The following is a 922,746-nucleotide window of genomic DNA, read 5'->3' as shown; positions in this document are numbered from 1 at the left end:
CAAGTTTGGGTGAGCTGGATGAACTGCAAGATGATATTCCAGAAGACTCTGGCGTTCCGGTTAAAGCAGAGCCAAAAGCACAAGCACTTGCCTCTGAAGATCTGGATGAGCCGGCACCCGCTGAACCGGACGAAGTTATTGTGTTCAATATCATGGCTAAGTCAGGAACTCGCTTTTCCGGGGCTGACTTACTCAACACGTTAATGACCGAGAATATGAAGTTCGGCTCGATGGATATCTTTCATCGCCATGCTCAGCCAAATGGTGATGGTCCGGTGTTGTTTAGTTTGGTCAATATGGTCGTGCCAGGAACCTTTAACCTGGCAGCCATGAAAGACTTTGAAACGCCTGGTGTCAGCCTGTTTATGAGCTTGCCAATAGAAGGTGCCAAAGACGGCGACAGTATCGATGCCTACGAGCTATTGGTGGATACCGCCCGTAATCTGGCGCGTTCGCTCGGGGGCGAGCTAAAAGATGAAAGTCGCTCGGTGATGACACAGCAGACAATGGAACACGGACGTCAACGTGTAATGGAGTACGAACGCAAGCGTCGCCTTGCTGCTGCCCATTAAGTTTCCTTTCCTACCTGATTTCACATATAGAGTTTTTGAATGGCGGATATTTCTCAGCAGATTATTGATCGCGTTGAACAATTAAAAACAGAACTGACAGAGCACAACTACCGTTACTACGTGCTTGATGACCCGGATATCCCGGATGCTGAATATGACCGCCTTTTTCACGAACTCAAAAAGATTGAAACCGATTATCCTGAGCTTTTAACCTCCGATTCGCCAACCCAAAGAGTGGGAGCTACGCCGCTTACGCAATTTGATTCTGTTGCCCATGAGCTGCCGATGTTATCCCTCGATAACGCCTTTAGCACAGAAGATATGGTGGCGTTTGATAAGCGAGTGCGGGACAGGTTAAAGAATATCGATACCATCGAGTATGTTTGTGAGCCCAAATACGATGGCATTGCTGTGAGTCTATTGTACGAGAACGGTGTACTGGTTCGCGGTGCGACTCGGGGTGATGGTACGACAGGGGAAGATATCACCCAGAATGTGAAAACCATTGGCTCTATTCCCTTGCGCTTGCGACAGTCCGGACATCCTGAGCGCCTGGAGGTTCGCGGCGAGATCTACATCACCAAGCAAGGTTTTGAAAAACTGAATCAAAATGCTACAGCAAAAGGTGAGAAGACATTTGCTAACCCGCGTAATGCCGCTGCAGGCAGTCTGCGGCAGCTGGATTCCTCGATCACCGCCTCTCGTCCGTTAACCATGTGTGCCTACAGTGTTGGATTGGTGGAAGGCGGAAGCATGCCGGATAACCATTGGGATATGCTTCGCCAGTTGTCTGATTGGGGGTTTTTGACCAGCCCTGAAACCGCTCTGGCCTCTGGTGCAGCGCAGTGCGATGCGTTTTATGATCAGCTCGAACAAAAACGTGCAGGGCTACCCTATGACATCGATGGCATCGTCTACAAGGTCAATAGCCTCACCTTACAAGAACGCCTGGGATTTGTTTCCAGAGCACCTCGCTGGGCGATTGCGCGCAAGTTTCCCGCTCAGGAAGAAATGACCCTGTTAAAAGCGGTCGAGTTCCAGGTTGGTAGAACTGGGGCTGTAACACCTGTGGCAAGGCTAGAGCCAGTATTTGTGGGTGGCGTGACCGTTTCCAATGCCACGTTACATAATCGAGACGAAATCGAACGGTTAGGGGTAAAAATCGGTGATACGGTCATCATTCGCCGTGCCGGTGATGTGATCCCACAAGTGGCATCTGTGGTGTTATCAAAGCGCCCTAATGATGTGCAAGACATTGTGTTCCCCTGTGAGTGCCCTGTTTGTGGTTCTCCAGTTGAAACCATCGAAGGGGAGGCGGTTGCCCGCTGTACAGGTGGTTTGGTGTGCGAAGCGCAACGAAAAGAAGCGATCAAACACTATGCCAGTCGCAAGGCAATGGATATTGACGGCTTAGGGGACAAACTGGTTGAACAGCTGGTCGATGCCAAGCTTATCGCATCGGTTGCCGACCTGTATAACCTGGTACAAGGCGATGTGGCCAAGCTTGAGCGAATGGGGAGCAAGTCAGCAGAAAACCTGATTAATGGGATTAACGCCAGCAAAGCCACCACCTTGGCCAGATTTATCTACAGCCTGGGTATCCGTGAAGTGGGTGAGGCGACCGCGCGTAATTTGGCTCTTCATTTTGGCTCGCTGGATGCGCTTAAACAGGCATCAGCCGAGCAGTTGCAAGAAGTTGACGATATTGGGCCTGTGGTCGCACATTTTGTGGAAGAATTTTTCCAGCAGGAGATAAACCTGCAGATTATCGATCAGATCCTCGCTGCCGGTGTGAAATGGGAGCAGGAACAGGCGAAATCGGTCAGTGAACTGCCATTAAACGGTAAAACCTATGTCTTGACGGGTACACTAGAATCCATGAGCCGGAGTGAGGGCAAAGAGAGGCTGCAAGCGTTGGGTGCCAAGGTGTCTGGCAGCGTGTCAGCCAAAACGGATTGTGTGGTTGCTGGGCCTGGAGCTGGGTCAAAACTGAAAAAAGCCCAGGAGCTGGGAATCGAAGTACTTGATGAAGACCAGTTTGTTGATTTGTTAAAGCGTTACACAACTTAGCCGCCGTTGGAGGTCGGATGTTAACCTGGACTAAACACCCGAAATGCCTAATTGCCTGGAGCAGTTTTTTGATTCTCGTTGGCTGCGCCAGTACTCCACCTAAACACCTGGATAACATATGCAGTATCTTTGATGAAAAGGACGGTTGGTACAAAGATGCCAAAGCCGCATCGGACCGCTGGAACATCCCCATCGCCACCAATATGGCGTTTATCTACCAGGAATCCCGCTTTGTACCAAAGGCAAAACCGCCGAGGACGAAAATTCTATGGGTGTTTCCTGGTCCGCGTAAAAGCAGCTCCTATGGCTATTCCCAAGCTAAAGACGAAACCTGGGATACTTACCGAAAAGCGACCGGTCACTGGGGAGCTGACCGCGATGATTTCGACGATGCAATCGACTTTATTGCCTGGTATAACCGAACCAGTGTTGAACGAGCACGCGTTTCTGCATCTAGCCCGTACCATCTGTATCTGGCCTATCATGAAGGTCAGGGTGGTTACAAAAGAGGCACCTATAAGAGCAAAAAATGGCTAATGGGTGTCGCTAGAAAGGTTGAGCAGCGTGCCAATCGATACTCGACACAACTCGCAAAATGTGAAAAGCGTTTAAATTCTTCTTGGTGGTGGCCATTTTAAATCGGTATTATTCTTGATTATTCACCGCCAAATACGAGATTAAGCAAACAACAATGGATCAAGAATCAATCGTCTATGGTTGTATCAAAGACGTTGCCCAGTTCGGCAACGAATCTCAACGCAAGCAAGCTAACCGACGTGCTATGCTGAGCTTGCCAACGGCAGATGAATGGCCTTATCTCTGTCAGGAAATGTTCGCCTTGCCGCGAGTTGAATCTGCCACTGACACCTATCAGACAGAAGTAATGCATTTCGGTGCTTCATATAAAGCCATTGAGTATGAATGGGAGCACTGGATGAAAAAATTTGAAAACTTGTTGGATAGTATGTATTGGGTGTCAGCCGTTGTACACTTGGAAACGGAGCTTTCGGGTACCCACACGTTTGTTTGGGAAAGCTACAATAACGGTCACGAACCGGGCGCAGGAATACAGCAAGTTCGTTGTGAATGGACCCATGAAAATAGTTTTACCGGGTAAGTTGTATTGAAATTAAAATTTAAAATAAAAAAACGCACAAGTGTATTTATAACGATCCTTGCGTGTGCTGCGTCCATATGGATGATGATAGATGTTTTTGCGTTTCCCGTAGAAGAGGTTGTAAGATTTTTCTGGATATGCATCGCTTTTCTCATCATTATATTGCTGATTACGGCACCTCTAGGATTGATTTTACGATGGATAATTTCACGTAAAAACAAATGAATAGTTAAGCGATAACGTGGTGAATAACGCATGAAAAAATTTGGTCAATTAATCTTTGTCTTGTTGTCGGTTCTATTCATTGCTTCCTGTGCGTCTCAAAAAACCACAACGGATTATCAGCCTGGCTATGAATTTAGTTCGTTAAAAAAATATTATCTCCTGCCTAACCCTGAAAATACTAAGGATAATCCAAAAGTCTCTCAGCTTGATTTAAAACGTATTGAGTATGCACTGGAAAATACGCTTAATACTCGTTTCGAGAAAGTGGAAAAAGAACAGGCTGATTTCTGGGTGCGCTATCATTTACTGGTTGAGGAAAAGTCAGACGTGCGCAGTGTCGATGTCGGCTTTTCTCGTAGAAATAGCTGGTATTACTGGGGAATCCGCGATGAAGATGTGTATACCGTGCATTATCAGGAAGGCAGTATCATTGTAGATTTCCTTGATGCAAAAACTGAGGACGTAGTGTGGCGAGGGGTTACCAAAGGTAAAATCAAACCCAAACTTAATCCATCAGAACGACAATCTAAAGTTGTTGAGGAAATTAATAACTTATTGCAATTATTTCCGCCAACTCCATAACTGTTGCTAAACAGGGAGGTTAAATCAAATGTGTCTACTGCTACCAAGCAATCCATTTCAAGATCTATTAACGTATTCTTGTTAGAAGACGTGACTTGCCCTGCTAAACTTAATAAAAACCGTACCTTGATATTGCCGACGACTTAATTGCTAAATTCTGAGCACATGCTAGATCTTCATCGGAGGAGTGACACATGGCGGACTACAAAGCCCCTATCAGAGATATCGAATTTACACTGTTTGAATTGCTTGGTTACGCCGAGCACTGCCAGCAGTTGCCCAATGGTGAAGACACAGCACCGGATGTCATCAGCGCCATCTTGGAAGAGAGCGCCAAGTTTTGCGAAAACGTTATTGCTCCACTAAACAGTGTTGGTGACACAGAAGGGTGCCAGTGGGTTGATGGCGAAGTGACCACACCCAGCGGCTTTAAAGAGGCATATCAACAATACGTTGACGCCGGCTGGCCAACCATGAGCCACAGTGTCGAATATGGTGGACAGGGGTTGCCAGATTCTCTTGGTCATGTGCTCAGCGAACTCAATGGTTCTGCAAACTGGTCCTGGTCTATGTACCCCGGTTTATCGCATGGGGCGATGAAAACCATAGAAAGCCACGGAACCGAAGAGCAAAAATCCATTTATTTAACCAAGTTAGTTGAAGGTGCATGGACTGGAACCATGTGTCTCACCGAGTCCCACTGTGGTTCCGACCTTGGAATGCTGAGAAGTAAAGCGATTCCCAATGACGATGGCAGTTACAGTATTACGGGAACCAAAATTTTTATTTCGTCCGGTGAGCATGATTTAGCGGAAAACATTGTTCATATTGTTTTGGCGCGCTTACCAGATGCACCTGAAGGCACTAAAGGCATATCCCTTTTCATTGTTCCCAAGTTTTTGCCTGATCAAGCAGGTAATGTTGGCGACCGAAACGCAGTCAAGTGCGGCTCGCTCGAACATAAAATGGGGATTCATGGTAACGCTACCTGCGTTCTGAATTTTGACGGCGCTAAAGGCTTTTTAATTGGCCCGCCTAATCGCGGCTTAAATTGCATGTTCACCTTTATGAATATCGCGCGAATCGGCACTGCGATACAGGGGCTATCCCATGCTGAAGTGGGGTATCAAAAATCTCTTGCGTATGCCAAGGATCGATTGCAAATGCGATCATTGAGTGGGGCGAAAAATCCTGATGGTCCTGCGGATCCCATTATTGTCCACCCTGATGTTCGCAGAATGCTCCTAACGCAAAGAGCCTTTGCTGAAGGTGGCCGTATGCTTATTTATTACGCAGCGATCCTGGTGGATGTGGAAAAACATGGGCAAGAGGACAAACAACAAGAAGCCAACCAATTACTGGCACTGTTAACCCCTATTGCAAAAGCTTTTTTGACTGAAGTGGGTTTCGAATCTTCCAACCTGGGAATGCAGTGTTTTGGTGGGCACGGTTATATTCGTGAATGGGGCATGGAACAAAATGTACGTGATGCCCGCATTGCGATGTTGTATGAAGGGACCACCGGTATTCAAGCTTTGGATTTATTGGGGCGCAAGGTGTTAATGAGCCAGGGAGAAAATCTTAAGGTTTTCACCAAGCAAGTTCATTTATTCTGCAAAGCAAATCAGGAAAATGAAAACGTAAAACACCTTATTGAACCACTCGCCAACGCCAACAAAGCCTGGGGTGATTTAACTATGCACGTTGGTTTGAGCGCATTGGAAAATCAGGAAGAGGTAGGTGGTGCAGCCGTTGATTATTTGATGTTTTCCGGTTATGTGTGTCTCGCCTATTTTTGGGCGCGCGCTGCAGTACTGGCAAGCCAGAAACTTGAAGTTGAAGCGTCGGACTTTTACGCTGGAAAACTAAAAACAGCAAATTTTTATTTTGCCAGGATTCTCCCTCGTGCCTATGCGCATGATGCGGTTATTCGCTCTGGTGTTAGTTCATTGCTCGATATGACAGAAGATCAATTTTAAATAAATAACAATAATGACTGGGAACAGGAACCCAATGATTAAACACGTGCAACGTTTTTCTAATGCTGTTGAACTGTTAGAGCACTCTTTTAAGGCTTACAAAAAGAAACCCGCATTCACATGCATGGGGCGAACGCTCACTTATGGTGAATTGGATAAACTCAGTTACCGATTTGCCTGTTTTTTACAGCATAGGTTGGGGTTTAAACCCGGTGATCGAATAGCTGTGCAGTTGCCCAATATACTGCAGTATCCTATTGTTTTTTATGGTGCAGTAAGAGCGGGTGTGATTGTGGTGAATACCAACCCTTTGTACACACCGAGAGAAATTCGACATCAGCTGAGAGACAGTGGGGCCAGGGCAATCGTGGTGTTATCCAATATCGCCCACAATGCAGCCAATATTGTAAAACAAACCGATGTTGAAAATGTGATCGTCACAGACATTGCAGATGTGCACACTTTTCCCAAAAGGCAACTGATAAATTATGTGGTAAAGCACGTAAAAAAAATGGTGCCTGATTTTAATTTCGATAATCAAATACCTTTTCGTGCAGCCTTGAAGAAACCAAAGAAGCCGCTGGTTAAACCGGATATTTTGCCGGATAGTACAATGTTCTTTCAATATACTGGCGGTACAACCGGAGTGTCTAAAGGCGCTATGCTGACTCATCACAATATGATGAGTAACGTGTGGCAAATGATTAACCATATGCCTAGTGCATTTGATGAAGCAAGTGAAACATTTGTTTGTTGTTTACCGCTTTATCATATATATGCCCTGAATTTACATGGTTTATCGGCAATTTGTTGTGGCGAACATAATGTACTGATTCCAAACCCTCGGGACCTGGATTCGTTTGTAAAGCTGTTAAAACCACATCAAATGACTATTTTCGTGGGAATCAATACTCTCTATAACGCGTTGTGCCGTCATAAAGGTTTCCGTGAAGAAGTTGATTTTTCCAAACTGAAAATCGCCTGTGCAGGTGGTATGGCGCTTACCAATGATGCGGCTGCCGCCTGGAAAGAATTGACTGGCCTGGACATTATTGAGGGGTATGGTTTAACAGAGACATCTCCTGTGGTGTGTGGTAACTACGCGCATAATATTCGTCAGGGGACGATTGGCCCGGCATTACCAGAAACAGAGATAAAAGTTGTAGACGATGACGGTGTCACTTTGCCCTCTGGGCAGGCGGGAGAGCTATGTGTGCGTGGTCCTCAGGTGATGAAAGGCTATTGGAACAAGCCGGAGGAAACCGCCAAAGTATTTGACGCTGAGGGCTGGTTTAAAACCGGTGATATTGCTGTTATTGAAGAAGATGGTTATGCTCGAATTGTTGATCGAAAAAAAGACATGATCATTGTTTCGGGTTTCAACGTTTATCCGAACGAAATAGAAGAAGTTATCGCACAAATGGATAATGTGTTGGAAGTGGCGGTGATTGGTGTTCCTGATGCAAATACGGGAGAAGCGGTGAAGTTATTTGTTGTGCCGGCTAATGAAGATCTTACCGAAGACGATATATACGATCATTGCTGTGAAAAACTGACACGTTATAAACTTCCTAAAATTATAGAATTTAGAGACAGTCTGCCTAAAACTAACGTGGGTAAAATATTACGACGCGAGTTGCGGGAGAGCTAATCGGGGATTCGGAATAATTTGTTTATATTATTTTTAGTATGTGCAGTAATGGCCTCAATTCTATTACCAGAATGGTGGGTCAGTCATATATTAAAAAAACATCATAAAACATTGCCTAATATGCCGGGCGACGGAGAATCGCTCGCTCGACATCTTATTGAACGTTTGCAGTTGGACTGTGATGGTATTGATTCTGCGGATTCTGGATATGGAAGCTATCTGGCATCTGAAAAACGCTTCATTTTTAATCGCATTTATCTAAAAGGTAAATCACTTAGTTCAATTGCGATTATTACCCACGAAATATGTACTGCCCTTCAGCACCAGAAAAATGAGTTGATATATCAGACTAAGATAAAGCATTTTAATCTGGCCCGGCAATGCCAAAAGCTGGGAGCAACGACATTGCTGTTTGTGCCTATTGTGGCGGGGTTAATAAAGGTGCCTCAGATCCTGTTAATTTATATTTTAGTCGGCGTGGGCTTTATGCTCCTTTCAGTGGCGGTTTATTCCTACATGTTGCCCCAAAAACTGGATGCGAGTATGAACAAAGCGCTTCCTATTTTGGATAAGGGAGGGTATCTTCCTAAGGCTTATGTGGAGAATATTCGTTACATACTTATGGCTTACGCCATATTGGATGTTGTAGAAGCTCTGGCCGATATTCTTCGGTTCTGGCGGTGGTTAGGCCTGATTAATCAGCCGAAATAATGCCATGCTTCTCTTGGGAATTTTTGTTTAACAAATTGGGGGTATTTTGGGATGTTTGAATATAATTTTGCAGCGATTGCTGTTTTGGTTCTTGCCGTTGTCACGGTATATTCCGGCTGGAAGAGTGTACCGCAAGGGCAGGAGTGGACTGTCGAGCGTTGGGGCAAATTCACTCGCGTTCTGAAGCCGGGTTTCAATTTGATCATTCCTTACATGGATAAAATTGGTAAAAAACAAATCGTGATGGAACAGGTTCTGGATGTTGAACCGCAGGAAGTCATCAGTGCGGATAACGCCATGGTGACAACGGATGCAGTGTGCTTTTTCCAGGTAATTAACAGTATTAAAGCCTCCTATGAAGTGAACGATCTTGAGCGCGCTATGCAGAATTTGGTCATGACCAATATTCGTGCTGTATTAGGTTCTATGGAACTGGATGCAATGCTTTCCAATCGTGACCAAATTAACACCGAGTTGCTGGTGAAAGTGGATGAGGCAACTAATCCCTGGGGTATCAAGGTCACGCGTATTGAAATTAAAGATATTACGCCTCCCCGCGATCTGGTCGAGGCGATGGCGAACCAAATGAAAGCAGAGCGTGAAAAACGTGCACAAATTCTTCGTGCAGAAGGCGAGCGGGAAGCATCGATTAAGGTCGCTGAAGGTGCCAAGCAAGCTGAGGTATTAAGAGCAGAAGGTGCGCGACAAGCGGCATTCCTGCAGTCTGAAGCGCGTGAACGGGAAGCCCAAGCTGAAGCCAAAGCAACTTATATGGTAAGTGAGGCAATCAGTAAAGGTGACCCTCGTGCAATTAATTACTTCGTTGCCCAAAAATACGTTGATGCTCTCGGGAATGTTGCTTCGGCAGATAACAGCAAGGTGATTATGATGCCGCTTGAAGCCAGCGATGTTATTGGTTCTATTGCTGGAATTAAAGAGCTGGTAGCCGGCGCTAAAGGGTAAATATGTACATATGCGCACTTAGCGTTTTGAGGGTAACAATGTGAACTATTTTTTTAGTTTGGGTGCCTGGGCCTGGGTTATTCTAGGTGTGGCATTATTAGTCATAGAAGTTTTGGGAGCGGGAGGCTTTTTGCTTTGCGTGGGATTGTCCGCGTTGGTGATTGCTTTGATTACCTCCTTTGTTGATATTTCATGGCAGGTGCAGTTAATTGTTTTTGCATTTTTGTCTGTTATCTCAACATTCTTTTATTGGAAATATTACAAACCAGCTGATATTAAGTCCGAAGATCCAATGCTTAACAATCGAATGGAAAGATTGGTTGGAACCAAGACTGTACTTATTCAGCCCATCATAGCCGGAGTAGGTAGAGTTCAAATATCTGATGCACTTTGGACTGTTCACTGTGATGAAGAATTGGAAAAAGGAAATATGGTTGAAATTATCGGTTATGACGAAAGCACTTTGATTGTTAAACCGATTTAAATATTGAATTATCACAAATATACAAAGCCACTTTCTAGTGGCTTTTTTTTCGATCTGAAATCACGCCTCTAAGGGAGGTGCCAGTAGTCAGAATAGGAAATATGTGAACGCCAACTGGCACACAGCTGGATTTTTATATGGTGGAATTCAACAGAATTCGCGTCCATACTGAAAATGACGAGAGTTTTTTACGGAGATTCGGCCCCGATACATGTCAACGAATGCATTAATACTTTCCGGTGGGGGTGCTCGTGCAGCGTATCAAGTGGGAGTTCTACGTGCTGTAGCGGATATATTGCCCAAACTCCACAACCCATTTCCCATTATATGTGGTACCTCCGCTGGTGCGATTAACGCAACGGCTATGGCCGCCCACCCAGGGGAGTTTCGTACTGCAGCGATCGATTTGGCTGACACGTGGCGGTCATTGGAGATCGACAATGTGTTTAAAACCGGTTGGGTCCCATTATTAAAAGGAACAACGAGTATTGCCGCTTCGTTGTTTAATCAAGGGGTCGGACAAAAAAAACCTTTATCATTACTCGACAACTCTCCACTTCGAGAGTTACTGAATAGTATTTTGCCACTGGATAATATTGATCGTCGGATAGAAAAAAGAGAGCTGGAGGCCCTATGTATTACTGCTATGGGCTACTCCACAGGTGAGAGTGTCAGTTTCTTTCAGGGCAACCCTTCTCTAAGAGGGTGGCGTCGATTTCGCCGAGTGGGAACACCGGCTAAGATATCGGTTGAGCATTTGCTGGCTTCGTCTGCAATTCCCGCTATCTTTCCTGCGGTTCCATTGAACAAAGAATATTTTGGTGATGGTGCCATGCGTCAAATGGCACCGATTAGTCCTGCTCTTCATTTGGGAGCCGATCGTATTTTTGTTATCGGAGTGAGTGGAAATAGAAACCCGCTTCACTGGAGTAACAGAAAAAAAATCCCAATCAAACACTCCCCGTCAATGGCACAAATAATTGGCCAGATGTTTAGTAGTGCTTTTATTGACTCGTTGGAAGGGGATATTGAGCACTTGGGACGAACCAATCAATTGTTAAATATGTTGAATGATGAACAGCAGCAGGAGGCTGCTCACCTTCGCCCTGTTGAAACCCTGATTATTTCCCCCACGAAACAACTGGATCAGATTGCCGGGAGGAAGGTTCGAAATTTATCACCCAGCTTACGTTTTATGATGCGTTGTACGGGTGCCACTCGACGTGGAGGTGGTGCTACCACTGCGAGTTATCTTATGTTTAACCATGAGTACTGTCATGAGCTGATTGAGTTGGGGTATCAGGACGCAATGTGGGAACGGGATGCCATCGAAAAGTTTTTTCTAATGGATTAACACCTATCCGTTTTTTCCTCGAATAAAAAAATGTTAATGTGGCGAACCCAGAGTACTGCCGTAGATTCATAATTGACCGTTGTTATTCAAAAATAGTTTTTCGGGGCGGAGTGGTTTTCCTTCAAGCTTTATGAAGCAAGTACTCTGAAATAGGGCTATATATCTTCTATCAAGAAGTGCGGGTCAGCACTTAGAGTCAAGTAATACAATAAGAACCAGATATCAGGAGAGTGAGTCATGAAAGTGATTAAAGTCCTTTTATTCGTTGTTGCAGCGCTTGTAGCAACTTTCTTTTTGGTGGGGTTCCTGTTACCACCATCTACCTATGTGGAGCGTAGTATTGAGATTAATGCGCCAAAGTCAGTGGTATTTAAGCTGGTTAGTGAACACAAGCAATTTGTACGTTGGTCTCCCTGGCAAAAAATATCGTCAGATATTGAGATGACATACGAAGGACCTGAAGTGGGAGTGGGTTCCACTGTACGCTGGTCAAGTGAACATCCTGAGGTGGGTAATGGCAGTTCAACATTCACCGTGTATGAACCCAATGCGCGCGTGGCTACGGAACTTATGTTTGATCAGGGTGGTGGTTTGGCGACTTACGAGTTAAGTGATACAAATAATCCGGATTCCGTCAAAGTAACCTGGGGTTTTAATACAGAACATGACAGTGTTGTTTCAAGGTATTTCGGTTTGATTCTTGATTCGTTACTTGGGCCAATGTACGAAGAAGGGTTGGCTGATTTGAAAACATTGGCGGAATCTGAACCTGCAATTATAACCAAAGAAGTTAAATATACCGTAGATGGGGTTGAGCTGACGGGTTATCTCGCTGCACCAGCAAAAGAGGGCGTATATCCAGGGATTGTGATCGTCCATGAATGGTGGGGGCACAACGATTACGCAAGAAAACGCACAGAAATGTTGGCCGAACTAGGTTACAGCGCGCTGGCTTTAGATATGTATGGGGATGGCAAACTAGCCAATCATCCAGAGCAGGCTACTGAATTCATGATGGCGGTGGTCAGTAACCAGGAGGTGGCTCAGGCTCGCTTTCAAGCCGCTGTGGATTTACTGAAAGAACAGAGTAAAACACAGGAGGGCAAGCTGGCCGCAATTGGATATTGTTTTGGTGGTGCTGTTGTATTGAGTATGGCACGCAGTGGTTTTGAAGACTTGGCTGGTGTTGTTAGCTTTCACGGTGCGTTAGGTGGTGTGGCTCCTGTAGCGGATAATGTTCAAGCCAAGTTCCTGATATTAAACGGTCAAGATGATCCATTTGTTACCGACGAGCAAAAAGACGCATTTAAACAGAGTATGGATGCCGTAAATGTCGACTATGAGTTTATCGATTATCCCGGAGTGAAGCACAGTTTTACCGTTAAAGATGCCGATGAAAAAGGAGCAAAATTCAATTTGCCTTTAGCATACAATGAAAAAGCAGATAAAGATTCCTGGTTGAGAATGCAACATTTTCTGCAGGGGATTTTTGCGGACTAAATAATGGCAACTGCACGAAATCGCCCGTAAACTGTAAACACTTGTTTAAGTATTTGCCGTATTGAGTGAATGGCCACCTGTTAGTAAGGTGGCCTTGCCGATAAATAATAAATTTATCGGTTTTGGTTTTTCATAAAGCTGTTTGTATTTCGATTTTTCTGATGCATATTTGACCTCTGGTTTGACTGTGTACAAATACCGCCAATACAAATTCGAATAGTATTTAGTTCTGGTGACAGTTCCGTTTTTGAGTGATTTTATTTTGCCTAAGTCCCAGTTAGTTCCCGCATGTATTCTCATTTTCGCCTCGATTCTTTGGGGGTTAACCTGGCTCCCGTTACATTTTCTGAAGGCGTTGGGATTAGATGGCATTCCTCTTATTTTTACTTCTCAGGCTATATTGGCAGTTCTATTTTCCGTAACCGGTTGGCGAATTCCTATAAATAAGCGCAACCTGTTGTTAATACTTGGTATTGCTCTGTGTGGTGGCGGCGCGATCCTGTGTTTTACCTACGCCTTAACTTATGGTGAAGTGATTCGGGTTATGGTCTTATTTTATCTATTACCGGTCTGGGGAGTGTTAGGGGGGAAGGTTTTTCTTGGTGAAGAAATAGATCTGTGGCGTTGGCTTGGGGTTGCTATGGCGGTTCTGGGGGCATTTATTATTCTGGGAGGCTGGTCTGTCTTTCAAACACCACCGAGTTGGATTGATGCCATGGCACTGGCATCAGGGATGTTGTTTGCCGGCAATAACATGTTTTTTCGGGGCGCTACGAATATCTCTCTCAGTTCAAAGCTAATGGCGATGTGTCTGGGGTGCTCCCTCCTGTGTGCCTTGGTTCTTCTTGCCCCTAGCATTAACTGGTCTCAACAGGCGTCCACCACGGCTTGGTGGTGGCTGATTGCCTACACTCTGGTGTGGTTGTTTATTGCCAACATTGCTTCACAGTGGGCGGTAATTCATATGGAGTCAGGGAAGTCGTCCATTATTTTGATTATGGAGTTACTTGCCGCCGTTGTTTCGGCCATGCTGATTGCTGGAGAGCGTTTTACAGCCATTGAGTGGCTAGGTTGCGTGCTCATTGTTGCTGCGGCCATCATTGAGTCCTGTCGTATACCTGAAGTCTTACCCGTTGAAGAGAAAAAGACGGCAATCAAGTAAGAGATATCTCACACTCAATTCGGTTAAGAATGGCATTCAAACCCAATTCCCTCGCGTAAAGTTCGCATCATAGAGCTGTAGTTCATTAATACACAAAAAACAAACAACTGTTCTGGGAGTCAACCATGGGAACTATTGAGGGAAGAGTGATTGCGTTGGATAAACAGTCTCTTCTGGCCGCTGTCGATATAGGTTGGGGGCAAGCGATTGTTATGGAGTTCAATCAATTTCATGCCTTATCAGAAGGTGACTGGCTGGAAAATTTACAAAACGGGTATGGTTCTATTCAGTGTTATAACAGCTCCCAGCAGAACTTCCTGGAAGTGACTGTACTCTCAGGAAGCGTACCAAGTGATACTGCATTGTTTGTAATTAATTCGAGACAAAATGTCGCAGATGCTGCATAAAAAACAGCAAATATTTATTTTTTATGACATTTTTGTTAAGGGAAAGAAAGGGTTATTCCTTTAGTTTATTTCTTGCGAAGGTTTTCATTTTCTGCCGCTTTAGTAATGATCTTGGTGTATAAGGTCATCAAGCGGGCGGCGAGATCCTGATATTCAGGGTGTTTGTCTATAATAGGCTTTATTTTTTGTCCGTCTCTTACAACAGACTCTAGAAATTCAAGATCAAATTCATTTAATACCTCGCCGGCATCCACTTTTTTTTCTAGACTAAGTGCATGGGGAAGGCGTTGTTTAACAATTCTTTCCAGAACCACTTCGATTACGCCTAATTCTTTTTCAGCAGGTGTCATATTTTTCTCTTTAATTCTTTAGCTGTTAAGGCAGTATGCATTGCTTCATTATGCAAGTTAGACAAAAAGCTCGCAAAAAAAAAGCCCCATTTAGGGGCTTTTTGATCTGTATAAAGAATTAAAGGCCAACTTCCTTATTTTTTACCGAAGTCATAAGCTTTTGTGACGATGGTTGACAATTATCATTTTGTTTTCGTTAAAAACAGCTCCGTAGAGTAGCTAAGGTAAAAGTAGTGTTTCCCAATTTCTCTTTTGAATAAATGCCTTTAGTGTTGTGCCTAATATGATGGGGTCTCCGATAGGGTAGTGTTTACGTTTTTTACCCTTAAACTTATATCGTGAGTCGTTTCGTAATATCTGCTTTATGCCATAGTGATAATTTATGAAGACTCTCAATTGAGTAGCGAAAATTGGATAAAAAAAAGCCTGACTCATACTGAGTCAGGCTTTTGCGATGTTTTATTGCGTGAGAATTAAACTTTTACTTCTTCAATTTCCACAGCAGCGATACGCTTACCTTCTTCTGCACCTTTCTTGAATGAATCAAGCTGATCGAAGCTCATATAACGGAATATCTCATCCGACATGGAGTCGATCTTTTGAGCGTATTCCTGATACTCCTCAGGAGTGGGGAGTTTGCCCAATATACCGCCAACTGCAGCAAGTTCTGCTGAGGTGAGGTATACGTTAGCGCCAGCGCCTAAGCGGTTAGGGAAGTTACGCGTAGAAGTTGAAAGTACCGTTGCGTTATCCGCTACACGGGCTTGGTTACCCATACACAGAGAACAGCCTGGCATTTCCATGCGAACACCAGCACGACCATAGATGTTGTAGTAGCCTTCTTCCATCAAGGTGTGGGCATCCATCTTGGTCGGTGGCGACATCCAGAAACGCGTTTTCAGGGCTGTGTTATTGGCTTCGAAAAGCTTACCAGCAGCTCGGAAGTGGCCGATGTTGGTCATACAGGAACCGATAAATACTTCATCAACACTGTCCCCAGCGACTTCAGAAAGCAGCTTCGCATCGTCCGGGTCATTTGGACAACACACGATAGGCTCGTTGATTTCGTTCAGGTCGATTTCGATTACGGCTGCGTATTCCGCGTCCGCGTCACCTTCCATCAGGCTTGGGTTGGCCAGCCATTCTTCCATTTTCTGAGCACGACGCTCAAGGGTGCGCTTGTCGCCGTAACCTTCGCTGACCATCCAGCGTAGTAGGGTGATATTGGAGCGCAAGTACTCTGCTACAGAATCTTCTGGAAGCTTAATGGTACAGCCTGCTGCAGAACGCTCTGCAGATGCGTCAGAAAGCTCGAATGCCTGTTCTACGGTCAGGTTGTCTAAGCCTTCAATCTCAAGAATACGGCCAGAGAAAATATTCTTCTTACCTTTCTTCTCGACTGTGAGTAAACCTTTCTGAATGGCGTAGTATGGGATCGCGTGAACAAGGTCGCGCAACGTGATACCGGGTTGCATTTCACCCTTAAAGCGGACCAATACGGACTCAGGCATATCCAGCGGCATCACACCGGTTGCTGCGGCAAACGCCACCAAGCCAGAACCCGCAGGGAAGGAGATACCCATAGGGAAACGTGTGTGGGAGTCGCCGCCTGTACCTACTGTGTCGGGTAGCAACATACGGTTCAACCAGGAGTGGATAATACCGTCACCCGGGCGCAGGGAAACACCACCACGGTTCATAATGAAGTCTGGTAGTGTGTGCTGAGTATCAATGTCTACGGGTTTTGGATAAGCCGCTGTGTGGCAGAACGACTGCATAGTCAAATCTGCAGAGAAGCCTAAACATGCCAGATCTTTCAGTTCGTCACGGGTCATTGGACCGGTGGTGTCCTGAGAGCCTACAGTGGTCATTTTTGGCTCACAGTAGGTGCCTGGGCGAATACCTTGACCGTCTGGTAATCCACATGCTTTACCGACCATTTTTTGCGCCAGGGTAAAGCCTTTGCCTGTGTCTTCAGGAGCCGCTGGTATACGGAACAGGTCAGATGCTGGCAAGCCTAAAGATTCACGAGCCTTGGCGGTTAGACCGCGGCCAATAATCAAATTGATTCGGCCACCGGCTTGCACTTCATCCAGTAAAACCTCAGATTTCAAGGCAAACTCAGAGATGACTGCACCGGCTTCGTTCAGGATTTTGCCATCATATGGACGGATTTCGATAACGTCACCCATGCCTAAATCATCGACCGGTGCTTCGAATACTAATGCGCCAGCATCTTCCATTGTGTTGTAGAAGATCGGTGCAACTTTACCGCCGATACAGATACCACCACCACGCTTGTTGGGTACACCGGAAATGTCTTCGCCGAAGTACCAAAGTACGGAGTTAGTTGCCGATTTACGGGAAGAACCTGTACCTACTACGTCGCCAACAAAAGCAACTTGATAGCCTTTGGCTTGTACTTCTTCAATTTGTGTTAGAGGGCCTTTTACGCCGGGCTCTGCCGGGGTAATGCCGTCACGCTCCATTTTGTACATGGCCAGGGCGTGAAGGGGAATGTCAGGGCGAGACCAGGCGTCTTGCGCTGGGGACAAATCATCGGTGTTTGTTTCGCCTGTTACCTTAAATACAGCAACTTTGATGGACTCGGCGACTGCGTCACGGCTGGTAAACCATTCTGCATCGGCCCAAGACTGCATCACCGCTTTAGCGTTGTCGTTGCCGGCTTTGGCTTTTTCTTCCACGTCGTGGAAGGCATCAAACATAAGCAGGGTGTGTTTTAGCTCTTCAGCAGCCAAAGCACCTAACTTGTCGCTGGTGAGTAAATCAACCAGAGTTTCGATATTGTAACCACCATGCATATTGCCCAGTAGCTTTACTGCAGCTTCTTGGCTAATTAATGGAGATTCTGCTTCTCCCTTAACGATGGCGGATAAGAAGCCGGCTTTTACATAGGCTGCTTCGTCCACACCGGGGGGCACGCGGTTACTGATAAGGTCAAGCAAGGTTTCTTCTTCACCTGCCGGTGGGTTTTTTAGCAACTCTACTAGCGCTGACACTTGCTCTGGTGATAGGGGCTTCGGGGGAATCCCTTGAGCTTGGCGTTCAGCTACATGTTGACGATAGGCTTCAAGCACGTTGATTTTCCTCTATTTTTTTGGTTTTAGTGCGGCAGCGCTGGGATCTCGCATACGGTGCCATTTCGGTGCCCTGAGAGCTCGTAGCCGCAGGGCATGAATTCGGGGCGCAAATTCTACACGATTGCCTTTTGCGTGTTAAGGAACCTCTGATTAATTCCCGTTCATACTGATTTTCGGCATCTTTAGCCGCCTAATTGGACGGTTTTGGAGTCAGTTTAGCCAATAATTAGAAGTTCTTATGAAGAATTTGGGGCATTCCGGTATGATGGCCACCTTTGAGGGTATTGTTCATTGTGGTGTTAAAACACAATATCCCGTCTGAAAAGGCCCAGATTTCTCCTGTATATAGTACCTAAGCAATTTTTGAGCGTTTCTGTGGTAAAAAGTGTCGTAAAAACTCCCTGTATTGGTGTGTGTTCCACCGGAATCGGTGATGATGTTTGCCGAGGTTGCAAACGGTTTACCCATGAGGTAATTCACTGGAACAGTTATTCTGATCGTGAGCGTCGCATCATCTGGCAGCGTCTGGATCAGTTATTGGCTCAAGTAGTGAAAGCCAAGGTACTGATATGGGATGCAGAGAAATTGCTGGGGCAGATGAGCGCACAACAAATAGACTTTGATGAGTCTCGCAACCCTTATTGCCTGTTTCAGGAACTGCTCAAAGCTGGGGCGAGCCAAATAAAAAATCTGAGTGAGTATGGGTGTCAACTCACTTCCGAATATGCAGCAACGCCGTTAGTCAAGCTACGCATATTAATCGATGCAGACTTTTACACATTATCGCAAGTTCATTACCAGCGATATTTTATTATGCCGGAACACATGAACTCTTAAACCTTGTGCAAGTAGAATAATTAAGCATGTCAGTTGATATTTCAGAAATTCAATCTTTTCTTCTTTGCGAAACACCAGCAGCCTGGATTGATGTAGCAAAACATCCAGATAATTTACCTATGTTACTGATCGATCATGCCAATTGCGAGAAAAAAGCGGCGAGTACCGCGATGCATTTAATGTATCGATACACCGATGATTTTGACTTGTTAAATAAAATGTCCAGATTGGCTCGGGAAGAGTTGCGCCATTTTGAACAGGTGATCGCCATTATGGAAAAACGGGGTATCGAATATGACCCTGCTAATGCTTCGCGCTATGCCTCCGAATTGAGAAAACCCGTTCGTACCTATGAACCGGCCAGAGCCATAGATACATTAATTGTTGGTGCAATTATCGAGGGGCGATCATGTGAGCGATTTGCCAAGTTGGCACCGTACCTGGATGAAGAGCTACAAAAATTTTACCTGTCTTTATTAAAGTCAGAAGCCCGTCATTTTAAAGATTATTTAACCCTGGCAAAGAAGTTTGCCGGCGGTGAATCTATTGATGACCGTATTCAAGTGTTTCTTGAGCGGGACAAAAAACTGGTTGAAAGCGCTGATTCGGAATTTCGGTTTCATTCAGGGGTTGTTAAATAGCCTTCTATATACATGGCAAAATTATGAGTGTATAAATGTAAATGAGGTAATGTCGTACTTTATGTGTCTTTTAAGATAAGGAATTAGTGTTTTTTATGTCCTTATATGGGGTGGCTTTCTCGACGGGAAGATAGTCGTGATGGGGTATGAGTAACTGGTTTTATTTGATTTTTTCTACTTCAATTTGTAAAGGGAATAATTATGTATAGAAATGTATATTTGATGAGGTTTTTAAGTCTTGTTTTTACCTCGCTTCTTGTTTTTACGACGTCAGCTGCTTATGCTGGTTGGATAAAATTTTCTCTTCCTGATCCGAGGGATGTTATTCCTGAGCTGGATGGCCTTCTAGATGGTGATATATGTGCTGCAACACCTGGGTGCAGTGCTGTTGATTACAACGTTCGTTCGTGCATTATTAGCTTTGATGAGAATGCTTGTGCAACCTCTATTCTTCTTCCTAATTTTATTGATGATTGTAAAAAGACAGGAGGGTTGGTTTCCACGATCTATGAGAATCTGGTGGAGCAAAAACTAACGGATGTGGTAGAGCTTCATGGCTTATATGGCGATGTTGTGGAGATTTTTGAGGTTAGATTGAAATCTCCAGGTTTTGCCCAGTTTGTGCGTGATAATGTTGATCATTATGTCGTGTCTCGCGGTTTCTTAAGCGGAGAAGGTAAAACTTCAAGAACAACTATTTACTACGATAATTATAACCCTCCAGCTGAATTGGTTATGCATGAGTTGGTACATGTTTGGCAGTACTATAAATATGGAATGACTACTTTATCCGAGAGTTATTGTGAAGAAACTGCGGAAAATGGGGCTTTACCTACATACAGGTTTACTTTGGACTCAAATAAATCATTTTATGAATATGGTCGAGAGCAGCAAGGTGAGATAATTGAAGAGTTCTATCGAATTGTATTAGCTGGAGAGTTACTGTTTTGTGATTCGGAAGATAATTTTCTTAATTGCGCATCCTATTCAAATGTAAATGATATGAAAGATGATTTTGTGGCTGTAATAGGTAATACTCCTGTTGAAATGGTTTCTTGGCTTATTCCGGTATTAAGCTTATTAAACTAATATTGTGTTAATGCTGGCTATAGAAGGGCTCTAGTCAGCATTGTTTTTTCTATGCTCAGCAGTCGCAACGTTTTTTGTTCTGTGCGGGCTGGTTAATAAATGCTTTTCTGTATCCGTTTCTTTATTTTTCTAGTTAGAAACACATTTTATATAAATGTTTATATGCCTATACGTATCTGGAGGCTGCAATTTTTGTTTGTTGTTATCGTTAAATTTAACTTATCGTTTTTGAGAGGGGTTTTCTTTGTTGGTGTAAATTACGTTGTTCGTTTTTTATGGGAACCCGGTCAAGTGTTTTTATTAAAAAAGTACTAATTCAAATCATAGGTCAAATCGATTTTAATGCTTATGATGACAATCGGATGAGTTTGATGTGAATGGTAAAAGTTTTTTATAGCAAACTCGCTATTGAAAACTACGCTTTCATTTACATCAATCAAAAAGGGTTTCTAATGAAAAACTCGTCTGCTAACGTATTATTACGTCTTACTCATCTGTTCATCTTCTCTATCTTATTTTTATCGTATCAGACTCAGGCTTATCAACCATGTCCTGGTAATCAGCGAACTATGACCGTTGCCAATTCCAGCAGTCAGGATATTTGGTTGGGGGTTGCTGGCGGTACCATTTCCTGTTTATCCGATTCAGATTGCCCAACCGGTGCAGCCGGGTCTTGCCAGGGAGCAAATCCTCCCACCGCGGGCACCTGTTCCTGCGCGACGGATTCCAACGCGTGTGGCAGTGTCTCCCAATGTAATACCAACAATAATTACTGTTACTGGAATTTGCCAACCAATGCGGGCGTAAAAATTGATGCAAAAGGTGGTTTGCAAACGCTATGTTTTCAGGAGCCTGATGGAAGTAAACCGTTTCAATGGAGCGGCAATATGTTTGCGCGAACAGGCTGTGATGCTAACGGACAAAACTGCCAAACAGGGGAGTGTGGGAATGCCGCGAACAAGCCTTGTCCAACGGGTACCGGAGGTAATCCGCCGGTTTCGTTAGTGGAGTTTACGCTAAGTAATCAGACCTCAGCAGCAAGCTCACCTGGACCGGATTTCTATGATGTGAGTATTATTAATGGCGTGAATCTGGCTGTGCAAATGGGGCCTGCAAGTGAAACCTATGCATCCGCCAAGAATGACCCGTATTCATGCGAAACTGCTGGCGCAGCTAACGGGACAAAAGGCGGTTTAAGCGGCTGTAATTGGAAGATCAATCCAACCATTGCCGGTAAGGACTACAGTTCAACCATGCAGAATGTTCATCCCAGTCTTTTCTCTGGAAAAACCTGCCCAAGTGGCAAGGCACCTAACTCTCTGGGTTACTGCGAGTGCAGCACGGCAAGCGACTGTAGTGGTATTTCTGGATCAGTATGTGGCTTAGCGCAGAATGCCGTAAAAGGAGAAATACTGGGCAATGTCTGCGGTGAAGCGACCGGATGGTGGTCGGCGGATCAAATTTGTGGCATGGACGGCAGTTTTGGTGCGCCAATACACTGCGGAAAAACAACCAAAGGTGGTCAGAGCTATACCGCTTTATTAGGTTGTACGGGAGTGGCTTCGTGTTATAACAGTGCGGCAAAAGCTGATTGTTGTGGTTGTGGTACGAGCAAAAAAGCCGATGGGAACTGGCCTAAAGTTCTTGGTCCGGGTTATGGAGGCAGTGACAACGGTTGTTACTCCAATAATCCCGACTGGGTGTCGGATATTCAGCCCTGGTTATCCTATTTAAAAACCGCCTGCCCAACGGCCTACGTTTACCCCTATGACGATGCGACCAGTACCTTTACTTGTGCGGGCTCCAGGATAAATGATCCAAAAGGGAAGAAAGTTGGGCCACCTGACTACAATGTTATTTTTTCTGATTTGAATTAGGCGTTAAAAGCAGGGCAGGGGTAACACCTTGTTCTGCTATTTGATATCGAAACTCACGAGTTCTAATTCGCCATTTTCCGCTTTGATGTACCAACCTTTATCACCCCAGTCGCCCAGTACATAACGTTTTGCCTTCATACCTGGCATTTCTATGGTGTGTACATCGGGTCGGTGGGTATGGCCGTGAACAAGGGTAAAAACATTTTTTGCGGCAAGTAAGTTAATAACAGTATTGTTATTTACGTCCATGATGTCTTCCGCTTTATTGCTGTTCATGGTCTTACTTTGATTACGCATCTGTGCAGCGATAGCTCGGCGTTGTTCCAGAGGCATGGCCAATGCTTGCTGTTGCCAAAGTGGATTGCGAACCTGCGCACGGAATTGCATATACTCGAAATCATCGATGCAAAGGCTGTCTCCGTGCATAAGCATCAGGGTTTGGCCTTCAATTTCAACGATGCTTGGGTCTTCCAGCAAGGTAACACCTGTTTGCTGGGCAAAGGTTTCGCCCAGCAAAAAGTCCCGATTGCCGACCATAAAATAGATAGTTAATCCGGCATCGGTATACTGTTTCAATTGCTTCTTAACCGTTTGGCATATTTCAGAATCATCGTCATCGCCGACCCACGCATCAAAGAAATCACCGAGTATGTAGAGTGCATCCGCGTCCTTGGCGATGGAATCGACAAATGAACAGAATGCCTCGTACAGCTTGGGGGTGGCTTCGGAGAGATGTAGGTCGGAGATGAAGTATGTGGTCATAGTGTTTCTACTAACGATCCTGATTCTAGACAAGCCTTAGGCTACGGAGACTTTTTCAATAAGTACGGCTTCCACAGGAACGTCTTGGTGTCCTGCGCGGCTGCCTGTCGCAACTTCTTTGATTTTGTTAATTACGTCCATGCCGTCAGTGACCTTACCGAAAACACAATATCCCCAGCCATTCATATCCTTGGATTTGAAATTGAGGAAGTCATTGTCTTTTACGTTGATAAAAAATTGAGCTGAAGCGCTGTGAGGGTCCATTGTTCGCGCCATAGCGATAGTGCCAACGTCATTGCTAAGGCCATTGTCCGCTTCGTTTTCGATTGGATCGCGAGTGGATTTTTGGCTCATGTCCGCGTCGAAACCACCACCCTGGATCATGAAGTTATTGATCACTCGGTGGAATATGGTTCCATCGTAAAAGCCGTCTTCTGCGTATTGTTTGAAGTTTGCCGCAGTTTTCGGGGCTTTGTCGAAATCAAGTTCAAGCGTGATATCACCAAAATTTGTATGCAATGTAATCATTTAACAGCCTTATAGTGCGTTATCGGTCTAAGAATGTGTAATTCCACTGTGCAGACACAAGGAGGTCGCTATAATACGCCCTTTGCTTTGCGGACGAAACCGCTCAAATAACCATCGTATAAGTTAAGCACTTTCTATGAGTAATGATTCTACTGCGGCAGCGACCTCAGAAAGGCCGCTAAATTTTCTTGAACAAATTATCAAGAAAGACCTTGAGGACGGCGTGCACACAAATGTGGTCACTCGATTTCCACCTGAACCTAACGGCTATTTGCATATCGGCCATGCTAAGTCCATCTGCTTGAATTTTGGTCTTGCCGAAACTTTTGGCGGTCAATGCAACTTACGTTTTGATGACACCAATCCCGAGAAAGAAAGCCAGGAATACATTGATGCCATCCAGAGCGATGTGGAATGGCTTGGCTTTAAATGGGCTGGTGATATCCGTTATGGGTCGGATTACTTTGACACCTTCTATGAATGGGCTCAGCACCTGGTTCGCGAAGGTAAAGCGTATGTTTGTGATTTATCACCTGAGGAAGCACGTGAATATCGTGGAACCTTAACCGAGCCGGGGAAAAATTCGCCTTATCGTGATCGCAGCGCAGATGAAAATCTGGATTTGTTAGAGCGAATGAAAAACGGTGAGTTCGAGGAAGGGGCGAAAGTATTGCGTGCAAAAATTGATATGGCCCACGGCAATATCAATATGCGTGACCCGATTCTTTATCGAATCCGTAAAAAGCATCACCACCAAACCGGTGATAAATGGTGTATTTACCCAAGTTACGATTTTGCTCACGGTCAGGAAGACGCCCTTGAAGGGGTGACACATTCTATTTGTACTCTTGAGTTTGCCGACCATCGACCGCTGTATGAGTGGTTTATCGAAAATCTGCCTGTGCCCAGCAAACCAAAACAGTATGAGTTTGGTCGATTAAACCTGAACTACACCGTTACATCTAAACGAAAACTGAAGAATCTGGTCGATGAAGGCGTGGTGGAATCCTGGGACGATCCGAGAATGCCTACTATCGCGGGTTATCGCCGCAGAGGGTATACCCCGGCATCGATTCGGAAGTTCTGCGACATGATCGGCGTGACCAAATCTGATGGCGTGGTGGATATTGCCATGTTGGAGCACGCTATTCGTGATGACCTGGATAAAAACGCACCACGAGCAATGTGTGTGCTTAAGCCATTGAAAGTGGTGTTGACCAACTATCCGAAAGACAAAACCGAATTGCTCTCTGCGCCTGGTCACCCCAACCGGGAAGATTTGCCTGAACGTGAATTGGCATTTGGTCATGAAGTGTATATTGATCAGGAGGATTTTCGGGAAGAAGCCAATAAAAAATATAAGCGCTTGGTGTTAGGTAAACGGGTTCGATTACGTAACGCCTATGTAATTGAAGCGGATGAAGCGATTAAAGATGACGCGGGCAATATTGTGGAAGTGCGTGCACGCATTATCGAAGGAACCTTGGGTAAAAACCCGGAAGATGGTGTAAAGCCAAAAGGTGTTATTCAATGGGTTGCCGCCCACGATTGTGCAGAATTTACCGTTCGGTTGTATGACCGTTTATTTACTGATCCAGCTCCAGACGCGGGTGGTAAAGATTATATGGCCTGTATTAATCCCGAAAGTTTGGTGACCTTGCAAAACTGTAAAGGAGAAAAGGGATTATTAGCGGCAGAGCCAGAGCAAGGTTATCAATTTGAGCGCGAAGGGTATTTCTGTCGTGATGCCAAAGCCGAAGGTTTGGTTTTTAACCGAACCATTGGGTTAAAAGACAGCTGGACCAAGGAAGAGAATAAATAGAGGCCAAATACATACAAGCAAACCCTTGGCTTGTGTAAATTGTGTTAAGAAATATAAAAGTATAGAGCTAGGTTTAATCAATGAGTAAGTCAAACGCAGTAGATTTTTCGTTATACAACACCTTGTCCGGTAAAAAAGAAGTGTTTAAACCTTTGGTGCCAGGCAAAATTAATATGTATGTGTGTGGCATAACGGTGTACGACTACTGTCACATTGGTCATGCACGTGTTCTGATTGCGTTTGACTTTATTACTCGCTACCTGCGCAAGCAAGGCTGGGATGTAAACTATATTCGTAACGTCACGGATATTGATGACAAAATATTAAAACGTGCAAATGAAAACGGCGAAGAGTTTTCCGCGTTGGCTCAGCGTTTTACTGAGGCGATGGTGGAGGATGAAACTCGTTTGGGAATTATTCGTCCCAACAGTGAACCTCGTGCCACCGCACATATGGACGATATTCTTGCTCTTATCCAGGCATTGGAAGACAAAGGCTATGCCTATCAGGCTAAAAATGGTGATGTGTATTATCGTGTCGCCAAATTTGAAGGTTACGGCAAGTTAACCAACAAAAACTCTGAAGAATTATTGGCAGGCGCGCGTATTTCCGTTGAAGATGCAAAAGAAGACCCGCGAGATTTCGTGCTTTGGAAATCCGCGAAAGAAGGTGAGGCTTATTGGGAGTCTCCATGGGGCAAAGGGCGTCCCGGTTGGCATATTGAATGTTCCGCAATGAGTAAAGCCTGCCTGGGCGAAACTCTGGATATCCACGGTGGCGGGCCGGATTTGCCTTTCCCTCATCACGAAAATGAAATTGCCCAGAGCGAAGCGGCAAATGGTTGTCAGTATGCCAACTATTGGATGCATGCTGGCGCGTTGCGCGTGGATGGCGAGAAAATGTCTAAATCGTTAGGCAACTTTTTTACCATTCGTGATGTGTTGCAAAACTATCATCCAGAAGTTGTACGCTTCCTGTTAATTAACAGCCACTATCGCAGTCCGATTAATTATTCGGAAGAAAATCTGATTGAAGCCAAAAATGGTTTGGAGCGTTTTTATAATGCGCTACGTGGTTACGATTCGGTACACGCTTTGGATTGGGCTGCAGCCAGCCAAACCACAGAAGGTAAAAAATACATTGAAGCCATGAACGATGACTTCAATACCAGTATCGCTATTGCCACCATGTACGAATTGGTTCGAGAAATCAATTCAGCTAAAGACAGTGCAGAAGCCGAACCTAAAGTGGCTTTGTTAAAAGCGCTTGCTGAACCTTTGGGAATTTTGCAGCAAGCTGCGGATGACGTGTTACAGGCCGCCACTGGTGACGAGATCAGTGCGGAAGATGTGGAAGCACTTATTCAGGCGCGCCAACAAGCCAAACTGGATAAAGATTGGGGCAAAGCGGATGAAATTCGTGAGCAACTCACTGCTGCCAATATTATTTTGGAAGATTCAAAAGAGGGAACCACATGGCGACGCGCATAGTCTATATTGCCTTCGCTTCAGTCTGTTTGTTCGGTTGTTCGGAAAAGCGAATGTCGGAAGAGTGGTGTGACAGCATGATCGACAAGCCAAATTCCGAATGGACCGAGCAGGATTTCACCTCATTTAGTCAAGACTGTTTGTATAACGAAAAGAAGTCATAATTCTATGCAAGCCAGCCAAATCGTCCGAACCTTTGCCGAGGTTCGTTCTAACCGCCTGTTCGAAACATTTGTTGTTTCTGTCATTATTTTTTCTGCCATTGTTGTTGGTGTAAAGACCTACGATATCCCGGAAATTGTGGCACAAATCGTTCATATTCTGGATTGGTTAATTACCGTGATTTTCCTTGTGGAGATCACCATTCGTTTTATCGGTGAAGAACGAAAACGGGATTTCTTTAAGAATGGCTGGAATATTTTTGATACCACCATTGTTATTGTTAGCTTAATTCCTATCGATAACAGCGAGTTGGCGGTAATTGGTCGTTTAATACGTATTTTCCGTGTGTTGCGGATGGTTTCTATTATTCCCGAATTGAGGACGCTTCTGGTTTCCCTGATCAAGGCCTTACCTCAATTGTTTTATGTTGTGCTGCTCATGTTTATTATTTTTTATATCTATGCGGCAGTGGGCAGCACCTTCTTTAGTGAAATCAACCCCGAATTATGGGGGGATATTGCGGTTAGTCTTCTTACTTTATTCCGTGTTATGACTTTTGAAGATTGGACGGATGTTATGTATGAGACAATGACTGTTCACGGATGGAGCTGGGCATACTATATTACGTTTATCTTTTTTACCGCGTTCGCATTTTTGAATATGATTATTGGTATTGTGGTGAACGTTATGGAGCAGGAGCACCGGGAGCATATGCAGGAAGGGTTTGAGAACGAGCATAAAGAACTGGATACTATCAAAAACGAACTCGCGGAAATTAAACTACTCTTACAACAACAGGCTAATCGTCAGGCCTAGCGAAATACGTGCCTGACGCCAAAACGACAGGTGCGTGCTATCACTGCTTTTACCCAGACACACATTCTCCAGACGTTTTCCCGCATATATGAGATGCTCAAGGAAGTTTCTGAGCTAAAGGAATACGACTTAATCCAGACATTGTGCGATGACGATCTGTACCCGTGGTCGAAGGATGTTCTACTTAACCTGTTTCAAAAACACTTCTATATCCGCCATTGTCTCTATGGTTTGCAAACTGAGCTTTTTGAGAAGGGCGAACGTTTAGATATTACGCCATCAACTATTCGTTTGTCTGTTGTGCCGGAGGGCGTAGGGTCTGACTTAAGCGAGTTGTCAGCAGAAAAAGCGTTAGCGGAGTATTACCTGGATTGGCAGAACTTCCACTGTGCAACCCCGGAAAATGTCAGCCAGCTTATGGCGAATTTCTGGACACGCTACCATGCGTTGGATGAACGTGCAGAATCTCTATCGATTTTAGGTGTTGAACAGGATGCAAGTTGGCAGGACATTCAACAAGCTTACCGAAAAAAAATTGCTCAGGCTCACCCGGATAAAGGGGGAGAAAGTGAAGACTTTCATGCTGTACGTCGAGCCTATGAGTCATTGTTAATCTCTACGAAAACAAAGTGACAATATATTTTTTGCTAATACAAGGAGTTTTCTACTATGGCGTATGATGCAGGTTTAGAGGAAAGAATGAATGAGTATTTTTTCGGTCGTAAAGATGTGCAAGTAAAAAAGATGTTTGGTGGACTCTGCTACATGGTAAACAACCATATGTGCTGCGGTATTCTTGGCGATACATTGATGGCTCGTGTAGGGAATGAGCGTTATTCCGAGTGTTTGGCTCAAAAACATGTACGAGAAATGGACTTTATCGGTAAAGTGATGAAAGGGATGGTTTATGTATTGCCGGAAGGTATTGCAAAAGAGGCGGATTTAACGCGTTGGATTACAGTATGTGAATCGTTTGTTCAAACACTGCCGCCAAGAAGGAAATAAATCAACACTTCACGTGACTAGGCAGTCTAGAATGCATAGTCAATTCCATATTCTATGTCGTTGATAAGTTTAGGAGAGCTGGTTATGAACGAACATGAAAAATTAAACTATGTAGAGTACCCTTCGCGAGATTTAACCGCTACAAAGACATTTTTTCAATCCGCGTTTAATTGGCAGTTCGTTAATTACGGCCCTGAATACACGGCGTTTTCCAACCAGGGTTTGGATGGCGGCTTTTACTTGGCAGACATGAAATCCAGAACTGAAAATGGTGCGGCACTATTGGTCTTCTATAGTCAGGATCTGGAAGCAACGCTTGAAAAAGTGAAAGCATCCGGAGGGGAAATTGTAAAATCGATATTTTCCTTTCCGGGAGGAAGACGTTTTCATTTCTCTGAGCCTAGTGGTAACGAGTTTGCTGTTTGGTCCGACCAGTGAGACAACGCATATTATTTGCTTCAGTAATATTACTATGAGAGCCTGGCACACTCACTCTATAGCGCCTCTCCTTATGAGGCGTTATAAAATCTTTTCTGTATCTTTGTTTTGTACTTCTGTCATTGAAATAGCACTCTTTCTCATTTGTTTTAAAAAGCAATATATCAACACCTTCACAATGTATAAAAATTTGTTTTAGTGCATAGATGCTCGACAGATTTTGATGAATACTTTTACGTGTAAATGGTATTTCAGACAATGGAGTAGGTGAGCGTAACTATAATGATTGAACGAGTTTCACCGGATAATCTTTCCGAATTGCTGCCCTTAATTCGACAGTATCAAGAGTTTTATCAAGTACAAAACATTTCTGATGGACGAAACCTGACGTTCTTTTCTCAGCTTGGCAGTGGCAGTCCGTTAGGTTGCCAATTTCTCTATCGCCACCACGGAAAACCTGTCGCCTTTGCAACGGTCTATTTTACTTATGTTTCCTCGATCACCTCGAAGGTAGCGGTATTAAATGATTTATATACTTGCGAGGCTCACCGGGGAAAAGGTTTTGCTCGTCAATTAATTGAATGTGCAGGGGAGTATGCCAAGTCTCAGGGGGCTGCCAGGTTACAGTGGTTAACGGCACAAGATAATATTGCCGCTCAAAATCTATACGATAAATTACAGGCTAGAAAAAGTGCCTGGTATCTATATTGTCTGGATTAGTTGTAAAGAGTTTTAATTTTTTGATTTTCCTTTAATGCCTGTGTTATTGGCGCTGTAATATTCTTTTCACGCAAAAACAACAAAATCACTGCTATCTTTCGTTTTGTTTCATTATTTAAATGCATTTAGCAATTCAATTAATGGGAGATAAGAATGATCAGTGCTTACGCAGCGAAAGATATGGGCGGCGAACTCCAGCCTTTTGAGTACGACCCAGGTGAATTAGGCGAGAATGAAGTTGAAATAGATGTCAAATACTGCGGTATCTGCCACAGTGATTTGAGCATGTTGGATAATGATTGGGGAATGACTTCTTACCCATTGGTGCCGGGCCATGAAGTCGTTGGTACTGTTGCAAAGGTTGGTAAAAAGGTTACCAACTTGACCATCGGGCAAAATGTCGGACTGGGTTGGCATGCCGGCTACTGTAACCATTGTGCTTGTTGTCAATCCGGTGATCACAATTTATGTGCGACAGCAGCAGGGACCATCGTCCACCATCACGGTGGTTTTGCCGATAAAGTTCGTGCTCAGGCAAACAGCGTTATTGCTATTCCTGAAGGAATGGACCTGGAGTCCGCCGGCCCATTGTTTTGCGGTGGTATTACTGTGTTCAATCCGTTGGTGCAGTTTGATATCCCCCCAACCGCTAAAGTTGGGGTGATCGGTATTGGAGGCTTGGGACATATGGCTGTCCAGTTTCTCAATGCATGGGGATGTGAGGTCACAGCGTTTACCTCGTCTGAAGCCAAAATAAAAGAGGCCTTTGAACTCGGTGCTCATCACACACTGAACTCTCGTGATGAAAACGCCCTTGAAGCGGCTGCTGGCCAATTCGACTTAATTATTTCCACGGTCAATGTGAAGTTGGATTGGAACCTCTACATCAATACGCTTGCCCCGAAAGGGCGTTTGCATTTCGTGGGGGCAACATTGGAGCCTCTTGATATTGGGGTATTTGGGTTAATTGGGGCGCAAAGACAGGTTTCCGGCTCACCCGTTGGTAGCCCGGCAACGATTGTCAAAATGCTGGATTTCGCCAAACGACATAATATTCAACCGGTCGTGGAAACCTTTCCTATGGCAAAAGTCAACGACGCGTTGAAACGTTTACGAAGTGGTGAAGCAAAGTATCGAATCGTATTAACAAATTAAGTGTGAGATTTTACCGGGCAGGGAATACTTGCCCGGTAAACCCTTTTTTATGCTCCGTATTTAGCATGAATGGTCGAAAAGTGAGGGTCGTATTCGTTCGCGCTGTTTACTTCCAGATTATCTACATTTTCATGATGCATTGAAGTGAAATGGGGTTTGTTTTCGTAGAGTGAAACAAGTTGGCGACTGATTGCATTTATGGCTTCCACTACATCCGGGTCAAATTGAGTCCCCATATTACGATTAATTTCTGAAAGCGCGCGAACAATCGATTTGTTGTAGTTTCTATCCGGGCGTGAATGGGTCAGTGAATAAAATGTGTCGGCAATGGAAAGAATTTGTGCTCCAGCGGCAATACCTGAATACTTAAGACCCGCAGGGTATCCATCACCGTTAAACCATTCATGGTGCTGCAATACCATTTGTGCCGCGTCCTCAAAATCCGGAATACAACTAAGTATGTCATAGGCGTAATTCGGATGATTTTGCATTAGCATGGTTTCTTCCGAGCTGTATTTTCCTTTTTTATAGACGATGGAGTCGGGAAGTAACGCCATGCCAATATCGTGTAGATACACGGCAGCAGTTAGTTGGCGGTGATCTATAATTTCACCCAGGCTGGCATTAATCAGCAAACAGGTTTCCAATATTGTTTCTGTTCGGCCTCGCCAATGAGGAAAACGCATTTCCAGAGCGTCTGCCAGATTACAAAAGCGCGTCAGTTCCGCACTTTCCAGTGAGCAACTTGTTTCAATATTGGCTGATTGGATTGGCTGGCTGAGCTTTTTTTTGTTTGCGTCTTCGAACGCATTATAGACTACGTCTTTTTTAACCCGAACGGAATACTGTAGTAAGGTTTCGTTGAGTAACTCGTTTTTTTGTTCCTGGTCTGCAATATGAATTTCATCCATTCGACGACTGAAGGCATTAAGCAGGTGAGAATCCAGTACACGGATTTTAACCATGTCCTCTGCAGTCGTTCTTAAAATATCTATCATCAACAGAAAGACTTCTATGGCTAATTCATTCATTTGTAGATGTCCGGAGCGAAATCCGGAAATTACCATTTCTGCTTTGTTCATAAAAAGAATTAGCGGATCCCAGCAGCCTATGCGGCAGGCCACACCTATTTCCTGAATGGAAACAAAAACTGCATCCAGACGTTGCTGTTTGTCTGTCGCAGTATGGATTAGCATTAGATTGGATTCGATATTGGCAATTTCTTCGTGAATTTGCTCAATAAAGCTGTTCAGGAAATCTTCGTCGTAATCATTGAGTATTTTTGAGAAGGTATCCATCTATAATTCTTTCTACTAAATAATGAGTTTATATTCAGAAGGATTCTATGGCCTGGTTAGGCATACCCCGATTTCTTCTGTCGCTAGAACAAGCAGCCTCAAATAACAATAGCAGCTTTTGGATGTCTCGGGATTATTTTCTAATGCTTTTTTACTAATTGTGCATGCAGTCTAAAAAGTTAAACAAAAATATCCAAAAAGCGAATAGCAAAGTCTGAAATAGATATGGTGGGGCCGTCGAGGCGTGCAATAAAAATATTTATATCATTATCTGGCGTAGTAAATGAGGTTTGTTTTTTGTGATGGACGATGAGTGTGATTCCGGGTTTATTTTTGAATGGGCCTTCAAATAAAGACAGTTATTTAGTTGTATTAGCGATTTGATTTTTAATTGATAAGGCTGAGAAGGGCTCAAATCTATCGACCCGTTTTTTTGATAGAGAGTTTTTTGTAAAGGCTTTATTGCCAAGAAACGGGCGAGTAGCCAGAAGCTTCCCTGCTTAAAATAGAGCATGTGGTAAATAAACTAATCTGATTTTGGCTTTGAACGAATTAGCTATTCAGTTCTTCCCATTGTTGTTTTAGGTAAGCGACTTCATCCTTAAGTTCGGCTACTTCTTTTTCCAGCGATTCTATTCGTTCCAGATATTGATTTTTACTCATTACTGAGGTGCCTACGGCTTGCTTTTCCTGTTGCGAGGATACGTATTGATTAAAGCTTTCTTCATCTCCCAATAGATGCATGTAGCGAAAATCCCGTTTTCCTGATTCTTTTTCTAAGCGAACAATCAGTGGGTCTCCGTCTCGTTGCATTAGTTGCTCCAACGTGTTTTCCACCTGAGATACATCTACAAACCCGTATAGTCGGGTTGTTCGCGTCCGCAGTTCTCCTGTGCTTTGCGGGCCGCGCAATAACATGATGCATATGCAGGCAAGTTCTTTTTTGTTTAGTTGTAGTTGGCTGAATTCGGTATTGCAGAAACGATGTTTATATTTTGGTACCCGACTGCCAAAAACCACTTCGCTAATTAAGCCTTTTTTATTTAGTTCATCCAGAACTTCCTGTACGTCGGTTTCAGTCAAACTCATTACCGGTTCCCGGCTGGTCTTCTGGTTGCAGGCAGTGGTAAGTGAATTGAGGGTGAGGGGGTACTGGTCTGGAGTGGTAATTTCTTTTTCAAGTAGTGAGCCAATTACGCGAGCCTGAGTAAGCGTCAGTTCCATGTGTATTACCTTGTAGAGTTTGTCTTGAATTATGTATGCCCACGAATATAACGGAATTTTGGTGACGTCGTCTAGATGTATATCAGTCGAAGTTAGTGGAGTTAGTCATATGGAGCAGGAGGATATTTTTTTTAGTTTTTCGATCGCTTGTCATCGTTGTGATTGCCGTAGAGTCAACCCCAAAAACAACTGGTTGAAGTTAATTTTTTATCAAGAGGGGGCTTTTTTTAAATAGATCTTAAACGCTGCTAATTAGGCTCTATACTTTTTTGACTGCTGAAGAAAAAGGAAAGCTCTGGCTTGAGGTGTTAAATGAAGGAGAATATGATGTTTCTGCATGATGTACAGAGATATGTCGTTGTTTTTTTCTATTTCTTGTATGAGCATATCAAATGTGTGTGCATAGATGGTTATATTTTTGATAGGGGGTATCTAAGTGATAAATCGCAGAGTGTGTGTATGCAAAGTGCTTTAGTTGCTGCAGCTATTATTGCTGCTTTTGTCGGGTGTGTGCATTCAATTCTCGGAGAGATGCTTGTTTTCAGTAAACTGCGTAACTTCGGTGTTATTTCTGGTGAGGGTGTTTTTCCTCTGAAGCCAGGTAGTGTAAGAATTCTTTGGGCTACATGGCATTTGGTTAGTGTATTTGGGTGGACTTTTTCTGCGATCCTTTTAACTATTGCATTGGATATTGGTTCAGTTCGTTTGGTTGTGCTAAATGCAATAGGAGTGGCATTTTTAGTCGGTTGTGTTTTGGTGCTTGTTGCGACAAAAGGGCGACATCCCGGATGGTTTGGATTGCTAATCGTGGGAGCATTAATTTTTATTTCTCAAACGTTTTAGTTGTATATAGAAAAATAAAAGTGATTTATTGAGAAGAAAAATTATGAGAAAGGAACCCCACACCGCTAAATAGGGTGTGGGCATGGGCAGAGGGGTTACTGACGTGCTTTGCCTGAAGCTCGTAAGGCTATTTCACATTTTGCATCATCACGGCTTTCGCCTGTACAAACTGCTTTAGCGTACTCTTCGAGAGACTTGTCTTGATATTCTGCGAGGAGAGTTTTTTCTTCTGCCTCGTATCGTTCGTTGATTAAGCTTCTTACTACCGCGCAGCGAGGTGTTTTTCTCTCGATCATAGAAGTTAAGCATTTTTTTGAAAGCTGGTAGTAATCGCGAAATTCCATAGCTCGGAACTCCTTTTCCCACTCTTCATTTTGTTTGGCTTTTGCTGCTTCGATTTCAACAGGGCTGATCTGTGTACCGTGGTTCGAATCTGTCGCGGGTTGCCTCGGATCATTCGATGGGGGAATAGCCGGAGAAATTTTTGATTGGTTAACGTGCCGAGCATGGGCTTTGTTCGCTAGCATGCATTGTTCGTCGTTAGTGAGCCGGTTCATTTCTGCTTCATTGCGAGCGGAGATGGCTGCATGTAGTTCATCCAGGCATTGCTGGGTTTTCTCTTTGGCGGCCTGAATGTCATCCATATACGGATTGTTGTTCTCTGAACAGCCGGTTGCGATTACAACTATCGCTAAACCTAATAATATCCTGCGCATATCAAGGTTCCTATTGATTATCGTTATAGTGAGGTAGATTGTAAGTATGCTTGTACCAATGTAACAATCAAGCACTGTCGCAGACAAGATTAAAAGATGAAAGAAAATGTCATCTTACTTAGTTTTGGGGTGGTTTTTTCTGGTTAGGTTTATTGATGACAATCCATCGGTCTGTTGTGCTTTGTATGGTCCCTGACTCTCTGTAGGCCTTGATCACTGTCCCTTGGGAATGAAGTATATCCAGGCCCTTATTCAAGTAGGATAACGTCATGCTTCCATAGGGATGCTTGCCACTGGTTACCCAATGCCGTTTTCCCAGTAAGGCAATTTTAATTCCCGGCACCGGAAATAGGGTAACTTCATCTGTTACAAATCGCATATCGGGCGTGTTTTGGAATGGTGCCATGGTAAATTGCGAGCGCCCTTTTTTCAGCATTCTCAATATCAATTCCCAGCGGTCGGCAGAATGTAGGCAGGGGAGTTCCATTGCCTGGAGGGTCTTCCAGTCTGCTACCCATAGATTACTTGAGACTACGCAGTATTCGCGGAGTTTGCTCAGAGTTCTAGGAGAAAGCAATTGAAGGTTTTCTCGGGTCGTGTATAAGCCAACATAGTAGTTGCTGTCATATACCAAAGGTTCGGATTTTAAGAGGTTTTGTTCCTCCTCAATGAGGGAGTCTGGCAGAGTGGTTGCCCAGGCTGCGTATTTACCCTGTGAGAGCTTTCTCAGTGCGCGCCTTATGTCCGCTTGTGTAGAGAATTGGATCGTTCCTTCAAAGCCCCCCAGGCGCAGAGCCTGGTGAAATAAAATGACTTCCACAACGTCCCGTCGTGAGTATTTACCACCAAAGTCTGTGATACCAGTTGCCGGAAGTTTTTTCTCTGCCAGAAAACGTTGGACATCACTAGCGACATCTTCGGCGATAATCACCGTAAGTACTTTCGATGAGGCACTATCAGGTGTTTGCCCGTATGTTGCAGGGCAATGTACAAATAGGGCGACAAACAGTGGCATAAAAATACAACGCATACCAGCTTGTTCTGTTTAGAGGTGAGGGGAAGCCATAAAAGACAGTCTTTAAAGTTTGATAATAGACATAAAGTTGGGGATAGGAGATGAGTTTTATCAAACTATTGGTTGGAATGCTTTTACTTGTCGCTGTTGGTGTGGCTGGGCGGCTATAGGTGCGCGCCTACATTGCGGAAAAGAATATGAATGTCGAGCACATAAAAGAAAAGGGCTTATCTATTTCTAGATAAGCCCTTTGATATATGGCGGTGGGGCAGAGATTCGAACTCTGGGAGCTGTTACACTCAACGGTTTTCAAGACCGCCGCTTTCGACCACTCAGCCACCCCACCGGAGGCAGCAGATTATACATAGGATTACGCGAGGAACAAGTCATAAGCCTATGTTTTTTCGATTTTTTTTGATTTATTCCTGATTCCCAACCTCTGCTGGCATTTCACTTGTATCCGCTGCTGTTTGTGCGCGCGTTCTTGGATCATTTGCTGCGCGGGTAAACGGACGGGGACTACGTGTAATCTCGGCCGGCTTGGATGTATCCAGTGGTCGAGTCATCGAAATTGGGTACTCGATACTGGTCACTAGGGTAGTTGATACAGGCTTAGGGGCTAAGCGAGGATCGTTTGCTGCTCGAGTATAAGTCTTCGGTTCCTTTGCGACTGGCTGGGCTTCTGTTGGTGTTTTCTCTACTTGTACTGCTTCGGAAGTGGAAGAAGGCTCATTTTCTGAAACCTGAGGAGCTTCTTCTTGTACCTGAGGTTCATCTTTCAGTTCTTCTGCAGCAGCAGTAATAGGGGCTTTAGCATCTTTAGTGGATACCTCAACTACAGGGGCGTCGGCAACCTGTTTTTCTCCCAACCTCTGACTTTCATCAGTAGTCTCTATTGCGGATTCAGTGCCTGCTTGGTTGGTTACGGCGTCTGTGATTTGCGGATTAACCGATGTGTCACTTACCGCCATGCTTTGCTCACTATGCTGGTTAGCTTGTGGCTTTTCTTCGGCATGGTTGGAAGCGGTGTTGCCGGCAGTATTTTCTCGTTTCTCGCTCTCAGCTTTGTGAGAATCCGCAGTATCAATCGCCTGATTTACCTGTTGGTTCAAATCCTGTTCAACTTCCGTTGGCAAAGGCTTGCGCTTGCGCTCTTGAGGACGTCCCTTGCGACCGGCAGGACGCCTATTTGGACGGCCTTCCTGTTGAGGTGATTGTGAATCATTTTGTTGTTGAGGTTGTTCCTGGTTACGGTTGTCCTGTTGATTCTTGCGGCGTGATCGATTGTCACGCTTGTCATTCGGTTTTTGCTCGCGCGCGTTAGTTCTGGCTGTCTGAGGCTTGTTGGTCAGATTATCCGTTACCTCATCATCCTTTCTGCGACGGTTATTTTTTCTATTACGCGTCTGTTGATTTTTGTTACGTGGATCGACGCGTCGTTTCTGATGGCCGCGTTTTCTTCCTTTGCGCGACTGTCTGTTTTTCTTGTCACCACTGGATTTAAAGAATGAAGCAATAGCTTTGAAAAGCTTGCTGATAATTCCAGGCTCATCCGGTGCGCTTGGCGCCGGTTGAGATGGCGCAAGTTGTTGAACAGCTGGTTTCGGTAACTCAGCAGGAGATTTGAATTCCTGGGTGTTTTCTTCTTTTGTCTCTTCGTGCTGAATATCGATTTTGTAGCTGGTGGCAACGCCGTCGATATCGCCTTCACGTAAACGTTGGACTTCGAAGTGTGGTGTTACCAGCTCTGCATTAGGTAAGATGACCACTCGAGTCTGATGACAAGATTCAATCTTTGAGATCGCTTTACGTTTTTCATTGAGCAGGTAGGTAGCAACGGGTACTGGCACAATTGCACGAATTTCCGCGCTGCTTTCTTTGTTTGCTTCTTCTTGAACCAGGCGAAGAATAGATAGCGCCAAAGATTTGGTTCCACGAATAACGCCTTGACCGCTACAGCGAGGACACACCTTGGATGTTGTTTCACCAAGAGAGGGGCGAAGTCTCTGACGGGACATTTCCAACAGGCCAAATTTAGAGATACGACCCAGCTGTACTCGGGCTCTATCCATCGCCAGGGCTTCTTTCATGCAGTTTTCTACTGCTCGTTGGTTGCGTACAGGCTGCATATCAATGAAGTCAATGACCACCAAACCACCGATATCACGCAGACGTAATTGGCGAGCAATTTCCTGCGCGGCTTCCAGGTTGGTCTGTAGTGCCGTTTCTTCGATATCACCACCTTTGGTTGCCCTGGATGAGTTGATATCAATACTGATAAGTGCTTCAGTTACGTCAATAACAATCGAGCCGCCTGATGGCAGTTTTACTTCTCGCTCAAACGCGGTTTCGATTTGACCCTCAATTTGGAAGCGGTTGAAAAGAGGGACGGTTTCCTCGTAATACTTCACTTTACTGCGGTAGTTCGGCATCACTTTCTCAATGAAGTGTGCAGCAAGGTCGTATGCTTCTCGGGTGTCCACGATCACTTCGCCAATGTCGGGGCGGAGGTAGTCTCGAATCGCTCGGATAATGACGTTACTTTCCTGGAATAGGAAATGAGGTGCATCTAACTCGGAAGACGCCTTTTGGATTGACTCCCAAAGTTGTAATAAGTAGTTCAAGTCCCATTGGAGCTCTTCCGCACTGCGGCCAACGCCGGCTGTTCGGACAATAATGCCCATGCCCTGAGGGACTTCAGTCTTGCTTAACGCATCTTTTAGGTCGGCGCGATCATCCCCATCGATGCGGCGGGATATACCGCCCGCTCTGGGGTTGTTAGGCATGAGCACTAGGTAGCGACCGGCGAGGCTGATAAAAGTGGTCAAAGCAGCCCCTTTATTACCACGTTCTTCTTTATCAACTTGAATAATGACTTCCTGGCCTTCCTTTACGACATCCTTGATACGAATGCGTCCATCGATATCTTTCGGTTGCTTGAGGAAGTATTCTCTGGATATTTCTTTGAGGGGAAGGAAGCCGTGGCGTTCTGCACCGTAGTCTACAAACGCAGCTTCTAAGCTGGGCTCGATTCGGGTGATTTTGCCCTTGTAGATGTTTGCTTTCTTTTGTTCTCTTAGTCGGTTTTCGATGTCCAGATCATACAACCATTGTCCATCAACCAGTGCTACACGCATCTCTTCAGGTTGAGTTGCGTTAATAAGCATTCTCTTCATATTGTAGTGTTCTCATTGTCGACACAACTAATACGACAACGCCAGAGCAAGCCTCTGGGGAAACAAAAGACAGGTTCAGAAAATTAAAACGCATTCCACTGAATTGGGTCTCAATCAGCGGAATATGCGACGCAACCAGAAGTTACCTGCATAACCCATTTATTTGGAAGAGCAGAGTTCTGTGTGTAGTTGAGTTTTTGTTCTTTTCCTATGCCCACAATTAGTGCGGCATTTAACCTTATCCAATGTACTAGGTTGTTAACGGAAGGTATGTACATGGAAAACCATGTTTGTGCGAATGCAGGTGAGCTAATAACAGAACCCAAGCTAAATACTTGGTATATGTGTTTTTCAGCGCACCAATTCAGGCCTTCTGGGCTGCTCTGTATTTGAGCTTTTGGTGCTATTTTCTGTCTTTATACTTCTTTCTACCAGCGCAGACTAAATTGCGCTAAAACCTGACATTATTCGTCGCAGTTAGGCTTACTAGTGTGTTCAGCCTTTTTCATAGAGCACGATATACATTGTTACTCTTAGCCCAAAGCTTAGTATTGGCTTTGGGTAAAAATCCTTCCGGTAGCTACCTGCCACCCTTGGTCTTACCTCTTGCACAGTCATGTTAGTGTGCTGTGATTGTCAATATACGCCCAGCTGTATAATTACTGAGCACCATAAAAAACTGTACCTTAACGGGACTTGGGCGTGACCTTTGTGTGCCTTTGTCCTGGTTTAGGTCGTCAAAATGCTAAACAACTGTTTAAAAACCACCGGTCTCGGGGTAAGCATTGACTAAGGTGGAATATAGCACCCCAGTAATTGCCTTTCAATTCAGCGGCTTAGATAATTTTGCTGAAAGGGGCTTTAAATGCTGAGAAATGGGTTTATCGCCGTCAATCCCTGTTATCATGCCGGTTTTTAGTCGAAACAGACAAAATCAGTAAAAATGAGTTCAGAAGTCGTATTTCACACCATTTCGGACGAAGAGGGTGGGCAGAGAATAGATAATTATTTGATTGCCCGGCTAAAAGGTGTGCCCAAATCTCTTATCTACCGGATTATTCGAAAAGGTGAAGTCAGAATCAATAAGGGACGAGTCAAGCCAGAGCGAAAACTTGTTCCCGGTGATGTTGTACGTATCCCACCTGTTCGGGTCTCAAGCAAGCCGGTCGTAGTGGCTGGTGAGGATTTATTACAAGTCCTTACTGACAGAATTGTGTATGAGTCACCCAGTTTATTAGTGATCAATAAGCCAAGTGGTCTTGCGGTTCATGGCGGTAGTGGTGTGAATCTTGGTTTGATCGAGGCGTTGCGGCAACTGCCAGGTCAACATAAATCACTGGAACTGGTCCATCGCTTGGATCGTGATACTTCCGGGTTGGTGATGGTGGCAAAAAAACGGTCGATGCTGAAGTATTTACAGGATCTGCTTCGCCAGGAAGGTGGGATTGATAAAACCTACTTGGCGTTAGTAAAAGGGCATTGGTCAAAACGTAAGACCTTGGTGGATGCGCCGTTGAGAAAGAATGAGCTTATCAGCGGTGAACGGGTGGTTAAAGTTGCCTTTGACGGTAAGCCCTCGAAAACGGTCTTTAGTGTTGTTCAGCAATATCAGCAGGCAACGCTAGTGAAAGCCAAGCCCATTACTGGTCGAACCCACCAGATCCGTGTTCACGCCTTACATGTAGGTAATCCCTTGATTGGGGATGAGAAGTACGGTGATCGGGAGCTTAACAAGGCGATGAAATCTCTGGGCATAAAACGTCTTTTTCTTCATGCGACCTCGCTTAATATACCGTTACCGGATGGTACAGCTTTGTTTTTGGAGGCGCCTTTGCCAGAAGATCTAGCCCCCGGTTTAGAAAAATTAACGGTAGTTTAGAGGTATAGAGTGTTATTTATATTTGATTGGGATGGCACGATTAGTGATTCTGCAGCCAAAATTGTGCGCTGTATGCAGAGCTCCGCTGAGGATGCCAAAGTTGAAGTGTTGGACGATGAAACCATAAAAAATATTATTGGTTTGTCGCTTCCTAAGGCGGTTAGAACCTTGTATCCGAATGCGGATCAGTCTAAGTGTGATGAGATTAAGGAAGGCTATTCTTCACATTTTTTGTCTGCAGATACTATTCCTTCACCATTCTTCCCCGGTGTGATGGATACTCTGGAAGAGTTAAAGGCTCGCGGTCATAAACTGGCTATTGCAACGGGTAAAAGCCGAAAAGGGCTGAATCGGGTGTTGAATAACCTGGATATGTCTGAATTCTTTGATAGTACTCGTTGTGCGGATGAAACTGCATCTAAGCCACACCCTCAGATGCTGAACGAACTTTTGACCGAGTTTGAAGTCAGTGCTGCAGAGGCTGTGATGATTGGTGACACCGAATACGATATGGAAATGGCGATGTCGATAGACATGCACCGTATTGCTGTAAGTTACGGAGCGCACCATGTCGACCGGTTGAAACCCTATTATCCTAATATGTGTATTGATCGCTTTGATCAGCTTTTATCCTGGGATCTCAGTGCATAAAAATCAAAAGGGGAGTTTATGCTTGGTTTTAACGGTGACAAGAATTCAATAGACCCAAACGATAGCCAAAGAGATTTTAAGTTAATCGAGAAAATTGTCTCAGATGCTTTTTCGGAACAGAAAAAGGCGCGTCTTTGGGGGAATGTCTTCAAAGGTCTGACATTTCTATATTTGTTTTTGGTTTTAATTCTGTTTTACCCCGGGATGCAAAAAGCAATTTCTTCTGGTGGAGGCAATAAGCCCCATACCGCGGTGGTGCTTTTACGTGGGCCGATTATGGATGATAAGCCAGCTGTCGCCTGGCGGGTAAACGCTGCGTTGCGCAATGCATTTGAAAACAAGCATTCTAAAGCTGTGATTTTGGCAATTAACAGCCCCGGCGGAAGTCCGGTTCAATCAGCGTATATATACGATGAGATCCGTCGTTTGCGAACCAAATACCCCGATAAAAAGCTCTACGCTGTGATTTCAGATATGTGTGCGTCTGGAGGGTATTACGTTGCATCCGCAGCAGACGAAATATATGCCAATAGATCCAGCCTGGTTGGTTCGATTGGGGTAACAGCGTCCGGATTTGGGTTCGTTAATTTACTGGAGAAACTGGGTGTAGAGCGTCGTCACTATACGGCGGGTGAGCACAAAGCTTTTCTTGATCCTTTTTCACCAAAGAATGAAGAAGAGACCGCATTTTGGCAGGAAGTACTCAATCAAACCCACGCCCAGTTTATCGATGCGGTCAAACAGGGAAGAGGCGAACGTTTAAAAATAACTGACGACATTACCAGTGGTTTGATATGGAATGGGGAGCAGGCAAAGTCATTGGGGTTAATTGATGGTCTTGGTAGTGCTTCCTATGTGGCTCGAGAAGTCATCGGTGAGGAAGAAATGGTTTCCTACAATATTCCTGAATCGCCGTTGGAGAAAGTGCTCAAGTCGTTTGGGGTTTCTGTTGGCGAAGGTTTTGCTGGTTACTTCATGAAGCAAAATAGCGTTGCACCATATTCAAATCTGTAAATATTATTGCACTGATATCTTTAGCTTCGCATAGAAGTATCGACCACGAATATCGTAGGTTCGTGCGTCGAAGTTATCGTTAAAGGCCGTGATGGAAAAGGGCGGCTCGGTGTCCAGAATGTTGTCGACGCCGAGAAATAATTTGACCTGATCGGAAAACATCGATTGTTGAAATTGGATATTGTGTATTAGCCAAGAGTCGATTTCTCTTTTTGGGGTAAATGCTGTTGGGGTTTCTGTCATACTGTCTACGTATAAATTTGAATAGGCAATTTGGCTGCCTTTGTAGCTCAGTACCAAACTTGTATTATGTTTCCATTTGGGCAATGCTCCATGCCCTCCTGAAAAAACATCAACATATTTACCCGATAAATCCGTGTCGAAGGTATCCACTTTGGAGCCAACAGTGTATTTGTCTATATAGGTTGTGTTAAAGCTGAAGCGGGTTGTAAAGTCACGATTTGAGTATTCAAAACCCAAAGCTGCATCATAGCTTGTTAGTTCCCGGAAACCAAAATTAAAGTAGGTTGTGTTTACTTTTATCAGTTCACCAATTTGATTCCTTTCCACTAGAGGCACATCTGCACCAATTGCGTTTTGGTAAACAAGATATTGTGGATTGATGGGGTGGATCACGTTGTTCTGATCAATATAGTGATAATCCAGTTGAATGAAGAAAGAATTCAGCCCTCCGTTACGCCACATTATTCCTACGTTTGTACTGTTGGCGTCTTCAGGTTCCAGATCAAGATTACCGTTGGATTCAACCAGAACCTGATTAGAGTTTGAAAACGACTGAACTCGACACCCAGGTAAACGACCTACATTCTCAGCAATAGCGCAAGGATCCGAAATTTTAAAATAGGAGTTTCTTCCTTCGGTATAAAGCTCCCGCAATGATGGCGCATCAAAGCTTTCTGAATAACTGCTGCGAAGAGTAAGGTTTTCTGTAGGGTTAATACGAAGACCAATTCTTGGGGCAATGTTTTCTCCAAAGTCGTCGTAGTGTGAATAACGGAAAGCAAATTCAATGGCTGTACCAATCTCGTATGGCAGTATTGACGGTGAGTACTCCATTTCACCATAAAGTTCGCGAATATCCCGTTCTCCTTTCTGGTTTGGAATGACATTTTCACCAATAATAAAACTGGTCTTTGCATTGTGTTGGGCTTCAATAATTGATTTTTCTTCCCTGAACTCAAAACCTGTGGCGAGTAATAGAGGAATATCATGATCTTGATTTAGATCCCAGCCATAATCAAAATTTAAGCTTTGTAATATGCTTTCGCCGGTGACGGTAGATGTGGTTCCTATATAGCTGGCTTGTTCAGGCGTGATTGAGCCTGGTCCGCCAATAAAATTAATTGGTACACAGCCGTCGATATCTATTCCCTGGCACCCACTCGAAGGGCCAATGCCACGTTGTAGTTTGAAACCGTCAACCAGATTTGTTGAATATTTTTTGCTGTCCGTCTCGCTGTAATGATAAGCAAGACTCCATTGTTGATTATCCAGTGTTTGCGACAGCGATACTTTTACAAAATCACTCAATGTTGAATTGAACTGTTCTCTATTGGATAGTTCATTTATTCGTCGGGTGACTTTCCCTAGGTTGGCCTGAAATATATTGTGAATATTTTCAGCTGAAACAGTTAAAGGATACTGTTCTTTCGAGGTGTTTACCGGGACGGGCGAGAATTCAATGGTGCTTTTAGAACTCATATGAAAATAACTCAAATCTGCAGAGAGTTCTGGCGAGATTTGAAGTGAGTTGTAAGTATAAAAACCATACCGGTCTGACGGTGATGTTGACGTTGTGTCCTTATGGAAATTATATAAATCGTCTGCTGTGGTATAGCGAACATTAGGAGGGTCGTATTGGTCTTCAACCAGAATAGACGAGCCATCCACTAGATAAATAAAGCTGTAAGGCGTAAAAACGGAACGGTTGTCTCTTCCGCCTATATCGGTTGTGTCGGCGCTGGATGACAGTTCTCTATCCTTGCTGTATATCGCTTCCTGATCAAAAGTAAACGCCGATGCGTAGAGACTGATAATGTCGTTATTAAATCCGGCCTTAATGGTGGTCGAATTGGTTTTCATATCTTCACGGCTTGTTTCTCCGTAATATTGTTCGATATCGAAGCCGTGTAGTCTTTTTTGCAAGATGACATTGACTGTTCCTGCAATGGCATCTGAACCGTATATGGCCGAAGTTCCGTCTTTAAATATTTCGACGCTTTCAACGGAGAAATAGGGAATGGAATAAAGGTCAACCAGTTCGGACTGTAATGCTCTCGGTGCAATCCGCTGTCCATCAACCAGAACCAAGGTCGTATCAGCAGGTAAACCACGTAATGTTACTGAGGCGCTGCCGTCGCCACCGTTACTTACAGATGTACTCGTTGTTGCGCCTGTAACAACCGGGTTGTATTTCAATAGATCATGTAATGATGATGAACTGGTTGTTTCAATATCGTTGTGATTGAGCTCAATTAACGAGCTGTTGTTGTATGTACCTTGTCGAAAAAGGTGTGACCCGGTTTGTTTTACGCCAGTAATTACAATCTCTTCTATAACCGCGTCGTCTTTGTTAGAGGTGTCGTTTTGTTTAATGGTGACAACGAAAGCATTTTTGCCGGTTTTTTTTATTTCGCAATCGCAATATTGCACCGCAATATCTAGTGCTTCACTCACTGAGTAGCTGCCATTTATTTCGCCTGATTCAATGTTTTCAATTTCCTTGTGGGCAAAAGCGATAGTGCTTTCCGTTATCTTTCCTATCGCAAGAAGCATATCTGGTAGGCGCGTGGTTTTGAGTGTAAACGAATATTTTTGTGCTTCGCCTGATTCTGCATAACTCGTAGTACCGGATAAGAGCAGGACGAGGGACGCTGTGGGAAGTACACAGACTTTAGCGTATTCAGTAAGGGATTTTCTTAAGTGAGAGCTGATTGCTACTGCAAGGGTGTACACTGTCCGTTTGCCTTCATTTGATTGTTATTATTGTTCGAATGCAAGTGTCTTAATAGATAGACATATTTTGTTGGTCTAATTTAAGGGCGTTACTGAGTAGGAGTGCATTGAGTGCATCTTCAGGGGCACTTAAATCAAATGTCCCCGATATTTTTACTTGTTTCATCGCGTAGGCGACATCCCGAACCGGGTCGTTCAGGTAGCGATTGAGTTCTTTAATTACATCTTCAAGTGGTTGTTGGTCAAAAGCCAGATATTTTTCTTTCCAGGATAATAAGTACGGTTTTTCAACTTTACTAATATCGGTTAAGCCGTTTCCATCAAATTCTATCTGCTCGTTGACGGTCACTTTTTCTTCAGCCGGTTCAAGGTTGGTTCGGGTTTTGGCTTCCTCAACTTTTACCGTTCCTTCCGTAACCACAATACTGGCTAGGTGTTTTGATTTCCGAATGTTAAAAGCAGTACCAACAGCCGTTACTGTTCCTCGGTCAATATCGACAGAAAAAGGGCGGTCTGGGTCTTTCGCTACTTCGAAGTAAGCCTCGCCTTGCTTTAAGTGCAGTGCTCGCTCGCTCTGTTGGAAATTCACCTGGAGCTTAGTTGCTGTGTTTAGGGTGACGATGCTGCCGTCAGATAGAGTGACAGACTTTTGTTCACCAACCGATGTCGCATATTCTTCGATTTGGGGTTTTCGGGTGTGCTCCCATGCGAAACCGACAATGGCACAGATAAAAATAAAAGCTGTGGCAAGGCCATAGCGAAAGAACGCGTTATACATTCGGGGAGCGGGTTTGGCCGGCGGCGGGGCAAATTGGTTTGGATCAATCTCTTTTGATAGCTGACCGAGGGCTTTCCAATCCTGCTCGACATTGTGAAATTCAATTTTATGGGAGTCGTCCAAGTGATACCAACGCTGGAATTCTTCCATTTGGTGTTTATTCAGGGCTCCAGACTGAAGGCGCACAAACCACTCTTCAGCCTCAATTTTAGCCTTGTTTAACGGGGCCTTGGTCATAGACGATCTTTCATGAAAACAATTACTTTCTTACAGCTTCGCGGCATGATCTAAGCGCATGCAACATGTACTTCTCTACAGAAGAGACGGATACGTCCATCTTAACCGCAATATCATTGTAAGATAAGCCATGAATTCTATGATAGATAAAGGCTGTTCGGCAATTTTCGGGCAAGCGCTCCAGGGATTCCTGCAACTTGCCTAGTTGGCGCTGGGCTTCCACGGCTTCCTCCGGAGCATTCGACTCAATATGCTGCTTATGATGCTTTTGACTCTCTAAATACCTCTCCTTAACTTTTTCATGGCGAATATGGTCGACGACCAGATTTTCAGCCATTCGGTAGAGGTAGCCGCGAAGGTTCTTAATGTTGCTGAGGGTTTTTTCATTGGACAGGCGAGCAAAGGCCGTTTGGGTAACATCCTCTGCCAGATCATAATTCTGGTACTTTCGAGTGAGAAAGTTCAAAAGCCCAGGGGCATGGTCCGAAAATAGCTCCTGAAGCAGGCTTTTACTATTAGATTGACTCATGTGACCTAATCTTTATTTTTTTATTTTGTTGTTATTTTTAGCCTTGTCCTGGCTATTTTGTGAGCCGCTAAGCTAACAAATCTGACTAATACTATCAACTGATCATAATGTCTAATACTAGGCACTTAGTATAGCTATTTGGAATGCATGTCTCTTAGGCGTAGCACACAAATTTGTCATCTCGTTGATCTTATGTGCAGCTGGATTAACTTGATTAGAGTCTGCAGAAAAACATGCAGACTCCTGATTTAATAGAGTTTAGTTGGGGTAGAGGGGGGCAAGTTCGTCTGTATTACTTTCTTTATTTTGTTGTTGACCCCAGGCTTTTAGCGCTTCCATTAAAAGATTTCCGTTCCAGCCTTCGTTCCCTTGCTTGCCATACAGGCTGGCATCGAGTGCCAGAATCTGATTGGTCAACACAGGATCTTGCGTTTTCTGGTTAATATCTCGGAGTGTTTTCGGTGGATTTGAAGGCCATATGTAGGAAGCCCATATTAATAAACTATCGCGGGCAGCTTTGGCATCATTGGTTGTGCAGGCGTGTTTAAGGTTTTGTAACGCGCGCTTTTTGTTGTTAACGGACTGCCCAGCAGATATGCGTTTTTGTTCTGCTACACCTTGACTGAATTTCCACACAAAATAGAGGCTGATAACCCAAAGAATAACAAGCACTGCTGTGATAATTTGCCACAGGCGTAATTGGGCTTTAAGTGCTTGATATTCATCATTTTCCATTCCGCCATTACTTGTTTGTATATCGGCGCTTGATGAATCGATTTGTGGATCTGTTGTATCCGTTTGCGCAGTACTTCCCTGCAAGAAAACTGTATGTTCGGGTACTTCAATGTAACGTAAGGTATTTTGCGTTGTGTCCCACCAGGGAATGCGTATTCCAGGGATAGTAATATCACCAGGTTTGGTTGCCACTACAGCAGCAGCTTCTGTTTTTTCTGACAAAATACCTTGCGCAGTTTTTTCGTCGTTAAGTTTGGGTTGCTCAGCATAGACTTTCAATTTATCTGAATTTATTGCTGAATGGGCTTTATTCAATACTTGTGGTAACTGCGAAGACATAAGGTTCTTCGCAGTTAAGGTAATGGTTCGGGTAATTGGCTCACCAATGGTTAATTGGTCAGGTGCTTTGCTCCAGTTTTCCGTGACTTGTAAATCTGAGGCCGGTAACCATGTTTGGTCGGTAGGGAACTCCTGAGGTACAGGTCTAACTGTAATGCTTTTCTGTTCTGTTTTAAGACGTTTTAACTTAAAACGGCCTAGGCGATCAAAAATACTGCGGCTACCACCTTGTGTAATACGCAGCTTCCATTGTCTCTCTGGAATGTCAAAGTTGTCGCTGGATTGTGGGAAAAGTGCGTAATTAAATTCTGCCACCAAATACTGGCGACCATTAATGTTTTTTCGATAGCGGCCATCGGGGAGTTCTTGAATAACCACATCGGGAATATCCAAGGGTTCAACATCTTCCAGTTCAATATTGACGGAGTAATAGAGGCGGTAAGTGACTTTAAGCTGCTCTTGTACATATATGCTGGATTTGTCGACGATGGTTTCGATGAAAACATCCTGAGCGACGCCTGGCGGCGGGGCGGTAGGTTCAGAAACTTTGACCTCAATGGCATCACTGTAATTATTGTCTACATTAAATGAGGGGATTAACAAACGTCCGGTGTTTCGAGGCATGAGCACATAGGTCCACTCCGAATATGCAGAAAGATTACCGTTTGTATAACGATATTGATTGCTCTTGTTCTGGGTAATAATATCGAATTGAGCTTCAATCTGGGTTAAATCCGGTTCCCACTTCTTATTTGTACCAGTGTATCGAATTGCCAGGGTCAGGGTTTCTTCAATAGTGATTGAATTTCTGTCGACATTAACAGAAAGCTCATTGGCATTTGCTTGAGAGGCAAATAAAACCAATAACAGTAACCAGGCATGTGAAATAAATCGATTCATTGTCATTGCTTTCTACTCTAATGCGTTACCAGCGTTCGTTCGCTTTATTTTCTGGCGCTTGCCAAGTGCCCTGACGTAACTCTCTACGACGTTTTAGGTATTCGTATTCAAATTTTTTCTTTAATAAGCCGCTAGGGTCGTCAGGAATTTTACGTAACCATTGTTCTCTCGCTTGCTCCGATTCCAGTTGACTGCGGTCTATCTGCTGCGAGAGTTGGGCGCTGTCAGACTCTTCATTTTCACCTTGCTGGTCATCTTCAGAAGGTTGCTGCTGAAGCTGCTTTGTTTGTTGGTTTTGCTCTTGATTCTGTTCCTGCTGCTCTTTTTCCTGTTCCTGATCTAGCGCAGCATCTTGTTTATTTTGTTCGTCAGCAGGTTTTTCCTGAGCGTTCTGATCAGCTTGTTTACCGTACGTATCTTCCAGTGCTTGTTTCTGCTCGTCAGAGAGCTGCTGTTCCTGGGGTTGTTGTTCGCTGTTTGCGTTTTGCTCTTCGGAGCTTGAATTTTGTTGATTTTGCTGCTCAGAAGACGATTGACTATTTTGTTGATTGTTATTTTGCTGCTCAGAATCTCCACTTTGATTTTGTTGTGACTGGTTTTGCTGAGCATTCTGGTTTTGTTGATTCTCCGCATTTTGCTGATCTTGATTCTGCTCTTGCGAATTGTTTTGTTGCTGCTGTTGCTGTTCCTGAAGTGCTTTCAAGGCTTTGGCAATGCGCAGATTATCTTTAGCGGCAGTATAATCCGGGTTTTCTTTTAATGCTTTTTCGTAGTTTTCAATTGCTGCGTCGTAATTTCCCATTTGAGTTTGCGCATTGCCAAGGTTTAATAAATCTTTTGTTTGTTCCCCTTTGGCAAACCCTTCGGCAGCACCCTTAAAGTCTCCAGCGCGATATTTGGCAACCGATTGCCAGGTTTCATCTTTAAACCTATTTGCTGCTGTTTCTGCATCCCCTTGTTTCAGGGCTTTCATTGCTTGTTGATCTTGGGTCTGCCAAATGTCTTTCCATTCCAGGGCATCGGCTTTTGGCGGTAAGCAAAATAGTAAAGGAAGGCATATCAACCAGCCTTTACGGAATGAAAAGGCAACTAGGGGGAGTAAAAGAAACAGTAGCCAAGGGCCTTGTTCATGCCATTGATCGAACTCTTTGAGCGTTTCCTGCATATTATTTTTGGGGTTGACCAAGCCGTAGTTTAATACTGTGCGGATATCCTGTTCAGTATTGGTAAAGGGTACATAAAAACCACCGATATCTGCTGACAGCTCGTCCAGATACCCCTCGTCAAGTTTAGCCAGAATAATTTCCTGGTTGGCCTCGCGGGCAAAACGCCCGTTGCCGAGTGGAATTGGCGCACCTTGTTCTGTACCAATACCCCAAAACGTAATTTTGTGATTATTGTGATCTGCGATGGATTGGATTTTGCTTTGTGCACCGGGATCGATGCCGTCAGTCAGTACCACTATGCTACCGCGGTTGATACCAGAGTTCTTTAATAGGTCGCTGGCTTGTTCCAGAGCCATTTCAATATTGCTGCCTTTCACCGGCATAATTCCGGGGTTTAAACCAGACAAGAAGTTGATAATGGTTTTTTTGTCTTCTGTTAACGGAGAAACGACATGCGCATCCCCCGAATAGGCGATTAATCCTGTTAAGCCTTCATTGCGAGCATTGAGCAGGTCAACAATTTTTAAGCGTGAGCGAACCAAGCGCGAAGGAGTGATATCTTCTGCATTCATGGAAGGGGATAGATCCCAAACAATCACCATGCCGGAAATATCCTGAACTACCGGCTGACTGATTTTTTGCCATGTCGGGCCAGCCAGTGAGATGCTGGTGATTGTCCATATGAACGCAAGTAAATAAAAGGGCCAACGTGATGTTTTCTGATAGGCACCTTCAATCAAGTAGGGTAATAACTTTTCGTTGATGACATTGGACCATTGTCCCGCGCGGGTACTGTTGGTTGCTGAAAAAAAACATATCGCTAATGCGGGTGGAATAGCCAGAAGCCACCACGGGCGCAGAAAATGAAAGTTCAGTAGAAACTCGGTCATATTTTATTGCCTCCCGCCAATCAGTTTTTGTACGGGCAAGAGGTAGTAAAGTGAGAGAGCATAACTCAATAGCAGTGCCAATCCTAACGGCCAGTAATAGAGAGCCGAAATAGGGCGGAATGTTTCAGCTTCCTGTTCGATAGGTTCAAGTTCATCCAACAGTGCGTAGATTTCCTGCAGTTCTTTTGGGTTGTGTGCCCGGAAATAGCGGCCACCCGTTTTTTCGGCAATAAATTGCAAGGTGGTCTCATCAATCTCAGATTCCTGGCGACCAAATATACTCATCTGATAGCCGCCCAAGCCGATGGTATAGATTTTTATGCCTTCTTCTGCAGCCAGTTCTGCGGCCTGCCTGGGGGAGACTTCCCCTGCCGTGTTAGCACCATCGGTTAACAGAATCATGATTCTCTGTGATTCAGGGCGTTTACGAAGCCGTTTTATGCCTAAACCAATTGCATCGCCAATCGCGGTTTTTTGTTCTGCGAAGCCTATTTGTGCTTCCTGTAGCAGTTGGTTTACGGTGTCTCGGTCAAAGGTGAGGGGAGCTTGCAAATAGGCGTGTGAGCCAAAAAGAATTAAGCCCAGTCGGTCGCTGGTTCTGCGTTCAACGAACTCACCGACGATGTATTTCACCACCAGTATTCGGGGTATCTGCCGGTTTTGAATCACCATATCGTCGGTTTCCATACTGCCTGAGATATCAACCGCCAATAAGAGATCCCTGCCACTCGGTGGCAAAGAAACCGCTTCGCCCACCCATTGAGGGCGTGCGCCAGCAGATACCAACAGCAACCAAATAAGCAACAACACAACCATGTTAATTAATGAACTTGTATTAGTTCCCTGATTTGTCTGGCCAGTCATGGATTCAAGCTGTGAGAAAAAAGGTACCTTTAATGAGGCCAGCTGTTGCTTGGCAGCAGGTACCAGAAAATACACCAGCGCAGGTAGCGGAGCGGCGAGAAACACCCAGGGCCAGTCAAACTCAAGCATGCTGTTCTCCTTGCTGTTTGAATGCTGGGCCACGTTGTTCCTTTGGCAGTGTTTTATGGTTTTTCAGCCAGGTGTGGCAAAAGTCGATAACCTGTTTTTTGTCGACTTGTGGATCTTTTTCATACAGGGCTTGATGCCAATGCTCAATGCTTTGTTCCGACAGCTGATGGCCCGATGATAGTTTGTTCAACAGTTGATACCAGCTTCGACCGTAGAGGTTGGCAATGTATTGCCGATGTGACGGATAAGAAGAAAGCAAAACCTGTTTCAATAGCTTGGTGGTTTCCTGTAATACGTCCTGGCCAGATAAGTGGTTATTGGTCGCAATCGCATTTAGCTGTTTTAAAGCTAAAGTACGTTGAATACGCTGTGATTGATTGCGTTTATATAGCGTATAAAGGCCCGCGCAGGCTGCTATGAGCAGCGCGCATAGCACCCACCAACCAATAGCGGGTGGCCAAATGCCAACCGGATTTGGGGTCTCTATGTCATGTAGCTGTGCAAGTAGAGCCTGTTTTGGGTCGGGCTGCTGCGGGGCCAGTGATGTGGCATTGGTATTCGCGGGAGACATTAGTTTCTCCTCCCGGACTTCTTATTGTGGTTGTTTGATGTGAATACATCAAAAATAAAATCGGATATCGGTGTTCCACATTCCACGCTGGCCAAGGGAGCGCCATATTTAGCGCATGCCTGGGTGAGATACTGAATGTGGCTTTGGTGGGCTTGCATAAATTCGCTGTTGAGTTTACTGGATTGACCCGAGACGATTAGGCGTTTTTCGTTGTTAGTAATGCTCAAGTTCGGCAGCTTGGGCAATTGGGTTTCCAGTTGATCATAAATATTAATCAATGTGATATCGGTGTGCCGTGAGAGCAGGGCGAGGGATTCTTCACATTGACGATTAAAGTCGTGAAAGTCACTAATCACAAAAACCGAACTGCCGGGTTTGGCTATGCGATATGTATCCAGCAACATGTTTTGCAGCGGCTGCATGTTCTTGCCAGGTACGGGGGAGTTCAGGCTTTGATTGTATTTTTGCATCTGGTGAATTAATGCCAGTACTGCATGCTTGCCGCGTTTAGCGCGTATATCGTGTTGTTCTGTGTCGGAGAAAACCAAACCACCTATTCGATCATTATTGCTGGCAGCTATCCAACTGATTGCGGCTGCGGCCTGTACTGCAAACACCGATTTAAACACGCGGGTGCTGCCAAAAAACATCGGTGACCTCTGGTCGATCACCAGGTAAACAGGCCTTTCTTTTTCTTCCTGGAATAGTTTGGTATAGGGCTTTTGGGTTCTGGCCGTTACACGCCAATCAATGGAGCGAATATCATCGCCGGCTTGATAGGGCCGAACTTCGGCAAACTCCATTCCGCGTCCGCGGAAGTTGGATCGGACACTTCCTTCCATTATCGCAGCGGATTTCTTCCGCTGTTCCAGAGTCAGGTTCTTAGCCAGGAACCTGAGTTGGAGGAGAGCCTCAACAGAAATGTATGCGCCAGTGGCTGAATTAACCATACGAGGTGCTGCCGGATTAAACTACAGGGACTCGAACAAGTAACTCGTCAATAATCTTGTCCGGTGTAACGCCATTGGCTTCGGCTTCAAAGCTCAGCAGAATTCTGTGGCGGAACACATCGTGGACTACAGCTCGAACATCATCCGGGCTGACAAAATCTTTGCCTTCTAACCAGGCATGGGCTCGTGCGCAACGGTCAAGGCCAATGGTAGCCCGCGGACTCACGCCATACTCTATCCAGCGTTTGAGGTCGTCGCCGTAGTTTTCCGGCTTACGTGTTGCCGCTGTAAGTTGCACAATGTATTCCTCTACCGCTTCGGCCATATGTATCGCTAGAGCAGATTCTCTGGCGGCAAATAGGTCTATCTGGCTGATCTCTTTTTCCGGTTTGGGGACTTGTGTTTCGCGACTGGCTTCAGAACGGTTGAGTCGAAGAATCTTCCGTTCCGCTTCTGCATCGGGAAAGTCAACTGTCACGTGCATGAGAAAACGGTCGAGTTGAGCTTCCGGTAATGGGTATGTGCCTTCCTGTTCAATCGGGTTTTGGGTGGCCATGACCAAGAAGAGTTCGGGCAGTTTGTATGTGGCTTTACCGACACTAATCTGCCTCTCGGCCATGGCTTCAAGTAAAGCGGATTGGACTTTGGCGGGTGCCCGGTTTATTTCATCCGCCAATACCATGTTATGGAAGATTGGCCCTGCCTGAAATTGGAATTCTCCGGTTTCAGGGCGGTAGATATCTGTTCCGGTTACATCGGATGGCAGGAGGTCCGGAGTAAACTGAATACGGTGAAAGTTGGCTTCTATACCGTCTGCCAGAGTTTTGATCGCTTTGGTTTTGGCTAACCCGGGGGCGCCTTCAACAAGGAGGTGGCCATCGGCAATCAGGGCAATTAACAGTCGGTCAATGAGTTTTGGCTGACCCACAATCTGACTCTCTAACCAAGTTTTAAGATCCTGTATTGCTGTCAAACTCATAGGTCTACTCTCGTTTTTGTTTCTATTGTGATCAGGTTGTCGTATTCATCAACACTTGGGTGGTTGTTTAATATACAGGCTAAGAATGTTTCCCAAGTTTTTGAATTATAAGTCTTTATTGGTTGTCCTAGACAAGCGCATTACGCGCAAGTTCCCATAGTGCCTTGCTGGCTTGGTCTATCCTTAAGTAAGGCCGCATATAGCGAAATCAATAGGGGCAAGGCCGAAAAATACCTGGAGAGGAATATCTTGTGTCGAATACCGATAGCAACCGCATGGCATTAATTTCTGAAGTCAAAGATCTCGCCGCGACGAAATTTAAAGGGGCTGAGTTGATTGCATTTCAGGATTTCCTGGATGTGTATCTCTATCAGTTTCCCTTGGAGGAGTGGGAGGGAAGGCAGTCATCGGATTTGCTTGGGATGTGTTTTGGCTTGTGGTACTTCATGAAAGAACCCCCCAATGGGGAGCCCAGAGTTTCAATTTTTAATCCGAATCTGGATGTTCATGGCTGGGTGTGTGGTCGGACGGTGATCACGGTCTTACAGAAGGATATGCCTTTCCTGGTGGATTCGACCCGAATTGAATTAAACGCCCGCGATATTCCTTTACATGTCATTAAGAGCACCGTGTTGCCTGTAAATCGTCAAGGCGAATATTTGGATGTAAAGCAATCAAGCAAAGAGAATATCGAAAAAGAAGCGCTTATATATATTGAAATCAGCTTGCAGACTCAGGCTTCAGAGTTGGCCTCTTTGGTGAGTTCGCTCAAAGCGGCTTTGAAAGATGTGAAAACGGTGGTGTCCGATTATCAGGCGATTCGGGAAAAGCTCAGTCAAGCGAGGGAAAATATTGCTGAACAAAACCTGGAGCATTCCGAAGAACTGGCTTTTCTTGCCTGGTTGCCTGAAAGCCATTTTACTTTTTTTGGTTATCGGGACTTCTCGTTTATTGAAGAAAAGGGAGAACGCTTTTTAAAAGAGCATATTGACGAACGTTTGGGTATCTTCAAAAAAATTAGTCGGGAAGATGTTTTGGTGGCGGAATCCACTTTCAGCCAGGGCATGCAACAGTTTTATTCTGGCGATGAATTAATCTGCTTTTCTAAATCCTCGACACGCTCCAATGTTCACCGTGCTGTATATCCAGACTATGTCGTGGTTAAGAAATACAACGACGCAGGGGAAGTCTGCGGTGAAGTACGCTTTTTGGGCTTGTTTACCTATTCCGTATATATGTTGACCCCAACCTATATTCCACTGTTACGGAAAAAATTCTCCCGCGTTGTTCAGCATTCCGGTATAGACCCGGAAAGTCACGATGGAAAAAGCTTATGTCGCGTGATGGAAAATTTCCCCCGCGATGAACTCTTTCAATCGGATATTCAAACTCTCTATGACAACGTACATACCGTGACCAGCATTAACGAGCGGCATGTTGTTCGGTTGATTATGCGGCGTGACCCCTTTGGTAATTTTGTGTACTGCATGGTCTTTATTCCCAAGGATGTTTACAACACGCGCATTCGACTTAGAGTGCAGGAGCTATTAAGTGAAGCTTTGGGGTCTGACGATCTGGATGTAACTACCGACTTTTCTGAGTCGATTTTGGCTAGGGCACGTTTTGTCTTTCGGGTTGACCCAGGGAAAAATGTTGATGTTGATACGAAAGAGCTGGAAAGAGAAATTATTGAGATAACCCGTAACTGGGACGATCATTTACGTATTTCGTTAATTGAACATCTGGGTGAAGCCAAAGGTTTAAAACACTACTACGAATATAAAAATGCTTTTTCCGAAAGCTACCGAGAACATTTTGATGCGCGTACCGCGGTGAATGATATTCGCATGATCGAAGATATCTCCGGTGAGCCGGGTATTGCGATGCACTTTTACCAGCCAGTGGGCTCTGCGGCAGACAGTATGCGTTTTAAAGTCATGCACAGGGATACACCACTGGAACTCTCCGATGTGATTCCTATTCTGGAAAACCTGGGCTTACGGGTATTAGGTGAGCATCCCTACCAGATTGTTGCCAAAAATGGTGATTGTGTTTGGTTACACGATTTTCAGCTTAAATTTGGTTTACATACCCAGGTAGACGTTAACTCAGTGCGCAATTTGTTTGAGTCTGCCTTTTCTGCGGTGTGGTCCAAGGAATCAGAGAGCGATCAATTTAATCGGCTTGTTTTAGGGGCAAGATTAAGTTGGCGGGAAGTGTCTATGTTAAGAGCTTATGCGGCGTACATGAAACAAACCGCATTTGTCTCCACTCAGCAGTTTATTGCCGATACTTTATCCACGCACCTGGAAATTACACGCAATCTGGTGGCACTTTTTAAAGCCTGTTTTTCGCCCCGTATTAATAAAGGGGCAACCAAAGACGAAGAGCGTATTGCGCGCTTATCGGTGAATGTGCTTGAAGGTTTGGATAACGTAGAAAACCTGAATGAAGACAAAGTCCTAAGGCGGTATCTGGAATTAATTAAGGGAACGTTGCGCACTAACTTTTTCCAGAAACAAAGTGACGGAGAGGGGGAATCATTCAAGCCCTATATATCGCTTAAACTAAGCCCCAGGAAAATCCCGGAGATTCCAGAACCTCGGCCGATGTTTGAAATATTTATGTATTCACCGCGAGTTGAGGGCGTCCATTTGCGGGGCGGAAAAGTTGCCCGCGGTGGCCTGCGTTGGTCTGACCGGTTGCAAGACTACAGAACAGAAGTGCTGGGCTTGGTTAAAGCGCAGCAAGTTAAGAATGCGGTGATTGTACCCAGTGGCGCAAAGGGTGGTTTTGTTGCCAAGCAAATTCCGGCAAACGCCACCAGGGAAGAGATTTTTAAAGAGGGCGTTGAATGCTACAAATTATTTATTCAGGGCTTGTTGGATATTACCGACAACTTGGTCGAGGGTAGTGTTCAACCTCCTGTTGACGTTGTGCGAAGAGATGACGATGACCCATATTTAGTTGTCGCAGCAGACAAGGGAACCGCGACTTTTTCTGATATCGCCAATGCGATTTCATTGGAGTATGGCCATTGGTTAGGTGATGCCTTTGCTTCAGGTGGCAGTCATGGTTACGACCACAAAAAAATGGGGATTACCGCCAGAGGTGCCTGGGTTTCGGTGCAACGGCATTTTCGGGAAAAAGGTATCGATATTCAAAACGAAGATTTTACGGTTTTGGGTATTGGTGATATGGCGGGCGATGTATTTGGTAATGGCATGCTGTTGTCTAAACATATTCGATTACTGGCCGCGTTTAACCATATGCATATTTTTATTGATCCTAATCCAGACGCAGAAAAAAGTTTCGTTGAGCGCAAACGGCTTTTTGAAACAGCTGGCACCAGCTGGCAAGATTATGACAGCAAGTTAATTTCTGCAGGGGGCGGTGTGTTCTCCCGTTCAGCGAAATACATTACGATTTCTGCCGAGATGAAACAGCTTTTGGGAATTAACGCGGAACGGCTGTCGCCCACTGAATTAATACATGCCTTGCTTAAAACCGAAGTGGATTTAATCTGGAATGGAGGCATTGGAACCTACGTTAAATCGTCGAAAGAATCCAATGCGGATGTCGGTGACAAAGCAAATGATAGCCTGCGGGTGAATGGACGAGAGCTACGTTGCAAAGTGTTTGGCGAAGGCGGAAATTTGGGGATGACCCAATTAGGTCGGGTGGAGTTTTCGCTTAATGGCGGTGCCTGTAATACTGACTTTATTGACAATGCGGGCGGAGTAGATTGCTCTGACCATGAAGTGAATATAAAAATTCTGTTGGATGAGTTAGTTGTTAACGGTGACTTAACCGAGAAGCAAAGGAATAAATTACTGTCGGATATGACCGATGCCGTAGCGGATTTGGTGTTGGAAAATAACTATCGCCAAACCCAGGCACTGAGTGTGGCGGAGTTTCAGGTAAAAGCCCGGATTAATGAGTATCGTCGATTTATTACCTTTCTGGAAAACACCGGACGCTTGGATCGGGCCATCGAATACCTTCCCTCTGACGAAGAAATAGCGGAACGATCCGCTCAGGGGATGGGATTAACCCGTCCGGAATTGTCGGTGCTTATCTCTTATGCCAAGGTTATGCTGAAAGAGGAGCTGCTGGATTCAACGCTAGCTGACGATTCCTATGTTGGCAGGGCGGTAGAAACCGCATTTCCTGAAAAAATTCGTAAGAAAAATAAGAAAGAAGTTCATCAGCATCGTTTGAAAAAAGAAATTGTGGCAACGCAGATTGCCAACAATTTAATTAATTTCATTGGTATTACCTCATGCCACAGGCTACTTGAATCCACTGGCGCGACTTTAGGGGATATTGCTAAAGCCTATGTGGTATCACGGGATGCGTTTCGTCTGGAGTCATTTCAATCCGTTGTCGAAGGGTTGGATAATCGTGCACCGGCGGCTTTTCAATCGGAAATCATTGCCAATATGATCCGTCGTGTACGACGTGGTACGCGTTGGTTTTTACGTAATCGACGTTCTGGTATTGAGCCGCAAAACGAGATTAATGTGTTTGCTCCTGCACTGGACGAAGCACTCAAATGTATTCAGCTGGTTATGGAAGAGGCTGAAAATGAAGAGTGGAGAATGCGTAAGCAGCGCTATGAAGAAAGGGGCTTGCCAGAAGAGTGGGCCTCCAGATTGGCGATGCCGGACAACATGTTTTCCGGTTTGGGCGTGGTGGAGGCTTCATTGATTTCAGGTGAATCAATTGAGGCGGTCACCAAGATTCACTACATTTTGTTGGATCGGTTGAATTTGAGTTGGTTTGCCACTCAGATTTCGGAAGTCACCGTAGAAAGCTATTGGCAGGCTATGGCCAGGGAATCCTATATTGATGACCTGGAAGCGCAGATACGTAAGTTGTGCGTGAATATACTGCGTCTGGCGGGGCAGAGACCAATCGAAGACGCGGTGGAGATGTGGCACAAACAGCATCAGTACTTGATTGATCGATGGCGAACTATGGTCAACGAAGTGCAGGGGACACAGGTTACGGATTATGCAATGTTCTCAGTGGCGATGCGCGAACTGATTGATTTGGCGCAGGCAACCGCCCACTGTAGTGATCTGACCCACTGCGAGATTTAAAGTGCTATGCATAGCAATACCGTGATCGTGGATATCCAGATTTCTGCTGAGGAGTATCAGAAGATGTATGCAGGCACAGCAAAGAATGTTCTCTGTGTTGCTCGCGATGGGCGTCGGATTCGTTTTCCGGCGCCGATCTTACGTCCTTTTGTTACACGCCAGGGAATTTCCGGTGCTTTCCAGATTTATTTCGATCAGAACAATAAGTTTGTGGGAATCGATCGACTTGCCTAATCTTTCTCTGTATCCTCCGCCACGTGAATTTCAGCCGTATTACTTGTTAAACCTGATAAAACCACTATGTACTCAATTGCCCAAAAAATTCTCTTCGCATTAAACCCTGAAACTGCTCATGAACTCTCCCTGGACTTTATGGGTGCCGCAGAACGTCTCCATCTACTTAAGCCTTTTGTTAAAACCGTACCGGCACAACCGGTTGAGGTTATGGGCCTGACTTTTCCCAACCCGGTGGGTTTGGCAGCAGGGTTGGATAAAAATGGGGACTATTTTAATGCCCTGGGTCAGCTAGGGTTTGGCTTTATTGAAATTGGCACTATTACGCCGGTTTCGCAGCCGGGCAACCCAGAGCCTCGCTTGTTTCGCTTGGTTGATGAGCAGGCCATTATTAATCGTATGGGGTTTAACAACAAAGGTGTGGCGCACTTGGTCGAACAAGTGAAGCGCAGACGCTATAACGGCGTTCTTGGTATCAATATCGGTAAGAACAAGGTTACACCTGAAGAGAATGCGCTGAGCGACTACGAAAAGTGTATGGATGCTGTATACGACTGCGCAGATTATATTGCCGTTAATATTTCCTCACCCAATACACCAGGCTTACGTAACCTGCAATTTGGTGAGTTGTTTGACCAGCTATTAAAAGGCATCAAAAACAAACAGGCAGCCTTAGCTGAACAGTATGGCAAATATGTGCCTGTCGCGGTCAAAATAGCACCAGATATGACCGATGAAGAGTTAGAGAGTGTGGTTGAAACACTTGTGGCCAATAACATTGACGCGGTCATTGCGACTAACACGACGGTTGGACGGGAAGGTGTGGAGAACTCCACCCACGTTGACGAAGCCGGCGGTTTAAGTGGTGCCCCCTTAACGGAAAAGTCGACGCTAGTTATTAAAAAGCTTGCCAAATTATTGGATGGCAAAATGCCCATTATCGGTGTAGGCGGCATTATGGACGGCGAAGATGCGGCGGCTAAAATTGCGGCTGGTGCCAGTTTGGTTCAGCTTTACAGCGGTTTTATATACCGTGGTCCAGAATTGATATCGGAGTCAGTGAAAGCCATTAAGGTGGCAAAGTCAGTCGTAAGTGACTAATTGGGTAAAACGGCGCCGTTTAATACGGTAATGCATAAAAGACAAACCCGGAGCAATTCTCTCCGGGTTTGCTTTGTCAGTAATAAACTGACAAGGAATACTCCTTAAATAGGAGTATAGGGAAACTACATGTTGGCTATTTTTTGCACCTGTGCCAAGGTGTTATAACCGTTCCAGTGGTCCTCCCGCGCTTCTCGCCATCCCATAAGCCAAGTTTGCCTGGCGTCACCTGTTTCATAAGGGCATATGCTCCGTGATTTTCCGGCCATAGCTGCAGAGTAACCGCGAGCAAATGCACGTTCTGATAGGGTTCTTTTTTGGCTTTTCATAAGGTAGGAACCTCGCTTCTTTCAGTTTATAGAATGGCAAGGTCACAACTCTGATTCTTGATTGTGAAAGGAATGTTTTCGAAAGAGTATGAATTGTGACCACTGGCCTCTCATTGGCGTTTTTTCAAAAGCGGAGATCCAGTCTCCCAAAGCGAGGGGCAAATGTGAACGAATTATTTCTTCTAGCCAGCGCTGCCTATATGGCAACATCGAATAAAATACAGAGAATTTTGTGCTAAGCACCATAAGAAAATGAAAGATCAAATATCCTTTTTTGCTAGTTGCCCCAAGGGGTTAGAACAACTTCTTTTCACCGAGATCGAGTCTCTTGGCGGGCTGCAGTGCAGGCAGACCGCTGCTGGCGTCTATTTTCAGGCGGATCTAAAAGGCTTATATAAAGTGTGCCTTTGGTCACGTTTGGCAAACAAAGTGCTTATGCCACTGACAGAAGCTGACAGTAGGAATACGGATACTATCTACCGGGATGTGAAGCAGGTCGCCTGGGAGAAGCATTTTTCACCGGACTGCACGATGGCAGTGGACTTTATTGGCTCCAACCGGTTAATTCGCAACACCCAGTTTGGTGCGCAACTGGTGAAAGATGCGATTGTTGACCGTATTCGCGAACAATGTGGAGCGCGGCCGGAAATTGATCGTAAGACCCCGGATGTGCGTATTAACGCAAGACTGACCAAAGGCAAGGTTATCGTTAGCCTGGATATGAGTGGCGACAGCCTGCACAAACGAGGCTATCGCAAACAGCCGGGTGGCGCGCCTTTGAAGGAAAATCTGGCAGCGGCCATTTTAATTAGAGCTGGCTGGCTGGAAATCGCGCAGGAAGGTGGGTCGTTGCTTGATCCTATGTGTGGTTCGGGAACCCTGTTAATCGAAGGTGCCTTGATGGCGCTGAATATTGCCCCGGGGCTGGCCAGGGCAACTCGACATGGTGTTGGCTTCGGATTTGAGTACTGGAACCAGCATGATGACAAAACCTGGCGAGAAGTGATTGAGGAAGCAAAGCTTGCAAAACGAGATGACTTCGTTGATGAAGGGTGTGAAATTCGAGGCTATGACATTTCCAATAAAGCGATTGGGGTCAGTGAAGCGAATATCGAGCGTGCAGGTTTGGACAAGTTGGTGCGGGTGAGTAAGAAGCCGATGCAGGAGTTTGTGAAGCCGACGCATAAAGAAATCAACCCTGGCTTAATCATCTGTAACCCGCCATACGGTGAGCGTTTGGGTGAAGTTGAAGCTTTGCGGGCAGATTACTTAAGCCTGGCTCAGGTTATGAAGAAAGAATTACCAGGCTGGACTTTAGGCGTGTTTACCGGTAACCCAGAACTGGGCAAAGAAATGCGCTTGCGGCCCAAGAAAAGCTACAAGCTGTTTAATGGCACCATTGCCTCCGAATTATTACTGTTTGATTTGCTTTCCGGTGATGAAGCGCAACTGCGGGAAGGCCCTTCCAACCGGGAAGTGATTCCAGAAGTGAATGAGCAAGAGCGGATTTATACCGAAGAGGTGCTCACCGAAGGCGCAAAAATGCTGGCCAATCGTTTGCAGAAAAATTTACGTAAATTAAGAAAATGGCAAAAACAGCAAGGTATGGATTGTTTCCGTGTATATGATGCGGATATGCCTGAGTATGCAGCAGCAATTGATTTTTATCAGGGCGATATTCACATACAAGAATATCAGGCACCGAAATCCATCGATGCGGATAAAGCCGAAAAACGTTTTGAGGAGATTCTTCAAGCGTGTTCTTATGTGTTTAACACGGCTTACGGTCAATTGTTTGTAAAAACCCGCAAGCGCAATCGAGGCAAAGAACAATACGAAAAGTTGGAGACAAGAAGAAGCGAAACCCGTGAAGTGCGCGAGGGGAGTGCTGTTTTTAAAATTAATCTCACGGATTATTTGGATACCGGGTTATTTCTGGATCATCGGCCATTGCGTTTACGCATTTATCAGGAAGCCAAAGGCAAGCAGTTTTTAAATCTATTTTGCTATACCTCAACGGCGACAGTACATGCGGCACTGGGTGGAGCAACATCGTCGGTCAGTGTTGATATGTCGAACACCTATTTAGATTGGGCAAGAGATAACTATCGGTTAAACAATATTCATGAAAGCCGCCATAAATTAATACGTGGTAATTGTTTGGATTGGTTAAAGCAGTGTCGACAGGGCTTTGATTTGATTATGCTCGATCCACCGTCTTTTTCTAATTCGAAGAAAATGGAAGGTGTGCTGGATATTCAAAAAGATCACGCGAAATTGATTCAGCGGTGTATGGATATTTTAAACCCTGGGGGTACGCTGTATTTCTCCAATAATTTACGCAGTTTTAAACTGGATGAGGCAATTAGCGAGAAATATACGGTAAACAATATTTCCGCCGAAACCATTGATATGGATTTTAAACAAAACCCGAAAATCCATTATTGTTGGCAAATTCAGCACTAGAAGAGACGCTATGTCTAAACCCTTTGTTGTTAGAAGTAAATTTGAACCAGCAGGCGACCAACCTAAAGCCATAAGTGGTTTGGTTAATGGGCTACAGTCTGGCTTAGCTCATCAAACTTTGCTTGGCGTCACCGGGTCTGGTAAAACCTACACCATTGCCAAAGTTATTGAACAAATGCAGCGGCCAACTTTGGTGATGGCACATAACAAAACGCTTGCCGCTCAGTTGTATGGCGAGTTTAAGGAGTTCTTTCCCAACAACTCTGTTGAATACTTCGTATCTTATTACGACTATTACCAACCGGAGGCCTATGTGCCTTCGTCAGACACGTTTATTGATAAAGATGCATCGGTAAACGACCATATCGAACAAATGCGTTTGTCCGCTACTAAAGCATTAATGGAACGGAAAGATGCCATTATTGTGGCCACCGTCTCGGCCATTTATGGTTTGGGTGACCCTGACTCCTACATGAAAATGATGTTGCATTTGGTGCGCGGTGATCAGATTGATCAACGGCAAATACTCCGTCGTTTGGCCGAATTGCAGTACACACGAAATGATATTGACTTCCATCGTGGCACATATCGGGTGCGTGGTGATGTGATTGATATTTTTCCTGCGGATTCCGAAGCAGAAGCTTTGCGAATCGAGTTGTTTGATGAAGAGGTCGATAACTTATCCATTTTTGACCCATTAACTGGCGAAGTGCTGGGTAAGGTTGCACGTTACACTGTTTATCCGAAAACCCACTACGTGACCCCGAGAGAAAAAATTCTGGAATCAGTGGACTTTATTGAGCAAGAACTCAAAGTTCGCCTGGAGCAATTGCGTGATAACAATAAGTTGGTTGAAGCGCAACGTTTAGAACAGCGAACCAAGTACGACATGGAAATGATGCGGGAATTAGGTTACTGCACCGGGATTGAAAACTACTCTCGTTATTTATCCTCACGCGAAGAAGGGCAACCGCCGCCCACATTATTTGATTACTTACCCAAAGATGCCCTGTTAGTGATTGATGAATCCCACGTAACGGTGCCGCAGATTGGAGCCATGTATAAAGGTGACCGATCGCGAAAAGAAACGCTCGTGGAATACGGTTTCCGTTTACCTTCAGCATTGGATAACCGGCCAATGCGCTTTGATGAATGGGAAACCATTGCGCCGCAAATGATTTTTGTGTCTGCTACACCGGGCAAATATGAAGAAGAACATCAGGGTCAAGTTGTGGAGCAGGTGGTCAGGCCCACAGGCTTGGTCGACCCCGAAATTGAAGTTCGGCCTGCGGGTACACAAGTGGATGATTGTCTGTCGGAAATTAACCGGCGTGTGGGCAATGACGAACGGATATTGATTACCGTATTAACCAAACGCATGGCAGAAGATTTAACGGAATATCTGATGGAGCATGGTGTGCGCGTTCGCTATCTGCATTCCGATATCGATACTGTTGAACGGGTAGAAATTATTCGCGACCTACGTACAGGTGAATTTGATGTATTGGTCGGGATTAACCTGTTACGTGAAGGCCTGGATATGCCGGAAGTATCCTTGGTTGCTATCTTTGATGCCGATAAAGAAGGCTTTTTGCGTTCAGACCGTTCTTTAATTCAGACCATTGGCCGCGCGGCACGAAATGTAAATGGTAAAGCCATTCTCTATGCCGACAGAATTACCGGTTCAATGCAGCGTGCACTGGATGAAACTGAACGACGACGCACGAAACAAATAGAGCACAATAAAAAACACGGAATTACACCAAAAGGCATTCGTAAGAGTGTGGCGGATATTCTCGAAGGTGCCACAGTGCCGGGTGCAGGACCAAACCGGAAAAAAGTTGCTGAAGGCCGTTCCAAGTACACTCTGGATATCCCGGACGGCAAAGATACCTGGCAGCATATTCAGGATCTGGAAAAAATGATGTACGAAGCTGCGAAAGATCTGGAATTTGAAAAAGCGGCAAATTTACGCGATAAAATTCAACAGCTAAAAGCGTTAGGTTAACTTAAGAATAATCCATGGAAAGAAATTCCAGGGACGGTATAGGTATGAGTCATATTCAATTACTGGCTTTGTCCGGCAGTTTACGTAAAACATCGTATAACACCTATGCATTGGAAGCGTTAAAAGAGATTGCAGAGCCCTACGGTGTTGACATAACCCTTGGTCGTATCGATCAATTACCACTATTTAACCCGGACCGGGAAGGCGACAATATCCCGCCTTTAAACACATTAAAAGCACAATTAGCTTCAGCAGCCGGTTTAATTATCGCCAGTCCGGAATACGCACACGGCATCAGCGGACCGTTAAAAAATGCGCTTGATTGGTTGGTGAGCGGTGATGAATTTCCCTACAAACCCGTAATGCTAATTAATACCTCCCCCAGAGCACACCATGCGTTGGATGCCTTGAAAGAGGTGTTGACCACTATGTCTGGGCGTATTATTGACGATGCCACGGTTTCCATTCCTTTGTTAGGCAGTGATTTGGATAAGGCTGGAATTTTGCAGCACAGAGATTTGTCCAATGCATTAGCCGCTGGCTTGAAGGTGTTTTGCTCAGAACTTCAATAGGTATTCCTTATTCCTATGAGCGCTGTTGCATAACAACAGGGTTTATTGAGGCAGGAAAAATACATGCCATGGAAATAGTTGTTTTCATACAGCGTAAGAATTTATTTATCTGATTACCTTAATCCTATATTCCTTTCCAGATTAATCGTTAACGGATTATCACTAAACGCCCCCACCAGACTGATCGTCTATTCTTAATACGTTGCCAACAACTATTTCTGTCGATTCAGCGCAAAAATTCCATAGGGGGCGACCATGCCTAGCATTCAGGAGTTGTATACGGCGTCAGGCGATGCTTTCAGCCTTGATGACATTAAGGCGAGTATTCGAGCTTCTTACCTATTATCTGAACCGAGTCTTGTTCATGAATTGAAGGGCATGCTTATTGATGGTGCGGCTAAGCTTGAGAGCATTCAAGATGATGCTCGTCACTTTGTAAATACGGTTCGGTCTGACTCCTCGGTCAATTCATCGTTTAATCAAGTACTACAGCATTTTTCTCTGTCAAATGAGGAAGGACTGGCGCTGATGTGTCTTTCTGAAGCATTACTGCGCATCCCGGATAATCAAACTCGAATAGAACTAATTAAGGATCAGCTGAGCAAAGGCGATTGGCAAAAGTTTATTCTTGATAATGATCATTACGCATTTCGAGTTGGTGTTTGGGGGTTGATCCTAACGGGGAAATATATCAAGTTGGGATCGTCAACAGCCAGGGGCCTTAAAGAAAACATTGTACAACTATTACATAAGTACGGTGACCCTGTAATGGCTAAAGCGGTATCTATGACGATGGCGGTAATGAGCAAACATTTCGTTATGGGGGAAAGCCTTGAAGAGGCATTAAAAAATGCGCAATTAAAAGATGGCAGTCAGTACTTATATAGCTTTGATATGCTGGGGGAGGCAGCGCTATCAAAAAAAATGGGCGAGCGATATAAAAATACCTATATTTCTTCGATAAAAACAATCGGTAAAGAAAAGTCGGTTAATCACCGGGGTGTGATGCCCAGTGTATCGATCAAACTTTCTGCGCTTCATCCACGATATGAATACCAGAAGGGAAATAGGGTACTACAGGAACTGTCAGACAGTGTTTTGGAGATAGCCATTTGTGCAAAACAGTATGATGTTTCGCTAACTATTGACGCCGAAGAAGCCGATAGACTGGAAATATCTCTGGATATTTTTCAACGTGTTTATGCTTCAGACGTAATGTGTGGTTGGGGAAAATTGGGCTTGGCAGTGCAAGCCTACAGCAAGCGGGCGTTGCCGGTGTTGGCCTGGATAAATGCTCTGGCACACCAACAAGGGGATGAAATTCCGGTTCGTTTGGTCAAGGGGGCATACTGGGATTATGAAATCAAACGATGTCAGCAACAGGGTTTATCTGACTACTCCGTATTTACCGAAAAGGCAGCAACCGATATTTGTTATCAGGTTTGTGCGCAATATTTATTGTCCCCCTTAACCAGAGGAAATATTTATCCGCAATTTGCCACACACAATGCGTATACCATCGCCTATATTCAGCACATAAGCGAAGGAAGGGAGTATGAGTTTCAACGTCTACATGGGATGGGGGAGAGTTTATACGATGAAGTTTTGAAGCGTTACTCTGCTCCCGTTCGTATCTATGCTCCAATCGGGCCGGTTAATGAGCTGCTTCCGTATTTGGTCAGACGTTTACTGGAAAATGGTGCAAACAACAGTTTTGTCAATCAATTGCTTGATCAGAAAGTCACGGTAGATGAATTGGTTTCTGTACCGGAAATTTCTGAACGTGATGGTGATAGTGAGTTAAATATTCCTCTTCCGGAAGATATTTTTCAGCCCATAAGAAAAAATTCGTCGGGCTTAAATCTATCGATATCCGAGCAGTCTGAAAAACTATTAAATAGCGTGGCGGAATTCGAGAATAAAATTTGGCATGCGGGTTCGATTGTAAATGGGGTCATGCAAAATAACGGTGAGGTAATCGTTATCCATCCCCCTTTTGATCCTGCAAAAAAAATCGGTGAGGTTCATTGGGCTAACCAAAGTGATATTGAAGACGCGGTACAGACGGCTTATGAGTATTACCCCATATGGCGGGATACCGATGTCGAAAAGCGCGCGCAATATATTGATACGCTGGCGGACTTAATGGGACAGCATAGGGATGAGTTTATTGCCCTCTGTGCTTATGAGGCGGGAAAAACCTTGCAGGATGGAATTGATGAAGTCAGAGAAGCGATCGATTTTTGTCGATATTATGCCGGGCAAGCCAGGGAAAAATTTTCTCGGTCGCTGTCATTAAAGAGCCCTGTGGGCGAATCCAATGAGCTATTGCTGCAGGGTAAAGGTTTATTTCTGTGTATTAGTCCCTGGAATTTTCCGCTAGCAATATTTACCGGGCAAATTGTGGCTGCGTTACTCTCGGGAAATACGGTTGTGGCCAAACCTGCAGAACAAACTAATCTCATCGCAGCAAAATGGGTGACTTTGGCACATTTATCTGGTGTTCCAAAGCAGGCTCTCCAGTTATTACTCGGGGATGGGGAATCGCTAGGCGGTGCTCTGGTTCAGGATGCTCGTTTTGCTGGAGTGTGTTTTACCGGTTCAACCGATACGGCCAAGTTAATACAAAAAACATTGGCTAACCGACCTGGCTCTATTGCAACGTTTGTTGCTGAAACTGGCGGTCAAAACGCGATGATTGCAGACAGCACCTGTTTACCCGAGCAGTTAGTCAAAGATATTATTTCCAGTGCTTTTTACAGTGCCGGGCAAAGATGCTCTGCATGCCGCGTGCTATATGTGCAGGAAGATATAGCTGATCAAGTGTTTATGCTTCTTTCGGGAGCGATGCAGGAGCTAACTCTCGGCGATCCGTCACAGTTGGAAACGGATATTGGGCCGGTTATTGATGACGAAGCAAAAAACGCATTGCAAGATCATATTCTTCACATGCAAAGTACAGCGAAAATCATTTCACAATCTCCACTACCAGATTATTTAAACGGCTTTTTTATACCGCCACTAGTTGTGGAAATCCAGAGTATTCAGCAGTTGGATAAAGAACACTTTGGTCCGATATTACATGTGATTCGCTTCCATCGTAGCGAATTGGAAAATGTCATCAGGGACATAAATCAAACCGGTTATGGTTTAACGTTAGGTATTCATACTCGTAACCAGCATCTGGCGGAGTATATTTCGGCTAAGGTGAATGTTGGTAATGTGTATATCAATCGTAATCAGGTCGGTGCTGTGGTGGGTGTTCAGCCTTTTGGTGGGCGAGGGTTATCCGGTACAGGGCCGAAGGCTGGAGGCCCGAATTACCTTATGCGCTTTGTTACCGAGAAGGTGATAACCCGAAATACTTCGGCTATTGGGGGTAGTGTTGAGCTTTATCAGAATAATAAATAGATAAGTTTTGGGGTTGATATGAGATGGGTACTTTTTTTCCGTAAATAAATTTGTTAATGCTTAAGTTTTATTAGGTGGCGATTTTGGTATGAATACATCTTTATTCAATAACAATTGGTTGATGATGGCAGTTTACTTTTGGAATGAATTTATGTTGCGGATTTTGTCTGATTTTTTTGCGCTTATTGGATGTTGTGTTGAGTAAAAATTAATTTCGGATATTGTATATTTGTTTGTTGAATGTTTTTCGACGTTCAATTCTTTTTACTGTAGAGCAATTCTTTAACGACTTTTTGTCTTTTCTTGCGGTTTATGTACAGCATTGAAAATGTTGCGTGTACATGGTGTTCTAAACTTGTTGAAACTACATATGATGTTCGGAGAATTGTGTATGCGTAAAATGTTCGTGTTTTTTCTGGCTTTTCTATTTGTTTTTTCTTATAGCGCAGTGGCGTCAGAATATGATGAAAACGCTCTAGCAGCAGACCAGCTGAAAGTGGCTGAAAGAAAAGCGAGTATGTTTGCTGCCAAAGTTAAATTGGCTAAGGATTTTTTTGATAAGAATAATCTGTCGATGACTCAGAAGCGTTTAAATGAGGCAAGTGGCAGCTATGAGCAAATCGCTGAACCATATCGTCTTCATCCTCAAGTGGTGGCTGATAAATCTTCTTTCGACACTCTCACTGAGGCTCTCGCCAAAGCCAATGCGATTGAAGATGCAGATAAAAACAAAGACCAGTATATAAAGAAAGTAGATGATGCGGAGAAATATCTGAAAAGAAGGGATGTAAAGACGGCTAAGGCAAGGCTTTCCAGCGCGTTAGATGTTTATGGCGAATTGCCGGAGAGCTATAAGGTAAAGGAAGAAGTTGTTGCGGCAAAAAGTAAGTACGAAACACTTATAAATGAGGTGGGTGCGCCAGAAGAAAAGAAAACCACGGAATCGGGTTCGACAACTGCTGACTCTTCTACTGAAACATACGGATTGGATCGTGCGGAACTAACTAAGGCAAAAAATAGTGCCAGCAGGTTTAAGAAAAATTTAAATAGTATGGTTTTCTATCATGAAAAGAAAAACTATAAAACGGCATACCCACTTGTTGCAAAAGGAAATAAAGAATATAACAAAATTCCCGAGGCTTATCGAGTAGAGCCCGGTTTGGTTGCGGATAAAAAACTGTTTGATGAGATTTCTGAGTTGGCCACAAACTTCTATATTGCGGATGGTAAGGCCAGAGAGAAAAGTCAAATGGAGTTTGAGCTTAGAAGCGGGTTTGATTCAAGTATACGCAAGCTTGGGAGCTTTCTTCCTTATTTGAAAGATGGGAAAGAACAAACCTTTGATGGTTATCTGTATGAGTTGGAGAGGTTTCTGCTGAATTACGAGGCAGGTTCTGAGCATGCTGTGAAATTGCTTGAAAAATATGAAGAGCATCTTGGTGATGAGGGGATTATTAAGGCCGAGGGCTATAGTAATGCAGAAATCATTGATTTAATTAAAAACCGAGATGTATATCGAAATGCTGCTGTCAAAAAGGCAATCGAAAAAGATTTGGCTAGTGTAATTAAATCTCAAGAGAAAATACTAAAAGACTTGGATGAGAGACGGATAGCCTTTAATGTTGATTTGGTTAAGCTTGAAGAAAAAGATTATAAGATGAGTTTAAATGGAGTAAAAGACATAATCGAGGTAAGCGAAACTCTAGGGATTCCTCTACCGGAAGAGACGTTTAAAGAGCTTAATGCATATAAAGGCAAAATTATAGCGCATTTGGAAGAGGCTGCTGATAAGGGCGAATTCGATGAGTCGGAGTATTCTGAAACCTCCAAGGATATGAAGCTCAGTGCAGAGAAGATTGGTAAAGAGCGAGGCTATGCGCTGATTTATGCCGGCGTTAACGAGGATGAAAAATGGACAATTGTTAAAAATGCACTCGGAATACCAACCCATAAATTTATTAGAGGTAAGGCTTTATATCATAAGGAAGGCGAGGATTTTTATCGTGCTATGGATGCCACGTTCAATGCTCAGTTTAATGGCACCGGATATGAACCTGTGAGTTGGGTACGTCTTGAGTCAAGAATAACAATTTATGAGCGATAAGCTGAGAAACATTTAGGCTCAATAGCAAAACATTACCCCAAGTACACCGGGGTAATGTTTTTAATTATGTATGTCCAGGGTAAGGAAGATAAGCGAGAGGTATTCTTTGTAATAGATCGATTGGAAACGGACCGATCTATATCTTGATTTTTTAGCCAGAGTGTTGATATGTCTGCTCGTGCGAGCTGCCGCTCTTCGAGAGTGTATGTGAGAGTAGTATCTGAGTTCCAAAAGCATCTTTCACTGCTTTACGTTTACTTCGTGAAACCGGGATTTTACTTCCGGTTGATGTAAGGCAATAGGCCTTGTCACCATTTATATGTAGTTTACTGACATGTTTATACGCCACCCAGTGAGATCTATGTACCTGAATGCCTTCATTTTGAAATACTTCTGCAACGGCTTTTATGCTGCCTAATATTAATGCTTTTCCTTTCGCAGTTTCGATGTTGATATAGTGTAAATCGGAACTCACGGAAACAATATCGCGACCAATTACTGATGGTAGTTTGTCCAATAGCACTTTTTTGTTTTCATTTTCTTTTTGTGAGTTGTATGATTTTTGTTCGGTTTTTTCCACCTTCTCGTTGGAATATGGCGTATTTTTTCTGGTGAATAGCGGTATGTTCATAATAAACCAGGATGCCAGGAATATCGGGCCCATTTGGGTAAATTCTTCTAGTAGTGCCCAAGCTGTGCTTTCTTGTCCTTTATTACTTAACCAGCTCATGGATGCTTTATCGACACTTGGAAAGATGACGTCAAACCAGGTGTATATCGGGGCACATATTACAGCGCCTATTAATCCGCTGATGCTCACTAATGTGAGAGGAGAGAGTTTACTGGTCACTTTGTTTCTGATCCAGTAACTGGCTAGATACAGTATTACCAATCCCGTGCCGATGTGGCATGTCCAAAAGAGTAGGCTCATGGCAATGCCATAGCGTGCAGTTTCATCGGGCTCTACAAGTGTAAAAAGTACAATTAGCGAAAGGGCTGATACCAAAAACGTCTTTTCTCGAGTCATATCATAATCTTTAAATTTCGAGATGGTTTTCGTCATCATTTTACTTGTACCTCAGTAGTGAAAAACGCCGTAAATCAACCAAATTGCACGAGTGGTGGGTTTTATGTATTAACGGTTGGTGCAGAATTTTAACACTTGATTGGTGGCACGCTCCATTTATACATGTTTTCCATCACTTGGTTCATTTTTACTCGTGGGTTGTTAGAAACTGCGTAGAGTTCGGGTCAATGAAAGATGTTTTCTTGCAACGCATTGATTGTCTGTTGCAAAAAAACAGTTGGATGAATTATCAATACTGGAGCTTTCGGTTATGACCGTAAAACTTATTAAATGGGTCTCAGGTGGTGTTATGGCCCTCAATCTGTCCTTGGTTCCTCAACTCAGCTGGGCGGATGTTTCCAATAACACAGGCCTTAGGGTGACAACCGTTTCTGAAGAAACACTGAAGAAATTGGGCCAGGTGACGATCACATTGCAATCACGCGAAGGGGATGAGCGTGTGGAGTTAACCCCTGGTGAAGGTAGTCTGTTGCTGACAGAGCTCTCTCCGGGATTATACGAGGTGGTCGCAAGTAAGGATGGTTATCTTGCTATTCGTCTGCCAACTGTTCGCGTGATTGACAGTAAGATTACCCCATTGGTTATTAAGCTGCCGCTATCGCAAGGAGCGATTGAAGAAGTGCTTGTGCTTGGCAATGCATCCGCCAGGGGAATGAACTCGGTGGGTGCTTCATTACTGGATAGGGAAAGCCTTCGCAGCGCTGCGGGTAGCGGAAGTGATGTTCTAAGGGCTCTGGATGGTTTACCAGGGTTATTTTCCGGCGGTGAGTTTTCCAGTTTTACTGTTCGCGGTGCTGGGCCTCGAGACAACTTGATATTAGTGGATGGTGTGCCTTTCGATAATGTCATTCACTTTAGCGACAGTTTTGGCGAGAAAGAAGAGTTAGAGGGGGGAGGTCGTTATTCGATTTTTGCCCCCAACATCATCGGTGAAGCGGAGTTTCAACCTGGAGGCTGGACACCTGCATATGGGGGTAAATCGGGTTCGTTACTCAAGCTTGATGTGGCAGAAGGTAACCGTGATACCGCTTCGTATACTGCACGCCTGGATTTGGCTGGCGTGGAGCTGGGCTATGATGGACCAAGTCGAATTCATAGTGGAACCTCCGTCTTGTTCTCCGCCCGTGATTATAATTTTGGTCAAATGTTTGAATTTATTGGCCTTGATGATGAAGGGGAGCCGAAGCTCACTGACGTCGTTCTTAAAACCAGTACAGATCTTCCCGCTGATGGGAAATTAAATATTCTGGCCATTTATGCTCCAGAATCCTTTGTTAGGGATATTGACCATGTTCTGGCTTCTGATGAGGATGAGCCTGGTAACTACACGGACGTTGAACTATCAGACGTCGAAAAAGATAACCAGTTATTCAGTGCGCATCTTCAATCATGGCTTCCCAGAGACTGGCTGTTGGCTAATCGAGTTTATCATCGGTTGTATGAAGAGCGCTCGATTAGTGGTGAAGGCTATCCGGATTTGGTGCCCATAGGAACGCCTGCCGCGGCTGTTCCTCAGCGACCAGATATACTCCGATCTTTCCATAACGAAACTGAATCTGGCTACATGTTGGATCTGACAAAAGAGCTGTCATTCGGAGAATTTAGTACAGGGTTACATGTATCACAAATCGATTTGGAAATGGATTTAAAACTTAAAGATAATTGGATTCAGTACACATTTGATGACGGAGACTCAAGGCCGAGTGAGGCGCAAAAATACATTGAATTTACTCCTGAATTGATGAACAGCCATTATGAGCGTTCCGAGTCAAATATCGCAGCTTACATTAATCAACAACTTAATCTGGGCGATTTTGACATTCGCTTCGGTGCGCGTTGGGAGCAAGATAATTTTGCAGACCAAAGTTTGTTTTCACCCCGAGTCGGTGCCGCATGGACTGCTTTCGATGATATGAGATTGACGCTAACGGCAGGGCGGTATTACCAAGCACCTAATTTTGATGAGAGAGCCTCTGATCCATCCAATGAAAATTTGGAAAATGAAAGAATTGACCAATTTAGTTTTGGTATGAACTATCAGTTTCATCGGAATTTGGCCTTTTTCTTTGAACCTTATTATCAGAAACTCAATAATTTGATTGTTGAAACAGATGGTGTGGATCGTACTTTTGCCAACACCGGTAGCGGTAAATCCTGGGGTGTCGATAGCGCACTCACTCGAAGTTTTGACAATGGCTGGTCTGCGGATATGAAATATTCATACAATAATGCGGAAATCAGAGATTTCGATCATTCACCATTGTATAAGGCTGACTTTAATCGCGAGCATTCTTTCAGTATCGGGAGTGTTTGGGAAATTAATGATCGCTGGAAAATATCCTCACGTTGGAAGTGGGCGTCAGGTCAGCCAAAAGATTCCGCAATCATTCATGCAAACGTATTGGGGGATGGCCAACCTCTACGCTATTCCAAAGAATACATCACAAATAATACGGAACGTTATGATGATTATGCATCAATAAACTTACGGGTGGATTACCGAAGAAGTATTGGCGCGACGGATATTATTGCCTTTATTGATATCATCAACCTAACCGGCTCCGAAAATCCAAGTTCAGACGAATTTAATGAGCGTAGTGGAAAAGATGACGTTAACGATGGGGAGATGCTTCCTATTTTTGGCTTGAGGCTTGAGTGGTAAGAGCAGTATTTTCTTCTAACGAAACGCTTCTTTCTACGTAGTTTGAGATTACTGGATTTTAGGAGGCGTTCGACAAAAAAATGCCGCTTGGATAAGCGGCATTTTTCGGCATATTCTATTTACTGTATGTGACTGACTTTTCCTTTGGAGTCAAAAGTCACGACACGCTGACCAAATTTGTTCCTCCAATATGTCCAAGTGTTGGAATCCAGAGTTGGGTTGGCGTGCTTTGGGGGACGCCCCATTGCCATTAGTACGCCTTTTTTACTCATCCCCATAACCGGTGTACCTTGTTTGATGCCTTCCTGATCGGCTTTGCTCATTTTTTTTATGTCATTCGGGTTGCATTTGCTACCGAAAAAATCCTGCAGGTGAATTTGAACTGAGTCGATGCTGTGCTTTGGAACATATTTATAGATGTATTCTCTTCCTCTATCTGGGACAAAAAACACCAAGCCTTTCTTGCTGATTTTCTTCAGTTCAACTTTAGTGCATCTGGGAAGAAGGGACGGAAGTTGGTAGTTTGTGGAGTAGAGAAGTCCTCGTGCTTCGTCTGGATGTAAATTCACCAAAGTGTAGACCTTGTCGCTTTTGAAAAGCTCCACCCCATCCTTATCCAGCAAGCTCTTTTTCCCTGCCATAGTGAGTTGAGATAGGAGGAGTAAGCAGATGAGTGTAAGTGTGGTTCTCATGGTCGGTATCCTTTTCTTGTGTTAGACGATAGTGGCGCTTGAGTTGTGAGTTAATCTGTTAACGCTGGTGCCAGGGTATGGTGTATGTTTCTTACTATGATGCTGTCCTGTCAATGCTGTGAACCCAATGTTGCTGCTCCCTAGTGTAGTTTACTCCATGCTTATTACCAGCGTAGTTTGGAGGCTCTATATAGCACAATAGTATGGCTAGTTGGTTTAACTAGTGCATATTATTGTACTAAGCTGTGTTTTTTCTCGTTCTGTGGTTGTGCTCATGTTGCAAATTAAGCTGTTTTCGTACTTGGTTGTTGTTCTTATCGCTGTAGGTTGTTCGAAAGACGAACAAATCTATAAAAAAGAGGTGTTTGTTCGGACTGATACAGATGCCAATACTCTGCAATCCCCGATGATTCAGATGGCTCAAAAATACCCTAAGGATGTGTTTATTGAAGGTCGTGGTTCGTCGAAAAGGGTTGCATTGACATTCGATGATGGCCCATCGCTTAATTCGCTCATTGTTAGTGATATTTTAAAAGAACAAAATGCTAAGGCGACCTTCTTTTTAATTGGTAGTCAACTCTTGAAGTATCCCGATATAGCTCGTTATTTACAGGAAGAGGGTCATGAGTTAGGTAATCATTCTTTAAACCATGACCATGCGGGCGGTTGGAGTGTGGATGACTTTTGGTCTCGGAGTACTGGAGAAACGCAGAATATTTTTAATAAAACGTTCAATCAAATTCCTGTTTTGTTTCGTCCTCCATTCGGTGAGATAAGTGAAGAGCAAATAGTTTTTTTAAAGGCTAAAGGTATTAAAACAATTTTTTGGTCGATTGATACTAAAGACTGGAACACATCTGTTATGGATGAAAAAAAGTTGGGGGAAATTGTTGAAGAGCATTTACACAATGAAGCCATTATTTTAATGCACGATAGTGGGGTGAATCGACAATATATGGTGGCAGCATTACCTGAAATTATTAACTACATCAAAAGTAAGGGATTTGAGTTGGTAACGGTGAGTGAGTTGTTGAACTAATTCCGGATTTTTATTAAAAAAAAAGTATCCTTCGATAGGCGGTGTCAATTAGGTGAAATATTCTGTACGACTTTATACGAAATAACATTAGATAATCGAAATAGAATTAATGGAAATATTGCATTTTAAGTAATGGAATGTTTCTGAATATCGGGCTGAAAGTAATCGGCCCACTATTGATTATTCAAGGGATTAATTTATCTTTGCGGTTTGGCAGATTGTATGTTTAGTTTTAGCCGTATAAACATATAGAAAACGAGATATATTGAACCAACTCAAAAAAATGCCGGTATAACAATGATAAGTCGGCGATGACCAATGAAATATCCGCAGACGTATTACTTGCTGCATGATTAGTTTCCTAGTGTAAGAGCTATGCTCTTGCACAGATAGAATGTTGGAAACAAGCGTTGCTTGTTTTCGCATGTTTGCTCTGGGAAAAAGATGTTTCTTTTAAGGTAGAAAGAAGTACGTCGTTTTGGCGTATGCGGAAGTACTATTCTCAAGAGCTCATATAGGCAGTTTATTCTGTTTATTGTGGAGTAGGCTGGCTAAATAATTACAATAATCAGTTGGAGATTTATCTCAATGGCTATTTCTAAGACAGCAAAGTACTCTGTAGCTTTGTCTGCGCTGGCCGGTTCATTATTTGCTATTCAGGCAAACGCTTACGATTGTTCGGGCGTTCCTGCATACGCTGATGGATCTGCATACGCGACAGGCGATATTGTGCAAAACGTTAATGAAGCATTTCAATGTACAGTCGGTGGATGGTGTTCCGTTGGTGGACCATACGCTCCTGGTGAAGGTTGGGCTTCTCAATATGCTTGGAGCAGTTTGGGGGCGTGTACTACGTCAAGTTCATCTTCTTCAAGCTCTTCAAGTAGTTCATCTTCTTCAAGTTCTTCAAGCAGTTCGTCTTCTTCAAGTTCTTCAAGCAGTTCGTCTTCTTCAAGTTCTTCAAGCAGTTCGTCTTCTTCAAGCTCTTCAAGCAGTTCGTCTTCTTCAAGTTCTTCAAGCAGTTCGTCTTCTTCAAGTTCTTCAAGTAGTTCGTCTTCTTCATCAAGCTCTGGTGGCACCACTCACGAAGCTTGTCGTCCAGACGGTCTATATAAAACACCAAATGTAGACACTCCGTACTGTACTGTATACGACACTGAAGGCCGTGAAACTATGGCTATCAACCGTCGTATCATCGGTTACTTCCCATCTTGGAGAACCGGTAAAGATGGTCGTCCTCCATACTTGGTGAAAGATATTCCTTGGGACAAGATTACCCACATCAACTTCGCGTTTGGACACATTGAGAATAATCAGTTGTCCATCGGTAATCCCAGCGATCCAAATAACGCTGCTACCGGTATGGATTGGCCAGAATATGCTGACGTAACAATGGATCCAGAATTTGCTTATAAAGGTCACTTTAACCAGTTCAGCAAATTCAAGAAGCAATATCCAAATGTTAAGACCATGATCTCTATCGGTGGTTGGGCAGAAACAGGTGGACACTTTGCTGATGGTACTCGTGTTGGTGATGGTGGTTTTTACACCCTAACCGACAGCTTGGGCAATATGGAGATGTTTGCAAACTCTGTAGTGGATTTCTTGCGCACATATGGTTTTGATGGTGCGGATATCGACTATGAATATGCGACTTCCATGAAAGATGCGGGTAACCCTCTTGATTGGCCGATTGCTAACGCACGTCGCGCTCAATTGATGTCTGGTTATGTTACTTTGATGAAAACCCTACGTAACAAGCTTGACGAAGCCGGTGCACAAGACGGTAAGCATTATCTGTTGACTGTTGCCGCACCTTCTTCAGGTTATCTGTTGCGCGGTATGGATATGTATCAAGTTACTCAATTCCTTGATTACGTAAATATCATGTCTTACGACCTACACGGTGCATGGAACCAATACGTTGGTCCTAACGCTGCGTTGTATGACGATGGTAAAGACAACGAGCTTATTCGTTGGAGTTTCTACAGTGCTTACGGTATTGGTTACTTGAATACGGACTGGTCATATCACTACTTCCGTGGTTCATTGCCACCAGGGCGTATCAACATCGGTGTTCCTTACTATACTCGCGGATGGCGTGAAGTGGTTGGTGGTACCAATGGTCTATGGGGTACTGCGCCTACAACGACTGGTTGTGCTACCGGTCTAACTGAATGTGGTAAGGGTGCAATCGGTATCGATAACCTATGGCATGATGTTGAAAACCAAGCTGAAGTTCCTGCTGGTGCAAACCCAATGTGGCACGCTAAGAACCTAGAGCGTGGCATCATGGGTAGCTATTCTGAAGCCTATGGACTTGATCCAACAAATAACCCTGAAGATCAATTAGTCGGTCAATACGTTCGTCACTATGATTCAACCATGGTCGCTCCATGGCTATGGAATGATCAGAAGAAAGTCTTTATCTCGACTGAAGATGAGCAATCTTTGGCTGTGAAAGCGGACTATGTTGTCGATAAAGGTATCGGCGGTATCATGTTCTGGGAGCTTTCTGGTGACTACGCATGTCCTACTGATGTAACCAAAGAGTGTACTGTGGGTGAAACTCTCACAACTGTGTTGCATAGCAAATTTGCTAACGCGCCGGCTTATAAAGCGGTTCGTGCAGAGCGTCCTATGCCTTCAGAGCACCTGGATGTTTCATTCGAGCTTGGTGGATATCCAGTGGGTGATAGCAACTTCCCAATTACTGGTAAGCTGACTTTCACTAACAATTCGCCAATCACTATTCCTGGTGGAGCAGTGTTTGAGTTCAACTATGCAACATCTGATACCGGTACCATCGGTGATCAAAGCAGCTTAAGAGTAACCACTGTCACTGATGGTCATACTGGTAATAATACTGGTGCGCCTGGATTGGATAGTGATTACCACTTGGCGAGCTTTACTTTGCCAACGTATCAGTCACTAGCTACTGGTCAAAGCATTACCTTTACCTTTACTCAACAGTTGCCAACGTCTATGTACTCTAACTGGACTGTGACATTTGGTGGTAGAACTTACGGTCTAGGTTTTGATTACACCCGTGGTTCTGTACCTGCAACTGGTTCTTCCAGTTCGTCTTCTTCTAGCTCCTCTTCATCAAGCTCTACCAGCTCGTCTTCTGGTGGTACTGGTGACTGCGCAGCAGCAGGCGTTAACACTGCAACTGTTCCAGCATATCCAAACTGGCCACAAACTGACTGGGCAGGTAACCCAAGTTATGCAACAGGTGGTGACTTGATGTCTAATAGTGGTTCTGTATACCGCGCTAACTGGTGGACTCAGTCAGTTCCAGGCAGTGACGGTTCTTGGACTTTCGTGTGTAACTTATAATTAACCTAGGTTAATTATTAAAAGAAGGCGGCCAATAGGCCGCTTTTTTTGTGTCTGATGGTTTTGTTGTATGTCGAGAGGATGGTTTATTCGCGGGTATAAAAATATGGTGGAGTAGAAAACATGGGAAATTAAAAGCTAATTTTTGTTCCAATCAAAAACCTTCGTCCGTGTTCGTATATGCTTCTGGTAAGCCCCGAATTTGTAAATGTTACAACTTTTTCATTTGTAAGGTTTGTTGCGTCAATGTATAAGCTGATTTTTTCAGACTGGTTGTAATTGATTCGAAAATCGATTTGAGTGTAGGGATTTGTTTGATCTTGGTGGTCTGATTCCGGTTCCAGATATGACTTAGATCTATAGTTGCATGAAATTCTAGTGGAGATTTTTTTGTTTTCGTAGAAAAAAGAAAGGTTTGCCTGTTCCCTTGAGTTCCCCGGTAGTTCAAATGTTTGGCCTGAAGGTAGTGAGATTGTTTCGGCGTTGGTATAGGTATAGTTTGCGGTATAGCCGTAGTTATAGAAAAATCGCTTTGATAAGCTAAGTTCAACCCCTTTTAAGTTAAGTCCTGGACCATTGAGAGCTTGAGAATAGGTTATGTACTCATTGTCGACAAGCCTTGTTGATCTTTGAGTATAAATAAATGTCGAGATATCCTTATAAAATAAGTTTAAGTTAAAACTTGATGCGTTTTCTCCGTACCATTCAATGGCAAGTTCTGCCTGGTTAGCTCGATACGGGTCTAGATTCGGATTGCTCTCGTGTATGGTGCTGGCCTCTATGTTTACTTCCTTGTGTGGAGAGAGTAGATGATATGCTGGTCGTGCAATTGCTTTTGATAAAGATGTTCGAAATAACCATTCATTGTTAATGTTAAATTTAGATGAGATAGACGGTAAAAGGTCTAAATAACTTCTGTTATGTGTTGTTATATCGTTCACGTTGTAGGCTTTGGATTCCTGATTGGTATAGGCAGCCCTTATTCCCATTTCTGACTCCACTCTGTTCTGTTGAAGAGAGGCTGTGATATAAAAATTTGTAATGTCTTCTGTTAAATCAAAATAAGCATTTTTGTTATACTGATATTCAAACTGGTTAGCTTGTTCTTGGCGTCTTATCTCAGTTAGAAGTAGGTCTTTATCTACCTCTGCATATCTGGCGATAGTGTATTTGGCAGGAATACTTGGGTGTAATCTTGGGCTTGTAGAATTGGATATGTTTTGCATTTCAAAAACATCTCCCTGTCCAACATACACGCCTCGCTGAGATTCTTTGCTAAGACTATGATTTCTATGCTTTATTCCAAATGAAATTTGGTTGAAAAGGAATAAGTCGTTATTGTATGTGGCGTCAAACTGTATGTGAGCCGCAGAATCCTGGTTTTTGTGAACCTGATTTCTCAGCGCAGAAAAGTTGTTAATACTGTATGGGTCAGTGGGGTCGATATCAATTACTGATGTATAAAGGTGTTGATCCCGTAAATCAAAATTGAATAATGCTCTTCCACTTTGTAACAAATAATACTCATGATTGTTTCCTCCTTTAGAATGGGAATATCCTAGTTGTGATGTGAGAAGCCAATCTGAGCTAAAGTGTTTTAGTTTTAAATGATAAAAATTGGTTTCGGTATAAGCGTCACGAAGTATCACATCATTATATATGTTGTCGTACTGTAATGAATCTATCTCTAGATTGTTGTCTAGTTCCCCTCCAGCCAGAATGACTTGATCATTATTTTTAATGAATTCTGGATTATATATCACATGTTTTTTTTCTGGTGGATATAGATAAGCCCACATATGAGTTTGAAGTGTTTGGTTTTTATTGTCCGCCTCAATGGAAGACATCAATGTATTAAATTCTATTAAAATGTCATCTCTGGGGTACCATTGAGTCACGATGTTTCCTGACAATCGTTTTCTTTTGTGAATGTAAAAGGCTGATCCAATAACAGATGTTGGAATTTTTACATCTGTATACGAATTGCCATATTGATCGTTAACGCTATACAAGTCCTCTGAGAAAAAGAAAGCCTCCATGCCATCTCTTCTGGTTTCTCTTTCTTCAAAAGACAGTGCGATAAAAATACCAAACTCGTGTTCTTTATTAAGCCAGTTCCCCAAAATGGAATATTGGGGAAGCCCTTTATCTGCAAGTTCTACATGTTCATATTCCAGATAGGCTGTTACCTGGTTTTTGCCTATTTCAAATGGCTTATAGGTCTTCATGTTTATGGTACCACCCAGACTTCCTTCTTCTTGTTGAGCTAGGGGGCTCTTATTCACTTCAATGGATTGGATTAGACGGGAAGGGATTAGGGAATAGTTAAATCCACGACTAAGGTTGTCGCTGATCCACCAATATGTTGAGGCTATATACTGGTCTTCAAGCAGAGTTCGGTTGACGTCTTTAGAGGTTCCTCTAACACTGATATCACGACCTTCGCCCCACAGTCGGTCGACTGAGATTCCTGGAATTCTCTGCAACGAATCGCCGATATTTCGATCTGGAAAGCGTCCGATATCTTCGCTACTAACATGTTCCTGTATTGAAAACCCCATGCGTTTTTTGTCGATACTTGCTTGGAGGCTGTTACGTAAACCTGTTACATATGTTTCTTCCAGTTTTCCTGCGGGTTGTTCAATGCTATCGACCTTAACAAAAGGAGGGTCACTTTTTCTCTTTTTTTGGAAAATTGCTATGGAGTGGTTTTTCCCTAGTGAATAGTCCAGATTTGTATCGGCTATTAGTTTTAAGAAAACTTCAGATGCGAGTAAATTTCCTATGAATGGGCCGACCTCTCGTTTAGGAATTTCATCTTCTTTATATAGGATCTGGTATCCGCACTGTTCCGCAAAATCTTTTAACGCTTGGTGAAGTAGCTTGCTAGGAATGTCGAAACTACATGTCTCTTCGTTGGCCAGGGATAAGGGTGAGATTCCTAGAACTGCTATTCCGGTTAGTAGCGTGACAAGTTTTCGCGAAAAAATCATATTTGTTGCTCGGTTTTCACGATATTCCAAGAAGGTTTCCTACCGCATGTATGGATATTTCTATCTATTTTGGCGTTGATTGGCACAATAATACACTATTAGGTCAGTTTGTGTCGGGATGAGTGTTCGGAGTGCGTATTTGGGAATACTAGGGAGATTTATGACCTGGGTGTTGATGGAACCCAAAACTTTTGTATAGTGTGGTAGAGACATAAAATGCTGGGAATTCAACGAATTATGGCTGATGAGCACTGTGAGAACGATGAAAAAACGCTCGTTTCTCTCTATAAGGCCAAGGATGAGAAATCCATTCAGGCAAGAAATAACTTTATCCAGGAACTCTATCATACTCATCGTGCTAGTTTGCAGAGCTATATTGCCGGGCTATTACCAAATGGCTACCAGGATTCTGGAGAGGTTTTAAATGAAACCTATATCCGCCTCCTAAGGATGGACTCTCCAGAGCGCCTGGACAGCAACCCCAAAGCGTATATTTATACCATTGCCACCAATATTATTCGTGATGAGATACGGCGCAAAGTAAGCCGCAAACACGATGCTCATGTCGAGTTCAATGAAGAAGAGTGTTCTCCAGATGAATCTCTCAATCCCGTCAATAACGTGAGTTTTAGTCAATCAATGAATCGAATGAAAGAGGTGTTATTTCAGTTACCGAAGCTCACCAGGGATATATTCTTGCTAAGTCGGTTTGAGGAGATGACTTATCCTGAGATTGCGGAATCTCTTGGTGTCAGCACAAGAACGGTTGAACGTCATATGAGTAAGGCCTGTGGCGCGCTGCAAGCGTCTGTAGGAGGCAGTCATGAGTAAAGTCGTATCTATTAGTGATCAAGCAAACGTCAAAGTGGCTTCTGACTGGTTTGCAAAAATTGTGCAAGACTCGGCTATTGAGTCTTCGAAGGAGTTCAAGTTGTGGCTTGAAAGCTCTGAAAGTAACCGGCTGGCCTATGAGCAATGTAAGCTCAGTTGGGAGATGATGTCATTGATGGCAGAGGATGCCGACGTATTGGATGCACTGAATGACTTAAGAGGCTCCCGGCAATCAATCGCACGACCGTTTTATCGGCGCTTTCGTTATTCATTGGCGGCTGCGGCTTGCGTGTTAGTTGCGGTTACTGCTTTCATGCTTAATACAGTGGCTCCAGATAAAACGGATGTTTATATTACTACTGTGGGAGAGCAGCGAAGCGTGGAACTGATGGATGGCTCCAGTATACAGATAAATACAGACACCCGTTTAGAGGTTTCTTATACACCAGAGCTTAGGAAAATTCGTCTGGTTTATGGCGAAGCCTATTTTGATGTGGCAAAAGACAAGCAGCGTCCATTTGAAGTTTATGCAGCTGCTGGCGTGGTCAAGGCAGTTGGTACGGCGTTTAATGTTTCTTATTTAAAAAAACGGATAAAAGTTGATGTTGCCGAGGGAATAGTAGAGGTTTCTAAACCGTCCTATACCATGGAAGGTGAGAGAGCATCATCTGGTGTGTTGGCCGAACTAGGTGTTGGCCAGGCCGCGGGTTTCAATGAGCAAGTATCAGATTTGACGAAAGGAGAGGCTCGCCTAGATAAAATTGAGGCTTGGAGGCAAAATAAAATCTATTTTGACGACGATCCGTTAGATGAAGTGGTCGATGAGTTCGAACGATATTCAACATATCGAATCGAAATTAGAAGTCAGTCATTGAAGAAGGCCAGGGTGAGCGGGATCTTTAATGTTGGCGATCACGATACTTTTTTGTTTACTCTCGAGAAGGCTTTAGGCGCCAAAATCCGCCGGATGGATAAGACAGTTTATCTCTATAGTCGAAATGAGGATGGATAAAACCGGTTTTATTCCTATATAATGCTGGAGTTGAATTAAAAACGATAAGTTTTTTTGGCCGATTGGGTAATGCAACTGCCAGCGTCCCGTCGGCCTTTTTTATATTTCAATCAAAATAAGATGAATTTTGCGCCAAGCGATATTCTTCTTCCGTTCTCATAAAATCCAATTGGTATTCCTTCTGATGTGTTGTAGTTCACAATTTCATTTGTGAAGTTAATCACATTTAAGTAAATATCCAGATTGCTTGTCAGACTCCACTGTAGGGATGCATCCCATTGGTAGTATTCATCGGTGACATCCTGACTGCCTCCTGTAAAACCACCATACGATTGTGATCGATAATTGTAGGAAACCCGTGCACTCAGATCGTTGTTTTCGTAAAAGAGTGAAGCATTAAGTTGGTCTTTTGAATTTCCGGGAAGGTTGATTGAGTCGATACCTGGGTAGGTTTGTGTTTGTGGTTCGGTATAGGTGTAGTTGCTGGTAATGCCCAGTCCTTTCCATAGAGGTTGGTGCCACTGAAGTTCCAGGCCAAAAATATCCAGCGCTGGCGCATTTTGGGGGCGTCCAACATTCACCAGCGTCCCATCAATGTCTTCAACTGAGCTTTTAATAAATAAAAATGTTGAAAGTTTTTTATAAAAAATATTTGCTGCTAATAGTGCAGAATCAGAAAAATACCATTCAAGCCCCAAGTCAGACTGGTTGGCAGAGTATGGTTTTAGATATGGATTGCCTGCTGTTGCGTTGTTACTTTCACCGTCAATTATGACATTGCTTGTGAGGTTGGTAAAAGAAGGTCTCGCCATCACTTTTGCTGCAGAAAAACGTGCAAGAAGCATATCTGTCAATGTCCATTTTAAATTAAAATTTGGCAAAATATTTTGATAGTCACGTTCAACAATTGTGGTTTGACCTTTTAGATTTATTCCTTCCGATGTTTGATCTGTGTGAGACCAGCGAACCCCAAAATCCATATCCAGTTGCTTATAGGAAATGTCAGCCATTAGATATGCAGTGCTAATCAGCTCGGAAATAGTGTAGTTAGATGACGGATCATCTTGATAGAAAAATAGGGGCGTATTCTGATACTGTAATAAACCTTGATTGAGTAGATCAAAATCAGCCATAGCATATTGCGTCAAAGAGTTTTCTGTAGCTGTTTCTTGATGTAATTTCGGTGTGGTTGTGCTTGTGTAATGGATTAAAGATAACCGTTCGGGTGTTTCCCATGCTGAATGGTTGTCCGGAATAATTCCTATGGCTCTTCTATTTTTTGTTGTTCTGTCTCGAACTTTTACCCCTGCTTTTAAATAATTCAACAAGCCTGCGTCAGTGAAGTAAGTTGCGTCGAATTGCGCGAAATTTTCTTTATCTTGCATTGATCTAACCCAATCACGGGATCCGTTGGAAAGATAAAGTTTGTCGCTATCATCGACGGGGTCTATATCTAGAAATTTAAACTCAATGGCTTTTGGTGCCAAATTGAATTTAACCCCTGAGTTACCAGTAAAGCGAAAGAGGTAATCGTGGTCACTGCCGCCTTTGGCTTTAGTCATACCAAGCTGGGAATGAAAAACAAAAGAATCATATTCGTAAGTGATATCAATATCGTAAAATTCGGTTTCTATTTTTGCTTCCCTGAAAATGGCGTCAAGGGCGGTTAATTCAGATTGGTTTGTTCCTAAGGTGCCTGAAACAAGGTGTTTTTTGCCATTACTCGCGGAGGTTATTTGTGGTCTGAATACTTCTACGGGGGTGTTTTTATCAAGTAGTGATAAATCAAATAACGCCAAATAGTTTTGGTTTGAGTTGTCCATATCCATATTTGATCGAACAGCATCAATCTTGATATCCAGATTGCTAAGAGGTTGCCATTGAATAGCTGTGTGACCGGTAAAGCGTTTTCTTTCTTGCTGAAATATCGCAGAACCTATTCCCCAGGGAATGTGGATTTCTTCATATGTATTGTTATTTTCATCGGTAATGCTGTAGCTTTGATCCCGGGGAAAAGTCTCAAGGCCATCTCGTCGTACACTTCGTTCCTGATAATTAAGGGATGTGATAAACCCAAAGTTTTGCGGTTGGTTGGTCCAGTTTATGAGTAAGCTGGTTTGCGGATTCCATTTGTCGGGTAAGCTACTATATTGGGTTTCCAGTGAAGTTCGTATGTTGTTTTGTTCGTAAGCTAAAGGATAGCGGGTTTTTAAATATACACTTCCGCCAATACTGCCTTCATCCAGATCTGCACGTGGGCTTTTGATAATTTCAACCGTATCAACCAATTCCGAAGCCAATATTGAATAATTAAATCCTCGGCCCAAGCTGTCATTTGCCCACCAGTATGCAGACGCGACATTTTGACCGTTTAGCAGTGTTCGATTGACATCTTTATCCGTGCCGCGAATATTAATATCTCGACCTTCTCCCCAAACTCGATCAACCGATACGCCTGGAACGCGTTGCAAGGCATCAGCAATATTTTTATCCGGGAATTTACCAATGTCTTCAACAGAAATACTGTCAGAAAAGTTGGAATGAAATTTTTTTATGGCAATAGAGCGGGCGATGCTTGAGCGAAAACCGGTAATCAGTATTTCTTCGATCTCACGTTTATCCGCAGAAGGCGGAGTGGTTTGCGGTGTAATTACTACCGATTCCTTCTGGTTGTTTTTTAGTGTTTGTATATAAATAACAACAACATTTGAAGCTCCAAACCGGTATTTAAGAGACGTGTTTTCGATAAGCTGATGTAGTGCCTTGGCTGCAGAATACTTTCCTTTTAGTGAATTGGATTGAGTTTGAGGAATCTCATTCTCTTGAAAAAGAATCTGAATATCTGCTTGCTCTGCAAAGAGTGTTAATGCTGCATGCAATGGTTGTGGAGGGATGTCAAATTCGATCAAATCACTTTGCGAATGACTGTTGGCGTGTGAATAGCATGCTGTATTAAGCGTAATTGTGGCGCCAAGTAGCAGTAGTATTTTGTGTAGTGACCGTAAGGTTCGAAATAGACCCATATTAGATCTTGGCTAGCTTGTTATTCTATTCTGTGCATAATGTGTACAGAATACACTTAATAATGCACAATTAAACCATTGTTTTTGCATGGTTATGTTGGGGCAATCCCGGGCCTACCTTAATTAAGCCGGGGACAGTTTGCAAATTTTCGTGTCGGGGATTAGACAGCCTCGGCGTTTTATGGGGGAGTTTAGAGTTAATGATGTCTGGAAATAAAAAAATAGAATAAGTGAGTTTTTCTTACAGCATATGTCGATGATGAACCCAAAGGTAGTGTCTCTAGACTACCAAAGACAAAAATCAGAGGAAATCTCTGAAGAAACTTATAACAGAAAGTATGTCGAACAGTTGTATAACCGACATCGAGGCTGTTTGTACCGCTATATATTAGGAATATTGCCAGGTGCCCAACACGAGGCGTCTGAAATCCTGCAAGAAACCTATGTTCGCTTACTGAGACAGGACAATCTAAAAAAAATTGAAGAAAATGCTCGAGCCTATCTTTTTACCATTGCCACTAATCTGGTAAGGGATACTATTCGAAGTCGAGTTAACCGATACCATTCTTATCATGTCGAATTTAATGAAGAGTTGTTTGAATCCGAAGACAATAATCCATTAAGTGCTTTAAATTGGGATAAATCTATAGATAAATTAAAGGCAGTATTGGTTGAGCTTCCCCCGTTAACCCAAAAAATATTTGTGCTAAGTCGTTTTGAAGAGATGTCTTATTCCGAAATAGCATCGGCACTCGATATCAGTACCAGAACGGTTGAACGGCATATGAGTAAGGCTTGTAAAAAACTGCAGGCTCAATTGAGAGGTATAGTTTAATACTCATGAATGATACTAGTCGTATCGACATAATCGAGACTGAAGCAGCCGCTTGGTTTGCTAAACATAGAGGTAGTCGCACATCTGAGCAGGATGAGGCGTTCCAGCAGTGGCTTGCGACGAGTGCAGAACACGTATCTGCATATGAACGTTGTATGGCAGCGTGGTTGATGACCGATGCTTTAAGCCAGGATCTGGATATTATGAACATTCGCCAGTCGGTGCAGGCGAGCCTTACTACTAATACGGCTGAGCATACTGTTAAATACGGCTTTTTAAAACATCTCTATACGCCGCGGGCAATTGCTGCGGTGTCATTACTGTTTTTGTGCCTCTTTATTGCAAAAATAGCTTTATACCCCTCTGCGATAACCTACACCACAAAAGTCGGCGAACAAAGGTTGATAAAGCTCGATGATGGCTCGCAAGTTACTTTAAATACAAATAGTGAACTAAAGGTAAAGTACTCATCCGATATGCGTGAACTTACCCTTGTCAAAGGCGAAGTGTATTTTGATGTGGCAAAAGATAGGCAACGTCCTTTCGTTGTGTCAATCGACGAGAGTAAGGTAACCGCAGTGGGGACGGCGTTTAATATTAGTTTTGACCCGTTTGTTAATTCTGTGGCCGTTGATGTAACAGAAGGTGTGGTGGAACTAACGCCAAGTATTGATTCCGTTTCCCTGCCTGCCACTCAGTTAAAGGTGGGGGAGGCTGCGAGCATTTTGGATAGCGGCAATACTGTTAAACCTAAAGCTGTTGAATTCGAGAGAATTAATGCTTGGAGGGAGAGGAAAATCTACTTTAAAAATACTTCCCTCTCAGAAGCCGTTGCCGACTATAACAGATACCTTGATTATGAAATCGAAATTCGTGATGACACTTTAAAACAAGAAAAGGTTACCGGTATTTTTCATGCTGGGGATACGTCTTCGTTTCTGTTTACTCTGAAATTGGCGCTACAGGTAAAAACTCGCCATGAAGATGGCAAGCTTATCCTGTACAAAGAAACAATTTAAACGTGGATGTTTAAGTACGACGAATTCGGGCGAGTGTATCTTTGGGGTATTCGCCAAATAATCTGTTGTAGTCGCTACTAAATCGCCCTTGATTAATCACACCAAATTTTTTTAACACGCTGTTTATACTTCTGCCGCCAGTATGTACTAGGTGCGATCGAATTTGGTGTGTTTTGCGGATATTTAAGTAGCGTTTTGGTGTAATGCCCAGAATGTCTTTAAAAGCATATTCTAGGGATCTTACGCTGCAGCAGGCTTGTTTGCTCAACTCCAACACCGATACGGAGTTGCGTTTTGAAGAGGCAAGATACTCGCGTGAACGTCTTACAATTGCAAGGCGGGTTGCCAAGTTGGGCTCTTTCCAATAGTAAACCTTGGGACGCAACATGTATTCCAGTACCAAAAGAATACTGTCCTCAATATCAGTAATCGCTTCTCTTGGTATCGAGCTGATTTGGGAAAATAGCGCGTGGGTATATTGTACAAGGTACTCTTTCGCCCGGTGGATATTACCTAAAATGTTGTGCGACCTTAGTTTGCTTGAGTTTGTGTAGAGTTTTTCTAACTCTCCTTCCTGGAAATATTTGGCAAACTGATCGGTTTTTACACCAAAAGAAATGGTGTGGAAGTTGTCAGGAAGTACGGCAAAAATTTCTTCTTCTGGCGCAATTAATAAAACCTTATTATCCGTAATCTCATCACCATTAATTAAAGGAGCTTGACAGTTATAGGGGATAACTATGCGGCAAAGAGAGTCGCTTAGCTGTAATGTCTGAATCGAGGCAATTGAAACATTGCGGTCAATTAGTGACGTTGAGCCAACAATTGCCGCACGCATTTTGGTGTCGAAACAGCCTTTTGCTGTTTGCAATACCTCCAGGTTTCGGTAATTGGCCCGCTTGACTTCCTGTTCATATTCTTCAATGGTTTTGTAGCTTTCGGAAACTAGTTGCATCGATTAAAAGTATCTCTCTATATAGCCATTATTTATATAATAGCGCTAATTAATGTATACAAAAGGTATAAAATGTACACATTCCGCATATATTGTCAGGTAATTGTGAGGATTGGCTTCCTGGTCATTTCCCCGTAATTTTTGTTGCGGTTAATGGACTTTTCTTCCAATGTATACGCTAGATAATACTACCTACAGAGAGGTATTGGGTGTACTCAATTTCTATCTTTCTTTAACTAAAACAAGAATTTAACCGACTTTCTTTTATCAGTAATTTCTAAAATGTCGGTATTAAAAGAGAACCATTTGGAATAGTTATTACGAAAAGTACAAAAGGCGCATACTTACATTGATAATGTACAAAACACGAAAAAGTGAATCAGTTAATAATGGTTATCACTTCGCAATGGTCTGTACTCAATTTGCTTTGTATGTTTTTGGGATTGGAGGCCGAATTAGTGAATAGCTATTCAAATACTGCAGAGAAAAAGTATTATCAAGGCAGTTCTATTCATGCTTTTCAATGTGGTGTGATTGTTCGAGCAGTGCGAAGTATTTTGTCCGCATCAACGTTAGGTTCACTGGAGAGCAGTTGCCTCATCTTTTTAACCGATTTGAATTTGTCTGGTTTCTTTCGTATTGAGGTCGAAGGTGAATCGGTAAAAAGGATGTTTGGTCATGGAGTAAAGAGGGAGTTAATGCTGAAAATGCGTTCATGTGCAAATTGCTATGACCTTTGCCAAAAAGTGTTGCGTGAAGATGGTTTTTTATCTATTAAAACTGGTAATACATATTTTCTGGTTGATACGCATAGTGTTCATGGAGATTTTGTAGATATTTTGCAGGATAACCTTTTACTATTTGTCGACTCGGTTCAGTCTTGGTGTAATAAACATATCACGCATATAAATGTACATCAGCAACATCAAACTGCAAAAGATCAGTTGTCGAATAAACTAAGGGAATCAATACGCGGCATTGTTACGGCAAATAAACAACTTATACAAAATTATCATACTATTTCTGAAGATTTGTTAAGTAATCTAATTGCTCGCTTTCCTTCATTAGCATTGGAGGCGGATCAAGAGGAGATGGTGTTAGATATTATCAATCAGTCTATTTCTAAGCAGGTTGATATTATTCAAGGGCAAATTGAATCCAACCAGGATTTGTGCAACCTTTTGACTGAAGCCATAGAGTCTCTTTCAAAAGATGAAGTGAAAGAAATTCAAATGGCTTCAAACGATGTCGAGAGCTTTGGTGGCCCTGCAATAGAACTGTTTTAAGCTTTATTAAAAACAATAGTCTGTGTGCCTTGCCATTCTTCGTTGGGTTTTAATGCAGTTGGTTTGTCAAAGTTGGCTGGCTCGATACAAACAAAACTTTTGTAACCATCGCTTTCCATATCCGGTATTTCTGGTGTGTGTTTGCTTCCTGGGTTCCAGATTACAGTATTACCAAACCCCGTTTGTTCAATTTTGAATGTTCCACTTTCTTTGTGAAGGGTCAAGCTTCGCTGACTATCTTTGTAAACTCTATCCAAATTAGATTCAAACGTAATTTTTCCTTCTTGGGTTTTCCAATCTCCAGCACCTAGATCGCGATATTGAACGCTTTCAAATCCTTCGAGCTGAGCTGATTCATTATTTTCTATTGCAAAGTAGCTGTGTAAACCGTTGGTGAACTCTATATCTTTGTCGTCAATATTTTTTATCTGCAGTGTCATGCGTAAGCAGTTGGCTGTTATTTCGACCTGATACAGAGCTGAGAATTTAAAGGGCCATAGCTTTTTGGTTTCTGAGTCACTCTGTAACGTAAATTCCGCTACAGCTGATCGAGTGTCACTGATCTCTGAAACGAGAGACCAATGAATGTTGCGCGCAAACCCGTGCTTTTGATAGTTCCCCGCGTTACCAAATTGAGGGAACAGAATAGGAACACCGCCACGTATGGCGGTGCCTTCCTTGAAGTGGGATTTTGTGCTCAGGTACAGTTGATTTATTTCGCTGTCTTTGGGTATCCAGGAAATAATATGCGCGCCGTGAGTTAAAATAGTGGCTTGGTCGCCATTCTCTGTTTTAAGTAGTGTTTTAGAATTTCGGATATCCATCTAGTTTGTTTCCAGATCTCTTCTAATGGCTTCTTCTATTTGCGAATCTTGAGGCTTAGTGCTGCTGCCGAACTTCAGTAGCTTATTTTGCTTCGGTAAGATTAGGTACTTGTTGAAGTTCCATGACGGTTTGGACGTCTTGTCTGCCAGGTACTGAAAAACCGGGTTCGCCTTTTTGCCTCGAACTTTTGTTTGGGCGAGCATGGTAAAGCTAACTCCGTAGTTTTTGTAGCAGATTTCTGCCGCTTTCTCTTCGGTTTTAGCCGCTTGTTTAAAATCGTTGGAAGAAAAGCCAATGATGTGGAAGCCTTGATCTTGATATTTTTTGTAAAGGGCTTCCAGACCTTTAAACTGTGGCGTGAAGCCGCAGTGACTGGCTGTATTAACAATTAATAAAGGTTTTCCCTGATACAACTGACAAAGATTGATCTCATCTGAGCTGTGGAGTTTACGAAATGTTTGATTCAGAAAGCTTGGGCAGCTTCCGTCTGCGGGGAGTTCCAGGTTGGCTGATTCAGCACTAGCGGTGCTTATGCCCGCAATTTGAGCAATAGCCAGAATGGGGGCGAGCAGGATCTTGAGTAGTTTTTTCATTGTTATCTCCCAAAAAATGATATCCGGTGTACGTTTTTGCTGGGTGGCCAGATGACACAGGAACCCTAATTCGACGCAGCCCCAGTCACGGAGGGCTTGGCGAAAAACATATGCTAAAGCAAAATCAACGGTTTACGTGTCAATGCTCAGGTTAAATCAGTATAATCGAGATCACGACATAATAAGGTGGACGAGATGATAACCACCAAGAAGAACCGAAACCAAAGAGGGTGGTAGTTAATGGCAATCGAAAGAACTCTATCAATTGTTAAGCCAAATGCTGTGGCAAGAAACGTAATTGGCCGTATTTATGCGCGTTTTGAAGAATCAGGCCTGACAATTGTGGCGTCCAAGATGATTCATATGGATGAGGCGCAAGCTAAAGGCTTCTACGCCGAGCATGAGGGAAAGCCATTTTTTGAAAACTTACTTGAGTTCATGACTTCCGGGCCAATTATGGTTCAGGTTTTAGAGGCAGAGAATGCGATCGACCGCAATAGAGAATTGATGGGATCTACCAACCCGGAAAACGCTGCAGAGGGCACTCTGCGTAAGCTGTACGCCGATTCATTAACTCGTAATGCGGTACATGGGTCTGATTCTCCCGCATCAGCGGAGAGAGAGATCGCTTATTTCTTCAAGCCGGAAGAGATCTTCTCCCGTTCATGATCTTTATTCAGCACATTCAAGAGGTATAACAGTAGTGAGTAGTGAAACTACTGGCGTCGAATCCGCTGCAGACAGCGATGATCCGATGGCTAACAAAATTAACCTAATGGGAATGACTCAATCGAGGTTGGAGTCGTTTTTTGAGGTGATTGGTGAAAAGCGCTTTCGTGCGACTCAGGTTTTGAAATGGATACACCAGCTTGGAGTAACCGATTTTCAGGAAATGACCAATCTGAGTAAAGACCTACGCAACAAGCTTGAGTTTGTCGCCGAGGTGCGTGCACCTGAGGTGATTCAGCAATGGGACTCTGCCGATGGAACTCGGAAATTTTTGATCCAGGTCGGCGGTGGAAATGCCATTGAAACTGTTTACATACCTGATGGGGAAAGGGGAACACTCTGTGTATCATCTCAGGTCGGTTGTTCGTTGGACTGTAGCTTCTGCTCAACAGGTAAGCAGGGCTTTAACCGGGATTTAACCGCATCCGAGATTATTGGCCAGGTGTGGCTGGCGGCCAAGTCGTTTGGCCAACTAGCAGAAAAAGGGCCCAGAAAGGTCACAAATGTGGTGTTTATGGGGATGGGAGAGCCTCTACTGAACTTTCGAAATGTGGTGGATTCCATGCATCTAATGATGCATGACAATTGCTATGGCTTATCCAAGCGCAGAGTAACCTTGAGTACTTCCGGGCTGGTTCCGGCTTTGGACAAACTGGGGCAGTATACTGACGCTTGCCTGGCTATTTCGCTGCACGCACCGAATGATGAACTGAGAAATCAGTTAGTGCCGTTGAACAAGAAATACCCGATAGCGGAATTGTTGGCATCGGCAAAACGTTATATTGAAGGGCTGCCCGATACACATCGGAAAATTACAATCGAATACACATTGATCGATCAGATTAATGATCGACCTGAACATGCGCATCAACTGGCTGATCTATTGAGAGATATTCCAGTAAAAATTAACCTGATTCCGTTTAATCCTTTTGGTTTATCGAACTATAAAAGGGTGAGCAACAATGCTTTGAGACGTTTTCAGACCATATTGATTGAAGCGGGTTACACCACCACTGTGCGGACCACTCGTGGAGATGATATCGACGCTGCATGTGGTCAACTGGCTGGACAGGTCAATGACAGAACTAAGCGCAGTGCTCGCTACAAAATGGACGCAGAGCGACTGTTGAAGGCTGAAGGCGATTACATACCGGTAAAAATGGTGAACTAAAAGTCTACCGGAACTGTTTGGGGGTCCGATGAAGAAAAAGAGTATTGTTTTTGCTGCAGTACTGGTTGCATTTTGTGCAGCCGGCTGTGTTACAACAATGGACAAACCAAAAACCAAAGTTAATAAGCAGCAGGTGGTTGAGGCAAACGTTAAGTTAGGCATGGCCTATCTTGAGCGGGACAATAGAGAAGGGGCAATCAGGGCGTTTGGTAAAGCGCTGGAGGCGGATCATCGATCAGCAGAAGCAAACCAGGGTATGGCTCTGGTGTATCAACTCAATGGCGAATATGAGCGTGCGGAACACAGCTTCCAGAAAGCGCTCAAATCGCGATCGGATTTCTCCAAAAGCAGTATTTATTTTTCCTACGGTCGTTTTCTTTTTGAACGGGAAGATTACACAAAAGCGTTCAAATATTTTGAAATGTCTGGGGATGATATTCAGTATATAAGGCGATCTGAAGCACTCTTTTACCTTGGGTTAACGTCTCTGGAATTGAATAATAAGGTGAGGGCAGTGGGGGCCTTTGAGCGAGCGTTAGGTTTGAATCGACGCTATGGAGACCCTGCTTTGGAATTGGCAGTCTTGTCTTTTGAGGAGCGGGATTATTCACAGGCCAAAAAGTATCTTGATCGGTTTGCCAAAAACTCGCGGCATACGCCTCGAAGTTTGTGGCTGGGGATACGTATCGAACGTATTTTTGGTAATAAGGACAAAGAAGCAAGCTACGCGTTGGCGTTGAAGAACCTCCATCCATACTCGCAAGAGTACTTGGATTACAAAACGTACATCGAAAATCAAAAAAAATAAGAGCCAGGTTGTGTAAATGACTGAATCTGATTTATCTGCGACTCAAGAGAACTACCTTATTCACGGACGTCCTGGGGCCTATTTGAAACAAATGCGTGAGGAAAAGGGGATCAGTCTCCAATCGATCGCTGATGACACGCTGATTCCCTTGAAAAAACTGAAAGACCTTGAAGACGATAAGTATGACGATCTTGGGTCCAGCACATACATTGTTGCCTATATTCGAAAATATGGCCGCTTAGTCGGTATTGATACAGATGAAATTGTGCATGCGTTTGAAGCAGGCGCGGCAGTGTCTCATGAGTATTCGTTAGACAGTTCGGGCGCTGGTCTTTCACAAAAAGACAAAGACGAGTTCAATCGCTCACCCAGTGCTATTCTTCCGGCCTTGGGAGTCGTTAAAAAAATCCCTGCATTGGGATTTGTTGGCTTGGCTGTCGTTGCCTGGATCTTGATTGCGGTATTTCTGTCCGAAGAGCAGCCAGATACTGGAACTATTGAAAGCGAGAGCCTTCGTTCCGAAGTATCGATGGAGCAAAAAACGGAGGAGACTTCCGCGGTGGCTGAACCTGAGGCTGCAGTGACGGAAGAGGAGGCTTTCGTTGTTGTACCTGAGTCTGAGCCGGACGTGGAAGAAAACTTCGCTTCACCCGAAGAGGAATCGCAAAGCACGGGTTTTGTTGAAACTGACGTTGAATCAGTAAGTGACGAGCAACAGGATACTTCCCCTATAGAAAGTATGGAGTCCGGTAAAGACAGCCTGGTATTAACCTTCTCTGAAGATAGCTGGGTTGAGATAAAAGACGCCAATGGCGAGCAACTAATTGCGCAACTTAAGCGCAAAGGGGATAATCTGCAGCTTTTTGGCGACGCACCCTTCGATGTGATGATGGGCAATGCCAACGGTGTTTATATGACACTTAACGGTGAAGTGGTCGATACGGCACCTTCCGGGAGTCGTCGGACTCTGCGTCTCAAAGTCGGACAGCCCTGATTGTCCCCTGTATTGGGGCTTATAGGCTGGGAATAGATTGCTGTAGGTAGAAGTATGCATGTTGAATCCCCTATAAAACGTCGAGTGTCCCGTCAAATTATGGTGGGCGATGTTCCGGTTGGCGGTGATGCACCGATAAGTGTGCAGAGTATGACCAATACTGAAACAACCGATGTCGCGGCTACCGTAGCCCAAATCCAAAGAATTCAGGATGCCGGTGCAGATATCGTGCGAGTTTCCGTTCCTTCCATGGAGGCCGCTGAGGCATTCGGCGAGATTCGTAAGCAGGTTTCTGTACCGCTGGTGGCGGATATTCATTTTGACTACCGAATAGCACTGCGGGTTGCCGATCTTGGGGTAGATTGTCTCAGAATAAATCCAGGTAATATTGGTCGGGAAAAGCGTATCCTGGCGGTGATTGATAAGGCTAAAGACTTGAACATCCCAATCCGTATTGGGGTCAATGCCGGTTCTTTGGAGAAAGATCTACAGAAAAAATACGGCGAGCCTACACCGGAAGCTTTGGTCGAATCGGCTTTACGTCATGTCGAGATATTGGATCGATATGACTTTCAGAATTTCAAAGTCAGCGTGAAAGCTTCGGATGTGTTTATGGCGGTTGCTGCCTACCGTAAGCTGGCCACTCAGATCGAACAACCTCTACATTTGGGGATCACCGAAGCGGGTGGTTTACGCTCCGGTACAGTGAAGTCTTCCGTTGGGTTGGGAATGCTATTAATGGATGGTATCGGCGATACCATCCGCGTATCTCTTGCTGCCGACCCGGTAGAAGAAGTTAAAGTGGGTTGGGATATTCTAAAAAGCCTGAAACTTCGCAGTAAAGGCATTAACTTCATTGCTTGCCCAAGCTGTTCCCGCCAGAATTTCGATGTCATTAAAACCATGAACGAGCTTGAAACCCGCTTGGAAGACATTCGTACTCCTATGGATGTTGCGGTGATTGGCTGTGTGGTGAACGGTCCTGGTGAAGCAAAAGAAGTGGATGTTGGACTGGCAGGTGGCACGCCTAAGAACTTGGTGTACGTCGATGGTCAACCCGCCGATAAGTTTGAGAAAGACAATTTGGTCGACAGTCTGGAGTCCCTTATTCGGGAAAAGGCAAAAGCCAAAGAAGAGCAACTGGAAAATTTAATTGCAAAGGCTTAATAAGCGCCTTTTGCTTAGCAGAAATACAGAGAATTTCATTGAAACAGATACAAGCAATCAAAGGGATGAACGACTTACTGCCGGCGGAGTCACCGTTGTGGCAGTACTTGGAAACTACCGTAGCAGATTTACTTCATAGCTATGGCTATCAGGAAATACGTTTTCCGATCGTTGAGCAAACGGATTTATTTAAACGTTCGATCGGTGAAGTTACCGATATTGTCGAAAAAGAAATGTACACCTTTGAGGATCGTAATGGTGAGAGTATCACTATGCGTCCTGAAGGCACTGCCAGCTGTGTAAGAGCCTGCGAGCAAGGCCAGTTACTTTATAACCGCGGCACCCTTGTACAAAAACTGTGGTATAGCGGCCCAATGTTTCGCTATGAAAAACCACAGAAAGGGCGGTTGCGTCAGTTCCACCAAATCGGGGTGGAAACCTATGGCATCGATAGTGCCGACATTGATGCAGAGTTATTGCTGATAACCTCAAAATTGTGGCAAACCCTTGGTGTGAGCGAGCATGTAACGCTACAGATCAATTCTTTAGGGTCGAACGAATCTCGGGCCAAGTACCGTAACGCTTTAGTCGCTTATTTGGAAGCGCGAAAAGACCAGCTTGATGAGGACAGTCAGAAACGACTTTCTTCCAACCCTCTGCGAATTCTCGATAGTAAAGATCAAAATACCCAGCAGTTACTGGATGGCGCACCGTCCTTATTTGACTACCTGGACGAAGAATCAAAAGCACATTTTGCTCAGCTTCAGTCCTATTTGGATGCAGTTGGTGTTACTTACCAGGTGAATCCTCGATTGGTTCGTGGGTTGGATTACTACAACCGAACAGTGTTTGAATGGGTAACGGATAAATTAGGGGCGCAGGGCACGGTATGTGCCGGTGGTCGCTACGATAGTTTGGTCGAGCAACTAGGTGGCAAACCGACTCCGGCTGTTGGTTTTGCTATGGGGATTGAACGCCTGATTTTATTGCTGCAGGAATTAAATGCCGTTCCTGAGGATATCTTCCAGACAACTGATGTCTATTTGGTGGTTGCTGGAAATGTGATCCCTCAAGCGTTTAAGCTTGCGGAAACTATCCGTAAAGAGTGCCCTTATGTTAGATTGCAGATGCACTGCGGGGGTGGCAGCTTTAAGAGTCAAATGAAAAAAGCTGACAAAAGTGGTGCTGAAATAGCTCTCATTCTTGGTGAGAATGAGTTGGAAAATAACGAGATCGTTGTGAAGCATTTGCGTAGCGATGAACCTCAAAAAACGATAAAACAAAGCGAAATTACGCAAATAATGAATTAGGAGTTAATTGTGGCAGAGCATTTAGCAGAAGAAGAACAAATTGAAGCCATTAAGCGCTGGTGGAAAGAAAGCTGGAAATCCATCGTGTTTCCAGTTGGGGCTGCCATTGTTATCTATGCCGGTTGGTCTTTCAGAGAGGCCCATATCGAGAAACAGGCTATTCTTGGTTCGGAAAAATACGATCAACTGGTTCAGGCAATCGAAGTTCAGCCTGGCCAGGAGTTAAGTGACGAACAAAAATCCAAGGCTGTTAGCCTGGCCAACGAAATCGCCGAAGACTTCTCCGGTACTGCCTATGACAATTTGGCAACCTTGATTCTTGCTCGTTTAAAAGTCGATGAGAATAAGTTGGAAGAAGCTGAAAAACTCATCAGTTCTGTTGTGAGTAGCGCGGCGAATGAATCGACAGCCACATTGGCAAAGGCCAGACTGGCAAAAGTCTATTATGCACAGGGTAAGTTGGATGCTGCTCTTGGTTTGGTGTCATCCCCTGTATCACCAGCATACGATTCATTGTATGCAGAGTTACGTGGTGACGTATTTGCTGCGAAAGGTGAAAAAGCAAAAGCCAATGTAGCCTATCAATTGGCACTCAATACCTTGCCACCACAACAGTTTTCTCGCCGTAGCATTATTCAGCTCAAGCTGGATGCTACCCGCGTACCCGAAGCGGCTGATGCCGTTGCTGAAGTTGATGTCAATTCCGAAGCGGAGGCCGCCGAGTGAGGATTCTTCTCGTTGTACTATTAGCCAGCGTTGTTTTTGCTGGCTGTGCTTCAAAGGACAAGAAAGACGACCCAATGAAGCCAGCCAAGCTGGTTAAATTTGAAGCCTCGGCAAAACTGAAGAAAGTTTGGAGTAGAAGTGCGGGCGATGGTCAGGATAAACGATACTCACGTTTTGTGCCTGCAGTCACCCGATCTGCTGTTTATGTTGCTGATGTAGACGGCAATGTATATGCCTTTGATGCCCTCAAGGGTAAGAGAATCTGGAAGTCCTCTCTGAAAAAAGACATCTCGGCTGCAATTTCCGAAGCCGATGGTCAGTTGTATCTCGGTACCTATGACGGTGAAATTATTGCGTTAAACGCCGAAAACGGCGAAGTCCTCTGGGAAAAACAAGCCAGTAGTGAAATCTCATCCATTCCTGCATCCAATGGTCGTATTGTGGTTGCCCAATCCATTGATGGTGGGGTGATGGGGCTGAATGCTAAAGATGGGGAAAAAGTCTGGACGTTTGACCATCCCGTACCCATTTTGACTTTACGTGGTGCGGCCTCCCCAGTATTTGCCGGGCAGAAAGTACTGTTGCCCTTTGAGAGTGGCCAAATTGTTGCGCTCAGCGCTTCAGAAGGCGTATCACTCTGGGAAGCTCGCGTGGGTCAACCGAAAGGAAGCACAGAGCTGGATAAAATTGTGGACGTCGATAGCTCGCCATTGGTGATAGGGCAGACAATATATGCGGCAACTTTTCAGGGCAGTATTGGTGCTTTTGAAGAGGGGCAAGGTCGTCCAATGTGGAAGAAGCCGTTATCGACTTATACCGACTTAGCTTATGATTCCGGAAAGGTTTTTGCTAGTGCGGAAGACTCTACCGTTTATGCCTTCAATTCCATTAATGGCAATGAAGAGTGGAGAAATGAGTTTCTACACCGCCGTGATATTAAAGCACCAGCAGTAATAGGCGATTATGTGGCGGTAATCGATGAGAAAGGTTACTTGCACTTACTGAAGCAGGAAGACGGTAGCTTTGCTTATCGCTTCAAGCCTAGTGGTGATGATTTCAGGTCGCCAATGGTCAGCGCAAATTCGATGCTTTACATTCTCGCTGATGACGGCCGAATTACTGCGTACAAGCTGAAGTAAACTCAATACACTGCGATCTGAGTGACGTGCGAAATGGCTGTTCTGGGAACGGCCATTTTTGTTGTTATTTCGGGTAATACTTGGCTTAAACACTTTGCTATTGTGTTTATGTGCGCTAGAAGTACATAAGCACGCTGAAAATGACACTGTTCTGTGCTTTTCAGAAAACACACTTCTGCTTGATACGCAGTTTTGCAGTTAAACATTTATATATTTTGAGTTAATCAATGATCCCTACAGTTGCACTAGTTGGACGCCCGAACGTGGGTAAATCAACACTGTTTAATCGACTTACCAAAACCCGCGATGCCTTAGTAGCAAATTATGCCGGGCTTACTCGTGATCGTAAGTATGGTGATGCTGTCCATAATGGCAAACGCTACATGGTGGTCGATACTGGCGGGATTAGTGGTGACGAAGAAGGTATTGATAGCGCAATGGCCGGGCAGTCTCTGTTGGCTGCAGAAGAGGCGGATATCATCATTTTTATTGTCGACGCAAGAGACGGTGTTACCTCAGCCGATACGCAAATTGCGGAACATCTTAGAAGTCTGAACAAGCCGGTTTTTATCGCGGCCAACAAAATAGACGGCGTGAATGAAGATATCGCAATCGCCAGCTTTTACGAGCTTGGCTTGGGGGAGATCTCAGGTATAGCAGCCGCTCATGGACGTGGTGTTGCGCAGCTGATGGGGCAGGTTTTAGAGCATATTGAACTGGAAGAGGAAGATGAACCGGAAGAAGCGAAAGGCACCAAAATCGCTATTGTCGGTCGTCCAAACGTTGGCAAGTCGACGTTGGTAAACCGTATGCTCGGGGAAGAGCGGGTAGTGGTTTTTGATTTGCCAGGTACAACCCGGGACAGTATCTACATTAATTACGAGCGAGATGGTGAAAACTACACCATTATCGATACTGCAGGTGTTCGTCGGCGGAAAAACATCAAACTGTCAGTGGAAAAGTTCTCCATTATTAAAACGTTACAGGCGATTGAAGATGCCAACGTGGTGATTTTGGTCATGGATGCCAGCGAAGGCATTGTTGATCAGGATATGCATTTACTAGGGCATGTGATTGAATCCGGTAGAGCAGTTGTTATTGCATTAAATAAATGGGATGGACTGGAAGACGATCATAAAGACAGAGTGAAATTTGAACTTGAACGTCGTCTGCAGTTTGCGGATTTTGCTGATATGCACTTTATTTCTGCATTACATGGTTCTGGAGTAGGGAATCTATATAAATCGGTAAAACGTGCGTATCAGGCTGCGACCGAGAAACACTCAACCAATTTCCTTACTCGTGTATTGGAAGCGGCAACATCGAAACATCAACCACCATTAGTACGTGGCCGACGGATTAAATTACGTTACGCACACTCCGGGGGCCATAATCCACCCATTGTGGTTATTCACGGTAATCAAACTGAAGAAGTTCCAGTGCACTATGTGCGTTACTTGGAAAAGTTTTATCGCAAAGAGCTCGGGTTACACGGTACTCCCGTGAGAATCGAATTTAAAACCGGAGACAATCCGTTTGCCGGGCGTAAGAATAAGTTGAGTAAACGTCAAGTAGAAAAAAAACGACGTATGATGAAACACGTAAAGAAAAAATAAAATCTGGCAATAAATGGATACACTCTACTTTTATGCGTCCAAATCCATCTGGGTATTGGTCTCACCGGAAAGTTTATACTTTCTGCTTTGCATAGCGACGGTATGCAGTGTATTGCTTCAATGGAAGAAGCTTAGCCGCAATCTGGCTTGGCTTCTCCTCACTGTAACCCTCATCAATGGCGTGTTGCCTGTAGGTGAGTGGTTGTTGCTTCCATTAGAGCAACAATATTCAACTCAACCTTCAATAGATCCAGATCCAGATATCGACGGCATTATTGTTTTAGGTGGTTCGTTTAGTCTGGCCACGAGCTATCACTGGCAGCAGGTTGAAACAAAATCGTCGTCTGAACGTCTTTTTTCATTTATCGAATATGCTCATCGGTACCCAAATGCTCAACTGGTGTTTTCTGGTGGTTCCTCCCTTGTTCGGCGAAGTGAAATTGATTACACCGAATCACAATTGGCTAAACAGCTTTTTGATTCACTGGGAATGGATACATCGCGCATTCTTTTTGAAGATCAGTCGCGGAATACACGAGAAAATGCTCGAAATACCAAGGCTTTGATCAAACCGAATGCTGGTGAAAAATGGGTGCTGATTACTTCCGCCTACCATATGCCCAGAGCAATGGGAGTGTTTTGTCGTGAGGGTTGGAACCCAATACCCGTAGCCATCGATCATCAGACACTGAAAAAAGATGTTTTTAGACTGAATTGGGATTTTTTCGGTAACTCCCGAAAGCTCGAATGGGCTGTACGAGAATGGTTGGGGTTAATTTCTCATCGTCTTTTTGGCTACACTGACCAGCTTATTCCATCGGGGTGTACGCAGCCTAATGACTAATGAACTGATTTCTCTGTTGAGCTTATTATTGCCGACTGGTGTTGTTGCTGGTTTTATCGCTGGTCTTTTTGGCTTGGGCGGTGGTGTGATCATGGTGCCCGCGCTACTGTTTCTTTTTACCCGTTATGGTTTGGTTTATGAGCATGCGATGGCCATGGCGGTGTCAACATCTTTGTCAGTCATTTTACCGAATGCACTCTCATCATCTTTCTCCCATTACCGTCTCGGTAATATGGATTTATCGGTAGCGTTAAAGCTAGTAATACCGGTTGTGTTGGGCGTTATTTTGGCGAGCCAGTTTGTGGTGAACACTCATGGTGTAGCACTGTCTTTGGTTTTCGCTTGTATGCTTTGGTTCGTGGCGTTTCTTCTTGTTTTTCCAAATTTTGCCAAGTTTCAGGTTCCAGATATATTTATACTTCGCGTACCGTTTGGATTCGTATTGGGGTTATTGTCGGGTATGGCCGGTGTGGGTGGTGGCGCATTGGGCGTACCTATTTTGATGTCGTTTGGTTTGACCGCGATTCGAGCTGTTGGTACAGCGGCAAGCTTTGGCTTAATGGTTTCCATGCCTTCTGTTGTGGCTATTTTGATTACGGGCGAACAATTTTCTGAAGCACCATTTGGAAGCATTGGCTTAATCAATGTTCCCGCTTTTTTGGTTTTAACTTTCTCCAGTGTCTTTTTTGCACCCATTGGTGCCAAGGTTGCGAGCAAGCTTCCGGAAAAAGTATTGAAAATAATGTTTTGCATTCTGCTGGTTGTGATGGGTGCGCGAATATTTTTGTCTGCTTGGTCCTGATCAAATTTTTTTATTGGCTGTTATCGAACGGTCATATCCTTGTCATGTGTTCATCATCTAATTGACTTTTGTGTGAATCAATACGCCAATTAGAATGAATACAGGCAAGTCTTATGTCTTTAGTTGAAATCTATATGGTTGTGGGCTTTATGCTTGCGGCTTACTCCATTGTTGCCAATGATTCAATCCAAACCTTAGGAACCTTTATTGCCTCCAACTGCCGCCGACCTTGGTGGGTACTCTGGTGTTTTTCGTCAATAGTACTGGTTATTGTTGTCGTCTATGGCTGGTACACCCATGGTGGTGATCCTGCGTATGGTCGGCTAGAAAAATTTCCTGTGCCGGAACTGGGGTTGCAATGGTTTCATGTTATACCTCCTTTGGTCATCCTGTTGTTGACCCGCTATGGTGTTCCGGTAAGCACAACCTTTCTTATTCTTGCGGTGTTTAATCCGAAAAATATTAATGTCATGTTGTTGAAATCGGGTATCGGATATTTAGTGGCTTTTGTCATAGCCATTGTTATTTATCGTTTTGTGATTAATAAAACAACGGAATATTTCGAGAAAACCAAGGGTCAGCCAATAGAAACCTATTGGGTGGTTTTACAGTGGGGCGCTACTGCTTTTTTATGGAGCCAATGGCTGATTCAGGATTTGGCAAATATTTTTGTTTATGCTCCGAGGATAATGTCCATTGAAGTGCTTGTACTGGCGTTGCTGTTACTGGTTGCTTTACAGGGTGCAATATTTTTTCAGATGGGCGGCGCAATTCAGAAAATTGTGTCGGAGAAAACCGGTACTGCAGATATTCGTTCGGCAACCATTATTGATTTTATTTACGCCATTATTCTTCTTGTGTTTAAAGAGTGGAGCAATATGCCGATGAGCACCACATGGGTTTTTCTGGGTTTGTTGGCAGGAAGGCAGTTCGCCATAAGTTGGCACATGTTTATCCCGCCGATAAAAGACACAACTCATCTGGTTGTGAAAGATATTTTTAAAGCGCTAACTGGGTTAATCGTCAGTATTGTGTTAGCGCTTGGTTTACCTATGCTGGCTTAGAGTTTCGGATGAATGATTTCCTGATAATTATGCGCTCGAATTAATTGGACGCACTGCTCAACTTCGTGTTTTTGCATTCCGGTATATTCTAAAACATGGCCTGAAAGCTGTAGGCTGGCTTCGAGTGGCTCCGGGACCACTGCATTTGCTCCAGCTGCAATCAGTTCGAGTTTAAAATCCGTGTCCCGTGCCCGCACAACAATTGGCAGTTCTGGCCAATGCTCTCTTGCGCTGGAAACAGCATTTTCCGCGGAAATCGGATCATCCATTGTTATTAGAAGCACAGAAGCCTGATTTGCACCTGCATTTTCCAGTAGTTCCGGGCGTGCAGCATCACCGTAATAAACAGGCTCGTCGGACTCACGAAACTTTTTAACATTATCGATGTTCATATCCAGTGCGATGTAGGGAACAGACTGACTTTTTAGTACTGCAGCTACGGATTTACCAACCCGACCAAAGCCGCCGATGATCACATGCTTGTGTATTTCTTCATTCTCAGGCAAAAGCATTTGCTCGTACTTTTCCACCAGAGGTTTTCTTTTGGCAATGGTATTACCAAGCGCAGCAAGTGCTGGAGTCAGGATCATCGAAAGACCTGCGACAACAATCATAAACTGTCCGGTCTCTTGATCTATTAAGTTGTAGGCGGCAGACGCTTGTCCGATTACGACAAATGCAAATTCCCCTGCCTCAGATAGCAGAAGACCTGTTCTCATGGAGTCAGTCCAGGTTAATTTAAAGCACCGTGATAATAGTGTGCCGATAATTGCTTTAACTAAGATAAGACCAAATACCGAAGCCAATACCCAAAAGCCATTCTCAACGGCGACGATAAAATCGAGGTTCATACCCACGCCCATAAAAAACAGGCCGAGTAGTAGCCCTTTGAAGGGTTCGATTTCCACCTCGATTTGGTGCCTGAATTCAGTTTCTGCCAACAGTAAGCCAGCAAGAAAAGCGCCGAGTGCCATGGATAAACCCGCTAGTCCGGTAGCAAGGGATATTGCCAAAATAGTCAGCAGCATGGTTGCGGTAAATACGTCAACGCTATTGGTTTTTGACGCGACACGAAACAGATAACGTAGAACATAGCGACCGAGAATAATAATTAAGCCAACAGCCGAAAAGGCATGTATTAAAGAAATCGCAATGCTGTGCCAGATATTCTGCTCGCTCTGGCTGCCAAACACCGATAGCAAAATAAGTATGGGAACAACGGCCAGGTCTTGTAAGAGCAGCACCGCAAAACTGGTGCGTCCGTGGGTGGCTGACATTTGCCCGCTTTCTTTTAAAAGTTGAACCACCATGGCCGTTGATGATAACGCCAGACACAAGCCAATAATAATCGAGGCTTTAACCGGGTTACCCCATAAAACTGCGACAGCGCCGATAGCGAGTGCGGAAAAGAGCACCTGCATGGTGCCAAGCCCAAAGATAAGTTTTGAATAGGATCTGAGGCGATCAAAAGACAGTTCAAGACCAATGGTGAACAATAAGAATATAACCCCCAGCTCAGCGAGGTGCTGCACTTCCTGTGCATCTTTAACCAAAGCAATACTATGTGGGCCAATAATTGCCCCAACAGCGAGATAGCCGAGAATTGGACTGATTTTCAGCTTTTTAAATAATGGAACAATAACGACCACCGTCAGCAAAAAAGCAACTGTCTCAATGAGGTAGGGCACGGCAATATGTGGGTTTGAGTGTTCCATATCGTTTTGGGCTCTGGCGTGAGTGGGTAACCGGGCTGCAAATTGCAACAGCCCCTCTACATGGTTAACGAATTTCTATTTACTGTCTAGCCGGTTTCAGGTGGGATCAATTTCCAGAACGCTTGCCTTGGCTTTGCCTTGGCCAAACTGAATCTCAATTTCTTGTTGCTTGGTCAGTTGACTTGCTGATTTTACAACGGTGTTTTTTTCGGTTTTTACAATGGAATAGCCTCTTTTTAGGGTTGAAAGAGGGCTGACGATATCCAGTGATTCTGCGGCTTTGGTTAGGCCATATTTTTTTTGCTTGAGCGTTTGGTTAATCAGATAAAAAAGTTTTTCGCTGATTTGACTAAGCTTTTGCTTATCAAGCTGAATTCTATTAGCCGGGGAGCAACGTTGTAATCTTGCGTCCAGCTGCATAACGTTGTTTTTGCGTTGAGCAATGGTATTGCTCACGGCATTTAATTGTTTCAGTTCCAGGTGATCAAGCTTTTGCATCCATTGCTGAATTTGATTTCCAGGATGCTTAATTTTCGCACTGAGCAAATTAAGCGACTGTCGGTGCCGGGAAATGATATCTGTGATTTGCTGACGAAGGGTTTGCTCTTGATTATAAATATGGATCAATAGCTGATCGCTATCCGGGCTCAGCAGCTCCGCAGCAGCAGAAGGGGTAGGTGCGCGATGGTCTGCGACAAAATCTGCGATGGTAAAATCGATCTCATGACCAACAGCGGATACAACCGGTGTATGCGCATCAAATATCGATCTTGCCAGATCTTCCGAATTAAATGCCCATAAATCTTCAATAGAGCCACCGCCCCTACACAGCAATATAACGTCAAACTGACTACTTTCATCTGCGTACTTTAGTGCCGAGATGAGTTTTTCGTGGGCACCATCACCTTGGACGGGGGCAGGCAGAATTGTGACTGGACAAAGTGGGAAGCGACGTTTTAGAACGCTTAATACATCCCGGATGGCTGCGCCTGTGGGGGAAGTGATTACCCCGATATGATTAGGGATCTGAGGTAGAGGCTTTTTATGTGATTGGTCGAACAGACCTTCTGTGGCAAGCTTGGCTTTTAGCTCTTCATAACGCTTTTGCAGTATGCCAAAACCGGCATCTTCCATGTGTTCGACGATAAGCTGGTAATCTCCGCGTCCTTCGTAAATGCTTACCCTGGCACGTACTAATACTTTGTCACCATTATTGGGTGGGTTTTTTACCAAGCTATTGCGACCACGAAACATGGCGGCGCGTACCTGGGCATTCTCGTCTTTTAAGGTGAAGTACCAATGGCCGGAACCAGGCTTGCTGAGATTGGATATCTCACCCTCTAGCCAAATCATGGGTAGGTGCATTTCAAGCAGCTGTTTGGCTTTTCGATTTAATTGAGAAACGCTGAGCACTTTTCGCTCAGGGTTGTTTTGGGGGAATGCAGGAGAAAATAAATCAGTCATGAGGGCCATTTTAACGTTGATTTCGCCTAGACACCATCCTCACTCTGTTTACCCATCATCCCGGAGCATCTATAATGTCGGGTTTTCTTCATGCGACCTCACCCAACCTAAGGCGGTAGTTTTATGTTAAGGATTGCTCAAGAAGCGCTTACCTTTGACGATGTTTTATTGGTTCCTGGCTACTCATCCGTAACCGCGAAAGATGTGTCATTAAAAACCAAGTTGACACGTAATTTGTCTCTCAATATCCCGTTGGTCTCGGCGGCGATGGATACGGTAACTGAATCGGGTTTAGCCATTGCGTTAGCGCAAGAGGGCGGTATTGGTATTATCCACAAGAGTATGTCGATTGAAGACCAGGCTCGAGAAGTTCGGGCAGTTAAAAAGTTTGAAGCGGGTGTAGTAAAAGATCCGATCACTATTGAATCCAGTGCCACCATCAGCGAGTTGATTGCTCTTACCCAGAAAAACAAAATTTCTGGCGTACCTGTATTAGATGGCAAAGATTTGGTGGGGATAGTGACTGGGCGGGATGTTCGTTTTGAAACGAACCTGAGTGCAAGTGTCGCCAGTATCATGACACCCAAAGAAAAACTGGTAACCGTGAAAGAAGGAACCGAGGCTGAAACCGTTAGAGCTTTGCTCCATCAACACAGAATCGAGAAGGTTCTGGTGGTGAACGATAATTTCGACCTGTGTGGTTTGATAACTGTTAAAGACATTAACAAAGCCGAAACCTTCCCGAATGCATCAAAAGACGTAAATGGTAGTTTGATCGTTGGTGCTTCCGTAGGAACCAGCCCAGATACTGATGACCGTGTTGCAGCCTTGATAGAAGCGGGTGTAGACGTATTGGTCGTTGATACTGCTCACGGACACTCGCAAAACGTGATTGAACGTGTGCGAAAAATCAAGAAGGACTACCCAGACATTCAGGTTATTGGCGGTAATATTGCCACGGGCGAGGCGGCCAAAGCCTTGGTTGAAGCTGGTGCGGATGGCGTAAAAGTGGGTATTGGCCCTGGTTCTATTTGTACAACTCGAATCGTTACGGGTGTAGGGGTGCCGCAGGTTTCGGCAATTGCGAATGTAGTTGATGCGTTGAAAGGCACTGATGTACCTGTCATTGCCGATGGTGGAATTCGTTTCTCTGGTGATATCTCTAAAGCTATTGTTGCCGGTGCTCACGCGGTTATGATGGGTTCCATGTTTGCCGGTACCGAAGAGGCTCCAGGTGAAGTAGAGCTATATCAGGGGCGTACATATAAATCATACCGGGGCATGGGGTCTTTGGGGGCAATGGGTAAAACCCAGGGGTCTTCTGACCGTTATTTCCAGGATTCAAGCCAAGGTTTAGAAAAGCTTGTACCAGAGGGTATTGAAGGACGTGTTCCTTACAAAGGGCCGTTGTCAGCAATCGTTCATCAATTAATGGGTGGATTGCGGGCGTCTATGGGGTATACCGGTTCCACGGATATGGAAATGATGAGAACTAAACCAGAATTTGTTCGTGTGACTGCTGCTGGCATGGGTGAAAGTCATGTTCACGATGTCACTATTACCAAAGAAGCGCCAAACTATCCCGTGTCTGGACGCTAAACTAACTGTACTGTTGCGCCGCATCCGCGGCGTAACACTTACCACCACCTCTTTAAATTAGACAGAAGCGCTTATGTCCATTGATATCCACGCTCAGCGTATCCTTATTCTTGATTTTGGCTCTCAGTACACTCAACTCATCGCTCGTCGTGTACGGGAAATTGGTGTTTATTCTGAGATTCGTGCTTTTGATATGACGGATGAAGAAATTCGTGAATTTAACCCTAAAGGTATTATTCTCGCCGGTGGCCCGGAATCTGTGACAGAAGGGCAGTCGCCCAGAGCCCCTGAAGTGGTCTTTACCCTTGGCGTACCTGTATTGGGAATCTGCTATGGCATGCAGACTATGGCCGAACAGCTTGGTGGTAAGGTTGAAGGGTCGAATATCCGTGAGTTTGGCTATGCTCAGGTAAAAGTAGAGGGTGAAAGTCGCCTTTTTCAGGATATCAAAGACCATGTAAGTCATGACGGTGAAGCGTTGCTGGATGTGTGGATGAGCCACGGCGATAAAGTGGTACAAATGCCAGAAAGCTTTCAATTAATGGCTTCCACCGATTCTTGTGCTATTGCTGGTATGTACAACGAAGAAAAGCGTTTCTACGGGGTACAGTTCCACCCTGAAGTGACACACACTCTTCAAGGGAAACGTATTTTTGAGCATTTTGTACTGCAACTTTGTGAGTGTGAAGCGCTTTGGACTCCGGCCAATATTGTTGAAGATGCGATAGAACGTGTTCGCGATCAAGTTGGAAAAGACAAAGTTTTACTTGGTTTGTCTGGCGGCGTGGATTCCTCTGTTGTCGCAGCACTTTTACACCGAGCTATTGGTGATCAGCTGACATGCGTTTTTGTGGATAACGGACTTCTGCGCAAGAATGAAGGCGACCAGGTGATGGACATGTTTGCTAAAAACATGGGCGTCAAAGTTATTCGTGCAGATAAAGAAGCCATGTTCCTTGATAACTTGAAAGGTGTTCAGGACCCGGAACAAAAACGAAAAATTATTGGTAATAAGTTTATCGACGTATTTGAAGAAGAAGGGAAAAAGCTTCAAGGCGTTAACTGGTTGGCGCAAGGTACAATCTACCCAGACGTTATTGAGTCTGCGGCGGCCAAAACCGGGAAAGCGCATGTGATTAAATCCCACCATAATGTGGGTGGTTTGCCTGACAAAATGGAAATGGAACTGGTTGAACCGTTACGTGAGTTATTTAAAGACGAAGTGAGAAAGATTGGTTTAGAACTTGGCCTACCATACGATATGGTTTACCGTCATCCATTCCCTGGGCCAGGTTTAGGTGTTCGCATTCTCGGTGAAGTGAAAAAAGAATATGCCGACATTCTTCGCGAGGCAGACGCAATTTTTATTCAGGAATTACATGAGTCAGGTTGGTACCACAAAACCAGTCAGGCATTTGCCGTATTCCTGCCTGTTAAATCCGTTGGTGTTGTTGGTGATGCGCGTCGCTACGAGTGGGTAATTGCCTTACGTGCGGTAGAAACCATAGATTTCATGACGGCTCGTTGGGCACATCTGCCATATGAGTTATTGGAGAAAGTATCCAATAGAATTATTAACGAAATCTCTGGTGTTTCTCGCGTGACTTACGATGTGTCCAGTAAACCACCTGCTACTATTGAGTGGGAATAGGGCATTATTAAATAATTTTATCCGCTGAGAAATTACAATATTGTTTTATTTCTCAGCGGAATATTTCTTTTTTAAGCAAAACATAGTGTCCAGTTGTCGGCAGTCATGCCTGATTTTGTTTTATTTTCTAGCCTATAAAGTTTTTCTACCTCTCTTGATTCGTAATTAAATCTAACGCCTCTTAATAATTATATAAATGCTTTCCGTTTAGGCCTTTGGTAATAATTCGTATTTACGAATGCATTGAATTTTAAGTCATAACAGTTGTTCTTGGCTTGTCAGTTTTTTTTACAGGAATAATTATTCATTTCATCCAAGTTAAATATAACCTGTTGATCTGAATCGTTTTTTTTTCACTGGTACAGTAATTGCTGAATGGTGAAATACCATTAACGACAAGCAATAATTAAGGGATACATAATATGACAATAAGAAAAGTGGTTGCGTTGTTTACTTTATCAATCATGTCTTCGGTCGCATTAGCATTACCTGTTTCTGTGAGTAATGTAGTGTCATCAGATCCACTGATGGAAGATTTCTCTACTTTGCCTTCCGGTGCGAGCGCCTATTTTGATGGAAATGGTGTTTCGGTTGGTGAGCACTTTGTTGGTCAAACTGTAATTGATCCAGGTGGTAGCGGGTTTGAAACAGTTTCCGGTACTCCGACTGGTTCTTTGACTCTGGGCACAACTTCTGCGAACGATGGTATCTGGGCGATACAAGGTGCAGCTGGCCTTGCTGGTGGGATAGCCGGTAGTGATATCGGTGAAGGTGTTGTTTCTATGTTGTTCGACTACGATATTTTTAGTCTAGGCATGCTTATTGGTGGTGCTGAAGCAAATGGTGCTGCAACATTTGATTTTTTTGCTAGAGATGGTTCTTTAGTGGATAGCTTGTCTATGGCTGTCTTCAACGAAAACTACACATTCAGCTCCACAGTTGCTTTCGCTGGTGTGACAATCAGTAACACAGACCCAGCAGGTATTGCATACGATAACTTACGTTTTGCCTCTGAACCTGTTTCTGTGCCAGAACCAAGTTCTATTGCTCTGATGCTATTGGGGTTGTTGGGCTTAGGTATACGCCGAATTAAGGGCTAAGTTCTAGAGCATTAAATTCTAGGGGAATAAGTTCTGTATGTTGTAGGGCTTACTCCTCTTGGATTTTTTATAAATATACTTTGTAATTGTTTGAAGTTATTTTTTGTTGTCTATGCTTTATCTTCTATTAACTCTACCTATACATAGTCTTTTAGATAAATAAAAACGCTGCTTTAAAAAGTTTCTATTTTATTTATTCTGATACGTCTGCTAGTTCGAGTGGATGTTCATTTGTATAAGTGTTTTCTATTCTTTTTTCTTCATTAACGAAAAATGTTTTCGGTATTCTGCTGGTGTCACGCCCACAAGAGAAACGAAAGCTCGCCTTAGCGTATCTGAATTGGCAAAGCCACAAAGCGCGGCTATTTGTTTTGGAGCGAAATTTCCTTGTTCAAGTAATCGACGAGCCGCTTCTATCCGTGCCTCTTTGATCCAGTTTGCCGGAGTGATACCCACTTCATCGCGAAACATTCGTGAAAAGTGGCGTCGACTTAAGTTTAGGCGTTGCGCGAGGCTGGAAATTGTATGGTCAAGGTTCGGGTTAGCCGCAATCCATCGCTGTAACTCCTGAAGTGCTGAGCGACCTGCCGGAACAGCTTCCCGATTCCGGCTAAACTGTATTTGGCCTCCAGGCCGTTTAAAAAACATGACGAGCTGACTTGCAACCCGCTTGGCTATTTCGTTACCAAGGTCTTCTTCTACAAGAGAAAGAGCAAGATCAAGCCCAGCGGTAACTCCCGCAGCGGTGCGTGACGGTCCGTCACTAATATAAATTGCATCTTTTTCAACAATAAGCTCAGGGTATTGTTCAGCGAGCTGTTCGGCATGAGCCCAGTGAGTCGTAACTCTTCGTCCGTTAAGTAAACCGGTAGCAGCCAGAAAGAATGCGCCAGTACAGACTGAACCATAACGTTTGGTCTTGGGGATTTGCTCCGAGAGCCAGTCGGTTAGTGCATTATTTTCATTGATTTTCTCGGCGTTTGGGCAACCCGCAACGAGTAAAGTATCGATAGATTCCTCGTCCTTAGATGAGAAGGTTAAGTCAGGGATCAAACGAACACCCGATGAACTGCGAACAGGTTCAGGTCCGTGAGATGCGATTAAAAGTCGATATGCTTGATATTTTGCTTGAATATTAGCTTCTGCGAAGACATCCAGCGGACCTGATACATCGAGTAGTTGGACTCCTTGTACCGCGGCGATAACGATGCTTTTGGTTTTCATTGGTAATGATGGCTCTCACGATCTGAAATTGTCCTTTTAAGACGTATTAAGTCGATTGAGGACATGTTAACCCCAATTTATTCTATCTGCACATAGAAATTTAATTGGAGGTACATAATATGGCTCGTATCAGTAAAGAGATTTCCATTCCTGACTCTAACCTGGCCAGGGCTGTCACTGAGTATATTCGTGATACTGAGACGGAATTATTGTTCAACCATTCCAGCCGGGTTTACTGTTTTGGTGTTTTGTCTGGTTTGAAAAGAGAGTTGAAGTTTGATCGCGAGTTGCTTTACACCGGTGCTATGTTCCACGATATTGGATTGATGCCAAGCCATAGTAGTGAGAATGAGCGGTTTGAAGTGGATGGCGCTCACGCCGCTCGTGATTTTTTACGCAGTTATGGTATTCCTGAAGATGACGTCTACACCGTTTGGACTGCGATTGCCTTACATACTACTCCAGGGGTACCTGTCCATATGCATCCGGTCGTTGCACTTGTTACCGCCGGGGTTGAAATGGACGTGCTTGGTTTAACATATCAGGAGTTCAGTGAGGAAGACAGAAATGCGATTGTTAAAGCATTTCCTCGAACGCCAGATTTTAAAGAAAATATCATTCAGTCTTTTTACGAAGGAATTAAGCATAAGCCTGACACGACTTTTGGGAATGTGAAAGCGGATGTTATTGCTGATAAAGAAGAACACTATCATCGTGGGAATTTTTGCAGTGTAATTCGTTGCTCTGCATGGAAAGATTAAGTACGGTTGCTGCTATAGCTTTCTCGATTTTTTCGGCAAGGCTATAGCGCTACAATTGAGTAGGATAAATAACGATACTAAAATTATTTAGGCCAATAATAGCTGTCAGGTAAACTCCGTGCGCCGAATATTGCCTGGCCAATTCGTAATACCGTTGCTCCTTCTTTAATTGCGATTTTGTAGTCTCCAGACATCCCCATAGAGAGTTCGTTCAGTTCAATACCTGCCGGCGTTTTTTGTCGTAATTGATTGCGTAAGTTTCGTAATGTAGAAAAACACATTCGAATTTGTTCTGCATTTCTGTTATTTATCGCGAGGGTCATTAATCCTTTTACTTGTAGGGAAGAAAACACGGGGAGTTGTTTGATGAATGCTTCCACGTGATCCGGCTCTAAACCGTATTTGCTTTTCTCTCCAGATGTATTGACCTGAATGTACACATTCAGAGAGCGCCCCTCCATTTGTAGTCTACGATCAAGTTCTTTTGCAAGGTGAAGACTATCCAGAGCATGAAATTCACTGGCAAAACGAGCAACGTACTTCGCTTTATTGGTTTGCAGATGCCCAATAATCGCCCAGTGTAGATCTGGTATGTCACAGGTTTCTTGATATTTTTTCTGGGCTTCCTGAACTTTATTTTCGCCAAATGTTGTACAGCCTATGGCATAGGCTAAACGAATATATTCAGAGCTAAATGTTTTGCTGACGGGTAAAAGTCGAACGCTCTTGCTGCTCCGATTTGATGTTTTACATGTGCTTTCAATTTGATGTTGTACTGCTAACAGATTTTTCTGGATATTCTGAAGAGAGTGTTCTTTATCAAAAATCGACTCTGTGTTTTCTGTATCTGTGTCTTTCTGCATGATGGTCATAAAAAATAAATAGGCATAGATGTTGAGATGGTCAGAATATCAGACTTCTACGCCGATACTCTGACCATAAGGTTTAACCTTCGATACTAACGAGCATCTGTTGAAGCTTTTTCCGTTCAGTCGCGTCAGCACTATGCAAGGGTTTACGTGGTTGACCAGCGTCTATTCCTTTTACAGATAAGCCTGCCTTGATGGTTTTGGGTAACCCACCGGCAACAATGTAACGCAGGAGTGGAAGTTGCTGATAAAAAACTTCTTGGGCGTCTGCTAATTTACCTTCCTTCACTTTCTCGTAAAGCGTCTTCGGCAGCTTGCCGAGCAAATTTGGTGCGGCTGTGCACCAGCCACTTGCTCCGGCACATAGCGCAGCAAAAGCGAGAGGGTTGCTACCATTAAAGAATGGCAGTTTACCGGAAGATAGCTTATAGATTCGGTGCATCCGTTGAATATCGCCGGTACTTTCCTTCACCATTTTTATATTAGGTATTTCAAAAAACATGCTCACTATCAGTTCCGGGGACATGTCGACACCACTGGTCGCCGGGTTGTTATAAACCATTATTGGCAGAGAAGTTGAGTCAGAGATTGCCTGATAGTAATCGTAAATTTCCTGATCGGTTAGTTTCCAATACGAGACGGGAATAACCATAATGCCATCGGCACCAATCATTTCCGCATATTTTGCTTTTACAATCGCCTGCTCGGTGGTCAGTTCGGAAATCCCAATAATAACGGGAACGCGTTGAGCCGCTTGTTTGACCGAAAACTCGGCCACCTGTTTCCATTCGTTCAGAGAAAGATAGGAACTCTCTCCTGTGCTACCAAGAGGTGCGATAGCATCACTGCCATTGCGGATTAAAAGCTCAATCGTTTCCGCGAGAATAGGGTAGTTAATACCTTGCTCGTCTTCTGTAAAAGGGGTGATAGGGTAAGCGATAATACCGGATAAGTTCATCAGAGGGTTCCTTATATGCAATTAGGGTGGTTTTTAAGTGCTTGTCTGGCGTAGTAAGAAAAGTTCACTTGATTACGTTTTGGCGTTGAAACCCAATCGTGAGCTTCGGCTGCGAGTTCCATTGGTAATGGTTGGATTTGACCGGCAGACATTGCCAGCAGCTGTAAACGCGCAGCGCGCTCGATTAATATTGCGAGATTGCAAGCTTCCTCGATTGTTTTCCCGACGACTAACTGACCGTGGTGAGCCAATAGAACTGCACGTTTAGATCCGAGGGCTTTAGAAATAATCATGCCTTCTTCATTCCCGACAGGAACGCCAGGCCATTCATTTAAAAAGGCGCAATCCTGAAATAAAGCGCAAGTGTCCATCTGGGCAATCGTTAGTGGCACACGCAGCATCGAAAGCGCCGCGACATGAGTGGGGTGGGTGTGGATGATGCAATTCACATCCGGGTGTTCGTTGTAAATCCAGGTATGAAAGCGATTTGCTGGATTGGCCATGCATTGCCCATCAAGCGGTTTCAAGTCTTGGTCCACGGTTAACAGGTTTTCTGCTGTGATTTCATCAAAACCTAAACCAAAGCGTTGGGTGATAAACGTTTGGGGAGTGTCTGCGCGGCAGGTAATTTGCCCGGCCAAACCAGCGTCGTGGCCTTTATCAAAAAGGATACGACAGGTTAATGCGAGCTTTTGATTATCACTCAGCTCCAGGTCTTGGGTGAGGTTCATACTGTTTTGAGCTTGCTGCATCAGTTGCTCTTTTGCCAGAGAGGCTGTTTTCATGGGGGACTCCGCGAGTGGTTGTGTTTCTTAACAAGAAGCGGCAGACTATCGATTTGCTGGACCACTAATAACATCCAGTTTTTAAATGTATTCTGGTCCAGAGGAGGGGAGATGCTTAGACCTTGGCAAACTAAACTGTGGCTGAAGGACTGTGATGGTGAGTCCATACATGCCAAGCTGGTTAATCGGTTAACTGCAGATATTCAAAAAGGTCGGTTGACACCGGGAATGATGATTCCCGGGTCTCGTTCGATGGCTCAACAGCTTGGGATAAATCGAAAAACCGTGCAGTCCGCCTACGAGGAGTTAGAGGCACAAGGCTGGCTTGTTTCTCAGGCAAGAAGGGGAACGTTTGTTTCGGATGTTCTTCCTGAGCAAGAGATCTCTATTGAAAACCTCAGGCTTTTGGATATTGCGCGAGAAACACGAAGCGCTGGGGGATTACTTTCTGAGCTCTATCAAGATGTGTTGTCCGGTGTGGAAGCCGTGTTTGGTGCAAATGATGGTATTCCCGATGTGAGATTGATTCCCTATGAGGTACTGTCGCGAGCTTATCGCCGAGCGTTAATTCAATCTGTGCGGCAAAGAAGTTTAGGTTATGGCGACCCACGGGGAACGAAAGAGTTGCGGTTGGCAATTCAAAGAATGCTCAAAATGGAACGTTTTGTTCATGTCGAACTTGAACAAATATGTACTGTTCGCGGCAGCCAAATGGGGATATTTATTGCTTCCAGAGTACTGGACCCGAAGAAAGGGGTAATTGTTCTGGAAGAGTTAAGTTATCCGCCAGCGCAGGCGTCCTTTGAATCTTGTGGCTTTGAGGTCGTGCGTTGCAGAATTGATGAGCATGGGTTGGATATTGAAGATTTGCAGCGTATTTTGGCAGAGCACCAAGTCGCTGGCTTATATACTACCCCTCACCATCAATACCCGACAACCGTGTGTATGTCGATGGAGCGGCGTTTGAAGTTATTATCGCTGTCTCGATCGCACAGGTTCTCTATCGTTGAAGACGATTACGATCATGAATTTCATTATGAAAGTCGACCCATTCCCCCATTAGCGAGTCTTCCTGAATCTGAAAATGTTATTCATATCGGATCGTTATCGAAGGTCTTTGCACCTGGGTTGCGTTTGGGGTATATGGTGGCGGACCAACATTTTATAGATCGTGCAGCACAGGAGATTTTGTTAATCGATCGGCAGGGAAATTCAGTCACTGAGCTGGCTCTGGCCGAGTTAATGGATTCAGGAGAAGTCAAAAAGCATATTCGCAAAACTCGAAAGCTGTATCAGTCTCGAAGAGATTTTTCTATCCAGGAATTTCTACGGGTATTTGGAGAAGATGTTTCGTTTTCTGTGCCAGCGGGAGGAATGGCAATATGGGTAAACATCGAAAACTTGATAGACGAACGCAATATAGAAAAACTCAAACATAGTGATTTTCATACGGAAACTCTTTTTGGCAAAGAGGGTGAGAAAAGTAACCATATTCGATTTGGTTTTGGCGCTTTGACGGAGCAAGAAATATCATCTTCAATCAAACAGTTGTCTATTCTTTTGCATAGAAATTAAAAATAAGAAATGAGTGATTTTATTTATCAGGTTTTTCTTATAAATAAGATGTTCGTTTTTTGGAAATGGTGAAAGGCTAAATTAATAATTATTTGCTGTTGAAGTGGCTATTGATGAGAATAAACACTATCTTTGGTGATGTAATACGGTTGTTTTTTTCCATTTTCTACTAGAAATTCACTATGCTCAAGAGTAAAGTGCGCCCAGTAATTTCGGTGCTGTCACCCGATCAAATCAGAGTAACTCGATGGAGAGGCTAAGATGGACTTTGACGCTTGGAATGTGGATCTAGCATCCGCATCTGCTTATCATAATTCTGGCTTTCGCCTTGCTGTTGAGGGAAGTCCCTCACAACCCGAAGGTGTTATACCTAGCCATTTTCCTGAAGATTCTTCTGCTGTTGAACAGGTTCGACTAATTCGAGCAGGTTTAAAAGCGATCATGGATGCTGCACAAAAAGCTCAAAGAAAAGAGCTGGAATGCTAATTTTTGGATTATTTTAGTCGAGAATACGGCAAGTTATCTTATATGCAGGATCAGCTATAAATCGATTGTGATTGATATGATCTTAAGGGTTGGCTTCAAAAGAACAGAAACACATAAAAAATAAACAGGTGAGTAGTGCTGTTCGTCGAGTTTACATTTAACTATTAAGGTTTGTTCTTTAGCTAATCACAGGGCAGAGGGCTACATATTCCCGCAAGTTCCACTCAATAGTAACCACTTATAGTTTTTACTTCCGAATACTGCAATTGAATCGTGTTGAAATTGAAAACAAAAAAAACGACAGTGTGAACTGTCGTTTTTTTTGTGAGAGACATGAGTTACAGAATATTATCGTGAAACATATTTCCCTTTAAGGTGCATAAGTGTTTTGTGATCGTCCACCAGTTTGAGCAAACTATCAAATCGACTTCTGACCTGAGCCGCAGAATCATCGCCATATTCATTTGAATATGTCGCCCCAGCAATCAAGGCATCCAGCTCCTTGGTGACGGAATCCATCGCGGCGAAAATTTGTCCGGTGGTTTTACTGTCATCAAAGATGCGGCCCTTACCGGTAAGCTTCATATACTCATCGCATTCTGCTAACCAGTCTTTGCGTTGATTGACGAAGCTTTTGATATTTTTTAGCGGACCTTTGTAACGAGTGTCAATTTCGCCATCTCGGTATTTTTCAAGGCTCGGTATGGCTGAAGCCATGAACTGTGTACGAGTGTCTTCGCAGAAATTCCAGGACAGGTAACCTGGAAAATTTACATTATGTGTTGCCTGGGCTTCTTCTTTTTTGCACTTTTCGTCGCATCCAAACGCCGCTGAAGACCCAACTAACAAGCCAAGAATTGATAATATGAAAGCTAGATATTTCATAGCAGCCACCCTGCCGTGTTTAATATTGTTTACAAAAAGTACGACCTCTGTATTAATTAAAAGTCGCACCAAAATAATTGTCAAGAAAATTGTGACACAGTTCCTTGTTGCTTATTCTTATTTGAAATTTAAAAGATGATATGGGTGACTGTAAGTTTTAAAAGGCGCTTTTTTCGCATTAATGCGTAATGTATGCATCCCAGCTTAACTTATTGAAAAGTATAGTAATTCTCATTTTTAATAGGTTAAACGGAATTACGTGGATTGTTTTTATATTATTTTATTCTGAATAAAATTTTTTACATCAGGTTGCTGAAAGAGTTTATAAAATAGTCAAAAAGCTATAAAAATGTTGCCTTAAGCGTCAATTCTGTTATTAAAGAAAGGTAGGGTGAATAATAAAATGGACTGGGAGCATTGGAAATAGGAGAGAAGCGGCTACTACTAAAGGCTGAGTTTGTTTTTTACCGGAAAACTGGCCATCGCTTCACACACGGTGGCCACTTTAATATTTCGTAGATTTTATCTTATATGGACGGGATCGAGGCCGTACTCTTTAGTTCATCCATATCTTTGATAACAACGTGTTTCTTGTCTAGCTCAATCATTCCCTGTTTGTGGAGACGGCTTAATACCCGACTAACGGTTTCAATGGTTAGTCCAAGGTAGTTCCCAATATCTGAGCGTGACATAGGCAAGTAGAACTCGTTAGCAGATAAGCCTCGATTACTATTTCGAGTCGAGATGCTAAGGAGCAGGGAAGCCACACGTTCATCTGCACTATTTTTGCTTAATAGAGTAATAAGTTGCTGATCGTGGGTAATCTCTTTACTCATTAACTGGAAAAAACGTCTTTGTAGATTAGGTAAGCGCGTGCTTAATTCTTCTAGACGGGTGAATGGAATTTCACATACCGCGGAAGTTTCCAGAGCAATGGCTGAATTACTGTGATTGTTTGTGGCTAAACCATCCATACCGATGAGTTCGCCTGGGAGATAAAAGCCGGTGACTTGTTCCTGCCCGTCTTGAGTAACCTTTATGGTCTTCACTGCACCTGAGCGCAATGCGTAAACGGATTTGAATTCGTTGCCTGCATGATATATGTGGTCGCCTTTTTGTACTGGTCGGCCACGCTGAATAATATCATCCAGCTTGTTTATATCTTCTATTTCTAAACTGATTGGTAAGCAAATCGAGGCAAGACGGCAGTCTGCACAATTTACTTGGGGGTTACTGTGACATCGGTGAGCGCTCAAAACATTTGTCGCCATAGGTAAATTAATCCCAAAAGCTTTTGCAAGCCTACTAGAGGTCTCGACAAAGAGACGAACATGTCATTTGTTTTAGTATAGACGCCTAAATAAACAGACGATAAAACAAATGTTTTGCGCGGCGAAGAATAAGCGAATTTGAGCAAAAAATAAAGGTCAAGCATAGCAACTTGCTGTTTTCCTTTATTTTTTAACGGTTTGCTTTAGAAAGTCGACCTTTTATACCCGAATTGACTGGAAGCTTGTCCGCTTGAATTGCATTTGAGTAACGTTCATGGTCGCAATAGTTCTGTAACAACTCATCATTTAAGTAACTGGTTCCTTCCGGGCCAATACTTAAACAGTTGTTTTGTACAGAAATATCCTGATCGTAGAGCACTGCTGTATTCCTAGGTTGGTCAGCTTTGTACTGATAGATTTCCGGTTTCCAGCAGTCTGTCAAGTCCAGTAATCCGGTCTGACTACCGAGGAAAATAAAATCAGGATGGCATTTTGCAGTTATGCCGGTGATAAGTTCTCGCATTTCTCCTAGACAATCTGCGTCAGTAATTTGGATTCCGACACAGGGGAAGTCGTATTTGCGGATGAGCTCTATTGCTGCAATGCAGTCTTCGAGGTCGTTTCCGCGTTGTGTTGCGCATATTTGGAATTGGTTAAAACCAAGACCTTTGAGCAGAGCTAATCCATCTTCGGACAAGTCTTCGATCTTGGAAACCGCACGATGCTGGCGCGCATCAGACTCTGACAGGTGGAATCTGGAAGCCAGGATGTGGCGAAACTCGGTCAGGTCGCTTGGAGCCAGATACAGGAAGGGATGTCTGATTTGCAAGACATCGACATCGCGCTTGCCCAGCAATCTGGACCATATCTCCAGTTCCTTAACCACCAAAGCGATGGCTGAGTGCTCTTCTTTAGAAACACTTTCCAAGCGTTTGGTGTTCAAGCAGACATTAACTAGCGCCCGCTTATCTTTCAGGTAACTGCTAATTCGAGTCAAAAGGCCCTCGTCAGCCCCGTTAATGTTGCGGGAGCCTACGGGCTTTAATTCGGTAACGTTTGATTTTGAGTTTTGTGTCTGCATGCGTGAAAGTCTAGAGAATTGCATCCATTTGCCCTTGATGGAAATCAACGGTTGCGAAATTCAGATCGAGGATCAGTAGAAAATAGGAGGTAGATTAAATAGAAAAGTAGCTGGGTACGATTTCTGTCGCAGGACCGTAGTGAGCAAATGCAAATGCGCTTTGAGTAAGGCTGGGTTCGAGGTTTAATTCCAGCGTGGTTGCACCCATGGCATTCGCCAATTGAACAAAGCCTGCAGCGGGATAAACGTTGCCCGAGGTTCCAATCGAAACAAATAAATCACAATGGCTTAATGCTTCTTCTATTTCATGCATGTGCATTGGAATTTCACCGAACCAGACGATGTTTGGTCGTAGACTTCCGGCGATCTTGCAGCAAGGGCAGTGAGTTTGGGTGGTTAGGTCTTCAGTCCATTGAAATACGATACCGGTGTTAATACAGCGAACCTGTAACAGTTCACCATGCATATGAATAACATTTTGGCTTCCGGCTTGCTCATGCAGGTTATCGACGTTCTGTGTGATTAAAGTAAATCCGCCGTTAAATTCGGCTTCAAATCTTGATAATGATTTATGCGCCAGATTGGGTTTGGCTTCTTCGAGAAGTTGATTTCTTCGCGCGTTGTAAAAGCTGTGGACTAATGCGGGGTTGATTTCAAAGGCTTCGGGAGTCGCCACTTCACTGACGTCGTGTCCTTCCCATAGTCCATTGTTGTCACGAAATGTTTTTAGGCCAGATTCTGCAGAAACCCCGGCACCGGTAAGAACAACGATTGAGTTATATTCTGAAAGAGGTTTCTGCATAGTTTTTATATATGGCGCATGACCATGGCATAGTCGAGTATAGAGCGGTCAAGCTCAGGGAGCTGAATTCGAACCTGATGGCCGGAGCCAGGAGCGATTTCAATTTTTTGTCCTTTGAGTGTTTCCAAAGTATCTAAACTAAAAGGCATATTACCAGTAGGGGTAATAAGTTCCAGGTCGTCACCGATTTCGAAACGGTTTTTCACTTCCAGTGATAGCCAACCGCTTTGTTCATCATAATCAATTACTTCACCAACAAATTGTTGCGCTTTATTGCTGGACACGCCGTTGTCATAATTCTGGTATTCGCTAGGAACATGCCGTCGATAAAAACCTTCGGTATAACCTCGATTGGCTAGATGCTCAAGTTCTCGCATTAGCTTCATATCAAATGGAATACCCGCTTCTGCGGCATCGATTGCTCGTCGGTAAACCTGAGCGGTACGTGCAACGTAGTAGTGAGATTTGGTTCTTCCTTCAATCTTTAAGGATTGCACTCCCATTTTTACCAAGCGTTCCACGTGTTGCACTGCTCTCAAATCTTTTGAGTTCATGATGTAAGTGCCGTGCTCATCTTCATATGCCGGCATGTATTCACCAGGGCGATTTCTTTCCTGCAATAAAACTGGCTGGACTTCGTTTTCCGGATCCCAGTTTTGCGCCGGTGAGCTATCAACTGCAATCAGATCACCAAAATCATTTTCTTTTGCTTCATGCGAGTTGTATTCCCAGCGGCATGAGTTAGTGCAAGCGCCCTGATTAGAATCGCGGTGCGTCATATAGCCTGATAACAGGCAACGGCCTGAGTAGGCAATACATAGCGCACCATGGACAAAAACCTCCAACTCAGTATCGGGGCATTGTTGACGAATCTCTTCAATTTCATCGAGCGATAGTTCTCGAGAAAGGATAACCCTTTCTATACCTTGGTTCGCCCAAAATTTTACCGTGGCATAGTTCACTGCATTAGCCTGGACACTCAGATGAACAGGTTGCTCTGGCCACTTTTCTCTCACCATCATAATCAGACCTGGATCGGACATGATTAATGCGTCGGGTTTCATTTCGATGACGGGTTCAAGGTCACGAAGATAACTTCTAACCTTGTCGTTGTGTGGTGATATGTTGCTTGCCAGATAGAACAGCTTGTCCTGCTGATGGGCTTCCTCTATTGCCGCTGCGAGGTTTTCTATCTTGTTAAATTCGTTGTTGCGAACACGCAGGCTATAGCGTGGTTGTCCAGCGTAAACGGCGTTAGCTCCGTAGGCGAAGGCGTAACGCATGCTCTTTAGGGTTCCCGCAGGAGAAAGTAATTCAGTAGCCATAGTAAAAATCAGAAAGAGTGAATTGCGCGCATTTTAGGCGTTTTAATAAAAAATGCCAGGGTATCTTAAGGGTTTTTGGTGGTTCCAGAGTCGAATTGAATCAAATAGCGTTTGGGCCAGAATTTGCCCGTTACCCAAAACGCGTCTGTGTCCAGGTCGTAAGCAATGCCGTTCAGGACATCTGCCTTAGGGTAAAGGTGAAATTTTGGCAACAATGCTTTCAAGTTGGCAACACCTTCAACAATGCCCGTATCGGGATGTATTTTTAGTATAAGTGGTTTCTGCCAGACATTAGCCCATATATAGCCCTTGGCATACTCAAGCTCATTGAGCCGTTGAACCGGGGTTCCCTGAAGCGAAACTGTGAGTGTATTTTCGACAGCAAAGTCTGAGAAACGACGGAAGAACAATGTGCTTGAGCCATCGCTCATGGCAAAGTGTTTCTCTGTATGTGTCAGGCCCCAGCCTTCTCCTGTGTATGAATATGTCTTTCCTGGTGAGAAAGTTTTTTTGTCGTAGGTAAGTAGCGTGCCATTTTTCCAACTCAGTACATAGACTGTATCCCCTCGAACGGTCAGTCCCTCGGCAAAAATATTTTTCGGCAAGTGGTACTTAAGTGATATCTGGTTTGTTTGCTTATCGTACACGGTGATATAGGACTCACCGAATAAACCGGATGACTCATACAGCATTTTTTGCTGAACGATAAAACCCTGAGTAAAGGCTTTCTCGTCATGGAGTTTTTCATCGAGAACCTTATAGGCCATAAGTGATGAGGCTGAGCAAAGGGGCGCGACAACAGCCATAAGGCCTAACAGGAATGTTGCATAGAAATTGTTCATTACACGGATTTTTTTTCCTTGGCTTCAATCGCGCCGTAAGAGGAGGCGCTGGGTGTAATGATTTTAACCTGTTGGTCGGGCTTTTGTTGAGGACTACTTAGAAAGTCGGAAATATACTGCAGCATTTTGATCAAACCACATTCTTTAGGGAGTATCAGTAGCGAAACTCTAAGGTCAGGGCGTGCGTGGTTACCTGAAAGTACCTGACGAAGTTTTCTTTGCAGTTGCTCAGTAAACTCCATTGCTGAACCTTCTGAGTCGAAGCGTTTGAATACGATAATGTCCCGGCTACTCCATCGAGTGCAGTACTCTATTGAGTTAAGGCTGTTTTTCACTACTTTTGAGATGTTTACCAGAAGTTTATCGCCACGTAAAAAACCATGTTGGTCGTTGATGGTTTTAAGATTGTTCAGGCTGACTGTTATAGCAAAAAAGGGAAGATCACCACTATCTTTTTTTGACTGTTCACTGATCTGATGAATAAATTCCTGCCGGTGAGGGAGGTCGGTCAGAGGGTCAACTTTAGATAGACGATTGGCTTCTGCATAAAGTATCGCCATATCTTTCTGGCGTCGATAGCTGTATATCGCCAGACATATGGTTAACGAGAAAAAAATAGGGACAATTTCATCCAACTCCCAGGTTTCATGGACTCGAGAGAATTGGTAAATTGATTCTAGAAGGTCTGCTTCTGAAAAAAGTGAAAAGAGAAAAACATTAACTGAAATAATTAATGCCAGTTCAATTTTGGCCTTTTGCTTTAACTGTTGTCTAATAGCTGCATCCATTTGAACCTTGCAACACTCCTGACTTTAACGACCCTGCGCGATCTTAGTCCAAACATTAGTTTAAAGTATGGTCTATAAAGGCGTGATGTGCGACAAATTAGCCGAAAAAACGACACTGGTCTATTGGCTTGGGAGTTTTACATTTTACTGATGCAGTTTGTCAGGGCCGGGTGTATTTTAGGGTAGGCAAAATTGAAACCGGAGTTGGATAGCTTAACCGGAATAACCTTTTGTCCTGTGAGCAATATTTCGCTCAATTCACCAAAAATTATTTTTAATACAAAAGGGGGTTGGTGGAGGTGTGCTGGTCTTTTTAACGATGAAGCAAGTGTCTTCGTAAACTCTGCGTTGGTGACCGGGTAGGGGGCTGTGAAATTGAATGCACCAAAGATCTGTGGGTGCTTTATCAGGTGAATAATACCATTGACCATATCTTCAATATGGATCCAGCTCATGTACTGTTCTCCCGAGCCCAGGTTCCCACCGAGCCCAAGCTTAAAAGGAAAATAGAGTTTCTGTAATAAGCCGCCTTCGTGACTTAATACTAAACCTGTACGAAGTATACAAACTCGAGTGTCTGGAGATAGTTGGAGTGCAGCCTGCTCCCATTGGTGGCATAAGTGATATGTATATTCATGGTGGGGTTTGGCTTGCTCATCAAGTGCTTCGCAGCCGTGTCGACCATAATAACCCACAGCTGAACCAGAGATAAAAGCGGTCAAGTTCATATTGTGCTTTTTAATCCATTCAACAAGATGGTTGGTGAAGTCAACCCTTGAGCTATACAGATGTTGTTTGCGTTGGGCAGACCAGCGTTTATCTGCAATGGGTTCGCCTGCAAGGTTGATAATTATGTCTATCTTGCTGTTGGGTGTTTGGTCAAAAGAGCTGATAAGCTCAATAGTATTTGGGAGTAGTTTTTCGGCCCGCAGGGGTGACCGACTGAGCCCTGAAACAGTATAACCTTCTGTTATTAGTGCTTTGCTTAACGCTCTGCCGATTAAACCGGAGATGCCGGTAATAAAAATATGCATGGCGGATACTACTCCAAATTTAGCTTTTAGTAATATACGCGGATTGCGTCGTTCAAGATGAGTTGATCATAAGTAAGTATAACGATTTCTATCGCTTTATCTGAGTAAATTGAGAGGTATCCTTATCGCATATTTGGACTTGTCTATTTGCCATAAATTTTTCATTGAATAATCATCCATTGTTAAAACAGTTTTCATACGCTCATACCATTCTGCCGGAACATATAAATGTTACGGAGAAAAATACATGTTCAATTGGCAAAAAATGTGTGCAGTCTGTGTGTTGCATGTTGTGCTGTGTGCGATGCCTGCGGTGGCAGATACATTGGTTTGTATGCCAACAGATGTGGATGGGGCGCTGAACAAGGCATCGGAAAGGTCTGTTCGGTTTGCTACATTCAATGCCTACCTAAACCGTTTTCAAGAAGGTGATTTGATTTCAGATCTGCAATCACAGGATAACAGTCAAATTCGGGCTGTAGCAGAAATTATTCAGCGAACTCACCCTGATGTTTTGTTACTGAATGAGTTTGATTACGACGAGTCCGGCACGGCAATAGCGTTGTTCCAAACCAATTACTTGTCGGTGCCACAAAACGGTCAGGCCGCGATTGAGTATCCTTATATTTACTTAGCTGAATCAAATACCGGGTTGGCGTCTGGTTATGATCTTGACAATGATGGTGTTGTGAATGGGGCTGGAGATGCTTTTGGTTTTGGTAGCTTCCCAGGACAGTACGGTATGGTGCTGCTATCCAAATTTCCGATAATTGATCGCCAGGTTCGTACTTTTCAGAAATTCTTATGGAAAGATATGCCGGGTGCGTTACTTCCGGATGACGCTCAAACGTCAGAGGTTCAAGATTATTACAATGACGAAGAGCTCAAGGTATTTCGTTTGTCCAGTAAAAGCCATTGGGATATCCCTTTGTGGATAAACGGTGCAGTTGTACACGTGTTAGCTGCGCATCCCACGCCTCCCGTATTTGATGGAATTGAAGATAGAAATGGACGACGTAATCACGATGAGATACGTTTTTGGGCGGATTATGTTAGTGGTAGCTGGCAATCAAAATATATCTATGATGACCAGGGGCGTCGAGGCGGTATTAAGGGCAGCAAAGCCTTTGTTATTCTCGGGGATTACAATGCCGACCCGATTGATGGAGACAGTACCAATAATGCAATTATGCAGTTGTTGTCTCATCCACGAATAGACACGCAAATGACGCCGGCCAGTCTCGGTGCGGATGAAGATGCCGAGTTGGAAGGGCAATATAATGATCTTCATATTGCTTCGCCGTTAATGGATACGGGTGATTTTAACCCTGCTAACCCCGGTAATTTGAGAGTGGATTATGTTTTGCCTTCCAAGCGAGGTTTAAAACCTGTTTGCGGCGGTGTTTTCTGGCCGAGAGAAAAAGATCAAACCCGCTATCTAGTGGGAAGTGGGTATCCCGTGGTGTCTTCTGACCATCATCTTGTCTGGTTTGATATTGAACCGAAAGGTTATTGGTACCAATAAAATAAAGTGCCAGGGATGGCGCGATATCTTACCGGGATTGGATGGAGTGGATTAGATATGCCGAATGATATGTTACTGAATATACACGTTTGATAAAAAAGTGTTGCAACTAGAAATCGGCAAACCAATGCTCTAGTTGTTATGACTTAATACGCTGCCTTGTACTGTTTTCAATACAGTAAATTAGCGGTTATGTTAAGTGCAAAGGTTTAAAAATCGAGATCGTCAAAGCCTCCAAAACTTTCGGGTTCAATAAATTCCAACGGGTTGCCTGAGAAAGAATCAACCTCGGCTTGCCAGCCATCATCAAAAGAGGGAAGACCGTATCCTGCGTTGGCATCTTCAGGCGCGGCGGCAGAAACTAAGGTTAATTGCCCCCATGATTCCATGTCGTATTCATCAATTGCGCCGTCAGCAAATTGGACTTCCACAGTCCCACCTTTTTCATCAACTGCGACCACTTCGAATACCTGATTACTCACAGCGTCTTGATACCACTCGCCGATAGTGGGAAACAAAGATGCCATAACAGCCTCCAAATATTTATTGGTTTGCTTAATTATTAAGCTAACACTAGTTCAGCAAAGTTGCAGCTTGTCTGGAACATATGTTTGACTGCGAACAAACATTGATTTGATTTATTATTCACAGTCTATCCCTTTGAATATCAACGTTTTTTTTAACAGATTTTAAATTGGTAAAATATGCTTTAGGTCGCTATTTTTATAAAAGGTGATAGCGAAAGTGCAAAACAGTCTAACAGCTACCATTTTTTTTAGAAATTTTACATGTTTTCTCGAGGAATATATCGGCTAGGTTCCTTGACAAGCCTAAGGTCGGCAATTATGTTGCACGCCGTTCTATGGATCGTGCATATTAAAAAAATAAATTGAAATATTGGGAGATAAAATGGCGCAAAGTGACACTGTAGATAGAATTCTTAATGCCGCGACTGTGTTGTTCGCTGAAAGAGGATTTGCGGAAACCTCCTTAAGAACAATCACTGGAATGGCCGGCGTAAACCTGGCGTCGGTTAACTACCATTTCGGTTCCAAGAAAGAGCTTATTCAAGCTGTTTTTAAACGGTTCCTTGAGCCTTATTGCCGCGAGCTTGATCGCTGCGCTGAGCAATTGGTTAGCCAGGTTCCTGAAGGAGAGACTCCATCTATTGACGCAATTCTAAAGTGCTTGCTGCATACATTACTTTCCTCAATGAAAAAAATGGACGAAGACCCTCAGAGATTTATGCGTCTGTTAAGCTTGGCATATACACAGTCTCAAGAGCACTTGCGCCACTATCTAGCGCAAAACTTTGGCTCCACATATCAGAAATTCTCCCACCTTGTCAGAGCATCCAACCCTCATCTGGACACAGTTGAGCTCTATTGGCGTACATATTTCATGCTTGGAGCAGCGATTTTTACTTTGTCGAGCTACGATTCAATCAGAGCAATTCTAAACTCCGATTACAGTGAAGACACATCGTTGGAAGATACCGTAGAATTATTGATTCCCTCCCTTGCAGGCATGTTAAAATCGCCGAATGTCTGATATTCAATTAGGGCCGGTAGTAACCGATGTTTCCGGCCCGTACTTAACATCTGAAGACCGAGATCTATTACTGCACCCCATGCTGGGGGGCATTATTTTGTTTGCGCGAAATTATCAGTCCCCTGAGCAGCTTATTGAGTTGGTGGAATCGATCCGGGCGATCAATCCTCGTATCGTGATTTCCGTTGATCAGGAAGGCGGGCGAGTTCAGCGCTTTAAAGAAGGCTTTACCCGGTTACCGTCGATGCAAAAAGCGGTTGATGTCTTCGTTGATGACGAGGAGCGCCTGGATTTTTTGAGTGATTTGGGATGGTTGATGGCCTCTGAAGTGATTGCTCATGGTGTAGATCACAGTTACGCGCCTGTACTTGATGCTGATGATTGCCAGTGTAAAGCGATAGGTGATCGTTCCTTCTCCAAGAATCCCGAAAAAGTTACTGATTACGCGACTGCTTTTATTCGCGGTATGAATCAAGCCGGCATGTCCGTAACGGGAAAGCATTTTCCCGGTCATGGTAAAGTCACAGCCGACAGTCATCATGAGCTTCCAGTAGACGATAGGAGTATTGATCAACTATATCGGGATGATTTAATACCTTTCGTAAAACTTCTTCCTCAACTAAATGCAATTATGCCGGCGCATATTTTGTTTCCTCAAATTGATCCGGTGAGGCCTGTGGGCTTCTCAAAAAAATGGGTCACGGAAATTTTAAAAGAAAAAATGGGGTTCAAAGGTATCGTTTTTAGTGACGATTTAACCATGCAAGGTGCAGCGAGTGTTGGAAGGTATTCAGTTCGTGCTGAAATGGCGTTCGAAGCTGGATGTGATATTGCAGTTGTTTGCAATAACCCTGAGGGGGGGATGGAAGTGTTAAACGCAGCAGAAAAAGTGAATTTAACATCCAAACAGTCGCTTCAGTGTATGCGCGCGCGTCAACAAATATCCGTGAATGATTTAAAACAAACTGAACGCTGGCTTGCTGTTCAAGACAAACTCAAGAAATATAATCTGACGAACTAATCTGATAAAAAGTTTCCTTTGTGAATGTGACAGGCTGTGAAAAAGCTTAAACGTTTATATAAATTCAACGAATAATAACAATTAAAGCATTAGTTTTGACCATTAAAACGAGGTAGGTTATGGGAGAGATTTTACAGAACCTTTCTGCTTGGTATAGTAAAAATGCAGGGAGTGAAACACTTTGGATTGTTGAAGTATTCTTGCTGGTACTTGTTACTTTAATTGCCGCCTTTGTTTTGGGTCGATTTCTCAATCGAATGGATATTCGTGCTCAGCAGAGCAAAACTCTGTGGGATGACGCGTTATTTCAAGCTTTGCAGTCGCCGGCGCGTTGGTTTGTCTGGTTGGTGGGGTTAAGTTCTGCTGCTGACATTGCTGCCACTCAATCTGATTCGATTATCTTTCAATCCGTTTCGACTATTCGATACATTGGTTCCATTGTGATAGTGACATGGTTTATCACAGGGTTTATTCGTCGGGCGGAAGAGAATCTATGCGACCCGGAGTATGCCCACAAGCCGATGGATAAAACCACCGCATTTGCTTTGGGTAAACTGTTAAGAATCTCGGTCATTATCACTTCCGGTTTGGTGATATTGCAGTCTATGGGGTACAGCATATCTGGAGTCTTGGCATTTGGTGGAATTGGCGGTATTGCTGTGGGCTTTGCTGCCAAGGACTTACTCGCTAACTTTTTCGGTGGATTAATGATTTATCTGGATCGTCCATTCTCTGTGGGAGACTGGATTCGCTCTCCTGATCAAAATATAGAGGGGACAGTTGAAGATATTGGTTGGCGGTTAACGCGAATTCGGACCTTCGATAAGCGACCGTTGTATGTTCCCAACTCAACGTTTACTCATATCTCTGTGGAAAACCCTTCGCGAATGGAGAACCGCAGAATTTATGAAACTGTGGGAATTCGTTATGACGATGGCAATAAAATGAAAGTCATTGTCGACCAAGTAAGAGAAATGCTACGTACCCACGAGGCCATTGATACAAATAAAACGTTGATTGTTAACTTTGATGCATTTGCATCCTCGTCGCTAGATTTCTTTATTTACTGCTTTACCAAGACAACGGATTGGATTGAGTATCACGGAATAAAACAAGATGTGTTGTTAAAGGTATTGGAAATTGTTGAGGCCAATGGTGCTGAATGTGCTTTCCCAACATCTACCTTGCATGTGCCCGAGGGCATTGATGTCAGACATTTAAGTGAGCAATAAATCCTATGAATTCAACTTATCATGAAGCAAAAAATGCGCAGCAGATTTTTTCATTTGATGAGGTAAATAGGGCGATCCAATCGCTTGCCGAAGAAATTAACTTTTTAGCTCAGGGCGAAGAGTACTTGGTTATTTCTCTATTAAATGGGGCGACGATTTTTAGTGGTTTGATTCTGCCTCATTTAACATTTCCATTAAAAATGGATTATATCCACTTGTCGCGTTATCAAAATAATCAGCATGGTGGCGAGATCAAAATTGTGGCGGAACCGAAAGAGGCATTACGCGATTGTCGTGTATTACTTCTAGATGATATATGCGATGAGGGGCGAACGTTGGAGTTTGCCAATAATTATTGTATGCAAGCAGGAGCTAAGTCGGTATTAAATGCTGTGCTGGCTAGAAAAGTGTTGAATGATCCGCACAAATTCGCTGTTCAAAATAAACTAATTGATTCACTAAAAATTTCTTTTGCACTTGAGGTGCCAGATGTTTTTGTCTTTGGGATGGGCATGGATGTTGGGGGTTACCTGAGAAATATGCCAGGAATTTTTCAATTTAATCGCGATTAAAATAACGCCTAAATCTAAATACTGATTTATCAATTAAATACGCGCCTTTCTCGTATAAAAGTGTGATGCTTTACTAGACTATGATAAAAAATTGTCATATCTTGCCTTCTTTCGCATACTTGTGAAAATAAATGGGTTAAACAATTGTTTGAGTCGTAAAGTATTCATTCAGCAAATTGTTTGAGAAAAGCAATAAAGTAGTAAGGGGTTGGTCAGATGTCAGATCGCGAAATTGGCACCGTAAAATGGTTTAATAACGCACGGGGCTACGGCTTCATTACTCGCGGCGAAAATAGCGATGATATTTTTGTACATTACAGAAATATTCGGGGAGAGGGATACCGCTCTTTGGCAGAAGGTCAGAAAGTGGAGTTTATGCTTAACGAGGGAGATAAAGGTCTTCAGGCTGATGATGTTGCCTGTGTTTAGAAACCTTTAAAGCAAGGCTATTCTGAAGTGCTAGGGAGTGAGTTAAACCTCGGTCTTTAAGCTGTTGCGAGGCAACTCACTATTTCCCGTTCCTGTTTTTATTCTCCTGTCAGGTTAGAGTTTAGTTGCTCTAACTCAGCTGTTTTAGCTTCAAGCAGTAATGTTTTTAATCTGTCGTTTTCAACAGGGGTAATGAGAACCAAAATTCCTAGCTTTGGATGGTCAATGTAGTGAAGTTCGCCACTTCGCATCCGTCTTTTTTGTTTCATTAAAACAATGTTTTTCGTAAGAAAAGGTGCTTCCTCGACATTGGATGTCACCTTAAAGTAAGAATTGTCGCTAGTTACATTTGTTGTAAGGCCGAGATTATTAAAACTAAGTGATAGCGGGTTCTCGTTTTCTTCCATTAGTGTTGAGAAAGATGCGAGTGATTCTTTTTCCTGCGTGATCTCTATTTCATTGGGTGACAATGGTAGCGGAGGCCAATGTTCTTTTTCCTGGCCGTAGTTGGTTTCAAATTCCGCGAACCATATGTTGGTTTTAAGGTGTAAATAGCGGCTAATGCTAAATTGAACTGTTCCAGCTAATTCATTGTTTCTGCCGTATTTCTCCCCACCTTGAATAATAATTGAAGGGGCGAGTGCTTCTTCCTGCATGGGCTGGCGCCAAGCTTTGTTAAACAAAATACGGTATTTTCTGTCTATTGCTCTGGCTTCACCCTGAAGCTCATTGTCTTTGGCTTCTAGAATATGGTACGCCATTTCGGAAAGATGCTGGCGGTAGCTTTTTTCTTTGTTTTGTTGCTCAGCTTCTTCAGTATTTGGCATGCGTAACTGAAGCGTATCCTGTTCCTGGCTTTCCGCATCGGGCTCTGCTTCAGTGGGTTCTTCGTCAGTTTTTAACTCCTGAACATTTGGCGGATAGGCAAGGGCAATATTTTTAGGCCAAGTTTCTTCGCCATTTCCTGTGGGAAGAAACTTCCCGCGCTCAAATATTATTATATTAACCTGATACCAAGGCGGTTGATTTTCGAGCTCCATATCAATAAGAGCTTCTTCATAGTTACTGTCTTCAGCCGTTTGTCCTAATGCCACAGGCCCGTAGCTGGACAACAAAAGAGCAAGAGAGGAATAGGTAATAATTTTTCTTAGTTTCATGTATGTCTTCCAGTTAACTGGCAAGTTTCTCAAAAACAGAATGGATTGTTTTTAGTTTTTCATCTGGGCTGTTCATATCAAAAATAAACTTTAATTGGTTTGCTCCCTCAAGTTTGTAATTTTGTGGCTGAGTTTGTACCAATTTTACAATTGTTAATGGTTCGACCGCTGTTTCCTTGGCAAATTCTATTTTTCCTCCTTGAACGTTAGTTTCCACTTTGCTGATACCCAGTTTTTCTGCGGTAAATCGCAGTCTTGTTTGTCGAATAAGGTTCTTGGTTTGCTCGGGAAGCAGGCCAAACCGATCGATCATCTCTACCTGCAGCTCGTTTAATTGCTGCTCGTTTTTGGTTGAAGCGAGACGCTTATATAGCGTTAGGCGAGTATGCACATCCGGTATGTAGTCGTCCGGAATTAACGCCGGTATACGTAAGTTTATGTCGACGTTGGTTTCGTTTGCTTCTTCCAGTTTAATCTCTTTGCCTTCTTTCAAGGCTTTAACGGCTCTGTCCAGCATATCCATGTACAGTGAAAAGCCAATGGTTTGCATTTGTCCGCTTTGATCTTCGCCTAATAATTCGCCAGCTCCCCGAATTTCAAGGTCGTGTGAGGCAAGGGTAAAGCCTGCCCCCAGATCCTGAGCTTCGGCAATAGCGTCGAGACGTTTTTGTGCATCAGTTGTCATTTCTCGTTTATTTGGTGTGAGCAAATAAGCGTATGCCTGGTGATGTGACCGGCCAACCCGGCCCCGAAGTTGATGAAGTTGAGCAAGGCCAAATTTATCGGCACGATCGATAATAATCGTGTTTGCGGTTGGAACATCAATTCCGGTTTCGATAATCGTTGTACAGACCAGAATGTTGAAGCGTTTGTGGTAGAAGTCTGACATGACTGCTTCTAGTTCACGTTCGCGCATTTGGCCGTGGCCAATTTGGATTTTGGCTTCCGGGATTAATTCTTGTAGGTCTGCGGCGCATTTTTCGATGGTTTTTACTTCGTTGTGAAGGTAGTAAACCTGACCGCCGCGCATAATTTCCCGCAAAATAGCTTCTTTGGTTACGGCATTATCTGAAGTGCGCACAAATGTCTTGACGGATAGACGCTTTGCCGGTGGTGTTGCAATGATGGATAAGTCCCGAATTCCCTGCATCGACATATTAAGTGTACGGGGAATGGGGGTTGCGGTCATTGTCAGAATATCTACTTCTGAGCGGAGTGCCTTCAACGCTTCTTTTTGGCGAACACCAAAACGGTGTTCTTCGTCGATAATCAGTAAGCCGAGGTCAGGAAACTTCAAATCCCCTTGGATGAGTTTGTGCGTCCCTATCAGGATGTCGACTTTACCCGCCTCCAGGCGTTTTTGAATTTCTGTCGTTTCTTTTGTGCTCTTAAAGCGGGATATCACTTCGACATTGACGGGCCAGTCGGCAAAGCGGTCTCTGAAGTTTTCGTAATGCTGTTGTGCCAAAAGTGTAGTCGGTACGAGCACCGCAACTTGTTTACTGTTTTCTACCGCGATGAATGCTGCGCGCATGGCGACTTCTGTTTTACCAAAACCGACGTCACCACAAACGAGGCGATCCATCGGTTGTGGTGATTGCATATCATCGCGAACGGCGTAAATAGCGGCTTCCTGGTCTGGTGTTTCTTCAAACGGAAAGCCGGCAGCAAATAGTTGATAGGCATCTTTGGGGTAGGTGTATGCATAGCCTTTGCGGGCTTGCCGTTGAGCGTATATGTTGAGTAGTTCTGCGGCAACATCTCGAACCTGTTCTGCTGCTTTCTTTTTCGCTCTTTGCCATTGCTCGCTACCTAGGCGGTGTAGCGGTGCAAGGCTTTCTTCTGCGCCGGTATAACGGCTTATGAGATGCAGGTTGGCGACAGGGACAAACAGTTTGGCGTTATCAGCGTAAATCAGCTCCAGAAACTCGTCTTTTAAGCCGTCATATTCAATGGTTGTTAACCCCTGATAACGCCCCACGCCGTGATCAATATGCACAACCGGTGCGCCTATTTTGAGTTCTGTCAGGTTCTTAATGACTTCATCGGCATTGGTGACATCCGATTTTCTACGTCGTCTTTGTCCGACTCGTCGCCCATAGAGTTGAGATTCGGCAATAACGATGAGCTTGGGGTCGTAGAGATTGAATCCGCCTTCAATGTCTGCGATGGTAATGCCTAGCGAGGAATTAGACTGAGTAAATGCGTTAATTGACGGGGCGCTTTCTGGTTTTATACCAATGGTCAGGAGTTGCTCGAGGAGTGTTTCTTTCCTTCCGTTCGATTCAGCACAAAATAGTACGCGCTTGTCTGTCGAGCACAGAAAATTCTCAATTAAATAAAGCGGGTTCTTGGCTTTGCTATCAATGAGTAATGCTGGTGTCGGGGTTAGCTTGGCGTTGCTCGCACCTTGTTTCTCGACCACTTGTTGTTCGTGGATAAGAACTTGAGGAAAGCCTTTCAGGCAAGCATAAAAGCCATCAACAGTATGGAAAGCTTTATGTGGCGGTAGGATGGGTCTTTCCGGGTCCACGCATCGTATGTCATAGCGGGACTGGGTGTCCTTAACAAAGCTCTCTATCGATTTTTCGAAGCCGTTCATGGCAAAAACGTGAGTTTCTTCGGGAAGGTAGTCAAACAGGCTCGCCGTTTCTTTGAAGAAAAGGGGGAGATAGTATTCAACTCCGCCTGGAGATATTCCCGAGCAGACGTCTTGGTATACCGGGCTGCGTTTGGGGTCGCCATCGAATTCTGCATGCCATTGATCTTTGAAAAGGCTGATTCCTTCAGCATCCAGCGGGCATTCTTTCCCTGGGAGCAGTTCCACGCGGTCTACCTGGCTGATAGTGCGCTGGGTTTCAGGGTCAAAGGTTCGCAAGGATTCAATACTGTCATCGAACAGTTCGATTCGGTAGGCATTGCGGCTACCCATGGGATACACATCAATCAGCGAGCCACGCACGGCAAACTCGCCATGTTGAAAAACCGTATCCACGCTGTTGTATCCAGCAAGGGTCAACTGTTGGCGAAAGCTGTCAAGATTCAGTGTTTGCTCAAGTTTGAGGAAAAGGCTTTTACCGATGATGTGACTTTTTGGTGGTAGTCGCTGTAACAGGGTTGGTGCGGATACCACCACAATCGAGTTGGTATTCTGGCCAAGCTGGTATAGGCATCGCATTCTCTCTGATACGATATCCTGATGTGGCGAGAAGCTGTCATAGGGGAGTGTCTCCCAGTCGGCAAAGCGCATGACTTTGGGGGGATTTGTTAGTCCTTCTGTAGCGAGGAGCAGGTCGCGCTCAATTCGGTCGGCGCTGCTCATATTCTGTGCAATCACCATGGAGGTTCCGCTAAATGATTCGATGGACTCGACAATAGCAAATGCCGCCGAACAGGCTGGCAGGTTACCCCAGGTATTTTTATTTCCCCGTTTGGTGGGGAGTTGCAAACCAAATAATTTAGACATAGACGATTCAAGGATACCGGCAAATTATATAGCGGCGGTATTCTAGCGGTGTTTTATTTCTCTATACAGCAGGGGTTAGATCTTTTATGTGGAGGCCAAAAAATAACCTTTTGTGGGTAGTTATTGAAAAATCAAAACAAAAACAACGGCTTATTTGATGAAACGCATCATTGCCACTGGCCATTTGTCGACCTCGTCCTTATAATTACGGCGGTTTTTTTCAGGGTCGACTAATTAATATTCAAGTACTAGTCTTAAACTCAAAATCACCTGTGTGGTGTGGGTTTGTAGAAACTATTTCAAATACAGTTAGCGACACCACAATGGGAAACAAAAATCTTCGCTCGTGTTGAGTGAGCTGCCCAGTTAAAGCCATAAGAATTGTGAGTCTTTGACTTGAGAGCATCCAGAACAGGAAGATTGGTGTTCAAGCTTTCTGACACTGCACAAGATGTTGGAACGTTTGATTTTTAAGTTTCCGTGCAACCAGTTTTTTCACATTGAAAGTTAGGCTAAGACGTATGATAAAGATCCGTCGCGGGTTGGATTTACCTATTTCGGGGGCTCCCCGACAATCCATAGAAGATGGCCCTACTATCCGCTCAGTAGCTGTTGTTGGTTTTGATTACCACGGTATGAAACCAACGATGGAAGTGCAGGTGGGTGATAAGGTCAAACTCGGTCAACTCCTATTCACAGACAAAAAAACTGAAGGCGTGCGTTATACCGCACCAGCCAGTGGTACTGTGTCAGCCATTAACCGTGGCTATCAACGAGTACTTCAGTCTGTTGTGATTGACGTAGAAGGCGAGGAAGAAGAAAGCTTTGCCAGCTATAGTCAGGATCAGCTATCAGGTTTGTCGGACGAGCAGGTTGCCGAAAACTTAATTAACTCTGGTTTATGGACTGCAATTCGCACGCGTCCATACAGTCGCGTTCCAGCGACAAATACTCGCCCTGCGGCGATATTTGTTAGCGCAATGGATACCAATCCGTTGGCCGCTGATCCAGCGATCGTGATTGCTGAAAAGCCAGAAGCTTTCCAAAATGGTTTGCAAGTATTGTCCAAGCTTACTCAAGGTAAGCTGTATGTGTGTCATGCTGATCAAGCCGAGATTCCAGCTGCTCCAGCGTCAAATGTTCAATACGAAGTGTTTGGCGGTGTGCATCCAGCCGGGAATGTTGGAACCCATATTCATTTCCTTGATCCGGTTAACGCTGAAAAAGTGGTTTGGACTCTTGGTTATCAGGATGTGATTGCTGTTGGTGAGTTGTTCTCTACCGGTAAGCTGAGCACCAGCCGTGTTGTTGCTTTAGCAGGTCCACAGGTTGAAGACCCTCGCTTGGTTCGCACTCGTTTAGGTGCCAGCCTGGAAGAGTTGACTGCTGGTAGCTTGAAAACGGGTGAGAATCGCTTGATCTCTGGCTCTGTATTCGGTGGTTCCACTGCTGCGGGCCCAACCGCATTCCTTGGCCGTTATGCCAACCAGGTGAGCGTGTTAACAGAAGGGCGTGAGCGTCCCATGTTGCATTTCTGTGTACCTGGATTTGATCGTTTCTCCGCCATGCCGATTTATGTATCGAAACTCTTTGGTAAAAAGAAATTCGATTTCACAACATCTGCCAATGGTTCCGAGAGAGCAATGGTTCCAATCGGTGCCTACGAAAAGGTTATGCCGTTAGATATTCTGCCGACCCAATTACTACGTGCGTTGATTGTTGGTGATACAGATATGGCACAAAAATTAGGTTGCCTAGAGTTAGATGAAGAGGATCTCGCCTTGTGTTCGTTTGTTTGTAATGGCAAGTACGAATTTGGCCCAATTCTTCGCGATAATCTAACGCGAATCGAGAAGGAGGGTTAATCGTGAAAGTATTACGTAATTTCCTCGATGATATTGCCCCGCATTTTCATAAGGGTGGCAAGTTCGAATATTTTTATGCGCTTTACGAAGCTGCAGATACATTAATGTATCAACCCAATGACATCACCAAGACAACCTCTCACGTTCGAGACGGTATAGACTTGAAGCGTGTGATGATCATGGTTTGGTTTGCTGCGTTTCCGGCCATGTTTTACGGTATGTATAACCTGGGTTGGCAGGCAAACACTGTACTTGCTGAAATGGGTGCTACTGGTATCGAAGGTTGGCGCGGTGTGATTATTGCCATGTTGGCTGGTCACGATCCAACCAGTATCTGGGATAACTTTATATACGGTGCAGTATTTTTCTTACCTATCTACCTTACAGTTTTTGCTGTGGGTGGATTCTGGGAAGTGTTATTTGCTCTTAAGCGTGGTCATGAAGTGAACGAAGGTTTCTTTGTTACTTCTATCCTGTTTGCGTTGACCTGTCCTCCTTCATTACCGCTTTGGCAAGCTGCACTGGGTATTAGCTTCGGTGTTGTTATTGGTAAAGAAGTATTTGGTGGAACCGGTAAAAACTTCCTTAACCCCGCACTGACTGGTCGTGCATTCCTATTCTTTGCATACCCAGCGTCGATCTCTGGTGATGCGGTGTGGGTAGCGGTTGATGGGCATACTGGTGCAACAGCACTTTCTGTTGCTTCTCAGCAAGGCCTTGAAGCGCTTCAAAGCCAGCTAACCTGGATGGATGCGTTCCTAGGTCATATGGCGGGCTCAATTGGTGAGACATCAACACTGGCTCTGCTTATTGGTGGTGTGTTCTTGTTAGTCACAGGCATTGCTTCCAGACAAATCGTGCTTGGTACCATTATCGGAACCATTCTCACAGCGTTGATCTTTAATGCTGTAGGCAGTGATTCAAACCCAATGTTTGCTGTGCCTTTCTGGTGGCACTTTGTGTTGGGTGGCTTTGCCTTTGGTTTGTTCTTTATGACAACCGACCCGGTATCGGCCTCCATGACCAACGCTGGTAAGTGGTGGTACGGTGGCTTGATAGGCGTGATGGTAGTGTTGGTACGAGTGGTTAACCCGGCTTATCCAGAAGGTATGATGCTGGCCATCTTGTTCGCCAACTTATTTGCTCCACTTATCGACCACTTCGTTGTTCAGTCTAATATTAAGCGGAGGTTGGCACGTGTCTAATAACGATACTATTAAGAAAACCGTAACGGTTGCGTTTTTGCTCTGTATCGTCTGCTCAGTGGTTGTGTCCACCGCAGCAGTGATGTTAAAGCCCGCTCAAGAAGCGAACAAAGCGCGCGACTTTAAAAAGAACATTCTGCAGGCCGCTGGTTTGTACGACAAAACTCAAAAGATCGAAGATCTTTTCGGGCCAATCGAAACCAAGATTGTTGATCTTGATACTGGCGAATTTAGTGATGCCGTTGACCCTGAAAGTTATGAGCAAGTAGCTGCTGCCAAAGACCCAAAATTTTCTGAAGTTCTTTCTGCTGAAGAAGACATTGCTGGTCTGGCTCGTCGTGAAAAATACGCCGAAGTTTACTTGGTAAAAGGCGATTCAGGTCTTGAAACGATCATTCTCCCAATTCGAGGTTATGGTCTTTGGGGAACGTTATACGGTTTCATTGCTTTGGAGTCTGATTTAAATACGGTGGTCGGGCTTGGCTACTACGAGCACATTGAAACACCAGGGTTGGGTGCTGAGGTGGATAATCCGCTTTGGAAGCAAATATGGAAGGGCAAAAAAGTGTTCGACGAAAACGGTCAGCCTGCTCTTACGGTTATTAAAGGGGCCGTTACTGAGCAAACCAAGGATGCCGAACACAAAGTTGATGGCTTGTCTGGTGCAACACTTACTGCGCGTGGTGTTGCTAACATGATGGCGTTCTGGTTTAGCGACCGAGGCTATGGCAAGTTTTTGCAAAACCTGAAAAATGGGGAGGCCTAAACCGTGAAAGTGAAAGATTTATTATTTAAGCCTGTCTTTGACAACAACCCGATCGGGCTTCAGGTTCTTGGAATCTGTTCGGCGTTGGCGGTAACCAGTAGTTTAAAAGTCAGCATGGTTATGTGTGTTGCATTGACTTTGGTAGCTGCGTTTTCAAACTTCTTTGTTGCGGTTATTCGTAACCACATTCCAAGCAGTATTCGTATCATTGTGCAAATGACTGTTATTGCTTCGCTGGTAATCCTTGTTGATCAGGTGCTTAAAGCTGTGGCGTTTGATATCAGCAAGCAATTGTCGGTGTTTGTTGGTTTGATTATCACCAACTGTATCGTAATGGGTCGAGCTGAAGCTTTTGCGATGAAAAATCCACCGATTCCAAGCTTTCTGGATGGTATCGGGAACGGCCTTGGCTATTCCTTTATGCTTATCACCTTGGCGTTCCTTCGTGAGTTGTTTGGTGCAGGAAAGTTATTCGGTATTGAAATTATGCAAACCGTAAACAACGGTGGTTGGTACGAGCCAAATGGCATGATGCTGCTTCCTCCTAGTGCGTTTTTCCTTATCGGTCTGATCATTTGGGCAATTCGAAGCGTTAAAACTGAACAAGTTGAGACTGCTGAGTTCAAAATTGCGCCAAACACTAAAGTTCAGGAGGCGGTGTAATGGAAGATCTCATTAGTTTGTTTGTAAAAGCCATCTTCGTTGAGAATATGGCGCTGTCCTTCTTCCTTGGAATGTGTACATTCCTGGCCGTGTCCAAGAAAGTTGAAGCGGCGATTGGTCTGGGTATCGCGGTTGTGGTTGTTCAAACCCTAACGATTCCGGTTAACAATTTGATCTTCAACTACTTGCTGCAAGATGGTGCTTTGGCTTGGGCTGGTCTACCCAACGTAGATTTGAGTTTCCTTGGCCTGATTTGTTACATCGGTGTAATTGCGGCAATGGTACAAATCCTTGAGATGTTCTTGGATAAGTATGTACCGTCGCTTTATAACGCATTGGGTGTGTTCCTTCCGCTAATTACAGTTAACTGTGCCATCCTCGGTGGTTCACTGTTAATGGTAGAGCGAGGCCTGGACTTCACTGAAAGTGTTGTTTTCGGTGCTGGCTCTGGTGTTGGTTGGGCATTGGCAATTGCTGCGCTTGCGGGCATCAATGAGAAGCTTAAGTACAGTGATATTCCTGCGGGTCTTCGTGGCTTGGGGATTATCTTTATCACTGTTGGTTTGATGTCATTGGGCTTTATGTCTTTCAGCGGCATTTCCCTGTAACTGGCGAGGAATATTCAGCACATGAATTTAGAAATTATATTAGGCGTTGTCTTATTCACCGTGATTGTGCTTTTGCTCGTCGCAGTGATTTTGGCAGCACGCTCGAAACTTGTTAACTCCGGTGATGTAACAATCATCGTTAACAATGAAAAAGAAATAACCGTTCCTGCTGGTGGCAAGCTGTTGAACACACTTGCAGACGCACAGCTGTTTCTACCTTCCGCTTGTGGTGGTGGTGGTACATGCGCCCAGTGTAAGTGTATTGTTGAAGAAGGCGGTGGTTCGATTCTGCCTACTGAAGAATCGCACTTCACCAAGCGCGAACAGCGCGAAGGTTGGCGCTTAAGCTGTCAGGTTCCGGTTAAGCAGAACATGAAGGTTGAAGTTGAAGAGGAAGTCTTCGGTGTTAAGCAGTGGGAGTGCGAGGTTGTTTCTAACCCCAATGTTGCGACCTTCATTAAAGAGCTTACTCTTAAATTGCCAGAAGGCGAGAACGTGGACTTCCGTGCTGGTGGTTATGTTCAGTTGGAAGCACCTGCATATCACGTTAAATTCTCTGATTTCGTGATTGAGGAAGAGTATCGTGGCGATTGGGAGCATTTCGGCTTCTTCAATTTAGAGTGTAAAACCACTGAGCCGGTTATTCGTGCTTACTCAATGGCGAACTACCCAGAAGAAAAAGGTTTGGTTAAGTTCAATATCCGTATTGCGACGCCACCTCCTGGTAGTAAGGGTATCCAGCCAGGCTTGATGTCTTCATATGTATTTAATTTGAAGCCAGGCGACAAGATTACGGTATACGGTCCATTCGGTGAGTTCTTCGCTAAAGATACTGATGCAGAAATGGTATTCATTGGTGGTGGTGCAGGTATGGCACCAATGCGTTCGCACATCTTTGATCAGCTTAAGCGATTGAAGTCTAAGCGTAAGATGTCTTTCTGGTACGGTGCTCGTTCTCTGCGTGAAATGTTCTACGCCGAAGAATACGATGAGTTGGCCTCAGAAAATGACAACTTCAAATGGCATGTTGCTTTATCTGACCCTCAACCAGAAGACAACTGGGATGGCTTAACCGGATTTATTCACAATGTTCTATATGAAGAATATTTGAAAAATCACCCAGCACCAGAAGATTGTGAGTTCTACATGTGTGGGCCTCCCATGATGAACGCGGCTGTTATCAAGATGCTAAAAGATCTTGGTGTCGAAGACGAAAACATCATGCTGGATGATTTTGGCGGCTAACCGAAAAGCTTTAATAAGCTCTGTGGTAGCATAGTCTGCTATCACAGTGTTACTGGTTAACGTTTTTCTAAAAGGTTACAGGCTTGTCAAACTATTCTTTAAATATTCACGTTAAAGCGAGACAGGGAAAACTTGTCTCGCTTTCTTTTTTTCTTGTCGCATGTTTATTTCTTATATCCTGTCAGAAGCAAGAAGGCCCTAAAAGCTACAAATTGGAAGGGGCTACGATGGGGACGGTGTACCATATAACGATGGTGGTAAACCCCAATGTCACTCAAGCCGAACAAACTATGCAAATGCACATTGATAAGGCGCTTGAGGGAATTAACCAGATCATGTCTACCTACATTCCTGATTCGGAGTTGTCCTTGCTAAACCAGGCACCGCTCAGCGAGTGGGTTGTTGTATCTGAACCACTGTTTGACGTACTAAAAGAAGCGCAAACTGTCAGTGAAAAAACTCAGGGTGCATTTGATGTCACAGTGGGTCCAATGGTAAACCTCTGGGGTTTTGGTCCTGAAACGCCAAAAGGAAAGCTTCCTTCGGAGCAGGAAATTGAAGAGCGACGTGCTCGGGTTGGATACCACAATATTGAGTTAAACCTCGAAACCCGGCAGGTGAAAAAGCTTAAAGATGTTTATATCGATTTATCCGCAATTGCCAAAGGCTATGCTACGGATGTTATAGCCGAGTTGATTGAGCAAAACGGTTTTACTGACTACATGGTAGAGATTGGTGGTGAGTTAAAACTTAAGGGCAATAGCCCTCGCGGGCAACCTTGGCGTATTGGGGTTGAAAAGCCCAGCTTTTCCCATTCGGGCTCGATGCAGACAATCGAAATTTCCCAGGGAGGAATGGCGACATCCGGCGACTATCGCAACTATTATGAAGAAGCGGGTGTCAGAGTATCACACACGATTAACCCGGCCACAGGCAGGCCCATCACCCATAAATTGGCATCCGTAACGGTGATTGCTGATTCTGGTAGTAAAGCTGACGCTTATGCTACAGCCTTGAACGTTATGGGGCCCGAGAAGGCGATGGCATTTGCTGAGATGGAAAACATGGCAGTGTATTTAATTATTCGTTCGGATGCAGAAGGACAGACCGGTGAGCTTGATTTTAAAGTTAAGTATACCGACGAATTTAAAAGGTACATGAACTAATGAGTATATATATTTTTGCTTTTATTATTATGGTATTGGTTATCGCTGGAATGGCTATAGGCGTGATCATGGGACGTGAGCCATTAAAAGGCTCCTGTGGCGGCATTCAGAAATTAGGTTTGAAAGGGAAGTGCGAAATATGTGGCGGCGATATGGAAATATGCGAGAGTGAGAAGCAAAAGAATTTAGAGAAAAAACTCGCTGCACGAAAGGCCGTTCAGGACTTGGCATACGACGCAAGTAAACCACGAAAAAATTAATTTGCTTTAAGTTAGTCGCTATTGTGTAGGGTGATACATATTTATTATGGCTGATTATAAATACGATTTTCTGATTATTGGTGCTGGACCAGCCGGTGAAGCTGCGGCAATGGCGTCCGCTAAAAGTGATTTGAAAGTGGGCGTGATCGATAATCGCGGATCTTTGGGTGGCAATTGTACTCACAAAGGAACCATTCCGTCCAAGGCACTGCGTCAAGCGGTGAAACAGGTTATTCAGTTACGTAAACAGCCTTTTTTCCGAGCGCTTGGTTACACCAAGATGATTACTTATCCGGATATATTGCGTGCAGCTTCAAAGGTGATTCCCAAACAAGTGGAAATGCACACAGCGTACTTCACCAAAAACCGTATTGAAGTTCACAATGGTATGGCGAAGTTTTTAGCTAAGGATAAGTTGGAAGTAACCGATCCTCATGGGGTGAGAGATATTATTTCGGCCGATAATATTCTTATTGCTACCGGGTCTCGTCCATACCACCCAAACAATGTGGACTTTAATCATCCCCGTATTTACGACAGTGATTCCATTCTGGATATGCAGCATACGCCTCGAACGCTCATTATTTATGGGGCGGGAGTGATCGGTTGCGAATATGCCTCTATATTTGCTGGTTTAGGTGTAAAGGTTGACTTAATAAATGGTCGGGAGAGGTTGCTGTCTTTTCTTGATGACGAAATATCGGATGCACTTAGCTATCATTTGCGTGACGGCGGTGTGATGGTTCGTCACAGTGAAGATTATGAGCGTGTTGAGACCACCGACACCGGTGTTCAGATTTACTTAAAATCTGGCAAACGTATCAAAGCGGATGCGCTACTGTGGTGTAACGGTCGCACCGGCAATACCGACATGCTGGATTTGGAAAAGTCCGGGCTGAAAGCCAATCATCGTGGTCAGATATCGGTAAATAAAAAATATCAAACGGAAGTAGAGCACATCTATGCTGCCGGAGACGTTATAGGTTGGCCAAGTCTGGCCAGTGCTTCATATGATCAGGGGCGAGCGGTTGTCGACACGATTTTGAGCCGTGAACCTCGTTTTATCGAGGATGCGCCAACGGGTATCTATACCTTGCCAGAAATTAGTTCGGTGGGGAAAACTGAAGCAGAACTGACTGCTGCAAAAATTCCCTATGAAGTGGGACGAGCATTCTTCAAAGATACTGCACGCGGACAAATCAGTGGAGAAGATGTCGGTGTGTTAAAAATTCTTTTCCATATCGATACCTTTGAAATTCTGGGTATACATTGCTTTGGCGCGGAAGCTTCGGAAATTGTTCATATCGGCCAAGCCATTATGAACCAGCCGGGTGAGGCCAATAATATTCACTACTTTGTGAATACCACTTTCAATTACCCGACGATGGCAGAGGCTTATAGGGTTGCTGCGTTAAATGGATTGAATCGGGTCAATCGGCATAATTAATTCTCAAACGACTACTTCTAGGGGAAGTAGTCGGCCTTTATCTATCCAGTTTGTATTTGATAGTCGTTTTTCTTTTTTGTGTCTTGGTACAGATTACTATCATTTGATGGGTCTGCTTTAGTTGTTCAGTTTGTGATTAAAGTAGTTGATGTATTTAAGAATATATCCAGTTCTTCTGGCGTTCCCAATACATGTACATCATCGACAGGTAGATCAACTATGGAAATTTTCTTTCCTGTTTCTATGTAATGCTTGTACATTGGGGCAATATATCTTTCCCCTTTAACAAGGTTCTTGGGATCAGCAAAAAAATGTTCATAGGTCGACACGTATTCGCTGGCTTTGGCAAACCAGTATAAACCAATAGATGCGTAGTCTGAGATACGTGTTTTTTCTGCACAATCTACTGCCCATCCGTCCGGTCCAAGTTTGACAAAGCTCCAGTGATCTCCCGGTACTTGAAAGCAGGGTACCCAGGCATCTGACCCTGGTTTTATATCTGTGGGTATTAATGCTTTGGGGTTAACATAGGTGTCGATGTTGTAGATGAGTAGTGGTGCATCAAGCGCCCACAAATTCCGGGAGATATAAGCGCTGGTTGCTTGTCCATCGGTGAGCTCATCAAGCTCGAATACACTAACATTGTTAATGCCAAGCTCTTTGCATTGCTGTTTTACATAATCAGTGGAGTTGTTTTCTTTTAAGCAAACAAAGATATAGTTATTTTCCGGGTGGTGAAAGTTTTCAAGAGATTTCATTGACCAGTGAAATAGGCTGTGGCCGTGCGCCTGTATAGCATATTTAGGTTCTTTGTAGCCCGCTTTGTAAAAACGAGACCCTCGACCGGCCATGGTAATAAGGATGTTTTGCTTCCCCATACTTAACTCCTGAAATTATTTTTCGCCAAGCATTTGATGAATTTCTTCTTCTGAGTATTTAAGAAACTCATCGGGTCGTATTGATCGGTCATCAATATAGAACCCTTTTTTCTGAGGCCAAGGTTTGCCAAACATGATCTCATCACATGGGATATCCCACTTTTCGATCCATTTTAATAGCAATGGAGCTGTGTGCATGTTTATTTTGCCAAGATTTCCGCCATGTGTTTTCATGTTTCTGGCGGTGTATAGCATAATGGTATAGCCGCGGTTTTGATATTCCCTGAGTTTCTCCACCATTTCGGGATAGGGTACGAGGTCTGCGTAGTGCTCATCTTTGCCTTTAACCGGGCATAGTGTGCCATCAATATCGACGACAAGCATTCCTTCTCCTGGTTCGAGTTTGGGTAAATCTGGATTAAGCACGTTCAACCTCATCTAATATTTGTTTTGCAATTAATATGAATGCCATCACTTTGTTTGGGTGATCGATATGTAGTGGTAGCATCGATAAGAATAGGGACGCTTCTCCTAGGCGGATGATTTTCCAGTCGTAACCCAATTCTTTAAGTTTATCTAAAAACAGTTCCTTTTTTGCAAGATGTTGATTGGCTTTAATTTTTAGAATTAAACCGTTTTCATCATCTAGTGTGACTTCGTATAGCCCGTTATTAATAAAGTCATAATTACCCATGACACTGTGTGATATCTTGCACAGATCGTAGTATGGATGTGTCCATACGTCTTCTTCCGTTAAGGCGCCTTTAGGGTCAATGGCTTTTAATATGTACCGCTGTTGGTCATAGAGAATATTGGAGAAACAAGGGTCTCCGTGGCCAGCAGACAGATAGTTGAGATGAAATTCCTTTTCGTATTTTTTATATAAGGCTTTATAGCGTTCGATCTGGATGTTCAATTCGAGATTGGGGTCTGCAATGGATACCAGTTCATTGACCTTTTTTCCATCTGGTAAATCAAACAACTGCTTTGCTCTCGATTCTACTTTATCAAGATAAAGTGATTTTGCTACTGTGGCAACGTCACTCTTATTCGTTTCTTTTCTGGGGCGTTGGTGAATAAAAAACAGCAAACGGTCGATAAAGGCTTCAAACGAAGCGTTGGAAAACGCTCCATGCACCCACTGGAGAGCTGTATCGGCGAGGTAATAACGCATCATTTTGTATGAGGCGGTATCACCGTCACGTTTGTAGTCAAAGGGCTGAATTAACCAAGGGCGCATCGGCTCGGGAACCAAATCGTAAAACCGATATTCCGCTTCCATTTTTCTTACGTCTGAAGACTTTTTAGTGTAATAGAATGAATCAATTTCGACTTGGTTAAAATGTCGTGTTTCTGTCGAGCCTGTCATAAAGGATAGGAAATCCCGGCTTTTACCAAGGTCAAGTGGTTGAACGGAAAGTAGTCGTTCCATTCCGGTTTGTGGTTCTTCCCAAGAGTGCAGTGGTTTGCTTTGGAATTTTTCCCAATGTTCAATCAGTTCGTGGCTATCCTTGAAAAAGGATATCATTGGTTTGAAGGCTCTGTCGCAAAAGCTGTCTTCCGCAAAAGGTAAGCGGGCAAGAAGTTGTTCAAAATTGCCATTGGAAATAATGCCTGCCTTTGATGAAACAATCAAAATTCCACAAGGGTCGCCAACATCTTCAATTTGTTTACGTAATTCGCCAACTTCATGGCGGTTGTGTATGTGGAAAACATGGTCCTTTTTTATGTCGGAAAGATAGTCATAGAAGTAGGCTTTTAACTTCTTTCGCTTGAATATGATATCGCTATATCTGCGATCACCAACAAAAGGCTTAACTTCTTCGCTGGTGAATTCGCGATCATCGTATACTACAAAAATTGGGGAGGATTCATTATTCATTGTTTGTTATCTACTTAATCGCTTTCCTACAAATACAATCAAACCAAAAATAATCGCCAGGAGTATGAGTACGACATCCTGATAAATGTCGTAACTGACTTTTGCGGTGCTTTCATAAAATACGCCAGACAACCCTGCTAAGAAATAGTGTGATATTGCCTTAAAGTCTGTGTTTAAGCTTTTAAGGAATAGTGCCATGCCGGCGATTTCGGCCAGCCAAATAAAAACGGATAGTAAAAAAACACTGGCAAAACGACCTTCGAAAGAGCGAAATATCGCGTCTTCTAGTTGTCTCAGGTGATGGCTTATTTTAAGTAGTTGTAAACCGTGCTTTGATGAGCTGGCTAAAACAAGGTAGCGGTTTAAATATATAAATACTTTGGAAACGGCAAAGAAGGCCATGAGTGCTAATAAAGAAAAAACGAAGAACAATATAAAAATGGTTCGTAATTGCTTTGGTACATCAATGTTAAAAAAATACAGAATGAGGATGAATAAGGAGATGACTGAAATATCCACAAACCGTTCTGCCAACCATATTGCCAGGGCTTTTCGGGTTTTTAGTACATAAAAAAAGGATCCAAGACGTATTATTTCCCCAATTTTAAATGGCAACATAGAGCTTGGAAGGGCTGTCACTGCATGACAGGAAACCAAAGGTAATATTTGATTTCTTTGGTCCAGCGAAAGCATGGCTAAACGCATCATACGGAAGACGTGCGATAAGGTGTAAGCACCAATTACGCTAAGAATGTAAAACAAATCAATGTTCTGAAATACTTGGGGCAAGTCACCGCCCCAGCGGACGAACCAAAACAGTATTACGCCTGCCAAAAGCAGCAGGTATATTTCTAACAGTAATTCATTCTTTTTTTGTGCGATCATTAGTTTTGTTTTTAGCTAGTTTAGTTTTTGCTATCAAATTGAATTTCGCCTCGATATTCATCGAATGCTTTCTTTCGCATTTCTGTCTTAAGAAAGCGGCTGCGCCCAAAGAAATAGCCTGCCAGGAGAGAGAGAACTCTTGTCGCCTGACTGAAAAGTTTAACGTTTGAAACCTGATCCTCTTCTCGCCAAGTTATAGGAAAAAATTTGACGGATTGTTTTTGGTTATAACTTCCTAAAAGCATCATGTAATTGAATGTTAAGTCATCAGGAAAGTTCTTGTAGTAAAACTCACGAAAAGGTGAAAGTTTGTACATGTTTAATCCCGAGCCAAGGTCATATACACGTTTTAATACAGGTATGCTAAACAGCAGGTTATATACGTGGTTGCCAAAAGTGCGAAACCAGGAATAGCCTTTCAATTTACTGCCGGGCATAAACCGGGCACCCATAAAACAATCATAATTGGCGTACTCACCTGATTCCAAATGGGGTTTCAGATCGCGAATATCTGCCTGGTCATCGCCGTGCAATACGATTAAATAGTCGTAGTCATGCTCTATAGCATAACGAAATGCCGCTTTGTGGGAGCCACCTAATCCATAATTGTCGATGTTTTTCCAGGCAATGAAACGACATTGCTTCAGTTGTTCTTGCCCAGATGCAATTGCTGTAGGGAGTGTGTCATCAGGAGATTGGTTGTCCACGACAACAACGGTATCGATGAGTTTTTGTATACCTTCGTCGAACTGGCTTAACACGCGTTGAACTTGTGGCGCGCATCGATAGCAAGGAATAAATACAAGAATTTTAGACATTGTGGCTCACCTTATCCGTCATAAATTCAGTAAGAATTTTCATAAAAATAAAGTTAGTGAAAAGGTTTATTGGCGTAATTATGATCTTGCCTAAAATACCGCTATTGCTGCCGTACGCGGAAAGATAACTGAGTCCTTCAACCCAATTGACGACATAACTTAATGCGCCTGAATACAGGGAGATGGATACAAACTGGTAACCCCAATATAAGCTTAAGAACAGGGTGTGGTTATTGGTGACTTTATTAAATACCAGCCTTAACGATGTGGCATAGACGAATGTGACCCCAACGTATGAGGATATGAAGTTGGCGAGAGCGGGGGATTGATCTAACCGTTCCACCAAAAAGGCATATGTGGCGAAATCACATATCCAGCCCATTCCTGAGAGAAACGCAAAGCCCAGAAACGTCTTAATATGAGTACTGCTAACCATGAGTTATAGCTCTATACGAGGTTATTATTATCTTTATCTCGAGGTGCAGCCTTATGAATCGCTGACTTTGCCTTATATGCGACTACTTAGGCTGCCAATTCGCTATCCTAGCATGTTATTGCGTTGATGAGACAGTCGCAACGATCACATTATGCCATATGGTGGAGATTAAGCCGTAAATTTGCTCACAAATCCTGGGTGCGCGGCTAGCGGTTGATCGCTGACTTTTGTTATATTGCCTTTCTCTAGTTGCCTGGTTCAGGCCTTATCGGCAAAACTTAGCACTATCCGACTAATAACAAATATAAAATGCGGAGAATAAGTATGAGCTCCTATGATTCTGCGGCAGCTCCCGTTTCTAATACTCAAGCTGGCACCTCCAAATGGAAGACGATTCTGACAGAGTATTTCAGGCTCGTTATTCAGCATCAATACTTTCCGATAGTTGCGGTGATCGTTGTATCAACCGTTTTGAACTTCTTACTTGTCTTTGAGTGGTCTCAATATCAACATTATTTGACTAGTGATATGCACGGTTATTGGGAGCGGGCAGTTCAGATTTTTTCTGGTGATGAAAAAACACCCAATACTTGGGTTTCGAATGCGCCTTTCTACTCCAGAGTCATTGCCTCTGTTTTTACCTGGCTGGAGTTCTTCCATATCCGCCACTACGGTTTACAAGTGATGTTGTCGCTAAACGTGTTGCTTTCCTGTTTTGCTACTTTATCGCTGTATTTAATTGGCTTGCGTGTTTTGAATAGTCGGCACTGGGCTTTAGCGTTAGCTGCAACCTATGCTTTCGCGTATCCAAACCTATATTTCAATGTCTTTTTACTCGGTGAGCCTTTTGCTATTCCGATCATTATTTCAGCCCTCTATCTGGTTATGCGCTGGCAAAATAGCTATATGGTTTACATGGCCGGATTAGTGCTTGCCTTCGGTGTTGGTGTGCGCCCGTCTAATGGACTGTTGGGGTTGCCGTGTGCTTTGTATATTGTCTTTTTTGGTTTTTCATTTTCAGGAAAAACTTTGGCAGAGTTAATCAAGGAGTTGTTTCCCCGAGCCCTAAAGGCAGGTGTTTTTTCAATTGCCTTCTTTGCGGTTATTTTTTCTATTGTTGCAGAAAACAATCGTGTGTCGGATGGCAAGTTAAGAGGTATTACGGCGCACTCTGGCTACAATTTCTTCCTGGGGCAAACACAGGTTCATAAAATAGTCAGCAGTTGGGATGGCTTAACTTATGGCTTTGTTCCTTCGTCTGTAGCGGGCAACCCTGAATATGGCACGATAGTGACCAATATCCCTATCTATGATTCAAAAAGGTTCTATGAAGAGGGCTGGAAAATTCTAAAGGCAAATCCGCGTCTTTGGGTTGAGCATGTCAAAAAATACAATCAATTGTTCTTTAATAATTTGTTCCCGGCTGTGCCTAGTGTTAAAGGGTTTAACTGGTTTTTTGACCCGTTCAGGTATATTACCTTTTACATGCTGGTATTCTGCGGGCTGTTATATATTACGTTTAAAGAGCGTGATGCAAAAAATGCCCATGTCATTCTTTTTACATCTATTTTCGGTTTGTGTGCGGCAGCACTCTTCTTCTATACCGTTACCCATCAGTATTTCACTAACTTTTCCTATGCGCTGTATATTTTGTTCTTTATTTATTTGAGGAGTGCGGTACAGCATTTTGAGAAGTACAAGCGGTTTATATATGCCTATATTGGTGTTGTTCTAATTTCCACAGCAGCGTATTACACATATAAAGAATTTCGTTATCTTTTGGTGGAACCTAAAGTGAAGGTGTTTGTGGAAAATAATCGCGGTTCTATACACAATTTGGATGCGAAGAGAAATATCATCAATAGTAAAGAAATTAAGGTAAACAACCTTGAATTTCTTGCTTCGCTTACGTTAAAGCACCGTACGATTGGAGAGTTTCCAGAATTCCGGGAAAATTTCTTTTTGAATGCAAAAACTGATTTTGAAGTGCTTGAAGATGGATTTTACATGTTCACTATTTATGCAGATGACGGCTATCGCATGAAAATAGATGGTAGAACAATTCTGGAATCTAACCGTCTGAAGAAAATGGATGAGTTCAAGCTCAGAGAGTATATTCCGCTAATCAAAGGTAAGCATACTTTAGAGGTGGAACTATTCCAAAATGGTGTTCTTTCTGGTTTGGTTGGCTACTATCGACGAGTTGATCCGACTAAGCCACCTGAAAGTGAGTACGAATATTCCACTCGCTTTGGACAAGGGTATTTTATCGGTGATGATGATAAATATACCAAGTTTTACTATCCAGCTTCAGAAAATTAGGCATATGTACAACCATGTCAGGCGTTCTAAGTCTGACATGGTTTATTTTCCCTATAAGTGTTTTTGAAACCAGTTCAAATGAGCTTCCGCGACTTTATTAAATAACATCCCTTCATAAACTTCGTAATGCGTTGCATCTTCAAGCATTAGAAGCTCCTTCGTGCTTGATATTCGGTCATAGAGTATTTGAGATTCTTCGGGTGGATTTACGGCGTCTTTGCCCGCACATGTAATATGTACAGGTACTCGTATGTCTTGCGTATATTTTTCGGGTTTATGATTAATTGTTTCTGCAATAGTGAGGAAAGGGATTTTTTCTTTTAGTGCAGGGTAGTCGTCGGCGTATTGCGTGTAAAACGCCTTGGATTGTTCGTCCGAGAGGACTTTGGCTATAGGAACCATCATTTCTTTTCCTGTCGCCGCTTTTTTGTCTTGCATTTTTTTTATGGTGGCAAGAAATTTTTGTTTTTCTTCCTCTGTCATATTTCCCGTAATAACACGCTCTCCGTCGGCGAAGGTGAGCTGCACAGTCAGGCATTTAACTGCCGAATTGTTAGATGCGGCGACAATGGCGTTGGCACCGCCAAAAGATGTGCCCCATAAGGCAATTTTGTTTTCGTCGATTTCGTCAAGACTGGAAACGTATGCAATCGCTTGTTGAATATCTTCAATTTGTAACTCAGGCACTAATCTGCCTTTTTCTCCTTCACTTTGTCCGAAACCTCGATAATCGAAAGTTAGGGCGGCATAACCATTATTGGCAAAATAATCGGCAAAAGCGGGCAGTAATAATTCTTTAACACCACAAAATCCGTGGCACAAAATAACACATGGGTATGCTTTGTTTTTAGCGCTATCTTTGGGTATATAAAGGTGGCCAGATACTTTGCTGCCATCAACGACAAAGTGAATATCGCGCATGAATTTCTCCTTGGGAGGGGGGTAAATGCATCGCAGAGTAGTGGCTTTGAAGATGGTTGTCTATTTCAATTGTGGAGAAAGTAAATGCAAACGTTTGTTTGTGATGCATCGTTTTTGATAGCGGTACACGGCCAATCCCTGGCGAATGGAGAGTTTATTCTCCGTGGGTATAAATAATATCGAGTGGATAGCTTTCGCCGTCCAGAAAGCGTTGAATATCATTCAGCACGATTGGGCTGCGTAATTGATCCTTTCTTTCTAGAATTTCGTCATAGGTTAACCAAACAGGTTTAATGATGTCTTTATCGAGAGGGTAGTCGGTTATTTCCTTTATTGGGTTGGCAATAAAACTATTACGCATGTAGGTGACACCATTTGCAGGAGAGGTGTAATGGCTAATACCGAGATACGCTCTGGGTTCAACTTGCCAGCGGGTTTCTTCCAGGGTTTCTCGAATAGCTGCGTCGATTAAGGTCTCTTCTGGTTCAAGATGGCCGGCGGGTTGGTTATACACTTTTTCGCCATCAGCATCTTCGTACACCAAAAGAAACTTGTTTTCTTTATACACAATTGTGGCAACGGTAACGTGAGCATACCAAGTCATAGGAATCCTTATGATTTGTGTTTTTTTCTGAAATTGGTTTTGGGGGACTTTTGTTTTGATGCGGGTAAATGGACGGTGTCCGTTTTAAAATCTCCCGCAGAGATTTGCCCCAGTTTCCAGTGCCCAATCTGGACACGGATAAGTCTTAATGTCGGAAACCCCGCGGCTGCGGTCATTCTTCGCACCTGCCGATTTTTCCCTTCGGAAATCGTGAGTTCCAACCATGAGGTAGGGATTGTTTTCCTGCTTCTGATGGGTGGATCTCTTTCGTCGATTTGGGGTGGGGATGGCAAAAGTCGGGCTTTGGCGGGTTTGGTCACTCCGTCTTTCAGTGATACACCGGATTGAAGCTGGTTGATTGCTTGTGTATCGGGAACGCCTTCCACTTGCACCCAGTATGTTTTATTTAATTTCATCGATGGATGGGCGATTCGGTGTTGTACTTGCCCATCATTGGTCAGGATAAGCAGTCCTTCGGAGTCCCGATCCAATCTTCCTGCCGGGTAGAACCCTCGATAACGGGGTTCCTTGATAAAGTCCGCAAGCGTTTTGCGTCCGTCAGAATCAGTGAACTGACAGAGTACGTCATAAGGCTTGTGAAATAGGAGGATTTCTGTCATTGGGTTCTCGTTTGGAGAGGTGTTTTACCTGCTAGGTGATAACTGTATAATGTCGCGCGCTTATTTCGGGGGTTCAGGTAATGTCCCAAAAGGATGTTTCCGGAGTGTTGAGAACCCACAAACCTGTACATATCTAGGAATAGACATGACCACATCTAAGATAATTTATACCATAACAGATGAGGCTCCAGCCTTAGCAACATACTCATTTTTGCCAATCGTGCAAGCATATAGTAAAGCGGCTGGCATAGAAGTAGAAACCCGTGATATTTCTCTTGCGGGACGAATCATTGCCAATTTCCCTGAGAACCTGACTGAAGAACAGAAGCAGGGTGATGCCTTGGCAGAGCTTGGTGAGCTGGCGAAAACGCCGGAAGCGAACATTATCAAGCTACCTAATATCAGTGCGTCTATTCCACAATTGAAAGCAGCAATTAAAGAGCTTCAAGACCACGGCTACAACCTACCTAACTACCCAGAAGAGCCTTCAACTGACGAAGAGAAAGATATTAAGGCGCGCTATGCCAAAGTCTTGGGGTCGGCTGTTAACCCTGTGTTACGTGAAGGTAATTCTGACCGTCGTGCGCCAGCAGCGGTTAAAAACTATGCGAAAAAGAACCCTCACTCAATGGGTGCGTGGTCGAAAGATTCCAAATCTCACGTTGCCAGTATGGACGATGCTGACTTTTTTGGCAGTGAAGTGTCAGCCACTATTGAAAAAGCCGGTAGTTTGAAAATCAGTCTTGAATCTGAAAACGGCACTCAAGTATTAAAAGAGTCTGTTCCTGTCTTGGATGGTGAAATCGTAGACGCATCGGTTATGAATGTTGCGGCATTGCGAACGTTCATCGAAAAAGAAATTCAGGATGCAAAAGAGCAGGGTGTGCTTTTCTCTTTGCATATGAAAGCGACCATGATGAAAGTGTCGGATCCGATTATTTTTGGTCATGCGGTTTCTGTTTACTATAAAGATGTTTTTGCTAAGTATGGTGAGCTTTTTGAGCAGTTGGGTGTTGATGTCAATAATGGCCTTGGTGATGTTTATGCGAAAATTCAGCAGTTGGACGATGCTAAACGTGCTGAGGTAGAAGCCGATATTCAGGCTGTATACGCTGACCGTCCTGCGTTGGCCATGGTGGATTCAGACCGTGGTATTACTAATTTGCATGTACCTTCTGACGTGATTATCGATGCATCCATGCCGGCTATGATCCGTTCTTCCGGTCAAATGTGGAATGCGGAAGGTAAACAACAAGATACAAAAGCGGTGATACCTGATCGCTGCTACGCGGGTGTTTACGAAGAGACAATCAATTTCTGTAAAGAACATGGTGCTTTCGATCCAACAACAATGGGTTCGGTACCAAACGTCGGTTTGATGGCTCAAAAGGCTGAAGAATACGGCTCTCATGATAAAACCTTCGAAATCACTGCTGCAGGTACGGTAAAAGTAACGGATGAATCCGGTGCTGTAGTGCTTGAGCAGAAAGTGGAACAAGGCGATATTTTCCGCATGTGTCAGGTGAAAGACGCTCCTATTCAGGACTGGGTTAAACTCGCGGTTAACCGTGCGCGTGCAACCGATACTCCAGCCGTTTTCTGGTTGGATAAAGAACGAGCACATGATGCGCAATTGATTGAAAAAGTTGAGAAATATCTGCCTGAGCATGATACCGCCGGTTTGGAGATCCTTATCAAATCACCTGTTGATGCGACTCGCTATTCGCTTGAGCGGATAAAGGCCGGTAAAGATGCGATTTCTGTAACCGGTAATGTTTTACGCGATTACTTGACTGACTTGTTCCCGATTCTTGAGCTTGGTACCAGTGCAAAAATGCTCTCTATTGTTCCTTTGATGAACGGTGGTGGGTTGTTTGAAACTGGCGCGGGTGGTTCTGCACCTAAGCACGTCCAGCAGTTCCAGAAGGAGAACCATCTACGATGGGATTCCCTGGGTGAGTTCTTGGCTCTAGCGGCTTCGTACGAGCATTTGAGTGGTGTTGCATCAAATGCTAAGGCACATATCTTAGCGGATACTCTTGATCGCGCTACGGGTCGTTTCCTGGATGAAAACAAGTCGCCATCACGCAAGGTGGGTGAATTGGATAACCGTGGAAGTCATTTCTATCTGGCTATGTTTTGGGCGCAAGAGCTTGCTGCGCAGAACGATGACGAGGCGCTAAAAGCTCAGTTTGCTTCGCTCGCTGATGCTCTTGTGTCAAACGAAGCCAAGATTGTTGAAGAATTGAATGGTGCGCAAGGTTCTGCTCAGGACATCGGTGGTTATTATCAGCCGAATAATGAGTTGGCTTTTGCTGCTATGCGCCCAAGTCAGATATTTAATAGCGCTTTATCTGCACTTTAACAGTTTGGTGCGCTAAAAAGAAAAACCCCTGTAGTTTCAAATAACTACAGGGGTTTTTTTATGCACTACTAGAGTCGGTTTAAAGGGTTTTCTTGAAAAACTGGCACGAGCAGGCAAAGCCATTTGGCGTCTAGCGAAATGGGGTGGCGTTAGAATTTAGTTTAGCGGACTATTAAGTTAAGTCTCTTCCGCTAACTCGTCCTCTGGCTTAGTTTCATCTGAAGTTGAACTCGCGACCTTGATGATTTGAATGCTTTTGGCGTGCAGGCCTTTGTCACTCTTTTCGATCTCAAATTCTACTGGTTGACCCGCCTTGAGCGTTCGATAACCTTCCATCTCGATAGAAGAGTAGTGAGCGAATAAATCCTCACCACCATCGTCAGGCAGAATAAATCCAAACCCTTTTGCGTTGTTAAACCATTTAACGGTTCCGGTAGGCATAATACGGCCCCCTATAAAAAAGCTACCGTTTTTCGCATCCCTTTCAATTAATTATTCTTATATACTGCATTTCCCTGAACGGTCGATTTGTAACCAAGTGTAATCAATTTGTCAAGTTTTTCAGAGGCTTAGGCTTTTTTCTGTGAAATTGTGTTTGTTGCCTTTTGTTCGGGTAAAATCGATATCTATAACGTTTTGTCAGTTTGGGCCTATCGCATGGGTAATATTGAATTTCTTCAACTAACATTATCAAAAGAGGGTGATGCAGACAGTGACATTGATGATGGTGGCGTTGCAGTACAGGAAGAAAAGCCAAAATTAAAACGTCCACCACTCTATAAAGTGCTACTTCTGAACGATGACTACACCCCGATGGAGTTTGTTGTTGAGATACTGGAACGTTTTTTCAGTATGAATCGAGAAAAAGCGACTCGGGTAATGTTGGCAGTACACCATGAAGGGAGAGCGGTGTGTGGGGTTTATTCACGTGATATTGCCGAAACAAAATGTGCTCAAGTTAACCAGTATGCTCGAGAAAACCAACATCCTCTATTGAGCGTAATTGAAGTATCAGAAGAAAATTCTGAGTAAAAGTTAATTTGCAATCAGGTGATGTAGATGCTTAGTAAAGAACTGGAAGCAACATTAAACGATGCGTTCAAGGTCGCCCGTGGTAAGCGCCACGAGTTTATGACTGTTGAACACTTGTTGCTCGCACTTGTTGATAATGAGTCAGCGGCCAGTGTACTCAGGGCATGCGGAGCGGATTTAACCGTCTTGAGGCACGAACTGTCAGAGTTTGTCGATTCCACTACGCCTCTTATCCCTGAGGATGATGAAGAGCGCGAAACTCAACCAACCCTGGGTTTTCAGCGGGTGTTACAAAGAGCTGTCTTTCATGTTCAGTCTTCCGGTAAAAGTGAGGTTACCGGTGCGAATGTGCTTGTTGCGATATTCAGTGAGCAAGAAAGTCAGGCAGTTTATTACCTTAAACAACAAAGCATTGCTCGAATCGATGTGGTGAATTTTATTAGCCACGGAATTTCAAAAGTGTCTGGTTCTTCTTCGAGCCATAACGAGCATAGTTCTGAACACAGTGATGAGGATGTCGGTATTGCGAGTGAACCCTCATCGCAACAAAACCCACTGGATTCCTACGCAACCAATCTAAATGAAAAGGCTGTCTTGGGGGGCGTAGATCCGCTTGTTGGACGGGATTATGAAGTTGAAAGAGTTGTACAGATTCTTGCCCGACGACGAAAAAACAACCCATTGTTGGTGGGTGAAAGCGGAGTAGGTAAAACGGCTATCGCTGAAGGTTTAGCCAAAAAAATTGTCGATCACGATGTTCCTGAAATTCTTGAGAAGAGTGTGGTCTACAGTCTGGATTTGGGCTCCTTGTTGGCAGGTACCAAGTATCGTGGGGATTTTGAAAAACGCTTCAAAGCCTTGTTGGCGGAGCTGAAGAAACGCGATAAAGCTATTCTCTTTATTGATGAAATTCACACCATTATTGGTGCAGGTGCTGCATCTGGTGGCGTGATGGATGCATCTAATTTGCTCAAGCCGTTGCTAACCGGTGGTGAGCTTCGTTGCATTGGTTCCACTACTTTCCAGGAATACCGGGGTATTTTTGATAAAGACCGGGCACTTTCTCGTCGTTTCCAAAAGATCGATGTGAATGAGCCTTCGATTGATGATACTTACAAAATATTGAAGGGGTTAAAAACTCGTTTTGAGGATCATCACAATCTGAAATATTCAGATAAAGCACTACGGGCCGCCTCAGAGTTGGCCAGTAAATACATTTCTGACCGCTTTATGCCGGATAAAGCCATTGATGTGATTGATGAAGCGGGGGCTGCGCAGCAGTTACTGCCGGAGTCAAAGCGTCGCAAGCTGATTGGTGTGAAAGAGATTCAGGAGATCGTCGCCAAGATCGCTCGTGTACCGTCACAAACTGTGTCTTCTTCTGACAAGTCGTTACTGTCCAAGCTTGAAGATACCTTGAAAATGACTGTATTTGGTCAAAATGAGGCGATTGAGAATATTTCCTCAGTCATCAAGTTGAATCGAGCTGGGTTGACTACGGAAGACAAGCCTATAGGCTCTTTCTTATTTGCCGGTCCGACTGGCGTCGGTAAAACGGAGCTTTGTAAGCAGTTAGCCAAGGCTATGGGCGTTGAATTGATTCGCTTTGATATGTCTGAGTATATGGAGCGACACACAGTTTCACGTTTAATAGGTGCACCTCCCGGGTATGTGGGCTATGACCAGGGCGGTTTACTTACAGAAGCGGTCACTAAACACCCTCATTCGGTGGTGTTACTGGACGAGCTGGAGAAAGCACACCCAGATGTCTTTAATCTGTTGTTACAAGTGATGGATCACGGGACTTTGACCGATAACAACGGGCGAAGCGCTGACTTCCGCAATGTGATTGTGATTATGACCACTAATGCCGGCGCGGAATCCATGAGTCGGGCATCCATTGGTTTTACCAAGCAGGATCACTCGTCGGATGGAATGGAAGTGTTGAAGAGAACCTTTACTCCAGAGTTCAGGAATCGCCTGGATGGCATAGTGCAATTCGGTAGTTTGCCATTTGAAGTCATCAAAACGGTGGTGGACAAGTTCCTTACTGAATTGCAAACCCAGTTGGATGCTAAAAAAGTCAGCTTGCATATCTCTGAAGCTGCACGTAACTGGTTAGCCAAAAATGGATATGATGAGCGTATGGGCGCGCGTCCGATGGCTCGTATTATTCAGGAGAAGGTGAAAAAACCTCTGGCGGAGATGGTGCTATTTGGTGAGATTGGTGATCGTGGTGGAGTGGTCAATATTGATGTCCAAAACGATCAAATTATCATCGAGGCTGAAAAAACGCCGGAGCTTGTTTAGCTTAGCCTATCTATTTGCATGTATTAAAAAAGGCAGCTTTGAGCTGCCTTTTTTGTAATGCCGGTTTGTTATCTGGCTCGGTATGTAATACGGCCTTTGCTTAGGTCGTAGGGAGTCATTTCGACTTTAACCTTGTCACCGGTAAGAATGCGGATGTAGTTTTTGCGCATTTTGCCAGAGATATGAGCGGTGACGACATGGCCGTTTTCAAGCTTGACTCGGAATGTCGTATTCGGAAGAGTGTCGATCACTTCGCCTTCCATTTCAAAATTGTCTTCTTTTGCCATTCGGGCAGAAACCTCAAGTGTTTGCTGAATTCGGAAAGCCGGCAATTTTGCCTGAATTGTAATCCAATGCCAAGGGGCGCTTGCGACTTTTCGTAAAATCGGGGGGAGTTTAGTTAAATGTGACCCACTGGTTGTTGATATAGAGCTGAAAAGGTCGGTAATTTACTTTGTAGCTCATTTTTTGACACTCTTTGATCCAATAACCGAGGTATAAATAGGGTAATCCGAGCTCTTTCGCGTGCTGAATCTGAAACAATACGCCGTAAACCCCCAAACTGCGCTTGGTCTGGCTGCCATCAAAGAAGGTGTAAACCGCCGATAGGCCACTATCAAGCAGGTCCGAAACCGCAACAGCTAGCAGTTTGCCTTTTTCCCTGAACTCCAGGTAGCGGGTTGCATTGAACTGGATACTGAGGAAGTCGTGATATTGCTCTCTTGATGGTGGATACATATCACCGTCTTTATGTCTCAGTTCGATGTAGCGTCGGTAAAGCTCATAATGCTCGTCGGTGTCAATTGACGGGATGACTTCGTGGCTGAGGTCGCTGTTCTTTTGCATGCATCGGCGTTGGCTTTTATTGGGCTTAAAGCTTGTGATGGGGACTCGAATAGCTATGCAGGCATTGCAGTTTGAACAGTGAGGGCGATAGACATGTTTACCGCTTCTGCGGAAGCCAATTTCTGAGAGTTGGCTAAAGGTTTGGTTTTCCAGATCTGTATAAGGGTCAACGAATATGCTTGCCGCTTGCTCAGACGGGAGGTAGCTACAGTCATGTTCGCTGGTTACGAAGAGTTTTAGATCGGCTAAATCAGTCATACTCTTAGTGTAACCTTAACGCTTCAGACTACAAAACCGGTCCGTGCTCAGGCATTGTCCAGTTCTCTTTCCAATGCAAAAAATTGCTGAAGTCATCGGGTTGGATTGATTGGTGGATAGTGCTCTCAAATTGACTCCGGTCTATTTCCTTTGCGCCGAATGAAGCGAGATGATCTGTTTCGACCTGGCAGTCAATCATCGAGTATTTCCACTTTTCAAGTTGCCGAACCAGAGTGGCAAAGGCCACTTTGGATGCGTCGGCTTCCAGGCTGAACATGGATTCGCCGAAGAAGACTTTTCCCAGTGAAACACCATACAGGCCGCCGACTAGCTTGCCATCCTCGTTCCAGGCTTCGGCTGAATGGGCCACCCCCATTGAATGCAGCTCACAGTATGCATCTTGCATCTCTCTCGTGATCCAGGTGCCATCCTCCTCTTTCCTGGGTGTTTTGGCGCATAGACGGATGACTTGCTCAAATTGCGTGTCGACAGTGACCTTGTAGGTCTTTTTTCGAATGCGTTTTTTCAGACTGCGGTTGATGTAGATTTCTGATGGAATCAATACCATTCTGGGGTTTGGGCTCCACCAGAGGATAGGTTGATTGTCTGAATACCAGGGAAAGATGCCCCGTGCATATGCTGAAATGAGCCTGGCGGGGCGGAGATCTCCCCCAGCGGCAAGTAGGCCGTTGGGGGAGGTGAGTGCTTTTTTTGTGGGGGGAAACGATAAGGTTTCCGGATCTAACCAGCTAATCTGGCTCATAGGTTCCTGGGTCTTTAACTACTCTTTTGCATCCAGGTAACGCTCAGCGTCCAGAGCTGCCATACATCCCGCGCCAGCGGAAGTCACTGCTTGGCGGTAGATATGATCGGCTACGTCACCAGCGGCAAATACGCCTTCCACACTGGTTGCAGTGGCGTTGCCTTCCAGGCCGCTCTTGATTTTGATGTAGCCGCTATTCATGTCCAGCTGGCCTTCAAAAATATCTGTATTAGGCTTATGGCCGATGGCGATAAAGACGCCCGCTAATTCCAGATCCTGAGTGTTACCATCCGTTGTGGATTTTATACGGACGCCAGTCACGCCTGTGTCATCACCCAGTACTTCATCGAGGGTGTTGTTCCACATGATGGTGACGTTACCATTCTTTTCTTTTTCCAATAAGCGATCTTGCAGAATTTTCTCTGATCTTAAGGAATCGCGACGGTGAATAAGAACGACTTCACTGGCGATGTTGGAAAGGTATAGTGCTTCTTCAACGGCTGTATTGCCGCCGCCGACAACAGCGACTTTTTTATCGCGGTAGAAAAAACCATCACAGGTTGCACAGGCGCTGACACCTTGGCCCATAAACTTCTGTTCTGATGGTAAGCCTAGATATTGAGCAGATGCACCCGTTGCAATAATCAACGCATCGCACGTATAGGTTTCATTACCGACCAACTTGATGGGTTTGCTGGATAAGTCGGTCTCATGAATGTGGTCGAAAATAATTTGTGTATCAAACCGTTCGGCATGCTGTTGCATTTGTACCATAAGGTCAGGGCCTTGCAGCTCTGCCACACCACCTGGCCAGTTTTCAACTTCTGTGGTGGTGGTAAGTTGTCCACCTTGTTGCATGCCTGTAATGACCACGGGGTTTAAGTTTGCTCTTGCGGCGTATATCGCTGCTGTGTATCCAGCAGGTCCAGAACCAAGAATAATCAATTTGTGGTGTTTGGCTTCGCTCATAATGATCCTCGTCGTCCGGCGTCTTCATTTTCCGCAAAGGAAGAAAGTATCAACGCGGTTTGAATTGTTTGAGCCGCATGATAAGTGATAATGCAATCCTTCGCCATTGAGTGTCTTAATTCGGCTCATAGTTTTTCTTTGGCTTTTTTGAGGGGAAAGTGCGGGGGATATAAATTCTTGGTGAATACATAAATTTTTTGCCCGATTTGATCATAATTTATCCTCTGTTATAAGTTTACATTTTGCTGGTAACTCACTGAAAATTAAGGTGTTAGCGGCGGTTGACTTTCCTTGTCGCTAGGGCTTTGCCTGTAAAGAATGTACAATGGGCGGCTAGTGCATAAAATTCATAAATAGATCCATTTTGAGTGACCCCATTGAGCGAAACCAAAAAAGCAAATTTCAAGAAAGACGCTGCTGAACAAGGCGAAGTAACCTTCAAAGGAAAAATATTCCGGGAGGGAGTGTTTATCGGTTTGATACTGCTCTGCGCCTATTTTGCATTGGCATTGGTTACCTACAGCACCAAAGACCCTGGTTGGTCGAGTACTGGTGATGGCGGCCCGCTTCGAAATGCGGGTGGTCCAACAGGTGCCTGGTTGGCAGACGTGTTCTTCTCGTTATTTGGGCATCTTGCTTATTTACTGCCGATTATGATCGGCTATCAGGTTTGGTTGCAGCTGCGGGATTCCCGAAACTGGGTGTTCGATCCGCTTATTTTTGCCTTGCGATCTGTTGGCTTTATTCTGGTGATGGTGGCAGGCACGGGCCTGACTGTCATGCAATATGGTATCGAAAGTGTCAGCCTGCCGTTTTCTGCCGGAGGCTACCTTGGGTTGAGTACCGCAACGTCCATTGATGCATCCTTTGGCTACATGGGCGGCAGCATGTTGTTGCTGGCAATGCTCCTTTTTGGGCTAACGATCTTTGTTGATATTTCCTGGTTTGCGGTCATGGATTTTATTGGCGGTGCTGTATTGGCGCTTCTGGCGTGGTTTCAGCGTAAGTTCATTCTCTGGCATGGAAGATGGCTGGAACGACGACAAGCCCGCAAAGCGGTGAAGGAGCGGCGAGAATCCATGAAAGCTCAGGTGAAAAAAGCTGAGGAACGCATTCCCCCAAAAATTGAGCCGCCCAAACAGCCGGCAAAAACCAGTGCCAGGGTAATTAAAGAACAACAGCGTCAACAGAAACAAAAAGTTCAGCAGTCGTTATTTGATGATATTGATGATTCTCCCGTGGAAGGAGATCTACCACCTATTCATCTGCTTGATCCGGCAGATAAGAACAGTTCTAAAGGCTATTCGGAAGAGTCTTTGGAAGCCATGTCCCGATTACTTGAGTTGAAGTTGCAGGACTTTGGTGTATCCGCCGAGGTGGTTGCTGTACTACCTGGGCCGGTGGTTACCCGCTTTGAGATTCAGCCTGCAGCGGGTGTGAAGGTCAGTCGAATTACCAATCTGGCAAAAGATTTAGCACGGTCACTGGCGGTAAACAGTGTGCGTGTGGTGGAGGTGATTCAAGGCAAATCTGTGGTTGGGATCGAGATACCAAACGAGCATCGTGAAATGGTGCGTTTGAGTGAGGTGCTGTCATCCGAGGCGTATGAGAAGAGTAAATCTCCTTTGACCCTGGGCTTGGGACACGATATTTCTGGTCAGCCAGTGATTGCCGACCTGGCGAAAATGCCCCACCTGTTGGTCGCTGGTACAACCGGTTCGGGTAAGTCGGTTGGTGTGAACTCCATGCTGGTAAGTATGCTGTATAAATCTTCTCCTGAAGAAGTGAGATTAATTCTGGTCGACCCGAAAATGCTGGAGCTTTCGGTCTACGATGGGATTCCCCATTTGCTCACCCCCGTTATCACCGATATGAAAGACGCAGCTACTGGCCTGCGCTGGTGTGTGGGTGAGATGGAGCGCCGTTATAAATTGATGGCAGCACTTGGTGTGCGCAATGTGGCCGGGTATAACAAGAAAGTTAAAGATGCTAAGAAAGCGGGCAGTCCAATTCCTGACCCTTTGTGGACGCCAGAGCAAGATGGTGTGATCGAAATGGAAAATGCAACAGCGCCAGACTTGGAAACCATGCCCTTTATCGTAGTGGTAATTGACGAGTTCGCCGACATGATGATGATTGTCGGTAAAAAAGTTGAACAACTGATTGCTCGAATTGCTCAAAAGGCCAGAGCGGCAGGTATTCACATGATTCTTGCAACTCAGAGGCCGTCGGTGGATGTGATTACCGGTTTGATCAAAGCCAACGTTCCTACACGCATGGCCTTCCAGGTTTCGTCCAAAGTGGATTCCAGGACCATCCTTGATCAGGGCGGAGCTGAACAACTTCTTGGTCATGGTGATATGTTGTATCTGCCTCCCGGCCGGGCGGTAACAGAACGAGTTCATGGCGCGTTTATTGATGATCATGAAGTGCATAAAGTGGTTGCGGATTGGAAGAAGCGGGGTGATGCAAATTACTTAGAAGAAATCTTTAGTGAAAGCGTGGCCAGCATCCCTGTGCCGGGCTTTAGTGATGGCGAGGAAGGCGGTAGCGATGACCCGGAATCGGACCCGTTATATGATCAGGCCGTCGCATTTGTGACCGAAACACGAAAAGCCAGTATCTCGTCGGTGCAACGAAAACTCAGAATTGGGTATAACCGCGCTGCCCGTCTGGTAGAGCAGATGGAAACCTCGGGTGTAGTCTCGGAAATGGGCCACAACGGTAACCGTGAAGTGTTAGCCCCGCCGCCACCTCGCGGATAATATTGATAACAGGATAAGGTATTTTAATGAATCGTAATTGTTTGTTAGGCGCTGTTCTTTGGTTGTGTTCCGGTGTTGCTTTCGCAGCAGACCAGGGCGCTAGTGCCAGTCTGGTGGAAAAGCTGGAACGTATTCAAACCTATTCAAGCCATTTTCAACAAACTATCCTGGATGCCAATGGCAATGAAGTGCAAGTAACGGAAGGTGAATTCAATGCGCAGCGGCCGGGGAAGTTTTATTGGCAAACCGAGCCACCCTACGAACAGCTCGTTGTTGGTAACGAGGAAACCGTTTGGGTGTACGACCCCGATTTGGAGCAGGTGACGATTCATCAACAGCAGTTGGCAAATACGCCCGCAGCCATTCTTAGTGGTGACCTATCTGAAATCAGCCAAAAGTATCGGGTTGAACAGCAAAAACAGGGTAAGAAAACGGTGTTTAACTTGCAACCTGTGGCAACCTCCGGCGCCGACTTTTCTTCTCTTCTTATTGCCTTTAAAGGTAAATCGCTGGTGGGGTTAACCTTGATTGATCAGCTTGGTCAAAAAACCGAGATTGCATTTTCCAAGATCAAAACCAACAAGAAAATGGATTCGACCCTGTTTGAATTTGTCGCACCCGAAGGTTCGGATGTTATTACCCAGTAAATGATGCCTCGTGTCCGACTTATTTGATTCCAATACTGCCTCTCCCAAAGAACGTAAAAATGTAGGGGAGCCCCTGGCCGCGAGAATGCGTCCTAAATGCTTGGCTGATTATGTTGGGCAGGAGCATTTATTTGGTTTGGATAAGCCCCTGAGAAATGCGGTAGAAAAAGACCAGATCCACTCCATGATTTTGTGGGGACCGCCGGGGGTGGGGAAAACTTCTTTGGCAAAGCTGTTTGCGGAAGAAATCAATGCCCACTTTCTCACTATCTCAGCGGTGTTAGCCGGAGTAAAAGATATCCGCGCGGCTGTGGATCAAGCTAAGCAGTATCGTGAAGCCTATGGTCGGCGAACCATACTCTTTGTTGACGAAGTGCATCGTTTTAATAAAGCACAGCAAGATGCGTTTTTGCCTTTCGTTGAAGATGGCACCATTGTGTTTATCGGGGCCACGACAGAAAATCCATCGTTTGAAGTTAACAATGCGTTACTGTCCCGGTGCCGTGTTTATATATTAAAGAAACTTGAAGCCGAACACTTACGCAGTTTGGCATTCAAGGCATTGAACGAAGAACGGGGCCTAAAAGAGAAACAGCTCAGTATCGAGGATGACGAGCTCAAGCTCTTGGTCAATTCGGCTGATGGCGACGCTCGACGGTTGCTTAATTTGTTGGAGTTGGCGAGTGATCTGGTAGAAACCGGCGATACCATCGGTGCTGATACGCTCACACAGATTTTAATGGGGGATGTGCGCAGCTTTGATAAGGGCGGCGACCTCTTTTACGAACAAATTTCCGCACTGCATAAATCCGTTAGAGGGTCTGACCCGGATGCGGCACTGTACTGGCTGCTTCGCATGCTGGATGGTGGCTGTGATCCTCTTTATGTGGCCCGCAGGTTAGTGCGAATGGCCAGCGAGGATATCGGTAACGCTGACCCTCGTGGTATACAGTTGGCTTTAAATGCCTGGGACGCCCAGGAACGTTTGGGAAGCCCGGAAGGGGAGCTGAGTCTTGCCCAAGCTGTGGTATACCTTGCAGCAGCACCAAAAAGTAATGCCGTGTATAATGCGTTCAAAGCAGCACGTGCTGATATTAAAAGCCTGCCTAGTTACGATGTCCCGATGCATCTTCGCAATGCACCCACTCAGTTGATGAAACAACTGGATTATGGTGCTGAGTATCGCTATGCGCATGACGAGGCGGATGCGTTTGCAGCCGGGGAAAACTATTTCCCGGATGACATGGAACCCAGGCAGTACTATCAGCCAGTGGAAAGAGGTTTGGAAATAAAAATCGCGGAGAAATTACGTTCGCTGCGAGCAATGAATGAAAAGGCTCGGTTGAGTAAGTAATTATGTGGTTATGGCTATCTGTAGCATTAGGTGGGGCGGTAGGTGCGGTTATGCGTTATGGCGTTTCAGTGGCCTTTTCCCCTGTACACCCAAAGTTTCCTGTTGCAACCTTGACGGCAAATTTACTTGGCTCCCTGTTAATGGGCGTTTTTTATGTTCTTATCGTTGAGAAAACCGCTTTGGCTCCCGCGTGGCGGCATGTGTTGATGATTGGCTTCTTAGGTGCTTTTACAACATTTTCGACTTTCTCAATTGAAGGGTTGCACCTTATTCAATCCGGACAGTTTTTGGTTGCGGCGAGTTATTTAATTGGCAGTGTGTTACTCGGCGTACTGTGCGTTTACATCGGTATTTCTGTTACCGAAAACATAATTTGATTTTAAATTTAATAAAAAAGGGCAGTCATGTTAGATCCCAAACTTATTCGTGGTCAGCTTCAAGAAGTCGCAGAGGGCTTAAAAAAACGCGGCTATCAATTGGATGTAGAAACCATTCAGGCGTTAGAGGAAAAGCGTCGGGAGGTTCAAATGCAGTGCGAATCATTGCAGCAAGAACGAAATTCGCGATCAAAAAATATTGGTAAAGCGAAAGCAGCAGGTGAGGATATAGCGCCGCTGTTAGCGGAAGTGGATAAGTTAAAATCCGAATTGGCCGAAGCAGAGAAACAGTTAAACGGCGTGCAATCAGAGCTGGATGACATTATCACCGGTATTCCTAATTTATTGGCCGACGAGGTACCGGAGGGTGCGTCTGAAGATGATAATGTTGAGGTCTTTAAATGGGGAGAACCTCGTCACTTTCACTTTGAAGTGAAAGACCACGTTGACGTCGGTGCCGCTGTCGGTGGGTTGGATTTTGAAACTGCAGGCAAAATTACGGGTTCTCGTTTTTCCGTTATGCGAGGCCAGATTGCACAGATGCACCGCGCATTAATTCAGTTCATGTTGAATACGCACACAAATGAGCACGGTTATGAAGAAGTGTATGTGCCGTATATCGTGAATAAAGATTCTCTATTTGGGACGGGTCAGTTGCCAAAGTTCGAAGAGGACTTGTTTAAATTAACAGACGACCGCGAATTTTATTTGATTCCTACCGCGGAAGTGCCGGTCACCAACATCTATCGCGGTGAGATTGTTGAAGAGAAACAATTGCCAATTAAGTTTGCATGTCATACGCCTTGCTTCCGTTCAGAGGCGGGGAGTTATGGTCGCGATACCCGAGGCATGATTCGTCAGCATCAGTTTGAAAAAGTTGAGTTGGTTCAGTTTGTTAAACCTGAAGATTCCGCTCAGGCATTAGAAGACCTGACGCAATGTGCGGAAAATATTTTACAAAAACTGAATCTGCCTTACCGCAAAGTGATTTTGTGTGGTGGTGATATTGGTTTCTCGTCAACCAAAACCTACGACTTGGAAGTTTGGTTGCCATCACAGGATAAATATCGAGAGATTTCGTCGTGCAGTAGTTTCGGCGACTTCCAGGCTCGTCGTATGAAAGCCCGTTACCGAAATACAGAAACGGGTAAACCTGAACTTCTCCATACATTAAATGGTTCTGGTTTAGCAATTGGACGAACTTTGGTTGCGATTCTTGAGAATTACCAGCAGGCAGATGGTAGTATTGCCATCCCTGAAGTGCTTCAACCATATATGGGTGGAAAAACTTCAATTAACGCATAAATATGATCGTTCTGGCGCAACATAATGGATTACCTTCCCCTATTTTTCGATATAGAGAATAAACCCTGTTTAATTGTCGGGGGGGGGAGTGTTGCCACAAGAAAAGCGCGGTTATTATTGAAGGCGAAAGCCTGTATTTCCGTTGTCGCCCCGGAAATTGATGACGAGCTATTACAAATGGTTTATGCCTCGGATGGCATGTACAAAAAATCACGTTATCAAACAAAATTTATTGATTGTTCTGTTCTGGTTATTGCGGCGACTAATGACTCCGATGTGAATCAGCATATTTCTAACGATTGCCATCGGCATCGTATCCCTGTCAATGTTGTCGACCAACCGGAGTTGTGCTCTGTAATAGTTCCTGCAATTGTTGATCGAAACCCGTTACTTGTTGCTGTAACCAGCGGGGGCTATGCTCCGGTTCTGGCGCGGCGGGTTCGGTCAAAAATCGAATCCCTTTTTCCTGGTAGCTATGGTCATCTGGCCAAGCTGGTAGGGCGTTACCGTGATTTAGTCAAAACCAAGCTTCCGGCTGGTGACGCGCGGAGACGTTTCTGGGAAAAAATTATTGATGGCCCAGTGGGTGAACACGCTATTTCCGGCAACCGGGAAGAAGCGGAGTTACTCCTCAAGAAAGCCATAGAAACAGACGATTTTGATTCTCGTGGTGAAGTGTATTTAGTGGGAGCCGGGCCGGGGGATCCAGATTTGCTCACTTTTAAAGCCCTGCGACTAATGCAGCGGGCGGAAATCGTGCTCTACGATCGGCTTGTCTCCAAACAGATTCTGGAAATGGTGCGTCGTGATGCAGAGCTGGTTTACGTGGGGAAACGCCGCGAGCAGCATGCTGTGCAGCAGTCTGAGATTAATCAACTGTTAGTGAAGTATGCAAAAGAGGGTAAGCGTGTTCTTCGGTTAAAAGGTGGCGACCCGTTTATTTTTGGCCGCGGTGGAGAAGAGATTGATCTACTTGCTGAGGAGAACATTCCTTTTCAGGTTGTTCCTGGCATCACGGCTGCTTCAGGGTGCTCGGCTTATTCGGGTATCCCACTCACTCACCGGGACTACTCTCAGTCTGTCCGCTTTATTACCGGTCATTTGAAAGAGGGAGTGACTAACCTTCGTTGGAAAGAGTTTGTTGAACCACACCAAACTCTTGTGTTTTACATGGGCTTGGCCGGTTTACGTCAAATCTGTGAGCAAATGATTCAGCATGGAAAAAGCGCGGAAACCCCCGCCGCATTGGTCGAGAAGGGAACACTGGAGGATCAGAAGGTACACATATCAAACCTGGCTGAGTTACCGGACCTGGTTGAACAACATGACGTTCATGCGCCAACTTTGTTGATTATTGGGGAAGTGGTACAGCTTCACAAAAAACTCAATTGGTATAAAAAATAATCGAAACCTGCCGATATAATGATTAACAGCAGCGTGTAAGGGCGCATGTTGGCACTATTAATCATGTTATTGGTCAGGCAATGGTAGATAGCATCAAACCCACATACAGAACCATACCCAGCGGTTCTTCTGTCAATAGACAAGCTCAGGCTCAGGGGGTGGAATCCCACACCGATGAGCGCAGGGCTCATAGCAAGACTCGTCCGCCTTTCGAGCGTAGAAAAAAGCAAGATCGTAGAAGAGAATCGGAATACCGACCTGTATACGACATGCGTCAGGGACGAGGTCGGCGGAAAGAAGATCGAGATTACCATCCCACCATTGAAACCGACGCCTGAGTTTTTCTGCTCCAAGCCTGCTTACAACCAGCATGGCTATCCTAATCCGTTTTGATTAAGCATAGTCATTTCAGTTTTTCCCAAGCTCTCCCCTAGCGATTTTTTTTCAATTGCGCCAGACTCCTCACTATTATTACCAAGTCACAGGCCTTAAGAGGGGAAACAACAATGGGTTTTGATTACGATTATTTGGTTATTGGCGCGGGTTCCGGTGGTGTTCGGTCGGCGAGGATTGCTGCGTCACTGGGTGCAAAAGTCGCCATAATCGAAGACCTGTATTTGGGAGGAACCTGTGTCAATGTTGGTTGTGTGCCCAAAAAATTATTTGTTTATGCTTCGGAATTTTCGGAAGAATTTGCTGCTGCGCAGGGCTTTGGTTGGTCCCAATTTGAGTCTCAACCAAAACTCGATTGGGCAAAGCTGAGGGATAACAAATCGAACGAAATTCAACGTTTAAATGGTGTGTATGAGAAAATTCTGGCTTCTGCCGGCGTGGAAATTATTTCGGGAACGGGTGTTATTCAGGGCGCGCATGACGTGAAGGTTGGTGATCGGTGTATTTCCTCTGAACGAATATTAATCGCGACGGGTGGTTGGCCCAAAAAACCTTCTTATCCCGGTGCTGAATATGTACTGAATTCGAATGACTTTTTTTATATGCAAGAACTGCCCAAAAAAGTCATCGTGGAAGGGGGTGGTTATATTGCGGTCGAATTTGCTGGCATATTAAATGGTTTAGGTTGTGACACAGAGCTGGTATATCGTGGTCCATTATTTTTGCGCGGGTTTGATCAGGAAATTAGGCAATTTGTTGCAGAAGAAATTCAGAAAAAAGGTGTAAAAGTTTCTTTTGAGGATCAGGTAATTGGTCTGAAAAAAAATAGCGATACTTCATTCGAAGTAAGTTTAAAAAGTGGCAGAACCACTGACGTGAATGCGGTGGTTTCTGCTATTGGTCGTGAACCCAAAATAGCTGGGCTTGGATTAGAAAATACAAATGTTAAAACAACCAGCCAAGGCTTTATTCAAGTCAACGATTCCTTTCAAACTGATGAGCCAAGTATCTATGCGGTCGGGGATGTGATTGGGCGGGCGGCGTTAACGCCAGTTGCTTTGGCTGAAGGCATGGCGTTGGCAAAATTTCTTTTTGCAAAAACGCCCATCAATATCCACTATGACAATATTGCGACGGCTGTTTTTTGTCAGCCAAATATCGGTACGGTTGGTTTAACTGAGGAAGATGCGGAGGAAAGAGGAATTAAATGCGAGATATTTACCAGTAATTTTAAACCGTTAAAAAATACGCTGAGTGGTATTGATGAGCGAACGTTTATGAAATTAATTGTTGAAAAATCTACGCAAAAAGTACTAGGTGCGCATATGGTTGGTCCTCACGCTGGAGAAATTATTCAAGGAATATCCATTGCAATAAATGCCGGTGCAACAAAAGAAATTTTTGATCAAACTATTGGTATACACCCTACAGCCGCGGAAGAATTTGTGACTATGAGAACACCGACAAGGTAAACATCTAGGACTGCCTGAAACATTGCAGTACACTAACTACTTAAAATAATAATATTAGACAACTCTGGTTAATATGCTGTACTTGAGATTGATATGGGTAGGTGTGATTTTAAGCCTGCTCAGTAGCTTGTGTTATTCTGGAGCCGACAAAGCCATTGTCGGCTACTTCCCGTTCTGGGCTTATTATCGAGATGGTCAAACTCTCGCCGATGTGAATATCCGGCCTTTAACCCACCTTATCTATGCGTCGGCAATATTAAACGATACCGGTGAAGTAGTTCCCGCAGACCAATACACTGATCTGACTAACGTCATTATCTTTGATTCTGGAGAGCGAGTAGAGGGTAACTATCGCGCCGTTGACATTCTTAAGAAGCAGAAACCTGATCTGGCAATCTTGCTTACCATCGGTGGTTGGGGGCAGTCGCAAAACTATTCGACAGTGCTTAGGGATAAGAACAAACGAGATTTGTTTATCGCAACGGCAGTGCAATTAAAAAACCAATACGGATTTGATGGCTTTGAATTTGACTGGCGATATCCGATTACAGGTGGTTACGAAAAAAACAGTAAAAGTCCGGACGACTTAAAAAACCTGGAAATCTTTTTTCAAGAATTAAAGTTGGAATGTCCGGATTGTCACATTTCTGTCACGTTATCTGAACAGGCTCATAATCGGCATGGATGGGACTACCCACTCTTATCCCAATACATTGATTACTACCATATATTAACTGCAACTTTTCATGGCGCGTGGAGTTTGCGGACTGGTCACCGATCTCCGCTGTATGTTGATCCCGCACATCCATTACCCGCGATTGCTACCGTTGTGGATGAGGTTGTCGAGCAGGGTTTAAAACCAGAAAAAATAATTTTACGCGTTGCTGCCGTAGCTGCAGGTTGGGAGAACGTTGGTTCAAACCGTGGAGGGTTGTTTCAATCGTTCGATGGCGTATCGCTTGGAACATGGGACGAAGAAAATTCTGGTAGAACGGGGCTGATTGCACATAAGGAATTAAGTAAATTATTGAAGAACCCCGATTATGAGCAGCATTGGGACGAAGCCGTAAAAGCCAGCACACTGTATAACCCAAAAACAAAGCAGTTTATTTCTTACGAGAGTAAAGAGTCGCTACACCATAAGCTGACATTTATTCAAGACAAAGATTTGGGTGGAGTTGCTGTATGGGAAGTCGCAAGTGATGTGGACGGTGCCGATGGTTTAATCGCAGTGACCTTTGGTTATTTTCGTTCCTTTGATGCTTTTTTATACCGGGTTCAGAAGTTTATCGTGTTAATTGCTCCGTGGATGACCATGGCGCTTGTTATTTGGGCATTGACGACCCTGTTGTACAAGTGGTCTGCAATTAGAAAGAAAAACAATAAAGAACTGGATACCCATAAGCGAGTGCGTTATGCCTTGCGAGCATTGCCGCAGCATTTAGATCAAATTATTTATCTGTCTATTTCTCCTCCGCCAAGCTTGGCTGAAAAGTTGAGCGCGGAGCAGTTAAAGGCGCTTAACTTACTGGCAGAGAAAAGTGTCATCGCCAGAAATTCTTTTTCTCCGCTGACGCGAATTCCGCAGATCGGAAGAACTTCCTTTGAGCAGCAGGCTACGGAGAGTGTGACTGTCGAAGCATTTAAAGAAAACCTAAGTGACTCTACCATTGCAAAGGCTGATGAAGCCTTACTTTCACTGGAGCGTTTTACCCATTTGATCAGTGAAACTAACAACCTCGAGAAAATGATGGAAACAATGTTTACCTTTTTATCCGGGGATTTTCGGGTAAAAGGGGTGTCTCTATGGAATGAGGAGGAGTTGATGGGGCAGTCTGGTGAAATGGATGAGCATCCGGATTATGACGGTCAAGGAGAGGTGCTGAATGTATCTGATGACAGGGTTAAGGCGATGATTTCCAACCCGGAAATGGGAGGGTATCAGATCTCCCTGGAGTTTCAGTCTCCATTGAGCCCAAGTGAGGAAGCGTATTTTAGAGGGCTGGGCAACCAGGTGATATTTGCCCGGCAGCAGTTCAGAGAGCTGGCAAAGCAACCTCAGTTACTACTCGAGCTATACGAAATTGCTCGGAGAAAAGACAAGCTATTATTTATTAAAGGGGAAAAGGGGTATAGCGGTATCCATTCTGAAGATCTGAAAGAGCCGATCTTTGTTTTTTCCCGTTTGCGGGCGTTGAGGATGTATTTCCCTGAGTTGCTGGTACAAGTTCATCGTTCATACCTGATTAACCCTGCGTGCGTGGAAGGGGTGGTTAAGAAAGATACAAGTTATCAGTTGAAGATGCGTGGACACTTTGTTCCAATTGCAAGGTCTTTTTTAAGCCGGCTTAGAGCGGAATACCCACACTGGTTTTCTGTTTAATATACTTGAGTGTGGTTTTATTTTGCGTATATTGAATGTTTTGTAAGCCATTTTGCTCTGCAATTGATGAAATATTACCTACCTATATAGTTTGTAACTATTTGATTTATATATGAAAATATTAATACTTCAAACCGTTGGTGATAATGAGCTTTTTAGACCTAGCATTTTTCAACGCGCCGTCTTACAGTCAGTTTCACAGAAGCCGAAAAGAGCTTTTCTGATTTACTGAAAAATGGGACGCTGGCATTTTAGGGAAGTGCAAGGCAAGGAGGCCACCCAATCATTGCACCTCCAGTAACCGTTCTACCTTCATTTAAGCATAGAGTGTCGAAGCCCAAAGCCCTTCCATTGCAATTCGTCTGGCATAGATTCCTGAAGTTTTATCCTCCAGCATAATTTTTACATATCGGGGAACTGCTCGTTCAGCTGCTACGCGATTCTTATATGGGCCAATATCCTTACCCTCCCTTGTGGCGAAATACCAGTCGTTACCAACTCGAAAACATCTGTCGGTGCGGTACCGAACTTTTTTTTCCTCATTCTTCCTACAGATCACAGCTACAACTCCAATAAAAATCGTCGTGGGGATTAAAAAACTTATCGGCCATAAGCATTTTTTATGCCAAAACAAAAAACACAATAAAATCAGCGTCTTATGTAGAATTTGACGCTTGCCTGTGGAAGTGATGTAAAAAAAATTGACAAATCTCTACCAAACTTTGACTTGGGTGAATATTAGTCAAAAAAATGCCGCTCGAATCTTGAAAAAGAGTTCACAGAGTTGCCGAGTTTTTATATCTCAATTCGTGAAATTGTGGTGTTAGTATCTAAAAAGGAATCAAAGTTGGGGTTGGAGTATATATTGTGAGTGAAGCCATAGAAACTATTGGAAGGGTATTGGAAATTGCAGTACTTTGTTTGAGTCGACAAGGCTGGAGTGTCGTAAAGCTATGTTACCGGTTGAAACTCGGGTTTGTTACTATGGTACAGATGTTAATGCGGGTGGCTGTTAGATTGGACGGGCGACGGAGATGAAAAAACAAGGCTGGATAAAGCTGTTCTATAAACTTTTTGTGTTTATTACATGTTTTGTTTGGTTTACTCATTTTGTTTTATATAGTCCTGAGTTGACTACAATATTTACCTCATTGATACTCGTTTTATACCCGCTTTTCGTTTTTTATTCTTATCTTTTTGATGAGAATATGACGTTGGGTGGGTGCAGTATAAAAAAGGAGTATAAAGAGCTAAGAAATATAGTGTTATTTTTTGTTTTATTATTGTATTTTTCTGGTTTTCATGTTTTCTATGTGTAATCTTTTTTGCGTCTAGTGGCAAAACAACTCAATGGGGTCAGACTTAATTGCCCCAAGAGTGAGAGAAACTTATACGACTATACAAGATGTGCATCAGCAAGCAACTGATCGTTTAATGAAGAAGATTGACCTTATTGAGAAAAGTTACGAGCCACGGATTCGGAATTTAAATTCTAAAATTGATGGGCTTAGGGAAAACTGATGGTCAGGTGTTGCAAAATATATTTTTTATTCTTTGCTTTGGTTCTGATCGGATGCTCTCCTGGAAAGGATATTATTCGGATTGAACGAATACCTAATATGACCGAACTAAATCACGGGCGTAGTTTCGGTTCTCCTGAGTATTCTCCAGTAATGACATACCCGGAAGTTATGATAGAACAAAATCTTGAAGGGTGGGTTTTGCTGCTAGCAGATATTGATGGCTCAGGAAGTGTTATCAACGTTAGATTGGTAAAATACTACCCGTTAGAGGATTATGTTGATCATGCTGTGTCATATTTGTATGCTACTAGGTATAGCGTTAAAGGCAATGTTCAGGATGGCCTGTTAGTAAAAGATTATTATTTTCTGATCCTGTTTTTATTTGAAGAGTAGTGTGTTTTATATGTGTAAAAAGTAGAGCACGCACTATCTATTAGATTAGAGTTGAATGTTTTAGGTGCCTCAGAATAGGGTGATTAATGCGTTTCTTTATTTTGATGTGTGCTATCTGGTTTGTTCCAGATTGTCACGCCCAACAAATCGCCCTCACATTCGATGACGCTCCCATGCCGGGCACATCCGTGATGACCGGCGAGGAGCGAACCAAGCGTATTATTTCTGCTTTAAAGGAATCAAATGTGCCCGATGCGCTCTTTTTTGTTACGGCTCAGTATTTATCTGATACTTCAGCTAAGCGTTTAACTCAGTATGCTGATGCCGGATTTCATTTGGCAAACCATTCCTTTTCTCATACCTCGGCTAATAAAATTTCGGCAGAAGGTTTCTTGTCAGATGCCCGCAAAGCCCATTCTATGATTAAGCTTTTTTCCAATCAGGTAAATTATTTTCGTTTTCCTTATTTGCACCATGGCGACTCGAAAACCAAGAGGAAGGTAATTCTGGATGGTTTGGATGAGCTGGGTTATAGGGTTGGGTATGTCACCGTCGACAACTTTGACTGGTATGTTAATTCGCTGTATGTAACGGCTATGGGAGACGGTAAAAAGCTTAACATCGAAAATCTGAAACGTTTGTATGTGGATGTGTTGTGGGCTTGTATACAGTTTTATGATGCAGTTGCTGTTAAAGCGTTGGGGAAATCCCCCAAGCATGTTTTATTGCTGCACGAAAATGATTTGGCCGCGCTTTTTCTGCCTGATTTGATTGCCAAAATTCGTCAGGAAGGATGGCAAATTATTTCTCCCCTTGAAGCCTACAATGAACCGCTGTTGTCTCAATATGGCCGGGAGTTTGATTTTAATAAACAGGGGCGAGTCGCTGCTATTGCGTATATGAAAGGGGTGCCTGAAGAATTACTTCGCCATCCTTCTGAAAACACCGAGTACTTGGACCGACTCCTTAAAGAGTATGCTGTGATTCAATAGTTAAAAACTATTTCCTCTTTTTGTTCTCCAAAATTCTTTGCTTGTTCTTTTGTTGCCTGTATTGCGTCCGACAAAGCTTTTTCTCTATTTTTCTTCCTATACTCTAATGTACTCAATGAATCTGTAAGCCATATTCTGCTTGGTTTTACACCATAGAACAGGAGTGACTAATGAATAAGGACAGAGGCTTGTTTTTGCTCTTCTGGTTATCCTTCTTCTGGTTTTCTCAAGTTTCCATCGCTGAGCCGAGTCGTGGGTTAACGCTGATATGTGATGACTGGCCGCCTTATCAAATTGTGAATGACGGAAAGGTGGGAGGGTTTAGTGTCGCCGTAGTGGATGTGGTTTTTAAGCGGATGGAGGTGAATGTTCAAGGGTATCGGCATTATCCTTGGAAGAGGGCGATTACGATGTTAGAGAAAGGGATGGTAGACGGGCTTTTTTCTGCCAACAAAACACCGGAAAGAGAAGTTTTTGCCTATTATCCATCGGAACCCTTGGTGGATTCGCCCTGGGTTGTATGGGCAAAGCAGGAGGATGAGTTAGAGTACAAAAGGTTTGATGATTTACTGGGCAGGCAAATTGGATTGGTTCGAGGTTACAGTTATACCCATGATTTCTGGCAGTTTGTGGAGGTGAACAAGTTATACATGCTTACTACGAGTGATGAACAGAACTTTAAAATGTTAAATGCGGGGCGTATTGATTTTACTGTGGCAGAGTTGGGTAATGCGTTACATGTTTTAAAGAAAAATCATATATACAACATGCATGCGTTTTCCAATGCACCCATTAAAGTGGATGGTTTGTATGTGGCTTTTAGCAAAGAAAGAGTTGCCAAAGAGATGGTAGAGCGTTTTTCTGAAGAGCTGAAGAAGCTCAAAGCCGAGCCGCTTTATCAGAAACTATATGAAGAGTTCTTTTCAATTTAGGCTGGGTTATATTTCAGTTGTACGAGGCTTGAGTCATAAAACTGTCATTTTTCTAAGCTGTTAAGTTCTGTTGGCTTTGTATGCGTTGGCCTACTAATACCTAGCATTAATCTCTCTGGTGAGTTTCTTTCATTCTTCGGTATGAAATGGTCACTTGATGCACGGAGCCTATGAAGGATAGGGCGTCAAATCCTACAATCTACGCAAAAGTCATGCTAGTATTGCCCGCTGTCGTAAGCGCTTGGGTTTTTACTCAAGTATCAGTTATCTATTCATCCTTCTTATTAACCTTTAAAACGGATTAAAAACCCTTTAATCAAGTGCGGTTAATGTGTCATTAGGTGGAGTGTGTATGTCCGAATCTAACAATCAAGTACGTGAAAATATCAGTATGCTCGGTGGGATACTGGGGGATACCTTGTTACGCCATGAAGGGCAAAAGTTGTTAGATAGAGTTGAGAAAATCCGGAAGCTGGCGAAAAAAGCCCACAAACATAAAGATGAAACTGCACGCCAGGAACTAATAGAGGCGCTGCATGAAATTCCCGATTCAGAGTTGCTTCCGGTTACCCGTGCCTTTAGTAAGTTCCTTAACTTGGTGAACATCGCCGAGCAACACCATGATATCTCACGCTTTTGTGCCGATGGTGTATGCCGTCAGGATAGTGTTCAGGCGTTAATCCAGAAACTGCGAACAGCCGATATTCCCCGTGAAGAGATTATTGCCGCAGTAGACAACCTGTCTATGGAGTTGGTGTTAACCGCTCACCCGACAGAGGTGACACGTCGAACTCTCATCAATAAGCAGGCAAAAATTGTTGATAGTCTCCTTAAGTTGGAGTTAAAGGACTTAACTGAGGCGGAGAAAAATGAGGCAAAGCAGACCATTGAACGTTTGATTTGCCAGGGTTGGAATACCAACGAATTTCGTGCCGCACGGCCAACCCCGGTTGACGAAGCCAAGTGGGGTTTTAACGTGGTTGAGCATTCCCTTTGGCAGGCTATTCCAGAGTTCGTTCGAGAACTTGATGAAACGCTGCATGATGAGTTGGATATCTACTTGCCGGTTAATGCTGCCCCAGTTCGCATCGGCAGCTGGATGGGCGGAGACCGAGACGGCAACCCATTTGTAACACACAACGTCACTCGAGAAGTGTTATTGATTGCGCGTAGTATTGCTGCGAGGCTGTATGTACGTGATTTAACGGCTTTAATGGATGAGCTTTCTGTTTCGTGTTGCACCAAAGAAGTGCGAGAGTTGGTTGATGATGCAGCCGAACCATACTGGGCAATAATGCGTAAGTTGATTGCCGATCTAAAAGCCACGCAAAAATGGATTGACGGTCAGCTAGAAGGCAAAAAAGATCAGGGTAAGAATATTATTACTCGCTCAGAGCAAATCATGCAGCCGTTGTTGCTCATCTACAATTCTCTGGTTGCTTGCGATTTGCAACTCATTGCCGATGGTGAGTTGCGCAATGTTATTCGCAGAGTCGCGGCATTTGGCGTGCACTTGGTTAAGCTGGATATCCGACAAGATGGTGAGCGCCACATGCTTGCGATAAGTGAGCTCACAAATTACTTGGAGATTGGAGATTACGCCAGCTGGAGCGAGGATGATAAGCAGGCATTCCTGATTCGAGAATTAAAGTCCAAACGTCCATTGGTTCCGCTTGATTGGCAGCCTTCTGCAGATACTCAGGAAGTGTTGGATACTTGTAAAGTTGTTGCAGAAACAGACCCCAATTCTTTGGGTATCTACATTATATCTATGGCCAAACAGGCTTCTGATGTATTGGCTGTATTGTTATTGCTTAAGGAAGCCGGTTGTAAGTTTAAAATCCCTGTTGCTCCTCTTTTTGAGACTTTGGATGATTTGGAAAGAGCTGGAGATGTCATCGAAAGATTATTGGGAATAGAGTGGTACCGTGAACACATTCAGGATTCTCAGCATGTGATGATTGGTTATTCCGACTCAGCCAAAGATGCGGGCATGTTCGCCGCAACCTGGGCACAGTACCGTGCGCAGGAAACCCTGGTTGAAATTGGCGATCGCCATAATTTAAAAATGGTTCTGTTCCACGGTCGAGGTGGTACTGTTGGTCGAGGTGGTGCTCCGGCGCATACCGCCTTGTTATCACAGCCTCCTGGCTCCTTAAAAGGTGGTCTGAGGGTGACAGAACAGGGTGAGATGATTCGCTTTAAGTTTGGTTTACCACAAGCCGCGCAAAATAACCTGCGTCTGTATGCTTCAGCAATTTTGGAAGGAAACCTTCTGCCACCGCCAAGTCCAAAAGAAGAGTGGCGGGAGTTGATCGCAGAAATCGCCAAGGACTCCTGTGAAGAATATCGTGGAATTGTTCGTGGCCACAAAGATTTCGTACCTTATTTCCGCGCAGCAACACCCGAGCTGGAACTTGGCAAGTTGCCATTGGGTTCTCGTCCGTCAAAAAGGAAGCCGGACGGTGGTGTTGAGAGTTTGAGGGCCATTCCCTGGATCTTCTCGTGGATGCAGAATCGCCTGATGTTGCCCGTTTGGCTGGGAGCGGGTGATGGCTTGGGTAATGCCATTAAGAATGGTAAGCAACCCTTGTTGGAAGAAATGTGTCAGCAGTGGCCGTTTTTCCGCGCTCGAATTGGATTGTTGGAAATGGTGTTCTTGAAGTCGGATATCTGGTTGGCTGAATACTATGACCGAACCTTGGTTCCTGAGTCACTCTGGGGGCTGGGTCAATCACTTCGGGATCGATTGCAGGAAGCCATTGACCTTGTGGTTAAGATCAATCCAGAACATGGTCTATTGTTGGATGAGCCGGGAATATTGGGGTCCATTCAAACCCGGGCAGCTTACACAAACCCATTAAATTTGTTACAGGCAGAGTTGTTAAAACGCTCACGCATGGCTAAAGACGAGCCAGGTGAAATTGTTGAAAAATCATTGATGATCACCATCGCTGGTGTTGCAGCCGGAATGCGTAACACGGGCTGATACCTTCCTCTAAATAAGTCACCCCGAAATGGGGTGGCTTAACTTCCTCCGTTTCTTTGCTTTTCTCGTCGTGAAAAACGACTAAACAGCGTCAATAATCCGTTTTTTATTCTTTTCTGTATATAGAGCTGGTCTTTTTATAACGACTATATAACCTTTTGCTGTTTCCATATTTTTATCCTGATCTATGCTTTAACAATAAGCACATGAGCAAAGCGTTTTTTTAACAGGATTAGTGGTAGAAATGATGAATCTATTTCGAAAAGTATCGATAAACATGCGGTTGTGGCTAGTACTTGTTTTAGTCATGTTTGGTTTCATCTTAATTACAGTGATCTCTTTGGCGCAAATAAAAAGTGAGATCATGATGGAGAAGGAGTCACAGGTTAAAAAACTCGTGGAGACAGCCTATAGCGCGGTGCTCGATTGGAATGAACGATATCAGGCAGGAGAAATAAGTCGTGAACAAGCAATGCAAGGGGCTAAAACAGCGATAAAAAATCTAAGGTACGACGGTAATAACTACTTTTTTATTATCGATATGGTTCCAAAAATGGTGATGCACCCATTTAAACCGGAGCTCGATGGAAGCGACCTTAGTCGGTTCGCAGACCCCCATGGTGTGCTGCTATTTAGTGACATGGTCAGCGTTGCCCGCAAAAGTGGCCAGGGCATGGTGCCATATAGTTGGCCTAAAGGCGGAAATGAAAAGCCTGTGCCTAAAGTTTCTTTTGTCAAAAGCTTTGATGAATGGGGATGGATTATTGGTTCCGGTATTTACATCGATGATGTTGATGCAATTTTCTGGAAAAATGTCATGACCTTGGCATCAACTAATCTGATATTGCTGTTGGCATTTGTTTCTGGTCTATTCATGATGACCAAAAGTGTTCTATCTCCACTGAATGACACCACTGAGGCGTTGACCGATATCGCTGAAGGGGAGGGAGACTTAACCGTTCGCTTATCGGAACTAGGTTCTGATGAAATCACCAAGCTTTCTCAGGCTTTCAATGTTTTCACTTCAAAAATTCAAAAAATCATTTCCGAAGTAGGGGATGTAGCAAAAACACTCAGTAACGAATCTGATTTATTAGCCAGTGCGGCTGCACGGAACAGTGATCACATTCAAGAGCAGGAAATGCAGACACATCAGGTTGCAACAGCAATGAATGAAATGGCTGCAACCGTGAATGAAATTGCTCAAGGTGCGGAAAAAGCAGCGCAAGCAGCAAAAGAAACGGATCATGAAACTGCTGCGGGGCAAGAAGTTGTTAATGAAACGGTCAAGGCAATTAATACTCTTGCGGAAGAGGTCTCCCATGCTGCAAATGTTATTGACACTTTAAATAGCAACACAGAAAAAATTGGCTCCGTACTGGATGTTATTCGTGGTATTGCGGAACAAACGAATCTACTGGCCCTGAATGCTGCGATTGAAGCTGCGCGCGCTGGTGAACAAGGGCGAGGGTTTGCTGTTGTGGCCGATGAAGTACGAACTCTGGCTGCACGTACTCAAGAGTCTACGCAAGAAATCAATCAAATGATCGAAGATTTACAACAGGGGGCAGCGGAAGCGGTAAAAGTTATGCAAACGGGCCGAGACTCTGCCCAGCAAACTGTTGAGCTGGCGAGTAAAGCCAGGGTGTCTTTAGAAAATATTGCCAGCTCTGTGGCGACAATCTCAGATATGAATATGCAAATCGCGAGTGCTGCAGAAGAGCAAACTGCGACTGCCAGGGAAATTGATATGAATGTGGTTCAAATATCGCAGTTGTCGCAACAGTCCGCACAGGATACAGAAAAAACAGCTAAGTCTGCGCATGACTTGGTTGCTGTAAGTGATTCACTGAACAATATGGTTAAACAGTTTAAATACTAAATCCGGACGAAAGCAATTTGCATTTTATGGCGTGTGTTTACTTGACAGAGTGTGCAAATTACTTATTTGTCAGTAAATGTGTTGTATCTAACAAGGTGTCTTTGAATTGTGTGAATACATCATCATTCTCTGGAAACTACAGCTTTCGTAGACCAAACTTACGTCATGCGGTCGCTTTGATAATGACAGGATGTATTCAGAGTGTTAATGACAAATCCACCATACAGGCACATTTCGATCCCGTCGACGGTGTTTAATCAATATCGGAGTATGGTTTTATGCGCTATTTAGACAGCCATACACTGGTTGGTGTGCTGCTAACATGCTGTTTATTCCTACTGACAAATAGCCATCGTTTTTTTGAGTACGTGAATGATACGTCTAGGAAAAAACTACCTTTCATTTTCTTTGCGTCTATTACCGTATATTGGCAGTTGTTAATCATTGTTCATTATTATTTGGACGAGCGTTATCTAGCTCTATTAATCTCCACCACAACCATTCTTGTCATTGGTCTACCAATATTCTATTGGCTATCTCGTTTTTCCCCCATGCCCAGTGTGTCGCTGATCTCTTTGGGGGCATCGCCTCTTTGTATATATAACACCAGCCATAGTGGCATGAATATGGGCTCAAAGTCTGAATCCATTTTCCGCTTTTCTTTGGAACTTCTGCCTACAGGATTATTGGTTATAGATTGTGATAGGAAGATTCGGATTGCCAACCGAGCTTTGGAAAAAATGTTTGGTTATGACGAAGGAGAGTTGAACGGTCAACTGTTAGATGTATTGCTACCGGAAGGTTTTGTTGGTCATCATATACAACTAGTCGATGAGTACATGCAAAACCCCACTCAGGATTACGCGATGGCGGCCGGCCGTATGGTTAGAGCCGTCTCCAAAAATGGCGATCTGGTGTGGGTTGATATTCGTCTTTCCGTTCACGACTTTGAAGGTGAAAAACATGCATTCGCATCTGTTGTCGACCTAAAAAGTAATGAAGAAAACCGGGCAAAAATTAATGAATCATCCAACCGTATTCGACGTGCAATTGATGCTGTACAAGATGGGGTGTGGGAATGGAATCTGACCTCTGGCGTTGTTTGGTTCAGTTCAAAAATGTTGAAAATGCTGGGGGTTAACACCGATACCGAATATTCCAACATTGATATTTGGTTAGACCATGTTCACTCTGATTATGTTAAAGAAATGCATACGGCCATTGAGAAGCATTTACTGGGTGATGCCCCCTTTGATATGGAGTATTTAGGCAAGACTGAATATGGTGACTACCAATGGATGCATGCCCGAGGAAATGCAATTTTTAATGAGCTCGGTAGTGCAATTCTTTTCTCTGGCACACTATCAAACATTAATGCACGTAGGAATCTTGAATTTCAGTTAGAAGAACAGTCTAATTTTCTGAATGCGGTTTTGGAAAAATCGCTCAGTGGGATGTACTTATTCAACTTGAAGGGACAGGTTAATACCTTTATTAACCAGCAATACACGGAAATTACAGGTTATACCCTGGAAGATCTGACGGAACTTCAAGACAAAGGGCAATTAATGAGCCTGTATCATGATGAAGATCTCGGCAAACTCTCTCGTCATTTGGATGATGTTCTGTTGGATAAGGGGAAAACCGGAGTTCCACTTGAATATCGGTTTAAACATAAAAACGGCCAGTGGATCTGGTGCTATTCCCGAGATTCAATCTATTCGTACTATGAATCGGGTGAGCCTAAAGAAATGTTGGGCACATTCTTTGATATTACCGAACTAAAAAGCCGCGAAGCCCAAATTGCGATTCTGGCAAAAGACTATTTTGTCACCTTTGAACAGGCTCCTGTTGGTATTGCTCACGTTGATACAGAAGGGCATTGGAAAAAATCAAATAAAACACTGCGGGATATTCTCGGCTATAGCGCCGATGAACTGCGGGGAATGCTGTTTCAGAAAGTGCAATATTCTGATACCCAGTACGCTGATTTCGAAATGATGAAGCGTTATCTGGCGGACGGTGCGCATCAATATTCATCGGAAAAGCAATTTATTAAGGTGAATGGCGAAGTTATTTGGGTAAATCTGACAGCTTCAGTGGCACAGGACGAAACAGAGGAAGTTACACACTATATATGTATTATTGAAGATATTTCTGAACGAAAACGTATTGAAGAATCTTTGGCGGAGTCCAATAAAGCATTAGAGCGTTTTGCTTATTCTGCTTCTCACGATTTGCAGGAACCTCTTAGGAAGATAAGCACTTTTTCTGACTGTTTGAAAGATCGATTGCAGGGTGTCTTAGATGATCCTGATGCAAAGTATGAACTGAATAAAGTGATTGAATCCTCAAAGCGTATGCGCGAAATGATTGATAGCTTACTTTTGCTCTCACGTTATTCAAGACAAAAAGTTAATCGGGAGAGAACAAAACTATCGGAAGTAATTCAATGTGTCGAAGAGGACCTGTCAGAGCCCATTGAGTCTAACTCAGCTGAGATAAAGCTTTCTAAAGACTTGGTTTTGAACGTCGATTTCAATTGCTTTCAAGTGCTTTTTAGAAATCTGATTTCCAACAGTATTCGTTACAGGAAGAAAAGCGTGTCACCTCGGATTGTTATCGATCATGATGTAAACAATATGGGGGTAGTGATTACCTTTAAGGATAACGGTGTGGGGTTTGAGGAAGAGTTTAATGAACAGATATTTGAACCCTTTCGTAGGCTGGTTGGTAAATCCGTCAAAGGTCATGGAATGGGGTTGGCTTTGTGTAAACAAATTGTTGAAGCCCATGACGGAAAAATTTTTGCTAAAGGCAAGCCGATGGAAGGTGTTGTTTTTACAATATTACTTCCATATAAGAGTGGAGTGTTAGTCAATGATTAGCCCTGTACGATCAATACAAATGGTGGTGGCTGATGATGATTTAGATGATCAATACATGTTACGTAAAGCGGTTGAGCAGACCCAATATAATGTGAATTTAAAATGCTTGGATTCTGCAGAAGAGTTACTGGATTATTTAAATATCACCATAGCCAATGACCGGAAAGGTCTCCCGGATCTGGTTTTACTCGATTTGAATATGCCTGGGATGGGAGGCAAAGCTGCATTGAAAAAAATACGTGATTCTGAAAAATTAAATACCATCCCGATTGTTGTATATACCACATCTAACTCTCAGTTGGATATTGACGAAGCCTATAGCACAGGCGCAAACACAGTGATCGTTAAACCGGGAACATACTCTGAGATGATCGGGATGGCACAAAGCCTCTGCGATTACTGGATTGGTGTTGCCCGGACAAGCCATAAACTGATATAGCGGGTATGTCCCAATGAATAGCGGTAGAAAAATTTCTGTGTTGGTAATCGATGACGATTATGATGATTTTTACATCGTGAATCGGATGTTGTCGAGCATGCAGGATATTTCATTCAATTTACTTCACGTATACGATATTGAAAGTGCTGAAACGGCACTACAACAATCGAAAGTGGATGTTGCATTGCTGGATTTAAATCTAGATAAATACATGGGAATTAATACGCTTATTCATTTCAAGAAAAGTGCATCAGAAATTCCGGTTATCGTTTTTACCGGGAGTAATGACGAAGGTATGGGTGAGTTAGCTATTCGCGAAGGGGCAGAAGACTATATCCCCAAAAATGATGTTTCTGCGTCGGTTTTGTCTCGCTCTATTTGTTACGCAATAGAAAGGTACGAATTAAAAGTTCAGTTGGAAAAACAGCTAAAAACAGATGTGCTGACGAACTTGTATAATAGAGCTGCATTGTTTGATCGACTAGAAATACTGATTGATTATAGTCAGCGGGCTCATGACTCAAAGCTGGCTGTGGCTTTACTTGACTTGGATGAATTCAAAGGGATAAATGATCAATATGGTCATCGATCAGGTGATGAATTACTAAAACAGTTTGGTTTGCGACTAAAAAATCACCTTCGAGCTTCAGATATGGCGGCGCGCCTGGGTGGAGATGAGTTTGTTTTGGTTTTTACCAACTATCAGTCCATCGATAATTTACTTTTAGCGTTGAAGCAAAAACATGAAAATCTTGTGAAGCCCTACAAGATCCTGGTGAATAGTCATGTGAAGGAATTCGTTATTGGTATTAGTATCGGTATATGTGAGTGGATGCCCGGCATGACGCCTCAAAAGCTTTTGTCTTACGCCGATGAAGCAATGTATGAAAGTAAACGAAAGGGAAAAAACCAACTCTCTATTTATAGCTTGGAAGAGAAGTAGCTTATCCAGCATAGGGGATTAAAAATTTGCTGACATAGTGCTTTTTTATGCAGTTAAATATTAAAGTTGAGCACCCTCATTAGGGTGCTCAAGGTTGTCGCCTCCAGTGTTGGTCGATTTTACTTTCGTTAATAATCAACCTTATAAATAATTTTATAGGCGACTGGAACAAAGATCAGGGTGAGCACTGTTGCAAAGCCCAACCCAAACATGATTACTACGGCCATGCTGACAAAGAAAGCATCGAATAGTAAAGGAATCATACCCAATATGGTTGTGACAGCTGCCATGGATACCGGCCGGACACGACTTACACCCGCATCAAATAGAGCATCTTTTACCGACTTACCATCTTCCAGCTCAATCGCAATTTGTTCGACAAGAACAATACCATTTTTAATCATCATGCCCGATAAGCTCAGGAAGCCAAGAAGTGCCATAAACGTAAAGGGTTGATTAGTGATAAGTAAGCCAGATGTAACACCTATCATGGCGAGCGGAACCGTAACCCAAATTACACCTGCAGATCTGAATGAGTTAAACAGCAGGACGGTAATGATAAACATGATGATATAGCCGAGGGGGAGGGCGCTAAATACCGCGACCTGGGCATCTGTTGACGCTTCATATTCTCCACCCCATTCAAGTTTATAACCTTCAGGCAAGGGGATGGCTTCGATTTTTGGTCGAAGTTCGCTAAACAAATCCGCAGCGGTCTTTTCTCCCAGAATACTCGGGTCAGCAAGAACCGTGAGCGTGCGTTTTCGGTCGCGACGAACAATAATCGGGTTTTCGTATTGCAGTTTGAATTCACTCACCACTTGCGTAATTGGAATATACTGGTTAGCCGCTGCACTATATATTTGCAGGTCTTTCAAACTGTTTATCGTTGTTCTTTCCTCTTCGGGAGGGCGAATAACAATGGGTAGTAAGTCGGTACCATCTCGATAAAGACCGACAGGTATACCGTTAAAACTCATCAACAATAAACTATCGAGATCTTGTTTGCTGATACCAACCCGTCTTGCTGCTGGTTCATTAAACTCCGGGCGTAGCACTTTGGTTAACTGTCGCCAGTCGTGACGTATATTGCGTGCATCAGGATGGCTTTTGAAAATTGTCTGAGTCTGATCGGCTAATTCTCGCAATACTGCCGGATCGGGGCCGGTAAATCTTGCTTCGATTTTTGCATCCGTAGACGGGCCAACTTCCAGACGTTTGATTTTATAGGCCACCTCAGGATGCTGATTATTCATGTGCTCGATGAGTTTAGGCAGTTGTGCATCGATAGATTCCAAATCTGACATACGAATAATCAACTGCGAATAGCTTTCGTAATATTTTTCGGTCTCATAGGTCAACATAAACCGAGTGGCACCACGTCCAACTGTTGTGGAAATCTGCTCAACGCCGGGCTGACCAAGTAGATGATTTTCAATTTCCTCCGTTATTTTGCTGTTACTACGGATATCTGTGCCTTGTCGATACCACAGGTCAAGCATGAACATAGGCGTGGTGGATGGCGGGAAGAAGGATTGCTTGATCATGCCAAAACCCAAGACAGATGCCACAAGCAATGCAACCATTACGATACAGGTAAGTACAGCATGTTTAAGCGAGAAAGATAATAGCTTTTTATACCAGACGAATAGGGTACCACTATAGGGATCGATATCGATATTTTCGGCAAGGTTGTTTTGCTTGGCTTCAGCAAAAATAAAATCGGCAAAAAAAGGTGTCACTGTAATTGCTGTGACCCAGCTGAGTAACAGCGATATGAGTAACACCCAGAACAAACTACCGGCAAATTCGCCAGTAGCATCAGAGGACAAACCAATAGGAGCAAACGCGCAAACTGCAATGATGGTCGCACCCAGTAGGGGCCATTTTGTTTGTCGGACAATGAGGGATGCCGCGTCGATTTTGCTCATCTTTCTTTGAATACCAATGAGTATGCCTTCCGTAATGACAATGGCATTATCGACCAGCATTCCAAGAGCAATAATGAGTGCGCCGAGCGAAATTCGCTGTAATTCAATATCCATTTGTTTCATGAAGATGAATGAGCCGAATACTGTAACTAATAGGATGAAGCCGATTAATATGCCTGATCTCATGCCCATAAAAATAAACAGGACAACGATTACAATAGCAACAGCTTGAACCAGGTTAAGAATAAAATCAGAGACTGAACGGTCAACTTCATTGGGTTGATTGTATATGTACTCAAGATCCATACCTGCCGGGCGCGAGCTATCCAGTTCTTGAATACGTTCGTCAATGGCGTGACCAATATCGACTACGTTCACGCCGGGTGAAAAAGAAATACCGATCAATAATGTTGGCTTGCCGTTGTATCGGACAACATTGTCGGGGATTTCTATAAAATCGCGTGATATTTTTGCAACGTCCCCTAGGTAGATAAGTTCCGCTGCACCGGGGTTACTGATAATCAGTGATTCCAGTTCTTCAACAGATTGAAATTCACCCGTTGGATGAAAGCGAATAATCTCTGAACCGACAGAGACTCGCCCAGCATTTGATACCTGGTTTTGTGTATTGAGAATTTGACTTAAGCGGTCTGGAGATATGCCAAAAGACGACAGTTTGGCTCGTGATATCTCGACAATTACCTGCTCCTGTTGCTTGCCCTGTACATCAACTTTGCCAACACCTTCGACCAGAACAAGTTCTCTACGTAAATAATCTACGTAATTACTTAAGTCGTGTTGATTGTATCCTTCCCCTGTAACCGCAATCAGAATGCCAAACACATCGCCAAAGTCATCTTCCACCATTGGAGGATTTACGCCAGGGGGGAGGTTAGGCGTGAGGTCATTTATTTTCCGACGTAATTCATCCCATATTTGCTGTAAGTCGTTCTTACGGTAGTGGCTATGCATTTCCACCATAACCTGAGACAAACCTGCAGTTGAATAGGATTTAACATTGTCGACATAGGGGAGTTGTTGAATCGCATTTTCGATGGGATAGGTCACTTCCTCTTCAACCTGCATTGGAGAAGCACCGGGATACAGCGTTACCACCATTGCCTGCTTGATGGTAAATTGCGGATCTTCAAGGCGACCGAGGCCGAAAAATGCAATGGCCCCACCCAAGAGTAAAATGGCGGTAACAAGCCAGCTGGTGGTTTTATTGGTAATAAAATAACGGGCGATGTCCATCTGTTATAGCCCCCGTTCCTGATGCCAGAAGCTGACTAACTGGTTTTCGGTTAAGCGATGAACGCCGGCAACTACGACAGTGTCACCAAGTTTTAACCCGTCCAGAATATTGATACCGTCTCCGGTAAAATCACCGGTTTTTACAGCCGTTTTCTTTAAACGCATATCATTACCAACCAACCACACGTAACTTTGGGCGTCTGGTGTGTCTTTATCACTGAATATAGCGTGACTCGGTAAAATGATTGGGGTCATGGGCTTTTCCAAAACGATATTCATATCGACCAGAACTGTAGCCGTCATACCGGGAAGGACATTAAATTCATCAGGGTGCGGTAAGGAAAAAACAACCTTAAATGTGTTGGTTGCCGGGTCGCTTTGCGTATCAAACTCTTTTATATCCGCTTTATATTGTCGTTCTTTATGGGAATCAAAATAGACTTGCGGGTTGTATTGGAGGTTTTTCTTCGCCCGGGACATGATCTCTTCCGGTACCTGAATGGCAATGTCAATCGTGCCGAGTGAAACGAGGTGAAGGATGGGTTGTTTAGCAAGAATATTTTCGTAATTGTCGATAAAAAGCTTGGATACGTAGCCGGAAAAAGGGGCTTTTAGCTCGGTATAGTCCAGATTGAGTTTTGCCGAATCCAGAGCTGCTTTTGATACTTGCAGCTGCGCTTTCGATTGATCGTAGTCTGAGGCTGATATCAGTCCCTTTTCGTGCATTGATTCGATGCGGGAAAACTGGGACTCGGCTAAATCGTAGTTTGCTTTTGCCTGATCGTAGGCGATCCGGTAGTCCTTCTGATCCAGGCGGGCGAGTGTTTGTCCTTGCTCGACTTTATCTCCAGCTCTTACCAGAAGCTCGGTTAATTCGCCGGAAACCTTAAATGTCATCTCCGCGTCTTCTGTTGCCTCAACTACGGCGGGAAACTTCCGGATGGGCGACGCGTGTTCGCTGCCAATGATTTGCGTTTTCACCGGGCGGGCAACTTCTATGGTTTGAACGTCTTGTTTATTGTCACAACCTAAAACGATGAACGGAAGTATGCAAAATACTAGTAAACGTTTATTGAATTTGGTCATTCGGGGTCCTTAGTTGTATGTTGTAAAACTTGTTTATTCTCATTCGCAACTTTAACCACTCGTTTGACCATCTCGATGGTATCAAGAGCGGTTTGCTGAAATGCGGGTTGCCGTGCAAGAAGGGGAGTGATCAGATTGTGTTCTTCAATAAACTCATTCAAGAATGCAATTTCTTCATTATCGAGCATTTCATTTTGTTCCACTTTTTCGGCCAGAAGCTGGGCTCTGGGGATTTGGTGTTCAACAAAATGCTGTGTAACGGCTTTAATGATGTGTTCGCCATTGTTGCACATGTACTCTGCTCCTCACTCGCGGACGCGGGCACTGATAATGAGTCGCATAGTAGCTGTGGAGGGTGTAAAATAATATTTAATGTTATCTCACTAGATGTTAAGTGTTGTTTATATGAACCTGGAGCAGATTCGGTTTTTCATTACTGTAGTAGATACTGGAAGTCTGTCGAAAGCAGCAGAAGTTCTGCATAAAACCCAGCCGGCAATATCCATAGCACTCAAGAAGCTAGAAGAATCCCTCGGCGTTCCCTTGTTATCCCGGAGTAAATACCGCCTGGAGCTCACTCCAGAAGGGGAGAAGCTACTGCGGCATTTTCGTATCATGCATCGGCAGCAGTCGATTTTGCGTAGCTATGCTTCCCATCTCGCAGCGGGAATCGAGAAGGAGGTTAGCATTGCCTACGATGTGTCCACTGCCGCTGATGAGCTCTTTAATGTGATTAAGGAGGTAAAATCCGAGTTTCCTATGACCGAATTGCATGTCTCCGGTAAGGAGCGACTCGGGGCGCTCAATAGCCTGCTTAAAGGCGAAGTTGATATCGCAATATCACCTTGGTTACCGACCTTTCTCTCTTTTGGTGATTTCGAAACAACGGTATTTTCCGACATGCGTTTAATCGATGTTCTTCATCGGGATTTGGTCGATTTTGATACCAGCCAGGGAATAACCAAAACTCGGTTAAGCCACATCCCCCAAATTATGCCGAAGTCTTTTGAGTTGGATGTCGACTCAGATACAGTTTTCTTCTCCGATGGGATCTCCATTATCAAAACCGATGACTTGTTTAGCCAGAAAGCACTTTTGTGTGCAGGAGCAGGTTGGGGAGCGATCCCTGAACACTTGGTGGAGCAGGAGCTCAAAAGTGGCATTCTCAAAAAAATTGTCATTGAGGATCTTGGCGGCAATGCGTTTGTTGAAGTGCACGTTGTAAGAATGGCGACGAGTTCCGCCGGGCCGGTAGCTTCACGAATTTGGCAGTTATTACACAAGTAAGTCGTAAATATTTCGTTGAACAAAAGACTTTGTCTGTTGATTTGCCGGTATGGCGAACTTTTGTCATTTCATTCTTTATACAAAGCTATTTCCTTTTGTGCGACCCAAGATAGATTTTGTAAAAGTATGTAAAAATGCATCAGATATCTTTTGGCTTTTACATCTTTCTGTTAAAAGCAGACTTTTGATTTGGTACAATATGCGAGCTGTTTTTTAATAGATAATAAAATCGTACAGGCGTTTTCGTCTTATTTCTTTTAATGCAATACGTGCCATTCTTTCATGTATCATCGGCAGTGCATTGTAAGAAAAATAATAAAAATCATTGTTTATTCTTTGCAAACAAAAAACTAATAAGGGTCGGGTCGTGAATAATCTATATCGCTATGTGGTAGTGATTTATTTGGTTTTTGTTTCCAGTCTTGTGTCGGCGGAATCAGTAGACTGGATGCTAAACGTGTTAAAAAATGGAGATTATCAGGATAAAGTTGAAGTGTATCGGTCGGTTGCTGAGTTAGGTGGGGAAAGGGATGCTGCAGTACTCGACCAAATACAGGATAATGTCTTTGCCGCTTTTAACGGAAAAAGTCGTAGTAAAATAGTTCGTGATGAAATTGTTCTAGGGTCAAAAGCTTTAATCGCTAGCGGTCAATACAAATATTATAATTTTGTTGATCAAGTTCACAGAAACGCCCGGTCAAAAAAAATAAAGAACGAAATAGCTCCTGCTTTGGATTCCTATATGGAGTTCGTGGAGTTTAATCTTTTACAAAAAAGCAAAAAATATCGTAAGGCAACCAACTCTCCAACAGAAGCATTCATTATGCGTCTCGTTTCCCATGACAATATCAACTTCAAAACATACGGGGTTAAACATGCGGTGGAATCGGGAAGCTACTTCAATATTCTTGATAACTGGGTTGTCAATATGTTGCAAGGATACAATGAGTTGAATGTAGATGAAGTGCAGCTGGGTCTGGTTAAACAAGGTGCTGAATACTTAAGTTATCACCCTGAGAGAGGTGCATTCAAAGCCGTATTGGTTGAAATGAGTGAACATGCCAAGTCCGAAAGTGTTCGATTGATAGCGGGAGAAAAGCTGGAAAGCTTTGGTTATATGGCTGAGTTGGAGAAAGTAAAAAATAGCCGGGATTATATGAATCAAAGATTTACTGAGGATCAGGCTTATATCTTGCGTCTCATTGATCACTCTTCAGATCAACTGGCTATCTTGGCGCTTGAAAAAGCTGTAAAGGAAAATATTTATTTTGCCGAGTTTGAAGAGAAGGTTGTTACGCGGTTGAGATCGCCTTATTTGGCCAACGAATCTCGAACAGAAAATCTGGATTTTCAGATTTTAGCGTGTCGTTATCTGGGCTTGCATCCGGAGTCTGGAAAGTATTCTCACTTGCTAAATCAGATATCAAATATTACTGACAATAAAGAACTAAGAAAGATGGCCGCCAAACTGGCCGGATAGTGGGTATTAGGTTACAAAGTGGCTGAGAACAAGAGATGAACTGGTGCCAAGAGTGAGAGTAAACCGAAGCTTCTGATATTCCACGCTTGGCCCCTGTAAAATACTTGTAAATCGTTCCAGAGCAAATAGTAGTAAAAGAAGAATGCCACCAATGAGTAGCCAGTATTCATAAAAAAGAAGATAGCAGACTAAAGCTAATGCAAATAGGAGAGCAGAAACGACTATTGGCTTATAGTTTTCAGCAAGTCCTTGTCCCCACCAGGTTCCAGTCATAAAACAGATAATTGCCAAACCGTATGTGGTATAGTACTCATCTATCAGTGTAGAAACCGGGTTTAGAAGAAGCACATATAAAGGGTAGGCAATAAATGGCAATAACCCTAAAAACCCGAATAGGTCAGTCACTGTCTTTATATGGTTCATTACTTCATATCCTTCAAATCACAAATGCATCGGACTTGTTTGTATCTACGGAAAAAAGCGTCTGCTGGATTCTTTAAAGTGTAGCTGTTCGAAGCGGTTGCTCTTGGGCGGTAATACGCAAAGGTTCTACCTTCTGTCGACAATTTCATGACGTCATTATGATGGCGTTGTGTTTTCTATGCCTAGGATCGACTTTTGATGACCGCTGAAAATGATAAGAGTTCTCATCGAAAAGACTGTGTTGTTTGACCATTTATTTCCGCTTTCTTTTATCTCTGTCTCTTGTGTGTCCTCTGTCACAACTAGGGCTTTTTTGTGTGTCCATTAAGGCTTGAGTTTCTTGCCAGACATAAGACCCATCCCTAAATGGTATTGGTTGGCTGTCAAAAATATTCAACAAAATTTTTATAAAATTTAATTTGGTATGAAACTATATGTATCGAAGGAAAATATCTTTTGTTTGACGTTTTATTGCTTGGTGGTTTTGCTGCAGAAAAGGTGCTGAAACGCGCAATTTTTTGATTTTAATCCCGTTTTTTTGTTTTTGAATCTAGACAGATGTAATTTCCTGAACTTTACTCAAGGTAGAAAATATCCATGAGCTTTATGTTATTTTTAATGCGGTCTACTGGACAAAAACAATGCCATTGAAAATAACTTTTTGGCATTAATGTTAGAACAATTCGGAGCTAGAAATACCAATGGGCTATACCCTCGACTATGATCGTATCGAATTAGGTCATTATCTTGAACAACTTACCAAAGAAGAGCTTCTCCCCAGTCGAACGGCCCTGAAAAAACAAATCAATAAACGTTTTACTGCCATTAGTCGACAAGGTATCCGAAACCTCTCTGAATTGCGAAGTGCTCTGCGCTCAAAAGCTCATGTCAGCGAATTCTCATCTGAATGTGGTGTAGAACCGGAGTATCTTTGTTTACTGCTAAATCAAATAAACAGCATGGAAGCGACACCAATGCAATTGGGTGTTCTTCCGGATGTTGATTTTGATGCTGTATCAAAGCTGGCAAAAGAAGGCGTCGATACAACACGGGCTTTATTTGAAGCTGGGTTAACAAGGGAAAAACGGAAAAACCTAGTGCAACACTTGGGTATAAAACCAAAAAGTTTGCTGGAGCTGGTTAAACTATCGGACTTGTCACGTATTCCCTGGGCGGGTGCGGTTTGTTGTCGAGTGATTTATGAAACAGGCATAGATACGGTTGCGAAGGTAGCTTCTACCAACGAAGACTTACTGTATTTGAGAATGCAGTATGTGTTGAAACAGCTTGCTTATCCAATAAAACGACTTCGTCCTGTTGATGCGCAAAGGTGTGTAAAAGCGGCACGTCAATTGACTTTTGATATCCAATACTGATTTCCTGTCTTTTTTGTTGATTTACGACCACGGTCAAATCGAGGCTGTGGTCGTTTAGCCGGTTTTTTGTTCAACAATTGCCTTTGTCATCTTTCCAATGTAAGGCTGATGTCGTGCCCTGTTCATTTCCTTCTTCAATGCTGGCTAAGTTAGCCTGTTAATGGATGTCTACTGACAGTCCACTGTCTGTCCCTCATTCTGCTTCGCCCATTGGTGTGTCACATTTGTTTGCCCTGGCTCGTCTTGTGTAGGAGTGATTAATATAACTGGAGATTCTATCTATGACCTACGCTCAAAAACTGAAGGAACTTACCGAGTTTGGCGATCATTTTGACTACGATATCACCTATATTCGTGAGCTACTGGAGACCTCGCCAAACGGATACAGTAAATTTGAAGGCTTTAGACCCTTGGCATCTCATCGCGAGTTGCTGGGTAGAGAGGCCTATTGGGTGGTTAAGATTGCGGCAATGAAGTCGGAGGACTGTGGTGAATGCTTACAGCTCAATATTCGTATGGCTTTGGAAGACGGGTGTGACCGGATGGTTATTGAAGAGGCGGTTCGCACACCGGAGTTGTTATCCTCTCCCTATAAGGAGATCTTTGAGTATGCTACCAAAGTTTCGTTAAATGAAACGATTGGCCAGCCTCTTGAAGACTATATGATGCAGGTTTTCGATAAAGGACAGTTACTTGAGTTGGGAATTGCAGTGAGCACGGCTAAATTATTTCCAACACTGAAAAGATCTGTTGGGGTGGCAAAAAGCTGTCAGGTGATGGAATTCAGTTTTTAACATTTGAGGTATCTATGCAGGAAACGATCACGCAAACCTATCAGCAAAATAGAAGTCGACTTATCGGGCTAGCGTATCGTATGACCGGTTCCTCTGCTGAAGCAGAGGATATCGTCAACGAGGTGTTTATCAAATTGTCAGAGCAAGATATCTCGACCATAGATAATATTGATGCGTGGGTTTTTCGCGCGACAACAAATCTGTGTTTGGACCATTTAAAAAGTGCCAAGGTGACGAGAGAAACGTATATTGGTCCTTGGCTTCCTGAACCATTTCAGGAGGAAAAGCAAAACCCGGATAGAATTCATGAACTAGACCAAAGCCTGTCTATTGCATTCATGCTTGTTCTTGAGCGCTTATCACCCAAAGAGCGAGTGTCCTATATTTTGCATGATATTTTCCATTTCTCTTTTGATGACATTGCCAATATGGTGGATGAGTCGGCGTCAGCGTGTCGTAAGCAGGCAAGTAGGGCTCGATCCAAATTGGGCAAAAACGTGATACATCAAGAACTGGAAAAACATGAGCAAAAAAAATATGCTCAAGCATTCTTTGATGCTGTTAAACATGGCGATACGGAAGCTTTAACAGATTTACTTGTTGCTGATGCCGTTTTTTATTCTGATAGTGGTGGTAAAGCGGCCGCGTCGTTAAAAGTACTTACCGGTGCAGCGGATATTGCTAAATTTTTCAAATACTATGTTGCTAAAAGCTTCCTTCAGGCAGAAAGCAATCGAAACTATACTTTTACTGAATATAACGGAGCGGTTGGTTTAATTATCAAGGAAGAGGGTAAGGTAATTTCAGGACTGCAGTTTATTATCGAAGATGGGAAGATCAGTCAAATTTATGCGCATAGAAATCCAGATAAGCTTAAGTATATTTCACTCCATTAATAAAATGTTTCTCATTTATTTTGAATGGAGATAGGCGAAAGTGATGTGAACTCAATTTATGTGTGAATAGGTGATGTAGCTGAGAGTATTGTACCGCTTTGCGTCGGAGATGATTTCGCTATACTGACTAAAGATTTGTTAGATTATCTATCATATAAATATGAGTATTGTGAGGTGGTATGAAAGCTTTAGTCACTTTAGCGTTAGTTTTTTCCTTTATTTCCAATTCCGCATTTTCTGCCGAGGCTCATAAAGTGCAGTGTGGAAAAGACCCTTTGGCGTTAAAAAAATACCTTACCTCTGCTGCTAGGGAAGTGACGGCTGAACTATTGATTTTTGGGAAATGTGAGGGCTCTCTACTACTGAATGGATTTTCTAACCTTACATTAAAAGGCGGAGGAGATAACGCAACCATCTTGGGGGGGCTGAGTGATGCCTCTGCCGCTGTAATTGATATAAAATCGGCTTATATTGTGTTGGATAACCTTACTCTATTTCACGCTCAATCTCAGACTGCTGTTCGTGCATCGTTAAATAGTAATGTGTTTCTCAACCGCGTTGCATCGCATATTGATAAGCCTTCCGACGCTTTTTCTCCAAGTTACTCCGCCAATAGCAACAGTAATATAATTGTGACCGGTATGGACGGCGGAATGTTTCGGGCATCCACTAGTTCGCATATCGATTTTCAGGCCGGAAATAAAAATATTCAGGTTCTGGTAACGGATAACTCCGTAGTTAATGCGACTTCGAGCCATTTTAATGCTGTGCAGACTTGGGGGAATGGCTATTTTTATTCCGGAGAAAAATCAGCAGTTGATAAACTGCAAATATACAGCAAGGGTACGGTCGAGGTGTCCAATACTGAAGTGAAGCATCTGGAAATGACTGGTTCAAATCTCTTTGGTGCGTATTATGGGTCTAAAGTTAGCGGACCATTTTCCCTAACGGGGAAGGGAATTATTTTTGAGATTGATGGTTCCACTTTGGAGAACTGGCAGGGCATTGATAACCCGAACGCGCAAGTTGGCGGCCACGATGCGTCGATTAACGGTAAAGTGTTTAAAGGTTGGACTTGGACTGGCGAGGTGCCAAAATAATAACTGTTTGATGTGTATATATTGAAGGGGTTGTGGGAAGTGAACGTTTTTATTCCAGTTTTAATGCGGATTTAATTTTGCTTTCCAGAACTTCAACATCTATTGGTTTTACAATATAGTCGTCAATTCCTTGTTGAATTGCCTCTCGAATTCTGTTCCCTTCGGAAACTGCTGTTACCATCATAAAGTGCGCGTTTTTCAGGGTGTTGGATGCTTTACCTTTTTGGTGGACTTCAAGGCCGGAAAGCTCTGGCATATCCCAGTCACACAGAATGAGATCGTATCCAGATTGCATCAGTTTTATTTTATCAAAGGCTTCTTTACCATCTCTAGCTAGGTCGACATTCTTAAACCCCATATCTGATAAGACTTCCATTAATAGACTGGCGGAATCGCCATTGTCTTCTGCTACTAATACCTTGGCCGCTGCGACGCCCTCCATTTTTTGTTCTTTGCTTGTGGTGTCTTTGATAGGGGGAGCTTGAGCAAGAGGAATTTTGGATATTTTTTGCAGGGCGCTATCCAGAAGTTTTATGGCTTCGATATTTTCCTCTCTGAGTTTGGGGTCCAGTTTGCTGTCTTCGACTGCTTTTCTAAGCCAGGCACGACGCTGGGTCAAAGTTGCAAGAACGATTTTTTGTTCCATTTGAGTGAGCATTGTTTTTTGATCTCAAAACTGAAAGACAAAAGGAGGACAGACTTAAACAAGTATAGTTAGAATAGCGGGCTTCGCTAAGAGAAATAAGGTGGGGCGGTGAGAATGAGTGGTTTGGTTTATTCCCCCATTCTCACTTGACGGTCAGGCAGATAGAACGCGGTTTTGTGCGTGTGCTTTTTTTTGTTCTGAATGGATTTTGTCCATAACTTTCTGCATATATGCATAATAGTCGTCGGTGAGTGTTTTGGATGCGTCTCTCCTGTCACGGGATTTGCGTCGTTTCCGGTGGTAAAGGTCGAGAGACATTTCTTTACAAGGGTCGGCAATTTGCCTTCTATCGTTCCCCCTGCGGCGGTCGACAAATACAAAGCCATTTTTCATGATACATCTCGCAGTTAGTATAAATGATTATTATCTAATCAGTGGTTTTTAACGTCAAATAGATGCTTTAGCCCACTGTGCAAAATAAGCTTAGTCCCTAGGTTATATAATGCCAGTGGGATAGATCAAATAAACAATTAAAACCCCAGTGCAGGCTTATTGATCTTGCGTGGGATTCAGTTGCTGGATAGCCAATTTATGTCGAGAAAACAACGTATTACTGATTTATTAACCTCCGAATTCAAGTCTTCACACTTGGAAGTATTGGATGAAAGTCATGGTCATAGTGTCCCTAAAGGGGCGGAATCCCATTTCAAGGTGGTGATGGTTTGTGAGTCATTTCAGAATATGTCAAAAGTAAAGCGTCACCAGACGCTGTACAAGTTGATGGATAGCGAGTTTGCTGCTGGGTTGCACGCCTTGTCCTTGCACCTGTATACCGCTGAAGAATGGCAAGGCCAAGCTCCTGCTTCTCCTCCTTGTGCCGGTGGAAGTAAATAAGAATGGTTACGTTTTGGTTGAATTTTAAGCTTTTTTTCGGCTAGAATCCCGCCCCTTTTGTAAAGTCATCCCCAGTAAGGTGTTGTGTTTATATGTCTGATCAGATCGTCGTTGCGGCAATGTACAAGTTCGTTGGTTTACCCGAATATAAGGACGTGCGGGAACCGCTGCTTACTTTTTGTCGTGAACAGGGGATAAAAGGCACCTTGTTGCTCGCCCATGAGGGCATTAACGGAACCGTATCCGGTTCCAGGGCGGGCATAGATGCTTTGCTTGCCTACCTTGAGGCAACTCCGGCATTTAAGGGGATTGAGCACAAAGAATCCTATGTGGGTGAACAGCCTTTCTATCGCATGAAAGTGAAGCTGAAGAAGGAAATCGTGACTATGGGGGTTGAAGATATCGACCCCAATGCTGTGGTTGGAACCTATGTTGAACCGAAGGACTGGAACGCGCTGATTGCTGACCCTGATGTGACTGTTATTGATACTCGTAACTACTATGAGTATGAAATTGGGACGTTTTCTGGTGCTGTGAACCCTAATACAGATTCCTTTAGAGAGTTACCGGCTTACGTTGAAAAGCAGATGGACCCGGCGAAGAATAAGAAGGTTGCCATGTTCTGTACTGGCGGTATTCGTTGCGAAAAGTCCACGGCGTATATGAAGCAACAAGGATTTGAAGAGGTTTACCACTTAAAGGGGGGAATCCTGAAATACCTTGAAGAGGTGTCAGAGGAACAAAGCTTATGGCGGGGGGAATGTTTCGTTTTTGACAACCGGGTCGCAGTGAATCACAGCCTGGAGAAAGGCTCTTATGACCTTTGTCATGCATGCCGCCACCCCATAAGGGAGCAGGATAAACTGTCAGAAAAGTATTCCCCTGGAGTGACATGCCCGCGTTGCTACGATCATATCACTCCAGAGCAGAAGGCCCGCTTTGAAGAGCGGCAAAAGCAAATTGCCCTGGCAAAAGCACGAGGCGAAAGTCATATAGGTGAAGGCAAATAAACACCTGCACCTAGTGCTTTAAGTCGAGTTATTTACCAAGCATACGCAGCATGGTTCTATCCTTATCTATCCAGTGATGTTTTAAGGCTGCTACGGTGTGTATAACGATAAGCGCAATAACAAAATTCGCTCCTGCGCCATGAATTCTATGGGCGATTTTACCCAATAGCTCTGAGTCAGGGATCGCAGGCATCATAAAGATACCAAAGAAGCTTACGGATTTTCCTGCTGCTTCGGACATGATATAGCCTGAAAGCGGCATCATCAGAAGGGTAAAAAGCAACAATATGTGAGCCACTTTCGCTGCTGTCTTTTCCCAGTCTTTTCCTTGGGCAACGGATTCTGGAAAGCCACTTATGGCACGCCAGGCTATGCGCCAGACAGCGAGAATCAACACCAATACACCAAAGGATTTATGCAGACCTATTAGTTGGCCTCTATCCGGTGAGTCTGGTAATCCATCCAGATATAATCCAAATGCCAGCATGGAAATCATGAGTAGTGCAAGGACCCAGTGATTGATAATGGATATCTTGCCAAATCGAGAGGTGGTGTCGGAAATGGGCATAGTGAACCTCGTTATTATCGCATTACAAAAATATTACGTTAGCTTATTACTCTATATTATTTAACGCTACATGCATGCAGTTGGTAAAAAAAATGGCGTGTAACGTAGGATGCAGGCAATCAAAATGGTTGCCTACAGACCGGTTGGTCTGTAGTATTCCTTCCTTGTTAGCATTCGTGCTTGATTGTACCGAGATAGATAGTGTTCCCATTATGACTCCATCGCGTGATCCAGAAGCCACCCGTCGACATATATTAGAAGTTACCGCTCAGGCAATGTGCGAAAACGGCTACAAAGCAACAAGTTTGTCCGACATTATCGACAAAGCGGGTGTATCGAAAGGTGCTTTGTATCACCATTTTGCGAACAAACAGGAGCTTGGGCATGCGGTCTTTGAAGAGGTTTATGTTAAACAGTTTCTTGATAATTGGAGTTTTCCATGTTGTGAAGAAACACCTCTTGAAAGTCTTGCTGAGTGGATTAACCAGCTCTCTAGCTGCGTAACCGCTGAGGACCTGAAAAACGGTTGTCCGGTTTGCAACATGGCTAATGAAATGTCGGGAATAGATGAGGTGTTTCGTCTTAAATCAGCAGCGATGTTCAAGGTTCTTACTGATCGAGTGACAACAATTTTGGCGCTCGCCAAAGAGAAGGGTGTGTTAAAGACGGAGGTTGAGCCGGCTGCAGTTGCCAATTTTTTGGTTATTGCCATTCAGGGATACAGTATTCAAGGCAAGTACTCGCGAGATATTGAGTTGGGCAGATCAACCGTTAAATGTATGGCGGATTATGTTCTGTCTCTCAGAGTGGATGGCACCTAAAAAAATTTTGATTAAAAACAGACCGATTGGTCGGTCTGAAAGAAAAAACTGACGTCATCCCGGGGATATGGGCGGCGTTGTACTCTTCAACACAGTTTTTTGATATGACCCAGTTAATGGAGGAAGCAGCATGAAAGAGGATGATATAAGTCAGGTTTCACCCAGGCATTCCAAGCAAGACCGGTTAATCGATTACTATGCACAGTTCCTTATTCGTTATAGATGGCTGGTAATTCTGTTGTCATTGATAGCCTCCTTCGCCTTGATTTCGGGATTAAAACACTTTGGTTTTAATCAGGAGTACCGGGTCTTTTTTAGCGAGGACAATCCGCATTTACAGGCGTTTGATCAGCAGCAGAAGACTTACGCCAAAAATGACAATATTATTTTTATTATTACCCCCAAAGAGGGGGTTGATGTTTTCGATCCTCAGGTTCTGGCGGCCGTTGAAGACGCGACGGCTCAGGCCTGGTTGTTGCCTTATGCCCCAAGGGTGGACTCCGTTACCAAGTTTCAACACACCAGCGCCGAAGGCGATGATCTGGTTGTTGAGGATTTGGTTGAAAATGCTGCATCTCTTACTCCCGAAGAGCTGTCCGAGAAAAAGCAAATAGCGCTTAACGATCCATTCGTTGTCGGGCAGTTGGTCAACGAAGATGCTTCCGTTACCGCCCTTAATATTACTTTCCAAATGCCTGAAACAGACCCGCAGGTTGAGCTTCCTCATCTTGTTCAGGAAATCCGAACTCTCAAGGCTGATATAGAAGCGAAGTACCCGGTTGAAGTACGTTTATCCGGTGTGGTGATGCTATCTAATGCCTTTTTTGAGTCTTCTATGCAAGACCAGCAGACTCTGGTACCTCTGATGTATCTGGCAATAATCATTATTGCTTTTGTGCTTCTGCGATCGATTGGGGCAACGATTGCCACCTTGCTTGTTGTGTTCTTATCCATGCTGGCAGCCCTCGGTGGGTTCTTTTATGTTGGTGGATTAATGACGCCGCCTTCCGCTGCCGCGACAACAATTATTACCACCTTGGCAGTTGCTGATTCGATCCACATTCTGGTGACGATGTTTTCCGGGATGCGTAAGGGTATGAGCAGGCACGATGCAATTCGCTATTCCTTGCGGTTGAATTTTGGTCCTGTGTTGCTTACTTCTGTAACAACGGGTGTAGGTTTTTTGTCAATGAACTTGAGCGATACGCCGCCTTTTAACGATTTGGGTAATATCACAGCATTTGGCGTGACGGTGGCATTTGTTTTGTCAGTCACATTGTTACCATCTTTAATGGCCGTTATTCCGGTAAAAGCCAACACCAGTGAGGGCGCGTTCAGTGTGTGGATGCATCGTTTTGCGGAATATGTTATCGAGAAGCGTAAAGGCATTTTTCTTTTATCTGTTGTTATTGCCGTGAGTGCAGTATTTGGTATTTCTCACAACACATTTGAAGACGATTTTATTGGTTACTTTGATAAGTCAGTGGAATTTCGTCGAGACGCGGATTATCTCGATGAAAAGTTAACAGGTATTTATCAGGTTTCTTATTCATTGGAAACCGGTGAAGACTATGGTGTGAGTGATCCGCAGTTTTTACAGCAGGTTGAGTCTTTTGTTCAATGGTTTCGTCAACAACCAAAAGTTGCTCATGTGAATACCTACACGGATACTTTTAAGCGACTCAACAAAAATATGCACGGTGATAGCGAGCGATATTACGCCTTGCCAGACGATAAAGAACTGGCAGCGCAATATTTATTGCTTTACGAATTATCCTTGCCGGAAGGAATGGATTTAAACAACCAGATGGATATTGGTCGAAGTTCTACTCGGGTAAATGTCACTCTGCACAATATGACCTCTACAGAATTAACTGCAATATCTGAACTGGGGTCTAAATGGTTAGAAGAAAATACACAACTCAAAGCATATGGTGTTGGACCATCTGTTATGTTCGCTTACATTTCGGACACGAATATGAAAAGCATGTTCTTGAGTACTTTGGTTGCGATCTTGATCATTTCTTTGCTTATCACTCTTTCGCTACGTAATTTGCGGTTAGGTTTGATCAGTTTAATTCCGAATGTGTTACCCCTTGCGATTGCTTTTGGTGTATGGGGGTACACTGTTGGTGAAGTCAATGTTGGTGTCTCTATGGTAATGGGGATGGCATTGGGAATTATCGTTGATGATACCGTACATTTCTTGAGTAAATACCTGCGAGCGCGCCGGGAAGAAGGTTTGGACAGTCAGGACGCTGTACGATATGCCTTTTCATCGGTTGGTGTTGCGATAGTTGTAACTTCTATTATTTTGATCGCGGGGTTTAGTGTGTTAGCTCAGTCTTCTTTTGGAATGAACTCCGGCATGGCCAAGCTAACATCCATTTCGATTCTGGTTGCATTGATTGCTGATTTCTTGTTGCTGCCTGTATTGCTGTTAAAACTCGATGCAAAAGAATATGCAAATGTGAAAAAGCCTGCCGCCAGTGATGCAAAACCGGTAAATGAAATTAACGACGATGATGATGAATTCAATCCAGACACGACGGAGAATGTCTATGTTTAAAACAATAACCAAATCGGGATTTGTTGCTTTTTCTCTTTTTTTTAGCCTTCTCTCTGTACAAAGTTTTGCGTTAACTCCAGAGGAAAGGGGGTTGCAAATCGCACAGGAGTCAGATCGACGTGATCTGGGTTTTGAGGATGCAATAGCCGATATTACGATGATTCTTCGAGACAAATATGGCAACGAACGACCAAGGTACATGCGCACGCGAACCCTGGAGGTGAAAGGTGATGGCGATAAATCCATTATTATTTTTGATAATCCTGGGGATGTAAAAGGCACTTCATTTTTATCTTTTACTCATAAAGTAGGTTCAGATGATCAGTGGCTTTATCTTCCTCGATTAGGAAAGGTTAAGCGCATATCATCCAGTAATAAAGCCGGTGCCTTTATGAACAGTGAGTTTGCCTTCGAAGATATTGCTTCGCAAGAAATTGAGAAATATACCTATAAATACCTTGTTGATGAAAAGGTTGATGGTATCGATTGTTTTGTTTTGGAGTCCGATCCTGTTGATCCTAAATCCGGTTACTCCAAAATAAAAACCTGGATGGATAAAGAACGTTACGTCCCCATCAAAATCGAGTTTTTTGATCGTGGTGGGAACCATAAGAAAACATTGACCTATTCAGAGTACAACCAATATCTGGAGAAGTATTGGCGCGCCCATAAGTGGGAGATGGAAAATCATCAAACCGGAAAAAGCACGGAGTTGCAGATGGTGAACTGGCAATTTAAAACAGGCCTGACTGACAAAGATTTTAATAAGAACTCTTTGTCGCGGGTTAAATAAGAGGAGAGATGGGATACTTCTTTATGCGAAATTGTTTTAAAGCTCTCCAGTTTCTGGGAAGTATGAGTTTTTACTTTGTTGCACAAGTTGTTTATGCCAATGATTTTAGTGCATATCTTGGCCTGGAGGCACGTTATTTTTTTAACGAACCTCTTTGGCTCGAGCAGGATGAACACAGTGCCTCATTGTCGGGTTATTTTGAATACTATAAGGATCTCGGAGAAGGTGGCCAACGTGTTGTTGTATCTGGCTTTGGTCGAGTAGATAGTGCTGATGACAATAGAACGCATCTGGATGCACGGGAGGCTTACTGGTGGGCTGATTTATCCGGTGCTGAATTGTTCCTTGGTGTAAGGAAAATTTTTTGGGGAGTCACGGAGTCCATTCATTTAGTGGACGTAATTAATCAGGATGATCTGGTTGAAAATATAGATGGCGAAGATAAGCTTGGGCAACCAATGTTGGAAGCCCAATTTATTCGCGACTGGGGAACTATCGATGTCTTTGTGCTGCCATACTTTCGAGAAAAAACATTCCCTTCGGAATCTGCTCGGTTGCGAGCAGGAGTACCGATTCTGGATGACGCAGTCTATCAGTCGGATAAAGAGGAACATCATGTCGACCTTGCGTTACGTTGGAGTACCTATGTTGATATTTGGGATATCGGTATCAGCCATTTTTCTGGCACAAACCGTGACCCATTATTGCTACCCCATGTGGTTGATGGAGTTTTTGTTGGCTTAATGCCGCATTATCAACAAATTGAGCAAACCGGTTTGGATGTCCAGGCAACAATTAATGCCTGGCTACTAAAACTGGAAGCGATCTCTGTCCACGAAGAAGAGTATGGTCGTAATACCGCTTTGGTTGGTGGAATTGAATATACTTTTTTTACGCTTGGCGACACCAATATGGATTTGGGGGTAATTGCTGAGTATCAGTTTGACGATAGAATCGGTGTGAGAAAACGTAGTGGACAAAATGATATTGCTCTTGGTGCCAGGTTGGCTTTTAACGATGTTGATGCAACAGAGTTTCTTGCCATATTCTCGCAAGATCTAGACGATTCCAATCAATTTGTTTCTTTTGAAACCAGTAAACGTTTTACCGACAACTGGCGAGTTGAACTGGAAGCCCGTTTTTTTAATCACATTGAAAACGGGACAATGGAATATGATTTGCGCGAAGATGACTATCTTCAACTCGAAGTTCGACGTTATTTTTAGATGTGATTGTTTTTTACTCTGATGCGATTTCAAAGCTATTCTTGATACAGACGCAGGAAGTCACAAAAAACCTGTATTAGGATAGCCGCCTCATCCATTCGGCACCAAGCGAAGTTTAGCAGGGGTTATTTATGGAAGCGAAATCGCATACAAATCAGTTAACAGTCCTGGTTACAGGGGCCGCCAGCGGTATTGGCGCAGCTGTAGCAAAGTCTCTTGCCAAAGCAGGGCACCACGTCATTTTGGCGGATGTCAATATCATTGCTGCGGAGGATGCCACAGGTGATCTGGTTGATGCAGGCTACTCAGCCCAAGCTTATGAACTCGACGTCAGCTCCCAGCAGGCGATAGATCAAGTTTCCGGCAAATTTCCTAATATTGATGTGCTCATCAATAATGCCGGGATTCAGCATGTCGCCAAACTGGAAGATTTTCCTCCAAGAATGTGGCGCAGATTAAATGACATATTGTTAGTGGGGCCGGCCATGCTCACTAGATCAGTTCTTCCTAATATGAAGGCAAGAGGTTTTGGTCGAATTATTAATATTGGCTCCATCCACTCTATGGTTGCTTCGCCATACAAAAGCGCCTATGTAGCCGCCAAGCACGGTATTTTAGGTTTTTCCAAGGTAATTGCTTTGGAAACGGCGAATCAGGACATTACCATTAACACCATTTGCCCGTCCTACGTTAAAACACCTTTGGTGGATAACCAGATAGCGAGTCAGGCTCAGCAACACGGTATTTCAGAACGGGAAGTTATTGATACAATTATGTTAGAGCCAATGCCGAAAAAAGCGTTTATTGAAACGGAGGAATTGGCTGGATTAGTTGACTTTCTTATCTCTCCGGCAGCGAAAAATATGACAGGACAATCGCTGGTGGTCGATGGAGGGTGGACCATAAAATAAACCGTCGTCATTGGTGACCTTATGACACCTCAAGAACTTGCCGAAGTGGCTCGGTATTTAGATGATTTTTCTAAACAGTTTAACGATGTTCTTCAAGAGGTCACCAAAAGAATTCTCAAGCAGCAGTTGGGTTCCGACTTGCTTGATGAGAGTTTGTCTTCCTCAAACAACTCATCCTCCTCTATTCGTATCAATCCTGAACTTCTTGTGCAGCAGCAAATGCGATTTTTGGAGAAACAGCAGCGGTTATGGCAGAGTGCCAGCCGTGCATTTATGGGAGAAGAGTTTGAATCGGTCATTGACCCGGATAAATCGGATACTCGATTTCAAGACAAAGACTGGCAAGGTAACCCCGTTTTTAATTATGTTAAGCAGGCTTATTTAATTAATGCTGAGTACATGCAGGAGCTGGTTGCGTCCCTTGAGTTTGAGGATAAGCATGTTGAACAACAGGTAAAATTCTTTACGCGTCAATTTATCAATTCTGTTTCTCCATCTAACTATGCTTTCACCAACCCGGAAGTCTGTCGGGAAATATTGGCAACAGAAGGGGAGAATCTGGCGAAGGGAATGAATAACTTTTTGCGGGATTTGGAAAATAGTCCGAACGAAGCCTTTAAAATCAGTCAGGTTTCTGTTGATGCCTTTGAGTTGGGGAGAGATTTGGCTGCAACACCAGGCGATGTGATTTTCCAGAATCGCCTTATTCAACTGATTCGCTATCAAACCAAAGTCGATTCGGTATATCAAAGACCCTTACTTATCATTCCGCCGTTTATCAATAAGTTTTATATTCTGGATTTAAACCAAAAGAAATCTTTGGTGAGCTGGTTATTAGAGCAGGGATATTCGGTCTATATGATTTCATGGGTAAATCCAGACCAAACCTATGCCGATATGCCTTTTGATGAATATGTAAAACAGGGTGTGTTGGCGGCATTAGACAAAGTGTGTGAGGATACAGGGGAATCCTCAATTAACACTGCCGGGTACTGCGTTGGTGGTACTTTACTGGGTTTGGCTCAGGCGTATTTAGAAAAAATTAGTGATAAACGTATTCATTCGCTGACTTTTATTACGACACTTTTTGATTTTTGCGAACCAGGTGAAGTAGGTAACTTTCTGTCTCAAAGTATGTTGCCTGTGGTTGAGCAAAGCATTAAACAAAAAGGATATATGGATGGTCGCATACTGGCGTTAAGTTTTAGTCTGCTTAGGGAAAACAATCTGTTTTGGGCTTATTTTATCGATAACTATTTGAAAGGTGCAGACCCAGTGCCTTTCGATATTTTGTATTGGAATGGGGATTCGACCAATATCCCCGGTAAAGCATACCTGGAATATCTAAAGGATTTTTATATTGCTAATCGAATGGCTGGCGGAGATCGTGTCAATGTGTTGGGGCAGGCAGTGTCGGTAGCTGATATTACTTTACCAAGCTATCATCTGGCTGCGGTGTCAGATCATATCGTTTTATGGACAGCTGCGTACAAAAGTTGCCAACTATTGGGTGGGCGAAAACGTTTTGTGCTTACGGAATCGGGCCATGTTGCAGGGGTAGTTAACCCACCTGAGAAAGGCAAGTACGGTCATTGGTCGAATGCTCAAATAGAAGAGCAGGGCACCGTTTGGTTTGAGCATGCGAAGTATCACAAAGAATCCTGGTGGAAAGATTGGGGTAAATGGTTATCCAAAAAATCCGGTGAGAAAAAAGACCGGGCAGATGCTATGGTAAAAATAACGGATATAATCGAGCCGGCACCAGGGACTTATGTAAAAGTTCGCTTGGAAAGGTTTTAGCATACTTATATACTCGGGCTTGAGTTGCGTAATGGAATAGGCTGTTCATTGTTGTTCATTAAAGTAATAAATAACCAGAGAAAGCTTGTGATTACAATAAAAAAATACCCAAATCGACGACTTTACGATACCTCTAAGAGTCAGTACATAAATTTGGAATCCATAAAAGAAATGGTTATGGGGCATCAGGAATTTGTGGTTGTTGACTCTAAGTCGGGTGATGACTTAACCAAAAGTATTTTATTGCAGATCATTAGTGAGCAAGAGAGTAATGATCAGCAAGCATTGTTAACACAAACAGTGCTAAAACAGCTCATTCGTTTTTATGGTAGCGATATGCAGGTGTTTATGCGTCAGTATCTTGAGCAGAGCATCGCAGCTTTTATGGAACAGCAAAACTCGATTCAGGGAATGATGAGCGACTTGATGCAGTCCTCTCCTGTGGGGGTTTTTAATCAGTTCATCGAGCAAAATATGTCCATGTGGAAGAGCTTTGCGTCTGGCGGGCAAAACCCTTTTGCCAGTTCTTCTAATCCTTCATCCAATTCAAAAGAAGACCAAGATTCTGCGGAAAAGCACTAGTAACTCGTCTATTGTATTTAGGTAACTAAGTACTAAATGGATCGTTTGAGTGATTTTTCAGTGGTTTCGCTCTAAGTCTAAATCCCGCTTTGCGAACAACCCCAGATTTGTATGGTTTAGAGCCCTTTCATTATTCCTGGGGATCGTGGTTTGGTTGGTTGATCAGAACGAAATTGCGCTTATATTCGGGGTTGGGTTCTTTGTTTTCTTTTGGCTGTTGGAGTTTCTCTTTCCTGCTGGTGTGTCAGAGGAGGGCAAGATGGAGGAGAGGCGACTGCTTATTGCTCAGGCGCTAGAGTATTATCAGGAGGAGCACTATCAGTCGTCATATGAGTGCTTTAAGTTGGCTGATGCGATTAAACCTTTAGAGGTCAGTCATTTGAAGCTTAAGCTTAAGGCCTATAAGCGAGCGACCGGGATGGAAAAAGGCTAAGTTATTTTCGCTCCCGCTAATATATCTAATTAATCTATCGTTTCTTTTGCGTTGCAGCAATTTGTTGTTGACCGTAAGCATTTCAGGGCATACACTTTTATTAAGTTTTGCGGTGCAGCATTTTATTTTGGAGGTGGATTATGTTTGATAAGTTCATTGAGCAGTCACAGAATGCGTTTAAACCGGTAAATGAGCTCGTTGCCTTAAATACGAAAGTGTTTGAAGAGGTGGCGGAAAAACAGAAGAGCTTTTTCAATGATATGGTGAATGACGGTCTGTTGTTCGCAAAAGAGTTGAGTGCACAGAAAGATTTTACTGGTGTTTATCAAGCCCAAAAGAGTTATTGGGAAAAGGTACAAGATAAAGTGGTCACGGCATCAACTGACGCTTATGAGGTCATGGCTCGGACTCAGGAGAGCGTAGCTGACGTGATTAAAGGTGCTGCTGATGGGGCGGCTCCAGCTAAAAAGCCTACTAACAAAGCTAGCTAAATACCCTTTTACGGCCGTCCCTTTGTGGGGCGGCTGCTTATCTATTCTTTCTTATATTTTAGGGTGTCACCATACTCAATTGGGCCATCAAGAGTGGTGTCCTGCCTGTCCAAAGTGCCAACATCCAGTACCGGTGATGCGTCAATATGTTGCGCATCCATCATTTGCGCCACTCTCTGCAGGGCAGAGATAATCATTGTCTTTTCCCAGTCTTGCAGGTCGTTAAATTGCCTGGCGAAATGATCTTGTAAGGGGATCGGGGCTGTTTTCAGTATTTCGTATGCGCTATCTGTGAGGTAGACGTGAACTTTACGTTTGTCTTCTTTTGAGCGTTCACGATATACCAACTCTTTTTTCTCTAGGCGGTCAATGATGGTGGTTACAGTCGCTTGGCTTAAGCTGACCTCGTTGGCAACGAGTCCAATTGTTGTTCGGGAAAGGTCGCGCACAGCTTGTAGTACCAATATCTGGGGCGCGGTCAGTCCTGTCGTTTTGGCGAGATGCTTTGAGTGTAAGTCCGTCGCTCGTATCACTCTTCGAAGAGAGACTAAGACTTCGTCAATTCGTTCCAATGTGTAGGCTCCAAGCTCTGTGAAAATAGAGTCTACATTATATCCGGCCTGGGTACTCATAGTTAGCTCTGAGTGTGGGTAATAAGGTTGCTGCAATAATCGTTGAGGTCGAACAGAATCATCAGGTGATCGTTTAAATGGATAGTACCCTTAATCAGGTTCTGATCTGATGTATGGGTATTGGTTTCGATTTGAGATGGCTCGAACGTGACGATTTCGCCTATGGAGTCGACACAGAGGCCAATAATCCCCAGTGTGTTTTCAAGAATGATAATTTTGGCATTCTCGCTACTCTGTTGCTGTTTCAGGCCCATGATTCGCTGCCCTGACAAGATAGATACCACTTCTCCACGAATATTCAAAACACCCTCTATTGCTGTTGGTGCTCCGGGAACAGGGTTCGGCGGAGAGTAGGGCGTGACTTCTCTAACATCGTCGATGGGTAATAAATAGGTTTCGCCTCCCAATTGAAAGCTTATCCATTGTGTGTCAGTAATTTCATTACTCATCTAAATAATTTTTCCGTTAATGGAGGTAAGGCTAGATAAAAATTATAGAGTACAATATATAATTGTCTATGGGTTTGTTGCTTAATTCCGCGTTTTGCGTGAATTGACGCCAGTGTGCACATGCTCAAACTTGATTTTTGATAAAAAAATATATAGAGTAGTAAACAAATGACATGTAAATATATGGTATAGAATTTATGCCTGAGAGCATTGCTCTGAGAAAACCGACCCCAAGTGATGGAAAATCGGTTTACGACCTGGTCAAACAGTGTCCCCCGCTTGATATCAATTCAATGTATTGCAATCTTTTGCAAGCGACCCACTTTTCCGCAACTTCTGTAGCCGCCGAGCTGAAGGGCAAGATGGTCGGTTTTGTTTCCGGCTATATTGTTCCCGAAAAACCCAATGTTTTATTTGTATGGCAAGTTGCTGTTGCCGAAGAGGCGAGAGGTCGAGGGCTTGCCAAAAGCATGATTTTCCACATTTTGGATCGTGCCGAAACGCGGCAAGTCGATACGATCCAAACAACGATTACTGCCGATAATGGTCCATCGCGGTCTTTATTTAAGCGCTTATCAAAAGAGCTTGAAGCACCGTTAAATGAATATGAAATGTTTGATCGTGACAAGCACTTCGGTGGTACACACGATTCTGAATTTCTTATCGAAATAGCGTCTTTTCGACGAGTCTGATTTCCCCCACTTTTTTATTTTTAACTTCTCTCTCATGAGAAATAGGAGAATTGCATATGAAAATTTTTGATGAAATCGAATCCGAAGTTCAGTGTTATGCCCGCTCCTTTCCGAGAGTGTTTAACCGAGCCAAAGGTGAATTCCTATATGACGAAGAAGGTAATGAATACCTGGATTTTCTGGCAGGTGCCGGGACACTGAATTACGGCCACAATAACGATTTATTTAAAGAGAAACTGCTTGAATATGTTCAAAGCGATGGTATTACTCACGGCCTTGATTTGCATACCAAAGCGAAGGGTGAGTTTTTAGAAGCATTTAATGAAAAAATTCTTAAGCCCAGAAATCTTGAGTATGTTATGCAGTTTACCGGGCCGACGGGAACAAATGCTGTCGAGGCAGCATTAAAGTTAGCGCGTAATGTAACTGGTCGAGAGAATGTAGTTTCATTTACTAACGGTTTTCACGGTGTAAGCCTTGGTTCATTGGCTGCGACCGGTAATTCCCATCACCGAGGGGCAGCGGGGGTGAGTTTGAACGGAACCAGTCGCATGCCATACGACGGTTATCTGGGCGAAGGAATAAACACCACTGTCTATCTGGATAAAGTGCTATCTGACTCCAGTAGTGGTATTGATAAGCCTGCGGCTGTACTTGTTGAGACTGTTCAGGGGGAGGGTGGTATTAATGCTGCTTCCTTTGAGTGGCTACGGGATTTACAAGCAGTGTGTAAGAAGCACGAGGTATTATTAATCGTTGACGATATTCAGGCGGGTTGTGGTCGAACCGGAACCTATTTCAGTTTTGAAGATGCTGGGATTTCCCCTGATATTGTGACGCTGTCCAAGTCTTTGGGGGGGTATGGTTTACCGTTTGCCGTTGTGTTGTTTAAACCGGAACTGGATCAATGGAAGCCGGGTGAGCATAACGGTACTTTCCGCGGTAATAACTTTGCCTTTATCACGGCGAAAGCTGCGATAGATGAGTATTGGTCTGATGACTCCTTTGCCAAAGAGATTAAGCGTAAAGGGGATTACATTTCTGAGCGTCTTAATAAAATTGTTGATAGGTATGGCGAGGGCAACTTTACTACCCGTGGACGAGGCATGTTCCAGGGAATTAATTGCGTTAATGGTGAGTTGGCTGGGCAGATTACCAAGCGTGCATTCAAGAAAAACCTGATTATCGAAACCAGTGGTGCCGAAGATCATGTAGTGAAGTTCTTGTGTCCCCTAACCATTAATGACGCAAGCTTAAAGCGAGGCATTGATATCGTAGAGCAGGCCGTGAAAGAAGTTTGTGCTAAAGAGGATTCCATACCACAGGAAAAAGACTATTTTCCAACAGAGGAAAGCGTCAGTTACCTGAAGGTGTCAAACAGCTAATTCAATTAAATATTTGGACTAAATCAATGATAGTAAGAAATCTGGCAGAGGCAAAAGAGGGAAATCGTCGAATTGTTGATCCAGCTGGAAACTGGGAAAGTGTTCGTATGTTATTAAAAGGGGACCAGATGGGGTTTTCTTTCCACATTACGACCATCTATAAAGGTGCAGACTTTAGAATGCACTATCAGAACCATCTGGAATCCGTTTATTGCATGTCCGGGCGGGGTGAAGTTGAAACCATAGCTGATGGTAAAGTTCATCCGATTGAACCTGGGACCATTTATATCTTGGATAAACATGACCAGCATATTCTTCGAGCTTTTGAAGAAATGACAATGGCCTGCGTGTTTAATCCTCCGCTAAATGGAACTGAGGTTCACAATAAGGATGGTGCCTATGAACTGGATGCAGAAGTTATTGATGAATAGCACCCTTGGGTGTCGCAAACTGGTGTAAGTAGAGGACTAAATGAAAAAGCACAGTGTCGAAAAAATTGGTGGCACTTCTATGAGCAACTACTCGGCCGTGAGAGATAATATTATTCTCAAGCCGAGTCAATCTGATAGCTTGTATCAACGGGTTTTTGTTGTGTCGGCTTATGGTGGTATCACCAATCAGTTGTTGGAGCATAAAAAAAATGGCAGCCCTGGCATTTTTGCCCAGTTTGCCAGTGGTGTGAATGATGATAGCTGGATCGACTTATTGGAAAGTCTGAAAACCGAAGTGCTGCAAATTAACAGTCAGCTTTTTGGTAGTAGTAAGTCTCTCGAAAAGGCGAACACTTTCATTCTGGACCGGCTTGAAGATGCAAAACGTTGTTTGGCGGATCTGCAGCGCTTGTGCCAGCATGGTCACTTTTCTCTTGAGTCTCACATCTCGACCGTTCGGGAGATGTTAGCCAGTATTGGTGAGGCACATAGTGCTTGGAATATGGCTGAGTTGCTCCAGCGGGATGGGGTAAATGCCATTTATGTTGACCTTACTGGTTGGCAGTCTCCTCATCAAATGCCGTTGGATGAGCGAATTAAATTGGCGTTTGAAAATCTTGATTTGGAAAATTTATTACCGATTGTGACCGGTTATGCTCATTGTGAAAATGGGTTGATGACTACCTTTGATCGTGGTTATAGCGAAATGACCTTTAGTCGGATTGCAGTACTAACCGAAGCAAGAGAGGCTGTTATTCATAAAGAGTTTCACTTGAGTAGTGCTGACCCTCGTTTGGTGGGTGAAGGCAATGCTGTTCCCATTGGTCGAACAAACTATGACGTGGCTGATCAATTGGCGAATTTGGGTATGGAAGCCATCCACCCCAAAGCTGCAAAAGGTTTACGCCAGAACGACATTCCTTTGCGAGTCAAAAATACGTTTGAGCCTGATCACCCAGGTACGTTAATTACCGGCGCGTATGTCAGTGATCGTCCATGTGTGGAAATTATTGCAGGTCGTAAGGGGGTATTTGCCCTGGAGCTGTTTGACCAGGATATGGCAGGCAACATGCCTATCTACGATAAGTCTATTCTTGATGTATTAAAACGTTTTAATGCACATGTTGTGTCGAAAGATATTAATGCCAACACCATTACCCACTACCTCTCGACAAATTTGAAAACAATAAAACGAATTTGTGCGGTTCTGCAGGATAAATACCCGGAAGCTGAGTTTAATCAGAAGAAGGTGGCGATAGTCTCGGCGATAGGTAGTGACATGAAAGTCTCTGGTATCTTGGCCAAAACTGTTGGTGCGTTAGCCGATGCGCGAATCAGTGTGTTGGCAGTTCATCAATCTATGCGTCAAGTTGATATGCAGTTCATGGTTGAGGAGGGGGATTATGAACTTGCAGTGAAGAGCTTACACGCCTGTCTGGTCGAGGAGTACGAACACGGCCCGACAATATGCGCGGCCTAGTTTAAGCGTCTTAACAGAACCCCAGAATGCCAAGCCTTCTGGGGTTTTTAGTATTAAATGGTCGAGCATTATTACGAACAGTTAATATTAAATTACTTTCTCTTGTTTGGTTCGGCTCTAGTGTGTGGATGGAGTGAGTGCTTTGGATGGTGGTTTAATGTGTATTCAAAAAATATAAATTAAAAAACAATAGAGCTATGATTATTTCATTTATTTTATTTTTAGCTGTTTTTACAGCAATTGGCTTATTCTCCGCAAAAAAAAGTGTCGCTTCTCGACATGACTATTATCTTGCAAGCAGTTCTATTCGTCCCTGGTTGGTGGGGTTGTCCGCCGTAGCAACAAACAATAGCGGATACATGTTTATTGGTGTTATCGGTTATACCTATGTCACGGGGTTGGCTTCTATCTGGTTGATGGTGGGGTGGATTCTTGGTGACTACCTGGCCTCGACATTCGTTCACTCGCGATTAAGGCGCGCAACAGAAAAATGTGACGAAGTCAGTTATGCCGGTGTGCTTAGTCACTGGTATGGCGGAAAGAGTAAGGCGTTGCAACCTATTATTGGGTTGGTATCTTTGATTTTTTTACTTGCTTACGCCAGCGCTCAATTGGTCGCAGGTAGTAAAGCGTTGCATGTGTTGTTGGAGTGGCCGCTCTGGGCTGGTGCGGTATTGGGTGCGGTATTGGTTACCGCTTATTGTTTTGCTGGTGGCATTCGCGCTTCTATCTGGACTGACGCAGCTCAATCTTCCGTTATGATTTTTGCGATGGGTATATTGCTGGTTTTTGCATTGATCGGTTTGGGAGGGTTTGGGGGTGCCATTGAAAAAATGAGTGCGGTTGATGGCTTTCTTGATTTATTTCCCAAAGACTTAGCTCTTCCCGGTTTGGCGGGTGGAGCCTTATTTGCTGTCGCATGGATGTTTGCTGGTTTCTCCGTAATCGGTCAGCCTCACATAATGGTGAGGTTTATGACATTGGATGATAGCGATAATATTCGAATCGCCAGAATGTGGTACTACTCATGGTTCACTATTTTTTATGCCATGGCGACCGCTGTTGGCATGTTAGCCCGAGTGTATTTGACTGATGCTGCCAGCTTTGATGCGGAATTGGCTTTGCCAACAATGGCTCAGGAATTATTTTCACCATTTTTTGTTGGTGTCGTTTTGGCCGGTATCTTTGCGGCAACTATGTCGACAGCAGACTCTTTGATTTTAAGTTGTTCGGCGGCCATTACTCATGATCTTATGCCGCGTAATGTTGAAAAAACACTGCTGATAAAACTGGTTACATTATTCGTCACGCTAATGGCATTGCTATGGGCATTGTTGAATAAAGAAAGTGTATTTAGCTTGGTAATTCTTGCCTGGTCAGGCTTGGCGAGTGCGTTCTCGCCTTTGTTAATTGGCTTGTGTTTAAAATGGCAGCCTTCGAGTAAAGTGAGTATTTTCGCAATATTTTTAGGATTGTCTGTGGCGTTGTTTTGGCGATTGATGGGGTGGCATTCTGCCGTTTATGAAGGTTTGCCGGGTATTCTAAGTGGTTTATTGTTATTGTATTTGGGCAGGTATTCCGGAAAGGTGGAAGCCGTAAAATACGAATAAATAACGCAAAAAGTTTGGAGGCCCATTTGTTGTGTGACCTCCAAAAAGTATCAATACATATGTTGGCCACCATTGATTGACAGTGTGGAGCCAGTAATAAAACCTGCTTCATCTGCCACTAAAAATCCGACACCTCTAGCAATGTCTTCCGCATCTCCTAGTCGTCCTACGGGAATCTTGGCAATGATTTTTTCCAGTACTTTCTCTGGTACAGCTCTGACCATATCCGTCGCAATATAACCTGGGGCAATGGCGTTGACGGTAATGCCTTTGCCTGCACCTTCCTGAGCCAGGGCTTTAGTAAAACCATGAATACCGGATTTTGCTGCGGCGTAATTAACTTGGCCGTATTGCCCTGCCTGGCCGTTAATTGAGCCGATGTTTACTATTCTGCCAAACTCCCGTTCGCGCATCCCATCAATGACACAACGGCAAAGATTAAAACATGAGCTAAGGTTGGTATCCAGCACAGCATGCCAGTTTTCTTCCGTCATGTTGTGCAGTGTACTGTCTCGGGTTATACCAGCATTGTTGACCAAAATATCAATGTGGCCATAGTCGCTGGTAATTTGCTTAACCGCTTTTTGGCACGCAGAAAAATCGCTAACGTCAAATTGATAAACTGGAATGCCGTGCTTTTTATGAAATGCCACGGCTGCATCATTATTGCTGGAGTAATTGGCAATAACGGTGTAGCCATGTTCTTTTAAATGAAGTGATATTGCTTTGCCTATGCCTCTTGTACCACCTGTTACCAGAGCAACTCGACTCATGGGTATCTCCTTTTGGGATTCAGGTTAAAGCGAATGGAGTGTTAGACAAAGAATTGTAAGCAATTATTTATGGGCTATGGGTTTGTCCGTAAATAAAAAGTCGCGTAATTCCTTATTAAAGGTCGGATCTTTTCTTCTAATCCATTCCATAACCATAGCAGCGTGTTCTTTTTCTTCATCCCGATTGTGGATCAGGATTGCTTTCAGTTCCTCGTCCTTACAAGTGTCCACTCGTTGGTTGTACCAATCGACGGCTTCCAGTTCTTCCATTAAGGAAACAATGGCTTTGTGCATATCTTTGGTTTCGTCTGAAAGTAGTTCGACGGGTTCGTGATAACCTTCGTTTGACATATTTATTACCTGTTATTTATGTGTATTTGAAAGTGTTTCCACTAACAAATGAGTTTAGTACTAAGGTCGTCAATTGGCAGTCATGGAATTGAATTTTCCTTGTGTTTCTCTAGACTGATCTTTCGATTTTTCCCTGAGTTTGAGAACTTCATCAAACCGGGAGGGTCGGTTGTATTGATTTTGAACTTTTTGCCCCAATTTGGGGATTTGTTGAAATTTTATTCGCTCTCTAGAGGCCCATATGATCGAACAAGGCGCGTATATTCAGGACGTTTCCGAACAAAACGCAAAAGAATTATTGATTGATGAGTCGTTTAACCGACCTGTTGTGATCGACTTCTGGGCGGATTGGTGTGAACCCTGTAAAAACCTGATGCCGGTTTTGGAAAAATTGGCTAACGAATATGCTGGCCAATTTTTACTCGCCAAGGTTAACGCCGATGAGCAGCAGATGATTGCCGCGCAATTTGGCGTGCGGAGTTTGCCAACCGTTATGGTTATGAAGGATGGCCAACCTGTAGATGGTTTCGCTGGAGCACAGCCTGAGCAGCAAGTACGAGAACTGCTTGATAAATATCTTCCTAAATCCTACGACCTGCAACTGCAACAAGCTCAGGGATTAATCGCGTCCGCTTCTTTTTCCGAGGCGCTCCCGATATTGCAGCAGGCTTACGAGGATTCAGGCAAGCGTGCTGACATCGCCATGACATTGGCCATTGTGTATATCGAGCAAAAACGCCTCGCCGAAGCCGAGCAGGTGTTGGAAGGGGTGAAGTTGGTTGATCGAGATTCCGCCTATGAAAAAGTGATGGCGGAGCTGGAATTAGCCAAAGAGGCAAAAAACAGCCCGGAAATCGATGCCATTAAACAGCAGTTACAAGCGTCACCGGAGGATCGTGAGTTGCAACTCCAGCTCGCGGTTCAATACTCGCAAAACGACTTCTATGAAGAGGCCTTGGATATTCTATTTGGGATACTCAGTCGAGATCTTAACTTTAAAGATGGGGAAGCGAAGAAGGCCTTCACCGACATATTGGCAGTGCTAGGAAAGGGCGACAGTTTGGCGGTTAAATATCAGCGGAAGCTATATACCTTACTCTATTAGCCGATATTAGATTATTTGATTTGAGCAGCTAGGATGGCTATTCGAAAGGTGGCATAATAGCGCCCCTTTTTCAGGGTCCTGGAAGGATATGGCAGTCCAGGTGCCCGTTAACTTCCTGCTGTTCAACCCGGTCATCCTCTTAACCAGGTGACTGCTTGATTTTTGGGCAGGTCAATTGCATTTAGCTGTGCACTTAGTCGAGGACAAAAATGCGCCCTAATACTAAACCTCAAAATCCGAACTTCTCTTCTGGCCCATGTAGCAAACGCCCAGGTTACGATGTCAACAAGCTTGATGTCCGCACCCTTGGCCGTTCGCATCGCTCCTCGTTGGGTAAAGAAGTTTTAGGGAAAGCGTGCACCGAAACCGCAGAGCTTTTAGGTCTGCCCGAGGGGTACAGAGTGGGGATTGTTCCCGGTTCCGATACCGGTGCTGTAGAGATGGCCTTGTGGTCATTACTTGGCGCTCGTCCTATCGATGTCCTTGCATGGGAATCATTTGGTTCTGGTTGGGTTGCGGATATCACCAAACAATTGAAGTTGGATAACGTAAATATCATGGAAGCGGACTACGGTAAGCTTCCAGACCTGAGTCAGGTCAATATGGATAACGACGTTATCTTTACCTGGAACGGCACAACAGCTGGTGTAAAAGTGCCTAATGGCGATTGGATTGCGGATGACCGCAAAGGCTTAACCATCTGTGACGCCACTTCTGCAGTTTTTGCAATGGATCTTCCATGGGAAAAGCTGGATGTTGTTACCTATAGCTGGCAAAAAGTACTCGGCGGTGAAGGCGCTCACGGTGTTCTGATCCTTAGCCCTCGAGCAGTTGAACGTTTGGAGACTTACACACCTTCCTGGCCTATGCCGAAGTTATTCCGCATGACTAAAGGTGGAAAACTGATTGAAGGTATTTTCCGTGGTGAAACCATCAACACACCTTCCATGTTGTGCGTAGCAGATTATCTGGATGCGCTTGCCTGGGTTAAAGAATTGGGTGGTCTCGAAGCGGCAATCAAAAAATCTGAAGAAAACCTGGCAGTGGTAAAAAGCTTTGTTGACGCAAACGACTGGATCGATTTCCTTGCAGAAGATGAAGCCACACTGTCAAACACCAGTATCTGTTTGAAGCTGAAAGCTGACGCGGCACAAGTGAAAGCCATGATTAAGTTACTTGATAGCGAAGGCGTTGCCTATGATATTGGCGCTTATCGTGATGCACCTGCGGGGATGCGTATCTGGGGCGGCGCTACAGTGGAAAAATCTGATATGGAGCTGTTGATGCCTTGGTTGAGTTGGGCATACCAAGAAATCACTGCGGCTTAAATTAATAACGACATAATGGAAAACGAAACCATGTTTCAAATTCGTACATACAATAAAATTTCTGATAAGGGTCTTGGGCTTTTCGCTAAAGACACCTATCAAGTGGCTGAAGACATCAGCCAACCAGACGCACTTATTCTGCGTAGCCATAAATTACATGGCGAAGAAATTCCAGGTTCCGTACTTGCTGTTGCTCGCGCTGGGGCGGGCACAAACAATGTACCTGTTGACGAGTACACTGCAAAAGGGATTGTGGTATTTAATACTCCCGGTGCTAACGCTAACGCGGTTAAAGAATTGGTACTTGCGGGCATGTTATTGAGTTCGCGCGGTATTCTTCAGGGTAAAGACTTTGTTTCGACCCTGGGTGATATGACTGACGCGGGCGATATGTCCAAGCTGTTGGAAAAAGAAAAGAAACGTTTTGCTGGTAGTGAACTTGCGGGTAAAACGCTGGGTATCATCGGCCTTGGTGCAATCGGTTCCATGGTCGCGAATGCGGCTCTTGCATTGGATATGGACGTAGTGGGTTACGACCCTGCGTTATCCATTGAAGCTGCGTGGCGTTTGCCTAGTGCGGTACGTCGTATGGAAAGTGTGGAAGCTTTGCTTTCTCAAGTGGACTACTTGTCATTGCATGTACCAGCCTTGCCTGCAACCAAGCACATGATTAATGCTGATACATTAAAATTGATGAAACCATCTGCGGCGATTATGAATTTCGCGCGTGACGCTATCGTTGATGCGCAAGCTGTTGTCGAAGCTTTAAATGCAGGTCAACTTCGTCAATACGTATGTGACTTCCCAGAGCCTTGCTTAATTGGTCACGAAAAAGTCGTTGCGGTTCCTCATATCGGTGCCAGTACAGCTGAAGCAGAAGAAAACTGTGCGGTAATGGCAGTAAACCAACTGCGTGATTTTCTGGAAAACGGCAACATTAAGAACTCTGTAAATTTCCCTGCGACTGAAATGGCGCGTGGTGAGAGCATATGCCGTATTACATTTACCAATGAAAACGTATCCGGCGTGTTGGGCCACGTTTTATCGATCTTCGCCGACAACAATGTTAACGTTGCTGATATGGTGAATAAAAGCCGTAACAACGTTGCATACAATATTTTGGATTTTGCTGAAAAACCCAGTGATGAGGTAATCGAAGCAATTAAAAATGTTGAGCACGTTACTTCGGTACGTGTACTTTGCTGGTAAAGTAAAACTTGCATTTGCCGCGTAAATTGGCATAATGCCCAGCCCTTAGGAGTGGGGCAATACACTCCTCGCAGTGGTACCCAACTTGGTCCCCTCGCGACAATTCGCTGCGAACCCCGCCAGGCCCGGAAGGGAGCAACGGTAGTAGTATAATTGTGCGCCGGGGTGTGGCTGGGTTGGGTCCCTCCATCTTTCTTTCCCTATATCTTATCTCGCTCAAATTATTTTTGTTTTCGTTCGCTATTTAGCTGTGCGGTTTGCATTGCAAGCTAAAGTGTTATTTTTCGACAGCATTTTTATACGCTGCCGAAAGTTTATTTGAGCATACTGATAACTGACTAAGGCCGTAATTTATAGCCGGTTTTGAAAATCCACCAAACTGCAAGAAAACAGATTGCTAAAAAGAGCGCGATCATGGCGAGACTGATTTCAACATTCACATCCGATGAGCCATAAAAACTCCAACGGAAGCCGCTCACAAGATACACCACGGGGTTAAATAACGTCACCGTTTGCCAAAACTCGGGCAGCATTTTAATAGAATAAAAACTGCCGCCAAGAAAGGTCAGGGGAGTGATAATCATCATGGGAACAATTTGCAGCTTTTCGAATCCGTCCGCCCAAATACCGATGATGAAGCCAAGCATGCTGAAGGTCACTGAGGTTAACACGAGGAAGGCCAGCATCCAGAATGGGTGCTCAATGGAATAATCGACAAATATACGGGCAGTGAGCAGAATAATGCTGCCTAGAATAATCGACTTAGTGGCAGCCGCACCTACAAAACCAATGACCGTTTCCAGAGCGGAAATCGGTGCAGACAGTATTTCATAAATCGTTCCAGTAAATTTCGGCATATGAATGCCAAAAGCTGCGTTGGATACGCTTTCACTTAACAGAGACAGCATAACCAAACCCGGTACAATAAATGCACCGTAGTGAATGCCGTCAATCTCCACCATTCGTGATCCTATGGCAGAACCAAACACAATAAAGTACAGCGAAGTGGAAAGCACTGGCGAAGCAATGCTCTGCAAAATCGTGCGCCAGGTTCTCGCCAGTTCGTATACATAAATGGCTTTTATGGCATAGAAATTCATTGTGCTACTCCCTGTGGTGCTTGGTTTTTGTAGCCGACGAGGTCGACAAAAATATCTTCCAGCGAATTTTCTTTGGTATTTAAGTCTTTTATCTCCAGCTTTAATTCATCCAATTGTTTTAACAGTCGACTGATATTGGTGTGTTCCTGGTGCGTGTCGTAGATGTAAGTCAGGTTTTTTCCGCATTCACTCAGCTCAAGTTGAAATGCCGCTAATGATGGGGGAATAACATCAAGAGATTGAAGCAGTTCAACCGCCAATTGTTTTTTTCCCATTTTTTTCATTAACGCATTTTTTTCTTCAACCAGAATAATTTCCCCTTTATTGATAACACCAACACGATCTGCCATTTCTTCCGCTTCTTCGATGTAGTGTGTGGTGAGAATAATCGTGACATTTTTTTTCTTCAATCCGCGAACCAGATTCCACATATCTCGTCGCAATTCAACATCCACACCGGCGGTGGGTTCATCGAGAAACAGAATCTCCGGTTCATGAGCGAGCGCTTTGGCAATTAAGACTCGCCGTTTCATACCGCCGGAGAGGGCCATAATCTTGCTGTCTTTTTTATCCCACAAGGAAAGGTCTCGTAATACTTGCTCCAGCCAGGCATCGTCAGCGGGCTTACCAAACAACCCCCGGCTGAATTTAAGTGTTGTCCACACCGTTTCAAACATTTGCACCGACAACTCTTGTGGAACCAAACCGATTTTTTTTCTAGCAATACGATAGTCTTTATTAATATCGTAACCATCGGCAATTACCTGACCTTGGCTGGCATTGGTCATGCCGCAGATAATGCTTATTAGTGTGGTTTTTCCGGCACCATTTGGGCCGAGTAGTGCGAAAATTTCGCCCTTGCGAATATCCAGGTGAATGTCTTTTAGTGCTTGAAAACCTGAATCGTAGGTTTTCGATAATCCTTTGATGGAAATAATGGGGGGCACGAACAGATACTCCTTTTTCTCAATTGAAATGGTTATCGGTGTTTTTGCTTTATCTTACCGTGAGGCTACTGCCAGATTCTGTCAGCATCGTGTCAGCCACGGATTGTTTACCCATCGGCTTGATGAGTAAACCGTTAATTTCAGCCTTTGAGTATTTTGTCCATTACCCAATTGGTGTGTGCTGCACTTTTTGCCTCAGAAGGATGAGTGCTTTCATGCCGTAAATGCTTTCGCATATTCTCCACATGATAAAACTGGATATTTTCCGGGTTGTCGATAACCAATGACAGCACTCGCTTAGGGGTAATAAGCTTGATCGGGTTTTCAGCAAACACAGAAAATAAAATTTTTCCTTTGCTGCCCATAATTTCTACATTATCCAGGCGTTCAAAACTGGCAAAGTTCCAATAACCGGAACCGGTTACACCAGACGGATGCTGCCAGCAAGCACTAACGCTATCCTCCGCCTCATACAAACCCTGTTGGTTGGCGGTAATGCCTTGTGCATGGAGAATATCGCCTAGAAGATATTCAAATAAATTAATGCCGTGGCTGGCCAGATCAACAAAATACCCGCCGCCGGCAATGGCCGGGTTGGTTCGCCAATTCTCTTTTTGCTGCGTGTCCCAGTCGTTGGGTTGATCGGTTAATGTCCAGTGAACATGTCGAACCACGCCAATCTCACCATTATCCAACCATTCTTTTACCTGATTAAAGCGTGGCAGCGAGCGACGGTAATAGGCAACAAACAGGGGGAGGTTAGCCCGCTCGAAGGCATCGATCATTTCCTGGCATTGTTGATAGTCGAGGGCCATGGGCTTTTCCACGCAGCAGGGCTTACCGGCTTGGGCGACTTTTAGCGCGTAGTCTTTGTGGCTGTCAGGGGGCGTAGCAATGTATACCGCATCGATATCGGAATCGTTGATCAAAGCATCGGCATCGTCGTAGACTTTTTCTACCTGATGTCGCTGGGCATAGTCCTGAGCAAGCGCCAGAGAGCGACGCATCACGGCTTTTAGCTGAAACCCTTTGACCTTCTGATATGCCGGGCCGCTTTTTACTTCCGTTACTGCGCCACAACCGATAATTCCCCAGCGAATTTCCGATAGATTTGCTAAGTCTTGCATACAACCCCCAATCTTTTTGTGAAGTGGGTATAATCGCCCACTTACGATAAAGTTTATGTGATTAAGGCCTCTATGAGTTATCAAGTGTTGGCGCGCAAGTGGCGTCCTCAGCTGTTTCGAGAGATGGTGGGCCAGGAGCATGTGCTGAAAGCGCTAATCAATGCCCTGGATAACAACCGTCTGCACCACGCTTACCTGTTTACCGGGACACGGGGGGTCGGGAAAACCACCATCGCCAGAATTCTGGCCAAGTGTCTCAACTGCGAAACCGGCGTCAGTTCCGAGCCCTGCGGCCAGTGCAGTGCTTGTACCGAAATCGCTGAAGGGCGGTTTGTTGACCTGATCGAAGTGGATGCTGCGTCCCGAACCAAAGTGGAAGACACACGGGAACTGCTGGATAACGTGCAATATGCGCCGACTCGTGGTCGCTACAAAATCTACCTGATCGACGAAGTGCACATGCTCTCTAATCACAGTTTCAATGCCTTGCTGAAGACATTGGAAGAGCCACCCGAGCATGTGAAATTCCTTTTGGCTACTACCGATCCACAAAAACTCCCCGTTACGATTCTGTCCCGTTGTTTGCAATTTAACCTGAAAAACATGAGCCCCGAGCGCATTGTTGAACGGTTGAAGTTTATTCTCGACAAGGAGTTAGTACCATTTGAAGAATCAGGCCTGTGGGCGCTTGCGCGCTCAGCCGATGGCAGTATGCGGGATGCGTTGAGTCTGACCGATCAGGCAATTTCCTACGGCAGCGGCAAGTTGGTCGAGCAGGAAGTGGCAGCGATGTTGGGCACCATTGACCGGGTACTTGTTCAGCAGTTGATCGAAGCCTTAATTAATAGTGACGGTAAAAAAATGCTCAGTGCGGTGGCAGACTTTGCCGAGCACTCGCCAGACTTCCAGGCCGCCCTGGGTGACTTGCTCACCATGTTGCATCGCATCGCTATTGCTCAAGCTTTGCCCGAAGCCTTGGACAATTCATATGGAGACCGGGCTCAGATTCTGGAATTCGCCAGTCGTCTGGCACCGGAAGACGTACAGCTTTTCTATCAAACCGGTTTATTGGGGCGCCGCGACTTACCTTTGTCGCCAGACCCCCGTGGCGGATTTGAAATGACGCTCTTGCGTATGCTGGCATTTAAGCCTCAGGGCGTTGCGGATGTTCCAACTCAGTCATTACCACAAACGCAACCGATACAGGCTACAGAAAATCCTCAGCCACAGCAGAACGCACCTGCAGCGGTGAGTGACGTGCATCATGAGGATGTTGCCAGCGAAAAAAAGCCCTTAGCGGCTCAGAACTCTAGACCAGAACCTGTTCCACAACCTGCTGTTTCTGAGCCAGTACCAGAGCAACCTACGCCACACATTATTCCAGAGCCAGAGCAGAATGCGCCGCCATCGGCTGTGCCACCGGTTGATGAAGCACCGCAGCCCGTAGAAATACCACAGCCTGTGCCTGAGGTTGTTGAACCCCGTGTTGCGGTTCCACCTCCGAGCCCAAACAATACGCAAGATATTCGTGCGCAGCTTAAACAGCAGGTCAAAGACATAGTTGGGAAAGAGGGCATTACGGCTTCCGCGCCTAAACCGGTTCAGCAAACGGTTGCGCCCCCTGAGCCGGTTAAACAGTCCATTGAAAAGGTTAGCCTGGAGCAATTTGACGAAGGCTACTGGGTTCAAGTCTACGATCATCTGGATATCAAAGGCATTCTGCAAAGTTCCGTGGCCAACTGCGCGTTAGTGGGCAAACAGGACAACCAGCTTTACTTTATTCTGGATGATGCCAAGGGCAGTTTATTTGACGATTCCCATAGCAAACGGCTTGCGGATTTACTGACGGATTATTTTTCCCATCCGGTAAAAGTGCATATTGAATTGGGTGCTTTGCCAGAAGGTGTGGAGACACCGGCCAGTTATGCCGAGCGAATTCGCGCAGAAAAACGGGCGCAAGCCTTAACCGATTTAAAAAATGACCCAGTCGTTCAAGCGTTACAGCGGGAATTTGGGGCAAAGTTAAATGAAGAAACCATAACGTTTTAGTCGTGCTGGTTAGCTCCGATACTTTTCAAGTATGGTATTGAATTATTGTGAGTCAGCAGACTTCGGTTAGATTGAAGAGAGAGAAATAAGATGCAAGGCCTCGGCGATATTATGAAACAGGCACAGCAAGTGCAGGAAAAAATGGCAAAAATGCAGGAAGAGCTGGCCAACCTGGAAGTGGAAGGGCAAGCCGGTGCTGGCTTGGTGAGAGTAACCATGACCGGACGTCATGACGTAAAAGCCGTGAACATCGATAAAAGCCTGTTAGAAGAAGATAAAGAAATGCTCGAAGATCTTCTGGCTGCGGCGGTAAACGATGCTGTACGTCGCGTAGAAGAAAGCAATAAAGAAAAAATGGCAGCCTTAACGGGCGGCTTTCAAATGCCTCCCGGTTTTAAAATGCCGTTCTAAGAGAGAAGTTTTTTGTTTAGTCCCTTAATTGATCAATTAATTCTATCCCTCAAACGTCTGCCCGGTGTTGGCCCAAAATCAGCACAGAGAATGGCGTTGCATTTATTGGAAAGAGATCGTCCCGGTGCAGAGCAATTATCCAAAGCGTTGGCTGCGGCAGTGGAATCGGTGACGCGTTGCAAAAAATGTCGTACTTTGACGGAAGAAGAAATCTGCGGCTTGTGCCGCAACCCCAAACGAGACAATGGCTTACTTTGCGTAGTGGAAACTCCGGCCGATGTATTAGCTATTGAACAATCGGCGACTTTCTCCGGGCAGTATTTTGTCTTACTTGGGCATTTGTCTCCTATTGATGGTATTGGTCCAAAAGATATCGGCATTGATGTGCTTGAAGCGCGCATGGATTCTGAACACATAGAAGAAATTATTATTGCCACCAACCCCACAGTCGAGGGGGAGGCCACCAGTCACTATATTTCCGAGCGGGCAAAAACTCGCAATATCAAAGTAACCCGAATTGCCCACGGTGTACCTGTTGGCGGTGAGCTGGAATACATTGATGGTGGAACACTGGCCCACGCAATAAATAGTCGGCGAGAATTATAAGAGAAGTTAAATGACCAATTTGGTAAATCAGCCGATAGAGTGGGTTGATACAGACGATCAACTGGAAGAATGTTGTCTTTCCTGGCAAGGCAAAAAACTTCTGGCCATTGATACGGAATTTATGCGTAGCCAAACCTATTACCCCAAAGCCGGGTTAATACAGGTGAATGACGGTTATGTAAACGTATTAATCGACCCGCTAAAAATATCCAACTTTAAACCATTCGCCGACATATTAACGGATGCTGATACTGTTAAAGCACTGCATTCCTGCTCGGAAGATCTGGAAGTGATTTCCCATTTGATGGGGGTATACCCAGAGAGTCTATTCGATACTCAATTGGCGGCGGCGTTTTGTGGTTACGGTTTTTCTGTTGGTTACGGCAATTTGGTCAAACTGGTTTTGAATGAAGAGTTGCCAAAAGAAGAAACCCGCTCTGACTGGTTACAACGCCCCTTAAGCCAATCTCAAGTGCAATATGCCGCAATGGATGTAGAGCATTTATATTTATTGGCTCATTGTCTGGTTCAGGAGCTAACCAAATTAGAACGCCTATCGTGGGTTATTGAAGAGAGCAATGCCATTCCTCAATTGGTGCAGGCAAATTCAGAACCCGAAAACAGTTATCAACGTGTTAAAAGCGCCTGGAAGCTAAACCAGCGACAACTGTTTACATTAATGCACCTGTGTGCCTGGCGGGAAAATGTGGCCAAGCGTCGAAATATTCCCCGTAATCGTGTGGTAAAAGAACACACCTTGTTCGATATTGCGCAATCCTTGCCCAAGCATATCAGTCAGTTGAGAAAACTTAATGGACTGAACGAGCGAACGATTAAAATCGATGGACAGACATTGGTGGATATTGCCAACAAAGCCAGAGAGTTGGATGAAGCGTTACTACCGCCGTGTTTGCCCAGACCATTATCCGGTGACAATAAAGTGTTGCTGCATTCCATGAAAGAAGAAGTGGAAAACAGGGCGTTGGAACTTAATGTGGCACCCGAGCTTTTGGTGCGAAAAAAAGATTACGAATTCATCCTTAATAGCTCCAGTCCAGAAGAAAAAAAATATCGCCTTCCCGAAGGGTTTTCTGATTGGAGAAGGCAGGTGATTGCCGATCAATTGATTCATAAACTAAATACTATGACCAGCGAATCCGAATGAAATTAGTCGAAATATACCGCAGTAAGAAAAAAGAAGGGATGTACCTGTATATTGAAAAAGGGACCACTCTGGATAGTCTACCCGAAGCGTTAATGACTCAGTTTGGCACTGCAGAGTTCTCAATGGTGATAAAACTCACCGCAGAACGAAAACTTGCTCAGGTAAGTGCAGAGAAAGTATTACAGTCTCTCCAAGATCATGGCTACTATCTACAACTTCCGCCAGCGCCGGAATCCTACATGCAGCAGATTCCCAACAGTAAGATGTACTAGCGCCGTGTTAGAACCCGATTTCTGGCAGAAGAAAGCCTTAAGTGAAATGTCAAGAGAAGAGTGGGAAGCCCTTTGTGATGGCTGTGGTAAGTGTTGCCTGCACAAGTTGGAAGACGAAGACACAGGCGAAGTTTTTTATACGGATGTTGCCTGCAAGTTGTTAGATATTGATTCATGCCAATGTTCGAATTACGCAAACAGAAAACAATACGTTCCAGACTGTTTGGTATTAACCGTTGAAGACATTGCTGAATTTCACTGGTTGCCAGCAACCTGTGCATACCGGCTTCTGGCGGAAGAAAAACCGCTGTTTCCCTGGCACCCACTTATTGCCGGCAAGCAAGCCATACATGAACAGGGAATCTCTGTTTGCCATAAAGTGTTCTCTGAGGAAAATGTCCATGCCTCAGAAATGGAAGAGCATATTATTCATTGGGTTGAGTAGCGTGCTCCTTGCTGAGTATAAAAATACATAGCCTGGAATAAGACATATCTTATTGGGCTAAACGGAATTGAATTTACGCGTTGTGTCATGGAGGTGAAAATGGCCTGTGCAAATTGTGGTAGCACGATACTCTTTGGTGGAAAGAAATCCGGTAACAGAAAATACTGTAACGAAAAATGCTTTGAAGCTGATGAGATAGGGCGCATGTCCGATGCCATCCCCGATGGCGAAGTTGACCGTTTCTCGGCAGAAATTCGACAGGCAGACTGCCCACAATGTGGGAAAGATAGCGGGTTGGAAATCTTCAAGTCGTATTTTATCTATTCCATTGTTCTGCTTACGAGCTGGAAAGAAAAGCCGCAATTGTCTTGCAGGTCATGTGCAAGAAAACGTCAGCTAAAAGATTTCTTTGCTTCTTTCTTTTTGGGTTGGTGGGGCATCCCGTTTGGAATCCTTATTACACCCATTATCCTGGTTGCCAATGTCATAGCGATGATCATTAATCCGCTCAATAAAAAGCCCAGTAAAAAGCTTAAAGAATATGCTCGTCTGTTAATTGCGCAAGACATTCTGTCCAGACAGGGAAAGTAGAGCTGAGTTCCCTGAGCAAAACAAACTCAAGCATTAGGTAACATACTGGTAACAGTCGAGCAGGAACCGAGTACATTGAGCATTATCGTCAAAACAATCTGAGACAGAGCATCTAAATACTATTCTCTCTTAAATCCCTAGTCTTATCCTCATACCTATTTATGAGGAATTTTATATGAGCACAGGTTCGGGAATTGTCAGAATTGGGATGCCTGTCTTTCTTTTAGCGTTGGTGTTTGGACTTTCCGGGTGTGACGGAGACGAAAAAGTTGAGCCGCAAAGCTATGGTTTGTTTTCGGTAAATCATAGTCATCTATTCATTCAATCCGGTGATCAAACCCACGACTTTCAGTTTGGCCAGGGAGCAACAATGCCCCTGGCTGTAAACTTGCCTTTTGCGGGTGATTTTAACGGGGATGGTTGGGATTCACCTGCGTTATATGACCCGGTATCTCACCAAGTAGAAATAAAAGAATACGACGGTAGTGTTACGCGTTTTGAATTTGGTACAGAGTTAGCTTTACCAGTAGCAGGTGATTGGGATGGCGATGGTGTTGATTCCGTTGGCTTGTACTACCCGGAACAAGGGCGCTTTGTATTGCAGTCTGGGCATAACGAAAGTGAGCTACTGAGTGTTAGCTTTGGTCCAAAAGCCAATCTGGATGCGATGAACTCTGATCAGGATGTCAGTCTTTTCCCTGTTGCCGGTGACTTTAACATGGACGGCATAGACACCTTAGCGGTTTATGATTCGGAAAATGCCGTTTGGTATTTAGCAATGTCTAACCAAACAGAACCTGTAGTATCCAGTTTTTCGGTCGATTTTCCAGAGGCCAAAGGCGCAATGCCATTTGCGTCGGACTGGTTAGGTATGGGGGTCGATTTTTTTGGCCTATACAACCAAGATACACATACTGTGTACAGAAAACGCTTGTTCATTGACCAATGGATCGGTGCTGAACTCAGTCTTGGGGAAAAAAGCTGGGAATGGATACCGGTATTTGGTAAATGGCATCCTGATTATTTTTCAATAGATAACCCAACAGGCCATAAATGGAGCACCGCTGAAGCAAAAACGCAGGGGGTTGATGAAGCTAAGCTTGATCTTGCAATGGAGTATGCGGAGGATCTGCCACTTTTAAACAGTTTACTCATTGTGCGCAATGGAAAACTTGTTGAGGAAGAGTACTACCACGGCCATAAGGCGCATATACATCATAATTTGAAGTCCGCATCCAAAAGTATACTCTCTGCATTAATTGGTAATGCTTTGAGGGATGGTTATCTGGAGGATGTCGAACAGCCTGTTTCAAGTATCTTCCCTGAATTAATTGAAGAATCGTCGTTAAAAAATGACATCAATATCATGCATCTTTTAACTATGACTGCCGGTTTAGCCTGGGAAGAAAATGGTCCAATTGACAATGAGGTGAGTGCAACGGGCAATATGCTCAAAGCGGTACTGGAACAGCCTCTTATCTCCGCACCGGGCGAGGCATTTAATTACAGCTCAGGGTTAACCCATATTGCGTCATGCATACTGGAGCAGGTAAGTGGGGGCGATACACTCGCTTACGCGAATAACACCTTGTTCAATTTGTTGGATATCGATATTAAAATCTGGAACAGGGATGCAACTGGTTGTCGAGTAGGTGGTTGGGATATGTGGATGCTTCCCAGAGATATGGCGTTTTTTGGGCAGTTATATCTGAACAGTGGTCGCTATAACGGTAATCAGGTTATTGCCGAAGAATGGGTTCAAGCCACCACGCAAACTATTATCGATTTATCTACCATAACACCTGAAGGTCAAATCAAGCTTGGTTATGGCGCATGGTGGTGGACGACCGAAATAAACGGAATGCATGTATACTCGGCAAGAGGCGCAGGAGGGCAAGATATTCACGTGATTCCTGACCTGCAATTAGTTGTTGCTATGACATCAAATTATTGGACTGACGACGAATTATTATCGGATTTACATGCTGATGAAGCCATTATTCAATTGCTTACAAGCATTATCAATTCTGTTGCAATGTAAGCGGTGATATAGAATGTATTTTATTTAAGATTTTATATCAAGCTAGCATGATTACAGTAAATGCTGAAAGTAACCCCCTATAGCTATAAACAAACTCCCGGAAAAACCGGGAGTTTGTTTTAAAGGCTTACTGTTAATTACAAGGCATATCTGGTGGGCATTCTGCGCCGCCGCTGCTGCTACTTGAACTGCTACCGCCGCCGCTGTAGTACAAATATCCTTGAACAGACCCGTACATAATTACACCGGTTGATCCGTCACTTTTGCGATATTGAGCTCGATAGGTATAGCGGCCATATGGGTTGGGTAAACGCAGGTTCTGAATATTAGTACCGTAAGTGGTTTTACAGTAAAGATAGTAAGAGGAACCTTCATTGGCCACACACACTTCTTTCCAAGTGCCGCCTACGCTTGGACAGCTATCGCTATATACTTCGAAGTTTGCGCCAATACTGTTGACCCCGATAGGAATCGAATAACACAAAGCTAAAGCGTTACTGGCAAAAAAGCCAACGACTATTGCTATGGCTAAATTAATTGTAGATCTCATAACATGTCCTTAATTAAGGTAATTTTTGTAAGTTGTAAATTATTCATCGTGAATGCTTATGTGCGATGAGTGCTTGCTTTTCTAAAACATCCTGTTCGTACCTGTATTCCAGAGAAAGTAGAATTTGATTGATTTTTTCGTTGGTTTCGTTCGTTAATGTTGATGACTCATAAATGCGGATTTCATTCAGCCGAATCAATAGCTGATGTTGGATAGGCTGGCTCAGTTGTGGGAGCGTCTTTTCCATCAGAGTAAGCATTCTTGCTTGATCCTTTGGCCTGGAGAGAAAGGTCTCAAAAAACTCCATGGAAACCGTATTTGCGGTTAAGAAGTCTTTAGCATCTGAAAAATCCTTGGAGAGTATCTCTTCAGTTGTATCCATATCTGCCAGGAGTCGATGAGCTCTTTTTAATGCCTGTTGAGACTCCGCTGAGTCAGAGAAAGAAGAAAGAGCAGAGTTGATTTCAAAAAGTACAGACGCGGGCGAGTAGATGCGTTGATCCTGAGAGAATTCAGATAGCGAATGATCATTGATTTGCCAGTCTGAATAGGTGCTGATCAACATATTGGATGCAGATCTAAGCAGGATTTCATTTGAATAGGAGTCTAAAAAAGATAAGGCCAGTTCATTTAGCTCGGCAGGTTTGTAGGGTGTAAGAAGCTCCAAAATCGCTGCTATCTTTTCAGGGTTATGAAGTTGGTTGGTAATTATTTGTTCAAAATAAGAAAAAATTTCTTCACGAGAATAATGCTTTGAGGCAAATAATTCGTAGATACTGTTGTGAAGTCTTTCCTTGTTTGAGTCGGTTAGTTTTTCATTGCCTAGTAGCTTGCCAATGCTTTCAAGGCTAACTTCTTGTACATCTTCATTTAAATCATCTTTTTTGATGTTTGTTTTAATGGATGACAAACTTTCTTTGTTCTCTTGGCTTTTGGTCGTGTCCGGGGTGAATGCGCTGGATTGATCGGGGGGCGAAGGCTTAATAACATCTGCGGTTTTGTTGGTCTCATTGCTTCTTAAGTAAAATAATATAAAAGAGAACAATAAGAGTGTTCCGGCAAAGAAAATCAGGTTTCTTTTCATATCGTTTTCTGTTTTTTATCTTTCTTCTTGTTTGGTTGTTCGCGGTATTGAACAAATGTTTTAAAGTAGGGTAGAAGTCAAATTCTTGCTTTTCAAATTAACCTACTCTTATTTCAGCTATATTTTTTGAAACGAATGATTTTGTCGCGTTAAATGAAGTTTCTTATTCGGAATTGAAATTGAGTAATTAATAATTAAAACTTAAAGAAGTATGCCCCAAAAAAGGTTTTCGAATAATCTGAATGCAATTGCGCATTTATGTTGTGTATGCAGTAATCGTGGTCTCGTTTGGGATGCTTAAGTTTTGTCTAGGTAGAATGTAAATTATTCAGGGGGGTGCTATTTATGGATCACGCCAATATTAGAAAAAGAACCGTCGAAGAAGACGCCTTATTGAATACTCGAACAGGTACCTTTTTGGTGGGCAATGGTTTTATCCTCACCGCTTTAGGCACTCAGGGTGGGGCACCCTATACATGGATGATTGCCATATTTGGTTTGGCAATGTCGATTTTATGGTTGTTTACCACAGTGCAATGCTTCAACGTCATTCAGGCTTTACATCGATTGAGAGCCGATATCCCGGATTCAGACCCAATTAACGATGCAGTTACTCAAGCGACAGGGTGGAAAGAGGGCGGACGGATATATATTTGTCCAACAGCCCTTGTTGCATTGTGGTTGCCGGCAATGGTGATTGGTTTGTGGGTTGTGATTAACATTCTTTTGCATCGACTAGTTTAGTGCTTTTCTGAGGATTACTTCCAATTGTCTGTCAAGAAATAATGGTTACTTAAGTGTCTTGATGCAACAAGACTAATAAACATACTTGGCTTTAATATAGGCTTAGGTGTAACAGAGTAACGTGCTTAAAATTTGCACCTAGAAGTATTGCTCTGCATATGCGCGCAGTTGTATTGAAAATAGACATTTTCTCAATAATGGGGTCTAATGAAAAACTAAAATAAATTCTTTGTTTTTCAATTGTTAGAAAGTAAGCTATTGAAAAAAAAGAAAAAATGTCTCCTTATCGAGTGAATAGAAGCCCCTGAAAGTGCTGTTAAGTGCGCAGACAGCTTTTTCCCATTCAAGGATCGCTCACAAACAGACATTTTTGTTAATGCATTGAAATCAAATAAGAAACTATATTGGGTGAGAATTGTTCTTATCCGGGGGGGTAAGGAATTCCGTATAATATACTGCTATGTGTTAAAAAGGGGGAAGCTTTGAATCGAGAGAAAGTAGAACAATTGGTGGTTTTGGTTGTTATTGCCACCGTAGTAGAAATAAGTGTTGGAGCAGTATTATCCTTTTACATGAATAAACTGATGGCTTCAGGTTCATCAGTACTCATGGAATCTGAAAATTTTATATTCGCAATAGCTCCTGCAATAAAAATTATTGCTGTGCAGTTTGTAGGCTTATTTATTGGTTGGTGGTTATATACTGTCACTGAAGCAAGGCGAGAGTTATGGTTTCTACTTGGGCTAATTGCTACATGGTGGGGACTGGTGGTTTACGCCTTATACTTATATGCGGGTACTCTGGAAAAAACAAATAACAAGTAAAACCAAAAAGACTGTTTGCATCAGTGTCGACTTAGGGCGATAGACGAACAGAAGCATTTAGTTGAGAAAGCAATTGAAGATATTCAGCTATTAGGAAATAAGGAACAGCTTGATGCTTTGGATGATATGTTAAGTAGTGGTTCAAATGAATTTACAGGTATTTTAAAAGCGCTTCGTAGTGAATTAAGAAATGAACTGAATCTTCATGCTGTAACGGGGGATCTTAGGTTCTATCGTATGCAGCGCAGTTAATGATCGTAACTTGGCGACAATTTCCCCGTTTCGCCTCCAGTTCTATATAAAAAACATCGAAAATTACGGGGTTAGGTGAAAAGGAGATATTGTGGAAAAAAAAGTATTTGTGGGGATTCTGGCATTTTTTATGCCACCATTGGCTTTTTTATACTTATCTCGTGGAAGTATTGCCCTGGTTTATTTGGCTGCGTTAATTTTTTCGATGTTAGGTGATTATTTATTAAATCTATACTATGGGATTAGCGGCCTTGGTCTTACTCTTGCCGTTGTGGCCGTTTTTCATTCGTTAAAGCTAGTGAAAAATACAAATGATAATGAAAGAAAGCGATTCTTTAATTATTGGTGGGGAGCATTAACGATACCTATTGTTATAGTTATCGCCATATTTACAGTACGTTCCTTTTTGTGCGAACCGTTCCGCATTCCTTCTGAATCAATGTCGCCCAACTTAAATCCAGGTAATCATGTCCTAATTTCAAAGTTTGGTTATGGTACTTACGGCACTTGGGGTTTCAACTTTATAAATTTAAATAGACCTGGTTCGAAGCCAAATCCAGGAGAAATATTTGTGCTTTACCCTCCCCATGAAAGTCGTGTCTTCGTCGAACGAATCATTGGGGTGCCTGGTGATGAGGTTTTATTGTTCGAAAGCACACTTAGTATTAATGGAAAGGTGGTTTCTGAAATATTAGATTTTACTACATCTAAAGAAACCGTTGGGGAAAACACATTTATAGTGAAGTATCTTAATGAACCATTCAGATTCAAAAACCATAGAATTACTGTTCCTGACGGGCACTATTTCGTGATGGGTGATAATCGAAACAACTCACTAGATAGCCGTTTTTGGGGAGTGGTTCCAGAAGCAAATATTGTTGGTAAGGTAGTTCTTCAGTGGTAATTCATCCGACAAAAAATATAGAGAAGCGTTGTAAACGATATCCTTATTTAGGCCTTAAGTTTCCGAATCAGAGTGTAGTATGAGTGAAGTAATAAAATTTTATAGCGTAGTCGATGAATTTGGGGAGTTTTCAAATTTTGCCGCATTTCCTGTAAAGCTAAAGAAAAAAGTATGGCCTACAAGTGAGCACTATTTTCAAGCCATGAAGTTTGAGTCCGAATCGGATCAAAACGAGATTCTAAAAGCAAAAACTCCGATCGAAGCTGCTAGAAAGGGTCGGGATAGGAAGAGAAAACTTAAACGTAACTGGGAATCAATGAAAGACAATGTTATGCGTGAAGCTTTATTAGCTAAGTTTAGTCAACACGAAGATCTAAGGATCCTTTTGTTGTCAACAAATGACGCTAAGTTGGTTGAACATACGGAGAATGATAGCTACTGGGGAGATGGTGGTGACGGTAAAGGGCAGAACATGCTTGGAAAAATACTCATGGAGGTCCGAGAGAAGCTAAGATCCTAATTAAGCGGTTAATTTGATCGACATTACTTTGTTGCGTTTTATGTCATTGTGCCACTTTACATTAAAACTCCACTGACTCAATACGAGAGAGTTACCACGGTGTTACACATTAAATTAGTTATGAAGTACATAATTATATTGCTAATGTGCCTCGCATCATTGGCGAATGCTTGTTCTTGTTGGGAACGTTATTTGCCAGAGTCAGAACGGTTGAGGTTAGAGGAAAGTAGAGAGTACTTTGTTGGAACTCCAATCGACGGTGGTGCGCTTAATAAAAAGAATGAAAACGGAGAAACAATTACTCATTTAAAAGTGATTGATGTTTTATCAAGTACTTATAAAAAGAACCAAGTTGTTCAGATTATGCAGAAGCCTAATTTTTGTGTGGTTCGCTTAAGCAAGGAAATCAACTATAAAGTAGTTGTTAGGTTGGAAAATGGGATGTTGGTGGGATCTAGTTGTAGTATTGAGAGGGTTAGATAAAATGCTTAACTAAGAAGGCTTCGTATAGACTCAGGGCTTGCGACATCCCGTGTTGATTGGGGCAAGCTCACATGGCAATACGCGAGCCTCGCTTATAGCCAGGTTGTTGCGCATTTTGTTAGCAGATCACTGTCCGTGTTGTGATATATCGTAAATATTTAAATTAGCTTAATAAGTGGATGGAAGGTATGAACGTGCGCGGCCGCCTATCAAATTGCTCAAAAAATCACCCACTCCGGAGTGACATTGAGCGCCGACCATTTAAGCATCAGGATGTACTATGGGTGTTGAGTATGTGTTAGTAAATCAATCGAAAAAGGAGGTAATCTCCTTTTCTCATTTGAACGGTTCAAAAAAACGGGAGCTGGCAGGTAATCCTCCTCAGTCGGCCATTGTTACATGGTATTTGCTTGAGAATCAGGGAGATTTAATTCAGTTTGTATCCGATACCTTTGGAGAGTGGCCGTTTTTAAAAGGCTCTTCGAAAGATGTACAGACGTATAAGGATGTAACAAACAAATACATTTCAAATTTAGTGGAAGAGGGCATTTTGAAAAATGAGGGATTTTTATACCAAGATGAAGAAAATCCCGAAACTGATTATGTTTTAAATTTGAAAAATATATGGGTGGAGTAATGCTTAATAAAGCGGTTAGCCGGGCTTCGGTTAAACGTTGTTTGTTTTACTCTCTTTGCGAATCTCACCTCCGACGCGGTTAGCGTGGCGGATGTTAGGCATATAATGAGAAATATCCTATTTTTGCTTATTTTTGTTCCCGTGGTGGTTTACTCTAAACCAAGAGCATCAACTTTAGAAGAAATTCTGGAGTGTTCTCAAAGTGTATTTTACGGAAAGGTTTTAGAAGGAAGAGTCGAAGTCAAGCCAATTTTGTTCGATGGTGAAGAATTGGTTGATCAGCACGGTACATACAAGATACAGGTTATAAAGCATATAGCAGGAAAGAGACAAAAAGGAGTGGTAGAAGTCTCTTCGGAATATTCGGCGTTAATGATAGGCGGCATGGAATATCATTACCCGGCTCCGGGGCTTGAGTATATCTTTATAACCTGGAAAGATGGAGCCAAATTAGAGTTTTCCCCGTACCACATCCCAAGAGTTGAGAAACAACAAGGAAAATCATACGTTACAGGCGGTCAACATGCTTTTTTAACAAAAGTACGCTACCTATATCAAGACGGCTTGGAGCTAAAAGAAAATAGTCTTAAATCTAAATGGGATGGCGATGACATTCATGAACATGTGAACGGAATGCTAGGTTACAAGCTTTCAAGTTACATTAATAAAGTTAAAGCTAAGTACGGTAAATGTAGTCCTGATGAATGACTAGTTTAACAAGCCGAATAATAATGTCCTCGCTTTGTCTGCTCTGTGTGTCGGGTGTTTGTGAATTCAGGAAATAGAATATGAGCTTAAATTTCAGAGATGTCGATGGGGTAAAGATTCAGTCAAAGCATAAGGCGTCATGTTGTTGTGGTTCTGTCGAAGTAGAGCTGGATTTACCTGAAGGTTTTGTTGACCTTAGATGCTGTGGTTTATGGCAGAGTTATAGCCTGTAGAACGGAACAAGTAATCATGAATAAATTTCTACTTAGCGGTGGTGTTTTTAGTATTGTGGCGGCAATGCTGCATATTGCCATTATAATCGGTGGGCCAGATTGGTATCTGTTTTGGGGTGCGGGAGAGGAAATGGCTTCCCTTGCTGAAAACGGTTCCTGGATTCCGCCGATTACTACCTTCGGGATATTTATGGTACTTTTAGTTTGGGGGCTTTATGCATTATCGGGTGCCAGCTTGATAATCAAGCTACCTTTTCTGAAAACGGTTCTCGTGATTGTATCTTCTGCTTATACTATTAGAGGATTATGGTTGCCTTATGCTTTATTTTTTAATCCAGATGATATGACGAGTTTTATGGTTTGGACGTCACTTACGAGCTTAGCTGTTGGTATAGTGCATATTGTAGGAGCCAAGCAAGTCTGGTTATCTCTTTCTGGTATTCAAACAGGCAAAGTCTCTGTACAAAGGGCGTAACCTAGCATCTCAATTCGACTGATGGTGCCAGTTTTAAAAGTCTGTTTTATGACTACCCTGGTCATGAATAGGGTTGGAGTTTGTTTTTGCTGTAGGTCGTTGTCTTAGTGGTGCCATAACTTGATTAGAAGTTATAATTAAATTCATTACGTGGTGGTTGGAATGAATAACCTAATAATTGTTATTAGTCTTGCGCTGTGCTTGCTTATTTCACTTGTGGCAAGGATTACAAATATGGGCTGGGTAACATTTATGACATCTGTCGTTGTTGTTCCAATTTTTATAGTCCACAGCGCCTTCCAGGTTAGTATTTCTGTTCGTGTAAATGGAAATAATAAAAAAATAACTATAGTGTCTGTTGTGAGTAATTTCTTGTTTGTAGTCGCATCGGTGCTTATGCCAGATGGTGGTGATGCTGTTTCGGGGTACTCTGTGTTTAGCTTGATTAAAGATTCCCCGGATTATTTTGAATCCGTTGCGCTGGCCGCATTTTCTTTGGCTATTATTTTATCAATTCAAGCGTTCTTTATGAGTGTGCTGTTACATAAACGGTTAAAAGTATGTGAGTCTGTAGAAGGAACCTCTTCATAGTGCTTCATTTTCCCAGGTTGGAGGGTTTTTTAGTGCTAGCATCGAAGTTGACTGTTGATTTCAGGCGTAGAGAGGACTGTATTTCCTACTTATTTAATCAAAGTTTCGCATGCAGACACGAATTTATCCTTTTTGAGGAATGGGAAAACCAACCATACATGGATGCGCATATTACTGCTTTAGTTGAATCACTTGGAACTCCTGCGCCGGGTGAGGCGTTGCCGGAGAAGATTTTGAGTATATATGAAAGTGCGAAGCCTGAGTTCTATAGAACGATTGTATAGGAAAATGCGTATCTGGCATATCAAGAACGTTATCTGAGTAATACGATGGACACAGCTTTACAACTTAAAATAATTATCGATAGCGGCACGAAAGTTTCGCAAGGTGATGCATTGGCGTTGTTGGAACAATCGGATCTAGTTAAACGGCTCACAAGCGATTGGGTTGACGATTCTCTATTTTATATCTGGAAAGTCATTGCGATGAGTGAAATACCTTATGCTCAACATCTTGAGTACACTCACAAATTGATTGACCGGATATTCAATAGGCTTGCTGCTCCTTTTGGTTTCTCGTTAAGCGGAGATGAAAAGCATTTTCTACCTTGCTATAACGCGATGATAGTTACCGCACTGTGCAGGCTAGGGCTGGCCAGAACCGAGCCGGTTCTGAATGCGGTGGAATGGATTAATGACTATCAACCTATGGAACGTGGACAATCGGTATCTATCCCAAATTTAAAATTTGACCGGTACGGTGGTTGTTTTAAAAACACTCCTTGTTACATTGGTCTTGCTAAATCTGTATTTGCTTTGTTTTCTTACTGGAAGGCTACCGGCGATACAAGTGTTAGTCAAAAGTTGGAGCAGGGCAAAGAGTACCTGCTTGAACATCATCTAGTAAAAAGGCTTCGCGACGATAAGCCCATCACTCAACATATAATGGATATTTCATTTCCTGAATCCTATCACCTTAACATTGTCGAGCTGATTCGATTTGCTGCGAATGCGAATCTTTTAGATGACCCAAGAGCGCAATACGCTATACGTTATTTACAGGATAAAAAGAGAAGTAACGGCTGGAAGATGGATTTTCGCTACAGATCGAATGGATATACTACGTTTGATTCTGGTAGAAAAAATGGTGATTGGGTAACTCATATAATTAATTCTGCATTGAATGGAAAGAGTTGTTAGTATGTTGTTTTTCTCGCTGATCGATAAATAACGTGATAATTAGTATCCGTCATGCAAGGTGGTGTTTCGGAAGGGTGGTCTTTATTACGGATGTGTTGAATTTGAAAGGCTAATGCGCTTTTGGGGAAAGTAAGTTTATATTGGTCTAGATAAACGGAGCGATTGATCATATCAAAATGAACGAGATAGAAGAAGCAAGAAAGAAGGAGATTCGTGATCAGTGGAAAATGCTTCCTCTGGTCGTCGTTTTATTTGTTCTGTTTGTTGGTTTGTATGTAGTGCTTTTACAAGAGTCAGTTTACATTCGAGGTGAGCAGATATGGGGAGCTACCAAGGGAATATGGTTTATTGTTGTAATTGCTTTAGGTGGGCTGGCTATCGCTTTTATTTGCTTAAGTGCGTCGGTTATTTTTTATATCGGAATGATTGCGATAAATCTCAACACAAAGGCTCACCCCTGGAAGCCTTTAATGCTTTCGGTTGGGATTTTAGTGTTGGGTTATTCTATTCTATCAATGGCGCTTTACGCCGAGTCGTTTGTAAGAGAGCATGCTGATGTTATTAATAGTTGGTACGAGTACCGAATAGGCGAAGGATTTATACACTGGATTGTATCTGGTGTTTGGTTACATGGAGTGATTTTTCTGACCTTATTTCTGTTGGGGGTTATAGTAATTTGTATGAAGTTGCCGTTTTGGGCAAAAGATCATGCAAACTTTATTAAAGATCGTAAGAAAATTAGTTAGGAATTAACGTATAAATCCTGTCAGTTAGGTGTGCTAGTATCTTATTTTTTTTGGTGTTTCTATTTCTTATATCTTAATGAATCTATGATTTGTCCAAACTGTTTAAACAAAATTAGTTGGCTACAGTCCTTAAGACGTGCAAGGCGGCAAAGAGTGGTGGGCTACATTTGTTCAGAATGCTGCGCTCATATAAAGAGTAAGGAATGGCCTAAAGAGGCTAGTAGTAAATTGTATCTTTCTTATGGTGTGTTAGCTCTATTTAGCGCTCCGGTGTTAAAGTTCTTGTGGAAAATAAGCGATGAAGCTTCTTTTGTTGCGGGGATATTGATTTTTGCAATCTTTATAGTCATACCTTTTTGGGCTAAACCTAAAGGTCTGCCTTGGTTTAGCTATGAATTGCAAGAGGCAAAAATAGGTGATAAATAAACCGCTGCTTTAGGCGTTAAATACCTGTTATTACACTGTATCTATATGTTCTATTAAAGTAGTGAAAAACCTCTCAGATCAGCTTGTATCTTATCGAAAAATTTATCCACTCAAGCCCCAACAAACCACCTTTATGCCCCTGCAGACTAACAATGGTCTACAAAGGCATAAAAGGTTAGCTCAGTGTGTGAATGCCACACTGTCAAAGTTATTAAAGCAATTCCAATACACCTTGCCCGTTATTTAATTGTGCCGCGGTGATGGATATCGTTATGGTTCCAGTTCCTGGGCTAATGGGTAGATTAACCGCTTGTGCGCCAGGTGCTTTAAAGTTGGCGCTGGTAATATTGGTTAGCGGCAGGGTGAGTGTAAACCCAACATTTGCATCGATGTCATAGGTTCCTGTACCTGTGCGTTTTATCCCAACATGGGTAAGAATTTCCGCGGTATCCGTTGGCCCAAAATCATAAATCAGCAAGCTGGTATAACCGTCGCCATCGACATCGGTTAAATCAGCCATGCTGATGCTGCCTGCCGGTATTTGATCGTAATGAAGCATAACAGTTGATTTTGCATGATCCTCGGTTGCTGCGGTGAAGCCCCGATTTCTATTGCCGTAGTCAGCTAAAAGGTAAGTGCTGTCTCGCGTAAGCATCCCGTCACCGGCAATTGCACTGATATTTATTTTGCCAACTACCGGGCTGTTTTCCACGGTGATGGTGTTTGCTGCAGTATCGATTAATTTATAACTGGAGTGATGCCCTTCGTTATAAAAGTGCAGGTTCTCTCCCTGCAATAATTTTGCGGGGAAGGGCGTATTGAGTGTGACTTTTTTCGTTACATAATCCACAGCGGTTACTGTGGCTTGATACATGTCGCTATCGGGTTGTACGACAATATCACCTGCTTTAAATTGCTTGCCTCCCACAAGGTTAATAAATCGCAGGCCGCTATCATCTTTGGAAAACACTACCCGGTCTGCGTGAATGGTTGCGTTGCGGCTGGTGATAGTTCGTGCTTTATCGTACAGGTCGCTAAAGAACCAGTCGGTACGGTTGGTTCCATTACTTACTGCTGTTTCCAGAAGTACGGCTTTGCGTGCGTCGGTATCGTTGTTATCTATGGCAACAGAAGCTTTCGTGCCTAGCTTGGAGGTTCCTGCATAGGCTTCCAATACCATTGGGTAAACACTTTCCAAATCAGGAAGTTCTGCATAGGGTTTATCGTAAGGTGCATTTTGAGTGTTTTGCACATGCAACCTGGGGAAGTTCATTTGGTATTTACCGGAAATAAGATTTCCTTTAAGCAGTCGTTCCCCCTCGTGTTCAAACAGCGTAATTTTGGTGTACTTCCTGGCAGAGGTGGCGTTGTAGTCGCTGCCATGCATAGCCTGTTCGGCAGCAATGGTGGTGACATCCACACAGGTATTGTCGCCGTTACATTCGTTGGAGGTGCTTGCAGTGCGGCCAAGTCGCCAAGTGGCTTCAATCGGGCCGTTTGTTGGTGCCGTGCCTTCGAACTTGGAGCCGTTGGCATATTTACGCATGTACATGGCGCTGCTGCCAATTTCCGATCCGGTATCTGCCAGGCCGGAATTTGTCCAGGTGCCATTTACCGATAAACCGTCAGTCTCATTATTGGTGATACCACCGTGAAAACTCCAGGTGTGGAGTTTGCCGCCGCTGACTCGGAAACAATCCATGACGTAGGCGGATTCACCGTCGAGATCAATTAAGGCCAGGTCGCGACGAAACAGTCCGTAGTTTTTGTAACGACTACCGGTTTTTCCTTCGCCCCCCATTATCTGGCCGCCGGAAACCGGTTTAAATACATCAATCCAGGCGTCGGAGCTATCGAAATTTCCAGTGGGCCAAATAGCTTCTGGATTATTGGGGTCTTCTTTATTCTTCCAGGGGTGGAGTAAGCCATCTACCTCAACCACATTGTGCACAATAGAACGGGTTGATGGGGGTAGGGTAAAGTTCTCGCCTTCATCCCGTTGTGCGATGTCGGTGCCCATACGCAAACCCAGGGCAAAGAAATTTAAATCCAGTGCATCGGCGTGGGCGTGGCCAACACCGTTACCTGTTCTGAGTTGCACGGCAGTTTTTTTGCGGTAGTCATTCTGGCCCACACCTTCTTCCAGAATGCCCAAACCGAAGCCTGGCAGGACTCGTGATTCTGTCGATTGCCTTGGGTCGCGAAGTTGTGTGGCAGCCGCAGTTTGGACTTTACTCCATTCGCTGTCGCTTAAGCCTCGTCTGCCACCGTAGTCAGGTTCGTTCACCAACAACCACGCGGCTCTTGGGTCTTGGGTAATTTCCCAGACTTCAGGAAGATATTTAAGCAGTGTGCTACTTGTTAATCGTCGGCTTTTGTAGGGGGCACCTCCAACATCGCCCACGGCAATTTCATATCCACCGGCTAAGGATGTGTCGAGCAGAAACTTGGCTGCAGATTTTATTTTGGGGTATTTAACCGGGTCGGATAAATCATGAACCACTGTACCGCCGTTGCGAATAAAGCTTTTAAAACTCTTATAGAGTTCAAATAAATCGCTGGTGTCCCCTTGGGTATAACTGGTTGAACCAATAAAACTTGTACCATCTTGCGTGTAGGAATTGTGGTAGTGGTAATCGATAGTTTGCATTCGCGCGGGGTATACCGTCATGCTGGAGGTGAATGCATTCATCCAATCGCCACTGAAGGAGGTGGGCATTTGCACCATCCCGTAAATATAGGGGGCAGTGGAGGTAATACGATTGGTACCAATGCAGGCAACGGCATATTGCAAAATATTGGTGTCGAGTAGTTTGATGACGTCCTGCGAGGTTTTTATCCAGGGAACAAAATCGTGCAGCCGTTGGGCCAGGTCTTCATTGCCTTGAATATAATCGAACAGATAATCATAGGCGTAAGTTAATTGCTCCATACGGGTGGCTGCCCAACCGTGATATTGGTATTGACCTACACGTCGACCTTCCCATCGATAATCACTGGCAATTTGCAAATGTGGAATTGCACTGACTTGTGCTAAGTCCTGAGCTTCCAAGTGGTAGGAAGGATAATTCAACGCCAGTCGAACTAATAAAATGGCGGCATCACGCGCGGCATCGTCGTTACCCGCTTCATCATCAGGAGCGCCCACCGCATGGTAGCGTTTGGCTAAATTCAACCCTCCGCCATCGTGATTCCAGATGGTTTGAAACCCCTGATAATAAATACGCTTGAATATATGTGGCCCGATAATATTGTAATAGCTTCCTGGGCTACCTGTTCCTGCTGCGTTATCCTCGGCAAAATATAATCCTGTGCCGGCATCCCCCCAGGGGTAAGGGCTGGGTAAAGGTTTATGCTGCTTATAATCCTCCAGGGTATATTCCAACCCGAGTTTTTCGTTAATTAATTTCCAGGGAACATCAAAGGCATAATTGCTTGAACCGGCAGGAAGAGTGCCAATATCAATTTTCCATTCGCCATTTGTCACTCTATCGTCAATGACGGTTTGGCCGCTGGGAGCCATTTGATACGTCGTATCGTAACTTCCACCGAGGCCGCCACTTCCGCCAGTATGCATGGCGTTAATAGGCGGTTGCGAATTCCAGACACGTTCGTCTCGTGCAAGTCGTTCCGCTGCCGTATTGGTTTTACCGTGGTATTGATGGTTAACCCAACGCCATTCATTGGTGTCCGGGTAATAAATTTTTCCGTCATCACTCCAGGTGTATGGCGGTTGAGAGGCAATAAATGCAGCTTCTTCCCGGTATGCTGTGCGTTCTTCTGGTGTAAAAGTTGATGAAGCGGTTTTGCCTGCGACTTTATAGGTGCCGGCTAATGCATCAAAAAATTCAATTCGATGAATGTATAAATCTTCCTGGCTACCTTCCGCAACACTCAACTCAGCGGTTAAATTATTTGTATCGTTTAGCCCATGGAAAAAAATGCGGGCAACTTCTTTAACTGTATTGTCATAGGCGGCGCGCATACGGTAGTGGCTGATTTCACCATTCGGCCCGTCGTTGATTTTTAAGTCGAGTAACAAAGGCCGGCGTATTCTGGGAACCGTAGTTTGATTTACGCGGCCCATTACGCGAATAAAATACATACCCGGTTCAATATCAACAAAGGAAAGTGGAATTTTAATACCACCGGGTTTCGTTAATACCGCTTTGACTTGCAAATCATCAACGATATTTGATGCCGGAACACCATCAATATCTGCTGCACTTATATAGGTGCCGTAAGGAAGGGCGCTGCCGTCCAGCCAGGATGTATCCGTTCGTGTGTAATGATACAAACCCGGTATGGTGACAAAACTTGATTTTGATACTGGGTTATAGGCAGTGCCACCAGAACTGCTGGAGCTACTGTTAGAACTGCTGCCTGAACCGCCGCTAGAGCTACTGGAGCTTGTGTTGCCAGAGTTTCCGCCGGAGCTGCTGGTTGAAGAATCTATTGCTGATGAACCTGATCCGCCACCTCCGCATGATCCTAAAATAACTGATAGTGCAGCGACAACAACGAGAAGTATTTTATTTCTTCTCATTTGTATTCTCCTTTTATGGCGGATTAATATTAAACATACGTATGTACCTCGAAGAGTAGTATTTTTGTCCTGCAAAAAATAAAACCACCTCACACTTTATAAGGGGCTTGCTGTACGAAACACGCAAATGTGGGGTTGGCAATGAATGGAAAATAAAAGGTGTGATGGATTGAATGGCAGATGGTCACTAGGCTATAAAAAAGCTGGCGGTGTTTTTGCGCTTAATGAATAAAGGCCATGGTGTTTCGATTATGTTGAAAAGCAAAGAGTTCGTGGAGGCGACATGAGTAATAACCAGCAAACCATTGTTTATATCATGCGCCATATCGACAGTGGTGGATACATTGAGGAAATTCCCTATAAAAAAATTGGCATAACCGGAGCCGGGAACGCAACCCTCACTTCCAGGTTGCAACAAATAAGCAACACTAAATCTCCCATAAAAGCGCAATGTATTGCAGCATGGTCCCATACTAATGCGAGAGACATAGAAAATGCGTTGCATCTTCTATTGGATGATATTCGAATCGAAGGCGAATGGTTTCTGGATAAAGATGATACCCTGGTCGAGAGAATGCAGCCCGTTATGGATCTGTTGGGAGCAAAAGAAATTGAAATAGAAAGTGCTTCTGACTCTTATACGAAACAGATTTTGCAGAAAGAAGGGAATATAAAGCAGGAGCTGAACAGGGCATTGCTTGGCGAAATAACCGAGTTACTTACTGCCTCATTGAGAACAAGTATTCGAAAAGCCGGTGTCACTCTATTCAGTGATAAAACACACTTAACTTACTATATCGGGCGGCGTAAGTCCGGGAACCATAATTTATCCATCGGCCGGTCGGCGAATATATACGATGAAATAAGCACCTTTCTGGAAACCGCTGGCTATGATGTTGATCAGAGCGCTAAAGGCAGCGCCAGAATTATGGGTGTTACCACCGAGGTGATTGCAGAAATAGTCAATAAGTTAGAGTCTGATTTCTCTTCGAGTTAATCCAAATTTATTGTTAGCGGATATACAAAAATTGAAAAGGGATTTTTTATGGTAATAGAATTAAAACCGGTTGATTCATGTTTAATGGATGATGTCTTTAATGTGATGAAGACAGGTTTATATAATGTGACACTATCGTGTTTCAAGTCGAATACCCAAGCAGTAAGCTTTTATCAATCGCTGGGCTACCTTGTGGCCAGTGAAGAAGCACACTTCTTTAATTTTCAACGATCTGTTCAGTCGCAGTAAATGCGTTAACGTTTTGTCGGCCGGGTGGGTGAGTTGGTGTAGCTTTCCACCTTCAACTCAAACTCATGGGTTCCTCTATGGATGCGTTGCTTGGTTCCAGAGCGTACATCGCGGCGATCTTCGCTACCGCTGAAATTGCGTCGAGACAATAATTCCTGACTGTGATGGTCGAGTTCATGGAAGAGTATTCGCTGAGTGCGAGCTGGGAGTATACCGGCGGTTGACGGTGGTTCCGGGCGGCGAGGTGATTGACTGTGAATCCCCCAGTGATCCATTATGCGCCGACGCCGTTCTGTAATGTCCTCAGGCTCCATGCTATCGCTATAGGCATTGCCCAAACCGTAGGGGGTTCTGGGGTCATCCGTCCTGATCATTCGGAGCAGTTGCTTATTGTGCCTTAGACTTGTGTAAACCTTCATGTTCTGCTCACCTAAGCAACAAAATAATTATTGCTTTTTTTGCGCCGGTTTTTTTGCCACTGTGGCTCTGAGCGAAACCCATTGGTACGGTTCCGGGCTGGGGAAACTCATTAAACGCCACATTTCACGCTCAGCCAATTTGGGTGTTGAGAACTTACCATGTAAAACCAAAAACGACATAGTGCATTCGGTTCCACGTACCTGTGCGATCTCATACGGAATTTGACGGCTTTGCAATATCTTAACTGTAGTTGAATTATCCGGCGGGCTAAAGTAGCGGCCAAAATTAATGGTATACGTGCTATCGACGGAATCCGTAGGTGTGACATTAAACTCTGAGAGTAAAGGAATGGATTTGTCGCACTCGTCTTTTTTCGTCTCTGTTTTTGGCGCTTCCGCTGTGCTTGCTGTTGTGGCCGGGGCAGTGGTTTCTTGTTTACCGTAGCTGCTTGGGGAGAATGTGACGAAGAGTAATAGCACGAGCATTAGGCTCGCTTTGGGGTTGGAAGAATAAAATCGTGGACTAACAAAACAGTTCACGATTCACTCCGTATTTTTTTACCAGTCGTCCAAAAGCCCGCCTGTCCTTATTGGCAATTTTGGCTGCGCGACTAATATTGCCAGAGCATTGCGCAAGAATTTTATTCACATAGGATGATTCAAACTCTTCAATAGCCCGGTTTTTTTCATCTTTAAAAGAACCGATTTGAGCTGTGCATTTATCTTCTACACCCGATGATGATTGGTCTTCTTCTATTTGAAGGAAAACGCCTTCCGTTAAAAAGCACCGTCGCATTACCCAGTTTTCCAGCTCTCGCACATTTCCAGGCCACTCGTAGTGTATTAGCCATTCCTTCGTTGTCGGGGAAAGAGATTTCATCGGGAGTTTATGTTGTTGACACACCTGTTCCATAAAATGCTGGGTCAACAAAACCACGTCATCTTCTCTGTCTCTTAACGGTGGAACATCAATGGTTAACACTTCCAGGCGATAAAACAAGTCTTCTCTGAAGAGCCCTTCACTGACTAATTTTTTTATATCTCTGTTGCTTGCACTCAGTACCCGAACGTTTGCCTGTTTATTTTGTTCTCCACCAACAGATCGATATTCGTTTTCTTGTAGAAACCTTAGCAGTGCTACCTGAGATTTTAACGACAGGCTGTCTATCTCATCCAAAAAGAGCGTTCCTTCATTGGCTTGCTCCAGTAAGCCGCTTTTGGTTTTCTTTGCGTCGGTAAACGCACCTTTTTCATGGCCAAATATTTCACTTAAGAAAAGTTCATCGGATAGGGCACCACAGTTTACTGGAACGAATGCATTATCAGATCGATTGCTACAATAATGCAGGCTTCGTGCAACTAACTCTTTACCGGTTCCAGTTTCGCCATGAATTAACACTGGGGCATCGAAACGTGCAGTTTTGATTATACGTTGTTGAAGTTGATTAATAACTTCGGATTCGCCTAGTAATGTTAGTTTTAGTAGCTCTTCCGAGGGAATCATGTATTACTCCGTATTTTATTTTTAATTAGAAGGAAGTAAAAATGAAAGTGTAAAGGTTGTACTAATCGCTAACCCCAAGTGTGGCGGGAATTGTTTTCGTCTGCCCATACATCTAACCGCTTTCAACTCTGTACTAATTTGTCTTGTCCTAAGTGATGGTTATTCAAGCCTTAATTATGTTTTCGACAAAAAAATTATAGATAAGATTTAAGTGATGTCTAACGCAGAGATATTAAAAGCGCCATTATCTGAAAAATTGGCGCGCCATCTAATGTGTTTATTTTAAGACCGATGATTCTGGTTGGGATGAAAATATCCCTCTGGGTAATTTTTTTCGCAATAGCTATTTTCTTTATTTGCCTGGTTTGTAAAGAAATTTGCATTTGATTACTGCGACTTTTTTTACCCGGTAAGTCTGATTGAATTTTCAATAAAATTAAAAAATCTTTGTATCTCAGTTGCTTAGGAATTAATCCCATGGTTGGCATAGGGCTTGCTCAAACTGTTTTCGGCCGCCGGATACGCGCAGTGATCATGCTTCGTGACAGGCAGAATGAATACGAATGGGTAATTTATGGTGGGGAGTCTCCATGTGAATAAAGAAGATACCGAAAAAATAACGTCAATCGCCGATTCAATAAAACGCTATTTGATTACGCGACCCCAGGCCTCAGAGACAGTTGAAGGCGTTGCCAAATGGTGGTTGATCCAACAGCGCTTCAATGACTCGTTGGAACAAGTTCAGACTGCTCTAGAGTATCTGGAGAAAAATGGGGAGGTTGAGAGAGTGCAGCTTCCTGATGGTAGAGAAGTATTTAAAAACACAATCAAAGTGACACAACATTAATTAATGTTGGAATTTTAAAGATTCCTAATATAAGGAGCACAATACTATGGGCGAAAGTGCACAGACAAAGCTAAGCCGCGTGCGGCCCCCCAGAGTCCAAATCACATACGATGTAGAAATTGGTGATGCTATCGAAAAGAAGTCGTTACCATTTATTGTGGGAATACTTGCCGATTTGGGCGGTGATAAAGAACCTAAGCTGGATCCATTAAAAGAAAGAAAGTTCGTCACTATCGATAGAGACAACTTCGACGATATGATGAAATCCCTGGCACCAAAATTTGATTTGGGTGTAAACAGTAAAGGTGAAAAGAAACCAATTAAAAACATGATAAAAGATGGTTTAGTGTCATGTTTTCCTGCGTCTACCCCGGACAAAACACCGGATTCCATCGGTGGTGAAATGATTCTATTGAACATGGATGATCTTTCACCTCTCGCGGTTACTCAACATTTTCATCGTACTAATTGTGCGTTTCAAACGCAGTCAAAGTTGAGAGATTTTCTCGGCAAAATGGATGGCAACGATAAGCTGATCAATTTGCTTGAAGCGATTGTGTTAAATGAAAATAAAGAAGCCGATGAGTTGCTCAAAGCATTTAACGGTAAAAAGCTGGACGACCTTTTTTCTGATGAAGAAAAAACCAAGTTTAAGTTTGATAAATCAAGCTACAAAGGCAAGGAAACCATGCCGGCCATGCTGGTCCCATCGGAATATGTTGCAGAAGATGGCCGCGGCCCGTTTGTTGACGACAAAGAGGATGGGGTGCCGGTTAAGCTGGAAACCTACCTATGTGATCAGGCAATACAACAGGAAGCCTGGAAAAAGTTTGACCACGGTGATAACAAAATCATCGGTGATCTGTTAGCAAAAGATGGCGGTTCGATGATTTTGGAAGAACATCAAAAGCCCTATGTGTATCAGTTAATCTGTCAGTTTGCCGTAGAAATTCTAAATGGCATCAGTGACGACGATAAAAAACTCGATCCGGCAACCTTGATTACCAAGAAAATCGATTCAATTCGGGAAGCGATCCAAAATCAGCTAAATGAAATATTCCACAGTGAAAAGTTTCAACAGGTTGAAGCCGCCTGGCGAGGTTTGCATTACCTGGTATCAAAAACGGAAACCAGCGATAGCCTGAAGTTGAAATTGTTGGTGATCAGTAAGGAAGAGTTGGAAAAAGATTTTGAAAAGGCTGTGGAATTTGATCAAACCGCCTTGTTCAAAAAAGTCTATGAAGATGAGTACGGCACCTACGGTGGCGAGCCATACAGTATGCTGGTTGGTGATTATGCCTTTGGTCGAAGTGCACCGGAAATGGAATTACTGACCAAACTTTCCGAAGTGGCAGCACAGGCGCATACGCCCTTTATTGCACCGGCATCGTCAAAATTATTCGATATGAATGATTTTTCCGACCTCGCCAAACCACGTGATCTAAGCAAAATATTTGAAAGCGCAGAATTGATTAAGTGGCGTAGTTTCCGCGAAAGCGAAGATTCCCGTTACGTCACCTTAACCTTACCCAAGGTCATGCTGCGCTACCCCTATGGTGAAGAAACTCTGCCTGCAGATGGCATTGAATTTGAAGAGGATGTCACTGGTGCAGGTAATGGAAAATACCTGTGGGGGAACTCAGCCTATTTTCTCGCCGAACGAATTACCGGTGCCTTTGCCAAATACGGTTGGACAGCGGCGATTCGCGGAGTTGAAGGCGGTGGTTTGGTTGAAGGGCTTCCGGCACATATCGTCACCACCAAAGATGGCGATAAGGTTGTCACCTGTCCAACTCAGATTGCCATCACCGACCGTCGTGAAAAAGAATTGAACGATCTGGGATTCGTGACGTTATGCCATCGAAAGGGTTGGGATCAGGCGGCATTTTTCGGCGGCCAAACCACCAATAAACCCACTAAATACAATACCGATTCGGCCAATATGAATGCAAGTATCTCCGCCATGTTGCCGTACATGCTTAATGCATCGCGATTTGCGCATTATATAAAAGTCATCATGCGCGAAAAAGTGGGCTCATTTCTAACACGTTCGAATATTGAAGAGTATTTGAATACGTGGATCACACAATATGTCTTGCTGGATGAGAGTGCAGGGCAGGAATCCAAAGCGGCATTCCCGTTACAGCAAGGCAGAGTAGTGGTAACAGAAGTTGCCGGTCGACCAGGTGCATACAAAGCTGTTGTATTTTTACGGCCACATTTTCAATTGGAAGAACTGACGGCGTCAATACGGCTCGTTGCAGACATTCCTGCGTAACCATTTTCTAATTTTTTTATTTGGAGAAAACAATGGATCTAATATTAATGCAACCTGGCGATCCAGCAGCAGTAGGTTTAGGCGATAACGATTGGGATAAGGGCGGAAGTTTGATTGACGGTGCAGATGGCACCAGTGATCTTCCTTGGAATAAATTTTCTGAAGAATATCCCGGTGAGCCGCTGCCGTTTGATGGCAAAAACTGTATTGAACTGGTTTCGGTGAATCAGGGCATGAAACAACAGGTAACCACGGATGTGAGTAATTCGGCACGTACTTCTGGTCGGCCCATTATTACTGACTTTACCTGTGTGAAATACGTAGATAAATCATCGGTGAAATTTAACGAGTTGTGCTTAAGGGCAAAGCCCCTAGGTGTCGGTAAAGATCAGCCAACGAAGATATTTATTCTACGTAACTCTGGAGACCGTCTCTCCAACATTATGACCATTAGCTTACGCGATGCCATTATCAGTGAGAACCAGTTTCAGTCGCATCCGGATGATATGCCGACTGAACAATTCAAGCTGAATTTTACCGAAATACTCTGGACCTACAACGTGCAAAAAGCCAGTACCGGTAACGGTGGGCAATTCCATGCCGGCTGGAGTGTGGCGCGCAACCGTCCAATTGGTCAATTTACCTAAACACGTTAGAGCAGTAGGGAATCGCAATGGAGAGACCGTTTTTTTATCGTTTAAGTGACCCCAGGCCACGGGAATCAACCAGTGATATCGACACGATAAAGCTGACGATTCGAGATGAGATCCAACGGATACTCTCCACGCGTTCCAATGGATCCGTCAACGGGGAAAGAAACATATTTAATTTTGGTATTCCGAATTTGGTGGAAAAATCCAATTCATCAGCCAATTTGCAAATGTTGGTGCAGGATATTCGGCAGGCCATAGAAGCCTTCGAGCCAAGATTAAAAAATGTGAAAGTCCGTTATGACAAAACAGGTAGTTGGAAAAGTCAGCCGTTTCATATCAGTGCAGATTTATTCATGGATGGTGTGGAAGAAAAATTCACTGTAGATTTTTAATCGAGTCGAACTGCAACGATGCAAAAGATGCAAGATCAAGAATTGTACGACTATTTCCTGCGCGAGATGGATTACTTGCGTATGCGTGCAAAAAGCTTTGCTGATGACTACCCGGATGTAGCAAAAGAATTGCGTCTAAGTGAAGTGAAATCTTCAGACCCCCATGTTGAATTGCTATTGCAATCTTTTGCTTACCTCTCAGCGAATGTTCGACGGGACATGGCGACCCAGGCAAACCATTTGCCGAATCAAGTGTTGGGTGTGTTGTATCCTCACCTAATCAAGCCTATACCTTCCATGTTTGTGGTACAGGCGGATGTGGTGTCCAAAGAAGCCAAGTTCGACGGGGTGAAAGTTTTAGACAAAGGCAGGGAATTTTACGTCGATATTCATAGCAGCAAAAAAGGGTTGCTGCGTTGTAAAATGACCACTTCAACCAAAACCACATTGCGACCTTTTGATGTCAGCGATGTGTCGTTTTCCTCTATTCGTGATGTCGGTTACGACGCATCAAAAATGGACAACGATTCCGTTAGCAATGCCGTGCGTAAAGCGCATACGGCGCTTAAGCTGGAGGTCACCAATCTGGATGATAAGCCGACAGCGGAGTTCGGACCGGAATCCTTACGTTTTTACATAAATGGGGAAAAGAATCGGCCCCATTCTGCATATCACCTCTATGATTTAATCGCCAATGATTGTATTAATATCATTGTAAAAAACCGCAGCGATAGCGAAGCCAGTCAATATCAGTTACTCAATAAGAACGCAATTTCCTGGGTAGGGTTCGATGAGGAAGACGCGGTTTTACCGTTCAATAAAGGCTCACATTCGGCATATCGAATACTTCAGGAATACTTTCTGTTTCCCGAGAAATATCTCTTCTTTGACTTAACCGGTATAGACGGTAGCAAGCTGGGCAAAAAGTTTGATATTTACTTTTTACTGTCTACTTTGCCAAACCAAAATGTTCGGCCTAATGCCGACAGTTTTTCTTTGAATGCCATTCCCCTTATTAATCTTTACCCACAGCGGTTAAATAGCATCCGGCTGGATGAGGAAGATCACGAGTACCGTTTAATGGGGGATTTCAAACATCACGCCTATTGCGAAGTGCATTCACTGTCTGAAGTACAAGTGATTCCCAAAGAGGGGGAACCTAAAAGAGCGCAACCCTACGCCGGTATTGAAGGGGATTTATTGCACGAAAACGAATGCTTCTATAGTACAAGAACAGAAATTAGTGGGTTAAAAAGTGTGCCTGGTACGGAAATGTATATTTCCATTCACCAGAAAGCGCAGGAATACGAAAAAACTGCTGACGATGTTATCAGCATCAAAGCCAAGTGCACTAATCGTCGGTTACCAGAATCGCTAAGAGTTGGCGATAGCTTGGCACTGGTAGGGCCGGGGCCAATTAGTCGGGCAAAGGTATTGACCAAACCCACCATGCATATGTCACCGTCATTGAATAATGACAAGCCCTGGCGGCTTATGTCCAACCTGGTTCTGAATACTTCCAGCCTGGAAAAGGAGGGGATCGAGATTCTTAAATCGATACTGCTTACCTATTCAAACGAAAATGAAAAAAGCCATTTCTCCCAGGTCGACAGTATTACCGATGTGCAATGTCGCCGAATTGTTAAACACATTGGCAAAGATCAATGGCGCGGCTTGTGTAAAGGAATGGAAGTGGTGTTGGAAATCGATATTGAAAAATTCAATGGTACCAGTCTTCATCTTTTTGGCTCGGTACTCAATCGATTTTTTGGATTGTATGCCAATGTAAATAGCTTTACCCAATTTAAATTAATTCTCAAACAAAAAAAAGAGGTCTTTAGGTCATGGCCACCGCTAGCGGGCGAACAAATCTTACTTTAAGTGAAAAGATAAGATTAAACGCCAGCGCGTTTAATCTTGACCAGCTGATTAAATTACTGCTCATGCAAGAAGATAATGGGCAGGGTGAGATATGCGATAAAATTGACGATGGATTGTTCCGTGTGCAATCGCATGTTCGTTACGATATGCCGCCTACGGATATCACTGGTATTGCCAGTATCACCAAAAAAAGCGACCCTCATGGCTTGCCGATTAATCGTTTATTGTTGAATCATTTCGGTATTGTGTCATTTAACAGCCCATTACCTTTGCCCTATGTGGAATGGATTTTTCGCGAGCTGCATAACGGGTTTCGCAACGAAAAGCATTCTTCTGTACTGGATTTTATCGATATATTTAATCATCGGTTTTTATCGATTCGTCATCAGAATCGGGCCGAACAACGGCTTTCCTTAACTTCTGAACACCCTAATAACTCCGTTGTTGCACGAAGAATTGAATCCCTGGCGGGTTTTGATGATCGACGTTTGTTCGATCTGGTCAAAATAGGATTGTATAACCGCCAGGAACAGATAGACGTGGAAGGTGAGAAGGAGGTCGAGCATCATTTGATACAAACATTTTCCGGGCTGATTTATAACCCAAGGAAGTCCGCGAATTATATTAAGACGGTGATCAGTACCGTATTTAATGCCCCGGTCAAACTGGAGCAATTCCTTGGTCAATGGTTACCTGTGGAAAAAGAGGATCAGAACAGTCTGGGTAAAGCCAACCATGCCCTGGGTGAACAATTCATTTTAGGCCAGTCCTGCTGGGATCAACAAAGCCTTATCGGTATACGCATAGGCCCGGTTTCATATAAAGCTTTGGTTAGTATGATAAAGGGCGGTGTGCTGCATTCGTCTCTTATTAGTTTAATTCGCTTTCTTAGCGACGGTGATTGGGATTGTGAACTGGGTATTTTGATTCGTAACGAAGATATCCCCCAAAGCTTGCTTCACGGAAAAATTTCCCGCTTTTCCCTTAAACCTCCTATGGATATGCGAGCCTGGTTAGCACAACCAAAAATAAAAAAAGTGGCAGAGCGGCATATGCAATTGGGAAGGGAAAGCTGGTTAAAAACAGAAACTGCGGTGGACAAGTTAATACCGGTTTCACGCCCTGATGGCCTGACAGAGTTCAGAGTGGATATATAACATGAGTCTTGGTGCTGAAAGTAAATTAAACGAATTCTATGTGGATAAAGTAGAAACAGCCGATGTTCCGTTAGTTGTGGATATTCGAGACGCCAAGGGTAAACGCATAGATAACGACATTTTTCGTGTCCAGTCAATCCAGGGGCAGGAATCCTTATCCCAGCCATTTGAGTTTTCTGTTGAGCTTACCGCAAATGACGGTCTGCAGGATGGCAGTGGAGAAAAACTGAGTTTTGACTCGTTGCTGGGAAAATCAATCACACTTTCTTATGTGTTGCCGGTGGCTAAAAACCCCTCCGATGAATCAAACAATAGCGTTGTCAGCGAAAGCAGCGAGCAAGCGGTTCCAAAACGTTACTTTAATGGGATTATTGCCGATTTTTCGTTGAGTGCACCGGGTTCTTATCATTTAACAGTGAAGCCAAGATTGTGGCTAGCCTCATTAACCAATCGCTATCAACTTTATAGCGCCAAGAGTATCCAGGCCGTCCTGCAAAGCATATTGAATGAACATGAAATTGTTCATGAAATGCATTTGGATTCCGTCGCGGTAAACCGTGAGCAGGACTGGATTCAAACCGGTGAAACCGATTTGGATTTTATTCAGAGGTTAATGCATAAAGCGAATATTTATTACTACTTCTCCCACGAAGACGGCAATCATACCCTGATTATCGCGAATAATCCGTATTATAAAACCTTATACAAAGAGGGAAGCCAGGAACAACTTGTTTTACGTTACGTACATTCAACACAAGCTGACTTGCATTCTCAAGAAGATGAACACTTATCCAATTACAGTTATAAAAAAGCCATTAGTTGTAGTGGTGTTCACAGCATTTTATTGCGCAGCGAAGCGGCCTGGGAATCGGATAATCTGGCCAGTTTTACCAAATATGAGGCGATAAATAACGATATTGTTAGGCTGCCTTTTCGTAAATATAAAATATTTCAGTACGGCGGAAGCAATGAAGAGGTCAGCACGGAAAGCGGTAAAAACTGGGAAATGATTCAGTCAGCTGCAACCAGTTTAAATGGGGAAAGCAGTTCACCGTTACTCAGTGCGGGCCATACTTTTGTTACGATGAACGATGCAGAAGTTGATTCGCCAAGTTATCAGTTTGGTTCCGATAATGTCTATCAGACAACAATAGTCAGGCCAGAATTGGAAGGGTGCGAATTTGTTGTTACTCAAGTACAACATAAAATGAGCGTCGTAGAGCCGTATTCCAATTCCTTTCAGGCCACTCAGTCAGACATGCTTATTACACCATTTAATATTCAGGATACTCAGCAAGGCATGATTCTGGGAACGGTGGTTGCAGATGAAACTGCTGAGAATCCAATCGGTTGGAAATACCGTTACAAAAATAATTTCTACAAGGAATATCACAGCGTAACCGACGGGGAAGATGCTGAAGAATTAAGAGCAATAGGTGTGCTTGTTGAACTATCTACTGACAGCATGCAAAAGCAACAAGGGGCTGTATGGATAAAGTTGGCGCAGCATATGCAGACTGTACCTGAGGTTGGTGTGACAGTGTCAATCGGGCGGTCAAATGACGAGTCGGAAATGCCGGAAATTCAAAGCATTGTGCAAAGCAACGGCAGTAAAGTGGTTATCCCGAGTGAATGGCAGGCTAATACCAGTGTAGGTAGTAATGTTTCTACCAGTTATGGTGACAGTAAAAGCATCCGTTTTGGTTTGAAGTCCAAGGTAAATTTAGATAAAGCTATAAGCATTGTTGAAGACGCCTACGCCACCGGGAAATATAAAGATGTGAGTTATTCTCAGGGAGGAGGCTACAGTTATTCCACTGCAGAACATGGAAAAAAAGGATTGTTAAGCGAGAGCGTAACATACGGCAGTACAGATAGTCAGTTTTATGCTGAATATACAAACAATCATTCCGAAATTGATCGATCAATAAGCACCTCTGATATTGGGTACAGCTATAGCAAAAGCAAAATAGGCAGCACCGATAGTTACACCACCATTACCGGTAAAAGCTATTCCAAAACTACCGTGGGTGAGCAGGAAAGTGAGACCACCATTAATGGCCTTACTACCTCAACTACCACCCATAACGGGGATATTTCCAGTACCAACAAAATTTACGCCAATCAAACTTCAGATTCCTTCACGCTGGGAAACACCAGTTCGCAATCGACCACGATCGGTTGGGTAAACAGTTTCAATACCTTTCTAGGGGTAAAAACCAGTATTGATTTGAGCGCATCGGCCTCTATCAGTCGGGCAATCAATGCATCTATCAGCGATAGTTTGACGCTAAACGCCGGGTTAAGTAATTCGATATTGATTGATGTAGGTGCAAGTTTAAGTACACATATAAATGGTACGGCAGAAATTAAAAATGAAATAAAAATGTTCCAGTCAAACAATAAAACCACGCCACTGGAAGTGATAAATGAGCCAGCAAATGTGAAGGCAAGAATTGGAAATATTGATGTTGAAATGATGAATTTCAAAATCTTTATGTGAGTGAATGATGAATATTATCAAACCCCGTACATTATCCATTTTACATAAAACATACCGATTTAAGCAGAAGGACCACTTGGTTATTTCGCCGGTATGTGTCTTTTCCTTATTGGATAATCAACACATTTACAAAGAAACTGACCCTGAAGCCGATTTTTATTCTGCCTTAGGCAAAGATATATTTGATTTGTGCATGCCCAAGGGCAGTGCGGAATTTATTATCCAGGGAAGTGCTTATAGCAACACCGATAAACCCGTTACTGAAATGGTGGTTAGCGCATCTTTGGGCGATGTGTCCAAGCGTATCTACGTGTTAGGCGATAGAAATTACCAATCTGGCCTGTTAGGAGTGTCGCCGGAGCAGAAACAGAACGCCGAATTTTCATCACTGTCATTAAGCTTTGACAATACCTTTGGTGGTCCTGGCTCACCATCCAACCCCGTTGGAAAAGGGCTGTTCGAAAAACGCAGGCAGAAAAATGTGCCAGGAGCCAATTTGGTTTATAACCAAAACGGACTCCGTTGTGGAAAAGACAAAAATCAGATGCCAGCGGCATTTGGCCCAACAGGGGTTGATTGGCCAAATAAAATTCAGCAAGCCGGAACCTATGATGAAAATTGGTTCAATGAAGACCGGCCTGGATTTCCGCAGGATATTGATTTTCATTACTTTAACCGGGCATCGAGTGACCAGTATTCCTCAACCCCATATGTGGGGGGAATGTCTTTTTGCCTAACAGGAATGCACCCCAAGATCGCTAAAATATCCGGCGTGCTACCGGGAATTAAATTCCGAGTGTTTGTACAACGTGAAGAAAGCCAGGACGTTGAAGATAGTGAAAACCATATCGATACCGTATGGTTCTTTCCAGACAGGGAAATCGGCGTGCTTGTTGGTCGATCAGTCGTCGCTGTTACCCAAAGTGATGCCGAAGATGTTAGTACGATTATGATTGCTTACGAAGGCATTCATGATCAACCGAAGTCACTGGAGCATTACAGGTGGGTATTAAACCAACGTACTGATCCAAAACATGCATTAAAACATGTCTTTAATGAATCTCAGCTTATGCCGTTAAAAACCAAGGCAGAGCAGGATGAAATAATTCAACAACGTATTGCCTATCATGCAAAAAGAAGTCAGTCGGCGGATGACACCACCCGCAAAATTCGCGCAACCATACCCGAACTCAATACGCATTCCTCTGAAGATAAAAGCGACAGCACCGATAATGGAAATGAAACCCTTTCTGCGGCTGATGCACTTTTCTCACTTGAACCTGAACAAACGCCAACAGCGGATGAGATTAAAAACGGCGATTTTGATTTAACACCATATATGACGATGTGTGAGAAATCCCTAGCTCATTCAATTGAGGTGGCGAATAAAGAAAGGGAAAAGGCAGAAAATGAGATCAAACAAGCCAAGGCAGATAATACGCAGCACACTCCGGTGGAAAATAATGAAGACGCGAGCAAAAAAGCCTTGAGTAGTGCTGGTAAAGTGATTAAAGACCCGGTTAAAAAACTGGAAGAATATTGCAACACTATCAGTAGCGATACACAAAAGGAAAATCACCAAGCCACTGCAGACAGCATTATTGAGCAGTGTGACAGACTGGCTGCCAGCTACAGTGTGGCAGAAAAAACGGTAGAAGCGTTTGAACCGACACCGGCTTCCAAATTGCTTCGGGAATATGTTATTGGTTTGATCAATAATGGGCAGTCGCTATCCGGTAGGAATCTGAGTGGTGCTGACCTGAGCGAACTTGATCTATCTGGTATGGATCTTACCGATACCGATCTAAGTAATAGCTGTTTGTCCGGAGCAAATATGCAGCACTGTACGTTGCTGCGAACCAATTTGAAAAGTGCGTATGCCAAACAAACAAATTTCTCCCATGCTTCCATAAAAGAGGTAAATCTAAGCGGTATAAATGGCCAGGAGTCAAGTTTAGATTCAGTTGTACTTGAAGACTGCCAATTTCTATATGCCAATATGGCGCAAAGTTCCTGGCTAAAAGCAAAGATCAAAAATACTTCCGTTATTAAGTCAGACTTTAATAATACGAATTTTTCGGCGGCGGATATCCAGGGAATTACCTTGGTTGATAGTTGTTTCTCCAAAGCGTTGTTTGTCGGGGCCACGATTAAGCAGGGCAATATCAGTCAATCCGCTCTGGATTACTCTCAATATACGAACGCCAGTCTGGCTTATATCGCCTGGGTTGAGAATGACCTGAGCCATGCCGATTTCTCAGAAGCGGTAATGAATAATTGCTCGGCGTTAAAAAACAACCAGTTCAAATACACCATATTTAGCCAGGCGGTTCTTTCTCGTTGTGGTTTTGGTGGTGTGAATTTCTACGGCTCAAATTTTAACGGCGGCGTATTTGGTAAGTGTGACTACAGTCAGGCGTGTCTGAAACAGGCGGATATGACCGGCAGTTGTTTTGCCTACACGCTCATGAATGGGGCTGATATGAGCGAGGCATCAATTATGAATGCTGATTTTTTACATGCCTTATGTCGCAAAGCAAAATTCACTCAATCGGAAATTCATGACACAAGTTTCTTTGGTGCGGATCTGTTTGAGGCAGAATTTGATAAGGCAGTGGTTAAGAATGTCACTCTTCCAGTTGGTGTCAGTATCGAAGGAGTGACCCAATGAAAAGCAGTAATGTAGCAGCATTGGATATGAATGCCCTCGAAACTGTGGCACTGGAAGAGGCGAATGTCTACCTGGATAAAACCTTTTCAGACTTTACGCCACCCGAATCGGATACTGTGTATCAAAAATGTGTGTTTACCGATGTGAATTTTAATGGTTTAAGTATTAAGAACTGCACCTTTATTCAATGTGATTTTACGGCTACACCATTTTCTAATTGCTCAATTAAAGGATGTAACTACGTTGAGTGCGAGATCAGTAATAGTGGGTTTGTCGATTGTGAATTAGATGAGGTGTCGTTTCAGTTATGTGATATGAATGATGTGGTAATACATAACACCAGTTTAAAACGATGTGGTTTTACCAAAGTTAAGAGTAACGGGTTAACCTGTATTGAAAACAGTCTCCAGTCTGTATCCCTTGTAAAATGCGATTTTGATTTAGTTGTATGGCAAAAGGTAGCGAGCACAAATTGTTGCTTTATCGAAATTGACTTTTCTCGATGGGAAATATCAGAGCCCACCTTTATTCAGTGCCTTTTTCTGAACGTTACCATTAAGGATAAAATCTGGTCAGGAATAGACTTTCATGGGTCGAACTTTCAATCTGGTTCTCTTGAAAATCTTCAGCTCGAACACTGTGATTTGAGCGGCGTCAACTTTTGCCAGGCCGAAATTAATGGCTGCCAATTTCTGGAGGCGAACCTTCAAAATGCGGTGTTGGCCAATGCTTCGATTCAATCCAGCTCGCTTAAGCGATGTGATCTAACGAACAGCAATAGTGATTCTGCTCAATGGCAAGCGAGCGAGGTTTCTCACTGCAAAGCGGATAATAGCTGGTGGGGCAAGTCGGTCATTATTAAAAGTCGGTTCGATAACAATCAGTTTGAATACAGTAATTGGTCTTACGCTGAGGTTCAGTCCAGTAAATTTACGGATAATAATTTTACCAATGCGAATCATCATCAATTAACCACGTTTGACAGCATATTTGAACACAATAGTTGTGAAGGTTTGCATGCTACCAGTCATGTTTTAGCTGAACGAGAAGCCCGTGCACGTCGATATGGAGTCCTGTAATGAACGCTAGAGTTAATATAGAAGGATTAGGAAAAACCACTCACGATGAAATGTATTTTTCATCTGGCATGTTTTCATCCCAGGTAAGCCATGTTGATGGCGAAAATATACTATTAAAAGACGGCATCACTGCCAAACAGGCATTCAGTTGTTTAATTGAGGTGTTGGTGGATGATGTGGTTTCTGTCTGCAAGTTAATGGATGGCCAGCATTATGTGATCGCTGTTTTATCCAGACAGGATAAATCGCAACAAACCATTCAAACGCCGGGGGTTAAACAGCTATCCATTACAGCAGATAGTATTCGCATTTTGGGAAAAACCCGTGTGCAGACAATTGCCGGTCAGACACTATCCATGATTTGTGTTGGGGGCAGAATCGCAACCCATGCCAAAGAACTGATTCAACATGCGGCCTGTAATTTAATCAGTAAAGCGCGTAATCATTTTAACCATGCGGAACACTACGCAGTGAAAGCGCAGGATCTGGTTTCCATTCAAGGTCAACACAACCTGATTGAAGCGCAAAAAGAAATGCGACTCAACGCTGAACATATAAATATGGGGTAAAACCATGCCGTTTATTGTTACTCAATCCGGTGCAACAGCTTTAGGCATTGTCGACGTATGTAAAACACCGCCCTTAGCGGTGCCGATTCCCTATGTCAACATTGGCGTGAGCACGATGGGGCTGGGGTTTGTGTTTAATGTCACCATCCTGGCGAGCCCGGTGCACAACTTGCTAACTTCGATTCCGATGACCTCGGCTAATGAACCTGGCGCTATGGGTGGTGTGGTGTCCGGCATTATCAAAGGGCCGGCGCGTTATCTGATTGGTAGTTTTTCCGTAATTGCCGGTTGTGCACCTGTTGCCAAGCTTTTAAGTACCACATTGCAAAATTCGATTAATGCGCCTGGGCTGGTTGCGATTATGTCCCAAATAAAAGTGATGGCGCTAAAGTAATGGTTTTAATTGGTATGCAAAAAAAACTGTTCCTTGTTTGTTTCTTAATGGTTGCGCTATGTGGCTGTTCGACCATGAGCGGGGTGGTGGGTATTTTTAAAAGCAGTTCACAGGTTAAAAGTATCAAAATCGTGCGTGAAGATGGAGCGAACAATAATCAATATATTTTGGTGGATGTGGTTTTTGTGTATGACAAAGATGTTGAGTCGTCAATGTTGCCGGTTAAAGCAAAAGATTGGTTTTTACAGAAGGATACCTATCTCAGTATGAGCCGGAAAAAGCTTGAAGTGGTTTTTCATCAACCTGTGCCATTAGGCATATTGGACGATATCAAACTGCCAAAGAAAAAGAAGAAATCCAAAAGAGTCATGGTGTATATCGCTTATTACGGAAATAAAAAATATTTTCAGGAAGATATAACCCATATGAAACACATTCAAATCGATCTAGCACTGGGCGATCCGGTTGTAAAAGAGATATAGAAACCAGGTGAGGAATAGAGTCATGTCAATACACAATGTCGCACATATACATCCGGTGCAATGGTCTGAAGGTATGCTTCTTTCACCACAGCATTTACAGCAACAGGACAAATACTGGGATCAACAGCTTTGTTCGGTTATGTCTATTTTACAGCCACATTTTTTTGGCATCAGCCAATTGGAAGTTGATCAGGATGAACTGGTTAATGGCAAACTGCTGATCACCTCTGTATCTGGAATCATGCCGGATGGTTTGATATTTAATTATCCGATTGAAGGATTGGCGACAAATGGAGCCGGTGAGAAAAAAGACGAAGACGGTGAAGATGAAAGTAAACCTGCGTTATATCGTGATTTGGATAAAGACTTTGAAAAACTTAAAGATGGAGATAAATACCTTACTATTTATCTCCAGCTACCGAAGCGAGGTGTCGCCGCAGCGAAACCTCAGGGTTCGCAACAGCGGTTTATTCCTAAACTGCCGGAACTGGTGGTAGATGAAAATACGGGATATGGGACGATAGAAGTAAACCGATTAGCACCGAATCTGTCATTGTCGCCGGTACTGCCAAATTCAACCTTTACCTACCTCCAACTGTTGGTGATTACCAAAGACGCGGACGATATGTACCGGGTCGCCAATTATTATCCGCCCATGCTCACCATTAGTGCATTAAAGAGTATTGAAAGCTTGTGTCTACAGGGGAAAATTAAAAAACTTCGGGTTTTGATCCGTAAGAGAACGCAATTGTTAACGCGCGTATTAAAGGCGGAGAAAGGGCAGGCAAACAGCGATTTAAAAAAGAAATACTCCATGTATGTGCTTAATTTGGTTAAGGCTTTGCCCTTATTGGATATTTATAACAAAACACCGGATATTCATCCTTTTTCTCTCTATACAACGCTGGCGAACTTCCTTGGGCAAATCAGTACTATCAGTTCCCACGGTATTATGCCCCCTGTGTTGCCGGGCTATAACCACCGTGATAGCTACGGCGCTTTTGTCAAAATTATTCGAATTATTGAGAAGACTGTACTGCGGGTCGGCCTGGCGTATGTATCGATTTTATTTAGACAAGCGCAACCTAATTTATTCTATTTGAATCTCAACCCCAAGTGGGCGGGAAAGCGAGTGTTTATTGAGCTTTCACCTAACCGAGGGCAAACCGTTGAGTCCCTGCAGGATTGGATTACCAATGCGCGCATTGGCGAAAAAGGCGTATTGAAAGAATTAGACCGTATGCGGGCGACGGGAATAAAACGGACTGCCACTGAGGAAGTGACGCCCATCGACCTTTATCAATCGGAAGGTTGTCTCTTGTTTGAGTTGGAGAGTCAGGACGACGACGTTTGCAGCCGAGTTGAATACGGTAAAAACCTGTTCATTCTAGGTGGAGGAAGTGGTAAGGCGCCGAAATCGATTACGTTATATGTAGCGCGATCTGATGGCAATGGTACAAGCAGTCAGCGGGGATAGTGTCGAATGAAAATGCCCTTTGAAGAAATGTTGTTGACTCTCTTTTTCGATTATCTGGAAGAGCTTGTTGATATAAAGGAAAACATCAACAACGAATGTTTCGATGGGCTGTTGGCAAAAGATTATAGCGGAAGCGAAAAGGAAAAACACCGGTGCCTGGCGATCAATATTCGAGACTTAATGCTGAGAACCTTAAATCATTATGACAACGAAATAAAAACGGCCTACAGCAAGTTCGAATATGAAATCTTCTTAAAAGTGAAGTACGTATTAGCGGCGGTTACCGATGAAACCTTTATCCACCTGTTTCAGTGGGACGGTAGTACAGCCTGGTTGAATAACCTGCTTGAGTTGAAAGCATTCGGCACATCCATATCCGGTAGTGTATTTTTCGATGAAGTGGATACGCTGCTGCAAAATACGTCTGGCGAAAAGGTGTTTACAGAGCTGGCGAAGATCTATTACCTGGCCTTGCAAATTGGTTTCCGTGGCATATACCGTAATAAATGTCGAGATGGCCAGTTAAAAAAAATTCGACGTTCACTTCTGGCTTTTATTGGTGAAACATCGACGGAAAAAAACAGTTTAACGTCTAGCGGGCGTGGGCACACAAAAAATGGCAAAGGTGTTCGTCTTACACCGCTAGTCCCCTGGGTAAGGGCAGGGTTTATGGCGCTTGGTGTGTATCTTCTGGTGGCTGCTATTGTGTGGATCACCTCGATTGAAAAACTCAAAGAAATCGTATCTTAGGTATTAATGGGATGGAATTGTTAACTGAATTGTTCAATGTCATTGGCATGGGTAAAGCTGGGGAGGATTTTTTCTCCGGTGGTAAGTTTATGATTCCATCGGTACAGACCATGCTGTTTTTGGCGATGGTCTTTTTTGTGTATAAGTTTCTCAAAGGTTCGGAAAAAACATTAAAAGAGGGCATACAAAAACGAATTGACCAGCTTTGGGATAAAGTCAGATCCTGGCGAAATAGTGTAATTCAAATGTTTTACGCGGTGTTCACCTCACAAGAATGGAAATACGATAAGCCGTGGTATTTAGTAGTGGGTTGGGAATGCAGCGAGGAAGACTTTATTGTTCAATCGGTTATGTCTCGTTTAGGTGAAGGTGATGACATGACGGAGAAGGGCGTTGTTCTTGAATATGGCAATGCCTATAGCCTGCTCAATGGTACGCTTATTACCCTTAAGCGCGAAGAGCAGGACGACGACAAAAATTCAAGCGAATTAGATCTTGCCACCGCCGAATCCCGACAGTATCAAATCTTGGCAGAAGAACTGGTTCAGGTTCGTTCCCAACGACCTCTGGATGGAATTATTTTGGTGATTCCCGCCAGTGAGTTGGAAAATGGGCAAGCATATCAATCGGACAAATCAAACCTTGTTATTGCGGATAGAATTCGTCGTATACAGGAGAGTATCGAGTTCAGTTTACCCTTGTACCTGCTAATTAGCGAATCCCAGACCATTGATTCATTTGAAGCCTTCTGGAGTGTGCAACCGCGCAATATGGATAGGCAGCAGCCCTTTGGTTGGGTGTCGCCATACTCGGCTGATACAGTATTTAAAGCGGAACATATCCATCAGGCATTGAATGACCTGAAGATGAATTTGAATACCATTCAACTGAATACCGAAATAAGTGAAGAAAATACCTATACCGGAAAATATGCTAATGGCAGTAAACATGATGTCGATGGTTTTTTAGCTTTTCCGTCGCGATTGAAAAAGTATTATTTGCCGATTAAAAAACTGACCCAATGCCTGTTTTTGGATTGTTCTGTCGGCCACTTATTGCTGTTTAGGGGTGTTTTCTTTTCGGGACGTTTACCTGCAGTAAGTGAAACAGAGCATCAGGATAAAGGCGATACAGCCTGTTTTGTCGATCACCTTGTTGACAAAGTGGTGTTCGGTGATGGCATGGTTGCCGAACCGACCAGAAGGCGAAAACTGTCGAGAAACCGGTATATTCATCGGTTTCAAATTGCGAGTTTATGCGTTCTTTTACTGATTTTTTCTTCCTTGTTTTTTTCTGATCGAAGCCTTGATGAACAGGTGGATTCGATTTCGGTGGTAGTTAAAAATATTCAGGAATGGCGCAGTCGGGGAGTAAGTGATTGCAGTGATTTGAATACCGCGGAAGACATGTATTCCATGCTGGCGAGTATGGCGAGCATTAACACTGATCTCGTGTATTGGAATATTCCTTTTTCATGGTGGGAAAGCGTTTCCGGGGATGTGCAAAAAGAATTTTCTGATAAGGGCATGAAATCCGTTGTGTTTCCCAATTTACAATGCAGAATTCAGCGTCAGGCCAAGGACTTAAGTTATATATCGCCGGTAATGGGGTCGTTGGAAAGTGAACAAAGCGATGAGGTTTCGCCAAGTTATGTGCGCCTAGAGCGATATATGAAAGATCTGGTCACCTTTGAGCGTAACCTGGATGATTTTAAGAGGATAGCCCCAAGACAAAACGCCAGTCATGCGTTTATTGATAACCCAATGAGTTTGCTTATTCGTTTGATGGAAAGCCTTTACGGTAAGGATGCCCCTGAAATACTTCGTCGAGTGAATGGGCAGCATCAAAAATCACTGGTTCGATTAAATTATAATGTTCCATGGATGGAAAATTATCAGCTTAAATACCTGGACAATGGTAACCATCAATATTGTGATTCCCTGCCTGAACTGAGTCGATTTGATCGGCGTGAACCTATTTCCGAGGCCCTGATCGCGACCAATATCTGTCTGATGTCTTTAGCTTTGTATGACGATATTCTCAATACATCCGGCTTTGATAGTTTCACATTAAATACCGGTGAAGAGACTGAACAGTTAGCATCCTTTAGCTTAACCCAAGCGATTGAAAATAACCCCAAGCAAGCATACGATTCTATCGTGGCCTGGACTCAAATGGCGGCCCGGTTTTATTCAAAGAATCCGGCGGATGGTACGCCCTGCAATCGAATTCATTCAGTATTAAAGAACTACGGTGATGCGTTGGTACTAAATGCCAATAACCCGAATAATAATGTCATTGAGTTTCTCTATACCCCTGTGCTGGAATTTTTCCAACCGGGTGGGGTGTGTGATCAACAGGCAAAGGGAAATATTCAGAAAGTAAAATCCGTTCTGGTGAAAAATACCGAAGGCAATGAAAGGGCAATTATTGCAAAATATGTAGAAAGCTCTATGTCTGCCACGTTTTTTAAGCAGACCAGGGTGCTGCCGGAAGGTCAGGCACTAACCTGTAAAGCAGAGTTGTCGGAATGGGATGCGGGTCAGCTTTCACTCGCCGAAAAGTATATTCGGGAATACCACACTTTTATCTCCGCAAACCAATTGGATGAGGTTGATCTTGCACAAAGCCCGTTAAAACAGCTGGCGTACAGCCAGGTTAAATTTGCCATCGAACAGGTTTTATATAATGCCCAGGTAGAGAAAAATTCAGCTGGCTACACGATGACGCTGCTTAACCAGGTTGATTCACAAGAGTCCAGACTTGCCAGTACCCAAGTCAATTTTGATCGGGCGATTACGCATCTTATTCCGCTGGCGAAAGACCTGAATGAACTGAAGTTTAATGATGTGAGTTCAGAGATTACTCGCTGCGCAAGAAAGTATGCCAAGCATATGATTGCACAGGTGAGTCATTATTCGGAACCTCTGGGCTTGTATAAATCTTTGCCGAAGCAATCGCGTAACCTGCCGTTAAACAGCGATTTTAGTTTTACGCTCTATAACAAGGCCGACTTGGAGGATTACCTTAAAACGGAAGAAAAACGTACACGCATTGTATTGGAATATATTGAGCCGGCATTGGTATTACTTGGGCAAACGGAAATAAACGACGGGTCGAGCTGGCAGGAAGAACGTCCCTCTATTGCTTTTTGGCGAAACACATTGACCGATTTCACCAGCTACCAGAGGGAACTGGCCAATACGCAACTGGGTGAGTTGCATGCGCTCTATAAAAGATTGGCGTCGGATGAGGATTTATGTGCGTCTGTGGCTGAATTGCCAATAGGTGGTTATGGTTATGACCTGTTTGCCAAACGCAGAAGCCATCTGGCGTTGGCATTGAGTGATATGTGTAATATACAACTGGAAGAGGCAATCAGCCAAACCTATCAGTTCTTACACGATGAATATAATCAAAAATTTTATGGCAAATATCCATTTAATGGTAATGCGAAAAGCACTACAGACGCTTCGGCAGCAGAATTACGCCAGTTTTTAATTGCTAATACCGGTGCCGTAGATAATTTGTTAAAACAGATTGAAACCCTGGTGCCTAAAAGTGCAGAGTGGGAGAAGCTGGAAAACTACCTAAAACAATTACAGTCACTGGAAAGCGTATTTTCCACCAGTCTTGCTCACCAGCCACAGCCTTTGCCAATTTATTTGTCGACCAAATTCGATTTGGTCAAAGAGACAAATTTAGTCAGTAGTCAATCAACCCGTTGGCAGTTGGGCAGCAATCGTTTTTCTATCTCAAATGTTGACGAGAGCCAGCAAGACAAAAACTCAGACATACAGTTGCCCTGGTATTATGGTGATTCATTAAGCGTTTCAATTAATTGGTCCAAGGATTCGCCGTATATTGTCGACACTCAAAAGGCGAAAAACAGTGCGCTTGTTGACTCTGTTAACGCAAATCTAAAAAGCTTAGGCCAGACCTTTACCGGTGATTGGGCGCTGTTTCGTTTGCTGGATCTCTATCGTATTGATAAACCACCTGTAGGTGTGATTACCAGTAATCAGGAACAGGTAATGCTTATTCCTGTTCCGTTGGTTCTTGACCCGAATTTAATCGATTCTCGTGCGTATGCCGATATTGGTCAGAACCCTGTGACCGCGAATCTGTATATGTCTGTGGTTCCCTTGGTAAAAAATAGTCAAGGTACCTTGGAGCCGCTATCACTTTCAACCGTTTTTCCTGCATCTGCGCCGTCTTTACCCGGAGGTTTTTATGCCTACTATTAATTTACCCGCTATGACCGAGAAGCTTCTTTTTCTGTACGGTATTTCATTTGAAAAGCTTGTCACACCGGTGAGTGATGAAGCGCCTTCCGGTTTGTATCTTCGATACGAAGATTTGTATTTTGACATTAAAAAAGCGCGTACCCGCGATGATGACACGTTACCCGTTGGTATATGGGAGCACGACCTGAAAAAAGCGGAATGGAGTCGGGTGATTGAGTTGGCGGGCAATGCGTTAGCATTCAAAACAAAAGATGTGCAGTTGGCTGTTTGGCTGCTAGAGGCCGGTATTTATAAATATGGCTTTGCCGGAATTGCTCCCGCATTATTTGTAATTGAAAACCTGTGTTCGGAATTTTGGGACACCTTACATCCCAATATTGAATTTAATGACCTTGAATTTAGAATCAACCCGATTATTTGGGCCAATGAGAAATTAATTCCCGCACTCAGGCTTATTCCGTTTATTCCGACTGTTGAAGGTGAACGTCCTTATACTTGGGCGGACTGGTTAAAAGCCAATGCCTCTGTCGACAAAAAAGCCCGAACAAAAGATGAATTAAGCCAGAGTGCCATGATACTCAACGGGTTAACACGTATGTCATCCACTGATTTGCAGGCTTTGCAAGCTAATCTGGATGAATCATTGCTCAGTACCGTTTCACTGAATAAAACGCTTAATCATCTTTGTGGTGCCGATGCACCCAGCTTGGCCAATATTGAGAATTTTTTAACCGAGGTCAGAGGGTTTCTCGGCGTTGAACTGAAAAGACGCGGGATGGGAGGGCTAGAGGCCTCCGGAGAGAGTGATGATCCAATAGAGGAGCAAAACTTCAATATATCCAGTGATTCTGAATTGTCTGCACCACGTTCAAGCGGCCGTAACGAAACCTATATGCAGGTGGAAAAAGCCGCACAAACTTTGTTGCAAATAGATCCACATAGCCCAGCACCGTATCTGATATTGCAGGCCTGTCGTTGGGGAACTATGGATACGCGGGAACTGTATAAAGAGCTTTTCGTGGAATGCGGTGGTCAGTTGAATATTTTTGATTTACTTGGTGTGGATAGTCGGGCTATGACCGACTTGGGTGCTTAAGTTCAGTCATTAGAATAAGCGTAGAAAGCCGTTGTTAATAATCGAGAGGGAACAACGTGGAAGCATTAAATTTTATCGAAACAAAACAAGATGGTTGCCCATTGGATAATGTGTTGATGTCTCAGTTGGGTTTACATTCTTCTCAACAAAAAAATCTGGATTATTGCCGGTTTAGTGAAAGCCCTCTTTGGTCTACGCAAAGGCAATATTTTACTCAGCAGGGTGTTAACCCCTGGCGAAATCGCTCTCTGCCATTCTACGCCACATCAAACCCAGCTTTGGCGAAATCCTATGCCAAAGTGATTGTGCAATATTGGCAAGATGCCATCGCGGTGGGAGATATCGATCCGGATCATCCGGTGTATGTTGTGGAGTTGGGCTGTGGCAGCGGCGCTTTTTCTTTTTATATGGTGAGAGCGATTGAATACGCCCTAAGACAATCCGCCATTGATGGGCTCGATTGGCGTTTTTTGTGTACGGATATCGGACATTCCAATTTACGTTTTATTGCCAATCACCCGAAGCTGAACAGGTATTTTGAAAATGGGGTAATGGCGGCGGGGTGTTTTGATGTGGAAACGCAGAACAAAATCCAGTTGCTAGACGGAAATGAACTTCATCAGTTCGCTAATGCTCCTGTTGTTATTTCAAATTATGTCTTTGATGGATTAACAAATGATGTATTTCATCTGCATTACGGGGATTTGTATGAAGGTAAGGTGGGTTTGATTTACAAAGAGAGAAACGATACTCACCAGAATAATACCTGTATATCTGGTAAACAATTCGAGGCGGCCAACCCGTTTAATAATATCGAGTTGGATTTTCAGTGGTCTGCTGTCGACAAAATCGATTGGCTTTCACCTGTTGTCTCTAATCAGGTTGATCAATATCGTAACCGGTTTGATAGCAGTGTGCTTTTGTATCCCACTGGTGCGATTCAATGTGTGGAACATATTCGTGAGATGTCTCATGGTCGTTTTTTACTGCTGTCTGCCGATAAAGGTTTTTATACCGATCAGGATGTTCGGTTACAGCCGGTACCATTCATGACCATTCATGGCAGTTTCTCTTTGCCTGTTAATTTTCATGCACTAAAAACCTACGCAGACGATCACGGTGCATTAAGTTGGCAGAATCAACAACGTCAAGGTGGTTTGGTGTATTCCATTCAGTTATTCAGTCATCACAGTGAATACTTTGGTAATACGCAATCCTGTGTCGAAGACCAGTTTTTATCCTGTTCCCCTGATCATCTGTTACCCATCCTGAGTGGTGTCAGGAAAACCAGCGGTAGTTACAGTATGGATACCATGCTGGGGTTTATCCGTTTATACGATTACGATCCAAGAATTTTAGATATTTTCCTTCCTGCATTATTGTCAAAATCCGAAGCACTGGATGTGGTGGATAAACACTATTGGAAAAATGTATTAGATAAGGTATGGAGCAATACTTATGACATAGGCAGCAGTGTTGAATTTGTTTTTGATTTGGGCGCATTCGCGCTGGATATTGGCCACTATCCTTTGGCAAAAAATGCATTTAGCGAAATAAAAAATACCATTCCGGACCCGGCCAACAGTTTTAATCTCGCCATCGCCAATATGAATCTTGCGAATTGGCAAGAGGCCGTATCTTCATTGGACGATACCATTCATACGCTGGCGAGAAACGGCGATGCCCAACTGGGAGAGGAAGAGTTATTATTGGATGCCGTCAACCTTCGAGACTATTGCAAGGAGAATAGTAAAGCAGAGTTTGGAAAGAAAATTTCTCAGGATGATAACCCCTGTTTTCTCACACCGTTGAACATGCAATACAGCGAAGAAATAGTGCATCAGTTTCGAGATGGCAATATTTCTGAACTCACCCGTTTGCCATTTTTTTGTTCAGTAGATGATGTCAATGGTTGGATAGATGAAGAAAACGCTTCTAAGACGAAAGAAATATATTGCGTGTTCCACCGTGAAATTGGTTTTGTTGGTCTGCTCGGTCTGCATTTTTCCGGTGATTCAGGGTATTTCTATTTTTGTATTGGTACGGATTATCAGAATAAAGGATTTGGCACACATTCTCTGTCGTTACTGAATGTGCTTGCGAAGCGCTTAGGCGTAAACCACATGTATAGCGGTGTGTACGCCTGTAACAAACGGTCGCAAAAAGTGATCTCCAATCAACATTTTTCCAGGCTGGAAGTTAAAGCAAGTGATCCCGATGCAGATTTGAACTTTTATCATCACTCAGTTTCGGGTGAGGAATTACCAAGTGATGTGTTGATCGATAAATTGGCGAAGTTGCTTACCGAAATTGATTCACCGATTAAACTCATATAGCGGTAGTGACTTATGGCGGATTCTGGTAACGGACAATTACGTGCGGTAAAAAAACGAACAGTAAAAATTGCTGATGCGGCTTTTGGTCCCGAAATGGAGCATGGTACTGGCCAGGTAAAATACCATCGTTTTTCCAGCATGAGTTTTAAAGATGAGAAGGCGTATCAAAAATACGCCACTGATACAGGGTTGGAAGTAACGGATGTTCAACAAAATTGGGGGCCTGTTTCGGGAGATCTTCGTCGCTCAAGACGAGGTTCGATTTCAGGAATGGTTGAGTTGCCGAATGGTAGTGTTTCAGCATTTCGTTGGAGTTCGCGAGCAACAACAATAGGATTGGATGCGCAGGATCAAAAAGGTAATCCGGAAACTGCATACGCCAATGCGGGGAGAGATATCTCCACATCAGCAAAAAATTCGAAAGATAAACCGATATCACCGAATGCTGTGTTGGCGGATATGGGGCATGTTGTCCTTGATCCAAACTCTGGTGTTTTTGGATTGGAAGACGCCGCGTATGCACAAGGTATTTCCGCTACGGCGCTGGATAAGCGACGAAGTTCAAGTGTTCAGAGCCTATATGGCAAGGGAATACAAACGGCGCTTGATTTTGGCAATAAACCCACTGCGGCACAAACCTACCACTCGGAACCTATGTCAGTGGCTTTCCTTGAACAAGACCTTGGTCATGCCTTAATAGATGATTCAGATAGATCTATGATGGTCACCAGTATTCCGAACCAGGTGTGCTTTAACTGCGGTCGTATGTATCAGCAAAATACTGGCCCGCGTTCGCATACGTCAGGTATGCCAGGGAAAGAATTTGGTGGGCAGAAACCGGGTCAAATGGATATTGAACAGCCCGATGGGCCTGCCGTTTTTCGGGCCAACCCGACGAGCGAAATACTTGCATCGCAGCAAAATACGGACGAAGTACGACATATATTTGATTATCACAAAAAATAATGTTTTTACGTTTTACCAGGCTTTTCAATTTTTTACATTAACTTGGTGATCATATGAATCGTTCGGGAAGAATAAAATATAAAACTAGGAAAAATAGCTAAAAATGATCGGGATATATCTATGGGTGAAGGGGTAGATCGCGTTGGCAAATAATGGCGATGTTCAGAAACAGCTGAAGAGCTTGTCGAAGCTGTCCTCCGCGTCTTCACCCAATGCGGTTTTATCTGCAATGCCAAAAATGAATTCGGCTAAGGGCGGTGCAGGGAAAATAAGTTATACCGCGGACGGTATAAAAGGCGTTTCTGGAAAAAAATCCTTTGAAATGTCTAAAGATGGAAATGCTGTATTTAACGCGTTGGGCACAACATTAAAATTTACCCGAACGGCCGACGGGTTACAAATGCATGTTGCTGACCAGAAATCGGGCAAAACCTCATCGCTTTCCATGAACAGTAAAGGGTTAACGGAAACCCACAAAGGTTCAGGTTTTCATAGAACAACGGAAACTCGAACCGACCGTTTTAAACATCAGGCACTGGATATCGCCAACGGGATGAAGAGCACTGGCGACATTGTTGGCAGGCTCGGTGCACATGCCTCGAAATTTGATGAAACGGAATTTGACAATGTGATTCGAGGTCATAAAGGAAAGTCAAGCCCCAGGAAAAAATCGTAATCTAAATCGGAGAATAGGATGGATATCACTTACCACGGTCGTTCGGCAAAAAAGCATAGAAGTGGTAAATGTTTTCTTTTTGAGGCAGCCATTTTGGAACAATAGTAAGAAAATGATATATAACTGTGTTTTGTCACTATATGACAAAAGTAATTAAGTATTTGTAAGAGGTTGTAATGGATTTAGATGCACCTACTGTAACTCACTTAAAAAAGGTGGGTAAAAAAGCGTTATTCCGCTCCACGGCTTCTGGAAAGTTTCTGGGGAAGGGATTTGGTCGTGCATACCGTGTTCCCGCCAGAAAGAAAAAATATGGCGGTGTAGGTAAAGATGAACCTGTGCGCACCTCTACTGTGAGAAGAACCCTTGCCAGAATGATGCCGGGCACAGTTAAACCTAAAGGTCTTCGTGAAGCAGAGGAGTTTGTTGATATTGTTTCTCCTCTTCGAATTGATACTGATCGCCTTGTTTGGTATCAGGGTAATGGTCTTTCTGGTCACCCTGGTGCGTTAAAGAAGGTGTCCAATACCAACCAGCATATTGCCCATGGTCATGGGCGGAAGGATCGGGCAAGAGCTCAGGCAGTACAGAAGGAGTTTGATGAAGTTGCGGCAAAAGAAACCGGTTTAACTCGGTCTATTTTGGGTGCGCACCAAATGGCTGTAAGAGGGCAAGTTGAAACAGTGCGAACAATGATGTCGCCTTACGCAGAGTTTGAAGATAAAGGCGCTGTCGGTGCAGAGTCAAAAATATTTCATTCCGCGTTTGGCGATGTAAAAGCGGATGCTACTAGTTTTGAGAACATGGCAAAACTGGTTCATAACTCACGCGAAACACTTAAATGGCAAACGGCATCTCAAATGCTCGGGCTTGGGGGGATGGATGATCATGTTCCTCCTGTTATGAAAGCGTATTTGGCAAAACACAAAACGGGCCATACATATGATGTCGGTACGGCCATAGATGATTTTGAGAAAAACTATTCTGGCCCGGTGAATACGGCGAAAACCTCTCAAGCGGGCGCATTAGATACTTCTGAAACACTAAGAGCTACTAACGCAGGCGCCGCTGCAGGTGGGAGAAAAAGAGCAATAAGTGATGCACGACAATTCAGGCGTTGATATATGAAAGGGATCAGCACTAAGGTTAATCACTACATATATAAATTAGTTGGCTACTGATTCAACACTTATTGTTGAATCTTGGTTGCATCTGTTGGTAATTTTTACCACACGCCAAACTCCCTTAATTTGGGTTTTTACCTAAAGACACAAATCTGTCACTTGACTTGTTTTAGTAAACATATATGATTTTCCGAATATGTTTGCTGGAGGCAATGAATTGAAACTGGATCCGTTAACTTTTTATAAATGTCTGTCCGAAGAGACGCGTCTTAAATCGTTATTGTTGCTTACGTTAAAAGGTGAGCTATGTGTATGTGATTTGACCGTGGCGATGGACCTGAGCCAACCGAAAGTATCGCGTCATTTATCTGAACTGCGAAAATCTGAAGTGATATCCGATGATAAGCGGGGAAAGTGGGTCTACTATCGACTGCATCGTAACCTGCCGAGCTGGGCAAAAGCGGTATTGGTTAAAACTGCCGCGCAAAACCCCAGCTATATTGAGCGTAACCTGAGTTTGTTAGAGCGCAATACCACGTCGCCTAACCGCTGTGTATCCAATAGTGAGTGACAATGAAAATCTTATATATCTGCACACACAATCGCTGTCGAAGTATTTTATCTGAAGCAATAACCAATCACTTTGGCGAAGGCAAAATTCAGGCACAGAGCGCTGGAAGCCAACCTGTTGGTGAAGTACATCCACTTTCCATTAAGTATCTGAATGAAGCGGGTATTTCGACCGAAGGCTTGCGCAGTCAATCGTGGCATGACTTTGAAGAATTTGAACCGGATATTGTGGTGACTGTTTGTGATTCTGCTGCCGGTGAAGCCTGTCCACTCTGGTTTGGGCAAACCATTAAAGTCCATTGGGGGTTGGCAGACCCGTCCAAACTGGAGGGCTCTGAAGAAGATGTTGCAGCCGCTTTCAGGCAAACTATTGCGGAAATTCAACAGCGTGTTCACGGGTTGTTAAAAATTGATTTTGATGCGTTAACAGAGACAGAGATAAGACAAGCGTTAAATACTTTGGGGGCAAAATAGCATGACCGATGCCCTAACGCTGGACTTGCCGAACATTGAAACCGAACAATTTCACATCCCGAAAGGGGAAAAACTTAATCGTTCTTTTTCCGGCCATAAACCCCGGTTTTTATTGCTCTACGGGTCACTACGTAAGGTTTCCTACAGCCGTTTGGTGATAGAGGAATGCGCCAGATTATTAATCAGCATGGGCGCAGAGGTGCGTATATATAATCCCTCTGGTTTGCCCTTACCAGATGATGCCGACGCAGATCATCCCAAGGTTCAGGAGCTTCGTGAATTAATGGCGTGGTCGGAGGGTCAGGTATGGTGTTCTCCAGAACGGCACGGGGCGATGACCGGTATTATGAAGGCACAAATTGATTGGGTGCCGTTATCACTTGGTGCGGTTCGACCGACCCAGGGAAAAACCTTGGCGGTAATGCAGGTTTGTGGTGGATCGCAATCCTTTAATGCCGTGAACCAGATGCGGGTGCTTGGGCGCTGGATGCGGATGATCACCATTCCCAATCAATCTTCTGTGGCGAAAGCGTTTCTGGAGTTTGATGAGCATGGGCGAATGAAACCGTCCGCCTATTACAACCGGATTGTGGATGTCATGGAAGAATTAATAAAGTTTACGCTACTTACCCGTGATAACTCAGAGTATTTGGTGGATCGTTATTCTGAACGGGTGGAAACCGCGGAGCAGTTAAGTCAACGCGTTAACCAGCGTTCTATTTAATTGGGGCAGGGGTATTTTTTATGGGTTTATTTGAACGTTATTTATCCGTTTGGATTGGCTTGTGCATTCTGGCAGGTGTTGGATTGGGCAGCATCACACCCGCGACGTTTACCTGGGTAGCCTCCCTGGAATATGCCCATGTAAACCTGGTGGTAGCGGTACTGATTTGGTTAATGATTTACCCAATGATGATACAGGTGGATTTTTCTGCAATAAAAGATGTGGGAAAGAAACCAAAGGGCATTATCTTAACGTTAGTTATTAATTGGTTGATTAAACCCTTTAGTATGGCCGCACTGGGTTGGCTGTTTTTTAAAGGTATTTTTGCCGATTGGGTTGACCCCCAGACAGCCACGGAATATATCGCCGGTATGATTTTATTGGGTGTGGCACCGTGTACTGCAATGGTATTTGTATGGAGTCAGCTAACCAAGGGTGATGCCAATTACACGTTGGTTCAAGTATCGATTAATGATGTGATTATGATTTTCGCCTTTGCGCCCATTGCTGCATTTTTACTGGGTGTAACGGAAATTCATGTACCCTGGCAAACGCTGATTTTATCCGTGGTATTGTATGTGCTATTACCCCTGTTGGCAGGGATCTTTACCCGGAAAAAACTGGATAAACGCAATGATCATTCAAAACTGAATGGGTTTATTCACGCGTTAAAGCCCTGGTCGATAATTGGTTTACTGGCGACGGTGGTGTTACTGTTTGGTTTTCAGGCGCAAACCATACTGGATAATCCGACCGCAATTGTATTGATTGCGATTCCGCTCTTGCTACAAACCTACGGTATTTTTGCCATTGCCTATTTTGCTGCTCGGCAGATGAAGCTTCCCCATAACGTTGCAGCACCTGCCTGTATGATTGGTACATCCAACTTTTTTGAACTGGCGGTGGCGGTGGCGATTTCGGTATTTGGTATACATTCTGGTGCTGCTTTGGCAACGGTGGTTGGTGTTCTGGTGGAAGTCCCTGTTATGCTATCGTTAGTCGCATTTGCAAATCGGACACGACACTGGTTTGCTTAATTGAGGAACAGTATATGATCACACGGGCATTATTATTTCTTACCGTTTTTTTTCTGGTGAGTTGCGCAGCGTTAATTCAGCCAAATATCAAAAGCGGAATTGCAGAAATTAAACAGGGCAATTATGAGCTGGATAAATCCCATGCAACGGTGCTTTTTAAAGTGAACCATATGGGGTTTTCCAAATTCATCGGTCGCTTTAATACATTTGATGCAGGCTTAACCTTTGACCCGGATAACTTTGCCAATTCAAAGTTAAATGCCATTGTGGATATGTCCAGCATTGATGTGAACAGCCCGGATTTTGAAGAGACGCTCAGGGGGAAAGATTGGTTAAACACCGACGAATTTCCGCAGGCCATTTTTGAATCCGAATCTGCCAAACAGATCTCAGAGAGTAAAGCGGTTTTTTCTGGTTATTTGACCTTTCTTGGTGTTCGCGGCCCAGTGGATATTGAAGTGATATTTAACGGTGGGGCGAATAATATATTGACACAAAAGTATACTCTGGGATTTGAAGCCAAGGCGCTATTTAGTCGCAGTGCATTCGGCCTGGACCGTTATGTGCCGACCATCGGTGATGATATTGAGCTGGAAGTGCATGTGGAGTTTCATCGTAAATAGGCTCTAGCCAGCGCTGAACCAATTCCTGTCAGCTTTGTCCTAATCTCCGGTAAATGACTGGAGAGATAGGGCGGGGTGAAGAGTCAGGAGTACGGTGAAGCGTGGCAACTTTTTGATGTCGACAACGAACGTATATGGCACATATCTCTTCTGTCTCTTCTTATATTGGTCACGTTTTTCTGGTTTTATTGCTTGCCGAGACTTCAAGTTGCCGAGATATCAATTATTCAGCCCCAAGCTAAGAAAAATGATGTCGCCAGTGTCACCCTGAGGTTAATTGAGCCTACAATACAGGACGCCAGAGAATACCAGAGTGAACTCGCACCGGAAGTTAATAAGCAACAGGTGAAAGATAAAGTGCTCCCGAATACCGGTTTAAACAAAGAAAAGCCGCAGACCGTGGAGATCGATAAGCCTGAACGCGAAGAAGCCGTTAGGTTAATATGGTCTGAGTTAATTTCAGAAATTGCTACCGCTGGATCGGTGCCTGATAATAACGAGGAAAGCAACAGGGGTATTCAAGGTGAGATGTTTGATTCCCGTTTATATCAGGATTTACAGGAATCCGCCCGCAGGCAAAGTATTTCTAAAACTGCACAGAAGCGCCGTGAAAAACAACCTTTTGCTCTCAGCGAAAATGCCTTTGGTGAATTGAATATTAAGCAAGGCGATATCTGCGCACGAATAGAGCGCAGTGGAATTGCCGAGCAAGAAACCTGGTGGCTGCGAAATTGCGGAACCGAGCAAAACGACTTTGCCAGGAAACTAAAACAAAGATTAGATCGTGCTGGTTTTGAAACCAGATAACGTCAAGGTATGAAGTATGAATAACAGCGAATTGGAAGAACACATTACCGAGTTGCAGGCACGTATTGAATTTCAGGAAGACACAATACAAACACTCAATGAACTGGTGATAGAACAGGGCGCTGCGTTGGAAAGTTTACAGGCACAATTTCGCAAACTGTACAAGAAAATGGATGATATGAATTACGAATTCGAGAGCCATAAAAGCGATGGTGGAAATGAGCGGCCTCCGCATTATTAGAAAGCTCCAGATTTATTTGGCAGCGCTCTGTGTGCTAGATAACTTCCCCGTAACCATCTGCAGAATTCTTTAGGTGTAGCTCTGTCACAAAAGGGATTTTTTGTGACAAACGTTGAACAACGAATTCCGGTAACAGAGTTACTCTATCTTTCGATCCCCTCCCATTTCTTACCGTGATTGCATTCATACCAAAAATAATGTCGGAGACTCTCAAACAGATTACTTCAAAAATTCGTAATCCTGAACCATGCATGAGTTAGGCAATGAGTCTGGTGGTGCCTTTTGGGTGAGAAATCATCTCAAGCGCTTCGAGGTGTGTCAAAACTACCACAATTTGGTTGGTTTTTTTTGCGTAGGCATGGGGTATATCAGATAGGGGCGTTTTCAACTCTCTATAGAGTATTGTTTGTCAGAATTATACGTACATAATGCGCATAACCTGCTGGTCGCTTAATGAGCAATTATTGGAAGTTTATTCAAATCAAAACGTTATGTAATTACGTTGTTGAAAGGTGGGAAATTTTACGCGACATAAATCTAAGTGGTTTCACACTTCGTGTACGCTTTTTTCAGCGTGTGATATAGTTAATTTCTTGATTTTAAAGAAAATTATAAACGGAAAAAAAGAAACATACGAATAAGGGGATATACGCACCTGATGCGTAGAATAAACATGTTAAATATCAATAAGGATCAAAATGAGAAAAATTATATTCTTTGTACTTGCAATTTTGTCGGCACCAGTTTTGTCAACTACTATTTGTGATGGGATGGTGGCCCGTGTACAGCTTACTAGGGAAGGGAATGTAGAAGTAATTTCAAGTCAACTATATGGCAATTCTGATGGTAGAACTGTTTGCAATATACATGCGGAGTGGAAGGGTGTAAAGCCGGAATCATGTCGCGGCTGGTACTCTCTTATGCTCTCCTCGGTAGCGATGAAATCGAAAATAAGGGTTCAATACTCCGCTGGGCAAACGTGCGCTGGTCAACCAAGCTGGTCGGCAGCAAATGCACCATGGATGCTGTCAAATATATAAATTTAACAAGTGCCAGCAAACCGATATTTATTCTGGTGCTTGCTTTTTGTTCGTTTCGTTTTTTAACAAAAACTAATCCACTCCATAAATACGGTTGTGGCGGGCGTTACATTTATAAATCTTCACAAGGAAATAATAATGAGTACCAATATAGGATTAAGTCTGATCTTGATTTTTTGTTTGTCCATGAAAGCTAATGCATTACTAATAGATGTTGAATTTCAAGATAACGATGGCCCACAATGGAAAGGTACCGTAAATACTAAAACGGATGAGCTAACAATTACCAGTTGGTCGGAGGGAGCAGGGGCAATCACTTGGTGGACGCCTTTGAGCCCTTTAACATGGGTAGCGAGAGATTTTTCTGGAAATAAGTATGATGTACTGGACAACTGGGATGGTTCGTTAGTGGATTTTGGGTTCTTATCTGACGATATGCTTTCAGAGTTATCCTGGCATGATGGGATAATAGAAGGAGCATCCTCTGGCTGGACTACCGTAAGACCTGGGTGGGGTATCACCTCAATGATAGGTTTAACTGGATATGAGGAATTTTACCAAGGAGGAGGAAATACATGGTTAGGATTTTTACCACAGGGCGATAATCCGATGGGGGCAGCAAGAACAATTGCTGACAGTGTTAGCTTCATTGCTAGAGTCGAAGTGCCAGAACCAAGTTCCCTAACATTACTTTTATTGGGGATAACTGGGGTGTTGGTTCGTCGTAAGCAGAATGGTTAATGTAACAAACTTAGGCAATAGGAAAACTTACTACGCCTTCGGCTCCGTAAATTTTCGTTGCTAAAGGCAATACATGGCCTCGTTCGCTGCACAAACTCGGCCATGTATCGGGTCGGGTAGAGCTGTAACACAAGTCGTCCGCGTAGAGTTGCAAATTGAGTAAGAATTAAATTTGAATTATGAAATGGTTGGGAAGTATGAGCGAGCGCGGCCGCTTATTAACGCGTTACAGCCAGCCCTAAAGAGCCGCTGAATAGCCCGACCCGTTAAGCATCAACCGAATGAATCCAAAAGAAGCAGCAGCAAAGTACAGTTTGAATCAGCTTTCTAGCAAGGATATATACAGAATCGCAGATCAGTGGTTGGTTGATGGAATCTTTACCGATTCAATAAACGAAATATCTATGGAGCGTGAGCCCATATTTTCTGTTGTCGGTGTACTATTTGAAAATGCTCTTGAGGAGCTAGGTCACTGCATCCCTAGTAGAGTTGAGGCAGCGAAATATCTTATTAAAGTTACTCTTACTCGGATGGTTGAGGAGGAAATAGACTTAATGGAAGGTGCAAACTACATATACTGGGAATTGCACCATTCGGTAACGGACGTACTTCCTGATATAGAGCATGTAGGTTCCAATCTGGGATTGGGTGCAATTTTTTGCTGGTTGAGGGAAATTTGGGATTGCCGAGACGGGTCAATGATTCTCTACTATGTTGATCTACCCCGAGAAAAGGCGGAAGCCAAGTTTCTTGAGCACTTAAGAGAAGAGTCCATAAAGTGGTTGGAGAAAAATGCTTAACAAAAAAAAGCAGCGGCCGAACTGCTGCTTTGGGTGTTATGCGCCTGAGTTACCCACGAAAAGTAGACACCTTCAATAGTTAGGTTAACTGCGTGGAGGTGTCCCATGTGCCATCCATATACTCATCGTTATATTCGCTCATTAATATATAAGCCATTCTTCCCTGGCATTTAGAGAGTCTTTTTGGGAAAAAAATAGAAGAAACTATTTCGGCTTTTCTTCGCGGATAAGCATATCTATGAAATTGTCAAACCGTCTTTGTCGTGTTTCCGGTTTCTTTGCACTTGTTAATCCTTGCGCGATGATATATCGACTGGATTTGGTGAGTGTTTCATAAAACTGTTTCGCCTTTGGCTTATTTTCCAATTCTGCCAGAAAATCCGCTGGCACTTCTATTTCACTTGCCGTATAGGCACTTTCCCAGCGACCATCGGCTTTGGCTGCACGAATGTGCGTCAGTCCTGATTCTTTCATTCGGCCTTCGATTATTAAACGTTCCGCATGCTCCCGGTTTCTTTTTGACCAGCTGCTTCGCGCTTTTCTGGGAGTAATACGTTGAAGGTAGGCTTGGTCATCGATTGATTTTTTGATACCGTCGATCCAACCCCAACACAAAGCTTCAATCACTACATCGTCCCATGTCACGCTTGGAATATTCGTGTTTTTTTTAAATATCTTTACCCAAAGCTCGTTTTCTGTGGCGTGATTAACTTTGAGCCACTGGCCGAGATCTTTCGGTGCCGGAAAGGTCATGATTTTCTTTGGATTGGGTTCAGGCATGGAGCTATAATCCCTTTGATACAATCTATTAATGGCACTACAAGATAACAATCTGTTCATATATCATGTAATAAACAAGGCCTATGTACGAGTATATTACAAAGAGTATTAGGAATGTACTCTATACCGATATCTTTAATTTCTCGCGATTCAATATATAATCACATTGATATTGATACTAAAGGAACATCCCGGACGATCTGGTGTTTGAGATAGTCTGACGTTCAAGAATCAAATATGTAAATGTAAATAAAATTCTTAGGAATTTCGGCTACTATTAAAAATAGTTGTACTATGCTTAACTCTGGCTTACAACGTAAGCCGAAAATATAGCCGATAACTGTGATGTCTCTTTCATCTTGTATCGAGTAAGAGCGCTAATATCCGATGTTGTGACGACGACTAAACTTTTTGATATTCTGAGTGCTTCCGTAAATAGTTTGTTTATATATATACTCGAGTGACTCTCCAATATACAAACAAAACAAACGTCAAATTTTTTGTCATTGAACGTTGTATATACACCTAGTCTGTTAAATACCGCGATATCTGGAAATTTCTCAATTATCTGACTGTAGGTTGTTGAACAGTTTTCAATAATTGTGGAAGGGGATATGTGTGATATCAATAATGGATCGGCTATTCCAATCAATAATGTATTTTTGGTAAGCTTAAGCTTGTTTAAGTATTTTCTGAATCTGAGAATTGGAAAGTTTTTCCGATATAGTTGTCTTGATTGATTATTAAAAAAATCCGATATTTCATAGTTAAACTTGCGAGCGCTACTATTAATGTACAGCTCGGTTTCAATTGAAGGGTGTTTTTCGAAAAAGGCGATTTTATTTATACCATTTGTTTTATTATTGATCGATTGATTTCTGCTGTGAGGGATATGAAGTCCAGTTGCGCTACGCTGGAGTTTGAACTGGGCGCCAGCCTTAAAAAGGCGATAGCCGAATTCTATATCCTCGATACCCCAAGATTTGAAGTTCTCTTCGAATATACCAGATTTATTTAATAATTCCGAGGTTACAGATATGTTACCGCTCCAAAATAAACACCAAGGGGCGGGCATAGACTCGAGTTTATCGAAGTATTCAGAGAAAGCTGACTCTCTTGTATCTATATAGAGCTCCGATTTTCCCAACTGTTCGATGGCTTCGTCTGGACAATCTATATTGAATTTGTGTGGAAGATCTTCGTAATGTAAATTTTGATTGGTGCCAAAGATGTAGCCAACCACGGCGTAAGTAGCGTCGCTTGATGTGGCGTTATTGTAATGAGTTGAGTAATGGGAGCTAATGAAGTTGGTTGATGTAATTATACCCGAATCCAGAAATATTAGAATACTACCTTTTGCATGAGATATTCCAAGATTTCTGGCTTGAGATACTCTATAACCAAGATCCTCTTGAAAAAGGTATGTTATATTCAATAATTCTTCAAATTCATTGCATACGTCCATTGATTTGTCTGATGAGCCATCATCGACTACGATAACCTCAAAATCAGATCTCGAGAAGGATTGATTGCTCAGAGATTTTAGTGTTGTACGTAACAATGAGTCTCGGTTGTATGTAGGAATAATAACGGAAACTTTCATTTTTTAATCATTCCTAGTATGCTTTTTCCACTTTTCATGTGCTCTTTTTCTTTCTTCAATGAATTTGGAAAAATGATTTAAGGTAATGGTGGTACTTTTGGTTTTTCTGAAAAAACCTTCTAAGTCGTTAACAAAACTATCCATTTTTATACCTGGATATGAGTTTCCGATTTGAAGAGCGGAGTAACTAAGGTTTAAGGCGTTTTTAACTTGATTTATTGGTATCTCTCTCTGATTTGTGTGTTCTATAAAGCACTGTTCACAAAGGTCAGACCATAATTCGGTGCCGAGAATCGCTTTTTGAATACGTATCGCTGTGATAGCTAGATCAGAATATTTGATATCGTGGTAATTGCATGTGTTAGACCAGGCCTTATATAATTGAGCAACAAAATATATGGCTTGTGTGTCTAGATATGATTTCGATTGCATTGAGTAGAGCTTTAGTATTTCCGTTGCAGAATTTAATGCCCCGTTAGGCCTAGGCCGATTTTTTAAGTTTGGCATTGTTTCCGACGGATTGTTAAGTATCGCGAAAACTTTTGTTGTTAGCTCGTCTAGATTGTTAATGTCGGTTATAATTTCGTTCCACCCATTCCTGTTTCCGTCTTTGATTCTTAGGTCTTGCCTGTCTGTTCCTTTCTCCTGGGCATAAAATGCTGTTGGTACTCGTGCTGCAAGTAGCTCTTCGTATGTATTATACCCTGCAGCACAAACTGCCCCGTCCAGCCCATTAAAAAACCTTCTTATGTCGTACCCCGTATAAGGAATAACATTTTCCTTATAGTGAATTTTTCCGTTATATAAAGGACCATAGCCGACAATAAATTTATAATTATATTGAGATTTCGAAAATGAGCTTATGATTGTATCTATTTGGTTGTAAGCTTCCTTATCTCCACCGCCTCCTGCTGAAACGTATATTAGTTTTTCGTCGTCGCTTATACCAAAATAATCCCTTGTTTTTTCTCTCGAGAGCGAAAGTTCAGGTCGAAATCCATGTATAGTATCAGTGAATTTATGATACTTGACCTTGTCCGGAATAGAATATTTGAAATTGTTGTCGGGTTTGTCCGGGGTTAATATCAAATCATAGTAACCAAGAAGATCAGTTTTTTCGTTTGATTGATTTTTAGAGTCTTTAGTATGCCTATTGACAAAAACTCGCTTTTTACAGAAATCTTTAAACATTAAGAATTCGTTGAATGACCCGGCCGGAAAAGTATCCATAACAACGATATCAGGCCGGAAAGCACCAAAAAGATTGGATATAAAAAATCTTGTATTCGCTACAAGATCTTCTGAGTTTATATTTTGGATAGTAGGAATTTTATATACCGGAAATTCGTTGGCGATATGCGAAGCTTCTGAAGTTGTTAAAAATATAAACTCGGGTTTTACGTAAGAAGAAATACATAGTTCTTTGAGGATTCGTCCAATATTAAGTAACCTAGAAATATGTCCCAATCCATGTCCGTTAATGCCATAGAACACAATTTTTATCGAATCTCTATAATTTACGTTCATAATTTATCCGTTTTACATTTCTGGATGTCAATCTTTACTAATTCGGTTTTTTAGGGGTTATTAACAATATCTTCAAAAGTGAAATCTTGACTTTCTGGACTTGAGCTGTTCGAACGAGTCTTTATGTAGAGAGGGCTTTCTTCAATATTGTTTGTGAGAAGTGATTGTCTAAGAATTTTTTCAAAGTGATGGTTTGTGTTGTTTAAAAAATTATAGATTAAGGTTCTGTTCCACTTTATACTTTTAGACAGTGTACGTCCGATTTTCCACATGGAAATTAGATCTTCACTGGATTTTAATTTTCTGTCCGTGGCTATGCTTAATGAAATATTTTCCAAAATCATAATCTTGTTGTCATTGGAGTCGTTTAACGCGGAATTAAATGCTAAACTTATACCTAAACTATCAGCGAAAAAATTTATATCTTTTCTTGGTGGTTTGTTGGTATACCGAGATAAGGATTTCAAGATAGATTTAGATGAAATGTTATCCTGATTTATAGTGTAGGCAAGATTTTTACCGGCTAGATAATGGCCTCGGGTTAGTTGTTCTGCTTCCCATTGACGAGGGAATATAACAGGGTATGAACCACAAGCCAGGGTTTCAAATACGGAATTATATCCCCCCATACAAAAATGAATATCACTTTCCGCAAGCTTACTCTTAAACTCATTCGAAAATCTATGAAACTTAATGTTTTTGCATTCGTAAGTATTTATTAGTCTATTGATCGTGTCATTATCGTAGTGTTTTGACAGGAATACATCAAAATATAAACGGTATTGTTTAAAATCTATCCCGTTTATAGATTCTAAGAATCGCTGCTGTATTTCTAAGCCATCTCTTCCTCCGCCCACTGAAGAGATACAACGAATGGCCGCTTTTTTAGGGGGAGGGGCGTTACCGGTGACTTGCATGCCTGGTGGGCATATATAACCAATGTAATTTGTTATCGGTTCGAGTATTTCAAAAATTGGGTTGTTTGAATCGAAGTTCCAGATGCTCTTTTTTCCACAGATGAAAATATTGTCAAAGTATCTAACAGAATTTTTTAGTATTTCTAAGCTGTCTAGTTTATTTTTTTTATCGACGATTTCTCGTACATAGCTAATGATTTTAGCTCCTGGAAATTTTCGTTTAACTTCTTCAATAAGAACTAATATGTATGGGGATAATTCCTTTCTTCCAAATGGAAAAAATTCAATTAGTAATAAATCGACGTAATCAATTTTTAAAATATGGTCCCTAATCGCTTGCTTTCTTAGGTTAGAATAGATATTCCAATCTCCCTTATATCCCATGGATTCCTTGAAGTGACAATTCACGCCGCCTTCAATCATGGGGATTAACCTATAGTCAATTTTTTCAAAAAACTCAGGCTGTTGTACGGGTCGACCGCCAAATATTAGGTGTATATCATAATGATTGTTTTGGTTAAGTAAATGTTCGATGATGTTTGCGGTACGTTGAAAATGACCACATCCATACTGTTGTTCACAATAAAAAAGTAAGTTGGTTTTCATTTTACAGTTGCGGTCTATTTGATTCAAATTTATTAATAAAGTTGTATTTGTCGATAAACTGTTGTTCGCTTAGGTCAAATATTCTATCAGCAAGACGAATGGATTCTGGTCTGTGTGCTACAGCGATACGTGTTACATTAAGAGACTGTAGGTTTCTGTTAAGTCGGATTTCGGTTTCAACATCTAAAAATGCAGTTCCCTCATCAATAAATAATACTTTAGGATCTTTATAAAGAGCTCTTGCTAATATTACTCTTTGAGTTTGGCCAGCTGATAATCTCCCGCTATTTTGTCTTATTATTGTGTCATACTTTGCCGGAAACTTTTGAATTACGTCGTCAATAAGAGCTAACTTAGCTACCTCTTGAATCCTTTCGTAATTTGGATTTGAATCAAATAGTGCTATATTGCTAGCAATTGATCCGGAAAAAATAGAGTCATTTTGCATTACTGTCCCAAACTGCTTTCTCAGACCTCGTAAATCACTATTTTTAATACTGACATCATCGTATCGAATCTCTCCTGAATCGGCGTTATATAACCCTAAGATAAGCTTAAGTAGAGTAGTTTTTCCGCAGCCCGAAGCGCCTGTTAAAACTATAAATTCACCGGGAACAATGTCCAAACTTAAGTTTTCAATTAAATTTTTTCCTTCATTTGGATATTTGAAAGTAAGATTTGAAATCGAAATAGCACCGGTCAAATTTGTAGGCGCAGGATTGTTGGTATTAGTGTTTTCGGGTGCTTCCAGGAGTATGTCTGATACTCGAGCAAGTCTAACAAACAACATTTGATATCCGACAATTGACTCTATTAAGTCTCGAACACGTGTTGTTAAAAGTGTTCCATAAATAAATATTGAAAAAAACTCTCCAACTGTAAAGGTACCATTAATTACCATCATAATAGATAGATACATTACGAATAATCGATTTAGATTAAATATAAGATCCCCTGACTGCCGGAAAAGTAACCTAGAGCGACTTTTCTTAATGTTACTGTTTAGGGTGGTGATGTACTTTCTATCCCATTCGTTTAGTTGTTCAATTTCTGCCGCATATAGTTTAATTGTCTGGATAGATTGGACGGATTCGGATAAGTTAGTACGTTCTTCTTCAGCATTAATAGCTGACTCTCTTTCAATAACTGCTAACTTTTTAAAGTGAATTGTTGAAATCACCGAAAATATTGCAATGAAAAGTACAAAAGCGAAACCTATAGTAAGATCATGGGCAAATATGATGATAAGAACAAGAATAGATATGGCAGCATTAATGGTAGAACTAATAAATCGTTCTGAAAGGACTTTTTCGAGTTCTCTTGATGCTGTTACGCGGGATACAATATCTCCTGGCACCCTTGATTCGAAATATTTGATAGGTAAGGAGAATAGATGTCTGACGACATTTGAAGTTGTCTGATATATTAAATTGGTACCCAAAAATAACTCTTCTCTCGCTTTTTGAAGGCTTACGAGAAAATGAAATATGGCTAGCACGGTAAAAAATGATAGAATAATAAATAATAAGTTGGCGTCACCATTTTCAACAACTCTATCAATTACAATCCTGTAGCAAAAAGGAAATGATAGAATAAACACCTGGGAAAATAGAGCAAGTAAAATACTTGCCTTAAGAGAAGATCGGAAACCACTGAGTAGACCAAATACTTCATTTAAGTCGAAGCTTTTGTTTTGCTCAGGTTTATCAAATGATGCTTTAGGTTTGAGTTCAAAAGAGTATCCAGAAAATAATTTATTGGCTTCCTTTCTGTTGATAACCTTTTTCCCAAAAGTTGGGTCGTGTATGGTTATAGTGCTTGATGATACGTTTGTTAATACAACAAATCTATTAAGTTCCCAATGAATAATTGCTGGTAAAAGAAGTTTGTCAATCTGATTAAATTCAATGCGCCGCTGCTTTGCACTTAAATGACAATTATCCGCCATTTTTAGTAAGTCTTCAAATGCTTCACCTGTATGCGCCTGCTGAGATTGTTTTCGAATAACGCTAATATTCTTAAAGTTACCATAGTATCTCAAAACCATGGTAAGACAAACTAATGTACCATCATGGTCATAATCCTGAAGAAGAACGGGGACTTTTTCTTTAACTTTGTTGAAGTTGAGATAATTGTTCACGATTAAATTGTATTCCTTGTTACATATTTTTCAGAAGCTCTATAATTGGTTTAAAAGTTCGAAAAAATATATTTCTTCTATCAGTTACAATTGTGGCTGTTAACTCCATGCCTGGCTTTAAATTATATAATTTGTCTTCTATCTTGATTGATTGTCTATCTATATCACAATGAAAAACGAAGTAGTGTTCTTTGGGTAATGAAAGTAATGTGTGAACTTCGTTTTCTTTTAGCACGGTATCGCCTAATGCCGATATTGTTCCGTCAAACATTCCATAGGTGTTTTTTGGAAAAGCTGAATAGGCAACTTTTACTCTGTCCCCGATACCAATATTCCCCATTCCATTTGCAGGAACAAATAATTTAGCAATAAGTGACGATTTTTCAGGTATAATCGTGGCTAAGGTAGTTAGTTCATTTATTCTGTCTCCTACATTTCCTTGTAGGCCTATTATTTTTCCTTTAATAGGAGATGTAATTTCATATTGGTAATGTGATTTTAGCGTAATAATTGACTGTTCAATTTCACTTAATCTAAGATTATATTTTTGATTTGATAATTTATTCTCTGCTTCAAGTTGCTCTTTTTCTCGTAGTAAATTGGTTATGTGAATCTCAACTGAGATTAATTCCGATTTGGTTTCATATATTGATTTGTTTGAATCTATTTCCGCTATGCGGTAGGGGGCCAAATGGTCTCTCGATACGGTAGCTGCCTTAAGTTGATCTTTTGCTAAAGCATAGCTTTTCTTGTTTAGTTCTAATACGGTTTTTAGTACATCAACCTTTCTAAGACTTTCCTCTATAGCTTGTTTTACACGTTCCGATTTCTTTTCTGTGTTCAAATTGTTAACTTTTATCTGCTCATATATTATTGATCTTTGGCTTTCTAGGTTTTTGAGTTTGTCTTTGTATTCGTTTTCACTTTCTGATGTTGATCCGCTTATTCGTATGGAAAGTATTGATTGCCCAGCTTCAACTAAATCATCTTTATTTATATGTATTTCACTAATAAATCCTGAAGATTTGGAATACAACCTTGATATTCCTTTATCTGGGACTAGTATCCCAGAGACTTTAACTTTGTTTGAATAGGGTATAAATATTATAATAAGTAAAAATATGCTTGAAATTATACCTAAAACAATTAAGGTTATTTTTGACGAAAATGATTCCACCTCAATTAAATTACTATTCTTCTCGGAATAGAAATTATCTACTGCTTCTTTGCGGAAAAAATTATTTTTCATCTATTAACTATGCTATTTAGTTGTAAATATAATATTACGGGATAGGGTAATGGTTACAGTTCAATAAAGGTAATTTCATGTTCGCCCATATTTTCGTTAGCTGTCCACGGTTTGTCTGAGGTTATACGGCGGTTTTTCTTAACTGAATCAAGTTGATTTTTTCTGTGTTCTCTAGGATGTGGAATATGATGAATGTAGTTTTTCTTAATTCTTTGACCTTTCAACCCAGATTTTTTTAGTCTCTCCTGTAAGTCGAGATCTTCAACTCCATAGGAGGTTAGGCTTTCGTTGTAGCCGTTGACTTTGAGAAAGTCAGACTTTCTTATTAGAACGGATCCCGTTGTGTGTGGTTGATCTGTCCAGTGTCCATGATAAAATTGTCCGTTTGAAAGACGGTGATCCGAAAGAAAATTCGGATCAATTATCTTAATGTCACTGTCAGTAATAAATATGTGTTCATTACGACAGAGTCTAACTTTTAGATTGTTTACTGCGGAATAGTGATATTTTTCTTTTCCGTTTACTCTGGCAACCTTTATTCTTGAATCCTTGTTTTTGTTGACTACTTCCATAACGTCTTCATCAGAACTCCAGTCCACAATGATAATTTCTTCGACAAAACGAGCTTCTAGCCAAGTTTTCAAGGACTCATTCAGCATCTCGTTTCTGTTTTTTATTCCGACACAAACAGACCATTTGTTTTGTTTTAGAAGTTTGGAGGTTATAATATTAATTTGTTTGACCAAATTTTTAGTATTTTTTAGTATGTAGTTTGTATTACTTACCCCGATAATATCCTCAGATAATTTTTGAAGCCTGCCCTCCGGCTGGGGATTTGAAAAAATTAGCCTGTTAACTGGATGTCGGGAGATGTTATCTTTTGAAGATCGATGTTTGTGTATTTCTTCACATAATCTTGGGAAAAGTTGGTAATTCTCCATAATTAGGTGGCGAGCATGTAAAAGTGCTGAAGACCTCGCTTCCCATTTATCATGATCAATAATTTTTTCTATTGTCTTTGATATATTATTATTCACGGGGTTAATTTGAATCACTGATTCTGGGGGGAAGAAATCATGAATGTTTTCCTGCCCTATAACAATTGGTATTGTCCAACTTAGTAATATATCTGAGATATGCTCACCCCAGTAGTGTTTTGTCGTAGGCTCATCCAAAATTAGAGCGTACTTATGTCTATATAGCTGATCTTCCATCTCCCGATAGTTATTCAATTTATTGATCACAGGAATCTGCTTTTTCAAGTCGTATCTTATGTCTTTTAATACATTTTCTCTAACAACTGATGAAGGTAAGTTATCAATAATAAGAATGTCGTGGGGTTTAAATGGCCTCTCCATTTTTTTTAATTGATCAAAGTTTTTATTTAGCCTCCAGGGGAGAATCATTGGTGTTAGAAAGTATTTGTCACCGACTAATGTTTCATCGACGGTATATATTCTATCCGCGTTCTTATCACCTCTATACGTATTTCTATTCTTTGTGTTAGGCTGAAGTTGAATAAAATTCCATAGCCTACCTGGTGGGCAACTTACTTTAATGTCAGAGCTCGGCGGCGTTAATATCACAGCATAATCGCATTCGCCAGTTTCTTCGAATGTAAACTCTATATCGTCCCATTTTCCTGATCTATTAGGCGTCTGTTGAATAAGACTCTTATGAAGCCTTTCATATATGGGCAAATTTGTATTTGCAATTAATCTTACTAAAGTCATTTTTAATTTGTCGAGCTAGATAATGTGAAAATAACCATACAAAAATTAAGAGTTGAAAGTCTTTAATATATTTTGTGACGGGTAGTATCTGTTATTGCACCAGAAAAAAATATGTCGGATGTACATTTTTATGGCGCTAAATTAAATGATTGTAATTCGAATGTCGAGTAAAACTTACGTGGTTCTTATTTGTCTTCGGCTATAGTTGGCGCGGAAATATATTAATTATGACGTTAAGGGTTATCTGTGCCAAAAAATGCAGTTCAGTTCAAATAAAGTAACTAAAACTACAATGTTTTCTTTTTTTTTTTATTTTCTTAAAAGATTATGTGTAGGTTCCTACCTCATTGAGTTTGGTTTTAGAGTTTGTGTACATTTTTGATGTCTTAAATGCTACCTATTTAGGTTGTTATCGAATTTGATGTATGTTTTTTTAATGGTTAGAGATAAACGAGAAATATTTGAGTAAGGTTATTCTGCCCATGGAATCAAAAAAAAGTATCAATGTATGGTTCGTATGCGGGTTAAGTTTATGTAATTTTGATTGTGCATACTGTGCTAGCGGTGTTCCAAATCTTCAGGGGAAGAGAACAAATGATCGCGAGTGGGAAACAGAAGATGGAGCTTTTATCTTCGATAAGGTTCTCTCTTGGCTGTCAAAGCAGAGTTACAGTATTGGTTTACGATTGCAAACCATTGGTGAGCCTTTGGTTTCAAGAAAGTTTCTTGAAGGTGTTGCATATATTAGTCATAGTGAAAATATTAGATTTGTTGAGTTAGTTTCAAATGGTTCTTTAATTAGAAAGAGGTTGCCATTTTTAAAGAACAAGTGCGGGGTTGATCTAACAAAGCTAAGTATGTGGTTGACGCATCACCATACAGAGATAACACCAAAAGAATTTGTTGACCAAGCTTTATACGCTAAAGATCAGGGCGTGAAAGTCATCGTAAATTCACTTCTGTTCCCTGATAACGAAGATTCAGTACTCAAATTAAACCAACTATGTAAAAAGTACGAGATCGATATAAATATTGATCTTGGGCATAACTACAATGACGCTTATCCTGGTACGGATTACTTCGCTGTCTCTCAAGATGATCGGTCATTGTTACTGGGTGAGCTGAATTCAAACCTTGATGTTAAGCGGGCTGCAATTGTTGCTTCCCTAAAGCCCAAGGGTTTTCTTTGTTCTGCTGGCCATGATTATGTGTTTATTTCTAGTAAAGGGGATGTGTTCCCGTGTCGATCCTATTATGCGGGCGATCCCAATAATGTGCTCGGTTCCGCTTTGGATGAGCATTTCAGGCTCAATTTGAGGCAGAGCGAGTACTCTCCATGTCGCGTAAGGGATATCTGTTCATGCAAAGAAGACTATTTACACATGCAGATTGCTAGAACAAATCAAACTGATACTAAAAGTTTGGGCGTGGGATATTTCGGTGCAGTATCTGATAGCGAGAGAAGTAAGATGGAATCAGTTCTTCTCCAGGCTAATGAAACCAAGCTAATAAAGGTCTTGGAGACCACATGAGTTTTCTAGCGTTTTGTCATGATTATGGAGTTTAAATGTCACCTTGTTTCCATAAAGCGAACTTTTCAGATGACGATTTAGCATACGAGTTCGATAATCTGGATAAGCATAGACGTCTGTGGGCGGATGACTACAGGTATTTTTCAAGCGAATTAACTAAGTTGACGGAGCTATCGATTAATCAACGAAAGTCCGGTCATATGACTATGCAGGAGTTGTATTCTCGGGGGAGTGAGTTTTCATCGATTTTTTGTCTCAAAACGGATCGAAAAATCGTAGATTTTAATCAAGAATCTCAAGATTATTCCTATTTTTGTGTTGGTAGTTGGGCGCTGAGTCGCTGCAAGCGTTATATATTTTGGTTAGCTGATACGTGTGGGAACGAATGTTATGAGTTGTTTATACGTGATTTAATATCAGGGAAAACTAAAAATATAGATGCCACGAATCTAAGCGGTCTGGCCGTATGGGGTGAGGGTGGGAAGTTGTATTTAATCCAAAAAACTATACCCAGCTTTCGCGAGAGTTCGGTTCTCGTATATAGCGTTGACGATGATTCCTGGGATGTACTGCTTGAGGAAACGGATAGTAGGTATAAATTATCTTTTAAAATAACATCTGACTCAAAATACTTATTGGTTGTAAGTCGTTCGACATATGAAAATGTAATCAATGCTCTTAGTTTGTCTGGAGAAGGAAGTATATTTTCCACTTTAGACGGTAAGGCTAAAAACATAAAGTACCAGGTTGATCATTCTAATTCCGGTTTGGTGTTGTCAGAGAATCGTGGAGCTATGGATGTCAGTGTATACCATATTTCGGGATTTTGTGATTTAAAAAAAAGGGGTTCATGGAAAAAGCTTAATTTTGACATTGAGGACGGCCAAGGTTTAATTGACATAAAAATATACGATAGTTATATCGTCTTAAAATTAATAGAAAATGCTCAGGTATTTTTTAGACTATATGAAGTTGGTGATCTTAATGTTTGTGATGAGTTTAGAAGTTGTCGATTGGAGGAAAATACTCATTTTCTATATATTGAAAAAAACGAAGTTTTTTTTCGAATCTCGTCTCTATCCGGAGAGTCAGAGTCCCATAGGACTGCTTTTCAAACAGCTTGTCATAATCAAGGTTACTTGCTTTCGGCACAGGATGAAAGGTCGGGATTAGTATGTCAGCGATACCTTGTGAAATCAGAAGATTTGTCTTTAGTGCCTGTGACTATTGTGCATGCCAAGGATGTGGTATTGGATGGTAAGGCTCCCGCGTTAATTTGTGCGTATGGGGCATATGGTCTTAATTTCTCAACAGATTATAACCAGGAATTATTACCTTTATTAAAAAAAGGAGTTGTTTATATCATTGCCCACGTTAGAGGGGGAGGGGAAAGGGGTGGTGCCTGGAGTGAGGAGGGGAAGCGTGAAAAAAAAATTAATACATTCGTCGATTTCGATTCTGTAGTTAAGTTTCTTATATTCAATAATTTTGTTGATCAAAAGAAAATATTTGCAAAAGGTTACAGTGCTGGAGGATTAATTATGGCTTGGCTTGCGAATTCTAGCTCTCATGACTTTGCAGGTATTCTAGCTTGTTGCCCGTTTGTAGATGTGTTGGGAACTATGTCTGACGAAAATGCTCCGGGTACGACCACTGAATATTCGGAGTGGGGAAATCCTAGAGAAGACTACGATCACAAATATATTTCTGCATATTCTCCTTATCAAAATGTAACGCGAAAAAGATATTCTCCAATGTACATTTTATCCGGTGCCTTTGATTCCCAAGTCAGGTTTACTGAGGTTTTTAACTGGTATAGACGTTTGAAAGGATCGGTTTGTAATTTTCAAGATTTAATTATGGTTATAGATTTTAAGTCCGGACATTTGGGAAGGCAAGGTATCTATCAGCGCTGTTCCGATATCGCTCAGGAATACGCTTATATCTTTTATAGACTTTCCTGTATGGAAAAGGAACTGTCGTGAGTCAAGTAAGTATTCATGATTCTATAAAAAAAACGATTGTTTTTTTTGTTGGTGATTATCTTGGTCATATCTATGCTGTAGTCGGCGCGGCAAAAAAAATGCTCGACCTGGGGTTTGATGTAAAGTTTTTTACAATTGGTAGTGAAGATAAAATTCGACAAATGGGGTTTGATGCAATTGTTGTCCCAGAGTTTGATGAACCCGATTTTAAAGTTTTGCCTAAGATGTCGAGAAGTCGAGAGATAGATTTATGGTTGAATAAGGTTAATGAATGTATTGAAAGGGTGATGGCAGATATTAAACCAGACTTAATAATATTTGATCCTTTTTTGCTCATGTTTTATCCGTATTTTTGGCGTCTTGGTGTTAGGTGTGCATCTTTCAGCTCAAAGCCTCTTATAGAATCGGATCCGTTAGTGCCACCATTTCATAGTGATTTAATTCCTCAATATACAAAACTGGGGATTGCCCGTATTCGGTATGAGTGGGCTAAGCAGAAATTGGGCTATTTCCTTTATCGTTTTCAATGCCTGGTTTCGGAACTGATGACTGGAATATCTCATAGAACTGTTATGCTCCGTATCGCTGAAAATGTAGGATTTCCCATTAAAGATGAATATAGGGTTCGATATTTCTCATATGATATGTGTTTTAACAGTGTGCCCGAGTTGCTGTTTCAGGCAAAAGAATTTGATTTCCCAAGAAAAAGCTATAGAGAGGGGCATTCATTTTTTGTTGGTCCCTGTATTGTTGATGCGATTACTTCCTCTAAGGGTTTTGCTTTTCCTGAGGGAGATGGCCCACTAATCTATTGTCATTTAGGGACTGTTGCGACTCAGTTTGATTCGGAAAAATTAAAATTATACGAATGCGTTATAAATGCAGTTGAAGATAATGAGTCTCTTAGGCTTGTTGTATCGACCTGCCACGAGTTGGCGACTGAGCTCTTAAAAGCTAAACGCAAAAAAATATGCAAGAGAATATCTATAAATACAAGTGTTCCTCAGCACAATATTTTAAGCAAATCTAGCCTTCTTGTTACGCATGGTGGCGGTACGTCAATTAAGGAGGCAATTCATCATGGTGTTCCAATGCTGGCATTTCCAAGGCATGCGGATCAGCCGGGAAGTGTCGCAAGGTTGGTATTTCATGGTCTCGGTGAAAGGATAAGGGTTGTGTCGACTAAATCTGTATCAAGGTTAATAGAAAAAGTCGTCGGAGATGAAAGGTACAAAACTGCCGTGCTTAAAATGAGAGATAATTTTGAATTATACAATAGCAATGGCGTAATTGATAAAGTGCTTAAAGAAATAATTGATTTTCAGTAAAAATACAATTTTAATTGTTGAGGTTTAAATATGAGTGACTATAAAAACTCCGATCCATTTGAATCATATTACGTGGTTAAAAATATTAATAACCATCATTCTATTTGGCCTGATGAAAAAGAAATTCCAATCGGCTGGGATGTGGTTAGGGGGCCTGCTGGTAAGGAGGAATGCTTAGACTGGATTGAAAAAAATTGGTCTGGTCCATCTTTAACATAATTTTACGCTGCTACTACTAGGGATCTATATGACTCCTTCGGAGCTTCAAAATCATTCATCGCTTTTAAGTTGGTCTGGAGCTACTTCTTTTTATATTAAAAGAGATGATTTAATTAATGAAGGGTTTGCTTGCTCAAAGGTTAGAGTGGCGAGACGATTGATTGATGACGCGATTAAGATTAAGTGCGACAGCATTTTTTGTACTGCTTTAAGTGGGTCGTCTATGGTTTCAACTTTATCTAGGATGACAAAAGAACATGGGATGAAAATGTTTGCCTTTGTGAAGATGCAAAATTATTCAAATAGCGCGCATAAGAAAGTTCAATATTCTCTGGAAAATGGATGTAATTTTATTATATCTGAATCGAACGAATCTTTACGTCACGACAGTTTAAACGTGGCCAAAGCAATAAATCGTATAAAGGGAAAAGGCTATAAACCATACCAAACGCAGTTTAGTGGCTCTGGTCCAATTGCAATTGAAGCATATATCCAAGCTGGATTGGAGCTGGCAAAACAATTAAGGGAAAACTCAATTGAGTCGAATAACTGTTTGATTTATGTTCCCGCTGCTACTGGTACTTTGGCTTTTGGGGTCGGCTTGGGTCTGATGTTAAGTGGCAGTAAAGCTAAGCTAGTTTGTTGTGGCTTGTGTAAAGTGGGATACGCCGAACTAAGATCTTTGATCGGACATCTGGAATCTATCCGTTCTCAACTTTCGCTTCCTGTAGATTGGTTACGTAAGTTATTGGCGAGAAATGAGTTTAGAAATATCTGGGAAGATTCTCCGTTTTCCATACCGGATTCTAGCATTTGTGTAAAGCTGAGGCGGTATGAAAATAATATTTCATCAAAGTTTGATGAAGTTTATACATCAAAAGCATTCATGAGGGTTATTTTGGATGGAGAGCGAGAATTAATAAAAAATAGAGATGTTGTTTTTTGGATGACTGGGTCGGAAATTGATTCCGGTGAGTATCCAGTTTTAGATGCAACAAATGCACTGTTAGTCAACTGAAAAAATAAGATGAATTTTGATATTGTAAACGAAGATATTATGATTTCCTCACAGCAAGGGTTTGTTTTTGAGTCCTATGTTGTTGGAAAAAAGGGGAATGTTGTTCCTGTTACTGCTGTGCTAAAGGGGGAGATTGATATTCCGCTTTTGGTTAAAAGTGTTGATCGTTTACGTTCAAGATTTTATGTTATAGATAAAGGTGTTTGTAGTGGTAATGAAAACACCTGTACGCCGAAGGTTGAAGTGTTTGATGATCTATCTTTATTTGAAAAGTATAGTCATGATATAGAAATTTCACCAGAAGATACCCATCTTTTTCGATTTTCGTTAATAAAGGTATCTGATGATGAAATTATCCTGCGAGTGTTTTTTCATCATGTTGCTGGTGATAGGCAGTCAATCGAAATATTTCTAACTGCTCTTATAGAGGAGTATTTTTCGGAGTCTGTAACTGAGAAAAAAACTGATAATTACCTTCAGGCGATTAAATATGTAAAATCGAGGCAGTCGAATTCCCATGAGTCTCGATATTTTTGGCAAACATATCTTTCTTCAATAGACTTCAATTCTAATGCCGGTTTTCTCCAAGATAGAGTCGAGAGTTTAGTTTTACGTGAGAAAAAAAATATTAGTCTATCTTTACTTGACGGGCTGTATGAAAAATCGAAAAATTTTCATGTTTCAAGGCAGGTGTTAGTCTTAGCGGCTTATTTTATTGCTTTAAAGCGCGTAATGGGGGGTAGCGATACTAGAATAGTTGGCATCCCATTTTCTCTTAGGGATTCTAATGTCTATGATAATACGGTAGGCCCATTTATTGAAACTTTGCCGGTGCGTGCCTCAACCTCTTCTAAGAAGTCGTTCGAAAGCATAGTTGATTCTTTAAAAAATGATCTTCTTGATATCTACGATCACAAATACTGTGCTCTTACTGATATCACTAAAAGCCTCGGTGCGAGCGGTATAAGCAATGGGCTATTTGCTTCCGTTTTCTCTTGGTCGGAGGCGTTTTCTATATCTAGAAATGGAATTAGTGTATTTCTCAATCCTCCTGAGAAATACCAAACTATATTAGATTATTCTGTAATTGCTCATGAGTCGAATGATGGTATCGAACTAGCTATTGATTATTCTGAAGGTGCCATATCTAGGGTAGAAGCAAGAAAAATTCTATGTGCTATCGAAGATGTAATTGTTTCAATCGATACTTATTGGTCTATGTCGATAAATGACATATGCAAAAAAATTAATTTTACTTCTCTAAACCACTCTGGTTCTATTGTGGAAAACGATGGTTTAAAAGAGTTATTTGAAACCGTCATCTCTAATTCCAATCGGACCGCTATAATTTTAGGTTCGAATGAATACTCGTACACTGAATTAATTGATTACATTGAAAAGGCTGGGTACTTCATTACAGAACAAAATATATACCCAGGCGATACGATAGGGTTGTGTTCAAAATCAAGTATTGAAATCATCTCTTTAATGCTAGGTGCATTGTGCCTAGGCGTAAATGTGGCTTTACTTGATCCTAATGATTCTACTCAACGTATTGAACAAGCACTTTCCAAAACCTTTTCCAAGGTTGTTTTCTCTGAAGTGAATATAAGTCACGACGGATTGTGTGAGATACCTTGTTTGAAATCTTTTGTTATTGATAAATGTATTGATGTTAAGCCAGTTTCTAATTTGGATTTGAATTGTACGTCAGGTAAATTGGTAATTTTCACTTCGGGTACAACTGGCAAGCCCAAGCCCGTTATTCTTTCTCCCTGTTCTGTGATTGATTATTGTAAATTTGCCGCATATAAATTCGGAATTTCATCTGAAGATAGGGTTTTGCAAATTTGTTCAACGGGGTTTGATGCTTACCTTGAGGAACTGTTTGTCACATTTCTATCGGGCGCTAGCCTTGTGTTGAAGGATGATAATATTTCATTTTCCACTGACGAATTTTGTTCTTTTTGTAAGAAAAATCAGATCAGTGTTGTTGATCTACCAACAGGATATTTTAACCTTCTTATTGGTGAAGATAAATTTACTCCCTCTTATTTGATCGATCTGAAAACTATAATAATTGGTGGTGAGGCCTTGTCTTGTTCAAGTTATGCTCAGTACCGGGAAAAATCAAAAAATTGGAAGCTTATAAATACTTATGGACCTACGGAAACGACTATTGTATCGGCTTTTTGTTGTCTTGATTTGGTATTAGATTCGCCAGAACAAGTGGATATTCCAATTGGAATTCCTGTTGATAACACCAGAATTTATATTCTCGACGATCAACTAGACCCAGTGGAGAATGGTTCTGTTGGCGAAATATTTATAGCTGGGAGTAACGTCAGTACTGGATATTATCAATGTCCAAGGGATACGTCGGAAAGATTTATTCCTGACCTTTACGGCAGAAATGGCGAGTTAATGTTTAAAACTGGGGATTACGGATTTTACAACGTTGATGGACAAATTGTTTATCGGGGTCGAAATGACGGCGTGGTAAAATTTAATAGTTTACGTATCGATCTTGCTGAATATGAAAGCTATCTTCATAACCAATTTAACGTAATAAGCAAAGCTGTTATTGTTATTCTAAAAAGCGGCGAAAAGGTCCTTGGACTTGCTGTTCAAGTCAAAGATGAATTGCTAAAACGAGATATAGTCGGCGCGATAGATTCTCATTATTCTCAATCTCGCCGCCCACAACAGGTGGTTTTTTTTGATGAAATACCCGTTAATTTACGAGGTAAAACTGATTATGAGATGATAGATAAAATTATATGTGCCAGATACATTTTTGACGAAAAAAATGAGTCTCAAACGCAGAAAACCTCTGAGGAATTCTTGTTGTCTATCGTTAGACGTTTGTTAGGTAATCCCGATATAACAGCGAGTGATTGTTTTTTTAAAAAAGGAGGTCACTCTATACTCGTAATTAGGTACATTAATGAAATAAAGAAACGTTATAATATTTCGGTCCCTGTTTACGAAATATTTTCAAGGAAAACCTGCGCTAAAATCGCTGATTATATCGACAAAAACAGGTATAAGCTTGATGATAATTTAGTTTCACATAAATCAACCGATGAAACCTTTCAAGATCGAGTTGACGTTCTAACCGATTTTGAACTATCGATATATTTGTCAGATCTTCGCTGTGACGGAAGATCCCCTTACGTTATTAAAGAGGGTTTTGATATAGCTGGCGTTATTGATTTGCTCAAGTTGAAGAACGCAGTAAGTGTTGTATGTGAGCATAACCCGATATTGCGCTCTGTGGTTTCAAATACTCAAGTGACGAGTTGGGAACCGTACTCTACTCATTTTGCTATCGAAAAAATATATTATATTAACGCTTGCAAGAAAAATGAAGAATTTGATTTGCACTCGGATTTTCCATTAAGGGTGTATGTGGATCAAATCGATAGTGACAAGTTTAAGGTGCACTTTATAGCTCACCATATAGCCTTCGACGGATATAGTTTAAAGAAATTAGTAGAATTAATCAGTGCAGCTTACGTCAATATTTATGAAACGGAGAAGTTACTAAAAAACAATAAAGCTAGACGAAATTTGTCTCCGGATCAGTTTGTATATAATGATTGGTGGTCGAAGGAGCTCGACGGAAAATGTGTTTTTGACTCTTTACCAAAATCTGATGGTTATGATCTTGACCTTTCTGTGGAAGGTGCTATTGGAGCTTCGCATTTGCCAGGAAATAGATTAGGAGAGTTGTCAGAGTTAACAGGTTATGGCGAGTTTGTTGTCGCGCTATCAGTGTCATTTGTTTGGCTATATAAGCTTACAGGGAATAAAAATCTTTCAATATTTACTCCCGTTCTTTTAGATAGCGATGATAATACTCAAATTTGTTCCAATATTACGTTGCTTCCTGTCCTTGTCGATTTTGATGAAAGCGAAACCTTTTCTGAATTTATAGAAGGGTTGCAATCAAAACTCATTGAAGTAATAGAAAATAGATATGTAAAAGAACTAGAACTTGCGACCTTGATAAAACGGTTTTCTAATGAAAATTACACTGCGCCACCTGTTTTATTTGACTTGAATTTCGGTCAATTTGATACATTATTCAAATTGGATGATGCTACGGTAACGAAAATAGAAATTCCTGTTCATAATGTTAGAGGTCATATAGAGATTTCTCTATCAACTAATAAGGGGACCGTCATTGAGTTAAGGGGAAAACATAATCGATATAGTAACGAAACTCTAAAACTTTGGTCGGAGTCTTGGGGGGAGGTGCTAGAAAGCATTTGTAAAAAAGGTATTCAGAATCAATTAAGAAATATTTCAAGTACTGGAAATGGAAATCGATTAAAGACGATTTTTGAGGGCCAATTAACTAATAGAAAAATTAGCACTCTGGATGGGTTTCTAAATAGTCTAGACAGGAAATTGGATTCAAAAATGGATTTGAAGGTTGTTTCTCAGGATAAATCAAGTCTTACCGGTAAGCAATTTCTAGATCAAACACGCATTACCGCACAAGGGATATCTGAACAGCTAGTTCAGTGTTCATCAAATCTGGTTGCCATTATATTCGATCGTTCAATAGAGTTTGTAGTGTCGTTGATAGGTGCGTGGAAGGCAGGCGCCGTTGTAGTTCTAGTCGATAAAAAAAGTCCGAAAGAAAGACTAAAACATATCATTAGTCTATTTGATTTTGCATTGGTTATCTCGGACAAAAAAGACTTACTCGATATAGCGACGGTAGATATTTATGATCTTCAGGCAAAGGGGGCTTTATATCAGTCAAGTCCCAGTCCTAAGGGAAGCAAAGTCGCTTATGTGACCCTTACATCCGGCACTACAGGCGTGCCGAAGCCAATACTGTGTACGTGGGAGGGGCTGGGGAACTTATTATCGTGGTCTATACAAGGAATTCCTTTAACTGAGGAAGATATTTTTATTCATACCTCCTCTCCAGGCTTTGATATCTCAATTTGGGAAGTGGTTTACCCGTTACTTTCAGGCGCCTGTTTGGAAATTCTTCCTGGTTCAATGCAGGGCGAAGTTGGTGAAATTATAGACTTGATAGATGAAAAGAGGGTTACGGCTGCTCATTTTGTTCCAAGTTTACTCACGCCTATTATTGGAGCGATGAATAAAGGAGAAGGAAAGAGTCTAAGAACTATCGTATGTGGAGGAGAAGTCGTTCCAACTGAGCTTTACCGTTCCGTTAAAGAAAAGTTGAATGTAAGTTTTTACCATACATACGGTCCGTCAGAATCCTCAATATTCATTTTATGCTGGAAGGATGATGGAAACTTACTGCCAAATGGAAAACTCCCTTTAGGTGATTTGGTTGATAACTCCAAAATAATGATTGTAGATAAATACGGGGAACCGGTTGTAAAAGGTACTGTTGGTGAACTATGGGTATCTGGCTCATCTGTCTCCTTAGGTTATTATGGGATGCCACGTCAGTCTTCACTATCATTTATACCGGATGGCGGAGGTTGTATATGGTACAAAACCGGAGATTACGTTCGTCAAATATCTGCTGGTAGCATTGAATACGTTGGTCGAATCGATAAACAAATAAAAATAAACGGAGTTAGATTTGAAGCCTACGAAATTGAAGTGGCGATTGAACGTTTTGCAGGTGTAGCTAAAGCCATAGTTGTACCGGTTGAAGAGCAAGAAAGAAAAATTTTATCGGCTTATATTACTTGCTCCGACAGTAAAAATGGGATTGACTTTAGGTTATTGAAGGAATCACTAAAACAACGGATTCCTTCGGGGTTAATACCAAGGAAATTCTTCGTTGTTGATCAGTTTCCTTTGACTGTGAATGGAAAGATTGATACCAAAGCCCTTGTTGATAACGTCTATCTCAAACTCGAAAATAGTGAGATTGGCTCTTCGAAGCCTGTACCGGGAAGAGTACGGGAAAAAATGTTGGCCACCTTGAGTGAGTTTCTTTCAGTAAGTGAATTAAATGAAACGGAGAACTTCTTTGAGGTTGGTGGTGACTCGATTACGGCTATTAGGCTTATCGCACATCTTCGGTCTTTGGGGTTTAAGTTAACGTTAAAGCAAGTTTTTAACTCCAAAAAAATATCTGATCTATTAGACATAATTTGTTCCGATAGTATGGATGTGGGCTTGCCCAGTTTAATTGAAAAGGAAGATTCGATTGTTTCCAATACGAGTTCAAATACTATAAGTATTCATGAGTTTGTTTCTCAAGCTGCAAGAAGCTGGCTAAATACTAACCATAGTTGTTTATCTGACGGTGTTCAACATGCGGTAGTATTAGCGGAGGGAGTCGATAGTGAAAAAATAGAAGCCGCTCTTCAAAGATTAGTGAAGGATACTCCATCTTTGCGGCATAAGTTAACACTTACAGAATGTGAGTGGACATTGGATATATTGTCTGAGCCGGTAGTTGATAAGTTGTTAATTTCCGAATGCAATGCATTTAGCCTCAATGATCTGAACGATATTATTGATTTTACTCGCAACAGGATTAACTTGGTTCAAGGAATCAATTTATGTGTTTCCAAATGTCATTTTGAATCAAAAACGTACTTAATTCTGGCATCTCATCATTTGTCACTTGATATGTTCTCCTGGGAAAGGCTTCTAGAGCTTTTATCCGCTTTATGTTTTTCTAATGATTTAGACCAATACCATAAGCTTGTTCATAACGGAACAGGATATTTAGCTTCTTTGAAGGCGGTAAGTCATAACTCTCCTAATGATATAGGACTGTGTGTTCGTAATAAGTGTAATCAATCGGTTAATAGAGTTAGTTGTGAAAGGTCCTTATCTGTTGAAGTGTTCGATGGTGTGAGAGCCTGGGCGAAGGATAATGGTTTATCTCTTGATGTTGTTATTTCATATTTGATATCTCTCTATGTTGGACAGAGAAAAAGCAATGTCACGTTCACAGTAGCCGTGGAACGGTCGTTACGAAATACAGGTAACGATTCAATAAATGCTTTGGGTTGGTTTACTGGGTTTGAAACGTTTTGTTACGATGGTTTGTCTTATCAGCATATAGGGGATTATATATTTTCTTCCGATAGGTCTAATAGTGAGCCGGATATTGTTTGTAACTTGATTGTTGATAATGAGCTAAAGAATTATTGTTCCAAGATAAAAAATGGTTCTCTTGTAGATAAATATAGTAATTTTGACATACCTCCTCATCAAAAATTGGTTGTCGAAATTGTTTTTTGCGGTGATGAAGTTACCCTATCATTTAATGCTTCTGAGAGTTGGTTAAGTTTACATAGTCTGCAGACAGTAGCAGAGTTACTGGTAGATGGATTGGGCGAGTATGGGGCGAATGAACTTAAAAGCTCGATTCAATATCCACTTAGTCCGCTTCAGAAAAGCATTTTAAGTGCTTGTCTGAGAACTAATAACTCCAATTTATACAATACCCAAATCATATACAGAATTAATGGAGATGTTGATCTTTGTAGGCTAAAGGCTTCTTGGTATCAGCTTCATTTGGATCATGATGTCTTCTCTGTTGCTTTCTCATGGGAAGATGACGGAATTTATCAGTTTAAATCTTTAGATTCTAGCTTTATATGGGAACAAATAGAACTTGAAAGTGAAGTTATTGAAAATGAAGTCCATGCTCTTGCAGAGCGAGGAAGTAAGCTAAATCTCAGAGAGGCACCTTTATCTCGGTTAACGCTTTTAACTTCAAAAGAAATAACTTATTTAGTCTGGTCTCATCATCACATTTTGTTTGATGGTTGGAGTTTACCTCTAATCACAGAAAAAATATCTAAGTATTACAGCGAAAACCGATTTGGTGCGTTGGCTTCTGAGTCGAAGCATACAGATTATTTTGAAGTTTTGGGGAAGGTGTTATCAACAAAGTGTCCAGTAAAAATTGAACGAGAATTCGTTAATCGTTTGGTTGGCATGAAGAAGCCTTGTATTTTGGGAAAGGTCAACAGTATTGAACTCATACATGAAACAAAGATGTGGGAGTTGTCTGATCAGATTTCAATTCAAATTTTGGAATTTGCCCGCTCAATGCGAGTGACGGTAAGCGCGGTTATTCAAACAGCTTGGGTCCTGGCTCTTTCGAAGTTAACAGGAAATAGAGATGTGGCGTATGGTTTGGTGGTATCGAGTCGTGACTCCAGCATTTCCGGTTTTGATAATGTAATTGGTTTCTTTCTTAATACGCTTCCGGTTGTGATTAATATCTCTACAGACGATACAGTTAAGTCTTTATTTGAAAAAGTAAATGGTCAGATTGTTTGTATTTTGGAGAATTCTACTGCATCTTTAACAAATATTTTATCGGGCTGTAGAAAAAATGGAATGGATGGTGATCTTTTTAATACGGTCGTAGTTTATGAGAATTACCCCGGTGAGAAAACTGGTTCGAATTTGGGTGTTGATGGTCATCTGGACGTCGTTAGGTCTGTAGAGACTAGTGAGATTCCATGGGTATTTGTGGTAATCCAATCAGAAGACAAAATTAAGTTTGAACTGATTTATCATTACAGTGATAACAATAAGAAAATATCGAATAGTATTGAGTCCATTGTTAATGGAACGCTGGAAAAACTGGTTAATAAGTAAAATTTAGGGCTATATATATGTCAATTCTAGATGAGAGTGTATTGGATTTAATCTCACTTGATGATGAAGAGAAGTATGAGGTTTATAAGCAGCAAGGAGATATTGTCGAATTTGAAAGTCAGTCGACTGTCGATAGGCTCATATTTGAAAATGTTGAGAGTCACCCTGATGACACAGCCGTTGTTTTTGGAGAGGAAAAATTAAGTTTTTCAAATTTTTGGCGGCTTGTATGTAAAATCGAATATGGGATACGGAAAAAGACAAACAAAAACGGGCTTGTCGCTATTGCAATGATGCCGTGTATTGAAAGGCTGGCAGCGGTCGTTGCGGTATTAAAAAGTGTTAATGGGTTTATGCCTATTGATATGGATAATCCTAAAGACAGAGTCAAGTGGCAACTTGAGGATTCTGGTTCAAAGCTTTTGATAGCGGATTCCGCCAACTCCGACAAATTGGACGGGTTAGACATCAACTTTCTCTGGGTGGATAAGCTTTCGGAAAATACATTTGAAGAAAAGCCAGCGTCGGATCGAAGTTCTACTGATGTAGCGTATGTAATATATACGTCAGGATCTACAGGGTTACCAAAAGGGTGTGCAATTAGCCACATGAGTTTACTGAACAGACTTGCGTGGATGGCAAAAGATGTTGAGATTTCGAGCGACGATAATATTTGCCATAAGACATCTTTTGGGTTTGATGTTTCTGTGTGGGAGCAACTTCTTGGTTTAGTCTATGGAGCTGCTACAGTGATTGTGCCAGATAACGATCGAAAAGACACGTTTAAATTGGCGCACTTAATGGCAGAAAAGGGGGTAACAATTACACACTTTGTCCCAACGATGTTAAGTACATTTTTGGATGATGATTATGTCAAAAATATCACAACGCTTAAGCAAATAATATGTAGCGGAGAAGCACTCCCTTTAACTTTGGCTTGTAAGTGCGAAGAGGTTTTTCCGCAGGCAAGATTGAAAAATTACTATGGACCAACGGAAGCGACTATTGACGTTACTGCGTGGTCATTCAACAAATGTGATGATTTTCCATTTGTACCAATTGGCCGCCCTATAGACAATGTTACTGCCTACGTATTACTGGATGATCTTTCGATGGCTCCATTGGGGACGGAAGGCGAATTGTATATTGGAGGTGTGGCCGTTGCAGAGGGTTATATTAACCGCCCTTCATTAACTGCTGAACGATTTATTCCTGACCCTTATTCCAATGCTGAGGGCGCTCGTTTATATAAAACGGGTGATGTTGTCATTCGTCATGAGGGTGGAGTTATCGAATATGTCGGACGTTCGGATTTTCAGGTAAAAGTCAAAGGTTATAGAATTGAGCTTGGTGAAGTCGAGGAACAATTACGGAAATTGGATATTGTCACCAATACTGTTGTGGTTGTTGACGATGAAAAGCTCAACTTGGTTGCATACATAACTGGCGCTGAAGAAATTGATATCGAGGTATTAAAAACGGAGATAGAAAAACGTGTACCAAAATATATGGTACCAAAATATTGGGTTTTACTTGATTCATTACCTACGAACTCAAACGGGAAAGTTGATCGTAAGGCTCTTCCCTCATATAGAACTCAGCTAATAAACCCCAAAAATTTAGTTACACCACCATCAACGAATGAAGAATTGCTAGTTTTATCAATATGGAAAACTTTGCTTAAAATCGAAGTAAATGATGTTAATTTGGATTTTTTTGCGTTGGGTGGGGATTCGATCTTGGCTATTAAAATGGCCACAGCTTTACGTAAAGAGGGGTATATCCTTGAAGTAAAAGACGTTTTTGATTATCCGACAGTGAAACAATTATCTCAGAGAATCTCTAAGAAAAGCTCCAAAGAAGAAATGCCTGTCCCTGAGCTTTCGAAGATTTGGAGGGGGAATACGCTCATTTCCGATATTGTCTCAACTGTATATGAGGTCGAAGCGGATTCTATCAATGGGGTGATAAGGAAACTAGAAGAAATATTTCAACTTCTGGTGAATACTGGTCTTGCAGGTAACAAAAGCGGGAATGAATGGAAATTAATCGAAGCGATCGAAAAGACCAGCTCTATATCAAGTCAGGTCAATAGTGGTCTTGAAAGCACATCAGGTTGGTTGTGTGCTGATGGGACGAATGATTTATTTGCGGCGTATATTTTGGAAGTGAATCATGGAAGGTTTCAGGTGGTTATTAGTTTTTCTCCGGAAGTTGTGGACTGGGTTTCAGTTTTTCATCTTTCCGCAATACTGGAAAAAGACTTTCAGCAATATCAGGAAGAGTCAATATCCTATCGGGACTTGGCTATGGAAATGGCGAAATATCCAACAATTCCAAAGAGCTTTTATAAGGATGGACGCGTATTTGAAAAAAGAACTAAAGTTGGTGTAGCGGAGTCAAGTACCATTCGTTTTTCGTTGCCAGAAACGCTTCACATGCGCGTTGATCCGATGGCTGGATGCGATGATATTCTATCCGATGTTATCTCAGTATGTGTAATAAATTCACTTAAGAGTATCGGCATAGATGAGCTTTTTATTGAACTACCGGAGAGTAGGGCGTTTGCTTCACAATGCGGTTATGAGACGAGTCGTGTCTTTGGAAGAATTTCGAATGTCGTTTCGGGAAATCTGGACATAAAAGATGCGGATGTTCGTACGATAAGGAAAATTCGACACGGTGAAATCGATTTGCCACAGTTACATAAACCAAATTCTGTAAGATGTAAAATTGTATATCTTCCGGGTTATGTTCCGCAGTCACAAGAAAATACCTCCCTTAGGCTCTCAAATGATTATTACGAGTCAATGGCGCAGAGTCTTATAGGTGATTATGACTTACTTGTATATTGTGTAGCAGAAAATGAAACACTTCTAGTTCACATGCATTCACACCGGAGTGAAATGCTATCTCTTTCCAGCATTGAATCAGAGGTCGAGCATTCTTGGCTAAAAATGCTCGATGAACGTTGCATATGGAACACTAGAGTAAGTAGTGATTACCCCTTAGTTGAGGAATATAGCGAAATTACTATTTCGCAAGTAGATAAAGCGCCGCTGGATATTTATCCTTTATCACCAACTCAGGAAGGAATGCTATTAAGATCTCTTTATTGGGCTGAATCCGATGCGTATCATAATCAGAATGTGATAGAACTTATTGGTCCGATTGATGAAATGCTCTTAATTCAGGCGTGGAATCAAGTCGTCAGAAGATATGAAATATTGAGGGCGGGATATTTGTGGGATAGTGGTGATACGTTCTTGCAATATATTGCCTATGAGCCAACCAATAAGCCTCAATTATTGGACTGGACGAATATTGATTCCGATAAGATAGATGAGCATATCGACTTATTTCTAGACGAAGATAGAGCCCAACGGCTGGATCTGAATCAGGCTGGATTATGGCGTTTTTATCTAGCAAAGAATGAAGAAAAAAGGCATTTTGTAATCTGGAGTCATCACCACATATTACTGGATGGTTGGTGCCTATCATTAATTTGGGGGGATGTTTTTAAATTATATGATGCTTTGACTCGTGGCGAAGGATTGCAAAAACTGACTCAGAGGCCTTATAAAGATTACATTGCTTGGCTGAAGTATAAGGTTGATAACCTAAACTCCAATGAATATTGGGAAAACTATTTGAATGGATTTGAAGAGCCAACCAATTTTTCAGAATTTGGTGCAGATGTTGAGGGTGAGTTCGATACATGGCGTATCGCTTTAACAGAAGACGAAACGGAGAAGGTGAATAGCTTTGCGAGAAGCATTTCTGTAACATCGAATGCTGTAATTCAGTCTGCTTGGAGTATTTTGCTTTCACTAAGATCCGGCTCAAACGATGTTGTTCACGGCGTGTCTGTTTCTGGGAGGCCGCCGCAACTTTCAGGATCCGAAGATATCGTCGGGCTATTTATTAACACCGTTCCCCTTAGATTGAAATATGATGGAAAAACAGATGTTGTCTCTTATATTAAAGAGACGCAAAGTATTCTGGCCGAGGCTACCCGGCATGCTCAGATGCCTCTTTCGGAAATCACGTCTAAATGGAGAGGTCGGAAAAAATCTGATGATAGGATTTTTGATAGTTTAATTGCGTTTGAAAACTATCCTGAAGATAATCTGCCCGACGAACAAATGGGTGAAATTACCATTATAGATCGGTTTTGTAATGAGAAAACGGAGTATCCTATTGGGCTGATTGTTCTGCCTGGCACTAAAATGGAACTTCACTTTAATTTTGATAAATCTCATTTCAGCAAAGTGGAAATGGAGGGGTTTGTCGAAATATATAAATCCATAATTTTTTCATTTACTGATTATTCAAAATCAAAGATTGCTGAACTCCCATATCTAAGAAATACTCTATCTGAAGGTTTAGGGAAAAATATTATTAATCCTGTTGATCAGGACAGTCTTACTCTAAACCAAAACATTTTTAATTATGAAGATGGCCGTGATACTGCGATAGTTGACGAAAAAGGGACTGTTTGGAGCTATGCAAATCTAAAAGAGGAGGTTTCTTGTTTATCTGGCAAATTGCAGAGTCTGGGTATTTCAACCGGCTCAATAGTTGCTGTTGAACAGGGGCGTTCTGTCTATTTTGTGTCTTTGTTTCTTTCATTGATAAACATTGATGCAGTTCCCGTTATTATCAATCCACTTCATAGTGATCAAGCTAAGATCCGTTGTATTGAAAAGTCTAAAGCAAATTTTCTTATTACAAACTCGAGTTATGGATCCGAAACAGTATTTTATGGCGCAAAAATACTGACAAAATCCTCGATTGATTCTGTTGATGTTATAGAAAGGGATTTTATTCAAACGTTGCCGTCTGGAAAGTTTATCTTGTCCACATCCGGCACCTCTGGAGACCCTAAACTCGTAATTTGTCGAGAGTCTGGTTTGGTTGATCGAATATTTTCAACCTCAAGGAAATATGATTTTAGTAGAAATGATCGTTTATTGGCAAACGCGTCGGTTGGTTTTGATATCTTATTGTGGGAAATGTTTTTTCCTCTGGTAAATGGTGGAGTCCTGGTAATTGCGCCAGAAGGAAGTACGTTAGATCCTAAGCTTCTTGAAAATCTCATCAATGAAAATGGGGTTACTGCTGTTCATTTGATTCCGAGCGTTTTGAAATACTTAATTGAATTTTCATCAGAGTTATGTTCACTCTCGACCGTTATTACCGGTGGTGAAGTGGTTTCACCAACTCTTGTTCATGATTTTTATGAGAAATTCCCCAGCATGCGTTTATGGCAGGGATACGGCCCGACGGAGGCGTCGGTTAGTGTTACTGATCATCTTTGTTTTTTTGATGATGGTAAGAAAATAAAAGTTCCAATTGGAACTTCTTCTAATGGGACGGAAATTTTAATACTTGATAAATTTCTTCGGCCAGTTCCCGTCAATGTTGAGGGTGATATTTTTATAGCTGGTTCATCTCTCGCTTTAGGATATTTGGATGATCCGATTAATACTGCCAGTAGCTTTGTTCCTTCACCTATATCGAATCGAGCTGATGTCATTTACAAAACGGGTGACCGAGGTAAATGGAACCTTGAGGGGGAGGTAGAATTTGCAGGACGAAATGATCGATTAATAAAAATTCGAGGTCAACGAGTAGATTTAGATTCTATAGAGTTATTATTGGCTTCTCATAACTATGTTGACACTGCCATTGTCGAGTTTGTTGAGTGCAATGATTCTGGTACCTTAGCGGCGTTTATAGTCCTGAATGATAAGGGAGTGAAAAACGAACAGCACGCTGTGGCAGAAATAAATATCTGGTTGTCTCCTAGAGTGGGGGAGGTCGTTCAGTTCTCAAATATGAAAGTTATGTCTGAGTTACCGTTGACCATCAACGGAAAGGTCGACAGGCAAGCTTTAATGAAAACACTGGAGGTTTCTGAAAATGATATTGAGCCTGAAGATGTAGAATCATTTAGTGGTCTTGAGTTGGTTGTCGCAAAAGCCTGGAAAGAGATAACAGGACGAACCCCACGTTCAAGGTTTGATAATTTTTTTGATGCAGGCGGTCATTCTTTGATGGCGATTCAGCTTGTAAGAGAGATTAGAAAGAACCTTAGTGACGATTTGATTGTTGAAGTTTCTCATGTGTTTAAATTTCCAACTATCTCCGGAATTTCGGAGGCAATCGTGTCAGTTTCCAACTCCGAAAAAAATGAACACATAATTGAGCTTGGTGAATATAGAAATCTTGACAAGCCCCCCCTTGTTCTTATTCACCCTGTTGAAGGTATGTCTCATTGTTACGACGGTTTGGAAAATTATATTAGAGATAGAAAAGTCTTCGCTTTTAGCAACCCAAGATTGATGGCCAAACACAAGTTTACCTCTCTTAAGGAGATGGCTTCTTTGTATGTTGAGTGGGCAAGAACCCTAATAGATGACGGTCCAATTATTTTAGGTGGTTGGTCATTCGGAGGTGTTGTTGCATTGGAAATGGCTAGGCAAATGGCTAAACACGGAGGGGAAGTGAAAAAACTGATTATGATTGATAGTTTTAATTTGAGTGAGGTTCGTCGTGAATCTGTTTTAGATGCGAAAACTGAGAACTTGGAAGACGATATAATTCAGTCTGAAATAATGACTAATACAATGTTGGCGTTTGCTCATGAATTTGATACATATAAAAATGAAGTCAATTTGATTGTTGCGAATGAAACTTACGAAACTAAAACTAATCTAGTTGTTAACTGTGGTTGGTCGGATGAGGTATTGCCAAATCTGATTGTGTCAAGAGTCGAAGGGGAGCATCATCAACTTTTTGAAAGTAGTAATAAAGATTTAATTTTTTCTGAAATGTTAAGAGTTATCGAAAGTTGATTTATATGTTTGATTCCTTATTCGATTGTGGAGATTGGCTTTGAATACTACATTAGTTAAACGAGATGTTGGTGTGGACCATTTTTTTTGCTCTCACAGAGATAAGCCGCACGATATTTTTTTTATGAAAATAGGCGGAGATACTTTTGTTGGTAAAAAGTATGAGGCTGATTTTTTGGTTGATGGGAAAGTTGTAAAAAGGAAGACCTGTCTTGTTGAAGAGGGAATGCTGTTTGGTAAATACCGTTCAATGAAAGTTTGTGAAAAAGGATATAGTTTTTTTTATGAAATTATGTCTGAACAAGAAAAGCATCAGGCGTTCGATAGAGTTCTAAAAATGGATGGGGCGTATCTCTACTATCCATTTTTAACACTAAACGAAGGTGGTGGTGAGGAGTTATGTTCTCAAGAGCAATGGATGCCTTCATTGGAGCTCGAAAGGGAGCTTAATGATGATGAAATACCGCTTAGAGAAATAGCAATAAATAAACTTAAAGAGTATGGTCAGACAAAAGGAGTTTTTTACGATCCGGCATGTTCAACTGGTAAGTTTTTGGAAACAATGAAAAACGAGTTTAAGGGAATTTATACAATAGGGCAGGATATAAATCCAAAAATGGTTGAGGTGTCATCGCTAAAATTAGATGAGACAATTTGTGGAGACAGCATTAAACCATGTGTCAGACCGTCATCTGTTGATGTTTTGGTTTTTCGTTTTCTTAATTCATTTGTGGTTTCCGCTGCTGATGCGGATATTCTATTTCGAAAGCTAATTACATGTTTGAAGCCTGGTGGTGTTTCGCTGGTTTTTGGGCATACTCCGGTGTTGTTGTCGTTTGACTACTTTGTTTCTCAGGGGTTGGAGGTATTATCAAGTGTGGCTAAACCTCCTGGCTTGCAATCCGTATGTGAGTTTTATGTGTTAAGAAAGAAAGACTAGTTTTGTTTTATATAAAATAAATTTTATTACTTATATGAGGGGTAATAATGTTTAAGTTTCAAGAGTTTGATCGTGTCGATCATATTGCTATTGCGGTTGTCGATTTAAAAGAGTCAATCAGATATTACTCCGACCAACTTGGTTTTGAACTTGATTGTGTTCGAGATACGTTTGGAAAATTTTCTGGTATGAGGTCTGCCGTTCTTTTTTCCGGTGATTTTTCTGTTGTTCTCCTTCAGTCTTTGGATGAAGAGTCTCAAATACAAAAATACTTGGATAAGTATGGTGCTGGAGTTCAGCATGTTGCATTTAGGGTGAGTGAGATCGAGAATGTTGAATCATTGCTTCAGGAAAGAGGAGTTGAGTTTTCGACCTCTATTATAGAGGGGCCTGGACTTCGTCAAATATTTACTAAGCGAGACCCTGCGTCTGGAATGATGTTTGAATTTATAGAAAGGGTGAAAAACGACAATTACTCTGAAGAAAGTATTAATAATTTGTTTGCTCAATTGGAAGATGGTTGTGAATACTGATAATAATGATAGCGCTTCGGTAATGAATTTTCTAAATGAAATATCTATGAAGTTTCCAGAGGCGGTATCGTTGGCGTCGGGGAGGCCTAGTGATAGATTCTTTGAAAATGAAAGATGGAATGAATACGAGCAGTCATTTATTGAATACTTTTCAAAAAAAAATTCTATCAGTAAATCCGATGCTGTGAAGCTTCTATGTCAATATGGCGCGACAGCAGGTGTTATTAATGAGATTATTTGTAGATATTTGCTGAAAGATGAAAATATAAAATGTAATGAAAGAGATGTTGTTGTTACAAGTGGTTGCCAGGAAGCCTTGTTGCTTATTTCTTTAACTCATATGAGAGAAGAGTCTGATTTGGCAATGGTAATCGATCCTTCTTACATTGGGTTTTATGGATTGATTGAGATTTTAGGGAAAAGAGTTTTTGGTTCAAAATCAATAGTCGATGGTGAGTTTTCTGTAGAGTTTTTCGAGAGTGAGGTTGAGGAAAAAATTCAACAGGGAAATCGATTGAAAATTCTCTACCTCAATTTGGACTTTAATAATCCTCTTTCATACCGCTTGGATATAAATGCGAGGAGATCCATTCTGGATGTTTGTAAAAAATATGGTATCTATGTCGTTGAGGATAATCCATATGGGGTTTTTGATTTTGACGAGGAAAAACTGCCAACACTTAAAAGTATTGATTCATATGGGATGGTCTATTATGTTGGGTCATTCTCTAAAACATTTTGTCCTACATTACGTGTGGGATTTGTTTGTGTTCCGGAAAATCTAGGTGACTATCGAGATTGTATAATTTCATTGAAAAGTCTCACTACTCTCAATACTTGTCAAAATAATCAAGCTGTTGTTGGAGGGTATTTTCTATCCAATGGGTTCTCTTTGAAAGCTAAAGCTGAATTGATGAATAAACACTATAAGAGTAATCGTGATGTTGTCGTTTCTGTTTTATCCGAATATCTTGGGAATGTAAGAGGTGTGAGATGGAACGTGCCGAGCGGCGGTTTTTTTATGGTTCTAGAATTACCCTTTGAATTTAGCGATAAATATTTGTACGAATGCGCGCAAGAATATAGTGTTATTTGTATGCCTGTTAGATACTTTTCTCTGAATGAAAAATGGTGGGCACGAAGTATCAGAATAGCTTATAGCAATATTGAGGGGGATGAGCTAAGGAGTTCGGTGAAAAGATTGTGTAATTTTATTTTGATTAAACTTGATGAGAGTAGAAAATGCTCAGGGTAGATGCGGAAAGATTAAATAGAATTTTTTGTTGTGAGTTGATGTCGATAGGCTTAAGTATATCTGACTCTACGATATTAGTATCTAACTTGATAGAAACAAGCCTCTCTGGTATTGATACGCACGGGATTAGACTACTACCTACTTATATATCGGAGTTTAAGCAAGGAGGAGCGAATATCTCCCCGGTGTTTAGGTTTGAGAATGAACTTCTATCCAGTGCAATTCTGGATGCAGATGGTGCAAACGGCGTAATAGCCGGAAATGCTGCAACTGATAAAGCGATAGAGATGGCAAGGAAAACAGGGATTGGTATGGTTTTAACCAAAAATTCCAATCACTTTGGTGCTGCTTCGTCCTTTACAAAACAAGCTGCAAACCAAAGGCTTATTGCTATATCGCTTTCAAATAGTGATGCGCTTGTTGCTCTAGAGGGCGGGACTAGACCGTTTCTTGGTACAAATCCAATTGCGATGACAGTTCCTGGCTTAGGTGATGACTGTTTTGAGCTGGATTTTGCAACCAGTCAGATCTCTTATTCAAAAGTGAAATACTATCTGCAAAATGGAATCGATTTACCTCAAAATTGGTGTGTTGATGAAAACGGCTCCGATTCGTCTACTTCTCAGCTGTATGCTGCATTAAAGGCGCTTGGTGGCTACAAGGGGCAGGGTATTGGTCTTATGGTTCAGGTGTTGACTTCTGTGATGAGTGGTATGCCCTATGATCATCAGCTTACTCATTTATATACTCCGCCTTTTGATAAACCACGACAAATTTCGCATTGGATTATATGTTTTAACCCGGAGATTTTTATTCGTTATGAAGAGTTTCAGTCACGTGTAAGTGAGCTTATTTCAGAGGCAAGGATTAACACCCCTTCAGTTATTTTGCCCGGAGATAAGGAGAAAGCTTCTCGTGAAGAACGATTGGCTAATGGTATTCCAATTGATGATAAAGACTATGATTGGGTTAATGAACTTATTAATAAGTATGAATAATAATCTGGGCGTATTTTATGGAAGGTAATAATAAAACGATTGCGCTTATTGGTGGGGGGCCGTCTTCTTTTCGAGTTTTAAAGCGTATTGCAGAAAGGGATATGGAATATTCTAAAACTAACATATCTGTAATTCTCATAGAGAAGCAGGATAGATTAGGAGTCGGTTTACCTTACAGTCGGAAAACAACAGATTCAGAACATAGAATTGCTGCTAATGAAACTATTACAAGGCTGGAAAAAGGCGATGAGCTTGAGCAACGTTTTCATGATGCTATTGATATGGCAAAAAGAAATGGTGTGTCAGTTCAAGTAAAATATGAATCCAATGTAATAGATGTTCAGTACGGAGAAAAGAAAAAGTATGTGATTAAGATGGATGATTATTCATCAATAACTGCTGATTATGTTGTTTTGGCAACGGGGCACTGGAAAAATATTCCAGAATTATCTAATTCTGATAAATATGTTTCTAATCCATGGCCGGTACAGGACGCGCTTAGAAAAAGCAAGTTAAGTGAATCAGTAGGGATAGTAGGGACAAGTCTTACTGCGATTGATATTGCTATCAGTTTGGCTAATAGTCGAGGTGAGTTTGTAACTACTGAAAATGGGGTTGTGTATAAAGTGCACGAAGATACGCCCATTTGTATTACAATGTTTTCAAGAAGCGGTATGCTACCTAGGGTCGCGGGTTTCGGTATTACTGAGGGGCGAGGAGAGCTGGAGGGTAGTGAGAAATATGACAAGTATTTAACAGAAGATCTTGCCTTCTCACCAGCGATGGGTAGGGTTTCAAACTTACTTTCATATGCATACCGTCGATTATGTATGGATTTTTTGACTACGGATGCTTTGGATAGTTTGAGAAATCACTTCGATGAGGAACTGTTGTTTACTGGTGATTTTCGACGTGATATGAATATTATAAAAAAGGCAATTTCAAAGAGATCTGGCGTTGGTCAATTTTATGTTGATTATGAATTGGCTAAAGGAAGTATAAAGAGTAAAAGTTATATTCCGTGGCAATCCTTGCTTTGGCAAAAAACGGATATATTTTGGTGGTTGTTTCACCTTTATTCTGCTGAAGATCGTCTCGTTATTGACGATTACTCATATCAAACTTTATGCTTTGTTCGCCCATTAAATTTTTATAATGCTTCTCGCATTAAGGCGTTGATAGATGCTGGTATACTAAAAGTTAAAAAAGTTAGCCAAGCATACAGCGTAAGTGAAGACTCAAATGGTTTTAGTGTTTTTAATGGCGTTTATGCTGGCGAGGATATAGAGAAAGAATTTTTTGCTGGCGACACTTTAATCGATTGCAGAGGGCAAAGTACGAATTTGGAAAACGCTGACGATATTCTCATGAAAAACCTTAAAAGGTCTGGGTTAATTAAGTCAGCATATAAATTATTCGAAGATTCAAATGAAAAATATCCGTTAGGCGGTATTCATATAGATCCGTATACTTTAAAAGTTAGGCCTCTATTTGAGTCAAGTTTAAAGGGGAATATGTATACCTTGGGGCCAACTACACTAGGCTATTACCCGATAGCGGATGGATTACATCCTTTGCCGAGGCTAGCGTTAAAGATTGTAGATGATATTTTTAGGGATATAAACGACGAGAGTAACACTCAAGCAAAAAAGGAATTATATGAGTATTAATAAGCCATTATTTTCTATTGTTGTGCCTACTTACAATAGACCGGATATGTTGAAATCGGCATTGACTAGTGTTGGCCGCCAGACTTTCAATGATTACGAGGTAATTGTTGTCGATGACTGTTCAAGTTTGAAGTACGATATTTTTTCTTTTGATGATGGGATAAATGTTTTATATCACAGGAATAAGCGTAACCTTGGCCAAGCGGGATCTAGAAATGTTGGAGTTTCTTTAGCTAAGGGTGAATATATAGTATTTCTTGATGATGATGATGAGCTTGATGGGTGTTTTTTAGAGGCTAACTACAATTATTACAATGATAAAAAATGGCAGGTCGATTTTTCTTGGTCATCTGTGGAATTTGTTAAATATGAAGATGGTCTCAGAAGTCATCGTCTTTTAGATTGGGGGCCTATACTAGGAAGTGAGAAGTTTTTGGTTGAACGTTGTATGAGGATCGGCTTGGGGTATGGTGTAGTAATAAAAAAAGCATTCTTCGAGAAAATGAATGGTTTAAACACTGATTATAGAGTGTTTGAGGATACAGAATTCTTTGCCCGCATGCTTTCATTGGGTTATCGTCCTCATGAGGTTCGAGATGCAAAAATATATGTTCATGATCATAATGATCAACGACTCACTCAGGATGCATCTTTGCTGAATTTAAAAATGGAAGAATGTAAAAAAATTCTTGATTTGTATTCTGATTTTTTTAATGAATACTTCCACTGTAAGAGTTCTCTTCATTGGACAATGGAAAAAATCTATTTGTCTATTGATACTGTAGATGCATAGATAGAATTTTTGGTTGGTTTTGTTCAAGGCTTGTGTTTACTTTTTATTTTCTTGTATGCGATCCGTTTTAGTTACAGTTGCTTGGCTTCTTTTTTTAGTCTTTTGCATGCCCCCGGTTTCTTTTTAACCGGATCATTCCTGGTTCTACAGTTAACAAGGTGCTATTTCAAAAAGCCGTATGTACTGAATGATTCTTGGCAAATGCTCCATACGTGTTGTAGGCACTGATTATTCTGGATCTTTTAAACCCTCCGCATAGACGGCGGTGCCCATAAAATACATCTGATTAAGCTAAGTTTCCCTCTGGTAACTTTCATTTTTCTTCTCAGGTAGTAAAATGCCGCCTCTGATTCCCAATACATTACCTCGGAACTTCTATGACTTCCAACGAATACTTTAACGCATGGCTCTATTACCTGATTGGGACGGGGCTGTTGACTGGGTGCTTGTGGATGGTAACCGCCAAGCTTCCCTGGCGTGAGGTGAAGCACCTGACCCGCATGGTGTTTGTGGTGGTGATGGTGGTGCCCTGGTACAGCTATGACAATCAGGGCTATATGGCTCCCGCGTGGCTGATTGCACTATTGGAAGGCGCATTTGAAGGAAAAGATGCCTTTTGGCGTGCAGGACTGCCATTAATCGGTGCTTTGGTGTTGGCTTTGCTGCTCGCTGTTTGCTATTACCTGTGGTGTTGGTGGAAAGGTAACCAGCCACAATCCATGGTGGTTATGGATGCGGAAGAATCTGTACGCGAGGCCGATTCGAGTTCAGAAACTGATCAACCAGCCTCTCCACATAGTTCATCATTGGTCAATTCTTAAGAAAACCCTGTGGTTGCTCCCCGATCTTCGGCAAACCTTGCCGGAGACTGCTATAACTACTTTTAAGCCATATTGTTCTAAAAAAAAGGCTTTTGAGTTCGCATTGGTTTTGTTGCCAGGCTAGGCCGTTGTTAAGTGGCCGGTTTATATGGGGAGTATTTAGTTTGCGTATGCACCAGATCCGGTTTTCGTGTCTTCTGTTAGTGTGCTTTTTTCTTCCTCTGAGTGGACACACTCAGGATCAGTCCAGATTGCCTCCAGATGTTCGACTGATTATCGATGTGTCTGGCAGCATGAAACAGAATGACCCGAACAACTTACGTCAACCCGCTGTCGAGCTGCTGGTGCAGTTATTGCCTGAAGACAGCAAGGCAGGGGTTTGGACGTTCGGCCAGTGGGTGAATATGTTGGTTCCCCACAAACCGGTTGAGTCCAGTTGGAAAGACGACGCGCTTTCATCTGCAAAAAAAATTAACTCGGTGGGCTTGTATACCAATATTGGTGATGCACTGGAAAAAGCCGCATACGATCGCAGCGCACCTAATGATAAATACCGAACCAGCCTGATTTTGTTGACCGATGGTATGGTCGATATCGACAAAGACCCGGAGAAAAATAAAGAAGAATGGCGGAGGATTGTTGATGACGTCATTCCCAAGTTGAAAGAAGCCGGCTACGTAATTCATACCATTGCTTTGTCGGATAATGCGGACACCAATCTTTTGAATAAGCTCTCTCTGGGTACGGACGGCCTGGCTGAAGTGGCTCATACCGCAGATGATTTGATGCGGATTTTTCTGAAAGCCTTTGACGTGGCTGCGCCTGCTGAGCAGGTTCCACTGACGGATAACCAGTTTGTTATTGATTCCAGTGTTGAAGAGTTTACCGCGTTGATCTTCCGCCAATCACCCGACGAGCAAACCCGATTGGTAGGGCCTGACAATGAGGAGTATTCAGCGAACATCGCCAGTAGAGATGTGAGTTGGCACAGGGCGGATAATTATGACCTGATTACGGTTAAACGACCACTTGAGGGTGAGTGGGGTGTTATTGCTGCTATGGATCCGGAAAGTCGGATCACGGTGGTCAGTAACTTAAATCTAAGGGTTAAACCCTTGCCCAATAACGTGTTTAAAGGGCAAGAAGAGACGCTGAAGCTGTTATTGAAAGAGGATGGTCAGACAATTACCCGAGAGGAGTTTCTGTCCCTGATGGACATTACAGCCGCAATGGAAGCGGGTAAGGACGAATTTGAGCTAAAGGAATATTGGCAGTCTTCATTATCGGAAACGGTTCCCGGGGACGGAATTTTTCAGGCGGCGTTACCTGTTTTTGATAAGGATGGTATTTATCAGTTAAATGTGACCGTTGATGGCAAGAGTTTTAAACGGCATTTTTCTCATCAGTTTACGGTGAGGGAACCATTTGGAGCGAATGTAGAGCAGGCCTTGATCGATGGTAAATCGGTTTATGTGTTAACTGCTAACGCTTTCTCTCAGGATATTGATGTTGCCAGCACTCAAATTGTCGCCACCGTTAAGGCCCCTGGTGGACGGAAAAAAATCTACCCACTGACTGCAACAGAAGTGGATACTTGGCAGGCTCATCTGCATCCAGATCTGGAAGGACAGTATGTCGCTGAGATTCGGGTAAAAGGCAATGATGACAGAGGCAATGATTTTGATATCCAGCTTGACGATATCACCTTTAATTACACCGTTGATGAAGGCTTCAGTAAAACTGCGGAGCCTTTTTTTGCCGAGCCTGAGCCAGCCGTTGAGGAGAAAGAACCGGAGTCGCCGATAGAAGAAAAGGTGGAAGAGCCGAAAGAGTCTCCTCCTGCTGAGCAGGAGCCGGAACCTGAAGTGTCTGGTTCAGTTTTTCCCCCTTGGCTAATCTACATCTTACTTGGACTGGGTAACCTTACGCTCTTTGCCTTGGGTTTCTTTGCATTTAAGAAAATTATGAGTTCAGGTAACAAGGATTTATTGGACGAATTCTCAGACGAGAAAGTGAATGAAGAGGAGCCGGAAATCGAGGAAGAGCCTGAAGAGGAGCTCGATGAAGAAGAGCCGCCAATGGAGGATTTGGATCCTATTATCGAAGAGCCTTCCATGGAGATGGGGATGGAGATGGAAATGGAGCCAGAGCCTGCTTTCGAAGAGGAGCCTCAGATCGAGTCGGAACCGGCCGACGATATCCCCCCAGAGCCAGAATTAGAGATTGAACCTCCCGTGGTTGAAGACGTTGCTGATGATGGAGACTTTGATGACCTGGACGAAATGGTTCCAGAAGACGTTGACGACGATGTGGACGATGACGTTGCTACTGAGGAAGAGGACGAAGAAGACGATATGGTGGCGGCGATGCTGAAGGCCCAAGGGTTGGATCTCGCGGAAGAAGAGCTGGATGATGCAATATCCGGTTTGATTGATGAACTGGATGAGCAGGAGGCAGCGGCGCAAGCTGCTGCAGATGCTGAAAACGATTTTTCAGACACCGATTTTGATGACATGGATGACTTCGATGAGGATGATAAGAAATAGGGCGGTTGTATGGGCGGTGCCTATTTTTTTTCCGAGTAGGGCGTCAGGTCATCCGGTGTGATTTCGAGCCAGTTATCAACCCGGTGATCAAAGAAACCGCTTTCTCGATAGGCTCTTGCAATCGTTCCCTGTTCCCTTAGCTTGGCAATACCTTCCTCCAGAGCTGAGAATACTTTTTTCCCTTGCGGGTGCGCCTTACTTACCAGCCAGTGGCGAGTTCCGGGGAGTACAACTTTTACTCCCTGAATGGGCACCAGGCGCATATTTTCAAAGGTTACGGACATATCATCATTTGGTTGGAAAGGAGCCAGCGTCACGTCTACTCGTCCATACCAGACCATTCTTACCATTGAAGGCCATTCGCTGGTGGTATAGAGCTTGTTCATCCCCAATGTTTCCAGTGCGGACCAGTCCACTTGCCAGAGTTCGTTAGAAACTGCAGTCAGTGCTTTAATATTTTTTTGCGTTGGTTCGAAGTCGTTAGCCTTTTCTGTTTTTGTGTAGAGACCGGCCACGAACTCGCCACGTCGAATAATCGGTTCGCTGACGTAGTATCGATGTTTGTTGGCATCTTTATCCCACGTGGTTGAGGCTCCTGCGGCAACGCCCCCCTTATCCAGTAAGTGCATGACCCGGTTGTAAAAGGCTTCCAATTTGAAGGCAATCGGGTGTTGATAGCCACCCAAATGCAGTGCTTGCTGAATAAGAATTAGTTCGACCACATCTCTACGTGATTTTTCACCGGAATACTCGGTAATGCTTATGGGACTTCGTCCGTCTAGAAACTCGAGGTAGTCGTTATAAATATCCGGATAGGTGACAATTAATGTTGGATTTTCTGATGCATGCGTTGTGAGTGGGAGCGATAAAAAACAGGCTAATGCCGTTTGGGCGAGGGTTCTACTTAGTTGAGATCTAAGGTAACTCATATGAACATAAACCAAACTTACTGGTCGTTTTGCGCATCTGCTGCTTGCTCGTTTTTCAACCAGTTTTTCTTTTCTTGCTCACGGCTTAATACGTAATTCACCGCATTGTTCACCGCCTTTGCTACGCGATCTAGCATTTCCTCCTGCTCATCCGGGGTTAAAAAGAAGGTCATATCCACATCGTGGCGGACATATTTGGGCGGCAAATGATTCAATGCCACACAGGCAATATCCGCAAGAAAGTCAGAATCGTCGTTTGCGCGTTCGTTTGCTCTAAGGATCTGCTCTATCACCATATGTTCATAATAGTTATGAACCGAGTCTCTCGATGAATCTACTCTCTGACGCCGACGACCAATGCCTAATAACATCCACTTTTCCTCGCTTCGCCTTTTTAAAGGTTTTCACCATAAGTGTAGACCGTTTCCGGTCGAAGGCGTTTAGCTGAGTTGGGATTAAGCAATCTAGAGTTTATTCCGCATCAGGTTGCGGATCAAAAAGCGGGCGGGGTGTAGATGGAGCATCAGTTCTCGTGCAACTGGCAGGGGTTCTGCGCAGATCATACTTGCCAGAAGCTCCGCGGCTAAAGGGGTATAGGCCAGGCCTCGCGAGCCGTGGCCGAGGTTGCAATAGAGGTTGGGGGCATAGCAGCCTGGCTTGGGAATGTCCGCATTGGCCTTCTTACGCAGCCTGGCGAAGCGTTCGATCATTGCTGTCTCATCGGGTATCGGGCCGACTATGGGAAAGTAGTCCGGTGTTGTGCAGCGAAAGCCGACTTTTCCGCCGAGTTTATGCTGTCCGAGCTGTTCGATGTATTCTTTGGTCTCGGGCAACATCGTCGTCAGGTTGTGCAGGTTCTTTTGATGGTCCTCCCAAAGCATCTCTTGGCTCTGGTTGTGTAACGTAAAGGTCGCACCTGTGCACACTGTTTTATTTTGGGGTGGGGCAACATAACCGTCACCGCAAATCACTGTTTTTAGGCCTATGAAGTCAAAATTCGCCGGTAGGTGTGTGACCTGACCACGTATTTGTTTGAGCGGTATTTGCTGGTTGTTCAATAGCTCCGCTGCGTGAAATGCGTTGGCCAGTATCGCAACATCGGCATGGACAATACTGTTGCCGTCTGTGTCTAATGCGCGCCATTGCGAGCCAGTATGTTTTAGTTCCCCTACACGGCTTGAATGAATGCGAAGGATGTTGGGGTGGGATGCCAGTTGCTGACACAGTTTCGCAGGGTTTATCCAGCCTGAATTTGGTAAATACAATGCTGGCGTATCTAGTTGGAAGCCGCTGATTTCCTGGCTTTGCTCCGGCTGTGTCCATCGACAAAATCGACGATCATTAAATTGTTCTGCGAGTTCCTGAAAAAGAGCTGCCTGTTTACTGGAGCTTGCCAAATGGAGAACCCCTGTTTGACCGCCGCAGGTTTGGTAAAAGCCATGTTGTTGGTAAAACTGGTCGGCGTATATTTGAGCGCTTAAGTTAAAGCGGCTCAGTGGTTCCTGATGTGGTGAAAGCTTGGTGTACACCACGCCTTGGGCGTTACCGGATGCTTCTGTTGCCAGTTGAGCGTGTTGCTCGATAAGGGCAACCTGGATACCACGGTTAGCCAATGCGAATGCGGTTTGGCAACCCGCTAAACCACCACCAACGACCAGCGCGGTTTTGGGGAGCGGCTCATTTACATCAGCTTCGACTATATGCCAGTGGGTTGTTGGATTGCCAGTGGAGTCCGTTACCTGAGTTTCGTTTGTAATCGTAACCTCTGATTGGCAATAGGCACCGCGGAGCATTTCCCGTTTTCTTCCAAAGCCGGGGACTTTTTGGTAGATGAACCCTGCATCGGTTAGGGCGTTTTTAACCACGCCTGCTGCGGTAAAGGTCGAGAATGTTGTTTGTTCGTTGCTGAGTAATGCGAGTTGTTCAAATAAGGCTGGTGACCACATTTGAGGGTTTTTGGCCGGGGCAAATCCATCCAGAAACCAGGCGTCAACGGTAAAAGGTTTGGAACCAAAAGCAAACTGTCGTTCAGCTTGAAATAACCCTTTGGGGTTGGCATTGAATTGTTTAAAGCCTTCTTCCGCTTCGCCAAAAAACAACGTGAGTTTAATGCGCCCCTGATTAAACTCGATACGGTGCATGCCAGAAGCCGGTTGAGGCGGATACTTGTCCAGGAGTTGTGTGCTGTATTGGAGCAGTTCAGGCCAAAGGCTCAGCGCTTGTGCTAAATCTTCATGGGATAACGGGTGCTTTTCTACCGAAATAAAATGTAATTGCGGGGCGTGTTTTAACTCTGGTTTATAGCGTGTGGCGGCATTAAATTCTTTCCAGGCAACTAAAAAATTCAGGCCGGTGCCAAAACCCGTTTCACCGATAATAAACTTCTGATTGGTTTGCATTTTTTTCCAGCGTTGATGCAAACCGTTGTTTTCGATAAATACGTAGTGTGTTTCCGCAATGCCGCTTGCCTTGGAAAAATAGACATCATCAAATTGGCTGGAAATAGGTTGCCGGTTATCATCCCAACTTATTTTTGCCGGTTGTATTTTTTCGTTATTGCTCACTCAAATTCTTGTTCGATTTGTTGGCACCATTGCTGTATGCGGTCAGCGGTTTTATCAAATTCGTTTTCTTCATCCAATGCTAAGCCGAGAAAAAATTGTTTGTCTTCTGTGAGCGCTTTGGACTCTTCAAATTGATACCCATTTGCAGGCCAATAGCCTATCAGTGTGGCACCTTGTTCTTGTAATTTATTATGTAAATAGCCCATGGCATCTAAAAACCATTCCGGGTAACCTACTTGGTCACCAAGGCCAAATAATGCGATTTTTTTTCCGTGAAAATCCAGTTCGGATATGTCTGCCCAGATATCTTCCCAGTCTTCCTGTAGTTCACCATAATCCCAAGTGGGAATTCCCATAATTAAACAGTCATAAAAAAGTGCTTTGGCAATGGGTTCATCGGCGACATTAAAAAGATCTACCCGTTCTTTTCCCAGTTGCTCGGCAATTTTTTCTGCCGCCATTTCTGTGTAGCAGGTTGAGCTGCCGTAAAATAAACCAAATTTTTTTGTGGATGAGTGGGTCATGTATCGTGAAATTATATTATCTCGTTTAACTCGGTTGCCCAGGAGGCGGCGACGTCTTCGTGATCGTCCACTTCCATAGCATCAATAACCAGCGGGGTTGATATTCTCTTTGCACCAATATCCGCGAGAGCTTCATCTATGGTTTGACCCGCTTGCGCAAATTGCGGGTAGGAGCTATCGCCAAGATTAACGATGACATATCGACGATCCACAACTTGGGGAATGTCGTTTACCAAATGTTGGTGGAAAGGTTGAATATTTTCCGGGAGGTCACCCATGCCAGTGTTGGACGTGCAAATAATCAGCAGTTGATCCGGGTCGTCGCCCAAATCACCAGCCTGGAAAGCAGGGTTGAGCGCGACATGGTGGCCATAGCCTTCCAATACTGCTTCGATTGTTCGAGCGACTTCCAACGCAGTTCCCATTACGGAACCAACGATTATTTGCACATTAGCCATGCTTTCCCGTTTTTTCTCAACAAAATGAAGGGGGGTATGGTATTGTTTTCCCCCTTTCAGGTAAACCTTTCAGAAATAATATCTATGACAGAAATCAGCTTAGTGCAACCGGGGCGTTATCGTCACTTTAAAGGGAATGAGTATCAGGTCTTGGGAGTGGCAACGCACTCAGAGAGCTTGGCGCCGCTTGTGGTGTATCGTCCGCTTTACGGAGAACGTAAGTTATGGGTTCGCCCGTTGGCGATGTTTCAGGAGAAAGTAGACGTGGGTGGAGAATGGGTTCCCCGTTTTGAATTGATCGAGGCTGATCAATGATATGGCGATGCCCTAACTGCCAAAAGCCTCTTAGTCAGCCACAAACCAGCCAACTGCGTTGTGAAGCGGGGCATTGTTTTGACGTGGCCAAGCAAGGTTATGCCAACCTGCTACTGGCGAATCAGAAAAAAAGTAAAGCGCCCGGGGATAATGCTGAGATGGTCGTGGCCAGGCGACGTTTTCTGGAGGCTGGTCATTATCAGTTTTTGGTTGATCGCATTCATCAGCTTATTGACGGGGCGTCGTTACCTGAGGCAGCGTTTGCGGATTTGGGATGTGGAGAAGGGTATTACCTTAATCAACTGACAGCTCAAAGAGCAAAATTTGAATCTAGTGCATACGGAATCGATATTTCAAAAGAAGCAATTAAAAAGGCAGCATCGAAATACAAGCTGGCAAATTTCGCGGTGGCCAGTTCGTATAATATTCCTTTGTTGGATGAGAGTGTGAATATCGCAATGAGTATTTTTGCTCCATTTTCTTCTGCAGAAGTGATTCGAATTTTGAAAAATGACGGTAAATTTATTCGTGTTTCTCCCGCTGCTGAACATTTGAACGAGTTAAAGGCGCGTTTATACCCAGCAGCAAATCAACATGATATACCGGAACCTATAGAGGGATTGCACCTCGAACAGCGAGATGATATTCGCCAGTTGATTAAACTGGAATCTTCGCAGCAGATTCAAGATTTATTGAGCATGACGCCGTTTAACTGGCACGGTGATCAAGAGGAAAAAAGCCGATTAATAGAAGAAGAATTTTTTCAGGCGACGGCGCATTTTCATCTCGATGTGATGGTAAAGCGGACATAAAACATCATGCATGAGCAAGACCTTTACTGGATGCAACAGGCTTTGCTGTTAGCGGAAAAAGCCAATCAGATCAATGAAGTGCCTGTCGGTGCTTTAATTGTTAAAAATAACGAAGTGATTGGTGAAGGGTACAACCGGCCGATAACCGATCATGATCCAACCGCTCATGCCGAAATTTGCGCTTTACGTGCTGCTGCGCAAACAGTACAAAACTATCGTATGCCCGGCACAACTATGTACATCACCATAGAGCCCTGTTCGATGTGTTTAGGGGCAATTATTCACGCCCGAATAGATCGTTTGGTTTTTGGTGCTCTGGAGCCCAAAGCAGGGGTGCTGCAAAGTAATCCTGAATTAATCTCGTCAGGAATATTTAATCATTCACTAGAATGGACTGGCGGAGTGCTTGCCGAGGAATGTACTGCGATCATTCAGCAGTTTTTTCAGCGTCGTCGACGAGAGAAAAAAGAAAACAGATAAGCTTAGGGCAATAAATACGCGCAATATGACGCGTATTTATTATAGTGAGGATGTGGAAAGCGTTTTTACTGCTTCGGTAACAGCAGGGCTTACCTGAGCAAACTCTTTTTGAGTTTCATTCATTGCCAATTGTTGCAAGCGTTCTTCTTCCACTTCGTTCCAGGCAATAATCGTGTGGAAATTACGAATATTTTTAACGTAATCAACCGGTTCCCAGCCACGAGCGTAACCATGCTTGGTATTTTTGTAGTATTTACGTTTGGCGAGTAATGGCAGTGTTTCCCGCACATCTGACCATTTATCCGGGTTGCCGCCAGTGCTTTCGGTTAGTTTGCGTGCGTCTTCCAAATGCCCTAAACCAACATTGTATGCTGCAAGTGCTAGCCAGGTTCTGTCTGGCTCTTCAATTCGATCGGGAATTCGGTCATAAATAGAGCGGAAATATTTTGCTCCACCGCGGATACTTTGGTCTGGATCCAGCCGGTTTTTAATACCAACAAACTTCGCTGTATCCTTGGTTAGCATCATAAAACCGCGAACACCCGTAGGGGATTTGGCTTTCGGGTTCCAGTGAGATTCCTGATAACTCAGGGCTGCCAGTAATTGCCAGTCCAGATCGAACTCACTTGCCGCCGCTTTTAGTTTTTCTTCCCATTTGGGGAGGCGGGTATCCAATCGGTGAGCAAATAAAATTGCACCGCTGTAATCAATTTCACCAAGGTGACCATAAAATTTTTCCATGGCCTCATCAATTACACCCTGCTGCTTAATCGCGTTAAAAAATTTCTGCGCTTCGTTAACAAGGCTTTGATCTTTCTGAGCTTTAAATGCCCAGGCCACATCTTGTGGTTCGGTAATGCTGAATGCAACTTGGGCCTTGGGGTAGAGGGAGCTATTTATTTCGTAAGCGTTGGAATCCACGATGGCATAATCTACTTTGCCACTATGCACCATTTCCAGCAGGTCAAGCATTTCTACATCGCTGCGCTCTTCCCAGGTTAGTTGTGGGTATTCCCGCTGTAATTCTCTAAGTCGCTCGGAATGAGAGCTATTACTGATCACCAGAATACTTTTGCCAATCAGATCTTCGATAGAGCTGGGTTTTTCCTGGTCTGAACGATAAATAACTTCTTGGGTGATTTGTAGGTAGGGTTCGCCGAATAAAACTTTTTCTTTGCGTTTTTTGGTTACGGTTAAACCAGAAGCGGCCAAGTCGCCGAATTCTGATCCGACTTGATCAATCATTGATCCCAAATCTTCGGTTTCTTTAATTTCTAATTCCACCCCGAGGTAGTCTGCGAATTTCTTAGCGATGAGATACTCAAAACCGGTGTAGCCATTTGGGCCTTTATAGTAGGTGGTGGGGCCGTTACGTGAGATAACAATTAAACGACCGCTGCCTTGAATTTTTTCGAGCGTGGTAGGGATACGACTGCTTACCAACGGACTCGCAAGTACGGCAAGTACGGTAAATAACGCGAGCGTTTTCAAGGCTTTGCGAATATAGCTTAATGGTAAAAAGATCACTCGTGGCATATCTTCAATTCAATTTCCCGGGCCACTTTTGGCGCCCTGTATAAAATTTGTGCGGATTGTACGCATAGATTGTGTGAATTGCTAGCTTGTTTTCCTTTGAATAATAGTGTAGGCAAAAATGGACTTGGGCACCTTGTCTGGCGTTAAAAACTTTTAGACCAATTTTGAATACATACTAGAGCTGCTCAAACTAGCTATATCAAGTACAATGCACTCCCTTTTTCGTTCACCGCTTTCGGCGGCGATATTATTAACAGCTAGAGGCCTATCCAAACGATGCATATTTTGCGTGGCGCCCCCGCTTTTTCAGAATTTCGCTTAGCGAAACTACTCACTACCTTGCAAGAAATAGACCCAAAAATTTCGGGTGTTGCTGCATATTATGTTCACTTTGCTGATGTTGAAGGCGAACTGGGTTCGACAGAGAGTGAGGTGCTAAACAAGCTACTCACATACGGCCCTAAACAGGTCGAAAAACAACTTAACTCATCAGACATACTGGAACTGGTGGTTGTTCCGCGTCCAGGAACCATATCTCCATGGTCTTCAAAAGCGACGGATATCGCCCACAATGCAGGACTTTCCCAGGTACTTCGTATCGAGCGGGGCGTATTGTACCAGCTTGAATGTGCTGAACCATTAGCCAATAGTTCCAAATTGTTACCGGCGTTACATGACCGAATGGTGGAAACGGTGCTGGCAAAACCAGAAGAAGCCGTAGCACTTTTTTCTCACTCAGAGCCCGCTCCGCTAACGGCTGTTGATGTTTTAACCGGTGGTAGAGAGGCGTTGGTTGAGGCGAATACGGCATTAGGCTTGGCCTTGGCTGAAGATGAGATCGATTACCTGTCGGAATCCTTTACGGAATTGAAGCGAAATCCAACCGATGTTGAGTTGATGATGTTCGCTCAGGCCAACTCTGAACACTGTCGTCATAAGATTTTTAATGCTTCCTGGACTATAGATGGTCAAGACCAGGAGCGTTCTTTGTTCAAAATGATCAAGAACACCTACGAAAAAGGTGGGGAAGATGTGCTTTCAGCCTACGCCGATAACGCGGCAGTCGTGGCTGGGCCGGTGGCTGGTCGATTCTACCCAGACCCGGAAACGCAAGAGTATGGCTACCATCAGGAACCTGTACACCTGCTAATGAAGGTGGAAACCCACAACCATCCAACTGCAATTGCACCTTTCCCCGGTGCGGGAACCGGTTCTGGTGGTGAAATTCGTGATGAAGGTGCAGTCGGTAAGGGCTCCAAGCCCAAGGTTGGCCTAACTGGGTTTACCGTGTCCAATTTGAATATTCCAGGTTACACCCTGCCGTGGGAAGAAGACTACGGTAAGCCTGGGCGTATTGTTACCCCGTTGGAGATCATGATCGAAGGGCCATTGGGCGGTGCTGCATTTAATAATGAGTTTGGCCGTCCGAACGTTTGCGGTTATTTCCGTACCTTTGAAGAAAACTTTGAAGGCGAGCGTCGTGGCTACCACAAGCCCATTATGATTGCAGGCGGTTACGGCAATATTAAAGAAGAGCACATCGAACAAAACGAATTTGAACCTGGAGCCAAGCTGATTGTTCTGGGTGGTCCAGCTATGTTGATTGGCCTGGGTGGTGGTGCTGCTTCTTCTATGACTTCTGGTTCTTCCTCCGAAGACCTGGATTTTGCTTCAGTGCAAAGGCAAAACCCCGAGATGGAGCGTCGTTGTCAGGAGGTGATCGATCAGTGCTGGCAGTTGGGTGGTGAAAACCCTATTGCCTTTATTCACGATGTGGGTGCTGGTGGTCTATCTAATGCTTTCCCTGAGTTGGCAAAAGACGGCGGATGTGGTGCGCATTTTGAGTTGCGTAACGTGCCGAATGACGAGCCGGGTATGGCGCCTCATGAAATTTGGTGTAACGAATCGCAAGAACGTTATGTGATGGCGGTATTGCCGAAAGATCTGGCCAGATTTGAAGCGATATGCCAGCGTGAACGCTGTCCTTATGCCATAGTGGGCGATGCGATCAGTGAGCAAACCCTGATATTGAATGACAAGCACTTCGATAATAAACCTGTCGACCTGCCCATGAATGTGTTGTTTGGCAAACCACCAAAAATGCATCGTGATGTGCAGTCTCTGGAAGTTCAGTCATCTGCTTTTGACTATTCTAATGTTGACCTTGCGGAAGCGCTTGAACGAGTGATTCAGCATCCGGCAGTGGCGAGCAAACAGTTTCTTATTACGATTGGCGACCGCAGTGTGACCGGGCAGGTTGTGCGCGACCAAATGGTTGGTCCGTGGCAGGTGCCTGTTGCTGATTGCGCGGTGACAACGGTTGCCTACGATACCTTTGCTGGTGAAGCGATGAGTATGGGTGAGCGCACGCCGCTTGCTTTATTGGATGCACCTGCATCTGGTCGAATGGCCATTGCTGAATCCATTACCAATATTGCAGCTACACGTATCGAAAAACTGAGTGATATTAAGTTATCGGCTAACTGGATGTGTGCCGCAGGTTCGCCAGGCGAAGATGAAAAGCTTTACCGGACTGTTGAAACTGTGGGTATGGAATTCTGTCCGCAGTTGGGTATTACCATACCGGTGGGTAAGGATTCGATGTCCATGCGTACGGCCTGGCAGGAAAATGGTGAAGATAAAGCCGTTACTGCGCCGTTGTCATTAATCATTACCGCCTTCTCTCCAGTTACTGATGTACGTAAAACCGTGACACCAGAACTGAAAGCGAATGTAGAAGGGAATGAATTATTATTCATCGATTTGGGTAAAGGTAAAAACCGTTTAGGTGCCTCTATCTTTGCGCAAACCTACAACGCTATTGGCGATATCGCTCCAGACGCTGAAGATGCTGCGGAACTCAAAGCGTTTTTTGTTGCAATTCAAAACTGTTTGGAAGACGAGTTGCTACTGGCGTATCACGATCGATCTGACGGTGGTTTGTTTGCCACCCTTGCGGAAATGGCATTTGCCGGTCATTGCGGTGTTGATATTGATATTACCAACTTGGGTATCGACGCACACTCCATTCTATTAAATGAAGAGCTGGGTGCTGTTTTGCAGGTTGCTGCTAACAACAAGCAGGCCGTGCTCGATACGTTTGCCAAGGCTGGATACAAAGGTGAGGTAGTTGCGCTTGGTAAGGCAACAGCGGATGAAAAAGTTGTTGTTAGCTACAACGGTCAGACCGTTTACCAAAGCACACGCGCAGCTTTACAAACGTTATGGAGTCTAACCAGTTATCACGTGCAGAAAGTTCGGGATAATCCAGTATGTGCTGAGCAGGAATTTGAGAGTGTTTCTGAAAATAACCCTGGTTTTAGCACCAAGCTTAGTTTTAATCCAAGCGAAGACGTTGCTGCTCCTTATATTGCCTCGGGCGCAAAACCCAAAATTGCGGTATTGCGAGAGCAGGGAGTGAATGGACATGTTGAAATGGCAGCGGCGTTTGATAAAGCCGGGTTTGCTTCCATAGATGTTCATATGAGCGATATTTTATCCGGCCGAATTTCCCTGGATGAATTTAAAGGCTTGGTTGCCTGTGGTGGTTTCTCTTATGGGGACGTACTCGGTGCGGGCGAAGGTTGGGCAAAATCCATTTTATTCAATGCCAAAGCACGTGATCAGTTCCAGAGCTTCTTCCACCGAGAAGATACGTTCAGCTTGGGTGTCTGTAACGGCTGTCAGATGATGTCCAACTTAAAATCATTGATTCCTGGTGCAGAACACTGGCCACACTTTGTTCGAAATATTTCTGAGCAATTTGAAGCACGTGTGAGCTTGGTACGAATTGAAGATTCATCTTCTGTGCTTATGCAGGGAATGGCGGGCTCATACCTTCCTGTTGCTGTTGCTCATGGTGAAGGGCGAGCAGAGTTTGCAGATGAAGCTGCGCAACAAGCGTGTGTTGCAACGGGAACAGTTGCTATGCGTTTTATTAATAATCAGCTTGAAGTGGCGGCAAAATATCCCGCTAATCCAAACGGTTCACCGGATGGTATTACCAGCTTGAGTTCGCTTGATGGGCGGGCAACTATCATGATGCCGCATCCTGAGCGTGTCTATCGCACGATTACCAACTCGTGGAAGCCCGAAGGTTGGGGTGAAGATGGTGGATGGTTGCGCTTATTTAGAAATGCCCGGGTCTTTATTGGGTAATTTGTTCTGAAAAAAAGCCGGCTTAACGCCGGCTTTTTTGTGTCTATAGCTTACTCATTAATAAATAACCGATTGTTTAGTCGCCTATTTGAGTACGCTAAACGCCCATTTTTAACCAGGCGTTTTTTTAGTTGTAATTAATGTCTTTTGTTTCTTGCATTACATTTGGGTCGTATTTCGAAAGATGAAATTCTTCGAATAGTACCGTTGTCCCACCTGAGTTTGTGCAGCTAATGCTTTTTACAAAGTCGGGATAGAATATCGATGAATAGTAAGCCGACCCGGCAGCGGAAAAACTATCGCTGTAAAAAGGTGAGTTAAATGTAAATAGCGGTGTGAATGAAGTTAGATTACCGTTTGAGCACGAGCCGTCGTCTGCATGGTTATCAACGAATAATGTTGCATCGTACTCCAGGTTCAGGAAAAAGCCCGGAGTATAGTTTACAGGCGGAACCCAGTTACTTCCGACTAGTTCAGATTGAAGTTGGATGCTGGGAGTGGCTGGTATTTTATGATGTACTGAGTAATCGTTTTGACTGAGACTGCAATTAACAATAAGCGCTTTTTCCTGATTTTCGTATCCATTTGGTAAGGCTGTGCTAGCGACATACCCTGTTTCATTGGCTGAAATGGTAATGGCCTGTAGCGTAGCTGTCCCCAATACATATCCTGTTGATTCAACAATAACTTCTGCGGAGTTGCATATGGTTTGTACGTCGCTTGAAGTAATTAATGATTCGTTATAGTAGTTGCTCGATGAATTTACGTGAATTTTTGCAACTGGTCCATTGTTGTAGATCGTGGTTCTATTTGCCTGTGCATCGGGATCATAGATCGGTGTTTGTGCAAATGCGATTTGTGTTAATAGTATTGATAGTGACGATACCAATAGTCGTCTCATATATTTTGCTCCATTTAATGTGAGTTGTTTTGTTTAATATTGCACGAGTTATTTTAAATAATTTATACAGAAGTTGATTTTTTGATTGTCATACTTAATTGTGGGTTGTCGTGTTGAATTTGATGTGGATTAAGCCTTGGCTTATATGGCGTGATAAACGGTAAGGTGATCTTTCCGCTATGATTTTAGTACTTGATGGTTAATTCTTTCTCTGGCTCTTTTTCAAGCTGATCTTTTAGTCGTCTTTGAAGTGTAGGTTTGGATATGCCTAATAATTCTGCTGCTTCGGCGCGGTTGCCGTTGGTCATTTGAAGTGCTTCATGAATAATTTCGATTTCCAGATAATGTATCGGGTCATTCATTCCGTTTTGAGGATTGCAGATATGATACGCAAGTTGTCGGTAGAGTTTGTTGGCGCGCGTACCAGGGATGAGGCTCATAAGTCGATACATACTCTCTTTCTTTTGGGTAAACAGCAGTAGCCATAAAAGAAAGCTGGTTGAGAAAGAGATAACAACACTAGCATTAACCTTTACTCCAATATGCATTAGGAAAATAATTGCAGAACCAATAAAAAATGTAGGTGTAAACGTTATCAGGTAGGCGAGCGCCTGAGTGTGAAGTTGATGTTTTCTCGATGTAACAAGTGTTAAGAAAGCGATAACAATGCAACTCAATAATGGAATCAGAATACCTATTTGTAGAATATGATAATAGGGGCCAGGAATTCTGGTTATTGAATATCCAATACTTTCTATGCCGGAAATAGCTGCGCCAGGAGTGAGTAATACCACACAGCATGTAATAAAGCCAAAAACACTAAAGAATACGGATGTCGTGTTTTCGTGATTGGAAATGTTTAATGCGTAAAGTAGCGAAGAGTATACAAAAACTAAAACAAACAGATAGAAAAATATCAAAACTACCAACCCGTTTTCTGGCTGATTTATGTAGGAATAGAAAAACATCTCGATGGAGTTCATTCCAGTAATGCCAAGAATAATTGATAGCAGGTATTTGTTGAGTGTTAAAAACTCTTTTTTATAGATGAGTAATGTTAGAAGTTTAAGAGATAGTGCAATTAAACTCAGTGTAATTACATAGGACATAAAATCAGGTAGTTTCCTTTTTGGCACGAAATTCAACTTTTTGTTAAATGACTCGACACATGCATCCTTTGTGTTTTACGAAAGTTTAATGTTTGCAGTGGTCACGTAGATAGTCAAGTGAAATGCTTGGGTTTTGTGTTCCTCGGTGACAGATTCTTAATTTTAGCAGCGAAAAAATTTCCTTTTCTTGTTTCGCTTTAGTAATTGCGTATAGCTTGTATAAGCATTATTGAATTTAAGTGAAGGGTAATCAATAGTGAAAATGAAAGGGGAAGGGATATTTTACATTTGCCGTTTTTAATTCTGGCGTTTTCTAAACATCCATCATTAGCTGATCAAGTTTGTTGTATAAATCGCCCGGAAGCTTTAAAGCTTTTAATATCTCGTTGGCAAGCTGTTTGTCTTGTTGTCTAACAGTAAAGTATGCTTCAGCACACAAATTGGCATGGCATAATAAATTACCGTATTCACTTACTTTAGTACCGGCGCTGATGTTTACTTGTTCCGCTAGTGCAGTAACAATATTGGCGGGTAGTTCCCAATCTTTGGCTACCCAGTAGCTCACTGCAGGGGAAAGTACTTTCATTAGAGGAACGAATGCATTATATCCTGGCGTATTGTCTTCGCCATTAGCTTCAAACTGTTTGCATAATTCACTGAAGGTTGTAATTTTGCCAATGTCGTGTACTAATCCCATTAAGTAAACAGTGAACTTTTCCATTCCTCTGTGTTTGGCTATCAGTTCGCATGTAACCGCACATACCAGTGAGTGCTGCCATATCTTTTGTCCCGTCATAGAGAAGTAGGGGGAATGTTGCTGTAATACCGGTTGCATTACCGCTGCGGAAAGTACGGATCTAAGTCCATCAATTCCCAGCTTTACAACGGCTGGTTCAATGTCCGAAATTTTATGGCTGACAGGGTTAAAGTAAACACTGTTGGCCAGTTTTAAAACCGCAGCACTCATTGCCGGGTCTTTATTGATGATGGCAACAAAATCACGCGCGGAAGCATCCGGGTCTTTTAGGGTTCTAAGAAGTTTCGGAATAACGGTTGGTAAATGCGGAACGGATTTTTGTCGGGTGTTTTTTTTTGCTAGCGATGATTTTACTACATCGATCACAAGTTTTTGTGGAACCGTTAGTGGCCGGCTTGTTTTCTCGGGATAAAGGTAGCGGAAAAATGCGTGCTGGGAATGCTCAATGGAATAGCTTTGAGGTTCAATTACTGTAATCCTGGAAGGATCTTGCTCTGTTTTTCTGCCGAAGAGTGTTTTAAGGCTAAATGACATAATAATAGGACGCTTATTTTTACAATTTATAGTCCAGAGTGCGATCCACACCGTAAACATGATATTGCAAAATGTCCTTCCAGCTTAATATTCCAGCAATGCTGCCATCGTCGTAGGTAACAGGGAGGCAAGAGATACTGTGTTCCAATAGCAGAATCGAGGCACTATCTACCAGCGTCTCGCAGTCAACGGTAATAATCTCTGTTGACATGAATTGGTAGGCTTTTTGGTTCATAAGATCTCGGTCACTTTCCCGTTCATCTATTGTGCCAAGGAAGGGGCTGATATGCGCGACCACATCCCGGTCAGATATGATGCCTTCTAGCTTGCCGTTGCTGGCGACCAAGAGGTGGCGAAATTTGACAACTTCAAATACTGAGGCGACTTCTGCCAGGCTGTGATCTGGACTGACAGTGATGACATCTTTACTCATAATGTCCGCAACAAACATGCTTGGTTCCCTTATTCTTTATCGTTAAGAGGACGTATTTCTATATCACTATTGAGTTTTTCGATGGTCACCTGTCTATGTTCTTTTTCAAGGTGGAGGCTTGCATCATTAATAATAATAGTCACATTTGGGTAGAGTGTGCTTTCAACTTGCACTTGCAATTGTTCTGAATCTGGCACCACATCCTGCAACTCATCGATATGTTGATCATACTCTTCGATCATCTCGTTTATGGCCTTCAGGGTGTTTTCAATTTTTCTGGCTTTGTCGAGTGTGATATCGCCCATTGATGTGGGGTCATCTGTTTCTCGTATACGTCGTAACACACTTTCCAGCTTGGTGGCTTCCAGGCGTCTTTGCTTTTTCTTCTTCTGGAATTTTTCCAGTTCTTTTTGCGCAACGCTATTAGAACCTAGAATAATTTCTGTGGGCACATACGCATCGCTGCCTAACACTTTGGCGCGAATACTCCAATTGGATTTTGTACAGCCACCAATAATGGCGCCGCGACCGGATTTTTCTCCAATGGTTATTTTCTTTAATGAGTAAGTGGTGCAATTCAGTAGATATTCTTTTACGTGCAATTCGCCACCGCATTGGATTTTGCTTTGATTGGCAAACTTGATTTCTATGTTTTCCCTGGCTTGTAAAAAAGAAGAGTGGGCTTCGTTAGATGTGTCTCCCTGGATACCACCACTGATATAAATGCTGCCACCGGATTCGAGATGGCCTTTATTCACAAAGCCTTTAACAAAAATATCACCGGATGCTTTTACCTGAAATCCACTGCGAACGTTACCCGTTACAATTACCGTACCGTCGTAGTCAACGTTACCACTGTTTAAATCCACGGCTCGTAGTGTCAGTACAGGGTCAACTTTTGCCTGTGAATTGGAGACAACCGGATGACCTTTTATTGCGGAGATGATCAGGTTTTTATCATCAGGACTGACTTCAGCACCGCTGGACCGGTTGGGCAATTTTACGTCTCTGCCTTTTTTGGGTTTTATGGCTTTGCCGACAACATTTAATCCTTCAATACCTGAACTCGCAGGAATTTTGCGAACCAAGGGGTCGCCTTCCTCCACAACGGAGTAGTCAAAAACTTCATGCTGGTCAATGGCATCAATACTGTCGACGTTTCTGACTTTTTCTATTTTGCTCTGTACGAGTATTTCAAGGCGAGCATCCTGGCCATTTTGTGCTGGAATAGCGGTTGCTAATACAATATCAACGGCTTTCGATGTTTTGGTTAACTTGTTTAGTGCGTTTTTATCTATGGTGCTTTCGCTTAGCTTGGCTTGTTCTACTGCCTTGTCGACTTGTTCTTTGGTGAGCTTTTTGCCGCCCCAGGCTTCTGAAGTTTGTGCTCGAGCCTGAAGCCTGTCGTTGGAGACCGTGATTTTGATATCCGCATCCCGGCGTTCCGCGATTTCATATTTCCCGGCTTCGTGATTTTTTACCTTACGAACAAAAGATTCAACGCTATTAGTGGGGTAGAAAAAATGATGGAAATCCCGAGCTTCTAAATCCATACGGATTTTGTGGGGAGAAACCTTGGTGATTTCCTTATCGATTTGTACAAAATCGATTTGGTCCGGGTTGTCATTGGTAGGGTCGGGTGTGGGGCGTTTGGTAATAATACCGAACAGTTTCCCTGTGCTTTCATCGAGTTCCAGCGTATAAGGAATAAAATAGCGCTCTGCTTCAGCGGGTGAAGACGCGTTTTCACGGTTATCGTTCACGGACCTATCCGACAAAATTACTACCCCTTATAACTATAGGACATTTATGTTCTTGAGTTGTAATAAAAAGCTGCTAATATCTGGCCTCCCTTAAAATGGAGTTCATTGTGGTTCAGACGCAATACATTCACCGGTTCACAACAAAAAGGCGGACGCTGTTAAGTGTGCTGTTCGCCCTGTTGTTTGCTGTGCAAACTGCGTCTTTGGTTCATGACCATGATTCAGAGCACCACAGGGTTAATTCCTGTGATTTCTGTGTTCAGGGCAGCATACTCAGCCATGTCCATTCGGTTACGGCGCCTGATTTTGGTTGGTTATCTCTTGGGGATAGTGTTAGCAGCCCCAAGCTACCTGAACCCAAAATCTTCCTTCCTATATACCTAATATCGGCCCGCGGCCCGCCAGGTTTAATGTCTTAGCTTTTTCAGTTTGTATCTCAGCCCGTGTGCTCTGTTAAGCAGAGGTGCGCAGGGCTTATGTATTAAGACATTTGATCTTGGAGTCACGCATGTATAAATCGTTATGGGTCGCTATCCCGTGCCTGTGTTCAGTTTCTGTATTAGCTCAACATATAGAAGAAAATGTAAATCACCCAGCTATCGAAGAAGTTCGGGTTGTCAGTTTGCCTATTGCCACATCTGAGTCTGATACCAGTTTGCCGATTAATGTTCTGTCTGGCGAAGCACTGCGCGAAGCGTTAGGAGCCACCTTAGGGGAGACCTTGAACAGTCAAATTGGCGTTACCCTTGAGAGCTTCGGTTCCGGTGTTGGCAAACCTGTAATTCGTGGGCAGTCAGGCAACCGGGTTAGAGTTTTGCAAGGAGGCATGGGTGTGTCCGATGCTTCATCGGTCAGCCCAGACCATATAAATGCTGTTGAGCCTCTGGTGGCTAAGCAAATAGAGGTGATACGTGGGCCGGCAACCTTGCTCTACGGTAATGGTGCTATTGGTGGTGTGGTGAATGTGGTGGACAATCGGATTCCGGAGGCGCTCTCGGAAGCCTCTCTGGCCGTGGAGCAGCGCTACAACTCAGCGGATAACGGAAGAGCTTCAGTAATTGTGACGGATTTGTCCGCGAAGCAGTTTGCATTTCATTTTGATGCATCCAAAAAAGAAAATGATGATGTGGATATTCCAGAATGGGCGATTCTCGAAGAGCACCATGAAGAGGGGGATGTCCATGTTGAAGAGCCAGGGCATGAAGAAGAGAATTATTATGGTTACCTGCCTAACTCTAGTGGTGAAACCAGTAATGTAAATGCGGGCGTATCCTGGGTGGGTAGTTCGGGTTTCTTTGGTATTTCAATCGGCGAAATTGATAGCGAATATGGCTTACCCGTTGGTTCTCATGATGCGCATGATCACGGCACTGAAGAGCCTGTTGATGGAGCGCATGAAGAAGAAGTGTTGGTCCGTCTTAAAATGGAGCAAACGCGCTACGAAGTGAAATCCCAATGGCAATTTGAAGGCCCAATAACTTCCCTGAGTGGTCATTTGGTCTTTAACGATTATCAACATACCGAAGAAGAAGAGTTGCATGTTGAACCGGGGGCTGCCGTAGATCATGGTGAAGAAGAGCATTCCACTTTGTTTTCTAATGAAGGTGTAGAAGGGCGTTTCCTGTTAAATCATGGTCAGTCTGACAGTTGGAAAGGTGTGCTAGGCACGCAGTTTTCACAAAGTGAATTTGTTGTGACTGGTGAGGGTGGTTATATCCCGGTTTCCGATATTGATTCCTACGCACTGTTTGCCGTTGAATCATTCACTCGTGGCCAATGGATTTATGAGTTGGGTTTGCGGGCAGAAAATCAGACTGTGACGCCTCAAGAGCATTCTCACTGTGAAAGAGAATCAGATACTGTTAGCGGCAGTGCTGCGGCAATATGGAAATTCAATGAAGCGTCCAATGTGTCCGTCAGTTTGAGTCGTTCACAGAGGGCGCCGACGATTGAAGAACTCTATTCCAATGTCAATATGGATACCTGCGGTCAAGGGGGGCACGGAATGGGCGCTCATGTGGCAACCGGGTTAGTGGAAATTGGTAATGCCGACCTTGAGAATGAAACATCCACAAACTTTGAGTTGGGCTATGAAAAAAGTGCCGGCTCAATAACCGGAAGTTTTAGCTTGTTTCATAACGAAGTGGATGATTTTATCTATTTAAAAGAACACCTTCATGTACATGCCGGCGATCAGGCGCATGAAGAACCGGAAATGGCCGAGTACGATCAACGTAATGCAACATTTCAAGGGTTGGAAGCGGAGGTGATGAAAACCTTTGATTTAACTCCGTCACTGCATTTGGATTGGAGTGTTTACGGCGATTATATTGTGGCCGAGTTTGAAAACGGAGAAAACCTTCCGCGAATTTCACCTGCACGGATAGGAACAGAGTTTTCGTTGGTGGGTGAGAGCTGGACGGCAAAGTTGCGAGCGACAAATGTGAGCAAGCAAGATGAGGTAGCTGAAGGGGAAACCGAAACGGAAGGTTATACTCGCCTGGATTTGTATGCCGATTACCATGTTAATTGGGATATCGCCGAATTTACATTGTTTGCCAAAGGTAAAAATTTACTGGATGAAGATATTCGTCACCATACATCCTTTATTAAGCACCTGGCTCCAGAAGCGGGTAGAGGGTTTGAGTTGGGGATTCGCTTGAGTATATAGTTGTCCGTTGTGTGAGTGACTGACACATATATAAGTATCAGTATGTAATTATCGTTACAGCTCAATGACCTTTTCAAAAAGCCATCTACGAAATAGGTGGCTTTTTTTATTTTTCGGAGTTTGTTTTTTGTTCTGTATGGATGTTTTTAAACGTAGGTTAGTCCTGGTAAGTTGACTGAAGCGTGGTATTAAAAAGTAGATTTTTTTAGTTGTTGTTTGCGACGTCAACGCAGAACGTAAAATTATTTGTGTCAGCTTTTTTGACAGTTTAGCGATTTCTGCTAATGAATGGTTAAACTATTATTGAAATTTCTATTATTTATTATGTTACGTGTTTCGCTGGATCGAGCGATATTTGCAATAAATTTGTGCAAATTTTATGGTGTTTATTTTACATAAAAAGTTAAAAATACTTTTTGTAAACGTGTTTTATGTCAGCTTTTTTAACAGCTTTTAGTTTGTGGTTATTTTGAGGTTCGGTACTAAAAACACAAAAATATTTCACAAAACATCCTTTTTTTTTTCCTGTTTCTGTATTCATTGTAAAAAAAAGTCGGTACTATATTTCGCATAAATTATTAGGACGCTACATAAGCTTCATGGAAGAGTAAGCATCATCTTTATTCTTATTTATAGCTTTTATTTTACTAGTTTAATTTTTAATCAGGCGTATTGTTGTATCGCTATTACAAAGCGTAATACGTTTATATATAGGACATTAGTGTTAGTTGTTTTTAATGCTTTGGTTTTGAAGTTGTAATTGGTGAAATAAAAGTTACTGGATTCCTCTAGTTGCCTTTCTCTATTGGTCAAATTCTTTTGATCGATTTCATCGTTACGTTTTTTATTTGCGGCCAGGAGAGTTTTTTCGGGAGATGAATATGCTGCGGTTAGCCTATAAATTAATATTGAGTAGTGCTTTATTATGTCTTTTGTCGACCAATACGTCGGCGCTCGTGGTACAGGAATACAGTGCCTTTCTTAATTCTTCCACCTTGGGTGTAGATTCCTATACGCACAGCGGTGTCGGTGGTTATGGTGCGGACGATTTTATCGGTTCGGGCCTGGACTTAACCTTTACTTCTACGCTGGATGCGAACGGCCTCGGTAGCGCAACCTGGAGTATTACCAATAATACCGGATCCGTACTGGAAGATGTTCGTTTCTTCGTTTTCCTCGATGCAGAAATTGATCAGGCTGTGAATACCTTTTTTAACGAATCCGGCGCATTGGTTTCTGTCGATGGTGCTGGTGCTGCGGATAATCGTGCGGACATGTGGGAAATCGATGAGCCGGGTTATGTTTTCGGTAACATTTACGATAATTTGTTGGCCGGTGCTTTGGATAACACCAACGAGGTGCCCGCCGGTTTGGAAGATGATGTCTCGATGGCACTTGGTTTTGAGATTGGTAATTTAAATGCAGGCGATGCAATTACCGGGGTGTTTGAAACCAGTTTGTTAAATATTGGTGGTTTAAGTCATTCCGACTTCGATTCAAATGTTGATTTTTTCTTTAATGGTTACGTGGATATTTTTCGCAATGTTGACGTGTCTGTTCCAGAGCCTGGCTCTTTAGCGTTATTCATGATCGGCTTTTTAGGTTTGGTGATGTCTCGACGCGTTTCTCGTTAGTCCCCTTCAGGAATGTCAGCGGTGCTGAGTAAAAACGCCGCTGACAAAAAAATACATACACTTAAAAGGAATCTTGTGATGCGATTCATTCGGTCGGTTCGCGCGTTGTTAATGACAACCGTAGTCCCCCTTCTAAGCGCACCATTTGCCCATGCCCAATACAGTCCGGTTTCCGCTGATGTTGTTGTCGTCATCGATGAATCCGGCTCGATGTCGGGTGAGCAGCGTTGGCTTAGCGATGCAATACCTTCTCTTGAAACAAGTTTGAAACAATATGGTATTGGCAGTGAAGCCCAGCCTAACTTATACGGTTTGGTGGGTTTTGGTAATTCTCGTGTTGTCCCCCGCAGTATTAACGTTGGGGATGACCTGCTTGGCAGCGCCAGTGAATTTGTCACGGCATCCAGCAAGCTCGTAGTTAACGGCGGTACGGAAGACGGTTGGCGTGGTATCCAGTACGCGATTGATCAGTATCCTCGACGTAACGGTGCGGTACTAAACGTTATTCTGGCAACCGATGAAGACAGGGATAATACCGATCGCAATATCACATTCCAAAGTGTATTGGATTCGCTAACCGATTCCCGCGCATTATTAAACGCGGTGATAAATGTAAATTTACGCTGTGAAGATGGCACCACCGCATTGGGCATGGACAGTACCGGTGTCGGGTATGTTGAAGATGGACAGGGCGGCTTTACCACTTGTGTTAATCCGCGAGCAATCAATGGTAGCGGTGCAAGTATCAGTCACTATGTCGATATGGCCATGCAAAACGGTGGAGCGGTATGGAGTTTGAACCGCTTGCGTGCCGGTGGCCTGACTGCTCAGTCCTTCACCAAAGCTCTGTTGGCGGTGAAAGTCGACGAAATTCTCAGTCAAAAACCCGTAGGGGATTTGGTAGCCGTTGCACAGGCAACACCAAACCCGGCGGTGGCAGGGCAAACCGTTGCCCTCGATGGGGCCAACTCCTATCACTTGGTTGACGGTCGAGCAATTGTTAACTGGGAGTGGGACTTTGATAACGATGGCGTTTTTGATGCTTCCGGCCCAATTGCTTCCACTTCATTCCCTGAGTTGGGTAAATATCCGGTCGTTCTGCGCGTAACCGATGATGCGGCAACGCCACAAACGGCCAGCACAACGGTGCTTGTGGATGTCAGTACACCCCCTCTGAAACCGACGGCGAATGCTGGTGGACCTTACTCGTTCTGTCCGCAATACACGCCTTGGCAGTTGAATGGTGCGGGTTCCATTAACCCCGATGATGGTCAAAGTGAACCCGGTTTGCCTGGCGATCAGATCGTGAGTTATCAATGGGATCTCAACAATGATTTAGTGTTCGGTGACCTATCTGGCTCAGTGGTGGATGCTTCGGCTCAGCTACAAGCTTTAGGGGTTGGTGATCATCTTATTCGCTTGCGGGTAACCGATAATACCGCGGAATCTTTCCCCAGCAGTGGTCAGTCTGACCTAAGCGATATCGCTGTTACGCAGGTGCGAGTACGCGATGCTGCCGATGCGTTGTGTAACTGTCTGGCCGATTTGGCTGCGCGGCCTAAAATGACCAAAATCCAGTTAACCTGGACAGATTCCGGTGCAGCGAAATACGCGGTATATCGCAGCCTGAATGAAGGTGGTCCATATGAGCGTGTAGCAACGACCGATAGCCGATACTCGACCTATCTGGACCTTGGTTTGGAATTGGATACGCCGTATTTTTACTACGTCGAAGAGCTGTCTTTAAGTGGCCAGCCGGTATGTCGTTCTCGTGAAGTGACGGCAACGCCGACAGCGCGCCGCTTTAACTTGAGCAACCGTGCGCCGAGTTTCACCAGTCAACCCGTCTTAAGCGCGCAAGAAGGTAGTTTGTATACCTATGATGCGGAAGCGACAGACCCGGATGCCCGTGAGCGTTTGGAGTTTGCATTGCAGGTTGCCCCGACAGGTATGACCGTAGATGCAACAACGGGCGTAATCAACTGGACACCAATTAACGCGCAAGTCGGACAGCAAACGGTTATCTTGCGTGTGACAGATAACCAGGGTGCCTTTGCGGAACAGGTGTTCACTGTGACCGTGAGCAATGTTAACCAGGCTCCAGTTATTTCCAGTAGCCCGGTGACCTCTGCGACTGAACTTCAGGCATATAGTTATCAAGTGATAGCGGTCGACCCCGATCTGGGTGACAGCTTGTCCTATCGCTTGAGCACTGCGCCGCAAGGCATGACGATTAATGCTCAAGGTGCGATTAGCTGGACGCCGACTGTTGGTCAGGCGGGCACGCAATCGGTCACCGTGGTGGTTGAGGATGCGGCGGGTCTTAGTGATACGCAAAATTTCTCGATCTCGGTGGAAGAGCGCAACCTCGCGCCAACCATTGATAGCTCCCCAGTTACCCAAGCGGTTGAAAACACCCTGTATCAGTATCAGGTAACCGCCATTGACGGTAATGGCGATGCCTTGACTTATGCCTTGGGACAATTCCCACCAGGCATGACGATTGAGCCATTAACCGGCTTGGTTAGCTGGACGCCAACCACTGAGCAGATTGGTACTCATGACATTATTGTGGTGGTATCTGATACCCGCGGTGGTTCGGGCTCGCAGTCATTCACAGTGACGGTAGCGGAGCAAAATGTTGCCCCGGTATTCACCACCCAAACCCTGGATAACGCGACAGAAGATACCGCCTACCGATTCACCGTACTGGCCAGTGATCCTAATGCTGGTGACGTATTAAGTTTCAGTAAGGTGAATGGCCCGGCCGCACTGCAAATTGACAGTGCAAATGGTGAAATAAGCTGGTTGCCAGTCAACAACAATGTCGGCGATAACTCGGTGACGCTGCGTGTGACTGACGCTGATGGCTTATTTGTCGAGCAGACATTCACCATCAATGTTGCCAACACCAATGATATGCCAGCCATTACCTCCGAGCCGGTTCAAACCGCGCAGCGAGGCCAGCAATACAGTTATCAGGTACTGGTAACCGACCCGGATGTGGGGGATGTGATTAGCTACAGCTTGAACATCGCACCACAGGGCATGTCCATCAGCACTGCGGGTTTAATTACCTGGACACCAACACAAGCTTCAACAAGCCCGAGTGCAGTTGAAGTGGTGGTGAATGACTTGTCCGGCGCTGCGGATCAGCAAAACTTTGCTATCACCATTGCCAATAGCAACCCACAAATAACCAGTACCTCGCCAGCTTCTGTTGGTGAGACACAAACCTATAGTTATCAAGTAGTTGCGTCTGATAGTGATGGCGATGCTTTAACTTATTCTCTGGCCAATGCGCCACAGGGAATGAGCGTTGATAGTGTTTCCGGCATGGTTCAATGGCCAACCGCATTGGGTGACCAGGGTACCTATAGCTTCACAATAAGTGTGAGCGATGGTGTGGGTGGCAGCACTTCTGAAGCTGTAAGCCTGCAAGTAACGCCTCGCGTGAACACTGCGCCGGTAATTCAGAGTTCGCCAGCATTGAGAGTGGTTGAAGACAGCCTCTACAGCTACCAGGTAGTTGCCAATGATGCGGAGAACGATCCGATTAGCTTCTCTCTGTCCAGCGCACCTGCGGGCATGCAAATCAGCCAATCCGGTTCTCTTTCCTGGACACCGAGCCAGGCAGATATTGGTGCTCACCCGGTTGTTATCGAGGTGACCGATGGCCTGTTAACGTCAAACCAATCGTTTACCTTAACGGTTGAGGCGAAGCCAAATCTTGCGCCGACGATTTCCAGCACCCCGCTGAACACAGTCCAGATCGACACACAGTACCAGTATCAGGTTGAGGCATCTGACCCGGAGAGTGACAGCTTAACGTATGCGCTTGCCGTTTCCCCTCAGGGAATGTCGATTTCTGCCACCGGCTTAGTGCAATGGTTGCCGGGTATTGCCGATGTGGGCATTGCCAACGTGGTTGTGCGGGTAACGGATTCAGCCAGTAACTATGTTGAGCAAAGCTTTGGTATTGCTGTTACTGAGCAACCCAATACAGCACCAGAGATCACCAGTACGCCTGCACAGAATGCTCAGGAAAACATTGAGTATCAATATCAGGTAACTGCCACGGACGCTGAAGCGGATGCGTTGACATACAGTCTGGTCTCAGGCCCATCTGGCATGAGTATGACCAACGGTCTATTGGTCTGGTTGCCATCTTTCGAGCAAATTGGCGTACACAGTGTACAAGTGCGCGTGGTTGATAGCCGTTTGGCCAGTGCCACGCAAACTTTCTCAATTGTGGTCAGTGCGCAAGAAAATCAGCTTCCCGTCATTCTTAGCTCGCCGTTAACAACGGTAGTCGAAGGCGAAGCTTATCGTTATGCCGTGCAAGCCGTTGATGGCAATGCAGACCCATTAAGCTATGCGCTAACGCGAGCGCCTGCAGGAATGTCTGTCGATAGTGCTGGTGTCATCACATGGGCTGCCGGTGCACCGGGTAACTACCCAGTGCAAATTCGCGTGTCTGATACGCGAGGCGGTGCTGAAACACAGTCCTATGTACTTTCGGTGACTTCTGCCTCCGGTAATACTGCACCCTTTATCGACTCTTCACCGGTAACCAAGGCTACACCAGGGTTCCCTTACGCGTATGCTGTTAAAGCATCGGATGTGGACGGCGACACTCTGGCATATAGCCTGGTTGAAGGCCCATCCGGGTTAGCCATAAGTGGTGATGGGGTGGTTTCCTGGAAACCATCAGCTACGGGCAATTACGATGTAACCCTCTCAGTCAGTGATGGTCAGGCGGTTAGTAGCCAAAACTACACCATTGCGGTCACCGATCAGCCGACATTTGCCTCACCGTTGGATGTCACCATTGTGGTGTCACCGCAAATCGTTAACCCTGGCCAGCAAGTAACTGTTCAGGTGGTCGCTGAAGGTGGGCGTGGTGATGTTGCGGTTCTTGCAAGTCATCAGGGGCAGCCTTTAACTCTAGTAAATGGTGTTGCAATCCTTGCGGCCAGTGCTGAATCAGGGCGTTTTGAGTTAAGTGCTACCGCTTCAGACAGCCGTGATTCCGTCATCAGCAAAACCTACTACACTGTGAGCAATAGCGCAGACGCAACTGCACCGGAAGCCTTGATCAGTGCACCTGCTACGGATTCAGAAATAGCGAATCGTGTTGCTATTACCGGTACGGCCAATGATGACAACCTTGCGCACTATCGCGTACTCATGCGGTTGAAAGGGCAAAATGGTTATGAAGAGTTAGCCTATGGTTTGACTCCTGTGGTGAATGGCGAGTTAGCCGTTCTTGAGCCGTTGCAATACCCCGCAGGGTTGTATGACCTGATTCTGGAAGTTGTGGATGTTAACGGCGTTTCCAGCTTGGATAACATTACGCTGGATCTGACTGAAGACGTACCTGTCGGCAGCTTCTCCATGACCTTAAGCGATATGAATATCAGTTTGCCCGGCATTCCTGTGGCCGTGAAGCGAACTTACGATTCTCGTTTAAAGGGCCGTTCACTTGATTTTGGCCACGGCTGGGCGGTGGATTACCAAGACCTGAATGTACAAACCAACACGGTGATGGGCAACAACTGGGCAATGTCGAAGTCCGGTGGTTTCATTCCAACCTATTGTGTGGAACCGGCCAGCGCCCATTACGTGAAGATCAAGCTTCCTGGTCGTCGCTCAATGCGCTTTAACGCCACTGCGCAGAATAACTGTCAGACGTTATATCCTCCACGTAACGTGGATCTCGCCTATAACGCAGCGCCGGGAACCGAAGCTTCTCTAGTTTCAGATGGTGCCGTCGCGTTGTTCTACAACGCTGGTCAGTTGCTGGACGGAGATTTTGCACCGTATGAGCCTCGCCGTTACACATTAACCACAAACGATGGTTACGTGTATCGCCTGGATCAAAGCTTTGGTGTGCAATCGGTTAAAGGCCCGAATGGCAACCAGGTGAACTTCGGTTACAACGGTATCACCCATTCAAGCGGTGCGGGCGTGGCCTTCACCCGAGATGGACAGGGCCGTATTACCAAAATTACGGACCCGGCAGGGGACTCTGTTGACTACTTCTATTCCGCAAAAGGCGATTTGGCTGCCGTGCGTGATAGAGAAGGTAGCGTGGTTCAGTACCAGTACAACCGTAACCACGGTTTAACCGATGTGATCGATCCGTCTGGTTTGCCTGCTGCGCGGAATATCTACAACGATGCCGGTCAAATTGTTGAGGTGATCGATAGCGAAGGCAACAGTATTGCATTCGAGCATTCAACAGACAGTAATACGGAAATCGTCCGCGACCAAAATGGTAACCCTACGGTTTATGCTTACGATGACTCCGGTAATGTTACTAGCGAAACCAACGCCATGGGGCATACCCAAAGCTTTGGCTATGACACGGCAGGCAACCGCACCAGTGTTACCAACGCGCTAGGCCACACTACGACATCCTCCTATGATGTCAATGGTAATCAGACCTCGTTGACGGACCCATTGGGGAATACCATCACCCGAGCCTACAGCAGTACGGGCGCGCTAACATCGATGACCGATGCGAATGGCAACACGGTTACCAATACTGTGGATGCCAGCGGCAATGTAACGGAATCATTGGATGCGTTGGGCAATGTGACGGCCAACAGCTTTAATGCTCAGGGGGCGTTGACCTCCACCAAGGATGCATTAGGCAATACCACGACTTACACCATCAATGCGCTCGGTAAAGTCGCGACTACTACCGATGCACTGGGGAACGTCGAAACACTTGGCTACGATGCCAATGGTCGTGAGACCTCAAGCTCCCGTTCACGCACGGATATCGACGGCAACACATACACCGTTGTGAAGCGTAAAGAATACGACCGTAATGGGCGTGTTCTGGCCGAAGTGGATGCTGAGGGTGGTCGTTGGGAAAAAACCTACGATGCATCCGGCCAGGTGGCTACGGAGAAAGACCCGAACGGCAACGAGACCAAGCATTTCTACGACAGCAATGGCAACCGTATTCGCACGGAATATGCGGACGGTACCTCTGAGTCTTGGCAGTACGATATCGTGGGTAACAAAGTGTCCAGCACTAACCGAGCAGGGCACACCACAACACACGAGTACGATGTATTGGGTCGCCTGGTTAAGGAAACCTATGCAGATGGCACCTATGTTGAAAAAACCTATGACGCCCTCGGCAATGTTCTGACCGAAACCGACGAAAACGGCCAGGTACGCAGTTATGAGTATGATGCTGCTGGGCGTAAAACAGCTGAAATTAATGCGCTGTTAGAACGCACAACATTTGCATACGACGGTAACGGCAACCTCATTAGTAAAACCGATCCTTTAGGTCGTGTGACGCGATATGAGTACGATGCGCTGGATCGCAAGTTGGCTACCCGATATGCCGATGGAACCGCTGTCAGTCAAACCCTGGATGCCATAGGCCAGATTCTGAGTGAAACGGATCAGGCCGGGAAAACCACCCAGTTTGAATATGACGTCAGAGGTAAATTGGTAGCGGTCACCGATGCAATCGGTTCGGTAACACGCTTCGAGTATGACGAGGTGGGCAATAAGGTTGCGCAGATCGATGCCGAAGGCCGAATTACTCGTTGGTCATACGACAACGAAGGGCGCGTGCTGACACACACCTTGCCTGGTGGCGGAGTTGAAAGCTTCACCTACGATGCGAATGGCAACCAGCTGAGTCATACCGATTTTGCGGGTCAAACCTCAACTTTTGTTTATGACTCAAATAATAAGCTGATAGAAAAGACGTTGCCGGATGGTTCTGTTGAGCGCTTCACTTACACGCCAACTGGAAATGTGGCCACCACGAGTAATGCAACAGCCACGGTGACCTATACCTATGACCTGCGAGACAGGCCAGTACGGGTAGAGTACTCATCGGGTGCTTACATTGCTTACACCTACGATGCGGCAGGTAATCAGCTCAGTAAAGAAACCAACGCTGGCGCAACAAGCTACGGCTACGATGCGTTAAACCGTTTGGTTACCGTGACTGATGCTAATGCTGGCGTCACTTCATACACCTATGACGCGGTAGGCAATCGATCCAGCGTTACCCACGCCAATGGCACGGTTGCCCGTTATACCTACGACAACCTGGATCGCTTAACCTCATTGGTGAACGAAACCAGCGCAGGTCAAGTGATTTCCAGCTATGCCTATACTCTGGGCCTTGCCGGCAACCGCTTAAAGGTGGTTGAGCATAGTGGGCGTGAAGTTACCTACGCCTATGATGACGTCTACCGTTTGGTCAGTGAATCGGTTAAAGAGCCAGCACAGTTGGCCTCCGTTACTGAATACACCTACGACCGTGTTGGCAACCGGTTAACCAAAGTGGTTGATGGGTTATCGATTGGATACACCTATAGCAGCGATGACCAAATGCTGAGCGAAGGTGTCGTCCAGTACGAGTACGACCTGAACGGTAATCGCGTAGCTAAAATCACACAAGCTGGTCGTGTGGAATACGGCTACGATGGCGCGAACCGTTTGGTGTCCACCACCCAAGGTGGTCAAACCTCGGGTCACGCATACGATGCGATGTCCAATCGAATCCAGTCTAGCGTGGGTGGGCAAACCACTACCTATTTGATCGATCCGACTTTTGAACACGCGAAAGTGGTGGCCGAACTGGGTAGCGGAAATACCGTTATCGCCAGCTACACCTACGGTGATGACTTAGTCAGTCAGGTGAGAAATGCCGTTACACGCTACTATCACTTTGACGGTCAAGGTTCGACTCGGGCATTAACGGATGCAACGCAAACCGTAACCGATACCTACAGTTACGAAGCGTTTGGCAAGCTGACCAACCGCACTGGCTCCAGCGTGAATACCTTCTTGTTCAACGCTGAGCAACTCGATCCGAATACTGGCTTCTACTATTTGCGAGCCAGATTCTATGATGCAGAGACAGGGCGCTTTATTACCCGCGATAGCTTCCCAGGATGGAAGTTCGATCCACCCAGCTTGCATAAATACAACTACACCCATAACGACCCGGTTAACCGGGCAGACCCATCCGGTAAATTTGTAAGCATCGGCTTTATCGGTGGTTTGACTCGCGGTATTAACCTCGCGTTGTCGCGAGTCGGAATCGGGTTTGCTATTTCACGGGCGATGGGTGGGGCTGCACTTCGAGCTTTGGGTATGGTGGTTGAAAATGCCGTGGGTCGAATATTGGCTCGTATTCCCGGCGTTGTCTTGCAACGTGGTGTCACGCTTGTTGGTAACGGCGGTCGCCGAGTTATCGACTTCTGGGCACAAGTGGGCAGTCGTGTGGCACTTATTGAAGTGAAGTATGGCTTGCCGCGAACCACTGGCGCAGCCATGACCCGACTTGTTGGGCAAATGCAAACATCCTTGAGTGCCGGAAATGGTGCGCAGGTTGTACTGTTTACGTTCCGTGCGCCATCAGCGGCACAAATGAACTTGTTACTGACTCAGCTTGGCCCACAGGCTGGCGCAATACAACATGTGTCCGGCTTATGGGGCTTGGTTCAGTGGGCTAGGTTCTTCTTCCTGTTGCCATAAACTTTTATGGCGTTGCGCCAACCTTAGGGGGTGGCGTAAATGAACCATGCAAGAGCACTGAACAAAGGCCGGGGCATCTGGTATGCTTCCGGCCTTTCTTTTTCATTTTTACTCTCGGTTTTCAACTGTTTCTCAGTTTGAAAACCAAACAATCAGGCTACAAACAACGTGTTATCTGGGTGATTTAACATCATGAAAAAAGAATACGGAAAAGCACTAAGAGATTACTTTGTTAAACAAATGGGAGAGAAGTTTTCGGATTTTCAACCCTATGCTGTGAAAACAATTTACTTGGCGCCGGGAGAGAAAGCTTTCTACCGTGAATTATCGAATGGAATATGGCAGTTTGTTATTTTATCGCCAAATGCCCAAGGGCATGAATCCTTCACCATCGAAATGGGGTGGTCGAACCAACAGCGTTTTCCAGAAATTGGTATGCGTCCAAACTATGACCCACGCACAGGAAGTCAACCGAGCGAACAGGAATTAATTCTTCGGTTGCCTCATATTTATGGCGGGGAAGAGTTCTGGGTTATTGAAGACAATGCCAATCCATTTGATTTTCTTGGCGCAGGGTTAAAACGCCAAATGCAAAAAATAACAGCAGAAGAGGCCAGGGCAAAAGTTAACCCACTATTGGACGGAGCGTTGGAAAAACTTTCCGCTGTCGGCTTACCGTATTTAAATGAATATACCCAATAAATAGTTATAGCAATGCGCTCTCGGAATTCACGTTAAACAAAATGGATATTCGTTATGACCTATGAGCAACTCGATGTCATCGCTGATGCGTACACACCCACCTTACTTATAAGCTTTATTCTTTGTGTTACATATATAGCAACTAGAAAAAAAGAACAGCGTATTCATGTTGGAAGGGCGGTTGTGTTTCTGACGGCGCTCCTTATTGCATCCTATGGTTTAATGTTTCTCGATAATGCCATCGGCTTGTGGCCAACATTTGGTTTGGATTACAGCACGCACACCGCGGTATCGCTTTCTTTAATCATTGGCTTGGTCGTATTAATTCAACGAAAAGTAGTTTGGATTATCTTGTCGTTTGTTGCTTATCTGCTGTTGATGCTATATCAGCAATACCACAGCGTAAGCGACATCGTTACCACGTCGGTTTGTATTCTGGTTATTGCATATCTCCTTGAACACTTCCTGTTTCGCTTTCGCGACAGCGCACGTTTTCCTGTTGGATCGATTGATTGGTAAAAGTGTAGTTTTTTTTGTGCCCTATTTCTTAGGGGAATCAAACTCTTCGATTCCTAAAGGAGGTTTGATTGAGTTATGTGTCCGTTATAAGCTTATTTCTTTGAAAAAAAGCCCCAAAAATATTTTTTCACACATATATCTCTCCATAACGTCTGACGTCAAATTGTTTGTTGTGTCGTTCCTGTTGTGTTTTGATTGCCAAGTCGCTTTGAGTTCTGAGGGGTAATGTCGAGTTTTTTTATGCTTTAATATTTATATGTTCTCATATAGTTGCGTTTGATTTGATTGTAAAACAATCTGAGAGCCTTGTTTCTATTTAAGGAGAGAGTGTGTTGTGGCGTCTTTAATAAAATCCAGGTTAGAAAAGTTGTGTTCAGAAGATCCTGTTTTAAGTGTTCTTTGGGCTCAGTGGGTATTTGATGAGCAGTTAATCTCAAAGGCTCTCAGTAGTATAAGTCAGATCTTTCCTCACTACAGCATGCATGATGCATCTCATTCAAGTCAGATTGTCACTAACATTGAAAGAATTTTAGGGGAAGAGAGTATAGGAGCTTTATCTGCAACAGATCTTTGGTTGATTCTTGAGGCTGCTTATTGTCATGACATTGGAATGGTTGTCCCAATGGATGATATTAGAAATGATTGGGAAACAGATGAATTTAAAAATTTTATAAAGCGGTTAATCTCTGATCCTAGTCATGAGTATTGCGTATTAGCGAGAAAATATTCATCAAAGATTAGTCAAGATATTTTCGACAAATCTTCGTGGCCGTTAGATGCTTTTGAAGAGGTACGATTGCTATTGGCGGAATTCTATAGGGGAAAGCATGCGAAAAAATCCGAAAAAATCATAAAAAATCCCTGGCAAGAAATTGGACTAAGTAGTCCAAGAAACGAATTGCTACCTTCAAGATTATTTAAGATTCTCGCGGAAGTAAGTGCGCATCATGGTTATGATTTTCAAGAAGTAATGAGCTTAAAAAAATGTGCCGTTGGAGTTGGGAGTGATAATGCTCACCCTAGATATATTGCATGTTTATTACGCTTAGGAGACCTTCTTGATTTAGATGATAATAGGTTTTGTCCCGTTATGTTAAAAACCGCAGGTGCATTGCCTGCAACTACATGTGCTCATATAGAAAAACATATGTCAATTGAACATTTTAGAATGGATCAAAATAGAATAGAAGTGCATGCGATATGTGATACCTATGAAGGGTATATGGCAACCATTGGTTGGTTTAAGTATTTAGAGGGTGAAGTTAATCAACAAATGATGAGTTGGGATGATATTGTGCCGGATAAAAAAATGGGATTGCTGCCGACAGTGGGGAAATTGGATGTTCAATTACGAGGCTTTCAGCTCTTGGATAAAGCTAAGCCGCCAGGTTTTGATGTTGACAAGGATAAAATTATGGAGCTTTTGCAAGGAGCAGGACTTTACTCAAATTCATTTCAATGTATAAGGGAAATATTGCAAAATTCTGTGGATGCGACTTTGCTAAAAATATGGTGTGATAAGACTATTTTAAATAAATATCCTGATGTGGATTTTAATAAACCCAATTTGAATGTTAAAAAAATACTTGATGATTTGTATTCTATAGAAGTAAGTGTTGATCAAGAGCGAAAAGACGAAAAGAGTATTGATTGGAGTGTTGAAGTTAAGGATAAAGGGATTGGTATCGGTAAGGAAGATTTGATCTATCTGCAGAAGATTGGCTCTTCTCAAAAGAATATAAGAAAAAAATCTATTGAGGGCGGTATGCCAGTGTGGTTGAGGCCGTCAGGTGCATTCGGGATAGGTTTTCAAAGTGTTTTTATGATAACGGACGAGGTCGCAATAGAAACTAAAAGTTTTTATGATCGAGAAGCTATTTGTCTAGAAATAAAAGACCCGAAAGAGTCGAGAGTCGGTAATATCTTTATAAGAATGGTGGAGGATAGTTATCGGTTGGAAGTTGGTACAAATATGAAGTTTTCCCTGAGTTGTGATCTTCTTCCTGATAGATTTAGCTACTCTTTGGATGATAAGCAGACCTGTTCGGAGATTGAGGAACATGATTTTGTCTGTGATAATCAAATAAATATTGAAATTTTAAAGCTTATTTATATGGTTGAAAAGTTTTCAAAAAGGTGTCTTGTTCCTATTGTTTTAAAATTTAATGATAGGTTGATCCCTTTTTCTCAAAGTGTTTTTAAAAGAGAAGAATACTATCATGAGTCAGGGGTTTCTGTCCGTTTTAATGCGAGTGGCGATGGCGATTATAATTCATTTCTGTATTTTAAAGGACAAGAAACTGATGAGCCGTTTTATACGAGTTTTGTGAGCCTTGATATAGATCTGCATTGTTTTAATGCCGATCAAATATTGGAGATAAATAGAAACAAAATTAAGAAAGAAAATAAAAAGGAGGTGGTGAGATGTATTGATGCTGTTCTGCTTGAATGGAGTGAGTGGGCATTGACAAGTTTTGATGGGGATGATTTGGCTTTTGTTAAGGCTTTTCGAGTTTCCAGGTTTTTGGATAAGGGGGTCAGTATAAATGAAGTTTATGAGTCGGATGTCTCGGAAAAAATGATTGTTTCAGATGTAAAAGTAACGGATATTTTAAAATGTAATGAAGTAGTATTGGTTCTGACCAAGGAGAATCGGGGGCATTCTACAAAGTTAACGGAAGTGAAAGTTTCTTCCGATGCTAGATGTAGAATAATTATGGATATGTATCATCGTACAGCTTGTGAAAAAACTTTGACTGAACTGCTCTTGGCGAAAGTGTTTTCGAGTGTTTGTGTTGAGGTGAAAAATAAATCTGATGGTGATAAAGACGATTTTGATGTGGTAATAACATATAAAAAAGATAATAAATTTTTTGTATCCGATAAATGTCTCAAATACTTTGTTGATAAATTTAAAGGTGTGTCCGGGGCCTGGACACGTGTGGCTATCTTATGTCCAGATAGGTATAAAGATTTGTCTGTAAAAAAGGAAGATCTCGGTTTTTGTAATGTCGCGATGGAGTGTTCTCTTCGATATGTTCGCTTTCCTTCTTATAATGTTATGGTTATGCCCTGGAAGACGACAGGTGAAGGGTATGCTTCATTTAATCTGGATAAATTGATTGATTGGGTATATGAACATCGTCTCGATGAGAGTACTACTAAAAATGAAATAAAAAAATCATACGCAGAGTTGATCGAGAGTTTCTGTCAAATTGATGCAATATCTTCTAGTTGATGTCTATTTGTAATTAGTGTTGTTATTGATTTTATCCAAATTAAAATTGGAATGTATGAGGTTATTTTTATGATGGTTCAGTATGTTCTTTCTGTTTGTTGGGCGGTTTAGTTTTTATCATGGTAGTTTTTACTGCAATCATGTTTAATAATGTGGTATTCCGGTTTTCGAGAAAAAATATTAAACTACTAACTAAGGTAGAAAAAGTTTAGAAAGAAAAAGATAATGAGAAAAACTTCAGTTAACTCAAAGACCTGAGCGATAATCCCTCAACATTCAGGGGCGCTGGCTTCTATTAAGAGACATACTGCAACTGTTCACCAACGCACTACATTATAGCGGGGACGATGACTATAGTCGTGATCAGGTAAAAATGATGCTCAGTACGACAGTCGCATATTTTTCGAGTCTAGTACTATAACTTGAGCGTTTAATAAAGATAATGGATTACCGCTTTTTCAAGCATGCTATTCCAAAAACACACATATGCTCCTTTGTGTCTATCTCTTGCTCACGACTCGGGTTAGATCTCCCTTTTTATATGTAACATATAAAAGTCCAACCATGGTGACATAAAACTGTAATGTAAAAACCGTCAGTCTAAAGTGTTTGAGGTTAATCGACTTGTTCCAAGTGGTAGACGAAAGTTGTACGGCGTTTGGAGAATACCAATCACTTGTACAAAACGACCTAACACTTGAAACAGAATAATTAAGCTACAGAGATACACTTTTGGGCAACGATCATTTTTGATTCATTACCGAGAATGTTGAGTAATATTAGCGCGCGGTCCTTTCCGCACGGGTTGCAATAAATTGCCTTCACATGCTCGAACCCAGGGCTATTTAAGCGGACTTTGTCTCCGTGAGTAAATGCATCAGCAGATATGGAACTGGTGTATTCAGCAAAGCTTGCCTTTATCTGTATGATCAATTCATTCGAGGCTGTGGCATACGTCTGTCCAAACTTTACAAAACCGGCCACGCCAAAAGTAGACATAACGGGGGCGAGCGAAGTCGCTTGAGGGTCTGCATGAATAAACACATAGCCAGGGAAGAGTGATTCAACTTTTGAGGTTCTTTTCTGTCCAATTTTTGATTTGCTTACCTGAATGGTTGGACGATAAACCTCGAAGCCTTGTCTTGCTAGATTACATTCTGCTCGGATGTCTTGCCGGGGCTTGCAATACACTAAATACCATTTCTTGTTCATTTTACTTCTCTATACAGCTTTTAAATGGCCATTATGGTATTTAGAGATTTATATTTTATGTCTGAAGTAGTTTTGACTAAAAAATAAATAATTCCTTTCCATGTTGTTGATTAGAATTACTTAATTTACCAACACCTAAAGTTCTGTGTTGGTTTTTTTTACACTCTTATATTTTGATAGTTATTGTAAGAGCGTAACTCTCTAATATTAAAAAGAATATTTTGGGGTAGGGTGATTCTTTTCAATTTCCACTATTTTTACAGGCTGTAAAAGCTTCCTTAATTAAATACGTGATATAGCATACAGTACGAAGTTTTTAAAATCCATAATAAAAAATTCATAAAGATGAAACAAAATAATAATTTTTTGTTTATAAAGCCGATAATAAAAAAATAATCTTTGCCTGATGATTTTTCATTCCTGATTGGTTTGGTAGGAGATAGAAATTGATTGGTCGTTTGTGTAGGAGGTTATGGAATAGTTTCTGAGTTTATTTTTTATTCGTTAAAAAAAGTGATGATCAAAAAAGCCACGCATATTTTTATGCATATATTAATGGCGCAAAAATGTATCTGATGAATATTGAGACATGCTTGATACTGTCTGACTTAAATAATTATTGTTTTGATGCTTTGTATTCATTGTTAAGACATTAGAAAATAATTTGTTACGTATTTAGGGGTAGTTTGTAGCCGAAATGCGGTTGAATATTTTATCGAATGTATGTAACACTAAATAAGATATCTTGGACGCCAAAAAAAGTTCACGCGTGAATAAAAATTGGCAAAAAGAATCTTAGGCGCGATAGCAAAGTGGTTATGCTCTGGATTGCAAATCCGGCTAGGTTGGTTCAATTCCAGCTCGCGCCTCCATTATCTGTTTGTTTTGTAGTCTATGCAGTGTAATGTAGGGCGGTAGCGTGGCCGAAAGAAAATTCCCTGTAAGACTTTAGTTGCCGAAATGTTGATTTAAGCGAATTTCTTTCAAAATTTTTGTATTCCGGTACCTTCTCTAATTATTAATACCTCTGTCCAGTCGTTGACCCGTCACCTTTTGTGGTGTACTGGCGAATTCTATTTTTTGTAGGATGGAGTTTGATCAGAAAATTTTTTTGTTGTGTATTTTAAAAAATACTTAGTTTTTAGTGCTTGTATTAAATAGTTCTGTAGATACCTAAGTAAAAAGTATGTTGTGTACATTTATTAATAATATTTTTATCTGGCATTTTGTTCGGTTATGTTTCTGCGTAACATCAAATGCTGGTTCTCTGTCCATATCGGCCAACTAATCTCCAAATCGTAAACTAATTATTTCTGTAATAAATTCTTCTTTTCTGGCGAAGATTTCAGCGCTCTGATTTCTTAATTTGTCCAGTAGTTGAGTTTGGCGCAATACATCTCGTGAGGAATAGGATGACTAGCCAGGCATTACTCATCGAATTTACTGAAAGCTATCTAAAAAAACTGATTTCAGATGTTGCAAACACTTTGAGTGCGGACTTTGATTCTCATGCACCTTTCGGTGAGTTGGGCGTGGACTCTTTTCATGCGTTAAAAGTAGTCAAAGCGCTTGAAGAAAGCTTTGGAACCTTGTCGAAAACGCTGCTATTTGAAAATTTTAATGTCAGTGATTTAGCCAATTATTTTGTAACAAACTACAGCGACATCATAGAGCGAAAGTTTTCTGCTTCAACAGGTGATGCAGTTGCTGATGGCTCCGATTTATCCAGTGTTGAAACTTCAGTCGAAGTTAAGAGGCAGAAGCAAAACCCAAAAAACACAACGGATAACATCAACCTTAACGCCGAGATGCCACAATCTCCAATATTGATTTCCTGGAAAGATGGGTTTGCGCATCCAAAGCTTGGTCCAATTCTCGTTGACATTTTTAACCAATATAAAAATGAAGGCAGTGTTTCTCGAGGAAGCAGAAATATTGCGCCAAATTTATTTATTGGCAGTAGTAGAAAAGCGTATTTTAACTATTCCAGATACGGCAATATTTTGCTTGCGTACTGTTACACGGGGCCTTTGGTGTGTTTTCAGGAGGTCGCCGGAGAGATATATCAATACGCCAAGAGCAAAAATTATGCACTCAATATTCTCACTGATTTTCAGGTTGATAATGTCTCGGGTGATGGCTTTTCTTCGACTCCGTTTGGAGCGGTTCAGAGGGTTATAAATCTATCTTCCTTCACTTTAAAGGGCGGGAAAATGCGCCGTTTGAGGTATTTGGTAAACAAGTTTGAAGAAGAAGGAGAGTGCGTTACTAAAGAGTATATTTGTGGGTCAGACCAGAATATAGATAAAAATATCGCTGAAATTATAGACAAGTGGTGTGAATCCAGAACGATGGTTAACCCGCTTGTATATGTCGCACGTGAGGAAATTTTAGCGGGCACCTTTAGTGCAGAACATAGAATATTTCTGACTTATATCGGTGACGTTTTACAGAATGTGATCATTATTTCTGAAATGTCGCCAGATAGTCGTGGGTTTCTAATGGATTTGGAGTTTTACCCTGCGGATATGCCTCTCGGTGGCTTGGAGTTTTCGATCGTCAAAATCATGGAAATTCTTGTTGCCGAAGGCTACGAGATGTTGAGTATGGGCGCCACGCTTGGGCCAAAGATTGCAGAATCGCCCAACGCGGATGAACAAGTCGATAAAGTATTAGATAGTTTAAGAGAACAAAATATCTTTAACGACGCGGGTAATTTGCAGTTTAAGAACAAGTTTCGACCAGAGAACAAAAGCATCTTACTCTGTCGGCCCCTGGAAAATAGCGACCCGGACAATCTCATTGATATTATTATGATGATTGCCAATCCGGACAATTCACAATCACCAGAGAACGAAAATTTTACACCGCTGGATACGATTAGCGTACACGCATCGGGTAATGTGAATGACAACGCTCAACCAAAAAGTAGCGTTGAGAATAATTTGCCAATTGTTGATGAGAATGCGTTTGTGATTGACGGCAGTTCTCGCTCGTTAGACCTTGCTGATTTTGGCTTTAATCCTTTAAACATCCCCGCTTCAAAAGTTGAGTTTGATTTAAAAACAGACTCCTGGGCTCAACTCTCAGAACCTTATATCGATCAGTATATAAACTCTTTATATTCAAAACTCCAATCACCTATTGATGTTGTTGGTGCCGTCAAAGCCATTTTTCCTTTTGAGTATGTCGCCTTGCTTCCTTCTGGAAGAGAAGCAGAAAGAGTCTTTTTTAAGGCAAACCAGAATAAAGGTACGGTTCTTCAAAATCTTCTTTTCCCCACCACGATATTCAACCAGATTGATAACGGTTTTACTCCTGGGGAGGTGCCCAGCCCTGAAGTGTTCAACTTAAACTCGGATAAGTTGTTCAAGGGTGGATTGGATTTAGCCGAAATTGAGTCATTATTGTCTGGTTCTTCGGCAATCACACTCACCGTAATCGAATTAAACAACAATGCAGCTGGTGGCTATGGCGTTGATGTTTCGCAACTTGCAGCATTAAAAAAACTGGTCTCAAGTTACGGTATACCACTGGTAATGGATGCAACGCGCATTATCGATAACGCACTGTTACTTGTCAGCCAGGAACCCAGTTCCAGAGAGCTATGGTCGACCGTGTCGGAATTACTTTCCTACGCCGATAGTGTCTTTGTCAGTCTGCCGAAAAATTTTGCTGTGAACAAAGGCGGTTTAATTGCAACTAACGACGCTAATCTGTTTAGCCATGTTAAGGCGTTAATTGACGAAGAGGGTGCCGGGCTGGACTTTATCGATCAAAAGCTTGTGGCATTTGCGTTAAGCAATAAAAAGCGAATTGAATCCGATGTTGCTCAGAGAAATACCTCTGTTCAACGGATATGGGAATCATTGAATGCAAATAAGGTTCCCGTTCTTTCCCCTATGGGCAGACACTGCGTTGTTATCGATGTAAAACAGCTGCCTGAATTTTCTCAATTCGAGTACCCGGTTGCTTCATTTGTTGCCTGGTTATATCTCCATACCGGAATACGCGCGGGCGAACATAATGTCGGTATGCAAAAAAACTCACCGCTGAATGGGCTTGTTCGCTTGGCCGTTCCTGCCGGTTTAAGCTCACGGCAGGCACAGGAAATATCAGATCGGTTAGTTGGTGCTTTTCAACATATTCACACTGTTCCAGAGCTGGCGAAGAATGGCGATGCACGTGAAGGTTTCTCCGACATCGATACACGTTACGTCATAAAGCAACTGCACAACATTAAGTCTCAGGTGATTCCTCGGTCGCAATATCGCGAAAATACTTTGGTCAATGCACCAAAGGCTGAACAACAGCCTGTACCTATTCACGCTACTCACATGCAGCCAAATGATATTGCCATTGTTGGTATGGCTGGTCGTTATCCAAAGTCCGATGATATGGAGCAGATGTGGCAAAATCTGGTAACAGGAACGGACTGTATTGATGTTATCCCTACTGAACGTTTGCAGCAGCGGTTGAATAATGGCCTCCTTGAATCATTCCGTGGCGGCTTTATTGATCGGGTCGATTCTTTTGATAATGAATTCTTTGGTATTTCGGATAAAGAAGCTGAGATCATTGATCCACAAGAACGACAGTTTTTGGAGGTTGCGTGGCAAGCGATAGAAGATGCTGGTTATTATCCGGAAACGCTGGCCAAAGATAATGATCGTGATGTCGGGGTTTTTGTTGGCGCTGTTTGGGCGATGTACCAAATGCTGGGCGTTGAAGAAAAGCTTGCTGGTAACAACGTCAGTCCGAATTCATTTTTATGGAGTATTGCCAATCGTGTTTCCTTCTGGATGGATCTTGCCGGGCCGAGTTTAACTTTGGATACGGCATGTTCATCAAGTCTTACCGCATTAAAACTGGCCTGCGATTCGATTAATAGCGGCGAGTGTTCATCCGCAATTGTCGGTGGTGTGAATCTGGATTTACACCAAAGTCGCTATGATATTAATCATGCTGGCGGTTCATTATCCAAAGACGGTGTTTGTCGTTCTTTTGGTAAAGGTGCTAACGGTTACGCCCAGGCCGAAGGTGTGGGGGCACTTTACATTAAATCATTACAGGAAGCCTTAAAGGACGGAGACCACATCTACGGTGTCATAAAAAGTGCGGTGGTCAATCACAGTGGACGAACGGGTGGGTATACCATTCCAAATCCGAACCCCCAAGCCAGGCTTATTCTAAAATCCCTCGAGAAAGCACAAATCGATGCAGCATCGATTGGTTACATCGAAGCGCACGGTACCGCCACCGATTTTGGTGACGCGATTGAAATTTCCGGTTTAAATAATGCGTATCTTAAGCAGGGAGTGGCCAAGCAAAGTTGTCCAATTGGTTCAGTGAAGACCAACATTGGTCATACCGAAGCAGCTTCTGGCATTGTTGGTATTCAAAAAGTTCTATTGCAGATGAAGCACAGAAAACTAGTGCCATCCTTACACTCAACAGAACTGAATGAGAATATCGATTTTCCAAACTCACCATTTTATGTTCAGCAAACACTCGAAGATTGGTTGCCTAAACAATCAGCAGGGCGACTAAGAGGTGCGCTTAGTACCTTCGGTGCTGGTGGCACCAATGCACACGTTATAGTTGAAGAATTTCCCGCACCGAAATCGGTTGTTTCATCTGATGCAAATCCGAGCCATTGTATTTTTCCAATATCTGCGCGAAATGAACGGCAGCTACAACAAATGGCCGAGCGTTTATTGCATTTCATTACCAAACATGAATCCACTTTAAGCGTGTTAGATATTGCTTATACCATGCAGGTCGGTCGTAAATCATTTGATTATCGTGCTGCTGTACTTGCTTCGGATATCCAGTCTCTGAAAAATAATCTGTCTATGCTCGTGGAAGGTAAGCGGTCAGAGATAATTATGTCCGGCCATATTTCGAACGCGGTATCCGTAACAGGCTTGCTAAATGCAAAAGAAAAGCAAGAGTTTATTGATTTGCTGGCGAAAACCGGTGAACCAAAGCGATTAGCACGTTTATGGTGTGATGGCGTAATACCAAGCTGGCAAAACCTCGGTGTACAGAAAACTGGTAGAAGAATACCCTTGCCAACATATCCATTTGCAGGCAATCGATTCTGGATATCCAGTAATAAGACCCTCGATGAGATGCCTAGATTGTCGAGCAATGTTTCGGACGAGGTAGAAAATAGTGCCGAGCATGCACCGGCTATTAATACCACCGCAGAGGCAGGAGCCAATTCGGTACACACATATCTGTTTAGCTTAAGTCATGATCTCTCGGAAGAGGGCGCGCTATTAAGTGAGTTAAGCGGTGATGAGAAGGCTCAGCTCTACGTCAAGGAGTTATTTGCCAAACAACTTGTTTGTTCGGCAGCGGAAGTTGATCTGAGTATCAACATTATGGACTCGGGTGTGACATCGAAAGATATGGCCGCGATGACCATGTCCATCAAAGAATTCATTGATCCAGATTTTTCTCCCACCGCATTTTTTGAATGTACCTCTATCCAGAGTTTATCCAGTTTGCTTTTGAGTAAATATGAGTCGGTGTTTTCTCTCATTTCTGTTTATGAAAAAGCCGTTTTGGCCACGTCTTTGGATAACGGTAATAAAAGCCTCAGTGGTCAATCAGCTTCTTCAGAAGAAAAAATAAACAATACTCGATTACATGTTGAAGACGCTGAAGCGGATTTAAAACTTCCTGATCTTGACGGATTACCCCGTGCATTCGAGGAGCCTTTAAGCCATGTCATGCTCACCGGCGCTACAGGTTTTCTGGGGATTCATATTCTTGCCGATTTGTTGACCTCTAACGAGACAATGCGCGTAATTTGTCTGGTTCGAGCAGAAAACAATGAGCATGGTTTGCATCGAATCCAGCAGCAGGCGGACCAGTATCAGTTAAGTCTTGATCGCAGTCGCATCGAAGTTGTATGTGGCGATTTGAATAAATATCAATTGGGTCTTGCTGAGCAGGACTGGAATGACTGTGCGGAAAAAACACAACAAATCATACACGCATCCGCGCATGTGAATCATATCGAAGGCTATGCCACGTTTAGAGAATCCACCCAGGGGATGCTGGAGATACTGAAGCTTGCCGCGACTAAAACCGTCAAGCTTATTCATTTTGTATCAAGTATTTCCGCCTGTACGCATAAAATCGGAGAGGAATTCTCTATTTATGAAAAAGAGGATTTTGTTGCCGATGGCGAACAGGTTTACGGCGGTTATGGCCAATCCAAATGGGTTCAGGAAACTTTCCTAAAACGCGCCTTTGCTTTGGGTATTCCTTACGCAATTTATCGCTTTGGTGAACTCTCAGGTTCCAGCATAACGGGAATGGGACAAACTGATGATATGTTGCACCGCTTGCTGCAAATGCGTTTGGCAATAGGTTGCCGTGAAAAAATTTCCAGCGACGTATTGGACATGCTTCCTGTTGACTTCGCCGCAAAAATGATCGTGGCGGTGGGCAATAACTCCGAATTGTGGAACAAAATTTTCCACGCAACCCATATGAAGCCCTACAGCTTTTCCAACTTATATCGAAAAGCAGAAAAGAAAGGGTTGAAGTTTGACCGCGTTACGCGGGATACATACTTAACCAAATGCTATGAATTTGTTCGTTATATTAGCCAGATCAACTCGGTAAATGGTTTTGTTTTGGAGTGTGTGCTTCGCGATGCCGAAGGTTCGGTGCGTAACAGAAAAGTCATGGATGGCTACTTTGCGATTCTATTTCCCTTTGATCAGAATAATTTCAAACAGGCTCTGCAACGTATGGATACAGGTTTACCCGAATGGAAGCTTCTTATAGATAAATATTTCGAGCGTTGGGAAATGGAAGAATGTGGTTTTATGACCCGAATTCAGGATTTCCAGACGCATACTCAGAACAATACAAATCATTCGTTGGCCGAAGAAGCCTTAGGCGTGGAGTAATTCAATGACAGCTACAAAAGTGTTAGTTACCGGCGGAAATGGCCATGTAGGTAATAGCTTGGTTAAAGCGCTCTGTGAACGGGGTTACGATGTACACGTCACTGTGCGTAACCCGGAAGAAGTTGCCGAAGAGGGCATTCTTGACGGCTATGATGTCACCATGTTTAAAGCAGACATCAGAGATAGAGACGCAATAAAAGCGGCAATGGAAGGTGTCGAAGGCGTGTTTCAGGTGGCTGCGTTATATCATTACGATGAACAAAGTCTCGGCGAAGGCATTGTTGAAAATAATACGGAAGGTAGCCAGGTAGTACTTAGTGTTGCCAAAGAGCTAGGTGTCAAGCGTGTTGTTTTCACCAGTAGTATTGCCGCAATCGGTTTTGGCGGGTCGGAAGACGCGCCGCTCACTGAAGCTGACTGGAGTGATCCTCAGGATCCATATATTCGATCCAAACTGGTGAGCGAACAGGCAGCATGGGAATTTGCCAAAGAAAATAATTTGGATATGGTCACGATATGTCCAAGCATTATTATGGGGCCAAATTTCTACAAGCAAACGCCAAGCACGGTCAACGCTAGCGCATTTATCAATAACCAACTTCCTTTTCGTTTTCCTATTCAGTGTTCAGTCGTTGACGTGCGTGATGTTGCGCTTGCGCATATTTTAGCCTTTGAAAAAGAAAATGCCTCGGGACGTTATTTAGTTCCGGGCACACACATTTCAGATTTAGTCGATTTATTAAGTGAGTTGGACGAAGACATGGTTGTCCCTGAGCGCATGCTCACGCTTGACGAAGCAATACAACTTGCCGAAAAGTCTGGTACGCCTATTGAGTTGGTTGGCCAACCGTATAGATATTCTGATAAGAAAATTCGAGAAGAGTTGGGGTGGGAGCCGAGGCCGATTACCGAAACACTAAGCGCGACCATAGACTGGATTAAAGACCGGGAAATGTAAATTGGGAACGAGGCTGTTTACCCTTCCAATAAGCAACTCAAACTGAGAGAGTGCAATATGGTAAATCAGGTACAAGAAAGTCAATATGATGTAATACTTGTTGGTTCGGGAACCTGTAACGCAACAATTGCAAAAGAATTATCAAAAACCAATAAACGGGTTCTTGTCATAGAAGAAGGGGCAGACGTACCGCTAAAAAATAGTTTTAAAGGTATTGCCTCTGTAGCCAAGGAATTTAAATTAAATAAAAAGGTAAAGGCACTCTCCGGTATTACCGCTGGCGGTGCGACGTCGCTTTACTTCGGTGTGTGTAAATACCCGACCGAGCAAGCCCTGAATAATATGGGAATTGATCTTACGGCGGAATATGAGGAAGCAAAGAAGGAGTTGCCGATAACTCAATTGTCAGATGATTATTTAGCTAATCAGTCGTTGTTATTTCGAGAGAGTGCCAGCCAGCTGGGGTATTCGGTAAAGAAAAATGACATGTTTATTGATCAGTCAAAGTGTGAAACTCCTACCTACCATTATGAGGCGTTATGGAAAGCAAAATCGTTTTTGCTCGAGGCACTCAATCATGGTGTCGAAATCATCACCAAAGCCAAGGTAGAGAAGATTATTACCGAAAATGGGATGGCAATAGGTGTTGAGTACAAACCCACAAAAGGCAGCCTGTCACGAGTTTTTGCTGATAAGGTGGTGATTGGTGCAGGTTCATTTTCAACGCCTGCCTTACTGAAATCCAGTGGCATACACGATGTTGGTAATAAAGGGTTTTTCTGTAAGCCTGGGTTTATGGTATGTGGAACTGTGCCAAAGTTAAATGGTGGTGAGGGCTTTCTGGGGTGTCTGGATATTGACTTGGGTAATGGTGTGTCAGTGGGCGACGGAACTATGAACGCTTCCCTGTTTCGGATGGTCATGTTAGCCAACCTGAAAATTAGCAAACTATTTTCTCATGCAAAAATGTTCTCCGTCGGTATTTTGTTGAATGACGAGGTAAGCGGCATAGTTGATGAAAAGGGTAGGTTTAATAAAGTATTTACTCAAAGCGACCTGGAGAAACTCAAAGGTGCCGGAGAGGTTGCAGAGAAAATTGTACGTAATGCCGGCGCAAAGAATATTTTTAGAACAAATCTCGTTGCGAGTAATCCGGGAGCATTACTCAAAGTTGGCGAGCACCTGAATACGAACCTGGAAACAAAGATTAAGAACCTTTATGTGTGTGATAGTTCGCTTATTTCTGACGTAAACTCAACACCGACATTAACACTGGTGAGTTTAGGGAAATATCTGGCCAAAAGGCTGTTTAAAACATCAGAAGCTCAGCCTGAGTTTGCTTAAGGTCATTCCTCTATTTGTTTTTCCTCTTTTTCTATCGTAATTGTCAATTTTTAAGCTGCTTTCGCCGTTTTTAGACTTTGGCGAAGAGGCTGTTTTTGTTAAAAATTTTATAAATAACTTAATTCGGAGTGTTCTATGACCAAAATATTTAGGTTTATAAGGAAAGTTTTTGTTCCTACATTTTTGGGATTAATGCTTGTTGTGGTTGTTGCTCACAATGTATGGAAGTCTAGTGGTTCTAATGAATGGGAACTTCAGGTAGAAGAAGATGGCATTAGTGTTTATTCCCTGAAAACCCCGGGGGAAACGCTTCTCAAATTTCGTGCGGTAATGGATGTTGAAACAAGTTTATCAAGTGCTACGTTCTTACTGCGTGGTGACGAGTCAACAGCGGACGACTTTGAAGGAGAAGACTTTACAGTACATAGTCGTTATGAGAACGAAGATGTATATCTGGCATTTTATTCCGTGAAGCACATTATGCCCGAACCGATTGGCACGAAAGAAATTGTGATGATGCTGAATTATTCCCAGGATCAAGAAACGAAAGAAGTTGTGATTAATGTTCAGGCCGCACCAACATACATTCCTCCTACTGAGGGTGTTGAGCGCGTCAGGCAGCTTAATAACCGATTTCGTCTTACACCAAAAGACAATGGTGTAATTGAATGGGAAATTGTAATGGACGTCGATATGGGTATCCCTTATCCCATGTTTAATATGGCAATGACTGACGCGGTATTAAAGGATCTTAAGTTTACCCGAGAGCTGGTGAAAACGGAAAAATATCAAAATGCAAAACTGGTATCCGTTAAAAATATAGACGAATTTGTCTCTTCTCTCTAATTGTATGGTTAATGAATTCTGAAAATTGGCAAGTCAGCTTTAATCAGTAATGCCAATTTTTAGTAAGAAGGAAAAATAGTATGAATAATTCCGTTGATAAGCCCAAAAAAAGCATTCTGAAGAAAGTGTTTAATGTTTTGGGAGTGATTGTTATCGCAATTACCGTTATAGGTCTTGTTGCGCACAATATGTGGAAAAACTCCGGTACCAATGAGTGGGTGTTGGCGAGCGATAAAGACGGTATGAAAATTTATCGTTTAAAAACACCTGGTAATGTGCTTTACAAATACAAAGTGGTATTTGAAGTTGAAGCTCGGTTAAACGATGTGGTGAGTTATATCGCTTCGACCAGCACTGGGGAAGATGTTGGGGCTATTGATGTGCGTCGGATAGAAGAGGTGAACGCGAACCCGGTTTTCTACGCTTACGATACCTATAAGCTGGATATGGAAGCTTTTGGTATGGTTGAAGTCATCATTATCAATCAATACAGCCAAGATCCTGAAACAGGCATTGTCGATGCCAACGTGTTTTCTGCGCATAACCGAGAGCCAAGATCTGAATACAGAAGAATGGTTCATTTAAGTAATAACTGGACCTATAAGCCGCTGCCGAATGGTCGAGTCGAAATTACATCCATTTCCGAAATGGATATGGGCATTCCTTACCCAATTGCCAACGCTGCGCTGGTTAACGTTTTTGATGAAAAGTTCAATGAAATGAAAGACTTGTTGTTAAAGAACGATAAATACAAAAACAACACTGTTAAGTACGTCAAAGAGCTTGATGAAATTCAAAACGGAATTGAAAACGAAGAATTCGCACAAAACTAAAGTGAAATGAAAAATGTCTAAGAACATGAATCAATTTAGTACAGGTTACATTGCCGCCCCGATCTTGTCTGTTTTAGATCAACATGGTGTACTGGGATGCTTTACTAACGGTCAATATAATTCTGCCGATTCGGTTGCAGAAAAACACGATCTAAACCCACAAGCCATTTCCTTTATGCTGTGCGCACTTCAAGAGCTTGGTTTGGCTGAACAAAACCAGGCTGGAGAATTTTGTTGTTCGGCAGAGGTATTGACCTCTGAATTTGCCGAAAACTGCGTAAAGCTATATGCCGCAACGCCAGCAGATATGTTAATGGGTGAGGGCGATGAGGGATCTGGACTACTATTGATTCAGTTGTTAAATGACGTGGTCGTGTCGAGCGTGAATAATACATTGCAAGGGGACGTCGTTGTTGTATTGTTGGCGGAAGCGTGTAAAGACCTCGGTTATGAAAAACTCTTAGACATTGTTCACGCAGCGGACGCGAGTGCGAAAAAGAATATTGAAACGATATTTAATACTTTGGGTTGGTTGACAAAACGTCAACCAACGTTAACCAAATCCGCTCATAATCTATTTACATCAGAAGCCTTCTGCCAGTTAACTTCCCTCCGCGCATTTCTTTCCACGCTTGATCATTGGGTGTGTTACTTAGACGAAATTGAACAGGTAAAAAATTCGGCTAATATAAGTCACGGTGCTAATTACAGTAATAAAACTGTATCTGGGTTTATTTCTCAACTGGCCGAGAATGTGGAAAATAATACCCATCGAGAGGAATTACTTGCTACCTGGCTAAGTGTCTTTACGTCCGCCCATGCCAGAAAATTGCACAATCTGGAAGTAAAAACGGGCCATACGTTACCCGCGGTTGATGTTTCCCGAATCTGTTCGGCACAGCTCAATGAGTTGATTAAGGATGCTATTACGAGCTGGAATCAGTCTCGTATTACTGCTGAATCAATGTTTGTGCTTTCTGCTGCGAGTGGATGGTTTAATCAGACCTGCGTAACGCGATCTCCTAAGCGAGGTCAATCTTGCCAGTTTATTACCAATCAGTTTGTTAAACGGGATTATTGTGTCCGTTTCGCTAACCACAATGACTTGGACAGGTTAGTTGAGCTGGAATCTTTATGCTGGAAACATACACGTTCGTCCCGTGAAACCATTCTGGCCAGAATCACCGCTTATCCGGAAGGTCAGTTTGTCTTGGAACAGGCGGGTAAGGTGATTGGTGTTATTTACAGTCAACGTATATCCAGCGTTGAGGCATTGCTAAACAGTACCGCCGGTAACGTGCATGAATTGCACGATATAACCGGTACTACATTGCAGTTGATTGCTGTAAATGTCGACCCCGGGTTACAAAATCGTAATCTGGGCGATCAGCTACTTGAATTCATGTTGCAGCGTTGTAGTTTAGTGACGGGTGTTGATCGTGTTGTTGCGGTCACGCTCACAAAAAAATACGAAGAATCCAACTGCCCATCATATGAAAACTACATTCGCCTAAGTGGTGTAGAACAGGACCCGGTACTTGCATTTCATCAAGCGCATGGTGCGGATATTGTTACAGTCGTTGCCGACTATCGACCAGAAGACAGTGCCAATAACGGCAATGGAGTGTTGGTTTCCTACGATATTCATGGCCGTATATCTCACGCCAAAAAAATTCAAAACCTGAAGCAAGCACAAGGCGGTTCGGTTCAAGCATCTTTGGCGGATATCCATCAATTTGTTTGTCAGTCCGCAACAAAGTTATTGGAGCAACACAATGTTCAATTGAACATGGATATACCAATAATGGAAATGGGGCTTGATTCTGCTGATTTATTACAACTGCAAAAGCTGATAGAAGAACAATATCGCCATAAACTCAAAGCCGCATTTTTCTTTGAGTACGCCACTGTAAACAAAATTGTCAAATATCTTGCGGATGTACTGGGTGCAAACGAATCAAATATCAGGGCGAACTCCAAAGTAGATTCACCAACTGAAAAACACGAGAAGACCAGCACAAATAAAGATATCGCCATCGTGGGAATGGCGTGCAAGTTGCCAGGTGGGGTTGAATCGTACACACAATTATGGGAATTGTTGGCCAACGGCAAAAATGCCATCAGTGACTATCCTGATTTTCGGTCTCATTGGCCTGACAGTGAGGAAATGCCCGGTATTAATAAAGGTGGATTTATTTCCGGTGCGGAATCGTTTGACGCTGGTTTTTTCCGAATCACACCCAAAGAGGCCGTATTTACCGATCCACAACAACGTATTTTATTAGAGCTTGCCTGGCAATGTTTAGAAGACGCCGCGATCAAACCAGAAGCGTTAAAAGGCTCAAAAACAGGAGTATTTGTTGGTGCATCAAACTGCGATTACAGCCGATTAATTCAAGAAGCCGATACCGAAACCGAAGCTCACAATGCAGTGGGTAATTCACTTGCGGTTCTTGCTAATAGAATATCGTACTTTTTCGATTTTTCGGGGCCGAGCTTACTGGTGGACACGGCGTGTTCGTCGTCGTTGGTTGCCTTACACACTGCGTTACAGTCATTGAAAGCCGGCGATTGTGATGCGGCATTGGTTGCGGGCGTCAATCTTATTTGCCATCCGGATTTATCCATCGCTTACTACAAAGCTGGAATGATTGCTGAAGATGGTCAATGCAAAGTTTTTGATGAACAGGCGAATGGTTATGTCCGTGCAGAGGGCGCGGTGACGTTGTTATTAAAACCGTTAGATAAAGCGGTAAATGATGGCGATAGAATTCATGGCGTTATCAAGGGCAGTGCAGTAAATCATGGCGGTCTTGCTGGTGGTTTAACCGTGCCAAACCCGGTTAAACAAAGTGAACTTATTGTGTCTGCTTGGGAAAATGCTGGCGTTACAGCGGAGCAGATTTCGTATATTGAAGCGCATGGCACTGGGACATCATTGGGTGATCCAATTGAGGTTCAAGGAATCCAGACGGCATATTTGCTTAAGAGCGAGAATAAAAATCCACAATCTTGTGGACTGGGTTCAATAAAAACCAATTTGGGGCATTTAGAGTCAGCAGCAGGCATTACCGGATTGCTAAAAGTTGTGCTTGCAATGCAACACAGTGAATTACCTGCCTCGCTAAATTATCAGCAATTAAATCCAAAAATCAGTTTGGAATCCACGCCATTTCATATTACCAGTCAACATCAAGTGTGGAGTGAATCCCCAAAAATCGCGGGTGTGAGTAGCTTCGGATCAGGTGGAGCAAATGCACACGTTGTGCTTGAGGAATATAGTGCACGCGAATCTGTATACTTACCTTTATGTAAGGATTATTTATTTGTTCTATCGGCAAAAAACGAAGACCGATTAAAAGCCTATGCGCATAACGTAATGCACTGGCTAAACCAGCAAAATATCACAGATGAAACCTTTGCCAATGCTATTTATCAGTGGCAGCTTGGTCGAAGCGAAATGTCTAGCCGGTTAGCGATAAAAGTGGCAAGTGCTAAGGAGTTAAGTCATAAGCTGAACCAATGGTTGTCGGGTGAGACGGTAACCGGGCTCGCACAAGGCAATTCAACCGCATCATCGATAACGGGTCAGCAGTCCTTATTGGATAATATTCAATACAGTGTTGATCTCCTCAGCCCTAATTGGGAAGACATTGGCCGCTGCTGGACAAAGGGACGAGATATCGATTGGGCCTCCGCATACACTCATCTCCAACATAAACCTACGTCTATAACCTTACCGGTTTACCCGTTTGCCAAAGAGCGTTATTGGATTGAAAAACAGTCGTCTGCAAAACAATTTGTGCAGCCATCGTCGATAAGTAACACGGAAAGCAATAACGGTTTTCTGATTGCGACACCAAAATGGCAAGAGCAGGAGCTCAATCAGGGGGAGCGTAAGGTTCAATCAGTTTCGCAGCGTCATATTATTCTATGTGAATTCGCTGAAGACTTAGCACAACGTTTTAGTTCGGTTGCTTCCGATACAAAGGTTCATGCTCTGACTTACCTGAATAAGCAAAGCCTGCCGGAAGCCTATCGAAACTATGCCGCCACTGTTTTCCAAGACATTAAAACCTTATTGTTGGAAAAACGAACTGAGCCTGTTTTATGTCAGCTGGTTATAGCAAATAAACAACATGAATGGATGATTTCTGGTTTGTCGGGCATGCTAAAAACTGCATCCATTGAGCAACCGTTATTTCATGGACAAGTCATCGTAACCGATACCACCGAGCTGGAAACATTAAAACATCAATTAGATGATGAAGCGGATACACATATTCACGCTCATGTTCGATACGTGCAATCAACACGGGAAGTAATGCGCTGGCATATTGTCGAAAGCCAACCACACCATGCACCAAAATTTGAGGTTCAGAGTGCATTCCACGACAGCGGTACATATTTAATTACTGGCGGATTAGGCGGTCTTGGAGCGCTATTCGCCCGGGAAGTTCTAAGCAAAACATCAAACTCGACAGTTATCTTAACTGGCCGTTCTGACCTGGCTGGTGACAAACAAAAACTGTTTCAAGGTCTTGCTGTGCAAGCGAGAAATAAAGGCTGTCAGCTTGACTACGTGGTATTGAACTTAAACGACCGCGATCAAGTACAGGGTTGTATTAATCAAATAACAGAAAGTCATTCTTCTTTGAACGGTGTCATTCATTGTGCTGGCATGATTTCAGATAGTTATATCGTTAAGAAATCTCTGGATGATTTTCATCGCGTTTTACCGCCGAAAGTAGACGCAACGGTGTATTTGGATGAGGCGACTAAACACCTTGATCTGGATTTCTTTGCCTTATTTTCTTCGTTTACCAGTGCCTTGGGTAATTCCGGTCAAGCTGATTACACGGCGGCCAATGGTTTTATGGATCAATACGCGGAGTATCGCAATCAATTGGCGGTAATTGGCGAACGTAAAGGTCGAACGGTTGCGATCAACTGGCCACTTTGGCAAGTGGGCGGTATGTCCATGGACGAGGGAAGTTTGCAGTTGATGGCTCAGACAACGGGAATGCAACCGATGGAAACGGCGGTTGGTCTATCGGGTTTCCATCAAAGTATTTTCTCGGATGCTTCTCAAGCCCTGGTGATGCAAGGTGATTTGACTAAAATGACCGCTGCTCTTCACTCGCAAGCAGCACAACTAACTAAATCAAATTCCAACGAAATCAAATTCAATGTTGAAGCATTAGAAGACGAAACGCTTAAAAAAATGAAAGCGTTATTTGGTTCGGTTATCGGTATGTCGCCCGAAAAAATTGATGCGACGGAATCTTTTTCCCAATACGGCATTGATTCCATTTTCATCAATCAACTGAATGCCAAACTTGCTTTAATTTTTGGTGATATCTCAAAAACACTCTTTTTTGAGCACAATACTCTGGCATCACTCTCTTCGTACATGGTCGCCCAGTACGAAAGAAAATGTGCAGAATGGGTGGGTCGAGATTTAATTTCAAATACGTCTTCTCGAACTGCCGCCAGTGCGCCGTTGAAAACAAATCAGGTGTCTTCCATTCGTTCTGTTAAGCAGGCCAATGAGCCTATTGCTATTATCGGCATCAGCGGTATTTATCCCGAAGCGGGAACGCTGGATGAATTTTGGCAAAACTTAAAATCCGGCCGAAACAGTGTTGGCGAAATTCCACCAGAGCGCTGGAGCCTGGATGGCTTTTATACCGAGAGTGTTGAAGATGCGATAGAAAATGCACTCAGTTACAGCAAGTGGGGCGGATTCATCGACCAATTTGCCGATTTTGATCCACTGTTTTTTAACATATCCCCACGGGAAGCGGTAAACATGGACCCGCAGGAAAGATTGTTCCTGCAGGAATCGTGGAAGGCGATGGAGGATGCGGGTTACACCAAAGAAGACTTGAGAAAAATATACCAAAAACGTGTGGGTGTTTTTTCTGGTATAACCAAAACCGGTTTCGATTTATACAGCTCTGAAATATCCCAAAAAGACGAAGGATTTTTCCCTCGAACGTCATTTGCTTCGGTAGCGAACCGCGTTTCGTACCACTTGGATATTACTGGTCCGAGTATGCCAATCGATACGATGTGCTCTTCGTCTTTGGTTGCCATTCACGAAGCGTGTGAACATATCCGTCGTGGCGAATGCGACATTGCCTTTGCCGGCGGCGTGAATTTATATTTGCACCCGTATAGCTACACTTGGTTAAGCGCACAACAAATGCTATCGCGTGATGGTTTGTGCAAAAGTTTTGGTGCGGGCGGTAATGGATATGTACCCGGAGAAGGTGTAGGCGTTGTGTTGTTAAAGGCATTGAGTGATGCCGAACGCGATAACGATCATATTCACGGTATTATTCTTTCTTCCAATGTTAACCACGGTGGTAAAGCGAACGGCTATACCGTACCGAACCCTAATGCTCATTCGGATTTAATTCGAGGTGCAATTGACAAGGCCGGTGTTACTGCTCGAGATATCAGTTATATCGAAGCCCATGGTACGGGCACAGAATTGGGTGATCCGATTGAGTTAACCGGGTTACAAAAAGCATTTTCACAGGATTCGCAGGACAAAGGTTTCTGTAAACTGGGATCGGCAAAATCCAATATCGGCCACCTTGAATCCGCCGCCGGTATTGCAGGTGTGACCAAAGTGCTGCTGCAAATGAAGCACGAAACCATCGTACCAACGTTACATGCGGAACAAACCAATCCGAATCTGGATTTTGACAACACGGCATTTACGCTGAACAAATCGGTTTCACCATGGGGAACGGTGACAAATAATGGTAAGCGAGTACCCCGTATTGCCGGTATTTCTTCATTCGGTGCAGGCGGTACCAATGCACATATCCTGCTGCAAGAATACAAGGCTTCACAAACCGTCGTAGAAGAATCCGACGATTTATTAATTTTCCCTCTTTCCGCGAAAACGGAATCACAGTTGCATAAAAAAGCAGAGCAATTGCTTGCTTATCTTGAACAAACTCCATGCGACTTAGCGTCATTAGCCTATACCTTGCAACACGGTCGCGAGGTCATGGAAAGTCGCTTTGCTATTTTGGCCAACAGCAAAGCAGGCGTTTGCCAGCTGTTGCGTGCATATATTCAAGGCAATACCACAACCGAGGGGCTCTACCTTAATACGCGCACCGGCGACGATTCGGCATTAGCGCTTATTACAGAAGACCCGGATTTCGGCGATATATTAGACCGTTGGATTGCAAGTAAAAAATATAGCAAGCTGCTTGAGCTTTGGGTGAAAGGCCTGTATTTGGATTGGACTAAATTCGATGTGCCCGCAAATGCAAAACGTATTTCGCTACCGGCTTATCCTTTTGCAGAACAACGTTACTGGTTGGAAGAATTTACGCGCAATTCAAATAGCGGGAAAAATCATCAACGAGGTCAGTTACATGCGCTTGTGCATGAAAACACCTCTAATTTGGTCAGTCAACGTTACACTTCCTATTTAAATGGTGGTGAATTTTTCTTAAATGATCACCAAGTGAATGGCCAGAAAATATTTCCCGCTGTTGCTTATCTTGAGATGGTCAGGGCGGCAGTGACTTTCGCGTTACCGGAAGGTAATGCGGATACTGCTATTGCCATTCGTGATTGTGTTTGGTTGAAGCCGATAATCGTTAGCGAGCCAACCGAGGTTTCTGTAGTGTTGCAGGTTCGCTCGGAAACTGTTATTGACTTTACCGTTGTATCAAAAGTGGGAGATGACACCATCAGTCATTGTCACGGTTGTGTACATCTTTCACTGTCTGCGGCGCAAACAACTATTAGTGTCCATTCACTGAAAAAGCAAATGACGCAAGGTGAATTTGCTGTTCCAGATTTATACACCTTATTCGAGAATCAGGGCATTCATTATGGTCCGGCTCATAAAGCGGTCAGAGGGATTTATTGCGGCCAACAGCAGCTTTTGACAGAACTCAGTTTACCGTCAGTTATTGCCAATACCGCCGGAGATTTCGTACTTCACCCAAGTTTAATGGATTGTGCGTTGCAAACATCGCTGGCGTTAATTCATGAAAAAGCGAGTGAGGCAGGGCAACCATTATTGCCGTTTGCCCTCGACTCGCTTGACATTGTTTCTCCCTGTTGTTCATCAATGTTCGCCCATGTTCGTTTTGCCGGCGATGTGAATGCTTCACAGGCTGTGACAAAGTTTGATGTCGATTTGTATGATGAAGCGGGCAACTTGTGCGTAAGCATGAAAGGGTTCTCTTCTCGAGCCCTGGACGCTGCCAAGCAACTGGAAAACACTTCCGTGCAGGATATTTCATCGACCAACGATGACGATGAATACCAAGAGCAGTTAAACACCCTTGTGCCAGTCTGGAATTTTGTTCCTCAAAAGTTGATTGAGTCGATAAACATCGACGAAAACCAAAAAGTATTGTTGTTGGGTGAACGTGTTGAACAATTAAATTGGCTTAATGACTGTTACGCCAATGCCGAGCTTTTCAACTTACCGTTAAAGACCGACAGTGATGTTATAGCCAGCAAGTTGGCACAGGTGGATTTTGACCACCTTATATGGATGGCACCGGATATTGGCTCAGTTGCAACAGGCGCTGCGGCGAGTAAGCGACAGATTATTGAAGATCAGGAAGACGGTGTCCTTGCGGTTTTCCGTACAGTGAAAGCATTATTAAATCTGGGCTTTGCAGATAAAGTTCTGAACTGGACAATCATCACTGAGAATACGCAACAAGTAAAACCCCACGCAACAGTCACGCCAGCGCACGGCGGGCTGTTTGGTTTGGTGGGCAGTTTGGCGAAGGAATACCCCGAGTGGAATATCCGACTTCTTGATATCGATGGTTTGCACACTGTCACTGCGAAGGAGTGTATGCAACTGCCTTGGGATGAGCAGGGAAGAGGTATGGCATATCGCAGTGGCGAATGGTTTGTGCAAGGGTTGGCCAGAGCCGCAAGGTTACCTGAGTCGTTACCGGCATATCGTCAAGGTGGTGTCTATGTTGTTATCGGCGGCGCAGGTGGTATCGGCGAAGCCTGGAGCCGTTACATGATCGAACACTACCAAGCCAATATGGTTTGGATTGGTAGAAAACATATTACCGAAGATATTCAACACAAGATCGATGACCTAGCCAAATTGGGACCAGCGCCATTTTATGTTGCCGCTGATGCAACCGATTTACCGTCACTGCAACAGGCATGGACTGTCATTAGCGAAAAATATTCAAGAATCCATGGTGTTGTTCATTCCGCAATTGTGTTGCAGGATCAAAGTTTTGTGCAAATGGAAGAGCAGCGATTTAAAGCCAGCTTGGCGGCAAAAGTCGATGTGTCGATTAATATGGATGAAGTATTTGGGCAGTGTGATCTGGATTTCATGTTGTTCTTTTCTTCATTAATTTCATTTACTCGTGCGCCCGGTCAATCAAATTATTCCGCCGGTTGTACATTCAAGGATAGCTTTGCTCAATACTTGAATACGCAATACCGCTACCCCGTAAAAATAATGAATTGGGGCTTTTGGGGCAGTGTGGGGATTGTGACCGACGATTTTTATAATAAGCGTTTTGAACAACTCGGTGTTGGTTCGATCGAAACCGACGAGGCGATGGAATCACTGAAGGTATTGATCAGTTCAGATATCCCCCAAGTTGCCTTGATGAAAACACTCAAGGATTACGCCCTTGATGAAGTCAGTCAACGGGAAACAGTCGATTATTTACCATTACTGCAGTCAGCAGCCTTAACGGAATACGGGCCGTCTTTATCAGATGTGCCGGTATTGAAAACGCCGTTGTTCAAGTTAGAAGAAAATATACTTTCTCCAGCCATATTGACGTTGTCAACGGAGATTCTTGCGGCAAGTTTAATTTCCATTGACGTCATTGATAATGATGTAATTACTGGATCGGCTTCACCGAAAGCAAATGTGTTAACCAACTTATATAGCCGCTGGTTAGATTCTTCGGTGGCCTATTTGCAACAGCAGTTTGCCAATAGTCGTGATCTGGTTGCCGGCCAGGTTCGGGATTTACCTGACCTTTGGCAACAATGGGACAACCAGAAAACCACTTGGTTAGCTAACCCCAATCTTCAGGCACAAGTGAATTTAATGGAGGTGTGCTTAAAAGCACTGCCGAATATTCTGACCGGTAAACAGAAAGCAACGGATGTTATGTTTCCAGATTCTTCGGTGAAACTGGTTGAAGGTATATATAAAAACAACGCCTTGGCTGATTTCTACAATGATGTATTAGGCCAAAGCCTGGTGGCGTGCATTGAGAAAAAATTATCCAGCGGCAAGCCCGCGCCGATTCGGATATTGGAAATTGGTGCGGGAACCGGTGGCACTACGGCAAAACTCCTTCCTTTACTGCAACAATACGCCAATGTGATTGACGAGTACTGCTACACGGATTTATCCAAAGCATTTCTTATTCATGCGGAAGAGCATTATCAACCGGAATTTCCGGCACTCACGACCGCGATCTTTGATGCTTCCAAACCATTGGAAACACAAAGTATTGATATGAACCGGTATGACTTTGTTATTTCAACCAATTGCCTGCACGCCACGCCCAATATTCGCGAAACCTTGCGAAATGCTAAAGCAGCATTAAAAACCGAAGGTGTTCTACTGCTTAATGAAATGAGTATATGGACGCTGTTTAATCATCTTACATTTGGTCTGCTTGATGGCTGGTGGCTATATGAAGATGAAACGGTACGACTAAACGGCAGCCCAGGTTTGAGCCCTAAAGGTTGGCAATCCATTTTGTTGGACGAAGGCTTTAATGCCGTTTTCTTCCCCGCTGCAGCGATGCACAATTTAGGGCAGATGGTGGTTGTTTCTGACAGCGACGGTGTTGTAAGACAAAAAATGCCTGAGGTAAATAACACATCGTCAACAAACGTTGTAGAAACCATTCAACAGAAAAATGACGTTGTTACTCGTTCTGTGGCAACGGTTAGCCGTGACAACGACCTTAGCTTTAAAGAAAGAACAATTCATTATTTAAAAGAAAGCGTTGCCAAAGCGCTACGTATGAAAGCTTCACAAGTGGCCGCCAATACGCCACTGTCAGACTACGGGTTAGATTCCATTTTGGTGGTGCAGCTCACCAGTGGTTTACGTAAAGTTTTTTCCGGTATTACCAGTACGCTGTTCTTCGAGGTTCAAGATGTTAATGGTCTGGCGGATCATCTGATCGAAAACAACCACGAAGAATTAGTCAGCCTGTTAGGTGAGGAAACCGTTGAGCCGAAGCAGTCTGAGCTGTCAGCAGCGGTTTCTCAACACAGCGAGCAAAATGTTCATCCAAATCTTGTTGTTGATTCAACACGTTTTTATAACTCGGGCTTGGTGACACAAAATACCGCGTTAAATACCATGGATGTGGCGATTGTTGGTTTAAGCGGCCGTTATCCACAATCTCCCGATTTAGATGCTTTCTGGAAGAATATTGCTGAAGGCGTAAACTGCATTTCCGAAGTGCCAGCAGAACGTTGGGATTGGCAAAAGCATTACGACGAAGAAAAAGGCAAGGCGGGTAAGAGCTATACCAAGTGGGGTGGTTTCCTTGCCGACATCGATAAATTTGACCCCTTATTTTTCCGCGTATCGCCGAAAGAAGCCAAAGCCATGGACCCTCAGGAACGATTGTTCCTGCAAGCCTGTTACCACGCAATTGAAGACGCAGGTTATACGCCAAATAGTTTGGGTGCTAACGATAAAATTGGTGTTTTTGTCGGGGTGATGAACTCGCGCTACAACACACAACCGTTGCATTATTCGGTTGCCAATAGAATTTCGTATTTATTTAATTATCAAGGTCCATCGATGGCGATCGATACGGCCTGTTCAGCATCATTGACAGCCATTCATGTGGCTTTGGATAGTCTCTACAGTGGTTTAAGCGAATGTGCTATTGCTGGTGGGGTGAATTTAATTATCGACCCGGTTCACTATCAAGAATTAAGTGCGCTCACCATGTTGTCCTCCGATAATCAGTGTAAATCCTTTGGTGTGGGTGCGGATGGCTTTGTTGATGCGGAAGGTGTGGGCGCGGTGGTATTGAAACCGTTAGCCAAAGCTGAACAAGACGGCGACCACATCTATGGTGTGATTAAAGGCAGTGCCATTAATGCCGGTGGGAAAACCAACGGTTATACGGTGCCAAATCCTGTGGCTCAAGCCAATGTCATCGCCAAAGCTCTGGAAAGAGCGAATTTAACGGCGGACCATATTAGTTATATTGAAGCACATGGAACGGGCACCTCATTGGGCGATCCAATCGAAGTGTCTGGTTTAAGTCGTGCATTTAAACAGACGACTTCGGCAAAACAGTTTTGTGCCATTGGTTCCATTAAATCCAATATCGGGCATTGTGAATCTGCCGCAGGCATTGCAGCGCTGACCAAAGTGTTATTGCAGATGAAGTACAAGAAGCTAGTGCCGAGTCTTCATGCCGAAGTGACTAACCCGGAAATCGATTTCTACCAAACGCCATTCAAAGTTCAGAAAAGTCTGGAAAATTGGCAGAAGCCAAAATTAAAACTCAACGGCAAGCAGCAGGAAATTCCCCGTATTGCCGGTATTTCCTCCTTTGGTGCAGGTGGTGCGAATGCGCACTTGATTGTGCAAGAGTACGAGGTGCAGTTAAGTCGGCAACCGCAAAAACATGCACCTGGATTAGTCTTGTTATCTGGCCGCACAGATGAACAGCTTCAGGAAAAAATTTCCGATTTACTTCGTTACCTGGAAACAACAGACAGTAGCGTATTGGATATTCAAGACATAACTTATACGCTGCAAGTTGGTCGAGAACCGCAACAGGAAAGGATTGCATTTATTGTTCGTTCAATCGAAGAACTTAAAACTAAATTACATGCCCTTGCGGCGGGTAATTCTGTTGCCAATGCCTTTGTCGGGAAAGTAAAGCGTTCTGCTGAAATCTGGTTGTCAAAGCAAGAATCTGAAACACTTATTCGCCAGTATATCGACACCGAACGTCAACTTAATGCGTTGGCTGAGGCCTGGTCGCAAGGTAAACAAATTAATTGGAACCTGTTATATTCCAATAACAAACCTCAACGAGTCAGTTTGCCAGTATATCCGTTTGCGAAAGAACGTTACTGGGCGGAAAGATCGGATATTGCCAACACCTCCGTTGCAGGTGGCAAATTCCATCCTCTGTTACATCAAAATGCATCAGATATTTCACAGCAATGCTACCGGTCGCAGTTTCCCGATCATGATCCGCTTGTTAATAGCTGTCGTTATCAGGGCGAAGCTGTTCTTCCGGTTGCTATGTACCTGGATATGGCGAGCGCCGCTGCACAATTCGCGTTACCGAATATTCATAGCAATGGTGTTGAGCTGCGAAATATCGCCTTGGGTGAATTACTTAACGGCGGAATGAAAACTGCGCTTGAAACGACCGTTTTTGCGACGGGAAATAATCGTTACGTGGTTGAAATTAGTAGCGGTCATTCAACAGAAGGAATTATTCATTATCAAGCTGATGTGATAGTTGGCGAAGAATATGCGCCGACGCGTATTAACTTACACGACATCAAAATGCGCATGAACAAAAACACCCTAAATGCTCAACAGCATTATGTGTTATTGCAAAATAGCGGCGCAGTTTATGAAACGGCATTCCAATCGGTAAAAGAAGTGCTTATTGGTGATAATGAGCTTCTGGTTGAATTAGCTGTTGGCCATGCCAACGTGACGGATAGTGAATTTAGTCAACTGATTGATGGCGCATTCCAAAGTGTCAGCCATCTTGTAGCTGGCTCGTTATCGCCATCCTTGCCGTTATCGGTTAACCGGTTTATTCGTTATTCTGATGTAAGTCGTCCTTTATTTGCCTGGGTTAAACGCGAACCGATTACTGGTTTTATTACTATTCGCCTTACCACTGCGCAAGGCGACGTGTGTATGGATGTGGAAGGCTTGCGTTACGAGTCTGCGCAAGTGGCGACAACAGTTTATACACCCGAACCGATTATGCGTTCACCCGAACAGGTATCGAATAAAAACCGGTCGACGGCGGTGGTGGCCAAGCCTATCGCTAGTTCAATTGCTAAACCGACAATATCGCTGACAATAGCTGGCGCGTCGCAACAAAAACAATCTGTTGCAAAACCAAGTATTGCATTGGCGTCGCCAGCGTTACACTCCGACGATACGAACACCAGTAGTCATAACCGTGAGAAAAAAGTTTCGCTCAATACTATTTCGTCCAAGCCGGCGATTAGTTTGAATTCTCCGGGTACAGGTGCAGATCCAAATAGCGCAAATAAAAATGGTGCAAGCCAAACCGTACCTACTGCCAAGCCGACCATTTCGCTTGCACAAAGCAATACCACTTCGGCAGTGAAGAGCAACACACCGCCCAAACGTAACACCATTGTGTTAGAACCAGCCGGCGAATAAACCACAACGTTTACTCACTTCCATTCAGACAGTTTGACCTGGCGCAGGGGACCCTGCGCCATCATTACGGGAACAATGAACACATGACTTCCATAGATTCACAATCGAAGACCACGGGCACCGTTCTATGTCAGGATCACGGCAATGGTATCTACTCGCTTCAGATTGACGCCGTAGCGGATCAGCCAGTTTTGTCTGAAGCGATCCAGCAAACGCTGTTGAATCAATTGGCGTTGGTGCAAAGCCATGCCGATCTGAAAGTGTTGATTTTGCAAGGTGGCGAGCAGACGTTTCTTCGCGGCGACCGAAACCATGTTAACCAAGCGATAACAAGCAAGCTCCTGGCTACCCTCAGTGAATTTCCCTATCCGGTGATTGCGGCGGTGGAAGGCCATGCAACCGGTGCGGGTTGGTTGGTGGCGTCACTGTGTGATTTTATGGTGCTCAACCAGGATTCAGACTACGGCTACAGTGTGGACGAACTCTTCCCCAGTCCAGCCGAACAGCAGATGTTTGAACATCGCTTTGGTTACCAACAGGCGACAGATTTACTATTTCAAACACCCTTGATGCGCGGAGCAGAATTAAAAGCAAAATCCTGGACCTGCGCCATCGTCGACAAAAAACAGGTGCACACCCACGCACACAAATTGGCAGAAAACCTGGCCAAAAAACCACAAACCGCCTTACGTTTATTAAAACAACACCTGGGTCGTCAACAATTCGCCTTAACGCAACAACTGAACCCGGTTGATGCGATTGCAGAACCCACACCCGCAAAAAAAGTGAAGCTGAGTTCCCCCAGCAAAAACATCGCATTACACACCGAACAAGAGCATGTGCTCACGGTACATATCCAGCAAGCCAAACGCAGTTACGCGGTAAAAACCTTACTGGCCGATCTCACCAAATTAGCTCGTCAGATCAATAAAGCACCACACTACAAAGTGGTGATCCTGCAAAGTGACTACGCAGAATTTTTCAGCGAAGACAGCGAAAAAATTCAAGTCAACCAAGTATTGGCATTGCAACAATGGATACAAAGTATCGAGCGTCCGGTTGTCTGCTTACTAAATTCAGACAGCCAGGGCAAAGCGTGGTTGATGAGTCAGGTGTGTGACAGCGTGATCTATCAACAGCAGGGTAGCTACAGCCTGGCAGGGGTATTGCACGACCCGCAACTGGCTCAACCGACCTCGGCACTATTAACGTATCACTATGGTCAAGTGGTAGGACGGGAACTGGTATTAAGTGGTGGTGTAGTAACCGGTGCCGAACTGCAACAACGTTGCCCCAGTGTGCTGGTCGCCAATTCAGATCAGGAAGCCTCAACAAAAGCTCAGCAACTCGCGGCATTTTTAGCCGAGTATCCGCTTGCGGAACTCCAAGCCTGGAAACAACACCGTGTAACTTGCTTAACCACACTGATATCAAACTTACCGAACTGGCAGGCGGGTGCAGAAGCTCCCAGTGATGGACAGGTAACCGAAGTTACCGACATCGCATTAAATACCCAAGTGATTAAAGCCAAAGCCCATCCGCAGGGCATTATCGAAGTGCGCATGGAAGATCGCGAAGCCAAAAACATGTTCTCGGAGGCATTTACCGATGGCATGAGCGAAGTGTTCCAACATATTGAAGCCAACCCACAATACAAGGTTGTGGTGCTGACCGGTTACGACAAATATTTTGCTTCTGGTGGCACCAAAGCAGCGTTGTTGGCTATTCAGGATGGGCAAACACAATTTACCGACAATAAAGTATTTCAATCCACCTGGGCGTGTTCGATTCCGGTTATTGCAGCGATGCAGGGTCACGGTGTGGGTGGTGGGTTAACACTGGGTTTATTTTCCGATATTGCATTGCTCAGTGAAGAGAGCAAATATTTTAGTCCGTATATGCAATATGGTTTCACGCCTGGTGCGGGAGCAAATTTTGTTACACCAAATATGTTTGGCCTGGATTTGGCAAAGGAATCGTTACTGCTTGCAGTAGAAAATTCTGGTAGTGAATTGCAACAACGGGGCGTGTCGCTCCGCGTTTTACCTCGTGATCAAATACGTGATAACGCGCTGGCTATTGCACAACAAATTGCGGATAGACCTCGCAGTGTATTAACCGCATTAAAAAATCAGTGGCAGCAACAGACTCAGGATCATATTGAAGAAAACTATCAGCATGAACTAGACATGCATCAAAAAACTTTTGTTGGCCAAACTGAAACGCGATCACAAATAACGGATTTGTTTAATGAGGCCGATAAAGCCACATCGACAACGAATTTGGAACCCACATCACAGCGTCAAGAAACCTCTCAAACCGTGGGAAAAATCTATTCTCTGACAGATATTACCGATGCGTTAAAACATATGCTTGCTGAAGAGCTTCATATGCATGCGAACGATGTGGACGAGGATGCACAATTTGTGGATCTAGGTTTAGACTCGATAACAAGTGTGACCTGGATGCGAAAAATTAATGAAACTTACGGTTTAAACATTGAAGCAACCAAAGTCTATAGCCAATCCACGTTAAATAAAATGAGCCGTTATGTGACTGACGAAATAAACAGTCATTCATCTTTATCAAAAATAGATACCGCACAAATTGCTCAAGCAAAATCAAATACACCAATTTCGTCACCTCGTCATGAGGCAATTCAGGAACCTGTTAAAACCGGGATGATTATGTGTTCGACGGATGAAACATTAAATTCTGTTAAAGATAGCTTGAGAATATTGCTTGCCGATGAGTTGCATATGCGTGCGGCAGACGTTGACGACGATGCGCAGTTTGTTGACTTGGGATTGGATTCCATTACCAGTGTCACCTGGATGCGTAAGATCAACGAAAAGTATGGTTTGAATATCGAAGCGACCAAGGTGTATAGTCAGTCGACGCTAAATAAGATGGGGCAGTTTGTGTTTTCGGAGCTGGGTGAAAACATCGCTGCGACTGAAACGGAAACGCCTGCGTTGGAATCGCATACACTGTATAGCCCCGATCAATCAACATCGATTTCTGCCCCTGAGAAAACCGATACACAGGTTCGACAAATTTTAAAAGACCTGTTAGCCAATGAATTACATATGGCGGCGAACGATATTGATGAAGACGCCCAATTTGTTGATTTAGGTTTGGACTCCATTACCAGTGTTACCTGGATGCGTAAAATTAACGAGCAATATGGGCTCAATATTGAAGCGACCAAGGTTTACAGTCAGTCTACCTTGAATAAAATGAGCGAATTCGTACAAAGCCAATTGTTGTCGGCACAGCCTTCGCATCTGGCGGTTGAAAAAAGCACCGTTGCACAATCTGTCGTAACATCTAAGGTTGAGCTAACTAAACCTGAGAGCACGTCAAATTCAGTAAATTTATCAGCCACAACACCAGTTCGTCCCAAATTAACATCCAAAAAACCAAAAACATCTGCCGAGGAGAGTCATTCGCGCAGAAATACATCTCAGCCAGAACCTATCGCCGTCATTGGTATGGCTGGTCAGTTTCCGAAATCGGCAAATATTAACGAATACTGGCAAAACATCATTGATGGTAAGAATTGTATTAGTGAAATTCCAAAAAGCCGTTGGGATATCAGCAAATATTATCAAGAAGAAAACGCAGGCCCTGGCCAAACTAATTGCATATATATGGGCTTATTGGATGACCATGATGCATTCGATCCATTGTTTTTTGATATCTCACCAAAAGAAGCGCTTAGCATGGACCCGCAACAGCGGGTACTTATGCAGACATGTTGGCAAGCATTTGAACATGCCGGTTATACCCCTAAAACATTAGCGGGCAGTAAATGTGGTGTGTTTGTCGGTTGTGGTCCAGGCGACTATCACTTATTAAAACGTGAACTGCAAATCAGCGCATTGGGTTTTACCGGCGGCGATACCGCCATTATGGCTGCGCGTGTCGCGTACTTTTTTGATTTGCAGGGGCCGTGCTTAACGATTGAAACTGCGTGCTCATCTTCCCTTGTTGCGATGGCCTACGCCTGTGACAGTTTAAATTCCGGTGCAAGTAATATGGCAATTGCCGGTGGGGTGTATGTCAGCTCCGGGCCGGATATGCACATCAAAACCACGCAAACCGGTATGTTATCCAAAGATGGAAAATGCTATACCTTTGATAAACGCGCAAACGGGTTTGTTCCGGGCGAGGGCGTTGGTTCGGTTATTCTTAAACGTTTATCGGACGCCGAGAGAGATGGCGATATTATTCACGGTGTAATTGAAGGCTGGGGCGTTAACCAGGACGGTAAAACCAACGGTATTACCGCTCCCAACCCGGATTCGCAAACACGATTACAGCAAGAAGTTTACGACAATTTCAATATTGATCCGGCTTCAATTCAGTTAATTGAGGCGCACGGTACGGGGACGAAACTTGGTGACCCGATTGAAGTTGATGCGTTAAAAGAAACATTTAAAAAATATACTAAAAAGCAAGGCTATTGTGCCTTGGGTTCGGTGAAGAGCAATATTGGCCATTGCTTTACTGCCGCCGGTGTGGCCAGCTCGATCAAAGTGCTTCTTGCCCTTAAAAATCGACAGCTACCACCCACAATTAATTTTGAAAATATCAACGAACACATCAATTTAAATGCGTCACCTTTTTATGTCAGTGAGAAAGGTCAAGATTGGACGTTAGGTGATGCGGAAAAACGTCAAGCGGCAATCAGTGGTTTCGGCTTTGGTGGTACTAACGCACACTTGGTGATTTCGGAATATGTGCCGTCCATGGTTAATGAACCGGGTAAGCCGCTTATTTTGGAAAACGGCAAAACTATTTTACCTTTGTCTGCTCGTACTCCCGAACAACTTCAGCAGAAGGCGAGTGATCTGTTTGATTATCTCTGTGAAAATGCACATTATCATAACCTCTTTGATATTGCATATACCTTGCAAACCTGTAGAGCACCGATGGAAGAGCGTTTGGCAATTATGGCTGGTTCCGTTGCCGAGTTGAGTGAAAAGTTAAGAAGCTTTATTTACGGCGAAAATAACGATGTATATCTCGGGCAAGTAAGCAACAATAAAGAAACCCTAAGTATTCTTCGTCAAGATAATGAGATGAAGGAAACTGTTATTGGCAAATGGATCTCCCAAGGAAAACTATCGAAAATTGCGGACTTGTGGTCAAAGGGATTGGAATTTGACTGGAGCCAATTATACGGTCAGCTTAAACCTCGTAAGGTAACATTGCCCAATTATCCTTTTGCTAAAGAGCGTTATTGGATTACTAAAGTAGAGCAGAGCAGTGTTGCTGGTATTGACCGTGAATCAGCCCCGGATTCAATTGAGTATCGGTCGGAGATCATTCATCCGTTACTGCATAAGAATACATCTAACCTTGACGGTCTGAGATATACCACCTATTTAAACTGTGCAGAAGACTATTTAGCCGCGTCAGAAATCAACGGGTTAAAAGTATTGCCAGCCGCAGCGTATCTGGAGATGGTGCGCGCTGCAGTTGTTGATGCCAGTGCGAATGCCGATGGCAAAGTCGTAACAGTATCGGACGTCTCTTGGGGACAACCCATTATTCTTGAAGGCGCAAAAGAAGTATCGATTAGTCTGTATCACCATCACGATAACTCAGTCGAATTTGAGATATACAGTCAGCAGGAGGGCGGTGAGGTTGTGCATTGCCAAGGTGTTGCGCGATGTATTTCAAACGCAAGCGTATTGACCTTTGACGTTGAACAAATAAAACGTCAGCTTGCCGGTGGTGATATTGGTCAGGCATTGGTTCAGCTTGATGTGTCACGTTTTGTCAAAGGTTCCTTTGCTCGCTATCAATTGTGTCCTTGCGCGATTGATCAGGTGATGAGAGCCGAAACAACGATTGCCGGAACGGTCAGTGGCTTGGGGCAGTTCACTTTACCTCTGAGCATACAAAATATAAAAATATTCCATCAGTTTGCACAACACTCTCTTGCGTGGATACGAAGCTCAAGCAATGGTGCGTTCGATATCGACTTTGCCGATGAGCAGGGCAATATCTGTGTGCAAATTACTGGCCTGACGTTACAGCAGGCGTACCTGGGCTTGTCGCAACCGCAGAGCGATACAACAGCTTCTTCATCTGTTGTCGCAGTTGAAAAAACGGAATCAGCTGTTGCGGCCATAACGTTAGCGCAAGTGCAATCAGAATTAAAAACGAGTCTGGCGAAAGCCTTGTATATGGATTCGGACAAAATCCATGCGGATAAACCTTTTACCGATTTAGGGTTGGATTCCATTGTCGGTGTGGAGTGGGTGAACGAACTCAAAAAGCAATATGGTATTGCATTGCCTGCTACCATTGTTTACGACTACCCCAATCTGAAAGACTTTTCTCACTATATTCATTCCATACTTTCGACCAACACGTCATCGGTTAATGTGCCACCGGTTAAGGTTGAGACTCCGACACCACAACCAGAATCTGTGTCGCTGTCTGTATCCAGTGATCAGCTTATTCATGAGCTGAAAGAGAGTTTGGCGACTGCGTTGTATATGAGTGTAGAGAGTATTCGAATTGATAAACCCTTTATTGAGTTGGGATTAGATTCGATTATTGGTGTTGAATGGGTAAATGCACTTAAAAAGCAATACGGTTTAAGTTTGCCGGCAACCGTTGTTTACGATTACCCAAATATTGTTGAGTTTGCACGTTACCTTGCCGACCAATTGAAAACCGATATGCCCGTCGTGCTGGAAAGCAAACCGGTATTAGCGAACTCGATCAGTATAGTGACTCCGGCTAAGACCCAGACTGCGACAATAATTTCATTAAAAGAACTTCAGCAAGAACTGAAAGAAAGCCTGGCGAACGCATTGTATATGGAGCCTTCTGCTATCGCTCTGGATAAGCCGTTTATTGAACTAGGTTTGGATTCCATTGTGGGTGTGGAATGGATTAACGTACTGAAAAAGCAGTACGCGTTAGCGTTGCCTGCAACAATTGTGTATGACTATCCTTCGATAGTGCAGTTTGCGGATTATCTGCATGGACAGATTTCTACCAGCAGTGCGGTAGTCGAGTTACCGAAAGCACCGTTACCACTTTCCAATTATTCCGCCGCACCAATCACCGCGTCTAATCCGCAGAGCACGGCGACCAGTCGTGTTAACGCCGGACGGGATTTGATTACCTTACAACAGGAATTAAAGGAAAGCTTGGCGAAAGCATTGTATTTGCCCAACGCAAATATCGCATTAGATAAACCCTTTATTGAGCTGGGGCTGGATTCGATCATTGGTGTTGAATGGGTCAATGAAATCAAGAAACAATATGCTATCGAGTTACCCGCAACCATCGTTTACGACTACCCAACAATAAAAACATTTTCAGAATACCTAAAAAATATTATTCCCGCCGAATTAGCGGCGTCTGAACAGGCCACTACCGTTTCACCTGATAGTGTGCATGCAAATACTCAAAAAGTTTCTGTTGTAGCCACTTCGAACTCTTCTTTCAGTTTGGAGCAATTAAAACAGGAACTCAAAGAAAGCCTGGCCAAAGCGTTATATATGAATGTTACGGATGTTCAGGTCGATAAACCTTTTATTGAGTTAGGCCTGGATTCTATTGTGGGTGTTGAATGGGTAAACGAACTGAAAAAACACTATCGCCTGCAATTGCCCGCAACAATTGTTTACGATTATCCAAATATTAATTTGTTCGCTTCCTTCATTGCCGAACAAATCGGGACAACCAATACCGTATCGGAACCTGTTTCTGCAATTAATACGCAAACGCCGTTATCCACACCTGAAACGTCAACAGCTACGGCATTGCAAGGTTCATCGCAATTTAGTCCTGTACCGAATTTATTGGTGGATTCATATCCAAGCCTGATACGAAAAGCGCGCAAGCCCGTCAAACACTATAAAACAGAAGCGACGGTTTCTTCAGGCAAAATTGCTATCGTTGGTATGTCTGGTCGATACCCCCAGGCCAACAATATGGATCAGTTCTGGGAAAATTTGGTAAGCGGTAAAAACTCAATTACTGAAGTTCCTTCAGACCGTTGGGATGTCAATGAATACTACGATCCTGATCCTAAAAAAGAAGGAAAAGTGTATTGCAAGTGGTTGGGAGCAGTGGACGATATTGATTGCTTTGACCCATTGTTTTTCAAAATCTCCCCTGCGGAAGCGAAAACAATGGACCCGCAACAGCGACTCTTTTTGGAAGAAAGCTTTAAAACCTTTGAGGACGCGGGCTATTCCAGTCAGTCCTTGAACGGGAAAAAATGTGGTGTTTACACGGCCATTATTGGCAATGAGTACGCTGGTGTTGTAGCCAGAAGTAATGCCATGTCAGCGGATATTACCGGTAATAACCTTGCTATCGGTGCCGCGCGAATTGCCTACTTCCTTAATTTGAAAGGGCCGGCTATCACGGTCGATACAGCATGTTCATCCTCCCTTGTTGCTATCCATTTAGCCTGTCAGGGTTTAAGAACAGGCGAAACTGATATGGCTCTTGCTGGCGGCGCCAGCGTGTATTTGGAACCTGAGTTATACATGGGCATGTGTAAGGCGGGCATGTTATCGCCGGCGGGACAGTGTAAAACGTTTGATAATTCTGCGGACGGTTTTGTACCTGGCGAAGGCGTAGGGGTTGTATTGCTGAAACGCCTGGAAGACGCTGAACGGGATAACGACACCATTTACGGCGTAATTTTAGGTTCCGGTATTAACCAGGATGGTAAGACAAATGGTATCACTGCGCCGAGTGTGAACAGCCAAATGGCGTTAGAAAGAGAGCTTTACGAAAAATGTAATGTTCATCCTGAATCGATTAGCTATATCGAGACACACGGCACAGGAACAAAACTTGGCGACCCGATTGAATTGGAGGCTTTAAGCGCGGTATTTAAAGAGAAAACCGATAAGAAGAATTTCTGTGGTTTGGGTTCGGTAAAAAGTAACGTGGGGCACACGTCTGGTGCGGCCGGTGTGTGTAGTGTGCAAAAAGTTGTGCTGTCCATGGTGAACCAAAAATTGGTTCCCAGCTTGAATGTACAAAAAGAAAATACATTGTTCGATTTCAAGAGTTCACCATTTTACGTGTCCAAAAACACTCAGGATTGGCAAGTAGTCAACGGTGAAAAACGCCGAGCAAGTGTCAATTCTTTTGGCTTTAGTGGCACCAACGCTCATGTCGTTATAGAAGAATATATCAAGCCGCAGGCAACAAAATCTGCTGCTCACTTCAACCGGGATATACCTATTGTTGTTTCTGCTCGAACCAGCGAACAATTAACGCAAAGAGCAAAAGCACTGTATGACTACCTTGACAATAATCACAGTGCTCAGCAGTTAGCTCTTGAGGATATTGCATACACGTTATTAGATGGCCGAGATGCAATGGATGAACGTCTGGCTTTTATTGTTCGTAGTAAAAAGGATATCTGCATAAAGTTAAACACATTCTTGAACGGTCATGTAGATTCTGCAATCTTCCGATCCCGAGTTGAGAAAGATGCGGACGGGATGATTGTTATTCAACAACAGAGCAATATTAAAGAGGTCGTTGAGCAATACGTTCACAATCATCAATTTGCTAACATTGCCGAGATGTGGGTAAAAGGCCTTGATCTATCCTGGGGCGAAATCTACTCCGGCGAATTACCTCACCGGGTCAGCTTACCCACATATCCATTTGCCAGAAAACGTTATTGGGTGGAGCCGGCCAATAATAAAACTACGGTTAGTTATGGTGGAGGAGATTCAAAATCAACGGCCATACTGCATCCACTTGTGCATGAAAATATTTCTATTCTGGAACAGCTTTGCTTTAGATCGCGATTTAACGGAAGCGAATCGTTTTTCGTAACCTTTGAAGCCAATAAAGCACTCACAGGTGTCGCTTTCATCGAGATGGCCAGAGAAGCTATCGAAAGAGCAATGGGTATTCCCAAACAGGATAAGTTAATCGAAATACACAGTGTAAGCTGGGGCGCACCATTAACCGTGGCGCATATGGCACAGGTTAATATTGCAATTATCCCGAACAATTCCAATACCCTGGCTTTTGAAGTGTATAGCCTGTTACACGGTAACAATGATCAGTATGAAGAAATTATTCACTGCCAGGGGCACGCGGTTGTTGGGGATAAGCTGCGCAATACTTCTCTGGACATAAATCGTATTCAATCCCGTGTTAAGGGACGCGATATTTCGTTAAATACGCTTTATCAGAAAATCGATGCAACAAACCGGTCCCAATTGATTCAGTCGGCAACACTAGGGCAAGATCAGCTGTTACTGGAAATCAATACCCAAGGACAGCAAGATAAGCACTGTGTAGTTGATCCGTTTGTACTCGATCACATCTTACAGGCAAGCATGTTGTTGCTTGATGGTTCCAGGGTTCAGTTCAAATCGGTTTCTTTACCATTTAGCATTCAGTCCGTTCATATTCAATCTGAGCTTGCTCAACATTTATATGCGTGGATAAGATTTTCTGACGGTTATCAATTACCTACTGAGATGGATAAAACAACAACTGTTCAGTTGGATATCGATGTGTTCGATATTCGCGGTAAGTTGTGCGTTGAAATGAAAGGCATTGGCCTGGAAACTGAAATGCATGTTCAGGATAATATTCAGCCTAATTCGAAAAAGCCTGTCGTTAAACCCCAGCAAGCAGTAACTCAGAACATAGCGGTTAGCTCTTCGGTTACGAAAAATGTTTCTACCGAAAAAACAGCGGCATCGAAAAAAACCAAACCGAACGATATTCAGTTAAATACTTCGACGGATGTTCTACCGAAAGCCGGGTCAAATCATAAACCCAGTGTTTCACTAGGTTCGACTGCCAATGCAAGCATTTCGAATGGTGTGGAAAATAACAATACTGTACGCAGCAAACCGAATATTTCCTTAGCGACAATGTCATCACCCGGGAATACTTTGGAAATAGAAAGCAAAGACAAGCAGGTTAAAGATTCGAATAATTTAACCAAGCCGGCGATTAGTTTGAGTTCTCCGGGTACAGGTGCAGATCCAAATAGCGTAAATAAAAATAGTGCAGGCCAAACCGTACCTACTGCCAAGCCGACCATTTCGCTTGCACAAAGCAATACCACTTCGGCAGTGAAGAGCAACACACCGCCCAAACGTAACACCATTGTGTTAGAACCAGCCGGCGAATAAACCACAACGTTTACTCACTTCCATTCAGACAGTTTGACCTGGCGCAGGGGACCTTGCGCCATCATTACGGGAACAATGAACACATGACTTCCACAGATTCACAATCGAAGACCACGGGCACCGTTCTATGTCAGGATCACGGCAATGGTATCTACTCGCTTCAGATTGACGCCGTAGCGGATCAGCCAGTTTTGTCTGAAGCGATCCAGCAAACGCTGTTGAATCAATTGGCGTTGGTGCAAAGCCATGCCGATCTGAAAGTGTTGATTTTGCAAGGTGGCGAGCAGACGTTTCTTCGCGGCGACCGAAACCATGTTAACCAAGCGATAACAAGCAAGCTCCTGGCTACCCTCAGTGAATTTCCCTATCCGGTGATTGCGGCGGTGGAAGGCCATGCAACCGGTGCGGGTTGGTTGGTGGCGTCACTGTGTGATTTTATGGTGCTCAACCAGGATTCAGACTACGGCTACAGTGTGGACGAACTCTTCCCCAGTCCAGCCGAACAGCAGATGTTTGAACATCGCTTTGGTTACCAACAGGCGACAGATTTACTATTTCAAACACCCTTGATGCGCGGAGCAGAATTAAAAGCAAAATCCTGGACCTGCGCCATCGTCGACAAAAAACAGGTGCACACCCACGCACACAAATTGGCAGAAAACCTGGCCAAAAAACCACAAACCGCCTTACGTTTATTAAAACAACACCTGGGTCGTCAACAATTCGCCTTAACGCAACAACTGAACCCGGTTGATGCGATTGCAGAACCCACACCCGCAAAAAAAGTGAAGCTGAGTTCCCCCAGCAAAAACATCGCATTACACACCGAACAAGAGCATGTGCTCACGGTACATATCCAGCAAGCCAAACGCAGTTACGCGGTAAAAACCTTACTGGCCGATCTCACCAAATTAGCTCGTCAAATCAATAAAGCACCACACTACAAAGTGGTGATCCTGCAAAGTGACTACGCAGAATTTTTCAGCGAAGACAACGAAAAAATTCAAGCCAGCCAAGTATTGGCATTGCAACAATGGATACAAAGTATCGAGCGTCCGGTTGTCTGCTTACTAAATTCAGACAGCCAGGGCAAAGCGTGGTTGATGAGTCAGGTGTGTGACAGCGTGATCTATCAACAGCAGGGTAGCTACAGCCTGGCAGGGGTATTACACGACCCGCAACTGGCTCAACCGACCTCGGCACTATTAACGTATCACTATGGTCAAGTGGTAGGACGGGAACTGGTATTAAGCGGTGGTGTAGTAACCGGTGCCGAACTGCAACAACGTTGCCCCAGTGTGCTGGTCGCCAATTCAGATCAGGAAGCCTCAACAAAAGCTCAGCAACTCGCGGCATTTTTAGCCGAGTATCCGCTTGCGGAACTCCAAGCCTGGAAACAACACCGTGTAACTTGCTTAACCACACTGATATCAAACTTACCGAACTGGCAGGCGGGTGCAGAAGCACCCAGTGATGGACAGGTAACCGAAGTTACCGACATCGCATTAAATACCCAAGTGATTAAAGCCAAAGCCCATCCGCAGGGCATTATCGAAGTGCGCATGGAAGATCGCGAAGCCAAAAACATGTTCTCGGAGGCATTTACCGATGGCATGAGCGAAGTGTTCCAACATATTGAAGCCAACCCACAATACAAGGTTGTGGTGCTGACCGGTTACGACAAATATTTTGCTTCTGGTGGCACCAAAGCAGCGTTGTTGGCTATTCAGGATGGGCAAACACAATTTACCGACAATAAAGTATTTCAATCCACCTGGGCGTGTTCGATTCCGGTTATTGCCGCGATGCAGGGTCACGGTGTGGGGGCTGGTCTTGCTCTTGGGTTATTCGCGGATATCACCATTTTAAGTTCGGAAAGCAAATTCTTCAGTCCGTATATGCAATATGGTTTCACGCCTGGCGCGGGAGCGAATTTAATTACGCCTCTAAAATTTGGCTATGATCTGGCAAAAGAATCGTTGCTAACCGCACACGAATCATCCGGTCAGGAATTTTTGGATCGAGGCTTGCGCTTACAGGTATTACCGCGTGCAGAGGTCGTTCATCGCGCTCTGGAAATAGCCAAAGTGCTTGCCAGGCAGCCGAGAAGTTTACTGGTTGCATTAAAGCAGCAATGGAATAGTCCCATTAATTCCAGCTTAGAAGAAAATTATCAATGTGAATTGGCGATGCATGAAAAAACGTTTGTGGGGCAGCAAGAAACATTACAACAAATACAAACAACATTTAATGATGTTGCTGAAAACTCTTTGTCGACGGAACCTAATCAAAACGAAGGTTTACAGCCTGAAATAGTGGACAGCGTGATTGTAAATTCTGTTCAACAAGAATACTCGCATGTTGAAATTTCAGCGCAACTTAAATCCCTGCTGGCGCAAGAATTACATCTTGAGTTTGATGAAATTGAAGAGGATATTCAGTTTGTTGACCTTGGTTTGGATTCCATTACCGGTGTAACCTGGGTTAGAAAAATCAATGACCATTATGGAACCGCGATTGAAGCGGCCATGATTTATAGCTACCCAACGTTAACCAAACTCAGTCAGTTTGTAAAAGAGCAGGCCGCCAGTAACCTGGTGATGAAAAAAGATGATGTCGTTACAGATGAAACTTATGTTGCTGACACTGAGGTAAATACTCGGCAGCATGTTGATTCTGCTCTGGAAACGCTCGAGTCCGAAGATGTAAATACTCAAATCTCCCAGGCGGATATTGCAGACTCCTTATGTCAGTTGTTGGCAGAAGAACTGCATTTGGATATGAGTGAAATTGATGAGGATACGCAGTTTGTGGATCTTGGTCTCGACTCAATTACCGGCGTAACCTGGGTAAGAAAAATCAACGACAGGTTCAACACTGCTATTGAAGCGGCCATGGTGTACAGCTATCCGACCTTGAGAAAATTGAGTGAATTTGTTTTTTCGGAAGTGGGTTCATATGCGGCACCTTTAAAGGAAACAGTTGAGCAAAAAAATATCTCTCAGGATATTCAAAAAGGGGAATATCCGGTACCCCAATACAGTGCAACGGATATTTCTGAAACATTAAAGTCCTTACTTTCCCAAGAGCTGCATTTAGACGAAAGCGAAATCAATGAAGATGCTCAGTTTATAGACTTAGGTTTGGATTCTATTACCGGTGTCACCTGGGTAAGAAAAATCAATGATAAATTCGCAACTTCCATTGAAGCAGCGATGGTATACAGCTATCCAACGCTAAATAAGTTAAGTGCATTTATTCAGCAAGAAACGGTTTCATTTGTTGCCGATTTGCCTAAGCCAACGCCGAGCAGAGCGATCAAATCAGCTAAACTGCCTCGGACAGATAATCGCCCTGTATCTCAGACTACAAATACTCTTACGCCGAAAAAAGAACTTGTTTCCCTGAGAAAGACGACAAAAGACAAAAAGGGGAGTGAAAGCGTTGCAAAGAGTCATTATGTAAATCAGCCTATCGCAATAATTGGTATGGCGGGGCAATTTCCTAAAGCGAATAATTTACAGGAATACTGGCAAAATATTATCGACGGTAAAAACTGTATCAGTGAAATTCCAAAGCACCGTTGGGATCTGGATAAACATTACCAACCAGGCCAACCACAGGAAGGAAAATCAAACTGTAAATATGCTGGCTTATTGGATGAATATGATTTGTTCGACCCCCGGTTCTTTGACATCTCTCCTGCTGAAGCGCGGTCGATGGACCCACAGCAACGGCTGTTTTTACAGTCCTGTTGGCACACAATAGAAAATGCTGGCTACAATCCAAAATCCCTTTCGGGCAGTAAGTGCGGTGTGTTTGTTGGTAGCGCCATCGGTGATTACAATAACTTGTCCCGCAAGATGGAATTAAGTGCGCACGGTTTTACCGGGTGCGCAGCATCGATTCTTGCCGGTCGTATTTCCTACATCTTGAATTTACAAGGCCCGAGTATTGCTATCGATACAGCGTGTTCTTCCTCGCTGGTCGCCATTGCCAATGCATGTGATAGTTTGTTGTCCGGTACCTCTGATATGGCTTTAGCCGGTGGTGCCTACGTCAGTTCCGGGCCAGATATGCACATTACAACGTCTCAGGCGGGAATGCTCTCTGCGGATGGGAGATGTTATACCTTTGATCAGCGTGCAAATGGTTTTGTACCGGGTGAAGGTGTTGGTGTGGTTATGCTAAAACGCCTGGATGATGCCATTCGTGATAACGACATTATTTATGCGCAAATCGAAGGCTGGGGAACCAATCAGGATGGTAAAACCAATGGTATTACTGCGCCTAACGCAGAATCTCAGGCTGCACTTGAGAAAGAAGTCTATCGTAAGTTTAATATTGACCCGGAATCGATTCAGTTAATTGAGGCGCATGGTACCGGGACAAAACTTGGCGACCCAATCGAAATTATCGGTTTAAAAAATGCGTTTAAAGCATTCACCGAAAAACAAGCTTACTGTGCGATTGGTTCGGTGAAATCCAACATTGGTCATTGCTTATTGGCTGCGGGTGTTTCGGGTGTGATTAAAGTAGCGATGGCACTTAAACACAAGCAGCTTCCTCCAACCATTAACTTTGATAAGTTAAATGAACATATCAACCTGAAAGGCTCTCCGTTTTATGTCAATACCGAGCTAAGTCCCTGGGATGTGCAAGGGAAGGCTCAGCGTAAAGCCGCGGTGAGTTCTTTTGGTTTCAGCGGTACCAACGCGCATCTGGTTATCGGTGAATATGTTCCTGATACGCAAGCACGTGTATTCCGATCTCAAAGTAAGCTGTTGCCGGAGTTTATCTTTCCGCTGTCTGCCAAAACCGAAGAGCGACTTCTGCAAAAATGTGTGGATCTAAAGGATTTTATCGAACAGCAAAAATCGTCATTAGCCATTGATTCTCTGGCGTACACCTTGCAGGTGGGTAGAGAACCTATGGAAGAGCGTTTATGTCTGGTAGCGAAAAACCTGGATCAATTACAAGAATTGCTCGCCAAGGTTATTGAGGGAGAAAATCCTGGCCAGGTATATCGTGGGCAGGTGAGAAAAAATAAAGAAGGCATTAGCATCATCACTCAGGATGACGATATTAAAGAAAGTATTCTGAGCAAATGCATTGAATCGGAAAACTACGCCAAGTTAGCCAAGCTTTGGGCTACAGGTATCCTGTTTGATTGGAGCAGGTTATATGGTGGTGTAGCCCCACAACGTATCGAGGCACCATTGTATCCCTTTGCCAAAGAACGTTACTGGATCGACGTGGACCCATCTTTCGATGACGCAATCACAGGGAGAGAAGCCAAACCGCGGACGATATCGGTGAGTGCTGAACGTTATTTACATCCGCTGGTACACCGAAATACATCGAATCTTCAACAGCAAGCCTATACTTCGGTTTTCAATGGTAGCGAGCCGGCCATTCGAGGCTATCAGGTAAAGAATGCTGGCGTTGGATTACCCGCAATTGCACAGCTTGAATTATTACTTGCCGCGTTAACCGATGCGACAGGTGTAGATGCTGACGCAATTACGCTGGAAAATATTCTCTGGGGTGAGTTAAAAACTGTTCACGATCAACTTACTTTGATTACCTCAATCTATCCATCGAATACTGAGAATTATGTTGAGTTTGATATTTGCTGTGATGATATCGAGCATGTACTTTGCCAGGGGCAAGCCCGGTTAAATGTAATTCCGATGGAGAAGTCACGTGATCTCGCTGACTTGCGCCAGCGTATGCAATCGAATACGTATGATCATAATCAGCTTAAGACCGAACTTGCCAATGGTGAGTTGATTTACGGTGAGTTTTACCGAGCCTTTGGGTGTTTGAATATTGGTAAACAAGAAGCCTTAATTGAGGTGTTGGTAGAGGGTTACGAAAAAGCCGACTATTGTTTACACCCCGCGATATTGGAAGCCGTTTTGCAAGCTGCTTCGGTGATAAATGGTCGAAGTTATACGTCGTCTTCTTTAAGATCATTGCATTATTATCAGTCGATCAGCTGCAAGACTGTCAACATCTGGTTGCGAAAAACCAACAGCGATGATGTTTTTGATGTGGATATCTACGATGCACGCGGTGTCGTCGTTGCTCAATTAGTGGGATTAGGCGTGGTGGATGTCTCTGTACGGACAGAATCCGTCATCGAGGCAGCCGGACAAATTCCGGGCGTTGAAGCGTCGCAAAAACTGTTCTTTAAAGAATATTGGAAGCCTGAGTCGACGAATGATATTTCCATCCGAACACCTAACAAAACATTAGTGTTTGGCAATAAAGAAGATAAATCGCTAACTCATGAAACATCCACAAAAGATTTTGTTTTTATTGATCAGCCAGAGTCAATTACAAATGAAATCATAGCTAAGGCGATTCTGGAAAATACACCGGATACGATCATATACGCCTGGAGTAAAAGTAAAGCTGAGCAGGGGGTTTTATCAATATTCGATTTGTTTAAGGTAATTAAATCCTCACAGGTAACAATTAATAAAGTTGTGCTGGTCGGTGAATATAATCCGGTAAATCTAACCAGTTGCTGGGATTATTCCTGGATTGGCTTTCAACGCTCATTAAAAATGCTGTTGCCTGAGGTGGAAATTTCCATCGTATATCTAGCCGATAGTGCATTAACACCTGTCGCCGCATTAGACGGAATAAACAGTGATGGCGCTGTTTGGTATCAAGGCAGTCAACGTTTTGTTCTTTCTATTCAGGAAACCGAACTAAAAGAAGAATCAGCTAATTCCGGTATCAAACAGGGCGGTGGATATTTAATTACCGGTGGCTGTGGTGCAATTGGATTTAAATTTGCCAGTTATCTTGCTGAAACATTTAATGCGAAGGTGGTGCTATTAGGTCGTAGTCGATTATCGGAATCAGTCCAGGCAAAACTGACTGAGTTGAAAGATATGGGGGCGTCTGAAGCGATATACATATGTTCTGATGTATCCAATAAACAATCACTCAAAACTCAATTTGATGCGTTATCCTTTAACTTGTCCGGTATATTTCATGCGGCGGGTATTGAATCCGCCAAGCCATTTGATGAAAAAGATCATGCTGAAATAAAGCAGGTGCTCAAGCCCAAAATCGATGGCAGCTTATTGTTGGACGAAGTTCTGGAACTCAATAAACCGGGTAAAGCAGCAAGTAACCTGGACTTCATCTGTTACTTTTCATCCTCCTCGGCCATGTTGGGTGATTTTGGTTCCTGTGACTACGCCATTGCCAACCGATTCCTAATGGCATATGCCCAGTACAGACAATTAAACGCTGAATACGCTGGCAAGTCTTACGTGATTAATTGGCCGCTCTGGGCCAAGGCTGCCAATCAAGAAAATGGCATGGGATTAAGTGGTTCAGAACAAACTGATTTCTATTTAAAATCCAGTGGTCAGGAGGCGTTACAAGAGCAAGATGGGGTGCAGGCCTGTCATGACATTATGACTTCGGATCTTACCCAGTCTCTGGTTATGATTGGTAAACCCAGCAGGATTAATCAGTTCTTAAATCGAACCTACCACCCGGAAAAGAAAAATCCGGTTGAGGAAAAGTCCGTTTCCGTAATGGAAAATATCGCATCAGAGTTACAGGAAACGTCAGCGGACAAACCCGCTTATTATGCAAAAGGGTGGAAGAGTCAGTATCAGGATCTTTCGCTGAACGCCATTCTTAGTCTGGAACTGAAAGACCTTGTTGCTGACAATTTAAGTATTGCCAAACACCAGTTGAACGACAAAACCAATCTAGCGGATTACGGTTTTGATTCAATTAGCCTGGCTTCTTTTGCGCGATATTTATCGACGTATTTCAGTTTGAACATTACGCCTGCGTTGTTCTTTAATTATGCGACTATTCAGCAACTGGCCGAATATTTCGTTAATGAACACCATTCGCATATGCTTGATTTCTATTGTCAGCCAAATGCGGTTAAATCTGTTAAACCTATCGTGCGCCCGGTCGCTCTACCAAGCGTTAAAGCACCGAGAGAACTACTGAAAAAACGCTTTGTATCCACCGCAAAAACGAAATTCATGGGGAATTCGGAGCACGATAGTGTCGCCATTGTGGGGATCTCCGGACGTTTTCCTAATGCAAAAAATGTGAATGAGCTATGGCAATTACTTGCCGAAGAACGTAGCGGCATCACGCAAATTCCTTCAGATCGCTGGAACTGGCGAGACTATTTCTATAGCCCAGGTGATATTAAAAACACCATAAGCACCAACAAAGGTGGATTTATTCATGGTGTTGATCAGTTCGATCCGTTGTTTTTTGAAATCTCTCCTGTCGAAGCTGAGGAAATGGACCCCTCCGAGCGGTTAATTTTGATGGAGGCCTACCGTGCAATTGAAGATGCTCGAATTTCTCCTGCGACATTACGGGGAAGCAATGTCGGAGTATTCGTTGGTATGGAGGAAAGTCAATATGGTCTTATTACAGAAGATCAGGGCGTGACAACCGCCGGCGGTGCGATGATCTCATCCCGTCTTTCCTATTTTCTCGATTTGCACGGTCCAACAATTGCGATCAATACGGCTTGTTCTTCCGGTCTTGTCGCCTTGCATCAAGCGGCAACAGCATTGAAGCATGGGGATTGTGAATCGGCACTTGTTGCTGGTGTATCACTCAGTTTGGCTCCGAAGGCTTGGGCAAAAATGAGCGAAGCGGGAATGATCTCTCAAGATGGAGAATGCTTTAGTTTTGCGAATAACGCCAATGGTATTGGTATTGGTGAATCGGTTGCGGTAGTGATGATCAAACCACTTTCCAAAGCCGAAGAGGACGGTGACCATATTTATGGTGTGATAAAAGCCAGTGGTATCAATTTTGACGGTAAAACCAATGGCGTAACGGCACCGAATGGCAATATGCAAGCCAAATTGATCGAAGATGTTTATACCCGAAATCACATTGATATCCACGATATTTCTCATATTGTTGCTCATGGTACAGGAACAAAACTGGGCGACCCTATTGAGATCAATGCACTTAATGATGTGTTCAAGCGCTTAAACTCAACGGGTAAAAAGTCGCCTCTAGGCTGCGCCATTACAAGTAATAAGAGTAACCTTGGGCACACCATGGCAGTCTCTGGGTTGGTAAGCTTAATTAGTTTGTTGAAAAGTATTGAACATCATCAAATTCCTGCGACTATTCACTGCGATGTTGAAAACGATTATTTCAACTGGAAAGACAGTAACCTGTACATTAATAAGAAAACCAAGTCGTGGGAAAAAGACGGCACCAAACCGCATTTGGGGGCAGTGAGTGCCTTTGGTCGAAGCGGTACCAATGTGCATGTGGTGATTGAGGAATATTGCAAGCAGGCGAACGCTGTTGCGTCAGATTCGCTTGGTCGAGCAATTATTCCATTGTCTGCGAAAGCGGAAGAGCAATTGATTCAAAAAGCCAAAGATTTAATTGCGTTTATTACAACCAACGAAAAACAGGGTGTGCCGTTAAACTTAGCCGAAATTGCCTACACGTTACAGGTTGGCAGGGAATCTATGGACGAGCGACTGTGTCTGGTGGTTGATTCGGTATCGGACTTAAAACAAAAGCTAACCTCTTACGTTGATGGTATGGTCAATCTCGTAGACGCATTTGTTGGTAGTGTGCATCATACTTCTCAAGGTGTGAGCATTATTAGCGACGATGATGATATGCGCGAAGCTGTGAATAAGTGGGTCGCCAATAATAAACTCAGCAAGCTTGCCCAACTCTGGGTAACCGGTTTTGAGATCAACTGGAAAGACTTGTATCAACACACATTACCAAAACGTATTGCGTTACCAACTTATCCTTTTGCCAATGAACGCTATTGGGCAAATACCAAAACCGATTTCGGTCATCAGGAAAAAGTGACAGGAAGTGAATCGAGTTCCTCTGATAGTTACGCTGCACTGGAGGCTGCGTTTGACTTGATTGAGGATGATACAGAGTTGGAAGCCGCCGTCGGTCTTATTAAACAAGCCCTATAAACCTTCTTAATGAAATACCACCTTCTCTGAAACAGGGATGATGGTGTTTACGAAATTCTATTTTCTAAGCGTTTTAAACTAGAGAACAGCATAATGATCGATTTTGCAGAATATGTCGTTTCTGAATTGAAAAGTAAGAGACTATCCAAAAAGAATGCGCTCTCGCTGATAAAGCAATTCTATTTGAATGCAGATGGTGTCAGTAAAGAATCCATTATTCATCCTTTGCTGCATACCAATACATCAGATCTTACACAACAAAGCTACGCGACATTGTTCAATGGAAATGAATTCTTTCTTAACGATCACCAAATTCATGGAAAGAAAGTATTACCTGGCGTTGCCTATCTGGAAATGGTTAGAGCAGCGATTCAGCAGGCACTCGCTGATGAAGGCGTAGACTCGACCATAGAAATACGTAACGTTGTCTGGGCGCAACCCGTCGTGGTGGATGCGAAACAAACCGTACAGATTGCACTTTTTATTAATGATGAAGTGGATGAGTTCGTAGTCGATTATGAAATATTCACTGCTTTGGACGGAGAAAACGGCGAAGAAATAGAAATTGTTCATTCTCAGGGGCAAGTTGTTTTATCTGAAAAGACGCAAACGAATACTGTAAACCTGGCGGATTTACAGGGGAAAATGCAATCCGGGCGTTTTTCTTTCGATGACATATATCAGGCCTATGACACATTGGGTATTCGCTATGGCGATTCGCACAAAGGTGTACAAGAAATATTTAAAGGGAACAATGAAGTTCTGGCGAGGCTAAAGCTCGATCGTTCCGTAATTACGACGTTGCAAGATTACGTGTTACATCCCGCGTTATTGGATTCAGCAGTACAAACGCCAATTGGCTTACTGGACGATATTAAAAAACTGCCTGAGCATCCGTCTTTGCCATTTGCGCTGAATGCTGTAAAAGTGTTATCGCCGTGTACTGAGGAAATGTATGTCTGGACCCGCTATTCCAATGGCAGCAAACCCGGTGATAGCATCACCAAATTGGATATCGACCTATACGATCAACATGGTCAGCTCTGCGTTCAACTGATTGGTTTTAGTTCTCGCTCTACCGGCAGCGAAATTCATGTGCCAACAACTGCAAAAAAACACGCAACTAACATGGTGTTTGCCAGCCCAGGTTGGCGAGAGGCAGAATTAATTAGTAAACAGAAAGGCTCAGTTGAGCAGAAACACTTAGTCTTGGCCGGTTTTCCCAGCCAACTGGTTGATACGATTGAAAAAGAAGGTTGTTTTACGTCGTTCACCAATTTATCGCCTTCGGGTGAAATCGTTTCGTTGCAACAATATGAAAACGCAGCTCTCACCGTTTTTGAAAAAATTAAAACGCTTTTAAAAAGCAAACCGAAAAATAAAGTATTGCTTCAGTTGGTCATATCCGATGAGCAGGGTGTGTTACAGGGGTTGAATGCGCTACTCAAAACGGCTGCTATAGAAAATCCGCAATTTTCGCATCAAATAATTCAGTTTGATTCCTGTTCTTCTGCGCAGGAAATTATCAGCATTTTAGATAAAGAACAGGCATCCGATAATAGTCTGGTACGTTACCAATCCGGCGCGCGCAGTACGCGCTGTTGGGATATTTTGCCCAACCCAACTAATGAACCGTCAATACCGTTTAAATCGCAAGGCGTTTATGTCATTACCGGTGGTTTGGGTGGTTTAGGGTTGTTGTTTGCGAAAGAAATCTTTGATCAAGTACCGGATGCCAAGGTCATCCTTACGGGCAGGTCCGTGTTGTCCGCAGAAAAACGCGCTTTACTTGAAGCACATTTCTCCGATAGTTCTACTTACCAATATCAGCAGCTGAACATCGAAAACGGTGACGAAACCAAATCGGTATTCGATAAACTGCTAAAGCAGCATGGCAATATTCATGGCGTAATTCATTCCGCAGGCATGTTAAAAGACGAGTTTATTCTCAAGAAAAACTCAGTGGAATTTGGTCAAGTTCTTTCACCTAAAGTTTCAGGCACAATTCATTTGGATGAAGCGTGTAAGGATCTGGCGCTGGACTTTTTCGTGATGTTCTCGTCAGTTTCCGGTTGGTTTGGCAATCAAGGGCAGGCTGATTACGCCTGCGCTAACGGATTTTTAGACCAATTCGCGCAATATCGAAACGTTCTTGTTGAGCAGGGGCAACGGCAGGGTAAAACTGTTTCTATAAACTGGCCTTTGTGGCAGTGGGGTGGAATGAATGTTGATGCGGAGGTGCAAAACGTCATAGAAAATATGACTGGAATGCAACCTATGGATCAGGCTAACGGCATTCGCGCGTTTTACACTGCGCTGCAACAGCCAGCTCCCCAGTTTCTTGCTATGCAGGGCGATAGCGAAAAATTAGTTGCCACGATTTGTGCAGAAGCAGATGAGGAAACTGCGCCGGACAGTGAAGTAATTCCCGTAGAAAAACCCGTAACTTCGGCTGATACGACGAATTTATCTAAGCAGGATATTAAGCAAAAAACGGAAGACTTTTTGCGCGCGGAGTTTTCCACAGTCCTGAAAATTCCTGAAGGGAAAATTCAAGTCAAGGCTCCGTTAGAAAAATACGGAATTGATTCCATTTTGGCGATGAACGTTACCAGCCAATTAGAAAAAACCTTTGGTTCGCTACCCAAAACATTATTTTTTGAATATCAAACCATTGCGGATTTAACCGAATATTTTCTTGAGCAGCATATTCAGTTATTGCGTACACGTTTTTCTGCCAAAGCACCAGTGGAGCAATCCGAATCTAAACCGGTGGCGAAGGTTAAACCAACTCAGGTTGATCACAAGCTGTCCGCAGTGGATATTCGCAAAACACGCAAAAATAAAGCGCGTTTTACGCAGAAAGCTGTTTCCGAAAGGAACGTATCTGGAAAAGGTGGGTATTACCACGATGAGCCAATTGCGATCGTTGGGTTAAGTGGGCGTTACCCTGAATCACCCACTATCGAACAGTATTGGCAAAACCTGAAGGAAGGGAAAGACTGTATCACTGAAGTGCCGGCATCACGCTGGGACTGGAAAGAATTCTACAGTGACAATCGTCATGAAGACGGTCGTCATTACAGTCGCTGGGGCGGCTTTATTGAAGGTGTGGATGAATTTGATCCCCGTTTTTTCAATATGTCTCCACGGGAGGCTGAGTTAGTTGACCCGCAAGAACGATTATTTTTACAGCATGTATGGATGGCTATTGAAGACGCTGGCCTGACACGTGAAAACTTACGCATTCCCCATAAAAATGATTTAGCTGGCCAGGTTGGTGTTTATGCTGGTGTGATGTACAGCGAGTACCAGTTGTTTGGTGCGGAAGCCATTGCAAAAGGTAAAAATATCGGTGTCGGTGGTAGTTACGCCAGTGTGGCAAATCGCGTATCTTACCTGTTGAACTTACATGGGCCGAGTATGACTTTGGACACCATGTGTTCTTCGTCACTTACTGCCATACATATTGCCTGTGAAGATTTAAAACACGGTCGAACCGATTGCGCCATTGCCGGTGGTGTAAACGTAAGTATTCATCCAAGCAAATATTTTATGTTGAGCTCTGGTCAATTTATTTCCAGTGATGGTCATTGCCAGAGTTTTGGTGAAGGTGGTGATGGTTATATTCCCGGGGAAGGTGTCGGTGTTGTTATTTTAAAAACCCTTTCTCAAGCAAAGAAAGATGGTCACCATATTTATGGCCTGATAAAAGGCAGTGCAATAAATCACGGTGGCAAAACCAATGGCTACAGTGTGCCGAATCCGCAGGCGCAATCCAGTGTTATTACCCGAGCACTCAATGCTGCGAAGGTAGACCCACGCCACATTAGTTATATTGAAGCTCACGGTACGGGCACGAAACTCGGTGACCCGATCGAAATCAGCGCACTGACCAAAGCGTTTTACGCTAAAGCGAGTGCCGAACAAGTAGACAAAGAAACGGGCTACTGCTTAGTCGGATCCGCAAAATCCAATATTGGACATTGCGAATCCGCTGCGGGTATTGCGGGGTTGACCAAAGTGTTGCTACAGATGGAGAACAAGCAAATTGTTCCGTCGTTGCATTCACAGGTATTGAATCCGCATATCGATTTCAGCACCACACCTTTTGTGGTAAATCAGCAATTAACCACCTGGAAGCAACCGGAAATTGACGGCAAGCACATTCCCAGAATTGCGGGTATATCGTCATTTGGTGCCGGCGGCTCAAACGCCCACCTTATTATTGAAGAATATGTCGACGAGCCGGAGGCTACCAACACTCAACCGTTATTTAATGCCGGGGAAGCGTTGGCGATTGTGCTTTCTGCCCGAACCGAACAACAGCTCCACAGTAAAGCAAAAGAATTGTTGAGTTATATACAAGCTCAAGGGGAAAACCTGGATTTGCTTTCCTTGGCTTATACCTTACAACTCGGCAGAGAAGAAATGGATGAACGTTTAGCGTTCAGCATTGATTCTGTTGCCAATCTGGTAGAAAAGCTGGAAGGGTATTTGACCGGTGTTAGCAATATAGAAAATTGTTTTTACGGACGGGTGGCGGCCGATGAAGACGAAATCATTGCGTTGGTGAATGATGAGGAAATGCGCGAAGCGTTGGAGAAATGGATTGCCAAGCGCAAATTTTCCAAACTGCTGGCGTATTGGGTAAAAGGCTTACCGCTGGAATGGGGCCAATTTTATGCGGTTACGCCCAAGCGTGCGCGATTACCCGTGTATCCGTTCGCTAAAGAACGGTATTGGATTGATAGTGTTATTGGTGATTTACCTGGCGTTGCTCACTCGCTGGCGACGGGTATTCATCCGCTATTACATAAAAACACATCGGATTTAACACGTTTAACTTATCAATCACAATTTTCGGGAACAGAATTTTTCCTTGCTGATCATCAGGTCGCATTACCAAACAACAACGGTACGCATAAAATTCTTCCCGGTGTGGCGTATCTTGAAATTGCCAGAGCGGCAGTTGAACAGGCTGCAAGTGCAATCGATTACTCTGCGATTGAAATACATAATGTTGTTTGGCAGGCACCGATTGTTGTCGACGGGAACAAACAGATTACCACGGAGTTATTTGTCGAAGGCGACGATCAAATCGCGTTTGATGTTTTCAGCGATGAAAATAACAACGAAGTACTTCACAGTCAGGGTTGGATAACCTTATCAAAGGATGTTTCAACGCGTCACATCGATATACACACGCTATTAACATCGAATACCTTTACCGAAGTATCTACGGAAGATCTTTATCGCGCCTATGAAGGTATGGGCATTTATTATGGCAAAGGTTTTCAAGGGGTTCACAAGCTTTACCGTAACGATCAGCAGGTTATTGCGGAATTAAAACTTCCCGCGTCTGTGTCATCTAACGCGGAAGACTTTAGCCTTCATCCAAGTGTTCTGGATAGTGCTGTTCATGCGTCACTGGGTTTGTTAGGTGATTTAAAACAACTCAATAGCAAACCGATGTTGCCATTTGCCTTGGACAAGGTTCGCGTCCTTTCTCCTTGTTCGGCGAACATGTTTGTTTCCGTTAGCTATGCCCAAAATGCCGGTGCCAATAGCGATATTGTTAAACTGGATATTGATCTATTGGATCGCGATGGCAACCTCTGTGTCGAGATGCGCGGCCTGACATCACGTCAGTTAGATTCGTCTGTCGTTGAAAGCGCAACCACATACCACGAAATACTTTTTGCAACGCCAGAATGGCAAGCAAGCCCAATTTCTCATTCTGCGACCCAAAACAAGCAAACACGATGTGTTATGTATATTGGGCAGACGGAAACCAATGCGAAAACGTTAAGCGAAATGTTAACTCGTGGCTTGGGTGATGCGGAAAATGTTTATGTTTTTACTGGTTTAAGTTACTCCGAAACCGCTGTACAGATTTTCGAACAAATTAAAACCTTACTTGCGAATAAAAATCTACCAGAAACATTGGTTCAAATTGTAAGTGAACGACCAGACATGTTGGGTATATCGGGGCTGTTAAAAACCGCCGCTATGGAAAACCCGAAAATTACCGGTCAGTTTTTACTATTGGACCCCGGTACTACTGATTCTGCACTGACGGCGTTGATCAATGAAAACAGTCAAGCCGTTACAGATTCCGTAGTGAAATATCAACATGGTATTCGTTTGGTTCAACGGTGGTGTGAACAAGCCTTTATCGACGAGGCTGAATACAACGCTTACCGTGAGCAGGGTGTGTATATTATTACCGGCGGTTTGGGTTCTCTGGGTATGGAGTTTACCCGAGATATTCTTAACCAAACCACGGATGCTCAGGTTATTGTTACCGGTCGATCCGAATTGTCGGAAGAAAAGAAAAGTCAAATTGAACTGCTTGCGACTAACCCTGAGCGGGTCAGTTATCAATCCCTTGATCTATCTGATTATGATGCGGTGTGTCACTTTTTCAATCACACGCTTGAGCAATTCGGGCAGGTAAACGGCATTATTCACAGTGCCGGCATGATCGCGGATAACTTTATCCTTAAAAAGAACCGTGCCGAATTTATGCAGGTACTTGAGCCAAAAGTTACTTGTACTCAACACCTTGACCAGGCGAGTCAACAGTGCGATCTCGATTTCTTTGTGCTGTTCTCTTCCGTGTCCTCGGTATTAGGTAATCCGGGGCAAGCGGATTATGCGTCAGCAAATGGTTTTATGGACCAATTTGCGCACATGAGAAATTCGCAGGTAGATGCAGGGCAACGTTCAGGTAAAACGCTATCCATTAATTGGCCGATATGGCAATCCGGTGGTATGGAAATAGATGATGCTGGTTTAGATGTACTGAAAAGAGTAGCGGGTGTTGTGCCGATGCAAAGCCAGAATGGTTTGCGTGCTTTCCATCGAAGCCTGCAACTGGCACATTCACAGAGTATCGTCATGGAAGGCGAACTGGAGAAATTGCAACAAACATTGCATGGCATTATTACTACCCCAGCACCAATCAAGGTTGCGCCGATTGCAGAGCTGACGCTGAGCGACAACACGGTAGAGAAATCTGAAAATTATCTCAAACAATTATTCTCTGCCACATTAAAACTGTCTGCCGATGAAGTTGACTCCAAACAGGCGCTAGACAAATATGGTATGGATTCGGTCATCGCTATGCGATTAACCAATGACCTCGAAACTGTATTTGGTTCATTGTCAAAAACGCTGTTTTTTGAATACCAAACGATTTCGGAGTTGGCGGCATATTTAGTGAGTTTGTACCCCGATATCGTTCGTTCCAAAATCGGTAATACAGATACCCCGATTGTCGCGACAGCATCAGCGCAACCATCTAGTTTACCGGTGACAAGCCATCGCACACGTCCAGGCAGAAATCGTTTTTCCTCTCCCAATAAACAACAACAGCAAGATGTTGCCATTATTGGTGTCAGTGGTCGTTACCCACAAGCAAATACCATTGAAGAGTTTTGGCAGAATTTGGTGGAAGGCAAGGACTGTATTAGCGAAATTCCTGAGGGGCGTTGGGATCACGCGCGATTCTTTGATGAAAACCGTAATCAGGAAGGCAAAACCTACAGTAAATGGGGTGGTTTCCTTACTGATATTGATAAATTCGATCCACTATTTTTTAGTATTTCGCCCAAAGAAGCGGAGCTTATTGATCCGCAAGAACGATTATTTTTAGAAACAGTGTGGCATGCCATTGAAGACGCGGGCTACAGCAAAGATGCCATCAGTCAACATAAAGTGGGTGTCTATGTCGGCGTTATGTGGGGGCAGTACGAACTTTATGGTTCCGATGCGTTATTAAACCGCGACAGCAGTGTACCAAGCTCTTCTTATGCTTCCATAGCCAACCGCATTTCATACTATTTTGATTTTGATGGCCCAAGTATTGCGCTGGATACCATGTGTTCATCGTCGTTAACCGCGCTGCATTTAGCCTGTGACGCTATTCGAAATCAGGATATTCAGGTTGCTGTAGCCGGTGGTGTTAACCTGGCCGTTCACCCGCAAAAATACGTCAATTTAAGCCAGGGTAATTTTTTGGCGAGTGATGGCCGTTGCCGAAGTTTTGGTGAAGGCGGGGATGGCTATGTTCCTGGTGAAGGTGTTGGTGCCTTACTGTTGAAATCCCTGGATAAAGCCATTGCAGATGGAGACCACATTTACGGCACCATTAAAGCAACGGCCATTAACCACGGCGGAAAAACCAATGGCTATACGGTGCCAAACCCTAATGCACAAGGTAATGTCATTGCCGATGCGTTAACTAAAGCCAATATTCAAGCCGACACATTGAGTTATATCGAAACTCACGGCACCGGTACATCCTTGGGTGACCCGATTGAAATTACCGGTTTGAAAAAAGCCTTGGGAGAATCCGCTGATAAAAAACAGATTATTCCTATTGGCTCGGTGAAGTCGAATATTGGGCATTTGGAATCGGCGGCGGGAATGGCGGCTGTTACGAAAGTGCTGCTTCAGTTAAAACACAATCAGCTCGTCCCTTCGTTACATGCCAAAACACTCAACCCCAATATTGATTTTGAAAATTCGCCTTTCTATGTGCAAACAGAATTAGCCGACTGGCATGCCAAAAATGGAAACCCGCGTCGAGTCGGTGTCAGTTCGTTTGGTGCTGGTGGTGCTAATGCGCACGTTATTATTGAGGAATATATTGCACCGCAAACTGCAGCGGCAGGAAGTGGTGTGACGGAGGCGTTTGTTCTTTCCGCGCGAGATGCGTTTAGTTTAAATGCCTATGTCAAAAATATTGTTGACTATTTACGTACCGAGCATTCTGCAACTTTTAGCGATATTGCTTACACCTCTCAGGTTGGAAGAACACCGTTAAAAGAGCGGTTAGCTGTGATTGCTAATAGTGTTGACGAGCTGGCGAGCAAATTAAGCTCCTGGTTAAACGGGCAGGTGGAGTCTGGTGTGTATAGCGGCACAATGGATGAAAAATCCGGCGCGAATGCATTGAACCTGATTCAAGGTGAAGCTGGTAAAGCGTTTATCAACGTGGTTATGGAAAACAACGAGTTAGACAAAGTGGCTAAGCTCTGGGTGGCGGGCGTGGATATCCAATGGCCGCAATTAAAGCGATCTGTTCCGGCTAAACGTATTTCCTTGCCAACTTATCCCTTTGCTAAGGAGCGTTATTGGATTAGCCCGGTTGAACAAAGCCGAATACCTGCTGCTGCAATCAATAACAGTCGAAAAGTATTGCAACCTTTAAAGCGTGCTGTAACCCAAAGCAGTGAACAACATGCACGTGTGATTTACACAACGGAATGGCAACCTAGTGCGATAACCAGTAGAGATGACGCCACATTTAATGCGAGCAATATTATTACACTCAATGCCGAGGCACCGTTTGTTGATGAATTAACGTCAACGGCTGGACGCCAATCATTGAGTTGTCTCGGTAATGAAACTGTATTAAATAACGCTGATATTGATCGAACAGTTGAGCGTATTCAATCCTATATCGACAAACCGATAGCGTTGGTTTATTTCCCTGCGAAAGGAAAAAATGCGCTTACTGAATTCCAATCGTTTATTCGGTTGTGCAAAGGGTTGTTGGGTTGTAAAAACGCGGATAGGGTAAAACTCTTGACGGTGAGCCTTGCCCAAGACGGTCATTCCGACCCTCAATTTGCATCTTTTGCCAGTGTTGTTAAAACCGTGCAAATGGAAAACCCGAAATACACCGGGAAATTGGTTGAAATTATTGCCGGTGATATAGCTTCTGATGTACTTGTGAACTTAGTAATTGATGAGTTGCAAGAAGCTACATGGCAGTATCAGGAAGTACGTTACCTTACGCCTGAATCGCGTTATGTGAAAAAACTTACTCGCTTGAATGAGCGTAAAGCGGGTTATTTGCCGATAAAACAGGGCGGTGTGTATCTGATTTCGGGTGGCTTGGGTGGTTTGGGTTACCGCTTTGCACAGTACCTTGCACAATCTTTTCATGCTCGTTTGGTGCTATTTGGTCGATCTAAGGCTGAGGATATTGCCCACGATAAATTATCCAGTCTTGAAGCTCTGGGTGGCAAAGTGCTGTATCAACAGGCAGACGTTGCCCTGCAAGCAGACGTTGAAAAACTGGTTGTATTAGCCAAGGAAAAATTTGGTTCCATCAATGGTGTGATTCACAGCGCTGGTGTGAACAGAGATTCCTTTATTTTAAATAAAACGAATGAAGAGATTGCCTCGGTACTGCTACCCAAAATAGACGGTGTGGTCAATTTGGATTCAGCCACCGCAACCGAAGCGCTGGATATCTTTATTTGCTTTTCATCCGTTGCCGGTTATATGGGTAACCTTGGGCAAAGCGATTACGCTTATGCCAACCACTATCTGGATTCGTTTATTGAACAGCGCGATCTTCAATGCCGTGCCGGTAAACGTTCTGGTCAAAGCCTTTCCATTAATTGGCCCTATTGGCAAGACGGCGGTATGTCGCTGTCCAGCGCCGATTTGGACATCATGCAGCAACAAACTGGCATGCAACCAATGACAGCGAATGAGGGTATCCCGTCATTGGAAATATTACTGTCTTCCAATGCGACACAGGGTATTCCTCTGTATGGTTTGCCATCAAAAATACAACAATATTTTGAAGGCAGTACATCGATTCAAAATCGCCCAGCGAACACGGTATCGAAACATGTTGCGCCTGTTGAATTAAAAGCTAAAACCGCTCAGTACCTGAAGACCTTAATCAGCAAAGAAATCAAGCTTCCTGTTGAGCGTATTGACAGTAATGAACGTTTTGAATCACTTGGATTTGATTCAGTTATTATCAGTCGCATCAATGCTGCTCTGGAAAATGATATCGCCGATTTACCGAAAACTATTTTTTATGAATATGAAACGTTGGATGAATTGGTGTCCTTCCTTGTTATTCATCACGGTGATGATTTGGCAACTCGTCTTGGTGTCGAACAACAGGTAGATAATAATGACACCGACACGGTGGTCGATGAGACATTTACCGAAACCGACTGCCGCGGCTTGATGAATGAAGATGATGATATCGCCATTATTGGTCAGCACGGCATATATCCTCAATCCGGTTCCATGCAGGAATATTGGCAGAACTTATTGGCTGGAAAAGATTTAATTGACGTTGTGCCTTCTGGTCGTTGGGATAGCGATGCGTTTTATCACCGCGATCCGGCTGAGGCTGCTAACGGTAAAATATATTGTAAGTGGGGTGGATTTCTAGAGGACCACGATAAATTCGACGCGGGCTTCTTTAATATCTCTGCCCGCGATGCCAAAGTCATTGATCCGCAAGAGCGTTTGTTCCTGCAATCGGTTTGGTCGGCTTTTGAAGATGCGGGCTATACCCGAGAACAACTCAAGCAAAAACACCCTAAAGGGAAAAGTGCCAATGTTGGTGTGTTTGTCGGTGTCACCACCAATTCATACAATCTGTTGGGTGTTGAAGAAAAAGCCTATGGCAATACGGTAAACCCGGCCTCATTGCCCTGGTCGATTGCGAACCGTATTTCCTATTTCTTTGATTTTCAAGGACCAAGTATTCCGGTAGATACCGCCTGTTCTTCGGCATTGGTTGCTATTGACCTGGCCATTCAGAGTATTCGCAATGGCGATTGCCAAATTGCGGTGGCCGGTGGTGTGAATTTGTATTTGCATCCGAATAAATATCAGTCGTTCTGCCAAAAAGGTATGCTCTCTCAAGATGGCAAAACCTACAGTTATGGTGCGGGTCAGGATGGATTTGTGCCTTCCGAAGGCGTGGGTGCGCTGATATTAAAGCCCCTTTCCGCGGCAATCAAAGATAACGACCCGATCTGCGCGGTCATTAAAGGTTCTGCTTATGCACACAGCGGAAAATCCAACGGTTATTCCGCGCCGAATCCTAATTCTCAAGCAAGTTTAATTGATGCGGTACTTCAAAAAGCAAATGTGCATCCGGAAACCATCGGCTATATAGAAGGGCACGGCACAGGTACACAGCTTGGCGATAGTTTGGAAGTGGCGGCGTTAAGTAATGCCTTTGGTAAATACACCGACAAAAAACAATTTTGTCCAATTGGTTCGGTAAAAGCCAATATCGGTCATCCGGAAGCGGCGGCGGGAACGGCTGGTATAGCCAAAATAATCCAGCAGTTTACACACCAGCATTATGTGCCAAGCATTAACGTGGATGAAGTCAATCCGAATATCGACTTTGCTAAGTCGCCGTTCTTCTTAGTGAATAAAGCAACACCGTGGACAACAGATCATGATGAACCTCGTCGAGCGATGATCAATGCTTTCGGTTCCGGCGGTGTGAATGCCTGTGTGTTACTTGAAGAATATAACCTACCGTCTGTGTCTGAATATCGAGCTGATCTCTACGCAGTTCCGCTTTCAGCGAGAAATGACGAACGTTTGCTGGACGTGGTTCGACGGTTACATGATTTTCTGGAAAATGCTCCTCATGCAGATATCGCCAATATTGCCTATACGTTGCAAACAGGTCGAGAGACCATGCAAGAGAGAATCGTTTTGCTAGCCAAAGACAACGACGAGCTTAAGCAGTTGTTGGGCGCATTCATAGAAGAACACCAATCTGAAAAAATTATTCGAACAGCAGGTGAAAGTATTACAGAAGGCGCTATTGATTCAGCCTTTACAACAAATGATTTACACACTCTAGCTCAGGCATGGGTTGGCGGAATAAAAATAGATTGGTTAAAACTTTATGGTGATCATCATCCTTGCCGCATTTCTTTGCCAAGCTATCCCTTTGCTAAAGAACGACATTGGGTAACAACAGCAACACCAACTGAGCGTAAACCTGTAACTCAGGTTGAATCTGTCAACAAGCTTCATCCGCTGATTAGTTATAACTCTTCGACGTTGAATGAGATTTGCTTTACCTCTTGTTTATCTGCGGATGCTTATTACGCACGAGATCACCAAATTAACGGCCAGAAAATGTTGCCCGGTGCTGCATTCCTGGAACTGGCTTGTGTGGCGGGCACTATTGCGGGGCGGAATAAAGTCACGCGTATAGACAACGTGGTGTGGATGCAACCCGTGTTGTTTAATCACACCGCTGAAAAAGACGTGCAGGTAAGCCTGAAGAAAATTGGTGACCAAGTTGAGTATGTTGTTCACTCGTTTGATGACACCTTTGACAAAGTGCTGCATGCTGAGGGTGCGTTAAGTTTTGCACCCCATACGGCCACCAAAGCTCAAGTGGATCTGACAACGTTAATCAATAATTGTGATCGTCAAATTTCCGGTGGCGATTATTATCCCAATTTCAAACAGGCTGGGTTTGATTATGGAACCTGTTTCCAAACTCTGGATACGCTATATACCAATAAAGATTATGCCTTATCGTTGTTAGTGGTTGCAGAGCAGCTAAAGCAAGAGTTTAGTCAGTACATCTTGCATCCCTGCTTATTGGATGGGGCATTCCAGACCGTTTCGGGCCTGATTTCCGGCATTGACCCTTCCACGCCTTATCTGCCTTTTGCCATTGAAGAAATTCATTTATTCCATCCGCTTGCCTTAAAAACCTATGTTCATGTCGAGGAAGACTCCGTTTCCGGGAACAGCGATATTAAAAAATTCAATATTCTTTTGCTGAATGAACAGGGGCGGGTAGCGGTAGAGATTCGCCGATTCTGTGTTAGAGCTTTAAAACCCGCCAGTGGTAATCAAGCAATGAAAGCCGAGCTGGCAGAGTGATATTTACATAAATCAAAAAACTAACTAAACAAGAAAGACTTTCAAAAGGGTAAACGCCGTGAAAGACATTACAGAAGAAAAATATCATAAGTTATATGGTGTCAAGAATGTGAGGATCACCTATAAGAAAAGCGATTTTCTAGACTACGTGATTATGGCCGTGTTAACCGGGGCGATTTTGTATTTTACCTACGGTATGCATAATCCGCTTGCGCAAGTGGGCATGCTGTTGTGTGCAGCTGCCGTGGCTTTCTTTCCTTTGCGTCATGGTATTGAATTTAAGGTGCCGATAATTCTTTCTCGTCCGCAAGAAATACTTTATATGTTCGTCCATAAAGTGCAAAACCTGCGTGCACCATACTATCTGGCTATTTTGGTGTTGATTATCGAAAATGTTGTGATTTATTTCACTCCGGAATGGCCACACAAAACAGCATTGATGGGAAAAATCGCACTTTATGCGTTTTACGGTCATATCGGTTTGCTTACTCTATATCGCACAGTGATTTTTGTCGCTCACCTGATTAAGCGTGAACAGGTGAAAGAAATTCTTATGCAATCGGCTTGGAAGGGGCAGCTAAAAAGACAACCGAATATTACGCTTGAGATTTTTCACGCATACTTTACTGGGCTGCTTACGCACATTGTTTACGTTGCACCCTGGTATCTGGTTATCACATACTTACAATTCTCGCTGGTACTGTTGCCGGTTACCTGTATCGCGGCGTTCGTTATCCAAACACAGTTTGTGAAACAGATTAACGCCTGGTTTTATCGTGATCACTGGCTGGGGCATAACTCGGAACTAGAATTCGTATACCTTCATGGTCCTCATCACGATGCTATTCCAAGCGGCATGATTGCAGTGGCGGGAAACGGCTACCTTGAGGGTTATGTGCGTGGTCTATTGGGGTTTCCAATTCCGTTTTATAACCCAATCATGGCGGTTCTTTTCTACACCATCGATGTGAAAATAGACATAGATTCTCATCAATATATTCCGGGCGTATTTCCTGGGGTGGATAAAGATATCCACATGGTGACTCAACACTCTACGCATCATTATGGTCGAGTTGAACCATTGGGCTTTGCCATTAATTTTGATCAGCCAAATGTTCCCGAAAAAGCTAAAAAGCTGTTTAAGTTATTTCCGGATGAGTTAAATAATTCTATTAAGATAGATGAAAAGCTCAATGGTTATCAGTGGGATAATCATCGATATCGTTGGTTTTTAAGTATGATTGATAAATACGAAAACAATCAAAAACCAGATTTAGATACGGCGGACGTTAACGCGCAATAAATATTTGCACACCTTGATTGGATGAAAACCGCTAATCAAGGTGTGCTTCTCTCTTCTTCTCTTTCCTTTACATTCATTCAAAAGACGGCTCTATGAAAAGCATAGTTAACTTTGTTTCGCGCTACATAACGAATGTGCCCGCTCAGGTTCAGCGAGCGTGGATACCCGTTGTGTTACTACTTATCGTTTTTATTGGAGTATGTTTCGCAGGTATTCCTAAATTACAATTTGACTTCACTATTGAGCGTTGGCTTGAACAGGATGATCAAGCCTTTGTTGCTTATAACCAGTTCCATGACCAGTTTGGCAGTGAAGACGGTGTTGTGGTTGTGTATAAGCCAAAAGATGGTGACGTGTTTTCCCATGATTCGCTGGTGGCTGTTCAAGGTATTCGGGAAGACTTGATAAACTACTGGAATGACCTGGGAGAGGGAACTGAATCTGCTTTAGATCACGTTGTTAAAGTTGATACGCTGGCAAACGCTTTTGTTCTTTCCGTTGAAGATGATATTTTATTGTCGACTTCATTAGTGGGATCTGACGTACCCACATCTTCTATAGAGTTGGAGAAAATTCGAGAAAAAGCACTTTCTCAACGTGACTTTCCGTTGAAGTATTTTTCAACGGATATGAAGTACGGTGCAATTTATATTGAAACCAACTTTGGTGCGATCCCGCTAGACGAAGATGAAAACCTGTCTACGAATGCGGCTAACATGGATATGACAATGGAAACCATGTCTTTTGAGGTGGAGGTTACGGAAGAAGATGAAAATAGTATGCCTCGATTCAAGCCAACGGATATGGCGGACTATGTTGCTCTCAATGCCGAAATCACCCGTATTCTTACCAAGCCTGAGTACGCTGAACATCTTGAATATTATAAAGTTGGTAATACTATCGACTCTGAAAACCAAGTAAAGATGGGCGAAGAAATGGGGTTGCTTTACATGGCGGCACTTTTCGTTATGTTGGTTTTACTCTTCTTGTTGTTTCGTTCATTTTCAGGTGTTATCTGGCCGTTTGTCATTATCGTTTTGACAAGTATTACGACGATAGGTTTGGCCGGATGGATGGGGTTGTCTGCATCCCCATTTATTGTTCTGACAATTTTATTGATACTGACAATCGGCATGGCGGATGCCGTTCATATTACTTCGGGTTATCTTTTCTTTCGAAATAAAGGATATAACTTCCAGGAAGCTATGCGCGCGACCTACGAAAAGGCGGGTATCGCATGCTTACTCACATCAGTAACCACGATTGTTGGATTGTTATCCTTATGTTTTACCGATATTGTGCCGGTGAGATATTTCGCCATTATGTCCGCTACCGGCGTTGCCGTTGCATTTCTGTTTACCTTATACCTCCTACCTATTTTGCTAAAATTTTGGTCGCCAATAGCGAAAAATTCTGGCGAAAAAATAAATATTGTTAGCCGTTTTATTGATAAGGTAACGCCGAATATTGTTCCCTACATACAGAAACAGTTGGATGGAGTCATTCCTCTTGTACTGAAATCACCGATTCTAGTCGTCATACCTTTTATTGTTATTTTTGCTGTCTGTGTCTATGGCGCGATGCAAGTAAAAGTGGATTACAGTGTGTTGGATCAGTACACAGAGGACTCCAACTTTTATCAGAGTATTAAACTCATGGATGAAAAAATGGCAGGTTCCTCGCGCATCTCATTGTATTTGGATGTAAAAGAGGATAATGCGCTACAAAATCCGGAAGTGCTGCGTGTTATTGAGAATATGCAGGAAACCCTGGAAACCAAATATAGCGACTATGTGATTACTACTTCATCCATTGTCGATGTGGTTAAGGATGCTTATCAGAAGCAAAATGAAGGGCGAGAGGATAAGTATGTTATTCCCTCGACCAAGAAAGAGCTTTCACAAACGCTGTTTATGTTTAATACGGCTGACCCGGAGGAGAGAAGTCGGCTGGTCAGTGAGAGATACAGTAAGGCGAACATTACTGTTACTTTGAAAACTTACGGTTCTGAACGTTATCGTGATGTTTTCGTTGAAATGAAAAAGGATATATACAGTTCTTTGGAACTTATCAAACAAGATTATCCCGATGCGACGATTTCGGTAACGGGAATCTTTGCAATGGGTATGAAGGCTGCTGATTATCTCATCGTTACCATTTTGCAGAGCTTTGGGATGGCGCTGTTGGTTATATCGCTAATACTTCTTGTTATCTTCAGCTCGGTTAAGGCCGGCTTTATCTCCTTAATTCCAAATCTGATACCTTCTTTTTTGGCGCTTGGGATTCTCGGCTTAATGGGCAAGCCTTTGGATTTTTATACCATGATGCTAGCTCCCATTATTATTGGTATTTCCGTGGACGATACTATTCACTTTATTACCCAATATAGAGTGGAGGTAATGAAGGATAACGATATTATTCGAGCGTTAAAGTCGACGGTTAAAGAGTGTGGTCAAGCCGTTGTTTTTACCTCGATGATTCTAGGGTTGGGTTTTGGCATTATGTCTGTTGCAACAACACCCGGTTTTGAAAATCTGGGCAAATTCGGTTTTCTGTCGGTTTTATCTGGCTTGTTGTGTGACTTATTCTTAACGCCAGCGTTAATTATTCTATTTCAACTTAAATTTAAAAAATCGGAGTCTTCCTCTTCAATCGATACTGCTGGTAGTAGTGACGCCGAAACTGTTGAAAATCTAGCGAATTAAATTAAGGATTGTTCAATGAAATTACATAAAAAAATACAGTTTTCCCTGCCGTTTTTCTTAATGCTTGGCTTAAATTTGGGCGCGCAGGCTAATATTTCTGAAATCAACGCGATAGACGTGATGGAAAAGGTCGATCATGTCAATCGTAAGTCGTTTACCTCTGCTGCGGTTAAAACCAAGCTGTCCACATGCAAATACAAAGTGAAGGACGGGGGGATGAGCTGTAAAGGTAAGCCTCGTGTTACCGTTCTTGAGGTTGGTGAGAAAAAGTACGGTGAAGATAACCTGGACTCGCGATCAATCGCTATTGTGCTTCAGCCAATAACCGATAAAGGTATTGGCATGTTGACCTATGAATACTATGACCCAAGCAAAGATAACGATGTTTGGTTGTACTTGTCTGAACTGGGAAAAGTTAAAAGGTTGGTGTCCGGTAGTGAAGGGAATGAAGACGGTGGTAGCTTTTTTGGTACAGAATTTTTTGTCGATGATATTGCACTGAAAAAAATTAATGATTTTTCTTATAAGTTGGTGCGAGAGGACTCATTTGATGATCGTGATGTGTGGGTAATCGAAGCAACACCAACTGAGGCTAGAGCGAAGAAAACACACTATGGAAAGTTGGAGTTTTGGGTAGATAAAGAGCGATTTCTTATTGTTAAGGAAGATCTTTATAACTCCAACGGGAAGTTGTTCAAACAACGTCTAAATAGAAATTTTATTCAAATTGACGGTGTCTGGATCGCGAGAATGCAGACTATGAATAATTTTACAACACGTCGTGTGACTGCAATTCAGAACGTTTCAGTTACTTATAACAAAAGTATTTCTGACGAGTTTCTTACTAAGAGAAGTCTTACAGACTTTACGTTCAGAGAGAAAAATCTAGAAGAATTACGCGCGTTTTATAAGTAACTATGTGTATGAACAACAATAATTTGTTAAGTAAAGAAATCGCTTTGTTGCTTGCTTCCAGCTTGCTGGCAGGTTCTGCGAGTGCTCAACAGGGCAGTTCCGGGGAAGATATGCTCTTCTCTGATTCTGACATGTTTTCCGGGCTTACATCAGAAACTGCAACAAGCGATGAGAAAAGTTTTCTTGAAGCGTATGTTCTTGATCCTTCCAGGGTAACCCTTTCTCATGAACTCGGTTATAAAGTGGCTGATCCGGATGGTATGCAAAAGAATCGATCTTCAATTCGTATTGAATATGGCAAGTACCTATTTGATAGCTCCTATATTCAACTGGACGGCAAATCCACACGATTTCACGAGGATGATCATCGTCACGAAGCTGAGGGTTCCTATGAACGTTTGAATCAGGCTTATATACAGACTAGCTTTGGTCAAACCAGCATTAAATTGGGCGTGCAAACCATCGCTTGGGGGGAGTCCATTTTGGCTCCGATCACCGATGAAATCAGTCCCAGGGATAACAGAGAGCTGTTTAACCTCGATTTGGAAGAATTGCGAATCGGTCAGGCGATGTTGAGTCTGGATCAGTTCTCCGATTACGGAAAGTGGAGTATTTTCATTAATCCTGACCCTGAGTTTAATGAAAACCCAATTTATGGGACGGCGTACAATCCAATATCTGATGTTCCACAACCTGCCTTTGTCTATGTCGACAACGATAATTCGATGGAATACGGTGGTAGTTGGAAACAGACGTTTGGAAGCTTTGAATTCAGCGCTATGGCAGCCAGCTTGATTGATAACGATTATGCGCGAAAGTTTAATTCAGAAGGATTGATTGAGTTGTCGGAGCATCGTTATTTTCTAGGTGGTGCGACATTTAATTATGTTCTCGGTGACTTTTTGCTGAAGGGTGAATTTGGCTATAAATCGCCAAAGGTGTTTAGTAATAAAACTGGCGATCAATTGATTGAAAAAAAACAGTTTGATGCTTACCTAGGTATTGAGTATGCGCCCAGCTCAACGTTTACCATGAGCGTTGAAGGGCTGAATCAACATATCCTTGATTGGACTCAGGATATAGAAGGAACGCCAGGTGCACCCGGCAAAAAGGAAAATCAACAGTCATTAATGTTGAATATAACCAAGTTGCTTATGCATGAGAATTTATCGCTTAACTTTATCAGTATATACAACGGCCCACAAAGCAGTTATTTGAGCATGTTTTTAACGGATTACGAGATGTCTGACAATATCACGTTGGAATTGGATTTTATTTATCCGCATACTGATGATGAGATGAGTACCCTTTGGCGAGTGAAGGATCAGAAGCAAGTCTCGTTTAAAGTGTCGTATCAGTTTTAACTACCAAGCCCAGGCAGATTAGGAAATGACAATGAGTACAGATTGGGTTGCAGAATATTTTACCGCCATGAAAGATTGTGGCGAAGATATCTCAATTATTTACGGACGTTTGCCCGAGGGGGAAGAAAATCAAGCGCCTGAATGGTTTGAATTGCCTCATGATAAATATGATGGCATAAGTGGAATGGCATACTTGTTGCGAAATGCAGGCTTTAGTATCGATGTTTTGCCTTCATTAAAAAATGACAGTTATCGTTTCTTTAAATCGGTTAAAGGGATTCTGTCGGTATTGCCACATATGGGCATGCGCCAGCAAAAGTGGGTTCGCTTTGATCGTTCTGTTGCAAAGTTGGAGCTTCCCGTCTCGGAGCGAATTGCATGGCACCTGTTCAGTGAACAAGAGTCGCAATACATTGTGGCTGATTCTAAGAAACTCGGTGTTACCGTGAACAGTTATCTTTTATTCCACCTTGATCGAGCTGTTTCTAAGATACTGACTTCACCAGAGGATGCTCGCAAGTGGATGGTGCCTGTAAATATGCGCGGTGCGGTGTCACGAAAAAATGAATATACACCACAAATGTCATTTCTCGGCGTTGATACGCAAGCGGACACAACATTGACAGATATTCATGGGCAAGTGCTTAAGGCAAAAAGCAAAGCCTTTCATTGGGGTGCATGGGCAATGTTTAATGCCGGTTTTCTCGCCGGTAAAGAAGGTATTCGTAAAGACATAAAAAAACGCGATGCCAGGAATCACAGCTGGACCGGGACATTTTCCAATTTGGGGGTTTGGAATATACCGGGCGCAGGGAGTTGGTTATTCGGGCCAACCACAGGACGAACCTATCCGGTTGCTGCGGGGTGTATCTCCATGAATAAGCGTATAGGTATTACAGTTCAGCTTCATGAAGCTCTGCTTGGCGATATCGAAACTGCTTACGATGTCGTTGACCTTTGGAGTAAGCACGTTCTTTCCGGTAATCAAGAATCTGAACATTCTCCGAAAAAAGAAGCTGAGACAATTTAGGCAGCTTTTTCAAGAAAAATCACACATTTTTATTCACTTTTTAACACTGGCGAAGGGCAGTGTTAGGGTTGTTTTGTCTAATTAAGAAATCAGGTAATACGTTATGGTTAAAGTTGGAATTGAAGCAATGAATATCTTTGCGGGCACTACATATTTAAACGTAGAAAAGCTTGCAGAACACCGTGATCTGGATAGGACTCGGTTTGAAAACTTAATGATGAAGGAAAAAAGCGTCGCTTTACCTTACGAAGATCCTATTACCTTTGCTGTTAATGCTGCGAAACCTATTGTGGACGCACTCAGTCCGGAGGAGAAAGACAGAATTGAAATGGTAATTACCTGTACCGAATCTGCTTTTGATTTTGGTAAATCGATGAGTACATACTGTCATGATCTTTTGGGGTTAAATAGAAATTGCCGTTTGTTCGAGGTGAAAAACGCTTGCTACTCCGGTGTGGCTGGTTTTCAAAACGCCATTAATTTTGTGCTTTCCCAGGTTTCCCCTGGTGCTAAAGCGTTGGTTATTGCTACAGATATTTCACGTTTTCTTATCGAAGAAGGCGGCAGTGCCAGTTCAATGTCTTGGTCTTTTGCGGAGCCAAGCAGCGGTGCAGGTGCAGTTGCCATGCTTATCAGTGAAACGCCCTATGTATTTCAAATTGATCCTGGTGCTAACGGCTGTTACGGCTACGAGGTAATGGATACATGTCGAGCCACCGCCGATAGTGAAATTGGCGATTCCGACCTTTCTTTACTTTCCTATCTGGACTGTGCGGAAAATGCCTTCCTAGAATATCAAAAGCGAGTGCAGGGAGCTTGTTATGCAAATAGTTTTGGTTACCTCGCATATCACACGCCTTTCGGCGGCATGATCAAAGGTGCGCACCGTAATATTATGCGTAAATTAGTCAAAGCGACACCCGCAGACATTCAAGCGGATTTTGATCGAAGAATGACTCCAGGACTAACGTTCTGTCAGCGTGTTGGTAATATTATGGGCGCTACTGCAATGTTGTCTCTCGCCAGTACAATTTATAACGGTAATTTTGATACGCCAGAGCGAATTGGTGTTTTTTCCTATGGTTCTGGTTGTTGCTCTGAATTTTTCAGTGGTGTGGCAACAAAAGAAGGCCAGGAAACTATTCGTGGTATGCAAATTAAAGAACAACTGGACAGTCGTTATGAGTTAACGATCGAAGAGTATGAGCAAATGCTGGAAGGCAGCTCAGTGGTCAAGTTTGGTACACGAAATGTTGTTCTGGATAGTAATTTTATTCCGCAGGCTAGAAAAACTCATGGTAAGCCCGTGCTGTTCTTAAAAGAAATTAACGAATATCACAGGGAATACGAATGGGTATCATAGAAAATATCTCAAATTACGACACCATAAAGGTTCGTCTGGATAACGATATTTGTTTTATTCAAATAGATCGTCCTGAAGCAAAAAATACAATTAACGATCAACTTATCGATGACTTTATTCACGCATTAGATCAAGTAGAGTCTTTGGTTAAAGTTGTTGTTTTGGAAGGCTCGCCAGAAGTCTTTTGTTTTGGTGCGGACTTCAAGGGTATTCAAGAACGTTTTGATAACCCGGAAATGGATAAGGCTCCGAACCCGGAGCCCATGTATGATTTATGGACCCGCCTTGCTTCGGGCCCATTTATCAGCGTGGCTCACGTAAGAGGGCAAGCCAATGCCGGTGGTATTGGTTTTGTTGCTGCTTGTGATGTGGTGATTTGTGAAGATAAATCTGTATTTAGTTTATCCGAGTTGCTTTTTGGTTTAATGCCGGCCTGCGTGCTGCCCTTTCTAATTCGAAAAATGGGATTCGCTAAGGCTCATTATATGACTTTGATGACAGAGCCCGTGAATGCGCAAAGTGCTCATGAATGGGGGTTGGTCGACGAATATGCAGAAAACAGTTCGAATTTACTCAGAAAGAAACTACTTCGTTTTCGGCGCTTATCAAAAGATGCTGTAGCTCGGTATAAGCGATACATGAATGAGTTAAACAGTGATTTGTCTGACTCTAAACCCAAGGCATTAGCGACAAATGCAGAAATTTTTTCTGATAGGAATAATCTTGAAAAAATTGCTCGCTACGTTAGAACTGGCAAGTTTCCATGGGAGGAGGTGTAGCAATGAATGATCCGGTAGTTGTAACTATTGATCATGGTGATGGTATTTTAGAAATTAAAATGCAGGATCGGGTCAATAAGAATACGTTTTCTATTGAGTTGGTTTTGGGGCTAATTGATGCATTTGAGTCCTTAAAAAACGATACTCGCTACAAGGTAGTTGTTCTTACTGGCTATGATAATTATTTTGCGAGCGGTGGAACGAAAGAAGGTTTGATATTACTTTCAGAAGGAAAAACCAAGTTCTCAGATAACGATTTTTATAGTCTTGCACTTAACTGTCCGATCCCAGTTGTTTCTGCGATGCAGGGGCATGGTATTGGTGGTGGTTTTGTTCTTGGTTTATTTGCAGATTTTCCCATTCTTAGTAAAGAAAGTGTGTATACCACCAATTTTATGAAGTATGGGTTCACCCCCGGCATGGGCACCACGTTTATTTTACCCAAAAAGATTGGGATTAGTTTGTCTGAGGAAATGATGTTCCTTGCTAAAACCTATCGTGGTGAAGAACTTAAGAACAGGGGTGTTCCTTTTGCGGTGTTACCCCGTGCTGAGGTTATGGATTATGCCATGGATATAGCTAAAACTATTGCGGAGAAACCCAGAGTCTCACTTGTTGCATTGAAAGATCATCTTGTTGCATCGCTTAGGGAAGCCTTACCCAAAGCCATTGATCAGGAGTTGGCAATGCATGAAGTGACTTTTCGTCAGCCTGAGATAAAAGAGCGTATACACGCTTTTTTCGGAAATTAACAAACCAAGAAATGATTTTATTGATAGCGCCCGTTGATATTAGGGCTTTAGGAGAAAAACAATGACTCACGAAGAAATTTTTAACATTATTAAAGGCCATACATGCGAAGTACTTCCTGATTTGGTAAATCACGACTTTGTTCATACTGATTCGTTAAAAAGCCTCGGGGCAAATTCTATAGACCGTTCTGAAATTCTTATGATGACTCTTGAGAGTTTGTCTGTTCGTGTTCCTATGATTGAATTTGCGAAAGCCGAGAACATGGGTGACCTGGCAAGAATTTTCCACGAGAAGCTTTAATATGTCTGAATCTAAAACTGATATTGTTGTTACCGGTCTTGGTGTAACTTCATCTATCGGTCAGGGCAAGGCGGAGTTTACCTCTGCCTTGTTTTCAGCAGCCGCTAACTTTAGAGTCATGCAACGTCCCGGAAGACAGTTTCCCTCAACGGATGATGCTTTAAAAACTCAATTTATAGGCGCTGAAATAGATAAGCTTACCCTTTCAGATCGCATTCCCGCTGGCTTGGTCAGAACTGCCTCTTTTTCCGGGCAGGCGGCATTAGCCTGTCTTGATGAGGCGTGGGATGATGCTAATTTGCTGGATGTTGATCCCACACGCATTGGTTTAGTGGTTGGTGGTTCTAATTTCCAACAGCGAGAGTTAGTCCAGATACATGACAGCTATCGGGAGAAGCTTGCGTTTTTGCGTCCGACATACGGTCTTTCCTTTATGGATAGTGATGTGTGTGGCATGTGTACAGATGTCTTTGGCATTCGTGGTGTTGCTTATACCATAGGCGGCGCTTCTGCGAGTGGTCAGGTGGCGGTGTTAAAAGCGATTCAGGCCGTGGAATCTGGTCAGGTGGATGTATGTATTGCCATCGGTGCGTTAATGGATCTCTCATACTGGGAATGTCAGGGCTTTCGTGCACTAGGTGCGATGGGGTCCGAACGATATGCATCGACGCCTGAACTGGCTTGCCGTCCATTTGATAAAGCACGTGATGGTTTTATTTATGGTGAAAACTGTGCAGCCATTGTTGTTGAGAAGGCAACGAGTGCCAATCGCCCGAATATATCGGCTTATGCCCGTGTTGCTGGTTGGTCCATGCGAATGGATGCGAATAGAAATCCAGATCCTTCCTTTGATGGTGAAGTCGCTGTAATTCAGGAGGCATTAAAGAAAGCCTGTATCAGCCCAAGTGAGGTTGATTATATTAACCCGCATGGAACAGGTTCTGGCTTAGGGGACGAAACCGAGTTAAAGGCCATTACTCACTGCGGGCTTAAAAAAGCCTATATTAATTCCACCAAGTCGATTATCGGGCACGGCTTAACTGCGGCGGGGGCGGTTGAGATTGCCGCAACGTTAATTCAAATGCGAGAAAATAAATTACATATCTGTCGTAATTTGGATGACCCAATGGATACTTCGTTTAATTGGGTGCGACAAGAGCCATTACACACCGAATTAAATACGGCATTGAAAATGAGTATGGGGTTCGGAGGAACCAACTCTGCACTTTGTCTTCAAGCCATTTAAAAATATCTTCAATTTGTTACTGGGCGGTCGTATTTACGCCAGTAAATTATATGTATAAGAACATTAGGAGTCGCTATGAAAACCTACGTATTTCCTGGTCAAGGATCACAAGCAAAAGGTATGGGGGAAGGTTTATTTGACCAATACCCTGATCTGGTTAAAAAGGCAGATAAAATATTGGGGTACTCAATTAAGGAACTTTGCCTTCAGGATACTAATGGTGAACTTGGGAAAACACAGTACACGCAGCCGGCCCTATATGTTGTAAATGCGTTATCTTACTTTAAACAAATCGATGAATCTGGTGAAAAACCTGATTTTGTGGCAGGACACAGCCTGGGGGAATTTAACGCACTATTGGCCGCCGAGTGTTTCGACTTTGAAACTGGTTTAAAACTGGTTAAAAAGCGTGGTGAACTAATGAGTCAAGCCCCTGAAGGAGCAATGGCCGCGATTTTAAATATGCCGAAAGACGATATTCTTAAAGTGTTAAAGGATAATAACTTAAATAATATTGATGTCGCCAATTACAATACCTTTTCACAAATCGTCATTTCTGGTGCATTTAAAGAAATTGGTGAGGCTGAATTTGTATTTCAAGATGCGGGTGCGCGTTACTACCCGTTAAATACCAGTGGTGCTTTCCATTCCCGTTTTATGAAACCATCAGGTGAAAAATTTGAAAGCTATTTAAAGCGATTTAAATTTTCCGAGCCAAAAATACCTGTTGTTGCTAATGTAACGGCAGCACCTTATGCCGGTGGTGAAATAATTACTAACCTTTCCAATCAAATTTCCGGCAGCGTTCGTTGGTCCGAAAGTGTTCTTAATCTATTGAAGATAGCCGCTGAGCAAGGCGAGGAAATGGAATTTGTTGAAATTGGACATGGTGACGTACTTACCAAAATTATCGCCAAGATTCGTGTCGAGACGGCTGAAGAATTGGAGTGCGTTAAGATGGCCCAAAATACAGAGGCGCAAGCTTCTGCACCTGAACAAAAGGTATCGGTTATATTTGATATCGCTGAAAATGCGACGGCGGAAGATATTGTTATACAGTGGAATAAACAGTTTTCAGTGGGTACCAGAGTGACATCTACAACTGAGGGTTATGGCGACCTCGAAACAAGAACGGAAGCTGTGGTGTTATTTGGTCACCGCGCGGCGGTATATATGAAAGGCTATAACGGTTATTTCGATTTAAGAGAAGTAACACCTGCGTAATGGAGCCAGTATGAATAAGCCAATTGTATTTATGTTTCCGGGGCAGGGATCGCAATACTATCAGATGGGTAGGGAGCTATACGAAAATAACCCTTATTTCCATCAATGTATGTCTCAATGCGCTTTAATTATTCAAAGGAAGCTCGGGGTTTCTTTGATCGATGTTCTCTACGGAGAGGAAAACAAAACAGCAGTTTTTGATCGGTTGCTTTATTCCAATCCGGCACTGTTGGCGATTGAGTACAGTATTGCACGTACTCTGATAAATGAAGGGATTCAGCCGGACTATTTACTGGGTTACAGCTTGGGCGAATTTGCTGCTTCTGTTATGTCTGGCGCGTTAACTATAGAGGAGGGGCTTTCGCTTGTAATTGATTATGCCCAATTACTGGAGAAAAAAAGCCCCAGATCGGGGATGATTGCAGTAATAGAGTCGGCTGATTTTTTTCATAGGAATCCATCATTGTTCAGAGGTTCCTGGTTAAGTGCAAAAAACTTTCAAAATAATTTTGTGGTGACAGGTTTGGATGAAGACGTTAATTGCATACAGAGCGATTTGTCATCGAATAACGTTATCCATCAACGCCTGCCTGTTAATTATGGTTTTCACACGCCGATTATTGAGCTTATTGAAGCGGAAGTTAAAGGGTTATTTAATCAATACCAGTTCTCCAGAAATCAGATACCGAGTATTTCCTGTGCCAACGTAGGTATGGTTAATTCGTTTGATGGAGAACATTTGTGGAGGGCTTCCCGGAATATTATTCGTTTTGATGAAACTATTGCTATGTTGCTGAACGGCAAAGAATATACTTTCATCGATGTCGGCCCTACAGGAAGTATGTCAATGTTCTTAAAGTATATGCTACCTCCATCGTCCAAATCTCGCCATTATGAAACCATGAATCAGTTTGGTCGAGATGTTCGGACTTATGCTAACTTGATTGAAAATATGAGTGCAGAAATTGCTTAGTGTGAGCGTGAAGTTCTCTGTTCGTGTGTCTGTAAATCTCTGGAAAAATATATATGATTAAAATATTGCTAGGGCTTTCCTTGGCAGTTAACGCATTGATCGTGGCGGTAATTGTGTGGGTGTGGTCTGGTAGCGCATTAAATTATCTTTTTACGCAACTAAATAAACCACATTATGATCGTTGGAAGACTCAGTTTGATTCTTTTAATATTAAGCCGGAAGATACTGTATTTCTTGGTGATTCGATTACAGAGTTTGGTGCCTGGGATGAATGGTTCCCAAATTCTCGAATTATCAACAGAGGTATTTCAGGTGATACTACTGAGGGCGTATTGAAACGTTTAGCTCCTGTTGCCCAGGGAAAACCTGCTCAGGTCTTTTTGATGATTGGTACAAATGACCTTTTTGGCAATGTGCCAGAGGATAAGATCGTTGAGAATATATTGGAGATAATTCGGCAGATTAAGTCTGAGTCGAAACTGACTGAAGTGTATATTCAAAGTATTCTGCCTCGCCGACCAAGGTTTACTCAGCGTATTATTTCGTTAAACAATAACTTGAAAACTGCTGTGTCAGGGAAAGCTGAATGGATAGATTTATACCCATTGTTTATCGATGCAGAGCAAAAGTCGATAAGACCTGAATTGAGCAATGACCAGCTTCATTTGTTAGGTGAAGGCTACAAAATATGGCGCGACTATATAGCTCATTTAGTAAAGACATACCAATAAAGCTATGAAGCTTTGGGGTAAAAAAGATAGTGAGAAAAAACAGCTGTTAACTCTTCTTCCCTAGGATGTAAAATAGCTTTTTTCTCACTATTTATCACCCGTTGCCGTTAACTTTGAGTGCCTAAACTCTCTTAACTGCAATATCTAAATTTACATTTTCATTTCTACCGGGCCTGCCATAAATGCTATGCAGGTTATTTGGATATTACTTTTTCCATTCGTATTAACTAACGCTTAAAAATATGGCCTTTAATAAGAAGGCTATTGGTAATCATTCTTTTTAAGCTTTATATGCCAGGAATAGCGTAGTCGTAACAATAAATAAGCCTATTGAATAGAAGAAATAATGTCAGTGATATTTGGCTTGTTGCATTGGAGTGGAAGTAGCGAAGTTATTCTCATTTATTATTTCCATTTTTAATTAAAACAATCTTTATTTAAAAAATAATAAAACATAGGTTTGATTTTTCTCTGTTTTTTTGCGGTACTTCAAGTTTTTTTTGCCATTTTTGTCTTTTTTATAATCAGTCTGCCCGCCATAATTTAGACGTTTAATAAACATAATAATTTTTGCGTCACAAAGGTGGGAGTTTCTCATGAAAAATCCAATACTGAAGACAATGCTCGGCGGCATTGCTTTAATACTTTCCTCGATAGCATTTTCCGGCACGGGTGTTCACTGGGGCTACGATGGAGAAGAAGGACCCGAATACTGGGGAGATTTAGATCCATCCTATAGAATGTGTTCGATTGGTACAAAGCAATCTCCAATTGATATCTCGGATACTGAAGAAGCCGATGATGATGAACTCCGGGCTTTGAAATTCCGTTATAAGCGTACACCGCTGGAGATTGTAAACAATGGCCATACTATTCAGGTGAACTATGAAGCGGGTAGTTACCTGCAAGTTTCAAAAAAAGAAAAGTACCCCGTATTGCAATTCCATTTTCATGCGATGAGTGAAAATACGGTTAATGGTGTTCAGTATCCATTGGAAGTGCATATTGTTCATGTCGATGCGGATCATAATATTGCGGTTGTTGGTGTGTTGTTTGAAGTCGGTCGTCACAACAGGGCCTTGGATGCTTTCTTTAATAATTTGCCCCATCACCACGATGAAACGGTAACGGTTCCTGATGAGTTTATTAATGCTCGTGCGTTATTGCCAAAAGAAAAGAGTTATGTCCACTTTGATGGTTCTTTAACAACCCCGCCATGTACTGAAGGTGTTAAGTGGTATGTGATGAAGGACCGTATTGAAGTTTCTGCTGAGCAATTAGCTAAGTTTACGGAGTTGTATGATCATAATTATCGCCCAGTACAGAACTTGAATGGGCGTGTTTTACTGGAATATGATCATGATGATGACTAATTCTCTCGATCAGTAGCGCCTCTTTATGTTGAGAGGTCTTGATTATTAGAGATTTATTACTGAAAAGCCTGGTTCTTGTTTAAAGAGCTGGGCTTTTTTGCTATTTATGTCCCCGTTTATTTTGGGGTAATGGAATAGCTGCTTATTTACGTATGGTCGCGGCTCTCATGCTTCGCGCGAATAAAATCTCCATGCGCCATGTGTATTAGATCTGCGACTTTGCGGATGATGTACTCTTCGTATTTGTCCAGGTTGCCGTCGGCATAGGCGACTGTCCACATATCCTTGAGTAAGTTGAATTTTTCCTGATGAGAGCAGTGTTGGTTCACTAATTGGGTAAACTGGTATAGAGACGTTGAATTATCGCGTTCGGCTTTAGCCAGTTCCGTTAATTCAGTGCACTCCTCGTCGGAAAGGGAGAAATTTTCTTTTAATAAAAGAGACAGGGATGATAATTCTTTTTGATCAAATTTGTGGTCGATGGTGGCCACTTCTATGAGCAACGCCGCACTTGCAAGGCGGCGTTGCTGGTCGGTGAGCTCCTGTGATGGTTGCTTAATTTCATTTTGAAAAAAATCTAAAATTTTATTAAGCACTAGGTGCCCTCCAGAGGTGTTTACTTTTTAGAAGCCAGGAAGTTTTCCAGGTTAATCTGGTCTGCAACGAAGTTACGAATACCATCTGCCAGTTTATCTGTGGCCATAGGGTCGTCATTCATGGCAAAGCGGAACTCTGCTTCGGTTTGAGAAACTTTGGGCTGACTTTCACCCGTTTTATCTTCTGATAGAACACGCTCAAGATTACCAGTATCGGCTTCCAGTTCACCCAGCAGTTGTGGGCTAATGGTGAGGCGGTCACAACCAGCAAGGGCTTCCAGTTCACCTGTATTACGGAAGCTTGCGCCCATAACGATGGTTTTGTAACCGTGTTGTTTGTAGTAGTTGTAGATCTGGGTTACGGAAACAACACCGGGGTCTTCCATTGGTGCGTATTCTTTTTTATCGGTATTGGCTTTGTACCAATCGAGAATGCGGCCAACGAATGGTGAAATCAAGTAGGCTCCTGCCTCAGCACAGGCAACGGCTTGTGCAAAGCTGAAAAGAAGCGTCAGGTTACAGTTGATACCTTCTTTTTCCAGCACTTCTGCTGCGCGAATACCTTCCCATGTCGATGCGATTTTTATAAGAACGCGATCTTTACTGATGCCGGCTTCTTCGTACAAGCTAATCAGGCGATGGGCTTTGGCAATGGTGGCTTCGGTGTCAAAGGAGAGGCGTGCGTCGACTTCGGTAGACACTCTTCCTGGTACGATTTTCAGGATTTCGCAGCCAATTGCTACGGCCAGGTAATCAGCGGCTTCTTTTACATCGCCATTGGCTTTCGCTAGAGCGTCGTTCAATAGTGGAGCGTATTGCTCCAATTGAGCTGCCTTAAACAACAGGGAAGGATTTGTTGTGGCATCGAGCGGTTGGTAACGTTTGATGGCTTCAATATCGCCGGTGTCAGCAACAACATCGCTGTACGTTTTAAGCTGTTCTAGTTTGTTGGTCATTTATAAGCCTCGATAACCGTGTTTGTTAGTTAAGTGCGCGTATTATCACGGCTCAAGCCGTGAGTGACAACCGTAATTACCGATTGCCTATAGCGGCTGAGTGTATTGCAGGGCTTCCCTTAGCAAGTTGGCGCTGGCCCCGTCTTTATAGGCGTTTTGAGTAATAAAACGTCGGAACTGACGTGCGCCGGGTTGCCCCAGGAATAACCCTAAAATGTGTCTGGACATATGATGGAGACGGTTGCCCTTGGCGATTTCCTCTTCGCAATAGTCTGCAAAAGCCAGCAAAACCTGCTCCCGATTCAGGTTGGGGTTTTCCGTTCCAAAGATCTGCTGATCGGCTTCGGCTAAAAAGAATGGGTCGTGGTATGCCTGGCGGCCGATCATTACGCCATCGACATGTTCAAGCAGAGAGTGAGTTTGTTCCAACGTGGTTATTCCACCATTGATTGAAATGTGCAGGTTGGGTCTGTCCTGTTTTAGCTGGTATACGTACTCGTATTTTAATGGTGGAATTTCCCTATTTTCTTTAGGGCTTAATCCCTTAAGCCAGGCTTTGCGGGCATGGACAATAAATGTATCGCAACCGGCGGATGCCACTGTATCAACAAAGTGGACCAGGCCAGGGTAGTCCTCCATATCGTCAATGCCAATACGGTGTTTGACAGTGACAGGAATAGAGCAGGCGGCCTGCATGGCTGAAACACACTCGGCAACCAGCTCGGGTTCGGCCATTAATACAGCACCTATCTTGCCAGACTGCACACGATCACTTGGGCAACCACAATTCAGATTGACCTCGTCGTATCCCCAATCTTGTGCAATTTTGGCGCACTCGGCTAACGCTTTGGGGTCACTGCCACCGAGTTGTAATGCCACAGGGTGTTCCTCTGGACGAAAACGTAAAAAACGCTCTCTATGGCCATGAATGATCGCACCGGTAGTGACCATCTCTGTGTATAACAAGGTCTGACGGGTGAGGAGACGCCAAAAGTACCTGCAATGCCTATCGCTCCACTCCATCATCGGTGCAAGTGATAGCCGACGGTTGAAGGATGTGAATTGCTGTGTGTTAGGGGATTCTGAAGCCTTGGCCACGGTAGTTATATCGCTTAAAAAATACGGGTACATGTCTTGTGGCAATCGAGTGACTTTAAGCGGAATTTTCCACTGACCGGTTTGCCTTAAGTTGAGGGCGCATAGTGTATACAGAATCCCTCTGTTTGTGGAGGTTGTTTTTTGAACGAACGTGATAAAAAGCTTGGACTTTTTCTCGGTAACCTCTGTCTATATTTGCGCTTTATTTTTTAAATAGGAATATGGAGAAGCGAAGATGAAAGGTTATTTAGTTCTGGATTTGACTGTTAATAACTATCAGGAGTTTGTTGAGTATATCGAAAAAATTCCTGTATTTATTCATAAGCATGGAGGACGCTATATTGTTCAAGGGGTTGAACCCGAGCTAATGGAAGGCGATTGGTTACCCGATAGACTAATCGTTCTTGAGTTTCCATCCACCGGGCATGCCAGAGCGTTTCTTGCTGACCCCGATGCACAACCGCTTTTTGCTATTCGGCATAAAACAACAAAGAGCCAACTTATTTTGGCTGAAGGTTGTACGGAGTAGCATGCTGCCATTCATTCCGGGGCGCAATATTTTTCTAAGTATGCGTTAAACTTGTTTTTGTGATTAGGTTTGCGTAATTTGATTATTTTTTTCAATGCTTAACATCCCTGATGGCGATGGTTTTTATTTTGCCGCTGATTAATATCTCTTTTGTTCTTTCCTGGTGGGAATTGAATAAGCCATATTCTTTTCTATACTGTAGTAAAATCATTCAGGCCCTTACTCCTTCACAATGAATCGTTACGTTAAAAAAATTGGGCTGTTATCTTGTGTTGTATTCAGTTCGCCAGTTGTTATGGCCAGTTCGGGTGGTGCAAGTCCACTTCAATCTCAAGCTGTAGTGCCTTCCAGTAAACTCTTTGATATGAGTTTGTCTGAGTTGGGCAGTGTTGAAATTTCCACAGCGGGCAAAAAAGCGGAGCGTATTAATGATGTTCCCGCAAGCGTGGTGTTAATTACGCGAGAAGAAATTAAACATAAAGGCTATCAAAACCTTCGCCAGATTTTGGCGCAGATACCGGGTATGTATGTGTTGGATAATAAAACCTTCCACTATGTTACTTTGGGGGTTAGAGGTTATTGGACACAGTTGTCACGCAATGTCATTGTGATGATTAACGGCGTAAACCAAACAGAAAAATTTCATGCTGATTATCCGTATGTGTGGGCTACGCCAGTAAAGGCAATTGATCGCATAGAAGTGATTCGTGGACCGATGTCTGTCGTCTATGGCAGCGGTGCATTTTTTGGTGCGATAAACATTATTACCAACGATCGTGAAACGAATGATAAAAGCAGCGTTGTGGCAGGAGCGGGAAATAGAGAAACCTATGAGGCGGGTGCATTTATCCGAAATAACACATCGGATATCCGCTATGCGTTGAATACGGGATATTTTACTACCGATGGTGTGGATCAACCTTATCGTAAGATAACATCGAATTTACAGCCAGTTTATGAGGCCGGTATTGCAACAGATTCAACCAAAGGGCGATATGGTCGGGAACTTAAGTATGTGGATCTTTCCGCGCAATATCAGCGTTTTAATATTGAATTGGCGCATAAGGAAGTGGAGAGGGGGTTTAGTTTTGTGGTGCCTAATCCATTATCTTCTCCGTTAACGGAACAGGAAATGAATAATATTAAAATCAGTTATCGCCACCCGTTTAATAATGATTTTTATATAGAAAACCATCTTACCTACTCGTTGTCAGAAATTCGTTATCACTTACCGTTTGTGGATGAGCAAAACCCGGAGCCTTATTCACAAAGTAACAGTGAGTTTTGGGAGTTTGAATTCAACGGTTTTTATACCGTAAATCAAGACCTGGATATGAGCTTTGGTTTTCTGTACCAGGCGGTGAGTCAACATGAGCAGGAGGGGGATTTTGCCAATCTTGATAATTATCAACTGGCCTATGATTCATGTAGTCCGTGTACGCTTTCCTTGTTTTCTCAACTCAATTATCAAGTGAGTAAAAAATTACGTTTGGTGTCTGGCTTTCGGGTTGAGAGCTACGCAGATCACGATATTACCTATGAAAACAATATTGGTTTGACCGATGAGTATGGCAACAGTCTGCAAACCACATGGAAGGATACCATTAATCATGATGATACCAATGTTACTCCGCGTCTGGCGGCCATTTATGCCATTGATGATTCATCGCTGATAAAAATGCTTTACGGCCAAGCCTATATGGACTCAGATATTCTGAGTAATTTTGATGTACTGCGAGTTAGAAATGAATATGGCGATGAACGGGTTAGTTTTCTTGATGAAGAAGAAATCACTACTTATGAATTGATCTACGAGCGATTACACCATATACCCTTCAGACAAATCGTTTTAAACACGCAGCTTAATCTTTTTCAAAACAATCTGGATAAGTTGGTTTTGAGAAAAGAGGAGTTTGTGAATGGTCGTTTTATTACGCGCAGCTCAAACGAAGGCAAGATAAGAACCTACGGTTTTGAAGCGTCATTAAAAGTGCTTAATGGCAAGGACTGGTCTGGTGAGGCGGCCGTGTCCTATCAGGATTCCAGTGATCAAACCACCGGAAGAGGCTTGGCGTTCTCGCCCAAATGGTTGGCAAACATGAGCGTGACGTATCACTGGAATAGAAATCTACTGTCGACGGTTACTGCCAATTATGTCGATTCCATGCTGTCCCGGTTTGACAACGCTCCGGCTACCAACTCGCCGACCCAGAATCCTAATTCACCTGATTACATTCCCGTTGGGCGCTTAGGCGTTGAAACCAACGATTATGTTCGCTTTGATTTGCACATGCTATACCGCGGCTTGTTTGTGCCCGGCCTGGATTTGAGCATGAAGGTCGATAATCTGTTTGATGTGGATATTCATACACCGACGGATGCGGCCAGTGCCTGGGCGGATAAGGGCATGATGGAAAGTGGAAGAAGCCTGAAATTCGTACTGAGCTATGACTTTTAACTAATTTGTTTGTCTTTAAAAGCTTTTAGTTATATGCAGTCTCGAAAAATATTGTTTTTGCAATATGAGATCGTTGTTCCATGTAGCAAAACGGACGTTCAGTTAATCCTCGGCTAGTATTTAGGTATGTGCCCATACGGTGAGCGTGGTAACCAGCGTTTGGAGTGGAGTTGTCTATTCTATTACTAAACAGGGGTTGATGAATGAGGTCTTGCATCAGGCTGGTTTCCATGGTGCTTGGGGTATGGTGTTCTGTTGCATATGCAGAGGAGCGCCTGCTCAAGGTGTACCACGATGCGGACTACACCAACCATTACGAGTCTGCCCGGTCCATGGAAATGGGCTTTGCTACCGCGCTCGATGAAATTCAGCCTCGGCTTGGTGAGTACAAAATAGAATGGGTGCGAAAAGATCATCGCGGTAATTCGGTTCGCAGTTACCAGCATATGCAACAATATTTGTCAGACCCTGACGCGCTTATTTTCTTCGGTGGTTTGCATTCTCCTCCTTATATTCAGTATCGGGATTTTATCAACCAGAACGGCATACTGCTGCTGATATCCTGGGCAGCAGGAGGGCCAATTACCCGTTACAGTGAAGGGGCTAATTGGGTTTTTCGTTTATCCATTGATGATACTAAAGCCGGGTATAGGTTAGCTCAGTATGCGTTGGATGAAGCTCAGTGTCACACTCCCCATTTACTTCATGAAGATACGCCCTGGGGGAAATCCAACCACAATACTTTGCTAAAAGCTTTCAGTACTCGTCAAAAAAACGATATCAAAACAACGTGGTTTAATTGGCACACCAAAGAGCAAGAAGCCAAAATGCTGTTGAGAACAATTCAGAACGATGGCGCTGATTGCATACTCTATGTGGGCAATGCGCTTGAAGGTGAAGTTTTTTCTCTGGCCATGCTTTCCCTGCCGAACAATCAGCAGCTGCCTATAATCAGCCATTGGGGTATCACTGGTGGTTCGTTTGGCAAGATCATCAACAATAAAGCGCAGTCGCTGAAACTGAGCTTTATTCAAACCTGTTTTTCTTTTTTATCCTCACCAGTGAACGATTTCTCCAAAGCGGTATTTCTGCGGGCAAAACGTTTATTTCCCGACGAGCTTGAAAATATGTCCGATATACCCGCGCCACCGGGGTTCATTCATTCATATGATTTGGGGAAAGTGGTTCTTACTGCATTGCGGAGCTCAACGTTGACTGGTGATATTGTTCAGGATCGGGGACGTTTGCGGAATGCTTTGGAAAACATGCCCGAGTCGGTACAGGGTTTGATTAAAACGTATAACAAACCATTTCACGCGTGGGCTGAAGATCGGGACGATGCACACGAGGCGCTTGGTTTAAATGACTTTTGCATGGCTCATTACAATAAGGCGGGACATATTATTGTGCAAACCAGGAAGCGGGGGATGGAATAAGTCAATCATATGAATGACCATTCGGCTAAGCATAATTGGAAAAGACTGTCGTCAGATAAATTATTTTATCTGACAATTATTGCCAGTTTATTGGTTTCTATTCTTATTAGTATGTTTGTTGTTGGAGGTCGAGCTGATCGTATTATTTTTGGTTACATGGAAACTTCCAGTCGTGCACAGGCCCAGTTGGCGGTAAACAATCTGCAGAGTTTTTTGGATACCCGGATTAAATTGCTCCAGGATTTGGCTAACCAGCCATTGTTGGCGAATGCCGTTATGGGGTCGGGGAGATCAAAGGCAAACCTCATTGACTTTTTAAATGAATATCGGATTTTAGGTAAGCGAGAACCTTTAGTCTTATTGGATGTGGCTGGGCAAACGGTTTACTCCAATCACGAGGAATTAAATCGCCAGGTATTTAATTCGTTTCCCTGGTTTCAGGAGTTGCTCTCTGGAGACAAAGATTTTGTTATAAGTAGTATTGTCGATCACCAGCGTTTTTTCTTTCAGATTGCTGTGCCTGTTAAATATCACTCTTCTGCGGAAGGTGTTTTGGTGGTAATGCTGACGCCAAATCTATATGAATTTTTTTCATCTATTTTGTCTGACTCAAACCATGGTGTTGTACTCACTGGCAGATATTTTAATTACTCTACACTGGATAACCAATATGTATACAAAACTATTTCGGAAAGCAGTATAGCCAACAAAAATATTCACATGATCTACAGCATCCGAGACAGCGCGTTGCACGAACAGAAAGTGAAAGTGATGCGGGATATGGGCTTGTCTATTGTCGCTGCTCTATGTTTAACTTTTATCGTTATCGCCGGGTTTTCTCGTAAATTTATTCTAAACCCATTTAAGTTTCTCAAGAAATCCGAAAGTGATATTCGGGAACGCGAACGATTTTTGGAGCTGATCCTTCAGCGTATGCCGGATTATTTGTTTGTTAAGGACAAAGAATCGCGCCTGGTTAAAGCTAATGAGCGTTTCTTGAAGCTCTTTGGCGAAGTCGATAAGAATCAAATCATTGGCTCCTCTACATTGGATCGGTTTGACTCCAGAACCAGAGAAATGGTTCGCGAGCAAGATCTAAAAGCATTTAAAGAGGGATATGCCGAGATACAGGAAACTATCCTGTTTCCCAACGGCGAGGAACGCACGCTTGATACCAAAAAAATTCGTTTTGAAGAGTCAAATGGGGAGCCATTTATTCTTGGTCTGGCCAGGGATATCACAGACAAATTAATGCAAGAAAAAGCATTGAGAGAGAGTGAAGAGCGCTTTGAGCTGGCCGTGCGCGGGTCAAACGACGGCTTGTGGGATTGGGATATCGTTTCCGAAAGTGTTTATTACTCGCCCCGATTTAGGGAACAGATGGGGTACAAAGGTTCAGACCTGGAAGGTTTTCCAAATACCAAAAAGGCCTTTGAAGACAGTGTTCACCCTGAAGATAGAGCATTAGTGTCGGGCGCCATGCATGCGCATCTAAAGTTTAAGTCTGAATACGATGTTGAATTTCGCTTACGATTGAAAGAAGGTGGATATCGATATTTTCGTGCTAAAGGTAAAGCGTTATTTGATGCTAATGACAAACCCATTCGAATGGCCGGCTCATTAACCGATATCACCGAACAGATAAATATACAAAAGATGCTGGAGCAGGCCAAGGTTGATGCTGAGCAGGCAAATAAAGCAAAAAGTGAATTTCTGGCTAGCATGAGCCATGAAATCAGAACACCAATGAATGGTGTGCTTGGCATGTTGGGGTTACTGTTAAAAAGTGGTTTGACGGAAAGCCAGCTTCACCGGGTTTCCCTGGCGCAGAGTAGTGCGCAATCATTGTTGGCTTTGATTAATGATATTCTTGATTTTTCCAAAGTGGATTCCGGTAAGCTGGAATTAGAGGAACTGGATTTTAATTTATGCTCTCTGCTTAATGAGTTTGTTGAGTCCGTCGGCTATCAGGTTCAAGAGAAAGGGATTGAACTGGTTCTCGATGTGACGCAATTAAAGCAGAGTTATGTCCGTGGTGACCCTGGCCGCATTCGACAGATATTAACCAATATCGTTGGCAATGCGATTAAGTTTACTCAAAACGGAGAAATTGTAATTCGCAGCTCTTTGGAATCAATTGATGACGAAACCTGGGGATTCCAATGTGCAATTTCTGACACGGGTATTGGTATCCCTGTTAATAAACTTAATAATTTATTTGAATCTTTTAGTCAGGTTGATGCTTCAACAACACGAAAATATGGTGGTACGGGTTTAGGTTTGGCAATTGTCAGAAAACTATGTTATTTAATGGGAGGAGAAATCCACGTTGAAAGTGAAGTCGATAAAGGCAGTTGTTTTACTTTCTCTATTAAATTGAAAAAGAACCAGACTCCGCTTGAGGAAGTAAACAGTGTGGATTTGTCCGGTTATAGCATTTTGTTGGTGGATGATAATGCAACCAACAGAAACGTGTTAACTGAACAGCTCCATCATTGGGGGGCAAAAGTTTGTCAGGCAAACTCTGGGCAGGCGGCCTTAGAGTTATGCCAGGAAAGACATCTTAGGGGAATAAAACCACCGTTTAATGTCGCATTAATGGATTTCCAAATGCCCGGCATGGACGGCGCTGAACTTGGACGCCGCTTTACTCGTTCAAGAGAATGTTCCGGTATGAAAATGATCATGATGACCTCTATGGCTCAACATGATGATGTCGACTTTTATGCAAGCCTTGGGTTCTCTGCGTACTTCCCAAAGCCCGCAACGACACGGGACTTATATGAAGCGTTTACCGCGGTGATTGAAGAAAAGAACCAACCATCAGGGCAGCGAAAGCCTTTGGTCACGCATCATTATTTAAAAGACCTTAAGCGTGCGGAAAAAGATAATTTGAATGAACCTGAATCACCCTGGGGGAATAATTTACGTGTTCTGCTCGCTGAAGATAATCAAGTGAATCAGGAAGTCGCATGTGATTTATTACGGGACGAAGGCATAACCTGGATTGACGTTGCCGCAGATGGTGGTGAAGTGATTAGCAGTTTGCAGCAATCACCGGATGATGCTCAATACGCGCTTATTCTTATGGATTGTCAAATGCCAGACGTGGACGGTTATGAAGCCACGCGACGTATTCGGGATGGAAGCGCAGGTAGCCGTTATCGCCATATTCCTATTGTTGCCATGACTGCCAATGCCATGGCGGGTGATAAAGAAAGATGTTTAAACACGGGCATGAACGATTATTTATCTAAACCCATTGACCCTGAACAGTTAGCAAAAAAACTGGTGTTGTGGCTGCCTCAGAATAGTGTAGGTGAGAAAAAAACAGAGAGCCAAATCGAGACAGAGCATGAGCAAAAAGACAGCGGATCTTTAATCTGGGACAGAGAAGCGCTACTAAAACGCGTTAACAGAAAACAGGATCGAGTAACTCGTTTAATTGATTTATTTTTACAAGACATTCCTGAACGATTAAGTGATTTGCAAAAGGCAATAAATGAAAAAGATTTTGAACGAATTATCTATATTGCGCATACCGTAAAAGGGGTGGTTGCCAACCTTGGAGGTCAACGCGCGCAAGTGGTTTGTACAGAAATGGAAAGCTTGGCAGTTGACAATAATTTTCCTAAACTGAAATCAATCTTGCCAGTGTTACTTAAAGAAATTGAAGACCTAAGTGAAGAGTGTGAGCAATATCGATCAGAGTTTCGATAATTCATGTTATTGTGTTGATACTCTACAAATTTAAATAAGAGAGATACGCTATGGAAAACCGGAGATGTTGTGTCCGTCAGGCCATATCCGTCAATGTAAAAATTACTCATTCCGAAATCGGCGAGCGTATCGTTGAAACAAAAAATATCTCTGATACCGGATTATTTGTGATTGTTAACCCGAAGGATATGCCTGAAGTGGGGGAGATTGTACAAGGCCAGGTTCAGGGCATGCATTATGAGGCGCCAATTGTAAAAATGCGCATTGTACGCATTGAGCGGGATGGGCTGGCGTTAGAATTTATTGCGTTTAATGGCGATGATGAAAAAGGGGAGAATAACGAAGGCAACAAGGCTTCCTAGCTGTTGCTGGCAGGATATTTGAAACCTATCGCCGTGGAAGTGTGAGTTTCGGGTATCGGTTTTGGCATGTATATTTTTTGTTTTAATTCACGACAAATTCCATACTTGAGTATCTTTTTGTTCAATACTTTTCGTTGCATAATCCAAGCTTGATCGAATAGCCATCTAGCCGGTTGTTTTTTATCCATATAGCGTTCGGTGATGTTAAGCTTCAAACTCATAGCGATTTGGTGGTTTATTCGCCAAAGTGGGTCTAAATAGATCAAAGATATCTTTGTAAAAGTGCGGAAATCGCTAGATTAATTTTTGGCTCTAATCTACTATTGACGCTTAAACAAACGGTCAAGGAATGATGACAGTGCATAAAATAAAAAACGTTCATCAACCCGACATCAGCGAAATCCATAGTATTTTCGATGAGATTGATTACCTTGTTGCGTTTACCCAGCAAATGGAGGAGTCGCTCAGGAATGCCTACATCCAAAAAGTGACTTTTCCCGCGGATGAGTTAGCAAAAATCCGACAGAATCACACCCGCCATTTTCACAAGATACGCGAATTCAAACGCATCCTTGCGGAATACTGTCAGAACTTTCATTACGCTCAACATCGAAGTGAAATTCGAAATTATCTACATAATCTGGAAGAGCTTGAAATTCAAACAGCGGCTAATATCGGAACCGCGGCTAACCTGGTTAAGAAATAATCCCTTCTGGCGTTTATCTGACGCATTTCCGTTTCATCAAATAAAAAGTTATTTCCTTTACCCCCTTCATAGTATTCTTGGTGACATATACCCACACTTTGAGAAGGTCATCCGTATGCTCAAAGTGACGGAGTTCCGCAGGTAACACAAGCCTTATCTAGAGGGGGAACCGTATGATCAGCCTTGACTTTCTAATCACATCTTTTGTTGTGGTGCTCATCCCTGGTACGGGGGTTTTGTACACTATCTCAACTGGGTTACTTCAAGGGCAAAGGGCGAGTGTTTATGCCGCCTGGGGTTGCACTCTTGGAATCCTGCCTTCCCTTACCGCCAGTGTATTCGGTCTGGCGCTAATTCTGCATATGAGTGCCTTGGCTTTTCAGATAATAAAATATATGGGTGTGGTGTATTTACTCTATATGGCCTGGAGTCTGTGGCGGGAGGCCGGGGCTTTAAAACTGTCAGAACAGCCCGATGTTCGTGGTCTCAATATTGTAACCAAAGGTTTTTTATTAAACATACTTAATCCAAAATTAACATTATTTTTCCTGGCGTTTTTACCGCAGTTTATACCCCATACCGATACCGCAGCTATGAACAGTATGGTGTTGTTGGGGGGGATATTTATGTTAATGACATTACTCGTGTTTGTTTTATATGGGCTGCTGGCAGGTTTATTGCGAAACTATGTACTCAGTTCTGAGCGTTTATCTAAAATCATTCAGCGTTTTTTCTCGCTCAGTTTCGCCGGGCTTGGGGTAAAGCTTGCGTTGACTGAAAGATAAGACCAATTATTTATATAATTTCGACTACACACTATTTCGGAGTTTGAAATGAAAGCTGTCGGCTATCAAAAATCGTTACCTGTTACAGATAAAAACGTTTTGCTCGATATTGAACTGCCTAAACCCGAGGCTGCAGGTCGGGATTTGTTAGTGAAAGTCGAATCGATTTCGGTTAACCCTGTGGATACCAAAATACGTAAACGGGTTCAACCGGAGCATGGGAGTTATCAGGTATTAGGTTGGGACGCAGCAGGCACAGTGGAGAGTGTCGGTGGTGACGTTACGCTTTTTAAACCGGGTGATAAAGTGTGGTACGCCGGAGCTATTAATCGTCCGGGTTCAAATTCTGAATACCATTTGGTGGATGAGCGCATTGTGGCATTGAAACCGGAGAGCCTGGATTTTGCACAAGCAGCAGCATTACCGTTAACCAGTATTACGGCTTGGGAGATTTTGTTTGATCGTTTGCTTTTGGCGAAGGAATCTAAAGGGAAACTGTTGATTATTGGTGCCGCCGGAGGGGTAGGCTCAATTATGATTCAGTTGGCAAAATCATTGACCAGTTTAGATGTTATTGCCACGGCATCAAGGGAAGAAAGCCGGGCTTGGGTAACATCACTTGGTGCGGATTACGTGATTGATCATTCTCAGCCACTTCTACCTCAGTTGGAATCGATAAATAAAAGCGATATTGAATATGTGGTGAGTCTGACACACACCGGTGACTATTTGTCACAAATTGTGGATCTTATTGCGCCGCAAGGAAAACTGGCGCTGATCGACGACCCGGATGTTTTAGATATTATGCCGTTTAAACGTAAAAGTGTTTCTGTCCATTGGGAGCTAATGTTTACCCGTTCCCTTTTTGAAACCGAGGATATGATCGAACAGCATAAACTATTGACCTCGGTGGCCAAGATGGTCGATGCCGGCACAATAAAAACCACACTTACCAACCAGTATGGTTTAATTTGCGCAGAGAATTTAATCCGGGCTCATGCTTTATTGGAATCGGATTCCAGTCGGGGAAAAATTGTTTTAACCGGTTTCTAGCTGCGTATTTCGGACTAACGGGTGTGATGTCTTAGGTTAAATGGCCTGGCTATCTCTCTTAATGCGCCGTCGCGAGTGTTTTCTATGCCGTTTGTCTTCAAATGAATAGCTATTCTGGCATTCATATTTCAGTAGCGTTAGTATGAATATAGACGACAAGTATTTATGCTATATAAGCGGGTAAACCAAATTCCGTGGAACTTGCAAAAAAATTTATATATAAACCGCTACTGTTTTATATTCCTGGCCTGATTCTGTTGGTATATACCTTAGAAAAATACCCGGAATATAAGGATGTGGTTATCCTTGGTATATTTCTTTTAAGCATAGCTGTGATTGTCGTTAGCCCGTTTTATCTGCCGGTTGAACTGTATCTTAAAAAGCAATCGGCGGAGATTGATTGCGAAGGTGTTTTGGAGAAATTAAAAGACCTATTAACACCGGAATACGAGTGCTGTGTTCATCATGCACATTATCTAGATGGCTATAAACACTATGGTCGAGGTGGTATCTTTAAAGTCAGCTTTGAAATCAAGCTAATGGATGCTCACGCGCATATCACTGCAGTAAGTACTGGGCCTGCGGTCGAAGATGTCTACCGTATTCATAAAACACTGGAGACCGTGTTGCATGCAATGAATTCATTAGGGTACGAGAAAATAAAAAACCGTAAATAGTTTTTACTCGTTCTTTATCGTTTTTTCTACGCTTCTTCAGTAGAGCCTTCATTATCCAGATCGGATAGCTGAAGAAATATTTCGCTGGTTGCTTCTTCGTCACACAGTTTATCCAGCATGGGGTAAAAAATCTTTTCTTCTTTCTGATGATGTTGCTGCACAATGCTTAGGAGGTTTTGGATATTCGATTTGATATTCATATTATCGTCATCCAGTTTCCTTTTGATTTCTGAAATGCTTTCCTTAATTAAACCATGCTCGTAATACATAACATGGGTTGGGCCGTTACTACCGTTGCCCGATAGTTTTTCAAACCAGGGGAATAATACTTCTTCCTCCCATGTGACGTGCTTATGTAAACCTTTTTCAAATACGCCGAAATACATAATTGCGCGAGATTTGTCTTTTTCGAGCAAAACAATAAATTGGTTAAGTAAATGTTCAAGCCTGTTGTGATCAGCATCGAAGTAGTGTGAGATTAAAGCGCTCAGACTTTCAGGTGTAGTACTCATAAATTCGCTCTCTCGCAATGGCTCAGCTTACAGATCGCTTTCGCAATTTCAGGTTCACTCTATAGTAGTGATGTTTCGTCTTATTTCAGTTTAGTCGCTTACTAGGCATCGTTACTTATCGGTTTTCTTCCATAAAAGTGTGTAGCAGAATCGATGGTTCGGACGCTTTATTTCTTTTAGTAATCTTCTGTATCTGTTTTTATATTCTCTGTAACTAATTGAATAGTGCAAAGCACTAACGATAAACCATTTTTTTTTGTGATTCACCTTTTGTCTGTAGGTATTTTTATACTTTTATAAAAGGTGTCGCTATGGAGAGATTTGTGCCAAGTCGTTGGTTTTGGAAGGCAGGCTGAGTCCTGATGCCACGTTATGCACAGAGAGCGGCACATCCATGTGCCCTTGCTGTTTGGAAGGAGAAGCAAGTATTTGGAAACGGGGACGCTATAAGCAGCTTCCGTTATTGCTCCATACCTGCCACATGCCGGAGTTAGTCTCCGGGTCATCATTCTGTGACCACCAGTTAGCCGTGTACTTAACGCCATTTTTCTGCACGCTATCGCCGTTGGTGTAAATGGTGGATGTGTCCCATTGAGCTAGACCAACACAGGCCGTTCCGCCAGATGATGAGCTGCTTGAACTGGATGACGAACTGCTTGAGCTGGAAGAGCTACTCGAGCTTGAAGATGAACTACTGGAGCTTGAGGAGCTGCTGCTCGAGGATGAGCTTGAACTCGAACTGCCGGCACCACACGCGCCAACGAGCTCCCAGGCGTTAGTCCAGTATGTGCCTGCGCCGGGTTCATAAGCCCAGGTAGCGGTAGATGCGCACCAGCCCTTCACCAGGCAGCGGTAGTGAATATCATGGTGATGAACGACGCCTCCATTCAGATAGCTGCCACCGACTACGTAGGCATCGCCAGTACACCCGGAGCCGCCGGAAGAACTGCTACTTGAAGAGGAAGAGCCTCCTGTTACGGGAACATATTGCCTAACCCAATCTGCGATATGTTGAGTACGAGCATAAACGCCGTAATAGTTGGGTTCTGCGCAGCCTGCGCCCCAGCTGACAATCCCAATGCTGTATGTTTGGCCCTGATAATCTGCCACCATTGGGCCGCCGCTATCGCCCACACAGGAGTCTTTGCCGCCTTCTTCCAGGCCGGCACAAATCATGGAATCGTTGATTTTCCCAGGATACGAGAGACTACAGGTTTCGTTGGAAACAAGGGGCACATCCACCTCGTAAAGGTTATCCGGCTTATCGCCCCCAACTGCAAAGCGCCCCCAGCCGGATATTGTGACTGTATTTCCCGGATTAGCGACCGCTCCCATTACGGCGTTGTCGGCCAATTGCAATCTCTCAAGGCTTAAATCGGGTGTGCCAGTGAGTTTTAACAAGGCAACGTCATAGCCTTCCGGCGCTCGTCGGTAGTCAGGGTGAATAATAACCTGAGCACTTTCAAAACGTTGACCACCGCTGTTTTTAAGGTGTGTACCTGTTAGTACGCTGGGCGGTGGCGCACCATTGTCTACACAGTGAGCGGCGGTTAATACCCAGTCTTTGCCGATTAAAGCACCGCCACAAAAATGGCTGGTGCCGGATTGCAGGGATACCTGATAGCTTCTCTCTGAAAATCGAGAAGGGATGCCGCCAACAATACGAGGTAATATTTCGTCGTCACCATAAACCGGTTTGGGTATGCCAAGTTCGGTTGAGGGTTGTGCCGCAAGAGTGGCTGAATAAAGAGCAATGAATGCGGCCAAGCTGGACCGTAAAGGAGTTTTCATCAGATTATTATTCTCCGTTGTGAAAAAAAATATATGTTTTTCTAGGACGAGAAAGTCAGGAGTTTCCTCAATTTTTTTTATGCCAACAATCCATGCGTTTTTTGGCTTAAGAGTTGGTAGAATGGAGACCGTGATGAACAATCTATGGGATTTTTTTGAGGTTATTAGATGAATAAAAGCGCAAAGTTCTGGGACAAAATTGCAAAAAAATATGCCTCAAGACCAGTCGAAGATGAATCTGCGTACCATAAAAAGTTGGAAAAAACACAAGAGTTTTTTACTCCTGAATCTGAAGTGCTGGAGATCGGATGTGGCACAGGAACAACGTCGTTATACCACGCACCTTACGTAAAACATATTCGTGCTGTGGACATTTCTGAGAACATGTTGGCAATTGCCAACGAAAAATTAAAAGCTTCTGTGCATAACAATGTCACGTTTGAACAGGCAGATATAGACGATTTGTCTGTTAATGACGAGAGTATGGATGCGGTGCTGACATTAAGTTTACTGCACTTATTGGAAAACAAGGAGGTCGCAATCGCAAAAGTTCATCGCCTGCTCAAAGCGGGAGGAGTGTTTGTTTCCAGTACTGCGTGTCTGGGGCATATGAAGTTTTTAAAATATATTCTTACCCTAGGCCATTTTTTTGGTCTTTTACCGCTTGTTCGGTTTTTTTCTCGCGATCAACTGTTGCAATCGATTCAAAATGCTGGCTTCACCATTGAATTTGAATGGCAGCCTAAAAAAAATGCAGCCGTTTTTGTTATAGCTCGAAAAGTGTAAGCGGCCAGTCAATAGCCAATACAATACCCCTGAATATGCCGGTGTGTCTGTTTAAAAATAAATCAGGACGCACCGCAGGTTTTGCATTGTGGATTTTTGGCAAATGAAAAACTTCGAAAGTCCATGGTTTTTCCGTCGATAAGTAAGAGTTTTCCTTGCAGCGGTGTGCCAAAACCCGAGATCAATTTGATGGCTTCCATAGCTTGAGTACTCCCCACCATTCCCACTATTGGTCCAAGAACCCCGGACTCCACACAGGAAAGTTGCTGCTCTCCCATTTGCTGACTAAAGCATTCATAGCAGGGGGTATTTTCTTTCATGGTGAAAGTGGAAACCTGACCCTCCATTCTAATGGCTGCGCCGGACACCAAGGGCGTTTTATGTTGGAAACAGCATTGATTGATCTGCTTACGGGTGACGAGGTTATCCGTGCAGTCTAGCACCAGGGTATGCTGTTGAACCAAATCTGACAGTGCTTGCTGGTCTAGTTGGGCATGAATTGTCTGGATCTTGCAGCTGGGGTTCAGTGGCTGTAGCGACTCCTTTGCGGAATCCACTTTATTTCGATTCAAGTCGTTGTCTGTATGAAGAATTTGCCGTTGAAGGTTACTCACCTCAACCCTATCAAAATCCACCAACGTCATTTCGCCAATTCCAGCAGCTACTAGGTAGGGGGAGGCCGCGCAGCCGAGTCCGCCGAGCCCCATTACCAGCACCTTGCTATTAAGCAGCTTTTCTTGTCCTTCCATACCCATGTCTGGAACAAAGATATTTCGACAGTATCTAAGTGATTCGTTTTGAGTTAGACGTTGCATAGCGGGGATGTCGTTGGGGCTTTGACCCCATGATAGCCGGGTATGCAGATCAAGCACAGCCTTGTTATGGTATATGGTCACAAAGAGGGATGCGGCTATAACACCAAATGGATAGAGGCTTTTACTTTGGTTAGCCCTATAGTCATATAGAATCTGTTCCTGTAAACGGCGTACAATAGGTACGTTAAGTGATTGTTTTCACTAGAATATGCTTATGGAGTCGGGCAATACCTCGAACTAAAAACCATAGCTTATTTGTGGTTTAAGCAGTCGTAAATTGAAATTCGGACATTCAAGACCGAAGTCTGTGTACCTAAACCTCTGGCATGGTACTCAGGCCGTGGTTAAAGCCACCGGGTTAGAAGAGAAATCAACTGGCCTCCCGTGTTTGGAAAGGTGTTGAACATGCTACAAGACAATTATGGTAGGCAGTTTCGTTATTTGCGCCTATCCGTTACTGAGGCCTGCAATTACCGTTGCAACTACTGTCTGCCTGATGGTTATCAGCAGGAAGGGCGGCCCAGTTTCCTATCATTAACAGAAATCCGGAAAATCGCCTCCGCTTTTGCTCAAGCCGGTATTGATAAAATACGCATCACCGGTGGTGAGCCGAGTATTCGTAAAGACCTTCCTCAGATTATTGAGGCGGTAAAAGCGACGCCAGGAATAAAAACTGTTGCTTTGACTACCAATGGTCATCGTATGGAAAAATATCTCGATGATTGGGTTGCGGCTGGCTTGGATCGGCTGAATGTCAGTATCGATAGTTTTGACCCGCGTATGTTTAATAGCATCACTGGGCACGACGCACTCGAATCCATTTTACGGGCGTTGGACAAAGCCTGCGCAACATCAATCGGTACAATCAAGGTAAATACCGTTTTGATGCGTCAATACAATTTACGTGAATTTGAAGATTTTCTTTCCTGGATTAAAGATCGTCCGATTACTTTGCGCATGATTGAATTGATGGAAACTGGTGATAATAAACAGTTTTTTCACGACAACCATGTGGCAGCGAATGAGTTGGAATCCAGTTTGATTTCCCGTGGCTGGCAGCGGCAGATTCGTGCTAAAAGTGCTGGCCCGGCAAAGGAATATTTCCACCCGGATTTTGATGGGCGAATTGGTTTTATCGCGCCCTACAGTAAAGATTTTTGTTCCAGCTGCAATCGTCTGCGCGTGTCTTCTCTCGGTAAGTTACACTTGTGTTTATTTGGTGAAGAAGGTTACGAACTACGTCCATATCTTGATGACCCGGAAAAGTTGATTCATTACATTCACCAAGTTCTTGGTTTAAAACTGCCAACACACTATTTACAAGAACACCAAAGTGGCGCCACTAAACATTTGGCGATGCTAGGCGGTTAATTCCATGGCGCAGAAAAATAATCCCGTTTTTCATGGCCTGGTACTGGCGGGTGGTGAATCCCGCCGCATGGGAAAAGACAAAGCGCTATTAACGATTCAAGGTAAGAGTTGGTTGGAGTACAGCTGTGATCGTCTTGTTCAATCTGGCTGTGAACACGTATATGTTAGTCGAAATCAGGGTGACGGTATCGCTGATCTTATTCCCAATAAGGGACCGGTTGGTGGCGTGTATTCTGTTCTACACTACATCTGTGAACACGAAATTGAACTGGATTGGTTAACGGTTATTCCAGTAGATATGCCTCTGCTCACTGTTGATGCGATACGGCATTTACACCAGACCGTTGAGCAGACCGGAAAATCAGCATTTTATTCTGACAGCCTTTTCCCATTTTCTATTCGCGTTAATACAGACCTACGAGAGAAAACATCGCTGGCTGTGAATGGAGACAAAACCAATTCGATTCGCTATTTACTCAAACAGTGTGGGGCTGCAGAAATAGCCAGCACGACAAACATGCAATTAACGAATGTCAACACGCCGGAAGAATGGTCGCGTGTTGCACACAACAACTTCATTTGAGGACGTTATGGGTCACAATCATAAAAGTGCATTTCAACCCTTAAACATTGCGGTATTAACGGTATCGGATACACGTACGGAACAAACTGATACCTCTGGTGAATATTTAACGGATGCCTTGCATACTGCCGGGCATACACTGGCAGACAAGCAAATAGTCATCGATGATATTTATAAAATTCGAGCAGTGGTATCGCAGTGGATTGCATCGGAAACCGTGCAAGTGGTATTAATTACCGGAGGCACAGGTTTTACAGCGAGAGATTCCACTCCAGAGGCGCTGTTACCATTACTGGATAAACAAGTAGATGGTTACGGTGAGTTGTTTCGTAAAATATCCTATGAGCAAATCGGCACCTCGACTATCCAGTCTCGGGCTGTGGCGGGGTTGGCCAATAAAACCGTTATTTTTGCGATGCCTGGTTCGACCAATGCCTGTAAAACAGCATGGGAAGGCATTATTCAGGATCAGCTGGATGCCAGTCACAGACCGTGCAATTTTGTGCCGCAATTAAAGCAAGCGCCGGCAGATGCCTGTGAGTCTAGAGGTTAATCTATGGCTTTAACGCATATAGATAAACAGGGACAGGCAAGCATGGTGGACGTAAGCGAGAAAGTGCAGAGCCAACGACAGGCTGTTGCGCAAGGGCGTGTTTGCATGAAACAGGAAACCCTGGAATTGATTGCTAACCACGGTCATAAAAAGGGTGATGTTATTCAGGTTGCCCGCATTGCCGGTATTCAGGCAGCCAAAAAAACCAGTGATTTAATTCCTCTTTGTCACCCATTAATGCTGTCAAAAGTCAGTGTGGACTTTGAATTAAATACGGAATCCTCCTGCGTAGAAATAACTGCCCTCTGCAAATTAACCGGGCAAACCGGTGTAGAAATGGAAGCGTTAACCGCTGTTTCAGTCGCCGCTTTAACTTTGTTTGATATGTGTAAAGCGGTCGACCCAGGTATGACCATTGAAGGCATTCAGGTTGTCGAAAAACAAGGCGGTAAAACCGGACACTGGCGTAAGCAATGAATGGGGAGGCAACGGTGATTAAAGTGGTGTTTTTTGGTCAACTGCGGGAACTACTTGCGTGCCCTGAATTAAATCTTGAAGCTTCTGAAGTACAGACTGTTGCCGAGTTAAGGCAAACGTTAAAAAGTCGATTTAACAGCATGGAAGAATACCTGGCTGAAGATAAGGCCTTGGTCGCGGTCAATCAGACGATGGCAAATGATGCTGCGACACTTTCCGCAGGTGATGAGGTGGCCTTTTTTCCACCGGTTACTGGAGGCTAATGTGTCTCGAACGGATATTACCGTACAGGAACAAGATTTCGATATTGCCAGAGAATACCAGGGGTTACGTAGTGCCGGCCATGAAGATGGAGCCGTGGTAACGTTTACTGGTTTGGTTAGAGATTTTAATCAGAACTGTGATGTAAAGGGGATGTTTCTGGAGCATTACCCCGGTATGACAGAAAAAATGCTTGAGATCATCGTGCATCAAGCAAGGGAACGTTGGTCGCTAAATAATATACGTATTATCCACCGGGTAGGGCAACTATATCCGGGGGATCAAATTGTTTACGTAGGTGTAACCAGTGCTCATCGTGAAGCTGCATTTGCGGCAGCAGAATTTGTTATGGACTTCCTGAAAACTCAGGCACCATTTTGGAAAAAAGAATTGACGTCGCAAGGTTCCCGCTGGGTTGAAGCGAATGAAAAAGATCAGCAAGCCTTGAAAAAATGGCGCGATTGATTCACCTGCTTAACAGTTTTCCTGATTCTGCACATCCTGCATTATTTTCAATGGCTCTTCCTCTTTTTTCACGTATCTGGCCCAATCGTTTGCGATGGTCAGGCGTAGTTTGAGGCTAACCACAATACTGGTAACAATTAGCAGGGAAGCGAAAATAAACAGGCCGGAAAAAAGCGTCGGTTGATGATACAAATCGATAGCGCTGTTAATTAGACCAAGCAGTAAGGCAAACACCACCAAAGGGATATTATAACGGTGCATTTTTTGTTCATTGGGATGTGGATTTAACCCCAGAACACATCGACATTTGGGGCATTTTCCATATTCTTGATAGGAAACACCGTCTAACTGAAAACTATTTAGACTATTAGCGGTGAATATAAGTCTCCATTTCAGGTTGACTCCGCAACCCGGACACTGGTATTTCATTTTCTTGTTCCTTTATCCTTTTTTTACATCTCCCAGATTTCCTGCCCCGTTTTGTTATCGTTGTATAGGGAAGGTCTCATCCAGATAAAACCGCTTTTGGTTTCTTGGCCGAAGCTCAGCCAATGGGGTTATATTAAAACGATGTGTTTTAAAATCAAGTGTTATCAAAGGTGCCTGTCAGTCGTTTTTGACTTGCATATTGAAAAGGTCGAAATATGACCATGCTATCCTACCGAGGAATTACAGTAGGGAGGTTGGGTATAGGGCAACAATGGGAATAAAACCCCGTCGGCTGCCCATTATTGATTATTCTCTAATCACACAGTCGAGTAGGTGCGCAGTTATATCTTCAATCTCATGCTCGCTGATTATTTCGATGCGACTATCCATGGCTTCATCCAGTTCATGCAAGGTGAGTTCGTCGCCTACTTTATTGCAGCCTAATATACCTTCCTGCGTAATAAAAACCGCTTTAACTCGATCGAAGTGCAGCCGATCAACTAGTTCATATGCTTTGATGTAGTCAAAAACAAAATCGCTGTTAAATAACCAACCTTTACTGGTGTAGCCATCGGACTGGCCTGAAGTCGTGATATACCCGCATTCAGGAAAGCTTAGCGTATTTTCATCATTGGCTGAGGTTTGTTTGGCTGGGCGCAATAGAGAGTGCGTTTTTTTTGCTTGAACGAAAGCCGCTGTTTTATTGTGTTGGCTAGCTTCGTTTAATATTGAGATAGGCAGAGCACCTTGATAAGTCGAGATAATCTTGCGTTGAGGAAGAGATTGCGCCTTGATAAAAGCGTTTAATTGTTCCAACTCATTTGCTTGGTACAAGTCTTCTTTATTGGCAACGAGAATATCGGCAACAGTTAATTGTTGGATAAATGTTGCATTACTAATATAACGTTCATCAGTTATTTTTCTCGCATCTACCAGGGTAATTACCGCCTGTAGCTCAATGGTATTTTGATTGGGCGGGTTGGTCAGCACCTCAATGATTTCCAGAGGGTGGCCCAAGCCGGTAGGTTCAATAATCAGACGTTGTGGCTTTGCTTCCGCGAGCAATTTATTGAGCGCTACTTGCATCGGGAGGCCATTAACACAGCACATGCAGCCGCCGGGTACTTCTTTTATAAACACATCCTGATTCTGTTTTGAGCGGATCAGCTGATTATCAACACCTATATCACCAAACTCATTCACCAATACTGCCCAGGATTCATGTTCCGGCTTTCGTCTCATAAGCTGGTTAATGGCTGTGGTTTTCCCTGTACCGAGAAAGCCAGTAATGATGTTGGTGGGGACTTTTTGGATCAGATGCATAATGGAAATTTTATGTGGTTTTACTAAACAGGCGTGGAATCATATTTTTGAATACACAGAATCGCAAGTATTGGTATGCATTAATTCAAGGTAGATTTGTTTACGGTAATAAAAATAGAGGAGGGTAAAGCGAGGAAATAACCGTTGCCTCTATATATAAATCGGTACTTTTTACTGGGAAATAAATCAGTTGAATTTCTGAGGTTTCTTACTAGGCTAAAAATAGATATCCAATGCAACTGATAACAAGCGGTTTTTTACAGTTACGGCAATGAACAAATAAATTGTGGAACAGGGCGACATTATGTTGCTTTTGACCGTCCCGCTCTAGTTTATTCGTGTTTTTTATCGTATGAGTTTTGTGTTCAGGGTTATTTCGTATGAAAAGACACGCCCTTCTTGTGCTCACTATCTTTCTTAATGCATGCGCTTATTTTGGGCCAATGGACGTTGAAGAGACTTTTTACCTGGCAGTGCCCAGTGGTGAAAACGTTAACTTTTATCGTATCCGGGTCGATGTTGAAACCCGTTTTACTGATGCCAAGTACTACGCATACTGGCTGCCAGCCGATGCTGTTGACCAACTGTACGGTGGAAATATCGAAGAGTTTTCTGCCAACGCTGTGAATACGGAAAAAGAGCTAAAAGAAGCCGTCAATAAAGCCATACTGGATACCCACATCGCTTACTTAAATGCGGCTAAAGATCCGAACTCTTCCTCGGAAACAATCAAGCGTTTACTGAATGCTCAGCGTCTGGTGCGTGCGACCGCTGGAGATGGTATCGCGCTACCCGATGGTGCAGTAGAAATGGAATACAACCCTGAGGCGAGCATGGTGATGCGTCGAAGTGGGCAGAAGCTGGTGTTCTTTTTAACCGCAGACCCGACTAAGGTACTGGAAAATATCGAACAATTTAGCAACTCAAAAGCAACCAGTGCCGGTGTGCTTAAGCTGGCTCAGGTTGTACAGCAAAATAATTCCAACCAGGTTGCTACATTAGAAAGCCAGAATAACGCCAATAAAAAATTGGATGCTGCTCTGGTGAGTAAAATTGATGATGCAAAAACCGCAACGGAAAATAACCCGGATAAAAACAACCTAAATGAGCATATCCGAACGCTACTGTTTCTGTTGGAGAGCATGTGATGACATTATGTAAATTACTCTCTCTACATCTGGTCCTGGTTTTATGCGTCGGCTGCGCAACGTCGGAAATGACCATACACGTGGATATGTATGATGAAAATCCAAAAATTGAACCCCTCTTAACACCAAGTCAAGCGGAACAAATGATTTTGAATACGCAAAAGCTTGCTGTTGCAGCACAACAAGATTATTCCCATCGTCTCTATGTGAATACACGTGCGGTGGAACTTTACACTTCGGCCTGGCAAGGAGCCGGGGGGTCTCGACTATCAGATAAACTATGGTTGGATTCTGTATTGTCTGACGATAGTTGTAAGCAGCAAATACAAAAGTTAAATATAGCGCAACAGAATGGTCAAGACGTGGACGTTACCGACTTCTTCTTGCATACAGAAATGCCAACAATGAAGGCTATGGGAGAGCTGGAGAAACTTTATTTCAGAATGGCCCAATATACTCAAGCCGAGTGTGAAAATATTTTACTCTTTCAATCAAAAATAAATACCGTATACAACAATCTTGATGCTTATCTTGAAACTTTACGCAATCGTATTGCTGAATTTCAAGCTGCGGATACTCAGGACAAAAAAACATTCAAAAAAAATAATAAGATCCCCAAACAGGATCATGAGTGCAGCAACACAAAATTATATACCGAAAAATTTAGCTTATACTGCGCTGACAAAGGTGAAGAAATACCGGAATCCCTGGGTAATGATAGGGCGCTCAGGGAACTGGCAAAAAGTATTGAATTACAGCAAGCGAAAACCGACATTTTGACCTCCACAGCACGCTTGGTTGCCCAATACGAAGCGATGCGGCAACCTGCGGCACGCTTTTATATCAATTGGGCAAATCTTGAGAACTTGTTGAATGTGGTTCTGTTAAATGCCAAAAATAGCAAGGAAAAACAGCGGATTCGCGCAATCGCAGATAATGTAAAAATCAATATACAGCAGTTGGTTGCTATGAGTACCGCCCGTTATGGTGGTAGTAATCTCAGTGCCGCGAGCCTTAATAAACAGCTCGGTTCTCAGGGCTTAAGCAGTTCAGTTAAAGCCTTGGGTAATGAACTGGAGTTGTTAAGAGAAAATCAAACCGACAGTGTTTCTGCGAGTACTGCTCTGATTGGTTTGGTACAAAATTCCTCCAAATTTATGGAGCAAATTGACCGTTTACAGGATTCGGGCGATCCGGTATGGCGGGCTGTAACGGATCCTGCCAACGAAGCCCATTGGAATAAAAAGTTTGCCAAAACCTATTTTAGTGGTGATGGCAAAGTATCTGCCTTAGTGGTGCGCGACAACCCTATTCGTTACCGGGTGCATTACGGCGAAAACTCCGTTTCTGCTGCGGTAAAAAGTCAGCTGAATATTGCCCGCTCGCTTGCCGACGCAGCACTAACGGTCGCTGGCGGTGTAGCAGGAGCCGGCGTTAAACTCGGAGAGGACGGTGCTACTTCCCTGGAGTTGACTACTCAGGCAGATGCTGTAGCAAAGCAGGTTGAATTAAAGACTTCATTGGATGCACGAGAAAAGGCGATTACCAATATGAAGCGAAATCTACGTGATTTACTGGAAGAAGTAAATCAGGCAGATGATTCTCAAACGAAAGAACTGGCCTCCAGGCTCAGAGCTATTCTTGAAGGGCATAAACCGCTATTTGAACATGAATAGGTGAAATAGCACCTCAATATATGAAGGTGGTCATGGAAAAACCCGTTATTAAGTTGCCGTCTTTAAAACAGTGTATTTGTTGGGTGCAGGATAGTGCGGGCTTGTTGGCGTTGCTCACGCTCATTTTGCTAATGGCATCTGTGCACCTGGAATTCGGTATAGAGAGCAGCAAAGGTAGTGAAGGGGAGATTCTCATTTCTCATTATATTGCCTTTGCGCTTTTGTTCTTCTCAATATTGATCTTTACGCGGCCGTTGAATAGTTCTAGCAAAGAAACTGTGGCGGGATTGCAAGACGATGCATCTATAACCGCAGACAACTCGCGTTTTAATGTGATTTTACGTTTTGCATACCTTTTTATTGCCTTAGTTACCTCGGCAAGTTTATCCATTTTATTTTTGCTTGAAGAACCTATTGTTATTTCCTCCAAGAAAAACGACAGCCAGCCCAATCAAGCCTTCTATTATATTTCCAGTCCTTTGGCTGTTTTACCCGGATGTGATTTTGGCTCGCGCTCTGGCGATTCGGGTAAACTAAAAGATGCATTGACACAGTTTTTAAGCGATAACCCGGATATCGATAAGGATCGGGTAAAAGTTCAGCTGGATGCAATGCCCGATGGGGCTTTTTGTGGTGATTTGCCGCCTCAATGGGTGGTGAGTATTGGTGGCAATATAATGTTGTGCCACATCTCCGGCGATTGCTTTTCTCAATATTTGGGAAAACAAAAATTTAATTCAAGTAGCAACGGTGAGCAGGGGGGCTACTCATCACTCGAGCAGGCGTTGACGGGTACGGCAAGCGCCCTCAATGACAGGAAAAACAGTATTGCTCAATATAAAAAGTGCCTGGATCAAATTGGGGACTCATTAACGGTTTTGAATGTTGACCCAACCAATCCGGTTTCGTTACCACAAAGCTGTGTGGCATGCCCGGATTGCGCAGATAAAAACAAGAAACAGTTTTTCGCTGCACAGGCAACTGCGCTTAAGACTAAAATAAATGAAGCTCAAGCCGAATGGAATACACTAAACCGAGAATATACTCAGCTACAACAGACCAGTAAAAAATCTGAAAAAATGGTCAATTTTTTACCTGGACAGCCGGTTGTGGGGGGCATTATTGTTCCTTTGTACTTCTTTATTCTATCCATTGCCGGTGCCTTAATCTCCATGATTCGTCGCGTGCCTGAATACCAGCGGCGTGCCACCCAACAATATAAAGATAACTTTGAGAAAAAGATTAAGGAAAACGTCGAGCTGGCGCCACCTATTACGGCACCGGAAGCCCGTGAATATATTTTGTTTCAAATCCTGCAAGTTATTTCTGCGCCGGTTATCGCCATTCTCGTGTATTCCTATTCCAAACCGGAAAATATGGCGGCAGGCGTGCTGTTAGCTTTTGTTGCCGGTTTCTCTTCCGAAGTTGTTTTGGTGGCGGTGAGAAAATCCGTTGATGGTCTATTGGGCGCAGGGCTGCGTGACTCGCGAATACGAGTGGGCGTCATGCAAAATATGTTGCATGAAAAGAAAGAAAATGAGCCGGAAGCTACACCGACACCCCAGGCAGACAGTTTTGCCTCCGGCGAAAATGTTACTTTGATTAAAGGCATTGCTGGGCTGGACGTGGGCACTCAGTTGGCAATTAGGAAGAGTCTGGGAGGGGATTCGTACGAAGCCAAGGTTTTAGATAATGAAACGGGGGAAGAAAAGCTCATTACCCTTCAAGGGGATCAAATAAAAAAATCCGATGATCAACCAAAAGGGTAATTGATGATAAGGGGTAGAATGCGGAAGCTGGACTATGAAAGCACGACGATATTGCACCACCAATGCCCGTTCAGGCTTAAGATTGAGAGCCTCTCCGATTTCCGGTGAGGTGTTGGACGTACTGAAAAATGGATCGTTACTTGAAGTGCTGGATGATCAGCATTGGCTAAAAGTACGAGATCAAAATGGGCGTGAAGGCTATATTTCTGCTGACTACACGGAAGCAGCACCTCCTCCAGAAGCCACCGCTGGGGTAACGGCGAATATTGTTAATTTTCAATCACAAGGTTCAAATATTTCCGGCGATTTAATTCGAATTGATGAGGATTTTGTTGTTTTTCTAACGCAAATTGATGAAAAGCTGAAAACGTTGGAGTTACAGCTTATCGTGACCAGCTCGCTGCGTAAACCGGATCAAGACATTACCAACACCGTTGTAGAACCCGCCAAAAGTTCCAACCATTTTGTAGGGCATGCGCTTGATTTCAACCTCCAGTATGGGGGAGAGTATTACAATTCCAAACGCATCACTGAATTAGATATTAGCCAGGAAAATACAGATGACCCTGTTTCTGATGCTCAAGTAAAACGTTTTCTTAACTGGTTAGCGAAAGACGCATCCCCATTGCGCTGGGGAGGAACTTTTTCTACTCCAGATCCAATACACCTTGATGATGCTCTCAACCTAAACGACCAGGCAGCCTATAAACAAAAATTAACTCAGCTTTGGGGCTAATATCATAGTCATACTCTTTGTCTATTTGTCGTCCCTTTTTGGTGGATACACTATTTGTCATTATTGGAACGTATACTAATAAAAGTACGATAGAATCTTATTTACCGTTTTTGTAAGGAATTTCAATTGAGTTTACATCTTAAAAATACCTTGTTGCTATTAGGTATTGTTTTCTCCAGTCAGGTTACAGCCGCTGAAGGCATAACTCGTGAAAACAAGTTCTTCCGCGAGTTTTCATTGACTGGTGAAAAGGCGTTTATTAAATCCCAGCGTATTGAAATGTCACCAGGGTTTTCTGCTCCAAATCACCGGCACCCTGTGCCTACCTTTGGCGTTGTGAACAAAGGGGTGATTATCTATAAGGAAGAGGGGAGCAAGGAGGTAATATTGAAGGAGGGAGATACGTTTTACGAGCCTCAAGGCGTGAACATTACCAAGTTCAATAATGCAGGAAAAAATGTGGCGGCATTTACCGTGTTCTATATCGTGAAAGATGAAAGCACAGCAACAGTACAGCTGAGTAAAAAATGATATTTTTCTTATCCGGTTTGGATGATCTGGATAGATAACTTATTTCTGGCTCATATATGACGTTATCCTGGTTTATGTTTTTCGTCGGCGCAGCTATCAGTCTGTTCGCTCTCGCCAATTTGGTGCGGACATTGGCGAGCAGAAAATGGCCTTACATTGTTGGCCGTGTTCAGCAAAATCAGCAACAAAGGATTGCTTCACGTTTTATTACTCCGTGGAGCCTTGGTGAAAAGGAAACTGTTTTAAGGTTAAGTTATACCTATGTTATTGAGGGCTGTCAGTATGTAGGAAACCGGCTTTATTCCGCTCCAATATTGAGAGAGTCGGAGTTGGTTGATGGTGTTCAAGTGGGAGATAAAGTTAAGGTTTTCTACAAACCTGAAAAACCTGAGGTCTCCTTTTTGGCACACTCTTTTTTGTGGCCAAGCTTGTTACTTTTGTTTATAGGACTGTTGATGTTCACTTTGAGTTTTAGCATGTAAGCCTCTCTTTCTTGATGCCGAGTGTCGAGCATTTAATGGCTAAAACCTTTTCAGTATTGCCATTCCCTACATTAAAGCGATATAAATTCGTTATTGGCATATGCCAATAACTGGCGTATAGTGGGTTTGTTCCAGGTGGAGAAAACTATGGTCAGGCCTAAGAAAGGGCGGCGAATTGGCTGTCGTCCTGCATTCAGCTGTTTTAAACCGAATGGTGTGCCCTTATCTCAGCTCGATTCCGTGTCGTTACAAGCAGATGAATTGGAGGCTATTCGCCTCGCTGATTTACTGAACCTAAACCATCAACAGGCGGCGGATGAAATGGCCGTCTCTCGTCAAACCTTCGGCAATATCGTTGCTCGCGCCCGGCATAAGGTGGCGCAATCTTTGGTCGAAGGAATGGCGCTTACTATTGATCCTGAGAGGTTGTCATGATTTATGCAATTCCATACCAATACGGCAAGATTTCCGTTCATTTTGCCCGCGCAAAACAAATTATGTTAGTTAATGACGAGACAGGTAAAACGGAAGTTGTTGCAAACCCGGCGGCAAGGAACCCCAGTTCGGAAAGCCGCGATCAACTTATACAATTGTTCAGAATGAATAGGGTGGATGCCGTTATTCTGCGTCACATTGGTCGCTGTATGCTCAAGAGCTTATTTAACGATGGGTTAAAGGTTTTTCGTTCGCCGGAAAAAACACCCCTGTCTGAAGTTTTTGTGTCAGAACTAACACCTATACAAGAGCTGGATCAGGTGCAGGCGGCATCCGAAAACAGAAGAATGTGTTGCAGTAATGGTGCTAAGCAACATCAGCATTGCGGCGATGGTGAGGGAGGGCATCAATGCTGTCATCACTGATAACCGGTCTTGTTATTTCTTGCGAATAGCAGGGGGGAGCAACTTAAAGTAAAGTCTAAAACAGAATGAGCTTCATTCTGTAACTTGTTGAAAAATAGAGATTATTGTGCGTGTTTGTGTTGCCACTCCTTGGGTGAAAGTCCGGTTTTTTTTCTAAATGCTCTTGCCAGCGCGGAACCGTCTTCGTAGCCTACTTTATTAGCGACAACACCAATTTGCTGACCTTTCATTAGTAGGTTTTGCGCTATTCCAAGGCGCCACTCGGTGATGTAATCGCCCGGTGGTTGCCCGACCACATCCTTGAACAAAGCCGCGAACTTCGAGCGGGATAAGTGCGCGAGTTCAGCCATTTTTTCCAAAGACCATCGTTCCTGAGGTTGTCGGTGTATTGCTTCTAATACATTACCTATATTCGGGTGATTAAGCCCTACAATGACCCCTGTGGCTTTTGGGGTGATTTCCATTTGTATTCGAAAAAGTTCGATAACCAGCAGTTCGCACAGACGGTTCATAACCGCATTTTTGCCGGATTGTTCCTTAAATGCCTCCTGAAACAGCCAATCACTTATTGCCTGCAACTGTGGGTGTTCGCTGAAAGGGGCGACCATGCACTCCGGTAATCCCTGAGTCAGCATATTGCTGGCGTCCATCCCATAGGTAATGGTTGCGCAAACGAGATCTGCTCCTTCGTCTTCATCTGCGGTCATTTTGTGAGCGAGCGGTTGAGGAAGAAAAATCAAGCTTGGTGAGGGAATCTCAAACTGTTTTTTTGTCTGGGTGGAAAGGTGCATCTTGCCGCGTTTAAGCACATGTATATGGCCTTCTTGTTGGCTTGATTTATCAAATGATGCCAGTCCACATAAGTTACCTGTGTAAAACACGCCAGCAGTAATTCGAACATGTTGTAGCAAATCAGAAAGCTTATCCATAACCCCAAGACTATCAGTATGAAAATAAAGACGATTCTAACCAAAAGTCCGGAGGGTGCCCACTAGAATACTTCCAAATTCAACGCAGGATGTGATTAGAGGTGAGTACGATGCAAAAGTATTTAAGTGTTTATTATTCGTGGGAATCGAGGTTTAGCCCAACTTTTTTGTTTCTGGAATCTTTAGCGCTTGTGTATGCGCGCATACATGTCGGGTGGATATTCCTTAAATCCGGTCTGCTTAAACTGCAGAGTTGGGAGACAACCCTGATGTTATTCGAATACGAATACGAGGTGCCGTTTTTAAGTCCGAAGACAGCCGCCATTTTGGGTACGGGTGGTGAAATTGTGTTGCCGATATTACTCATCGCCGGTTTGTTTTCACGATTCTCTGCTGTCGGTTTATTGGTTGTGAATTATGTGGCTTTGATTAGTTTGGTGGAGATTTCTCCTGCGGCGCAAATACATCATGTTTTGTGGGGTGTGCTTTTGCTTGCCGTTTTAATTCGTAGTGCGGGGGTTATTTCATTCGATCACTTTCTACGCCATTTTCTTGGACGAGCCGGGACAGCGGTGTCCTATCAGTTTTCGTCTAATTAAGTTTGTTGAGTTGTTACTCGTATTATTGTTAACAGAGGAAACTATTATGTTCAAATTAAATCATTCTTTTTTTCGTCGTTCACTGTTTGTGTCGAGCTTGGTTCTAAGTGCACATAGCTTTGCCGCCGGGCCAGACATTAACGCCACTGCCAACGATGTCGCGATCCACGGTTATGATCCGGTTGCGTACTTCACTAAAAGTAAACCCGTTCAAGGTAATAGTAAGTATTCTGCTGTATATGATGGTGCTATTTATTACTTTGCATCCGAAGAGCACCGCAATACGTTTAAAGATACTCCACACAAGTATGCGCCGGCCTTTGGTGGTTTTTGTGCGATGGGTGTGGCGTTGGATAAAAAATTGGATACTGACCCTGAAGCCTGGAAAATTGTTGATGGGACGTTGTATCTGAACTTGAACAAGAATATACAGAAAACCTGGCAGAAGGATATTGCTGGTAATATCGACAAAGCAAAAGATAATTGGGTTGATATTCAATATACACCTGCTGCTGAACTCGAATAAACCTTTCCGCCAGGATCAACCAGTCTCTGTGGTCATTTATGTTGATCTTGGCTTTTTTCTATCCATTTCTGAATAAAATTTGCATTCATTCTTCGGTCAAACTTAACTATTATTAGGTTTTTACTCATTTCGATAGTGATTATGCAAATCGACGCACTCCTTTTGTCAGTGCTGGATAATATACCCGACGGCTTTGCTGTTTTTGACGACAAAAATCGCTTACTTTATTGTAATCAGGCGATGGCGGACTTTTTTTATACACCGAAAGATCTTAGTCAGGGCGTATCCTATCGAAAACTCATGCTCAATGCTTACGGTAATGGACGAGGTAAAAACCTCGGAGAAGCGGAATTTGAGCAATGGCTTACCCATGTGGAAGAGAGGGTCAACCTGAATATTGATAAGTCACTGATTGTTGATATTCATGATCATAAGTGGCTTAAAATTTCTCAACAATTAGTTGGTGAGCTCTTGGTGGTTCGTGGCTCGGATATATCGGAGTTAAAAAAAGCAAAAATCCAATTGATTCAGGCATTGGAAGATATTGAACATCTCAATGATCTGGATGAACTGACCGGTATACCTAATAGCTATTCATTTGAACGTACTGCCAGAGCTGAAATGGCCAGATGTAAACGTTATGGCCGGGCTATGTCATTAGTGCTACTCAATATTGATAAAATGAAAACGCTCAATCGAGAAAACGGTTTTTTGGTTGGTGATGAAATGCTGCAGTTTTTCTCTAGAAAAGTACGAGAGCAACTAAGACATACTGATTTTTTGGCTCGTTTGGGTAACGACGAGTTTGGGATGATTTTACCGGAGTCCAGTTCGTCCGATGCGTTTTGTCTGGCTGAACGTTGCCGTAAAAAAATTAAGCATTATGCTGTTTTGCCGAAAGCTCTTGAGTATACGGTGAGTATAACCATATCTGCGGGTATTACCGAAATAAAAACCACCGATATTGATGTTAACGATTTGTATATTCGTGCGAAAGAAGGACTGAAAATGTCAAAAGGGCGCGGACGGAATACCTGTACTATCGTGGATTAATTCAAAATAGTGGGGCTGTATCGTGACCCCACTGTCAAGAACAAAACACCCCAAATGCATTACAGTTGATTTCTTAACATCAGCTCCTGAGGATGTGGTTGCATATAAAGGGAGTCATCAATATATTGATCTGGGAATTTACGGAAGTGGTGTTTTAAAATTGTGATTGGCACAATCAACGGCACCAATCCAGTCCGATATTGTTCGATGGTTTCTTCCAACTCTTGCTTATCGTCGGTATCCAATTGTCTTTTGAGATACCCTTGAATATGTTTAAGTACATTGGTGTTGTTTTTACGCGTAGCGGGTTTGGACAGAATGTCCGTTACTTGCTGTAAGTACTGTTCACAATAATCGTTTTGTTCAAATTCGCCGATTTTAGCTACTAGCTGTCCAAGCTTGCGGGTTTTGCTTTGATTGTGACTCATGTAGATGAGTTTGTGTTGGGCGTGAAATCGCACCAGTTGCTTTTTACTGGGGTTGCTGCCAATAAGTTGCTGCCAGCGATGATATAGAAATACTCGTTTAATAAAATTTTCCCGTAACATCGCATCACCTAACCGACCTTCTTCTTCCGTGGGCAGGTTTGGGCAGTGTTGAGTAATCACCGAGGCAAAAAGTCCTACTCCATTTCGTTTGGGATTATTTTTGTAATAAACCTTAACCCGTTCCATTCCACAACTGGGGGAGTCCTTTTTGAATATATAGCCGGAAAGTGTTTTCACCCAATCCAATTGGTCTTTTCCGCATTGGGTTAACTTATCTGTTACATCCAGCTCTGGTGTTTTGGTTCCAATACAGCGAACTTCGCCGTCAATGGTATCTGTCACCAAACGAATGGGTTCTCGTGGAATACCTAGCCCGATACTTACCTCCGGGCAAAAGCCTCTAAATTGAAAATACTGGGAGAGGGTTTTGGTTATGTAATCGTTGTTTTTGTGACCGGTATCGAACCTGACTTTTTCACCAAGCAAACAACTGCTGATTCCAATCGCTATGGGGGTATTTGTTTGTTTTTTATCCGACATGAACAGCTCAACTCTAATTCCCGGTAATTAAAGAACTTTATACGTGTGTGGCAGTTCCACGGTTTACGACATATCGCCAATCCTGGCTTTCAGTGAGTCTAATCCCTCTCCTTGGTTAAGATAGCTTAAAAATGCCTCGGCGATGACCGAAAGTCGTTTGTTACTGGGGTATACCAGCTGCCACCGACACTGAATTGGCATGCCTTCGACCTCCAGATGCTTGATGCCAGCTATTTCGTCAAATGCCAGTGTATGTTTGGATAAGATGGAGATCCCAAGGTCTTCAGCAACGCTGTGTTTGATGGCTTCATTACTGTCGATCGTCATCCGGGCGTTAAGCGATATCTTGTGTTCTTTCATAAAGTTTTCGATCAGGTTTCGGGTGCCTGAGCCTTGTTCACGCATGATGAAAGGGTATTTCTCAAGTTCTGCCAGCGTAATTTTTTCCTGAGATGCCAGTGGATGCTGTTCGCTGGCAATGGCTACCAGGGGGTTGGGTAAGAAATCCAGCGTGCAGATGTCCATATTTTGAGGGGCATGGCTGAAAACACAAAAATCGTCCAGAGACGAACGTAGTCGTTCAATAATCTGTTCCCGGTTGCCTATTTTCAGCTGAATATCCACGTTGGGATAGCGTTTACAAAATGGGCCGAGCAGGTGAGGGATAAAGTATTTTGACGTGGTCACCACGGAAATTTTCAGTGTTCCGGATTTAAAGCCCCGTAAGTCCGCCAGCTTCATATCCAAGCGGGAAAAACTATCCAGTATTTCCCGTGCGCTTTGTACCAAAATCAGCCCTGCGTCAGTAAAAACCAGTTTGCGGCCGACTTTATTGTATAGCGGCATGCCTATGGCATCGGCCATTTTCTTCAACTGCATGGATATGGTGGGTTGGGTCAAATGCAGCTTTTCAGCAGCCTTGTTGATGCTGCCTGTATCGTAGACGGTAACCAGTAATTCCATTTGTCGAAAGGTGCCAATGTGAGAATGAAGTCGAGAATTGGCCATAGCTCTACCTATAGATAAATATCTATGAATTCTAGATAAGAAATCTATTATTGTCTATCGTGATACTTTGGCATGATGCTTGTGCGTGAGGGGTAAAACCTGGTCCTCTCACGCAAGTAACTGTTTTCGCGACAACAGTACTTTTGAAAAGTCGACCGTGATTGCTGCATAGTCAGGTAAAGTGCTTTGCCCTTTGTCACATAGGTGTGTTCAAAACGACTTTTCACTCTGGTGATTTTGAGAACATTGTGCCCCTCTGTGTTGGTCCAACTCCCAGTACCACTGATCGATACACACAGTGTTTTCAAGCTCCAGGGCTAAAGTATTGATGTCGCTTTTTTATTTAAGCCGCAAAGGCGCCCCTTTTGGGGTAAAATTAAGGGCTCGTCTGAGCCCTTTTTTACTTTTCGTGAATAGGCGTGACAGCGAGAGAGGTCTTCATTGGTCTGATATCTACTGTAAGCTACCGGCTTTTCAGTAATTCAGGGCCAGCGAAAATCTCTTGGTCGTTTTATTGGTTTTCATAAATTGAGTAATAAAAGAGGTTATATGAGCAGTAAAGACATATCAGTCGGGGTCATTATGGGCTCAAAGTCGGATTGGCCAACAATGGAAAAGGCATGCCAGGTACTCGATCAGCTGCAAGTAAAATACGAAGCCAAGGTCGTGTCTGCCCACAGAACCCCTGACCGTCTGTATGAATACGCCAAGTCTGCTGCGGATAACGGTATCAAAGTCATTATTGCCGGAGCCGGCGGTGCTGCTCATCTACCTGGAATGACTGCGGCCATGACCCACCTTCCTGTTGTTGCCGTTCCTATTCAATCCAAGGCTCTTAAGGGTATGGATAGTCTACTTTCTATCGTCCAAATGCCGAAAGGGGTTGCAGTTGCCACACAAGCTATAGGAGAATCCGGCGCTTTTAATGCTGGTCTATTGGCTGCGCAAATCCTTGCTTTGTCTGACGAAGCATTAACTGGCAGATTGATTGATTGGCGCGCACAACAAACCCAAGAAGTCGGGGAAGAGGTCGAATAATGCATGTTGCAATCATTGGTGGAGGCCAACTTGCAAGAATGCTCGCATTAGCGGGCTGGCCCATGGGCATAAAATTTTCATTTCTGGTCGAACAAGACGAGTCCATTCAATGTGTGGAAGGTTTGGGTACCATTGTTCGATTGGATTCAAGCCACACACCACAGCAGATATTTGAGGATCTGGGGCAACCAGACCTTGTTACGGTTGAACGTGAATCGGTAGATGTTGTTTTGCTCAAAGGTTTGGGGGAGTTTTGTCCCGCATACCCTAACGAAAGAGCCGTTTGGTTATCCCAAAATCGCATTCGTGAGAAAGAGTTTCTAAGATCGCTGTCAATTCCAACCGCCGACTTTTTCGGTTTTCACGGCGGCGATTCCATCGAAAGCCAGATTTCTATGCCGGTGGTCATTAAATCAACAGAGTTCGGTTATGACGGTAAGCATCAGTGGTTGATTAAAACCGAAGATGACTTGAAGGCGTTTCAGGCTTTGGGGCTTGAAGGTGAGTTTATTGCTGAGTCCTGGGTGCCCTTTGATAAAGAAGTGTCCATGATCGCAGCGCGTTCGGTTAATGGCGAGGTGTGTTGTTACCCTTTAACTGAAAACGTACACAAGCAGGGCATTCTTTCTACGTCTATTGCTCCTGCAGAAGGGCTTACTGACGCGCTGGAAAATAAAGCTGAAGGCTACGCGCAAAAGATCCTGGAAGAAATGGACTATGTTGGTGTGTTGGCGGTGGAATGTTTCCAGGTTGGCGATCAGCTATTGGTGAATGAACTTGCACCTCGTGTGCATAACAGCGGCCACTGGACACAAAACGGTTCGTTAAACAGCCAGTTTGAAAACCATTTGCGTGCCCTGTGTGGGTTCCCGCTTGGTGATACCAGTGTTTCTGGCTATACCGGAATGGTAAACATTCTTGGTGGTAACAAACTTCCTTCCAGTGAAGAACTTATTGCCAGCCATGCTAATGTACATTGGTACAACAAAACACCAAAAATGGGCAGAAAGCTTGGCCATGTAAACTTGAATTACGCAGACTTGGGTGAGTTGAAACAAGCCATGCAAGCCGTTCTGGCAACTGTGGATGATTAACCCCCGATAAGACAAAGCCACCTGAGTACACCGGGTGGCTTTTTGTTATTTCCTATCCTCGTCCTTCTGGTTATTGCAAATGGTAGCGAATACCATCTCCCTTGATATAAGATAAAGTGCTCAATGCTTGCAGGCTATAGCCTTGGTTTTGAGGTATTGGTTCCCTGTAGTCGCATAGGTTTCTAGCCTGGCAAGGTAACCTCTTCAATATTTTCTCGCGGTGTAATAATTACCCTAACGGCTAGGATGACACTGAATTCAAACCAGATAATAGGGTTTTGCGCATTGCGTTCTACGTTAGTATTTGGGGAGCAGTACGCAAAACCGGGTTATTCTGAACTAGACTGTATTGAAAGCGGTGATTGAAGCCGCAACCTGTTTTCATAAACCACCCTTATGCCGCAAAATTGTTTTTAGGCACGCCAGGTAAGGCAAATTTCTGGTGTGGTTAACTTAGTTGTAAGCTTCTTTGTTGGGGCTTATAAAAATAAAAACTGTTTTTCACACACTCTTACGTCGTCTATGAGCAAAAATACTGTGATGGAACTGACGCGTATTATTCAAAACGCGTCGTTAGCGCCCAGTTCAAAAGAGCAAGTACAAATTATTGTAGATGCGATCAGTGATGTGATTCACATCGATGTGTGCAGTTTGTACCGTAAAACGCCATCGAACAAAATGATTCTCCTGGCCAGCCATGGTTTGGCATCCAATCGCCCGGTTATTTTGGGAGAAAACCAGGGGCTGGTAGGGCGCGTCGCATCGCAACGGCACAGCATTAATATTATTAACCCCGAGTTGCACCCTGATTATCTTTACGTGCCATCGTCCAAAGAAGAAGAGTTTCACAGTTTTTGTGGTGTCCCGCTTGTACATCATGGTGAAGTGATTGGGGTGTTGGTGGTACAAAGTCGGCGGGCCGAATTATTGGCCACTGAGCAAGAAGCCTTCCTTTCAACGCTTGGTGCGCATCTCGCCTTATTAATCGCCAATATTCCTGCAGAAAGCTTAACGTTTAATCAGGAAAACGAAAAAAAGGTAGGTGTTAGCGGCTCTCCTGGCATATCCATTGGTCGAATTAAACTGATCAAAAGCAGTGGCCTGAATTCCGTGCAGGACAACCCCTGTACAGACATCGAAGAAGAAATCGAAAACTGGAAACAATTAAGAGAGCAGGTTAGGCAAGAGTTAAAAGAAGAAAGAATTACTGTTGAGCGCGAGTTGGGGGATAGCCTGGCTTCGGTATTGGATGCTTACCAGCTATTTCTTGACGATATAGGCTTTAGTCAGAAAATTGAAACTGAAATTCGTCGCGGCAAAACCTTGTTGTGGGCAATAAAGCAAACAATTAAGTTTTTTTCCGATCAATTTCAGGCTATGGATGATCCATACTTACAGGCGCGACATGAAGATATCAATGCACTGGGAAATAAACTATATCACTCCTGGCAGGGTACACATTTAACCAGTGAAGATATCCAGTCCGAAGAGCCGGTTATTCTTGTCGGCGAACAAATTACGGTATCGGATATTGCCAACTTGCCAACGGAACAATTAGCCGGGATTATTTGCTATACCGGTGCAGCTTTATCGCATATTGCAATTTTTTCTAACGCACTTGGCATTCCTGCGGTGTTGGGTGTGGGAAGTTTAAATGTTCAGGATGGCGATTACGTCATTGTTAATGCCGATTCCGCCTACATTGTTTTAAAACCCAGCAGACAGTTAATAAAAGAATATCAGGTAGTGCTCAAAAGTCGGCAGGCATTTGATGAGACCCTGAAAGCGAAATTAAAAGAGCCTGCCGTCACTCAGGACGGCGTTAGAATTCAATTATTTGCCAACTCCGGGTTGCAGGCGGATATTATGCCTGGTGTGAGAAACGGCGCTGATGGTATTGGCCTGTATCGTACTGAAATTCCATTTATGATTCGGCAAAACCTGCCTACCGAAGATGAACAGGTAAAAGTTTATCAGCAAGTCATTTCCGCTTATGAGTCCAAACCTGTTTATATCCGAACCCTGGATGTAGGCGCAGATAAACCTTTGCCGTATTTACCGCATGTTGTTGAAGAAAATCCGGCCTTGGGTTTGAGGGGTATACGTTTTACCCTCGATAATTTGCAGATCTTGCTCACCCAATTCCGTGCGATTATGCGCGCAGCGGAAGGCAAAAGTAATGTCAATGTTCTGTTACCTATGGTGGGTGCTACGCAAGAACTGGATCAAAGTATTGAGTTGCTGGAGTCTGCTTATCGGCAATTAAGCGAAGAGGGTGTTTCGGTAACCAAACCGAAAATTGGCATTATGGTTGAAGTGCCAGCGACCATTTCATTATTACCTTTCTGGAAAAATAAAATTGATTTCGTTTCAATTGGCAGTAATGACTTATCACAGTATTTACTGGCATTGGATCGCAACAACACTTTGGTGGCAAAACTTTATGATCCACTGCATCCTGCCGTGGTACATGAAATTAAGCGAATAAAAAGTATTGCAGATCAATATGAAATTGATGTCAGCTTGTGTGGTGAAATGGCCTCCGATCCCATCGCCGTTGTTTTGTTGGTTGGCATGGGAATTCGGCGCCTCAGTATGAGTTCGGCCAAAATTCCGTATATAAAATGGTTGCTCAGTTCGCATACCATTCAGGACGCGGAAGAATTTGCAGCGAAAGCTTTAGCTTGTGATACCTCAGCAGCAATACGAGAGTTAGGCAAAGACTTTGTTCGCTAACCATTTTTAATTCTTTTTATTTCTTGTACTTCTCCTATTCCCGAAAATAGTGTTTTGGCATTATTTTCGGTTGATCTAATTGCAAAGAGCTTCTTTTCTCGTTTCCATCATTCTTTTTAGATGAACGTCCGTATGAATATTGGTCGATAATATTCATATTCGTTGTATTACCCATCCTGTTTATGGGCATCCTGCATAGTTCCTAGTTACATGGAACTAGTCATTGGTTCATTAATGGCTCGCATTAGCCATACCAGCCATATTTACTCCGGTCTAGCATACATAAGGTATCGATCTTGAGGACACCTCTATGTACAAGGTCGGCCTAGTGGCCTTTCCACGGATGTTACGAAACATTTTTGATCGAGCATGTGAGCAATATTCGCAGATGTACTGTGAAGTGGTTGATTTTAATACGGAAGATATCTCCGATTTAAATAAAAACCTCGATGCATTGGTTATCTACGGAAAGGAACGAACTAAGCACTCAGGAATTCATTTTCTGGCGGAAAAGATCCCCGTGTTAGTGTTAAACGGTATTCAAAAGTACGCGAATAAAGGCATTATTTTTTTTGATACCAAAACCAGCACAGCGGATTCGATTTTAAATTTTCTTCTGGAAGAAAGTAAAAGGCGCGGGAAGTAGGCAGTAATGGCAACATATAGAGTGTTGGAAAAAACCAGCGAAACACTTGTCAGCTTATTGGAAAAACGCTTGCTATTGGCAGGTATGAACAATGTTGAAGTTCGTGTTGTGACAACATCGGCATTCAGTGAACTGCGTACGACATCCAATCCGGTCATTTCAATCTTTTTATATCAAGTTGCGGAAAATACCGAAACCCGCAATGCACCCAGGTTTACCAATAGTGATGGTTCAATACAGCGACAGCCACTGGGTTTGGAGTTGGGTTATCTGATTACCCCCTGGGGGGCACGCAGACAAAATGTGTCAGACAGTCAGGCAGCAGCAGAAGAAACCGTATTAATTGGTTTAATCCTACAAACCTTTTACGATGCCGCCGAAGTTGGCACAACACAATTAAGTCAAGGCGTGGGTCAGTCCGTTTGGCAAGCGGGCGATGCCATGCAAATTATCTGGGAATCACTACCCATAGAGGATCACTACCGTATTTGGGATTCTTCTGAATTGGGATATCGATTATCGCTGACCTATCGGGTTCGGGTATTGGGTTTGGCCGCGACACCACAGGATGGTGGAGCCCCCGTTGCCGAAGCCAATTTTGGAGGTGGATCGTGACTTTATCTCCAAAAATATGGCAGCATAAATTTTCCTTTGCATTGCGTTTTATTAATCATTTTTCGCAAAAACCTATTACTCAGGAATTTCCGGTTCGGTTAAATCATTCCTATATCAAACCAGTTACCAATGCGAGTCAATCTGCTCGCTGTCATGCCGATGGTACTTACCGTTTTATTAATCTCATTGAAGGCAATCACGAAGTTTTGTGGCGGCCACCGTTTACCGCTGATTTTAATCACTGGACCAATTGGCAAACCCCCATTGATATCAGCTTACCTATGCCGGCAGGAAGCAACGCGATAACTCAAGAGCTATGGCCGACGCCATCCGCTTCGGTTGAACCGGGTATGACAGCTATTCGGGGAAAGTTAATTGGTAATCAAGCGGATAGTGTGCATGTTCGTATTGCTAGAAATTTAGCCATGTCGACCACTTATTCCTTCTCTGACCAATATGGTGAGTTTCTTTTTCTATTTCCCATGCCTGAACGATTAAATAATCAAGGTAGATTGGAACTAAACATTGAGTTGGAAAATGGCAGCCGAAATGTCATTCGCACCGAACTTATTCAGGGAGGCGTTGCGCAAATTTACCCCGGCGCAAATTTTCAAATCACACCGGGTCAGGAATCCCGTGTGAGATTTTTTATTTAGCAAAGGCGAGTTAATCAGGAAGGGTAAGCTGACCCTGACCATTTATTTGAGTTGCTGTTGGATAACGAGGTTGCTCTGAACAATACAGCACATTCACCACACCGACGGAGAAAAGCGAGATGCCAGAATATCTACACCCCGGCGTATATATTGAGGAGACTTCTTACCGCGGCAAACCGATACAGGGCGTAAGTACCAGTACGGCGGGCTTTGTTGGCAAAACGCGTAAGGGGCCAGAAGGAAAACCAACGTTAGTCACCAGTTTTAATGACTATACACGTAAATTTGGTGCCCAGGTTTCACCACCGGAATTACTGGGTGACTACATGGGACACGCGGTTAAAGCCTTTTTTGATAATGGCGGCAGTCGTGCATTTATTGTGAGTGTGCTTGCGTCAGATGCGTTAGCCGCGAGTCAAACGGCTAATCAGGGAACCGTATTGCGGTTGCCAACGGGGACGACTGTCCGCGGTGGCGCCACCACTTTTACGTTAAATTCATTGCGTAATGTCGCTGTCGGTAGTGTGCTACGTGTTTACACCCGGCCGGATACATTAAGCCCATTCAGCGAAAGCTTGCTACTCAATGTGCAATCCTATGACGCGCTGCGAAATCAAGTGACGGTGGGCGCAAACGAAATTCCGAATGGCACCACACTCACAGCGGCCAATACCTACATTCTGGTATCTGGAGTATCACCTCATGGTGTAGCACCGAACACCGGTGGGCCGGAAATTACCGCAAAAAACCGTGGTGAAGACGGTAATAATATTACGGTAAATTTTATCCCTACCGATAGAACCCCGGTTGCGTTAACCAGTGGTTCTGCGTTAAGGGAACAACCGGTTCTGGAAACGGTGGCTGGACCAATTGCGGATGGTGCCGTAACAATAGAACTGAGCAGTGCGAGTTTACGACGTCTTCGTGTGGGCGATCAGATTGCCGTCGGCACGGTTGAACCCTTAACAGTCGGTGCCATTGCAGCAGCCACATTGGACTTCACAATTAATGGCGGTGGTCCCGGCGCAGATTTTTCTGCCGGTGGTGCAACCGTGACATTAATTTCCCGTGGTGGCGTAAATCTGCCCACACCATTTGAGTTGGGTACCGTTGAAGCGGGCAGCTTTGATTTAACCGGTTCGCCCGTCACTGAAGCCAATGTCCAGCATGGTGTTGCCGCTGCGCTAGTTGCAGGTGATGTCATTCGATTGGACGATGGTGGTAATCAAGATGATTTAACCATCACCGCCGTTCAACTTGCACAGGATGTTGCGCCGGGTGCCCATGTTACTTTAGCCAGCCCGGTTTCTCCGCAGCAAACCGATGCCGATATTCGATTACTGGCAACACTGGACGATAACACTTTGCCAACGGCCCGAATCATTGTCGCCGATGCCAGCAGCTTTACCAGTCCGTTTCGTACCAGTTCGGCTGAACCGGTTTCGATTACCAACGGCAGCGTGTATTCCGCTGCACAAATACTGTTAGTCGATAGCGCCAACAATACTTTGTACGTCACATATTCCAACGTCGCAGGAAATTTTGGCGAAACAGTAACAACAGGCAACTGGACAACGCTCTCATCCACAGAGGTCGCCGCACATGGTGATACCATTGTGAGTGTTGCATCGACAAACAGTTTTTATAGTGGTGCGAAAGTTTTTCTTGATAACGGCACCCGACAATTTGAAGCCGTAGTTGCATCGGTTGACCCCGCTGCGCGACGAATTCAGTTTTCTCAACCCCTGGATTTAGGTGGCGCGGGTCAGTTTATAGAACTCGCTGCAAATCCGTCTGACCGCCGCGCATTTGTGCGCACCGCAGAAATTACCTTGGAAGTTTATGAAAACGGTGTATTAAGTGAAGTCTTTGACGGACTTAGCTGGAATACCGATACCAGTACGGATGCGTATCGACGTTATTTTGTTGAACGCATTAATGATGACGAAGCGGGTTCTGATTTAATTGAAATTACTCAACCCGGCAACCCTGGTTTTGCTCAGGTTAACCAACCGGTTACGCCTAACGGTTTGGCGATGTCCTTATTAAATGGCAGTAACGGTAGCAACTTAACTGCAGTAGATTTAATCGGTGCCGACAACGGTCCAGGCAGTCGAACCGGTATCGAAGCGCTCAACGAACGAGACGATATTTCCATTGTTGCTGTGCCGGGTGTCACGGATGAGTCTGTGCAAAGCGCCTTGCTTACACATTGCGAATTAAATAAATATCGCATTGCTGTTCTGGATGGCGAAAAAGGCAGTAACTCCGTTAGCGATATTCAAGCCCACAGAAATAATTACGATTCCAAATACGGCGCTTACTACGCTCCCTGGTTAAAGTCATTAGACCTCACCACCGGTCGAACTGTTTTAGTTCCACCCAGTGGCCATGTTATGGGAATTTATGCCCGTTCCGATGCCAATGTCGGTGTGCATAAAGCACCGGCTAACGAAGTGGTACGCAATATCTCTGACCTTGAATTTCCATTTACCGCTGGTGAACAGGACATTCTCAATCCGGCTGGTGTGAATTTAATTCGCGAACTCACGCCGCGCGGTATTCGGGTTTGGGGCGCACGTACCATGACCAGTGATCAGGAATGGAAATACGTCAACGTCAGACGATTATTTATTTTCCTTGAACACTCCATCGATAAAGGCACCCAGTGGGTGGTATTCGAACCCAATAACGAAAGCTTGTGGGCAAGGGTGGTGGAAACCATTACATCATTTTTAACCGGAGTTTGGAAAACCGGTGCATTAATGGGCACCACAGCAGATCAGGCATTTTTTGTTCGCTGTGATCGCAGCACTATGACACAGGATGACATTGATAATGGTCGGCTGGTGGTGGAAATTGGCGTTGCACCAACATACCCCGCTGAGTTTGTCATATTCCGCATCGGTCAATTTACCGCAAGCAGTAATTAGTGACCTGGAAATCCATTACCTATTGGAGAGTTAGTTATGGCAACAGAAAGAAACAATCCGTACTCAAATTTTAATTTTATTGTTGAGCGTGATGGGCAGGTTCTGGGTGCATTTTCTGAAGTGGGCGGCTTGGACAGCGAGAACACACCAATCGAATATCGAGAAGGTGCCGACGCAACCAATGCAGTAAGAAAGCTTCCCGGTATTGAAAGCTACACCAATATCACATTAAAACGCGGCATTACCGGCAATATGGCGTTGTGGGATTGGCGTAAGGAAGTCCGTGACGGCACCGGTGCTTTTCCTCCCACATCCACGGTCACCATTAAATTATTAAATGAACTGCGCGATGAAAATTCACCGGCTATGACCTGGACGGTAACAGACGCCTGGCCAACCAAAATAACCGGCCCGAGTTTGTCTGCAAAAGGCAATGAAATTGCCATTGAGCAAGTGGATCTGGCTCATAGCCGCATTGATATTTCATGAGTTGAATGATGTCGACAGCAGTTTCATACAGCGTACCGGGAATTTATCACCGGCCCAGCCAAAGGCAGGCATCCTTTTCCCGTGTACGCACGGACATTGTAGGCTTCGTTGGTATTACCGGCGCAGCGCGGCATTTGCATAAAGCGGTTGCCGTCAACGACTGGCAAAGTTATGTCGATGCGTTTCACCGCGATGAACGAGGTCGTGAAATTGCTGTGCCTCCAGGTTCGCAATTAGATCAATCCGTAAAAGATTTTTTTGCCAATGGTGGTGCGCGTTGTTGGGTCGTGACCTGTGCTAACGATATACGCAACCTTGATAGCGACAAACTGAGTGCACTTATGCTCGGTTACGACGATCTCGATCAGCATCACGGTCTGGAGTTGTTGTTACGGCAGGAAGAAGTATCCATCGTTGTGTTACCGGAGCTGGATGCGGAAATTGTGCCCGATCGTTTACCTTCAGCAGCAATATCGATTGACGGGCCACCTTGTTTTGTTACCTGCACACAAATTGCAGAACAAATAATGTTGGAAAATCTTGCGGGGCCGTATTTATCCTCGGAACGTTTTTTTACCGATCAGGAAGTATTGCAATGCCAGCGTTATTTACTAACACGCCTGCAACGGGAAAGCTGGCGCTGGTTTGCTTTATTGGCACCACCACCGGATAAAAGTGAATTGGCAGCAAAAAAATGGCACGACCAATTAGTTCAACACAATCCCGAATGCTACCACGCAGCACTTTACTGGCCCTGGGTGTATTCGCAAACCGCGCCGGGTTCGAGTATTCAATTGCGTTCTCCCGTTGGTTTTATGGCCGGTGTTTTTGCTCGCAGGGATTTAGCCAAAGGCCCTCATAGTGCTCCAGCCAATGAAGTATTGACTAGTGTGGTTGGTCTGCAGCAGGAAGTCAGCGAAAAAACCATAGAAAATCTTTACGACCACGGCATAAATGTTATTCGCAGTTTGCCCGGCCGAGGGGTGCGTATCTGGGGCGCTAGAACCTTGTCCTGGTCCCGTGATACTCGTAACGAGGCGTTAGGTTATATCAATGCCCGTCGTTGTTTAACCGCAATTGAACGCACCGCCGAGCGACTAGGTCAGCAAATAGTTTTTCAACCCAATACACCCATACTGCGGCTGCAAATATTCCAAACACTGGTGTCCTATTTAAGCAAAGTTTATGAAAGCGGCGCATTGCTCGGTGACGATGAGCAAAGCGCTTTTTTTGTGCGTTGTGATGGCACCAATAATCCAGCCGAAAATGTGGAGCAGGGGTTGCTCGTATGTGAAGTGGGTGTGGCGTTAGCGAAACCGGCCGAATTTATTGTGTTTCGAATTGGACGACGGGAAGGGCTTTCGGAAATTGAGGAGCTTAACGCATGACAACGGCACTGATTCAACCGGCACCGCAATTTAATTTTTCCGTTGTGCTTTGGGATACACCACAAAGTACCGAGTTCGGTGATATCGCCACATCCGTTGGCAGTGCCTTAATTGATATTGGCAGTCAAATGTTGTTTGGTGCATTTAACGAAGTGCAGGGGTTGGACAGTGATGTTGAGGTTGAAACATATCAGGAAGGCGGCCTAAACAAACATCCTCACCGTTTTTATAGCAAAGGTAAATATCGCAACCTGACATTAAAACGGGGCTGCAGTTTTAATACCTCCATGTGGGATTGGCACAATCAGGTTATTGCCGGCAAACAAAAATTACGTAAAAGCGGCATTGTTATTTTATTTGATCGCGGCGGCCCGAACCTGGTGCAGGCCGGCTTGCCATTTCTTGATCGCATGCCGGTGTCAGCCTGGATGTTCGACAACGGTTTGCCTGAACGAATTACCGGGCCTCAACTCAATGCCAAAGGCAATGAAATTGCCATTGAATCCATGGAGATCAGCCACGAGGGGCTGGTGCGTTTATCGCCTTCATTAATTCCTGGTTTTGCTGATATTAACTCCGCACTTGGTGGTTTAGCCGCAGCGGGTGCCGCTGCCGCAGTCGCGGGTGTGGCGGCAACGTCCTTATTGTGATGAAAAACGGGTAACGATATGGGATTAAGCAAAGCAAAAATCAAAAATATCTCCCGTGATAATGGCGCGGAAGTGGATGTGCTGTTTAATCCAACCGATTACAGCATCACCACCAATATGAATTACGCCGAAATTAATGTGCCCGGCCTGCGAGTGCCACTGATGCAATTTGTTCGCGGCGATGCGCAGGTTTTAGCCGCTGAACTGTTTTTAGATCGCAGCACCAGTGGTGATAGTTTAAAGGAAGACCTCGACCAATTGCGTCAGTTCGTCACCATTGATGAAGAACTTCACGCACCGCCGGTATGCAGTTTTAAGTGGGGTGATGTCGACGAGTTTCGCGGTGTTATTACCAACTTTCAGGAAAAATTTTTACTCTTTAATGAAGACGGAAAAGTCCTTCGTGCGCGAGTGACTTTGTCCATGAAAAGCTATCACCCGGCGGAGTTGCAGTATCAGGAATTAAACCTGCAATCACCGGACAGAACCAAAACCCGAATTGTTCAGGAGGGGGAGCGTTTGGATATTATCGCCGATCAAGAATATGGCGATGCCACGCTCTGGACAGTGATTGCAGAGGAAAACGGCATTACCCGGCCCAGGTTAATTCAGGCCGGGGACGTGCTCACTATTCCACCATTGTAGAAAGTAAAAAGGTAACCAAGTGGCGGTAGAAATCAACAACGTGAATGCACAAGTGAGTATTCGTGAGTCATCCACGAGTACAACACCGTCTGCTAATTCCAATTCGGCCAATGTGCAGGACGTTGACACATTAAGAGAATTAATACGGCCTATGGTAATGGAAATTATTCAGGAAGAGCTGAACGAACACATGAGGCAGCGAGGTTAAAATGTCTGGCAACGGGACAACAGGTCCAGCGGCGGAATTATCTAATAACGCATTACCGGGAACGCAGTTTTATGCCCCGCGTGCGCGGCTATTGGATGCTGCAACCGGTGAACCGGTCACGGTGAACAGGAGGCCTGTTCATGCCGACATTAAATCTGTTCGTTTGGTACAAACGCACAGCGGTGTATCGCAAGCCACCATCACGTTAAATAATCAGCGTCATCATGCGGATAGCCCTTACAACCCATTAGTGCCCACCTGGCTGTATAACGACTTTGATGAAATAAAATTTGGCAGTGAACTAAAACTGCAATTGGGTTATGCCGAACAATGGCAGGACATGATTGTCATTCGGGTTACTGATATCGCCTTTAAATTTCCCTCACAGGGCGGTGCTCAGGTGGTCATTCAAGGGGAAGACAAACTTAGCTTATTAAAAACCAACCCGGATGAAGATCATCGTTATCGTTCACCCAATGCAAAAGAACTGGCAATGGTTCGCGATGTGCTGCAACGGGCAGGTGGTGCCTTAACATTAGCGGGCAGTGCAGCGGAACCTTTTAGCGATAGTTTAAATACCATTACCCATCAAAAAGGCCAAAGCTATTTGCAGTTTATTCAGTCTATTGCAGAACGCATGGACTACGAAATTTATGTTGATGCGGAAAATCCGAGCCAAGTCCATTTTGAAGAATCCCGCTCCATGACATTGAACGGCATTGTCGAACTCACCTGGAATAAAGATTTAATCGACTTTACCCCAAGGTTTAAAGTCTGGGAATTAAAAACAGAAGCCAAAGCGGAAGGTCGCAGTCGCACCGCGCGTCGACGTGTGGCGGAAGTGGTGGCGGCCAATGAAATTGATGATGACTTACATACCGCACCGGGCGGTGATACCCCCATGCACGCGCTGGAAGTACGCAGTCAGTTTTTTTCCGCAGGCAGTATTCCGGAAAAAAATGTTGCCAGTATTTCCGTGAGTAACCTTGACGCCTCCCGCGCGCAAAAAAAAGCGGTCTCTGCCTTACGAAAATCCGCCAGGGAATTTCTGACTGCCGATGCCACCACATTGGGTTTTACCCAACTTAAACCGGGTATTCATATCAATATCAAACAAATGTCTGCGCCCTTTGATGGCATTTATTACGTAACCAAAGTTGTTCATACCCTGGATCAAACCGGGTACAAATCTGTTTGTAGTTTGCGTCGTCCAGGCATGCTGGACCCAAGTGATTATCCGGGGAGCGATTAAATTATGCTGAATAATGCCTACGCACAAATTATGCAACCTCAGGAAGACGCACAACGTAGCGGAAGAATTCAGGGCTTGCGTTACGCTGAAGTGATTCGCATTGAAGAAGAAGGGCACATATTGCAATGGCTTTCGGGCAATGTTGCCACGGAATCCGCACCCGCACGGGTGGCCAGTTTTATGGCCGGTAAAGAACGCGGTGCTTTTTTTGCGCCGGAAGTGGGCGATGAAGTGGTGGTAGGGTTTGAAGAGGGTGATTTAGATAGCCCGGTAATTTTGGGCGCGTTATGGAGCGATGTAGATGCACCACCCACGCAGGCCGATACATCGGAAGATAATAATATCCGCACTATTGTTTCCCGCATGGGGCATGAAATTACTTTTGACGATACCCAGGGCGAAGGTAAAGTTTTAATTAAAACCAAAGCCGGGTTACAGGCGTTAATGGAAGACAAGGACAGCAAGGTAACGATTAAAGTTGATGACAGCAATATGATTGAAATCACCAACACGGGTATTACTTTGTTGGCCGGCACAACCCTCACGCTGAAAGTTAACGACAGCAATAAAATTGAAATTTCCGCCTCAGGCGTAACCGTATCCGGACAAACCATTAATTTGAACTAATGATATGAAAATAGTGGCAGACAACAATCAACTCGCAGCGTATTTCCTGGTAGGTGCTCGCGCAACGCCGGGTACGGAGGTTGATATGAACAACGGCAGACCGGGTGAGCAGGTAGGCGTAGTTGTCATTAAACAGACTGTTGATCTGGCTGCTCAAGTAAGTGGTCTTCAACCGGTGCTCGATGTGGATGCGCCATATTTGGATGGAATGGGTAATCCAGATAGTTTTCCCGATTTTATCCGTTACGAAGCGGACATAGTCACGGCAAAAGAAAATATGGACATTGTGGTCATTCGACATTTAAACGACGTTAATATTGGCCCGCCCGCTGCCTTGTTTGGTTCATTGTCGATACGTGGACGCGGTGAAAATACGTTTTGCCATATTAGCAATCAGTTTCGTTACGGTTGGTTAGACAGAAAAATTTCTCCTAGGGTAGATGATGCTTTTGATCCTGCAATTTTTAATGATGCTGTAAACCCTCCAGAATTTGATTTTGACCCGGCAACGGAATTATTACCAAAAGGCTATCGTAATCGTTTTGCTAATGGCGCTGGCGTTGCCAACCAATTGGCGCTATTGGGTAACGAACAGGTGCATTTACAACCGGACATGGGGTTGGATGCGGATCGTATTTCCAGTATTACCACGGGTGCGGTCATTCGTTTTACTCACGCAGGCACACTGCATAATTACGATTTAATTATTCCCGTCAAACCACAGTTAACCATCAGCGACGATCAGGGAATATTAAACCCGCAACCGCCTTTGACAGTTCGTGTCGATACCGTTGTATTTGATTTCTCGCTCGCCGAATTTTATGTGATTTGGCGGGGTGCAATATTGTGGCCCGAATGGCAGGAACGTTTGGAAAAAGCTGAATTAACGATTCACTAAACATCACAGAAAAAGGTATGGAATAGCGAAATGGGTAGACCTACCACAACCAAATCCGGCGGCATTTGTTTTGCGTTTCCCAATGTGTGTTTGACACAAGTGGGGCCGGCAACTGTGCCTATTCCGTATCCCAGTATTGGTCAGTTAAGCGATACCAATGGCACAGCAAGCAGTGTATTGGTTGCTGGTAACGAGGTGGTAGTGGAGTCCTCGGAAATATCATCCACCACCGGTGACTCAGCCGGTCAGGCGGGAGTGAAATCGGGAACCATTGGCGGCAACGTGAAGTTTACCTTATCGCCATCGACGACAGTGTTTGCCGAAGGTAAAGGCATAGTACGCATGTTCGATCAAACCTGGCAAAACAATGAAAACGCCGTAGGCGTTGTGTTGGGCGGCGAGCCCACTGTATTAACCGGGGGTTAAACAATGGCAAACAATGCAGTGCGAGCACATTTAGGTAAGGGTTGGAATTTCCCCGTGCGCCCGGATTCCTCTGGTCGTTTGAACTATGTCGGTTACGAAGAAGATGTGGAACAATCCATTGGCATTATTTTGCAAACCGCGCATAACGAACGGGTTTTATTACCGCGATTTGGAGCCAATTTGCCGCATTATTTATTTGCCGGAAATTCACCGGTCACACATCGACAGGTGGAAGAAGATGTACGCAAGGCACTGGTTGCCTGGGAACCAAGAATTACTGTGGAGCGTGTCCAGGCTTATGCCGATGAACAGGAAACCAATCTAATGTTGATCGAAATTGATTATGTGGTGCGTCGATCAAATAGTTTTTACAACCGGGTTTTCCCTTTTTATTTAAACGAAGCAGGGTAGCGCAATTATGCCGTTACAACAGCCAAAACTCGACGATCTTGATTCTGCCACCGTAGAGGCCAGTTTGCGCAGTGAAATTCCAATTTATGCGCCGGAGTGGACAGATCATAACGATTCCGATCCGGGAATTGCGATGATCCAATTGTTCTCGTTATTAACAGAACAAATTGGCTATCGTTTAAATCAAATCCCGGAAAAAAACTATATTGAATTCCTGAAAATGGTTGGGGTAAAACTGCAACCGGCAATTCCCGCCACAACCAGAATGAACTTTATTATTTCCAAGCCGGATAAATGCGATATTTTTTCACTGCCGAAGGGCAGCCGAATTAATGCCAGTACACCCGCAGAACCGGCACCGGTATTCGAAACAGATACACAAATAGATATTCTACCTGTTCAGTTGGCGGCAATGGTCACCACTCAGGCGGCGGATTTACGCAATATAAACGACGTGGGGGAAACTGGCCCCGGTGCACTCGACCCGCAAACTTATATCGATACCCGTTACAGTTTGGCGTGGGATGGTAAATCCCCAAAATTAAAAGATATGCCCGTTGAACCGGTATCGTTGTTTTATGAAAGCACGGAAAACACCCATCAACATCTCTGGTTGGGGCTTGCATTTAATCAACAGCTTAATGCCGGGTTTCTCGGGGCACGAGTTACGTTAACGTTACAACTGGACGATGACGAACAACCGGATGAAGAAGCCGTTGCTCAGTGTGGACAGGTAGACACACAACTGCTTGACGAAGATAACGTGGCCTATCGTTATTACCGAAAAGCCCGTGTCGGCGAAACCGAAGGTAAATGGCAAAGTCTGCCCGTAATTGGGGACAGTACAGATAGCTGGCAAAAATCCGGTGAAATTCGTTTTGATGTACCAATGGATATGGGGCCCGTGGCGGACGATGAATGGTTAGCGGTGGAAGACACCGGCACTGATACTATTGCGCACCCGTTGGAAGGCAGTTTAAAAACACCGGTAGATAACACCGGAGATAAAGTTGCCGTTAGCGGTTGGTTGCATGTCGAATTTATTAATGTGCGACCCAAGCTGCGTATTCGCACACTGTCCTTTAATGTTGCACCGGCTACCGCTGCACAAACTATTAAAAATGAAGAATTACAGCGGGGTGATAATAGTCCAGGGCAGCAACGTACCCTGGCCAATCAAAGTGTGTTGGCGGGCAGTTTAAATTTAATCAGCCTCGGCCCACCACCGGTAAGAGAATTACGGCAATGGACGCAGGTGGACAGTTTTGATGGTGTATCCGCACAGGAACGAGCCTATGTGCTCGACCCGGAATCGGGGCAACTGGTTTTTGGTAATGCCATACATGGGCGTCCACCGGAAGAAGGGGAACGACTCATTGCTCAGGAATACCGTTATGGAGGTGGAAAAAATACCGAGTCGGATGTTGGCTTAGTTAATATTCCCAATTCATTACCGCCAAAAATTGAAGCCGCAGTGAATATTGTTTCCGCTTTGGGTGGCAGAGATACGGAAACCACCGAAGAAGCAAAATTACGTGCGCCCGGTGAATTTCAATCCCAGGCTCGCGCGGTAACCAATGACGATTTTACCTTCCATGCAGAACAAACTCCCGGCGTTCGCGTGGCCCGTGCGGAAGTGGTCAGTTTACATCGTCCGCGGCCCGAGTCAGGTATAAAAGGGCCAGGACTGGAGCTGGATAAGGTGGCTCCCGGCGTGGTTTCTGTACTCACCGTACCAGATGAACCCGGACTGTATCCAACACCCACCAAAGGCATGCTTAAACGTGTTTGTCAGCACCTGGATCGTGTGCGTCTTATTACTTCGGAAGTTTATGCCGCTGCACCACAGTATGTGCGTTTATTTGAGGTTCAGGTGCGCATTATGGCGGAACCGGGTTACAGCCGAACCGCATTAACCGAAGCAATTAGCGAACAATTAAAAAATTATTTTCATGTGTTAACCGGCGGTGAAAACGGCGAAGGTTTTGGTTTCGGTGCGGTTATTCATCATGCGGACTTGGTGGGGCAGGTATTTCGTACGCCCGGTGTAAAACGCGTCGAGCAGCTTAGTGCCTGGTATGACGGCAATACCCCGGAAAATGTCGACCCGGAATTTATCTGGCGGCGACAATATATTTTTAAAGAATTATTGAATGTACCCCAAGGGGATGAAAGCTGGAAAAACTACGCCAGATTATTAACGTCTTGTCCGGCACAAAGCCACGAAGATGAATTAATTCAACTGGAAGAAGATGAAGTGCCGTTTGTAGATACACAAAGTTTAACGGTGCAGGTTCTATAGCGGTGTTGATAATGGACATCAAGGTCGGAGAATAAACATGAGTCAGTCTGCTGTTTTTCAGGATGCACAACGTATTGGGTTAGACCCCAATAATGCGCAGTGGATTTCGCTGACCTACGAAAAAGACTGGCAGGAAAAGGTTACACTCAAACACCTTATTTATGATGCCCACCGTAACGTTATCGAACTGGAGCCTTTGTTACCGGAGTATTGGCAGAATAACAATGCCTGGTTTGCATCAGAACCTGTTGCCGATAGTAAGGGCAATGTTTATCGGGTAGACAGTAAAAAACATCAATTATTAATACAGAAAATTGGCACTGATGTTTTTCAACCGGTGGAAAATATCAGTGGCCCTGGACACTATACCGGTTGCCTTAACACACCGATCAGTGTCACGGTTGATCGTCGTGACTGGTTGTATGTTGCGGATTCCGCAAACCATCGTGTGCAGGTAATTCGACCGGAAGATGGTACGGTGGTGGCCACCTTGGGTGAGGTTGATGACTGGGGGCGTCCATTAGCGGGTGACAAAAACGGCGCAATGGTGGAGCCGGTTCATGTCGCCGTGGATGAAAAAAAATGTCGGATTTATGTGGTCGATCGTGCGGCAATTAAAATTCATATTTTTGATCATCGTTTCCATTACCTTTCCAGTTTTACTCCCGTTACCTGGGAACCACATACATTGACGCCCAGGGCAGAGGGTATTCAGCCGGAAATTGTTGCTGTTGCCGTGTTGGCGGATTCTTCGTTGGCGGTGTTGGATTTAACGCGACCACGATTGCAACATATGACCGCCAGTGGCGAACCACTGCACGATATTGCGTTTCATGCATTGAACAACCCATTTCAGGGTGGACGTCCATTACCGATCCAATTTGTGGTCAGTGGTGAGCTGTATAGCAAAGCCATCGACAGTCGAAGCTATCACTGCCACTGGCATAAACTTGCGGTGCAAGCGGAATTTCCGCAGGGAACCCAGGCGCATATACAAAGTTTCGCATCGGACGAGCCGGTTGTGGACGGTCGACGCATTTGGGCTCCGATTAATCCGGTTGCCATACCCGCTGAATTTGAACCCAATACCGAGTCGATAACATACACCCGTTTAGTGCAATCGGATACACAGCGCTGGCTACGGCAACAGCAGGGGCCTTTTGAGCGGGTGATGCCAAAACTGTCGATACAGAATACTGGCCCCGATCAAATCGATGAATTTTATTTGCCGGGTCAACAGGCAAGAAAATTACGCATTAACGATCAAATAGAATTTGATAATGGCTTGGGGGATAAAGAAACGCACACTGTGAGTGATATTGCACCCGTCACAGCGGATTTTGCGCTTTACGGTGTGCAGCGGTTATATACAGCAGGTGCGCGTGTTTATATAAAACGGAGAACCAACAAAACCACCTCCCGGCAGGATGATTTTTACGGACAACCACGTTTGCTATTGGAGCTGACTCCTGGCCAGACTTTGGATTTACACTCCAATAAAAAACAAGGGCATATTCACAGTAAGGAAATCAGCCACAGTATTGCCGCATTTTTTCAACCCGGAGACGAATACATTATTCGACAGGGCAATGATGTCAGTCGAATCATAATTGAAGGACTGGATGAAGGGCTGAGAAAAATCACCTTAAGTGCTGCTACGCAAGGGGATTATTCCACATCGTATTTAACTTGTGTATTTTCCAGTGGGCGACTGTTTGCCGGCAACTTATCCAGCTTTGATCATCAAACGTTGTTAAACGAACCGGTGATTGTTGAAAGCCTTGATCCACTTCCTGGGAGTAATGCACAACTGACTTTTGTGGATATTGAGCCGAACAGCGATATCGGCCAAATATGGTTGAAGGATTCAGCCATTCAAGGCAGCGTCGATTTTGCCAACTGGCGACAATTTTATTCCGCACCTGCGGAAGCAACAGATCGCGGTCAATACATTTGGTTGCGCCTCAAAGTTTTCGGTACTGTTTCCAGACAGCGCCATCAATTCAGTTTAAATACGCCAAGTATTCATGCATTGAGAGTTCAAACCCCCAGGTTCTCCTATTTGCGAATGTTGCCTGCGTTGTTCTCCCGCCGGGAAAATCGTTTAGACCCAACGGGCTCACTCTTTATCGAACGCTTTCTGGCGTTGTTCGAAAATAAATTAACCGATATTGAAGCCGCTTACGAAAGCGTTTCCCGATTACTTAACCCGGAGACTACCAACGAAGAATGGTTACAGTTTCTTTCGACCTGGTTGGGTTTAGTGTTTGACCCCAGTTGGCCGTTAGCAAGACGTAGACAATTAATACTGGAAGCAGCAGAGCTGTTTCAAAAACGTGGTACCGGGCCAAGCCTGCAGCGTTATATTGAAATTTATACCGGCAGGCAGCCGCAAATAATGGAAGGTTTTCAGTACCGGCCATCACAAGCATTGGTGGTGGGACAAACCGGCCGCCTGGGTTGTTCCCGTTTAGATAGTGTCAGCTGTGACGATGCACCTTACGCCCACAAGTTTACGATCTATGTTTATCTCGATGATGACTGTGAGCGACAAAAACTGGAACCGGTTATTCGACACATTATCGAATTAATGAAACCAGCCCATACGCAATATCATTTGTGTGTTATCTACGCTTACTCGCGTGTTGGCTTGCAGTCTCGCGTTGGTATCGATATTCAGTTAGGCAATACGCCATCCAATTCTTTGGTGTTAGGTCAGGGGCCGGTGGTGGTGCCTTATCAATATCAACCGGAACTAAAACCGGTATTAGGCCGGGAAATTATCGGCAATTCGAATTACCAGTATGTGAAAAAATTAACCAGTAGTTTTACCGGTCAACCGGGAAGAACGCCTCAAATATTTTTGTAACCGATTTATCACATCGTTTTAACCTGAATGAGCGATGTCAAACCGGAAGGAGAAACTGATCATGTCTGTCTGGGACTGTAACAAACCAAGTGAATACAACCAGGGGAATTGTGGTTGCCTCCCGGCTGGATTTACCCGCCTGCGGTATTATTTTGGCAAGCATTTAGGCGTATCGGATTTCGTTGACGAACAACGTTATAACGTAGGCAAACATCGGTTTCACAATCAACGTTTACACGGCAAAGGCGTGTTGTGTGGTTTAAAGATCAGCCTGCCAAATGACGATTCGGCCAGTCCGACATTATTAAAAGTACATCGCGGTGCGGCGATCGATTCCTGTGGCCGGGAAATTATTGTCGGCTTTGACCAGTGCATTGATGTGGATGCCTGGTTTAAAGCGGAATACATGCGGCGTTATCAAGCCGACCCGCTAACCACCTGGCCACAAAATGATTGGTTAGGCGATGGCAAAGTCACCTTCTGTGTGCTTATTCGTTACGTCGAAACACCTCGTAACCCCGAGCCTGCGCCACGGGATATATGCAATTGTGCTGAAGGCGGGTGTGAATACGGGCGAGTCAGTGAAGAATATGAACTGACCTTAATGACGTTATCTGAAGCTCAGACAATATCAGAACAGCATTTATTCCCCAGTAAAAATCAGATAGAAAAATCCTTATTAGACAAAGAAGGCCGTCTGGATTTAATTGGTGGCTTAAGTGAATCCATTTTAGCGGGTTGCCCATCGGATGATACGGTGAAATGGTTGCGTTTGGGCTGTTTTGTCGCGAAAACGGAAAATGTCATCACCGACCCGGAAGCGCGAAACACCGCGCTTGATAACGGCGAGAATCCTGCGGGTGATGTTGTCTCGCTGGAACCAACCGAGGTAAGTGAGCCGCCTCCCATTTTGTTATCGACAGAAACCATTCAATACCTCCTTGCCAACCTATATAAAGATTTCGAGGCGGATGACAACGCACCGCACATTATCGAAGTGTTATGGCGAAAACCCGATCCGGGTGAAAATAGATATCACATGATTCTTCGTTTAAGTGGCAATGTTGCGGAGAATAGTATTTCCGAACAGGAGAGTTTTTCCTTGCGTCAATTGGGTGAAACCGGTTGGACAGAACCGGGAGAACGAAATGTGCGTACTGAATACGTCAGTGATTTTGAAGGTTTTGGCCCTGCGTTAATTGTTGCCATAGACAACACACGAAATTTCCTGACCGACGGGGAAATTTACCACCTGTACAAAGCCACCGATATCCACCCGATTGTCGATAACCAGTTAAGAGAGTTGCGTCCATATCGATTTCAGTGGCGGTTTCGGTTAGCCGTTGATGGTGGCAGTGGTGACTTTGTTATGCAGTTACCACCATTTAATAATCCGTAGTGAAGGGGAATATTATGTCATCGGATACAGAAAAACCTTCCAGCACTACCGGTACTAAAACCTCATCCTCAAAAACGGAAACCGGGAGTGCGGCAGGTACAACAAAAACAGGTTCAACAGCAAAAGCCAATACAACCGGTGAACCGCTTACGGACACTACAAGCTCAGCCAGGTTAAATAAACGCTTTAATACGGATGCCTTTGCCAATTTGGTTAAAGGCATCAATATGGATTCCATGGAAGAAATTCTAACCCTGGTGGGGGCCTCGTCCAGTGTGGCGAAAAAAGGCGCGGTAAGTGGTGCCCGATTGTTTATGCCTCTTCTGGAAGGCTATGCACGAAGTTTGAATACCGAAGAAAAGCCGGATAATCGAATACCCCAGGGTGAAGCGCAAACCTTTTCCGGAGCAGAGAAAAAAGTACTCAATGCCTCAGCATCTAAATTATTTTATGAGGCACTGGCGCTCTCTAGCCATATGTACCCGGTTGGCAGTCAAACGTATAAAGCGGAGCGTAACCCGGAAACCGGAAAATTCCCTGAACCATCGCTTTCTAATTTGCTTTCCCTGAGTAAGGCGGCACGTTCTCTTTTGGGAACTGAAAAACAACAACTACAGGAAAGTTTGACAAGAAGTGATATCAAGTCCGTTGAGCAAAACAATACGGTGTCGATACCGCAGGGCACACCAAAACAGATCCGCCAGCAGCTAGTGCAGCAGAAGCAAATCAGCCAACCTGTATCCCTGGAATCGCAGAGAACCCTTAACCGGAATATCAACTATGCGAACTTAAATCATGCGAACTTCAATAGCCCTGAAGTAACACAACTTAATGTTCAAAATTATTCGCAGCGGTCCAACACAGCCTTGCAGAAACAACAATTGAGTAAAGGAGAGCAGCGGATGAGCAATTCAGAAGCTTTCGGTAATTTATACGTTATGGATCAAAAACGTCAAACCAGTCAAAGCAGGGATTGCGGATGTGGTAGTTCGAACCAAGCAAGTGTTAACATTCTTTCTGCTTCAGGTTGTGGATGCCAAAACAAATCCGCTGCGCGTTATGATGAATCTGGTGAATGTGCGCCGCTACTTGAAATCAGTTGTGAAACCAAATGGCGTGTTCGCAACTGCTTTAAAAGCTATTTTTGCGAGGTGTTGTACAGCACCGCGGATCAATATCGTTTTGAATTGCAGGCATCGGAAAACGGTGACATTGATCCGGAGACCAATGAGGTATACGACAGACCTGAAATTTTCAGTATTTTTATTGAAAACCTGGGCTCTAATCTGGTTACGTTGGTGGAATGCTTGCCGGACGCTATATGTCACAGTGAAAACCCCTGTTGTACCTACACCGACGACAGTGATAACTGTCATTTCGCCGTTGAAAGGAGATCGTAATGCTTACTAACAAAAAGAAATTTTGCCATCCCTGCGTGACGGATGCTTTCCCCGGTGGACTGAACAGAACGGAATTTTTTGATGGGATGTTTTTAACCGAAAAAGAATTACGTCGGGAGCAAACCTATTTACGCATGAAGCGCCAGTTAACCAATCGTGCACTGGGAGATGGTGTGGTATGGGGGTTAAGAACCACCTGGGACGACCGTAAGCGACGAATAGAATTATCCGAAGGGTATGCACTTGATTGTTGCGGTAATGATTTGATTGTGGAGTGCCCTCAGTCAGTGAGCGAAACCCAGTTGATCGATAAGCGCGACCCGGTCATTCAGCAGATCCTTTCGGGAAAAGAAAACGAGAACGATCCTTGCCCCAAAAAAAATCTGGGCGATAACGTTCGCAAAGCAGCGTTAATGCTGAAGTATGTGGAAATACCGGAAGACCCACTCCCGGTTCTTGAGGATGCCTGTGCAACAAGCAGTGCGCAATATGCTTATTCCAGTATACGGGAAACCACCAAGCTGTGTGTCGTGCCAATTCCAGATAAAAAAGAAGAGTCGCCTTTGGATGACTTTTGTGAAGCGCTTGCTAAGTTAAAGCAGGAGTGTGAGGAGTTGGGCGCGGACTGTGATTTGTTCTTTCCAGATAACCCAATAACAGAAGAGCAGCTCAATGCAAAGGTCACTATATCGAGCAGCGAAAATGGTATTGTCGATGCGATTGCGCTTCAACCTCATACAAAGGTAATGGCGGATAAAAAAGAAGAATTTTTACGATTGCATGGTGGCACCTTAGAACTGAAGTTTACACCGTTGCCCGGTTATATTTTTACTGGTGGTGAAGTGCTACTGGACACAGGAGAAAGTCATTGGTTATATCCTTTTGGTAACACAATTGAATTGAAAGCACCCTCGGATCAAGGAGAAAAACTGGTTATACGGTTTAACAAAATTCGATTGGAACCGCTGTTTGCCGATCAACAAAGCGTGGAAGTGTCTTTTGTTGTTGTTGCCCAGTTATCAGAAGATAAGCCAACCGTTGCCAGTTTTTTATTGGATACCCGTGAAATAAACCCCATTGCGGCCAAAGCCAAATCTTGCCGTTCACCGTTTGAATTTATTCAGAAGATTATTGATCAAGAACCCGGATGTGGTTTAAAGGCTACCGCCGTTTCATTATTACATGGTTGGATGCGCTCATCGCTCGGTCCTTTCGATTCTCTCGATGTGGATATCTCTGGTAACACCGCCGGAAATACTCACCGTCAAATTGTTGCCTGGGCACTTTGTCGGGTAGTGTGGCAAGCGTTGTTTAATGTGAATTGGGACAGTAAAGACACGTCAAAACTCAATGTGTTAATCCAGACGCTGTTTCAAAAATGGTGTCAGGGTTTTGTTTACCCTGGGCCACGTTGTTGTGAGCGAGAGCATGGCGTTTATCTTGGTTGTCTGACATTGAACGAAAAAGGAAAAATTCTGGCGATTAATCCCTGGCGACTCCGTCGGCATGTTGTAACGGGCCCATTATTACACCATTGGGGAAGTCAATTTGGCCTACCGAGAATAGACAGTGTTGCCGCCAATTTTGCTGATTGGATTTGTTGTGTGAAAAATCAATCGGAAATTACCGCACCTGACCTAACTCAGATAGGTGATGGTGAACCGGTTAAAAGTTTACCTTTGAACAAAGCTGGAGCTGAACTACTGTTGAGCAGTAACCTGGATGCACATATGCATCATTCGGGGTTAACCTATGATAAGGTCGAATACGTTAGTCATGAGGGTTTTCATAAAGCCGCATTGGAAGCCGTATTGTCTGATTCAAAATCGATAAGTAATGCTACTCACCGACTTGTGTTGGGTTTACCTGGACAAAATAGCTATTTGCTCATTCCTTCACGTCGTGCTTTGCAGATGATGCCCCCCGGTGCAGATGAAAAATACGGCAAGTTCAGCAGCGATATAATTTTACGTAAATCGATGGCGGTGAAACCGCTTGCACGTAAAACCACTGCGGATTTTCTCACTGTATTGGCTGATGATATTAAACTGGAGAGTTTACGGGAGAGCGGCAACGAAGCGCATTTTTCGCTTGCCGTAGATGCGCTAGGTGCTGCGGGCATTGCTTCGGTACGGGAGTATCTGGAAATTGGACCGGAAGAAGCGGCAGAAAAATCTCTGGTTTATCGCCCGGATGACATTAACGAAGAGGAATTTTATGTCGCGATTGAAGAAGTCTTTGAAGTATCGGAAAACGTGATAGAGAAAGCCTCCAAACCGTTACTGAGTGCCATTGAAAAATCCGAAACACCCTTTGTTCGCACCAAATTAAATGAGGAAAAACTGATTACCGAAGTGCGAAAATCTGCTGCTTCGTCATTGAAAAATAACCGCTTAACCAAAGCCAAAATCACCGATGTCGCGGCGACCACCATAGCAATGGGGCCTGCAAGTAAACGTCAGGGAACGTTAAACTTGTAACTTTTAACGTTATTGGATGTTGTAACGTGAATATACGGGTTAATCAGCTGGATTTGGATGTTGATCTGGCGAATGAATATGCATCGCTCAAGGATGAGTGCTTACTTAGTGCTCAGCGAGTTTTTATTCCACATATATTGGAGGCATTGTCCCAGCGACTACACCATAATTTTGGTGCAGATGCCCTGATAAAAATTAGGCAGGTGGATATTCAGTGGTCATTAGATAAGCTGGCACTAGAGGACAATTCGCTTATTCAGTATTGTGCCCAGCAATTATGTGCGCGTATTGAGCAGCAAGTATTAGATAAAAGTATAGAGCAGCGTTTACTTCCGGATATGCACGATGAGGTTATCGTCTTTAATAATTGCGCCCATTATCTTGCGGTGTTAATTTACTACCTGACACCAGTTCCAGAAACGCATACCACGCTTACTCCAGAACAAATTTGGTTTGATGAGCCACATATTCCTCTGAAAAATCTATGGTCCGAAGTCAGAGAAAGTACTGGCGATACGATTGTTTCCGTAATGAAATATCTGGATCGAATGGCGGTGTTAGAGCAATGTATCGAGTTGCTTGAGGTGGAAACCGCCACTCGCATCAGTCAAAAACTGAAAAACGAAACCGATGAACCTGTAGCAGTTAAAGCCAAAAAACGAATTAAGCAATATTTGTCCCGTAAGCAAACGAAGTCGAAAAGGTTTAATTCCGATCAATCATCAAGTTCGATTCGTTCAAAATCTGATTCGAAGATTAATTCTGCAGCAGAGCGCGAGAAAACTATCAATAAGGAAGAAATTAATCAAGCTTATCAACTGATAAGCAGAGGGAAACATCACAAACCGCCTATAAAAAATGACGATTTTGAGATTGTTAGTAAAACTCAAACTAAGACGAATGCAAATTCTGGTGAAAGCGAACTGACATTAAAAAGAGAATTAAACTCCAGAATTGAGCCTAATCTTGATGGAGGGATTAATAAGGCGGAAAACAATACCTCTGCTGAAAATGCCGATACACTAGAGAAATTACATAAACATCATCTTGTTGATTCAAAAACAAACTCAATAACTTCAGTTTCGAAAGAAAAACCTCCGGTCAAGATATCGTCATACGTTGATGAGACCGAACCACTGGATGATGATTTTGAAACAACCCAGGTTGCAGGTTTGGCTTATTTGATTAATATCTTACTGCGCATGGAATTGCCGGAAATATTGTGGTGTGCCGGGCTGGATGAACGTCTCTACTTGCATGATATTTTTCAGTCATTCACTACCTTATTTCAAGTGGACGACAGAATGCCTGAGGTTCTCAGCGGATATATTTCTGAAGGGGAAGACACCTCGGCGACACTTGAAGAGTGGGCTGATAGTGAAATAAAACAAAAGGTACGCTTGCGATTACAAAAACACCTGTTATCGGAAGCACAATTAATCGCTTTTAACAACATTCAATCACAATTTGAACCCTGGTTTTATCATGCCAAGCAATTAAGCGGAGAATCGCTCTATTGTCAAAATGTTGCCTGGAATTGTGCAACATTGATTGCTGTGTTTTTTATTTTACTTGAGGACGAGAATCACTCGAGAAACACATTAGAGTATTTTCTAATGCAATCTGGAGGGGTTTATTTTGATGAAGAGAAAATTGATATCTGTATGTCCTCACCGGTAACAGACATTCGTTTGAGACGGGCTGGTTTGGATATCAACCCTGGATATCTGCCCTGGTTGGAAAAACAACTTGAATTCAGCTACCCAGATTCGGAAGAGTTTTGATGCGTTCAATCAAGAACCGGTTTAAAACGCGAGGTTGTTATTACTGATGAAAACTTCAGTTCGCGAAAATGACCAGAAGGGCGAGCAGGAAAACTCCTCCCGAGTGGTCAATCCATCCGTCAGCTGCGGTACACAATCGTGTTCCTCCTATGCCGCGGGCAGTAATCAAAAACGTCTTGCCGTATTATTACAACGCAAACAGGCCAGACAACAGCAGGAATCTGGTTCACCGTTTATTCAACGCCTGGAACAGGATGCTGACCGTTTTGCCGATGCGGCACTGTCAGGACAACCTTTTTCCGTGGTGGGTATGCAGCCCCCTTGTCAGTGTGGTGGTACCTGTCCGAAATGCAAAGGTGCCAAGGGAGTTCTGACAAAAAAAAGTAATGGCAATAATTCTCCACCCAATATACCTAACTCACGTATATCTCCATTTAAAGGCAAACCAATTGGCGACGGAGCCAGGCAAAAACTCGAACAGATTAGTGGGCAATCTCTGTCGGATGTGCGCGTACATACCGACAGCCAGGCCAACCATGCGGCACAACAACAGGGTGCATTGGCTTACACTCAGGGAAATCAAATTGTATTTGGCCGGGGGCAATATCGCCCTGGCGAAAGGGAAGGCTTTCGTTTATTAGCCCACGAAGTGGGCCATGTTTTGCAACAACGTGCGTTAGGTCGTGGTTTATTACAAAAACAAGAAGGTGTTATCGAAAATGCCGACGCCTTGGGGCCTTGTCAAATACTGGTCGGTAACCTGACAAACCTGCAACTGTTGCAACAATTAAACCGTGCTCGTGTGTACCTCACCCAAACTAAACGGGGAGAAGATCAGTTTTACGATTATGCAAATTTATTTCGACGCTTGGCTGCTGAGCGTCGTCGTCGAATAAGTTCCGGTAACGCCTGGTTGCAAGAGACGGGCTTAATTGAAGTTCCAGCGGTGTTGTACACGCTGACCGCAGGAGAAGGTACTTCAGTTAATATTATTCGTGCCGATTCAAATGCAATTTCTTCGGCAAGGGGCGGAGGTTCTTCTTCCTCGCCGATCATTACCCGAGCACAACTGGGACGTTTTTTCTCTCGTCATCGCGTGTCTGTGATTGATGTTGATCGGGCCATTAATGAAATCACCAGTAGACAACCTGGTGCCAGTTCCGTGTTAAATTTAAATCCGAGAGAAAAATTTCGTCGGGTGTATGAATATATTCAGCCGCAAGCTAATCCGTTATTTGGCCCAATGCAAAATAACACCAATCCGTACAATAATTTATTCGCGCCTAATTCTCCATTTGGCAGTTACGGTCGAAATCCTTCGGCTTATCCATTTTTGTTTGGTCAGCAACAAAATCCTCTTAGTCCGTTTACGCCACCCTGGTTGGCCAACTGGCGTGATACCGGAAGAACTGAAAGATACACACCCAATGCGTCTGAATTGGTAAATAATCTGCGTAATCGGCCAGGCAGCTTTACTGCTGACGGTCGAGAACGTTTGTATTTTGATTCACCGGCTCAAACACCCGGCCAGCAAACAACACCTGCAAATCCACAACCTATTATCTACCTTGATCCGAATGCGGCTACCACGGGCCAACATGGTATGGGATTTAATCCGTATCCACTGTCTTCCCTTGGTCACACCGCTGCTCCCGGTGCACTAATTCCTAACAACGCTACTGGGATATTATGGCAGGGTTCCCATGTTACAGACTTGGTGACCTTAAATGGTCAGACTATGTATGGTGGCTATCGGGCCGGGTTCCCCCGACATGCAATTTCAACCGCAGAGAGAACACCTTTTATTCGGCGATTAATTCCCGGTCGTGGAGCGGCAACGGCATCGTTAAATAGAGGCACGCCCGGCACTTACGCCAATGATGCTTTCTTTCCATTAACAGGTAATGCCATCGTGATTTACCGAGCGAATGGTACACCTGCAAGTGCGCAAGAAGTGGCTGCATTAATGCGCGATGCCCATGCGCAAATGCGAGGACAATATCGCTTTAGTACACCACCGAGAAGTAACCCCGCATTTAATCGCGCGTTCCCCAATCAGCCTGCCGGATTTACTCCACCGGATGCTCGTAACTGCATTAACTTACCGGCGAATATCCACAACATGGCGATGGGTGCTGACCCGAAAAAACCACGACTCATTATTCCGCAGGCGGATGGTGGCTCGATTGATTTATCCCTACCGCAGAATGCCTCCGCACAAAATATGCGAACCTTTACAGAATTACCTGAAAGTTTTTTTGCAGAGCACGGATTGGTTAAAGTCAATATGACAGCGCGGGCTTGGGGCAATGTCGGCATGGGAGCCGGATTAGGTGGTGTTATTTCCCTGGCCAGTGATATTTACCAGGGCAATACTACAAATCAATCCCCAAGGTATTTTGTCAATGCGGGCATTAATACCGTAGCCGGTGGTGGCAGCGTTATTCTGGAAAATCAGGTTACTAACTCCATGATGTTACGCGGAGGCTCTCCCTGGGCTTCGCGTCTCGCTGGTGGGTCAGCTGCTGCGGTTGTCTTTGCTCCGGTTGTTACGGCTGCAACAATGTATTTTGATGATAATGAGTACACCACCATTGATTATGTCGCGCGTTCAACCCGTTCAGGCACATCCGCATTGGGCGCGGCTTTGGCTTCAGGCGGTAGCGTTGCCGTGCTTGGGTCATTTTTCCCAGGCGTAGGTAATGGTGTCGGTTTTGTTGTTGGGTTCGGCGGCGGTTTGATTGGCTACTTTGTTACAGATTGGGCAGTAGGTGATGAAGTTGAACAAGGGGTGCGAAACTTAATGGGCGAGCAGGGCTGTACCGGTGGTATAGGGCCGGGGCGTTAGATCGTTATGAGTTATTTTGATAGTCTCGAGTATTAACTTGTATATGGTAACCAGACTCCAAAAAGCATTAGAATAAGAAAAAATGTACTTTTGTAGGAAACAGAGAGGGAGATGTTATGAGATTAATTTTTAGTGTATCATTTTTACTTTTTTCGGCAGTACTGGAAGCAAATACCACATGTTCAGGGCCTATTAACGGGGTTTATTTTAACCCTATAGGTGGAAACGTAATGATAGATTATGGGTATGGGGTAAATATGCTCTGTAGCGTGGATCAAGAATACGTCAGAGTAAGTCCAGATGCCTGCAGAGCGTTGTATAGTGGTTTGTTAGCCGCCGAAGCGCAAGGTAAGACAATCGTAATTAAATACAACGAAACTTTTAATTGTTCTGTGTCTGAACTCGGCAACTTTGTTGCACCGTTAAAAGAAGCTTACTTAGTTACGTATAATTAGTGGTATTGTATTTAAACGTAATAATACCGGTGTCTGACTAAATTACGGGAAGGCACCTTAATCTTAACGTTGAGGAGTGGTGTCCATGAACTCCGCTCCATGAAATAAAGTAACCTATCAGACAAAGAGTAATTGTTCTCAATCGCATTACCAAACCTGAAATTCTAATCTGCTTCTGTTTTCTCCTTGATGCGTATTTTTTTAAGCGGTGCAATAACTGCATATGGGGGCAGAGAAAGGTAAAATAACCGCCAGATAAAAGCTTCTCTCTTATAACTAATTGATTTTAAATAGCAAATCTGTCCCGTTTAGCGGATAAGGCTTTACGTAATAGACAGAATACTCCGAAAATGTATAATAAAGTGCCAAAACGGACATACGAAATACAGCAGGGATAAGTCCTTTCACATCTGCCTCGTCGATTCTTGTACATTTTTCGTCTGTCCTGTTTTTGACTTAATACTAAATATCATGCAACTTGTTTGTTCTTGGGTTGTTGATTACTACCTATGGAGATGTAAATGAATAAAGTGCTAACACTATTTCTCAGGGCACTTTCTATTTTTGCGCATGCAGAACTTGAAGTAAGTTCTGTCTCTACTAACGGTATTAGATTATAAGGAGAAAAAAATTTGAGAGAGAGTCTATGTGTATTCTTTTTTGCGATGTTGTGCTCGTACTTTTCAAACGCAGGAGTTTTAACCGAGGTGGAAATTGTTGATCTTGAGGTTAGGTTTGTTTCGGGAGGGTATGTACTTGCTCGGTTAGATAAAGAGTTTAATACGTGTGCCGAAGGTCGATATCTTAAGTTAAAAATGGATGGATCTGCACTTAGTAATGCTGCATATAGTACGTTACTATCAGCAAAAGTATCGGGTAAAAAAGTTGATTTGCTTTCATCAAATACTTGCGAGCATTTTAATGTGTTGGAGCGGGTTAAGTTGAAATAAAATTTAATCAAAAGGCCTTATATTACTTACATTCGGCGCTAAGATAACAAGTGCAGGGAGAATGTTATTTGTCAGTCCGGTGCTTGTCTTTTCTAAAGGTTATTAACAAAATAATAAACAAAACTGTGACTAGTTTTAGTGGTTTAGGAGAATCATGAAATATTTATTATTGATTGGTTTTGTTCTTTCTCAGGCAGTCTCTGCTTATGACGGACTCAGTGGAGTAACAACTGTTGAATACATCTATTCTCCGGTAGATGGGAGCCTTCCTTATGTCCAGTTTGGTGATAATTCAATGTCTGGATGTCACGATAATAACGGTGGATATCTTCCAGTTACTAACGTTGAGGGTGGAGAAAGAACTTATTCACTACTGTTGGCAGCATACATGTCAAAATCGCCTGTAGCCGTTTACTACAAGTATGTTAACACAGATCCAAATTACAATGGTTGGGGTAAGTGTCATATTTTGGCAGTTGACTTGCGTTGAAATTAATGTAGTCCGTTTTGTGTTGATCTATGGTGGTAGTAAAAGCTATCAATTCAGAAATTGCCGCAACTAGCGGTGTTAAAACAAAAGAAAGGAGTTGTATCTCATGTTTCGTTATAAATATTTATTGCCTGTTTTTGGGCTTTTTTTAGCAATAAACTCTAATGCATCGGTAATTCACTTTGAAAGCGATTTTGACTCTGCCATAGATTCAGGGGCAAGAATAACTGATGGCAGCTATGAGCTTAGACAGGGGATTGGAGATGTGGCCATCGCTGGAGGAGAACTTGAATTCAATCTTGGTGGCGGTCGAGATTATGACCAAGTGAACTTGGATCTTGGTTATGGCTACGACAACTATCGCGTAGAGTTTGATTTAATTACCCGCAATTTAGCAAATTCTGGGCATTCCTTTAGTGTTTTGTTTGATACTCCAACGGTTCAAACATTAAACTTCAATAATTGTTGTAGTAATCGTATTGATACATATACACCTTTCGCATCAAATCAAATAGGTAGTCTTGGTTCGCTCATTGATGACTACGCTATGCATGTAAGTATTGATATCGACTTACTTTTGGAAGAGTGGGAAATTGATATTTCTGGTGTTGGAAATGCCAGAGGCGGGTTTTATTCAAGCGGTGGCGATGTTAACTCACTCCGTTTCAGCCTTGCAACGGCTATGGGAGGTATTAGTGGTGACCCATCTGTATATGCTTATATGGATAACTTGGTGGTTTCAAGTATAACTTCCGTTCCGGAACCGGCATCTTTGGGGCTATTTCTATCATCTTTCGTTCTTCTACTCATGGCAAGGAAAACTCAAAAAAGAAGACTCCTGTGAGAGTTTAATTTACCTTTAACGTAAAGGTTTTCCTGAAAAGGTTGCGAAAAAATGTCTTTGATTATATTTCCTTGGATGTTTTCGTAACCTTTCGCGATAGGGTATGTTTTCACCTATTTATAATGCTTTGAATGGTTATATAGTACCTTTTCTCCGGAAGATAGACTGCAAAGGCAACACTCGCAATATCAGAATTGTTTGGTAAAAAGGAGCAATAAGGATTAGTCCAGGTAGTCATTTACTGATGAGTTGGCTTTCATCGAACCTTGTTAAAGGCGATGTGCGAGAACGAACGATAATTACTATATGCGGTATTTCGCCCGATATAGATGGCATAGGTTTGTTTATCGACTTGCTCATGAGACCATTTGGGGTTGCTACAAATTACTGGGGTGAGTTTCATCATATATTGCATAATCTGAGTTTTTGCATGGTTGTTACTGTTTTCAGCTATGTGCTTGCAAAAACAAATAAAATCAAGGTGGCATGCTTTGCGTTTGCGGTTTTTCACTTGCACCTTTTGTGTGATTTAGTTGGTTCAAAAGGGCCTGACGGGTATCAGTGGCCGATTCCTTATTTAGAACCGTTTACAAGCGAAGTGATGATAACCTGGCAATACCAATGGGAGTTAAATGCTTGGCCAAATATTCTAATTGGACTAGCGCTTCTACTAAATATAATTATGTATGCAAAGTTTTACGGTGTATCTCCGTTTGAAATAGTCTCAGAGAAAGCAAATAGGGCTTTTGTACGAATCGTTAACAGGGTTGTATTTCGCCATTAGGTACGTAAGTTCGAGTGCCAACATGAAAACCGGCAGTGGCTGTTGGTGAGATCAATAAGTATATTGAGGTTGAGTATGTATAGATTAACGATGGAATACGCACACCATAATCATGGTGAGTCAGAAGATCTTGGCTTGTTTGGTGCCGAAGAAGCACTAGACTATTTCGATAAGTTCGATTGGAAGCTAGAAGTGGAGAGGGCAAACGAACTTCAACGAGTTTCCCCAACCTTATCAATCAAAGATGAGCAGAATAGCAGATTGATATGGCTATCAGCTTACGGTTCATCCAGTTCCCATGATTTCGTGTCTGAGTGCAGTTTTCCCGGCATGGTGTCGCATTTATTTGGTCTTGTTAAGAAAAACGGCATGGTGTTCTTGCATCATGATGGGTTTAATAGGAATGATGCAAGAAAGGCAATTCAGTGCTTTGTAGCGTGGTCTGAGGATGAGCTGCGTCGTTTGTACAGTTAACATTAATGTGGCTGAATAGTTGAGAATCCGAGCATTGAATCAAAAATTTTCGACGAAATAAGTGTTTTTAGATTTATAAGAATTAAGTGAATGGTTAAAGAAATAAAAACAGAAGAAGAGCTTCTAGTCAAATCTCGCGAGACAATGGATCATGTCTGGAGTATGAGAGCAATGGGGGATTCCTTTACATTGTTCGGGTTGTTAATCTTTATATTTGCAGCATACTTAGAAAAATGTCCCTGAATATCATTTTGATCAGTTGGGCTATAGCTTTGTTTGTGGTTGCTGAGTTGGTTTGTATCTGGGGCTTTTTCAATAAAAAGCGTTGGGCAGTGCCTTTTCTACATGTTTCCTCTGCGGTATCACTACTGCACATCCCTTATGGAATCGTACTATCAGTTATGCATTTTAGACACTGCTTTCGTGTGGTCAGAAGTTGGCCTTAAATAAATGAGTTCTAAATAAACAAGAACTTGCGACAATACTTTATTCACCACGGTCCATCCGTTCCCGATTTGTGTCCACTGTCAATCACAATAATAAAAGCTTCCATATTTTGTCTTTGCATAACCATTGAGCCGTTGTAGCCAAAGTCATTGGCGTAGCATTCTTGAGTATTGTCCAGTTTTGGCCACCAGTTTAGCTGGACGCCTTCCGGGAGTTGCCAGTTGGTTGGCAGGTGAGGGGAGTTTGCACTCAGATCGAAATGGTGGATAAATTCATTGAGGAATTGTTCGCTTGCGCGTAAGTAAATATAGGTCTGGCAATAAAGTAAATCCCGGCTGGGTTGCCATGAATAGTATTGAATCTGTTTCACATCTTTGTTTAATTCAATGTTTAACAGGGTTTCAATTTTTTTCTTGGTCGAGAAATTAAACATTTCACCTCTTTAGTTTAAATCTTCCGATGCCTGAGCACCGGCTTCGGCTCCTACATCGCCACCGCCCACATCGCCAACGGTGATATCGGTAATTGTTCTACCTGCTCGATCTGGAACGTGTTGCACTGTGGCCGCTGCCCAGGTTGCCCGTTGATCTGAATCGCTCTGAGATACGGGAGCGAGAACACTGGAAATTGCAAAGGGTTGGCCGGGTAAAAAAGCATTGGCTACTCGTACTTTTATCTCAGCTCCTAACGGGCGATTTGCGCCACCGGTATTGAAATCCCAATAATCTTCGAACCACATGGTACCACTGAAGGTCCAGCTTCCGCTGCTATTGACAGCTAACATACCATCATAGTGGATTGTGAAGTTACCTAGAGTACCATTTGTCAAAGCTCCACCCCATCCCGTGACAGAAATCGCCTGGGTACCACCGCCTTGAGCCTGTAAACTGGCGACGGCACTCATAAAACCCCGACTGCGTTTTAGATCAACTATCGGGTTACAGTCCTGCATTTCCTGTGGGCTTAATACTATCGGAGTACCTGTATCATCCATATAATTATTTAAAAATTTTCGGGGCAAATAGTGATCGAAAAAGGCCAGCCAAGCACGCCTTTCCAGCCAAGTTGCTTCCCGTAGTTGCACCAGGTTTTGGTTTTGCCAAACATGGCCTAATTCGTGTCGTAACAACGAGGCATCGTAGATGGACGCGTTACGGCTTAGATATATATCCCTGCCATGCGAAAAAGCCTGAGCTCCAAGTAGGGATGCAGCTTGCTGAGCCTGAGCATTCTGGTGGATGCGAATGCTTTCAATTTGCTTTCCAAAAATCGGGGAAAACTGTCTTTGCAGGTGTTTGGGTAAATGGGTTCCTGAAGTCGCAAGGGAAGTGACTATTCCTTTCGATTGTTGTCGGCCGGATGTGTGACTGAACTGATCCGCTTCACGCTCACGCGCGTCGTTTGCGGAGGTAAAACCAGCATTGAGTTTACTGATATTGGATAACACACTGTTACCGCGTGCAAGAGGAGTGTTCACCACACTGCTACGCATAAGCATTCGCTGTTGTGCACGGTTACTATATGATTGGGTGGAAAATCCTCGTAATGAATGCTTTTCTGCTTGCGTAAAACGGCGAGTATGACGGCCTGGTCTGGATTCTCTCATCTGATTCATGATCTGTATCCTTTATTGACAGTCACCTACAGCGAAAAATCAATGATCTGTCTTATGCGACGTACTGGTTGATATCTTGTTGCCACTCATAAAATAGTTCGGTATCTATAATACGACCGGATTTTTGCATTTCCCTCCAAACTCCGAGTACCACATGTCTAATTGACAAGGGGAGTTGGTCTTCTGCGGCAAACAGGGAGGCGGAGAACAGTGCATTACGTATATCACCACCGGAGACTTCAAATCTCTCGGCAATCATTGCCAGAGTTTGATCGGTTAAATTGTGGTTTTCACTGAATGCAGAACGATTGATTAACCCCTTCCAAATAGCGTAGCGTTGCTGGGAGTCTGGTACTTTGAATTCGGCATTAACTTGTATACGTCGCAGAAACGCTTCATCCAGGTTTTGTTCGAGGTTAGTCGCCAGGATGCATAAACCGGGATGAGCTTCCAAGCGTTGTAAAAGATAGCCAACTTCAAGGTTAGCGTAGCGGTCGTGAGAGTCTTTTACATCGCTGCGTTTACCGAATAAGGTATCGGCTTCGTCAAAAAATAGGATGATTTGGGCTTTGGCTGCTTCATCAAATAATTTGGCGAGATTTTTTTCTGTTTCACCGATGTATTTATTGACCACTTGAGAAAGGTCTATTCGGTATAAATCAAACCCAACTTGGTTGGCAATGACCTGCGCGGCAAGTGTTTTACCGGTTCCCGGTGGCCCACTAAATAAGCAGGTTAAACCTCGACCGCCATCCATACCGTTTAGTCCGGAATTGGCATCGGCCAATTGAGGGCTGTATTTAACCCAGGCGGAAATTAAATCCAGTTCTCGTTGGGTGGAATCGTGTAAAACCAAATCTTTGGTTTCATAGTTGCTTTCTAATTTTTCCGCATATTGATTAAATTGCGTTTCCCGAAGTTTTTGACATGCGGTATGAATAAATTGGGTGAGTTGTTTGGTTTCAACTTGTTCGCCGTTTTGCATGCCTTCGGCAAGTTTCAATGCGCTATCGATGCGATCAACGCCAAAACCGAAGCGCTGGGCAATTTCACTTAAATCAATAGTGTTGTTAGCAAAAGAACTGAGCTGAAAGCGGCTTTGCCATAATCCAAGCTGGCTGGAAAACGTGCGTTTAGGTAATGTAATATGAAAATTTTGTCGGTTAGGATGGTGAAGAAATTTTGCTTGTTTATCTCTGTCACATAAGATGAAGAGAGGGTGGTTTATTTGTTTGATGAATGCGTCTTGATATATTGGCGGTAATACATCTGCGTTTTCAAATATCACGGCTGCATTAAACCATGTGGCTTCGCGGCAAAAACGGCGGATATATTTACTAATTTGTTCGCGTTGGCTTTCCTGCTCCGAGGTGCTGTTTGCAACAACTAACCCATCAATTTTCTTTAGGTCCAGTGTAAGGCAATTTTTACCGAGACCTGCCGCAAAAAATTTGGCAACAGATTCTCTCCCACTTTCAGCATCACCACTAATAACATACAGTAGTTTTTCACTGCTGTATTTCTGACTATGTTGCTGAGTTGTTTTGATAGCCTCAATAGTGTTGTCGTCAAAACCGAGTTGCTCCAGAGCGAACTTTGTTGAGTTGGATAAGGTTTCGGGCGGTGCCTTACTGGTATCCAATAAATATGGCCAAAACTCGTTCGGGATTTTTATCGGTTGATTTGCCAGAGGTTCGCCCGGTTGCAATTCCAACAGTGCCTGTTGTGTAAGCGCGCTACTGTGACCGATGTGCGATAGTGCCTGGGCCTGTGCGTCGGTGTTTCTTGGTAGTAAAATATTTAGCGCTAAACCTAGTGTTGGTCGGGTTTGACTTACCTGATCATTCAGAAACGCAAAGAGCCGGCAGTATCGGCTATCGACCTCAACGGCAAGGGCCAACAGTAATATATCTCGCTCTACCGTGGTTAGATGAAACAATTCTGCTGCTCGATTGAGTCCGGGTAATCTGGTGTTGGGCGGAGGTTCAATTGTTGGAATATCACAAATTTTCTGGTGTTCATTAAACAACTCAACCAGTAACCCTTCAGCTTCACCTTCCTCAATAACGGCCCCCGAAACCGGATCGCCAAGCGAGGTTCGGCCACGCATTCTTAAATTAAGTAAATGGCTGGAGAGCATTCTATCCAGGCGCTGTAGTTCAGCTTTTAATGGTGATAGTCCCGTTTCCTGTGAATGCGAGGCGGAGTGGGGTTGTTTGTCCTGAGTAGAATGTACCACTGCGAACTCCCTTATTTGCCAAAAGATGATACGAGCCTAGCCGGCGAGGCTGTATTGTGCTCGTCGATAAATCGCCACGGCTTGTATCCGTGATGTTGCGCTCAAACGTCGTAATATTTGTTGGACGTGGTTTTTCACTGTGTTGGTTTCTATATTCAACTGCCGGGCAATTTCCTTATTGGTCTTACCCCGTTCTATGAGTTCCAGGACGCGAATTTGTCTGGAGGTAAGTGAACAGCGCATATCACCATCATGATATTCATGAGTGTCAGTTAATTCATTTCCTGACTCGCCGGATAATATCCGTGCCAAACCTATAGGGCACAAATACTCCTGATGGACAACATTGGACAGGACTTTATATAACTCCTCCAGTGGTTCGTCCTCAGATAAGAAATCCGATACCAGCGCTTCAACCATAAACTTTGAAATATCATGATGGTCGTTGGGAGAAGCGAGCACAACAAAACGCAATTGTTTGTTTAGATTTCTCAGTGATTTCAAGGTCGGGAGTATGTCGTCCATACGGGAATCAACTAGAACTGCGTTAATTTCCTGACGAGAACAAAAAAGCTTTAATTCATTGGAGTGATAAAAGGTACCAGCGACATTCAAATCCTCAAAGGTGTTTAAATATAACCTAATGCCTTCGAGATAAATTCGACTTGTTCCAGCCAAGACCACGGAAGCCGGGTGGTGAATACCCATATGCTAGTTCCTTGTGTCGAGGATACCAATGATTAAAAAAGAGGTATAGCTGAATAAAACCAGTAAGTTTCTTTAGTCTATACCCCTACTTGAATGCGGGCAATGTGATTTCCAAAAAAAAGCTTGGGTTGTATAACCCATCAACTTTGACTGACACGGAAATCAACAGGTCTTACGCATTCGTCATCGGTATCAATTTTTTATCCTGTGAGTTCGTGCTGGTCGAGTATTTTAAATGGAATGATTTGTTGGTGTTCTTGTTTTGGAAAAAAAATATATTGTTATTTTGTTTAAACAAGAAACAATTAACCGATCAACTTAAAAACCAAAAAAATATTGGTTTCATATAGTGTATTTGTATTAGAGAATTTTTTCTTTATTTTATTCAGTTATGTTGCCGTGGTAGTTAATGAATACAAAAAATAATTTTGAGATGACAGTTCGGGAATATCGATATACGATTTTATTCTCTAAAAATATTTTGTTAGTAAAACAAGGTTGATTATTCGGTCTGAGTTCGGGTTTAACCAACAGGTTGCCATCACCTTTTGAGCTTAGCTTACTCTTAAGACACGATAAGAATAGAACAAGTTTTAATCACTAAGATTTTTAGCTTAAAGTATTCTTTGTTGTATCTATAAAGTGAGTGGATATGACACAATAACGTGATCAATTTGACTTCTGATTATTAGGGTTCACTAATTTTAATGAAAGCTTCTCTTATTCAATATTGCGCTACGTCTTCTGTGGCAATCAATCTCTCCAAGCTGGATACGTTGTTAGAGCAAGCACAACAACAAGCCAACGATATAATTGTGTTGCCGGAAAACTTTGCGGTATTAAGTGGAAAGAACTTTGTTTCTGCTGTGAAAGATAATGAAACAATACCAGCGATTATGGCGTGGTTATCCAGCCGGGCAAAAAAACATAATGTATGGATTCTGGCCGGTAGCATGCCAGCGGAGTCAGGTTTAAGTAATAAGGTTTACACTCGCTGCTTGTTAGTTGATCCCAATGGCGAAATCTATGGTCACTACGACAAAATGCACCTCTTTGATGCAGATGTTGCTGACAATGTCGGACAGTATCGCGAATCTGATTATATTGTTCCGGGGACTCAACTTGGGCTGTTTGACCTGCCGTGGGGGAAGGCCGGGGTGGCAATCTGTTACGACTTGCGATTCCCCGAGTACTTTCGTTCGCTGGTACAAGCGGGTGTTAAATACGTATTTGTGCCCGCAGCCTTTACCTACACCACCGGTGAGGCGCATTGGTTACCATTATTACGTGCGAGAGCAATCGAAAATCAAATCTATATACTGGCTTGTAATCAAACCGGAACTCATGATACAGACCGGCAAACCTGGGGGCACAGTTCTATCATCGACCCTTGGGGGCGGGTTGTTGCCGGGCTTGAGGCTGAAGAAGGCGTTGTAAGCTGGGAACTGGATATTGAGTATTTGGAATCTGTTCGTAAACAAATGCCCGTATTAAAACATAGGCGATTATAGTCAGCGATCAGCTCTTACGATTACGGGTTAGCATCTGCTGTCAGTTTTCGGATGGGAAGGGTAATGAAAAAAGTCGTTCCCAAACCCGGCTGACTTTCGATTCGTATTTGTCCATTGTGTTTATCGACAACACGTTTAACGATACTTAAGCCCAAGCCGGAGCCTGAATAACTGCCTCGGGTATGTAACCTTTCAAAAGGCTGGAAGACAACATCAAAATATCGTTCTTGAATACCAATCCCGTTATCCTGTACCTGAATGGTGATTTCCTCATCATTGCTTGTCGATGAGATGGTGATAACGGGCGGGTTCTGGTTATACTTTATGCCATTGTTGATGAGATTTTGAAACAGCATAAATATATATGGTCGTATGCCATACAGCTTTGGCAGTTTTTTTAGCAGTAGTTTCGGTTCCTTGGTTTTGTCTTGCAATGCAAACTCCCAGGCATCGAGAACTAAGTCGTTCAAGTCGATATCCTCATAGGTGTTGTTATTCATATCGACTTGCAAATACTGGTATAAACCATCAACCAACTCAGTCATCGTCGAGGCTTGTCTATCGATCATATTAAAATGTTCGGTTGTTTCCTCGTCAAAATCGATCGACTGACTAAGTTTAAAATTCAGTGAATCACACAGTTGTCGTATTTTTCGAATTGGTCCTTTGAAATCATGGGATAAACTGCGGCAGAACATTTGTTGGTCTTGTGTTTTTCGCTGAAGAGAAACCTCTTGTTTTTTTCTTTCAATGGAATACATGCAAATTCGGTGTAGCAGTGTTGGGCTCAACTCTTCCTTGGGTAGGTAATCCTGTATGCCGGCCTGAACTAATGTTTGACCAATATCGTCATCCTTGAGTGATGTTAAGACAACAATCGGAATCGAAGAAGCGGTGTTTTTTAACGTTTCTATGGTGTCCTCTAACGAGGAATCGGGAAACTGTAAATCGGCCAAAACGATATCGTAATGTTTCTCCGCCAGGGCACTCATGCCTGTTTTTAATAAATTGTGAACATCCAGCGTTAATTTTTTCCCAAACAGCGTATCGCAACAGTCGGATATTAATTCAGCATGATCCAGATTGTCTTCAATCAACAAGATTTTTATGCTATCCATAGTCATATGTGCTTACTCATGTTGAACTGTGTTTTCCGTAGGATCAGGCTGAAATCGTTGTATGAGAAGGGTTTAACCATGTAACCATCTGCGCCATATCTATAGCACTCATCTATATCCGTATCTCTGTTTGATGTGGTTAACATAATCACGGGAAGCTTTTTCAAACGCTGGTCGGACTTAATTTTTTGCAGAGTTCTAACTCCGTCAACACTGGGCATTTTTATATCAAGAAGAATGACATCCGGTAAATCACTATGGCTTCTAAGTCGGTTTTTAAGATCGTTTATGAGTTGTTGTCCATCATGTGATCGAATCAGTTGATATTGATCCTTACATTCATCAAAACTATCGACAATCAACTCAGCGTGGTCGTCGTTGTCCTCAGCAAACAGGATTTGAATTTTCTTCATTCGATTGCCTCGTTTCTATGACCATTCTCTCTCGGAATATGTAAGGTAAAACAGCTACCTTCACCGGGGGATGATTGCACAGTTACACGCCCATTGTGTTTCTCGGCAATGCTTTTTACGATGGCGAGCCCAACACCATTACCGTCTTGTTCTCCATAGTGTTCAAAAATATCAAAAACCTTTTGTTGGTGTTCAATGGGGATACCTATACCATTATCACACACCGATATTTTCGCTGTGTCCTGTTCAAGTTCTACGCGAATATGGATTTTGGGTGGAGGGAAGGGCTTTGCGTATTTAATTGCATTATCAATCAGGTTTTGTAAGCCTCGGGTTAGTAGGGTTTTGTTGCATAGAATTTCTGTCTCGCAGTGTTTAAGAATTATTTCCGCATGCATTTTATCTATGACTTGCTCCAGAGATTCAATTGCCGGCTCAATGCATTCTATTACCTTACATTTTTCCATCTCAGGGGTTTGCTGAAGAATGCGAGACAAATTCAATAGATCATTCAGCATATTTGACATATTGTCGGTGTTAACTAACACTCTTTCCAAACGATGAGTATTCTTTTCATCCAAATTGTCTTTTAGAGATAAAAGGACTTTCTCCGTAAATCCTCCAATGGTGATCAGTGGTGCTTTCAAATCATGGGAAACGCTGTAAATAAACTTTTCCATCTCCATATTGCTTTCAACCAAGCGTTGATTGGTTGTTTCAAGCGCTTTTTGTAACTTCTTACTTTGTGATATATCGTGAAACACTACGGAAACACCTTTAATAAGGTCTGCCTGGGCTTGAATTGGTGATAGAGAAAGATTGTAATCCGAGATATTGCGCTTCGAGTTGGTTAACCGGAGCTCAAGATTAGAACAGTATTTGTCTTTTAAAGCACTTTTAAAAGCTTGCTGATATAGTTTTTTTTCTTTTTCTTCCCGTATTAGCTCGTCGAGTTGTAAACGGTATCTGTGTTCCTCTGTTAAGTTAAACTGGCGCTCTGCCGCAGAGTTCCAGGAAGCTATTGCGCCGGATCGGTTGAGTGTAACAATCGGGTTTTGTGTTCCCTCAAAAATTGCCTCCAACTTAGCTTTTAGTCTTATTTCTTCGTTGGTTTTTTGACTAAGGCGAAGGTAAAGGTACAGCAGCATAAGAATCACTGCCCCCATGCATAGGGTAACAGTCAATTCAAAAAACAGGCGTTTTAATAACAGAGTGGAAATATTTCGTTGCTTGATGCCGATATAAAATCGGTATTGAGGGTGTTGTACGGAGTTCTCTATGCGAATTTCTCTGGTTAACACCGATATATTCTTGTCGATTCCAATGTGAAGAACATTGGTTAGATTACTTTTTTTTCCTGTTTCTTGATTGATATCGTTCGTATTATTTACATCCTGTAGCCAGGTATTTTGCTCGGAATACTCCCAGGCAAACTCTTTGTTTTTATCTGGATGAATTAAGTAGTTTCCGTTTTCGTTCACTAAAAACGTAATAATTTTTTTATCGCGACTTTCGCGTAAGTTTTTTAACAGGATTTTGGCATCAAAGTTGACAATCACTATGCCGAAAAACTCTCCCTTATTGTCAAAGATTGGTTTCGTTACTCTGTATGTTGGCCACGGCGGTTCATCTATCTTGCCAAACTCTCGATTCAAATTGATTGAAGATATATAGATTTGCCCTGGGGAAAGGTTTTGAGAGGCGGTAAAATAATCTCTATGACCTTTTTCTTGTAAGTCGTTGTTGCTCACCTTTATGATTTGGGTGTCTTTTCGTTGCACGCGAACCAACTCACGGCCATTATTCTCTTTACCAATGACTCTGAGTTGAGCAATGTTCGCATTTGTTTTCATATAGGCGGAAAAAATCGCCTCTAGTCGTTTTACCCAGATGTTGTAAGGCGTATTCTCCAGAGTATCGATATTATTATTATCCTTGGCTCGGACGATTCCTTCGATCGGTGGTGTGGCATGTAAAAAGTCAACGTGGCGAATGCTGTCTTGAATGGTATTGCTTAGCCGTCTGCTTTTAACTGAAATTTCGTTGTCCAGTAGAGCGCTTATTTCGGCTTTTATTTGCTTTTCCGCCTGATTCGCGGCATAGAAAATTAACGCCAGTAGCGTGGTGATAATCAACGTAAAAAATACAACAAAACGGCCTTTAGTTACCTTTTCCTGTTCCATATCAGGGCTCAAGTCGACGAACGTTTCAGCTCGTTAATTCATACGCCAATGCATAAGCATGTATTTTTCCATTTTTATTGTAGTCATTGATTTCTTACCTCTCTCGCTTTTTTAGGTAATAACACCACAAAAGTAACGCTTTTCTGCAGATCAAAGATCTGTATTGGAATGAATTGATTAGATATGCTTCTTTTGTCTGAAGACAAGGAATGAAAGGTTTTAAAAGTTATAAAAAAGTAACGCGTGCCGGTGCTGAAACGTTTGCTTAAGCTGTCATCATAACCTTAGGCTGAGTTTGGATGATTGCAGTAACGTTCAAGCCGATGTTCGCGCAGAAAATATGATCTAAGCTTAAATCAATACGTTGAGTAATCATGGGGTTATTGGTGATTTCCCGAATTAGGATGAAACGTGGGAATAGCAAATAAAAGGCAAAATGATAAAAATAGGGGCGTACACAATCTGTTTACTAATGAATGGAGCAACTATTTCCTACCTTGAGAGGTGGCATGGATAGTCAACATCTAGTCAATCATTCCACAAAGTTGTCACTTCGTTTTTCTTTAGGTGTTGGTTTTGCCGTATTGATAATTTCGTTATCCATATTGGGGATGTACAAACGGGCTGAGAAAAACATCTATGACCAGCGTTGGCATGATATTAATCGTGTGGTAGCCGAAAGACGCCAATATATGACGCAGTTTATAGAGGATGCCCATGATAAGGTTGAGTTTCTGAGTTTGACGCCACCAATAACCGGTATTGTTCGCGCCACAGAGAACGGTGGTATTGATCCGCTTGATAATACGCCATTGTCAGAGTGGAAGAAGCGGCTTGAAAAGATCTTCTATTCATTTATCAAGGTTAATCAGGATATCCATCATCTTCGTTACCTTGGTAAGGCGAACAACGCGAAAGAATTACTTCGGGTGGATCGTCGTTCCGGTGCTATTGAAGTTGTGTTGCCCGCTTACCTACAGGAAAAGGGGAATCGTGATTATGTTCGTAACCTACAGCAGCTCAAAGCCGGGCAACGATATGCCAGTATTATTGAATTAAACCGGGAGCATGGAGAAATTGAATACCCGGAATGGCCAACTATACGTATGGCACGACCGGTATTTGATGCGAACAATCACTATTTCGGCGCGGTAATGGCAAATTTTTATATGGAGGGTTTTTTGCGGCAAGCGACCCAAATGGAGTTTGGCGCAAATTTCTATTTAATAAATGCTGAAGGTGGTTTTCTCACGCATCATGATAAAAATGCGGCTTTCTTACATAACCGGATAGGGGAAAGCAAATGGTCAGCACTATTTGACTATAAACCACCCCGTACAAATCACACGCGTTGGTCACAGTTTCAATCCCCTATGTATGGCGAGAGCCTGTATTATGCCGAGTCTTTTCAGTTAGGCGGTGGAGATAAAACAAACACCTATTATCTTGTTGCAGCAATTCCGGTTAAAACTCTTCAAGATGAAGCGATATCTCAAACGCTCATTGGATCTGTTGTACTGATTAGTACTTCATTTTTAGCTTTCCTTATTATACTTTTCTATCGTCGTACTCTGAGCGAAAAACAGCGGTTGTTAGCAACGGAGAAACACTATAGTGCACTGGTAGATGGATCATCAGACGCTATTTTAACTCTGGATAAACGCGGTAGAGTACGGGGTTGGAATAACGCAGCAAAAAACATGTTTGGTTATGACGATGCTGAGTTTGAAGGGTTGCTGATAAAAGATATTTTTTATACCAAAGGTGACAGCACCATTCAGGATAAACTGAGCGATGCATTTAAAGGAAATGGATCGACGAATTATGAGAGCCTTGCTATCACCTCTGGAAATAGAGCTTTCCCCGTTCTGTTAAGTATATCGCCGATAAAAAGGGACGAAGAAAATGTTGAACAACTCGCCGTAATTGTTCGGGATATCTCAGATATTAAATCGATGGAAACCGAACTACGCGAAGCCAACGAAAACCTGGAGCGTAAGGTTTACTTACGAACACAGGAATTAAAAAGTGCTCGCGATCAGGCATTGTCCGCGAATGAAGCCAAAAGTCGTTTTCTCGCTAATATGAGCCATGAAATTCGAACACCGATGAATGGTATTTTCGGTATGTTGAATTTTATGCGGCGCGATGGGCTGTCTCAACGGCAACAACACTATCTTAAAATGGCGGAGAATAGCGCCAAATCATTAACCGATTTGATTAACGATATTCTGGATTTATCCAAGATTGAAGCCGGCAAGTTGGAATTAAACCCTGAATCAACGAGGTTAATTTCGCTCATTCATTCTTGTGTCGAGAGCCACGCGATTCGAGCATATGAAAAAGACCTGGATATTGTACTTGATGTTTCAAAGGTGAAACATGACCATGTTATTGTTGACGAAACACGTATTCGCCAGGTTCTGGGGAACTTGCTTTCCAATGCGGTTAAATTTACCGAGAAGGGGGAAATCGTTGTAGAGGTGGAAACGACACCAATTGAAGGCAGTAATATTTTATTAACGTGTATCGTGACAGACAGCGGAATAGGTATTGAAAAAGAGGAACAGGATAAGCTATTTGGTGCTTTTACCCAGGCAAAACAGTCGATATCTAAGCATTATGGTGGCACGGGTTTGGGGCTGAATATCTGCCAGGAACTCTGTCAATTGATGGGTGGTGATATTTCGCTACAAAGTGAAGTGGGGAAGGGAACTCGTTTTTGTTTTCGTATTAAACTCACCTCATCTAGCAATGGTGAATTTACTTCGGCTGTAAATCTTGAAGGGATAAGCATACTCATTGCTAACCAGCATAGACCGTCGGCGAAGGTGATAGCGGAACAACTGGAACAATGGCACGCGCAAGTAACTGTGATAGATACCTTAACAGAATTAGAAAATCTGGCTTCAGAATGGATGGGAAAAAATCAGTTAATGATTTCGTCTGTAGATTGCCTGCGAAATTTGGTCACCGAGAGAGCCGAAGCTTTTGCTCATTTACAGAAGACTATACCCGTTATAGTCTGCAGAAAACCAAAGGAAATCGATACGAATATTGCGCAACTGTCTTGCATGGAGTTGATGGATATTGATACCCCTGTTAGTCCGGTAAACTTGATTCCAGTCATCAATAAGCTTTGGCCGGACAGAGTGAATTACTCTTTTGAAGATGATTCTCCCAAATCCGTTGAACAAGGTTTGTTAATTGGTAAGCGTGTGTTGATTGTGGACGACCAGGAAATCAATCAGGAAATTGCTATGGGATTACTGGAGGATGAGGGCGCTGAGGTATTTATTGCGAATCACGGAGAAGAAGCTATTTCTATATTGAAACAGCAGTGTGATAGTCAATCAATCGATCTGATATTAATGGATTGCCAGATGCCAGTTATGGACGGCATCGAAACAACAAAGCTTATTCGCAATGGTACGGCTGGAGACAACTATAAGGGAGTAGGAATCATTGCAATGACCGCTTCGGCGTTAACCGGTGATCGTGATACATGCATAGAGGTTGGAATGAATGACTTTTTGACAAAACCGATTTTCCCTGATGCTTTGGATGCTTGTCTAGTAAGATGGTTAAGTCATCGGGATTAGTGACCAGATTCATTATTGTATAAATGTGCTTTTTTCTTCTTCTCTTAACGTTAATACTTCAAAACCGTTTTCCGTGACGAGAATTGTGTGCTCCCATTGTGCAGAAAGACGACGATCTTTTGTTACAACTGTCCAATCGTCATTTAATACTTTAACGTGATATTTTCCCTGATTGATCATAGGTTCAATGGTGAATATCATCCCTTTTTCGAGTTTGGTTCCGGTTCCCGCAACACCATAGTGGACTACCTGGGGTGGTTCATGCATGCTTTTGCCAATACCGTGACCACAATAATCTCTTACAACAGAATAATTATTGGCTTCAGCATGTTGCTGAATCGCTAGGCCGATGTCTCCCAGTGTTGCACCAGGTTTTACAACACGAATGGCTTTGTACAAGCATTGTTGGGTAACGTGAACCAGTCGTCTAGCGTGTTCTGTAACGTCACCAACCAGATACATCTTGCTGGAGTCGCCATAGTAACCATCCTTTTTAACCGTGACGTCGACATTTACGATGTCACCGTTTTTTAATATTTTTTCAGCGGAAGGTATGCCGTGGCAGACAACATTATTTGGCGAGGTGTTAATACTATACTTGTACCCGTATTGACCAAGGCTTCCCGGTTCTGCATACAACTCGTTAACAATATAGTTGTGGCAAAAGCGGTCAATATCCAGCGTGGAGATACCTGGTTTGATTAGTTTTTCTACTGCTTCAAGTACCTTTGCGGTCAGCACACCAGCTACACGCATTCGTTGGATTTCTTCTTCCGTTTTAATCGAGATTTTTTTCATGTAGAAGTTGTATTAACAAGTATTTTTGGTAAAGGATTAGATCGTAAAAAGATCAGGACAGAATAGCACTTTAAAAATGCTTGGCAAAACTGTGGCCATTGTAATGGCGGAAGCCATGGCGGAGTAGATGTTAGCCAGTATTATCTGGCACGAATAAATATGTTTATGTCACATTAAGTTTTATGTTCGTACAAAAATGCGATGAGATAACGCTTTTACTGGAAGGGAGTTAAAGGTGAGAATCGGTGTTTAATCAGTCTGTGCATAATTAGATCGATTTAAACCAACTATGCACAGGTCAGAATAGTGTCGAATTCTACGAGGTGGTTATTTCTCGTTCAAGCATTTGCGAATCATTTCACTCATTTGAGGTAATTCATTTATTGCCTTGCTTAAATCAAAATCGCTGCCGCCTATGCACTTGGCCTTGATTAATTCCAGAGCAATGATAGCGGATTCGTGTTTTGTCACATCATCTTCATCATTGATATAGGCTTGGATTCTTGTATCTCTATCGCTCATATTATTCCCCAATGGTTTGTGATTTATATGGACTAAAGTGTTCTCATTTAATGCAATAAAGTGAGAGTTTTTTATTGTTCTATATATTAAAAACGGCTTATAAAATATCTGCTTTTTTTATGCCGTATGGTGCCCATTCTATAGAAACAGTTAAGCCATGTATTGATGCATACCCACTTTGAGCTGTGGTTTGGCAGAGGCTAAATCTAATCTGCTTTTTCTGATGGATCAATTACTATTTTGGGATTCCGCGCACTTAACCAGATCATTAAGTTATAAGCTTTGGGGCGGTGCAAAACAAGGTCGAAGGGAAAAACAAGCCCGCGGTGGAGGAGCGGGCTACAGTAAGGTCTGTTTCGACGCTTCAGAAAAAAAAGCTAGACATTCGCCTAACATATCTATAGAGTGCGTCAAGCTAGAAAGAAAGTCTTTTATTTACATCCTACATTTCGCTGTTTTACTCGTAATACCTCGTTCTGCAGTATCTAAGTTTCAGTCTCCATCTTTAAGCTTTCCACGCCTTGTACTAAAGGCCAGTTTGTTTTTATCTTCAGGATATTATTATGTCTAAAACAGTTAAAGGAACCGTAAAGTGGTTCAACGAATCTAAAGGTTTCGGTTTTATTTCTCCAGAGTCTGGTCCAGACGTGTTTGCTCATTTCAGTGCAATCGCCAGTTCTGGCTTCAAAACTCTTGCAGAAGGTCAAGCTGTTGAGTTTACCGTAACTCAAGGCCAAAAAGGCCCTCAAGCTGAGAACATTGTTGCGCTATAACGCATTTTTTCTCTATTAAAGGCAAGCTCAGGCTTGCCTTTAATCTATCTGTTTTTCATTCTTTGAACGCTATTTATCTGTTAGCGAAGCCTCTTTCATTTTCCCGTATTTGTCTATCTTACTCCTCCCGTAACCCAAGTCCTCCCTGGTAGATGCACAGCAAACTTCTGTTGGCAGTCATTCACTGTGCGCCAAAGTGAAATTAGAATGAGTAGGTAACGGAAACTCCGATATTACGGGGCGTCACCACAGATACATAACCCGTTGGATAGCGACGGCCTGCAGGCTCTTTGGTCACAATGCCTTCTTCATCCAATGCGTTGTTGACGAATGCCGATATTTTCCAGTGATCAAACTGGTAACCGGAATTCACACGGACTAGTGTGTAATCACCGGCAATACGCTCTTCCGTATTAGAAAAGTCGCCGTAGTACTCGTCTACATAGTTGGCTGATACACCTATGTGAAAACCTTCGGTGAACCAGTATTTGGTTCCAAGGTTCGCCGTTAATGTTGGAGCCGAATTTAGTTCGTTACCGTTTACATCTGGATATTCTTCACCGGCATCTTTGATTTCCGTATTCAGCAATCCTAAAGCCGCGGTGAGTTCAAGGTTGTTAATAAGGCTGGCTGACAGTTCGACTTCGGCACCATAGGTAACAACTTCTTCCATGTTGACTATAAACCGGGTAGAGCTTAGTGCTTGGTAGCCGTCGTAGTCGTTATAGAACAGGTTGGTACTCAGGAATACGGTATCGTCGGCAAAGCTGCTTCGACTCCCCAATTCGTATGTATTCACTGTCTCTTCGTCAAAGTAGTAATACTCTTGCGCGGTAAAATTCAGTGCACCGCCCGCTGCGTTATAACCTTTGCGTGCGCTTAAGGACCATGTTGTCTGCTCGCTTGCCTGGTATTGCAAAACAATCTTGGGTAAAAAGATCGAGTTGCTTTGATCCAGTTGCGCCACGATGGGGTCGTAAGTGAAGTCTCGTAATTGAGATTCCCGTTCAAATCGGGCACCGGTTGTGAGTTTGAAATTGCTGGACAACCCAAATGTTACTTCGCCGTAAATTGCTTTTGAGTCACTTTCGTCTTTACCGTAATAAACATAAGCTCCGCCACTGATCACGTCGTGTTCACGCTCAAAATAAGCAAGCCCGACAAAACCGTTGAGGTTTTCGTTGTTTATGCCAAAGTTCAACCGGGTATCAAAAGTGATATTGTTTTCGTCGAATACCAACTGCTGTTCGGTTTCAGGGTTTGGCTCGTATGAATCAAATCCCCATTCATAATCCATCGATGCAACCAATATACTCAGGGATGTATCGTCGCTAAATGCGTAGTCGATATTTAAGCTTGTGGTATTTGAATCAGTTTCAATATCCCGAAAATATAAGCGTTGATGTTTTGCTATATCATCCGCCATATAGTAGACACGACCAGTATCGCCTTGCTCATTGTTACTGGAATAGGTCAGCATCGCGGAAAGATCTTCCAGCGGTGTCCATTTTAATTTTGCCCGTGCTTTGCTTGTTTTAACTTCGTTCAAATCGTAGTCGGCGGGGTTAGAGTCATAGCCTTTTTCATCTGTAATGGTTTCACCATCCACACGTTCAAGGCTAATACGAAAAGCCAGAGTATCGTCTACAATCGGACCGGAGATCATGGCAGAGGTATCGATATATTGCTCTTGATCACGGAAGCCAATACGCGCAGCACCTTCCCATTCGTTGCTTGGGTCTTTGGTTTTAATAAATATCGAACCGGCAATACTGTTGCGTCCGTTATTGGTGGATTGGGGGCCGCGAAATACTTCGATCTGTTCCACATCCCACATGCCGGAATCACCGGTCAAGTCAGCAACAAACGGTTGGGCTACGCCATCCACTAAAATGGATACTCGGCCTTTAGCGCCGCCAGAAATAGAATTAAACCCACCAGCAGAACCGTTACCGGACACGCCGCGAATATCTGGCACAGAACCGGAAAGAGAAACAACATTGGACACTTCCGATACCGCATCGGTGACGGTCAAATGCTGCATGTTACTTAGTGCTTCTTCTGCTAAAACTGAAACTGAAGAGGCGGTGTCTTTAAGAGAGCGTTCTGTTTTTTCACCTATCACCCGGATTTCTTCGAGGTAAGGGGTGCGTTGTATTCCGGCTAACACAATTTCGTCTGCTGTCGCGTTAGTACATAACACACAGGCACAAAGCGTGCTTAGGGTTGTAACGCGGTGTTTGCTAGTAAACATTTTTTCATTCCCAATTTGTATTGTCATAGTTTTTAAAATTGTTATGCCGGTTTATATCCAGGCACTGTCTTTTTCTAATGTTTTTTCTCGCTTTTTAACCCAGCCAAGTGTGGCCAATAAGCCGGCGGTAATTATCAAGGCAACAAAAGCAAAGACGAGACTGATCGTGGATAAACGACCAAGGCCAACACTTGAAACGGTTAATACGCTAGTCAAGACACAAAGCACGAGCAGCTGTTGTTTGGCTGCGTGTAGCGGGGGGCATATAAACGCCCAACCTATACAAACTAAAAAACCGCTGTAGTAGGCGAAGTTTTGCCACCATGCAATATCCACTTGGCTGTGCGGCAGCCATTTGACGATTAATAGTGATAGGGCTAAACCCATTAGTGTTCCAAGAGCAACGCCAACAGTGAGTCGCGCCATAGTTACACATGATTTTTTTTGCTCGACTGGAATTTCATTTTGTTTCTGTCGTCGGCGACGAGTTTCAATCCATAAAATATTGCCGCTTAGAAATAACAAGGCGCCAGACACACCAAGGCCGAAGTACACCCAACGTATGGTGTCTCCACCGAACCCCCCAAAATGTAAAGCAAAAAATCCGTTTACAAATTTGCCCATGCTGCCAGGTTGGTTTGGCAGCATCGCGGTATAACCGGGCTGAGTTGTGTATGGGTTGCTTACCACAAAGGCGTAGTCAGGGCCGCGTATCCAATGGCCTTCCATTTCTCCACCAAAAATCGCGCTGGCCCTTGGCGAATTGAGCCCTCTGAAGGTGATTACTGCAGGTTTAAATTCCGGTTCCAGTGTTTGAATAGATTGTGTGAGTTCATTAATGCTCGCTAATTCTGTTATTTGTCGCGCAGTTCCAGCAGGCGGGGCGTTAAACATGGGCGTGTCTTTATAAACCAATGCTTGAAGCGAACCATAAAATAGATCGTGAAAAGCAAACACCATGGTTGTTAGGGCGATAACAATGTGAAATGGCAAAGCCGAAATACCCAATACATTATGAAAATCGACCCAAAAACGCTTACGGTTTTTTCCTCGTCGGACACTAAACAAATCCTTAAACCAGGAAGGAAGAAAAATAATTAAACCGGATACCAGCGCTAAGAAATACAACCCGGCTACAATACCCATTACGTAGGTTCCAACGGCATCGTGACCGTCCCCGCCAGGAATACCAGCTGTACGATGTAAGTCATCGATAAAATCGCCAACTGCGGATACAGAAGCCTGCGCAGTCACCAGTTCATTATTATCGTTTAGTGTTGCGTGCCAGATGGTTGTGGCGTGAGTTTCGTGATTTTCAATAACCCAGGAAACAGGTGCATGTTGGGGTTGCGCCCTGGGTAAATAAACCGTCATTTCTGCTGCAGCTTCCGGGTGTTGCTGTAATACCTGCTGAATTAAATCATCGTATTTTTCTTCAGCGATTGGAGCTAAGGATGCGTCTGCCTGTAATGCCCATTGGTTCAGCGGCGTTTTGAACATGGTGAGTGCACCACCAATGAAGCAGATAAACAGAAATAGCCCGGCAATAATGCCTGTCCAGGTATGGATTTGGTTATAAACTTTAAAATGCTGAATACGCACAGATTAGACTCCAGCTCTGGCGTACCAGAGTAGTAAATAAACAATGATGTTCAGGCTCAAAATAATCGCTAGCGTCCGAACGATGCTTTGAGCAAAAAACACTAAACTAAGCGGAAGAAGCCAAAGGGGAGTGATCATCCACATCACCAGCTGGGATTTAATATCGTGCGTAATTTCACCCGGCCCAAATAAGGCGAAGAGGCCACTGATTCCCACTGCAAGGGGGTAACCGAGAATGAAAACTCCCAATATTCTTAACCACCATTGCGGTCGATAGAGGGAGGCGCTTTTATCTTTGGTTATGCCTGTTTTACTCGTTCCTGTATTCCCTATGGGGTTATCAAAGCGGGCCAAAAAAGGAAGTAGGCTAAGGGCCAGCATTTGTATGCAGAGTAGGGCGAAGGAGGAAGACAGCACACTTAAATGGCTTCTAAACAACCACCAGGCGCCGATGAGAAGCCCGAGGCTAACTGCCAGGTGGGGATAAAACCCAACCGGGCGTTTATCAAACCATTGCTGGTTGGGGCAGCCAAGATAGAAGACCGCAGAGGAGATCAGGCATAGTCCAACCGCCAGAACATCAAGGATATATGAAGGCATTTATGTCACACTAGGTTATGAGATTGAGTTGAACGGCAGTAAGAAAGTGATTATGCAAGCGAGAATAGGCGGCATAATACTTTCAGATGGCGTTGAAATCGTTATGTTTCGCAAATACTAATCTAAATAATAACTATTATCAATTGAGTTGTATCAATTTATCTGCGTGTTTTCCGACGAGTTAAAGCTGTGTGGCGATAACGTACCTTGATCTGTTTGCCTTTTAACCAGGGATTGTATTGGTAGTTCTTGTTATGAGAAGAAGTAAAAAAAGAAAAACTCAGCTAGATACCGAAGATAAAGAACAAAAGATAAACATGTCTTCCTTGCTGGATGTGGTGTTTATTCTCGTCATATTCTTAATTGTCAGTTTCTCATTTACACATCGAACATCTGTTCCTCTTAGCGAGGGCGAAGAGGTTTCCGGTTGTGATCTTGAAGGGGGAGCGCTACTGATAATAATTACCAAGGACAATCGCCTGCATATGAACGGAACTACATGCAGCTTGGGGGACTTCGAAAAAGCATTGCTTGCCTTATCAAAAGGAAATGAAGCAAGAAGTGCTGTTGTGCGAGTACACGAAAGGGTAAATGTGGAAACTTATGTCAGAGTTTTGGATAAGCTTCAGCAATACGGAATTGAAAATGTTCAGTACTTTACATTTGGTAAATAAGTTATTTGTACACTGTCTGTGTCACTTTTGTGTCCGCCCAAAGGCTGATGTTTTTATCGGTTAAACGTATGTTTATTTAATGCATTAATTCAATATAAAACTCACTAGTGTTATTTAGATAAATCCAGTTAAATTAATCAAGCATATTAATAGCAACATAATCCATGTAACCGAATTACCTAAGCTTCTTAACGCAGATTTACCTCCCTTGTTCACTGTGTAACCAATAGCATGTGCAATTCTTGAAATTGTAAATGCGGTAGCAACAAAGATAAGCAGACTCGAGTTAATCTGGTTGAATTCTGCAATGGCGAGCAAGATTAAAAAAATTGGCGCGTATTCCACAAGGTTTGCGTGCGCGCGAAACGCAACCGTAAAATCGAGATCTCCGTTTATCCCCGGCTGAACACTGTTGTATTTCCTGATGTATGCAACCCTGTAAGCCAAAACTAAAGTCAGTATTCCTACTATTGATGCGGTCAGAGACGTTATCTTTATTGTTGTAAACATGATGAAAACGTTATAAATGGACTAATGAGGGTCGCATTTGACATTATATTAATTTTGTTTTCAAGCGCTGCCTTAAAAACGACGCAAGGATTCTAATGTTGGCATTGCATTTGTTTTGTTGCAGTCTTTTATGTCGCTTAGGAAAATGTTGTGACGTTTTTAGCTTTGCCGAGGATGTCGTAACGATTGTTACCGAAATTCATGCGTGATAAAACATTATTTTATTTTCTTGATTGAATTACAATTTTTGAAATAAATAATTGTTTTGCAATTTACAGGGTTAATCTACTTCACTATTCTTCGCCGCAAAAAATGGCACGAATTATTCCTGAATGGAATGATGATTGTTTTTCCGTCTTGTAATTTTTTTTTAAAAATCTGTATTTAATTTAAATAATTGTTGGTTGTGATCAAAAGCATCTTGATGATTTCGATGTCTTTGGTAATCGCATTTTATAGTTCGCTGTCAAGTAGAGATTGTATGGATAACGAGAATTTATATTTAACCGAACAAGCTACATTGAACCTCATTTTAGATTCAAAAAAGGCCAAGATTGAAAACAAAGTGGCTTATACCTTTTTGGAGAAAGGTGAAGAGGAAACCGCCTCAATAACCTATGGTGGATTATGGGAACAGTCCGTTAATCTCGCCAAAGCGTTGAATGATATCGGTATTAAGCCCGGTGATAGAGCCTTATTGTTGTTTCCTTCGTGCATAGAATATGTGGTTGCCTTCCTGGGTTGTTTGAAAGCGGGCGTTATTGCCGTTCCTCTGTTTCCACCACAATCGCAAAAAAACAGTCAATCCAGAATGGAAACAGTTTCTATAGATTGCGGTGCTAAGGCGATCCTAACAACGTCATCGACATATAAAACCATGAAGGATTGGTTAGAGAATTCTAATGTATTGGGAGCTTTACCCTGTCTTTTTCCCGATAACCTACCTCCTGTTAATCCCGACTCAAGTTGGCTCGAACCCGATATCACGCCGGAATCCACGGCATTTTTACAATACACATCGGGTTCCACAAGTGCGCCAAAAGGGGTGATTGTTTCCCACCGTAATCTTGTACACAACGCAGAACTCATGCGTCAGGCAATGAATCATACACAAAATACTGTGCTGGTTTCCTGGCTGCCAATTTTCCATGATATGGGATTGATTGGTAATATCCTTCAAACATTGTACTTGGGGGCACACTGTGTATTTATGCCTCCCATAGCGTTTATTCAAAGACCTTTACGTTGGTTGAAAGCACTTTCCAAGTATCGGGGTCAGTCCTCTATGGCTCCCAATTTCGCCTATGATCTGTGTTGCGAAAAGATTACGGACGAGCAAAAAAAAGAACTGGATTTAAGTTCTTGGCAATCTGCGTTAAACGGTTCTGAGCCAGTTCGTTACGAAACTCTGGAACGATTTTACCGGAGTTTTAAATCTTGCGGGCTTGATTACAAAGCTCTTTACCCTGGGTATGGTTTGGCTGAAGCAACACTAATGGTAAGTGGCCCACGTGTTGATGACAATTACCATCACCTCAGTGTTTCTGCTGTTGAGTTGGCCGACAATAACATCATAGAAAAACAAACCGGTGAAAAGGGTGCTGTTGAATTGGTGGCGTCCGGATTGCCTTGGTGCGGTACTGATGTGGCAATTGTTAATCCAATTTCAAAAACCCGTTGCATAAATAATGAGGTCGGGGAGATCTGGATAAATAGCCCGAGTGTCGGTCAGGGCTATTGGGAAAATGAAGAAGCTACTAAAGAAACATTTCATGCAAAAATAGCGGATGATACTGACCAACGTAATTATATGCGTACAGGTGACCTTGGTTTCATCAATCAGGGACAGATATTTATTACCGGTCGACATAAAGAAATAGTGGTTATTCGTGGGCAAAACTATTATCCACAAGATATTGAACGTAGCGTCCAAAACAGTAATCCAGCATTTGTAATAAACGGTGGCGCGTCATTTGCCATCGATATCGCTGGCGAAGAAAAACTGGTTGTCGTACAAGAAGTTAAACGTACTGCTTTAAAAACATTGGATGTCGAAGCTGTCATTGCGGATGCGTATAAGGCCGTATCAAAAGACCACGAACTTCAGCTATATGCAATATGCTTGATCAAGCCCGCAAGATTATTGAAAACATCCAGTGGTAAGATTCAGCGACGAGCGATGAAAGATCGGTACTTGAATGGTGATCTCGAGTTCATCGCCAAGCATCACTTTGCATCAACCGAAGGGGTGAGTAGGTACCAGGAAAAATTTGATTTTGATGCCGTTACTGGTAAAGAATCATCATTTATCCATGCCGTGATGCTTGAGTATTTAAAGGGACTCATCGCAGCATTAATTCAAGTACCTTCTTCAATTGTTAGTGCACGTAGCAAACTTGTTGAGTTAGGCCTAGATTCAATGAGTTTCGTTAATTTACAACATCTGATTGAGTCGAATTTTTCTTTAGGTGAATCTTCCGCAAACGTAGAAATTGATCAGAATTCAACAGTTGAAGAGCTGGTCAAGGAGATTCATCGAGTAACACAGACGGATGATTCGAATAATGACTCTTTTCAAAATGAATACAACGAATACATCAACGAAATAAAGGACGGGCTCCACGTATCCTTAAATCAGGAATCCCTATGGTTAGTTCAAGGGCTTTACCCGGATTCTTACGTTTATAACATAGTAGCTCCATTAGAAATCAAAAATAACCTGAAGCTGGAAAAATTCCAGTTTGCATTACAAGAGTTATTAAATGAGGAAGAGTGTTTTAGGTATGTGTATAAGCAAACCGCTTCAGGTTTGAAAGCGGTTCATTCTTCTGCTTTACCGAAAATAGATGTGCTTGATGGTGCACAGCTATCAGCTAGTGAAATAGCTGATGCAGTAGATGATTTTTGGAAAAAACCATTTAGCCTGGATAAAGAAGTTCCAGCCAGATTTCTCATAGTTCGACAACAGCAAAGTTTCCTTTTTGTACCCGTAATTCATCACATCGTTTCAGATATGTGGTCTATGTTGCTGTTTTTGGAGCGCTTGGCATATGCCTATTTCAACGATGACCGCCAGCTACATTTGGTAGAGAGTAAGCAGTATCCCTATTCACGTTTTGCCTTTGAGCAGAAACGCTTGCTTGAAAGCTCTAAATTAGATCGAGAAAAAAATTACTGGACAGAAAAACTTGACGGTTATACTGATTTAAAACTTCCTACGGATTACGGTTCGGCAAGAACAAAGAGTTTTGCGGGTGAAGAAGAAAGTTTTTCCATCAGCAATGAACTAAGTAAAAAATTAAAGGAGCGCGCACGAAAACAAGGCGTTACGCCATATGTTATTGCTTTGTCCGCCTTCAATGTATTGCTTCATAAAATATCAAGCCAACAGGATTTTGTTGTAGGTACCGCTACGGCTGGAAGGGGTTTGTCTCGGTATAAGGAAGCATTGGGGTATTTTGTCAACCCACTCCCATTACGTACACGTATCGATGTGGAATCTTCCTTAGTAGATTATGTCGCCGAAACTCAAATAAATGTTTCCGAAGCAATGAGCCATCAAGCTCTTCCATTTCAGAAAATTGTCGAGATGGCGAAAAATAACTACGACGCAACTGTTTCACCTATTTTCCAGGTAATGTTTGTTTATCAAAGTTTACCTCGTCTAAAGCAAGCTTATTCGCTAGTACTAGCAAATCGTAAGGTCGATTTTGATTTAAATGGTTGGGAGGCGTCATCTTATCCCATTGAAAAAAAATACGCACAATTTGATATCACTTTGACGTTAGTTGAATCTGACCTCGGGCTCGAAGGGCGAATTGAATATAATTCTGACAAGTTTTGCCCCCAAAGAATCGAACTCATGGTCGATCAATATCAGACCGTTCTAAATGCGTTTGTTGCAGGGCAATCTAGTAGTATTAAGTCACTCAGCTACTTGAGTGGTGAAGAAAAGGCGGACTTTGACTTTGCTTCCGGGTCGGATTTAGTCGGCTTTTTGCCTGTCACAGCAGCAATTTCAAAGCATGCAGAACAATCGCCGAATAAAATGGCCGTTAAGGCCGGAGATAAGTTCTATTCCTATAGTGAGTTAGAAACAAAAGTTAATCAGTTAAGCCGTTGGTTACTTGCACAAGGCTTCATGGCCGAGGATGTAGTGGCTGTGCATATGGATCGTAGTTGTGACTATTCCGTTGCTATGCTAGCGATTATGAAAGCGGGAATGACATATCTTCCGTTGGATACTCACCTTCCTCCGCAACGTTTGCAATTTATTTTGCAAGATTCCCGTCCTGTACTTGTTCTTACCGACAGTACTCAGAGTCTGGTTTCTGAAACACTATTGGCGCAAATGTCCGAGGAATCCAAAGTACGCGTTACCAAATTTGATCACATAAATTATCAACAATACGAGGTAAGCAGCCCCGATGTAACGATAGATCCAGAGCAGCTTGCGTACATTATTTATACTTCAGGTTCGACGGGTACTCCAAAAGGTGTTCTCTGTTTGCATCAAGGATTTAAAAATTGTATTGAGCAATGTGCTGAAACATTTGGCGTTAGTCCGGAGTACAAAATGTTGCAGTCAGCATCTTACTCCTTTGATGCGTCGATCTGGAACTCATTTATCTGTTGGCATTCCGGCGCATCTTTGGTCGTTGCCAACAAATTTCAAATGTTACCCGGACCTGATCTTATAGCACTGTTAAATAAGGAAATGATTGACTATTGTTTTCTATCACCGACAGTTATGGCTGAATTGAATCCCACATCTGTTCCTAATTTAAAAAAAGTAATAGCAGGTGGTGAGGAACTCCCAGCCAAAGTCGCCAGAAACTGGTTCTCTCACGGAAAGCAGGTGTTTAATGCATATGGTCCCACAGAGGCAAGTATATGTGTAACTATCTCCAAATGTGATGATGAAGAGTGGACGACCAATATCGGCAAACCGATTGGTAATGTTTTTCTGACTTTGCTGGATGAAAATCAACAGCAGGTCGCTGATGGTGTGGAAGGAGAAATTTATTTGGGTGGAATTTCTCTGGCACGGGGTTATCTAAATAGTCCTGATAAAAATAGACAAGCATTTATCGACTATGAATATGAGAATGGTGAATTCGTTCGGTTGTATAAAACTGGCGATAGGGCGATAAGGGATTTTAGTGGTGATCTTTACTACAAGGGACGTAAAGATGGCATGGTAAAAATTGCCGGTCATCGAATTGAATTGGATGAAATTCGCAATGTTCTCGTCAATACTCTGGACTCAGTGGAGAATGCTATTGTCCTTGTTGATGAGGACCAATTAGTGTGTTTCTATCTATCTAGTAGTGGAAAAATAGAGACATCTGAAATACGTCAAAAGCTTCAATTAAAGTTACCTGCATATATGATTCCAGCCGAACTGGTGTCAGTTGACACTATTCCCAGAACAGATAGCGGTAAAGCAGATAAAAAGCAGTTGATGGTAATTCTGGAAGAGCACAGAAACATCCGTCGCTCGCATTCTAACGATCAACAAATCAAATTAGATCAAACAAACCTTGAAAAAAATATTCGCAATTGCTGGGCGAGCGTACTAGGCCATGAAAATTTTGGTAATGACGACCTGTTTTTTGAAGTTGGTGGGACGTCTATATTGATGGCTAGGTTACATCACATGCTATGCGAAAATCTTGGATTGGATATTTCTATGGTGGATTTATACGAATATACCACCGTTACAAGTTTAGTGAGTTACGCCAATCAGGGAGCAAATGCCAGCGCCGAAACGGCGATTAATGTTGGGAACAAGCCGGTTTCAAGTCGTGCGGAAAAAAGAAAACGAGCACGACAAAAATCTGAGAATGCAGAAGTCTAGGGTGCCGCTATGAATGATAATGATGTTGCCATTGTTTCTGTATCCTGTCGTTTTCCTGACGCTGATACGCCAGAAGAGTTCTGGCAAAATTTGGTAGATGGGAAATGTTCTGTTAGAGATCTTGATGATGATTACCTAAGAAATAGAGGCGTTTCAAATGAAGATCTCTCGAACACGGATTACATTAAAAAATCGATTATTGTTGATGATATCGATAGATTCGACGCAGACTTCTTTGGCTTTACACCCAGAGAAGCGCAGCTGCTTGATCCTCAACAGCGTATATTTCTGGAGGTTTGCTGGGAGGCGCTTGAGCGGGCCGGTACAATCCCTTCCAAGTTGGATGATTCAATAGGTGTTTTTGCTGGCGCAAGCTTTAACACTTATCTAATAAACTGTTTGCAGTACCTCAAAGAAGATAGACCCGATTTGCTTTCCAAACTGGGTGGTTTTCAGTCGTTAATTCACAGCGACAAAGATTTTATTGCGACACGAACCTCTTTCAAATTGAACCTACGCGGTCCAAGCTTCACTATTCAAAGCGCCTGTTCTACTTCATTACTCGCTGTTCATCAAGCATGCCAGGCATTACTTAACTATGAATGCGATATGGCGCTAGCAGGTGGCGCATCGCTTTCGGTACCACAAAACCTCGGATATTTTCATCAGGAAGGTATGATTTTTTCTCCCGACGGTTATTGTCGTGCGTTTGATAAGGACGCAGAGGGGACTATCGTTGGTAACGGCGTTGGAGTTGTGCTGTTAAAAAGAGCTGTGGATGCGCTTGATGATAAAGATCCTATTCTTGCGGTAATAAAAGGAAGCGCAGTAAACAATGACGGCTCTTCAAAAGTTGGTTTTACTGCACCCAGTAAATTAGGCCAATCGGAAGTGATAGAAGAAGCTCTAGGCGTTGCTGAAATTGATCCTGAAACCATAAGTTACGTGGAAGCTCATGGTACAGGAACAACAATGGGGGACCCAATCGAAGTTGCGGCGTTAACTAGAGCGTACAATACAGACAAAAAGCAATTTTGTGCACTTGGTTCTGTTAAAACCAATATTGGTCATCTAGACGCTGCGGCTGGCGTCGCGGGTTTGATTAAAGTTGCCTTAATGTTGCAAAATAAAAAATATGTACCTTCTTTACATTATAAAGCTGCCAATGAAAAAATTTCATTTAAGGATAGTCCGTTTTATGTAATTGATAATACAGCACCCTGGCCAGAAGGCGGAAGTATTCCCCGTCGAGCGGCTATTAGTGCTTTCGGTATTGGCGGTACTAATGTCCACCTGGTGTTGGAAGAATCAATAAGCCAAGAAAATCAACATTCTGAAAAAACGTTGGAGCCTATATTTATTCCCGTTTCGGCGAAAACACCTGCATCTCTGTCAGGAAGCGTTCGGAAATTAAAGGAATACTTACAAGCGAACTCTCACTTATCTCTATACGACGTGGCACACACCCTCCACAAAGGGCGTGAAACCTATCCCGTACGTAACGGATATGTTTGTAGTTCAACGCCGGAATTTATCGAGCTATTGAGCAGTGGAAGTGCCGGCGGGTATTCCGAGTGCACAGAAAATCCTTATCTTGTGATGGTTTTCTCCGGTCAGGGAAGTCAATACCTGTCAATGTTTAGTGGTTTGTACAACCGATTTTCCGTTTTTCAACAGGTATTTGATACATGTGACATTTATCTTAAACAGAAATACCAGATAGATATCAAGGCCATTATTTACTCCTCCCAAGAGGACGTTGAATTGTTGGCTCGTACAGATAATGCTCAACTCGCGTTGTTCTGCGTGCAGTATTCATTGGCAAAACAGCTGCAGGATGTTGGCGTAACTCCAGATGTAGTATTGGGGCACAGTATTGGTGAATATGCAGCAGCATGTTTATGCGGTGTTATGAATCTGGAAAGTGCATTGGACTTGGTTTTCTGGCGCGGCAAGTTAATGTCACAAATGAAGTCTGGAGCAATGCTTAGCGTTGTTGGCAATCCAGAGCAATTTTTATTACCAAGTGGCGTTAATGTCTCCGCCATTAACGGGCCAGAAAATTTTGTTGTCTCCGGAACTGGTGATGCTATCTCTGCTTACATGTCCTTATTGGAGGGGCAGGGAATTGAATGTCGGCTGCTAAAAACATCTCATGCCTACCATTCGCCAATGATGAATGATGCTGCACGAATGTTTTCAGATAAATGTTCAAATATCCATTTTTCTCCTTCATCTATTCCTTTTGTGTCGAGCATGGAAGGAAACTTCGTTGACGAAAAATTTTCCTTTAATCCTGAATATTGGGCAAACCAGATCGTTAATCCGGTTAAATTCAATTCAGCTATTGAATCTATAATCGACCGTTATCTATCGAATACTAAAAAGGGAAGTAAAAGCAAACTGATAATTATGGAAGTTGGCCCAGGAAAGCAATTAACTTCAATAATAAATCGTTTGGCTAAAATTCAAAACACAGTTGCTTTCTCGTGTAGTCGAAGTCCGAAAAATTCAGTCGATGACGACCGGGTTTTCCTTGATGCCCTCAAAAATCTATGGGTAAACGGTGTTGACATCAGCTGGGAAAAACTATCATCTTCTGTCAGTTCATATGGCAGACGTGTTGTACTGCCGACCTATGCTTTCGAAAGAAATAGCTATTGGTTAGGTGATATTGAAGATGCAAGCCCATCGGGCAAAGTAAATGAACAGTTTGACTTGGACAACTATCATTTCCAGTCTGCTGTTAATAGTAGACCAAATTTAGATGTGGACTACATTTCTCCAAGCTCTGAAGTAGAAATTACACTGGCTGAGATTTGGCAAGAGAACCTTGGAATAAATAAAATAGGTATTGACGACATATTTTTTGAGCTGGGTGGAGACTCTCTTCAAGCAACTCAAGTGGTGTCTGCAGTTAATGGATTATTCAGCATAAAAATAAAAACTGCAGATTTGCGTGCGCACCCAACAATTCGTACCTTGGCATCAGTTATCGAAAATAGAACACTTGATTATGTTTCCTCTCTGTCTGAAGAGGAAACGGTACGTTTGCTGGCAGAGATGGGGTAGAGGAATGAACCAAGTTGTGGACACCAGATTAGTAAAAGATCTCGAAAAGATTTTGTCGGAAAATCAGCATAAGCTATATCAGAAGTTGATTGGCCGAAAAGTTCAATCATCTTCAACTCCGGTCGTTTTCAATAATGAGCCGATGGAGCTAACCGACGATCAAAAAAGACTGTGGCTAGTTACCCAGATAAATTCAGATTCGCATATGCTAAATTTGGCGAGCGTTTATCGTCTACCTTTGGACACTGATATCGATAAGCTGCAAACGGCCTGTAATCATTTAATAGGATTACAAGATCAACTGAGATGTTACGTTGATGCGACGTATTCAACGCCCAAGCTAATAGTGGCTAATGACTTAAGTGTGAAGCTGGAAGTTATTGATGTCCAAAGTAATACTTTGGATTATCACATCTTAGAAGAGACAAATAGAACTTTCGACATATCCTGTGCGCCGTTGATTCGATGTCTATTGCTACGGACAAGTGATTCTCTTACATTTATTGTAGTTATGCATCATTTAATCGCTGACGGTATATCTCAAGAAATCTTTATCGACCAGCTGGTTAAGATTTATAACGATCAGAAAATTCAATTATCAAATAACTTCTCGTCTTATCAATTATGGTTGAAAAAACAAAAGTCTAATTCCGAATATCAGAATCAACTTGCTTTCTGGCGAAACAAAATGGAAGGAGTTTCAGGCAAGCTAAATCTCCCGCTGGATTATCCAAGGCCGGACGTATTGACGTTTCGCGGTAAGTCCTTGAGTAGAAAAGTTTCTCCAAAGCTTTATAGCACATTAAAAAAATATCTAGCCAAACACAATTTATCTGAATTCTCTGGCTTGTTGGCAACCTATGCCTCTATGATTTCACAGCTGAGTAACCAGCAGGATTTCGTGGTTGGTGTACCATCTGCCTCTAGATTACGTCATGATGTAAGTAATGTGATTGGATTTTTTGCCAATACAATGGCGGTCCGGTTAAAAATGGAAAAACATGAAGCTGATCAGGACTTGATCTCACATGTTCAGCAAACTCTTGATGAATGTTTCGATAATTCGCTGGTTAATTTTGCTGACGTTATTCAGTTGGCCAATCCAGAACGTGTTTCGAATTACACCCCGTTAGTACAGGTGATGTTTAGTTACCTGCCTCAAAACGAACCCAAATATATCCACGATACGAAAATTCAACGATTACCCATCACTAGCGACTCCGCCGAGTTCGACTTATTTTGGATTGTCCAGGAAAACGACGACGACGGTCTGGATATACAGGTCCAGTTTAACTCGGATCTATTTTCAATCGAGAGCGTTGATAATTTTATTAACCTATATACGGATATATTGCAAAAGCTTGTTCGGATGGAATCTCCAGCTGCTGACGGTAGAGAAGATATTGGTAAAGTTGAGGAAGTTAATGATACAGTTTCCCCTTTGCATTTGACTTCAAATTTCACTGTAGAACCTATCAAACCCGTTCTTGACTTTTTACTTGAGCAAACCGGTTGTAGAGAAAGAGCTGTTGTATCGGATTATGATCAGGTTATACAAGAACTATTAATGCCGGCCAGTGGTTTGCGTCAGTCGCAAAATGGGGGTTTTATTGTTCTCAATCTGGAAAAATGGCTGAGCGATGATTTTGACAATCGTGTTTCAGACTTCTTGTCGGCTGTTACCACCGCTTGCGATAGCGGTTGCCGTTTAAACGGTATTATTAGTACCAGGCCATCACCTAAATTAATGTATGGCGAAGTTGAAAAAATTCTAGATACAGAAAAAGAACTACATAAACTGGCGAATGAGTATTCATTTTCTTTTATAAGTTTCAATTCAATCGATACATCTGAGCGTGTTATTAATTACTATGACGAGATAAGCCGTGAGGCCGGTGACATCCCTTATACTCCGGAGTATTTTGCAGCATTAGCAGAAACGATAGGTGGTTTGCATTTCACTCAGGTCTTTAAGCCCTATAAGGTTATTGTGCTCGATTGTGATAACACTCTATGGGCGGGCGCTTGTGGAGATCTAGGTGCTAACGATATCGTTATTGATGAGGCTCATTTAAAGCTACAAGAAAAAATTATTCAGTGCCAAGAAGCCGGTGCACTTGTCTGCCTGGCGAGTAAAAACACTCCTGAGAGCGTGGAAGATGTTTTCTCAAGTTCAAAGAGAATGCTGCTTAAAAATGGACATATCGTAGCCAAAAAAGTTAATTGGGAAGCTAAATCTACAAATATTAAAACATTGGCGGAAGAATTAAACTTAGGTTTAGATAGCTTTTTGTTTATCGATGACAATCCTGTCGAAATTTCGGAAGTCAGCATGAACTGTCCGGATGTTACCTGTCTATTATATCCCGAAAAACTCGATGATCGTCGTCGTTTTGCTACTAACAACTGGTTGTTGAATATGGCGGCAACTTCTACTGAAGATGTCGAACGAACAAGGATGTATCGCGAAAATATTCGCAGAAATGAAGAGGCGAGTCAATTTACTAACTTTGAGGAATTTATTAAAAAACTGGAAGTAAATGTTGATATACGGCCATTAACAAAGGATAGCATCTCACGCGCATCGCAGATGTCTTTTCGCACAAATCAATTTAACGCAACAACAATACGAAGAGATGAAAGTGAATTTGATGAGGTTTTGAACAACTCCAATCAGTCTTGCTTTATCGTGTCGGTCTGCGACAAATACGGAAGTTACGGAGACGTTGGGTTAATTGTGCTTAATATTGAAGGCGATTCTGTAATCGTGGAATCGTTTATTATGAGTTGTCGAGTTTTAGGTAGAACAGTAGAAAATCAAATGATTAGGTTTGTTGGCGAATTTGCAAAAACGAACAACAAATCTAGAGTTATTTTTAATATTGAACATACAGTTAAAAATGAACCGATTCGAAAGTTCTATAGTACAGTTTTTGGTAGTGGAAAAAATTATGATTCTCTTGATATTAAACGATATGAGGTTAGCTCTGGCACGGCGGCCATAGTTCCGCTGTTTATCGAAGAAAGCGGTGGGAAGGAAATCAAAAAATCAACACCTTCTGTCGGCGCAAAAATCAATGTTGAGCAATACCAAAAGGTGTTGTCGGTACTTGGATCACCAAAAAAACTGGTAAATATCCACAAGAGTATTGAAGCTAATCATCAAGAAAGTGAACCAAAAATTGATTTTATTAGGAATGAGTCTTCGCTAGCTATAGACCACGCTAAAACTAGCAAAGTTGATATCGTAAAAATAGAAGACAATACCTCACTTACTCCAAAGGTATCTGAGTCAGAAAGTATTCATTCACAAGAAGAGCGCGAACTGCTGGAGCGAAGCCAACCTTTTGTAGATTCAGACTTGGTAAATGCGATAGAAGATAAAATTGAAGCTGTATGGCAAGACGTTTTGTCTATATCAAGAATTGATCGACAACGAAATTTCTTCGATCTCGGTGGTACATCTATATTAATGGTGCAGGTAAACAGTCAACTAAAGCAACGTTACGACATATCTCTCACCATGGTCGACTTGTTTAAATTTCCAACAATTTCTGGTTTGGCTGAAAAGATATGTGGCGGGTCTGCACAGCCAAATAAAACAGAAAAAGTCTCCTCTTCTCGGGGAAGCAAGCAAAGACAATTATTAAAACGTTCACTAAAACGTAAGGTTAGATAAGGACTGTATATGACTTCTCAGGTCAATGAGCTTGATATTGCAATTATAGGTATGTCGGGACGATTTCCTGGCGCTGAAACGCCGGATCAGTTGTGGGAGAACGTGATTTCAGGCGTGGAATCAGTTCGCTCCTTAACAAAGGAGGAATTACTCAACGCTGGTATTTCCGAAGCTCAACTTCAGGATAAAAATTATATCCGTTCGGGAGCTCCTCTAGAAGATTGCGATATGTTTGATCCAGAATTCTTTAACCTTACTGAGTTAGAGGCGCAAATTCTGGATCCTCAACGCAGAATATTCAGCGAGGTGTGTTGGGAGGCTCTCGAATCGGCCGGAATTAATCCGGAAAAAAGCGATCACTGCATTGGTGTGTACGCCGGTTTGGGTATCAACATGTATTTATTAAACAACCTTCTTACCCGGCAAGATGTTCTGAGTAGGGCTGGTGATCTGCAAATTTTACATGGTAACGATAAAGACTACGGTCCATCACATATTTCATACTTACTTAACCTGAAAGGGCCAGCGGTTTCTGTTCAGACAGCTTGTTCCAGTAGCCTGGTTGCTATACATATGGCTCGTCAGGCAATTTTGACTGGGGAGTGTGATGTTGCTCTTGCTGGTGGTTCTTCGTTAAATAATCCCAATTATGGCGGTTATATTTATCAGGATGGTGGAATATTGTCGAAGGACGGGCAATGTCGGCCGTTTGACAGCGAAGCTACGGGAACAGTTTTTGGCGGCGGCTCTGGAGTGGTTGTACTTAAACGGTTGGAGGAAGCCTTGGATGACGGCGATAACATCCTGGCCGTAATTAAAGGCAGCGCTATTAACAATGACGGCAGCGATAAAGTTGGTTTTGCCGCTCCAAGTATCAGCGGACAGAAAGAAGTTATTGAGCAAGCACTGGCTTCTGCCAACATCGAACCGGAAACTATCGACTATATCGAAGCGCATGGTACAGGTACGAACCTGGGGGATCCGATTGAAATTGATGCTCAATCTCAGATTTTTGATAGTCGCTATTTTTCCGAAGCTTATAAAAATAAAAAATGCTATCTGGGCTCATTAAAAGCTAATGTGGGGCATCTCAATGCGGCAGCCGGAGTATCTGGTTTAATCAAAACAGTTAAAGCTCTACAGGCAAAGAAAATTCCGCAGCAAATCAATTTCACAGAATTGAACGAAAATATTGATTTGAATAACACACCCTTCTCAATAACAAAAGAAAATATCCCATGGGAAACGGAGGGGCATCCAAGGCGGGCTGGAGTCAGTTCATTTGGCGTCGGTGGTACCAACGCACATATTGTGCTTGAAGAAGCACCAGAAGTACGTCCAGAACGATCAACAAACCGTTTGAAAATATTCCCTATATCTGCAAAAAATGATAAATCATTAGATACGCTAGCCGGAAAAATTCAAAAATTCTGCAGCGAAAAAGTATTGATGGGGGAATCTTTCAGTTCTGACAATATTGCGTTCACGTTACAAACAGGCAGAAAAGAATTTAAACAAAGAGCTGTTGTAGTTGCGTCCAGTCTTCACGAACTGGCAAGAAAACTGGAAAATAACGACGGTGCTCAAATGGTGTACGGTAGAGCCGATGATATCGCACCAAAAATCGCATTTATGTTTTCAGGGCAGGGTTCCCAGTACTTAGATATGGCTAAAGGTCTATATCTGATGCTTCCCGATTTTCGTCGTTCTATTGATTATTGTTTACAACAATTTTCCAGTCATATCGGAGAGAACTTAAATGAACTTCTCATGGCTGACGAAGAAACGTTCGACATCAATCAAACATTGTATTCTCAGCCATTTTTATTTTCAGTTGAGTATTCGTTAGCGAAGCAGCTAATTGATTGGAATATCGAACCTGATGCCATGATTGGTCATAGCATTGGCGAGTACGTGGCTGCAACTCTAGCCGGAGTGTTCTCTTTAGAGGATGCAATTACCGTGGTATCGGCTCGTTCAAAGTTAATGCAAAATCTACCATCCGGTTCGATGATGGCTGTTGGCACGGATTTAATAACAGTAGAAAAGTATTTGCCGCATGACTGTTCAATCGCAGCTGTTAATGCACCAGAGAAGGTGGTTGTCGCTGGAGAAAGTAAAATTATAAAAGCCTTGGAAAAGGTTCTCTCCGCAAATGACATTTCCTGTCGTATTTTACAGACATCGCACGCCTATCATTCTCATATGCTGGACCCCATTTTGGAGGAGTTCGCCGGTGTCTTCGCTAGAGTTTCTTTAAATTCACCTAAACGTAGATTTATTTCCAATGTTACAGGGAGTTGGGCAGAAGCAGAAAGAGTTACTGCCGCGGGTTATTGGGTAAAACATCTACGGCAGAGTGTGTTGTTTTTTGATGGTATAAGCAAACTCAATGATGATAGTTATTATTATCTTGAACTAGGCCCAGGAAATACTTTATCTACCTTTGCTCGCGAAGCAGGAATTTCCTCGTCCCATATAGCCAACTGTATCCGTCATCCTAAGGAGAAAAAAGATGATTTGGAAAACTTACTTGCAGCAGTTGCTAAATACTGGACTTGCGGCGGTGAGCTTAGTTGGCAAACAATAAACGAAAGTTTAGGTGTAAGTGTAGACTGTAGGAAAATTCCTCTGCCAACATATGCCTTCAATCGTCACAGAGTTTGGATTGATTCGGGTGTTAGACCGGAATCCTTTGATTTATTAAACACAAAATTACCGGACATGGAAGACTGGTTTTCAATTCCGTCCTGGAAGCGAACCAGTGATATCGAGTTAAAGCCAAGTTCTGGCAGAAACATATTGGTTATAGGTGATCAGCTAAGATTAGCCAATAAAATGTGTCCGGTACTGTCACAGAATAACCGCGTGGTTTTGGTTCAACCCGCGTATCAATATAAGAAACATTCTTCAGATTTGTACTCATTGTATAGTGCGAACCCTGAACACCTCGAAATGCTTTTTAATGAGTTCAAAAACTCTGGTTGGCAGCCAGATCTGATTGTGCATTTTGGTTTATGTAGTAAACACAAAAACTACGACGAAGGTATTGGGTTCTTTAATGCTATTCAACAAAACGGTTTTTACAGTTTGTTGTACCTCATTCAGAAAATGGCGAACTTTAATTACTCTCATCAAATTGACTTGATTGCCGTTGGAAATGGTATTCATGAGGTGACTGGAGAAGATACTATTTACCCGGAAAAGGCTACAGTTTCGGGCTTATTTAAGGTTGTACAGCAAGAGTACACCAACATTAACTGCCGGGTTGTTGATACAGATATTCCGGAGGTTCTGCCGGCAGATTCTACGCTGAAGAATATCGTATTCAGTTTACCTGTCGTGCGTAAAGCGGCATCGAATACACATCCTGTGATGCGTTGGATAACAACATTAGTCAAGGAAATTCTTTCTCGGCACTCCAATAGTACCGTTTCTTATCGTCAAGGGCAGCGGTGGATACAAGGGTATGAGAAAGCTTATCTGGAAAACACTGGAATCGCGCAACAACGGGTTAAGCCTGGAAGCACCGTTCTGGTTACCGGTGGTTTTCTAGGGCTTGGAATGGAGCTTACACGTCATTTGGTCCGTAAGTATAAAGCCCGACTTATCTTGTTAGAATCTGCAGCGCTTCCCCCTGAGCATTTATGGAATGAATGGCTTGCTCAGCACGAAGGTACGGATCTGCCAATGGAACAATCGAGTTTTCCACGCATTATGCGAGAAACAATATCGTTGAGAAAAGAGGGGGCAGACATATTGGTGTTAGGAACTGATACCAGTAGTTATGCCGAGACAAAAAAATCTATTGAGCGTGGCGAACAAATAATGGGACCAATTAGCGGCATTCTACATGCTGCTGGAGCCTATGCACTTAATCGCTCGGTTTTCATCCGCGATGCCAACATGTACAACTCTGAGTATAACTTCAGAAGTATCGCGCATTCTATGTACCTTTTAGATATGTTGTTTTCGGAGCGAGATCTTGATTTCCGTTTGTGCCTTGGTTCCTTAGGTTCAATTCTCGGAGGTTTTGGTTACAACTCATACGCAGGTGCATCAGCTTACATGTCCGCTCTTGCCGCTAAGCGAAGGAAAACCAGTCGTCCCTGGCAAATGCAGGCATGGGATTCTCTGGATATCGAATGGCAAGTGGAAGACTTGAATGTCAGCGATGAATTTAAGGATATTATGAATAATATCATCGATCGCGCACTACCTATTGCGTTAACCCTAGAAGAGGGGCTTGAATCTTTTGACCGTTTGTTCGGTATCGATGATGTATCTCAGGTTGTTATTTCAGCAACGGATATTAATGAACGACTTAATTACTGGGTTAAACAGGATAGCCTCGGTAAAGAGTTGGATGTCGTTGTTGAAAGTGAGCGTACAAGTCGCCCTGATATAGGCACGCGCTACGTCGAACCAAGAAACCAGGTCGAACAAAAAATTGCAAGAATGTGGGAGGAGACCTTTGGTATTTCGGGTATTGGGGCGTTTGATAACTTCTATGAGTTGGGTGGCAATTCATTAATGGCCACACAATTAATGTCTTATATCAAGAAATCATTGGACGTTGACTTACCCCTGAATGTGCTTTTTGAATCACCAACCGTTGCTGCTTTAGCCGAAGCGTTTACTAACGAAAAATTAAAGGATATGAATCAGGACGAAAAGCGGGAGTTGGTCGCGGAACTGGAGGCCGAAGTTTAATTATGGGTAACAGTTTAGAACTTTCCAGTCTTGCACCGGAAAGCATGTTTAAGCTTGCGGATATGTTGCTTGCAAAATCGATGGAAAAAGCGGCAGTTAAACCGCAGAGTTCAAACTTGTGTGTATTGCTTAAAGAAGGTAATGCCTCACAACCTTGCTATTTTATACACCCCATAACCGGCGATGTCGCCGGTTATGTCACACTGGTAAATCAACTGGATACAGATCGAATTATCTATGGTATTCAATCTCCAGGTGTTGACAATCCTGACGAACAGATTGATTCAATTGAACACATGGCTGAGTTGTATATCGAGGCGATGGCATTGTCTACGGCAACTCAATCAATTGTTTTGGCCGGCTGGTCTATGGGGGGAATGATTACATTTGAAGTTGCCTCCAGATTATTAAAAAAAGGCCACAAAATCGAAAAACTGATTTTGATTGACTCCGCTTTACCCAACACTAAAAATGTTATTTCATTGATTAATCAGCAGGGCCTTATCCATCTAAGTATGGATATCGTTCCCAAACAGTCACGACAAGCTATTGAAAGTTACGTTATTCAAAATAATGTTACTAATCTAGATGAACTAGAAAAAGGATTAATTCAGGGAAAAATTGTCATATCAGAGGTAAACAAATCTCTAATTATTAAAGCCGTTAGATTATTAAATAGTAACTACCGGGCCATCGAAAAATATAAAACCAGTAAGAGAATTGATGATATACCGACATTGATGATCTATGCCGGAATTCGAAACTTGGAGGATGTAAAGCGAGCCTGGAAACCGTTTTTAAACCAAAGTATCACTGATTACCTGTCCGTTGAGGGTGATCATTTCTCAATAATGCAACTACCATCAGCTAGCCATAGTGGGAAAGCTATCTCCAGTTTCTTGAATAATTGATAAAAACTCAAGGATAAATTTATGTACATGAAAATTGCTGGGTTAATCACCTATCGACCGAAAACAGTACTGCTCGCGGTACTCATTTTAACCTTGTTGTTTGCTAGTGGTATGCAAAAACTTGGTATGCGAACGGATTTTGAATCGGAACTTCCGTCGGACGACGTTATTGTTAATGCAGATAACTATGTAAAGGAAGTGTTTGGTGATAAAGATTTGGTAATGATCGTATTGGGTGCAAAAGAAGGCACTATATACGAGCCTAAAACACTAAGTGCTGTGTATGAGTTATCGGATAAAATTCGATTGCTTGAAGGCATAGTAGAAGATGAAGTTCGCAGTTTATCGACTGTTAATAACATCAAAGGCGAAGAATGGGGTGTGGATATTAACCCGTTCATGTCTAAAGCGTTAACCTCTGAGGAGGAGATTAACTCCTTAAGAAAAGATGTTAAGGCAAATAAGCTCGCTTACGGTTCAATTGTTTCAAAGAACGAAAAGTACACATTGATTACCGCTACATTATACGGTGACTATGATCAAGCGGTTTTTTATAAATCTCTTCGCGAAATGGTAGAGCCATATCGAGATAATAATACAATTTATCTCGCAGGCGATCCGGTAGCAGAACAGGAGATAAGTGGCGGAATCCAAAAAGACTTAGGGACATTTCTTCCACTCGCATTTTTGTTGGTTATCGTTGGTCTGATTCTTTCATTCAGAACAGTTCGCGGTGTTATCTTACCGTTCACAACGATAATTTTAAGTATTGTTTGGACAATGGGGCTAATGGGACATCTCGGCTTTCCTATTTCAATGGTGTCTTCCATGTTGCCAATTCTGATGGTGGCGGTCGCCAGTTCGTACGCTATCCATGTTGTTCATCGCTATTATATTAAACTCGCGGAGTTGCAAGATCGAAGCGCTGCTTTTCATAGTTTATACGAGATTATGCCTGCAGTTCTGATGACAGGTATAACATCATCCTTGGGTGCGGTTACTTTGATGGTATTCGATATCGTGTCTATTCGCGAATTCGGTTTGATTTCTTCTATTGCCATTGCATCCACAACCATTTTGTCACTTACATATATCCCATCATGGTTGGCTATTTTAAAACCGAAAGTTAGAAAACTTGAAGTGCGTAAAAATCGACTAACTTCGCTTCTTGAAGTTGTTACGTATTTATCAATAAAAAATCGGGTCGCAGTGTTGAGTGTTGCTGTTTTTCTTATGGCAATATCGGCATTAGGTATCACTAAAATTAACGTAGGTAATGACTTTATTGAAAACTTTCCTAAAGGACATGTTTTAAGGGGGTCTTTTCAGGTACTTAACGATAATTTTGGTGGCGCTCGATATATAGATGTTATGATCGAAGGCCCGGAAACTGAATCGGTTAAGTCTCCTGAATTTCTAACCTCACTGAATAACTTTCAATCTTATTCAGAATCCGTGAAGGATGTCGGACGAGCTTCATCTGTTGCCGAAATTGTTACTCGTATCAACTACGTCATTAATGCTGAAGATGAGCGCTTTGATACAATTCCTGAAACACGGGAACTGGCTTCTCAGTATTTGTTGCTATATGCCATGTCAGGCAATCCTGGTGACTTCTCTAACATGGTTGACTATGACTATCAACGAACAAAAACCCAGTTATTTTTAACGACCTCTGACCAACAGGAACATAAACGTATATACACAGCGTTACAGGAAAATCTGGATAGCACGTTACCTGCGGGATACAACGCAAAGCTTTCTGGTGAAGTAATGTACTGGAGTTCAATTGTTGACTATATTGTTGACGGTAAAATTAAAAACATATTCCTGGCTTTGGGGATCGTTTTTGTATTTTGCTTGATTATCTATCGGTCATTTATTTTAGGCTTTGTATGTATCATTCCTTTGTTGTTTTGTACGGCATTGGTATTTGGTGCTATGGGCTTTCTCGATATCCGGCTCGATGCAAGTACCGCTATTATTACTGCAATCTCAGTCGGCATAGGGGTAGACTTCGCAATTCACTACATCAGCAAACTTAAATCCGAGCTTATGGCAGGCAAGGATATTATGGTGGCCGCAAGTAACACAGCAGAAGTAGCAGGCACCGCCATTATCTACGACGTCATTTCTAATATTTTAAGTTTCTCTGCATTTCTCGCTTCAGGTTTTTTAACTATTCAATATTTTGGATGGTTAATTGGACTATCGATGGTTACTATCTGTCTGGCAACTATCAGTTTTATGCCGGCGATTATGTCTTTCGTCTTTACTCCTGCATCCGAAACAGCACCTCAAGAAAGCGCTGTTGTTTCTGGCAATGTTGTGAATGAAGCTTAGTGCGGAGGTTATGATGAAGATTTTAAAAATTCTCGGTATTGTTTCTTTAAGCATGTATTCTTTATTCGCTGTTGCGGAGTTTGAAGAGGATGTGCTTCTGGTTATGAGGGACAATACCGAAATGATGCGCTCCACTGAAGAAAAGGTGCTCGTTACTATGGAGTTGATCAATAAACGAGGCAAAACTCGTGAGCGCGAAATGGTATATTACATGAAGGGTAATACAGAGGAGATGCGCGATTCGCTCGTGCGTTTTCTCTCGCCAGCAGACATTAAAGGTACCGGTTTACTTACATATGAACATAAAGTTGGTGCCGACGATCGCTGGTTGTATCTTCCTGGATTGCGTCGTGAGCGTCGTCTCGCGTCATCGGATCAGCAAGATAGTTTCATGGGGTCTGATTTTTCTTATGAAGATATGACCTTAATATTTATTGATGACTTTAAATATAAAATTATTGGTGAAGACACTATAAACGGAGAGCCTTGTTGGTTAGTAGAGAGTTTACATAGCACCGAAGAAGGGCAAAAGGATTCGGGTTATAGTAAACAAATTTTTTATATTAATAAGGCTCATCGTTATACCATGGGTGTGGACTACTACAACAAAAAGCACGATAAGTTTAAACAAATGCGTGTAACCAACGTCGCCTATTTTGACCAAGTGAAAAAATGGCGGCCAACCGAGCAGGTTATGGAAAACCTGAAGACCGGCCACAAAACACGACTTATATATCGTGACTACCAATTCAATGAAGCCGTTCCAGAAGATTTTCTTACTATTCGAGAGTTGCGTAACGGATAGAAGAAATACATGAAAGAGTGGCGCACCGCCACTCTTTCACTATCTTCTGTTTGATATGCGCTAAAACAAACATCACGTTACCTATACACCTTTATTAATATAAACGTATGAAAAATATTTATAATGCAGCCTTGTTTGTAGTGACTGCTAGCGCCTCAAATCTGGCAGTTTCCTATTCTTTAAAAAATGAATTAGTTGTTGATTACATTGAGTATTTTGAGGAGTCTGAGAATGCCATTGATTCTCGGGAGTTAGTTCAACTCAGATCATCATTGGAACATAAATATGGAGATCGAATAAACGCCTATGTTCAAGTTGAAGCCAAACAGGACTTTGCGGATGAACAATATAATAATTTCCGTTTACGAGAAGCCTATTTGGAATTTTCATTGGCTAATTCTGATCATCGAATAGGTAAACATCAGGTCGTTTGGGGGAAAACTGACTTTCTTAATCCGACGGATACTATTACGCCCGTTGACTATTCGGATTTTTACGATACCGAAGATCAAAGGCAACCAATAGAGCTTCTCCATAGCCGGTTTTTTTTTAATAACGCTGAATTAGAGACGTTAATGCAGTTTGGTTTTGAGGCGACAAATTTACCGAAATCGGAATCACGCTGGCTATTAGATCTCAACTATCTAATAGGAGTAGAAAATGCTGTTGTACAAATTAACCAAAGCGACGAGCCCGACGATGATGTCAGCAATCTTGGCTTAAAACAAAGCTTCTTTTTACCTAGTTTTGACTTCTCGATAAGTTATGTGTACGGATGGCACCCGGTAAGTAACGCCGATATGACAACGCAGGGTAGTGATACTGTAATAGATTATTACTTTTATAAACGACATCAACTGGGAGCTGACTTTGCTGCGAGTTTAGGTCAAATCGGGTTGCGAGGAGAAATGGCATATGTTCAAGTTGAAAAAGACAGTTTTGAGCAATCAAGAGAGGGGGGATATGTTCAATACGCTCTAGGTATAGATAAAACCTTTACCAATGGCGTTTACGGAAAGGATCTCTATATAAATTTGGAAATATTAGGAGATGAAAATACGTCGACAAAGAGCTTTGGACGTATCGAGCTTTTTGACCCCTACGATCTTGCCGTTGGAATTAAAGTGGAATTGGTTGTTGATTATACGTTACGTTTTAGTGTTGAAACCATAGCGGATACGGAGAAAACAAATTACCGTATCAGACCTAAAGCTACTTATTCACCAATGGATGGAATGGATATAGACTTTATTGTTGATATTGGTGATGGAGAAGAAGGCACCCTGTACGGATTTTTTAATGATAATGATCGTTATCAAATGCGGTTAACTTACTCATTTTAATTTGAGGTCACAAGGCTTTCCAATTAGGGAAAGCGGTGCTATCTGCAATTAAAACCGATATCCATAGTAAAGCTAAAAGCTTTCCCCGCATGAGTTAAGGCAATGTCGGCTCCCAGGCATTAGTCGTGTGGCACTGATCGCATTCTTCCGTGGTTAACACATGGGTGATACCTTTCCCTCTGGCGATTGAACCATTATGGCAACTGGAGCAAGTGCCAATTACTACAGAATGATCGACTTCGGCTGGTAACCAACCCATCACGCTATGACAGTTTTCGCACGAGGGGGCGCTCAATATGTGGTTGGGTTGTTTGCCTGTGGCTTGAGTACCGTTATGACAAGCAACGCAACCCGTTGTAATGCCATCGTGAGTGAAACCGGTGGGTGTCCATGCGACCGTCGAATGACATAAATCACATTGTCCGATTGCAGGAATGTGTGTGGGACTCTGGCCTGTTGCGATAACGCCGTTATGGCAGCTGTTGCATGTACCGATTACCACATCATGATTGACCGAGGCGGGAATCCAGGCAATTACACTATGACAGCTTTCGCAGGTTGAGCCACTCACAATATGACTAGGGTGTTTACCTGTTGCTCGCACACCGTTGTGACAACCAACACACCCATCAACAATGCCGTCGTGATTAAAGCCTGTTGTTAACCAGTTATTGTCGTTATGGCAAAAGTCGCAGCTTTCCGTTGTGGCAACATGGGTGGCAGATTTACCTTCTGCCAAAATATTATTGTGGCAACTTTCACATGTGCCAAGCGTTTGTGTGTGATCAACACGTGGTACATCGTCCCAAAATGTACTGCTGTGGCAACTGTCACACTGGTCGGAGGTGAGCACATGAGAAACGGATTTCGGTGATGCGTTACTTAAACCATTATAGGTATGGCACTGCACACATTGTTTGGGTGTGCCTTGAAACCGACCTCCAATATGGCAACTTTCACAGGCGGTAAATTGATGGGCACCTTCCAAATCAAACCCTGTATCGCTGTGATTGAATTGCCTGCGTTCCATCGCAGGGTCTTTTTCCGGGTTTTCCTGCGCAATTAAACCCGAGCCAAGAATTTCACAAAGCAGAAATAGTCCCAAAACAACGAAGACTCGATTAACCATTCGCAGGTTTCCTAAAAACTAATTCTACAGTTAAAAAAAGTAATACCGGCATGTTAGAAACTTACGCGTACACGATTATTCATTGTGAAGCATGTTGATGCGAACACCAACATGCTTATCTCATTTTTGTTTTTTTCAAATATTTCTTTTTCTATTTCAAACATAGTGCGAGTTAAAACCTTGAGTCACGCACGCTGTGCTCTGGTGATGACTTGTGACAACTTCCAGCACAATCTCTTAGCTCTGACACTGTTGCACCTCTGTGCGGCCCGGAAACATAATCGTTGGCATGACACCCCGCGCAACTTGCAGGATACGCACTAAACGGCCAGGGCACTGTTTCTTTATTATCGCTATGACATCTGACACAGGTTAATGCCTGGCGATGATCTCCAGGGTAAGCCGAGCTTGAAGGATGGGTATATTGTACCGGTTTCCAAGCCGTTTTAAGGTGGCAAAGGTTACATTCACGGGTAGTAGCAAAGTGCGTTACTGGTTTACCAGTTGACGTTGTTCCGTTGTGACAACTGCTACAGCCGTCCGTAATACCGTCGTGATTAAACGTGGCATCCAACCAACGCCCGCCCGGTGTGTGACAGCCTTCGCACGCGTTTCCACTTGGAATATGCCCGACTGATTTACCGCCAGCGATTGTGCCATCGTGACAAGTCACGCAATTGGTCGTTACATTAAGGTGGTCGAAATTACTCACCACCGTTACGAGCCATTTATTTTCCGGCAAGTGGCAAGTTTCACAAGCGTTGCTGCTACCAATATGCGTGGGTGTTTTACCCGTCGCAATGGTGCCGTCGTGACATGAAACACAATTACTGGTGATACCTGTGTGAGAAAACTTAGCATCTAACCAATTGCCACCTGCATTGTGGCAAGTCTCACATTGCTCTGAGCTGGGAACATGGGTTGCGCTTTTTCCCTGGGTAATTGTGTTGTTGTGACAACTCGCACAACTTGTATTTAATCCCGTGTGGGAAAAGGGCGGTTTTAATTCAAATGCCCAAGCCATATTTGGACTGTGGCAACTCTCACACACGTCCGGGCTGGGTACGTGAGTAACCGGTTTGCCTGTAGACGTTGTACCGTCGTGGCAGCTTGCGCATTCCGTTGTTATACCGTCGTGAGTAAAGGTTTGAACTAACCAGGTCGTTCCGGTTGCATGACACGTTTCACAGCGATCATTACTGGCAATATGTCCTGGTCCTTTACCTCTAGCAATGGTTGTGTTGTGACAACTGACGCAACCAGTGGTAATTAAATTGTGTGAGAACCCGGTGCCAATGGTAATTTGCCAGCCCTGATCGGGTAGGTGGCAGCTTTCACAATTATCGCCACTGGCAATATGGAATTGGCCTTTTCCTGTTGCGTCTGTGCCGTTATGACAGGATACACAATTATCGGTAATACCTTCATGACTGAACACATTAACCTGATTCCACTTGGCTCCGACAACATGGCAGCTTTCGCAAACATCACTTGAAGGAATATGGTTACTGGATTTGCCTGAAGCGGTGGTGCCATTATGGCAAGCGATACATCCGGTTACGATTGTGCCGTGGTTAAATACATCTGTTCCGGAAAGCCACCAGCCATTATCGGGAGAGTGGCAGCTTTCACAAGTGTTTGAGCTGGGTATATGAAATTCTTTTTTCCCGGTAGCTTTCACTCCGTCGTGACAGGAAAAACAATTATCGACGATTCCTGTGTGATCAAAACCACTGGTTGTTGTCCAGGCAACATTTGGCGTGTGGCAATTTTCACAGTCATTAGTGCTGGGAATATGTGTGGCACTTTTTCCTGTTGCGATATTGCCGTTATGACAACTAAAACAGCCGGTTGTAATACCTGTATGTGCAAACCCGCCTTGTGCGTCGGTGATTTGCCAAGCTCGGGTAGGTGAGTGGCATATTTCACACTGATTACTTGAATCAATATGCAGCGGGCCTTTACCACTTGCCAGTGTGTCATTATGGCAACTTAAGCAATTGGTAGTGACATTGGTGTGGTCGAACGTCCCGGTATAATAGGTGAAGGCATACCAGCCTTTGTTATCCGTCGCGATGTGACAAAACTGACAATCGTTGCTGGTTTCAATATGTGAAGCGGATTTACCTTCAGCGATAATATTGTTATGACAACCTGAACAGCCATTATTTACTGTGCTGTGATCGAACTGAAGACCGCCACCATTATTATTGCCACCAGTTCCGGGTGCATCACTGTTTAATGTGGTCACGATGGAAATGTCGTCAATAAATATCGGGTGGGTTTGAGTTTTGCTAGTAATTCGAACCCGGGCAACACGGGAAAACACATAATCCTGACTGGAGAGTTTAACCGTAATATCAGAAAACTGACCGTTACCAAAATCCAAACCTTTGACCAAACGGGAGATGTTCTGCCACTGGGTACCATCGGAATATTCAATACTTAACGTATCACCATCCGCCAGGCTCTGACCAAAAATCCAAAGGGATAGGGTAATTGCCTGAGCATTGGAGAGATCAATAGGTTTACGTAAAATAATGGATGAACCAGAACCATAATCACCCTCCAGTTTGGCAGAACTAATACCGGCATAGGGTTTTTCCTGGCTTAAACTTGAATATTCACCGCCATCTAAATAATTTCCCCATCCACTTTCAAAACCATCAAACAAGGTTTTATCTACGGTTGAACCTGGTGTGGTAGGCGTACCACCAGAGGACGAGCTGGAACTGGATGAGTTGCCCCCGGAAGACGAGCTTGTTGACGAGCCACCAGATGAAGAGCTTGTACTGCTTGAAGAGCCGCTCGTTGATGAACCACTTGACGACGAACTTGAACTTGTCGAAGTGCCACCAGAGGAGGAACTGGAACTCGTCGAATTTCCATTCGAAGAGTCGGAGCCCGTGTCTTGTGATGAACCGCCGCCAGAGCAACCGATCAACACGGAAAAACATACAGCGAAAATTAGGGTAAATAACTTTTGCATAGATTCAACTCCCCGCCCTGGGTTTTAGCCTGCTTGTTTTTTTATTTGTTTTATACAGGCGTTTCAGGTTTGTAATTATGGTTATTTTCACTAAATTATCATAATAAATTAAAAATAAAGATCGATAAAATCTCATTCCCAAATACCGCTTTAGCGCATTTTTAAATAAAAAATATCGAACTGTTAATTTGTTTTTTATTCCATTAATTTCGTATTAATTTAAAAATTCAGCCGATAGCTCAATAATCCATACGTTTGGCTATAGGTTCCATTTTCAACACCTGTATCAATATTTTCGCCGCCAGTTTCCAGGCTGAGTGCCATTGCGCGCCAGGGCTTGTAGGTGAGCGATAATGCATAACGGAAAACGTGTTGATCGGCATTGGTACGGGTAACCGTCGACTGGGTGTAGGATAATTTTGGTTGTATATCCAGTGTTCTACCGATGCGTATTCTTTCTCTTAAGTAAACATGAAGCGAGTCGATGGAATCTGAGCTGCTGCTGCGTATACCCATAGTTGCCGCATCCTGTTTGCTTAAAAACTCCTGCAAAACAATTTGACCATTGTATGAATCGTAAGACATAGATAAGTCTTTATCTGTAACAACAGAAACACCGAGCAAACGCTCAAAATTAGGCACATCCGACAACGTTGAATGGGTGTAATCCAGGCTGACTTCGGATTTGCTGGTAAATTGGTGATTCAATGTCAAAACGTAGTATTCGCTAGATGATGTCCTTTCTAGAGCATTTTCTAATAACGCATTACGGTTTTCTTCAGAACGAAGATATAAGTCGAGATCCAGATCCGGTTGACCAATTAATATATTGGTTGCAGATAAAAAGGGTGATTTTTGGTTGGCGTAAGTGGCGGAAAATTTTGATTTTTTAAGGAAGATATATGAGCTTGTCCACAACAGGCTATTCATCTCGTTAAAAGCAAAGTCATAGTCCATATGCAGAGACGAAGACAAATTTGAATCAAAATACTGCGCGTTAAGGCCGAGACCTTGCCTGTCTGTTACGTCATTCAGGGTTTGATGGGTAATATAGGAGTTTAAGTGCCAGCGTTTGTTAATATCCCAGTCGGCATAGGCACTGTAAAAAAAGTAATCCAGTTCTTCATAAATATCGGCAAAGTACACGGGCGCACCCGTACTAAATCCAACACGCATATCTTTTAACACTGGGTAAGATAGTGAAAGCCCATCGTATGAGGTAAATACGCCGTTGTTATGGTCTTTAATTCTTCCGAGTGTCAGGTTAGAGCCTGAAGGCAGATGCTGGTAATCGATAAAAAATCGCTTAATATTGGTTTTGGAATCTTCTTTATTCAATTGGTCGTCAATACGGTAACCATTGATTCGGGTCTTTAATGTATGGTTTCTCCAGCGAACGGAGCTGCGCAAATCCATATCCGTAGAGACTAAACGACTATATTCCTCACTCTCCTGATCATCGATTTGTCGGGATAGAGTGCGATAACTTTGGCCGAATACGCCTCGGTTAAATATTTCTCTATTGCTGTCTGATTCTTTGGCTTTTCGTAATCGGGATTGTTCGTCCCATGAGGCCGTTGTTAAACCTCTGTGACGTTGTTGTACTCTGGCCAGACCACTATATTCACTGTGATTTTCCAATATAGATTCATATGTTTTAATCGCCGCAGAAAATTGCTTGAGCTTTTCCTGACACAACCCTATTAATTCGGTCGCCCACGCTGACATCTCCGCGTCCTCAGCTAGTGCTGCCAGCAAACGGTATTGTGCAATGGCGGTTTTATATTGATGGTTCACATACGCCGTTTTTGCTGAGTTCAGGATTTCCTTTGACTCATTATCAAACAGGTTTTTTGCGTCTGGGCCTATAGCGAAAGTCAAATATGGCGGGTTTTCAGAGTCGTGCTTTTTCAGCACAGAAATAATTTTTCGGTGTTCTTCCTGACTAATAAACTTGACGGACTGATTGGGAAAAAGAAACCGGCTGTCTCGTTTTAGACCTAAAGCCTCTTTTTCATTTTCAAAGAAACCGATGTACATCATCCCCGAGTCGGGGTTTTCCAGATCTTGAACGGAAATATACAACAATCGGTAACGATAAATTGACCGACGTTTTCTCAGTTGTATTAAGTTCTCGGTGGAAAAAGGGATACCTATTGCATAGCGATTTTTAGCGTAATTATCCAGTCCGCTCAACCAATCAAACGTCGTATCCTGCGTAGTTTGCCCCCAGGCAAGCGAAAAACTTGCCATTAACAAAAACGCAAGCATGATACTGTATCGAGTTCGTGAGCGCATAGTCTGCATCACTTAATTACAGCGCACGATTCGATATTACTGAACAGTAACATCATGACGTCTAGGTTGCGGATCATAGAGATTTTTCTCCTGGCAAGATAAATAATTCATAAAACCCCGATGTGCTGTGGCAACGGTCACATTGAGCACCAAACTCTCCGCCGTGAATATCCTGACTCTGATGACAGGTCCCACAAATCTTCGATGTATCTTTTGGTTGACTGTTTGGCTTGTGGCAGCTTTCGCAGGCTACGTCTTTATGTTTGCCATCTAATATAAATTCGGTTTGGGTATTGTGATTAAACTGCCAGGGGTTCCAGGCATTGGGTGTATGACATAACGAGCATTCATTACCTTGTGACCCTTTATGAACGTCATCCGCCGTGTGGCAGGTGCCGCAAACAGAATCCGTACCGGCGAACTGGTTGTTTAAATGGCAGCTTTGACATGGCGCAATTCGGTGCATGCCAATCAACGGGAATGACGTAAAGTCATGATCGAATAGGGTGGTTGCTTGCCAGGATTCTGTACTGTGGCACATACCACACACTTTCATTTCAGAGTTGTGGTGCACATCGTCGGCCTTGTGGCAGGATGCGCAATCAGCAGGAAGTGGATCATCAATCGCGCCGATATGGCATTGCGTGCAGCTTACATTTTTGTGTTTGCCGGTAAGCGGGTATTTGGTATCACGGTCGTGATCGAAAATAATATCATTCCATTTTTTTGATGTGTGGCAGGTATCGCACTGCTTACCGTTTCGCCCTAAGTGGCTGTCTTGATTACCGTGGCAACCGAAGCATTCTGTGGGGGCATCGGCAGCCTCTTCGCCCGACTTATGGCAAGCACGACAAGGAATATCCTGATGCTTACCGAAAAGAGGGAACTCGGTTTCACTGTGATCAAAGTCCACTTCGTCCCAGGCTTTTTCGCTGTGGCAATTTTCACATTGCGTTCCGTTTTTACCACCATGAACATCCGCAGACATATGGCAACTGAAACAGGTTGTGGTTTCAAATTCAAACTGCTGGGCAATATGGCAGCTTGCACAAGCGACCTTTTCGTGAGCACCTTTTAGCGGATAATCCGTTGTACTATGATCAAATTTCTTTAGGCTTTGCCAGTTTTTATCAACATGGCAAGTCTCGCATTGATCACCTGTTGCACCGTTATGAATATCATCGTCCTTGTGGCAATCGACACACGCGGAGGGTGTATCACGATACTTGACCTTCTCATCTTTATGGCAGGTGTTACAGGCAAGTCCTTCGTGACCGCCAGCCAGAGGAAAACGCGTCGCGTCGTGATTAAACGTACCTTCAAATAAACCGGTAATGTCTGCGTCTCGTCCTTTGTGGTCTTTATGGCAGGTATGGCAATCGTCGCGCGAAGCGGCCCCGGTTTTACCATGAAACCCGCTGTTATCCTCTCGATCTGCCGCAATGTCTTCATGGCAATCTAAACACAACGCCGTTTGCTTGGTTTTGTCAAAGGAGGCGTGGCACTGTTCGCACTGGGTCTCGTACTCTGCATGACCACTAATGACCGGGCCAGGCATGAGCATTTTTTGTTTGATGGATAAGCTATTTTCATCCGCCCACAGGTAACCCGAGGCTAGGCCCAGAATAGCAAGAAGAACTATGGCGAAAATCGATTTATTCATTTTCTCTATGACACTTGGAGCGGAAATATTTAATACATGTGCACAACCCAAATATGTACAACGACCGAAACAATCATCAGTACAAATATCGGGATATGAGCCACATGCCACAACGAAAACAAACGTTCGAATAGCTGTAGGCGAGGCAGTTTTTTTAACGCAGAAAACAAGATGGTATTGTTCTGCCGTAAATTATTTTGGATAACCTTTAGTTGCTTTGGTGGGTGTGAGGCTTTTTCATAGTACGCTGACATATGCTGGGTCAACTTCTGCATATTGACCGCAATTAATCGCGCGCGCTTTACATTTTTATAGGTGGCAATGATTCCGAAGCTGTTTTTTTGGTTTTCAATTAACGCGCGTGATGCAGCAAACAGCTTTTTTGCTGCTAGCTTTTGCTTTTCCAACTTTGCCAAATCCATAATTTCGGCTTCTACCAGGTTAAAGTCCTGCAATATGTCGCTGACTTTGATTCGTTCTCCATAAACACCATAGTGAATATAGGTATACAGGTAGCGGCCTATAATTCCACTGATTGCTACGACCAACATACATATCAGTGATACGGTACTGTTTAACGAAGCGAGGTGAAAGTTGCTGTGAAATAAAATAGCAAGCGGGCCGAGTACACCAAATATCATGTGTAATCGGAACCAGAATCTAACCGAAAGATAGCGACGCACCAACTCCCAGCGTTTGCTCAAGCTATAGGTCAACAACAACAGCATCATGCTGGAGCCAATAATTCCCAGGGCATAGCCGAGCCCACTCTCGGCGACGAGCCATCCTTCGTTGCGATTTAACCATCCCCAGAAAATCGCAGCAGAAATACTTGTGTACCACAATGCTGTTAGCAAGTTAGAAGAACGTTGCATCCAACGCTTAGTGATATCCACACGTTGAGCGTTTGGCATGATGTACCTTTTATATTCTTATTATATATTAGAGGGAAAAATATTAGAGAGTTCTGTGAAACTTGTCTATATACGAACCAGTCTTTAACGCTAATCTGTGATCGTTCGCGCGCATTTAAAATGATGGCGAAGTTTGTAATTGTTAATGGGATTTAATTTCATTTACAGATAAACATTTATTTGTCCATTAACAAAAAAATTAAAAAAACATGGAATAAAACTACAAGAGTGCATTATTCGGGTGGTGATTTAACTCTTTTTATAATGCGAATTGGATTTTTACTATCGAGATATTGGGTTTTCATGAACGAACTTGAATTTTATCTTTTGTTCTTTGTCTTGCCGCTGTTATTAATATGGCTAATTTATGGTTTTCGCCAAAACCAGAAACACCGGCGAGCTGTCCGCCAGTTAAATCAAGCCAAGGAGCATGGGCTGGGTGAGCCGGCAACCCTACATCCCGTGATTGATCCTAATCGTTGTCTGGGCTGTGGAACCTGCGTTAAAGCCTGCCCGGAAGGTGAAATTCTTGGTTTAATTAATCGCAAAGCTGTATTAATAGAACCAACTGCATGTATTGGGCACGGTGCATGTATGGACGCATGTCCGGGGAAGGCAATTTCTTTGGTGTTTGGTAGCGCAACACGCGGAGTAGAAATCCCTATTGTAAGTAGGGATTTTGAAACGAGTGTTCCGGGCATTTATATTGCCGGCGAATTGGGCGGAATGGGGCTTATTCGCAACGCGATTGTTCAAGGTCAGAAGGCCATCGAAGCCATTGCAAAAAATCGGCCGAAAAAGTCGAATACCAAATATGATTTGGCGATTATCGGGGCTGGCGCTGCGGGTTTGTCTGCGTCGCTTGCCGCAAAAGAAAAGAAAATAAATGCAATAACCCTAGAGCAGGATACTGTAGGAGGAACCATTGCCCATTACCCGAGAGGTAAAGTTGTGATGACACAACCGGCAAAATTACCTCTGGCAGGCAAATTCCAATTTCGGGAAACCAGCAAAGAAGAACTCATTGATTATTTTCATGGTGTGCTCAGGGATTTTCCCCTCAATATCAAAACCGGTGTGCATGTAGAGGAAATAACAAAAATTCCAGAAGGTTTTGCCATATTAACCAATAAAGGAAAACTTCGTGTTAGCCAGATATTATTGGCTATGGGTCGTAGGGGAACGCCTCGGAAGCTGGATGTTCCGGGCGAAGAATTACCTAAAGTCGTATACCGGTTGGCCGACCCCGACCAATATATAGGAAAGCATGTTTTGGTTGTGGGTGGCGGTGATAGCGCACTGGAAGCCGCGGTTGCCATTGCCGAAAGTCCGCGAACACATGTTGTGTTGAGTTACCGTAGTGCAGCCTTTTCCCGGGCCAAGGAGAAAAATCGACAGCGTATCGCTGAGTGTGAAAAGCGCGGAAATTTAAGAGTGATGCTTGAATCTACGGTAGTACGTATCGACTCCGACAGTGTCACCATTAACAAGAATGACAAACACGAGTCTATACCAAACGATGCCGTTATTATTTGTGCGGGTGGAATCTTGCCAACTCCGTTTTTAAAGAAAATAGGTATTCAGGTTGAAGAAAAATTCGGCACGGCTTAATGCTTTTATGATCAGATTAACCATTGCAAGTTTATTCATGCTCTCCTCGTTTATTGTTTTTGCTGCGCAGGCAACAAACAGTGAGATATCAACAATCAAAAGCCCTCAAGTTAAAAGTGCGGAAAAATCCTTAAGGATGCAGGATTTTAAACGCGCATTTTCTCTTTATCAGGCGGCGGCAACTAATGGTGATGCGGAAGCACAATATCAGCTTTCTAATATGCTGACCCTTGGTACGGGAGGACGAGTCGACAAAAATGCTGCTCGAACATGGTTGGGTAAGGCCTCTGCGCAAAATCATCCGGCAGCGCTGTATCAAATGGGAATGCTAATACGGGAAGAAAATAAGCAGAAAGCAGGAGAACTCATTCAGCGCTCAGCTCAACTCGGGTATCGTCCGGCATTGGAATTAATCGAAGGACGCGGAGAAAACTTTATTCATGCATTAGAAGGTGACGACGAAAATAATTCGCTCTGGTTTGGGGCTGCGCGCAAAAACTCTCCCGAAGAATTAAAAAGATTGGTAAAAGAAGGACAGATAATCGACCAGGTTGACAGCGCAGGCAGAACGGCGCTTTTTGCTGCGATCGAGTCAAAAAGTACTGAAGCGGTTGATTGGCTGCTCGCCAATAAGGCAAACCCAAATCATCGTGACAAATTTGGTGATACACCTGCCTTTGCCGCGGCGAGAACAGGCAATAAACCTGTGCTAAAAAAAATCTTAGCTGCTGGAGGGCAAGTCGACCATGTGTTAGGCAATGGTGATAATTTATGGCATTACATTATTCGGCTACAACAACCTCAAATGGCCAGTATTTTAATGCAGCACAAAACACCGGTTAATCAACAGAATATTGATGGCTGGACGCCCCTGGATATGGCCGAATACAAAGGGGATAAAAGCATTATTCAGTTGCTTAAACAAAAGGGGGCTACTCACGGTAAAGGCTGGACCAATACTAACACCATACTTAGCGTTACTCCGGAAACATTTTTTGAAACAAAAAAAGGGGTGCGAGAGGTTTCGTTGGCAGAGCTGGCAAAAGTAATGTTTAGTGGCAATGTAACGCTTACGCAAAAAATTGTTGATGATCAGCCAGCATTATTAAATCAAATAATGCCTGACGGATCGCACTTGTTGTTATTAGCAGTAAATGCGAAAAACGCAGATATGGTAAATGTTTTTCTACAAAGAAAGGCGGACGTCAATCAACCGGGGGCAGGGGGCATTACCGCACTACACAGTGCAGCAAGGCAAAATGATTCTGCGATGATTCAAGTATTGTTGGATGCCGGTGCAGACCCTCTACAAATGGATGACAACCAAATGGACGCCATTGGCTGGGCAATTCAATCTGAACACAGTGAAAGCGCCTTACTCTTATTGCAGTACGTGAAAGAAAACCGGAAGTTATCGAAGGCCAGTCGCTATTTACTGTTGTCGGCAAAAGCCAACTTAGCCGATGTTGCTGTAAGTTTGAGTAAAGAAACCAAATTGCACGCCGTAAGCGATGATCTGGGGAGAAGTGCAATATGGTATGCGGCTTACAACAACAACCCGGAATTAATTAAACGTTTATCCCGTGTAGTAAAAACACAATCTGCAGATAATCAGGGCAAAACCCCATTTTTCGTGGCAGTAGAGCGAAACTGTTATGAGTGTGCTGTTTTGCTATTTCCAGCTAATGACGTTAACCTAAAAACTCAGTCCGGTGATACACCACTCATTGCTGCAGCTGCTACAGGTAATGCTAAACTTGTGCAATGGCTTATCTCTAAAGGTGTCGATGTTGAGCTTCGTAATGAACTGGGGAACACGGCGTTGATCGTCGCGACAGAACATGAGGATATGAACATCGTTAAACTGCTAGTAGGAGAAAAAGCCAAACCGGGAAGAAAAAACAAGTTGGGTATTTCCGCTCTGGATGTAGCCGAACGAAAAAACCAGACTATCTATGCGTACTTAAAAGAACAATCTGTTTTAGGCGTTTTTTAAAAATAAAAACCAATAAAAATATAACTTTCACGAGAACCTATCAGGTAGAGAACATTGAAACCACTAAATAACCTATTTAATAGTTGTTCCCGCTTTTCTATTGCCCTGGCAATTGCAGCCGGCATGCTAAGCGCGAATATTCATGCAGAAAATGCCGTATCCAATCCGTCAGAAAAGGGACATATAGGTTCCGTGGATTCGCTGACCCAAGGACTACGACAGCGCCTGGAAAGCAATCCAGATGATTTGGAAGGCTGGATATTACTTGCCAAATCTTACAACTACATGCAGCAATGGGATGAGGCTAAATTCGCCTATGAAAAAGCCAAAGAGCTGGGGTATGACGGCCCACCGTTGCAACCAAACAGCAACATGCCCATGCAGGGTAATCCTCATGCTAACCACGCTAAAAGAGAAAATGTTTCAAGTATTATCACCAATGGTGTAATGGATGCTATAAACAAGAACAATGCTTCTGCAAATTCTCCTAACGGTATTCCTGTGAGTGTCAGTATTTCTTCTGAACTCAAGAACAGTCTCGATCCCAATAGCAGAGTATTTATATTTGTTCGTGCTGTTGGTGAAAATGGCCCTCCGCTTGCCGCGGTTCGAAAAATGGTTTCTGATTTACCCGTTACTCTGGTGATGAATGACACCATGGCCATGATGCCGGGAAGAAATATTTCGTCTGTCGACAAAGTGACTATCGTTGCTCGAATTTCTATGTCTGGCAGTGCGGCGCAATCAAAGCAAGATATCGAAGTCTCGTCAGACACACTGAACTCAGATCACTCTGAAAAAGTTGAGTTGACGTTATCCCAGAATTAATTACCACTGTCGGTTATACGGCACAAATTGGAATATAAAAATAGATGAATGCTGTAACACATATTTATTACAGCATTCGTTATGGCAATACGAAACAGGGATCGAAATGCAAAACTGGTTACGTTTTTTATTTATTGTAACGTTACTCTCAGCAACCTTCGGGCATGCGTCAGAAAAGAAGGTATTAATTATTGCATCAAACGCCATTGATATGGGGGATGCAGAAAAACATGATGCAAGAAACAACCTATGGGAGTTTGCTCCGCCATATCATGTTTTTGTCTCCCATGGTTACGATGTGGACTTTGCTTCTCCTAACGGAGGGGCGGTGCCATTTATGATGGACCCGCTGGGTATCAGTAGCTACACCATTAAGTACGAAGGCTTTCTGGAAAAAGCCAATAACTCTCTCAAGCCGGAACAAATTCAACCGAACAATTACTCGGCGGTATTTATTGGTGGAGGTTATGGTGTGTTATTTGATGTTGCCTCCAACAAGAAGCTTCAAGAAGTTATAGCCAAAATCTACGAGAACGGCGGCATTGTTGGTAGCTGCGGACACGGCGCTGGAGGCTTTGCCAATGCAAAACTCTCCAACGGTAAGTATTTGGTTCAGGGAAAGCGCGTTGCCGGTTTTCCCGATGCAACAGAAAAAGAAAAAAACTGGGCCAAACATGGGGAGTTGTTACCATTTCTTGTCGAGCAACAACTAAGGGAAAACGGTGCGATAGCCATCAATAAAAACACCGTTCGCGATAAGCATGATGTTATTGCGGATGCGCGTATTGTATCTAGCATGTTTTTACCATCTGCAGCGCTTGTCGCCAAAGAAATGCTGCTTTTACTTGAATAAGAGCGCTCTGCTTGGTTTCCTTGTACCTGCCTGCATCGTTTCTTTCTTATACAAAGGCCAAACCATAATTAATATTTAATAACTTGCCAATTTATATTAAATATTTTTTCTGTATTCCCCCTCCTAAAATATGGTTAAAGCATAGAGGTTAGCGTGCGGGGTCGAGGTATGACGACAGAAGAAAACACAGCGATAGTGATCATTCGCGAGATGCGGCAACATATGATGCCGCGAGTTAACGGGTTACTGAGTAAGCTACAAAAAGGCGGCAGTTTGGACAGCTTTGATATGCTGTTTCTTGACCAGCTTATCCAGCAATTGAAACACGCCGCCCCTATCGTTCGCTGCGATAAATCCTATTTGGCGGTTCACTGCGAATTGCTCAGCCGCATTAATACCTTGACTGACTTGGCGATCGCCAATGATCTCAATTGTTGAGGTGTCGATGAACAGGGTGCGATCAATACTATTCTTGCTGTTGTTTCTTATTTCCTCGTTAGCCGATTCCAGCAATAGCGAGTCGGATAACGATATGTCTTTTTTCTCTATTACGTTTGAAAACGATGTATTTCTACAGGAGGACGGTGGCTATACCAACGGTATCGGTGCTTCTTGGGGAAAAGGCGTGTTTGATCGTTTTACTCAAGACAATACTCCAGATTGGCTCCATTGGATAATTAAAGACCTGTACATCAATACCATGAATAATAAGTATCGTGGTATTTCTTATGGTTTATCGCATCTCATGCAAACACCGCAAGATATTGAAACCAGTGAACTGGTCGAGGATGAACCGCCCTATGCGGGGTTACTTATTGGCCGTACAACGCTTTATGCCTTCGATGAAAAACAAACCGACAGGTTAACACTCGCAGCAGGTGTCGTTGGGCCAATATCGGGTGCGGAAGAGGCTCAAAAATTTATACACAAAACAACGAATGGTGACGACCCGAAAGGGTGGAATCACCAACTCAAGAATGAACCGGTCTTTCTTATTCAGGCGGAACGATCCTGGCGAAATTATGAGTTTACAAGCAGAGGGGTAGACTTCGATATTATTTCTACCGTCAGCGGTTCACTTGGTAACTTACAAAGCGATGTTGGTGCTGCCGGGACAATACGGTTTGGTTCCAACTTATTAGAAAGCTTTCCGACTGCGTCGATTATGCCTGGTCACGAAGTGAACCCTATGGCCGGCACCAAAACCGGAAACTGGAGCGTGTTTACCAGTTTTTACACCCGGTATGTTTTTAATAGTTTGTATATTGAAGGCAATACTTTCCGCGAGAGCCACGGCGTTGAGTTGAACCACGAACAATGGGTACTCAGCTATGGGTTATCAGTGAATCTAGGGCGTTGGTCAATGCTGTTTGCCAGTGCAGAATCCAATAAATGGTATGAGGGGCAAAAAGAAGATGAACGATTCGGTACGGTAAGTGCGACGTATCGTTTTTAAAACCAATACGTCGTTCAGTAAACCCTTTGATTTTCCCTGTTCAATTAATTGTTTCCTACTTCCTTTGCCGGTAATAGGTCTTCGAGGAAAAACGCAGACAGTTCGGAACGGCTGGTCAAACCCGCCTTTGAATAAATAGACATGGATTGAGCTCTGGCGGTTTTCTCCGATGTGCCGCGTATTGCGGCAACATCTTTTAAACTCATTCCTTTTAACAATAAAAAGGCCACTTCACGTTCCGCCGGAGTCAGGCTCCAATTGGTAAGCTGTGTATCAATCATGGCAGAGAGTCCATCAATATAGGCTTTGGCCTGATTCCGCCATTGATCGGCTTCCTCCTTTAAACGAAGCTCACGATCATGGGCTTTGCTTAGGTCCTGTTTCAGTCTGATCATATCCTTCAGCAGATAAAACACACCGCCCAACGCGAGCAAGCCAGCAGTGCCTTCTGCAAAAAGGTGCCACCAGGCTACGCCATCCTGTGAATCATTCACCAGGTCAGTGGCAATAAAAGCGGCAATCAGTAACAGTGTTGATAGCAAAATCCCCCGGTCTTTATTGTTCATGTTTGTGCTTAGTCATCCTCATCGTGTTCGTATTCATGCTCATATTCGTGATGCACGTGTTCGTCACCATCTTCAAACTCGGCAAGATGAAACTGTTTACCCATGATAGACAGGTTTCGGGTTGCGGGATCAAAGTTGGACACAAGGTAACCGGCCAAACCAAACGTGAGTAAAAGCAATACCACCCCAGTCTTGATATGCGCGGGAACCGGGGCTTCTTCATCCGCCACATTCTGTTTACAGCCAGTAATCATACTCTTACCGATGGGGTCTTTGTGCTTAATTGTATGAATAAGTACACCAGCGATATGGAGAATCACAACAACAATAAACGCATTCGCCAGCAGCTCATGCACTTCCTCAGCGGCTTCACCGCCTTGGCCTGTTGTCATCAGGAACCCGGTTATGCCCATCGTCAGGCCAATAGATAGCATCAACACCATTGCCCAGCTTGATGCGGGATTATGCCCAGACCAGAGTCGTCCGCTGGAGGAAAATACGTCCTTCACATAGGCAACCAGCGCAGCGGGGTTAAGCTGAAGATCGGAAAAGCGGGCGTGGCGACTGCCAACTGTGCCCCACAGAATACGCCAGAGAATTAAAAAGCAGAGCAACAAGCCGGCGATCATATGGAAAGAAAACACCGTCGAGTCATCATCAATGGTTTTACCGATGGTAAACGCAACAACAAAGCTCGCAGCAAAAAGCCAATGAAACACACGGGTGGGTAAATCATAAACGCGTTTCGTAGCCATAATGGTCACCTCGAATAGGGGAAAGAAGTTGTTTTGCAGCGAGACTACGCCTGTGAGCAGGGGGATTCCATTGGTCGAATGACCTAAAGCTGTGATATGCGGCAGTTTCTGCGATAATCTGCGTTTTAAATGAGAATAACTCTCGATATGACTTGCCATTTTCTGGCAACTAGCCCAAAGCCCAATATTTTTTGAGAACGGAATATGAGTTGGATTATTACCAAATACTTGGTTACGGCAGGTATCGTTGTTTTGGTTTCTGAGCTGGCAAAGCGCAGCGATAAAATGGGTGCACTGTTTGCAGCATTGCCCATGGTCACTATACTCGCGCTTATCTGGTTATATGTGGAAAAACAACCCGCAGAAAAAATTGCCAATCATGCCTGGTATACATTCTGGTATGTGATACCCACATTACCGATGTTTCTGGCTTTTCCCGCGCTAATGCATCGCTTTGGTTTTTGGAATAGTCTGCTGATATCGGCACTGATGACCATGGTTATCTTTGTGGTTTTTGCTCTGTTAATCCGCTACTTTAATATCAATTTACTGCCGTAAATGCTGTGAAAGCAGGCGCGCGGAGAATGTATTTCGACATAAAAAAGGATAGAACTGAATGCTGGAACTTAGACCCAATTGCGAGTGTTGTGATAAAGATTTACCCCCCGAGTCCATAGAAGCCGTGATATGTACCTTTGAATGTACATTCTGTTCGACATGTTCGGAAAATGTCTTGAATCATACCTGCCCAAATTGTGGCGGTAATCTGGTTCAACGACCCATTCGCCCACCGGCGGCATTAATAAATAATCCGGCGTCGACTAAACGGGTGCTTAAAGAAGGTGGGTGTAAATCAGTTTAAAAATTGACTCCGGTACTTTTAAGTACCGGATAAGTACCGGATAAGTACCGGAACTCAGGTTAACCTGTTTATTTCATCGGGATGAATACCAAGTGAATAAACGGGCTAATTGAGTAATGTTAAAGCTGACTGTCATTCGCGGCGCTATCATTGGTAGATCTATCGTTCAGGTAGAGCGACCGCATCACCTCAAGTTTCTCCTTGTCTTCCAGTAGCGAGCGATCCGAAAACATCATAATTCCAGACGATGGCGGTTTGGCACCTTCGATCATTACCTGACGAAATTCTTCGGGGGTAACTTCTCCCGGCGCATTGTGTGATTGCACAATTGGCCAGATTTTTGGGCCAGGGCCGATATCGGACTGCTTAATCTGCTGCCCAAGCCAGGAGGTATATTCGCTGACCCATTCAGTGGGTTTGGCCTTCATTCGATGGAACAACATGGGCGCAAGGACATCGGCGTTCCGGGCCAAGCCTTTCATATCAATACCGAGGGTACGATAGAGTGCGGCGTTGTGGTCTTCGGGATACCAGGCGCAATGGAATACACCCAGTAGGGCGTCCGGCTGAACCTCCTCCACCACTTCACCTAAATCCGATACCCACTGGTTAAGCACATGGTTACGCCACGAACGCCATTGCGGGTCGGTATGGCTTAAAATCCAGGAGGCCCGCTCGGCAGTATTTCCATCCGGTACGGTTATGCCGCTGTGTTTCGAGAACGAAGAGATGCAGTGCTCGCAAAAACAGGTCTCAGGCAAGATCGGATCTGTGGTTTCAAACTGCGCATGCCAGTGAACATAATCCAGAAAAATCCCATCCACTTTATAGTTCGCCAATATATTGCGTAACTGCTGCTCGCGATGCGCCTTAAAGCCCGGGTTGGTGGGGCATACCCCCATAAACCAATCTGCCGGTGGCGATTTTTTACCTGTCTGGTCTATGGGCCATGCATCCGGGTGTTCTTCAACATAATACCGGCCTAATAAGGTCGGGAACTCCACGAAAATACGAGCATTCTGGTTCTTAGCCGCGTTATAGATTTCGTCATCCAACGAAATACTGCGCACAAAAATCGCATTCATGCCGAGTTCGTCAAACCGATACCCAGCCTCCAGTAACGTGCCTGGGTCACCATACACACCGCGCGTAACAGCTGATTCCAGAGGTTTCTGTTTGGCTGGTATTGCCTGTTCGACTCGATTTTGCTGATCACAGGCACTGGCAAGTAATGTTGTAGAAAGTAATAATGCTTTTGAAAAGTGTCTATGGACTCGCATGATTCTATTGCCTCACAGTACGGCTGTTTATATTTATAAGACCTGATTATGTAATCGAAAAATAGCATCGCATTACATGGGTTATTCTTTTTTATTCTCTAACAGAGAAGGCGTTGGTTCCTGAAACCAAAGGCGACGCGATAGCTATGGTACCACCACAAGGTGAAATTCTGTTCAAAAGCCAACAGCAGACAGAGCTGCCTAATACCCTTATTCTTTTTAGTATATGGTGCAAAATTTGAGTGGATAGAGACCTTCAAAAAAAGAATAAAAAGCCGTTTTGCAAATAATCTGGTAAATCTAATGAGAATAAATAAAGTAGAGATCAAGCATAACCGAACCTCTAGTTTTACTAAATGCGCATAACTCATGCCAGACCAACCTAATAAATTTTACCTGCAAATACTTTTAAAAAATTTCATAAAACCTTTTAAAGAATAAAAGGTTACTAAGCCGTTCGCAGCGTTGCTCTTTGTTGTATTAAATGCCAGACTTTCTATATTCAATACTGCAATACCAAAATATTCAGCAATATCGCATGAAAAAAAGCAGGGTATTTCAGCTTGATTAAAGCGGGGGAAAGACAAGAGGCAGGGCATTACTGAATGCTGCAAATCATATTGGAGTGCTGTTCCAATGAAAACGTTATTTTCATACCCCATATTCTTTTCCCTCTTTCTTTGTTCCTGTGGCGGAGGCGGTGGTTACAACAGTAATTCATCATCAGTCGACAAAAACGATAGTAATCAAAGCACGCCAACGCTTTCAATCAACCTGACAGATGCGCCAGTCGATAATGCGAGTAATGTCTATGTTTCTATTCGAGGGCTCGCGTTAAATTTCGAGGACAGCGGCTGGGTTGACTACGATTTGAATGAAGTTGAACGAGTTGATCTGCTAACCTTACAGTCTGGTACAACTTTATCCTTATTGAGTGGTTTGGAAGTCGTTCCCGGCGAATATCGGGTTCGCTTGAACCTGTACGATGATGGTGATGAAACCACATTCGAACATTCAATTGTGATTGAAGAAGGTGGGCTTGAATATAACCTGTTTATTCCAAGTGGTGATCAAACAGGATTGAAATTAAACTCTAATATTATCGTGCCTGAAAGTGGGAGCATTTTTTACACCATTGATTTTAGTGTTCGAAAATCCATCGTTCGCCGCGGAAAAGACCACAACTATCTACTCAAACCGGTCCTAACCTTAATTGAAAATTCGAGAGCGGGTTCCATATCCGGCGTTATCGAAGATACCACTTTATTGGATACCGACTGCTCGGATGACGACCCAATAAGCCACAATGCAATCTATGTTTATGCCGGGCATGATGTCATTCCTGATGATATAGGTTCGGCAGGCGCGCAGCCGGTCGCAACAGTTTTAGTTGAATACGATGAAGTCTCCGGTGAATTCAGTTACAACATCCCCTTTATTGAAGTTGGAGATTACACTGTTAGCTTGACTTGCAATGCGGACTTGGAGAATATCGAAACAGACGATGAGTTATTGTTTAAAGCAACAGTAAATGAAACTGTTAGTGTTGTTGAGGCAAATAACAACCTTGAAGAATAAGTTGTTACCGTATAAAAAACAGTTCAACTAAATATATTCCGGAAGGCAAAGCAAAAACGTATAAATTGATTATCATTTGAGTATAACCATTCATATGCTTCATTTGAACTTAAAGCACACAAAAACCAATGTGCCTTCTTTGGCTTTCGATTCCTGAAGTGTTTTCTCACTATTAAGCAGCATTAATTATTTTTTGGTGAAAGCCATAAAAGTTGGAATGTTATGGATCTATTAACCGTTTAAAGGATTAAATGACGTCTAATATCACACGTTAAAAAACATTGCGCATTTCGTATGATTGTCCGGATTCTTGAGAAAGAATTTAGATATAAGAAATTGCTTTCAAAAAGCGAGTTAATTAAAACATTTTTATCTACACATTAAAAAAACAACTATTTTTTTGGTTAAAACTGACACTTAACTGTATTTTGTTTTACAAAAGCATAGCGGGTAATTTAAAAAATGCTTTTTTTCTTTTCTAATTTAGAATTCTGTCACGAACGAAAAAGTTGACATCTGGTTAAACATTCCAGTACCGTGGAAAATCGTGCGGTTGGATACATGGTCCCGAAAGTGGTTCAGAGGTATTGCGAGGATCTTTCTATTTAGTGTTGTTGTTTCTCAGTTTAATTTTATTTTGGAATTAACAGTAGACATAACAGTTGGCAAATGCCAACGCAAAGAGGAAGGTAATACAGTATGACGTATGTGACGACAAAACGTACCAAAATAAAAAAAATATTAGTGGGCTGTGTCTGGGTAGTTGGCTTGATGGTCAACTTAACCGCTTGTGCAGAACCTTCAGACAAACCTAATGTTCTCTTAATTATGGTCGATGATGTGGCGCCAAATTCGTTGAGTGCGTACAGCCATGGCATGCAGTACCCCACACCGAATATCGATCGTATAGCCAATGAAGGTGCATTATTTACGGACCACTATTCTCAGCCAAGTTGTACTGCCGGTCGTGCTGCAATTTTAATGGGACAGCTGCCTATTCGAACCGGGTTAACAACGGTTGGCCAACCAGGTAATCCATTGGGTATTCGTCAGGAAGATCCAACGTTGGCAGAGATTCTAAAAGAAGAAGGGTATATGACAGCCCAGTACGGTAAGAATCATCTGGGAGATCTTGATCAACATTTACCAACACTGCACGGCTTTGATGAATTTTACGGCAACCTTTATCACCTTAATGTATCGGAAGAGCCAGAACAGGAAGATTACCCTAAAAGCGCAGAGTTTCGTAAAAAGTTTTTACCTCGTGGTGTGATTGAATCCTATGCTACGGCGGATGGCGGCCAAAAAGTGAAAGATACTGGCCCATTGACTCGGGAACGAATGAAAGTTTTCGATGAAGAGATTCTGGCTCGTAGTCTGGGCTTCATGGAGCGTGCAAAGAAAAGCAACAAACCGTTCTTTATTTGGCATGCTTCAAGTCGGATGCATGTTTACACCCATTTGAAAAAGGAAAGTCGTCATTTGGCTACTCCAATTAGTTCCGAGGAAGACTTGTTTGGTAGTGGTTTAATGGAGCATGACGGACATGTTGGCCAATTGCTCGATAAACTTAAACAATTGGGTATGGATAAAAACACCATTGTTATCTACACCACCGATAACGGCCCTGAACAAAGTACCTGGCCCCACGCTGGTGTAACCCAGTTCCGCGGAGAAAAAATGACGACCTGGGAAGGTGGCGTTCGCGCGCCATTCCTAGTACGTTGGCCAGCAAAAATTCCAGCTGGTTTAAAGCTGAATGGTATTTCTGCTCATGAAGATGTATTGCCAACTGTTGCTGCAGCCGTAGGTCGTCCAAATATCAATGAAGAACTGAAAAAGTCGCATAAAGTGTATATCGACGGCTTTAACAATCTTGATTACTGGATGGGTAAAAAAGATAAGTCTGCACGTAATCACTTTTTCTATTATTACGAGAGCGATTTAACCGCGGTGCGAGTCGGCCCCTGGAAAATGCATTTTGCCACTAAAGAGCGATACTTTGATGATATGGTTTTCCACACCATGCCTCAGCTGTTTAACTTGCGTAAAGATCCATACGAGCACTATGACGATATAACCGGGTTTCATCAAATCATGATAAAAAGTTGGGTGTTCCAGCCAATGATTGCCTTGCTAACCGATCATGTCAAAAGCTTCTCTGAGTTCCCACCTCGCCAGGAGGGGGCTTCATTAAATATTAATGAGGCAATCCAAAAAGCCAAGAGCATGGCCAATCGGCAGTAATAAGAAATAGCGGCGCCTTCGGGCGCCGTTCTTGTTTTTAACGATATGATTAAGAAATTCTGCTGACGGGTTTAGATCCATTCTCCTTAACGAAGTGCTGTTAATTGAGCAAAAAATGCCGGAGTTACGAGTATTTTTTTGTTGTTAACCTTAGATATCACTATAACGGATGAATTTTAGATTAAAAATTTCTGATCTAAGGCTTCTTATGGGGCGTCTTAATTAATAAAAGATAAAGAATATATAGTTTTTTATGTTTTCGAGGTGTGAGTACGTGGCCAAGCATATATGCGCTACTTGGGGTTGGTTGAAAAAACAAAGTTATACAGGAAAAATTTTAATAGGCTTGACACTGATGCAAGCCGTATCCGTTTCGGCAAACTCTGGTAGCGAAGAGTGCGCCAGTTGCCATACTCAACAGTTTTCGGAATGGAAAAGTTCTCACCATTTTCATGCAATGGCTGAGATTAACAGTGCAACTAATGTGGGTGAATTTCTCAATCAAACCATAGAGTTTGATGGTGCAAAGGCGACGTTTAAACAGATAGATGGGCAGTACTTTATAGATATGCCCAATGTGAATGGAAAGCAGGTTGAGTACCGTGTAACCCACACATTTGGTTACTATCCACTGCAGCAATATATGTTTGAAGAAGGCCGCGGTAAATTTCAATATTTCCCCTATGCGTGGGATTCTCGGAGTAAAGAGGAGGGAGGGCAGCGCTGGTTTGTTTTGCACCCGGATCACAAACCGAATGATGAATTTCACTGGACGCAAATGGGGCAAAACTGGAACCAGATGTGTGCAGATTGCCACTCCACAGAGTTTAAAAAAGGCTTCGATCTTGAAAGCATGAGCTACCAGTCCACCTATGACGAAATTAATGTGGGCTGTGCCGCTTGTCACGGCGATAGTACTCAACATATGCGTTGGGCTGCAGGTGAAACATCCATCGCTGATAAAGGTTATCCAGATTATATCGGGAGTAAAACGCCGTTATTTAAGTCTGATGGTAAAGGCTCAATGACGGGTATCACCGCACTTAAATCCAGTAAGCAAATCGATATCTGCGCTGCCTGTCACTCACGTCGTACACCGTTTGAAGACCGCGCATTGCCCGAACATTTTTACGAGACTTACCAACCTTCATTGCTCACTTCAGAGCTGTACCACCTTGATGGACAAATTTGGGACGAAGACTATGTATGGGGCTCGCTCTTACAAAGTAAAAAATATCAGGCAGGGGTGACGTGTACCAATTGTCATAATCCGCATTCCGGTAATCTAAAGTTACCGGGCAATTACGTTTGCACTCAATGCCATGAAGCTAACACCTACGATGTGACAGCCCATCATGGCCATCAGGCGGACACTCAAGGTGCCTATTGTGTTGATTGCCATATGCCTGCCACGACCTATATGCAAGTGGACGACCGACGCGACCATGCATTTAAAATACCCAGACCAGACTTAACCCAATCACTGGGCGTACCTAACGCCTGTAATGATTGTCATGAGGACAAGACACCCGCGTGGTCAGAACGGGCGATTCTGCAGTGGCACCCGGACAGTAAATACATAGGCAGTGAACATTTTGCACAAGCCTTTCACAAAGCAGAACTGGGAACCGCGGATTCCGGAAGGGCATTATCGAAAATTGCACAAGACGGGCAAACCCCCGATATTATTCGCGCATCGGCTCTACAACGAATGGCGTTAGTACCTGGACGTGATGCCATGTTGGCGATTATCCGCGGGGTACGTGATGAAAATCCGTTAATGCGGCAAGCCGCTATTGTCGCTGCGGTTCCATATTCGCTGTCAGATCGATGGCCGATGTTAAATACTTTACTGAACGACGATCTGAAACCCATTCGAACTGAAGCGGCCAGGGCGCTTGCAGGTAGTTTGGTGCAGGCCGAAGCGCTGGGGTTAGTTGCCGTAGATAAAAAACGCTTGCAAGACGTGTTAGAAGAATATCGTGAGGTTCAGACCTACGCCGCGGACCGCGGTTCCTCTCATACCAATTTGGGCAATTTGGAAAAAGTTTTGGGCCACCCGAAAAACGCCGAAAAACATTATCGCAAAGCTATAGAGGTCGAACCTGCGTTTATACCTGCCTACGTCAACCTCGCGGATTTATACCGTGAGTGGCAGAATGAAAACCAAGTGCAAGACATTCTATCTCGGGCATTAACCAAACAACCGAAAGCAGATTCCGTGCTTTATGCAATGGCAATGAGCTTTGTGCGAAGTGGTAACAAAGAAAAAGCCGTTAAATATTTGCAAAGTGCCGCGAATGGCGCTGAACCTAATCCCAGCATTGTCTATACCTATGCGTTGTTATTACAGGATATAGGAAATCGCGATGCTTCCATCGAGCAGTTTCAACGCGCCTACACCTTAAATCCTTCGAACCCGGATATTAATTACAGTTTGGCACTGAACTATCAGGCGAAGGGGGATTATTCAAATGCATTACGCCACGCAAAAAAACTTGCGCAACTTATTCCCAATAACCCGCAAATTAAGCAATTAGTTCGTCAGCTTGAAAGCCAGAATAAAGGGACGAATTGAAACCACTATCTATACAATAATGGTAGCGGCCGGGAGGCTATAAGATATACACTTGCGAGTATATACGCATTTAGATAAAGCCATTGAAGTAGTGAAAGAGTATGAATCGTAAACTAACAGCATGGAGAAAAAGCAGAAAGTTTGGTGATATACACGGTGGTCGTACTCGTCTTCGCTTGACTGACAATATCTTCAAACGATGCCATAGCCTTAAAAAACCAAGTATAAATGATGATCTTCCAATTTTAATTGAGGATAATCCGTCAAAGGATTTTTTCTTTCCTTTGTCTGTGCATGAAGTTGAGAGAGCTTTAAAGGCTCTTCCCGAACCGGACCATAAAGAAATAACCCACATATGGTTGCGAAGGTTGAAGAAGTCGGATTACGAAAATGGGCAAACACCTCTAGCGGAATTTATATGTGGTAGTGGTGTAAGAGTTATTATTTTATATCCTATACCCAGGAGCATGATTATAGAGTTGGGGAGAAAAAAGCCTTCCTCACGGAAACTCAAAGAGCTTGGGAATTGGTGTGGTGACATTAGTTTGAAGAACGGCAGGTGGTGTGCAAAATGGAAATTGCCAGAATTACGAAAATATTATATTGGCAATCTTTTATATCATGAGGTTGGACACCATATAGACTGGTATTCCCACAACTGGAGTAAAACCAACTCAAAAAAACTTGAAGGGCATGCTGACAAATATGCGTTCCAAAAAACAGCTACGGCAACATACATATTTAATAAGCTAGAGTCAGCGTGAGAACGCTGTCACCACTTGAAAACTATAACCATAGTTGGCGCGAAACCCCAAAAATTGTAAGGAAGTAAAATTGAATATTTTAAATATACTATTGTTTGTTGTGGTTCTTTTTTCTGGTATTGCTCATTCACAAGAGGCACTCATTGAGGAAGAGGTTATCGTAACAGGGATTAGGGGATCTATAGATGAGTACCCAGGCGTTACTTTTACAAAGAAAGGGGATTATCTTTTGTTAAAGCTTCTAATCTCCAATGATACGAGAGAGGAAGAAGTAAGAAAAAAAGAAATATACAAAACGCTACAAGACTCTATAAAACTAGCTGCTAAAGATTCAAAAATCGAACTTAGTGTTGTTCAAAACGGGTTCGTTGTACCATTAACAAATGAAAATTACCGTATCGATTTGGAAAAAGGTAGCCGGCCTGACACAAGTGAAGCCCAAATTAGAGTAAAGACAACGATTTCTTCCAGCGTAAAAAAACCAGAAACTCTGATCGCAAACATGAAGAGATTTGTAGAATCCATTCCTGTTTCTGGTCGAGTGGAAATAGCAGTTCTTGATGAAATAGATGTCAGTGTTGTAAATCCATCTCAATATCGATCCAAAATATTGGAGCTTGTTACAGAGGACATTAAAAACGTTTCCAGCAGTTTAGGCTCAGACTATAAAGTTGTTTTATATGGTATAGATGGCCCCGTCCAGTGGGTTAAATCAGGCTCTATTAACTTAACTCTGTACATCAACTATAACTATACAGTAATACCTAGTACAGTAAGCTCGATCTCAGCCGAAGCGTATTAGGAACAATATCAACTTTTTAAGTTGAGGTTACTGGGCAAAGAGGGGAGTGAGTTTCAATTGAGGGAGAGTAAATTTGAATAAAATAGTGATAGCAATAGCATGTTTAGTTGTGAGTTCGTGTACAACCATGAGCAATGTAATGACCTTATCAGATGGTCAGTATTTCCTAGAAAGTGAGGGACCTAGAATCACATCTGAGAATCGCATAGCTCAACAAAAAGCTATAATTTATAAAGCCATAGAATACTGTTACTCAATAAATATGGTAATAGACGAGCGCAGTAGGAAATTAAATAGCTCCTATATGAGAGGGGGAATCAATAAGACTATTCATAACCTTTGGTTTTCGTGTAAGACAGAAAATAAAGAACTAGGCACCAATCCTATTAAAATTTATAGCGCTGCACCAATATATCCGAGTTATGCTGCCTCAAACAACATATCAGGTTTCTGCACTGTCATTTACGATATTAATATAGAAGGAAAAACAGAAAATGTATTGATAACAGAATGCCAGCCGAAAGGGATTTTTGAAAAGGTATCTGTTGACGCAGCAAAGTTATTCGAATACATACCCAAACAAGTGAACGGTAAGCCTGTACGAGAAAAAGGTGTCAAAAATCGTTTTACCTTTGAAATCGGAGCATAATCAAGACTATCAGTCTAACTCTGTAACACCAGTTATCTGTTGATATATAACAGTATTCCTAGAGTTTTACCAACCCAAGTCCTGACAAGGTAAGTTTGTGAATTATTATAGTGACCATAACGCGGATGATCCAGTGTAGCTGATTCATCCACGCCAATTCCCCGTGATGTTATAACCACTGATAAAAGTCCACAATAAACTGAACTCGTTCGAGTGCTTCAGGGGGTATATCTTTTTCAGCCTGGCGATCCTTTCCTGCAAAGCGCACAGTTCCTCCTGCGTACGTTAACAAAGCATCAATCAACGACTTTTCCTTACCCAGAACAGGAAGATCGAGCGATTCGTATATATTATTTCGGTTGCTGTAACGCTTTACATCACCATACACACCTTGCTTTTCGTATCGAAACTGATCAGAAATAACCGTAACATCATTAAATGAAACCCAGCTATCTCCACTAAAATTAAATTTGATCCTCATCTGCTTGTCTTCATCTTTTACAGAGATATACACCATAATTGGGTGGAATTTAGATAGATCAGAGTCTTTGTCTCGAAGCTTGTTGGAAACCCAATATTTGTCCTGGGATTCATCATGTTTTAAGTCTAATTGGTTGAAGGCAAGAAATGCATTAGTATGCTCTTTCTTTACGTGCTTTTTGATAAAACTGATCCGGGCGTCAATGTCATCTTTTGTAAGAGTTTCGCCATTGGAAAGGGTGTACGCAAGAATCTTTCCATAGGTAATAAGGCTCTTGTATTCGATAGAAATATTATTGCCTAACGCAGTACCTACGCGCTTATTAGCTTCCAAATACTTGTCGTAATCAATGAAATAGGAACTGGATTCTATGGGGTCAGAAGCTTCAACTGAATAGTAACGGTAGCCATAGGTCTTTCCGTTTTCAAAGGTAATACGATAGATATTGTATTTTCCTTTTGTAGGTTCCGGGGTCATAGAATGAAAGAAACCGCGAAGCCCTCTGAATTGATCGTATTTGGAAGAGCAATTTGTCTTCTCAGGATCATTACAAAGATCAAAAAGCAGAGTTTGTTTCCAATTACTGCCTTTGATGTCACCAGTCAAAGGATCGCCAACAATAATGACTCTTTTACCTTGCGACGCCTCATCAAAATTGAATGACGATTTAGCATGAGCATCTACGTGATAGATACAAAGCAAAATTAATATCAAGAATATGCGATTCATAGCTAGGTCCGTTTTTTAATGAGTATGATGAAATAAACGTCTGTATTTAACAGGAGATGATACCTATACAGCTAGAACTTAGTCTAGATGAACACATTTTTTTCAAATTTCAAATTCTTCAGAGCGGTGTATTGATTTGGTAATACATCATTAGATGTGGCAAAGGTAATCTATCCGAAACAGCAATCGATGCAAAGAATGTAATGGACGACCTAGAGTCGTTTGTTGATGTTGCTCGAGCAGTTCAGAGTCAACTTAAGAGTCTGTAAGTATTGAGCCGGAAGCTTTGTGGATGTACCGCAGGTACAGGTATAAAGCGTTGGCTTATTGATTGGGGCTAATAATGAAGATCGAGGCGTGCAAGCGAGCACCGCAGGGATAATAAAAACAGTATTGACCGGCACCTTGCCCCATACATAAATGCGCATAATTGATTACCTTATGTCGCATAATTGATCATATTGCTAGGAATTTCCTTTCTTTTTCTTGATTAACCTTTCTGCTTGAGGTGATCTGTTTCAGAATCGTAGGAACGATTCTGCGCTAATTAGCGCTGTACTCTATGCTGATGGGGAGTCCAGAGGGGGAACCCCTCTGTGCAAGCTCACAATGGACTGTGAGCGCTGCTAAGCCTACCTGAAGGGCATTTAGTACTTAAGAATGTACCTGTTTTCTGATTCGTACAGCATGCCTATGACAGCATTCTTCCCGTGTTTTTTTACGACATACTTTGCTTGGTTTTCAGTTGCGAATCTCATCGCCAGCTCTGGTTTTGACTTCCCCCACAGGTACCCATCCTTTGATCTTTTAATAAGGAACTCATCTGACTCTTCCAAGTAAACAATGTATCCAATCAACTTTCCGCTAAGTTCTGACATGTTAATTTTCCCTATTTTCACTGGTTTTTTTCATTTTCCTTCATAGGATTGTTTGGATTTGGAACCATTGGGCTTGTTGCTTCGGTCATGTACTTAATGTGAAACCACTTTTTTTCTGCACTGAATGTTTTTTCAATGCCAGCTGCGATACAGTATTGGTCGATTACATGCAACAGTATGTTTTTATTCTGTTCTGGTAATTCCTCAATCCTCTCAATCATTGCTTTGATTACTTGACTACCGCTCATTTTTGAACTGTCGGTTATGAGGCTATCTGCGGAACACCCTAAAGCTTCCATTAGTTTGTAAATGGTGGATAGCTTTGGGTCTCCGCTTTTTCCCTCGAGCTTGGGGATATGTGAGCTTTTTAGGTCTGCTTTCTCGGCTAATTCAGCCTGGGTCCATCCTTTTTCCCTTCTAAGACGTTTTAAATTTTCACCGAAAGACATTTTTATCTCCGTTTCATATGCTGTAGGCATTATTTTACCCCCTGTTTTCCCCTTCGAGCTTGTTTATACCCTATAGTAATGATTAAATATATTCTACAGGGTAGTTGACAGGTTTCGTCGGGGTCTCTGTTACACCCCGACTTAGTCCGGACGTCCGGATAAATTGCTCAAAATGCAGACACTTTTATGTGGTTTATTGACAAGCTTAATGTGCAGCAGGAATACGATTTTCGGCTTCCCATAGTGGGGGAGCATGGAGTGCTTCGTTATGATTTAGCTACGGGCGAAGCGATCAGCGACTCTCCAAAATCCCTTAAGCTTGAAGGCTCCTATTCTTCCATGATTACGATTCGATCCAATGGCTCCAAGATATCGATCCAGGGCAATCCTAGTCGTTTTAATCGCACAGAAAACGTTTTTGGCTTCACTTCTTTTGATGATTGCGTTGCCGTTTATAACAGCATTTTGCTTAGGCTTGATTTACCGGTTTTAACTAAGGCTACTAGTTTTGATTACCTTCAGGGGGAGGATGGAACTAGGGCTAAGCTTGTGTCAGATGGCGCGATGTTTGATCACATTGACTTTACTCGTAATTTTTCGGTAGGAAAGGGTGCCGAAAGGGCATTTATAAAAGCATTGTCCGGGCATCGGATAGGAAAGGGTCAAGAGCCTTATCTTTATCCAAATGGTATGACGGTTGATTGGTATAAGGGATCAGATCTTCATTATAAGAAAGTTTATTGCAAGTCATGTGATTTAATTAAGCATCAGAAAAAGAGATTGAAGAAGGCTGATGACGATCAGTTTGAGTATTACAGAAAGTTAATTAATTGGTGTAATGATTTGGGATTGTTAAGAGAGGAACATTCGTTTAAGCAAACTTTTTTGAGGAGAAAAAAGCTTTGTTTTTATGGCTTAACAAAAGAGAGTGATTTTAGTGAGTTTTTAAGAGATGTAGAAGGTGTTATTAAGAGATTTACAGTTATGAATACTCAGTACGAATCAGTATCAGATCAGCTTCTTTCTAACAATGTTGTCAAAAGCCAGCAGGCGGCGAATGCTACTCAGTGTGTTTATTTAAAGTGGTTACATGGTGATGATTTAAATCTTGGTCGATCTCAATATTATGAACATAGGCGCAGATTGTTATCTTTGGGTGTAGACATCTCTATGCCTAGAGATATTACAAAAATGCCTTTGAGTATAAGGTCGAATGATCTTATTGATATCAAATCAGTTGCTATTCCTGATTGGTATAGACTTCCTTTAACTGCACCAAGGTTATCTTTGGTTGCGTAATATCTCGAGAACACAGGACAAAACAATGACTGAATTTTTTAGGTTAGCTGATGATGGTCGTCCCACGCCGATTCCCATTTTGCTGTCTCTTTTGGATCAACCGGATGTTCCAGAATGCATGTGGCATCCTGAAGATAGAGAGTATATAAAGACTCGTCTGAGGGAGAGTGAGGGTCATGGTAATAATCTTCATGTGAAACTTCGCGCTGACAATAAGCTTATTCTTATTGGTGAGCCGGTAATGGGTTAGGTTGTGGCATCGTCTTCTATAAAAAAATATCTATACCCGCTTGATGAAATTTATGATCATCATCGACGCATTGAGGGGAATTGTTTTTATAGATACTTTCCTGATGTTGCCAGGTCTTTTATGTCTTATTGGCGTGAAATTGAGCGCGTTGATTTTGGTGGTTTGGCCACCTATGAAACTGATGAGTTGTATTTTTTCTTTGAGGAAAAGTTACGTTCGATAGCTAGGGTTAATATCGATTTTTATTGGATGATTTATGATTATGACGGCAATCCATTGTACTTGAATGGCAGGGAGCCTGAGCCGTTTTGGATGAAAAGACGCAAAACTTAAATAAGGTGATCCTTATGGTTGATCAGTTAGTAGACCAAGTTGATAACGATAGCTTGAATCAGTGGCTTTATGAGGATGGCTTTCAGAAACTTATCGAGAAAGCTGCGAAAGTTTGCTCCATGTATCCGTTTGTTTTTGATGTTAATGCTGATGGTGAACCTTCAGACAAAGCATTGGAGTCTGTTTCTCATATCAATGAGCTGAGTTCGATTCTTTCTGTTATTCATGTGGTTCAAAGTCAGCTTAAAGGTCTGTAAGTATTAAGCCAGAGTTTTGTGGCTGTACCGCAGGTACAGGTATAAAACGACGGCTTATTGATTGGGGCTAATGAAGACCGAGGCGCGCAGGCTACGAGCACCGCAGGGATGATAAAGCCCCAAATACCCTGGGTATCCTTTCCTACACATAAGTGCGCATAATTGATTACCTTATGTCGCATAATTGATCATATTGCTAGGAATTTCCTTTCTTTTTCTTGATTAACCTTTCTGCTTGAGGTGATCTGTTTCAGAATCGTAGGAACGATTCTGCGCTAATTAGCGCTGTACTCTATGCTGATGGGGAGTCCAGAGGGGGAACCCCTCTGTGCAAGCTCACAATGGACTGTGAGCGCTGCTAAGCCTACCTGAAGGGCATTTAGTACTTAAGAATGTACCTGTTTTCTGATTCGTACAGCATGCCTATGACAGCATTCTTCCCGTGTTTTTTTACGACATACTTTGCTTGGTTTTCAGTTGCGAATCTCATCGCCAGCTCTGGTTTTGACTTCCCCCACAGGTACCCATCCTTTGATCTTTTAATAAGGAACTCATCTGACTCTTCCAAGTAAACAATGTATCCAATCAACTTTCCGCTAAGTTCTGACATGTTAATTTTCCCTATTTTCACTGGTTTTTTTCATTTTCCTTCATAGGATTGTTTGGATTTGGAACCATTGGGCTTGTTGCTTCGGTCATGTACTTAATGTGAAACCACTTTTTTTCTGCACTGAATGTTTTTTCAATGCCAGCTGCGATACAGTATTGGTCGATTACATGCAACAGTATGTTTTTATTCTGTTCTGGTAATTCCTCAATCCTCTCAATCATTGCTTTGATTACTTGACTACCGCTCATTTTTGAACTGTCGGTTATGAGGCTATCTGCGGAACACCCTAAAGCTTCCATTAGTTTGTAAATGGTGGATAGCTTTGGGTCTCCGCTTTTTCCCTCGAGCTTGGGGATATGTGAGCTTTTTAGGTCTGCTTTCTCGGCTAATTCAGCCTGGGTCCATCCTTTTTCCCTTCTAAGACGTTTTAAATTTTCACCGAAAGACATTTTTATCTCCGTTTCATATGCTGTAGGCATTATTTTACCCCCTGTTTTCCCCTTCGAGCTTGTTTATACCCTATAGTAATGATTAAATATATTCTACAGGGTAGTTGACAGGTTTCGTCGGGGTCTCTGTTACACCCCGACTTAGTCCGGACGTCCGGATAAATTGCTCAAAATGCAGACACTTTTATGTGGTTTATTGACAAGCTTAATGTGCAGCAGGAATACGATTTTCGGCTTCCCATAGTGGGGGAGCATGGAGTGCTTCGTTATGATTTAGCTACGGGCGAAGCGATCAGCGACTCTCCAAAATCCCTTAAGCTTGAAGGCTCCTATTCTTCCATGATTACGATTCGATCCAATGGCTCCAAGATATCGATCCAGGGCAATCCTAGTCGTTTTAATCGCACAGAAAACGTTTTTGGCTTCACTTCTTTTGATGATTGCGTTGCCGTTTATAACAGCATTTTGCTTAGGCTTGATTTACCGGTTTTAACTAAGGCTACTAGTTTTGATTACCTTCAGGGGGAGGATGGAACTAGGGCTAAGCTTGTGTCAGATGGCGCGATGTTTGATCACATTGACTTTACTCGTAATTTTTCGGTAGGAAAGGGTGCCGAAAGGGCATTTATAAAAGCATTGTCCGGGCATCGGATAGGAAAGGGTCAAGAGCCTTATCTTTATCCAAATGGTATGACGGTTGATTGGTATAAGGGATCAGATCTTCATTATAAGAAAGTTTATTGCAAGTCATGTGATTTAATTAAGCATCAGAAAAAGAGATTGAAGAAGGCTGATGACGATCAGTTTGAGTATTACAGAAAGTTAATTAATTGGTGTAATGATTTGGGATTGTTAAGAGAGGAACATTCGTTTAAGCAAACTTTTTTGAGGAGAAAAAAGCTTTGTTTTTATGGCTTAACAAAAGAGAGTGATTTTAGTGAGTTTTTAAGAGATGTAGAAGGTGTTATTAAGAGATTTACAGTTATGAATACTCAGTACGAATCAGTATCAGATCAGCTTCTTTCTAACAATGTTGTCAAAAGCCAGCAGGCGGCGAATGCTACTCAGTGTGTTTATTTAAAGTGGTTACATGGTGATGATTTAAATCTTGGTCGATCTCAATATTATGAACATAGGCGCAGATTGTTATCTTTGGGTGTAGACATCTCTATGCCTAGAGATATTACAAAAATGCCTTTGAGTATAAGGTCGAATGATCTTATTGATATCAAATCAGTTGCTATTCCTGATTGGTATAGACTTCCTTTAACTGCACCAAGGTTATCTTTGGTTGCGTAATATCTCGAGAACACAGGACAAAACAATGACTGAATTTTTTAGGTTAGCTGATGATGGTCGTCCCACGCCGATTCCCATTTTGCTGTCTCTTTTGGATCAACCGGATGTTCCAGAATGCATGTGGCATCCTGAAGATAGAGAGTATATAAAGACTCGTCTGAGGGAGAGTGAGGGTCATGGTAATAATCTTCATGTGAAACTTCGCGCTGACAATAAGCTTATTCTTATTGGTGAGCCGGTAATGGGTTAGGTTGTGGCATCGTCTTCTATAAAAAAATATCTATACCCGCTTGATGAAATTTATGATCATCATCGACGCATTGAGGGGAATTGTTTTTATAGATACTTTCCTGATGTTGCCAGGTCTTTTATGTCTTATTGGCGTGAAATTGAGCGCGTTGATTTTGGTGGTTTGGCCACCTATGAAACTGATGAGTTGTATTTTTTCTTTGAGGAAAAGTTACGTTCGATAGCTAGGGTTAATATCGATTTTTATTGGATGATTTATGATTATGACGGCAATCCATTGTACTTGAATGGCAGGGAGCCTGAGCCGTTTTGGATGAAAAGACGCAAAACTTAAATAAGGTGATCCTTATGGTTGATCAGTTAGTAGACCAAGTTGATAACGATAGCTTGAATCAGTGGCTTTATGAGGATGGCTTTCAGAAACTTATCGAGAAAGCTGCGAAAGTTTGCTCCATGTATCCGTTTGTTTTTGATGTTAATGCTGATGGTGAACCTTCAGACAAAGCATTGGAGTCTGTTTCTCATATCAATGAGCTGAGTTCGATTCTTTCTGTTATTCATGTGGTTCAAAGTCAGCTTAAAGGTCTGTAAGTATTAAGCCAGAGTTTTGTGGCTGTACCGCAGGTACAGGTATAAAACGACGGCTTATTGATTGGGGCTAATGAAGACCGAGGCGCGCAGGCTACGAGCACCGCAGGGATGATAAAGCCCCAAATACCCTGGGTATCCTTTCCTACACATAAGTGCGCATAATATATATTATGTTAAATTGGATATATAACCGTATACCCCCACATAGACACATGGCTATTCAAGGACATTCGTTGCCCACTATCTCGGGTTAAGTTATGAGGCTGAGCTGCCTTTATTGAGCATATTTTTGAATGACTCCAGCTCTCTTAGTTCAACTAGAGCTGGATCCGTTTCAATGTCGTCGCGGAAGGTTTCACTGAGCGCAATGGCTTCGCTTAGATAATCAATTGCGTCTTCGTAGTAACCCATAACCGTATGGGCGCACGCCAGTTGATAAAATGCGTGACTGTTTCCTGGGTCGATGGTTAAAGCCTGATTACACAAGTTGACGGCCCACTGGGGCTCGTTAAGCTCTAGTACCGAATCGGCTTTATAGGTTAAGGCTTCACAATCTTCAGGTTTTAGTTTTAGGATTTGGTCGTATATAGCTATGCGATTAGCCGCAGAGTTTTCCTGCTGTGCACGTAACCATAACGATTGAACTTCTTGTGTTAGTTCTATTTCGTCCCGATTTTCCTCAATGTGTCGAGTTTTTTGCTTTAGCTGCTGCTCAATAGCATCAAGTCTGGCTTCGTATTCAGTCACCAGATTGTGTATTTTTTCGTCGGCGATAGATTGTACTTTTTCCTTAATATCACGGATCGATGTCCAGCCGACTAACACCAAAATCGAAGACACCCCTGCGATCAGATAAAAGAAATAGGTAACCGTGTCAGTTGCATATGTAACCGCCCTGTCGACTGAGGTGTGCTCCCTATCAAGTATCTGTTGCATGAGTTCATGCTTGGTATTGGCGAGGTCTGTGCGAAGTTGTTTCAACTCATCCAGCACGTAACGCTCTATAAATGGTGTGTATAAAGGTTTTTCCAGTGTATTTATTTCTTCTTCGTTTTTGGTTTCTGTTGCCGTGGACCAGACGCTGACGAGGATTAAAAGAATCAAACAACATACTTTTGCGTAGCTTTTGGAGAATGGCATGATATTTTTCGGCCGTATTGATGAGTTCGCATTGCGATGTAATTTAAATTTGCACCAACTTTTGTCACGTACAGGTATAACACACGAATAATATTAGAGATCTAATTAAATTTAGTACAAAATTTCAACTTTTTTGAATTTTTACACCTGAAAAGTGCGTGGTATAAGATGACATCTGCATATCAAATTCATTGTACACAAATTAAATTTTCGGGCAAGGCTCGGTATTCATTCAAGCCTTGCCCGCTGAAGCGCATGCTCTCCACGCGCTTTTAGCGAATGACAACAAAAAAGGTATTACCGTTTCTCTCAATCTGCAGTAACACAGAGCGCTTGCTTTTTCTCAACGCTTGCATAAAAGAGTTTATGTCAGTAACACGAATCCGATTAGCAGCAACAACTATGTCTCCTGGTCTTAAACCGCTGTATGCAGCTGTAGACCTCGGAGAAATGGCCATTACTTTCACGCCATTGTTGTTTGGGTTGTTGCTAAATTCGACGCCTTCAAGCATTGGGTGTAGAGCGCGACCAGAATTTAATAGAGATTGTTGGTCACCAACCTTAACTCTAATTGTTTGCGTTTTGTTTTCTCTTAATACGGTTAACGTAATGATGTCGTCGATGCTCTTTATTCCTAATTGACTGCGGAATTTTGCAGGTGAATCGGTTATCTGACCGTCCACTTCGAGAATAATATCCCCTGCTTTAAGGCCCGCCTTATCTGCAGGTGACTCGCTCATTACGTTGCTAATCAATACACCTCGAACACCATTTTTTAGCCCGAAGGCACTCCGCAGATCTTGTGTAATATCTTGAATACCAACACCAATTTGCCCGCGTTTCACTTCACCGTGGCGAATAATTTGTTCCATACTGGCTTTCGCCATATTGATAGGAATGGCAAACCCGATTCCAACATTACCGCCGGAAGGTGCGATGATAGCCGTATTGATCCCCACCAATTCCCCTTTAAGATTGACTAATGCGCCACCTGAGTTTCCTGGGTTAATGGAAGCGTCAGTTTGAATAAAATTTTCATAGCCTTCTATACCAAGCCCGCTTCTTCCTAGTGCGCTGACCACACCTGTTGTGACGGTTTGACCAAGACCGAAAGGGTTGCCTATAGCTACAACAAAATCCCCTACTTCCAGACGGTCAGAATTTGCCAGGCTGACTTGCGTTAGATCCTCACCATTTATTTCCAGGATCGCGATATCAAGATCCGGGTCGCTGCCCAGCAGCTTGGCTTGATATGTTCGCCCATCGATTAGGGACACCTGGATTTCATCTGCACCTTTTATGACATGGAAGTTGGTCATAACGATGCCACGCTTGGCGTTAACAATGACGCCGGACCCTGCGCTTTGTTGTTTCTTTTGTGGCTGTATACGCTGCCTGGGTTCTGGGATATTAAAGAAATGGCGGAAAAACGGGTCGTTTAATAGAGGATTGTAGGTATATTGTTGGGTCGAATAGGTTGCAATGTTTACCACTGCTGGATTAACGTCCTTTAGCATGGGAGCGAGAGAAGGCAAAGGGTTCCCTTCCCTGTCCGCCGCTGGCAATGCACCGTAGGCCAAGCTAATTGGGATAACTATCAGTATCAAAAATAAACGACTTATATAGTTAAGCATCTTGTCTGTCCCTTTATGGAATTTTAGTTCGATATGGGCGTGTAAAACTGTGATGTCGGCTGCTTATGGCTTTGACAATTTCTGTTCGAAGAAGGTTGCCGTATTAGGCATGCACACAGTGTGGTGTTGATGAAGATTAAGAAGAGAATCGATTGAGTTCATAATATATCCAGACGCTGAGCAACATAGAATAAAATCAACAGATCGCACAAAAGGCATGATCAAACTTGTTTATGCTTCAACTAAGATATGGGAGAGCAGCAACTTTTCAAGGCAGTGTTTATAACTTTTTATAAAAAACTAACCAGTTCAACGATATATAACTCTTTTTTTACCGCCTACGCTAGGCATAAGCCACTTTAGCCTTGAACATTTTAGTTGTTGGAGCGGCTTGATTGCTTAGCCGTATGCTTTCATACAAAGAGTCTACATTGGAGGAAAGCTCAATAATTTGCCTGGACAGTTCTTTTTCTGTCGACTGATAAAACTTGGATAGCCTAACGGATTTTCGCAGTAGTGATTCTTCCGAATAGTAGACTTTGTGCTTGTAGGTCGTCTTTAGTAATCGGCTATCAATATACCGGATCTCACTAATTAATTTCAGAATTTCACGTAAGGTGTTGCAGACAAAAAGTGTGTGTCGAACGCTAACAGCTAAATAATTTTCAACTCCAGTAATGGCCATGCGAATATCATCGTGCACATAACGTATTGCGAAGTTTCGTTCTGGTTCGATCGGGTACATTTGAAACTGAATTTTGGTGTCCTTGCATAGCGCATTGTGTACATTTTTTATCTGACCCGGAATCCATTTAATTTCCTTAACCAAACGCCCATAGACAATGCATTTTTCAATCAGCTTTTTGCTGTACTCTGAGTACTCTTTGAACAATAAATTGAAGTACTCAGCACGAGTGCACCCTTTTTTCGGTGCGTGATGAATAATTTGTATCTGACTCAAGACCATACTAGTCAGAACTTGATGTTTGTATACGCCCGAAGTGATTTTGGCTTGGCAGTCGACCAGCTTGGTTGTTTTGTTCGATAGTTCCCGAGTTAACCGAATCAAGGAAGTGGATTTAATTTCTATTCTATTTTTTATATTGCATTGCATGGAACTGTCCTAAAGCACCCTTTTCTGGGAGGCGTATCCAAACTTACTCTCTAAGCCCGCGCCAATCAAACGCTTGTGTTATCCGTATTTTAGCATCTCTCGTGCCAGATTGTATGCAGATTAAACCAAGGAAAAGGCACTTGCTATGCACGTTGCAGCGGATCAGGGCGCTCACATCCGTTGTTTCATGTCGTCGTTATCTGCCACTCTAAATACTCGTTCAGGGGCGGTTCTCCACAAAATTTTTTGTTTGAAAACACAAAAAAGATTCACTTTACTCCGGAAATTCCCCAGAACAATATGCTTCTCACAACCAACTCACTTTGAGATATTACTATGAAAAATTCGGTTTACTGCATCGCTCTAATGGCCTTGGCTATGACAACCAATTGTCTGGCTCAGGGGGAAGCAGAAACAGATGAAAAGCCCTTAAGTGTCCAAGAGCAATGTGAGCTTTATTCTGTTTACGAGGATGAAAACGGTGACTTCATCGACTGTCCTCAAACAACTGAAAATAATGGTTAACCCTTAATTTTTTTGACTGAGGTGTCTCTATATGTCTCACCAACAATCCCCTTGTCATGATCGACGTTACGAAGAGCAGACCTCGCTTTGCCCTTTGCGATCACGAGACAGGCGAAAAGGCATTTCATTGGAGGAGATTCGTTTTAAGCGTTCTCATCGCAGCAAAGGCGTGTTGCTACAAAAACCGGTAAAACGACAAAAAAGCGCCGAACACCGCCCACGTTTTGATCACTAAGCAAGCAGCCGAAAGGCTGCTTCTGCTACCCTGTTTATCCATCTACTGTTGAGATGCTGTCACTAATCTCCTGCCCTAATCGATACTTCTATTTGTTTTCTTGCTCGAATATTTTGGCGCAAAGCCCACCGCAATGACTTATGCTCATCAGCAAGACTTCAGTACCTTTACATTCGGCTGTTGACAACATAATGGTTTCCCGGGTGTTCTATGTGATGTGATCGGTTATTGATTAATAGAATTAATCAACTTAAGCCCTAGCGGCTGCTTTCATCCACTGAGCATAAGATGCTTTGTCCTAAGGGTTTTAAAGGTGATTCGGACGCCGATTTAACATGTTTCGGCATTATGGTTTTGCGTAAAAAGTGTGTAGAATGACTTTTTTTCGGCATTTCGATAAATAGTTTTGATCGACTTAAATCCATGAATACAGATCTACTACGCACATTTCTGGAGTTATCCAAGACACGACATTTTGGCCAAACTGCGGATAACTTATACCTTACTCAATCTGCGGTGAGTTTTAGAATTAAGCAGCTGGAGGAGACCTTCGGCGTTCCATTGTTTACTCGCGAACGAAACAATATTCTACTGACCAGTGCCGGTGAACGTCTACTGCCCCATGCGGAGAATATTCTGGCCGCCTGGCAGTTAGCTTTACAGGATGTCGGTGCAGCGCCAACAAAAAATATTCAACTGGCTTTGGGGAGCACCTCCAACCTTTGGGATACTTTTTTACAATCCATACTGCCTAAGCTCGCTACCAGCTTCCCTAACCTGTTTATTCGTACCGAAATCAACACGCCTCAAGAGTTAACCCGAGCGCTGTTGGCTGGTCGTCTGGATGCAATTGTATTGCTTGATCCGCCCAATACACTGGAGATTGAGACAATCAAAATCGGTGAAATTGAATTAGCACTGATTGCCAGCCAGCCAATTCATCGTATTGAGGACATATTGACACTAGGCTATGTGTTTGTTGATTGGGGAACTGCGTTTAATCTGCAATATGCCAAACTGTTTAACGAGCCTATTGCCCCTAAGTTACACACCAGCCAAACCCATATTGCCCTGGAATTTTTGCTTGCCCACGGTGGTGCCGCATTTTTGCCTGTTGCCCTGGTGGAGCCTCATATTAACAGTGGCCGACTTCATACCATGCAGTCGTTTACCACGGTCAGCCGCGAAGTGTTTGCCGTATTTAATAAACACTCTGACCATATTCAAGCAATTAAGCCCGTGGTGCAGTTGTTAACCGAGCTGGAGCTTAAACCGACCTACCCAATGGATAACAGCGCCTGATTAAAACCACTTAAACACCCGAAACAAAATAATTTGTATCGCTACGAGGGCAAAAAGAATTAACGAGAACACTGTAAATGCCTGAGGCTCTCCCACTCCAGGCATGCCACCAACGTTGACACCAAATAACCCGGTTAGAAAACCTAACGGTAAAAATATAGCTGTAATAACCGAGAGTAAATACAAGTTACGGTTTAGTTTATCCGAAAGTGAACTGGCTAATTCATCTTTTACAACATGCGCCCTTTCTCGAATTGAATCCAGATCTTCGATATCTCGCAATAAGTTATCCAGTGATTCGTGCATTCTCCGCTGGCTCTTTTTATGGGGTGTGAGTGCGTCCACATAACGAATAATATTAACGGCGTCATGTTGGGGGGCGATATAACGTCGAAGCATTATGGCTTTTCTAAGTACGTTGGAAATATCCTTGCGCATTTTTTTATTTGGGTGATCCAGAATCTGGTCTTCAAGGTGATCTAACTGTTCTTGAATCTGTTCGATAATCACTTCGGTATAGGATAATAAAGTTGAGATAACAGAAACCAATAAATCCGGTATGCTTGTCGGGCCGCTACCAACATCCAAACGTTCTGCAACACTCATAACTGCTCTGGATCTTCGATAACGCATACTGACGATACTATTCGGTGTAATCCAGATTCGCACCGAAATCATATCTTCTGGCTGGGCATTCTTGTTGTGATTAATGCCACGTAGGATAACCAGCATGCCTTTCTCTAGCTCCAGCGCTCTTGGACGAACATTTTCATCAAAAAGCGCAGCGAGACTGTGTTCATCAATCCCTTCTGCCGCTTCACGGAATGACTCCATTGCATTGGGGTGGTTGCCATTTATATGAACCCATAATGGCTGTTTGCTTTGTTTGGCTTCATGTAAATCACTGTATTCAATACATCCGCCTTTTTTGTCCAGAACTTTGATAAAAATAGCAGGGGTAGTGTTTTCCATGACAGATCTCAGTTTGTATGTAATCAGGTCATTTTTTGGTTTAATTCATCAAGTTTGGTATGTAAACGCATGATTTCTAATTCAAGCTTTAAGTTTATTTCGTATGAAGCGTCCTGCTTAATTCTATCCTTTGCCGCCTGCCGATTTTGCGACATCATAATAATCGGTGCCTGAAACGCAGCTAATGTTGATAATCCCAAATTAAGCAAAATAAATGGGTACGGATCAAAAATACTTTTTTCAACCAACCAAACACTATTTAAGATGATCCAGACAATAATGAAAGCAAAAAATAATCCGATAAAAGACCAGGAACCACCAAAACTTGCGACTTTATCCGCAACCCGTTGGCCAACGGTTAGTGTGCCTCTGAATGAGAGGTTGACGTTTTCGGATACGGTTGAGTTCTCAGCAATACTATGGATGACTTTCTGTACTGTTGTGTCTAGTTCATTGTATGGCACATCGAGTAATGCTTTGGCTAATCGCTCGAAGTATTGTTTCATCTTCCACTCCTTTTATAGTCTTTTAAACCAGAGAATTTGCCGTGCAACAACCGGTTAAGCAAGCTCGAATGGTAGACTTTTTTTCAGTATAGAAGATAGAGCATCAGCTATTGAATACCCTTTTCTTTTTTGATTAACGAGCAATGGCAACAGATTTTATTTGAGCCCAAACGTACTTACCGACTTCAATATTAAGCTGGTGGAGGGATTTCCTGGTAAGACGAGCAATAAGGTATTCGTTGCCAACATGCAGACGAACCAACACCATCGACGCGTCCATGTCATCTTTGATATCCGTTATGGTACCGCGTAAACGGTTTAGAATGCTTGAATCTTCATGAGGGGTAAGCGTCAGGCTGATATCTCTGGCCAGGATTTGTAATCGGATGGCCGACCCAATTGCCTGACCTTCGTCTCGCAACCAAAGCTCTCCGCCTGGAAATGAAACAAGGGCTAAATGCCATTGTTCATCGCGCTCGGTGATATTTCCTTGAATGACCACACCGGTTTCATTGCCAAGCTGAAGTGGAAAATCAATACGGGAAAACACATCAGTTACACTGCCTTGGGCAATGCACCGTCCTTCTTCCAGAACAACAACATGGTCCGCCAAACGCGCAACTTCGTTCACAGAGTGGCTGATGTAAAAAATCGGGCCATCAAAACTAGTACGTAAACGCTCAAGATACGGCAGTATTTCCTGTTTGCGTGCCATATCCAGAGAAGCGAGAGGTTCATCCATTAATAAAAGCCGGGGTTGTACCAAAAGTGCTCGCGCAATGGCTGTTCGTTGACGCTCCCCTCCGGATAGTTGCGCCGGATAACGATGAAATAAGTGGGCGATTCCCATCGTATCAACAATGTGTTCAATTAATTCTTCTGCAGGACTCTGAGCTGCGCGTTTGATGGCGAAGTTCAAGTTGTCCTGAACTGTTAGGTGAGTAAACAACCCCGCCTCTTGGAATACATATCCAAGGGATCTTTTATGGGTTGGCACAAAAACTCTGTCATCCTGCCAAGTATCCCCCTGAATGGTTAACAGCCCGTGCTTTGCCTTTTCCAAGCCTGCAATGCAGCGTAAAAAAGTGGTTTTACCGGAACCCGAATGGCCAAAAATTGCTGTGACGCCTTGCCCAGGGAGAGTTAAATCCAGATCGAGAGAAAAGCCATGAACCTCGGGGCTATGGGGGAAGTCAAGCCTAAAGCAGGTGCGAATTTGGTTTGCTGGGTCAGCTGTGTGCAAGATGTTGCCTCTATTCTGTTACTGATACTTTAACCCGGCACTTCCCTGTTTCCGCTGAGACCAATAAAGCCCCAAAAGTACAAGGAAAGAAAATATAACCAGGGAGCCAGCCAATGCATGGGATTGAGCATATTCCAAAGCCTCAACATGGTCGTATAGCTGAACAGACAACACCTGCGTTTCGCCGGGAATATTGCCACCAATCATCAGCACCACACCAAACTCGCCTACAGTATGGGCGAAACCCAGAACAGTAGCGGAAATAAACCCCGGTTTGGCCATGGGCACAACCACAGAAAAGAAACGATCCCACGGACCGGCACCCAATGTGGCAGCTACTTCCAAAGGTCGGGCCCCTAAAGCTTCAATAGCATTTTGGATTGGTTGCACAACAAAAGGCATAGAATAAAAAATGGACGCCACAACCAAGCCCCAGAAAGTAAATGGCAAGGTACCCAAACCAAGCGTTTGAGTGAGTTGACCAATAGGTCCATTTGGCCCCATTGCGATTAACAAATAAAAGCCCAGCACTGTGGGTGGTAGAACCAACGGTAGGGCAACAACAGCGCCAACTGGCCCCTTCCACCAGGATTTCGTACGTGCCAGCCACCAAGCGATAGGCGTACCTAGTAGCAGTAATAACAAGGTAACGGTGGACGCCAAACGCAAGGTTAGCCATATCGCAGTAATATCTGTTTCAGAAAAAGACATCAGGCGTTATACCTTGGGTGGGGTTTGGTAACCATAAGATCGTATTATTTCCTGTGCGGAAAGCTCTTTTACAAAACGCATTAGAGCATTTGCAGCAGGGTTCTTTTCACCTTTTTTTAAGAGAACAAAATCCTGCTTTATAGGTGTGTACAGGTTGCCAGGCACAACCATAGCCCCTGGGGCCATTTTTCCGTCTTCCATTACCTGAGAAAGGGCAACAAAACCAAGATCTGCGTTGCCGCTGTGGACAAACTGATAGGTCTGCCCAATATTCTCACCCATTATCCAACGGGCTTGTGTTTTCTCTGCAAGCTTTAGGTTTAATAAAACCTGTTTAGCTGCTACACCATAAGGGGCAAAACGCGGATTGGCGATTGCCAGCCTGCTAAACTGCCCCTGCTTAAGTAAGTGAAGTGCAGAGCTGTCATTCCTGTTTTTCGCCCAAAGGGCCAAAATACCGATTGCATAAGTGGAACGGCTGTTTTCGACAATGCTCCCGGCCTTTTCCAATGCTACAGGTTTTGCTTGATCTGCTGAGAAAAAAAGATGATAAGGCGCCCCATGACGTATTTGAGCATATAGTTTGCCTGAAGAACCAATAGAGAGAACAAGTCTATGCCCAGACTCTTTTTCAAATTCTCTGGCGAGCGTTCTCATGGGTTGGGCAAAATTTGAGGCGACGGCAACGTGGATGGTTTCTGCTTGGGCAAAGCCGACAAACAGTGTCATCACAAAAAAAACGCTTACCTTCATTTTACTTATTTCCTCAGAGGGCCGTTGCAGCGAAGTGAGATATCCTAACCGATTTATGCACTTCTAGCTCGGCCCTACCCACTTTGTTTTCTTCAATGACAAACTTTGCCGAAAACTGATCATAGCCAGTAATTATACGGTCAATGGGTGAGGAAACCGGCAGTAAGACCAAGGACTCTTGAACACAAAGCTATACAACCTGGAACCAACTCCAGGTCGTGGACAAATATGGTTTGAACAAAAAGAGAAAAACGCCTTATATAAGCGTTTTCAAATGATAGGGTTGTCTAGTTTAAGAAATCAACTCACTTTCGCTTCGGCCAATTTGGCTGCCAGTTGCACATTGGTTGAAGTCTGGGATTCGAGATCATCCAAAAGAAAAAGGTAATCTTTTATTTCCGTTTTATACGGCACAAAACGAAGCTCAATGCGCCAGTTCCCCAACAAGTGTTTAAATTCTCGAATCTTATGGAATTGATGGCGGCAACCTACCCGAATTTTTTCCAGTTCTTTATTAGGAAAAGCTAACTGACGCTGACACACAGTGTTGAGAGATTCGCGAAGTTGCGTGGTTGAGGCGATCATGTAATCAATCTCCTCAATAATGAACTGGTAATCGGCAATACTGGAGTCTTGCGCAGAGGTTTGCTTAGTGTTCATTACGTACGTCCTTGGTACCCAAGTCTTTCCAGTAATTATAGTTAGCTCAACGCCTTGTGGCTTTAGATAATCGCTCTGTGTTTTGTAGGAAATCGGCTAGAGTTACTCGCCAATCATGTAGTGTATCCACCTTCCACCTATATTTCTGAGATGGACTATCTCTCCTGAGTCGATATTAATTGCCGTGCAATAGTTTGAAGACCAGCTTACCTGCCGTAGCTTATCGTCGTGTTCAAAATTTACACCCTTTGCAATACCTTCTTTATCCAGAATGATGCAAGGTTCATCACCAGTGGCATATAGCATTATTACCCGATTTCCTCCTCTTACCGATCTCTTGGTTATATCACACGAACTAAAGCAATACTTAGAGTATGGTTTTTCCTAGTAAGTGATCAATTATTGTAGTTTTCAGCCAAAAAAAGTATTAAAAATATTACAGAGATGCGTAAAATGGACACCTTGCGCAAATAACCCCACCTGCTATGCAGTGCCATTCCAGACCCCAAATAGATGCCAACATCAGACTTCCAGTTCAATTATAGCGATAGCCCCCAGGATCATCTGTTTGTTACTGTGAGTGGAACCTGGACAATGGAATCCGCAAAAGAGTGTGTTGACCTTATCAAAAAGCACTCAATATTGCATAAACGTCCGAAAGTTCTGGTTAATGCGACTCAAATGTCCGCACCGGAATCAATTTTAAGCCGCTACCAAACCGGGGAATACATTGCCAAATGTTGGCACTCTCCTATGAAAGTCGCGTTTTATGTCTCACTGAGTAACTTGAATGGCTTGGCGATGGATACTGCAATTAACCGAGGAGCAAATGTCAATGCGTTCCCATCGAAAGAACTCGCTCTGGATTGGCTGTTTAGCAAGCCATAATCGGGTTTAACGACAATATATCCGGTAATTAATATCGGCAATAACCGCAGGCACACTTTTATTCTCGATCTCAACTTCGACCTGTTTGACCAATTCCAAGTGTTTTTTAAACTTTTGGGCTTCGACAATTCTGGATCTGGCGCGAATTCGGGTGTTAGGTTTGACAACAGATTGGAAGCGTGCGTTACTAATGCCCGAATTAACCACTAGACGGACGTAAGGATAGTCAAACTCTGTACTATTCACTGTTTCCGTTAAAAACGGCAATAAGGACAGCAAATAAAAACCATGGGCAACTGTTGAACCAAATGGCGAGTCCTGCTGCGCTCGATCCTGGTCAATATGTATCCACTGTTTATCGCCCGTTACCTCGGCAAACTGGTTGATTTTAGACTGAGACATCAAGAACCATTCACCAATATGGTATTGGCTTCCCATATTCTCGGATAACGCTTTGTACAAATTTTCTACAGACTCAGAGGCTTGAGGTGTCGCGCTACCACCGCTGTAGCTTTTTAGAAATTCCTTAATTTGGAATAGATCGATTTTTTTTTCGTTAAACTCTTCGAGCGTAATCGATATATCGCGTACCTGATTTTCAAACTTCTCCTTCAGTGTGTGTTGCGCACTTGCGACCCACTCACCTTTTTGACGGATATATTCTTTAACATTCATTTAGGAATTCTCAAGCCTTGACAGGCCTAAACTCGAACCAACTAGCCAACGGGAAGCTCGGCATTATACCTCAATGCATAAGGTATTAGTTACCTGAAGTTCACGTAATTTATGTCTATTTTTTGTTATTTAAAATAAATGAAACATTGGCCATATGAGAATTATTCTCTTCTGTATATCTCAAGTTATGGGGATGCATGAACGGAACAAGCCGGTCAAAATAGAACTTGGGGAACTATTCCTGGGCACGAGCCAATAGCGTATTAATCTTTTGACAGAGAGCTTGAGTATCGATGGGCTTTGATATAAAGGCGTTGAAACCGTGAGCCAGTGCTTTTTGTTCATCATCTTTATACGCATGAGCGGTTACTGCTATCATCGGCAATTTCGCAAACTTTATATCTCTACGCACGGTGTTTACCACATCGAAACCGGACATATCCGGCAAGGTGATATCTACCAAGACAATATCAAACGGTTCTTCTTCGATGCACCCTATCCCCGCTTGCCCTGTAAGCGCTTCATAGAATTCATAGTTTAAATGGTTTTTTACAATCTTTCGCAGCAGCTTAATATTGACCAGATTATCTTCGATATAAAGAACCCGTATATTTTTTTTCGGTTTATTATCCTCGTGTTTCTGTAACACAGTAGACTGGCTTTTTTCGATAAGATTATCAACATCATAACTATCGATGGGGAACTGAATCCAAAAATTACTACCGATGTTTTCTTCGCTTTCAACACCAATAACACCGGACATGGTTTCTACAAATTCCCGGCATATAGCCAAACCTATTCCGGTCCCCTCAATCGCTTCGTAAGGCGATACTGCGCGTTCAAAAGGTTTAAATATTTGCCCTATTACTTCCTCTTTTATTCCTATTCCTGTATCGCGTATATTTATTGTCAACTTGTGATCTGGCGAAATAGCTTGATCGATAATTATTTTTCCTCCTTCCTTGTTATATTTAATTGCATTATTAATAATATTAACAATAATCTGTTTAAACCTTAGGGGATCGACATTAATACTGGCAAGATCCTCTTCAATGTTTTGAACAACCGTAATTCCCCTTTTTTGCGTTAAGGATGAAAGCCCTTTCACACATTCATCGATAATGCTTTTAACGCAGGTGGACTGGTACGTAAACTTGATTTCTCCGGCCTCAATTTTACTAAGCTCCAGCACATCATTAATCATATCTTTCAAATGATCACCAGCCCGATAGATTTCGTTAACATTATCCAGAGCATCCTTTTCAAGACGAATTGCATCATTTAAAAGTAAAATTTCAGAAAAACCGAGAATGGCATTCAGCGGTGTTCTAAGTTCATGACTCATGCGCGAAAAAAAGTCTGACTTGGATTTATTTGCTTTTTCCGCCAAATCTCGCGCACTGATCAATTCTTGAGTTCTATTTTCCACCAGTTCTTCAAGGTGATCTCGATAGCGTTTTAGCTCATTCTCTATCGATTTTTGTTTTGTTACATCTTGCAGCGTAATAAATAGTCTTTTGCCATTTTGTTCCGTGTTGGCAATACACTGATGTTTTAGATATTTTTTGTTACCTTTAGCATCGGTGATTTTATGAGTAATTTCATACCCTTGATAATCCTTGGCTGCTTTGGTGTAAGCTTTTTCAACTCGCTGCCAGTCATCTCGATCGATCATCGCCATAAAACGACCAAATGACACTTCCTGAGGCAATAGTCCCAGAACATCCTGCACGGTATCCGACCACGTTTGAGTTCCCGCCTTGAGATCCATCTCCAGGCTACAGATAAGCGCTAATTGTTGCGCGCTCTTTAAGCGTCTTTCGTTGTTTAAAATGTTCTCTTCAGCGGTTTTTCTGAGGCTTATATCTTCCACGATGGTCCAAATCAGCCGTCGATCATTCGCTTCACGGATAATGGTGCCATGTACCTCCACCGGATAACGCTGGCCATCCCTATCAATAAAATCTTTCTGAAAGTGGGTATAAAAACCGTATTTCTCCAACTGGTGACGTGCCCTTTCATCCAGGGCTTTGTACTCGGAAGGAGAGTATAAATACGTGTGAGTGCCAATAATTTCCTGCTTGCTCCTCTTCATCGGTTTGAGAAAAGCATCATTTACTTCAACAAACTTTTCGCTATCAAAATCGATCAGAGCGATTCCAACGGGTGATAATTCAAATAACGCACGAAATCTCGACTCACTTGAACGCAACTGCTTCTGCATCGCGTCCTGACCGGTTACATCAATTCCAAATAACAATATAAAATGAGCATCATCGCTTATTCGCTTGCCAAACCATCGAATATTAAGTTCCTGCTGGTTTTTCTTACGAATCGCACCAAGGTATATTTCTTTAGTTTGACGCACCTGTAGCGAGTGAAAAAATGTATCAAATATTTGCTTCTCCCTGCTGGGTATAAACATATCGTCAAATCGCGAATTATCCAGATTACTACTATTGTATTCAGTAGCAGATAGAAAGCAGCTATTCGCATAGACGATATTTCGACGATCATTCAGCAAGAGAATGAAAAAATCTGCGTCTTCAACAAACTGATAGAAGCCAAAGGCGAACCGGTTGACAAAGCCTTCCTTAATGGTTCTTGACTCTTTTAATGCCAGGGTGGTTTTCAACCAGATATTGCCATCGTATAGACCTACAAATTCAACCATCAGAACTTGAAATTGTTTTTCCGGCTGAGACGAAACAATATCAAAAGATAAAGCCAGTTTCTGAGTATTATTATTTATGACCTTTTGCCGCTGGACCAAGTAGTTGTCCAGCGTTTTTCCCCCATACATTTTTGCCAAGGCCGAACGAAAATTCTTTCCAACAGCCAGCTCTTCTGCCAGCCTGCTTGCTTTGGTGTTTCCTTTAAAATCTATGCCGACAATTATGTCATTTTGGGTGATAATATCGACCTGGTCCACATCCTCTTCCGAAGCGTCCTGAATAGCTATACCTTGGCCAATATTTTTATCCATTATTTGGTATTACTCTCGCTGGTTCTGGGTATACAAATTATCTAAAAACTCATTAAAAAGCGGAATATTAATCGGCTTGGTCAGGTATTCATCAAACCCCGCACTCTTACCTCTCTTGACGTCCTCCGGCATAGCATTCGCGGAAATAGCGACAAAAGGTGTTTTTGAAAAACCTTCACTTTTAAGTCGATCAAGTAGTTGATAGCCATCCATTTCAGGAAGATTAATATCAAGCATAATAAGTTCTGGGTTATGTGTTTTTGCGAACTCTATGCCTATTTGAGGTGTGAGAGCACTAAGCAGCTTGGTATCCTTTCTTGAAGCCACTATTTGCATCATAAGTTTTAAGTTAGCAGGGTTATCTTCAATATAAAGGATTTTATGTCTCTCGTTACCCATCAACGTAGTATCATCAGTTGATGATGAAATCACTTCACCGCCTTGAGGGTCATCTGACACTTCCGGTGTTTTATCGAGCGGAAGATCAATCCAAAAGGTACTTCCGCTTCCCACTTCACTTATTACACCAATTGAGCCAGACATCGACTCAATGATTTTCTTGGTTAACGCCAATCCAATTCCCGTTCCTTCTATGCCGTCGTTTTCACCGTGCAAACGTAAAAAAGGTTGGAAAATTAGTTCGTATTTATCGGAATCGATGCCAGGACCTGTATCCGTGACGGAGATACGCACTGAACCCATATCTTGTTCGGAAATATTAATTTCAATATTTCCACTGTCCGTATTATATTTGATCGCGTTACTCAGTAAATTAAGAATGGATTGCTTTAAACGTTTGCGATCAGCTTTAACATGTATGTTTGTATCACCCACAACATTTACATGAATATTCTTAGTTTCAATTAATGTCGTCAGTAAGAGTGTACATTCGTTTACTATTTGGACAGTGTTAATCGTTTCCATCGAAAAAGTAAGTTCACCAGCTTCAATTCGGGCCAAGTCTAAAATTTCATTTACCAATTCAAGTAAGTGCTGCCCCGCTTTGTTGATTTCTTCCACATTGTCTTTTTGATCCCGATTAAGTGAAGCATCAAGATCCAACAACTCCGAAAACCCGATAATGGCGTTTAACGGGGTTCTTAGTTCATGACTCATATTGGATAAGAAATCTGTCTTTGCTTTGTTTGATTTTTCGGCCTGATTACGGGCATCGATCAAATCATATTCAGCTTTTTTTATATCACTTACATCTTGAAATACGCCGAACACACGGACACATTTTCCGTTATTTAAATCGGGCACACCTATCGTTCTTACCCATTTTTTTTCGCCATCCCGCGTATGAATGATTAATTCAACATCAAATGATTCGCTGTATTTAATCGCACGCTGAAAAAGCGTTTTCATTTGCTCACGACAACCACCTTCCTCATAAAAAACCACTGCATTCTCCAGCGTTGGCTGAAAATTATCATCAACATCATGTATTTGCCTGGTAACCTTACTCCATTCGATGCGCATCGTTTCTACATCAATACTCCAGTGACCTATTTTTGCCACCTCATTCGTGCGCTCTAACAGATCCATGGTATGTTCAAGATTTTGTTCCACCGCTTTGCTTTTCGTGATATCGGTGCGAATAGAGACATATTGATAGGGTTTGCCTTGATCATCCATAAAGGGGGATATCGTCGAATCGACCCAATATAAATCACCATTTTTCTTCCTATTGCAAATCTCACCTTTCCAAACATGTCCAGTCGAAATGGTTTGCCATATATTTTCATAGAATTCTTCAGGGTGAGCGCCCGACTTGATAATTCTGTGATTTTTGCCAATTAACTGGTCTGCCGTGTAACCGCTGATTTCACAAAACAACCCGTTAACATAGGTAATATCTCCGGCAGCATTGCTAATACTGACAAGGGCATGCTGATTTAAGGTAATATGTTCCTGATTACGCTCGTAGGCTTCCTTATAGCTGATCTGTTGATCGATTTTCCGGATTTTGGCTTTTTTAAGACCGCTTTCAATAAGATGCCTAAGATCATCAACATCCCTATCAACCGGAAACACCGTAAGCCCTTCTCCGGTAATGTTCGAAATTTCATACCTGTTGTTATTGGACAGAAAAATAACTGAAGCATGACTTAATGGATCGTGATCCAAAAAGAAAGCTTTCATTATAGCCGCAGGATATTTCCCGCCAAGATTCACCAGAATCAAGTCCATTGTTTCTAAATTTGCATCCAACAGTTTAGATATGCTCGGAAGCGTGTGAACCTTCGATTTTTTTTCTTTAAGTATCGATACGATTTTTTCTCGGGTGTTCTCATCTTGCTCGATCAACAAGGTACGATATTCGCAGCTCTGTTCATATAACAGTGCGCGTTCAATCACCTTCTGAAAACGTTTGGCAATCCCCCGCTCAAAAATGTGGAACATTCTGTCCTCATCTTGATCGAGGGTTTCGACACTCAAAAACTCAAGGTCTTCGGAAAATTTGTGGACAACGACAATTGGCACTGTGGCAAATTGCGCAAGTAAAAAAGAGAAAGTTCTGAGCTGCTCTATTCGTACAATAAAAACATCGGGAACAAAGTCGTCAATGTCATCATCGGGCTTTAGGTGTAGGGCATTGTACCCATACACCCTAACCATGTTCATATACAGAACAGATTGCTCTTTTTTTTCGGAGAGAATAATAATATTTGGAGAATGTGGAATGGCATTAATTTCAGCCACTGGACTGCACCTTTTAGCCTGTGTAAATACATACAAAAAAGTATAGTCGCGAAACGAATATTTAAGAGACTTTCTTTACAGGCTTTAAGGTGCCTCTTGAACGAATTACATGTCTATCTTTTCAACAGGTGACATCAATACATTCCAACAGGGACAATTGCGCTGGCGCGTATATTTACACTCCAATATCCCTTAACACATTCACAATTTCTTTCGCTATTGACGCCGATTTTGGATGCGACTCTTCCAACTGAGTAACCAGAAGCTCGACAGTTTCGATAAGGCTAGCGTCTTCGGGATGTTTTCCCTGCCAATCCTGCATGTGAGAGTTGATTTCCATCATGAGCCTTTCCTGCTCAGGACTGGTAGCGTCGTCACCGAAAGTTTCATGTAATTTTGAGATTAAATTTGTTACTTTTGCTCTTGGCATAGCCACCCCTCGTTATTGATGTTGTCTTATAAAAGCTTAGTTGATTTAGGAACTTAGCGTCACAAACATGAACTAAAATGTGTAATTGGCCGCTTTGATAAACGGCCTTTGTGGTATAGTCGCCCGTTATAACGAATTCAGCTTAATGTATATATCCAGGTTTCATAACATCTATGCATATTAGAAGGCTTTCTGTTGTTTTTTCCACCGCATTGTGTCTTGCCATTTCGAGCCAGAGCTTCTCAAAAGCGCCTCCGGTGCTCGATCATACCCAGGCTCAATCCGAAACAATTATTGATGTCGTAAGCAAGCTCAGAACCAAACACTACCGTGATCTCAAGATCGACGACAGCTTGTCGCAGGCATTTCTGGACAACTACATTGAAACACTCGATCCGTCCAGAATGTTCTTTTTCCAGAAAGATATCGACCAGTTTAAGAAAGAAGCCAACAATTTTGACGATTATTTCAAAGCTGGAAAGTTGGATGCCGGGTTCGACATCTTTTTGATATATCGCCAGAGAGTTCTGACACGCCTGGAATCGATCATCGCTATTCTGGAAGACCCCTCAATTAAGTTCACCTTCGATGGCTCGGATTCCGTGGAACTGGAAAGAGACAACTCCCCTTGGCCCAAAACCAAGAAAGAAGCGGATGAGATCTGGTTTAAGCGTATCAAGCTGGGGTTACTTAACCTCAAGCTGGCCGGTAAAGACGTGGAAGAAGGTCGCGAGACATTAATTAAGCGGTATAAAAACCAACTTAATCGTGCAAGCCAGCAAGACAACGCTGATATTTTTGAAACCATGGCAAACGCGCTAACAACGTTATATGACCCGCATACAAATTACTGGTCACAGCGAACTTCAGAGAATTTTGATATCAACATGTCTCTTTCCCTGGAAGGTATCGGTGCAGTACTGCAGACAGAAGATGAGTTAGTAAAAGTTGTGCGTTTGGTGCCAGGTGGCCCAGCCCATCGTCAGGGCGATCTAAAACCTGCTGACCGCATAACCGGCGTTGCTCAAGGTCAGGACGGAGAAGTTGTTGATGTTGTTGGCTGGCGTCTGGATGAAGTTGTACAACTTATCCGCGGCCCCAAGAACACTGTTGTAAAACTAGAGGTATTACCCGCTGGCGCATCTGTTGACGAAAAACCAAAACTCATCAGCATTAACCGCGGCAAGGTAAAACTTGAAGATCAGGCGGCTGAGAAAGCCGTGTTTGAGCTTCCGCATGGCGATGAAATATACAAAATCGGCGTAATCAACATCCCCCACTTCTATTTTGACTTTCAAGCCAAATTTGCTCGTGACCCCAATTTCGCCAGTGTTTCCAGAGATGTTTCCCGTCTTCTGGACGAGCTTAAGCGTGAAAATGTCGATGGCGTTATTCTAGATTTACGCAACAACGGTGGCGGCTCATTAGATGAAGCTCGCGAGCTTACCGGCTTCTTTATTGATCAGGGCCCAGTGGTGCAAATTCGTACCTCGGATGGACGTATTGACCGCAATAACCGGTCAGCTTTCCGCGCAAAATATCGTGGCCCGCTGATTGTGATGGTAAACCGTTTGAGCGCATCAGCATCAGAGATCTTTGCTGGTGCCATTCAGGATTATAAACGCGGCATTGTTGTCGGCTCCCAATCCTTTGGTAAAGGCACCGTTCAGTCCCTGACTCACTTGCGTGAAGGTCGATTAAAATTGACAGAGTCCAAATTTTACCGAGTATCCGGAGAAAGCACTCAGCATCGTGGTGTCATTCCCGACATTGAGCTCCCTTTCCTATTGGATGCTGATGATGTCGGTGAGTCATCTTATGACAACGCCCTCCCCTGGGATCAAATTCATTCAGTAAACCATGCCGAGTATTTCAACTTTAGCAGCCTGATCCCGGTTCTGGATAATTTGCACAGAGATCGAATCCAGCACGATCCTGACTTTATTTATATTGAAGATCAGATTGCATTGATGAAAAAGTCAAAGGAAAGAACGGTTGTCTCTCTCAATGAGAAAAAACGCATCGAAGAGAAGAATCAAATGGAGCGGGAGGCGATGGAAATTGATAACAAACGTCGCATTGCCAAGAAATTAGAACCCTATAAAACCATAGAAGACTTCCGTAAGAATGAGTTAGATAAAGAGGAAGATAGCGATACTGTTGCCGTCGAAGAAGAAACGGTTGCTCGTGAAAAAATCGATGTTGATGGCGACACCCTACTCATTGAAACCGGCAATATATTAGTCGACTACATCAGACTAATGAATAAGCCTGACTATAAACAAGCTTCTAATTTTTAAGTTGTTATGAAATGTATTTCTTTTAACGTGAACAGCCTACGTTCACGGTTACACCAATTGAAAAGTGTCGTTGATAAACATCAGCCAGATTTTATCGGTTTACAGGAAACAAAAGTTACCGACGAAGACTTCCCTATTGAAGCAGTGCAAGAGCTCGGCTATCACGTGGAATTTATGGGTCAAAAGACGCATTATGGGGTCGCACTTCTAAGCAAAACCCCTTTTGAGAAAGTGGTAAAAGGGTTTGATGGCGATACTGACGAAACCCAAAAACGTTTTATCGGCGGGTTATTTACACTAAGTGATAACAGCAAAATTTGGGTATTTAACGGCTACTTCCCTCAAGGTGAATCGCGAGACCATCCGACCAAATTCCCGAATAAGGAGAAATACTACCAAGACCTGAATATCCACCTAAACACATACTGCAACTCTGACGAGCAAGTTATTGTAATGGGCGATATGAACATATCGCACACTGACCTGGATATTGGTATTGGTGAAGACAACCGCAAGCGTTGGTTAAAAAGCGGGAAATGTAGCTTTCTTCCGGAAGAGCGAGAATGGCTAGACACCTTGTTAAGCTGGGGACTAAAAGATACATATCGGGAGTTACACCCGGAAAGCAATGATCAGTTTAGCTGGTTTGATTATCGAAGCCGTGGATTTGAGCGAGAACCCAAGCGCGGACTCCGAATTGATTTAATTCTGGCAACCGAATCACTTAGCGCCAAGTGTACCGAAGCCGGTATTGACTACGAAATTCGTGGGATGGAAAAGCCCTCTGACCACTGCCCTATTTGGTCCACTTTCTCAATATAGAATGATAACTCAAACAAACTTGGATTACCCCGTTAACTGAACCAGTAGATTAATCTGTTAACTTCAGGGTAATCCAATATTTAATTGTTGCTCTCAAACTTCTGCGTCTATCCGACAAATTAATGTAATCATCGAAACCAATTTCATAAACTGACGATTCAAAACTGGTTTTCGAGGTACTCATACCTACGATAGGTGTAAAGGTTTCAACCTCGTCTTTTATTTCCTTCTCTCTAATCCGGTCAACCAGTAACGACACATCGGTTGAATCATCACAATCAATAAGAACGACACTTGGTTTCAATTGGGAAAACTGCTCTTCAAGAGTCTCAATCGTAGTAACCAGAACCAAATCGCAATTTTTTCCCTGGAGTCTGTTACGCAACTCAGCGTCGGCTTTGGTGTTTTTGCTATAAGCGAGAATTGTAAAACGTTGTAACGCCTGTTTTTTGGGAATGATCTCACCATCTTCGCCTTTATTTTTGTAGGCAACCTGAAAGGAGGATTCCAATTCAAACAAACCAGCGGGTTTATTGACGTAGCAGACATTATCGTGATCAACAAACCCCATACCTGCCAGCAACGCGTGCTGCTGCTGTGTTGAAACCACCAGCTGGTGAGTATTTTTCAAATCGGAGTGTGCGTTAATATTATTGTTAAATTCGACAAAGTCTTCGCTGTCGTGCTCCACGTAATAGAGGACGCTCTCAATAGGTTTGCCATTTTTATAGCTGTTTTCCAGCGTTTGGTAGGCACGTTTGTATTGGGTTTCCGTTATTACGTTGAACCCAAGGGAATCTAACTCCTGTCTTTTGAGATCAACAATTCGGGCATTGCCGTGTACCAACAACACACTGTGTCCGGAGAAATAGTTTTTATGGAAGTCCAACTGCCCAAGCGCTTCGGCAATTTCCAGTTTGGCACTGAAACGGAAACGTTGTCCCTCACCGGGAATATCCGATGTTTCTATGCCACCTTCCATATATTCTGCAATCGCTCTCGCGGAAGAAAAACTTAAATCCAGTTTGGCTGCATTATTTGAATCTTCAAGGAAAAACAGTTTTTTCTGAACTTCAAGCAGACGAGAAATAGTGATATATAGCTCACCGGCAGTCTCGTACTCACGCAAGAATTCAACTTCAACCAGCACCAAACCTGAGGGCATATCTTTGATGCACAGGTTTAACAAAGATTTAAGCACTTGAGCCAGCTTGGACGCATCCCCTTTTAATCGCATCGGTAAGTTAGGAGAAAGTGCTGACTCAATTTGAATTCCCTTACCTTCACATTCATCCACATACTCAGCAATAATATGCTGCAGTTCATGACGAATATTAAATACGTTTTGCGATAACGTGAGTTCTTTGGTTAGGGTGCCGGTAAAGTTATCAACGTTATCAAAAATGCGCTCCAGGCTGAGAGTGATATTTCGACGCTGTTTGTTCAGGGTAATATCACCTGAATGACCGGCATTCTCAGCAGCTGTCTGATCCAAAGTAACGATCTTTTGCAGATCGTCACGCAGAAAATTCAGAAACTCTTTATTCAGTTTGACGCTGGCCCGTGTATCACGCTTTTCTTCCTCAACCGAACGGGTTTTTCTGGCTAAAGCATAGGTTGCTTCCAATCGCTCCCAATAGGTTTCTGAAATCATTCGACACTGATGGTTTAATACCAGATAAAACACCAACAGCAATGCACCGTAGATAACACCATTAACGGAGCCCAGAGACAGCGCTGCCAGGGCAGCGGGGACAAGACCGAAGAACTGATAATAGGTGAGAAATTTTTGATACGGTGCGAATGCGTGAGCTGTGGTTGAAAAGAATACAACAGTGTACAACCAGAATAACGGTGCCTCATGATTCATTTGCAGCTTATAGGTCACAGAGACCATAATCGCCGCCCACCACATTGAGCCGAGAAGCGTAGCCGCAAAATACTGGTTTCGCCATTTTGCCGGAGCCCTGGGGTAGAGCTGCTCAAATCGAAACAGGAAGAAACCACGAAGCAAGGTAACACAGAGCAAGCCAACGGTTAACACCAAAGTGTATGTGGGGAATTCCTGAACAAAAGTGCCACCGATAAAGCAGATAAGATAGGCAATAAAGTTAAAGACTATGCCTCGGCGACTGTACTTTGCCACTCTGGCATCTGTTTCCCGCATGACCAATCGGTCTTTTTGGACCTTAGTGATGGGAACAAAAAACTGGAACATAAACATCAGCTTGTTGGGCGGTTAATTTTATTTGAATTGCCGGGCATTTTACCCCTGCTGCTAGGTAAGCAACAGGGGTATTTGGCCAAAATAACGCCCAGTGTTTGAGCAAAATTAAAGCTTTTGCGTCAACTCAGGTACTACATCGAATAAATCAGCTACCAATCCATAATCTGCGACCTGAAATATAGGCGCATCTTCATCTTTATTGATTGCGACTATCACCTTTGATTCTTTCATACCTGCCAGGTGCTGAATCGCACCGGAAATACCCACTGCGATATACAGTTCGGGCGCGACGATCTTACCGGTTTGCCCCACCTGCATATCATTGGCCACAAACCCCGCGTCAACCGCCGCACGAGAAGCACCTACTGCCGCGTCGAGCTTGTCTGCGAGTTGATAGAGTAATTCGAAATTCTCCTCTGATTGCATGCCTCGACCACCGGAAACAACCACTCTTGCTGCCGTCAGCTCCGGACGTTCGGATTGGGCTTTTTGCTCACTGACAAATTCCGACAAACTGTTTGCTGTATTACCTGCAATGTTCTCGATAGATGCGTTATCTTGCGATTGAGCCGCGGCATCAAAAGCCGTAGCACGGATTGTCATTACTTTCAGGTTATCGTTCGATTTTACTGTGGCAATGACATTACCAGCATAAATTGGACGCTTAAAGGTGGATGAGTCAACAATGGCGGTCACATCAGAAAGTGGCTGCACATCCAGTAACGCTGCTGCTCTTGGTACAACATTCTTTCCTGTTGTGGTCGCCGGAGCCAAGATGAAATTGTAACTATTGGCGATGGAGACGATTAAATCGGCAAGGGGTTCGGCTAACTGTTGGCCATATAATGCATCATCCGCAAGTAGGACTTTCGCCACGCCGCTAACACTGGACGCTGAATCCGCGACAGCCTGACAGGCCGTGCCAGCAACAAGAACATGGATTTCCTCTCCTAGTTGAGTGGCAGCATGAATGGTATTTAATGTAGCGCCTTTTAACTCAGAGTTATCGTGTTCTGCTAAGACAAGTACGCTCATGAAATCACCTTTGCTTCATTTTTTAGTTTTTCCAGTAATTGATCAACATCTGCCACCTTAATACCTGCACTGCGTGTTGGCGGCAAACTAGCGGCAAGTATTTCTGTTCTCGGTGTAACATCGACACCGAGATCATCGATCGATTTAATCTCAAGAGGTTTTTTCTTTGCCTTCATAATATTCGGCAAGGATGCGTAGCGCGGTTCATTTAATCGTAAATCCGTGGTAATTACTGCAGGTAAATTGACACGAATGGTTTGTAAACCGCCGTCCACCTCCCGCGTTACATCACATTTATCAGCGTTTATCTCCACTTTCGAAGCAAAAGTGGCTTGCGCATATCCGCATAAAGCTGCAAGCATTTGTCCGGTTTGATTGTTATCACCGTCAATAGATTGTTTCCCCATAATGATTAATGAAGGAGATTCATTATCCGCAACCTGCTTTAATATTTTTGCAACAGCCAGAGGTTCAACGTTTTGTTCGGTTTCAATCAAAATACCTCGATCAGCTCCGATTGCCATAGCGGCACGAATCTGTTCCTGCGCCTTATTGGGACCAATAGACACCACCACAATTTCTGTGGCCTTCCCCGCCTCTTTTAGTTTAACCGCTTCTTCGACGGCAATTTCGCAAAACGGGTTAATCGACATTTTGACGTTGTTCAGATCGACATCTGACTCGTCTGAGTTCGGGCGTACTTTTACGTTGTAATCCACTACTCGTTTTATTGGCACTAAGATCTTCATGATATTTGATAGGTCTCCTGGCGAAAGATGCTTGCTTTATCAAGTCTTATATTGATCTGCTTTGGCTATTTTCCAAGTATAGCTAGAAAAATCATAAGGAATGATTATCTCATAGCAGAATATATAGTAATGAAACCCATTTATGCTAAACGGAAATAACACTTTGTGGACACAAAGTAAGGCTTTTATACTCATAAATAAGAGCAAAAATAATTCGGAGTGTTTTCTATGGAACGAGAATCAATGGAATACGATGTGGTTATCGTTGGCGCTGGCCCAGCCGGTTTATCCGCTGCTTGCCGTCTGAAGCAACTCGATGCTGAAATAAATGTATGCATTGTAGAAAAGGGTTCCGAGGTTGGCGCACATATTTTATCCGGCGCGGTATTTGAGCCACGCGCATTGAACGAACTCTTTCCTAACTGGCAGGAACTCGGCGCGCCATTAAATTGCTCTGTTACAAAAGATGAAGTCTATTATTTAACCTCTCAAAACTCAGGGATTAAGGTTCCAGGCCTATTTGTGCCTAGCACGTTACATAATTCAGGTAATTATGTGATTAGCTTAGGTAATTTGTGCCGCTGGTTAGCCGAACAGGCAGAAAGCTTGGGCGTAGAAGTGTTCCCCGGTTTCTCCGCAGCAGAGATTATTTATGACGAAGACAACCGTTCTGTGTTGGGAATAGTTACTGGAGACATGGGCGTTGATAAAAATGGTTCGCCAAAAGACAGTTACATGCCAGGCATGGAGTTGCGTGCAAAACACACTATTTTTGCCGAGGGAACACGAGGCCACCTGGGTAAGAAATTAATCCAGCATTTCCAACTGGATAAAAATAAAGACCCTCAGCATTATGGGTTAGGTATCAAGGAATTGTGGAAAATCCCCAAGGAACAGAGTAAACCCGGTCTGGTCATTCATTCCACAGGCTGGCCGCTGTCAGAAAGTCAAACCGGTGGTGGTGGTTTTTTGTATCACATGGAAGACAATCAGGTTGTGGTTGGCCTGATTGCGGATTTGTCCTACTCCAATCCGCATGTCAGCCCCTATGATGAGTTTCAACGCTATAAACACCACCCTAATATTGCTGAGCACCTTGAAGGCGGTGAACGAATTGCTTATGGCGCCCGAGCCATTACCAAAGGAGGCTTGCAATCCCAACCTCAAATGGCATTTCCAGGCGGTTTCTTGATTGGCGATGACGCCGGCACATTGAACGCTGCAAAGATTAAAGGCTCTCACACAGCAATAAAGTCTGGAATGATTGCTGCGGAAGCAATATACAACGCGATGAAAAAAGAAAATGTTTCCAACATCGTATTTAACCCCGCCTATAAAAAATCCTGGCTTTATCAGGAACTGTATAAACAGCGTAATTTTGGCCCGGCGTTACATAAATGGGGCACGTTCTGGGGATCAGCCTACGCTTTTATTGATATCAATTTATTTGCTGGAAAACTCCCCTGGACACTTTCAGATAGCAAAGCCGATTACGCACAACTGAAACGTGCAGCGGAATCAGAGAAAATTGAATATCCCAAACCGGATGGCAAATTAAGTTTCGATAAATTGTCGTCTGTGTTTTTGTCGAACACCAACCACGAAGAAGATCAACCTTGCCATCTAAAACTGGAATACCCGGAAATTCCAATTGAGGAAAACCTGCAGCTTTATGAAGAGCCTGCACAAAGGTACTGTCCGGCAGGCGTATATGAAGTGGTTAAGCAGGAAAATGGTGAAAGTGTTTTTCAGATCAATGCTCAGAACTGCGTACATTGCAAAACCTGTGATATCAAGGACCCGGCTCAGAATATTACCTGGGTAACACCTGAAGGCGGTGGCGGCCCAAACTATCCAAATATGTAACAGCGGGACATGGATGTCCTCTTTACCCTGTTCTCACACCAAAAAGCGTAACAGCAACTTGTTGTGTTGCTTTATCCAGAAGGTCTATCGGCAAGCTGTTCGATTCGGCAAAAAAACGGCCCCGCCCTTTCACGTGAATTACATCCAACAACTTGCGAGTTTTTACATCCAAAACAAACAGCTGAAACTGACTAACATCCGGACCAAAATATTTATCCGAGTGTGGGACGTCACCTTCCTGCATTTCACTCCAGGTATTGATGCCATTTTTTAAATCAATCAATAATGGATAAATTAAAATATCCGCACGATTTTGCCAGGCAAGATTCAGAGCCTGATTCATTGAGTGTTTACTGTCTTTAGCCACAAAATTGGGAAATCCTTGAGAAAAGGATCGATTTAATGAAGCAAATAACTGTGTGTTTGCTCGACGATATTGACTGGTTACACCATATTCTTTAGCCGGTACTTGAGTCGTACTGACAACAAGAATTTTGGCTTCCCGATTTATTTGCCATTTACCGCGACGCTCAATGGTGAAGTTTTCTTTTAATGCCAGGGTTTTTAATGTTTGGTCGGTCACGGAACTCACATAGTTAAAAGAGCATCCGGACAATACCAGAGCCACCAATATGAACCCGAATTGTAAGAGTCGAAAATGCATAACACCCTCTTGAGGCATTTCGTCTAATATTAAAGGTATCGGCCAAAACGGAAGATCTTTAAGGAGTTTCCACTCAATGACTGCCTCTCTCACTGATATTCTCACTATGGAGGAGTTAGATAAGAACCTATTCCGCAGTCTTCACCATAGAGAAAACTTCCGTAATATACTTTTCGGTGGCCAAGTGCTGGCGCAGGCCCTAATTTCTGCTTATAAAACTGTCAATAATATGCCTCCCCATTCTCTCCATGCGTATTTTTTACGTGCCGGGAGCGCCGATGCCCCGGTGATTTACGACGTAGAAAACGTCAGAGATGGCACCAGTTTTAAAAGTCGCCGAGTGGTGGCCAGGCAGTTTGGGCGTCCTATATTCAATATGGCCGTCTCGTTTCATCAAAAGGAAGAAGGTTACGAGCACCAAAAGCCGTTACCGCTTAATGTTGATTCACCAGAAAAGATATTGGAAAAACGGGGAATCACGAGTGGACGTAACGTAGACGCACACATTCCAGCAAGCAAAAGTAAGACCAGCGGAGAAGAAAGCCCTTTTCAGCTACTAGCGGTGGAAGATGACGTTTTCTTTTCAACAGACATTCATCCGCCTGAAGCCTTGTATTGGATAAAATCCACTGAACCCCTGCCGGATGACCCAATTTACCATTATTGCTCCCTGGCTTTCGCTTCCGATTTTGGCCTGCTGGCCACCGCATTACTCCCCCATAAAACCAATTTGTTTGACGACAAAATGGTTGCGGCCAGTGTTGATCACGCAATGTGGTTTCACACGGAAGAGTTCAGAGTCGACAAATGGTTACTCTGCCAAACACAAAGTCCCTGGGCGGGTAACGCTCGAGGTTTGACGCATGGCAATATTTTTAATGACACAGGTAAATTAATTGCCAGTACAGCACAAGAAGGGCTTATCCGTCCGATATAGCTGTCTATACTGAAAAAACAACCAATGTATAAAATTAAGGTAGTCCTATTATGGAGCGAGTGATCATCGCAAAAGCCGTAACAACATTAGAAGAATTATTGGGCGCATTAAATAATGCTTATTGGGAAGCCATTAACATACATCAGAAAGACACGTTATTTGACGTAATCACTTCCCTGCATGAAGAGTTAAACGAACTAGCCAAACTCAGTGTCGAAGACCACGATATGGCCTATGAACCAATTACATTAACTTTTCGAAGCTGTTGCAGAAAGCTGAAATACCTTGCCAGTAAAATTGATGAATGGTTTCCACGGACATCTACAGCAGAACAACTTGAGCATACAGTTACCGAAGCTGCAGCGTTAATATCAAACCAATGCTTACGATAATAAATCGTAAAAGTAATAGTGTAGATGGAAACTATTATTATTTGGTTTAAAAAAACATCAGGAAAAACTGGAAGTTCTTGCTGGATGTTCAATACTTAAAGTACTGACGATGCACATCCCCCCCAAGTGTTCACATCGTCACAGAGCTACCTTGTAGCTCGTTAAGGGCACTGTCCTTAATGTTTCACTCCTAATGGTCCTGGCCCGACGGTCTCCCCCCGAACGTCGGGCTTTTTTTATGTCACCTTTTTACTTTATCCCTGCATACCATGTGGAAAGGTTTTCTATTTCACCGTCTTCCCGAATAGGAGGATATGGAATACCTTTTTCATCACAGAGCTTTGCTATTACTGGGTGAGCCCAATGCATATACCGTTTTTGATAAAGGTCTTCAGGCAAGCGTAAGGTGTCATACAGGCCCGCTTTTTCTCTCTGCCTTTGTACTTCATTGAGAATTAATGCACAGGCCACAGAAACGTTGTAGGACTCCACCATGCCAAACATTGGCAGCATGACGTGCTGGTCGACCAACTCAGAAGCCGTTTCACTCACCCCGTCAACCTCCGCACCCATCAATATCGCTGTTGGTCGAGTGTAGTCTACCTCTCGATAATCCACAGTATCCGGTGTAACATTCGCGGCGACGATTTGAAACCCCTGTAGTTTTAACGAGGCAATAGGTTCGTTCACAGACATGTGGTGAGCAACCTCAACCCACTTTTCAGCGCTCGCGGAAGTGCCCCCAAAAGTTTGATAGCCTTTTTGTGGCACAACGCAGTGAATACGGTCTATACCAATAGCATCGCAATTTCGAATAATGGCGGCCAGATTACGGCCTTTATGTACTTCATCAGTAATAACCGTGAGGTCAGGCTGACGTCGACTGAGTACTTGGGTGATTCTTTGGTATCTTTCAGGTGTCATAGTTTATATAAATTAGTTAAAGCTGATCTAAGGGTTAAAATAAAACAATCTAATAGAAATTAAACAAATATGGCATTTTTACTACAGATTGTAATAATTCGAATCATTTTTTTTTCCACATTTCCTGTGGATAACTTAGTGGATAGACTCCGAGTAAAACGCCAAAAACCGCAAAAAATCTATATCGGCGTTAAACTGAATACTTTTTAATCAATTTATATTTTTATATAAAAATCAATTACTTACACGTTTTTTGCAGTGTTAAATATGTTGTCAACAGGAAAAAGCGCAAAAAATGCATTAATTGAAATTATTTTTTTACCAATGTGCATAAAAATAATTGCGAAATATAACTGAAAGCCTGTAGTCACATATTTGTAAAATTCAACCCTAGAATTATTTGGGCGCCATCATAGCAACAAACCCGGGATGTATCTTGACTAATGTGGATTGAAACCATCGTTAATGAGCTGACCTCAAAACGAGCGCTGTTGTTTACAGCCAACCAGCGTTTGCAGAGGTTTATCTATCGAAAGCTGATGCAAAATCGAAGCTATTACACCAGCTTGCCCATACATACCGTAGATCAATGGGTAGAGGAAGAGTGGAGCCGACTGCTTGACCGCGGCGAACCAATGGCCACGGCAACGCTGCTCTCGCCGTATGCGCAACGTCAGATTTGGCAACAACTGGTAGAAGAACACCCTCCCGAACAAGCGTTTTACAATGTTTCGCAATTGGCCGACCTGCTTGCAGAGGCGCATAACATATCCACACTTTGGCAAATTCCTCAAGCCCAAATGACAGAACTCGGCTCGGAAGAAACGCGATATTTTGTTGCCTTAAGTCGTTATTTTGATCAGTTTTTGAAAGAGAAAGAATTAACCACTATTGCTGGCGCATTGGAAGTTATTTCTCAAACCGAACATATACGTCTGGATACCATATACACGTATGGTTTTCAGGAGATAAGCCCTTTTTACCTGAAAGCCTTGAACGTTATTGCTGATCGAGTGATTGAACTACCCCAACTGCAACAAAGTGATGTGCCCCCTGCTATTTCGGTTAGCGAGTATCAGGAAAAAATTCAAGAGTATGCGACTGTTGCCGAACAATGCAAAAACTTGCTGACAGAAAATCCTGATTGCAGTATCGCTGTTGTCGTACCTAATCTGGAACAAGACAAACAGCAACTTGAAGAAATTTTTACCCGAGAATTTTCTCCACAAAATTATCTGTTAGATTCGTGTACGGATCCCACCCCTCTACCGTTTGAAATATCCGCAGCCAAGCCACTTATTCTAGAACCTGTCATTTCAGATGCATTTTTGTTGCTTCAGATTGATCAAACTGCGTTAGAAAGAGAAGCCGCTATTGCTCTCACCCAATCGATTTTTTGGGGAAGCGAACAATCGCAATACGAACGGGAAACGCTACACAGCACGATTTATCGTTCGGATTCAGCAACGTTCAGCATTGCGGATTTGGTAAAGGCGCACGAGGGAAATGCGTGTGCAGAGATTTTACTTAAAGCCCAGCAGTTTTTTCGTGACTGCATACGAAGCAATAAACAATTTAACTGTACAGAAGTGGCATCACTGATCCTAAAACAACTAGAGATATTCGGCTGGCCAGGAAACATCGTATTAAGCAGTCGGGAATATCAGGCTGTAAACCAGTTTATCGATTTACTCAAAACGTTTTCTTCTCTTGATGTAGTCAGACACAGTTACGATAGCTGGCCACAAACCATCAGTCAGCTAAGGGAAATATGCTCAAATAAAATATTCCACATAGAACAAAAGTTACAACCCGTTCAGATATTAGGGATCATGGAGGTCTCAGGCTCGACCTTCGATAAAATTTTTGTTTTAAACTGCCATAACCAAAATATACCGGCGAAACCGTCTCCGAACCCGTTTATTCCTTTTTCTATTCAGGTTCAACACGATACGCCCCGCTCTACGGCTAACCGAGAGCTGCTCTTTGCCAGAAAACAAATTCAGGGGTTAACGCAAGCCGCTGCAGAAATTATTTTTTCCTATGCATTAAAAGATGAAGAAAAGGCGTTTGAGATAAGCCCCTTACTGGAGAATTTTTCGCTTCAATCCCAGCTTGACGCGTCTCCCGAGAATACACTCGATAAAAAATATCGTGAAGCCCTCAGCTTTAATGCATTCGATGCAATAGATACGTCCCTTGCACCAATAATCCCTCCTGGGAATTACATACCTGGTGGAGCCGGCTATATAAGGTTACATGCTGCTGACCCTTTAAGTGCCTATCTAGTTTATCAACTAGGGGTTAAAGCGCCCTACGAAAACTATTTAGGTTTCACACCTGCTGACAGGGGAAATATGCTACATGAGGTACTGGCCGAGCTTTGGTCAAAAATGGGCTCACAGAATACCTTACAGTCATACGACGATGCACAATTAAGAACATGGATAGAAGAAACAACAGAAAAGGTCATCAGGGCTCAGCTTTTCCATAGCCGACGAGACGTGGATTATCAGTTAAAACAACTCGAGCACAAACGTCTGAGTAATCTGGTTTTCAACTGGTTACAAACGGAAAAAGATCGCCCAACCTTCACCGTTATTGCAGAAGAAAAACAAGTGGAGTTTTCTGTTGAAGAACGCAAACTCAAAATGCGTATTGACCGGATTGATCAAACACAAGATAAGCAAATTCTGATCGATTACAAAACCAAGTCGGTAAGCTTATCAAAATTACTTAAAGCCCCGGTGCTCGAACCTCAGTTACCCTTATATACCTTATATCTCACGCAAACCGGCGACACTCCGACCGCAGCAATGTTTGGCACCATTAACAGCCAAAAAATCAGCATGGAAGGTATTGCAGATGAAGACTTTATCTTTGGCGACCTGGTCACACCAAATAAAGTCCGTAATGGCGAATTCAAAGGGGATTGGAGTGAACTGGTTGAATGGTGGACAACACAAATACAAACCCAGGTTCGGCAGTTGGTTTCCGGCGATGTTACCGCCAGTAATAATAACGCTCAGATGCTGAGTTTCTATCAGTATTTATCACCGGCAATACGAGATACGCAGTAGTATTTATGACAGATATTCAGCTTCCTCAACCGCTTGATCATGCAGTTCGCCAGCAGGCGCTCGATATAAGCGCCTCCTATGCGGTATCCGCACCCGCCGGATCGGGAAAAACCGGGTTATTAACGCTTCGTGTATTAAAGTTGCTTGCGATTGTCGACAACCCGGAAGAGATTCTTTGCATTACCTTTACCAATAAAGCCGCATCGGAAATGCGGGAGCGTATTCTTCAAGCACTAACTCGTGTAAAGAGTATGGAGGCTGATGACATTCAACCGGGTACTGAAGGGGATTATAAGGCTGAGTTAAATCACGCTGCATATGCGGTGCTTAAACGAAGTGAGGATAAGGACTGGAATATTATCGAATCCCCTGCTCGCCTTAAAATTCTCACTATCGACGGTTTTTGTCGCAGTATCGCCAACAAGTTCCCAATTGAAAGCGGCATTCATGTAAATTCTTCGATATTAAAAGACCCGGATTTCGTCTACGCTAATGTCATAAAAGCCTGTATTAAAGAACTGCAGGAAGAAAAGTGGGCGAACGAATATCAACTCTTGCTATCGCATTTTGATAACAATCTAAACCGATTACATGATTTATTGATTCGTTTGCTAGCCTCCAGAGATCAATGGTTACCTTTAATTTCCGAAATCCGTGCCCAACCAGCGTTAGCCAAAGCCTTTTTCGAACAAAGCCTGGCAAACTGGCGGGCAGAACTTGCAGAACAAATTGCCGCACAAGCCGTAGCCTACGAAACTGAGCTGGGCGAACTTGGTTTGTTTGCACAAAAAAATATTATTGAAGAAAACCCCAACCATATTTTGTCCCGATTTCAAGTTGAAGATTTCTCAACCTCGGATGGCATATATACCTACTGGCAACCCATAGTTTCCGTACTTCTAACAGGGACTGGTAGTTTTCGTGCGAAATTAGATAAGCGATGTGGCTTCCCTGCTTCCACCAAATTAGACAAAGAAAAAAAGCAACAAGCGCAACAAATAATCAATGAGCTTTCGACCATCCCGGACTTTGCAGATTCATTAAATACTGCGCGAGCCTTCCCGGAAAATGCCTATCTTCCTCAGGATTGGAAGATAATAGAAGCCCTGATTCGTGTACTGCCACTTGCAGTTGCGCATTTGAAAATTTTATTTCATCAAACTGACAGCACAGACTTTATCGAAATCGCCCAGGCAGCCCAGGTGCTGACCCATGTAGACCAAGACTCCGTCAGCGACATCAGCTTAAAACTGGATTATCAGATCCGACACATATTGGTTGACGAATTTCAAGACACATCGCAACCGCAAATTCGTTTGCTCCATTCTCTGGTATCCGGTTGGGAAAAGGATGATGGACGGACCTTGTTTTTCGTTGGAGATGGAATGCAATCCTGTTACGGGTTCCGCAACGCCAACGTGGGTATTTTTTTGGATGTCAGATCATCCGGCTTAAACCAAATAGCTTTAGCGCCACTGGATCTAACGGTAAATTTCCGTTCAACACAGCGAATTGTTTCCTGGGTAAACGACATCTTTTCCCAAACCTTCCCATTCGCCAACAATATTAGCCGGGGAGCGGTTTCTTATGCTCACTCCGATGCGTTTAAATCATCAGAAAACAATACCGAAGACACCTACATTCAATGTAGAGGTTTTATCGACGATAAAGATACAAGACAAACTGAGAGCCACTATATTGCAGAGCAAATAAAGCAACTTATAGTCAAATACCCAAAAGAATCCATTGCTGTATTGGTGCGCAGCCGGTCTGATCTAAAAACGATTATCCCCCTGTTGCAGAAACGCAGTATTCCTTTTGAAGCCGTAGAAATTGACCCATTAAAAAATAAGCCCTATATCCAGGACATGCTTAGCCTAGTAAAAGCCTTGCATTCTTTTTCAGATCGGCTCGCATGGATATCGGTTTTGCGTGCGCCCTGGTGTGCTTTGGATTTCTTCGATCTAAAAGCCCTTTACGAATTTGAACAGGGCAATGAGTTGAACTCTCTCTGGCAAAGTTTATTGTTGCATACCGACAATACCAATCTCTCCGATATTTCTCACCCACTTATCGATCGAGTCATCAATGCGTTCACCAGAGCGAAAGACGCTTTTCAACGGGTTCCGCTGAAGCGATTAATCGAAGCCCTTTGGATTGAACTGGGTGGCCCGAACTGTTTAAACAATGAAAGTCACCGGCAAGATATTCATACCTTATTAGACTTGGTTGATCAGTTTGAACAGGCAGGGCGTATTGTTGAGTGGGACAGATTTAATATGAATCTGGAGAAACTGTTTGCCAAACCGTCCACTGGAGACAGTGTTTTGCAGCTGATGACCATGCATAAATCCAAAGGACTGGAATTTGATAGCGTCTTTCTTCCTTGCCTGGATAAAGCATCCAAAGCGGAGTCCAGCGCTCTACTCTATTGGCATGAACGCCTAAACCGGAATCATGAAACAGATATTCTGCTCACACCTGTTGCAGCCTCCAATACTACGGACAATAATCCACTTACGCAGTTTGTTCGTGAAGAAAAGAAAATCAAAAGCCAGTTAGAACAAACTCGGTTGTTTTATGTTGCCTGCACTCGGGCAAAGTCGCGTCTGTATTTAACTGGCCAACTGAAAATGGATGCGAAAGATAACATCGTACCTTCGGCAAAAACATCCATGTTAGGTCAGTGCTGGGATGCGCTTGGCCCCCATTTTTCGGTATTATCCGCAGAAGACCTTTCCCCGTTACCGGAAGATACCACAGACACATCTCAACGGATTAAATTCGGACCCAATCTTCTCTCACGACTTCCATTATCTCTCGAACCCTGGACGTTCGATTCTTGCATTGAAGCCCCCTCTCACATGCCTTTGACTGAAACACATCACCAGGAAAACAATGGAAGATCAAATCATGGCTATCGTGTGTTTGAGCAAATGCCTCCAGACTCTTTCGCAATTAACGCCCTTGAACGCGCATCAGGAACTCTTTTTCACCGAATTCTAAGGCAAATAACATTGGAAGGAATCAATCACTGGGATCAAAACAAAGTAAGAAAACTGTCACCATTTTGGCTAAAACAGTTAGCTCAATTGGGCGTTACAGCCAAAGAGGGTGAACCTCGAATCGAAAGAATAGCGCATTGTGTTAATCGCATACTGGGTGACTCACAAGCACAATGGCTGTTGGATAACCGCCATGCAGAAAGTGCATGTGAATACGAAATACTTTACGGCAATCAGCCAAAAAAAGTCATCATCGATCGAACTTTCGTCGACAACGACACGCGGTGGATTGTTGATTACAAAACTGGCACACCGACGTCTTCCGAGTCACAGGATGACTTTATCCAACGGGAAAAAGAGGCATACAGTAAGCAACTTGAGTTTTATCAGCAAGCTCTTCAGGGCATCGATTCCCTTGATCAGAGCGCTACAAAAGTCTCAAATTACCAACAAGCGCTCTATTTTCCCTTCCTAATGAAGTTGATATTGCTAAATTAGACTTAAATCTAAGCCCAAGTCCGGTCGTTTTCGAGTACAATTCCTGCTTCGTAATGAACGGGGCTTTGCGAGCTTGAGTATTCGCAAGCAAAATAACAAATAGATAAGACACAGAATTAAGTATTGGTTGGTAATTGACTATGTCTCACGTTGAAGACTTAAATGTTGTTTCGCAGGAAGTTCTGATTACACCAGCTCAGCTGCAAGAAGAACAACCTTTAACGCCTAAGGCCGCAGAAACAATCGAAGCAGGCCGCGCAGCGGTAAGAAGCATTCTTGACCGCGAAGATCATCGCCTGATTGTGGTGGTTGGCCCCTGCTCCATTCACGATCCTAAAGCGGCTATAGATTATGCAAACCGCTTGAAAGTGTTAGCAGACAAAGTGAAAGACACGCTGCTAATCGTCATGCGAGTGTATTTTGAGAAACCTCGTACCACGGTTGGCTGGAAAGGTTTAATCAACGACCCTCACATGAATGACTCCTTCAAAATACAGGAAGGCCTTCATGTTGGTCGTAAATTGTTACTTGATGTAGCGGAAATTGGGTTGCCCGCTGCTACTGAAGCGCTTGACCCAATCTCCCCTCAGTACCTTCAAGAACTTATTTCTTGGTCAGCGATTGGTGCTCGGACAACTGAATCACAAACTCACCGGGAGATGGCCAGTGGTCTTTCCTGTGCAGTTGGTTTCAAGAATGGTACTGATGGTGGTTTGACTGTTGCGATCAATGCATTGCAATCCGTATCCAGCCCTCACCGTTTTCTTGGTATCAATAAAGAAGGCAGCGTGGCGATTATTCATACCAAAGGTAATGATTACGGCCATGTCGTTCTACGTGGTGGAAATGGTAAGCCAAATTACGATTCCGTCAGTGTCGCCATGTGTGAAAAAGAGCTGGAGAGCGCCGGCATCGCCACCAATATTATGGTTGACTGCAGCCACGCGAACTCAAACAAGAATCATGAGCTACAACCGCTTGTATTGGATAACGTAACCAACCAGATTCTGGAAGGAAACAAATCCATCATTGGCGTCATGATCGAAAGTAATATTGGCCCTGGAAATCAAAGCATTCCCGCAGATTTAAACCAACTGCAATACGGCGTGTCTGTAACTGATGCCTGTGTGGACTGGGAAACAACCGAAGAAATGCTCACCACTATGGCAGAGAAGTTGAAAAACGCTCTACCCAAACGATAATTTTTCATCAAATGAACAAAGCGCCTTAATGGCGCTTTTTTTTCGTCTAAGATTTTCAGCGTATGGTCGTTGATCCTTTTTGTACTAGGTAACGTACCACGACTATCTGTCAACTTACATATCCAATTATTTACCTTAGGTTAATCGAGTATGTCTTTGATAAATAAGTTTTTTTCAAAATCGACATTAACCCAGGTCCAACAGTTAACCGTCTTTTACGATGCTAGGTGTCCACTTTGCCTGGCGGAAATGAAACGGATAAAACAACAGGATAATGAAGGCAAGATCCGCCTGGTCGATATTAACGAAAAAGGCTTTAACAAAAACTACCCCCAGATAGCCCCTAATTTTGCGCAGCGCATTCTCCACGCCGTGGATGAAGATCAAAGGCTGTACCTTGGTCTGGATGTTACCTATCTAGCCTGGAGCCTCGTGGGTAAGTCTTATTGGGTCTGGCCCCTCAAGTGGCCTTTAGTTAGATTGTTTGCAGACCCAGCCTATCGGCTGTTTGCTCGATATCGCTACCCTATCTCCTATTTCCTAACAAGGAAGAAAGCTTCGTCAGCATGTAATGATTATTGCAAATGATTATAAAACGCTCACACTAATTACGGTGTATTAGGCTGGATTTTCCTCTCCCAAGCTGGTACGTTAGTCTTAGCTGGCGCCAAAATAAAAAATTAAAAGCCACTCAAACTGCAAGAATCAATAACTATATAGAAAAGGCAGTACCGCTATGAATAACCTCATTGCCGAACAGGAAATATTCCAGTTCCCTTCAGCTATCAGCGAAAGCCTGGTTGCATCTACTTCTTCAAACGATGAAATCTTATGGAATGAGGCAAGATACGCAGAGATGTCAGGCTTGGACTATGTCTTCATTTCTTATGAGCAGGCCAAGCTCATTCGCTCTCCCGAACAAATCTCCGAGTTTGTCCTTAAACTTCCGGTTGTCTCAGGCAACGAGGCAAAACGCTGTGTGCTAATCGGTATGTCCGAATGCGGACACTATGCGGATTTGCGCTATGAGATTGAATGGATGGAGAAAGCTGTACGAAGTGTAAGCTTAAGGTCTCTTCAGAATAGCCCTCAGTACGACTTTATTCAGACTTTATACGAGCATAGCGAATATTTCTACTTCTAGAAATAGAATTAAAAACATTCGCTAACTATATATAAATAAAAGGAAATTTTAGTAGTAAGCTGTCGACTTATCGCTATGGTCGGTTAAATCCCTTACACCCTGTAGCTCAGGTATACGTTCAACCAGCGTTTTCTCAACGCCTTGTTTCAGAGTAACGTCTACCGCGCTACAGCCCTGACAACCGCCCCCGAATTTAAGCACTGCGTACATATCCTCGGTAATTTCCAATAAGCTAACATTGCCACCATGTGCAGCCAATCCAGGGTTCACTTCGTTGTATAAAACGTAATTCACTTTTTCTTCAATCGGGCTGTCATCATTGATTTGAGGCATTTTTGAGTTGGGTGCACGAATAGTTAACTGGCCACCCATTTTATCTGCCGCATAGTCGACTTTGGCATCTTCCAGAAACGGTAAACTCTTCTCTTCGAAATGGGCTTTAAACCCTTCCAGCTGCATAACAACGTCACCTTCCTGTTCCTCTCCTTCGCGGCAATACGCTATACACGTCTCAGCTTGAGGAGTTCCAGGATTGGCAACAAACATACGAATTCCAACTTCACCCTCTTGCTTGGCAAGCAGCTCTGCCAAGTAACCCTGAGCGGATTCGGTAATCGTTACATTAACCATATATTAGATCTTGAATAACCCAGTAAATTTGTCAGATATAATAGCAGAACGTAAAGTCAAAACCTACTGCCGATAAAAACTTCTATAAAGACGTCCATTTTATAAACTATTGTCGATTAAAGCTGGTAGAATCCGCGCCTAAATCAAAATATTTTGATATAGATTTGATAGCTCTAAGAAAAGGTAAGTCAATGAAGCACACCCACCAACAACGAACTGAATTACTTCGCAGCGCACTAAATGACCGCATATTAATTCTTGACGGTGGTATGGGCACCATGATTCAAAACCGTAAACTGCAAAGCCAGGATTACCAAGGCGAGCGGTTCTCCGGACACCACATTGACTTACAAGGCAATAACGACCTTTTATCCATTACCCGACCTGATGTCATTCAGGATATTTGTCGAGCCTATCTTGATGCCGGTGCCGATATTGTTGAGACCAATACATTTAACTCAACACGCTTGTCACAAGCAGACTATGCCCTAGAAGCACTAGCTTACGAACTGAATAAGGTGTCTGCATCTTTGGCTCGTGAATTAGCAGATGAAGTGTCCACACCAGATAAACCCCGCTTCGTTGCCGGTGTTCTCGGCCCAACAAGTAAAACTTGCTCTATATCACCAGATGTAAATGATCCCGGAGCGCGCGAAGTCACTTTCGATGAGTTAGTAGAAAACTACGTTGAAGCGACAAAGGGGTTGATCGAAGGTGGAGCGGATATCATTCTGATTGAAACCATCTTCGATACTCTCAACGCCAAAGCTGCCATATTCGCTGTACAGAGCTGCTTTGAGGAGCTGGGCACTGAACTGCCAATTATGATTTCAGGCACAATTACTGATGCCTCGGGCAGAACACTTTCCGGCCAAACGACAGAAGCGTTCTATAACTCTCTAGCCCATGCCAAACCAATTTCTATTGGTTTGAACTGTGCTCTGGGCGCTTCAGAGCTAACGCCATATATCAAAGAGCTTTCCCGTGTAGCCAATTGCTACGTGTCAGCGCACCCCAATGCGGGTTTGCCCAATGAGTTCGGTGAGTACGACCAATCAGCGGAAGACATGGCCGCAATCGTAAAGACATTCGCGGCCAGTGGTTATCTGAATATTATTGGTGGCTGCTGCGGCACCACACCAGACCACATTCGCGCAATTGCTGCAGAAGTCGCGCAGTATTCTCCCCGTGTCATTCCTGATATTGAACCTGCATGTCGCTTGTCAGGGTTGGAACCATTCAACATCACCAAAGATTCACTTTTCGTAAACGTGGGCGAACGTTGTAACGTAACTGGCTCCGCCCGCTTTAAACGGTTAATTATTGAAGAGGACTACAACACAGCCCTCGAAGTTGCGTTGGCTCAGGTGGAGGACGGCGCTCAAGTAATTGATATCAACATGGACGAAGGCATGTTAGATGCCGTTGCCGCTATGACACGCTTCTGTAACCTAATTTCCAGTGAACCTGACATTTCCCGAGTACCTATAATGGTTGACTCATCGAAATGGGAAGTCATTGAAGCGGGCTTAAAGTGTATCCAGGGGAAACCCATTGTTAACTCCATCAGCCTTAAAGAAGGCGAAGACGAGTTCATCGAAAAAGCCAAACTGTGCATGCGCTACGGAGCTGCTGTAATCGTTATGGCTTTTGACGAAGACGGACAAGCTGATACTGCTGCCAGGAAGATCGAAATATGTCAGCGGTCATACCAAGTACTAACGGAAAAAATTGGCTTCCCGCCGGAAGATATTATTTTTGACCCGAATATATTCGCCGTTGCAACAGGGATTGATGAACACAATAACTACGCGGTGGACTTCATCGAGTCTACCAAGTGGATTCGCGAGAACCTTCCTCATGCTGGCGTATCCGGCGGCGTAAGTAACGTTTCATTTTCTTTCCGAGGCAACAACCCGGTTCGTGAAGCAATTCACTCAGTATTTTTGTACCACGCAATTAAAGCCGGTATGAATATGGGCATTGTGAACGCGGGGCAGCTCGCCATCTATGATGAGCTTCCGCAGGAACTAAAAGATAAAGTCGAAGATGTTATTTTAAATCGCCATGACGGCGCCACTGAGGCCCTACTCGATATAGCTGAAAAATATCGCGGCGACGGCAGTGCTCAGAGCAAAAAAGAAGATTTGGCCTGGCGCAGTGAGCCAGTAGAAAAACGGCTTGAATACGCCTTAGTAAAAGGCATTTCTGCTCATATCGAAGAAGACACAGAAGAAGCCCGCCTTAAAGCAAATCGACCTCTTGATGTCATTGAAGGCCCGTTAATGGACGGGATGAATGTTGTTGGCGACCTGTTTGGTGACGGCAAAATGTTCCTTCCTCAGGTGGTAAAATCCGCTCGCGTGATGAAACAGGCAGTAGCCGTGTTGCAACCGTATATCGAACAGGAAAAAACGGAAGAAACAAGAAGCAACGGAAAAATATTAATGGCAACAGTGAAAGGCGATGTACATGATATTGGAAAAAATATTGTGGGCGTTGTGTTGCAATGTAATAACTTTGAAGTTGTTGACCTTGGGGTAATGGTCCCCTGCGAAAAAATTCTTGCCACTGCCGTAGAAGAAGATGTGGATTTAATTGGCTTGTCCGGCCTTATCACCCCATCTTTGGATGAAATGGTCATAGTCGCACGGGAGATGGAAAAACAGGGAATAAAAAAACCATTAATGATCGGTGGAGCAACAACATCCAAGGCGCATACTGCTGTAAAAATTGATCCACAATTAAACATCGATCAAACCGTTTATGTGCCAGACGCATCGAAAGCAGTTGGGGTTGCCACAAAATTATTGTCTTCTCAAGCCAAACCAGAATTTGTGCAGCAACTTAAAGATGAGTATGAAAAAATTCGTGTGCGCAGAGCAAATCGCACATCAACACGCGCAGCCATTAGTTATGAAAGTGCCGTTGAAAAGCGTCTAAAAATTGATTGGGATGGTTTCACTGCGACACAACCACAGTTTTTAGGAACTCAAACGCTTGAAGACTACCCACTCGAAGCACTGGTTGATACGATCGATTGGACACCGTTTTTTATCAGTTGGGATTTAGTCGGTAAGTACCCTGCCATATTGCAGGACAAAGTTGTAGGTGAAGCTGCAAGCCAACTATTTAATGACGCTCAGGCATTATTAAACGATATTGTGGCTAATAAAAAGTTAACGGCTAAAGCCGTCTTTGGATTTTGGCGAGCAAGCTCTAATGGTCGTGACGACATAAATGTATATGACGAAACTCAGTCACCTATCGCGACGCTTCATCATATTCGACAACAGATTCCCAAATCAGACAATGATCAATTTATTTCCCTTGCGGATTTCGTATGTCCAGAGAGCAATCAACAGGAAGACTACATTGGTGGCTTTGCTGTGACAGCAGGCATTGGCGCGGAAGCACTGGCGAAAGAATATGAAGATGCCGGAGATGATTACAGCGCCATCATGGTAAAAGCACTTGCGGACAGGCTGGCGGAATCCTTCGCTGAACACTTGCACCAAAGAGTGAGAACAGAGTTTTGGGGATATGTTCCAAACGAAAATCTGGATAACGACGCACTAATCAAAGAGAGATATCAAGGAATTCGTCCAGCCCCCGGTTACCCCGCTTGTCCGGATCACACAGAAAAAGCAACGTTGTTTAGTTTGCTTAATGTTGAACAAGAAATAGGCATTAGTTTAACCGAACACTTTGCAATGTACCCTGCTGCTTCGGTTTCTGGATGGTACTTTGCACATCCTGACGCCAAGTATTTTAACACTGGAAAAATCAACAAAGACCAGGTTGAAGACCTTGCCATGAGAAAACAAATGCCAATTTCTGAACTGGAACGATGGCTACAATCCATATTAGATTATGACATTTAAAACAACTCTGCTTATTTCGGTTGGTTGTCACGCCAGACTTTGAAAACATGGTCACATTTTTGCCGAATAGTTCGATTATTAGCCTTGATGGTCATATTTTCCCCCTATAATTACCATGAGTCTTTTGACAGAAGAAATGCCGTAAAACACTGCAAAAGCCTCATGTAAATTCACAGGAAATAAACTGCCACAAGCGAGTTTTCCTATTTGTCCGTAACCCTTGGATTTGGAGTATAGAAATGTTTAGGAAGCTTAGTGTTCTAGCCGTACCACTAGCGGCCTTTTTGGCGATCAATGCATATGCAGGCCAAGCCAATCCAGCGAAAGCTGCTGCCCAGGAAGTTGTTGATGACTATAAAAAGCTACGAGCAATGTGCTCAGTTTCGATCGGCGAAGAGCGACGAGACTGCTTTGCAAAATTGAATGACTCGAATGCTAATTACCGCGCAGCAAAGGAAACATTAAATCGCGATAGCGACGATAGTAAAAGCGCACACTTTGTGAGCTTCGCAGGCTAATAATTCTAATAACAAAATGACCGAGCAAAAAAGCACTATTCAAAGGTGCTTTTTTTTTGCCCTGAATATCTGTTGTTCACATTTTGTCTGACTTCATTATAATTAAGTTTTTTCTAATACCAGATATGGGTGAAAGTGATAGTGGAAAGCGATAACTCGAAAAAGAAATTGGGCATGTGGCACTTGATAAAAACTTCCATGGCAGCCGCAATTGGTGTGCAAAGCAATAAAAACAGAGAGTTAGACTTTCAGCAATCCAGCATAATCCCATACATTATATCTGGAATAATTTTTACGTCACTTTTTCTGCTTGCGCTTTTTACAATTGTCAGTTTTGTGGTGTAAAAGAAAAATGGTAAATCGACAGACATAAAAAAAGCCCCATTATGGGGCTTTTTTTATGTCTCTTTTTTATTGCCCTGATATCCAGAAAATACAAGTTGCAACAAAAATAAAAACAAGCGCTACAGCGGCAATTGCGTCAGCAATACTATCGCCCTGCTCTGTCATTTGAATATCGTCTTCCATTCTCCCTCCTACTTATATTTTTTTAATTTTTGGTGACAGAAAACTAACCTTTTTGCCAAATGATCAGGCAACCAGTTAAGGCGATCAATTCAACCCAATCTTCCTTTAACAATCAAGTTTTTTTTACCATATGCGCCAAATTAATGCATTCCGCTCTCGAAATCAGTTAAATACCCCATTAACTGGTCACTTGATGCTTCCATTTCCTTTAGATGACCTATGGCATCACTCCGATTTCCTCTCGAGCCTGATTCAAGCGCGGCAATACCTTGATCATGAACCCGTTTATGAGCATCTTCTATTTTGCGAAATGTCGATGTACCGCCATATTTAGCCCTACCCACGTCGTGTAACCAGTGTCCAAAACGACAGGAATCCGCACTATCAATGGCGTGAGAGTCATACCGACTACGATGAAAATGAGAATACAACCTCGCTTTCCAGACGAGATGATCAAGCTTAACCGTCTCAATAAACCCCACTGATGCCGTCAGCGTGATGATCTGGTGCATATCTTTGGACACTTCTAACACCCGACCAACATCGGCAAACGATGCGTGTGATTCGCTAGAGAGCTGCTCACACTTGTCTCTTGTGCCACTTATTTTTTCATCTGTTTCCTGCGTATCCTTTTCAATCTGGCCAACCAAATTGGCAATTTCACTACTGGCCTCACTGGCGCGTTTCGCCAGAGCCCGCACTTCATCAGCAACAACCGCAAACCCTCGCCCCTGCTCCCCTGCCCGCGCCGCCTCAATCGCAGCATTCAAGGCCAACAAATTGGTCTGCTCAGAAATATTGGTGATAATGCCAACAAACTGAGTGATTTCATTTGCTACGCCTTTCAGCCTGGAAACACTTTCGTGACTAGCACCCGCGCTAATGGATATTTCATTTAAATCGGTTGTAATTCGAGCAAGCGTGGCTGAAGTTTGCTCATATACTTCGCCAGTGTGCTCAAGCCTTTCTTTTTGCCGTTGCATTCCTTCCGAAGAAGCCGATAACGACTCCCTGATAGGCTCCAGACCACTATAACTATCAATTACCAAACGAATTTCCTGGTCAACAGTAGAATCAATACCTGCTTGATGCTGTTGTTGATCACGATAGGTTTGCAGTTGCATCCCCAGCTCTTCAACTTGGTTTTTTAGCGATTGGTTTTCTGAACGCAAAGAATCCCTTTCCTCGCTTACCCGAAGCAATTCTTTTTTACTCGCAAACATATTGGTTCAGCCCCAAAATTTTTATCATCTGTATTAGTTATAACGGCAGCTTTACTATTAACTTAACGAATAGCACCGCTTTCAATTTTCAGCAACGTATAGATTTAAAACTTATATGCCTTATCTGGGAAAACGGCCATTATTCAGCTGGCTCATATCATTGAATTTCTTCGTTTTTATAAGCGAATGCTGTATCCTTCACCTCCTTTAAATTTCCGGTGTTCTGATACTCAACGTTTTGTTTTGATTATTAAACAACCTGAATTTCACTGACAACAAAGGTAAATCGACCACATGTACGTTTACGACGAACATGACCATAAGCTAGTTAAAGAGCGTGTTGCTCAATTTCGCGGTCAGACAGAACGATATTTAGCGGGAGAATTAAAAGAGGATCAGTTTCTACCGCTTCGCCTACAAAACGGACTTTACATCCAACGACTTGCACCGATGTTGCGTATCGCCGTTCCATACGGAATGCTAAATGCCACTCAGCTTCGCAAGATTGCCTACATTACCCGTCACTATGACAAAGGCTACTGTCATATTACGACGCGTCAGAATATCCAACTGAACTGGCCAAAACTGGAAGAAGTACCCGATATTCTTGAAGAGCTTGCCGAGGTCGAAATGCACGCAGTGCAAACCAGCGGTAACTGTATTCGTAACGTCACTTCGGATCAGTTCGCAGGCGTTGCCAAAGATGAAATTATCGATCCTCGCCCCTACTGCGAAATCATTCGTCAGTGGTCAACATTTCACCCCGAATTTGCCTTCCTTCCCCGAAAGTTCAAAATCGCTGTGTGTGGCTCTCAAGAAGACCGTGCCGCCATTCACTTTCACGATATTGGCCTTCAGTTGGTCAAGAAAGAAAACGGAGAAATTGGTTTCACTGTTCTTGTCGGCGGTGGCTTGGGCCGAACTCCCATCATTGGTAGCGAAATCAATAGTTTCGTTCCGGAAAACGACATTCTTACCTATCTGGAAGCCATTCTAAGGGTGTACAACCTGCATGGCCGAAGAGACAACAAGTATAAAGCCCGAATCAAGATACTTGTGAAGGCTATGGGGACAGAGGCTTTTGCTGAGAAGGTTAGCCTGGAATGGGAAAAGCTTAAAGACACTCCCACTCTGCTTACAGATAAAGAAATCAAACGAGCAAAAAGCTTTTTCACCGAACCTGAGTACGAAGAGATTTCTGATGAGGAATCTCATGCTCTTGTCGATGCACAAGCACGTGAAAACAAGGCGTTCGGCAATTGGGTTAGACGTAATGTGAGCGAACATCGCGTGCCTGGCTATCGATGCGTTACTCTGTCTTTAAAACCTACAGGCGTGGCTCCAGGGGACGTGACCTCCGCTCAGCTAGAAGCGATTGCAGATCTTGCAGAGAAATACACATACGGCGAAGTACGAGCAACCCATGAGCAAAATATTGTTCTAGCAGATGTGAAAGCCTCTCAACTGCTTGATTTGTGGCACGAAGCCAAACAAGCTGGTTTTGCTACGCCAAATATCGGCACCCTAACCGATATGATTTGCTGCCCTGGCGGTGACTTTTGCTCACTGGCGAATGCCAAATCTATTCCTGTAGCAGAAGCCATCCAGCGACAGTTCGACGATCTCGATTATCTCTATGATTTGGGCGACCTGGATTTGAATATTTCAGGTTGTATGAATGCCTGCGGCCACCACCATATCGGCCATATAGGTATTCTTGGTGTCGATAAGAAAGGTGAGGAGTTCTATCAGGTTCAGCTTGGTGGTAGCTCTCTAAAAGACGCTGCTTTGGCAAAGGTACTCGGCCCTGCATTCTCGCGAGAGGAAATGCCAGGTGTGATTCAAAAGCTTGTTGACGTATACACGGAAAACCGCGTCGAAGGTGAAAGATTTATCGATACATACCGTCGTGTTGGACACGACCTATTTAAGGAGCGTGTATATGCAAAAGCTCATTAAAGATAAAGAGATTATCGACGATAGCTGGTCTATTGTTCGCGAAGAAGGTACTGGCAACGGCAATCAGATTCTGTCTCTTGACGCTTTTTTAAAGGCCGCGAAAGAAGGTAACCTCGACACGGAGCGCACTGCTGTGTGGTTGGCCAGTGATGCTTCAATCGAAGCAATAGCCGATTATGTTCCATCACTGAAATTGATTGCGGTGGACTTCCCCGCCTTCGCCGATGGTAGAGGTTTCTCTATTGGCCGCATGCTTCGTGAACAGTATGATTTTACTGGTGAACTGCGCGCTGTAGGCCATTTCATGGAAGACCAGGTGTTTTATCTATCTCGTTGTGGCTTTAATGCGTTCAAGATGGAAGACGACTGTAATCTTGAATCCATGTTGAATCGTTTAAACGATTTTAGTAATAGCTATCAGGCGGCTGTTGACGAACCGCAACCACTTTTTAGGCGTAGAGCTTAATAATTCCTTTTGGGCTGCCGCTGCTTGGCGCAGCCCTTCTCAGCACTTGATCTGTTCCCGGTTTTTTTCATCAAGTCCATGAAATATCATGGGTTTTGAACGATAATTTACTCACAGATCATTCTTTTTTTAAAAAATACATTCTGTGCGACAGTTTTGTTATCCACTCACATACATCTCAAATTAGGCTAATTAATGAGCGGAGTTATTCTCGAAACGTTTTTCTTGATATTTTGCGGTTCCGCACTTATTGCCTCATTAGCGCTGTACAGCCGACAACCGATTCTTGTTGCATACATTGCAATCGGTGCGTTACTAGGCCCGTTTGGCCTGGAAGTTTTAAAGGATATTTCCTATATCACAGATATGTCACATATTGGCATCATCTTCCTGTTATTTTTGCTTGGCCTGGATATGCAACCAAAAGCCTTGTTGGTTGTACTACGTAAAGCGACCAGTGTTGCAGTCATAAGCAGTGCCTGCTTTGCCGCGATTGGTTTTATCATCGGTATTAGTTTTGGGTTTACATTAACAGAGTCTGCCATTATTGGTATGGCATCCATGTTTTCCAGTACGATTATTGGCATCAAGCTTTTACCCACCACGGTATTGCACCACAAATACACGGGCGAATTAATGGTCGGCTTGCTGCTTTTACAAGACTTCCTGGCCATATTCTGTTTGTTAATACTACTCAGCAGTTCGGCTGGCAGCTTCCAAATTAAACCGATGCTTACTGCGCTTGCGGCACTGCCACTTATAGCTGGCGGAGCTTACCTTTTTGTTCGCTTTGTTTTAATTAATCTAATTACCAAGTTTGACCGCTTTCACGAATACATTTTTTTACTCGCTATTGCCTGGTGCCTCGGTCTAGCGGAACTTTCTGAAAGATTACATTTATCGGCTGAGATAGGAGCATTTATTGCTGGCATTACTATTGCGACCAGCCCTATTGCACAATATATAGCATTAAGCTTGAAGCCTCTTCGTGATTTCTTTTTAGTCCTGTTTTTCTTCTCCCTCGGCGCCCAACTTAATTTAGCATTAATACCTCAGGTAATCGGCGCTGTGAGTGTGTTTGCTATCGCGGTATTGTTGCTTAAACCTGGTATTTTTTATTTATTGCTTCGTCAGCACAGCGAAAAAGAAAACTTAGCATGGGATATAGGCTTTAGATTGGGACAAATAAGTGAGTTTTCTTTACTTATTGTTTTCCTCGCGTATTCAAAAAATTTAATCGGTGACGAAGCATCACTTCTCGTTCAGTCAGCCGCGATAATCACCTTTGTAATTTCAAGTTACATCGTAATCTTTAACTTCCCGAACCCAATTGCGGTATCGGATAAGCTTCGACGGGATTAGTTTTTTTAGTCTTAACCTTTTTAGTGGAAGTAATCACACATAAAAACCGACATTATTGTTGGGCAAAAAAAAGCCACCTCCAGGGTGGCATTTTTCTTTTTGACAACGAGTATTAACTGAATATTTTGTTGTTAAGTGTTTGCCATATTTTGCTAAACGCCTTATCAATGGAAGCCTCAACAGAAATCCCCAGCTTTTCCTGCAGAGATTTTTTCTGAACAAATTCAACTTGGTAGATATCTGCACGTTCTTTTAAATCAAATAAATATTGATCCGAGGTCATCACCTCATCAATAAGCGCTTTTTCTACAGCACGTCGACCGAACCAGATTTCACCCGTAGCCACTTCATCGATGTTAACCTGTGGCCGATGGTCGGTAATGAACTCTTTAAATAATTCGTGAGTATCTTCCAGATCTTCCATGAACTTCTGACGCCCCTTATCCGTGTTCTCACCGAACATGGTTAAAGTACGCTTGTACTCACCGGCTGTCAGCATTTCATAGTCAATATCGTTCTTTTTGAGCAAGCGATGGAAATTCGGAAGCTGGGCGACCACACCAATAGAACCAATAATTGCGAATGGCGCAGCAAGAATTTTGTTGGCCACACAAGCCATCATGTAACCACCACTGGCAGCAACTTTATCTACACAGATGGTTAGTGGAATACTGGCACTGACTAAACGGTCCAGCTGACTCGAAGCCAAACCATAGCTGTGAACCATTCCACCCTGGCTTTCCAACTTAACGACAACTTCATCCTCAGGCTTTGCCAGAGCTAGAATCGCAGTTACGACTTCCCGTAGTTCTTCTACGGCGGATGCCTTAATATCCCCATCGAACTCAGCCACATACACACGAGGCTTCTCATCCGCTGATTGATCTTTGGCTTTTTTTGCAGCTTTCTTTTCTTCTTTTTCCTGCTTTTTCTTTGCTTTTTGCTCTTCCTTAAACTGGCCTTCAGACAGGACAACGGACTTCATTGTCTCTTCAATATCATCAAACTTATCGTTTAAGCTTTTAACCTCGATATGACCAGAGTCGTGCCCCTGTCCTTTCATACCAGCGGATACAATAAGTGCGATGACAGCGCCAATCGCAACCACAATGGTGACAGCCTTGGCCAAAAATAAGCCGTATTCGTATAAAAATTCCAAAAGAAACTCCAGATTGACTAACTAATTCGAATTCATGTTTATTGCCAGCGGTTTATGGCGTCTGTGGCGAGGTCATTAAGAGGTTTCGCAACCAGTCCGTTATGCGTTAATGAGATTTGATACAGAGCGCCATCCTCCATTGGCAAGTATGTCGCGCTACCATAAATTGCGTCGACCCAAGGAACAAAGCTACTGTGGGCGTTCAACCAGGACCAGGTATCCAGTCCATATTGTTGATCAGTCATTTGATGAACCGTCCTATCCTTGCGACGCTCATCTTCGAGGGAATAGTAACGGCCACTAATCCGATCTAACCGGTAAGCCGGTGTCGCACCCATCGCCTGGAAAAAACCCAACCAACGGATAATCCGGGCATCTACCTGCCATTGATCCCCTTTAAGCACGTAATCCTTTTCTACACCTTCCTCAACATAAACAAGCTTGGCTTTGAATGACTGCTCATCGAGCTTTTCGAAACTGAGTGTAATGACAGGTTTTTCAGCCAGAAGCTGTTGGTAGCTATTCAGATCCATTGCCACCAGAATGCAAACTGCGGCAAGAACAAGCATCAACAAACCAAGTGAGCCTCTCAGCCAACCCAAAAGCCATCCTTTATGACCCAATAATTTTAGGCCAAAAAATATGGCTATCAACGAAATGACGATTATGAAACCTGTGGTCGCACCCCAAAACATAGAGAGTTCTTACTCAGTTGTATCCAATGTTGTTATTTTTAAGCACTCAACCCGGGAGGGCATCCTACCCCGGAAGGCTATGGCCGGCAATTTATTCGTTTACGGCATGCCCCAGTGCTTCCAACCCCTCTTCTGCAATTTTGAGAACATTTTCGTCCATTTGCAGCGTACTGGTTGCGGAATCCAAATAGTACTCTATAGAGATCACGACATCAGCAAAAGTTTCCAATAACTCTTTAATAGCGGCAGGTGGCTCCTTATCAAGCAGGACTTCTTCCACAAAAACCGAGCACTTTTTGAGGATATTTGCAGCTCTATCCTTCTTAAGCATGATCATCCCACCCCTGACCGTATTCAAGGTTTTAGCAATATTACGGATATGGCCGGTATCATAGGAATCCGAAAACGAATTTAACGCACGCTTGGTGAGCGATATACCAGCTTCACACTCTTCCACCACAATCTTTTGCGCAATAGCCAGTTCACTCGACGCCACTGCGTCGTTACGAGCTTCCTGGGTAATTTCAAAGCTCTGTGTATCCGCGAGGCCAGCTTTATCCAGACTTGAAACGGTACTTTCAATGAACAGCAATGTGTTAGCTACCTGTGTTAACTCCGCAGGCGTTACACCATCATCATCGCCCCACTTTTCTACCCGTTTTATTTCCTCTTTCAACGTCCCACTGGCCGAATTAAGCCCCACAACAGCCAATATCTCGGCAATGTTTTTCAGCGTTTGAGTGAACCCAGCCAAATCATCAATTTCCTGAGTGGCTGTTTGGGTTGCATTTTCCAGCACTTTTTTGGTGTTCGAAATTTCGGACTGCAGAACTTTTGCGAGTGAACTTACGGTATGGGCGCTCGGACCATTTAAGCCATCACGTTCACTTGCCAGGCTTTTATCGGTATAAGGGAAGCTTGTGACTCCCGATGCCTGCCTAACTCTTTTGGTCTTTTCGGTATCCGCACCGGACAACATAATCAAATAAACCAACTCTTTGATCAGCGATTTGGGGGGTGCCGCATCAAACGCACTTTCGCCTACATCTTGTACTTGCTTAATAACGCGATCAATTCGCCCCAATAACAGCTTCCGAGATTCAATGACTTCCATCTTCTCAGAAATAAATACCTCAAGCGCCACATTCCCCAACCACCACAAGCTGGATAACGACTTCGCCGAGCCGGCAATTTTGTGTAAACGAATTAAAGCTCGACGCATAAGCGCTATGGAGTTTTTGGTATTTCTTTCACGAATGTAACCTAATAACCCGACCTGATACATTTGCCGAATTCTGCGTAGGGTGGACTTAAAGTTAGCGCTGTCTACAGAAAGTTTTTCAACTTCCGGTGGGACTACGGTGGAAATATTGAAATTAAAGAAATGGCTTTCTGGGTATGCGGGCTCTCCCCTTAACTTGCGTAAACTGTTTATCCAGGGGATTAAGAGAACAGGAACCTTACGCTCTGTTTGCTGAACATATTCCAAGTACCGAGCCATAACGAAGAAGACGTTACTCACCACCTCAAGGCGGCGCTCATACTGTTTTCCCGTCCCACCAGGGACAATATCATTCGCTGTAGCAAGCAACTCTTCCGCTAACTGGCAGGCGCCGCGAAATTGAATTAGGCGCAGAATACCTACGATTTGTTGAATACCATCGATACAGGCTTGCAGGCTTTCACCATCATCCTGGGCGGTCACGAAGTTTTCTAGGTGACGAGCAGATTGCTCAATTGTGGCAACGAGCTCTTCTCGTACCATATTAAGGGACTGAAAATTCACAGCGTCCATCGAATTCACGTTAGTTAAACTCCGCAGTAGTTGTTTAATTTTCTCGACCAAAACTTTCGGGCGACAATCCTTGAACTAAACCGCTCCACCAATAGTTTATTAGCCCTTCACTTAGTGCGAGTATTACAAACGCACAGATGCTTATTCGCTTAGTATAATACCCTTTGCCAAAAAATCGTTAATTTTCGTGGGCTTACAACTCATCCTTAAGAAAAAGTCTCGATTTTGTCACAATCGTTTGAATCGCGAACAATAAATAAACAGCAATCGCAATTTTTAGTCATTTTCTATGCAAAAGCCAGATTTTGTATTGCTTTTTAACGACAATTCATTCATTTTTAACTTCTTTCCCCACCCGCCAGCATTCAAGATCAAGGCTAGCGCATTTTTTAAAAATTAAGGTATACATAACCAAATATGACGAATGCTCAGCGATTGATCTACTCTTCACTAATAAAAAGATCTTTTCGGAGTGTCAAAAAATGACTCAGTCCTCTGGTTCTGTTTTAAAAGCCTTTGGGGCAAACTTCCTTGGGCCCAGTGCTACTTGGTACAAACAAACCATCATCGCATTTTTACTGATTAACCCTATTTTGGTCTATATAGACCCATTTTTGGCTGGTTGGGTATTAATCGGTGAGTTTATTTTCACCCTGGCTATGGCACTGAAGTGTTATCCATTGCAACCGGGTGGACTGCTGGCAATTGAAGCATTAGCTCTCGGTTTAACCACTCCCCACAACGTTTATCACGAACTGCATTCCAATTTTGCAGTGATTTTATTGTTGATTTTTATGGTCGCAGGTATCTATTTCATGAAAGACCTGCTGCTTTACGTATTCACCAAAATCCTGCTAGGTATACGCTCAAAAACCATTCTATCGGTTCTCTTTTGCGCCGTAGCAGCTTTTCTTTCCGCTTTCCTCGATGCTCTAACTGTCACAGCGGTGTTAATCAGTGTTGCCGTTGGCTTCTACTCGGTTTACCACAAATTCGCATCAGGCAAACAAACGCATATGGATCATGACCATTTTTCAGATGGTTCTATTCATGAACAACACAGACAAGATTTGCAGGAATTTCGCAGCTTTTTACGTAGCCTTGTTATGCATGGTGCAGTTGGTACCGCATTAGGTGGTGTGTGTACATTAGTTGGAGAGCCACAAAACTTACTTATCGGCGAAAAAGCTGGCTGGAAATTTGTCGAGTTTTTCCTGGTTATGGGCCCTGTGTCAATTCCGGCAGCGTTGTCCGGCCTGGTAACCTGTATCCTGCTGGAAAAGACCAAAATATTCGGCTACGGAGCCAAGCTTCCAGAAAATGTCAGAAAAGTACTAAATCAGTTTAATCAAGAGACTGTTGATAAACTCACAGTGACAGATAAAGCCGAATTGATTGCTCAGGCTGTGGTCGCAGTTACGTTGGTTTTAGCCCTTGCACTGCAACTAGCGGAAGTTGGGTTGATCGGCTTGATGGTCATTGTTTTACTCACCACAATGCGCGGAATAACAGACGAACATCGCATCGGCCATGCTTTTGAAGAGGCCCTTCCTTTTACCGCTCTTCTCGCCGTGTTTTTTGCTATTGTTGCCGTCATTCACGACCAGCACTTATTTGCACCAATCATTAATTTCGTTTTATCCCTAGACCCAGATGTACAAAAACCCATGTTTTTTATCGCTAACGGCGCATTATCAATGATCAGCGATAACGTATTTGTGGCAACCGTCTACATCAACGAGGTAAAAGCAGCATTGGATGCGGGAACTATCACTCGGGAGCATTTTGATGCCCTGGCTGTTGCAATCAATACAGGGACAAACCTACCCAGTGTTGCTACACCAAATGGGCAGGCTGCGTTCCTGTTCCTATTGACATCAGCTCTGGCACCACTTATCCGACTGTCATACGGCAGAATGGTGCTAATGGCTTTGCCGTACACCGTGGTGTTAAGCGTGGTTGGTTTACTTGCTGTGACCTACAATCTGTAGGCTCCCCCTATACGCCACCTTGCTAGCGAGGTGGCTACGACTCATGTAGCCAAAGGCACTTCCCGCCGGAGGCTTTATCAACGACTTCGAGCTTCTTCCTATGTGCTTCCAGCTCTTCCGCTGTTGCTTGAATGACTTTTAAGCGTGGTCGGTTGGAGTCGATACGAATAACCACTTCTTCCCCATCATCGTTATCACCTGAGGACATACTGGAACTCAGCGCCAGATTGGTCTGACCACCAGTCATAGCTAGGTATACATCCGCCAGAATTTCCGAATCCAGTAATGCGCCATGGAGATCACGTTGGGAGTTGTCCACCATGTAACGCTTACACAACGCATCCAGATTATTCTTTTGCCCTGGGTGTTTCTTTCTTGCTAAGACAAGTGAATCCAGGACTTTACAGCGGTCTTCAATAGTTCCTAAAGCTGGGTTAACCTGTTTAAGCTCATGATTTAGGAAGCCTACGTCGAATGGTGCGTTATGGATAATAAGTTCTGCACCATCAATGAATTCGAGAAAGTCATTCACAATGGCATCAAACGTCGGCTTATCAGCCAAGAACTCCTGGGTGATACCGTGCACCTCAATCGCGGCCTCATCGATATCCCGGTTCGGCTGGATATACTGATGGTAATGGTTGCCGGTTAGCTTTCGATTCACCAACTCAACACAACCAATTTCAATGATTTTATGGCCCTGCTGTGGCTCAAGGCCGGTGGTTTCGGTATCGAGTACGATTTGTCTCATGAAAGTTCGTCTATGCCTCTATTTGCCAACTGATCTGCAATTTCATTCTCTCGGTGGCCGGAATGACCTTTCACCCAACGCCAGTCAATCGTGTGTTTCTCTGTTTGTAGATCAAGCAATTGCCAGAGATCCGCATTTTTGACCGGTTTTTTGTTCGCAGTCTTCCAACCATTCTTCTTCCAGTTTTTCATCCATTCGGTGATACCTTTACGGACGTACTGCGAGTCGGTAGTCAATACCACGTCACAAGGTTCTTTCAGGGCCTCAAGGCCTGATATTGCTGCCTGTAACTCCATTCGGTTGTTAGTCGTATTCTTTTCACCACCATAAAGTGGCTTCTCATTATTGCCGTAGCGCAAAAGTGCACCCCAGCCGCCTGGACCAGGGTTACCCCGGCAGGCACCATCAGTAAAAATTTCTACTTTTTTCAACAGGTTAACTCTATTTTTTGATGTTATTTCCAGCCTTTTTGCGCCTTTTTAATTCGGGCTGCGGCATTAGATGAGGTTCGAACAGGTTCGGGCAAGGGTACCACACCAATTAAATCCGCTGAAACCCAGGAACGCTTAATCGGTGTCAGGCCAACTTTGTCTTTGCGCGCAAGGATACAGTAGATTGAACCACCTGGGATACGCCCTATTCCTCCCCATTTTTTCGGCAACTTAGCATGCTGAATATAGGATTCGTTATTCACTGGTAAGTTACGATGTGCGTAGCACTTGCCAACACTGGAGCAATCCAGAAATTCAAGCCAGTCTTTTATTCGAGAAGTTCGCAGTCTATTTCTGCGCCAAATTGCGCCCAATCGAAACAAATTGGCAAAAGGCTGAACTAGCCCGGTGAGACTATTAGGGTTAAAACCAAAAATGAGGATGTAACCTCTGGAAATGGTTACCCTGGCGGCCTCCTTGAGAACTTGCTGGGGTTGATCAGTAAAATCCAGTACATGGTGGAGAATCGTGACATCCACCACTTCATCTGGCAGGGGTAATGCGGTAAATTCGGCGGCGGCTTTAACATTACAGGCCTGAATGCCACTATATTGATTCAGATGCTTCGCCCGATTAAGGCAAGGGTTTAACGCGAAACAGTGGTTAATTCGACTCGAGGTGGTCAGATTTTCCTCAGGAACAACACTAAGTTGCATCAGGTGATACCCAAAGAGGTTGTTCAGCTCCTGTTCGAGCATTTGGCGTTCAGCCTGGATAATATACTTGCCCAATGGTGTGGCGAACCAGGCCGATAACGCCTGACTGGATTCCTGTATAGGCGGTGTACTTAAACTGGCCTTAAAGTCATTGAATCTATGCTGTAGATTATCTACTTTAGATTTTAAGATCTTCATAAGTGAAGCCATACCCAACTCCCGGGAATGAGAACGACAAAACCGTTACAAACCGTGTTTTTCAAACTATAACAAAGTATACGCTTTCAGGATTAAGTTTGTGGACAGAGAAAGCTTTACTACCATTTTAGGTAGATTACATATAGACGCCGTTCCCATTCTGAACACCAATTATGTCTGGATTATCCGTCATGCGGATCACGAAGGAGCATATTTATTGGATCCCGGCGACGCTGCGCCATTAAAACGCCACCTGACACAAAACAACCTTGCCTTAAAACAAATCATCATGACCCATAGCCACTGGGATCATATTAATGGCCTTGATGAGATGCTACGCTGGAAAAAAGTGGATGTTATCGGCCCAGAATGCTCAGTAATTCCTCAGGTGACAACTCCCGTAGCAGAAGGCAGTCGCTTTCAACTATGGAACAATGTTGAGGTACAGGTACTACACACACCGGGCCACCTGCCTGAACATCTTTGCTATTACCTGCCAAACGGCAACCAGCCGGTGGTTTTCTCCGGTGACATCATTTTTTCCGCTGGTTGTGGACGAATCTTTAACGGAACCCATGCCGAACTGTACAACAGCTTACAGCGATTAAATGCGCTACCAAGCCACACACAGGTATGCTGCTCCCATGATTACATCATGGATAATCTGGAATTTGCCAAACACGTCGAGCCAGATAACCCCTATTATCAAGAGCGAATTAAAAGCGTTATTTTGCGGAAAAGAATGGGAAAAGCAGCAATCCCTACCAGTATCCAAGCTGAAAGATTGATTAACCCATTCTTACGTTGCGGAGAAAAAAGTATTCAACAAAGCGTAAAACGCTTTAGCCAGGAATCTAACCACCCGCTTGGAATACCAACCAATGACCTTGAGGTTTTTACTCTATTGAGGGACTGGAAAAACCAATTTTAACCATTTTATGACAAACATAATTTGGATTTTATTACGCAACGCTATAGACTGCGCCCAGATAAATACGAGTTTTAACAGCGTAAAAAGTTATATGTTTGTCATTCGCCACCGCGTAACGTCTCCACTTATTGCCTTTTTACTTATCTCCCTGCTGTCTGGATGCAGCCAGCTATTGGCAACTAAAACACCTCCAGCAGAGCCTTTAACCTCTGAACCAACAATTGCGATTGACGAAAACGATTGTATTGTTACAGAGCAAGACTGGGACGAGTTCCCTCCTCTTGTTGCCCCGGACATATGGGAACGTATTCGCAGCGGCTACCAGTTAGCACATGTCGATAATAAGTGGATTCACCAACAACGAGACTGGTACGCCAAACACCCGTCATATATGGAACGCGTCGCTAAACGCGGCGGCAGTTACATCTACCATATCGTTGAGGAAATCGAAAAACGCGGCATGCCAATGGAACTGGCGTTATTACCCATCGTGGAAAGTGCTTTTGACCCTTTTGCCTACTCCCATGGTCGGGCATCCGGCATCTGGCAAATTGTACCTCGGACAGGCAAAGGTTTAGGCCTGAAACAGAACTGGTGGTACGACGGTCGACGGGATATTTTGGCTTCAACAGAAGCCTCTCTCTCCTATCTTGAACGACTGTATACACGGTTTGATAACGACTGGTTATTAGCTCTCGCGGCTTATAACAGCGGCCCTGGCAATGTGTCTCGCGCAATTCGAAGAAACAAACAAAAAGGAAAGCCAACGGACTATTGGAACCTGAAGTTGCCACGTGAAACACAGGCCTACGTTCCCAAACTATTAGCATTGAAAGAAATCGTGTTACAGCCTGATCTATTCAGTTTGAACCTCCCGCGTATAGAAAACCAATCCCACTTTGCAGTGGTCGATACGGAATCCCAGATCGACTTAGCACAAGCAGCGGATATAGCGGGAATATCAATGGATGAATTGTACAAGCTCAACCCGGCGTTTAACCGTTGGGCTACAGACCCTGGCGGTCCTCACCAACTGCTTATACCAGTTGCCAATGAAGAACAATTTCGCGAAGGTCTAAAACAGATTCCACCAGAACAAAGGGTCACATGGAAGCGCTATAAAATCCGCCCAGGGGATACGCTTTCGGTGATCGCAGCGAAATACCACACAAGCACCCAATCTCTAAAAGCCATTAATAACCTGCGAGGCAATACTATCCGAGCAGGAAAAACCTTGATGGTTCCTGTGGCCAGCAAAGGCAAAAGCCACTACAGCTATAGCTCAACCGAACGTTTGGCTAAAAAGCAACAAACAGTTGGGCAAAATCAGTCTGGGCAAAAAATCACACATATAGTGCAAAAAGGCGACTCCTTTTGGTCCATAGGCCAAAAGTACAAAGTCAGCCCCGGTAAAATTGCCAAGTGGAATAATATGGCACCAGCAGACCCAATCAAACTGGGCCAAAAGCTGGTGCTCTGGACCTCTTCAAATCAGGTGCCACGAACAACCGGTTCGCAAGGTATTATCCGAAAGGTTTCATATACTGTGCGTAAAGGCGATTCGCTACATCGTATCGCCGACAAGTTCCAGATACGGGTGTCAGACATTCTCGCCTGGAATCAACTTAAGGTTTCGAGCTACCTGCAACCAGGGCAACCTCTGACGCTATTCGTTGATGTCACGCGGGTAAACTAAGTCAGACTGCGATTAGCTCTTGGTGCTCAGTAAACTTAAGTTGAGCTGAGCTTGACTGGTGAAATGTTTGAAACTCTCGTATTGCTCACTGCTAAGCTTGCCACCAAACTTCCACCGGTCGGCATAGAAAATCGCAACCTTCCTCTGTTCAATTTTAAGTACCGAAACAAAAGAAGGAAATTTGCCCACAATTCGGACAATGTCATCCGAATACAAGTACGGACTTGTAAACACCATATCCTGAGTAAACCAATGACTGCCGCCCGCGGTAATTGCCTGGGTGAAGATGTTTTCGCTGTACGGGCCGATATCAAAGATAAAACTGCTACGCCAATGTTCAGTTCCCTCTCCCAGTGCGTAACGAGACTGCAGCTTATGGCCTTGAATAAAGGCAATGACCACCCTTTCTAACCCCACCCCTCGGTGCATACCTTCCAGCACCATTTGGAAAATAGTATTGACGTCGATACGCTCTTGAGTTGCGTTGGTTAAATCCCGAAGAATGCTCAGTTGTAACTGAGGGTCACCCTTTAAAATTTTAGGAACAGGTTTCTCTGGTTTGGGCGACAGCTTCTTCATACTACTAGGAATCAAGGGGCAAACTTCGGATACTCCGTAGTTCAACGCTGTCTCAGCGGCGTCATCAGCCCCTTTCTTAACCAGTGCCAATGCCAGTTCTTCGTCAACCTGAGCAAACTCCGCTACCTCCTTCACCACTTTATACGCCTGGGGACTATCCCAGCCATACAGCGCTGCACGGCTTAGGCGTTCACCAATAATCACGGATTTCACCTTGTCATCTGGGTGCGTGCTCGGATACAGCGCCCGCTCAAGGGTTTCGCCTAGCTTCCAGTGTTTTGCTAGCTCCTTTGATATTGCTTTAAACGAGGTTCCCAATACCTTCTCAATAGCTTGTTTTCGCTCTTTGGGGTCATCGCTGTATAAGCCAGGCTCATCGACCTGAAGGTTCTCACAGGACCAATAAGCCATTTCACCAAGGTTATAGAGCAAGGCCGCAATAAAGACCTCCTCGGCCGACTGACTGTCATTACGTTCAACTAAATTTCTTGCTTGAGTTGCGGCATGAAACCCCTGCGCAATTAACTTTAATAGTCGCTCTGTTGGCTTATCCTTCAACAGGGTGTCCATAACCAGCAGCGAGATACAAATTGCTCTCATGCCTTTCAAGCCAATAAGAACAATGGCACGACTTACGGTACTGATCTGTTGCCGACTGTAGTTGTACTGGACGCTATTGGCGACTCTCAATACATGGGATGTCAATTTAGGGTCGCGAAGAATGACTTCAGCCAACTGATTCATATCCGCATCTTCATCACCCGTTATTTTGTTTAACTCGACAATGACATTGCTCAAAACGGGCATATTTTGGCGCCGCAATGAATTTACCCACGCATTTAAGCCCTTTGTTGCCATTTATTACCCCAGAAAGAAGTTTTTGACGAATAGCTGCTTTAAAATGAGTTTAGTTCAGTAAACGCAAACTTAGAGGACAAAACACTGTCATATTTATCAATGAAAACAGATTCATTACATTTGCAGGCTTTTGAATTAGACTTAGGACGAGTCGGATACCGTTAGTTAATCTAGCATTGCGAACGTAAAGTATAAAAATCAATCAAAACGAACTAGGTCCTATGAGAATAGTTATCTCCCTTTTTGTCGTACTTTCATTATTTACACCATTAAGCCAAGCGGCTGAAGAAAAAATAACCATCAGCAACAGCATTAGCCTTCATGCTGAACCTCAATATGGACCAAATTTTAAGCATTGGGATTACGTTAACCCGAATGCCCCCAAAGGTGGGTACATTACCCTTGCCTCTCAAGGTGCATTCGATAGTTTTAATCGACACGGCTTACGGGGCGACACCCCGCCCGGAATTGAAAGCTACATTTTCGATTCGCTGATGGTCGGCAATGGTGACGAAGACTCCGTGCTATACGGATTAATTGCAGAAAAAATTGAGTATTCAGAAGATTATTCCTGGGCAATCTTTCACATCAACCCCCAAGCCACATTCCAGGACGATTCCCCTATAGAAGCATCGGACGTTGCTTTTACCTTTAACAAGATCATGACCGAAGGCGTTCCATTTTTTAATCGTTATTACAAAGATACGACTGTAGAGGTTTTGGACAAATACCGAGTTAAATTTACGATAGCCAACCCCGAATTACCTAAATTAATTTCACTATCGTCATTAATCGTTTTTCCTGAGCATTATTTCAAGGAAAAAAACCTTTCCGAACCGTTTGATACGCCCCCTCTTGGCTCGGGGCCATACAGTATTCACGACTATAAAATGGGTAGTTATGTTGAGTACAAACTGAAAGATGATTATTGGGCAAAGGATCACCCAACGCGAAAGGGCTTAAATAACTTTAAATATATTCGTTATGAAACCTATCTGGATGAATCGGTCATGCTAGAAGCCTTTAAAAAAGGTGAATACGACTTTCGACAGGAAAACAGCTCGCAACGTTGGGCGACAGCATACAACGGTAAGAACTTCGACAAAGGGTACATTATTCATCAACAGATCCCGCATCAAATTCCCGGTGAAACTCAGGTGTTCGCCTTTAATGTACAGCGCGATCATTTTAAATCACGTGAAGTTCGTGAAGCCATTACTCAAATGTTTGATTATGAGTGGACCAACAAAAACCTGTTCTACAACTTGTATAAAAGAAACACAACCTATTTTCGCAACACCAAATATCAGGCAAAAGGTTTACCCGAAGGAAAAGAATTAGAAATCTTACAAAAAGTAAAAGATGAGCTGCCACCTGAAGCCTTTACTCAAGAGTTTCAGTTACCTCAAACAAAAGGTGATGGCAATATTCGCCCTCAAATGCGTAAAGCAGTAGCTTTATTGAAAAAAGCAGGCTACCAGCTTAATAAAGAAAAGAAAATGGTTCACAAGGATACCGGAAAAGCCCTTGAATTTGAGTTTATTACCTACTCGCCAGCCAGTGAAAGATTTGTTATCCCGTTTAAGGAAAACCTGGCAAAAATTGGTATCACCATGAATATTAAAATGCTGGATACCACCCGCTACTTGAATCGTTTACGCGAGCGAGATTATGACATGCTTATTCATGCCTTAGGTGGCGGCTCATTTCCATCAGCAGGCCTCAGAAACGAGTGGCACAGTAAATACGAGGATTCCACCTACAACGCAACAGGAGTAACCAGTAAAGCCGTTGACTTTCTTGTGGAAGGTATTATTAATAACCAGAAAAATGAAGAAATGTTAACCGCATATGGCCGGGCATTTGACCGTTTTATATTGTGGAATTACTATGCGATTCCACAGCAGTATTCGCCAGATTTTAAAATCGCTTATTGGAATAAGTTTGGCATCCCCCAAACCCGTCCAAAACTGGACCTGGGTGTTATGGCATGGTGGATAGATTCGGAAAAGGAAAAAGCATTACCTAAACGAAACGCACGCTAGGTTTTATTGTGTCAGCCTATATTATTCGTCGATTACTATTAGTAATACCCACATTACTTGCCATCATCACTATTAATTTTATCATTGTTCAATTGGCCCCGGGCGGGCCAGTTGATCAAATGATTGCGATCTACCAAGGTCATGACGCCTCCATGCTCGATCGTATTACCGGAAATAATTCCGCGGATACAGGTAGTCAGGAACGAACCATCGGCGATAGTTCATCTTCTTATCGCGGTGCAAGCGGCCTAATGGCGGAAGATATTGCCGAAATTGAAAAGATGTTCGGTTTCGACAAACCACTGCATGTACGTTATTTCACTATGCTCTGGGACTACCTGCGCTTCGACTTTGGTGACAGTTTATTTCGTGGCGGCAGTGTTGTTGATTTAATTGTTGAACGCCTACCTATTTCAATTTCTTTAGGTATATGGACAACACTTATTGTCTATTTAATTTCCATACCGCTTGGCATAAAAAAAGCCATTAAACACGGCTCACATTTTGATATCTGGACTTCAAGTTTAATTTTTGCCGGCTATGCTATTCCCTCTTTTTTATTTGCTATTTTTCTAATCATTTTATTTGCCGGCGGCAGTTTCTTTAACTGGTTTCCATTAAGGGGTTTGGTATCAAGCAACTGGAGCGAACTAAGTACGCTAGGTAAAATAGTCGACTATTTCTGGCATATGGTGCTCCCTGTTACCGCAATGGTCATTGGCGGCTTTGCGAGTCTCACCATGCTAACCAAAAATTCATTCCTGGATGAAATCAGCAAGCAATATGTGATGACTGCCAGAGCAAAAGGACTGGAAGAAAAACAAGTACTATATGGTCATGTTTTTCGTAATGCCATGCTCATTATTATCGCCGGCTTCCCGTCGGCCTTTATAGGCATATTTTTCACCGGGTCACTGTTGATCGAAACCGTTTTCTCTTTAGATGGACTCGGTTTACTGGGCTTTGAAAGCACGTTACAAAGAGACTACCCAGTGATGTTCTCCACCTTATACGTTTTTACACTTATTGGTTTAGTTATGGGTATTGTCAGTGATGTGGCCTATACCCTGGTTGACCCCAGAATAGATTTCGAATCGAGGTAACTAGCATTGCTTTCTCCGGTTAATCAACAACGCTGGCAGAGATTTAAAAAAAACCGCCGTGCGATATGGAGCCTATGGTTGTTTTCCATTGTCTTCATTATTGCGCTTTGTTCAGAGTTAGTCGCCAACGATAATCCATTACTGATTCGCTATAAGGGCGATTGGTATTTTCCGGTAATTAACAGTTACTCAGAAACGGAATTTGGCGGTGATTTGGATATTCAGGCCGACTACACAGACGAATACATTCAGGAGCTGATTAATCAGGATGGTTGGATTATTTGGCCACTACTCCCATACAGTTACAACACCATTAATTACAACCTGACGACACCAGCCCCAAGTCCGCCTACAGCGGAAAACTGGCTGGGTACTGACGATAAAGGCCGGGATGTCATCGCCAATCTTTTATACGGCTTCAGAATCTCCGTCCTTTTTGGTTTTACTGTAACCATTTTTTCCGCAATTATTGGCATTGGTGCCGGAGCAGTCCAAGGGTTTTACGGCGGCTGGACGGATCTGCTGTTTCAGCGCTTTATTGAATTCTGGAGTTCGATGCCAACGCTATACATTCTTATTATTCTTGCCAGTATTGTGACACCGAACTTCTGGTGGCTACTGTTAGTTACCTTATTGTTCGGTTGGATGGGATTTGTTGGTGTAGTTCGAGCGGAATTTCTCAGAACACGTAATTTCGAATACGTACTTGCCGCACGAGCGATGGGTATGAACGATGCCAGAATCATGTTCAAACACATTTTACCCAACGCAATGGTTGCGACCCTGACATTTTTACCCTTTACCTTATCAGGCTCCATTACCATCCTTACTTCATTAGATTTCCTTGGGTTTGGCATGCCTCCGGGAACGCCTTCACTTGGCGAGCTCCTTGCTCAAGGCAAGAGAAACCTTCAAGCCCCCTGGTTAGGCTTCTCTGCCTTTTTTATTGTTTCGTTTATGCTCACAACACTCATATTTATCGGTGAAGGTGTTCGGGATGCATTTGACCCCAGACACGCTTCGTAAGCTTATTATATGTCTTTAGTTAAATTTAATAATCTAAGCATCGCTTTCAAACAAGCAGGAGCTTTACAGCAGGTAATTCATAACCTGAACCTGGATATATACGAAGGTGAGATTCTTGCTCTTGTAGGAGAAAGTGGATCAGGTAAAAGCGTAAGTGCCCTATCCATACCGCAGCTACACAACCCCAATTTGGTTGTATATCCAACCGGTTCGATTGAGTGGCAAGGCGAGGATGTACTGAGAAAAAAACCGAATGAAATACGTAAGCTTCGCGGCAACGACATATCCGTTATATTTCAGGAACCAATGACCTCCCTGAACCCACTGCATAAAGTGGGAAAGCAGATTACCGAAATTATCCAACTTCATCGCCCTCTCACACTGACAGAAGCTTTTGATGAAACCCTCCAGCTTTTAAATAAAGTAGGTATTCGTCAGGCGGAACAAAAAATCGGCGTTTATCCTCATCAGCTTTCCGGCGGTGAACGGCAGCGTGTCATGATCGCAATGGCATTGGCAAATAAACCCAAATTGCTTATTGCAGATGAACCCACTACGGCTCTTGACGTGACTGTCCAGGCACAAATTCTGGATTTAATGATTGAGATTCAGAAAGAATCCAATATGACCATTTTGTTTATCAGTCATGATCTCGGTGTGGTGCGAAAAATTGCGGACAGAGTTGCCGTAATGGAGAACGGAAATTTAGTCGAGGTAGGCAACAAAACAGAGTTGTTTAACTCACCGAAACATCCTTACACACAAAAATTGATAAATGCCGATCCAGGCGGTAACCCCCAAATTGTTTCTCCCGACAGCAATACAGTTGTAAAGGCCGATAATGTTAAAGTCTGGTTTCCAATTCAAAAAGGCATATTGAAGCGAACAGTTGGTTATATAAAAGCTGTCGACGACATCAGTTTTAATGTTCGCTCAGGAGAAACTCTGGGAATTGTTGGCGAAAGTGGTTCAGGCAAAAGCACACTGGCTAAAGCAGTACTCAAATTAACCTCCTCCGAAGGCACTATTGAAATTAATGGCAAAGATATCGCCACGTTGAAAAAGAACGAAATGCGAGATCTACGACGAGATATTCAAGTTGTGTTCCAGGACCCCTACGGCAGCTTAAGCCCTCGTATGTCTGTGGAAGAGATTATTCGAGAAGGTTTGGATATTCACCAAATCGGCAGCAAAGCTGAACGCAATCAGAGAGTCATCGAGGTAATGCGGGAAGTTGAACTCGACCCAGAATTGCGGCATAGATTCCCCAATCAGTTTTCCGGAGGGCAAAGACAACGCATTGCAATAGCTCGCGCATTGATTATGAAGCCCAAATTTATGGTTTTAGATGAACCCACATCATCGCTAGATAGAACCGTGCAGTGTCAAATTGTTGAATTACTGAGAAAACTTCAAATCGAACACCAACTGGCATATTTATTTATCAGTCACGATTTAAAAGTCGTTAAAGCCGTGAGCCATAAAGTAATGGTAATGAAAGAAGGAATCATTATCGAATCCGGTTCTGCTGACGAGATATTTCATTCTCCGAAAAATAGTTACACAAAAAATTTGATCGAAACGGCTTTTTCGTAAAAGCCCACGTTCTGCGACAATATGTCACATAGTCAAAACCATATTTTTTGTATAGACTTTCACTTGTTAGTTAGTAGATTCTTGTAGAACTTTAGACACTTTACATCCCCGTAAAGTGTCTTTTTTTTGCCTACTTTTCGCGATTTCACTCTTTCCCTTTTTACATCCACAAACCGCAATTTTTATTCCGCTTGGCAAGTTACGCTACAAAAATTTGATCTAAAACAAAGAGAAAAGCAAGCATTACTCGAGGCAAACTATCAAGCCTGAATAATTAGAAATATAAAAATAAGCATTCTTTAATACGCTGAATGCTCACACCAAAAGTGCCGCAGGTCATTTGAACAACAGAGAAAAATATTGGAAGCAAATAAGAAAAGGAAAATTATTTTTTGACGGGCTTCTTCTGTAGTTTGCGTTGCAAGGTGCGGCGGTGCATATTCAACTCTCTTGCCGCAGCCGAAACATTACCATTATTCTTTGCGAGAACACGCTGAATATGTTCCCACTCTAACCGCTTGGTTGACATTACCGAGTCTTCAATTTCAACTGTTGTGCTGTCCGCCCCTTCGTTTAGTGCAGCTAGAATTTCACTGATATTGGCAGGTTTCGGTAAATAGTTAACGGCACCCAGCTTTACGGCTTCAACTGCAGTTGCGATACTGGCGTAACCTGTCAGCATCAGTATTTTGATTTCTGGAAATAATCCGATCAGCTCCGGAATAAACTGGAGTGACACTTCATTTTCCAGTTTTAAATCAAGCACCGCAAAATCAAACCTTTGCTCACTACAGCACTCTCGGGCACCATCCAAGTCTCTTGCCCAAGATACGAGCATACCCTGAGCCTCAATTCCAGCTTTGGTTACAGTACCCAGAGCTTGGTCATCTTCAATTAATAAGAGCTTTTTAACCATAATTTATCAGCGGTAACTCAACAACGATTTGCGCCCCACCTTTCGGTAAGTTAGACATAACTATACTACCACCAAAGCTTTCGATTGTAGAATTCGACAAATACACACCAAGGCCGAGCCCGCCTTGCTTACTTGATATAAAAGGTCTACCAATATTCTCTATCGAGTCCAAAGCTATACCCTCACCGTCATCCGTTATTTCTATGATCAGTTTTTCTTCCACGCTAAAGCTGACCTTGACAGAGTGTTGTGCCGCATCACAGGCGTTTTCAATAAGGTTTGCTATTGCAAGTTTCAGCGACTGACCAAAACGTATTTGATTATCGCCTATTCCACTCACGGTGAAATCGATATGCGCATTAGGAAATACAAGCGAAAAATACTCTTTTAGCTGATCACGGAAATCAGAAACACTCTTCACCTCATTGGTTAAAGGTTCGGCAGCATCTGCCAGCCGCGTTAGATTTTGCAAGTGTGTTTTACACACACCAATCTGCGATTGAAGCAAGCCAATTTGCTCGGGAGATACTTGACCTTGCTGCCCCATGGTTTCTGAAAGAATAGCCAGAGTAGAAATCGGGGTTCCCAGAGAGTGCGCTGTACTCGCAGTCAAATTTGCCACCGCGATTAACTGCTCGTTTTTTAAAATCTTTTCTCTCGCTTCCGCAAGCTTTCTCTCCCCTTTTCGAACCGATTCGGCAGCATAATAGATAAAGATATATAGCAACACCGCACTGGCGACAAAGTTAAACCACATACCAACCAAGTGTAACTCGAAAGAACCCAGATTCATGCCCCGATGATGAATATGCGAGTCAGTAACCACCCAATAAGTGTAAACAGCGATTGCTAACACAAGTAAACTCATGGAGAAACGTTTGGGTAACAACGCAGCGGCAAGAGCAATGGGCACCAAAATTGACGAGGTAAACGGGTTACTACTGCCTCCCCCGATAAAAATCAGGTAGCCAATAAATATCACATCCGATAACAATAGGCATAAAGCTTCAATATCTGTAAGGGGAAACCGCCAGTTAAAACGCACGCCCCAACCAATCAGCAACAGTCCGTTCACACCAAACGCGAGCCAAACGTTAACTTCTGGCAAATTAATATCAAAGTAATAAATAACAGACAGGATAGTCAAACCACTAATGGCAAGCACCAACCCTTTAAGAATGACTAATTTCTTTAATAGCGCATTTTGTCTTTTTTTATCGGTACTTCGACCAAAGATCAAATCCATCGACGCACCCTCTTCTTATAGTTGACATACTCCTCGCCGAATTTTTTCTCTAACGCCTGCTCCTCATACGGAATCTGTGAAAAATTCATCCAGCCTACAAAAACCGGCAGTAAGGCAGCAGAAAACCAATTTCCAGACCACACAGAAAAAGCCCCCAAAACCAGCAGCATGGCCAAATACATGGGGTTACGTGAATAGGCATATACACCCGTGACAACTAACTGACTGGCATTTTCAGGCAGCATGGGGTTTACAGTTGTTTTATTTCGCTTGAAAAGCCGAGCAGAATAAAAAACTAAACCCAAAGAAGAAACAAGTAACACAAATGCAAATATATCTCTAAAGGAAAACTCAATCGAAAAGTCAGACTGAGGTCGAACGATCACAATTTGAGCGAAGAGACATAAAGCAAAAGATAATACAGGAGGAACTTTATATTTAATTGAAAGCATGGCAGGTCGAATAATCCAATAATTATTGATCAATTTTAGAGTATTCGAAAAATAAAAAAAGGAGGCATATGCCCCCTTTTTTTAAATTTAAGTTGAAAGCGTATGCCTTCCATTTTACTCCGGTCGATTAAGGCAAGCTGTGTACCTTGTCACCAATTGGACCAGAGAAAATAAACCCATCATATGCATCCCAGTTGATTGACCATGTCATCACACCGTTAAACGATGGATAGGTTCCGCCTGCGGTCAACGTACCGCAACCAGTGCCCGCAGTAATACAATCAAGAGCGCTAATGATATTGGCGTTTGTTGCCAAACCAGAACCGGCAGAAGCAGGACCAGAAGGCAGACCAAGAGCTACTTGATCAGGACGCAAGCCTTGGAAGAAGCCTCCATCAGCAGTCTCGAAACCTTCTATCAACATACGAGCAGAAGCAACCATCATATCAACGGTGCCAGCTGCATATGGGCCGGGTTGATATGGCGTTTGCAGGCCGCCGTTGTTGTACAACTGAACATGAAGAAGGTCTAACTGATCACGCAGAGCGTCAATGATTGGCAGGTAAGCACCCCAGATTCCAGAGTACGCGATAATGCCACCGTGAACATATGGATGCTCAGGAGCCATAGTCAGAACCATACCACCAACGTTAGCATCAATTGTGCGTAGCGAAGTCTTCAATCGAGCCTGGATCTGAGAACCATGCACCAACTGAGAACCACTTTCCAGGTCGATATCAAGACCGTCGAAGCCCCACTCATTAATGATACTAGTTAAGCTGCTTACAAAGTTTGCCTCATCAGCAGCAGTATTCAAGGTAATAGTACCTTCAGCACCACCCAGTGATAATACAAAAACTTTTCCACGAGCTTGTAACGCACGCATATCTTGCTTGAACTGCTCTGGGTCTAAAGCAGGACAGGTGCTGTGAATATCACCTGAGTACAGATTGAAATGTACGGTTCCGTTACTTGTAGGATCGTTATCAGCAAACGCAATATCAATTACATCCCACTTATCCGAGATATCAGCCAAACGCATTGGACAGCCAGCTGGATTAACAAAGTTATGCCAGTAACCAACTAGCGAGTGCTTAGGTATAACACCGTTACCGCCACCTGATGAGGATGAGCTTGAGCTACTGGAAGATGAACTTGAGCTACTTGAAGAGCTGCTGCTGGAAGAAGAACTTGAGCTACTTGAAGAGCTGCTGCTTGAAGAAGAACTACTGGAGCTGCCGCAGTTATCTGCACCAACATAACTCCAGGCATATTCTTGTGCCCAACCTACTCCGGGTTCGTATGCAGAATTACCACTTGAACACCAGCCACCAACTAGACATTCGTAAACACCACCAACATTAGATACCTGATCACCGTTTGCATAGGTAGCGCCAGCTTGATACACCTGAGCACTTGAACAACCGCCGCTAGATGAGCTGCTGGAAGACGAACTTGAGCTGGAAGAAGATGAAGAGCTTGAAGATGAACTGCTCGAGCTTGAAGATGAACTTGATGAGCTTGAGCTGGAAGAACTTGAGGAAGATGATGATGAGCCATTACATACATCATTAAAAACCCATTGCTGCCATGGGCCTGAGTTTAATTCTGGGTCTGCACCTTGAGTCCACCAGGCTGCTGTGTATTTGCTGCCTTTATGCTGAACGGCCGTACCACCACCGTATGCAGAAGATGCGTCCCACGTAGGGAGACCACTACAATCCACTGCCGCATAGCCATCAGATGCCATATATCCTGCGCTAATAAGCGCAATCGCAACTGCTTTCTTTAACATTACTGCCACCTCATATGAGTGATTTATTATGGTTATTCGCAACATCAATAGCTGACGGAAGTCGACAGCTTAAGATGATCTCGCCGACGCGGAACAATTGTGACGAGACAATGCTTTCAATGAACCTTCCGAGACCCAGCATCCAACTTATTGAAATTATTAAAGGTTTTACTGGGCAAAGATGAGTAATCTGGACTGTAAAATCGCGGCCGGCTCATCGGGCAGTAGCTATAATGCCGGCGTGCGAGCGGATTAATCAAGAGAATTTGGACACATATTCGGCATTATTAGAAATTAATATTTAAGTCTATTTCGTAAATTTCTAATAGCTATAAGAAATAAGCTACTCTAGCTTTCTTCGATAGGTTGAGTATCCGATGACACCACAACCCTGTTTCGCCCTTGGGATTTAGCGAGGTATAGCGCCGAATCGGCACGGTTTATCAAGCTGGAAATGTCTTCCGCTTTTTGAATTTCCGCCACACCAAAGGACGCTGAAAGCTGCAACCCTTCTGGCCACTTATGGGTAAGAATAATTAAACGAAGATTCTCAGCCACTTTTTTCGCTTGAGAAAGGTTTGTGTCAGGACAAAGCAGCACAAACTCTTCGCCACCCCAGCGGCCGAAGAAGTATTCAACCCGAATTTTCTGTTCGACTAATTGAGCGAAGTCTTGAAGAACCTGGTCACCAAGGTCATGACCGTAGCTGTCGTTAATATTTTTGAAATGATCTATATCGATAAATATCAAAGAAAAGCGACTCTTATCTCGATGATTACGTGCAATCAGGTGTAATAAATGACTTCTCAATCCCATGCGATTAAGCGCACCAGTCAAATGGTCTCTATTGGCCTGTTCCTGCAGTTCAATTTTTTCTATCGATAAGGCCGAGTTAATATCCTGTAATACTTCCTTGGTCTTTCTCTCGCTGGATACGGAGCGTTGAGCAGCGATAATATTGCCAACTAAAACGAGGAAACCAAAAGCCACCCACATAATAATGATGATTGAAGCCACTTGGCCATAGCTCAACCACTTCCCATGCAACTCAATCGATTCGATAAGGAGTTCGTGGTAACCCTCAGAACGATAATCACCAGTAGCAATTTGTAAGTGTGTAACACGATCCAACTCTGGGGCAGCCTGCAAAGGAGAAAGTCCCATCTCATTAACCCACCAGGGCGGAACAGCAAAGCTTTTTAATGGAATATCCAGAGGATAACTTTCTTTTGATGGATCGTACTGAACCTGATTAATTTTTCGAGTATTGGAATTACCTGGACGCGAGTACTCCAGGCCATAGTTAAGCAAGTAGGTTTTAACGTTTTGAATACCCGGGCCACTGGCCTTCATTCGCACACGAATGAAGTCAAATCTGGAAATATCAACAGGGTTATCATCTTCCGCTAACTTGACACTAATCTCACAGAAAGGCCATTGGTACTCTTTACTTAACTGACACGCCAAAACCTGGCCTTTATCTGTGGTCTCAAAAGTCGCGACACTTTTACCACCAACACCCCGGTCATCAATCAAATGTATCGGGAACTCAGGGGTTGCTAAATCAATAGCCATTATCCGTTCCATCCCTTTCTGATACCACGTAATCAAGCCAATGGTGACCATCAACAAGAAAATCAGACTTTTATCAGGTAGGGATAATCGCACGAATAGTTTCCTAGTTTTAAACTCTCAGTACTCAGCAAAAAGCAAGAGCCCATTACATAAAGCTTAGAACATTTTTGTCCTAAAGCTGCTATTTAATTTCAGAGCCTAATATAAACAGCGACAAAGGCCCGCAGGCGAACGGCGCGATACTATACAGCATCAAATATTGATCGACTACGAAAAAAGTGGCAATAAACGATAAGGAAAAGACCTATTTGAGAACTAAATAGAGTTTATATAAGCAATGAATCAGTATTGTTATAATATAACACCACGAATAATGCGCTCAAAAACAAATCCACAAGCCACCAACATTGCAATTAAATTACAATCAATAGGCATTCGAGACATAAATCATTCAAAGACGCAGAGCGCATTTCAGACAAGAATAACCGTGGACCAAAGAATGGTTTTTACTCAAAAATACGAGTGAGATTTCTTAGTAGTACTAATAATAGAAACAGATGCACTATCCAAAATAGACTACCCCCACCAGAGCCAGCGGAAGAGGAGCTCGAACCTGATGATGAGCTGCTGCTTGATGAACTTGATGATGAGCTACCGGATGAACTTGATGATGAGCTACTCACTAAAGCACCATCCCCATCAGACCTTATTCGATGAATCGACATTTCCGCGGCACGTTCGCGCCATAGACGGGCCATATCTTCTGAATCCGGCCTGCCTAGAACACGGCCATTGAAAGTAACATCCGGACTCGAATAGTAGTTTATAGTGTTACCGCACATATGAGTTTTATCGCCACTTCCAGCGTCGTATCCGTAACCAAATCGCCAACTCGACCCACCTTCCTCGTGACAATGAGAACCTCCGACACTATGTCCGACTTCGTGACGATAAGCATTTGGCCATATATGCCCAACAACTTGCACATAACCCGGCGCGTACGCCCATCCCCCCGCCTCACCGTGAACTCCAGTGGGAAACTGAACAGATGCAACCAGATCCGGCTGTAAACGTTTTATATCATCGTAAAACCAGATTTCGACATCATTAAGAACTGAAGTCACGACACCCGGGTTTTCGGGATGAATCCCGGTACCGACGAGGTTTAACCGAACTCCCTCAACGCCCGAGTTAATCAAACCGCTATTCACCGAACCCACCAACATTGTGGCCTCGGCATTAACATCCCCCACCGCATCTGCAGCTGCTTGGGAAAAACCAATAAACGCATCAATGACAATATTGCCCTCCTCATCTGTTTCAGCAACAATCCCGTTGCTTGCTTTTTGCTTCTGCAGAACCTGCTTTCGATATACCTCCTCCCCAACTGGCAATTCCTGATCAAATAGAGGTGCTTTTGGTTTTGCCCTGTGAATAAATTGGTATCCAGATTCGGAAGAAGTCAAAGTGTACTGCTCTCCCCCAACTTCGAAATGTGCTGAAATTTTTTTATTTTTCTTGTTCACACCGATCGTAGTGTTGATGTACTCGCCGTGATCCTCACCGTTAAAATCACTCAAAAAACCATATATTATCTGCGTGTCCTGACTGTATTCTTTTTTTAATACCTTTAAATATCCTAACTCTGGAATGGTACTAATATCCGGTATATCCAAGCTACCATCGGATAAAAAGCCAATATTTAAAGTAACGTTTTCCCCAGAAGCATTAAATAGATTCTGTAGGCTTTGCGTATAACCTTGATGAACAAAAAAGAAACCACAAAGAAATAGAAGATGAGCACAAAACATCTTTTTCATTTTTTCTCTTACCACTGATCGAATGTCTGTTCGGAGTTAAACGGCCTTCACCATAGACATCTCAAACAGGAAAACTGAGTCAACCAAAACAAGTACACGCATTACCAGAAAAAACCACAAATAGACTGGTAATAGCGAATGATTTAACCCGAAACTTACAGCCAGTAATCTCCACTCTTTGCTTTGTAAACATAAATAGAAGAGATACTTGTCTGAAAAAACCTTGACCTACGATACAAGTGACTAAGGTCAAGTAATGGGACAAGACTTTAGCACTCATTATGCATGCATTAGAATATAAATTTATTTAGTGGAATTGACAGAAAACAAATCAATCATCGACACTCAGATTGCCGTTCACAGCCAATAAGCAGAGTGTAAAAAGGTAGATTAAAAAAACGGCACCCAAAATGGATGCCGAAAAAAGAGATTTGGTACAAGGGTTACTAATTCACAAATCTCAAACAGCTCTTAGAGCTAACAAAAAACAATATGGATGGTTACAAACAACTTCCGTTATTCGTCCAAACTTGCCATTGACCAGAGTTTTGCTCGGGGTTATCGCCTAGCGTCCACCAATTTGCGGTGTACTGAACGCCGTTTAACTGGGCACGGCTTCCACCAGAGTATACCGTCGCCGCATCCCAAAGAACTAAGCCAGAACAACTTACACCGCCGGAACTCGACGAAGACGAACTACTCGAGCTCGATGAGCTTGAACTTGAACTTGAGGTTGATGTAGAACTTGAGCTTGATGAGCTGGAACTGTTTGAACCACACGGGCCAATTAAATCCCACGCCATAGTCCAGTATTGGCCTACTCCAGGTTCATATGCCCAAGATGCAGTGGATGAGCACCAACCGCTCACCGTACAGCGGTATTCATTGGCCCGGTTTTGCACCAACGCTCCAACTGAGTAGCTCGTTCCCCCTACGTATTGGCTTGAGCTGCATACTCCACCACCTGACGATGAAGAACTGGAGCTTGAGCTTGAGGAAGAGCTACTTGAAGAACTCGAAGAAGAGCTGCTTGATGATGAGCTACTAGTTGACGAGCTGCCTCCCGTTGAGCTGATCCGGTGCATCGATATTTCCGCAGCACGTTCACGCCACAATCTCGCCATATCTTCCATATTGGGTCGTCCCAACACTCTTCCGTTGTAAGTAACATCCGGGCTCGAATAGTAGTTAATGGTGTTGCCACACATATGGGTTCTGTCGCCGTTACCTGCGTCATAACCGTAACCATAACTCCACCTTGAACCACCATCTGCCTGACAGTGAGATGCGCCAACGCTGTGGCCGACCTCGTGGCGATACGCGTTTGGCCAGGCATGCCCGACCACCTGAACATAACCGGGAGCATATGCCCAACCTCCCGCCTCACCTGGCGCTCCGGTAGGAACCTGAACAGATGCAACAAAGTCTGGCGATAAACGTTCGATATCCGCGCGAAACCAATTTTCAACATTACTGAGAACGGAAGTCACAACACCGGGATTCTCAGGGTGAATTCCCGTCCCAACAAGATTCAAACGAATACCTTGAATATTGGAGTTAATCAACCCGCTGTTTACTGACCCCACGAGCATCGCCGCCTCAGCATCAATATCTCCCACTGCATTTGCCGCAGCTTGAGAGAAGCCGATAAAGGCATCGATAACAATATCGCCATTCGCATCAATCTCCGCACGACTTAAGTCAGCATCTACCGCAGACTTGCTTACTTTGTTTTGCATATTCATTTTGGGAGGAGCAGGCAGTTCCTGATCGAATAGTGGCGTATCAGGTTTTTGTCTGTGAACAAATCGGTATCCCGAGGGAGAAGAACTTAACGCATATTGCTCTCCCCCTATTTCAAAGTGCGCTGAAATCTTTTTTGTCTTTTTATTAACACCAATTGTTGCATTGATATAGTCACCGTGATCCTGACTGACATCAGTGCGCAAATAACCATAAATAACTTCGTTATCACCTGCACTTTCCTTCTGCAGTACTTTTAAATAACCCAATCCGGGAATCACTGTTTCATTTTTAATATCCAAGCTGCCATCGGGCAAAAAAGCAGCATTTAAACTTGCTTTCTCACCAGACACATCAAACAAGTTAGGTGAACTTTGTGCGTAGCCGTTGTGAACGATAAAACACCCACTAGAAAGTGTGAGTGCAACAAGTAAATTTTTCATATTATGTTTCTCTTATAATTATCATTTAATTATTATTACTTTGTCGCCCCAACATTCACTGCTTTAAAAGCAATTACTCAGGCAATCACCCAATCAAAAACTTGGAGTTTTTTACCTAAAGGAATGTCAGATTAACCTCTTTTTTACCGCCTTCTAAAAAAACCACAAAGCAGCAACAAAAACATTACGCAGGAAAAACTCCCTCCACCGGAATTGGGTGACGCCAACCCCGAACCAGAAGAACTACTATTTGACGAACTTGAAGATGAGCTACTGCTCGAAGAACTGGATGAAGAGCTTGAAGTTGAACCGCCACTTGAAGAACTAGAGGCTGAACTGCTACTCGACGAATTAGATGAAGTACTGCTACTTGACGAATTTCCCCCTGCGAGACTGACTCTATGCATTGATATTTCTGCTGCACGTTCGCGCCATAGCCTGGCCATATCTTCTGTGTCAGGTCGACCTAATACTCGTCCATTAAAAGTAACTTCCGGGTTGGAGTAATAATTAATGGTATTACCACACATATGTGTTTTATCGCTACCGCCAGCATCAAACCCATATCCGTAACTCCACGGTGATCCGCCTTCATTTTGACAATGGGAAGCTCCAATACTGTGGCCAACCTCGTGACGGTAAGCATTTGGCCATGGCTGACCAACCACTTGAACATAGCCAGGAACATAAGCATAACCGCCCGCCTCCCCGGCAGCGCCTGTAGGCATTTGAACAGATGCAACAAAATCTGGTGATAAACGTTCGATATCGGCGCGAAACCAATTTTCAACATCATTGAGCGCCGAAACCACTATTCCCGGGTTTTCTGAATGAATACCAGTCCCAACAAGGTTAAGACGAATACCTTGAATATTTGAATTCATTAAACCGCTGTTAACAGAGCCCACCAGCATAGCCGCTTCTGCATCAATATCTCCGACGACGTCTGCAGCAGACTGAGAAAAACCAATAAATGCATCAATGACGATGTTGCCATTCATATCCGTCTCTGCACCAAGCAACCCACTGCCAACCGCCTCTTTTCGCAGCATACTCTCATTTAAAACCCTATGATTCACGGGCAGCTCCCGATCAAACTCAGGCAGTTCGGGTTTTGGTTTATGAACAAATCGATAACCCGTTCTTGTGGCATTTAGCGTGTACTGCTTGCCCTCAATTTCGAAGTGTGCGGAAATTTTCCTGTTTTTTTTGTTTACACCAATCGTAGTATTAATATATTCAAAATGATCCTGACTAACATCACTGCGCAAATAACCATAGATGACTTCACTCTCACTATTGCTTTCTTTCTGTAGTACTTTTAAGTACCCAAGGCCGGGAATTACAGTTTCATTTTTGATATCCAAGCTGCCATCGGATAAAAATCCTGCTTTTAAAACCGCCACTTCACCAGACACATCAAACAAGTTAGGAGAGTTTTGTGCAGACACTGGCTGAAAAACATAACCCCCACCAAACAACACCACAAACATGAAGCGAAAAATCTTCATAACACTCTCTTATTATTACAGTTTTATTACACTTTTATTTCAATCAAGCTCAGCCCACAGAATTAAGAGACCCCTCAATCCTGGCCTTCAAATATGTGCGTCCAATGGAAAATCGACCAATTTGTTTTTACAAGACAATTTTTTTATTTATATAGCTTGCACAAAGACAGCCATTTTTAACAAACGACAACAGCAAGAACAATGAATCGATTTCACATTTCATTGTTATTTTACAAAAACACAACAAACATGCCGAAAGAGGAAGATAAACACTCACCACACAACAATAAATTTCACGGATAAACAGACACAAGATTTCTGTTAACCCATTATTTCTGCATGCACAAACAACAACTATTACGGCATCACAACCAAAGCACCAACAACTTTAATTTCTACTTTTCATACTAAAAAAATCTGTTATTCTGTTTTTTAGACAAGAAAACCCCGCCAGTGCAAACAATTAAATCTTAAAAAAATACGTCAATATCAGAATGTAAAATATTTGTAAAATCTTCACAAAAATAAGACTCTCTCAAATAACACTTCCATAAACACGACTCATTTCTCGACATCTGCCATTTAAAACGAACAGAAAATCAATCTCGTTAAAAGAAAACAGAAAACGCCTACATATTGAGAAACGAGAAATCAGGACACACAGACAGGATCAGACATCAGGAACAAGAAATAAAAATACTTTCAACTACCTACAAGTGGGTAGTTGAAAGTATTTGGGATGCATATTTATGAATATAAATGAAGATGAGATTTATTTCAGACAAGTGATTAATTCCAATTAAACTCCCTAAACAATCAATTCGTAGGTTGTAAACTTATTCCCCATGAGTTCCGTTTCGCACACGCTTCTCGCCATCTTCTGCAAAAACTTATATTTAGGACGGGTATTTAAAAAATGAATCAATAAGGTTTGATGTTTAAACTCTCGAGCCCATTCCATTATTTTCTGAAACACGCGTTTGCCTGCTCCCCAAAAATCATCATCTAAAACAATAGCGATTTCATATTTCCCTTCTTCAAGTTGAATACCACACCAACCGGCCAAACAGGAGTCCACTATAACGGCACGAACTCGACACTTTGGGTTTGAATCCATTTCTACTTTATCCGCCATCCACTCCTTCGTTGTTTCTTCGTCAAATAAATGATGCTTGATCAAGTGAGTTCGGATCTTCTGTTTATTTAATAACGGTAAAAACTGGTCTGGCGTAACTTCATCCATTCGGACATAGCATATTTTGCTCATAAAACTCCTAGGTAAAATTGGTCTATCTGGATATTAACGAGGGGATTAGACTGACAGAGTCCAATCAAGTTTCATACGCAAAAACTGTCGCGAACGACCGCAGCCAAACAACACCAATCAATAATTTCTACGTATTTATCTAGGTGCTAAAAAAGGATAAAGCTGCATTAGTTCCGGAGGCCAGTTTCCCAGCGGAGGGTAATAAGGGTCCCAACCAAACGGCATTATTTGCTCTGGTGGAGCCATAGGCGGATGCCACCAATCCGGCATACCAGGGTAATTCAAGTTCGGCGCGGGGACATTATAGTTTTCCAAAGGAATAACATGGATCGGAGCAACAGGATCGTTAGTTGGATGGCCACTGGTCGTCAGCGGATGTAAACCGCCTTGATGTACCGGATGGTAACCTCCCCGCAACAAGTCTTGCCCATAAACTGGCATCAGGTGACGCGGGTCCACCACCTGCAACGGGAAGTCACTTTTGTTGTAGTTCCAGTGGTGAATGGTGGCAACATCAATTCCTTCAGCCCTGGCCAACACTTTGTATTTATCCCACATTGCAGAATAAACCTTTCCGAGTTCCTCACTGGACCACGAATGAACAGAACCGTCCCTTACTGCCGTTAGCCAGCGTTTATAAGCGTTGTTACGTGGCGACGTTGCCAGTTGCCTTTCTGCGGCCATCCATAAACGCATCTGAGTGGGGTCATCTGCAATTGTCGAACCTCTAAAACCGTTATTGGCAAAATCGTTTGGCTGCAGCCCTCGATTCATCAGCATAACCCCGCCCTGCCCCTGATTGCCCAGAGGTAAAGAATACACAGGTGCCTGCCCCGGTGCAGGTGCGAGCGAAGGCAATATAATTCGTGAACCCAAATGCGGGCGAGTCAAAGCGGTGCTGGAACCCGCTGGTAATAGCCCCGCAGGGGATCTACCCGGTAATCCATAACCACCGCCAGGCAGGGGAGCCAAATCGATAATCGGCTGATTTCCGCTTAGAGCCATTTGGGAGGGAGATCGTACTAAAGCCGTTGACTGTTGAGGACCAAGCTCTGCTGTAAGTGCAAGCCTGGGCGGAATCACTTCACCACCGGATATCGTGACTGTGCGCGAGCCATTAATAACCGCAGACCCATTCCCGGTAGACATATTAATTCGTCCGATAGCTATGTCCCCGCTGGTATGTCGAGCGATAAATTGGACATTACCAGAACCATCGGAGGATAAAATTTTGACTTCAACCCCATCCCCCGCAAAAGGCCTTCCTGAGCGAGGGCCAGCCCCAACCTCACTGTTAACCGTTCCATTCCCTCTTGCCAAAGCAGTTGTCGGACGACCAGCAAGTTGCCTGGCACCGTAAAAACCCGCAACCACAAAAATGGCATTCGCGACGGCCATAATACCTCGCGTTATCATCTCTACTTGGTCAAGCGGTTTACCCGTATATGCATCACGACCAGTAATGAGTTCCGTTATCGCCAGTGTTCCCTGGTAAGCAGCAGAGCCAGTGCCAAGTACTAGCGCTGTTTTTTGTAGCCACATTGGTCCTTGGGCTAAGGCGCCACCCAGGCCCGCCGTGCCCAAAGTCAGTATTGTTTGACTTGCCGTCTCGGGGGTCCAAAGGGCGGAAAAGGCCCCTGGAACCATCCATAGAGGGTTATCCGTTTGCACTGCTTTATCCGCATAAAATTGCGTGGCCTGGGAGCCCCAATAGGTAGTCATTGGCAGATACTGCCCTGCCCAACTGCGACCACCTTTGTAATGCTTAATCGCATCCGCCGACATCACGCCCGTTTTTTGCAGTGATTCCGCTACACGCTGTTTGTCGCCGTCATCTAAGTTTTCAAACAAATAGTAGAGCATGTGTTGTTTGGTCGGCTCACCAAAACGACCAACCAAACCGATATCCGTAAAGGGAATAGAGAATTTAGCCTCATCATGACGGGACATTATCTGGCGCAGCACCGCAGACTGTTCGCGAGGGGGTAATCCAGTCAAGACTTCCGCAACAGTGGTACTATCTGCACCGGAGGTATAACCCTCAATACGATTCAAAATCATATTCGTCGAGCGATTCACCAGCGCATTATTCACATCACCAGCGGGCGATCTTCCCGCCTGCTTTTCTCGATACTGATGCCAGAAAGGCCGATAACCACCATGCTTGATACTGTTCTGCGCGATGAGCGTATTCAGTTCTCCTGTATCATCCTCAATGTTGTCATACAGCTCATCCAGGAATGAGCGACTGTTTCTTGTATGCAATCCGAACAAATAACTTGTATGCAGACTACTGTTCTTTAAACGACTTAAAAAGCAATCAAAGTAGGAATTACCGTCCGGGGCAACCCAGTTTTTGGTTTTTGCCCAATAGCGAACAATCCCCATCAAAGTGTTTTCTTCATCACTATCAATATAAGTATTGAGCAGTATGCTTTTGGCCCGTCGTACATCATCATCCAACATGCTGCCCATTTTCTGCTGAAACTGATTGAGGTACTTGCTCTTCAACAGACCCTGAACAATTTCATATTGATAGTGGCCCTCGAAATATCTCAACCCGAAAACGCTTTCCATTTTCTTTGGCTCCATGATGGACGAGATATCCACACCATAAAGCTCATAGGCAACATCGGCATGCCTTGCCCCTTCTTCTGCAATAACCAACCAAGGTGCGCCAGGCTTAAATATCAAATTAACCGGGTTAAATTGTTGGGCCGGGTCAGGCTGAGGGAGTGACACAGGAGGTGAACCTGTTTCATTTGGCGACTGACGACGAGCCACATTGGGCGAAGAGGATTTAAGCCTAAAGGCCGACGTCTTACCGTTATCTAGTCGACTCAAATTATTAGCCTGGAACTCATGCTCGGCTCGATGACTGCCGAGAACAATAGGGCTCGCTAAATTCGGACTGGCCATATTCGCTTGCGCCGTATGCACAAGCTCATGATTAATGGCGCGGGTTTTGTTTTCTCCGGTTAACCCTGGTGACAACAAAATATGTTTGCCCACAGAAAGCGCATGAGCTCCCGCCTGCTGCAATACAGGCTTAACGTTATCGTTCTGATGTAACCGTGCTGCACTTAAATCCAGCCCAAGGCTGACCTCCATACCTTGACGCTCACCAACCGATAACGAATTTCCGGAACATCCGCTTTTTAGTAATTCACTCAATCGGGAAAAAGGACGTGCGTTATTGGGTGACATCATCTCACTACTGGCGTCACGCCGTGATTTCAATAGTGATTCGAGTGAGCGATTCCCCAGATTAGAACCTTGTCGATGGTAACCCGAAGCAGAAACAGTCTTTCCATTTCGACTGGATTGCCCTTCGCTTTTTTTAACTGACTGAGACGCCCTCGCACTTTTCATCGGATAAATCCCTCAACCAACAACAAGTCTATTGAATAAAAACAGAAAGTATTATTCACCGCAGCTTATATCAAATAAAATCTGCGCCATCCCCCCTCAGGCGTATTCAATTATTTCGCAATGCATGCAGTACTTAATATGGGTAGTTTTTAGTACGCCCTAGGTTTAGTTATAGACGAATAATGCTGTTGATGTTCGCTGTTTGAAACAATATAAACTCAAAACCATTTAGCATCGCGCAGACCAAATGATTCATCTGCCACCAGCATTCCATGTAACTGGTAAATAGCATCACTACAAGTTGAAAGCGATCCGGCATTAAAGGAATAACTTACTCTCTAATATATACAGAGATAACTATTTACACTCCGAGTTAAAAGAGCAGGTATTACGTGTTAAACACCCTACTTTTTAAAAAGATATATTTTCTCCAATTATTTGCCATGAGCTTGTCAGGCTGGCAAATAAAATAAGCATAGGCTTCAGAAAAGTCTTCAACCCAGTTTTTGCTCCCGTAGCTAGAAACAGGTTTTCGGTTGGCATTATATATAGCGGTCCATTCTTTTTTTGTATATGAGTCCATTTTACAGTGATAGTAATAGTGACCAATTTCATGATACAACACATGCTCAGCAGTTTTCCGATCGACCAAATCAAATATTACTATCGTATAAAACTCGGGATAGAAACCTCCTTTACATCCTTGATGAATGGGAATCCCAAATATCCCAAGCTCACGTGCAGGCTTAAACACTATTCCTTTTAGTCCTTTAACGTGTTCTGAGGGCAAACTTCGCACGCAAGCCTCTATTTCACGCGTTGAGAGTATATTTTGTCGATGAAAGTCTTTTATTATAAGAGGCAAATCAACCTTGCTCCCATACCAAGCTCATATCTAGTTCCACGATACGTGAGCATCCCTTCGTCATAAAACATGCATGCCACTATTGCTTGTGTCGACATACCAGAAATATATATTTATGTAATAAAACATCAGCAATAACTATTAAATTTTTCTATTGTTAAACTAAGCTGGCCTACAAAATAAGCCAATCCGTAACCCATCAAATGTTGTTGATCCAAATCAACCTATGTATAACGCGTGATAGAGAACTCGGTAAGGAGCGTACCAAAGAATCAGCGGCTCTGCCCAGCTCTCCCCCAGCCCAGCCATATAGTATGTATTCGGTACATTTTAGCCCCCCCCTTGATTTAGTAATACATAATGAGTACAGTCTTTGGCATAAAAGAGGCGCTCCGCGCTTGCAGTGCGGGAGTAGTGGAAGAACAAGACAAAGGAAATAGTTTTTGAACACTGATCCTTCTGAAGCAAGACAAAACCAAGATAAGTTAGATCGATATCTTAAGTACCTTGAATATACTCCAGATAACTTAAATCTCATATATGATAGCATAATACTTGCGGTCGACCTTAGTGAACTAGACACAGCCAGAGGACTTGTTCAGAAAGGATTAGCCCTCGCCCCTGAAAACGCCAATCTACACGCACATAAAGGCTTTTTACATTTGGCAGAAAACAAATTGGAACTAGCAGAGGAAGCATTTGAGCAATCTATTGAGCTCGGTATAAACAATTCTCCCACACTATATAATCTTGCCTACACCCAATTCCTAAGAGGAAAGTATCAAAAGGCAATCGATACCTTAACAAAAATCGAGATTCCAGATTCATTCGGAAGTGAGATTAACATACTTTTTTCTCGATGCGCTCAAAACCTAGATAGAGAACCCGAAGCAATTGAACGCCTGAAAAAAGTCATCCAAGATGACCCTCGTAACTACGACGCTATGGGTTTATTATCACTTATTTATGCGGATGAAGAAAAAGAAGACGAAGCAAGAAACTTAGCCAAAGAGTGCCTGGACAGCTCGCCAGATAACTTTAATGCCTTACTTGCCCGAGCCACATTAGATATGGCATCACAAAGATATGAAAACGCATATTCAGATTTGCAGAAAGCGACCACAATTCTCCCCGAGAGTGGCAGGGCATGGAGCTCCCTAGGACTGATAGATTTTCACAATTTTAGATTTGAAGAAGCTGAGAGCTCTCTTCTCAAAGCTGTTGCGTACATACCAGACCATATTGGCTCCTGGCATATCCTCGGCTGGATTTATCTAATGAAAGATAATATTACCAAAGCACAGGAAGCCTTTGAATCAGCATATGCGATTGACCCCACCTTTGGTGAATCACATGGGGCCTTAGCATCTATTTACGCATTACAGGGTGAAAAACAAAAGGCGGAGCACCATATCCGACTTGCAGAGAAACTATCCCCCGATGGAGCCAATCAAATATATGCTAACATGGTGCTGCTTAGCAACGAAGGAAAAACAAACGAAGCAGCCTCATTGTTTGAAGAAGTAAAGAAACGTCATAATGACAAACTTGGAACCTCTCTTGAAACACTTATACAGCTAAGGTTAGCTGAGCTTTCCACATAAAATTCAAACCCAGGCAATTCCCTTAACTAACAACAGGAAACTCACGTGTTAGATGCAGAAGAACTACTTCATCTTGCGATGAAGAACATACAGGAAAACAAATCGACCGAAGCCTTAGACCTCCTAAACAAATGCGTTCAAATAGAACCAAATAATGCTTTAGCTATCTATTTAATTGCAGCTCAGCACGCAGAAATTGGCATGTATGACAGGGCTCAGGCAGGCATGGAGAAAGCCCTAGATTTAGACCCAAGCCTTGAAATGGCATCTCTGCAACTAGGATTGCTATATGGCCATAAAGAAGAGTTGGATAAAGCTATTGCTACCTGGACGTCACTTATCGAGAAAACATCCAGCCAATATATAAAGACTTTCTGCCTTGGTCTTACTGCAATATGCGAAGACAAAATTGAAAGAGGGCTAGAACTACTTGAACAAGGAAAAAAAGAAAACCAGGACAATCCAGCATTAAATGTTTCCATACAAAACATCATAGATAGTTTGGGATCTGATGAGTCAGCAACAGAACAACCAATAGAAAGTGACAGCACATTCCTCGGCGCATACCGAGACAAGTCTGTATAGCGAGAATAAATATGTCTAAAATCGACTCCTCTCGTCTATCTTCAATATTTCAGAGCCTGGTAAACAAATCGGAGCCGACACCAAAGGCTCAATCTATCCATAAAAAATACTCACCATCACTTGAAACAGTTGAACAAGTAAAGAAAAGCCAAACAGAACTAAAAAAGAGGATAAGAGATAGAATAGCAAAAATCCCGTCATCATCAATTACAACAGTAGTAGTTCAGGAAATTGTTATCTGGGAGTTTGGAGAAGAAATTCTCGATCATCCAAACTTTAAAGAAATTGCCACAACTATAGCTACCTCAATAGAAAACTCCCCAAAACTAAAAGATCACATGAAGGAAATCATAAAAATGCTGACATAGTAGTAAAACCATCATATTCCAACAAATTTCTTAGCCCACCAACCAATATCAATACTTTTCTCTTACATAAAAAATCAACATTAAGTTCAAATCATACGTCAACGCTATAAACACAAGCTGTGAACCACGAATTAGGTCTCCCCCCAAATAACATTTTTAAAAACCAAAATCATATAAGCCTTGATTTCGAATAATCTTTTTGATAGCTTATTTGGTAAGATATTTATCAATTATGTTAAGGCAAGTAATAAAGGGAGTTTGGATCTTGTCCCCCCCCCCGGTGTTTAGTAAGCATTTCCCATGCTTTAAATTTTGCCTGAACCGAACCATATTTACTTGATGAGCATACACTCAGTTATTTTGTTTACCTAAAAAGCAACAAAGATATACTGGCATTACGGAGATTTACTTGGAACAGGAAACCGCGCTTTTTCTTTTGAGCGAGACGATGCTCACTGCAGCAAAAGTCTCTGCGCCTATGCTTTTTACTAGTTTAGCTGTTGGATTAGTTGTTAGCATTTTCCAAGTCGTTACCCAGATCCAAGAAATGACCTTAACATTCGTCCCCAAAATAATAGCCTCCGTGTTTGTTGCCCTTATGATGGGTGGTTGGATGCTCAATGTTTTGGCGGAATTTACTCGCAACGCATTTCGATACGCGGCTAGCGGGTAAATTATGTTTACTCAATATATTATTACAGCTCTAATTAGTGTGAGGCTGCTTCCATTGTTTGTTGTGGCCCCCCCGCCTCCCTTTAGGCGAGCCCCAGTACTTGTTCGAGTGTTTTTAACCATATGTCTATCTATGGTCCTGTGCTCAGCCATCAACGCTCAGTCAGTCGCATCTAACAGCATTCCCCTTGCTGGCCTGATTACTCTTGAGTTTCTTATCGGAATATCACTAGCTTTTAGCTACCATACTGCTTATGCAGCCATTCATTCAGCCGGCAAATTAATTGATATGCAAGTTGGCTTTGCGGCTGCTGCAATCTTTGATCCTAATACCGAAAATTCCTCGGGGCCCACCCCTCAAATACTGACGTTAGCATTACTATTCATCTTTTTTACTGCAAATATTCACCACGAGTTACTTATCGGCCTATCCAAGCTAATAAAGGTTTTTCCTCCTGGTATAGCATTTGACTGGAACTCTTCATGGATTAAAATACTGGGTGCTCACTTTACAACAGGGTTCATAATCGCAAGCCCAGTAATAATCATCTTATGGCTTGTAGACATAACCTTAGCGTTTATATCCCGATCGCTGCCTAAAACTCCCGTATATTTCATTGGTTTACCCGCAAAAATTGCAATAGGAATGATTACGCTATCATGGTTCCTGCAAAATGCTTCTATCCCAATATATAGAATCTTCTCCGACTCTCTAAATTCTTGGGATATGATGTTTAGGATTTAATATGTCAGGCGATTTAAATAAAGACCACGAGGCAACACCGTTTAAGCTTTCCGAGGCAAGAAAAAAAGGACAAGTGGCCAAAAGTAGTGAGCTTCCTTCTTTTTTTAGTATGATTGCCTCATTTACCGTATTGATAGCAACAGTAGGGAGCAGTGCAGCATATCTAAGCTCCTTTCTGAAATGGTGGTTAGTCAATGCAAACAATCTTGCAACTTCAAACCATTACCTATGGAATCACCTAGTTAGCTATCTATCAGGAATATCACGAATAACTTTATCAATCATACTATCTGGGCTAGTTGCATCTATTCTGATCACTCTTATACATGTTGGCCCGGTTTTTTCAACATTTTCCTTAAAACCAGACTTCTCCCGAATAAGCCCTGACAAAGGGTTTAAAAAGATATTTTCTCGAAAATCTTTAGTTGATGTCATATTGCTAGGCTTAAAAACCATCTCATTTGTCGGCGTCACTTATATTATATGGAGATACACCGCCCACAAGATACTTATCAACAACCACCAAACTATGATAGGTGTTCTCACAAACTGGAGAGACTCATTTTCTATTTTGGTCTTTTCACTATTAGGTGTTTTTTTTATTTTTTCCATTTTTGATTTGTGGTACTCAAAAAAAGAGTTTGGCCGACAAATGCGTATGAGCACCAGAGAAATCAAAGATGAAAACAAGCGAAGAGAAGGCGACCCAGAAATAAAAGCCAAAAGAAAAAAAATATTAAGAGAGTTGTTAACACGTGCAACAAGCATAAAAAACACAAAAAATTCGGATGTAATTATAACCAACCCAACCCACTATTCAGTAGCCCTACAATTTAAACCAGGAGTTATGCCCGCTCCAATTGTCGTATCCAAAGGCAAGGGATTCTTAGCCGCATCAATTAGAAGAATTGCGCGCAGACATCAAGTTCCCATATTTCGCCAACCGGCATTGACCAGAGAAATATATAGATCTGTCAATATAGGAGAACCGATCCCGACAAGCTCCCAGAAAAAAGTAGCTGAAATCTACAGGTGGGTAATATCCCTACCTAGCTCCAAGGTAAAATTGAAATGAAGAAAACAACATCAGCACTCTTCAATGGCATCAATGAGTTTGCACTAATCATATGCATGGTGGGAATACTTTTAATTTTATTTACCCCAATTTCACCTAGCGCATTAGATTTTTTATTACTGATAAACTTTTGCACTGCCCTACTGATACTTCTGGTAACTTTTTACACAGACAAACCACTTTCGTTCTCAACATTTCCATCGTTATTACTGATGACAACCCTATTTCGTTTATCACTTAACATTTCCGCAACTAGACTTATTTTAGATGATGCCGCAGCGGGAAAAGTAATTGATGCTGTAGGAAACCAAGTGGTTGGAGGAAACTACATAATAGGCTTGGTAGTATTTCTTATACTAATAGTAGTCCAATTTGTTGTTGTTACTAACGGAGCTCAACGGGTCGCTGAAGTAGCAGCTCGATTCATTCTAGATTCTCTTCCTGGTAAACAAATGAGTATAGATGCTGACTTAAATATGGGAATTATAGATCAAGAGCAAGCAAAAAAAAGAAGGAGTGAACTTGAAAAAGAGTCTAATTTTTATGGAGCAATGGATGGGGCCTCAAAATTTGTAAAAGGTGACGCGATAGCAGGCATAATCATCATAATCATTGACATTATTGGAGGGTTAACTATTGGCTTAGCCCAAAAAGGAATGGGATGGGGGGAAGCTTTACACGTATATACTTTACTTACAGTAGGAGATGGAATTGTGACTCAAATCCCATCTCTCATCATTGCGGTATCCACAGGAATTATCATTACTCGCGCAGCAACAGATGCACGCCTGTCAGATGAAATTACCAAACAGTTTTCCGCTTACCCTAAAACCTTGATTATAGTATCAATTGCGGTAGGAGGTCTTGCTCTGGTCCCGGGGATGCCGCTCTTTCCTATACTTGTCATACTCATCTCACTATCACTAATGGCATATTTCTCACACAAAAAACGAAAAAACGCTACTGACGAAAACAATCTCAGTGAAGATGACTATTCAAAAGACAACCAATCTGTTTACGAGTCCATTAAACCCAAACCATTTGAACTACTGCTAGCAACAGATTTGGCAGAAGAATATCTAAATGAGACGAGCGAATTTAAGAAGAGACTAGAAGTACTGCGTACTCATTTTGTCGAAAACTATGGGATAGTAGTACCTACACTTTCTGCTGTTAAGGATAACTCTCTACCCTACTCAGAATACAAAATAAAACTATCTGGAGTTGAGATAGCAGCTGGGCAAATCAAGCCAACAAAGTTACTAGCAATACAATCTGGTCGAACAAAGATAGAAATCGACGGAGAGGAAACCAAGGAGCCGACTTATGGTCTTGCCGCAAAATGGATCGACAAAACGCAAAAAGGACAAGCCCATGCAGCGGGATATACTCTTGTTGAACCCGAAACCGTACTAGTAACCCACCTACAAGAGCTTAGTAAAAGAAATGCAGCTGAATTTATTACTCGAGCAGAAACCGAAAGATTAGTAGAAAGTCGACGAGAAGATCTAGGAACCCTTATTGACGAACTCATACCAACAATATTAACATATTCTGATATTCAAAGAGTATTACAAGGATTAATTGTTGAAGAAATATCTATTGCAAACCTAGAGTCTATTTTAGAAGTTCTTGTTGATCAGGGTCGGGTAAGCAAAGAAATTGAATACCTTGTAGAAAAAACTCGAGAAAAATTAAGTACATCAATATGCCGGACGCTATCCGATAATAACGGCCAATTAAACGTTATAACACTTGCGCCAAGCCTTGAACATAGAATTCTTTCCAGTCGAACATCAACGCAGAATTCAAGCTTAGGGCTTAGCCATTCGGAGTTAGATCAATTTATCAAGGAAATGTCTAGAGAGTGTGAGAAAAAACTTAATGAGAATAAGCACCCGGTGCTTTTGTGCGCTCCAACAATTCGGCCAGTATTAAAAAAAGTCTTTTCGAGAGCCTGCCCTCAACTAAAAGTAGTTTCAACTCAAGAAGTTGATCGCCATGGAAAAATAGTTTCGTCAGGCCTAATTAATATTGACCTAACCAACAAAGAGGTTACTGCATAGTGAGCGAGCAGATAATGAGCCTCTCTCAGATAATGAGAGCAAGAATAGATAGCATGAACTCTATCTCTCAAAATATTACAAATGTAAATACACCCGGATACAAAAGTATAAAAAGTAGTATAGATAGTAGTTCATTTAACAGAATGTTAAATGATTCTAGCAGCGAAATTATAACCACCTCGAAGGTTGATAGAAGTAATGGTACGCTCAATGTGACCAATCGACCTTTGGACATAGCGATTATTGGAGATGTTTGGCTAGGCGTTAAAAAGAGCGATAAAATTTATTTGAGCCGAAATGGAAGCATGACAGTTAATGCAGACGGACACCTGGCGACAAAATCTGGTTTACCGATAATTGGAGAGAACGGTCCAATTGAGTTAAACAATACACATGAACTGAATATTATGTCTGATGGAACTATTATCCAGAATGATGAGAACATTGGAAAAATCACTCTGTACTCCATCGAAGACGACTCCAAATTAATACCGATAGGAGATGGATTATATAAACCCAGCGGGGAGATTAGCATCGCCTCCTCCTATCAAATAGCTCAAGGCGCTCTGGAGCAATCCAATGTTGATACAGGGGCGGAAATGGTTAGCTTGATGGAAACGACTCGCCAGATTGAAAGCGTTCAACGAGCCATTGCAACATACAACGAATTATTAAATGTGGGAATAAACCAAGTAGGTAAATAAAATGATAGATGCACTACACGTGTCTGAAACAGGATTAAAGGCAAACCAGGCATGGCTCGATTACATGTCAAATAACGTTGCTAATATGCATACCGTTGGATACAAAAAAACAACTGTTAATTTTGTAGACATGGTTTCAAGCAATAACCCCACTCCAAACACATCTAACATGGATCTCACTACCTCAAACCATGCTTTAGGCACAAGAATATCTACTCCTGATGTCGATTTTTCCCAAGGAGGCTTGAAAAACACATCCAGAATGCTTGATGTTGCTATTGACGGAAATGGATTTTTTGAAGTTCAGCTCGAAGATGGCTCTCTTGCATATACTCGACTAGGTCGATTACAGATTGACGATGAAGGCTACCTCACTATTAATGGAGCCAGATTAACCTCTAGCATTCAAATCCCAGCAGATGTGGATAGCATCGTAATTGAGAAAAATGGTTTGGTTCTTGGTGAATATGCAGATGAAACCAGCTCATTAGAACTTGGCTCTTTAGAATTAGCAAAGGTGCTGAACACCTCTTCAATGAATTCCATTGGTAATAGTATGTATACGTTAAAAAGTGAGGACTCAGATGTAATCCTAGAAACGCCGGGAGAAAATGGCTCTGGAACTGTATCTCAAGGTTTTATAGAGTTATCCAATGTAACATTGGTTGATGAAATGACAAATTTGGTTCTTGCTCAGAGAGCTTATCAGTTAAATGCCAGATTAATTCAAACAGCAGACCAAATTTTAGAAACAATAAATAACATGAGAAGATAATGACTCTTTTGCCATTTATTTTTTCATCTCTTTTGATCTCGGATAGCTTTGAATGCAGTCCTGAGAGCATAATCGAAACAAAGAGGGAGATCGTCGCCCCGGTTTCAAATGTTGCGCAAGCAACATGCCAAAAGCTGAGTAAAAAATACCGAAACATATCTACCGTATTAATAGGAAGGCGTACTACACCAAATATCTCTGCAGATGAGCTTGGGGAATTCAACATAGGAGCACTTAAAGCAGGCCGTATAAAAGTTACATGGAAAGGATTGAAAGGCAAAAAAAAAGCAGAGTTTTGGTACAAGGTATCTGCAACGGGAGAAGCATGGATAGCAAGAAAAAATATACCTCCTATGTCAGTAATAAAAAAAAATGACATTAAAAAGGAAGAAGTCAACATAGCGCGCTACGAAGGAATAAATCATATTTTCTATGAATATCCACCAATTGGATTAATTAGCACAAAAAGAATTAGAAAAGGACAAACTTTATTTAAAGAAAATCTTTCCTCGCCCCCAATGATATCAAAAGGAAAGACAATTAAAGCCGTACTTACAACGAACGATGTCAAAATTATCGCCATAGGCGAAGCACTGGAATATGGATGGAATGTCAATGATGTTATATCAATTCGAGTTCAAAACTCTGAAGGCTCTATTAAAGCAAAAATCATCTCAGAAGATGAGGTTCATATTATTTAGTATAGTCTTTAATTTGATTTCTTCTACGGCTTTTGCAAACAGTTTGATTGATATCGATTCATATCAAGGGCTGGCCAGCGACCGTAGAGCCTATAGAGTTGGGGATCCTCTTGTAATTTTGATTTCTGAATCTACTCGTGCTCAGTCCTCTGCAGGAACCGGGACAACAAAATCTACAGGAATTGATATGGGAGCGTATGATACGATCAACCAGCCTTCAATAGGATTATCAATAGAAAGAGAAGGAAAAGGAAAAGGTCACACGGTTCGCAATGGTAGTGCAAAAGCAACCGTTAGTGTTCAAATCATCGAAGTGCTCGATAACGGACTTGTTGCTTTGGAAGGCAGACAAAACCTTATTATTAACAACGAGAAACAAATGGTTATATTAACCGGGATAGCTCGAATAGACGATATAACCAAAGACAATACACTTTCATCTACGAGAGTTGCAAACGCCGAAATCGAAATTCAAGGTAAAGGAATTGTATCTAGCGCAAATCACGAAGGTGTTTTCATGAAGCTATTGAGATGGATGAGGTTGTTTTGAAGATAATTACTTTTTTCTTATTAACGTTAGCAATAGCTTCCAATTCAAACGCATACGAGGTTCGTTTGAAAAACCTCGCCAGGATCGAAGGCAATAGAGAAGTTGCATTAATAGGATATGGCATTGTTGTAGGGCTTTCTGGGACTGGAGATTCACAAAAAAACAAAGTAACACTCCAATCCCTGGCAAACACTCTAAGTCGCTTTGGTCTTGAAGTTGAAGAAAACGATTTAAATGCAAAAAATGTTGCTGCAGTTATAGTCACAGCTGAACTACCTAGATTCGGAGAGCCAGGGGATCGTATTGATGTGAGTGTCGCATCGACAGGGGATGCCCGCAGTCTAGCAGGAGGAACATTATTGCTATGCCCTTTATACGGGCCTGACCAAAGACTATATGCACTAGCGCAAGGCTCCCTGATTGTTGGTGGATACGAGACAACGTCTTACAGTAATAAATCAAAAAAAAATCAAACAACTGTAGGTCGAATTTCCAATGGCGCCTCTGTTGAGCAGTCTCCTCCAAATTTCCAGGATTTTTCTGGGAAAATAAACATCCTTCTAAATAAACCTGATTATACAACTGCGTCCAGAATAGTCGAAAAAATTAGAACAACACTCACTCCTAATACGGTAACAGCAGTTCATCCGGGAAAGATAGAAATCGAGCTAAACAACCAGACAAAAATAATTCCTTTTATTTCAAAGCTTGAAAATATTCAAGTTTCGCCAGACATTGAGGCGAAGGTTGTCGTAAACGAAAGAACAGGCATAGTCGTCGCAGGAAGTGATGTGACTATAGGTGATGTAAGTATTATTCAAGGAAGTCTCAAAATTGAGATTGAAACATCTTTTGGCGTGTATCAACCTCAGTATCTTGTACGACCCAGTGACAGTATAGGAACAACTGTTGTTCCTGACACATCTATAAAGCTAGAAGAAGAAACATCTCGAAGCGTTACGTTAAAAGGCGGCACCACAGTGGGCGATCTCGTTAACTCACTCAAAAAAATAAAACTAAGTACCAGAGACACAATTTCTATTCTTGAATCAATAAAAGCTGCCGGCGCATTGCACGCGGAACTAATAATACAATAAGGGGATCAACGATGTCAGACTTCACAATCAACATGATTAGCTGGTCTCTCAATCTTGAAAGACAAAGAGCAAGTGTTGCAGCAAATAATATTCAACTAGCCAATCAAGGCGGGATTAAGCAGAAAGGAAACTTTGATGAATTACTTAAAGTAGCAGCAAAAGAAATGGAAAACGTCAACAAGCTCTCCACCAAAAATATTATTAACATGAAAGCAACTATATCAGAAACTGGATCAGACTCACTCTTTGGAGCGGTCGCTTTAGACAACGAAGTTCTGGAGTTGTCTCATGCAAAAGGACGATACAAAACAATAGCTGAAGCTCTATCTAGAAAATACGCTCTAATGGAAATCGCATCAAAAGGTAGTAAATAATGGACAGTATATCCTTGGCAAATATTGCAAAACTTGGCATGAACTTCGAACGACAACGAGTTGAACTAGCATCACTTCGACTATCCCATGCGAACATAGCGTATTCAAATGCTGCAGATGCAATTGATGCAGCGAATAAACTAGCAAATTTCTCTATACTCGTTAACCAAACAAATCAGGAAAGCGGAAGCGTTCAACCAGAAATTAAAGCTATCCATAATCCATCACATCCAAATGCAAATAAACAAGGATACATATATCTTATAAATACAGACCCGGTTCACGAGATGGCAACGTTGGTTTCCGCTTTACGATCATATGAAGCGAACATTAAAGCGTATGATACTAACTCAGAAATGAACAAAGCAGCATTATCTATTGGAGGAAAATAGTTATGATAACCCCTATTTCGCCTATTACATCAGAACTTACAGCGAATACTATCCAACAATACTCAAATCGCGAACCTAGTGAATCTATATCTAACGTGTTCTTGAATGCACTTACACATTTAGATACAGACGTTTCCGCTGCGAATACAGCCATTTCCGACTATATCGTTAAAAAGCCAATTTCAACACATGAACTAATGATTGCCATGGAGGAAGCCAAGCTTTCACTGAATATTGCAGTCCAGGTAAGAAATAAAGTTTTGGAAGCTTACGAAACAATTACACGAATTAGACTATAAAACGGAAATAACTTGTGGCTGATTTACTTATTTTTCAATCAAAAAAGAATGGATTAATTCTTGGAATCGTTCTAATTGTAGCAATAGCGATTGGGGCAACATGGTGGATTTTATCTCCTAAATGGACTCCAGTCATTGGCAGCGAAATGAATCCGGATACAAAACTGAAAGTTCAGAACCATCTAATGGAATGGGGAATTCCATACCGAGAAGAAAGCCAAACCGGAGCAATACTCGTCCAAAACACCTCTCTTTTAGATGTGAGATCCCGACTAAATGAATACGGCATTCCATCCGAAACAAAAATTGGTTTTGAGCTATTTAATGAAGCCGAATACGGGATGTCTGAATTCACACAGAGAATAAATTATCAAAGAGCCCTGGAAACTGAAATTGCAAAAACCGTAGCAGGATTTTCCGGAGTTAAAAATGCCAGAGTTCATCTATCATTACCCAAAGAATCGATTTTTAAAGATAAAAGCTCAATACCCAAAGCGTCAGTAACAATTACAGCTATCAGAAACACGGCACTATCAGACGATCAAATTGAAGGTATACGCAGACTAGTAGCAACTTCTGTAGATCAACTATCGACCGAAAATGTGGTAGTACTTGATGAACGAGGAAGAGTAATATCCTTTATAAAGGGTAGCGAAAAAACTTTCGGAATTGAACAAAACAGAAATCTCGAATTGAGCTATGAAGAAAAAATAAAAAACCTCGTTATTGAAATGCTAAAGACTAAAAATGTACAAGCTGTAGTTAGCATTAAGTATAACATGGACAAAATAAAGTCGATCCGAGAAGAAATACTTCCAAACAACGAAGGAAATAACGGCGGATACCCAATAAAAAGCGTAAGCAAAAAGACCTCCGATGGAGAACTTAAGAACGCACAAAACAACTCTTCACTTGAACAGGAATTTATTTACTCCAGAGAAAAATCAGAAATCGAGTATGCTACTGGTGGAATAGAAAAAATCAGCGTAGGAATTGTTATTGGAGAAAAAATAACTACAGAAACAAAAGAAATCATAAGTGCACTAGTAAGCTCCGCTCTTGGACTGGAAAAAGAGCGTGGTGACACCATATCCGTTGCCTATTCAGAAACAAATAAAGAGGAAAAAAGTGCAAAAGACAGCGACTCGACAATAGCAACACCTCCAGAAAAAAGTAGTTTAGATAAATCAATTTACAAAGACAAAAAAACTATTTATGTATTTAGCGTTATTCTTCTGTTAATTACTCTCATACTTATCATCACAACAACTTTACTTAGAAAGACACCGAGAAAAGAAAAACAGCTTTCTCAAGAAGAAATGAACACTCTCCTACTGGAAATTAAACAATGGGCAAACGAGCAGGTTCAAGATAAGAATGAGTAGAAAACTGGTGCTTAAACTCCTTTGTCTAGAGGAAAAAGACAAAGAATGGATATTAAACAACCTTTCCGAAAAAGAGTTAGGTGTAATTAGTCCATTATTAAAACAGGCCGAATCTCTAAATATAGTCAAAGAGAATAGATTATCTTTTGACCTTATTGATAAAGTGGAGGTTTATGCCGCCCCACAGATGCAGAAATCCAGCGATGACTCGAAAGATATTTTTCACATATCCAAACTACCCGAAATCTGGCAAAACATTCTAACGGGAAAAGAGGCTCTTAATTCATCTAGTAAAATTACAATTCAAAAAACACCAATGCAGTTAAAAAATGCTCTTATAAGAATAGCAAGGGAACTAGATGAACAAGTTAATTAAAAGTGCGAAAATTCTCGGCAGTGTTCGAATTCTACCTCATAGCACTACTACGTCAAGAGTCGATGTATCCACGGAAATAAAATTGGATCAAACAAACATAGAGACACACTCTTCAACCCAGAAAACCGGCAAATTAAAACACAACAATAAAGAAACTAAGTCAAACGAAGATAAACTGCTAAAAATAAGAGGGGAAATGGAAAGTGACTTTCTAAATAAAATTGACTCAATAGAACGAAAACACCATAGAGAACTTAACGAACTGAAGGCTAGCGTTAACAACGAGCTTGAAGTCCTTTCCATCCTGAAGAAAGAATTGGAGAGATATAAAGCTGGGTTCAAACAAGAAATGGAAGAAGCTTTGGTATTACTGACAAACGAATGCTTAGTAAAACTAATCAGCGAAGACAATGTATACAACTCTGTTGTCGAAAAAATTACTAAAAAAGAAATTAACAACCTTGCTGATACTAACGAACTAACACTTTGTGTTAGTGAGAAGGAAATTAGCCTTTTTGAAAAAATTGCGTGTAAAATTGATGGGAACATTAAAATAATATCTGATTCAACTGTTAAACTTGGAGAATGCAGAATAGATTCAGCCTACAGTTCAAAAGAAGTTGGTATAAATACCATACTCAGCCAACTTCAAACTTCATTAATAACCACTTTAAGGGAAAAGAGTGGTGAAGAAGAATAATTTCTTAATTAGTACTGATCGATACATAAATGCAATTAGATCTACAAAACTTGGAATAAGTGCAGGACGCTTAACCGCAGTACATGGTACATTGCTCGAAGCATCAGGTTGCGACGTTCTCCAAGGAGAACTAGTAGAAATAATTCAAGCTCGTAGCGGCATTAAAGTACTAGCAGAAGTTGTCGGACTACGAGATGGCCGCATTTTGCTCATGCCATTTGGTAATTCACAGGGACTATGTCTCAATAGTAGGGTTATTCCTCTAGAAAAAAGTCTAGACCTAAATATTGGCGATGACCTTCTTGGATCTGTGATTGATCCCCTCGGCAACCCCCTGGACAATCGAATTAAAACAAAAAACCAGGACTCTGTCAGTACTCATTCACCACCAATAAACCCTCTTCATAGGGTACCTATTAACGAATGCCTTCATACAGGGGTTACAGCTATAGACCTTTTTTGTCCTCTAGGTCGAGGACAAAGAATAGGAATATTCGCCGGAAGTGGTGTAGGTAAAAGTACTCTTCTAGGTATGATTGCGGCTAATACCGACGCAGATGTCGTGGTTATAGCACTCGTTGGCGAAAGAGGAAGAGAAGTAATTGACTTTATAGACGACTCGCTTGGAACGGATGGTTTACGACGCTCTGTAGTAGTAGTAGCAACTGCCGATCAACCCGCCGTCCTAAGAAAACAAGCAACTTACTCCGCAACAGCAATAGCGGAATGGTTTAGGAAAAAAAACAAAAATGTTCTGCTAATAATGGACTCAATTACCAGATTTGCTATGGCGCAAAGGGAAATAGGACTATCCACAGGTGAACCAATCGGAACAAGAGGATACCCTGCTTCAGTTTTTTCACTACTCCCCCCACTATTAGAACGCGGCGGAACAATCAAAAACCAGGGAACAATAACCTCTATATACACCGTTCTTGTCGAGGGAGATGATATGAATGAACCAATATCTGATCATATGAGGTCATTACTTGACGGACATATTGTTCTATCAAGGACTATTGCATCAAAAAACCAGTATCCGGCAATAGATATTCCAAACAGCTTAAGTCGTTTAATTGGAAGACTTTTTGACAGCGAACAGAAAAAAACAATTGGACTATTAAGAAAGCAACTATCAGTTTATTCAGAAGCTCAAGATATGATCGAACTTGGAGCTTATATCGCGGGCAGCAATTCGGATATAGACAACTCGCTTCTTGTAAACGCTGACATAATAAGACTTGTTACCCAGCTCCCAGAAGAAAAAATAAGCAAAAACAAGATGTGGCAACATGCAAAGACAATTCAGTCAATTCTTGATCAGTAGGAGAAAATAGTCACATGGATAATCGACGAATCAGAACAAGTAAAAGTCTAATAAGAGCAAATGGTATTAAAAAAAACCAAACGGCATATGAGCACTCAAAATTTGAAAGAGAGCTTATTGAACAAAAAGAACAACTGAAAGAAAGCACGAACGAATTAAGAGACGTTGTAGCAAAACAAAATAGAGCTTTAAAAAACCAGCAAATCATAGACCCAATATTATTATGCGCCATGACTAATGATATTAATATAGCGGAACAAAAAATTGCGCACACACAATCCCATATTAACAATATATCAATGTTAAAGTCTAAAAAGCTAGCCGAACTAACGCAGCTTCACATTAAACAAAAATTGTACGACAAACATTTGAACAAATTGTCATTCGAGCATGAAAAAGAAAGAGACAAGAAGGAATTACACGACAGAATCCAGGAAAGAAAACCAATATTGGAGAAATTCCTTTGATAGAAAACATACCCAATAGCCCATCGATTTATACTCAGCCCGACAATTCAAAGATCGTAAAGGGGAAACATCAATACGAGCCAGAATCAAGTTCTGACTTTTTGGATACATTAACAAATGGAATACCCAAAAAAAAATCAAACAATGAAATACAAAGCAACTCCGACAACGAAAACATGGAAAGAAACAAATTTAACAATCCATTAAACGACTCGACCAAAATAGATACAAGCAACAATATTCAAACAAACATCTACATGAGCTCAATTGCACTAAATAAACAAACATACAAAACAAATATACTCACAATCTATAAAAAAGAAGAAAACCGCACTGCACCACATAAAAACATAGAGACATTAAATAAATCAAGAATAACACAGATAAAAAACGCCGAGCACACGCAGAAAATCAATACCAACAAAATATATATTCACGGAAACTCAAATGATATAAAATCGATCACCAAAACCAAACCCGAAAACAATATAATAAAATTACATAACGTTATCTCAAGCTTACCTGAAAAACTAAAAAGAAAAATAACGCTACAGAAAAGCTACGATAAAGCAAGCTTGGTCATTCGGGACTACGTGTCTAACGTCAATGACATACTAGCTATTGCAGATGATATTCATCAACACTTCATAAAGAACAATATTAAAAATTACCAATTAATCATAAACGGAAAAGAATATAGGAGTTGATGTTATGCCAGTAGATGCTATAGGAGGTATTCTATCCTCAGCCTCCGACAATTCAACCAGCACCAACTCAATGAGCCAGGAAGACTTTATAAAATTATTTCTAACAGAACTTAATTATCAGGACCCTCTCGAACCTGTAGACAACAAGGAGTTTTTAGCGCAAATAGCTCAATTCGCAGCAGTCGATCAAAACAGAAAAACTACCGAATCGATAGAAAACTTAATATATATAACATCCACCCAACAATCTGTTTCTCTTCTAAATAAGAGAGTTGAAGTAAGAACTTCGGATAGCGTACTTTTTGGCACAGTAACAGCTATAAGATTTACTCAGGACGGACCAAGATTAACAATAGCTCAAACGAATGGGAATATAATTCCCGACATAAGACTTTCACAAGTTAGCCTTATTCAAAATAATTAATATATGTAGAGGATAGAAAAATGCTTCAATCATTCTTTACTGGATTAAGTGGAATGCTAGGTTTTTCAAAAAGCTTAGATACTGTCAGTAATAACGTCGCAAATATGAATACCCCAGGCTACAGGGGGACGAGTACTTTTATGAGGGATGTGGTAGGCGAAAATGGTTCCGGTTTCGGTGCAACCGTTGGAGACACCGCCACAAGAACATCTTCCGGAGACATAAAGCAAACAGGAAATGAAACCGATATTGCTATAGTAGGAGAAGGATTATTTGTTTTACAAAATGAATCTGGAGACTATTTTTATACTAGAGCCGGTCAATTTATCTTTAATGAAGAAAACATGCTGGTTGACTCCACTGGTGACTTTTTTGTAATGGGATTAAACGAGGACAGCAATCTGGAAAGGATCGACATTTCAGAACAAAGAATTCTACCTCCAGTAGCCACAACAAATATCGATTTAAAGGGAGCCCTAGCTTCAACCGACGACTCGCATCAAATAACCCCCATCCCCATCTATGATGCTAGTGGAATCTCTCATGATCTTACTCTAACACTTAGAAATCCTACCGATTCGATTAATCTGTGGACAGTTGAAGTTACCAATAATTTAGGGGATATCTTAGGCGACGGCGAAATTCGTTTTAACTCAGATGGATCACTTTTAGAAAACTTCAATCAAATATCAATTACTACCTCCCTATCAGGTTCCGAGCAAACGATAAATTTTAACTTCGGGGAGCCTAACACAGTTACAGGAGCCCGACAGAGTTTAAGTGGCGCTTCGAACCTCGTAACCGGAACTGTCGACGGTAACGCCCCTCTTGGCCTAACCGGCGTGAAATTTAATGAAAAAGGAGTAATGATCCTTCAATATTCTAATGGAGACACCCATGACGGGAGTCAAATCGCAGTTGCTTCCTTTAGTAATGAACAGAACCTTGAACGATCAACAGGAGCGATGTTTACAGCAAAAGATGACCAGACACCAACAATTCGCCGTCCGGCAGAAGAAGGGATGGGGAAAATAAAAGGCGAAAGTATTGAACTCTCTAATGTAGATCTAACCCAAGAATTCGCAGATATTCTAATAATACAACGCGGTTATCAAGCTAGCTCTCAGGTAATGAGCGTAGCAAATGAACTCATAGAACAGCTTTATAACGGAACTCGTGGTTAGTCAAATGAAGCATCTTCCAACAAAAATAATTTATCCTAAAGAAACGGATATCAAAAATATTTATGGGCGTTTGACCCACATCATTACACATTGGATAGAAGATTGGTGTTTCAATCCCGAAGAACTAAAGTTATCACCTATCTCCCTAGATACCGTTGAAGGTTCGCATATAGCTTTTGGCAATCCGCATCCCGCTATGTACCTTTTTGAACAGGGTACAGACTGGGAAAACATCATATATGGTAAGCACGCCAGTCATATTCCGAAGGATGATATAGCTCAAAAATTGAAGGAAAATGCAACAAAAGAGCTTTTCTCAAGAATTCAGGGGGAGCTTTTTAGCTCGACATCGGAGGGAAAGGAAAACGGAGACAATGATTCTTTTGAGACAAAATCCCTTTACCCGGCCAAGTCAAATTTCCTAGGCATTCTTTTTAATTATAAAACAGAAAGCTTCGCAATAATCATTAACCTGGCAAAACTAAAGGAAAACATTTCTCACTCAACAACGAGCAAAAAAACCTTATCAAATGAAAAAATATCTTTAGTAGACAAAAAAATACCTATCAATATTCGTTTATCACTAGGACAGTATTCAATAAATGAAATTAACGAACTAACACCAGGTGACATTCTAACTTCAAAAGTTAACATTTCCTCACTATTCGACATTTATATAGATAAAAATCATATTTCCAAATGCCGACCGATTAGGCTAGAAGAAAACAGAGCAATCAAGGTAACAAAAAATGACAGATAAAATTGAAAAGATTGAGTTCCCATATCCGGAAGAAAAATATACACCATCAAACAAAAAGTTAATTTCCGACAACATCGAATTAGTTGGACATGTAAATGTCAATCTCTCGGTAAACCTGGGCAGTGCAGACCTAAGCATTAGCGAACTTTTTTCCCTGACAGAAGGGGAAACAATAAAACTAAATGAGTCGCTTGATTCGCCAATATTACTGGAACTCAACGGAAAAACTATTGCAAAAGGAAATCTTGTCGCTGTTGGAGATAATTTCGGTATTGAAATAGTACAGATTATTGACTAATTTTGACGTTTAACAAAAAATGAATAGCACATCCCTAGAACAACCCAAATTTAAATCTAACACACCTTATGAAAGTGATCCGTTAGAGTCAGTTCTTATTTTTTTGTTAATTTTTATTATTCTAGCAACGATTGTATTTCTTTTTAGAAAAAAAATACAATCAACATTCTCAGAACACTATCAACCAGAAGAAGAGAAATCCGAAAAAATAGAAATTATTTGCACGAAACATCTATCCAACAGCACCAAATCATACATAATTAGATTTAAAGAAGAATATTTTTTAATAACAGAATCAAAAATAAACACCACGTCCACAAAAATAGATTTTTCGCGCAAAACGGATACTATTGAAGAGAAAAAAGAATGAATCAAGTTTTAACATGGAATCAGGTATTTCAAACACTATCTGAAGGAAGATTAACCCCTGAAATAGAAACCTTTTTACTTATAACAAGTTTATCGTTCATTCCATTTTTTTTAATAGCGGCAACAACCTTTACGAGAAATATTATAGTATTTTCTTTTCTTAGAAGTGCTCTCGGCCTACAACAAACCCCACCGAACATGGTACTACTTACTCTGGCAATGTTTTTGACCATATTCACCATGGAACCCATTTTTTTAAAAAGTTTTGACTCAGGTATATCCCCATATCTAAAGGAAGAAATAAGTTTCGATATAGCAATTGAGAAATCCTGGAAGCCATTCCAAAACTTTATGATAAAACAAACCAATGAATCTGATATTCAACTAATTTACAAGCTTTCTGAAAAAAAACTGCCGAGCATAGCAACGGATGTTCCCGCTGTACAATTAATTCCCGCATTCCTTCTAAGTGAGTTAAGGACTGCCTTTAAGATAGGCTTTATTATATATCTCCCTTTTCTTTTAATTGACTTCGTTATATCAGCGCTTCTCATGTCACTCGGTATGATTATGGTCCCACCAATCACAATATCATTACCACTTAAAATCATGCTATTTGTTGTTGTTGATGGCTGGAGCCTTATTGCAGAAACGCTCATCCACAGTGTGAGTGGATGACATGCAACACGTGTTTCAAAAGGATATTCATCACAACATAGACCCATTGGATGAGATCTGGTCTATAACTGGAGGAAAAATTTCAGTCAAAAATCGAAATAGGATTTTTGAGCTTTACTTCCCCTGGTGTAGACAAATTGCGGGCAGTATCTATAAAAACTACCAACATTATCTTCTAGATTGGGAGGATTTTTTGGGTATATGCTCTGTATCTCTACTTGAATCTATCGACAAATATGACTCAAGCATGAACATACCTTTTAAGGGATACGCTTACCCCAGAATGAAAGGATCCATTCTAAATGCGATTCGCGACTTAACAAAAAAAGAGAGAGCATTCAGCAAGAGAAAGGAAAAAAATGATGATTTGGTAAATTACTACGAAAAAAAAGAAGATGACCCTCTGACGATTATAGCTGACCTTACCGTTGACATAGCATTGGGTATGCTGATTGAGAGTAGCTCAGATTCACAAAACTCACTTTGCAATTACTATATTGCAGCAGAGACAAATAGAAAGTTATTTGAAATAGTGGAATCTCTTCCCGAAAAAATACGTTTTATAATAAAGAGCTACTACTACCAACAGTTAAGCTTTAAAGATATTGCTGAGCTACTTAATTTAAGTAACGCACGCATATCTCAAATTCACAAAGAAGCACTAAAGAGCATTCGAAGACTACTTGAACTCAAGAAATAAACAAAAACATATTATAGGATAAGTATTATGAACAACTACTCAGCTTTTGATAGTGATGAACTACTTGCACTAGCCGATTTTGACTTTAGAAATGACCGCCCTGAAGATGCACTTCTTAAACTTAAAAATCTTGTTGCCCGTGCCGCCACACCGCTTCAAACATATGCTTTGATTGGTAGAATATACGCTACTATTGGATTATTTGAAAAAGCAAAAGGCGCATTTGAATTCTACTTAACTAAAGTAAAAGACCCTAACGCAAAGATAAATGAATTATTTCAACTTGGACTGGTTGAAAGAGATCTGGGTAATACGGATATCGCTATAGAGATATGGAGTGATCTGCTAAATGAACATCCCAACTACGCTCCGGCCCTTTATCACAAAGCAGAAACGCTCATCAATCTAAATAGAGTTCAGGAGTCTGTAGACCTACTTAACCATATTCTAGAAACCGCAGAAGATGGCGACAACTTTATTGCTTTGGCGGATCAACTACTTAGTAAGACCGTACTGCAATAGTCAGAAATTATTATATTTGAATTTTACAGGATCATGCTTGTCATTACTAAACATGATCCTGCTAAAAAGCGATCTAGATTATGTCCGAACCAACAAGAACTAAAATTGGAGTTGTATCCACAATTGCTGATGCAAGATGGAATATTGATTTTTTCATTCAATACCATCTGTCAATTGGAGTTTCTCATATTTTTTTATTTATAGATGACGAGTGCTCTGAAACCTACCAAATAGCAATCAGCTACAACAACGTCACCCCAATTCATGTGAATAAATTCACCAAGGAAAATTGGGCGCTTACTCCAATTTATCATCAAAAAGACAGAGAAAGATTACACTCATCTGAAGTTATGGTTCGACAAGAACTTAACTTATACCTAGCTCAATCACTTGCGCTGAACGAGGGGATAGATTGGCTTATTCATATTGATATAGACGAACTTTTTTATCTCAACAATCACAACATTCAAACATTTTTTAAAAATTTAGAAGCGTCAGGAAAAGTCAGCGCCATCTTCAAAAATTATGAGGCAATACCGATTACAGCCGAAAACACCAATATTTATTTATCCACCCCTTACTTCAAAAAAAACTATTTTTGCAAAGCAAGATGGCATTACTCCAAAGAACAGAAATCATTTATCGACAGCTGCAGCTGGTTAAGACCGCTATACTTTAACTACTATCAAAATGGAAAATGCGCTTCATTAATAAATAAAAATATTCATATCGACGATGTCCATTCTTTTCGTCCAACAAAAAGTAATATAAACTTTATGGACGAAAAATCCCCTTTAATACTGCATTTCCCATGCACATCCATAGATGAATTTAAAACAAAATACCGTCGACTAGGAAATTTCAGCGACATTTGGAGAGGGTATCCAAGAGCAGGAAAGTTTATTGACAGCCTTCATCTAGAAGCTAGAGACTGCTTAAAGTGCTCTGACCCAAATATAGCTTTAGAAGAACTCTTTTACAAAAGAATACTTCTTAGCCAACCTCAAATTCAAGAACTTATACAGTACGATCTCGCCACCAAAATCACACTACCGTTTCAGAGAAAGGATATAAAGACAAAAACAATATCTTTTAAAGAAAAAAGAAATAACAATCACAGTACATTCAAAACTGAATGGAAAAATTCCATATCAGCCTACCATCCCTGCTTAAACAGCATAATATACAACGAAAATCCCGAACTTGCTCTTTGTTTTGAAAGCATTTCGGAAGCAAAAAAATGGATCCGAAGACACCCATTCCTGAAGAACAAAACGAACTTGCAAATCAAGCAAGACTCCTTTGGGTTTAAAGTATGCGAACATGGTGTATATTACGTTGACTTTCAGGATCAAAGAACACATCAAACATTAATCAATTGGATACATAGTTCCGAAAATCTCGATAACACGATATTTGATTTAAGGCGAACATATTTTAGAAAGTATGACCCGGCCAGCGAATTTCAATGTATAAGCCGAAGAGCAAAACTAAAAGAACTTATAAACGCCCATACAAAATCGTACTCAGAAGTGTATTTTGTAGTGGACAATGCGACAAACATCTTAACGTTTCCTAGAACAGCCGGAAATGTGATAGATTTAAGATCTCTTGGAGACATAATTTTGGGGATTAAACAACAAGATAGCGGAAAAATATCTAATGCTATAAATTCTAACTATCCAAAACCAATGATAACAAATTCAGCAATACTCTACTCCCCAGAACAAAAAGGCTTACAATACATACGTAGCCACTACGATCCTATCTTCTATTTTTTAGGAGGAACTATCGTCAATCACCCAGATAAAGAAGAAAACATATACCATGCTATCCGTGAGAAATATCCAGCAATAATAAACTCGTATGCCAAAGCCCTAAATACCGAAAACAATCTCTTAGTGTTACGAAAAAAAATCGAAAACGAAAACTTCCTATTAGTAGCCAACTACAATCATACACCTCAACCTATAGAAAAAAACGTCTTCTTAAAAAACAACCTTCCTAAAAATTGGGTTTGCATAAATCAACAACACGATATAAATAGGATCTTAGCCCCGAAACAGATTATCTGGCTAAAATCAGAGTAGCTAACGTACCTTATCCAACAATCCCGTCTCAATTATCCGAATCATTGCCTCGTTCCCATGCCCTTCTCGCAAGAGAGCGGTGTACTTTGTATTGTGTTTTTTATGAATATAATCTGCATTGTTTCTCCCAGACAAAAGGCGGCCAATTTTATTTTTATCATGGGGGATATGAAAAGTTTTGACATCTCTTGCGACCACAAACTTATTATCGTTATCATATAGCCGTATAGCCAATTCAACGTCCTCGCCACCCCAGCTTTTAAAATTTTCATCAAATCCGCCAACATTAATCAGCGAAGATTTCGAAACTGACAAATGACACGTCCAAGCAAAAATCCATGGAGTCTTCATGTTACTTAAATCAAAGTTGTACTTTTGAAAGAAAATGTATCGTGGGTCAATATAAGCTTTATCATCTCCCATAAGTTTAAATATAATATTCAACTCCCCTAGATCCAGAAGCTTATCGATTTCGGGTGGAATACCCTTTCCCGTTTCAAAACAAAAAGGGAGTCCCATAGCAACGATCGAGCGCTTTTTATGTAGTGCATAATGCTCACTCACCACATCAGGGCCACATAAAACCCCACAATCAATAAAAAGAATTGTCTTATATTTACTTGCTTTTATACCTAGATTCCGAGCTTTTGAAACCCTAAATCCTTGATCATCCTGATACAAATAAGTCAGATCAATTACACTTTCGTATTTCTTAACTACGACATCCGCCTTGGGGTTCGAGCCATCATCGACAACTATAACTTCATACTTATCCTTCGGAAATATCTGATTTACCAATGAAAGCAAAGATAAATCTAATAGGCGGTTTCGGTTGTAAGTAGGAATTACAATGCTAACTCCGTCAAGATCTTTATTTTCGGAGATAACATTACCGGGCTTAAGGTATTCCATATATTTTTGCATATAAATCACTGAACTTTAGAGTTCCTTTCAATCAATTCTTCTGTCTTTATTATCACCTGCCTAATTGTGGTTAAATCAGACATGTGAATACCTTCAAATCGAATATCAAAAGCATCTTCAATTTCTATAGCCAATTGTGCAATAACCAGAGAATCAACCCCAAGATCTTCTCGAAACTTTGTCTCTAAATTTATGTTACTACCAACAAACTCCTGATTATTTCTAATAATTTCCAATACCTTATTTTCTAATTCAGTCACATTTACTCCTTTTATATCAGTAGATCAAATCCCGGTAAAACTCCTCCGAATCAAGCACTTCTTCAGCCATATTGTTGATAGAACTTAGCGTCAAATTTTTTGCTAAAAGCTCGGATTGCTTCTCCGTCAACAACCTTCCTAAGCTAAACAAGTATTCAAAATGCTCTCTATTCCAGGTATTGTCTCCGTAAAAATTATATACGTATAATTGCGCTTTGGTGACACCACATAGCAGTCCTTTTTCTTTGAGTTTTTGCACAAAAGACAAATCTTCGGATTTATTTAAAGGGGGGTACATCAATCCATTTTTCAAAATAAACTCCCTTTCAATCATTACGGTATTTTCCCACCCTCGTCCGGAAGATATATAACCTACACATTTAACCTGATCATACATAATTGTATGGGTCAAAATCGAACCTCTATATCCTGAACGTAGCGCAGCTTCGACTTGATCTTTCAATCTATCTTTGTGATGCCAATCGTCGTCGTCCCATGTACATACAAATTTTCCCTTTGATTCCCGGATAGAGATATTTCTCAACTCTCCCAGAGTTCTCTTTCTTTTTACGGGATCCAAACTTATAACGCGTATATTAGGATCATGGACTTCACTAAGAAAATCTTTGGTTTCTTCGTCCCTGGAGTCAATCAGAAGTACAAGTTCTTTATTCCGGTATGTTTGTTGACGAAAACAGTTTACTGCAACAGCCAATTTTTCAGTTCGCTTTCGACTTAGACATAGACATGATACTAGAGGAAAGTCGTTATTCATATTCTAATTCCTATGCTTGAAGAATATCCGACAACTCCAGTTTGGATTGCTCAATTTTCCAAAACAAGCTGCTTTTACAGTGAAAATATCTCTCAAAAAAACTTGTGTGAGTGTCGAAAATAACTGAGAGTTCATTTATTTTCTTTTGCATTGACTCGACTGTTTCCTCCGGGTTGTCTTTCCTTTCTTCATAAAGATATATGGAGGATCTGGGATTCTCGTAGGGTGTTGCTCCGTAATTTACAAGGCGGACAAATAAATCAATGTCTCCATAATAGTAGAAAGAGCTATTAAATCCTCCTACATTTTCAAAATAACACTTGGGAATAACAACACCCCATTCGACCGAGGTTGTGAGTAGCCTTTCGACGTTATATTTATCAATCAGAAGTCGTCGATCCCATGTTCTTCTCTGAGCACTACTCTTATCTCGCATAGCACCTATAGTAAATAAAGTCGACCACAAAAAGTATGAGTTCGATTTACAATTACCACAAAACTCATGAACTCCTAGCAAAAAATTTCTATCCAGTTCACACCACTCTTCAACGAAAATAAGGTATTCGCCCTCCGAAGACTTAAAAGCAATGTTTTTTGACTCAAAGTTCCCTAGTGGTTCTGAATTTTTTATATATTTTATACTATACCGTTTTGTATAGTGCTCCAGTCCAGACAAGTCATAGACAGAGTTTGATGCATCGTCAACAATAATAATCTCATAATTTTTATAAGACTGAGAAAAGACACTTGCAAGAGACTTTTTAAAATTTCTTTCTTGATTCTTAGTTGTCAATATAATCGAAAATTTCGGATTGGATTGACTCACTTTAGTATTCCCTTTGACTTCATTTTCAATGCATCCTCTATTTGAATCTCTAAGCCACGTATAGTCCAATGCAAATCACTTTTTGAGTTAAAATTATGATCAAAGTAAGATCGATAAAGACTTAAAACTCGCTCAATTTCCAATATTCTATTTTTAAAGGTATTTACGTCTTTAGTTAGCCTTACAGCACGGTGCACATGCATAAATACATTAGTAGACGTTATTTCATGGGGAAAATAGCCTTGAGACAAAAACTTTGTAAAAAATTCGGTATCTTCAACAAGTTTGAAACTAGAATCCAATCCACCAACCTTGGAGAAGAGTTCTTTTGTAATTACCACACCATAACCTAACCCAGATCGAAGTAATCGAACAGGAGAATGCTCATATGATTGATACTGTCGCCCCCACACAATTGGCTTAGCAACTACCTTTCCCCTTACAGTTTCAAGTGATGTAACACTTGACCAGGACATATCCACATCAAAACTCCGCGCTTTATGGTACTGATATGTCATAGATAAGAAATTGCTAGATAATTCGTCATCGTCATCGAGAAATACTAAATATCTCCCCGATGCCTGGTTCACAGCCAAATTCCGTGTTTCTGCCTGCCCTAAATTTTCACGGTTATGGATGTACACCAAATTATGGACATTCTCATAACAGCTTACATCATAAGAGTTATCTGAGGCGTCATTAACAACAACAATTTCATAGGATTCAAAATCCTGAGCTAAAACGCTCGCTATTGCTCGTCTAAGCAACAGTTCCCTGTTTCGAGTTGGAATAATTACCGAAAAAAACGGCTGCTCAATCGAAATCATTTTTTATACACGCGGTTTTCGTAAACACCAAATGACTATATATATGGTGACAGTAGGGCTTCAATTTCAGCAACAGGAACATTCATATTGCTTTGTATCACAGAAAAGAACCCTCTTCCCTCACCGTTAAAAAGGATCTCAGGCTCCAGTTGATCGTATTCATCAATCACCCAGCAACACTTTTTCGATATCAGCGTTTCCTCCCAATACTCCCCACCAAATGTAAAGTGATAATCCCATAGCAAGCCATGCTTCTCCAAATAGAGAAAATATAAGGTATATTCCGACCAAATCTGATGGGGTAACCAACCTCTTGGCTGTCCATTTACGAACTTTATGCAGTAAGAAAGTAGTTTTGACTCCCAAGATGCATATTTTAAACTCAACTCATTGATCAAGCCCTTTACCACATCTCTCGATAAAATTGCTGGAGTAACCGACATGCCAATCTTGTTAAAATCCAGTGGGTAGTCAAGCACTTCTGCGGCGCCTTTCCACCACTGTGAGTGAATTTTTTTATCTTCCAACTGAATTAACGCTTTATTGTCATTGACCAAGTCTTCATACCCCATATTCCTAATACAGAGGCAATCACCATCAAAAGTCAAATAGAAGTCCGTTTCAACAAGCTCATGTGCTTTAAGCTTTATAATTTGCTGCAATACCCAACCATCGACAAATCCCTTCATCCTTAAATGACCAATTAATACGTTTTCATCGACCACTTCAATAGACAGTTCTGGCCATCTTTCCGATAGTACGTTTAACTCAAGTAAATCGATAGATGGACAGATAACGAATATTTTTTTGAATGTGCCCTCCTGACAAAATTTACTTAAAGAACGAAAAAGCAACTCACACTGTTTAATGCCTTCTTTTTTTTCACAGTGTCTTAGTTTTACAGGTATTACTGCAGAAATCATAGTTTAAAACCATACATACATTGGGCTAGTTTATGTAATTGCCTAAACATCGGTTTCAGAGTTTATCCAAAACGGGGATTTAGGTATGCTACTCGGGTTTTTATTAATCCAATTATTTCCTCCGCAAGGAGAAAAGCTGTGGTCTTGATATAAATTTTCACACGGCGCATTCTTTTCCGACTTAATGTACTGTCCAATCAAGCACCAACTGTCATACTGATCAGCCAAAAAGCTTAACATATGTGTTTCAAGACCATACCCCATTGCCCGGCAACTCATGACAAAGTTTGAAAAGAAAATAACTTTCTCCGAAATTTTTTTTTGAACCACAACCAAACCGACTAATCCCATATCGCCAAATTTATCACATAAACGAAATCGCCATACTTCCCACAAACGACTATTAATCATACTTTGGAGTTCGCGTCTGGAATAACGTTCCCCCGATGTATTGAATTGATTTGTGCGAGACAGAATTTCCTCCGCCCGTTCAATTTCCTCATTGCTTAACTCTTTACTGCACACCTTAATTTCAAGAGGTAACAAGCTATGTTCTGATTTTTCGCCTTCTATAGATGAAACACGTTTTAAATTATTTTTATAAAAACGTGTTCTATTTTTGGCTTCATCTGTTTTTGCGGTATTACACAAAGAAAGCATTTTTTTAAGCATACCCCAAGAAATATTTGATTTTGCATCCAGACAACATACTTCAGGGTAGTAGTGTGACACCAGACCAAGCTGCCTTTCGCAATCATCCAGATATATAAAAGCATCCATAGCTAAATTTAAATTTTTGGCAATTTCAGGCAGCCTATCGACTTTATTTTCCCAATCAAAACATAGCTCAACAAAACGGTTTCTTGTCAAACTCATTTCAGACCAACGAATATTTTCCTTAGCATTTTTGCTCAAAGCAACTAAAAGAATGCCTTGATCAGCCAAATTTTGTAGTAATTCTTGTTTATCCCAATAGTGGTCCACCAAACCTTCGGCCATTATTCCTGACCAAAGCGTATTGTCAAAATCAACCACTACCACCTTTTTTCGCTTAAACTCCGAAAGCGGGTGTAAAATAGAAAAGTAAGCTTCGGCCAGCTGACGTCCAAATTCAATTGGACGAAAAATAGCGCCCTGCCAAAATCGCTCATCCAAATAAGGGGAAAAACATTTTTCCGCACCAATGCGAGAAACTATTTTCTTTTCATCAACAATCGATATGTTTTCATATTGTGATGTAAGTAAGGAGATCTGATTGTTTAAGTCGCCAAATACGTATTGCCATTCAAATGGTGCATTGCCCTCTACCGTAAACCAAGGCTCGTCCCGTTGAAACCTATAATTCAGTACCCAGGGCAACCCCCCAGTTGAATGAATCAAAATGGGTACATTTGAGACACTTCGAATACTTTGGATAAATTGGTGAACATAGGTCATCATATCGTTGATCGATTTTTCATGTCTTTCCTCACAAAATCCATTTTGGGCGATGTCTAGTAACGTTGCACGGTACAACGGTGTTCCCCAATAGGAAAAAAAACTTACCGCGATTACATCGATATTTTCATCTAATTCTTGTGATACCGCACAACCGGTCGACGAATCAAAAGTCTCACTGTTCCACGCACCTAGATATATTTGCTTTACATCCAAATCAATCGCATGATTAAGACATCGAGCTCTTAAGCCTGTTAGTATGTCTGTGAGTACACAGTCTCCAACGACGATTATTTTTAGTGATTTAACTGGTTGCTGGATAAAAGACCGATGTAAATCTTCTGACAAAGCTAAAAACGACTTCTGCCTATCAGTATCCAGTTCACACAAAATATCTTCTACTTCTGCTTGAATAATAGATCGATAAAATGCATTTTTTTTGTGCCAATCACAGTCAATTCCGAAAAAGCGAGACCTTTCCGCTATGTATAACTGTTTTATCTTCGGGTCACCTGAAACACAATACTCCAGTAACATTTCAAGCAAGAAAGCTAACCACTGGCGCCCCAACTTATGCACTTCCTGGTTATCGTTAGGAAAATCAATATAGCGAGAGTACTCGCACTGCATCCGCGTAAACCAGGCAGAATATATTTTTCGTTTCGTTAAATACGGAAGGAGCCTTGAATTACGGCTATTTGTTGATCCTATTTTCATAATGCCAATGGTATTACAGAGCCAAACTACTTATAAAACGGGCTACTCGCTATAAGAAAAGCCTCTGAACCTTCCTTGAATACTGTTAACTGAGTTTCAAATGGGGTTGAATTTTGATTCTAAATTAGCAACTAAACGCATAGAAAATGCGATTACATCTCTGAAATTCTCGCCCCAAGAAGCGATTAAAAACGCTTAAAATCTATCAAGATTCGCCTATAACTTCAATGAAAAACTTCATTTTACTCACAAAAAAAAGCTTTTTTTTAGGCTAAAATTAGTAGACGATTTTCAGATTTATATTTACTCCAAAATTGATTGTTTTACCCTATGAGAGGGCAAAATCCATAGTATCTATATTATTGTGCAATATCACTTAGATTTGCTAACCTAGACCTCCAGATCCCCCCAAAAAAGGACAAGGTTTCTTCATGGTCGACAGAAACGATGCAAAAAAGAAAGCGCAAGAAATTATTCACACACATTACTTAAATAAAATCACTGTTGAGTACCCTATTGGTCACTACTACTCCCCTTATCCTAATTTTGCTTTTATAAAAAAACGCTATGAGTCCCTGGTTAATCACCAGCAGAAAAGCATAGCGGGCGTGAATTTAAACCTTGAAGCGCAGCTTGCATTAGCTGACGAACTCAAACAGTATCAATCATGCATCCCTTTTCCAGACAAACCACAACCTGAATTTCGCTACTACCTGGACAATGGCTGGTTTTCTTATACAGATGCCTGTGTGCTTTTTGGGATGCTCCGCCATCGACCGCCAAAAAGAATTATTGAGGTCGGATCTGGCTACTCATCAGCACTGATGCTAGATACGAACGAACACTTTCTGAACAATGATATCGAACTGGTATTTATCGAGCCAGACCCATACCGTTTGCATGAGATTTTCAAGGAAAATGATAGAAAAAAGCATAAACTAATCCAGTTACAACTTCAGGATGTTGAACTTGAGATGTTTGACAAGCTGAATAGTGGTGATTGGTTATTCATCGATTCTTCTCACGTTACAAAATTTGGTAGCGATGTGAATCGTATTTTTTTCGAGATTCTTCCTCGTTTAAAGCCCGGTGTAATGATTCATTTTCACGATGTCTACTGGCCATTTGAAAACCCGAAAGATTGGCTATTGCATGGCCGATTGTGGAACGAGGTGTACTTGCTACGTGGGTTTCTACAATACAATACTGCTTTTTCGATATGCTTTTTTAACGCCATGCTGGATACTCTCTACCCTGAGATCATGCGAGAGACCTTTCCGCTTTCCGTACATGATGAGAAGTACGAAATTACCGCTGCGGGCTCGAGTATCTGGCTACGTAAGAATTAACTCAAAGCAATAAAATGCCATTTGCCAACACAAATACTCTTCGAGCTCAACGAAAATTATCTGCTCCGCCCACATAAATGCGCGTAATAAAACCCGTCCGCTTTCCTAGTTGCGAGCAGTTTCTGAGGGTTTTCCAGCAAGCTATACTGCTTAGGCAGCACATAAGCCAGCTCCTCTTTCGAGAATATGTCTTTTGGGTCCAACACCTGGCAAATTCGCTCATATAGCTCAGAAAAGAGCAAGCAAAGCAAGCCTCTACAGTTGAGTTGCAAATATTTAATTTTTGTAAAAGGATTAGCCATAAACATGCCATGGGCGTGAAGCATTCGGATATTTTTAAGCTCCTGGCCATATTTATGAATATGCATTGGGCGGCAATGCTCCGTAAGGTCAATGTGTTGTAACAAACTAGGGTTATACTTTCGCATATATGCCAGAACCATCTCATCGTATAAATAATGGTCACTCTCATAGGGTCTGCATTTCTGTATAAGCTGGTACATATCCTTAGAATGTAAAGCAGACAGCGTATACGATTCAAAAACCTCAATAAACCTTTCGTACTCCTCCGACTCCGGTTGGTAATAAAAAAAGCCGCTATTTCCACCGTCGAAACAGAACTTTTTCGGGTTCGCACAATGTGGAAGCGGGTCTTGGAACCAAAACACATCGACATCACAATACATCAAGGTATCTGTATTGATATGATGTGCATTTCGACGCAAATCAAATAATCTGGATAAGTAATCCCATCCCACGTACTCCCTGTATTTTTCCATATAAAAAGAGATTGGGACCACCCTGAAATTTAATAAGCTTGAATAGGGCTCAAACTCATTGAGCTTTCTATTCCCGGAATACAGCACTAAAATTTCAATATCTGGATTGCATGCACGCAAGGTTGCGATGGAGGTAATAAGTGGGGAGTGGTGGTTACGCCACACCTTGTCAATAAGGCTGGAATCATCCCACCAATGGTATACAGCTGTTGTGGTCATATGACAATACTACATCAAAGCAGTTAAGCTTACATCAATAAGCACAATGATTTTAAGTATGTATGCTCACATAATGGCCACTTTTTAGTAGGACTAAGAGTTTTCTTCAACTAAAAAATAAAGTACTCAACTTTTTATCATAAACCAGAAGATCAGTTCATAATTCGACCAGAAAGCGTCGGTATCACAACTAAGTATCTCCATTAAGTAAGCCTCTTGTATAGGGTTAAAGGACTCGCAAAAACTCCTATTTAGCAAGCTATCATCTATGTCTCCTACCCACCACTATAACCCGTTCCCAGGGAAAAGCATGTGCCTGTGATTATTAACGCCCCCCAACAAGCTAGTGATTACGGTATTTAAGCAAGGAGGCTGCCAACATTGATAGCTCTCTGACGAGGATCAAAAAGCCCTTATCGTACTGCTTAATAGCCTTGTTGCTTGGGCTAATATGCAAAAGCTCGTTGGACAAAGCCAAGATATTAGAAGATAACTATTCATTAATCGCTGACTGATTGGGTTGCCCCCCAACCAGCCAGCTAACCACAATCACTGTAAGAAGTGAGTTATGGCTACAAGTGAGCCTACTAAAGCAAAACCCATCTGTCATATTCGGCAGATTAAAACCGGCTCGATGATTTACGACTACCATCGTAAAACACAGAACAATTCACAAGCCAAAGTGCCCTGGCTTCAACTCAAAGGCCATTGGCTGGATCAAGCAGGCTTCTCGATTGACACACCAGTCACAGTGAGAGTTATGGAGGGATGCTTAGTTCTTACTGCTGAACAACAAGTTGTTAATTCTTAAAGTAAAAAGCCCAGCTGATAGCTGGGCTTTGATCAAACTAACGACAAACAGCAAATAAAATTTTTGCTCCATAACAGCCAGGAGGTAAACAAACCTTCCCTTTCTGTAGTCGATTAGCAACATCTTCCATAACAGACACAAAGCCTGACAAAGTATAAAAGTTTCTCATCGTCATCTTTGATGCTTCAAAAACAACTATCTCTGAATCATTTAGGGAATCCACAATTTCATTGCACAACGATTCTACGCCTTTAAATGCCCTAATTAACTTCGCATCTCCTTTTTTAATTTTTTCTAAAACCTCCACGTAGCCTTTGTCGAAAACGACATAAGATGACTTTCTATTAAGTTTCTCACAAGACAAGTTATTTTCTGTCAAATAAGTATCTAGCTGATTCTTTTCAAGCTTTAAAAGCTCTTCCTCTCTAGGGTTAAACAGTTCTATTGTATTCATGGCAACTTCTTATTTGGACTTAAACCTCTGCCGCCAAACCTAAGAGCTGATTCAATAAAATCTGCTCCGTAGTAGTCAACGGCCTTTGTATATGAGCTTAGAACTTTAGGAGAACCACTCTTAAGCGCTTGAACTGCTGGCTGGGCAAATATTGCACCCACGCCAAATTCATCAAATGCAGCAGCTGGAGAATAACCAGAGTTAATAGCTTTTCTGACATTATTATAATAACCAACTGACTCCATCAAATTTAGCTCAAACGGGGATAGCTCAGTTCCCGTTTTCCACTTACCCATAACCCGCGAAAAGTTAACATGTGACACTTCATGAGCGAGGACATCAAAGGTAGCTGTTTTCGGATTCAACTTAATAACACCCGATAACTCATCGATCATTCCAAAGGAAACTTCATCGCCTACAAATCTTACTTCTGCGTCAAACCGATTTTTAAACGCTGTTTGAAGTTTCGCTAATCTGGCAGAATCATCAAAAACCAACCCCTGACCTCGAATATCAAGCAAATCATCTGCATTTCTTGCAAATGTTTTGTTAGCCCCTTTGTTTAGAACTTTCCCCGCTAAACTTTGCCCCTTTTCAACTGCTTCAACAAATGCTTTTTTGCCCGCTCTTGCTAATTCATCTGCCCCCGTACGTAATATGGAACCAATTTCATCGGCATACTTAAAGCCTTTTCGAGCCGCCCATGTACCGGCATCGACTAAGCTCTTCGGTGATGCCACTGAAACAATTTCAACCGCTAAAGCCATATCCTTGTCTTTATAACCTGCCGTAAACGGCGAAGGCTCATCTCCGGCAAGAGAAAAGACTACTTCATCAAAGAAACCGCTGAATTTTTGCCCATAATCATTTCCATTAAGTAATTGAGTTAAACCTACAGGCGAAAGTGCCTGCGAAAGCGTTATCATACCAGAAAGACTGTCCCGAGTTGCCTGGACGAACCCACCTGCCATAAAGTCACCAATGTCAGATAACTCTCCCCAAATGTCCCCCATATCCCTACGGGCACCGAACTTGGCTTCATGCGCTTTGATTTGTGGTTCTCGCCACACGTTGTAATCGTCTAACGACTGTACCTCTTGGGAAAAGCTTGTACCAACGCCGGACAATGTTTCTTTCAAGCGCAGATTGGAACGAACAGCTATTTGGTTCACCTCATGATTAAAGCGTCGCCGGTCTTCTCTTATTCCATCCACTTGGGCTCGCAGTGCCTGCTCATTCCGCTGAAGTTTTGCATCATAACTATCCCTCCGAGTACTTTCTTCAGCGGTAGATTTGAGTCCATCGTACATTCGGGTTCTGTTTCGACTATCCTCTGATGCAGCCATTTCGGCGTCGATACTATCATTAACCGCGGTCCTCTTCTCGGAACCAGCGGAAGCAATATCGTCTTCGATTTTCTGTCCAATCTTTTTATTGAACGGCTCCATTACCTTTCTTTCGAACTCTTCTTGATCGATCTTGGGTGCACCAAACTCTCGAGTTAGGTTCTTGCCAAGCTTTGCTTCTTCTCGCCGTTTAGCAGCCTCTTCCCTCTCCTTAGCTGGAAGTACCACATTTTGCTTGTACTTTTCGGCGTTCCACTCTTGTGCTTTTTTATTCCCCCAAGCTGCGGACTTCGTATCCAGCTGGAATGCACCGACCAAGCCTTCACCCAGCGCATTGCCAAAGACATCGACCAATGCTTCGCCTACGTCTTTGTCCTTATCCAAACCGACCGCACGCCTTGTAGCTGCTCCGACAGCGGATTTAGCAAACCCGTTGGCAAAACGACTGCCGAAACGACCAACCGCTTTGCCTTGGTTGCCAACTTTGATGTTTATACTGGAGGTCGCCGCACCAGCAATCGCGCCCGCCGCGACCGCTTTCCAGCTGAAGCCCGAATCCAAACCAACCATGGAGTTTGCCAAGGCATTGGCGGCAACCGAAGTTGCACCCGTTACGGCCCCACGAACTGCATCTGCTGCAAGTAACCCGGTATTTACAGAATTGAGGGCTTGACCTACACCAGCGGTCATGGCCCCAGCCAGACCTGACGCTAAGGCCTGCTTAAAGTTAATACCATCTGTGACGCCGAGCGCCATACCCACTAACTGGCTACCTAAGCTACTCACCACCCCGGCCACAAACCCGGTGGCCATGGCACCAAGCAGTGGGCCCATCGCGGTAGCTAATATTGGCCCTAGTGCTCCCATAGTTACGACGGTAAGCACAATCGCCACGACCACCATCACCACAATGGCGATCATGTTCGATTTTGGTTTCTTGATATGGATATCCGGTGACGGGGTTAAATCACCAATAATCTCTGATGGGTTATAGGGTTTAAATGTAGTGGAATCGTTCTTAATACCTTGGTGGGTATTCGGAATATCCAGAGTTCGTCCGGCTTGGTCCGCAGCAAACTTGTCTGTCGGTGCCATAGCCAAGCCGTTGGCTTCGGCTATGACATACCAAAGAGAGCTGTCTCCAAAAATGGATTGTGCAATACTCGCCAGGGTTTCGCCTGTGCGTATGGTGTAGGAGCCTGGAACATCTCCCCCTTTATGCAAGCCTTTCAGTGGCGAAATATTGGCGCCTTTGCTACCGATATCAGCGAGCACATTGCCCTGGGAGTAGAAATAGGTTTGGGTTTCCGAATCTCCTCTAAATGGGTCATAGTACGAGGCATTGATCATACCTTCCGCATTGTATGAAAAATACTTCCTTCCCTTACCGGTATCATTTCCATCTGCCTCGTTGATAACAGCCGAGACAAGTCGTCCACGGTGATCATAGGTGTTGATGGTTTGTCCCTGAGATTCCGATAAACTGCCCGTATTGCGGTCAGAAGTCACTCTAATAGAGTGATTCTTAGAACCAGCAAAGGTGTACATGTAGCTATAACGGTAGCTTCGAGTAAAATCCAACCGCCCTGAGTCGGTGTAATTACCATAGTCATAACTCAACAGCTGACCGGTATCAGAATACCGGTAATTCGTGAGGTTACTTAATGTAATAATGCCCTTTTTGGTTATTTGGGACATAACTTTCCCATCCTTACGATAGGTCGTCTGGATGGTCATGTCCGGAATAGCGTTTCCTCCTGGGGTGGCAGGAGTTGTATTTATGCGTGTGTACTTTTTAAACCCTCGGGCATCGTAGGTGTAATGCTCTTTCTGGTAAGTTTCACCTTCTGCCCAACCCGCATTACTGCGATTGAACTCAGTCGCGATGACTTCTTCCACTAAGCCAAAATCGTTGTAAATGTATCTTTCGTCAAAGAGCTGGGTTTCGGAGCCATTTTTGCGAACTTCTCTGAAGCTAATGCGACCTGCAGCATCGTATTCGTAGCGACTGACTTCATCGTCCGCCAATCGGCGACCCTCAACATCATAAGCGAACTTTTGAGTTGTCGAACGGGTCGTACCGCCTGTTGGAGCGTATCTGGCCGATATACGAGCACGGTTGCCCCAGACATCATAGTTATACTTGAGGTACTCAAGGTTAGTGCTGGTTTTGGTTACTGTGCCTGCGATGAAACTCGAGCCTGGTGACTGAACTTCAGTCAACCTACCACGCTCATCGTAACTGTATTTTGTTGTAAGGTCGTACTCAAAACGACGTGTTTCCTTACCCACTACACCGAAATACCGCTCACTGGAATACGTCCAGTCATAGACGTCCACTTGCCGCGTGTCGATGGTTGAATGAGTTTCGACTTTCCGCTTCCCAGAAAGGTCATACTCATAGCTAGACACCAATGTTCGATTACTTGAAGCGCTATCCCACTGGGTGTCTGATTTTGATTTTAATAAGCCATTGTTGAAGTAACTGTACTCTACTTTGGTGTTGGGCTGGCTACGTAATATTTCAGCTTTTAACTGCCCAAAACCGTTGTATTCATAGTCGATAATTTCCGTGGGGATAGGACCGGTTGTCTTAGTTGAGGTACCGATAATGTATTCCCGCGTGTCCAAACGACCGACTTCGTAATCCAGTTCACTGTATGTCCACTTATCACCAACTTGAGCAACGGCATCCTCCCAGCGGTATTCGTAAACTGGCGTAGTGTAATCACGAATATACTCCACCTGAACTTCAACCATGTTCGGTACATCATAGCCAGTCAACACATCTTCATTTACATAGGTTGGTGTATCCCAGGTACCGTCCCACTGAAGCTCTTGCGTTGTCCATTGATGATATGTTGGCGTATCGTAGTAGGTGTATTCTTGCTGCACAGTGGTATAGGTTGGAATGATGTACCCATCTGGCACCTCAACCATACCAAAGACGGGCGTGTTGTAACCATCAATAACATCCCGGGTTTCATAAATAGGGGTTTTGTAGGTCATGACCTGAACGTCATCATAAACAATGACGTAGGAAATACCCCCGTATTGATCCACAACTTCCACCTGACGAGGAACTTGCTTGGTGATATAACCCGCTTCTACGCTGCCAGGTGTTTGTTGTTCAGTGGGAGCTGTATACCCTACAAGCACATCTTTCGGGCGATATATCGGTTCACTTAGTGCATGTTCAGCTGTGGGCGTTTCAACCCAGCTAGTTGGCGTTGTAGACTGGACTAGTTTTGTATCGGGGGTATACCATGCTGCACCATATGGGAAGTCATACACCTTGGTAGTACCAGACTCCACTTCAACATCACGCACTCCGGTTCTTTCAATACTCCCCCTTTGCGCTGTGTCGGTAACAGTCCAGCCAGTGATTTCCTCATGATTAACTGTTGCATACTCGTAGTGTTTAACGCTTTCACTATTGAGTTGATTAGGCGTGTTTTGAGTCCCCGTCTGTACTTTTACAGATTCATATTTGGCAATCCCGCCTTCTGGCGCTGGAGAGGAAGCGCCGTATGGCAGGGAATCTACAGATATGAAATTGTATGTCCCATCATGTTGCAATTCGTTTCTATAGGCTTTGTTCGCAACACTTTCATCATTCACCCAGCTTGTGGTTGTTTGTGTGCCATATTGGTAGCGTACATATTCAATAACATCTGCTGTGCTACCGCTAAAAGTTTTGTTACCAAATTGGTCGTATGAATATGTATTGGTTGGACGATCATTCGCAGCAGTTTGGCTAAACTGACCAAAATAATCGTAGTATTTCACTACGTTATCTCGCTCATCAGAGATAAAAAATTCTCTGTCGCCAACAGCATTGCCTTCGGCGTACTTTCTTCCCGCTGTGTCGTAGTCATATGAGTTTGATAGGTGATACCCCCGAGCTATCTGAGAGGTATCCAACCCATTGTATCTAGCCTCCGAGATACCTGTTTGTGTGCCATAGACGGGATCGTCATATTCCCAGGCTAGTTCCTGCTTGAGTAACTTGTCAGCGACAACCTGCCCTCTTTCGTTATATTCCCAGACAGTAACATCGCCTATACCTGTGCGTCGACCGACCCGGTTACCGTGTATATCGTAGGCATAATCAGTCATCATGTACGTAGAATCTGTCGTACGAGTGATATTGCCAGCGGTATCGTAGAATTTGAAACGACTGCGCTCGTGAGTTACATTCTGAGTCAACTCACTGGCAGGCGCATCTGGCACAGTTACACCATAGGGGTCTGTTGCAGGAGGCTCATTTCCTCCAACTTTTATCTTATCTGTGGCCGAGATTTTTTCAATTCCTGCTCGGCCAAGGATATCGTACTGGAACTCCTTAATCTCAATGGAAGTAACCAGTCCATCGTTTCCACGAACATTGCTCGCAGATGCAGAGATCTCTCGAACTACACGCCCTTCATGGTCATAACGGAATTCAGTTGTATTGCCCAATGCATCGGTATTACTAAGAACTTTCCCCCAGCGATCGAATGTTTGGCTAATTTCAGGACGGGCTCCAGGGTTAGAAGAGAAGTCCGCGTTAGTAGCATCAAATTGGGGAAGTGTTTGCTTAATTGTTCTACCAAGCAAATCCAACTCGTTGATTGTTTCTCTCGGTGCCGCTGGTGCACCGGAGGGCACTCGTTCCGAGACAATTTGTCTAACAACACTGCCCGCTAAGTCATAGCGATAAGTCGTTATGCCTTCACCATTGGTTTTTGTTTCAACTCGGCCAGCATCATCGTATGTATAGGAAGCTACTTTGGCCGAAGTTAGTGCTGCTTCGCCTTGATTTGCTGCGCCCCAAATCTTTTCTTCGTGAACAACTTCGCCAAAAGCATTGTAGATTTTTCTAGAGCCTGTCTGGTTGGTTCCACCGTCATATACATCAACTGACATGTATTGACGACCAAGTTTATCGAATTTAAAACGCTGTTCAATAGTTTGGTTATATACAACACCATCATTGGCTGCTGCACCTTTATACTGACGAATAACCCTACCGTTTACATCTAACTCATATTGAGTGGCTTGGTTCATTGCGTCGTAGCTTTTTACTACATTACCACCATGGTCAAATTCTGTAACGAAAACCAGTTGGGCACCACGACCGCTAGAGCCTCCTCGAGTTTGTTTGACTGCGTTGTTGAATACATCGTATTCGACGGTTGTGACTAGATTTGCGTTGACTTGACCTCTAAAAGGGTCAACTTGATTATTAGCGTGACCTCGGGATATATAAACCTCTTGACTGGCGACCTTTTGCGTCGCTTTAATCGTCTCGGTTTGAAGGCCTAATCTGTTATAGCGGATTTCTTCAACATCGTCGTTACCATTTTGCGTAGCACTTAATTCGTTGAAGGCATTATACGTGTTAATGGAGACTACTTTTTTCTGATCAAGTGCATCGTTAGCCGATTTAAGCTCAGACCAAGTTCCAGCTTGAGTAATAGAAGGGTCCTGAATTTGATCTATCCACTGAACGTTACTCAAGGCTGTTTCTGCTAGACGTCCAAGTTTGTCGTATTTCAGATAAGTGACACGGTCATAACCTATTGAACTGCTGATACCAAGATTGGTTTCTGTATAGCTCGGCGGTGTATTTAGTGTGATATTTCCTGTATACGCCGCCGCATATTCGCGAATACTTTCTTCTTCACCAAACGCGTTATATTCAGTTTTTCGACCGTATTTCATGGGATCGACAAGTAAGGTAACCCTACCGGCACGATCGTAATAACTGTAGCTATGCGCCCATTTTTGCGTTGCTTCCGTCGCACCATCTTTCAAAAGTACTGACTGTTTAACAATATCACCAAAAGTATTGTATTCCGTAACCGTGGTTGGATTTGAGCGTGTTGACGTTGCGAGGTTATCAAATACTTGCGGCATAGTGACTTTAGTTACTCTGCCAAGCACGTCAAAATCTTGGATGACAGTTCGAGAATATCCTGCGCCCAGGTTTGCGGAATCTATGTTCTCTTTAGAGATGCTAGTAGGAAATACATAGGAACCTGCTGCTATCTGCGCATCCGAAATCAAACCTTTTTCAAATCGAATAATTTTACGAGCATTATCTAAAGCGTCATAAACCGTTTGCGAAACCTTACCAATAGCATCGATATCGTAGATTTCTCTGCCCAGAACATCGTAGACCTTGTATTGATATACATAGTCATTGTTAACATTACCGGAATTACCGATACGAATTTTGTTGCGTATGGCATTACCGAAAGCGTCATAGGAAACTTCGACAGTTCTCTCAAAGCTGGTTGCAGTGTGGTTCTTAATGATTTTTTTCGTTGCCGTGTCATATTCACCGGCCAATGTGGTTTTGGTTTGATTCCCCAAAACGTCATAGTCGTATTGTGTGAATCTTGAATAGGCGCTTATATCAGCGAGACCAGCCCGCTCAATTAACCCCTCAGTTACTGACTTTATCTGCCCAAACGCATCGTATTCGATGTGCTTCTTGACCTGACCTTTAAGAGGGGTGCCTACACTAGTATTAAGCGGATCAGCTATGAATTCTGCGGCTGTAAGTTCATCAGTGACACGATTGTTTAGATCATAGCGATATTCAATAAATCGGTCACTGTCATTGATAACTGGGTCTGCACTACTGGTGCCGGCAATTCGCGATGCCAAAAGTGTCCCTGACTCGGGTTTGCTCACGTAAGATATGGCCTTGGTGAGATTGCCGAATGTGTCATAGACATTTTCAGTTACATAGCCTTCGGCATTTACCTTAAAGTGCGCCCGCCCCAGAGCATCGTAATAATTTTTACTGATTCGATCGTATTGCGAAGCAGTCGGTGCAGGTGATGGTTCCCCTGAGGAAGGGTGAGTCGTGAGGTTCGCATAAGCAATTGTCTCAACCAGATCCCCTAAGCCGTTGTAGCGACTTTCAACATAACTTCCAGCCGCGTCGTATTTCGCCGTCACACGACCAGCTTTGTCGTAAACATAACCGTCAAAGCGATCATTGGCAGAGGTAGTCGGTGTGGATGGCAGAGTATTTGTTGTTTGTAGCGTTGCGATTTGTGCATCGTTCAGTGCTGTCGCATATTGAGTGGATTTATGTACCTGACCAAACGTGGTGTATTCCACTTTGGTGATATTACCCAGTCCATCGACAGAATGCGTCAGACGGTTTTGCGCATCGTATACAAAGTAGCTGTGGCGATCTGCGGACGCTTTTCGGGTAAGCGTTCCCAGTTCGTAGCCATAGCTGTTTTCGTGAACCAAATTACCGAAAGCATTGTAGTTCTTCTCAGTCACAGCGCCTTTTGCATCGGTAATAAAGGCAAGCCGACCAGCTTTGTCATACTGATAGCTTTCACCACGAGTAACGCCGTCACCAACTTTATGATTACCCCGCACAGTTTCAAATGCTGCCCGTGTTCGAGCCGTGGCCGCCAAGTCACCGCTGGTAATGGTACTGGCATTGGCATCGGCCCCTCCCACTAGTACAGCAAACTGACGTGTTTCTGTGACATTACCCACAGCATCGTAACGAGTTTCCGTTAAACGCTGATTGTTTTTAATTGAAAAGACTTGTCTACCGATACGATCGTACAAGTACTCTGTAATTTGGTCATTAGAAGAAACTATGAAGTCAGAAGTAACAAGGCTACCGCTCGATTTCAAGGAGACTATTTTGTTTGCTGCAAGAGCAGAAGCGTAACGAGTCTCTTTTATTACTTCACCAAACTGGTTGTACTCTTTCCTAATCGCTTCGCCAGCTGCATTAATGATATGAGTTTGTTGGTCCAGTTGGTTATACAGGAAGAACTGCTCACGGTTTCGAGAATCAGAAGTGATGGCTGAAGTAAGTACAGTTTCTATGCCTGCTTCCGTTCTGGCAACCGACGAAAGGTTAGGTCTGTTGTAGTACTGCGTTATTCTGGTAACGTTCCCATGAGCATCGTAGTTTGTTTCAGATAAACCACCCTCACTGTTTATGGTAAACCGAGTTTGCCCAATTGCATCAAATACGTATTCAGTTGTGCGATCGTTGTTAGATGCAGTTAGGCCAGTAATCTGACCGGTTGTTTTTAATGAATTTAGCTGAGTGCTGGTTAATTTATTGAAGTACGCAGTTTGACTTATTACACGGCCTAAAGCATCGTAGCTGGAGCTTCGAACCTCTCCCTGACCATTAACTGAGTGTGTCTGCCTTCCAGCATCATCGTAAACAAAATAAGTATTGCGGTTTTGACTTGAATCTCGCACTGCTGTGGTAATTGCAGCGTTCACGGTTTGTTCCGTATAAGTGGAAACAGAAATTGTATTGTTGTACTCCACCCGGCGAACAATATTACCCAAAGCATCGTAAATATTTTCTGTAAGAGCACCCGCTGGGCTAAATGAGTAACGAACCCGATTAGCATTGTCGTAGACCACACGACTTGTTTGCGCATTCGTTTCCAGAGCAGCGTTTGCTTGAATCGCGGCGTCTATACCCGCCAATAAGTTTGAACCTGCAATTTGGGATAAATTCAGATCATGACCAAAACGTAAGGTCTTAGTGACTTTGCCAGTTTTATCATATTCTGTTTTGGCGATATTCCCTTCTGGATCAACTGTGTACTTAAGGCGGTTAACATTATCAAATATGAAATGGGTTTGACGCGTATCGCCTAAGTTAGTTGTTGAATTACCCCACGCGGTGTCAGTTAAACCAGCAGCTTGGAGTGCCGAGATAATTTCCTGCTCAGTGATTCGACTGGCTTCTATTGAAGTTCCTGCTTGTGCTCCAGTTATTTGCGCAGATGTAAGGTTTTTATCGTATCGCCTGGACTCAATAACGTTTCCGTTTTTATCGAATATATTTTCGGAGGCAACATATTCATTGTTACTGGTAAGAGTGAGGGTGAATCGCTTGTTATCACTATCATCATAAACATAAAGAGTTTCCCGAACCTCACTTCCGGCTGCACCCACACCTGAGCTGGTTTCGGTGAGCATATCACCGAAGCCCGTCGTCGAAACTTTGTTAGAGTATTGGATGCTGCGCGAAACTCGGCCTTTACTGTCATACTCTTGCTTTGTAACTTCACCTAGAGCATTAATCGTATAGACTTGCTGATTAGCATCGTTGTAGATAAACCAGGTACTCTGGTTTTTAGCATTGATAACACGAGTAATATTGCCCGCATTATCGTAGCGATACTCTGTAGTAATGTTTAGCTTACCTGTGCCAGGATCAAGAATTTCTTTGGTTTTTCTGCCTAGCTGGTCATATTGATACTCTGTAACTTTCTGGGTTTGCTCCGCTAATGTACCCTGCTCTGTTCGGATTAGGTTACCTGCATTGTCATAGTAGAATTTAGTACTAAGCTGCAAGCCTCCCGTTTCAGGTTCAATAATTTGTTGATCAATCCTACCGGCCGCATCATAACTTACTCTGGTATGACGAACATCGGTAGTTTCATAGGCTTCATAAATATCTACCTGACGACCAAGAGCATCAAGAGTGTAATGGGTTTTTAACGCCAGCCCGGAAGGATCAACAGTTTTGTCGATTAAACGGTTGGCTGCATCGTAGCCAAATTCCACGACTCTGTTTTCGGCATCAATAACTTGATGAAGACGACCACTATTATCGTAATTATTTGTTGTTATGTTGCCAGCAGCATCGGTAACGGTTTTGATTTGGCCGTCTTTGGTATAACTGTAGTGGATTTCATTACCTTCACCGTCCCGTACCTTTAACGTTTGGCCTGTACGTGTTTGCCAAGTAGTCAAGGTCACATTTTCTGGTGTAGTAACGGTAATAACGCGGTTTACATCATCATAGTTATAGCTTGTAATCTTACCTAACGCATCAGTGACTTCTAGCTGGCGCCCTTTGAAATCAGTGACCGTAGTACTTGTACGCCCAAGCGAATCCGTGACGGTGATTTTTCGCCCTTTTTCTGTAAAGTCATAATGTATTTGATGATTATTTTCATCGTCTGTGCGATACAGACGATTAAATCCATCAAAGTAATTTCGATTAAAAACGCTGTCGGTGCTGTTTAGGTAGCGGTATACATAAGTATTATTACCTAGTGCATCATAGCTATAGGTAGTTCTCGCTTTTTCTGTGCCTGTGCCTGTTGGCGTATCCAGATGTTCCAGCTCACCATAGCGGTTATAGAAATAGTCAGTTTCCAACCCGAGAGCATCTGTGCTTTTGGTGACTAAACCGATTTTATTGTATTGCTGATGGGTTTCCATAACCGGTGTAACGGCCGCGGCAGCATTAAACCGAGTTATCAGGTCAGTAGTGATATCTCCACCTACTAGCCCTGTCATATTGCTGATTGCTGTTGTGAGAACCTGAACGGTTTCGACTTGACCAAAACTGTTATAGGTGGTTTTACTGGCTTCGCCCAATGCGTTGACTACATAGGTCAATCGGCCTTCATTGTTGTAGTAAAACAGACTTTTTTGCCCATTTGGCCCGATCTCTTCGATTTTTCTGCCCATACCGTCGTACCGATACTTGGTACCAAACTGGTCAATAGCAGCATTAATTTGAGCATCCGTGGGTATACCTGTTAACGTAACTTCACCCTCTCCTAAAACCACCCCTGTAATCTCACCAAAGGCATTGTACCGCGTCCTTACCGCAGTTTGATCTGTGGTTCCTTCGGCATTAACAGCCCTTACTATCCTTCCAGCATCGTCGTAATAGTTCCGAGAAACAGTACCGTCGCTTGTAACGGTGGAATCAATTCTTCCATAGGTATCATAGTAAGATACCGTGAGATCATGTTCAGTTCCCACCACAGCCTTCACATCTGCCAGGGTGCTGCTTAAAGTAATTGTAGTGGCGTCAGGCACATGGTTGTGATACCGCTTGATTTCTGTTTTTCTCTGTGCAGCATTGTATACGGTTTCAGTTAAGAAGCCTTGAGAGTCGAGAGTTCCGACAAGTCGGCCTTGGTTATCGTAATAGTTGAAGGTATGCAGCCGTTCCAATTGAGAAGCATGTGCATTGATCAAAGTCTGGAAATCTGTTTCCGTAAAGGGCATTTCCTGGCTATATTGAGTGGTACCGATCAAACGCCCTGCATTATCGTAGTGGTTTTGGGTAACAATACCTTTCGCATTCTGAGTACCTACTAAACGACCATCATCATCGTAGAAGAAACGGGTAACCCTATCACCTTCAGTTGTTTTAATAATACGGCCGGCACCATCATATTCGTGCTCAACCGCCTTGGCCACAACGCCCACCTTGGGACTATATACTTCTCTAGTTCGATAAAGACGCCCCGCACCGTCATAATCCTTCCAAAGGTTTCGATCTTTATTGGTGATATAGGGGGTTTCAATTTTTGTTGGTACGACTTGACCATTCACAAACCAACCAGAGGTATCCACTCGTGCCTCATGATGGATTTCTCTAGATATGAGTGGACTTTCACCGCCCATGATATCGTACCGATATTCAACCACTTCCCCTGCGGAATTCACGGAATGCGTAACACGTCCAATGCCATCATAGAAGGTGTAGCTGCGCTCCCCTTCTGCATTCTCCGTCATGGCCAGACGACCGGCTTCGTTATAAACGTACTTGGTTTCGCGAGTTTGATCGCCCCCGGTTTGACTAATATTAATTAACCGACCACGACCGTCAAAGGTACTGACCGACACGACACCGGTTTGGGCGTTTTCTATCGTTATGGTATTAGAGTTAAATGTAGTAGAAGTGGTAATGCCATTTACCATGGCACTTTTGACACGTCCCATTCCATCGTATTCGCTGGATTCCAGGGTGGTGCGCTCTGTACGCGCCGCTCCAGTCAAACTAATCGTTTGCAGAAGCTCTCCATACTCACTGTATATGTATTCACTAACAGCAGCTCCAGCACCGTATATGGGGTCACCGGAAGTGGTGATACTGTCTACACCTTCAACTTTCTTATCCAAGTTTCCGAGGTTATCGTAGTGAAAATACGTAACTTCCGCCTGAGAGAGACCTTGAGCTTCAGCCCATGTCGTCAGTTCAACCAAGGTCGGTGCTGCGGTACCAACTGTGTAGCCAGCACCAGCGTATTTTATTGACCATTCCACTAACCCCGCAGCGGTGTAGCGCTGCTCAGTGACATTCCCTTCTGCACTTACCGTAAAACGAAGATTACCAGCGATATCGTATATTAAACGATCTGTTTCAGCCCCAGAAGGTGCCGTTAATGAGGCAATTTCATAGCGGGTAATACTGGTAAGCTGATTATGATCGTCATACCCATAAGCAACAGTGTTACCCAAGGCATCCCACTCTTTTACCAAGCGCCCTTCTACATACTCAAAACGGGTATCAGTCACCGTATCTAGTGCACCAGATGTCCCCGCCCTTATGACAGAAACAACTACCCGAGTTACCTTATCTTCATCAACCCCTTTATTATCCAAGTACTCATAGGCAACATGTTGTCTACGCGCCGGATCACCAGAAGGATGTATAGTGCTATTAGAAATGGTTTCAATAGAGATGACCCGATCAAACTCGTCAATGGTGTGCGTACTCGATTCAAGCACAACACCAGTACCAGTTACCTTTCGTACCGCAGTGGTTGTTGCCGTGTAATCGAATTCCACAATTCCATTCTGGTCTACTGCCTTCACGACCTTGTAGCTGCCATCTAATAACGCATATTCGTAACGTACGCTGGCATCAGTTGAGCGAGGCCCAGTATTCGCGTGATAGTGATCACTTTGGGTGATCGTTTGAACTCGGGATGAGTCACCGTCATAAGTATAGGTAGTCGTAAAAACGTTATCTCGCCCCGCAGAGTCGACATCGGTCAGGGAGTTATCGAGGGTTAAATCTGTTTTTACTTGCGATAAACGACCAAGGGAATCATAGAAGTAAGCTACCTGACGAACACTTGCGCCTCCGCTATTGGTTGTTTTTAACTCCGATAAGCGGTTGTCGATACCGTACACTAGTTCCGTTTTTTGCCCTGTGACTACATCAGTAACCTGAGTGAGTCTATCTCCATCAAAGGTATAATCAAAACCATTTCCAGATAAATCTCTTGACGATTGAATCCAACCAGAACCACCGCTATACCGCTCTTCAGTTCTGGTTTCGCCATCAGTCCAGATCCATTCAAATTGATCACCAACCACAGTGGTAGTTGAACCTTGCCCGGTTCCATCAGTGGGGGTTGTTATCGAAGGGTCTATCTCCTGAATATTGTCAAAATGCCCTGTTACCCCCCTTTGACTATAGTAAATATGGGTACGCGCGTCTCCCCAATCAGTACGAGCATCGTGATAGGTAAATCCCTGTGATCTATCTAAACCTAGCTCATACACATACAGAGTGGATCCCCCTGCATGTAACTCTACTTCAACCTGATAGGTTTTACCGACTTCAACTGTCCCGATCTCTCTAGCAATACCGTATCCATATACATCGCTTGCTCGAGAATAAACTTTCCCGCCTTCAAATACCGCTGAGTGAGCACGCATCTGATCGCGAACAGTTGCCGTATTCTGAGCACCAAACGCTAATTCGCCAGCTGTACCCCATACGGCATTTGCGTCTATCGTAACCTGTGATGTAAAGAGCATACTATCAGCGAACTGATAAGTTCTTTCTCCCAACATATTGAAATCGCCAGTATCCCAGTTGTTATCGGGGTGGCGCGTCACAGCTAAGTGGCCATCAACAACCTGGAACGACCCCTCAGGCGCAGTCAAGCCCGCGCTGTTAGAAGTAAAGTCTTGCGCCCAGAGAGTACCTGGGTGATTGGATAAGGGTATGTCAACAGTTGTACTGCCACCGGTTTGACTACCAGAGCTGGAGCCAGTGCCTGTGGAAGAATCGGGTAAGCTATCTAGCTCCTGAATAATTTCGAAATGACCAGTTACTCCACGCTGATTTGAGAAAAGATATGTTTTAGCGTCAAGCCAATCTGTATCAGTATGGGTATGGCTATACCCGGAAGATCTATCTGTTCCAAGTTCATATACATACAGTGTTGATCCCGCAGCATGTAACTCAACGTCAACTTGGTAGGTTTTTCCTAGCTGGACTGCACCTAAGTCCACGTTGGTTGGGTAGCCGTATATGTTGTTCATACGGGCGTAAGCTCTTCCGCCTTCGAAGACAACTGAATGGAATCTTTTATCAGCAGCGGTAGCTGCCGAATTGGTTGCACCGAAACCTATTTCACCTTCTGTCCCCCAAACTGCACCAGCATCAAGTGTTATAGATGCAGAAAAAGCTTTATAGTCCCCAAATGGGTATACTCTCTCACCTTCAATTTTATGCTCGTACACATCCCAATGACTATCGGGATAACGAGTTACACTCAAACGTCCATCAGCGACGGAGAAATTACCAGTCAATGAGGTTAAACCTGAACTATCGACACTAAAATCTTGTGACCATGCGACCTGAGGAGAACTTCCTGAGCCGCTATCTCCGCCACCACTTGTTGGAACTTCTGCAAGAACTATTTTATCAGCAGTTGCAGTATCATCAGAAACATAGGCCCCAGCAACTGCGCTCCAATGGTAAGTGGATTCGTGCCCGTCGCCGGATGTCAAAACCAAACTGCTACCAGCTTCTTGAGCATTACCATAAAGTACAACACGTTTTTCACCCATCCAGCGCCAGCGATCACTATCTCCATCAGTTGTTTCACCTTTAGAGTTGTATGTGCGCAACATATTGATGTCAGCACCACTGCCAGACAAGGTCTGCTCTGAAACCTGCAAAACTAAATTCCCTGTTGCGAGATTTACATATGCAATACCATCAGAGCGGCCAAGGGAACCATCACCAACTACTCCAGCCCCACGGGACTGAGTTACTGAAGAATCCAATAAACCTAAACCTGCGCCTGTTATAACAGCAACCATTGCCGTAACTCCTAATTAATGACGGTCGTAATCTAAGCAAAAAGCCCAAAAAACATACTTTTCAGCTGGTTTTTTGTGGAAGTTTTGATATTTACTAACTAAGTAACAGTGGGCATAAAAAAGTTAAGAAGTTTTTTTAAATATTTTGATGTGGAACCTTTTGGGGTTCCCCCTATTAATAGCAAAAAGCCAGCTCTTGAAATTTTCACACGTACGTTAAACCAATCAATTGGTATAAGAACCAAATAGAAACTCTTTTTATTGCTCAATAATTAAGCCGAGCAATAAAGCTTTCCTAAGAAATACCAAAACAGACTGGTACAGTCTGATATTTTAGGCAGCACATTATTGAACGTAAGACCAACATCCCAAGATCAGAAGGTAGAAAATTTGTGAGGAAAAAAGAAAAGAAAAGAAAAGAAAAGAAAACTAATTTATAGACATATCTATACAATCATTTGTAAAAGTTCAGACCAGATCTGACACATCCTCTTGAAAAGAAGAGAGTTACCCGTTTTGATAAAGGTGTCGAATCTTTATATTTCAAAACAAAAGGTAACTCTCTATGCTACATACTAACAATCCAATCATTAAACACAAAGCCGGTTTGCTCAATCTTGCCGAAGAGCTAGGCAATGTATCGAAAGCCTGTAAAGTGATGGGCGTGTCACGAGATACGTTTTATCGTTATCAAGAGCTTGTTGATGAAGGCGGTGTTGATGCCTTGATTAGTAAGAACCGTAAAACCCCCAATATTAAAAATCGCGTCGATCCAGATACAGAGCAAGCTGTAGTCACCTATGCGATTGAGCAACCGGCTCACGGCCAAGCTCGAACCAGTAATGAGTTACGTAAGAAAGGTATATTTGTGTCTGGTAGTGGTGTTCGTTCTATCTGGGTGCGTCATGACTTGGAAAACTTTAAAAAGCGACTTAAAACTTTAGAAGAGAAGGTTACGAATGAAGGCATTATCTCATCTGATGACCAAATTGCAGCCCTGGAGAAGAAAAAGAACGATGATGAAGCTAGCGGTGAAGTAGAAACCGATCACCCAGGTTATCTTGCTTCTCAAGACACATTCTATGTCGGTAACCTTAAAGGCGTAGGTCGTATTTACCAGCAAACTTTTGTAGACACCTACAGCAAGGTAGCCTTCTGCAAGCTCTATACAACCAAAACACCAATCACTGCGGCAGATACTCTCAACGACAAAGTGCTTCCATTCTTCGTGCAGCAAGAGCTTCCTGTGCTACGTATCTTGACAGATTGAGGCACTGAGTACTGTGGTCGCGTGGAGCAGCATGATTACCAGCTTTATCTTGCCATAAATGATATTGATCACACCAAGACAAAAGCCATGTCACCGCAGACCAATGGAATCTGTGAGCGTTTCCATAAAACGATCCTAAATGAGTTTTACCAAGTTACTTTCCGTAAAAAATTGTACTCAACGCTGGAGGAGTTGCAAAAAGACCTGGACGATTGGCTAGATTACTATAACAATGAACGAACTCATCAAGGGAAGAAGTGCTCCGGCAGAACGCCAATGGAAACTTTGCTTGATGGTAAATTGATTTGGGCTGATAAGAATTTAACTCAAATCTAACCTAACAGACACCCTCAAAAAATGGGTAACTGTCAGATCAAGTCTGAGTCACTACAAATCATTGATAATTCCTTCCTTCTCTATACGTTAACGCGTATTGATAAGCACGGTGAATTTATTTCTCTGAAAAATAACGAACTATAAATTACTCCATCCTTGGAGACAGGGGAAGGTTAAAAATTAAAAAACTCGAATTTCATCAAAACTCACTGGAACTGGTTCCAGTTTCTCTCGTTCGGCACTCATTGCCAATCGCTTATTTACACCGACTACGCGAACATACCGGGCATTAACCGCATTGAACTCTATGGAGATAAGGTTTCCTTGATCATCAATCTCAGCTTCATATAGATGGGCGACCTTTTTCCATTCATTATTATCAGTGGATACCAGCACCTCAAGCTCTTGAGGTGGAAAGAGTTGTCGATACAAGCCCGCATCTACACCCAGTTCAACTTTTTCAACACTGGTTACTTTTTCCAAGTCAATAGCCACATCAATGCTTTCACCGTAGAACCCATGCCAGTAACCAGAGTGATAGATGCTGTCATGTTTGACTATGCCATCGGTTAGAACGTGTATTCCTTCGCTTTTTTCACCTGCAATGAACACAGTTTTGCCAAATGCTTTGTGCTTGACCAAACTCTGACGATAGTCACCATACAGCTCGCCTGTGGTTTTATTCTGCGCTACGGCTCTCACTGTGGCCGATTTATTTAGGCGTAGTGGCTTACTGTAGACTTTAGAATGAGCATTCGGCTTGCTACCATCTAACGTATACAAAATTCTGTGGTTTAACCCTTCAGAATTAAGAGCAACATCGAAACCTTTCCCTGGATGAGACATAACCTCTCCGGAAACATTGTAGATGCTTTTAGATGCATTAATATTCAACGTATCTAAGCGCTCGAAAAAACCATCCATTCTGCCAACGAAGTCTGGCCAGTTCCGATTGGCTTCCGACGTCCACAATACTTCCGCCAAAGCACTCATTCTCGGCGCAACCATATACTCCGCATGAGCAGGCGTTTTAACGTATTCCGTCCACAAATGGCCTTGCGCACCCAAAATATGTTTTCTTTGTAATTGATCCAGTTCTTCTGGTATCACTTGATAGTGATAAACATCTTTTATATCTAGAACTGTTCGCGGCGCCATAGGCTCATCTTGCGATTCAGATTGATACATATTGAAATACAAGTATTTTTGTTCAGCCATAATAACATTGCGGCCTTTGTTCGCGGCCTCAATTCCGCCTTCAGCACCCCGCCAGGACATAATGACAGCACTGTGCGCCACACCACCTTCCAACACTTCATCCCAACCTATGATTTGCTTGCCGTATTTCTGGGCAATTTTTTCCACCCTTCGAACAAAATACGCTTGCAAGTCATCATAATTTTCAAGTTTTTCCCTCTTCATCACCTTTTCGCATTGCGGACAGTTCTGCCACTGCGTTTTTTGTGCTTCGTCACCACCAATATGGATATATTCCACAGGAAATAATTCGGCGACTTCACTTAATACCCCATCCAAAAACTCAAACGTTTCTTCTGTCGGGCATAATGTTTGGAGAAAAATGCCAAAACGATCTTTAACTTCAAACTCTTTCTCCACACAGGCAAGATGCGGATACGCCGCCAACATGGCCGATGCGTGCCCAGGAACATCAATTTCAGGGATCACATCAATATGCCGCTCTTTGGCATAGGCGACGATTTCTCGAATGTCATCCTGAGTATAAAAACCTTCATGCGGCGTATTGTCGTAGAGGGCATTACGATCCAACGTAAAACCCACTACTGTTTTATCCCGCCTGGAGCCCACTTCGGTCAATAGAGGGTACTTTTTGATTTCAATCCGCCATCCCTGATCGTCCGTTAAATGCCAGTGAAAAGTATTCATTTTGTGTAGCGCAATCAGGTCAATATACTTTTTGACAAATTCCTTTGGGAAAAAATGCCGGGATACATCGAGATGCATTCCTCTATAACCAAAATCTGGTGCATCCTCAATCTCAACAGCAGGCACACGCCAAGAGATATAATTCACCGGATGCCTCTCTTCGATTTTCTCTGGAAGAAGTTGTCTTAAACTCTGCACCCCATAAAACAACCCATTCGGAGTTTTAGCTGAGATTTTGATGTCCGATTCGGTTACAGATAAGCGATACCCCTCGTCTTCCTTAACATCATCACTCAATGACAACTCAATATAACGCGTATCCGCCTCCTTTTGAGTGGTGATAACCAAAGGAAAACCTGTCGAAGGTCTGAGTATGGACGCCAAATAATCTGCCACACCCCTCTCGACTTCACTACGTATGTAAATACCTGTTGACCACTTAATGTGGAAATACCCATCCAACGTTTTAATTTTATTCGGCTTGGGAATAATATTAACCACTTCTACACTCTCCGATTTTGCTAAAGCAACATTAGCCAAAAATACAAATAAAAACGCAAAAAACCTCAAAAACATACCATCACCCTAATATTTATGATTTTTCTTACTTTAAAATACAAACAAATAACAGCATGACGCCTTCTTATAGATGTACCGTTGTGCCGGTACGAAGCGCTTTATCTGCTGCCAAAACAATTCGTAAACTATTCACCGCATCGTACATATGTTCACTTAAATCCAAATCTTCCCGTATCGCTCGCAATAAATACTGCTGTTCTAAACTGCAGAGCTCGTCATGGTCAGGCTCGCTACTGGTATCAATGAATTGATCTTTCCTTGAAAAATTACCCGCACTATCAAGTTCGCTATAGTGAACTCGTAAAGCACCGGTTTGCGTATGACCGTCTATATCCTGTGATTCACCTTTATTCTCATCCACAATACTGACGCTGCCGTTAGGACCGATAACATCTTTAATAAAGAAAGCGGTTTCACTCATCATCGGCCCCCAACCCGCTTCGTACCAACCAACCGAACCGTCATCAAAAGTTACTTGAAGCTGTGCATAGTTGTACATTTGCTTGTCAATTTCATTGCTTAAACGCGCCCCCACTGCATTCACCAAAACAGGTTTGGCTTTGGTCATTAAGCACATAATATCCAGATAATGAACGCCACAATCGACAATGGGCGATACACTTTTCATTAACTGCTTGTGGGTTTGCCATTGCGCGCCATCACTTTGTTGATTTAGATTCATGCGCATAACCAGAGGTTTGCCCAGAGTCTGCGCTTGCTCAACAAACAGTGTCCATGCCGGGTGCACACGCAAAATGTACCCAACCACCAGTTTTCTATTTTTAGCTTTTGCTAAAGCAACAAGTTCTTCTGCTTCTTCGACGGTTTCAGCAAGCGGTTTTTCAACAAATACATGCGCCCCTGCGTTGAGACTTTTCCGAACATACTCAGCATGTGTATCGGGGTAAGTATTAATCGACACAACGTCAGGTGTGGTCTGCAATAAGGCTTCATCAAAAGAGTTAAATGAAGGAATGCCACCAAGCTCTTGAGATAATTTTTCACGCGATTCTGCACCACGAGACACCAACCCTATAAGATTAAACCCAGCTAGGTTTTTGTAAGCACGGCTATGAGACGCCCCCATATTGCCGCATCCCACGACAAGAACATTCAAATCTTTCATATACCACCTATAGAAATATACTGGTCGATTGTATTTTTTATTAATCGATATTTTCTTGCTGCTGTAAAAAGAACTTCCAGAAAAACAGTGCGACAACAATGGATATACAAGCCGGAACAAGCCAAATGGCTTGCCAGTCATAACCTGCATCTGTTGAGAAGTGAGAAACCACAATGCCCGATAATAACGTCCCCAAAAACATACCCACGCCATAGGTCATTTGCGTCAATAAACCTTGGGCAGAATTAATCAGGTGTTTCGGAGCATAGTTGTTGACATATATTTGAGACGCAACAAAAAAGAAATCGTAACAAATGCCATGCAGCAGAATCCCCATCAACATCCACGGATAAAACGCCTCTGCAGAGAAAGCGAAAAAGAGATATCTGGCCGCCCAAGCAAGAATCGCAACCAGTATTACGTACTTGGCTCCCCACCTTCGGAAAAAGAAAGGGAGAAGCAACATACATACAATTTCAGACACTTGCCCCAAAGTCATCTTGGCTGCGGCATATTCAATGCCTGAGTCATTCATAAACAAGTTGGTAAAGCCGTAATAAAAAGACAGAGGAATCGATGTTGCGAGCGAGCAAAGCATCAAGACTAAAAATGCCCGATCCTTCAACAAACTAAGGGCATCGAGGCCCAGCATTTTGCCAAGAGGTGGTAATTGAGTGTGGGTTTTGCGGGCTTTAGCCTCGGGCAAAAATACACTGACAACCACCATTAAGCAGGATAACCCGGCCGCGATATACATGGGGTAGTGCGTTACTTCCAACTTCAATGTCGAGACGACCCACCCTATCGCTATCCAACCCACGGTACCCAACACACGAATCCTGGGAAACTCTGATTCAGGGTTTGGTAAGTGTTCCATCGTAATGGAATTAGTCAGCGCAATGGTTGGCATATAGCAGAGGGCATAGATTAGTACTAAGGCGTAAACCCCGGTGTATTCATCTTGGTTAGCAATGAATACCAATAACAGCACACCGATCAAATGCAGTATTGCCAGAACTTTTTTTGCTGGAAGCAGGTAGTCCGCGACCGTACCAATTAAAATGGGGGAAATCATCGCAGCCACAGCAAATGCACCATATACCAGACCAATTTGTGTTCCCGTAAACTGGAGTGTCTGCCCCAAATATGCCCCTAGGGTGACATACCAGGCCCCCCATATGGCATATTCAAGGAACATCATTACCTGAAATAATGTATTTGAGACTTTTATCGATCCCATTAAAATGTGCTCTTCTTAAAGAACTTAGCAAAAACGTTGCCTCTAAGTGGTACTACATACCAATCATCCAATGCAGAATAACCAATTGGCAGCTAAATAATACCACTTGCAAGAAATTGGTATTATATATTCACAAAAGTTAAATAAAGGCGAAGGTAGAATTGAGCACAGACAACCGCATCCTTGATGTACTAAAAAGCAGGCTAAACGACGACCTTCCCACGCCACTTTACATCCAGATAGACCAGTGCCTGAGAAGCGCCATCGATGAGGGATTGATCGCTGACGGCGATAGCCTTCCCTCCGAGCGCGCCGTCGCCGAGCGTCTTGGTGTATCAAGAGTCACCGTAAGAAAAAGCATTGAACGCCTTGAAAAAGATGGATTTTGTCGAAAAGTTCGGGGGTCAGGCACCTTTATTTCTGCCCCCAAAGCCTCTACCGAGCCTGAAAACAGCGAATTGCCCCGCTCCTTTTGTTCTTTGAAAGGTTTCTCGGAAGATATGCGTCAACGGGGGGCAACCCCCAGTGCACGCATGATCGAACGTTATGCCGGCCAACCTACGGCTGAGGAAGTATTTTCGTTGGGGCTACAGGGAGAATCCGTGTATCGCTACACGCGTTTAAGATTTGCAGATAATCAACCGGTTGCGATTGAAGTCTCAAGTATACCTCCTGAGGTATTACCCTCGCTGGAGTCCGTATCTGATTCCATCTATGCCGCATTACAAAAGGCAGGACATAAACCCTCGCGCGCCTTGCAACGAACCACCGCCTGCGCCCTGAACGCAGAACAAGCCGCGCACCTGCAAACTGAAGAAGGCGCACCGGCGCTCTATATTAGACGGATCACCTACAACCAAAATAACCACCCGATTGAATACACCTGCTCCTACCACCGCGCAGACAAGTTTGATTTTGTTGCTGAGCTTATATCCGAGTAATTATTTCTCAAGTAACGTTGGTGTTAGAAATCAACACTTATAACAACGTTACCGCATATTGTTATCACGATTGATATAAACCTTGCATGATTCGCTCAAAAAAAGTGTGCTGTATATTACTGTTGCCCCAGGAGTATTTTCTTTAACATAACCTATAGAGTGTCCCCAACAATTGTTAGCGAGATCAACACCGCACAATGCAGGAGAATCGGACCACCAAGCACTTGCCCCATACCACCATAAAATGTTTGAGATGAAGAACTAAACACCCTGATTTGTGTGCCACCAAAGGCAGCAACAGGCAATATGAATAAAAGAACAATAAAATATTTAATTATAAGGACCTCAAAACAATGATTACTGCATACATTGCAAAAATGTGATTCTGATTATCACTATGGCAGATACCAACAAACCTCGAAGTAATTCTAGAAAACTTAAAATCCGACAGGATAGATTACATATCATCCCGACCAATTAGTTCGGAATTAACTCGAATCTACACTAGATCACACACCAGACTACCACCAACACTCTTTTAATTCTTAGTTAAGACATGCTTCTTATTTATTTTACGAAACTACCCGGACAACTATCGTTCCACTCCGAACGTTAGAAGTCGTGCAGCACGCAAGTTCGCATATAATTAATAGCGGCCGTATTTATATACTTGCGCCACATGCGACAAAACAGTCAATTCATCTTTACGTGGCTGTCTCCAATTATTTACGCTAAAGCAATTGAAATACCGGCGTGTCCAACCAATCAAATATGCTTTCATATACTGACTTATTTTGAGTATCAACCGAACCGCCTGGCTCAACCATTCCACGCACAAACGTACTTGCAGAATTCACATTAGAAATATCCTTGATGTTGAGTCTTTTAAGAGCATCATCAATCGGAATAAGATAATTAATATTGAGAGAAGCTCCTTCTCTCGTCATCAATGAAGACACTGCAATTGCAACAAGATGGCCCTTGTTATTAAAAACTGGACCACCTGAATTACCAGGATTAATCGCGGCATCTGTTTGGATGAATTTCATTCCTCTCATGCGCCGCTCTGCAGACATTACGCCGGATGTTACTGTGTGACTAAGACTCACATCCAGTGGTGTACCTATTACATAAAGCTGATCACCCTCTGAAACTCGCTCTTGGCTAATTTCAACAGAAGAGAGAGAAGAGCTTGGTTCAATTTTTAATAGAGCAACGTCCCTTGCTTCGTTTTTCTTTACAAGCTCTGCCCTTAGGGACTTGCTACCTATTCCAATTGTGACACTATTTTCATCTCCAACCACATGTGCATTCGTTAGAACATACCCCCCCTTAGCGATAACTACTCCACTACCGTGACCACCAGTTGTTTTAACGACAACAGTGCGCTCTTTTAAACTTTCAACATTTTTCTTGAATGAACCAAGCTTTCCGGCATAAGATAGATTGAGCGAGAGGCTGTTCGATTCTAATTCCTTTTCGCTGATAGTCACATCATCCATGGACCCGACCTCGTCAACGAAAAATTGGTCTGACAATAAATTTTTTACGGCTACATCTAACGCGCTATCAAAGCTTATAGCTTGTCCATTAACAACCGCCGGAGCATCGATACCATGATGCGACCCCTTCGAGTTAAACGTCTTTCCTTCTTCTGTAGCTAGAGGATCAATTAATGTCCATTCAATATTCAAATAAGTGCTATTTTGAGATAACTTTCTCGAGGCATCCTTCACACACCGATTAATAAACACTTTTTTAAATTTTGCGACGACTTCTAGCTCACCTTCCTCACGAACCGGATCTCCTATTCTTGCCATATAACCATTTTCTTCCATAGTTTTCACAAACTGAATACCGATTTCGTGACGATCAAATTTAAGATCACCTTGAGTCCAGAATATATCTACAGGGTTCCCACACACCACTCTTCCCATCAAAACATTTCTCAAATTGGCTTCGGGGATATCAAGGGTTACTTCGCTTAATACTAGTGTTCTACTAGGACTGCCATTGGAATACGGAATTGGTTGTTTTTTTGTGACTCTAGTGACCGAATACTTATCATTTACCTTAACCGACTCACCATTAGTCGACCCACTTGTATTCTTTTCACCAAAGTGTACTTTTCCATCATCATCTACCCATTTATAGATTTCTGCACTGATATTCGGAGAACACAATAATGCGGTTAGATACACAGCAATAAGCGGCATGGCCTTCATAGTTTCCATCCTCATCTTTTAGTCCCTCCCTCTTCTCAAAAAGAAAAATACACCAACAGAGATCAAAACAAAGCCTAGCAACGCTCCCCGTTTAATGGTTCCATCCGGATAAGGTGAAAAAGTTAGCACAAGAGCCACACCCAAAAAAACGCAAAGAAAGTCTTTTAATCGAGGAGCAATATACTGAAAAGAGGTTCGAGGAGCATATTGCCTCACATTTAAGTTCCTCATTTTCTCCCTAAGAATAGCCGCGTCTGAAGGCATCTCTTCCTGATCAGGAATACTCTTTGGCGTATTGTCTGGCTCTTTAGCCACGAGGGACAACCTATCTATGCCGCTAGATTTGGCCTTCGCAGGAGGGGCTGAACCGGTTTTAGATGAAGAGGTTGATGTTACCTCAACGGCGATTTTCGCAACCACACCCAAGTCCGCAAGTTTTCTAACAAATGATTCCGCAGCTTGCTTAGATAAGTTCTTTTTTATTTGTATGCTTTTGCCAGAGAATAACCGTTTGATCTGCTCTGGTGAGGCTCTCATTGCTTTTTGTAAGTTGACTTGCACGTCCTTGCGCAAATAGCCTTCGGCCACTTCTCCTGAAAAGATAACCTTAAATGAATCGTTCATATACCCTCTTATCAGATCTTCCCACAACAAATACTATCAGATTAACGCTTTTTAGCTTCACAATATCAATGTCTTATATAGTGTATCACTGCTGCATTTTTCCAAGACGCAAGACATCCTGCCTTAAGTTCCGGTAATGCGAAAGCTTCGTTCTATTATTCGCGTACGAACTCATGTCGCGAATAAGCTCTGGTATCGCTGCTCACCACAGATAGCTTCGATCACCTTATTCAAAACAGTATTACAGCCTTACTAGCTCTACAACTACAAAGCTGCATAAAATATCAACCATATCACTGTTCTAATCCACTTCACGCCACAGGTAGCACTGCTTTCTTTTGATTTTTAAAAATCTTCATCAGTATAATTATTGACCTCAAAACCAGCTTACTTACGTTTAATCAGGCTCGTGTTTTTCGTTCCAGACTTATTGCACTGCATCGTAGCTCACCTTCAAATCCTCAATAGCACGATGACTAAGATTGAAATGATGTTATAGCCAAACTGTACGTTAGATAATCTCGGCAGAAAAACGGTAGCCCTTGCACATATTCATCGCTCAATTATCCTTCCTGCTAAATTTATCTTTCAGCACTGACGATTGCGCTTTCTCTCCAACTCATGTCGGTATAATTTACAGGATTACGCAACCAGACCAACCAATAGAATAAAAATAATACCCTTTAAAAACAATAGCTTAGAGATAAAACATTTAACATCCACTTATGGCATATAGATTGCTAAAAACCGCTTTGAATCTCCAAATTATAAAGGTCAAAAAGGACATTTTACTAGATATGAAAAACTTATCTAAATATTTCAGCGTGTTAACTTTTATTTTTGCATCAATTTGTTCCGTTAGCACACAAGCCTTACTTATAGAAAACAACGATAGCTACAGTGGTTCTATTCAAATTCAATATGCCAGCCCAGTAGGTCAAAGTTTTAACGCCACCGATACTGACATAGGTAGTGTTGGCATATACATTGTCAACTACAATCAATGGTACAATGATCTAACTATAACTATGAGCTTGTACTCTGGTGTGGGGGATTTTTCATCCGATGCGCTTCTTACGAGCAGCGAAATAAACTTAACTCACAACTACATTGGCTGGGTGGATTTGGATGTAAGCTCCCTTTTGTTTGACCTGGGTTCGAATTACACAATTGGCCTGACTAACAATACAGCTCAGAGGGGCGTGAGACGAACATATAACGACTACGCTGAAGGCACGACTTATTACTCCGGCAGTCCGTCTTCACAAAGTGATTTAACGTTCAGAATTCGGCCTGGAAACCTAGTCAATGTCCCCGAACCTGTCTCTCTTTACTCTTGGCTTGATTGCGTTTGGTCTAACGAGGAAAAGATTGAATAAGTAAGTTTGAGGAAAACGCTGACCGCGGCCGAATACCGCGGTCAGCGTATAAAAAATAAAATTTCTTTATATTTTCTTCCCCTTCGCGTTATTGATGCCCCACTCTCCTTTAAAACCATAAAGCAGATACTCTCAAATAAATGCTTTTTAGCACTACAATAATAACTTTGCCGCTCAATATTTATTCCTCCCCGGCGATTAAATCGCTAAATATCGCACTACAACCGAACTGAGTATTGAATAATATAGACTGCATGAGGATAGCGTTTATACATATTCTTAGCTCCATCATCCGCTTATTTATCGGTACACAGGAAACTATGACTTAAGCTCGTTTTAACGCAACAGCTACGTTTACCCTTACCGCTTTTAGAGCAGGAAACAAACCAGAAATCATGCCTATTACTACAGCACAGATTAGACCAGTAAGAAAGATCTCAGGTGATACGTCGAAATCAAAAACCACTTGACTCAGAGTGGATCCGCTTAACGTAGATACGCTATATCCCCCCAAGGTTACTATTATTATTGAAGCCCCAACCAGCCCACCAATCAAAGCTAAAACCAGGGATTCAATTAAGATAGATACTACGATGGAAAAAGGCAAAAAACCCATTGCTCTTATAGTTGCTATTTCATGCTTCTTCGCATCGACCGACGAATACATTGTATTAATTGCACCAAACGCAGAACCAATAGCCATTAATATAACTATAGGGTATCCGATTGTATTAATAAACATGGACAGGCCTTTGGACTGTTTTTCAAGGTAGTCCTTTTCACTTTCCACCTTAACCTTTAACCTCGGATCTTGTTGTATATACTCTTTAAGTGCATTTATATCTGAGCTAGAGTTTAATTTTGCCCTCAATGACTGATAATAATTGCTACGGTTATACTCTTGTTGAAGAGTATGAACATCGGACCACATTTCCGATTCTAAGACGCTACGCTTCGATTCAAAAACGCCGACTATTTTCCAACTGTTACCATCCAACTTTAAGGCGTCACCTATCTTTAAACCAGAAAACTTTTCGTATGATGATCTTCCTACAATAATTTCACGTTTTCCTTGCTCGAAAAACCGGCCTTTAACAAGTTTAAAGTTATCTCTCACCGATACCGCATTTTTACCCACACCTCTAAGTGGCAAACTAGATATTTCCTCCGGTTTGTCACCAGGAATATTAACCACAACATAAAATTCAGGAGATACCAAAGGTTGTCCAGTTGCATCGCGTTTTACAATAGAAGTATTAGATAGAATTTCAATTTGTTCACTAGAAAGACTACTACTCACTTCAGAGTTCGCGCCATCTCTTAAAATAATTATTGTTTCGTCAGATGCGGCACTTGACATAGATTTCTTATAACCATTAACCAAAGCAAGAGTTGACACAAAAACGCTTACAACAAAAGCTATACCCAAAATGGCCACTAAGGATGACGGCCACCTTCTTTTTGCTCCGAGTAAATTGATTCGGGTTAAAGATGTAATTTCCTTAAGCATAATATCAAAACCTTAGTAATTCCGTCTTAACGTCAAAGCAACATTTGACTTTAGTATCGTTAAGCTTGGAGCAACACCCGAAACCACACCAAAAATCAAGCTTATAAATAGTGCAAAAAACCAATTCTCCGTACCTATAGAAAAATTTGGTAGAGAGTCTTTAACAAGTTGTAATTCTGTTAAGCCGTATGCACTCGCCATTCCAACCAGATAACCCGCTGTAGAAACTACTAGTGTCTCCATTAAGACTAAGCCAACAATCGAAAAGTCCGAAAAACCTATTGTTTTAAATAGAGCAATTTCAGACATGCGTTCACGAACAGATTGAGATATTGAGCTCCCGGTAATCAACATCATTGTGAAAAATACTGCTGAAAGAATTATCTTTGTTACAAACCCCACATCGCCAAATTGCTTTAAATATGCTTCCCCAAAAGCTTTTTCTGTGCTTGTTTTTGTTTCCGTACTAGAGTTCCCAAAACGGCTATCGATTAGCGTAGCAACTAAGGATGCATTTTTTGAATGGCCAAGCCTAACGCCTAACCAGCCAACCTCGCCTCTAGCAAAGTCTCTTGCGCCATCAAAGTAGTCATAATGGAACAACATTAATTGCCCCCCACCTTTCTCACTGCTTGGGAAAATTGCTTCAACATCAAACTCCCAGGTAAAATCTCCGCGAGTTGAATAAATTGCACTTGTTAACGATATTTTGTCACCCAGCTTCCAATTATATTTATCGGCGATTTTCTCACCAACTGCAGCACCGATGCGATTTGCTTTAAATCTTTCTAGTTGCTCCGGTGGAATTTTTGTTTCCGGATAAACAGATAAGTAACGGTCAATATCAACTGGAAACTGAGCAAAACTATTGCGAGGGGTCTTGTAATAACCGCCAAACCAAGATTGATGCGAAACTGCATCTACACCCTCAATACGATCTATAGAATCAACGTAACTAACAGGCAGGAGTTTCATCATAGATGACTTACTCGACACAACTAAACGGTAGTTGTCGGCAAGTTCAGAACCTGAATTAAATGCAGAATTTAGCGCCCCTAACAAGCCAAAAAGTAAAAAAGCGATTACAACTGAACAGAAAGAAAGGGTACTTCTTAAACGATTCCTAGTAATGTTTTTGTATAACAAAATCCAGTAGTTCATGCCACTTCCGTTCTGTTTAAAATAAACCCACCTTTCGTCATATGTAATGTTTTCTTTGCATATGATGCTGCTTTTGGATCATGTGTTACCATAATCACAGTTTTTCCTTGTTCGGAATTTAAAAACTTTAGCAACTCCAATATTTCAAGCGCAGACTCTTCATCTAGATCACCAGTTGGCTCGTCACATAATAGTAATTCAGGGTCTGTCACAAATGCTCTTGCAATAGCAGTTCTTTGTTGTTGTCCACCGGATAACTCTTTTGGAAAGTGTTTCTCTCTGTCAGACAGCCCCACTATTGAAAGTGCGATCTTTGCTCTACGTTTTCTTTCTTTTGAAGTGAGATTAGTGAGCAACAATGGTAGTTCCACATTCATTTGGGCATTTAATACAGGAACAAGATTATAAAACTGAAATATAAAACCGATTTTTCGCGCACGCCATTTTGAAAGCTCATTCGGAGTCAAAGTTTCAATATTCATACCATCTATTTGCACGCAACCCGAGTCCGGTTTATCCAACCCCCCAATTAAATTTAGTAGAGTAGACTTACCTGATCCAGAAGGTCCCATTAGAGCAACAAAATCACCTTTATAAATTTCTAGCTCACAGTCAGAAAGCACATTAACCTGTTGACTTCCTTTTTTAAAACTTTTACTGACGTTGCTCAATTTAATAACAGGGCCTGAAGACATGTCTTAATCTCACCAATATATTTCAATGCCAAATATGTATCTATTATCTACCTGGCTATGCTTCAACTATAAATGGAAGTACCATCTGCTAAAACTTCCGTACTTTTAATGATTATCCAGCGTTTTTATGATCCAAAAAACTAACTTTAACTCCCATATCAGGCATTATTCTCGGATCTTTTTCGAGAAGGCTTATTCGAACCCGAACAGTAGCTTTCTGCCTGTCTGCGGTTGGTACGATAGTAATCACCTTTCCTTTTAAGCTCCAATCGGGATAGGCTCTTAATGACGCCTCCACCGGTTGCCCAGGCTGTACTTTACTGACATAAAGCTCATTGATATCGACTTCGATTTCCAACGAAGACATATCTACAATGCTGCAAATTCCGGTTCTAGTGAAACCACCCGCAGAGGAAACAGGAGATATGATTTCACCCGGTTGCGCATTTTTATCCACTACAACACCACCGAAAGGTGCTCTGATTACCATATCAGAAAGCAACTGCTTTTGGAGAGATACACGGCTTTTGGAAGATTCCACTTCAGCCAAGCTCGCTTTATATCGAGCATTTTGTGCTTCATATTGTGCGACTACTTCATCGTACTGAGCCTCACTGATTAGTTCCTTTTCAATCAGCTTTTTGATTCTATTTAGTTGAATCGAGGATTCCTTTAGTAATGCCAAGTGTTGCTCTGAAACTGCCTTTAGTGTGGTTTGCTGGGCTTCGGCATACTCCAACTCAGATCTGGCATCACTGTCTTCTAAATAAGCCAAAGGATCGCCTTTATTAACATAATCACCCTCTTCTACCACGATCTTTTTAATCTTCGCGGTGAACTTCGAAGCAACTGTCGCATATCTTCGAGGAGTAATAAAACCGCTTGCTTGAAGAACGGTTGAATCTCTCGGAGCTAGATTCGGGCCGCTAGGTTTATCAATACTAATGCGTTCTTCTACCTCCTGAGCCGGATACAACGTCTCAACATTTTTTTGTCTATCTATAGCAAACGCAAAACCAATAAAAGAAGGTACCGCAATAAAAACCAATACAGATGTCCAAAATCGGCCACTTTGATACAAAGGCTTGCATGACGTAATTAAGGAATCGTCCCGATCAGTATCTTCCAGTTTAAGTTCGTTTAAAAGTTCCTTTTTGACACTTATATTATTTTCGTCAAACATTTTCAGACCGATTAATTTCCATTTCACTTTATTAATCTAATGACACAATGATTATTCTTTTTTTGAAGCAATAACAGCCACAGTTCCGCCGATCATAAAACCAACTATCCCGATTAAAAATCCCATTGGATCTGCGGACATCTCCACAACGGCATGCTGAATAGGAATATCACTTTCAGCGCCAAGCGAAAAATATGAGCCCACGATGAATCCCACAATCCCTATGACAAACCCAATTAAACCCCATTGTGTACCTTTCTTTAGACGACTAGATTGCATGTTTTTCATATAATTTACTCCTTTAAGTTCGACGATCTGATTTTAACTCTTTTAACAAGGTATTGACGATCTTTTCTTTTCCAAAACAGTAACTTATGACATTTTCTCTCTTTATGCAGAAAGTTAATACCATAATGGCTCCATCCATTAATTATAAATATATTTTGAACATATGAAATCGGTCCTTCATTCCATTCATAATCATATTGCAAATCGATTTTTTCAACTTTTATTTTTCTATAGGACGATCTAGAGATACTTGCCCAAGACACATAACCTATCAAAGTATCTTCAGGACCATAAATAAACTTGAAACAGTCGTTTTTAATCGAGTTCTTTATGGTTTTCAGATTAACCTCATTGAGCGCTATTCCCGAAGCCTCGTGAAGTAGAAACACTTCGCCCAAACTTGATTTGATTTCATTATTCCTTTTCATGCTCTTCTATACGCTGTAATAGGCTTATTACCTTGTTAAGATATGGTTGATAATCATAACTGGAACAATTTAATACCCCGCTCTCTGTCAACCAATAAGCTAGTTCTGTTATGGAACCAAATGTCGCCTTGTGGTAATTCAAGTGATTAAATATTTGAAATGTTTCGCTTTCCAAGTAGTATCGTATATGTACGGTATCCGTTTGACAGATAGTCACAATCTGGGTCGATTGCTCATATATCCAGGAAGCCTGCTTGATTGTTTCGTCCACTAGTTTTTGAATTCTTAAACCGGAATGAAGACTTTCCGACACATAGTTATTAATTCTTCCCCTAAAGAAATAATTCTGCAAATATCCCTGTTTTAGAGTAATCAAAACCCTGGCAGTCAAAAATGCACGCCATGACACCTTAGAATTACGCAATTTTAAGTGACATTTTCTATATATCCTATATAACGCACTTACCTCATTCGAGTATGTATTCTGACAGCTTCCATTTCGATCGAGCAAACACTGAAAAAGGGTATATAACCAATCATTTATTTTATCGCATTCACTCCATGTTTCAGGAACCTCACAAATCAGTTCAGTACCCGAACTCAGCAGGGACAATAGTCTTTTGCACAAAGTAAGATAATCTGCCGAGAGGACAAAATGCGGAACCATTTCCTCTCCCAAACCAAAAACACGACCCGCATAATGAAACGATTTCTTTTCAAATTCCTTGAAGTAGTAACTTTCCAATTTATAAAAATCCAAGTTAGACATGGAATATTTATTGATTGTATAGACAAATTCCTTTAAAACCTCTACCGTAGAATATGGCTCACGATAGAATGGCATCCCCCCTTTTCCCAGCATTATGTTTACTCCGCTCGGCAGAGTAGATACGGTTCCAAAATCGATCCACTTGCCACTTAGAGTAAAATTGGAGGGCCCCAATGCTCCGTGAGAAATTCTCATAATTTTTGCATATGCCAATTGAGCGGCGGTTACTGATAGGAATTTCTTAATATTCTCTTCAACCAAAGCACCGGAATTAAAGTACTCATATAAGCTATTAACAGATAGCCTTGTTCTTATCTCTTCAGGAAACACTTTCCGTTCCAAACCAGGATAAGGCTTAAATGAAGGACTCCGCATGAAGTGAGCGGGACGTATCGCAATATCTCTAACTATAGATGCTCCCGGCATCACTTTCCTAACGCCATAGTCTAGGTATTCCACATCAACACCAGTTTTAAGAATCGCATAACTGGTAACCGCTCCGTAGGGAAGAACGGTATTTAGCATTTCAGAATATATAGCTTCACAAACAGCATCTCGTAATGACATAGCACCATAAGAATGCCATTTTTCGGTATACTTACCAGCTAAAGGATTTTTACCTATACCTTTTACTTGCAGGTCATTTGCATTACCGCATCGCACGCCTCCTCCGTTCTGCTCAAGGCCTCGACCTCCGTAATACTCAGCCTCCATAATTTTAAAGTCTGATAGAATAAAACTTTCAGTTGGAAAGGCTTCCCCCGGTATAGCATAACCAAGATCCCTATTAATTGTTTCGGCTTCCCATGGTTTACCTTTCTCAATATAAGAAGCTGGTGTGGATAGTTTATTTATCCATACACATTCCGAATTACGTAATTTACAAGCGTAAAAAGACGTCGTCAGCTCTTCAAATAATGGAACATACATCAAATTAGTCCTACGCCACAAAAAACCAAATTATGTAACCAACCAAAGCTGGTGAAAAAGCGATCAAAAAAGATGCTGCGTACGAAATATCCAACCACTTTCTGACGCCAATCGAAACAAGGAAGAGATTCCAAAATATAAAAGGCGTTAGCGTCGTCGCGATGTTCGCGTACTTATGCGTAACAGGAAATCCAGTGACCAATGCGTTTAGGCTCATAAAGTTTAGATTTTCGTAGAAAACCATATTTGAATCTTGCAATAAATAGTAAGTTATCATTGAAAGAACCAATATCACGTTTGGAAAGTAAGACCAGACTAATAGAGACCACCAATCTGAGTACTGTTTTTTGGTATCACCGAAAATAACTGAGACAAAGTACAAATATAATGAATAAAGAATCAACACCACAAAATTAATAAATAGCTGATAGACAATTGTGAACCCGATCATTCCATTCTTGCTAAAGTAATCCGAAGCTTCTTCTGGGGCATATCCGTATCGTATTGCCATCTCAGACACAAGCCAGTTAAAATCCACTGTATTGTAGTAGTAAAAAACAAACCATATAGATAAAGAAAAGCTAACCAACAAAGGTATAAGTGTATTTAATTTTTTACTTTCCACATCATTAAAAACAGTATCAGGTCTAAATAAAATCAAGCTTAATGATTGAACGGTCAAAGCAATACTATTCATCGACTTTCCTATAATGTCACGTTAGGCTTTGGCATATAAATCTGAACAATCTCTTCAGTCAAATCAAACCCTATAACAGCTAGGTTAACAACGACAACCAAAAAGACAACACAATATATCCTATAAAGAAAAACAGCCTTACCACCCTTTCCTTTAAAATAGCCCAAACTAAGTGATTTGGTTAACAGGTTATTCTCATTCAAGATATTTTTGAAAAATGCTGCGCCATCGGTATTAGAAAATGGATTTAGGTTAACTAACACGATTAAAATTGCGAAAACTGATAAAGTATAAAAAACATCCCCTAAAACGCTACCAGAGTAAACACTAGCCACAAAAAGAGTTGACGCAAACAAAAAACAATCAGTGATCGGACCAGCCAAAGATATCAGCGACTGCTTAAGAGGATCTTTTAGCTTAATTGACTCTTGAGTTGATATAAAAAATTTAAAATTCGGGAAATATCCGTTTGCGATTAAAACACCAGCCTGATTAATTTTTACACCAAAATAACTTGCGGTAATCGCGTGACCCATTTCGTGAATAGGAATCCACACAAAAAAAATAAGCAGAATCGCCCAGTATGAAAACCTTTCCACAAGAGATTCAGAACTATAGTAGCTTAATGATACTTTATCCAAGCAATACCATGAGGAAAAAAATACAAGTACCAACGCCAAAAACAAAACCAACCTACCAGGCATTATCCTGAATACCCCAGCAATATTTCTTGATATCGAATCCGGGTTAGGGAACACATAGATCGGATTGTTTGACGATGATTTTTTTGAAGTATTTAAAAACCCAAAATCCTCCAGCTTTAAAATAAAGCTATCCAACTTTCTTCCGCTATCACCTGCACCCGACAAAAAGCAAAGAAGCTCATCTCTCGTTGCCCCATCCTTCAAAGCATTAATTAATTTTACGGACAACCCCTCAAAAAAAAGGCGAGAATCAGTTGGACCACGATACAAACATAGCTTATCCGCATCCACCTCTATCACATTAACTCTAGTATTGAGTTTTAATACGGTATTGGAATACATATACTACTCCGAAAGATGTCCTAGACATGCTGATATAAACACACAATTATCGATATAATTGTGATCATATAGTTTTTTGAGTTCAGGCCTCAAAACCCCTCCCGCAGGGGAAAACGCCATATTGCGTGAAACACAATTCAACCACAACCTAGCGATTATGGATCCGCATCTTGACAACATTAAACGATAAGCTACGGCACCGTAGATAGACACATGCTCTTTCAAATCACCAGTGATTAATATCTTTACAGGAGATTCATCAAGCGTTTTCTGATTTATAATTTTATGCTTTCTTTCATTTTCACTAAATTTCTTAAGGCATAAGAAAACAGGTTTACCGTCTTTCAATATACAAGAATAGATGCCCGGCTGATACTTCCCAACACCATTTCGTAAAACAACCCATGGCTCAAGATTAACAGTTAAATTAGTGGAAATATCGATAGATCGATTCACAGAATAGAAATCCGTAACTAACGACTCAAGACACTCATAAGACACATTCTCCTTGGAAAAGCTTCGTATAGTCCTTCTACTTTCAACTAAACTTACAAATTCACTTTCATTCCACCTAGGATAAGCAGCATCTAACTTTCCACGTGAAGAATCTGCATTTTTAAACAAAAAAGCATCACACACCGAATTATTTTCAAATTCGGCACGACCACAAGAAAGAATAAATATATTTGAAGGTTGATACAGATTTGAGTCGAGTCCAATCTTCAATAGTTTTCTAACATCTATTTCACTGAACACCGGCTGCTCTTTAAAATCAATTTCCTTTTGACTCAGAGAATTTCTAATATATTCACTAGCCACCCCAGCATCCAAGTGAATGATGTTTTTTGCGAATTTCTGGTATTTATTAAAGACTTTTCTCAACCTTCCGGAAAGCACAATAGCATAATCACAATTCTCGCAGGCCTTTTCCAAGAAGGCAGTTTTTACCCCTTCTGCAATGCCAGAAATATATTCGAGAGAATTAATCGTTGGCGTATAACGATATACCCCAGCATTTATTTCCCTATTCGTGAAAGCAATCAAAAATGCTTCCGTCGATCCAAGAGCACCACCGGTGGGAGCGATTCGTTTAAAACGATCGCCAACCTTATCGTAACCTACCGCATATCTTAAACATTGAACAATATTCCATAGACGAGAATTTCTACTTAAATCAGTGGAGATCTGTACTTTTTCATTAGTATAAAGAGGCTCGGTAGCAGTTAAGCTAGCTTGCATATTCTTTGGCGAATAATGGCCCAGATGGGCTCTTGGAGTATCAAACTCCAACGGGGGAAAAGTAATGTCGATATGGTGCTGAAATACATCACGAGCCGACATCTCATCATCGCCAATTGATACATTATCTTCAGGATAAATAAGCTCAACTCTTGACAAATGGGATAGTGATTCTAAGTCAAATTCAACAAACCTGCCGTCCAGCCTCAAATCAAGAATGTTTGCAATGTATTTAAATACCACTTTGGAAATAAACCCTGCCCAGAACTCCAACTCACTTTCATCGAAATCGGCAAATCCACTATTCCCACGGGCTAGATATGATTGTATTGATTCTGTTTTTCCAGGAATAAGCAAAGGGCCAAGTCTAATTTTATCCTTCAAAAAAGACACAAACAATGTTGGCACTTCAAGATTCAAGTGGATATTTTTTACTGAGTTTTCACAAATAACCTGGAAATTCACATCGCTCGCAATTATGTCGACTGTTTGTATGCCTTCTTTTTGCAAATTTTCAGATAAAGGTTTTTTAATGATACTATCATTAAGGAAAACTAATGCAGATCTTATATTCGCCTTTGCCTCTTCTTTACCAGAGATTCTTCCCGTTTTCGATGCAGATAAAGACAAAAGTTTCTCATCAGATTCCGTAGAATTGATATCAATCCCCCCATCTTCTAGAAGGGCAGATTCAAATAAAATGGAAACAACAGATTTAACAACGTCTCTTGAGATTATCCCATCAACTAAATTACATATTTCCTCGACTGTTTTGCTTCCATCAAGGTGTACGAGAACAGAGGGCAACGTGTTTATCACCGTTTCTCCTCGTATTAACCTTGGTTTTACACCACCACAAATCAACACTCCATTTGATTCAAAAGGCACCAAATAACACATTGGGCTTAACCTTGGATAAACGGGTAATAGATTTTTCAATTCCGGGTCGATATCAAACTTATTAGAAATTTTATCGCTTCTTACAGTATCAATAGCCATATTATCAGTGCTTATCTTTGTTTTATGCCAATGCTGCTTTAATTCGCGTAACCGTATCTCGGCGCGATTCAACAACTCCATGTAAAGGAACAACAAGTCGCTTAAGATAAAACATATTCAAGCAGTCGATACTTACATAAGATCCTGCATACTCCCTTGGCGAAGCTATATGCTGCATAAGTTTCCCTTTGATGAGTGCATATATTGACGGAGACTTGTAGGTATCCGGTCGCTGATCACATTTCTTTTTATGATAATTTCTAATTGCTAACTCATACTCGATATTTCTACCGTCGATGGGATTACATAGAAATCTTCGATCAAAACAATCAAAGGTAGCCTCTCCATTAAAGCCAAACACAGGCCCAACTTGACACCGATAACCATCCATCCACACCAACGTCCACTGAACCCCCTTCTTTTTAAGGCTTTTCTCGACCAACCCTATTGAAGATGAATCAATGTAGTCAACGATGACTATTGCATAATCAATATTTTGTGTTAACGCTTCTTCCAATTGATTTATACAAAATGACGTTAAATCAACATCATTTTGTATCAAATACTCCGCAAACGACTTACCAAAGTCGCCATTATGGATCGCGACTACTCCTTTTTTTTCTAAGCAAAGGGTTGTGGACATGGGTTTACATTTGCCTCCGTAAAATCCATTTTTCTGTAATCTCGACAATAATCGTATAATCTGGAATGACCAAGATAGCGAGACCTAGACACTGTACTCATAGGCATCAATTGAGGTATTATCGCTCGAATAACGTAAAATCCCTCTGCAGCTAAATCATCAGTTGTAAGATCCACAACGACAAGATCCATACCTTTCGACTTTAGTTTTTTAATTAACCAGTCAAGCTCTAAGCTCGAATAATCAAGTTGCTTATATTGTTCGACGCCATATATATCATGAGATAAACCTGTCGCCACTTCTTCTATTAGAATTGTTCCGTTACCTTTGGTTAAAAAATCAAAGTCTTTCGAGTTTTTTGGCAATCCGTAGTAGCGCAAACCGTCTTCCAACCGTCTAAAGTCCATTGTATCGACTGGAAGATCGCTTGGAGCGTACTCCAACATATAAGAGGCTGCCGATACTTCCCTAATAATTGAAGAACAGGCTGCATATTTATCAAAATCAGCTGCACAACTAACGACACTAGCCATTGATGGATGATTTGGCCTCCTCGCCAATCCATATAAAATTGGAACACCAATATCGCTTGTCGCATCATAGAACTTCAGCTCAAACTGAGAAGCTTCTAGCGCTTTGAAATAGGCATTACAATCCGAAGGCAGTGCCGTCTTATCAATTAAAACTTCCTTTAGGGGGAGTTGCCCCATCCAGACCAATGAAGTCATATCCCTTTCTATCACTTCCAAAATACCGGAAACGATCGCTTTCTTTATATTTGTATGAGCAGCAACACCGGTGGAAATTTGAATCCAGTATGAATCTTTGCTTAACGGCCTTGGAAACAAATGGCTCATTACTGCGGGCACAAACATTTCACGCCCCTCCGTTAATGAGACTCCCTTCACCCAACGAGTTGGTCTAGCTGGGTTAAATGCTTGAACGATACTATATGGATCATTTAATTCTGATTGGGAAAAAGATGGCCATTTTGACCATTCAAGAGCCGTATCACCTAACTGGTTTGCAGAAGCGATTTTTGTTTCACTGGGTAGCAGAATACAAGAGGCATATCTTTCTAATGATTCTGCTACAGCTTTTACCAAGGCAATTTCCTGGTTAGGATCACAGCCGACACCACATAATGCATAGGAATCCAAATGCTTCCCCGAAATAGTCGATACGTTTGAGTAACAACGGGATAATTCCCCCACAGGTACTGTACATAACGGAATATCTATTGCTCCTGGGTCGTTAGTATTTCTCCAGGTAGGATCACCAACAACACCACCACCGGAGCCAACTAGACGCATAAATGGGTACTTTTCGATAAGGTCATGTGGTTGTGGATATTCCATATCTATTCAAACTCAACAAAGCTAGATAAAGTTAACAGGTAGGCCAAATCCAAGACATTAAAACCAAGTTGATTAACTAGGGCCTCAATGACTACAGGAAAACAGAAATCAATTGCGTTGTCGCTCATATTAATATGGCTGGCTAGTTCGTCTGCATATACTCGAATATTTTTAACAATATCCTTCTCTGCTTCTGAGAGGTAACTAGATTCTTTATTGATTGTAAAAAGAGTCTTGCCTTTAAGGGTAAACTGCTCAGAAATATAGGCCGCTTTTTCTTGGTCTTTTTCGATTTTTGCCAATGTTTTGAGCGCCATGGAACTTAGCTTTTCTTTTGCACCCTCTACTCCAACCACCTTGTTGGCAATCGTTCGAATAACATAAGGAGCAATAGTTTTTCTAGAATGACCATGCTCATTTTCTTCAGATATAATTTTCTGTGATACTACAGATACTCTAGTCAGGCTAGGCTCTAGCACGTCTTCACCAACTAAACTATCAAATTCCACATATTTTTCCGATTCATCTATAGACACACCAGCAGAGCAATATTCAGAAGGATCCACCCCAGAAGGAACATCTATATCAACCAAACCGGTAAAATACGTATCTTGCTTTTGCATTGCTTCAGATAAACACTCGTCAATCTCAAATTCACACACTGCAATATCGTCATCCGTAAATTTATAGGCATCAATTTTTGCCGTTAAAGTTATTGCATAACCAGCTGGAGATAATGAGCGATTGAAATACCAATTTACCGGATTAATCTTTCCTAAGATTACTGGAACTACACTCTCAATCACATTATCAAGTGCATTTTTTCTATCACCAGAACTTAAGGTAATTTTTAATATTTTATCGTTATTTTCCACAAACCTTCCCTCTTAACGATTATTGGTATCGTATTTAAAGAAACAAACCACAAGCATTATTGAAACTAGAACAAAAGTAAGCATACCAACCAACAAACCCGGTACAGAAAGGAACCCTTCTGATGAGTACATGACAACACGGAGTAAGTTTGAAACATATGCTACTGGATTTATCATTACAAATGGTCGTAGCACTTCGATATTTGAAACTGTTGTAAATATTTCACCCATAAACAGCATGTAAAGGTTGGTAAAGGTGATCACATGGGTGCCTATGTGATGATTAGGTAGAACTCCCCCAATTGCATACCCTATTGAGATCATTACCAAGGTGGAAGAAAATATAGCCAAAATCAAACCGGCAATAGAGCCCGGCAAGCTAATATCGGCTATATAAACCATTAAAAAAAGTAACACTATCACCTGAACAAAACCGATAACAATTTTGGCCGACACATCACCTAAAAACATTGTTAATGGGCTTATTGGAAGCAACTTAAATACTCTCATAACTCCCTCCCCCCGTTCTTGGAGAAGAGGCATCGCCGTTGAGTACATAGCCAGTTGGAGCAGAGCAAGAGCAAGAACACCTACTAAGGCGAACTCTTTCTGACTTATTTTTTTAGATTCAACAGTATTATAATTAACAGATAATTTGGATTGCAGTCCCTGCATGCTATTGAATGATTGTTCAATAGCATTAGAAACTAGCTTAGTCGATTTGTATTTATCTTTGTGGGTATAAACATCAACAGCAACATCCTCCCCCTCGTTAAATACAACGACATATGAATATTCATCAAGATTTCGACTAATTTTAGCATCATCAAAATCTTTTAAATTTGATACTTTAACACCTTGAAAATATTTAACGGCGTCAACAAATCTCTCATACTCAGGAGAACCATTGCTTTGATCCACAATAGCAATTCTTGCCAATATCTCTTTTTCACCATTCGGACTTAGAGCAAACAGAAAGAAAAAAACCAAAGGAAATCCGAAACTCATCATAGCAGCAAAGAAACTTCGGCGATGAAGCATAAGAGACTTTTTAAAGAAAATATAAAATACCTGCATATTTTAGTCCCTTAACGAACGTCCAGTTAGTTTAATAAATACATCTTCCAGTGTATTTCTTTTAATATTTATACTCGATACATCTACAGACTCATCACTGGTTAGCACTCTCATAACCCGCGCTATCTCATGTCCATCTTTTGCAATAATTTCAAATTTTTGCAACCCATCTATAAAACCAGTCTTCTCTATATTTTCCAGTTTTAGCAAGCTGTCGGATAATTCGCCGCTTGTTTGAAAACTTATAACACAGCCGGGTGCATTTTCTCTTACCATTTCCTCCGGCGTTCCTTGAGAGCGAATTCGCCCTTCACTTAACAAGTAAACACGAGTACAAAGCGTCTCCGCTTCATCCATGTGTTGAGTACTTAAAATAACGGTTTTTTCGCCTGAAGCCACATAGTCTTTCAACAAGCCCCACACAATACGCCTTGCTTGAGGATCCAACGCAGAACTTGGCTCATCCGCAAATAGAATATCTGGTTCAGCAGCCAATGCCAAAGCTATACCTAGTCGTTGCTTTTGCCCCACTGAAAGTGTATTAATTGAAACTTCTTTTTTACTTTCCAAACCGACGACTGAAAGCAATTCCCTACTTTTTTTTATGCACGTGGAATAGGAGGCAGAAAATAGTTGCATTAACTCTTCTGCTGTCATAAACGGCGGTAAAGGAGTAGTTTGAAGCACCACAGCCATGGACTTACTAGTATTATTTCGACGTATCCCTAACTGAATTTTATCTAACTCTATATCACCTGAATCCGCCTGAATCAGACCTTCAATTATTTCGAGAAGTGTAGTTTTCCCTGCACCATTTGGACCTAACACTCCCACAATCTCTCCGGGGCGAGCGTAAAGATCCACACCTTTTAATACTTCAACACCCGAGTAGCTTTTGCTAATTTTTTTAACTTCTAACAAAACTTCCCCTCTTTGTATTAGATATAAATCACAGTCATTAAAAATGCCTCCGAATTTCGGAGGCATTTTTAGAATAGCTTAGATAGAAGCGCAACCGAAAGTACCGAAGCTACCAGCAGTTCCGCCGAAAGAACCAGCACAACCGAAAGTACCTGCACATGAGAATGCTTGAACCTCAGCAGACATCTCTTCAACTAAAAGCTCGTCTTGAGCATTAACTTTAAGAGAAAGATCAAAAGCGTGATTCATATTGTCTAATTTATCCATGATAATTTCCTTAATTTAATAATTATTTAATTTTTCCAAAAAAGACAATGAAGAATTACCGCAAAGTCCTTTTTAGCTTTTTCGCCCCCAAAGAGGACGAAAAAATATTAATCATGTATTTTTAAAAATGCAAACAATAATGAGAATAAATATTTTTATTTTTTAACACACTTAACAATATGAATAATCCACACCTCACTTATCAAGAGATAAAAAACCAAAAAAAACACACCCCTACTTTAAAGAAAGCAAAATAAATTTGATTAGCATATTAGCTATTTGACGAAGGCGAATAATAAAACACCCGGATAACCACCCGGATAGCATATCTAGAACTTACAAAGCATATAAATCCATTTTTTATCGCGCAGGAGAAATCTGTGGGGTAAATATATAACCCACTAAATTAAATTTAGTTACTGAAAGGCGTCTCAGCACAATTAAGCACCAAGAAGAAGCATTATTTATTGAATCATCTAAGAAGTATCTATGAGCACAAAAAATCCATTTATTTAAATTAGGCTATTTTTATATTCCGACAAGTTAAATATTTATATAACCCACTTCATAATCACCTACGAAAGGATAGGTACTTTATTGATTTACACTCGATCTTATATTTATCTTTTACCTAAATTAGAAATAACTTTTAGGTCTATTAATCATAGACACAAAGAATTACTTTTACGCTAATTGACCAAGCTACACGGCACCCATCAATTACAAGCAAAACGTGATTTTTCAGGCACGAAAATATTCGCACCATGAACATTTAGACCACGGATGATTTGATAACTAATATAATTTGATATTTATCTAAGATGTGTTGGAAGACACAAAAACTCCTTTTTAATTAAAGCACCCTGCCAATTTGGATATGAATTGCTCGAATGTAGATAAGACTTATAACATCCCATCTATTTCTTCTAATTATTCTAAGCAACGCTTGCCGCATAGGTTATGCGTCAAGCTTTTATATGTACTATTAAGAACTGGCCACCTGAATAAAGTTTACTATTATTGATTCGAGACAAGGAGAGGTTAAACGTACTTTATGAAAAAGACAACATTTCTTTTTGCGCGATATTGTTATCAAAGTTTGCAAGTATATACATAGCATTGAAAAATCCATTAACGTATACACACCAAGCTGTCCGTATGCCACCGATAAATATTTGGTGCCAAACGCGCCAGGTTACTTACTATCAGAGGTAGTGTCAAATTAGTTCATACCAGCATCACAACATCAATATTTTATCTTTTAACACGGCTGTATTTTCTATAACATACCTGTATTAACATTCAGAAGATCTCTACGCTTGCTTTATCATTTTAAACCGGTGGTGCGCTCTGTCATACTCAATGACGACGCCATAACCATCAAACAAGCAAAGAGATACACCACACTGTTTTTTAAGATCTTTTCCATAATTGTTTCCTAACGTTTCTCTTTTACTTTGTCTTAAGTATTAACGACTTCCAGGTTATCAATAAAACCATTTAAACCAAGCTGATTGGTGTAAATTTTGATAATTATTATTTATAAGCTGCACTCCCTAGCGAGTGCAGCATGCACAACTATGCCGCCATTCGCGAAGCACCATTCATACGCAATATGTAACTCGCCATTAAATGAATTGTTGCTTCTGGATCTTCAAGATGAAACAAATGATCCGTCAATGGAATCGTATCAAAACGGGAGTTCGGAATATTTGATGCTAAAGCACGGCAACGCTGTGGTGTGACATACGGATCAAGGGCTCCGGTAAAACACAGCGTCGGACAGAGAATTGGGGATAAGTACGAAGGTGTATAGGTATCCAGCGCTTGGCATCGGAATATAGAGAAGCTTTTCGCACGATCGTTCTTTTTGAAGGTAAAGGCTGATATTTTCTGTTGCGTTGATTATTATAAAAAAGCCCTAAAAATCAAAGCATTAGGACACTTTTACACAAAAAAGACGCTATATGAGCAAAGTTGGAATAGATGTTTTTTTTGATTTAGTGGTGCCCGGGGCCGGACTACAAGTCCTGATGTACCGGGGAATACAGCTTCATTGTCGTAAAAATATCGTACGTAATACAACAAAATGACGTCAGATATACTCCAACAAACATCCAAAAACGACATCTTTGGATAAGCCTTAACCCTACTTCACCTTTCCAATTACTCAGGTAAATTATATAAGAATTTATCTTATTTAAATATCGCTCTGTGTATAATTTCCGTCCTTAATCAACCCCCCCTTCTGCTACGACTTAGGACATCCAGCCTTGAGCTGAATTAGAAAATGCTGTGCCCCAGACCAACTCCTCCCATCCGTTGATTCCATGTATTCAAACACTTCTAGTGTTGTTGACTGCCTCGACGCTGAGAAACAACCCATTCCAGTGAGCACAGAGTTCAGCTTTCAGCTTGCTATCTTTCCTTTCAAGAGTATTCTCATTCAGATCGATAAGAAGAGTATGAACTCATGATAACGCCAAGATTCATATATCCTAAAGCCGAGGCCGGAGTATGGGCGCGAAGCACCGAAACAGAGATCCAGTCCCGCAGAGGCGGTGGTTAATAAACTCGTTATACTAGGCTAGAAGTAGTGATAAAAATGGAATTGCTACCACGATGACAGCCCCTAGTGCATACAGCCACTGCTTTGTTAGCCATATTCCTGCACAAAATATAATACATGACACCCCAAACATACCAAACCATACTATCGCCTCATTGATATTCGAGGCTTCCAAGTAAACGAAGCTTGTATATACAATAAATAACAAGCCAATTACGCCAACCAAAGAGGCCAATAGCTTTCTAGTAGCCAATATCTTTACTCTTGAATCGCTGATAACGGATCGGTGCTCAATGTCACTCCGCAGTGTGTCGTTTATATGTGCTTATAGCGTATTATACCAATAGCTTTTGGGTGCCAATTTCGAACCAAAAACCCGACTAGTAATCTTAGGCTTCCACCCCAAAAGCAGACCTTAATATTTGACTCAACTCGTCTTCTATTGATCCGGTTATATAGGTGTTAGGCAACGCTACATCCAACCTCTATTTCTTGCTATTTCGATTTGCTTTAGCTTCTCTTTGTATTTTTCATTTTCTTTTTCAAGCTGAGTATAACTTGGATGCTTGGCAAAGTATGGCCCAAGCCAACCTTCCTCGTGAGTAAATGCCATTGTCCAAGCCATATTCTCGGGAAAAACATAAACATCATAATAATTTAGATTTGATGGCCTCTCATCTGTTAATAAGGCCGGTTCACCATTATTAGGCATTACAACGTACTTAGCAGACACATGAGATTCATATGCCTCCTGCGCCTCATCAGCTTCCAGAGATGGATATCCTCCACCGCTAAATATGTGCCACTTATAATCTTTTGTATTCAACCCAGTCTTATTTTTGCAGAAGATAGCCATCCACGAACGCTCTATTTCTTTAGATTCAAGATGGCTATATATTTTTATCACCTGCCCTGGTTTTATATCTGTAAATTCCACGACGATTCCAGTTTTTTACCTAAACGCCCGCCTAAACGGCAAGCAACTTGTTGCGAGTCCAGCACACATAGCGTATTACTAATAGCTTCTGGGTGCCAATACCGGACTAAAAGCCCGATCAGTCAATAGGGTATTCAAACCTCCAAAGCGGACGTAAAGATTTAGTCCTATTGATCTTTGGCAGGTTCGGTCATATAGGTGTTAGATTATTTTGGCATTGAGGTAATAATAGATTGCACCCACGGCGTGGCCAAATTTACAGCAATACCAGCTGGAATACCCTCTAAGGTTCTTGCTAGTCGACTTAGTATCCCTGGTGACTCGTTTTCAAGGATACCTAAAGACGTTTCAAGATCATGCTCCAAAGACTTTGACTTCTCTTGGCTAGATATACTCTCTATAACAGATAGAGCCTTCAAAAAAGACTCCGAAGGATTATAAGCGCCTGAAATATTTCGTATGGTTTCTGTCAAGTTGTTATGCTGAATTAGATTGTTCCCTACCAATTCGTGCAAACCAGCTATTTGACTTTCAAGACTAGATATTCTCGCTTCATAATGCTTAGACTGCTCGAGATGGGATTCCTTACGAAGCCTAAGCTCGAGACTTGTTACTTCCAACCTTGTTTTTAAATCCTGAACTAACTGTGGATTAGAAGAAACTGATTCTATTGGCGCTTTTCCCATGACCGCCAAGCCATATTGATTGAGCGTCTTTTCTACTTCTTTCAGCAGCTCCCCCTCAGGGGTTTCAACACGAAGAGTGACAGCATTTCCATTTTGCATAATTCCAACCTTAACCGACTGCCCCCCAAATTCGCTTTCTACTAACTCTGAAAAAAAACTTAAAATAGATACCCCTGCTTGCCGAAACTCTGGCTCAAACTCAATTACGCGTTCGAATGATGGAGGAGCAACAAAGCTCTCTGCTGGAGTTTCCTTTCCGATCAAATTAAGTGGATTAACTTCAAGAGCCAAATATTTTTCAACATCTGTACCCAGCACTTCAGCAATTAATTCAAGCTCCTTTCTCGTAACAGCCCTCGCTACTCCTCTTTCAATATTCGAGACCAACTTGGCTGATACACTAGCAGAGACGTATTCCCTTCCTACACTGACAAAGTTTCCCGTCTGCCCTAAAAGCAGCTCTTTCTCTTTATCGGAAAGCCTTGGATCTCCCTTAATTGAAAGATCTCTAACTTTAAGCTGCAGCTCAGCTTGAGACATCTGCAAGCCTTTCCTATCGTTTTTTATGGCATGCCCTAAAAACATATTCTCTATACTTCCATTAAAATCTAACAGGTCGGTGCTCAATGTCACCCCGCAGGGTATCGTTTGTGCTTGTTTATAGCATATTACAATGGCTTTTGGGTGCCAATACCGGAAGTTCTTTCTAGTATATGATCGGGGTTCGACAGCCTCCAAAGCGGACTTTCTATCGATACCTCCATCAACGTCTAATATGGCAAACCTTATACGCTACTGCATCAAGTAAGAGTCTCTATATAACCTGGAGAAAACATTTTATGCCAGATATCTTCAGGGGTTTTTTGGATATCAGGCCCCCAAAAACATCCATATGGCTTACCGTTTTGTGAATTTTGCAGCAAATGATATTGATAAAATGGCTCCTTACTATAGCAAGTCACCAAACATGTAGAATGTGGCTCTTTTTCAAGCTCCAATAACAACAATGTATGTGCATGTACCCAGTATTTTTTAAATTCAGATTTTTGATCGTGATCTACAGCTCTTTTTGATTTTACAATTAGTTCACTGACAGCCCTTTTTTCCTCTGACTGGTAGCAGAGCGTCTCATCTTCGACGAAACACATAAACTCCAGCTTTCCCCGAAAATCGTTACTCAGAACCTCATCAAACATGAATAGTTTTAGCTTTTCCATATTATCACTTAATTGACTAATAACCTGACCTTTACGGTTGGGTTATTTTAAATTTAGGCACTTGAATCATCTACATTGACAGCCAATGAGAGACAGTAAAACCATAGAAAAAATACGCTCAATCTAAACACAACTTCTGCAATACCATCCGAGGACAAAATGTTAATTACATAGGTGGTAAGCCCGCTGTATTCCAGGCCATCCCATAGTCCAAAGGCCGACAACGCTTATACCATTTATAAGTACCGATGGAACAATGCACATTGCCCAAATCATTTTATTTCTTGCCTGGGCGTAGATGATTGCCCTTGTGATATCCAGATTTCCCAAATAAATTTCAAATTCCATTTACACCTCATAATTTTCTAGTAATACCTAACGACTAGGATAAACGGCGCACCTATTTTTCACGTCCGAGTCAGCGAATTGTGCGGGCGATTTTAACCCGCTTGTTAGCATTCTCAGACTTCATAACCCGCCACCCAAAATGTATTATCAACCCCGTTGATGCCGATAGTTTCAAATTGATCGTATTTCCAACGACTAGGAATAACGTTCCGATCAATCTTTTTCGACAAGAAATCTAAATTCTCGTCAATTGGAGTATTTGAGGGGTTTGAAGAAAACACCAACATAACAGTGTGATCAGCTTTGGATTTAGACAACTTCTCAAAGTCATCTCTTATGCCTGGAATCTCTGTGTTTCCGGTCGAACTCATCCAGCGCTTCATTTCAACAACTACGTCGTATTTATTTGGATCTTCGTCTGAGAGTACCACCAGATCAATACGGCTGGACTCTAATGCGATTCGTTTAGGTAGCACTTTGAACAGATGCCTAGCAATAACGAATTGATAATATCGTTCATTATTTATGCTTAGCAATCCGTTCTTGTCTGCCGAATACGCGGGATTACCAGATAAACAATCCCGAAGATAAGCATCTTCTTCCCTAAGTGCTTCACACGAGAGTTTAACTATTTTTTCTAATATATCTTCCATGCTTCTTCCGTATTGCTAACGGGTCGGTACTCAATGCCACCCGCAGAATGTCGTTTATGTATTCTTGTAGCATACTGCTAATGGCTTTTGCGTGCCAGAAGCAGAAGCCAGTCGTATCTATATATGCCATTCTTAAATAATCCAGAGCGGACGTTGCAACAAGAGGTCTGACTTCTGGATCTTTGTGATTTAAGGCTTATTTATAATGGTTGGAGTAAAGGGATCAATTAAGACATCATCGTTCTTAATAGTACAGCCGGCTTGACTCAATATTCTAAAAGCATTCTGCAGCCCGTCTTCATATACAGCACTGATATAATCTTGAATAGCTTTTTCTTGACACCGGTTCAGCTTAACGGACTTCAGAGCATCCCTTGCTTCTTCCTTAAAAAGACACTCTGAAGAAATCAGATAATCATCGGAAATAGATGTTTCTCCAAATAATGTTGGTGTAGGTAATTTTTGAACAAGTTGGAATAGCTTCCGCTCCAATTCATATTCCTTATCCTCTTCCTTTTGGAGGTCAGGAAATTCAACTTCGCCACTTTTAACCAGCTCAATTACCTCTTTAAGATTACGATCAGGGTCTTCTTCAAGCCACAGATCAAATTCTTCGCTATTAGAGAGCTCATTAAGTAAACTTAGTAGTCCTAGCTCCCACTTGTATATTAGAGGATCAAAATCTGCTCCCGAATAGTAACTGGCAATATAACAGCTTACTGCGTTCTGCTCAGACAGAAATAAACTCAAATCATTTAAGAAGCATTCTTCATCTTCAGTTCCGCCACATCCGACCTCAAATTTCAAGATCTTTCCAATGGATTCATATTCAATTACCCAGCAATTATTCTTGCTGCCACCGTTTAAACAGCGAGGCAAAATAAAAAACCTTCCATTAAAATCAGCATCTTCAAGAAACTCAAATTGCTCCTCAATATTATCCGCTGAAATAACGTCATTAAACTCCGCTTCGCAATAGAAATAAATGCTGGACATATAACTCACCTGAATACATTTAGAAATCTTAAAGACGAAATATTTTTCACTATTTATATTGTTCCTTTTGTGCCACTTGCGGACCAAAAAAACCAGCCTGCTATCCATGTCTTCCCGCCCAAAAGCAGACGGTAGTATTTGACTCACTTGATCTTTGATAGGTTCGGTCATATGGGTGCTAGATCTAGTGCTTTGACTCCCATACTCTAATACCTTGACGTGCGATCATAATAGACTTAGATTTTTCTTTCGCATGAAGTGATACTGCATTTCCATGACTAAACAAAGCGAGAGCTGGCTCTTCAGAAGCGATTATGCCAATTTCATTCATGATTCCATTATCATCATTTCCCTTCACAGTTATCACCGCTGAATCTTTACCTGAGTTCAAAAGCACGCTGTTTTCTGAATTTATCTCGCCAACACTGAAGTATGTTTCTTCTTGTACCTGAAATGCAGACAAGATAGCCGCCCCACTCTGGTCATACAAAATTATTTGGGGTGTACTACCCATGTTTTCATTGCTATTCGATACTCCGTAAAATGCCCGAACTATATTATTTTCGTCTCGCACCTGAACGCCAAACTTTTTAACTTCACCCGATGTAAATTCACCCAATTCTAAGCGAGTATTTCCTTCTGAATCAGAAATGGTTAACGCTCCATAGTCTGTGTAGTTTTTTACATAAAAATGGTCATAAGCACAAATGCTAATAGAACATACTGTAACCATCAGGAAAACATTTGCTAAATATTTCATACTTTCTCCAAAAAACTAACAAGCCTATAGAATATCTACTAACCATAAAAATGTTATTCACAGTTCATTTTCTAGTTTCCCTCAGATTCTTATGTAACCATACCTCTTTAATACTATCACTCTTTGCAGAATTCATGCTTCCTCTGCGCGAACAGTCTTTCTGGTGCCAACTGCGGACATAACTTAGACCTGAGAACAGCTCAATTGAGCAATCTAGAGCTGACTTTAAGCATCAAAGCGGTTGCTTTTTATAGCTCCTCTCATCTATATGTTATACGATGCACGAAATTTCATTGTTTTCGCATAAACACCCTGATTGCCTCACTTGGGCGCTCCAACTCTGACAGGTATAATCGCTCATTATTTACACCTAGAATTTTATAATGCCGCCATACTTTCCCTTCATGATATATTGCAATTAGCTCATCTATTAACTTGTAATCACGTCTCCAACTTTCTTTTTCATCACGGGAGCTGGCTATTGATACATCTGTTACATTCCAGACCGAGTTTTTATAGTAGTCGTCTTTTATTGGTTCCTCTATACCTTTGCTCATTTGAGCAACCTGAACCCAATCTCCTATCAAATACTTATCAATATCTTCCCGTTTAATTGGAGCAAAATGCGCCTCCTGAAATTCATTACATTTCAAGTAGGTTTTACCCTTTAGCTCAAGTTTTTGTTCACTGATAATTTTAAACACTGGGTCATCAAATAACGTAGTTGGCTTTTTCATGCCAGGCATCGGAATACAACTAAATCCAGCGCATAAGATTACTTGGTATGGCCCTGAATCGTGATTCCGACTTAAAATAAAGTAGCTTTTACCATTGTCACAATCATCAGCCCAAACACCTGAATATCCAGCATGGGAAAAATTCGAAACAATACTGAATAATACAATTACTAAATTTCTTAGTTCTTTAGCCATTAATCCACCTTAACTGTTACCCATTTTTAATTTTTTATTTTTAGAAAGCTTCCTTCATTACATAGCTCATCTTCTACAATAGTTAGTTCATCCACTCCTCCACAGCAGTCACCCAAAATCCCACCTGTAGGAATGGAAGATCTGTTCACTGTTGACCCACTCCATCCGTAAAAGCTTCCCATATAGCCTACAAAGGCTGCATTGCAAAGCAGGCTGTTTTTTATATGGGTACGTCCTATGGTCGTATTAGAAAATCTAGAACCACTCAAGTTGCTGCTTTCAAAATCAGTTTGATATACCCGCGCTCTAGAGAAGTCAGCTTTGCTTAGATTGACCTTATCAAAAGATGAGTTTTCAACTTTTGCGGATAAAAAGCTTGCACCGGTTAAATCGACATCCTTAAAATCAATCCCGATTAATGATGCACCAGAGAAATCTACATTTCTTAAGCTTACATTTTTAAACGTGACTAAGTTAAATTGATAGCCACTAAGATCTAGATTTTCCAACTCCACATCCGAAACATTTGGCATGTTTATAACTAACTTCCATGGTTGGACATATATAGTGGAAGCCAGGAAAAAGCAGAAAAAACCGGATAAAAAGTATTTTAATTTGGTACGATTGACGGGGACTTGGCTTCTTATTATTAAGATACCTTCCCTTGTCAATACTGCTCCCATAACCAAAGTAATTATCCCAAAGGGGATAACAGGCATACGCCATAACTGAGCAGCGCCAGCTAAAACGTACATCACGCCACCGTATATCAAAATAGCTGCCCCAAAGAAAAACACCTTCTCTGGCAGCTTTTCCTTGGCAATTCTGACAATAAACAAGGTAATTAAAGGCAAGATGGATGAAACATAGAGATAAGTATGATTTGGCAGAAGAAAAACCCAACCTACCAAAGCGTGTAGTGGCCCTCCAAAAGCGAGGTCGATACCAATAAGCATTGAAAAAGTGATTGGGAAGATAAAATCAGCTTCCTTGTCGTTCTCAAGTTTGGTTCGTTCAAATTTGACGTCCGCTTTGTCACTTGCGTTTAACGCTTTTTCGATTTCCCTTAGTGAGTCGGGTACTTCACCGTACATTTTCAGCCTAAACAGAGACTCCCATGCGGCATCTAGGTTTCCTTCTTGGTAATACTTTATCGCGTATTTGCAGTGGTGTTTGTATCTTGCGGTTCTTATGGGGTTTTGAGGTAATATAGATAGACGGTTTGCGAATAGAAGAATGGCAACACCTATGGATATGCCAGTAAATAGGCCTATGAAGCCGCCAGCAGCGAACCCTAGCATGCCAAATGCTGTACCTAGCGGGAAGCCAAGCCAGGTTAAGCGCGCGCGCCCACCCAGGCCTTTAGTTTCAATGTCTCCACCGTATCTGCGAAACCCCATATCGCTCCTTCTTGTTGGTAGTTCGTTCTCCCATGCTGGATGCCCAATAAGACCGCAACTAAGCGGTTATGCAGCCACAGCTCCATACTTATAACCCAACATCAAGAGGGTTATATCATGTTACATTCTTCGTCACTTGTAAAACCCAATACGCCCTGGAACAAAGGCAAGCTCATTGGGCAAAAGCCACCCCTTAAACTACCTGAAATTTGGGCAATTCGAGTAAGGTTGTAGATCGCGAACAACCGGCGAGATCTGGCCCTATTCAACCTTGCTATAGATAGTAAGCTCAGAAGCTGTGATTTGGTAAAGCTTAAGGTTTCTGATATCTCTCATGGCTCAAGCATTTTAAAGCGAGCGATGGTGATTCAGCAGAAAACCGCCCAACCAGTGCAATTTGAAGTCACTCAGCAGACCAGAGAAGCGCTTGCATCCTGGATTGACTCAAAGCACCTTGCCCATAATGGTTACCTGTTCCCAAGCCGATCTAAGCCGAACAGACCTATATCGACGAGGCAATACAACCGAATTGTTAAATCGTGGGTATCTCAAATAGGTCTGTCGCCTGATGAGTATGCTACGCACTCGTTACGCCGAACAAAGGCTACGCTGATTTATAAGCGAACTAAGAACATTCGTGCAGTTCAGTTGCTTCTAGGGCATACCAAGCTTGAAAGTACGGTTCGTTATCTGGGTATTGAAGTTGATGATGCATTGGAGATGGCAGAGCAGACAGAAACATAAACTTGAGTGGGATCAGCGGCTTTTGAAAAGCCGCTGAAGTGCCAACAGCGGACTATACTTCCGTTTCAAAACCAATACTTTTTATTCTCCAAAGCAGACATTATATTTTTACGCTATTGGTCTTTGACTGGTCCGGCCATGTAGGTTTTATGTTTATTGAATTTGCTCACATTTAAGCCCAGTTTTGTCTTGGATAATTGAAGCAAAATAAACCGACAGATCAACTTTAGATGCTCCCTCGCTATAAGTGGTAAGTTGAAATGTATTATTGGGCTCTTCACGTATATCGTTACTGCGTTCGTGTTGAACTTTTTGTTATACACGAATACTTCTCTTTTCTACTAGAAGTTTTTTTAATTCATAAATTTCATCATCTGAAAAAGAGTGAGAGCATTTTCTACAGTTAAGCTGCCCCCAATAGACATCTTTACTGCATTGCGGGCATGGAGCTACAAAATATTTCTTGTGCGCTCTTGTCAACCTTAGGCTTACAGGGCATAAAACAAAACCGGCTAAGAAAGTTATTATACCTACCCCTATTATTACTGCAAACCCACCACCAGAATGCGCCGTATAGGAATTCATACCCTTGAATCCTACAAACAAAATAAATAGACCAAACAGTAATTGAATTATAGGAGCTAACATCAATACTAGAAATACTTCTGTGAAGCCGCCCTTTTTTGGCATTGAGAAAAAAACTATCAGTATATTTTGTAATAGACACATTAAAATAATGAAAAACAATATAATCATGATGGATCCGTATAACAGGTCGGCGCTCAATGTCACCCAGCAGGGGTGAACTTTTGGAGCAGATTGATAGGCGGACGCGCTCGCCTATTCTTGCCAACCACTTCTTAGATTAAAATTAATTCTTACTCAATTTATAGCACTGCGCGGACAACTATCTGCGACAAAAAATTGAGCACCGACCCGATACATGGCCGAGGTCGCGCTGCGAGCGAGGTCGTGTATCGCTTGTATTTGCGGCAGTTTTGTAGCGAGGAACGAGCGAAAAACTGTTCAAGCCACGCAGTGGCTGGTGCAACATACACATGTTAGGCATTTCTTGCACTAAGTTTATATACGAGAGCCCCAAACACCAACGCCACGACAAACACATGCACATTAACAAGCCACAATGAATAATACTTATAATAAATTGCAAATAACAAAATCGTAACCGCAATAAGTATAAAAAGCGCAACATTGTATTTTATCGGTTCACTTTCAAAAGTGATTTTCCCATTCCCATTCACCTTCTAGTTCACCTACGGGATCCGTTTTTCTCAGTTCGCCCCACAACCCTCGGCAAACAAAATAAAGTAACAGAGTGTACTCAGGAAATCCAAATAACAATGCTCCAATAAGGGAATTTGTTAATTCGTAAATAGTCACCGGAACCAACAAGCAAGCTAACCATAAAGCGATCAGACAAAGCTTATATATAAAGTTCCTAATCATTACTAATCCTTCTTACGCCTAACGCCTTTGACAGCGGCCGAGCGTAGCGAGGTCCAGCCCCGAAGGACGATGCTGCATGGCCTTGTTAGGCTATCAATGTTTTGTCTTGAATTCATTTGCCTTGACCTACAGGTCATGATCAATCCACGCACTGATTATTTCAGGCTTAGTGTCGTAGATGAGCTCTTCTTTAGATAAAGAAGCAATGAACGCTTCTGTGCTTGGCCAAATAAAAATTACATCCCGATCGTCATTTATGTAGACAACCTTTCCTGATTCGGTATCGAGGCAAAAAAGTTCATGCCAGTCACCCTGGAAAGGAATCAAGTTCTCAGGAACTTCCCATTCCTCTCGTAACGTTATGCCGGACTCGATTTCAGCAATTGACCAAAAAGGCAGAGCGATACTTTCTAATTCTGTATCAATTTCTATTGAACAATACTGACCATTAAATGTTTCGACTTTTGAAAGGAACTCTTTATTCAATCATGCCTCCCTGAAGGCATAACGGGTCGGTGCTCAATGTCACCCCAAGGGGTGAACTTTGGGAGCTGATTGATAGGCGAACGCGCTCGCCTATTCTTGCCAACCACTTCATAATTTAAATTTAATTCTTACTCAATTTATAGCACTGCGCGGACAACTATCTGCGACAAAAAATTGAGCACCGACCCGATTCATGGCCGAGGTCGCGCAGCGAGCGAGGCCGTGTATCGCCATGCCAAGCGGCAAATACGGAGTGGCGAAGCCTCGGAGTATTTGTCCTTGCTTGGGCGCCTTGTTAACTTTTTCCTACTCACACTCACCCTCTATTTCAAAGGTAAATTTCTCTTCATGCCTTTTACCAACAGCTTCTTTATTTGCATACACTGAAACTGATTTTTCGAGATTTTTTATAGCCGCTTCGCCGAACACTCCTTCTGGATATGACTCCACAACTTGGATATTCGATACAATTCCTTCACTAGGAACCTCAAAAGAGAGAACTGCATACCCTTCTACGCAGGCCTCTAGAGCCTCCTTTGGGTAGTATGGAGCCACCTTGGTAGCGAGTACCGTTATTGGTAAAAACAAAACTAATATCAGTACTTTATTCATATTTAAAGTTAACGGGTCGGTGCTCAATGTCGCCCCGCAGGGGTGAACTTTTGGAGCAGATTGATAGGCGGACGCGCTCGCCTATTCTCGCCAACCACTTCTTAGTTTAAAATTAATTCTTTTTCAATTAATCGCGCTGCGCGGACGACTATCTGCGACAAAAAATTGAGCACCGACCCGATACATGGCCGAGGTCGCGCAGCGAGCGAGGCCGTGTATCGCCAACAACAGGCGCGCGCTTTTTGCGTCGCCTGATTGTTTTTGTTAGGATTTTTCATAATTTCCTTCAACCAAATAAGCGTGAATTTTATTAGCTTTGTCACCCTCAGAAAGGTGTACATTTTTTCCACATTTTATTTTCACAAAACTATTACACATAGGGCAATAAGAGAAGCTTAAAACATCATTTTCTTTGAACTCCGAATTAGGCGGTAGGTCTTCCCGAAAATCAACCTCTTTCAGTATTTTGCTTTTATTCGAAAGGATACTGTGGCAGTTTGCACACGCTTCAGAATAAACGTTACCCATTATAATAACACCAACAGGAACACCTATGAGTGAACCAATAACCACGAGAAGTGGTGCAATATGTAAAACATTATAGAATAGGTAGAGTATGCTGATGCTGACAATTACAATCCCCATGCCTATAAATAGATTTTTCGGTGTTGCCTTCTTAATAATTACATGTTTAAGCTGACCGTCAATTTTCCAAAACAAACCCGACAGAAGTATAGGCAAGGCGATTATTGCGGGAATTGCAGGGAATAAGTATAGAGTTGGCTTTCTAGTTTCCTCAATATTATCTGCACCAATCATAAATAGAAAAATACCCGAAAGAATAAACAAAAGAAAACCTATTGCAACTTTTACACCGCTACTCATTAGCTCCTCCTAATAATCCTAACGCTCGGGTAATTTGCGCAGTAAAGCATAGTTTGTGAGCGAAGCGAACTATGCTTTACGGAGTCAGATTGACCCGCTTGTTAAGACTTTATACACCACTATATTCCACCCCGTAAAAAATAGAACATTCACAACATGAAATGATTTAATACCCTTTAATAAAGTGGCTAGCTTTGGGTTTCTCGGGTTTACAAATACTGTGGCACGAGGAGCCATTTTCGTAGCCTCTCTATATGCTGACCACACCAACCATTTGATATTCCAGGAACCAAGCCCAAACCCTATTCTTTTGCCAGTATATCTTCTACCTCGAAATTCATAGGAATATTCAACTTTTGCCTCATACATCAAGTCACCATCACTGTCTCGTGACTCCTCAACACCATGAAATTCAATTTTTCCTGAGACAGTACTCCACGAATTAGCGGCTTGAGACAACAGTATGGAATATAAAGAGTACAAACCACCAACAATCCCTACAGCCACAAAAATCAACTTGATAATGAATTCTATACTTTCCGGCATACTTGCGCCTTAACGGGTCGATGCTCAATATCACCCCGCAGGGGTGAACTTTTGGAGCAGATTAATAGGCGGACGCGCTCGCCTATTCTTGCCAACCACGTCTTACTTTAAAATTAATTCTCTCTCAATTAATCGCACTGCGCAGACAACTATCTGCGACAAAAAATTGAGCACCGACCCGATACATGGCCGAGGTCGCGCAGCGAGCGAGGCCGTGTACCGCCTCAAACACCGGAGTGGTGAAGTTGGCGGCTTTTTTGGTACAAAAAAGGTGACAGCTTTACCAAGTCCGCGTGCTTTGACTTGATACTTATTGATGACCTCCTCCTAAAGATACCAACGGGGGTACCTTCTAAACTTAAATCGCCAAAAGTAAGTTCTCAAAGAAGGAGACCATCACATGAGATTTTATACCAAATCCCACCAATATTACTGTGGAATCGATTTGCATACCAAAACCATGTATGTCTGTATTCTTGATTCCGATGCTAACATATTGATTCATAAGAACATACCAACTCATGGCAAGACATTTCTTAAGCTTCTCTCCCCTTACAGAAACGATATCGTTGTCGGTGTTGAGTGTATGTTTTCCTGGTATTGGTTAGCTGATTTATGTGCCAAAGAAGGCATTGAGTTTATTCTGGGGCACGCTCTGTATATGCGCTGCATACACGGTGGTAAAACCAAGAACGACAAAAAGGATTCTGAGAAAATCGCCCGTATTATGCGTGGAGGTGACTTCCCGCTCGCCTATGCCTATCCAGCCGAACTTCGTCCTATTCGGGACTTGATGCGCCGACGTGCGCATTTGGTACGGATTAAGAGTGAAATTCAAAGTCATATCTCCATCACCAATTACCAGTACAACTTAACGCCCTTTGAGAAGAATATTGTTCACAAAGGCAACCGTGAAGGCATCGCCGATCATTTTCAAAACCCATCGGTTCGACTTAATGTGGAAACGGATATCGCCGTTATGGATCATATTCATGATCAAATTAACCGACTGGAAAACTACATTATTAAACATGCAAAACACTATGATGGAAGAATGCTGTATCGGTTAAAAACCGTACCTGGCATTGGTGATGTGTTAGCCCTCACCATTATGTATGAAGTGCTTTCTATTGACCGATTCCCAACGGTACAAACCTTTTGTTCTTACTCTCGGTTAGTCAAGTGCAGCAAAGAGTCAGCGGGTAAAAAACTAGGCACCTCGGGTTCGAGAATAGGTAATGGCCACTTAAAATGGGCCTTTTCAGAAGCGGCGGCATTATTTATTCGAGGCAACGATCCTGCGAAAAAGTATTTGGACAAATTAACGAAGAAATTTGGCAAGGGAAAAGCGCTTTCTATTCTCGCACATAAACTTGGACGTGCCGTTTACTTTATGATGAAACGAAACGATGTGTTTGATATGAACTATTTCTTTCGAACAGCATAGGTTTTGAGTAGCGTGTCTGAGCTTGTGTGTATAACTGGTGGTGTAGTGCTTAAAAATCCAGAGGCAAAATCATCTGTTTAAGCCTTGAGCTTGTTGTTTGCCTGATTGATATAAGCCAACCCCTTCTGCCTTGATTAGACAGGACACGCTACTCTCCTGACAATGAATTTGACTGCCCCTTATCTGAGCAAGTGTATAACTGGATGCCTATGCAAGCCCGATTTTTTGAACCGCCAGATTAAGGGTAACCAATATGTTTCTAGTAGCGCTTTGGCAAAGCCAAAGCACGCCTAAGAAAACTTAGGCGCGGACTCTCAATAGGTGTTTGGTACAGTCATCAATCCAAATGGGAAATGATTGTCAGTGGTCGAATTATTTTTATTAACTCTTGCTATGTGGGCGAGCGTTTTGGGTTCCTATTGATCTTTGACAGGTTCGGTCATATAGGTGTTAGGCATTCTTTGACCTTTTTCTCGCCGGTTTCTGAAATTCTGATTTTGGAACATTAGCAAGAGCTTTTTTTACGACTGACAGCTCTTCGAATGGACTACCAAAATCAGGGCTAAATTTATAACCACTTTCAAATAATGGCCTCAGTTTTGACCAAGCCTTTATGTCTGAAACTTTGGGGGCTTTGAAAGCCGAGCCCGTTTCATACATTATCGCGGAACACTGTGGGCAAACCACCTCGTATTCTATAGGTTCCCAGTTACCAAACTTATCTTGAGTATACTTATGCTTCTTAAAGACCTTTTTACACTCCAAGCATGCGTAACCAACTGCAATATCTTTCTTGTGCATACCAAGTGCCTAACGGGTCGGTGCTCAATGTCACCCCAAGGGGTGAACTTTTGGAGCTGATTGATAGGCGGACGCGCTCGCCTATTCTTGCCAACCACTTCATAATTTAAATTTAATTCTTACTCAATTTATAGCACTGCGCGGACAACTATCTGCGACAAAAAATTGAGCACCGACCCGATTCATGGCCGAGGTCGCGCAGCGAGCGAGGCCGTGTATCGCCTTTGTAATGGGCCGGAACAAGCTTCGCTTGTGGAGGTCCAGCCCGAAGGGCGATCATTGACAAACTTGTTATGCACTTTACTTTACTGCCCTTTTCTTAATCAGCATTACTGCGACTGTAATTGGCGTAAGTACTGCACAAACAAGAGCAGTTCTAAAAAGCACGCCGAGATAAAAGATAACATCCATATCAGGATTCCCCTCCCAACCGGGCCTTCCCATTTCACTTTGAATCCAAATTACATCTAATACTGGAATACTTAAAATTATTAGCAGATACCCAACAACGAAACCTTTGAAATTCGAACAATAAGGTAAGACCACTGATAAAACCAGCCATGCAATCCAGGTTAAGAAACTATATCCAAGTAATTGACTAAACACAGATTATTCTCATGGAGGCATAACGGGTCGGTGCTCAATGTCACCCCGTAGGGGTGAACTTTTGGAGCAGATTGATAGGCGGACGCGCTCGCCTATTCTTGCCAACCACTGCTTAGCTTAAAATTAATTTTCTCTCAATTAATCGCACTGCGCGGACAACTATCTGCGACAAAAAATTGAGCACCGACCCGATGCATGGCCGAGGTCGCGCAGCGAGCGAGGCCGTGTATCGCCTTGCTAAACCGTGACAAGCACGGAGCACCTTTTGTGTAACACTGAGCGAAGCGAAACACAAAAGGTGAGGAGTGTTTGGCATCGGTTTGAGCACCTTGTTATGTGTGCATTTACACCTCATTATGGAGAGGCAATAACAAAATTAAATAGTGTTTCATAAGCCAATATTAACCAAGCCGCCACAACAACTGTATTTTCTTGCGCAGGATGAGACATAGAAAACCTCGCCACGGCAAAACCCCACACCCACGGGAACAGCAACATTACCACCGCCCCGACACACCTAATTAAAGTGGCAGCCACTCCAGGGTATGTAAACAGCCAAACGTACAGTATATTCACTATTGCAAATATTATTCCCAAGACTGAGGATACCGATACGTTTAAGTTAATTTCTCTCATTAGACCTTAGCTTCCTTACCACATAACGGGTCGGTGCTCAATGTCACCCCGCAGGGGTGAACTTTTGGAGCAGATTGATAGGCGGACGCGCTCGCCTATTCTTGCCAACCACTTCATAAATAAAATTTAATTCTTACCCAATTAATCGCACTGCGCGGACAACTATCTGCGACAAAAAATTGAGCACCGACCCGATACATGGCCGAGGTCGCGCAGCGAGCGAGGCCGTGTATCGCCCGCCACAACCGTATTTATGGAGGGGATTGATTTTTGTTAAAAGCGAAGCGAACAAAAAGCAAACCCCGGAATAAATATCGGCTTGCTGGCGCTTGTTATGCATGACGCCACCTAGATAGTTCTTTCTTAATTCGAATTGCTTCTTTTTTATTTCGAGGTATAAGTACATTGTGCCGTTTACCATCTTTTGTTAGAAGCACTACTGTATATGTCACAACCGGCCCATATCTAGTGTTTTCCTTGGACGTATCAACTCTACTTCGCTTTATATCAGACCTCCTAAACCTATATCTCTTTTTAAATGTTATAGGCTGAATTGGTTTAATATAAAGATAAATATTATCAGCATAAATTGACACTTTTGTAACCACTAAATCTATAGTAAACAACGCCAATCCAGAACACAATATTGCGAGTACTAATACCCATAACTGTGAATTTTCTAGATATTCATGAAATAGTACCGCAGATCCAAAAGTACAAGCGGCCATAGAGCCAATATTTTCTAGGCTATAGCCGTGCGAGTAAAAATATTTTTCTTCTGACTCTTTCTTCATATTCCAGGTGCATAACGGGTCGGTGCTCAATGTCACCCCGCAGGGGTGAACTTTTGGAGCAGATTGATAGGCGGACGCGCTCGCCTATTCTCGCCAACCACTTCTTAGTTTAAAATTAATTCTTACTCAATTTATAGCACTGCGCGGACAACTATCTGCGACAAAAAATTGAGCACCGACCCGATACATGGCCGAGGTCGCGCAGCGAGCGAGGCCGTGTATCGCCTCAATAATGGGCCGGAGCAAGCTCGCTTGCGGAGGTCCAGCCGTGAGGCGCCATTAATTGATTTGTTAGCTGCTTTCTCTATTTTTAAGTAGTTCATTGTGTTTTTTAATGGCCTTAGGGATAGTGAATACAGCATGCAGAAAAATTACGCTAAACAAACCGAATACTATATACCAACCCAAATCATTGAATATAAGATTGCCCACATAAGCGAGGCCAAGGAAAAATACCGGAAATACAATATAACCCACCAGCGATACGCCAGCATTAGGCTCCCTACCATTTTCCATATGAACGATATTGCCCTCTATACAAGATGCATAAACACTTATGACAACTACAACTAATGACAGAACAAATATCAGTATGTAAATACCATCACCTCAATATCTAACTCAGTTTCAGACAGCTAACGGGTCGGTGCTCAATGTCGCCCCGCAGGGGTGAACTTTTGGAGCAGATTGATAGGCGGACGCGCTCGCCTATTCTCGCCAACCACTTCTTAGTTTAAAATTAATTCTTTTTCAATTAATCGCGCTGCGCGGACGACTATCTGCGACAAAAAATTGAGCACCGACCCGATACATGGCCGAGGTCGCGCAGCGAGCGAGGCCGTGTATCGCCCAAATCAGCCGACGCTTTCGGCGGTCGGCTGCATTTGCTTGATACTTATTGATGACCTCCTCCTAAAGATACCAACGGGGGTACCTTCTAAACTTAAATCGCCAAAAGTAAGTTCTCAAAGAAGGAGACCATCACATGAGATTTTATACCAAATCCCACCAATATTACTGTGGAATCGATTTGCATACCAAAACCATGTATGTCTGTATTCTTGATTCCGATGCTAACATATTGATTCATAAGAACATACCAACTCATGGCAAGACATTTCTTAAGCTTCTCTCCCCTTACAGAAACGATATCGTTGTCGGTGTTGAGTGTATGTTTTCCTGGTATTGGTTAGCTGATTTATGTGCCAAAGAAGGCATTGAGTTTATTCTGGGGCACGCTCTGTATATGCGCTGCATACACGGTGGTAAAACCAAGAACGACAAAAAGGATTCTGAGAAAATCGCCCGTATTATGCGTGGAGGTGACTTCCCGCTCGCCTATGCCTATCCAGCCGAACTTCGTCCTATTCGGGACTTGATGCGCCGACGTGCGCATTTGGTACGGATTAAGAGTGAAATTCAAAGTCATATCTCCATCACCAATTACCAGTACAACTTAACGCCCTTTGAGAAGAATATTGTTCACAAAGGCAACCGTGAAGGCATCGCCGATCATTTTCAAAACCCATCGGTTCGACTTAATGTGGAAACGGATATCGCCGTTATGGATCATATTCATGATCAAATTAACCGACTGGAAAACTACATTATTAAACATGCAAAACACTATGATGGAAGAATGCTGTATCGGTTAAAAACCGTACCTGGCATTGGTGATGTGTTAGCCCTCACCATTATGTATGAAGTGCTTTCTATTGACCGATTCCCAACGGTACAAACCTTTTGTTCTTACTCTCGGTTAGTCAAGTGCAGCAAAGAGTCAGCGGGTAAAAAACTAGGCACCTCGGGTTCGAGAATAGGTAATGGCCACTTAAAATGGGCCTTTTCAGAAGCGGCGGCATTATTTATTCGAGGCAACGATCCTGCGAAAAAGTATTTGGACAAATTAACGAAGAAATTTGGCAAGGGAAAAGCGCTTTCTATTCTCGCACATAAACTTGGACGTGCCGTTTACTTTATGATGAAACGAAACGATGTGTTTGATATGAACTATTTCTTTCGAACAGCATAGGTTTTGAGTAGCGTGTCTGAGCTTGTGTGTATAACTGGTGGTGTAGTGCTTAAAAATCCAGAGGCAAAATCATCTGTTTAAGCCTTGAGCTTGTTGTTTGCCTGATTGATATAAGCCAACCCCTTCTGCCTTGATTAGACAGGACACGCTACTCTCCTGACAATGAATTTGACTGCCCCTTATCTGAGCAAGTGTATAACTGGATGCCTATGCAAGCCCGATTTTTTGAACCGCCAGATTAAGGGTAACCAATATGTTTCTAGTAGCGCTTTGGCAAAGCCAAAGCACGCCTAAGAAAACTTAGGCGCGGACTCTCAATAGGTGTTTGGTACAGTCATCAATCCAAATGGGAAATGATTGTCAGTGGTCGAATTATTTTTATTAACTCTTGCTATGTGGGCGAGCGTTTTGGGTTCCTATTGATCTTTGACAGGTTCGGTCATATAGGTGTTAGGCATACTTTCTACGAATGTTGCTTGGACTCTTTTTGAAACAAGCATGTAAGGAACCCAAATGACACTGGCAATCAATGATCTCATAAATTCTTTTGTTGTTTCCGGATCGAACATGGGCTCACCAGGAAATACTTTGGTTACAATCCAAGCGTCCAGAGGAATAAATATTAGGGATGCCGCTACAATGCCTATATATAGTTTGGGGAAAAGATAGTGCTTTGAAAAGAACAGATATATTAGATATACAGAAGCGGCAACCATTATAGTATTAAATGCGATTTCACCTATTAACAGCGAACCAAAATATGGGGTATACGCTTCAGATCCTACCGTAGTTAAAGCTTCCCAAGTTCCATCTTCAAAGATTGGCTTGTAAGTCGGAACAAACGTAGCAAGCAACCTGAACGGACTTATTACAACTCCAATCCCTACCAAGACCAACCAGCCACCTAGTCCTTTTAGTTCATTATTATCAGTCATTATCTATCTTCCTATTAGTTTGCCTAACGGGTCGGTGCTCAATGTCATCCCGCAGGGGTGAACTTTTGGAGCAGATTGATAGGCGGACGCGCTCGCCTATTCTTGCCAACCACGTCTTACTTTAAAATTAATTCTCTCTCAATTAATCGCACTGCGCAGACAACTATCTGCGACAAAAAATTGAGCACCGACCCGATACATGGCCGAGGTCGCGCAGCGAGCGAGGCCGTGTACCGCCTCAAACACCGGAGTGGTGAAGTTGGCGGCTTTTTTGGTACAAAAAAGGTGACAGCTTTACCAAGTCCGCGTGCTTTGACTTGATACTTATTGATGACCTCCTCCTAAAGATACCAACGGGGGTACCTTCTAAACTTAAATCGCCAAAAGTAAGTTCTCAAAGAAGGAGACCATCACATGAGATTTTATACCAAATCCCACCAATATTACTGTGGAATCGATTTGCATACCAAAACCATGTATGTCTGTATTCTTGATTCCGATGCTAACATATTGATTCATAAGAACATACCAACTCATGGCAAGACATTTCTTAAGCTTCTCTCCCCTTACAGAAACGATATCGTTGTCGGTGTTGAGTGTATGTTTTCCTGGTATTGGTTAGCTGATTTATGTGCCAAAGAAGGCATTGAGTTTATTCTGGGGCACGCTCTGTATATGCGCTGCATACACGGTGGTAAAACCAAGAACGACAAAAAGGATTCTGAGAAAATCGCCCGTATTATGCGTGGAGGTGACTTCCCGCTCGCCTATGCCTATCCAGCCGAACTTCGTCCTATTCGGGACTTGATGCGCCGACGTGCGCATTTGGTACGGATTAAGAGTGAAATTCAAAGTCATATCTCCATCACCAATTACCAGTACAACTTAACGCCCTTTGAGAAGAATATTGTTCACAAAGGCAACCGTGAAGGCATCGCCGATCATTTTCAAAACCCATCGGTTCGACTTAATGTGGAAACGGATATCGCCGTTATGGATCATATTCATGATCAAATTAACCGACTGGAAAACTACATTATTAAACATGCAAAACACTATGATGGAAGAATGCTGTATCGGTTAAAAACCGTACCTGGCATTGGTGATGTGTTAGCCCTCACCATTATGTATGAAGTGCTTTCTATTGACCGATTCCCAACGGTACAAACCTTTTGTTCTTACTCTCGGTTAGTCAAGTGCAGCAAAGAGTCAGCGGGTAAAAAACTAGGCACCTCGGGTTCGAGAATAGGTAATGGCCACTTAAAATGGGCCTTTTCAGAAGCGGCGGCATTATTTATTCGAGGCAACGATCCTGCGAAAAAGTATTTGGACAAATTAACGAAGAAATTTGGCAAGGGAAAAGCGCTTTCTATTCTCGCACATAAACTTGGACGTGCCGTTTACTTTATGATGAAACGAAACGATGTGTTTGATATGAACTATTTCTTTCGAACAGCATAGGTTTTGAGTAGCGTGTCTGAGCTTGTGTGTATAACTGGTGGTGTAGTGCTTAAAAATCCAGAGGCAAAATCATCTGTTTAAGCCTTGAGCTTGTTGTTTGCCTGATTGATATAAGCCAACCCCTTCTGCCTTGATTAGACAGGACACGCTACTCTCCTGACAATGAATTTGACTGCCCCTTATCTGAGCAAGTGTATAACTGGATGCCTATGCAAGCCCGATTTTTTGAACCGCCAGATTAAGGGTAACCAATATGTTTCTAGTAGCGCTTTGGCAAAGCCAAAGCACGCCTAAGAAAACTTAGGCGCGGACTCTCAATAGGTGTTTGGTACAGTCATCAATCCAAATGGGAAATGATTGTCAGTGGTCGAATTATTTTTATTAACTCTTGCTATGTGGGCGAGCGTTTTGGGTTCCTATTGATCTTTGACAGGTTCGGTCATATAGGTGTTATGCTTTTAGTCACAATTTTGCCAAACCAAATAGCCAATTCCATCCTTAGTTTGCACAGGAACCCAAGCTTCCATAATTTGATGCTTCCTTTCTCTTTTATCGGAGTAATATAACTTAAGCGGCTCTCTAGTCGTACTTTGCGTTAATTCGTCCTCACTCCAATACGGAATTGACTCCAGTATTTCCTCTAATTTCTTCAATCTATCTGCTGGTAGCTGAGTCGGCCAACTCTCCGAAGCTGGCTCCCCACCACACAAACAATGAGACCCTCTATGAAATACTTCGGTTAGCTCTTCTACACCAACCAAACCATCTTCGAAATTAACTTTTGAACCACCAAGCGGAATATAGTAGCCCTCCACTTCTAACACTACACAATCAGTACCACCACATTGCTGGCTATATGTAACACCAGTTTGACGCTCAAAGATAATACCTATGTAGCTCTCATTGGTCCCATCAGGATCCAAAAATATTTTTTTGTTCATAAATTACGAATTTAGGTGAGCATAACGGGTCGGTGCTCAATGTCACCCCGCAGGGGTGAACTTTTGGAGCAGATTGATAGGCGGACGCGCTTGCCTATTCTTGCCAACCACTTCTTAGTTTAAAATTAATTCTTACTCAATTTATAGCACTGCGCGGACAACTATCTGCGACAAAAAATTGAGCACCGACCCGATACATGGCCGAGGTCGCGTAGCGAGCGAGGCCGTGTATCGCCGCAAATCACCGGCAGTTTAAAGCAGAGCGACGAGGAACGAGGAGCGGCGCTTTAAACTGTCCGAGTGCATTTGCCTTGTTAGATGATGATTTCTTGTGCAATCTTTATTACTCCGAGCATACCGCTAAAAGCCAACCCAATTAACGTAAACGGCTTAAATTTAGAGGAATCTTCCTTCGGTAGATTCTCTGTTGCTACCTGTATCCATTGCACCGCAAATAATCTTCCAATCCATAAAATAAACCTTGCGAAAATCAGGAAGTAAAAAAACAAAAAATACCCAATGGTGGGCAATAAAGTCGTGGATCCATATAACATTGCTTCCGGTTCTCGAGTTTCTGAAAAATCCCACGAAAGAATTGCGATGAAAAATCCAACAATCCGATCCCAATATCTCGGAATATTAAAATAAAAATCTTCAAAGAATCCTGCAAAGTCATTGGTAATATTATGGTCAATAAACGCACCCGAGAACGACAAACAAAGGACTCCAAACAGAAATGCGAGAGCAATATCGAACAGTACAACCAAGATAGAAAATAAATTTATGTTTTTTGTTAGTTTAACAAGCACACTTACCGTAATAATAAACGTTAAACCATCAAAGACGTAGTTAACTGGAAGCAAAATATGGAAATATGATACAAATTCAAATGACTTGTCGAGACCTTCCAGAATTGATCCTTTGCTCAGTATTGCGCCAGAGATTATAGCCGCAGAAGTAATAAATGTGCTTCCAAGCATCATAATTAATAATGATCTCTTGCTAACCCATTTTGTTCCCAGAATGCCATGAACAAAGCCAACACTACTTGAAGCCATAACTTTTGGGAGATTAGGCAAAGTAGTATCTTCGATTTTTAAAAACCATAAACAAAGACGATCATAGAGCTTGTCTTTTTGCCCTGCAGTCATCCAAGTATCAATTAGCACTCCGAAAACTACCGGCAAGGAGGTGACTGCAATTAATAATTTCCAATCCATATGCACCATACGATTTATTGAACATCTAACGGGTCGGTGCTCAATGTCGCCCCGCAGGGGTGAACTTTTGGAGCAGATTGATAGGCGGACGCGCTCGCCTATTCTCGCCAACCACTTCTTAGTTTAAAATTAATTCTTTTTCAATTAATCGCGCTGCGCGGACGACTATCTGCGACAAAAAATTGAGCACCGACCCGATACATGGCCGAGGTCGCGCAGCGAGCGAGGCCGTGTATCAGTATATTATACGGAATTCCGTATATACCCGGATAAGAACGATTCTCACCGGTAAAATTTCTTATTTAAATTCAATGAGTTAACAAGCTGAAAGCTAGGTTGAGAAAGGCGCTTGGCCGGGGAAAAGCTGCCTGAGTACATAACAGACCTTTCCGGGTCTTCTATGCACTCAATGAGGAGACAGTTTTTCCTTGGTTTTCAACAACTTACTTTCTAACGCCTGGAAAAACACAGAATTCATTTTCGTTTCTCATTAGACCCCATTCTTGAAAAAATGTCTATTTTTCAATATAACTGTATATACATACATATCAATGGATTGAAACGATTATGAAACCCTCTCCCTTTCTTGAGCGTATTCGAACTGAACTACGTACCCGCCATTACAGTTTGAAAACCGAAAAAACGTATCTTTACTGGGTTCGATTTTTTATTCATTTCCACAACAAGAAACATCCTAAAGATATGGGAAATCCAGAAATTGAACGGTTTTTAAACTATTTGGCCACCACTCGCCGTGTGTCTGCCGCCACTCAAAACCAAGCCCTATGTGCCCTCGTGTTCATGTATCGGCATGTAATAAACCAGGAGATTGAAGGATTAAATTATGGGTATGCGAAACGCCCAAGAAATTTACCCACGGTCTTATCTCACAAGGAAGTCAATGGAGTCCTTTCTTGCTTATCAGGTAAGTATTGGCTTATTACTGCGATCCTTTATGGTTGCGGACTAAGAGTGAATGAGGCGCTGAGACTCAGAATTAAAGACATCGACTTTGACAACAAATCACTTTTTGTTTTTCGGGGAAAAGGACAGAAAGACAGATACACATTGCTTCCGACATCTCTGATCGATCCAATTCAAAAACAGATAGAAAAAGTGAAATCCATTCACGCTATTGATCTGTCCGAGGGATTTGGCCTTTCTTCGGTGCCTTCGGCTTTGTTTCGAAAGTATCAGCACTCTTTATCACAGTTTTCATGGCAATACTTATTTCCGTCTACCACTCGGTGTGTGCACCCATATGACGGGTATGAGTGTCGTCACCATATTCATGATACGGCCTATTCTAAACAACTGAGACTTGCCGTAAGAAAATCGGGTATTCACAAGCGTGTGACAGCCCATACTTTTCGACATAGTTTTGCGACAAACTTATTGTTAAGCGGCACAGATATTCGCACCGTCCAGGATCTATTGGGGCATTCGGATTTACGGACGACAGAAATATATACTCATGTTATTGGATCACGAAGAGCCGGTACGGTAAGTCCAATGGATCGGATATAGCTATTTTGACTGTATCTGTTTATGTGCGTTTATAAAAATTAATGTCTGCTTTTACTGCTCAGTCGTTTTGAAACTGGATTATCTTGAATGACGGCTTTGTGTCGTTAACCGACCTTCGAAGCTCCCCAAATAATCGATTTTTTCTTACGCTTTATTTTTCCCCCCAAACTCAACAATTCCGCCTCACAGCCCCACCAAAACACGTTAGAAGTTTACGGAACAATTATCATTACAACGATGCAAAATTTGAGTTAGGTCTAATATAAGATGCATCAATGTATTCGCACAATAACTGCTCTTTCACGGAAGCATCAATCGACACGCATTACACCCAAATGACGCCTAATGTTTTTTCAGGCTAGCTAATTTCGCTATTCTTCTACGAAGAAAAACGTCCGGAAAATTGCTACTTTCGCCGTTTCTCGATCTTTTAGCAGGCGTTGAAAGTACACTTTCATGGAGACCCGGGATGATTTGATGTCGAAACTCGATAAAGTAAGGAATATCGGAAAAGCCAAAGGCTACGCGCGAGTAATCGTGAGTAAAACGCGAGTAATGGGTGTAAAAAAACGCGTCTTTTCCAATGCTAAATAGACTGGCAGATCGTAGGTCTTTTGAAGAAAAACGAGGGGAATCAATAACTTAAAATATAGACAAAAACTATTGTAATTATTTTTTTGATAACTTTTTTTCTATTGGTGCCCGGGGCCGGACTTGAACCGGCACGACTTATTAAGTCGGGAGATTTTAAGTCTCCTGTGTCTACCAATTCCACCACCCGGGCAAATGGGGTTAGCTTTACGCTAATTTCTCTGTGAGAGAGAAAGTGGAGGCGCGACCCGGAGTCGAACCGGGCTACGTGGATTTGCAATCCAGTGCATAACCGCTTTGCTATCGCGCCTATTTATGATTTACCAAGTTTACTCTTGGACGCTTCGCTGTTATTGGATTGTGAACAATCCAGTGCCCTATTTATAAAACCGGGGCTTTGCTATCGCGCCTATGTGTGATTTATCAAGTTTACTCTTGGGAGCTTAGCCGTTACCAGATTGCGTTCAAATCCAGTACCCTATTTCAATAATATTGGGCTTTGCTGTAGCGCCTTTAAGGGGTGCGAATTGTATAGGAATCCTTACGTTTTATTCAACTCTATTTTTGCTAAATCACTGAAAAAGAACTAATTTTTCCCAGATAGGGTCGGCCATGCGGCTTTCAGATACACCATCATCGACCACAAGGTTAAAATTGCAGCAAGGTAGAGTGCTACGTAACCAGCCTGACTGAAAAGTGGGTAGCTATCCGATTCAAACGTCAGCAGGACAACAATTGCGATTATTTGCAATGTGGTTTTCACTTTACCGATCATGGACACCGAGACGCTCGCTCTCTTCCCAAGTTCAGCCATCCACTCTCTGAGGGCCGAGATCACAATCTCTCGGCTTATGATGACGATTGCCGGCAAGGTAAACCAGACATCGTGATAGCTTTCGATTAACAATGCCAAAGCCACCGCCACCATTAGTTTGTCTGCTACAGGGTCAAGAAAGGCGCCAAACGGCGTCGCCAAGTCATATTTTCGCGCAATATGGCCATCCAGGTAGTCGGTGATACCGGCTAGGCCAAATAAGGCTCCGCATAAGAAGTAACGATATTGAAGGTCTGAGTAATAAATCACCACAAGCAACGGAATGAAGAATATTCTCACTAATGTAAGTTGGTTTGCGATGTTAAACATTCGGGGGGGATCTACCTTTAGCATTTCTGAACGCGCACGTTACTCACTGTGAAGTGCGCTGTAAATATCCATAGCCATTTTTTTACTAATACCATTAACTTTTGTGAGATCATCAGCATTAGCCTTCATCACTTCCTGCAAACCGCCGAAGTGTTTTAAGAGTTCTCGTCGTCTTTTGGCTCCAACACCGGGAATTTGTTCCAACGTTGAGGTTTTTCTTTTACGATCTCGTTGTTGTTTATGCCCTGTAATGGCAAATCTATGGGCTTCATCACGAATTTGCTGGATAAGGTGTAAGCCACTGTGGTCTCCTTCCAGATGTTTTTCCTGGCCATCCGTAAAGATCAGGGTTTCCATTCCCGGCTTCCGCGTTACCCCTTTGGCAATGCCTATGGTCAGAATATCTGCAATACCGAGTTCATCGAGCACTGACTTTGCCATGTTTAGCTGTCCTCGCCCACCGTCGATAAATAACACTTCCGGTAATGGTTTGGCTTCCTTCTGCAAACGTGTATATCGTCGGGTGATCGCCTGCTTCATAGCGGCATAATCATCACCACCGGTAATACCTTCAATATTAAACCGACGATAGTCCGACTTCACTGCACCATTAATGTCGAATACCACACAACTCGCGACCGTGTTTTCACCACTGCTGTGGCTGATATCAAAACACTCAATACGACCAGGCATGTCGTCCAAGTCCAAGGCATCCTGCAAAGATTCGAAACGATCGAGAAGAGTTTGCCTGTTGTTCAGCAAGTTTTTCAAGTTCTGACGCGCCGCTTCATTCGCCATCGCCAGCCATTTTGCTTTGTACGTTCGAACATTCGATGTAATTTTTACTGGCCTATCCAAGGATTTGGAAATCGCCTCTTCTAGGGAGGTACGGTCTTCCAGATCATACCCTAAGACAATATTGGGCGGCGTATCCATTGCTGAATGCCCCAAATAATGATGAGCAACAAATGCGCTCAATACTTCCGCCTCACTACTGGATAACTTATCTTTTGGAAAATAGCTTTTGCTGCCAATTATTCGACCATGTCGAACATAAAGCAGATGAACGCAGGATAGCCCTGCCTCTGAGTAGGCCGTAATAACGTCCATATTCCCACCACCGGCTTCAATTACCTGCTGGGCCTGAACCTGCCTCAGAGCCGTAATCTGGTCGCGATACACCGCAGCCTTTTCAAAATTCAGGTTATCAGAAGCCTTTTCCATTTTCTGCACCAGACGTTGATGCAGTTGATCGCTTTTTCCCTCCAGAAACAAACGCGTATTTTCCAGATCGCTGTGGTAGTCCTCCTGACTAATTTTTTCGACACAAGGACCAGAGCAACGGTTGATTTGGTACAAGAGACAAGGACGCGTTCGGTTTTGATAAACACTGTCTTCACACTGACGAACACCAAAAGTCTTTTGCAAAAAATTCAAACTGTCTCGCACCGCACCGGCGTTGGGAAACGGCCCGAAGTACTTACCTTTTTTCCGCTTGGCACCACGGTGAAACGCCAATCTTGGATAATCTTCACCTTCAGACATGAAAATATAGGGGAAGGATTTATCGTCGCGAAGTAAAATATTGAATGGAGGCTTTTGACTTTTGATCAAGTTATGTTCAAGCACCAAAGCTTCCGCTTCGCTGGGAGCAACGGTAATCTCAATGGAATGAATCCGTTTTACCAAGGCCTGCGTCTTGGCGTTTAAGCCAGAACTGCGAAAATAACTGGACACCCTGTTCTTCAGGTTTTTTGCTTTACCAACGTACAAAATATCGCCAGCCTGGTCGTACATCTGATATACGCCAGGCTGCTTGGTAAGATTTTTAAGGAAGGATTCAGAGTCGAATGCTATGTCAGCTCGTGTTGGTGCCATCTAAGACAAATTTTCTACATCCAGAATTTTATATTTGACCGCCAAGAGCGCCAGCTCAACGTCAGAGTTAATTTTAAGCTTATCGAAAATACGATATCGATAACTGTTTACTGTTTTCGGACTGACGCAAAATGAATCAGCAATTTGTTGTACCTTCTGGCCATTAGCGATCATGATCGCCGTTTGCAGCTCTCTTTCGGACAGCATTTCAAAGGGTGACGCTTCGCTTTTGGTACCGGAAAAGTTCTTCAGCGCTAGCTGCTGTGCAATCTCCGAACTCATATAGAGTTTGCCTGCCAACACCGTTTTAATCGCATCAATTATTTCGTCAAAGCCGGCGCCCTTAGTCACGTAGCCAGATGCCCCCGCTTTCATAAGACGCTCGGGGAACATTTCGTCAGAAAGTGCGGTGACAGCAATAACCTTAGTTTTATCACTGGCATTCAATACTTTTCGTGTGGCCTCTAAGCCACCTATTCCGGGCATTTTTACGTCCATTAAGACGATGCACGGTTTAAGCTCCCTTGCCAGATTAACGGCTTCCTCGCCCGTTTTTGCCTCTCCGACAACATTGAAGCCGTCCACGTCGGATAGCATGCGAACGATGCCCATCCGTACTAAATCGTGATCGTCAGCGACAAGTATGTTAGTCACTAGATTACCTCTACCTGTGAGATGTTTTTTTAAATATTGTTTTTATAATTGTTTGATCTCGATTTCTTCCAATCGAGTTGAAACTTTAATATTACATTATTAATTGGTAATAAACATACTTTTCTAGTATAGATCGGAATAACTTATCCCGAAGCATGTGGGATAAAGCGTATTCGTAAAGAGGATAAAACCCACTTTTTAGGATATATACCTAGGCTCGATGTCTAAATGAATCGAGAATAACCCTTGAACATCTGACTGTATTTGCCTGGCAACAGAATAAATAACATCGACCGAGCAGCCTTCTGGATTTGTGAGAACCAACGCCTGCCTTTCGTGGATTTTAATTCCATTTTTTTGCCTTCCGCGCCAACCTGCCTGCTCAATCAACCAACCAGCTGGTATTTTAACCTGCCGATTCGGTTGGTGGTAACAAGGCATTAACGGGTATTCGGCCTTTAACTGTTCATACTGCAACTGACTAATTACCGGGTTTTGAAAGAAACTACCAGCATTAGGAATTACCTTCGGGTCAGGCAGCTTAGTTTGCCGTATCTGCCTTATCGCAGATAACACCTCTTTTGACCCAATCTGCGAAATATCCCTGTCAACAAAAGCATTTGCTAACGCTGGATATGACAGGTTTAGCTTCGGAGATCGACTCAAACGAAGAACAACATGAGTGATAATATACTTCTGATCCAACTCTCGTTTAAAAATACTTTCACGATATGCAAATCTGCATCCTTCGCGATCAAAGATATCCACGGCACCCGACTCAAGATTAATTGCCGTCAGTTGCTCAAAAACATCTTTTAATTCACAACCGTATGCACCAATATTCTGAATAGGTGCTGCACCGACAGTACCAGGAATCAAAGTCAGGTTTTCAATACCAGACAGGCTATTTTGCTCTGCCCAATTCACCAAGTCTTCCCAAATCTCCCCAGCCCCTACCCGAATAAGCACATCCCCATATTCTTCCGCAAGAATATCAATGCCTTTTATTTTCGGCTGAATAACGAGGCCGGAAATTTTTTCTGCGAGTAACAGATTACTGCCCCCACCTAATATATTGATTTTTTGTGCGCGCTTTTTTGCCCAGCCAATGGCCTCAAAAATATCATCCATATTTTCAGGTGCACAAAACCAATCACAACGGGACGGAACAGCCAGCGTGTTTTTAGTAGTTAAATCAACATCCGCAACAAATTGCATTAAAGATTTTTCTCGTTACGAATTGTTGTCAACAAGCCTTGAGAAGCGGCCTCTACCAAATCCAAAACCGTATCAAAGCCTTTATCACCACCATAATAAGGGTCTGGAACTTCGTTATAACTGCTTTCAGGAAAGTAATTAAGAAAAAGGGTTAATACACCAGAATAATGGGAAGGCTGTAATACTTGTAAGTCCTTTAGATTGCTTTCGTCCATCGCCAAAATGTAATCGTATTTTTCAAAATCATCAACGTCGACTTGACGACCACGAAGGGCAGATAAATCATAGCCTCGTTTTTTGGCTGCAACCATTGTTCTGGAGTCCGGTTTTTTACCAATATGCCAGCCCGATGTACCAGCAGAATCAATATCAAAATAATCTGTTAAACCACTGTCATCAACCAATTGCTGAAAAACGCCATGGGCCGTAGGCGAGCGGCATATATTACCTAAACAAACAAATAGTACGTGTATTTTCTGCATACCACTACACACCAAACTCGGCTTGAATTCGAATTAAATCTTCTGGTGTATCCACACCACCAGGTACCACTTCGCAAGCTTCCTGAACATGAATGTTTTCACCATTTTCAAGAATGCGCAGCTGCTCTAATTTTTCCAGACTTTCCAAACCACCAATAGGCCATTGAACGAATCGATTTAGCATTCCAACACGATAAGCATATATACCAATATGCCGCTGAAATAATGGACTGTCCGGTAATGATTCTGCGCCTTCGGCAAAGGCATCCCGAACCCAGGGAATCGGCGCACGGGAAAAATAGCAGGCACGGCCATTTTTATCTGCAACAACTTTTACGCAGTTTGGATCAAACAACACTGTTTTATTGGTAATAGATTCAGACAAAGTTGCGGCGCTAACATCAGGGTTTGAATCAAGATTTCGGGCCACTTGATTAATAACCGCCGCAGGAATGAGCGGTTCATCCCCTTGCACATTCACCACGATATGTTCTTCATCGAAATGATATTGCGCCGCCACTTCCTGCAGTCTATCGGTTCCAGACTCATGAGTTTCCGATGTCATACAGACTTCACCACCAAAACCTTTGACAGTATCGAATACTTTTTGATTATCCGTGGCCACAATAATTTGTTCTGCATCACTGGCGCTGGCACTTTCATATACACGTTGAATCATCGGTTTGCCGGCGATATCTGCCAGAGGTTTGCCAGGCAACCGGGACGACTGAAAACGTGCAGGAATAATAACGGTGTACTTCATAAGCAAGGAATTTTATTTTTTTATTGCAGTTTTTTTCTGTTGAAAAAGTTTTCGAACAGAATTGACAAAGGCATCCAGAAAAGCGTCGGGGATATCCAATTGAATATCCAAATACCATAAGCCCGTATTTGTCAGCTTGTCATTATTCGGATTTTCTTTTATTAACTGTTGGATTTTAACCGCATCTTTCGAAGTCATAATGACGTCACGACCAACAAATTGGGTGATATCGTCCAAAACATAATTATGGTGATCGTCAAACACCTGAGTTTCAAACTTAACGGATAAACCTTTTAGCGTGGAAAAAAACTTATCCGGATTACCAATACCTGAAATCGCAATCGGGTCTTGGGCATCAGAGATAGCATCAATGGGTAAACGCGTTGACGATTTAACATCACACAAACCAACAGGTTTAACTGCAACCTGAACAGATTTTTTAACCAGACTGCCCACCGTGAGTTTACTCACATCACCATTCACGATAATGCAATCCACTTCATTTAAGCGCTCAACCGGCTCACGCAAAGGGCCTACAGGTAATAAGTGCTCGTTACCAAATGTACGTCGTCCATCAATGACGGCAATTTCCATATCTCTCGGCAAGCGGTAATGCTGTAAGCCGTCATCACTCAGAATAACATCACAGGAGAAATTCTCGATTAATCTCTGTGCTGCATCAAGACGATCATCCGCAACTGCCACAGGGCAACTGGTCTGATGAAAAATCAAAATAGGTTCGTCCCCAGCTTCGGCCGGAGTCGATAATGAACCGACACAGTGAACACTGTTTTCGTATTGACTATTTCGACCATAACCGCGAGACACTACGCCGGGGTGAAAACCATTTTTTTGCAGATGTTTGATCAGCGCAATAATTAACGGTGTTTTACCTGTGCCGCCAACCGTAATATTACCGACCACCACAACTGGCACACTTAATGGCGTTTGCTTGCTCTCTAACCGGGCTCGTCGTATACGGCTCACGCCTTCGTAGAGAAACTCCAGGGGGGCAAGCGCGCTTAATACTCCCGGCTTTTTAGCGTACCAACGTTTTTCTATTGCGGATCTGAATGACATACCAATTATTTTTCACCACTGTCTTCACTGTCCGAAGGCATACGTGTTGTCATGCTTAACTTGGCAAATCCCATTTGTCCTGCAAGGTCCATAACCGTGACCACAGACTGATACGGTGCTTTTGAATCACCGGTAATAATAAACGGAATACTATTGTCCCCGGATGACAACTCTTCGACTGCACGACGCAGCGTATCCACCTGGCTATTTACCAGAGATTTTCCATTAATGGCATAACCACCCTGAGGGCCAACCACCACTTCGATTTTTGAGGCCGCAGCGGGTTGCTTATCGCCAACCGCTTCGGGCAGATCTACTTTTAGATGCGTCTCTTTGGTAAAGGTCGTGGAGACCATAAAAAAGATCAGTAGTAAAAAGACCACATCAATCAGAGGCGTGAGGTTCACGCTCTCTTCCGCTTTTACCTGACGACGAAATTGCATGGACTACCCCGCTTTCAGGTCGACACGTCTTTCACTGTGTAAAGCATCCACCAGCTTTACGGCTTCCTGTTCCATGGTCACCACCAGAGAATCCACTCGACGAACAAAGAAACGGTGAGTAATCATGGCCGGAATCGCAACACACAAACCTGCAGCTGTAGTCACCAGAGCTTCGGAAATCCCTCCAGCCAATACCGCCGCATTACCCGCACCCTCCAGATTCAGTGCAGTGAACACTTTGATCATACCGATCACGGTTCCCAACAAACCGAGCAACGGTGCGATAGCCGCGATCGTACCCAGTGCCCCAAGGAAACGTTCCATATCGTGCACCACACTACTTGCGGCCTCTTCAATACTGTCTTTCATCACTTCTCGCCCGTGACGGGAATTACTCAATCCGGCAGAAAGGATGAAGCCCAACTTGGATGAACGACGCAGCTTTTTCAGCTTTTCGCTATCCAGCTCATTACTCTGAATCCAAGCCCAAACCTGTCCCAACTGATGTTTGGGTGCGATCTTGGCTGGATTGAGAGTCCAATAACGTTCAAATGAAATACCGATTACCGCAACTGAACATAAAATGATCGGTAACATTAACCAGCCACCGGAAGATAAAATCTCAAACACCTGTTACTCCCACTGCTTTTAAAATTCTGTCGTTATTAAGAGTTAAAGTCGGCAAATGATACCCGAATCATGTCCTGAAATCTGTGCTTTTGTACATGCATGTTACACAAGCGCGACAGCTGTTCAGATTCCGCTCAATACCTTAGCCAACCGTCAGCCCTATTGAGCTTGACCTAGGAGTATTTCACACGGGTTTAGTACCATATCCGTCGATTGTTGTCTCTCTCCGCCAGGACTTCCAACACGCCTTCCGGGGAAACATTAATTGTGATCGCACCATCGTAAGCGGTATCCCAAAGTGTGCTGGCCATGTCTTGATATCGGCTAATCACCGCACCGTGAGGATGTCCGTACCGGTTTTTATACCCAGTACTGAATATCACGTGTTTGGGGGCCAGCTGCCGGATAAAGTCGAATGAAGATGAGGTTTTACTGCCATGATGAGGAGCCACCAACACATCAATATCGGATGGCAACAGGTTTTCCCTGATTAAAATACGCTCAACTTCCTGTTCGATATCTCCGGGCAACAAAAACTTACGTCCAAAAACCGTAACAACTAGCACGCAGGAATAGTTGTTGGACTTGGCCAATACCTGCTGGTGCTGGCGATCCGGCCATAATACTTCCACATGGGCCGCGCCCAATCGGAATTCCTGGCCAGCATGACAAAGCTGCCCTCGTGCATAGATATGTTCAGGCTCTCCCAACCAAAGACTCTGCACATCAACTGAATCAAGCACGGATAAAGCGCCACCGGCATGATCATTGTCATTATGAGATAACACCATATCCAACTTAAGTGACCGTTGCTTTTGTATAAAGGGTGTAACCACGGCACTACCAATATCGAACTTATCACTAAACTTTGCGCCAGTGTCGTAAAGCAAACTCTGGTTACTTGAATTCATATGTATGGCCAACCCCTGACCAACATCCAGAGTCGTCATTTGAAAACCAGCGGATGTATTTTCTCGCGGAAAAAGAAATAAAATAAAACAGGCCACTCCCAAAACGCGCAAGTTAAGGGGCTTAGGCGTAAGACATAATATTGTTGCTAAAACTCCGCTTGCTATAAATAACCCGCTTTTTTCAGAAAAAGAAACCTGCCAGTAATCCTGTTCGAAAAAAGTGCTTAACACTCTTAAAAAATTCATTAATAAAAACAACACCCAATCGGCAAAAGCAAGACACCCGTTTGCAAGTAGCGGAGCAACCTCAATTAATAGCGTGGACAACAGAATAAACGGTACAACGAGGAATGAAACAACTGGTACGGCAATAAGATTAGCCAATGGGCTTATTGCTGACAGAGGCAAAGCATGAAAAACCAAAACAACAAACAAACCAATAAAAATTACAAGCTGGGCTTTACCATAAACCAATACATAATTCGGGACGCCCCACACGCTCTTCGTTGCAGAAACACCCGGTAACGAAAAACAGAAAAGCAACACGAACACCGCACCAAAACTTAACCAAAAACCAGGCTGGCCCAAATTAAAAGGCTGAACACCAATTAACAGCACAGCAACAAGTAAGAGCAAACGAAAAATACTGACGCGAGCACCAAAGAAAAACACAGCCTGAATAAATAAAACACACAATAATGCGCGCTGGGTGGGAACGGAAAAACCGGCCAAGGCGGCATAGAACACAGCCGAGAAACAACTGACCAAAGGCGCAAGCGTCCTAAGCCAAGGCTTTTCTCGGCGAAAACACAAAGCCACTAAACGGGCAAAGAGAAAGCTTAGAAAGTAGACAACGCCGGTAACAAGCCCCAAATGTAAGCCGGAAATAGCCATAAGATGATTGATGCCTGTTTGAGCAAACAGCTTCCATTGCTCTGCGCTAATTCGGCTTTTATCTCCAACCATTAGTGCCGATATTAATTCGGGGTGATCAAGTACTGGGTTTGAATCGATAAGTTTTTCTCGTAATCCGTAACGTAATCGATCAATAGAAATGTGACTGTATAAAAATTCTTCGCCACCTGGACGGACATAACCTACCCCGGAAATACCATTGGCGATCAACCAGGCCTGATAATCAAATCCACTGGGATTAACCAATCCCCTCGGTCGCCGCAGACGGATAGTAAAATTCCACACATCACCGGACTGAAGGTGTTGAGACGAATACCAGCTTAGCTTGATCTTTTTTGGTGCAGAGAAATACCGAACCACGTCAGGCGGAAGTGTTCCCACAGGTATATTTTGCAAGGAAACTCTGGCCTCAAAGCGCAGTGCACGATCTCCCCGATAAGGCAGCCCCACCACCTCCGCACTAACCGGAATATCCAGTTTTTCGTGGCCATTAGGAAACAAACCCGCAAGAATAAAATCCATTCGCACAAAACAGATCAAAGCACCACTATGCAGGCCAACCAATATAAATAGTCCTGTATACCGATAACGGAGCAAACAGCCCAGGCCAATCACCAGTACAAAAGACAACGTAGTGTAGAGTGCGGCATTGGGTAATGCCGGTTGAATAAATGCGATCAATGCGCCGAGAACAAACGAAACAAGAAAATACATTGGTTCTATCCGTGAGCCAGAGGGTTATCCTTACCTTGGTCATTGTGACAAAAATATTAAGTCACGACGACCCTTTGCGTTTTTTTTCACATACCGCTTACGCCCGAAAGGCAACATAGTAGACAAAGATGACAAAAGACAAAGTAACCGCAGCTTCTGCTAGAAAAGCATAGCAAGTCTCTGCATAATAGCGCCCCCGAAAATAGTTAATGATCATAGATGCCACGTAAGCTGTTTAAACGCTGGATCCCTGACCCCAGTGAAATTCGAAAGAATCCTGCTCTGAAGTTCTTGGGGGTACTGCTACACGACCCCAATTTATTTCATCTGAACAGGCATTCCGTTTCCGTTGCGTTTTTTGTTGGTCTTTTTCTCGCCTTTTTACCCTTACCTGGGCAAATTCCTCTCGCTGCACTTGGGGCTCTCCTGTTCCGCTGTAATTTGCCAATCGCAATTTCCCTAGTCTGGATCACCAACCCACTGACATTCCCCTTTATCTACTTCGGCGCATACATGATCGGCGCACGTATCCTCCATACACCGATAAGGGATATTCATTTTGATTGGACTTGGAGCTGGTTCGAAACGCACTTCCCTTTGATCTGGGAACCGCTGCTATTGGGATGTTTAATCTCCAGCGTATTTTTTGGCGCTTTAGGCTACATCACCATTCAATGGACATGGCGTTGGCACGTAATAACACGCTGGAAGAAAAGGCAAAACCCGGACGAGCCAGAAAAACAATAACTCGCTATTCGTACCGTAGCGCCTCTGCCGGCTGAACCCGACTCGCCTTCCATGCAGGATAAATCGCCGCAAGAAAACTTAACGCCATCGCGGTTAAACCCACAGTAACAATATCGGAAAGTAAAATCTCAGAAGGTAAATACGTAAGCGGGTAAACATCGCTTTTCAGAAATTGAATCCCCAGTTGCAACTCCAGCCAGTGCATCAAATCCTGAGCCGTCACGGCAAGCAGCACACCAAAGCCAACGCCTAACGCCGTGCCGATAAAGCCAATAACACTGCCCAGAACCAGGAAGATTTTCACAATATCCGAAGAGCTGGCACCCATCGTGCGAAGGATAGCGATATCCCCTTTTTTCTCGATCACCACCATCACCAGGGTCGACACCACATTAAATGCCGCAATCGCCACAATCAGGCCCATCAGTAATCCAACCAGATTACGGGACATGTGGATCGCGTGATACAAGTTGCCGTGGGTTCGCGTCCAGTTGTTACCATAAAAACCAGCACCTAATTGCAGCATTTGGGAGTAAACCACGTTCGGAGCAGAGAAAATATCCTTCAGGGTTAGACGCACCCCACTGACACGCCCGGGGTACTCGGAAAGCGCCGAGGCCTGTGTTAAGGATGTGAGAGCCAAACGTGTATCCAGCTCGGTATTGGATTGTAGAAGCCCAACCACCTCAAAATACTGCAGCTTCGGTGCTGCACGCGTATTCTGCATGTTTGGAATCAGTAGCATGATCTTCTCGCCAACCACAACATCCAACTTATTTGCCAGCCCCTGTCCTAATAGAATCCGGGGGGAATCACTGTCCAAGGAATCCAGCAGCTGAGGATCGATATACTCCTCAATTAAGGAAACCTCTTTCTCCAACTGACTGTCGATTCCGTATAGCAGAACCGAGGAGGTATTGCTTTTATAGCGCGACAAACCGCTCAACTGAACAAAGGGCGCTGCCGCAGTAATGGCTTCGTCGCGCAGCACTTTTTCCCGTACAAACTGCCAATCATCAATACCACCATGTTGATATATCGCAGCCTGCGGCACCAGGCCCAGTATCTTTTCCCGCAGTTCCCGGTCAAACCCATTCATGATGGATAGCACCGCAACCAGTAAACTGACCCCGACAATCAAACCCAAGGTGGAAATAATGGACAAAAAGGACACCAGCTGGTTTTTTTTACCCGCGTTGGTGTAGCGCAAACCAATAAATAACGGGATTCCACTCATTGTTTATGCAGCTTCCCATTGCTCAATTCATAAATTGAATCCATGGATTCGGCCACACTCGAATCATGGGTAACCACAATAAAACTGGTGGAAGACTCACGGCTAAGCTCAAGCATCAGATTCTGGATCGCTTGTGCATTGCCCCGATCCAGGTTACCGGTCGGTTCATCCATCAACACACAGCTCGGGTTATTCGCTAATGAGCGGGCAATCGCCACACGCTGACGCTCGCCGCCAGAAAGCTCGGCTGGTCGATGAGTAAAACGCGATGCCAAGCCCACCTTCTCAAGTAACGCCTTGGCAGCTTGCTTCGCTTGCTGTTTACCCGCCTTGCCAATAAGCAGCGGCATTGCCACATTTTCCACAGCATCAAACTCGGGTAACAGGTGATGAAATTGATAAACAAACCCGAGATAACGATTGCGAATTACCCCCCGCTGAAACTCGGAGCTGTCCTGCAAACTCTGGCCATTGATTTCAACGCTGCCAGAATCGGCAATATCCAAACCGCCCAGCAAATTCAGCAAGGTACTTTTACCACTGCCGGACGCACCAATAATGGCAATACGTTCACCCGCATTCACCTGCAGGTTCACGCCAGTGAGCACCTCAACTTTATCCGGCCCCTGACGATAACTTTTTACTACATCCGTACAGGACAACACCCTATCCGTCATATCACTCGATCTCTTAAATGTCATACCTCAAGGCTTCGGCCGGAGGAATTTGCGCTGCACGATAAGCGGGATAAATCGTCGCCAAGACGCTCACCACAAATGCAAAAACACAAATGGTCACGGTATCCTGCCAACGCCATTCAGAAGGCAGTTGTGTCACAAAATACACCGATGGATCAAACAACTGCCAACCCAGGGTATTTTCAATCCACACAAAAATCTCAGGCAAATAAATCGCAACCGCAACACCGCAAACCGCGCCGAGTAAAATTCCCATAAGGCCCATAAAGATGCCCTGCACCATGAAAATTTTCACCACATTCAGCCGGGAAAGGCCCTGAGTTCGTAACACCGCGATATCCGAACGTTTTTCTGCAACCATCATCACCAGACTGGTCACAATATTAAACGCCGCAACGGCAATGATGACCGCCAACATAATGCCAACCACGGTTTTTTCCATTTTTACCGCTTGAAATAAATTTCCCTGAGTGTGACTCCAATCTTTGCCTGTTACGGCCACCGGTAAAGATGCTGACTCATTCAACGTATTCACCAACGCGCCCATATTTTTTGGTGCGTCATAAATATCGGCAAAACGTAATCGTAAGCCGTCAACATTGTTGCCCATACGAAATAATTTTTGCGCATCGCGAAGATGAATTAATGCCAGCGATTCATCTACCTGTGCCCCAGCCTGAAAAACACCAATGACCTCAAAGCGTTTTACTCGGGGAAAAACCCCAGCAGGCGTAACAGACACATCCGGCAAAGTGATATTCACTTTATCGCCAGTGGTCACACCCAAATATCGGGCCAATAAGCTACCTAGCACAATGCCGTATCGCGTCTGTCCCAAGTCATCAATTGAGCCAATCAACATGTGTTTATGCACATCGGACACATTGACCTCTTTGTCAGGTAATACACCCTGTATTTCGATAGCCCGAACACCGCCAGAAAAACTGACTAACCCTTGACCGGCAATATAAGGCGCATCCGCCAATACCTTGTAACGGCTTTTGTATTGTTCAAGCTCGCTGGATAAACCCTGCCAATCACTCAAGGGCACATCACTGGACAGATAACCATGGGGGATAACACGTAGGATTCGATGCTTAAGCTCACGGTCAAAACCATTCATCACCGAAAGCACAACAATTAATGCAAAAACACCCAATGCCATGGCCACAAAGGCAAACAGGCTGACAAAGGCAATATAACCTCGGTGTTTCCACAGGGTGTAACGTAAGCCGATATAGAGAGGGACGGAATTCAACATGGGGGTGGATGATGCAGGAGAACACGCCTAACGACAAGCGATAGTTTTCTGAGCTATATTTGAATTCAGAAACGCCCTAAAAACAGTATAAAAGATGAACAAGACTTCAACAGAATCAGGGTACGATAAGCGCAACTACTTTCGGGTAAGCAGCGATGTTTTTTTCGACTACAAACAAGTCGATTCTTTCACCGCGGAAAATAGCGATGCCGAGAACGAATTTGAAGATGCGGTATCGCTCAGTCTCATCAACGAATTGCGCCGTCTCGATAAAGATAATGTGCAAACCTTGCGTTTGCTCACAGAGAAAAATCGCCTTCTTGGCGATTATTTGCAAACACTCAGTAGCAAAATCGACCTGATAGCACGTCACACCTTATTTACGCAGGATCATTTCTCCGGGCAAAAAGAAAAAACCCGAATTAATATCAGTGAAGACGGTATTTCGTTTACCGCCGACAAAGCGTTATACAAAGGGAACTATCTGGTAGTGCGCATGATCTTCTTACCCAGCTATGCGCCGGTTGTAACTTTTGCTAAGGTACTTCGATGTGAATCCGCCGGGGATAAACACCATATCGCCGCATCATTCCATCGAATTGAAGAGAAAGACCGTCAGGAACTTTCGCGACAAATATTGAAAGCTCAGGTGATGCTTAAAAAGCAGTCAACAAAATAGAGTAACTTAGAACTGGACAACACTATGAAGAAGTTTTTGACCATTGGCTGTTTGGCAGCCTCAGCACTCCTGTTTACCAGCACAGGGTACGCAGAAGAAGTACGCATCCCCATCGGGCAAGTGCAAGTTGGTCCCAAGACTGGTATGACTATGGAACAAGTCGAAGCGCAATACGGCGCACCCGAGAGTAAAAATGGCCCCACTGGCGAGCCACCAATCTACTTCTGGGAATACCCGGATTTCACGGTCTATTTCGAGCAGTCCTATGTCATTCACACCGTTTCCAAGCGTTTACCGCCCAGCAAATAACCCTTCACCAAGAGTGGCAGCCGGTTTTGTATAAAAACTGGCTGTATCTCTGCAAAATCAGTACAATAGCCCGCTTTTTCCCAGGCTACACTTACCATTCGCAAAGTGGCGCAACTACTGAAATGCAATGCACCTAGATCAACGTGATCCCCAAACAACCAAAGTGATTGTCGGCATGTCCGGCGGAGTCGACTCCTCTGTCGCCGCCCTGCTTCTGCTGCAAAAAGGCTATCAAGTCGAAGGCCTGTTCATGAAGAACTGGAATGAAGACGATGGCACGGAATACTGTACCGCAGCAACAGACCTGATGGACGCCGCCGCGGTCAGCCAGAAACTCGGTATCCACCTGCACACAGCCAATTTTGCAGCGGAATACTGGGATAACGTCTTTGAATACTTTCTAAAAGAATATCGTGCGGGGCGAACCCCCAACCCGGACATCCTCTGCAACCGCGAAATCAAATTTAAAGTTTTCCTCGATTATGCCCAAAAGTTGGGGGCGGACTACATCGCCACCGGCCATTACACCCGCACCCTTAATCAAAACGGCAGAACCTATTTGCAAAAGGGCTTGGATCCGAATAAAGACCAAAGCTACTTTCTCCATGCCGTGGGCGAAGCTGAGTTTGCTCAAACCCTGTTTCCGGTTGGTGAACTGGAAAAAACCAAAGTGCGGGAAATTGCCGAGCAACATGATTTAATCACGCATAACAAAAAAGACAGCACCGGCATCTGTTTTATTGGTGAAAGGCGTTTTAAAGACTTTCTAGAAACCTACCTACCTGCGCAACCGGGACCAATAACCAACCCCGAAGGCGAAGTAATCGGTCAACATCAGGGGTTGATGTACCACACCATCGGCCAACGACAAGGTTTGGGCATCGGGGGCGTGAAAGGTGCCAAAGAAGAGCCTTGGTTCGTTGCAGAAAAAAACCTCGACACCAACACGCTTATCGCTGTTCAAGGAGATCATCCCCTACTCTACGCCCCAGCGTTAGAAGCAGAACAAATTCACTGGATCAACAACGAAACCAAGCCTGACGGTTTTCGTTGCACAGCAAAAACCCGTTACCGACAACCAGACCAACACTGCACACTTTCATATACCGACGACAACAACATTCTGGTCACGTTTGATGAACCACAGCGCGCCATCACACCAGGCCAATCCGTGGTGTTCTATGACAAGGATATCTGCCTCGGTGGTGCAGTTATTTCCCGGGCAATCAAGACCACATAATTAGCGAGTAGATTATTTTGGAAAAAAGTTGGCAAAAAAATGCAATCGCGCTCGCAGGCTTGTTACAGGCATGTAACCTGGTCGAGCAGCTGGCCAAAACCGGTTACTTAAAAACCGATGAATTTGAAGTATTGATTAAAAGTTTATTTGAACAAAACCCCGATTCCGTGGAATCTGTATACGGCGGCTTACACAATCTCGCCACTGGGTTTGAACTATTAGTTGAGCTATTGGACAACCCACGCGCCCAACAAAACGCTGACCTTTTACGTTATGTCCTCGGCATATTGCACTTACAAAAAAAGCTGTCCAAACGCACGGAAGTACTCAATATAATTGGCTCACGCCTGGATAAAGCCACCACCCAGATAGAACACTTCGGCTTTACGCACGACAACGTAATTGCCAACATCGCTGAAATTTATTCCGACACCATCAGTAAATTTCAATATCGGATTCAAGTCACGGGCGAATACGCCTACTTGCAACAAGAGCGTGTCGCCAACCAGATACGCGCATTACTGCTTGCAGCAATACGCTCTGCCACACTCTGGCGTCAATGCGGTGGCAAGCGTTGGCATTTACTGTTCTATCGCTCCCAATTGGCAGAAGTCACCAAAGATTTAGCCAAACAAAGTAAACAGCTTCATTAATTTTTATTTACGTACGATTAAACAAGAGAAAGCATTATGGAATTAAATAGTTTATCCGCCGTTTCCCCTATAGATGGCCGCTACGGTAGTAAAACTGAACCATTGCGCACAATTTTTAGCGAATACGGTCTGATTAAATACCGGGTTTTAGTTGAAATCCGCTGGCTACAATGCCTTGCCGCACACCCACAAATATCAGAAGTTCCAGAATTTTCAGCAGAAACACAAACGCTACTTAACAGTATTGTCGACAACTTCTGTGAAGCCGATGCCCAAGCGGTAAAAGACATTGAAGCCACCACCAACCACGATGTAAAAGCGGTTGAATACTTTATTAAAAACAAATTCAAAGGCAATGCAGAATTAGAAAGCATCAACGAGTTTGTTCACTTTGCCTGTACATCAGAAGACATCAACAACCTCTCTCACGCATTAATGTTAAAAGAAGGTCGTGAGGCCGCACTGCTTCCCGAAATGGAAAAAATCGTTGCCACATTGGTAAAAATGGCAGAAGATTTTGCAGATGTATCCATGCTTTCCAGAACCCACGGTCAAACAGCCTCCCCAAGCACCATTGGTAAAGAAATTGCCAACGTAGCCGCCCGCTTACAGCGTCAGGTAAAACAAATCAAAAACGTCGAATTGCTTGGCAAAATCAACGGTGCAGTAGGTAACTACAATGCACACTTGTCGGCTTACCCGGATATTGACTGGCAAGCCAACGCAGAAAAATTTGTCACCAGCCTTGGCTTAACCTGGAACCCCTACACTACCCAAATCGAGCCGCACGATTACATCGCCGAATTATTTGATGCTATCAGCCGATTCAATACCATCCTGTTGGATCTGGACCGGGACATCTGGGGTTACATCTCCATGGGTTTCTTCAAACAAAAAACCATTGCTGGCGAAGTGGGTTCATCTACCATGCCGCATAAAGTTAACCCCATCGACTTTGAAAACTCAGAAGGTAACCTGGGTATTGCCAACGCCGTGTTTAACCACCTATCGGCAAAACTTCCGGTATCCCGTTGGCAGCGCGACCTAACCGATTCAACCGTATTGCGTAATATGGGTGTGGGTTTTGGCTACAGCCTGATTGCCTACGCTGCCTCACAAAAAGGCTTGAGTAAACTGCAATTAAACGAGCAGGTCATTGCCAACGACCTGAACAATGCTTGGGAAGTGATGGCAGAACCAATCCAAACCGTGATGCGTCGCTACGGTGTGGAAGAGCCCTACGAAAAACTCAAAGCACTGACACGCGGCCAAAGCATTACTCAGGAAATCATGCAGGACTTCGTCGATACACTGGACATCCCGCAGGAAGCCAAAGATCAGTTAAAAGCGCTGACACCAGCAAGCTACATTGGTAACGCTGCGGAGCAAGCCAAAGACATAAAAAACCGAGTTTAATCCCCCTATAGCCCAGCACCAAGCTGGGCTATCTCCCCTCTCATACCACTACCTTCTTCTCGCCTACGTCACACCCATTTTCAAAAACGTATTTTTTTCTATATAGATCTTAAACAGCCAGAACCTCGTATAACCAGGCATAGCCATTAATTAAGAAGCGCGACGCCACACAAATGACGACTAAATTCTGGATAATCAACCTGATACTTTTTCAGTTAGCTTGGTTTACCTGCGCCCTGCTTACGCCCCAAGCTAAGTGGCTATTACCCGTGTATTTAATTCTTCATTTTGTTCTATCCCCACAAAAACGTATTGATACCCTGATACTGCCTATCGCTGTAGCTGGCATCAGCCTCGATTATGTCTTCATGCAAATGGGATTCATCGAATTTGGTAACCAAAGCTTTCCAATTTGGCTAGTTTTGCTTTGGGGATTATTCACTCTCACCCTCAACCATTCGTTAGCGTGGTTACAACGATTAAATACTTTATTAGTCGCACCGATTGGCGCTATTGGCGGTGCAAGCAGCTATTTAGCCGCGCTCAAATTCCAAGCGCTGACAAGCCAATTAACCACGGTAAGCTTTACACTTTTATACGGCCTAACCTGGGCACTTCTATTGCCATTGATGATCTGGCTTATCCGCCGCTTCGTATTACCGCAAAATATGACTCAACAGATATAAACCTATGTACCGATTTCTTATTCTCTTAACGGTTCTCTGTTTACCTGCCATGGCAAACCCATTAGCCAGCCTGAACAAATATGGCGAAGGCGAAATGAAAGCGTTTTTCTGGTCACTTTACAAAGCCGAGTTATACGGAACACAAGAAACCTACTCACCAAACGATAAACACCTTGCACTAAAAATTACCTATCATCGTAATATTCGTAAGCAAGCATTGATAAACGCCACAAACGAACAATGGCAGCATATTGGAATCAACCACCCACAAACAGAAGCTTGGCTAACAGATTTATCCACCATCTGGCCCGATGTAAAACCAGGCGATACGTTAATCGTAAAACGTAATACCGATGGCACCACAACCTTTTTCAATACAACCAATGTGCTGGGTTCGATTCAACATCCCGACTTTGCAGAAGCGTTTTTAAGTATCTGGTTATCAGAAAAAACATCCCGGCCCAAACTTCGACAAGCCTTACTTGGACACACACAATGAAATTCCTATGCATCCCCCTGATGGCTATGTTTATCACCGCCTGCTCATCCCCAAACATACAAGACTACACCAATACCAAACCGCCACTAAAACTGGAGGAATTCTTTAATGGCCCACTTACCGCACACGGCATAGTGCTAGACCGCTCTGGCACAGTTACACGAAGATTCAGCGCTAAACTCATTGGCACCTGGCAAGAAAACCAGGGCAAACTGGAAGAATGGTTTACCTACGACGACGGAGAAAAACAAACCCGAGTTTGGTTATTAGAAAAAACCGGCGAAAACCAATACCAAGGCACAGCAAATGATGTCGTCGGCACCGCCACCGGCCAGACCAACGGCTCCGCATTCTACTGGCGCTACCAACTTGAAATTGACTACAAAGGAAAACCACTGCAAGTCACCCTGGACGACTGGATGTTTTTAATCAACGAAAAACGGCTTATCAACAAATCGGAAATTATTAAATACGGCTTCAAAGTTGGCGAAGTGATACTAACCATTGAAAAACACTAAAAACCAATTATTCTATTCAGTGGCTATTCATATCTTGAATTCTTCTGTGTAGTTTCTAGCACCCATTAGATCCCCCTTTATTGGTCTAGGGTAATAAACTGACGTCTAGAAGACTAGAGGCTATTCAAGGCTTATATACAATACCTGTTTAGAGGATAGATGATTGGAGAGGAGTCCATCCTATCGCCAAGGACAGGATCTGCCCACAAATTTTTATATTTCTTTACTCTTTTCCTTAAATACAGCCAGCAAATCAAGGTTTTTTTCTGGTGCAGATTTTGGGTTTACCGAGTCCTTATTTTTTAACGCAATGATCAAATGCTTTTCAGCCTCATCGTACTCCCCAAGATGAATGAGAACCCAACCTAAATTATTGTGGTACAAACCATTATTTGGATTATTATCAATCATCCTGAGGTAGAGACCCTTAAAGTCAAGCAACTGTTCTCTGCCTTCATCAATTTTGGAATCTGCTATTAATGCAACTCCGTTACTCGAAGCCGAAATTGCTTTGCTAAGGGTTTGATTATTTTCACCACATGCCGCGATCAAAAACAGAATCAAAATAATAATATATTTTTTCAATTTCTTACCCCGTAAAATATATCTATAGAAAATAAAAAGTGCGCAAACTTATATAGACCTAACCTTCCCCAAAAGTATAATATCAACCATAAACCGAAACAAACATATAAAAAATACATTTTGTATTTTTGTGGAAAAGCCGCTATTGCGACTTTTCCAATTTCCATCATTAGCTTGAATTAGCAATTTACTAAGAACAAGTATCTCGACTATTGACGTTTGCCCTGCGAACTTACCTGCTGAACTGAAGTTCTTACCAAATGTTTTCTGAGCAACGTTAGCCCCATCAAGTACTCCACTCTTTGTAACATCAAGACACCCTGATGCTCATCGTAGACTAACCCGCCAACTTTCCTAATGCCTTCAACCACTTAAAGAGCCTGCACCCCAGGTGCCCCGGCATTCTAACAAGTTAAAACCCCAGAGGCACTTTTTCGCTTACATATCCATTCCCGATACCGATGGGCTCGGCTCTGGATCGTGATCCGGCTCCATAAGCAACTCCATATATGCGATAGCCTCTTCCTCAGTTGAGAACCATTTAAGTAACTTATTACCGTCGAAGACGCCCCAGAGTCTTGTGTTAAGTGGCTCCTCTAGTCTTTTAACTTGATAGCTCATGCATCACCCCTTGTTTATTTAATCAACACTCCTTTTATGCCACACCTCTACCCAGCATAAAAACGTTTTTCGTCGAGCAACGTATTAAGTTCTACTTTTCCAGTTTTCCATAGTTGATTTGCGCTTTTAACTGAGCTGCCATCCTTGACTTGAATTAGCAATTCGCCAAGGACAGGTTGATGCTTTGGCTACTACCCGAGCTCTGGATGTAGGAATCCTACACTCATAAGTTTGATCATACTTAACTAATTTAACCAAAATCAAATCACGAATAAGTAGATTTGTGCCAATATCTGTACTTACTTATGATCAGCGACTATGAAATACCCGTGCACAATAATTTGGTTTTTTCTCAAAACATTATTCAGGTTTTTTGCACCGAGAAAAACGAGATCGATTGTTGCCGAGAATATCCTACTTAGACAACAGCTCTTAATTCTTTCCCGAAAACAAAAACGTTGCCCTAATTTAAAAATGGGAGATCGTTTTATTTTTTCCCTATGTGGGGAGTTTCTTAGCCTTCAACGTATTACCAAAAATGCTGTCTTACTGAAACCTGCTACTATCCTTCGCTTTCATACAGCATTGAAAAATAAAAAGTATCAATTACTTTACAAAGCTAAACCCGGCCCTAAAGGGCCTTCTCAGGGAGTTATTGATGCAATTTTGGAATTCAAAAAGCGAAATCCGCGTTTTGGCACATCAAGAATTGCTCAACAAATTAATTTGGCGTTTGGCTTAGCGATTAATAAAGATATTGTTCGGCGCATTTTATTCAAATACCACAAACCCAATGGCGATAACACTGGCCCTTCGTGGCTAACCTTTTTAGGCCATAGCAAGGACAGCTTATGGAGTACAGATTTTTTCCGTTGTGAATCGGCAACACTAAAAAGCCACTGGGTAATGGTGGTTATGGATCAATTTACTCGCCGGATTGTGGGTTTTGCTGTTCATGCCGGTGATTTAAATGGCTTAGCCGCATGCCGTATGTTTAACCAGATACAAAGCAAACAAACGTTACCTAACTATCTCAGTTCCGATAATGATCCATTATTTCGTTTTCATCGCTGGAAAGCGAATTTACGGATACTGGACATAGAAGAAGTAAAGTCCATTCCCTGTGTACCCACATCCCACCCATTTATAGAGCGTGTGATCGGCACGGTTCGAAGAGAATTACTCGATCAGACGCTCTTCTGGAACAGCCGGGATTTACAGCGAAAGCTTGACCAGTTTAAGCATTACTACAATCAATACCGCTGCCATTCAGCCAGAATGGGAAAACCACCTGTAGATTGCTCAAAAAACACGCTCAAACTTTCCAACTACTCATGGGAAAGCCACTGTCGTGGTCTTTTTCAACTCCCATCTTTGGCTTGAAATAGGAATTCGCCAAGGACACGCTTAAATGCCATGCCTGCGGTATCCTGGCCTATTACCAGACCAAAGAAGCCAAGGCGCATATTGAGCAACGACTAAAAGCAGCTAAGAAAGAAGCCACCGAGCAAGGCGAAGAGGACGAAGCCTTAGCCCCGTTTATGCATGAAGGTGAACAAGCCATCATTTTAAAATTGCCCCAGGATGTGCAAACCACACAGCACTTTAAAATTACCCTGGAGCCGTTGCCCCTGGAAAGCGAACCGGTCAAGGCTGAAGAGACACCGCCAAACAAACAACAAAGCGGCTGGTTTTTTTGGGATTAGGGGGTAGATATAAAAAAGCCCTGGGGGTTTAGGCCAGGGCTTTGGTTGTTTAGTTTTCTAATTTTAATGAAATATTTTCCTTAAGAAGCTTATCCTGAAACTCCTTTAATGAAAGCCCAACAGACAACACACCAGTACCTTTTTCAAAAATAAAATAACCATATGGTTGAAGCTTTAGACCTTCGGGCAATGTAATAGCTGGAACAGGAGCCTCAGTTCGTCCGATGATATACAAAGAGTCATCTTTTGCAGAAACAACATTTGGCATGACAAGCTCTCGACCATCAGGAGTGGCAATAGAATGAGCATCACCATAGACCCTGATAATCTCATATCCTCCTTGAAGCTTAATTTCTTCTCTCTCTTCACACCCAGAAAGAAAAAAAATGAAAGCACATAAAATTAGTACCCTACTCATTATTAGTAACTCCGATCCACTGTCCAACTATGATTAATTTGGTACGGCTGAGAAAACGGAAGGTCTTGATTACCTCTCCATTGGTCATTGATATCAAGTGCATCAACAAACATATCACTTGTTGAAAAGTTAAACGTACAATTACCAGATGAACAGCTAGCACTCATATTTAGCCACCCATCCCCTAAAGAAAACAGAGCGGGCTTTCCTGTAAAATCTTTTGCTCCATCATTAGTGACATTCCTTAAAACTCGATCACTTGCTTTCAAGTTGTAAATAGGGCCATTCAACACTCCTTCCATGAATTTCTCTGTCGCATTTTTAACTGATTCAGAATTCTCAAAATCATCACCCAATCCAACATCAGATAAATTAACAGCCTTTCCTCCGCCAAAAAGGTAATGTTTCAAAAAGTCTTTTGTTGTCCAATCTCCCTTGTTCTGTCCCTCATGTGACGGCCCTCTAACCGCCGCTACCTGAGCATTAGACAGTGCACTTTTCGGTATGCTCGTGTTCACACCCGTTACAACAACTTCTTCCTCAACAGGAGTACCCTCATTGTTAGCATTTACTTTACCATCTGCAAGTTTTTTATCACGCTGCTCTTGCGAACCCACATCTTGGGTTGGAGTTGTCCCTGTAGGTGTCTCCTTCTTATCTGCATTGTTTTGCTGCTCCCCTCCATTGTTATTATTTGAGTTAGCATTATCTGACTTCTTGTACTCATTCATTTTGGAGAAAGGCGTACTGGCATTGCCGTGCCCATCAAACACATAGGTCGTGCAGTTCACTCCACAACCCTTATCCGCCTTTTCATTTGCCTTATCCTCAACCCCCTTGCTCACATACCCCGTCGGATCTACCCCAGCAAGCGGATTATTCATGATGTAGCTGTAGGGGTTGATGCTTTGTGAGTTACCCGGGCTCTGGATGTAGGGATCCACACTCAGGAACCGGCCCAGGTTGTAGTCGTATACCCGGCCGTTCATGTGGATGTATTGCACCGCATCCAGGTGTTCGTGGTCGGTGAAGCCCCGTGGAGTTTTGGCGCTGTCCAGGTCGTCCAGTATGGGTTCCATGGGCACGCCCGCGATCCAGTGCTCTTCTTTTAAGGTGCCATCGGGCTTGCGCGGTTTGCCGAAGGGGTCGTAGTCCCGTCGGGCAACAATGTTGCCCGCTTCATCGGTGAAGGTGCGCGCGCTGCCTAACCGGTCGCGGTGTTGGTAGCGTATGGAGGGGGTACCGTCTTCTTCGCCCACCACGGCCACGCTGCCGATGTAGGCCCGCCAGCTTTGTTTTAATCCGATACTGGTTTGTTCGGTCACTTCTTCATAGAGTTTGCCGATGTAGCGTGTGGTGGTGGTGTCACCGTTGTCGCTTTTCACCTGCCGGTAGCGCATTTGGCTGGGGCCGTAATCGAAGGTCAGTAATGCGCCGTCTTTGTTGATTTGCGTGGGTTTGTCCATGGCGTTGTAGATCGCCTGGGTTAAGCCATCGCCAGTGAGCATGTTGCCCCGGGCATCGTAGCTGAAGCTTTCCCACTGGTAGCTGGTGGTGCCGTTTGCCTGTTTGAGGATTTTTTCAATCCGCTTGACCGCATTGGGTCCACCGCTGGTGCCGGTGGTGTAGTCGTAGTTGCGGGCGTAGTCAGATTTACTCAGCAGGTTGCCGCTGGCGTTGTAGCTGTAGGTGATGCTGGCCCCGATAAAGTCGTTGTACCCGCTTTGGGTTAAACGATGCAGTTTGTCGTAGACATAGTATTCACTGTAGGCGTCCGCGCCGTTTTGCACGGTTTCCAGTTCGATGTTGCCGTAGCCATCGTACTGTTGGTAGTAGATGCTGAGTAAGGCGGTGGTGCCCCGGGTAGCGCCCAGGCTGAGCACCTGGCCGTTTACATCGCTGTACTGGGCGGTTTCACTGACCCCGTTGCCCAGCATGGCGCCGGTGATGTTGCCCCATTGGTCCATGCTGTTGATGGTCTGGTAGGCGTAGCCATTGGCGGCGTTTTTCAGCTGCGTGAGGTAGCCCAGGTCGTTGTATTGGTATTCCAGGGTCAGGTTGTTGGGGTAGCGCAGCCCTTTGAGGCGACCGTAGTTGGCGTCGTATAACTGGGTCACGCTGTGGCTGTCGCCGCCGAGGGTTTCGGTGGTGGTCAGCGGTTGGCCCAGGCTGTTGAAGCTGGTGGTACGGGTTAAGCTGCCGTTGGATTCCTGGTACATCTGCCCGTAGCCGTAGGCCACGTTGTCGTACAGGTAGGTGCTGTCGGCTTCGCCGGTGGCACGTCTGAGGGTCACCCGCCCCAGGGTATCCAGGTAGTAGCTGACGGTTTTGTTGTTGGCCCGGGTTTCCTGTTGCACTTCACCAAAGCCGTTGTAGACAAAGTCGGTGATGCCCTGGTTGGGGTCGTTGACCTGGGTTTTGCGGCCCAGGCCATCGTAGTGGGCAACAATCGAGTTATTTTCCACGTCGGTGATGACCGCCGGGCTGCCCAGAGTGTTGTAGGCGTAGCGGGTTATGCCGTCGAGGGCATCCACGGTTTTCACCAGCTGTTGCTGGCTGTTGTAGGTGCGACTCATGCTCAGGCTGTGGTCGTTGCCCCCGCCGCTGCAAGCGTCGGTCAGGCTGATGTGGGTGGTGTAGTCCACGGTGGTGTATTGGGTGGTGACCAGGCCGTCGACACCATCACTGCCACAGGATTGGGATTTGATTTTGCCGGTCAGTCGACCCACGGGGTCGTAGCCGGTGTACCACACACCATTGGCGCCCAGATCGTCCGCTCCGGTTAAGGGTGTGGTGCCGGGCACGGATTCAAAGGCCAGTTTGCCCCGACTGGTGTAGGTGTTGTCGACATAGAGCCAGCCGCCATCAAAGCCCTGGGTGGCGGTGCGCAGGGTGCGGCCCAGGCGATCCTGGTAGCTTTTTACGGTGGGGCTGCCCGCCTGGGTGACAGTCACCTGGGTCACCGCCAGGCCAGGCGCATTGGCATCCGGTGTGGTGTAACGGGTGTATTGGGTGGCGCTACCCAGTGCCCGGGTTTCCAGCGGTCGACCAAACGGATCGTAGTCGGTTTCTGCGGTCAGGCTGGTGGTGGCATCCAATTGGCGAGTAACCGAGGTGGCCACGCCCAGAGCCGGATCGATGACGCTGCTGACGCTGTGTCCCAGGTCGTTGCTGACTGTTTGCGGGAAGTAGCCATCGGTGGTGTAGCTGGTACTGACCTGGCGGGTTTGTGCCACCCATTGGTTGCTGCTATTGAGCACGCTGGCGGTGGTTTTGACCCACTCAGGCAGGCCGTAGGCGTTAAATTGGGTTTGCGCCTGGCTGCTGCGGGCAGCGTCGCTGCTGCTGATGGCCACGCCGGTGGCGACCCGCATACGGCTGTTGTTGTAGCTCAGGATGGTGGTGATGATCACCGCGTTATCCAGCCCGGTTTTGTCGCCGCTGTAGAGTTCCAGGGCGTCGTCCAGCAGGTTGCGGCCGGTGATGGCCTGTTTGGTCACCACCGATTGGGTGGCCTTGTTCAGCCACCAGGCGGTTTCCTGCCCTGCACCGCTGGCGTAAGTGGTCACGGTGTTGGTCACCTGGGTGCCCCAGTCGTCCGCCTGGGTCTGGCTGGTCGTGGTCGGGTTGCCCCATTCATCGATGGCACTGACTTCGACCCGGTTGCGGCTGAGTTCACCGCCCAGTGTACAGCTGGTGGGCCCACTGCAGTTCAGGGCATTGCGGATGCCGCCGGATTGATGGGCATAGGTGCTGACTATCTGGCTGACACCCAGGCCGGTCATGGCACTTTGGTGGGCGGCGTTCAGCTGATAGCAGCTTTCGCTGAAGCTGAGCGCGTCGGCAGCCTTGGCTGGGCGCGTGTCGGTGTCCAGGCCACAGGTGCCGGTGTTATCGCCAAACAGGTTGTAGCTGTTGTAGCCCTGGTAGGTGCTGGCCAGGAAGCTGGCCTGGTATTGCACGGCACTGACATAGGGGTATATCTGGTGGAAGTCGGTGTGGTTGACCACACTGACGTCGACGCCGTTTTCCAGGGTTTCGGTGTGACGGATGATGCTGCGGAAGCCGGTAAAGCCCCGCCCCTGGAAGTTGTACATGGCACCACGGTAACCGTAGTGCACGGCATTCATACCGCCCAGCCCATTGGATTGCCGGAGGGTTTTAACCACGTACATGCTGGAGCCGAAGTGGAAGTAGCCTTCCGCCGGGTCAACGTAGGCGTTCGCCGGTTGATACATCGGCTGGGCACTGCTGCCATTGGCCGCAAAGATGGAGGCGTCGCCGGTGGAGAGCGGGCGATAGTCCCATTCGCTGGTCAGGCCATAGGGGTTGTCCACACCCTGGATGACATCGACCGGCTGGTAGTCGCCCCCATTGGTGCCGGTGCCCGCACCGTAGTTACGGGTAATGTAGATGCCGTAGTTGTTGCCAAACAACGCGCTCCCTTCGGCGGTCATGGTACCCATTGAGTTGTCACTGAGTGCCGCGCGCGGGCCATAGGCAAACACCATATCCAGGTTGCCATCGCCAAAGGCGTCGATCATGGCCACTTCCGAAGCGGAACCGATCAGGTCGGTATTCTCTTCACGCAGGCTGTATGTGCCATCGGCTTGTGGGTCAAAGTACAGGGCTTTATAGCGGTAAATGGAGTCATCGTTGTGATACACGCTGATCGGGCTTTGCGGGTATTCGTTACTGTCGGTGGTGGAGTAAGCACCATAGAGTTCATCGCCACACAGGTTCACCCAGCCGGACTGATTTATCTTAATGTGATGGTCAAAGACCTGAGAACATCCCTCAATCAAACGTTCACCGGGGTATAGCAGTTCGGGCCGGCCATCGCCATTGATGTCCGCCACCTGCATGGCTTCACCGTATTTGGCGGTCACCATGTTATACAGCACACCCGGGCCAACGTATTGCGAGGCATAGCGTATGGGGAAGTACGGGTTTTCGGATAAGACCTGTTCAGGACCAAAGCTGCCGCCCTGGTTGAGACGCAACACCAGTTTAGTACCCTGGGACCACTGCAGGATATCCGGCAGACCATCACCATTGACATCGATAAAGCGATGGAAGAACAGTACGCTGATACTGGAGGCGGGCATGGTTTCGCCCATCAGGGTGGTGACCATTTGCCCCGCCGATGCAGCACCACCATAGGCCTGTCCTTGATCGACAAAATTCAGCCCATTGGGAGTACTGAAGTTCATCAAAAATCGCTTGGGCAAGGGTTCCGGGAAGCTTTTGAGTACGCCGTCATAGGGCCCTGCAGTCATGGAGACCACAAAGTCCATCAAGCCATTGCCGTCAATATCTCCCACAGGCGAGGTGCTTTCGGTGGGGTTGACCGGCCAGTCCGGGTTCGGTGTCAGGCCGCCAATTACATTCGAGGTAGAGGCGTGGGTGTACAGGGTCTGCCGGGCATTGTTGTCATAGAACGGCGCGGTAGCTGAGCGGTTATGCAGGATCACCTGTAAGTACACCGTGCCTTTGGGGCTGGCATTAAAAGTATTGCGCTCCACTTTGTGCAGCATAATGTCCGGGTAACCGTCGCCATTCACATCCGAGGTGCCCAGGAAGTTGTCGTGACGGCCAATGGCGACCCGACGGGTTTCCTGATCCGCAACCAGATTGCCCTGGGCATCAAACTGACGCACATAGGTTTCCATCCGGATACCGGTGTTGACGTAGTTGCCCAGGCCATCGCTGGAGTAATCCACGTACCAGTAGAAGTCCTGTATTTTATGCGGGTCGCTGGTGCCATCGCGGTCGACATCCACATCAATGCACTGGAACTTCGAGGTGGCTGCGCCATACATACAACTGTCCGCTGCCGCCACGGTGTTGGCACCGCGACTGCGCTGCTCCGCATCCACGTAATGGCCCGGGAAGTCGCGGGTACCGTCGCCATTAAAGTCGCCGTACGGCAAGGCCGCATCGACCCGCAAGACGTCGGTATAGGGCGTTTGGCCCCCAACTTTCAGGGTTTCCGGTGGCGCAATATGGCGATTGTCGAGCCAGTTGAAGGTGGTTTCGGGTAAGCAAGCCAAGGCCCCCGCTTCCCAGCCGCACTGCTGGATACCGCGGATTAATGGCCGCTGGCTGGCGGCACTGTCCTGGTAGCGCAGCGCGTAGTGCTGGACTTTATCCAGGCCCACCTGGGTATCAATCGAGGCCAGTTTTTGTGTGGTTTCTGATTGACCACCGGCCAGGTAGTGCACCCGTTTTTGCGTATTCGGCAGGGCCGTATAGTTGAAGATGACCTGGCGGTCGCCGGGCAGGAACTCGCCCTCCCCGGTGTATTGAATGGCACTGAGTAACACTTCACCCGCACCAAACGTCTGGTATTGGTAGTGAATAAAGTTGTTGGCATTCGTCGGAATGCTGCCAGTGTGTGCCTCACCGCTGGTATTGCCCACCGCATCATGCTGGAAGCTGATCAGCCAGCTGATCGGTGTGCTAACCCCCTGGTGTACCACCTGACTTTGACTGGTTCGACCAAAATAGGCCACGGAGCCGTCTTTGTACTCGGCACTGAACCAGGTGGTGCTGTCGTCCAGTGACCCGCCATGCTGAGTCACCCGTACAAACTGGTCCACTTCGGTGCGGTACACCGCGCCCATATAACCATAGCCACCGGAGACGGCCACCAAACGTGAACCATTCAGGCACAGGCGGTCTTTGCCCAGATCGTATTGCACACTGTGGGTGAAACCATCCTGCGCATAGGTGGCGCCACAGCGGGCAATCGCCGAGCCCGCAGACAGGCTCCAGCCCACGCCCAATAAGCCATTGCCACCTTTGGCGCTGTAGCTCAAAGACACATTCGGTTGTACCCCGTTACGCCCTGGCGGAATCGCCACCGGGACACTGTAGGTGGCCGTGCCACCACTGACGCCGGCCTGGCCGGCAGTGGCGCCAATGTAGTTCGCCGGTAACGCCGGCGCGCTGTTGATCAAGCTCACATCCGCCACATTGCCTGTGTAGGTTTCGGCATAGTTGGGTGACGGCAATACCACGCTCACCTCTGCGGAGGTGGCCCAGGTATCGGCACAATGCACGCTGTTACAGGAACGGATTTGATAGGTATAGGTGCCACTGCCCACCTCATCGGTGATCGCGGTATTGGCCCCCATGGTCGCCACCAGGGCACCTTCGGTTTGCCCAACCCGATAGCGGCGCAACTCATAGGATTCCACCGTCCCCGAGGCCGCACTCCAGGTCAGATTGATCTGCCCATTGGTGCTGGTGGTGGTCGGCACCGTGATGCTCGACACCGCACCCGGCTTGCGTTTTACCGCCGTGGTGCCGGTCTGTTGTAACCAACTGCTGTTACAGCCCGTGGTGTTACAGGCGCGAACCCGGAACGCATAGGTGCCATCGGCCAGGGCCGGATTCGGGGTGTAGCTCGTGCCGGTGACCGTAACTCCGGCCCCCCAGCTGCCACCGCTTTGCGTGCTGACCTGGTAAGAGTCCACCAGACCGCTGGCCCCTGACCAACTGACCGGCACGGCACCATCACCGTGTTCCGCCGGCGCCACAAGGCTGGTAGGATTGCCGGGGAGTTCTTTCACCGACACATTGCTGGAGGTACGCCACGCTGAATAATCCGTGGTGTTCCAGGCTCGAACCCGGTACAGATAGTTGCCTTCCGGCCGGCTGGGTTCGTTATAGCTCAGGTCTAAACCGTCATTGTTTAACGGAATATTGCTCCAGCTGCTGCCGCCATTGCTGCTGCGTTCCAGGTAATATTTTTGCGGTTCCGTCGAAGCGTCCGACGCCAACCAACTGACCACATAACTGCCGTCTGTATAACTCGGCACGGTAATCTGTGCCGGTGCCACCGGTGTCGGGCGCACATGCACCTCTATCGACGCGGTACCAGTGCCGCCCACATAACACATGCTAACGGGGTAATCCCGGCAGTATTCCAGCTCCACTTTGTACGCCCAGATGCCATTGGCTTTATTGCTAAAGCTTTTGGTGAGGGTTTGGGGGCTGGGGATGTAATCGTAATTAGCAATTTGTTGATAAGTGCCATTACCTAGCTTTTCATACAACTTGTATTTGTATTCCGGTGAAGCCTGCCAGGATAACTGGTAACTGCCGGTATAGCTGCTGCCAGCCAGAGTCATACTGACCGACGTCATCGGGTGATCCACTGCCACCAGCCCAGAGGTGCGGTAGCTGCTGCAACCGCTGACATTACAGGCCTGAGCCCGGTAGGCATAGTTGCCATCGGCCAGGCTGGTTTCGTCATAGCTGCGTGCCGACCCAGTGTAGGCCAACTCCCAACTGCCCCCATTGTACTGGCGGTAGAGTCGGTAGCTGTCGATGATACCGCTGCCGGCACCCCAGTTGATGTTAAAGGCGCCGTCATCATCTGAGGCGGGCACACTGATGGAGGCCGGTAGTCCAGGTATATGGGTCACCGTCACCGCCGAAGAGGCGCGCCAACCGGAACAACCATTGCGGTTACACGCCTGCACTTGATAGTAATAGGTGCCGTTAGCCAAGCCCGTTTGACTGTAGCTTATGGGGTTGCCGCTGATCAGGTTGCCAGACCAGCTGCCACTGCTGCCGCTTTTTCGCTGTAATTGATAGGTTTCTGCGGTACCCGTACCCGCCACCCAGCTGACCGTAAACGCCCCATCGGCGTCCGCACTGGGCACCGATAGGCTGGCCGGCATGCCCGACGGCCGCATCACCACCACGGTCGACGAAGTCACCCAAGCACTGCACCCGCTGCTATTACACGCGCGCAACTGGTAGCTATAGGAACCGTCCGCCAGGTTGATTTCTGAAAAGCTCACCCCGTTTGGACAATTGGTGGTGCCGGAACATAACTCCGCAGACCAGCTGCCACCATTCAGGCGTCGCTGTAACTCTATGGATTCCACTATGCCGGAACCCAACGCCCAACTCACGGTGTAATAACCATCCGCATCGTTGCTGCTCAGCGCATTAAATCCGGGAGCACCCGGTGGGAGTTTGACCACCACATTATTCGAGTACGTCGGTGCACTGCAGCTCAAGCTGTTACAGGCCTTCACCCGATAACGATACGTACCATCCCCCACATTTTGGGCTTTGGCGCGTGTACTGGTGCTGCCGGAGTGAATTTGTGACCAACTGCCCCCATTAACTTGACGCTCCAGAACATAGGAACTGTATGAACCAGAAGCCGTGCCCCAGGTAACCGTAAACTCTCCTGTCGTGCTGGATGAAACAACGGTAATATTGGCAGGCTGGCCTGGTGTCCGAATGACATCAATGCTACTGGAGTCTCTCCAGCTGGAGCAGCCTCCCGCATTACACGCTTGTACCCGATAGTAATAGGTACCGTTGGTTAAGCCCGATTCACTGTATGAGGTGCTTGAATTGGATTGGAGATAGGTTGAAGGCCAACTGCTGGAAGACGTTCGCCGTTGCACATAGTATTTTGTTGCCCCGGAAACCGCTCCCCAGCTCACAGAAAAGGCACCGTCCGTATCCGTCGAGGGTAACGATATGCTGCCCACAGTGCCAAGCAGTGCCACCGTCACCGACACCTCATTCGACCAGTTGGTGTAACACTGGTTTACCGGGTAAGTAATACAGTAGGTGCTTTTCAGTTTGTAATACCAGACCCCGTTGGTTTTACCCGTGTAGGTATAGGAGGTCATCGGGGTTACATTCCCCCCGGAGTTCCAGGCACCCGAACCGTATTTTTCATAGAGCCAATAGGTGTAACCACTGCTTTTGCTCCAGGACAACGTATAAGTCCCCGTTGAGCTGGTGGTCGTGCTCACACTCAACGCCTGAACCGCCGAGGCAAACATCCATAACGTTAACCCCGCTAACCCCAAAGCCACACCCCGACGACTTCCTTGAAAACAACGCCACGCTCTATAAATCACGTTCATTTTATTTCCTATTTTTATTTTGACTTTACCATATGCACTACCGCAGTTTTTTCTTCGCGATTCAACTCAACCTGCTGAGGTAACACTGTTTGATCATACGTTAGATCGGTATTGGATATGGCTTGCTGAATATCCGACAAATAATCCGATAAGCAATCAGGGAAAAATCAGAAAGATCGTTTTTATTTGTATCGATATAAAAATTTTGTAGCCGGCGTAAAATAGTGCATCGCGCGCTCAAAGTCCCGATTCTTTACCCCAGAGCACATAATTCCAATGACCGATACAACCATACCCTGATTTAAACCCGCCCCTGAAAAATCAGAACCATCAACCCAAATAAAATTAAAAAAACAAGCAAATGCATTATTTAAAATCCCATTTAAATACCACAACCATGACTCACATTTATTTTTATTTTGATAGAACAATAAAAATAAACCACCCGAAATTCCGGTACGATTTATTCGAAGTAAAAAAAGACAGAGAGCACCAGCAGAACACCGGCAACACAGGAAAAACTTAACGCTGCAGAAAAAAACAAATTCCGTCTTGATACACCTTCTCCAATCGATGTTATCAAAGTCTACCAGATGTTTTTTATTTTTTTAAAGCATTTATTTTAAAAAATAACTTACACATAAGAATTAATTCTCGTTTACATCTTTTACGGTAGGCGTTCTACTGTAAATCAAATGAATTATTTATCCAATTTACGCAGTAGAATCTCTACTGCAATCCACCATACCCAAGCGCTAACAGGCAATAACGGGGGGTCATTAGCAAGCAAGACTAGCATGCCCACTATTGTCCAATACACGACAGTATACCTTCACAAAATAGATCATACCTGCAACCGAGGCTATCCCTACAGTAGAAAGAAGACCTTAAAAAATGCAACCAAAAGAACAAACTTTGTACACAAAAAAGGCGGCCACCGGCCGCCTTTTATATTGTTTAATTGAAATCAGCTTTAAATGGTACAAACAAACGCCCAGGAACCATCACTTCCTGGTTGTGAACTGGTGTACCAGTTTGCTTTATAAACTGACCCGCTGTACTGCATCAAATCACCAGTCTCTGCGTGGTCGGGTGTTCCTGACCAGTTTGTTCTCGGCCAATTTGGATATTCATTGACAGCTGTTGGGTCAATGTTTTCTGCTGCACAGGTTCCAGCCCCACCCGAGCTTGATGAAGAACTACTGGATGATGAAGAGCTGCTAGAAGAACTTGAGCTTGTAGAAGACGAGCTGCTTGAGCTGGATGTCGATCCGGTGGCAGGCACAGAACCGCGGGTATGGTCAAAAGAAACACCGTAGGTTTTACCACCGAATTCAATTGTCCAGTTGGAGAAAAACGAAGTTGGCAGTTGTTGCACAAACTGATAAATGATTGAACCACTTGGCGCCATATCTGCGGTAATCGCAAACTGAATCAAATGGAAATCGGTTTTGTAACCGCCCACATTTCCACCATCATGGCCGTCAACCAATACCTGTAGTTTTGTTGCCGCCAAGCCATTTTTCCACTCACCAAATACTTCAGCTCGAGGGTCGGACACAGACATATTGAACTGCACAACCGCATCTTTTGGAATAGTGATGTCAGAGTTATTCGTTAATGTCAGCTCACAATTCATTGGGTAGTTTTGATCACCTAGAGGGCAATTACCTAATGAATAAGACATCGCCAGATGCTCAGTTGGCATCGCTCTATCGATATTCGCTTTCGTGGCTTGATATGGCGTTGCATTCACAAACTTGCTGTGCAAGGTGCTGGTCATTGTCTCACCGGCGGTACACTCTTTAGTGACATCGGTTGGGCAATCATAGTCACCGGACAACTCCCAGAACATGATACCGCCAATCCCTTCATCTACAACGTAGTCGGCTTTAACCGCAAGGGAGTCAGCATCTTCAGAAGAAAGGAAAACTTTTTTCTGTTCGTTCCACAACCAGGTATGGCCGGCTACAGGGTCGTATTTTCGAGCGTAGGTGCCGATCAGGTCATATCGGGTATCAGTTACCGTGCTGATTTTATACAGGTCCAGATAGCTTGGTAGTAGACCACGCTCAAGGTTTTTCACATGCCAGATGGGGTTTGCACCAGCAGGTAACTCACCGTTGAACTTGGTAATACGAGGAATAAAATCGTTCCAGATATTATCGATACCAATGGCACCTTCACCACACTTGGTTAAACCATCGTTACACTCATCGGTTGGAACGGTAGTTTTACCCCATAAGCCATTGGTTCCGCCTTGCACGTTTCGCCAACCACGGGTGTAGTATGGGACACCGATATTTAGTCGACCGGGCGACATGGAACCACGGTAGTAACGATACGCCCAGTCGGTATTTAAGTAGCCTACACCATGCGCGTTATAAATGGGGCCAAGCTCAGTGTCTTTCCCGTCATCAAATAACGCAGCGTTAGGACCAACATGCTCGTTCCAGGTTCCATGAAGGTCATAGGACATAACATTCAGGTAATCCAGATATTGAGTTACTTGGTACATTTCCATACCACGTAGCAGATACGCGGAAGAAGGCGCGGCAACGGTTAACAAGTAGTGTTTGCCATCCTGAACACTCGCAGCATCCAATTTGTTACGCAAAATTTTCATTAGCCTCGCATAACCTGCCATGAGGTACGGACGTCTTGCGTTGGAGAAGGCAAAGTCCGCAGGGTTACCCGCATCACTATTGGAACTGGCGTATTCGTAATCGATATCCGCACCGTCAAAACCGTAAGTGCGCAAGAAGGTTACGACAGAATCCGCAAAGGCTTCCATGGCCGCTTCACTATCGGTCAAGGTATAGAAGCCACCATCTTCAACACGTGTGCCATTTGCCCAATGACCGCCGGTTTCAGACCAACCACCGATAGAGATGAGCGTTTTCACCTGTGGGAATTGCTTTTTGAATTTGCTTAGCTGGTTAAAGTGCCCTTTATATGGAAACTCTGGGTCCATTTCATTGCCGGGGTACTCAGGCCACTCCATAGTCAGGTTCGGGTTGTAAGTACCATTTGGGTCACCGACGGATATCAGACCATTTTCCAGATGCGCAAACGCATAGTTAATGTGCGTGATCTTGTTCCAGGGGATATCAGATACCAAGTACGCAGGACGAGGTTCAACGCCAGGATCCGATTTACCGGTTCTCCAGGAGGGGAAATACCCGATAATTCTGCGGCTGATTGCCATTTTTTCACGGCCGCTGGTGTCGTATATCGTACAGTACGGAACGTCTAATCCGGGCGTTTTGTATAAACCATCTGGTCGACAGGCTTCGTGGTCGACCACTCCGCCAGAACTGCTGCTAGATGACGACGAACTCGAGCTGCTTGAGCTAGAGGACGAGGAGCTAGACGAAGAAGAGCTGGAAGACGAACTTGAGGATGACGAAGAGCTACTGGTAGAGGTATCTTGAGACACGCACTCGCCCAGGCTAAGCCAGGCATATTGCGAGGCCCAGCCAGTGCCTGGTGCATAAGCACCACCAAGCGAACACCACCCTTCCTGAGTACATTCATATGCACTCCCCTGATTTTGTACAACAGCACCATTAGAGTATGCCGAGCCTTCCACATACAGTGGTACGCCAGCACACTCATAAGCATGAGCGCTATTAATAAAAGCCAGGTATGAAAAAATAGAGATGCTGAAGAAAAACGTTGTTTTCTTGAAGAGAACCATTGGGACAAATCTCCGATTAATTATTTAGTTATCTTGCAAACGGTTCTGTATCAATGCCTGCAAGTCTCTTTTGCCCTATCCTTGATTGAACTTCCGATCAAATAAATACTTGCTTACCCCTTCTTTCATATACATTCGAAAACTGCCAGATTTACGCTTATGTATACATATGTCAAATAAAATGAACGGGGCGCCATCGAGCAACCATAAAACTTTCAGAATAAAAATTAAACACTTATTTCTTATTATTTCATTTTGTTCTTAACCCAAAAGTTTTATGCTTTTTGGGATTTAGAACTTAAAACTCTGAGTAATAAGCGCTAAGCATTTTTATCTATACCATGACAAATGACTAATTCTTAATCGTTATTCTTTGCGTTTTATGTATGAAGTAATATCAATGGCATAAGAAGGAGGTACTGGCATTGAGGGTAACAAATTGGCTCACAGTATGGTTTGCATTTTCTACGATATGAACATGGTAAAAATAAAGAACAGTCCTAGTTTTTGTTGAAACCATCCGCCTGGAATAATTTACAGATTTTTAAAACAAAACAATCTTAATGTACCAAACTAAAACTTTGCGCATGCATAGCGATGTCTTCATAATAAATGTATCTCCATAGATGGGGATTCGGATACACAAGGCACTGCCTTGTCGCTAGCGGCCCTGCCCGTTCAGCCCCCGAAAAAGGCAAACCCGTGGTAACGCGGGGACGCAAAGCCAGTGCCCGGCATCCAGATGTGGGTCGAACGGTTACCGAAAGAACTGAACATTGGCAGTCTCCTCTTCCAGAGGACACTCCTGATAATTGGAGAAGAGGTTATGGCTCTAGTTAACTACGCGGATCATCTGCAAACCTGGTGGTCCGATCATCACAGCAAATTTGACCCGCGCAATTATTCCCGTACTCACTTAATCATTACAGGCTCAATTGTATCTGTCATTCTCTGCTTGTTCTGGGCAAGCCTTTTTCTTGATATTGAACATTCCGGTAAGTATTACGACGCACAGCGCAACTACAAAATCCTGCCTTTTGATTTACTTGACGCCACAAGCATATGCGAACAAAAAACCCAGAAACGCTATGGCGATAAGATGATATCGTCGTACATCGATAACCATTCCACCTACTTCGATCGCAGTACGTATTTATATAAAGTGTTTATGTTTGCCCGCGTCGGCGAACTAAGGGATTCCGAAGAAGTGGTCGTTCATTGCTTTGTGAACCCATCAGAATATATGGTTGAACACTATCGCGCCTTCGAACCGAAAAAAGGTTCGTTGATGAATCGTGCGGTAGGCTCTTTAGGAGGATAAAGCGAACTCCCCTTTGCCCTTTTCTAAAATCGTTTGTTTAAACGCTATTGAGTAGCACCGTTAAGGTGCTATTTTTTTGTCTGACGAAAAGCTCACATTGACGCAGGCCATGACATTCAAGAAAAAGTTACTCTTTATATTTGAAACAAAATGAACTCTGCCGCCAGACTAACAATGAACTCTGACACTAACGCTGGGTTAAATATTTTGTAGACTAAGCTACAATGCCTGCCCACTGACAAATAAAAAAGAATAGTGTCCGATATTGTGAATACTCAATCCCCTCTTGGCTCCGTATCTGTTGAACAGTTTTTTGCGGAATACTGGCAGAAAAAACCATTATTAGTTCGACAGGCATTTCCTGGGTTTATTTCACCCATTTCACCAGAAGAATTAGCCGGCTATGCATTAGAGGAAGACATCACTTCCCGTTTGATCATTGAAACACCAACAGATGACCCATTACACAGTTTATGGCAAGTAAAACACGGGCCTTTTCCAGAAACAGTTTTCGCTGAACTGCCGGAAAAACATTGGACTCTATTGGTGCAAAACCTGGACAGTTTTAACGAAGCAGCTAACCAGCTATTACAGTCATTTCGTTTCCTGCCAAACTGGCGTTTGGATGATGTCATGGCCAGTTACGCAAGTATGGGCGGCGGTGTCGGGCCACATTTTGATTATTACGATGTATTTTTGCTACAGGGGCTAGGTTCCCGACGCTGGAAACTCGGCCAAATATGCGATGCACAAAGCCCACTTTTACCTGACGTAGCCATGCAAATATTGACCGAGTTTGATACCAACGAAGAATGGGTATTAGAACCGGGTGATATGTTATACCTTCCGCCGCAACTCGCTCATTGGGGAACTGCAGCCAGCGACAATTGTATTACATATTCCATTGGTTTCAGAGCACCAAGCCACGAGGATATTTTGCTGGATTTCTGTCAGGAGGCGTCGTCTTTTTTACTGCAAGACCAGCGCTATACAGACATTGACCTCAAGCCCACAAAGTATTGCGGAGAGATTCCGTGTTCAGCCATCAGCCAGGTACAAAATATTTTACAAACCTATACAGGGGACACCGGAAAAATCGCGGAGTGGTTTGGCAAATACATGACACAGCCAAATATGGATACCGAATTCTCCCCCATTTCGCCAATGCTTTTCGATGAATTAACAGCGACAAATTCATTCCAGCTTTCACCGCACGTTAGAGCAGCGTACTTTCAGTTACCTGATGAGCAATGCATGCTATTTATTAACGGGATGAAGTGGTTGACGAACACCGCTCTGGCATCCGGCTTAAGCGCGTATCAAACCTTGTATTGGTCAAAGCTGACTAAAGAGCAACAAGCTGTCATTGCGGAACTCTGCGAATATGAACTGCTTATAGAGAACCGGGGTGAGTGAAATGTCGCTACGTATAGAACAAGTGGAATGGACAACAGCAAACACAGAACTCCATAACATACGCAAAGAAGTGTTCTGTCAGGAACAAGGCTTTCCAGAAAAGGACGAAGTGGATGAATGGGATCATAACCCCACCACTCTCCACCTGCTAGCTTATTCCCGCAACCTACCTGCTGGCACAGTCCGGGTATTAAACACCGGACAAATCGGGCGTTTAGCAGTGCTTCCTCAATTCCGTCAACAAGGGATTGGATCGCAACTGCTCGTACACGCGACCCGGCATGCTCTGATCCATTGTGACCAACCAGTGTTTCTCAATGCTCAGCAACACGCTATACACTTTTACCAACAGCTTGGTTTTCAGGCTGCAGGTGACGTACATACGGAGTATGACGTTACACATCAACGGATGATCTTTACCCCAGAGTCTGCTGAACGATTGGAAAATCTTTTCCAAGATCAGGTAATACGGCCAATCTCAGCCCTGGAGTTCGCTCATCACCTGGCAGCTATGGTCCAACCGACACTGAGATATGTAGACATCTATTCACATCACCTACAAACAGGCATCTTTGCCAACCCACGCTTGGTAGATGCACTTTCCCGGTTTGCCCGTTCAAATAGGCGCGCTCGCATACGAATGCTGGTGCATACAGCCAAACCACTTTATGGCAGCAACCATCCGTTAATTACTTTGGCACAAAGGATTTCCAGTAAAGTAGCGATTCGGGTGATCAATGAAGACCCGATGAAAGCTGAAGTGGGGTTTTGCATTTGCGATAAAAGACGACTTATCTATTTTAATGATGAACAAAATCAAGACGGCTTTGTAAATTACCAAGCCCCCAGGGAAAGTGAATCCTGCCTAGAAGAATTTGATCGCTACTGGCAAAAGTACAGTGATACCGATCCGAATTTAACTCAATTTATTTTATAAATCTTTCATTAACGGTTTGCCAGTCAATAACCGATTCGTTGTAAAACCCCGCTTCCGTTAACGCTGTACGCAAACGACCCTGTGCTTTAAGTTGTGCCAAGCCAAGCTGTAAGGCTCTGTATATCGCCGCACCTTCCGGATGTATTTTGCTGACAACCCAGTGTTGACTTCCGGGAATTAAAAACTTAACACGAGGTATGGGGTGTAGGGTTTGTCCGTAGGCGTTTAACACCATTCCTTCCGTCTGCTGAAACGGTGCCAAAGTATAATCCGCCCTCCCGGCAACCAGCATTCTAACAACCGATTCCCAATTGAAGGTGTCAATTGGCTCTCGACGATGGAACTGAAGCAACGCCTGCCAGTCTTTTTCCCAGCTTCTGTTTGATATGGGTACCAAAGCATGCAGGTCTTCGTTGACTTGGAAACTTTTGAGCCTGGACTCAGTGGTGTACATGCCGACAACAAAGCTGCCGTCACCAATAATTTCATCGGTTACCCATACTTGTTCACGATAGTTTTCCAACCCACTTAACCAGAAACTGATCCCAGAGATTGCGACCTTTCCTTGCACAACCAAAGTCAAAATACGGCGATTATTAATTACTTCCCTGCTCTCTAATGGCTTGGTGTAACCGCCCAAGAGAAGCGCTTGACGTTGCAATACCTGAAGGGCTATATCACGCCTGGTTTGGTGGAAATTATCGATATCCAACAAAGAGCGATCTGCGATAAAGGTGGTCAGGTCTTTTGTATCACTAGTGGGAATAGCAACCTGTACCGGGTTCGCCCATCCAGAGGGCGCCAGCAGGATAACGAGACTGAGAACAAGAAACCTGCACCATAGATAGGACATAAGCCGTTTTCGATAAGCCTACTAAACGATATCTATATAGACTAGACCAAATATTGCACTATCTCGACGGATCGCCCCGATACGCCCCTATAACTCGACACCAACCTGATTACCCTCATAAACGAGAGTGAAATGCTGTAAGCAGTCAATGGTATCCCCCAAAGGCCCCTGAGCCTTACCAGACACGAGATCAAACTCAATACCATGTGCACGACAACGAATCATGCCACCAGGCAGCTGGACTGCGGTGGTTAAACTCACGTCCATATGCGGACACCGGTTCTCAATAAGGTGGAGTTTGCCTTCAGCTTGTATGAGTAACAACTGTCTACCGGCAACGGAAAAAGGTTGTTGGTATCCATCATACAAACGATTTAATTTTTCCAACGGGTAAAAGCTCATAGGATTACTCGTTCTCTTTTACGATGTAAGCGGATTCTATCCCGTAGCCTTTTGCTGCAACAACATCTAAAATGCGCCCTTTCCCGAACCGCAGCATTAGTATTCTTGTGATCAAACAGATAAATACCATTGAACTTCCGTATCTGGAAGATAGCAGTCAGTACTTATTGCGCCTAGAGGGTTTTACTAACCGCGTGTGGCTGGACTCGGGATATCCTGCACACACCTCAGGTCGCTATGACATCCTCTCCGCCAACCCCGTTCAGGTACTTCACAATCCAAGCTATATCGACATTGAACAAGCCATAGCAACCCACTGCCAGGTGACGGAATCGCATAATAGCGATCTGCCGTTTATCGGCGGCGCAATAGGCTATTTCAATTATGATTACAACCACAAACACTTTGCTATTTTTTCATCCAAAAAAGAAAAACACACCAGTACCATTGGCATTTATACCTGGGCAGTTATTCAAGATCATTTAAAAAAAACATCTGCACTAGTTTTTCAACCAAACTGTACTCAACAAAGCCAACAGGAAATCTATAGCGCACTAACACAAGGTATACCAAAGAATCCTAGAAAACGTTTTTCGGTATCAAAGTTTGAGTCAAACGTTGACAAAGCTGAATATCTAAAAAAAATTCAACAAATAAAAGAATTCATTCTCGCCGGAGATACCTATCAGGTAAATTATACCCAAGAGTTTCGGGCTGAATTTTCCGGCAACCCGAGTGAGGCATATTTAGCTTTACGCAAGAGTTCACCCAGCCCGTATTCCGCTTTTTTGGGTTTCGACAAAAGCCAAATTCTAAGCTTATCGCCCGAGCAGTTCATTGCCATCAACAACAATCAAGCTCAAACACAGCCTATAAAAGGCACCATAAGCCGATCAGAAAACCCTAAAACAGATAAAGAGAATGCACAAAAACTACAAGAAAGCGAAAAGAACCGTGCAGAAAATCTGATGATTGTGGACTTACTGAGAAATGATTTCAGTAAATGCTGCATTCCCCATTCGGTAAAAACACCGCAGCTCTATCAGTTGCAGTCTTTTATCAATGTCCATCATTTGGTTAGCACTGTGACAGGAACAGTCAAAGAATCAGTTTCCCCTTTGAATTTTTTCCTGCAATGCTTTCCTGGTGGCAGTATTACCGGTGCCCCAAAAAAGCGGGCTATGGAAATAATTGAAGAGTTGGAAGCCCATAACAGAGGGGTTTACTGCGGGAGTGTTTTCTATTTGAGCGCAGATTCGAACTTTGACTCAAACATTGCCATTCGCACAATGCAAATTATCGATCAACAGATTTTCTGCTCTGGTGGTGGAGGTATTGTTGTCGACTCAATAGCGGAAGAAGAGTACCAGGAATCCATAGACAAAATATCGCACCTGATGAAAAGTCTGAATCTTGTATAACTCTTTTGGGTAGACTTTTAACAAGCTAATTCCATTTTTTTCAAATTGCACAAAAAACATTTAACCTCACATTCTTAGCGGATATCAGATATAAACACACGGCACGCAAATCATATTCACTGACGTATTTTTCCCTTTTCCTATGATAGCGTCTAAATTTATCAAATAGAGGAAATACGAAAACACGGATCTTTGGTGAGACAATATGCTAAATATGCCTTATCACACACTCATTTCTTCTTTTTGATTAAAAAAACGTATTTTTGTACCAAACAAGAAAGTTTCTATTTAACATGTTATTTTTTACGCCTAGTATTACTGACATAGTGATAGAAATTTTATAACGACAATTTTTTACGATGCCTATTATGAAAAACATGAAAAATATACCTCTACTTGCGCTGGCTGCACTTATAGTCTCCTGTGGTTCAAACGAACCGACAGAGCAGACATCTCAAATATTTTTTGATGACTTCTCCTACCAGGATATGGCAGGTTTTAATCAAAATGGCTGGCAAGCTCGCACAGGGAAAGGACACCCAGGGGATAAACGAGCCCACTGGGACGAGAAAGGCATTAGCTTCCATCCAGCTGAAGCACCCGAAAACTCCTTTGTCAGACTCAGCGCCACCATCAAAGGCGATATCGACAACACCGCACAAGCACAAATTTGCTATCAACGAAAATTCCGTGAAGGCACCTATGCCGCTCGAGTATTGTTCTCTGACGAACCGGCTCAAGGGCCTGATGGCGACCAGATTATTGAAACCTTTTACACCATCAGCCCACTCGAATCACCCATGGATCCGGATTACAGCGAACTGGATTTTGAGTATTTGGCTAACGGTGGCTGGAAGCACGATAGAGCGCTATGGGTAACCTCATGGGAAACCTTCCAGCACGATCCCTGGACCATGAAAAATCAACATGGCCTGAAGGAAGAGTCCTATGCTGGATGGCGTACACTGGTGATTCAAGCCATGAATAACGAAGTGAAATACTTTGTCGATGGTAAAGAGTTCTTTACTCACGATGAAGAAGTCTACCCTGAAGCACCGATGTCGATAAACTTTAACCTTTGGTTTGTAAAAAACGGTCTGATTGATTCTGATGAAACCCGCATTTACCAACAAGATGTTGATTGGGTATTCTTTGAGAAAAACGTTGCGTTGACTACAGAAGAGATCTCAGGAAAAGTCGCTCAGATGCGTACGAATAAGCAAGTGTACTCAGATACGGTTCCAGCATGGCAACCACCATTGGAATCGCCCTGTTCACTTTAAGTTTACGCGTAGCCCCCTAAAATTTGACCCACTGATTTATTCACGAGAAATCACCATGATTCCGATTTCTTTTACCCTGAATGGCAGTGTGGTCAAAGTCGTAGCTCCTCCCGATAAACCACTTCTGTGGGTACTCCGGGACGATCTCAATCTTACAGGCACTAAATATAGCTGTGGAAAAGGCTTATGCGGTGCCTGCACAATTCACCTAAACGGCGAAGCTGTGAGGTCCTGCAGCCTTCCTGTTTCAGCGGCAGCGAATGCAAGCATTACCACAATTGAAGGGCTTTCCGGCCACACCGCAAACGAACTCAAACAAGCCTGGGATACCTTTAACGTGCCCCAGTGTGGTTATTGTCAGCCGGGACAGCTTATGTCTGCATCAGCCCTGTTAGACAAAGTCCAAAAACCAACCGATGAACAAATTGATCAAGCAATGAAGGGTAACCTCTGTCGTTGCGGAACCTATCAAAGAATCAAAAGCGCCATTCGCCATGTCACTGAATAAACACGTTAAGCTGTACGTATTGCAATGATCAATGACGCCAAGATAAATCGAAGAGAACTGTTAAAGATTGTCCCTGGAGCATTGTGTCTTGCGTATGCACAATCCTCGCTGAGTACAGAGGGAGCAGTCAAAAAAGTCAGCCTGGCCGAACAAAAATCCATCGCCTATAACCAATTTATTACGCTCTATTCCGACGGACGTATTGTGTTTGCCAATCACCTACCCGAAATGGGGCAAGGTAGTTTACACACCACGCTGACAATTTTGGCGGAAGAACTGGATGTCGACGTGGATCAAGTGGATTTTTATCAAAGTGACGTTAATCGCGAGCACTATGGTGATCAGACATCCTGGGGCAGTAAAAGCACCAAAGACTCTTGGGAGCGATGTCGGGTTTTAGCGGCGACGGTCCGTCATATGCTTATGGAGGCGGCTGTCAATACATGGAAAATCCCATTAAATGAGTGCAGCACGCAATCGGGAAGAGTTTTGAATCACCTATCGGGAAAAAGCTTCACATATGGTCAACTTGCAAACAGTGCCAGCTACTTAATCCCACCTAAAAGTATTTCGCTGAAAAACAAAAGTGAATACAAACAAATAGGTAAGCCTCAAAAACGACGTGACAACCAGGCAAAAATCAACGGTTCAGCCATTTTTGGTATGGATGTTAAAGTACCTGGGATGCTTGCTGCCAGCGTTACCCGCTGCCCCTACTTCCATGGCGAGATCAGCAGTTACAATCGTCAGGAACTACTGTCCATCCCCGGAGTTGTGGATGTCATTGAAACTCAAATGCAAGTCCTTCCCTTTACACGTAGAGGGATCGCAATCATTGCAAAAGATTTCTATACGGCAAATGAAGCCAGAAAGTATCTACGCATAAAATGGGAAAAAATAGATAAAACTCTGGACAGCAGTGACATTTATCACCACTTTGAAGAACAGGTAAATAAAACAGGGATAACTCTAGAGGCTAATGGGAATATAGAAGCTCTCGCTGAACTCGACACCCAAGATGCCTCGTTAAATCTATCCCAAAGTTATTTTTGTCCCTATCAGGCACACGCCTGCATGGAACCCTTAAACGCCACTGCGCATGTCACAGAAAATCACTGTGAGCTCTGGGCACCAATACAAGCACCACAATGGACTCAAGATGCATTGGCAAATTTGTTGGGGCTAAAATGGCAGCAAGTCAAAATCAATGTCACCTATCTCGGTGGTGGCTTTGGTAGGAAATCGATCCCAGACTTCTGCCTTGAAGCAGCATATTTATCCCAAAAATTACAAAAGCCCGTTAAGGTTATTTGGACAAGAGAAGACGATATAACACAAGGCCCTTTTAGATTTGCCAGTTTAAATCACTTACAGGCAAAGCTGACCGAAGAAGGCGAAATTGAATCACTGACTCACACGATAATTGCACAAGACCAAGCAAATCAAATAGAGGCGCAAAATCCCAACTCTGCAGAAAAATATATCACCAACGGCATAACAGATTACGCAATTGCTAACCGAGCATATAAATTCAATCGTCAATTTAATAAAATTCCCATCAGCTGGTTTCGCGGTGTTTACGCACCAAACAATGCCTTTGCGCATGAATCGTTTATCGACGAGATATGTGCACAGACACACCAGAACCCAATGACCGTCAGGTTAAAACTTTTAGCTCACAAGCCAAGGCACACCCGTGTGTTAAAAGCCCTGTCAAACTTGGTTAACTGGAACGAGAAAAGCAAATGTGGTTGCGGAAAAGGTATCGCCATAACGGAACTGGCGGGCTGCGTAAGCGCTCATTGCGTCAAAGTAAGCTACTTTAGTGGCAAGCTAAAAATAGACAAAGTGGTATCCGTTATCGACTGCGGCATTATCATTAATCCAGATACAGTCAAAGCGCAAAACGAAGGTGGCGTGCTAATGATGATAAAGGACATAAAATATTCGGGCATTCAAATAAAAAGTGGCGCAGCGGTTGAAAGTAATTTCGATGATTACCCTATTCCCACCATTACTGATATGCCTTTAGTCGAAACGTTAATTTTAGACAGCGATGTATCGCCTCAAGGTGTAGGAGAAGCTGTCCACTTGCCATTTCTCCCCGCATTAGCCAACGCCATCTACGAAGCAAGTGGCAAAAGAATCCGTCAACTACCATTCGATATTGATTTTGCCTAAGTAAGAAAATCAGTTTTCTCACAATGTATCCCCTCTTCCAAAGAAAGAGCCGTCGCCACAATCTTCATCCCGCCACCCATAACAACAAGAACAAAAAATATCTGCATACTTATTCTCAATATCAAATAATTTACTTGTATCGATGTTGCTAGCAATATTTTTTTCCAGTATAAAAATATAAAAACAAGAAAAGAGATTAATAATGAAAAAAGGAATTTCCCTATTCGCAACAATCTTTTTCTGCGGCATACTCGGCTTTGCTTTAACCTACACAGCAACCCCAGTCATTAAGCAATTTTTCGCCTCACCAAAAACTGAACAAGGGGATTATTCTCAATACGGCGTATCAGAAGAAAATCAGCTCATCATTTACACCGTAAAATGGTGTAACTATTGCAAAAATCTAAAATCATTCCTGGACAATAAAAATATCCCATACCTCGAAAAAGATATTGAAACATCTCCATCAGCAAAACACGAATTTAATCAATTAAATGGCCAGGGGACACCGTTAATACTCATTGGAAACACCCTAATCCGAGGATTTAATCAAGAAGAACTAATCAAAAAGATTAGTCAAATAAACAGCTGATTTATCGAATTACATTCACTGACAAATACTGTCATTAATGTAGTACCTGTAGTGTTATCAACCACAAACAAAGAGGCTTAACTATGAAAAAAATTAAAATCGCTATCGCTTCCGTTGCTTTTGGTGTTGGCTGTGCAATTGCAGCAATGAGTTATGCAGACGATGTAGATACCTGTATTGCTTCAAACTGTGTTCAAGGACCTTATAACTTTGCATGGTGTGTTCAGCAATGCCTTAATGGAGGATTCTAAGATACACAGTGGCGGGTCCATTTTATTTGGGCTCGCTATATAGTTCGTTTTAACCCATAATCCCAGACTGGCTCCCCTTTTAGCTTCCATCCCAACCCCGTCCACGACCACTTGATCTGAACTAAAGGTCAACCGCCTCTCGAATACATCGCCACTCAGAAAATAATACGTTCTCCAGATACCCCCTAAACGCCGTGTAGACAAATGTCGCACCGATGAACACACAAATTTCGACAAACTACTTGCATACAGTAAAAGTACTGTATATATTAACACTGTACATTTAGACAGAATACTGCCTCGGAGCACATATGATCAAACTTACGGCACGCCAGCAAGAAGTTCTGAGTCTAATCAAAGAGCATATCGAAGAAACCGGTTACCCCCCTACACGGGCAGAAATCGCCAAATCCCTTGGCTTTCGTTCTGCCAATGCGGCTGAAGAACATCTAAGGGCTTTGGCAAAAAAGGGGGCGATTGAAATGGTATCCGGAGCATCCCGAGGTATTCGTCTCCCCGAAGCATATCAGGGCGTGCCAATAGTCGGGCGTGTTGCCGCTGGTAGCCCTATTCTCGCAGAAGAACACATTGAGGATTATTGTGAAATTCCAAGCAATATGTTCAGCCCAAAGGCGGATTACCTACTAACCGTTCACGGTATGAGTATGAAGGACGTAGGGATTCTGGACGGTGACCTACTAGCGGTTCACAGCACCACACAAGTCAGAAATGGCGATATTGTTGTAGCCCGCATCGAAGATGAAGTAACAGTTAAGCGCTTTAAACGCGTTGGTAATCGTGCGGTCATTGAGTTACACCCAGAGAATACAGACTTTCAGGTTATTGAAGTGGATTTAAGGGATTCAAACTTTTCCATTGAAGGTTTAAGCGTCGGTGTGATTAGACGAGGAATCTAGACATGTTAGCGTTAGATAATACCTATACAAACGAGAAACCATCCCACTCTGGTAACTTAACGGAAATAGTTTTACCCAAATCCGATTCGTCAGCGGAGTTTGTGATGCCGATGCTCGCTCAGCTCAGCAGGCAAGCAAAAGACAAATGGTTTACCTGGATTACGGATCAACCGATTGATAAAAAGACTCTGCTGAACAATGGGTTTTCTTGTAAAAACGTAAGGGTGATATATTCCAAATCCCTATCTGATTCTATTTGGATGTTCTGGGAGGCCCTACGAAATGGGACTAGCTCATCGGTTGTGGTTACCCTTGATAAACTTAAAGAAAGTGAAATAAATGAGTTTGAGCAGGCAGCACAACTTGGAAACAGTACGGGGTTAGTATTGAGATACCGGTAAACTGGGGTTTCCCAGTTTTCATGGTATTAATGAAGTGTTTTATGGTCAGAGATTAACGCGTCATCCCACAGGTCGTCTTGATTATCTTCAATATCACCAGCGGCTTCTAAGCCAGCTTCAATCATTGCTTTAGCAACAGTAATTTTCGAATCACTTAAGAAATACAAAGACTCTTTGGAGAAACGTATAGAAACCAAAGGCTCCCCTTGCTCGTCAGCACGCTGCAAGGCGATATCACCATTTGGTAATTCTACAATTTCATATAATACAGATTGGGACATCAACTTCTCCTGTCTATGCAGGGATTCTAACACTAGAAATGCCTATTTGCCCGTTTAAATTGGCTTATCGAGATAATCAGGAAGGAATTATTAACGCTAGTATTCGATCTGACTGCTGATCGATCTATTTACCAAGTCTTTAGCTGACGCAAGAATTTTGTCTAAATCTTGAGTCGTTATATCTTCCAGTTTAAGCGGTTTTATATCACTGGAAGCAATAAGCAGCTCGTTGGTATTAGCTTTTGCAGAGTCTCGTAAACCTTTTTGCAACGCATCCAACTTAGACAACCAGGAGTTTGGATCTATGGCTAAATTAAACCACTCAACAAGAACAGGATCCAAACTATCTGGCTCAAGCCCTTTTAAGTCAGTCAACCCCAAACGATTGTGAGATATATGGTTTAGGTAACCGTCCACCCCCAATAGAAGCTGTAATACAGCAGCCTGATGGTAACCTGTCAGATCAAAAGCATTACCCGCATGCTTGCACGCCCGTATCTGTAAGCGTGCAAAGCTTAACTGCTGTAACACAAAGGCTTCTTCAATACTCTTCATTTGGAGTGTTTTACGCCTTTTTCTTTTTCGCGGTAGTTTTTCGTTTTGTTTGTTTTGCCCCTGGCTCAGTCACAACCCAACGACCGCCCTCATAAAAAGCTTTCCATCCAGTAGGCTTACCCTCTTCCTCCGACTGCACGTATTGTTCTTTGGTCTTCCGACTAAAACGGATAATGGTGTCACGCCCCTCGTTATCTTCCACAGGAGCAGACAATAGATGCTTGTATTTTGGGTCAAGCTCGCCTTTATACGGCAAAATTTCCTTCACCAATGGCGCGCGAGTCTCACGATTTTTTGGGAACTGGCTCGCCGCCAGGAACATACCAGAAGCACCATCGCGCAATACATAATGGTCATCGACCTTTTCACAGATTAACTCCGGCATATCAATCGGGTCCATTTTAGGCGGTGCCGCTTCACCATTTTTCAAGAGCTTTCTGGTGTTCTTACAGCTTTCATTTGTACAACCGAAATACTTACCAAATCTGCCCGTCTTCAGCTGCATATCCTTGCCGCACTTGTCACACTCGATAATCGGACCATCATAACCTTTAATCTTGAAGCTTCCTGACTCGATTTCATAACCCTCACAGTCCGGGTTATTACCACAGATATGAAGCTTACGAGATTCATCCAGTAGATATCCCTGCATCGACGTATTACAGATTTTACAGCGTTTCTTACTGCGCAGTAGTTTAGATTCCGCTTCTTCATCTTCATCAACATTAACCACCTCATCACCAGAAACCAGGTTCATGGTATGTTTACAACGCTCTTTTGGTGGTAATGCGTAACCAGAGCAGCCGAGAAAAACCCCTGTACTGCCGGTCCGGATCTGCATATTTCTGCCGCACTGAGTACACTTTATATCCGTTTCGACTGGCTGGTTTCTGCGCATTCCTTTTTCAACATCCTGCGCCTGATCGAGCTTGGAACAGAAGTCTTTATAAAATTCATTTAACAAGTCGATCCAGTTCTTTTTCCCTTCAGCAACCGTATCCAAGGACTCTTCCATACTGGCAGTAAAACCGTAGTCCATCAGGTCATTAAAGCTTTCATTCAAGCGCTGAGTGACGATATCACCCATTTTTTCAGCGTAAAAACGACGGTTTTCTACGTGGACATATCCACGATCCTGGATGGTTGAAATAATTGATGCATAAGTGGATGGACGACCAATGCCACGTTTTTCCAGCTCTTTCACCAGACTGGCTTCGGTGTAACGCGCGGTTGGTTTGGTGAAATGCTGCGTTGGAATCACTTCATGCAGTTTAAGCCTCTCGCCAACAGACAAGTCAGGCAAGATACCGTCGTCATCTTTCTTCGATACTTGCGGCATAACCTTAGTGAAACCATCAAACCTAACCACACGACCTCGTGCCCGCAGTTCATAGCCCCCGGCTTCAACCAGTACTGATGTGCTGGTGTATTCTGCTGGCGTCATCTGACAAGCAACGAACTGATTCCATATCAGGGTGTACAGACGCTCCGCATCCCTTTCCATGTTCGATAATTGATTAGGCTTACGCGTCACGTCGGAAGGCCGTATCGCTTCGTGAGCTTCTTGTGCGCCCTCTTTACTGGAATATTGGTTCGGCTTTTCAGGAAGGTATTTCTTACCAAACTCATCCAATATGTAGTCACGACACGTATTCACCGCTTCGGCACTCAAATTGGTCGAGTCGGTACGCATATAAGTAATATAACCCGCCTCATACAAGCGTTGAGCCATCATCATGGTTTTCTTAACACCAAACCCCAGACGTGTAGACGCGGCCTGCTGTAAGGTAGAGGTGATGAATGGGGCACTGGGTTTTGACTGAGTCGGCTTATCTTCGCGATTCGCGACAACAAAATCCGAACTCTGCAGAACATTAACTGCGGCATGGGCTTGCTCTGCATTAACTGGCTTAAACGCATTGCCCTGGAATTTCTTAACCTCGAACTTGGCTCTTTCGCCCTTTGAAGAATCGAGATCAGCATTAACGTTCCAGTACTCTTCGGGGACGAAAGCCCGAATTTCTTTTTCACGTTCAACGATAAGTTTTACAGCAACAGATTGGACTCGACCAGCAGATAACCCCCTGGCAATTTTTTCCCAAAGTAGTGGCGAAACCATGTAACCCACTACCCGATCCAAAAAGCGCCGGGCTTGCTGAGCATTGACTCGGTCAATGTCTAATTTACCTGGGCTGCGGAAAGCTTCCTGAATCGCCCCTTTGGTAATTTCGTTAAACACCACACGACGATAACGGTCTCCCTCTCCACCAATCGCTTCTTGCAAGTGCCAGGCGATGGCCTCTCCCTCTCTATCCAAGTCCGTTGCGAGATATATGTGGTCAGCATCATCGGCAAGCTTCTTAAGTTCCGCAACGACCTTTTCTTTACCTGGCAATATCTGATAGTTGGCTTGCCAATCGTTCTCGGGGTCGATCCCCATTCTATTTATAAGCTGCTCTTTCGCTTTACGTTTTTTGTGCTCGGCCTTTTCTTCCGGAGACATCTTACGGGTAATCGCCGCCTGTTTGGCCCTTTCCTTTGCATCAACCGGAGTTTTGGCTGAACCACTGGTCGGCAGGTCTCGTATATGGCCCACACTCGACTTCACTATGTAGTTGCTGCCCAAGTACTTGTTGATGGTTTTTGCCTTGGCCGGTGACTCTACAATTACTAATGACTTCCCCATAAACCCCTTCTTGATTTGGTTATTTTATACTCTTTTTTCATATAAACGAGTTATATCAAGCACCATATGAGGTGCGCATATATAAGACGTCATGCGCTTAAGGTCAAGCAAGATCGTTTTAGGAACCCCGAAGCAAGAACCTAATCACAGTTCAATACGCAGCTACTATTCACTTAAACTCCCACACATAACTCTTTGTATTTATTATATTTTTTATAAAAACATACAAAGAGCGAAAACGGTTATATAGCCATTTACTCTCGTTTTATGAAACTATGACTAAAATTCAATATATGTTTATTAATAGATTGAAGACAGCCAGATGTCGAGTATGACTTTTGTTATTCTCTTCCTCGCTATCGCGTTTTTCTCATTGATTTTGGTTAGTTTTGTTAACCAAAGACAAATGAGAAGACGCTTGATTACCCGGCAGGTACACCAATTAAAGCGCAAGGTTGCCGAGCTTGAGGAGCTTACCGTTTCCGTCGACCCACTGGTTGAAGATAGTGTCATTGTCCAGATTATCAATGATGAAGTGATTGATCTGATTCGGACGATGATGCAGTTATCGCCGGAAAGTTATTACCTTGAAGCAAATTTGAACAATGCACTTGAACTCAAGGAAAGCTTTTCAGAGAGTCGGCGCCAACGAGAAATATACCGAGTACAAAATAGCGACGCAGCCATCGCCAGATCGCAATATCTGCTCAATGAAGCAGGCAGGATTATTCGCCGAAGACAAACCAAAGGCATGCTGGAAGTATCCCAGATGGAAGCTTACATTCAGGATTTGGCCTGGGCACATTTGATGGTTGGGGTTGCCAGCACCATCGCACAAGGCCATAGAGCAGTATCCAGAGGGGATGTACTACAGGCACATGCTTATTATAAAAAAGCCCAGCAAATTGCGATGCAAACCACCAATCCCGATGATCGACGACATCAATTGATAAAAGAAATCAGTGAGTTAATGAACGGTAGGCGAAAAGCACTTTCTCGCAACTTAATGCCGGAAACACAGGTCAACCCCATCGAAACAGAAACTCGTCCACCTCAGATCAACAGGGTAGCAGGGGAATCTCAACCTGAATAAGACTGGCGAGTAACTGCTCGATCTCCTTAATCACTTGCTGCGGTTCCCTCCCCCTCAAATATTCATTCCAATGGACCGAAGCACCGAAACGGTTAACTTCTATTGCGGTGATGTCTTCATTCACGGAATCAAGAATCGCAGCTAACTCACCCGGAACAACAGAGCTGGTTTTACTTTTATTATCCCAGTCCCACACCGAATGAAAGTGGATATCATGGGCAAATGCCATGCGGTTTAGTCGCCATTCAGGGAACTGTCTTGATTTCAGCGATTGCAAGATATAATCAGGCCAAGGCTTGGTATATACAGCATACATCTCACCCTTGTCATCAACATGAGACTGGACTTTGAGCTTATTCGCTATAGCTGAACCACGAATTCGTGCCAATCGACGTTCTTTTTTGGAAGGCTGCATCATCATCACCGGGCCCAACATCAGTGATACCACAGCAATAATCATTATGATTTTAAGAAGCATGCTTATAACCAAAAAAACTTAGGAGAGCGGGCTATTTTATTGCGATATCCCTTTTCGTAGTAGATATTTTTAATAGGGCTGGCAAAGTGGCCCATAAAAGCACAAGAATGTATCGAGAGGAGGAACCAAATGGGTACTTATTCTCATCTATTGGTCGGTCTTGACCTTTCTTCAGAGTCCGAGCCTGTGTTACAAAAAGCGATTGCGCTGGCAAAAGCAATGAATGCTGACATCAGCGTCGTGCATACCATTGAACCCCTAACCTTTACCTATGGTGCAGATATGCCCATAGACCTGTCAGAAACTCAGCAGATCATGGAAGAACAGGCAAGAATCCGGCTGGATAAAGTCATCGATGAACATCAAATCACACCGAAAGCAGCGGTTATCGCCGTCGGTAATACTGCCCATGAGCTTCACCGTATCGCTGACGAACACAATGTCGATTTAATTGTCGTTGGTAGCCACGGTCGTCACGGCTTAGCCTTATTACTTGGGTCGACCGCTAACGGCGTTTTGCATGGTGCCAACACAGATGTATTGGCTGTAAAAGTGTAGGATTATCTTTTTTGGTTGGACCCAAACGGCCTGTTCTCACAAATTGAATAGGCCCTAGTCCAACATGGACTCCAACTCCTCCCAGCGCGCATAGCGTTCCTGCAAGAACGCCTCACGATTGGCCAGTTCAGTCAGTTTGTCATTCACAACGTCTTGCGGCTGTTGGTAGAACTCCGGCCCACTGACTTGTTCCTGCAGTCCTTCAATTTCACTTTCCAAAGCTTCCAGTTCTGCTGGTAAAGCATCCAGCTCACGCTGCAGTTTGTAGCTTAACTTTTTGGCTGGCGCAGCTTTCGCAGGTGCGGGCTTTGCTACTTTTGCTGAAGCTTCTTTTATTTCACTCTGTGCGTTTTTACTGTCCTCCGGCCAGATACCACCTTGACGCAACCAATCCTCATAGCCACCAACATACTCTTTTAGCTGTCCATTCCCTTCGAATGCAATCGTGCTAGTAACCACATTGTTCAAAAACTCCCTGTCATGGCTTACCAGAAGTAAGGTTCCGTCATAGTTACACAACAGTTCTTCAAGTAACTCCAGAGTTTCCGCATCCAAATCGTTAGTCGGTTCGTCCATTACCAACAGGTTACTGGGTTTGCTGAACATCTTGGCCAGGAGAATGCGGTTTCTCTCACCCCCGGAGAGCGATTTAATCGGTGTTCTTGCCCGCTCACCAGAAAACAGAAAGTCCTGCAAATAGCTAAAGATGTGTTTGTCTTTGCCATTTATCTCAATAAAATCCCGCCCTTGGGATATGTTATCAATCGCGGACTTGTCTTCATCAAGCTGAGCCCGCGTTTGATCAAAATAGGCAACCTGAACTTTTGTTCCGTGTTTGACTCGTCCCGAATCCGGAGCCAAATCCCCCAAAATAACCTTGAGTAAAGTGGTTTTGCCTATACCGTTTGGACCAATAAGACCTATCTTGTCACCCCGAATAATGGTTGAGGAAAAATCCCGAATAATGGTTTTACCGTCAAAAGCAACCGAGATCGAATCCATTTCAGCGACCAGCTTGCCGGAAAGCATGTCAGAACCATGTTCGATTTTCGCCGTTTTTAATACATCCCGACGTTGAGCACGTTCATCCCGCATTTTTTTTAACGCTCGAACCCGCCCTTCGTTACGGGTCCGGCGAGCTTTAATGCCCTGACGGATCCAAGCTTCTTCCTGAGCCAGTTTTTTATCAAACAGCGCATTTTGTTTTTCTTCGGCATCCAATTGTTGCTTCTTAAATTCCAAAAAACCTTGATAATCCCCATCCCAACAGATCATATTGCCGCGATCCAATTCGCCAATTTTATTGGCCACCGCCTTTAGAAAAGCCCGGTCATGGGTAATAAAAACAATTGCGCCACTGAACTCGTTGAGCTGTTGCTCCAACCAACGAATTGCAGCAATGTCCAAATGGTTAGTTGGCTCGTCCAACAATAAAATATCCGGTTGAACCACTAAAGCTTGAGCCAGGGAAACCCGCCTGCGCCAGCCCCCCGAAAGTGAATTCATTTTTGCCGCCGCATCTAACTGCAACTTGGATAGCACCTGCTCGATACGGTTTTTCGCTGTCCAGCCATCAACCGCCTCAATTTTATGCTGTAAATTCTCAAGTAACGCCACGTCAGGGTTGCTTTCCTGAGCCATTGATTCGTAACGGCTTAAATCCGTCATCAGCTCACCCAGCCCCTCTGCAACAAAGTCATAGACGGTAAGATCTCTCGCTTCAGGTAACTCCTGGGAGAGTGAAGCAATTTTAATGGCCGGATCCTGCCAACGGGTGCCGTCATCCGAATGCACCGTTCCCTGGATAACCTTGAGCAATGTGGATTTGCCCACCCCATTTCGACCTATCACACACAGTCGTTCCCCCTTATCTAATTGCAGGGTCAACTGGTCAAAAATGACTTGTTCACCATAGTGGAGTGACAGGTTATCAAGCTTAAGCAATGGCATAGGGGTAAGGCTCTGAGTGAATTAGGCCGCGTATGCTACCAGAGTCTTTAAATAGGGTGAATTTCAGGATAAAAATCAGACAGTTATTCCAAAACATCAGTGGCATTTACCGGCTACATCTACAACAATAAATATATTACTATTACCGGATATATACGTTCGAGAGTCCGATGCCCGTGAGTTTTACTCGAAAAATCTGCCTTCGGGGCCTGGTTGTACTGGCGGCCCTACTGTTTACCACTGCCAGTGCCGTGGCGGTATCCACCAGTTCAAACAAAACAACCCATATTGATCTACAACCCAAACCCCTGTCGCTGGCCAATAAACGCTATCACTACTCCATGGCGAAAAGCAGCCTGGCCAAAGGAGAATGGGAAAACTTTACCCAACACTATGCGTTACTGGGCGACTACCCTCTGGTTCCGTATCTTGATTACGCCATACTCAAATATCAATTGCCCGACCTTCCGCTGGCCAAAGTAGACAGTTTTCTGCACAAACATAAAGGTTCGTTTCTGGAAATCCGTTTGCGCCAACAATTGCTTTATACCCTGGCAGTAAAACGCCAGTGGGATGATTACCTCGCCTATTACAAAAACGACGAAAGCAATACCACCGAACTCCAGTGCTACGCCCTCTATGCCCGCATTATGAATCGCGACCACGCGGCCTGGGATGAAATTCCAGCGATTTGGGTATCCGGCAAATCCCTGCCAAAAGAGTGTGACCCACTTTTTACTCGCTGGAAAAAGAAAGGTGGTTTAACCGAGGAGATTGCCTGGCAACGTTTTAATGCAGCCATGCAAAATCATAAACGAAGCCTGGCTCGCTACATCACCAATTTTATGGGGGAAAAATATAAACGGTACGCTGACCTATACGTCCGTGTTCACCAGTCCCCCTACACGATCCGTAAGCATCGAAACTTCTCTGAACAAAGTGAGCCGATGCAACAGGTGATTGCCCACGGTATCAAGCGTTACGCTCGGCTCAAACCCAAAGACGCCCTTTACCACTGGGAGTTGTACGAAGCTCAGCAACTGTTTTCCAGTGAATTAAGCACGGACACCAAACGCTATATTGTTAAGCAGCTGGTGCGTAAAGGTTATCTGGATGAAGCGGAGAAAATGATCGACAACTCTCAGGAGCTCCGCTCTAACGAGGTCGTTGCCGGTTTTATTCGTGAGTCACTGAAACAAAAAGACTGGGAAAAAGCATTACAGTGGAACAACCTACTGGATAAACAATTACAGCTATCTGACCGCTGGTTATATTGGCGCGCACGCGCGCTGACCGAGCTGAATCAGGAAGACCCAGTTTACGGCAAGCCCAAGCAGATCTATGAAAATCTTGCTCAGAATCGCAGCTTCTACGGTTTTCTTGCCTCAGATGTTCTGAACTTGAACTACTCTCTGGAGTTCATTCCCGCGGAAGTCCGGCCATCTACCTTGCACGTTGTAGAAAACAACCCGGTCATGCAACGGGTGAAAGAGCTTTGGTTAACCGGCAATACTGAAGAAGCCAGATATGAATGGGAATTCGCCACCAAGGATATGTCCACCCACGAACTATTGGCTGCGGGTTATTTAGCTCGCGAATGGGGTTGGTACTACAAAGGTATTCGCGCCATGATTGCTGGCAACCTATGGGATCATCTGGACCTGCGTTTCCCGCTAGCATACCGGGAGGAAGTGGCCAAAATATCCAGTTCCACCAATGTCGCCGAGACCCTTATTTTTGCCATTGCCCGACAAGAAAGTGCTTTCTACGAAAGCGCACACTCTTCCGCTGGCGCAATGGGATTAATGCAGCTTATGCCCTCCACCGCACGGCAAACTGCGAGAAAAACGGGAATAGCCTATAAGCAGCAGGACTTATACAAAGCGGAACAAAATATTACCCTTGGCAGCCACTATCTCAACCAGTTACTGGAACAGTACAACGGTAACCGAATCCTTGCCGCAGCGGCCTATAACGCAGGCCCTCACAGAGTCAAACGCTGGACTCAAGAAAAAGATACCGAGCTGCCGTTTGATATCTGGATCGAAATTATTCCATTTCAGGAAACACGGGGTTACGTGCAAAACGTTCTCGCGTTTTCCGTTATATACGGCTACAGGCTCGGAAAGCCCGAACCTCTGATTACGGAGTCAGAAGCCAAAAGTTTGCTGTAATCGTCTATGCTTATAACCTGAGGAAAAGGTAAAGGATTTGACTATGAGCGATGCCCTACATAGCGCAAACTTAAGAACACCAGAGAACGAACAAGACTGGTCCCACGTCGCTGAAACCATCAACATGCTGTACCTTGCCGTATGCCAGATTGAAGCGACCCTACACGACAGTAACACCTCGGTTGACACGCTTACCCGTTCTTTTACTTTGATGGCTCGGCATACCAATGACGTTAGCCAGCAGATACAAACCCTGACCAAAGTCGAAGAGCTGGACAGTTTTAAACATGACATTTCCTCTACCGCGACGGAAATACAAACCAACATCAATTCATCCATACAAGCCTTCCAGTTTTACGACCGGGTATGCCAACGGCTAGATCACATCGCCCGCAGTCTGGAAAAAGTGTCTGGCATTATGGAAGACCATCAAGCGATAAACTCACCATCCCAGTGGCGCGCCGTCCAGGAAGACATAAAGCAAAGTTACACAATGGAAGCAGAACGTATTATGTTTGAGTACATTATGCGTGGCGGCAAAGTAAAAGATGCCCTGGAAATATACAACCATCACTTCACCAAAGAGAGTGCTGAACAGGCCAATGATTCGGACGAGATTGAACTTTTTTGATTTCGTCTGAACAAAAGCAGCTTTTCTCTCAGTACGTACTACAGCACAAACAACTTGTTAGATTTTCATAATCTGTTTAAAACCACCACTTATGGAGGTGATAATCAATCAACTGTAGCCAAATCTGAATAAGAAAATATTCGAAAGCGTGTGTTTTGTTCTAGAAACATGCAACAAACACATTCATGCACGCTCGATATCAACACTCACCTAACACGGCAACAAAAACAAGCACTAGGCTACAAACCTGGTAAATTATCAGACATTAATTAATCTAAAAAACTAAAGCGTATTAACTCAAGCAGATCAAATACACTTCGCCTTCCGTCCTCAATAAATTACACATACAAAACAAACACGATCGAAAACAATTAAACACTCACATTGAAACATGAAAGTTTTAATGATACGTATTCGCTTTTTTCTACATTGGCGATAAAAATATTAAATCATACAAGTCAGCCCAATTTATGAGAAAAACCTTTTACATAATGCGAACAATGTATTTTTTGCATCCTCCAATTCGCTCAACTGCTTGAAAAATAATTTAAATGCCACATATACCAAACCACTAAAAACCTAGCGTTTTGAGATAGTTTTTGACAAAAAATAACAGATTAAATTTTAAATTTAAAAACGCTATATCTTTACAAGCAATAATTCTATGGGTTTTCTTTGTGTAGATTCCCACCAAGAGTAGATACTCAACAAGCCCATATTAAAAAGAATAATATTTGGCTTTTCTTTCCCATTATTTTTTAGGTTTCTCTTAAATCTACATATGCGCGGACCACAAATAAAACGAGATACTCGGTCGCATGCAGGTCTTCAAAAAATAATTTAACACTCATACAAAAGAGGTGGAGTCTATGAAAAAAACAAAGTTAATCAGATTTTCCTCAACGTTATTATCATCCATTGTGTTTACTCTCATTTTTGTATCTAGCCTATTAACCCATGCAGGACCCTGGCAGATAGGCGTGAATTACCAAATTGGGGATGAGGTCGTTTTCAACGGAGAAAACTGGGTGTGTGCCCAAGCGCATACATCTCAGGCAGTATGGACTCCTCCCTGGGCTGTAACCCAATGGAACGCGATTCCAGACAGCACAGATTGGGAGCCTCGTGTAGCCTATGTTACCGGACAAAAAGTCAGTTATTTGGGGGGTTGGTATATCAGTGTACAAGGGCATACCTCACAGGCAGGTTGGGAGCCACCAAACACGCCAGCACTTTGGAAAACGACAGAGCAAGACAACTATTGTAATTTACCCATTGCGGAGGGAGAACGATGTGTTGTCGATGACTTTGAACGCCCACAAGGTGGTGCGCTCAACGAATGGTTTACTTATGAGCACTACACAGGTTTAACCAACTTCATTTGGCAACAAGGTGGATGCGTACAAGGAAATCGTTGTTTAGTGATGGATAACGGAATGAATTTAAATCACTCCTCTTGGCGTAAGAATATTGCTTTTTCTCCGGGCGAATACTATTCGGTAATGGGTTGGTCTAAAGGGGAAAACGTAGGTGGCGATTTTCACGAAGGCGCAGGTTTTGGTATTTACGATGGCCCCAATAACTCCTACTGGGATTTTAAAGGCAAAGGCACATGGAACTGGCGGGAAGTCGCCTTTACGTTTGAAGTACCAGCACACGGCAGTCGAGGCCTGGATGCTCGCTTAGGTCAAAGTTGGTTAGACTTTTTTTACGTGTGGTTTAGCTCGGGTAAGGCGTGGTATGACAATTTGCGCCTTGAGAGATTAATAAAAGTCGATGGTCAGCACACAACTATCATTTTAGAAAAGTCCGATTTGGATCATGTTTCTGATACAGGGCTCGCCAATTGGATTGCTAACCTCGACCGCGCTCACCAAGCAATGGCAGACTTAACAGGTGTAACGGTATATGACCCGATAGAAGTGCTTGGCGTACGGCACTACCCTGGTGGCTGGGCCGTAGCTGGTAACCCCGTGCAATGGTACAAACCTTATATTGCTGAAAACATGGCCAGGGTGGAACAACACGGTGATTGGGTGTTCGGCATTTTGCATGAGTTTGGACACGACTTTGATCATGACGCATGGAACTTCGATGCAGAATTTTTTGGCAGCTTTAAAGCGGCCTATGTTATCGACACACTACCAGCAAAAGTTCTGCTTGCTGAACATGGTAAGCCCGCAGAATACTTGGAAGGGCGTGCCGCAAGAATATTTTTCCAAACTCATCCAGGTATCAGTGACAGATTTATTTATCGTCTGTTAGCAATAAGCGACGTTATTGGCTGGGAGCCGTTTAAGCAAACTTTTAGAAGCATGCTTACGCATTCCTCTCCAACAAATACCCGAAGACAAAAATTTGATTTGTTTATTGGCCTTTTGTCCCAGCATTCCGGGCAGGCTGTCGCAGCCATGATTCCGGCAAGTGAGCAAGCAGAAATTGACACATGGCTGGGGCTGCAATAAAAAGGAAATTAAAAACTTATTGATACTCAGAAATACGCAAGCCTCGTTATGTTTAACGAGGCTTTTTCGTTAAATAATCGGTTATGAAAATTCAGACTAATTAGGACCCCCCCCTAAAAAACAGTCTCATCGACAGTAAAGTCTGCGGTTATGGTTCAGGCATTCAACGCTCTCTACAAAACTTTAAAGATATTCTCTTTTAAAAAATCAATAGTCACACGCACTTTTTTAGGCAAATAGGATCGGCTGGGATACAACATCCAGGCACCCGTGTTAAATGTTGTCGCAGTCACAGCGTAGTCCGGAAACAGATCGACCAACCTTCCGGCTCGAATATCCCGATCAACCATCCAATCAGCGAGTAAACCAGGCCCCAATCCTTGTCGCACAGCTTCTCGAAGGGCTAGAGCATTGGAACAAAAAAGCTTGCCTTGAACCCACATTTCTTCAACTTCTTGTAACGAGTTTTTAAATATCCATCGTGTCCGAAAATCGGGGTAGGTAAACAAAATACACGAACACTCGCCCAAGTGTTCTGGTCGCCTCAACCCCGGATGACTCCGCAAATACTCTGGACTTGCAACCACCCGATATTGAGTATTCATCAATTTCGTTACTATGAGATCTTTATCCATCGTAGGGCCTAAACGAATAGCAAGATCCAACTTATGCTCTATCAAGTTTAAGTTGTCATCAGACAATTTAAGCTCCAAATCAATTTTGGGGAACCTTTGATAAAAATCACCCAATAACGGCACTATACACTCTTGCCCAAACGCCACGGACGAAGTGACCCTCAGTAACCCTTTTGGTTCTTCAACTATCTGACCGGCCTCTATGCCAGCGCGCTCCAACTCTTCATACAACGGCTCAACCCTAGCCAAATAGCGTTCTCCTGCTTCAGTTAAAGATTGAGATCGTGTCGTTCTCTGAAACAGCCTTACACCAACTTCAGATTCCAGCCCGGCAATCATTCGAGACACCGTGGAAGGATCTACATCATGTTTACGTGCCGCATCAGCAAAACTGCCTAAATGCGATACATCGATAAAGTATTGAAGGGTTTTGATATCCATTAATGCAGTATACGCATCAATGTAATGCGCTGAAATCTGTTTGATTCACAAATAAAGCGAATACCATTCTAAGTACTGGCTTACTAGTACAGCATCCTTTTTAACTACATAACTTGGGACGACATAAAATGCAAAGAATCTCCTTTCTTGGAACCGGTGCAATGGGCAGCAGAATGGCAAAAAACCTTTTTGATGCGGGCTACGAAGTTACTGTCTGGAACAGGACACAGGATAAAGCTCAGCACCTGTTTGACATGGGTATAAACAAGGCACCCTCACCTAAAGAAGCGGCCACAGACGCAGACCTCGTTATTTCTATGGTCAGAGATGTTGAAGCATCTCGTTACATCTGGCTGGATGAAGAATTAGGCGCATTAAGATCAATGAAAAAGGATGCCATAGGCATTGAGTGCTCTACCCTTTCCCTGCCGTATATAAACGAACTCTCGACACTATTTTGCGAACAGGGCATATCGTTTCTTGATGCACCTGTTGCCGGATCAAGACCCCAAGCAGAGGCGGGAAAACTAATTTTTTTTGTAGGTGGGAATGTGCAAACAGTACAGGCTGTATGCCCAATACTCGAGCTTATGGGAATGTCTGTTTACCATGCGGGGGAGCACGGTTCAGGAACAATTATCAAACTGATGGTAAATGGGTTGTTTGGTGCACAACTCGCCGTGCTCTCAGAGCTTATGGGCTTTGCCGCAAGAACCCAAATTGACTTAGAAAAAGCAGTTAGAATTCTTCAGGGCACACCTGTATGCAGCCCCGCCACCGCAAACGCAGCAACAGCAATGCTCAATCACGCCTATGAACCCGCCTTTCCCATCGAGTTAGTAGATAAAGACTTTCAACTCATTGAAAAATCAGTTGCGGCCATCAATTCAAAAGCACCGATATGTGATGCGACAAAAAACCTTTACAGTCAGGCAATTCAAGGTGGGTATGGTAGGGACAATATCACAGGTGTGTATCAGCTATATTGCGATTTCGCTGGATAGATCTTCCACATACTACTTCGAGAGCAAAGCGCGTTTCGGCGGACACACCAATCCGCCGTTAACTTCTTAAGACAGCTCTTTATCCCCGAGAGTTTGCCAAGCTCTCATACCATTGAGAGAAGGAGACATCGTTAAAAGGCCAACCAATTTCTTTACCAGTTTGACGGTCTTTAATCACAGGGATGCGAATGCCGTACAGCTCAACCAACTGCTTGTCAGAGGTGATATCCACTTCTATCAAATCAATCGCGATACAGGATTGTTCAACTGCTTCTATAGCCAGGTCGCACAGATGACATCCGTCAGTGGTGTACAGGATCATTTTTCGCATAGGGATAGCCGGGCTCATTTATTAGCCCGCTATCACCATGACTATGCGGACTGAGAACCCAATTCTACTAGAGAATCTAATACTTGAGCTACATAAGGGCTGAAAACACTGCGTGATTCATCCTCTTCATGGTCCCGTGCGGCGAAATGGTATTCAGAAAAGTAGTTGGTGAGATCTGAGAAGGCCTGTCGACCAATACCCATTTGCTCCGCCGTTTCTCTGGCAGCTTCTAATTGTTGAACAAGGTCACGTAAGAGCAGAATGCGGTTTTCCTCCTGAGAGGTTCCAGATTCCAATTGATCTTTTTCTTGACCAAGTTGTGCGACAGCACCGTATGCTGATGCCACTTGTTCGCTGTATTGTTGCTTGAGATTTAACGCAAATTTGGCAATTTCATCGGTGTCATAACCAATGTTCAGCGCTTGTTCGAAGGCTTTATCCAAATTACCGTTATAAAAAGTTTCGGCAATATCATTCACTTTGGATAACAAATCGTTAATTGCTTTAATTTCCCCCTCATCCAACTCCCCTTCCACTTCAAAGAAAAAGTCGTCAGCGGATGAGCTCTTTTGCGATACCGCAACTTGTTGTCGGTAATAGCCATTGCCTTCATCACTGCGATAATTTGCCGCAGCAAATTCACTGGAATAACGAGAAAAAGCTTTGATAGTCACCGTGTCTCCATCCTGAGTTTTCAACTCAAAGCTGAAGCTGCGTGTTTGCGAAACCGTATGGGATATCGCAGACGCATCCAATAGTGCTTTTAATCGCTCCGGGGAGCGATCTAAAGTCTCGGCAATGGGGTTTTTCGGCGCTTGAGCAACAACCTCAGCAGGTTGTTCTTCCCCCATAGGTTTACCGGATTCGATTTTTTCAACCGGATCTTGCAAACCAAACTTCTCAGCCATCTCAGAAACGCCTGACAGTACATCGCTGTAGGTTTTTTCAATTGCAGTTTTGACATCACCATTGAGAAAACCGGCAGCCGCTAGCTGCTCAGCCGCTTCAGTGTAACCTTTAATAAAACCCTGCAATCCCGCTTCTAATCGAGATTGCAGTTCTTCCGCGGTGGCGCCGTCCTGCACGTCTCGAGTGAGTTGTAGCTCGATAAAGCTCAAAATTGTCGAAGCAGCTTGGGTTTTCTCAGCTGCGGGCTTCACCGCGGCCGTCTGGTCTACTTCCCCCGTGGGGCCATATGTCAAGGCTGGAGATCGTTGACCGCGAGAGAAATAGGTGGATTCAGATGTGGAAGACGCAGAAGCTCGAACATATGTCGTTCTTCCCTGATCATCGGTTTTTACGGCTTCAGCCTCCGCAAAGGTTGAATGCCTCTGTTGCAAAGCCTGAGAATACTGCCCTGCAAATACATTGGCTAGAGAAATCATAACGCACCCCGTTTAGCGTTGTTCAAAGGGGGTGTCGGCCAAGGTTGAAATAACTTAAATAGCGAATGCTGTTAAGAATACGTTAGGTAAGGAGCAATGGAGCATATAACGCTTCCATTGCCCAAAATACGCAATTAATTGAACACAAAGAACCAGACCAGCCCTACCGCGGCCGCAGCCGCCAGAATCACCAGTGGCCAGATTGAGTTTCCGTTTTTCGCTACCACAGGTTGTGATTGAGCGGACACCTTATATTGCGCAGCCGCGCTGCTTTTCTTTGGTTTTGCCGGCCGAGGTGACTGAGCTCCGCCAGTTGCAGCGGGTTTCCCTTCGGCAGAACCCTGCCCCGCTTTACGTCCATGCCCTAAAAGGGTTGGAGCTTCGTTCATCACTTTAAACACAGGTCGTACAGTGGTGGAATCAAGATTTTCCGATGGCCCTTCAACACGGAACTTTAACGTGTCAAAACCAAGTTCATCGCCATTACGCAGAACAGCTCGCTCGATTTTTTGACCGTTAACGTAAGTCCCATTTGAGGACCCTAGATCACTCACGGATAGCCCCTGGTCAGTCACAGAAAGCGAGGCATGTTTACGAGATAAATGCGCAACACCTAAACTAATATCGCACTCTTTTGAACGGCCCAATATTTTTGTGTCTTTTATTGTGTAACGCTTGTTAGATAGCGCGCTGCTTAGCGCAACAAGAGCCCAATCCTGTTTTGCTTCTGTGGGCTGACTGGAGGCAGTGGCTCGTTGATGTTTAGGATCAATAATCTCAAATTCCACACCCGCAATTGAAAATACATCACCAGAAGCTAATGTTTCTTCCCCAATAATTGGTGCCCCATTCTTTTTAACACTGCCATCTTCAACCAGACTTTCAATTTTTACCGTAGCTTGAGAAACATGTATATATGCAGCCTGAGCAGCCACGCCTGACTTATGGATGGGAATTTCACAATCACTTGCAGCCCCCAGCGTATAATGCGGCTCCACTAACCAAAGTGGCCCTTTTGACTGATTTTTAAATTTCAATTGATACATGTTTTCGCCCTTGAATAGTACTTCTTAATAACGCTCCTGATACCACTTTTTCCGTTTTTTTCGACAAAGTGATTGTTTTTCGATCACCCACATTTCTCTGTGCGGATTATTCTAACTTTAAATCAAATTGTGAAAGCTACCAAGAAAACTGGAGATATTTCAGTACTATTTCGAGACATAAGACAAAAAGTAGTTTAGTCTCAAATATAAGATTGTTTTCAACAACTTTGCGACCATTTTTCAACCAAATACTTGGATGTTTTAAAATATAAAAATGTTGTTTTCCGGTCATCAATCAGAAACAAACGTTGGTTTACTGCGTACCAACAATGAGGATTGTTTCCTGGCATCCCCCAAATTAGGTTTATGGCTGGTCGCTGATGGCATGGGTGGGCATGCGGCCGGCGAAGTCGCCAGTGATATCGCCGCAAAAACGGTTCACAACAAACTCCGCGAAGGGGCATCACTAGTTGAAGCGATTCAAGCTGCTCACCAAGGCATATTACACGCTTCCTCTATGGGGATCGGCGGACAAGGCATGGGGTCCACAGTAGTTGCCTTACACTCAGAAGAAACCCGGTACGAAATTGCCTGGGTGGGAGACAGCCGCGCGTACCTGTTTACCAAACACGGCCCAGACGAAGAAAGCGAATTTCAACAATTAACCCGCGATCATTCCTACGTTCAGTTTTTGTATGAGTCCGGTGCAATTTCGCAAAACGAGATGGAAGACCACCCGGAAAAAAATATTATCACGCAATGCCTTGGTTCACTCGACATGGACAGAGTTAACGTTGATTTGCTGCAACGGGACTGGCGAAAAAATGACTTGGTGCTGTTATGCAGCGATGGGCTGACGGACAAGGTCGACAGCGACACTATAAAATCAATCCTTGATAGCAGTAAATCCCTCCCTGAAATGTCCAAAAGACTCGTTACCGCTGCCCTGGAAAAAGGTGGGCACGATAACATTACCGTTCAGTTGATCGCACCGCCCTCACCTTGGCTTAGGCTTTTACAGCGTGCCAGTCGCAAAGCGTATCAGGCATTCTCCAATCGCAAACCTGTCTAGTTGGGTATGAATGTGGTATAAACCCACGCCTTTAATGTCATCCCGATATCTTTAAATGAGCCAAACAGGAAAAGTCCTATTCAAGTCAATATTTGCCCTTGCCGTTCTGGCTGCGGTAATTGTTTGGGTGGAACTTGAATACACATGGCAGGCAACACTCGTCGCCTGGTCAAAACTTGGCCTCATAGCAACCCTACTTGCCATATGCCTTGTCCTAACCAGCCACCTGCTAAGGGTTGCGCGTATTTATTTCGCATACAACCGTCGCGGCCAAGTGGCCTTTAAACGCGTGATGGCCGTTAGCCTTGTTCACAATACCGTCTCTTACCTTTTACCAATGCGTTTAGGTGAAGCGGCTTTACCCACCCTCAGTAAATATCAACTGGATGTCGAACTACGCTACTCGCTGGCAACACTGCTGTTAATTCGGTTATTTGACGCTCATGTACTATTGTTACTCTTGAGCTTTTTTGCCGGTTCGATTTGGTTGGGAAAACACGCGGTTTGGGGGCCGATAGTATTGATACTTGCACTCCCCACCGTTATGACCCTAATGAAAACAGCCGGTGATAGACTACCGAAGTTAAGCTTTGCTCAACCGCTATATGCCAACACATCAAGCTGGGTATCTTTGTACGCTATTACCCTGGCTATTTGGTTAGTAAAGCTGTTTGCCCTGGCCTATGTCGCTTCAATATTGGGTGACCTGCCTATTGACCACGCGTGGCTGGCCACTATCATAGCCGATGGCAGTGCCCTTTCTCCGATAACAGGTATCGCCAATTCGGGCACATTTGAGTTTGCATTTGCCTTACCCTTGGTTCCACTCGGCTATGAGATGGAAACATTGGTTAAAGCGGCAGTAAACCTTCATATTTTTATTTTTTTCATAAACATGGCTGCGGGAGCCTTCGGTGCAATGTTTTTGCAACGAAAAACAGGTACATAAGCCGCAGCGGATTTTAAGTTAGTAACAGGCACTATCACTATGCAATTACCGAGTTTGACCATTGTTGTTCCCGTATACAATGAGGAAGACAATATCCGCCCGTTGTTCCAAGCCCTGAGAGACGCCATGATCGGTTACGAGGGAGAGTGGAAAGCTATCCTGGTCAATGACGGTAGTGTAGATGACACCGCCAAAACGCTAACAGAATGTGTTGCTGAATTCGGTCCGCAATTTATTCATATTGAGTTACAACGGAATTTTGGCCAGACGGCCGCGATGCAGGCCGGTATCGACGCCGCCAATACCGAGTTAATTGCCACTATGGATGGCGATTTACAAAACGATCCGGCGGATATTCCCCGCCTAGTGAAAGAGTTACTGTCTCGTGATCTGGATTTACTTCAAGGCTGGAGAAAAAACAGACAAGATAAATTAATGTCCAGGAAATTCCCCTCTCGCATTGCCAATAAAATTATCCAGCGTGTGAGTGGTGTAAAACTGGATGATTACGGTTGCAGCCTGAAGGTTTATCGTGCAGACGTGGTAAAACAAATTCGGCTATACGGTGAAATGCACCGTTTTATTCCTGTGTGGATGGCCACGGTATGCCCTCCCCATCGAATTGGTCAGACAGTAGTAAACCATCGGGCACGAACAGCCGGTGAATCAAAATACGGTATATCACGTACATTCCGCGTTATTATCGATCTGGTATCAGTCTTTTTCTTCCTGAAGTTCCGCGCTCGCCCAGGTCATTTCTTCGGTTCAATTGGTTTATGGGTAGGCTCAATCGGCGGTATTTTGCTCGCCTATTTAGCCTTTACCAAATACATACTTGGCGAAGATATTGGCAATCGTCCGCTTTTACTTATATCCAGTTTACTGATTATTGCTTCGCTGCAATTTTTAACAACCGGTGTTCTATCAGAAATACTCAGCCGAATATTCTTCCAAACCACCAACGTAAAAAGCTACAAGGTTCGTCAACCTTTGTCTTTTGAATACTCGCCTGAGTTATTTGAAGAGCAGCCAGATGATTCTCACCCAGAATCGTCGAAGACAGACGATACCTAAAGGAGACAAAAGTGAATTTCGTTTTTCTGCAATCCAAGAACCACGAAAGCACTTCAACAAATCAAAGGGTGGACAATTTATTTTGCTCACCCTTTTTTATTTTCTTCTGTTTAGCCATTGGCTTTTATCTTGGCCTGGGTTGGGTTCCACTCTTTGACTTGGACGAAGGCGCATTTACTGAAGCCACTCGGGAAATGCTCGCCTCAAATAATTTCTCCGCCACCTATCTGGACGGAGTACCCCGCTACGACAAACCTATTTTGTTTTACTGGCTGCAAGCCGCAAGTATCAAGCTCTTCGGTTACAATGAGTGGGCTTTTCGATTGCCTTCCACGCTGTTAGCCAGTGTATGGGGCTGGGTAATATTTCGTTTCAGCCGAGAATTTTTTGGCGACGAAAAAAGCAAAATCACTATATTACTTTTCCTAAATTGTCTATGGGTGGCACTTATTGCCCGCTCTGCCATTGCAGATGCCACGCTCAACCTCTTTCTCACTCTGGCGTTTTTTGATATCTGGCGGTATTTCCAGAAACAACAACTCCGCTATTTATTAAGTGTTTATCTTTGGTTGGCATTAGGCGCATTAACCAAAGGGCCAGTGGCGGTGGTATTACCTTTAGCGGTTTCATTATTGTATCTAGGCATTAGCAAAGCAGATAAAAAACACTACCTCAGCTACATTCACCCTCTGGGGTGGACAATTTTTTTCGCTGTTGTGGCCCCTTGGGTTTATGCGGTCTACCTCGAACAAGGAGACGGATTTTTTCAGGGGTTTATTGTCGAACACAACCTGAAACGCTTTTCCAGCACCCGTGAAAGCCACGGCGGCAGCCTCTTTTACTATCTTTTCTTACTGCCCATTATTATTTTGCCTTATAGCGGCTTATTGGTCCGACTCTTTTACAATGTGAAAACGTTGTTAAAAACCCCTTTAAACCAATATCTCGCTATTTGGTTCTGTGTCACATTCATTGTATTTTCATTTTCCAAAACTCAACTGCCTCACTACATCCTCAACGGTTGTGTGCCACTATTTTTACTATTTTCTCAGTTAGATAGCCTTCATTCAAAAAAACGTAAGGATTGTTTTTGGGTTTTATTATTTTTCGGCCTGCTAGCATTACTTCCTATACTGCTCAAATATGCCAGTACCCACACCCAGGGATTCGACGGAGACATTATTGCTCGGCACAGTGAAGCGTTTGGACCAACCTATTTTTACGCGGCTATCGCGGTATTTTCTGGCGCAGTTGCAATTATTATTGCCCCGGGATTCGCTTTGTGGCAAAGACTCTGTACCATGGGGTTGCTGCTCAACAGTTTTGTTTTCACCTTCTTCGTCAGTGCTGCTGCAGAACTGAAAGAAGCACCGATCCACAATGCAATCCGTTATTTGGAAACGAACAATATCCAGCAAACGGTCGTCGCATATCGCATGCATATGCCTAGCTTTAGTGTATATCGTCAACAAATTACTCCGTTAAGGGCACCTAAACCGGGAGAAATTGCGCTGGTTAGATCTGATCGGGTTCAATCTTTACTTCAGGAACCTCACATTCGGGACCATCAAGTTCTATTTGAACAAGGCGGGATTTTATTGGTCAACATTCCACCACTATCAAAAAAATAAATTAGCTATGTACAGCCTGCAACAATGGTTTTCTGCCTACTGGGCAGACTACAGACTTTTAGTTGAGCACCATAGAAACAGCCCCATAACTCTGCCAATTAACTGTATGTACCAGCTGAACCGTATTGCAGCTGCCATGCTGGTGTGTGCTGTCACAGGGTATGTTGTTCAAGGCTATCACTTTGCCTTCATTCCCCTTAACGGGCTCACTCCCTACCTTCCCGAATTACTATTACAGAACATCACCATGTTCGGTGATGGCGTGTTTCTGTTGGCTCTAATGCTGGCGATCACAACCAAGAATGTTCAATTGCACTGGTCTATTTTGGTCGCTTCGATACTCGGCGCAATTCTGAGCAGTGTTCTTAAAAGCTATTTTGACGCTCCGCGCCCTCCAGCAGTACTGGAAACGGAAGTTATTCATATCATAGGCAAAGCCTATAAGAGCCGCAGCTTTCCCTCTGGCCATACACTGACTGCATTTCTGTTAGCCAGTATTGTCTACTGTTACTTCCAAAGTCGCCTTATTCAAACTCTGGCGCTGGCTTTGGCCGCCGCTGTCGGCTTAAGTCGGGTATTCATCGGCGTACACTGGCCAATTGATGTATTAGTGGGTGGGGCAATAGGGTTGATTTGTGGTAATCTTGCGGTTTACGCCACCCTGAAATGGCGTTCTGGCGTTAACGCCAAAACCCATAAAACCATTCTGGTGCTTATGCTGTTACCCAGCATAGCCCTAATCGTGAATAAAGGTGATTACCCCCTAGCCCTTGTAATGGTTAATTTGGTAGCCATAATCGCTATCATTCGATTCTTATGGACTTACCTGATTCCAAGTGAAGAAACAGCCTACTCTATGATGTCTGGAACCAAGCTCTATCAATTTACTTCAGCGATTAAAACAAACCCTTGGGTAGGTTTTATCGTATTTATCTCACTCGTCACGCTCTACCGAATTCTGGTTCTGACCCAAGGCCATTTCGATGTATTCTATGACGAAGCATACTATTACCACTGGTCATTGAATCCCGACCTCGGTTATTACTCCAAACCACCTATGGTCGCCTGGGTTCTGAGTATCGGTACTTTTTTATTTGGTACCAGTGCCTTTGCAATAAAATTTATCTCACCCATTTTATACGCCGGTAGCAGCCTGTGTATTTATGCCATATTGCGCAGTTTTGTTTCTTCCAGCTCAGCAATTGTTGGCGGTATTGTGTTTTCTTCATCGCTGCTGGTGGGGTTTAATAGTGAATTTATCACCACAGATGCACCAATGTTGTTTTTTTGGTCGTTATCTTTACTTCTGTTTTTCCATGCTATTGCAAAAAACCACATTGGCCTGTGGTTGCTTCTCGGTGTAACCACCGGTTGCGGTATGCTCAGTAAATACACCATGGGAGCCCTTCCGTTGGCGTTGTTTCTCTTTCTATGTGTGTCTGCCCGTTATCGCCCCTTACTGACTTCCCCTGGCCCCTGGGCTGCAGCCGTGTTAGCCGGGCTTATTTTCGGGCTGAATATCTATTGGAACTATCAGTACGATTTTATTGCGCTACAACACACCAAAGAAATTTCTAAAACCGATGGGCAATTATTTAACTTTGCTTCTTTATTCGAATTCCTGGCGATTCAGTTAGTCATTTTTGGCCCCATATCCAGTTACTATCTGATCAAATTCCTATGGAACAAAATGGATTTGAGCAATGCACAAAGTAAACAGCGCTTACCCAAAGCCATTGAACTGCCTGAGTTTATTCGATGCATTGCATTTGCAACCTTTGTCATACTCATTGCAATTTCTGTGCAGGCGTTTTTATCTCGCGCCTTTGCCAACTGGGCCGGCCCCTGGATTATTGGTGGCAGTATTTTGGTTGGTATCGCCATTGATCAACTCCGTCACGAAGTATCATTCAAAACAATTCGTGCGGGCATTATTCTGCAATTACTATTCCTCAGTATCTTCTACCACTGGCCGGTGATACAGGAACAACTCAATATTGAGCCGTCAAAGAAAAACACGCCATTTAACCGGGTTGCAGGCTGGGAAACACTTGGTCAGCAGTTAAAACCTATCGTAGCTAAATACCCCGACGCATTATTACTCAGTGATTCCAGAGATCTGATCGCATACCTCGGTTTTTACGCCATGCCAGACCAATTTAAATTTGCACGCTGGAATGCCAATGCTCAAAACGTACGGGATTACTATGACCTCAAAGTCAATTTACGGGAATGGCAGGGAGTAAACAGCCAATCATTTATATTTGTCAGTAAAAACGAGCTTTCTGAGGAATACTTAAGTTCATTTAACACTGCAGAATATATTGGCGAACTCAATGCAAAGCCAATGAAAGACGTTGAACGTGAAGTGTTTATTTATTACGTAACTGGCTTTAAAGGGTATCCAGCTAATGACAAATAATGCTTTCGCACGTTTTTTCCGACTGGATGTGGCGTTGTTTATCGTCTGTATTATTTTCTTTTTGCTGTTTCCAAACCTAGATCCTCAAATAGCGGGTCTCTTTTATCATCCAGAAACAGGCTTTTACTTTAATCAAAATATTATTATACGGGCAATATACTGGGTATTTGCCTATATTCATTTTCTGTATCTGGCACTGTTTATTCTTGGCATTGCATACTACTCCTATAGGAAAAACCTGGTTCGCCGGAAAAAGTTAATATACCTGTTGGTTTGTCTTCTGCTTGGCCCCGGCATATTAGTTAATGCCATTTTAAAGGATAATTCGGTTGGCAGACCCAGACCACAACACCTTGAGCAATTTGGCGGGAACATGCAATACGCTGCACCTTTCGTGTACTCAGGGGAATGTAAACGTAACTGTTCGTTTGTCAGCGGTCACGCATCCATAGGGTTTTACATTATGGCATTGGCCTGGATTCGACGACGCCGGTTTTGGCTAATGTCTGGAATTATGTTGGGTGGCTTGATAGGTTTTACTCGTATCGTCCAAGGCGGTCACTTTTTCAGTGATGTGGTTTTTGCCGGATGGTCAGTTTACTTTGTCTGCTTAACTACCGGATATTTAATGCACATGAAAGCGGCGCCCGTTGAGAACTCCACATCGAATATCTGAGCTACAGCTCATTCAATGTATATTTTCATTTTTCATACTTTGCAGAAACAATTAGATAAAATACCTTACCACCTATTCTGGAGTGTTCAGCAGACAAAAGATGAGAGGGAAAACAATAAAAACACTACTAGCTTTATTTGAGTTCGTTATTGGAAGCTTGTTTCTTATCGCTGCACTTTGGTCTTTGAGCAATATATCGAAATGCCCGGAAGACTCATGGGATTGTGAGGGTTGGGCTATACTAGGATCATATATGACCGCACCAATGGGGATATTGTTAGTAACAGCAGGAGCTCTCTTACTAAAGTTTAAATCCTTACTCTCTCAGATAGTAGTCTTACCAGCTGTTGGTTGGTTGCTATATTGGTGGTTAATTTGAGCATTCTCGTATCAATCGTCTCCAACCCAGTTCTGGGGAAGCATTAAAGACAGCCCCATCTATGCTACCTCACAGACAGTATCCGCCCTGACCGTTTACCTTCAGCCGAGCGAGAATGTACTCGCACTTCTTTCTTTCCATGTAAAAGGTCGGATTCGACTGGCTCAATATATTTTTCCCACGGCCCATTACCAATCTGATACTCAATCGGTAAACCAGGGAAAATACTGTTCGCATAGAGTTTGCCTTCCTTTATCACAGCGCCTACTGTTGGAATACGATAAAAAACTCCGGCACGTTCCAGTTTCACCAACTCTTTCTTCGCAACAATGGATGCAAAACGGTTCCAATCCCTATCTCGCATCTTCTCGTTTTTATCCGAAAAGAAATGTGTATCATGATTGTATTTTGCTCCTTGATAATTGTATTCCGGTTCCCAATCTGGCTTGTACCAGGCACGTTCCGCTAAAGCCAAAAGCCGGGGATAGATTTGATACTCAGTCCATTTATCCGAGCGCAATGTCTCACTCCAGATTTGCCCTTGAATACCCACTATCGATTTTCCTTTTTGTATAGGGCTATGAAGTAAATGGCCTTTATCGTCATAGCGGAATGTATCGTCGATCTCAAACGGCTTTTCGGATGGGCTTTTCCATATTTCAGCATGCAAAGGCATATTTCCGGGCATCAAGCTGAATACTTTTTTTGTATTTACGTGGCGAGTACCCCAATAATACCCCGGTTCTTTCGGGTCGGCCTCATGAGGAAAATCGAAATACAGTGCATCGGGAGTGGACAATACCACTTCCCAACCTGCATTAACCTGTTTATTTAAATTGCCAACGCCACCCCAGACAAGTACATCCCAAATATTGGATTGCACGGTCTCCGGCATATTGTCAAAATTAGTGTGACTCAGACCATCACTCCATCCTGCCACTTCAATATTTTTGTCATCCAGCATTTTGGAGACACGCTCTATAAAGTGCGGCCCTAAATCTTTAGCCTCTTTAATTCCACGCTCTTTCATATAATCTTTGCATATTGGCGATTTAACCCATGCACCGGCAGTTTCATCAGCGCCAATATGGTATCGGGTTAAGGGCTGTCCCGCTGCAGAGTGAACTTCTTTCATTTCTTCGATAATTTTATCGATCAAATGGTATGTAGAAGCCATACAGACGTTTAACGTGTTGTCATTGTAATTCTGAATACTTCGATATTCGGTTTTATCCTGCTGTTCAACTAAGCGGTACTCCATCGCCTCTTCATATTTTTCCGCCAACATCAATTTACGATATCGAGCTTCCATACTTTTGATTAAAGCCCGAGAGTGCCCAGGCATATCAAAGGAGGGAATCACTTGAATATGTCGCGCATCGGCATACATCAGGATTTGTTTGTATTCGTTGATGGAGAAGAAACCATTCACTTCCGGGTTTTGTTTTGGGTCTGGACCTGAACCTAATTGAGGTAGCAGGCACTTTGTTTCAGTTAAATCGTGACAACGGAAACCACCCACTTCTGTCAGTTCCGGTAAACCCTTGATTTCTAAACGCCAACCTTCATCATCACCAAGATGCAGATGCAGTTTATTCAATTTATATGCCGCCATTTGTTCTATTAAGGACAGCACAAACTGCTTACTGTGAAAATTCCGAACCAAATCGACATGCATTCCCCGAAACGGGTAACGGGGCTCGTCCACGATTTCCACTTTAGGGATAAAGTTATTATCAGTGACCGTTAAAGCAATTAGAGTTCGTACCGCATTGGCCACACCTTCCTCATCAACGCCTTGAGCACTAATGCTATCACCTACTGATAGAGCATACCCACCGGGCTTTAGCTTGAGCTTATTGTTGATACTCACTTGTAGCACCACCCCGGTATCACGTTCTTCAAACCCTAAACCGCGGAAAGTCTGAATAGCGGGGCCAGCTGCAATTACCGCTTCGTCGTCACCAACAATCTGAAAGCCACCGGTAAGATTTAACTCACCAGTTTTTTCTTCCAGCTTTTTAGGCCTTGGGATAACACCGTAACGAATGGCCTCAGGAATAAATTCAACATCTTTATTTTGTTCAAACAAAAATTCTGCCGTTGCCAAAGGAGTGTCGTCATTTTCCCGTTGAAATTGTGTATCACCATCAATAATGGTTGCATAAGGACGAATTTCCAACCCTGTATCTTTCGCAATAAACAAGCGTGTACTTTGAATGATTTTTGCTTCCAGACCCGGTGCCACAATGTAATAGTTGGGCATAACCTTAGCATCCGTTAACACTAAGCCTTGGGAATAAGTACGGATTCGTTTGGTTTCACCGGCCTCAAAACCTTTATAATTTTTCCCAGGTAATATTCGAACCAGGTCACCATTAATATGTGTGACGGTAAACTCTTCGTTACGACTTTCAGTAAACCGATCCGGCTGACTGTAATAGATTTCCCAACCTCCAAGCTTGGTTCTATTCATTGAGGTGATTTTTATATCCGTGACAAAACAACTACCCTTTCCCCATTCCGGAGTGCAGTCGCCACCACTTTTGTTGGCCACAACCGTATATTGAATATCAAGGGTCTCAGCCATGCGATCAATAAACTCTTGCGTAAGAACCTTCCCTTCATCGTTATTGGCATCCTGCTTATCACACGCAAACATTAATACAGCAAAAAAAACAACAAAAATGCGCTTGAGCATCGCCTTCTCCTTAACATCAAGAGGGAGAGAATTAAGCAATTAAATACAGGTTAGGAAAACTAATCGGTTTGAAAACGTTTTACGATGTCATCCAAGTCTGAAGTCAGTTTTACCAGTGCTTCGGTCGATTCCCGACCAACTCTCGCCAAATCTGCTGCATCATGAGAACTGTCGGCAATCATATTGACTCGCTGGGACACATCCTCGCAGACGTGACTCTGCTCCACAGCAGCAGTTGCAATCTGGCTGTTCATGTCGGTAATGGTATTTAGTGAAAGGGCAATTCTTTCCAGGGCTTGCGCAGCAGAACGAGTTTGCTCAACGGTTGTTGAACTGTTACTTCTACTCACACTCATAGATTGAATGCAGCGCTGCGAGCCATTCTGCAAACGTTCAATCATCGTCTGAATTTCTTCGGTACTGTCTTGCGTTCGTTTAGCAAGGTTACGCACTTCATCCGCCACGACCGCAAACCCTCTACCTTGCTCTCCGGCTCGCGCGGCTTCAATAGCGGCGTTCAAAGCCAGCAAATTTGTTTGCTCGGCAATACCGCGAATTTCATCCAGAACAGAAACAATATTAGTGACTTCATCACCCAACTCAGAAATCACATCGCTGGACTGATCAATTTGGCTAGCCAGGGCCTCAATGGCAATAACAGCATCAGCAACAATTTCCTGAGCTTTTACACCTTCGCTATCAGCATTTTTGGTTTCCTCTGCCGCATGTTCAGCACTTTCGGAAACTGTGTTTGACGTTTGTGACATTTCCGTGATCGCTGTGGCGATCATATCGGTTTCTATTCGTTGAGTTTCAAATTTTTGATCGATGGTTTTCGAACGATCATTTGCGTTTGCGATTTCAATATTGAGGTTATCGGTTGCGTTGCGAATATGTTTTAAGATGTTCGATAAAGATTCCTTCATCGCAACAGTGGAACCATATATCGAATCTTCCCTTACATCTTTTTGTCCATTTTTATTGATACGTAAATCACCAGCCGCCGCTGAACGCACCAATTCTAATACAACTTTCGGCTCACCGCCCATTATGGCGAGCAAACGCCACAACGAATAAAACAACAAGCCACCAATCACTGCCGTAAATACAACACATATAAGAACTTGCCATTGGGCCGTTGCCCAAAACCGTTTATTAACTTCGTTAAAACCGATACCGGTACCAACATACCAACCCCATCGATCAGTTTTTTGTGCAATAGAAAGTTTGTTTTCGACACTGCCATCAGGCTGTTTTTGTGTCCATTCATATTCTGCGATTCTGCCAGGATTGTTCCTTACCGCTTGCGCCAGAATACTACCAACACTATTTCCGTCTCCGTCTTTAAACTCATTAAAGCTGGTTCCATGTAATTCTGGATCCCTGGGTGTCGCGATGAAAACCAGGTTTTCATCGGCAACATAAACATACTCACTATCATGGTAAAAGTTATTTCGTAAAACTCGGGTCGCCAGTACTTTTGCTTCCTGATCGGAAATTTTACCTTCAGCGGCGTGCTTTTCCAGTTGCGAAATAAAGTTATAGGTGGATTTAAAAAGCTGATTTACACGGGCTTTATTATCGGAGTCACTCGCAACTCGTAACGTAATCAGGCCCACGCTCATAAAGGATAAAAACGCGATTAATATAATACATACAATGAGTGTGACTTTTAATTTAAGTGTCATCCCATATTCCTCATTGGTTATAACTAAATTTTATTTTTTATTAACCACCACAATTCTTTTTATATAACAACAGCCAAAAAAGCTGAAATAGTTAACAATTTAGTCGCCTATATAAACATTAGTACAAACTAAAAACATTTTTTCAACTGTATTAAACCGAAAAAAGCTATTTCACAGTGCGATATAGATAAGTGTTCTAGACGCCACGCATTTCTCAACAAATATGCATAAAAAGACATTGAAGAGATCTCTCATCAGAAAACTAAACGCCAAAACAAACAGATCCCCGTCAGCAATCCAATTTACGTGACTTTTTTTATTTTACGTGTCGGTAAATTTTAATTTGGCCAGTTACCCTTGGTCAGGGCTGTCTTAATCACCCGATAAAAATAAAATGTTTATCCGCATGAGGAATTATCAATGCAAATAACGCTACCAGCATTTAGTACAAAGAAAAACAAGCTGGCGTATTCAATTAGCCTGATCATATTAGGGGCTTCTGCCGATGCGTTAGCACAAACAGACAATAATAAAGTTGAAGAAGAAGTCTTGGTTACAGGAATTCGTAGCAGTTTGATTGCGGCACTTGATAGCAAGCGTAATTCAACATCTATTATTGACGCCATTAACTCTGAAGATATTGGTAAATTCCCCGATAAAAACGTTGCGGATTCACTTCAACGCATTCCAGGTATTTCTGTCGACCGCATTTGGGGTGAAGGTCGAGACATTTTTGTTCGCGGTACGGATAGCACCATGAACCGAACCCTGATGAACGGGCAAAATGTTTCTTCCGCTTACTGGTGGGCAAACGATAACGCCAGCCGTGGTTTTAACTATTCTATCCTGGCGTCAGAACTGGTTTCTGCGCTTGAGGTATATAAAAGCCCGCAAGCAAGACATGACGAAGGCAGCATCGGTGGTATGGTTAACGTCATAACCCGCAAGCCTCTGGATCTCGACCCGCTAACAATTCAAGCTTCCGCCGAGTACCAATATAGTGAATTACCAGACGAGTGGGATCCACAAATATCTGCTCTAGCCTCCTGGTCTACCCCTGACCAGACTTTCGGCGTGCTGGCTTCCATTAACTCGCAAAAACGTACTGTTCGACGAGACGGTTTGGAAGCCTTCCTGACTAACTCCAGCTACACAGTAGTCGACCAGGATAACAATCAGACGGAAGACGTGTACGCAGCCTGGGGCGGTGGTTCAGCGATATTCCGTCAAGACCGTGAACGAACCACTGCTAACCTGACTCTCCAATTTAAACCAACTGACGAGTTGGACATGTCCCTGAATTTCGTTAATTCAGATATGGATATGGATAACAACAACCAAAACTATCTTTGGATCATTGGCGGAACAGCTGTTTCTGCTGACGACTGGAACGCAGCCAACCCAACTCGTATGGTTACTTCAGGCAACGAAGTAATCGATGCAACTAACCCTGAATTTGTCACCACATCAGACGGCCGACAAGCTCTGGTTGGCGGCGTATTTAATAGTGCTGATCCAAACGCTCCTTCAGGCGTTGCCATCGAGCCCATTTATCGTAAAGCCTATGTGGAAAGCCAAGTCGTCGACTTCGACCTGGAATACGAAACAGACAGCCTGACAGGCCACTTCCAGGCTGGTGTGACCAGCGCCAAGGGTGGTAGTTCGGAAGACGTGGGTTACTGGTTTGAAGCGAAATCCCGCACTGAAGTCACTTTAGGGCCAGATTTAGTTGAAGTCGATTACCTCGATATCGATCCAACCGATCACTCAGTCCTGACAATGGGCAGCGCCCGTGACTGGGTTCGTGAAATGACTGATGACGAGTGGTATATGCAGGGCGACCTTAAATTCAACCTGAATGCCAGTTTCATTTCCAGTATCGAGACAGGGCTGAAGTACCGTAACCACGTTATCGAAAATGTTCGTGACAATGGGACTACGGACAATACTGACCCTTCTTGGAGAGTCATTAGCATGGATGAAGTTTCCGGTGGATTGACACCTACCCTTCACCAGGAAACTGCCACCTCTGGCTCTTTGACCCAATACGCGTGGATTGATGGCGGGCTGGCACAGCAAGTTATCCATCCAATGTTTGATGCAGGCTCGATGGTTTACGGCTTTGACTATAACGCTTACTACGAACTGACAGAAAAAATCAGTGCTGCCTATGTGCAAGCCAATATCGAAGCCGGTGATTTAACAGGTAACTTTGGCTTCCGCGTTATTCAGACAGAGCAAACATCAAAAGCTTACCAAGGCAGTGATGAGGGCGGTACTACCACTTACAGTCTGGTTTCACAGGATCGTACGTATACCGACATACTACCTAGCTTGAACCTGATTTATAACGTCAGTGATGAGTTGATTTTACGTGGTGCAGCGTCGCGTGCAATGGCAAGACCAACCTTCACTAACCTAAGCGCGAATATCGTTATTAACGCAACGTCAGGTGTGGCCAGTGCTGGTAACCCGGAATTGGAACCAACCTACTCCAATCAACTTGAGTTCGGTGGCGAATGGTATTTCCAGGAAGCCTCAATTCTATCGGCATCTATTTTCTATAAAGACCTGGATACTTACGTTATCTCAGAAACTCAAACAGAAAATATCGACGGTGAGAATATTTCTGTAACCCGACCAAGCAATGCAGCAGAAGGCGCGGATTTACTTGGTCTGGAATTACAATGGCAACAGGAAATCTACAAAGGCTTGGGTGTTATTACAAACTACACTTGGACCGATGCTGATACACCTAACGAGCTGGAGCTACCTGGCAACTCAGAAAACCAAATGAATATTGCCGGTTACTATGAAAATGACATGTTCGGTGTTCGCTTATCTTACAACTACCGTGATGAATCCTATGGTGGTCAAATCTCCGGTTCGCAACAACGAACCGAAGCATATGGTCAATGGGATTTAACGGCCAACGCCACAATTAATGACATGTTTAATGTTTATATGACCGGCGTAAACCTTACTAATGAAACAGTAAACATCAGTACCAGTGACGGATTGCCTATCGGCTTTTATGAGAATGGATCTCGTTACAGTGTCGGTGTTCGGGTGAAATTCTAACCCCCAAAATGACCCTCGATTACTGGTTTATCGAGGGTCATCCCCCTTGATCTGCTGTAGACACCAGCAGCCTTTGCACCTTTATTAAGGTGCTTTTTTCGTTTCTTTCACTTTGTTTGTGGACAATAAACTACACTTAAGTATTAATAAAAACGACATGAGTGGGTTAGCATGCGTACACCAATAACAAATTTAATAAAAAAATATCATTCCAAACTTTTTATTGGATTATTTTTTTCAACCACAGCGCTATCCAGTTATGCGCAAAATTACAACGAAGACGATTATCAAGTTCAATTTCAATGGCCGGAAGGTAAGCAATCTGCGCTCAGTATTTCATTCGATGATGCCAGACCTTCGCAACTTACCAACGGAATTCCTATCCTCGATAAATACAACGCAAAAGCGACTTTTTACGTTTCCACTTTCGCTCTACCCGGTTACGAAGATAAATGGAAAACGGCCATAAAAAATGGCCACGAAATTGGCAACCATACAACTCGACATCCATGCAGCGGCAATTTCGCCTGGACACGCTTGAACGACGTGGAAGTTGAAGATTTCACTATCGAAGAAATTCGTCAGGAACTCACGAATTCAAATAAATTAATTCATGAAAAACTGGGAGTTATTCCAAAAACGTTTGCCTATCCATGTGGACAAACTGCGGTTGGCAAAGGTGTCAATGCAAAAAGCTATGTTCCCGTCGCCGCAGATATTTTTTCAAACTCCAGATTGTGGCTAACAGAATATTTGAACGATCCCAGCTTCGTCGACATATATCAACTCGCCGGTTCACGCATGGATGATTTGCCATTCAGCGAATTACTCCCTGTGATAAAACAGGCACAAAAACAAAATCGCTGGGTTATTTTTGCCGGGCACGATGTCGGACTAAGTGGGCAATACAGTACGCGGGAAAAAACATTAAAGGCATTAATTGAATATGCCCAAGACCCCAAAAATCAAATCTGGTTTGATACCGTAAGCAATATTGCCGATTACGTGAAAGTACAACAAGACACGCAGACTACTTCACCTGAGTAATCTCTTTCAATAATACCTGAGCTTCTTCTAACTGACTGGCATGTTGTTGGTTGGAAGAAGCTTTCTCGATATACTGCTGCAAATAGTTTTGCGCCGCCGCAGTTTTATCCATGCCGACCAATGCCTTAGCCATATCTAAGTGAGCTTGCAACGATTCTGGCTGATGAGTCAGAACAAATTGAAAGTCTGCCGCTGCTTTATCGAATTTCTCTTCTGCCAAATAGTGCTGACCGCGCTCAGAACGCAACGATAAATCATCCGGAGCGGCACTGATTTTTTCATTAAGCATTTTAACTTGATGGCTGTCATGATGAGGGCACATAGCACCATCTTCAGCATGCACGGCCAGGGAAAGAAGTAATATAGGGATACTGATATAGTTTTTCATAGTACTTATTATTGTTATTTATACTTGTGCTGGAAGTGTAACACTGTTCAGAAATCAGGCAACACCAGAATCAAGCATAAATGCTAGAAAATTGGCTATTTCCCTATTACCTTGGTCACAATTTCTATGGCCTTTTGCACTTCGTTTTCTGTTGTATACCGACCAAAGCTAAATCTTAGAGAGGCATCCGCCAGGGCATTACTCACCCCCAGGGCCTTAATCACATAAGAAGGTTCTACACTGGCGGAAGTACAGGCAGAACCAGAAGAAATAGCGAGTTCACGCAACGTCATAAGAAGCGTCTCACCATCAAACCCGCCGAAATGTATATTCACAATACCAGGGTAACGGCAATCACGGCTGCCATTTAGCCCCATCCCTTCTACTTTAGTGATCTGGGTAATAAATGTATCTGCCAGGTTTTTAATTCGTTGAATGTCAGCATCTTTTTCCTGGCTGGCAATGCGAGCAGCTTCGCCCAAACCAACAATTTGGTGGGTTGCCAAAGTACCGGAGCGCATTCCCCGTTCATGACCACCACCGTGTATTTGAGCAACGAGTTTTACATCCGGGTGTCGCCTTACATAGAGCGCACCGATTCCTTTTGGACCATACATCTTATGCGCAGAGATAGACAATAAATCGATATTATCCTGCACCACATCGATATCTAATTTACCTGCACTTTGTGCTGCATCCACATGAAAAAAAACAGACTTGTCCCGACAGATTTTACCAATAGAATTTAAATCGTTAATCACACCGATTTCATTGTTCACGTGCATGAGTGAAACCAGCACCGTTTCTTCCTGCAACGAGTCGGCCACTTGTTCCGGTGATATCAAGCCTTCGGAATCCGGCTGCAAATAGGTGGCCTTATAACCCTGAGACACCATATACTGACACGTATCCAACACCGCTTTATGCTCAATCTGGCTGGTAATAATATGTTTACCTTTGGCCTGATTTTTTTCTAGAATGCCTTTTATAGCCAGATTATTGGATTCCGTCGCACCACTGGTCCAAACAATTTCTCTCGGGTCCGCGTGAATTAAATCCGCAACATGACGACGTGCATTTTCAACCGCCTCTTCAGCACGCCAACCTAAACTGTGTGACCGTGACGCAGGGTTGCCAAAATTACCGTCTTTGGTCAAACACTGCATCATCGCTTTGGCAACACGGGTATCCACTGGTGTTGTCGCGGCATAATCTAAATATATTGGCTCTAACATACTGTTACTTTTGCTCGTCGCGCGCAGTTAATTCCCTAATTCTATTCTCCGAATGGTAAATATAATTCTGAATGGAAGTGAGCATACCCCGCATAATGCCCAACTCCATCTGATCCATGCGAATACGATTATACAAACGACGTAGTCGTGTAACGGTTTGCCGTGGGTTTTTTAAATCTAAAAAACCCAATTTACTTAACGTATCTTCAAGGTGTTCAAAATAGAGCTCTACATCTTTTTGTTTCGCCGGCGGCATATCCCAATCATCAAAATGCGGTGCTTTACCTTCTTTATCCGTAAGGTATGACATACGAATTTCATAACAAATAACTTGAATTGCAGCGGCAATGTTTAGCGAGCTGTATTCACTGTTAGCCGGTATATGGACATGATATTGGCACTTTTGCAGCTCGTCATTGGTTAAGCCCCGGTCTTCCCGGCCAAACAAAATAGCAACTTCATGATGCTTGGCTTCCGCCCACACTCGATCACCACATTCTCTTGGCGTCACTAACGGCCAGGGAATGCGTCGTTCTCTCGCGCTGGTTCCCACCACCAACCCACAATCAGCAATGGCTTCATCCAGCGTGGACACTACCTGCACATTATCCAAAACATCCAACGCACCAGCAGCGCGCCATACGGCTTTCTCTGCCGGGTATTCTTTCGGTTCAACTAGGACAAGTGTGGACAACCCCATATTCTTCATAGCCCGTGCGGCAGCGCCGATGTTGCCGGGATGTGTGGTATTTACCATGACGATACGAATATTGGGAAAAACGGAATCTGACATCTGTTGGGGGTATCCTCTAGCTTCATCTGACTCAAGAAAACATCTCAAATCGGGCCTAATAATGGGGCGCCAAGTTTAGCAGTGTCCACCTCGCATTCAAATAGCCGTAGCGCCCGTGATACTGGTATAATTGCGCGCCTTTCCTATCCACTAACTCCAAGAAGTAGAAATAATTATGGAACCAATGCTCAGCATTGCCTTAAAAGCAGCCCGAAAAGCAGGTGAACTGGTCGAACAGGCTTTTGAACGCCTGGATATGGTTAACATTGAAGAGAAAGGCCGCAATGACTATGTCAGCGAAGTGGACCGAAAGTCTGAGCAAGAAGTCATTTACCATTTGAGTAAATCCTACCCTGATCACAAGTTTCTGGGCGAAGAGTCCGGCACCGTCGGGCCAAAAGACGCGGACTATGAGTGGATTATTGACCCTCTGGACGGCACAACCAACTTCTTACACGGTATCCCCCAGTTTTCCGTTTCCCTCGCATGCTTGTACAAGGGGCAAATTGAACACGCTGTCGTACTCGACCCAATCAAGCGCGAAGAGTTTACCGCCAGCCGCGGCAAAGGTGCCATGCTTAACGGTCGACGAATCCGTGTTTCCGGTTGTAAAGGAATGGACGGCGCACTAATTGGTACAGGCATTCCTTTTAACGGCTATGCCCTGCAAAATATCGACGGTTATCTGGATTGTGTGAGAGAAATCGCTGGCCAAACCGCAGGCATCCGCCGTGCGGGTTCTGCCGCGCTGGACTTGGCCTACGTCGCAGCAGGCCGATTTGATGGTTTCTGGGAGATCGGATTAAAACCCTGGGACATGGCAGCAGGCGTATTGCTGGTAAAAGAATCCGGCGGCCTGTTATCGGACTTTAAAGGCGGTAACGGTTACATGGATAAAGGTAACTTAGTCTGCGCCACACCAAAAACCTTCAAACCTTTACTACAGATCGTTGGAAAGCATTTAGGCAACGCCTAAATGCTATTTGTCTCGTAATAGCTGGTTGCAGGTCGCAATCAGCTTCCCAATCTCAATAGGCTTGGTGAGATAGGTTTCAAAACCTGACTCCTCTCCCCGTTTAATATCGTGAGCCATGGCATTAGCCGACAACGCAATAACCGGAATATTTTCTGTTTGCGGGTCTTTCTTTAAGACATCCAATGTTTCAAAACCATCCATTCCCGGCAGGTTAATATCCAGAATTATCATGTCCGGTTTCGAGGTTCTTGCCAGATAAATACCTCTAAGCGACTCACCCGCCACCTCAAGTTGAAGCTGAGGGTAGCGCGCGAGAATCTGCTGCATTAACCGTTGGTTTGGCGGGTTATCTTCAACATACAGAATTTTCTTAGTAGTGGTTATCTCTAACTCTGGAATTTCGTTGACATCACTATTCCATAGCTCTTCCGTACGTTCACGAGCACTAACATCTGTTTGCTCATACTGGATTGGAAACTCAACCCAAAACTCACTGCCAACGTTTTCCTGGCTGGCAAAACTCAGTTGCCCACCCATGTGTTCAACCAATTGCTTGGTAATCACCAAGCCAACACCAGTACCTTCGATATGACTGTTTTCGGCACTCAAACGATTAAATGGTTGGAACAGTTGATGCTGATATTCAGCGGGAATACCGATTCCGGTGTCTTTTACGGATAGTCGGAATTGGTCATCCTTCGTGATTGAGCAGGTAATATGCACAGATCCGCCATCACGGTTATATTTCACCGCGTTACTGATCAAATTCAGCAATACCTGTTTGTAGCGAACACAATCGGCACAGATAGTTTGCTCTTCCAGGCCGTTATATTCTGTCGTAATGGATATATCCCGCTCAGAGGCCTGCGGCTTAAGGTAAACAACGCACTCTTTTAACAATCGTATCGGCGTCATTTCCTCCAAGGAGAAACTCATTCGCCCGGCTTCAACTTTCGCCAAATCCAAAACATCGCTAATGAGTTGCAATAAATGATGGCCGGCTTTTTTTATCTCTTCGACATTCGCCAACTGGTCTGAATTGAGGTTGCTGTCTAATTCAAAAAGCTGCGCAAAACCCAGGATTGCATTCAATGGAGTCCTCAACTCGTGGCTCATACTGGACAAAAACTCCGACTTCGCCCGGTTTGCTTTTTCCGCCGCTTCCTTTGCTTTGATCACGCGCTCCTCTGCATTCTTAAGCTGAGTGATATCCATATTGGTGCCCGACATCCGTTTAGGCTCGCCCTTCTCGTTATAGGTCATCTGCCCACGTGCGCGAATCCAACGCCACTCATCATCCTTGCCCTTGATTCGGTATTCGATATCAAACGGACGCTTGCCACGGATGTGATCTCTAAGTACTTTATCAAACACTTCACCGTCATCAGCATGCATACGGGCACGCCAAGCCTGAACCCGGTCAATTCCCTGATTCACCACATCATCATGCTCGGTGTAGCCCAACTGTTCCCAGCAACGGTTGGAGAAATGGAAGCCACCATGATCGGCAGACCACTCCCAGATACCATCATTTGAGGATTTAATAATACGTGCATGACGAGCCTCACTAATAAGCAAGGCCTGCTCGGTTTGTTTAAGCTTGGTGACGTCAAAGGCAATCCCGGACATAAAACTCACCCAGCCATTTTCATCCCTCACTGCGCTAGTGCGAAATTCCGCCCAAATGTATCCACCCTTCTTTCTTCGAATACGACAGGTGACTTCACCGTTATGCTGATTTTTTAGTTGGCCACGAATGGCATTGTTCATGATCTCCCTATCATCCGGGTGGACATACTCCAAAAAATGATTGGAGTCTGAAATATGATCCATATCCTGTTGGCTGTATCCAAGGTTTTCCCAGAATGCCCCGTCCCAATGCATTCGTTTATTTAACAAATCCCAATCAACAAACCCGTAACCGCGGCTGCCCATGAATATGCGGTTATACCGATCCACGGCTACTAGCAGTTGCTTTTTCTGTTGCATTAAATCTTCAACAGATTCCTTACCCGATGCCCGTGAGAGTTTTTGTATCCAAGCCATAGCCAACCAACCTGTTCCGTAAATCCAGCGGTATAGTTATTTGCTCATTCAACCGCTTTAGTTATACAAATTCATCATAACTCAATCTGACACAAAGGCGCGAGACTATAATTTAACAATGATTTTAATTGGACGGGCTCCGGACAAAGCCTGAAAGGAGAAGTATGCTACCGCAACGAGTGAAGAAAAATATTCAGGAGATATTTTCGTTGATGGGTGATTTTGGTCTCACTGAACGCAGCCATAAAGCAAACTTTACGCTCTACTGGTATGACCAACTGGCCAACCATTACACCTACTCTCAAAGTAGGCAAGCTTGCCAGTTACCACCTACATCCCACAAAGGAATGTATGATGAGTACTGGCAAAGCCAATTCCAGGATCACTACAAGTATCCATGCCAGAATGAGCAAACAAGTACCGGGAGCATGGCAAATCCCAACACCACTAATGCCACTAACAGCAATTCAAGCCACTGATTTGTTTTCTCATCCTGCAAAATAGCATCTCTTATATTACCTAGATGACGCTAAATACTACATTAGAGCTTCTTGATCCGCACCCTCTTTTTCGACTTCTGGCTGGATCAGGTCTTCCTTGGTAATCTTCATTAATAGCAGAACATTCGCTGCCACGTAGATCGAAGAATAAGTACCGATAACAATACCGACTATCAGTGCTGAGGCAAAATTATGAATCATTTCGCCACCAAAGATTGACAAGACTACAAGCACTAACAACGTCGTTAATGAGGTAATCAACGTCCGACCAAGCGTTTGCGACAATGAGATATTAATAATTTCAATTGCCGTCCCCTTACGCATCACACGGAAATTTTCGCGGATCCGGTCGGACACAACAATAGTATCGTTCAGCGAGTAACCGACAACAGCCAGCACCGCAGCCAGCACGGTCAAATCGAAGTCCAACTGAAGTACGGAGAAAAAGCCCAATACGATCACAACGTCGTGCGCGAGTGCCCCAACCGCACCAATGGAAAATTTTATCTGGAAACGAACAGCAACATATATGAGTACGACCACCAACGCGATGAGCATACCGATACCACCCATATCACGCAGCTCCTCACCCACTTGAGGCCCAACATACTCCACACGCTTACGCTGAACATTCTGCCCAGATTTTTCGCCAAGGTATTGGGCAATCTCATCACCAAGCTTAGGGTTGTCTGTCTGTACACGCACTAACACGTCTTTGTCTGAACCGAAGTTGACTACGCTCGCATTGGGGTAACCACCCTCTTTTATTTCCGAACGAATAGACTCCAGGTTAGCGGTTTGGGGATAGTGGAGTTCGACTAATGTTCCACCAGTAAAATCCAAACCAAAATTTAAACCGTTCATCGCCAGGGAAACAACGGAACCAATTAGCAGTAAAATTGAAAATACAGCGGCGATATATCGCTTGCCCATAAAATCAAATACATTATCTTTGCTCATGAGAATATCTCTTCAAATTCTTTTTCGGGTTAGATCCAAAGTTTCTTAACGTTACGGCCACCGTATATCAAATTAACAATGGCTCTGGACCCCATAATCGCAGTAAACATAGAAGTGACAATACCAATAGAAAGTGTCACAGCGAACCCTTTAATTGGCCCGGTTCCTATGGCAAACAGAATGGCCGCCACGATCAAGGTTGTGATATTCGCATCGAGAATGGTAACGAAAGCACGATCAAAACCGGATTTAATAGCCGTCTGATTCGGTGCACCATTCTTCATTTCCTCTCGTATCCGAGAGAAGATCAGCACGTTGGCATCCACCGCCATACCGACCGTCAAGACAATACCGGCAATACCCGGCAAGGTCAGAGTTGCGCCAACCGCAGACATAATCGCAACCAAAATAAACAGGTTAGCAACCAAGGCTATATTGGCAGCAAAGCCAAATACGCGGTAATAGACCAACATAAACAGTAACACCAGGCCCAGGCCGATCTTAACGGAGTCCACGCCCATCTTGATATTTTCCGCCCCTAGAGATGGCCCGACTGTCCGCTCTTCCACAAAGCCCATTGGCGCAGCTAACGCACCGGCTCTTAGTAACAGGGCTAGTTCAGAGGCTTCTTGTGGGCTATCCAAACCGGTAATAACGAAACTTTTACCCAAGGCACTTCGAACTGTTGCCAAACTGATAATTTTTTCAGTGGGAATTTGGGTAAAGGTTCGAACCTCTTCACCGTTTTCGTCTGTCGAAACATTGGTGCGGGTTTTATATTCAATAAACAAAATCCCCATTCTCCGACCAACATTGTTTCTGGTCGAACGATGCATTTTGGTACCACCGTTACCATCGAGTGTAATATTTACTTGCGGTAAACCCGTGTCCTGGTCGTATCCCAACTGCGCGTTGGTGACACTGTCACCTTTCACTATGGGTCGTTTCTCAAGGTAGGCGCCGCCAAAACGCGCTTGTTCATCCTCATTCTTAAAGGAGAACAACTCTTTTTGGGTCGAAAGTGCTTCAGGCGTTGCTTCGAGGCGAAACTCCAGGTTAGCCGTTTTACCCAAGATACTTTTTGCCCGTGCGGTATCCTGAATACCGGGCAGCTCGACCACAATACGGTTACGGCCTTGGCGTTGTACCAAGGGCTCGGAAACACCAATTTCATTTACCCGGTTACGTAGGGTGGTCAAGTTTTGGGTGACTGCGTAGTCTTCTTTTTCGCTGATGTAACTGCCTTTGAAATTCGCCAGAGCAATAAACTTGCCCTCTTCTTCCAACTTGACGTAGTCCATTTCTGGAACGCTGTCTCGCAAGATCTCAGTAATTTGAGTGCGTTTTTCATCGCTATCCACCGTGATACGCAAACCCATTCCTTCTCTATCAATATGCACGCCACGAATATTGGCTTTACGCACTTCCGTTTTGAATAGGCGTTCAATGCTTTTCAGGTCGTCCTGTAATATTTTTTGGGTATCCACTTCCAGCAAAAAGTGTACTCCGCCCGCCAAGTCCAAACCTAACTTCATAGGCTCGGCCCCGATGCTTAACAACCAGTCTGGTGTTGTGGGCGCTAGATTCACAGCCACAACATAGTCTTCACTCAAGAACTCTTGAACCTTACTTTGCGCAACCAATTGATCATCTTGTGAGTACAAACGTACCGTCACATTGGTTTCGGAAAGCTCACCACCAAAGTGTTTGATGCCAGCTTCGTCCAGGGCTTGTTCAACTTTCTTAAGAACGGCATCGTCAATCGTCAATGCAGCAGAGTGCCCCGATACCTGAATGGCCGGGTCTGGTGCATAGATATTGGGTAACGCGTAGATGAAGCCAAAAATAACGATCACGAGGATCAGTATGTATTTCCAAATCGGATAGCGGTTCATTGTCAGGTCCAAAAGAGCCTATAGGCAGTAAATCAGTGTTTTTGTTATTGAAGGCAATCCGGCTTCCCCCAGCCGGGCATTGCGGGCATCGAATTATAACGGCTTTTTGAGTAATGCGGGTGCCAAGCGGTATTTCAACCGCATGGCATCAAAGAATACGGCTTAAAGTGCAAAAGTTGGCCGAACTTTACCCTGTCGATCATAGAACTCCGACACATAACTCGTTAAACGGTTTTGTTCGATTGCCTCTCTCAACTCAGCCATAACCCGTTGGTAATGTCGTAAGTTATGAATAGTATTGAGCTGAGCCCCCAGAATTTCGCCGCATTTGTCCAAATGGTGTAAATAAGAGCGGCTAAAGTTTGTACAGGTGTAACAATCGCAATGTGGGTCAAGGGCATTCGTGTCATGCCGATGCACCGCATTCCGGATTTTCACCACACCTTCGGTGGTGAATAGGTGGCCGTTGCGCGCATTGCGAGTGGGCATCACACAGTCAAACATGTCTATGCCCCGGCACACAGCCTCCACAATATCCTCAGGTTTACCAACTCCCATGAGGTAGCGAGGGTGTGCCTGAGGCATTTTGTCGGAAAGATGGTTAAGAATGCGGATCATATCCTCTTTCGGCTCGCCCACAGACAAACCTCCGATTGCATAACCATCAAAACCAATATCAGCTAAACCTGAAAGAGAATCGCTGCGCAGCTGTTCGTACATTCCTCCTTGAACGATGCCAAACAATGCATTGGGGTTACCTTGGTGTGCAGCCTTGGAACGCTTGGCCCAACGCAAAGAAAGCTCCATAGAATAGCGAGCCTCTTCCACCGTTGCAGGATATGGTGTGCACTCATCGAAGATCATGACGATATCGGACCCTAAATCCCGTTGCACCTGCATTGCCTTCTCCGGGTCAAGAAACACCTTGCTGCCATCAATGGGAGATCGAAAGCTGACGCCCTCTTCCGTAATCTTACGCAGGTCACCCAAGCTAAACACCTGAAATCCACCAGAATCGGTAAGGATAGGTTTATGCCACTGGGTAAAGTCATGTAAATCCCCATGCGCTTCCACCACTTCGGTTCCCGGCCTCAACATCAGATGAAAGGTATTACCGAGAATAATTTCTGCGCCTATGTCTTCGATGTCTTTGGGTAACATGCCTTTGACCGTGCCATAGGTGCCAACCGGCATAAAAGCAGGTGTTTGCACATTGCCCCGAGCAAATTGCAACTCTCCTCGACGAGCTAAACCGTCGGTTTGTTTTAATTCAAATTTCATTAATACACACACTTAAACCTGAAGCACATCACGAGAAATAACCTCGTTTTTCGCATCAGGATTTTTAGTAATAAACATGGCATCGCCATAACTGAAAAATCGATAGCTGTTTTCGACTGCAACCTTATATGCCGACATCGTATTTTTGTACCCGGCAAAAGCCGAAACCAACATCAACAAAGTGGATTCCGGCAGATGGAAATTGGTGATTAACGCATCAACTACCCGGTATTCATAACTCGGGTAGATAAAGATATCGGTATCCCCCTGAAACGGCTGAATACTGCCCGATTGCGCAGCAGTTTCCAGACAGCGCACACTTGTGGTTCCCACTGCAATCACACGTTTACCTTGTGCTTTGGTTTGATTGACCATATCACACACCTCGGAAGACACATCCATCACCTCGGTGTGCATATGATGATCAAAAATGTTATCGACCCGAACAGGTTGAAAGGTGCCTGCTCCAACATGAAGCGTCACATAAGCCAACTTGACGCCCTTCTCTTTCAGCTTTTGCAACAAGGGTTCATCGAAATGCAAACCAGCGGTTGGCGCTGCAACGGCGCCATCTTTACGAGCATAGACGGTTTGATACCGTTCCCGGTCTTCAGCCAAATCCTCGCGATCAATATAAGGTGGCAATGGCATGTGGCCAATATTCTCTAACACTTCTATTGCGCTTCTGCCTTCGGGGAAACGCAAATGAAACAACGCATCCTGGCGACCGATTACCTGAACCGGTGTGTCCCCTTCCAAATAGATTTCAGTACCGGCTTTAGGTGAACGACTGGAACGTATATGAGCAAGTACTTCATGCTGATCGATCACCCGTTCAACAAGAACTTCGAGTTGCCCTCCAGTAGCCTTAGTACCAAAAACACGAGCAGGAATGACTCTGGTGTCATTAAAAACCAGTAAATCCCCTTCGTTTACACAGTCTAATATGTCACCGAAGTGGCCATGCTTTATTTCGCCACTCACACCATCCAGCTGAAACAAGCGGCTACCTGTACGCTCAGCCGTGGGCTGTTTGGCAATAAGGGACTCTGGGAGGTCGTAGTAAAAATCTTGGCGATGCATAGCGCTTACTCAGATTGGGCAAAATCAACAATGCGTTTTACCATTGCCCGTAAACCATTGCCCCGCGTAGGGCTTAAATGCTTGAGCAATTTTAGCTCTTCAAAAAACGCTTCAATATCGAAGTCGATGATTTCCTGGGCAGTTTTGCCGTTGTAGGCACTCAGCACGACCCCAAGTAAACCTTTAACAATGAAGGCATCACTATCGGCATCGAACCACAGTTTGCCGTCTTCACGCTTACACACCAACCAAACCTGGCTCTGGCAACCTCGGACAATGTTGTCGTCAGTTTTACTCGCCTCATCCAACCCACTTAACTCTTTACCCAAGTCAATGATGTACTTATAACGCTCTTCCCAGGAATCAAAAAAGCCCAGGGTATCGATAATGTCTTCTGGAGTAATACTGGAGCCAAACGGGTTCATAATCTGCCTATCGTGTAAATGAAGGCGGCATTATACAGATTCTGACCATTTTGCGGAGTCGAGGTTTAGTGGGGATAAGATTAACTCTCCCCCTATAGATACGCCTCATCGATATAAGAGTCTAACTGGCGCTTGGACAATTCAATGGCTTTCTTCAACTCCATTCCCGGTGGGTGCTCCTCCTGCTCGATCACCAGCCATTCGGTCGCGACGGCACGATTGGAGGCAATCAATCCACGCCAATTCGTCCCATCGTCACCAATTAATGGAGAAACTCCGGGAGACCCCTCAAGCACCAACGCACGATAGTGGACCGTCTTGGCTCTATTTCCATAACGAAGAATATAATCCCCTGGGTGAACCCCGGCATATTTAGCCCACCCCACATCCAATTGAAGGATTAAGCTTTCATCTGTATTTAAGGCGATATAATCCCAAAAGGTTTTCCCATTGTATGGTGCGAACTCATATTGATGATTATGCACACCCAGCGAAAACCCCTGCTGATTCAGAGTCTCCGACCAAACGTTAAGCTCAGCAACAAACTCTTGAACACCTTCAGGATCCCAAGCTCTTGGGTCCCATCCGATAATCAGAGTTTTAACTCCTAGGGTTTTATAAAAGGCTAAAGTTTGATTGATCCGGGAATCAAGCAAGTGATCCCGGGCAACATGCGCAGCACTGACCTCTAAATTCAGCGAATCCAATAAACGCTTTAAGTCTTCAGGTCTTTCAGCATACTCACCAAATTCGTAGGCAAATTCCACACCGTCAACCCCTAACGACGACAACCATTTTAAGGTAGATGTAATATCAGTTTTGACTTCATGCCTTAACGGCCAAAGTTGGACGCTGACTTTAGGTCGAGCAAACAGTTTCTCTTTAGATTCATCTGTACCGTGGGAAAACAACGTACATCCGGTTAAAAATAGAAAAGGAACTAAGAGGAGGACAATTCTTTGATACATCGAAAGAACCTTAAGCAAAAATACGACATACTATCAACCGAGCATATAGAGATGTTCAGATGATATACAAGAAGCAAATATAACTTACCGTATGTCAATATTTAGATAGAAGGCTTAGGGAAACGTTTTATTGAGGACGAGTTTTATGAGAGACAAAAACTAACGCGAACAATTAAATCAGACAATAAAAAAATTAACATAAAAATATTAACGGAAAAAGCGTTAATCAAGAATTAAAATTGATAATAACAGGATTAGCTCTGACAGGCTGAACCGCCAATCAGAGCGGTAAAAGAGACAACCTGCTAAAAAAACATTCCCGTTTCAAGCTGAGCTTCTTCGCTCATCATCTCCCGACTCCATGCAGGATCAAACACCAAATCCACCTTAACACATTTTACATTTGGTACTTTTGCCACACGGTATTCAACATCACCCACCAACACCGGGCCCATACCACAGCCAGGGGCAGTTAAGGTCATCTTGATTTTTACGCGCTTGTTCTCCTGATTCACTTTTACTTCGTAGACCAAACCCAGATTAACAATATCTACTGGAATTTCAGGGTCGTAGATAGTATGCAAAGCTTCCCAAACCTGCTCCTCATGAATACTACCATCTGCCGGCGGCTCAAAGTTCAGCTCTTGAACCTGTAACCCCAAAGCATCGGCATCTGTGCCATCCACACGCACCATATTGCCGTTGTACACCAAAGTGTAGTTGCCACCGAGGCTCTGCGTGAGAGTAATAAAGGTATCTTTAGGAATGGTAACCTGATCCCCAACCGGAACTAACCGTGCAGGGCAATCTCGAGTGGTCACAATTACGCGTTTTTCCATAAGGTAGATCTCGTTCAATGGAAAAGAATTTATTCGTGCCTAGCCTATAAGGGTATGGCTAAATGCATTTGATGCTAAACAACAAACAATGTATTTAATTAACAGAAAAACTTTCGCCACAACCACAGTAGTCTTTTGCATTCGGGTTCAGAAATTTGAGCTGTCGATTTAAACCTTCAGTGACATAATCAATTTCCGTTCCCTGCACTACCTTAACGGCATCAATATCAATATATAAAACAGCACCATCTTTCAACGGATAATGGAGATCTGTTTCTTTGTTTCCGTCTTCCAAATCCAGCTGATACATATAACCTGTACAACCGCTTTCTTTCACCGACAAACGTAAAACTTTATCTGGGTTTTTCGTTAATTGCGCGCACAGATGCGTTACTGCCTGATCAGTAACAGAGATAACTTGCTTGCTTGGATCAAAGGAATCAACTGTCATATGCAACGTCCTATAGCAAAAACATTTTTGCGGTTTCCAAACCGGCAAACAATGCGTCAATTTCTTGTTTTGTATTATAAAAACTAAAGCTGGCGCGAATAGTTCCGGGAATTTTATATTGGTCCATTATCGGTTGCGCGCAATGGTGACCGGTACGTACAGCAATACCTTTTTGATCAAGAATCATCCCGACATCAGAAGGATGCGTGCCTTCCAGCAAAAAGCTCAATACACCGGTTTTATTTTTTGCCCGACCAATCAAGTTAAAACCATCAAGTTTTTCACCCAGACTTACCGCGTAGTTGAGCAATTCCGCTTCATGCTCTGCAGCGGCTTTACGATCCAAACCATTCAAGTACTCAATCGCGGCAGCAAAACCAATGGCATCTGCAATATTTGGCGTACCCGCTTCAAATTTATAGGGAAGTTGATTATAGGTTGTGCCAGCAAAGCTGACTTGCTCAATCATCTCCCCACCGCCTTGATAAGGGGGCATAGATTCTAGCAATTCACGCTTACCATATACCGCACCAATACCAGTGGGGCCAAACATTTTATGTGCCGAAAACACATAAAAATCGCAATTCAGTTTCTGAACATCAATATTCCAATGGCCAACAGATTGCGCACCATCAACTACAACTTTCGCACCCACTTTATGGGCAAGTGCGATAATTTCCTCAATAGGGTTAATCGTTCCCAACGCATTGGACACATGTCCAACCGAAACTATTTTTACCTGCTCGTCCAGTAAAGACTTAAATGCATCAAGATCAATGGTACCTTCCGCATCAACAGGTATAGGTTCAACGTTAGCCCCTTTCTGCTGGGCAACCATTTGCCAGGGAACAATATTCGAGTGGTGTTCCATCGCACTCACTAACACTTTATCCCCTGCCTCCAACACCATACCGCCGTAACTGGAAGCGATAAGATTCAAGCCTTCAGTGGTTCCACGAACCCATAACACCTGGTCACTGGACTCAGCGTGAATATAATCTTGCACCGCACGACGCGCAGCTTCAAAGGCTTCAGTGGCTTCATTACTCAACGTATGTGCCCCACGATGAACATTGCTATTCATGTGCGTATAGTAATGACATATCGCATCAATGACGTGTTGCGGCTTTTGTGTTGTCGCCGCATTATCCAGATAAACCAACGGCATACCATTAACCACCCGCTTTAAAATTGGGAAGTCTTCACGAATTTTTAATACATCGAATACTGTTTTAGTCATCTTGATCGTCGTGCAATAAATGGCTAACCAGGGATTCATCCCTGCCAAATACCCGTGCCAGCTTTGGACGAAGATAATTCTGAATTTCCTCAGACGGAAACTCCCTCAAAACTTCATTAATAAATCCAAAACTTAACATCACCTGCGCCTCTTGCCGGCTTACCCCCCGACTTTGCAGGTAAAACATTTCTTTTTCATTAATCTGACTAACAGTAGCGCCGTGAGCACAACGGACATCGTCCGCGTAGATCTCCAGCTCAGGCTTAGTATCCACTTCGGCCTGATTTGAAAGTAAAAGATTTTTATTACTTAACTCAGCCAGTGTTTTCTGCGCATCAGGATGAATATGAATTCGTCCGTTAAAAACCGCTTTAGCGCTGTCCGCAATAATACCTCGAAAAACCTCATTACTAGTGCAGTTTGGAACACAATGCTCAATTTCAGTGTGATAATCCACTAGCTGTTTATTTTGTGGGATATACACACCCTGCATTTCAAGGTGCGCACCTTGCCCGAGGTGGTTAACCTGGTAATCGACTCGATTTAATTCACACCCCTGGGCCAACAAATACGCATTCAAGGTCGCATTGGCAAACAAGTTTGCATGAACACCGCCCGTATGGAGATTGTTTTCATTCTCCATATTTAAACGGTAGTGAGTAAGCTGCGCACCGCTAGACAAATGAAATTCCGTTAGCGTATTACTAAATACCGCATTGCTATCACTAGTAGAAATAAATTGCTCGATCACCGCTGCCTGGGCATTATCTTCAAGAACAACCAATAATCTGAGCTGGGCGAGCACGTTAGTCTCGACTCCAGAGCTAACATTGACAACGCGTATGGGCTTATCAAAAACGATATTTTTCTCGACGTGCAACAACACTCCCTCAGTAACTAACGCATTGTTGAGCGAGGCAAACTGATGTTTCTTCACATCAACAATTTTGCCCAGATTCTTTTGAATAATACTTTGCTGAGTTTCATTAGCCTGGCTAAACAGAACCGCCACCTCAGGCAAAGCATCATCGGAAAGCTCCGCAGAATAAGCGCCATTTACAAACACTAATGTATGCGAGTCTAACTCTGGGATTTCAAACAGGGATTCATCAAGGTCACTCGTCGCATCGACACTTGACCACTGAAAAGCTTGTGTTGTTAATGAGCGCAATGGCGTGTACTTCCAACGCTCAGTCTTGCGTGTTGGCCAAGGTGTATTTTGCCATTGGTTTGCACCTTCGGCTCGCAATGCGCTTAACCATGCAGGTGCTTTTTGCTGGCTCGCTAAGTTTTCAACCGATGTGACAAATTCAACCATTTATGCCACCTCTATACCGGCTTCTTTTGCCAACCAACCGTAACCTTCTTTTTCCAATTTAAGTGCAAGATCTTTATCGCCACTTTTAACGATTTTCCCATCGGCTAGCACATGAACATAGTCAGGAACAATATAATCAAGTAAACGCTGGTAATGAGTTACCACAATAAAACTACGTTCTTCACTGCGCATGGTATTCACCCCATCGGCAACCACCTGTAGCGCGTCAATATCCAAGCCCGAATCCGTTTCATCCAAAATACAAAGCTTCGGTTCCAACAACATCATCTGCATGATTTCGTTACGCTTCTTTTCTCCGCCGGAAAAGCCCTCGTTGACGCCACGCTTCAGGAAAGACTGATCCAAATTCACTGCCTTACATTTTTCTCGCGCCAGTTTAAGAAATTCAACAGAACTAAACTCTTCCATCCCCAAAGCTTTGCGTTTTGCATCCACAGCAGCTTTCATAAACTCCATATTGGACACACCAGGAATTTCAACCGGGTATTGAAAAGCCAAAAACAAACCATTTTGTGCTCGCTCTTCTGTTTCCCAGTCAAATAAATTTTTACCGGAAAAAGTGACAGCACCACTGTCGACGGTATAGCCTTCTCGACCAGCCAGCACATTTCCTAATGTACTTTTTCCCGCTCCGTTAGGCCCCATAATCGCGTGAACTTCGCCGGGGTTGATTTCCAGATTTAACCCTTTCAGAATTTGTTTTTCTTCCACACTGGCATGTAGGTCAGAAATTTTAAGCATCGTCAAAACTCATTCAAATTTTAAATTTTTGCACCAAGAATACTAAACACCGATTCAATGACTAGTGTCAGCACCGCAAGCTATGGGTAGATATTTTTATAATCCAGGGAGCCTACAAACTAAATAAAACAGCCAAACTTCGGGCAGAGCCAAAGCTACGACAAAATTGCTGATTATTAACCAACAGAGCCTTCCAAGCTGACTTCCAACAACTTACCCGCTTCAACGGCAAACTCCATTGGTAATTCCTTAAATACCTCTCGGCAAAAACCATTCACAATCATGGATGTTGCTTTTTCCGCATCAATACCACGTTGTTGGCATAGGAATAACTGATCATCACTCACTTTTGAGGTGGTTGCCTCATGCTCAACCACAGCGCTAGGGTTTTTACTTTCAACATAGGGGAATGTGTGTGCGCCACACTTGTCACCAATCAGCAACGAATCACATTGAGTGTAATTACGTGCCCCATCCGCACCAGGATTCATCCGCACCAAACCACGATAAGCGTTCTGACTTTTACCTGCTGATATCCCTTTGGAAATAATGGTTGAACGGGTATTTTTACCCAAGTGGATCATTTTGGTTCCGGTATCCGCCTGCTGATAATTATTGGTTAAAGCCACCGAATAAAACTCACCAACACTATCATCCCCTTTTAAAATACAGCTTGGATATTTCCAGGTCACTGCGGAACCGGTTTCAACTTGAGTCCAGGAAATTTTTGCTCGGTTATGACAGATACCACGCTTGGTTACGAAGTTATATATGCCACCTTTCCCCTCAGCATCTCCCGGATACCAGTTTTGTACTGTGGAATACTTGATTTCAGCATCATCCATTGCAATCAGTTCCACAATCGCAGCATGCATCTGATTCTCGTCACGCATGGGCGCAGTACAGCCCTCCAGATAACTTACGTAGCTGCCTTCGTCAGCGACTATCAGTGTGCGTTCAAATTGTCCGGTATTTTGTTCATTAATTCGGAAATACGTCGACAGCTCCATCGGACAACGTACCCCTTTGGGGATATAAACGAAGGAGCCGTCAGAGAATACCGCACTGTTCAAGGCGGCATAAAAGTTGTCTTTTTGCGGAACAACAGAACCCAAGTATTTTTTTATTAGCTCAGGATGTTTGTGCACTGCCTCACTTATTGGGCAAAAAATAACACCCGCCTCTTCTAACTTTTCTCTAAAGGTGGTGACAACAGATACCGAATCGAACACCGCATCAACGGCGACTCCCGCGAGCATTTCCTGCTCGTGCAAAGGAATACCCAGCTTGTTATAGGTTTCGATTAGCTCAGGGTCGACTTCATCCAGGCTTTTCGGCTTGTCATCCATACTCTTAGGTGCGGAATAATAAGAAATTGCCTGGAAATCGACATCAGGATAGCTGACATGGGCCCACGATGGCTCCTCCATCTCCAGCCAGTTTCGGAAGGCTTTTAAACGCCATTCGGTCAACCACTCAGGCTCACCTTTTTTATTTGAAATAAAACGAACCACATCCTCATTAAGACCAGGAGGCAGGGTTTCAGATTCAACATCGGTATGAAATCCAGCTGAGTATTCGTGCTTAATGAGGTGCTCAACTTGTTCAGACATATATCTTTCTCAATACAACCAAGAATAGGCAGGCATATAGCTTAGCTGCACGCCCAGCCATGGACGCGCACACTACCACAAATCCACATTTTATGTGGAGAAATAAGGCAATTGAAACGGTATCAGCTAGATATTGCTGATCTCGATCTCCGATTCAACGGTTTCTGACGCTTCAGGCTCTTCAACCTGCGCATCCTGGCGCTCACGGACAGACTGAATATCCTTTCTGTCCACCAGCTCCTGCAACGAAATGTTGCTTAAAAACTGATGAATCTGTGCGCTCAGATCCTGCCATAGATAGTGAGTTAGACAGACATCACCGCCCTGACAACCCTGCTCTCCAGAGCATTTGGTAGCATCAATTGATTCATTAACCGCATCAACCAACTCTGCAACAGAGATCGTCTCCGCTTCACGGCCGAGTAAATAACCACCACCTGGCCCGCGCACACTCTTAACCAGAGCCTGTTTACGGAGCTTTGCAAAAAGCTGTTCGAGATATGAAAGAGAGATTCCCTGTCTTGATGAAATATCAGCCAGGCTGATGGGACCAGACTCTTGGTGAAGAGCCAAATCGAGCATTGCTGTAACGGCGTATCTGCCTTTTGTAGTTAGACGCATATCGATTACCAGGTATGTTAGCTAGTAGAAATTATCAAATATCCTAGTATTTTAGTCAACTACTCAAAATTTGTACATTTTTTTATTCGAGCACTAATTAACAGAAACGGTTTATAACGTCCCGAACACAGACTAAACGTATTCCAAATCGAATGATTTGAGAGGTTTTTCAAAAAAGATTTTAAAAACAAGGAGTTAAGATGGTACCAGAGGCCGGACTCGAACCGGCACGCTTTTAAGGGCGGGGGATTTTGAATCCCCTGTGTCTACCAATTTCACCACTCTGGCACTTCAGATGCAGGTTTTGTTTGCTGTCCTGCTTGAAAGAGCGCGGAATTATAACAGCGCTTTTCATAAGGTCAACCTAAATATTTTTGGCTAAAAAGCAAACAACCCTGCAAAAGGAGCAAGGCACTATAGCTTTAATCTCAGAATACAATTAAGTAAGAAGTTACACTCCACAGGAAAAATACAATCGATATTTCCGACGATGATGAAGAAAGCTATAAACTGAGAATATAAAGCTGTGGCTGGAGATTGAAACCACAGCAGCGTGCTATGCACCTATATTTTAAAACCAACTACCATTCTTTGCTTTCACAAAGCGCTTAATGAAAAGAAATCCAACATCAATAAAAATGTTGTTTAACGAGTATTGGACAATATACTGCAAACCAACTGAAAATAATCAAGCCCCTTCTTGGTTAACGTTTTTCTGTCACGTCAAAAACAGTTTAAGGAGCCTCGATTTCTTTCGCTGTGAATCAGCAACGTGAAAGCTACTGAGTTATGGTCGTGATGGATCTATTCACGCATTGAATCATTGGCGTCGCAGTCTGTCGCATGCTTATGCAATTCGATATAAACAAACACTACCAAAGAATTTAAGATCGGATAACGACCCAATTTTTGAATTTCGTTATTGGTGGACAAATATCAACATAATGGATATAGAGGAAGTTAAATCTATTCCTGGTTTTTCGACCTCTCATCCATTTATTGAACATATCACCAGCATCACTCAAAGAGGGTTTCTCCACCACACTTTACTTTGGACTAGCCCCCACTTACAATGAAAACTCAATCAATTTAAAGACTATTACAACCAAAACAGAACTCGTTCTCCCAAGTCGGAAAAACCACCAACAATTGAGCATTCCAAAACCGAAAATTGTTCAAATTATTTATAGAAAAGCTACTTCCAAGGACTCTTTCGACTACCAACTCTTTCTTAAAACTATGAATTCGTCAGGAACATCTGATATTAGCTTCCAGAATTACGCAACTGATCTAATTGTTCTCGTTTCGTTCGTGAAATCCTGGAAGAGATCATCAAAAAGCTAACAATCACTCCAATAAAAGTGAAAAACACAGTAAATAACACCCAGGAACCAGGACTATCTGAAAAACGATGTGTTAACCAACCAAAAACAACCAGATACACACACCAACTGACGACATTGGCTACCAGTACTGCTGAAAATAGCTTTTCAGCCGAGCCAAAGTCCTTAAACACAACTACAAAAACTAGCCCTAAGACTCCCGATACAACACATCCAATAAGGCTCGCTTTTAAAATAGTGTAAGCTTTATCAACTCGGCTAAAGTTAATCTTTTTATCCCTCTCATCAACTTTGCGATGCTTTCCAACAAACGAGTAATATGCACATAAAAAGAAAAATCCTGAAACACCAAAAGTAATACTTATAAAAACACCAGGACTGGGAATAGGATCAGACACAAATAAACTTCGGATTAATATCCATGACGCAAGCAGTAAAACCGCACCTCCCATTAGGGAACACAACCACCCAACTAAAGAATGCTTAAAAACCATGAATTACCCCCAAGTATCAACCAATCCCCAAAAGTCCAAATCTGAGAGAACCTCTAGAACGGACTCTAAATTAAAAACAAAAACCTTAAATCACTGCTATAGCAACTATTTATCCAGATTGAAGTGTTCTGTACTCTCATCATATATTCTTAGCAGCAAAATACTGCCTTCTTTTAGCTTATTCAAGCCCTCATAGATATGAGAAGCAATTTAGTTATTAGAATGCAACTCGTCCGATTTAAAGTAAAGACTATGAGTTATAGCTTCCTTTTGCACTGGTCTTACCCACATAACGCCGTCAACACTAGCGAGTGTCCGCCCCATGCTCAGTAAAAAGATAGCCTCTGGCTTTGTTAGATACTTTTCTTACGCAAAAGCAAATATCCTGCTATAGCCCCAAAAACTGGCATAAACTGTACCACCAATACATGCGGCCATTCGCGTATTAGCTCGGAGGGTATTGGCTCCTGAAAATAGATGAACATTGCAGGCACAAACCAGCCTATCAAAAATACCACTAACAAATAAACATTTACCTTGCCAAGAACTCGACATAAGGTATTGGTTATAACAACAAAAGTTAGAAATACGGGTAATGAAATTATGAACAGATCTACAGCTACGACAGCAAGCTTTCCATTGGAACTCATAAATTCTTTTAGAAATTCTGGCAACGGCCAGCTCCCCATTACTCCGCTCCAATAATGGGTCGGAAGATAACTTACGACCCCGACCAAAATGGATAAAACACAATCCAATATCCCTATCTGGTTTTGCCTCTGACTCAAACCAACCCTCACCTAGCTAATCCAAATTAGTTGCATAAGACTGGCCTATTTTCTTCAAACTTCTTTAGTACGTTCCTTTGGTAGCCTTCAACGAGAACTTCACCTGAAACGAAATGCTCGTACAAAACACCTTTTTTAAGATGCATTTCTGATAAATTTTGCGCCACCAAATGTGACCATTGTGAAAGCCTACACTTTCTCTCAATTGGTTCTAGCTCAATTAACTCCAAGTAAGAAGACAGATTTGTAGACATCTCTCCTACTTTATTTGCTTGAATAGTTTCCATTCGAAATTCTTCCATAAGGCTATACATAATAAAAGCCCCAAGAAGAACACCAACGGACAAGACTGAAAATGTATATATAAGCTTTTTCATAAGTAACGCTCAACGGGTCGAGGCCGCGTAGCGAGCGAAGCCGTGTATCGCCTCAAGCAATGGTGCTTAGAACCCAATGCCTTGACTTGTTCTACGTTTTTTCTAACTATCATCGGAACACTGCTCATGATAGCGAATTAATTTTTTTAAAAATTTAATATTATCTTCACTAAGACTTGATGAGCAATCCACTAGATCTTGTTCTAAATGTCCGCGTTCTAGATTATCAAGTGCTGCAGCAACGAGATGAATTAGCCCATTGAAATCATATACCCCAACATCTGCTCCATAATCTCTTAAATAATTTTCTACTTCTTTATAGTCCATAGTATCATTTTGTACTTTTACCTTGAACGCCGCTATTTGCGACAAATTTAAAGTGGAGTAACTTGCACTAGTGTAGCGTTAAAGCACAAAACGAACCACGAAAAATTTTTCCAGCCAGATTGCAGGCAATGCAACATGGCCTTGTTAAGGCTGAGACTGATACTTGATAAATTTACAATTAACCGAACCAGATTCATATTTCGTACAATTTAACTCGACTTTACGACCTTTGTGAATTGGAATATTAGCCGGCAAGTGAATTAACACATTTTCAACACCCTGTATTTCTACTGTAGCTACAACATCAGATCCAGTTCTTCCTTGGTATAAACTTGTCCCTACAAGAACACCAACATTAGCGAATGACTCTACCTTATCCCCTCTATACACGATGGCGAATATTGTAATTGAAATTACCGAAGCAAGAATAACAAAACCAAATATCGTAAAATTTCGTTCACTTATATTAATTGATCGCGCCCTCTTACTCTTCGATTTGCCTTGTTAACTATATTTTACTTTTTTAAACTTAAGCTTGTTGCTCCAGTTGGATTACAAGATGTTCCAGTGCAAATTAAATTATCCGCACGTAAAATCTTTCCTGTTGCAAAGGCTGCCATACAAAGAGATAGGTAGCGATCTAATACGGCCTCTTTCAAGCTGCTGCTTTCTGTAAATACCAAATCTCTATTCTGATTATCCGTAGAAGATACTCCTCGGAGCAATATGTTTCCAGAAGGTAAGGCTCTACAAATGCTAATTTCAAGATCATGATGCTCTTCTGCGTAAAGACCGCTAGAGACGCCAAGTAAAACTAGAATAGATAGTGTTTTTTTGATCATTTTTAGATTTTTCCTTTATGTGCTTTTATGTTCGACTTGCTGCTTAACAGTTTATTCTACGCATCATGTGCTGATACCCCCTTGTGTGCATATTTCTTTTCTGCATTTATATTTTTCTTGAAAATCAAGGGATTAACTATATCATACGGTCAAAAAGCCGTACACAAAGTATAAAACCACCTGGATTTTTGTCGCGTAAAACACCTATCCGCTCAACAACGTAATGACATAATCCTTTGATTTTAATAGACTTCCAATGAATACTGATAAATAAGCTAGCAAGTTTTGCGCATTAGGTACGTATAACTCCAGCGAACAAGCCCCTCAAGAGAGTTGAAAACGGCTCAAATTACTACATATTTAAACAGACCAATTTAAATACAAGGATTGTCATGGAAGATATCCCAATAAACTTGGAGAACGAACCTAGTCCTTTTTTCAATGTACTCGTGACGCCATTCGTATTAAAAGCATGGCTTACAAAACAGAAAAGACGTATTCAACTTGGCTTAGACGATTTATCTACTTTATGAGAAAGTGCCGCAGGAGTTCTGTAGACTACACGAAGGAATCTAGTTTTCTTACATATCTTGCTCTGCAACGCAATGTTTCTCCAAACACATAGAAAACCGATCTCAATGCTTTAGCCTTTTTATATCACGATGTATTAAAAACACCCTTATCTGATATAGTCCATACCTATCCAAAAAACCCAACCGAATTCCCATAGCTCTGACACACAGCGAAGCGCTTGAAGTAATTTGTCGGCCAAAAGACTCCACTAAACTCATCGCAGAACTCATGTATGGCTTAGGATTACGAATTTCTGAGTCTATCCGCTTCAAAGCACCTGACGCTGTCGCCGTATTCAGCTTATTTAAAACACGATTATCAAAAACAAAAAGCAACTGTCTCGCCGCATATTATTGCTACAGCCAACAATGGGACAATAGAACAACTTTTATCTTATGTTTTCACCTGCAGCTTTTAACTTTAATACATATTCCATTTGCCATTTTCCCAAAAAGTTGATATTTTTTAACAACTCCTCAAGGAGTGAAGGAAAACGATACAAACATACGCCGCTCTCACTTTCAGTAAAAAATCAGTCCCCTATCGAAGTATCTTCATTGGATGGAGATTTTACTTTTATTGCAAATAAGTGGTCAGCAAAACTTACAGGAAGTTTTATATGTCTATAAAAAAAATGCTTAAATATATTGGATCTGCTCTCGCATTATTACCTTCAGCGGGAATCGCCGGGGTTATTATTCAAGCTCAAACGATTAGCTCTAACGCCCCTATCTACGACAATACATACAACTTAAGTAATGTAATAGATCAAAGCGGCTTGAGGTGGAACTACACCTCTGGCGTGACTGATTTTGATTTTTACCTATCATCAAATACAGATGGCCGCCCGCCGATATCTCACGAAAATGTAGCAGAATATGGGCTGGGTTTTGCAGAAGGAGTCTCGGATATATCATTATTATTGGGTTTTGGAGAATTAGTAACCATCGAATCTCTTGCTCTTTGGAATCGGGCCACAGGAAGTCAGGGAATTAAGACATTTAGTTTGACAGCATCTACAGACGCTAGTTTTTCATCTGAAATTTTTATCGGTAACTTTTTTGCCGACACTGGGTTAAATTATTCAGGAGATTCTCTCGCTCAGACCTTTGAATTCACCCCTGTGAGCGCATCTTTTGTCAGAATGGATATCTCCAGCCACTATGGCAATCTTGGTGTATCATTCGATGAACTCGCATTTGAACGCCATGTCAATGTTCCAGAACCAAACCCACTATTTTTGTTTGTCATAAGTACACTGCTAATTTCTGTGAGATATAAGCTAGCCACCTGGATAAGCACCAAGTGAAATAGGATTTTCACTAAATGGTATTTCAACTAGCCTGCTAGTATTCAACCTAGATGCCGAACCCGGTCGAATAGTTTTACTATAGGAATAGTTGCAACATGGAAATCGGTATAAACCAGTTATGATAGAGTTTAATAAAATTTATTCCTTAACCCAAAGATAAAAAGGCCGTGGGATATTACACTCTCCCACGACCTAAAAATAATTGATTACCTTGGCCTAACCTTTACTTATATAACCCAAGCTTGGTTTAAACTAAATTGAAAATCCTTTCAATTATCTATTCTATATTTCCCTAAAATCCTCCACAGCAATGAAACACTCGTCATCAATTGTATCTCTCCGCCAGTCGATATCCACCTCAGATGGATAGCCGATATCACTGTAGGTAACATCCAACATCTCGGCACTTTCAGATATACGTTTTATCTCTTCAAAAATTCCCAGTATATTGCGCTTACCAGCATCACAACCAGGTGATTCTTCGGGATCACAATAGAGTTTCATATCAAAGAAAAGGTCTTCGCCGTTTTTATGTATTACTTGGTAAGAACGAAAAAGCATACACCCTTCGTGAACGACATATGAGTAAGCATTGGGCTCGTTCTTCAACCACACGCCCAACCTTTCATCAATTCTGGCTTTTCGATTTTCAATTTCTAACTGAAGATAGAAGCCATAGAAAACGTAGACAAATACGACGCCTACCACGCCAATTGAAATAGACGAGAAGTAGTGTTTTAAGTCATTCATAGTAAGCACTACAAATCATAAATGACAAAGTTAGTAACGAACTCCAAAAGTAGAAGTTATAGCAGTAATAAAGTTTTAAGCGGCTGCTAAAAAAACTAACCTTTTTCCCGCATTCTTTTACGCTTATTTGACGCGTTTATTTTCGGCTTTTCCGCCGCCAATCGGTGTTCGTGAAACAGGTGACGCAAAGCCAATATAGGATGCGATAGCAGCATTCTTGGACCGCTATACTTCATAACCAGACGCATCTGCTGCTTCTGTTCTGGCTTATAACAATGAATGGGACAGCGATTACATGTCGGTTTATCTTGCCCATACGGGCAGCAGTCTAGTCGATGGGCGGCGTATTCAATTAAATCGCTACACTCAGAGCATAAATCTTTACCGGGGTCTCTATCTTGCTGGTGATGGTCGCGACAATAGCGAAGAACCATATAATAAACAGTTTTAAACTCAGTTTTTAATGAACCTGTTAGTAATTCACCTTTATCTCTAGAGTCGAAAACCATTAAAACATCCTCTACCATCTGTAAGGTAGATTATAGAATAATGATGAAGTGCATGGCAGAGGCTACTTTATATAGGCAACTACTTTTCGGCACTCAGATCAAAGACTTACTTGATAGGGGAACCCCAAATACTAGAATACAACTAACGAAAAGTAGCAGACGAATCAAACCCCATAATCATGCTCTACTTTTGCGACTCTGACTTTAAATGTGGAATACCATCTTTCATAACCTAGCTTTTGAGCCACTTTATGCTCCAGATTGGCTTTCCACCTTTTGATGGATTCAAGGTTAGACCAATATGAAACCGTTAACCCCAATTCTTCCCTCGCAGATTCAACCCCCAAAAAACCAGGTTGCATCGCGGCCAACTCAAGCATCTTTTTTGCCATATCACCATAACCGTTGTCACCCTCGGTACGATGTGACGTGAAAATTACCGCGTAGTACGGCGGCTCTGGTGTTTTCGCTATTAGAGACATGTGATCACCTCACTTGCCAACCTTAAACTAATCGAACTCGAGCATTAAGTGCCCGCTTTATGAATATCTATATACTGGCCAGCCCAAGTGCAAAACCAACAAAAACACACAATACCCCAACGAGCATACTGTATTTGGCAAAAAGGGCTCTGGTCAGATCAGATTTACCTTGTTCCTGAACCTTTTTACTGGGTGAAGCTTCGAAACCACGACTTAGAACCCAGCTAAAAATACCAATAGTTTTGCCCAAATCAACAAATGACGTTCCACGGGGTGATCCCAACTTTAGCCATTGGACTTTATCATGCTCTTCCAGTGTTTTAGCCAGAGAAACAAAACTAATGGAAACAGCGCCTACTACAATTAAAACAGAACCGATAACAAGAACAATCATTACTCGCCCCTCTGACTACAATTTTTCATATAGTATAACACCGCTATTTTATACAGTTGAAATGTCAAAAGCTCATCGATACCGGCCTGGCGATACACATAGAATAAATATACTAAGCACCAACAATAGACTGGATTCGTTTTCGAAGTGCTCGAAAACCAAGACCTATAAACAATAGAAATAAGGGCCCAACTAAATGAGGCCCCCTGTGTAGAACGGATACAGATGGAATAGAGGGTAAGTAATAAACATTTACAACACTATAGAACTCTGGCACTTTCATACCAATTGGGAAGCAGAAACAAACCAAATTACCTCGATACTCTTCACCATGAACTGAATAAGTGTACTCGGCTTTAACCCAAGAAAAAGAACCACTAAATCTTCCTAAGTTCCCATTTGGAGCGAGATTAAACGCCCCTCCGTTATACCTCCCTTCACCACTTCGCTCAACCCTCCCATCCGCTTTAGTCCAACATAATGTACTTATACTAATGAAAGCAATTAAAACGGCAAAAATCATTAGTAGGAACTCAATGGTTTTTATTCTTATTAACGCTTTTTCCATAGCAACGACCTTTCAAACATTTTTAACCAAAAAATTATAAAAATCACTCTGAACAAACAGAAAACCTGATAAATATAATTCTACTTACTACTGATATTCCAATCACTATACATCTTTGTACACTCATTCGACCCCGTAATTATGATACGCAAAGCGACAACATTCTTGGAGTCACACATTGATTAAATTCATTCGTTTATGCAAACAATTAATGAAGTAATATTTAACATCCAGCCATTCCTGACAACGCTAAAGGGAAAGACCCAGCTCTTAACTATAAGGAGAGTTTCCCATACTCCACATTTATTTTAGTTCCGAATACCACAGTTCCCGCTGAGAACATACTCCCTTTAAACCGTAATGATTAATGCGCGTTTTGTACAAAGCATCACACTAAAACTAACCCTCTTCCCTCGCCCGATATAGATGCCATGTTTTTACCATAAATTGCAAAAAATTTAACCACTACCCATTTTTGGCTTCTGCCCATACCAGATAATTTGCCTTCTTTATCTATAGAAGCATGAACTTATTGAATGCAGCACTAGCAGAAGCGAGCAAAATTGGTTGGTGCACAGGCCAGCACAAATCAAATAACGAATACATTAATTTATATTCTATCTGCTTAAAAGCATCTTACCCACCGCTTTAGCGGTGGATTTTTAGGTTGTTTAAGTCACGACTGGTATGCAAGTAGAAATGACTTCCCCCGGAAAATGGCACCCACTGGTTCTTTCTTCTACTATTAGATAAATATCCAATAAGAATAATAAGCGTTTAAATAATTAGTTATGAAAACAACGCTTGTAAACAAAAAAGTATTATTAAAAACTGCCGCCTTATATATGTATTGGGGTTGAACAATGAGAACTGTAGACCGCTTGTATCCTTGCATTACGTTGGTATTTGCATGCAGCCTTACCTATGCAGCCGCAGGTAATGCACAGGAAGGCTCGAATTCCTCGGGCCTATCGGGCAATACCGAAGAGGTAATTGTCACAGCCCGAAAACGGGAAGAACGGTTACAAGACGTTCCCATTTCAATCAGCGTTTTCAATGAGCATATTCTGCAAAGCCCGACTATTGAAGATATATCGCAAGTTGCTAACTTCGCACCCAATGTCGAATTCAGTTCATCGCCCCCTATTTCCGGTACAAGCAATGCTGCCGCGGTGTTTATTCGTGGTATTGGCCAAAACGACTTTCTGGCAACCAATGACCCCGGTGTGGGGATTTATCTTGATGGTGTCTATATCGCTCGTTCAGTCGGAAGTGTTTTAAAAATAAACGATATTGAGCGAGTTGAAATTTTGCGCGGCCCGCAAGGCACACTGTTTGGAAAAAACACCATAGGTGGTGCAATCCAGGTTATTTCTCGCAAACCAACAGAAGAATTTAACTCAAGTATTGAAGTTACCGGTGGCAATGAAGATCGTCGAGATTTGGCTTTAAGTGTTGAGGGCGGCTTATTTGGTGGTTTGAGTGGTCGCTTATCGTTACTTGATGAAAACCGGGACGGTTACGTAAAGCAGAATATGGGTGATGAGTATTTTGGTGATATTAATCGCACAACAGCAAAAGGCATACTTCACTGGCAGTTCAATGACGATTTTGAATTCACTCTGACCGGAGACCACACTGCACAAAGGCAAAACTCGGCCGCTGAAGTACAGGTGGAAATTCAGGATTCCCGTGATGTCAGCACGGTTCCACCCTCAGAATGGAAAAACTGGGAAACATTTAACGCACTTATTGCTGAACCTCAGTTCGGCACATCCTGGGATTCGCGCTGGCTCCCAAGTGCAAACGACGATGGCTTTAACAACTACAGCACCGGACCAAATTACGACAACCTGGATATCTCCGGTTTAGCTCTTACCGGAAACTTCGCTCTTTCCGATTCGATGATACTGACATCCATTACCAGCAAACGAGAAATGCAAAGCAATCTCGGCCGCGATGCGGATGCTTCCCCCCTCGACTACGGCCACCAGGTAACCGAGGATGAGCAAGACCAGTTTAGTCAGGAGTTGCGCTTGTCCGGTGAACTCGATGACACTTTAGCCTGGACAGCTGGACTCTATTATTTATCGGAAGGCATTGAGAATGCTCAGGATGTTGTTTTTATGGATGGCTTATATGATGTCACCGGCGGTGCTGCCGACGCATCGTTTAGGGTCTTCAATAAAATTGATGTGGAAAGTCGAGCGGCTTTTGGCCAGGCAACCTGGAATCTGCATGAAAAAGTCGCCCTAACTGGCGGCCTGCGTTACACCAAGGAAGAGAAAGACTTTTTTATCGACATATCAACTGCAAACTCCGGACAGGCAATCATTGGGCCGATGGATAACCCGTCCGATTCATGGACAGATACCTCGCCAATGCTCAGTGCAAATTATTATTTCTCAGATAAGTCGACTATGTACTTTTCCTACAGCGAAGGGTTTAAAGGCGGCGGCTACAATGGGCGACTGGTTAATCCTGTTCGCGATGAATCCGGTGAACCAATTATTGACAAATTTGATCCGGAAGAAGCCAAATCATTCGAGTTAGGGTTTAAACATCAATTTGCGCAAACCTACGTACAGGGCTCCGTATTCACAACTGACTACACCAATCTGCAAGTTTCCGTCTTAACTGTTGGGGCGAATAATCTGATTGCGGTGACCATCGACAACGCAGCGAAGGCTCGTATTAATGGTGCTGAACTCGAGTTAAATACCACAGTATTTAATAATCTGGATCTGAATATGGGTGTCGGTTACCTCGATGCCAGCTATACCGAGTTAAAAAGTAACACTTTGCTCAACAAGAATCACGAACTACAAAAAATCCCCAAATGGAATGCGCATTTAAGAACCGAATATCAACTCCTAACGCAGTCCTTCGGCGAGTTCACGTTTGCTATTGAAGGCAGTTACAAAAGCAAGACATACAATGATCCTCTCAACACAGAATCCGTTGCACAACCAAGATATACTCTATTGAATGGTTTCATTCGTTGGGCAGATCAATCTGATCACCTGAATTTGACATTATTTGTTAATAATCTGACCGACGAAAAGTACTATCTCAGCGGTGCCAGTGAAATGGCATCCGTGGGGGCCTCAACGGCAACCTATGGAAGACGGCTGGAATGGGGAGCAACACTTGGTTACAGCTTTTAATAGGCACAATAACGTAGTATTAGCCAAATGCATCAATTCAGGTTTTGACTTGTTCCAATTCTATGCAATAACAACGAGGGATCTCGATAAAAGCGACAATTTGGAGCACCTGTGAAGAAGCTTGTTTTTTCTAGCTTAGTATTATCACTTACCGTGTTTGTTCTATGCTCCTCAGCAAGTGCTGAGCCCACACCTGTTATTACGATTGCAGGAGTACATCTCGAAACCAGGCTAACCAAGGGGAACAGCTCTCAGTACAATCTGCTGTGGAAAACAATGGCGAAGAATGGACTGAACTACGATATGACAATTCTCCCCCTTTCGCGTACAGCAAAAATGTTTGCCACAGTATCGGACTGCGTTTTCCCCTCCTCACTGAACTCTGTCATGAATCACTTTCAAATTGGGAAAAGTGAAAGTGAGTTCCTCGCTTCTGAGCCTGTTGATTTCATCAGCATGCGTTTATTTACTCGACAAAGTAACGACACGTTATCGTCATTCAAGCAATTACAAAATAAACGAGTAGCCATCTGGTTGGGCTTTGACAAAGACATTTTCTTAAAAGGAATAACAGCAACCATTGATGAAGTTGAGTCGGAAGAGATTCGATTGAAGATGCTGATGGCCAACAGAGTAGATGCGATCATTGGGTTTACACCCGATGTCATGATTGAAGCAGAAGAACTCGGTTACCCTATTCCGCACTTTGATGAAAGCTTATTTGTTTTTAAAGGTGAAGGAGCCTCATTGATTTGCCATAACAATGCGCAAAACCAAAAGTTCGTTACCCGGTTTAACCAAACACTGGAAAGATTGAGGGACTCTGGCGAACTGCAAAAAATATTGGGGCCACACGCCAAGCTGTATCGCGATTAAGCCCCAAAACGAAGATATCCGGCTAAAGAAACATCGCATCCCTGCGACTTATTCCAATACTTTTAATAGCGCCACAGCATTGCAGCAGCATATCCACCAGCTGAAGGCGCCATAAATAAAAGCACTTCATCTCGTTTTATTTCACCTTTTTTACTCCAGTAATCAAGAGTTACCGGAATATTTGCCACCGTCATATTGGCATACAAACCAATAGTATGTTTTATTTTATCTTCTTCAATACCCAACTTATCGGCCCAGGTTTGCATCATCTTATAACCAGACTGATGCATAATGGCACAATCTATTTCGATATCTTTGTTTCTGTCCACTAATGTTTTAGCCACTGAAGATGGAAATAAAATTAAATCTTTTACGGTGGTTCGACCTTTAGGTGGCGACACGGTGAAAAATTCTTTTTTCCCAGTAAATTGTGGGTTTTTCATCACCAACGCATCAAACACTTCAGGTTTACTGTTGTTCAGTTCATTCTGGTCAATAAACGAATTATATTCTCCATCGAGAATCACCGCCCCGGCACCATCACCAGCAAAAGCATAGTTTGGTTTTTCTGTGTCCAGCACAGTATTCACCCAATCCGTTGATGTGACAACAAGCACCACTTTGGCTTTACCCGTTCGAATATACGAGTCGGCAATACTCACTGCAGAAATAAATGTCGCACACGCAGTATTTAAAGGGTAAACACTTGCGTTCCATGCCTCTAACTGATGTTGCATTAAGTTAAGGTCATCACCGTAAAGGTTTCGGCTTGGCTGAATAATACCGATAATCAAATCAATATCACTGGCACTGTATTTACTGCCTTCAAGTGCATCTTTCGCTGCTTCAACTCCCATCATGAGCGCCGTTTCGTCACTGTTTGCATGACGACGTTCTTCGAAACCCGAAAAGTACTCATCCATTGAATCAAAAAGCGCATTACCTCCAACGAATGTACTGTTAGGCACAATTTTAGATGGTAAATAACTACCTGTAGCTTCTATACGTGACATACTTAATTCCAATTTAAAGAGAAAAGACAACACAGGCGTTAAAAACAGCCTGTGCTTTGAAATGTACAACAATTTGAATTTTAGTCGAGATTACCCACCTGGGGTGGCGGATTCGTTATCGGCCAAGCCTTTTATTCTGTCGCCCATTGGCGGAACTTCTTCGGGGTCGACACAGACGTCAATAATTGCGGGCCGGTTTTTCTTCAATAACTGTTTGATATTCAGGTTGAGCAGTTCTTCCGTAGATTCAATGCGAATTCCTGTTACACCCATACTCTCTGCCATAGCAGCATAATTAATTTTATTTAATTCCCAACCAATGGATTCCTGACCACCCAAACGCTGGCCGTGCTTAACCATTCCCAAGGCGGCATCGTTAATCACAACAAACACCACAGGCAAAGAATACTGAGCGGCAACGGTAATTTCCTGAGCACTCATCAGATAGGAGCCGTCGCCTACCAAACATACAGTGGGTGCAGAAGGATTCCCCATGGCAGAGCCAATGGAGGCACCGATTGACCAACCCATTGAACCATATCCCATAGCGATGCGGTAATAACCTTGGTCATTTGAACGAATAAAATAATGTGTCGCCCAAGCCCAGGCATTACCGGCATCAATAAAAAAGCGGGTATCTTCCGGCAAATTTAATGCTAAATAAGAAACCAACCTTTGTGGTTTAACCGGGGTGCTGTGGCTAAAACATTTTTTTACATCTTCAATGGGTAATAAACTATTTAAACGATTAGCAATGCCCTTCATAGGCAAAGCATTCCATTTACGTCCCCATTTCCGCGCTTCCCTCACGTTTTTTACCAATTGGGAAAAAATCGCTTTTAAGTTACCAAATACATGCAAGTTAGCCATGGGTGAGCGAGTAAAATGTTCTACCGATGCATCAATATGAACCAGCTTGGTATTTAACAGCTCATCGTTCCAACCGCTTGTCCCAATTTCACTTAAAGTTGCACCAACCGCCAGAATCAAATCAATTTTTTCGCTTCGGAACAGTTGTTTTGCACTTTCGTGTCCGGCAAACCCGTATACTCCGTGATATTGCGGATGCATTTCATCCACCCAGGATTTACCAACAGGCCCAGTTACAAACGCTGCGCCAGTTAAGTCGATAAATTCCCGAATCTCTTTTATCGCTTTACCCGCACCACTTCCAATATACATGGCAATGGTGTCCACTTTGCCCAGCTTCACACACAGTTGTTTGATCGCCAGGTCGTCGGAAACATAAAAGTCGTGAACAAATAAATCTGAGTGGATATGCGGTTTTATTTGGGTTTTGGAGCGAAGAATGTCCGAAGGAATACTAATGTGCGCAGGACCATTTGGAATTCTGTGCGCAGACATAATAGATGATACTAATTTACTTTCCAGCTGTTCCTGGTGCGAAACCAAGGTGCTGTAGCGAGTACAGTGACGAAATAGACCGACAGTATCAATCGCGGTACAGCTCGACTCCTGAAGTGCGCGTCGACCGAATTTCGGTAGTGGCGTTTGTGCGGTAATCACCAGCATCGGAATTTCATCACTGATGGCAGAACTGACACCAGTAATTAAATTGGTTGCTCCCGGCCCCGTTGTCGCACAGACCACAGCCATTTTTCCCGTTTCGCGGTAATAGCCATCGGCCATAAACGCCGCGCCACATTCATGCCGTGCAACAACCAGTTGCGGCCCTCCATTACGCTCCGATCGAGCTAGCGCATTTAGCAAGGGTTCAATTGCACCACCCGGAACCCCAAACACGTATTTAATGCCCAATCGCTTCAAGTACTCGACAATCATATCTGCGTAGGTTGCTTCTACGACTTCTGGTCTGACAAGTGGCAACACAGGTACATTTTCGTGCATAGCGCGTTAATTCCTATTAAATAAGTGTGTAAATACCTCCCCTTAGTACCAAATACACCTCCCTTAAAGCTGAGTACATTTTATACAAACAATGAATAGTGCGCCATGATGGTTAGAACTTTTAGAACTTAGACCAGTACTACTTTCGTCTGGATTTCTCAGGTAAGAGGTGAACTGTCAAGACTTCGTCATCCCCTCAATGTCGTTGCGGCAATTCACAAAAACTTTCACTACATTTGTTGGAAATGTATTAAATTGCGTGTGAATTTCTTCGAAGAATAAAACCTTAAAATTAAGAGGATTAATCATGACACGCAAGCCAAAACCAAAATAGGGCTCATAAAACAAATATACGTGCCAATATAAGCGCTATTTATTAGATTTTGAAATCAGAAGTTAATTATTTATAACGAGAATGCTGGAATATTGACGATGCTTTGGTTTACAGGCTTATATCAAATATGAATTATATTTCTCTGAATAATATTTCAAATAAATATAAAAATAGAATTAGAACGATCGTCCAACAGGTACAAAAGCAGTACTTTTAACTTAAGCTAACTGGACAAAGTCATACTTTTATACGGAAGCAAATATTTACTGTGAAACTTATCGAGGCTTAATGGCCTATCACCCAGGTACCCCTGGTAATACACACTCCCGTGTGCGTTTAACCACTCGACCTGCTCTTGAGTTTCAACACCTTCAGCAACGACACCAAGCTTAAGCCGTTTGGCGATCGCAATAATAGATGAAACCAATGCATCGTCTTGAGGATCGTGAACACAGTCTTTAATAAAAGACTTATCAATCTTAATTTTATTAACGGGTAATCTTTTTAGATAGCTTAACGAACTGTAACCTGTACCAAAATCATCCAAAGAAAAAGTAATACCTTGAAGCTGCAGTACCCTCGCCTTATCGATTACTTCGTTCAACCGCTGTAATGCCGCCCGCTCGGTAATTTCAAATTCGATTGAGGTACCTTTTATATCGTGGCTATTTAAAATGGCCTGCACATTCGACACAAAAACGTGCTGATGCAAAGTGTTTGCACTCAGGTTAACCGATATACGTAAATTCTTAGGGAACAAGCCCTGGGCTTTCTGCTGCTTAATAAACTGACAAACCCGATCCAGAACAAAGTAATCGACATCCACAACCATTCCACTTTGTTCGAGGAATGAAATAAAATCATTGGGTGAAACCGTGCCTTTCTCCGGGTGATTCCAGCGAATTAAAGCTTCGGCAGACACCAGATCTCCTGTTTTCGCATCGAGAATGGGTTGTAACTTTACTTCAAATTGTTTTTGCTTAATTGCAATGCGCAACTCAGATTCCAGCGCCAACAGACTTTGTGCCTCATCCGCCATGGAATCTTCAAACACTTTATAACAATTTCTTCCAAGTTGTTTTGCTTTGTACATCGCGGTATCAGCGAACGAAAGCAAGGTTTCCAAATCGTCACCTTCCAGCGGGTATAAAATAATACCGATACTGGCACTGATAATAAATTCGCTATTGCCGATCGAAATAGGCTTACGAATATTAGCTAGAAGTCTTTCCGCCAAATCCACTGCAAGTTGTTTGGCAACGTCCAGGTCTTTATGCAATTCAGGCATACAGAGGACAAACTCGTCGCCGCCTAAACGAGCTAACGTATCTGATTCTCGTTTATTACTTTCTATTTCTTTAGCAAGCTGAATTAATAATTGATCGCCAGCGGAATGCCCCATTGAGTCATTGATGCGTTTAAAGTCATCCAGGTCAATAAACATCAACGCGCCGTATAAATTTAAACGCCTTGCACGGGAGATATCCTTTTTAAGATACTCGTACAGCATATTGCGGTTTGGCAAGCCGGTTAGCGTGTCAAAAAATGCCAGGTACTCAACACGCTCTTCCGCTTTCACCCGCTCGGTAATATCGACACAGACAACCAATATGCAGTTTTTTCCATGCATATTAAAAGCGATAAAGCTAATTTGCATCGTATGAGTTTCATCATTGGCGTCCGTCAATTTCTGTTCAACAGAAAAACTCCCCTGCTTCATTTTAGGCAGGCGCTTTAAACAAAAATTTAAACTTTTTGCTTCTTCAGGGTTAATCGATTTATGCAGATGAATATACGATTTACCGATCAGCTTTTCTCCCGAACAGCGGTAAAATCTTTCTGTCATGTTATTCACAAAGATAAACTCACCATTGCCATCAATCGCAAAAATCTGATTAGGGCTTGCATCCAAAATCAACCGTAGTTGCTGTTCCCGCTGACTTAGTTCCCCTTGCCAATTTTCAATAGCCGAGATAAAAACATTGGCACTGTTAACAATGTTCCCCAACTCATCATTTTGATGACGGCTCAAATGCATTACACGCCGACCTTCGGTTTGATCTGGACGGATACTCGCAAGCCTCGCGGAAATAGTGGTAAGTGGGCGGGTTAACATGTAATGGAAAATCAAAATGAGCACAATAGCCATGCCCATATTGCGTAACAGACCAGAAACAAAAATGGTAATTGCGCGGTTGTAGAACGGAGCCAATCCCCTATCGCTATTAATATTTAATACCAAACTTCCCTCTTGTACATTGTCATCATTGACTAAAGGGAATTCGTACTCAGCAATTCTGTCTGTTAGCAGTTGGGTAAACCATTGTGTCGAAGACGTATAATTGTCCGATGCTATTTCATACTCGGCCATAATCTGATTATTATCGTCTTTGATCGCTGCGTAGGTGAGGAAACGGTAGTTATTTAACCCTTTGACCACTTCAGTAGCTAAGCGACTGTCTAACAAATGAACAGCTCGTTGCGCAGAGTTTTGCACAACGAGGAATATCTCCCGAGCATTGTTATCAATCTGCTTGAACTCATTGCGCAGATCCATAGCAATCTGAATAAACGCAACCAAGATCCCGAGCATAAGCGCAATACCCAAGCTCGCTCGGGTCAGGCGGAAGGCAATTTTCTTTTGAATGTCTTCTGCCAAACTATACGCTCCCCTCTATGGTAAGAACACCCAGGCCGCTTTGAAATATCACAAGCATATACGAAACAATATCAGCAGATGCTGAGGCTTTACGACAAAGGACAGTATAAGACTGATCAAGCATAGCGTTTCATTTTGTAGAAGTGGTTTTAATTATTATCCTGATACAACCTCTTCGCTTTATAGCAACCCCCACAAATTCTGTCGTAGGGCTAATTCGAGGTTAAAGCGAGAACTCCTTACATATCTATCTCGGCACACTGCATACACCGCAAAACATCAGATCAACCTAATGTACAGAATGCGATCCCTGCCTCGCGCAGCCAAGAAACTAGCTTAAACCAACGTTTAGTATAGTGCCAGATGGAGTCGTTCACAAAAAACCGCCGGCCAAATAAGCAAAAAAAACGGAGAAAAAGATCAATATATTCAAATAGTTAGACATACAGAAAGAAAGGCGACTAACCGAAAGACGGAAGTTTCCTCTACCCAAGCGGTAAACTGCCTCTGCGAGAGACTTGGGAAAGAAAGAATAGGCACGGAGCATAAGGCACAAATGGACATTTTTTGTACTAACTCCTGTATTTTCAGAGCAATGATTTTAGGCGTTGGGATAACCTATTCGCTGCTAGATTCGCGATGAAAGCATGGCAAGAAGTGTAACTAAATTTATATAGTAACCTTCCTTTGGAGTTGATCCTTACCGCTGTTGCTTGTTAGATGTACTGCTGTGGTGGTCAAGTATTTTTGGCCACTACAGCCGGGGAATCCCTGAAGTGGCCTGTAGCCTAACCGCCGGCTACCTAGACTTGTTAACTAAAATTTCGCGTACCGTATTAACAATAGCATTTATTCGATTCGTATTTTCCTGAGTGCGGAACGCAGCCCTTTTATTTCTTTCACTAGCGTTAACCCCATATTTACCACTATAAGGATTGTGCAAAACACAGAGTTCAAATTCCTTCGATAGCTCATTTATTTCTTGATTAAGAAACCGTTCCATTTCGTTTATCTGATCGACAAGCTGTTTTCGCTGATGCTCGTCTTCGGTATAAGCACCGAAATGATCAAAAACATAGGTATATTCTTTGTTTTCATGATCAGGAATTTTATTTCTTACCTGGCTGTGAATCTTGTTGTATGAAAAGTGGTTTCCACATCGAGAGATAATAGGGTTACAACCTTCTCTATTATCTCCAGTTTTTCCTACATACAAGTCTATTTCTACATCATTGGAAGCAATTACAACATATACGGAGAACTCTCTTTTAATAGCTTCAGAGTTTAACGTGAACGTATGGGCCATATTTCTCCCTATGGTTAACAGGTTGGAGCTCACCATCACGCAGCAGGAATAAGCTATTTGGGCAGATTGATAGGCGGACGCGCTCGCCCATTCTTACCAACTACGTCTTAGTTTAAAATTAACTCCCTTTCAATTTGGACGACATGTCATTTTAGTAGTGTAGCCGAAGGCGAAACGGAGAAAATATAGGCCAGCCTACGCTTGTTAGAGCTCGCTACATTCTTGTGTTTTCATAGATAACACCTTCATGGCAATCGTCCCCAGCCTGCTCACAATCGACGTCATGAATAGATATTTTCATATAAGAAGCAGTAAGGGCTAGAATATTGTATACCTGTATATCAGGTTCCAATAATTCTCCATTTAACTCAGTGTTTGATATATAAAGATTTGTTCCTATGCACCACCACTCACCGCTTTCTGTTTGAGCCGACTTACCAGAGCCACTAATATACTCGAAAGAAAAAGAGTACGTCCCATCAGCTCTATACTTAGAGTATAAGGTCCTCTGTGATTCCATAACGCGGTCATATCTTTCTCCGATCCATTCTCCTACTATATCTGAGCACTCATTATTCTCTGCCCATGCAAAAAAAGGAAACAGCAACATTATTAATAAGATACTTTTCACTACTACTCCAATATTCATTAGCTCTAACGCCCTAAACAGCAGCTTATCCGCTGCCTTTGCTTGTTAAGAGTTTTTACTTGCGAAATCAAGGCAATCATCAAATAAATCCTTAGCAGATTCAAATCTGTAGTCTTTGTATTTTTCACAAAGATCAGAATGCACTTTCCAGAAAGCATCTTCATCCATATATTCAAAATCATTAACATTTTCATGCATTAGTACTTCAAGCCAGCTGGATAAATCCTTTGAAGCCTGAATATTTTTATTATGAAAATCGGAATAAATGTTAAATATCCCGACCTTTGTATTCGACAGCATATTATTAATTGATGTATATCCAGTCAGCCCCAAATGCCTGTAAGCTTTCTTTTTCGCCTCTTCCATTCACACCTCTTAACGTTTAGCTAAGCCGACAATTTTTGTTATGCGATGAATCTTCCGAAAAGACTTTATGCAGAAGACCTGTTTCAACAAGATAACGTCTGCCTGGCTCAGCCAAGGCATATAATCGTTCTTCCTCGTCAGGATCTGGATTATTGATTACTCTAAGAAACCCCATTTGAAATAGCTCATCCAAACAATACTGAGCATCTTGATAATGAAGGCTGTCTTGATCTTCAATCAACGTAGAGGCACATTGTCCGTTACCTAGAGGTACATCTTTATGCATCCATAGTACATATTCCATATTATCCGTTAGCTTGGGATGTTCATAGCTACGTAGTCGGTCTGACATTCTCCTGATTTCAAAGCCTCCTAAAACAGATAGCAGAATTAGAATCGCTACCACTGCATTTGGGACTTCCAGATACTGTAAATAAAATATCGATACAAGCCTCTCATATATAGCCGTAATGGACACAGACCCAGCAACGAGAGCGATTATTTGAATGCGATATTCATTCAACAGTTCAGAAAGGATTCTCATAGGTTTATTTTTTTGCATAACTGGTCGGGCTGTTCAGCGGCTCTTTAGAACCAGCTTTTACTCTGGTATTTGTGGAGACCTATCTTTTAGGCCGGAGCAAATACCGGTCGCTAAACAGCCTCTTGTTAGAACTTAACCACGACTCGCCTTAAAACCTCTACATTATTAATATTGCATTGACCGGTACCTATTAAGCTTACTTTCTTTCCGGCAGCAAATGCCATAAGCAATGTACTTTGAATCCTTTTTCCATACTCTGTAGTCAAGTCGATAGCATACTGGTAAGTTGGATTAACGCAATCTGCCGGCCTGCTTTGGACCTCACCATTAATACCTAGAGCCATATAATTTTGAAAGTTTTCATCCTGAAATATCTCAACAATATTTACGTCATCAGAATACCCTGCGAACGCAGAATTCGTTAAGAATACAAATAATAAAACCACCAATATCTTCACAACTCCCCCAAACTAAAACTAGTTCTAACAGTTTATTCTACGCATCAGATGCGTATATCCCTTTGTGCACATATTTCTTTTTTGCATTTATACTTTTTCTTCAAAATCAAGGAATTAACTATATCACATGCTGAAAAAAGCGTACACGAAGTGTAAAACCTCTTAGATTTTTGTCGCGTAAAACTTCCCGCCCCTCGAAAACGTAAATACATAACTCTTTGATTTTAATAAACTTTCAACGATTGTTGATTAAATAACTAGCAAGTTATGCGCATTATGTACGTATAACTCTGACAAACAATACTCTAAAGAAAGTTGAAAACGCCCTCAACTACTGTGTATTTAGACCGCACAAATTAAAAGCAAGAGCTGTCATGGAAGATATCCCAATAAATCTGGAAAATGAGCGTAGCCCATTTTTTACGACATGTTCGTGAGGTGATTCCTATTAAAGGCATGGCTTACAAAACAGAAAAAACGTATCTAACATGGGTTAGGCAGTTCATCTCCTATACCGAAAAGCGCCACCCGAGTTCTGTTGGCGCCGCAGAGGTATCCCGTTATCTTACTCACCTTGCTCTGCACAAAATTGCTTATATCTTTATCACAATATTCTTTCGGTATAAAAACAAACATACCAACCAGAAGATGAAAACATGAATTAATGCATAAACAAGGGAGGCATTTATCGGTGTGAATATATGGCTCATATGCTGAAATAGCCATTCACGCAGCATTCCAGTTCCGCCGGATGGAAGGGACATGTCGACCAAGCGATAACAATCCGTCCAGACTGCGGCAAAAACATAAATAAACAATGGGTTCATGCCATATACCACCAAAGGTCGAACCGATGCGTGATAGCCTTGAATATCGACAAACCAGATAAACAATGCCAGTACCCAAAGTGCCACAGCCGAGGTAACCAGCACGTAAGAACTGGTCCATAGGTATTTGTTAATCGGCATCACTATGCTCCATAGGTAACCCAGAGCAAATGCAGCAACACCCCATATCAATAAATATTTTACAACCTGACTTTTTTCCGAACTTGTTGCCACTAAGCGGCCAACTTCAAAACCAATAAAAATACTGACGAGTGACGGTAAAGTACTGAGTATTCCTTCAGGGTCAAATGGTATGCCTTTGCCCTGCCACATATGCCCTTCCCCAAGAAGCATTAAATCCACTTGCCGAACCAAATTGGTTTCCAGCGTATAAGCGCCATCTCCTACACTTTGCAATATCAACCAATATGCCACCAATAGAATGATAGATAAGATTCTGATTCCAGTTGGTTTGAGTAAGAGCACCAATATTGCAGCCAAAGCGTAAGCTAAGCCAATTCTGCCCAATACACTCATAATGCGTAAGCTGTCGAAGCTTTCGTAGGTAGGAAAGGCATTTAAGGCTAAACCAAGTAAAAAGATAATGAGTGAACGCCTGAGTATTTTTATTATCGATACGGTATTCAACTGAAAGTTTTGTTTACTAAAGGAAAAGTACATCGCCACACCGATAATAAACATAAAAAACGGGAAAACTAAATCCGTTGGTGTCCAGCCATGCCATTCAGCGTGTAATAACGGAGGGTATACATGGGACCAGGAGCCAGGTGTAATAACCAAAATCATCAGGGCAATGGTTAGCCCTCTAAAGGCGTCTAAAGCTAGGTAACGCTGCATTGTATCTCTCTATTGTTATTGTGAAGTATGCGCATAGCGAACGGGCTAAAACACTATAGACCAGCTCACAATTTAAACAAATTAGAAAGAGTACGTAAACCTCGATAATGGAAAGGCCTGTCCACTTAAAGCAATCAGCACACCTGCTCCCCGGTTGTTTTAGTCATGTTATCAGGAACAAGGTCATTAATAGATGGTGTAGTTTCAACCAAAGGAATAAGTAATAGGATAGAAGGCAATAACAGTAATGTTAGACCCGTACTTAATAGAATCCCGATTCCCAGAGAAACAGCAATGGGTACCAACCATAAAGCCTCCGGGTCAGACTCCCAAAGCAAAGGCATCAAACCGGCAAAGGTGGTAACAGCGGTCAGAAATATGGGGCGTAATCTTCTAACACAGCATTCCATTATGGCCTCTTTCTTGGATAACCCCATTTGCATATTTTGCAGAAAATAATCTACTAATAGTAGTCCGTTATTAATCATAACCCCCATCAGTGCGATTAAACCAAACATGGATATCAAACTATATTCGATGGGTACGATAAGGTGTCCAACAACGGTACCAATAAAACCTAAAGGAAGAATCAGAATAATCGCAAAAGGATAACGATAGGATTTCATCGGAATCGCCATAAGCGCAAACATAACAAAAATGGCAATTATGCTCGCACTTATTAAGCTGGAAATAGATTTAGCGGCATCTTTTGCTTCACCTTCGATACTATAAGAAACCCCTGGATATTTCTGAGCGAGTTGAGGTAAAAAATCCTCAACGACCGCCTCCGCAACACCTTCGGCATCGACATAACCAATGGTATTGGCGTAAACAGTAATTGCACGTTGCGCATCGATACGTTGAATTAATGTATCAGTTTGGGTTTGTTCCAGTTTGGCAATAGTATTTAGCGGCATAAAATGCCCGTCAGGTAAGGCAACGTCCATCGCCGACAAATCGCCGATGCTATTTCTGTTGGATTGATCATAGCGCACCATTACCCGCCACTCTTGCTCATCAAGTTGAACACGTTGTGCTTCAACTCCGTAAAAAGCGGATCGAATGGTATTCGCCAACCAGTTTTGCGTTACACCGTAGGCTTCACCAGCAGCAGTTGCATGAACTAAAATATCATGGGATTTACTTAATGCGTTATCACGAATGTCGACCACCCCATCAATACTCGATAAATACTTTTTAACTTCGTCTTTGGCCAGGAGTAACGCCGTCAACTCATCTCCACTTAACTGAATTGCCACCTGTTCGTCACCATTCGGGCCTGACGCAATATTTGCGGATTCCAACTCCGGCATCAAGGGCACTTTGTTTCGCCAGGTATTGGCAATAATATGCGCGTCAAAAGGCGCATCTTCTCTATGACTTATTTCCACATCGAAAATAATATCCGCCCCGTCAATATGCATTCGGTGCATAATAATGGGTTCGTAATCCAGTTTATTTTTTTCTTTTACTTCTCGATTGGTTTGCAGCAACGAATCCGTAAGGCGTTGGGCAATCGCTTGTTTTTGCTCTGCAGTTAAGTTGGCATCCACATTAAACAACGCTTCTACTTCGTAGTCCGCAATATTCGGCAAGGTAACCATGCGAATAGCGCCAGAAAACATAATAACGCCACTTAACAAAAATAGTGCTAATGCTATGCCAATTACACTGTATGGCTTAGCCAGACAACGATCCAGCAACCGACGATATGGACCTTCTGAAAAAGCCACCAGGTAAGAATTGGTTTTCCCACGTAACCTTTCAAGCCGACTTAAATTTAGCTTCCTGCGTTTTTTATGTAATAAATGGTTAGGTAAAATTAACTTCGATTCAATAATAGAAGCAATTAAACAACATATCACCACTAATCCAATACCCGCCATTTGACTGCCCATTTTCCCTTCGGTCAGGGTCAATGGAAAAAACGCCACAATGGAAGTGAGTGCACCAAAGGTTGTCGGCATTGCAACCTTCTGAGCTCCCCGAATCACATTATCGACTGAATGGCCATAGAGCGTGGTTTCCTGATGAATGCTTTCGCCGATTACAATTGCGTCATCCACGATTAACCCGGCAGCAATCAAAAAACCAAATAGCGTAATGGCATTCAAACTAATATCGGCACCACTCATATAAATAATGCCCAAGGCACCTAACATAGAAACGGGAATACCAATTGCGGTCCATAATGCAACCCGGAAATGAACAAACAATCCCATAAAAATACAGATAATAAAGAACCCGGTAATCCCGTTTTCTAACAACAATCCAACGCGGGATGAAAATTCGCGGGAATCATCCATCCACACCTGAACCGTTAAATGCTCGCCTAATTGTTGTTGATATTGCGTTAAATAATTTCTTATCTGATTACTCGCCCTGGTCAAACTGACATGCTCATCTCGACGAATAGACAGGGATAAGGCATGTTTACCGTTAAAAATGGTCGGTGAATAGCTGGCCACTGGCTTGATAGAAACAGTAGCAATGTCACCTATCGTCAGTATCCGTCCGTTTGCATACGACCGAATAACAATATTTTCAAAGTCTTGCGTATTCAATGCCAAGCGTTCACTACGCAACAGCAACTTGCCATTGGCAGTTTCGATATTGCCAGCGGACAAATTAATAGAGGTATTACGAATAGCTTGAGCAATATCGGTCATGCTTAGACGATACTTTTGCAAAGCCAACGGAGTAAGTCCGACTTCCACTTCCATTTCTGGCGCATCGTCAATTTCTGCCAGTGTGATACCCGGCAAAAGAGAAAGCTGTTTTGACAGATCCAATGCCTGGTTGTACAGCACGTTAAACGGCACATCACCATATAAACTCACCAACAGTAAAGGCCCAGTGGTTTCCGGCATGGTATAAATAGGTGGTTCTGCGTATTCAGGAAAGGTGCTGATACCATCCACTTGCGACTTAATGAGTGACAGGGCCTTATCCGGATTAACCTCAGCCATCAACTCTAATTGAATATAAGCATGATCCTGATAAGCATTGGCGATAATACGCTGAATTTCCTTCACATCAGCGAGTTGTTGTTCAATCTTTTTTACCACCAAAAGCTCAACTTCTTTCGCTGACGCACCTCTTACTGCAACACTGATGTCAACCCGGTTAGGTGCAAATGGTGGAAACACTTCCTGCCTTAGAAAAAGCATACCCACAACGCCCATAACCAAGATGATCACCAGCAATGTTTTACTGGCAATGGGGTGTGCAATAAACTGTGCGAGATAGCTTTTGTTATTGATCATGATACGTCACTCTGGGTTGTGCCGGCATGCCATCCCAGATTCTGTCTATGCCCGAAGAAATCAACTCAATTTTATCCTGGTTGGGAATATCCACAATCAGCGTTTCATTCTGGGTAAATACCAGTTCAAATGACAACTCTTTTACTCGACTATCATCGAGTACAAAAACCTTACCTTTATTGTTCACGGAATCTTTCGGTAACGAGAAATAGTTTCCACGTTGATCAAGCTGAATTTCCGCACGCAAAAAATTTCCAGGGCGGATTTTACCCAGAATATTTTCCGTTAAATGAATAATGCCTTCGGACATCACCTGACGTGTATCTTTATCCTGAATTGAACCTATCTTTAATCCAGTAAAGCTCACCGTCATTGGGTTACTGGAATCCAAAGAATAGAGAACAACTGAAACCTGATCTGGAACATGATGTCGCATAACATCGTTCACTTGCTCTGGCGTGAGGGGAATCTGTGCGATGACTTTATCTGAGGGAATAATTTCTGCGAGCGACACAGATGGGTTCACCATATTGCCAACACTGGCAAAACGATGAATAATCCAACCGTCAAACGGCGCTGTAATTGATGTTGCATCCAGGTTGTGTTGAGCCTGCAAGACAAGATATTTCGCCGCGGACAACTCAGCTTTTGCCACATCGACTTGCGGCAATCTCGCAACATAGGGAGACGGTTTACTGGTATGCTGAGAATTCCATTCATCAATCGCACGCTGACTTAATGTTTGCTCTTCGATGAGATTCAGTTTCGCTTGCGCAACCGCCTGTTTTGCCTGAGCAAGCTGATACTCAAACTCGGTTTTATCCAACTCGACTAATACCTGCCCTTTTTTTACTTGCGCCCCTGCTTCAAATTCGGGAGCTAGTCGTACAATTAAAGCGGTCACCAAGGGGTTAATCAAACTAACCTGGTGCGGCAACAATTCTGCGTAGGAACTTATGGTTTGTTGATACTGTGCGCGTGTTTGAGTTTCGGTATACACCTCAAAACGCCGTACTTTTTCTACTTCTACCTCCGCAGCGGTAGAGTTTGAGTGAAGAACCAATAGCATCCAGGTAACACACGCGCTCCTTATCCAACCATTCTTGTTCGTCATAGGATAATACCCCACCCATTTACCGCCGCGTCGATTACACGTCTCATACCAGAAATCAAAAACTGTATCCCATACCAATAAAGCCTGTAGTCTGAGAAGATGTCTCAACAAGCGGGCTATCTTCAATTTGAGAGTCATAGTATTTGTAACCAAGCTCCCCCACGATATGCCAGTGAGCATTAAGACTCCATATCCC

General features: G+C 43.2%; 723 protein-coding genes, 5 tRNA genes, 1 other RNA gene, 1 pseudogene and 2 riboswitches (2 of these 732 only partly in view). Of the genes and pseudogenes, 432 read left to right on the top strand and 298 right to left on the bottom strand.

Annotated elements, in window-relative coordinates; translation table 11 throughout:
• The 14 genes from zipA to P5V12_RS11795 all read left to right on the top strand — a co-directional run.
• On the top strand, positions 1-572 hold the 3' portion of the coding sequence (zipA, locus tag P5V12_RS11860; protein ID WP_316953303.1) for a cell division protein ZipA. It extends 400 nt beyond the left edge of the window; 572 of the gene's 972 nt are visible here — the last part of the coding sequence; its start codon lies off the left edge, out of view; it ends in the stop codon at positions 570-572.
• A 39-nt stretch (positions 573-611) separates the two neighbouring features.
• Complete coding sequence (gene ligA, locus P5V12_RS11855) at positions 612-2,642, top strand: NAD-dependent DNA ligase LigA (RefSeq protein ID WP_316953302.1); 2,031 nt, start codon at positions 612-614, stop codon at positions 2,640-2,642.
• Between the two features lie 17 nt (positions 2,643-2,659).
• Positions 2,660-3,280, top strand: coding sequence for a transglycosylase SLT domain-containing protein (locus P5V12_RS11850; protein WP_316953301.1), 621 nt, complete (start codon positions 2,660-2,662; stop codon positions 3,278-3,280).
• 53 nt (positions 3,281-3,333) lie between these two features.
• Positions 3,334-3,759, top strand: a complete 426-nt coding sequence (locus P5V12_RS11845; RefSeq protein WP_316953300.1) for a hypothetical protein — start codon at positions 3,334-3,336, stop codon at positions 3,757-3,759.
• Positions 3,760-4,014: 255 nt separating this feature from the next.
• Positions 4,015-4,566 (top strand): DUF4136 domain-containing protein, encoded by a 552-nt coding sequence (locus P5V12_RS11840; RefSeq protein WP_316953299.1) that lies wholly within the window; start codon positions 4,015-4,017, stop codon positions 4,564-4,566.
• A gap of 194 nt (positions 4,567-4,760) precedes the next feature.
• Positions 4,761-6,545, top strand: coding sequence for an acyl-CoA dehydrogenase C-terminal domain-containing protein (locus P5V12_RS11835; protein ID WP_316953298.1), 1,785 nt, complete (start codon positions 4,761-4,763; stop codon positions 6,543-6,545).
• A gap of 34 nt (positions 6,546-6,579) precedes the next feature.
• On the top strand, positions 6,580-8,196 hold the full coding sequence (locus tag P5V12_RS11830) for an AMP-binding protein (protein ID WP_316953297.1): 1,617 nt from the start codon (positions 6,580-6,582) through the stop codon (positions 8,194-8,196).
• 48 nt (positions 8,197-8,244) lie between these two features.
• Complete coding sequence (locus tag P5V12_RS11825; RefSeq protein WP_316953296.1) at positions 8,245-8,907, top strand: zinc metallopeptidase; 663 nt, start codon at positions 8,245-8,247, stop codon at positions 8,905-8,907.
• 51 nt (positions 8,908-8,958) lie between these two features.
• Positions 8,959-9,870, top strand: a complete 912-nt coding sequence (locus P5V12_RS11820) for an SPFH domain-containing protein (RefSeq protein WP_316953295.1) — start codon at positions 8,959-8,961, stop codon at positions 9,868-9,870.
• Positions 9,871-9,910: 40 nt separating this feature from the next.
• On the top strand, positions 9,911-10,354 hold the full coding sequence (locus P5V12_RS11815) for an NfeD family protein (RefSeq protein ID WP_316953294.1): 444 nt from the start codon (positions 9,911-9,913) through the stop codon (positions 10,352-10,354).
• Between the two features lie 211 nt (positions 10,355-10,565).
• Positions 10,566-11,708, top strand: coding sequence for a patatin-like phospholipase family protein (locus tag P5V12_RS11810; protein WP_316953293.1), 1,143 nt, complete (start codon positions 10,566-10,568; stop codon positions 11,706-11,708).
• A gap of 237 nt (positions 11,709-11,945) precedes the next feature.
• Positions 11,946-13,208, top strand: coding sequence for a dienelactone hydrolase family protein (locus P5V12_RS11805; protein WP_316953292.1), 1,263 nt, complete (start codon positions 11,946-11,948; stop codon positions 13,206-13,208).
• A 247-nt stretch (positions 13,209-13,455) separates the two neighbouring features.
• Positions 13,456-14,370: a DMT family transporter gene (locus tag P5V12_RS11800; RefSeq protein WP_316953291.1), complete on the top strand. Its 915-nt coding sequence runs from the start codon at positions 13,456-13,458 to the stop codon at positions 14,368-14,370.
• A 125-nt stretch (positions 14,371-14,495) separates the two neighbouring features.
• Positions 14,496-14,777 (top strand): hypothetical protein, encoded by a 282-nt coding sequence (locus P5V12_RS11795; protein WP_316953290.1) that lies wholly within the window; start codon positions 14,496-14,498, stop codon positions 14,775-14,777.
• Between the two features lie 65 nt (positions 14,778-14,842).
• Here P5V12_RS11795 and P5V12_RS11790 read toward each other — a convergent pair whose 3' ends face one another.
• Together P5V12_RS11790 and acnB are read right to left on the bottom strand one after the other, a co-directional pair.
• The gene (locus P5V12_RS11790; protein WP_316953289.1) at positions 14,843-15,127 is read right to left on the bottom strand and encodes a hypothetical protein; all 285 of its coding nucleotides are present in this window, start codon (positions 15,125-15,127) and stop codon (positions 14,843-14,845) included.
• A gap of 473 nt (positions 15,128-15,600) precedes the next feature.
• Positions 15,601-18,225: a bifunctional aconitate hydratase 2/2-methylisocitrate dehydratase gene (acnB, locus tag P5V12_RS11785; RefSeq protein WP_316953288.1), complete on the bottom strand. Its 2,625-nt coding sequence runs from the start codon at positions 18,223-18,225 to the stop codon at positions 15,601-15,603.
• Positions 18,226-18,603: 378 nt separating this feature from the next.
• Between acnB and P5V12_RS11780 the strand changes: the two genes are divergently transcribed.
• The 4 genes from P5V12_RS11780 to P5V12_RS11765 all read left to right on the top strand — a co-directional run bounded on the left by P5V12_RS11780 (position 18,604) and on the right by P5V12_RS11765 (position 22,672).
• The gene (locus tag P5V12_RS11780) at positions 18,604-19,065 is read left to right on the top strand and encodes a DUF1289 domain-containing protein (protein WP_316953287.1); all 462 of its coding nucleotides are present in this window, start codon (positions 18,604-18,606) and stop codon (positions 19,063-19,065) included.
• 26 nt (positions 19,066-19,091) lie between these two features.
• Positions 19,092-19,706, top strand: a complete 615-nt coding sequence (locus P5V12_RS11775; RefSeq protein WP_316953286.1) for a tRNA-(ms[2]io[6]A)-hydroxylase — start codon at positions 19,092-19,094, stop codon at positions 19,704-19,706.
• A gap of 201 nt (positions 19,707-19,907) precedes the next feature.
• The gene (locus P5V12_RS11770; protein WP_316953285.1) at positions 19,908-20,795 is read left to right on the top strand and encodes a hypothetical protein; all 888 of its coding nucleotides are present in this window, start codon (positions 19,908-19,910) and stop codon (positions 20,793-20,795) included.
• 452 nt (positions 20,796-21,247) lie between these two features.
• Positions 21,248-22,672, top strand: a complete 1,425-nt coding sequence (locus P5V12_RS11765; RefSeq protein ID WP_316953284.1) for a thaumatin family protein — start codon at positions 21,248-21,250, stop codon at positions 22,670-22,672.
• Positions 22,673-22,708: 36 nt separating this feature from the next.
• Here P5V12_RS11765 and P5V12_RS11760 read toward each other — a convergent pair whose 3' ends face one another.
• Positions 22,709-23,434 (bottom strand): UDP-2,3-diacylglucosamine diphosphatase, encoded by a 726-nt coding sequence (locus P5V12_RS11760; protein ID WP_316953283.1) that lies wholly within the window; start codon positions 23,432-23,434, stop codon positions 22,709-22,711.
• A 36-nt stretch (positions 23,435-23,470) separates the two neighbouring features.
• On the bottom strand, positions 23,471-23,962 hold the full coding sequence (locus P5V12_RS11755) for a peptidylprolyl isomerase (RefSeq protein WP_316953282.1): 492 nt from the start codon (positions 23,960-23,962) through the stop codon (positions 23,471-23,473).
• A gap of 136 nt (positions 23,963-24,098) precedes the next feature.
• Between P5V12_RS11755 and P5V12_RS11750 the strand changes: the two genes are divergently transcribed.
• The 9 genes from P5V12_RS11750 (at position 24,099) to P5V12_RS11710 (ending at position 31,567) form a co-directional block, all read left to right on the top strand.
• Complete coding sequence (locus P5V12_RS11750; protein WP_316953281.1) at positions 24,099-25,784, top strand: glutamine--tRNA ligase/YqeY domain fusion protein; 1,686 nt, start codon at positions 24,099-24,101, stop codon at positions 25,782-25,784.
• Between the two features lie 80 nt (positions 25,785-25,864).
• Positions 25,865-27,274 (top strand): cysteine--tRNA ligase, encoded by a 1,410-nt coding sequence (gene cysS / locus P5V12_RS11745; RefSeq protein ID WP_316953280.1) that lies wholly within the window; start codon positions 25,865-25,867, stop codon positions 27,272-27,274.
• Positions 27,259-27,435: a DUF3012 domain-containing protein gene (locus P5V12_RS11740; protein ID WP_316953279.1), complete on the top strand. Its 177-nt coding sequence runs from the start codon at positions 27,259-27,261 to the stop codon at positions 27,433-27,435. Before cysS ends, P5V12_RS11740 begins: the two co-directional genes overlap by 16 nt.
• Positions 27,436-27,439: 4 nt before the next feature.
• Positions 27,440-28,249, top strand: coding sequence for an ion transporter (locus P5V12_RS11735; RefSeq protein WP_316953278.1), 810 nt, complete (start codon positions 27,440-27,442; stop codon positions 28,247-28,249).
• A gap of 93 nt (positions 28,250-28,342) precedes the next feature.
• Positions 28,343-28,882: a DNA-J related domain-containing protein gene (locus P5V12_RS11730; RefSeq protein WP_316953277.1), complete on the top strand. Its 540-nt coding sequence runs from the start codon at positions 28,343-28,345 to the stop codon at positions 28,880-28,882.
• A 36-nt stretch (positions 28,883-28,918) separates the two neighbouring features.
• Positions 28,919-29,254 (top strand): TfoX/Sxy family protein, encoded by a 336-nt coding sequence (locus P5V12_RS11725; protein ID WP_316953276.1) that lies wholly within the window; start codon positions 28,919-28,921, stop codon positions 29,252-29,254.
• 84 nt (positions 29,255-29,338) lie between these two features.
• The gene (locus P5V12_RS11720; RefSeq protein WP_316953275.1) at positions 29,339-29,692 is read left to right on the top strand and encodes a VOC family protein; all 354 of its coding nucleotides are present in this window, start codon (positions 29,339-29,341) and stop codon (positions 29,690-29,692) included.
• A 282-nt stretch (positions 29,693-29,974) separates the two neighbouring features.
• Positions 29,975-30,412: a GNAT family N-acetyltransferase gene (locus P5V12_RS11715; protein ID WP_316953274.1), complete on the top strand. Its 438-nt coding sequence runs from the start codon at positions 29,975-29,977 to the stop codon at positions 30,410-30,412.
• 153 nt (positions 30,413-30,565) lie between these two features.
• Positions 30,566-31,567, top strand: coding sequence for an NAD(P)-dependent alcohol dehydrogenase (locus P5V12_RS11710; protein ID WP_316953273.1), 1,002 nt, complete (start codon positions 30,566-30,568; stop codon positions 31,565-31,567).
• A 47-nt stretch (positions 31,568-31,614) separates the two neighbouring features.
• Here the strand turns inward: P5V12_RS11710 and P5V12_RS11705 are convergent, their stop codons facing one another.
• Complete coding sequence (locus P5V12_RS11705) at positions 31,615-32,865, bottom strand: HD-GYP domain-containing protein (protein WP_316953272.1); 1,251 nt, start codon at positions 32,863-32,865, stop codon at positions 31,615-31,617.
• Between the two features lie 552 nt (positions 32,866-33,417).
• Positions 33,418-34,089 carry a YceH family protein gene (locus P5V12_RS11700; RefSeq protein WP_316953271.1) on the bottom strand — a complete coding sequence of 224 codons (672 nt, stop codon included), beginning with the start codon at positions 34,087-34,089 and terminating at the stop codon, positions 33,418-33,420.
• 459 nt (positions 34,090-34,548) lie between these two features.
• Between P5V12_RS11700 and P5V12_RS11695 the strand changes: the two genes are divergently transcribed.
• Complete coding sequence (locus P5V12_RS11695) at positions 34,549-34,932, top strand: hypothetical protein (protein ID WP_316953270.1); 384 nt, start codon at positions 34,549-34,551, stop codon at positions 34,930-34,932.
• A gap of 95 nt (positions 34,933-35,027) precedes the next feature.
• Here P5V12_RS11695 and P5V12_RS11690 read toward each other — a convergent pair whose 3' ends face one another.
• The 4 genes from P5V12_RS11690 to rne all read right to left on the bottom strand — a co-directional run bounded on the left by P5V12_RS11690 (position 35,028) and on the right by rne (position 39,839).
• Complete coding sequence (locus P5V12_RS11690; RefSeq protein ID WP_316953269.1) at positions 35,028-35,648, bottom strand: hypothetical protein; 621 nt, start codon at positions 35,646-35,648, stop codon at positions 35,028-35,030.
• A gap of 118 nt (positions 35,649-35,766) precedes the next feature.
• Positions 35,767-36,678: a hypothetical protein gene (locus P5V12_RS11685; protein ID WP_316953268.1), complete on the bottom strand. Its 912-nt coding sequence runs from the start codon at positions 36,676-36,678 to the stop codon at positions 35,767-35,769.
• Between the two features lie 243 nt (positions 36,679-36,921).
• Positions 36,922-37,009: transfer RNA gene (locus P5V12_RS11680), tRNA-Ser, on the bottom strand.
• A gap of 73 nt (positions 37,010-37,082) precedes the next feature.
• Positions 37,083-39,839 (bottom strand): ribonuclease E, encoded by a 2,757-nt coding sequence (gene rne / locus P5V12_RS11675; protein WP_316953267.1) that lies wholly within the window; start codon positions 39,837-39,839, stop codon positions 37,083-37,085.
• Between the two features lie 943 nt (positions 39,840-40,782).
• On the opposite strand from rne, the gene rluC reads away from it, so the two are divergent.
• Genes rluC through sppA form a run of 3 tightly spaced genes read left to right on the top strand, consistent with a single transcriptional unit; the run spans position 40,783 to position 43,383 of the window.
• A complete protein-coding gene (gene rluC, locus P5V12_RS11670) occupies positions 40,783-41,718 on the top strand; it encodes a 23S rRNA pseudouridine(955/2504/2580) synthase RluC (protein WP_316953266.1) in 936 nt (311 codons plus the stop codon).
• Positions 41,719-41,727: 9 nt separating this feature from the next.
• A complete protein-coding gene (locus P5V12_RS11665) occupies positions 41,728-42,369 on the top strand; it encodes an HAD-IIIA family hydrolase (RefSeq protein ID WP_316953265.1) in 642 nt (213 codons plus the stop codon).
• 18 nt (positions 42,370-42,387) lie between these two features.
• Positions 42,388-43,383 (top strand): signal peptide peptidase SppA, encoded by a 996-nt coding sequence (sppA, locus tag P5V12_RS11660; protein ID WP_316953264.1) that lies wholly within the window; start codon positions 42,388-42,390, stop codon positions 43,381-43,383.
• Between the two features lie 3 nt (positions 43,384-43,386).
• Here the strand turns inward: sppA and P5V12_RS11655 are convergent, their stop codons facing one another.
• From P5V12_RS11655 to P5V12_RS11615, 9 genes are all read right to left on the bottom strand, one after another.
• Positions 43,387-46,359: a TonB-dependent receptor domain-containing protein gene (locus tag P5V12_RS11655; RefSeq protein WP_316953263.1), complete on the bottom strand. Its 2,973-nt coding sequence runs from the start codon at positions 46,357-46,359 to the stop codon at positions 43,387-43,389.
• Positions 46,360-46,408: 49 nt separating this feature from the next.
• Positions 46,409-47,374 (bottom strand): FecR family protein, encoded by a 966-nt coding sequence (locus P5V12_RS11650; protein WP_316953262.1) that lies wholly within the window; start codon positions 47,372-47,374, stop codon positions 46,409-46,411.
• Between the two features lie 22 nt (positions 47,375-47,396).
• The gene (locus P5V12_RS11645; RefSeq protein ID WP_316953261.1) at positions 47,397-47,903 is read right to left on the bottom strand and encodes an RNA polymerase sigma factor; all 507 of its coding nucleotides are present in this window, start codon (positions 47,901-47,903) and stop codon (positions 47,397-47,399) included.
• 258 nt (positions 47,904-48,161) lie between these two features.
• On the bottom strand, positions 48,162-49,877 hold the full coding sequence (locus tag P5V12_RS11640; protein WP_316953260.1) for a BatD family protein: 1,716 nt from the start codon (positions 49,875-49,877) through the stop codon (positions 48,162-48,164).
• Positions 49,878-49,902: 25 nt separating this feature from the next.
• Positions 49,903-51,933 carry a VWA domain-containing protein gene (locus P5V12_RS11635; RefSeq protein WP_316953259.1) on the bottom strand — a complete coding sequence of 677 codons (2,031 nt, stop codon included), beginning with the start codon at positions 51,931-51,933 and terminating at the stop codon, positions 49,903-49,905.
• Between the two features lie 3 nt (positions 51,934-51,936).
• On the bottom strand, positions 51,937-52,926 hold the full coding sequence (locus P5V12_RS11630; protein WP_316953258.1) for a VWA domain-containing protein: 990 nt from the start codon (positions 52,924-52,926) through the stop codon (positions 51,937-51,939).
• Positions 52,919-53,497 (bottom strand): DUF4381 domain-containing protein, encoded by a 579-nt coding sequence (locus tag P5V12_RS11625; RefSeq protein WP_316953257.1) that lies wholly within the window; start codon positions 53,495-53,497, stop codon positions 52,919-52,921. Before P5V12_RS11625 ends, P5V12_RS11630 begins: the two co-directional genes overlap by 8 nt.
• Positions 53,497-54,447, bottom strand: coding sequence for a DUF58 domain-containing protein (locus P5V12_RS11620; RefSeq protein ID WP_316953256.1), 951 nt, complete (start codon positions 54,445-54,447; stop codon positions 53,497-53,499). Before P5V12_RS11620 ends, P5V12_RS11625 begins: the two co-directional genes overlap by 1 nt.
• A gap of 16 nt (positions 54,448-54,463) precedes the next feature.
• Positions 54,464-55,426, bottom strand: coding sequence for a MoxR family ATPase (locus P5V12_RS11615; protein WP_316953255.1), 963 nt, complete (start codon positions 55,424-55,426; stop codon positions 54,464-54,466).
• Between the two features lie 275 nt (positions 55,427-55,701).
• Between P5V12_RS11615 and P5V12_RS11610 the strand changes: the two genes are divergently transcribed.
• From P5V12_RS11610 to P5V12_RS11600, 3 genes are all read left to right on the top strand, one after another.
• The gene (locus tag P5V12_RS11610; RefSeq protein WP_410483338.1) at positions 55,702-60,531 is read left to right on the top strand and encodes an NAD-glutamate dehydrogenase; all 4,830 of its coding nucleotides are present in this window, start codon (positions 55,702-55,704) and stop codon (positions 60,529-60,531) included.
• Between the two features lie 6 nt (positions 60,532-60,537).
• On the top strand, positions 60,538-60,765 hold the full coding sequence (locus tag P5V12_RS11605) for a DUF2835 domain-containing protein (RefSeq protein ID WP_316953253.1): 228 nt from the start codon (positions 60,538-60,540) through the stop codon (positions 60,763-60,765).
• A 66-nt stretch (positions 60,766-60,831) separates the two neighbouring features.
• Positions 60,832-61,866 (top strand): quinone-dependent dihydroorotate dehydrogenase, encoded by a 1,035-nt coding sequence (locus tag P5V12_RS11600; protein WP_316953252.1) that lies wholly within the window; start codon positions 60,832-60,834, stop codon positions 61,864-61,866.
• Positions 61,867-61,991: 125 nt separating this feature from the next.
• Here the strand turns inward: P5V12_RS11600 and rmf are convergent, their stop codons facing one another.
• Positions 61,992-62,195, bottom strand: a complete 204-nt coding sequence (rmf, locus tag P5V12_RS11595) for a ribosome modulation factor (RefSeq protein WP_316953251.1) — start codon at positions 62,193-62,195, stop codon at positions 61,992-61,994.
• 252 nt (positions 62,196-62,447) lie between these two features.
• On the opposite strand from rmf, the gene rlmKL reads away from it, so the two are divergent.
• From rlmKL to P5V12_RS11570, 5 genes are all read left to right on the top strand, one after another.
• Entirely contained in the window at positions 62,448-64,661 is a 2,214-nt protein-coding gene (gene rlmKL / locus P5V12_RS11590; RefSeq protein ID WP_316953250.1) for a bifunctional 23S rRNA (guanine(2069)-N(7))-methyltransferase RlmK/23S rRNA (guanine(2445)-N(2))-methyltransferase RlmL, read from the top strand.
• Positions 64,662-64,671: 10 nt separating this feature from the next.
• Complete coding sequence (uvrB, locus tag P5V12_RS11585; protein ID WP_316953249.1) at positions 64,672-66,669, top strand: excinuclease ABC subunit UvrB; 1,998 nt, start codon at positions 64,672-64,674, stop codon at positions 66,667-66,669.
• 14 nt (positions 66,670-66,683) lie between these two features.
• Positions 66,684-67,241 carry an NADPH-dependent FMN reductase gene (locus tag P5V12_RS11580; protein WP_316953248.1) on the top strand — a complete coding sequence of 186 codons (558 nt, stop codon included), beginning with the start codon at positions 66,684-66,686 and terminating at the stop codon, positions 67,239-67,241.
• A 255-nt stretch (positions 67,242-67,496) separates the two neighbouring features.
• Positions 67,497-70,652 carry a bifunctional proline dehydrogenase/L-glutamate gamma-semialdehyde dehydrogenase PutA gene (putA, locus tag P5V12_RS11575; protein WP_316953247.1) on the top strand — a complete coding sequence of 1,052 codons (3,156 nt, stop codon included), beginning with the start codon at positions 67,497-67,499 and terminating at the stop codon, positions 70,650-70,652.
• Between the two features lie 391 nt (positions 70,653-71,043).
• Positions 71,044-72,756 (top strand): hypothetical protein, encoded by a 1,713-nt coding sequence (locus tag P5V12_RS11570; RefSeq protein WP_316953246.1) that lies wholly within the window; start codon positions 71,044-71,046, stop codon positions 72,754-72,756.
• Between the two features lie 151 nt (positions 72,757-72,907).
• Here P5V12_RS11570 and P5V12_RS11565 read toward each other — a convergent pair whose 3' ends face one another.
• Entirely contained in the window at positions 72,908-73,783 is an 876-nt protein-coding gene (locus tag P5V12_RS11565; protein ID WP_316953245.1) for a LytTR family DNA-binding domain-containing protein, read from the bottom strand.
• A 310-nt stretch (positions 73,784-74,093) separates the two neighbouring features.
• Between P5V12_RS11565 and P5V12_RS11560 the strand changes: the two genes are divergently transcribed.
• Positions 74,094-76,505, top strand: a complete 2,412-nt coding sequence (locus P5V12_RS11560; RefSeq protein WP_316953244.1) for a TonB-dependent receptor — start codon at positions 74,094-74,096, stop codon at positions 76,503-76,505.
• 119 nt (positions 76,506-76,624) lie between these two features.
• Here the strand turns inward: P5V12_RS11560 and P5V12_RS11555 are convergent, their stop codons facing one another.
• Positions 76,625-77,197, bottom strand: a complete 573-nt coding sequence (locus P5V12_RS11555; RefSeq protein ID WP_316953243.1) for a hypothetical protein — start codon at positions 77,195-77,197, stop codon at positions 76,625-76,627.
• A 274-nt stretch (positions 77,198-77,471) separates the two neighbouring features.
• Between P5V12_RS11555 and P5V12_RS11550 the strand changes: the two genes are divergently transcribed.
• Together P5V12_RS11550 and P5V12_RS11545 are read left to right on the top strand one after the other, a co-directional pair.
• Entirely contained in the window at positions 77,472-78,236 is a 765-nt protein-coding gene (locus P5V12_RS11550; protein WP_316953242.1) for a polysaccharide deacetylase family protein, read from the top strand.
• 588 nt (positions 78,237-78,824) lie between these two features.
• Positions 78,825-81,575, top strand: coding sequence for a glycosyl hydrolase family 18 protein (locus P5V12_RS11545; protein ID WP_316953241.1), 2,751 nt, complete (start codon positions 78,825-78,827; stop codon positions 81,573-81,575).
• A gap of 131 nt (positions 81,576-81,706) precedes the next feature.
• On the opposite strand, the gene P5V12_RS11540 is transcribed toward P5V12_RS11545, so the two are convergent.
• Positions 81,707-84,598: a TonB-dependent receptor gene (locus P5V12_RS11540; RefSeq protein ID WP_316953240.1), complete on the bottom strand. Its 2,892-nt coding sequence runs from the start codon at positions 84,596-84,598 to the stop codon at positions 81,707-81,709.
• A gap of 186 nt (positions 84,599-84,784) precedes the next feature.
• Between P5V12_RS11540 and P5V12_RS11535 the strand changes: the two genes are divergently transcribed.
• Together P5V12_RS11535 and P5V12_RS11530 are read left to right on the top strand one after the other, a co-directional pair.
• Positions 84,785-85,399 carry an RNA polymerase sigma factor gene (locus P5V12_RS11535; RefSeq protein WP_316953239.1) on the top strand — a complete coding sequence of 205 codons (615 nt, stop codon included), beginning with the start codon at positions 84,785-84,787 and terminating at the stop codon, positions 85,397-85,399.
• Positions 85,392-86,411: a FecR family protein gene (locus P5V12_RS11530; protein ID WP_316953238.1), complete on the top strand. Its 1,020-nt coding sequence runs from the start codon at positions 85,392-85,394 to the stop codon at positions 86,409-86,411. Before P5V12_RS11535 ends, P5V12_RS11530 begins: the two co-directional genes overlap by 8 nt.
• 110 nt (positions 86,412-86,521) lie before the next feature.
• Here the strand turns inward: P5V12_RS11530 and P5V12_RS11525 are convergent, their stop codons facing one another.
• The gene (locus tag P5V12_RS11525) at positions 86,522-89,434 is read right to left on the bottom strand and encodes a TonB-dependent receptor (protein ID WP_316953237.1); all 2,913 of its coding nucleotides are present in this window, start codon (positions 89,432-89,434) and stop codon (positions 86,522-86,524) included.
• A gap of 256 nt (positions 89,435-89,690) precedes the next feature.
• Between P5V12_RS11525 and P5V12_RS11520 the strand changes: the two genes are divergently transcribed.
• Together P5V12_RS11520 and P5V12_RS11515 are read left to right on the top strand one after the other, a co-directional pair.
• Positions 89,691-90,269, top strand: a complete 579-nt coding sequence (locus tag P5V12_RS11520; protein WP_316953236.1) for an RNA polymerase sigma factor — start codon at positions 89,691-89,693, stop codon at positions 90,267-90,269.
• Between the two features lie 5 nt (positions 90,270-90,274).
• A complete protein-coding gene (locus P5V12_RS11515; RefSeq protein ID WP_316953235.1) occupies positions 90,275-91,288 on the top strand; it encodes a FecR family protein in 1,014 nt (337 codons plus the stop codon).
• Between the two features lie 10 nt (positions 91,289-91,298).
• On the opposite strand, the gene P5V12_RS11510 is transcribed toward P5V12_RS11515, so the two are convergent.
• Positions 91,299-92,243 (bottom strand): helix-turn-helix domain-containing protein, encoded by a 945-nt coding sequence (locus P5V12_RS11510; RefSeq protein ID WP_316953234.1) that lies wholly within the window; start codon positions 92,241-92,243, stop codon positions 91,299-91,301.
• A gap of 458 nt (positions 92,244-92,701) precedes the next feature.
• Here P5V12_RS11510 and P5V12_RS11505 point away from each other — a divergent pair, with 458 nt between their 5' ends.
• The gene (locus P5V12_RS11505) at positions 92,702-93,529 is read left to right on the top strand and encodes a hypothetical protein (RefSeq protein WP_316953233.1); all 828 of its coding nucleotides are present in this window, start codon (positions 92,702-92,704) and stop codon (positions 93,527-93,529) included.
• Here P5V12_RS11505 and P5V12_RS11500 read toward each other — a convergent pair.
• Both P5V12_RS11500 and P5V12_RS11495 read right to left on the bottom strand, forming a co-directional pair.
• Positions 93,526-94,353 (bottom strand): D-hexose-6-phosphate mutarotase, encoded by an 828-nt coding sequence (locus P5V12_RS11500; RefSeq protein WP_316953232.1) that lies wholly within the window; start codon positions 94,351-94,353, stop codon positions 93,526-93,528. The genes P5V12_RS11505 and P5V12_RS11500 overlap by 4 nt on opposite strands.
• Positions 94,354-94,947, bottom strand: a complete 594-nt coding sequence (locus tag P5V12_RS11495; RefSeq protein WP_316953231.1) for a glutathione peroxidase — start codon at positions 94,945-94,947, stop codon at positions 94,354-94,356. It lies immediately after the preceding gene.
• Positions 94,948-95,187: 240 nt separating this feature from the next.
• Between P5V12_RS11495 and ndk the strand changes: the two genes are divergently transcribed.
• The 12 genes from ndk (at position 95,188) to P5V12_RS11435 (ending at position 107,317) form a co-directional block, all read left to right on the top strand.
• Positions 95,188-95,616 carry a nucleoside-diphosphate kinase gene (gene ndk / locus P5V12_RS11490; protein WP_316953230.1) on the top strand — a complete coding sequence of 143 codons (429 nt, stop codon included), beginning with the start codon at positions 95,188-95,190 and terminating at the stop codon, positions 95,614-95,616.
• An 85-nt stretch (positions 95,617-95,701) separates the two neighbouring features.
• A complete protein-coding gene (rlmN, locus tag P5V12_RS11485; RefSeq protein WP_316957422.1) occupies positions 95,702-96,847 on the top strand; it encodes a 23S rRNA (adenine(2503)-C(2))-methyltransferase RlmN in 1,146 nt (381 codons plus the stop codon).
• A gap of 28 nt (positions 96,848-96,875) precedes the next feature.
• The gene (gene pilW, locus P5V12_RS11480; RefSeq protein WP_316953229.1) at positions 96,876-97,655 is read left to right on the top strand and encodes a type IV pilus biogenesis/stability protein PilW; all 780 of its coding nucleotides are present in this window, start codon (positions 96,876-96,878) and stop codon (positions 97,653-97,655) included.
• Between the two features lie 16 nt (positions 97,656-97,671).
• The gene (locus P5V12_RS11475) at positions 97,672-98,649 is read left to right on the top strand and encodes a RodZ domain-containing protein (protein WP_316953228.1); all 978 of its coding nucleotides are present in this window, start codon (positions 97,672-97,674) and stop codon (positions 98,647-98,649) included.
• A gap of 54 nt (positions 98,650-98,703) precedes the next feature.
• Positions 98,704-99,816 carry a flavodoxin-dependent (E)-4-hydroxy-3-methylbut-2-enyl-diphosphate synthase gene (ispG, locus tag P5V12_RS11470; RefSeq protein ID WP_316953227.1) on the top strand — a complete coding sequence of 371 codons (1,113 nt, stop codon included), beginning with the start codon at positions 98,704-98,706 and terminating at the stop codon, positions 99,814-99,816.
• Positions 99,817-99,854: 38 nt separating this feature from the next.
• Entirely contained in the window at positions 99,855-101,126 is a 1,272-nt protein-coding gene (gene hisS / locus P5V12_RS11465; RefSeq protein ID WP_316953226.1) for a histidine--tRNA ligase, read from the top strand.
• A gap of 9 nt (positions 101,127-101,135) precedes the next feature.
• Positions 101,136-101,852, top strand: coding sequence for a YfgM family protein (locus P5V12_RS11460; RefSeq protein ID WP_316953225.1), 717 nt, complete (start codon positions 101,136-101,138; stop codon positions 101,850-101,852).
• Complete coding sequence (bamB, locus tag P5V12_RS11455) at positions 101,849-102,991, top strand: outer membrane protein assembly factor BamB (protein ID WP_316953224.1); 1,143 nt, start codon at positions 101,849-101,851, stop codon at positions 102,989-102,991. Before P5V12_RS11460 ends, bamB begins: the two co-directional genes overlap by 4 nt.
• Before the next feature lie 227 nt (positions 102,992-103,218).
• On the top strand, positions 103,219-104,607 hold the full coding sequence (gene der, locus P5V12_RS11450; RefSeq protein ID WP_316953223.1) for a ribosome biogenesis GTPase Der: 1,389 nt from the start codon (positions 103,219-103,221) through the stop codon (positions 104,605-104,607).
• A gap of 13 nt (positions 104,608-104,620) precedes the next feature.
• Positions 104,621-105,451, top strand: coding sequence for a YdcF family protein (locus P5V12_RS11445; protein WP_316953222.1), 831 nt, complete (start codon positions 104,621-104,623; stop codon positions 105,449-105,451).
• Positions 105,444-106,253 (top strand): sulfite exporter TauE/SafE family protein, encoded by an 810-nt coding sequence (locus tag P5V12_RS11440; RefSeq protein WP_316953221.1) that lies wholly within the window; start codon positions 105,444-105,446, stop codon positions 106,251-106,253. The genes P5V12_RS11445 and P5V12_RS11440 overlap by 8 nt, the downstream gene beginning before the upstream one ends.
• Positions 106,254-106,366: 113 nt before the next feature.
• Entirely contained in the window at positions 106,367-107,317 is a 951-nt protein-coding gene (locus tag P5V12_RS11435; protein ID WP_316953220.1) for a hypothetical protein, read from the top strand.
• On the opposite strand, the gene P5V12_RS11430 is transcribed toward P5V12_RS11435, so the two are convergent.
• Positions 107,314-109,032: a monovalent cation:proton antiporter-2 (CPA2) family protein gene (locus P5V12_RS11430; RefSeq protein ID WP_316953219.1), complete on the bottom strand. Its 1,719-nt coding sequence runs from the start codon at positions 109,030-109,032 to the stop codon at positions 107,314-107,316. The two genes, P5V12_RS11435 and P5V12_RS11430, sit on opposite strands and share 4 nt — an antisense overlap.
• Positions 109,033-109,128: 96 nt before the next feature.
• Positions 109,129-110,496, bottom strand: a complete 1,368-nt coding sequence (xseA, locus tag P5V12_RS11425; protein WP_316953218.1) for an exodeoxyribonuclease VII large subunit — start codon at positions 110,494-110,496, stop codon at positions 109,129-109,131.
• A 123-nt stretch (positions 110,497-110,619) separates the two neighbouring features.
• On the opposite strand from xseA, the gene guaB reads away from it, so the two are divergent.
• The 3 genes from guaB (at position 110,620) to P5V12_RS11410 (ending at position 114,846) form a co-directional block, all read left to right on the top strand.
• Positions 110,620-112,095: an IMP dehydrogenase gene (guaB, locus tag P5V12_RS11420; protein ID WP_316953217.1), complete on the top strand. Its 1,476-nt coding sequence runs from the start codon at positions 110,620-110,622 to the stop codon at positions 112,093-112,095.
• 73 nt (positions 112,096-112,168) lie between these two features.
• Positions 112,169-113,746, top strand: a complete 1,578-nt coding sequence (gene guaA / locus P5V12_RS11415; protein WP_316953216.1) for a glutamine-hydrolyzing GMP synthase — start codon at positions 112,169-112,171, stop codon at positions 113,744-113,746.
• Between the two features lie 422 nt (positions 113,747-114,168).
• Complete coding sequence (locus P5V12_RS11410) at positions 114,169-114,846, top strand: PEP-CTERM sorting domain-containing protein (protein ID WP_316953215.1); 678 nt, start codon at positions 114,169-114,171, stop codon at positions 114,844-114,846.
• Between the two features lie 246 nt (positions 114,847-115,092).
• Here the strand turns inward: P5V12_RS11410 and P5V12_RS11405 are convergent, their stop codons facing one another.
• Entirely contained in the window at positions 115,093-116,070 is a 978-nt protein-coding gene (locus P5V12_RS11405; RefSeq protein WP_316953214.1) for a GlxA family transcriptional regulator, read from the bottom strand.
• 119 nt (positions 116,071-116,189) lie between these two features.
• Between P5V12_RS11405 and P5V12_RS11400 the strand changes: the two genes are divergently transcribed.
• The gene (locus tag P5V12_RS11400; protein ID WP_316953213.1) at positions 116,190-116,831 is read left to right on the top strand and encodes an HD domain-containing protein; all 642 of its coding nucleotides are present in this window, start codon (positions 116,190-116,192) and stop codon (positions 116,829-116,831) included.
• 83 nt (positions 116,832-116,914) lie between these two features.
• Here P5V12_RS11400 and P5V12_RS11395 read toward each other — a convergent pair whose 3' ends face one another.
• The 3 genes from P5V12_RS11395 to P5V12_RS11385 form a co-directional block, all read right to left on the bottom strand.
• Complete coding sequence (locus P5V12_RS11395) at positions 116,915-117,694, bottom strand: YggS family pyridoxal phosphate-dependent enzyme (RefSeq protein WP_316953212.1); 780 nt, start codon at positions 117,692-117,694, stop codon at positions 116,915-116,917.
• A gap of 82 nt (positions 117,695-117,776) precedes the next feature.
• The gene (locus tag P5V12_RS11390; protein WP_316953211.1) at positions 117,777-118,658 is read right to left on the bottom strand and encodes a dihydrodipicolinate synthase family protein; all 882 of its coding nucleotides are present in this window, start codon (positions 118,656-118,658) and stop codon (positions 117,777-117,779) included.
• Between the two features lie 11 nt (positions 118,659-118,669).
• Positions 118,670-119,443, bottom strand: coding sequence for an aldolase (locus P5V12_RS11385; protein WP_316953210.1), 774 nt, complete (start codon positions 119,441-119,443; stop codon positions 118,670-118,672).
• A gap of 111 nt (positions 119,444-119,554) precedes the next feature.
• Between P5V12_RS11385 and P5V12_RS11380 the strand changes: the two genes are divergently transcribed.
• Both P5V12_RS11380 and P5V12_RS11375 read left to right on the top strand, forming a co-directional pair.
• Positions 119,555-121,018, top strand: a complete 1,464-nt coding sequence (locus P5V12_RS11380; protein ID WP_316953209.1) for a PLP-dependent aminotransferase family protein — start codon at positions 119,555-119,557, stop codon at positions 121,016-121,018.
• 261 nt (positions 121,019-121,279) lie between these two features.
• Positions 121,280-121,504, top strand: a complete 225-nt coding sequence (locus P5V12_RS11375) for a hypothetical protein (protein WP_316953208.1) — start codon at positions 121,280-121,282, stop codon at positions 121,502-121,504.
• 348 nt (positions 121,505-121,852) lie between these two features.
• On the opposite strand, the gene P5V12_RS11370 is transcribed toward P5V12_RS11375, so the two are convergent.
• The 8 genes from P5V12_RS11370 to P5V12_RS11335 form a co-directional block, all read right to left on the bottom strand.
• The gene (locus P5V12_RS11370; RefSeq protein ID WP_316953207.1) at positions 121,853-122,389 is read right to left on the bottom strand and encodes a hypothetical protein; all 537 of its coding nucleotides are present in this window, start codon (positions 122,387-122,389) and stop codon (positions 121,853-121,855) included.
• 527 nt (positions 122,390-122,916) lie between these two features.
• Positions 122,917-123,660 carry a fumarate/nitrate reduction transcriptional regulator Fnr gene (fnr, locus tag P5V12_RS11365; RefSeq protein ID WP_316953206.1) on the bottom strand — a complete coding sequence of 248 codons (744 nt, stop codon included), beginning with the start codon at positions 123,658-123,660 and terminating at the stop codon, positions 122,917-122,919.
• A 190-nt stretch (positions 123,661-123,850) separates the two neighbouring features.
• On the bottom strand, positions 123,851-124,765 hold the full coding sequence (locus P5V12_RS11360) for a hypothetical protein (protein WP_316953205.1): 915 nt from the start codon (positions 124,763-124,765) through the stop codon (positions 123,851-123,853).
• A gap of 70 nt (positions 124,766-124,835) precedes the next feature.
• On the bottom strand, positions 124,836-125,543 hold the full coding sequence (gene cobB, locus P5V12_RS11355; RefSeq protein WP_316953204.1) for a Sir2 family NAD+-dependent deacetylase: 708 nt from the start codon (positions 125,541-125,543) through the stop codon (positions 124,836-124,838).
• A 5-nt stretch (positions 125,544-125,548) separates the two neighbouring features.
• Positions 125,549-126,868 (bottom strand): tRNA 5-hydroxyuridine modification protein YegQ, encoded by a 1,320-nt coding sequence (gene yegQ, locus P5V12_RS11350; RefSeq protein ID WP_316953203.1) that lies wholly within the window; start codon positions 126,866-126,868, stop codon positions 125,549-125,551.
• A gap of 65 nt (positions 126,869-126,933) precedes the next feature.
• Positions 126,934-127,710, bottom strand: a complete 777-nt coding sequence (locus tag P5V12_RS11345) for a glutaminyl-peptide cyclotransferase (RefSeq protein WP_316953202.1) — start codon at positions 127,708-127,710, stop codon at positions 126,934-126,936.
• The gene (locus P5V12_RS11340) at positions 127,710-128,498 is read right to left on the bottom strand and encodes a GGDEF domain-containing protein (RefSeq protein ID WP_316953201.1); all 789 of its coding nucleotides are present in this window, start codon (positions 128,496-128,498) and stop codon (positions 127,710-127,712) included. The genes P5V12_RS11345 and P5V12_RS11340 overlap by 1 nt, the downstream gene beginning before the upstream one ends.
• A gap of 137 nt (positions 128,499-128,635) precedes the next feature.
• Positions 128,636-129,532 (bottom strand): TIGR01777 family oxidoreductase, encoded by an 897-nt coding sequence (locus tag P5V12_RS11335; RefSeq protein WP_316953200.1) that lies wholly within the window; start codon positions 129,530-129,532, stop codon positions 128,636-128,638.
• A 247-nt stretch (positions 129,533-129,779) separates the two neighbouring features.
• Between P5V12_RS11335 and P5V12_RS11330 the strand changes: the two genes are divergently transcribed.
• Positions 129,780-131,057 carry an endonuclease/exonuclease/phosphatase family protein gene (locus tag P5V12_RS11330; RefSeq protein WP_316953199.1) on the top strand — a complete coding sequence of 426 codons (1,278 nt, stop codon included), beginning with the start codon at positions 129,780-129,782 and terminating at the stop codon, positions 131,055-131,057.
• 209 nt (positions 131,058-131,266) lie between these two features.
• Here the strand turns inward: P5V12_RS11330 and P5V12_RS11325 are convergent, their stop codons facing one another.
• Positions 131,267-131,584 (bottom strand): DUF6763 family protein, encoded by a 318-nt coding sequence (locus P5V12_RS11325; RefSeq protein ID WP_316953198.1) that lies wholly within the window; start codon positions 131,582-131,584, stop codon positions 131,267-131,269.
• A gap of 382 nt (positions 131,585-131,966) precedes the next feature.
• Between P5V12_RS11325 and P5V12_RS11320 the strand changes: the two genes are divergently transcribed.
• The 5 genes from P5V12_RS11320 (at position 131,967) to P5V12_RS11300 (ending at position 135,862) form a co-directional block, all read left to right on the top strand.
• The gene (locus P5V12_RS11320) at positions 131,967-132,608 is read left to right on the top strand and encodes a TetR/AcrR family transcriptional regulator (RefSeq protein WP_316953197.1); all 642 of its coding nucleotides are present in this window, start codon (positions 131,967-131,969) and stop codon (positions 132,606-132,608) included.
• Positions 132,601-133,629 (top strand): beta-N-acetylhexosaminidase, encoded by a 1,029-nt coding sequence (nagZ, locus tag P5V12_RS11315; RefSeq protein WP_316953196.1) that lies wholly within the window; start codon positions 132,601-132,603, stop codon positions 133,627-133,629. Before P5V12_RS11320 ends, nagZ begins: the two co-directional genes overlap by 8 nt.
• Before the next feature lie 119 nt (positions 133,630-133,748).
• A complete protein-coding gene (locus P5V12_RS11310; protein WP_316953195.1) occupies positions 133,749-134,861 on the top strand; it encodes a mechanosensitive ion channel family protein in 1,113 nt (370 codons plus the stop codon).
• 5 nt (positions 134,862-134,866) lie between these two features.
• Complete coding sequence (locus P5V12_RS11305) at positions 134,867-135,433, top strand: phosphoribosyltransferase family protein (protein ID WP_316953194.1); 567 nt, start codon at positions 134,867-134,869, stop codon at positions 135,431-135,433.
• A 216-nt stretch (positions 135,434-135,649) separates the two neighbouring features.
• On the top strand, positions 135,650-135,862 hold the full coding sequence (locus P5V12_RS11300; protein WP_316953193.1) for a cold shock domain-containing protein: 213 nt from the start codon (positions 135,650-135,652) through the stop codon (positions 135,860-135,862).
• A 98-nt stretch (positions 135,863-135,960) separates the two neighbouring features.
• On the opposite strand, the gene P5V12_RS11295 is transcribed toward P5V12_RS11300, so the two are convergent.
• Positions 135,961-137,019, bottom strand: a complete 1,059-nt coding sequence (locus tag P5V12_RS11295; RefSeq protein WP_316953192.1) for a CsiV family protein — start codon at positions 137,017-137,019, stop codon at positions 135,961-135,963.
• Between the two features lie 13 nt (positions 137,020-137,032).
• Positions 137,033-140,485, bottom strand: a complete 3,453-nt coding sequence (gene mfd / locus P5V12_RS11290) for a transcription-repair coupling factor (protein ID WP_316953191.1) — start codon at positions 140,483-140,485, stop codon at positions 137,033-137,035.
• A 521-nt stretch (positions 140,486-141,006) separates the two neighbouring features.
• On the opposite strand from mfd, the gene P5V12_RS11285 reads away from it, so the two are divergent.
• The 9 genes from P5V12_RS11285 (at position 141,007) to sthA (ending at position 149,710) form a co-directional block, all read left to right on the top strand.
• A complete protein-coding gene (locus P5V12_RS11285; protein WP_316953190.1) occupies positions 141,007-142,350 on the top strand; it encodes a Na(+)-translocating NADH-quinone reductase subunit A in 1,344 nt (447 codons plus the stop codon).
• A gap of 2 nt (positions 142,351-142,352) precedes the next feature.
• The gene (locus tag P5V12_RS11280) at positions 142,353-143,555 is read left to right on the top strand and encodes an NADH:ubiquinone reductase (Na(+)-transporting) subunit B (protein ID WP_316953189.1); all 1,203 of its coding nucleotides are present in this window, start codon (positions 142,353-142,355) and stop codon (positions 143,553-143,555) included.
• Positions 143,548-144,321: a Na(+)-translocating NADH-quinone reductase subunit C gene (locus P5V12_RS11275; protein ID WP_316953188.1), complete on the top strand. Its 774-nt coding sequence runs from the start codon at positions 143,548-143,550 to the stop codon at positions 144,319-144,321. Before P5V12_RS11280 ends, P5V12_RS11275 begins: the two co-directional genes overlap by 8 nt.
• Positions 144,322-144,324: 3 nt before the next feature.
• The gene (locus P5V12_RS11270) at positions 144,325-144,984 is read left to right on the top strand and encodes an NADH:ubiquinone reductase (Na(+)-transporting) subunit D (RefSeq protein WP_316953187.1); all 660 of its coding nucleotides are present in this window, start codon (positions 144,325-144,327) and stop codon (positions 144,982-144,984) included.
• The gene (gene nqrE, locus P5V12_RS11265) at positions 144,984-145,592 is read left to right on the top strand and encodes an NADH:ubiquinone reductase (Na(+)-transporting) subunit E (protein ID WP_316953186.1); all 609 of its coding nucleotides are present in this window, start codon (positions 144,984-144,986) and stop codon (positions 145,590-145,592) included. The genes P5V12_RS11270 and nqrE overlap by 1 nt, the downstream gene beginning before the upstream one ends.
• A 21-nt stretch (positions 145,593-145,613) precedes the next feature.
• Positions 145,614-146,837: an NADH:ubiquinone reductase (Na(+)-transporting) subunit F gene (gene nqrF, locus P5V12_RS11260; RefSeq protein ID WP_316953185.1), complete on the top strand. Its 1,224-nt coding sequence runs from the start codon at positions 145,614-145,616 to the stop codon at positions 146,835-146,837.
• A 227-nt stretch (positions 146,838-147,064) separates the two neighbouring features.
• Positions 147,065-148,003: an FAD:protein FMN transferase gene (locus P5V12_RS11255; protein ID WP_316953184.1), complete on the top strand. Its 939-nt coding sequence runs from the start codon at positions 147,065-147,067 to the stop codon at positions 148,001-148,003.
• Positions 148,003-148,263 (top strand): (Na+)-NQR maturation NqrM, encoded by a 261-nt coding sequence (gene nqrM / locus P5V12_RS11250; RefSeq protein WP_316953183.1) that lies wholly within the window; start codon positions 148,003-148,005, stop codon positions 148,261-148,263. Before P5V12_RS11255 ends, nqrM begins: the two co-directional genes overlap by 1 nt.
• A 46-nt stretch (positions 148,264-148,309) precedes the next feature.
• Positions 148,310-149,710 (top strand): Si-specific NAD(P)(+) transhydrogenase, encoded by a 1,401-nt coding sequence (sthA, locus tag P5V12_RS11245; protein ID WP_316953182.1) that lies wholly within the window; start codon positions 148,310-148,312, stop codon positions 149,708-149,710.
• A gap of 125 nt (positions 149,711-149,835) precedes the next feature.
• Here the strand turns inward: sthA and P5V12_RS11240 are convergent, their stop codons facing one another.
• From P5V12_RS11240 to P5V12_RS11215, 6 genes are read right to left on the bottom strand one after another with little or no spacing between them, the layout of a single operon-like run.
• Positions 149,836-150,588 (bottom strand): glycosyltransferase family 2 protein, encoded by a 753-nt coding sequence (locus P5V12_RS11240; RefSeq protein WP_316953181.1) that lies wholly within the window; start codon positions 150,586-150,588, stop codon positions 149,836-149,838.
• Between the two features lie 15 nt (positions 150,589-150,603).
• Positions 150,604-151,014 (bottom strand): capsular biosynthesis protein, encoded by a 411-nt coding sequence (locus P5V12_RS11235; protein ID WP_316953180.1) that lies wholly within the window; start codon positions 151,012-151,014, stop codon positions 150,604-150,606.
• The gene (locus P5V12_RS11230; RefSeq protein WP_316953179.1) at positions 151,007-152,470 is read right to left on the bottom strand and encodes a hypothetical protein; all 1,464 of its coding nucleotides are present in this window, start codon (positions 152,468-152,470) and stop codon (positions 151,007-151,009) included. The genes P5V12_RS11235 and P5V12_RS11230 overlap by 8 nt, the downstream gene beginning before the upstream one ends.
• Before the next feature lie 6 nt (positions 152,471-152,476).
• Positions 152,477-153,355 carry a lysylphosphatidylglycerol synthase domain-containing protein gene (locus tag P5V12_RS11225; protein ID WP_316953178.1) on the bottom strand — a complete coding sequence of 293 codons (879 nt, stop codon included), beginning with the start codon at positions 153,353-153,355 and terminating at the stop codon, positions 152,477-152,479.
• Positions 153,356-153,375: 20 nt separating this feature from the next.
• Positions 153,376-154,173 carry a glycosyltransferase family 2 protein gene (locus tag P5V12_RS11220; protein ID WP_316953177.1) on the bottom strand — a complete coding sequence of 266 codons (798 nt, stop codon included), beginning with the start codon at positions 154,171-154,173 and terminating at the stop codon, positions 153,376-153,378.
• Complete coding sequence (locus P5V12_RS11215) at positions 154,166-154,609, bottom strand: GtrA family protein (RefSeq protein ID WP_316953176.1); 444 nt, start codon at positions 154,607-154,609, stop codon at positions 154,166-154,168. The genes P5V12_RS11220 and P5V12_RS11215 overlap by 8 nt, the downstream gene beginning before the upstream one ends.
• A gap of 324 nt (positions 154,610-154,933) precedes the next feature.
• On the opposite strand from P5V12_RS11215, the gene P5V12_RS11210 reads away from it, so the two are divergent.
• A complete protein-coding gene (locus P5V12_RS11210) occupies positions 154,934-156,931 on the top strand; it encodes a PA14 domain-containing protein (RefSeq protein ID WP_316953175.1) in 1,998 nt (665 codons plus the stop codon).
• Between the two features lie 51 nt (positions 156,932-156,982).
• Here P5V12_RS11210 and P5V12_RS11205 read toward each other — a convergent pair whose 3' ends face one another.
• The 3 genes from P5V12_RS11205 to P5V12_RS11195 form a co-directional block, all read right to left on the bottom strand.
• Entirely contained in the window at positions 156,983-157,852 is an 870-nt protein-coding gene (locus P5V12_RS11205) for an alpha/beta hydrolase (RefSeq protein ID WP_316953174.1), read from the bottom strand.
• A 154-nt stretch (positions 157,853-158,006) separates the two neighbouring features.
• The gene (locus tag P5V12_RS11200; protein ID WP_316953173.1) at positions 158,007-158,456 is read right to left on the bottom strand and encodes an NUDIX hydrolase; all 450 of its coding nucleotides are present in this window, start codon (positions 158,454-158,456) and stop codon (positions 158,007-158,009) included.
• A gap of 8 nt (positions 158,457-158,464) precedes the next feature.
• Complete coding sequence (locus tag P5V12_RS11195; RefSeq protein WP_316953172.1) at positions 158,465-159,076, bottom strand: pseudouridine synthase; 612 nt, start codon at positions 159,074-159,076, stop codon at positions 158,465-158,467.
• Between the two features lie 145 nt (positions 159,077-159,221).
• Between P5V12_RS11195 and P5V12_RS11190 the strand changes: the two genes are divergently transcribed.
• On the top strand, positions 159,222-161,441 hold the full coding sequence (locus P5V12_RS11190) for an NADP-dependent isocitrate dehydrogenase (protein WP_316953171.1): 2,220 nt from the start codon (positions 159,222-159,224) through the stop codon (positions 161,439-161,441).
• A gap of 177 nt (positions 161,442-161,618) precedes the next feature.
• On the opposite strand, the gene cspD is transcribed toward P5V12_RS11190, so the two are convergent.
• Complete coding sequence (cspD, locus tag P5V12_RS11185; protein ID WP_316953170.1) at positions 161,619-161,882, bottom strand: cold shock domain-containing protein CspD; 264 nt, start codon at positions 161,880-161,882, stop codon at positions 161,619-161,621.
• A gap of 216 nt (positions 161,883-162,098) precedes the next feature.
• Between cspD and clpS the strand changes: the two genes are divergently transcribed.
• Both clpS and clpA read left to right on the top strand, forming a co-directional pair.
• Positions 162,099-162,473 (top strand): ATP-dependent Clp protease adapter ClpS, encoded by a 375-nt coding sequence (gene clpS / locus P5V12_RS11180; RefSeq protein ID WP_316953169.1) that lies wholly within the window; start codon positions 162,099-162,101, stop codon positions 162,471-162,473.
• 27 nt (positions 162,474-162,500) lie between these two features.
• On the top strand, positions 162,501-164,783 hold the full coding sequence (gene clpA / locus P5V12_RS11175) for an ATP-dependent Clp protease ATP-binding subunit ClpA (RefSeq protein WP_316953168.1): 2,283 nt from the start codon (positions 162,501-162,503) through the stop codon (positions 164,781-164,783).
• Positions 164,784-164,851: 68 nt separating this feature from the next.
• On the opposite strand, the gene infA is transcribed toward clpA, so the two are convergent.
• From infA to trxB, 4 genes are all read right to left on the bottom strand, one after another.
• Positions 164,852-165,070: a translation initiation factor IF-1 gene (gene infA, locus P5V12_RS11170; protein WP_086932346.1), complete on the bottom strand. Its 219-nt coding sequence runs from the start codon at positions 165,068-165,070 to the stop codon at positions 164,852-164,854.
• 109 nt (positions 165,071-165,179) lie between these two features.
• Positions 165,180-165,887, bottom strand: coding sequence for an arginyltransferase (locus tag P5V12_RS11165; RefSeq protein WP_316953167.1), 708 nt, complete (start codon positions 165,885-165,887; stop codon positions 165,180-165,182).
• A 28-nt stretch (positions 165,888-165,915) separates the two neighbouring features.
• Positions 165,916-166,650, bottom strand: coding sequence for a leucyl/phenylalanyl-tRNA--protein transferase (gene aat / locus P5V12_RS11160; RefSeq protein ID WP_316953166.1), 735 nt, complete (start codon positions 166,648-166,650; stop codon positions 165,916-165,918).
• Positions 166,651-166,668: 18 nt separating this feature from the next.
• Complete coding sequence (gene trxB / locus P5V12_RS11155; protein ID WP_316953165.1) at positions 166,669-167,619, bottom strand: thioredoxin-disulfide reductase; 951 nt, start codon at positions 167,617-167,619, stop codon at positions 166,669-166,671.
• 449 nt (positions 167,620-168,068) lie between these two features.
• Between trxB and P5V12_RS11150 the strand changes: the two genes are divergently transcribed.
• The 9 genes from P5V12_RS11150 (at position 168,069) to P5V12_RS11110 (ending at position 179,719) form a co-directional block, all read left to right on the top strand.
• Positions 168,069-170,384, top strand: a complete 2,316-nt coding sequence (locus tag P5V12_RS11150) for a DNA translocase FtsK (protein ID WP_410483337.1) — start codon at positions 168,069-168,071, stop codon at positions 170,382-170,384.
• Positions 170,385-170,410: 26 nt separating this feature from the next.
• On the top strand, positions 170,411-171,031 hold the full coding sequence (gene lolA / locus P5V12_RS11145) for an outer membrane lipoprotein chaperone LolA (protein ID WP_316953164.1): 621 nt from the start codon (positions 170,411-170,413) through the stop codon (positions 171,029-171,031).
• A 10-nt stretch (positions 171,032-171,041) separates the two neighbouring features.
• Entirely contained in the window at positions 171,042-172,385 is a 1,344-nt protein-coding gene (locus tag P5V12_RS11140; RefSeq protein WP_410483288.1) for a replication-associated recombination protein A, read from the top strand.
• A gap of 2 nt (positions 172,386-172,387) precedes the next feature.
• Positions 172,388-172,762 carry a fluoride efflux transporter CrcB gene (crcB, locus tag P5V12_RS11135; protein ID WP_316953163.1) on the top strand — a complete coding sequence of 125 codons (375 nt, stop codon included), beginning with the start codon at positions 172,388-172,390 and terminating at the stop codon, positions 172,760-172,762.
• Positions 172,763-172,789: 27 nt separating this feature from the next.
• Positions 172,790-174,067 carry a serine--tRNA ligase gene (gene serS, locus P5V12_RS11130; RefSeq protein ID WP_316953162.1) on the top strand — a complete coding sequence of 426 codons (1,278 nt, stop codon included), beginning with the start codon at positions 172,790-172,792 and terminating at the stop codon, positions 174,065-174,067.
• A gap of 24 nt (positions 174,068-174,091) precedes the next feature.
• Positions 174,092-175,471 carry a siroheme synthase CysG gene (cysG, locus tag P5V12_RS11125; protein ID WP_316953161.1) on the top strand — a complete coding sequence of 460 codons (1,380 nt, stop codon included), beginning with the start codon at positions 174,092-174,094 and terminating at the stop codon, positions 175,469-175,471.
• A gap of 80 nt (positions 175,472-175,551) precedes the next feature.
• Entirely contained in the window at positions 175,552-175,809 is a 258-nt protein-coding gene (locus P5V12_RS11120; RefSeq protein WP_316953160.1) for a hypothetical protein, read from the top strand.
• A gap of 168 nt (positions 175,810-175,977) precedes the next feature.
• Positions 175,978-177,336, top strand: a complete 1,359-nt coding sequence (gorA, locus tag P5V12_RS11115) for a glutathione-disulfide reductase (RefSeq protein WP_316953159.1) — start codon at positions 175,978-175,980, stop codon at positions 177,334-177,336.
• Positions 177,337-177,439: 103 nt separating this feature from the next.
• Positions 177,440-179,719, top strand: a complete 2,280-nt coding sequence (locus P5V12_RS11110; protein ID WP_316953158.1) for a glycosyl hydrolase family 18 protein — start codon at positions 177,440-177,442, stop codon at positions 179,717-179,719.
• Positions 179,720-180,035: 316 nt separating this feature from the next.
• Here the strand turns inward: P5V12_RS11110 and P5V12_RS11105 are convergent, their stop codons facing one another.
• Positions 180,036-180,278: a DUF6316 family protein gene (locus tag P5V12_RS11105; RefSeq protein WP_316953157.1), complete on the bottom strand. Its 243-nt coding sequence runs from the start codon at positions 180,276-180,278 to the stop codon at positions 180,036-180,038.
• A 1,060-nt stretch (positions 180,279-181,338) separates the two neighbouring features.
• Between P5V12_RS11105 and P5V12_RS11100 the strand changes: the two genes are divergently transcribed.
• From P5V12_RS11100 to P5V12_RS11065, 8 genes are all read left to right on the top strand, one after another.
• Positions 181,339-181,635, top strand: a complete 297-nt coding sequence (locus tag P5V12_RS11100) for a hypothetical protein (protein WP_316953156.1) — start codon at positions 181,339-181,341, stop codon at positions 181,633-181,635.
• An 86-nt stretch (positions 181,636-181,721) separates the two neighbouring features.
• Positions 181,722-182,627 carry a polysaccharide deacetylase family protein gene (locus tag P5V12_RS11095; protein ID WP_316953155.1) on the top strand — a complete coding sequence of 302 codons (906 nt, stop codon included), beginning with the start codon at positions 181,722-181,724 and terminating at the stop codon, positions 182,625-182,627.
• Positions 182,628-182,797: 170 nt separating this feature from the next.
• Positions 182,798-183,559, top strand: coding sequence for a substrate-binding periplasmic protein (locus P5V12_RS11090; RefSeq protein ID WP_316953154.1), 762 nt, complete (start codon positions 182,798-182,800; stop codon positions 183,557-183,559).
• Between the two features lie 352 nt (positions 183,560-183,911).
• Positions 183,912-186,548, top strand: coding sequence for a phosphoenolpyruvate carboxylase (gene ppc, locus P5V12_RS11085; RefSeq protein ID WP_316953153.1), 2,637 nt, complete (start codon positions 183,912-183,914; stop codon positions 186,546-186,548).
• A 244-nt stretch (positions 186,549-186,792) separates the two neighbouring features.
• Entirely contained in the window at positions 186,793-188,430 is a 1,638-nt protein-coding gene (locus tag P5V12_RS11080; protein WP_316953152.1) for a methyl-accepting chemotaxis protein, read from the top strand.
• Between the two features lie 278 nt (positions 188,431-188,708).
• On the top strand, positions 188,709-191,318 hold the full coding sequence (locus P5V12_RS11075) for a PAS domain S-box protein (protein WP_316953151.1): 2,610 nt from the start codon (positions 188,709-188,711) through the stop codon (positions 191,316-191,318).
• Positions 191,311-191,757 (top strand): response regulator, encoded by a 447-nt coding sequence (locus P5V12_RS11070; RefSeq protein ID WP_316953150.1) that lies wholly within the window; start codon positions 191,311-191,313, stop codon positions 191,755-191,757. Before P5V12_RS11075 ends, P5V12_RS11070 begins: the two co-directional genes overlap by 8 nt.
• Positions 191,758-191,770: 13 nt before the next feature.
• Positions 191,771-192,700 carry a GGDEF domain-containing response regulator gene (locus P5V12_RS11065; protein WP_316953149.1) on the top strand — a complete coding sequence of 310 codons (930 nt, stop codon included), beginning with the start codon at positions 191,771-191,773 and terminating at the stop codon, positions 192,698-192,700.
• Between the two features lie 128 nt (positions 192,701-192,828).
• Here the strand turns inward: P5V12_RS11065 and P5V12_RS11060 are convergent, their stop codons facing one another.
• Genes P5V12_RS11060 through P5V12_RS11050 form a run of 3 tightly spaced genes read right to left on the bottom strand, consistent with a single transcriptional unit; the run spans position 192,829 to position 197,264 of the window.
• Positions 192,829-195,885 (bottom strand): efflux RND transporter permease subunit, encoded by a 3,057-nt coding sequence (locus P5V12_RS11060; RefSeq protein WP_316953148.1) that lies wholly within the window; start codon positions 195,883-195,885, stop codon positions 192,829-192,831.
• A gap of 3 nt (positions 195,886-195,888) precedes the next feature.
• Positions 195,889-196,971 carry an efflux RND transporter periplasmic adaptor subunit gene (locus tag P5V12_RS11055; RefSeq protein ID WP_316953147.1) on the bottom strand — a complete coding sequence of 361 codons (1,083 nt, stop codon included), beginning with the start codon at positions 196,969-196,971 and terminating at the stop codon, positions 195,889-195,891.
• The gene (locus tag P5V12_RS11050) at positions 196,968-197,264 is read right to left on the bottom strand and encodes a hypothetical protein (RefSeq protein ID WP_316953146.1); all 297 of its coding nucleotides are present in this window, start codon (positions 197,262-197,264) and stop codon (positions 196,968-196,970) included. The genes P5V12_RS11055 and P5V12_RS11050 overlap by 4 nt, the downstream gene beginning before the upstream one ends.
• A 112-nt stretch (positions 197,265-197,376) precedes the next feature.
• Between P5V12_RS11050 and P5V12_RS11045 the strand changes: the two genes are divergently transcribed.
• Both P5V12_RS11045 and P5V12_RS11040 read left to right on the top strand, forming a co-directional pair.
• Entirely contained in the window at positions 197,377-198,258 is an 882-nt protein-coding gene (locus P5V12_RS11045) for a LysR family transcriptional regulator (protein ID WP_316953145.1), read from the top strand.
• 367 nt (positions 198,259-198,625) lie between these two features.
• Positions 198,626-199,738, top strand: coding sequence for a hypothetical protein (locus P5V12_RS11040; protein ID WP_316953144.1), 1,113 nt, complete (start codon positions 198,626-198,628; stop codon positions 199,736-199,738).
• A 6-nt stretch (positions 199,739-199,744) separates the two neighbouring features.
• On the opposite strand, the gene P5V12_RS11035 is transcribed toward P5V12_RS11040, so the two are convergent.
• Positions 199,745-200,161 (bottom strand): DUF3429 domain-containing protein, encoded by a 417-nt coding sequence (locus tag P5V12_RS11035; RefSeq protein ID WP_316953143.1) that lies wholly within the window; start codon positions 200,159-200,161, stop codon positions 199,745-199,747.
• A 701-nt stretch (positions 200,162-200,862) separates the two neighbouring features.
• Here P5V12_RS11035 and P5V12_RS11030 point away from each other — a divergent pair.
• From P5V12_RS11030 to P5V12_RS11015, 4 genes are all read left to right on the top strand, one after another.
• Positions 200,863-201,537, top strand: coding sequence for a DUF4332 domain-containing protein (locus P5V12_RS11030; protein ID WP_316953142.1), 675 nt, complete (start codon positions 200,863-200,865; stop codon positions 201,535-201,537).
• A gap of 281 nt (positions 201,538-201,818) precedes the next feature.
• The gene (locus P5V12_RS11025) at positions 201,819-202,331 is read left to right on the top strand and encodes a hypothetical protein (RefSeq protein ID WP_316953141.1); all 513 of its coding nucleotides are present in this window, start codon (positions 201,819-201,821) and stop codon (positions 202,329-202,331) included.
• Positions 202,332-202,345: 14 nt separating this feature from the next.
• Positions 202,346-203,227: an RNA polymerase sigma factor SigJ gene (gene sigJ / locus P5V12_RS11020; RefSeq protein WP_316953140.1), complete on the top strand. Its 882-nt coding sequence runs from the start codon at positions 202,346-202,348 to the stop codon at positions 203,225-203,227.
• Between the two features lie 179 nt (positions 203,228-203,406).
• Positions 203,407-204,327, top strand: coding sequence for a hypothetical protein (locus tag P5V12_RS11015; protein ID WP_316953139.1), 921 nt, complete (start codon positions 203,407-203,409; stop codon positions 204,325-204,327).
• Between the two features lie 49 nt (positions 204,328-204,376).
• Here the strand turns inward: P5V12_RS11015 and P5V12_RS11010 are convergent, their stop codons facing one another.
• Positions 204,377-204,985, bottom strand: coding sequence for a response regulator (locus P5V12_RS11010; RefSeq protein ID WP_316953138.1), 609 nt, complete (start codon positions 204,983-204,985; stop codon positions 204,377-204,379).
• A gap of 141 nt (positions 204,986-205,126) precedes the next feature.
• Entirely contained in the window at positions 205,127-205,366 is a 240-nt protein-coding gene (locus tag P5V12_RS11005) for a hypothetical protein (RefSeq protein ID WP_316953137.1), read from the bottom strand.
• A 198-nt stretch (positions 205,367-205,564) separates the two neighbouring features.
• Here P5V12_RS11005 and P5V12_RS11000 point away from each other — a divergent pair, with 198 nt between their 5' ends.
• Both P5V12_RS11000 and P5V12_RS10995 read left to right on the top strand, forming a co-directional pair.
• Positions 205,565-205,867, top strand: a complete 303-nt coding sequence (locus tag P5V12_RS11000; protein ID WP_316953136.1) for a BolA family protein — start codon at positions 205,565-205,567, stop codon at positions 205,865-205,867.
• Positions 205,868-205,959: 92 nt separating this feature from the next.
• Positions 205,960-206,877, top strand: coding sequence for a rhodanese-related sulfurtransferase (locus tag P5V12_RS10995; protein WP_316953135.1), 918 nt, complete (start codon positions 205,960-205,962; stop codon positions 206,875-206,877).
• 28 nt (positions 206,878-206,905) lie between these two features.
• On the opposite strand, the gene P5V12_RS10990 is transcribed toward P5V12_RS10995, so the two are convergent.
• Complete coding sequence (locus P5V12_RS10990) at positions 206,906-207,445, bottom strand: cytochrome b (protein ID WP_316953134.1); 540 nt, start codon at positions 207,443-207,445, stop codon at positions 206,906-206,908.
• Between the two features lie 212 nt (positions 207,446-207,657).
• Here P5V12_RS10990 and P5V12_RS10985 point away from each other — a divergent pair, with 212 nt between their 5' ends.
• From P5V12_RS10985 to P5V12_RS10945, 9 genes are all read left to right on the top strand, one after another.
• Positions 207,658-208,266, top strand: coding sequence for a TetR/AcrR family transcriptional regulator (locus tag P5V12_RS10985; RefSeq protein ID WP_316953133.1), 609 nt, complete (start codon positions 207,658-207,660; stop codon positions 208,264-208,266).
• Between the two features lie 130 nt (positions 208,267-208,396).
• Entirely contained in the window at positions 208,397-210,835 is a 2,439-nt protein-coding gene (locus P5V12_RS10980) for an efflux RND transporter permease subunit (protein ID WP_316953132.1), read from the top strand.
• A complete protein-coding gene (locus tag P5V12_RS10975) occupies positions 210,828-211,628 on the top strand; it encodes an outer membrane lipoprotein-sorting protein (RefSeq protein ID WP_316953131.1) in 801 nt (266 codons plus the stop codon). Before P5V12_RS10980 ends, P5V12_RS10975 begins: the two co-directional genes overlap by 8 nt.
• A gap of 23 nt (positions 211,629-211,651) precedes the next feature.
• Complete coding sequence (locus P5V12_RS10970; RefSeq protein ID WP_316953130.1) at positions 211,652-212,854, top strand: hypothetical protein; 1,203 nt, start codon at positions 211,652-211,654, stop codon at positions 212,852-212,854.
• Positions 212,855-212,985: 131 nt separating this feature from the next.
• Positions 212,986-213,765 carry a 3-hydroxybutyrate dehydrogenase gene (locus P5V12_RS10965; protein WP_316953129.1) on the top strand — a complete coding sequence of 260 codons (780 nt, stop codon included), beginning with the start codon at positions 212,986-212,988 and terminating at the stop codon, positions 213,763-213,765.
• 21 nt (positions 213,766-213,786) lie between these two features.
• Complete coding sequence (locus P5V12_RS10960) at positions 213,787-215,565, top strand: class I poly(R)-hydroxyalkanoic acid synthase (RefSeq protein ID WP_316953128.1); 1,779 nt, start codon at positions 213,787-213,789, stop codon at positions 215,563-215,565.
• An 87-nt stretch (positions 215,566-215,652) separates the two neighbouring features.
• Positions 215,653-216,147 carry a polyhydroxyalkanoate synthesis repressor PhaR gene (gene phaR, locus P5V12_RS10955; protein ID WP_316953127.1) on the top strand — a complete coding sequence of 165 codons (495 nt, stop codon included), beginning with the start codon at positions 215,653-215,655 and terminating at the stop codon, positions 216,145-216,147.
• Between the two features lie 49 nt (positions 216,148-216,196).
• Complete coding sequence (locus tag P5V12_RS10950; RefSeq protein WP_316953126.1) at positions 216,197-216,580, top strand: hypothetical protein; 384 nt, start codon at positions 216,197-216,199, stop codon at positions 216,578-216,580.
• A gap of 140 nt (positions 216,581-216,720) precedes the next feature.
• Entirely contained in the window at positions 216,721-217,071 is a 351-nt protein-coding gene (locus tag P5V12_RS10945; protein WP_316953125.1) for a phasin family protein, read from the top strand.
• 41 nt (positions 217,072-217,112) lie between these two features.
• On the opposite strand, the gene P5V12_RS10940 is transcribed toward P5V12_RS10945, so the two are convergent.
• Positions 217,113-217,703 carry a MarR family winged helix-turn-helix transcriptional regulator gene (locus tag P5V12_RS10940; protein ID WP_410483287.1) on the bottom strand — a complete coding sequence of 197 codons (591 nt, stop codon included), beginning with the start codon at positions 217,701-217,703 and terminating at the stop codon, positions 217,113-217,115.
• Between the two features lie 2 nt (positions 217,704-217,705).
• Positions 217,706-218,152 carry a chemotaxis protein CheW gene (locus tag P5V12_RS10935; RefSeq protein ID WP_316957392.1) on the bottom strand — a complete coding sequence of 149 codons (447 nt, stop codon included), beginning with the start codon at positions 218,150-218,152 and terminating at the stop codon, positions 217,706-217,708.
• A gap of 197 nt (positions 218,153-218,349) precedes the next feature.
• Here P5V12_RS10935 and ectA point away from each other — a divergent pair, with 197 nt between their 5' ends.
• From ectA to P5V12_RS10910, 5 genes are all read left to right on the top strand, one after another.
• Positions 218,350-218,844: a diaminobutyrate acetyltransferase gene (ectA, locus tag P5V12_RS10930; protein WP_316957391.1), complete on the top strand. Its 495-nt coding sequence runs from the start codon at positions 218,350-218,352 to the stop codon at positions 218,842-218,844.
• A 56-nt stretch (positions 218,845-218,900) separates the two neighbouring features.
• Positions 218,901-220,229 carry a diaminobutyrate--2-oxoglutarate transaminase gene (gene ectB, locus P5V12_RS10925; RefSeq protein ID WP_316957390.1) on the top strand — a complete coding sequence of 443 codons (1,329 nt, stop codon included), beginning with the start codon at positions 218,901-218,903 and terminating at the stop codon, positions 220,227-220,229.
• A 26-nt stretch (positions 220,230-220,255) separates the two neighbouring features.
• Positions 220,256-220,660: an ectoine synthase gene (locus P5V12_RS10920; RefSeq protein WP_316957389.1), complete on the top strand. Its 405-nt coding sequence runs from the start codon at positions 220,256-220,258 to the stop codon at positions 220,658-220,660.
• Between the two features lie 40 nt (positions 220,661-220,700).
• Positions 220,701-222,140 carry an aspartate kinase gene (locus tag P5V12_RS10915; RefSeq protein WP_316957388.1) on the top strand — a complete coding sequence of 480 codons (1,440 nt, stop codon included), beginning with the start codon at positions 220,701-220,703 and terminating at the stop codon, positions 222,138-222,140.
• 197 nt (positions 222,141-222,337) lie between these two features.
• A complete protein-coding gene (locus tag P5V12_RS10910) occupies positions 222,338-223,750 on the top strand; it encodes a sodium/proline symporter (protein WP_316957387.1) in 1,413 nt (470 codons plus the stop codon).
• 50 nt (positions 223,751-223,800) lie between these two features.
• On the opposite strand, the gene phbB is transcribed toward P5V12_RS10910, so the two are convergent.
• Both phbB and P5V12_RS10900 read right to left on the bottom strand, forming a co-directional pair.
• On the bottom strand, positions 223,801-224,523 hold the full coding sequence (phbB, locus tag P5V12_RS10905; RefSeq protein WP_316957386.1) for an acetoacetyl-CoA reductase: 723 nt from the start codon (positions 224,521-224,523) through the stop codon (positions 223,801-223,803).
• Positions 224,524-224,586: 63 nt separating this feature from the next.
• Positions 224,587-224,874 (bottom strand): ferritin-like domain-containing protein, encoded by a 288-nt coding sequence (locus P5V12_RS10900; protein WP_316957385.1) that lies wholly within the window; start codon positions 224,872-224,874, stop codon positions 224,587-224,589.
• A 241-nt stretch (positions 224,875-225,115) separates the two neighbouring features.
• Between P5V12_RS10900 and trxA the strand changes: the two genes are divergently transcribed.
• From trxA to ffs, 4 genes are all read left to right on the top strand, one after another.
• Entirely contained in the window at positions 225,116-225,979 is an 864-nt protein-coding gene (trxA, locus tag P5V12_RS10895) for a thioredoxin (RefSeq protein WP_316957384.1), read from the top strand.
• Positions 225,980-226,188: 209 nt separating this feature from the next.
• Positions 226,189-227,307: a phosphoserine transaminase gene (locus tag P5V12_RS10890; protein ID WP_316957383.1), complete on the top strand. Its 1,119-nt coding sequence runs from the start codon at positions 226,189-226,191 to the stop codon at positions 227,305-227,307.
• A gap of 30 nt (positions 227,308-227,337) precedes the next feature.
• A complete protein-coding gene (locus tag P5V12_RS10885; protein WP_316957382.1) occupies positions 227,338-228,516 on the top strand; it encodes a phosphoglycerate dehydrogenase in 1,179 nt (392 codons plus the stop codon).
• An 83-nt stretch (positions 228,517-228,599) separates the two neighbouring features.
• Positions 228,600-228,696: signal recognition particle sRNA small type (ffs, locus tag P5V12_RS10880), an RNA gene on the top strand.
• Between the two features lie 158 nt (positions 228,697-228,854).
• Here ffs and P5V12_RS10875 read toward each other — a convergent pair.
• The 3 genes from P5V12_RS10875 to P5V12_RS10865 form a co-directional block, all read right to left on the bottom strand.
• Entirely contained in the window at positions 228,855-229,616 is a 762-nt protein-coding gene (locus tag P5V12_RS10875; protein WP_316957381.1) for an ABC transporter permease, read from the bottom strand.
• Positions 229,613-230,563 carry an ABC transporter ATP-binding protein gene (locus P5V12_RS10870; protein WP_316957380.1) on the bottom strand — a complete coding sequence of 317 codons (951 nt, stop codon included), beginning with the start codon at positions 230,561-230,563 and terminating at the stop codon, positions 229,613-229,615. Before P5V12_RS10870 ends, P5V12_RS10875 begins: the two co-directional genes overlap by 4 nt.
• Before the next feature lie 140 nt (positions 230,564-230,703).
• Positions 230,704-231,690, bottom strand: coding sequence for a Gfo/Idh/MocA family oxidoreductase (locus tag P5V12_RS10865; RefSeq protein WP_316957379.1), 987 nt, complete (start codon positions 231,688-231,690; stop codon positions 230,704-230,706).
• 72 nt (positions 231,691-231,762) lie between these two features.
• Between P5V12_RS10865 and dnaX the strand changes: the two genes are divergently transcribed.
• The 8 genes from dnaX to P5V12_RS10825 all read left to right on the top strand — a co-directional run bounded on the left by dnaX (position 231,763) and on the right by P5V12_RS10825 (position 239,270).
• A complete protein-coding gene (dnaX, locus tag P5V12_RS10860) occupies positions 231,763-233,739 on the top strand; it encodes a DNA polymerase III subunit gamma/tau (protein WP_316957378.1) in 1,977 nt (658 codons plus the stop codon).
• A gap of 90 nt (positions 233,740-233,829) precedes the next feature.
• Positions 233,830-234,150 carry a YbaB/EbfC family nucleoid-associated protein gene (locus P5V12_RS10855; protein ID WP_316957377.1) on the top strand — a complete coding sequence of 107 codons (321 nt, stop codon included), beginning with the start codon at positions 233,830-233,832 and terminating at the stop codon, positions 234,148-234,150.
• A 12-nt stretch (positions 234,151-234,162) separates the two neighbouring features.
• Entirely contained in the window at positions 234,163-234,756 is a 594-nt protein-coding gene (gene recR / locus P5V12_RS10850) for a recombination mediator RecR (protein ID WP_316957376.1), read from the top strand.
• Positions 234,757-234,766: 10 nt separating this feature from the next.
• On the top strand, positions 234,767-235,921 hold the full coding sequence (rnd, locus tag P5V12_RS10845) for a ribonuclease D (protein WP_316957375.1): 1,155 nt from the start codon (positions 234,767-234,769) through the stop codon (positions 235,919-235,921).
• A complete protein-coding gene (locus tag P5V12_RS10840) occupies positions 235,918-236,193 on the top strand; it encodes a YcgL domain-containing protein (protein WP_316957374.1) in 276 nt (91 codons plus the stop codon). The genes rnd and P5V12_RS10840 overlap by 4 nt, the downstream gene beginning before the upstream one ends.
• Positions 236,194-236,239: 46 nt before the next feature.
• A complete protein-coding gene (locus P5V12_RS10835) occupies positions 236,240-236,638 on the top strand; it encodes a YcgN family cysteine cluster protein (RefSeq protein ID WP_316957418.1) in 399 nt (132 codons plus the stop codon).
• Positions 236,639-236,737: 99 nt separating this feature from the next.
• Positions 236,738-237,229: a hypothetical protein gene (locus P5V12_RS10830; RefSeq protein ID WP_316957373.1), complete on the top strand. Its 492-nt coding sequence runs from the start codon at positions 236,738-236,740 to the stop codon at positions 237,227-237,229.
• 175 nt (positions 237,230-237,404) lie between these two features.
• On the top strand, positions 237,405-239,270 hold the full coding sequence (locus P5V12_RS10825; protein WP_316957372.1) for a serine hydrolase: 1,866 nt from the start codon (positions 237,405-237,407) through the stop codon (positions 239,268-239,270).
• A 133-nt stretch (positions 239,271-239,403) separates the two neighbouring features.
• On the opposite strand, the gene P5V12_RS10820 is transcribed toward P5V12_RS10825, so the two are convergent.
• Positions 239,404-239,820: a hypothetical protein gene (locus P5V12_RS10820; protein ID WP_316957371.1), complete on the bottom strand. Its 417-nt coding sequence runs from the start codon at positions 239,818-239,820 to the stop codon at positions 239,404-239,406.
• Positions 239,821-239,863: 43 nt separating this feature from the next.
• A complete protein-coding gene (locus tag P5V12_RS10815; protein ID WP_316957370.1) occupies positions 239,864-240,904 on the bottom strand; it encodes a hypothetical protein in 1,041 nt (346 codons plus the stop codon).
• A gap of 345 nt (positions 240,905-241,249) precedes the next feature.
• Here P5V12_RS10815 and P5V12_RS10810 point away from each other — a divergent pair, with 345 nt between their 5' ends.
• From P5V12_RS10810 to P5V12_RS10740, 15 genes are all read left to right on the top strand, one after another.
• Positions 241,250-241,648 carry a hypothetical protein gene (locus P5V12_RS10810; RefSeq protein ID WP_316957369.1) on the top strand — a complete coding sequence of 133 codons (399 nt, stop codon included), beginning with the start codon at positions 241,250-241,252 and terminating at the stop codon, positions 241,646-241,648.
• Between the two features lie 482 nt (positions 241,649-242,130).
• Complete coding sequence (locus P5V12_RS10805; RefSeq protein WP_316957368.1) at positions 242,131-242,472, top strand: hypothetical protein; 342 nt, start codon at positions 242,131-242,133, stop codon at positions 242,470-242,472.
• A 15-nt stretch (positions 242,473-242,487) separates the two neighbouring features.
• On the top strand, positions 242,488-242,724 hold the full coding sequence (locus tag P5V12_RS10800; RefSeq protein WP_316957367.1) for a hypothetical protein: 237 nt from the start codon (positions 242,488-242,490) through the stop codon (positions 242,722-242,724).
• A 91-nt stretch (positions 242,725-242,815) separates the two neighbouring features.
• The gene (gene lepB / locus P5V12_RS10795) at positions 242,816-243,628 is read left to right on the top strand and encodes a signal peptidase I (protein WP_316957366.1); all 813 of its coding nucleotides are present in this window, start codon (positions 242,816-242,818) and stop codon (positions 243,626-243,628) included.
• A 79-nt stretch (positions 243,629-243,707) separates the two neighbouring features.
• Positions 243,708-244,148 carry an NADAR family protein gene (locus P5V12_RS10790; protein ID WP_316957365.1) on the top strand — a complete coding sequence of 147 codons (441 nt, stop codon included), beginning with the start codon at positions 243,708-243,710 and terminating at the stop codon, positions 244,146-244,148.
• 192 nt (positions 244,149-244,340) lie between these two features.
• On the top strand, positions 244,341-244,631 hold the full coding sequence (locus P5V12_RS10785) for a hypothetical protein (protein WP_316957364.1): 291 nt from the start codon (positions 244,341-244,343) through the stop codon (positions 244,629-244,631).
• 280 nt (positions 244,632-244,911) lie between these two features.
• Positions 244,912-245,268, top strand: coding sequence for a hypothetical protein (locus tag P5V12_RS10780; protein WP_316957363.1), 357 nt, complete (start codon positions 244,912-244,914; stop codon positions 245,266-245,268).
• Between the two features lie 105 nt (positions 245,269-245,373).
• On the top strand, positions 245,374-245,976 hold the full coding sequence (locus P5V12_RS10775) for a hypothetical protein (protein WP_316957362.1): 603 nt from the start codon (positions 245,374-245,376) through the stop codon (positions 245,974-245,976).
• Positions 245,977-246,056: 80 nt separating this feature from the next.
• Positions 246,057-246,209: a hypothetical protein gene (locus P5V12_RS10770; RefSeq protein ID WP_316957361.1), complete on the top strand. Its 153-nt coding sequence runs from the start codon at positions 246,057-246,059 to the stop codon at positions 246,207-246,209.
• Between the two features lie 16 nt (positions 246,210-246,225).
• Positions 246,226-246,684, top strand: a complete 459-nt coding sequence (locus P5V12_RS10765) for a hypothetical protein (RefSeq protein WP_316957360.1) — start codon at positions 246,226-246,228, stop codon at positions 246,682-246,684.
• A gap of 162 nt (positions 246,685-246,846) precedes the next feature.
• Positions 246,847-247,275, top strand: coding sequence for a hypothetical protein (locus P5V12_RS10760; RefSeq protein WP_316957359.1), 429 nt, complete (start codon positions 246,847-246,849; stop codon positions 247,273-247,275).
• A 32-nt stretch (positions 247,276-247,307) separates the two neighbouring features.
• Positions 247,308-247,559: a hypothetical protein gene (locus P5V12_RS10755; protein ID WP_316957358.1), complete on the top strand. Its 252-nt coding sequence runs from the start codon at positions 247,308-247,310 to the stop codon at positions 247,557-247,559.
• Between the two features lie 45 nt (positions 247,560-247,604).
• A complete protein-coding gene (locus tag P5V12_RS10750; RefSeq protein ID WP_316957357.1) occupies positions 247,605-248,474 on the top strand; it encodes a hypothetical protein in 870 nt (289 codons plus the stop codon).
• 176 nt (positions 248,475-248,650) lie between these two features.
• Positions 248,651-249,220: a hypothetical protein gene (locus tag P5V12_RS10745; protein WP_316957356.1), complete on the top strand. Its 570-nt coding sequence runs from the start codon at positions 248,651-248,653 to the stop codon at positions 249,218-249,220.
• Positions 249,221-249,373: 153 nt separating this feature from the next.
• Positions 249,374-249,646 carry a hypothetical protein gene (locus P5V12_RS10740; protein WP_316957355.1) on the top strand — a complete coding sequence of 91 codons (273 nt, stop codon included), beginning with the start codon at positions 249,374-249,376 and terminating at the stop codon, positions 249,644-249,646.
• 211 nt (positions 249,647-249,857) lie between these two features.
• On the opposite strand, the gene P5V12_RS10735 is transcribed toward P5V12_RS10740, so the two are convergent.
• Positions 249,858-254,192: a hypothetical protein gene (locus P5V12_RS10735; RefSeq protein ID WP_316957354.1), complete on the bottom strand. Its 4,335-nt coding sequence runs from the start codon at positions 254,190-254,192 to the stop codon at positions 249,858-249,860.
• Between the two features lie 283 nt (positions 254,193-254,475).
• On the opposite strand from P5V12_RS10735, the gene P5V12_RS10730 reads away from it, so the two are divergent.
• Both P5V12_RS10730 and P5V12_RS10725 read left to right on the top strand, forming a co-directional pair.
• A complete protein-coding gene (locus P5V12_RS10730; protein ID WP_316957353.1) occupies positions 254,476-255,189 on the top strand; it encodes a GIY-YIG nuclease family protein in 714 nt (237 codons plus the stop codon).
• 48 nt (positions 255,190-255,237) lie between these two features.
• Positions 255,238-255,438, top strand: a complete 201-nt coding sequence (locus P5V12_RS10725; RefSeq protein WP_316957352.1) for a hypothetical protein — start codon at positions 255,238-255,240, stop codon at positions 255,436-255,438.
• Between the two features lie 5 nt (positions 255,439-255,443).
• Here the strand turns inward: P5V12_RS10725 and P5V12_RS10720 are convergent, their stop codons facing one another.
• The 4 genes from P5V12_RS10720 to P5V12_RS10705 form a co-directional block, all read right to left on the bottom strand.
• Positions 255,444-255,857 (bottom strand): hypothetical protein, encoded by a 414-nt coding sequence (locus P5V12_RS10720; RefSeq protein WP_316957351.1) that lies wholly within the window; start codon positions 255,855-255,857, stop codon positions 255,444-255,446.
• 27 nt (positions 255,858-255,884) lie between these two features.
• Positions 255,885-256,343 carry a hypothetical protein gene (locus tag P5V12_RS10715; RefSeq protein WP_316957350.1) on the bottom strand — a complete coding sequence of 153 codons (459 nt, stop codon included), beginning with the start codon at positions 256,341-256,343 and terminating at the stop codon, positions 255,885-255,887.
• Positions 256,344-256,380: 37 nt separating this feature from the next.
• The gene (locus tag P5V12_RS10710) at positions 256,381-257,361 is read right to left on the bottom strand and encodes a sigma-54 dependent transcriptional regulator (RefSeq protein ID WP_316957349.1); all 981 of its coding nucleotides are present in this window, start codon (positions 257,359-257,361) and stop codon (positions 256,381-256,383) included.
• Positions 257,362-257,579: 218 nt separating this feature from the next.
• On the bottom strand, positions 257,580-257,849 hold the full coding sequence (locus P5V12_RS10705) for a hypothetical protein (protein ID WP_316957348.1): 270 nt from the start codon (positions 257,847-257,849) through the stop codon (positions 257,580-257,582).
• Between the two features lie 104 nt (positions 257,850-257,953).
• On the opposite strand from P5V12_RS10705, the gene P5V12_RS10700 reads away from it, so the two are divergent.
• The 29 genes from P5V12_RS10700 (at position 257,954) to P5V12_RS10560 (ending at position 291,996) form a co-directional block, all read left to right on the top strand.
• Complete coding sequence (locus P5V12_RS10700) at positions 257,954-258,208, top strand: hypothetical protein (protein ID WP_316957347.1); 255 nt, start codon at positions 257,954-257,956, stop codon at positions 258,206-258,208.
• A gap of 46 nt (positions 258,209-258,254) precedes the next feature.
• On the top strand, positions 258,255-260,486 hold the full coding sequence (tssC, locus tag P5V12_RS10695) for a type VI secretion system contractile sheath large subunit (protein WP_316957346.1): 2,232 nt from the start codon (positions 258,255-258,257) through the stop codon (positions 260,484-260,486).
• A 32-nt stretch (positions 260,487-260,518) separates the two neighbouring features.
• Entirely contained in the window at positions 260,519-261,133 is a 615-nt protein-coding gene (locus P5V12_RS10690) for a type VI secretion system tube protein Hcp (RefSeq protein WP_316957345.1), read from the top strand.
• 26 nt (positions 261,134-261,159) lie between these two features.
• Complete coding sequence (tssE, locus tag P5V12_RS10685) at positions 261,160-261,531, top strand: type VI secretion system baseplate subunit TssE (RefSeq protein WP_316957344.1); 372 nt, start codon at positions 261,160-261,162, stop codon at positions 261,529-261,531.
• A 27-nt stretch (positions 261,532-261,558) separates the two neighbouring features.
• Entirely contained in the window at positions 261,559-263,412 is a 1,854-nt protein-coding gene (tssF, locus tag P5V12_RS10680) for a type VI secretion system baseplate subunit TssF (protein ID WP_316957343.1), read from the top strand.
• Positions 263,376-264,569 carry a type VI secretion system baseplate subunit TssG gene (gene tssG / locus P5V12_RS10675; RefSeq protein ID WP_316957342.1) on the top strand — a complete coding sequence of 398 codons (1,194 nt, stop codon included), beginning with the start codon at positions 263,376-263,378 and terminating at the stop codon, positions 264,567-264,569. The genes tssF and tssG overlap by 37 nt, the downstream gene beginning before the upstream one ends.
• 1 nt (position 264,570) lies before the next feature.
• Positions 264,571-267,072, top strand: a complete 2,502-nt coding sequence (locus tag P5V12_RS10670; protein ID WP_316957341.1) for a contractile injection system protein, VgrG/Pvc8 family — start codon at positions 264,571-264,573, stop codon at positions 267,070-267,072.
• Between the two features lie 4 nt (positions 267,073-267,076).
• Positions 267,077-269,743, top strand: a complete 2,667-nt coding sequence (locus P5V12_RS10665; protein WP_316957340.1) for a DUF2169 domain-containing protein — start codon at positions 267,077-267,079, stop codon at positions 269,741-269,743.
• Positions 269,740-270,822, top strand: coding sequence for a pentapeptide repeat-containing protein (locus P5V12_RS10660; RefSeq protein ID WP_316957339.1), 1,083 nt, complete (start codon positions 269,740-269,742; stop codon positions 270,820-270,822). The genes P5V12_RS10665 and P5V12_RS10660 overlap by 4 nt, the downstream gene beginning before the upstream one ends.
• Entirely contained in the window at positions 270,822-271,391 is a 570-nt protein-coding gene (locus P5V12_RS10655) for a DUF3540 domain-containing protein (RefSeq protein ID WP_316957338.1), read from the top strand. The genes P5V12_RS10660 and P5V12_RS10655 overlap by 1 nt, the downstream gene beginning before the upstream one ends.
• A gap of 4 nt (positions 271,392-271,395) precedes the next feature.
• Positions 271,396-271,785 (top strand): DUF4150 domain-containing protein, encoded by a 390-nt coding sequence (locus P5V12_RS10650; RefSeq protein WP_316957337.1) that lies wholly within the window; start codon positions 271,396-271,398, stop codon positions 271,783-271,785.
• Between the two features lie 14 nt (positions 271,786-271,799).
• Positions 271,800-272,267 (top strand): hypothetical protein, encoded by a 468-nt coding sequence (locus P5V12_RS10645; protein ID WP_316957336.1) that lies wholly within the window; start codon positions 271,800-271,802, stop codon positions 272,265-272,267.
• 22 nt (positions 272,268-272,289) lie between these two features.
• Positions 272,290-273,744 carry a type VI secretion system baseplate subunit TssK gene (gene tssK, locus P5V12_RS10640; RefSeq protein ID WP_316957335.1) on the top strand — a complete coding sequence of 485 codons (1,455 nt, stop codon included), beginning with the start codon at positions 272,290-272,292 and terminating at the stop codon, positions 273,742-273,744.
• Between the two features lie 6 nt (positions 273,745-273,750).
• Positions 273,751-274,494 carry a DotU family type IV/VI secretion system protein gene (locus tag P5V12_RS10635; RefSeq protein ID WP_316957334.1) on the top strand — a complete coding sequence of 248 codons (744 nt, stop codon included), beginning with the start codon at positions 273,751-273,753 and terminating at the stop codon, positions 274,492-274,494.
• Between the two features lie 11 nt (positions 274,495-274,505).
• The gene (locus tag P5V12_RS10630) at positions 274,506-278,741 is read left to right on the top strand and encodes a type VI secretion system protein (RefSeq protein ID WP_316957333.1); all 4,236 of its coding nucleotides are present in this window, start codon (positions 274,506-274,508) and stop codon (positions 278,739-278,741) included.
• On the top strand, positions 278,728-279,837 hold the full coding sequence (gene tssA, locus P5V12_RS10625; protein ID WP_316957332.1) for a type VI secretion system protein TssA: 1,110 nt from the start codon (positions 278,728-278,730) through the stop codon (positions 279,835-279,837). The genes P5V12_RS10630 and tssA overlap by 14 nt, the downstream gene beginning before the upstream one ends.
• A 56-nt stretch (positions 279,838-279,893) precedes the next feature.
• Positions 279,894-282,173 (top strand): GNAT family N-acetyltransferase, encoded by a 2,280-nt coding sequence (locus P5V12_RS10620; RefSeq protein WP_316957331.1) that lies wholly within the window; start codon positions 279,894-279,896, stop codon positions 282,171-282,173.
• Between the two features lie 12 nt (positions 282,174-282,185).
• The gene (locus tag P5V12_RS10615) at positions 282,186-283,139 is read left to right on the top strand and encodes a hypothetical protein (protein ID WP_316957330.1); all 954 of its coding nucleotides are present in this window, start codon (positions 282,186-282,188) and stop codon (positions 283,137-283,139) included.
• 142 nt (positions 283,140-283,281) lie between these two features.
• Positions 283,282-283,815, top strand: coding sequence for a hypothetical protein (locus P5V12_RS10610; protein ID WP_316957329.1), 534 nt, complete (start codon positions 283,282-283,284; stop codon positions 283,813-283,815).
• A gap of 176 nt (positions 283,816-283,991) precedes the next feature.
• Positions 283,992-284,936 (top strand): hypothetical protein, encoded by a 945-nt coding sequence (locus P5V12_RS10605; protein WP_316957328.1) that lies wholly within the window; start codon positions 283,992-283,994, stop codon positions 284,934-284,936.
• A 220-nt stretch (positions 284,937-285,156) separates the two neighbouring features.
• Entirely contained in the window at positions 285,157-285,510 is a 354-nt protein-coding gene (locus tag P5V12_RS10600) for a metalloregulator ArsR/SmtB family transcription factor (protein ID WP_316957327.1), read from the top strand.
• Positions 285,511-285,512: 2 nt separating this feature from the next.
• On the top strand, positions 285,513-285,983 hold the full coding sequence (locus P5V12_RS10595) for an arsenate reductase ArsC (protein ID WP_316957326.1): 471 nt from the start codon (positions 285,513-285,515) through the stop codon (positions 285,981-285,983).
• 1 nt (position 285,984) lies between these two features.
• Positions 285,985-286,707 (top strand): arsenical resistance protein ArsH, encoded by a 723-nt coding sequence (gene arsH / locus P5V12_RS10590; RefSeq protein ID WP_316957325.1) that lies wholly within the window; start codon positions 285,985-285,987, stop codon positions 286,705-286,707.
• Positions 286,708-286,727: 20 nt separating this feature from the next.
• Positions 286,728-287,744, top strand: coding sequence for an ACR3 family arsenite efflux transporter (gene arsB, locus P5V12_RS10585; protein ID WP_316957324.1), 1,017 nt, complete (start codon positions 286,728-286,730; stop codon positions 287,742-287,744).
• A 14-nt stretch (positions 287,745-287,758) separates the two neighbouring features.
• Positions 287,759-288,367 carry a YceI family protein gene (locus P5V12_RS10580; RefSeq protein ID WP_316957323.1) on the top strand — a complete coding sequence of 203 codons (609 nt, stop codon included), beginning with the start codon at positions 287,759-287,761 and terminating at the stop codon, positions 288,365-288,367.
• A gap of 75 nt (positions 288,368-288,442) precedes the next feature.
• Positions 288,443-289,174 carry a hypothetical protein gene (locus P5V12_RS10575; protein ID WP_316957322.1) on the top strand — a complete coding sequence of 244 codons (732 nt, stop codon included), beginning with the start codon at positions 288,443-288,445 and terminating at the stop codon, positions 289,172-289,174.
• Positions 289,175-289,190: 16 nt separating this feature from the next.
• Positions 289,191-289,415: a SlyX family protein gene (locus tag P5V12_RS10570; RefSeq protein ID WP_316957321.1), complete on the top strand. Its 225-nt coding sequence runs from the start codon at positions 289,191-289,193 to the stop codon at positions 289,413-289,415.
• Between the two features lie 1,178 nt (positions 289,416-290,593).
• Positions 290,594-291,196: a PEP-CTERM sorting domain-containing protein gene (locus P5V12_RS10565; RefSeq protein WP_316957320.1), complete on the top strand. Its 603-nt coding sequence runs from the start codon at positions 290,594-290,596 to the stop codon at positions 291,194-291,196.
• Between the two features lie 281 nt (positions 291,197-291,477).
• Complete coding sequence (locus P5V12_RS10560; protein WP_316957319.1) at positions 291,478-291,996, top strand: hypothetical protein; 519 nt, start codon at positions 291,478-291,480, stop codon at positions 291,994-291,996.
• Between the two features lie 204 nt (positions 291,997-292,200).
• On the opposite strand, the gene P5V12_RS10555 is transcribed toward P5V12_RS10560, so the two are convergent.
• The 7 genes from P5V12_RS10555 to P5V12_RS10525 form a co-directional block, all read right to left on the bottom strand.
• On the bottom strand, positions 292,201-292,776 hold the full coding sequence (locus P5V12_RS10555; protein WP_316957318.1) for a YdeI/OmpD-associated family protein: 576 nt from the start codon (positions 292,774-292,776) through the stop codon (positions 292,201-292,203).
• Positions 292,777-293,074: 298 nt separating this feature from the next.
• Complete coding sequence (locus P5V12_RS10550) at positions 293,075-294,379, bottom strand: glycosyltransferase (protein WP_316957317.1); 1,305 nt, start codon at positions 294,377-294,379, stop codon at positions 293,075-293,077.
• A 3-nt stretch (positions 294,380-294,382) separates the two neighbouring features.
• Complete coding sequence (locus tag P5V12_RS10545; protein ID WP_316957316.1) at positions 294,383-295,906, bottom strand: hypothetical protein; 1,524 nt, start codon at positions 295,904-295,906, stop codon at positions 294,383-294,385.
• A gap of 50 nt (positions 295,907-295,956) precedes the next feature.
• The gene (locus P5V12_RS10540; protein WP_316957315.1) at positions 295,957-297,429 is read right to left on the bottom strand and encodes a glycosyltransferase; all 1,473 of its coding nucleotides are present in this window, start codon (positions 297,427-297,429) and stop codon (positions 295,957-295,959) included.
• A 1-nt stretch (position 297,430) separates the two neighbouring features.
• On the bottom strand, positions 297,431-299,569 hold the full coding sequence (locus tag P5V12_RS10535) for a peptidase domain-containing ABC transporter (protein WP_316957314.1): 2,139 nt from the start codon (positions 299,567-299,569) through the stop codon (positions 297,431-297,433).
• Positions 299,570-299,588: 19 nt separating this feature from the next.
• A complete protein-coding gene (locus P5V12_RS10530) occupies positions 299,589-300,818 on the bottom strand; it encodes an HlyD family secretion protein (protein WP_316957313.1) in 1,230 nt (409 codons plus the stop codon).
• 53 nt (positions 300,819-300,871) lie between these two features.
• Positions 300,872-302,551, bottom strand: coding sequence for a glycosyltransferase family 2 protein (locus P5V12_RS10525; protein ID WP_316957312.1), 1,680 nt, complete (start codon positions 302,549-302,551; stop codon positions 300,872-300,874).
• Between the two features lie 461 nt (positions 302,552-303,012).
• Between P5V12_RS10525 and P5V12_RS10520 the strand changes: the two genes are divergently transcribed.
• The 15 genes from P5V12_RS10520 to P5V12_RS10450 all read left to right on the top strand — a co-directional run bounded on the left by P5V12_RS10520 (position 303,013) and on the right by P5V12_RS10450 (position 333,632).
• Positions 303,013-304,083 (top strand): radical SAM protein, encoded by a 1,071-nt coding sequence (locus P5V12_RS10520; RefSeq protein WP_316957311.1) that lies wholly within the window; start codon positions 303,013-303,015, stop codon positions 304,081-304,083.
• Between the two features lie 35 nt (positions 304,084-304,118).
• The gene (locus tag P5V12_RS10515) at positions 304,119-306,068 is read left to right on the top strand and encodes a prolyl oligopeptidase family serine peptidase (RefSeq protein WP_316957310.1); all 1,950 of its coding nucleotides are present in this window, start codon (positions 304,119-304,121) and stop codon (positions 306,066-306,068) included.
• Positions 306,065-307,396, top strand: a complete 1,332-nt coding sequence (locus P5V12_RS10510; protein ID WP_316957309.1) for a nucleotide disphospho-sugar-binding domain-containing protein — start codon at positions 306,065-306,067, stop codon at positions 307,394-307,396. Before P5V12_RS10515 ends, P5V12_RS10510 begins: the two co-directional genes overlap by 4 nt.
• Positions 307,397-307,426: 30 nt before the next feature.
• Positions 307,427-307,615: an MbtH family NRPS accessory protein gene (locus tag P5V12_RS10505; protein ID WP_316957308.1), complete on the top strand. Its 189-nt coding sequence runs from the start codon at positions 307,427-307,429 to the stop codon at positions 307,613-307,615.
• Positions 307,616-307,643: 28 nt separating this feature from the next.
• Positions 307,644-308,633: a hypothetical protein gene (locus P5V12_RS10500; protein WP_316957307.1), complete on the top strand. Its 990-nt coding sequence runs from the start codon at positions 307,644-307,646 to the stop codon at positions 308,631-308,633.
• Between the two features lie 9 nt (positions 308,634-308,642).
• Positions 308,643-317,216, top strand: a complete 8,574-nt coding sequence (locus tag P5V12_RS10495) for a condensation domain-containing protein (protein WP_316957306.1) — start codon at positions 308,643-308,645, stop codon at positions 317,214-317,216.
• A 17-nt stretch (positions 317,217-317,233) separates the two neighbouring features.
• The gene (locus P5V12_RS10490) at positions 317,234-324,076 is read left to right on the top strand and encodes a non-ribosomal peptide synthetase (protein WP_316957305.1); all 6,843 of its coding nucleotides are present in this window, start codon (positions 317,234-317,236) and stop codon (positions 324,074-324,076) included.
• A 40-nt stretch (positions 324,077-324,116) separates the two neighbouring features.
• The gene (locus P5V12_RS10485; RefSeq protein WP_316957304.1) at positions 324,117-325,016 is read left to right on the top strand and encodes a class I SAM-dependent methyltransferase; all 900 of its coding nucleotides are present in this window, start codon (positions 324,117-324,119) and stop codon (positions 325,014-325,016) included.
• Between the two features lie 47 nt (positions 325,017-325,063).
• Positions 325,064-325,549 (top strand): VOC family protein, encoded by a 486-nt coding sequence (locus P5V12_RS10480; RefSeq protein WP_316957303.1) that lies wholly within the window; start codon positions 325,064-325,066, stop codon positions 325,547-325,549.
• Positions 325,539-326,804, top strand: a complete 1,266-nt coding sequence (locus P5V12_RS10475; protein WP_316957302.1) for a PLP-dependent aminotransferase family protein — start codon at positions 325,539-325,541, stop codon at positions 326,802-326,804. Before P5V12_RS10480 ends, P5V12_RS10475 begins: the two co-directional genes overlap by 11 nt.
• Positions 326,792-327,802 (top strand): Ldh family oxidoreductase, encoded by a 1,011-nt coding sequence (locus tag P5V12_RS10470; RefSeq protein ID WP_316957301.1) that lies wholly within the window; start codon positions 326,792-326,794, stop codon positions 327,800-327,802. Before P5V12_RS10475 ends, P5V12_RS10470 begins: the two co-directional genes overlap by 13 nt.
• A 17-nt stretch (positions 327,803-327,819) precedes the next feature.
• Positions 327,820-329,472 carry an FAD/NAD(P)-binding protein gene (locus tag P5V12_RS10465; RefSeq protein ID WP_316957300.1) on the top strand — a complete coding sequence of 551 codons (1,653 nt, stop codon included), beginning with the start codon at positions 327,820-327,822 and terminating at the stop codon, positions 329,470-329,472.
• Positions 329,462-330,265: a glycosyltransferase family 2 protein gene (locus P5V12_RS10460; protein ID WP_316957299.1), complete on the top strand. Its 804-nt coding sequence runs from the start codon at positions 329,462-329,464 to the stop codon at positions 330,263-330,265. Before P5V12_RS10465 ends, P5V12_RS10460 begins: the two co-directional genes overlap by 11 nt.
• Before the next feature lie 377 nt (positions 330,266-330,642).
• Positions 330,643-331,086, top strand: a complete 444-nt coding sequence (locus P5V12_RS10455; RefSeq protein WP_316957298.1) for a hypothetical protein — start codon at positions 330,643-330,645, stop codon at positions 331,084-331,086.
• A gap of 170 nt (positions 331,087-331,256) precedes the next feature.
• Complete coding sequence (locus tag P5V12_RS10450) at positions 331,257-333,632, top strand: vWA domain-containing protein (protein ID WP_316957417.1); 2,376 nt, start codon at positions 331,257-331,259, stop codon at positions 333,630-333,632.
• A gap of 20 nt (positions 333,633-333,652) precedes the next feature.
• Here the strand turns inward: P5V12_RS10450 and P5V12_RS10445 are convergent, their stop codons facing one another.
• The 5 genes from P5V12_RS10445 to P5V12_RS10425 form a co-directional block, all read right to left on the bottom strand.
• On the bottom strand, positions 333,653-334,561 hold the full coding sequence (locus tag P5V12_RS10445; protein ID WP_316957297.1) for a hypothetical protein: 909 nt from the start codon (positions 334,559-334,561) through the stop codon (positions 333,653-333,655).
• A 17-nt stretch (positions 334,562-334,578) separates the two neighbouring features.
• Positions 334,579-334,932: a late competence development ComFB family protein gene (locus tag P5V12_RS10440; protein WP_316957296.1), complete on the bottom strand. Its 354-nt coding sequence runs from the start codon at positions 334,930-334,932 to the stop codon at positions 334,579-334,581.
• Between the two features lie 93 nt (positions 334,933-335,025).
• The gene (gene mnmC / locus P5V12_RS10435; RefSeq protein ID WP_316957295.1) at positions 335,026-337,125 is read right to left on the bottom strand and encodes a bifunctional tRNA (5-methylaminomethyl-2-thiouridine)(34)-methyltransferase MnmD/FAD-dependent 5-carboxymethylaminomethyl-2-thiouridine(34) oxidoreductase MnmC; all 2,100 of its coding nucleotides are present in this window, start codon (positions 337,123-337,125) and stop codon (positions 335,026-335,028) included.
• Entirely contained in the window at positions 337,122-337,649 is a 528-nt protein-coding gene (gene fldB / locus P5V12_RS10430) for a flavodoxin FldB (protein WP_316957294.1), read from the bottom strand. The genes mnmC and fldB overlap by 4 nt, the downstream gene beginning before the upstream one ends.
• Before the next feature lie 11 nt (positions 337,650-337,660).
• Positions 337,661-338,107, bottom strand: a complete 447-nt coding sequence (locus P5V12_RS10425; RefSeq protein WP_316957293.1) for a flavodoxin domain-containing protein — start codon at positions 338,105-338,107, stop codon at positions 337,661-337,663.
• Positions 338,108-338,191: 84 nt separating this feature from the next.
• On the opposite strand from P5V12_RS10425, the gene P5V12_RS10420 reads away from it, so the two are divergent.
• From P5V12_RS10420 to tadA, 3 genes are read left to right on the top strand one after another with little or no spacing between them, the layout of a single operon-like run.
• Entirely contained in the window at positions 338,192-338,422 is a 231-nt protein-coding gene (locus P5V12_RS10420; protein WP_316957292.1) for a DUF1653 domain-containing protein, read from the top strand.
• The gene (locus tag P5V12_RS10415; RefSeq protein WP_316957291.1) at positions 338,419-339,234 is read left to right on the top strand and encodes a putative RNA methyltransferase; all 816 of its coding nucleotides are present in this window, start codon (positions 338,419-338,421) and stop codon (positions 339,232-339,234) included. The genes P5V12_RS10420 and P5V12_RS10415 overlap by 4 nt, the downstream gene beginning before the upstream one ends.
• A gap of 6 nt (positions 339,235-339,240) precedes the next feature.
• Positions 339,241-339,714 (top strand): tRNA adenosine(34) deaminase TadA, encoded by a 474-nt coding sequence (gene tadA, locus P5V12_RS10410; RefSeq protein WP_316957290.1) that lies wholly within the window; start codon positions 339,241-339,243, stop codon positions 339,712-339,714.
• 39 nt (positions 339,715-339,753) lie between these two features.
• Here tadA and mltF read toward each other — a convergent pair whose 3' ends face one another.
• Positions 339,754-341,250 carry a membrane-bound lytic murein transglycosylase MltF gene (gene mltF, locus P5V12_RS10405; RefSeq protein ID WP_316957289.1) on the bottom strand — a complete coding sequence of 499 codons (1,497 nt, stop codon included), beginning with the start codon at positions 341,248-341,250 and terminating at the stop codon, positions 339,754-339,756.
• Positions 341,251-341,526: 276 nt separating this feature from the next.
• On the opposite strand from mltF, the gene purL reads away from it, so the two are divergent.
• Positions 341,527-345,408 carry a phosphoribosylformylglycinamidine synthase gene (purL, locus tag P5V12_RS10400; protein ID WP_316957288.1) on the top strand — a complete coding sequence of 1,294 codons (3,882 nt, stop codon included), beginning with the start codon at positions 341,527-341,529 and terminating at the stop codon, positions 345,406-345,408.
• 127 nt (positions 345,409-345,535) lie between these two features.
• Here the strand turns inward: purL and P5V12_RS10395 are convergent, their stop codons facing one another.
• The 5 genes from P5V12_RS10395 to P5V12_RS10375 form a co-directional block, all read right to left on the bottom strand.
• Complete coding sequence (locus P5V12_RS10395; protein ID WP_316957287.1) at positions 345,536-346,309, bottom strand: hypothetical protein; 774 nt, start codon at positions 346,307-346,309, stop codon at positions 345,536-345,538.
• A 185-nt stretch (positions 346,310-346,494) separates the two neighbouring features.
• Positions 346,495-347,418 carry a helix-turn-helix domain-containing protein gene (locus P5V12_RS10390; RefSeq protein ID WP_316957286.1) on the bottom strand — a complete coding sequence of 308 codons (924 nt, stop codon included), beginning with the start codon at positions 347,416-347,418 and terminating at the stop codon, positions 346,495-346,497.
• 313 nt (positions 347,419-347,731) lie between these two features.
• Positions 347,732-348,709, bottom strand: coding sequence for an HDOD domain-containing protein (locus P5V12_RS10385; protein ID WP_316957285.1), 978 nt, complete (start codon positions 348,707-348,709; stop codon positions 347,732-347,734).
• 19 nt (positions 348,710-348,728) lie between these two features.
• A complete protein-coding gene (locus tag P5V12_RS10380; protein ID WP_316957284.1) occupies positions 348,729-349,160 on the bottom strand; it encodes a CBS domain-containing protein in 432 nt (143 codons plus the stop codon).
• An 11-nt stretch (positions 349,161-349,171) separates the two neighbouring features.
• On the bottom strand, positions 349,172-350,905 hold the full coding sequence (locus P5V12_RS10375) for a FapA family protein (RefSeq protein WP_316957283.1): 1,734 nt from the start codon (positions 350,903-350,905) through the stop codon (positions 349,172-349,174).
• A 107-nt stretch (positions 350,906-351,012) separates the two neighbouring features.
• On the opposite strand from P5V12_RS10375, the gene P5V12_RS10370 reads away from it, so the two are divergent.
• From P5V12_RS10370 to P5V12_RS10340, 7 genes are all read left to right on the top strand, one after another.
• The gene (locus P5V12_RS10370; RefSeq protein ID WP_316957282.1) at positions 351,013-351,324 is read left to right on the top strand and encodes a hypothetical protein; all 312 of its coding nucleotides are present in this window, start codon (positions 351,013-351,015) and stop codon (positions 351,322-351,324) included.
• An 89-nt stretch (positions 351,325-351,413) separates the two neighbouring features.
• Positions 351,414-353,576 carry a TonB-dependent receptor gene (locus tag P5V12_RS10365; protein WP_316957281.1) on the top strand — a complete coding sequence of 721 codons (2,163 nt, stop codon included), beginning with the start codon at positions 351,414-351,416 and terminating at the stop codon, positions 353,574-353,576.
• A gap of 881 nt (positions 353,577-354,457) precedes the next feature.
• Positions 354,458-355,210: a PEP-CTERM sorting domain-containing protein gene (locus P5V12_RS10360; RefSeq protein ID WP_316957280.1), complete on the top strand. Its 753-nt coding sequence runs from the start codon at positions 354,458-354,460 to the stop codon at positions 355,208-355,210.
• 78 nt (positions 355,211-355,288) lie between these two features.
• A complete protein-coding gene (locus P5V12_RS10355; RefSeq protein WP_316957279.1) occupies positions 355,289-364,738 on the top strand; it encodes a putative Ig domain-containing protein in 9,450 nt (3,149 codons plus the stop codon).
• 192 nt (positions 364,739-364,930) lie between these two features.
• Positions 364,931-365,440: a hypothetical protein gene (locus P5V12_RS10350; protein WP_316957278.1), complete on the top strand. Its 510-nt coding sequence runs from the start codon at positions 364,931-364,933 to the stop codon at positions 365,438-365,440.
• A 54-nt stretch (positions 365,441-365,494) separates the two neighbouring features.
• Positions 365,495-365,959 carry a hypothetical protein gene (locus P5V12_RS10345; RefSeq protein WP_316957277.1) on the top strand — a complete coding sequence of 155 codons (465 nt, stop codon included), beginning with the start codon at positions 365,495-365,497 and terminating at the stop codon, positions 365,957-365,959.
• A 334-nt stretch (positions 365,960-366,293) separates the two neighbouring features.
• On the top strand, positions 366,294-369,197 hold the full coding sequence (locus P5V12_RS10340) for an ATP-binding protein (RefSeq protein WP_316957276.1): 2,904 nt from the start codon (positions 366,294-366,296) through the stop codon (positions 369,195-369,197).
• Positions 369,198-369,908: 711 nt separating this feature from the next.
• Here the strand turns inward: P5V12_RS10340 and rfaH are convergent.
• Entirely contained in the window at positions 369,909-370,409 is a 501-nt protein-coding gene (gene rfaH, locus P5V12_RS10335) for a transcription/translation regulatory transformer protein RfaH (protein WP_316957275.1), read from the bottom strand.
• 798 nt (positions 370,410-371,207) lie between these two features.
• Between rfaH and P5V12_RS10330 the strand changes: the two genes are divergently transcribed.
• The 24 genes from P5V12_RS10330 (at position 371,208) to P5V12_RS10215 (ending at position 447,666) form a co-directional block, all read left to right on the top strand.
• A tRNA-Cys gene (locus P5V12_RS10330) sits at positions 371,208-371,281 on the top strand.
• A gap of 540 nt (positions 371,282-371,821) precedes the next feature.
• Positions 371,822-378,343 (top strand): thioester reductase domain-containing protein, encoded by a 6,522-nt coding sequence (locus tag P5V12_RS10325; protein WP_316957274.1) that lies wholly within the window; start codon positions 371,822-371,824, stop codon positions 378,341-378,343.
• A 4-nt stretch (positions 378,344-378,347) separates the two neighbouring features.
• Positions 378,348-379,301: an SDR family NAD(P)-dependent oxidoreductase gene (locus tag P5V12_RS10320; protein ID WP_316957273.1), complete on the top strand. Its 954-nt coding sequence runs from the start codon at positions 378,348-378,350 to the stop codon at positions 379,299-379,301.
• A 57-nt stretch (positions 379,302-379,358) separates the two neighbouring features.
• Positions 379,359-380,645, top strand: a complete 1,287-nt coding sequence (locus tag P5V12_RS10315) for a GMC family oxidoreductase N-terminal domain-containing protein (protein ID WP_316957272.1) — start codon at positions 379,359-379,361, stop codon at positions 380,643-380,645.
• Positions 380,646-380,780: 135 nt separating this feature from the next.
• A complete protein-coding gene (locus tag P5V12_RS10310) occupies positions 380,781-381,491 on the top strand; it encodes a hypothetical protein (RefSeq protein WP_316957271.1) in 711 nt (236 codons plus the stop codon).
• Positions 381,492-381,571: 80 nt separating this feature from the next.
• Positions 381,572-382,324 (top strand): hypothetical protein, encoded by a 753-nt coding sequence (locus P5V12_RS10305; protein WP_316957270.1) that lies wholly within the window; start codon positions 381,572-381,574, stop codon positions 382,322-382,324.
• Positions 382,325-382,337: 13 nt separating this feature from the next.
• On the top strand, positions 382,338-396,752 hold the full coding sequence (locus P5V12_RS10300) for an SDR family NAD(P)-dependent oxidoreductase (protein WP_316957269.1): 14,415 nt from the start codon (positions 382,338-382,340) through the stop codon (positions 396,750-396,752).
• 83 nt (positions 396,753-396,835) lie between these two features.
• On the top strand, positions 396,836-407,920 hold the full coding sequence (locus tag P5V12_RS10295; protein ID WP_316957268.1) for a beta-ketoacyl synthase N-terminal-like domain-containing protein: 11,085 nt from the start codon (positions 396,836-396,838) through the stop codon (positions 407,918-407,920).
• Between the two features lie 83 nt (positions 407,921-408,003).
• Positions 408,004-417,903: an SDR family NAD(P)-dependent oxidoreductase gene (locus P5V12_RS10290; protein WP_316957267.1), complete on the top strand. Its 9,900-nt coding sequence runs from the start codon at positions 408,004-408,006 to the stop codon at positions 417,901-417,903.
• A gap of 93 nt (positions 417,904-417,996) precedes the next feature.
• Positions 417,997-431,607, top strand: coding sequence for an SDR family NAD(P)-dependent oxidoreductase (locus tag P5V12_RS10285; RefSeq protein WP_316957266.1), 13,611 nt, complete (start codon positions 417,997-417,999; stop codon positions 431,605-431,607).
• A 58-nt stretch (positions 431,608-431,665) separates the two neighbouring features.
• Positions 431,666-432,910 carry a hypothetical protein gene (locus P5V12_RS10280; RefSeq protein ID WP_316957265.1) on the top strand — a complete coding sequence of 415 codons (1,245 nt, stop codon included), beginning with the start codon at positions 431,666-431,668 and terminating at the stop codon, positions 432,908-432,910.
• A gap of 92 nt (positions 432,911-433,002) precedes the next feature.
• A complete protein-coding gene (locus P5V12_RS10275) occupies positions 433,003-435,615 on the top strand; it encodes an efflux RND transporter permease subunit (RefSeq protein WP_316957264.1) in 2,613 nt (870 codons plus the stop codon).
• 15 nt (positions 435,616-435,630) lie between these two features.
• Positions 435,631-436,530 carry an outer membrane lipoprotein-sorting protein gene (locus tag P5V12_RS10270; protein ID WP_316957263.1) on the top strand — a complete coding sequence of 300 codons (900 nt, stop codon included), beginning with the start codon at positions 435,631-435,633 and terminating at the stop codon, positions 436,528-436,530.
• 8 nt (positions 436,531-436,538) lie between these two features.
• Positions 436,539-437,894 carry a DUF1302 family protein gene (locus P5V12_RS10265; protein ID WP_316957262.1) on the top strand — a complete coding sequence of 452 codons (1,356 nt, stop codon included), beginning with the start codon at positions 436,539-436,541 and terminating at the stop codon, positions 437,892-437,894.
• Positions 437,895-437,925: 31 nt separating this feature from the next.
• Positions 437,926-438,924, top strand: coding sequence for a hypothetical protein (locus P5V12_RS10260; RefSeq protein WP_316957261.1), 999 nt, complete (start codon positions 437,926-437,928; stop codon positions 438,922-438,924).
• Between the two features lie 103 nt (positions 438,925-439,027).
• Positions 439,028-440,287 (top strand): hydroxymethylglutaryl-CoA synthase family protein, encoded by a 1,260-nt coding sequence (locus tag P5V12_RS10255; protein ID WP_316957260.1) that lies wholly within the window; start codon positions 439,028-439,030, stop codon positions 440,285-440,287.
• The gene (locus P5V12_RS10250; protein ID WP_316957259.1) at positions 440,275-441,066 is read left to right on the top strand and encodes an enoyl-CoA hydratase/isomerase; all 792 of its coding nucleotides are present in this window, start codon (positions 440,275-440,277) and stop codon (positions 441,064-441,066) included. The genes P5V12_RS10255 and P5V12_RS10250 overlap by 13 nt, the downstream gene beginning before the upstream one ends.
• Before the next feature lie 2 nt (positions 441,067-441,068).
• Positions 441,069-441,818 carry a polyketide synthase gene (locus tag P5V12_RS10245; RefSeq protein ID WP_316957258.1) on the top strand — a complete coding sequence of 250 codons (750 nt, stop codon included), beginning with the start codon at positions 441,069-441,071 and terminating at the stop codon, positions 441,816-441,818.
• A gap of 61 nt (positions 441,819-441,879) precedes the next feature.
• A complete protein-coding gene (locus P5V12_RS10240; RefSeq protein WP_316957257.1) occupies positions 441,880-442,119 on the top strand; it encodes an acyl carrier protein in 240 nt (79 codons plus the stop codon).
• A 1-nt stretch (position 442,120) separates the two neighbouring features.
• The gene (locus P5V12_RS10235; RefSeq protein WP_316957256.1) at positions 442,121-443,365 is read left to right on the top strand and encodes a beta-ketoacyl synthase N-terminal-like domain-containing protein; all 1,245 of its coding nucleotides are present in this window, start codon (positions 442,121-442,123) and stop codon (positions 443,363-443,365) included.
• A gap of 75 nt (positions 443,366-443,440) precedes the next feature.
• Positions 443,441-444,589 carry an ACP S-malonyltransferase gene (gene fabD, locus P5V12_RS10230; protein WP_316957255.1) on the top strand — a complete coding sequence of 383 codons (1,149 nt, stop codon included), beginning with the start codon at positions 443,441-443,443 and terminating at the stop codon, positions 444,587-444,589.
• Between the two features lie 10 nt (positions 444,590-444,599).
• Positions 444,600-445,562 (top strand): acyltransferase domain-containing protein, encoded by a 963-nt coding sequence (locus P5V12_RS10225; protein ID WP_316957254.1) that lies wholly within the window; start codon positions 444,600-444,602, stop codon positions 445,560-445,562.
• A 53-nt stretch (positions 445,563-445,615) separates the two neighbouring features.
• Positions 445,616-446,293: a GDSL-type esterase/lipase family protein gene (locus P5V12_RS10220; protein WP_316957253.1), complete on the top strand. Its 678-nt coding sequence runs from the start codon at positions 445,616-445,618 to the stop codon at positions 446,291-446,293.
• 596 nt (positions 446,294-446,889) lie between these two features.
• Positions 446,890-447,666 carry a carbonic anhydrase family protein gene (locus P5V12_RS10215; protein WP_316957252.1) on the top strand — a complete coding sequence of 259 codons (777 nt, stop codon included), beginning with the start codon at positions 446,890-446,892 and terminating at the stop codon, positions 447,664-447,666.
• A 146-nt stretch (positions 447,667-447,812) separates the two neighbouring features.
• On the opposite strand, the gene P5V12_RS10210 is transcribed toward P5V12_RS10215, so the two are convergent.
• From P5V12_RS10210 to dusA, 3 genes are all read right to left on the bottom strand, one after another.
• Entirely contained in the window at positions 447,813-448,262 is a 450-nt protein-coding gene (locus tag P5V12_RS10210) for a TerB family tellurite resistance protein (protein WP_316957251.1), read from the bottom strand.
• 20 nt (positions 448,263-448,282) lie between these two features.
• Positions 448,283-449,218: a transaldolase gene (tal, locus tag P5V12_RS10205; RefSeq protein ID WP_316957250.1), complete on the bottom strand. Its 936-nt coding sequence runs from the start codon at positions 449,216-449,218 to the stop codon at positions 448,283-448,285.
• 87 nt (positions 449,219-449,305) lie between these two features.
• On the bottom strand, positions 449,306-450,241 hold the full coding sequence (gene dusA, locus P5V12_RS10200; RefSeq protein WP_410483336.1) for a tRNA dihydrouridine(20/20a) synthase DusA: 936 nt from the start codon (positions 450,239-450,241) through the stop codon (positions 449,306-449,308).
• A gap of 310 nt (positions 450,242-450,551) precedes the next feature.
• On the opposite strand from dusA, the gene P5V12_RS10195 reads away from it, so the two are divergent.
• From P5V12_RS10195 to P5V12_RS10155, 9 genes are all read left to right on the top strand, one after another.
• Positions 450,552-450,845 (top strand): DUF1330 domain-containing protein, encoded by a 294-nt coding sequence (locus tag P5V12_RS10195; RefSeq protein ID WP_316957249.1) that lies wholly within the window; start codon positions 450,552-450,554, stop codon positions 450,843-450,845.
• 232 nt (positions 450,846-451,077) lie between these two features.
• Positions 451,078-453,303, top strand: a complete 2,226-nt coding sequence (locus P5V12_RS10190) for a TonB-dependent receptor plug domain-containing protein (protein WP_316957248.1) — start codon at positions 451,078-451,080, stop codon at positions 453,301-453,303.
• Between the two features lie 203 nt (positions 453,304-453,506).
• Positions 453,507-454,739, top strand: coding sequence for an ABC transporter substrate-binding protein (locus P5V12_RS10185; protein ID WP_316957247.1), 1,233 nt, complete (start codon positions 453,507-453,509; stop codon positions 454,737-454,739).
• A gap of 9 nt (positions 454,740-454,748) precedes the next feature.
• Positions 454,749-458,459 (top strand): response regulator, encoded by a 3,711-nt coding sequence (locus tag P5V12_RS10180; RefSeq protein ID WP_316957246.1) that lies wholly within the window; start codon positions 454,749-454,751, stop codon positions 458,457-458,459.
• A 50-nt stretch (positions 458,460-458,509) separates the two neighbouring features.
• The gene (locus P5V12_RS10175) at positions 458,510-458,821 is read left to right on the top strand and encodes a PilZ domain-containing protein (RefSeq protein ID WP_316957245.1); all 312 of its coding nucleotides are present in this window, start codon (positions 458,510-458,512) and stop codon (positions 458,819-458,821) included.
• 358 nt (positions 458,822-459,179) lie between these two features.
• Positions 459,180-459,527, top strand: a complete 348-nt coding sequence (locus P5V12_RS10170; protein ID WP_316957244.1) for a hypothetical protein — start codon at positions 459,180-459,182, stop codon at positions 459,525-459,527.
• Positions 459,528-459,700: 173 nt separating this feature from the next.
• Positions 459,701-460,312, top strand: coding sequence for a LysE family translocator (locus P5V12_RS10165; protein ID WP_316957243.1), 612 nt, complete (start codon positions 459,701-459,703; stop codon positions 460,310-460,312).
• A gap of 48 nt (positions 460,313-460,360) precedes the next feature.
• Entirely contained in the window at positions 460,361-461,365 is a 1,005-nt protein-coding gene (locus P5V12_RS10160) for a zinc-binding alcohol dehydrogenase family protein (RefSeq protein WP_316957242.1), read from the top strand.
• 194 nt (positions 461,366-461,559) lie between these two features.
• Positions 461,560-462,042, top strand: coding sequence for a hypothetical protein (locus P5V12_RS10155; protein ID WP_316957241.1), 483 nt, complete (start codon positions 461,560-461,562; stop codon positions 462,040-462,042).
• A 26-nt stretch (positions 462,043-462,068) separates the two neighbouring features.
• On the opposite strand, the gene P5V12_RS10150 is transcribed toward P5V12_RS10155, so the two are convergent.
• Both P5V12_RS10150 and P5V12_RS10145 read right to left on the bottom strand, forming a co-directional pair.
• Positions 462,069-462,554: a hemerythrin domain-containing protein gene (locus P5V12_RS10150; protein ID WP_316957240.1), complete on the bottom strand. Its 486-nt coding sequence runs from the start codon at positions 462,552-462,554 to the stop codon at positions 462,069-462,071.
• A gap of 444 nt (positions 462,555-462,998) precedes the next feature.
• Positions 462,999-464,345, bottom strand: coding sequence for a trypsin-like serine protease (locus P5V12_RS10145; protein ID WP_316957239.1), 1,347 nt, complete (start codon positions 464,343-464,345; stop codon positions 462,999-463,001).
• 168 nt (positions 464,346-464,513) lie between these two features.
• Here P5V12_RS10145 and P5V12_RS10140 point away from each other — a divergent pair, with 168 nt between their 5' ends.
• The gene (locus P5V12_RS10140) at positions 464,514-465,131 is read left to right on the top strand and encodes a class I SAM-dependent methyltransferase (RefSeq protein ID WP_316957238.1); all 618 of its coding nucleotides are present in this window, start codon (positions 464,514-464,516) and stop codon (positions 465,129-465,131) included.
• 62 nt (positions 465,132-465,193) lie between these two features.
• Here the strand turns inward: P5V12_RS10140 and P5V12_RS10135 are convergent, their stop codons facing one another.
• Positions 465,194-465,946: a molybdopterin-synthase adenylyltransferase MoeB gene (locus P5V12_RS10135; RefSeq protein ID WP_316957237.1), complete on the bottom strand. Its 753-nt coding sequence runs from the start codon at positions 465,944-465,946 to the stop codon at positions 465,194-465,196.
• 284 nt (positions 465,947-466,230) lie between these two features.
• Positions 466,231-466,361: riboswitch (molybdenum cofactor riboswitch) on the top strand.
• Between P5V12_RS10135 and moaA the strand changes: the two genes are divergently transcribed.
• The 6 genes from moaA to moaE all read left to right on the top strand — a co-directional run bounded on the left by moaA (position 466,352) and on the right by moaE (position 469,656).
• Positions 466,352-467,317 carry a GTP 3',8-cyclase MoaA gene (moaA, locus tag P5V12_RS10130; RefSeq protein WP_316957236.1) on the top strand — a complete coding sequence of 322 codons (966 nt, stop codon included), beginning with the start codon at positions 466,352-466,354 and terminating at the stop codon, positions 467,315-467,317. (Overlaps the previous riboswitch by 10 nt.)
• Positions 467,318-467,321: 4 nt before the next feature.
• A complete protein-coding gene (locus P5V12_RS10125) occupies positions 467,322-467,900 on the top strand; it encodes a molybdenum cofactor guanylyltransferase (protein WP_316957235.1) in 579 nt (192 codons plus the stop codon).
• A gap of 7 nt (positions 467,901-467,907) precedes the next feature.
• A complete protein-coding gene (gene moaB, locus P5V12_RS10120; protein WP_316957234.1) occupies positions 467,908-468,453 on the top strand; it encodes a molybdenum cofactor biosynthesis protein B in 546 nt (181 codons plus the stop codon).
• Between the two features lie 3 nt (positions 468,454-468,456).
• Positions 468,457-468,930 carry a cyclic pyranopterin monophosphate synthase MoaC gene (moaC, locus tag P5V12_RS10115; RefSeq protein WP_316957233.1) on the top strand — a complete coding sequence of 158 codons (474 nt, stop codon included), beginning with the start codon at positions 468,457-468,459 and terminating at the stop codon, positions 468,928-468,930.
• Positions 468,927-469,193 carry a molybdopterin converting factor subunit 1 gene (gene moaD / locus P5V12_RS10110; protein WP_316957232.1) on the top strand — a complete coding sequence of 89 codons (267 nt, stop codon included), beginning with the start codon at positions 468,927-468,929 and terminating at the stop codon, positions 469,191-469,193. The genes moaC and moaD overlap by 4 nt, the downstream gene beginning before the upstream one ends.
• Entirely contained in the window at positions 469,156-469,656 is a 501-nt protein-coding gene (gene moaE / locus P5V12_RS10105) for a molybdopterin synthase catalytic subunit MoaE (protein ID WP_410483328.1), read from the top strand. The genes moaD and moaE overlap by 38 nt, the downstream gene beginning before the upstream one ends.
• A 9-nt stretch (positions 469,657-469,665) precedes the next feature.
• Here moaE and P5V12_RS10100 read toward each other — a convergent pair whose 3' ends face one another.
• Positions 469,666-470,085, bottom strand: a complete 420-nt coding sequence (locus tag P5V12_RS10100; protein ID WP_316957231.1) for a hypothetical protein — start codon at positions 470,083-470,085, stop codon at positions 469,666-469,668.
• A 306-nt stretch (positions 470,086-470,391) separates the two neighbouring features.
• Complete coding sequence (locus tag P5V12_RS10095; RefSeq protein ID WP_316957230.1) at positions 470,392-471,408, bottom strand: GTP-binding protein; 1,017 nt, start codon at positions 471,406-471,408, stop codon at positions 470,392-470,394.
• Positions 471,409-471,788: 380 nt separating this feature from the next.
• Between P5V12_RS10095 and P5V12_RS10090 the strand changes: the two genes are divergently transcribed.
• The 8 genes from P5V12_RS10090 (at position 471,789) to P5V12_RS10055 (ending at position 478,610) form a co-directional block, all read left to right on the top strand.
• Positions 471,789-472,556: a hypothetical protein gene (locus P5V12_RS10090; protein WP_316957229.1), complete on the top strand. Its 768-nt coding sequence runs from the start codon at positions 471,789-471,791 to the stop codon at positions 472,554-472,556.
• Positions 472,553-474,232, top strand: a complete 1,680-nt coding sequence (locus P5V12_RS10085) for a hypothetical protein (protein WP_316957228.1) — start codon at positions 472,553-472,555, stop codon at positions 474,230-474,232. Before P5V12_RS10090 ends, P5V12_RS10085 begins: the two co-directional genes overlap by 4 nt.
• A gap of 32 nt (positions 474,233-474,264) precedes the next feature.
• Positions 474,265-476,001: a hypothetical protein gene (locus tag P5V12_RS10080; protein ID WP_316957227.1), complete on the top strand. Its 1,737-nt coding sequence runs from the start codon at positions 474,265-474,267 to the stop codon at positions 475,999-476,001.
• Between the two features lie 34 nt (positions 476,002-476,035).
• Entirely contained in the window at positions 476,036-476,737 is a 702-nt protein-coding gene (locus P5V12_RS10075; RefSeq protein WP_316957226.1) for an SH3 domain-containing protein, read from the top strand.
• A 126-nt stretch (positions 476,738-476,863) separates the two neighbouring features.
• Positions 476,864-477,268 carry a cupin domain-containing protein gene (locus tag P5V12_RS10070; protein ID WP_316957225.1) on the top strand — a complete coding sequence of 135 codons (405 nt, stop codon included), beginning with the start codon at positions 476,864-476,866 and terminating at the stop codon, positions 477,266-477,268.
• A gap of 56 nt (positions 477,269-477,324) precedes the next feature.
• Positions 477,325-477,750, top strand: coding sequence for a DUF3592 domain-containing protein (locus P5V12_RS10065; protein WP_316957224.1), 426 nt, complete (start codon positions 477,325-477,327; stop codon positions 477,748-477,750).
• Between the two features lie 147 nt (positions 477,751-477,897).
• Entirely contained in the window at positions 477,898-478,185 is a 288-nt protein-coding gene (locus P5V12_RS10060; protein WP_316957223.1) for a DUF134 domain-containing protein, read from the top strand.
• The gene (locus tag P5V12_RS10055; protein ID WP_316957222.1) at positions 478,182-478,610 is read left to right on the top strand and encodes a NifB/NifX family molybdenum-iron cluster-binding protein; all 429 of its coding nucleotides are present in this window, start codon (positions 478,182-478,184) and stop codon (positions 478,608-478,610) included. The genes P5V12_RS10060 and P5V12_RS10055 overlap by 4 nt, the downstream gene beginning before the upstream one ends.
• 101 nt (positions 478,611-478,711) lie before the next feature.
• Here P5V12_RS10055 and P5V12_RS10050 read toward each other — a convergent pair whose 3' ends face one another.
• Entirely contained in the window at positions 478,712-479,539 is an 828-nt protein-coding gene (locus P5V12_RS10050; RefSeq protein ID WP_316957221.1) for an AraC family transcriptional regulator, read from the bottom strand.
• 110 nt (positions 479,540-479,649) lie between these two features.
• Between P5V12_RS10050 and P5V12_RS10045 the strand changes: the two genes are divergently transcribed.
• From P5V12_RS10045 to P5V12_RS10035, 3 genes are all read left to right on the top strand, one after another.
• Positions 479,650-480,138: a DoxX family protein gene (locus P5V12_RS10045; protein WP_316957220.1), complete on the top strand. Its 489-nt coding sequence runs from the start codon at positions 479,650-479,652 to the stop codon at positions 480,136-480,138.
• A 46-nt stretch (positions 480,139-480,184) separates the two neighbouring features.
• Positions 480,185-480,664, top strand: coding sequence for a YHS domain-containing (seleno)protein (locus P5V12_RS10040; RefSeq protein WP_316957219.1), 480 nt, complete (start codon positions 480,185-480,187; stop codon positions 480,662-480,664).
• Positions 480,665-480,805: 141 nt separating this feature from the next.
• Positions 480,806-481,717 carry a diguanylate cyclase gene (locus P5V12_RS10035; RefSeq protein ID WP_316957218.1) on the top strand — a complete coding sequence of 304 codons (912 nt, stop codon included), beginning with the start codon at positions 480,806-480,808 and terminating at the stop codon, positions 481,715-481,717.
• Between the two features lie 59 nt (positions 481,718-481,776).
• Here P5V12_RS10035 and P5V12_RS10030 read toward each other — a convergent pair whose 3' ends face one another.
• Positions 481,777-482,745 (bottom strand): DUF523 and DUF1722 domain-containing protein, encoded by a 969-nt coding sequence (locus P5V12_RS10030; protein WP_316957217.1) that lies wholly within the window; start codon positions 482,743-482,745, stop codon positions 481,777-481,779.
• A gap of 63 nt (positions 482,746-482,808) precedes the next feature.
• Entirely contained in the window at positions 482,809-483,753 is a 945-nt protein-coding gene (locus tag P5V12_RS10025) for a LysR family transcriptional regulator (RefSeq protein WP_316957216.1), read from the bottom strand.
• Positions 483,754-484,302: 549 nt separating this feature from the next.
• On the opposite strand from P5V12_RS10025, the gene purE reads away from it, so the two are divergent.
• The 30 genes from purE to P5V12_RS09875 all read left to right on the top strand — a co-directional run bounded on the left by purE (position 484,303) and on the right by P5V12_RS09875 (position 519,544).
• A complete protein-coding gene (gene purE / locus P5V12_RS10020) occupies positions 484,303-484,791 on the top strand; it encodes a 5-(carboxyamino)imidazole ribonucleotide mutase (RefSeq protein ID WP_316957215.1) in 489 nt (162 codons plus the stop codon).
• Entirely contained in the window at positions 484,791-485,885 is a 1,095-nt protein-coding gene (locus P5V12_RS10015; RefSeq protein WP_316957214.1) for a 5-(carboxyamino)imidazole ribonucleotide synthase, read from the top strand. The genes purE and P5V12_RS10015 overlap by 1 nt, the downstream gene beginning before the upstream one ends.
• A 522-nt stretch (positions 485,886-486,407) precedes the next feature.
• A complete protein-coding gene (gene ptsP, locus P5V12_RS10010; RefSeq protein WP_316957213.1) occupies positions 486,408-488,621 on the top strand; it encodes a phosphoenolpyruvate--protein phosphotransferase in 2,214 nt (737 codons plus the stop codon).
• 343 nt (positions 488,622-488,964) lie between these two features.
• Positions 488,965-489,267, top strand: a complete 303-nt coding sequence (locus P5V12_RS10005; RefSeq protein ID WP_316957212.1) for a hypothetical protein — start codon at positions 488,965-488,967, stop codon at positions 489,265-489,267.
• A gap of 6 nt (positions 489,268-489,273) precedes the next feature.
• Positions 489,274-489,882 (top strand): DUF4255 domain-containing protein, encoded by a 609-nt coding sequence (locus tag P5V12_RS10000; RefSeq protein WP_316957211.1) that lies wholly within the window; start codon positions 489,274-489,276, stop codon positions 489,880-489,882.
• The gene (locus P5V12_RS09995) at positions 489,879-490,538 is read left to right on the top strand and encodes a hypothetical protein (RefSeq protein WP_316957210.1); all 660 of its coding nucleotides are present in this window, start codon (positions 489,879-489,881) and stop codon (positions 490,536-490,538) included. The genes P5V12_RS10000 and P5V12_RS09995 overlap by 4 nt, the downstream gene beginning before the upstream one ends.
• Positions 490,539-490,657: 119 nt before the next feature.
• Complete coding sequence (locus tag P5V12_RS09990; RefSeq protein ID WP_316957209.1) at positions 490,658-493,471, top strand: phage tail sheath subtilisin-like domain-containing protein; 2,814 nt, start codon at positions 490,658-490,660, stop codon at positions 493,469-493,471.
• Positions 493,472-493,507: 36 nt separating this feature from the next.
• Entirely contained in the window at positions 493,508-493,960 is a 453-nt protein-coding gene (locus P5V12_RS09985; RefSeq protein WP_316957208.1) for a phage tail protein, read from the top strand.
• Between the two features lie 8 nt (positions 493,961-493,968).
• A complete protein-coding gene (locus P5V12_RS09980) occupies positions 493,969-495,348 on the top strand; it encodes a phage tail sheath family protein (protein ID WP_316957207.1) in 1,380 nt (459 codons plus the stop codon).
• Positions 495,345-495,998, top strand: a complete 654-nt coding sequence (locus P5V12_RS09975; RefSeq protein WP_316957206.1) for a phage tail protein — start codon at positions 495,345-495,347, stop codon at positions 495,996-495,998. Before P5V12_RS09980 ends, P5V12_RS09975 begins: the two co-directional genes overlap by 4 nt.
• An 18-nt stretch (positions 495,999-496,016) precedes the next feature.
• Entirely contained in the window at positions 496,017-496,643 is a 627-nt protein-coding gene (locus P5V12_RS09970) for a LysM peptidoglycan-binding domain-containing protein (RefSeq protein ID WP_316957205.1), read from the top strand.
• Positions 496,644-496,662: 19 nt separating this feature from the next.
• Positions 496,663-496,851 carry a hypothetical protein gene (locus P5V12_RS09965; protein ID WP_316957204.1) on the top strand — a complete coding sequence of 63 codons (189 nt, stop codon included), beginning with the start codon at positions 496,663-496,665 and terminating at the stop codon, positions 496,849-496,851.
• 1 nt (position 496,852) lies between these two features.
• Positions 496,853-498,103 carry a hypothetical protein gene (locus P5V12_RS09960; protein WP_316957203.1) on the top strand — a complete coding sequence of 417 codons (1,251 nt, stop codon included), beginning with the start codon at positions 496,853-496,855 and terminating at the stop codon, positions 498,101-498,103.
• A 3-nt stretch (positions 498,104-498,106) separates the two neighbouring features.
• Positions 498,107-498,730: a phage baseplate assembly protein V gene (locus P5V12_RS09955; protein WP_316957202.1), complete on the top strand. Its 624-nt coding sequence runs from the start codon at positions 498,107-498,109 to the stop codon at positions 498,728-498,730.
• A 4-nt stretch (positions 498,731-498,734) separates the two neighbouring features.
• Positions 498,735-499,628 carry a hypothetical protein gene (locus tag P5V12_RS09950; RefSeq protein WP_316957201.1) on the top strand — a complete coding sequence of 298 codons (894 nt, stop codon included), beginning with the start codon at positions 498,735-498,737 and terminating at the stop codon, positions 499,626-499,628.
• A 30-nt stretch (positions 499,629-499,658) separates the two neighbouring features.
• Positions 499,659-500,054: a DUF4150 domain-containing protein gene (locus tag P5V12_RS09945; protein ID WP_316957200.1), complete on the top strand. Its 396-nt coding sequence runs from the start codon at positions 499,659-499,661 to the stop codon at positions 500,052-500,054.
• Positions 500,055-500,057: 3 nt separating this feature from the next.
• Complete coding sequence (locus tag P5V12_RS09940) at positions 500,058-500,465, top strand: GPW/gp25 family protein (protein ID WP_316957199.1); 408 nt, start codon at positions 500,058-500,060, stop codon at positions 500,463-500,465.
• A 7-nt stretch (positions 500,466-500,472) separates the two neighbouring features.
• Entirely contained in the window at positions 500,473-502,767 is a 2,295-nt protein-coding gene (locus tag P5V12_RS09935) for a putative baseplate assembly protein (RefSeq protein ID WP_316957198.1), read from the top strand.
• A gap of 37 nt (positions 502,768-502,804) precedes the next feature.
• Positions 502,805-505,636 carry a phage tail protein gene (locus P5V12_RS09930; protein ID WP_316957197.1) on the top strand — a complete coding sequence of 944 codons (2,832 nt, stop codon included), beginning with the start codon at positions 502,805-502,807 and terminating at the stop codon, positions 505,634-505,636.
• 61 nt (positions 505,637-505,697) lie between these two features.
• Entirely contained in the window at positions 505,698-507,035 is a 1,338-nt protein-coding gene (locus tag P5V12_RS09925) for a hypothetical protein (RefSeq protein ID WP_316957196.1), read from the top strand.
• A gap of 14 nt (positions 507,036-507,049) precedes the next feature.
• The gene (locus P5V12_RS09920) at positions 507,050-508,435 is read left to right on the top strand and encodes a hypothetical protein (RefSeq protein ID WP_316957195.1); all 1,386 of its coding nucleotides are present in this window, start codon (positions 507,050-507,052) and stop codon (positions 508,433-508,435) included.
• Positions 508,435-510,915 (top strand): hypothetical protein, encoded by a 2,481-nt coding sequence (locus P5V12_RS09915; protein ID WP_316957194.1) that lies wholly within the window; start codon positions 508,435-508,437, stop codon positions 510,913-510,915. The genes P5V12_RS09920 and P5V12_RS09915 overlap by 1 nt, the downstream gene beginning before the upstream one ends.
• Before the next feature lie 26 nt (positions 510,916-510,941).
• Positions 510,942-512,699, top strand: a complete 1,758-nt coding sequence (locus P5V12_RS09910) for a hypothetical protein (RefSeq protein ID WP_316957193.1) — start codon at positions 510,942-510,944, stop codon at positions 512,697-512,699.
• Between the two features lie 46 nt (positions 512,700-512,745).
• Entirely contained in the window at positions 512,746-515,547 is a 2,802-nt protein-coding gene (locus P5V12_RS09905; protein WP_316957192.1) for a DUF4157 domain-containing protein, read from the top strand.
• 116 nt (positions 515,548-515,663) lie between these two features.
• Positions 515,664-516,002, top strand: coding sequence for a hypothetical protein (locus P5V12_RS09900; protein ID WP_316957191.1), 339 nt, complete (start codon positions 515,664-515,666; stop codon positions 516,000-516,002).
• Positions 516,003-516,709: 707 nt separating this feature from the next.
• Positions 516,710-516,952: a hypothetical protein gene (locus tag P5V12_RS09895; protein ID WP_316957190.1), complete on the top strand. Its 243-nt coding sequence runs from the start codon at positions 516,710-516,712 to the stop codon at positions 516,950-516,952.
• A gap of 154 nt (positions 516,953-517,106) precedes the next feature.
• A complete protein-coding gene (locus P5V12_RS09890) occupies positions 517,107-517,442 on the top strand; it encodes a hypothetical protein (protein ID WP_316957189.1) in 336 nt (111 codons plus the stop codon).
• A gap of 106 nt (positions 517,443-517,548) precedes the next feature.
• Positions 517,549-518,286, top strand: coding sequence for a PEP-CTERM sorting domain-containing protein (locus tag P5V12_RS09885; RefSeq protein WP_316957188.1), 738 nt, complete (start codon positions 517,549-517,551; stop codon positions 518,284-518,286).
• Positions 518,287-518,530: 244 nt separating this feature from the next.
• Entirely contained in the window at positions 518,531-519,070 is a 540-nt protein-coding gene (locus tag P5V12_RS09880) for a metal-dependent hydrolase (RefSeq protein ID WP_316957187.1), read from the top strand.
• A 75-nt stretch (positions 519,071-519,145) separates the two neighbouring features.
• Positions 519,146-519,544, top strand: coding sequence for a hypothetical protein (locus P5V12_RS09875; protein WP_316957186.1), 399 nt, complete (start codon positions 519,146-519,148; stop codon positions 519,542-519,544).
• Positions 519,545-520,034: 490 nt separating this feature from the next.
• Here the strand turns inward: P5V12_RS09875 and P5V12_RS09870 are convergent, their stop codons facing one another.
• From P5V12_RS09870 to P5V12_RS09855, 4 genes are read right to left on the bottom strand one after another with little or no spacing between them, the layout of a single operon-like run.
• On the bottom strand, positions 520,035-520,424 hold the full coding sequence (locus P5V12_RS09870) for a hypothetical protein (RefSeq protein WP_316957185.1): 390 nt from the start codon (positions 520,422-520,424) through the stop codon (positions 520,035-520,037).
• Positions 520,425-520,433: 9 nt separating this feature from the next.
• Positions 520,434-521,606: a DUF4157 domain-containing protein gene (locus P5V12_RS09865; RefSeq protein ID WP_316957184.1), complete on the bottom strand. Its 1,173-nt coding sequence runs from the start codon at positions 521,604-521,606 to the stop codon at positions 520,434-520,436.
• 52 nt (positions 521,607-521,658) lie between these two features.
• Positions 521,659-523,845 carry an ATP-binding protein gene (locus P5V12_RS09860; protein ID WP_316957183.1) on the bottom strand — a complete coding sequence of 729 codons (2,187 nt, stop codon included), beginning with the start codon at positions 523,843-523,845 and terminating at the stop codon, positions 521,659-521,661.
• A 36-nt stretch (positions 523,846-523,881) separates the two neighbouring features.
• Positions 523,882-524,553 (bottom strand): response regulator transcription factor, encoded by a 672-nt coding sequence (locus tag P5V12_RS09855; protein ID WP_316957182.1) that lies wholly within the window; start codon positions 524,551-524,553, stop codon positions 523,882-523,884.
• 707 nt (positions 524,554-525,260) lie between these two features.
• On the opposite strand from P5V12_RS09855, the gene P5V12_RS09850 reads away from it, so the two are divergent.
• Positions 525,261-526,064: a carbon-nitrogen hydrolase family protein gene (locus P5V12_RS09850; RefSeq protein ID WP_316957181.1), complete on the top strand. Its 804-nt coding sequence runs from the start codon at positions 525,261-525,263 to the stop codon at positions 526,062-526,064.
• 20 nt (positions 526,065-526,084) lie between these two features.
• Here the strand turns inward: P5V12_RS09850 and P5V12_RS09845 are convergent, their stop codons facing one another.
• Genes P5V12_RS09845 through P5V12_RS09835 form a run of 3 tightly spaced genes read right to left on the bottom strand, consistent with a single transcriptional unit; the run spans position 526,085 to position 529,778 of the window.
• Positions 526,085-527,182: an ATP-binding protein gene (locus P5V12_RS09845; RefSeq protein ID WP_316957180.1), complete on the bottom strand. Its 1,098-nt coding sequence runs from the start codon at positions 527,180-527,182 to the stop codon at positions 526,085-526,087.
• A gap of 2 nt (positions 527,183-527,184) precedes the next feature.
• Positions 527,185-527,595, bottom strand: coding sequence for a response regulator (locus tag P5V12_RS09840; protein WP_316957179.1), 411 nt, complete (start codon positions 527,593-527,595; stop codon positions 527,185-527,187).
• The gene (locus P5V12_RS09835; protein ID WP_316957178.1) at positions 527,592-529,778 is read right to left on the bottom strand and encodes an ATP-binding protein; all 2,187 of its coding nucleotides are present in this window, start codon (positions 529,776-529,778) and stop codon (positions 527,592-527,594) included. The genes P5V12_RS09840 and P5V12_RS09835 overlap by 4 nt, the downstream gene beginning before the upstream one ends.
• A 509-nt stretch (positions 529,779-530,287) precedes the next feature.
• Between P5V12_RS09835 and P5V12_RS09830 the strand changes: the two genes are divergently transcribed.
• Positions 530,288-533,380, top strand: a complete 3,093-nt coding sequence (locus P5V12_RS09830; protein WP_316957177.1) for a PAS domain-containing hybrid sensor histidine kinase/response regulator — start codon at positions 530,288-530,290, stop codon at positions 533,378-533,380.
• A gap of 12 nt (positions 533,381-533,392) precedes the next feature.
• On the opposite strand, the gene map is transcribed toward P5V12_RS09830, so the two are convergent.
• Both map and P5V12_RS09820 read right to left on the bottom strand, forming a co-directional pair.
• Entirely contained in the window at positions 533,393-534,178 is a 786-nt protein-coding gene (gene map / locus P5V12_RS09825) for a type I methionyl aminopeptidase (RefSeq protein WP_316957176.1), read from the bottom strand.
• A gap of 327 nt (positions 534,179-534,505) precedes the next feature.
• Positions 534,506-534,700 carry a hypothetical protein gene (locus P5V12_RS09820; protein WP_316957175.1) on the bottom strand — a complete coding sequence of 65 codons (195 nt, stop codon included), beginning with the start codon at positions 534,698-534,700 and terminating at the stop codon, positions 534,506-534,508.
• 563 nt (positions 534,701-535,263) lie between these two features.
• Here P5V12_RS09820 and P5V12_RS09815 point away from each other — a divergent pair.
• Complete coding sequence (locus tag P5V12_RS09815; RefSeq protein WP_316957174.1) at positions 535,264-535,473, top strand: cold-shock protein; 210 nt, start codon at positions 535,264-535,266, stop codon at positions 535,471-535,473.
• A gap of 202 nt (positions 535,474-535,675) precedes the next feature.
• Here the strand turns inward: P5V12_RS09815 and P5V12_RS09810 are convergent, their stop codons facing one another.
• The 3 genes from P5V12_RS09810 to P5V12_RS09800 are packed head-to-tail and all read right to left on the bottom strand — an operon-like array spanning position 535,676 to position 539,929.
• A complete protein-coding gene (locus tag P5V12_RS09810; RefSeq protein ID WP_316957173.1) occupies positions 535,676-537,727 on the bottom strand; it encodes a TonB-dependent receptor in 2,052 nt (683 codons plus the stop codon).
• 51 nt (positions 537,728-537,778) lie between these two features.
• On the bottom strand, positions 537,779-539,329 hold the full coding sequence (locus P5V12_RS09805; protein WP_316957172.1) for a PepSY-associated TM helix domain-containing protein: 1,551 nt from the start codon (positions 539,327-539,329) through the stop codon (positions 537,779-537,781).
• 3 nt (positions 539,330-539,332) lie between these two features.
• The gene (locus tag P5V12_RS09800) at positions 539,333-539,929 is read right to left on the bottom strand and encodes a hypothetical protein (protein ID WP_316957171.1); all 597 of its coding nucleotides are present in this window, start codon (positions 539,927-539,929) and stop codon (positions 539,333-539,335) included.
• Positions 539,930-540,183: 254 nt separating this feature from the next.
• On the opposite strand from P5V12_RS09800, the gene P5V12_RS09795 reads away from it, so the two are divergent.
• On the top strand, positions 540,184-540,603 hold the full coding sequence (locus tag P5V12_RS09795) for a biopolymer transporter ExbD (protein ID WP_316957170.1): 420 nt from the start codon (positions 540,184-540,186) through the stop codon (positions 540,601-540,603).
• Between the two features lie 114 nt (positions 540,604-540,717).
• Here P5V12_RS09795 and P5V12_RS09790 read toward each other — a convergent pair whose 3' ends face one another.
• Positions 540,718-541,113 carry an MAPEG family protein gene (locus P5V12_RS09790; protein ID WP_316957169.1) on the bottom strand — a complete coding sequence of 132 codons (396 nt, stop codon included), beginning with the start codon at positions 541,111-541,113 and terminating at the stop codon, positions 540,718-540,720.
• A 481-nt stretch (positions 541,114-541,594) separates the two neighbouring features.
• Here P5V12_RS09790 and P5V12_RS09785 point away from each other — a divergent pair, with 481 nt between their 5' ends.
• The 8 genes from P5V12_RS09785 to P5V12_RS09750 all read left to right on the top strand — a co-directional run bounded on the left by P5V12_RS09785 (position 541,595) and on the right by P5V12_RS09750 (position 563,839).
• Positions 541,595-546,973, top strand: a complete 5,379-nt coding sequence (locus tag P5V12_RS09785) for a non-ribosomal peptide synthetase (protein ID WP_316957168.1) — start codon at positions 541,595-541,597, stop codon at positions 546,971-546,973.
• A gap of 9 nt (positions 546,974-546,982) precedes the next feature.
• Entirely contained in the window at positions 546,983-550,045 is a 3,063-nt protein-coding gene (locus tag P5V12_RS09780) for a type I polyketide synthase (protein ID WP_316957167.1), read from the top strand.
• Positions 550,046-550,049: 4 nt separating this feature from the next.
• Entirely contained in the window at positions 550,050-553,724 is a 3,675-nt protein-coding gene (locus P5V12_RS09775; RefSeq protein ID WP_316957166.1) for an HAD-IIIC family phosphatase, read from the top strand.
• 9 nt (positions 553,725-553,733) lie between these two features.
• Positions 553,734-558,437 (top strand): polyketide synthase, encoded by a 4,704-nt coding sequence (locus P5V12_RS09770; protein WP_316957165.1) that lies wholly within the window; start codon positions 553,734-553,736, stop codon positions 558,435-558,437.
• A gap of 2 nt (positions 558,438-558,439) precedes the next feature.
• Positions 558,440-559,348 (top strand): thioesterase domain-containing protein, encoded by a 909-nt coding sequence (locus P5V12_RS09765; RefSeq protein WP_316957164.1) that lies wholly within the window; start codon positions 558,440-558,442, stop codon positions 559,346-559,348.
• A 21-nt stretch (positions 559,349-559,369) separates the two neighbouring features.
• Positions 559,370-561,691 carry an efflux RND transporter permease subunit gene (locus P5V12_RS09760; protein ID WP_316957163.1) on the top strand — a complete coding sequence of 774 codons (2,322 nt, stop codon included), beginning with the start codon at positions 559,370-559,372 and terminating at the stop codon, positions 561,689-561,691.
• A gap of 10 nt (positions 561,692-561,701) precedes the next feature.
• Complete coding sequence (locus tag P5V12_RS09755) at positions 561,702-562,496, top strand: outer membrane lipoprotein-sorting protein (RefSeq protein WP_316957162.1); 795 nt, start codon at positions 561,702-561,704, stop codon at positions 562,494-562,496.
• Positions 562,497-562,603: 107 nt separating this feature from the next.
• Positions 562,604-563,839: a DUF1302 family protein gene (locus tag P5V12_RS09750; protein WP_316957161.1), complete on the top strand. Its 1,236-nt coding sequence runs from the start codon at positions 562,604-562,606 to the stop codon at positions 563,837-563,839.
• Between the two features lie 94 nt (positions 563,840-563,933).
• Here the strand turns inward: P5V12_RS09750 and P5V12_RS09745 are convergent, their stop codons facing one another.
• The 5 genes from P5V12_RS09745 to P5V12_RS09725 all read right to left on the bottom strand — a co-directional run bounded on the left by P5V12_RS09745 (position 563,934) and on the right by P5V12_RS09725 (position 572,832).
• Positions 563,934-564,968 (bottom strand): cytochrome c3 family protein, encoded by a 1,035-nt coding sequence (locus P5V12_RS09745; RefSeq protein ID WP_316957160.1) that lies wholly within the window; start codon positions 564,966-564,968, stop codon positions 563,934-563,936.
• 172 nt (positions 564,969-565,140) lie between these two features.
• Positions 565,141-567,957: a hypothetical protein gene (locus P5V12_RS09740; protein ID WP_316957159.1), complete on the bottom strand. Its 2,817-nt coding sequence runs from the start codon at positions 567,955-567,957 to the stop codon at positions 565,141-565,143.
• Positions 567,958-568,176: 219 nt separating this feature from the next.
• Complete coding sequence (locus P5V12_RS09735) at positions 568,177-570,255, bottom strand: hypothetical protein (RefSeq protein WP_316957158.1); 2,079 nt, start codon at positions 570,253-570,255, stop codon at positions 568,177-568,179.
• Between the two features lie 73 nt (positions 570,256-570,328).
• Positions 570,329-571,918 carry a cytochrome c3 family protein gene (locus P5V12_RS09730; RefSeq protein WP_316957157.1) on the bottom strand — a complete coding sequence of 530 codons (1,590 nt, stop codon included), beginning with the start codon at positions 571,916-571,918 and terminating at the stop codon, positions 570,329-570,331.
• Between the two features lie 29 nt (positions 571,919-571,947).
• Complete coding sequence (locus P5V12_RS09725; protein ID WP_316957156.1) at positions 571,948-572,832, bottom strand: hypothetical protein; 885 nt, start codon at positions 572,830-572,832, stop codon at positions 571,948-571,950.
• A gap of 303 nt (positions 572,833-573,135) precedes the next feature.
• Here P5V12_RS09725 and P5V12_RS09720 point away from each other — a divergent pair, with 303 nt between their 5' ends.
• The 6 genes from P5V12_RS09720 to P5V12_RS09695 all read left to right on the top strand — a co-directional run bounded on the left by P5V12_RS09720 (position 573,136) and on the right by P5V12_RS09695 (position 579,576).
• Positions 573,136-574,443: an NAD(P)-binding domain-containing protein gene (locus P5V12_RS09720; RefSeq protein WP_316957155.1), complete on the top strand. Its 1,308-nt coding sequence runs from the start codon at positions 573,136-573,138 to the stop codon at positions 574,441-574,443.
• 7 nt (positions 574,444-574,450) lie between these two features.
• A complete protein-coding gene (locus P5V12_RS09715; RefSeq protein WP_316957154.1) occupies positions 574,451-576,439 on the top strand; it encodes an ankyrin repeat domain-containing protein in 1,989 nt (662 codons plus the stop codon).
• A 54-nt stretch (positions 576,440-576,493) separates the two neighbouring features.
• The gene (locus P5V12_RS09710) at positions 576,494-577,267 is read left to right on the top strand and encodes a hypothetical protein (RefSeq protein ID WP_316957153.1); all 774 of its coding nucleotides are present in this window, start codon (positions 576,494-576,496) and stop codon (positions 577,265-577,267) included.
• A gap of 106 nt (positions 577,268-577,373) precedes the next feature.
• The gene (locus tag P5V12_RS09705; RefSeq protein WP_316957152.1) at positions 577,374-578,120 is read left to right on the top strand and encodes a type 1 glutamine amidotransferase domain-containing protein; all 747 of its coding nucleotides are present in this window, start codon (positions 577,374-577,376) and stop codon (positions 578,118-578,120) included.
• 168 nt (positions 578,121-578,288) lie between these two features.
• On the top strand, positions 578,289-578,558 hold the full coding sequence (locus tag P5V12_RS09700; protein ID WP_316957151.1) for a hypothetical protein: 270 nt from the start codon (positions 578,289-578,291) through the stop codon (positions 578,556-578,558).
• Positions 578,542-579,576, top strand: a complete 1,035-nt coding sequence (locus P5V12_RS09695) for a lipid A deacylase LpxR family protein (RefSeq protein WP_316957150.1) — start codon at positions 578,542-578,544, stop codon at positions 579,574-579,576. Before P5V12_RS09700 ends, P5V12_RS09695 begins: the two co-directional genes overlap by 17 nt.
• Positions 579,577-579,620: 44 nt before the next feature.
• Here the strand turns inward: P5V12_RS09695 and P5V12_RS09690 are convergent, their stop codons facing one another.
• Complete coding sequence (locus P5V12_RS09690) at positions 579,621-580,142, bottom strand: helix-turn-helix transcriptional regulator (protein WP_316957149.1); 522 nt, start codon at positions 580,140-580,142, stop codon at positions 579,621-579,623.
• Between the two features lie 8 nt (positions 580,143-580,150).
• On the bottom strand, positions 580,151-580,897 hold the full coding sequence (locus P5V12_RS09685) for a cytochrome b/b6 domain-containing protein (protein ID WP_316957148.1): 747 nt from the start codon (positions 580,895-580,897) through the stop codon (positions 580,151-580,153).
• Positions 580,898-581,101: 204 nt separating this feature from the next.
• Here P5V12_RS09685 and P5V12_RS09680 point away from each other — a divergent pair, with 204 nt between their 5' ends.
• On the top strand, positions 581,102-581,455 hold the full coding sequence (locus tag P5V12_RS09680; protein WP_316957147.1) for a DUF3147 family protein: 354 nt from the start codon (positions 581,102-581,104) through the stop codon (positions 581,453-581,455).
• 58 nt (positions 581,456-581,513) lie between these two features.
• Entirely contained in the window at positions 581,514-581,759 is a 246-nt protein-coding gene (locus P5V12_RS09675; protein ID WP_316957146.1) for a DUF1272 domain-containing protein, read from the top strand.
• A 119-nt stretch (positions 581,760-581,878) separates the two neighbouring features.
• Here P5V12_RS09675 and P5V12_RS09670 read toward each other — a convergent pair whose 3' ends face one another.
• Complete coding sequence (locus P5V12_RS09670) at positions 581,879-583,039, bottom strand: hypothetical protein (RefSeq protein ID WP_316957145.1); 1,161 nt, start codon at positions 583,037-583,039, stop codon at positions 581,879-581,881.
• Positions 583,040-583,675: 636 nt separating this feature from the next.
• On the opposite strand from P5V12_RS09670, the gene P5V12_RS09665 reads away from it, so the two are divergent.
• From P5V12_RS09665 to P5V12_RS09640, 6 genes are all read left to right on the top strand, one after another.
• A complete protein-coding gene (locus P5V12_RS09665) occupies positions 583,676-584,617 on the top strand; it encodes a DUF4382 domain-containing protein (protein ID WP_316957144.1) in 942 nt (313 codons plus the stop codon).
• Between the two features lie 699 nt (positions 584,618-585,316).
• A complete protein-coding gene (locus tag P5V12_RS09660; RefSeq protein WP_316957143.1) occupies positions 585,317-586,864 on the top strand; it encodes an arylsulfatase in 1,548 nt (515 codons plus the stop codon).
• Positions 586,865-587,219: 355 nt separating this feature from the next.
• Positions 587,220-589,442, top strand: a complete 2,223-nt coding sequence (locus tag P5V12_RS09655) for a multiheme c-type cytochrome (protein WP_316957142.1) — start codon at positions 587,220-587,222, stop codon at positions 589,440-589,442.
• A gap of 101 nt (positions 589,443-589,543) precedes the next feature.
• A complete protein-coding gene (locus tag P5V12_RS09650; protein ID WP_316957141.1) occupies positions 589,544-590,206 on the top strand; it encodes a hypothetical protein in 663 nt (220 codons plus the stop codon).
• A gap of 70 nt (positions 590,207-590,276) precedes the next feature.
• Positions 590,277-591,008: a hypothetical protein gene (locus P5V12_RS09645; protein ID WP_316957140.1), complete on the top strand. Its 732-nt coding sequence runs from the start codon at positions 590,277-590,279 to the stop codon at positions 591,006-591,008.
• Between the two features lie 139 nt (positions 591,009-591,147).
• Positions 591,148-591,657 (top strand): energy transducer TonB, encoded by a 510-nt coding sequence (locus P5V12_RS09640; RefSeq protein WP_316957139.1) that lies wholly within the window; start codon positions 591,148-591,150, stop codon positions 591,655-591,657.
• A gap of 169 nt (positions 591,658-591,826) precedes the next feature.
• On the opposite strand, the gene P5V12_RS09635 is transcribed toward P5V12_RS09640, so the two are convergent.
• The 3 genes from P5V12_RS09635 to P5V12_RS09625 form a co-directional block, all read right to left on the bottom strand.
• Positions 591,827-592,867 (bottom strand): hypothetical protein, encoded by a 1,041-nt coding sequence (locus P5V12_RS09635; protein ID WP_316957138.1) that lies wholly within the window; start codon positions 592,865-592,867, stop codon positions 591,827-591,829.
• 647 nt (positions 592,868-593,514) lie between these two features.
• Positions 593,515-593,745 carry a hypothetical protein gene (locus P5V12_RS09630; RefSeq protein WP_316957137.1) on the bottom strand — a complete coding sequence of 77 codons (231 nt, stop codon included), beginning with the start codon at positions 593,743-593,745 and terminating at the stop codon, positions 593,515-593,517.
• Positions 593,746-593,762: 17 nt separating this feature from the next.
• A complete protein-coding gene (locus P5V12_RS09625) occupies positions 593,763-594,224 on the bottom strand; it encodes a helix-turn-helix transcriptional regulator (RefSeq protein ID WP_316957136.1) in 462 nt (153 codons plus the stop codon).
• Between the two features lie 156 nt (positions 594,225-594,380).
• Here P5V12_RS09625 and P5V12_RS09620 point away from each other — a divergent pair, with 156 nt between their 5' ends.
• The 4 genes from P5V12_RS09620 to P5V12_RS09605 all read left to right on the top strand — a co-directional run bounded on the left by P5V12_RS09620 (position 594,381) and on the right by P5V12_RS09605 (position 596,333).
• The gene (locus P5V12_RS09620; protein WP_316957135.1) at positions 594,381-595,493 is read left to right on the top strand and encodes a phage/plasmid replication protein; all 1,113 of its coding nucleotides are present in this window, start codon (positions 594,381-594,383) and stop codon (positions 595,491-595,493) included.
• Between the two features lie 25 nt (positions 595,494-595,518).
• Positions 595,519-595,743 (top strand): hypothetical protein, encoded by a 225-nt coding sequence (locus P5V12_RS09615; RefSeq protein WP_316957134.1) that lies wholly within the window; start codon positions 595,519-595,521, stop codon positions 595,741-595,743.
• Between the two features lie 120 nt (positions 595,744-595,863).
• Positions 595,864-596,076 (top strand): hypothetical protein, encoded by a 213-nt coding sequence (locus P5V12_RS09610; protein ID WP_316957133.1) that lies wholly within the window; start codon positions 595,864-595,866, stop codon positions 596,074-596,076.
• Between the two features lie 14 nt (positions 596,077-596,090).
• Positions 596,091-596,333 (top strand): hypothetical protein, encoded by a 243-nt coding sequence (locus P5V12_RS09605; protein ID WP_316957132.1) that lies wholly within the window; start codon positions 596,091-596,093, stop codon positions 596,331-596,333.
• A 379-nt stretch (positions 596,334-596,712) separates the two neighbouring features.
• Here P5V12_RS09605 and P5V12_RS09600 read toward each other — a convergent pair whose 3' ends face one another.
• Both P5V12_RS09600 and P5V12_RS09595 read right to left on the bottom strand, forming a co-directional pair.
• A complete protein-coding gene (locus tag P5V12_RS09600; protein WP_316957137.1) occupies positions 596,713-596,943 on the bottom strand; it encodes a hypothetical protein in 231 nt (76 codons plus the stop codon).
• 17 nt (positions 596,944-596,960) lie between these two features.
• Complete coding sequence (locus P5V12_RS09595) at positions 596,961-597,422, bottom strand: helix-turn-helix transcriptional regulator (RefSeq protein ID WP_316957136.1); 462 nt, start codon at positions 597,420-597,422, stop codon at positions 596,961-596,963.
• Between the two features lie 156 nt (positions 597,423-597,578).
• Here P5V12_RS09595 and P5V12_RS09590 point away from each other — a divergent pair, with 156 nt between their 5' ends.
• From P5V12_RS09590 to P5V12_RS09575, 4 genes are all read left to right on the top strand, one after another.
• Positions 597,579-598,691 carry a phage/plasmid replication protein gene (locus P5V12_RS09590; protein WP_316957135.1) on the top strand — a complete coding sequence of 371 codons (1,113 nt, stop codon included), beginning with the start codon at positions 597,579-597,581 and terminating at the stop codon, positions 598,689-598,691.
• 25 nt (positions 598,692-598,716) lie between these two features.
• Complete coding sequence (locus tag P5V12_RS09585; protein ID WP_316957134.1) at positions 598,717-598,941, top strand: hypothetical protein; 225 nt, start codon at positions 598,717-598,719, stop codon at positions 598,939-598,941.
• A gap of 120 nt (positions 598,942-599,061) precedes the next feature.
• A complete protein-coding gene (locus P5V12_RS09580) occupies positions 599,062-599,274 on the top strand; it encodes a hypothetical protein (RefSeq protein WP_316957133.1) in 213 nt (70 codons plus the stop codon).
• Positions 599,275-599,288: 14 nt separating this feature from the next.
• Positions 599,289-599,531 (top strand): hypothetical protein, encoded by a 243-nt coding sequence (locus P5V12_RS09575; protein ID WP_316957132.1) that lies wholly within the window; start codon positions 599,289-599,291, stop codon positions 599,529-599,531.
• Between the two features lie 255 nt (positions 599,532-599,786).
• Here the strand turns inward: P5V12_RS09575 and P5V12_RS09570 are convergent, their stop codons facing one another.
• The 3 genes from P5V12_RS09570 to P5V12_RS09560 form a co-directional block, all read right to left on the bottom strand.
• The gene (locus P5V12_RS09570) at positions 599,787-600,671 is read right to left on the bottom strand and encodes a TPR end-of-group domain-containing protein (RefSeq protein WP_316957131.1); all 885 of its coding nucleotides are present in this window, start codon (positions 600,669-600,671) and stop codon (positions 599,787-599,789) included.
• Positions 600,672-600,943: 272 nt separating this feature from the next.
• Positions 600,944-602,305: a DegQ family serine endoprotease gene (locus tag P5V12_RS09565; RefSeq protein WP_316957130.1), complete on the bottom strand. Its 1,362-nt coding sequence runs from the start codon at positions 602,303-602,305 to the stop codon at positions 600,944-600,946.
• A 343-nt stretch (positions 602,306-602,648) separates the two neighbouring features.
• Entirely contained in the window at positions 602,649-603,419 is a 771-nt protein-coding gene (locus P5V12_RS09560; protein WP_316957129.1) for a hypothetical protein, read from the bottom strand.
• Positions 603,420-603,755: 336 nt separating this feature from the next.
• On the opposite strand from P5V12_RS09560, the gene P5V12_RS09555 reads away from it, so the two are divergent.
• From P5V12_RS09555 to P5V12_RS09545, 3 genes are all read left to right on the top strand, one after another.
• Positions 603,756-603,944, top strand: a complete 189-nt coding sequence (locus P5V12_RS09555) for a hypothetical protein (protein WP_316957128.1) — start codon at positions 603,756-603,758, stop codon at positions 603,942-603,944.
• 31 nt (positions 603,945-603,975) lie between these two features.
• Complete coding sequence (locus P5V12_RS09550) at positions 603,976-604,179, top strand: hypothetical protein (protein ID WP_316957127.1); 204 nt, start codon at positions 603,976-603,978, stop codon at positions 604,177-604,179.
• A gap of 423 nt (positions 604,180-604,602) precedes the next feature.
• Positions 604,603-605,481, top strand: a complete 879-nt coding sequence (locus tag P5V12_RS09545; RefSeq protein ID WP_316957126.1) for a LysR family transcriptional regulator — start codon at positions 604,603-604,605, stop codon at positions 605,479-605,481.
• On the opposite strand, the gene P5V12_RS09540 is transcribed toward P5V12_RS09545, so the two are convergent.
• From P5V12_RS09540 to P5V12_RS09510, 7 genes are all read right to left on the bottom strand, one after another.
• Positions 605,482-606,453: a zinc transporter ZntB gene (locus P5V12_RS09540; RefSeq protein WP_316957125.1), complete on the bottom strand. Its 972-nt coding sequence runs from the start codon at positions 606,451-606,453 to the stop codon at positions 605,482-605,484.
• A gap of 23 nt (positions 606,454-606,476) precedes the next feature.
• Positions 606,477-606,959 (bottom strand): DUF1003 domain-containing protein, encoded by a 483-nt coding sequence (locus tag P5V12_RS09535; protein WP_316957124.1) that lies wholly within the window; start codon positions 606,957-606,959, stop codon positions 606,477-606,479.
• A gap of 133 nt (positions 606,960-607,092) precedes the next feature.
• Entirely contained in the window at positions 607,093-608,202 is a 1,110-nt protein-coding gene (gene modC, locus P5V12_RS09530) for a molybdenum ABC transporter ATP-binding protein (RefSeq protein ID WP_316957123.1), read from the bottom strand.
• Between the two features lie 18 nt (positions 608,203-608,220).
• Positions 608,221-608,913 carry a molybdate ABC transporter permease subunit gene (gene modB / locus P5V12_RS09525; RefSeq protein ID WP_316957122.1) on the bottom strand — a complete coding sequence of 231 codons (693 nt, stop codon included), beginning with the start codon at positions 608,911-608,913 and terminating at the stop codon, positions 608,221-608,223.
• A gap of 6 nt (positions 608,914-608,919) precedes the next feature.
• Entirely contained in the window at positions 608,920-609,666 is a 747-nt protein-coding gene (gene modA / locus P5V12_RS09520) for a molybdate ABC transporter substrate-binding protein (RefSeq protein WP_316957121.1), read from the bottom strand.
• 300 nt (positions 609,667-609,966) lie between these two features.
• Positions 609,967-610,326 carry a hypothetical protein gene (locus tag P5V12_RS09515; RefSeq protein WP_316957120.1) on the bottom strand — a complete coding sequence of 120 codons (360 nt, stop codon included), beginning with the start codon at positions 610,324-610,326 and terminating at the stop codon, positions 609,967-609,969.
• A 102-nt stretch (positions 610,327-610,428) separates the two neighbouring features.
• On the bottom strand, positions 610,429-610,632 hold the full coding sequence (locus P5V12_RS09510) for a hypothetical protein (protein ID WP_316957119.1): 204 nt from the start codon (positions 610,630-610,632) through the stop codon (positions 610,429-610,431).
• 207 nt (positions 610,633-610,839) lie between these two features.
• Here P5V12_RS09510 and P5V12_RS09505 point away from each other — a divergent pair, with 207 nt between their 5' ends.
• Complete coding sequence (locus P5V12_RS09505; protein WP_316957118.1) at positions 610,840-611,214, top strand: hypothetical protein; 375 nt, start codon at positions 610,840-610,842, stop codon at positions 611,212-611,214.
• A gap of 6 nt (positions 611,215-611,220) precedes the next feature.
• Here the strand turns inward: P5V12_RS09505 and P5V12_RS09500 are convergent, their stop codons facing one another.
• From P5V12_RS09500 to P5V12_RS09485, 4 genes are all read right to left on the bottom strand, one after another.
• A complete protein-coding gene (locus P5V12_RS09500) occupies positions 611,221-611,889 on the bottom strand; it encodes a MaoC/PaaZ C-terminal domain-containing protein (RefSeq protein ID WP_316957117.1) in 669 nt (222 codons plus the stop codon).
• A 235-nt stretch (positions 611,890-612,124) separates the two neighbouring features.
• A complete protein-coding gene (locus P5V12_RS09495) occupies positions 612,125-614,875 on the bottom strand; it encodes a PAS domain S-box protein (protein ID WP_316957116.1) in 2,751 nt (916 codons plus the stop codon).
• A 9-nt stretch (positions 614,876-614,884) separates the two neighbouring features.
• On the bottom strand, positions 614,885-617,581 hold the full coding sequence (locus P5V12_RS09490; RefSeq protein ID WP_316957115.1) for a PAS domain-containing hybrid sensor histidine kinase/response regulator: 2,697 nt from the start codon (positions 617,579-617,581) through the stop codon (positions 614,885-614,887).
• A gap of 175 nt (positions 617,582-617,756) precedes the next feature.
• Positions 617,757-618,011 (bottom strand): DUF4404 family protein, encoded by a 255-nt coding sequence (locus P5V12_RS09485; protein ID WP_316957114.1) that lies wholly within the window; start codon positions 618,009-618,011, stop codon positions 617,757-617,759.
• A 173-nt stretch (positions 618,012-618,184) separates the two neighbouring features.
• Here P5V12_RS09485 and P5V12_RS09480 point away from each other — a divergent pair, with 173 nt between their 5' ends.
• On the top strand, positions 618,185-620,311 hold the full coding sequence (locus P5V12_RS09480; protein ID WP_316957113.1) for a carboxy terminal-processing peptidase: 2,127 nt from the start codon (positions 618,185-618,187) through the stop codon (positions 620,309-620,311).
• A gap of 6 nt (positions 620,312-620,317) precedes the next feature.
• Positions 620,318-621,133 (top strand): exodeoxyribonuclease III, encoded by an 816-nt coding sequence (xthA, locus tag P5V12_RS09475; RefSeq protein WP_316957112.1) that lies wholly within the window; start codon positions 620,318-620,320, stop codon positions 621,131-621,133.
• Positions 621,134-621,182: 49 nt separating this feature from the next.
• Here the strand turns inward: xthA and P5V12_RS09470 are convergent, their stop codons facing one another.
• From P5V12_RS09470 to P5V12_RS09460, 3 genes are all read right to left on the bottom strand, one after another.
• Positions 621,183-623,351 (bottom strand): sensor histidine kinase, encoded by a 2,169-nt coding sequence (locus P5V12_RS09470; protein WP_316957111.1) that lies wholly within the window; start codon positions 623,349-623,351, stop codon positions 621,183-621,185.
• A 114-nt stretch (positions 623,352-623,465) separates the two neighbouring features.
• Entirely contained in the window at positions 623,466-624,395 is a 930-nt protein-coding gene (locus P5V12_RS09465; protein WP_316957110.1) for an electron transfer flavoprotein subunit alpha/FixB family protein, read from the bottom strand.
• Complete coding sequence (locus P5V12_RS09460; RefSeq protein ID WP_316957109.1) at positions 624,392-625,144, bottom strand: electron transfer flavoprotein subunit beta/FixA family protein; 753 nt, start codon at positions 625,142-625,144, stop codon at positions 624,392-624,394. Before P5V12_RS09460 ends, P5V12_RS09465 begins: the two co-directional genes overlap by 4 nt.
• Before the next feature lie 228 nt (positions 625,145-625,372).
• Between P5V12_RS09460 and P5V12_RS09455 the strand changes: the two genes are divergently transcribed.
• Complete coding sequence (locus P5V12_RS09455; protein WP_316957108.1) at positions 625,373-627,010, top strand: electron transfer flavoprotein-ubiquinone oxidoreductase; 1,638 nt, start codon at positions 625,373-625,375, stop codon at positions 627,008-627,010.
• Positions 627,011-627,032: 22 nt separating this feature from the next.
• Here P5V12_RS09455 and P5V12_RS09450 read toward each other — a convergent pair whose 3' ends face one another.
• The gene (locus P5V12_RS09450) at positions 627,033-627,674 is read right to left on the bottom strand and encodes a DUF4823 domain-containing protein (RefSeq protein WP_316957107.1); all 642 of its coding nucleotides are present in this window, start codon (positions 627,672-627,674) and stop codon (positions 627,033-627,035) included.
• 76 nt (positions 627,675-627,750) lie between these two features.
• Here P5V12_RS09450 and P5V12_RS09445 point away from each other — a divergent pair, with 76 nt between their 5' ends.
• Together P5V12_RS09445 and P5V12_RS09440 are read left to right on the top strand one after the other, a co-directional pair.
• Positions 627,751-628,611 carry an acyl-CoA thioesterase II gene (locus P5V12_RS09445; protein WP_316957106.1) on the top strand — a complete coding sequence of 287 codons (861 nt, stop codon included), beginning with the start codon at positions 627,751-627,753 and terminating at the stop codon, positions 628,609-628,611.
• A 50-nt stretch (positions 628,612-628,661) separates the two neighbouring features.
• The gene (locus P5V12_RS09440) at positions 628,662-629,003 is read left to right on the top strand and encodes a hypothetical protein (protein WP_316957105.1); all 342 of its coding nucleotides are present in this window, start codon (positions 628,662-628,664) and stop codon (positions 629,001-629,003) included.
• Positions 629,004-629,252: 249 nt separating this feature from the next.
• On the opposite strand, the gene trmH is transcribed toward P5V12_RS09440, so the two are convergent.
• A complete protein-coding gene (gene trmH / locus P5V12_RS09435) occupies positions 629,253-629,927 on the bottom strand; it encodes a tRNA (guanosine(18)-2'-O)-methyltransferase TrmH (protein WP_316957104.1) in 675 nt (224 codons plus the stop codon).
• Between the two features lie 443 nt (positions 629,928-630,370).
• On the opposite strand from trmH, the gene P5V12_RS09430 reads away from it, so the two are divergent.
• From P5V12_RS09430 to P5V12_RS09410, 5 genes are all read left to right on the top strand, one after another.
• A complete protein-coding gene (locus tag P5V12_RS09430) occupies positions 630,371-633,007 on the top strand; it encodes a PD-(D/E)XK nuclease family protein (RefSeq protein WP_316957103.1) in 2,637 nt (878 codons plus the stop codon).
• Between the two features lie 5 nt (positions 633,008-633,012).
• A complete protein-coding gene (locus P5V12_RS09425) occupies positions 633,013-636,510 on the top strand; it encodes a UvrD-helicase domain-containing protein (RefSeq protein ID WP_316957102.1) in 3,498 nt (1,165 codons plus the stop codon).
• 140 nt (positions 636,511-636,650) lie between these two features.
• Positions 636,651-637,712, top strand: a complete 1,062-nt coding sequence (locus tag P5V12_RS09420; protein WP_316957101.1) for a 3-deoxy-7-phosphoheptulonate synthase — start codon at positions 636,651-636,653, stop codon at positions 637,710-637,712.
• A gap of 150 nt (positions 637,713-637,862) precedes the next feature.
• Positions 637,863-638,300, top strand: coding sequence for a DUF393 domain-containing protein (locus tag P5V12_RS09415; protein ID WP_316957100.1), 438 nt, complete (start codon positions 637,863-637,865; stop codon positions 638,298-638,300).
• Positions 638,301-638,448: 148 nt separating this feature from the next.
• The gene (locus P5V12_RS09410; protein WP_316957099.1) at positions 638,449-638,856 is read left to right on the top strand and encodes a hypothetical protein; all 408 of its coding nucleotides are present in this window, start codon (positions 638,449-638,451) and stop codon (positions 638,854-638,856) included.
• A 48-nt stretch (positions 638,857-638,904) separates the two neighbouring features.
• Here P5V12_RS09410 and nfuA read toward each other — a convergent pair whose 3' ends face one another.
• A complete protein-coding gene (nfuA, locus tag P5V12_RS09405) occupies positions 638,905-639,486 on the bottom strand; it encodes a Fe-S biogenesis protein NfuA (protein ID WP_316957098.1) in 582 nt (193 codons plus the stop codon).
• Positions 639,487-639,677: 191 nt separating this feature from the next.
• On the opposite strand from nfuA, the gene metH reads away from it, so the two are divergent.
• The 3 genes from metH (at position 639,678) to P5V12_RS09390 (ending at position 644,233) form a co-directional block, all read left to right on the top strand.
• Complete coding sequence (metH, locus tag P5V12_RS09400) at positions 639,678-643,370, top strand: methionine synthase (RefSeq protein ID WP_316957097.1); 3,693 nt, start codon at positions 639,678-639,680, stop codon at positions 643,368-643,370.
• Between the two features lie 239 nt (positions 643,371-643,609).
• Positions 643,610-643,888 (top strand): hypothetical protein, encoded by a 279-nt coding sequence (locus P5V12_RS09395; RefSeq protein ID WP_316957096.1) that lies wholly within the window; start codon positions 643,610-643,612, stop codon positions 643,886-643,888.
• Between the two features lie 174 nt (positions 643,889-644,062).
• Complete coding sequence (locus tag P5V12_RS09390) at positions 644,063-644,233, top strand: DUF2970 domain-containing protein (protein ID WP_316957095.1); 171 nt, start codon at positions 644,063-644,065, stop codon at positions 644,231-644,233.
• A 323-nt stretch (positions 644,234-644,556) separates the two neighbouring features.
• On the opposite strand, the gene P5V12_RS09385 is transcribed toward P5V12_RS09390, so the two are convergent.
• Entirely contained in the window at positions 644,557-645,639 is a 1,083-nt protein-coding gene (locus P5V12_RS09385; RefSeq protein WP_316957094.1) for a methyl-accepting chemotaxis protein, read from the bottom strand.
• Positions 645,640-645,933: 294 nt separating this feature from the next.
• Here P5V12_RS09385 and P5V12_RS09380 point away from each other — a divergent pair, with 294 nt between their 5' ends.
• The 3 genes from P5V12_RS09380 (at position 645,934) to P5V12_RS09370 (ending at position 649,426) form a co-directional block, all read left to right on the top strand.
• Entirely contained in the window at positions 645,934-647,598 is a 1,665-nt protein-coding gene (locus tag P5V12_RS09380; protein ID WP_316957093.1) for a nitrite/sulfite reductase, read from the top strand.
• Positions 647,582-648,064, top strand: coding sequence for a DUF934 domain-containing protein (locus P5V12_RS09375; RefSeq protein WP_316957092.1), 483 nt, complete (start codon positions 647,582-647,584; stop codon positions 648,062-648,064). Before P5V12_RS09380 ends, P5V12_RS09375 begins: the two co-directional genes overlap by 17 nt.
• Before the next feature lie 195 nt (positions 648,065-648,259).
• Positions 648,260-649,426, top strand: a complete 1,167-nt coding sequence (locus tag P5V12_RS09370) for a cation:proton antiporter (RefSeq protein ID WP_316957091.1) — start codon at positions 648,260-648,262, stop codon at positions 649,424-649,426.
• 112 nt (positions 649,427-649,538) lie between these two features.
• On the opposite strand, the gene sohB is transcribed toward P5V12_RS09370, so the two are convergent.
• The 3 genes from sohB to P5V12_RS09355 all read right to left on the bottom strand — a co-directional run bounded on the left by sohB (position 649,539) and on the right by P5V12_RS09355 (position 653,075).
• Positions 649,539-650,585, bottom strand: coding sequence for a protease SohB (gene sohB / locus P5V12_RS09365; protein ID WP_316957090.1), 1,047 nt, complete (start codon positions 650,583-650,585; stop codon positions 649,539-649,541).
• Between the two features lie 38 nt (positions 650,586-650,623).
• Positions 650,624-651,187 (bottom strand): cation/multidrug efflux pump, encoded by a 564-nt coding sequence (locus tag P5V12_RS09360; protein ID WP_316957089.1) that lies wholly within the window; start codon positions 651,185-651,187, stop codon positions 650,624-650,626.
• A 184-nt stretch (positions 651,188-651,371) separates the two neighbouring features.
• Positions 651,372-653,075, bottom strand: a complete 1,704-nt coding sequence (locus tag P5V12_RS09355; protein WP_316957414.1) for a CDP-diacylglycerol--glycerol-3-phosphate 3-phosphatidyltransferase — start codon at positions 653,073-653,075, stop codon at positions 651,372-651,374.
• A gap of 482 nt (positions 653,076-653,557) precedes the next feature.
• On the opposite strand from P5V12_RS09355, the gene nhaB reads away from it, so the two are divergent.
• A complete protein-coding gene (nhaB, locus tag P5V12_RS09350) occupies positions 653,558-655,066 on the top strand; it encodes a sodium/proton antiporter NhaB (RefSeq protein WP_316957088.1) in 1,509 nt (502 codons plus the stop codon).
• Between the two features lie 34 nt (positions 655,067-655,100).
• Here the strand turns inward: nhaB and dnaQ are convergent, their stop codons facing one another.
• From dnaQ to P5V12_RS09335, 3 genes are read right to left on the bottom strand one after another with little or no spacing between them, the layout of a single operon-like run.
• Positions 655,101-655,817, bottom strand: coding sequence for a DNA polymerase III subunit epsilon (gene dnaQ, locus P5V12_RS09345; protein ID WP_316957087.1), 717 nt, complete (start codon positions 655,815-655,817; stop codon positions 655,101-655,103).
• Positions 655,814-656,248 (bottom strand): ribonuclease HI, encoded by a 435-nt coding sequence (rnhA, locus tag P5V12_RS09340; protein WP_316957086.1) that lies wholly within the window; start codon positions 656,246-656,248, stop codon positions 655,814-655,816. Before rnhA ends, dnaQ begins: the two co-directional genes overlap by 4 nt.
• Before the next feature lie 23 nt (positions 656,249-656,271).
• The gene (locus P5V12_RS09335; protein ID WP_316957085.1) at positions 656,272-657,162 is read right to left on the bottom strand and encodes a class I SAM-dependent methyltransferase; all 891 of its coding nucleotides are present in this window, start codon (positions 657,160-657,162) and stop codon (positions 656,272-656,274) included.
• A 100-nt stretch (positions 657,163-657,262) separates the two neighbouring features.
• Here P5V12_RS09335 and gloB point away from each other — a divergent pair, with 100 nt between their 5' ends.
• Together gloB and P5V12_RS09325 are read left to right on the top strand one after the other, a co-directional pair.
• Positions 657,263-658,093, top strand: coding sequence for a hydroxyacylglutathione hydrolase (gene gloB, locus P5V12_RS09330; protein WP_316957084.1), 831 nt, complete (start codon positions 657,263-657,265; stop codon positions 658,091-658,093).
• A gap of 91 nt (positions 658,094-658,184) precedes the next feature.
• Positions 658,185-659,789, top strand: a complete 1,605-nt coding sequence (locus tag P5V12_RS09325; protein WP_316957083.1) for a LysM peptidoglycan-binding domain-containing protein — start codon at positions 658,185-658,187, stop codon at positions 659,787-659,789.
• A 12-nt stretch (positions 659,790-659,801) separates the two neighbouring features.
• Here the strand turns inward: P5V12_RS09325 and P5V12_RS09320 are convergent, their stop codons facing one another.
• A complete protein-coding gene (locus P5V12_RS09320; RefSeq protein ID WP_316957082.1) occupies positions 659,802-661,175 on the bottom strand; it encodes an HDOD domain-containing protein in 1,374 nt (457 codons plus the stop codon).
• A 272-nt stretch (positions 661,176-661,447) separates the two neighbouring features.
• Between P5V12_RS09320 and P5V12_RS09315 the strand changes: the two genes are divergently transcribed.
• From P5V12_RS09315 to P5V12_RS09300, 4 genes are read left to right on the top strand one after another with little or no spacing between them, the layout of a single operon-like run.
• Entirely contained in the window at positions 661,448-663,271 is a 1,824-nt protein-coding gene (locus P5V12_RS09315) for an extracellular solute-binding protein (RefSeq protein WP_316957081.1), read from the top strand.
• A gap of 8 nt (positions 663,272-663,279) precedes the next feature.
• Positions 663,280-664,374, top strand: coding sequence for a microcin C ABC transporter permease YejB (locus P5V12_RS09310; protein ID WP_316957080.1), 1,095 nt, complete (start codon positions 663,280-663,282; stop codon positions 664,372-664,374).
• A 6-nt stretch (positions 664,375-664,380) separates the two neighbouring features.
• A complete protein-coding gene (locus P5V12_RS09305) occupies positions 664,381-665,400 on the top strand; it encodes an ABC transporter permease (RefSeq protein WP_316957079.1) in 1,020 nt (339 codons plus the stop codon).
• A 9-nt stretch (positions 665,401-665,409) separates the two neighbouring features.
• On the top strand, positions 665,410-666,996 hold the full coding sequence (locus P5V12_RS09300; protein WP_316957078.1) for an ABC transporter ATP-binding protein: 1,587 nt from the start codon (positions 665,410-665,412) through the stop codon (positions 666,994-666,996).
• A 385-nt stretch (positions 666,997-667,381) separates the two neighbouring features.
• Here P5V12_RS09300 and P5V12_RS09295 read toward each other — a convergent pair whose 3' ends face one another.
• The 11 genes from P5V12_RS09295 to P5V12_RS09245 form a co-directional block, all read right to left on the bottom strand.
• Positions 667,382-667,912, bottom strand: a complete 531-nt coding sequence (locus tag P5V12_RS09295; protein WP_316957077.1) for a response regulator transcription factor — start codon at positions 667,910-667,912, stop codon at positions 667,382-667,384.
• Positions 667,905-669,158, bottom strand: a complete 1,254-nt coding sequence (locus tag P5V12_RS09290; RefSeq protein ID WP_316957076.1) for a HAMP domain-containing sensor histidine kinase — start codon at positions 669,156-669,158, stop codon at positions 667,905-667,907. Before P5V12_RS09290 ends, P5V12_RS09295 begins: the two co-directional genes overlap by 8 nt.
• On the bottom strand, positions 669,149-669,610 hold the full coding sequence (locus P5V12_RS09285; protein WP_316957075.1) for an isoprenylcysteine carboxylmethyltransferase family protein: 462 nt from the start codon (positions 669,608-669,610) through the stop codon (positions 669,149-669,151). Before P5V12_RS09285 ends, P5V12_RS09290 begins: the two co-directional genes overlap by 10 nt.
• 127 nt (positions 669,611-669,737) lie before the next feature.
• Positions 669,738-671,405: a chitinase gene (locus P5V12_RS09280; RefSeq protein ID WP_316957074.1), complete on the bottom strand. Its 1,668-nt coding sequence runs from the start codon at positions 671,403-671,405 to the stop codon at positions 669,738-669,740.
• Between the two features lie 348 nt (positions 671,406-671,753).
• The gene (locus P5V12_RS09275; protein ID WP_316957073.1) at positions 671,754-673,073 is read right to left on the bottom strand and encodes a diguanylate cyclase; all 1,320 of its coding nucleotides are present in this window, start codon (positions 673,071-673,073) and stop codon (positions 671,754-671,756) included.
• Positions 673,074-673,486: 413 nt separating this feature from the next.
• On the bottom strand, positions 673,487-674,800 hold the full coding sequence (locus P5V12_RS09270) for a hypothetical protein (RefSeq protein ID WP_316957072.1): 1,314 nt from the start codon (positions 674,798-674,800) through the stop codon (positions 673,487-673,489).
• 500 nt (positions 674,801-675,300) lie between these two features.
• The gene (locus P5V12_RS09265) at positions 675,301-676,986 is read right to left on the bottom strand and encodes a hypothetical protein (protein ID WP_316957071.1); all 1,686 of its coding nucleotides are present in this window, start codon (positions 676,984-676,986) and stop codon (positions 675,301-675,303) included.
• 143 nt (positions 676,987-677,129) lie between these two features.
• Complete coding sequence (locus P5V12_RS09260; RefSeq protein WP_316957070.1) at positions 677,130-678,497, bottom strand: hypothetical protein; 1,368 nt, start codon at positions 678,495-678,497, stop codon at positions 677,130-677,132.
• Between the two features lie 808 nt (positions 678,498-679,305).
• Positions 679,306-679,764, bottom strand: a complete 459-nt coding sequence (locus P5V12_RS09255; RefSeq protein WP_316957069.1) for an N-acetyltransferase — start codon at positions 679,762-679,764, stop codon at positions 679,306-679,308.
• Between the two features lie 135 nt (positions 679,765-679,899).
• On the bottom strand, positions 679,900-683,136 hold the full coding sequence (locus tag P5V12_RS09250) for a DUF4157 domain-containing protein (protein WP_316957068.1): 3,237 nt from the start codon (positions 683,134-683,136) through the stop codon (positions 679,900-679,902).
• A gap of 388 nt (positions 683,137-683,524) precedes the next feature.
• Positions 683,525-684,001, bottom strand: a complete 477-nt coding sequence (locus P5V12_RS09245; RefSeq protein ID WP_316957067.1) for a hypothetical protein — start codon at positions 683,999-684,001, stop codon at positions 683,525-683,527.
• Positions 684,002-684,444: 443 nt separating this feature from the next.
• Between P5V12_RS09245 and P5V12_RS09240 the strand changes: the two genes are divergently transcribed.
• The 30 genes from P5V12_RS09240 to P5V12_RS09095 all read left to right on the top strand — a co-directional run bounded on the left by P5V12_RS09240 (position 684,445) and on the right by P5V12_RS09095 (position 707,995).
• Positions 684,445-685,605 (top strand): tetratricopeptide repeat protein, encoded by a 1,161-nt coding sequence (locus P5V12_RS09240; RefSeq protein WP_316957066.1) that lies wholly within the window; start codon positions 684,445-684,447, stop codon positions 685,603-685,605.
• Positions 685,606-685,650: 45 nt separating this feature from the next.
• Positions 685,651-686,190, top strand: coding sequence for a tetratricopeptide repeat protein (locus tag P5V12_RS09235; protein ID WP_316957065.1), 540 nt, complete (start codon positions 685,651-685,653; stop codon positions 686,188-686,190).
• Between the two features lie 11 nt (positions 686,191-686,201).
• On the top strand, positions 686,202-686,558 hold the full coding sequence (locus P5V12_RS09230; RefSeq protein ID WP_316957064.1) for a hypothetical protein: 357 nt from the start codon (positions 686,202-686,204) through the stop codon (positions 686,556-686,558).
• A 409-nt stretch (positions 686,559-686,967) separates the two neighbouring features.
• Positions 686,968-687,231, top strand: coding sequence for a flagellar biosynthesis protein FliQ (gene fliQ / locus P5V12_RS09225; protein WP_316957063.1), 264 nt, complete (start codon positions 686,968-686,970; stop codon positions 687,229-687,231).
• A 3-nt stretch (positions 687,232-687,234) separates the two neighbouring features.
• Positions 687,235-687,975: a flagellar biosynthetic protein FliR gene (locus P5V12_RS09220; RefSeq protein ID WP_316957062.1), complete on the top strand. Its 741-nt coding sequence runs from the start codon at positions 687,235-687,237 to the stop codon at positions 687,973-687,975.
• A 1-nt stretch (position 687,976) separates the two neighbouring features.
• Positions 687,977-689,050 carry an EscU/YscU/HrcU family type III secretion system export apparatus switch protein gene (locus tag P5V12_RS09215; RefSeq protein WP_316957061.1) on the top strand — a complete coding sequence of 358 codons (1,074 nt, stop codon included), beginning with the start codon at positions 687,977-687,979 and terminating at the stop codon, positions 689,048-689,050.
• A complete protein-coding gene (locus P5V12_RS09210) occupies positions 689,047-691,116 on the top strand; it encodes a flagellar biosynthesis protein FlhA (RefSeq protein WP_316957060.1) in 2,070 nt (689 codons plus the stop codon). The genes P5V12_RS09215 and P5V12_RS09210 overlap by 4 nt, the downstream gene beginning before the upstream one ends.
• A complete protein-coding gene (locus tag P5V12_RS09205; protein WP_316957059.1) occupies positions 691,116-691,820 on the top strand; it encodes a flagellar hook basal-body protein in 705 nt (234 codons plus the stop codon). The genes P5V12_RS09210 and P5V12_RS09205 overlap by 1 nt, the downstream gene beginning before the upstream one ends.
• 1 nt (position 691,821) lies before the next feature.
• Positions 691,822-692,595: a flagellar hook-basal body complex protein gene (locus tag P5V12_RS09200; RefSeq protein WP_316957058.1), complete on the top strand. Its 774-nt coding sequence runs from the start codon at positions 691,822-691,824 to the stop codon at positions 692,593-692,595.
• Positions 692,595-693,296 (top strand): flagellar basal body P-ring formation chaperone FlgA, encoded by a 702-nt coding sequence (flgA, locus tag P5V12_RS09195; protein WP_316957057.1) that lies wholly within the window; start codon positions 692,595-692,597, stop codon positions 693,294-693,296. Before P5V12_RS09200 ends, flgA begins: the two co-directional genes overlap by 1 nt.
• A gap of 43 nt (positions 693,297-693,339) precedes the next feature.
• Positions 693,340-693,846: a flagellar basal body L-ring protein FlgH gene (locus P5V12_RS09190; RefSeq protein WP_316957056.1), complete on the top strand. Its 507-nt coding sequence runs from the start codon at positions 693,340-693,342 to the stop codon at positions 693,844-693,846.
• Positions 693,828-694,943, top strand: coding sequence for a flagellar basal body P-ring protein FlgI (locus tag P5V12_RS09185; RefSeq protein WP_316957055.1), 1,116 nt, complete (start codon positions 693,828-693,830; stop codon positions 694,941-694,943). The genes P5V12_RS09190 and P5V12_RS09185 overlap by 19 nt, the downstream gene beginning before the upstream one ends.
• A gap of 11 nt (positions 694,944-694,954) precedes the next feature.
• Positions 694,955-695,317 (top strand): hypothetical protein, encoded by a 363-nt coding sequence (locus tag P5V12_RS09180; RefSeq protein ID WP_316957054.1) that lies wholly within the window; start codon positions 694,955-694,957, stop codon positions 695,315-695,317.
• Complete coding sequence (locus P5V12_RS09175) at positions 695,317-695,709, top strand: flagellar basal body rod protein FlgC (protein WP_316957053.1); 393 nt, start codon at positions 695,317-695,319, stop codon at positions 695,707-695,709. The genes P5V12_RS09180 and P5V12_RS09175 overlap by 1 nt, the downstream gene beginning before the upstream one ends.
• A gap of 2 nt (positions 695,710-695,711) precedes the next feature.
• Positions 695,712-696,008 (top strand): flagellar hook-basal body complex protein FliE, encoded by a 297-nt coding sequence (fliE, locus tag P5V12_RS09170; protein ID WP_316957052.1) that lies wholly within the window; start codon positions 695,712-695,714, stop codon positions 696,006-696,008.
• A 14-nt stretch (positions 696,009-696,022) separates the two neighbouring features.
• Positions 696,023-697,393: a flagellar basal-body MS-ring/collar protein FliF gene (gene fliF, locus P5V12_RS09165; RefSeq protein WP_316957051.1), complete on the top strand. Its 1,371-nt coding sequence runs from the start codon at positions 696,023-696,025 to the stop codon at positions 697,391-697,393.
• Complete coding sequence (locus P5V12_RS09160) at positions 697,386-697,769, top strand: hypothetical protein (protein ID WP_316957050.1); 384 nt, start codon at positions 697,386-697,388, stop codon at positions 697,767-697,769. Before fliF ends, P5V12_RS09160 begins: the two co-directional genes overlap by 8 nt.
• Entirely contained in the window at positions 697,753-698,469 is a 717-nt protein-coding gene (locus tag P5V12_RS09155) for a FliH/SctL family protein (RefSeq protein ID WP_316957049.1), read from the top strand. Before P5V12_RS09160 ends, P5V12_RS09155 begins: the two co-directional genes overlap by 17 nt.
• A complete protein-coding gene (locus P5V12_RS09150) occupies positions 698,456-699,796 on the top strand; it encodes a FliI/YscN family ATPase (RefSeq protein WP_316957048.1) in 1,341 nt (446 codons plus the stop codon). Before P5V12_RS09155 ends, P5V12_RS09150 begins: the two co-directional genes overlap by 14 nt.
• A gap of 14 nt (positions 699,797-699,810) precedes the next feature.
• The gene (locus P5V12_RS09145; RefSeq protein WP_316957047.1) at positions 699,811-700,263 is read left to right on the top strand and encodes a hypothetical protein; all 453 of its coding nucleotides are present in this window, start codon (positions 699,811-699,813) and stop codon (positions 700,261-700,263) included.
• Complete coding sequence (locus P5V12_RS09140; protein WP_316957046.1) at positions 700,260-700,970, top strand: hypothetical protein; 711 nt, start codon at positions 700,260-700,262, stop codon at positions 700,968-700,970. The genes P5V12_RS09145 and P5V12_RS09140 overlap by 4 nt, the downstream gene beginning before the upstream one ends.
• 4 nt (positions 700,971-700,974) lie before the next feature.
• Positions 700,975-701,394, top strand: a complete 420-nt coding sequence (locus P5V12_RS09135) for a flagellar hook assembly protein FlgD (RefSeq protein ID WP_316957045.1) — start codon at positions 700,975-700,977, stop codon at positions 701,392-701,394.
• A 20-nt stretch (positions 701,395-701,414) separates the two neighbouring features.
• Positions 701,415-702,578 (top strand): flagellar basal-body rod protein FlgF, encoded by a 1,164-nt coding sequence (flgF, locus tag P5V12_RS09130; RefSeq protein WP_316957044.1) that lies wholly within the window; start codon positions 701,415-701,417, stop codon positions 702,576-702,578.
• 4 nt (positions 702,579-702,582) lie between these two features.
• Entirely contained in the window at positions 702,583-703,338 is a 756-nt protein-coding gene (locus P5V12_RS09125) for a FliM/FliN family flagellar motor C-terminal domain-containing protein (protein ID WP_316957043.1), read from the top strand.
• On the top strand, positions 703,328-703,636 hold the full coding sequence (locus P5V12_RS09120; protein ID WP_316957042.1) for a FliM/FliN family flagellar motor C-terminal domain-containing protein: 309 nt from the start codon (positions 703,328-703,330) through the stop codon (positions 703,634-703,636). The genes P5V12_RS09125 and P5V12_RS09120 overlap by 11 nt, the downstream gene beginning before the upstream one ends.
• Positions 703,637-703,655: 19 nt before the next feature.
• A complete protein-coding gene (locus tag P5V12_RS09115) occupies positions 703,656-704,006 on the top strand; it encodes a hypothetical protein (RefSeq protein WP_316957041.1) in 351 nt (116 codons plus the stop codon).
• On the top strand, positions 704,003-704,683 hold the full coding sequence (gene fliP, locus P5V12_RS09110) for a flagellar type III secretion system pore protein FliP (RefSeq protein WP_316957040.1): 681 nt from the start codon (positions 704,003-704,005) through the stop codon (positions 704,681-704,683). Before P5V12_RS09115 ends, fliP begins: the two co-directional genes overlap by 4 nt.
• 1 nt (position 704,684) lies before the next feature.
• Positions 704,685-705,383, top strand: coding sequence for a sigma-70 family RNA polymerase sigma factor (locus P5V12_RS09105; RefSeq protein WP_316957039.1), 699 nt, complete (start codon positions 704,685-704,687; stop codon positions 705,381-705,383).
• 27 nt (positions 705,384-705,410) lie between these two features.
• Entirely contained in the window at positions 705,411-705,905 is a 495-nt protein-coding gene (locus P5V12_RS09100; RefSeq protein ID WP_316957038.1) for a tetratricopeptide repeat protein, read from the top strand.
• 80 nt (positions 705,906-705,985) lie between these two features.
• Positions 705,986-707,995: a glycosyltransferase family 2 protein gene (locus P5V12_RS09095; protein ID WP_316957037.1), complete on the top strand. Its 2,010-nt coding sequence runs from the start codon at positions 705,986-705,988 to the stop codon at positions 707,993-707,995.
• On the opposite strand, the gene P5V12_RS09090 is transcribed toward P5V12_RS09095, so the two are convergent.
• The 7 genes from P5V12_RS09090 to P5V12_RS09060 are packed head-to-tail and all read right to left on the bottom strand — an operon-like array spanning position 707,996 to position 714,597.
• Complete coding sequence (locus tag P5V12_RS09090; protein WP_316957036.1) at positions 707,996-708,919, bottom strand: glycosyltransferase; 924 nt, start codon at positions 708,917-708,919, stop codon at positions 707,996-707,998.
• Positions 708,920-708,924: 5 nt separating this feature from the next.
• Positions 708,925-709,179 (bottom strand): acyl carrier protein, encoded by a 255-nt coding sequence (locus P5V12_RS09085; protein ID WP_316957035.1) that lies wholly within the window; start codon positions 709,177-709,179, stop codon positions 708,925-708,927.
• Between the two features lie 16 nt (positions 709,180-709,195).
• The gene (locus P5V12_RS09080) at positions 709,196-709,954 is read right to left on the bottom strand and encodes a glycosyltransferase (protein ID WP_316957034.1); all 759 of its coding nucleotides are present in this window, start codon (positions 709,952-709,954) and stop codon (positions 709,196-709,198) included.
• A gap of 10 nt (positions 709,955-709,964) precedes the next feature.
• A complete protein-coding gene (locus tag P5V12_RS09075; protein ID WP_316957033.1) occupies positions 709,965-710,780 on the bottom strand; it encodes a glycosyltransferase family 2 protein in 816 nt (271 codons plus the stop codon).
• Positions 710,777-711,607 carry a glycosyltransferase family A protein gene (locus P5V12_RS09070; protein WP_316957032.1) on the bottom strand — a complete coding sequence of 277 codons (831 nt, stop codon included), beginning with the start codon at positions 711,605-711,607 and terminating at the stop codon, positions 710,777-710,779. Before P5V12_RS09070 ends, P5V12_RS09075 begins: the two co-directional genes overlap by 4 nt.
• Before the next feature lie 35 nt (positions 711,608-711,642).
• Positions 711,643-712,530: a DUF6492 family protein gene (locus P5V12_RS09065; RefSeq protein WP_316957031.1), complete on the bottom strand. Its 888-nt coding sequence runs from the start codon at positions 712,528-712,530 to the stop codon at positions 711,643-711,645.
• Between the two features lie 42 nt (positions 712,531-712,572).
• On the bottom strand, positions 712,573-714,597 hold the full coding sequence (locus tag P5V12_RS09060) for an HAD-IIIC family phosphatase (protein ID WP_316957030.1): 2,025 nt from the start codon (positions 714,595-714,597) through the stop codon (positions 712,573-712,575).
• Between the two features lie 518 nt (positions 714,598-715,115).
• Here P5V12_RS09060 and P5V12_RS09055 point away from each other — a divergent pair.
• On the top strand, positions 715,116-716,033 hold the full coding sequence (locus P5V12_RS09055; protein WP_316957029.1) for a class I SAM-dependent methyltransferase: 918 nt from the start codon (positions 715,116-715,118) through the stop codon (positions 716,031-716,033).
• A 56-nt stretch (positions 716,034-716,089) separates the two neighbouring features.
• Here P5V12_RS09055 and P5V12_RS09050 read toward each other — a convergent pair whose 3' ends face one another.
• Positions 716,090-717,031 (bottom strand): hypothetical protein, encoded by a 942-nt coding sequence (locus tag P5V12_RS09050; protein WP_316957028.1) that lies wholly within the window; start codon positions 717,029-717,031, stop codon positions 716,090-716,092.
• 568 nt (positions 717,032-717,599) lie between these two features.
• Here P5V12_RS09050 and P5V12_RS09045 point away from each other — a divergent pair.
• Positions 717,600-717,842: a SymE family type I addiction module toxin gene (locus P5V12_RS09045; protein WP_316957027.1), complete on the top strand. Its 243-nt coding sequence runs from the start codon at positions 717,600-717,602 to the stop codon at positions 717,840-717,842.
• A 37-nt stretch (positions 717,843-717,879) separates the two neighbouring features.
• Here P5V12_RS09045 and P5V12_RS09040 read toward each other — a convergent pair whose 3' ends face one another.
• The gene (locus P5V12_RS09040; RefSeq protein ID WP_316957026.1) at positions 717,880-718,296 is read right to left on the bottom strand and encodes a hypothetical protein; all 417 of its coding nucleotides are present in this window, start codon (positions 718,294-718,296) and stop codon (positions 717,880-717,882) included.
• Complete coding sequence (locus P5V12_RS09035) at positions 718,293-734,522, bottom strand: hypothetical protein (protein WP_316957025.1); 16,230 nt, start codon at positions 734,520-734,522, stop codon at positions 718,293-718,295. Before P5V12_RS09035 ends, P5V12_RS09040 begins: the two co-directional genes overlap by 4 nt.
• Before the next feature lie 565 nt (positions 734,523-735,087).
• Between P5V12_RS09035 and P5V12_RS09030 the strand changes: the two are divergent.
• Positions 735,088-736,128: pseudogene (locus P5V12_RS09030) on the top strand (IS481 family transposase).
• Between the two features lie 180 nt (positions 736,129-736,308).
• On the opposite strand, the gene P5V12_RS09025 reads toward P5V12_RS09030, so the two are convergent.
• From P5V12_RS09025 to P5V12_RS09015, 3 genes are all read right to left on the bottom strand, one after another.
• Positions 736,309-738,609, bottom strand: a complete 2,301-nt coding sequence (locus P5V12_RS09025; RefSeq protein WP_316957024.1) for a glycoside hydrolase family 20 protein — start codon at positions 738,607-738,609, stop codon at positions 736,309-736,311.
• Positions 738,610-738,676: 67 nt separating this feature from the next.
• On the bottom strand, positions 738,677-739,738 hold the full coding sequence (locus tag P5V12_RS09020; protein WP_316957023.1) for a Gfo/Idh/MocA family oxidoreductase: 1,062 nt from the start codon (positions 739,736-739,738) through the stop codon (positions 738,677-738,679).
• A gap of 40 nt (positions 739,739-739,778) precedes the next feature.
• On the bottom strand, positions 739,779-740,978 hold the full coding sequence (locus P5V12_RS09015) for an MFS transporter (RefSeq protein WP_316957022.1): 1,200 nt from the start codon (positions 740,976-740,978) through the stop codon (positions 739,779-739,781).
• A 161-nt stretch (positions 740,979-741,139) separates the two neighbouring features.
• On the opposite strand from P5V12_RS09015, the gene P5V12_RS09010 reads away from it, so the two are divergent.
• Positions 741,140-741,919 (top strand): GntR family transcriptional regulator, encoded by a 780-nt coding sequence (locus tag P5V12_RS09010; RefSeq protein WP_316957021.1) that lies wholly within the window; start codon positions 741,140-741,142, stop codon positions 741,917-741,919.
• 731 nt (positions 741,920-742,650) lie between these two features.
• Here the strand turns inward: P5V12_RS09010 and P5V12_RS09005 are convergent.
• Together P5V12_RS09005 and P5V12_RS09000 are read right to left on the bottom strand one after the other, a co-directional pair.
• Complete coding sequence (locus P5V12_RS09005; RefSeq protein ID WP_316957020.1) at positions 742,651-744,144, bottom strand: trypsin-like peptidase domain-containing protein; 1,494 nt, start codon at positions 744,142-744,144, stop codon at positions 742,651-742,653.
• 18 nt (positions 744,145-744,162) lie between these two features.
• Positions 744,163-744,768: a hypothetical protein gene (locus P5V12_RS09000; RefSeq protein ID WP_316957019.1), complete on the bottom strand. Its 606-nt coding sequence runs from the start codon at positions 744,766-744,768 to the stop codon at positions 744,163-744,165.
• Between the two features lie 797 nt (positions 744,769-745,565).
• On the opposite strand from P5V12_RS09000, the gene P5V12_RS08995 reads away from it, so the two are divergent.
• Positions 745,566-746,147, top strand: coding sequence for a hypothetical protein (locus P5V12_RS08995; RefSeq protein ID WP_316957018.1), 582 nt, complete (start codon positions 745,566-745,568; stop codon positions 746,145-746,147).
• Positions 746,148-746,472: 325 nt separating this feature from the next.
• Here P5V12_RS08995 and P5V12_RS08990 read toward each other — a convergent pair whose 3' ends face one another.
• The 24 genes from P5V12_RS08990 to P5V12_RS08875 form a co-directional block, all read right to left on the bottom strand.
• A complete protein-coding gene (locus tag P5V12_RS08990; RefSeq protein WP_316957017.1) occupies positions 746,473-747,657 on the bottom strand; it encodes an ABC transporter permease in 1,185 nt (394 codons plus the stop codon).
• A gap of 12 nt (positions 747,658-747,669) precedes the next feature.
• Positions 747,670-748,818: an ABC transporter permease gene (locus tag P5V12_RS08985; protein ID WP_316957016.1), complete on the bottom strand. Its 1,149-nt coding sequence runs from the start codon at positions 748,816-748,818 to the stop codon at positions 747,670-747,672.
• Positions 748,815-749,513: an ABC transporter ATP-binding protein gene (locus P5V12_RS08980; protein ID WP_316957015.1), complete on the bottom strand. Its 699-nt coding sequence runs from the start codon at positions 749,511-749,513 to the stop codon at positions 748,815-748,817. Before P5V12_RS08980 ends, P5V12_RS08985 begins: the two co-directional genes overlap by 4 nt.
• 112 nt (positions 749,514-749,625) lie before the next feature.
• Positions 749,626-750,723, bottom strand: coding sequence for an efflux RND transporter periplasmic adaptor subunit (locus tag P5V12_RS08975; protein ID WP_316957014.1), 1,098 nt, complete (start codon positions 750,721-750,723; stop codon positions 749,626-749,628).
• Between the two features lie 24 nt (positions 750,724-750,747).
• Complete coding sequence (locus P5V12_RS08970; RefSeq protein WP_316957013.1) at positions 750,748-750,984, bottom strand: hypothetical protein; 237 nt, start codon at positions 750,982-750,984, stop codon at positions 750,748-750,750.
• Between the two features lie 414 nt (positions 750,985-751,398).
• Positions 751,399-753,111 carry a hypothetical protein gene (locus P5V12_RS08965; RefSeq protein WP_316957012.1) on the bottom strand — a complete coding sequence of 571 codons (1,713 nt, stop codon included), beginning with the start codon at positions 753,109-753,111 and terminating at the stop codon, positions 751,399-751,401.
• Between the two features lie 10 nt (positions 753,112-753,121).
• The gene (locus P5V12_RS08960) at positions 753,122-753,808 is read right to left on the bottom strand and encodes a YIP1 family protein (RefSeq protein WP_316957011.1); all 687 of its coding nucleotides are present in this window, start codon (positions 753,806-753,808) and stop codon (positions 753,122-753,124) included.
• Between the two features lie 8 nt (positions 753,809-753,816).
• Positions 753,817-754,854: a site-2 protease family protein gene (locus P5V12_RS08955; protein ID WP_316957010.1), complete on the bottom strand. Its 1,038-nt coding sequence runs from the start codon at positions 754,852-754,854 to the stop codon at positions 753,817-753,819.
• Positions 754,855-754,857: 3 nt separating this feature from the next.
• Positions 754,858-757,092, bottom strand: a complete 2,235-nt coding sequence (locus tag P5V12_RS08950) for a nitroreductase family protein (protein WP_316957009.1) — start codon at positions 757,090-757,092, stop codon at positions 754,858-754,860.
• Positions 757,093-757,114: 22 nt separating this feature from the next.
• A complete protein-coding gene (locus P5V12_RS08945; protein WP_316957008.1) occupies positions 757,115-757,735 on the bottom strand; it encodes a hypothetical protein in 621 nt (206 codons plus the stop codon).
• A complete protein-coding gene (locus tag P5V12_RS08940; RefSeq protein WP_316957007.1) occupies positions 757,714-759,093 on the bottom strand; it encodes a YcaO-like family protein in 1,380 nt (459 codons plus the stop codon). The genes P5V12_RS08945 and P5V12_RS08940 overlap by 22 nt, the downstream gene beginning before the upstream one ends.
• A gap of 2 nt (positions 759,094-759,095) precedes the next feature.
• The gene (locus P5V12_RS08935) at positions 759,096-759,968 is read right to left on the bottom strand and encodes a hypothetical protein (RefSeq protein ID WP_316957006.1); all 873 of its coding nucleotides are present in this window, start codon (positions 759,966-759,968) and stop codon (positions 759,096-759,098) included.
• 12 nt (positions 759,969-759,980) lie between these two features.
• Positions 759,981-761,045, bottom strand: coding sequence for an ABC transporter permease (locus tag P5V12_RS08930; protein WP_316957005.1), 1,065 nt, complete (start codon positions 761,043-761,045; stop codon positions 759,981-759,983).
• A 3-nt stretch (positions 761,046-761,048) separates the two neighbouring features.
• Positions 761,049-761,966, bottom strand: coding sequence for an ABC transporter ATP-binding protein (locus P5V12_RS08925; protein WP_316957004.1), 918 nt, complete (start codon positions 761,964-761,966; stop codon positions 761,049-761,051).
• Positions 761,967-762,044: 78 nt separating this feature from the next.
• Positions 762,045-762,233 (bottom strand): thiocillin family RiPP, encoded by a 189-nt coding sequence (locus tag P5V12_RS08920; RefSeq protein ID WP_316957003.1) that lies wholly within the window; start codon positions 762,231-762,233, stop codon positions 762,045-762,047.
• Positions 762,234-765,274: 3,041 nt separating this feature from the next.
• Positions 765,275-765,739 carry a DUF4275 family protein gene (locus P5V12_RS08915; RefSeq protein ID WP_316957002.1) on the bottom strand — a complete coding sequence of 155 codons (465 nt, stop codon included), beginning with the start codon at positions 765,737-765,739 and terminating at the stop codon, positions 765,275-765,277.
• Positions 765,740-765,945: 206 nt separating this feature from the next.
• Positions 765,946-767,052 carry a hypothetical protein gene (locus P5V12_RS08910; RefSeq protein WP_316957001.1) on the bottom strand — a complete coding sequence of 369 codons (1,107 nt, stop codon included), beginning with the start codon at positions 767,050-767,052 and terminating at the stop codon, positions 765,946-765,948.
• 173 nt (positions 767,053-767,225) lie between these two features.
• Positions 767,226-767,642 carry a hypothetical protein gene (locus P5V12_RS08905; protein WP_316957000.1) on the bottom strand — a complete coding sequence of 139 codons (417 nt, stop codon included), beginning with the start codon at positions 767,640-767,642 and terminating at the stop codon, positions 767,226-767,228.
• A 162-nt stretch (positions 767,643-767,804) separates the two neighbouring features.
• Positions 767,805-767,990 carry a hypothetical protein gene (locus tag P5V12_RS08900; RefSeq protein ID WP_316956999.1) on the bottom strand — a complete coding sequence of 62 codons (186 nt, stop codon included), beginning with the start codon at positions 767,988-767,990 and terminating at the stop codon, positions 767,805-767,807.
• 113 nt (positions 767,991-768,103) lie between these two features.
• Positions 768,104-768,643, bottom strand: coding sequence for a hypothetical protein (locus tag P5V12_RS08895; RefSeq protein WP_316956998.1), 540 nt, complete (start codon positions 768,641-768,643; stop codon positions 768,104-768,106).
• Positions 768,644-768,832: 189 nt separating this feature from the next.
• Entirely contained in the window at positions 768,833-769,639 is an 807-nt protein-coding gene (locus P5V12_RS08890; protein WP_316956997.1) for a hypothetical protein, read from the bottom strand.
• Positions 769,640-769,823: 184 nt separating this feature from the next.
• Positions 769,824-770,399 (bottom strand): hypothetical protein, encoded by a 576-nt coding sequence (locus P5V12_RS08885; RefSeq protein WP_316956996.1) that lies wholly within the window; start codon positions 770,397-770,399, stop codon positions 769,824-769,826.
• 290 nt (positions 770,400-770,689) lie between these two features.
• Entirely contained in the window at positions 770,690-771,331 is a 642-nt protein-coding gene (locus P5V12_RS08880) for a hypothetical protein (RefSeq protein WP_316956995.1), read from the bottom strand.
• 26 nt (positions 771,332-771,357) lie between these two features.
• Positions 771,358-772,425, bottom strand: a complete 1,068-nt coding sequence (locus tag P5V12_RS08875; RefSeq protein ID WP_316956994.1) for a pentapeptide repeat-containing protein — start codon at positions 772,423-772,425, stop codon at positions 771,358-771,360.
• 609 nt (positions 772,426-773,034) lie between these two features.
• On the opposite strand from P5V12_RS08875, the gene P5V12_RS08870 reads away from it, so the two are divergent.
• On the top strand, positions 773,035-773,475 hold the full coding sequence (locus P5V12_RS08870) for a tyrosine-type recombinase/integrase (RefSeq protein ID WP_316956993.1): 441 nt from the start codon (positions 773,035-773,037) through the stop codon (positions 773,473-773,475).
• A gap of 315 nt (positions 773,476-773,790) precedes the next feature.
• On the opposite strand, the gene P5V12_RS08865 is transcribed toward P5V12_RS08870, so the two are convergent.
• From P5V12_RS08865 to P5V12_RS08845, 5 genes are all read right to left on the bottom strand, one after another.
• Positions 773,791-774,231, bottom strand: a complete 441-nt coding sequence (locus P5V12_RS08865; RefSeq protein WP_316956992.1) for a hypothetical protein — start codon at positions 774,229-774,231, stop codon at positions 773,791-773,793.
• Positions 774,232-775,068: 837 nt separating this feature from the next.
• Positions 775,069-775,428 carry an SMI1/KNR4 family protein gene (locus P5V12_RS08860; RefSeq protein WP_316956991.1) on the bottom strand — a complete coding sequence of 120 codons (360 nt, stop codon included), beginning with the start codon at positions 775,426-775,428 and terminating at the stop codon, positions 775,069-775,071.
• A gap of 306 nt (positions 775,429-775,734) precedes the next feature.
• Entirely contained in the window at positions 775,735-776,040 is a 306-nt protein-coding gene (locus tag P5V12_RS08855; RefSeq protein ID WP_316956990.1) for a TonB family protein, read from the bottom strand.
• Positions 776,041-776,304: 264 nt separating this feature from the next.
• Entirely contained in the window at positions 776,305-776,925 is a 621-nt protein-coding gene (locus P5V12_RS08850; RefSeq protein WP_316956989.1) for a hypothetical protein, read from the bottom strand.
• An 84-nt stretch (positions 776,926-777,009) separates the two neighbouring features.
• On the bottom strand, positions 777,010-777,471 hold the full coding sequence (locus P5V12_RS08845; protein ID WP_316956988.1) for a DUF3592 domain-containing protein: 462 nt from the start codon (positions 777,469-777,471) through the stop codon (positions 777,010-777,012).
• Between the two features lie 400 nt (positions 777,472-777,871).
• On the opposite strand from P5V12_RS08845, the gene P5V12_RS08840 reads away from it, so the two are divergent.
• Positions 777,872-778,918 carry an IS110 family transposase gene (locus tag P5V12_RS08840; RefSeq protein ID WP_316954766.1) on the top strand — a complete coding sequence of 349 codons (1,047 nt, stop codon included), beginning with the start codon at positions 777,872-777,874 and terminating at the stop codon, positions 778,916-778,918.
• A 450-nt stretch (positions 778,919-779,368) separates the two neighbouring features.
• On the opposite strand, the gene P5V12_RS08835 is transcribed toward P5V12_RS08840, so the two are convergent.
• The 4 genes from P5V12_RS08835 to P5V12_RS08820 form a co-directional block, all read right to left on the bottom strand.
• Positions 779,369-779,719, bottom strand: coding sequence for a hypothetical protein (locus P5V12_RS08835; protein ID WP_316956987.1), 351 nt, complete (start codon positions 779,717-779,719; stop codon positions 779,369-779,371).
• Between the two features lie 300 nt (positions 779,720-780,019).
• Entirely contained in the window at positions 780,020-780,325 is a 306-nt protein-coding gene (locus P5V12_RS08830) for a hypothetical protein (protein ID WP_316956986.1), read from the bottom strand.
• 968 nt (positions 780,326-781,293) lie between these two features.
• A complete protein-coding gene (locus P5V12_RS08825) occupies positions 781,294-781,755 on the bottom strand; it encodes a hypothetical protein (RefSeq protein ID WP_316956985.1) in 462 nt (153 codons plus the stop codon).
• A 291-nt stretch (positions 781,756-782,046) separates the two neighbouring features.
• On the bottom strand, positions 782,047-782,271 hold the full coding sequence (locus P5V12_RS08820; RefSeq protein ID WP_316956984.1) for a hypothetical protein: 225 nt from the start codon (positions 782,269-782,271) through the stop codon (positions 782,047-782,049).
• 469 nt (positions 782,272-782,740) lie between these two features.
• On the opposite strand from P5V12_RS08820, the gene P5V12_RS08815 reads away from it, so the two are divergent.
• Positions 782,741-783,787, top strand: coding sequence for an IS110 family transposase (locus P5V12_RS08815; RefSeq protein ID WP_316954766.1), 1,047 nt, complete (start codon positions 782,741-782,743; stop codon positions 783,785-783,787).
• A 416-nt stretch (positions 783,788-784,203) separates the two neighbouring features.
• Here the strand turns inward: P5V12_RS08815 and P5V12_RS08810 are convergent, their stop codons facing one another.
• On the bottom strand, positions 784,204-784,722 hold the full coding sequence (locus tag P5V12_RS08810; protein WP_316956983.1) for a DUF2569 domain-containing protein: 519 nt from the start codon (positions 784,720-784,722) through the stop codon (positions 784,204-784,206).
• Positions 784,723-785,136: 414 nt separating this feature from the next.
• Between P5V12_RS08810 and P5V12_RS08805 the strand changes: the two genes are divergently transcribed.
• Positions 785,137-786,183, top strand: a complete 1,047-nt coding sequence (locus tag P5V12_RS08805; protein ID WP_316954766.1) for an IS110 family transposase — start codon at positions 785,137-785,139, stop codon at positions 786,181-786,183.
• Between the two features lie 458 nt (positions 786,184-786,641).
• Here P5V12_RS08805 and P5V12_RS08800 read toward each other — a convergent pair whose 3' ends face one another.
• Together P5V12_RS08800 and P5V12_RS08795 are read right to left on the bottom strand one after the other, a co-directional pair.
• The gene (locus P5V12_RS08800) at positions 786,642-787,124 is read right to left on the bottom strand and encodes a DUF6210 family protein (protein WP_316956982.1); all 483 of its coding nucleotides are present in this window, start codon (positions 787,122-787,124) and stop codon (positions 786,642-786,644) included.
• 314 nt (positions 787,125-787,438) lie between these two features.
• Entirely contained in the window at positions 787,439-788,344 is a 906-nt protein-coding gene (locus tag P5V12_RS08795; RefSeq protein ID WP_316956981.1) for a hypothetical protein, read from the bottom strand.
• Positions 788,345-788,911: 567 nt separating this feature from the next.
• Here P5V12_RS08795 and P5V12_RS08790 point away from each other — a divergent pair.
• A complete protein-coding gene (locus P5V12_RS08790; RefSeq protein WP_316956980.1) occupies positions 788,912-789,871 on the top strand; it encodes an integron integrase in 960 nt (319 codons plus the stop codon).
• Between the two features lie 696 nt (positions 789,872-790,567).
• Here the strand turns inward: P5V12_RS08790 and P5V12_RS08785 are convergent.
• From P5V12_RS08785 to P5V12_RS08730, 12 genes are all read right to left on the bottom strand, one after another.
• Positions 790,568-790,655: transfer RNA gene (locus P5V12_RS08785), tRNA-Leu, on the bottom strand.
• 43 nt (positions 790,656-790,698) lie between these two features.
• Positions 790,699-790,772 (bottom strand) — tRNA-Cys (locus tag P5V12_RS08780).
• A gap of 276 nt (positions 790,773-791,048) precedes the next feature.
• On the bottom strand, positions 791,049-791,606 hold the full coding sequence (gene pgsA / locus P5V12_RS08775) for a CDP-diacylglycerol--glycerol-3-phosphate 3-phosphatidyltransferase (RefSeq protein ID WP_316956979.1): 558 nt from the start codon (positions 791,604-791,606) through the stop codon (positions 791,049-791,051).
• Positions 791,607-791,645: 39 nt separating this feature from the next.
• Positions 791,646-793,484, bottom strand: coding sequence for an excinuclease ABC subunit UvrC (gene uvrC, locus P5V12_RS08770; RefSeq protein ID WP_316956978.1), 1,839 nt, complete (start codon positions 793,482-793,484; stop codon positions 791,646-791,648).
• A complete protein-coding gene (gene uvrY, locus P5V12_RS08765) occupies positions 793,485-794,138 on the bottom strand; it encodes a UvrY/SirA/GacA family response regulator transcription factor (RefSeq protein ID WP_316956977.1) in 654 nt (217 codons plus the stop codon).
• 198 nt (positions 794,139-794,336) lie between these two features.
• On the bottom strand, positions 794,337-795,356 hold the full coding sequence (gene murB, locus P5V12_RS08760) for a UDP-N-acetylmuramate dehydrogenase (RefSeq protein WP_316956976.1): 1,020 nt from the start codon (positions 795,354-795,356) through the stop codon (positions 794,337-794,339).
• A complete protein-coding gene (locus P5V12_RS08755; protein WP_316956975.1) occupies positions 795,356-795,838 on the bottom strand; it encodes a low molecular weight protein-tyrosine-phosphatase in 483 nt (160 codons plus the stop codon). Before P5V12_RS08755 ends, murB begins: the two co-directional genes overlap by 1 nt.
• A 4-nt stretch (positions 795,839-795,842) precedes the next feature.
• Positions 795,843-796,601: a 3-deoxy-manno-octulosonate cytidylyltransferase gene (gene kdsB, locus P5V12_RS08750; protein WP_316956974.1), complete on the bottom strand. Its 759-nt coding sequence runs from the start codon at positions 796,599-796,601 to the stop codon at positions 795,843-795,845.
• Between the two features lie 12 nt (positions 796,602-796,613).
• Positions 796,614-797,681 (bottom strand): tetraacyldisaccharide 4'-kinase, encoded by a 1,068-nt coding sequence (gene lpxK, locus P5V12_RS08745; protein WP_316956973.1) that lies wholly within the window; start codon positions 797,679-797,681, stop codon positions 796,614-796,616.
• Between the two features lie 5 nt (positions 797,682-797,686).
• Positions 797,687-798,124: a biopolymer transporter ExbD gene (locus P5V12_RS08740; RefSeq protein ID WP_316956972.1), complete on the bottom strand. Its 438-nt coding sequence runs from the start codon at positions 798,122-798,124 to the stop codon at positions 797,687-797,689.
• A 3-nt stretch (positions 798,125-798,127) separates the two neighbouring features.
• Entirely contained in the window at positions 798,128-798,754 is a 627-nt protein-coding gene (locus P5V12_RS08735; protein WP_316956971.1) for a MotA/TolQ/ExbB proton channel family protein, read from the bottom strand.
• A 194-nt stretch (positions 798,755-798,948) separates the two neighbouring features.
• Complete coding sequence (locus P5V12_RS08730) at positions 798,949-801,294, bottom strand: DNA internalization-related competence protein ComEC/Rec2 (RefSeq protein ID WP_316956970.1); 2,346 nt, start codon at positions 801,292-801,294, stop codon at positions 798,949-798,951.
• Between the two features lie 219 nt (positions 801,295-801,513).
• On the opposite strand from P5V12_RS08730, the gene P5V12_RS08725 reads away from it, so the two are divergent.
• Entirely contained in the window at positions 801,514-802,041 is a 528-nt protein-coding gene (locus P5V12_RS08725; RefSeq protein ID WP_316956969.1) for a DUF2062 domain-containing protein, read from the top strand.
• A gap of 4 nt (positions 802,042-802,045) precedes the next feature.
• On the opposite strand, the gene P5V12_RS08720 is transcribed toward P5V12_RS08725, so the two are convergent.
• From P5V12_RS08720 to P5V12_RS08710, 3 genes are read right to left on the bottom strand one after another with little or no spacing between them, the layout of a single operon-like run.
• The gene (locus P5V12_RS08720; RefSeq protein ID WP_316956968.1) at positions 802,046-803,278 is read right to left on the bottom strand and encodes a lipoprotein-releasing ABC transporter permease subunit; all 1,233 of its coding nucleotides are present in this window, start codon (positions 803,276-803,278) and stop codon (positions 802,046-802,048) included.
• Positions 803,275-803,955 (bottom strand): lipoprotein-releasing ABC transporter ATP-binding protein LolD, encoded by a 681-nt coding sequence (gene lolD, locus P5V12_RS08715; RefSeq protein WP_316957413.1) that lies wholly within the window; start codon positions 803,953-803,955, stop codon positions 803,275-803,277. The genes P5V12_RS08720 and lolD overlap by 4 nt, the downstream gene beginning before the upstream one ends.
• 13 nt (positions 803,956-803,968) lie before the next feature.
• Positions 803,969-805,237 (bottom strand): lipoprotein-releasing ABC transporter permease subunit, encoded by a 1,269-nt coding sequence (locus P5V12_RS08710; RefSeq protein ID WP_316956967.1) that lies wholly within the window; start codon positions 805,235-805,237, stop codon positions 803,969-803,971.
• A 94-nt stretch (positions 805,238-805,331) separates the two neighbouring features.
• Here P5V12_RS08710 and P5V12_RS08705 point away from each other — a divergent pair, with 94 nt between their 5' ends.
• The 8 genes from P5V12_RS08705 to P5V12_RS08670 all read left to right on the top strand — a co-directional run bounded on the left by P5V12_RS08705 (position 805,332) and on the right by P5V12_RS08670 (position 811,237).
• Positions 805,332-805,916: a PilZ domain-containing protein gene (locus P5V12_RS08705; protein ID WP_316956966.1), complete on the top strand. Its 585-nt coding sequence runs from the start codon at positions 805,332-805,334 to the stop codon at positions 805,914-805,916.
• Between the two features lie 24 nt (positions 805,917-805,940).
• The gene (locus tag P5V12_RS08700; protein WP_316956965.1) at positions 805,941-806,225 is read left to right on the top strand and encodes a hypothetical protein; all 285 of its coding nucleotides are present in this window, start codon (positions 805,941-805,943) and stop codon (positions 806,223-806,225) included.
• A gap of 127 nt (positions 806,226-806,352) precedes the next feature.
• Positions 806,353-807,465 (top strand): tRNA 2-thiouridine(34) synthase MnmA, encoded by a 1,113-nt coding sequence (mnmA, locus tag P5V12_RS08695; RefSeq protein ID WP_316956964.1) that lies wholly within the window; start codon positions 806,353-806,355, stop codon positions 807,463-807,465.
• A 17-nt stretch (positions 807,466-807,482) separates the two neighbouring features.
• Entirely contained in the window at positions 807,483-808,118 is a 636-nt protein-coding gene (gene hflD / locus P5V12_RS08690) for a high frequency lysogenization protein HflD (RefSeq protein ID WP_316956963.1), read from the top strand.
• 36 nt (positions 808,119-808,154) lie between these two features.
• Complete coding sequence (purB, locus tag P5V12_RS08685) at positions 808,155-809,534, top strand: adenylosuccinate lyase (RefSeq protein WP_316956962.1); 1,380 nt, start codon at positions 808,155-808,157, stop codon at positions 809,532-809,534.
• Positions 809,535-809,707: 173 nt separating this feature from the next.
• Positions 809,708-810,220 carry a DUF2878 domain-containing protein gene (locus P5V12_RS08680; protein WP_316956961.1) on the top strand — a complete coding sequence of 171 codons (513 nt, stop codon included), beginning with the start codon at positions 809,708-809,710 and terminating at the stop codon, positions 810,218-810,220.
• A 4-nt stretch (positions 810,221-810,224) separates the two neighbouring features.
• Positions 810,225-810,719 carry a chalcone isomerase family protein gene (locus P5V12_RS08675; protein WP_316956960.1) on the top strand — a complete coding sequence of 165 codons (495 nt, stop codon included), beginning with the start codon at positions 810,225-810,227 and terminating at the stop codon, positions 810,717-810,719.
• Positions 810,716-811,237, top strand: coding sequence for a DUF3833 domain-containing protein (locus P5V12_RS08670; RefSeq protein WP_316956959.1), 522 nt, complete (start codon positions 810,716-810,718; stop codon positions 811,235-811,237). Before P5V12_RS08675 ends, P5V12_RS08670 begins: the two co-directional genes overlap by 4 nt.
• A 213-nt stretch (positions 811,238-811,450) precedes the next feature.
• Here P5V12_RS08670 and P5V12_RS08665 read toward each other — a convergent pair whose 3' ends face one another.
• Both P5V12_RS08665 and P5V12_RS08660 read right to left on the bottom strand, forming a co-directional pair.
• On the bottom strand, positions 811,451-811,822 hold the full coding sequence (locus P5V12_RS08665; protein WP_316956958.1) for a tetratricopeptide repeat protein: 372 nt from the start codon (positions 811,820-811,822) through the stop codon (positions 811,451-811,453).
• A gap of 438 nt (positions 811,823-812,260) precedes the next feature.
• Positions 812,261-812,443: a hypothetical protein gene (locus P5V12_RS08660; RefSeq protein WP_316956957.1), complete on the bottom strand. Its 183-nt coding sequence runs from the start codon at positions 812,441-812,443 to the stop codon at positions 812,261-812,263.
• A 474-nt stretch (positions 812,444-812,917) separates the two neighbouring features.
• On the opposite strand from P5V12_RS08660, the gene P5V12_RS08655 reads away from it, so the two are divergent.
• Positions 812,918-813,826, top strand: coding sequence for an integrase core domain-containing protein (locus tag P5V12_RS08655; protein ID WP_316956956.1), 909 nt, complete (start codon positions 812,918-812,920; stop codon positions 813,824-813,826).
• A gap of 158 nt (positions 813,827-813,984) precedes the next feature.
• On the top strand, positions 813,985-814,149 hold the full coding sequence (locus tag P5V12_RS08650) for a hypothetical protein (RefSeq protein ID WP_316956955.1): 165 nt from the start codon (positions 813,985-813,987) through the stop codon (positions 814,147-814,149).
• Between the two features lie 49 nt (positions 814,150-814,198).
• On the opposite strand, the gene P5V12_RS08645 is transcribed toward P5V12_RS08650, so the two are convergent.
• The 3 genes from P5V12_RS08645 to P5V12_RS08635 all read right to left on the bottom strand — a co-directional run bounded on the left by P5V12_RS08645 (position 814,199) and on the right by P5V12_RS08635 (position 828,175).
• A complete protein-coding gene (locus P5V12_RS08645; protein ID WP_316956954.1) occupies positions 814,199-814,567 on the bottom strand; it encodes a hypothetical protein in 369 nt (122 codons plus the stop codon).
• 2 nt (positions 814,568-814,569) lie between these two features.
• Positions 814,570-824,391 (bottom strand): SpvB/TcaC N-terminal domain-containing protein, encoded by a 9,822-nt coding sequence (locus P5V12_RS08640; protein ID WP_316956953.1) that lies wholly within the window; start codon positions 824,389-824,391, stop codon positions 814,570-814,572.
• Between the two features lie 1,057 nt (positions 824,392-825,448).
• Positions 825,449-828,175, bottom strand: coding sequence for a glycosyl hydrolase family 18 protein (locus P5V12_RS08635; RefSeq protein ID WP_316956952.1), 2,727 nt, complete (start codon positions 828,173-828,175; stop codon positions 825,449-825,451).
• Between the two features lie 683 nt (positions 828,176-828,858).
• A riboswitch (cyclic di-GMP riboswitch) is annotated at positions 828,859-828,940 on the top strand.
• 61 nt (positions 828,941-829,001) lie between these two features.
• Here P5V12_RS08635 and P5V12_RS08630 point away from each other — a divergent pair.
• From P5V12_RS08630 to P5V12_RS08620, 3 genes are all read left to right on the top strand, one after another.
• Positions 829,002-829,496, top strand: a complete 495-nt coding sequence (locus tag P5V12_RS08630; RefSeq protein ID WP_316956951.1) for a hypothetical protein — start codon at positions 829,002-829,004, stop codon at positions 829,494-829,496.
• 255 nt (positions 829,497-829,751) lie between these two features.
• A complete protein-coding gene (locus tag P5V12_RS08625; RefSeq protein WP_316956950.1) occupies positions 829,752-830,912 on the top strand; it encodes a cupin domain-containing protein in 1,161 nt (386 codons plus the stop codon).
• Position 830,913: 1 nt separating this feature from the next.
• Positions 830,914-831,849 (top strand): GNAT family N-acetyltransferase, encoded by a 936-nt coding sequence (locus P5V12_RS08620; protein ID WP_316956949.1) that lies wholly within the window; start codon positions 830,914-830,916, stop codon positions 831,847-831,849.
• Here P5V12_RS08620 and P5V12_RS08615 read toward each other — a convergent pair.
• Both P5V12_RS08615 and P5V12_RS08610 read right to left on the bottom strand, forming a co-directional pair.
• Entirely contained in the window at positions 831,839-832,702 is an 864-nt protein-coding gene (locus P5V12_RS08615) for a hypothetical protein (protein ID WP_316956948.1), read from the bottom strand. The two genes, P5V12_RS08620 and P5V12_RS08615, sit on opposite strands and share 11 nt — an antisense overlap.
• 87 nt (positions 832,703-832,789) lie before the next feature.
• The gene (locus P5V12_RS08610) at positions 832,790-833,104 is read right to left on the bottom strand and encodes a Rieske (2Fe-2S) protein (RefSeq protein ID WP_316956947.1); all 315 of its coding nucleotides are present in this window, start codon (positions 833,102-833,104) and stop codon (positions 832,790-832,792) included.
• A gap of 107 nt (positions 833,105-833,211) precedes the next feature.
• On the opposite strand from P5V12_RS08610, the gene pabB reads away from it, so the two are divergent.
• The 8 genes from pabB to P5V12_RS08570 all read left to right on the top strand — a co-directional run bounded on the left by pabB (position 833,212) and on the right by P5V12_RS08570 (position 840,658).
• The gene (gene pabB, locus P5V12_RS08605) at positions 833,212-834,525 is read left to right on the top strand and encodes an aminodeoxychorismate synthase component I (protein ID WP_316956946.1); all 1,314 of its coding nucleotides are present in this window, start codon (positions 833,212-833,214) and stop codon (positions 834,523-834,525) included.
• Between the two features lie 368 nt (positions 834,526-834,893).
• Positions 834,894-835,808: a glycoside hydrolase family 16 protein gene (locus P5V12_RS08600; RefSeq protein WP_316956945.1), complete on the top strand. Its 915-nt coding sequence runs from the start codon at positions 834,894-834,896 to the stop codon at positions 835,806-835,808.
• A 55-nt stretch (positions 835,809-835,863) separates the two neighbouring features.
• Positions 835,864-836,316 carry a (2Fe-2S)-binding protein gene (locus tag P5V12_RS08595; RefSeq protein ID WP_316956944.1) on the top strand — a complete coding sequence of 151 codons (453 nt, stop codon included), beginning with the start codon at positions 835,864-835,866 and terminating at the stop codon, positions 836,314-836,316.
• Positions 836,317-836,340: 24 nt separating this feature from the next.
• Positions 836,341-838,497 carry a xanthine dehydrogenase family protein molybdopterin-binding subunit gene (locus P5V12_RS08590; RefSeq protein ID WP_316956943.1) on the top strand — a complete coding sequence of 719 codons (2,157 nt, stop codon included), beginning with the start codon at positions 836,341-836,343 and terminating at the stop codon, positions 838,495-838,497.
• A gap of 202 nt (positions 838,498-838,699) precedes the next feature.
• A complete protein-coding gene (locus P5V12_RS08585; RefSeq protein WP_316956942.1) occupies positions 838,700-839,089 on the top strand; it encodes a glutaredoxin family protein in 390 nt (129 codons plus the stop codon).
• 83 nt (positions 839,090-839,172) lie between these two features.
• Entirely contained in the window at positions 839,173-839,340 is a 168-nt protein-coding gene (locus P5V12_RS08580) for a hypothetical protein (protein WP_316956941.1), read from the top strand.
• 311 nt (positions 839,341-839,651) lie between these two features.
• A complete protein-coding gene (lexA, locus tag P5V12_RS08575; protein ID WP_316956940.1) occupies positions 839,652-840,257 on the top strand; it encodes a transcriptional repressor LexA in 606 nt (201 codons plus the stop codon).
• Positions 840,258-840,259: 2 nt separating this feature from the next.
• Positions 840,260-840,658: a SulA-like leucine-rich domain-containing protein gene (locus P5V12_RS08570; protein WP_316956939.1), complete on the top strand. Its 399-nt coding sequence runs from the start codon at positions 840,260-840,262 to the stop codon at positions 840,656-840,658.
• A 26-nt stretch (positions 840,659-840,684) separates the two neighbouring features.
• Here P5V12_RS08570 and P5V12_RS08565 read toward each other — a convergent pair whose 3' ends face one another.
• From P5V12_RS08565 to topA, 3 genes are all read right to left on the bottom strand, one after another.
• On the bottom strand, positions 840,685-840,939 hold the full coding sequence (locus P5V12_RS08565) for a hypothetical protein (protein WP_316956938.1): 255 nt from the start codon (positions 840,937-840,939) through the stop codon (positions 840,685-840,687).
• 96 nt (positions 840,940-841,035) lie between these two features.
• Complete coding sequence (locus P5V12_RS08560; protein ID WP_316956937.1) at positions 841,036-841,494, bottom strand: hypothetical protein; 459 nt, start codon at positions 841,492-841,494, stop codon at positions 841,036-841,038.
• 10 nt (positions 841,495-841,504) lie between these two features.
• On the bottom strand, positions 841,505-844,180 hold the full coding sequence (gene topA, locus P5V12_RS08555; protein ID WP_316956936.1) for a type I DNA topoisomerase: 2,676 nt from the start codon (positions 844,178-844,180) through the stop codon (positions 841,505-841,507).
• Positions 844,181-844,511: 331 nt separating this feature from the next.
• Here topA and P5V12_RS08550 point away from each other — a divergent pair, with 331 nt between their 5' ends.
• Positions 844,512-845,273 carry a hypothetical protein gene (locus P5V12_RS08550; protein WP_316956935.1) on the top strand — a complete coding sequence of 254 codons (762 nt, stop codon included), beginning with the start codon at positions 844,512-844,514 and terminating at the stop codon, positions 845,271-845,273.
• Here P5V12_RS08550 and P5V12_RS08545 read toward each other — a convergent pair.
• The gene (locus P5V12_RS08545) at positions 845,239-845,751 is read right to left on the bottom strand and encodes a hypothetical protein (protein WP_316956934.1); all 513 of its coding nucleotides are present in this window, start codon (positions 845,749-845,751) and stop codon (positions 845,239-845,241) included. The two genes, P5V12_RS08550 and P5V12_RS08545, sit on opposite strands and share 35 nt — an antisense overlap.
• Positions 845,752-845,880: 129 nt before the next feature.
• Here P5V12_RS08545 and P5V12_RS08540 point away from each other — a divergent pair, with 129 nt between their 5' ends.
• A complete protein-coding gene (locus P5V12_RS08540) occupies positions 845,881-846,309 on the top strand; it encodes a universal stress protein (RefSeq protein WP_316956933.1) in 429 nt (142 codons plus the stop codon).
• 54 nt (positions 846,310-846,363) lie between these two features.
• Here P5V12_RS08540 and P5V12_RS08535 read toward each other — a convergent pair whose 3' ends face one another.
• Entirely contained in the window at positions 846,364-848,259 is a 1,896-nt protein-coding gene (locus P5V12_RS08535) for an ATP-binding cassette domain-containing protein (protein ID WP_316956932.1), read from the bottom strand.
• Positions 848,260-848,429: 170 nt separating this feature from the next.
• Between P5V12_RS08535 and P5V12_RS08530 the strand changes: the two genes are divergently transcribed.
• The 3 genes from P5V12_RS08530 (at position 848,430) to P5V12_RS08520 (ending at position 853,529) form a co-directional block, all read left to right on the top strand.
• Positions 848,430-850,433 carry a transglycosylase SLT domain-containing protein gene (locus tag P5V12_RS08530; RefSeq protein WP_316956931.1) on the top strand — a complete coding sequence of 668 codons (2,004 nt, stop codon included), beginning with the start codon at positions 848,430-848,432 and terminating at the stop codon, positions 850,431-850,433.
• Positions 850,434-850,476: 43 nt separating this feature from the next.
• Positions 850,477-851,064 carry a hypothetical protein gene (locus tag P5V12_RS08525; RefSeq protein ID WP_316956930.1) on the top strand — a complete coding sequence of 196 codons (588 nt, stop codon included), beginning with the start codon at positions 850,477-850,479 and terminating at the stop codon, positions 851,062-851,064.
• 869 nt (positions 851,065-851,933) lie between these two features.
• A complete protein-coding gene (locus P5V12_RS08520; protein ID WP_316956929.1) occupies positions 851,934-853,529 on the top strand; it encodes a carbohydrate-binding protein in 1,596 nt (531 codons plus the stop codon).
• 173 nt (positions 853,530-853,702) lie between these two features.
• On the opposite strand, the gene P5V12_RS08515 is transcribed toward P5V12_RS08520, so the two are convergent.
• Entirely contained in the window at positions 853,703-854,605 is a 903-nt protein-coding gene (locus P5V12_RS08515) for a LysR family transcriptional regulator (protein ID WP_316956928.1), read from the bottom strand.
• Between the two features lie 128 nt (positions 854,606-854,733).
• Between P5V12_RS08515 and P5V12_RS08510 the strand changes: the two genes are divergently transcribed.
• The gene (locus P5V12_RS08510) at positions 854,734-855,609 is read left to right on the top strand and encodes an NAD(P)-dependent oxidoreductase (RefSeq protein ID WP_316956927.1); all 876 of its coding nucleotides are present in this window, start codon (positions 854,734-854,736) and stop codon (positions 855,607-855,609) included.
• Between the two features lie 79 nt (positions 855,610-855,688).
• On the opposite strand, the gene P5V12_RS08505 is transcribed toward P5V12_RS08510, so the two are convergent.
• The 3 genes from P5V12_RS08505 to P5V12_RS08495 form a co-directional block, all read right to left on the bottom strand.
• Positions 855,689-855,958, bottom strand: a complete 270-nt coding sequence (locus P5V12_RS08505; protein WP_316956926.1) for a glutaredoxin family protein — start codon at positions 855,956-855,958, stop codon at positions 855,689-855,691.
• A 23-nt stretch (positions 855,959-855,981) separates the two neighbouring features.
• Positions 855,982-857,325 carry a DUF5610 domain-containing protein gene (locus P5V12_RS08500; RefSeq protein ID WP_316956925.1) on the bottom strand — a complete coding sequence of 448 codons (1,344 nt, stop codon included), beginning with the start codon at positions 857,323-857,325 and terminating at the stop codon, positions 855,982-855,984.
• A gap of 134 nt (positions 857,326-857,459) precedes the next feature.
• Entirely contained in the window at positions 857,460-858,371 is a 912-nt protein-coding gene (locus tag P5V12_RS08495) for an FHA domain-containing protein (RefSeq protein ID WP_316956924.1), read from the bottom strand.
• A 274-nt stretch (positions 858,372-858,645) separates the two neighbouring features.
• Between P5V12_RS08495 and P5V12_RS08490 the strand changes: the two genes are divergently transcribed.
• Genes P5V12_RS08490 through P5V12_RS08465 form a run of 6 tightly spaced genes read left to right on the top strand, consistent with a single transcriptional unit; the run spans position 858,646 to position 866,195 of the window.
• Positions 858,646-859,443: a PP2C family protein-serine/threonine phosphatase gene (locus P5V12_RS08490; protein WP_316956923.1), complete on the top strand. Its 798-nt coding sequence runs from the start codon at positions 858,646-858,648 to the stop codon at positions 859,441-859,443.
• Between the two features lie 55 nt (positions 859,444-859,498).
• Positions 859,499-860,392 (top strand): lysylphosphatidylglycerol synthase transmembrane domain-containing protein, encoded by an 894-nt coding sequence (locus P5V12_RS08485; RefSeq protein ID WP_316956922.1) that lies wholly within the window; start codon positions 859,499-859,501, stop codon positions 860,390-860,392.
• A 39-nt stretch (positions 860,393-860,431) separates the two neighbouring features.
• The gene (locus tag P5V12_RS08480) at positions 860,432-861,466 is read left to right on the top strand and encodes a glycosyltransferase family 2 protein (protein WP_316956921.1); all 1,035 of its coding nucleotides are present in this window, start codon (positions 860,432-860,434) and stop codon (positions 861,464-861,466) included.
• Positions 861,467-861,477: 11 nt separating this feature from the next.
• Positions 861,478-863,097 carry a glycosyltransferase family 39 protein gene (locus tag P5V12_RS08475; protein ID WP_316956920.1) on the top strand — a complete coding sequence of 540 codons (1,620 nt, stop codon included), beginning with the start codon at positions 861,478-861,480 and terminating at the stop codon, positions 863,095-863,097.
• A gap of 7 nt (positions 863,098-863,104) precedes the next feature.
• Positions 863,105-865,519 carry a glycosyltransferase family 39 protein gene (locus tag P5V12_RS08470; protein WP_316956919.1) on the top strand — a complete coding sequence of 805 codons (2,415 nt, stop codon included), beginning with the start codon at positions 863,105-863,107 and terminating at the stop codon, positions 865,517-865,519.
• Positions 865,509-866,195, top strand: a complete 687-nt coding sequence (locus P5V12_RS08465) for a phosphatase PAP2 family protein (RefSeq protein ID WP_316956918.1) — start codon at positions 865,509-865,511, stop codon at positions 866,193-866,195. Before P5V12_RS08470 ends, P5V12_RS08465 begins: the two co-directional genes overlap by 11 nt.
• A 443-nt stretch (positions 866,196-866,638) precedes the next feature.
• Here P5V12_RS08465 and P5V12_RS08460 read toward each other — a convergent pair whose 3' ends face one another.
• On the bottom strand, positions 866,639-869,275 hold the full coding sequence (locus tag P5V12_RS08460; protein ID WP_316956917.1) for a family 20 glycosylhydrolase: 2,637 nt from the start codon (positions 869,273-869,275) through the stop codon (positions 866,639-866,641).
• A gap of 59 nt (positions 869,276-869,334) precedes the next feature.
• The gene (locus P5V12_RS08455; protein WP_316956916.1) at positions 869,335-870,963 is read right to left on the bottom strand and encodes a methyl-accepting chemotaxis protein; all 1,629 of its coding nucleotides are present in this window, start codon (positions 870,961-870,963) and stop codon (positions 869,335-869,337) included.
• Between the two features lie 420 nt (positions 870,964-871,383).
• Here P5V12_RS08455 and P5V12_RS08450 point away from each other — a divergent pair, with 420 nt between their 5' ends.
• Together P5V12_RS08450 and P5V12_RS08445 are read left to right on the top strand one after the other, a co-directional pair.
• Positions 871,384-874,044: a TonB-dependent receptor gene (locus tag P5V12_RS08450; RefSeq protein ID WP_316956915.1), complete on the top strand. Its 2,661-nt coding sequence runs from the start codon at positions 871,384-871,386 to the stop codon at positions 874,042-874,044.
• 171 nt (positions 874,045-874,215) lie between these two features.
• Positions 874,216-875,091 carry a polysaccharide deacetylase family protein gene (locus tag P5V12_RS08445; RefSeq protein ID WP_316956914.1) on the top strand — a complete coding sequence of 292 codons (876 nt, stop codon included), beginning with the start codon at positions 874,216-874,218 and terminating at the stop codon, positions 875,089-875,091.
• Here P5V12_RS08445 and P5V12_RS08440 read toward each other — a convergent pair.
• The 3 genes from P5V12_RS08440 to trmJ form a co-directional block, all read right to left on the bottom strand.
• Positions 875,075-875,479, bottom strand: coding sequence for a tetratricopeptide repeat protein (locus P5V12_RS08440; protein WP_316956913.1), 405 nt, complete (start codon positions 875,477-875,479; stop codon positions 875,075-875,077). The two genes, P5V12_RS08445 and P5V12_RS08440, sit on opposite strands and share 17 nt — an antisense overlap.
• 95 nt (positions 875,480-875,574) lie before the next feature.
• A complete protein-coding gene (locus P5V12_RS08435; RefSeq protein ID WP_316956912.1) occupies positions 875,575-876,714 on the bottom strand; it encodes an IscS subfamily cysteine desulfurase in 1,140 nt (379 codons plus the stop codon).
• 4 nt (positions 876,715-876,718) lie between these two features.
• Positions 876,719-877,507: a tRNA (cytosine(32)/uridine(32)-2'-O)-methyltransferase TrmJ gene (gene trmJ, locus P5V12_RS08430; RefSeq protein WP_316956911.1), complete on the bottom strand. Its 789-nt coding sequence runs from the start codon at positions 877,505-877,507 to the stop codon at positions 876,719-876,721.
• A 175-nt stretch (positions 877,508-877,682) separates the two neighbouring features.
• Here trmJ and P5V12_RS08425 point away from each other — a divergent pair, with 175 nt between their 5' ends.
• The gene (locus P5V12_RS08425) at positions 877,683-878,483 is read left to right on the top strand and encodes an inositol monophosphatase family protein (RefSeq protein WP_316956910.1); all 801 of its coding nucleotides are present in this window, start codon (positions 877,683-877,685) and stop codon (positions 878,481-878,483) included.
• A 3-nt stretch (positions 878,484-878,486) separates the two neighbouring features.
• On the opposite strand, the gene P5V12_RS08420 is transcribed toward P5V12_RS08425, so the two are convergent.
• The gene (locus tag P5V12_RS08420; protein WP_316956909.1) at positions 878,487-880,529 is read right to left on the bottom strand and encodes a PAS domain-containing protein; all 2,043 of its coding nucleotides are present in this window, start codon (positions 880,527-880,529) and stop codon (positions 878,487-878,489) included.
• A gap of 164 nt (positions 880,530-880,693) precedes the next feature.
• Here P5V12_RS08420 and P5V12_RS08415 point away from each other — a divergent pair, with 164 nt between their 5' ends.
• Positions 880,694-881,008 (top strand): hypothetical protein, encoded by a 315-nt coding sequence (locus tag P5V12_RS08415; protein ID WP_316956908.1) that lies wholly within the window; start codon positions 880,694-880,696, stop codon positions 881,006-881,008.
• A gap of 57 nt (positions 881,009-881,065) precedes the next feature.
• Here P5V12_RS08415 and secF read toward each other — a convergent pair whose 3' ends face one another.
• The 18 genes from secF to P5V12_RS08325 form a co-directional block, all read right to left on the bottom strand.
• Complete coding sequence (secF, locus tag P5V12_RS08410) at positions 881,066-881,989, bottom strand: protein translocase subunit SecF (protein WP_316956907.1); 924 nt, start codon at positions 881,987-881,989, stop codon at positions 881,066-881,068.
• Between the two features lie 29 nt (positions 881,990-882,018).
• On the bottom strand, positions 882,019-883,884 hold the full coding sequence (secD, locus tag P5V12_RS08405) for a protein translocase subunit SecD (RefSeq protein WP_316956906.1): 1,866 nt from the start codon (positions 883,882-883,884) through the stop codon (positions 882,019-882,021).
• Positions 883,885-884,046: 162 nt separating this feature from the next.
• Positions 884,047-885,165, bottom strand: coding sequence for a tRNA guanosine(34) transglycosylase Tgt (tgt, locus tag P5V12_RS08400; RefSeq protein ID WP_316956905.1), 1,119 nt, complete (start codon positions 885,163-885,165; stop codon positions 884,047-884,049).
• 12 nt (positions 885,166-885,177) lie between these two features.
• Positions 885,178-886,248, bottom strand: a complete 1,071-nt coding sequence (queA, locus tag P5V12_RS08395; protein ID WP_316956904.1) for a tRNA preQ1(34) S-adenosylmethionine ribosyltransferase-isomerase QueA — start codon at positions 886,246-886,248, stop codon at positions 885,178-885,180.
• 5 nt (positions 886,249-886,253) lie between these two features.
• Positions 886,254-886,673, bottom strand: coding sequence for a SufE family protein (locus tag P5V12_RS08390; protein WP_316956903.1), 420 nt, complete (start codon positions 886,671-886,673; stop codon positions 886,254-886,256).
• Positions 886,674-886,765: 92 nt separating this feature from the next.
• Complete coding sequence (locus P5V12_RS08385; protein WP_316956902.1) at positions 886,766-887,641, bottom strand: sugar phosphate isomerase/epimerase; 876 nt, start codon at positions 887,639-887,641, stop codon at positions 886,766-886,768.
• Positions 887,642-887,946: 305 nt separating this feature from the next.
• Positions 887,947-888,480 (bottom strand): putative Fe-S cluster assembly protein SufT, encoded by a 534-nt coding sequence (gene sufT, locus P5V12_RS08380; RefSeq protein ID WP_316956901.1) that lies wholly within the window; start codon positions 888,478-888,480, stop codon positions 887,947-887,949.
• Positions 888,481-888,574: 94 nt separating this feature from the next.
• On the bottom strand, positions 888,575-888,931 hold the full coding sequence (locus P5V12_RS08375) for an iron-sulfur cluster assembly accessory protein (protein ID WP_316956900.1): 357 nt from the start codon (positions 888,929-888,931) through the stop codon (positions 888,575-888,577).
• A 10-nt stretch (positions 888,932-888,941) separates the two neighbouring features.
• A complete protein-coding gene (locus P5V12_RS08370) occupies positions 888,942-890,171 on the bottom strand; it encodes a cysteine desulfurase (RefSeq protein WP_316956899.1) in 1,230 nt (409 codons plus the stop codon).
• A complete protein-coding gene (sufD, locus tag P5V12_RS08365; RefSeq protein WP_316956898.1) occupies positions 890,164-891,489 on the bottom strand; it encodes a Fe-S cluster assembly protein SufD in 1,326 nt (441 codons plus the stop codon). The genes P5V12_RS08370 and sufD overlap by 8 nt, the downstream gene beginning before the upstream one ends.
• Positions 891,490-892,251: a Fe-S cluster assembly ATPase SufC gene (sufC, locus tag P5V12_RS08360; protein WP_316956897.1), complete on the bottom strand. Its 762-nt coding sequence runs from the start codon at positions 892,249-892,251 to the stop codon at positions 891,490-891,492.
• A 176-nt stretch (positions 892,252-892,427) separates the two neighbouring features.
• Positions 892,428-893,864, bottom strand: a complete 1,437-nt coding sequence (gene sufB, locus P5V12_RS08355; RefSeq protein ID WP_316956896.1) for a Fe-S cluster assembly protein SufB — start codon at positions 893,862-893,864, stop codon at positions 892,428-892,430.
• A gap of 126 nt (positions 893,865-893,990) precedes the next feature.
• The gene (gene iscR, locus P5V12_RS08350) at positions 893,991-894,485 is read right to left on the bottom strand and encodes a Fe-S cluster assembly transcriptional regulator IscR (protein WP_316956895.1); all 495 of its coding nucleotides are present in this window, start codon (positions 894,483-894,485) and stop codon (positions 893,991-893,993) included.
• A 201-nt stretch (positions 894,486-894,686) separates the two neighbouring features.
• A tRNA-Leu gene (locus P5V12_RS08345) sits at positions 894,687-894,773 on the bottom strand.
• Positions 894,774-895,749: 976 nt separating this feature from the next.
• Positions 895,750-896,226: a hypothetical protein gene (locus P5V12_RS08340; protein WP_316956894.1), complete on the bottom strand. Its 477-nt coding sequence runs from the start codon at positions 896,224-896,226 to the stop codon at positions 895,750-895,752.
• Positions 896,227-897,136: 910 nt separating this feature from the next.
• Positions 897,137-897,487: a hypothetical protein gene (locus tag P5V12_RS08335; RefSeq protein WP_316956893.1), complete on the bottom strand. Its 351-nt coding sequence runs from the start codon at positions 897,485-897,487 to the stop codon at positions 897,137-897,139.
• Between the two features lie 102 nt (positions 897,488-897,589).
• Positions 897,590-897,814 (bottom strand): hypothetical protein, encoded by a 225-nt coding sequence (locus P5V12_RS08330; protein ID WP_316956892.1) that lies wholly within the window; start codon positions 897,812-897,814, stop codon positions 897,590-897,592.
• Between the two features lie 515 nt (positions 897,815-898,329).
• Positions 898,330-898,656 carry a hypothetical protein gene (locus P5V12_RS08325; RefSeq protein ID WP_316956891.1) on the bottom strand — a complete coding sequence of 109 codons (327 nt, stop codon included), beginning with the start codon at positions 898,654-898,656 and terminating at the stop codon, positions 898,330-898,332.
• Positions 898,657-899,128: 472 nt separating this feature from the next.
• On the opposite strand from P5V12_RS08325, the gene P5V12_RS21780 reads away from it, so the two are divergent.
• Together P5V12_RS21780 and P5V12_RS08320 are read left to right on the top strand one after the other, a co-directional pair.
• On the top strand, positions 899,129-899,281 hold the full coding sequence (locus tag P5V12_RS21780) for a phage integrase N-terminal SAM-like domain-containing protein (protein WP_410483327.1): 153 nt from the start codon (positions 899,129-899,131) through the stop codon (positions 899,279-899,281).
• Positions 899,282-899,848: 567 nt separating this feature from the next.
• Positions 899,849-900,538: a hypothetical protein gene (locus tag P5V12_RS08320; protein WP_316956890.1), complete on the top strand. Its 690-nt coding sequence runs from the start codon at positions 899,849-899,851 to the stop codon at positions 900,536-900,538.
• A 285-nt stretch (positions 900,539-900,823) separates the two neighbouring features.
• Here the strand turns inward: P5V12_RS08320 and P5V12_RS08315 are convergent, their stop codons facing one another.
• From P5V12_RS08315 to P5V12_RS08295, 5 genes are all read right to left on the bottom strand, one after another.
• Complete coding sequence (locus P5V12_RS08315) at positions 900,824-901,291, bottom strand: DUF6174 domain-containing protein (RefSeq protein ID WP_316956889.1); 468 nt, start codon at positions 901,289-901,291, stop codon at positions 900,824-900,826.
• Between the two features lie 95 nt (positions 901,292-901,386).
• Positions 901,387-901,800 carry a nitrous oxide-stimulated promoter family protein gene (locus tag P5V12_RS08310; RefSeq protein ID WP_316956888.1) on the bottom strand — a complete coding sequence of 138 codons (414 nt, stop codon included), beginning with the start codon at positions 901,798-901,800 and terminating at the stop codon, positions 901,387-901,389.
• 164 nt (positions 901,801-901,964) lie between these two features.
• Complete coding sequence (locus P5V12_RS08305; RefSeq protein ID WP_316956887.1) at positions 901,965-902,282, bottom strand: antibiotic biosynthesis monooxygenase; 318 nt, start codon at positions 902,280-902,282, stop codon at positions 901,965-901,967.
• A 67-nt stretch (positions 902,283-902,349) separates the two neighbouring features.
• Positions 902,350-902,676: a hypothetical protein gene (locus tag P5V12_RS08300; protein ID WP_316956886.1), complete on the bottom strand. Its 327-nt coding sequence runs from the start codon at positions 902,674-902,676 to the stop codon at positions 902,350-902,352.
• 112 nt (positions 902,677-902,788) lie between these two features.
• On the bottom strand, positions 902,789-903,244 hold the full coding sequence (locus tag P5V12_RS08295; protein WP_316956885.1) for a hypothetical protein: 456 nt from the start codon (positions 903,242-903,244) through the stop codon (positions 902,789-902,791).
• Positions 903,245-904,107: 863 nt separating this feature from the next.
• Here P5V12_RS08295 and P5V12_RS08290 point away from each other — a divergent pair.
• Positions 904,108-906,411 carry a TonB-dependent receptor gene (locus P5V12_RS08290; RefSeq protein ID WP_316956884.1) on the top strand — a complete coding sequence of 768 codons (2,304 nt, stop codon included), beginning with the start codon at positions 904,108-904,110 and terminating at the stop codon, positions 906,409-906,411.
• A 111-nt stretch (positions 906,412-906,522) separates the two neighbouring features.
• Positions 906,523-907,287 carry an ABC transporter substrate-binding protein gene (locus P5V12_RS08285; protein ID WP_316956883.1) on the top strand — a complete coding sequence of 255 codons (765 nt, stop codon included), beginning with the start codon at positions 906,523-906,525 and terminating at the stop codon, positions 907,285-907,287.
• A gap of 62 nt (positions 907,288-907,349) precedes the next feature.
• Here the strand turns inward: P5V12_RS08285 and P5V12_RS08280 are convergent, their stop codons facing one another.
• The 8 genes from P5V12_RS08280 to P5V12_RS08245 all read right to left on the bottom strand — a co-directional run bounded on the left by P5V12_RS08280 (position 907,350) and on the right by P5V12_RS08245 (position 916,485).
• Positions 907,350-908,300, bottom strand: coding sequence for a 3-oxoacyl-ACP synthase III family protein (locus P5V12_RS08280; protein WP_316956882.1), 951 nt, complete (start codon positions 908,298-908,300; stop codon positions 907,350-907,352).
• 90 nt (positions 908,301-908,390) lie between these two features.
• Complete coding sequence (locus tag P5V12_RS08275) at positions 908,391-910,169, bottom strand: thiamine pyrophosphate-binding protein (protein ID WP_316956881.1); 1,779 nt, start codon at positions 910,167-910,169, stop codon at positions 908,391-908,393.
• 557 nt (positions 910,170-910,726) lie between these two features.
• Entirely contained in the window at positions 910,727-913,162 is a 2,436-nt protein-coding gene (locus P5V12_RS08270; RefSeq protein WP_316956880.1) for a putative bifunctional diguanylate cyclase/phosphodiesterase, read from the bottom strand.
• Positions 913,163-913,961: 799 nt separating this feature from the next.
• Positions 913,962-914,468: a hypothetical protein gene (locus P5V12_RS08265; protein WP_316956879.1), complete on the bottom strand. Its 507-nt coding sequence runs from the start codon at positions 914,466-914,468 to the stop codon at positions 913,962-913,964.
• Between the two features lie 214 nt (positions 914,469-914,682).
• Positions 914,683-915,099: a hypothetical protein gene (locus P5V12_RS08260; protein ID WP_316956878.1), complete on the bottom strand. Its 417-nt coding sequence runs from the start codon at positions 915,097-915,099 to the stop codon at positions 914,683-914,685.
• Positions 915,100-915,162: 63 nt separating this feature from the next.
• On the bottom strand, positions 915,163-915,483 hold the full coding sequence (locus tag P5V12_RS08255) for a hypothetical protein (RefSeq protein WP_316956877.1): 321 nt from the start codon (positions 915,481-915,483) through the stop codon (positions 915,163-915,165).
• Between the two features lie 16 nt (positions 915,484-915,499).
• Positions 915,500-916,027: a hypothetical protein gene (locus P5V12_RS08250; RefSeq protein WP_316956876.1), complete on the bottom strand. Its 528-nt coding sequence runs from the start codon at positions 916,025-916,027 to the stop codon at positions 915,500-915,502.
• A gap of 125 nt (positions 916,028-916,152) precedes the next feature.
• Positions 916,153-916,485 (bottom strand): hypothetical protein, encoded by a 333-nt coding sequence (locus P5V12_RS08245; protein ID WP_316956875.1) that lies wholly within the window; start codon positions 916,483-916,485, stop codon positions 916,153-916,155.
• A 402-nt stretch (positions 916,486-916,887) separates the two neighbouring features.
• Between P5V12_RS08245 and P5V12_RS21775 the strand changes: the two genes are divergently transcribed.
• Positions 916,888-917,145 carry a phage integrase N-terminal SAM-like domain-containing protein gene (locus P5V12_RS21775; RefSeq protein ID WP_410483326.1) on the top strand — a complete coding sequence of 86 codons (258 nt, stop codon included), beginning with the start codon at positions 916,888-916,890 and terminating at the stop codon, positions 917,143-917,145.
• Here P5V12_RS21775 and P5V12_RS08240 read toward each other — a convergent pair.
• The 4 genes from P5V12_RS08240 to P5V12_RS08225 all read right to left on the bottom strand — a co-directional run.
• The gene (locus P5V12_RS08240) at positions 917,079-918,170 is read right to left on the bottom strand and encodes a DUF5009 domain-containing protein (protein WP_316956874.1); all 1,092 of its coding nucleotides are present in this window, start codon (positions 918,168-918,170) and stop codon (positions 917,079-917,081) included. The genes P5V12_RS21775 and P5V12_RS08240 overlap by 67 nt on opposite strands.
• Before the next feature lie 134 nt (positions 918,171-918,304).
• A complete protein-coding gene (locus P5V12_RS08235; protein WP_316956873.1) occupies positions 918,305-921,436 on the bottom strand; it encodes an efflux RND transporter permease subunit in 3,132 nt (1,043 codons plus the stop codon).
• A complete protein-coding gene (locus tag P5V12_RS08230) occupies positions 921,426-922,550 on the bottom strand; it encodes an efflux RND transporter periplasmic adaptor subunit (protein ID WP_316956872.1) in 1,125 nt (374 codons plus the stop codon). The genes P5V12_RS08235 and P5V12_RS08230 overlap by 11 nt, the downstream gene beginning before the upstream one ends.
• A 55-nt stretch (positions 922,551-922,605) precedes the next feature.
• Positions 922,606-922,746, bottom strand: the end of a protein-coding gene (locus tag P5V12_RS08225) for a MipA/OmpV family protein (RefSeq protein WP_316956871.1). Its footprint extends 807 nt past the window's final position; the window shows 141 of its 948 coding nt (coding positions 808-948); its start codon lies off the right edge, out of view; it ends in the stop codon at positions 922,606-922,608.

It is taken from the genome of Teredinibacter sp. KSP-S5-2, from assembly GCF_032773895.1.
GTDB lineage: Bacteria > Pseudomonadota > Gammaproteobacteria > Pseudomonadales > Cellvibrionaceae.
Note: the sequence above shows the minus strand (reverse complement) of the source record. Positions and strands in the feature narration are given on the sequence as shown.

Excerpts from the sequence above, each read along its gene's own strand:
- P5V12_RS10060 (WP_316957223.1), top strand. The coding sequence starts at position 477,898 with ATGGTCAGGCCTAAGAAAGGGCGGCGAATTGGCTGTCGTCCTGCATTC.
- pilW (WP_316953229.1), top strand. The coding sequence starts at position 96,876 with ATGAAGAAAAAGAGTATTGTTTTTGCTGCAGTACTGGTTGCATTTTGT.
- uvrB (WP_316953249.1), top strand. The coding sequence starts at position 64,672 with ATGTCTAAACCCTTTGTTGTTAGAAGTAAATTTGAACCAGCAGGCGAC.
- P5V12_RS08970 (WP_316957013.1), bottom strand. The coding sequence starts at position 750,984 with ATGAAAAACATGCAATCTAGTCGTCTAAAGAAAGGTACACAATGGGGT.
- P5V12_RS11095 (WP_316953155.1), top strand. The coding sequence starts at position 181,722 with ATGCGTTTCTTTATTTTGATGTGTGCTATCTGGTTTGTTCCAGATTGT.
- P5V12_RS11820 (WP_316953295.1), top strand. The coding sequence starts at position 8,959 with ATGTTTGAATATAATTTTGCAGCGATTGCTGTTTTGGTTCTTGCCGTT.
- P5V12_RS11080 (WP_316953152.1), top strand. The coding sequence starts at position 186,793 with ATGATGAATCTATTTCGAAAAGTATCGATAAACATGCGGTTGTGGCTA.
- nqrM (WP_316953183.1), top strand. The coding sequence starts at position 148,003 with ATGAGTATATATATTTTTGCTTTTATTATTATGGTATTGGTTATCGCT.
- tssA (WP_316957332.1), top strand. The coding sequence starts at position 278,728 with ATGCCTACTATTAATTTACCCGCTATGACCGAGAAGCTTCTTTTTCTG.
- P5V12_RS08390 (WP_316956903.1), bottom strand. The coding sequence starts at position 886,673 with ATGAACCCGTTTGGCTCCAGTATTACTCCAGAAGACATTATCGATACC.
- crcB (WP_316953163.1), top strand. The coding sequence starts at position 172,388 with ATGTGGTTATGGCTATCTGTAGCATTAGGTGGGGCGGTAGGTGCGGTT.
- P5V12_RS10820 (WP_316957371.1), bottom strand. The coding sequence starts at position 239,820 with ATGAGATCTACAATTAATTTAGCCATAGCAATAGTCGTTGGCTTTTTT.
- P5V12_RS11380 (WP_316953209.1), top strand. The coding sequence starts at position 119,555 with ATGCTTAGACCTTGGCAAACTAAACTGTGGCTGAAGGACTGTGATGGT.
- P5V12_RS09040 (WP_316957026.1), bottom strand. The coding sequence starts at position 718,296 with ATGAATACAATAGAACTGTTTAACCCTAGAGAGGAAGAGCTTTTAAAG.
- tadA (WP_316957290.1), top strand. The coding sequence starts at position 339,241 with ATGCATGAGCAAGACCTTTACTGGATGCAACAGGCTTTGCTGTTAGCG.
- P5V12_RS11320 (WP_316953197.1), top strand. The coding sequence starts at position 131,967 with ATGGCGCAAAGTGACACTGTAGATAGAATTCTTAATGCCGCGACTGTG.
- P5V12_RS08275 (WP_316956881.1), bottom strand. The coding sequence starts at position 910,169 with ATGCACGAAAATGTACCTGTGTTGCCACTTGTCAGACCAGAAGTCGTA.
- P5V12_RS08650 (WP_316956955.1), top strand. The coding sequence starts at position 813,985 with ATGCATGAAGGTGAACAAGCCATCATTTTAAAATTGCCCCAGGATGTG.
- P5V12_RS09670 (WP_316957145.1), bottom strand. The coding sequence starts at position 583,039 with ATGCGAGTCCATAGACACTTTTCAAAAGCATTATTACTTTCTACAACA.
- P5V12_RS11060 (WP_316953148.1), bottom strand. The coding sequence starts at position 195,885 with ATGGACATCGCCCGTTATTTTATTACCAATAAAACCACCAGCTGGCTT.
- guaB (WP_316953217.1), top strand. The coding sequence starts at position 110,620 with ATGTTAAGGATTGCTCAAGAAGCGCTTACCTTTGACGATGTTTTATTG.
- P5V12_RS11570 (WP_316953246.1), top strand. The coding sequence starts at position 71,044 with ATGCGTAAAATGTTCGTGTTTTTTCTGGCTTTTCTATTTGTTTTTTCT.
- P5V12_RS09795 (WP_316957170.1), top strand. The coding sequence starts at position 540,184 with ATGAGAAGAAGTAAAAAAAGAAAAACTCAGCTAGATACCGAAGATAAA.
- P5V12_RS10390 (WP_316957286.1), bottom strand. The coding sequence starts at position 347,418 with ATGTCCTATGTAATTACACTGAGTTTAATTGCACTATCTCTTAAACTT.
- P5V12_RS09960 (WP_316957203.1), top strand. The coding sequence starts at position 496,853 with ATGTCTGGCAACGGGACAACAGGTCCAGCGGCGGAATTATCTAATAAC.
- tssC (WP_316957346.1), top strand. The coding sequence starts at position 258,255 with ATGGGCGAAAGTGCACAGACAAAGCTAAGCCGCGTGCGGCCCCCCAGA.
- P5V12_RS10885 (WP_316957382.1), top strand. The coding sequence starts at position 227,338 with ATGTTTCAAATTCGTACATACAATAAAATTTCTGATAAGGGTCTTGGG.
- P5V12_RS09050 (WP_316957028.1), bottom strand. The coding sequence starts at position 717,031 with ATGACCACAACAGCTGTATACCATTGGTGGGATGATTCCAGCCTTATT.
- P5V12_RS08675 (WP_316956960.1), top strand. The coding sequence starts at position 810,225 with ATGTACCGATTTCTTATTCTCTTAACGGTTCTCTGTTTACCTGCCATG.
- P5V12_RS10735 (WP_316957354.1), bottom strand. The coding sequence starts at position 254,192 with ATGAGAAGAAATAAAATACTTCTCGTTGTTGTCGCTGCACTATCAGTT.
- cysG (WP_316953161.1), top strand. The coding sequence starts at position 174,092 with ATGGATTACCTTCCCCTATTTTTCGATATAGAGAATAAACCCTGTTTA.
- P5V12_RS09815 (WP_316957174.1), top strand. The coding sequence starts at position 535,264 with ATGTCTAAAACAGTTAAAGGAACCGTAAAGTGGTTCAACGAATCTAAA.
- P5V12_RS10000 (WP_316957211.1), top strand. The coding sequence starts at position 489,274 with ATGGCAACATATAGAGTGTTGGAAAAAACCAGCGAAACACTTGTCAGC.
- P5V12_RS09785 (WP_316957168.1), top strand. The coding sequence starts at position 541,595 with ATGGATAACGAGAATTTATATTTAACCGAACAAGCTACATTGAACCTC.
- P5V12_RS09470 (WP_316957111.1), bottom strand. The coding sequence starts at position 623,351 with ATGTTCCAGTTTTTTGTTCCCATCACTAAGGTCCAAAAAGACCGATTG.
- queA (WP_316956904.1), bottom strand. The coding sequence starts at position 886,248 with ATGCATCGCCAAGATTTTTACTACGACCTCCCAGAGTCCCTTATTGCC.
- P5V12_RS08445 (WP_316956914.1), top strand. The coding sequence starts at position 874,216 with ATGCGTACACCAATAACAAATTTAATAAAAAAATATCATTCCAAACTT.
- P5V12_RS10295 (WP_316957268.1), top strand. The coding sequence starts at position 396,836 with ATGACTTCCATAGATTCACAATCGAAGACCACGGGCACCGTTCTATGT.
- P5V12_RS09665 (WP_316957144.1), top strand. The coding sequence starts at position 583,676 with ATGAAAACGTTATTTTCATACCCCATATTCTTTTCCCTCTTTCTTTGT.
- cspD (WP_316953170.1), bottom strand. The coding sequence starts at position 161,882 with ATGCCTACCGGAACCGTTAAATGGTTTAACAACGCAAAAGGGTTTGGA.
- cobB (WP_316953204.1), bottom strand. The coding sequence starts at position 125,543 with ATGCAGAAACCTCTTTCAGAATATAACTCAATCGTTGTTCTTACCGGT.
- P5V12_RS09480 (WP_316957113.1), top strand. The coding sequence starts at position 618,185 with ATGCATATTAGAAGGCTTTCTGTTGTTTTTTCCACCGCATTGTGTCTT.
- P5V12_RS11400 (WP_316953213.1), top strand. The coding sequence starts at position 116,190 with ATGGCTCGTATCAGTAAAGAGATTTCCATTCCTGACTCTAACCTGGCC.
- P5V12_RS08230 (WP_316956872.1), bottom strand. The coding sequence starts at position 922,550 with ATGACGAACAAGAATGGTTGGATAAGGAGCGCGTGTGTTACCTGGATG.
- P5V12_RS10790 (WP_316957365.1), top strand. The coding sequence starts at position 243,708 with ATGAGTGAAGTAATAAAATTTTATAGCGTAGTCGATGAATTTGGGGAG.
- P5V12_RS10985 (WP_316953133.1), top strand. The coding sequence starts at position 207,658 with ATGACTCCATCGCGTGATCCAGAAGCCACCCGTCGACATATATTAGAA.
- serS (WP_316953162.1), top strand. The coding sequence starts at position 172,790 with ATGTTAGATCCCAAACTTATTCGTGGTCAGCTTCAAGAAGTCGCAGAG.
- P5V12_RS10080 (WP_316957227.1), top strand. The coding sequence starts at position 474,265 with ATGGAAAAACCCGTTATTAAGTTGCCGTCTTTAAAACAGTGTATTTGT.
- fldB (WP_316957294.1), bottom strand. The coding sequence starts at position 337,649 with ATGACCCACTCATCCACAAAAAAATTTGGTTTATTTTACGGCAGCTCA.
- P5V12_RS09055 (WP_316957029.1), top strand. The coding sequence starts at position 715,116 with ATGGTCGACAGAAACGATGCAAAAAAGAAAGCGCAAGAAATTATTCAC.
- P5V12_RS11710 (WP_316953273.1), top strand. The coding sequence starts at position 30,566 with ATGATCAGTGCTTACGCAGCGAAAGATATGGGCGGCGAACTCCAGCCT.
- P5V12_RS08905 (WP_316957000.1), bottom strand. The coding sequence starts at position 767,642 with ATGGAAAAGCTAAAACTATTCATGTTTGATGAGGTTCTGAGTAACGAT.
- P5V12_RS09125 (WP_316957043.1), top strand. The coding sequence starts at position 702,583 with ATGAAGCATCTTCCAACAAAAATAATTTATCCTAAAGAAACGGATATC.
- P5V12_RS08580 (WP_316956941.1), top strand. The coding sequence starts at position 839,173 with ATGAAAAAAATTAAAATCGCTATCGCTTCCGTTGCTTTTGGTGTTGGC.
- P5V12_RS08880 (WP_316956995.1), bottom strand. The coding sequence starts at position 771,331 with ATGGCTAAAGAACTAAGAAATTTAGTAATTGTATTATTCAGTATTGTT.
- P5V12_RS08330 (WP_316956892.1), bottom strand. The coding sequence starts at position 897,814 with ATGGACTATAAAGAAGTAGAAAATTATTTAAGAGATTATGGAGCAGAT.
- P5V12_RS10670 (WP_316957341.1), top strand. The coding sequence starts at position 264,571 with ATGAGTCTTGGTGCTGAAAGTAAATTAAACGAATTCTATGTGGATAAA.
- ispG (WP_316953227.1), top strand. The coding sequence starts at position 98,704 with ATGCATGTTGAATCCCCTATAAAACGTCGAGTGTCCCGTCAAATTATG.
- nqrF (WP_316953185.1), top strand. The coding sequence starts at position 145,614 with ATGAATTTAGAAATTATATTAGGCGTTGTCTTATTCACCGTGATTGTG.
- P5V12_RS09495 (WP_316957116.1), bottom strand. The coding sequence starts at position 614,875 with ATGGATAAAAATATTGGCCAAGGTATAGCTATTCAGGACGCTTCGGAA.
- yegQ (WP_316953203.1), bottom strand. The coding sequence starts at position 126,868 with ATGGCTACTGAATTACTTTCTCCTGCGGGAACCCTAAAGAGCATGCGT.
- P5V12_RS09680 (WP_316957147.1), top strand. The coding sequence starts at position 581,102 with ATGAGTTGGATTATTACCAAATACTTGGTTACGGCAGGTATCGTTGTT.
- P5V12_RS08415 (WP_316956908.1), top strand. The coding sequence starts at position 880,694 with ATGCTACCGCAACGAGTGAAGAAAAATATTCAGGAGATATTTTCGTTG.
- P5V12_RS08520 (WP_316956929.1), top strand. The coding sequence starts at position 851,934 with ATGAAAAAAACAAAGTTAATCAGATTTTCCTCAACGTTATTATCATCC.
- P5V12_RS08310 (WP_316956888.1), bottom strand. The coding sequence starts at position 901,800 with ATGGTTTTCGACTCTAGAGATAAAGGTGAATTACTAACAGGTTCATTA.
- P5V12_RS10975 (WP_316953131.1), top strand. The coding sequence starts at position 210,828 with ATGTTTAAAACAATAACCAAATCGGGATTTGTTGCTTTTTCTCTTTTT.
- P5V12_RS10260 (WP_316957261.1), top strand. The coding sequence starts at position 437,926 with ATGAGTACAGATTGGGTTGCAGAATATTTTACCGCCATGAAAGATTGT.
- P5V12_RS10960 (WP_316953128.1), top strand. The coding sequence starts at position 213,787 with ATGACACCTCAAGAACTTGCCGAAGTGGCTCGGTATTTAGATGATTTT.
- P5V12_RS09930 (WP_316957197.1), top strand. The coding sequence starts at position 502,805 with ATGAGTCAGTCTGCTGTTTTTCAGGATGCACAACGTATTGGGTTAGAC.
- infA (WP_086932346.1), bottom strand. The coding sequence starts at position 165,070 with ATGGCAAAAGAAGACAATTTTGAAATGGAAGGCGAAGTGATCGACACT.
- P5V12_RS09950 (WP_316957201.1), top strand. The coding sequence starts at position 498,735 with ATGAAAATAGTGGCAGACAACAATCAACTCGCAGCGTATTTCCTGGTA.
- tssF (WP_316957343.1), top strand. The coding sequence starts at position 261,559 with ATGCAAGATCAAGAATTGTACGACTATTTCCTGCGCGAGATGGATTAC.
- P5V12_RS11725 (WP_316953276.1), top strand. The coding sequence starts at position 28,919 with ATGGCGTATGATGCAGGTTTAGAGGAAAGAATGAATGAGTATTTTTTC.
- P5V12_RS08850 (WP_316956989.1), bottom strand. The coding sequence starts at position 776,925 with ATGAGTAGCGGTGTAAAAGTTGCAATAGGTTTTCTTTTGTTTATTCTT.
- fliE (WP_316957052.1), top strand. The coding sequence starts at position 695,712 with ATGATAACCCCTATTTCGCCTATTACATCAGAACTTACAGCGAATACT.
- P5V12_RS09285 (WP_316957075.1), bottom strand. The coding sequence starts at position 669,610 with ATGCTTTCAATTAAATATAAAGTTCCTCCTGTATTATCTTTTGCTTTA.
- P5V12_RS09355 (WP_316957414.1), bottom strand. The coding sequence starts at position 653,075 with ATGGACGCTGTGAATTTTCAGTCCCTTAATATGGTACGAGAAGAGCTC.
- P5V12_RS08385 (WP_316956902.1), bottom strand. The coding sequence starts at position 887,641 with ATGTATCAAAGAATTGTCCTCCTCTTAGTTCCTTTTCTATTTTTAACC.
- P5V12_RS08255 (WP_316956877.1), bottom strand. The coding sequence starts at position 915,483 with ATGGAAGAGGCGAAAAAGAAAGCTTACAGGCATTTGGGGCTGACTGGA.
- P5V12_RS09620 (WP_316957135.1), top strand. The coding sequence starts at position 594,381 with ATGTGGTTTATTGACAAGCTTAATGTGCAGCAGGAATACGATTTTCGG.
- P5V12_RS11760 (WP_316953283.1), bottom strand. The coding sequence starts at position 23,434 with ATGACCACATACTTCATCTCCGACCTACATCTCTCCGAAGCCACCCCC.
- P5V12_RS08375 (WP_316956900.1), bottom strand. The coding sequence starts at position 888,931 with ATGACAGTTGATTCCTTTGATCCAAGCAAGCAAGTTATCTCTGTTACT.
- P5V12_RS10055 (WP_316957222.1), top strand. The coding sequence starts at position 478,182 with ATGATTTATGCAATTCCATACCAATACGGCAAGATTTCCGTTCATTTT.
- lolA (WP_316953164.1), top strand. The coding sequence starts at position 170,411 with ATGAATCGTAATTGTTTGTTAGGCGCTGTTCTTTGGTTGTGTTCCGGT.
- P5V12_RS10745 (WP_316957356.1), top strand. The coding sequence starts at position 248,651 with ATGAACGAGATAGAAGAAGCAAGAAAGAAGGAGATTCGTGATCAGTGG.
- P5V12_RS09315 (WP_316957081.1), top strand. The coding sequence starts at position 661,448 with ATGAGAATAGTTATCTCCCTTTTTGTCGTACTTTCATTATTTACACCA.
- dnaQ (WP_316957087.1), bottom strand. The coding sequence starts at position 655,817 with ATGAGACAAATCGTACTCGATACCGAAACCACCGGCCTTGAGCCACAG.
- P5V12_RS10910 (WP_316957387.1), top strand. The coding sequence starts at position 222,338 with ATGATTATTTCATTTATTTTATTTTTAGCTGTTTTTACAGCAATTGGC.
- P5V12_RS09595 (WP_316957136.1), bottom strand. The coding sequence starts at position 597,422 with ATGCCTACAGCATATGAAACGGAGATAAAAATGTCTTTCGGTGAAAAT.
- P5V12_RS11645 (WP_316953261.1), bottom strand. The coding sequence starts at position 47,903 with ATGAGTCAATCTAATAGTAAAAGCCTGCTTCAGGAGCTATTTTCGGAC.
- P5V12_RS09730 (WP_316957157.1), bottom strand. The coding sequence starts at position 571,918 with ATGAATAAATCGATTTTCGCCATAGTTCTTCTTGCTATTCTGGGCCTA.
- P5V12_RS11435 (WP_316953220.1), top strand. The coding sequence starts at position 106,367 with ATGTCTTTAGTTGAAATCTATATGGTTGTGGGCTTTATGCTTGCGGCT.
- P5V12_RS08585 (WP_316956942.1), top strand. The coding sequence starts at position 838,700 with ATGAAAAAAGGAATTTCCCTATTCGCAACAATCTTTTTCTGCGGCATA.
- P5V12_RS11205 (WP_316953174.1), bottom strand. The coding sequence starts at position 157,852 with ATGCGCGATATTCACTTTGTCGTTGATGGCAGCAAAGTATCTGGCCAC.
- P5V12_RS09630 (WP_316957137.1), bottom strand. The coding sequence starts at position 593,745 with ATGTCAGAACTTAGCGGAAAGTTGATTGGATACATTGTTTACTTGGAA.
- P5V12_RS10045 (WP_316957220.1), top strand. The coding sequence starts at position 479,650 with ATGCAAAAGTATTTAAGTGTTTATTATTCGTGGGAATCGAGGTTTAGC.
- P5V12_RS10595 (WP_316957326.1), top strand. The coding sequence starts at position 285,513 with ATGAAAATCTTATATATCTGCACACACAATCGCTGTCGAAGTATTTTA.
- P5V12_RS09770 (WP_316957165.1), top strand. The coding sequence starts at position 553,734 with ATGACTTCTCAGGTCAATGAGCTTGATATTGCAATTATAGGTATGTCG.
- P5V12_RS09565 (WP_316957130.1), bottom strand. The coding sequence starts at position 602,305 with ATGCTTAACTATATAAGTCGTTTATTTTTGATACTGATAGTTATCCCA.
- P5V12_RS11600 (WP_316953252.1), top strand. The coding sequence starts at position 60,832 with ATGTACTCAATTGCCCAAAAAATTCTCTTCGCATTAAACCCTGAAACT.
- P5V12_RS09780 (WP_316957167.1), top strand. The coding sequence starts at position 546,983 with ATGAATGATAATGATGTTGCCATTGTTTCTGTATCCTGTCGTTTTCCT.
- P5V12_RS10415 (WP_316957291.1), top strand. The coding sequence starts at position 338,419 with ATGATATGGCGATGCCCTAACTGCCAAAAGCCTCTTAGTCAGCCACAA.
- P5V12_RS08640 (WP_316956953.1), bottom strand. The coding sequence starts at position 824,391 with ATGTTTGCCTCGGCGGTTCAGGCGTTGAGTGTGAGCACGACCACCAGC.
- P5V12_RS11510 (WP_316953234.1), bottom strand. The coding sequence starts at position 92,243 with ATGCAACTAGTTTCCGAAAGCTACAAAACCATTGAAGAATATGAACAG.
- P5V12_RS09545 (WP_316957126.1), top strand. The coding sequence starts at position 604,603 with ATGAATACAGATCTACTACGCACATTTCTGGAGTTATCCAAGACACGA.
- P5V12_RS10025 (WP_316957216.1), bottom strand. The coding sequence starts at position 483,753 with ATGGCCAATTCTCGACTTCATTCTCACATTGGCACCTTTCGACAAATG.
- P5V12_RS10855 (WP_316957377.1), top strand. The coding sequence starts at position 233,830 with ATGCAAGGCCTCGGCGATATTATGAAACAGGCACAGCAAGTGCAGGAA.
- P5V12_RS10505 (WP_316957308.1), top strand. The coding sequence starts at position 307,427 with ATGAGTGACTATAAAAACTCCGATCCATTTGAATCATATTACGTGGTT.
- P5V12_RS08845 (WP_316956988.1), bottom strand. The coding sequence starts at position 777,471 with ATGCCGGAAAGTATAGAATTCATTATCAAGTTGATTTTTGTGGCTGTA.
- P5V12_RS11795 (WP_316953290.1), top strand. The coding sequence starts at position 14,496 with ATGGGAACTATTGAGGGAAGAGTGATTGCGTTGGATAAACAGTCTCTT.
- P5V12_RS08620 (WP_316956949.1), top strand. The coding sequence starts at position 830,914 with ATGTCGCTACGTATAGAACAAGTGGAATGGACAACAGCAAACACAGAA.
- P5V12_RS11555 (WP_316953243.1), bottom strand. The coding sequence starts at position 77,197 with ATGAGAACCACACTTACACTCATCTGCTTACTCCTCCTATCTCAACTC.
- ectA (WP_316957391.1), top strand. The coding sequence starts at position 218,350 with ATGCCTGAGAGCATTGCTCTGAGAAAACCGACCCCAAGTGATGGAAAA.
- rlmN (WP_316957422.1), top strand. The coding sequence starts at position 95,702 with ATGGCTAACAAAATTAACCTAATGGGAATGACTCAATCGAGGTTGGAG.
- P5V12_RS10775 (WP_316957362.1), top strand. The coding sequence starts at position 245,374 with ATGAGAAATATCCTATTTTTGCTTATTTTTGTTCCCGTGGTGGTTTAC.
- ligA (WP_316953302.1), top strand. The coding sequence starts at position 612 with ATGGCGGATATTTCTCAGCAGATTATTGATCGCGTTGAACAATTAAAA.
- P5V12_RS10635 (WP_316957334.1), top strand. The coding sequence starts at position 273,751 with ATGAAAATGCCCTTTGAAGAAATGTTGTTGACTCTCTTTTTCGATTAT.
- P5V12_RS09105 (WP_316957039.1), top strand. The coding sequence starts at position 704,685 with ATGCAACACGTGTTTCAAAAGGATATTCATCACAACATAGACCCATTG.
- P5V12_RS10665 (WP_316957340.1), top strand. The coding sequence starts at position 267,077 with ATGATGAATATTATCAAACCCCGTACATTATCCATTTTACATAAAACA.
- P5V12_RS09655 (WP_316957142.1), top strand. The coding sequence starts at position 587,220 with ATGCAAGCCGTATCCGTTTCGGCAAACTCTGGTAGCGAAGAGTGCGCC.
- P5V12_RS08985 (WP_316957016.1), bottom strand. The coding sequence starts at position 748,818 with ATGAACTACTGGATTTTGTTATACAAAAACATTACTAGGAATCGTTTA.
- nfuA (WP_316957098.1), bottom strand. The coding sequence starts at position 639,486 with ATGGTTAATGTAACGATTACCGAATCCGCTCAGGGTTACTTGGCAGAG.
- P5V12_RS10525 (WP_316957312.1), bottom strand. The coding sequence starts at position 302,551 with ATGACTTTAGTAAGATTAATTGCAAATACAAATTTGCCCATATATGAA.
- P5V12_RS09720 (WP_316957155.1), top strand. The coding sequence starts at position 573,136 with ATGAACGAACTTGAATTTTATCTTTTGTTCTTTGTCTTGCCGCTGTTA.
- P5V12_RS09155 (WP_316957049.1), top strand. The coding sequence starts at position 697,753 with ATGAACAAGTTAATTAAAAGTGCGAAAATTCTCGGCAGTGTTCGAATT.
- pgsA (WP_316956979.1), bottom strand. The coding sequence starts at position 791,606 with ATGTTTAACATCGCAAACCAACTTACATTAGTGAGAATATTCTTCATT.
- P5V12_RS09370 (WP_316957091.1), top strand. The coding sequence starts at position 648,260 with ATGAGCGGAGTTATTCTCGAAACGTTTTTCTTGATATTTTGCGGTTCC.
- P5V12_RS10465 (WP_316957300.1), top strand. The coding sequence starts at position 327,820 with ATGGAAGGTAATAATAAAACGATTGCGCTTATTGGTGGGGGGCCGTCT.
- P5V12_RS08635 (WP_316956952.1), bottom strand. The coding sequence starts at position 828,175 with ATGGTTCTCTTCAAGAAAACAACGTTTTTCTTCAGCATCTCTATTTTT.
- P5V12_RS11215 (WP_316953176.1), bottom strand. The coding sequence starts at position 154,609 with ATGGTTAGCAGTACTCATATTAAGACGTTTCTGGGCTTTGCGTTTCTC.
- P5V12_RS10710 (WP_316957349.1), bottom strand. The coding sequence starts at position 257,361 with ATGATTCCCTCGGAAGAGCTACTAAAACTAACATTACTAGGCGAATCC.
- P5V12_RS10500 (WP_316957307.1), top strand. The coding sequence starts at position 307,644 with ATGACTCCTTCGGAGCTTCAAAATCATTCATCGCTTTTAAGTTGGTCT.
- P5V12_RS09765 (WP_316957164.1), top strand. The coding sequence starts at position 558,440 with ATGGGTAACAGTTTAGAACTTTCCAGTCTTGCACCGGAAAGCATGTTT.
- aat (WP_316953166.1), bottom strand. The coding sequence starts at position 166,650 with ATGAGCCAGATTAGCTGGTTAGATCCGGAAACCTTATCGTTTCCCCCC.
- P5V12_RS08615 (WP_316956948.1), bottom strand. The coding sequence starts at position 832,702 with ATGTCCTATCTATGGTGCAGGTTTCTTGTTCTCAGTCTCGTTATCCTG.
- P5V12_RS08545 (WP_316956934.1), bottom strand. The coding sequence starts at position 845,751 with ATGCTTCTTAAAATCATAATGATTATTGCTGTGGTATCACTGATGTTG.
- P5V12_RS09885 (WP_316957188.1), top strand. The coding sequence starts at position 517,549 with ATGTTTCGTTATAAATATTTATTGCCTGTTTTTGGGCTTTTTTTAGCA.
- P5V12_RS10965 (WP_316953129.1), top strand. The coding sequence starts at position 212,986 with ATGGAAGCGAAATCGCATACAAATCAGTTAACAGTCCTGGTTACAGGG.
- P5V12_RS08480 (WP_316956921.1), top strand. The coding sequence starts at position 860,432 with ATGCAATTACCGAGTTTGACCATTGTTGTTCCCGTATACAATGAGGAA.
- P5V12_RS11375 (WP_316953208.1), top strand. The coding sequence starts at position 121,280 with ATGGACTTTGACGCTTGGAATGTGGATCTAGCATCCGCATCTGCTTAT.
- P5V12_RS11395 (WP_316953212.1), bottom strand. The coding sequence starts at position 117,694 with ATGCAGAAAGACACAGATACAGAAAACACAGAGTCGATTTTTGATAAA.
- P5V12_RS11300 (WP_316953193.1), top strand. The coding sequence starts at position 135,650 with ATGTCAGATCGCGAAATTGGCACCGTAAAATGGTTTAATAACGCACGG.
- P5V12_RS09675 (WP_316957146.1), top strand. The coding sequence starts at position 581,514 with ATGCTGGAACTTAGACCCAATTGCGAGTGTTGTGATAAAGATTTACCC.
- P5V12_RS08820 (WP_316956984.1), bottom strand. The coding sequence starts at position 782,271 with ATGGAAAATGGTAGGGAGCCTAATGCTGGCGTATCGCTGGTGGGTTAT.
- P5V12_RS10455 (WP_316957298.1), top strand. The coding sequence starts at position 330,643 with ATGACTTCCAACGAATACTTTAACGCATGGCTCTATTACCTGATTGGG.
- P5V12_RS11025 (WP_316953141.1), top strand. The coding sequence starts at position 201,819 with ATGACCTACGCTCAAAAACTGAAGGAACTTACCGAGTTTGGCGATCAT.
- P5V12_RS11225 (WP_316953178.1), bottom strand. The coding sequence starts at position 153,355 with ATGATCGCACAAAAAAAGAATGAATTACTGTTAGAAATATACCTGCTG.
- P5V12_RS09845 (WP_316957180.1), bottom strand. The coding sequence starts at position 527,182 with ATGGATAGCATAAAAATCTTGTTGATTGAAGACAATCTGGATCATGCT.
- P5V12_RS09980 (WP_316957207.1), top strand. The coding sequence starts at position 493,969 with ATGTCGACAGCAGTTTCATACAGCGTACCGGGAATTTATCACCGGCCC.
- P5V12_RS10305 (WP_316957270.1), top strand. The coding sequence starts at position 381,572 with ATGAATAATTCCGTTGATAAGCCCAAAAAAAGCATTCTGAAGAAAGTG.
- P5V12_RS08465 (WP_316956918.1), top strand. The coding sequence starts at position 865,509 with ATGACAAATAATGCTTTCGCACGTTTTTTCCGACTGGATGTGGCGTTG.
- P5V12_RS11700 (WP_316953271.1), bottom strand. The coding sequence starts at position 34,089 with ATGGAACTGACGCTTACTCAGGCTCGCGTAATTGGCTCACTACTTGAA.
- P5V12_RS08525 (WP_316956930.1), top strand. The coding sequence starts at position 850,477 with ATGAGCGATGCCCTACATAGCGCAAACTTAAGAACACCAGAGAACGAA.
- P5V12_RS08510 (WP_316956927.1), top strand. The coding sequence starts at position 854,734 with ATGCAAAGAATCTCCTTTCTTGGAACCGGTGCAATGGGCAGCAGAATG.
- P5V12_RS11200 (WP_316953173.1), bottom strand. The coding sequence starts at position 158,456 with ATGACTTGGTATGCTCACGTTACCGTTGCCACAATTGTGTATAAAGAA.
- topA (WP_316956936.1), bottom strand. The coding sequence starts at position 844,180 with ATGGGGAAGTCATTAGTAATTGTAGAGTCACCGGCCAAGGCAAAAACC.
- P5V12_RS11640 (WP_316953260.1), bottom strand. The coding sequence starts at position 49,877 with ATGAATCGATTTATTTCACATGCCTGGTTACTGTTATTGGTTTTATTT.
- P5V12_RS08990 (WP_316957017.1), bottom strand. The coding sequence starts at position 747,657 with ATGCTTAAGGAAATTACATCTTTAACCCGAATCAATTTACTCGGAGCA.
- P5V12_RS11345 (WP_316953202.1), bottom strand. The coding sequence starts at position 127,710 with ATGAACAATTTCTATGCAACATTCCTGTTAGGCCTTATGGCTGTTGTC.
- moaD (WP_316957232.1), top strand. The coding sequence starts at position 468,927 with ATGAATGGGGAGGCAACGGTGATTAAAGTGGTGTTTTTTGGTCAACTG.
- sppA (WP_316953264.1), top strand. The coding sequence starts at position 42,388 with ATGCTTGGTTTTAACGGTGACAAGAATTCAATAGACCCAAACGATAGC.
- P5V12_RS10815 (WP_316957370.1), bottom strand. The coding sequence starts at position 240,904 with ATGAAAAGAAACCTGATTTTCTTTGCCGGAACACTCTTATTGTTCTCT.
- sufC (WP_316956897.1), bottom strand. The coding sequence starts at position 892,251 with ATGCTTAAAATTTCTGACCTACATGCCAGTGTGGAAGAAAAACAAATT.
- P5V12_RS09015 (WP_316957022.1), bottom strand. The coding sequence starts at position 740,978 with ATGGGATCGATAAAAGTCTCAAATACATTATTTCAGGTAATGATGTTC.
- P5V12_RS08300 (WP_316956886.1), bottom strand. The coding sequence starts at position 902,676 with ATGATTGTTCTTGTTATCGGTTCTGTTTTAATTGTAGTAGGCGCTGTT.
- P5V12_RS11730 (WP_316953277.1), top strand. The coding sequence starts at position 28,343 with ATGCTCAAGGAAGTTTCTGAGCTAAAGGAATACGACTTAATCCAGACA.
- dnaX (WP_316957378.1), top strand. The coding sequence starts at position 231,763 with ATGAGTTATCAAGTGTTGGCGCGCAAGTGGCGTCCTCAGCTGTTTCGA.
- rmf (WP_316953251.1), bottom strand. The coding sequence starts at position 62,195 with ATGAAAAGCCAAAAAAGAACCCTATCAGAACGTGCATTTGCTCGCGGT.
- P5V12_RS09385 (WP_316957094.1), bottom strand. The coding sequence starts at position 645,639 with ATGTTTGCGAGTAAAAAAGAATTGCTTCGGGTAAGCGAGGAAAGGGAT.
- P5V12_RS08530 (WP_316956931.1), top strand. The coding sequence starts at position 848,430 with ATGCCCGTGAGTTTTACTCGAAAAATCTGCCTTCGGGGCCTGGTTGTA.
- P5V12_RS10645 (WP_316957336.1), top strand. The coding sequence starts at position 271,800 with ATGCAAAAAAAACTGTTCCTTGTTTGTTTCTTAATGGTTGCGCTATGT.
- tgt (WP_316956905.1), bottom strand. The coding sequence starts at position 885,165 with ATGAAATTTGAATTAAAACAAACCGACGGTTTAGCTCGTCGAGGAGAG.
- fabD (WP_316957255.1), top strand. The coding sequence starts at position 443,441 with ATGAAAACCTACGTATTTCCTGGTCAAGGATCACAAGCAAAAGGTATG.
- P5V12_RS09875 (WP_316957186.1), top strand. The coding sequence starts at position 519,146 with ATGTATAGATTAACGATGGAATACGCACACCATAATCATGGTGAGTCA.
- P5V12_RS11240 (WP_316953181.1), bottom strand. The coding sequence starts at position 150,588 with ATGGGGAAGCAAAACATCCTTATTACCATGGCCGGTCGAGGGTCTCGT.
- P5V12_RS10945 (WP_316953125.1), top strand. The coding sequence starts at position 216,721 with ATGTTTGATAAGTTCATTGAGCAGTCACAGAATGCGTTTAAACCGGTA.
- P5V12_RS10890 (WP_316957383.1), top strand. The coding sequence starts at position 226,189 with ATGCGCCCTAATACTAAACCTCAAAATCCGAACTTCTCTTCTGGCCCA.
- P5V12_RS11500 (WP_316953232.1), bottom strand. The coding sequence starts at position 94,353 with ATGGATATCCGAAATTCTAAAACACTACTTAAAACAGAGAATGGCGAC.
- P5V12_RS09555 (WP_316957128.1), top strand. The coding sequence starts at position 603,756 with ATGAAAAATTCGGTTTACTGCATCGCTCTAATGGCCTTGGCTATGACA.
- P5V12_RS08505 (WP_316956926.1), bottom strand. The coding sequence starts at position 855,958 with ATGAGCCCGGCTATCCCTATGCGAAAAATGATCCTGTACACCACTGAC.
- P5V12_RS09175 (WP_316957053.1), top strand. The coding sequence starts at position 695,317 with ATGGACAGTATATCCTTGGCAAATATTGCAAAACTTGGCATGAACTTC.
- P5V12_RS09985 (WP_316957208.1), top strand. The coding sequence starts at position 493,508 with ATGGCAACAGAAAGAAACAATCCGTACTCAAATTTTAATTTTATTGTT.
- P5V12_RS11605 (WP_316953253.1), top strand. The coding sequence starts at position 60,538 with ATGCATAGCAATACCGTGATCGTGGATATCCAGATTTCTGCTGAGGAG.
- P5V12_RS11090 (WP_316953154.1), top strand. The coding sequence starts at position 182,798 with ATGAATAAGGACAGAGGCTTGTTTTTGCTCTTCTGGTTATCCTTCTTC.
- P5V12_RS10235 (WP_316957256.1), top strand. The coding sequence starts at position 442,121 with ATGTCTGAATCTAAAACTGATATTGTTGTTACCGGTCTTGGTGTAACT.
- P5V12_RS11390 (WP_316953211.1), bottom strand. The coding sequence starts at position 118,658 with ATGAACTTATCCGGTATTATCGCTTACCCTATCACCCCTTTTACAGAA.
- P5V12_RS09725 (WP_316957156.1), bottom strand. The coding sequence starts at position 572,832 with ATGCCAAACGCTCAACGTGTGGATATCACTAAGCGTTGGATGCAACGT.
- P5V12_RS11005 (WP_316953137.1), bottom strand. The coding sequence starts at position 205,366 with ATGAAAAATGGCTTTGTATTTGTCGACCGCCGCAGGGGGAACGATAGA.
- moaC (WP_316957233.1), top strand. The coding sequence starts at position 468,457 with ATGGCTTTAACGCATATAGATAAACAGGGACAGGCAAGCATGGTGGAC.
- P5V12_RS11620 (WP_316953256.1), bottom strand. The coding sequence starts at position 54,447 with ATGGTTAATTCAGCCACTGGCGCATACATTTCTGTTGAGGCTCTCCTC.
- P5V12_RS08305 (WP_316956887.1), bottom strand. The coding sequence starts at position 902,282 with ATGTCTCTAATAGCGAAAACACCAGAGCCGCCGTACTACGCGGTAATT.
- P5V12_RS11120 (WP_316953160.1), top strand. The coding sequence starts at position 175,552 with ATGGTAGATAGCATCAAACCCACATACAGAACCATACCCAGCGGTTCT.
- P5V12_RS09215 (WP_316957061.1), top strand. The coding sequence starts at position 687,977 with ATGTCAGGCGATTTAAATAAAGACCACGAGGCAACACCGTTTAAGCTT.
- P5V12_RS09920 (WP_316957195.1), top strand. The coding sequence starts at position 507,050 with ATGTCATCGGATACAGAAAAACCTTCCAGCACTACCGGTACTAAAACC.
- P5V12_RS09605 (WP_316957132.1), top strand. The coding sequence starts at position 596,091 with ATGGTTGATCAGTTAGTAGACCAAGTTGATAACGATAGCTTGAATCAG.
- P5V12_RS09775 (WP_316957166.1), top strand. The coding sequence starts at position 550,050 with ATGAACCAAGTTGTGGACACCAGATTAGTAAAAGATCTCGAAAAGATT.
- P5V12_RS09250 (WP_316957068.1), bottom strand. The coding sequence starts at position 683,136 with ATGAAAAGTGCGAGGGCGTCTCAGTCAGTTAAAAAAAGCGAAGGGCAA.
- P5V12_RS11610 (WP_410483338.1), top strand. The coding sequence starts at position 55,702 with ATGGCATTAATTTCTGAAGTCAAAGATCTCGCCGCGACGAAATTTAAA.
- P5V12_RS08755 (WP_316956975.1), bottom strand. The coding sequence starts at position 795,838 with ATGCAGAAAATACACGTACTATTTGTTTGTTTAGGTAATATATGCCGC.
- P5V12_RS10320 (WP_316957273.1), top strand. The coding sequence starts at position 378,348 with ATGACAGCTACAAAAGTGTTAGTTACCGGCGGAAATGGCCATGTAGGT.
- P5V12_RS11335 (WP_316953200.1), bottom strand. The coding sequence starts at position 129,532 with ATGCATATTTTTATTACCGGCATCTCCGGTTTAATCGGCAGAGCGTTA.
- der (WP_316953223.1), top strand. The coding sequence starts at position 103,219 with ATGATCCCTACAGTTGCACTAGTTGGACGCCCGAACGTGGGTAAATCA.
- P5V12_RS10560 (WP_316957319.1), top strand. The coding sequence starts at position 291,478 with ATGAATCCAAAAGAAGCAGCAGCAAAGTACAGTTTGAATCAGCTTTCT.
- P5V12_RS09100 (WP_316957038.1), top strand. The coding sequence starts at position 705,411 with ATGAACAACTACTCAGCTTTTGATAGTGATGAACTACTTGCACTAGCC.
- modA (WP_316957121.1), bottom strand. The coding sequence starts at position 609,666 with ATGAAGGTAAGCGTTTTTTTTGTGATGACACTGTTTGTCGGCTTTGCC.
- P5V12_RS09220 (WP_316957062.1), top strand. The coding sequence starts at position 687,235 with ATGTTTACTCAATATATTATTACAGCTCTAATTAGTGTGAGGCTGCTT.
- P5V12_RS09280 (WP_316957074.1), bottom strand. The coding sequence starts at position 671,405 with ATGTTAAAGAAAGCAGTTGCGATTGCGCTTATTAGCGCAGGATATATG.
- P5V12_RS09610 (WP_316957133.1), top strand. The coding sequence starts at position 595,864 with ATGTCTTATTGGCGTGAAATTGAGCGCGTTGATTTTGGTGGTTTGGCC.
- P5V12_RS08490 (WP_316956923.1), top strand. The coding sequence starts at position 858,646 with ATGTTGTTTTCCGGTCATCAATCAGAAACAAACGTTGGTTTACTGCGT.
- P5V12_RS11165 (WP_316953167.1), bottom strand. The coding sequence starts at position 165,887 with ATGACTGATTTAGCCGATCTAAAACTCTTCGTAACCAGCGAACATGAC.
- P5V12_RS10865 (WP_316957379.1), bottom strand. The coding sequence starts at position 231,690 with ATGCAAGACTTAGCAAATCTATCGGAAATTCGCTGGGGAATTATCGGT.
- P5V12_RS08730 (WP_316956970.1), bottom strand. The coding sequence starts at position 801,294 with ATGTATTTTCTTGTTTCGTTTGTTCTCGGCGCATTGATCGCATTTATT.
- P5V12_RS10540 (WP_316957315.1), bottom strand. The coding sequence starts at position 297,429 with ATGAAAACCAACTTACTTTTTTATTGTGAACAACAGTATGGATGTGGT.
- P5V12_RS09420 (WP_316957101.1), top strand. The coding sequence starts at position 636,651 with ATGTCTCACGTTGAAGACTTAAATGTTGTTTCGCAGGAAGTTCTGATT.
- P5V12_RS09255 (WP_316957069.1), bottom strand. The coding sequence starts at position 679,764 with ATGAGCAAAATATGCTATGTCCGAATGGATGAAGTTACGCCAGACCAG.
- P5V12_RS11775 (WP_316953286.1), top strand. The coding sequence starts at position 19,092 with ATGTCAGTTGATATTTCAGAAATTCAATCTTTTCTTCTTTGCGAAACA.
- P5V12_RS10780 (WP_316957363.1), top strand. The coding sequence starts at position 244,912 with ATGGGTGTTGAGTATGTGTTAGTAAATCAATCGAAAAAGGAGGTAATC.
- P5V12_RS11230 (WP_316953179.1), bottom strand. The coding sequence starts at position 152,470 with ATGAATAATGAATCCTCCCCAATTTTTGTAGTATACGATGATCGCGAA.
- P5V12_RS09230 (WP_316957064.1), top strand. The coding sequence starts at position 686,202 with ATGTCTAAAATCGACTCCTCTCGTCTATCTTCAATATTTCAGAGCCTG.
- P5V12_RS10770 (WP_316957361.1), top strand. The coding sequence starts at position 246,057 with ATGAGCTTAAATTTCAGAGATGTCGATGGGGTAAAGATTCAGTCAAAG.
- P5V12_RS11705 (WP_316953272.1), bottom strand. The coding sequence starts at position 32,865 with ATGGATACCTTCTCAAAAATACTCAATGATTACGACGAAGATTTCCTG.
- P5V12_RS09820 (WP_316957175.1), bottom strand. The coding sequence starts at position 534,700 with ATGAGCGATAGAGATACAAGAATCCAAGCCTATATCAATGATGAAGAT.
- P5V12_RS10900 (WP_316957385.1), bottom strand. The coding sequence starts at position 224,874 with ATGTCAAACGAAGGTTATCACGAACCCGTCGAACTACTTTCAGACGAA.
- P5V12_RS11515 (WP_316953235.1), top strand. The coding sequence starts at position 90,275 with ATGAATGATACTAGTCGTATCGACATAATCGAGACTGAAGCAGCCGCT.
- P5V12_RS10265 (WP_316957262.1), top strand. The coding sequence starts at position 436,539 with ATGAACAACAATAATTTGTTAAGTAAAGAAATCGCTTTGTTGCTTGCT.
- P5V12_RS08680 (WP_316956961.1), top strand. The coding sequence starts at position 809,708 with ATGACGACTAAATTCTGGATAATCAACCTGATACTTTTTCAGTTAGCT.
- kdsB (WP_316956974.1), bottom strand. The coding sequence starts at position 796,601 with ATGAAGTACACCGTTATTATTCCTGCACGTTTTCAGTCGTCCCGGTTG.
- lexA (WP_316956940.1), top strand. The coding sequence starts at position 839,652 with ATGATCAAACTTACGGCACGCCAGCAAGAAGTTCTGAGTCTAATCAAA.
- P5V12_RS10580 (WP_316957323.1), top strand. The coding sequence starts at position 287,759 with ATGATCACACGGGCATTATTATTTCTTACCGTTTTTTTTCTGGTGAGT.
- P5V12_RS08550 (WP_316956935.1), top strand. The coding sequence starts at position 844,512 with ATGACTTTTGTTATTCTCTTCCTCGCTATCGCGTTTTTCTCATTGATT.
- P5V12_RS11340 (WP_316953201.1), bottom strand. The coding sequence starts at position 128,498 with ATGGATGCAGCTATTAGACAACAGTTAAAGCAAAAGGCCAAAATTGAA.
- P5V12_RS09715 (WP_316957154.1), top strand. The coding sequence starts at position 574,451 with ATGATCAGATTAACCATTGCAAGTTTATTCATGCTCTCCTCGTTTATT.
- P5V12_RS08670 (WP_316956959.1), top strand. The coding sequence starts at position 810,716 with ATGAAATTCCTATGCATCCCCCTGATGGCTATGTTTATCACCGCCTGC.
- P5V12_RS08535 (WP_316956932.1), bottom strand. The coding sequence starts at position 848,259 with ATGCCATTGCTTAAGCTTGATAACCTGTCACTCCACTATGGTGAACAA.
- P5V12_RS08740 (WP_316956972.1), bottom strand. The coding sequence starts at position 798,124 with ATGCAATTTCGTCGTCAGGTAAAAGCGGAAGAGAGCGTGAACCTCACG.
- purL (WP_316957288.1), top strand. The coding sequence starts at position 341,527 with ATGCATATTTTGCGTGGCGCCCCCGCTTTTTCAGAATTTCGCTTAGCG.
- P5V12_RS10125 (WP_316957235.1), top strand. The coding sequence starts at position 467,322 with ATGGCGCAGAAAAATAATCCCGTTTTTCATGGCCTGGTACTGGCGGGT.
- P5V12_RS10310 (WP_316957271.1), top strand. The coding sequence starts at position 380,781 with ATGACCAAAATATTTAGGTTTATAAGGAAAGTTTTTGTTCCTACATTT.
- P5V12_RS08885 (WP_316956996.1), bottom strand. The coding sequence starts at position 770,399 with ATGAAATATTTAGCAAATGTTTTCCTGATGGTTACAGTATGTTCTATT.
- P5V12_RS11765 (WP_316953284.1), top strand. The coding sequence starts at position 21,248 with ATGAAAAACTCGTCTGCTAACGTATTATTACGTCTTACTCATCTGTTC.
- P5V12_RS10425 (WP_316957293.1), bottom strand. The coding sequence starts at position 338,107 with ATGGCTAATGTGCAAATAATCGTTGGTTCCGTAATGGGAACTGCGTTG.
- P5V12_RS08790 (WP_316956980.1), top strand. The coding sequence starts at position 788,912 with ATGAAACCCTCTCCCTTTCTTGAGCGTATTCGAACTGAACTACGTACC.
- P5V12_RS11825 (WP_316953296.1), top strand. The coding sequence starts at position 8,245 with ATGGCCTCAATTCTATTACCAGAATGGTGGGTCAGTCATATATTAAAA.
- P5V12_RS09940 (WP_316957199.1), top strand. The coding sequence starts at position 500,058 with ATGGCAAACAATGCAGTGCGAGCACATTTAGGTAAGGGTTGGAATTTC.
- P5V12_RS10090 (WP_316957229.1), top strand. The coding sequence starts at position 471,789 with ATGAAAAGACACGCCCTTCTTGTGCTCACTATCTTTCTTAATGCATGC.
- P5V12_RS09410 (WP_316957099.1), top strand. The coding sequence starts at position 638,449 with ATGAATAACCTCATTGCCGAACAGGAAATATTCCAGTTCCCTTCAGCT.
- dusA (WP_410483336.1), bottom strand. The coding sequence starts at position 450,241 with ATGGAGTGGAGCGATAGGCATTGCAGGTACTTTTGGCGTCTCCTCACC.
- P5V12_RS10730 (WP_316957353.1), top strand. The coding sequence starts at position 254,476 with ATGAGTAATAACCAGCAAACCATTGTTTATATCATGCGCCATATCGAC.
- P5V12_RS11840 (WP_316953299.1), top strand. The coding sequence starts at position 4,015 with ATGAAAAAATTTGGTCAATTAATCTTTGTCTTGTTGTCGGTTCTATTC.
- P5V12_RS10095 (WP_316957230.1), bottom strand. The coding sequence starts at position 471,408 with ATGCATCTGATCCAAAAAGTCCCCACCAACATCATTACTGGCTTTCTC.
- P5V12_RS08495 (WP_316956924.1), bottom strand. The coding sequence starts at position 858,371 with ATGTATCAATTGAAATTTAAAAATCAGTCAAAAGGGCCACTTTGGTTA.
- P5V12_RS08950 (WP_316957009.1), bottom strand. The coding sequence starts at position 757,092 with ATGGCTATTGATACTGTAAGAAGCGATAAAATTTCTAATAAGTTTGAT.
- sufB (WP_316956896.1), bottom strand. The coding sequence starts at position 893,864 with ATGTCTGAACAAGTTGAGCACCTCATTAAGCACGAATACTCAGCTGGA.
- P5V12_RS21780 (WP_410483327.1), top strand. The coding sequence starts at position 899,129 with ATGGCTTACAAAACAGAAAAGACGTATTCAACTTGGCTTAGACGATTT.
- P5V12_RS10875 (WP_316957381.1), bottom strand. The coding sequence starts at position 229,616 with ATGAATTTCTATGCCATAAAAGCCATTTATGTATACGAACTGGCGAGA.
- P5V12_RS11810 (WP_316953293.1), top strand. The coding sequence starts at position 10,566 with ATGTCAACGAATGCATTAATACTTTCCGGTGGGGGTGCTCGTGCAGCG.
- P5V12_RS09430 (WP_316957103.1), top strand. The coding sequence starts at position 630,371 with ATGTGGATTGAAACCATCGTTAATGAGCTGACCTCAAAACGAGCGCTG.
- ppc (WP_316953153.1), top strand. The coding sequence starts at position 183,912 with ATGTCCGAATCTAACAATCAAGTACGTGAAAATATCAGTATGCTCGGT.
- P5V12_RS11740 (WP_316953279.1), top strand. The coding sequence starts at position 27,259 with ATGGCGACGCGCATAGTCTATATTGCCTTCGCTTCAGTCTGTTTGTTC.
- P5V12_RS11405 (WP_316953214.1), bottom strand. The coding sequence starts at position 116,070 with ATGAAAACCAAAAGCATCGTTATCGCCGCGGTACAAGGAGTCCAACTA.
- fnr (WP_316953206.1), bottom strand. The coding sequence starts at position 123,660 with ATGGCGACAAATGTTTTGAGCGCTCACCGATGTCACAGTAACCCCCAA.
- P5V12_RS10065 (WP_316957224.1), top strand. The coding sequence starts at position 477,325 with ATGACGTTATCCTGGTTTATGTTTTTCGTCGGCGCAGCTATCAGTCTG.
- P5V12_RS09790 (WP_316957169.1), bottom strand. The coding sequence starts at position 541,113 with ATGTTTACAACAATAAAGATAACGTCTCTGACCGCATCAATAGTAGGA.
- P5V12_RS11070 (WP_316953150.1), top strand. The coding sequence starts at position 191,311 with ATGATTAGCCCTGTACGATCAATACAAATGGTGGTGGCTGATGATGAT.
- P5V12_RS09000 (WP_316957019.1), bottom strand. The coding sequence starts at position 744,768 with ATGAACGATTCATTTAAGGTTATCTTTTCAGGAGAAGTGGCCGAAGGC.
- P5V12_RS09580 (WP_316957133.1), top strand. The coding sequence starts at position 599,062 with ATGTCTTATTGGCGTGAAATTGAGCGCGTTGATTTTGGTGGTTTGGCC.
- P5V12_RS08705 (WP_316956966.1), top strand. The coding sequence starts at position 805,332 with ATGAACAAGACTTCAACAGAATCAGGGTACGATAAGCGCAACTACTTT.
- mfd (WP_316953191.1), bottom strand. The coding sequence starts at position 140,485 with ATGTCTAAATTATTTGGTTTGCAACTCCCCACCAAACGGGGAAATAAA.
- P5V12_RS08795 (WP_316956981.1), bottom strand. The coding sequence starts at position 788,344 with ATGGATTGGAAATTATTAATTGCAGTCACCTCCTTGCCGGTAGTTTTC.
- arsH (WP_316957325.1), top strand. The coding sequence starts at position 285,985 with ATGACCGATGCCCTAACGCTGGACTTGCCGAACATTGAAACCGAACAA.
- P5V12_RS09390 (WP_316957095.1), top strand. The coding sequence starts at position 644,063 with ATGTGGCACTTGATAAAAACTTCCATGGCAGCCGCAATTGGTGTGCAA.
- secD (WP_316956906.1), bottom strand. The coding sequence starts at position 883,884 with ATGAACCGCTATCCGATTTGGAAATACATACTGATCCTCGTGATCGTT.
- P5V12_RS10840 (WP_316957374.1), top strand. The coding sequence starts at position 235,918 with ATGAAATTAGTCGAAATATACCGCAGTAAGAAAAAAGAAGGGATGTAC.
- P5V12_RS11550 (WP_316953242.1), top strand. The coding sequence starts at position 77,472 with ATGTTGCAAATTAAGCTGTTTTCGTACTTGGTTGTTGTTCTTATCGCT.
- trmH (WP_316957104.1), bottom strand. The coding sequence starts at position 629,927 with ATGACACCTGAAAGATACCAAAGAATCACCCAAGTACTCAGTCGACGT.
- P5V12_RS09900 (WP_316957191.1), top strand. The coding sequence starts at position 515,664 with ATGAGATTAATTTTTAGTGTATCATTTTTACTTTTTTCGGCAGTACTG.
- P5V12_RS09835 (WP_316957178.1), bottom strand. The coding sequence starts at position 529,778 with ATGGAACAGGAAAAGGTAACTAAAGGCCGTTTTGTTGTATTTTTTACG.
- P5V12_RS09755 (WP_316957162.1), top strand. The coding sequence starts at position 561,702 with ATGATGAAGATTTTAAAAATTCTCGGTATTGTTTCTTTAAGCATGTAT.
- P5V12_RS10440 (WP_316957296.1), bottom strand. The coding sequence starts at position 334,932 with ATGTTATTAGGCATTGGTCGTCGGCGTCAGAGAGTAGATTCATCGAGA.
- P5V12_RS08995 (WP_316957018.1), top strand. The coding sequence starts at position 745,566 with ATGAAAAACTTATCTAAATATTTCAGCGTGTTAACTTTTATTTTTGCA.
- P5V12_RS11065 (WP_316953149.1), top strand. The coding sequence starts at position 191,771 with ATGAATAGCGGTAGAAAAATTTCTGTGTTGGTAATCGATGACGATTAT.
- P5V12_RS08315 (WP_316956889.1), bottom strand. The coding sequence starts at position 901,291 with ATGAATGACTTAAAACACTACTTCTCGTCTATTTCAATTGGCGTGGTA.
- P5V12_RS11015 (WP_316953139.1), top strand. The coding sequence starts at position 203,407 with ATGAAAGCTTTAGTCACTTTAGCGTTAGTTTTTTCCTTTATTTCCAAT.
- P5V12_RS10275 (WP_316957264.1), top strand. The coding sequence starts at position 433,003 with ATGAAAAGCATAGTTAACTTTGTTTCGCGCTACATAACGAATGTGCCC.
- P5V12_RS10705 (WP_316957348.1), bottom strand. The coding sequence starts at position 257,849 with ATGCCAACCATGGGATTAATTCCTAAGCAACTGAGATACAAAGATTTT.
- P5V12_RS09120 (WP_316957042.1), top strand. The coding sequence starts at position 703,328 with ATGACAGATAAAATTGAAAAGATTGAGTTCCCATATCCGGAAGAAAAA.
- P5V12_RS08250 (WP_316956876.1), bottom strand. The coding sequence starts at position 916,027 with ATGAGAATCCTTTCTGAACTGTTGAATGAATATCGCATTCAAATAATC.
- P5V12_RS08540 (WP_316956933.1), top strand. The coding sequence starts at position 845,881 with ATGGGTACTTATTCTCATCTATTGGTCGGTCTTGACCTTTCTTCAGAG.
- sigJ (WP_316953140.1), top strand. The coding sequence starts at position 202,346 with ATGCAGGAAACGATCACGCAAACCTATCAGCAAAATAGAAGTCGACTT.
- P5V12_RS11295 (WP_316953192.1), bottom strand. The coding sequence starts at position 137,019 with ATGAAACTAAGAAAAATTATTACCTATTCCTCTCTTGCTCTTTTGTTG.
- P5V12_RS08655 (WP_316956956.1), top strand. The coding sequence starts at position 812,918 with ATGGGAGATCGTTTTATTTTTTCCCTATGTGGGGAGTTTCTTAGCCTT.
- xseA (WP_316953218.1), bottom strand. The coding sequence starts at position 110,496 with ATGACTGATTTATTTTCTCCTGCATTCCCCCAAAACAACCCTGAGCGA.
- P5V12_RS09035 (WP_316957025.1), bottom strand. The coding sequence starts at position 734,522 with ATGGTTGCTGTTATAACAGGCGCAGGTTTAGGTTTATTGGATTCTTCA.
- P5V12_RS10270 (WP_316957263.1), top strand. The coding sequence starts at position 435,631 with ATGAAATTACATAAAAAAATACAGTTTTCCCTGCCGTTTTTCTTAATG.
- P5V12_RS11615 (WP_316953255.1), bottom strand. The coding sequence starts at position 55,426 with ATGAGTTTGACAGCAATACAGGATCTTAAAACTTGGTTAGAGAGTCAG.
- P5V12_RS09425 (WP_316957102.1), top strand. The coding sequence starts at position 633,013 with ATGACAGATATTCAGCTTCCTCAACCGCTTGATCATGCAGTTCGCCAG.
- P5V12_RS11195 (WP_316953172.1), bottom strand. The coding sequence starts at position 159,076 with ATGACAGAAATCCTCCTATTTCACAAGCCTTATGACGTACTCTGTCAG.
- P5V12_RS10470 (WP_316957301.1), top strand. The coding sequence starts at position 326,792 with ATGCTCAGGGTAGATGCGGAAAGATTAAATAGAATTTTTTGTTGTGAG.
- P5V12_RS09810 (WP_316957173.1), bottom strand. The coding sequence starts at position 537,727 with ATGTTTACTAGCAAACACCGCGTTACAACCCTAAGCACGCTTTGTGCC.
- P5V12_RS09750 (WP_316957161.1), top strand. The coding sequence starts at position 562,604 with ATGAAAAATATTTATAATGCAGCCTTGTTTGTAGTGACTGCTAGCGCC.
- P5V12_RS08515 (WP_316956928.1), bottom strand. The coding sequence starts at position 854,605 with ATGGATATCAAAACCCTTCAATACTTTATCGATGTATCGCATTTAGGC.
- P5V12_RS11805 (WP_316953292.1), top strand. The coding sequence starts at position 11,946 with ATGAAAGTGATTAAAGTCCTTTTATTCGTTGTTGCAGCGCTTGTAGCA.
- P5V12_RS09505 (WP_316957118.1), top strand. The coding sequence starts at position 610,840 with ATGCCAACATCAGACTTCCAGTTCAATTATAGCGATAGCCCCCAGGAT.
- P5V12_RS08460 (WP_316956917.1), bottom strand. The coding sequence starts at position 869,275 with ATGCTCAAGCGCATTTTTGTTGTTTTTTTTGCTGTATTAATGTTTGCG.
- P5V12_RS10970 (WP_316953130.1), top strand. The coding sequence starts at position 211,652 with ATGCGAAATTGTTTTAAAGCTCTCCAGTTTCTGGGAAGTATGAGTTTT.
- P5V12_RS09025 (WP_316957024.1), bottom strand. The coding sequence starts at position 738,609 with ATGTTTTTGAGGTTTTTTGCGTTTTTATTTGTATTTTTGGCTAATGTT.
- P5V12_RS09625 (WP_316957136.1), bottom strand. The coding sequence starts at position 594,224 with ATGCCTACAGCATATGAAACGGAGATAAAAATGTCTTTCGGTGAAAAT.
- P5V12_RS08960 (WP_316957011.1), bottom strand. The coding sequence starts at position 753,808 with ATGAATAGTATTGCTTTGACCGTTCAATCATTAAGCTTGATTTTATTT.
- sufT (WP_316956901.1), bottom strand. The coding sequence starts at position 888,480 with ATGGAAAAACGCGTAATTGTGACCACTCGAGATTGCCCTGCACGGTTA.
- P5V12_RS10935 (WP_316957392.1), bottom strand. The coding sequence starts at position 218,152 with ATGAGTAATGAAATTACTGACACACAATGGATAAGCTTTCAATTGGGA.
- P5V12_RS09020 (WP_316957023.1), bottom strand. The coding sequence starts at position 739,738 with ATGAAAGATTTGAATGTTCTTGTCGTGGGATGCGGCAATATGGGGGCG.
- P5V12_RS09590 (WP_316957135.1), top strand. The coding sequence starts at position 597,579 with ATGTGGTTTATTGACAAGCTTAATGTGCAGCAGGAATACGATTTTCGG.
- P5V12_RS11010 (WP_316953138.1), bottom strand. The coding sequence starts at position 204,985 with ATGCTCACTCAAATGGAACAAAAAATCGTTCTTGCAACTTTGACCCAG.
- P5V12_RS10225 (WP_316957254.1), top strand. The coding sequence starts at position 444,600 with ATGAATAAGCCAATTGTATTTATGTTTCCGGGGCAGGGATCGCAATAC.
- moaA (WP_316957236.1), top strand. The coding sequence starts at position 466,352 with ATGCTACAAGACAATTATGGTAGGCAGTTTCGTTATTTGCGCCTATCC.
- P5V12_RS09290 (WP_316957076.1), bottom strand. The coding sequence starts at position 669,158 with ATGGATTTGATCTTTGGTCGAAGTACCGATAAAAAAAGACAAAATGCG.
- P5V12_RS08500 (WP_316956925.1), bottom strand. The coding sequence starts at position 857,325 with ATGATTTCTCTAGCCAATGTATTTGCAGGGCAGTATTCTCAGGCTTTG.
- P5V12_RS09005 (WP_316957020.1), bottom strand. The coding sequence starts at position 744,144 with ATGAAGGCCATGCCGCTTATTGCTGTGTATCTAACCGCATTATTGTGT.
- P5V12_RS09560 (WP_316957129.1), bottom strand. The coding sequence starts at position 603,419 with ATGCAATGCAATATAAAAAATAGAATAGAAATTAAATCCACTTCCTTG.
- P5V12_RS11475 (WP_316953228.1), top strand. The coding sequence starts at position 97,672 with ATGACTGAATCTGATTTATCTGCGACTCAAGAGAACTACCTTATTCAC.
- P5V12_RS08450 (WP_316956915.1), top strand. The coding sequence starts at position 871,384 with ATGCAAATAACGCTACCAGCATTTAGTACAAAGAAAAACAAGCTGGCG.
- P5V12_RS09065 (WP_316957031.1), bottom strand. The coding sequence starts at position 712,530 with ATGATTTCTGCAGTAATACCTGTAAAACTAAGACACTGTGAAAAAAAA.
- P5V12_RS08895 (WP_316956998.1), bottom strand. The coding sequence starts at position 768,643 with ATGGAAGATATATTAGAAAAAATAGTTAAACTCTCGTGTGAAGCACTT.
- P5V12_RS09200 (WP_316957058.1), top strand. The coding sequence starts at position 691,822 with ATGATAGATGCACTACACGTGTCTGAAACAGGATTAAAGGCAAACCAG.
- clpA (WP_316953168.1), top strand. The coding sequence starts at position 162,501 with ATGCTTAGTAAAGAACTGGAAGCAACATTAAACGATGCGTTCAAGGTC.
- P5V12_RS10605 (WP_316957328.1), top strand. The coding sequence starts at position 283,992 with ATGGATTTAGATGCACCTACTGTAACTCACTTAAAAAAGGTGGGTAAA.
- P5V12_RS11685 (WP_316953268.1), bottom strand. The coding sequence starts at position 36,678 with ATGCGTTGTATTTTTATGCCACTGTTTGTCGCCCTATTTGTACATTGC.
- mltF (WP_316957289.1), bottom strand. The coding sequence starts at position 341,250 with ATGCCACGAGTGATCTTTTTACCATTAAGCTATATTCGCAAAGCCTTG.
- P5V12_RS09265 (WP_316957071.1), bottom strand. The coding sequence starts at position 676,986 with ATGAAAAATTTACTTGTTGCACTCACACTTTCTAGTGGGTGTTTTATC.
- P5V12_RS11690 (WP_316953269.1), bottom strand. The coding sequence starts at position 35,648 with ATGCGCAGGATATTATTAGGTTTAGCGATAGTTGTAATCGCAACCGGC.
- P5V12_RS10530 (WP_316957313.1), bottom strand. The coding sequence starts at position 300,818 with ATGAAAAATAATTTTTTCCGCAAAGAAGCAGTAGATAATTTCTATTCC.
- P5V12_RS09440 (WP_316957105.1), top strand. The coding sequence starts at position 628,662 with ATGGAGCGAGTGATCATCGCAAAAGCCGTAACAACATTAGAAGAATTA.
- P5V12_RS09700 (WP_316957151.1), top strand. The coding sequence starts at position 578,289 with ATGACGACAGAAGAAAACACAGCGATAGTGATCATTCGCGAGATGCGG.
- P5V12_RS08595 (WP_316956944.1), top strand. The coding sequence starts at position 835,864 with ATGATTCCGATTTCTTTTACCCTGAATGGCAGTGTGGTCAAAGTCGTA.
- P5V12_RS09935 (WP_316957198.1), top strand. The coding sequence starts at position 500,473 with ATGCCGTTACAACAGCCAAAACTCGACGATCTTGATTCTGCCACCGTA.
- P5V12_RS10490 (WP_316957305.1), top strand. The coding sequence starts at position 317,234 with ATGTCAATTCTAGATGAGAGTGTATTGGATTTAATCTCACTTGATGAT.
- fliP (WP_316957040.1), top strand. The coding sequence starts at position 704,003 with ATGAATCAAGTTTTAACATGGAATCAGGTATTTCAAACACTATCTGAA.
- P5V12_RS10450 (WP_316957417.1), top strand. The coding sequence starts at position 331,257 with ATGCACCAGATCCGGTTTTCGTGTCTTCTGTTAGTGTGCTTTTTTCTT.
- rne (WP_316953267.1), bottom strand. The coding sequence starts at position 39,839 with ATGAAGAGAATGCTTATTAACGCAACTCAACCTGAAGAGATGCGTGTA.
- P5V12_RS11850 (WP_316953301.1), top strand. The coding sequence starts at position 2,660 with ATGTTAACCTGGACTAAACACCCGAAATGCCTAATTGCCTGGAGCAGT.
- P5V12_RS11305 (WP_316953194.1), top strand. The coding sequence starts at position 134,867 with ATGAATTCAACTTATCATGAAGCAAAAAATGCGCAGCAGATTTTTTCA.
- P5V12_RS09970 (WP_316957205.1), top strand. The coding sequence starts at position 496,017 with ATGGGATTAAGCAAAGCAAAAATCAAAAATATCTCCCGTGATAATGGC.
- P5V12_RS10180 (WP_316957246.1), top strand. The coding sequence starts at position 454,749 with ATGAATGACCATTCGGCTAAGCATAATTGGAAAAGACTGTCGTCAGAT.
- P5V12_RS10615 (WP_316957330.1), top strand. The coding sequence starts at position 282,186 with ATGGCGGATTCTGGTAACGGACAATTACGTGCGGTAAAAAAACGAACA.
- purB (WP_316956962.1), top strand. The coding sequence starts at position 808,155 with ATGGAATTAAATAGTTTATCCGCCGTTTCCCCTATAGATGGCCGCTAC.
- P5V12_RS09135 (WP_316957045.1), top strand. The coding sequence starts at position 700,975 with ATGCCAGTAGATGCTATAGGAGGTATTCTATCCTCAGCCTCCGACAAT.
- P5V12_RS11565 (WP_316953245.1), bottom strand. The coding sequence starts at position 73,783 with ATGACTCGAGAAAAGACGTTTTTGGTATCAGCCCTTTCGCTAATTGTA.
- P5V12_RS08805 (WP_316954766.1), top strand. The coding sequence starts at position 785,137 with ATGAGATTTTATACCAAATCCCACCAATATTACTGTGGAATCGATTTG.
- P5V12_RS10135 (WP_316957237.1), bottom strand. The coding sequence starts at position 465,946 with ATGCAACGTCTAACTCAAAACGAATCACTTAGATACTGTCGAAATATC.
- P5V12_RS09325 (WP_316957083.1), top strand. The coding sequence starts at position 658,185 with ATGTTTGTCATTCGCCACCGCGTAACGTCTCCACTTATTGCCTTTTTA.
- P5V12_RS08590 (WP_316956943.1), top strand. The coding sequence starts at position 836,341 with ATGATCAATGACGCCAAGATAAATCGAAGAGAACTGTTAAAGATTGTC.
- P5V12_RS08835 (WP_316956987.1), bottom strand. The coding sequence starts at position 779,719 with ATGCACAAGAAAGATATTGCAGTTGGTTACGCATGCTTGGAGTGTAAA.
- P5V12_RS11285 (WP_316953190.1), top strand. The coding sequence starts at position 141,007 with ATGATAAAGATCCGTCGCGGGTTGGATTTACCTATTTCGGGGGCTCCC.
- P5V12_RS11835 (WP_316953298.1), top strand. The coding sequence starts at position 4,761 with ATGGCGGACTACAAAGCCCCTATCAGAGATATCGAATTTACACTGTTT.
- P5V12_RS10100 (WP_316957231.1), bottom strand. The coding sequence starts at position 470,085 with ATGAAATACCAGTGTCCGGGTTGCGGAGTCAACCTGAAATGGAGACTT.
- P5V12_RS10395 (WP_316957287.1), bottom strand. The coding sequence starts at position 346,309 with ATGAGACGACTATTGGTATCGTCACTATCAATACTATTAACACAAATC.
- purE (WP_316957215.1), top strand. The coding sequence starts at position 484,303 with ATGAGCAGTAAAGACATATCAGTCGGGGTCATTATGGGCTCAAAGTCG.
- P5V12_RS10940 (WP_410483287.1), bottom strand. The coding sequence starts at position 217,703 with ATGAGTACCCAGGCCGGATATAATGTAGACTCTATTTTCACAGAGCTT.
- P5V12_RS10720 (WP_316957351.1), bottom strand. The coding sequence starts at position 255,857 with ATGAAGGTTTACACAAGTCTAAGGCACAATAAGCAACTGCTCCGAATG.
- P5V12_RS08610 (WP_316956947.1), bottom strand. The coding sequence starts at position 833,104 with ATGAGCTTTTACCCGTTGGAAAAATTAAATCGTTTGTATGATGGATAC.
- P5V12_RS10555 (WP_316957318.1), bottom strand. The coding sequence starts at position 292,776 with ATGCCTGAACCCAATCCAAAGAAAATCATGACCTTTCCGGCACCGAAA.
- P5V12_RS10350 (WP_316957278.1), top strand. The coding sequence starts at position 364,931 with ATGAAAAAAGAATACGGAAAAGCACTAAGAGATTACTTTGTTAAACAA.
- P5V12_RS10190 (WP_316957248.1), top strand. The coding sequence starts at position 451,078 with ATGAATCGTTACGTTAAAAAAATTGGGCTGTTATCTTGTGTTGTATTC.
- P5V12_RS08320 (WP_316956890.1), top strand. The coding sequence starts at position 899,849 with ATGTCTATAAAAAAAATGCTTAAATATATTGGATCTGCTCTCGCATTA.
- P5V12_RS10990 (WP_316953134.1), bottom strand. The coding sequence starts at position 207,445 with ATGCCCATTTCCGACACCACCTCTCGATTTGGCAAGATATCCATTATC.
- P5V12_RS08840 (WP_316954766.1), top strand. The coding sequence starts at position 777,872 with ATGAGATTTTATACCAAATCCCACCAATATTACTGTGGAATCGATTTG.
- putA (WP_316953247.1), top strand. The coding sequence starts at position 67,497 with ATGCCTAGCATTCAGGAGTTGTATACGGCGTCAGGCGATGCTTTCAGC.
- P5V12_RS10630 (WP_316957333.1), top strand. The coding sequence starts at position 274,506 with ATGGAATTGTTAACTGAATTGTTCAATGTCATTGGCATGGGTAAAGCT.
- P5V12_RS09890 (WP_316957189.1), top strand. The coding sequence starts at position 517,107 with ATGAAATATTTATTATTGATTGGTTTTGTTCTTTCTCAGGCAGTCTCT.
- ptsP (WP_316957213.1), top strand. The coding sequence starts at position 486,408 with ATGAGCAAAAATACTGTGATGGAACTGACGCGTATTATTCAAAACGCG.
- P5V12_RS09745 (WP_316957160.1), bottom strand. The coding sequence starts at position 564,968 with ATGGTTAATCGAGTCTTCGTTGTTTTGGGACTATTTCTGCTTTGTGAA.
- P5V12_RS11695 (WP_316953270.1), top strand. The coding sequence starts at position 34,549 with ATGCAAAGTGCTTTAGTTGCTGCAGCTATTATTGCTGCTTTTGTCGGG.
- P5V12_RS08370 (WP_316956899.1), bottom strand. The coding sequence starts at position 890,171 with ATGACTAAAACAGTATTCGATGTATTAAAAATTCGTGAAGACTTCCCA.
- P5V12_RS10160 (WP_316957242.1), top strand. The coding sequence starts at position 460,361 with ATGAAAGCTGTCGGCTATCAAAAATCGTTACCTGTTACAGATAAAAAC.
- P5V12_RS10460 (WP_316957299.1), top strand. The coding sequence starts at position 329,462 with ATGAGTATTAATAAGCCATTATTTTCTATTGTTGTGCCTACTTACAAT.
- P5V12_RS08930 (WP_316957005.1), bottom strand. The coding sequence starts at position 761,045 with ATGCAGGTATTTTATATTTTCTTTAAAAAGTCTCTTATGCTTCATCGC.
- P5V12_RS09260 (WP_316957070.1), bottom strand. The coding sequence starts at position 678,497 with ATGAAGATTTTTCGCTTCATGTTTGTGGTGTTGTTTGGTGGGGGTTAT.
- P5V12_RS09705 (WP_316957152.1), top strand. The coding sequence starts at position 577,374 with ATGCAAAACTGGTTACGTTTTTTATTTATTGTAACGTTACTCTCAGCA.
- P5V12_RS08645 (WP_316956954.1), bottom strand. The coding sequence starts at position 814,567 with ATGAGTAGGGTACTAATTTTATGTGCTTTCATTTTTTTTCTTTCTGGG.
- P5V12_RS09445 (WP_316957106.1), top strand. The coding sequence starts at position 627,751 with ATGACTGCCTCTCTCACTGATATTCTCACTATGGAGGAGTTAGATAAG.
- P5V12_RS11630 (WP_316953258.1), bottom strand. The coding sequence starts at position 52,926 with ATGCTTGAGTTTGACTGGCCCTGGGTGTTTCTCGCCGCTCCGCTACCT.
- P5V12_RS09880 (WP_316957187.1), top strand. The coding sequence starts at position 518,531 with ATGAGTTGGCTTTCATCGAACCTTGTTAAAGGCGATGTGCGAGAACGA.
- P5V12_RS11325 (WP_316953198.1), bottom strand. The coding sequence starts at position 131,584 with ATGGCATCTTTGTTTCCCACTATCGGCGAGTGGTATCAAGACGCTGTG.
- P5V12_RS08855 (WP_316956990.1), bottom strand. The coding sequence starts at position 776,040 with ATGAATAAAGTACTGATATTAGTTTTGTTTTTACCAATAACGGTACTC.
- P5V12_RS09045 (WP_316957027.1), top strand. The coding sequence starts at position 717,600 with ATGGCTACAAGTGAGCCTACTAAAGCAAAACCCATCTGTCATATTCGG.
- P5V12_RS08295 (WP_316956885.1), bottom strand. The coding sequence starts at position 903,244 with ATGGAAAAAGCGTTAATAAGAATAAAAACCATTGAGTTCCTACTAATG.
- P5V12_RS10380 (WP_316957284.1), bottom strand. The coding sequence starts at position 349,160 with ATGTTTGTTGCGGACATTATGAGTAAAGATGTCATCACTGTCAGTCCA.
- P5V12_RS11330 (WP_316953199.1), top strand. The coding sequence starts at position 129,780 with ATGTTCAATTGGCAAAAAATGTGTGCAGTCTGTGTGTTGCATGTTGTG.
- P5V12_RS08290 (WP_316956884.1), top strand. The coding sequence starts at position 904,108 with ATGAGAACTGTAGACCGCTTGTATCCTTGCATTACGTTGGTATTTGCA.
- P5V12_RS08700 (WP_316956965.1), top strand. The coding sequence starts at position 805,941 with ATGAAGAAGTTTTTGACCATTGGCTGTTTGGCAGCCTCAGCACTCCTG.
- P5V12_RS10015 (WP_316957214.1), top strand. The coding sequence starts at position 484,791 with ATGCATGTTGCAATCATTGGTGGAGGCCAACTTGCAAGAATGCTCGCA.
- P5V12_RS09865 (WP_316957184.1), bottom strand. The coding sequence starts at position 521,606 with ATGAATCAGATGAGAGAATCCAGACCAGGCCGTCATACTCGCCGTTTT.
- P5V12_RS09115 (WP_316957041.1), top strand. The coding sequence starts at position 703,656 with ATGAATAGCACATCCCTAGAACAACCCAAATTTAAATCTAACACACCT.
- P5V12_RS11360 (WP_316953205.1), bottom strand. The coding sequence starts at position 124,765 with ATGCAATTCTCTAGACTTTCACGCATGCAGACACAAAACTCAAAATCA.
- P5V12_RS10240 (WP_316957257.1), top strand. The coding sequence starts at position 441,880 with ATGACTCACGAAGAAATTTTTAACATTATTAAAGGCCATACATGCGAA.
- P5V12_RS11535 (WP_316953239.1), top strand. The coding sequence starts at position 84,785 with ATGCTGGGAATTCAACGAATTATGGCTGATGAGCACTGTGAGAACGAT.
- P5V12_RS09185 (WP_316957055.1), top strand. The coding sequence starts at position 693,828 with ATGGATGAGGTTGTTTTGAAGATAATTACTTTTTTCTTATTAACGTTA.
- flgA (WP_316957057.1), top strand. The coding sequence starts at position 692,595 with ATGACTCTTTTGCCATTTATTTTTTCATCTCTTTTGATCTCGGATAGC.
- P5V12_RS09160 (WP_316957050.1), top strand. The coding sequence starts at position 697,386 with ATGAGTAGAAAACTGGTGCTTAAACTCCTTTGTCTAGAGGAAAAAGAC.
- P5V12_RS09270 (WP_316957072.1), bottom strand. The coding sequence starts at position 674,800 with ATGAAAAAGATGTTTTGTGCTCATCTTCTATTTCTTTGTGGTTTCTTT.
- P5V12_RS09510 (WP_316957119.1), bottom strand. The coding sequence starts at position 610,632 with ATGCTATATGCCACTGGTGATGAACCTTGCATCATTCTGGATAAAGAA.
- P5V12_RS09690 (WP_316957149.1), bottom strand. The coding sequence starts at position 580,142 with ATGAACAATAAAGACCGGGGGATTTTGCTATCAACACTGTTACTGATT.
- P5V12_RS11755 (WP_316953282.1), bottom strand. The coding sequence starts at position 23,962 with ATGATTACATTGCATACAAATTTTGGTGATATCACGCTTGAACTTGAT.
- P5V12_RS08825 (WP_316956985.1), bottom strand. The coding sequence starts at position 781,755 with ATGAAGAAAGAGTCAGAAGAAAAATATTTTTACTCGCACGGCTATAGC.
- arsB (WP_316957324.1), top strand. The coding sequence starts at position 286,728 with ATGGGTTTATTTGAACGTTATTTATCCGTTTGGATTGGCTTGTGCATT.
- lpxK (WP_316956973.1), bottom strand. The coding sequence starts at position 797,681 with ATGTCATTCAGATCCGCAATAGAAAAACGTTGGTACGCTAAAAAGCCG.
- P5V12_RS09615 (WP_316957134.1), top strand. The coding sequence starts at position 595,519 with ATGACTGAATTTTTTAGGTTAGCTGATGATGGTCGTCCCACGCCGATT.
- P5V12_RS10300 (WP_316957269.1), top strand. The coding sequence starts at position 382,338 with ATGTCTAAGAACATGAATCAATTTAGTACAGGTTACATTGCCGCCCCG.
- gorA (WP_316953159.1), top strand. The coding sequence starts at position 175,978 with ATGGGTTTTGATTACGATTATTTGGTTATTGGCGCGGGTTCCGGTGGT.
- P5V12_RS11030 (WP_316953142.1), top strand. The coding sequence starts at position 200,863 with ATGGGCTATACCCTCGACTATGATCGTATCGAATTAGGTCATTATCTT.
- P5V12_RS09760 (WP_316957163.1), top strand. The coding sequence starts at position 559,370 with ATGTACATGAAAATTGCTGGGTTAATCACCTATCGACCGAAAACAGTA.
- nqrE (WP_316953186.1), top strand. The coding sequence starts at position 144,984 with ATGGAAGATCTCATTAGTTTGTTTGTAAAAGCCATCTTCGTTGAGAAT.
- P5V12_RS11430 (WP_316953219.1), bottom strand. The coding sequence starts at position 109,032 with ATGGAACACTCAAACCCACATATTGCCGTGCCCTACCTCATTGAGACA.
- P5V12_RS09695 (WP_316957150.1), top strand. The coding sequence starts at position 578,542 with ATGATCTCAATTGTTGAGGTGTCGATGAACAGGGTGCGATCAATACTA.
- lolD (WP_316957413.1), bottom strand. The coding sequence starts at position 803,955 with ATGACGGATAGGGTGTTGTCCTGTACGGATGTAGTAAAAAGTTATCGT.
- P5V12_RS11075 (WP_316953151.1), top strand. The coding sequence starts at position 188,709 with ATGCGCTATTTAGACAGCCATACACTGGTTGGTGTGCTGCTAACATGC.
- P5V12_RS08280 (WP_316956882.1), bottom strand. The coding sequence starts at position 908,300 with ATGTCACGTATAGAAGCTACAGGTAGTTATTTACCATCTAAAATTGTG.
- P5V12_RS09925 (WP_316957196.1), top strand. The coding sequence starts at position 505,698 with ATGTCTGTCTGGGACTGTAACAAACCAAGTGAATACAACCAGGGGAAT.
- P5V12_RS11190 (WP_316953171.1), top strand. The coding sequence starts at position 159,222 with ATGACCACATCTAAGATAATTTATACCATAACAGATGAGGCTCCAGCC.
- guaA (WP_316953216.1), top strand. The coding sequence starts at position 112,169 with ATGTCCATTGATATCCACGCTCAGCGTATCCTTATTCTTGATTTTGGC.
- P5V12_RS08725 (WP_316956969.1), top strand. The coding sequence starts at position 801,514 with ATGCCACGTAAGCTGTTTAAACGCTGGATCCCTGACCCCAGTGAAATT.
- flgF (WP_316957044.1), top strand. The coding sequence starts at position 701,415 with ATGCTTCAATCATTCTTTACTGGATTAAGTGGAATGCTAGGTTTTTCA.
- P5V12_RS10915 (WP_316957388.1), top strand. The coding sequence starts at position 220,701 with ATGAAAAAGCACAGTGTCGAAAAAATTGGTGGCACTTCTATGAGCAAC.
- P5V12_RS09145 (WP_316957047.1), top strand. The coding sequence starts at position 699,811 with ATGGATAATCGACGAATCAGAACAAGTAAAAGTCTAATAAGAGCAAAT.
- P5V12_RS09300 (WP_316957078.1), top strand. The coding sequence starts at position 665,410 with ATGTCTTTAGTTAAATTTAATAATCTAAGCATCGCTTTCAAACAAGCA.
- P5V12_RS21775 (WP_410483326.1), top strand. The coding sequence starts at position 916,888 with ATGAGCGTAGCCCATTTTTTACGACATGTTCGTGAGGTGATTCCTATT.
- metH (WP_316957097.1), top strand. The coding sequence starts at position 639,678 with ATGAAGCACACCCACCAACAACGAACTGAATTACTTCGCAGCGCACTA.
- P5V12_RS10565 (WP_316957320.1), top strand. The coding sequence starts at position 290,594 with ATGAGTACCAATATAGGATTAAGTCTGATCTTGATTTTTTGTTTGTCC.
- P5V12_RS08325 (WP_316956891.1), bottom strand. The coding sequence starts at position 898,656 with ATGATCAAAAAAACACTATCTATTCTAGTTTTACTTGGCGTCTCTAGC.
- P5V12_RS09485 (WP_316957114.1), bottom strand. The coding sequence starts at position 618,011 with ATGCCAAGAGCAAAAGTAACAAATTTAATCTCAAAATTACATGAAACT.
- P5V12_RS10255 (WP_316957260.1), top strand. The coding sequence starts at position 439,028 with ATGGTTAAAGTTGGAATTGAAGCAATGAATATCTTTGCGGGCACTACA.
- P5V12_RS08980 (WP_316957015.1), bottom strand. The coding sequence starts at position 749,513 with ATGTCTTCAGGCCCTGTTATTAAATTGAGCAACGTCAGTAAAAGTTTT.
- P5V12_RS09585 (WP_316957134.1), top strand. The coding sequence starts at position 598,717 with ATGACTGAATTTTTTAGGTTAGCTGATGATGGTCGTCCCACGCCGATT.
- P5V12_RS09905 (WP_316957192.1), top strand. The coding sequence starts at position 512,746 with ATGAAAACTTCAGTTCGCGAAAATGACCAGAAGGGCGAGCAGGAAAAC.
- ndk (WP_316953230.1), top strand. The coding sequence starts at position 95,188 with ATGGCAATCGAAAGAACTCTATCAATTGTTAAGCCAAATGCTGTGGCA.
- P5V12_RS09945 (WP_316957200.1), top strand. The coding sequence starts at position 499,659 with ATGGGTAGACCTACCACAACCAAATCCGGCGGCATTTGTTTTGCGTTT.
- P5V12_RS10495 (WP_316957306.1), top strand. The coding sequence starts at position 308,643 with ATGAATTTTGATATTGTAAACGAAGATATTATGATTTCCTCACAGCAA.
- P5V12_RS08600 (WP_316956945.1), top strand. The coding sequence starts at position 834,894 with ATGAAAAACATGAAAAATATACCTCTACTTGCGCTGGCTGCACTTATA.
- P5V12_RS10920 (WP_316957389.1), top strand. The coding sequence starts at position 220,256 with ATGATAGTAAGAAATCTGGCAGAGGCAAAAGAGGGAAATCGTCGAATT.
- P5V12_RS10345 (WP_316957277.1), top strand. The coding sequence starts at position 365,495 with ATGACCTATGAGCAACTCGATGTCATCGCTGATGCGTACACACCCACC.
- rnd (WP_316957375.1), top strand. The coding sequence starts at position 234,767 with ATGACCAATTTGGTAAATCAGCCGATAGAGTGGGTTGATACAGACGAT.
- nagZ (WP_316953196.1), top strand. The coding sequence starts at position 132,601 with ATGTCTGATATTCAATTAGGGCCGGTAGTAACCGATGTTTCCGGCCCG.
- P5V12_RS09855 (WP_316957182.1), bottom strand. The coding sequence starts at position 524,553 with ATGGGTATTCACCACCCGGCTTCCGTGGTCTTGGCTGGAACAAGTCGA.
- P5V12_RS11100 (WP_316953156.1), top strand. The coding sequence starts at position 181,339 with ATGACCGAACTAAATCACGGGCGTAGTTTCGGTTCTCCTGAGTATTCT.
- phbB (WP_316957386.1), bottom strand. The coding sequence starts at position 224,523 with ATGAGTCGAGTTGCTCTGGTAACAGGTGGTACAAGAGGCATAGGCAAA.
- P5V12_RS10365 (WP_316957281.1), top strand. The coding sequence starts at position 351,414 with ATGTATAAATCGTTATGGGTCGCTATCCCGTGCCTGTGTTCAGTTTCT.
- P5V12_RS11720 (WP_316953275.1), top strand. The coding sequence starts at position 29,339 with ATGAACGAACATGAAAAATTAAACTATGTAGAGTACCCTTCGCGAGAT.
- P5V12_RS09735 (WP_316957158.1), bottom strand. The coding sequence starts at position 570,255 with ATGCGCTCACGAACTCGATACAGTATCATGCTTGCGTTTTTGTTAATG.
- P5V12_RS09460 (WP_316957109.1), bottom strand. The coding sequence starts at position 625,144 with ATGAAGATCTTAGTGCCAATAAAACGAGTAGTGGATTACAACGTAAAA.
- P5V12_RS08470 (WP_316956919.1), top strand. The coding sequence starts at position 863,105 with ATGTACAGCCTGCAACAATGGTTTTCTGCCTACTGGGCAGACTACAGA.
- P5V12_RS11520 (WP_316953236.1), top strand. The coding sequence starts at position 89,691 with ATGATGAACCCAAAGGTAGTGTCTCTAGACTACCAAAGACAAAAATCA.
- P5V12_RS09375 (WP_316957092.1), top strand. The coding sequence starts at position 647,582 with ATGCAAAAGCTCATTAAAGATAAAGAGATTATCGACGATAGCTGGTCT.
- P5V12_RS10515 (WP_316957310.1), top strand. The coding sequence starts at position 304,119 with ATGTCACCTTGTTTCCATAAAGCGAACTTTTCAGATGACGATTTAGCA.
- P5V12_RS10040 (WP_316957219.1), top strand. The coding sequence starts at position 480,185 with ATGTTCAAATTAAATCATTCTTTTTTTCGTCGTTCACTGTTTGTGTCG.
- P5V12_RS11045 (WP_316953145.1), top strand. The coding sequence starts at position 197,377 with ATGAACCTGGAGCAGATTCGGTTTTTCATTACTGTAGTAGATACTGGA.
- P5V12_RS11440 (WP_316953221.1), top strand. The coding sequence starts at position 105,444 with ATGACTAATGAACTGATTTCTCTGTTGAGCTTATTATTGCCGACTGGT.
- P5V12_RS09600 (WP_316957137.1), bottom strand. The coding sequence starts at position 596,943 with ATGTCAGAACTTAGCGGAAAGTTGATTGGATACATTGTTTACTTGGAA.
- P5V12_RS08420 (WP_316956909.1), bottom strand. The coding sequence starts at position 880,529 with ATGGCTTGGATACAAAAACTCTCACGGGCATCGGGTAAGGAATCTGTT.
- P5V12_RS10760 (WP_316957359.1), top strand. The coding sequence starts at position 246,847 with ATGAATAACCTAATAATTGTTATTAGTCTTGCGCTGTGCTTGCTTATT.
- P5V12_RS09295 (WP_316957077.1), bottom strand. The coding sequence starts at position 667,912 with ATGGTTAAAAAGCTCTTATTAATTGAAGATGACCAAGCTCTGGGTACT.
- P5V12_RS10385 (WP_316957285.1), bottom strand. The coding sequence starts at position 348,709 with ATGTCATTTAGCCTTAAAACACTCTTCGGCAGAAAAACAGAGCAAGAT.
- P5V12_RS09515 (WP_316957120.1), bottom strand. The coding sequence starts at position 610,326 with ATGAACACTAAGCAAACCTCTGCGCAAGACTCCAGTATTGCCGATTAC.
- P5V12_RS11545 (WP_316953241.1), top strand. The coding sequence starts at position 78,825 with ATGGCTATTTCTAAGACAGCAAAGTACTCTGTAGCTTTGTCTGCGCTG.
- P5V12_RS11530 (WP_316953238.1), top strand. The coding sequence starts at position 85,392 with ATGAGTAAAGTCGTATCTATTAGTGATCAAGCAAACGTCAAAGTGGCT.
- P5V12_RS11650 (WP_316953262.1), bottom strand. The coding sequence starts at position 47,374 with ATGACCAAGGCCCCGTTAAACAAGGCTAAAATTGAGGCTGAAGAGTGG.
- P5V12_RS08710 (WP_316956967.1), bottom strand. The coding sequence starts at position 805,237 with ATGTTGAATTCCGTCCCTCTCTATATCGGCTTACGTTACACCCTGTGG.
- P5V12_RS08425 (WP_316956910.1), top strand. The coding sequence starts at position 877,683 with ATGGAACCAATGCTCAGCATTGCCTTAAAAGCAGCCCGAAAAGCAGGT.
- P5V12_RS10570 (WP_316957321.1), top strand. The coding sequence starts at position 289,191 with ATGAATAACAGCGAATTGGAAGAACACATTACCGAGTTGCAGGCACGT.
- P5V12_RS08875 (WP_316956994.1), bottom strand. The coding sequence starts at position 772,425 with ATGTACGGTGAAGTACCCGACTCACTAAGGGAAATCGAAAAAGCGTTA.
- cysS (WP_316953280.1), top strand. The coding sequence starts at position 25,865 with ATGAGTAAGTCAAACGCAGTAGATTTTTCGTTATACAACACCTTGTCC.
- P5V12_RS10315 (WP_316957272.1), top strand. The coding sequence starts at position 379,359 with ATGGTAAATCAGGTACAAGAAAGTCAATATGATGTAATACTTGTTGGT.
- P5V12_RS09915 (WP_316957194.1), top strand. The coding sequence starts at position 508,435 with ATGCTTACTAACAAAAAGAAATTTTGCCATCCCTGCGTGACGGATGCT.
- P5V12_RS11495 (WP_316953231.1), bottom strand. The coding sequence starts at position 94,947 with ATGAAAAAACTACTCAAGATCCTGCTCGCCCCCATTCTGGCTATTGCT.
- map (WP_316957176.1), bottom strand. The coding sequence starts at position 534,178 with ATGAAAAAAATCTCGATTAAAACGGAAGAAGAAATCCAACGAATGCGT.
- P5V12_RS08335 (WP_316956893.1), bottom strand. The coding sequence starts at position 897,487 with ATGAAAAAGCTTATATATACATTTTCAGTCTTGTCCGTTGGTGTTCTT.
- P5V12_RS11770 (WP_316953285.1), top strand. The coding sequence starts at position 19,908 with ATGTATAGAAATGTATATTTGATGAGGTTTTTAAGTCTTGTTTTTACC.
- P5V12_RS09450 (WP_316957107.1), bottom strand. The coding sequence starts at position 627,674 with ATGCATTTTCGACTCTTACAATTCGGGTTCATATTGGTGGCTCTGGTA.
- P5V12_RS10150 (WP_316957240.1), bottom strand. The coding sequence starts at position 462,554 with ATGAGTACTACACCTGAAAGTCTGAGCGCTTTAATCTCACACTACTTC.
- P5V12_RS11410 (WP_316953215.1), top strand. The coding sequence starts at position 114,169 with ATGACAATAAGAAAAGTGGTTGCGTTGTTTACTTTATCAATCATGTCT.
- trxA (WP_316957384.1), top strand. The coding sequence starts at position 225,116 with ATGATCGAACAAGGCGCGTATATTCAGGACGTTTCCGAACAAAACGCA.
- P5V12_RS08955 (WP_316957010.1), bottom strand. The coding sequence starts at position 754,854 with ATGTATTCCAATACCGTATTAAAACTCAATACTAGAGTTAATGTGATA.
- P5V12_RS11635 (WP_316953259.1), bottom strand. The coding sequence starts at position 51,933 with ATGACCGAGTTTCTACTGAACTTTCATTTTCTGCGCCCGTGGTGGCTT.
- P5V12_RS11055 (WP_316953147.1), bottom strand. The coding sequence starts at position 196,971 with ATGACCAAATTCAATAAACGTTTACTAGTATTTTGCATACTTCCGTTC.
- mnmA (WP_316956964.1), top strand. The coding sequence starts at position 806,353 with ATGCACCTAGATCAACGTGATCCCCAAACAACCAAAGTGATTGTCGGC.
- P5V12_RS10715 (WP_316957350.1), bottom strand. The coding sequence starts at position 256,343 with ATGCTCGTGCTATTACTCTTCGTCACATTCTCCCCAAGCAGCTACGGT.
- P5V12_RS08630 (WP_316956951.1), top strand. The coding sequence starts at position 829,002 with ATGGCTCTAGTTAACTACGCGGATCATCTGCAAACCTGGTGGTCCGAT.
- P5V12_RS09380 (WP_316957093.1), top strand. The coding sequence starts at position 645,934 with ATGTACGTTTACGACGAACATGACCATAAGCTAGTTAAAGAGCGTGTT.
- P5V12_RS10075 (WP_316957226.1), top strand. The coding sequence starts at position 476,036 with ATGAAAGCACGACGATATTGCACCACCAATGCCCGTTCAGGCTTAAGA.
- P5V12_RS08560 (WP_316956937.1), bottom strand. The coding sequence starts at position 841,494 with ATGAAGAGTATTGAAGAAGCCTTTGTGTTACAGCAGTTAAGCTTTGCA.
- P5V12_RS08900 (WP_316956999.1), bottom strand. The coding sequence starts at position 767,990 with ATGGAATTTGAAATTTATTTGGGAAATCTGGATATCACAAGGGCAATC.
- P5V12_RS09740 (WP_316957159.1), bottom strand. The coding sequence starts at position 567,957 with ATGCAAAAGTTATTTACCCTAATTTTCGCTGTATGTTTTTCCGTGTTG.
- P5V12_RS09550 (WP_316957127.1), top strand. The coding sequence starts at position 603,976 with ATGTCTCACCAACAATCCCCTTGTCATGATCGACGTTACGAAGAGCAG.
- P5V12_RS09070 (WP_316957032.1), bottom strand. The coding sequence starts at position 711,607 with ATGATTTCGATTGAGCAGCCGTTTTTTTCGGTAATTATTCCAACTCGA.
- P5V12_RS10165 (WP_316957243.1), top strand. The coding sequence starts at position 459,701 with ATGATCAGCCTTGACTTTCTAATCACATCTTTTGTTGTGGTGCTCATC.
- P5V12_RS10245 (WP_316957258.1), top strand. The coding sequence starts at position 441,069 with ATGAATGATCCGGTAGTTGTAACTATTGATCATGGTGATGGTATTTTA.
- P5V12_RS10995 (WP_316953135.1), top strand. The coding sequence starts at position 205,960 with ATGTCTGATCAGATCGTCGTTGCGGCAATGTACAAGTTCGTTGGTTTA.
- P5V12_RS11560 (WP_316953244.1), top strand. The coding sequence starts at position 74,094 with ATGACCGTAAAACTTATTAAATGGGTCTCAGGTGGTGTTATGGCCCTC.
- P5V12_RS11310 (WP_316953195.1), top strand. The coding sequence starts at position 133,749 with ATGGGAGAGATTTTACAGAACCTTTCTGCTTGGTATAGTAAAAATGCA.
- rlmKL (WP_316953250.1), top strand. The coding sequence starts at position 62,448 with ATGAAAGATCAAATATCCTTTTTTGCTAGTTGCCCCAAGGGGTTAGAA.
- nhaB (WP_316957088.1), top strand. The coding sequence starts at position 653,558 with ATGACTCAGTCCTCTGGTTCTGTTTTAAAAGCCTTTGGGGCAAACTTC.
- murB (WP_316956976.1), bottom strand. The coding sequence starts at position 795,356 with ATGCAATTTGTTGCGGATGTTGATTTAACTACTAAAAACACGCTGGCT.
- P5V12_RS10545 (WP_316957316.1), bottom strand. The coding sequence starts at position 295,906 with ATGAACGTAAATTATAGAGATTCGATAAAAATTGTGTTCTATGGCATT.
- P5V12_RS09320 (WP_316957082.1), bottom strand. The coding sequence starts at position 661,175 with ATGCCCGTTTTGAGCAATGTCATTGTCGAGTTAAACAAAATAACGGGT.
- P5V12_RS11050 (WP_316953146.1), bottom strand. The coding sequence starts at position 197,264 with ATGTGCAACAATGGCGAACACATCATTAAAGCCGTTACACAGCATTTT.
- P5V12_RS09335 (WP_316957085.1), bottom strand. The coding sequence starts at position 657,162 with ATGAAGATCTTAAAATCTAAAGTAGATAATCTACAGCATAGATTCAAT.
- P5V12_RS09455 (WP_316957108.1), top strand. The coding sequence starts at position 625,373 with ATGGAACGAGAATCAATGGAATACGATGTGGTTATCGTTGGCGCTGGC.
- P5V12_RS11715 (WP_316953274.1), top strand. The coding sequence starts at position 29,975 with ATGATTGAACGAGTTTCACCGGATAATCTTTCCGAATTGCTGCCCTTA.
- P5V12_RS08920 (WP_316957003.1), bottom strand. The coding sequence starts at position 762,233 with ATGGATAAATTAGACAATATGAATCACGCTTTTGATCTTTCTCTTAAA.
- P5V12_RS10285 (WP_316957266.1), top strand. The coding sequence starts at position 417,997 with ATGATCGATTTTGCAGAATATGTCGTTTCTGAATTGAAAAGTAAGAGA.
- modB (WP_316957122.1), bottom strand. The coding sequence starts at position 608,913 with ATGTCTTTTTCTGAAACAGATATTACTGCGATATGGCTAACCTTGCGT.
- P5V12_RS09090 (WP_316957036.1), bottom strand. The coding sequence starts at position 708,919 with ATGCAAAAATATATGGAATACCTTAAGCCCGGTAATGTTATCTCCGAA.
- P5V12_RS10290 (WP_316957267.1), top strand. The coding sequence starts at position 408,004 with ATGACTTCCACAGATTCACAATCGAAGACCACGGGCACCGTTCTATGT.
- secF (WP_316956907.1), bottom strand. The coding sequence starts at position 881,989 with ATGAGCAAAGATAATGTATTTGATTTTATGGGCAAGCGATATATCGCC.
- P5V12_RS08965 (WP_316957012.1), bottom strand. The coding sequence starts at position 753,111 with ATGTATGTTCCATTATTTGAAGAGCTGACGACGTCTTTTTACGCTTGT.
- P5V12_RS08940 (WP_316957007.1), bottom strand. The coding sequence starts at position 759,093 with ATGGAATATCCACAACCACATGACCTTATCGAAAAGTACCCATTTATG.
- trmJ (WP_316956911.1), bottom strand. The coding sequence starts at position 877,507 with ATGTCAGATTCCGTTTTTCCCAATATTCGTATCGTCATGGTAAATACC.
- P5V12_RS10550 (WP_316957317.1), bottom strand. The coding sequence starts at position 294,379 with ATGAAAGTTTCCGTTATTATTCCTACATACAACCGAGACTCATTGTTA.
- P5V12_RS10825 (WP_316957372.1), top strand. The coding sequence starts at position 237,405 with ATGAGCACAGGTTCGGGAATTGTCAGAATTGGGATGCCTGTCTTTCTT.
- P5V12_RS09650 (WP_316957141.1), top strand. The coding sequence starts at position 589,544 with ATGAATCGTAAACTAACAGCATGGAGAAAAAGCAGAAAGTTTGGTGAT.
- P5V12_RS08810 (WP_316956983.1), bottom strand. The coding sequence starts at position 784,722 with ATGACTGATAATAATGAACTAAAAGGACTAGGTGGCTGGTTGGTCTTG.
- P5V12_RS09955 (WP_316957202.1), top strand. The coding sequence starts at position 498,107 with ATGCTGAATAATGCCTACGCACAAATTATGCAACCTCAGGAAGACGCA.
- P5V12_RS09830 (WP_316957177.1), top strand. The coding sequence starts at position 530,288 with ATGGATAGTCAACATCTAGTCAATCATTCCACAAAGTTGTCACTTCGT.
- P5V12_RS09575 (WP_316957132.1), top strand. The coding sequence starts at position 599,289 with ATGGTTGATCAGTTAGTAGACCAAGTTGATAACGATAGCTTGAATCAG.
- P5V12_RS10750 (WP_316957357.1), top strand. The coding sequence starts at position 247,605 with ATGGACACAGCTTTACAACTTAAAATAATTATCGATAGCGGCACGAAA.
- tssE (WP_316957344.1), top strand. The coding sequence starts at position 261,160 with ATGGAGAGACCGTTTTTTTATCGTTTAAGTGACCCCAGGCCACGGGAA.
- moaE (WP_410483328.1), top strand. The coding sequence starts at position 469,156 with ATGAGGTGGCCTTTTTTCCACCGGTTACTGGAGGCTAATGTGTCTCGA.
- P5V12_RS09395 (WP_316957096.1), top strand. The coding sequence starts at position 643,610 with ATGTTTAGGAAGCTTAGTGTTCTAGCCGTACCACTAGCGGCCTTTTTG.
- P5V12_RS09210 (WP_316957060.1), top strand. The coding sequence starts at position 689,047 with ATGAAGAAAACAACATCAGCACTCTTCAATGGCATCAATGAGTTTGCA.
- P5V12_RS11525 (WP_316953237.1), bottom strand. The coding sequence starts at position 89,434 with ATGGGTCTATTTCGAACCTTACGGTCACTACACAAAATACTACTGCTA.
- P5V12_RS10145 (WP_316957239.1), bottom strand. The coding sequence starts at position 464,345 with ATGAAAACTCCTTTACGGTCCAGCTTGGCCGCATTCATTGCTCTTTAT.
- P5V12_RS10005 (WP_316957212.1), top strand. The coding sequence starts at position 488,965 with ATGTTACGAAACATTTTTGATCGAGCATGTGAGCAATATTCGCAGATG.
- rfaH (WP_316957275.1), bottom strand. The coding sequence starts at position 370,409 with ATGAACAAGAAATGGTATTTAGTGTATTGCAAGCCCCGGCAAGACATC.
- P5V12_RS09095 (WP_316957037.1), top strand. The coding sequence starts at position 705,986 with ATGTCCGAACCAACAAGAACTAAAATTGGAGTTGTATCCACAATTGCT.
- P5V12_RS10690 (WP_316957345.1), top strand. The coding sequence starts at position 260,519 with ATGGATCTAATATTAATGCAACCTGGCGATCCAGCAGCAGTAGGTTTA.
- P5V12_RS10480 (WP_316957303.1), top strand. The coding sequence starts at position 325,064 with ATGTTTAAGTTTCAAGAGTTTGATCGTGTCGATCATATTGCTATTGCG.
- P5V12_RS10355 (WP_316957279.1), top strand. The coding sequence starts at position 355,289 with ATGCGATTCATTCGGTCGGTTCGCGCGTTGTTAATGACAACCGTAGTC.
- trxB (WP_316953165.1), bottom strand. The coding sequence starts at position 167,619 with ATGAGCGAAGCCAAACACCACAAATTGATTATTCTTGGTTCTGGACCT.
- P5V12_RS10325 (WP_316957274.1), top strand. The coding sequence starts at position 371,822 with ATGACTAGCCAGGCATTACTCATCGAATTTACTGAAAGCTATCTAAAA.
- P5V12_RS11220 (WP_316953177.1), bottom strand. The coding sequence starts at position 154,173 with ATGTCTAAAATTCTTGTATTTATTCCTTGCTATCGATGCGCGCCACAA.
- P5V12_RS10655 (WP_316957338.1), top strand. The coding sequence starts at position 270,822 with ATGAACGCTAGAGTTAATATAGAAGGATTAGGAAAAACCACTCACGAT.
- P5V12_RS08565 (WP_316956938.1), bottom strand. The coding sequence starts at position 840,939 with ATGTCCCAATCTGTATTATATGAAATTGTAGAATTACCAAATGGTGAT.
- P5V12_RS09850 (WP_316957181.1), top strand. The coding sequence starts at position 525,261 with ATGAAAGCTTCTCTTATTCAATATTGCGCTACGTCTTCTGTGGCAATC.
- P5V12_RS10810 (WP_316957369.1), top strand. The coding sequence starts at position 241,250 with ATGGATCACGCCAATATTAGAAAAAGAACCGTCGAAGAAGACGCCTTA.
- sthA (WP_316953182.1), top strand. The coding sequence starts at position 148,310 with ATGGCTGATTATAAATACGATTTTCTGATTATTGGTGCTGGACCAGCC.
- P5V12_RS08865 (WP_316956992.1), bottom strand. The coding sequence starts at position 774,231 with ATGATTATATTGTTTTTCATTATTTTAATGTGTCTATTACAAAATATA.
- xthA (WP_316957112.1), top strand. The coding sequence starts at position 620,318 with ATGAAATGTATTTCTTTTAACGTGAACAGCCTACGTTCACGGTTACAC.
- P5V12_RS08455 (WP_316956916.1), bottom strand. The coding sequence starts at position 870,963 with ATGACACTTAAATTAAAAGTCACACTCATTGTATGTATTATATTAATC.
- P5V12_RS10185 (WP_316957247.1), top strand. The coding sequence starts at position 453,507 with ATGAGGTCTTGCATCAGGCTGGTTTCCATGGTGCTTGGGGTATGGTGT.
- P5V12_RS09800 (WP_316957171.1), bottom strand. The coding sequence starts at position 539,929 with ATGCCTTCATATATCCTTGATGTTCTGGCGGTTGGACTATGCCTGATC.
- P5V12_RS09180 (WP_316957054.1), top strand. The coding sequence starts at position 694,955 with ATGTCAGACTTCACAATCAACATGATTAGCTGGTCTCTCAATCTTGAA.
- P5V12_RS10765 (WP_316957360.1), top strand. The coding sequence starts at position 246,226 with ATGAATAAATTTCTACTTAGCGGTGGTGTTTTTAGTATTGTGGCGGCA.
- P5V12_RS10830 (WP_316957373.1), top strand. The coding sequence starts at position 236,738 with ATGGCCTGTGCAAATTGTGGTAGCACGATACTCTTTGGTGGAAAGAAA.
- P5V12_RS10725 (WP_316957352.1), top strand. The coding sequence starts at position 255,238 with ATGGTAATAGAATTAAAACCGGTTGATTCATGTTTAATGGATGATGTC.
- P5V12_RS11210 (WP_316953175.1), top strand. The coding sequence starts at position 154,934 with ATGAGCTCCTATGATTCTGCGGCAGCTCCCGTTTCTAATACTCAAGCT.
- sufD (WP_316956898.1), bottom strand. The coding sequence starts at position 891,489 with ATGGTTGAATTTGTCACATCGGTTGAAAACTTAGCGAGCCAGCAAAAA.
- P5V12_RS10980 (WP_316953132.1), top strand. The coding sequence starts at position 208,397 with ATGAAAGAGGATGATATAAGTCAGGTTTCACCCAGGCATTCCAAGCAA.
- P5V12_RS09990 (WP_316957209.1), top strand. The coding sequence starts at position 490,658 with ATGCCAGAATATCTACACCCCGGCGTATATATTGAGGAGACTTCTTAC.
- P5V12_RS11735 (WP_316953278.1), top strand. The coding sequence starts at position 27,440 with ATGCAAGCCAGCCAAATCGTCCGAACCTTTGCCGAGGTTCGTTCTAAC.
- P5V12_RS09640 (WP_316957139.1), top strand. The coding sequence starts at position 591,148 with ATGACCTTATCAGATGGTCAGTATTTCCTAGAAAGTGAGGGACCTAGA.
- P5V12_RS09500 (WP_316957117.1), bottom strand. The coding sequence starts at position 611,889 with ATGAATGTTAAAGAATATATCCGTCAAAAAGGTGAGTGGGTCGCAAGT.
- P5V12_RS09570 (WP_316957131.1), bottom strand. The coding sequence starts at position 600,671 with ATGCCATTCTCCAAAAGCTACGCAAAAGTATGTTGTTTGATTCTTTTA.
- P5V12_RS08815 (WP_316954766.1), top strand. The coding sequence starts at position 782,741 with ATGAGATTTTATACCAAATCCCACCAATATTACTGTGGAATCGATTTG.
- P5V12_RS09465 (WP_316957110.1), bottom strand. The coding sequence starts at position 624,395 with ATGAGCGTACTTGTCTTAGCAGAACACGATAACTCTGAGTTAAAAGGC.
- P5V12_RS11790 (WP_316953289.1), bottom strand. The coding sequence starts at position 15,127 with ATGACACCTGCTGAAAAAGAATTAGGCGTAATCGAAGTGGTTCTGGAA.
- P5V12_RS08435 (WP_316956912.1), bottom strand. The coding sequence starts at position 876,714 with ATGTTAGAGCCAATATATTTAGATTATGCCGCGACAACACCAGTGGAT.
- P5V12_RS08265 (WP_316956879.1), bottom strand. The coding sequence starts at position 914,468 with ATGGCCCATACGTTCACGTTAAACTCTGAAGCTATTAAAAGAGAGTTC.
- P5V12_RS10050 (WP_316957221.1), bottom strand. The coding sequence starts at position 479,539 with ATGGATAAGCTTTCTGATTTGCTACAACATGTTCGAATTACTGCTGGC.
- P5V12_RS11370 (WP_316953207.1), bottom strand. The coding sequence starts at position 122,389 with ATGAAATATCTAGCTTTCATATTATCAATTCTTGGCTTGTTAGTTGGG.
- P5V12_RS10445 (WP_316957297.1), bottom strand. The coding sequence starts at position 334,561 with ATGAGTTACCTTAGATCTCAACTAAGTAGAACCCTCGCCCAAACGGCA.
- P5V12_RS08890 (WP_316956997.1), bottom strand. The coding sequence starts at position 769,639 with ATGTCCAGCATTTATTTCTATTGCGAAGCGGAGTTTAATGACGTTATT.
- P5V12_RS11830 (WP_316953297.1), top strand. The coding sequence starts at position 6,580 with ATGATTAAACACGTGCAACGTTTTTCTAATGCTGTTGAACTGTTAGAG.
- P5V12_RS11000 (WP_316953136.1), top strand. The coding sequence starts at position 205,565 with ATGTCGAGAAAACAACGTATTACTGATTTATTAACCTCCGAATTCAAG.
- clpS (WP_316953169.1), top strand. The coding sequence starts at position 162,099 with ATGGGTAATATTGAATTTCTTCAACTAACATTATCAAAAGAGGGTGAT.
- P5V12_RS08720 (WP_316956968.1), bottom strand. The coding sequence starts at position 803,278 with ATGAGTGGAATCCCGTTATTTATTGGTTTGCGCTACACCAACGCGGGT.
- P5V12_RS11035 (WP_316953143.1), bottom strand. The coding sequence starts at position 200,161 with ATGAACCATATAAAGACAGTGACTGACCTATTCGGGTTTTTAGGGTTA.
- P5V12_RS08570 (WP_316956939.1), top strand. The coding sequence starts at position 840,260 with ATGTTAGCGTTAGATAATACCTATACAAACGAGAAACCATCCCACTCT.
- ectB (WP_316957390.1), top strand. The coding sequence starts at position 218,901 with ATGAAAATTTTTGATGAAATCGAATCCGAAGTTCAGTGTTATGCCCGC.
- P5V12_RS09840 (WP_316957179.1), bottom strand. The coding sequence starts at position 527,595 with ATGAAGAAAATTCAAATCCTGTTTGCTGAGGACAACGACGACCACGCT.
- P5V12_RS10030 (WP_316957217.1), bottom strand. The coding sequence starts at position 482,745 with ATGTCGGATAAAAAACAAACAAATACCCCCATAGCGATTGGAATCAGC.
- P5V12_RS10215 (WP_316957252.1), top strand. The coding sequence starts at position 446,890 with ATGAAAAATCCAATACTGAAGACAATGCTCGGCGGCATTGCTTTAATA.
- uvrC (WP_316956978.1), bottom strand. The coding sequence starts at position 793,484 with ATGGCACCAACACGAGCTGACATAGCATTCGACTCTGAATCCTTCCTT.
- P5V12_RS09540 (WP_316957125.1), bottom strand. The coding sequence starts at position 606,453 with ATGGAAAACACTACCCCTGCTATTTTTATCAAAGTTCTGGACAAAAAA.
- P5V12_RS10420 (WP_316957292.1), top strand. The coding sequence starts at position 338,192 with ATGACAGAAATCAGCTTAGTGCAACCGGGGCGTTATCGTCACTTTAAA.
- P5V12_RS10660 (WP_316957339.1), top strand. The coding sequence starts at position 269,740 with ATGAAAAGCAGTAATGTAGCAGCATTGGATATGAATGCCCTCGAAACT.
- P5V12_RS09080 (WP_316957034.1), bottom strand. The coding sequence starts at position 709,954 with ATGAATAACGACTTTCCTCTAGTATCATGTCTATGTCTAAGTCGAAAG.
- P5V12_RS09660 (WP_316957143.1), top strand. The coding sequence starts at position 585,317 with ATGACGTATGTGACGACAAAACGTACCAAAATAAAAAAAATATTAGTG.
- tal (WP_316957250.1), bottom strand. The coding sequence starts at position 449,218 with ATGACCAACAAACTAGAACAGCTTAAAACGTACAGCGATGTTGTTGCT.
- P5V12_RS11385 (WP_316953210.1), bottom strand. The coding sequence starts at position 119,443 with ATGAAAACAGCCTCTCTGGCAAAAGAGCAACTGATGCAGCAAGCTCAA.
- P5V12_RS11845 (WP_316953300.1), top strand. The coding sequence starts at position 3,334 with ATGGATCAAGAATCAATCGTCTATGGTTGTATCAAAGACGTTGCCCAG.
- P5V12_RS08485 (WP_316956922.1), top strand. The coding sequence starts at position 859,499 with ATGAGCCAAACAGGAAAAGTCCTATTCAAGTCAATATTTGCCCTTGCC.
- P5V12_RS08440 (WP_316956913.1), bottom strand. The coding sequence starts at position 875,479 with ATGAAAAACTATATCAGTATCCCTATATTACTTCTTTCCCTGGCCGTG.
- P5V12_RS09975 (WP_316957206.1), top strand. The coding sequence starts at position 495,345 with ATGACAACGGCACTGATTCAACCGGCACCGCAATTTAATTTTTCCGTT.
- P5V12_RS09870 (WP_316957185.1), bottom strand. The coding sequence starts at position 520,424 with ATGTTTAATTTCTCGACCAAGAAAAAAATTGAAACCCTGTTAAACATT.
- P5V12_RS11580 (WP_316953248.1), top strand. The coding sequence starts at position 66,684 with ATGGAAAGAAATTCCAGGGACGGTATAGGTATGAGTCATATTCAATTA.
- P5V12_RS09415 (WP_316957100.1), top strand. The coding sequence starts at position 637,863 with ATGTCTTTGATAAATAAGTTTTTTTCAAAATCGACATTAACCCAGGTC.
- P5V12_RS11625 (WP_316953257.1), bottom strand. The coding sequence starts at position 53,497 with ATGTCTCCCGCGAATACCAATGCCACATCACTGGCCCCGCAGCAGCCC.
- P5V12_RS11750 (WP_316953281.1), top strand. The coding sequence starts at position 24,099 with ATGAGTAATGATTCTACTGCGGCAGCGACCTCAGAAAGGCCGCTAAAT.
- P5V12_RS09635 (WP_316957138.1), bottom strand. The coding sequence starts at position 592,867 with ATGAATCGCATATTCTTGATATTAATTTTGCTTTGTATCTATCACGTA.
- rluC (WP_316953266.1), top strand. The coding sequence starts at position 40,783 with ATGAGTTCAGAAGTCGTATTTCACACCATTTCGGACGAAGAGGGTGGG.
- P5V12_RS08660 (WP_316956957.1), bottom strand. The coding sequence starts at position 812,443 with ATGAGCTATCAAGTTAAAAGACTAGAGGAGCCACTTAACACAAGACTC.
- P5V12_RS11255 (WP_316953184.1), top strand. The coding sequence starts at position 147,065 with ATGGGGACGGTGTACCATATAACGATGGTGGTAAACCCCAATGTCACT.
- P5V12_RS10220 (WP_316957253.1), top strand. The coding sequence starts at position 445,616 with ATGATTAAAATATTGCTAGGGCTTTCCTTGGCAGTTAACGCATTGATC.
- moaB (WP_316957234.1), top strand. The coding sequence starts at position 467,908 with ATGGGTCACAATCATAAAAGTGCATTTCAACCCTTAAACATTGCGGTA.
- P5V12_RS09060 (WP_316957030.1), bottom strand. The coding sequence starts at position 714,597 with ATGCAGTGCGAGTACTCTCGCTATATTGATTTTCCTAACGATAACCAG.
- P5V12_RS10650 (WP_316957337.1), top strand. The coding sequence starts at position 271,396 with ATGCCGTTTATTGTTACTCAATCCGGTGCAACAGCTTTAGGCATTGTC.
- P5V12_RS10175 (WP_316957245.1), top strand. The coding sequence starts at position 458,510 with ATGGAAAACCGGAGATGTTGTGTCCGTCAGGCCATATCCGTCAATGTA.
- P5V12_RS08945 (WP_316957008.1), bottom strand. The coding sequence starts at position 757,735 with ATGTCCACAACCCTTTGCTTAGAAAAAAAAGGAGTAGTCGCGATCCAT.
- P5V12_RS09535 (WP_316957124.1), bottom strand. The coding sequence starts at position 606,959 with ATGAAACAATACTTCGAGCGATTAGCCAAAGCATTACTCGATGTGCCA.
- P5V12_RS10360 (WP_316957280.1), top strand. The coding sequence starts at position 354,458 with ATGCTGCGGTTAGCCTATAAATTAATATTGAGTAGTGCTTTATTATGT.
- tssK (WP_316957335.1), top strand. The coding sequence starts at position 272,290 with ATGTCAATACACAATGTCGCACATATACATCCGGTGCAATGGTCTGAA.
- P5V12_RS10835 (WP_316957418.1), top strand. The coding sequence starts at position 236,240 with ATGTCAAGAGAAGAGTGGGAAGCCCTTTGTGATGGCTGTGGTAAGTGT.
- P5V12_RS08235 (WP_316956873.1), bottom strand. The coding sequence starts at position 921,436 with ATGATCAATAACAAAAGCTATCTCGCACAGTTTATTGCACACCCCATT.
- P5V12_RS10250 (WP_316957259.1), top strand. The coding sequence starts at position 440,275 with ATGGGTATCATAGAAAATATCTCAAATTACGACACCATAAAGGTTCGT.
- P5V12_RS08240 (WP_316956874.1), bottom strand. The coding sequence starts at position 918,170 with ATGCAGCGTTACCTAGCTTTAGACGCCTTTAGAGGGCTAACCATTGCC.
- P5V12_RS10035 (WP_316957218.1), top strand. The coding sequence starts at position 480,806 with ATGCAAATCGACGCACTCCTTTTGTCAGTGCTGGATAATATACCCGAC.
- P5V12_RS10140 (WP_316957238.1), top strand. The coding sequence starts at position 464,514 with ATGAATAAAAGCGCAAAGTTCTGGGACAAAATTGCAAAAAAATATGCC.
- P5V12_RS11445 (WP_316953222.1), top strand. The coding sequence starts at position 104,621 with ATGGATACACTCTACTTTTATGCGTCCAAATCCATCTGGGTATTGGTC.
- tssG (WP_316957342.1), top strand. The coding sequence starts at position 263,376 with ATGGCCACCGCTAGCGGGCGAACAAATCTTACTTTAAGTGAAAAGATA.
- P5V12_RS09685 (WP_316957148.1), bottom strand. The coding sequence starts at position 580,897 with ATGGCTACGAAACGCGTTTATGATTTACCCACCCGTGTGTTTCATTGG.
- iscR (WP_316956895.1), bottom strand. The coding sequence starts at position 894,485 with ATGCGTCTAACTACAAAAGGCAGATACGCCGTTACAGCAATGCTCGAT.
- P5V12_RS08800 (WP_316956982.1), bottom strand. The coding sequence starts at position 787,124 with ATGAACAAAAAAATATTTTTGGATCCTGATGGGACCAATGAGAGCTAC.
- P5V12_RS10195 (WP_316957249.1), top strand. The coding sequence starts at position 450,552 with ATGAAAGGTTATTTAGTTCTGGATTTGACTGTTAATAACTATCAGGAG.